The organism is Agromyces aurantiacus, assembly GCF_016907355.1.
GTDB lineage: Bacteria > Actinomycetota > Actinomycetes > Actinomycetales > Microbacteriaceae > Agromyces > Agromyces aurantiacus.
On sequence record NZ_JAFBBW010000001.1, the window covers coordinates 168,069 to 1,076,275 of the forward strand.

Here is a 908,207-nt window from a genome sequence, read left to right on the forward strand (position 1 = left end):
CGCCCGACGAGCTGCGCGACCTGTTCCACCAGGTGATGGACCTCATGCGCCGGCTCGCACACGCCGGACTCGCGCACGGCGACCTCTCCCCGTACAACCTGCTCGTGCATCGCGGGCGCGTCGTCGCGATCGACCTGCCGCAGGTCGTCGACGTGGTGGCGAACCCGAACGGGTTCGACCTGCTGCATCGCGACTGCGTCAACGTGTGCGACTGGTTCACCCGGCAGCGGCTCGAGTGCGACGCCGAGGAGCTCTTCGGCGAGCTCGTGGGCGACGTCTACCGGTGAGCCGTCGTCGCGCACCCGCCCATCCGCCCGCCGCGCGCCGCCCGCGGCGGGCGGGTGCGGCGTGCCGCGAAGGCGGTAGTGTTCCCGCAGATCACCGACGATCGACCCGACCGAGCGCGCTCGAGCCGGGCCGGGCGGATGGCGCGGCCCAGCGGCATCCGTCACCTGCGGTTCACCCGACGGAATGAGACTGGCGCCATGACCGATCCCGCCCCGCTGCCGCTGCAGCCCGCCGTTCCGCCGCGCCCCGGCCATCAGGACGTCGAGCCCCTCACCGGGCTCGAACTGCAGGCCGAGCGGCGCGTGCCGCGGAAGCAGGTGTGGGCGTGGGCGATCTGGGACTGGGCGACGCAGCCGTTCAACTCGGTGATCCTCACGTTCGTGTTCACCGCGCTCTACCTCACGAGCGACTGGTTCCTCGACCCGGCCGTGGCCGAGCTCGGCGAGGGCGATCCGGCCTATGAGCGGGCCATCGCCGACCTCGCGAGCGGCCTGGGCTGGGCGATCACCGTCGCGGGCATCCTGATCGCGGTGCTCGCCCCGGTGCTGGGGCAGCGGGCGGATGTCGCGGGGCGCCGCAAGCTCTGGCTCGGCGGCGCCACGGCGGCGCTCGTCGCGTGCATGTTCGCGCTCTTCTTCGTGCAGGGATCGCCGCCGTACTTCCTGCTCGGCATCTCGCTCATCGCGGCGGGAACGGTGTTCAGCGAGATCGCGGGCGTGAACTACAACGCGATGCTCGTGCAGGTCTCGACGCCGCGCACCGTCGGCAAGGTGTCGGGGCTGGGTTGGGGCCTCGGCTACCTCGGCGGCATCGTCGCGCTCGTGCTCGTGGTCGTGGCGACGACGTTCGACTGGTGGGGGATGCCCACCGACGACGGGCTCGTCTACCGGGTGATCGCGGTCGGCTGCGCGGTGTGGACGCTCGTCTTCGCGTGGCCCGTGCTCGTCTACGTGCCCGAGGCGCCCCCGGCCCCCGGGCGCGAGCGCGTCGGGTTCTTCCGCAGCTATGCGGTGCTCGTGCGCGACATCGCCCGGCTGTGGCGCGAGGCCCGCCCGACGTTCTGGTTCCTGCTCGCGAGCGCCGTCTTCCGCGACGGACTCGCGGGCGTGTTCGCGTTCGGCGCGGTGATCGCGGCGGTGGTGTTCCGGTTCACCTCGAACGAGGTCATGCTCTTCGGCATCGCGGCGAACCTGCTCGCGGGGGTCTCGACGATCGTCGCGGGCCGCTTCGACGACCGCTTCGGTCCGCGCGCGGTGATCCTCACGGCGCTCGGCGGCCTGGTCGGCGCGGGCCTCATCGTGTTCTTCCTGCACGACGCGGGCAAGGTCCCGTTCTGGATCTTCGGCCTCGTGCTCACCCTGTTCGTGGGGCCGGCGCAGGCGGCATCGCGGTCGTTCCTCGCGAGGGTCACGCCGGCCGGTCGCGAGAGCGAGATCTTCGGCCTCTACGCGACGACGGGCCGCGCGGCGAGCTTCCTGTCGCCGATGCTGTGGTCGGGCTTCATCGTCGTGTTCGGCGCGACGTACTGGGGCATCCTCGGCATCGTGCTCGTGCTCATCGCGGGGCTCGTGCTCATGCTCTTCGTGCGGGTGCCGAAGCGGGTCGCGGAGGCCGCGGCGGCGCCGATCGGAGGCCGGTGAACCATCCGGGCGAACCCCCTTCCAGCTCCACGCGAGCGCTCGTGCTCGGCGGCGGCGGATCGACGGGCAACGCGTGGCTCATCGGCGTCATCGCCGGACTCGCCGAGGGCGGGCTCGACGTGACCGACGCCGACCTGGTCGTCGGCACGTCGGCCGGCTCGACGACCGCGGTCCAGGTCGCCGGCTCGGCCCCGGGCGAGCTGCTCGCCGCCGTCCTCCACGAGGCCGCATCGGCGCCGCGCCGCGAGCCGCCCACCGGCGATCGTCGACCCCTCGCATCCGTCGCCGCGCACCTGGAGCGGACGAACGCGATCATCGCGGCCGCCGCCGACGCGTCCGACATGCGCCGCCGGATGGGCGCGGCGGCGCTCGAGCGCGCGGCCGCGTCGGGCGAGGAGGGCCGGGAACGCTGGCGGGCCACCGTCGCCGCCCGGCTGCCGAACCCGGACTGGCCCGAGCGACCCCTGCTCATCACCGCGGTCGACGCCCGGACCGGCGACCCGGTCGTGTTCGACCGCGCGAGCGGCGTCGACCTGGTCGATGCCGTCGCAGCCAGCTGCGCCGGTGGGCCCGCGTATCGGGTCGGGGACGACCACTACATCGACGGCGGCTACCGGCGCAACGAGAACGCCGACCTGGCGAGCGGATTCGGCCGCGTGCTGGTGCTCTCGCCGCTCGGCGGCCGCACGCGGCATCCGCTCGACTGGGGCATGCAGCTCGCGGCGCAGGTCGACGAGCTGCGCGCTGGCGGCAGTCGGGTCGAGACGATCCTCCCGGGCCGGGATGCCGAGCCGCTGCTCGGCGCGAACGCGATGGACGTCTCGCTCCGTCCGGCCGCCGCCCGGGCCGGCTCGCAGCAGGGCCGGGACGCTGCCGAGCGGCTCGCCGGGTTCTGGGGCTGACGGCCGCCGCGCCGACTCCACGACGACGCGCCACCCCGGCGCGGGGCGGCGCGTCGCCGAATCCACGTCGGAGGGCTACGGCGTGATGCGGACCGTGACCTCGGCCGTCGTGGTGTTCCCGGCGACATCCGTCGCCTCGAAGGTCACGGTGTAGACGGCGCCCTGCCGGGCGCGCACCTCGATCCGGGTGTCGGACACCACGCGGTACTCGGCCTTGTGGCCCTCGACCTCGACGCCGGTGAGCTCGACGGTGACCTCGCGGCCGGAGTTGTCGGAGGCGTCGATGTCGAAGTCGACCGTGTGCCACTTCGCGTCGGGCGGGAAGATGCTCGCCGGCACGGCCGTGACCTGCAGCTCGGGTGCGGTGTGGTCGAGTTCGAGGCCCACGAGCACCGGGTCGTGGTCGCTCGACCGGTAGGCGTCGGGCGCGTAGAACGCGTCCTGCGCGGGCTTCTTGAACGTCATGTCGTAGTCGATGAGGCTCGGTTCGTCGGCGTTGATCGCCCACGTCGTGGCCTCGAGGGCGTCGGCGGCGAGCGCCGGGCCTGCCAGCGCGTAGTCGAGGTAGCCCAGCTGGCCGTCGAACACGTACGAGTAGTGCTCCTCGCCCTGGTCGCGCAGCAGCAGGTCGGTGTAGCCCGCACCCGTGAGCACCTGGATCGGGTCCTCGTGGTCGTACGAGTTCAGGTCGCCGATGATCAGCTCACGGCCCGGCTCGGCCGCGGTGGGTCCGGTGGCGAGCCAGTCGACCATGGCCTCGGCCGCGTGCGTGCGGACGACGTTGCAGTTGCCCTGGCCGTTCGGGTCCTCGGGCTCGCCGGGACACGCCGACCCCTTCGACTTCAGGTGGTTCACCACGACCGCGACGTCGCCGTCGGTCTGGAGGTCGGTGAAGGCCTGCGCCAGCGCCGGGCGGTTGAGGTCGTCGATCCAGCGCGGATCGACCGACTCGTCGAGCACGGCGTGCTCGCCGAGCGGGGCGACCGCGGCGGGCTTGTAGATGAGCGCGGTCGTGATCACGTCGGTGCCGAGCACGCCAGTCGGGATGTACGCGTAGGTGCCCGCGCCCATCTCGTCGTTGAGCGCGTCGACGAGCGAGGCCACGGCCACGTCGCCGTTGTTCTCGATCTCGATGAGGCCGACGATGTCGGCGTCGAGCTGGGAGATGGCGCTCACGATCTTCGCCTGCTGGCGCTCGAACTCGACCGGATCGCTCGCGCCGCGCGAGCCGAGGGTCGTGAAGTAGTTCAGCACGTTGAAGCTCGCGACAGTGGTCGAGCCGTCGACCTCTGGCGCCGCGGTCCGCGGGTTCGCGACCGCGAAGTCGGCACCCTGCGTCGGCTGCACGGCCCACGTGTCGAACCGGTAGTCGAGCACGCCGGTCACGTCGGTGACGAGGTCGCCGCCGCGGAAGGTGTTCTCGAGCGTGAAGACCTGGCCGTTCGGATGGATCGCCGGGTCGGGGTTCTCCACGCTGCGACCGTCGTCGACGCCGATGCGGTTGAGCGCATTCTGCTCCGCGAGGGCGATCGCCTCGGGCGAGCCCGCGTCGAAGAGCGCGGTCGGCTGCATCTGGCGGTCGGGCCCGAGCGTGATCGTGCCGTAGCGGCCGTATTCGAAGTACTCGAGGATGGCGAGCTGCTGCGGCAGCACGACCCGCATGCCCTCGAGCCGCTCGCGGGCCTCCGCCCCGGCGGGGAGGCTGAACTCGGCCGGGGCGGGCAGCTCGGCGCCCGAGGCGCAGATCGAGTTCGCGGTCGCGGTGAGCTCGGTCATCCCGAAGTACTCGCTGACGGTGCCCGCGAGGTGCACGACGTCGCCCGCGGCCACGTCGAGTCCGGTCGGCGCGTAGACGAAGATGCCGTCGGATGTCGCGGGGTCGCCGTCGCCGGCATCCTGCACGTAGTAGCCGTCGAACCCGCCGACCTGGAAGTCGCCGATCACGACGCCCTCGATCTCGACCGAGGCGCCGACCTTCGGCGAGGTCGCGCCCGCGCCCTGGACCGAGCCGATGGTCACGGGCGCGGCGGCGCAGTCGGCCGGCGGCAGCGGCACGACGACCACCGTGAGCGAGTTGCGGACGCCGGGGGTGTTCGCGGCCTCGCCGGCGACGAGGGTGCCCGTGTTGCCCGGGATGCCCGCCTTGTCGAAGTCGTTGCGCACCCAGTCGGCGGTCGAGTCGGTGTCGGCACCGTCGGGGATGCGCGACGCACCTCCGAGCGCGAAGGCGGCCCCGTCGAAGGCGACGCCCAGCACGGTGTCGCCGTAGGCGAGGTCGCCCGAGCCGCCGTCGTTCACGGCCACTGAGTCGAGCACCTCCAGCCCGGCGACCGCGTCGATCGCGCCGTCGTCGTCGGCGTCGAGGTCGTCGCCGAGCGCACCGGCGAACCCGGTGACGAGCAGCAGCGACACGGTGCCGTTCTCGAGGGCGTTGGCCGGCAGCCACGCGAGCGCGCGGCCGTCGTCGTCGGGTGCGGCGAACGGGACGACCTCGTCGACCACGCCCATGGAGGCGCCCGCGTCGCCCTCGATCTCGAGCACGCGGTATCCGCCGACGTCGGTGCCCGGCTCGACGAGGAGTTCGACGTACTCGATGTCGGTTCCCGCGGTCGAGGCCGAGAACTCGTTGATCACGGGGGTCTGCGGGGGCGCCTCGGCGCACCCGGTGTGCGTTCCCAGTCCGTCGAAGGTGTCGGTCGCGAAGCCGACCCACTCGAGCGCGGGGTCGAACGCGTCGTTCGTCACGGCGTCGCCGACGCACACGCCGTCGGCGCGACGCAGCGTGTTGTCAGCCGTGGAGGTCAGGCCGGCGCCCCATTCGGTGCCGGGGTCGACGCCGATCTGGCCGAACGAGTCGACGACCGTCCCGGCACGACGCAGCGTCAGCGCGTCGTCGCCGTTGAACCAGCCTGCGCCGTTCGTCTGGTCGGCCTGGGCCAGGACCGGCGCGGACGCCGAGGCCTGGGCGATGACCCAGGCCTCGCCTGCGGCGACCGAACCCGTGAGGTTGATCGTCAGGCCCGCGCTCGCCGATCCGTTGAAGAACATCTGGATCGAGTACTGGGCGGCCGACAGGTCGACGGCGGCGCCGGTCGGGTTGAACAGCTCGATCGCCTTGTTGTTGGAGCTGCCTTCGACGACCTCGCTGATGATCAGGTCGGTCGGGTCGCCCTCCAGCGCCGCCGCCGGCGCGGCGATGCCGGTGAGGGCGAGGGCTGCGGCGGTCAGGCCGACACTCAGGCGCACGGGACGATTCATCGGGGCTCCTCACGCGACCCGGGCACGGGCCGTCGTGACCCCCCCGGACGGCGCCAGCCTAGGGGTCGGCGCGAATCGCTGGGAAGACGCGTCACGAGACGTTCACGCGAGCGCTGCGAATGTGCACCCGACTGGCCATTCCGTGCTCGAACGAGCACGGACCGTCAGGGACGGCGCTCCTGGATGCCGCGCGCGAACCGCGCGAGCAGCGTCGCGAACTGGGCCCGCTCGACGTCGGTGAACCCCTCGAGTGCCGCCTCGATGGCCTGGCGACGCGTCGACGTCGCGTTCCGCACCGCGGCCGAGCCCGCTTCGGTCAGTCGGATGCGGGTGCGCCGGGCGTCGTCGGGATCGGCCTCCCGCACGACCTGACCCTCGTCGGCGGCGGCCTGGACGAGCCGGCTCGCGCGGGGCTGGTCGACGCCGATCGCCTCGGCGAGCTCGGTCACCGAGAGCGGGCGATCGGCCGCGTCGAGCGTCGCGAGGAGGCGGAATCGCGCGACGGGTCCGACGCGGAATTCCCACGCGCCGCGCGACCCGCGCCGAGGCCAGGGCGGGCCGCCCGCGCGCCCCTCTGCGTCGGCCTCGCCGTTCGCGCCGTGCCCCCAGGGTCGACCGCCCGCCGGGCGGGCGCCGCGATCCGCGGGACCGGGCGCGCCGGCTCCCGGATGGTGCCCGTGGTGGTGGTCGCCGTGCGGGTGCGGGCCGCCCCGCGGACGCCCGTGGCGCAGCGCGGCGAGCGAGCGCTCGATGAGCTCGACGGGGTCGGGCTCGGGCGCGTGCGGGTCGGATCCGGTCACGACCCTATGGTACATGTCACTTGACATGCAATAACGATGCATGTCACACTGCATGTACATGTCATGAGACATGCATCGCCCCGACCGGGGCGCACGACACCGCCGGCCCCGCGCCATCCGCGCCGAGCACGCCGGCCACGAGAGGATTCCGATGAACACCCACGACCACGACCACGACCTGCCCGACCCAGTCGACGAGACGCCCGAGGCCGACGACCTCGGCGAGCACGACGCCGCGGCGGACGCGCCCGCCGACCCCACGACGCGCCCGCTCGGCTTCTGGCTGAAGACCGTCGACCGCCTGATCGACCGCGAGTTCGAGACCGCGTTCGCCGATCTCGGCGTCACGCGCCGCGACTGGCGCCTGCTGAACCTCTTGGGCGGCGAGGCGCGCGACGAGCGCCTGCTCGCCAAGCTCGACGCGCGCCCCCACCGCCTCGACGACCTCGTCGATCGCGGTTGGGTCGCCGGCGAGCCCGGCGCCTGGACGCTGACCGACGGGGGCCGCGATGCGCTCGCGGCGCTCGGCGAGCGGGTGGCCGCCATCCGCTCGCGCATCGGCGGCGCCGTGTCATCCGACGACTACGCGACGACGCTCACCACGCTCGAGGCCATGGCCCGCGAGCTCGGCTGGAGCGAGGAGGCCGCAGCGGCCTGGCGACGCGAGGCGCGCTCGCGCCGACGCGGCGGGTTCGCCTCGCGCGACCCCCGTCCGGGCCCGGGCTTCCGACGCTTCGGCCGCCCCGCGTTCGGGCCGACGGGCGCCGGGACGGACCGGCACGACGGGTGCCACCACCCCGACCACGGCCGCCACGGACGAGCCCACGGACACGGCCCGCACGAGCGGCACGGCGCGGCCGAGGTGCACGTGCACGTCCACCTCGACGAGCGCCGCGGCCGCGGTCTCCCCCACGGCGCGCCGCACGACCGCGCGCAGCGCTGACCCGCCCGACTCCGCGGCCGGTCCGGACCTAGCGTTCGGATCGGCCGCGCGCGTTGTAGACCACGGCGTCCGAGGCCCCGAACTCGCGGAACACGCGCAGCGCCTCGGCGCGACGCACACCCGAGTGCACGCTGATGCCGCGGTCCTCGAACTCGCCGATCCAGTCGTCGGGCATGGGTCCCTCGTCGAACCCGGTGAGGTCCACGCACTCGTCGCCGTGGCCAGCGATGACGAGCCGGCGCACACCCGACCACATGGTCGCGCCGTAGCACATGACGCACGGGGCCCAGTTGACGACGAGTTCGAGCTCGGCCCCCTCGGCGCCCAGGTCCCAGCGGCCGAGCCGGGTCTGCGCGAGGCTCAGCGCGGTGACCTCGGCGTGCGTCGAGCTGAGCCCGCTCGAGAGCACGACGTTCACGCCCGCCGAGACGAGCGCGCCGGATGACGCGTCGACGACGAGCGCCGCGAACGGACCGCCGTTGCCCGCGCGCCAGTTGCGATCGGCCAGCTCGATCGCGAGCCCGACCCTTGCCTCGTCGTCGGGCAGCGGCGTCGAGGCCAGCTGTGGGAGCTCGTCGACCAGCCACGGCGGCAGCGACGCGGAGAACGAGGACGGCAGCGCGGCATCCATGCCCCTCATTCTGCCCTGCGGGACGGCCTACGGCGCCTTCTGCTCGTCGTCGCCCGACAGCCGCTGCGCGAGGTAGATGGGCACGATCGACACGATCACGAGCACGACCGCGATCACCGACACGATCGGCGCCTGGCTCGGCCGGAACATGTTGTTCAGGATGAAGATGGGCAGCGTCGTCACGCCCGAGCCCGCCGTGAACGTCGTCACGATGATCTCGTCGAACGACAGCGCGAACGCCAGCAGCCCGCCCGCGAGCAGCGCCGAGCGCAGCTGCGGGAACGTCACGAGCCGGAAGGTCGTGAAGACCCCCGCGCCGAGGTCGGCCGACGCCTCCTCGAGCTTCGTGCCCGTCCGCCGCAAGCGGGCGATCACATTGTTGAACACGGTCACGATGCAGAAGGTCGCGTGCGCGATCACGACCGTCCAGATCGAGAGCGGGATGCCCATGATCGTGCGGAAGAAGTTGTTCAGCGCGATACCGGTGATGATGCCCGGCAGGGCGATCGGCAGGATCACGAGCAGGTTGATCGCGTGCCGGCCGAAGAAGTCGAACCGCTGGAGCGCGAACGAGATGAGCGTGCCGAGCAGGAGCGCGATCGCGGTCGAGACGAGCGCGACGACCACGCTCGTGCCCACCGCCTCCATCGCACCGGCGCTGCGGAAGGCGCGCTGCCACCATTCGAGTGTGAAGCCCGGCGGCGGCCACGAGAGCGACGTCGAGGTCGAGAACGAGTTCACGAGCACCACGAACAGCGGCACGTACACGAGCACGAGGATCAGGACGGCGACGACGCCGAGCGTCGTGCGCGAGAGTCGGGAGAGTCGCATGCGTCGCCCCTACAGGTTGTCCAGGGCGCCCGTGCGACGCACGAGCGCGAGGTAGCCGAAGATGATCGCGATCGGGATGAGCGCGATCGCGGCGGCGAGCGGCAGGTTGTTGGCCGCGCCGACGTTCGTGTACACGAGGTTGCCGAGCATCTGGCTCGCGCCGCCGACGATGTTCACGGTGATGTAGTCGCCGAGCGAGAGCGAGAAGCTGAAGATCGTGCCCGCGATGATCGCGGGTGCCGCGAGCGGCAGCACGACGTGCCGGATGGTGGGCCAGGACTTTCCACCCAGGTCGGCGGATGCCTCGAGCAGCGAGTCGGGCACGCGCTCGAGCCCGGCGTAGATCGGCAGGATCACGTAGGGCAGCCACAGGTACGACAGCGTGATGATCGTCGCGGTGAGGCCGTAGCCCGGGGTGTGCAACCCGAACGGCGCGAGTACCCACTCGAGGATGCCGTCCTGCGAGAGCACCGACCGCCAGGCGTACGCCTTCACGAGGTAGCTGGCCCACAGCGGCATGAGCACGGCGATCACGAGGAGCCGGCGGGCGCGCGGCGAGGCGACCTTGGCCATGTAGAACGCGATCGGGAGGGCGAGCGCGACGTCGATGATCGTGACGAGCAGCGCCACGCCGATCGTGCGCAGCGTCACCGTCTGGTACAGCGACCCGGTGAGCACCGTGATGATGTTGTCGAGCGTCCACTCGGTCGTGATCTGGCCGGTGAAGCTGTCGACCGACCAGAACGCGGTGACCAGCAGCGCGGCCAGCGCCACCACGTACACGAGGGCGAGCCAGAACAGCGGGGCCGACAGCAGCAGCGCGAGCCGGGTGCGCGGGTGCGTGCTGAGGAACACCGACGTCCGGCGGGCGGTCGTGGCCTTCGGGCGTGGGATGCCGCGGCCCGGCGGTGAGGTCGGTGCGGTCGCGTTCGTCGTCATGCGGCTTCCAGTCGGGGGTCGGTGGAGAGGTGGGGGTCGAGGAGGCCGCCGGGCGACCTCCTCGACCCGCGGGGCGGGATCAGCCCTTGATCTCGGACCAGGCCTCGGTCCACTGGGCGTAGTCGACGCACTCGACGTCGGTGCGACCGTCGACGCACTCGGCGATCGGCGTGGTCCAGTACCAGATCTGCGAGGCGTAGTCCTCGTCACCGGCGTGGTAGGCCTCGCAGTCCTCGCGGAACTCGCAGGCCGCGTCGCTCGACGGGGCCTCGCCGAAGTACGCGGTCGCCTGGGCGTTGGCCTCGGGGCTGGCGATGTAGTCCAGCCACTCGTACGCGCAGTTCACGTTGGCCGCATCGGACGCGACCATCCACGTGTCGGACCATCCGGTCGCGCCCTCCTCGGGGAGGACGACGTCGGTCGGCGCACCCGAGTCGGCGAGCACGTTCTGGATGACCTGCCAGGTCGTGCCGACGACCGAGTCACCCGACTCGAACGCCTGGATCTCCTTGAGGTAGTCCGACCAGTACTCGCCGATGGACTGGCGCTGCTCCTTCAGCAGGTCGACCGCGGCCTGGAACTGCTCCTCGTCGAGTGCGTACGGGTTCTCGATGCCGAGCTCGGGCTGGTGCGCCATGAGGTAGACCGCCGCGTCGGCGATGTAGATGGGCGAGTCGTACGCGGTGACCTTGCCCGCGTTCTCACTCGCCTTGTCGAACACGACGTCCCACGAGGTGGGCGCCTCGGTGAAGACGTCGGTGTTGTACATGAGCAGGTTCGCGCCGTAACCATGCGGCACGCCGTACGACTGCCCGTCGACCGAGTTCCACTCCTTCTCCTTGAGGAAGTCGTAGATGCCCTCGTAGTTCGGGATCAGGTCGGTGTTGACGGGCTGCACCTCGCCGCCCGCGATGAGGCGGAGCGTCGCGTCGCCCGAGGCGGCGACGACGTCGTACTCGCCCGTCTTCATGAGGTTCACGGCCTCGTCGGACGTGCCATAGGTCTTCGAGGTGACCTGGCAGCCGGTCTCCTCCTCGAACGGGGTGACCCAGTCGACGGCGGGGTCGTTGGTGCCGTCCTCGACGTAGCCGGGCCACGCGAGGATCGAGACCTGTCCCTCGCCGTCGCCGAGCTCGGTGAGGGCCTCCTCGGTCGCCGTCGGGGTTCCCGAGGTGGTGCCACAGGCGGTGAGCAACGCGACCGAGCCGATCGCGAGTCCGACGGTCACGCCGCGGCGTGCCGTGCGCGAGATGCGCATCATGGTTCTCTCCTGGTTTCTCTGTGTGGTGGGTGTGGTGCAGGTCGGGGCGGGTTCGTCACGCTGCCGGTGCGGGCGCGGCATCCGCCCCGCCGAGCGCGACGACGTCGTCGTCGTGCCAGCTGACGACGACGCGGTCGCCGCGGTCCTCGTCGCGCGCGCGATTGCGGGCGTTCTGCTCGAGCACGCTGACCCGGGGGCCGGCGTCGAGGTCGACCACCACGCGGATGCCGCTGCCGAGGTAGATCGTCTCGACGACCGTGCCCGGGGCGGTGTGCACGCCGTCGCCCGAGGCGTCGGCGGACGAGTCGACGGTCATCTTCTCGGGGCGCACGGAGTGGGTGCCGCCACGGCCGAGCAGGACCTGGGACGTCTGGTCGTCGAACAGGTTGGACGTGCCGACGAAGTCGGCGACGAAGCGGGAGACGGGCCGCTCGTAGAGCTCGGCCGGCGTGCCGAGCTGCTCGATGCGCCCGTTGTTGAAGACGGCGACGCGGTCGCTGAGGGTGAGCGCCTCCTCCTGGTCGTGGGTCACGAAGATGAACGTGATGCCGAGCTCGCGCTGGATCTGCTTGAGCTCGACCTGCATCTGCTCGCGCAGCTTGAGGTCGAGCGCGCCGAGGGGCTCGTCGAGCAGGAGCACCTTGGGCTGCACGACGGTCGCCCGTGCGAGCGCCACGCGCTGGCGCTGGCCGCCGGAGAGCTGCGCGGGCCGGCGATCGGCCATCTGCTCGAGCCGCACCGAGGCGAGCGCGCGGCGGGCGCGCTCGATGCGCTCCTTGCGGCCGATGCCGCGCACGCGCAGGCCGTAGGCGACGTTGTCGAGCACGCTCATGTGCGGGAACAGCGCGTAGTCCTGGAAGACCGTGTTCACGTCGCGGTCGAACGGGGCGCGCTTGGTGACATCGTCGCCGAACAGCTCGATCGTGCCGCTCGTGGGCTGCTCGAAGCCGGCGATGAGCCGCAGCACCGTGGTCTTGCCGGAGCCCGAGGGACCGAGCATGGAGAAGAACTCGCCCGCGGCGATCTCGAGATCGACGTGGTCGACGGCGGTGACGGCGCCGAACTCCTTCGTGAGCCCGGTGAGCCGGATCGCCGGCTGCTGGTCGGTCATTGACGATCTCCTTCGATGTCGTGGTTCTAAATCATATGGATTCATATGTCATAGTCCAGAGGTTCGTGTTACGGTCGCATCACAGATCGCCCGATGAGCGCCCCCAATCCGGGGGCCGGGGTCGGATCGGCGCTTCATCGAGGAGGTCCGGATGCCGCAGTCCAGTGCGCGCACCGACCCCGCCCGCGCCGTGATCTTCTCCCCGCTCGACGGTTCGGGCCGGGCCGAGCTCGTCGAGCAGCGCCTGACCGACGCGATCGTCTCGGGCGTACTGCGCGACGGCGAACGGCTGCCGAGCGAGGCCGAGCTCGCCCGCAGCCTCGGCGTCGCGCTCGTCACCGCGCGCGAGGCGCTCGTCGCCCTCCGCCACAAGGGGCTCGTGCGCACCCGGCGCGGCCGCGACGGCGGCAGCTTCGTCACCTACGACCGCGACGCCTCGACGCGGCTCATCGACGGGCGGCTGCGCGCCGCGAGCCGCATCGAGCTGCGCGACCTCTCCATCCTCGTCTCCGCGATCGCGGGCATGGCGGCCGAGGTCGCCGCCGACCGCGCGAGCGACGACGACGTGCAGAGCCTCGTCGAGATCGACGCGCGCGCCGACCTCGCGAACACGGGCGGCGCCCGGCGCGCGGTCGGCCGCTTCCAGCTCGAGGTCGCCGCCGTCAGCCAGTCGCCGAGGCTCGTCCACGAGGAACTGCGGCTCCAGGCCGAGACGGGCGTCCTGCTCTGGCTCTGCCTGCGCCAGCAGGAGTACCGTGACCGGAGCAGGGAGGCCCGCCTCGAGGTGATCGACGCGATCCGGCGAGCGGATGGCGCATCCGCCCGCCGCGCGACCGTCGACCACATCACGTCGGCCGTCGAATGGCTGGTCGACGAGAAGGCCCGGCTCGAGTCGGCCCCCGCGACCGACGCCGCGCCGACGCGGCCCCGAACGACCGAAGGGAGCCGGTCATGACCCTCGTGGACACCGCCGCCGGCATCGCACAGCGCGTCGCCGCGACCATCGACCCGGTCTTCGCCGTCATCGACGACTGGCGGGCGAACGCCGAGCGCCACCTCGCCGCCGACGCCGAGCCGCGCGCCGCGACGTTCGACCCCGTGGTGGCCGACCTCGTCGCCGCCGAACTCGAGCGACCCGGCACCCTGATCACCGGCGCGGGCTTCGTCGCGGCACCCGGCTTCCTCGCCGACGCGCCATGGCACCTCGCGTGGTGGCTCTCGGGCGCGTCGCCGTTCCGCGTCGAGCAGACGGGCGGCGGCCTGCGCCGGCTGGATGCGGTGAGCGACCCCGACGCCGAGTCGTTCCGCGACTACACCACGCTCGAGTGGTGGCGCGTGCCCGCGCGTACCGGCCGGCGGCACCTCACCGGGCCCTACGTCGACTACCTCTGCACCGACGACTACACCGTCACGATCACGACGCCGGTCGCCGTCGACGGCGAGATGGCCGGCCTCGTCGGCGCCGACGTGTACGTGGCCCGGCTCGAGCAGGCGCTGCTGCCGGTGCTGCGCGAGGCCGACCGCACGTGCACGATCGTCAACGCCTCGGGGCGCATCGTCGCCTCGACCGACACGCACCGCGCGACCGGCGCGCTGCTCCGGCTCGACGGGCTCGCCGACGCCCTCGCGCCGCTCCGCGAGGCCGAGGGCGTGGGCCTCGTGACGGCGGTCGCGCCGCTGCCCGGCGGGGCCGATGTCGTGCCGTGCGGCGACACCTCGCTCGCCCTGGTGGTCGAGTAGCGGGGTCCATCGTCGCGCGCCGGCCGTCGCGGCATCCGCTCGAGCCGACCGCGCCGAACCGTGCACAGGCGTCCCCCGCGCGGGGGCCATCCCGGTAAGGTGAGGGCCTGAGCAGAACGGGCGCGGGCCGACATCGGCAGGTGCCCCGAGCGAGACCGGCGGACTCATGACGGTGACCATGAGGGAGAAGCAGGCCCGCAGGAGGCGGCGGCGCCTGCTGGCGTACGCGGGCGTGACGGCGGCCTGGGCCGTCACCGTGTGGCTCAGCACCGTCCTCGCGCCGCCCGACTGGCTGCACGGCATCGCCCTGTTCGTGCACGTCGGAGCGCTCGTGATCGGCCTCGGCGCCGTGCTCATGATCGAGTGGCACGCACTGCTCTGGGCCACCGGCTGGAGCAACGTCCGGGAGTTGCGACAGGCCGACCGCACCATGATCCTGCCCGTGTGGGTCGGGCTCGGCGGACTGCTCGCGAGCGGCGCACTGCTCGAACCCGACCTCGGCCGGCCCGCGACGCTCGTCAAGCTGGGCGCCGTGCTGGTGCTGAGCCTCAACGGGGTCGCGCTCACGCGCTGGACGCACGACCTCGCACGGCTGCCCGCGAACGCGCACTTCCGGAGCCTGCCGCGAGGCGCACGGGTCGGCTTCGTGACGAGCGCCGTGGTGTCGCAGGCGGCCTGGTGGACCGCGGTGGTGATCGGGCTGGTGAATTCCACAGCATGACGCCGGCCCCTGCGCCGCACATCACGCTGAGCTAGGCTCACGAACGAGGCACCCGCTGACTGGAGGACCAGCGATGCGCGATGCACCCGAGAACGCCCCGCGACGCGACCGAAGCCGACTGCGCGAGGAGGGCCGGCGCCGGCGCCGGCGCGTGCTCTGGGTGGCCGTGGCGGGCGGCGTCGCCGCGGTGCTCGCGATCGGGGGCGCCGTGACCGCCGCGATGCTCACCACCCAGGGCGGCACGAGCGCCGGGCCGGGCGCGTCGGCCGAGCCCGAGCCGATCGTCTTCCCCAGCGACGAACCCGCCCCGACCGCCGGTGCCGAGCCGTGCACGACGGTCCGCGCGCTCTCGTCGTTCGAGAACGCCGAGATGGTCCAGCGGCTCGCCGAGGCCTACAACGCCGCGCCCCGCGATGTCGAGGGCGCCTGCGTCGAGGTCGTGCCGACCAAGGACAAGTCCGGCATCGCCGCAGCCGAGGCGGCGGTCGGATTCACTGAGCAGGCGGAGGACGAGCGCCCGGCCCTCTGGATCCCCGACGCGAACTCGTGGCTCGGCGTCGCGCGCGACGCCGGCGGCTCGGCGAACGTGCCCGAGGAGGGCGAGAGCATCGCGTCGTCCGACATCGTCCTGGCGATGCCGGAGGATCTCGCGGCCGCGATCGGCTGGGACGACGAGCCGCCGACGTGGACCGAGGTCTTCGCGACCTCGGAAGACGCGTCGGTCTGGAGCGACCTCGACCACCCGGAGTGGGGCGAGTTCAAGCTCGGCAAGACCAGCCCGCTCGTCGCGAGCTCGGGCGAGGCCGCCATGCTCGCGTCCTACGGCTCCGCGGCCGGATCGATCGCGGACCTCTCGGCCGACGACATCGCCGACGACGAGGTGACCGCCGAGGTGAAGCAGCACGAGCTCGCCACGAGCCACTACATGGCCACGCCCGAGCACTTCCTCTGGCACGCGCGGCAGTCCGAGGACAAGGGCGGATCGGCGGCCGACTTCCTCTCGGCCGTCATCGTCGACGAGAAGTCGGTGTGGGACTACAACCGCGGCATCACGAGCCGTGACGGAGTGACGCGCATCGAGAGCGACCCGCCCCAGGAGCAGCTCGTGCCGATCTACCCCACCGACGGCTTCTACGTCGCCGACAACCCCGCGGTCGTGCTCACCGGCAGCTGGGTCGACGACGAGGAGGCGGCCGCGGCGGCCGACTTCGTGCGGTTCGCGAGCACGGCGGAGGGCCAGGCGATCGTGCGCGAGACCGGCTACCGCGATCTCAACGGCGAGCTCGACCCCGGCGTCGCCGACGTCGGCGCGCTCACCGAGTCGCCCGACGGCGGGCTGGCGTTCCCCGCGCCGTCCGTGGTCGTGGCGATGCACGAGGCGTTCGACGAGGTGCGCAAGCGTGCGAACGTGCTGTTCCTCGTCGACGTCTCCGGGTCGATGGGCGACAAGATCGCGACCGGCGAGACGAAGCTCGCCGCGGCGAAGGTCGCCATCTCGAAGGCGCTCGACTACTTCGCCGAGGGCGACGACGTGGGGCTCGCCGCGTTCTCCGAGGTCGACGCGAACCCGCTCGCTCCCGGGGTGGTGAGCCCCGTGGGCGACATCACGGAGACGCGCGACGACTTCGAGGCCGCGCTCGGCAAGCTCAAGCCGATCGAGTGGACGCCGCTCTACGAGGCGGTCGACACGTTCGCGACGCAGCAGGCCGAGGACTGGGACCCCGACCGCATCAACGCGATCGTGCTCCTCAGCGACGGCAGGAACGAGACCGAGGCGCCCAGCACCTCGAGCGCGCAGATGCTCGCCACGCTGGACGAGCTGCACCACTCCACGCCCGTGCTGGTGTTCACCCTCGCCTACGGCGCCGATGCCGACGTGAAGACCCTGCAGGCGATCTCGTCGGCGACGGGCGCGCACTTCTACGACTCGACCGACCCGACCGAGGTCGACGAGGTGCTCGGCGACCTCGTGACGAGCTTCTGACGGCCGCCGTCACACGGGACCCGCCGCGCCGATCCGTTTGCGAGCATTGAGCCATGAACGCGCGCCCACCCGCCCTCGTCGGCATCTCGCACGGTACGTCGTCGGAGGACGGCCGCCGGGCGGTGCGCGGCCTGCACGCCGCGGTCGCCGAGGCGGCGGCCCGGCGCCATCCGCAGGCACCGCCCTCGGTGCGGCTCGGACACGTCGACGTCGAGCAGCCCGACGTGCCGGCCACGCTCGCGTCGCTCGATCCGGGCGAACCGGCGGTCGTCGTGCCGCTGCTGCTCTCGGCGGGCTACCACGTCTACGTCGACCTCACCGAGGCCGTCGCCGACGAGACGGAGCGCCCGGTCGCGCTCGCCGGCGCCCTCGGACCCGACGACCGCCTCGCGGCGCTGCTGCTGCGCCGCCTGCACGAGGCGGGCCTGCGCGACGACGACCGCATCGTGCTCGCCGTCGCCGGATCGAGCGACACGCGCGCGATCGACGACTGCCGCGACCAGGCGCGGCGGCTCGCTGCGGCGTCCGGTCGGGAGGTATCGCTGGGCTTCCTGTCGGCGGCCGAGCCCCGCCTGCCCGACGCCGTCGCGGCGGCGCGAGCGGACGGCGCGGCCGCGCGCGTCGTCGTCGCGAACTACCTGCTCGCACCCGGCTACTTCGACGACCTCGCGCGCGCCGCGGGCGCCGACGTGACGGCCGCGCCGCTGCTCGTGCCGGATGCGCCGGCCCCCGGCGAACTCGTCGAGATCGTGCTCGACCGCTACGAGGCATCCGCGCGCGCGCTCGCGGCCTGACGCTGCCCTTCCTGAGAGGTCAACCCCTGTGACGCTCCGGGTCGCAGCCGGTAGGCAGGAAGGATGCATCGGATCCACTACGCCGGAGACTCCGTCCTGACCGGATCGGCGATCGCACAAGCGCTCCTCGACTACGCGGAGGTGCTCGCGAAGTCGGCGACCGCGGCCACCATCGAGATCCCCGTCCGCGAGCCCGACGGATCCACGGGCAGTTCCACCCTGCTCGTCGGACCCGCCAGCCAGCTGATCGCCGACGTCGAGCCGAGTCATGAGCACGAGCTGGTCGACGACGAGCTCGTCCGGCGGCTCGAGCGCCTCACGGCCGAGCTCCGTCGCCCGCGGGCGGTGTCGTCGCACTTCGGGCACGGCACCGCGCACGAGTACTTCGACGACCTGTAGGCGAACGACCCGGACGGCCGCCGATGCGCTTCACGGTGACCGATTGCGACGGTATGTGACGCCGTGCGACACGAGGTGACCGAACGTGACGCGCCCGCCTTCCGGCATCCGCCCGACCCCCGTAGCTTCATGGACCACGCACCCCGGACGGGGGTCGCGACCATGAAGGGGGATCGGCGTGACGATCGACACGACGGATGCCGCGACGCGGCCGTCGCGCACCGTGCGCGGGGCCGCACGGGGAGAGCCGGCGGCACGCGACATCCGCCCGCCCCGCCCCTCGGCGAAGCCGAACGGGCAGTGGAAGGTCGACGGCACCGCACCGCTCAACGCGAACGAGGAGTGGAAGCAGGCCGACGGCGGCCTGAGCGTGCGCGAGCGGATCGAGACGATCTACGCCGACGGCGGCTTCGCGTCGATCGACCCGACCGACCTGCACGGCCGCTTCCGCTGGTGGGGGCTGTACACGCAGCGCAAGCCCGGGATCGACGGCGGTCGCACCGCGACGCTCGAGCCGCACGAGCTCGAGGACGAGTACTTCATGCTGCGCGTCCGCATCGACGGCGGGCAGCTCACGACCGAGCAGCTGCGCGTCATCGGCGGCATCTCGACGGAGTTCGGGCGCGACACGGCCGACCTCACCGACCGCCAGAACGTGCAGCTCCACTGGATCCGGGTCGAGGACGTGCCCGAGATCTGGCGCCGGCTCGAGGCGGTCGGGCTCGGCACGACCGAGGCGTGCGGCGACGTGCCCCGGGTCATCCTCGGCTCGCCCGTCGCGGGCATCGCGGCCGACGAGCTCATCGACCCGACGCCGCAGATCGAGGAGATCGCGTCACGGTTCATCGGCGACGAGTCGCTCGCGAACCTGCCGCGCAAGTTCAAGTCGGCCATCACCGGGCACCCCAGCCAGGACGTCGTGCACGAGATCAACGACGTCGCGTTCGTCGCGGTCGAGCACCCCTCGCTGGGCGTCGGGTACGACCTCTGGGTCGGCGGCGGGCTCTCGACGGCGCCGCGGCTCGCCGAGCGGCTCGGCGTGTTCGTCGCCCCCTCGCAGGTGGCCGAGGTGTGGCACGGCGTCGCGCAGATCTTCCGCGACTACGGCTACCGGCGGCTGCGCAACAAGGCGCGCCTGAAGTTCCTGCTCGCCGACTGGGGCGTCGCGAGGTTCCGCGAGGTGCTCGAGACCGAGTACCTCGGCGAGGCGCTGCCCGACGGACCCGCGGCACCCGCGCCGGCCACGGTCGGCGACCACGTGGGCGTGCACCGCCAGAAGGACGGCCGGTTCTACGTCGGCGCGACGCCCATCGTCGGTCGTGTGTCGGGTCCGGCCCTGACGAAGCTCGCCGACCTGATCGAGGCGCACGGCTCGACCCGCCTGCGCACCACGCCGCACCAGAAGGTCGTCATCCTCGACATCCCCGAGGACCGCGTCGAGTCACTCATCGCGGGCCTCGACGAGCTCGGCCTCCAGGCCCGGCCGAGCCTCATCCGCCGCGGCACCATCGCGTGCACGGGCATCGAGTTCTGCAAGCTCGCGATCGTCGAGACCAAGGCGTACGCGACCGCGGCCGTGCTCGAGCTCGAGGAGCGCCTCGCCGCGTTCGACCTGCCGCACCCGATCGCGCTGCACGTCAACGGCTGCCCCAACTCGTGCGCGCGCATCCAGACCGCCGACATCGGGCTCAAGGGCCAGCTCGTGACCATCGACGGCGAGCAGGTGCCGGGCTACCAGGTGCACCTCGGCGGCGGGCTCGCCTCGCAGGACCGCGACGAGGCCGGCCTCGGCCGCACGGTCCGCGGCCTCAAGGTCGCCGCCGACGGCATCGCCGACTACGTCGAGCGCGTCGTCACACGGTTCCTCGAGGAGCGCGACGCGGCCGCCGGCGAGACGTTCGCCCAGTGGGCGCACCGCGCCGACGAGGAGGCCCTGCGGTGAGCGCGCGCAACATCGGCCACCCGAGGGTTGAGGAGGGCGCTCCGCGCGACTCGGGGGTTGAGGAGGCCGCTCAGCGCCCGTCTCGCGTCCGCCGCACTCCCGACAACCTCCGCGCCCTCGCCGAGGCCGGCAACGCCGCGCTCGGCAGCCTCACCGACCACGAGGCATCCCCCGCCGAGGTCGTCGCGTGGGTCGCGGCGAACTTCGCGACGGATGCCGCGGCCGTCGCCTGCTCGATGGCCGACGCCGCGCTGCCGCACCTCGTCGCGCAGTACCTCCCGGGCGTCGACGTGCTCTTCCTCGACACCGGCTACCACTTCGCCGCGACGCACGCGACGCGCGACGAGGTCGCCCGCCAGCTCGACGTCCGCATCGTCGACGTGCTTCCGGAGCAGACCGTCGCCGAGCAGGACGCCGCATTCGGCGCCGAGCTGTTCGCGCGCGACCCGGGCCTCTGCTGCGCGCGCCGCAAGGTCGAGCCACTGCAGCGCGCGCTCGGCGGCTACGAGGTGTGGTTCACGGGCGTCCGCCGCGACGAGGCGCCGACGCGCACGCTCACGCCGCTCGTCACGTACGACGAGCGGAACGGGCTCGTCAAGGTCAACCCGGTCGCGGCATGGACCTTCGACGACCTCCTCGACTACGCGGGCGCGTTCGGGGTGCCCGTGAACCTCCTCATGTCGCAGGGGTATCCCTCGATCGGCTGCGAGCCGTGCACGAAGCCCGTCGCCGCGGGCGAGGACCCGAGGTCGGGCCGCTGGGCCGGCCTCTCGAAGACGGAATGCGGGTTGCACCTATGACCGACACGAACCTCCCCCCGCGGGTTGAGGAGGTCGCGCAGCGACCGTCTCGAAACCAGGATGCGCAGGCGGGTTTCGAGACGCCTCCTTCGTCGGCTCCGCAACCCTCACACGGTGCTCCTCGACCCTCACAGGCGCTCGACACGCTCGACGCGCTCGAGGCCGAGGCGATTCACATCATCCGCGAGGTCGTCGCCGAGTTCGAGCGCCCCGTCCTGCTCTTCTCCGGCGGCAAGGACTCCGTCGTGGTGCTGCACCTCGCGACCAAGGCGTTCTGGCCCGCGAAGGTGCCGTTCCCGGTGCTGCACGTCGACACCGGCCACAACTTCCCCGAGGTGCTGCGGTTCCGCGACGAGACCGTCGAGCGGCTCGGCATCCGCCTCGAGGTCGCCTCGGTGCAGGACTACCTCGACGATGGCCGCCTCCAGGAGCGGGCGGATGGCACGCGCAACCCGCTGCAGACCCAGCCGCTGCTCGACGCCATCGCGGCCGGCCGGCACGACGCGGTCTTCGGCGGCGCACGCCGCGACGAGGACAAGGCGCGCGCCAAGGAGCGCATCATCTCGCTGCGCGACGAGTTCGGCCAGTGGGACCCGCGCAACCAGCGGCCCGAGCTCTGGAGCCTCTACAACGGCCGGCACACGGTCGGCCAGCACGTGCGCGCGTTCCCGATCTCGAACTGGACCGAGCTCGACGTTTGGCGGTACATCGAGCGCGAGCAGATCTCGCTGCCGCCGCTGTACTTCGCGCACGAGCGCGAGGTCTATGCGCGCGACGGCATGTGGCTCGCGGTGAGCGACGTCTCCGCGCCGCGCGCGGGCGAGACCATCGAGCGCCGCACCGTGCGCTACCGCACCGTCGGCGACCTGAGCTGCACCGGCGCCGTGCTGTCGGATGCCGCGACGGTGTCGGACATCGTCCGTGAGGTCGCGGCATCCACCCTCACCGAGCGCGGCGCCACGCGCGCCGACGACCGCCTCTCGGAGGCGGCGATGGAGGACCGCAAGAAGGACGGGTACTTCTGATGAGCACGCTGTTCCGCTTCGCGACCGCCGGGTCGGTCGACGACGGCAAGTCGACGCTCGTGGGCCGCCTGCTGCACGACTCGAAGGCGATCCTCGCCGACCAGCTCGAGTCGGTCGCGCGCACGAGCGCCGAGCGCGGCTTCGGCGGCGAGCCCGGTGCGATCGACTTCGCGCTGCTCACCGACGGCCTTCGCGCCGAGCGCGAGCAGGGCATCACGATCGACGTCGCCTACCGCTACTTCTCGACCGGTCGGCGGTCGTTCATCCTGGCCGACTGCCCCGGCCACGTGCAGTACACGCGCAACATGGTCACCGGCTCGGCCACGGCCGACGCGGTCGTCGTACTCGTCGACGTGCGCAACGGCGTGCTCGAGCAGACCCGCCGGCACCTCGCGGTCGTGCAGCTGCTGCGCGTGCCGCACGTGATCGTCGCGGTCAACAAGATCGACCTGACCGGCTACGACCGGGCCGCGTTCGAGGCGGTGGCGGCGGATGTCGCCGCGCTCGCGCGCGACCTCGGCCTGCCCGACGCGCACACGATCCCGGTCTCGGCGCTCGCAGGCGACAACGTCGTCGAGCGGTCGGCGAACACGCCCTGGTACGACGGGCCGAGCCTGCTCGAGTTGCTCGAAGAGCTCGCGACGATCGACGAGCTCGAGACCGACCTCGAAGCGCTGCGCCTCCCCGTGCAACTCGTGATCCGCCCGCAGGGCGCGCTATCGCCCGAGCTGACCTCTGCGGGTCGAGGAGCGAGCGCCGGCGAGCGTCTCGAGACCCAGCCGCAGGACGACTTCCGCGACTACCGCGCGTTCGCGGGCCGCATCGAATCGGGCACCGTCCGGGTCGGCGACGCCGTCGAGGTGTTCCCCGCCGGCATCACGACCACCGTCGTCGGCATCGACCGCGGGCCGCTGGCCGTCGACGAGGCATCCGCCCCGCTCTCGGTCTCGCTGCGCCTCGCCGACCCGGTCGACGCGGCGCGCGGCGCCGTCATCGCAGCCTCCGGATCCCTCCCGCGTCCGCGACGCGAGATCGAGGCCGACGTATTCCAGCTCGACGGGCGTCCGTTGACCACGGGCAGCCGCGTGCTGGTCAAGCACGGCACCTCGACCGTGCAGGCGCTCGTCACCGACATCCGGGGCCGGCTCGACCTCGACACGCTCGAGACGACCCCGACCGCGGCGCTCGAGACCAACGACATCGGACTCGTGCGGCTGAAGCTCGCGGCGGACCTCGCCGTCGAGCCGTACGCCGCGCACCGCCGGGCCGGGGCGTTCCTGGTCATCCACCCGCACGACGGCGCGACCCTCGCCGCCGGCATCGTCACCGAAGGAGATACAGCATGACCGCACGCTCGCGCGCCATTCGCTCGACCCGTCTCGGAGACCTCGCCGGCATGATGCTCGCCGGGGCGATCCTCGTGAGCGCGACCCTCACCGGCTGCGCGGCGCAGCCCGCAGCGGGTGCCGGCACCCAGCCCGACGCCCCCGCCGCGGAGGCGACGGGCACGCCCGCCGAGGAGCTGCGACTCGGGTACTTCGCCAACGTCACCCACGCGCCCGCGCTCGTGGGCCTCGAGGAGGGGCTCATCCAGGACGCGCTCGGCGACACGACGCTCTCGACGCAGGTGTTCAACGCCGGCCCGGCCGCGATCGAAGCGCTCTCGGCCGGCGCGATCGACGCGACGTACATCGGCCCGAACCCGGCGATCAACACCTACATCGCCTCGGCCGGCCAGTCGGCGCGCATCGTCGCCGGCGCCGCCAGCGGCGGGGCGGCGCTGGTCGTCCAGCCCGGCATCGACGGCGCCGACGACCTCGACGGCGCCAACCTGGCGACGCCCCAGCTCGGCAACACGCAGGATGTCGCGCTGCGCACCTGGCTCGCCGACGAGGGCTACGAGACGTCGACCACGGGCGGCGGCGACGTGACCATCTCGCCGACTGAGAACTCGCAGACGCTCACGCTGTTCCAGGCCGGCGACCTCGACGGCGCCTGGCTGCCCGAGCCGTGGGTCTCGCGGCTCGTGGTCGACGCGGGCGCCGAGGTGCTCGTCGACGAGGCCGACCTCTGGGAGGACGGCGAGTTCCCCACGACCGTGCTGCTCGTGCGCGCCGACTTCCTCGCGGCGCACCCTGAGACGGTGCGGGCGCTCGTCGCCGGCCACGCGGCATCCGTCACCTGGCTCGATGAGAACCCGGATGCCGCGGCCGACGTGATCAACGCGCGCCTGACCGCCGACGCGGGCAAGGGTCTCTCCGACGCGGTCATCGACCGCGCGCTCGAGCACGTCGACTTCACCGTCGACCCGCACGCCGACACGTTCGAGCAGCTCCTGCAGGACGGCGTCGACGCGGGCACGTCGAAGGCCGGCGACATCGACGGGCTGTTCGACCTCTCGGCGCTGAACGCGGTGCTCGAGCAGGCCGGCGAGGAGCCCGTGAGCGCGGCGGGACTCGGGACGGAGTAACCATGTCCACCATCACCGCGGAGCGCGTGCCCGCCGAGGCGACCGGCGCGGGAGCGGGCGCGCCCGCCATCCGCATCGCCGGGCTCGGCAAGCGGTACGCCGACGACGGCCCCGTCGTGCTCGACGGCATCGACCTCGACGTCGCGCCGGGCCAGTTCACGTGCCTGCTCGGCGCGTCGGGCTGCGGCAAGTCGACGCTGCTCTCGATCGTCGCCGGCCTCGAGAAGCCGACGGCGGGCACGGTCGAGGTCGCCGACGGCGGCGCCGCGGTGATGTTCCAGGACGCGTCGCTGCTGCCGTGGCTCACCGCCCGGCGCAACGTCGAGCTCGCGCTGCGGCTCGGCGGGTCGGGGCTCTCGGCCTCGGCCCGCCGGGCGCGCGCGCTCGAGCTGCTCGAGGTCGTCAACCTCGCGGATGCCGCGGAGAAGCGCCCGCACGAGCTGTCGGGTGGCATGCGCCAGCGCGTCGCCCTCGCGCGGGCGCTCGCGCAGGACCGCCCGGTGCTCCTCATGGACGAGCCGTTCGCGGCGCTCGACGCCATCACGCGCGACCTGCTGCACGAGGAGCTCCAGCGCGTCTGGCGCGAGACCGGCCGCGCCATCGTGTTCGTCACGCACAACGTGCGCGAGGCCGTGCGACTCGGGCAGCGCGTGCTGCTCATGTCGAGCCGCCCCGGCCGCATCGTGCGCGAGTGGGAGATCGCCGACGAGGGCCCCCGCCGCATCGAGTCGCCGCAGGTCGGCACGCTCTCGATCGAGATCACCGAGCACCTGCGAAGGGAGATCCGTCGCAATGCCTGAGCTCATCACAACCTCGGACGCGGTCGCCGCCGGCGGATTGCCGGTTTCGCCGGGAACTCCGGGCGAGAACCCGGCAGAAGTGGCAACGCGACGCGGCGGTGGCTCCGCCGACTCGCTCGACGCCGACCTTCGCGGCCTCGACGCGCTGCAGACCGAGACCCGCACGTCGCGTGCGTGGTGGCGGCGCCTGGTCGACGGCGCACTGCCGCCGATCGTGCTCCTCGTGCTGCTCGTCTCGGCCTGGCAGGCGTACACCGTCATCGCCCAGCCGCGCCCCGACCTCGCGCCCGGCCCGCTCGACGTCGCCGCCGCGCTCGGCCAGGCCTGGGAGTCGGGCCGCCTGCAGCTCGCGGTGACGACGAGTCTCGAGCGCGGCATCCTCGGGTTCCTCATCGCGATCGCGATCGGCACGCCGCTCGGCCTCCTGCTCGCCGAATCGCGGCTGCTGCGCCGCGCGTTCCAGCCGCTGCTCTCCGGCCTGCAGGTGCTGCCGTCGGTCGCCTGGGTTCCGGCCGCGATCATCTGGTTCGGGCTGACGGATGCCACGGTGTACTTCGTCGTGCTCATGGGCGCCGTCCCCTCCATCGCGAACGGGCTGGTCGCGGGCATCGCGCAGGTGCCGCCGCAGCTGCGCCGCGTGGGCACCGTGCTCGGCGCGTCGCGGTGGCAGCTCGCCACGACGGTCGTCGTGCCCGCCGCGCTGCCCGGCTACCTCGCCGGGCTCCGCCAGGGCTGGGCGTTCTCGTGGCGCTCGCTCATGGCGGCCGAGATCATCGCGTTCGGCGGCACGATCGGCTTCGGGCTCGGCTCGATGCTGCAGCAGAGCCGCGACCTCGCCGATCTCGCCGGGGCGCTCGGCACCATCCTCGTCATCCTCGCGATCGGCGTGATCATCGAGCTGCTGGTGTTCGCCCCGATCGAGCGCGGCCTGCTGCGCCGGCGCGGACTGACGGGAGCGAACGCATGAGCGGCCGGGTGCTCCTCGTCGGCGCCGGGCCGGGCGACGCCGGGCTCCTCACCATCCGCGGCCTGCGCGCGCTCGAGGCGGCCGACGTGATCGTCGCCGACCGGCTCGGCGCCCGCTCGGTGCTCGACGGGCTCGCGGCCGAGGGCGTCGAGCTCGCCGCCGAGGTCGTCGACGTCGGCAAGCTGCCCGGCCACCACGCCGTGCCGCAGGACGCGATCAACGAGCTGCTCGTCACGCTCGCCCGCGACGGCAAGCGCGTCGTGCGCCTGAAGGGCGGCGACCCGTACGTGTTCGGCCGCGGCGGCGAGGAGCTCGCCTACTGCCGCGAGCGCGGCATCGACGTCGAGGTCGTGCCCGGCATCACGAGCGCCGTGTCGGTGCCCGCCATCGCCGGCATCCCGCTCACCCACCGCGGCCTCGCGACCACGTTCACGGTCGTCACCGGGCACGACCAGATCCAGGCCCTCGGCGGCGGACGCGACCACACGGTCGTGCTGCTCATGGGCATCGGCACGCTCGCGAACTCGGCGATCACCCTCGCCCGCGGCGAGCGCGGCGGCGAATGCCCAGTCGCGATCGTGGAGGATGGGTACGGCCCTCGCCAACGAGTGACGATCGGCACGCTCGACACGATCGCGCACCAAGCGGCCGTGCGCGGCGTCCGCTCGCCCGCGGTCGTGGTGGTCGGCGACGTCGTGCGGCTCAGCCCGTACGCGCCCGCCGAGCTCGCGACCTCCGCGTTCGCGGCGCCGCCCGCCATCGACTGACCTGCCCCTGCACCCCTCCGAAAGGCCATGAACCCCATGACCCTCAACCTCCGTGTCGCGATCGTCGGAGCCGGCCCCGCCGGCATCTACGCGGGCAACATCCTGCGCCGCCAGGTCGATGAAGCGGGCGGCCAGGTCGCGATCGACCTGTTCGAGTCGCTGCCCGCGCCGTACGGCCTGATCCGCTACGGCGTCGCGCCCGACCACCCCCGCATCAAGGGCATCGTCAACTCGCTGCACGAGATGCTCGACGAGGGCACCATCCGCCTCATCGGCAACGTCGAGGTCGGGCGGGATGTCACGGTCGATGAGCTGCGCGAGCGCTACGACGCCGTGATCTTCGCGACCGGCGCCCTGAAGGACGCCCCGCTCGACATCCCCGGCATCGACCTGCCCGGCTCCTACGGCGCCGCCGACCTCGTCGCCTGGTACGACGGCCACCCGGATGTCTCGCGCGAGTGGCCGCTCGAGGCGGAGTCGATCGCGGTGATCGGCAACGGCAACGTGGCCCTCGACGTCGCGCGCGTGCTCGCGAAGCACCCGGCCGACCTGCTCTCGACCGACATCCCGGCCAACGTGCACGAGGGCCTGCTCGCCTCGCCGGTCACCGACGTGCACGTGTTCGGCCGCCGCGGCCCGTCGCAGGTCAAGTTCACCCCCATCGAGCTGCGCGAGCTCGGCGAGGTGCCCGACGTCGACATCGTCGTGTACGACGACGACTTCGCCCGTGCCGAGGGCGACGAGCACGCCGCGCACCTGCTCGCGACGAACAACCAGGTCAAGGTCATGACCCGAACGCTGAACGGATGGCGCAAGCCCGCCGACTGGCAGCCGACCGCGTCGCGCCGCCTGCACCTGCACTTCTTCCACTCGCCCGTCGAGGTGCTCGGCACTTCCTCGGTCGAGGGCGTGCGGTTCGAGCGCACGCGCCCGGTCGGCGACGGCTCGGTCGTGGGCACCGGCGAGTTCGTCGACGTACCCGTGCAGGCCGTCTACCGCGCGGTCGGCTACGCGAGCTCGCCGATCGCGGGCGTGCCGTTCGACGAGTCGGCCCGCGTCATCCCCAACGAGGGCGGCCGGGTGACGGATGGCGCGGGCGCGCCGATCGCGGGCGTGTACGCGACCGGTTGGATCAAGCGCGGGCCCGTGGGCCTCATCGGCCACACCAAGGGCGACGCGCTCGAGACGATCACGAACCTGGTCGCGGATGCGAACGCCGGCGTGCTCGCGGAGCCCACGGTGGCGGCCGCCGACGGCGACGAGGTGCTCGAGCTGCTCGAGGCCCGCGGCATCCGGTACACGACCTGGAACGGCTGGCTCGCGCTCGACGCGCACGAGCGCTCGCTGGGCGAGGCGTTCGAGGGCACGGCGCGCGAGCGCGTGAAGGTCGTGCCGCGCGACGAGCAGGTCGAGATCTCGCGATCGGGCGCGCTCGTCGCGGGCTGACGCCCGCTCGTGGGCGCGCTGGGCGTGGGCCGGTGCCCGCTCGCCCGGGCGCGCTCATCGCCAGCTGACGCACGCCCGTTCGGCGCGCTCGTCGCAGGCCGACGCACGCTCGGTGGGCGCGCTCGGCGCGGCTGACGCACGCCTGCGCGGGCGCGTTCATGGCTGGCTGACGCAGGCTCGTCCGGGCGCGCACATCGCGGGCTCACGCTCGTTGGGCTTGCGGGCGCGGGCCGACGCCCGCTCGGTCGCGGAGTTCGCGCGGCTCGGAGGATGACCGGTGATATCCGGTCCTCCGGGCCGCGCGACCTTCTCCCCTCGCGCGGGGCTGCGCGCTCGATCCGAGGCGGCTGAGCACGCGTCAGTCGGAGATCGAGGCGAACGCGTCGATCGCGGCAGGGTCGGCGCCCGCCGCGCGCAGGCGCGCCGCGATCCCGGTGCGCGCGCGCCGGTACGAGGACGTGCGTCCGGTGAACAGCGAGTCGCGGTTCGCGAGCTCGAGGAGGGCGCTGAACTCGAACGAGAGCTGCTTGGCGTCGTCGAGCAGCGGCAGTTCGCCGGCATCGTGCGCGTGCTGCAGCGTCGCGGCGAGGTAGCCGCCCCATTCGCGCAGGAGCCCGGCGACGGCGTCGCGCACCTCGCCGGGCTTCGCGTCGAAGTCGGCCGCGGCCGAGGCGAAGAAGCACCCGCCGGGGAACACCCGATCCCGCGAGTACGCGATCCAGCCGTCGAGGAGCGAGAGCGCCCGCGCCAGGCCGCGCGGGTGCACGCGCGCGGGCGTGATGACCGTCTCGACGAAGCGCTCGCGCGCCGCCTCGACCGTCGCGAGCTGCAGGCGTTCCTTGCTGCCGAAGAGCGTCGCGACGTTGCTCTTGGACACCCCGGCACTCTGCGCGATCCGACCGATCGAGAGCTGGTCGAGCCCCTCGACCGAGGCGAGGTCGGCGGCGACGGCGAGCACCGCCCGCCGCGAGGCATCGCCGCGCAGGCGCCGCCCGTCGGCGTGATCGCTCGTGCTCGCCGATCCGGCGAGCGCGAAGGCGCCGGTCTCCGAACTCATGACTTCATTTTACGCACGATCGTACGTATACTTCACGCACGACCGTTCGTATTCATTGATCGGAGCTCACCGTGCCTGCCACCGATGCCGCCCTGCGCGCCCACGTCGGCGCCATCCGCGCCGCCGAGCGCATCTCGCCCCAGGCCGCCGCCCGCGTCGCGCTGCCCCTGTTCATGCGCGTCGGCCCGAGGCTCCCCGTGCGCCCCGCCGACCGCGCCGTCGACGACGCCGCGCGCCGCAGCACCCTCCGGGTGCGCGGCCGCGACATCGTCGCGTACGAGTGGGGCACCGGGCCCGACACGATCCTGCTCGTGCACGGATGGCGCGGCCGCGCCTCGCAGTTCGCCCCGATCGTGCGCGAGCTGCGCGCCGAGGGGTTCCGGCTCGTCGCCTTCGACGCACCCGCCAACGGCGCCTCGCCAGGGCGCGGCACCGACATCCGCGACTGGCTCGCCGCGATCGGGGCGCTGCAGTCGCGGGAGGGCCGCTTCCACGCGATCGTCGGCCACTCGTTCGGCGCGATGGCCGCCGCGACCGCGGTCCGCAATGGGACCGCGGCGGGCGCGCTCGTGGCGATCGCCGGCATGGCCGACGCACGGTACCTCGTCGACTCGTTCGCCGCGCGCGTCGGCGTCGGCGCCGCGACCGCCGACGCGCTCGCGGAGCGGTTCGCGCGACGCATCCTGCCGCATCTCGACGACCCGTGGCCGCGCTTCGACGGCGCCGCCCACCCGCTGCCCGAGGGGACGCCGCTGCTCGTCGTGCACGACCGCGGCGACCGCGAGGTCAGCCTGGGCGAGGCCGTGCGCCTGCACGAGGCGCACGGCGACCGTTCGCGCCTGGTGCTCACCGAGGGCGCGGGGCACTCGCGCGTACTGGGGGCGGATGTCGCGCTCGACGCCATCACGGCCTTCGTCACCGCCGGCCCCGCCGGCGTCGACGCCCTCGGCTCGACCCGTACGGCCGGCTCCCGCTCCGCCTGACCCTCCAGCCTCCTTCGGTGACGACAGTCGTTGCGGGTGCGGTGCAGCTCGCACCCGCAACGAGTGTCCACACCGAGGGGCCGGGTGGGATCAGGCGGGGCGGCGCGCGGCCGACGCGCGGAGCACGCGCTCGTAGAACGCCTCGTGGGCGCGCGTGACGGCCGTGTCGTCGAGTAGGCCGGGCGTGGCGGCCGCGGCGGCCGCGAGGCGGGCGCGGAGCGCCGCGTCGGCGTCGAGGCGCGCGAGCGCGTCGGCGAGCGCATCGACGTCGCGCGGCGGCACGAGGAGGCCGTTCACGCCGTCCTCGATCCACTCGGCGGGTCCGCCCTCGTCGGCGGCGACCACGGCGCGGCCCGCGGCGAGGTACTGGAGCACGTTCTGGCCCAGCGGCTCGGGCCGCGTCGAGGCCTGCACCGCGATATCCCAGTTCGCCAGGAGTGCGTCGACGTCGGCGACGTGGCCGAGCAGGTCGAGCTGGGTGCCGACGCCGAGCTCAGCGGCGCGACGGCGCAGCGCGTCGGCGAAGGCCTCGTGCCCGAAGGGCGCACCGCCGGCGAGCTGCAGTCGCGTGTCGCGGCCCCGGAAGACGCGCGCAAACGCCTCGAGGAGTTGCGCCTGCCCCTTCCACGGGTCGATGCGGGCGAGCATGCCCACGATGCGGAGCGGCCCGGGAGCGGCACCAGCTGTGGCCGCACCAGCCGCGGCCGCGCCATCCGCCGTCGCGCCATCCGCCGCCGACCGCACCCGCAGCCCCGACGCGCTCGGGATCGCCTCGGCCGGCACCCCGGCACGGAAGAAGGGGCGCGCCGACTCGAGGGTCGCGCGCGAGTTCGCGACCACGCCGTCGGCGCGCGGCAGCACGACGCGGGTCATGAGCGCGTACCCCGAGCGGCCGAGCGCCTCGGGCTCGACGAGGTCGCGCAGGTGCACGACGAACGCCTTCCGCGTGCCGCGCACGGCGAACGCGCCGTAGGCGGCCGATCGCGCCGTGTTCGCGTCGATGACGTCGGCGCCGTGGAACGCGCGCGACGTGCGCACGACGCCCGCTTGGGCGAGCACGCGCGCGCCCATGCGGGCGGCCGCGAGCCGGCCTCCGCTGCTCGCGCCGGCGGGCTGCCGGACGCCCGCGATGCGTCGCGGCACCCGCACCGGCACGGCGTCGTAGATGCCGGGCGCCGTGCGATCCTCTGGCGGCGCCATCAGCAGGTACGGCGCCCATCCGGGCCCCGCCTGCAGCATCCGCAGCAGGGCGAACTCGGCGCCGCCGGCCGCGCTCGTGTGATCGAGGTGCAGCACCCGGATGGCGCGGGGCGAGGTCACGCCTGTCGCCGCCCTCGCGGCCGACCCGTCGATCCGTCGCCCGCGCCGCCGGCGCCGGGACCGGAACCCGCACCGCCCTCGACGCCGTCATCGCCGAACGGGAACGCCGCGGCATCCGCCACCGCATCGTCGTACGCGAGGACCTCGCGGTCGGGCATGCCGAACAGCGCGGACGCGAGGCGCGTGAGCGCGGGGACCTCCTGGCGTGCCATCTCGCGGTAGGCCTCGTCGTCCTTGCCCTGGGGGTCGACGATGTCCTGCGGCGAGCCGGCCGCGAGTGCACGGCTCGCGCCGAATCGCGCCACGCGGTCGCGCAGGTCGTCGACCGAGGTCGGCGGCGCGAGCACGGGCAGCTCGCCCGCGATCGCGCCGGCCTCGCGGATCGTGAACGTGTGCTTGAGGGCCGCGGGCGCGAACCCCAGCACCTTCTCGCGCTGCTCGGCCTCGGCCACCAGCACGAGGTCGGCGTCGCGCACGAGCGCGTCGGTGAGCTGCACCGCGCGGTGACCGGATGCGTCGGCGCCGAGCGTCGCGGCGATGGCGCGCGAGCGGCTCCGCATGTGGCTGCCCACCGGTGCGGCGAGCCCCGCGCTGCCCACGTGCACCTGCATGGCGAGCGGCGCCGGAAGGTACCATCCGGCCCAGGTGCGCAGCAGCGCGGCGCCGAGCGCCGACCGGTTCAGGTTCCCCGTGCACACGACGAGCACGCTGAAGGAATCCGTCTTCACGCCACCACCCCTCTGGCTCACCGGCGACCCGGGCGCAGCCGGCGGATAAGGTTTCCTCACAGGAGTCTAGATGGGGGTGCGGTGCGCGTACTCAGGGTGTCGCACAGCGCCGTCGTCGACGAGTGGCGAGGTCGCGAGCGTGCGCTCACCGAGCTGGGCGTGGACGTCGGGCTGATCTGCGCGCGCTCGTGGCACGCCGGCGGCGCCGAGGTGGCGCTGCAGCCGCGCCCCGGCGAGCGCGTGACCGGCGCCCGCACGTTCGGCCGCCACCCCGCCCTGTTCGCGTACGACCCGCGCCCGATCTGGCGCGCGCTGGGCGAGCCGTGGGACGTGCTCGACCTGCACGAGGAGCCGTTCGCGCTCGCGACCGCCGAGGTGCTGCTGCTGCGCGCGCTGCGCCGACGGCCGCGCGGTCGCCCCCGCCCGCCCGTGGTGCTGTACACGGCGCAGAACCTGCGCAAGCGCTACCCCGTGCCGTTCCGCTGGTTCGAACGGCACGCGCTGCGCACCGCGGCCGGCGTCTCGGCGTGCAACGTCGAGGCGGCGCGCATCGTCGAGCAGAAGGGGTTCGCGGGCCGTGCGCGCGTCATCCCGCTGGGCGTCGACCTGCAGCGCTTCCGGCCGGCTGAGCGAGCGGATGGCGCGTGGCCGGCCGCTCAGCCCCGGGTGACGGATGCCTCGGGGCAGGCCTCCCAGCGTCAGGCGGCGGATGTCGCGGGGCCGGCCGCCCAGCCCCAGGTGACGGATGTCGCGGCCGCGACGTCGCACGACGCCGCCGCCGACGCCCCGATCATCGTGGGCTTCCTCGGCCGCCTCGTGCCCGAGAAGGGTCTGCTGGTGCTGCTCGACGCGCTCGCGCGCGAGCCGCGCCTGCGCCTGCGCGTCGGCGGGACCGGCCCGCTCGGCGCCGAGCTGCCGTCGCTCGCCGCCGCGGCGGGTGTCGGCGACCGCGTCGAGCTCAACGGCGCCGTCGACCCCGACGACATCCCCGCGTTCCTGCGCGCGCTCGACGTGCTGGCGGTGCCGTCGCTGCCGACGCCGTCGTGGACCGAGCAGTTCGGCCGCGTGGCGGTGGAGGCCATGGCGTGCGGCGTGCCGGTCGTCTCGAGCGATGCGGGCGCGCTGCCCGACGTGGTCGGCGGTGCGGGCATCGTCGTGCCCGCGGGCGACGCGGCGGCCCTCGCCGAGGTGCTCGTCGAGGCCGCGGGCCCACGCGCCGCGGAACTCCGCGCGAGCGGCGCGGCGCGCGCCGAGGAGTGCAGCTGGCAGGCCGTGGGCCGGGACTACCTCGACCTGTACCGCGCGGTGCGGCACGAGCCATCCGGCGCCGCCCCTGCGAGCACCGCGACCACCGCGACCACCGCGACCACCGCGACCACCGCGACGGAGACCCGGCCCGTCGAGGTGATCGTCGTCGCCTACGGCTCTCCCGGCCTGCTCCGCCGCGCGCTCGAGCCCGTGCGCGACCTGCCCGTCACCGTGGTCGACAACTCGTCGATGCCCGAGATCGCGGCGTTGTGCGCCGAGCTCGGCATCCGGTACCTCGACCCCGGCCGCAACGGCGGCTTCGCCGCAGGCGTGAACGTCGGCCTCGCCGACCGGCTGGTACCGGGCGCCGACGTGCTGCTGCTCAACCCCGACGCCGCCGTCACGCCCGACGACATCGACCGGCTCGAGCGGGCCCTCCGCGCCCGCGACGACCTCGCGAGCGTGGGTCCAGCGCAGGTCGACGACGAGGGCCGTACGGCCCGCGTGGACTGGTGGCTGCCCTCGCCCGGCGGCACCTGGCTCGAGGCGCTCGGCCTCGCGCGCCTGCGCCGCGACCCGACATACGTGATCGGCTCGGTGCTGCTCCTGCGCGCCGAGGCGCTCGCGCAGGTCGGCGGGTTCGACGAGCGCTTCTTCCTGTACGCCGAGGAGGCCGACTGGGCCTACCGCGCGCACAGGCTCGGATGGCGCCATGCTGCCGTGCCCGACGCGCGCGCGATGCACGTCGGCGCGGGCACCGGCGGTGATCCGCGCCGACGCGAGGCGCACTTCCACGCGTCGCAGGAGCGCTACCTGCGCAAGCACTTCGGCGCGCTGGGCTGGCAGTGGGCGCGGCTCGGGCAGTGGCTCGGCGCGTCGGTCCGTGGCATCCTGCTTCGAGGCGATCGCGGGCGCGCGGCCCGACGGCGCGCGGCGCTCTACCTGCTCGGCCCTGCGCGGGTCGAGGCGAGGTTCCGGCGAGAGGAAGCACCGACGAGCGAGAGGCAGGCGGCATGACGCGGATCGTGCAGATCGTGCCGTTCATCGGCCCCGGCACGGGCGTGGCCGGTGTCGCGTGGAACCTCGAGAAGGAACTGCAGGCCCTCGGCGCCACCGTCGAGCGCTTCACGTTCGACGACGCGCGCCGGCACCGCATGCGCCGCTGGCCGAAGAACACCGTGCTCGCCCGCATCCGCGGCGGCTGGCGCATGGTGTGGTTCAGCACGGTCGGCACCCGGCGCGCGAAGCGGTTCCTCGCCGAGCGCCCCGACGCGGTCGTGATCTGCCACAACAACGTGATGGCGGGCGACGTGTACGTGAACCACGGCGTGCTGCTCGCCTCGATGCGGGCGCGGGGCCGCTCGCGGTGGGGCATCTACCGCAACCCCATCCACGTGTTCATCTACCTTCGCGACCGCATCCGCTACCGGGGTCGCACGCATCGGGCGGTCGTCGCGCTGTCCGAGCAGGATGCCGCCGACCTCCGCACGACGTACGGCCCCGTGCGGCCCCGGGTCGTGGTGATCCCGAACGGCGTCGACCTCGACCGCTTCCGGCCGCCGACCCCCGAGGAGCGCCAGGCGGCGCGCGCCGACCTGAAGCTCGGCACCGAGGAGCGCGTCGCCGTGTTTGTGGGGCACGAGTTCTCGCGCAAGGGCCTCTCGTACGCGATCCGCGGGCTCGAGCACGCGCCGAGCGTGCTCCTGATGATCATCGGCGGCAACGACCTCATCATCGCCGAGGCGTTCGAGGAGGCGAAGCAGCACGGCGTCGGCGACCGCGTCCTCTTCCTCGGGCCGCGTTCGAACCTCGGGCGATTCCTCGCCGCCGCCGACATGTTCGTCTTCCCGAGCGCCTACGAGGCCAACGCGCTGGTGATCCTCGAGGCGCTCGCGAGCGGCCTGCCGGTCATCGCCACGCCCGTGGGCTTCGCGCCCGAGATCATCGTCGACGGCGAGAACGGGTTCCTCGTCGAGCGCGATCCTCGTGCGGTCGGCGAGCGGATGGAGCAGCTCGCGAGCCTCGAGGTCGCCGAGCTCGACGAGTGGCGCCGTCGGGCGCGCGAGTCGATGGTGCCGTTCGGCTGGCCGAGCATCGCGCAGCGCTACCTCGAGCTCGCCGAGGAGGTGCGTGCCGAGCGCGACGCCGAGGCGTCGGCCGGCGCCGCGGCCTCGGCACGCGCGTCGGCGTCCGGCACGCCGGCGTCCGGCACGCCGGTGTCCGGCCCGTCCGACCGGGCAGGCGGATGACGCGGATCGTGCAGATCGCGCCGTCGATCGAGCCCGGCAGCGGGGTCGGCGGCGTGGCGCACGCGCTCGAGCGCGAGTTCCTCGCCGCGGGCGTGGAGGTCGAGCGGTTCACGGCCGCGGAGGCCGGGCGCACGCTCGCGCGCCCGCACCGGACGGCGCTCGGCCTGCACCTGGCGCGGGCCGCGAACGTCGTGTGGTTCAGCACGGTCGGCACCCGGCGCGCGCGCCGCTTCCTCGCGGAGCGACCCGACGCGATCTCGATCACGCACAACGACGTGATGGCGGGCGACGTCTACGTCAACCACGGCCTCCTGCAGGCCGCGATGCGCGCCCGCGGCAACTGCGCGTGGCGGATGGTGCGCAACCCCGTGCACCTCTTCACCGCGGCGCGCGACCGCTTCCGCTACCGCGGCCGCACGCATCGCGCCGTCGTGGCCCTCACGAGCCAGGAGGCGCGGCTGCTGCGCGAGGTCTACGGCCGCGTGCATGCGCCGATCACCGTCATCCCGAACGGCGTCGACGCAGAGCGGTTCCGGCCGGGCGACGCCGCCGAGCGCGACGCGGTGCGACGCGAGCTGGGGCTGCCGGATGACGCGACCACGGCGCTCTTCATCGGCCACGAGTTCGAGCGCAAGGGCCTCGCCATCGCGATCGACGCGCTGCGCGTCGCGACCGACGTCGTGCTGCTGGTCGTCGGCGGGACGCCCGAGATGATCCGTCGGGCGCACGCCCACGCCGAGCGCGCCGGCGTCGCCGACCGCGTCGTGTTCGCCGGCGAGCGCCCCGACCCGGTGCCGTGCCTGCACGCGGCCGACCTGCTCGTGCTGCCGAGCGCGTACGAGGCGAACGCGCTCGTCGTGCTCGAGGCGCTCTCGTGCGGGCTGCCCGTGGTGTCGACCCCCGTCGGCTTCGCCCCCGATCTCATCGCCGACGGCGAGAACGGGTACATCGTCGACCGGTCGGCCGACTCGGTGGGCGCCAGGCTCGCCGAGCTCGCCGCGCAGCCGCTCGACGCGTGGCGCGACCGCGCGCGGCGCACGGCCGAACGGTACTCCTGGCGCGAGGTCGCGGGGCGCTACCTCGAGCTCGTGCGCTCGCTCGAGGCCGACCGCGGGCGTCTTCGCATCCTGCACGCCATCCGCTCCGACGGATTCTCGGGCGTCGAGCAGTTCGTGCTGCGCCTCGCGCTGCAGCAGGCGGCCGACGGACACCGCGTGGCCGTGATCGGCGGGGCGACCGACCGCATGCGGCCCGAGCTGGAGGCCGCCGGTATCCCCCACATCGCCGCCGCGCGCACGGACGAGGTGCTGCGGGCGGTGCGGCGACACGCGCACCAGGTCGATGTCGTGAACACGCACATGACCGCCGCCGAGATCGGCACGGTCGCCGCGCTCGCGGTCGCCCGGCGCCCGCGCCCGGCCGTCGTGGCGACCCGGCATTTCGCCAAGCGGCGGGGGCACGTCGGGCCCGTGCGCATCGACGCACTCGTGCGCCGCCGCATCCGCGCCGAGATCTCGATCAGCGACGCCGTGGCGACCGCGATCGAGCGGCCGAGCACCGTCGTGCACACGGGCATCGCCCCGCGCCCCGAGGCGGATGCGTCGCAGCGCGAGCGCACCGTGCTCATCGCGCAGCGCCTCCAGCCCGAGAAGCGCACGGATGTCGGCGTGCGCGCGTTCGCCGCCTCCGGGCTCGCCGGCGAGGGATGGACGCTCGACGTCGCGGGTGTCGGGCCGGAGCGCCCGGCCCTCGAGCGGCTGGCCGCCGACCTGGGGATCGCGCCATTCGTGCGGTTCACCGGCTACCGCCGCGACCTGCCCGAGCTCATGGCCCGCGCGGGGATGCTGCTTGCGCCGTGCCCGGTCGAAGGGCTCGGGCTCACGCTCATCGAGGCAATGGCGAGCGGGCTGCCGCCGGTCGCCGCGGACGCGGCCGGCCACGTCGAGGTGCTCGCGGGCCTCGACCCCCGGTGTCGCTTCGCGCCCGGCGACGCGGAGGCGGCCGGCCTCGTGTTGCGCGCGCTGGCCCACGACGACGCGGGGCGTGCCGCGCACGGCGCGGCCGCACGCGAGCGCCAGCAGCAGCACTTCTCGCTCCGCGCGCAGGCCGATGCGACCGAGGCGGTCTACCGGAGCGTGCGGCGATGACCGATCTCGTCGTCGTCTCGCTCGAACGCTGGGACGAGGTGTGGCGCCGCAACCAGCATCTCGTCGCCGGCCTGCTGCGCGCCGACCCCGCGCTGCGCGTGCTGTTCGTCGAGCCGCCCGCCGACCCGACGCACGACCTCCGGTCGCGGCGCGTGCCGCGCCTCGGCCGCGGCCGGCGCGAGCTGACCGACGTCGACGGGGTCGGCGCGGGCCGGCTCTGGACGCTGCAATCGACGAAATGGCTGCCGCGCCGCCTCGATCCGCGCGCCGACGAGCGACTCGCCCGCGCGGTGATGCGCGCTGCCGACCGCCTCGGCCTGCGCCATCCGCTGCTCTGGCTCAACGACCCGGGCTACGTCGGGCTCGCCGAGCGCTCGGGCTGGCGCACCCTCTACGACGTCACCGACGACTGGCTCACGGCCGACCGCCCGGAGGCGGAGCGGCGTCGGGCCGCGACGAACGAGGGCCGGCTGCTCGAGCTCGCCGGTGAAGTCGTCGTGTGCTCGCCCGAGCTCTCACGACGCAAGGCGGGATCCGCACGCTCGATCACGCTGATCCCCAACGGGGTGGATGCCGCGGCCTACCGCCGTCCGGTCGAGCGCCCCGGCGACCTGCCGGGCCGGCCCGTCGCGCTCTACCTCGGCACGGCGCACCCCGACCGCATCGACGTCGACCTGTGCGAGGCCACGGCACGCGAGCTGGGTGACGGCGGCACGCTCGTGCTGGTCGGACCGAACCTCCTCGGCGACGCCGCCTCCGATCGGCTGCGTCGCGCGGGCGTGCGACTGCTCGGCCCGCGGCCGCGGGAGGCGGTCGTCGGCTACCTCCAGCACGCCGACGTCCTCGTCGTGCCGCACGTCGTGACCGACTTCACCGACAGCCTCGACCCGATCAAGCTCTACGAGTACCAGGCCGTCGGGCGTCCGGTGGTCTCGACGCCGGTGGCGGGGTTCCGGGACGCCGTCGACAAGCGGGTCACCATCGCGGATGCCGCGGGCTTCCCCGCGGCCGTCCTCTCGGCGCTCGCGGCGTCGCAGCCCTTCCCGCACGGCGCCGACGGGCCCACCAGCGACTGGAGCATCCGCGTCGCGGCGATGCGCGACGTGCTCGCGCGGCTCGGCAGGCACGCCGACGACTAGAGCTCCTCGAGCACCCGGCGGAGTCGCGCCCACGACCACGACCAGTCGTGGGCGAGCGCGTAGGCGCGCGAGGCGGCCGCCCGGCGCGCGCGCTCGGCCGGATCGTCCGCGAGCGCGGCGATCGCGTCGGCGAGCGTCGCAGGGTCGTCGGGTGCGACGAGGATCCCGGCGTCGCCGACGACGTCGGGCAGGCCCCCGATGCGGCTCGCGATCACCGGCAGGCCCGTCGCGAGTCCCTCCGATGCGGTGAGCCCGCTCGGTTCGGCCCAGCGCGAGGGCACGACGAGGGCGTCGGCGCTGCGCAGCAGGTCGGGCAGCGACATCCGGTCGACGAAGGGCTCGAAGCGGATGTCGGCGCCGGAATCCTGCGCGGTGCGGCGGAGCTCGCGCTCGAACGCCGACAGCGGGGCGTCGCGCGCGAAGCCCCGGCTGCCGACGATCACGAACTCGAGGTCGGGTCGCTGCAGGCGCGCCGCGGCCTCGACGAGCACGTCGGGGCCCTTCTCGGCGATCATCCGGCCGACGAACATGATGCGCAACGGCTTGCCGGGCGGTCTCGGCGGCGCGTCGTCGCCAGCCGGTGAGAACTGCACGGCGTCGACGCCGTTGGGCACCACGTGCACCTGGTCGGCGAGGGCCGGTGGCAGGGCCGCCCGGGTCCGGTCGGCGAGCGAGTCGCTCACGCACACGATCGCGGCGACGCCCGCCAACGCGCGACCGGCCTCAGCCCGGGTGTAGGTGCGCAGCAGGTCGTTGTGCGCGTACAGGATCACCTGGTGCGGCGAGTCGCGCAGCAACCAGGGCAGCACGGGCGCATTGTGCGCGAGCACGATCGACGGCTCGCGTGCGCGGATGGCGTCGGCGACCGGGGTGAAGAACCGCGCGGTTCCTCGGCGCACGCCGCCGAGACGTGCACGCACCAAGTCGAGCCCGCGCTCGTTCCGGGTGAGCCACGGCGCACTGTCGTACTCGATCGGCTCGGCGCTGTCGTACCTCGGCCGCATGGTCGACCGGTCGACGACCACCGCCTGCGGCCACGGCGGCACGTCGCGGGCCGCCGCCGACGCGAGACCGTGCACCACGGTCGGAATGGCGGAGCCGGTGCGCGGCGAGAAGTGGTCGCCGGGCGTGATGGCGTGGATGACGGTCGTCACGCCCGATCACCTCTCGACCGTGGCTGGGAACGCGGAACGGGGTGCGCCGCATGAGCGGCGCACCCCGTTTCGCTGGAGCTCAGGCCTACGCCTGGTAGAACGGCGGGTCGCAGGTGGGCGCACCCGTCGGGAACGGCACGCGGCTCGAGCACGGCGGGAACGCGTCGATGGTGATGCCGGAGATGACGATCGGCGCGTGGTCGGTGTCGTCGCAGTCGTGACCCCACGGGATCGTGAGCTGCAGCGTGACCGACTGGTTCGCGCTGTTGTCGGAGTTCGCGTACACGATGACCTTGACGCAGTCACCGGGCTCGATGGGCGTGCAGTACGTGGGGTTGATGCCCACGACCGTGAAGGGCAGGCCCGACGACACGATCGAGATCGACGGCTTGAGGACGATGTCCTTGTTCGTGTTGTTGCAGACGAGCAGCGGAATCGCGAACGCCTTGTTGGGGTCGAGGCCGGGCAGGCCGGCGAAGAGCTCGGCACAACCCTGGGCGCTGTTGCCGGGGAGCTTACAGGCCTCGCCGACCGAGACGTCCGGCGGGTTGCCGGACGCGGCGTAGGCGGGCGCGGGAACGGCGAGGGCGACGGCGGGCACGGACCACGCCATGGCCTTGGCCACCGTGCGACGGGAGATGCCGGGCTTCGGCTCTTCGAGGTCGCTCATTGGGGATCCTCCTGGACTTTCGCTGTTGTGTGGCGACCCTCGCTGGTACTTTTCGGGTCATCCTCGGTTGCATGCAGGTTGAGGTACCGGTGCACACTATCGGGTTTTCACAGCCAACTCTAGGGGTCGAGGGATCCTCGCCCGACCATTCCCCACCCCACCTTCGGGTGACAAACGGTCACACGACGACACGTGCGGAAGGGCATTCCGGGCAACGATAGCGACACGTCCATTCGCTCGAATGGAACGACGCGCCGTCGGATCGATAGATTCGGACGGGGCGGAGCCAGGGGCGTCCGGGCCCATTCACGCTCCGCCCATCGGAGGGACCAGCCGCACATGCCCGAGCGCTCGCGAACCAGCCCGCGACTGACGATCGCGACGATCGCCACGGACACGCCCATGGGTGCGCAGGCCTACCAGGAGCAGGTGGCCTCGCGCGCCGCCGCTGCGTTGGCGAGCGTGGACGAGCGGCATTGGCGGGTCCGCCGCCTCGTCGTGCGGTCGATGCGGTCGAGCCTGCCAGGCAACCGCCGCCTGCCCCTGAGCCGGATCGCGACCGCGCCGGCCGGGGTGCGCCGCGAACTCGGTCGGGCGCTCTCGCTCGGCGACTCCGTGACCCACCGGATGAACCTCGAGCTGCCGCCGTCACCGCATGGCGACGTCATCACGGTGCACGACGTGGTCGCATGGCGGTTCCCCGACGAGTCCGCGCCCGTGCCGGCGGCGATCGAAGAGGCGCGGCGCGCCGCGGCCGTCATCTGCGTGTCGGAGTTCAGCGCTCGCGAGGCGATGGAGCTGCTCGGGATCCGCGAGCCGCACGTCGTGCACAACGGGGTCGACACGAGGTTCTTCGACGCGGCCCCGCTCGACACCGGCGGCCGGACGTCGCTCGGGCTGCCGGAGCGTTACGTCCTGCACGCGGGCGGCGCGACGCGTCGCAAGAACTTGGAGGGGCTCGCCGAGGCGTGGCCGCTCGTGCAGCGCGAGCGGCCCGGTCTCGAGCTCGTGCTCGCCGGCCCGCCGCATCCGCGCCGGACGGCGCTCTTCGAGGGCATGCCGGGCGTCCGGCTCGTCGGCCGCCTGCCCGACGAGGTGATGCCCGGGCTGGTCGCCGGGGCCGAGGTCGTGGTCGTCCCGTCGCTGTACGAGGGGTTCGGCCTGCCGGCCCTCGAGGCGATGGCCGCCAACGTCCCGGTCGTGGCCGCGGCGACGAGCTCGCTCCCGGAGGTCGTGGGCGCCGCGGGCATCCTGGTCGAGCCGACGGGGCCGGCCATCGCCGCCGGCCTGCTGGACGCCACCGGCGGCTCGCAGATGGACGCGATGATCGCCGCGGGCCGTGCGCGGGCGGGCGAGTTCACGTGGGAGCGCTGCGCGGAGGCGCATGCGCGGGTCTGGGCCTCGCTGGCCTGACGCCTGACGCCTGACGCCATACGCCCGACGCCCGGGTGGGCTACCCGCGTCCCGCCATCACGCCGAGCGCACCGATCGGGAAGCGCGGCAGCGGCCCGAGCACCTCCGACAGGCGCGCGATCGACCGCTCGAGGTCGTCGCACGCGCGCCGGACGGTCTCGCTCGGGGCCGGCGACGCCGACGCGACGAGGTCGCCGAGCGACATCCGCTCGTCGAAGGCGACGAACCGGCTGCGCCCCGGCGTGATCACCGACTCGTAGTCGTGGAACTTGAACGGCCCGCCGCTGAGCGGCGGTTCGAGCATCGTCCAGACGGCGGGGATCCCGTACGCGTCGGCGGTCACGAGCCCGTGCAGCGAGGTGGTGACGACGGCGTCGGCCGACGCGATCTCGCGGACGGCGCGCGCCGCGGGCTGGTGCACGTCGACGACGCGCACGCGGACACCCTGGGACTGAGCCAGCGACATGAACGCCTCGTGGCGACGGTGATGCCCGTGCGGAACGAGCACGACGTCCCACTGCGCCCGAGGACGCGCGAGTCGACGCCCGACGAGGATGCCCGGGTCGCCGAGCGCCACGTCGTCGGGCGCGCCGATGAGCTCCCGGGTCAGGTGCCCGCGGACGGCGAGCACCTTCGCGCGCGGAAGGGGGTGCGGCTCGCCGTACATGAGCCCGCTGCCCCAGATCGCGCCGTCGAAGTCCTCCGGGAGGAACTCGAGGATGCTGCCGACCCCCGACAGTCGCGCCTGCGACGCCACCCGGTGCACGGGCGCGATCCCGTACTCGGGCAGGATCCACGGGGTCAGGTCGTCGCCGAAGTTCGGGTGGCCGTCCCACCACGTCGCGGGCACGACGACCCCGCCGCGCCACATCGTGGGGCGCGTGGCCGCGGCCGCGAGGCGTCGCAGCTGGCGCAGGCGGCGGCGGCCGGTGTTCGAGTAGGTCATCTCGACCCCACTTCGCGGGGGCCGGCGGGAACGCGGTTCGACCCGCGGCCCCGGGCGAGCACGCGCTCGTAGCAAGCGAGGTACGCTGCGGCCACGCGGTGCCACGTGTACTCGGCCACTCGGCTGCGTCCGGCGCTGGCCAGTCTGGCCCGCAAGTCGCCGTCGGCGACCACCCGACGGAGGGCGTCGGCCGACGCCTCCGCGTCGAGCGGGTCGACGAGCACGCCGTCGACCCCGTCGCGGACGAACCCGGCGGCGCCGCCGCGGCTGGTCATGACGAGCGCGGCGCCGCTGCGCCACGCCTCGAGGGCGACGATGCCGAAGGCCTCGACCCGGCTCGGCACGATCACCGCAATCGATCCGGCCATCGCGTCGGCCACCGTGGCCGGGTCGAGTCGGCCGGCCATCAGCACGCGGTCGTCGAGGGCCTCCGACCGGATCAGCGCCTCGAGCGCGGGCCGCTCGGGGCCGTCGCCCGCGATCACGAGCCGGAGGTCGGGATCGAGCCCGGCCCGGGCGAACGTCTCGACGAGCAGGTCGAACCCCTTGATCCGGCCGAGCCGGCCGACGCCGAGCACGTAGCGCCCCTCGAAGGGCGTCCGCTGCCCGCTGCCCTGAAGCGTCAGGTCGACGCCGTTCGGCACGACTTCACCGCCCACGAGGCCGAAGTCCGCGCGAAGGCGCTCGAGCACGAACTCGGACGGCGCCGTCACGGCGGCCGCCGCCCGCAACGCGCGGCGCAGCGAGACGCGCAGCACCGTCGACCGCTCGAAGACCGCGGTGTCGTCGGCGACCGTCTCGCCGTGCGAGGTGACGACGAGCGGAAGCCGGAACCGTCGGTGGAGGGCGAGCGCGTACACGCCGTTCGGGCCGAAGCAGTGCACGTGCAGCAGGTCGGGCCGGAACGCGCGGACCGCCGACGTCCAGGCGCGCCACGCCGGTGGAAGGGCTACGAGGAAGCGTCCGACTCCCCCGACCGAGCCCGAGGGCAGCGGCGTGGGCAGGTACCGGACGGTCACGCCCTCGATCTCGCGCACGCCCGGTCCGGTTCCGCGATCGACGGTCCAGACCTCGACGGCATCGCCCGCCTCGGCCAGTTCGCGCGCGACCTGGCGCACGTGCTCCTCGACACCGCCGACGTGCGGCGCGTACGACGAGGCGACGAGGGCGACGCGGTGCCGAGCGCGCGCCGGCGTGCCGTCCGGACCTCCGCCGGGCATCGAACCCTCCACGCGTCAGCCGCGTCGGCCGCCGCGACGGCCCGGACCCGAGCCCGGGACGAGCTCGGTCTCCTCGGCCTGCGCGGGGGCCTCGGGTGCCGCGACGGTCTCGACCGCGGGCGTCACCTCGGCGGCCGGCGCCGTGTAGTCGTGGCGGTACTCGTACGAGTAGGTGGCGGCGTCGGCGCCCTTGAGCGGCGACTTGTTGAGCACGACGCCGAGCGCGCGCCCGCGGGCCTTCTGCAGCGTGTTCAGCGCCTTGTCGAGCAGGTCGTAGGTCGTCTTGCCGAGCGTGACCACGACGAGCGCGCCGTCGGCCTGGTGCGTGAGCACCGCGCCATCCGTCACCGGCAGCAGCGGCGGCGCGTCGATGATGACCGTCGCGTGCTTCGTGAGGTCGGCGATCAGCGTGTGCATGCGCTCGGAGCCGAGCACCTCGCTCGGGTTCGGGGGCACGCTGCCGGCCGCGAGCACGAGCAGGTTGTTCGACTTCGGCGTGCGCTGGAGGACCTCGGAGAGCGCGGCCCGACCGGCGAGCACGTCGCTGAGGCCCGCGCCACCCGGCAGGCCCATGGTCTTCGCGACCATCGAACGGCGCAGGTCGCCGTCGACGAGCACGACCGTGCTGCCCGCCGCGGCGAGCGTGAGTGCCAGGTTGCACGCGATGGTCGACTTGCCGTCGCCCGGGAGCGGGCTCGTGACGACGATGGTCTTCGGCGGGTGGTCGACATCCATGAACTGGAGGTTCGTGCGCAACGACCGCAACGCCTCGGAGACGGCGAAGGTGCCGTTCTTGCCCGTGCTGTTCGCGGCCGACGAGTCGACGATCCGGTCGCCCGCGTCGAGGCCGGCCACCCACGGGATGGTGCCCACGACCGCGACGCCGGTCTTCTGCTCGACGTCTTCGGCGGAGCGGATGCGGCGGTCGGCCGCCGTGCGGATCATCGCGAAGGCGATGCCGAAGCCGAGCCCCAGCACGCCGCCGATCAGGATCGCCGTCTGCACGTCGGGGAAGGCCGGCTGCGACGGCACCGACGCCGATTCGCGCGAGATCACGGTGACCGGGGCGTCGCCCGTGGCGCTGCTGTCGGCCTCGAGCTCGTCGACGACCGTCTTCATCGAACGCAGCCACGCCTCGGCGAGCTCCTTCGCGCCCTTCGCCGTGTTGGCCTCGGCCGTCACGGTCAGGATGGCGGTGCCGGTCGGGTTGGTGACCGTCACCCGGTTCACCAGTTGCTCGGGATTGGTGTCGAGCCCGAGATCGTCGATCACCCCGTCGGCGACATCGGTCCAACCGGCGATGACCAGATACGAGGGCACGCGCGACCGCGCGAGGCTGTCGCCGAGCGAGGCGGTGCTGACCGCCTCACCCAGACCGGTGGACTGCACGAGCCCGCTCGCGCTCGCCACGTACACCGGCGTCTGGAGGAGCGTCCAGCCGTAGCCGGCCGCCGCGCCGACGACGGTCATCAGCAGGATCGCGATCCAATGCCGACGCAGGCCGCGGAGGTAGTCGCGCAGTTCCATGGACACCTCCGTGTCGTGCCGCCGTCCGATCCGCGGCGCGGTGGACCATGAACGAGTAGGGTCCATGGTATGCCAACCACCTTCGACGTGCGCGCGCTCGAGTCCGTGATCCGCGTGGAGCTCGACGACTCAGTGCCCGAAGCCGACCGTGAGCGCATGCGCGCCGAATGGGTCGACGTCATCGAGCAGGATGCCGCGCAGCCGGACGTCACCGTCGTCGGGGCCCTGCGCGAACTCCCCCACAGCACCGAGATGTCGGTCCGCGTGGTCTCGACCGGTTCGGCGGAACGGCTCGGTTCGCTGCTCGCGAGCGAGGTGACGCTCGCGGCGATCGGCGAGCTCAGCGGTTCGGCGCTCATGCTGCACGCCGGTGCCGTCGCGCTCGACGACGGCCGGGTGATCGCCCTCGTCGGGCCGTCCGGGCGCGGGAAGACGACCGCCACGCAGGCCCTCGCCCGCGAGCTGGGGTACGTGACCGACGAGACGCTGGCGTTCTCCGCCGACGGCGCGGTCGTGCCGTTCCGCAAGCCGCTCTCGATCGGGCAGCACCCCGACGCGAAGACGCAGGTGCCGGCATCCGAGTTCGGCCTGCGCGACCTCCCGGCAGCGCCCTTGGAGCTCGCCGCCATGGTGGTGCTCGATCGCCGCGAGGGCATCGACGCTCCGTATGTCGAGCATGTGCCGCTGCTCGAGGCGCTCGAGGAGATCGTGCCGCAGACGAGCTACCTCTCTTCCCTTCCACGGCCGCTGCGCACGCTCGTCACGGCCATCCTCTCGACGGGTGGCGTGCGTCGCGTGGTCTACTCCGAGGCCGACACGCTCCCCGCACTGATCGACGACGTGCTCGCGACCACCGCCTTCGAGTCGCCCCAGCTCGTCGACATCGGCGTGTCGACCAAGGACTGCGACTGCGCGAGCAAGCTCTCGCCGTTCGAGACGGTCGAGACCCCAGAGGCCGACGCGGCGACGCTCTACCGCCGCGCGAACTACCGTGACGCGCTGACCGTCGACGACTCGCTGGTCGTGCTGAGCGGCAACCGGGTGAGCGTGCTCGAGGGCCTGGGTCCGGTGCTGTGGTTCGCCGCCGAGGACGCCACCGAGGCCGAGCTCACCGACGCGGCCCTGCGCGAGATGCCGGCGCCGCCGGAGCACATCGACCCAGCCGAGGTGGTCTCCGCGACGGTCGGCGAGCTGATTCAGGCCGAGCTGCTCACCCGAGCCTGATCGGTGCGGTCGGCCGGCCCGCGCGCAGCGGCGGGCCGATCGCCGCCTCGGCGTTCGCGCGTTCCTCGCGCGCCATCGCGCCGATGCAGATGCCGGCGACGACGAACGGGATCGACACCTGGGCCGCCACCCAGAACAGGTCGAACTGCGCCTGCACGAACCGGCTCAGGACGATCGCGAAGGCGAGCGTGCCGTACCGCGGGTCCATGTGCCAGAGCACGAGCAGGATGCCGATGCACATGACGGCGAAGCCGATGAGTCCGACCACGCCCGAGCTGGCGAGCACCTCGAGCTCGCCCTGCGGCGGCTGGTAGCCGAGGTTGCCGGGCTGGTACCAGTAGCGCAGGCCATGCCCGAAGACGGGCGATTCGCGCCAGAAGCGGTAGACCTCGCGGAACCAGTCGAGCCGCTGGAACACCGAGTTGTGCTGATTCTGCGACTGGACCTGGTCGACCACCATGGAGATGATCAGCCACGCGGCGGGGATCAGCAGCACTGCGATGAGGTAGCGGGAGCGACGTGACGTGCTGCGCCGGATGACCGCCACGATGACCGCCGCCATCAGGCCGATCAGCGCCTGCCGGGACTGCGAGACCAGCAGGCCGGCGATCAGCAGCCAGAACGCCAGCCGTGACCACCCGCGCGTCCACCCGACCCAATCGGGGTTCAGGAACGCGATGATCGCGCCGAAGGCGAAGACCGTGCCGACGAAGTTCTTGTGCATCGGGATCGGCCACGACGGCGCGGCCGGTCCGAAGTTGCCCGCGAGGTACTGCGTGGCTGCGTCGATCAGCGTGAGCACGGCGATCACGCACGCGGTGAACACGATGAGCGAGAGCGCAGTGCGAGCGAATCCGGCCGCACCGAGCGCCCACCCGACGATGAGCGCACCCGAGACGAGGAGCCATGCGTGGAACCACTCCATCGTGTTGGCCAGGTACGGGTTGACGAGCAACGTGAAGAACGTCGCGAACTGGTACACGAGGTTCAGCACGAGCAACTGCCGCAGGGATCGGCTGTAGGGCCGCTCGCCGAGCAGCACGGCCGCGCCGAACGCCGCGGCGAGCGCAGCATCCGACACCGACAGGTCGGCGCCGCCGACGCCGATGCGCTGCGAGATCAGCAGCCCCGGCACCGAGAACAGCACGATCGCCAGCGGCTTCGAACCGGTGAGGGCCGCCGCGACGACGAAGGCGGCGAGCACGACCGCGAGCATCGCGCCGCCCTGCGACCCACGCTCGAGGAGCAGGTAGGTGGCAGTGACCGCACCGAATGCCATCAGCACCCAGCGCCATGCGCCTGCCCACCAGTCGACGACCCGGTGGTGCCGGATCGCCCGGCGCTCGCTCGTCGAACTCATGCCCGGTCCTTCGCTGAAATCGCCTCAAGTATCGCAGGTCGTCCAGCCGACCCAGGAGGTCGGTCCCGATTAGTCTGGCCCGATGGCACACACGATCAGCGACGTGGTCGCGCGCGGCATGTGCGTCGGCTGCGGGGGCTGCGCCATCCGCACCGGCGGCGCGATCCCCGTCCGCCTCGATCGCTACGGGATGTTCCAGGCCGACCTCACGGCCGCCGACCCCGAGCAGCTCGAGGCCGCCGATCGGGTGTGCCCGTTCTCCGACTCGTCGCCTGATGAGGACCAGGTGTCCGAGGCGCACTACGCCGAGCTGCCGACCCATCCCCGCATCGGGAGGTACCGATCGGTCTACGCGGGCCGCGTGGTGGACGACGACCGCATCGTGGGCAGCAGCTCCGGCGGACTCACCTCGTGGTTCCTCGGCGAACTGCTCGACCGGTCCCTCGTCGACGGGGTGATCCACGTCGGCAAGGGCGAGGGATCCGAGCTGTTCCGCTACACGGTGTCGCGCACCAGCGGAGACCTCCTGGCCGACCGCAAGTCGATGTACGCCTCGACCACCCTCGACGAGGTGGTCCGCGAGGTCCGTGGCGACGGGCGCACGTATGCGGTCGTCGGCGTGCCGTGCTTCATCACGGCCGTCCGGCACCTCGAACGCGAGGACGAGGTGCTCCGCCGCCAGTTCACCTGGCATGTCGGGCTGGTCTGCGGCCACCTCAAGAGCCGGTTCTTCGCCGAGTCGCTCGCGTGGCAGGCGGGCGTGCGGCCCGACGAACTCGAGGGCATCGATTTCCGCGTCAAGAACCCGGCCCGACGTTCCTACTCGTACGACTACCTGGCACGGGGCCGCGGCGGCCGTGCGCGTCTGCGGCGCACCCTGTCGGCGATCGACGGCAGCTGGGGTTACGGCGCCTTCCAACCCGGGGCGTGCAATTTCTGCGACGACGTGTTCGCCGAGACCGCCGACGTCGTCTTCGGGGACGCCTGGCTTCCGCAGTACACCGAGGACTGGCAGGGGACGAACGTGCTCGTCACGCGCGCGGCCGAGGCCGACCGGATCCTCGGCGATGGCGTCCGGGACGGCGCCATCCGCCTCGAGCCGCTGACGACCGACCTCGCGGCGCAGTCGCAGGCGGGCAACTTCCGTCATCGGCGCGACGGACTCCGGGTCCGTCTGGCCGACGACCTCGCCGACGGGCTCAGCGTGCCGCGCAAGCGCGTCTCCCCCGGCTACGACGGGGTGTCCTCCCAGCGCATCGCCCTCATCCGGCAGCGCCGCGCCATGTCGGAACTCTCGTTCGCCGCGTTCCTCGACGCCAGGACGAGCGGACGGCTCTCGGCCTACACCGCGCCCATGCGCGCCGCGATCCGCCGCTACCGACGGATCGAGTCGGAGGGCAAGAGCCTCCCGACGCGCGCCCGGGAGGCCCTCCGATCGGTCCTGAGGCGCGGCTGATCCCATGGCGACCCGCAGGGTGGGCATCGTCACCATCAACGACGACACGAACTACGGCAATCGCCTGCAGAACTACGCCCTGCAGGAAGCGGTGCGCGCGCTCGGCTGGGAGCCCGAGACGCTGCGGAACCGGCCCCCCGCGTGGGATCGTGCGCTGCTCGCGCCGAGGCTGCTCCATGAGGCGCGCCATGATGCACCGGCCCTGGCCGCGAGGACGCTCACCCGAGTGGGGGAGCGCCTCGGGCGGACCTCCGCCGGCCCAGCCGCCTTCCTCGAACGGCGTCGGGCGGCCATCGCCGCGTTCGCGCGGGCGAATGTCGCCTCCTCGCCGAACGAGTACTCGGAACGTCCGGCGGCCGAGTGGGCCGATCGCTATGCGCACGCGATCGCGGGCTCCGACCAGGTCTGGAACCCCGTCTACCGGCGCGCGCAGGGCATCGACTTCCTCGACTTCGTGCCCGCGGAGCGCCGGATCGCGTACGCGCCCAGCTTCGGCGTCCAGCGCATCCCGGGGTTCCTCCGCTCGCGGTACCGCGACTGGCTCGCCGGCATCCCGCACCTCTCGGTACGCGAGACCGGCGGGCGGCGCATCGTCGCCGAGCTCACCGGCCGCGACGTCCCGGTCGTCCTCGATCCGACGCTGCTCGTCGAACAGGACGTCTGGGATCGGCTCATCGCGGGGCGGCCGCCGATCGTGGACCGGCCGTACGCCGTCCGGTTCTTCCTCGGCCACCCCACGCCCGAACAGGAGGCGTGGCTCGATCACGACGCGCGTTCGGCGGGTCTCGCGGTCGTCGACCTGCACGCCCTCGATCGCGAGGAGTATGCCGACGTCGATCCGGCCGGCTTCGTGTGGGCGATCGCTGGTGCCGAGCGGGTCTCCACCGACTCCTTCCACGCGGCGATCTTCGCGCTGCGCTTCCGGAGGCCGATCATCGCCCGCACGCGCTTCGCGCGCGACCCGCGATGGGACGAGCTGCTGTCGCAGAACGAGCTGACCGCCGCACCGTCCGGCGTGCCGGGCCTGCGTTCGATCAGCGACGTGGACTGGGACGCCGTGAGCGCACGACATGCGCGCCTCCGGCGCGAGTCGACGGAGTTCCTCGCACGGGGTCTCGCTTCACGACTCGAGCCCTGACGCTCGTTCGCGATGCGGTGCCCAGGCGCGGGGCGGCCACCGGAGGAGGGCGTGCGCCATCCCGTCGGTCACCCTCGCGAGACCAGCCAGCACCTGACCGCGCGCGATCATGGCGCGGCCCTCCCCCAGCTTGCGGCGCGCCACGCGGGCCTGGTGCGCGCGCCAGATCCGGCGGATACGGCGGTCGGCGTCGGGCGATCCCGACCGCCGATGGTAGACCGCGGACCAGACCTGCCTGGCTCCGCGGACGTTCCGCGCCCGGTCGCCGGAGGCGTTCGAGGCGTGCCGACGGTATCCGACCATCACCCGGTCGACGGGCACCAGCGGTCCAACCTCGGCGAGACGCACCACGAACTCCCAGTCCTCGGCGAGGAACCGCGAGTCGAACCCGCCGGCGCGGTCGAACGCCGAGCGACGGATCAGCAGGCAGCTCGGCGGGTACACGAGGTTCGCGAGGAACAGGTGCTCGGCGCCGACGTCGGCGTCGAGATCGCGCGGCACAAGCCGACCTTCGACGAGGTCTTCGCGGGAGCGCATGTGACGCGGGAAGTCGCCGGGGTGGAGCGGCGCCCCCTCGGCGTCGACGTAGTCGGCGAGCACGAACGCACCCGCCGCGTCGGGCCGGTTCTCGAGCACCTCGATCAGCGTCGCGAGCGTGTCGGGGTGCCAGACGTCGTCGGCGTCGAGGAACAGCAGGTACCGGGATGACGCGGCGGCGCGCGTCGCACCGAGGTTCCGTGCCTCGCAGACGCCGAGGTGCGGGCTGGTGACCAGCGCGACGCGCGGATCGGCGGCGAGCTCTCGCACGATCGCGGGGCCGTCGTCGGTCGACCCGTCGTCGACGACGACGACCTCCAGGCGCGCGAAGCCCTGCGCGAGCACCGACTCCAGCGTCTGCCGGATGAATCGGCCGCCGTCGTACAGCGGGATCACGATCGTGACCAGCGGCTGGGCGTCGCGCGCATCGGGGCGCAGGTCGGTGGGCTGCGACGTCATGGGCAGCAGCATCCCACACCGCTCTCGCCGGGCACGATTCGCGCCCCGGTAGCATGACCGCGTGCAGGATCGAGATGCGGATGCCGCGGCGACGACGTTCGCATTGGTGATCCCGACGCACCGGCGCCCCGAATTCGTCCGCCAGGCGGTCGACAGTGCGTTGCGGCAATCCCGGCCCTTCGACCAGGTGATCGTGATCCCCGACGGCCTGGACGACCCCGCCGTGGCCGCGCTCGCGGACGTGCCGGTCGAGGTGCACCCCATCGAGAAGGCCGGCGTGGCCGCGGCCCGCAACGCCGGCGTGGCGAACGCGCGCACCGACTGGGTGTGCTTCCTCGATGACGACGACCTGCTCCACCCCGACTACCTCGCCCGGGTCGAGCGTGAAGCATCCGGCTCGCCCGAGATCGGCGCGATGAACGCGGCCTACTGGAGCTTCGCGTCGGAGGCGGGCCCCGACGACGAGTTCGCCGCGGACACGCTCGACGAGTGCCTGGTGGCCATCCGCACGGCGGTACCGCGCCGCGACCTGTCGTACCTCGAGATCGAGGGCCGGAGCTTCGATCTCCTGCTGGAGCGCATGCGCGGATCGATGAGCACCTCCGCGGTGCGGCGCGACCTCCTCGAACGCGCCGGCGGTTTCCCGCACGGCATGGTCACGGCGCAGGACTGGGTGATGTACGTCAACGTCGCGCGGCTGACCGAGTGGCGCCTGATCCGCGACCGGCTCGCGTTCTTCCGCGACCTGCCGAACTCGATCACCCGCACGGGATCGCCGGTGAAGGGCTTGACGGCGTTGCGCGCCATCCGCTCGTTCTGGCAGCCGAGTCCACTGCCCACCCCGCCGCACCGCCCGCTCGACGCATATCGCACGAACTACCGCTTCGTGCTGGGCTGGGCGCTGCGCGCGTGCTGGCGCGCCCGCGACCTCCGCTCGTACCGCGAGGCGCTCGTGATCGCGCGCGACATCCTTCCGCGCCGCAGCGACCGGATCCGGGCCGCCGCCCCGAGGTGGGTGCAGGGCGGCATTCGGCGTGCGACGCGCCTCTTCGGCCGTCGCTGATGGCGACCCGGTTCAGGGCTCGAGGCCGGCGAGCGCAGGCAGCGCGACGACGCGGTAGCGATCCCACGCGTTCCGCGTGAAGGGCGCGGCCGCGGCGGTGCGCAGCGGATGGCGCGACCGCCACCGCCATCGTTCGAGGTCGCGGTCCCAGTCGCGCGTGTGCGCGTAGCCCGACACCTGGCGCTTCTCGAGCATCTGCGCCTCGGTCCGCACCCAGCTCAGGTGCAGGACGGCCTCGTCGAGCGGCACCACGGCGTGGACCGGCGTGTTCCGCGGGTGTGCGGGGTCGGTGTTGCGCCGGGCCACGTCGAGGCGGCGATGCGGCACGCCGCCGGCCTGCCGCGCCACGGTGAGCCGCGTTCCCGCGCGCACCGCGACCGGACCGGGATACGACGCCTGCGAACCCCAGAACCGGCCGCACTGCTCGAGGAATCGCCCGTCGGTCGTGGCGGTGTAAATGTTGCGAAGCGGGAAGTCGAGCGCCTGCGCCCCGGCCGTGTCGGCGGCAGCCACCTCGCGGCGCAGCGCCGCGGGCGAGGGCAGCACCTCGTCGGTGTCGAACTGGAGCACCCAGTCGGCGCCCTCGGACGCCGCATCGAGGGCCGCCTGCCGCTGCGCGGTCTCGGTCGCCATGAGCGAGCGCTCGCCCATGACGTGGTCGCCCGGCAGCAGCACCACCTTGCCCTCGGGGTCGGCCGCTTGGATGCGACGCAGCGACTCCTCGACCGAGAGCGGGTGGCCCGACCACGAGCGATGCGTCCGGTCGAACGACACGACGATCCGGTCGACCATGTCGTAGTAGGACCCGATGCTCGTCGCGATCCACGCCGGATCGCCGGCCAGCACGTAGGCGTTGAACCGAGTGGGCTCGGGCGCCGTCATGAGGCGACGCCCTCGGCCGGCGCGCCGAGGAGCCCGCGGAGCTCGCGGCCCAGTGCGTCATCGCGGCGGGGCGGCAGCGGATGCCACCTGGCCGACCGCAGCACGGCCGCATACCCCCACGCTACGCCCACTAGCGTCACCCCGAAACGGCGGACCCTCGCCGCGAAGCCGCCCGCGCGGCCGATCGCCCGGAACTGCCCCCCGACCCACCTGCGGAGGAGGGGCGAGCGGATCCCGCCGTCGCGGGCGAGCAGCACCATATGGTTGCGCCGCCCGTAGAGCTTGTACCGCGTGTCGAAGCGGGCGCCGCGCACATGCGGCGCGGGGAGGTGGTCGACCGCCGCGTCCGGCGCGAAGATCGCCCGCCCTCCGATGGCCCGGATCCGGAGGAAGATGTCGGTGTCCTCGCGGAGGGCCGTCCCGGGGTAGTCGTCGCGAAAGCCGCCGAGTTCGGCGAGCACGGAGCGGCGGAACGACATGTTCGCCCCGATGCCGTGGTCGACCTCGACCGGCCCGGCGGGGAGCGACGCGAACCCGTCGGTCAGCGACCCGTCGCCGAGCAGGCGACCGATCGGCTTCGCGTACTGCTCCTCGCCGGCAGCGCCGTTGCAGGTGCGTCCGGAGACCGCGGCCACGATCGGGTCGTCGAACGCCGCGAGCAGCGCCGACTCCCACCCCGGACGGAGCACCACGTCGTCGTCGAGGAAGCTCACGATCTCACCGTGCACGTGCCGGAGGGCCTCGTTGCGCGAGCGGGTCATCCACCCGGCGAGCTGCGGCGCGTGCACGTAGACGACCGGTCGTCCGGCCTCGTCGGCGATGCCGCGTCGATCGGCGGTGGAGGCGTCGACCACGACGATCTCGGATCCCGCGTCGAGACCGTCGGCCAGCGAACGCAGGCAGCGTCGCAGGAACTCCGGCCGCTCGTACGTCACGATGCAGACGCTCAGCTTCGGTGCGTCGCCCATGGTCTCCCGTTCCTCGGCCGGTACCGGGTGATTCTATCCACGAGCCGTGCAGCACCTCGTATGCTGCCGTCATGGATCGGGCGGAGTCGACGGCGCGATCCGAGACCCGTTCGCCACGTGCCGCCTACGTCGTCCTGACCCACCGCGATTGGCCGCAGGTCGAGCGGCTCGTCCGGGCGATCATCGCATCGAGCCCCAGCGCGTACGTACTGGTCGCGCACGACAGCCGGACGACCGAGTTCCCCGCCGGCATCGGCGATCCCCGGGTCGACGTCGTCGAGCACGGGCTCGCGACCGACTGGGGGTCGTGGGAACTCGTCGAGGCGACCCTCCGCGCATTCGAGCTGGTGCGGGAGCGCGTCGACCCGGCGCTCGTGGTGCTCGTCTCCGGCCAGGACTATCCGATCCGCCGGCTCGACGAATGGGAGGCCGAGGTGCTCGCCGCGGACGGCTGGGTGGGCACGGCCGAACCGCTGCGCTACACGGCGCACTGGGGCACGCGGCGCGGCGAAGGCCTCGACGAGCTCACCCGCTACACGTACCGGTGGTTCCAGACTCCGCTCGCGCGTCGGCGCATCCGCATCGGGGGACCGACGGGCGCCCTGCTGCGGCGCGTTCGGGGCGCCGTATCGCTCCGCCTCGAGCCCATGCTCAGCGTGCGCGTGGTCACCCGGGGGCGCGGCGTCTTCTGGGGCATCCGGCGCCGCACGCCCTTCTCCCCGGAGCGGCCCTGCTACTTCGGCAGCCAGTGGGTCGCGTTGCGCCGACCCGAGCTGGATCGCCTGCTGGATGAGGATCTCGCCCCGTCGTCCCGGCTCCGCCGGTTCTATCGCCGCACGGTGATCCCCGACGAGTCCGCGCTGGTCACACCGCTCTCATGGCGCGGGGCGCCGGCCGCGCTTCCTCCAGTGACGCGCGTGACCTGGGATACGGTGCGCGACCAGCCGACCGTGTGCACGCTGGACGACCTGGATGCGCTCGTGTCCTCGGGGTCGGCCTTCTGCCGCAAGGTCGAACCGGTGCGGAGCGCCGCGCTGATGGACGAGCTGGATCGCCGCACGCGCACGCGGTGACGCCAGTGTCAGACCTGGGAGTACGCTCCTGACGGCGCCCCATGCGGCGCGACGAGGAGGCGCGCAATGCAGGTCGGGCGACCTGAGATCCGATCCACGGATGGCACGACGACGTGGAACGTCGGAGTGCGCGGACTCGCGAACGCGCCGGACCGTCTGTGGTTCGAGGTGCCCGAGGAGCACGCCGGGATGCTCACCGATGCCGTCGACCCGGCGGTCGTCGGACTCCTCGTCCCGGCGATGCGCGCGGGCGGGCCCATGGAGGTCGAGGGCGCGGTCACCGACGAGCTGGTGCACGGGATCACCCACGGCTACCAGCACATCCTCGAGGCCGTGATCCCCGGCACGCGGCAGATCCCGGTCGAGGCCGCGGAGTCGGTCGCCGCGACCCCGCGGGCGAGCGGGATCGGCACCGGGTTCTCGGGTGGGATCGACAGCTTCGCCGTGATCGCCGAGCACCTGGTGCAACCCGTGCCCGACGCCCTGCGGCTGACGCACCTCTCGTTCTTCAATGTGGGCGCCATGACGGGCGGCGATCGCGGGCGTCGGCGATTCCGCCGCATGCACGCGCAGCTCGCACCCGCAGCCGAGCGGCTCGGCCTGCCGTTCATCCCCGTCGACTCGAACCTCGACGACTTCTTCCCGATCGGGGCGTTCGTGCAGACGCACGGGCCGCGAAACCTGGGCACGGCGTTCCTGTTGCAAGGCGCCCTCGGCGGCTTCATCTTCGCGAGCACGGCGCCGTACGCGCAGGTGGGCGTGCGCCGATCGCACAGCAGCGCACGCTCCGACGCCATCTCCATGCCGCTTCTCGAGACCGGACGGTTCCGCCCGGTCTTCCACGGCAGCCAGTACACGCGCGCCGAGAAGACCGAGATCGTCGCCGGGGTCCCAGAGTCCACCGAGAGCCTCCACGTGTGCACCAGCATGACCGCCGACGGACGCAACTGCTCGCGGTGCAGCAAGTGCCTGCGCACCCAGTTGACGCTCGAGCTCGCCGGGCATCTCGACGCGTACGGTCGGGTGTTCGACCTCGATGCCTACCGCAGCGCGCGCGACGCGTTCATCGACGAGGTCGCTGCATCGCGCGATCTTCACCTCGTGGAACTCAGGAACTTCGCGCGCCAGGTCGGGTTCGCCCTCCCGCCGTCGGCGGCCGGCTTCGTGCGCCACGGACTGCGGCGCACGGCGCGCAAGACCGGCGCGGTGCTCCGGGGACGGCACCGCCCGGCGGACACCGACGTCGCGCCCGCCTGAGATGTGGTGAGCTTGTCACCGTGCTGGCGTTCATCACCTCCCTGCGACATCCGCGCAACAGCTCGGACTACGCGCAGGTGGAGGCGCTGCTCGCCGACACGCTCCGGTCGGTGATGCGCCAGCGGCATCCCGACTTCACCGTCTGGGTCGTGGGGAATCGGAGGCCGGGGGAACTGCCGGACGGCGTCCACTGGGTCGGCGTCGACTTCGCCCCACCGAGCGAGAAGCGCAGCCCGATCACGGGGCAGGACGCCGTCCTGCTCGACAAGGGGTCGAAGCTGGCCGTCGGCCTCCTGGCGGCGCGTACGACAGCGCCCGACCATGTCATGTTCTTCGACGCCGACGACATGGTGTCGAACCGGTTGGCGGCGCTCTCGGCGGAGAATCCCACGAACAACGGCTGGCGCATCGTCGACGGGTGGCGATGGTCGAGCGCTCGACGCGCCATCCGGAGGCAGGCCGAGTTCCACCGTCACTGCGGCACCGCGTTCATCGTGCGGCCCGAACTGTACGGCCTGCCCGACTCGCTCGACCCCGACGCTCCGCAGGACGAGCTCCGAGCGGCGCTCGGCGATCGCCTCTTCCGTCACTTCGGCTCGCACCGGTACCTGAGCGCCGACCTCGCCGAAGCGGGGCACCCACTCGAGGCGGTCGAGTTTCCCGCCGCGCTGTATCGCGTGGGCACGGGCGAGAACCATTCGGGCGTCTCGCTCGGCGGATTCGGCCGACCCATCGGACCGCGCATCGCCGATGAGTTCGGCATCCCGGCGACGCCGTGGACCCCGGCCGGCCTCGCCCGGTCGGTGCTGCCGAGCCGCCGGGCGCTCGAGCGCGTGGCCGCCTTCAGGAGGAGACTGCGGAGAGCCGGGGGCAGCGGCCCGCGGGGCGGGAGCTGATCAGTCGAGCTCGCCGAGTTCGACCAGGCGCGCGAAGTCCGCGCTCGCGGCGCGAACCTCCTCGAAGGTGCCCTCCGTCTCGACCTGGCCGTCCTTGAGGAAGACGAGCGTGTCGGCATGCCGAACCGTGGAGAGCCGGTGGGCGACGATCACGATCGTGAGCGTGCCCTGCAGCGAACCGAGTGTCTTGGCGATCTCGTGCTCGGTCACGTTGTCGAGCGCGGAGGTCGCCTCGTCGAGCACGAGCACTCGCGGCCGGCGGTAGAGCGCGCGGGCGAGTCCGATGCGCTGGCGCTGTCCACCCGAGAGACGCACGCCGCGTTCGCCCACGACCGTGTCGAGCCCCTCGGGCAGATCGGCGACGAGCGCGTCGAGCTGCGACATCCGGATCACCTCGCGCACCCGGTCGACGTCGATCTCGTCACGCGGCACACCGAAGGCGATGTTCGTCGTGAGCGTCGCGTTGAGCAGGAAGACGTCTTGCGGCACCACCCCGAGGCCGGCGTACCATCCGGCGAGGTCGTCGGCGATCGAGCGGCCACCGACGATGACCTCGCCTTCCGTGGGCTTGAGCAGGCCGAGCACGATGTCGAGCAGCGTGCTCTTGCCGGCACCGCTCGAACCGACGAACGCCGTGGTGCGGTTCTCGCGGATGTCGAGGGAGATCCCGCGCAGCACGAACTCCTCGGAGTCGGGATAGTGGAAGCTGAGGTCGCGGAGCACGATGTCGCCCGTGAACGGTTCGGAGCTCCTCGGACGCTCGTCGTGCACACCCCCGGCGTCGAGTTCTTCGACGGCGTTGGAGACGATCTCGAGCCCGGCCTTGCCGGTGCGGATCGTCGCGAGGTTGGCGGCGACCCGGTTGAGCCCGGGCAGCGCACGCAGCGAGGCCGCCGCGAAGACGCCCAGCACGGTGAGCGCCTCGGCCGGAGTGCCCGTCGTGAAGAGGATGACCGAGATGCCGAGGATCGCGATGACGAACCCGAGCTCGAGCAGGTAGCGCGGTGCGTCGGAGAGGATGCCCATGACCCGCGATGCGCGAGCCCGGCGCATCCGCGCCTCGCGGAAGCCGTCGATGAACGCGCTCGAGCTCGACGTGAGCCGGGCCTCGCGGAACCCGTCGAGTCCGGGAAGCAGGAACTGCCAGGCCTCGAGGCCGGCGGCCGCGAGCTCCTCGCCGATGCGGTACTGCCGGCGACGCAGGACCATCTGCACGCCGAAGACCAGGATGCCGAACAGCGCCACGGCGAACAGGGTCACTGCGAAGGAGGTGTACGCGAGCACCACGACGATGGCCGCGAGCACCACGATGTCGGAGACGAGGCTCACGACCCCGAGCAGCACGCTCGACGACTGGCCGGTGGCATCGTTGATGTTGCGATAGACCTCGCTGATGCGGCGCGAGCGGTGATCGGAGTACGGCGCGAGCGCGTAGCGACGGGCGAGCTCGGCCGAGGAGAGCGCCGAGATCTTCGTCGTGCGGCCGAGCAGCCACCAGCGGAACAGGATCGCGCCGACGCTCTTGACGATGAAGACGATCGTGATCAGCCCCGCCACGACCGGGATGAGGGTCGACAGGTCGGTGGTGCCGAGCACGCCCGAGATCCACTGCACGAACCAGTTGTCGGTGTCGCCGGTGAAGAGCTGCGTGAGCGGCACCATGGCCGCAACGCCGATCGTGTCGAGCGCGGCGAGCACCAAGGACGCGCCGATGGTGCCGAGGACCCACCGCTTCGGATCGGCGCCGGCCATGTCGAGCATCATCCGCAGCTGCGCGGTCAGGCTCCGCTCGCGAACGCTTCCTGCCATGGGTCTCCTCCGCGCCTCGCCCTCGATGTCGGGCGGGCGGGCCTCAGGGCATCATAACTGCGCGGATGGCGCGTGCCACGCCGTGCGTCGTGCGGCCGACGCGCCCGCCCGGCTCTCGCACGCGCTCACGCGCTCGGCGCACTCACTCGCTCACTCGCTCGAGCAGGCCGCGCTCGACCATGTCATCCAGGAACCCCTCGACCTCGGCCCGGATCGTCGCCGGCTCCACACCGGTCCATCCGGCGACACGGTCCACCAATGACTCGGCGGGGCCGTCGCACGCCTCGACCCAGATGAGCCCCGCGACACCGTCGAGCACCACGATCGGCCCGTGCGGCAGGGTCGCCGCGTAGAGAACGTCGTCGTGCTCGACGACGCCCACGGCGTCGGCGGGGCGGTAGCCGGGCATCAACGCACCACCCTTCGCGGCCCGTACCGGCGGTACACCGCCTGGGCAGCCTGGCCGACGCCGACGAACGGGCGACGGATGAACTCGACGGCGATGTCGAGACGCGTGGGCGTGCGGCCCAGGCGGTGCGCCAGGTGGTCGACGTTGACGAACGTCGCGCGCAGCGCCATCCGCATCGCCGCCCCCGCGCTGGGTGCGGCGCGGATGCGGGCCCGCCACTCGGCGGCGCGCGAGCCGCCCTGGGAGACCACCTTCCACAGCCGGTACTCGCGGTCGTCGCGGTACCGGTCGAGCCCGCCGGTGGCGGCCGCGAACGCGACCTCGGCGTGCAGCCGCGCGACGAGCTGCGTCACGTCGGCCCGGAACGCCTCGTCGGCCTCCGTCCACACCGTGACGACGTCGCCGCGCGCACCTTTCGCCGAGCGCGCCGTGTTGAGCAGGAGCAGCACCGCCTGGGCGGTCACGCTCGGCACGCGGCATCCGACCCCGGCGATCTCGACCGGCCGCCGATCGGCCCAGAACACCTCGAACGCCTGCGCCGGGTCGAGGCGGATGCCGGGGAAGTAGCGGTGGATGTCGATGAACCCCCACGCGTCGTGCAGGTACGTCTGCGCGTGACCGAACGGCGAACCGCCCTCGAACGTGCTGTAGAGGGCCCACCCGTTGGCGCGGAGCGCGCGGTCGAGCGCGTCGACCTGCGAGGGGCGCACGAGCACGTCGACGTCGCTGCCGGCGTACCCGCCCGGGCGGAGCGACGGGTCGACCGCGACCCCCTTGATGTGCAGCAGGTCGACCCCGATCGAGTCGGCGAGGTGCTGCACCGCCGCGTGCCCGAATCGCAGGCGCACCGGAAGCGGCACGCTGACCTGCGACTCGTTCACGCCCGTTGCACCGCCTCCCGGATCACTGTAGCGAGGCGCGCGACGTGGGCGTCGCGGCGAAACCCGCGTGCCCAATCGCGGGTCGACTCGGGGTCGATGCCGCGGGCGGCCGTGATCGCCGCGGCCAGGTCGGCCGCGGTGGCGGATGCCGCGTGCGCGCCGCTCACGCCGGGCCGCACCGTCTCGAGGTAGCCGCCCGCCGCGACCGTCGCCGCCGGCGTGCCCTCGAGCGCGGCCTCGAGCACGGTAAGCCCGAAGTCCTCGCGCCCCGCGCCGATGACGACCTCGGCGTGCCGGTACACCCAGCAGAGCTCGGCGTCGCTCACCCGGCCGAGGCCGTGCACGCCGCGCGCGGGGTCGTCGAGCGACTCCGAACCCGAGCCGACGACCGCGATCCCGAGTCCGGCCGCGCGGGCCGCCTCGACGGCGAGCGGCACGTTCTTGTAGCCGCGGTCGCGCGCCACGACGACGGCGAACGGCGCGTTGAGGTCGCGGGCCGGTGCCGCGGCATCCGTCGCCACCGGCTCGACCGGCGGATGGATCACGGTCGACTCGAGCCCGTACGCCGCGCGGATCCGCTCGCGCGTGACCTCGGAGTTCGCCACGATCGCGCTCGCACGCGCCATCGCCTCGGCGTCGCCCGCGCGCAGCAGCGGCGTGCTGACGGCGAGGCCGGCCCGGCGCAGCGCGCTGAGCCGCAGCCGGTAGTCCTCGGCGGCGTACAGCCAGCGAGCCGGGCTGTGCACGTAGACGACGTGCGGCATCTCGAAGCGGAACCGGTGCGCCCACCCGCTGCTCGAGACGAGCGCCACGTCGCCGCCGGCGACCGTCGTCCGCGCGGCGATCGCCGGCAGCGCCGGCAGCATCCGCTCGACCTGCCCCGACAGCGCCGACGGGATGGTGGCGCGCACCTCGAGCCCGCGGAACGCCTCGTAGGTCGACTCGGGCCGGTACGCCAGGGTCACGACGCGGTCGGCACCGAAGCCCGCCACCCACTCGGTGACGACGCGCTCGGCCCCGCCGACCTGCACCAGGTAGTCGTGCGCGAGCACGATCCGTGGCTCGTCGCCGGGGTTCCGGATGTCGCGCGCCGCCGTCATGCGGCCCGCCGCGCCTCGACCGCGGCCGCGCGCCAGAGCGCGGCCGTGACGAGCGCCATCCACACGATGAACACCGCGACGCCGAAGACCGAGCCGCGGCCCTCCGGGGCGGAACCCAGCACGCCGAACACGAACCCCAGCGCGAAGAACGCGGCCGCGACGAGGCTCACGATGCCGAGCCAGCGCCATCCGATCCTGCGGCGCAGAAAAGCCGGTGCGAGGGTCGCGGCGAGCGCGGAGCCCGCGAGCACATTCGGCACCCTCGTCTGGAGGGCGTCGAGCACGGCGAGGGCCGTCTCGGCGGGGTCGGTCGCCGCGGCGAACAGCGCCGTCTCAGCCGTGAGCGAGACCAGGCCCATGGCGATGAACACGGCGCTCGCGAGGCCGAACGCCGCGGCCGTCACGGCGTCGCCGTCATCGTGGAGCACGACCGCGAGCGGCGCGGCGAACACGATCACGGCGAGCAGCGCGACGCCGAGCGCGAGCTCGCTCGCGAGCAACGGCACGCGCTGGTCGCCGATCCAGGCGGCGAGGTCGGCCGGGGCGCTGGTCTCGGGGCCGAGCCCCTGCAGCAGACGATGCACGCCGTAGAGCACGACGAACGCCGTCGCCCCGATCGCCGCCCAGCGCAGGCGCGAGGCGCGCACGGCCGCGTTCACGCCCACGTCGAGCTCCTCACCCAGTCGATGCGTCGGCACCGCGACATCCGCTGCCCTTCGCCTTCGCTCAGCCGCCCGCGGAACCGGCGTCGGTCACGCCGACATCCGCCCGGCTGAAGTTCTGGTACGACCGCGACGCCGTCGGTCCGCGCTGCCCCTGGTACCGCGACGAGTACGCGGGCGACCCGTACGGACGCTCGCTCGGCGACGACAGCCGGAAGAAGCACAGCTGCCCGATCTTCATGCCCGGCCACAGCTTGATCGGCAGCGTCGCGACATTGCTGAGCTCGAGCGTGACGTGGCCCGTGAAGCCCGGATCGATGAACCCCGCCGTGGAGTGCGTCAGCAGGCCGAGCCGACCCAACGAGCTCTTGCCCTCGAGCCGCGCTGCGATGTCGTCGGGCAGCGTGACCGCCTCGTACGTCGACGCGAGCACGAACTCGCCCGGGTGCAGGATGAACGGCTCGTCGGGCCGCACGTCGATCAGGTGCGTCAGCTCGGGCTGGTGCTCGGCCGGATCGATGAACGGGTACTTGTGGTTGTCGAACAGCCGGAAGTACCGGTCGAGGCGCACGTCGATCGACGAGGGCTGGATCATCGCCGGGTCATAGGGCTCGAGCCTGACGCGCTCGCGATCGAGTTCGGCCCTGATGTCGCGATCCGAGAGAAGCACGGAGGCAAGCCTACCGAGGGGGCCGCGCCGGCTTGCTACGATGGTCATCGCGCATCCTCGGATGGCGCACGCCGATGTAGTTCAATGGTAGAACTTCTGCTTCCCAAGCAGACAGCGCGGGTTCGATTCCCGTCATCGGCTCCACGATAAATGCCCCGATCAGAACCATTTTCTGCACGACGTGACGCGCCTCTTCAAAACTTCCGCAAATTGCCCGCTCAGACGGACTTTCCGCCGTCGTCCCAACCGCCGGTCCTGAGCACGGGTGATGGCGAGAGCCCGCCTCAGCGATCGACCCGCGCCTCCAGCAGGCGCCGCTCGGCCTCGTTCGCCGTGAGTTCCAGGGCGCGCAGGTCCTCGGCCATCGCCTCGTCCCGACGGCCGAGGAGCCGGAGCATCCGCGCGCGCACGGCGTGCCAGAGGTGGTATCCCGTGAGGGCGCGTCCGAGCGCATCCACCTCGTCCAGTGCCGCTTGCGGCCCGTCGACCTCGGCGAGCGCCACCGCGCGGTTCAGCCGGACGACCGGCGAGCGGTCGTATGCCAGCAGCATGTCGTAGAGCGTGAGCACCTGGAGCCAGTCGGTGTCGCCGCCGTCGCGCGTATCGGAGTGGCAGGCGGCGATCGCCGCGTGCAACTGCCATCGCCCCGGGCGTCGGAGCTTCGCCGCCTTCTCGAGCACGGCCTGTGCCTCGGCGATCAGTCGGCGATCCCACCGCGCCCGGTCCTGATCGGCGAGCAGGACGAGCTCTCCGTCGACGGCGCGTGCGCCCTCGCGGGCTCGATGGAACAGCAGCAGTGCGAGCAGTCCCTGCGCCTCCGCCTCGCGCGGCAGTTCGTGTGCGACGACGCGCGCGAGCCACACGGCGTCGTCGGCGAGGTCGCGGTCCGCGGCCGCGTCTCCGCCGGCGACCAGGTGCGCCTCGTTGTACATCACGGAGACGACGGTCAGGACGATATCCAGGCGTGCGGCCCGCTCGGATCCCTCGGGGATCCGCAGGGGGATGCCGGTCGCGCCGATCTTCCGCTTGGCCCGCACGATCCGCTGCGCGACCGTCGATTCCGGGGTCAGGGTGGCTCGCGCGATCTGGGCGGTCGTGAGGCCGCAGATCGCGCGGAGCGTCAGGGCGAGCTGCGCGTCCGGGGAGATTGCTGGGTGACAGCAGCCGAACAGCAGCGGCAGTCGTTCGTCGGGCTCGCCGGTGCCGGTGCCGGTGAGCGGTGCGGCCTCGGCCGGATCGGCGAGCAGGGCCAGCTTCTCGCGGTACCGCTTCTCGCGCCGCAAGCGGTCGAGGGCATTGTGACGGGCCGCCTGCGTCAGCCATCCGCCGGGATTGGGCGGCACCCCGCGCGTACGCCACTCGCGCACGGCCTCCTCGATCGCCTCGGCGACCGACTCCTCGGCAAGGTCGAGGCTCCCGAGCCATCGGGTGAGCGCCGCCACGATCCGCGCGGACTCCTCGCGGATCACGCTCGCGAGGAGGTGGTCGGATGCCGCGGCGTCGCCCCGACCCGACTGCGCCGCCGCGCCATCCGTTCCGTTCACGGCTCGAGGCGGCGTCAGTAGACGACGATCGGGCGGATCTCGACCGCAACGCCGGGCAGCTCGAGCAGCGGCCAGGTCTTGACGATGGCGATCGCCGCGTCGAGGTCGGGCACGTCGATCACCTGGAATCCGCCGATGACCTCCCTCGCCTCCGAGAACGGCCCGTCGGCCACGACCGGCTCGTCGCCGCCGGAGCTGACCGTCGTCGCGGTGGCGACCGGCTGCAACTGGGCGCCGGACTCGGTCATCACCTCGCGGTGCGTGCCGAACCAGTCGTAGGTGCGGCGATAGGCCTGCTCGACCAGCTCAGGCGACGCCGCTGCCTCGAGTTCGGGCGTGGTGGTGAACATGATGACGTACTTCACGGTCGTGTCCTTCCGTCATGGGAACCGTTTCATCCCCACAGCGAACGGGCAAGCCCGAATTCGACACGAACCGCTTCGGAGATCTTGGTTCTCGGCCCGGTGACCCGTTGCCGTCATCGAAGCGACCGCGTCCGCCTGCATGGCGGACGCGGTCGGCTCGTCGCCGGGAGCGATCAGAACGGGTTCGTCGACGGGTCCACGATCGGGCGGACCTCGACGCCGCCGCCGGTGGCCGGGCACAGCTTGCCGATCTCGACGGCATGGTCGAGGTCGCGCGCCTCGACGACGTAGTAGCCGAGGAGGGCCTCCGTGCTCCGGACGAACGGGCCGTCCGTCACCGTGCCGCCCTTGATCGTGGTCGCGGTCGTCACGGGCGCGAGCGCCCCGCCGCCCGTGAGGGACCCACCCAGCTCGGAGACCTGCGTGGTGAACGTGGTGTGCGCGTCGACCACCGCGGCCCACCCCTCGGGCGGCATGGTCTCGTAGAACGCCGGGTCTTCGTAGATGAGAATCGCAAACTGGGACATGGAAGTGCCTCCTGCACTGTGTCGCGGGCCGGCCGGTCCGGCTCCGTCACAGTGACAGCGAACATGCGGCCGCCGAATCGACACCCAGGCCCCGAAACTCCCGTCACGGGTTCCGCACGTCACGGGGCCTGCTTCCACTCGCTCTCGGGGAATACCCCGATGGAGGCTCGGCATCGTCTCCGTAGACTGACCGCCGTCACTCGATCGAGATCGGGGGTGTGTCATCGTGGATGTCTCGAGGACCGGATCCGGCCCAACCAGAGCCGAGGCGCCCGCGCGCGCGTCCGGGATCGCCTCGATCCTCGTCGGCGCGGTCTGCGGCGTGGTCTGGGCCGCCGCCTTCCGGGCGTACATGTCCGAGATCGCGGGTGGAGGGTCGCGATTCGACTGGTACGGCACATTCGTCGCGATCCTGCTCGCCGGGGCGATCACGGGCGCAGTGCTCGGGCTGGCCGAGTACGTCCGCCGCACCGGCGGCCGTCGGCATTGGCGCTGGCTGGCCCTCGCCCCCCTCCCGTTCATGGTGCTGCCGCTGACGATGCCCGACGCGATCGTGGCCCTCATCACCATGGGCCTCGGTGGTGGCGCCGTCGCCGTCCCGCTGACCGGGATGGCCGGCGGATTCGCGGTGTCCGGCCGTGGTCCGATCTGGGCCCGGCTGGTGTGCGGTGTGCTCGCCCTCGCCGTCGTCGCCGGCATCGCGGCCTCCGTTCCCGCTGTCGGTGGCATCCGGCTGGGGCTCGACCAGCCGCGGGGCGCCTGGGTGGCGATACTGGGGGCCGGATGTGTCGTGGTGCTGTGCCTCGCGTGCTCGATCCCGTTCCGTCGAGTCGAGTCGGCACTCGGCACCTCGACCGCACGCGAGGCGGTCGAGGCCCTCGCGCCCATGCGCGACGAGACCCGGCACTGAGGAGCTTCTGCGTCCCGAGCAGACAGCGCGGGTTCCCGCGCTCCCAGCGATGTCCACCTTCAGCTCAGCACCGCCGTCGCCTCGACCTCGACGAGGAGGCCGGGCTCGAACAGCGACACCACCTCGACCAGCGTCGCGGGCGGCGCCGTGAACCCGATCTCGTCGGCCACCCGCGCCACCCCCTCCGCGAAGGCGGGATACTGCGCGACATCCCAGTCGACGACGTACACCGTGAGACGCACGACATCGCCGAACGAGGCGCCCACGCTCCGCAGCGCGTGGCCCACATTGCGGTAGGCCTGAGCCACCTGGCCCGCGAGATCGGCGGCGCCGAGCGTTCCCTCGGCGTCCCAGCCGACCTGCCCCGCGACGTGCACGTGACGCGTTCCAGTGGCGACGGCGACGTGGTGATACGCGTCCGTGGCGATGAGTTCCTTCGGGTTCGAGAGCGTGACCGTCATGAGATCCCCTTCCTGTCTGCGCGACCACGCACCTCGGGCATGGTTCGCGTATCCCCTTGATACTCGGTATCTTTGGGATACTTCAACGCAACCAGGTGAACAGGGGGATACCGCGGATGTCTCGACGAGAACTCGCTCAGCTGTCCGGCGCCCGCCGCGAGCTGCTCGACCAGCTGCTGGACAAGTGGTCGATCTCGGTCCTCGCCGTGCTGTGCGACGGGCCACAGCGCTTCAGCCGGCTGAAGTCCGAGATCCAGGGCATCACGCAGAAGTCGCTGTCGCAGGCGCTTCGGAGACTCGAGCGCAACGGCATGATCCACCGCCGGGTGATCGACACCTCGCCGGTCGCCGTGGAGTACCGCATCACCGAGCTCGGTCGCACCCTCGAAGCGCCGATCGCGATGCTGCAGGCGTGGTCCGTCGACGCCCTGCCGGCCGTGGAAGACGCACGCGATCGCTACGACGCGCACCATGACGACTCGACCGGACCGAGCGAGGCACCAGCCGCGTCGACCCTCAGGACCCGTTCGTAGCGCCCGGTCGCCTGGTCACCCGGTCACCCCGTCCCGGACATCCGGCGATTCACCCGAGTCGAGCGAGGAGTCCGTCGACGAGCGTTCGTGCGCGCTCGGATTCCGCGGCGCCACGCCACCGGACCTGGACGAGGTCGCCTCGCACGACGAGGGTGTCCATCGAGGAACCGTCGTCGAAGTGCACGCGGAGCGCCCCGTTCCTCTCCGCCGAGGCGGATCCTCCGATCATCGCGTCGTCGGCCGGCTGCATCCATCCGCCGTCGGGAACGACGAGCACCTGGATGCGATCGTCGTCCCCGAAGTCGAGGTCGCACACGGTGGATCCCGTCAGGTCGACGGCGGTGTTCGTCATCGACCGCCCCGGCACCCGATCCGGTGCGACATCGGCGCCGGATGGGCCCGCCGCGTCATCCGTGCGCCCGAGCAGCGCCCAACACCGTTCCGTGCGGTGTCGCACCTGGGGCCGAGTCGGATCGACAGGTGTCGCGCTCCCCGCGAGCTGCGGCAGCACCGCGGCCCCCAGCTCGCGGAGCGCGGCGATCGCCTGCTCCGGTGCCGACTCGATGCCGAACGCACTGATCTCGAAGAACACCTCGCCCGACAGGACCGAGAGCGTGCAGGCCACCGGGACGCCCGGTTCGCACACGACGCCCGAGGCATCGCCGAGCGTGTCATCCCACTGGTTGTGGCCGCTGCCGCTGACGTACGCCGGCCAGTAGGCAGGCCCGTGGGGCGTCGCCCGGAGGACGACCGCTGGAGCGTCACGGTGCACGGCGAATCCGTCGACGACGCTCGCCGAGGCCCAGGTGCACTCGATGCCGTTGTCCTGCACGATCACCGGATCGGGCAGGTGCGTCGGCGGTGCGGCGACCCGAGCTCCGAGGAGTCCACCGGCCGCTTCCGGATCGATCAGCGTGTCACAGCCCAGGCCCGGAAAGCCGGGCTCCGGCGGGTGCACTCCCGCGGTCGGGCTCTCGCTCGGCGGGGTCTCGCTCGGCGGGCTCTCGGCGGGTGCGGCGGTGGTGCGGCGGTCGTCCGGAACCGGCTCCGGCGTCCCGGCACAGCCGGCGAGCAGCAGGACGAGCAGTCCCGAGATTCCGGCGGCCGCGGCCCGGATCGTCGCTGCGTCGTTCGCGAGGCGCACGGGTGGTCCCTTCGGTTCGGGTCGGATCACGGAGACGCCGCGGCAGCGGCCTCCTCGCTCAGGCCGCGCTCGCACCCCGCGGCGGCAGGAGGGCGCCGTCGGCGAGCGCATGCGCGACTCGAGCGGGGTCGTACTCCGGGGTCGGGCCGCCGATGCAGAGGTTGCCGATGCCCCGCAGGAGCGAGTACGCCGTGAGCGACGTCCCCTGGGGGGCGGCGGCATCCAGGAGCTGGGCGCAGACGGGGACGAGGCGGTCGACGAAGTAGCGGTGCAGCACGGCGAAGCCCTCGGCGTCGCCGTTGAGGACGTCGGCCAGCCCGTGTTTGGTGACGAGGAAGTCGACGAAGACGTCCACCCAGGCGTGGAGCGCATCTGGGGGGCTGGAGCTCTCGCGCAGAAGGACCGATCCGGCTTCGGCCGCGGCGTCCACCTGGTGCCGGTACACCGCGACGACCAGGTCGGCGCGCGTGGGGAAGTGGCGGTACAGGGTCCCCATGCCCACGCCGGCGCGTTCGGCCACGACCCGAACCGGCGCGTGGACGCCGAGCTCCACGAACACCGCCGCGGCCGCATCGAGGAGCTGTTCCTGGTTTCGTACGGCGTCCCGGCGCTTCTCGCGGGCGGGGTCGGCGGCGATCACGGATGAATCCTCCAGTTGCTATCCGGAGCAATGCTCCGTATAGTTCCGGAGCGTCGCTCCGTTTCATTATGCCGGAGCCTGCCCCATTCGAGAAAGTGGTCCCCCATGTCCGCATCCGCCAGCATCGCCGGCTCCGTGCCCGTCGCTTCCCTCGGCGACGTCCTCGGCCCCGCCCGGCCCGTCGTCTCGGTCGCCCCAGTCGTCCTGGCTGCTCCGGATCGCGTCATCCCGCTCGAGGTGCGCGTGTCCGCGCCCGTTTCGGGGAGCAACCTCCCGGTCCTCCTGTTCTCGCACGGCAACGGGTGGTCCTTGGACGGGTACGCCCCGTTGACGGCGTACTGGGCGTCGCAGGGTTTCGTCGTCGTCCAGCCGACCCACCTGGACTCCCGCCGTCACGGCATCGGGTTCGACGACGAGCGGTTCGCGACGATCTGGCTCCGCCGGTACGACGACCTGCTCCGCATCCTCGACCAGCTCGACACGGTCGAGGGCGCCGTGCCGGGTCTCGCCGGCCGGGTGGACCGGACCACGGTCCTCGCCGCGGGCCACTCGTGGGGCGCCCAGACGGTGCAGATGCTCCTCGGCGCCCGCATCGTGGAGGCGGACGGTTCGCTGGGCGCGGACTACCGTGACGGGCGGGTGTCGGCGGGCGTGCTGTTGGCCGCGACCGGGGTCGGAGGGGACGAGCTGCACCCCTTCGCGAAGGAGAACTTCCCGTTCATGAACCCCTCGTTCGGTCAGCTGAGCGCCCCGACCCTGGTCGTCGCGGGCGATCGCGACCAGTCGAAGATGTCCAGCCGCGGCCCGGACTGGTTCACCGACGCCTACCACCGGAGCCCCGGCGCCACCGAGCTGCTGACCCTGTTCGGCGCCGAGCACTCCTTGGGCGGCATCCCCAACCACGAAGCCGCCGAGACCACCGACGAGAACCCCGAGCGCGTCGCCGTCCTCGCCCGTCTCACCGCCGCGTACCTGCGTTCGGCCGCCACGGGCGACGCCAGCGCGTGGGACCGCGCGCGCGACGCGTTCGCAGGCGATGGCGGGGTGCTCGGGCGCATCGACAGCAAAAGACGCGGGTCGTCCCCCTCGCCGGCCGTCCGCCTACGAGGTGGACGGCGGGTCGGGACGCAGCTCGTCCCCCTGAAGGCCGAAGCCCGACCCACCGGCTGAGTCGAGGCGGATCTCCCCCGGAGTCCGCCCCACCCCAACGAGTCTGAGCGCCCGCTCGGATCTCGACGAATCACCGCCCGAGGATTGACTCGGGGGCGGGAAGGTGGGAGAACGCGCGCGGAGCCGCGGCGGTCGGCGACGTGCAGACGCCGTGACGTCTCCCAGTCGCCTCCCATGTGGCTGGCGTAGCGTCGGATCATCTGCAGCGGGCGTTCGCCCGCGATCTCCGGCTGGGAAGTCGACGACCAGCTTGGACGTGCGCCCCCTCCACTCCTCCGCGCATCGGTTCGACACATCGTTCCCGGCGTGCGCATCCTCGCCCCCGGCGGCACCAGTGCGTGCTCCATGCCGCTCGTCGGCTCCGGCATCCACCGGCCGACCACAGCCGCACGCGGGCTCGCCCGCATGGGCACACAGAACTTCCGTCGACGGACGTCGTCGGCGGAGCAACGCGCGACCTGAGGTCGTGCACGTCGCAGTCGCTTCGGGCGGCGCGGCTCTACAGAAGGAAATGAATATGGCAATCGGAACCGTCAAGTGGTTCAACGCCGACAAGGGCTTCGGCTTCATCGCTCCCGACGACGGGAGCGCGGACGTGTTCGCGCACTTCAGCGCGATCGCATCGGGCGGCTTCCGGTCGCTCGATGAGAACCAGAAGGTCGAGTTCGACACGGCCCGCGGCGCCAAGGGACTGCAGGCCGAGAACATCCGCATCCTCGCGTAGCTCACCGGCGAGCGGCGCGCTCACGAGGCCAAGGGCCCGTGGCAGGCGAGGGGCAGGTCCGCACGGGCCTGCCCCTCGCGGCGTGTGCGCTCGGCGGCGTCGCGCTCACGGGCGGATGATCTCGAACCACAACGGGAAGTCGTCGAGCAGGCCGAAGATCCGCGCCACCGCGTCGGCGTCGCCGTCGATCGAGACGTCGGATGCGGCAACGAGCTCATCGAGCGCCCGGCCCCCGAACAGCGCCTCGGCGAGCGCGGCCTTCGTCGACCTGGCTGTGGCATCCGGTTCGGGATGCCGCGCCCCGGCGGTGTACACGAGCACACCGTTGCGGATCTCCAGCAGGTAGTCGAGCGGCCCGTCCGCGGCGTCCTCGACGGTCCAGGCCACCGTGGCAGCGAGGTCCCCGGCCCGCTCGGCGTTCAGCTTGATGCCCGCGAAGTCGAGGATCATCTCGGTGGTCATCGCGGCGAACACGTCGGGCGTGGCCAGCTGGATGCTGCCCAGATCGCGGACGCCGTGCCGGAGCTCGACCGCGGCCATGAGGTACTCGTTGCGCCACGTGGCGTTCTCCGCCTGGTAGCCGAGCTGCTCGAGCGCGTCGGCCTGCAGCTCGGCAGCGGCCGTGTTGCCGGGGTCGGCGAACACCACGTGCGTGAGCACCTCGGCGACCCACCGGTAGTCGCCGGCGTCGAAGGCGGCCTGCGCCTTCTCGATGACCGCTTCCGCGCCGCCCATGTACTCGACGTACCGCCGGCCGGACTCGGTGGGCGGCAGGGCGTGCAGGTGCGCGGGGTGCGAGTCGTACCATCCGAGGTACCGCTGGTAGACCGCCTTCGCGTTGTGGTTCAGCGAGCCGTAGTAGCCGTGGCTGTACCACTGCCGGTCGAGGCCCGCCGGCAGGCGCAGCTGCTCGGCGATCTCGGTCATCGTGCCGCCGAGGTTCGCGAGGCGGAGCGTCTCGTCGTGGATGAACTTGTACAGGTCGCGCTGGTCGCGGATGTACTCGCGCACGTCCTCAGTGCCCCAGCGCGGCCAGCCGTGCTGCGCCACGATCACGTCGGTCTGGTCGCCGAACAACCGGATGGTCTCGTTCAGCGTCTTCCACCACGTCGCGGCGTCGCGCACCTGGGCCCCGCGCAGCGTGTAGAGGTTGTGCATCAGGTGGTTCACGTCCTCCGCCGCGCAGAGCAGGCGCCGCTGCGGGAAGTGGACCAGGAACTCGGCGGGCGCTTCGGTGCCCGGCGCCATCTGGAACACCATCTCGACGCCGTCGATCGTGCGAGTCTCACCCGTCCGCGTGATGAGGTCGGTCGGCGGCACGAGGGTCGAGCCGCCGCCGTTCGCCAGCGCGTTCGCGAGACCCGCGTCGATATGGCCCTGCGGTCCGGGCTGCAGCATCGGCCCGTACATGTAGAGGGCGCGTCGGGTCATGGCGGTGCCGGCGTACACGTTCTCGGCCGCCGCTTCGAAGAGCATGCCCTCCGGCGCGATGACCGGGATATCGCCGGCTCCCTCCACGACCGCCCGCGATCCGCCGTAGTGGTCGGGGTGGCTGTGGGTGTAGATGACCGCGCACACGGCCCGGTCGCCTCGGTGGCGCCGGTAGAGCTCGAGCGCGGCGGCCGCCGTCTCCACGAAGGAGAGCGGATCGATCACGATCACGCCCGTTTCGCCCTCGATGAACGTGATGTTCGCAAGGTCGAGACCGCGAACCTGGTACACGCCGTCCATGACCTCGAAGAGGCCGTGGTGATCGTTCACCTGGGCGTGGCGCCAGAGGCTCGGGTGCACCGTGTCAGGCGCCTCCTCCGACTCCCCGACAAACGCGTGCGACGAGATGTCGACCACCGGCCTGCCATCGGCTGCGCGGATCACCGGGTCGTCGAGCGTGCCGATGAAGCCCCTCGCCGCATCTTCGTAGTCACGGCGATCGGAGAGCGGCAGTCCCTCCCGCGCCGCCCGGTTCGCCGCCCTCGTGTGCTCGGTCGCCGGCTTCGGTCCCGACGCTTCCCCCACTGCCATTCCCGTCCCCTGTTCCGGCCGTGCGGGATGCCGGCCCCCCAGCGCTCACGATAGCGAGGCGGTCGCCGCACCGCACGTGCCGGGACGGCGCCGGCCGATCGAGCTCGGGGGACGTACGGCATTCCCTTCCGTTCGACGCGTCGATAGATTCGATCGCGGGAGGGGGCCATGCAGAAGCCGCTGGCAGGGCTGAGTCGCCGGAACCTGGTCCGCGAGCTCACCGCCGGCGTCACGCTGCTCGCCATCGCCATCCCCCTGAACATCGGCTACGCGCAGATCGCGGGCCTTCCGCCGACGGCCGGCCTCTACGCGCTCATCCTTCCGACGGTGGTGTACGCGCTCGTCGTCTCGAGCCGGCAGGTGGTGGCGTCACCGGATGCCGCCGCCGCCGCGCTCGTGGCCTCGTCGATCGGCGGGCTCGCGGTCGCCGGCAGTGCGGACTACGCGTCGCTGGCGATGGCGCAGGCGATCCTGTGCGGCGTCATGTTCCTCGCGCTCGCCGCGTTCCGGCTCGGCTTCCTCGCGAACTTCCTCTCCAAGCCGATCCTCGTGGGCTTCGTCGGGGGCCTCGCCCTCGACATCCTGGTGAGCCAGGTGGCGAAGATGCTCGGGATCTCGATCGACTCCGGCGGCGAGTTCGTCGACAAGGTCGTCGGCCTGGTGACCGGGCTGGGCAGCGCCAGCCTGATCTCGCTCGCGATCTCCGCCGTCTCGGTGGCGATCCTCCTCGTCGGCCGCCGCGTCCTCTCCGCAGTACCGTGGGCACTCGTGGTCCTCGTGCTCGCCACGGTGATCGTCGCGATCGCCGACCTGGGCGACGCCGGCGTCGCCGTGCTGGGCGAGGTTCCCGCCGGCCCGCCGGTCCTCACGTGGCCCGTCATCGACTGGTCGATGTGGCTCGTGCTCGTCCCGTCGGCCATGGCGCTCACGCTCGTGGCGACCGGTGAGGGCCTGCTCGTCTCGCGCGCGTACGGCGAGAAGCGCGGCTATCCGACGAACCCGAACCGGGACCTGCTCGCCTTCGGCCTCGGGAACCTCGCGGCCGGCGCGAGCGCGAGCTTCGCGGTCGGCTCGTCGACGTCGCGTACCGCCGCGATGGATCAGGCGGGCTCGCGCACGCAACTGCCCTCGCTCGTCCTCGCCGCCGGGACGCTCCTGCTGCTCCTGTTCGGCACGGCCCTGCTGGCCGACATCCCGTCGCCCGCGATCGGCGCGATCGTCGCCGTCGCGATCCTCCCGTTGCTCGGCATCCGGGAGTTCATCGCATTGTGGCGGGTCGATCGCTTCGAGTTCCTCGTCGGCGCGACCTGCTTCCTGGTGACGCTCTTCGTCGGCGCGATCCCGGGCATCCTCGTGTCGTTCGTGCTCGCCCTCGTCAATCTCGCGAAGCGCGCCGCGAACCCGGCGATCGACGTGCTCGAATCGACGGGCGAACCGACCGAGTCGCTGCTCGAGGAGGCGCCGTCGGGCGCCGTCACCGCGCCCGGCGTGGTCGTGATCCGCCTGGCCGCCCCGCTCTTCTTCGCGAACAGCTCGGTGTTCGCCGACGCGGTCAAGCGCGCGGTGCGCAACGCGGATGCCGCGGGCCACGGCCCCGTGCGACACGTCGTGGTCGACATGGAAGCGGTCACCGACATCGACGTCACGGGCGCCGAGTCCTTCGAGGCCGTCCTCGCGTGGCTCACGCGGGAGCGCATCGACCTCGGCTTCAGTCGGGTGCGGCCGGGTGCCCGTGCGCGGCTCGTCGGGCTCGGACTGCTCGGTGACCGAGCGGTCTATGAGACGAATCGGGCGGCGATCGCCGCACTGGCCGGGCCTTCCGCCGACTGATCGCGAGATTCGTTCAGGTGCCGCGGTGGTTCCTGACCCGTCGAGAGTGACGAAGGGCCCTGTGGCAGTCGGCGGCGACGGGTGGAATATCTGGGAGCACGATTCTGCATCGCTCTTGGGGGTTCGAGTGGTCGAGCACGTGGTGTCCGAATACATGGTCGACCGGCCGCACTTGACCCGACGGCTCGGGGAAGCCCTCTCGTGTCCGCTCACACTCCTCGTCGCCCAGGCGGGCGCCGGGAAGACCGTCCTCCTCACCCAGTGGGTCGCGCAACATCCGTCGCTGTCGATGGCGTGGATCGATGTGGAATCCGCCGATAACGACCCGGTGCGGTTTGCCCGGCGCCTCCTTGCCGCGCTCGCGGAGGGGAAGCCGGAGGTGAGCCGTCTGGGGGCGCTCTCCGCGCTGGGAGGTACCGGACTCGGCGACCCTCTGCTGAAGGCACTGCATGAGGGGCTGCAGTCGGACTCCGATTTGGTGCTCGTGTTCGACGACTTCCACCATCTGTCGAATCGGACGTTGCTCATGGATGTGGGACGGCTCGTCGCGATGCTGCCTCCGAACGTGCATGTCATCATGTCGACGCGAGTCGATCCGCCCATCCCGTGGAGCCGGCTCCGCCTCACGAACCGGTTGATCGAGATCCGGCAGGCCGATCTCGCGATGACCCATGATGAGTCGGCAGAGATGCTGGGTCGGGTCGTCGGGCGTGATCTGTCGCCCGCCGCCACGGATCTGCTGATCGCCCGCACAGAGGGATGGGCGGCAGGCCTGCAGCTCGCCGGGATCGCAGTGAAGCTCCATACGGCTTCGGACGCGTTCATCGCCGAGTTCAGCGGAAACGATCGGCTGATCGCGGAGTACCTCACCGAAGAGGTGCTGGGGGCGATCAGTGCCGAACGTCGACGACTGCTCCTCCAGTTGGCGCCGTTGGACACGATGACCGCCGAGCTCGTCAACCACGTGCTGGAGCGCTCCGACGCCCGCCTCGTGTTCCGGCGTCTCGAGGACGAATCGATGTTCTTCGTCGGCCTGGACACCTCACGGACCGCCTTCCGATTCCACCAGCTGTTCCGCGATCTCCTGCGCTACCACCTCAGGTCGGAGGACCCGGACGAGGAGCGGCGACTGCTCGCCCGGGCCGCGGACTTCCACCTGAAGCGCAGCGAATGGGGGCCGGCGATCGAGTACCTGCTTCGCGCCGAGGACTGGGACCGCGCACTCGATGCAGTCCTGGCGTGCGGCAGCGACGTGTTCGAGCGCGGGGAGGCGGGCACCGTCATCCGATGGATCACCACCGTCCCGGAGGCGGCCAGGGAGGAACGACTCGATACCTGGCTTCAGCTCGCGATGCTCGTCGGCATGCAGGGTGAAGTCGCCCGAACGGCCGCCATGTTGCGGCGGGTCGCGAACGACTCGCGGGCGACGGTCGGTCAGCGCATCATTGCCGAGGCGTGGACGTCGGCCACCGCGCAATGGAGCGCTCGGCCCGAGGAGTGCATCCGCGCCGCCGAACGGGCGATCGCACTGCTCGATGAGCATCCCGACGCCGAGCCGCCCGATCTCATGCACCTGACCTCCCGGATGCTGCTGCGCACCCTGGCCCTCGGGTCGGGTGGACGGGCCAGGTTCCTCGACGGCGACCTGGCCGGGGCCGAGGAGTGGCTCACCGCGGCCCTGACGACGGACGGGATCTCCTATCCACCGTTCCGCGTCGGGGTGTTGGGCTCCCTCGCGTTGCTCGACGGGTGGTGCGGTCGGACCCTCGAGGCAGAACTCCTCGCCGCAGAGGCGGTGGAGACCGCTGGGATGAGCGGCCTCCTCTCCCACCCGGTCATCGCGGACGCCCTCCTGGCCCAAGCGCTGGTCGCGCGCGAACGCGCGCATGAGGACGACGCGGCGACGCTCCTCGAGGACGCGCGCGTCCGGGCAGAGGCCAACCACCGCACGCAGCTGCTGTGGATCGCGACGTTCGAGCGCGCGGCGAGGTGCGCCGCCGAGGGCCGCTTCGACGATGCCCTCGAACTCGTGGACGTCGCTCGCCACGACGCCCCGTCGGCTCCCGCGCCGGTGATCCTCGATCGACTCATCGGGCTGCGCATGAGCGTGCTCCGGCGGATGGGGCGGCCCGCCGAGGCGCTCCACCTCGTCGGTGCCGACCAGCGGTGCACTCCCACCGTTCGATTCGAGATGCATGCCGCGTCGCTCGCGCTGGGCGACACCGCCGCAGCGGCGACACTGCTCCGACAGGGCAGCGACCGCGTATCCGCGGGCCGACCACGGGACGAGGTCGGGGACCTGCTCCTGCAGGCGTGGGCGGCCGAGCTCACCGGTTCCCATGAGACGGCGCTCGGGCTCATGGGCGCGGCGCTCGATGTGGCGGAGCCCGAAGGCCTCGTGGCGATGTTCGTCGAGCCGGATGTCGCCGTCGTCCGCCTCGTCGAGGAGCTCGCCGGAGCGCGCGGCGGCCTGAGCGACGCCATCCTCACGCGGTGGGGACGCATCGCAGGCCCGCACGCCAACGCGGCACTGGCAGAACCGCTGACCGAGCGGGAACTGGAGATCCTCACCCACCTGCCCGACCATTCGACGAGCGCGGAGCTGGCGACGCTGTGCTTCGTGTCGGTCAACACGGTGAAGACGCACACCGCCCACATCTACCGGAAGCTCGGCGTGTCCGGCCGCAGCGCCGCGGTGGCGAAGGCCCGCGAACTCGGGTTGATCGCCGTCAGTCGCCCTGATCGTTGACGTGGACCACCGACTCGATCTCGACGTTGAGCCCGCGAAGCAGATCGAGCATCCCGACGAGACGGGCCTGGTCCGGAATCCAGCCCCGGAGGAGCGTGCCGTGAGCGCTGCTCGAGACGACCTCGAATCCGGTGAGCTCATCGGTGATCATCGAGCCGAGCTCACCCCGGACCACGATGTCGAACATCTCGCGGCCCATCGCTCCTCCAAGGTCCACGGCTCGGACGGTCGCGCGCACTGCGCTCGATCCGAGCGGAGCTGATCGCCCTAGATGCGTCGCCGACGGCCGGGGGTGACGGCTGCGCCGACCACCGCCGCCCTCGCGACCGGGGCGGGACCGGGTCGGACGGCGGCACCGACCACGGCCGCCTTCGCGACCGGGGCGCGAACGACGCCGACCCGTCCTACGCGTGCTGGCCTGAGCGGCATGTCATTCTCCAGTCTTCTCGAAGGCGGTTTCCGAAGCGGCCTCCAGGTCGGCCTCGAGGGAGGCGGCGATCGCCTGGATCGGGATCCGGCCGCTCGCGATCAACTGTGCGCCGGCACGGCGTGCCGCAGCGGCGAAGGGCGCAGCCCACACGTTCTCGTAGACCAGCACCCCCGCGACGCTCCCCGGATCCATCGCGTTCGCCAGGTTCTCGACGTCTTCGGCGGCGAGCAACTCCGCGAGCTCCGCCTCGAGTTCGACCAGCTCCCCGAGGTCGCCGGCATCCGACAACTCCATGGCATCGACGGTGCCCTCGTCGTCCTTGGTCAGGATGATGGCATCGACGACCCGGATCGTGCCGGCTTCCACGAGCTTGACCAGCTCTTCGGCGATCTCCCCGGTGAAGTTCTGCTGACCGGCGGGGAATTCGATGATGAGGAAGTCGACCGGACCGAGCGTGTCCAGGGAACGCTCGGCTTCGTCCTGCTCATGCTCGGTCATGACGGTTCCGTCCTCTCCTGTCTTCGACTGTCCTCCGTCGCACGGCCCCAGCGTCCTCGCAACGGCCGGTCGACACATCACCCGAAGAGGATGATTCGGGCTCGGCGGGCCTTCGCTAGCGTGTGCCCAGGCCGACGCACGACCGGGCGGTCGCGACCGACTCCATCACTCCGAGGGGGAAACGATGAGCGAGAAGACGATGGACGTGCTGGTGGCGGGGTACCCCGACGGCGAGGCGGCGCAGCGCGAGTTCGACGGCCTCGTCGAACTCGTGAAGCAGAAGACCGTCAGGATCGAGGGCGCCATCCTCGTGACGCGGGATGGTGACGGCGAGATCACGGTCGCCGACACCGGCGACCACCTCGGCCGCAAGGGCGCCGGCTGGGGTGCCGGCGTCGGGCTCGTCGTCGGGCTCTTCGCACCGGCCCTGCTGCCGTCGATCGCGGTCGGCGCGGGCGGCGGCGCCCTCGCAGGGGAGTTCACCGAGCACCGGCTGAAGACGGGCATCGTGGGACACATCGGCGAGAACCTCAAGCCGGGCACCGCGGGCATCATCGCGGTGTTCGACGAGGAGTACCGACTCAGGATCGAACAGGCGCTGCCCGGGTCGCCGGCGAAGTCGATCGCCCAGTCCGACGAGCACAGCCTCAAGAACCTCCGCGAAGCGCTGGCCGAGGCGGCGGGCAAGTTCTCGCCCGACCGCACCGTACTGCCGATCCCGGATCCCGCGTTCGGCGGCACCATCGGCCGGACCCTCGACCAGTCGGTGGCCGACTGGACCATCGTCGCGACGCCGAAGCCGCCCGAGGGAGCGCCGAATGTCTTGATCGTGCTCATCGACGACGCCGGATTCGGCAACCCGAGCACCTTCGGCGGACTCATCGACACCCCGAACATGACCCGGGTGCAGCAGATGGGACTGACCTACAACCGCTTCCACGTCACCGCCGTGTGCTCGCCGACGCGTGCTGCTCTGCTGACCGGCAGGAACCAGCACCGGGTCGGCTTCGGGTCGATCGCGGAGTACCCCGGACCGTTCCCGGGCTACACGGCCGCGGTGCCCAAGAGCTGCGCGCCCATCGCCCGCGTCCTGAAGGACAACGGATACGTCACCGGCGGATTCGGCAAGTGGCACCTCACGCCCGACAACGTGCAGGGCGCCGCCGGCCCGTTCGATCGGTGGCCGATCGGCTGGGGCTTCGACCACTGGTGGGGGTTCCTGAGCGGCGCCGCCGGCCAGTACGACCCGATCATCACGCAGGACAACTCGACGCTCGGGGTTCCGGTCGGCGAGGACGGGAAGCAGTACTACTTCCCGGACGACATCACCGACAAGGCGGTCGAGTGGCTCCACGCCGTGCGCGCCCAGGACGCCTCGAAGCCGTGGTTCATGTACTACTCGACCGGATGCTCCCATGCACCGCACCACGTCGCCTCGGAGTGGGCCGACAAGTACAAGGGCCGCTTCGACGCCGGCTGGGACGAGTACCGCAAGACGGTGTTCGAGCGGCAGAAGGCGCTCGGCATCGTGCCGCCGGACACCGAGCTCACCGAGCGGCCGGACCTGTTCCCCGCGTGGGATTCGCTCTCGGATGCCGAGAAGAAGCTCTACGTGCGCCAGATGGAGGTCTTCGCGGGCTACTCCGAGAACGCCGACTGGAACGTCGGCCGGCTCCTCGACTCGATCGAGGAGATGGGCGACCTCGACAACACGCTCATCTTCTACATCTGGGGCGACAACGGCGCGAGCATGGAGGGCACCATCACCGGCTCGTTCAACGAGCTCACCTTCCTCAACGGCATCCCGCTGACGCCGGAGCAGCAGCTCGAGCTCATCGAGGAGCACGGCGGCATCGAGGAGCTCGGCGGCATCGACACCGCACCGCATTACGCGGCCGCGTGGGCGTGGGCCGGCAACACGCCGTTTCAGTGGGGCAAGCAGACCGGAAGCCACCTGGGCGGCACGCGCGATCCGATGGTCGTCGCCTGGCCCGACCGGATCCCCGGCGGCGGCGAACTGCGTTCGCAGTTCACGCACTGCATCGACATCGGGCCGACGATCCTCGAGGCCGTCGGCGTCCCCGAGGCGAAGTCGGTCGACGGCATCGAGCAGGAGCCCATGGACGGCACGAGCTTCCTGCACACGTTCGAGGCCGCGGATGCCGAGGAGCGCCACACCGTCCAGTACTTCGAGTCGTTCGGCAACCGGGCGATCTACAAGGACGGCTGGTGGGCCTGCGCCCGGCTCGACCGGATCCCATGGGACTTCTCGCCCGCGACGATCGCGAAGCTCGCGCCGGGCGTGTACGACCCCGAGCAGGACCGGTGGGAGCTCTACCACCTGGCCGACGACTTCAGCCAGGCGCGCGACCTCGCCGCAGAACAGCCGGAGAAGCTCGCCGAGCTGAAGGAGCTGTTCTGGCAGGAGGCCGAACGCCACCGGGTCCTGCCGCTGCTGGGCGGCATGTCCGTCTTCTTCGGCATCCTCCCGCCGCTGCCGACGGCGACGCGCTTCACGTTCCACGGCGACGTCCAGAACATCCAGCGCGGCATGATCCCGCGCATCTACGGCCGTTCGTACGCCATCGAGGGCGACCTCGTCGTGCCCGAGGGCGGAGCGGAAGGCGTGATCGTCGCGAACGCCGACGAGATCGGCGGCTTCGCCCTGTGGGTGGACGGCGACGGACGCCTGCACCACACCTACTCGATGCTCGGCGTCGAGCAGTACCGGCAGGTGTCCACCGAGCCGCTCCCGTCGGGGCGGGTGTCCGTGCGGATGCAGTTCGACGCCGACGAGCTCAAGCCGGGTGCCGGCGGGACGGCGTCGCTGTGGGCGAACGGCGCGAAGATCGGCGAGGGTCGCATCGACCGCACCGTGCCGATCGCGTTCAGCTCCTACTCCGGGATGGACATCGGGCGCGACAACGGCCTCGTCGTCGACGCCGCGTACAAGGAGCGGGCGCCGTACGCCTTCACCGGCACCGTGAATACCGTCGTGTTCGACCTGAAGCCCGCGCCGCATTCGGTCGAGCAGGAGCTCCACCACTCGTCCGGCCGCATGCAGATCGGTACGGGGGCCGCCGGCTGAGACCGGCGGGTACGGCGCCGGGGCTGACGATCACCGTCACCGATGACTCTGGCGCCGTGCTCGGGGGGCGGCGACGGCTGGGCCCACCTCGGTGTGCCCGCTGCCGTACCGCCGACCGATCGGGCCGGCGGTGACGCCATGGATGATCACGCTCACCAGCACGGTGAAGGCGACCGCCGCGATGGCCGGGCCGGCCGCCGACGACGGACCGAGCTCCTCGATCGCCAGCAACGCGAACACGACCGACGCCAGACCCCGCGGACCGAACCAACCGATGAACAGGACCGTCGCCCGGTCCTGTCCTGTGCCGAGCATGCCGATCGCGACGGGCAGGAGCCGGATCACGGTCAGGCTCAACGCGGCGTAGACGAGTGTCCACACGGAGAAGTACTCGATCACGACGGGCAGGAGCGCCGCACCGAAGAGGAACCACACCGCGAGCGAGAGCACCTCGCCCAGCAGCTCCGGGAACTCGCTGACCTCGGCCGGGTCGACCACCTCCCGTGGAAGTGCCGCTCCGAAGACCATCCCCGCGATGAACGCCGCGATGAACCCGTTGCCACCCACCGTCCCGGCGACCGCGAAGCTGCCGACCGCAGCGGCCAATGTCGCGAGGCGTCGAGCTCCTGGGAGCACCCAGCTCCGCCGTGACGCGAAGGCGATCAGCTTGGCGGCGACGAACCCGATGACGAGTCCGACCAGGACGCCGATGGCCAACTCGAGCACAGGCTGGATCGCGGTGGCGCTCGCCTCTTCGCCTTCGAGCTCGCCCGCGGCGACGGCGAGGGTGAAGACGACGATCGGGGTGACGATGCCGTCGTTGAGTCCGCTCTCGACGTTCAGGGCGCGCCGCACTCGCGTCGGTATCCGCTCGTCGTTGATCACCTGGGCGCTGAGCGCCGCATCGGTGGGTGCCAGGGCCGCGCCGACGAAGCCCGCGAGTGCCCAGCTGAAGTCCCGGAAGAGCCATGCCGCCACGAGCGAGCCGAGGACGATCGTGAGCGGGAGGCCGATTCCCAGCAGCCGTGCGGGCACCCCGATGTCGTGTCGGAGCGTCGAGAGGTTCACTCTCGCGGCATCAGAGAACAGCAGCAACGCGAGCGTCAACTCGGCGAGGAGGTGGATCGACGGGGCTTCGACGTCGACGGTCAGCGGACCCCAATCCTGATTCGCGAGCACGAAGCCGAACACGGTGAACACCATCGGGCCGGTGACGTTCCATCGCGCGAGCCGATCCGACACCACGGCCCATCCCAGGATGACGAGCATCAGCACCGCGAACGTGGCTTCCGGCATCCTTCAGTCCTCCTTCTTGGCGCCGCCGACCCTGCGTGCCGCCCGTGCGGCTCTCGCTGCGGCATCCGACTCGGCCATGATCTCCTTCGTCTCGGTCACATCGCCCAGCATCGGCTGGATCCACGTCATCGACGGGTTCGTGTCCACCAGCAGCAGGCGGACGAGCAACGTCAGCGGGATGGCCAGGATCGCCCCGATCGGGCCGACCACGACGGCCCAGAACAGCACCGAGAAGAAGGTGATCGCCTGGCTGAGGCTGACGGCCTTCCCGATCATGCGCGGCTGGATGACCGATTGGATGACGCCGTTGACCAGGGCGTAGACCACGATGACGGCGATCGCGGTCGGCCAGCCGCCCTCGAGCGCTCCGAAGACGACGGGCGGGATGAGCGCGATGAAGTAGCCGATGTTCGGGATGAACGAGCACACGAAGGCGAGCAGGCCCCAGATGAACGCGCCGGGAACGCCGAGGACGAGCAGCACGACCGAGTCGATGATGCCCTGCGCGAGTCCGAGCATGGTCGTGACCACCATGTAGCGGCGCACGTTGTCGCCGTAGCCGACGAACGCGGGCACGAGGAGCGGCCGCACCGGCACGAGTTGCCGGCGCAGGTATGGAAGATATGCCGCGTCCATCGCCATGAGCAGCAGCATCGTGAAGATGATGACGAGCAGCGAGATCCAGCCCGTGAGGCCACCGACGATCCCGCCGAGGAAGTCGAGCAACGCCGATGGGTCGAAGTCCGTGGCCATCGCGTGGATCTCTTCGGAACCGATGCCGATGCTCGTCAGCCACGCCGCGAAGTCCTGACCGGCCGCCTCGATGTCGTCGCTGTAGTCGCTCAGAAGGACGCCGAACTGGCTGATCGCCACGAGCAGGGCGTAGCCGAACCCGACCAGCAGCAGGATCACCACGGTGATGACCGCCCCGGTGGCCAGGCCGCGTGGCACTCCGCGCTTCTCGAGCGCGAGGCGAAGCGGGTGCGCGCAGATCGTGAGCACGAACGCGAAGAAGACGGGAGCGAAGACCCCGGCGATCGCGGCCAGCCCGAAGAAGGCGAGGACGCCGCCGCCGATGCCCATGAGGATGTACGCGTTGCGATGGGGATTCGGCAGCGTCGCCGGTGCCCGTTCGGAGTCCGGCTCGGCCGCCGCGGTCCCAGTCGTCGCTCGCTTCCGTGTCCGCCACATGACGACTCCGATCCGCGTCCCGTCCCGACCACGCGCTCGCCCTCACCGTACTGAGTGGACGCCTCGGCGGTCATCATCCTTTTCGGATGACGAGGGACCGGGCCCGGCGGGCTGCGGCCTACGCCGAGGCGACGGGCTTCCGGTAGCTCCGAGCGAGCAGAAACACGCTGATCGCGAACGCCCACGCGGGGAAGATCAGCGAGGCCCAGAGGCTCCGGCTCACCACGACGAGGAGCACCGCGGCGACCGCGTAGGTGAAGAGCGAGACCCACCTCGGCAGCGCCCCGGTTCGCAACCACAGGGTGCCCAGCGACAGCATGAAGATGCCGGCCATGCGGAGCGCATAGACGTTGCTGATCTGCAGGATGACCGCCTGGCTGATGGCTACGACCGACGGGTCCGGCTCGAGGCCGGTGTCGACCGTCGACAGGAGGCCGCCGGCGATCGCCGTGGCGACGAAGACCATGGCGACGAAGAGGATGCCGCTGCCGAGGAACACCGACGAGAAGAGCTTGTCCTCGCGCTCGCCGAACGTGTCCCGGAGCACGCCGAGGTACCAGAGGAACGCGACTCCGGCGAACGGCATGAGCCCGACCGCGAAGGCGAGCCGCGCGCCGGCGTCGCCCGACCAGTCCGGAACGGTCTCCGGCGACTCGGGGACCGCGGACCGCAACAGCACGAGCGTCGTCGCGAAGAGGAGCGCGAAGAGCACACCCGCGAGCGACGCCGCTCGAGGCGAGGCGACGCGGCGAGGAGCGCGCTGCGATGGGACATCGGTCACAGCCGCATCCTAATTCCGGAGCGATCTCATCGCCCCGGAACTCGTGGGACGCGAGCAGGTCGTCGATCGCAGATCCATGGCTGAGTCGCGCCGATCGAGGGGGTGAGCGTCGGTCTCACCAGGTGGCGACGTACTCCGACACGGTCAGCAGCGCGCTGCGCACGGCATGGCGTTCGGGTAGGAGGAGCACCACGCGAGGGCGTGGTCGGGCGCCGGATGACCGAGAAGGCGGGTCAGCCGGCGAAGAGCGCGTGCGGGATCAGTCCGTCGGGGACGCCCGCTCGAAACCGCTGCGGAGTCGGTCGAGGGCCAGGTCGAGAAACTCGTCGACCGTGCGCGCGCCGGCCACCTCGACGCCCTCGCCGTCGCCATCGATGGCCACGGCCGCACTGCCGTCGGTCAACGTCATGAACATCCCGAACGCGGCGCCGAGCAGAATCTCGACGCGCGCGGCCAGCGGCTTCATCGAGCGGGGCCAGCAGGTCGCGCGCCGCCGACTGCAGCCGACGGTAGGCCTCGAAGATCCACGGCTCGAGCGCGGGATGGTCCTTGGCGAGGGCGGTGAGGTCGCGCAGACGCCGCAGGCTCTCGGGCGTCATCAGCTCTCGGATCAGGCGCTCCACGACGTCGACGAGCGGCAGCTCGGCGCCGACTGAGGAGACGAGCGCGACCGCGGACTGCGCTCCGGTGCACGCGACCGAGGCGATCGCCTCTTTCACGATCCCGACGAGGTGCTGGCGGCGTCAGCCGAGTGTGGTGAGCACGGGCTGACGCACGTCGAGGGTGCGGGTCCAGGCGCTGCGGGCGGCGATCGCGCCGAGCAATCCGATGCCCGCGAGGATCAGGGCGGTGGCCGGAAGGCCGAGCACCGCGCCGAGGATGCCGGCCGTCGGATAGGTCAGGATGAAGCACGCGTGCGAGAGGGAGAACTGCGCGGCGAACACCGCAGGCCGGCTCGTCCCATCCGAGGCGCGACGCAGCAGCCGGGCCGACGGGGTCAGGATCAGCGAGGTCGCCCCGCCGAGCAGCAGCCACAGCATCAGCAACAACGCCCACGTCCCCGGCCCGGCGGGAAGGGCGAGCACCAGCGACACCGCGGCGAGGCCGATCGGGAGCGCGGTCGCACCCGCGAGCATGAACGGGCGGTCGGGCCACCGGTCCAGCAGCCTCGGCAGGGCCAGGGCGACGGCCATGGACCCCGCGCCGTACCCGGCGAGCAGCACCGCGACATCCGACTGTGATCGATCCAGGCCGCCCTGCACGAGCACGACCGTGTTCACGATGACCATCGCGGTGGAGGTGGCGACGACGAGGTTCATCGCGAGCAGGCTGCGCAGCTCAGGGGTGCGCAGGAAGTCGCGGGCGCCGCGCGTGAGTCGTTCGAAGAACGGTGCCGGCTCGACGGCGGCCATCCGCGGGAACCCGGTCGCGAGCACCAGCATCGCGGAGCCGGCGAAGCCGATGAAGGTGCCCACGAACAGGTGGTGGGAACCGATCACGGTCAGCAGGGTCGCGGCGAGCACCGGGCTCACCAGCGACTCGAGGTCGTACGCGAGCCGCGACAGCGACAACGCGCGGGTGTACTGCCGCTCATCGGGCAGGACTTCGGGGATCACGGCCTGGAACGCCGGGGTGAACGTCGCCGACGCGGCCTGCAGCACGAAGATCAGCACGTAGATCTGCCACACCTCCGTCACGAACGGCAGGCTGATCGCCACCCCCGCCCGCACGGCATCCGACGAGACCAGCAGCAGCTTGCGCGGCACGTGACTCGTGACGGCGGAGATCAGCGACGCGACGCCGACGTAGGCGAGCATCTTGATCGTGAGCGCCGTGCCGAGCACCACGCCCGCATCGCCGCCGGCGATATCGAACGCCAGCAGTCCCAGCGCAACGGTCAGGAGGCCCGTGCCGAGCAATGCGACGACCTGGGCGGTGAACAGCTTCGCGTACGAGCGATCGCGGAGGACCTCACGCACCGGCAGCACTCCGCACCGCGGCCGACGCCGCGTGCTCGGCACGGTGGTGGGCGGGGTCGGGCTCCAGAGCGTGCTGCGCCTGGAAGACCGCATCCGCCACCAACTGGCGCGCGTGCTCGTTCGCCAGGCGGTAGAACACCCGGGTGCCCTCGTGCCGGGTCGCGACGATCCGGGCCAGGCGGAGCTTCGCGAGGTGCTGCGACACCGCGGCCGGCGACTTCCCGACCATCTCGGCGAGGTGGTTCACGGACAGCTCGTGCTCCCGCAGCGCGAGGATGATCCGCACCCGCGTGGCATCCGCCAGCATCGAGAACACCTCGACTGCCAGCTCGACGTAGGGGCTCTCGGGCGTCAGCCCGGACCCCGTATCTGCATTCATACGCAGATTATTGCATACCAGGCGGTCTCGCTCGGCTTGCTCGTGAACGCTCATCGCCTCCCCGCCCCCTGACACGGCCCGGACTCGACGCCTTAAGCTGACCGGATGCCGCTCGCCCTCCGTCCCTACGAGCCATCCGACGCCGAGGCCACGCTCGCCCTATTCCGGCGCGCGGTGCACACCACCGCTTCCGCCGATTACACGCCGGTGCAGCTGAACGCCTGGGCGCCTGCGGATGCCGACCCTGCGGCATGGGCCAGCCGCCGAGCCGCCCGCCGCACGGTCGTCGCCGAACTCGAGGGGCGCGTGGTGGGATTCACCGACGTCGACGCCGACGGCTACATCGACATGATGTACGTCGACCCGAGCGCAGGTGGGCGAGGCGTCGGCAGCGCGCTGCTCGCATGGGCCCTGGAGGAGGCCGCCAAGGAGGGCGCGGTTGCGGCGAGCACCCACGCGAGCATCACGGCGCGCCCGTTCTTCGAGGCGCACGGGTTCACGGTCGACGAGGTGCGGCACCCGGTGCGGGGCGGCGTCACGTTCGTGAACTACGCGATGAGCCGGTCGATCGCGTCGCCCCGCTCGCACCCGATGACGTGATCGTTCACCACCCCGATCGACTGCATGAACGCGTAGACGCTCGTGGGTCCGACGAACCGGAAGCCGAGGCTCTTGAGCTCCGCGGCGAGCCGGCTCGAGTGTTCGTCCATGCTGCGAACCTCGCGCTCCGGGCGTCGTGGCGGCCCCGCGAATCGCAGCGCCAGCTGCTCGAGGTCGAGGGACGCCGCGACGAGTGTGGAGCACGGTGAGCCAGCCGAGGCCGGCCTGGAGGATGCCCAAGCTCAACGCCTCGAACACGGCGTTCCGCCCCCTGCCCGGCGTGCCCCATTCGACATCGTGGTACGAGGTGAGCATCGGATCGGGTCGCTCGGGCAACGACCACGCGCATCGGACGGCACCGTCGGGCCCCGGCCTGACGGCGAGCTCCGACCAGTCGGACATTCTGCGCCCCCTCAGCCGACGAGGCTCACGGTTCGAGGGTGGAGAGCGGCCGGCTGTCGTCGACGAGGTACGTCGAGAGCATCCGGCCCACTTCAGGCCCGAGGTCCGTCGCGTTGTGCGCGACGCCGGGCGGGATGAGGAACCCGTCGCCCGTGTTCAGCGTGAGCGTCGGCGCATCCCGGATCTCCATCCGCACCGTCCCGCCGATGATGTAGCCGATCTCCTCGCCCGGGTGATGGTGCCACCCGGAGGAGACCCCGACGGGGATCTCGGTGAGCACCTGCACGATCTCGCGGCCGGCGATCGATGAGGCGGCCCGCTGGATCTCGGTGCGCCGGAGGTTGGCGGTGAGTTCGTCGCGCTCGGCGTCATTCATGGTGGTGTCCTTTCCGTGGACGGTTCTCGTGCGCTCGATCCGACGCGTCGGCGCCGGCCATGAGGTCGAGGAGTTCGGCGGCGACCTCGTCCGGCCGGTCCTCGACGAGGAAGTGACCGGCGTCGAGTCCCCGCCCCCGGATGTCGCGTGCCCACGGGCGCCAGACCTCGGGCACGTCGCCGTAGAACGAGGGGAGCGCACCGGTCGCGCTCCAGAGCAGGAGCAGAGGACATTCGATCCTCCGGCCGCGGTCCCGATCGGCCCGATCGTCCGAGCGGTCCACGCCCGCCCCAGCGCGGTAGTCCTCGCAGATCGCGTGCACCACCTCGGCGTCGTCGAAGAGGCCGCGGTAGATCGCCATCAGCTCAGCCGGATAGCGACCGGGTGCACGGCCCAGCCCCAGCGCGCGCACGTGCCCGTCGAAGAAGGCGTCGGGGTCGGCCCCGATCAGGCGCTCGGGCAGCGGTTCCGGCTGGGCGAGGAACGACCAGTGCCAGTAGCGAAGAGCCAGGTCCGCGTCGGCTCGGCCCCACACCTCGGACGTGGGCACGACATCGAACACGGCGGCGGCCGTGATGCGCTCGGGGTGATCGAGCGCCATCCGATAGGCGACCCGGCCCCCTCGATCGTGCCCGGCCACGGCGAACACGGGGAAGCCCAGCCCCAGCATGGCCTCGACGAGGTCGTCGCCGACGACCCGCTTCGAATGGGCGCGATGGTCCGGCGTCGAAATCGGACGGAACGAGCCGCCGTAGCCTGGGAGGTCCGCGACCACGACCGTGCACCGATCGGTGAGCGCATCCGCCACCCCGTGCCACGCATGGTGCGTCTGCGGGTAGCCGTGAAGCAGGAGCAGCGCGGGACCGTCGCCGCCGACGAGCGTGAAGATCGGGCCGCGCGTCGTCTCGACGACGCGTTCGACGAATCGATCGAACATGTGCCCGACCGCGACCGGGGTCAGCGGTCCGAGGTCGCCGCGGCGGCCTCCCGGATCAGGTCGGCGACCTGCTCGGCCTCCGGGATCCCGACCGTGTGCGAGCCGCCTTCGAGTTCGACCGTCTTGCGCGACCCGGCGCGGTCCGCCATGAACCGGTGGGCCTGCGCCGGGATGTTCCGATCGTCGGAGCCGAACAGGAACCAGGATGGCAGCGACTTCCACGCCGGCGGCCCGGCCGGCTCGGCGAACGCCGATTGGAGGATCGGGCGTTGCGTCACGGCCATCGCCGCGGCGACGTCGGCGGGCGAGTCCGCGGCGAACTGGGCGTGGTAGCGCCCCTGCATGATGTACAGGTCGGTGCCGCCGTCGGCGAGCGGCACCGAGGTGAGGGTGTCGCCGAGCGTGGAACCCGGGAACTTCCCCGCCAGGTCGCCCGGCGTCTCGCCCTCCTCGGGTGCGAACGCGCCGATGTACACGAGCGCCTTCACCGCCGGATTGCCCACTGCTCCGGCACTGATGACCGTGCCGCCGTACGAGTGGCCGACGAGGACGATGTCGCCGCTCACCTCCGCGAGCGCGGCTCGCAGGTACGCCGAGTCGGAACCGCCGCCGCGAAGCGGATTGGCGATCGCGATGACGGGGTACCCGTCCCGGAGCAACGACGCGATCACGCCGTTCCAGCTCGAGGACTCCGCGAACGCGCCGTGGACGAGCACGACGGTCGGCGTGCCGGGCGAGGGTTCGGTGATGCTCATGATCGCTCCCGTGAGTGATGGCCTGCGAGGAACGCACGTCGCGTGCTGCGACCGCGCGCGCTCCAACGCTCGTCGACCGACGACGTCGCGGCGAGCATGCCAGTGTGGAACCCGGCATACATGCTGCCCGGAGGGTGCACCCCGGCCAGCAGGGACCATCGCCCGGCTTCTCTCGGATCACAGCGGGAAGCGCGCCGTGAGGGTCGTGCCCTGACCGGCGGGGCTGCGCACGGTGAACGTGCCGCCGAGGACGTGCACCCGGTCCACGATGCCGATCAGGCCCGAGCCGCGCCCCGGGTCGGCGCCCCCGGCGCCGTCGTCCACGACCTCGACGAGCAGGACGCGGTCGTCGAGACGGACCGTGATCGCGACCTCTCGGGCGTCGGCGTGCTTCGCCGCATTCGCCAGGCCCTCCGAGACGACGTAGTAGGCCGCGACCTCGATCGCGGCGGGAAGCCTGGGGATCCGAGCCATCCGCACGTCGACGACCAGGCCGGAGCGGCGGGCGAGCGAGCGGATGGCCGGGTCCAGCCCCTCCTCGGTGAGGATCGCCGGATGCAGTCCCTGCGCGAGCTCCCTCAGGTCGTCGAGCGCGCTCGTGAGCTGGTCGACCACGACCGACAGCCCGCTCAGGGCGACGCGATCGGCACCCGTCAGGCGCGACTGGATCTGGCGGATGCGAACGGTGACGGCGACGAGGCGCTGCTGCACGCCGTCGTGGAGATCGCGTTCGAACCGGCGGCGGGTCTGGTCGGCGGTCCGGACGATCCGGGCCCGTGATTCGATGAGTTCGAGTCGCGACCTCATGTTGCCGATCGCGGTGGAGAGCAACTCCGCGAACTGCGCGACCTGTTCCTGCATCTCGCGAGGCGGGGCGTCTTCGGCGGCGCCGATCGCCGCGATCGCGCCCCAGCGTCGACCATCGACCGTCACCTGGCACACGAGCGCCGTCTCATCCACCGCACCCTCGGAGCCGCCGGCATCGGCACCGGCCGATGCCAGCGTCGTCGCCGACCCGTCCTCCTCGTAGCGGAGCACCACGGCGCCGTCCGCATCGAGCAGCCGCCGCACCTCCCGAGCGGCCGTCGGGAAGACGGCATCCCACTGTTCCCGAGCCACGACCGCGGCCAGTCGGTTCAGCGCCGCCTGCTCCTCGACCAGGCGTTGGAGCGCGGCCCGCGCCTCGAGGTTCGACAAGGCGATCGCGACGAGATCGGCGAACTCCGACATCCGCCGCTCCGTGCCGCTCGGGAGCGGCGGGCCGTCGACCGACCCGACGATCAGCGCGCCCCAGATCCGTCCGTCGACCCTGATCGGCGCACCCACCGCCGACGCCATTCCCACCGAACGCTGGATGGCCGCGATCTCGCCCGTCGCGGCGCCGTAGTCGTCGACGCGGGCGGGCCCGCCGGTCGAGCGGATGAGACCCGTCACGCTCGTGCCCTCGGAGCGCAGCCTCGTGCCGCTCGGGATCCCGGCCTGCAGCCTGCCCCAGCTGCCGAGGAACGTCGCCATCCCATCGGCGTCGTAGCGCACCATCTTGGCGCCCTGCACGTGGATGAGCCGGCCCAGTTCCTCGGCCACGACGGCGAAGACGTCCTCCGGCCTCGCGCCGCGCGCGACGAGTTCCGCCACCCGCAGCAGCGCGCCCTGATACGCCGCGAGCTCCTCGACCTTGGCCTGCGCCCGCGTGTTCACCACCGCGGAGGTGACGAGCTCGTCGAACACCTCGAGCCGGGTCTCCGTCCCGGCGGGCAACGGCGCGGCCGACCCCGAGTGCGCGAACACGGCGCCCCAGACCCGATCCTCGATGAGGATCGGCACGCCGACCGAGGATGTGACGGCGGTGCGATCCGCGGGCGGTCGCACCGACCGGACCGGTCGGCCGGTCCGTCGCATCCGCGCCACGAGCCGATCCTCCGCGAGTGAGCGGCCACCGGCATCCGCCGCCCCCTCGTCGGCCCGGCTCCACGCCGCGAGGACGACCGCGGGGCCCTCGCCGTCGAACTCCAGGATCTCCAGGTGCTCCGCACCCACCGCCGCGGCCACATGGCGCGCCACGGTCTCGAGGACCACCCGGGGCGACGCCCCTTGCGCGACGAGCCCGGCAGCGACGCGCAGCGCCGCCAACTCCGCGCCGACGGGGTCGGCCGGGGCCGGCGGAAGGTCGGGCTCCGGCTCGTCACTTGCCACACGTGAAGTTCACGCCCAGAATGCTCAGATGTCGAGCACGAATCCGCGCTCGTGACCGCAGGGTCGCGAGTCATCATCGTCGACGACGACGTGCTGCTCCGGGAGGGGCTCGCCGGGTTGCTCACGCAGGCGGGCTTCGAGGTCGTGGCCAGTGCCGCGGATGCCTCGGGCCTGCCCGAACTCATCGAGACGTCCGTGCCCGACGTGCTCGTCATCGACATCCGCATGCCTCCGACGCACACGACCGAGGGACTCGTGGCGGCGAAGACGATCCGATCGGCTCACCCCTCGATCGGCATCATGGTCCTCTCCTCGTACGTCGAGGTCGACCACGCCATCGACCTGCTCGGCAGCGGGCCGGGCATCGGCTACCTCCTGAAGCACCGGGTCTCGGCGGTCGAGGAGTTCACGTCGTCACTGCGCCGCGTCGCGGATGGCGGATCGGTCATCGATCCCTCCCTGGTGCGCGAACTCGTGCTCGCCCGCCGCCCGCACAACCCGATCGAGCGACTGACGCCTCGTGAGCGAGAGGTGCTCTCGCTCATGGCGGAGGGGAAGTCGAACGCGGGCATCGGCGAGACCCTGCACCTGTCGGAGGGCACGGTCGAGAAGCACGTGCACCGGATCCTCGAGAAGCTCGACCTCCCTGACGACGACCGCACCACGCACCGCCGCGTGCTGGCGGTGATCATGTTCCTCGACGCGCCCGGCTGAGCGGAACCCTCACTCCAGCGAGATGTCGACGACGAGCCGCGCCGGGTTCTCGAGTCTCGTGACGGTGAACGGCCGCTCGCGGTCGAGGCCGACGGCCCACGACGTCATCCCTTCGAAGTTCTCGATCTGCTGCAGCTCGAGGATGGTCTCGACAGTCGTCGGCGTCAGCTCCCGCGGCCCGTCGTAGCCGTCGCCCTCGGGGTTCGGCATCCAGACCTCGGCCGTGACCACGAGCGTGGCGTCGCCGGCGACCTCCACCGGCTCACCCCTGGGCTCATCGAGGATGGGGTCGGACCGGTACTCGACGCGGTATCCGGGCGCATCGCCGGTGCCCGCGAACTCGATCACCACCCGCTCGAAGCAGGGCGGATGGCTCCCCGTGCGGATCTCGAGGCCGACGAGCGTCGACAGGCCCGCGGGAAAGTCGTCTTCGACGGCATCCACACCACCCGGGTCGGTGCATTCCTCCGTTCCGGGCTCGGTCGGTGCGGCGGTCGGACTCGACGTCGCCGCGGGCGTGGACTCGGATGGCGCCGCCGAGGTGGGCGTCGGCCCCGGCTCCTCGGGCGCGCATCCTGACAGCGACATGCCGGAGGCGGCGATGAGCACGGCGGCCGCGGCGATCTTGACGGAGCGGACGGTGCCGGGTCGGATGTCCGAAGTCGATGCGGTTCGCATGATCATCCCCCTCGAGCGGGTGCCTGACGCCCGCACAGGGGTGAGGTTAGCCCTGCTCGACGCGCCTCGGCCGGGGCCAATGGCCCGCGCACCCGGCGCCGATCAGCCGGCCGATCGCGTCGCCCGGCGAGGGTCGGCGGGATACTGGTCGTGAGCACAGGGAGGTCCTCCATGCAGACTCGTCCATTCCCGCCCGCGCCGGACGCCCGCTCCCCCGCTGGCGCCGAGATCCGGTACCTCATGGAGGGCGCGACCGGCAACATGATCCACTCCACGGTTCCGCCGGGCCAAGTGAACCGGGCGACCGTCCACGCCACGGTGAGCGAGTTCTGGCACGTGCTCTCGGGCGCGGGCGAGATCTGGCGGCGCGACGGCGCAGGCGAGGAGACGACCATCCTCGAGCCGGGGGTCACCATCGACATCCCGGTCGGAACGGCGTTCCAGTACCGCTGCACCGGCGCCGACCCGCTCCGATTCCTCTGCGTCTCGATGCCGCCGTGGCCGGGCGACGCGGAAGCGACCCTCATCGACGGGCCGTGGACGCCGACCGCTCCCGAGGGCCGCGTCGCGTCCTGATGGGGTGACCTCGGATGCGCGAGCGGGTCCTCGACCTCGCGTTCCTCGTGGGCGTGCTGCTGAAGGGCGTCGACGGGCTCGTCGAGGTGGTCGGCGGCGTCGTGCTGCTGGCCGTGCCGTCCGACCGGTTGCTGGGCGCGGCGCGAGCCGTGACGGCGCACGAGCTCGCGGAGGACCCGCACGACGTGCTCGCGAACCTGCTCGTCCACGGCGTGCAGCACCTCGACCTCGGGACCTCGCGGTTCCTGGCGGCATACCTGCTGCTGCACGGGCTCGTGAAGCTCGCGATCGTGGCCGCGCTGCTGCTCGGCACGCGCCGCGTCTACCCGTGGGCGATCGCGGCGCTGCTCGGGTTCCTCGTGTTCCAGGTGACCCAACTCATCGCCGCCCCCACCGTGACGGTGCTGGTGCTGACCGTCTTCGACGTGCTCATCGTCGTCCTGACGTGGCGCGAATGGCGGCAGGGCCGCACGCTGCGCGAGACGTGGCGCAGCACCGTGGACTGGGTCGTCCGGCGACCGGCCGACACCCGCGACTGACCGCGCCGAGCGGGTCCTTACGGTCTGGTGACGTCATCGCGCCGACACCCGTCCGCCCCTCGGGCTCGGGCTACCGTGGGCAGCAGTCACGGATGGGCGACGGAGGGTCGACGATGGATCATCGAACACTGGGCGCCGTCGTGTTCGGCGCAGCGCTCATGCTCTCGGCGTGTTCCGGGTCCTCGCCGGACGTTCCGACGGCGTCCGCAGGTGCGACCAGCGAGGCCACGAGCGCACCCTCCCCCGACTCGGATGGCGCGGCATCCGACTCGGACCAGGCCGGCGCCTACCTGGACTACGCCGACGGCGCGATCGAGGCCACCCCAGGTCCGAAGGCGCTCTTCTTCCACGCCGGCTGGTGCCCGCAGTGCCGCGAACTCGACGAGGAGCTCCGCACCGACGGGCCGCCCGACGGTCTGACCGTCTTCAAGGTCGACTACGACGCGCGCACCGACCTGCGGCAGAAGTACGGCGTGACCCTCCAGACGACGGTCGTCTTCGTCGACGACCGCGGCGAGCTGCTCTCGAGCACGGTCCTATACGACGACCCGTCGGTGGCCTCGCTCCGCGCCGCGATCCCGTGACGGCCTCGCTGCTGCTCAGCTTCGGAGCCGGCATCCTGACGTTCGCGGCCCCCTGCGTGCTGCCGCTGCTCCCGGTGATCATCGGCGGCTCCATCGTTCGCGGGGGCGACGGGGGTCGAGCCCGATGGCGCCCGCTGGTGATCGCGGCGTCGCTCGCGGTGAGCGTCGTGCTGTTCACGCTGGCCCTCAAGGCCACCACCGCACTGCTCGCCGTGCCGCCGCAGGCGTGGCAGCTCGTCTCGGGCGGCATCGTCGTCCTGCTCGGCGTCGACCTGCTGTTCCCCGCGCTGTGGGATCGCCTCTCGACACGGCTCGGCCTGCAGGCGCGCAGCGGGACGCTGCTCGACCGATCGGTGCGACGGGGCGGCGTCGGGGGCGACATCCTGACCGGCGCCGCGCTCGGCCCCGTCTTCTCGAGCTGCAGCCCGACCTACGCCCTGATCGTCGCCGCCGTCCTTCCGGTCTCCTTCGCCGAGGGCCTCGGCTACGTGACCGCCTACGCGCTCGGGCTCGCCGGAATGCTGCTGCTGATCGCGCTGCTCGGGCGCGGACTCGTGCGGCGCCTGGGCTGGCTGGCCGACCCGAGCGGATGGTTCCGCCGCACGATCGGCGCGATCTTCGTGCTCGTGGGGCTGGCGGTGATCACGGGGTTCGACAAGTCGGTGCAGACCTGGATCCTCGATGCGGGTCTCTACGACCCCGTCGCGCGCCTCGAGGAACTCCTCGGAGCCTGAGCACCGGCACCCGGCACGCGCAGGTCGAAGCGGCATCCGCCGTCGACGTTCTCGACCGAGCAGGCTCCGCCGTGCAGCTCCGCCACCCGCTGCACGATCGACAGCCCCGTGCCGGTGCCCCCGCCCTGGCCCGGCGTGCGCGCCGAGGTGCCGCGCCATCCGGGCTCGAACACATGACCCAGGTCGGCCTCGGGGATCCCACCGCAGCCGTCCGAGACGGACACGACCACCGCCTCGGCGCCGTCGCGGGCGACGTCCGCGCGCACCGCACGCCCACGGGGCGTGTGGCGGATCCCGTTGAGGACGAGGTTCTCGACCGCGCGCGAGAGCTCGCGCGGGTCGGCCACCGCCGCCGCGTCTCCCACCACCGCCCCGTCGACCCGCACGCCGGCCGCCTGGGCGATCGGCGCCGCCGTCGCGAGCACGTCCGACACGATGTCGCCCACGTCGACGGGCTCGAGCTGCAGGCGCACCCCCGGCGCGTGCAGGCGCGAGTAGGCGAGCAGGTCGTCGACCATCCCACTCATCCTGGCGTTCTCGGCGAGGATGCCGCGAATGGCGTCCGCGGGCGCCGCGACGCCGTCCTCGGCGGCCTCGGCGAGCGCGCGCACCGACGCGAGCGGCGCCCGGAGGTCGTGGGAGATCCAGGCGACGACCTCGCGGCGCCGCGACTCGGCGGCCGCGTCGCGTTCGCGGGCGGCGACCGCCGCGGCCCGATCCGCACCGAGGCGCTGCGTGCGCACCGCGAGCACGAGGCCCACGACGAGCGCCGAGGGCACGGCCGCGACCAGCAGCCAGAGCACGGCCGACACCGCGCTCTTCGGCAGCACCATCGCCTGGATGCTCGCCGCCACCCCGCTGCCCAGCGCCGCGATCACGACGAGCGGCCCGAGGGCGGCGGCCAGCGCCGGACGGCGGCGTGCGACGGCCAGCACGATGAGCGCGCCGCCCAGGCCCACGGCGCCGGCCACGACGGCCGCGACGGCGATCGCCGGCAGCACCTCGAGGCTCATGTGCCGCCGTCCCACCGGTAGCCGACGCCGAACACCGTCACGAGCCGGCGGGGCCGTGCCGGGTCGGGCTCGATCTTCTCGCGAAGCCGGCGCACGTGCACGGTCACGGTCGAGAGGTCGCCGACCTCCCAGCCCCACACCTCGCGCAGCAGCGTCTCGCGGTCGTGGACGGCGCCCGGGTGCGAGAGGAACCAGCGCAGCAGCTCGAACTCGCGCACGGTCAGCTGCAGCTCGACGCCGTCCTGCCAGGCCCGATGCGCGACCGGGTCGAGCGAGAGCGCGCCGTCCTCGAGGAGCGCGGGCGGCCCACCGCCGGTGCGGCGCAGCACCGCCTGGACCCGCAGCACGAGCTCGCGCGGGCTGAACGGCTTGACGATGTAGTCGTCGGCGCCCGACTCGAGGCCGACGAGCCGGTCGTCCTCCTCGCCCCGGGCGGTCAGCATGAGGATCGGCATCGAGGGTCGCGCGGTGCGCAACCGGCGAAGGACCTCGATGCCGTCGAGCCCGGGCAGCATCAGATCGAGCACGACCGCGTCGGGGGCGGATGCCTCGGCTGCGGCCACGGCGGCGAATCCGTCCGCGGCGCGCTCCGTCTCCATCCCGGCGCGCTCGAGGTAGGCGACCACCACCTCCGCGACGGTGGCGTCGTCGTCGACCACGAGCACGCGTGCCACGAGCCCAGCGTACGGCCGCCTCGGCGGTGATCGGCGGGGTTCCGCGGGCCGGCGCCATCCGTCACCACACCGTAAGGAGGCGGTAAGGGCGCCGTCATGGAGTTCGCGCGTGCCCCGCGCTGGACTGGCGTGGCGGCCCGGAATCGAGCCGCCCGGCGCTCGCCGGCCACCGACGGCCTCGGCCGTGGAAGGGAACCTCCCATGCTCACCCGCATCTCGCGCACCGCACTCACCGCCGCCGCCGCCGCGGCGCTCGTCCTCGCGCCCGCGGCGGCGCACGCCGCCGGCTCGGGCGGCGTCACCGGCCCGGCGTTCTACGTCGACGGCGACCTCTACCGCACGGTCGCCACGCCGAACGACCTCTCGAGCACGGGCGCGCCGTCGCACGCGTTCGACGTCATCTACGCCTTCGGCGGGGAGCAGCCCAACGTCGCGACGGCGGCGCCGGGCGACACCGACTACAACGGCGGCCGCTGGATGGTGCACGCCCTCGCCTTCCCGATGGGCTACGCCGCGGCGGTCGCCGCGGGCGACACGGACGGCGACGGCGTGATCGACTCGGACGCGGAGCTCATGTCGGCGATCGCGGCCGGCGCGGCGGTCGACACGGGGGTCGTCAGGTCCTTCACCTGCCCGGTGATCCCGTTGCACGGGTGAGGTCCTCGAGCGCGCGGCCGAGCGCCCGGGTCACGGCGTCGATGGCGGGGTGGCCGCGGCTGCCCCGCCGGACCGAGATGGAGATCTCACGGTGGTCGCCGGACGGCTCGAGCCGCGCGTCGAGGGTCGGCCTGATCCCGAGCCGAGGGATGAAGCCGACGGCGAGCCCGGCTCCGATGAGCGTGGCGTGCAGCACGAGGTCCGCCGTCTCGAAGCGCACGCCCGGCTCGAAGCCGGCGCTCCGGCATCGATCGAGTGCCCACGAACGCGCTGCGGTCCCGACCGGTTCCATGACCCACGGCGCGTCCGCGAGCTCGCGGAACGACGCGGCGGCGTACGGCGCCGGCACTGCGAGGACGAGTTCGTCGGGCACGGTCGCGACGCGCTCGATGCCGGCCGCCGGCGAATGGGGGTCGTGCGGGTAGCGCTCGGTGATCGCGACGTCGAAGTCGCGGGCGAGGAGCCCGGGGATCGCGTGCTCGGCGGGGACGTGCGAGTACTGCACCTCGAGCATCGGATGCTCCTGCGCGAGACCGGGGGCCACGACCGGGATGAGCGCGTGCGCCGCGGTCTGGAAGGTCGCGACGCGGACCCGCCCGAGTGACGGCGTCGCGGCTCGCGGCGATCGCCGCCTCGGCGCGCTCGAGCTCGCGGAGGATCGTCTCGGTGTGCGCGACGAGGGCGTTCGCCGCCGCCGTGAGGCGGACGCCGCGGCCGACCGGCTCGAGCAGCGGCACGCCGACTTCGCGGGTGAGGATCGACAGTTGGTGCGACACGGTCGAGGGGTCGTAGCCGAGCGCCGCGGCGACCGCCGCCAGGGTGCCGCGATGATGCAGCTCGCGGAGCAGCCTGAGCCGCGCCAGATCGTACACGGCGTGCTCCTCTCGTGAGATCGACGCATGAGTACTGCTGAGAATGATGCTATGGATGCCGCAACCGGCCGTCCATACGGTCGAAGGCGATGGAACTGCTCACCGCACTCGCGCCCTTCGCCCTCATGCTGGGCGTGCTCACGATCACGCCAGGAGCGGACACGGCGTTGCTCATCCGGTCGGCGACCGTCTCGCCGCGCCGCGCGTGGGGCGTCGTCGTGGGGGTCCAGTTCGGCGTCCTCGCGTGGGGACTGCTCGCATCGATCGGCGTCGCCGCCCTGTTCGACGCCGTGCCGACGATCGGATTCGCGGTGCGGGCCGCCGGTGCCGCCTACCTGCTGTGGATCGGCTCGCGACTGCTCGTCTCGGCGGCGCGGCGCCCCGCGGCCCGGATCGAGGACGGGCCGCTCGCGGCATCCGGATCGTTCCTGACCGGACTGCGGCAGGGCGGACTCACCAACCTGCTCAACCCGAAGGTCGGTGCGTTCTACGTCGCGGTCGTCTCGCAGGTCGGGTCCCTCGGCGGTGGCGCGCACTTCGCGACGGGCATGGCACTGGCCGGCATCCACGTGGCCTTCGGCGCGTCCTGGCTGGGCGCGCTGGCCCTGCTCGCGCAGTCGATGGGCTCCTGGCTGCGCCGCCCCGCGGTGGCCAGCCCGATCGACGGGCTCGCCGGCGTGGTCATCACCGGATTCGGGATCGCGCTCGGGATCGCCGCGGTCGTCTCGCTGACCGGGTGACACGGGACGGCGGTGGCACACTGGAGGACGGAGCGACCGCCGATCCCCCGACACCCCGGCGCCGTCGCGTTGGAGTGCCAGCCATGATCACCGATGCCGCCCGCGAATTCCTCGCCGAGCGCCACCTCGCGACGCTCTCGACCCTCGGCCGGGACGGGCGCATCCACTCGGTCCCGGTCGGCATCACCTACCTCGACGGCGTCGTCCGGGTGATCGGCAGTCGCGGCTCGCAGAAGTTCGTGAACGCCGAGCGGAGCGGTCGCGCGAGCGTGAACACCGTCGACGGCGCGAGGTGGATCAGCTTCGAGGGCCCGGTGCGCGTGCTCGCCGACGCCGACGCCGTCGCCCTCGCCGTCGAGCTGTACGCCAGGCGCTACCGGCAGCCGCGGCCCAACCCCCAGCGGGTCGTGCTCGAGCTGACGGTCGAGCGCGTGCTCGGATCGGCCGGGATGCGCCCCGAGTCCGGCTGACTCGCTCGCGAGACATCCGCCCGACCCCTTGAATCACGTCGTCGGCAGGCGCACAGTGGAAGGGAGCGAGGGAGGCCCGAATGCGCGCCACGATGCTTCACCCGGATGTCATGCCGATCCTCTCCCCGGGCCGGCACCGCTCGCCCCGGCGCGGGGCCTGCTTCATGGAGTTCGCCTCCTACCTCGCCGGCGAGCGATGGAGCGACCATCCGGCGTGCACCCACGCCACGCTCGCCCACCTCGCGCGCATGGTGAACGACCGCACGAGCGACGCCGGCCGCGCGCGGCTCGCGCCGCTGATCCCGGCGGTCATCGGCCTGACCAGCGAGGACCCGATGCTCGACGTGCTGCTCGCCGCACGGGCTGCGAGCGCGGCCGTGCCGATCGCCGCCGAGGAGCGCCAGCGCTCGCAGGCCGTCGGGCTGCGGATCGCGCTCTCGGTGCTCGCGCACCGCGACGACGACCTCGCGACCGAGACGCGCGAACGCGGCGCGGGCGCCCTGCGCGCCGCTCCCGCCGCCGACGCGTGGGCCGCGCGGTTCATCGCGAAGGTCGGCACGGGCAGCCCCGTCCTCTCCGGCATGTCGGCGCGTCAGTGCCGCGACATCGTGACCGGTGCGGTCGACGGCATCGCCCGAGCCTGCATCGACGACGCCGACGACCGCCTCGTGGCCCTGCTGTCCGCCGCCGTGTCCGACACGGCGCGCTTCGTGGGCGCCTCGCGACAGCCCGCGGCCGGTCCGGCCGCTGTCGCGATGGCCGCTGCGCCCGCCCGGTCTCGCTGAGGCGGCGATCGGTGCCGACACGCGGACATGCGAGGGCCTCCGCCGATCGGCGGAGGCCCTCGCATTCGTGTCAGTGCACCCGACCCGGGCGACGACGTCGGTCGTCGGCTACGCGATCGCCTGCCCCGGCGTGGAGGGCTGCCACTGGGGCTCGCCCGCCGGCCCGTCCTCGGCGGGCGCCGGCGCGGCTTCGGCGGTCGCCTCGGGCGAGGCCTGCGGCAGGCTGCCGAGACGGTCGACCTGCTCGGTGAGCGCCTCGAGCACCGAGCGCAGCTGGATCTGCGCGACCTGCGCGTAGGTGCGGACGTACTCGATCTCGGGAACCGCCGGCCCCTGCTGCGTAGCCGGAAGGGTCGCGGTCGCCTGGCTCGCGCTGCTCTCGGCCCGCTCGAGGATCTCGCGGTACTGGTTGCGGGCGGTGAGCACGAGGTCGCGCGCGTACTGCTCGGCGTCGGCGATCGCCTTGTCGGCGATGAGCTGGGCCTGGGTGAGCAGGCCGACCGCGCCGGAGGTGATCTCGTCCTCGGAGCCGGAGCCGGGGCCGGCGCCGCCGCGCAGGTTCGCGTTCTCGGCGCGCAGCGTCGCGAGCTCCTGACGCGCGTCACTCGCTGCGGTGCGCACCTCGGCGATCGCCTGCGCGAGGCTCGCCATGAAGTTGTCGACCTCGAGGCGGTCGTACGCGCCGCCCCGGATCTTCATGGTGAACTCGACCGAACGGGTGTCGGGCAGGCGGCTGACGGCGAGGGCCAGGGCGTTCTCGGGCGTGGTGCCCGGCGGCGCGGCGATGGTCTCGGGGTCGATCTCGTTCTGCGTCATGCGTAGGCCCCCTGTTCGCTCTGCGGCAGCTCGGTCGGCTGCGGGTCGTGGGTGTGGTGATGCAGGGCATGACTGTCTTCGTCGAGGGTCGCGAACTGCTCGAAGCGGACGTCGTCGTGCGCAACCCCCGCGGCGCGGAGGCGGCGGACGGTGTGGCGGACCATCTCGGCGGAGCCGCACACGAGCGCGAGGCGCCCGTGCCACGGGCCGGCGTCGGCCGCGGCGTCGCCGACGTAGCCCTTGGCGCCCGGGTAGGTCGGGTCGTCCGAGATCACGGGGGTGTACGTGAACCAGGGTCGTCCCGAGAGGTCCTGCAGCAGGCGGTGCTCGTACAGGCTCGACGGCACTCGCGCGCCGTGGAACAGGTCGACCCGGGGCGCGCGGCCGGTGGACCGCCACACCTGGTCGAGTCGCTCGAGGTGCGCCCGCAGCGGGGCCAGGCCGGTGCCGCCGGCGACCATGACGAGGTCGCGTTCGCGCTCGCGCTCGTCGAGGGTCAGCTCCTGGCCGACGGCTGCGCCGATCCGCACCCGCTCGCCGGGCCGCAGGTCGCGCACGATCGTGCTGCTGACCTGGCCGCCCGGCACCAGCTGGACGTGGAACTCGAGGGAACCATCGGGGCGCGGTGCGTTCGCCGGGCTGAGGTAGCGCCACAGGCGCGGCCGGGCGGGCACCTCGACCGCCACCGACTGGCCCGGCTCGAACGGCAGGTGCGGCTCGGGCCGGACCTGCACGACCACGATGTCGAGGCCGCGACGGTCGACGTCGACGACCTGACCGCTCCACGACGCGGGACTGGTCTGCTCGGACTCCGCGGCGGCCTGCACCATGACGCCGGCGATCACGCCGTACGCGGCCGCCCAGTCCCCCGCGAGCTCCTCGGTCCAGAGGTCTCCGAGGAAGTGCTCGAGGGTTGCGAGCAGCGACGCGCCGACCGCGTCGTAGTGCTCGGCGATGACCTCGAACCGCCGGTGGTCGCGGCCGAGCTGCTGGATGAACGCGGTCACCTCATCGAGCTGGTCGACGTTCGAGACGATGCGCCCGAGCGCGCCGACCAGGCGATCGCGCTGGGTCGCCATCGAGACCGGGAACATGCTGCGCAGCCCGGGGTGCGAGAGGAAGAGGTGCGAGTAGAAGTACAGCGGCACCTCGTCGCCGAGGGTCTCGGCGAGCGCCCACGTCTTCTTCAGTGCGGCGGTGTCCACCGCGTCACCCGGCCGCGGAGCGCGCCTCGACCACGATGTCGGGCTCGGTGCCGGCGATCGTGCCGACGACCCGGTCGATGATGGGGCGCTCGACGCCGGCTTCGCTGAGTGCGGTCACGAGGTGGCCGGCGACGGCGCCGAAGTCCTCGCGCGAGATGTTCATGCCCTCGTGGGCGGCGCGCAGGTCGCGCCCGGAGTACTCGACCGGTCCGCCCATGACCTGCGACACGAGCGCGACCTGGTGGCGCTTGAGTCGGACCATCTCGATCCCCTCGAAGTAGCCGCTCAGCTGCTCGTCGCCGAGCACGAGCTGGTAGAACCGGTCCACCACCTGGGCGATCGCCGGGCCACCGCCGACCGCCGCGTAGTCGCTCTGGGCCTGGGGGTCGTTCTGCTCGTCCGGGGTGGAGGTCATCGGTTCATCCGATCTCTGGTAGGGCGGGGGACCTACCTTTCTTAGCAGAGACGCCCAGCGGGGCGGAATCGGATCAGGACAACTCCCATGGAGCTTCGAGGTCGCGAAGGGCTTGGAGCGCGCCGGCCCGGTAGCTCTCCCAGTTGCGATCGCCGCCACCCGGTGGCCTGCGTCGCTCCCACTCCTCGGCGAGCGCCGCGGCCGCGGCGAGGATGGCGTCGGCGGTCGCGTCACGGTCGGTGCGACGCAGCAAGTCACCGAGTGCCGCCGCCCGGCCCTCCTGGAACTTCGCGGTCGGGTGCGACCGCCCGTCCTTCGCGATCGTGCAGGACGTCGCGTCGCCCAGCGCGTCGGCCCAGGCCTGCGCCGACGAGGTGCGCCGCCGGCGCACCTCGTCGCGATCGAGCGCCGGCCGCGGCATCCGGCTCAGCGCCCGAAGAGGCGCGCGAGGAAGCCGGTCGACGGCTCGTCCTCGTGCCCGGCGCAGCGCTGCGCGCGCGGGACGCCGCGCATGACCTGGTCGACGTGCTGGCCGCAGCCGGCCCAGGTGGTCTTTCCGCACTTCCGGCAGGTGACGGCTCGGCACATGTGGGTTCTCCTCGTTCGGGTTGGTCGGGGTGGTTCAGGCGTTGCCGGACGGCGTCACTCGTGGTCGCCGTCGCACCACTGCTCGGCGGGGACGTGGTCCTTGACGCCGGCGACGTGCTGGCCGCAACCAGACCAGGTCGTCTTGCCGCAGGTGCACGGAACGGGGCTGCACATAGGTGTTCTCCTTCGTGGATGGGGTGTGGTGGGATCAGGCGGCGAGCGCCTCGGCCTCGACGGCCGTGCGCGAGGCCATGCCGGCCTTCCAGGTGAGGTACCCGCCGTCGAGGTTGACGGCGTCGCGGCCGAGCTGCGCGAGCAGGCGCACCGCGGTGTGCCCGCGCTGGCCGACCTTGCAGTGCACGATCAGGCGCCCGGCGGGCAGCTCGTCGGCGCGGGTGCGCAGCTCGTCGAGCGGGATCCGGAGCGAGCCGGGGATCGCGCCATCCGCCACCTCGGCCGCCGTGCGGACGTCGACGACGGTCGCGCCCGCATCGACCGCGGCGTCGAGCTCGTGCCACTGGATCGACGGCGTGAGGCCCTCGAGTGCGTTGAGCGCGACGTAGCCGAGCATGTTCACCGGGTCCTTCGCCGACGAGTACTGCGGCGCGTAGGCCAGCTCGAGGTCGGCGAGCTCGGAGGCGGTGATGCCGCCGGCCATCGCGGTCGCGATCACGTCGATGCGCTTGTCCACGCCCTCGCCGCCGACGCCCTGGGCGCCGAGGATCGCGTCGGTGCCGGCGTCGACGAGCAGCTTCAGCGCCATCGTCTCGGCCCCTGGGTAGTACCCGGTGTGCGAGGCGGGGTGGGTGTGGATGACGCGGATGTCGCGGCCCTGCGAGCGCAGCAGCTTCTCGTTCCATCCGGTCGCGGCGATGGTCAGGCCCATGAGGCCGACGACGGCGGTGCCGAGCGCGTCGCGCACGCGGATGTCGCGCCCGGTGATCGCGTCGGCCGCGAGCCGGCCGTGGCGGTTCGCGAGGCCCGCGAGGGCGACGAGCCGGGGCTCGCCGGTGATCGCGTCGACCTTCTCGACGGCGTCGCCGATGGCCCAGATGTGCGGGTCGCTCGTGCGCAGCGCGTCATCCACCCGGATGCCGCCGCGCGGGCCGAGCTCGAGGCCGGCGGCCGTGGCCAGGCTCGTGTCGGGCCGCACGCCGATGGAGCCGAGCACGAACTCGGCGGCGACGGTCGTGCCGTCGCTGAGCGTGGCGGTGTCGGGGCCGAGCGCGGTGACCTGGGTGCCCAGGCGCACGTCGACGCCGGCCTCGCGGAGACGCTCCGCGACGGGCGCGGCCATCTCCGGGTCGAGCGGCGGCAGCACCTGCTCGCCGAGCTCGACGAGGGTCACGTCGAGGCCCCGGTGGGCCAGGTTCTCGACCATCTCGAGGCCGATGAAGCCGGCGCCGATGACGAGCGCGCTGCGGGGAGAGACCTCGAGGGCGGCCATCGCGGCGTCGACGTCGTCGATGTCGCGCAGCGTCAGCATCCGCTCGCCGCCCTCGATGGGCGGGCGCACGGGCGTGGCCCCCGGCGAGAGCACGAGCGCGTCGTACTCGAGCGTGCGCTCCTCGCCGGTGGCGAGGTCGCGGGCGAGGACGGTCTTCGCATCGCGGTCGATCGCGACGGCCTCGGTGCGCACGCGCACGTCGAGCCCGAAGCGGCTGCCGAGCGAGGCGGGCGACTGCAGGAGCAGGCTCGAGCGCTCCTCGATGACGCCGCCGAGGTAGTAGGGGAGGCCGCAGTTCGCGAACGAGACGTGGCCGCCGCGCTCGAGCACGGTGATCTGCGCGTGCTCGTCGAGCCGTCGCAGTCGCGTCGCGGCGGACATGCCGCCGGCGACGCCGCCGATGATGAGGTACCGCTGGGAAGTCATGAGACCATGGTACGGATACCCCGGGGGTATTGTCAAAATACCGTCCGGGTATCTCTCAGGTGGCCTCGACGACCGCCATCATGCCCTGGTCCTCGTGGTCGAGGATGTGGCAGTGGAAGACCGTGCGGCCCGCGATGCCCTCGAACGCGATGCGCACGACGGTCGTGCTCCTGGCACGCACGTGGACGACATCGCGATGGTCCACCACGTCGGCCGCCTCCCCGTCGACCTCCACGAGTTGCATCGGCCACACGTGCAGGTGGAACGGATGGTCCATGGGGCTCGTGTTCACGATCGTCCACTCCTCGATCGCACCGTGTCGCACAGCGAGGTCGACCCGACCCTCGTCGAACTCACGACCGTCGATCGTGAACGCCGGTCCGCCGCCCATGCCGCCGCCCATGCCCATGGCGAGCGTCACGATGCGCCGGACGTCGACCGGGCCGCCCCGGAGGTCGCGAGGTTCGGGCGGCGCGGACGTCGTGGCCGGCGGCGTCGGCTGCGCCGTCGCCTCCGGCTCCCCGCGCACCACGACCGAGACGAGGTCGGCACCGGTCGTCGCGCTCGGCGGCGAGCCCGCCATGCCCATCGCGCCGCGGTCGAACGGCATGGTCCGCAGCACCGACTCGCCCTCGACCGCCGTCACGATCAGCTCGGCGCGATTGCCCGGCGCCAGCACGACCTCCTCGACCTCGCGCGGCTCGGCGTATCGCCCCGCATCGATGCCGAGCAGCGACATCCGCTGGCCGTCGAGCTGGAGGCGGAGGTGACGCGAACTGCAGGCGTTCACCAGGCGCCAGTGCTCGCGGTCGCCGGGCGCCGCCTCGATGCTCGCCCCGAGCTGGCCGTTCACGAGCACCAGCTCGCCCTCTCGGCCGAGCATGCGCTCCGCCTGCGTCGCGACGTGGAGGTTCCCCGCGGCGTCGAACCCCGTGTCCGAGACGATCAGCAGGCGCTCGCGGGTGGCGGCGACCGGCTCGGGCTCCTCGACCACGATCGCCCCGAAGAGCCCGCCGAACAGCTGCTCGGCCGTGGTGCCGTGGTGGTGCGGGTGGTACCAGAACACGCCGGGCGGATGGTCCGGGCCGAGCCGGTAGTCGTAGTCGAACGCCTCGCCGGGGTCGAGCATCACGAACACGTTGTCGCTGTTCCCCTCGGGCGAGACGACGAGGCCGTGCGTGTGCAGGTTCGTCGGCGCGTCGAGTCCGTTGCGCAGCCGGAGCGTGATGCGGTCACCTGCCCGCACCCGGAGGGTCGGCCCGGGGATGCGGTCGCGGTACGAGAGCGCGCGCACGATGCGCCCCGCCACCTCGGTCTCGACGAGCGCCGCGGTGAGCTCGACGTCGAGCCGGCCGTCGACGCTCCGGAGCACCTCGGGCTCGCGCAGCGTGCCGCCGCCCGATGCGCTCGACCCCGGCGACGACGGGCTCCCCGGGGTCGCGACCGGCGACGGCGGCGCCCCCTCGCGGAGTCCGGCCCACAGCCAGACGCCGCCCGCGGCCGCGGCGACGCCGGCACCGCCGAGGATCAGTACCTCGCGCCGGGTCCAGCGCGATCCGCCATCCGCCATGCCCGCACGCTACCCGTCGCACCCGGCCGGGCTGAGGACCTCCGACCCCCGCCGCGGCGAGCGCGCGGACCTCAGCGGCGGCGGCCCTTCCGTCGCGTCGTCCACGCCAGGTACGCGCCGAGCGAGCCGAGCACGCCGAGGCCCGTGCCCAGCATCGTGCCCTCCCACGAGCGCCACCGACGCTCGCTCGACACGAGCCCGCCGATGCCGCTGATGAGGGCCGCGGTGATCATCCCGGCCACGAGCCGGTTGCCGATCCGCTCCGCGCGGCCCATGAGCGGTTCGAGCTCGGCCGCGCGCAGGTGCACCTGCACACCGCCGCTCTCGGCGTGGTCGAGCAGGCGGCGCAGCGCGCCCGGCATGTCGAGCGCGAGCTCGCCGAGATCGGCGGTCGCGCGCGCGATCCGACGGGCGAGCGCCGCGGCGCTCAGCCGCTCGCGCGCGAGGCGCTGCGCGTACGGCTCGAGCGACTCCCCCAGCCGGAATTCGGGGTCGAGCTTCAGTGCCAGGCTCTCGATGAGCAGCAGGGCCTTGAACAGCAGGGCCATCTCGCGCGGCAGCCGCAGTCGATGGATGCGGAGGATCGCGAACAGCTCGGCGATCATGCGGGCGAACGGGGTCTCGCGCAGCGAGTGGAGCCGGTAGCGCGAGAGGAACACGGCCAGGTCGTCGCGCAGCGCCTCCCGGTCCACGCCGCCGGAGCCCGGCGACATGGCGACGAGCGACGCCCCGAGCAGGTCGGCGTCGCTGCGCACGAGCGAGACGAACAGCCCGCTCAGGTACCCGCGCAGCTCCTCGCCGATCACGCCCACCATGCCGAAGTCGATGAGCGCGATCGTGCCGTCGGCGTGGATGAAGAGGTTCCCGGGGTGCAGGTCGGCGTGGAAGAAGCGGTCCTCGAAGGTCATCTTGAGCACGATGTCCGCGCCCTTGCGCGCGATGCGCTTGCGGTCGACGCCCGCGGCGTCGAGCGCCGCCGAGTCCCCCACGTTCATGCCCGACATCCGCTCGAGGGTGAGCACACGCGAGGTCGTGTACTCCCAGAACACCCGCGGGATGACGAGGTCGGGATCGTCGTCGAAGTCCGCCGCGAACCGTTCGGCGTTGCGCCCCTCCTGGAGGTAGTCGAGCTCGGCGCGCAGGGTCTGCGCGAACTCCTCCGCGATCCCGGGCGCGTCGTAGTCGCGAGCGATGCTCCACGTGCGGCTGGCGCGCACGGCGAGGTTGCGCAGGATCTCCAGGTCCTCCTGCACCTGCGCCACGGCGCCCGGTCGGCGCACCTTGACGACCACGGGCGTGCCGTCGTGCAGGGTCGCCGTGTGCGCCTGGCCGATCGAGGCGGATGCCAGCGGCGCGTCCTCGAACGTCGCGAAGAGCTCCTCGGGCTCGGCTCCGAGCTCACGGCGGATGACGGCGCGGATCTGCTCGGTCGGCACCGGCGGCGCGGCATCCTGCAGCTTCGCGAGCTCGTCGGCGAAGGCCGGGGGCACGAGGTCGGGCCGCGTGGAGAGCAGCTGCCCGAACTTGATGAATGTCGGGCCGAGTTCCTCCAGTGCACGGCGCACGTGCTCGGGCGACGCCTCGGCCTCGCCCGCCGGCTCCGAACCGTTCCGCCGGAACGGGTTGATCCGGCCTCCCGCGACGAGACCGGCGAGGAAGCCGAAGCTGTGGCGCCTGAGCACGGTCGCGATCTCGCGGTACCGCGCGGTGTGCCGCGTCTCCGCCGCGCCGACGCTCATGCCGCCGCACCTGCCGTCATGGCTCACCCCCCGTGGTCCGAGGCTACGCCACGCGGCTCCGGAGACGGAAAGGGACCCCCGCCGTGATCGGCGAGGGCCCCGAGTGGGTCCGGCGGTCAGTCGCCGGCCACGTCCTTCCCGGCCTTCTCGTCGGCGACGCCGCCGGCGTCATCGGCCTGGTCGCCCGCGCCCTCGGGAGCCCCGGCGCCATCGCCGGCCTCACCGGCGGTGCCGACGCCCGCGCCGGCCTTCTCGCCGGCGATCTCGAGGCCCGCATCGGCGTGCTCGTCGGCGTGCTCCTCGGCCACCTCGATGCCGTTGCCGGCGTTCTCCTCGGCGTTCTCGAGACCCGACTGACGCTGCTCATCGCCCTTCTCGCGGGCGTCCTCCGCCGTCTGCTGGCCGAACTCGCTGTTCTCGACGCCCGTCTCGCTGACGTGCTCGCCACCGGGGTGCGAGCCGGTGACCTGCTCGAAGACCTGCTGGGCGCCCTGGGGAAGCATGCCCACGGCGCCGGCCGCGCCGGCTCCGCTCACGCCGACGGCCGCCGCGGCCGCCGCACCGATGGCGATCTTCGACGCGAGGCCGAGGCCCGCGAACCACTCGAATGCCACTCTTCTTCTCCTTGCCGACGGCGCCAGGGGGGTGGACACCGTCATGTCCGGGTTCTCTCGGGGAACGAGAACGACCGTCGACACGCGGTCGAGGTCGAGGCGGGACGCCACCGCGGCACTCGGCCGCGGTGGCGTCCCGAATGAGGAGCCACGGAACTCGGCGACGGCCGCCGCAAGGGGGGAGAGCTCGTCGCGGGCGTGGGGGGTACGCCCGCGAAGCACGGCCGCGGCCTCGTCGTCCGTGATCCGGTGGTTCCTCATCTCACTCCCTGCCATCGCCGCCGCCCCGCAGAGGGGTACGGCCTCGCGAGAATCTCCTGCGCAAGGTCTCGAGCGCCCGGCGCTGCAGCGCCTTCACGGCACCCGGGCGCTTGCCGAGCACCTCGGCGACCTGCTCGATCGTGAGGTCGGCGAGGATCCTCAGCACCATGACGTCGCGCTGGTCGGGCGACAGGCCCTCGAGCAGCGCGCGCGTCGAGTCCTCGCCGAGTCGATCGAGGGCCTCCTGCTCAGCGCTCGGCGAGCGGCGGCCGTCGAGTTCCTGCTGCCACTCCTCGTGCTCGCCGCGCCGCGAACGGCGCCGCAGCTCATCGGTCAGGCGGCGGTACGCGATCGTGAACACGAACGCGCGGAACTCGGGCTCGCCCCCGGAGAACGCGCCCAGTCGGTCGAAGACCGCGAGGAACACCTCGCTGGTGAGGTCGTCGGGCTCGCGCGACCCGCGCGCCCGGAGGAACGCCGCGACCGCCGGCGCGTACTCGTTCCAGAGGTTCGTCGACGCCCACCGGGCGCCCGCCTGCGCGGCGAGCAGCACGGTCTCGAACTGGTCGGGGACGATCGCCGGATGCGCGCGCGCGACCGGCTCCGCCGGGATCGAGGCTCGCGCGATGGCGCCGTCGGGATCGGTCACCCGCCCGAGTGTAGGACACCCCGAACGGGGGGCGACAGGGCGCGTCCACAGGACGGGACGGACGGCCCCCGCCGACGGCGGCGGCCGCGCCATCCGTCGTCAGAACTTCGAGCCGAGCGCCTTCGCCTTGATCGCCTCGAACTCGCCGTCGGTGATCACGCCCTGGTCGCGCAGCGCCTGCGCCTTCGCGATCTCGTCGGCCGGATTCGCGAACGAGATCTTCCGGTACTCGTCTTGGCTGTACTCCTGGTACTCGACCTGCTTGCGCGCCGACCGCTCCGCCATGCCCTTGCCGCGGGCGATGAGGTAGACGAGGCCCGTGATCCAAGGCAGGAACAGCAGCAGGACGAGCCACAGCGCCTTGAGCCATCCGTTGAGCTCATGGTCGCGGAAGATGTCGATGATGATGTAGATCAGCACGAGGATGTACGCCACGTAGGCGAACATCCAGAAGAAGAACCAGATCCAGCTCCACAGGTCCACAGCCGCCCCTCTCGCCACCGTCCTCAGGCCTGGCCACAAGATACTCCCTGGCACCGAACCGCAACGGTCTTTGGTCCCGAAGGGCGCGCTCGGCGCGTCGCTAGCCTGACCCCATCGGCCGAGGGTCGGTCGCTGGGGGGTCGATCGCCATGATGCTCGTGTTGTCGACTGGGTGCGGTGCCGCGACGCGCGCCGCCATGGGCTGCGAGGTGGTCCGGCCATGAGTGCAGCGGATGCCGCGGCCGGCACGCCGCGCGGAGCCGCGGCCTCGAGGGCCGCCGCCGTGCCGAAGAGCATGTGGATCTCGTGGATCGCCCTGGCGCTCATGACCACGAGTTCGGTCGCGAGCCTCCGGCCGGCACCGACCATGGCCGTCTACGGCCTCGCCTGCATCTTCCTGTACCTCGTGCCGGCCATCGTGTTCCTCCTGCCGACCTCGCTGGTCTCCGCCGAGCTCGCCTCGGGCTGGAAGGGCGGCGTCTACAACTGGGTCGCCACGGGCATCTCCAAGCCCATGGGGTTCCTCGCCGTCTGGTGCCAGTTCGCGATGACGATCTTCTACTACCCGAGCCTGCTGGGGTTCGTGGCGAGCACGCTCGCGTACGTCATCAACCCGAACCTCGCCTCGAGCGGCGTCTGGACGGCCCTGGTCATCATGGTCTGCTACTGGTCGGGCGTGTTCCTGACCTCGCGCGGCACCAAGGGGATCGCGGGCCTGGCCAGCGGCGGACTGATCATCGGCACGCTGATCCCGGGCGCCGTGCTCGTGATCCTCGGCGCGGTGTTCCTCGGACAGGGCAATGAGTCGGCGGCCCCGATGACGGCGGCGAACCTGCTCCCGCAATGGGCGGGATTGGCGAGCCTCGTGCTCATCGTCAACAACTTCCTGTCGTACAGCGGCATGGAGATGAACGCGGTGCACGTCGGATCGCTCCGCAACCCGGGCAAGGAGTTCCCGAAGGCGATCTTCCTCGCGATGGGCCTCGTGCTGCTGATCTTCATCCTGCCTGCGCTGGCGATCAGCTGGATCGTCCCGGCGGAGGAGCTCTCGCTCACGGCCGGCGTGATGCAGGCCTTCGACGCGGTGTTCGCGGCGTTCAACTGGCAGTGGCTGACGCCGATCTTCGGCATCATGCTCGTCACGGCGTCGCTCGGCGGCATGCTCACCTGGCTCGCCGGGCCGTCGAAGGGCCTGCTGCTGATCTCGCGCCAGGAGGGGTACCTGCCGCCGTTCCTGCAGAAGCTCAACAAGAACGGCGTGCAGCAGAACCTGCTCGTGGTGCAGGGACTGATCACGACCGTCATCGCCCTCGGCTACGCGCTCATCCCGAGCGTCTCGAGCGCGTACTGGATCTTCTCGGTGATCACGACCCAGGTGTACCTGATCATGTACCTGCTGATGTTCGTCGCCGCGGTCCGACTGCGCCGGACGCATCCCGACCACCCGCGCGGATTCCGGGCACCCCTGCTCGTGACCCTCTGCGTGGTCGGGTTCCTCGCGTCGCTCGCGGCACTGCTGGTCGGGTTCATCCCGCCGTCGCAGTTCGCCAGCGGCGACCTGTGGGTCTACCTGCTGATCGTCGGCGGCGGCGCCCTCGGCCTCGGCCTGCTCGTGCCGTTCCTCTTCTACCGGTTCCGGAAGCCGTCGTGGAAGCAGCCGGATGCCGCCGTCGAGACCGAGACGGAGGAGGTGTCGGGGTCATGAGCACCGAACTGGAGCAGCAGCCGAAGCGCGAACGCAGCGTGATCTACATCGTCACGGTCGTGGTCCTCGTGGTGCTGGCCGTCATCGCCGTGGTGATGTTCCTGTCGGCCCGGCAGGAGGTGAAGGCCCAGGACAAGGCCGAGCAGTTCCTCGCCTCGCTCGAGGAGCAGGGGATCGACACGTCGCTCACCGCGGAGCAGGTCGCCCGCGTACTCGGCGACGACGGCGGCGGCGTGTGCGCGAACCCGAACGACGCGCTCAGCCGTGCCATCCTGTTCGACCGCCTCTCGAACGGGGCCGCGGGGCCCGGCCAGCGGCCGATCCTCGCCGAGGACCGGCTGCTCGAGGGCGAACTGCTCATCATCCAGACCTACTGTCCCGACGAACTCGAGGACTTCCAGAAGTTCGTCGACGAGCTGAACACGGTGAAGGAGAACGGCTCGTGAGGGGCGAGGTCCGCGAGCTCGTCCGCGGCATGATGCCCGACGCGAAGGCCGAGCTCGCGGAGCTCGTCGCAATGCGGTCGGTCGCCGACCCACGGCAGTTTCCCGCCGAGGAGTGCGAGCGGGCGGCCGAGTGGGTCCGGGATCGGTTCGCGAAGCTCGGGTTCTCGGACGCCCGGCTCGAGGAGACGCCCGACGGCAGCAAGGCCGTCATCGGGTCTCGTCCGACGTCGCGTCCCGATGCCCCGACCGTCCTGCTGTACGCCCACTACGACGTGCAGCCGCCGCTCGACGAATCCGCGTGGCGGACTCCCCCGTTCGAGCTGACGGAGGTCGACGGCCGCTGGCACGGGCGCGGCGCCGCCGACTGCAAGGGCAACATCCTCATGCACCTGCTCGCGCTCCGCGCCCTCGGGGACGACATCCCGGTCGACCTCAAGCTCGTCGTGGAGGGATCGGAGGAGCAGGGCACCGGCGGCCTCGAGCGGTACGTCGAGGCGAACCCCGAGACGCTGCGCGCCGACGCCATCCTGGTCTGCGACACCGGCAACGCCGCGGTCGGCAAGCCGGCCGCCACCGTGACGCTGCGCGGCATGGCGAACGTCGTCGTGCGGGTCGAGGCGCTGGCCTCCGAGGTGCACTCGGGCATGTTCGGCGGCCCGGCACCCGACGCGCTCGCCGCGCTCATCGCGATCCTCGCCTCGCTGCGGGACGCCGAGGGCAGCACGACGATCACCGGCCTCGATCGCTCGCGCACGTGGCGGGGCGCGCCCTACGACGCGGACCAGTTCCGCATCGACGCGGGCGTGCTCACGGGGGTTTCGCTGCTCGGCGACGGCAGCGTCGCCGACGAGCTCTGGGCGCGTCCGGCGCTGACCGTGCTCGGCATCGACGCGCCGCCGGTGCTCGGCTCGACGGCCGCCATCGTGCCGCGGGCCGCCGCGCGGCTCAACCTCCGCGTGCCGCCCGGCATGGACGCGCAGGAGGCGCACGACGCGCTCGTGGCCCACCTCCGGGCGGCCGCGCCGTGGAACGTGCACGTCGAGGTCGAGACCGAGGCCGTGGGCTCCGCGTTCGAGGCATCGACGGACGGCCCGGCCTACCGTGCGATGGCCGACGCGATGCAGCAGGCGTTCGGCGTCGGGATGACCACGCTCGGCCAGGGCGGGTCCATCCCGCTGTGCAACGTGCTCGCCGACACCTACCCCGAGGCCGAGATCATCCTCATGGGCGTCGAGGAGCCGCTCGCGCTCATCCACGCGCCCAACGAGAGCGTCGACCCCACCGAGATCGAACGACTCGCGGTGGCCGAGGCGCTGTTCCTCCACGCCTACGCCGAGGCGCGGCGGCCGGGCTGACGCCGGTCGCGGGTCGCGAGCGCGTCGAGCAGCCGGCTACCCGAGCCTGCTCAATCCGGCGAACAGCTCGTAGACCATGAAGCCCGGCCAGACGAAGCCCTGGAAGAACGCGCCCACGTACTCCCAGAAGCCGTCGGCGCGGCCCCAGAACCACACCCATGATCCGATGATGCCCAGGAAGTAGACGAACCCCCCACCGGCCCAGCCGGCGTTCGATCCCCTGTCGCTCATGTCGCACCTCCGACGCCGAGGCTACGCGGCGGGGCGGCGTGCGCCGAGGGCCGAAGGACCCGGCGACGGCCTGCGGCGACGGCCAGAGTGGAGGAAGCGGCCGTCCCATCCGACAGGCCGCGCCCGCTTCGAACGAGGAGAACCCATGCCCCGCACCTATGTCGTCACCGGAGCCGCGAGCGGCATCGGCAGGGCCGCATCCGACCTGCTCGCCGAGCGCGGCCATCGCGTGATCGGCGTCGACCTGCACGATGCCGACGTGATCGCCGACCTCACGACGGCGGACGGCCGCGCCGACCTCGTCGCGAAGGTCTCGCAGGCGAGCGGCGGCACGATCGACGCCGTGATCGCGAACGCGGGCCTCGCAACCCCGACCGCGAAGACGGTCGCCGTGAACTTCTTCGGCGCGCTCGCGACGCTCGAGGGGCTGCGCCCGCTGCTCGCCGCCTCCCCGGCGCCGCGTGCCGTGGCGACGGCATCCATGGCGTCGCTGTTCCCACCGGATGACGCACTGCTCGACGCCCTGCTCGCGGGCGACGAGCCCCGCGCGATGGCGCGCGCCGCCGAGCTCGAGACGGGCACGCCGGAGGAGGCGAACTCGATCTACGCCACCACCAAGCGCGCGCTCGCACGGTGGATCCGACGGAACGCCGCCGCGCCCGAGTGGGCCGGGGCCGGCATCCCGCTCAACGCCATCGCCCCGGGCGTCGTCGCCACGCCCATGACGCAGGACCTCATCGGCACCCAGGAGGCGCGCGACGCGCTGCTCGGCATGGTGCCCATGCCGCTCAACGGCATCTTCGAGCCGCGCGACTGCGCCTACCTGCTCGCGTGGCTCACGAGCGAGGAGAACGCCCACCTGTGCGGACAGGTCGTCTTCATCGACGGCGGGTCCGACGTGGTGATCCGGGGCGACTCCACGTTCTGACCGCCGGGGGCGCGGTGCGTTCGCGGTCGCATCAGCGGCCGCCCGCGCCACCCTCCTCCTCGTCCTCCCACTTCGTGCCCTCGAGGTCGCCGCGAAGGGTGCCCGTGACGTCGTCGACGGCCGCGCCGACGGTCGGGGCGAAGCGGTCGGGCGTGAACCGATCCGTGAGGCCGTAGTCGCGCAGCACGTCGATCACCGGATCCTTCATCTCCGCGACGATGAGCCGGATGCCGCGCTTGGCGAGCCAGTCGTCGACGTCGACGAGCTCGTCGGCCGCGGTCGTGTCGATGTCGGTGATCGGCTCGGCCGCCAGGATCACGGTGTGCACGTCGGGCCCGGCCGCCTCGACGCGCTCGCGCACGAACTCCTCGAAGATGCCGCCGTTGGCGAAGAACAGCGGCGCGTCGAACCGCAGCACCACGACGCCGGGGATCCGCTCGCCCTCGGGATTGCGCGAGAGGTCGTGATACCCCCGCAGCCCGGTCACGCGCCCCAGCTCGGCGCGGTACGGCGCCCACGAATGGATCACGAACGCGAGCAGCGACAGGCCGATCGTGACCGCGATGCCCCCGAGCACGCCGAACGCGAACACGCCGACGAAGGCGGCCACCGAGAGCAGCGCATCCACCCGATCCATGCGCACGAGCCGAAGGAACCCCCGCACGTCGATCAGCCGCGACGCGGCCATGATCACGACCGCGGCGAGCGTCGCCGAGGGCAGCACCTCGGTCAGCCACGGGGTGAGCAGCATGAACAGGATGATGAGCGCTGCTCCGACGAGGCCCGTGAGCTGCGACTTCGACCCCGCCTGCTCCGCCACGGGCGTGCGCGACGCCGACGCCGAGATCGGGAACCCGCCGAACAGGCCGCTCGCGATGTTCGACGTGCCGATCGCCGCCATCTCGCGGCTGCCGCTCACGGTCTCGCCGCGGCGCGCCGCGAGCGTGCGCGAGAGCACCGCGGAATCGGTGAACGCGACCAGCGCGATGCCGGCAGCGGGCAGCGCGAGCGCTGCGACATCCGACCACTGCAGGCCGCCGAGCGCCGGGGCGGGCAGCCCCTGCGGGAGCGCACCCACCACGGGCAGCTCATCGGAGAGGCCCAGCACGGCCGTGAGCAGCATCGCCAGCACCACCGCGGCGAGCACCCCCGGAACCCTCGACCTGACGATCGTGAGCACGACGATGATCGCGAGCGAACCGAGCCCGAACGCGAGGGCGAGCGGCTGCACGCCGCCGTCGACGATGCCCTCCCAGATCGCGCCGACCTCGGTGAACGGCGTGGCGGCGTCGGTCGAGAAGCCCAGCAGCGTGGGCACCTGCGAGATGGTCACGATCAGGGCCACCGCGTTGAGGTAGCCGATCCGGATCGGCTTCGACAGCAGGTCGGTCACGAAGCCCAGCCGCAGGATGCCGCCGAGCAGGAGGATCGCCCCGACCATGATCGCCAGCAACCCGGCCAGCGCCACCGCACGCCCTTCGTCGCCCCCGGCCAGCGGCAGGATCGACGCCGCGATGATCGGCGCGAGCGCCGAATCGGGCCCCAGCACGAGGATGCGGCTCGGCCCGAACACCGCGTACGCGATGAGCGGCACGATGGTCGCGTAGAGGCCCGTCTCGGGCGGCAGGCCCGCCACCTGCGCATAGCCCATGCCCGCGGGGATCAGCAGCGCGGTCACGACGACGCCCGCACGCAGGTCGGGCACGAGCCAGTCGCGGCGGTAGCGCCGCGCGGTGTCGACACCCGGCAGCAGTCGCGCCATCCGCTCGCCCGTCGCGCTCATCTCGGCCCCCAGGCTCCCATCATGGCGGATGCCGCGGGCCCGCGTCAGGCGGTCGGAGCGCGCTCCGCCTCGACCTTCCGCCAGATCGGCGGATGCGGCAACCGATGCTCGCGATAGAGGCGATACGCGAACGGCGCCCACACGATGAGGGCCGCGCCCGCGCCGATCAGCAGGCCCGCGACCGTGTCGGAGAGCCAGTGCGCGCCGAGGTACATGCGGCTCAGCATCATCAGGACCGTGTACACGGCGCCCGCGACCCACACCCACGTGCGCATGAAGATCAGGCCGAGCGCGGTCGCGATGACCGCGGCGTTCGAGCTGTGGCCCGACGGGAACGAACCGAAGTCGGGGTGCACGAGGATGTCCTCGGGCCGGACGCGCCCGACGAGCAGCTTCACCAGGCGGGTCAGTCCGCTGCTCGCGAGCACCGCGACGAGGAAGAACAGGGCCGCCCACGGGCGGCGCCAGACGAGGAGCGCCCCGATCACGAGGGCCGGCACCACGAGGCCCGACAGGAGGCCGCTGCCGATCCGGTCGAGCACCAGTGCCGGCGCGGTGAGCCAGGGCGCGCGGTTCGCGGCGAGCATGGTCATCAGCGCGGACTCGAAGTCGAAGGGCTCCCGCGCGCGGTCGTAGACGATCACCACGCCCACGAGTGCGACCGCGACGAGCGCGAAGACGCCCGCGGCCACCCAGGGGCGTCGGCTGATGCGCACCGGGGCGGGAGCGTGGTGCGCGCGGCCGGTCGCGGGCGGGTCGACGCCAGGGTCGGGGCCGGGGTCGGGGCCGGGGGGCGTGTCCGTTGGCGGGTGCGCGGTCGACGCGGCGCCGGGGTCGGCTCCGGGGCCGGGGGCCTGGTCGGTGCCTCGCTCCGGATCGAGGTCCTGGTCCGGGTCAGGGCCGCGGTCGGCGTCGGCTCCGGCGTCGGGGCCGGCCGACGGCCCGGCGCCCGGGCCGATGCCGGCGTCACCGCTCATCGCGGCCCCACGCCTCGGGCCGGCGATCGGACTCGGCGACCTGCTCCGGCGAGCCGACCCGGACCGTGCGCCAGGTGTCGACGATGATCACGAGGCCGAGCACCACGAGCGAGAGCGTGATCGAGCCGACCGCGTCGGTCGGCCAGTGGTAGCCGAGGTAGACGCGGCAGGCGGCGGTCATCAGCACCACGAAGGACGCGGCGACGAACGCCAGGACCGTGATCACCGGGCGGCGGTGCCGCGAGAAGACGAGGTAGGTGCCGATGAAGAGGAAGTCGGCGACGCCCATCACATGCCCCGACGGGAACGAGGACGTGGGGTCGTAGCCGATCATCATCTCCTCGGCCGGGGGCCGGTCGCGCGCGATGATCGGCGCGAGCACCTGCACGATGATGACGCCGAGGATCATGCCGCCCGCGAGCAGGATGGGCCGCCAGGCGTGCTTGGCGAGCACGCCCCAGGTCACCGTTGTGACGAGGATGATGATGGGCATCGCGATCGGGCCGAACACGATCGAGAGCACGATCATGATCGTGGTGAGCCATTCGTCGCGCCCGGATTCGAGCCAGGCCTCGACCGGCTTGTCGATGTAGGACAGGTCGTCGGCCTCGCGGATGGAGTCGAGTACGACGAAGAACCCGACCAGGCCCGCGACCATGAGCACGGCGCCCGTGATGTACAGGTTGCGCTTCGCTGCGGCGGAGAGGAAGCGCTCCTCCACCATGAACCGCTCGTGGAAGCGCTTGAGCCGACCGGGCTTCTCGTCCTTCTCGTCGGCCGTCGTGTCCGCGTCGGTGGAGTCGGTCACCGCTGCTCCTCCCGTGTGGTGCTGGCCCGCTCGGGCGGAGCGGGTTCCCACAGTATGGCGCGCGGAGGCGCCATCCGTCTGCCCATTGACGCGCGCCCTCCCCCGCCTCCTCTTCCTCCTCCCGGACGCCGAATCCCGCCTTTCTGCGGGCGCACCCGCACGAACCCGGGACTCGCGAACCCCGCACCGCGCACCCCACCCCCGAATCCCGCCTTTCCGCGGGCGCACCCGCCGGAACCCGGGACTCGCGAACCCCGCACCGCGCACCCCACCCCCGAATCCCGCCTTTCCGCGGGCGCACCCGCACGAACCCGGGACTCGCGAACCCCGCACCGCGCACCCCACCCCCGAATCCCGCCTTTCCGCGGGCGCACCCGCACGAACCCGGGACTCGCGAACCCCCCAACCGCGCACCCCACCCCCGAATCCCGCCTTTCCGCGGGCGCACCCGCACGAACCCGGCACTCGCGCGAATGCGCACGCGCACCGGCCACCGGCTCCCGCATTTCTGCGGGTGCACACTCGAAACGGCGGGACTCGGGGAGTGTCAGGACGGGTCGTTGGCCGACCTCAGGGGCGCCATCCGCCGGACTCGAGCGCCTGCGACACCACGCGGATCACGTCGTCGTCCGCCATGCCCTTGCGGATCCGCACCACGATCCATCCGGCGACGGCAAGCGCGTTCAGGCGATCGACGTCGCGATGGAACACCTCGGGGTCGAGACGGTGCTGCTCACCGTCGTACTCGACGACGACGCGGTACGCGGCGTACACGAGGTCGCCGTGCGTGATGACGCCGCCGGCGAGCGTGATCGGCGCGTTGAGCTCGGGCTCGGGCAAGGCGGCGCGGACGAGCAGCTCGCGCAGCCTCGTCTCCTGCGGCGAGGCCGAGCGCTCGCGGAGGCGGACACCCGCCTCCCGGACGTTCCTCGCCCCCCTGCGGGAGCCGAACCGCGCGATCGCGGCGGCGACCTCCTCGGGTGAGCACAGCGGCTCGGGCCAGCCGATCAGCCGCTCCCCCGCCTCCACGAGCTCATCGACCGTGAGCACGCTCCCCAGCTGGCACCACGTCTCGGCCGGACCCAGGACGCTGAGGCCGCGGTGCCGACGCACGTGCGGCCGCCGCCGGATGCGGTGGCCGACGACTCCGACGACCTCGGGCTCGCGGCCGGACGAGCTGACGTGGACGCGCCCGTCCCGCTCCAGCCGCGCGGGCAGCGGGAGGCCCCAGAGCTGCGCGGCCGTGGCGTGACTGAACCAGTGCTCGGCCGGCATCCGGGCCGCATAGGCGTTGCATCGATCGAGGACTGTCTCGGGCGCGGAGGTCGCGCGCACGCCGCGGAAGGGGCGCACGAGGTCGGCTGCCCGCAGTCGCGACAGGCTGACTCCCCGAGCGGAGGCCTCGGAGACGTGGAACGGAGCCAGACGGAAGTCCAAGGGGAGCGGACCGCGACGTGCCATGCGCCGAGCATGCTCCCGATCCCCTGCGCCTCGCGTTCGATCGCCGCGGCTGTGGATCGCCGAGCTCGTCGCCCGGATGTGCAGGACGAGTCGCCTGCCCGAATCCCGGGCTTCTGCGGGTGGACCCGCAACAACGCGGGACTCGGGAAACCACGCGGCGCGCGACCCGGACCACGCAGACCTCCACCCAATCCCGGGTCCCGGGTTTCTGCGGGTGGAGCCGCAACAAGGCGGGACTCGGGAACCACGCGGCGCGCAACCCGGACCACGCGAGCCTCCACCAACCCCGGGTCCCGGGTTCCTGCGGGTTGACCCGCATCAAGGCGGGACTCGGAAGATCGTGAGGCGCGACCCGGCCGGCCCGCGCCGCCGAGCGGGTCAGTACCGTTCGGCGACCGTCAGGCGACCGGATGCCGCGGCCTCGGCGAATGCGGCGTAGTCGCGCTCGTTCTGGTCGGCGTAGTCCACCGCGAACGCCGCGATCGCCTCGTCGAACCGGGTCGACCCGCCGAGGTACGCCGCGATCGCCACGCGATCCCCGGCACGCGCGTGCGCCCGGGCGAGCGTCTGCCCGCAGGCGATCGCATACAGCTCGGCCCCGCGCGGCATGATCACCTCGATGTCGGCGGAGCCCTTCCAGTCGTTCAGCTGCCGGAGGTAGAAGTCGCGCTCGACCCCGTCGGGCGCGAGCACGCGCTGCCAACCGAGGAAGAGATCGCTCGCCGCCTGCATGAGGCGCTGCCCGCGCACGACGCGCTCGCCGTGGTGGTCGTAGCGGCTCGGCGCGACGAAGCGCTCGAGCACCGACGCCTCGGCCTGCTTGGCCTGCAGGATGAGCGGGTCGGCGTCGTCGCGTCCGCGGAGCAGCACGATCCAGGCCCGGGTCCCGACGCTGCCGACGCCGACGACCTTGCGGGCCATGTGCACGTACTGGAACTCCTCGATCGGATGCCGCTCGAGCGGCAACGTGGTCCGGTACCCCTCGAGCATCCCCTGCATCCAGGCCTCGATGTCGGCGCGGGTGCCCTCGCCCACCTGGAGCTCCTCGACCGGCATGATGAGCGGCGGGTCGGCGGCGATGCGCATCTCGCCGTCGACGACGGTCACGAGCTTGGTGAACGCCCGCACGCTGTCGCGCTTGCGCGCCTTCGCGAGCGAGGCCTGCGTGCGTCGCACCTGCTCGTCGCCGACGCGGTTCGCCGCGCGTTCGTCGCGGATCCACCGCTCGATCTGGTCGGCGTCGAGCCGGTCGTACCAGGCCTCGAGCACGCCCGACCGCGCCGCCCGCCGCATCTGCTCGCGGTAGCCGGACACGGCGGCGCGCACGGCGCGCGCCCGCTCCTTCACGGTGAACCCGCGGTGCCGCCCCGCGATCTCGAAGCTCGCGGCGAGGCGCTTGACGTCCCATTCCCACGGCCCGGGCAGGGTCTCGTCGAAGTCGTTGATATCGAAGATGAGGCGCCGCTCGGGCGAGGCGAAGACGCCGAAGTTCGACAGGTGCGCGTCACCGCAGATCTGCGCGGTGATCCCCGAGACCGGGGTGCCCGCGAGGTCGGATGCCATGATGAGCGCCGCGCCGCGGTAGAAGTTGAACGGCGACACGAGCATGCGCGCGTACCGGATGGGCACGAGCTCGGGCACGCGCGTGAGCGCCTGCTGCTCGAGCAGTGCGACGGGGTCGGGGCGATCGGATGGCGCGCTCCACCCGGCGTGCGACGAACGCGGCACCCGTCGACGCGCGGCACGCCCGGCCTCGCGTCGTGCCGCGAAGTCGTGCCGCGGCGCCGGGTCGAACTCCGCGTACTGGATGTCAGCCATGCTGCGCCTCCTCCGGTTCTGACGCGTCGGTCCGCGGGCGGCGGCGACCGGGCGGCCGGTCGTCGGGGATGCCGCGCGAGAACAGCAGTGCGGCGAGCGCGATCGCGATCAGCCCGACGAACGCGGTGCGCAGCGCCTCGATCTGGGCGGCGCTGTACGCGCTCGCGAGCGTGTCGGCGTCGGCGGACGACAGTCCCGCCTCCTCGCCGATCTCGTCGACGCTCGACGCGGGCACGAGCTCGACTCCGCCCTGCGTCGCCTCGGTCACCGTCTGCTTGACGTCGTCGGGCAGGTCGCTCGAGGCGACCGTGCCGGCGAACGAGGTCGTGAGCGCGCCGATCAGGACGGAGCCGATCAGGGCGGTGCCGAGCGACGAGCCGAGGTTCTGGAACACGCCCTGCACGCCGCCGACCTCGCTGGACTTCTCGGGTCCGACGCTCGACATGTTGACGTTGCCGAGCTGCGAGGCGAGCAGGCCGAGCGCGGCGCCGGCGGTGAACATGCCGATGCCGAAGGCGGGGATGCGCAGTTCGACGTCGACCGACGCGAGGAGCACCACCGCCGAGACGGCGAGCACGACCTGGCCGGTCTGCACGATCCGCCGGGCCGACCAGATCGTGTTCAGCCGGGTGCCGACGAACGAGAAGAGGATGAGCGAGATCGACAGCGGGAAGATCCGCAGGCCCGTCTGGAGCGCGTCGAAGCCGAGCGTCATCTGCAGGTACACGGGCACCATGAAGAAGAGCCCGGCGGTCACGGCGTACTGGGCGCCGAGCGCGCCGAGGCCGCTGCGCAGCCGCTCGATGCGGAACAGCCGGACATCGAGGAACGGCGGCCGGTCGGTCTCGATGAGGCGCCGCTGCCGCCGCACGAACCAGGCCAGGAGGATGCATCCGCCGAGGATGAGCCAGGTCGTGAGCGAGATGCCGAGCGGGGCGATCGGCACCCCGCCGATCTCGGGCACCTGCAACGGCTGGATCCAGCCCCAGACCTTGCTCTGCAGCATCCCGAACACGATGGCGACGAACCCGGCGGAGGACAGCAGCACGCTGAGGAGGTCGATGGGGGTCCGGCGCGGCGGATGGCGGTCGACGATGCGGCGCGCGAACAGCACGACGACCGCCATCACGACGACCTCGCCGATGAACACGTACCGCCACGAGGCGTAGGTGGTCACGAGCCCGCCGATGAGGGGGCCAGCGGCGACCGCGGCGCCCGAGGCCGCGCCGATGAGGGCGAACGCCGTCACGCGCTGCTTCCCCTCGTAGTTGTCGGCGATGAGTGCGGCGATGGCGGGGATCACGAGCACCGCGCCCATGCCCTCGATGACCGACCAGCCCAGGAAGAGCACGACGATGTTCGGGCTGAGCGCGGTGATGAGCGATCCGACCGCATAGACGATCGAGCCGATGACGAAGGCGCGCAGCCGACCCCACACGTCGCCGAGCTTCGCGCCGACCAGCATCAGCGCGGCCATCGTGAGCGTGTAGAACGTGATCGCGGCCTGCATGGCCGCGACCGTCGTGTCGAGGTCGTCCACGACCGTGGAGATCGACACGTTCATGACCGAGCTGTCGAGCACCATCACGAACTGCGCCGCCGACAACGCGGCGGCGACGGTCCAAGGTGCTCTCGCAGCCTCCGTCGAGGGTTCGGCGGTCTCAGGCTGCGGCCCGGAACGGCTCATGATGGTATCCCTCCTTGTCGAGGATCGCGATGGTCGCCTCGGGGACCTCGACGAACACCCCCGGCAGGTCGTTGAGCGGTTCGGAGACGACCACGTGCGCGTGCTCGCCGAACGTCGCGAGCCGTTCCGCGTCGGGGTACATCTCCCGGATGGTGGGGATGTCGACCGAGTGGAAGAGCGTGCGCGAGCGCCCCTGCGACGAGTAGCGCAGCGCCCAGATCGTGGCGCCGTCCGCGACGGCGATGGTGCCCTGCATGGGGAAGAGGATCCCGTGCTCGCGTCCGACGCGCTCGATGTGCTCGACCATCGCGCTGAGCGCCTTCACCGGGTCGTCGACGAGCCCGAAGGTGATGGCGAGATGGAACATGACCTCGGAGTCGGTCGTCCCCATGAGGTGAGGATAGAGGGACGGATCGATCGCGAACGTGAGGTCGCGCTTGACCTTGGCGTACTCGCCGAGGAACCCGTTGTGCATGAAGAGCCAGTTCTCCCACCGGAACGGATGGCAGTTGGTGCGCTGGATCGGCGGTCCACCGGCCGCGCGCACGTGGCTGAAGAACAGCGGGCTGTGGATCGAACGCGAGAGCTCGCGCACGTTCTCGTCGTTCCAGGCGGGCTCGATGCTGTGGAACACCGAGGGGATGCTGCCCGCGACGGCCCCGGTCGGATACCAGCCGATCCCGAAGCCGTCGCCGTTCACGGTCTCGGCGCCGAGCGGCGAGTCGAGCGACTGGGCCACGAGGGAATGCTTCGCGTCGAGGAGGACCGCCGAGGCCTGCAACGGTTCACCGGAATACGCCAACCACCGGCACATGCGCGCCCTCCCCCTGCCGCAGCGGCCGCGGCGTCAGGCCCAGTCTTCCGGCCGCGGCGATCGCGGTGTGGGCCGAAAGTCTCACCCCGCGGCGGCGTCGCCCTCCCCCGTGGATCCGTCGCCCTCCGCGGGCAGCGGGCACGGCGCGGCATCCGTCATGCGCTGGGTGGCCTGTTCCAGCGACCAGGGCAGCTCGACGAGCGGCTGGTCGCGCCCGTCGACGGCGGCGGCCTTCGAGCCGATGGAGGCGAGCGCGAAGGCCGCCTCGCGCACGAGCGTCGCCCCGCCGGTCGAGTTGTCGAGGGCGAGCACGACGGTGAGCCCGGTGTCCGGATCGGTGAACACGGCCGTGAGTGCGCCGACGGACTCGCCCGCGATGCCGCGCAGCGGACCGTACTCCTGTCCGCCGATGCCCTGTCCCTGCCACGACGGGGCCGTGCCGCCGAAGGGCTCGACCGTCCACGCACGGCGCGCGGTGCCCTCGCTGAACAGCGTGCCGCTCGCGAACGCCTGGCTGAACTCGCGCGCGTCGTCGAGGCTCGACCAGGCTCCGCCCGCGGGCCCGGAGATGGAGCTCGATCGGTCGGAGACGTCACGCACGGCCTCGCAGTCGGGCGTGCCGTCGCCCTTCAGCTGGGAGGCGTACCCGCCGAGCGCGTCGGGCTGGTCGGTGTCGGCGGGGTCGGGCATCACGGTGGCGTCCATGTCGAGCGGATCGAGGACGTACTGCTCGGCGAGTTCGGTCCAGCTGCGGCCGGTGACCTGCTCGAGCGCGGTGGCGAGCAGCAGCATCCCGGTGCGGGACTCCGCCCAGTTCGCGCCCGGTTCGCCCACGCGATCCCGCGCCATGCCGCTGGCGATGAGCTCACCGGCGGGCCAGTTCCGCTCGGGATTGGAGATGAAGAACGACCGCAGCGACGAGTAGTAGTCGGCGAGGCCGGAGTCGTGGCGGCACAGCTGCTCGACCGTGAGGTCGCCGATGCCGGGCAGGCCCCGCACCATCGACTGGACCTCGTCGTCGAGCTCGATCACGTCGGCGTCGACCAGGCGCAGCGCGATCGCGCACGTGATCTCGCCGGTCACGCCGGCGAGCTGGAACCGGGTGTCGGCGGTGATGTCGTCGCCGCTCTTCCCGAACCGGGTGCCGCCCTCGCCCGCGGTCCACGCGCCCGCCCACGGCACCCATACGCCGGCCACGCCGCCGCTCGAGCCGCTGAGCCGCACCGCCTCGGCGAGCGTGGCTTCGAGCTGATCGACGACGTCGGGATCCAGCCGGCCCTCGACCTGGTCGAAGTCGGCTGACGGCTGCGCGGGCGCCATGCACCCCGAGAGCCCTACGACCGCGCACGCGGTGACCACCGCCGCGACGATGCGCCGCCGAACGCGTGCCACCCCTCCAGCCACCGTGCCCCCCGCCGTGTGTCCGATTGCGATTGTAACCCGCGGCGTCGGCGTCGTCGCGTCGGCAGGGTACCGAATCCGCGGATCTGCGGCCGGGCGGGCGGCCGCGTGTCCCCCGACCGACGGGCTCGCGCCATCCGCCCAATCCGCCGGGGGCGGGGTACCGAACTCCTGCTGCACGGCATCCGCCGGGCGTGGACAAGGAGGCATCGCCATGAAGGACTCACCCAACCGCATCGCCGCGACCGTGTTCGGCGCGGTCTACCTGCTCGTCGGACTGCTCGGCTTCGCCGTGACCGGCGGCGTCGGCTTCATCGCGACCGAGGGCGGCCTGCTGCTCGGCATCTTCGCGGTGAACCCACTGCACAACATCGCCCACCTCGCGATCGGGGCGGCGCTGCTGATCGCGGGCCTGTCGACCGTCGCGGCGGCGAAGACCGTGAACACCGTGGTCGGCGCCGCGTACCTGCTGCTCGGCGTGGTCGGCTTCTTCCTCGCCGGCACGCCCGCGAACATCCTGGCGCTGAACGCGCCCGACCACTTCCTCCACCTCGCGAGCGCGATCGTGCTGCTGGGCGTCGGCCTCGGCGCGGAGCGCTCGGCACGCGTGGCCACGGCCTAGGGAGCCGGCCATGGACGCACCGACCGCGATCACGCGCAGCTGGCCGATGCTGGGCGCGCTCGGCGCCGGCCTGCTGCTCGCGGCCCTCGCGGCCGGTGCAGGGGGTGCACCGCAGGCCGCCCTGGCCGGGCTCGGCGTCGCCGCGCTCGGCTGGGGCGTCCTGTCCCTCCGCGCGGGACGCATGCTGGCCCCGCGCGCGGTGCTCGGCGTCGCCGTCGCCACGCTCGTCGGAGGCGGCGGCGCGGTGGGCGCGGGGGCGCTGGCGGATGTCGCGGGCCTGCCGCTCGCGGCCGCCGCCGTGTTCGTCGGGGCGATCGCGCTGTCGGCCGCCCTTGCGGTCCGCTCCCGTCGCGCCGCACCCGCGCACCCGGAGGCGCACGCCGCCGCGCGCCCCTCCCCCGCCGACGCACGCCGCACGCTCCTCGGGCTCGCCGTGGGCGCCGTGCTCGTCTCGACGCTGGCCACACCCGCCCTCGCCGCCACCGAGGCGGGCGAGCTCGCCGTGCCGCACGGCGAGCACGGCACGGCGCCGCACGACGGCGCCGCCGACCACGACCCGGGTCACGCGCACTGACCCGCACGACCGCGGCCGGGGGCGCGTGGCGATGACGCCCCCGGTCGCATCCCGGCCCGGTCGAGCGGCCCCCGCCCGGCCGGGCCCTCCCGCGTCGGGGTGCGTCGGTCGCGTCAGGCCGGCAGTTCGGCGGCCGTGCCGAGGTCTCGGACCGCGCCCGACATGAACCGCTCGACGTCGCGGTCGACGATGATGTCGCGCGGCACGAGCGGGCGCGCGAGGTAGAGGCCCTCGAGCGAGGTGAGCCGCGAGAGCGCCACGTACGTCTGGCCGGGACTGAAGACGCGCGAGCCGAGGTCGACGATCGCGGTGTCGTAGCTCGCGCCCTGCGACTTGTGGATGGTGACGGCCCACGCGAGCCGCAGCGGGAACTGCGTGAACTCGGCGACGATCTCGCGCTCGAGCTTCTTCTGCACCGGGTCCCACGTGTAGCGGTACTTCTCCCACGTGACCGGCTCGACCTCGTGCTCCTCGCCGTCGACCTCGACGCGCACCTCGCGCTGGAGCGAGGTGACCCTGCCGATCGTGCCGTTGACCCAGCGCGGCGCCTCGCCCCATCCGGCCGTGTCGTTGCGCAGGAACATCACCTGCGCGCCGACCTTGAGCTCGAGCCGTTCGTCGGCCGGGTAGCCGCGGCCGCCGAACTCGCCGTTGACGTCGGCCTCGTTCGCGAGCGAATGGCCGGGCAGCCGGTGCAGCGCGGTGCGGTTGATGCGGTTCACCGTCTCGTTGGTCGTCGCGAGCGTGATCGCGCCCTGCTCGGGCAGCGGGCGGCGCGCGCCCGTGTCGTTGAGCGCGCCCGCGATCTCGGCGGTGACCATGCCGTGCCGCACGGCGTTGAGCATGTGCTTGAACGCGTCGTCGTGCTGGCGGTGCACCTCGCCGAGCTCGAAGATGCGCAGGTCGGCCTCGTTCCACACCTTGGCGTCAAAGAACCACATCGAGCGGTAGGTGTCGGCGAAGTAGCGGCGCTCGTCGCCCGAGCCGGGAACCGGCGCCAACTGGTACGGGTCGCCGAACAGCACGACCTGCACGCCCCCGAACGGGTCGTGGGGGCGCTGCCGGGCCTGCCGCAGCGAGCGGTCCATCGCATCCATCAGGTCGGCGTTGACCATCGAGACCTCGTCGACGACGAGCGTGTCCATCGCGTTGAGGAGCTTTCGAACGGCGTCGTTCTGGTCGATCTCGGCGTCGGCGATCACGCCGATCGGGAGCCGGAACAGCGAATGGATGGTCTGGCCGCCGACGTTCAGCGCCGCGACGCCGGTGGGGGCGCAGATCACGATCTGCTTGCCGGTGTTCCAGTTCAGGTGGTTCAGGAGCGTCGACTTGCCGGTGCCCGCCCGGCCCGTCACAAAGACGTGCTCGCGCGTGTGCTCGATCGCCTGGAACACCGCCTGCTGCTCGGCGGTCAGGGTCACGGTCTGCACGGGGCGCCTTCGGAGTCGGGTGGGCTCGCGTCGGGTTCGACGCGACCGGGTCCGGCGGATGCCGCGACCCGGCGTCTTCACTGTAGAACGGTTCGGCGGCGCCCCGGCCGCCGGTCGCGGCATCCGTCGTCCCGTCATGTTGCGCTGTGGACAACCGAGCGGAACCGGGCCTCCTGTTTAGACTTGGCGGGTGGGGAGCTCGGGCCGGCGGGGTGGGCGCCTGTCGCCGCTCGCGATCGCGGGGTGGACGGGCCTGGCGGTCCTGCTCGCCGCGGCGTTCCTCGCCGCGCTCGGCGGCTTGAACCAAACCCTGTATGGCTCGTCGGCGTTCATCGAGCGCTACCTCGGCAACATCGCGCGCGACGACATCGTGAGCGCCGCGGCGACCCCGGGCGTCCGGCTCGACGACGACGAGCTCGCCGCCCTGGGCCTCACCGAGGACGTCTCGACCGCGCTGCTGCGTTCCGGCGTCGTCGAGTCCGGCCCGGAGGACGTGCGCATCGTCTCCGACGTGGCCCACGACGACGGCAGCCACACCGTCACCGCGAGCTATCGGCTCGAGTCCTCGATCGTCGAGACGGCGTTCGACGTGCGGCCCATCGAGCCGCTCTACGGCCTGCTGCACCGGTGGGAGTTCGCCACCAGCCCCCTCGCGGTCATCCAGGCGACCGCCGCGCACAACCCGCTCTTCACCGTCGGCTCGCTCACGCTCGACTCGCGCGCGACGAAGACCGGCGACGCGCTGACCGCGTTCTCGCAGCAGGCCTCGTACCTCGCGATCGCTCCCGCGGTGTACGAGTTCGGCTACCAGTCGACGCTGCTCGAGGCCGTGCCCGCCACGGTGGTCGCCGAGCCCGGCGCGACCGTGCCCGTCACCATCGACGCGTTGCCGACCGAGGCCTTCGTCGAACGCGTGCAGACCAAGGTCGACGAGTACCTCACCGAGCAGTGCGCCACGCAGGCGGTCCTCCAGCCCGCGGGCTGCCCGTTCGGCGTCGCGATCGACGACCGCATCGTGGGCGACCCGAAGTGGACCATCGTGAGCTCGCCCGAGGTGACGCTCGTGCCGGGCGACAGCTCGTTCGAGATGCCCGCGACGCCCGGCGTCGCCCGCATCACCGTCGACGTGCAGTCCCTCTTCGACGGCTCCTTCTCGACCCTCGAGCAGGATGAGGGCTTCACGCTCGCGCTCGAGGCGACGGTGCGGCCCGACGGCTCCATCTCGATCCAGCTGCGGTGAGCCCTACGCGGCGAGGGCGTCGACGCCCGCTGCGGCCGTCGCGACGATGTCGTCGAGCGGCGCGTCGATGCCGCAGCGCACCGCCCGCTCATCCGGGGCGGGCGACTCGTACGACGCCAGCTGCGAGGCGAGCAGCGTCGCCGGCATGAAGTGGCCGGCCCGCGCCCCCATGCGCTCGGCGAGCAGCACGGGATCGCCCTCGAGCGCGACGAAGACGACGTCGGGCGCCGCGGCGCGCAGCCGATCCCGGTACGCGCGACGAAGCGCCGAGCACGCGACCACGACGCCGGGTGCGGGTGCCTCGGCGAGCGCCGCGCCGACGAGGTCGAGCCACGGCATCCGGTCCGCGTCGACCAGCGGGATCCCCGACCGCATCTTCTCGACGTTCGCCGCCGGGTGCAGGTCGTCGGCGTCCACGAACGCCGTGCCGAACCGTCGCGCGAGGGCCTCCCCGACAGTGCTCTTGCCGGCGCCCGACACGCCCATCACCACGACGCGTCGCACGCCGGGTCGCGCGCTCGGTCGCGCCATCCGCGGGGCCTTCACTGCACGCCGTCGCGCTGCGCGAGGGCCGCGAGGCGGGCGTTGTACTCCTCGAGCTCGGCGTCGCCGGTGCGGTCGGCGTGCCGGTCGCGGCGCCGGGTCTCCTTGTCGTCGCTGCGCGCCCACTGGATCGCGACCGCGATCGCCAGGGCGAGCGTCGGGATCTCGCCGATCGACCAGGCGATGCCGCCGCCGGTCTGCTGGTCGACGAGCGCGTCGGTCCCCCAGCCCATCGCGCCGTACCAGTCCGCGAGGAGCAGGCCCGAGCTCATCATGATCGAGAGCCCGAAGAACGCGTGGAACGCCATCGTGCCGAGCAGCAGCAGCAACCGGAACGGGTAGGGCAGGCGGTACGGCACCGGGTCGATGCCGACGAGCGACTGCACGAACAGGTAGCCCGTGATGAGGAAGTGCGCGATCATCCACTCGTGGCCGATGTGGTCCTCCATCGTCCACCGGAACAGCGGCGAATAGTAGAAGATCCAGAGCGACCCGGCGAACAGCACGGCGGCCACGATGGGATTGGCGATGATGCTCGCGAACCGCGAGTGCACCGCGAGGAGGATCCACTCGCGTCCGCCCCGGCTGCCGTCCTTGCGGGGGCGGATGGCGCGCGCCGCGAGCGTCACGGGCGCGCCCGGCACGAGCAGCACCGGCACCGCCATCGTCAGCATCATGTGCGCGAGCATGTGCGCCGAGAAGAGGTACTCCTCGTACGCGTTGACGCCGCCGTTGGTGACCCACGCGAGGAGCAGGAGCCCCGACACCCAGGAGATGGTGCGCCACACGGGCCAGCGATCGCCGCGCCGGCGCAACCGCAGGACGCCCGCCACGTAGAAGAACAGGCCGAAGCCGCAGAGTAGCAGCCACAGCAGGTCGGGCCGCCATTCGGTGAGGTAGCGCCAGGCCTCCGGCCACGGCGGGAGCGGCTCGCCCGTGAGGATCTCGGCGGGCGTGCGCGCGAGCTGTCCGCCGAGGTCCTCCGAGACCGGGGTCGCGGTGCGCGCGAGTGCGGCCGCCACGCCCGACGCGAGGCCCATGAAGGCGAGCTCGACCACGACGAGGAGCCAGAACGTGCGCGTCGCGGAGGCGTCGGGGCGCGACATCCGGCCGATCATCGCGCGACGCTGGGTCGCACCGAACAGGCCCAGCGCGACGAGCGCGGCGACCTTCACGACCACGAGGATGCCGTACTGCGTCGTCAGCTGCGCCCACGTGCCGATCCGCAGCGCGGCGCTGGCGTAGCCCGAGATCGCGACGACGATGAAGCACACGAGCGCGACCGTCGAGTACCGGGCCAGCACGACCGCGAGCCGGTCGCCCTCGAACGTCGGCTTCAGCAGCACGAGGGTGACGAGGCCGCCGAGCCACGCGGCGACGAACACGAGGTGCAGGCCGAGCGCGGTGATGGCCTCGTTGTGCCCGGCGGCGCCGGCCGCATGGCCCTGCTGCGCCATGGGCACGAGCGCGACGACGGCGAGCGCGGTGACGAACACGAGCGCCGTGTGGTTGCGCACGGCGAAGCACAGCACGGTGACCGCGGCGGCGACGAGCGTGGTCGTGAGCCACGCCTGGCCGAGCTCGATCGACGTGACGAACTGCCCCAGTTGCTGGCCGAAGCGGTCGCTCAGGCTGAACGGGGCGCTCGTGACCAGCACGAAGGTGAGCACGCCGGTCGCGGCGCTCGCGACGGTGAGCACCGCGGCGGAGGCCGCGGCCACGTCGAGCGCGAGGTCGAACTCGCGCCGCTTGGGACTGAGCGCCCACACCGCGAGCACGAGCGCGCCGATCATGCCGGCCGCGCCGAGGTTCACGAACAGCTTGGCGGCGGGGACGCCCCAGCGCGCGACCGGACCCGGGTCCTGGATCGGGTACGGCGCCGCTCCCCCGCCGTACGCGAGCGCCGCGACCATCGCGCCGAGCGCGACGGCGACGAGCACGGCGGGGCCGAGGACGCGGACGGAACGGGGCACCGGACCAGCCTAGGCGAGCCGGCTGGGAGCGCCCGCGCCCGGGGACGGCGCCGCGCGGGGACGCCGAAGGGGCGCACCGGATGGACCGGGCGCCCCTTCGGGAGTCTCGGATGCGTCGGACGACGCGCGCGAGTTACTTCGCGGCGGCCTTCAGCTTCGAGCCCGCGGTGACCTTGACCGAGTTGCCGGCGGCGATCTGGATGGTCTCGCCGGTCTGCGGGTTGCGGCCGGTGCGGGCGGCGCGGTGGGTGCGCTCGACGGCGAGCCAGCCCGGGATCGAGACCTTCGTGCCCGAACCGACCGAGTCGGCCAGCGTGTCGAAGAACCCGTTGAGCACGGAGTCGACGGTGCTCTGGCTCTGGTTCGTCGCCGCAGCGATCTTGGCAACGAGCTCGGACTTGTTGAGCGACTTGTCAGCCATGGAATGTCCTCCTCGGACCTTCGCTGTGTCTACAGCTGTCGTGTGGATACACGGGAACGGATCGTGCCGATCGCCCCCGTGGCCGTTCAGGCCGCCTCGAATGTAGCAGAGTCCCGCGGAAACACGCGGATTTCCGGGCCTTCGCGGCAGGTTCGGCAGGGGGTTGACGGATGACGCGACTCGCGTCGACCTCATCGCGGGGGTCGTTCCGCGACATCCGACACACCGGAACCGTGATCGGATGTCGCGAAGCGACCCCCGCAGCGCGCCCCGCGGGGTGCGGAGCCCGCAGACGACGAGAGGGGCGCCCCGGATGATCCGGGACGCCCCTCTCGGGAAGCGGTACTGCCTACCAGCTCGACTTGGTGATGCCGGGCAGCTCGCCGCGGTGCGCCATGTCACGGAAGCGGACACGCGAGATGCCGAACTTCGTGAGCACGCCGCGGGGGCGGCCGTCGATGGCGTCGCGCGAGCGCAGGCGCACGGGCGAGGCGTTGCGGGGCAGCTTCTGGAGGCCGACGCGGGCGGCCTCGCGGGTCTCGTCGGTGCCGTTCGGGTCGACGAGGGCCTTCTTCAGCTCGGCGCGCTTGGCGGCGTAGCGGTCGACGACCTCCTGGCGCTGCTGGTTGCGCGCGATCTTGCTCTTCTTCGCCATGTCTTAGCGCTCCTCTCGGAAGTCGACGTGCTTGCGCACCACGGGGTCGTACTTCTTGAGCACGAGACGGTCGGGGTTGTTGCGACGGTTCTTGCGGGTCACGTAGGTGTACCCGGTGCCGGCCGTCGAACGGAGCTTGATGATCGGACGGATGTCCTGCTGCTTCGCCATTAGAGCTTCACCCCACGAGCCTGGATGTCCTTGATGACGGCCTCGATGCCACGGGCGTCGATCACCTTGATGCCCTTGGCGGACACGTTCAGGGTGACGTTACGACGCAGCGACGGCACGTAGTAGGTCTTCTTCTGCACGTTCGGGTCGAAGCGGCGCTTCGTCCGGCGGTGCGAGTGCGAGATGTTGTGTCCGAAGCCGGGGGTGGCTCCGGTCACCTGGCACACTGCTGCCATTGGTCTTTCCTCCAATACCGAGGGGCCGGACGGCCCCTCCCAAGGTCACTTGTCTGCAGACGAGCCCCTCCGCTGCGCGGTAGATACAGGGGGATTCATCCACGGTCTGGACGGTGGAAGCGTCCAGCCAAACGTCGATCCTACCAGACGGGCCGTGACCGGCCGAAACGCACGCCGCGGGCCCCGGATGGGACGGGATAGCATGGGCGGATGTTCGGGGAGTGGCGGCAGCTGATCGAGTTCCTGCAGGTGCTCGCGACTCCCGTGCTCGGCCACGGGACCGATGCGCTCCTCGTCACCCTCGGCATCGCGCTCGTGCTGCTGTTCGCCGTCGCGATCGCCGCGGTGCTCGCCTCCTCCATGGCCGGGCGGCCGATCCCGTTGCCGGCGCGCGGCGGTGGCAGACGCAGGGCACGGCAGGCGCGAACCCTCCCCCCGGGCGCGAGGCGCCCGCGTTTCAGCGCGCGGCCGCGCGCGCCCGGCGCCGCGCTCGCCTGAGCCCGCCCGCGGCCGTCACTCCCCCGCGCCCGAGGGCCGGCTCTCCGCGTCCATGCCTGCATCGATGCCATCGGAGAACCACCATGCGCGACCACCTCCCTGCCCGCCTGCCCGACGACGAGCCGTCCTCGCCCTCGCGGGAGCACCGGCCACCGGGCGCCCGGCGAAGGCTCGGCGCCTCCATCCACGCCTTCGTCACCGCCGTCAACCTCCGTCTCTTCACCGCGAGCGCCGGGATCTACGTGGCCGCCGGCTCGTTCGTCGGGTTCGAGGCGCTCGCCTTCCTGCTCGGCTTCGCGCCGCTCTGGCCGATCGCGATCCCGATCCTGATCGGAGGCATCGCGGTCGTCGGTCTCGTCCTCAACCGCGTCGAGGCCCGGCGCGACGACGAGAGGTGAGGCGGCGCGCGCCGCGGCTTCGCGACGGCCACGAGTTCCTGATCACCTTCCCATGATCCGTGGGTATCGGCTCATCCGGGCGGGATCGTTCGCCGTGACAGCAGCGCCGCGACGAGGAAGCAGACCGCGCCGAGCATCGTGCCGAGGTTCGCCCAGTACTCGCTGAGCAGGTCGCCGGTCTCGGGCAGCACGTACGCTCCCACCGCCGAGGCGCCGAAGGCGATCGACCCGGCCAGGTTCAGCCAGGTGCCGTGCCAGGTCCGGGCGTCGGGGTCCCACAGCCGGCCGCGGTCCTTCGTGGCGACCACCGCGAGCGTGCTCGCGACGAGGAACGCGATCGAGCCCCACGCATCGGGGCGCCATCCGATGCCGACCGCGTCGGGCCGGGCGATCGCCGCGGCGAGCGCGGCGAAGGTGCTGACGTTGAACAGCAGGGTGCCCGCGAACTGGATGGCGGCCGCCCACCAGTCCGCCCGGTCGGCACGGTTCATGGCGCCGTGCGGCGGTCGACGCCCGCTGAGCACCAGCTGGATCAGCGCCGCGGTCGTGAAGAAAATCGATCCGACGAAGAACGTCGCGTTCGCACCGACCGTGCCCGCCCACGCCGCGTACGGCGGCAGCGCCCCCGCGAGGAAGCACAGCGAGCCGATCGCGAACCCCCACGACTCCCGGCGCAATCGCCGGACCGTCGCCCCAGCGGACGCCCCCATCGTCAGTGGTGGAACGCGGGTGCCAGGCCCGCATGCGGCATCGGCGCGTCGAGCGAGTCGAGGAACTCGGTCTCCTCGCGGATGTCGCGCAGCAAGTCCTCCGCGAGGTCGCGGCTCAGCCCGTCGCGGCACACGATGCGCATGACGGTCTGGCCCTCGAGGTCGCCCGACAGCGGATACGCGGGCACGAGCCATCCCTTGATGCGCAGCCGCTCCGAGAGGTGGTAGAGCGTCCACTTGTCGGTGTGGCCGGGCGTCAGCCGCCAGGCGAACACCGGGATGTCGCTGCCGTCGGTCAGGAGCTCGAACGCGTCGATCGTGCCGACCCCGTGCGACAGGTAGCGCGCGACATCCTGCGATGCCTGCTGGATCGACGCGTAGCCGGACCGGCCGAGCCGGAGGAAGCGGTAGTACTGCAGCAGCACCTGCGCCCCGGGGCGGGAGAAGTTCAGGGCGAACGTGGGCATGGAGCCGCCGAGGTAGCTGACCCGGAAGATCAGCTCCTCGGGCAGCGCCGCCGTGTTGCGCCACACGATCCAGCCGACGCCCGGGTAGACCAGTCCGTACTTGTGGCCGGACGTATTGATCGACTGCACGCGCGGCACGCGGAAGTCCCACTCGAGCTCGGGCTGCAGGAACGGCGCGACCATCGCGCCCGATGCCCCGTCGACGTGGATCGGGACGTCGAGCCCCGTCTTCTCCTGGATCTCGTCGAGCTTGGCCTGCACCTTCATCACGGGTTCGTAGGCCCCCGTGTACGTCACGCCCATGAGCACGACCACGCCGATGGTGTTCTCGTCCACGACGTCCTCGAGCCCCGTTCCGTCCATCAGGGGGTGCTCCTCGGTCGTGGGCACGAGTCGCATCTCGACGTCGAAGTAGTTGCAGAACTTCTCCCAGCAGACCTGCACGGCCGAGCTCATGATCAGGTTCGGCTTCTCCGCCGGCTTGCCCGCTGCGCGGCGAGCCTGCTGCCACCGCCGCTTGAGCGCCAGCCCGCCGAGCATGCACGCCTCCGACGATCCGATCGTCGACGTGCCGATCACATCGGTGAGGTCGGGCGCGTGCCAGAGGTCGGCGAGGATCCGCCAGCAGTACTCCTCGATCGCGGCCGTGGCCGGGTACTCGTCCTTGTCGATCATGTTCTTGTCGAACGCGTCGGCGTACAGGCGGTCGGCGGACTCGTCCATCCACGTGCCGACGAACGTCGCGAGGTTCAACCTCGCGTTGCCGTCGAGCATGGTCTCGTCGCGCACGATGCGGTACGCGGTCTCGGGCAGCATCGAGCGGTCCGGCATCCGGGTGTAGCGCGCGGTGGTCGCCTCGCCGGCCCGCGAGAAGGTCGGAATGAGCGCATCGTCCTGGTACATGGGTCCCCCTTCGTCCGCTCGAAGGCGCGGACCCGACGCACGGTAGTCCCCGGCCCGCCGCGCCATGGGGACTCAGGTCCCGTGGCACCGCCCAGGTGCGGGCACGCGGCACGCACGCCCGCCGCGTGCCGCACGCCGCACGCCGGGGCGGCGCGACCGGGCGTCGCCCCGCGCCATCCGCTCGCTAGGGCTGCTCGGCGAGCCGGCGCGTGCAGTCGGCGCAGAGGCCGAACACGTCGACCACGTGCGCCGCGGCCGTGAAGCCGTGCTCGCCCGCGACCCGGCGCGCCCACGCCTCGACCTCGTCGGCCGCGATCTCGACCGTGAGGCCGCAGTTGCGGCAGATGAGGTGGTGATGATGCCCGGAGCTGCACGCGCGGTAGAGGGCCTCGCCCTCGGGCGACTGCAGCGAGTCGGCCTCGCCGCTCGAGGCGAGATCGCCGAGCGCGCGGTACACGGTGGCCAGGCCGATGGGCGAGCCGCTCGCGTGCAGCGCCGAGTGCAGCGCCTGGGCGCTGATGAACCCCTCGGTGCCGTCGAGCGCCTCGCGAACGGCCTCGCGCTGCCAGGTGTTCCGTTTCATGCGATGCGTGCGTCCTCCGCGGTCTCCACGGGGATGGGAGCCCGTCTCGAGGGTAGTCGCCGCAGCTGTGAACCTCCGAGCGCGACGAGGAAGAAGGCGGTCGCGGCGAGCGCGATCGCCGGCCCGGCCGCCACGGCCGCGTACCGGGAGACGAGTACGCCGATGACGCCGGACGCGGCACCGATCAGCGGCGCGACCACCAGCACGCCGCGGAACGTCGGCACCACGGCCCGCGCCGCCGCGGCCGGTGCGGCGAGCAGCGCGATCGCGAGGATCGCGCCGACCGCGGGCAGGGAGCTCACGACGGAGGCCGCCGTGAGGCCGAGCACGAGCACCTCGACCGGCCACTCCCGGAACCCGGCCGCGCGGTACCCGGCGCGATCGAACGTGGAGAACACGATGCGCGTGCCGAACACCGCGACGAGCGCGATGGAGGCGACGAGCACGGCGGTCGCGAGGAGGATGTCGCCGTCGCTGACGGTGAGGATCGAGCCGACGAGCAGCGACTCGGGCTGCACCGGCAGCCCGGGTATCACCGCCTGCAGCAGGGCGCCGAGCGCGAATCCGCCCGTGAGCACGATGCCCGCCGCGACCTGAGCCCCCTGGTGGCGCACGCGCGCGATGCCCGACATGACCGCGACGATGACGACGGATGCCACGGCTGCACCGGCCGGCACGCTCATGCCGAGCGCAGCCGCCGCCACCGCCCCGGGGTAGGTCGCGTGGGTCAGGGCCTGGGCGAAGAAGACGCGCCGGCGCAGCACCACGAGGGCGCCCACGAACCCGGCGCCCGCGCCGATCACGATGGCGGCGACGAGGGCGCGCTCGAAATAGCCCATCAGCGCTCTCCCTCGACCGCCGCGACGACTGACTCGACGCGGTCGCCGATCGACCGCGGCGCGCGGCGGCGGGGCGCGCCCGCCATCCGATCGCGGATGACGCGAACCGCGAGCAGCACCGTGTACACCAGGACGAAGACCCCCACGACGGTGCTGCCCGCCGGCAGGTCGACGCCCGCGCCGACCGAGGCGGCGAAGCCCAGCGAGAGCCCGAGCCACGCGCTCAGCGCCCCGACGCCCGCGGCGATGGGGAACAGCCACCACAGCCGCTCGGTGACCAGGCGCGAGGACGCGCCCGGCACGATGAGGAGCGCGAGCACGAGCAGCGTGCCCACCGTGCTCGCCCCGGCGACGACCACGAGTGCCACCGCGCAGTTGAGCACCAGGTCGAGCATGAGCGGCCGGTCGCCGGAGGCGCGACTCGCGACGGGGTCGAAGGCGCGCAGCACCTGCTGCTTGAGCGTCACGGCCACCGCGGCGGCCGCGGCGAGCGACACGACGACGAGCGGGAGGACCTCCTCGGGCGAGATCGTGAGGACGCGGCCGAACAGCAGCGCCTCGAGCGCACCGGCGTAGTCGTCGCTGCGCGAGACCACGATGACGCCCACGCTGAACGTGGCGGTCAGCACCACCGCGACCGCGGCGTCGGAGGTCACCCTCGCGCGCACCAGCAGGGTGAGCGCCACGGCGCCCGCGAGCGCCGCGATCGCCGCGCCCGGGAGCAGCCCCGCGGTGCCGCCCACGACGAGGCCGATCGCGAGCCCGGGGAACACGGCGTGCGTGAGCCCGTCGCTGATGAACTCCAGCCCCCGGAGGTTGACGAGCACGCCGACGATCCCGGCGACGACCGACAGCACCAGCAGCACGAGGAGGGCCCGTCCCATGAACGGCAGCGCGTAGGCGCCGACGAGGGCATCCCATGCCGTCATCGGACGCATTCCCTCTGCGGCATCAGTGGCCCTCGTGGCCGGGCACGACGAGCGTGTGCTCGTCGATCTCGACCTCGACGCCCTCGAAGCACTCCTGCACGTTGCGCAGCGTGAGGACCTCGTCGACGGGGCCGCAGCCCACCTGCTCGCCGTTGACGAGCAGCACCGCGTCGCACACCTCGCGCGCGAGGTCGAGGTCGTGGGTCGACACGATCACGGCGACGCCGCGTGACTTGAGGGTCCGCAGGGTGGCGATGAGGGCGTCGCGGTTCGCCTGGTCGAGGCCGTTGAACGGCTCGTCGAGCAGGAGCAGCCGCGGCTCGGAGGCGAGTGCGCGCGCCAGCAGCCCGCGCTGCCGCTGGCCGCCCGACAGCTCGCCGAACCGACGGTTCGCGCGATCGGCGAGCCCCACGGTCGCGAGCGCCTCGCGCACCGCGTCGCGGTCGTGACGACCGGGCCAGCGGAGGAGTCCGAGCCGGCGGTACCGGCCCTGCATGACCACCTGCGCGAGGCTGATCGGGAACTCGGGGTCGAGTTCGGCCGACTGCGGGAGGAACCCGATCATGCCGTTCGCGGCATCCGCTCGCCCTGAGATGAGCATCTCCCCCTCGACGAGTGGCACCAGGCCGAGGATGCCGCGCAGCAGCGTCGACTTGCCCGCGCCGTTCGGCCCGATGACTGCGAGCGCCTCCCCCGGAGCGACGGTCACGTTCAATCCCGAGACGCCCGCGCCTCCGGCGTAGCGGAACGCGGCGTCGCGAAGGCGCAGGACGGGGCTCGCGTCGCTCATGCCGTCATCCTCGCAGGGCCTCGGGCAGCGCGGAAGGCTCGACGCCCCAGGACTCGAGGATCAGGCGCGCGTTGTGGACCTGGCTGCCGAGGTACGTCTCGCCGTCCGTGCCGGGCTGTCCGAGCGAGTCGCCGTAGAGGGCGTCGTCGCCGGAGTACACCGCGACCCCCGCCTCCTCGGCGATGGTCTCGGCGGCCTTGGGCGAGATCGACGCCTCGGAGAACACGGCCTTCACGCCGGTGGCCTGGATGCGCGCCACGAGCGCGTCGATCTCGGCGGCGCTCGGCTCGGCGTTGTCGTCGAAGCTCGGGATGACGCTGCCGACGAAGGTCACGTCGTAGGCGTCGAGGAAGTACGTGAACGCGTCGTGGTTCGTCACGAGCAGGCGCTGCCCGACGGGCACGGTGTCGACGTTCTCGGTGATCCAGGCGTCGAGCGCCTGCAACTTCGCGGAGTAGTCGGCCTCGCTCGCGCGCAGGGCGTCGTCGTCGATGCCGTCGACCTCGGCGAGGCCGTCGGCGATGTTGGCCACCATGTGCTCGGCCAACGCCGGATCGGTCCAGATGTGCGGGTTGCCGGCACCGTGATCGTGGTCTTCCGAGTGCTCGTCCCCCTCGGCGTGGTCGGGCTCCCCTGCGGTGTGCTCCTCCTCCGTCGCGGCCAGCTCGATGCCGGTGCTCGCGTCGATCAGCACGCCGTCGAAGCCCGACGCGGCGATCGCATCGTCGAGCCAGCTCTCGAGGCCGCCGCCGTTGACGACCAGGGCATCGGCTGAGCCCAGCGCGAGCAGCTGCGCTGCCGAGGGGTCGAACGAGTGCGCGCTCTGGCCCGGCTGGAGCAGCCCCGTGACCTCGGCCTGCTCCCCCGCCAGCTGCGTGGCGAAGTCGGTCACCTGGGTCGTGGTGGCCACGATGGCGGGCTCGTCGTCGCCGCCGGTACCGGGGCTCGCGCACCCCGCGAGCGCGACGATGGACCCCGCGGCGAGGACGGGGACGAGCAGGCGGGCGCGACGAGCCGGATCGGTGGGCATGCGAACACGCTACGCTTATTGATAATGGTTGTCAACATCGTTTGGTTCGTTGCGCGCGGGTGAACGGATGTCGCGCGGTGACGGAACTCTGTGGACAGCGGTCGCGTGCGACGGTGGTCCATGCGAGCATGTCAGCCGTGGAAATCACCACGGCTCCGATCGCCCTGCACCCGTTCACCGTCGCCGACGCCGAGCGACTCCTCGCCGGCGACGTCGATCCCCTCGACGGATGGGAGGGCGGCTACTCGTTCACCGACGAGCCCGAACTGCTGGCCGAGTACCTCCGGTCCGTGCGCCGGGACGGCGATCCCGCGCCCTACGGCCCGTACCTCGTGCGGCGGGTCGGCGGCGCGGGGGAGGGCGCGGCGATCGGAGGCGTGAACCTCTTCGGTCCGCCCGACGAGCGGGGCGCCGTCGAGTTCGGCTTCGGCCTGGTCCCCGCCGCGCGAGGCCAGGGCCTCTCGCGGCACGTGGTCGCCGAGACGATCGAGCTCCTGCGTTCCGCCGGCGCCGCGATCGCGCGGGCCGACTGCGAGATCGCGAACCTCCCGGCCCGCCGCGTGCTCGAGCAGGCGGGCCTGGTCGAGGTCGGCCGCACGAGCGACCTCGTCACGCTCGAGATCCGGCTCTGACCGCGGCGGCTACTCGAGCAGCAGCGCCGGCTCCTCGATGATCGAGGCGACGTCGGCGAGGAACCGGCTCGCCACGTCGCCGTCGACGACGCGGTGGTCGAACGAGCCGCCGATCGTCGTCACGTAGCGCGGCCGCACCTCGCCGTCGACCACCCACGGCTTCTGCTTGATCGTGCCCAGCGCGACGATCGCGACCTCGCCGGTGTTGAGGATCGGCGTTCCGGTGTCCATCCCGAACACGCCGATGTTGGTGATCGTGATGGTGCCGCCCTGCATCTCGGCGGGCTGCGTCTTGCCCTCGCGAGCGGTCAACGTGAGCTGCTCGAGCGCGGTGGCGAGCTCGACCATCGACATGGCCTGCGCCTCCTTCACGTTCGGCACGATCAGCCCGCGCGGGGTCGCGGCGGCGACGCCGAGGTTCACGTAGTGCTTGACGATGATCTCCTCGTCGGTCCACTGCGCGTTCACGGTGGGATTGCGACGCGCCGCCCAGATCATCGCCTTCGCCATGATCAACAGGGGCGAGACCCTGATGCCCGCGAAGTCGGGCGAGGCCTTGAGCCGCTTCACGAACTCCATCGTGCGGGTCGCGTCGACGTCGACGAACACCGATACATGCGGCGCGGAGTATGCGCTCTGCACCATCGTCTGCGCGATGGCCTTCCGCACGCCCTTGACGGCGATCCGCGTCTCGCGATCGGCTGGGAGCTCGGGCGTCTGGATATTGCGGAACACGCTCGCCTGGCTCGCCTCGCGGATCACGTCGTCGCGCGTGACCTCGCCGATCGGGCCGGTCGGCGTGACGCGCGACAGGTCGACGCCGAGGTCCTTCGCGAGCTTGCGGATCGGCGGCTTCGCGATCACCGGGATGCCGTCCTCCGCCGCTCGGGCCGGCTCGGGCTGCGCGGCGCCGGCTGCGGGCGCGGCGACCGGCCCGCCCGGCGTCGTCGATACGGAGTCGGCTGGCGACGGCGGCACGAGGTGCTCGTGCGCGCCCCCGGGCGACGGATGGCGTCGGCGGCGGCTGCGGGCCGGACCCGAACTGCCGTGGCCGACGAGGACGGCGCCGCCCTCCGACTCGGCCGGGGCCGGGCTCGCGGGCGCCGCGGCGGCCACCGGGGGAGCCGTGATCGGCTGATCGCCGGAAGACATGCCAGAAGCGGCATCCGTTCGGATCACGAGGATGGGCGTGCCCACGTCGACGGTCCGACCCTCCTCCACGAGCAGCTCGGCGACCGTGCCCTCGAACGCGCTCGGCAGTTCGACGAGCGACTTCGCCGTCTCGATCTCCACGAACACCTGGTCGAGCGAGATGCGGTCGCCGGGCGCGACGCGCCACTGCACGATCTCGGCCTCGGTGAGGCCCTCGCCCACGTCGGGCAGCGGGAACCGGATCTCGCTCATCGTGCTCCTCAGGTCGTTCGTCGGGGTCAGAAGGCCAGTGCGCGGTCGACCGCCTCGAGCACGCGATCCGCGCTCGGGAGGTACTCGGTCTCGAGCGCGGCAGGCGGGAACGGGGTGTCGAAGGCCGAGACCCGCAGGACCGGCGCCTCGAGCGAGTAGAACGCGCGCTCGGCGACGGTCGCGGCGATCTCGGAACCGACGCTCACGGAGCCGTACGCCTCCTGGGCCACGACGAGTCGGCCCGTGCGCTGGACCGAGTCGACGATGGGGCCGTAGTCGATGGGGGAGAGCGACCGGAGGTCGACCACCTCGAGGCTGCGGCCCTCCTCGGCGGCGATGTCGGCCGCCTGCAGGAGCGTGGCGACCATCGCGCCGTGACCGACGAGCGTGAGGTCGTCGCCACGGCGCACGATCCGGCTGGAGTGGAGGGGGAGCCCGGAGTGGTCGTGGTCGACCGGCCCCTTCGGCCAGTACCGGCTCTTCGGCTCGAAGAAGAGCACGGGGTCGTTCGAGGCGATGGCCTCCTGGATCATCCAGTACGCGTCGTGCGGGCTCGACGGGCTGACGACGCGCAGTCCCGGCGTGTGCGCGAAGTAGGCCTCGGGGCTCTCCTGGTGGTGCTCGATCGAGCCGATGTGGCCCCCGTACGGCACCCGGATGACGACGGGCATCGGCACGCTCCCGTCGTGGCGCAGGGTGAGCCGGGCCAGCTGCGTGGTGATCTGGTCGAAGGCGGGGAAGATGAACCCGTCGAACTGGATCTCGACGACCGGGCGGTAGCCGCGCATCGCGAGCCCGATCGCCGTGCCCACGATGCCGGACTCGGCGAGGGGCGTGTCGAGCACCCGCCGGTCGCCGAACTCGGCGAGCAGTCCCTCGGTCACGCGGAACACGCCGCCGAGCGCACCGATGTCCTCGCCCATGAGCAGGACCTTGGGATCGTTGCGCATCGCCTCGCGCAGGCCCGCCGTGATGGCCTTCGCCATCGAGAGCGTGTGCACGCCGCGGAGCTCGCCCGACGCCGTCTCGGCGGGCGAGCCCGGAAGGGTCTCTGCCGTCTCGACCGTCATGCCTGGTCTCCTTCGAACGAGTTCTCGTACTCCTCGAGCCACGCCGCCTGGGCCTCGACGAGCGGGTGGGGCTCGCTGTACACGTGCGCAAAGATGTCCGAGCGTGGGGGAGCGGTGATCTCGAGGGTTCGACTGCGCACGTCGGCCGCGACATCCGCCGCCTCCTCGTCGACCTCGTCGAAGAACGCGGATGCCGCGCCCCGGCGCTCGAGCCAGGTGCGGTAGCGCGTGATCGGGTCGCGAGCGGTCCAGAACGCGACCTCGTCGTCGGTGCGGTACTTGGTGGGATCGTCGGCCGTCGTGTGCGCGCCCATCCGGTAGGTGACCGCCTCGATGAAGCTCGGCCCCTCGCCGGCGCGCGCCTCTTCGAGCGCCTGCCGGGTCACCGCATAGCTGACCAGCACGTCGTTGCCGTCGATGCGGAGGCCGGGCATGCCGAAGCCGCCGCCGCGCAGCGAGAGCGGGCTGCGCGACTGGCGCGAGACCGGCACGGAGATCGCCCACTGGTTGTTCTGCACGAAGAAGACCTGCGGGGTCTGGTAGCTCGACGCGAACACGAGGGCCTCGTTGGCGTCGCCCTGGGAGGTCGAGCCGTCGCCGTAGTACACGAGCACCGCGGCATCCGCCTCGGGATCGCCCGTCGCCGTGGCGCCGTCGAACTGCAGGCCCATCGCGTACCCGGTGGCATGCAGGGTCTGCGACGCGAGCACGAGCGTGTAGAGGTGGAAATTGCCGTTCTCGGCCGGGTCCCAGCCCCCGAGGGTCGCCCCCTTCAGGAGTCGCATGATGCCGACCGGGTCGAGCCCGCGGATCATGCCGACGACGTGCTCGCGGTACGACGGGAAGATGTGGTCCTGGGGGCGCGCGGCGCGCGCCGAACCGACCTGCGCGGCCTCCTGGCCGTGGCTCGGCACCCAGAGCGCGAGCTGACCCTGCCGCTGCATGTTGGCGCCCATGACGTCGAGACGACGCGAGATCACCATGTCGCGGTAGAACTGCTCGAGGGTCGCATCGGGCAGCGCTTCGACGATGGGCAGGTAGGCCTCGGCCTCGGGGGTCGGGCGCAGGTCGCCCTCGGGCGTCAGGAGCTGGACCGTCGGAGCGGTGAAGTCGCGTGAGGGGGCTGCCACCGTTCCACGGTACCCGCTAGGTGGAGGGCCCTTCTTGTGAAGGTTCGACAAGCTCACCGAGAACCCTTAGGAGTACGTCCACAGACTCGGTCTCGCCGACCGAGACCCGGATGCCGTCGCCGGGGAACGCCCGGGCGACGATCCCGGCCTCGAACAGGCGCTCGGCCACCTCGACGGTGCGCTCGCCCGTGGGCAGCCAGACGAAGTTGCCCTGCGCCTCGGGGATCGGCCAGCCCTGGGCCACGAGCGCGTCGCGGAGGCCCTCACGGCGCTCGACCAGGGCGGCGACGCGCCGGAGCAGCTCAGCCTCGGCCTCGGGCTCGATCGCAGCGAGCGCGCCCGCCGTGGCCACCGCCGTGACGCCGAGGGGGATCGCGGTCGCCCGTGCCGCGTCGAGGATCCCGACCGGGCCGATCGCGTACCCGACGCGGACACCCGCGAGGCCGTACGCCTTGGAGAAGGTGCGCAGCACGACGAGGTTCGGGTAGCGGCCGAGGAGCTCGCGGCCGTCGACCGCCTCAGGGCCGCGCACGAACTCGGCGTACGCCTCGTCGAGCAGCACGAGCCGGTCGTCGGGCACGCGGCCCATGAAGCGCTCGAACTCGTCGCGTGTGACGGCGACGCCGGTCGGGTTGTTGGGGGAGCAGACGATCACGACGCGCGTGCGGTCGGTGATCGCGTCGGCCATGGCATCGAGGTCGTGCCCGTGGTCGGCGCGGTTCGGGACCGCGACGCTGCGGGCGCCCGCGACCGTCACGAGACCGGGGTACGCCTCGAACGAACGCCACGAATAGACCACCTCGTCGCCCGGGGCGGCGGCGGCGAGCACGAACTGCGCCAGCAACGACACCGATCCCGCGCCGACCAGCACCTCGTCGGGTGTCACGCCGAAGCGCTCGGCGAGCTTCTCGCGCAGCGCGAGCGCCGTGGCATCCGGGTAGCGGTTGACCTCGGCCGCGGCCGCGGCGATCGCCCGCTCGACCGCGGGAACCGGGGGCCACGGGTTCTCGTTGCTCGAGAGCTTGAAGCCATTCGCGGGAGCGGGGCGGCCCTGCCGGTACGGGGGGAGTGCGGCGATCTCGGGGCGCAGGCGGACGCGTGCGCTCGTGGGCTCCGGTGCGGTCACGGATTCCACCGTACCCCTTCGGTCGGCGGGCCTCCGCTGCCATAGTTGGGGCATGCGCTTCCTGCTGAAGGTCATCGTCTCGGCATTCGCCCTCTGGCTCACGACGCTCATCGTCTCGGGCGTGCGCGTGGTGCCGTACGAGGACACCGATCTGGCGACCGTGCTCACGTACCTCCTCATCGCGCTGATCTTCGGCGTCGTCAACGCGACCGTCGGCACGTTCATCCGGATCGTGGGCTTCCCGCTCTACGTGCTCACGCTCGGCCTGATCTCGTTCATCGTGAACGGCCTGCTGCTGCTCATCGTCGACTGGATCAGCGGGCTCCTCGGCTTCGGGCTCGAGGTCGACGGGTTCTGGTGGGGCGTGCTCGGCGCGCTCGTGCTCGGCATCTTCAGCTGGCTGATCGGCCTGGTGGTGCGCCCGCGCGACTGAGGCGCGCGGCGATCCCCGCATAGGGAGTGGCAGCGGAGGGAACATGGGGAGCCGCTCCCGATGTCGTGACGCGGCGGCGAACGGAGCATGGAGTCACTCCGGTCGATACCGGTTCCACTCCGACGAAAGACTCCATCATGAAGACCTTCCTCATCGAGCGCGACGTCCCCGGCGCGTCCGAGCTCACCCACGAACAGCTCGTCAAGATCGCACGCACGTCGAACGACGCCGCCGACTCGCTGGGCCTGCCCTACCTCTGGATCACGACCTTCGTGGCCGGCGACAAGCTCTACTGCCTGCACGGTGCGGACAGCGCCGAGACCGTGCGCGAGCACGCCCGCCGCGGGGGGTTCCCCGCCAACGTGGTGACCGAGGTCGTCGCGGACTTCGGTCCCCACACGGCCCGCGAGTCGCGATGAGCGCCGCGACCGTCTTCGCGAGCGGCGCCGCGCGCGTCGAGCACGCCGATCTCGGGATCGGCCGCCTCAGCGCCGGGATCGTCGACGTGGTGGTGCGCCTGCGAGCCCGGGTGTCCCGGCGCCGGCGAGCGCGCCCCCCGCTCGCGCCCGACCAGCAGCACCTGCTCGTGCAGAACCGGCGCATCGCCGACCGACTGCTCGACGACCGCGTCGGCCGCGCGCTGCGCGTCGGGGGCCCGCCGGCGCGATCGTGACCGCGCCCGAAGCACGCCTCACCAGGCCCGAACAGCCCCATGACGCCTACCATGACGGCATGGGGCTGTTCGAGCGGACACCCGAGGTCTCGGCGCTCCGGCGCGAGGTCCGCGAGATCGCGGTCGCCGGACGCGTGCTCGCCGTGACCGGGGACGCCGGGTCCGGCAAGACCAGCCTGCTCGCCGAAGCGCTCGCGCCCGTGGTGACCGGACCCGCGGCGTCGCATCCCCGCGTCGTCCGCGGCCTGTGCGACCCGCTCGCCACTCCGCGACCGCTCGGTCCGGTCGGCGAACTGCTCGACCAGCTCGGCGACGGCCACACGGCCCCGGGCCCGGGCGCCGCGGAGCCGGGCGGCCTCGGCGGGATCGAACGGCGCCTCGTCGACCTCGTCGCCACCCGCCCGACCGTGCTCGTCGTCGACGACGCGCAGTGGATCGACGCCGCGTCGGTCGAGGTGCTGCGCCACCTCGTGCGGCGGATCGATGCGCTGCCCGCGCTCCTCGTGTTGAGCTACCGCGACACCGCCGTCGGGCTCGGACACACGCTCATGCCGCTGCTCGGCGACATCGCCCGCTCCGAGCGGACGACGCGCCTCGCCCTTCCGCCGCTGTCGCTCGACGCCGTGCGCGAGATGCTGCACGGGCGGCCCGACGCCGAACGGGTGCACCGGCTCACCGGCGGCAACCCGTTCTTCGCCAGTGAGATCGCTCGCCACCCCGAGGAGGAGCTCCCGACCACCGTGCGCGACGCCGTGCTGGCGAGCGCGACGCACCTCGACCACGCCGACCTCGAGATCCTCCAGCTCATCGCGGTCGCACCGGACGGCCTCGACGACCGGCTGCTCCCCCCGCTCGGCATCGACGTGCCGGTGCTGCGGCGTCTCGAGCGCACCGGACTGCTGATCCGCACGCACCGGGGCGTGGGGTTCCGGCATGAACTCGCCCGCCAGTCGGTCGCCGAGTCGGTCCAGCCGGGCGTCGAGCCGCTGCTGCACCTCCGCCTGCTCGACGCCTTCGAGCGACTGGACTCGCGCGATGCGGCGGTGCTCACGCATCACGCCGTGGCCGCGTCCGACGGCCCACGCATCCTCCGTTACGCGCGACTCGCGGCCGAGCGGGCGATCGAGGCGAGTTCGCACACTGAGGCCGTGGCCTTCCTCCAGCTCGCGCTCGACCACCTCGGCGACGACCCAGGCGAGCGGGCCGAGCGGGCCCGCCTGCTCGAGTCGCTCAGCACGGAGCAGTACATGGTCAGCCGCCTGCCCGAGTCGCTCGCCTCGATCTCGGCGGCACTGCGGCTCCGCGAGCAGCTCGACGACCGCGACGGCATCGCGGCGGCCCACGACCGGCGGGCGATCGTCGAGTACTACTCGGCGCGCCGGCGAGCCGCGGAGGCCCAGGCCGATCTCGCCGCCTCGGCCGGTGGGGATGGCGAGGCGGCCGCCTCGGCGAACGCGACCCGCGCCTACCTCGCCTACCGCCGGCACGACCTCGAGACGGCGCGTGGCATCCTCGAGCACGAGGCGGAGCGAACGGGCGGGGGCACGACCGCCCGGCTGCGTCGATCGATCACCGAGGCCGCCGCCGACCTCGTCGACGGCGACCTGGCCAGCCGTGGACTCCTCCTCCTGCACGCCGCCACCGCGATCGAGCGCTCGCTCGACGAGATCGGCACGACGGCGTACTCCAACCTGTCGGCGCTCGACATCGAGCAGCGACGGCTGCGGGAGGCCGAGTCGGTCCTCTCGCAGTCGATCCCCCTCACCATCGAGCGCGACATCCCGATCTGCTCGCAATGGCAGACGGGCATGCGGGCGCGACTCCACCTCCTCCGGGGCCGCTGGACCGCATCGGCCGAAGACGCGTCGGCGGTGATCGCCGATCACGGCGCACCGCTGGCCCTGGTATGGCCGCACCTCGTCTCGACTCTCCTCGGCATTCGCCGCGGCGGAGAGGCCGCCGCGATCGGGGACCACCTCGACTCGGCCTTCGCGCTCGCGCTCGAGCTCGGCGAGTCGCTCCAGACGCTGGCGGTGCTCGCCGGATGCGCCGAACGCAGCTGGAGCACCGGCGCGCCCGATCCGCGACTCGACCGCATCGACGAGCACCTCGCCGCCGCCGACGCGCGCCCCGGCACGGAGTGGGCCATCGGCGAACTGCTCGTCTGGCTCGACCGGATCGGCATGCCCGGGCATTCGGCCGTGCACGTCGCCGAACCGCACCGGCTCGAACTCGAAGGTCGGCACGACGAGGCCGGCGACCGATGGGACGACCTCGGGGCCCCGTTCGATGCCGCGATGGCCCGACTGCACAGCCGGGATGCGGCGGTCGCGATCGGCGCACTCGAGCGCCTCGAGGCGCTCGGCGCCGACGGCACCGCGGCGCGGGCCCGCGAATTGCTGGCGGCTCGCGGCATCCGCGCACTGCCGCCCCGGCCGCGGACGAGCACGCGCTCGAACCCGGCCGGCCTCACGAACCGCCAGCTCGACGTCGCGCGGCTCGTGGCGCACGGATTCACCAACGCGGAGCTGGCGGAGCGGCTGTTCATCTCGCCCAAGACGGCCGACCACCACGTCTCGGCGATCCTCGCGAAGCTGGGCCTGTCGAGCCGGCGCGACATCGTGCGCTCCGCCCGCGAGCTCGGGCTGGGCTGAGCGCGCGGCGACGGCCGACGCGGACCGGACGCCCGTCATGGCGACGCATCCGCCTCCGACCGTCGTGCGTGCCAGTACGAGACCGCGGATGGCGCGGAGCCGCCGGTGAATCCGGCGACGAGCTCGTCGAACTCGCGCAGGCGCGGGTCGTCGGATCGGTCGATCAGGTGCGCGGTCTCCTGGTACCGCTCGAGGGCGTGGGCCGGCACCGAGTCGCCCTCGACCGGCGTCAGCGGGCCCACGCTGCGCTCGACCTCGACCCGCCCAGACGCGCCGACCCCCGACCCTCCCGTCGCCGGAACGAGGTCTTCGCTGTGCACGACCGAGAGCACGGGGGTGTCGCCCGTGTCGACCTGGGCCGCCGGACCGCCGAGGTTGACCGCCGCGACCACCTCGAGCTCCGGGTCGGCCGCCAGGTTCGCCGCGACCATCCCGCCGGCGGAGTGGCCGACGACCACGACCGGATCGCCCGGCTGCACACCCGCCTCCTGCATCGCGGCCCGCACGGCGCGCTGGGATGCGGCGGCCTCCTCGGGGAGCCCGACGAGCTGTGCGAGCGCGGACGCGTCGGCGACGCCGTGCACGTTCGCGGTCATGTCGTACGGCTCGCCGGCGGGCGTGGTGCCGAAGTCGACCGTGCCGCCCGAGTAGACGATCCACCGCGCACCCCCGGCGGCGTCGTAGCGCTCGATGCGGATCTGCGGCGCCCCGGCGTCGGACGGCGGCACGCGCTCCGCGAGGTCGCCGACACCGCGGACCGGCGCGTCGTCGCGCTCCGCGAGGTCGCCGACACCGCGGACCGGCGCGTCGTCGCGCTCCGCGGATCGCCGCGACGCGGCTCGATCGACCGCAACCTCGTGCACGACGACCGGCGTCTCCCGGAGGGCCCGAGACCCCGTGGCCAGCCCGACGACGCCCGCGGCCGCGAGCAGCACGTTGGCGTTCTCGGGCGCCTCGAGCGCCGAGCCCGCGGCGAACAGCGCCTGGGAGCGGAAGAGCCCCGCGAGGAACTCGTCGGCAAGGTCGGCGGCGGACCGGACGAGCGCCACGAAGGACGGGTCGGAGAGGATCGGGAGTCCGCGCTCGCGCACGACCCGTTCGATCGCCTCGGCATGCGCGTCGGGGTCGATGAGTGCGCCGATCAGGCTGACCCGCACGGCGGGGCCCAGCGCGATCGCCGCCGCCGACGCCCCCGCGAGCAGGAGGGCGGGCGCGGCCATGCCGAGCACGCCGGCGGCGATGCGCTCGCCCGCGCGGGAGACCCACGACGCGACCGTCTCGGCCGTGCCGTAGGTGGTTCCGCCCAGGAGCAGGTTCCGCGCGAGTCCGGAGGCCGCCGCGCCCGCTGCCGCGAAACCCGCGTGTGCGGTGTCGAGGTCGGCGGCGGCGTCCCGGGCTGCCTCGCCCAGACCGACGTCGTCGATCCGGCGTCGCGCCGCGGCCGCGCGGGCGGCCCAGCCGTCGATGACGTGCGCAGCGGCCGAGAGGCGGACGGCCTCGGCGAGCAGCGCCTCGGTCTCGACGGACATCGCGCCGCCGCCCCGGACATCGAGCGCGCTCACCAGACCCTCCCGGTCGGCGACATCGCACCGTCGGGTGTCGCGAGCGCCGCGGCGATCGCCGCGGCCTGCGCCGTCCGGGCGCGCTCGCGCGCGATCGCGATCGCGGCCTCGGCGTCGAGGAGGAACCGTTCCGCGCCGGCGACCGCGACGCGGACCTCGGTCGTGCGGTCGGCGTAGTGATCCGCGGCGCCGGAGTGCCATCCGTCGATGCGCTCGAGGACGAGCCCGGGCTGCACGCGCTCCACCTCGGCACGGAAGGCGCGCAGCCCGAACAGCAGGTGGTCGAGGGCGTCGAGGAGCCGGTCGGCGGCGACGCCTGCGGTCGGATGGAAGGGGTCGGACGCGATCACCCGATGAGCGTGCCGCGCCGGGCGGGACCCGGCGGGGCGGGAATCTCGACGTGTGCGCCATCCGCTCCGACGGTCGGCTGGGGAGGACGGGTGCGCCGAGGCTCAGTCGAGCAGGACCTGCTCGAGGGCGTGCGCGCCGACCCGTCCGATCGGTCCACCGACCCCGACCGTGTCGACGATCGCCGAGCCCATCGCGAGCGCCCACCCGCGCGCACGCGCCCAGTCCGCGCCGTCCGTTGCTCGTAACCCGGCCATCCGGTTGCGGAACGCGGACCGGCCCGGCGCGTCGAAGACGAGCCATCCCGCCGCCAGGTCGGTCGCGGGATCACCCGCGGTCAGGTCGCCGAAGTCGAGGACCGCCGCCAGCTGCCACTCGGCGCCTGCGCCGCGGGCGCCCCCCTCGCCGCGCCGCAGCAGGAGGTTTCCCGGGTGGAGATCGCCGTGCACCCACCGGGGCGCGCCGGCCCAGGGGGGCGCGGCCATCGCGTCGGCCCACACCGCGGCGAGCGCCGAGACATCCGTCGACACGACCTGCTCGAGCCGGCCCGACGCGAGCCGCTCGGCCACCACGGAGTCGCGGGCCGCCAGCGGGACGCCGCGGAACCGATTCGCCGGCGCACCGGGCGGCGCGGGCACGCCGATGGCCGCGACGACGTCGGCGAGCGCCTCGGCGACGGACCGGCGTTCCGCCGGATCGACGGATGCCGCGACCTCGCCCTCGAGCCACGGCACGATGCTCCACGCGTACGGGTACCCGAGCGCCGGCGCTCCGGCGGCCACGGGCACGGGCGCCCGCACGCCGTCGGGCAGCGACCCGGCGACCACCGCCATCCAGTGCTGCTCGGACCGCACGAGCCGGTCGGCGAGCGAGCGCCGCGGCATCCGCACCGCCCACCGCTCGCCCAGGCGGAAGATCGCGTTGTCCCAGCCGTTCGCGACGGGTTCGACCGGGCCCGTGAACGACGGATGCTGCGCCGCGACGAGGCGCGCGACGAGCCCCGCGTCGACCTCGACGTCGGCCTCCGGTGCGTCCGCCATGCGACCCTCCCCTGGACGCGGGGCGATCGCGGTCTGTTCCGACCGCCCGGCCTCGTCCACAATAGGTCCCATGACGCGTGCGGAACCCGCGGGGGAGGGCGCGCAGCGATTCCATATCTCGTTCGTGTGCACCGGCAACATCTGCCGGTCGCCGATGGCCGAGGTCGTGCTGCGCTCCCTCGCCGAGCGCGCCGGCATCGAGGAGCGCCTCGCGATCGAGTCGGCCGCGACCGGGGACTGGCACGTGGGGGAGCGCGCCGACCAGCGCACCCTCGACGCCCTCGCCCGCGCCGGATACGACGGGTCGAAGCACCGCGCCCGGCAGTTCGACCCCGACGACTTCCCGCAGCTCGACCTCGTCGTCGCGTTCGACCGGGGCCAGTCCCGCGTGCTGCGCAACTGGGCCCGCAACGCGCATGACGAGCACAAGGTACGCCTGCTGCTTGAGTTCGACCCCGAGCTCTCGCCCCTGCAGGACGTGCCCGACCCCTACTACAGCGACGAGGCGACCTTCGATCGGGTTCTTGCGATGATAGAGCGGTCGACGTCGGCCCTCTTCCGGCAACTCGCTCCCGCTCTCAGACAAGGACTCCGATGACTTCGCTGCCTCCCCAGCCGCTCAGCCCCCTCGACGGCCGGTACCGCGCCGCGGTGGGCGAGCTCGGCGAACACCTCTCCGAGGCGGGCCTCAACCGGGCGCGCGTGCACGTCGAGATCGAATGGCTGATCGCGCAGACTGACCGCGGATTCTTCGGCACGAGCGCGCTGTCGGATGGCGAGAAGCAGGCGCTCCGCGCGGTCGTGACCGGGTTCGGCCAGGCCGACATCGACGAGCTCGCGCGGGTCGAGGCGACCACGCGGCACGACGTCAAGGCCGTCGAGTACTACGTGCGCGGCCAGCTCGACCGGCTCGGCCTCTCGCACCTCGCCGAGCTCACCCACTTCGCCTGCACGAGCGAGGACATCAACAACCTCTCGTACGCGCTGACCGTGCGCGATGCGGTCGCCCAGGTCTGGCTGCCGAAGTACCGCGCCGTGATCGCCAGGCTCGCCGGGCTCGCCCGCGAGCACCGCGACGCCGCCATGCTCTCCCGCACGCACGGCCAGCCGGCGACGCCCACGACCATGGGCAAGGAGCTCGCGGTGTTCGTGCACCGACTGCAGCGCATCGCCGCCCAGGTCGAGGCGACCGAGTACCTCGGCAAGTTCTCTGGCGCGACCGGCACCTTCTCGGCGCACGTCGTCGCGGAACCGGATGTCTCGTGGCCCGACGTGTCGCGCGAGTTCGTCGAGTCGCTCGGGCTCACGTGGAACCCGCTCACGACGCAGATCGAGTCGCACGACTGGCAGGCCGAGCTCTACGGCCGCATCTCGCACGCGAACCGCGTGCTGCACAACCTCGCGACCGACATCTGGACCTACATCTCGCTCGGGTACTTCCGCCAGATCCCGGCGGCGGGGGCCACCGGCTCCTCGACCATGCCGCACAAGGTCAACCCGATCCGCTTCGAGAACGCCGAGGCCAACCTCGAGCTGTCGTCGGCGGTGCTCGACTCGCTCGCGGCGACGCTCGTCACCTCGCGGCTCCAGCGCGACCTCACCGACTCGAGCTCGCAGCGCAACATCGGCGTCGGCTTCGGGCACTCGGTGCTCGCGCTCGACAACATCCTGCGCGGCCTCGGCGAGATCGACCTCGATCGCGACCTGCTGCTCGCCGACCTCGACGGCAACTGGGAGGTGCTCGGCGAGGCGATCCAGACCGTGATCCGGGCCGAGGTCGCTGCGGGCCGGTCGAGCATCGCCGACCCGTACGCGCTGCTCAAGGAGCTCACGCGCGGCAAGCGCGTCGGCGCGGCCGAGCTCGCGGAGTTCGTGCAGGGACTCGAGATCTCGGATGCCGCGAAGCAGCGCCTGCTCGCGCTCACGCCGGCGACCTACGTCGGCCTCGCCGACGAGCTCGTCGACCGCCTGGCCGAGTAGGCGCGTCCCGCGCCTGACGCCCGCCCGTCACGTCGCGCCGCAGGCCCCCACTCCCGAATCCCGCCTTTCGGCGGGTGCACCCGCACCAACCCGGGACTCGGGGAAGCGCAGCGCGCGGCACGACCCCAGGCGACGAACCGCACGCTCCCGAATCCCGCCTTTCGGCGGGCGCACCCGCACCAGCCCGGGACTCGGGGAAGCGCAGCGCGCGGCCGGCTGGCTGCCGGAGGCAACGCGGGCACGCAAACGCCCGAGGCGCCAGCCGGCGGGCGGGCGGGGCTCGCAGCGCCGGTCAGTGCGCGGAGGGCCCCGAGGGGTCGCGTCGCATGGGGTCGCCACCCGTGCCGTCGCCGTGCTCGCCGGGGTTGGGCTTGACCGTCATCGCGAGCAGCGCGAGCACCATCAGCACGATGATGAACACCCCGCCGAGGGCGATGAGCGTGATCAGCCAGTCGCGGGTCACCATCAGCACGATCGCGGCGGTGAACACGGCCGCGATGGCCGCTCCGCCGACGTACTCCGCGGGGCGCAGCACGTCGCGGCGGCTGGGACGGAAGTCGTCGCCGGGGGACTGGGTCACGATCGCTCCGATCCGGATGCCGCGCCGCCGGTGCCCACCGGTCCGGACGCGGCCCACTTCAACGAGAACCCGCCGATGAGCAGCAGCACGCCGAGCACCACGAAGTACGCGCCGAGGAGGCCGACCGCGGTGACCGGATCGAGCGGGAACAGGACGAACACGAGGGCGAGGATCGCCGTGAGCGCGCCGGCGGTGATCCAGTCGCGCGCCGCCGTGAGGCGACCACGCGATCGCAGGCCGACGATGAGCTCGAGGATGCCGGTCACGGCCGCCCAGACGGCGACGGTGAACGTGAACGCGGCGACACCGCCCGGTGAGGTGTCGCGCAATCCGAGCGCGACGAGGCCGGCAGCCGCCGTCAGCACGCCGTTGACGACGAACACCCAGCGCGCCGCGCGGTCGGCCACGAGCCGGGCCGCCAGCGCACCGACCACCACGCCGGACGCGAGCGCCCAGGCGCCGAAGACCGTGAGGCCGAGCGCGGGCGAATGGTCCTGCGAGAACGTGATGATCGCGGACGGCACGAGCGCGAGGGTGCCGCGCACGACCGGCACGAGCCACGCGGCGGCGCGTTCCGGGGCGGCATCGCGGGCATCGGCCACGGCGACCTCTTTCACTGGGGAACGCTCCAATCCTACGCGTCGGCATCCCTGAGAATCGCCGGGAGCCGCGCGGCCGCGACGCCCGCGGGCGCCTACGTGCCGAGCCCCGCCTGACGCGCCCGCACCGCCGCCTGGGCTCGATCGGCCACCTGGAGCTTCGCGAACACGTTGGTGAGGTGGTTCTTCACGGTCTTGGGGCTGAGGAAGAGCCGTCGCGCGATCTCGGCGTTGGTGCAGCCGTCGGCGAGCAGGTCGAGCACGTCCCGTTCGCGGGCCGTGAGCTCGGGGAAGGCGGGTTCGGCTCCCGCCGTCGTGCCGGGCGTCGGCCCGCCGAGCAGGAAGCGCCGGATCCGCCCGGCGACGCCCGGTCCGTAGACGGCCTCGCCGCGCGCGACCGACCGGACGGCGTCGAGGAACTCGGCGCCGCCCTGCCCCTTGAGCACGTAGCCGCGGGCGCCCGCGCGGAGCGCGGCGAACACCGACGCGTCGTCGTCGCTCATCGTGAGCACGAGCACCCCGAGGTCGGGGCGCGCGTCGACGAGCCGTCGGGTCGCCTCGATGCCCGAGATCCCGGGCATCGCGAGGTCCATGACGACGACGTCGGGCTCGGCCTCGAGCGCGAGCGCGAGCGCGGTCTCGCCGTCGCCGGCCTCGCCGACCACGATGGCCCCGCCGACCTCCTCGAGCAGCGCCCTGAGGCCGTGGCGGAGCATCGGGTGGTCGTCGGCGAGCACGACCCTGATCGGCGCATCGTCCACTGCGTCTCCCGTCCGGAATTCCGTCCCTGCACTCACAGTGGTAGCTCCGCGGTCACGATCGTGCCGCCGTCCGGCCCGTCCTCGCGACGGAGCACGCCGCCCAGCTCGGCCGCCCGGTCGCGCATGCTGCCCGACCCGACCCCCTCGACCGCGTCGGCCGGAACACCGCGGCCGTCGTCGGCGACCACGACGCGCAGCACCGCGTCATCCGCCTCGACCCGCACCCGCACCCTGGCGGCCCCGGAGTGACGCAGCGCGTTCGCCAGCGACTCCTGCACGATGCGGTACGCCGCGACCTCGGTGGCCGCGGAAAGCCGGGGCAGCGGATGGCGTGGCGTCACCACCTCGACCGGTGTCGTGGCCGAGGGGCCGCCGGACGCGAGCGCGAGGTCCTCCACCGCGCCGAGCAGGCCGAGTTCGTCGAGCGCGGCCGGACGCAGGTCGTGCACGATCCGGCGCACCTCCCCGACCAGTTCCTCCGTGAGCGCGCGAGCGCGGCCGATCGCCGCGCCCGCGCGCTCGGACGGTGCGGCCGCCGCGAGGTCGAGTTGCACGCCGATCGCTGCGAGCCCGGGCCCGAGACCGTCGTGCAGCTCTCGCCGGAGCCGGCGGCGCTCGTCCTCGCGGGCGATCGCGAGTCGTTCCCGGGAGGCCTGCGCCTCCCGCCCCAGCCGCGCGGCGGCGAGCGCGAGCGCGAGCGGGCGCGCGATCTCGTCGAGCACCGTCAGGTCGGAGGTCGACAGCGCCTCGCCCGGCGAACGCCTCGCCACCGCGAGCGTGCCCTCCAGCCGTCCGCCGGCGCGCAGCGGGACGCTCGCTCCCGTGGCCTCCGCCGTCTCGCCGAACGACGAGACGGTCCGGCCCTCGGCGTCGGACACGGCCACCGCGGGCAGTCGCAGGGTGATCGCGACGGTCTCGGCGCTGTCCTGCAGGGGACTGCCCGAGGCGCCCGCCGCCTGGAGCCGACGGCCGAGCTGCGACAGTGCCGCGTGCGGGTCGCCGCGATCGCCGAACAGCAGCCGCGCCACTGCGCGCTGCACCAGGTCGCGCACGGGTGCGAACGCGACCGCGACGACGGCCGTGCCGATGAGCGGCACCACCACGCCGCCCGACGAGCCGAGGAGCGTGTGCGCCGCGGCGACCACCGCGAGGTAGGCCGCGAGCAGGATGCCGGTGACCAGCGCGTACACGACCGTGCGGCGCACCCCGAGCTCGATGTCGAACAGCCGGTAGCGGAACACCGACACGGCAGTGGCCACGGGCAGCAGCGGCAGGGTGACCGCGAAGAGCCAGACGCCGACGGGCGGCTCGGGCGGCAGCCAGACGTCGGCGATCACGGCGACGGCGATGACCACCGCGGCCGCGAGGATCGGCAGCAGCCTGCGGCGCACCTCCGCACCGCCGCCGCGCACCCGCAGCGCGAGCGCCGCGACGCCCGACACGGCGACGGCGATGACGACGACCGCGAACGCCGGGGCGACGACCGTCTCGGTCGGCGCGATCCCGACCGGGTTCGGCCGCACATCGCCCCACACCCACAGCTCGTCGCGGAACATCAGGAGCACCGTGAGCGCGGCGATCGCCGAGGCCAGCCCCACGAGGACGGGCCGCCAGCGCGGCGACGGCAGTCGACCGTCGGGCAGGAGCAGCGGCAGGAGCAGGAGCGGCCCGAGCCCCGCGAAGAACACCCAGTTCACGACCCACGCGGCGAGCCCCGCGACCGGCGCGCCGGCGAACGCGACGGCGATCCCGCCGGCGAGCGCCTGCGCCGAGAGCCCCGCGCCTGCCGCCGCGAACAGCCAGCCGACGGGGTTGCGGGGGCGTCGCGCGATGATCAGCCCGCCGACGACCGGGTACGTGGCGCCGACCGCGGCATCCACGACGAGGTATCCGGTGTCGACGGCACCCGACGTGAGCGTGAGCACGACGCCCGCCAGCACGGCGGCGACGCACGCGAGTGGAATCGCCCAGGCGGCGAGGCGGCTCGGTGTGAGCCCGGGGGAGCGCGGCACGGATCGATCCTGCCTCGTGCCGCGCGCGCGGGGAAGGGACCCGGGTCCCGATCGCATCCGGGACCCGGGTCGCGACGGCGCGACGGCGGATCGTGCCCACGACGGGACTCGCGGGTCAGGCGGTCGGGACCGCGCGTGCGGTGTCGTTGGCGACATGACCGATCACCGCACGGATGCCGCCACGGCATCCATTCACCCCACCGCCCCGCAGCCGGACGAGCACCTGCTGCCGCTCTCGCGGCACCCGCTCCGCGCCGACCGCACCACGCGCCGCCAGTTCACGGCGTACGGCCTGACCCTGGCCGCCCTCCTCCCGGGCGGCGCCGCGATCGCCGTCGCCGAGGGCGTCGACCTCCGCACGCTCGAGACCGCCTCGCCGCTCGGCCAGCTGGCCCTCTTCGGCGCCGCCTTCGCCCCCACCGTCGCCATGCTGGTCGCCTGGGCGGTCGGCCAGCGCGGCCCCGACTGGGGCTTCCGCCGCACCCCGTGGCGCTCCGTCGGCATCGCGTGGCTGTTCTCGGTGGTCGCGGTGTTCAGTTCATACGCCGCGGGCTGGCTCACCGGGGTCGCCGGCTTCGACCCCGCCCGGCTCGAGGCGGGCACCGGCATGCCGCCGCTCGTCGCCCTGGCCGTCGGCCTGCTCCCGGGCGTCCTCCCGTTCGTGCTGCTCGCGATCGGCGAGCAGCTGGGGTGGAGCTCGTTCCTCACCGTCCGCCTCGCGGCGCTGCGGGGGCCGGATGTCACGGCGCTCGTCGTAGGCCTCGGCTGGGCCGCGTGTCACGTGCCCATGATGCTGTTCGTGCCCGGCGCCGTCGCCGACGGCGTGCCGATGGCCTGGGCGGTCTCGATGTTCGCCATCCAGACGCTGGCGTTCGCGTTCCCCATGGTGTGGCTGCGGCTGCGCACTCGCAGCATCTGGCCGGTGCTGGTGCTGCACGCGACCCTCAACGCGGCCATCTACTTCGTGGCCGAGTTCGTCACCGTGCCCACCGCCGCGAGCGAGTGGTTCATCGGCGAGGGCGGCGTGTTCACCGCGGCCGGCGCCGTGCTGGCCGTGCTCGTCACGATCCCGCTCTGGCGAGGGCCGCGGGCCGAGCGCGCCGCGGTGCTCGCCGGCCGGTTCGGCACGTCGGCGTCGCCCGAGCGGCCGCGTCGGGCGTCGAAGCGCCGCCGGGGCGCCGAGGCCGCGGCCGACGTCGCCTGACCGGAGCCGTACCGGAGAGCGGCGACGGATGCCGCGGCGCGAGCCGCGGCATCCGTCACCGTCTCATGGGGTCATAGCGCCTTGAGGATGTCCTCGACGCGTTCCTTGGCGTCGCCGAAGAGCATCTGCGCGTTGTCGCGGTAGAACAGCGGGTTCGGCACGCCGGCGTAGCCCGAGGCCATCGAGCGCTTGAACACGATGACGTTCTCCGCCTCCCAGACGCGCAGCACCGGCATGCCCGCGATGGGGCTGCCCGGGTCCTCGGCCGCGGCGGGGTTCACGGTGTCGTTGGCGCCGATGACGAGCACGACCGAGGTGCCGGCGAGGTCGTCGTTGATCTCGTCCATCTCCTCGACGATGTCGTACGGCACCTTGGCCTCGGCGAGCAGCACGTTCATGTGCCCGGGTAGGCGGCCCGCGACCGGGTGGATGCCGAAGCGCACGTCGATCCCGCGTTCGCGCAACTTCTGGGTGAGGTCGGCGACGGGGTACTGCGCCTGCGCGACGGCCATGCCGTAGCCCGGGGTGATGACCACGCTCGAGGCGTTCCTCAGCAGGTCGGCGGCGTCCTCGGCCTGGATCTCGCGGTGCTCGCCGAGGTCCTCGTCGCCCTTCTTGGGCGCCTCGATACCGAACCCGCCGGCGATGACCGAGATGAAGGACCGGTTCATGGCCTTGCACATGATGTACGACAGGTACGCACCCGAGGAGCCCACGAGCGCGCCGGTGACGATGAGCAGGTCGTTGTTCAGCAGGAAGCCGGCGGCCGCGGCGGCCCATCCGGAATAGCTGTTCAGCATCGAGACGACCACGGGCATGTCCCCGCCGCCGATGGAGGCGACCAGGTGCCAGCCGAGCGCGAGCGCGAGCGCGGTCACGACCACGAGCAGCCAGAGTTCGGGCGTGATGACGTACCAGACGGTGAGCGCGACGAACACGACGAGCGCGCCGAGGTTGAGCGCGTTCTTGCCGGGCAGCACGAGCGGGGCCGACTTCATGCGCGCCGAGAGCTTGAGGAACGCGACGATCGAGCCGGTGAAGGTGACGGCACCGATGAACACGCCGATGAACACCTCGGCGTGGTGGATGTCGGCCAGCGCACCCTCGAGGTCGGGCTCGGCGAGCGCGCCGTTCCATCCGACGAGCACGGCCGCGAGGCCGACGAAGCTGTGCAGCAGCGCGATGAGCTCGGGCATTCCGGTCATCTGCACGATCCGGGCCCGCCACAGGCCGATGGCGCCGCCGATGAGCACGGTCACGACCAGCACGATCAGGCCGACCGTCGCGGACGGCTCGCCCCACGACTCGGTGAAGGTCAGCCAGACTGTGGCGACCAGCGCGATCGCCATGCCGGCGATGCCGTAGCCGACACCGGACCGGGCGGTCTCGTGCTTGGACAGGCCGGCCAGGCTCAGGATGAACAGCAGGGCCGCGACGAGGTAGGCGGCGCCCGCGATGGATTCGGGGGTCAGCAGGGATTCAGGCACTCTGGGGGCTCCTTGGTGGGAACGAACGAACGTCGTGTCGGGGTCAGCTCGTCGTCCGGTCGCCCTTGGCGAACATGCCGAGCATGCGCCGGGTGACCGCGAACCCGCCGAAGATGTTGATGCTGGCCAGCAGGATGGCGATCGCCGAGAGCACCTGCACGGCCGGCACGTCGCTCGTGACCTGCACGATCGCACCGACGATGATGATGCCCGAGATCGCGTTCGTCACGCTCATGAGCGGCGTGTGCAGCGCGTGCGCGACCTTGCCGATGACGTAGAACCCGATCACGACCGACAGCGCGAGCACCGTGAAGTGCTGCGGCAGCGGCTCGGGCGCGATCGCGTTCACGAGGAACAGCGCGGCGATGCCCGCGACGATGAGCGCGAGGCGGCCGCCCCGGGAGAGGGTGCGCCTGGGCTTCTTCACGGCGGATGCCGCGGCCGCGCCATCCGCCGCCTGCGGCGTCACCGGGGCCGCCGAGACCTGCACGGGCGGCGGCGGCCACGTGACCGCTCCCCCGCGCACGACCGTGACCGAGCGCTGCACGATGTCGTCGAAGTCGATGACGAGCTGCCCGTCCTTGCCGGGCGTGAGCAGCTTGACCAGGTTGACGAGGTTCGTGCCGTACAGCTGCGACGCCTGGGCGGGCAACCGCGACGCGAGGTCGGTGTAGCCGAGGATGATGACGCCGTTGGGCGTCACGATGCGCTCGCCCGCGACCGAGCCCTCGACGTTGCCGCCCTGGCCGGCGGCCATGTCGACGATCACGCTGCCGGGCTTCATCGACGCGACATCCGCCGCCGTGATCAGGCGCGGCGCCGCACGGCCGGGGATCAGCGCGGTCGTGATGATGATGTCGACGTCGGCCGCCTGCTCGGAGTAGATCTCGGCCGCGCGGCGGTCGTACGCCTCGCTCGTCGCCTTCGCGTACCCGTCGGTGGACTGCTCGACCTCGACCTCGACCTTCAGGTACTCGCCGCCGATCGACTTGACCTGGTCGGCCACCTCGGGCCGCGGGTCGGTCGCCCGCACGATCGCGCCGAGGCTCGACGCCGCGCCGATGGCCGCGAGGCCCGCGACACCAGCGCCGGCCACGAGCACCTTCGCCGGCGGCACCTTGCCCGCCGCCGTGACCTGGCCGGTGAAGAACCGGCCGAACTCGTGCGCCGCCTCGACGACCGCGCGGTAGCCCGAGATGTTCGCCATCGAGCTCAGCACGTCCATCGACTGCGCCCGCGAGATGCGCGGCACCGCGTCGAGCGCGAGCGCGGTGACGCCGCGAGCGGCGAGCGCCTCGAGCAGGTCGGGCCGCAACGCCGGGCTGAGAAGGCTCACCAGCGTCGTGCCCGGCTGGAGCAGCGCGATCTCCTCCGGCGACGGTGCGTTGACCTTCAGCACGATGGCGCTCGAGTACGCCTCGCCCCGGTCGACGACGCTCGCGCCCGCGGCGGCGTACGCCTCATCCGGGAACGACGACTTCGCGCCCGCACCCGCCTCGACGGCGACCTCGTACCCCAGGCCGATCAACTGCTTCACGGTCGCCGGCGTGGCGGCGACCCTGGTCTCCGAGCCGGGCTCGGTGACGACGCCGATGCGCGTCATGGCTCTCCTTCTCGTCGCGGCGACCGTGGTCGTCGATGCGACGGCATCTCCTCGATGGTTCGGTGCGGGATGCCGCTCGGACGAAGCCGGGCGCGGCGGCACTGCTGCTGGCATGAGGATACGTGCCGGGACGCGGGATTCTCCATGGTTACGCCCGCTCGAGCGCGAAACTCCCGCGGTTCTTTCCCACAGCGAAACTGTCGGCGGTCGGTCCCCGCGGCTGCACCACGCCGGGACGGAACTCCCGCGCGACCGTTGATCGAACTCGTCGTCCTAAAATCGAATGCGACGGGGACACACTAATCGACACCATCGAGGAGGGCGCACATGCCGGCTGAGCGTCCGCAGGCCGGCTCGCAGACCCTGAGTCGCGGCATCCGAGTGCTCGAGATCGTGGCCGCCGCAGATCGCAACCTGTCGATCGACGAGATCGCGAGCGCGCTCGGCGTGCACCGATCGGTGGCCTACCGGCTGCTGCGCACGCTCGAGGATCACGGCCTGGTGACTCGCGACCCCGCCGGGCGCATCGCACTCGGCGCCGGGCTCGCCGCTCTCGCCGCGGGAGTCCAGCGCGACCTCCAGCAGCTGGCGCTGCCCGAGCTCGCGGAGGTCGCCGAGGAGCTCGGCATGACGTGCCTGCTCGCCGTGCTGCTCGACGGCGACGAGGCCGTCACGCTCGTGAGCGCGTCGCCCCGTCGTGCGGCCGCCGTGTCGTACCGGCCGGGTCATCGGCACCCGATCACTCGGGGCGGGCCGGGCAAGGCCATCCTGATGGGCCTGCCCGAGGCGCGCTGGCCCGCCGACGTGAGCGAGGCACTGCGGTCCGAGATCGCCGAGAGCCGTGAGCGCGGATACACCGTGAGCCACGACGAGGTCGTGCCCTCGCTGCGCTCGGTCGCCGTGCCGTTGACCCTGCCGGGCCAACCGCCCGCCGCCATCGCGGTGATCCACGTGTCGTTCCCGCGCCCCGAGCGCGAACTCGCGGACCGGCTGCTCGACGCGGTCGCGAACCTGCGCCGGGCCTCGGGCGCCTGAGCGGCGCCACCGGGGCCCGGCGTCAGCGTCAGCGCGCCAGCATCGACCCCGCGAAGAACTCGGCGAGCTCACCGGTCGCCGACAGCGGCAGGACGTGGGCCACGTACCCGTCGGGACGCACGACCACGACCGCACCCTCGCGCGAGATGCCGCGCTCCTCGAAGATGTCGGTGCGGCACCAGTAGCTCGGCCCGGCGGCGAAGACCTTCTCCCAGTTCATCACGGCGAAGGGTCCGTTCTTCGGACGGAACACCTCGGGGGCGCGAGTGACGTCGAGCTCGTCGTGCGGCTGCTGGTAGACCACCTTCACGTCGAACACGGCGTCGGCGTCGGCGCCCTCGGGCGTGAACCGCGCGAGCGGCGACTCGGGTGACGACGACATCCACTCGGCCCACGACGTCAGCGCCGAATCCTCTCCGGCACCCGGCGCGTCGGCGAACGCGTAGATGCGCCAGCGTCCGTCGGCCCGAGCGAGGTGGCCGAGGTGTGCGACGTTGCCGTCGCACACCAACGACACCTCGGACGACTTGAAGCGCTTCCCGACCGGGAAGCCCGTGGCCAGCTCCTGGTAGGTGGCATCGCCCGTGATCATCGAGGGCTCGTACTGCGTCATGAACCCCGACGGGAACTCGGCGGTGCCGAGGTAGAACGTCGCGAGCTCCTGCGGGTCGGAGATCTCCTCCGGCTTGCGGGCCATGAGCGACGACCACTCGCGGTCGAAGTCGATGAGCTGCTGGGCGACGGGCTGTCGTTCAGCCGAGTAGGTGGCGAGCAGGGACTCGGGTGCGAGACCGGTCACGACCGAGCCGAGCTTCCATCCGAGGTTGAACCCGTCCTGCATCGAGACGTTCATGCCCTGACCGGCCTTGGCGCTGTGCGTGTGGCACGCATCGCCGGTCAGGAACACCCGCGGCGAGGCATCCGAACCCTCTGCGCGGTCGTCGAAGTGGTCGGTCACCCGGTGGCCGACCTCGTAGACGCTGGACCAGGCGACCTGGCGCACGTCGATCACGTAGGGGTGCAGGATCTCGTTGGCCTTGGCGATGATCGCCTCGATCGGCGTCTTGCGCACCTCGTGGTTGTCGTCCTCCGCGACCTCGCCGAGGTCGATGTACATGCGGCTGAGGTACCCGCCTTCGCGGGGGATGTGCAGGATGTTGCCGGCCTCGGAGTTGATCGCGCACTTCGTGCGCCAGTCCGGGAAGTCCGTGTTCACGATGACGTCCATCACGCCCCACGCGTGCGCCGAGATGCCGCCGAGGTGCTTGCGCCCGATCGCCTCGCGGACCCGGCTGCGTGCGCCATCGCTGCCGACGACGTACTTGGCATGCACCGTGCGCTCCTCGCCGGCCCGCTCCCCGGCGACGTACCTCACGCGCACCTCGACGGGGTGCTCGCCCGTCTCGTGCACGGTGAGGCCGACGAACTCGATCCCGTAGTCGGGCGTGATGCGACCCGGCCCGATCGCCGCCGCCTCGGCGAAGTAGTCGAGGACGCGCGCCTGGTTCACGATGAGGTGCGGGAACTCGCTGATCTTGAACCCGTAGTCCTCGGTGCGCGAGGTCCGGATGATCTTCCGCGGGTCGGCGGGGTCGGGGCCCCAGAAGTTCATGTAGCCGATGTTGTACGCCTCGGCGATGATGCGCTCCGCGAAGCCGAACGCCTGGAACGTCTCGACGCTGCGCGGCTGGATGCCGTCCGCTTGGCCGAGCACGAGCCGGCCGTCCCGACGCTCGATGACGCGGGCGACCACGTCGGGGTACTGCGAGAGCTGCGCCGCGAGGAGCATTCCGGCAGGTCCCGAGCCGACGACGAGCACGTCGACCTCGTCGGGCAGATCCGAGGGGCGGTCGACGCCGACCCCTGCGGCGGGCTGGACCCGCGGGTCTCCGGACACGTAGCCGTAGTGGTGGAACTGCACGGCTTCTCCTCACTGCTCTGTGGGTGCTGGGTCACTGCTCCGGGACATCCGGCTCTTGACGGGCATCGGATGCGACGGCGATGCTTGTTCGATAATAGAAATGGACATTCTGATATCGCGCAATCATGGTAAACCCGAGTGCCTCTCCAGACAAGTGGGCTCGGTCGGGCCCATGCGGCCACCTCGCCCGCGCGGGTGAGGCCGTCGCCGTGGCGCATCGGACAGACTGGAGACGTGGACGACGCACCGGAGCGACCGACGACGTCGCCCTCGCCGCCGGTCCTCGCGGGCGGCCGCGGGCCGCTCGTCGCCGCCGTCATCATCTGCGTCGTGACCCTGCCGATGACCGTCGCCGTGCTGCTGCAGGTCGTCGAGCCCGCCCTGGACGCCGCCGTGACGGCGGGGATCCTCGCGCTGGTGCTCGTCCTGCATCTCGCCGGACTCGCCTGCCAGCACCTGCCGCGCACGGCCTTCGTCGTCGGATCGGCCGCGATGCTCGCGCTGGCACTCATCACGATGCCCGGCACGGCGAGCGCCGCACTCCTGCCGTCCGCGATCACGTACGTCCTCCTGGAATGGCAGATGGGCTCGACCCAGCCCCGCGCCGTCGCGGCGGCGGCGCTCGGCGTGGGCATCGCCGGCGCGGGCATCATCACGACCGTCGACACCCTCGCCAATGGCGAACGCGATCCGTTCCTCATCGCGTTCGAGGCCGTCGCGCTCGTCGCTGTCGTCGCGGCCGGGTGGGTGCTCGGCCGGCAGTCCCGCCAGCGGCGTGCCGCGGCGGCGCTGCTCGCCGACCGCCGCATCCGCGACGCGGTCGCCGCCGAACGCGCGCGCATCGGCCGCGACCTGCACGACGTCGTCTCCCACTCGCTCACCGTCATGATCGCCCAGGCCGAAGCCGCGCGCGTGCTCACACGGGACGCGCCGGCGGCCCAGGCGCTCGAACGCGTCGCCGACACCGGTCGATCGGCGATGCAGGGACTGCGCCGGATGCTCGGCGTGCTCGACGCCGGCACCGACGACCCCGTGCTCGAACCCGCGCCCGACCTGCGCGGCCTCGCCCGGCTCGTCGAGCGCGCCGGCTCGCCCGAGTACCGGACGAGCTTCGTCGAGCGCGGGACCCCACGGTCGCTGCGTGCGGACGTCGAGCTCGCGCTCTTCCGCGCGGCCCAGGAGGCGCTCACCAACGCCGTCCGCCACGTGGCCCCGCCGGTGCGGATCGACGTTGAACTCGCGTGGAACCCCGGCGCGGTGGTGCTGAGCGTCACGGATGACGGGGGCGGAGGCCTCGTCGATGCAACCGTGACGACCGGCACCGGCCTCATCGGGATGGCGGAGCGCGTACGACAGGCCGGCGGCGCACTGGACGTGCGGCGCGGACGCGGCTGGAGCGTGCAGGTGACGATGCCGATCGAGGAGGACCGATGACCGGACCGGTCACGGTGCTCGTCGCCGACGACCAGGAGCTCCTGCGCGACGCGCTCGCGACCATCCTCGACGCCGACCCGCGCATCGAGCTCTCGGGCACGGCGGCCGACGGCGCCGAGGCGGTCGCCCACGTGCGGGCGCACCACGTCGACGTGGTCCTCATGGACGTGCGGATGCCGGGGATGGACGGCATCGCGGCCACCGCGGAGGTGCTGCGGCTGCGCCCGGCCACGCGCGTGCTCGTGCTCACGACGTTCGACCTCGACGAGTACGTGTTCGCCGCCATCCGCGAGGGCGCGAGCGGCTTCCTCACGAAGGACGCCCGGCCCGCCGAGCTCGTCGACGCGATCCGCCGGGTCGCCGCGGGCGACGCGGTCCTCGCGCCGCGCGCCACCGCGACGCTGCTCCGCCACGTGCGGCGGCAGGCCGCGCCGTCCGCCGGCGACCCGCTCGCACCGCTCAGCCCGCGCGAACGCGAGGTCGCGATGCTCCTCGCGCGCGGCGCCTCCAACGACGAGATCGGCCGCGCGCTCTTCCTCACCGGCAACACCGTCAAGACCCACGTGAGGGCGATCCTCGCCAAGCTCGGCCTCGCGGATCGCATCCAAGTCGTCATCTGGGCGTACGAGCAGGGCGTCGTCCAGCCCGGCGACGATCACTCCGCCGGGTGAGGCGGGGCCGCCCGCCGGGGTGACGCGGTCCGTCGCACCGGCGACGAGCGTGGAGGCATGCAGAACACCACCTCGGATGCCACCGCGCAGCGCACGGTCGGGTCCTCCGCCTCGCGCCGGCTCGCGCTGGCCGGAACCGTCATCGCGATCGCCGTGCTCGCCGCCGCGCTGGTCTGGCTCGTCGCTCCGGATTCCGGACCGTACGCCGCGGGCCGCTCGCCGCTCGAGCGGATCCTCGGCGGCCCGAGCCCGGCCGCGTCCTTCGCGGCCGCGGGACTGCTGGCCATCGCGTCGGCCGCAACCGCGGCCATCGGCGTCGGCGTGCTCGCCCGACGGATGGCGGACGGCCGGCCCGTGGCCGTCGTCGCACTGCTCGCCGCGAGCACGGTCGCGCTCGGCCTCGTCGGTTTCGAGGGCATCGTCATCGCGGGCTACTCGCTCGCGTTCCTGCTGCCGACCGGAATCCTGGTGCTCATCGCCCTGATGGCCGTCCGGCGCCCCCTCGTCGCCGCGGTGCTCGGCGTCGCGGCCGGCCTCGTCGTGGTGCTCTCAGCGGTCGGCGCCTTCCCGATCACCGGATTCTGGATCAGGTTCGTGGTCGAGATCGCGCGCGACCCCGTGCGCTTCGGCACGTCGGTCGTGCTCATCGCCTTCGTCGGCGTCTGGATGCTGTGGGCCGCGCTCGGACTGATGCGCCGGCCGGGCGTCGCCGCCGCGTTCGCCGAACGGCACCGCGTCGCCATCACCGTGGCCGCGGCCGCGTGCGCCGCTCCGTACGTGCTCGCTCGCGCCTCGTGGCTCACACCGTGGCCGCTGTTCGGCGGGAGCGCCGACCTGTTCACGGCGCATCCCGACATCCGGGTCGTGGGCCTCATGCTCGGCGCCGCGATGCTCGTCGGCGCCGTGCTCACGCTCGGACTCGTGCTGCCCTGGGGCACGAGCGTGCCGCGATGGGTGCCGCGGGTCGGCGGTGCACCGCTGCCCGCCCCGCTCGCGGTCGTGCCGGCCTCGGTGGTCGCCGTCCTGTTCACCGCGGGCGGCGTCGAGTCGCTGATCCTGGTGGGGGCCGGGTCCCTCTCACCCGAACTGGTGCTGGTCCTGCCGTTCTGGCTCTGGGGTCCGCTGCTGGCACTCGCGACGCTGGGGTATGCACGGCACCGGGCTCAGGCGACGGCGCCCTGACGACGGCGCCGGTCGACGACCATCGCCGCTGCGGCCACGACCGCGAACACAGGCCCGACGAGGGCCGGGTCCCAGTAGGACCCCGACTCCGGGTACGACTGCCACGCCACGTTGTAGCTCGCGTGGAAGAGCGAGACGCCCATCACGCCGCCCCCGGTCCGAGCGAAGATCACCACCAGGAGCATCCGCAGGGCCAGGGTCGTCACCACCCACCAGGCGATCCAGCGCCAGTCGCGGCCGGCCTGGACCAGCGCGAGCACGTGCATCGCCGCCCAGGCCAGGCCGATCACGACCGCCGCGACGAGCGGACCCCATCGATCCCGCAACGGCTCGAGGGCGTAGCTAGACCAGCCGAGTTCCTCGGTGACGGCCGAGACGAGGAACACCGCGAACAGGACCGCGATCCTCCCGACGTCCACGCCCGGCAGCGGAACCGGCACGCCGAGCGCGCGCTGGAGCAGCCAGACCACGGCGAGGAGCACCGGCGGACCGAGGAGCAGGATCGGCCATTGGACACCGCGCGGCCACGCTGTGAACGCGCGGCGGAGAAATGCGGCGACGCCGGCTCGTCCGGTCCGGATCGCGACGAGGACGACCGCCGCGACGGCCGGGCACACGGCCTGCATGGCCGCGACCGGGAGTCCGGGAAGCAGCATGGCACCGGTGAGCCATCCAGCCACCGCGAACGGCAGCGACAGCAGCAGGACGAGGAGGAAGAAGGCGAGCGGTCGGCGGTCAGCCGACGACTCGGCCGACGGACGGGGCGGGGCTCCTCCAGCGGCACGCATCAGTCCGCACCCCCGATCGCCGCCGCCGGCTAGACCTGCACCATGTCGGCGAACCGCGAGAAGTGGCCGTGGAACGCCACCGTGACGGTGCGGGTCGGGCCGTTGCGGTGCTTGGCGACGATCAGGTCGGCCTCGCCCGCGCGAGGGCTGTCGCGCTCGTACGCCGATTCGCGGTGCAGCAGGATCACCATGTCGGCATCCTGCTCGATCGAGCCCGATTCGCGCAGGTCGGAAAGGGCGGGCATCTTGTCGGCGCGCTGCTCGGGGCCTCGGTTCAGCTGCGAGAGCGCGAGCACCGGGACCTGGAGCTCCTTCGCGAGCAGCTTCAACGCGCGCGAGAACTCCGAGACCTCCTGCTGGCGGCTCTCGACGCGCTTGCCGCTCGTCATGAGCTGCAGGTAGTCGATGACGACCATCTTCAGGCCCACGCGCTGCTTGAGCCGGCGGCACTTGGCGCGGATCTCGACGAGCGTCATGTTAGGGGAGTCGTCGATGTAGAGGGGCGCGTCGTTGATGCGGCCGCGGGTCGAGGCGATGGTGGTCCAGTCGCGCGTGTCGACCGTGCCCTTGCGCATGTTCTGCAGGGGTACGGATGCCTCGGCCGAGAGCAGGCGCATCGCGATCTCGCTGCGCCCCATCTCGAGGGAGAAGAAGATCGTGGGCAGGTCGTGGGTGATCGCCGCGGACCGGGCGAAGTCGAGCGCGAGGGTCGACTTTCCCATGGCGGGGCGCGCGGCGACGATGATCATCTGCCCGGGGTGGAACCCGTTGGTCAGGTCGTCGAGGTCGGCGAACCCGGTCGGCACGCCCGTCATCTTGCCGTCGGTGTGCTTGGCCGCCTCGATCTCGTCGATCGCGGTGCCGATCGCGTCGGTGAGCGGAACGTAGTCCTCGCTCTCGACCGAGCCCGTGACCGAGTAGATCTCGGCCTGCGCGTTGTTGACGAGCTCGACGACCTCACCCTCGCCCGCGTAGCCCATCTGCACGATGCGGGTGCCGGCCTCGACGAGCCGGCGGAGCAGCGCGCGCTCGGCGACGATCGACGCGTAGTAGCCGGCGTTCGCGGCCGTGGGCACGAGGCTCGTGAGCGTGTGGAGGTACTCGACGCCGCCCGCGCGCTGGAGCTCGCCGCTCTTGGTGAGCTCGTCGGTGACGGCGATGACGTCGGTCGGCTCGCCGTGCGAGTAGAGCGAGAGGATGGCGTTGAACACGACCTCGTGCTTCGGCACGTAGAAGTCGATGCCGCGCAACGTCTCGATGACGTCGGCGACCGCGTCCTTCGAGAGCATCATGCCGCCGAGCGCGCTCTGCTCGGCGAGCAGGTCGTGCGGGGGAGTGCGCTCGCCTCGGCGGGCGTCGGGGTCGTCGAGGGGTTCCGCGAGCCCGATGTGCGCGATCGACACCTTGCTGACCTCCGATTGCTGTCGCGGGCGCCGCTCGTGCCGCCCATCCCCCTGGATCCAGTGCTACCCGGACCCCCCGACATGCCCCTCGAGACGAGTGCTCCGAGACCCGCTCGCGGCATCGCTTCGGGGACGCTGACTCACCCTAGGCAAGGGGTCCCGAGAGGCACAAGCCAGCCTGTGGATAACTCTGTGGAGAGTCTGCGCGAAACGCCGCCCAACATGTGCACACGGCCTGTGGAGAACTGTGGAAATGTTGTGAATGACAGGGCGTGAATTCTGCCCTGATCTGGGCTTTGTAGATTCCACACCTGTGGGGGAGAACATTCTTCCGTTTCCGCGCCGGGGCGTTGTCCACCTGTGCACAAAACTGAGGACAGCGCCCCAAAGTGTGGACTTGCGCGGTGGTGTCGCGTGGGTGTAATGCAACCCCTGCAACGGGCCCCGCACGCAGCGACGCGGCGACGAGCCGGAGCCCATCGCCGCGTCGCGTTCAGTGCGTGTGCGACTACTTCGCCGCGACCACCTGGAGGGTGATCGTCGCGGTCACGTCCTCGTGGAGCTTGACCGTCGCCTCGTGGTCGCCGACCGACTTGATCGGGGTCGGGATCTCGATCTTGCGCTTGTCGACCTGGCCGAGGCCGGCGTCGGCGACCGCAGCCGCGACATCCGCCGTCTTGACCGAGCCGAAGAGGCGGCCGCCGAGGCCGGCCTTGACGGCCAGCTTGACCTTGGCCGACTCGAGCTTGGCCTTGAGGGCCTGCGCGTCCTCGATCGAGTGCAGCTCGCGCGCAGCGCGGGCGGCCTTGATCTGGTCGACCTGCTTCTGGCCGCCACGGGTCCACGGCGTCGCGAAGCCCTGGGGGACGAGGTAGTTGCGGGCGTAGCCGTTCTTGACCTCGACCACGTCGCCGGCGGTGCCGAGACCCGACACCTCGTGCGTGAGGATAACCTTTGCCATTTCCGTGCTCCTTAGCGGCCGGAGCCCGAGTAGGGCAGGAGCGCCATCTCGCGCGCGTTCTTCACGGCGCGGGCGATGAGGCGCTGCTCCTGCACGGAGACACCGGTGATGCGGCGGGCGCGGATCTTGCCGCGCTCCGAGATGAACTTCCGAAGGGTCGCGACATCCTTGTAGTCGATGACGCCGACCTTGACGGACTTCGCGGGGGCGGCGTTCTTCGCGCCCTTGCCGCGAGGCTTGCGGCGGTCGCCGCTGCTCTTTCCAGCCATGGATCTTTCCTGTCGATATGTGTGGGTCGAGGCGGCGCGACGCGCCGTCTCGAGGCCCGATGCGTGTTAGAAGGGCGTCTCGTCGCCGTAGGAGGTGCCCGGAGTGTTCCAGACGTCGCCGCCGCCGGAGGACTGGGCGGGAGCGCTGGGCGCCCACGCGTCATCCGACTGGCCGCCGCCGCCCCCGAAGGAGCCGCCGCCGACGCCGCGGTTGGACTGGGCGCGCGTCACGGACGCGGTGGCGTAGCGCAGGCTCGGGCCGATCTCGTCGACCTCGAGCTCGATGGTGGTGCGCTTCTCGCCCTCCTTCGTCTCGTAGGAGCGCTGCTTGAGACGCCCGGAAGCGATGACCCGGGTTCCCTTGGTGAGCGATCCCGCGACGTGCTCGGCGAACTCGCGCCAGCAGCTCGCGCGCAGGAACAGGGCCTCGCCGTCCTTCCACTCGTTCGCCTGTCGGTCGAACGTGCGGGGGGTCGATGCGATCGTGAAGTTCGCGACCGCAAGCCCGTTCTGCGTGTAGCGCAGCTCGGGGTCGGCGGTGAGGTTGCCCACCACGGTGATGATGGTCTCGCCGGCCATGGGGACTAGGCGTCCTTCTTGGCGGCGGCGGCCTTGCTCGCTGCGGCGGTCGCCTTCTTGGCGGCGCGCTTGGCGTCGGCGGCCTGGATCTTCTCGGCGCGGGCCACGGCCTCCTCGGAACGGAGGACCTTCGTGCGCATGACGGCCTCGCTGAGGTTCAGCTGGCGGTCGAGCTCGTTGGTCGTGGCCGACTCGGCGGTGAAGTTGACGACGGCGTAGATGCCCTCGGCCTTCTTGTTGATCTCGTAGGCCAGGCGACGCTTGCCCCAGATGTCGACGTTGTCGATCGAGCCGCCATCGTTGCGGATGACGTTGAGGAACTTGTCGAGGCTGGGAGCAACGGTGCGCTCGTCGATCGACGGATCGAGGATGACCATCAGCTCGTACTGGTGCATGACAGACCCACCTCCTTCGGACTCAGCGGCCACCGGGCATTTCCCGGCGGCAGGAGGGTGTACATGCGTCGACCCGAGGAGGCCGCGAATGCGGCGCACGGGCAACCTTCACATCGTAACGGATGGCGCGCCCGCGCGCACATCCGCCCGGCGCGGCTCCCGCCCGCCCCGCCCGCTCGGTTCCGCCGAGCGCGTGTACATCCGTCGAGCGCGCACGCGGGTGCAATTGCGCTGGCCGGAAATACACGCGCTCGGGGCGGGCGGGAGGCTCGCGAGCCCGGCAGCTCGTCAACGCCGCACGGGCTGGAGCCCCGCCGCGATCAACTCGGCCCGCAGCAGGCTGGGTGTGCGTGCGGCATCCCACGACCAGCGGCTGACCTCGAGGCCGTGGTCCCGTCGAAGGCGCCGCTCGCGCTGCTTCTCGAGCCACACGACCTCCTCGGGCGTCCGTCCGTCGAGGTAGTCCTCGCGGTGGTACTTCACGAACCCGTCGAACTCGCCGGCGATCAGAAGATCGCGCCAGATGAAGTCGACCACGTCCACTCCGCCGTCAAGCCGAGCGAAGGCCACCTGCACCTCCGGCTGCGGGAATCCGAGGAGGTGGATCTGCGCCCGGCTGAGCGACTCGCCGGATGACGCGGACCGAGGATCCGCGAACTCGACGGCGCGCCGCGCCGAACGGATGCCCCGCGCCCCACCCGAGGCATCGATGCGCTCGGTGAGGGCCTCGCGATCCAGCGCCGCGATCGGTTCGGGCGTCCACTGGACGAACCCCTCGCCGTCGAACCGAGTCGCGAGCGGCTCGTACCGCCCGGCGAGCGCCGCATCCAGCCCGGTGACCGCTGAGGCGAAGCCGCGGGTGCGTGCGAGGTCGTACATGGTCCGCTCGGGGCTCGTCACGAAGAAGCCGCCGTACGCGATGACGTCACCGTCGCGAAGGCGCTCGCGATGCCAGACCACGCCGCGCTCGTTGCGTGGCGCCGACCCCGTCGACGAGACGAGGTGCACCGCGTCAGGACGAGCGCCGATGATCGGGATCCCCAGCACCAGTGCCGCGGACTCGTGGGTGAGCACGGCGCTCTGGCGTCGGGTCCGGATGCCGGCCGCGACACGGAGGAGCGCGCGCTGGTCGTGGCTGGCGGCATCCCACTCCACGGCATCCACGTGGTGGCCGGCCCGCACCCGCACCAGTCGGCCCGCCTGCACCGCCCGCTGCAGCCAGCGATCGCCCGACGGCGAGAGGCGCTCCGTCGAAGTCAGGATGAGCCGTGGCATCCCGGATGTCTCCATCCGCCGATGTTCGCTCCGGGCCGATCGACGGGCGCGCACGCCGATCGTTTCGGGGCTCGTCGCCTCTGCGCGGGCGGTGTGGAGGACGGATCCCGCCCGCTCACCCTGTTCCACGAGGGAGTGCAGAAACGACGAGCGCAATTGCATCGGCACGCGCACTCGTCGGATGTACACGCGCTCGGCGAGCCGGCCGGCGCGCCGGGAGGGGCAACGGGGAGGGGGAACGGGGCGGGGAACGGGGGGCGGGTCAGGAGGCGGGGGCGCGGGCGGCCCACCAGGCGAGCAGGCGCTCGCGCGCGGCATCCGGGCCGATGAGTCCCTCGTCGAGGCGCACGTCGAGGAGGAACTTGTACGCCTCGCCGACGACCGGCCCCGGCCGGATGCCGAGCGCGGCCATGATCTGCTGCCCGTCGAGCTCGGGGCGCACCGCCGCGATCTCCTCCTCCTCGGCGAGCTTCGCGATCCGCTCCTCGAGGTCGTCGTACGCGAAGCCGAGCCGGTCGGCCTTGCGGCGGTTGCGGGTCGTGACATCCGCCCGCGTGAGGATGTGGAGCCGCTCGAGCTGGTCGCCCGCGTCGCGCACGTAGCGGCGCACGGCCGAATCGGTCCACGCGGCATCCGTGTACCCGAAGAACCGCAGGTGCAGCTCGATGAGGCGCGACACGGCATTGATGGTGTCGTTGTCGAACCGCAGCGCGCGCAGCCGCTTCTTCGCGAGCTTCGCGCCGACCATGTCGTGGTGGTGGAACGACACCGCGCCACCCGGTTCGAGCCGGCGCGTCGCGGGCTTGCCGATGTCGTGCAGCAGCGCCGCGAGCCGCACCACGAGGTCGGGCGACTCGAGGTTGCCGCGCGAGACCTCGTAGTCGATCGCCTGGTCGAGGACCGTGAGCGAATGCTCGTAGACGTCCTTGTGGTGGTGGTGCTCGTCGATCTCGAGCTTGAGTGCGGGGATCTCGGGCAGCACGCGCGCGGCGATGCCGCTGTCGACGAGCAGCCGGATGCCGTGGCGCGGCGCCGCGGTCGTGAGCAGCTTCGAGAGCTCGTCACGCACGCGTTCGGCCGAGATGCGGTCGATCTCAGGCGCGAGCGCGGACATCGCCGCGAGGGTGGCGGCCTCGACCTCGAACCCGAGCTGCGAGGAGAAGCGGGCGGCGCGCATCATCCGCAGGGGGTCGTCGCCGAACGAGACCTCGGGCTTCGACGGCGTGCGCAGGACCCGCGCGATGAGGTCCTCGACGCCGCCCGACGGGTCGACGAGCTCGAGGCGCGGCAACCGCAGTGCGAGCGCGTTCACGGTGAAGTCGCGGCGCTCGAGGTCGTCGACGAGCGAGGTGCCGAACGCGACCTCGGGCTTGCGCGACGAGCCGTCGTACACGTCGGCGCGGTACGTCGTGATCTCGACCGTGTGGCCGTGGATGAGCGCGCCGATCGTGCCGAACGCGCGGCCGATGTCCCAGTGCGTCTCCGCGATCGGCTTCACGACCGCGAGGATCTCGTCGGGCGTGGCATCCGTCGTGAAGTCGAGGTCGTTGGTCTCGCGCCCGAGGAACGCGTCGCGGACCGGTCCGCCCACGAGCGAGATCTCGTACCCGGCGGCATCGAACGCCGCGGCGAGCGTCGCGACGGTCGGCGAGTCGGCCAGCTCCTTCAGTCGGGCCAGGGCCTCGGCGACGCTCTGCATTGCTCCATGTTAGGCAGGGGCGCGCCGCCGACCGGGTTTCCGAGGCTCGGATGGCACGTGCGCGCCCTGCTGGCTCGCCGATCGCACACCGTAGAATCGCCTCCATGCCGGACGAGTCGACCTCCCATCGACGCGTCCGCCGACTCCTCGGGCTCGCCGCCGGCGCGGCGTCCGCCGCACTCGGCCTCTCCTGGTTCATCGCCCCGATCGCGGGCTCGCCTGGCGTGTTGGCCGCCGCGGCCGCCGAGTCGGTGGAGGGAGTCCGGCTCACCATCGCCCCCGCCGACGGCACGGCGATCGCCGCCGGCCAGCCGGTGCGGATCCAGGTCGAGATCGTCAACGGCACGGATGACGCGATCCGCGCCGGCACGCTGACGCTCGCGGTCGCGACCGACGGGCTCGACGATCGCGCCGAGGTCGACGCCTGGCTCGCCCCGGCCGACGGTGGCTCGAATCTCGGCACCGACGAGGTCGCCGAGCGCGCGACCGCATCGCTCGCGGCCGGTGCCGCGACGACGCTCGAGTTCACGATCCCCGCCGAGGCGACGAGCGCCGAGGACCCGGTGGTCGGCCTCGCGGCCGGCCTCGACGTCGACGGCGACGCGGTCTCGACCGCCACGACGATCGTCGCGAACACGCGCGTGCCCGTCGAGACCCCGGCGGGCCTGGTGCTCGCCTTTCCGCTGACGGTGCCCCCGCTCGCGACCGGGCTGATCCCCGCCGACCGCCTCGAATCGTGGACGGCACCGAACGGCCTGCTCACGCGCCAGCTCGACGCGGTCTCCGGTGCCCCCGTCGCGGTCGGCATCGATCCTCGGGTGATCGCGTCGATCCGCGTGCTCGGCGACGCCGCGCCCGAGAGCGCCGTCGAGTGGCTCGCGCGGCTCGCGGCGATGCCGAACGAGGTCTTCCCGCTCGCGTACGCCGACGCCGATCTCGCCGCGCAGGCCCAGGTCGGGCTCGACGCGCCGCTCGAACCGCTCGGCTTCGAGGACGTGATCGACCCCGCCGACTTCCCGGCCGACGCGGGCGAGGAGCCGGTCGCGACCGACGGCGGCGCGACGCCGGCACCGGGCGGCACCCCCGACACCGCGGCGGTGCTCGACTGGGACTACACGCGCACCGACATCGCGTGGCCCGCCGACGAGACCGTCGCGACCGGCGACCTCGACTGGTTCGCGGAGGGCGGCCTGACCACCGCGATCCTCTCACCCGGCAACGTCGAGGGCGGCGGCGACGACACGAACGCCGGAGCCCGGATCGAGGGCCGCACCGCCGTGGTCGCCGACGCGCGCGTCACCGACGCCCTGCGGGATGCGGCGGCCGCGTCATCCGACACCGCCTGGCGCGGCGCGACGGCCCGCTTGACGGCCGAGCTCGCGCTCGCCGGCCACGACGACGCGGTCACGCTGCTGGGCACGTTCGCCCGGTCGGCGGGCCTGGAGGCCGATCGCGTCGAGGAGACGGTCGCGGCGCTCGCGCCGGGGCAGTGGGCGCGCCCGGCGACGCTCGCCGACGCCGTCGGGGCGCCCCCGACGTCGCGGACGCTCGCGTCGACCCCCGAGGACCGGCAGCGGATCGAGAACATCGACCGGATGCTGCAGGCCGAGCGCTCGGTCCAGGAGTTCTCCGACGTGCTCGCGGATCCTGCGCCGCTGACCTTCCCGACCCGGCGCGACCTGCTGGCGCTGCTCGACGTCGGCTGGTTCGACCAGCCCGAGGAGTGGACTTCGTCGGTGGGCACGTGGCTCGTGGACCGTCGAGCCGTGACGGATTCGGTCTCGATCGTGCCGACCAGCAGCGTGCTCGTCGTGGCGAGCGAGACGGGCATCCCGATCACCATCGAGAACGACCTGCCGTACCCGGTCGACGTCGTCGTCGAGGTGGCCCCGTCGAACGGCCGCCTGATCGTCGAGGAGACCGTCGAAGCCACGGTCGAGGCCGAGAGCCGAAGCACCGTGCAGGTGCCCGTCGCCGCGGGCGTCGGCAGCGGCGAGGTGAACCTCGAGGTCTCGCTCACCTCGCCCGACGGCACGCCCGTCGGCACGAGCGTGCGGATCCCCGCGAACGTGCAGGCCGACTGGGAGGGCCTCGGCGCGACCGTGCTCGCCGCGATCGCGGTCGCGGTGTTCGCGATCGGCCTGATCCGGGCCTTTCGCCGCCGCCGGCGCGACCGCACGGCCGAGACGACCGACACGGACGCGGCGGACACGTCGTCCCGGGCGGACGGTCCGGACGCGACGTCCCGCCCGGCCGAGCCGGAGTCGACCGGGCGCGACGCCCTCGACGAACAGGGCTCCCCGGTCGCGGCCACGAGCCCCGACGACGTCGTGACGAGCGACGGGCCCACCGGTGACGCCGTTCCCGCCCCCGAACCCCGAGGACCGATCGAATGACTGACCGCATCGCCCGCGCGAGCCTGTTCCTCGCGTCGGGCACGATCGTCTCGCGCATCCTCGGTTTCCTGAAGGCGATCGTGCTGGCGGCGACGATCGGCGTCGTCGGCTCGGCGAGCGCCGACGCGTTCGCCGTGGCGAACGGCCTGCCGAACACCGTCTACGTGATCGTGGCGGGCGGCGTGCTCAGCGCCGTGCTCGTCCCCCAGATCGTGCGGGCGGCGACGCATGAGGACGGCGGCGCCGCCTACATCAACAAGCTCGTCACGCTCGCGCTCGTGGTGATCGGCGCGGCGACGCTCGTCGCGACCGCGCTCGCGCCCCTGCTGGCCTGGATCTACGGCGGCAACTTCCCGCCCGACACGCTCGCCCTCGCGACGGCGTTCGCGTTCTGGTGCCTGCCGCAGATCTTCTTCTACGGCCTCTACACGCTGCTCGGCGAGGTGCTCAATGCGCGCCGCAGCTTCGGCCCGTTCACGTGGGTGCCCGTGCTGAACAACGTCGTCGCGCTCCTCGGCCTCGTCGCGTTCGGCGTGCTGTTCGGCTTCGACCCCACCGGCAGCCGCACGGCCGACGAGTGGACCCCCGGCATGATCGCCCTGCTCGCGGGCTCCGCGACGCTCGGCATCGTGGCCCAGGCCGTGGTGCTGTTCTGGTTCTGGGGCCGCATCGGCCTGCGTTACCGCCCCGACTTCCGCTGGCGGGGGGTCGGGCTCCGCTCGGCAGGGCGCATGGCCGGCTGGACGTTCGGGATGCTGCTGCTCACCACGCTCGCGGGCATCGTGCAGACGCGCGTGGTGAGCGAGGCGTCCGGCTACGGCGCCTCGGTGGCCGCGACGGATGCCGCGTGGCTCATCTTCATGCTGCCGCACTCGGTGATCACCGTCTCGATCGCGACCGCGTACTTCACGCGCATGAGCGAGCACGCGCGCGACGGCCTGCTCGACCGCGTCCGGCAGGATCTCTCGGGCGCGGTCCGCGGTGTGGGCCTGATCCTCACGCTCGCCTCCGCCGTGCTGGTGGTGGTCGCGTACCCGTTCGCGGCGGTGTTCCAGCCGGGGAACTTCACGAGCGTCTCGGCGCTCGGCAACGTCATCGCCGCCTTCGCGCTCGGCCTTGTCGCCTTCAGCGTGCTCTTCGTGGTGCAGCGCACGTTCTACGCGCTCGGCGACACGCGCACGCCGTTCCTGTTCACGCTCGTGCAGGTCATCGTGTTCTCCATCGCCGCGCTCGCGTGCCTGCTGTTCCTGCCGCGCGAGTGGATCGCGGTGGGCGTGGCGCTCTCGACGACCGTCGCCGTCGTCATCCAGCTGGGGCTGGCCGTCGCCCTACTGCGGCCGAAGCTCGGCACCCTCGACGGCCGTCGCGTGGTCGTGAGCCTCGCGCGCGACCTCGGCGCCGTCATCGTGCCCGTCGCCGCCGGCTTCGCGACGCTCTGGGCGTTCGGCGGGTTCCGTGAAGGCGGGTTCGCGATCGCCGACCGCTGGAGCGCGATCGTCGTCATGGCGATCGTCGGCTCGGTCATGGCGCTGCTGTACGGGGGCATCCTCTGGCTGCTGCGCTCCCCGGAGCTGCGCGGGTTCGTCGCCCCGGCGCTGGAGCGCCTGCGCCGCCGCTGACCCGTCCGGATGACGCGCCGCAGCGCCATCCGCTCATCGCCGACCCGGCATCCTGTGACCCGCCTGCACGCCCCGGCCGCCCGGAATAGCCGCCGCCTAGACTGTGTTCACCATGGCGTGGCATCCGGTAGTCGGGATGCCGCGGGCATCGCAGGAACGACAGGAGCGGCTTTGCGCGACATCATCATCATCGGATCGGGGCCGGCGGGCTTCACCGCCGCCATCTACGCGGCCCGCGCCGAGCTGAAGCCGATGCTCATCGCGAGCTCCGTCGAGATCGGCGGCGAGCTGATGAACACGACCGAGGTCGAGAACTTCCCCGGCTTCCCCGAGGGCATCATGGGCCCCGACCTGATGGGCAAGATGCAGGCCCAGGCCGAGCGGTTCGGCACCGAGGTCGTCTACGACGACGTCGTCGAGCTCGACCTCGAGGGACCGGTCAAGCGCGTGAAGCTCGGCAACGGCGACCTGCACGAGGCGAAGGCGCTGATCTTCGCGACGGGCTCCGCCTACCGCAAGCTCGGGCTGCCCGAGGAGGAGCGCCTCTCGGGGCACGGCCTGTCGTGGTGCGCGACGTGCGACGGCTTCTTCTTCCGGGAGAAGACCATCGCCGTCGTCGGCGGCGGCGACTCCGCGATGGAGGAGGCGACCTTCCTCACTCGCTTCGCCGACAAGGTCTACGTGATCCACCGCCGCGACTCGCTCAAGGCGTCGAAGATCATGCAGCAGCGCGCGTTCGACAACCCGAAGATCGAGTTCGTCTGGAACTCCGCGGTCGAGGCGATCCACGGCGACACCGCCGTGACCGGTGTCACGCTCCGCGATACCGTGACGGGTGACGTGCGCGGCCTCGACCTCGACGGCCTGTTCGTCGCGATCGGCAACGACCCTCGCACGCACCTCGTGCACGGCAAGCTCGACCTCACCCCCGAGGGCACCATCGCGGTGCAGGGCCGCTCGTCGCGGACCTCGGTGGTGGGCGTGTTCGCCGCGGGCGACGTGATCGACCCGACGTACCGCCAGGCCGTGACCGCGGCCGGCTCGGGCACGGTCGCCGCGCTCGACGCCGAGCACTACCTCGCCGCCCTCGACGACACGTCCTCGCCCGAGGAGGCCGAATCAGAGGCCGAGGCCCTCGACGAGGCCGTCGCGGTCGACCGGCTGGCCGAGGTCAACTGACCCGACGCCGTTCGGCCCGCCGCGCGGCATCCGTGAGCCGGGTCGAGCCCGATGAACTTCACCGATAGGAGAAACCCATGACTGCACGCGCAGTGACCGAGGCCACCTGGGAGCAGGAGGTCCTGAACAACGAGAAGGCCGTGCTGGTCGACTTCTGGGCCGAGTGGTGCGGCCCGTGTCGCGCGGTGAGCCCGATCCTCGACCAGATCGCGACCGAGCACTCCGACAAGCTCGACATCGTCAAGCTCAACGTCGACGAGAACCCCGGCCTGGCGATGAAGTACCAGATCACCGCCATCCCCGCGTTCAAGGTGTTCGAGAAGGGCGAGGTCGTGAAGACGGTCATCGGCGCCAAGCCGAAGCCCGCCCTCGAGGCCGACCTCGCCGCCTACATCGCGTAGTCGGCCGCCTCGCAACGCATCGAGACCCGCCCGGCAGAAGCCGGGCGGGTCTCTCGCATATCCGGGCCGCGGAGTGGGATCGCGGGCCCCGCGCCGCCGCTTCCCCGATGCGATTCGCGAGCGCGTGCAGATCCGACCGGTGCGAGCAGATCCGCGCTCGCGCTCGGCGGATGTACACGCACTCGGCGTCGGGCACCCCGCGTCATCCGCTCTCGCACGATGACTACCATGAGAACCCTGAGCAGAACGGACCGCAGCAGTGACCTCTGACGTGCCCCAGCGCACCGGCAACAACCTCGACCCCTGGTACGCGAACTACGCCGAGCGAGCCGCCGGCTTCGCCGCATCCGAGGTCCGAGCCCTGTTCGCCGTCGCGTCGCGGCCCGAGGTCGTCTCGCTCGCGGGCGGCATGCCCTTCGTGTCGGCGCTGCCGCAGGAGCTCATCACCTCGGCGTTCGAGCGGGTCATGCGCGAACAGGGCCCGGTGGCCCTCCAGTACGGCTCCGGCCAGGGCATCCCGTCGCTGCGCGAGCACATCCTCGACGTCATGTCGCTCGAGGGCATCCGCGCGTCCGTCGACAACGTCGTGACCTCGACCGGCTCGCAGCAGGCGCTCGACTTCGTCGCGAAGCTCTTCCTCGACCCGGGCGACGTCGTGCTCGCCGAGGCGCCGTCGTACGTGGGCGCCATGGGCGTGTTCCGCTCGTACCAGGCGTCGGTCGTGCACGTCGCGATGGACGACGACGGGCTGATCCCCGAGGCGCTCCGCCAGACCATCGCGCACCTCCGCGGGCAGGGCCGGCGCATCAAGTTCCTCTACACCATCCCGAACTTCCACAATCCGGCCGGTGTGACGCTCTCCGCGTCCCGGCGGCCCGAGATCCTCGAGATCTGCCGGTCGAACGAGATCCTGGTGCTCGAGGACAACCCCTACGGCCTGCTGCACTTCGACGAGCCTGCGCCCGACGCGCTGCGTTCGATGGACCCCGAGGGCGTGATCTACCTGGGGTCGTTCTCGAAGACGCTCGCTCCCGGGTTCCGAGTGGGCTGGGCGCTCGCGCCCCATGCCATCCGCGAGAAGCTCATCCTCGCCGCGGAGTCCGCGATCCTCTCGCCGTCCTCCTTCAGCCAGCTCGTGGTCTCCGAGTACCTCTCGCAGGCCGACTGGCGGGGGCAGATCGACGCGTTCCGCGGGGTCTACCGCGAACGCAAGGACGCGATGATCGAAGCGCTGGGGGAGTACCTGCCGCAGCTGTCGTGGACCAACCCGAACGGCGGGTTCTACGTGTGGGTCACGCTGCCCGACGTGCTGGACTCCAAGCAGATGCTGCCGCGCGCGGTGCGCGAGCTCGTCGCCTATACGCCCGGCACGGCGTTCTTCGCCGACGGACGCGGTCGACACGCCATGCGACTGTCGTTCTGCTATCCGACGCCCGACGCGATCCGCCTCGGCATCCGCCGGCTCGCCACCGTGGTCAATGGCGAGCTCGACCTGCTCGACACCTTCGCCGGAACGGGATCCCTGCAGTCGCCCGAGCGACCCGGGATCGAAGCGGCACCCCCCACCGATCTCAAGTAGTCATGGAGAAACCCCTGATCATGAGCGAATCCACTGGCCTGTTCGTCGTCGTGCTCGCGGGCGGGATCTCGCATGAGCGGGATGTCTCGCTGCGCTCCGGACGACGCGTGGCCGACGCGCTGGCCCAGGCGGGGCACCGCGTGGAGCTGCTCGATCCCGACGCCGGCCTGCTGCCGTACCTCGCCGAACGACGCCCCGACGTCGTGTTCCCCGCGTTGCACGGGTCGAGCGGGGAGGACGGCTCGCTGCTCGAGCTGCTCGCGGCCCTCCGGGTGCCGACCGTGGGCTCGACCGGAGCGGCCGCGCGACGTGCCTGGTCGAAGCCGATCGCCACGTCGCTCGTGGCGGAAGCCGGCGTCGCGGTGCCCGAGTCGATCGTGCTCTCGCACGAGGCGTTCCGCGAGCTCGGCGCCGCGAGCGTGCTGCGCGTCGTGCGCGACGCACTCGACGGCGACCTCGTGGTGAAGCCCGCATCGGGCGGGTCCGCGCAGGGCGTGACCATCGTGGAGGACCCGACGGAGCTGCCTCGCGCGATGGTCGACGCGTTCACCTACGATGACGTCGCGGTCGTCGAGCGGCGCGTGGTCGGCACGGAACTCGCGATCGCTGTCGTCGAGGATGATGGCGCGCCGCGAGCGCTCACGGCGGTCGAGATCGTGCCGTCGACCGGGGTGTACTCGTTCCAGGAACGCTACAACGCGGGGGAGACCACGTTCTTCGCACCCTGCCGGCTCGACGCGGACTCGGTCGCCCGCGCGACGGAGGCCGCGCTGCTCGCACACCGGACTCTCGGACTGCGCGACCTCTCCCGCGTCGACCTCATCGTCGACGACGCCGGAACGCCGTGGTTCCTCGAGGCCAATGTCCTTCCCGGGCTGACCGAGACCTCGCTCGTCCCGCTCGCGATCGAGGCGTCCGAGACGGATGCCGCGAGCGTGTACGACGCGCTCGTCCGCGCTGCGATCTCCCGCACCCGCTGACGAGCGCGCGGGATCTCAGCGGGTCACATGCCCTCGAGGTCCTCGCCGAGTTCGTTGAGGATGCGTCGCAGGTCCTGGACCGTGGCGAAGTCGATGCTGATCTGGCCCTTCCGCGACCCGAGGCTGATCCGGACCCGCGTGTCGAGCCGATCACCGAGCCGGGTCGACAGGTCGTCGAGGAACTCCTGACGCTTGCCGGCTGCGGGCTTCGCACGTCCCGGCTTCGGCGTCTCGGCGACGATCGCCTCCGCTGCGCGGACGGACAGGTCCTCGTTCACGATCTTGTCGGCCAGCCGCTGCATCGCCTCCGGGTCGCCTGCGGCGAGGATGGCGCGTGCGTGGCCGGCGCTGAGCACGCCCGCGGCGACCCGCAACTGGACCGTCTCGGGGAGCTTGAGCAGGCGGAGGGTGTTCGAGATCTGCGGCCGCGATCGGCCGATGCGGGACGCGAGCTCCTCCTGCGTGATGCCGAAGTCGGCGAGGAGCTGCTGGTACGCCGACGCCTCCTCGAGCGGATTCAGCTGCGAGCGGTGGAGGTTCTCGAGGAGGGCGTCCCGGAGCATAGCGTCGTCGGCCGTGTCCTTGATGACCGCGGGGATCGTGTCGAGCCCGGCGGCCTTGGTGGCCCGGAGCCGACGCTCACCCATGACCAGCTCGAACTTGCCGGGCTCCTCGGGGTGCCGCCGCACGACGATGGGCTGCAGGACGCCGAATTCCCGGATGCTGTGCACGAGCTCGGCGAGGTCGTCAGGATCGAACACGCTGCGGGGCTGTTGGGCGTTCGGAACGATGTCGTCGGGATTCAGCCGCGCGAGGTGGGCGCCGGGCACGGTGACCAGGTTCGCATCCGCGGCATTCTCGACCGCCGCCATCGCCGTCTTCGGTGCGTCGGATTCGTTGAAGAAGACATCGACCGGCCGCGTCGCGCGCGGGGCCTCTTCGGTCGTGGGGATCAGGGCACCGATGCCGCGGCCGAGCCCCGTGCGCTTCGTCGCCATCAGTCGGACTCCTTCTGTTCGGATGCGGCTCGCCACGCGATCTCCGCGGCCGCCTCGCGGTACGAGAGCGAGCCGCTCGACGTGAAGTCGTACGTGATCACGCTCTGACCGTAGCTGGGGGCCTCCGAGACGCGCACCGACCGGGGAATGATCGTCTCGAGCGTCTGGGTCGGGAAGTGATCCCGAACCTCCTGGGCGACCTGCTGGGCGAGGTTCGTCCGCGAGTCGTACATGGTGAGGAGGATCGTGCTGAGCCGAAGGTCGGGGTTGAGGTGACGCTCGATGAGTTCGATGTTGCTGAGGAGCTGCGAGAGGCCCTCCAGCGCGTAGTACTCGCACTGGATCGGGATCAGGACCTCGCGCGCCGCGACGAACGCGTTGATGGTGAGCAGTCCGAGCGACGGCGGGCAGTCGATGAACACGTAGTCGTAGGGCGACTCCATCTGCGCGAGATGCGCATCGAGCGCCCGGCGGAGTCGCTGCTCACGGGCGACGAGCGAGACCAGTTCGATTTCTGCGCCCGCGAGGTGGATGGTCGCCGGTACGCAATCCAGGTTCTCGTGCTCGGTCGAACGGTGGACGACCTCGGCGATCGGCAGGTCGCCGACGAGGACTTCGTAGACGCTCTGCTGGTCGGAACGGTGCTCGACGCCCAGGGCGGTCGACGCGTTGCCCTGCGGGTCGAGGTCGATCACGAGGACGCGAGCGCCGGTGCGGGCGAGCGCCGCAGCGAGGTTCACGGCGGAGGTCGTCTTCCCCACGCCGCCCTTCTGGTTCGAGATCGTGAAGATGCGCGTCGACGCGGGGAGCGGAAGCACTGCTTCGTCGAGAGCGAGTCGCCGACGTGTCTCGTCGGCAAGCTGATCGGCCAGTGGAGTTCCTCCGTATGACTCGGGCGTTTCACGTGAAACATCGGCGGGGGCGTGCGGGGGAGTCGGCGGTTCGACGGGAGAGTCGACGACCGGTGCCGGTTGGGGTGGGAGTTCGGAACGTACCACGTTCGTCGGTTCCTCCGCGGCGAGCTCACGGCCGCCCGGGCTCTCCGCCGCTTCGACCGGCTCGTCGAAGACGGTGTACTCTTCGTCGCCGTCGAAGTCAGGGGTTCTGGACACCGGCGTGCGCTCGCGTGCCCGGAACGAGGCCTCGACGGACTCGGCCGATTCCTCCTGACGAGGCTGGTGCAGGCTCGACACGGTCTCTGCGGTGGCGTCGCCCACGATCTCTCGGATGATGTCCTCGAGGAGCTTGTCCGGATCACTGTGCGGGAACGAGGTACCCGATCCAGAAGGCAGGCCGTGATCGGGGTCATCGGAGAGCGCCGCTGCGGTGGCCGCGTCCCAGTCGAATGCGGGGACTTGCGGCGGCTCGGCTTCCGCGGAGGGCGTCACCGCATCGGTGCCGGCCCCCGCGGGCAGTCGCGCGGCAGGCTCAGCGGCGGGAAACCGGCTGGGGGCGCGCTCGGCATCGACGGTCCGCCCGGCGTGAGCCTGCACAGTGGGCGGTGCGAATCGCGCATCATCCGAATCGCTTGCCCGGCTGGACCCGCTCGCTCCAGGCGTCGGTCGTGGGGGCTCGGCGGCGACCACGGATTCCGTCCCTGACGACGGGGGCCGCAGGATCGAGTCGAAGTCGCTCGCGGGCGCGAAGGGGGATGCGCCGGCGGGTCGTGCGGTGTTCGACCGGGTCTCGGCGGCCTGTTGCGCTTCGAACGCTTCGAGCCTGGTGGGCTCGGGTTCGCGGGCGGGCTCGGGTTCGGGTCGAGGCTTCCTCCGATGGAACCAGCCACGCCCCCCGCCATTCGCCATACCGCACTCCCGACCCCTCGACTTCACCGCTCGATGGGCGGCGATCTTCGACATCCCAGCCTAACCGTCGGGCATCACGTCGGCCGGGGGGCGGACCGAAGTTTCGCCATCCCGCGATCGTGGAGGAGGAGTCGGTCGGGAGGAGTCGGCGGAGTTTCACGTGAAACATCGACGTCGGGGTGGCCCAACGATCTCGAGCGTTTCACGTGAAACATCGCGCCGCGAACGAAGTCGCGCGGGCGGCCGAACTGTGCCAGGGACCTCAGACGACGGGCTCATGGCACTGCGCTCGTCATCGACGCGGCATACGGTGCGACCACGTCGTCGGGCGTGCGCCGGCTCGTGACCTCGGCGTGCGGCGAACTGAGCCCGAACGACCGTACGGGACCGACGACGAGCGACGCCACGGAGCGCGGGCGCGAGTCGGCTCGCCGCCGAGATCGACGCGGCCTGAAGGCACAGCATCACGCGACGCGGTGGCCGGACGTCGCGCATGGTGGCGCTCGGGATGGAGCGAGATCCACCCGTACCGGCGTTCGTGCCGCCGCCCCAGCCGCATCCACCGCGAGTGATCGGTCGGTTCAGCCCCGAGGGCCAGCCGTCCTCCACCACCACCCGACCGGGTAGGCTCCGGGCATGGCGTCCCGGAGCATCTACGTCGAGACGTTCATCCGATCGAACCTCGACACAGTGTGGGCGGTCACCCGTGACCCGACCGAGCACGTCCGCTGGGACCTCCGGTTCTCGGAGATCCGTCCGACCGGCCCGACGGCGGATGGCGCAGAGCGGTTCGAGTACGTTCGGCGTACCCCTCTCCACACGGTCCGGGGCACCGGTGTGAGCATCGGGGAGATCGACCGGCCTGATGGCGCACGCACGTCCGCGCTGCGTTTCTCGACTCCCGACCGCTGGTCTCCCATTGCATCCGGTCGCGGATACTGGCGCTACGAACCCGGGCCCGAGGGCGTCCGCTTCATCACGGGGTACGACTATCGCGCCGGATGGGGCGCGTTCGATCTCATGGTCAGGCCGCTGCTGGGGTGGGCGACCGCGTGGAGCTTCGACCGCCTTCGCATCTGGCTCGAGGGCGGCCCGGAGCCTGAGCGATGGCCGTTGGTGAGCGCGACGTGGTTCTGGCGCCAGGATCGACCGCGAGCGTCGCGGTGTCGGCGAGCACCGGATGGCGGTCGGCGACGCGACGACCATCTCCGTTCCGCGCCGACGACCCTCTCACGGCTCGCCGACCCGGAGCGGTCGTCATGACCTCGATCTTCGAGCGAGCGCTCGGCTCCGATCAGTTCGAACGGCTGCACCCCATGCTCCAGCGCCGCTTCGGGGTGGGCCTGGACCGCGGCGAGGCCTGCATCGGACGGGGAGTGATGTCGGAGATCCGGCGCGGGCCGTGGTGGACGGTGCCGTTCCTCCACCTCGGTCGGCTGCGCAACGTCCTGATCCCGTACATCGGTACCGACGTGCCGTTCACCATCGAGAACTACCCGTACCTCGACCCGCTCGGTCGTGAGACGATCACCTTCGTGCGCGGCTACACCATCGGCGCGCAGCGGCGACGGTTCGATGCGACGATGATCCTCGTCGACGGTCGCATCGTCGATTATCTGGGCACGCACCAGCACCTCGCCGTCGATCTCGAGCTGGGAGTCGATGACGATGGCTCACTCCGGCTGAGATCCGGCGCTCAATGGTTCTACGAACGGATGATCGGCTTCAGATTCCCTCCGCTCTTCACCGGGCGCGCCACGTTGCATGAGCGCTACGACGAGGAGACCGCGCGGTTCCACATCGCGCTGGATGTGCGCATGAACGATTCGGCTTCGTGTTCGGCTACCGCGGGAGTTTCACGTGCGAATGGATTCCGGCGAGGGACGCGCCAGTGCGGCTCAAACCGGTTCGGCACGAAGCACGCACCTGAGCAGCCGGCGGGGATCGGCGGCCAGCGGGCCCTCGGGGATGCCGATGCCGTCGCGGACCGCATCACGTCGAACGTCGGAAGACCGCCGATCTTCGCCCGCGCACTGAGCGCTGGAGCGTCGACGCGACGCTCGGCGGGCGTCGTTCCGCACTGCCACCCGAACCGCCGATCCTGGTGATGCGCGCCGGTCGCCTGGACGCACTCAGGGAGCCGATCGGCCACGACGATACCGCCGCGGTGCGGACTCCGGGGTCGAGCCCGAGCGACGGGGCGAGGGCGGAGCGACGGGTGCGGAGCGCCGCGCGGGCGGCGCCGGGGGGACGGTGTGAGTCTGACCCGCCGAGGGGAGCCGGATCCGCGGAAGGCAAGCGCAGTGTTTCACGTGAAACCTCGCGGAACTCAGTGCGCTTCCGACGGCCTCTGGGGGTGACGTCAGAGTGACGCGGCGAGGGCGCAGCGACAGGGCCGGAGCGACAGGGGGACGGTGAGTCTGATCCGCGGAGGGCAGCCAGACCCGCGGAGGGCACGCGGAGTGTTTCACGTGAACATCGCGGCCGCGCGCAGTGGAGTGTCTGTGTGGGAACGTCAGAGCGGCGAGCGAGGACGCAGCGCCGAGGGCGCAGCGCCGGAGGGACGGTGACTCTGATCCGCGGAGGGCAGCCGGACCCGCGGAGGGCACGCGGAGTGTTTCACGTGAAACATCGCGTCGCTCCGTGCGCAGTCGAGTGTGTGTGTGTGTGAACGTCAGAGCGGCGCGGCGAGGACGCAGCGCCGGTGGCGCAGCGCCGGAGGGACGGTGTGAGTCTGATCCGCGTAGGGCAGCCGGGGTGTTTCACGTGAAACATCGCGGAGCTTCGTGCACTTTCGACAGTCCGTGGGAGTGACGTCAGAGCGGCGCTCGCAGGCATGTGGTCTCAGACACATCGGTCTGGCCGGCCACATGACGGCCTCCATCGCGGACCAGCACACGAGCGCGTTCGAACGTGGGCCAGCGACGCGGCGGGTCTCGGGCCGCGGGAACGCACGACGGACTATTCGAGGTCGGACCACGGCGTTTCACGCGAAAGCACGGGCCACGCGCGCAGATGGCCGTGTCGACAGTCGACCAAGGCCAGCTCGGTCTCAGTCACGCCGGGACGGGGCACCTGAGAGAAGACGAACGAAGGAGGCACGCGTCGCACGCCCCCAACGGGGTGGCGTAGAGGTCGCGGAGCAGCCGTCGGACGTCTCCCGTCGTGGACACGTGAGGCGACCCGTGCGGAGGGACATGCCGGTTCACGTGAGACATCGCGGACCGTGCGCTCACGGCCATACCGGGCGCACCTTGAACGCCGACCGTCTCGTTTCGAGTGATCGTTCCGAGAAATCCGAGGAACCGAGTATCCGTGCGAAGCTGAATGGGGCAAGCGGCCGCGGGGCCCTGGGCCCGTCGCGACGGCCGCACCGATCCGGAGGCAGGCCCGAACCGTTCCACGTCAAACGGCGCGCAGATCAAACAGTCCGTTCGGAACGGCCGGCTGTCCACGACGTCGTGAGTCGTCTCCACCGCGATCGGGTCGGGAATTCCATGTCGCAGCGAGCGCGCGATCGATTCGGGGAGCGCCGCCGACCGACATCCCGTGCCGACCGCGTAGGATCGTCCGCCGACGACGCGATCTGACCCGACATGTGACACCGCACCCGGTCCGACGCATCGGTCGTACTCCCGACGGCCTTCGAAGGTCGGCATCCGTGACGCTCGCGCCTGCGTCACGGCACCACCCGTCCGATCGCGGCCGATGGAGCTTCCCGCAGCAGGGTCAGGGCGCGCCAGACGAACCGTCATTCGGGCAGGGGCCGGGGTCTTGGGCAGACCTCACCGCCGAGTGGAATCACACGTTCGACCACACCGGCGGCCGCCGTCGGTCGCCGACGGACGCAGTTGGGCGCTCGTCATCGCCGTCGTCCGGCGGCGTCGCCGAGAGGGGAGCGGCGTGCGCGGCTACGCGGGGATGCGTGCTCGGAAGACCCGCGTCACATCATCGACGACGCCCTCGCCGAGGATGACGACCTCGACGTCCTCGAGCCGGTACTTCCTGATCACCTTCTCCGCGGCGCCGATCTCGCCCTCGACTCCGCCGCCCTTCATCAGGATCAGCTCGCCACCGGCGCGCAGAAGGGGAGCGGTGATCGGGATCAGGGTGCGCAACGCGCTCACGGCGCGTGCGGTGACCTGGTCGAGTCGGCCCGTGAGCTTCGCCTCCTCCGCGCGGGCGCGGACGACCTCGACGTTGTCGAGTCCGAGTTCTTCGACCTGCCTGTTGAGCCACGCGACGCGGCGTTCCATCGGCTCGATCAGCGTCAGGTGCACATCGGGACGCGCGATCGCCAGCAGGATCCCGGGAAGCCCGGCGCCCGAGCCGACGTCGCCGACCTGTCCCGGACGGAGCAGCGGCGCGACGAGGCCCGAGTTGACGATGTGCCGAGTCCAGAGACGCGGGAGTTCGAGCGGACCGATGAGGCCGAGCTCCTCGCCGTGGCGCGCCAGGCTCTCCGTGAATCGGCGCGCCTTCGGGAGATGTTCACCGAACACCACGAACGCGGCCGGCGGTTCCGGCTCGAGCGCCGCACGCCAGCTGGGGGAGTGGTCAGTCATGTTTCACGTGAAACGTCGAGCGCGGGCACTCACCCGACGCGGGTGATCACGGTGTGCCGCTCGGCGCCTTCGCCGCGGGACTCCGAGTGCAACCCGCGCTCGGCGACGAGGTCGTGGACGAGCTTGCGCTCGTACGACGACATGGGCGGGAGCGCGGCCTCGGCCGCGCCCTCGTCGATCCGCTCCGCGGCGCGAGCGACGAGACGGCCGAGCTCGTCCCGGCGGGCATCGCGAGAGCCCCCGACATCGAGGATGAGCCGGGAGAACACACCGGTCTTGGTCTGCACCGCGAGTCGGGTCAGCTCCTGGAGCGCCGAGACCGTCTCGGGGCGGGAGAGCAGCGTGAGGTTCGCGCCGTCGCCCGCATGGACGGAGACGTAGGCGCGGCCGTTGCGCGCATCGATGTCGATGTCGCCGTCGAGATCGCAGATGTCGAGGAGCTCCTCGATGTAGTCGGCGGCGATGTCGCCCTCCTCCTCGAGCTGGGCGAGGGTGCGGGTCGCGGCGTCGTGCTGGACGTCGGTCATCGGGTCACTTCCTGTTCTGCTTCTTCGCGCGATTCTTGCTCACGGGCTGCTGGCGCTGCGTCGTCGTCGGCTTCTTCGCGACGTCATCGCCCTCGTCGGACGGCGACTCGACCACGAGCTTGCCGCGCTTCGCAAGGCGCGCCTCGCGGGCCTTCGCGGCCTCGCTCCCGGGCGTGGGCATGTTGCGGATGACCACGAACTGCTGGCCCATGGTCCAGAAGTTGGAGACGAGCCAGTAGAACATCACGCCGAGCGGGAACGCGACACCGGACACCGCGAACACGAGGGGGAGCAGGTAGAGGAGGATCCGCTGCTGACGGAACATGGGGCTCGCCTTGGTCTCGGGCGACATGTTCTTCGAGACGATCTGCAGCTGGGTGATGAACTGCGACGCCGTCATGAGCACGATCATCGTGAGGGCGATGATCATGACGTTGATGCTGAACGGCTGGCCGGCGACCATGAGGTTCCACTCGCCGATGAAGGTCGACTTCAGCGGCGCACCGAGGAACTCGGAGTTCGCGAACGAATTGGCCAGCTCCTGCGTCATCGGGCCGACGCCCGGCTTGTCGTGCTGAGCGTCGTTGAGCACCGAGAAGAGGCCGAAGAAGATCGGCATCTGCAGCAGCAGCGGGAGGCAGGACGAGAGGGGGTTCGTGCCCGTGCGCTTGTAGAGATCCATCGTCTCGCGCGACATGGCCTCGCGCGAGAACTGGTCCTTCTTGCCCTTGTACTTGTCCTGGATCTTCTTCAGCTGCGGCGCGACCTCGAGCATGCGGCGCTGGCTCTTGATCTGGCGGACGAACACGGGGATCAGCGCCGCGCGGACGACCAGCACGAGGCCGACGATCGAGAGCACCCAGGTCAGGCCTGCGTCGGGGTCCAGGCCGAGGAAGTCCCAGAACGAGTGGAACGCGACGAGGATCAGCTCGATGACCCACTTGATGGGCCACAGGATGATGCTGAAGATGTCCATTGGGGCGGATCAGTCCTTCCGGGACGTGATGGGGGAGTTCTGGGTGCCCGCGATGTCGAGGGCTCCGGATGACGCGGCGGCGTCGACCGCGGCGGACGCGTGCGAGTGATCCGCGTGGGAGTGACCGGCGTGCGCATCGGCTGCGGCAGGCTCGTGCCGGCGAGACGTCGGGTCGACGGACTCGACGTGGCGGCCGCCTCGACGACTCGTGCCGGCCCAGCCGGCCGGGATCACGAAGCCGAAGCGGGTCACGTGGAAGCGGAAGCGCTTGGGCATCCGCACGTCGTCGACCCCGCCCGCCGACCACGGGTTGCAGCGCAGGATGCGCCATCCGGTGAGGGCCGAACCGACGACCAGCCCACGGTGCTGCACCGACCCCAGCCCGTAGGCCGAGCATGACGGGTAGTACCGGCAGACGTCGCCGTACAGGGGGGAGACGATCGCGCGGTAGGCGCGGATCAGCAGCACGCCGACGTTGCGAGGGAGGAGCCACACGAACCAGGCGACGTCTCGCATGTCAGCCGTCTTCCGTGGCGGCTCGGGCAGGACCCGCATCGGCGCGCACGGCGCGTCGACCGCGCGCGGAGATCGCGGACGCGACATCCGCCCGCAGATCGGGGTAGCTCGCCGCCGCTGCCGTGGGCAGCGCACGCACGACCACGTCGACGGAGGCGAGGCCGTCGTCGACCAGTTCCCGCGAGGCGGCCTTGAGCCGGCGGCGCACGAGATTGCGCCGCACCGCCGTGCCGACCTTCTTGGACACGATGAAGCCGAAGCGCGCGTCGGTGCCCGACTCCCGTGAGCGGAGGTAGCTCACGGTGTGGGCACCGGCGACCTTGGCACCACGGCGCACGATGAACCGGTAGTCATCGGCGCTCGTGATGCGGTTGGCTTTGGCGAGCACCGAGGAACTTACGCGGAGAGCTCGGTGCGGCCCTTGGAGCGACGGGCCGCGATGATGGCGCGACCGGCACGCGTGCGCATGCGGGCGCGGAAGCCGTGCTTCTTGGCGCGGCGACGGTTGTTCGGCTGGAAGGTACGCTTGCTCATTCTTCTTCTCCGGCTTGGGATCTCCGCGTGCGAGCGCGTCACAGGTGCGCCGACGGGAAAACTCGGTGCCCGAAAGGGCTGCGGTCAACTGATTAAAACTACGGCCTGCGGATGCCGCGGTCAAACCGGGACGCACTCCGGACGGACATTCTGCACCGATCCACAGTTTCGTGCCCGGAACGACACGCCGGGCCGCGTTCGATCCGTGCATCGGCATTTGTCGGCGGCTGCCCGATTCGCTAGCGTGTGAGACCAGTTATCCCCAGCCTGTGCGCCGGAATTCCGCGCTTCTCGCGTCCTCGCTCACAGGCGGTGGAGAACGTTGTGAACACACCTCGGGCCGCTCGCCTGTCGTTCGGGGGAGCGACGAGCGGCGCATGACGGTGCCTTGAAGATTGCGGGGAGCGATGACCGAACAGCCCATTTCCGACACGTGGGCCACCGTCCTCGAGCGGCTGTCGGACGATGAGGCGATCACGCCGATGCTCCAGGGCTTCCTCAACCTGGTCGAGCCGAAGGGCATCGCCGCGGGCACCTTCTACCTCGAGGTGCCGAACGACTTCACGGCGAGCATGCTGAACCAGCGCATGCGCGTGTCGCTGCTGTCGGCGATGACGGCGATCGAGGCGCCGTCGCCGGTCACCTCCTTCTACGTCGTGGTCAATCCCGAACTCGAGGGGTCCCGCCAGCCCGAGCCGCCCGCCGCCTCGGGCCTGGGCGCCGGCGTGGGCGGGGCGATGCTCGGGGGCGCCGGCGGGCTCGGCGGGCTCGCGCCATCCGTCGACGGCGTCGGGAGCTCGGCCGGCACCGCGGGCGCACCGGGCATCGACGTACCGGCCTCGCCCGCGCCGATCTTCGACACGACCAACCCCGACCGGCCGCGCGATGCGCGCCTGAACCCGAAGTACTCCTTCGACAGCTTCGTGATCGGCCAGTCCAACCGCTTCGCGCACGCGGCGGCGGTCGCCGTCGCCGAGGCGCCGGCGAAGGCGTACAACCCGCTCTTCATCTACGGCGACTCGGGCCTCGGCAAGACGCACCTCCTGCACGCCATCGGCCACTACGCGATGAGCCTCTACCCGGGCATCCGCGTGCGCTACGTCTCCTCCGAGGAGTTCACGAACGACTTCATCAACTCGATCGCGAACAACCGCGGCTCGCTGTTCCAGCAGCGCTACCGCAACATCGACATCCTGCTGATCGACGACATCCAGTTCCTGCAGGGCAAGGCCGAGACGCAGGAGGCCTTCTTCCACACGTTCAACACGCTGCACGACCACAACAAGCAGGTCGTGATCACGAGCGACGTGCCGCCGAAGCACCTCACGGGCTTCGAGGACCGCATGCGCAGCCGCTTCGAGTGGGGCCTCATCACCGACGTCCAGGCGCCCGACCTCGAGACGCGCATCGCGATCCTGCGGAAGAAGGCGCAGAACGAGCACCTGCAGGTGCCCGACGACATCCTCGAGTACATGGCCTCGAAGGTCTCGAGCAACATCCGCGAGCTCGAGGGCACGCTGATCCGCGTGACGGCGTTCGCGAGCCTGAACCGCACGCCGGTCGACATGCCGCTCGTGCAGACGGTGCTGAAGGACCTGATCACGGATGACTCGGACAACGTCGTCGCGCCGGTCGACATCATCACCGCGACGGCCGACTACTTCAAGCTCACGGTCGACGACCTCTACGGCTCGAGCCGCTCGCAGGCCGTCGCGACCGCGCGCCAGATCGCGATGTACCTCTGCCGCGAGCTCACGAGCCTGAGCCTCCCGAAGATCGGCCAGCTGTTCGGCAACCGCGACCACACCACGGTGATGTACGCGAACAAGAAGATCTCGGAGCTCATGAAGGAGCGCCGCTCGATCTACAACCAGGTCACCGAGCTCACGGCGCGGATCAAGCAGACCTCGCGCTACCGCTGAGATCCGAGAGCGGATGGCGCGGCCGGCGCCGCCGGCGCCGCCGAACGTGCCAGCTCGATCGTTCCGCTCCATCCTCGCCGGCCGACCGCCCGGCCCACTGGAATGCGGACGTCCGGCTCGTTCGGCGACCACCTGAGCGGACGCTGTGGCAATTCCACACAGGTGTGGACAATCTGTGGATTGTTAACGAGCAACCGCGCCACGATTGTTGAGACGGCTCGACGCCTTGTGGAGAACTCCGAAGGCCGCTCGGGGCCGGAGCGTGCTGCGGCGCCGTGTTTCCACACACCGTGCACAGCCGTGAGGGCCGCCTTCGCCAGTGATCACGGGGATCACCGCACACCATCCACAGTTTCCACACCGGTTAACACCGTTAAGAGATAGAGGGGTTAATCCGGGGCACTCGACAACCTCGGACGCGGACCGCGCCCGAACGGCGTGCAGCGTCGATGCGGAGGACCGGAGACGGGTCGCCGCATCGACCGTCCCGACCCGCGAAATCCCGGCACCGGCGCTGACCGTCCGGATAGCATGGGAGCCGATCCAGCCCTCCACGACGGGAGAACCGTGAAGTTCCAGGTCAATCGCGACGTCTTCAGTGAGGCCGTGTCCTTCGCCGTCAAGCTGCTGCCGCAGCGCACGACCCTGCCGATCCTGTCCGGGGTGCTGATCCAGGCGAGCGACGACGGCCTCGTGCTCTCCTCCTTCGACTACGAGGTGTCCTCGCGCACCGAGATCCAGGCCGACGTCGAGGAGCCCGGCACCGTGCTCGTGTCAGGCCGTCTCCTCGCCGAGATCGCCGGCCGTCTGCCGAATGCGCCCGTGCGCGTGTCGACCGAGGAGTCCCGCATCTCGGTGACCTGCGGATCCGCGAGCTTCACCCTGCTCTCCATGCCGGTCGAGGAGTACCCCTCCATCCCCGAGATCGGCGAGCAGACCGGCGTCGTCCCAGCCGAGGAGTTCGCCTCGGCCGTCGCCCAGGTCGCGGTCGCGGCATCCCGCGACGACGTCACGCCCGTCATCACCGGCGTGCAGCTCGAGGTCCGTGAGAACAACCTCAGCCTCGTCGCGACCGACCGCTACCGCGTCGCGATCCGCGAGATCGACTGGGACGGCGGCGCCGTGGCCGGCGAGGGCGACGCCTCCCTCACCGCCCTGGTGCCGGCTCGCACCCTGCAGGAGGTCGGCAAGACCTTCGGCCACTCGGGCACGATCTCGATCGCGCTGACCAGCCGCGACGACCGCGAGCTGATCGCGTTCTCGGCCGACCGGAAGACGGTCACCAGTCTGCTCATCAAGGGCAACTTCCCGCCGGTGCGCCGGCTGTTCCCCGAGACCGTCGACAACTACGCGGTCATGAACACCGCCGAGCTCATCGAGGCCACGCGTCGTGTCGCGCTGGTGCTCGAGCGCGAGGCCGCGCTGCGGTACACGTTCACGCCCGACGGGCTCACGCTCGAGGCGATCGGCAGCGAGCAGGCGCAGGCCTCCGAGTCGATCGACGCGATCCTGACGGGCGACGAGACGGTGGTCTCGCTGAAGCCCCAGTTCCTGCTCGACGGCCTCCAGGCGGTACCGAGCGAGTTCGTGCGCATCTCGTTCACGAAGACCGAGAACCCGAACAAGCCGGGCCCGGTGCTGATCACGAGCCAGACCTCGCGCGAGCAGGCCGGCGCCGACAGCTACCGCTACCTGCTGCAGCCGAACCTGCTCCTGCGCTGAGCCGGAGTCGCGCCGCGCTGTCGGTGCGGGCGGGTAGCGTTGAGGTTCGCGAGAAGGGAGCCGCACCGTGCACGTCGCCAGGCTCTCGCTCACCGACTTCCGCAACTACCGCTCGGCCGAGTTGTCGTTCGAGCCGGGCGCCACGGTCATCGTGGGCCGCAACGGCCAGGGCAAGACCAACCTCGTCGAGGCAGTGGGCTACCTCGCGACGCTCGGCTCGCATCGCGTGTCGAACGACCAGGCACTGATCCGCGCCGGTGCCGACGCGGCGGTGGTCCGCGCGGTCCTCGCGTCCGGCGGCCGCGAGGTGCTGCTCGAACTCCAGCTGAACCGGCAGGGCGCCAACCGCGCGCGGGTCAACCGGGCGGCCGCCAAGCCCCGCGACCTCCCGCGCTACGCGCACAGCGTGCTGTTCGCGCCGGAGGACCTCGCCATCGTGCGCGGCGAGCCGTCGGTGCGTCGGCGCCTGCTCGACGAGCTCCTCGTGCAGCGGATCCCGCGGCTCGCGGGCGTCATGGCCGACTACGACCGCGTGCTGAAGCAGCGCAACTCGCTGCTCAAGAGCGCACGCGCCCGTGGCCTGGCCGCGGCGCAACTGCCGACCCTCGACATCTGGGATGAGCGGCTCGTCCAGTTCGGCGCCGAGATCATCGACCGCCGGCTCGAGCTCGTCGCCGAGCTCCGCTCGCCGCTCGCCGCGGCGTACCGGTCGATCGTCGACGCCGACCACGCGCCCGAACTGCGCCCCGTGCTCTCGATCGACGGCGCCGATCCCGACGACGAGGGGGCGGATGGCACGACCGCGCCGCTCGCGGCCGGCGTCTCCGACGCGGCAGCCGGAGCCACGTCGCCCGACCGCCTCCCGACCTCCGATCGGTTCGCCGCCGCACTCGCGACCCTGCGACGCAAGGAGCTCGAGCGCGGCGTCACGCTCGCCGGCCCACACCGCGACGACCTGCTCCTGCTGCTCAACGGCCTGCCGGCCAAGGGCTACGCGAGCCACGGCGAGTCGTGGTCGTTCGCGCTCGCGCTCCGGCTCGCGTCGGCCGAACTGCTCCGCCGCGACTCGACCACGGGCGACCCCGTGCTCGTGCTCGACGACGTGTTCGCCGAGCTCGACCGACTCCGCCGGGAGCGCCTGGCTGCCGCGATCGGCGGCTACGAGCAGGTGCTCATCACCGCGGCGGTGCTCGAGGATGTGCCCGAGCCCCTCGCGCATCGCGTTGTCCGGATCGAGGCGGGCGTCGTGGTCGACGGCGGAGCGGCGGCAGGCGAGCCCGGTGCCGCGTCGGAGCCCGCGCGCGAACCCCAGCCGGAGGCATCTGGTGTCTGAGGCCTCACGCACCTACCAGCACTTCCGCGAGATCTTCGGCGGCGAGCCGCGCATCCGCCCCGGCCGGGTGCGCGTGCGCACGCGCGAGTCGGGGAGCGAGCCGTTCACGCCGGGCCGCGACCCCCGCCCGCTCGGCGCCGCGATCGACCAGCTGACCGCGCAACTCGGCTGGACCGGCCCGCTCTCGCAGCACGAACTGCTCGCGACGTGGCCCGAGATCGCCGGCGACGAGATCGCCCGGCACTCCGAGCCCATCGCGATCGAGGGCGGCATGCTGCAGGTCCGCTGCGAATCGACGGCCTGGGCCACCCAGCTGCGGATGATGCGCGGCGAGCTCCTCGCGGCGATCCTCGAGCGGCACCCCGGGGCGGGTGTGGAGAACATCCGCTTCCAAGGTCCGGATGCCCCCACCTGGAAAAGGGGCCCCAGATCGGTTCCAGGGCGCGGCCCGCGCGACACCTACGGCTGAGAAGGCAAAATCGGTCACTTCCCCTCTCTCGAGGCCCCAGATCGGCGCGGAGCCTCCGGGCCGGTGCCGGGACTTGATAGGATCAAGGGTCGCCAGAACGACGGTTTGGAGCCCGATTCACCCATGACAGCGGAACCGACGAAGGCCCAGGGCGCGCCGGAATACGGCGCCGACGCGATCCAGGTTCTCGAGGGCCTCGAAGCGGTTCGCAAGCGGCCGGGCATGTACATCGGCTCGACCGGGCCCCGGGGTCTCCACCACCTCGTGTACGAGATCGTCGACAACTCCGTCGACGAGGCGCTCGCGGGCTACGCGACCGACATCGACGTGACGATCCTCGAAGACGGCGGCATCCGCGTCGTCGACAACGGCCGAGGCATCCCCGTCGACGTCCACAAGACCGAGGGTCGGTCGACGGTCGAGGTCGTGCTGACCGTGCTGCACGCCGGCGGCAAGTTCGGCGGCGGCGGGTACGCCGTCTCGGGCGGCCTGCACGGCGTCGGCTCGTCCGTGGTGAACGCGCTCTCCACGAGGCTCGATGTCGAGGTGCGGCGTCAGGGCCACGTCTGGCGCCAGTCCTACACCGTGGGCGTGCCCGACGCGCCCCTCTCGCAGGACGAGGCGAGCGACGCGACCGGCACCACGATCACGTTCTGGCCGAACGCCGACATCTTCGAGACGGTCGAGTTCGACTACGAGACACTCCGCGCCCGGTTCCAGCAGTACGCCTTCCTCAACAAGGGGCTGCGCATCACGCTGACCGACCTGCGTGTCGGCCACGTCGAGATCGACCCCGAGGACACGCCCACGACCGGCGCCATCGCGATCCCCACGCAGCGCACCGACACGTTCCTCTACGAGCGCGGGCTCGTCGACTACGTCGAGTACCTCAACCGTGCCAAGAGGGCCGACGTCGTCAACGACGAGATCATCTCGTTCGAGACGGAGGACACCGAGCGCAAGATCGCGCTCGAGGTCGCCATGCAGTGGACCACGGCGTACACCGAGTCCGTGCACACCTACGCCAACACGATCAACACGCACGAGGGCGGCACGCACGAGGAGGGCTTCCGTGCGGCGCTCACGACGCTCGTGAACCGCTACGCGCGCGAGAAGGGCATCCTCAAGGAAAAGGACGACAACCTCTCCGGCGACGACGTCCGCGAGGGTCTCACCGCAGTGATCTCGGTCAAGCTGTCGGAGCCGCAGTTCGAGGGCCAGACCAAGACCAAGCTCGGCAACACCGAGGCGAAGTCGTTCGTGCAGCGCGTGGTGGGCGACCAACTCGGCGACTGGTTCGACCGCAACCCGACCCAGGCGCGCGACATCATCCGCAAGGCCATCCAAGCGGCGACCGCGCGCATCGCGGCGCGCAAGGCGCGCGAGGCGACGCGGCGCAAGGGCTTCCTCGAGACCAGCGGCATGCCGGGCAAGCTGAGCGACTGCACGAGCAAGGACCCGACCGTCTCCGAGATCTTCCTCGTCGAGGGCGACTCGGCCGGCGGCTCGGCCAAGACCGGTCGCAACCCCGAGACCCAGGCGATCCTGCCGCTGCGAGGCAAGATCCTCAACGTCGAGAAGGCACGGCTCGACCGCGCGCTCGGCAACGCCGAGATCCAGGCGATGATCACGGCCTTCGGCACCGGCATCGGCGAGGACTTCAACCCCGAGAAGGCCCGGTACCACAAGATCGTGCTGATGGCCGATGCCGACGTCGACGGCCAGCACATCACCACCCTGCTGCTGACGCTCCTGTTCCGCTACATGCGGCCGCTCATCGAGATGGGCTACGTCTACCTCGCCCAGCCGCCGCTGTACCGCATCAAGTGGTCCAACGCCGACCACGACTACGTCTACTCCGACCGCGAACGCGACGCGGTGATCACCGACGGCCAGGCGGCGGGTCGGCGACTCCCCAAGGAGAACGGCGTGCAGCGGTACAAGGGTCTCGGTGAGATGAACCACCAGGAGCTGTGGGACACCACCATGAACCCCGAGACCCGCACGCTGCTGCAGGTCACCATGGAGGACGCCGCAGCAGCCGACGAGATCTTCTCCACCCTGATGGGCGACGACGTCGAGAGCCGGCGCGCGTTCATCCAGAAGAACGCGAAGGACGTGCGCTTCCTTGACATCTGACGTGATCAACCCGGGCGCCGGCGGCGACGGCGAGGGCTACGGCATCCACGGCCGCATCGACCAGGTCGACCTGCATCTCGAGATGCAGCGCTCGTACCTCGACTACGCGATGAGCGTGATCATCGGGCGCGCGCTGCCCGATGTCCGCGACGGCCTGAAGCCCGTGCACCGCCGTGTCATCTACACGATGTACGACGGCGGGTATCGCCCCGACCGCGCGTTCTCGAAGTGCACGCGCGTCATCGGCGACGTCATGGGCCAGTTCCACCCGCACGGCGACAGCGCGGTGTACGACTCGCTCGTGCGCCTCGTGCAGCCCTGGTCGCTGCGCTACCCGCTCGCGCTCGGCCAGGGCAACTTCGGTTCGCCGGGCAACGACGGGGCCGCCGCTCACCGGTACACCGAGACCAAGATGTCGCCGCTCGCCATGGAGATGGTGCGCGACATCGAGGAAGACACCGTCGACTTCCAGGACAACTACGACGGCCGCACCCAGGAGCCCACGGTCCTGCCGAGCCGGTTCCCGAACCTCCTCGTCAACGGCTCGGTCGGCATCGCGGTCGGCATGGCCACCAACATCCCGCCGCACAACCTGCGCGAGGTCGCGGATGGCGCACTCTGGGCGCTCGAGCACCCCGAGGCATCCCGCGAGGAGCTCCAGGAGGCGCTGATCCAGCGCATCAAGGGGCCCGACTTCCCGACCGCCGCGCAGATCCTCGGCGTGAAGGGCATCCACGACGCCTACCGCACGGGCCGCGGCTCCATCACGATGCGTGCGGTCGTGAACGTCGAGGAGATCCAGGGCCGTACGTGCCTCGTCGTCACCGAGCTGCCCTACCAGGTCAACCCCGACAACCTGGCGATCAAGATCGCGGACCTCGTCAAGGAGGGCAAGCTCGCGGGCATCGCCGACATCCGCGACGAGACCTCGGGCCGCACCGGCCAGCGCCTCGTGATCGTGCTCAAGCGCGACGCGGTGGCCAAGGTCGTGCTGAACAACCTGTACAAGCACACGCAGCTGCAGGACAACTTCGGCGCCAACATGCTCGCGATCGTCGACGGGGTGCCCCGCACGCTCTCGATCGACGGCTTCATCGCCCACTGGATCGACCACCAGATCGAGGTCATCGTCCGGCGAACCGAGTTCCGCCTCCGCAAGGCGGAGGAGCGGATGCACATCCTGCGCGGCTACCTCAAGGCGCTCGACGCGCTCGACGAGGTCATCGCGCTCATCCGCCGCTCGGCCACCGCCGAGGACGCGCGCGACGGACTCATCGAGCTGCTCGACATCGACGAGCTGCAGGCCCGCGCCATCCTCGAACTCCAGCTGCGCCGCCTCGCGGCCCTCGAGCGGCAGAAGATCATGGACGAGGCGGCCGAGCTCGAGCGCCAGATCGCGGACTACCGCGAGATCCTCGCCTCGCCCCTGCGCCAGCGCACCATCATCTCCGACGAGCTCCGCGAGATCGTCGACAAGTTCGGGGACGAGCGCCGCACACACATCGCCCCCGGATTCGACGGCGACATGTCGGTCGAGGACCTCATCCCCGAGGAGGAGATGGTCGTCACCGTCACGCGCGGCGGCTACGTCAAGCGCACGCGCAGCGACAGCTACCGCTCGCAGCACCGCGGCGGGAAGGGCGTGCGCGGCGCGCAGCTGCGCGCCGACGATGTCGTCGACCACTTCTTCGTGACCACCACGCACCACTGGCTGCTGTTCTTCACGAACCTCGGCCGGGTGTACCGCGCCAAGGCGTACGAGATCCAGGAGGCCGGTCGCGACGCCAAGGGCCAGCACGTGGCGAACCTGCTCGAGCTGCAGCCCGACGAGGAGATCGCCGAGATCCTCGACATCCGCGACTACGAGGTCGCGAAGTACCTCGTGCTCGCCACGCGCGACGGCCTCGTGAAGAAGACCGAGCTCACCGCGTACGACACGAGCCGCACGCGCGGGGTCATCGCGATCAACCTCCGCGAGGGCGACGAGCTCGTCTCGGCGATGCTCGCCGACGAGGACGACGAGATCCTGCTCGTGTCCAAGAAGGGCATGTCGCTTCGCTTCGAGGCGACCGACGAGGCGCTGCGCCCCATGGGCCGGTCGACCTCGGGCGTCAAGGGCATGAGCTTCCGCTCCGGCGACGAACTGCTCGCCGCATCGGTCGTGCCCGCATCCGACGAGGCGGCGCTCGAGCACGAGGCGAACGGCGGCAGCCCGAGCGACACGTACGTGTTCGTCGTGACCGAGGGCGGCTACGCCAAGCGCACCCGGATCGAGGACTACCGCAAGCAGCAGCGCGGCGGCCTCGGCATCAAGGTGGCCAAGCTGAACGACGAGCGCGGCACCCTCGCGGGTGCGCTCATCGCGGGCGGCGCCGACGAGGTCCTCGTGGTTCTTGCCAGCGGCAAGGTGGTACGCTCTGACGTCGCCGAGGTCCCGGCCAAGGGCAGGGACACGATGGGCGTCGTCTTCGCGAAGTTCGACGCGGACGACCGCATCATCGCGATCGCGAAGAATTCCGAGCGGAATCTCACGGAGGAAGCCGCCGAACCCGACGCGGCCGAGCCCGCAGGAGAGGAGTGACCGTCATGAGCAGTGTCGCCGAGAAGCTCGCCGGCAAGTCCAACCGGAAGCCCCCCGCCAAGCAGGTGCGCCTGCGCCTGGTGTACATCGACTTCTGGTCGGCCGTGAAGCTGTCGTTCCTCGTCGCGGTGTGCCTGGCCGTCGTGAACATCGTGGCCTCGTTCCTCGTGTTCACGATCGTGCAGTCGACGGGCCTGTTCGAGAACCTCAACAGCCTGGTGCAGGATGTCGCGGGCGCCGGAACCGACCTGCGCTCGATCCTCTCGATCGGCAACGTGATGGGCTTCGCGATCGTCGTGTCGCTGCTGAACCTCGTCGTCACGACCGCGCTCGGCGCGGTCGTCGCGGTGCTGTACAACCTGAGCGTCAAGATCACGGGCGGCATCCTGGTGGGCTTCACCAACAGCTGACCCGCGCCGATTCGGCTCGATTTCACGATCCCCGCGGGGTCGGGTAGTCTGTCCTTCGGCCGAATTCCGGGGATATAGCTCAGGCGGTTAGAGCGCTTCGCTGATAACGAAGAGGTCCGAGGTTCAAGTCCTCGTATCCCCACTCCGATAACTCCACACCACGGGTGCCCCCGGCATCCGGCACGGGGCCTTAGCTCAGTTGGTAGAGCGCCTGCTTTGCAAGCAGGATGTCAGGAGTTCGAATCTCCTAGGCTCCACAGTTCACTTCGACGTTCCAGCTCGGCTCCCGGCTGATCCGACCTCCGCGGCGCCACCCGGACCGCTTCCCGAAAAATCTGCATCCAGGTGCATCCGATCCCACCCTGCTGTCGGAAGTACAGGTATCGGGTGATTCCGCACCCGTCGACAGAAGGGAAGTCCAATGAAGCGCATTCTCGCCACCGGGTTCATCGTCGGTCTCGCGACGGTCGGCCTCGCCGCCGTTCCGGCTCAGGCAGCCCCCAACGAAGCCGCGTGCTTCGGCGGCGTCCACAAGCTCATCAACACCGAGGGCTACGCGGGTTTCACCAACGTCGGGCAGGTCGTCCAGGCGCTCGGCGGCCAGGGCAAGAACGACACCGCCCGCGGCATCTGCGGCGACTGAGGCCCTTCGAGACTTCTCAGCACCGTCGTCGGCGGCTCGGGACCTGGTCTCCGAGCCGCCGACTCGCGTTCCCGCCTCGCGGCATGAGGTTGATACGGTCGTCCTCATGCCCTCCGTGCCGCTGTCGCCCGAACTCGACGCCGCGATCCGCCTCGGCTACGAGCAGCGGGACCGCGCCGACATGGCGCCCACCATCGCGTACTTCGCGGACCTGCTCGCCGCGCACCCCGACCATCCGGTGCTCACCTACGAACTGGCGGGCGCCTACGACACCGCCGGCGAGGAGTCGCAGGCGCGCCCGCTGTACGAACGCGCGCTCGAGCTCGGTCTCGAGGGCGACGTGCTGCGCCGCTGCCTCTGCCAGTACGCCAGTACGCTCCGCTGGCTCGGTGAGCTCGACGCGTCGCGCGCCGTGCTCGATCGAGCCCGCGCGGAGTTCCCCGGCTCCGATGCGGTCAGGGTGTTCTCCGGGCTGACGTACCTCGACGCCGGCGAGTCCGACGCCGCGTTCGCCGAACTGCTCACCGTGGTGACCGACCACGCCGAGGCGACCGACCTCGGCCGGTGGGCCGAGGGCCTCAAGGGCCTCGCCGGATGGCTGGCCGATGGCCGACCCGAGGGCTGAGCCGCTCGCCCGGCTCGCTGCTCGGCTGCGCGCGGCGGGCAGCGTGTTCGCCGAGGAGGAGGCCGCGATCCTCGCGGGCGCGGCTGCGGACGACGAGGAGCTCGAGTCGCTCGTCCTCCGCCGCATCGCAGGGGAGCCGATCGAGCCGCTGGTGGGATGGGTGCGGTTCGGGGCGCTCCGGCTCTCCATCGGGCCCGGCGTCTTCGTGCCGCGTCAGCGCAGCGTGCGGCTGGCCCGCCTCGCGGTGCGTCGGGTGCGAGCGCACGACGCTGCCGTCGCCGGGCGCCCTCCCGTCATGCTCGAGGCCTACTGCGGTGTGGCACCGCTCGCGGCGACGGTCGCGGCATCCGTCGCCGCCGTCATGGTGCACGCGGCCGACGCCGACCCCGCGGCCCTGGCATACGCTCGCCGGAACCTGCCCGCCACGGCAGGTGTGCACCTCTCGGACGGTCTCGATGGGCTTCCGGCCGAGCTCGCCGGACGCATCCACGTGATCGCGGCGGTGCCCCCGTACGTGCCCGAGTCCGAGCTCGCGCTCATGCCGCGCGAGGCGCGGGAGTTCGAGCCGTCGGCTGCGCTCGTCGGCGGCGGCCGCGACGGCCTCGACCAGGTCCGCCGCCTGGTCGCCGACGCTCCCGTGTGGATGACGGACGGTGGCAGCGTGCTCGTGGAACTGCACGCCGCGCAGCTCGCGCCGGCCGCCGCCGAGGCGCGCTCCGCAGGCTGGCGATGCCGGATCCACCGCCCGTCCGACGCCCGGACCGGGGTGCTCGAGCTCATCGCCGGGTAATACAGTGGCGGAATGGACATCCGCATCGCCGCGTACGGGGTCATCATCCGCGACGGCGCGATCCTGCTGTCCCACTGGAACGAGCACGGTCGGTCCGCGTGGACCCTGCCGGGCGGCGGCATCGAGCTGCCCGAGCATCCCGCCGAGGCCGCGCTCCGCGAGATCCGCGAGGAGACCGGCTACGACGCCGAGCTCGAGCAGTTGCTCGGCATCGACACGATGGTCGTGCCGGCGGCGAAGCGGCACCACGGCACGGCGCCGCTGTACGCGATGCGCGTGGTCTACCGTGCGCGAGTGGTCGGCGGCGAACTGCGCAACGAGGTCGGCGGCTCCAGCGACGAGGCGCGCTGGTTCCCACTCGACGACGTGGGTTCGCTCACGCGCGTGAGCCTGCTCGACATCGCATTGCGCCTGAACGAGCAGCAGCCGGCCGACGGCGTGCCTCCGCGCGGGTGATCCCGCAGGTGCCCTGAACGCGGGAACGGCCCCGTCCGATTCGTGGACGGGGCCGTTCCGATCGGCTCCTGCGCGGTTCGCATGGCGATCAGAGCGCCCTGGTGAGCAGCGTGAGCGTGGTGCGGTTCTCGTCGCGCAGGCGCTCGGCGCGGCGCTGGAGCTGGGCGCGGGCACCCAGGTCCTGACGCGAGCGTCGTGCGGCTTCGGCGCGGCTCCATGCGAGCAGGGCGAGGCCGGCGCGGCGCGCGAGGCGCTCCTGCAGGCGGCCAGCCCCGGCACGCATGGCGTCGGCCCGTTGCGAGCTCGTACCGGTTGCGGTGAGTGTGGTATTCACGGTGGTTCCTTCGTGGGATGGGTGGTGCGGACGGATGGCGCGAGCGGATGCGCGCGCCGGGAGGTGACGTGCGTGCTCCCAGCGGCGAGGCGCTGCGGCATCCGTCGCCACGAAGGCGACGAGCGGTGCATCGACGATGGGAGACCGGCGGCCCGGCGTCGTGATCGACGCGTCGGGGGACGGATGCCGGTGGACGGGCCCGGCTCGCGGGGCGAGCGGGGCGTCGTCAGGCGGAGACGGGACCTGTGGTCAGCGCGGTGCGCGCGACGTCAGCAGGCGCCGAGCGGCGCGACGAGGGAGACGCCCGTCGTGCGGATCGGAGTGTGGGTATACGCGATCATCGTCATCGGGACTCGCCCCCTCTCTCATCGTCAGCTGTCGCCCGTGATGGACGACCGAGAACCGAACATATCGGCATTCGCGGCTCGCGCGCAAGCATCGATTCGGATTCATCGAGAAGATCAGTGCGCGCCCTGAGCCCGGCGGGGGTCGACGACGACGGCCCCCGGTCCGAATGCTCGGAACCGGGGGCCGTCGAGGACTGAGGGGGTCAGATCACCGGGGACGGCGCTGCGCCCGCGGATCCGGACGCGCCGGACGAGGGCGTCGACGGCTCCTCGTCGGCCACCCAGAGCTCATCCTCGGCGCGGAACATCTGCCACACGGCATACGCCACTCCGGCGGCGGCGATCACGCCGGCGCCGATCGCGAGGTAGGTGCCCACGCCGGGGCCCTTCTTCTCCACGACGACCTTGCTCGCCCCCACGCGCTCGAGCGCCCGACGCACCCGGGCGTCGTTGGCGATGTCGCCGATCGAGAGCAGCGAGCCGAGCGCCCCGCCGATCCCGCGCTCGACCGACTCGCCGGCACCCCTGGCCATGTCGCGCGCGCGGTCGACGCCGGGACGAACGTAGCTCTCGTACCCGGTCCGCACGCGCGGGACGACCTCTTCGCGCGTGAGCAGGTTGAGCTGACGGCTCGCCTCACGCGCCACCCTGCTCGCGTGGTCGAGTACGTCCTGCTGGTCCCCCCACAGTTCCTCTGCACTGCTGCGCAGTCGCTTGAGTTCCTTGCGGCGCTTGCGTGACAGGCTCATCTCGACCTCCATCGTTGTGCAGCGAACCCCTCCATCCTGCCACCGAACCCGCTGGAAGTGGGGTGGGAGTGCCGGGGGTTGCATACCCGGCGACGAATCCCCTCATGAGAGAATCGTCGCTATGCCGAATCCCACCGCAGTCGCGACGATCACCACCAATCACGGCGACATCAAGGTCGACCTGTACGGCCACCACGCGCCGAAGACGGTCAAGAATTTCATCGGCCTCGCGACCGGCGAGATCGAGTGGACGCACCCCGGAACGGGCCAGACCACCACCGAGCCGCTCTACAACGGGGTCGTCTTCCACCGCATCATCCCCGGCTTCATGATCCAGGGCGGCGACCCGCTCGGCCAGGGCATCGGCGGACCGGGCTACCGCTTCGACGACGAGATCAACCCCGAGCTCGACTTCACCGAGCCCTACGTGCTCGCGATGGCGAACGCCGGCACCCAGGGCGGCCGCGGCACGAACGGCTCGCAGTTCTTCATCACCGTCGGCCCGACCACCTGGCTGCAGGGCAAGCACACGATCTTCGGCAAGGTGACGGATGCCGCGAGCCAGGCGGTCGTCGACAAGCTCGCCTCCGTGCCCACCGACGGCCGCGACCGGCCGCTCGACGACGTCGTGATCGAGAAGATCACCGTCGAGCAGCTCTGAGCCGCCCGCGGTGAGCGATCCGGCGCCAGAGCGCTCGAACTTCTGCTACCGGCACCCCGACCGGCAGAGCTTCGTGCTGTGCCAGCGCTGTGGTCGCACGATCTGCGGTGAATGCCAGACCCCGGCGCCCGTCGGCGTGATCTGCCCCGAGTGCATGCGCGAGCAGCGCGCGTCGGCGCCGCGCACCAAGCCCGCGGTGCTGACGCGCGTGCGGTCGGCCGGCCGACGCGGTGCGCCGGTGGTGACCTATTCCCTCATCGGCATCACGGTGGCGGTGTATCTGCTGCAGCTGGTGCCGGGGCTCGCACTGACGGATCGCTTCTGGTACGCCGGCGTCTACTCTCTGCCTGGCAATTTCGAGCCGTGGCGGATGCTGACGTCGGTGTTCCTCCATTCGACGACGCTGATCTTCCACGTGCTGCTGAACATGTACACGTTGTGGATCTTCGGCCAGCTGCTCGAGCGCTTCCTCGGTCCGACGCGCTTCCTCGCGCTGTACCTCATCTCCGGGCTCGCCGGATCCGTCGGCGTGCTCTGGCTGGGAGATCCGCGTATCGCCGTCTTGGGCGCGTCCGGGGCGATCTTCGGGCTGATGGGCGCGTTCCTCGTGATCCAGCGCCGCCTCGGAGGAGATGCGACCCAGCTGCTCGTCCTGCTGGGCATCAACCTCGTCATCGGGTTCATTCCGGGTTTCAACATCGCATGGCAGGCCCATCTCGGCGGCCTGATCGGCGGCGCGCTGGTGGGGCTCATCTTCGTCGAGACGCGCAAGCGCGACCAGCGCGGGCTTCAGGTCGGGCTCCTCGTCGGGCTGACCGTCGTCCTGCTCGTCCTGAGCCTGCGGTACTTCTTCTTCCCGATCGCCTGAAACCCCCTCAACCGGGTTCCGGCCGGGGTTATCCACAACGCTGTCCACAGTTGGGGAGAGTTACACGGGTGTGATTCCGCACGATGTCCGGAATTCCGCGCATCAGGCCCGTCCATAGGGTGGGGACGGTGTGGAGAAACCTGTGGATGATGTGGATAACCCTGTGCAGAGATGCGAGAAGCGGGGCGGATGCCGCAGCATCCGCCCCGCTTCGTCGCTCGCCGGTCAGCGCCAGCGTGTGGTCATCAGGAACCCCACGAAGGCGATGCCGAAGCCGATCAGGATGTTCCACGAACCGAGCGCCGCCACCGGCAGGGCGCCCTGGCTCACGTAGAACACGATGATCCAGAGCAGCCCGAGCAGCATGAAGCCGAACATGACGGGCTTGAACCAGACGGGGTTCGGGGCGTCCTCGCCGCTCGGCTGCTCCGCGCGCGCGGGCTTCGAAGAGTTGGTGCGTGCCATGCGGGAGATTGTAGTCCACCGCGCGGGGCGACTCCGACCGCAGCCTCGGGGGGAGCGACGGGGCCCCCCGGCTCGGCGAACTAGAATCTCCGGTATGCCCGGACGGGAGCCCGCTGAGCCGGCCGAACGCGACGCGGTCGCGTCTCGGGGCGTCCAGGCGCCCGCGCGGCGGCGGGTCGGGCCGGTGGCCGTGCTCGGCGAGGTGCTGCTCTCGGCCGGCGCCCTCATCCTGCTGTTCCTCGGCTGGAAGCTGTGGTGGAACGACGCGCTCGTGGCATCCCAGCAGTCCGATGCGGCATCCGACCTCTCCACGGAATGGATCGAGCAGGATCGCACGCCGGGCACCCACGACGGCGAGCCGACGCCGCCCGCGGAATCGCCCGACCCGGGCCCGCCCGTGGTCGACGGCACCGACTACGGGAACGGCGACGCGTTCGCGGTCATGTACGTGCCGCGCTTCGGCGAGGACTCGCAGCGCACCATCGCCGAGGGCATCGGACTCGACGTGCTGAGCAGCTTCGATCTCGGCGTCGGGCACTATCCCGGCACCCAGATGCCCGGCGAGGTCGGCAACTTCGCCATCGCGGCGCACCGCAGCGCGTACGGGGGCGGCATGCACGAGATCGAGCAGCTCCAGCTCGGCGATGCGATCTACATCCAGACCCGCGACGGCTGGTACACGTACCGGTTCCGCGACCTCGAGTACGTCACGCCCGAGAGCGTCGAGGTGCTCGCGCCGGTGCCGCACCATCCCGACCTCGAGCCGACCGACCGGATCGTGACGCTCACCAGCTGCAACCCGCTGTACTCGACCGCCGAGCGGATCATCGCCTACGGCGTGCTCGAGTCGTGGCAGCCTGCCGCCGCCGGTCCGCCGGCCGACATCGCCGCGCAAGTCGCGGCCTGGGGGGAATAGATGTACGGTGCCTTGTGGCGCATCCTCCCCGGGCCGGTGTGGCTGCGCATCATCCTCCTGCTGGCGATCCTCGCCGGCGTGATCTTCGTCCTGTTCACCTGGGTCTTCCCCTGGGTCGACGGCATCCTCAACCCAATCGACGTCACGGTGGAGCAATGACCCGGATCCTCGTCATCGACAACTACGACAGCTTCGTCTACACGCTGAACGGCTACCTGCAGGAGCTCGGCGCCGAGACCGACGTCGTCCGCAACGACGACATCCCCGTCGAGGAGGTCGCCGAGCGCATCGCCGAGTACGACGGCGTGCTCATCTCGCCCGGTCCGGGCAAGCCGGCCGACGCCGGCGTGTCCATCCCCGTCGTCGAGGCGGCGCTCCGTTCCGGCCAGCCGCTGCTCGGCGTGTGCCTGGGCCACCAGGCGGTCGCCGAGGCCTTCGGCGCGACCGTCACCAACGCCGAGGAGCTCATGCACGGCAAGACCTCGCGCATCGAGCACGACGACAGCGCCTTCTACGAGGGCGTGCCGCAGCCGTTCACCGCCACGCGCTACCACTCGCTCGCGGTCGTCGACGGGACGGTGCCGGACGAGCTCGTGGTCACCAGCCGCACGCAGGGCGGCGTAATCATGGGCCTTCGGCACGAATCCGCGCCGATCTACGGCGTGCAGTTCCACCCGGAGTCGGTGCTCACAGAGGGCGGCTACCGCATGCTCGGCAACTGGCTCGCCGTCGCCGGGCTGCCCGAGGCGCGCGTGCGCGCGCAGTCCCTGAACCCGCTGGTGCGCGCGAGCTGATCCGCTCGCGGTCGTCCCGGACGCCCCCGACAGGGAGACGCTGTGGAACCGCGCGTCAGCCCGCGCAGTACGTGAGCTGGACCTCGGACTTCTGCGGCACGTCGCCAGGCGGCAGCGACTGCCGGATCACGGGCGACCCCGGCTGCGACTTGCAGCTGCCGTCGGGCACCGGGACCGCAGTGAGCTGCAGCTGGGACGTGCCGAGGTAGTCGGAGGCCGCCTGCAGGGACTGGCCGGTCAGGTCGGGCAGCGTCACGAGCCCGCTCGAGATCCGGAAGTTCACCGTTCCGCCGGCCTCGATCGAGGCTCCGCCCTCGGGATCGGTGGCCAGCACCACGCCCTCGGCCACGGTGGGCGAGTTCTCCCGGGTCTCGGTGCCGGCCGTCAGGCCCGCGGCCTGCACGTCGGCTTTCGCGTCGTCGATCGACTTGTTCACCACGTTCGGCACGGTGACCGCTTCACGCCCGCTCGAGACGTAGACCTTCACCGGCGTGCCGGTGTCGACGATCTCGCCGGCGGCCGGCTCGGTGCGGATCACCTCGCCCGCCGCGACCGTGTCGCTGGACTCGTCGAGCCTGGTCGCGGGCAGCGTCAGGGCCTGCAACTGGTCGGCCGCCTCCTCCCACGTGGCCCCGGCCAGCGTCGGGACCTCCCGCGCGTTGGAGGGCAGGTCGTCGGACGGCTGGAGGTTGAACGCCCAGTACATCACCGCGACGACGATCACGACCACGGCGATGATGCCCGACCAGATCCAGATCGCCGGTGGGCGGCGCTGCGTCCGGGACATGGTGTCGTCCTCGGTCAACTGGCGCAGGGCCAGCTCGGACGTGGAGAGCGCCCCCGTGGGCGTGCCGAAGAAGAGCGAGGTCTCATCGGTCTTGCGCGGCTGGGGCACTCGACCGGATGCCGCGGCCTCGACGTCGGCACGGAACTCCGCCGCGGTCTGGTACCGCACGGTCCGGTCCTTCGCGAGCGCGTGGAGCACCACCGCGTCGAGGGCCGGTGAGACCTTGGGGTTGATGACGCTCGGCTTGACGGGACGCTCGCTCACGTGCTGGTACGCGACCGCGACCGGCGAGTCGCCGCGGAACGGCGGGCGCCCCGTGAGCATCTCGAAGAGCACGACGCCCGTGCTGTAGAGGTCGGTCCGCGCGTCGACCGTCTCGCCCTTGGCCTGCTCGGGGGAGAAGTACGAGGCGGTGCCCAGGATCGCGGTGGTCTGGGCGACCGTGGTCGCCGAGTCGGAGACGGCTCGCGCGATGCCGAAGTCCATGACCTTCACCTGGCCGCCGGTGGTGATCATGATGTTGCCCGGCTTGATGTCGCGGTGCACGACGCCGGCGCGATGCGAGTACTCGAGCGCGGTCAGCACGCCGTCGATGACGCGGGACGCCGCGATCGGATCGAGCGGACCGTCGTGGATGATGTCCTTCAGGAGCCGGCCCTCGACGAACTCCATCACGATGAACGGGAGCTGCACCTCGTGGCCGGATGCGTCCTGCACCGTCTCCTCGCCCGCGTCGAAGACGCGCACGATCGTCGGGTGCGCCATCCGCGCCGCCGACTGCGCCTCCTGGCGGAATCGCATGCGGAACGCCGGGTCGGTGGCGAGCTGCGGCTTCAGCAGCTTGATGGCGACCTGCCGGCCGAGGCGCAGGTCGGTGCCGACGTGGACGTCGGACATGCCTCCGCGGCCGATGAGGGCGCCCACGCGGTATCGTCCCGCGAGCATGCGTCCGTCATCCTCCACGGTGCCTCCGTCTCCCTCTCGGCGTCAGCCGCCGCCTGATCTAGTTCCCGTTGCCGACCGTCACCGGCGCGGCCGGCGAGAACGGCGAGTCGAGCTGGCCGCAGAAGTACCGGTAGGTGACCTCGAACGACTGCTGCCCGGCCTGCACGTTCACGCTGGTGGTGCCCGCGCCGACGGGACTGGGTGCGACGGCATCCGCCGTGACCGCCACCTCGTAGCCGCTGAGCTGCTGGCCCGAGGGGCACGTGGCCGCGGGCCAGCTCACCTGGACGATGCCGCCCGGCGCCACCTGCGCGGGGTTGACGGTCGGTGCGTTCGCGGGGGCGCTCGGGGTCTCGGGTGCCCCCAGGTACGTGACCGTCACGGTCGATCCGACCGGAAGCGGGCCGCTCGGATTGACATCGGAGACGGTGTTCGCCTGGTCGGGGTCGGTCGCCGGCGCGCCCTGCTGGGTGCTGACGACCAGGCCGGCCGCCTCGAGCTCAGCACGGACCTCGTCGACGTTGCGGCCGATGTAGTCGTCGCGGTTGACCTGGACCGTCTGCGGCGGCGCCTCGGTAGTGGGCTCGGGCGGGGGCGGTGTCGACGACGATGGGGGCGCCGACGTCGACGTCGAACGGGCGGGCGTGGAGTTCGAGGGCGTCGGCTCGTCGCCGCCGTTCAGTGCGAGCGCGATGAGCGTGCCGATGAGCACGAGCGCGAGCAGTGCGATGAGGACGATGAGCGGCCAGGTCCACGGGCTGCGCTTGCGCTCGGGCTGGGGCTCCTCCTCCTCGGTCTCGGTCGTCGTGACCGCTGCGCCTGCGGGCAGCACGGTGGTGGCCGCGGTCGCGGCCCCCTGCTGCGGCAGGAGCGCCGTGGCCGCCGTCGCGCCGGCCGCGGCCCCGAGCACCGCGGGCACCGCCGCGGCGGCGCCGCGGACGTCGCCGCGGCGCAGCGCGTTGGCCGCGCGCGCGAGGTGCGCGGCCGTCTGCGGACGGTCGGCGGGGTTCTTGGCGATGCACGCGTAGACGAGGTTGCGCACCGGCTCGGACACCGTCACGGGCAGGTCGGGCGGCGTCTCGTTGATCTGGGCCATCGCGATCGCGACCTGCGACTCGCCGGTGAACGGCCGGCGGCCCGCGAGGCACTCGTAGGCGACGATGCCGAGCGAGTAGATGTCGGTCGTCGGCGAGGCGGGGTGGCCGGAGGCCTGCTCGGGCGAGAGGTACTGGACCGTGCCCATGACCTGGCCGGTCGCCGTCAGCGGCACCTGGTCGGCGATCCGGGCGATGCCGAAGTCGGTGATCTTCACCCGGCCGTCGGGCGTGATGAGCAGGTTGCCCGGCTTGATGTCGCGGTGCACGAGTCCTGCCGCGTGCGCGGCCTGGAGCGCCGCGGCGGTCTGCGCGACGATGTCGAGCACCTTGTCGGTCGAGAGCACGTGCTCGCGCTCGAGGATCGTCGACAGCGCCTCGCCGGGGACGAGCTCCATGACGAGGTAGGCGCTGCCCTCCTCCTCGCCGTAGTCGAACACGTTGGCGATGCCCTCGTGGTTCACGAGGGCGGCGTGACGGGCCTCGGCGCGGAACCGCTCGAGGAATCCCGGGTCGCCGAGGTACTCGTCCTTCAGGATCTTGATCGCCACCTGGCGGCCGATGACGAGGTCGGTGGCTTGCCAGACCTCGCCCATTCCGCCGATGGCGATCCGGGAGGACAGCTCGTAGCGTCCTCCGAAGGTGAGCCCAGCGCTCGGTCTCATTTGTTCAGCACCGCCTCTAGTACCTGTTTCGCCACGGGCGCGGCAATCAGATTGCCGTACCCCTCCTGACCAAGCCCCCCGCCGTCTTCCACGAGCACCGTGATCGCATACTGAGGGTCGTCGGCGGGGGCAAAACCGGTGAACCACAAGGTGTAAGGGTCGTCCTCGCCGTTCTCCGCTGTACCCGTCTTACCGGCCACGCTGACGCCGTCTATTCTTGCATTACTCGCGGCGCCGTTCTCGACGCCGTTGACCATCATCTCGGTCATCGTGCGCGCCGTCTGCTCGCTGATCGCCCGGCCGAATTCCGAGGGCTCGAACTCCTCGATCGTGCGGAAGTCAGGGGCCGTGATCGAGTCGACCAGGTCGGGGTTCTGCACGATGCCGCCGTTGGCGATCGCGGCCGAGACCATGGCCATCTGCAGCGGCGTCGCGCGCACGTCGCCCTGGCCGAAGCCGGTCAGCGCCGTCTGCGGCTCGTCGGGGTTGGCCGGGTAGGTGCTCGTCTCGGTCGGGTTCGGCGTCGAGAAGTTCGAGTTGAAGCCGAATTTCTCGGCCTGCGCGCGGATGGCGTCGTCGCCGAGCTCCATCGCGAGCTCGGCCATCGGGATGTTGCACGAGAGCCGCAGCGCGGTCGCGAGCGTCACCTCCGCGCCGCTGCCGCAGGTGCCGCCGTCGGAGTTGCGCACGACGGCGTCGGTGCCCGGCAGGGTGATCTGGGACGGGTTCGGGAACGTCGAGTCGGGCGTGTACTGGCCCGACTCGAGCGCCGCGGCGACCATGACGAGCTTGAACGTCGAACCCGGCGGGTTCATGTCGCCGCCCGTCGCCCGGTTGAACAGCGGATCGCCGGGATCGGCGAGCAGTCCCTCGTAGGTCTCCTGCACCTGGGTGCCGTCGTGCACGGCGAGCGAGTTCGGGTCGTACGTGGGCTTGGTGACCATCGCGATGATGCGACCGGTCGCGGGCTCGGTGACGATCACCGCGCCGGTGTAGTCGCCGAGGGCATCCCACGCGGCCTGCTGCGCCACCGGGTCGATGGAGACCTCGACCGACGCGCCCATCGGGTCCTGACCGGAGATCAGTCGGTTCAGCGAGTCGAAGAACTGCGACTCCGAGCGACCGCTGAGCTCGGCGTTCAGGGACTGCTCGAGCCCGGTCGCCTCGCCGTTGACCGGGATGAAGCCGGTCACGGGCGCGTACAGGGGCCCGTTCGCGTACACCCGCTGGAACTTGTAGTCGTCGTCGGAGGGCTCCGAGAACGCGATCGGCTCGCCCCCCACGAGGATCGGTCCGCGTTCGACGGAGTAGCTCTGGTACAGCGTGCGCGCGTTGCGGGGGTCGGCCGCGAGGTTCTCGGCCTGCACGTACTGGATGACCGTCGAGGCGACGAACAGGGTCAGGAACATGAGGAGGGCGACGATCGTCACCCGCTTGAGTTCGCGGTTCATCCGTCGATCACCAGCCTCGGGTGGTTGCGGACCGTGTCGGAGAGGCGCAGCAGCAGGGCCACGATCATCCAGTTCGCCACGAGCGACGACCCGCCGGCGGCTAGGAATGGCGTCGTCAGGCCGGTGAGCGGGATGACGCGGGTCACGCCGCCGACCACGATGAACACCTGCAGCGCGACGACGAACGCGAGGCCGACGCCGAGCAGCTTGCCGAAGTCGTCCTGCCCCGCGAAGCCGATCCGGAAGCCGCGGGCGACGAAGAGCACGTAGAGGGCGAGGATCGCGAACACGCCCGCGAGCCCCAGCTCCTCGCCGAGGCTCGCGATGATGTAGTCGCTCTGCGGGACCGGGGTGAGGTCGGGCCGGCCCTGCCCGAGGCCGGTGCCGATGAGGCCGCCGTTGGCGAGGCCGAAGAGGCCCTGGACGAGCTGGAACGATCCGCCCTGGGCGTCGTAGACCTCGGGGTTGAACGCGTCGAGCCAATTGCGGAACCGGCCGTTGACGTAGTCGAGGGTCTGGCTGGCGATGATCGCGCCGGCGAAGAAGAGGCTGAGCCCGAGCACGACCCACGACAGCCGGCTCGTCGCGACGTAGAGCATGACGAGGAACAGGCCGAAGTAGAGCAGCGCCGTGCCGAGGTCGCGCTGGAAGACGATGACCGACATGGAGAGCGCCCACACCACGAGCAGCGGTCCGAGGTCGCGCCCGCGCGGGAACCGCATGCCGAGGAACGTGCGCCCGACCATCGAGAGCGAGTCCCGGTTGCGCACGAGGTACCCGGCGAAGAAGACCGCCAGGGCGATCTTCGCGATCTCGCCGGGCTGGAACGTCGCGAAGTCGCCGACGCCGATCCAGACGCGCGCGCCGCTCACCTCGCGACCGAGCCCGGGCACGAGGGGGAGGAGCAGCAGCACGATGGCGATGAGCCCCGAGAGGTAGGTGTACCGGAAGAGCACGCGGTGGTTCCGGATGAGCAGGATCGTCGCAAGCCCGGCGACGATCGCGATGACGCTCCACACCATCTGGCGCACGGCGGCGCTCTCCCACCCGGCATCGCCGTACGCGATGTCGATGCGGTAGATCATCGCGATGCCGAGGCCGTTGAGCACCGTCGCGATGGGCAGCAGGAACGGGTCGGCATCGCGCGCGACGAACCGCATGGCGATGTGCAGGCCGAACACGAGCGTGGAGAGCCCCGCGCCGAGCAGCACGAGCTGGGTGTCGATGCGTCCCATCGCGCCGAGCTGCACGAGGACGATCGCCCCGACGTTGATCCCGCAGGCCGCGATGAGCAGGCCCAGCTCGAGGTTCCGCAGCTTCTGCGGCATGCGGATGCGGCGGACGCTCGCCGTCGCCGGCGCGGAATCCGCGGTGCGGGCGGCTCCCCGGTCACTCAACGGACTCCTCCAATCGCGACACGATCCGCCGGGCCTCGTCGAGCGAGCCCGCGCTGATCGTCTGCTCGACGCGCTGCTGGTCGTACGAGCGCAGGTCGGCCATGTCGATGCTGGTCTCCGAGTGCAGGTGATGCAGCGAGATCGGTCCGAGATCCTGCTGGATGCCCTGGTAGACCGCGACCCGACCGTTGTACTCGCCGACGTAGAACCGGGTCTGCGTCCACTGGTAGCCGATCGCGAACGCCGCGACGATCGCCGCGACCAGCAGGACGATCCAGAGTCCCCACATGACGCGGCGTCGCCTCCGGCGACGCTCGTCCTCCTCGATCAGCTCGTCGAAGAACTCCTCCGAGTCGGGCTCGAAGTGGGTCTCCTGCACCGGGTGCGGGCGGAACGGGGTCAGGCGGATTCCGGGGCGGCGCGCCGGCTCGGGCGCGGTGCCGAAGGCGAGCGGCGCGGCGGCCGAGCCGACGACCAGCGGAGGCGTCTCGGGGGCGGGCGGTTCGCCGATGTCGACGACCACGACGGTGACGTTGTCGGGCGCGCCGCCGTCGAGCGAGGCCTTCACGAGCCGGTCGGCGACCGGCTTGGCGCCCGCGTCGGAAGCCAGGATCTCGTGCAGCTCCTCGAACGCCACGACGCCCGAGAGCCCGTCGGAGCACAGCATCCAGCGGTCGCCGGGATGCGCGTCGATCACGAGCGTGTCGATCTCGGGGTTGGCCTCGACGTCGCCGAGCACGCGCATCAGCACCGAGCGCCGCGGATGGACCATGGCCTCCTCGGCGGTGATGCGGCCGGCGTCGACGAGGCGCTGGACGAACGTGTGGTCGGTGGAGACCTGGCTGAGTTCGCCGGAGCGGAACAGGTAGACCCGCGAGTCGCCGATGTGGGCGATCACGACGCGATCCTGCTGGATGAGCATCGCGCTGACGGTCGTGCCCATGCCGGTCAGCTCGGAGTGCTCGGCGACCGTCTCCTCGAGCGTGCGGTTCGCGGCGAGGAGCGCCCGCTCGAGCGCGGTCGCCGCAGCCTGCGAGTTCTCGTAGTCGGCGTCGGCCTCGGCGATGCGCTTGGTCGCGATCGCACTCGCCACGTCGCCGCCGGCGTGGCCGCCCATGCCGTCGGCGACGAGGAAGAGCCGTCGTCCGGCGTATCCCGAGTCCTGGTTGTTCGAACGGACCCGGCCGACGTGCGAGACCGCGGCGCTCGCCTTGACGCTGGCCATCGGCTACCGCCGCAGCTCGAACGTCGTCGCTCCGACCTTGACGGTGGCTCCGAGCGGGATGGGCGTGGGCACGGTGACTCGGGAGCCGTTGAGGAACGTGCCGTTCGTGGAGTCGAGGTCCTGGATCATCCAGCGGCCGTTCCACAGCATCAGACGGGCATGGTGGGTCGAGGTGTAGTCGTCGCGGATGATGATGGCCGAATCGCTGGACCGGCCGATCGTGATCTCGTCGCGGCCGAGTGGGAACTCCGCGCCCGCCTTCGCGCCGGAGGTGATCACGAGTCGGGTGGCGTTCTCGGTCGTGGCATCCGAGCCGCCGCCCGCGCCTGACGCGGCGGCGGGTGCGGGCCGGGAGACGGCCGCGGTCGGCGCGTCGGGGCCCGCGGCCCGCGGGGCTCCCGCAGCGGCCGGCTCGGGCTGCAGCTTGCGCACCCGCTGCCCGAAGAGGTCGCTGCGCAGGGCGTAGACGATGGCGAAGACGAAGACCCAGAGGAGGAGGAGGAAGCCGAGCTGGAGGACGAGGAGGGTCAGTTCACTCATCGGGCGGGCCCCCAGAAGCCGCCCGCGTCGGGACGCGGGGCACCGGGGTCGACGCGGCGGCCGGCCGCGGTCTCGGAGGGTTCGGCTTGGGCGAGCACGCGGAACACGATACGCGAGCGGCCGATCGTGATCACGGAATCCGGTTCGAGGACGACGTCCTTCGCCGGCGCCCCGTTGACCTGGGTGCCGTTCGTGGAGCCCAGGTCGCGCACCCGGGCCCGCGAGCCGTCCCACTGCACCTCGGCATGCCGGCGCGACGCGCCGGAGTCGTCGAGGGTGACGTCGGCCTCACTGCCGCGCCCGATGATCGTGCGGCCCTTGAGGATCGGGTAGCGACGACCGTCGACATCCAGGACCGGGGTCCACGCGACCCGGCCCTTCACGTTCTGCGAGTCCACCTGCACCATGCCCTCGGAGAGGCCGGGATCGGGCTGGAGCGCGATCGTGATGCCGCCGGCGAACTGGAACCGCTGGCTCGCCGCGTGCTTCTGCACGAGGTCGACGAGCTCGTCGACGAGCGCCGGACCGAGCGAGGTCATCCGCTGGTGGTCGGCGGGCGACATCCGCACCGTGAACCGGTTGGGGACCAGCACGCGATCCCGGGAGACGACCGCGGCCTTGGTGTCGATCTCGCGCTTGAGCGCCGCGGTGATCTCGACGGGCTGCAGCCCCGAGCGGAAGGTCTTCGCGAACGCGCCGTTCACGGCGCGTTCGAGACCCTTCTCGAAGTTGTCCAGTAGGCCCACAGGTCTCCGTCCCGGTGCGTGATTCGACTGACATGGTAGCCGCAGCGGGTGCGAACGCGCCCGGACCTGCCGGGGGCGGCGCGCCTCGACGCGTCGGCGTCAGTCGAAGACGGCCGCCGCCTCCTCCTCGTCGACGTCGAGCGAGAGCGTGGGGATCGACGCCGTGAGCAGGGTGCCGTCGGCGCGGCGCGCGCCTCGGACGTTCTGCATCGTGGGAGCGCCGACACGCCGTGCGCCGTGCCCGTCGAGCGGCACGCTCACCGGGGCGCCGGCGGTGATCAGCACGGGCTCCCCGCGCACCTCGAGCGGCACGACCGCCTCGGCGTCGCCCACCTCCACCTCGAAGCGGATCGCGTCGGGGGTGAGGTCGACGCGGACGCGGCTGCCGCGGATGGTGAGCCGGAACGTCAGCCGGTTCCATCCGTCGGGCAGGCGCGGATCGAACGTGAAGCGGCCGTTGTGGTCGCGGAACCCGCCGAAGCCCGAGACCAGCCCGGCCCAGACCCCGCCGGTCGAGGCGACGTGCACGCCGTCGGCCGCGTTGTGGTGCAGGTCGGCGAGGTCGACGAACAGGGCCGAGCGGAAGTACCGCAGCGCGAGCTCGTGGTAGCCGACCTCCGACGCGATGATCGACTGCACGACCGCGGACAGCGTCGAGTCGCCCGTGGTCAGCGGGTCGTAGTACTCGAAGTCGGCGAGCTTCTCCTCGGTGGAGAACCGGTCGCCCTGCAGGTAGAGGGCGAGCACGACGTCGGCCTGCTTGAGCACCTGGAAGCGGTAGATGACCAGCGGGTGGTAGTGCAGCAGCAGCGGCAGGTGGCTCTCGGGCGTGTGCTCGAGGTCCCACAGTTCCTTCTCGAGGAATGCGGCATCCTGCGGGTGCACGCCGAGCTTGTCGTCGAACGGGATGTGCATGTGCGCGGCCGCGCGACGCCAGCTGGCGACCTCGGCGGGCGTGACGCCGAGCCGCTCGATGAGCCGCTTGTGCGATTCGGGGTCGTGCACCTGCAGGTTGTCGACGGCGGCCGCGGCGGCGGCGAGGTTGGCCCGCGCCATGACGTTCGTGTAGAGGTTGTCGTTCACCACGGTGGTGTACTCGTCGGGCCCGGTGACGCCGTGGATGTGGAACACGTCGTCGGTGTTCGTGCGCCAGAAGCCGAGGTCCTCCCACATGCGGGCGGTCTCGACGAGGATGTCGATCGCCCCGCGGGCGAGGAAGTCGGCGTCGCCGGTGGCGGCCACGTACTGGCACAGCGCGAAGGCGATGTCGGCGTCGATGTGGTACTGCGCGGTGCCGGCCGCGTAGTACGCACTCGACTCGAGCCCGTTGATCGTGCGCCACGGGAAGAGCGCGCCGCGCTGGTTCAGCTCGAGCGCGCGCGCCCGGGCGGCGTCGAGCATGCGCTGCCGGAACCGGAGCACGTTGCGTGCGACGATCGGCGCCGTGTAGCTGAGGTACGGCATCACGTAGATCTCGGAGTCCCAGAAGTAGTGGCCGCCGTACCCCGAGCCCGACACGCCCTTCGCGGCGACGCCACCGCCGTCGGTGCGGGCGGTGGCCTGCGCGAGCTGGAAGAGGTTCCACCGCGTGGCCTGCTGCAACTCGGGCTGCCCGTCGATCTCGACGTCGGACCGGGCCCAGAAGTCGTCGAGCCACGCGCGCTGCTGCGCGAACAACTCGCCGACGCCGACCTCCTCGCCGCGGTCGAGGGTGCGGTCGCAGCGGTCGACGAGCTCGCGCGCAGGGACCTTGCGGGCCGTGTGGTAGCTGATGAGCTTGGTGATCCGGATCGGCACGCCCTTCTGCGCGCGCACCCGGTAGATGTGCTTGGCGAGGTCGTCGCCGATCGACCCGGTCTCGGTGAACTCGTTGGCGGTCTCGATCGAGTGCAGCGCCCCGACGGAGATCGCCATCTTCGAGTTCGTGGTCTGGTAGCCGAGCATGTACCGGCCGCCGTCGCGACGCTGCACGCGCGGCTGGAGCACGCGCTCGGTGAACATCTCGGCCTTGCGCGGGTCGAAGCTGCCGGGCGCCTCGGTGACGCCGCTACGGTACTCGTCACGGCCGTCCTGCCGATTGAGGATCTGGCTCGAGATGGTCACCGCGGCGTCGGCGTCGAGCAGTTCGACCTCGTAGTCGATGACTCCGAGGTGGCGGTCGGTGAAACTGACCATGCGGCGGCTCGTGATGAGCACGCGCTTGCCCGACGGCGTGCGCCATTCGATGCGCCGGCTCAGCGCGCCGAGCCGGAAGTCGAGTCGGCGCTCGTACGACATGATCTCGGCCTCGGTGATCACGAGGGGCTCGTCGTCGACGTAGAGACGGATGATCTTCGCATCGGGCGCGTTGACGATGGTCTGCCCGACGCGGGCGAAGCCGAACGCCTCCTCCGCGTGGCGGATGGGCCAGGTCTCGTGGAAGCCGTTCACGAACGTGCCGTGCATGTGGCCGTCGCGGCCCTCCTCGACGTTGCCGCGGAGGCCGAGGTAGCCGTTGCCGACTGCGAACAGCGTCTCGGTGCGGCCCATGTCGTCGACGCCGAACCCGGTCTCGACGAGCGCCCACTCGTCGACGGGGAAGACGGTGCGGTTCAGGGGATCGGTGTCGGCGAACCTCATGCTCGGCCCTCTCCCTCGTCTCGAGACCGATCGGATGTCGCTCCGGCGCGTGCGAGCGCCGGGATCAGCTCGTCGAGCTCGTCGACGATCACGTCGGCACCGAGCTCGGCGAGCACGTCGCGACCCACGCCGCGGTCGACGCCGATCACCAGGCCGAAGGGCCCGGTCGCACCGGCCCGCACGCCCGATTCCGCGTCTTCGACGACCGCGCACTGCTCGGCGGGCACGCCGAGCAGTTCGGCGGCGCGGACGAACGTGTCGGGCGCGGGCTTGCCGGGCAGGCCCTCCTTCGCGGCGACCGCGCCGTCGACGACGACCTCGAACCGGTCGGCCAGACCCGCCGCCTCGAGCACCGCCGGGGCGTTCTTCGAGCTCGACACGACCGCGACCGCACCGCCGGCGCGCTCGATCGCATCGAGGAACGCCACGCTCGCGGGATACGGGGCCACGCCCTCCTCGGCGAGCGTCGCGTTGAACGCCTCGTTCTTGCGGTTGCCCAAGCCGTGCACGGTCTCCTCGGTCGCGGCATCCGTCACGTCGCCTTCGGGCAGCCGGATGTCGCGGCTCGCGAGGAGGGAACGCACGCCGTCGTAGCGGGGCTTGCCGTCGATGTGGGCGAAGTAGTCGGCGTCGCGGTAGGGGCTCGCCCCGTGCGCTTCGAGGAACGGGGTGAACAGGCGCGCCCACGCGTGCATGTGCACGACCGCCGTCGGCGTCAGCACGCCGTCGAGGTCGAACAGCCAACCGCGGATGCCGCCGAGGTCGACCTCGGCCGGTGAGGCGGGCGCGGTCCGGTTCGCGCGCTCGCTGGCGTCGCGGGGGTGGGTCACGGGCGATCCTTTCGATGGGGGAGGACGGTGGGCGCCGGTGCCGGTAGTCAAGGCTATGCCTGCGGTCCGGCGCGGGTCGAGGGGCGTCCTCGACTCGGAGCGGATGCGGAGCCTCGAGCCGGCTGTGGAGGGGGAGTCGCACGGCCGGGTGACGGATGCCACGCGCAGGTATGTTAGTCTCGGTTGGCTGGTCCGCACCTGGTGCGGAGCGGTATGCGCAAGTGGCGGAATAGGCAGACGCGCACGGTTCAGGTCCGTGTGCCCGTGAGGGCGTGGGGGTTCAACTCCCCCCTTGCGCACCATAGGAGGCTTACTGCAATCACCCTGGGAATGCAGGGCGGTAAGCAGGTCTCCTACGGTTACATCGAACAGGTCACCCTTCGGGGTGGCCTGTTCGGCGTTTAGAGGGCTTCTGCGGGCCAGTTCGGTCTCTGCCGCACGCGTAGCCGTTTCGAGGGCTTGTCCGGCCTGGAGGGCCGTCCAGCCGCGTTCAGCGGCCAGCAACTCGACGAGCGGCGAGGTGAGTTCGTCGCCGATGACTTCATCATTGACGACGTAGATGCGATGAAAGAGCGCCTGATTCAGTTGGCGCCGCGTGTCGTCGGATGCCCGTCGATACAACTCGTGCGGATCGCCCAGCAGTTCGAGGTGGGCATTGATGTACGCGAGCGCCCCGTCCAGATCCTGCTCCACGCCTCCAAGTTGCGCGGTCAGCTTGTCGCGGTGCCGGGTGATCTCGTGGAGCTTCGCCTTGATCCGTGCGGTTGGAACCTCGCCGTCCGCGGCGAGGTCAATCAGGTTCTCCTCTTTGACCGCGAGCTGACGCAGCTGAGTTTCGAGCTGCTGCCGCAAGAGTTGTTGCGCGCGGGCTTTGTCCGCGACGGCCGATTCAAGGCGCTCCCGCACGGCGGTGATGAATTCGTCGCTGAGCTGAATGGTCCTGTAGTGCGCTTCGATAGCGCGTTCAACCCGCTCCATATTGGAGTACGGGGCGTCACAGACGTGGTCCTGGACGCCGCGGCAAAAGAAGTAGGCGTATTCGCCACCGTTGCGCCCGGTCGCTCGCATGATGATCATGCGCTTGATGACGTGGTCTTCGAGCCGGCATCGTCCGCACCAGATCGTGCCCTTGAGGTAGTGGTCGTTCTTGATGCGCCGTTCGCCGGACTTGTTTCGCGCATCGAGCAGCGTCTGGACCTGCTCGAATAGTTCTGAATCGATGAGCGGCTCGTGGCGTCCGTCGTACGTCTCACCCTTGTACTCGACCTCGCCGAGGTAGTACCGGTCGCGGAGCATCCGCTGAACCTTCGAGACCCCTATCGGTGCGGCGGGGCGCGCTGCGGTCGGCCGGGAGCTAAGCCCCCGGTCGGCGAGTTCGGTAGTGATGTCATCGAGGGTGTACTTGCCGGAGGCATAGAGCTCGAACGCCAGCTTGACGAACGGCGCGCGCTGGGGGTCCACCGCGACGGAGCGGATCTCACGGCCGTCGATCCGTTCCAGAGTGTTGAGATAGCCGATCGGTGCTCGGCCGAGCGTGCCGCCGTTCTTCGCCTTCTGACCCATCTTGTACGAGATGTCGGCGCCGTCGGCTGCAGATCGGTACTGATTGAAGGTCGCCAGGATGCCGTGCATCAGCTGCCCCTCAGGGGTGTTGTCGATCTGTTCTGTCGCCGAGACGAGGGTGACCCCTCTCTTCTGAAGGTCGGCCATGACGATCGCATCGTCGAGGCGGTTGCGAGTGAACCTGCTGAGCTTGTGGACGATGACATAGTCGACGTCGCGTTCGCGGCGAATGCGTTCCAGCATCTGCTGGAACGCAACGCGCTTTGTCATCTCGGTGCCGGACCGGCCGGGTTCGACGTACTCGCCGACGATGGTCAGGCCGAGTTGGTCGGCCTTGCGGGTGCACGCGACCCGCTGCGCAGGAATGGAAATGCCCTCTGGGTCGTAGTCGGTGTTCACCTGTCCTTTGGATGAGACACGGAGGTAGATGACGGCTCGCGTCCCAGGCGGCGCTTCGATGTTGCTGATCAGTGGTGTCATCTCGGGCGATGCGTCGTCGTCGACGTCGCGTTCCTCGATCGTCGGGTTGAGTCGTGGTGGTGCGGCGGCGAAAACCCCCGGTGATCGGCTACTTCTAATGTTCATGCTGGGCCCTCCCTCGGCTAAGTCCTCCGGATTAACGCTCTTTGTGCCCGGGAAGTCCAGTCCTTCCGGGCCTTCCACGGCCACTTCAACGGTTCCGACCGGGGTCGACCGAGTGTTGTGGTTTTCACGTCGCTCATCATGTGTTGAAGACATGGATTTGCCAGCCTTCGGAGACGATGTCGTATGCCTCGCGGACGTGATCCTCGATGACCTGATAGTCGATCGCGATGGCCGCCTGCGGGAGCCCGCGAATGTCGGTCAGATGCCGCAGTTCATCCTCGAGGCCGTCGAGTTCGGCGAGCTCACGGAGGGCATCCTCGATGTAGTTGAAGCTGCCGACGTGACTCTCCCGGTATGACTCGACGAGGTTCGGGTCGGCGGCGTTGACGTCTGGCAGAGTCAGAAATGCTCGGAAGGCGAACTCTTGGTATTCATCGAGGGCTTGGACACGTGCACCGAGGCCGATGATCTCCCGCGCGCTGAGATTGGCGGGCACGTGCGCACGTTGATCACCGCCGTTCACGGGCAGGTCCGTTCGTACCAGGAGTCGGTCGAGAACGGGGTCGAGCTGCTCGGCCATGAAGCGCCGTTCGCTGCCGATGCCCTCGCGCCAGACGAGGAAGGTGCCGAACCAGTCGATCCACCGCTTCACCTCAGTTGGCGTGTCGGGATCGTTGTAGAGGTCGAGGTACTCCTCGCGCAGCGCGAGGTAACCCCCGACCCCCGTATTCGCGAACCGGGCGAGAGCGCTATCTTCGCCCTCGGCGCGCGCGAGCGCTTCGGCGATGTGCCGGGCAGTGTCGAGGTCGATTTCGCGGTGAGCTTCGGCCGCAGCGCTGAGGCCGGCCTCGACACGCTCTTCGAGCGGCGGTTCCTGGTTCTCTGACTGCTCGGGAAGAGCGAGGGGACGCTCTGGCTCGTGCGCTGGTCGGGGATCATGCTCGCTCATGATCGGCTCCCGGTGGCGAGGATGTGACGGCCGAGGGCGTCGACCCAGCCCTCCTGTTCGAGTGGCACGCGGAGGTCATTGAGCTCGCGTAGCGTGCTCTCAGCGTCGAGCTCGCCTTCGGACGCAAACCGTTCGAGTGCGGTGCCGGGGCCTTCATGGAGGCTGGCTGCGATCAGCCGGGCAAGCGTTTCCGAGCGTGCCTCGGGGTCTAGGGCGAGCCCGAGTTCGATGAGCTGTCGCGCTGTGCCTGATTGGTCCGGCGTCGCGTGGGTGATGGTTGATGAGTTCATGAGTAACCTCCTTTCGGATTAGGTGGTGGCGCTCGTCGGGTAGGGGGCGAGCTGTCCAAGCGTCTGCTCGGGAGTGATGATCCAGAACAGGTCGGGGTCTAGCATCTGGTCTTCGGTGATGGCCTGGCGGAGCAGATCGGCGCGCTTCAGCGTCGGAACGATCCAGACGACCGCGGGGAAGAGCCCACGCTGTATCTGCTCGGCACCGGTGCGGGCGTACTGCTGGTAGCGACGGCACTTTCGGATCAGGACAGAGACGCTTTCGGTTCCAAGGTCGACCTCGATGAACGAATGCGTTTCCGTGTCGTGGTCGGCGGTCACTGCCAGCAGATCCGGCTTCAACGTGACGACCTCTCCGCCTGCTGCGGTGAAGGGTCGCCAGCAGGCGGGTTCTGCCACGAGCTCGAGCAGTTCGAAGTGACCGGCGCCAGAATGCTCCCGAAGCACGACCGAGACCTCGGCGACGGCGAGGGTATGGGCGGTGAACGCAAGTCCTGGCTCGAGGTATTGCTTGCGCGTGGTTTCGCCGCGCAGATGGCGAAGGTGGCGGAGTCCTGCTGGACCGAGTTGCCAGATGGTGAGAGCTGACCCGTGCTCTATGCCGCCGATGCGCCGCTCCAGCCGGGCGACAGCATTCAGCTCTTCGAGCCGGCCCAGGATGCGGGTGGTGCCGCGGGTGGCCGAGCGAGGCGTAGTGTGCGTGCCGAACGGCTGGGCTGGCAGGTGAAGTCGTTGGAGTTGCCGGGTCGTGAGGAGCCGATATTGCTCAAGGTCCTCAAGGATGCGTAGGTCGCGGGCGGTGAGGTGCCGCCCGAGGTCCCTGACACTCGCAGCGCTCACGGCAGACCTCCTTCCCGGTCGAAGTCCGCTGCAAAGCGGCGGGAGTCCCTTGCTGAAAGTGACGAAAGCCGCCTCAAAACGGGCGGACGGGGCGGTGGGTGTTCCGGATGAAGGGAACAGCGACGGGAACATCGACGCGAACACTCCGACGTCACGAGAAGGCTCGTCATGGTCGCCTCGCCTTTTGATGTGCTCCACGCCCTTGAGTCGCGGCTGGCTCCGCGGCCTCCACGCTCGCGCCGACATGCGCTTCCGCCAGAAGCGGGAGCGCCCCGTACAGGTCACGACTCGTTGCGCGGATGGCCTCCGCTGCTCCCACCGTGGGAGGGGGTGGAAGGGTGACAGCCGAGCACCATCCTGCGGGCGTGCCACCTGCTAGTAGATGCGCGTAAATGTGGTACTTCGGGAGCGTCTGGAAATCGTTTGCCGTGAGTCCAGGGGCCTGTCTCGCCATGTCGCGGGCGTCGTCGGGCAGGAGCGTGAAGCAGATCTTAGAGCGCGCGTTTACGTCGAACCCGGCCCGCATGCCGGGAGGCAGCTGCTCGCGATATTGGTGCGCGACATGGAGGCCGACTCCGTAGGAGCGGAAGACACTCATCGCGTCGCCGACCGAGGTCGGCAGGTGCAGGTAGTTCTGCACTTCGTCGACGTACACGAACCCTGGCCGCTTCATCGGGTCCTTCTCCGCGGCGCGTTCAGTTGCCGCCAGAAACAGCTCGGCGACTACTAGGCTGCCGAGCAGCTTCGATGCGCCTGCGCCGAGCAGTGCGTCGTTAAGCGGCACCAGGACGGTTTTCCTGTCGCGGAAGATGTCACGGATGCGGAAGCGCGGCCGTGACTGGCCGAGGACCCGCACGAGCGGCTTGCGCATGACGATCTTGCGAAGCTTGTTCAGCGGCGCGGCAATGACGGCAGCCCGCTGCCCGGGCCGCATTGCCTCGAAGTCGGCCCAGAAGGCAGCCAGCGTAGGGTCGCTTTGGACAGCGGCAATAACGGGGCGGCGGAAGGCTACGTCGGTCAGCAGTCTCGGCAGGTCGATGAGCGTGTACGGCTCCGCCCTGGTTTGTCCGGCCCGGGCGAGTGAGAGCAGTGCGCCTTGGATGAGGTACTCGGTGCGTGGCCCCCAGCCCTCCTGGAAAACCGCCGCGAGCGCAGCCAAGATGCCGTCGACGACGATGTCTGGGTCGCGGTCGCCGACGTCGAGCGGGTTGAAGCCGACGGGTGCTGCCTCATCAGTCGCGTCGAGGATCATGATCTGCCCGGCGGCCGAGGCGGGGGCTATGTCGAGGATGCGGTCGATGAGCTGCGCCTTGGGCTCGATCACGCAGCAAGCTCGCTTGGCATGGATGTCGGACAGGATGAGGTGCTCCAGCAAGGTCGACTTGCCGGAGCCGGTCGGTCCGATCGCGACGAGATGCTGGAGGCGGCTTTGCGGGTCAATCCCAATCGGGCGCGCGGGGCCCGGTGCGGTACCGGTGGCGAACACCGACTTAGTGCGACTGACGATCTCGGGAACTGGGAGAAGCCTCGGGTGGAGTGGCGGTACGCCCGGGTAGTCGCGATCGCCGAGCGGCCATGCCAATAGCGGGAGAATCTCGCTGCTGGTCAGCTGCAGGCCGCTGTCCTTAGGAACGGCGTGTTGCCACCGAGTAGGGGTGTCACGAACGAGAGAGAGGTGGACGCCTGGTGCTTCGATCGGCTGGAGCGCCCCGAAGAGTTCCCAGATAAGGGCGTGGCGACGCTTCACCGAGTCGGCGGTGACGCCGAGCCGCACTGTGGCGTCAAGTCGTGGCTCGGCCCAGTGGGTTCGCATTCGGCGCTGGGTTTCGGGGCTTGCCGGCCGGACGCCATCGAGGAGCCGGCCGGCGAGGGGCTGGAAGGGATCGGCGCCAGGACTGTTCAGCTGACGGCGACGATGCGCCCGCCCAAACACGATCTGCATAGCCAAACGCTCATCGCCGCGGGGCGCGGCCAGCGCTTGAAGGAGCGCGGCCACCAACAGCTCAGGGTCAATTTCCGCCAATGGTAGGCCTCCCGGGCGCGCCACTACCCGGCTGACAGAGGCCACGTCCGGGCCAACGGCGGCCTGGAACTGGGCGGCCGGTACGTAGCCCCGAAGGAGCCGCTTCAGGCGCTGGACGGCCGTCGAGGCGCAGGCGAGAACGGCCGAAGTGCCGTCCGCTCCGGCATAGACCTCAAGAGCGAACGGACGCGGAATGTCCGCGCCCATTAGGCGGCCGATAAGCGCGCTCAGATTCTCCGCGTCGAGCGGGCGTGGCAGGTGCAGTTGGGTGCGGACGATGACTTCAGGCATGGTCATCCTCCCGGGCGGGCGTGGCGTGTTGGTGAGCTTCGTCATCCGCGCGGGCGGCGGCTTCGAGCCGTGCTTGCTCCAGGCCGGCGGTAGTGATGATGCGGGCGATCTGTTCGGGGCGGACGTCGCGGTTGACGTCCGAGAACACCCAGACGCGGCGGTCTTGAGCCTTGCGATAGCGGCGGCGGTCACGACGGTTGCTCACGATGCACCTCCCTTCTGAAGGGTTCGCTTCGCTCCTCGGACGAGACGGATGAAGGGGGCCTCCCACCTGATTGGCGCTTGTTATGAACTCGCCCGTGCGAGTTGTCAAGTGGAATCGAACCTTGTTGTGCATTCCACAACGACACGACAGAGGTGAACGCGCTCATGCCTAGAACCGCCGACTCCACCAGTAGCGGTACGCCCAGACGGCAATACACCAGATGACCGCGATCGCGGCGATCAGCAGCAGCCAGCCCCAGATCTGCGTCAACAGTTCCAGCGCGAACCAGAGGGCGAGAACTCCGCCGAGTAGCAGTAGGCAGGCCCGGAAGAAGCGCTGCGGTGTGGGAGTGGGCGTCTCGTCGGCCATTACGCATCACCGAGCCCTCCGCTGAGTCCGGTCTCCACTCGCGTGAAATCGGACGGCACTGGATAGCCCGGGATGCTGATGTCGGACTCGACCTCGTTGCCCCAGACCGACCAGTCCGCGTGGCTGTTCGGGCGGGCCCGGGCGAACAGCTCGAGATAGGGACCATCGAGGACCCGCTCGATGAGCGGGATCATTTCCTCCGGCTTTCTTGAATGCTCCTGCCGTGGAAAGAGGAGCGTCGAACGCTGGCCCCGGAACTTGAACGGCGCCCGGCCACGAATGCCGTGCAACAGAATCTCGTGACTGCCTCGGAAGTAGTTCCCAAGGCCCATGTAGTACTTGTCCCAGACGGCGTTCGTCTTGTACGTGAAGCCCCAGGCCGTCATGACTTCGAGCGCCGCCGGCAGGGCCGCGTTGGTGGTCCAGAGCAGCAGCGTGGCGTTCTCGGCAGCGAGGTCCCCGACCGGTATCGCCTTGATGCGGTCCAAGGTCATGAGGTCGTAGTGCTGGACGGCACCGCGTTCACCGGTCTGGGCGATGTCCCAGGGCGGGTCGGCGTAGATGACGGCGAACTTGTGCGCTGTATTGGGTTCGATGGTGGTCATATCGAGGTACTCCTTTCTCACATCACGCCGCGTGGGGGTGGCGAAGATTGGTTATGCGCCGAGCGGTCGAAGCTGTCAATCGTCCGTTCGGCGTCGTTGCGGAAACCACAACGGCAGAGAGGGAGGGGTGAGCCTGCGTGTGGCCGCAGGCCCACCCCGATTCGGAGTGCCTTACTCCGGGCGGTTCGGCAGTCGGCCGGTTGCCAGGTAGGACTCGCGAATGAGCGCCTTTCGGGCCTCGTGGGCGTCGGCCCCGAGTTGCCCGGCGAGCTGGAGAATTGTCTGGCGCAGCTCGTCCTGCTTGCGGTCCAGCTCAGCTTCCGCTGCAGCCAGCCGACGACGCTTCCGCTCACGCTCCTGCCATGCGATGTCGTCGCCGACCTCGACAAGCCATCCGATGAGCTGACCGAGCAGCAGGAACGGGAGGGCGATGAGAGCGAGGATGCCGATGAGCATCAGCCCCACCTCCGGATCGCTGCTGCGGCGCCGAGCGTGTAGCTATCGACGATCTCGCGGTAGCGGGCCTCCCCGAGCGGGGCGACCGTGATCAGGTGCTGTTCGAGCGCGGTCAGGGCGCCCACGTGCTCGAGCGCGGTGTGGGTGAGGAGGGCACGGCCGTCTTCGGTGAGCTTGGCGACGACAGCGCGAGCCTGCACCCGTTCGACCTCGCGGCGGGTCTGGCGCTGGATTCCCAGCGAGAGTGACGCAAGGTTCTGAGAGGACTGGCCGAGTGCGCTCCCCGTGGGAAGCAGTTCGGTGTTGTTCACGAGATTCCTTCCGGGATTCGGTGACTACGGCGGTTCTGCCGCAATCCAAGGCTGGAAGGGTCCGGCGCGTGCCGAACCGGGGCTGCGGTCCTGCTACGACAAGCTGTCGGCGCTGCTGCGCCCTACCGCGTTCTACGGCTACGCGGCTTGACTGAACCCTCTGCCCGGCTCATAATTCGGCGCGAAAGGAGGGGAAATGACAGACGACGCAACTCAGGAAGAGCTTCGCCGACTCCTGGGGCGATCAACTCGGCACGGGATGTATACGTCGTTAGCGACCCGGGCCGGCCTGCCGCTTCCTTCAGTGCGCTCGGGCTTTCGGCTCTCTGTCGATTCGGTCGAGCAAGTCGTGCAGGACACCACACCCACCGATGTGTCCCGCTGGATCAATGCTCTGTATGTAAAGCGCGTGGAGGATCTCCCGCTCGACGCCGCGGACCTCTTCAAACTCCGAGTCCTGCTGCTATTCGGTTTGGGGCAGGCTCGTTACTTGAAAGCGGAGGAACGCCGGCTCGCCCTTGCACGGACGTACCGGATCAGCGCGCTGTCCGGAGAGAACCCGTCGCTTGGGGCACACCAGTTTCGCAACCGCGCTTCGGATGTCTTTCGAGCCGAGCGCGACCAACTCATCGGTGAAACAGCCCGGCTAGTGTCAAGCTCCATCGTGCAGGTGACGCCAAACGAAGCGCGGAAGACGAGCCCATCCGCGGCCATCATGGCCTCGAACGACTACAGGATCGTCGACTACGACGACCAGCACATCTATCCAGCAAGCGGCGCTCACGAGCGTTCCGTAATCCGCCGCCGCACGATCAAGGCGCTCCGCGACGGTGTAAATCAGTTCCGCGCCCAGTACACCCTCACCTCAGTCCGGGGCGTCATCCCCCGGCCACGGATCGTTGGTATCGGGCAGCTCACCATCGAGCATGCCCGCCCACATGAAGAGAACGGCCAGTCGGGCGAGCGTTACGACCTCGTGATCAACTTCCCGCCGCTCAAGAAGGACCAGACTCGCGTACTGCAGTGGGTTGTGGAGCGTGAACAGCAGCCCACCCGCGCCGGAGGGAGCGGCATCCAGGTCGCTGGGGTCACTCCGGCGGTCGCCATAGATCATGCGACTATCTCGATGCGCTTCGAATCTTCTGTCCTGCCCGCACGGTGTTGGCGGTTCGACAGCGTCGAGCCCGGCGATGCTTCGCTGGAAGAACTCGGCTCGGGTGAGCTGAGGATGCAGAGCGGTTACGTCAGCGCCGAGTGGGACCAACCGCTCACCGGTCGCGCTTCAGGAATCGCGTGGCGCTGGTAGATCACGTGTGACCTGACTTATCCTGAGTATCACCGGCACAAAGGGGGCATCATGCTGAGCGTCCGAGGAAACCAGCACCAGCGCCGCATGCTCCGCGGTGGCGGAGGCGATGGCCCCGACAACGATGGTCCTGATACGGACATGAGTACCGGTCACGAAGGTAACGGACCTGACTTCGGGCCCAGTGGCAGCCGGTAGGCCCACCTGATCGGCTATCAGGAGCGCACGGACTGGATGGGAAGCCAGATCCTGACGCTTGCTGACGTCTGGCCAGACGATCCCCGAGCCATGATCGTAGGCCTAAATCCCGCTCCCGAAAGCGTTGCTGCCGGGCACTATTACCAGGGTCGGGCGGGCCGCGGTCAACTACTAAAGCTGGCCGATACTGGACTCTTCCCACGCCCGAGCGGGCCGCATTTCGAGGGAGTGGCACTGGCATCAGGTGTCGGTTTCACCGACATCGTCAAGCGTCCAAGCGTAGGCGAAGGCGACGTCACGAAGGAGGAAATCCGATACGGAAGCGCGCAACTGGCTGACAAGCTAGGAAGTGCTGGGATGGGACTCGTGATCTGCGTATTCCGGCACCCAGTAAGGGCGCTGCTTGGCACAGATACAGGGCCGGGATTGCAGCCGACGATTACGTCTTGGGGTGGGCGTGTATTCCGTATGCCGGGCCCCTATGACAAGCGAGAGAACGTGCAGCGGGTTCTACAACAGCTGTCTTCGATCGTGTCGGCCCTTTAGGTGACCAGTTCGGGCGTGTCGTGGTTTCAACAACGAACCCGACCGGAAGATTGACACTCAGATTGATCGGTCCATAGTCGACCTCGCTCCTCGTCGGCTTGCGGCCTCAGCGATGAACCATTCGGGTTCGTCGGCCGCTTCTGATGAGGAGGCTCACGATGAGTGAGAACATTCCCGCCGCCGGCCAGGCGGCACCCAGTCCTGTGCGAACGCTCGCCGTGCGCATCAGCGACGACCTGCGGGCACAGTTGGACGTGATCGCTCAACTGAACAACCGCAGCGTCACCGAGGAAATCCGTATCGCTCTCGAATCTTGGGTGCAGACCTCCAAGTCCGACCCAAAGGTGCTCGCGAGGGCCGAGACGGTGCGGGCCGAGATCGAGCGCGAAGCGAAGACCAAGCAGAGCGCAATCGAAGCGATCTTCGGGGGTACCGCTTCTGCGTCGAAGCCTACGCGAAGCAAGCCGGCATCCGGCTGACCCATGGCCGTCCCAGGTGGGAGCGCGATGCGCTCGCACACGGGACGGCCTTTCAATTGCATTCACGATCCCTCCCGCTCTGCGTTGCGAATTCCCCATACACTCAACTCCACTGACGCCGAGCAAGAGGAGATCGCGGTGGCCAACTCGCAAGCGGTGGGCCTGGCAAACCAGGCAGAGAAGCACGCCCGCGCGGCCAAGAGCATTGCTGGTGGTGATCAAGTGTCAAAGGAGCTCGCGCAAGCGATTGAGTACCTCGCCCAAGCCGTCGCCTCCATTGCTTCGAAGCAGAGCAACCCGTAAGGACTTCAAGAAAATCCCCGGTCATGGTATAAATAGGGCAGATATCGCCGCCGGTTCGAGGGTAACTCCCGACGGGGGATCACCTGCAGTTTCGCCAAGCTTGTGTCGGCGTCCGCCGATACGCTGAGGGCACGCACGTGGGTAACCATGACAACCACCTCGGTGTGGAGGAGAAGACGTAACGACATGATGAGCAGACCGACAACCCGAGCCGCAGCAACACCGAAGTCGCCGAAGGTGGTGGCGTGGTAGTGGCTCTCAAGAAGTCGGATCTGTACAGCTCGCTCTGGGCTGGCGCTGACGAGCTTCGCGGCGGCATGGACGCCTCGCAGTACAAGGACTATGTGCTGACCCTGCTGTTCGTAAAGTACGTCTCGGACAAGGCGAAGGCCGACCCGGACAGCCTCGTCGAAGTGCCTAAGGGTGGTTCATTCGACGACCTCGTAGCGCTCAAAGGCAAGCCGGACATCGGCGAGAAAATTAACGTCGCCATCCGCCTCCTCGCTGACGCCAACGACCTGCAGGGCGTCATCAACAACGCCGACTTCGATGACCCAACGAAGCTCGGCGAAGGCAAGGCCATGCAGGACCGCCTCACCAAGCTGATCGGCATCTTCCAAGATCTCGACTTCTCGGGCTCGCGTGCCGAAGGTGACGACCTGCTTGGCGACGCATACGAGTACCTGATGCGACACTTCGCGACCGAGTCAGGCAAGAGTAAGGGACAGTTCTACACGCCGGCCGAAGTCTCGCGTGTCATGTCGCAACTGATCGGCATCACATCGAGCACCCCGAAGTCGGCGACAGTGTACGACCCGACCTGTGGTTCGGGTTCACTCCTACTGAAGGTCGCTGACGCGGCGCCCAACGGCCTGTCGATCTACGGGCAGGAGAAGGACAACGCCACCTGGGCGCTGGCGCGAATGAACATGATCTTGCACGGCAACGAAACCGCCGACATCCGCATGGGCGACACACTTGTCGACCCGAAGTTCCGCTCCGGCGACACTCTTGACACGTTCGACTTCTTGGTCGCCAATCCGCCGTTCTCCGTCAAGTCGTGGACCAGCGGCCTCGAGAAGGAGTATGGCCGCTTCGATGGCTACGTCCGGCCTCCCGAGAAGAACGGCGACTTCGCTTTCCTGCTGCACATGATCAAGTCGCTTAAGTCGACTGGGAAGGGTGCCGTCATCCTGCCTCACGGCGTGCTGTTCCGCGGCAACACCGAGGCGACCATCCGCCGGGAGCTCATCAAGCGCAGCTACATCAAAGGCATCATCGGCCTGCCAGCCAACCTGTTCTACGGCACCGGCATCCCGGCGTGCATCATCGTGCTCGACAAGGAGAACGCCCAGGCCCGCACCGGAATCTTCATGATCGATGCCTCAAAGGGCTTCGAGAAGGACGGCCCGAAGAACCGCCTTCGCCCGCGAGACATGCACAAGATCGTCGACGTCTTCACCAAGCAGCTGGAGGTCGAGCGCTACTCCCGGATGGTGCCAGTCTCGGAGATTGCCGATCCGAAGAACGACTATAACCTCAATATTCCGCGCTACATCGACTCGTCCGAGCCTGAGGACATCCAGGACTTGCACGCCCACCTCCAAGGCGGTATCCCGAATCGTGACCTCGACGCACTGCAACCATATTGGGATGCCTTTCCATCCCTGCGGGCGAGCCTGTTCAGGCCGCTGCGGGATGGCTACTCCGAGCTGGACGTCGATAAGTACGAAGTCCAGGCCGCGATAGTCGGCTCATCGGAATATCAAGCCTTCAGCGCCAGCACCGCCGACGCCGTGGCTGGATGGTGGGTGGCGCATCGTGAGGTACTCGAGTCGATCGCCAGCACGACCCGACCGAGCGAGCTGATCGCCGACCTTGGGGAAACCCTGCTCGACTCGTTCCGTGCCCGACCGTTGGTCGACGAGTACGGCGTCTACGAACAGCTCATGAGCTACTGGAACGACGTCATGCACGACGACGTCGCCCTCATCATGAGCGAGGGCTGGGACGCCGCAGCCAAACCACGTAAGACGATTGAGAACAAGGAGCGAAAGCTCTCTGAGGTTCCGGATCTAGTGGTCGGTGCCGGACGTAGCGCCACCAAATACAAGATGGATCTTGTCCCGCCGGCCTTGATTGTGGCCCGCTATTTCTCAGATGAGCGCGCCAAGCTCGACGAGCTCAACGATGCTGCTGAAGCCGCGACACAATCAGTGGACGAGTACGTCGAAGAGAACGCGGGTGAGGACGGTCTCCTCGCCGATGCGATGGACGACGACAAGATCTCGAAGGCTCTCGCGGTTGCGCGGTTGCGTAAGGCGAAGATCGAAGATTCAGCAGGCGATGAGGTAACAGCCCTGACGACGCTTGTCAGTCTGTACGACGCAGAAGCTGCCGCCAAGAGGGCCGCCAAGGAGGCCTCCGCTGCACTCGATGACGCGACGCTCAAGCAGTACGGAAAGCTCACAACCGCCGAGGTCCAGAGTCTCATCATCAACGAGAAATGGGGAGCGACGGTCGCCCGAGGCGCTACGTCCGAGCCCTCAGCGCGAACTCATGAGCTTGTGTCACGCATTCGTGAGTTGGGCGAGCGTTATGACGAGACCCTAGGCGCTCTCGAGGCCGAGGTTGAGGCGCTCAGCGCGAAAGTTGCCGAGCACCTGGCGACGATGGGGGTCAAGTCATGACTGGCTTCTTCACCTCAAGCCTCGGTGAATTGGGTGAAGCGATAATCGGGCTGACGTACTCTCCGGCACAGGTCAGTTCGAACGGAACCCTCGTGCTGCGGTCATCGAATATACAAAACGGTCGGCTCTCGCTGGCGGACACCGTGTACGTTGATGCGCCGATACCCGAAAAACTGCGCGTTCGAGAATCAGACATCTTGATATGCGTACGTAACGGGAGCCGCCCGTTGATCGGAAAGAGTCTCTACCTCGACGAACGAGTTGTCGGCGAGACCTTCGGCGCGTTCATGACGGTGTATCGCTCACCGATGAATTCCTATCTACGTTTCTTCTTTCAGTCTGAGGCATTCAAACGTCAGGTCGATGAGCACCTGGGTGCGACCATCAATCAGATTACTAACAGAAGCCTTCGCGGTTTCCTCGTCAGCTATCCAAGCGCGCCTGAGCGGAATGAGATCTCGGCTCGACTTACCGATGCCGACCACCTGATTGCCTCGCTAGAGCGAGTCATCGCCAAGAAGCGCGCAATCAAGCAGGGCATGATGCAACAACTCCTGACCGGTCGCACGCGATTGCCCGGATTCTCAAGCGACTGGCCGGTAGTGCCACTTCTTGACCTTGTTTCTATTCGCAACGGACAGGTGGATCCACGGCTGCCTGAGTACCAAAGCCTGACGTTGATTGCCCCCGACCACGTCGAAGTCGGAACGGGCAGGCTGACGGCGCGCGTTTCTGCCGCCGACCAGCGTGCGATAAGCGGCAAGTACTTGGTAGAGGCGGGTGACATTGTGTACGGAAAAATCAACCCACACCTAAAGAAGGTTGTGCTCGCCGAAGAATCCGCCCTCTGTAGTGCTGACATGTATCCGTTGTCCCCGAGGCGGGGCATCGATGGTGCATACGTCTTCTATCATCTGCTCGGTGATGCATTCACGAACTTTGCGGTCAGCCTCTCCCGCCGGAGTGGTATTCCCAAGATCAATCGCAAGGAGCTGCGTGGTTATCGCATGCCTGCGCCGTCTCGGGAGGAACAGAGAGCAATCGGAACAGCCTTGCGGGATGTCGACTTAGAAATCGCCGTCATCGAGCGTCGGCTTGAGTCCACTCGTGCCATCAAGCGAGGCATGATGCAGGAACTACTCACCGGTCGAACACGCCTGAGTGTTTCGAAGGTCGCAGCATGAGTGTTGTCGGTCAACTCGAGCGCAAGACGCAGGATCGCGTCGTCAAGTTGTTTCAGGAGCTCGGCTACGAATATCTCGGAAGCTGGGAAGACCGAGCTGGGAACTCGAACCTCGAGGACGTGCTGCTCCGCCAAAACCTGGTAGCTCGTGGGTACGACGATGTCATTATTAACAGAGCACTGCACGAATTTCAGAAGGCGTCAGCGCTTGGTGGTGGTCGCAGCCTTTACGACGCCAACCGCGAGGTCTACGAACTGCTGCGCTACGGCGTGAAGGTCAAGCGCGGCGTCGCAGACCAGTTCGAGACGGTCTGGTTCATCGATTGGACGACGCCGGCGGCGAACCACTTCGTGATCGCCGAAGAGGTTTCGATCGCTGGTGAGCACAACAAGCGGCCGGACGTCGTGCTCTATGTCAATGGCATCGCACTCGGCATCATCGAACTCAAGCGCTCAAAGGTGAGCGTCTCCGAAGGCATCCGTCAGAACATCGGTAACCAGAAGCAGCACTTCATCCGTCCGTTCTTCTCGACGGTCCAACTTCTCTTCGCGGGCAACGACGTCGAGGGTCTCCGCTACGGCGTGATCGACACTTCGGAGAAGTACTGGCTCGAGTGGAAGGAGCCGTCCGATGTCCAGGAGCCCCTCGACCGAGCACTGATTCAGATGTGCTCGAAGGATCGTCTCCTCGAACTGATCCATGACTTCATGGTGTTCGACTCTGGCTACAAGAAGACTGCGCGGCACAACCAATACTTCGGCATCAAGGCAGCGCAGGCTCGCGTCGCGACGCGTGAGGGCGGCATCATCTGGCACACGCAAGGCTCTGGCAAGAGCCTCACGATGGTGTGGCTAGCGAAATGGATTCGTGAGCATCAGGAACAGGCGAGGGTACTGATCATCACCGACCGGACGGAACTTGACGAGCAGATCGAGAAGGTCTTCGGCGGGGTGAACGAGGAGATCTCTCGCACTACCAGCGGCGACGACATGATCGGGCAAATCAACAAGCACGACCCATGGTTGATCTGTTCTCTGGTGCACAAATTCCGAGGCGGCGATGACGACAAGGAGCTCGACGAGGCCGGCGACGACTTCATCAAGGAGTTGCATGCGAAGATCCCCGCAGGGTTCAGTCCGAAGGGCAACCTGTTCGTGTTCGTCGATGAAGCCCACCGGACCCAGTCCGGCAAGATGCACAAGGCGATGAAGGACCTGCTGCCAGGGGCGATGTTCATTGGGTTTACCGGAACGCCGCTCCTTAAAGCGGACAAGGCCACCAGCATCGAGACCTTCGGCAGTTTCATCCACACCTACAAGTTTGACGAGGCCGTCAGTGACGGCGTGGTGCTCGACCTGCGCTACGAAGCCCGCAACATCGATCAAGACCTCACCAGCGCCGAGAAGATCGACAAGTGGTTCGAGGCCAAGACCAAGGGCTTGACGGACCTGACCAAGGCGGAACTCAAGAAGCGCTGGGGCACCATGCAGAAGGTCGTCTCGGCCGAGCCTCGTGCCAAGCAGATCGTTCAGGACATCCTTCTCGACATGGAGACCGAGCCGCGACTCGTCAGCAAGCGCGGCAATGCCATGCTGGTCGGCGAGAGTATCTATCAGGCCTGCAAGTTTTACGAGATGTTCGTCAACGCCGGCTTCAAGGACAAGGTCGCGATCGTCACGAGTTACGTGCCGAACGCCAGCGATATCTCTAAGGAGGACGCCGGCGAGGGTGCAACCGAGAAGCTCCGCCAGTACGACATCTACCGGCAGATGCTGTCCGACTTCTTCAACGAGCCAGCTGATCTAGCAGTCCAGCGCATCGACGAATTCGAGAAAGAAGTCAAGCGCCGCTTCGTCGAGGAGCCAGGCCAGATGCGCCTCCTCATCGTCGTCGACAAGCTCCTGACCGGCTTCGACGCGCCGAGCGCCACCTACCTCTACATTGACAAGAAGATGCGCGACCACGGCTTATTCCAGGCCATTTGCCGCGTCAACCGCCTCGATGGTGAGGATAAGACGTACGGCTACATCATCGACTACCGTGACCTCTTCAACTCGCTCGAGGACGCCATCACTGACTACACGTCGGGCGCACTTGATGGCTACGAGAAGCAGGACATCGACGGCCTTCTCAAGGACCGCACCGAGCAAGAACGTAAGGATCTCGATGAGGCGCTCGAAAAGATCCGCGCCCTCACTGAACCGGTGTCGCCGCCCAAGGAAACTCTGCAGTACCAGCAGTACTTCTGTGCCCGTGACGCGGGCAATGCCGACCAGCTCAAGGTCAACGAGCCGAAGCGAGTGGAACTGTACAAGGCCGTAGCCTCGCTTGTCCGCGCCTACGGGACGCTGGCGAACGAAATGGACCGCGCCGGGTACTCACCGGCCGAGGCCGCCGCGATCAAGCAGGAAGTGGCGCACTTCGTGGCAGTTCGCGACGAAGTGAAGCTTGGTGCCGGCGAGAACGTCGACATGAAGCAGTTCGAGGCTGGCATGCGCGCCCTCCTCGACACTTACATCCAGGCCGACCCGTCCGAGACCGTGGCGACCTTCGAGAAGGGCTTGGTTGAACTGATCGTCGAGCGCGGCCCGGATGCGCTCGACACGCTGCCCGAGGGCATCAAGAGGAACAAGGAAGCGGCCGCCGAGACGATCATCAACAACGTCCGCAAGACGATCATCGACGAACATGCGATGAACCCGAAGTACTACGACACCATGTCATCCCTGCTCGACGCGCTCATCGAGCAGCGTAAGCAGGAAGCGCTTGACTACGCCGACTACCTCAACAGACTGCTCGAACTCGCGACCAAGGTCGGCAAGAGAGAATCAGACACCGTCTACCCAGACTGGGTCACGAACGGCGCCCAGCGTGCGCTTATCGATTTCGGCTGGGCCGACGACGCCATCGTCATCCAGCTCGACTACACGATCCAAGCTTCGAAGCATCACGACTGGGTCGGCAACAAGATGAAAGAGAAGGTTGTCGCTAGGGCACTCAAGCGTGTACTACCGCCGGACTTCGACCGCTTCGACGAACTTTTCGACCTCGTGAGGGCCCGCGATGAGTACCGCTAACGCCTATCTCACGGTTGCCGGCCTCGGCATCGATGTCATTTACAAGGACATCAAGAACCTCCACATCTCGGTCTACCCACCGATCGGGCGGGTGCGAGTGGCTGCACCATTCCGCCTCGATGAAGATGCCATCCGCCTCGCGATTGTGCAGCGCCTGCCGTGGATCAAGCGGCAGCGGCAGCAACTACAAGACGCTGAACGGCAGACCGAACGCCGCATGGTGTCTGGGGAGACACACTACGTGTGGGGTGAGAGGTACCGGTTGGACGTCTCCCGTACCGGGCGGTCGGCTGTCGAGATCAAGGGCAAGACGATCTGGGTGGTTGCGCCTGAGGGGTCGGACGCCGAAGCCCGCTGGCACATTCTGGATCGTTGGTATCGCAGGCAGCTCAAGGCTGCGCTTCCGCCACTCCTCGAGAAGTGGCAACCAATCGTCGGCGTTGAGGTGACCAAGACCGTCGTACGACGAATGAAGACGAAATGGGCGACGTGTGTTGAGGGCTCCAACGCGATCTGGATCAATCCAGAGCTTGCCAAGAAGAACCCACGGGCACTCGAGTACATCGTGGTTCACGAGCTCACGCACTTCCACGAGCGCACGCACAACGAGCGGTTTGTTGACCTGATGGATAGGCTTATGCCTGATTGGCGGTCACGGCGTGATGACTTGAATGAGGCGCCACTGGCGGCGGAGGAGTGGGCCTAGACTCGCATGACGGCTCCAATCTATCTACCGCCATCAACTGCACTAATCGCTGCGGCCCAGAACGAGACAGAGGGTCTTCGTTTGTTGCTCGCCCAGCGAAGGTTGCATAGTCGCGCCAAGTCCTGGGCGATGCTCCGAATGTTGGGTTTGGGCATCATTGCAATACTCGCCCCGATCGTCGCGGCGATCTCGCCACCGCTGTCGGTATACGTCGGTGCTGTCGCCGCCGCGTGGTTCGTTCTTAGCCGTACCCTCTTCCTTACGCTGGAGAGAAGGTACTCCGAGCGCGGCGCAGTAGTGCAGGAGATGTTCGATCGTCGCATCTACGGAATGCCCGAACTCGGCGTTCGACGTAATCAGGTAACGCCTGAGGAGGTTGCCCGGGTCGTGGGGCCGGTAGCGAAGGCCGACCGCCGGATCGACAAGGAGCGGCTTCGGGATTGGTATCCTCTCGATCCGCGCTTGGACGGAGCGGACGCGATCGCGATCGCGCAACGGGCTAACGCTGCTTATTCGGAGCGCTTACTGTTCTGGAACGCGTCAATCTGGCTGGGAGTCATTGTGCTCTGGAGCGTGGTTGCCATCTCACTGAGCTGGGCGCTCGGCTTCACGCTTGAGGTATTCCTCCTTAGTGTCGCACTTCCTGTCATGCCGCCCTTGCTTGACACTTACGACGAGTGGTTGCAGGTGCGGAACGCTGGCAAGGAGCGTCGAGCACTGGCTCAAGCGATTCACGAGGCACTCGCCGAACCATCGCAGCCGCACGTACCGGCATCTGCTCTGTTGGTGTGGCAGGATCAGCTGTTCACGCTCCGACGCGACTCCCCGCAAGTACCGAATCTTGTTTACAAAGCCATGCGCGACAGCAACGAGCGCGCGATGTCGGCAGCTGCTGATGAACTGACCGAATTGGTACTTGGGAAGGTAGCGGGGGCGCCTAAATGACTCTTACGACGGCACAAGCCTTTTCAAGTTTCCTGAGTGACATAACACCCACCGAGTATCAGACCGGGACAACCGTACCGGCCAGAAAGAAGACGGTTGACGACCGCCTCGCGCTGAAGTTCCCGTCAACCTCGGACATGCCATACTGGCGTGGCATCCTGATGGGGTCCGCCGCCAAAGGCACGATGATTCGGCCGATCGACGATGTCGACGTCCTCGCCGTATTCTCCAACGAGAAGAATGCTTGGATGAAGTATGCGCGGGATTCCAAGACCTTTCTCTACCGGGTTCGAGACGCGTACGACGGAATTTCAATCCAGCAAGTTGGAGCTCGTGGTCAGGCCGTGCGGGTCTTCTTCCAGAGTGGTGGACACGTCGACGTCGCCCCCGTGTTTCACGAAGGCAGCGACGTGTACTGGCTCCCATCGGGCGATGGTTCATGGATTCGAACTGCGCCGACCGTTGCCAAGGTCTGGTACTCGGCGAAAAATCAGGCCCTCGGCTACCATTTGTCGCCGATCGTGCGATTGCTGAAGGCGTGGAACCGGGCGCACTCGAAGCGACTTCGATCCTTCCATCTGGAGACTCTTGCTGCGAACGCGTTCACCAGCCTCGGGTCGAACTACCGCGACGCGCTGCACAAGTTCTTCCTCTGGGCGCCGCTCCACCTAGATGCCACCGATCCAGCAGGGCAGGGCGGATCCATCAGCGGCTACTTGACCTGGAGCGCGCGAACCGAAGTCATTCAGTCCCTAAACCGTGCCGCAGATCAGGCTGGACGCGCTCTGGATGCTGAGACGCGTGGTGACAACATTGAGGCCAAACGGCTATGGAAGATCATCCTCGGCGATTCGTTTCCGACATCTTGATATGCGTCCCCGCCCCGTGACAGGGGTTCAACTCCTGCAGGTCTCTTCTCGGGACGGTCGCTCAAGCCCAGCGCCGCAACCGAGAACCTTGACGTGTCGGAGGCCCCTGTCATAATCAGGCGCAGATGGATACGACCGACCCGAGCCCCAGGAGTAGAGAGGTTGACCTGACGCGTGCGCCGCTTGGCGTCAAGGCAGCCTCTGCTCTCGTCGCGGCCATTGCAGCGAGCGATGATCGGGTCGAACGTTACTACCTTGAGGTCAAGAGCGATCTTAACCTCTCGCAGAAGAACGACGTCGCCAAGATCGCGAAATTCATTCTCGGGTCGGCCAACCGACTTCCGAGCGTGGCAAGTGCGGCATTCGAGGGCTACGGCGTAATGGTCATCGGGGTCGCGCCTGGCGAGGTTCGGGGTGTCCCGCCGGTCGAAGTGCTGGAGCTCGACAAGGTGATCGGCCAGTACCTCGGCGTCACTGGCCCACGCTGGGATGTCGTCCGGGTGCCCATCACCGGGTCCACCAATGAGGTCTTGGTGGTAGTCGTTGATCCGCCCGAGGACGGTCAGGATCCCTTCCTGTGCCGCAAGGAGGGCGAGAATCTCTACAACGGTCGCGTCTACGTTCGCGCCGACGGCGAGACACGGGAGGCGAAGGCGGAGGAACTCGACCTCCTCCTAAAGCGCGGAAAGTACCAAGCAGCCCCCGATGTCAGCTTCGAAGTAGACGTCGCCGGGATGGCGTACCCGGTGAGCCTTGACGATGCCCGGACCGCAGATGCGTACATCGCGCAGACCAAGCAGCGGTTGCTTGCGGCGTTGCCACAGCAGGAGCCGGAGCCGGAGGAGGGGCGGTCCGACGTCTTTGATGCTGCGCGGGCATCCATCGTCGGCCCAAACATGGCCGCGATGATGCAGGAGATCATGAAGGGATCTGGCCTGGGCGGTGGGGTGTTTGGATTTGATCCCGAGTCTCGCACCGAGGAGCAGTACCGCGCCTCGATCGCTCGATGGGAGGAGCGCGTCCGTGAGGAATGGCGCGAGGCGCCCGACAAACTCGCCGGCTATGCCCTCGACGGCGTCTCGATCCGTGTCTCGAACGCTACGAAGGTCTTCTTCCACGACGTCGAAGTGAAGATCCACCTCGAGGGGGCGGTCCGAGGGATCGTTTGGCGCGACGGCTCGAACTCATACAGGGAGCTTGACCTTGATCTTCCGTCACCACCGCGGAGTTGGGGACCAACCCCCCGCGTGCCGTTCAATCCCGGGTTGATCAACCCGCCGCACTACATTCCAACGCCCAACTTCCCGTCGACCTATCGATCGCCGCTCGACTGGAACAACGGCGGGTCCGTCGACCTCACGCTCGACGTCGGCGATCTTCGTCCGCGTCAGACGTTCAGCTCGGATGACGACGAGCTCATCCTGGTCCTCCCGCTCACGGCCGATGCCGAAGTGCACGGCACGTGGGAGATCACAGCCCGAGACCACAATGAGATCTACACAGGAGAGCTGACGGTACTTGTCGGACCGCCGCTTGAGCTGACTGACGCCGTGCGCGAGTTCCTCAAGCTCGACCGACCCGCTTGAGCATGTTCCGCACCGTGGAGGCCGAGAACCCCACCCGCTCGGCGATTCGGTCGTACGACAAGCCGTCTGTTCTGAGCGAGCGGGCGAGTGCGATCTCAGCCTCATTCATCGAGTTCGGCCGCTTGGTGATTCCAGCTCGCTTCAGCCGGTGATGCACTGTCCACTCGTTGATCCGATACTTCCGGGCGATTTCGGTCGCTCGCATGCCGGCTTGGTAGTCCGCCACGATGCCGGCGTTGGTCTCCGGGCTCAGCCGCTTAGGGCCTTGTCGTACAGGGGTGGCCGTTTCCGGCCGTAGAACCCGCCCAGCGTTCGCCTGAGCCCGCAACTTCTCGAGGTGGGCCGTCGCCCTTTCTCGATTGCAGTGGGATTGCAGCAGGCGCACCAGCGAGCGATCGCCGGAAGGCCCGTTCGAGTCGGGATCGACTCGGCGGGCCTTCGGCGTATCGTCCGGCCGACCGGGCCCCGCGGGACGCCGCGGCCGACGCGGAACGCGCACCGACCGGATGGGCAGCCCCGGCATCCCCTCGGTCACTAGGCTGCGGGGCATGCGCCGGTTCCTGCGTTCGTTCGTCCTCCCGGGACTCGGAGCGATCGCCGTGCTCGCCGTGGCCGGGCGGGCAGCCCGGTTGCTCGGCGGCGACGATCCGCGGGAGGATCGCGCGGTGCGGGCGCTCCAGTCCGCGGCGGGCCACGCGCACGGCGACGATCCGCGGGTCGAGGCGCGCGCGACCCATCCGAGCCTCGATCGGGTCACGCGAGCCCTCTCCTGGTACTCCGGGGTGCCCCAGATGATCGCGAACGGCGCGGCCTGGTGCGCCGTGACGTGGTGGCTCACCCGCGACCGCCGTCGCGCCCTCGCCCCCGGTGCGGCGCTGGCGCTCGAGACCGCCTGCTTCGTCGCATCCGCGGCGCTCGTCGGACGCCCGCGACCCCCGGGCGTCTGGCGACCGGAGGCGCCGCACGCGACGTCGTCGTTCCCGTCGGGGCACACGGCGGCGTCCGTCGCGATCCACACCACGCTCGCCGACCTCCTCGACCGGCACGGAGTCCGCGGCGCCGGGGTGCTCGGCCCCGTGCTGCGGTACGCGATCCCGAGCGGGGTCGCGTTCTCCCGCGTCTACCGTGGTCAGCACCACATCTCGGACACCGTCGCGGGCGCCGTGCTGGGGCGGTGGAGCGCCGCGGTCGTGCGGCGGGAGCTGGTCTCCTCGGGCCGGTCGGCCGATCGGGCCGCGACGCGGCGCTGACCGCCCGGCGACGCGACGACGGGATTCAGGCGGCGACGGACGCCGACCCCGCTGAGGCCTGGACGGCCGCCTCGCGCACCGCCGCTCCGGCGTCGATCCCTACCGCCGTCACCACCTCGCCCCGCACGGCGCCGACGCTCATGGCGACGCCGGCCAGCGGCTGGGTCCAGCGGATGCCGGGGTGGGCGACGCCCCATCCCGAGAGCGTCGCGCCGTGGATGCGGCTCGAGAACGTGGCGTCGAAGCGGTACCCCCCTGGGTCGGGCGCGTCGAGCAGGTCGTGGAGCATGGCACGCGCCGCATGACGCCCCTGCGCCTCCGCGTCGGCCCAGTGGTCCACGCGAACCTCCGACGCGCCCGCTCGCACCGCCGCCGCACCCCCGGCCGCGTACACGCCCGGGACAGCGGTCCGCATCCGGCCGTCGACCGCGATGGCGCCGTCGGCGGCGCCGAGGAAGCGCGGCCGCATCGGCACGGTGCCGTGCGCGACGATCGCGACGTGGGCGTGGACGCGCTCGCCGCGGTCGAGCTCGATCCGGATCGCCGCCGGTCCGACGGCGATGTCGGCGACGCGACGGCCGAACCTCGTGTGGACGGCGCGTCGATGCAGGTCGGCGAGGGACGACGCCACCTCGGGGCCCAGTCTGCTGCACATCGGCAGGACCGAGTTCGAGACCAGCGTCACGTGCACGCCCGCCTCGGCGAGCACCGAGGCGGTCTCGGAGCCGACGAGCCCCGCACCGAGGACGATGGCGCGCGGGTCGTCCGCGGGAAGGAGTGCGCGCACCCGTTCGGCGTCCGCGGTCGAGTGCATGGTCGTGAGTCGGTCGGCGGCCGCGAGCGGGCCGCTCGCGGCGAGTCCCCGCGGTCGACTTCCGGACGCGATGAGCACGAGCCGTGCTCCCAGGCCGACGCCCGAACGCAATCGCACCACCGGTCCCGGATCCACCGCGATCGCCTCGTCGTCGACCAGGTCGACGCCGGGGGGAACGGTCCGCGCGGCCTGCGTCGCGGTCAGCAGGCCCGGCAGCACGCCCTTGGTCACGAGCGTCCGGTTGATGGGAGTGGCGGGCTCGACGATCGTGATGCGGCCGGGCCATCCGCTCCGGATGAGCTCGCCGGCCGCGGCGAGGCCGGCGGCCCCGGCTCCGATGATGACCGCGTGATCCGACGTCATGGCGACCTCCGTGTTGGCAAGGTACCCCGAGTGGGTATATCGTCAAGACGAACCATATACCCCCTATGGGTATTTCTGCACCATGTCCGTCCGGGACGAACCACCGAGAGGAACCCACCATGAGCGCTCACTGCTGCAGCACCGACGCCGGCCGCGGCACCGGCCACGTCGCCAAGCCCGCCCACGCGGCCGACCTGCTGCGCGCCGACGCCGACCTCGCCGAATGCCCCGTCATGCCCGGTAGCATGGTCGCCAAGGCCGACGCCGAGGCCGCCGGCCTGTTCCGCGACGTCGACGGCACCCGGTACTGGTTCTGCTGCGCGGCGTGCGGCCCGCTCTTCGACGCCGACCCCGCGAAGTACGCCGTCTCCGCCTGATCGCTCGTCGGGGACCCGCCGTCACCGCGGGTCCCCGACGCGTACTGCCGCTCACAGCGCGAGCGGCAGCACCTCGGCGTCGGGCAGCGACGCGAGGAACGCGCCGGTCACGAGGAGCTTCGAACCGCGGATGCCGCTGCCGACGATCAGGCGTTCGTGCGACGCGACCGACGCGTCGACGAGGATCGGCCAGTCGACGGGCAGCCCGACGGGCGTGATGCCGCCGTACTCCATGCCGGTCAGGGACACGGCGTCGTCCATCGCCGCGAACGAGAGCTTGCGCGCGTCGAGGTGGCGGCGCACGACCCCGTTCACGTCGGCGCGGTCCGAGCCACGCACCATCACCGTGGCGTACCACGTGCGCTCGCCGCGACGCGCCTGCACGACGACGCAGTTCGCGCCGTCCGCCATCGCGATGCCGTAGTGCTCGCAGAACGCGGCCGTGTCGGCCAGGCCGGGGTCGATCGCAGCGACCAGCACGTCGGCGACCGCGCCATCCGCCGCCCCGAGCGCCGCGGCCGTCGGCGCGGCGAGCAGCGCGGGCGAGTCGAGCGCGGGCGTGAAGTCGAGCGTTCCGAAGCGCATGCTGCGAGGGTACGACGGATGCCGCGCCGCGCCGATCCTGCGCGCGCAGGGTGCGTGCCGCCGAGACGTCGCGGATGGCGGGTGCCACCGTCCATGCGCGACCTTTCGACCACGTGGCGGGCGCTGCTGCGCCGGGGCCGGTGCGGCACAGGACGCGTGCGGCCGAGTGGTCGCGGATGGCGGGTGCCACCGTCCATGCGCGACGTCTCGAGCGCGCGGGCCGGGCGCGCGCCGGCGTCGACTCAGTCCCGCGGCTCCAACCGCAGCGTCACGCGCGCGACGTCGGGGCCGACGACCGTGGCGACCACGCTCGCCGGGTGCTGTCGGTACTTGTCGCGGTAGGCGGCATCCAGCGCGTCGTGCGTCGCGGTCTCGGAGGCCGGAACGTCGACGAACGCGACGTCGCGCTCGACTCCGCCGGCACGGATGCGACCCATGCCGGAGCGCTTCGCGTGGACGTACCATCCGTTCTCGGGACCGTAGGCCGACCTCACGTAGAGATCGTCGCCCGCGCGGACGACCCAGATGATCACGTCCCTCCGCAACGTGCCGTCGCGCCGGTACGACGCGACCCGCAGCTCCTCGGCGCCGCCGATGCGGGCCAGCTCGTCAGGGGTCCAGGTGCTCATGCGCGCTCCTTCCGATGGGTCGATCCTGCGACGACGACGACGGATTCGCGAGTCCCGGATTGCTGCGGGTCGACCCGCGGGAAGTCGGGATTCGGGAACGAGACGGGCCGGGCAGGGGGAGCGGATGGCGCGCCGTGCCGGTGCTCAGGCGCGGATCAGCGGCACGCCCGCCGCGTCGAGCGCGTCGAGCGCGGGCGAGTCGGCCGCGTCGGTGATGACGCCCGACACCGCGCCGAGCGGCAGCACCTCGAACGCCGACGCCGCGCCGATCTTCTCGGCGCTCGCGAGCACGTAGGTGTCGCCGGCTCGCGCGGCGAGGGCGCGCTTCATCGCGGCATCCTCGCGGTCGCCGGTCGTGAGGCCCGCCTCGGCGTGGACGCCCGTGACGCCGAGGAGGAAGAGGTCGGCACGAAGGTGCGACGCCGTCTCGACGGCGGTCGCGCCGTAGGCGACCATCGAGTGCCGGAACAGGCGGCCGCCGATGATCTCGACGTCGATGCCCTCGTGCTCGGCGAGGGCGACCGCGACCGTGGGGCTGTGCGTGACGACGGTCGCGCGCAGGTCGCGCGGCAGGGCCTGCACGACGGCGAGGGCGGTCGTGCCGCCGTCGATGGCGACGACCGCCCCGGGCGCGACGAGCGCCGCCGCCGCCGCGCCGACGCGGCGCTTGCCCGCCGGTGAGACGTCGGCCCGGGTCGTGTAGTCGGCCACCGCGGGGGAGACGGGGAGGGCCCCGCCGTACACGCGCTGCACGAGTCCGGCGGCCGCGAGTTCGCGCAGGTCGCGCCGGATCATGTCCTCGGTCACGCCGAGTTCGGCCGCGATCTCGCGGGCGACGATCCGCCCATCGCGGTGGAGTCGGTCGAGCAGCAGGTCACGGCGTTGCGCGGTAAGCACACGTTTCTCCTTGTTGTTACGCGTTTATCCATACTATGGTGTCGGACCATGGAACCGAAACTCATCCTCATCGCCGGCCCGTACCGATCCGGAACCGGCGACGACCCCGACCTCCTCGACCGCAACCTCCGCCGCCTCGAGGAGGCGGCGTGGCCGATCTTCCGCAAGGGCCACGTGCCGATGATCGGCGAGTGGGTCGCACTTCCCGTGCTCTCGAGCGCGGGAGCCGAGGGCCTCGACGACCCGCTCGCCGAGCAGGTCATGTACCCCACCGCGCACCGGCTGCTCCAGCACTGCGACGGCGTGCTGCGCCTGCCGGGCGAGTCGCGCGGCGCCGACCAGGACGTCGCGATCGCGCGGGAGCGCGGGATCCCCGTGTGGTTCACGGTCGACGAGCTCCCGGATGCCGCCGCCGTGGCGTGAGCGCTCCGCGCCTCAGCCGAGCGTGGGCGATTCGGCCAGCGGCTCGATGAGCGTCGGGTCGCCCGGGTCGATGCGCCGCTGGTTGTTCACGCGCGGATCGACCTCGTACTCGGTGATGGTCGGCGCGACGCGGTCGGACTGGGCGAGCAGGAAATCGACCATCGCCTGCGCATCGGCGGGCGAGAGCTTGGCCGGATCGAGGTAGTGGTCGATCGCGTCGAGCGGGAGGTACACGGGCATCCGGTCGTGGATCTCGCCCGAGGCATCCCGCGCCTCGCGCGTGATGATCGAGGTCGAGACCTCCCAGCTGCCGTCGTCGAGCTTGCGCGCGGTCGAGATGCCGGCGGCCGCGAGCAGGTCGTCGGGCCCGTGCAGGTAGTGCGCGCGCTTCTTGCCGGGCTCGCCCGTCCACTCGTAATAGCCCCGCATGGGCACGATGCAGCGGCCCGACGCGAACGCGCCCTTCCACAGCCCGTTGGTGGCGACCGTCTCGATGCGGCTGTTGAACTGCGGGCGCTTCGACTCCTTCATGAAGGCCGGATGGAAGTCCCATCGGGCAGGCTCGAGCCGCCGCACGAACTCGCCCGTGTCGGACTTCGCGCGCTCGCGCACGATCGGGACCGTGTCGGTCGGCGCGAGGCTGTATCGCGGCTGCCAGTCGGCGAAGTCGTTCTCGGCATCGAAGACCGCGGTGAGGTCGTCGGCCTGCTGGGAGACCACGAAGCGTCCGCACATGGGAGGCCCTCCGATCGGGATGGCACGAGCCTACGCCGGGCCTCCGACACGCCGGTGGGCCGAAATGAGGGCTGCGCGAACGCCCCTCTTCTGGGTACGTTGAATCGGAGATCGGTTTCCGATCCATCGGGCGACACGACGAGGTGCCGCTCGACGTCGGAGTGCATCCGATCGCATCGCAAGCGAGAAGAGAGGGCACCAATGATGAGAACCTCCCACCCACCCGTGCGATGGCGCAGGCGCGCGATCGCAGCCGCGGGAGCACTGCTGCTCGGCACGTCGCTCATGACGGCCACCGCCGCATCGGCCGAGGACGACCCGCGCGTCGACCTCCCGGGCGGCTACCTCGACGCGCCGGTCGCGACGAGCAACGTCGACCTGCTCGCGAGCCTGCCCAAGCAGGGCGCGTTCGACGGCGCGGTCAACGACTTCGCCAAGGTCAACTCCGACCTCGCCTTCACGGGCGACCACGCGATCGTCGGCAGCTACAACGGCTTCCAGGTCTACGACGTCTCCGACCCGGCCGCGCCGACGCTGGCGTCGTCGTTCGTCTGTCCGGGCGGCCAGGGCGACGTGTCGGTCTACGGCGACCTGCTGTTCATGTCGGTCGAGGAGACCCGCGGCCGCATCGACTGCGGTTCGGCACCCATCACCGACCCCGTGACGCAGCGGTTCCGCGGCGTGCGCATCTTCGACATCAGCGACCTCTCGAACCCGGTGCAGCTGCCGGGCGTGCAGACGTGCCGCGGGTCGCACACGCACACGCTCGTGACCGACCCCGACGACCCCGAGAACGTCTACATCTACAACTCGGGCACGTCGAGCATCCGCTCGGAGCTCGAGTTGGCGGGATGCAGCACTGGGGACGCGACCACCGAGAACCCGACGCGTTGGCGCATCGACGTGATCAAGGTGCCGCTCGCGGCGCCCGAGACGGCGGCGATCGTGAGCCAGCCGCGGATCTTCCAGGACTACGAGACCGGCGCGGTCAACGGCCTGCAGAACGGCCCGACGCAGCCGCTGCACCCGTCTGGCGTGCCGTACAGCCCGAGCCCGAACACCAACACGTGCCACGACATCACCGCGTTCCCCGAGATCGGGCTCGCGGCGGGCGCGTGCCAGGGCAACGGCATCCTGCTCGACATCACCGACCCGGTCAACCCGGTGCGGCTGGACGCGGTCGCCGACGTCAACTTCGCGTACTGGCACTCGGCCACGTTCAACAACGACGGCACCAAGGTCGTGTTCACCGACGAGTGGGGCGGCGGAACCGGTGCGCGCTGCCGCGAGACCGACAAGCCGGAGTGGGGCGCGAACGCGCTGTTCGACATCGTCGACGGCAAGCTCCAGTTCGCCAGCTACTACAAGCTGCCCGTCCCGCAGAGCACCGACCAGAACTGCGTCGCGCACAACGGCTCGATCATCCCGGTGCCGGGCCGCGACATCATGGTGCAGGCCTGGTACCAGGGCGGCATGTCGATCTTCGACTTCACCGACACGGCCAACCCGGTCGAGATCGCGTACCTCGACCGCGGGCCGGCGATCCCGGGTGCCTTCAACCTGGCCGGGTTCTGGTCGACGTACTGGTACGACGGCAACGTCTACGGCAGCGAGATCGCGCGCGGCTTCGACGCCATGGCGCTCACCGAGAGCGGCATGATGTCGGCCAACGAGATCGCGGCCGCCGGCGAGATCGAGCAGAGCGAGTTCAACGCGCAGCTGCAGACGATGCTGGAGCACGCGCCGAGCTACAACGTCGTGCGCTCCTACGTCGACCAGGCAGAGCGTGCGGGCACGCTCTCGGGCGAACAGCTCGCGAAGGTCGAGAAGCTGATCGGCAAGGCCGAGTCGACGAAGTCCGGCAAGTCGGCCTCGGGTCTGCTCACCGCGGCCGCGAGCGAGTCCGGCCTCCCGGCCGACTCCGACCTGGTGCAGGGACTGGCCGCCCTCGCCGCCAGCCTCCGCTGATCCATCGGCGGGGAGGTCGTCCGCGGCCTCCCCGCCCCGACCACGAGGCCCCGGCGCTCCTCGCAGCGCCGGGGCCTCTCGGCGTCCCCGCCGCGCGTCCCGCCGCGTCCGCGCCGCCGCGTCCCGCCGCCCGCGCCGACTAGGACGAGCGCTCGGCGAGCATGCCCTGCATGCGCGTGATCTCGATGCCCTGGTCGCCCTCGACGTGCCGGGCGAACTGGCCGATGCTCGCCTCCACGCCGCCGCCCGCCGCCCAGAGGTCGGCGACCATCTCGAGCGCGCCCTGGTGGTGCTGGATCATGTACTCGAGGAAGAGCCGCTCGAACTCCTCCCCGGATGCCGTCTCGAGGCGGTCGAGCTGTTCCTGGGTGAGCATGCCCGGCATGTCGTGGGCACCGTGGCCGGCGTGCTCGTCGCGCAGCGGCGTGCCGCGCTCCTGGAGCCAGGCGGCCATGAGATCCATCTCGTCCTCCTGGCTGATCCGCATCCGCTCGGCGAGCAGTCGCACGTCGCGATCGGTCGTCCGCTCCTCGACCCATCCGGTCATGGTGAGCGCCTGCTCGTGGTGCAGGATCATCATCTGCATGAACTCGACGTCGGCCTCGGTGTGCTCGGGCTCCTCGAGGCCCGACGCCTCGTCGGGCGACAGGGTGCGGTTCGGCTCTCCCGGGGCGCCGAGCTGGACGACCGGGCTGGTCGACTCGGGCTCGGCCGGCCCGGTCGACGTGCACGCGGCGAGGCCGAGGGCGAGCAGCGCCGCCGTTCCGATCGTGCAGGACCGCCGCAGCGCCGTCATCCCAGTACCCCGTCCCGTTCGTCGTCCACGAGCGAACCGGGTTGCGCGGATCATCCGCGATCCGGTCCTCGTTCCATTCAACTCGAAACGCCGGTGATGCGCGAACGACCGGATGACCGCGCCGCGGGCCGCGGCATCCGCCGTTCGGCACGCCACACCGGCAAGATGGCCGCATGGCCTTCGGACTGCGCGCCGACGTGCTGCGACCCACCGGCACCGAGCGCGCCCAGCGCGTGACGTACGTCGAGCTCTTCTTCGACCTCGTCTTCGTGTTCGGCCTGACGCAACTCGGCTCCTACCTGTACGAGAACCAGACGCCGCTCGGCGCGCTCGAGGGCGTGATCATGGTGTGCGCGCTCTGGTGGGCGTGGGTGTCGACGACCTGGGTCACCAACTGGCTCGACCCGGTGAAGCTGCCGGTGCGGCTGGCGGTGATCGCGCTCGCCTTCACCGCATTCGTGATGAGCGCCTCGATCGCCGAGGCCTTCGGCGATCGGGCGTGGGCGTTCGCGCTCGCCTACGTCGTGCTGAAGCTCGGGCGCGCGGTGTTCATGGTCTGGGCCACGTCGCGCCACGACGGGAGGGTCGCACGCGAGTTCGGCAACGTGCTCGTGTGGGCGCTCGGCGGGTCGGCCCTGTGGATCGTCGGGGCGCTGCTTCCCCTCCCAGCCCAGCTGCCGTGCTGGGCGGCCGCGCTCGGACTCGAGCTGACCGGCAGTATCGCCGGCTATCCCGTGCCGGGCCGCGGCCGCATGGACATCGGCCGGTGGGATGTCTCGGGCGCCCACATCGCCGAGCGTGCGGCGCTGTTCGTGCTCATCGCGCTCGGCGAGGGGCTGCTCGTGACGGGCTTCGAATTCGCGGGCGAGGAGTCCTCGCCCGACCGCGTCATCGCGGTGGTCGGCGCGTTCGTCGCGGCGGCGGCGTGCTGGTGGATCTACTTCGACCACGGCGAGCGGATCGGCTCCGAGGCGATCCAGGCGGCCGAGGCGCCCGGTCGGCTGGCGCGCATCGCCTACTCGTGGGTGCACCTCGTGATCATCGGCGGCATCGTGCTGCTCGGCGTCGGCGACAAGGAGGTGCTCGGCCATCCGCACGAGCAGAGCCTGCCCGCTGTCGTCGCCGTGCTCGGTGGGCCGATGCTGTTCCTGGTCGGCACCGTGCTGTTCCGGCGCGTGCTCGAACGCCGGTGGATGCGCGCCCAGCTCGCGGGCATCGCCGCGCTGGTGGTCGTCGCGGCCTGCACGCCGCTGCTCGACCCGCTGTCGACCGGCTCGATCGCGGCACTCGTGCTGGTCGCGACCGCCGCGGGCGAGACGGCCGAGCGGATGGCGCGCCGCGCGCCGGAGGGCGGCTAGCGCCCGCCGAACTCCTCCTGGTCCTCGTCGGGATCGGCGACCTCCTCCATGACGTACTCGACGTCCTCCTCGCCGACGCCTTCGGCCTCGAGCTCGTCCTCGTACTCCACCTCGGCCAGTCGGCCCTTGTCGAACGGGCCCTCGAGCGGGTCGACGAAGCTGGTCATGGCATCCCCTCTCACCACTGCGGCGGACGCCCGGTCGGCGACGCCGCGTCTGCACAGGCTAACCCCGACGGCGCGGGCGCGGAACGGCCGGAGGTCCCTCAGGCGCGCGGGAGTGCGAGGATCCGCTCGAAGGCGGCGTCCGCCGCGGGATCGACCCGTTGCAGCTCGGGGTGGGCGTCGTGGAAGTCGATGATCTGCCGTGCGCCCTCGTCGAACGTGATCGTGGTGCGGAAGCCGGGCTCCAGGGCCTTCACCTTCGCGTTGTCGAAGACCATGGAGTGGGCCTTGTCGCCGAGCAGCCCCGGGCCCCACTCGGGGTGCACGGCCGCGATGGTCTCGGAGGCCACGTGCACGAGCTCGGGCTGCGCCACGCCGGCGGCCTCGGCGAGCCATCCGTAGATCTGGTTCCAGGTCGGCGCGTGGTCACCCGTGATGTGGAACGCGTCGCCGACGGCCATCGGGTTGCCGAGGAGGCCGACGAACGCGACGGCGAAGTCGGCGTGGTGCGTGATGGTCCAGAGGCTCGTGCCGTCGCCGTGGACGACGACCGGCTTGCCGGCGCGCATCCGGGCGATGTCGGTCCAGTGCCCCAGGGTCGGCAGCAGCGTGCGGTCGTACGTGTGCGAGGGACGCACGATGGTCGCCGGGAACCCGCGCTCGCGCACCGCGGCGACCAGCAGGTCCTCGCAGGCGATCTTGTCGCGCGAGTACTGCCAGAACGGGTTCACGAGCGGAGTGGACTCGGTCACGGGCAGGCGGCTGGGCGGGGTCTGGTAGGCGGACGCCGAGCTGATGAAGACGTACTGTCCGACCCGGCCCTCGAAGAGCTCGAGGTCGGTGCGCACATGCTCGGGCGTGAACGCGAGGAACTCGCACACGACGTCGAACTCGAGTGCGTCGGCGGTGCCGCGCCCGAGCGCCTCGCGCACCGAGTCGGGGTTCCGGATGTCGCCGACGACCTGCCGCACGTCGGCCGGCAGGGGCCGCAGGCTCGACGAGCCGCCACGGTTCAGCACCGTCACGTCGTGGCCGACCTCGACGGCGCGCGCGACGCACGCCGAGCTGATGACGCCGCTGCCGCCGAGGAAGAGGATCCGCTTCGCGCTCATCGCCCCATGCTGCCATCCCGGCCCTCGATGGCGAACGGGCGTCGTGGCCGGTCGCCGTTCTCCGGCTCGCCGCCGGCCGGTTCCGCGGGCACGACGACGACCACCGTCAGCCCCTCGTCGGGGCGGTTGCGCAGCTCGACGCGTCCGCCCGCGACGGACGCGATGCCGGAGACGATCGGCAGCCCGAGCCCCGACCCGCCCTCGGGGGCGCCGGGCCCGCGCGTGAAGCGTTCGAACGCGACGGGCACCAGCGCCGGATTCATCCCGCCTGCATCGTCGCGCACCGAGAGCTCGGCGTCGTCGCCGGCGATCGTCCAGGCGACGTCGACGTGCACCTCGCGCCCCCCGGCCGCGGTGACCGCGTTCGCGATGAGGTTCTCGCAGATCCGATCGAGCTGCGCGCGCGACAGCGGCACCCGGCGGTCGCGGTCGGCGCGAGGATCGATCTCGTGGTCGATGCTCGTCGCGCCCGCGGCGTACGCGCGGCGGCTCCGCTCGACCACCTCGACCACGGTGTCGGCGAGCTCGCCCCACCGGGCCGAGCCGGGCTCGGCCTGCGCGTCGAGCCGCGAGAGCTCGAGGAGCGAGGTCGCGAGCGAGGAGAGCCTCGCGAGCGTGCGCCGCGCGGCCTCGAGGTCGGCGATCAGGCGTTCGCGGGGCGGGTCGCCCGCGAGGGCGAGGTCGAGCTGGGCCTGCAGGATGGCGAGCGGCGTGCGCAGCTCGTGCGAGGCGTTCGAGACCATCTGCCGCTCGCGCTCGAGCGACCCGCGCAGTCGCTCGATGAGGGTGTTCAGGTCGCGGGCGAGCGCGGCGATCTCGTCGTCGGCGCCGCCGACCGGCAGGAGCTGGTCGCCGGGCCGGTCCGCGAGCCGCGCCGCGCCGCGCCGCAGTCGCTCGACCGGCGCGAGCGCCGCGGTGGCGATCACCCACGATCCCGCGCCGAACCCGGCGACGATCAGGACCACGGCCGCGGCGAGCAGCAGCCCGATCTGCTCGAGCACCGCGGCCTGCACGGCCGCGTGCCGGGCGGCGACGACGTGCCACGTGCCGGCCGCGCCCTCGACCGCCGTCGTGCGGACGAGGTAGTCGTCGCCGCCGGCGCCGACGGTGTGCAGGTCGTGCCCCTCGGCGACGAGCTCGTCGAGGCGGGCGCTGAGCGCCGGCGGGAGCGTGTCGACGAGGACCTCGCCGTTCGGGTCCACGACCGCGGCGAGCTGCCCCGGCCCGGGAGGGTCGATGCCGTCGGCGCCGCCCTCGCCGATCTCGGTCGCGTACGGCGCCTCGATGGCGTGCAGCACCGACGCCTCGCCGCGCAGCACGATCCGACGGACCTGGTCGTAGATCAGCACGCCGGCGATCGTGGTGAGCACGAGCGCGACGAGGACGCTCCCGGCGGTGATCCGGGTGCGGATCTTCAGGCGGCGGAACGAACGGAACACGGGTGGGTCACCCCGAGCCCGCGAATCGGTAGCCGACGCCGCGGACGGTGTCGATTCCGGCCGCGGACCCGACCCGCTGGAGCTTGCGTCGCACGTAGCTGACGTACTGGTCGAGCACGTTCGGGTCGATGAAGTCGGCCGACCCCCAGACCGACTCGAGCAGCTCCGACCGCGTCACGACCTCCCCGGCGCGCGCCGCGAGCAGGTGCAGCAGGTCGAACTCGGTGGGGGTCAGCCCGAGCTCGCCCGCGTGCGACGCGATCCGGTGGCGTGCGAGCTCGAGCTCGAGGTCACCGACGGCGAGGCGGGTCGACCCGTTGGTCTCGCGACGGCGGAGCGCCCTGATCCGGGCGGCGAGCTCGGCGAACGCGAACGGCTTGGTCAGGTAGTCGTCGGCGCCCGAGTCGAGGCCGCGCACGCGGTCGTCGACGGCATCGCGCGCGGTGAGCAGCACGATGCCGAGATCGGGTGCGAGCTCGCGCAGGCGCCGGCAGAGCTCGAATCCGCTCATGCCCGGCAGGCCCACGTCGACCACGGCGATGTCGTGGGGCGCCGTCATCGACTCGAGGGCGGCGAGGCCGTCGCCGACCGAGACGACGTCGTGGCCCTCGTCCGAGAGGCCGCGCACGAGCAGTGCGGCCATCTCGGGTTCGTCGTCGACGACGAGGATGCGTGCCACCGGCCCTCCTTCTCGGGTCCGTGGCCCGATCCTACGACCGCCGCCGCAGCCCCGACGCGGAGCCGTCGCTCGCGAACCTGAGAAGACTCTCACCTCCGGGCCCGCGCGCTCACAGTCGGCCGTGATCGCGCACCGACAGCATCGGGCGCATGACCTCAGTCCGCGAACGGGGGCGGGGCCTCGCGGGTGCCGGGCTCCCACCGGTCTCCGGCGCCTCGCGGCGACTGGGCGGCACGCTGCCGCCGGTCGGACTTGCCACGCGCGCGACCGTGGTCGGCGTGGCCGCCGCCGTGATCGGGTACGCGGGCGCCGGCATCCCGTCGTACTGGGGCGACGAGGCGGCGAGCGTCCTGTCGGCGCAGCGCTCCTGGCCGAGCCTGGGCCTCGTGCTCGGGCGGATCGATGCCGTGCACGGACTGTACTACTCGCTGCTCCACGTCTGGATCCGCGTGTTCGGCGCGGGCGAGTGGTCGACGCGTGCGCCGAGCGCCATTGCGGTCGGCCTGCTGGCGGCCGGCACGGTCGTGCTCGCGGCGCGGTGGATCGACCTCCGCCTCGCAGTCCCTGCGGGCCTCGCCGCCGCGGTGCTGCCGCGCACGACGGCGATGGCGATCGAGGCCCGGTCGTATGCGCTGGCCGCGGCGGTCGCGGTGTGGCTGACGGTCCTCGTCGTCGAGCTCGCGCGCCGTCGAGCGGCGCCGGCGTGGTGGGCGGCCTACGGCGTCGGGATGGCGCTCGCATCGACGCTGTTCCTCTACCTGGTGCTGCTCCTGCCCGTGCACGCGGCCGCGGTGGCGGCGGAGCGCGTTCCGCGGGGGACCTGGCGCCGGTTCGCGGTGGGCGCGGCGACCGCGCTCCTCCTCTCGCTGCCGATCCTGGTCGCCGCCTACGCCGAGCGCCGCCAGCTCGACTTCCTCTCCCGGCGGGACTACGCGACGCCGAAGGGCGTCGTCGTCGCGCAGTGGTTCGCGTCGCCCTGGGTCGCGATCGTGGCGTGGGCCCTCATCGGCGCTGGCGCGATCGCGGTGGGCGCCGCCGCCCGCCGCGTGGGCGTCGGGGCGGATGACGCGTCGACGACGAACGCGCTCCTGCCGCTGCTCGCGTGGCTGGTGGTGCCCACCGCGGCGCTCCTCGTGCTCGACCGCACCGTCGCACCCACCTACAGCCCGCGGTACCTGTCGTTCTGCGTGCCGGCGGTCGCCATGCTCGCCGCGGCGGGGCTCGACGCGATCGTGGCGCGCGCGGCCGGAGCGGTCGGGGCGGCGCGCGGCGCCGGCGGAGTGCGCGCACGCGCGACGGCGCGGTCCCGCGTGGCCGTGACGGTGATCGCCGCGATCGCCGTGGCCGCGCTGCTTGCTCCCGTGTACGTCCACCAGCGGACCGAGTACGCGAAGGACGGGGGCAGCGACCTGCGCGAGGTGGCCGCGTACGTCTCGGCGCATGCGCGCGGCGGCGACGCCGTCGTCTTCGACCGTACGACCAAGCCGTCGCGACGTCCGCGGCTGGCGATGCACCTGTATCCCGCCGCGTTCGTGGGCCTGCAGGATGTCGCGCTGCGCACGCCGTACGCCGAGCGCCGCTCGCTGTGGGACCGTACCTGGCCCGTGGCCGACCTCGCCGCCGGGGTCGACGCCCCCACGGTGTGGGCGCTCGAGCTGCCATCGTCCCCGTCGGCCGGGGCGGTGCCCGACGACGTGGCGGCGCTCGAGGCGTACGGGTACCGGGTCGTCGACCGGCAGCTGATCCATCGCACCGTCGTGTACCGGCTCGAGCGGGGCTGACGGATGTCCGAGCGCGTGGCGGTCGCGACGCCGGTCCTCACCGGACAGGTGGTGAGGTTCGCCGCGGTCGGCGGCATCGGCCTCACGGTCGACGTGGCCGTGTTCAACCTGCTGCTCGCGGCGCCGCATGCCGTGCACGGGTGGCCGATGATCGCGAAGGGCGTGGCGTTGTTCGCGGCGATCGCGCTCAACTGGGTGGGCAGCCGGTTCTGGACCTTCCGGTCGGACGCGCGGCGCACCGATGTGGGCCGGGAGGCCGCGGAGTTCCTGGTCGCGAGCCTCGCGGGGAGCCTGGTCGCGCTGGCGTGCCTCGGGTTCTCGCACTACGCGCTCGGGCTGACGTCGGTGTTCGCCGACAACGTGTCGGCCAACGTCGTGGGGCTGCTGCTCGGCTCGGCCGTGCGCTTCGCCGCGTACCGCTGGTGGGTGTTCGACGCGCGGCGTGCCGCGCCCCCGCCGCGGTGACGCGCGGGCGGCCGGCGGCGCTCATCGCGCGGCGTGACGACGCCCGGTCGTGCTCCCCGCCTCGCGGGGAGCGACCACCAGCACGTGGACGGCGACGGCCGCGCCGGCGACGACGGCGGTGCCCGCGGCCGTGGCCTGGGTCGGCAGCCACGGCGCGGCCAGCGCGAGCCCGAGGCATCCCGCGGCCGAGACGAGCAGGTGCCAGACCCGCCGTTCGCTGCCGGCGACGCGTCGCAGCCAGGCGATGGCCGCGAGCGAGATCGCTCCGGATGCCGCGACCACGGCGACCCCGGCGGCGCCCGCAACGCCGTGCCCGGCGTCGATCTCGAGCTGCGCACGGAACCCCGCGCCGATCGCGGCGATCGCCGCGAACAGCACGTAGTGCCCGTAGCCCCACACGAACGCCGCGGTGCGGCTGCGCTCGAGGGGGTCGCCGCCGAGCGCGTCGAAGTAGAGCCACCACAGCGCGAAGGCGAGTGCGAGTGCCGAACCGGTCGTGACGATGACGGGCAGGTCGAGGAAGAGCTCGTCGGCCGCGTCGGCCAGGCCGTAGGCGATCGCGAGGACGGTCTCGCCGAGGACGATGATCGTGAACAGGCCGTACCGTTCGGCGATGTGGCGCGGGTGGAACACGGGCCCCGGAGACCGCCGCACCGCGAGCACGGGCGTGACGAGCTCGACCGCGAGGGCGAGCGCGAACACGGGCCACTGCCAGGGCGCGCCCGCGAACGCCCCGACGAGCCACAGCACCTGCGCGACGACCGTCCCGATGGCGTAGGTCAATGCGAACGCCCGGTGCGCGGCATCCGCTGCGGCGCTGCGCAGCCACGACACGACGAGGGGGAGGCGCATCGCGGTGTACGCGAGTGCGAACGGCACGACGTCGCCGTGCGCGGCCGCGGGCACGGCCGCCGCGACGGCGAGCACGCCGGCCATCTGGGCCATGGTCAGGATGCGGGTCACCGGGTCGTCGTGCGAGAAGGCCGTGGCGTACCAGGTGTAGCTCATCCAGGCCCACCAGATGGGGATGAAGAGGAGCGCCGACACGAGCGCCGCCTCCCACGCGTGGCCGTCGGCGATGCCGTGATGGAACTCGGCGGCGAGGAACGCGACGGCGACGACGAAGCACAGGTCGAAGAACAGCTCGAGGGGCGTCGCCGCGCGTTCCTCCACGTCGTGGTCGCGCATGACCGCGCGCCGGAGGAGGACGGGCCGGCCGATCTCAGTCACCGAGCACCGCCCACGTGAGGGTGGCCGGCCGGTCCCCGCCGCGCACCATCCGCAGCCACAGCAGCGTGAGGTGCTCGAGGTGCAGCGCCTGGGCGGCCGGCCCGCTGTCGACCGGTCGCCAGCCCATGCGGTCGATGAGCCCCGCCACCGAGTGCTTCGCCGCGTCGTCGTCGCCGGCGATGAGCATGGCGGGGCGCAGGTCGCCCGCCCGGGCGGGCGGTTCCGCGAAGTTCTCGGCGCCGTAGATCGAGAACGCCTTGACCACTTGCGCGCCGGGTGCGAGCGAGGCGATCACGTCGGTCGCGGACCGCTCGGATCCGAGCGCGTGCGTGAAGCCCGGCCCGACGGGGTTCGTGGCGTCGACCAGCGTGCGGCCCACAAGCGCGTCGCGGAGCGGTGCGAGCACCTCGCCGACGGCCCGGAACGGGACGGCGAGCACGACGAGGTCGGCGCCCCCGACGGCGGTGAGCGCCGGCTCGACGGCCAGGCCGGGAACCCGCTCGCGGAGGGGTCCCGACGTGTCCCGCCGCTGGGGGTCGAGGCCGATCACGACCTGTTCGCCCAGCCGGCTCAGATGCGTGGCGAGCGCGCCGCCGACGCGGCCGTGCCCGAGGATCGCGATGCGCATGCCGCACCTTCCGTTACAGAAGTGGATCGAAATTGGTCACATCGTACGGTGCGACGCGCCCTATTTCAATACACGCATGTCACGTAAGCTGGCCGCATGACCACCGTCACGACCGCTGCGCCCGGGCGCCCGCGCGACGCCGCGATCGACGCCGAGGTGCTCGACGCCGCGCTCGCCGAACTCGCCGCCAAGGGGTTCGCCGGCTTCTCGATCGCGTCGGTCGCGGCCGCCGCCGGCACGACGCGCCCCGCCGTCTACCGGCGCTGGCGCGACAAGACGGCGCTCGTCGTCGACGCCGTGGCGCGACTCGCCGAGGTCGACCCGCCGAGCGTCACGGGCGACGCCTTCGACGACCTCGTGGCGGAGCTCGCCCACTTCCGGCACTGCATCGGCGAGGCGGCCGCGTTGCCGCTCGCGGGGCTCATGCTCGGCGACGACGTCGAGCCGGCCGTCCGGGCGCAATACCTCGAGCGCATCGTCGCACCCCGTCGCGCGCGCCTGCGCGCGATCCTGCGCGCGGCCGTCGACTCGGGGGCGCTCGACGCCGACGCCGACCTCGCCGTCGCGGGCACGTTCCTCACCGGCTCCTGGTACTCGATGGCCCTCGCGGGAATCGCTCCACCGGACGACTGGCCCGAGCGCGTCGCGCGCCTCGTCTGGCGAGCGTGCGGGGGGAGGCCGCCGGGCGCGGCCGAGTAGCCCGCTCGACACGCCCGGGCGCTGTTCCGGCCGCCGTCACGCCACGACCTCCTGCCCCACCCGTGTCAACCGGGCGCCCCGTTCGCATCTGAGCGGTAGCGTCGCGATCATGAGGCTGGACCGCGATCGGCCTGCCCGGCGCTCGGGCGAGCGCAGGCGTCATCCGTGGTGCGCGCCCGTCGCGGGCGCCATCGCGACGGCGCTGCTCCTCACCGGCTGCGCAAGCACGTCCGACCAAGTCACCGATGCGGTCGACCAGTCCGTCGCCGCGCTGGCGACCGCGCGGCTCGCGCTCGACCTCGACGCCGGCGAGCGGATCTTCCGCACCACCTCGACGACCGCCGTCGAGGACGCGCGTCGCGAGGCGGTCGATGCCGCCCGCACCGTCGGGCAGCTCGACGCCGCCGACGAGACCGAAGCCGGGCGTCGCGCCGAGGCGCTCGACGCGCTCGACGACGCGGTGCGGTCGCTCGACGCGGCCGCCGACGCGCTCGGCGGCGTGGGCGACCTCGGTGACGCGGCGCAGCGCGTCGCGGACGCCGAGGAGGCGCTGCGGGCGCTCACGCGAGAGGGTCGGCCGTGACGCGCATCTTCGCCGTGGCCCTCGGCATCCTCACCGCGATCGGCGGGTTCGTCGACATCGGGGACCTCGTGACGAACGCCGTCGTCGGCTCGCGCTTCGGGCTGGGCCTCGTGTGGGTCGTGCTCGTCGGGGTCGTGGGCATCTGCGTGTACGCGCAGATGTCGGGCCGGGTCGCCGCGGTGAGCGGTCGCGCCACCTTCGAGGTGATCCGCGAGCGGCTCGGGCCGCGCGCCGGGCTCGCGAACCTCGCGGCATCGTTCCTCATCACGCTGCTCACCGTGACCGCGGAGGTCGGCGGCGTCGCGCTCGCGCTCCAGCTCGCGACCTCGGTCGGACCCGGGTGGTGGATCCCGGTCGCGGCCTTCGGGGTGTGGATCGTGGTCTGGCGCGCGAAGTTCGATCTGCTGGAGAACGTCACCGGCCTGCTCGGCCTGACGCTCATCGTCTTCGCCGTCGCGCTGTTCATGCTCGCGCCCGACTGGGGGGAGCTCGCCTCGCAGGCCCTCACGCCGACGATCCCCGACAGCGAGCCGGTCGCGACGTACTGGTACTACGCCGTCGCGCTGTTCGGCGCGGCGATGACCCCGTACGAGGTGTTCTTCTTCTCCTCCGGCGCGATCGAGGAACGCTGGACCCGCAAGGACCTCGCCACCTCGCGAGCGAACGTGCTCGTCGGCTTCCCGCTCGGCGGCCTGCTCTCGGTCGCGATCGCCGGGTGCGCGGCCGTGGTGCTGCTGCCGCAGTCGATCTCGGTGACCTCGCTCAGCCAGGTGGTGCTGCCCGTCGCCCAGGCGGGCGGCATGCTCGCGCTGAGCTTCGCGATCGTCGGGATCCTCGCGGCCACCTTCGGCGCCGCCCTCGAGACCACCCTCTCGACGGGGTACACGCTCGCGCAGTACCTCGGCTGGTCGTGGGGCAAGTTCCGACGTCCCGCGCAGGCCGCGCGCTTCCATGTCGCGATGATCGTCGTGCTGCTGATCGCCGTCGGGGTGCTCGCCACCGGCGTCGACCCGATCGCGGTCACGGAGATCTCCGTGGTCTTCTCCGCGGTCGCGCTCCCGCTGACGTACCTGCCGATCCTGCTCGTCGCGAACGACCCCGAGTACATGGGGAAGGACGTGAACGGCCGGGGCATGAACGCGATCGCGATGGTCTACCTCGTGATCATCGTCGTGGCGGCGCTCGCCGCCATCCCGCTGATGATCGTGACGGGGGCGGGCGCATGAGCGAACGGATGCCGCGACCGGCCGGACGCGTGATCGACGCGCAGCTGCACCTGCTCGACCGCCAGGTCCTCGACCGCGACGGCGTGCCCGTGTCGGTCGTCGCCGACGTCGAACTCTCGGGCATCGAGGCCGGGCGGCCGATCGAGCCGGATGCCGCGCCGCCGACCATCGCCGACCTGCTCGTGGGCATGGAGCTGCCAACCCGGATCTTCGGCGGCCGCCCGCCGTCGTCCCGCCGCATGCGGATCCCATGGAAGCTCGTGTCCGATGTGGGGACGGTGCTGAGGCTCGGGGTCGCCGGCGATCGCGTGGATGCCACGTGGGTCGAGCGCTGGGTGAGCCGGCACGTCATCGGACGCATCCCTGGAGGCCGCCATGATCCTCAGTGAGCTCCTCGGCAGCGAGGTCGTCGACGCGGCGGGCGATCGCGTCGGGTCGGTCGTCGACGCGCGGTTCGCCATCGACGGCGCGCCCGGCCAGCTGCTGGCCGCACCGCGGCTCGTGGGCCTGCTCGTGAGCCCGCGCAGCCGCACGTCGATGTGGGGCTACGAGCGCACCGGGGTGAGCGCGCCGTGGCCCATCGCGCACTACCTGCGCCGCGTGCACCGGGGCCTGTTCCTCGCGGCCTGGGCCGACATCGCGCGAGTCGACGAGGGGCGGGTCGTGCTGCGCACGGGGTTCGAACGTCACGACCCGCGGTTGCGCACCGCCGCCCAGGGGTCGTAGTCCACCAGCAGCGCTTCCTGCTCTGGCCGCTCGCCCTCGGGCACGTGCTGGAGGTTGACGCGCACGCGGTACCAGAGGGAGCTCGACCCCCGCATCCCGTCGACCATGACGTCGGCAGGGGAGAGGTGCTCCACGGCCGTCGGATGCGCCGACTTCCAGCGCTCGAGCGCATCGAGCGCCTCGGGCTTGGTCTCCGTGCGGGCGACCTCGATGAGCGGCATCGTCGACTGCCGGCGGCCCGAGCCGTCGCCCGAGCCGCGGGGCGCCTTCTCCGCGGGGCCGAGCTCCTCGGCGAGTCGCAGCAGCGCGTCGAGGCGGCCGGCCGACCCGTCGATCCCGGCATGCGGGTCGCCCCGGTCGGCGAACCGCTCGAGCACGGTCGGGACCGTGAACTCCTCCGGCCGCCGCACGGGCACCTCGCTCCAGTCGAGCGGGGTCGAGACGCGGGCGTCGGGCAGCGGACGCACCGAGTACGCCGACGCGACCGTGCGGTCCTTCGCATTCTGGTTGAAGTCGACGAACACGCTCTCGCCGCGCTCCTCCTTCCACCAGCGCGCGGTCGCGAGCCCCGGCGCCCGGCGCTCGACCTCGCGCGCGAGCGTCTCCGCCGCCAGGCGCACCTCGGGGTAGGTCCACTGCGGCTCGATGCGCACGAGCAGGTGCATGCCGCGCGATCCCGACGTCTTCGGCCAGCCGGTGAGCCCGACGTCGGCGAGCACGTCGCGCGCGATCATCGCGACGTCGACGATCTGCGCCCAGTCCACGCCGGGCATGGGATCGAGGTCGACCCGGAGCTCGTCGGGGTGGTCGAGGTCCTCGGCGCGCACCGGGTGCGGGTTGAGGTCGAGGCATCCGAGGTTCACGACCCACGCCAGCCCCGCGGCATCCCGGATCACGGCCTCCTCGGCCGACGTGCCGCGCGCGTAGTGCAGCGTGGCCGTGTCGATGAACTCCGGATGGTTCTCGGGCACGCGCTTCTGGAAGAACGGCTCCTGGCCGATGCCCTTGACGAAGCGTTTGAGCACCATCGGGCGGCCGCCCGCACCGCGGAGCGCACCGTCGGCCACCGCGAGGTAGTAGCGGACGAGGTCGAGCTTGGTGAGCCCGGGTTCGGCGAAGACGACGCGACCCGGATGGCTCACGCGGACCTCGTGGCCCTCGATCTCGAGGAGTTCGGCATCGTCCTTCGCGGCGGCCATGACACCACGCTAGGAGGTTGCGACGGCCGGCGCGACCGGGGCCACCGCGGACGGGAGTGCGTCGACCTCGTCGATCCCGTCGTCCCGGTCGAGCTCGTCGTCCTCGTCGTCTTCCGTCTCCGCCGCCGGCGGTCCGAGCTGCATCAGGATCGCGGCCGCCAGGCACCCCGCCCCGACGAGCGCGAGCAGCGACCCGACCGGCGACGCGTCGCCGCCGCTGAGGCCGAACGCGTCGGCGATCTCGAGCGCGAGGCCGAATCCGGCCCACCAGAGGAAGAAGCTCGTGGCGTGGATCAGCAGCAGCCCGCCCGTGACCGCCTGATGCGGTGTCACGGTGCCGCGGCGCCCGCCGACGACCGCCAAGGCCCCGGCCGCGACGGTGACCAGCAGCGCGGCGAGGGCCCAGAGGACCGGACCGCCGTCGATGCCCCCGCGGGCGTCGAGCGCCGTGTAGATCTCGGCGAGCTCGAGTCCTGGCACGCGCGCGAGCGGGTTCCACACCAGCAGGTGCAGGATGCCGAGGGCGATCACGGCGAGGTTCGCCACCCCGAGGACGACCGCCACCGCCGCGACCGTGCTCGGACGGCGGGCGTCGCGCCGGTGCTCGGTGAGCCCCAGCACCACGATGGCGTAGCCGCCGACGGCGGCGGCGAGGGCCAGGAGGATGAGGAAGGGCGAACGCGCGGCGCCCGACCATTCGGCGAGGATCGGCGCGGCGACCGCCGCCGCGATCGCCGCGGCGCGACGCGCCGGGCGGGGCGTGCCCGCCGTCAGGAGCAGGAACACGCCGAGGGGCAGCGCGACCCACACCGCCGCGAGCCCGAGCACGTCGGTGGCCACGGTGAGCAACGACCGCCACCACGACGACGCGACCCCGTCGATCGTGAGCCCGACCGAGACGCTCGTCGCGGCGAGGATCACCGCGACGGCGAGGAAGGCCGAACCGGCGCGGGCGTGCCGCCCCGCGAAGGGCGCGTGATGCGGCGATCGGGTCATGACGACCTCATTCCCTGGCCGGCAGCGAGTGCCGATGCACTCACCATGGCACGGAACCGGGTGCGGCGGAACGGGTTGCGCGCGGCCGGGATGCTCCGGCGCTATCGCCCGGCCCCCGTCCCGGCATCGGCCTCCGCGGTCGCGCCGCCGACGTCGGCCGCTTCAGGGGGCTGCGCCGCGCCGGGCCGGTGCACCCGCGCGTGCGACCACGGATGGAGCACGTCGAGCTGGACCAGGACCGCCGCGAGCTCCACGACCCCGAGCACGAAGTAGGTCGCCTGCAACGGGCTGAACGGGATGTAGATCATCTGCACGAAGATCCAGACGAGCACCCCGAACCCCGCGATCGCCGACGCGAGCATCGCCCATCGCATGCGTCGCGCGACCATCACGAACGCGACGGCGTGCGAGCCCCCCACGACGAGCGCGAGCGCGAGCCCGGGGAGCACGAACGACGAGAACGGCGACCCGGCCAGGTAGTCCTCCGGGATCGCCAGCGGCGTTCCGCTCCAGTCCAGCACGGAACCGGCGACCAGCGCGGCCCCGCCCAGCACGGCCGTGACGGCCGTGAAGGCCTGCACGAACAGCAGGGTCCCCCGTGCGATGCGCTGCGGCGTCATCCGCCCCACCCCCTTGCGACTGCGTCGGGTCGCGCCCAGCGTCGCGCTCGGCGAGGGCGCGCCGTCGGGCCGAAGGTCACTCGGGCGCCGGAGCGACCGATGGCGGCGGCGCGCCGGTGCGCCGGAGGACCAAAGGCCTCGCGACCCGTAAGCCCCGGCGCGAGCATGGTCACGGCGTCCGCGGCGGGGGTTGCCGCGGACCTCGAGGAACCGGAGGAGGCCCGATCATGGCCCGCAACGTCATCCGCTTCGACCCGTTCGCGGAACTGGGCGCGCTGCAGCGGCAACTGTTCCCGGAGGGGATGTTCTCGCAGTCGCGGCGCACGGCGCCGATCACCGACATCTACACGGAGGGCGACGACAAGCTCACGGTCGAGGCCCACCTGCCGGGCTTCGGCGAGGGCGACATCGATGTCGACGTCGACCAGGGTGCGCTCGTCATCCAGGCCGAGCGGCACGAGAAGGACGAGGACAAGGACAAGAAGAAGTACGTCGTGCGCGAAAGCAGCATGAGCTACTACCGCCGCATCGAGCTGCCCGAGATGGCCGATGAGGAGAGCGTGAGCGCCGACTTCCACAACGGCGTGCTCAAGGTGACGGTGCCGTACAAGGCGCTCCCATCGCCGCGCAAGGTGTCGATCACGACCAGCGGCGGCGCCGCCGACCAGACCGCGACGTCCTGAGCGCGAGGGGCACCGAGATGGCTGGAAAGTACACGGACGACGAGATCCAGCGGTGGGTCGAGGAGGAGCTCGAGTGGACGCCCGGGCTCGACTCCGCGGGCATCGGCGTCTCGGTGGTCGACGGCGCCGTGCGGCTCTCCGGCGAGGTGGGCGATCTCTCCGATCGCGCCGACGCCATCCGCGCCGCCGAACGCGTGCAGGGCGTCACGACCGTGATCGACGACCTCGAGGTGACCGTGCGGGGCTCCCGCGAGCCCGACGAGACCGAGCTGGCGCATGCCGTGCAGCGCGAGGTCGCGTGGGTCGGCTCGGAGCCCAACTCGGTGCGCGCCGAGGTGCACGGCCGCGACGTCGTGCTGACCGGCGAGGTCGAGTTCAACTTCCAGCGCGACAGCGTCCGGCACGCGGTGGCCCGGATCCCCGGGGTGCACTCCGTGGAGAGCCGCATCGCCCTGCGCCGGCGCCCGTCGGCGGACGACACGGCCGAGCGCATCCGCCGGGCGCTCGTGCGGCACGCGATCATCGACGCGAACCACGTCGACGTGCAGGCCGACGGCACGACGGTGCGGCTCACGGGGTTCGTCTCGTCGTACCTCGAGCGCGCGCAGGCCGAGGAGGCCGCGTGGGCGTCACCGCACGTCGAGCACGTCGAGAATCACCTCGCGGTCGTGCCCTGAGGCGGCTCGCGCAGCCAGAACTCGTCGTCGGGCGGCAGCACGATGCCGCCCGACTGCTCCACCTCGTTCGCCATCGCGTCGATCGCATCCGCATCCGGCGCGATGGCGACGGGGTCGTCGACGTGCACGCGGAGCGGGATCGTCGGGTGCAGCCACACGGTCGACCGCCCGAATCCCGCTTCCGACCACGACAGCGTCAGGCCCACGCCGGCGTCGAGGCGACGCTCGATCACGACCCTCAGGCTCGTCAGCGTGACGTCGTCGATCCTGATGGGGTACTGCGCGGCGCTGTAGTACAGCGTTCCCATCATCCCCTCCTCAAGCTCGCATCGTGACACGCATCCGGTCCATCGGCAGCGCGGGGATGTGCCGGAGGCTGATGCGCAGGTCCTGCTCGGGCACCTCGAACGGCCGCGACGCGGCGAGGCGCGCGAATCGCGCCGTGAGCGCGATCGTGGCTGCCTCGCCCGGGCAGCGGTGCCCGGTCGCGGCGTCGCCGCCGCCCTGCGGCACGAGGGTGTTGGGGTCGCCGTCCCAACGCTCGAACCGCTCCGGGAGGAACCGGCGCGGCTCCGCCCAGTTCCGCGGGTCGTGGTTCGTGGCGTACAGGTCGAGGATGACGCGCTCCCCGGGTTCGAAGTTGCGGCCGTGCCAGTCGAAGTCACGCCGCGCCGTGCCGGCGATGACGGGGAAGAACGGGTAGAACCGGCGCACCTCGTTCGCGAACCGGGTCGCGGCCGCGGCATCTTCGGCGAGCACCGGCTCCCATGCGGGATGGGTGTGCAGCGCGTGCACGGCGAAGACGAGGAACCGGCTGACGGCGACGATCGGGCGCAGCACGTTGAGGACCTCGACCGCCGCAACCTCCTCGGGCAGGGGCGCGCCGTGGTGATCCGAGCCGTCGGCGATCATGCGGATGGCGGTGTGCTCGCCGGCCTCGACCGTGCCGGCGCGCACGTCGGCGACCAGCGCCGCCGCCCAGGCCTCGGCTCGCCGCCGTCGACTCCGGGCGATCCAGTTCGGGGCCCCGATTGTCGCGGCCGCGTCGACCATCGCGGCCAGGCGCCCGGCGAGCTCGCGGTCGTCGACCGTGCCGGCCGGGACGCCCGCCCACGCGAGCGCGGCGCGCGTGAGCACGAGGTTGCCGAGGTCGTACAGGGGCACGGTGTGGCCCGCATGCTCGGCGCGCACGCGCGCCCACTGGAGGTCGAACTCGTCGACGAGGCGCAGCACGTGGGGCTCGTCGAGCATCCGCATGAACATCGACTTGCGGTGGTGATGCGCCAGACCTTCGAGGGCCTGCACGCTGCCCTCGTCTTGCAGCAGGTGCTGCACGGAGGTCGGCATCGCGCGTTCGCGGGAGAACCGGTCGCCCTCGTAGAAGACGGATGCCGCCTCCCGGCCGTGCACGACGACCGCCTTCCTGCCGCCGAGCCGCGCCTCGAAGGCGTCGGCGCCGAGCGTGCGGAAGCGGCGGGTGCCGTAGAGGTAGCCGCTCCGCACGAACGCCAGCGTGTCGTCGAACGCCGGCGACCGCGGAATGGAACCTCGGGTGCCGCTCACCCTTCCACCGTAGGCAGCCGAGCGTGCGGCCTGCATGGGGTTGACCTCGTCGCGGCCGTCGGCAATGGGCTCAGGCGCTCGCCGCGTCGGGCTCCTCGTCGACGATCGGTTCGGGCACGATCACGGCCGGGGTCCGCGCGGGCCGCTCGGTGCGGAAGCCGACCGTGCGGTGGGAGCCGTCGCAGAACGGCCGGATCGCCGACGCGCCGCAGCGGCAGAGCGCGATCGTCCGGCGGCGACGTTCGATCGGGTCGCCGTGCTCGTCGACGAGCTCGATGGGCCCGCGCGCGATGAGGGGTCCGTCGGGACACGCCGTGATGGAGGTGGGACCCGCGGATGGCGCGTCGCCGGCCGCGCGGCTCATGGCAGCGGCATCCGCAGCGCCGATTCGCCGCGCTCGAACGCGGCGCGGACGCCGCCCCAGAGCCGCCCGTCGACGGTCAGGCACGCCGAGGCGCCGAAGAGCAGGTCGTCGACGAGTCCGGGCTCCGTCTCGGCGAGTCCGCCGGCGAGGTCGCGCGCGGCGAGCTGCTCGTGCACCGCGTCGGCTTCGACGTGCTCGTCGAAGTACTCGACCACGTCGTCGGCGAAGCCGAGGCGGCGCAGACCGCGCGCGTAGGCGCGGCACGGCTGCGTCGAGGTCATCTCGTACGCGGCGAGATGGCCGACGGCGGCGCCGCGCCAGCGGCGGTGCAGCCCGAAGAACGAGATGAGGTTGATCGACGTGTACACGCGCGCCGGCACGTGGTCGGCGTACGCGCCGTAGCGATCGTCGAGGCCCGCGGCGCGCAGCGCGGCCGCGAAGAGCTCCGCGTGCTGGCGCTCGGGCCGGCCGCCGCCGTACTCGTCGGCCTGGATCTCGACGAGCGCGACCTTGGCGCGACCGTGCAGCCGCGGGATGGCCCACGAGTACGGGTCGGCCTCCTTGAGCGTGGAGATCGAGCGGCACGCGAGCATCTCGCGCACCTGCGGCTCGGTCGCGTCGGTCTCCACCCACGCCGAGAGCCCCGGTGCGTCGTCGCGCGAGACGAGCTCGACGAGCGCCTCGGGCACGCCGCGCGTCGCGATCGGTTGCGGCACCGTACGCCGGAGCGCGAGCTCGAACGCGCGCTCGAGGTCGAGCCGCACCTTGAGTAGGCGAGGCTCCCACTCCCATGCGTCGGGGACGCCTTCGACGCCGCCGTACTGGAGTTCGTAGAGCAGGAAGAGCGCGAGCTGGATGTCGTCGTCATCGAGCACCTCGCGGGTGCGGGTGAGCGCTCCGGTCGCGCTCGCCTCGACGAGGTCGAGCCCGGCCAGGCGGGTGTGCTGCATGAGCCGGATGAGCGCCGCGCTGAGCGGGCCGCGCGGCGACGGCGTCGCCATGGGTCGCATGGGGTCGAGGTGCTCGACTGGCGTCCGAGCGTCGGTCAACGTCACGGGTGTGCCTCCTCGCGTTCCGTCCTCACCGCCACGGTACGTTCGGGCGGAACGGGCGGGCAGGGGGTTGACCGGGCGCGCGGGGCGTCGTCCGCGTCAGTCGACCGCGATCGGGGGCGCGGCGGCGTGGAGCGCCTGGTCGAGGTCGCGCACGAGGTCGTCCGCGTGCTCGAGCCCGACCGAGAGGCGCAGCAGCCCGTCGGGGATCGTCTCAGCCTCGGCCGGCCAGCGACGGCGTCGCTCGAGTTGCGACTCGACCCCGCCGAGGCTCGTCGAGTGCACCCACACCCGGGTCGACTCGGCGACCCGCTCCGCGGCATCCGCCCCGCCCGTGACGACGATCGAGATGATCGCGCCGAAGCCCGGGTAGCGCACCTCGTCGAGCGCGGGGTGGCCGGTCAGGCGTTCGACGAGCGCCTGCGCCGTCGCCTGGGCGCGCTCGAGCCGCACGGGGAGCGTGCGCAGTCCGCGGAGGGCGAGGAAGCTCTCCATCGGGCCCGGGATGGCGCCGTGCAGGCGCCTCCGGCCCTCGATGCGGTCGCGCAGAACAGTGTCGCGCGCGATCACGGCGCCCATGATGACGTCGCTGTGGCCCGAGATCGACTTGGTCGCCGAGTGCACGACGAGGTCGGCGCCCGACTCGAGCGGGCGCTGCAGGAGCGGAGTCGCGAACGTGTTGTCGACCGCGAACAGCGCACCCGCCGCGCGCGCGGCGCGACCGATCGCGTCGAGGTCGGCGACCTCGAGGGCCGGGTTGGTGGGCGACTCGATCCAGACGAGGTCGGCGCCGACCGCGGCATCCGTCACGGCTTTCGTGTCGGTCACGTCGACGTATCGGACGGTCGCGTCGCGCGTGGCGGCGAGGTCGTCGAGCAGCCCGATGGTGCCGGTGTACGAGTGCCGCGGCGCGACGACGGTGCCGCCGGTGGGCACGAGATCGAGCACGGCCGAGATCGCGGCCATGCCCGACGCGAACGAGACGCATGCTCCGCCTTCGAGGGCGCCGAGGGCCGCTTCGAACGCCGCCCATGACGGGTTGCCGTAGCGGCCGTAGGCCGCCGGCCCACCCGCGTGGTAGGTCGACGAGAGGTGCACGGGCGTGCTCATCGGCGCGTCGGGCTCGCGGGCGGGCCGGCCCACGTGCACGGCGAGCGTGTCGGGGTGCAGGCCGTCGTGCGCCTCGTCGTGCGCGGTGTCCTGCGCTGCGGATGTCTCGTGCTCGGCGGTCATGCTCGTGCTCCTCGATTCGCGGGCCGTCCTTCGATCCTCGCGCATCCCGGCGTGCGCGGGTCGACGCGGATGGTGATCCGCGACGGGCGCCTCGGGCGCCTCGGACGCCTCGGGCGCCTCGCGCGCAGTCCTGAACCACGCGCCGACGCGGTCGGCATTGCGCACATCAGGATCGTCGAGGGCCGGAGGACTCCACGTCGGGATGACGCGTAGCGGACAAGACAGCCCTGGCCATCGATCAGGCTGGAACGTACTCCTGTCGGACTCCGCCGTCGGTAGCGAGTTCGACGTACCCGAAGTCGCGGTCGGAGTTCAGGATCACGGCATCATTGACGACGGCATAGGCGGCGATGAGGCAGTCGAATGCTGCTGCGGCGCGGATGAGTCCCTTGTCCCAGAGTGCCTGCTGGATGTCGAGGGCGTCCTGCTCGTCGGGGTGCTCCCACGCCGGGAGCAGCTGTTCCATGTCCTCTCGGAGCTCGGCGTACTCGCGGGGATCCCTCGCCGAGTGGCAGTACTCGAGCACCTGGGGAGGGCAGGTGATGATGAGGTGGTTCGGCGACAGTGCTCTGAGCCTGTCGGCGATCGCCGCGCTCGTCCCGGCCCGCTGCCAGATGCTGTTGTCGACGAGATACGTCGTCACGTGGGCGTCACCGTCGGCGCGATGGTCGGCGCGTCGATCTGGTCGGGTTCGAACCTGCGCCCGATGATGCGCTCGACGGCAGCCGGTTGACGGCGAACGGCGATCAGCGTGCGCAACGCGAGGTCAACGGTCTCGCGATTGGAGGAAGTGCCGGCCAACTCCTTGGCCTGCCTCAGCTCGTCGGGATCGATGTCGATGGATGTGACGGCCATGGCGCCTCCCTCGGTTCTATATATACCATTATATAAGCCGGATGTCGGCGTCGGTACAGCTGTTCACATAGCCGCACTCGAACCGACCCTCAGGGTGCGCCGCTCGGCCAAGGGTCGGCCGGCGGCGCACCGACGATCCCTCAACGCGACGTGTCGGCCGCCGATCATGTCGGGTGCCGGACGTGTTCAGAGGTCGAGGAAGTCGCCGAGCCACATCCGCACGGCTGCGAGGCAGTCGCTGGATACCTGACCCGAGACCTTCGTGAGCCGGTCACGCGAGAGGGTTCGCGGTTGCTCGGTCATGATCCATGACGGCCGATCGAGACCGATATGCCCGTCGACCCGGACGTGGTTGGGCCATCCGCGATCAGTGGTTGTGATCGGCAGCACGATCGCGAGGGTCGTGACCGCGTCCAGGTATCCGGCCGAGGCGATGACCAGCACGGGACGGTGTCCACCCTGCTCCCGATCACGAACCGGCTCGAGCGATGCCCAAGCGATCATGCCGGGGGCGAGTTCCGCCTCGGTCACGACTGGGCGTCAGCCAGCTCGGTGCGCTCCCAATCCGCCGACTCCTGAGCGTGCGAGTCGGCCTGCTCGGCCGCCGATGCGGAGACCGCCGCCTTCAAGGTGCTCAGCCGCCACCTGCGGTCCTCAGCGTCCGCGAGGTGCGCGAGGTGCGCGCCCAGGGTGAGTCCGTCGCGCGCCGCCTGCTCCTTGAGGCGGTCGCGGAGTTCATCGCTCACCTTGATCGTCGTAGTCATACTTCGAGTATACCGTCGGGCTGACACGAGCCGGTTCCCCTATCGTGGGCGCGGTGAGAAGGCGGCTCGCCGTCGTTTTCGGCGAGCATCCCCGAGGGGTCTCGAGCACGCGCGCCGGGCACCAGAAGTTCTGGCAGACGTTTTCGGCGCGTGATTTCGCGGCGTGTCGTCCGAGCCGATCACATTCGCGGTCGTCGACGAGCGGGCACTGTGTGCGTTGACGGCGCGTCGGCCGCGGCTGCGTCGGCTCGCCACCCAGATTCAGCACCTTTCACGAGAGCAGGCAACGGCCGGCACCGCCCGATAGGCGGTCCCCAATCAGATCCACTTCCGAAGGTGTGGACGGTTACTGCGGGTAGGCGACAGTCGACACCCGCAACGACTGCCGTAACGTACTTCGGCCGCCCGAAAGCCGGTCGATCATCGGGCGGCCATCCTCGGCGAGATGTGCCGCACAGCCTCGATCGACTCAGTGCCCGGATGACCCGCCCGATGAACCTGCCCGCTAAGGGACCCCACCTGCGACAGCGTGACTGTCTCGTAACCCATGGGATTCGAGGCGTCTCGACCGAGGCTCGGACCCCGTCAGTGCACGGCCGAGCTGCAGGTGAGTTTCGGCGACAGGCGAGTCTCGCAACGATGTGTCGCAACCCGGTGATCGCATCGGCCCAGTCGAGGTCGGATACGAGACACCTGGCGTGACGCCGGGTCGACCAGGGCCGTCCGGAAACGACTGCGCCGAGCACCCGCGCGCGAACCGGCAGCGCGCGTGACGGCGGCAGGGCGCACACTGGAGGGGTGACCCCCGACGATGCGCTCGACTGGCGCGCCCCGCACGAGACGCACGTCGTGTCGACGCTCGGCGTGCTGCGGCGCGGCCCGGGCGACCCGACGTTCGCGCTCGCGGCGGATGGCGCGGTGTGGCGCACGACGCTGACCGACGAGGGCGCGGCGACCATGCGCGTCCTCCAGCGCGGGCCCGATCTCGTGCGGGTCGAGGCCTGGGGCCCGGGTGCCGGCGCGGCCGTCGCGCTCGCGCCGTCGATGCTGGGCGAACGCGACGACACCACCGGCTTCCGCACCGGCCTCGACGTGCTCGACGACGCGCATCGCCGCAACGCCGGATGGCGCGTGGCCCGCACGGCCCGCGTCATGGAGTCGCTCGTGCCCGCCATCCTCGAGCAGAAGGTCATCACGCTGCAGGCGCACGCGTCGTGGCGGCGGCTCGTGCAGAAGTTCGGCTCCGCAGCACCCGGCCCGGTGCCGCGACCCATGCGGGTGGTACCGTCGGCGGGCGGATGGCGCGCCATCCCGGTGTGGGAATGGCATCGCGCCGGCGTCGACCCGAAGCGCGCCGCCACGATCCAGCGCGTCGCCGCCTCCGCCGAACGCATCGAGGAGGCGGCCGAGTTCTCGCACGCCGACGCCGCCGCACGGCTGACGTACTTCCCGGGCATCGGCGCGTGGACCGCCGCCGAGGTGGCGCAGCGCGCGCTCGGCGATCCCGACGCGGTCTCGCTCGGCGACTACCACCTCGCGAACTACGTCGGTCACGCCCTGCACGGCCGTGACATGACCGACGACGAGATGCTCGACGCGCTCGCGCCCTGGGCCGGGCAGCGCTACCGCGTCATCCGCCTGCTCATGGCCGCGGGGCTCCGCGGCCGACCGCGCCGCGGCGCCCGCATGGCGTTCGTCGACCACACCGGGTACTGACCACGAAGGAGGAGCCGATGGCGGGCGAGCCGGGAACCAACACCGTGAGGGACGCCGTGGCGGATGACGCGGGCACCGTCGGTCGCCTGCTGTACGACTTCAACGTCGAGTTCGAGAGCCCGACGCCCGACGCCGAGACGTTCGCACGACGTTTCAGGCCCCTGCTCGACCGGCCAGACGTGATCGTCGCCCTCGCCGAAGGCGAGACCGGCGAGCCGACCGGGTTCGCGTACCTCACGCTTCGCCCGACCCCGTACTACGACGGACGGCTCGCCCAGCTCGAGGAGCTCTACGTCGTGCCCGGCCTGCGCGACCGGGGCATCGGCACGGCGCTGCTCACGCACGCGATCGACGGGGTCCGCGCGCGCGGCGCCCACGAGGTGCACATCAACGTCGACGAGATCGACGCCGACACCCGCCGGTTCTACGAGCGCCACGGCTTCCGCAACATCGAGCCCGGAACGGACTACCGCATGCTCTGCTACATCCGCGAGCTCTGAACGACGGCCCGCGCGACCCGCGCGGGCCGCCCGAGTGACCTTCGGCCCACCGCCCGATGCGCCCCTCCGCGAGGCTGGCATCACGGCCCCCGTCCGGGTGGCCGGACGAAGGGGTGATCGTGGTGTTCACGCAGATCGTGGTCGGGTGGGACGGATCTCCGAACGCCGAGGCGGCCCTGCGCTGGGCGCTCGCGCGCGGGGGCGACGCGACGATCGCGCTGATCCAGGTCGTCCCCGGCAGCAACGAGTCCAGCGAGTACCTGCGCGCGACCGGCGACCTCTCCGCGGCGCGCGTCGACCTCATGGACCGCGCGCAGCAGGCGCGCGCCGAGCACCCCGGGCGGACCATCACCACGCACACCCTCCACGGCCGGCCCGACAAGGAGCTCGGCGCCCACCTCGACCACGACACGCTGGTCGTCGTCGGCACCACCGCGCACGGGCGCGAGACGGCCTGGACGCTCGGCGCGCGACTCGCGGGCCGTCGCGGACAGGGCAGCGTCGCGGTCATCCCGCCCGACTGGGATGCCACGAGGCGGTCCACGGTCGTCGTCGGTGTCGACGGGTCGGCCGAGTCGATGGCCGCCATCCGGGTCGGTTCCGAGGAGGCGCAGCGATCGGGGCAGTCGCTCGAGCTGGTGCACGCCTGGGTCGTGCCGACGAGCTGGAACTCGGCGTACGTCGAGTACCTCGGCGACGTCGAGCTGATGGAGGAGATGCGCCGCGACGTCCTCGATGAGGCCATCGAGTACGCGCGATCCATCGGCGCCGAACCGACCGGACGCCTCGAGCGCGGCGGACCGGCGCCCGTGCTCGCCGAACTCAGCGAGCGTGCGAGCCTCGTGGTCGTCGGCAGCCACGCCACGGGCGGCATGGCGCGATTCCTGCTCGGATCGGTCAGCCACGACCTGCTGCTCACGGCCGCGGGTCCCGTCATCGTCGTCAGCGACGTCGAGTGACGCCATGAGCCAGGCGAGCCTCCGGTTCCTCGGCGCCGCCGACACGGTCACCGGATCGCGGTACCTCGTCGAGACCGGCGGGGGAGCGCGCGTGCTCGTGGACTGCGGGCTGTTCCAGGGCTACAAGGTGCTCCGCGAGCGCAACCGGCGCCCGTTCCCGGTCGCCCCCGAGACGATCGACGCCGTCGTCCTCTCGCACGCGCACCTCGACCACTCGGGATACCTTCCCGCCCTCGTGCGCGACGGCTTCGCGGGGCGCATCTGGGCGTCGCCCGGCACGATCGAGCTCTGCCGGATCATGCTCGAGGACAGCGCGTACTTGATGGAGGAGGAGGCCCGCCACGCGGCATCCCGCCACTGGTCGACCCACGCCCGACCCGAGCCGGTCTACACGTCCGATGACGTGCGGGCGACGCTCCCGCACTTCCGCGAGCTCGGCTTCGACGAGCATCGCGAGGTCGCGACGGGCGTCGACGTGCGGCTCACCCACGCCGGGCACATCCTCGGCGCGGCCCAGGTGCGGCTGCAGACGGACGGCGCGCAGCTGCATTTCACGGGCGACCTCGGCCGCGCGTCCGATCCGCTCATGCGCCCGCCCGAGCCGCTCGAACCGTGCGACCTGCTCGTGACGGAGTCGACGTACGGCGACCGGCTGCACTCGGACGAGGACCCGGCCGACCGGCTCGGCGAGGTCATCCGCCGGGTCACCCACAAGGGCGGCGTGGTGCTCATCCCCGCGTTCGCGGTCGGCCGCACCGAGACCGTGCTGCTGCACCTGTCGCGGCTGCGCGACCGCGACCTGCTGCCCGATGTGCCGATCTACCTGAACAGCCCGATGGCGGTGGACGTCGCCGAGATCTACGAGCGGTACCCCGAGGAGCACCGGCTCGACGCCGCCGAGCTCGAGCGGATGTACCGGCTCGCCACGCGCATCACCACCGTCGACGACTCGAAGCTGCTCAACCTGCGCGGTGGGCCGATGGTGATCATCTCGGCGAGCGGCATGCTCACGGGCGGGCGGATCCTGCACCACCTGACGGAGTACGGACCCGATCCCCGCAACGCCGTCGTGCTGACGGGTTTCCAGGCCGGCGGCACGCGCGGCGCCGCGCTCGCCTCGGGCGAGCGGATCCTGCGGATCTTCGGCGAGGACGTGCCGATCCGCGCCGAGGTCGTCGAGATCGGCAGCATGTCGGCGCACCCCGACGCCGACGAGCTCATGCGATGGCTCGGCGCCGCGCCATCCGCCCCCGCCGCGACCTACGTCACGCACGGCGAACCGCACGCCGCCGACGCCCTGCGCGCGCGCATCAAGCGCGAACTCGGCTGGGAGGTGCGCGTGCCCGACCAGTCCGAGCGCGTCCCGATCGGCGGGCGCGAGGACCCGCTCCTCGGCGCCGCCCCCGCCAGCGACCGAACCGGAACGAGGAGGACCCCATGAACGGACAGGACGACGACCGCCCGCCGACACGCGAACTCAGCGAGGAGGAGTGCTGGCGCCTCATCGAGGCCGCGCCCTACGGCCGGATCGCGGCCGCGGCCGGCGGCGAGGTCGACATCTTCCCGGTGAACCACAAGGTCGACGTCGGCCCCGACGGGCATGCGATCGTGTTCCGGACCGCGCCCGGCACGAAGCTGCTCGAGCTCACCATCCACGCCAACGTCGCGTTCGAGGTCGACGGGCACGACGAGGGCGCCGCCTACAGCGTCGTCGCGAAGGGCCGGGCCCGGCAGCTCGAACGCGACAGCGAGATCGAGCGGGTCGCCGGCCTCGGCGTCACGCCGTGGGCGCCCGAGCCCAAGGACCGGTGGGTGCGCGTCGACGTGACCGAGGTGGGCGGCCGCTCGTTCCAGCGGAGGCAGCCGGAGTAGCCCGGCCGCGCAGCGCCCCGCTGCGCTCGCGTCGACCGCGCCTACTCGACGGCCGTGACGAGGGCGTCGAGCGTCGCGTGCAGGTGCCGGGTGCCGAGCACGGATGCCGCCTGCCGGGCGCCGAGTTCGAGCGCTTCCTCGATCCCGGCCCCGTTAAGCGTGGCGTGGAGCACGCCCGACATGAACGCGTCGCCCGCGCCGTTCGTGTCGACGACCTCGACCGGGACGGCGTCGACGCGGTGCTCCGACGCGCCGCCGCCGTCGAGGGCGCTGAGCGCCACGGCGCCCTCGGCGCCGAGCGTGCACACGACGAGCCGGGCGCCCTCGTCGATGCAGTGGCGCATGAACGGCAGCGGGTCGCCGCCGATGCGGTCGGCGTTCATGAAGATCGCCTCGGCGGCGTCGATGAACGGCCGGTGGAACTCGGCCGTGCCGTCGTAGTCGTGGATGTCGGTCCACACCGGGCGCCCGCTCGCCCGCGCGTCGGGGATCATCCGCCGGGACCGTTCCGAGAGGTCGAGCACGATCGCGGCCGCGCCCTCCATCTCGGCCTCGAGGCGCGCGTCGTCGCTCGACGGCGCGTCGTCGGGGGTCGACAGGTAGAGCGAGACGCGCTCTCCGTGCGGGGTCATGAGGTTGAGGTGCCGCTCGGTGCGTGCGCCGTCGACGACGTGGAGCGCGAGGCCGGGAACCCGCTCGAGGATGCCGCGCAGGCGTTCGCCGTCGGCATCCGGGCCCATCAGCGTGAACAGCTCGACCTCGCGCCCGAGCGCGGCGAGCCCGAGCGCCTTGCCGGCGGACGTGCCCCCGACGGTCTCGTAGTCGCCGAGCGCGAACTGCATGTGGGGCACGGGGTCGGGCAGGTGCTCGAGCAGCACGATCCGGTTCCATGACGCCGGCCCCGAGATGACCACCTTGCCGCTCACACCGTCTCCTCATCCGCCGCGTGCGTCACGGCAGGTTCCATCCTGCACCGGATGGCGCGGCCGCGCGCCCTACCCGTGGGAGGGCTCGGCGGGCGGGCGCTCGCCGCTCCCGCGTTCGACGAGCCAGGTCGGCAGCTCGACCTGCCGCGTGAACCCGGTCGGCTCCTCGATGCGCTCGAGCGCGAGCCGCGCCGCGTCGCGGCCGAGCTCGACGGGGTCGTACGAGATCACGCTGATGCCCATGACGTCGGCCGTGTCGAAGTCGTCGAAGCCGATGAGGGCCATCGCGTCGGCGTCGCCGTGCGCCGTGAGCGCCCGGAGCGCCCCGATCGTCATGCGGTTGTTGCCCGTGATGAGCGCCGTGGGCGCGTCGTCGCCCGAGATCAACTCGAGCACGGTCTGCTCGGGCGCGACGGTGCGGTCGTCGACGAGGCGCTCCCAGCGCGCGGTGTCGTGGACGCCGGCCTCGGCCATCGCCGCGCGGTACCCGGCGACGCGCTCGCCCTGGGTGTACACGGCCGCCGGGTTGCAGGCGTAGCCGATGCGGCGGTGGCCGAGCTCGAGCAGGCGGCGGGTCGCCTCGTACGCGCCGCGACGGTTCTCGAGCACGAGCGCGTCGGCGACGAGGTTGCGCGCGGGACGGTCGATCGCGATGACGGGCGTGCCGAGGTGGCGCTCGCCCTCGAGGTAGGACTGGTCGTCGGCGACGGGGATCAGCAGCAGGGCGCCGACCCGCTGCGCGAGCAGCGCGTCGACCACGCGTTCCTCGCCGTCGGGGGTGTCGTCGGTGGTCGCGACGAGCAGGGCGTAGCCGTTGGCGGCGAGTTCCTGCTCGATCCCCGCGGCGACCTTGTAGTAGAACGGGTTGCCGAACTCGCCCATGACGAACCCGATCGTGTTCGTCGCGCCGCCACGGCGGAGGCTGCGCGCGAGCGAGTTGGGCCGGAACCGCAGGCGCTTCGCGGCGGCGAGCACGCGCTCGACGGTCTCGGGCGCGACGACCTCGCGGTTGGAGAAGACGCGCGAGACGGTCTTGGCGCTGACGCCGGCGAGTCGTGCGACGTCGTCGAGCGTCGCCCGCTGCTGCACGGTCATCCGGGCCCCTTCGTCTCGAATGGGGTCAGCTTAGCAATCGGCGCGACCAATGTCCATCGAACGACATTCTTGGGACATTCATGAGGCGTTCCGCTCTGATATTGGCGAGAGAAATGCTGGTCAAACCATGGTTATACAGTCTGTGAACCGATTGGACAGCCGAGGACAGCGTTGACATCAGCCCCTTGCAGAGCCCGCGACCGACCCCTACTCTGGGCACCGCACGCCCCCCGCCCGGCACGGCGGGAGAGGCCCCAGTTCAAGGGTGAACCTGACAAGGAGCAAGCACATGGCAAAGAAGGCATCGGCGGGGATCGCACTCCTCGCCCTGGCGGGGCTCGCGCTCAGCGGATGCTCGGCCCGCGGCGCCGACGCGGCGGACAACACGATCGACGGCGAGGTGAAGGGCGACCTCAAGGTCATCACGTGGCGCACCGACCTCGTCGAGGACGGCACGTTCGACGACTACGTGGCCGAGTTCGAGAAGCTCTACCCCGACGTGAAGGTCTCGGTCGAGGGCATCACCGACTACGAGGGCGAGATGAAGACCCGCCTGAGCTCGACCAACTACGGCGACGTCATCGGCATCCCCACGATGCAGCCCAGCCAGTTCGAGCAGTTCCTCGAACCGCTCGGCGAGAAGTCGGACTTCGAGGACACCTACCGGTTCCTGAACACCCACTCCTACGAGGGCACCCAGTACGGCCTCGCCGTCGGCGGCAACGCGAACGGCGTGCTCTACAACACGCGGGTCTTCGAGGAGGCCGGCGTGACCGAGCTGCCGACGACCGAGGCGGAGTTCCTCGACGCGCTGCAGGCCATCAAGGACGAGACCGACGCCATCCCGCTCTACACGAACTACAAGGAAGGCTGGCCGCTCACGCAGGCCTTCAGCAACCTCGGCTCGGTCACGAACGACCCCGACGCCGGCATCCACATGGCCAAGGACCCGGCGCCGTGGACCAAGGGCACCGACGTCTACGCCATCGACTCGCTGCTCTACGACGCGGTCGCCGCAGGCCTGACCGAGGAGGACCCGCTCACGACCAACTGGGAGCAGTCGAAGGTCGACATCGCGACCGGCAAGATCGGCGCGATGACGCTCGGATCGTGGGCCATCTCGCAGATGCAGGCCGCCGCCGAGGAGAACGGCGCATCGGCCGATGACATCGGCTACATGGCGTTCCCGGCGGAGGCCGACGGCACCCAGTACGCGGTCATCGGCGGCGACTACAACCTCGGCATCAGCAAGCACTCGAAGTCGAAGGCCGCGGCATGGGCGTGGATCCAGTGGTTCCTCCAGGACTCGGGTTTCACGCAGGACCAGGGCATGATCTCGACGGTCGCCGCCGAGGAGCTTCCCGCGAACCTCGCCGGGTTCGACGAGGCCGGCGTCGAGCTCATGGAGACCAACCCCGCGCCCGCCGGCGAGGAGAGCCTGCTCAGCGACGTCTCGAACGACTCGCAGATCGACCTCTGGGGCCCGATCTACCGCCAGAAGCTCGTCGACATCGCGCGCGGCGCCGCCGACGGCGACAAGGAGAGCTACTTCGCCGAGCTCAACGAGCGCTGGGGCGCCTCGGTCGAGAAGCTCGCGCAGTAGGCGACGTCCGACCAGGACGACGAAAGGCACCATCATGGCGATCACGGCATCGGGACCCGCGGCAGCGGACACCGTCGCCGTCGTCACGGCAACGGAGGGGCGCCCCGCGCGGCGCCCCTCCGGGGCCGGTCTCCGACGGCGGTTCCCCGGGCGGCTCACGCCGTACCTGTTCCTCGCGGCGGCCGTCGGGCTGCTCCTGCTGCTCACGTACTGGCCCGCGGCGAACCTGTTCTACTACAGCTTCACCGACTGGGACGGGCTCGACCAGACCAAGAACCTCGTCGGGTTCGACAACTACGTGCAGGTCTTCACCGACCCGCGGATCTTCTCGGTCTTCGGCGTCAGCCTCTACTACTTCGCGGCGTCGTTCGTGCAGATGGGCCTCGCGCTGTACTTCGCGACGATCCTCAGCTTCAGCACGCGGTTCCAGAACCTCTTCCGCGGCATCCTGTTCTTCCCGTACCTGATCAACGGGGTCGCGATCGGGTTCGTGTTCCTCTACCTCTTCCAGCCCGGCGGCACGCTCGACACGGTGCTCTCGTGGTTCGGCGTGACCGACCCCCCGCAGTGGCTCGGCGACCCCGACATCGCGAACTGGTCGCTCGCGGGCACGAGCGTGTGGCGCTACATGGGCATGAACTTCGTGCTGTTCCTCGGTGCGATCCAGTCGCTCCCGGGTGAGCTGTACGAGGCCGCCGAGCTCGACGGCGCGAGCCGCTGGCAACAGTTCTGGGCGATCGTGGTCCCCGGCATCCGCCGCGTCATCGGCCTGTCATTCATCCTCGCGATCGCCGGGTCGCTCAGCGTCTTCGAGATCCCGTTCATCATGACGGGCGGCGCCAACGGCACGTCCACGTTCGTGATCCAGACGATCCAGACCGCGTTCAACTTCCGCCAGGTCGGCCTCGCCTCGGCGATGGCGGTCGTGCTGCTCATCATCGTGCTGCTCGTCACCTGGCTGCAGCGCCGGCTGTTCCCCGACGAGAAGGTGGACCTGACGTGACGACCACTGCATCCGGCCCCCGGCTGGGGGCGATCCGCGCCCGCACGATCTCGGCGAGGACGGCCAAGTACCTGAGCCTCGTGATCGCCGCGGTGTGCACGCTGCTGCCGCTGGTCACGGTGCTCTTCGCGAGCCTGAAGACCAAGCAGGAGTACGGGGCGACCGGGCCGCTCACGCCGCCCGAGAACTGGCTCAACCTCGAGAACTTCGCGATCGCGTTCGACAGCGGCGAGATGCTCCAGGGGTTCGTGAACACGGCGATCGTGCTCGCGGTCTCGCTCGCGGGCACCATCTTCATCGGCACCATGGCCGCCTACGCGCTCGACCGGTTCGAGTTCCGCGGCAAGAAGCTCGTCATGGCGCTGTTCCTGATCGCGACGCTCATCCCGAGCGTGACGAGCCAGGTGGCGACGTTCCAGGTGATCAACGGGCTCGGCCTCTACGACACGAAGGCCGCGCTGATCCTGCTCTTCATGGGCACCGACATCATCGCGATCTACCTGTTCATCCAGTTCATGCAGTCGATCCCGGTCTCGCTCGACGAGGCCGCGATGATCGACGGCGCGAACCGCTGGACGATCTACTGGCGCGTCGTGCTGCCGCTCCTCAAGCCCGCGATCGCGACCGTCGTGATCATCAAGGGCATCGCCATCTACAACGAGTTCTACTCCCCCTTCCTCTACCTGCCGTCGGAGGACCTGATCTCCACGTCGCTGTTCCGCTTCAAGGGCCCGTTCGGCTCGCAGTGGGAGATCATCTCGGCCGGCACCCTCATCGTCATCATCCCCACCCTCATCGCCTTCCTGCTGCTGCAGCGCTGGATCTACAAGGGCCTCACCTCCGGAGCCGTGAAGTAATGACATCCGAACCCGTCCGCACCGAGCTCCACGCGGGCTGGACCCTGCGCGCCGCAGGCGGCCCTGCGCCCGAACCGATCGCCGCGGCGGTCGTGCCGGCCGCGGTGCCCGGCTGCGTGCACACCGACCTGCTGGCCGCCGGCCTGATCCCCGATCCGTTCCTCGACGACCACGAGGCGCTGCTCGCGTGGATCGGCCGCGTCGACTGGACGTACGCGACGACCTTCGACTGGCGGCCCGACGGGCACGAGCGCCACGACCTGGTGTTCGACGGGCTCGACACCGTCGCGCGCGTCACGCTGAACGGCCGCGTGGTGCTCGAGTCGGCGAACCAGCATCGCTCGTTCCGCGTCGACGTGCGCGACGTGCTCGTCGACGGTGCGAACACGCTCGAGGTCGCGTTCCGCGCGCCGGTGCCGTACGCCAACGAGCAGAGCCTCGCGCTCGGCGCGCGGCCGCGGCCCTACCCGCTGCCGTACGAGGCGATCCGCAAGTCGGCGTGCAACTTCGGCTGGGACTGGGGCATCGCGACCTTCACGAGCGGCATCTGGCGACCGGCGCGGCTCGAGTCGTGGTCGGTCGCCCGCATCGCCGAGGTGCGCCTGACGGCGACGCCGCAGGCCGGCGGCGGCCGACTCGACGCCGAGGTCGTGATCGAGCGGGCGGATGCCTCGGGGCCGGCCCTCGTGCTGTCGGTCGAGATCGACGGCCGGCGCGCCGAGGCCGAGGTGCCCGAGGGCGCCGACCGCGCCCGGGTCGGCGTCGACGTGCCGGGCGCGGAGCTGTGGTGGCCGGTCGGGCACGGCGCGCAGCCGCGGTACGACGCGCGGTTCGCCGTGCGCGCCGACGCGGGCGAGGCGGATGCCGCAACCCGCCGCGTCGGCTTCCGCACCGTGCGGTGGGACACGGAGCCCGATGCCGAGGGCACCCCGTTCACGCTGGTCGTGAACGATCGCCCGATCTTCGTGAAGGGCGTGAACTGGATCCCCGACGACGCGCTGCCCGTGCGCGTGGATCGCGCGCGGTACGAGCGGCGCCTGCGCCAGGCGGTCGCCGCGAACCTCAACCTCGTCCGCGTCTGGGGCGGCGGCATCTACGAGTCCGAAGACTTCTACGACCTCTGCGACGAGCTCGGCCTGCTCACCTGGCAGGACTTCCTGTTCGCGTGCGCCGCGTACCCCGAGGAGGAGCCGCTGCGCGGCGAGATCGAGGCCGAGGCGCGCGAGCAGGTCGTGCGGCTGTCGTCGCATCCGTCGCTGGTGCTGCTGACCGGCAACAACGAGAACCTGTGGGGCTACGAGGACTGGGGCTGGAAGGTCGCCCTCGACGGCCGGACCTGGGGCGCGTACTACTACCACGACCTCCTCCCGCGACTCGTCGCGGAGCTCGCGCCCGCCGTGCCGTACGCCCCCGGCAGCCCGTTCAGCCCGGGCGGCGAGCACCCCAACGACGAACGCCACGGCTCGATGCACCTCTGGGAGCAGTGGAACCGCCGCGACTGGACGACCTACGGCGAGCACCGGCCGCGGTTCGTCGCGGAGTTCGGGTGGCAGGGACCGCCCGCGTGGTCGACGCTCGTGCGTGCCGTCTCCGACAATCCGCTCACGCCCGAGTCGCCCGGCATGATCGTGCACCAGAAGGCCATGGAGGGCAACGCCAAGCTCACCAACGGACTGCTTCCGCACTTCCGCGTGCCCGGCGACATGGAGACGTGGCACTGGGCCATGCAGCTGAACCAGGCGAACGCCGTGCGGTTCGCGCTCGAGCACTTCCGCTCGTGGGCGCCGCACACGATGGGCGCCGTGGTGTGGCAGCTCAACGACTGCTGGCCGGTGACGTCGTGGGCCGCGATCGACGGCGACGAGCGCCTGAAGCCGCTGTGGCACGCGATCCGCGCGGCGTTCGCTCCCCGCGTCGTGACCGTGCAGCCGCGCGGCGACGGGCTCGCGGCGGTGCTCTGCAACGACACCGACGAGCCCTGGACCGGCGACCTCGCGCTGCGCCGCGTGCGCTTCGACGGCGCCGTGCTCGCCGAGCACGCCGTGCCGTTCGAGATCGCCGCGCGCGGCCGGCTCACCGTGCCGATCGACGCCGAGCTTGCTCGCGCGGGCGACGTCGCGGCCGAGCTCCTCTCCGCGACGGCGGGCGACGAGCGGGGCCTCTGGTTCTTCGCCGAGCCGCGCGATTCCGCACTCGAACCGGCCGAACTCGAACTCGAGACCACGGCGGTCCCGGATGGCACCGAGGTGCGCGTCACCGCGCGCACCCTCGTGCGCGACCTCGCGCTCCTCGTCGACACGGTCGACCCCGCGGCCTCGACCGAGGACGGGCTCGTGACCCTGCTCCCCGGCGAGTCCGCGACGTTCCACGTGCGGCACGCCGCGCCGATCGACGCGGCCGCGCTCGCCGGCGCGCGCGTGGTCCGCACCGCGAACGAGCTGGTCGCGCGATGAGCGCCGAGGTGACCGCGCCCGCGGCGACGCGCGACGCGGCATCCGTCTCGGACGCACTCGGCCCGTACGTCGCGGGCATGACCTGGGGATGGACCGGCGTGCGCGGCACGTGGTCGACCCCTGCGGCCGTCGACTCGATGCGGCGCATGGCCGAGCACGCGGTGAACTGGACGGCGATCGCCTACGCCGCGGTGCAGGCCACGGCGCAGTCGACCGAGGTGCCGTTCCGCGAGGCGCCGACCGTCACCGACGACGAGGTCGTGTGGGCGATCCGCGAGGCCCGGTCGCACGGGCTGCGGGTCTGCCTCAAGCCCGTCGTGAACGTGGCCGACGGCACCTGGCGCGCGTACATCGGCTTCTTCGACCAGGACGTGCCCGGCGAGCCGAGCTGGGGCGAGTGGTTCGCGTCGTACCGCGAGTTCATCCTGCACGCGGCCCGCCTCGCCGAGGCCGAGGGGTGCGAGATGCTCTGCATCGGCTGCGAGATGGTGCGCGCCGACGCGCGCGAGGCCGACTGGCGCGCGCTCGTCGCCGACGTGCGCGAGGTCTACTCGGGCCTCGTCACCTACAACTGCGACAAGTACCAGGAGGACCGCCTCGGCTGGTGGGACGCGGTCGACGTGATCAGCTCGAGCGGCTACTACCCGATCGACCGGTGGGAGGCCGAGCTCGACCGCATCGAGGCCGTCGTCGCGGCATCCGGGAAGCCGTTCGTCTTCATGGAGGCCGGCTGCCCCTCGCGCACCGGCTCGGCCGACCGGCCGAACGACTGGGCCCGGCCCGGCGACCCGTCGGGCGCCGAGCAGCTGCGCTACTACGAGGCGATGTTCGCCGCGTGCGACGCCCGGTCCTGGATGCGCGGGTTCGTGCTCTGGGACTGGCCTCCCGTGCTCTACGACGAGGCCGATGCCGCGTCGAACGACGACTACTGCGTCTACGGCAAGCCCGCCGGGGCGTACGTGGCATCCGGGTTCCGAGCACGGGTGGGCGCGTGAGCGCGACGGCCGGGCGACTCGCGATCGACGCGGGCCAGACCGGGATCAAGGTGCGCCACGTCGCCGGCGGTGCGATCGGGGAGTGGGCCGAGCCCGGCATCCGCACCGACCTGCCGCTGCTGCCGCAGCTGACCGGCGTGCTCGAGCGCGCGCTCGACGCCGGCCGCCGGTTCGACACCGTGGGACTCGGCGTCTCGGGGCTCGTCTCGGGCGACGCCGAGGCTGCGCACCTGCTCGCGGTCGCCTCGCGGCACGGCGTGCGCGCGGTGCACCTCGCGCACGACTCCATCACGGCGTTCCTCGGCGCGCTCGGCGACGAGCGCGGCGCGGTCGTCGCGTCGGGCACCGGCGTGGTCACGCTCGCCGTGGGCCGCACCGAGGTCGCCCGCGTGGACGGCTGGGGCTACCTGGTCGGCGACGCCGGCAGCGGCTTCTGGATCGGCCGCGCCGCGCTCGACGCCGTGATGCGCGCGCACGACGGGCGCGGCGCGCCGACCACGCTGACCGACGTCGTCCGCGCGGAGTTCGCCGACCTGGAACGCGCCTACATCGAGCTGCAGGGCGACCCCGAGCGGGTCGGCCGGATCGCCGCGTACGCGCGCGCGGTCTCGGCCGCGGCCGACGCGGGCGACGCGGTCGCCCGCGAGATCCTCGCGCGCGGCGGGCGCGAGCTCGCGAGCTCGATCGTCGCGGGTCTCCGGCGCGTGGGCGAGGCGGATGGCGCGCTCCCGCGGGTGCGCGGCATCGGCGGCGCGTTCGGGGCGGCCGGACTCGCTCGCGCGTTCGCCGACGCCGTGCTCGAGGCACTGCCCGCGGCCGAGGTGCGCATCGGGGAGGCCCACCCGCTCGACGGCGCCGCCGCGCTGCCCGACGTGGCACCCGGCAGCGCGCTCGCGGCGCACGTCTCGACCGCGCGCGTGGGCTCGGCCCGCGTGCCGGCCGCGCTCACGACCTAGCACCAGCCCACACCCGACGAAGGGGATTCGATGAATCGCACCACGACACGCCTCCGCCGCGCGCTCGTCACGACCGTCGCCGCGTTCGCGACGCTCGCGGCGACCGCGCTCGCCTCCGCCCCGGTCGCCGCGTCGCCCCTGCGCGCCGCGCCGGTCGAGCCCACGTCGTCGAGCGTCGACCTCGTCGACGCCGACGCCACCCCCGAGACGCGGAGCCTCTTCGCGTACCTCCGCGACGTCCGCGGGCAGGGGATCCTGTTCGGCCACCAGCACGCGACCGACTACGGCGAGTCGTTCGCGGAGCGCGACGGGGTCGCGGCCGACGTGCTCGCGGCGACGGGCGACTACCCGGCCGTATTCGGGTTCGACACCCTCACGATCGAGGGCCGCGAGCGACCCGGGCTGCCCGAGAACACGCGCGAGGAGAACGCGCTGCTGCTCGCCGACGGCATCCGGGAGGCGACCTCGCACGGCGCCATCAGCACGCTGAGCATGCACATGGAGAACGTCGTCACGGGCGACAGCTTCTACGACACCACCGGCGACACATTGCGCGCCGTGTTGCCGGGCGGATCGCACCATGACGACCTCGTCGCCTACCTCGACCTCGTCGCGCTGACTGCCCACAGCGCCGTCGACGACGACGGGAACGCGATCCCGATCGTGTTCCGGCCGTGGCACGAGAACGCGGGCTCGTGGTTCTGGTGGGGCGCCTCGTTCGGCAGCCCGGGCGAGTACGCCGAGCTGTTCCGCTTCACGGTCGAGTACCTCCGCGACGTGAAGGACGTGCACAACCTCCTCTACGCGTTCTCGCCCGGCGGCGGCTTCGGCGGCAGCGCCGAGCAGTACCTGCGCACGTATCCAGGCGACGACTTCATCGACGTGCTCGGCTTCGACGTGTACGACGCGTCGGCCTCGCCGACCTTCCTCGCCGGGCTCGTCGACGACCTCGGCATGGTCGCGGGCCTCGCCGACGAGCGCGGCAAGATCAGCGCCCTCACCGAGTTCGGCATCACGGGCGGTGTGCAGCCCGACGGCTCGAACAGCAACCTCGAGTGGTACACCGACGTCCTCGACGCGATCACGAGCGACCCGGCGGCGTCGCGGATGGCCTACATGCTGACGTGGGCGAACTTCGGCGGCACCACGTCGCCCTACACGCCCGTCGACGGTGAGATGCTGCCCGACTTCCTCGCGTTCCACGACGACCCGATGACCGTCTTCGCCCCCGAGGTCGAGGGCGCATTCGACCGCGTGACCGAGCCCGTCGCCGCGCGCCCGGTCGTGCACCTCGCGAGCCCGGCCGACGGGTCGCGCGTCGCGGCGAGCCCCGTGACGCTGCGCGCGACCGTCGACGTGCCGGGCGCCGAGCGCGCCACCCTGATCGTCGACGACGCGGGCACCGCGGTCGAGCTGACCGCGCCCGCCGACGGCGGACTCTGGTGGACCGGCACGTGGGAGCTCGCGCCCGAGGAGCTCGACAACTCGACGCGATCGCTGACGCTCGAGGTCGTCGGGGGAGGCTCGGTCGCGTACTCCGTCCCGGTCTCGGTCGTCGTGGGCCCGCGGCCCGAATTGCCCGCCGGGGTGGTCGACGACTTCGAGGGCTACGGCGACGACACGGCGCTGCGCAGCGAGTACGTGCAGTTCAACGCCAACACGATCGGGCTCGCGCGCTCGGCCGACGGGGCGGCGGTGGGCGACGGCGACCAGGCGCTGCGGTTCGACTACTCGTTCGCGACCCAGTCGTACACGGGCGTCGGCCGGCAGGTCGCCGGCGACTGGTCGCCGTTCTGGGACTTCGAGGCCTGGGTGGATCCGGATGCGTCGGGCAACCGGCTCGTCCTCCAGGTCATCGCCGACGGCGTCGCGTTCGAGGCGTACCCGTCGCTCGCGGGCGACGAGCCGTACCTCGCCACGATCCCGTTCGCCGACTGGCGTCCCGCGCCGTGGGACACCGCGCACGCCGACCGGCGCCTCGACGAGGCCACGCGCGCGAAGATCTCGCAGTTCAACGTGTACGTCAACGCGGCCGACGGCGGCGCGACCTCGGGCTCGCTCGTGCTCGACGGCCTCCGCGCGGTGCCGGGCACGCCCCCGCCGCCGGTGTACGCGGACGTGCCGCGCAGCGACCCCGACTACGCCGCCATCGCGTGGCTGCACGACGAGGTCGTCGACCTCGGCGACGCGAAGGGCCGCTTCCACCCGAACCGCGCCATGGGTGCCGACGAGGCCGAGGCGGCGCTGCGCGCGTACCTGCCGGGCGCGGAGACCGACCTGCCCGACGAGCTCACGCGCGCGGCGCTCGCCGAGCGGCTCTGGCGCCTCGCGGGCGCGCCCGAGCCCGCCGCGCCGGCGGCCTTCGCCGACGTCCCCGCGAGCTCGAGCGCCGCCGACGCCGTGGCGTGGGTCGTCGAGCAGGGCGTGATCGCCCCCGCGTCGGGGACGCGCTTCGGCGTCGACGCACCGGTCAAGCGCGACCAGTTCGCGCGATACCTCTTCGCGTTCGACGCCGTGCCGCGGCCTGTCGACCCCGTGGTGCTGTTCGACTTCGCGTCGGGTGCCGACGGGTGGGCCGTCGCGAGCTGGGAGTCCGACCCCGGCACCGCCGTCGGCCGCGACGGGCGGCTCGTGGTCGACGCCGGCCCGGGCGGCGACTGGGTGAGCTCGTCGGGCTCGCTCGACCTCACGGGTCGCACGGCGCTGCTGCTCGACGTCCCCGCGACCACGGGCTTCGACGCGAAGGCGGCGCTGCAGCTCGGCTCGTCGTGGACGTGGTGCGAGACCGGGCAGACCGGATGGGTCCAGGACCCGCGCACGGGTGCCGAGGCCGTCGCGATCGACCTCACGACGCTCAGCGCCGAGTGCGCGGCCATGCTGGGCGACGTGCGCGGCATCAACGTGTTCCTCAACGAGGGTCACCACGAGCTCGACGCGATCGGCGCCCGATGAGACCGATGGTGACGACGCGCGCGCGGCGCACCCCCGGGATGCGGCACACTACGAGGACCCGCCGCCCCACGAGAGGAGACGCGCGTGCCGCGATTCGACCTGCCCGCCGATGAGCTCCGGACCTACCGGCCCGAGGTCGCCGAGCCCGACGACTTCGACGAGTTCTGGGCGTCCACGCTGGCCGAGTCGCGTGCGCTCGCCGAGCCGCCGCGGCTGACGCGCGTCGACTCGCCGCTCGCGCTCGTCGACGTGTTCGACGTCGAGTTCTCGGGCTACGCGGGCGACCCGGTCAAGGGCTGGTTCCTCGTGCCGGCCGGCGCGACCGGTCCGCTGCCCGCGGTCGTCGAGTTCAACGGGTACGGCGGCGGCCGCGGCCTGCCGCACGAGCGGCTCGGATGGGCCGCCGCCGGGTACGCGTACTTCTTCATGGACACGCGCGGCCAGGGCAGCGCGTGGGGCACGGGCGGCGGCACGCCCGACCCGCACGGGACGGGGCCCTCGTTCCCCGGCTTCATGACCCGCGGCATCCACGACCCCGCCGAGTACTACTACCGGCGCGTGTTCACCGACGCCGTGCTCGCGATCGACGCGGTGCGCTCGCTCGACGTGGTCGACGCGTCGCGCGTCGCGGTCGCCGGCGGATCGCAGGGCGGCGGCATCGCGCTCGCGGCGGCCGGCCTGGTCGACGGGCTCGTCGGCGCGATGCCCGACGTGCCGTTCCTCTGCCAGTTCGAGCGGGCCGTGGGCCTGACCGACCGCGACCCCTACAACGAGATCGTGCGGTTCCTCTCGGTGCACCGCGATGCGGCGCCCACCGCGTTCCGCACGCTGTCGTACTTCGACGGCGTGAACTTCGCCAAGCGCGCCACGGCGCCGGCGTTCGTCTCGGTCGCGCTCATGGACCCGATCTGCCCGCCGTCGACCGTCTTTGCGATGGCGAACCACCACGCGGTCGGGGCCGAGGTCGTCGAGTACGCGTTCAACGAGCACGAGGGCGGGCAGGGCGTGCACTGGCAGCGCCAGGCCGAGTGGCTCGCGGCGCGGCTCGCCGCGGGCTCGGGCGAGGCCACGGCCGCCTGAGGCCCGGGCTCAGCGGTCGGAGAACTGCTCGAGCTCGTCCTCACCGACGGCGATGCCGGCCTCGCTGAGCCGCTGGCGCAGCAGCTCGGCCTCGTCGTGCGCGTGTCCCAGCCGCACGTCCTCGCGGACCTGCTCGAGGATCCCGCGGATCTGCTCGGTGCGGGTCGCCTCCGTGGCGCCGTGCTCGATCGGCGCGTCCTGGAAACCGGGGTCGTCGGCCATGGTCACTCCCTCCAACGGCGCCGGGTGGGGCGCCACGCCCGATGCTTCCCGACCACGCCGCATCCGTCGAGGCGTTGACAGGGCGGATGGCGCGTGCCCGGCCGGGCCGCGCCATCCGCTCGCCGCCCGGTGTCAGGTGACGATCTGGTCGAGCATCTCGAGCGGCACGAACAGCGGCTCGCCCGACTCGATCGCCTCGGTCCCGATGCGGCTTCCTCCGAGCGGGTCGAAGGGCACGTAGTGCGCGAGGTCCATGCCGGTCGCCTCGGCGAGGTCGGCGATCGCGATCTGGAACGTCCGGTACGCGCCGAGCACGAACCCCTCGACGCCCTCGACGCGCGAGCGCTTCTCGAGCAGGTCGCGGATCAGCTCGCCCTGGCTGAGCAGGTACGCCGTCGCGTGCAGGCGCTGGCCGCCGCCGTCCGAGGCCGCGGGCATGATCACGAGCTTCCAGAACTCCTGCGGCACGGGCAGGCCGGCCGCGAGCAGCGGATCGTCGTTGCGGAAGATCGGGCCGGTGAACACGCACGCCTTGAACCCCTCGGTGCGCGCGCTCTCGAGGATGTAGTTCTCCAGGCCCTGCCAGAGCTGCTTGCCCTGGTTCATGCGCGAGTGCTGGAGTGCCGAGTTCGTGTAGTGGAAGGTGTCGTCGTTGGCGAGGCGAGCGCGCTCGGTGACATCCGTCGGGCCGGTCGCGTCGGGATCCCAGTTCGGGTCCTCGCGGCGCACCATGTGGCCGCGGTCGATCTCGGGGTCGGCGTAGTCGTCCTTCCCCAGCTGCGCCTCGAGCGGGATGCGCTGGTCGCGGAACCACCGGTCGCCCTCGCGCTTGATGCGCACCGGGTGCTCGCCGTCGATGTTCACCGCGGTGATCAGCGGCTGGCGACGGGGCAGGTGGTACTTCACCCCGAAGTGCGTGTAGCGCAGCTCGAACGGGCGACCCGGATCCTCGTCGCTCGGGTGGGCGAGGCCCGGCTCGAGCGCCGCGGGCGCGCCCGGCCACGGTGCGGCGAGGTCGTCGCCGAGGAAGGCCGGATCGTAGCCGGCCCGGCCGCCGAAGAAGTCGGGTGCGTGCACGCCGTCGGAGGCCGCCTCCGTCGCATCCGCCGCGCGCTGCGCCTGCGAGACCGCGGCGCCGGCCGCGAGCACCGGGCGTTCGCCGGCGACGAGTCGCCGCAAGGTGTCGACGCCGACCGCGCTGTTGGCGATGCCGTACTGGCCCGCGTAGTGCAGGCCCACCACGCGCCCGTCGTCGAGGGAGATGAGCGGCGAACCCGAGTTGCCGCCGAGGCTCGTGCAGTCGTGCGTGAGCGCGCGGCCGCCGCCGAGCGCCTGCATGACGAACCCCGGCGCGAATCGCTTCACCTCGTACAGGTCGCGGAAGTACTTGGCCTGGTCGCCGGGGTCGTTGCGCGAGTCGTACGCGGGGTAGCCGATGAGCGCGACGAGCTGGTCGGCCTGCGCCTCCGCCTCGGCGAGGGGAAGCGCCGACGGCAGGTCGTCGCCCTCGAGGCGCAGCAGCGCGACATCCGGTGCCGCGTCGTCGGCGAGGTAGGTGATCGCCACGACCCGGATGGGCTTCGCGTCGCCCGGGTTCGACCCGACCTCCTCCTTGAAGTCGAGCTCTGCGCCGTACGGCAGGCCCGTGAACGGCGCCCGGAGGAACACGCCGCTGCCGTCGAGGCCCCGCTGCGCCACGACCTTCGCGACGTGCCGGTTCGTCGCGACGATCCGGGCCGAATCGCCGTCCTCGTGGATCACCCAGCCCGTGCCGCCCCACGCCATCTGGTGGTTCACGAACTCGACCCGGCCGACCGAGCGCACGCTCCGCTCGACGCCCTTGATCAGCACGTCGGTGCCGGCCGGGAAGTCGGGCAGCGGCTCGAGCTCGACGGCGTCGTTGCGCACGAGGAGCGGCGGGCGGCCGACGCGTCGCACGATCGCCTCGAGGGCGTCGACGTGCAGCACGCTCTCGAGCTCGCCGCCCCGGTCGATCGCGTCGAGGGCCCTCGGCGGGACCATCTCGGCGGGCAGGCGACCGGCCTTCACGGCCTGTTCGATCGCCTCCCTGAGCTCGGGTGCGTCGGCGAGTCGGCGCCGGACGGCCCCGGTTCGGGCCTCCTCGTCACGTGGTTCGTCGCTCATGGTGTCGTCCCTTCTGCGGGGCCGGCGGGTGCCGGTCGGGTGGGCGGTCGGGTTGGCGGTCGGGTGGGCGGGGAGGGGTCGGGTCGAGGGGTCCGTCGGCGCGTCCCGGCGGCGTCGCCCGCGATGAGCGCGGCGACCGGCGGCACGAACGCGCTCGGCAGCCCGCGGCGCACGAGCACGACGCCCGCGGCGGCCGGGCCGTTCGCGGCCGCCGCCCGCGCCGCGGCCGCGAATCGCGCGGGCGAGCGCTCGCGCAGCAGGCGCAGCACCTCGTCGGCGCTCGCGTGCTCGGGCGCCCAGGCCTCGAGCTGCGCGCGCGCGGCCGCGACCGGGTCGGCGTCGTCGCGGATCGCCGCCAGGCGGTCGGCGAGCGTGGCGTCGAGCGCGCGATCCCAGCCGGGCGGCCTCGGCGCGGTGCCGTACGCCCACGTGCCCGCGACGGTGCGCCGCCACCGTTCGGCGGCGACGGCGACCAGGCGCAGGTCGCGATCGCGTCGCAGGTGGGCCGCGGCTCCGATGAGCTCGGCGAGCAGCCCGAGTTCGGTCAGGCTGCGCAGCGCGGGGGCGGTGCCGGTCGTGATCCGGTCGTGCCACGGCGGTGACCCGGATGGCGCGAGGAGGCCGAGCGCGTCGAGCCGGGGACGGACGGCCGCGGCGTACCCGCTCAGCTCGCCGTGCGCGGGCAGTCGGCACATGGTGTCGACGAGGTCGGCGAACGGCGTGAGCACGGCGGCCGAGCGGGCCATCGCCGCCGCCGGATCCATCGTCGCGACCTCGAGCGGGCCGGTGCGGGCGACGATCCGGTCCCATCCGGCGGGCACGACGGGGCGTGCCTCGCGGGGCTCGCCGAGCGGCCGGCTCGCCGCGCCCGTGCCGTCCGGCTCGGCGGTCGCGGGGGTCCACCACCGGATGGCGGTGCCGACCGGGTCGGCCCCCGCCTGCCGCGCGGCGACCACGACGCCGGCGCGGTGCAGCGCGAACCGCAGCCCGGCGCCGACGAGGCTCGCGAGCATCGTCTCCGACGCGAGCGCCGCGACGGCCGCCCGGAACGCCTCGTCGCGTCGCAGCTCGTCGACGACTGCCTCGAACTCGGTCTCGGCGCCCATCTCGAGCCGGCAGATCGTGTCGAGCCGATGGTGCGCGAGCTGCTCGGCGATCGGCGACGCCGGCCGCCAACCGCGCGAGCGCCGGAGCAGGTCTCGCGCCTCGGACCAGCGGCCCGCGCGCCACAGGAACGTCAGCGCGACCCGAGCCGCGGTGGTGCCGGGATCGACGGTCGCGCCGGCGATGGCGCGCTCGTACAGGTGCTGCCCCTCGATCCAGTCCGACCGGTCGTTCGCGGCACGCAGGTCGCGCACCGCCGAGGCATCCGGGGGTCCGCCAGTGCTCCGAGCCGCCCCGGCGGCCTCCGACGCGGCGTGGCGCAGCCGTGCGCGGCTGCCGCGACTCGAGCGCACCAGGTCCTGCGCGGCGGGCGGCAGCTCCGCGATCGCCTCCGCGTCGATCCGGGCGAGGGCCGACGCCGGCAGGTCGGGCGGCTCGGGTCGCCGCCGCATGAGCTGGAGGCGATGGTACGCCGCCTCCGCGTCGGCCCAGGGCTCGCCGCGCTCCTCGAACCAGGTCGCCGCTGCCCGGTCGATGCGAGCCGATACGACCGGCGCGGTCTCGTAGAGGTGGGGCAGCACCGCGGCGCGCACATCGGGGCGGGGGCGGATGACGCCGGGCGCCACGGGGTCGGGCTCCATCAGCCACTCCAGGCTCGCGAGGCCGTCCCGCAGCTCCGCGGCCCGCTCCGCCGTGACCCCTCGCAGCCCTGAGCGCGGCGCGACCACATCGCGGATGACGTTCGCGTCGACGCGGCGCACGATGATCGCGGCGTTCGCGATGCGCCGCAGGTCGGGGTCGTCGACGTGCGCGAGCAGCACGCGCACGAGGTAGGTCGCCGTCATCGCGCCGCGCCCGTGCGCCCGACGCAGCGCGTCGGTGCCGAGCGAGGTCGCGACGCGAGCCGCGAGCCGCAGCGTCAGCGGGTCGCCGGCCGAGATCCGTCGGACCGCGTCCCGTGCCGAGGGATCGACGCCGAGCCGCTCGAGCTCGCGGTCGGCGGCGGCGTCGTCGACGCCGGGCAGCTCGATGCGCTCGCCGATGCGCGCGTGCAGGCCGTGGAGCGGGTCGCCGCGCCCGGCCCCGATGACCGCGATCGGCGCGTGCGTGACCTCCGCGAGCTCGTCGAGCCACTCGAAGAGCCGCCCGGGATGGGTCTCGCCGCGCGCGCGCAGCACCTCGAGTGCGTCGAGCACCATCAGGATGCGCCGCTGGGGGTAGCCGAGCGCGTGCTGGAGCACGAGGCCGAGTTCCTCGGGCACGCGTTCCGGGCTGTCGCCCTTGAGCGGCGAGGTTCCCGGCGTCGCGCCCGAGGCTCGCTGCCGCGCCTGCTGGATCGCGGCCTCGGCGCCCGGCAGCTGCGTCGCGACCTGCCGGGCGAGCTCCATCGTCAGGCCGACGGTGTCCTGGACGTCGAGGCCCCCCCGGTCGAAGTCGAAGCGCACCACGATCCAGTCGTCGTCGCGCACGAGCAGCTGCGCGGCGACCTCCTCGATCAGGGCGGACTTGCCGGCGCCGCGCATCCCCTCGATGAACAGGGTCCGCGCCGGGCCCTCGACGAACGCGGTGTCGAGCCAGGCCAGGACCCGTTCGAGCTCCGGCTCGTGGTCGGGCCGCGCGGTGCCGGGGGCCCGCGCGTGTCGGGTCGATCCGAGCTCGAGCCTCGTCAGCGCCGACTTGACCCGGGGCAGGTCGGCGCCCCGCGGCGCATGCCCGTCGACTCGGCCGAGCGCGATCGCGAGTCGCTCGAGCAGTCCCCGGTCGCCGGCATCGATCGCGGCGTCGATCGCCTCGGCCGTGAACGGCGGGCGTCCCTCGATCGCGTCGAGCAGGTCGTTCGTGGCGTCGTCGGTCGCGGTGGCGCGACGCCGCGCCACCGCGTCGCCCAGCGTGCCGGCCTCGGCGAGCCGGTCGAGCACGCGCCGGCGGGTGACGCCGCGCATGAGCCATCCGGTGGGCCCGCTTCCCGGCATGACCTTGTCGCAGTCGCGCGACAGTCCCGCCGCGAGGGTCGTCACCGCCGCGGCGTCGGGCGCGGCGGTTCCCCCAGCCGTGCCGGTTCCGTCGGCCCGGAGCGCCTGGACCGGGTCGAACGGTCCCGACAGCGCCGCGAACTCGCGCGCGCGGTCGAGCGGGTCCATGGGCGTCGGCGGTTCGCGGCGGTCGGTCATGGTCCATCGCCCCCGTGGGGGTCGTCCTCGCGTTCGCCGACGCGGCGCGCCTGGCGCTCGAGGTACTGGAGGTACGGCTGCAGCCCGGCGACGACGTGGGGGAGATCGGCGTCGGCGTACTCGCCGTTGAAGCTCCGGAACTCGCCGAGCAGCATGTCGACGACCATCTCGATGCCGCGGGGGTCCGACCCGCCCGTCAGGTCCTCCGACGCGCGCGTCAGGCAGTCGAGCAGGTCGCCGCGCGTGAAGCCGCCGAGGTACTCGACCACGAGGCCCGGCGGCCCGACCGGGTCGGCGGCCGCCGGACTGGAGAACTCGAGGCCCGCGAGCGGCACGGTCTCGAGGCCCGCGATCACGAGCCGGATGCGGGGCAGCGTCAGCGCCTCGGCGACGAAGGCCTCGAGCTGGATCCGCGCCGCCTCGGAGAGCGGCACCGACGGGTTGTCGACGAAGAACCACACCGTGCGACCCGCCTCGGCGGCGGCCTCGTCGACGGCGGCGGCGAGGAGGTGGGCCTGCTCCCGCGCCGTCCCCGCGGGGGTGTCGGGCGCGGGTGCGCCATCCGCGAGCCCCGGCGCTCGGAGCCGGAGTCCCGCGGCCTCGACGCGCCGCCGGAGGTCGCCCAGCAGGTCGCTCGTCGGCTCGTCGAGCGGCACGGCGACGACCGTCTGCGAGCCGCCGCGTCGCAGGAGGAGCTCGACGAGGATGCGGTACGAGAAGCCCAGCCCCGACTCGTCGCCGTCTGCTGGGCGACGCCGCTTGACCCGGATGCCGCGGACGCGCGTCGTCTCCTCGGCCGCCGCCGCCACCGCGGCCGCGAACAGGTCGCGGCCGATCACGAGCTGGGTCCGCTCGCCGTCGAGGTGCCAGATCTCGGTCGGCGCGATGTCCTCGGCGACGTACGGCGCGACGTCGTCGTAGAACAGCCGCAGCGGCACGAGGCGTCCGCGCTTGACCTCGCGCCCCCGCCGCGAGACCCGGATGCCGCCCTGGTGCAGCCCGAGCAGACGGAAGCCGCGGTCGAAGCATGCGCCGCCCGACGAGCCGTGCTCGGTCTGGATATCGTGGTACAGCCGCGACGTGACGTTGCGGATCTTCCAGGTCGTGCCGTCGGCGAGCTTCCCGTCCTCGCCGGATGGGAAGTCGAGGAGGTAGACACGCGACCGCGACGAGACGGCGGGCGCGGCATCCGGCATCGGGGCGAAGCCGAGATGACGTGCCGCCGGCGTCTCGAGCGCGAGCAGCGCGACGTCATGGCGGTTCGCGACCTCGTCGTCGCTGCGCGGCGCCTCGTCCTTCCACTCGGCGTCGCCGCACGGCGAGGCGTAGGTCGGCGGCATGTGCACGTCGTGCGCGCTGCCGTCGGAGAGCACGACCTTCACGTGCGGGGCGGTCGCGGGCGCGGCGCCCGGGCCGTCGGGGCTCACGACGTGCCACGCGGTCAGCACGAGGCCCGGGCCCACCAGGCATCCGCTGCCCGCGAAGGCGTCCTCGACCTCGACGCGGCACCGGAACGTGCGAGCGCGGCCGAGGAACCGCTCGAACGCGTCGACGTCGGTGCGTCCCGCCGCCGTGGCCTCGTCCTCGTCCTCCGCCTCGGCTGGGGCGCGTGCTCCCGGTGCGCGCGCGGCCTCCGGGGCGCCGCCCGCCGCGCCGCGCGCCGTGACCGGCCGGACCTCGCGCGCGCGCAGCGCCGCCTCGAACGCCGCCAGCAGGTCGCGCCGGCGCAGCTCGTCGACGGCGAGCCGGCCCGGATCGGTGCCGAGCACGCCCGCCGCCGCGGTGAACGCGTCGAGATCGACCGGCGGCCCGCTGCCGTCCTGCTGGATCGCGCGGAGTGCGTCGTCGACGGCCGCGGGGGAGTCGTGGATCACCTCGATCAGCTCGTCGTCGGTCCACATCGTCGGTCCCCCCGGTCCGCCGCCCGTGGCGGGCCCGGCGTCCCCCGGCCCGTCACCTCATTCGATACTCCCGCGGCGCGGCGCGCGCAAGGGACCGGAGGCAGGTTCAGGGATGCCGCGCACTGATCTCAGTGGCAGCCCCGACCGCCGCGGCGCGTACGCCGGCCCGGACGCTCAGTCGGTGACGGTCACGAGCACGCGGTGCCATCCCGTCGCGCCGTCGGGGGCGACCGGTGCGCGCTCGCCGACCTGGACGCGCCCGTCGCGGTCGACGGCGCGCACGGTGACGTAGTGCGTGCCCGGCGCGGCATCCCATTCGAGCACCCACTGCACCCACGTGTCGGCGTTGATCGGCGTCGAGACCTCCGCCCGCTGCCACGGGCCGTCGTCGATGCGCACCTCGACGCGCTCGACACCCGTGTGCTGCGCCCACGCCATGCCCGCGATGGCGGTGCGGCCCGGGGGGACGGCCCGGCCCGGCCGAGGGGTGTCGATGCGGGACGAGAGCTTGATGGGCGCCTCGGCGCTGTAGCCGCGCGGCGTCCAATACGCCTCGTCGGCCGCGAACGTGGTGACCTTCAGCTCCGCCAGCCACTTGGTCGCCGAGACGTAGCCGTAGAGGCCCGGCACGACCATCCGCACCGGGAAGCCGTGGTCCAGCGGCAGCGGCTCGCCGTTCATGCCGACCGCGAGGATGGCGTCGCGGCCGGGATCGGTGAGCGCCTCGAGCGGCGTCGAGGCCGTGAAGCCGTCCACGCTCCGCGAGAGCACCATGTCGGCGTCGGCGTCGGGCTCGGCCATCGCGAGGATGTCGCGCACGGGCACGCCGAGCCACACCGCGGTGCCGAGCAGGTCGCCCCCGACCTCGTTCGACACGCATGTGAGCGTCACCGCGTACTCGTCGAGGCCCATCGCGACGAGCTCGTCGAACGTGAGCTCGACGCGCCGCCCGACCAGCCCGTCGACCACGAGGCGCCACGACGCCGGATCGACCGACGGCACCGTGAGGGCCGTGTCGATGCGGTAGAAGTCGGCGTTCGGGGTGATCAGTGGGGTGAGGCCGGGCACGTCGAGCTCGGCGCCGGGCGGCACGGCGATCGTGCGCCGGGGAGCGGGAAGCTTCAGTGCGCTCCGGATGGCGTCGATGGACGCGCTCGCGGCATTCGAGATCCGCGCGCCGACGCCGACGACCAGGGCGGATGCCGCGGCCACCGCCGCGACCACGAAGAACCCGCGGCGGTCGACGGAGCCGGCGCGCGCGGCTTCCGGGGCTGCGTCGCCGGTCGTGCCGGTCGCCGCGCTCGTGCCGGTCGTGCCGCTCGTGCCGCTCGTACCGCTCGAGCCGCGCCGCGTCCGGCCGACGGAGGCGCGCAGCCGGTCGGCGAGCAGCCGGAGCACCACGACGCCGACCACCGCGCCGACGACGGACGGCACCCACGCGAGCGGCTCGGCGCCGGCGCGCGTGACCGTCGCGGCGAGCGAGAGCGCGCCCGCGACGCCGAGCAGCACCGCGCCCCACGGCGGGCGGCGCAGCTCGAGCACGCCCGCGATCGCGCTCGCGACGAGCACCGCCAGCCCGAGGCTGCCGAGCAGCACGGCCTTGTCGGCGAAGCCGAAGGCCGCGATCGCGAACTCCTTGACCGGCTGTGGCACGACGTCGATCACGAAGGCGCCGACCGCGAGGATCGGGCTCGCGTCGCGCGCGGTGAAGACCGCGGCGAGCTCGGCCGCGGCGAGGAACGCGCCCGCGGCGATCAGGCCCGAGACGGCGGCCCACGCGGTCGTCGCGCGGTCGTCGCGGCCGCTGCGCGGCGCCTCGCCCGGCCCGCCCGGCTCCGCCGCCGAGGCGCCGGAGCGCGTCGTGGGTGTCGTCGACTCCGCCATGCCGGCTGCTCCTCCGAATCCGCGGGGACGCCCCGCCGAACGTGGTTCGTCGCGGCGGTCGCTTCGGATCGCTCCGTTCGTATCCTCGCACCGCACGGCCCGCTGCGCGCCCCCTCCCATCCGACGCGCCGGAGTGCCATGGTGGAGGCATGGCCGATCCCGAGACGGCACCCACCCTCCAGACCGACGTGCTCATCGTCGGGGCGGGTCCGAGCGGGCTCATGGCGGCGAACGTGCTCGCGAAGCTCAGCGTCGACGCGATCATCGCCGACGGCAAGGACGGCCCGACCCGCGAATCGCGCGCCCTCGTCGTGCAGGCCCGTTCGATGGAGATCTACGACCAGCTCGGCCTCGTCGACCGCGTGCTCGCCGAGCGCGGCGTGGCGCTCGGCGCGGTCCTCTGCTTCCGCCACCGGGTGCTCGGCGAGGTGCCGTTCGTGCGGTTCGGCGAGTCGACGACGCCGTTCCCCGACATCACCGTGCTCGAGCAGAGCCGCAACGAGCGGATCCTCGTCGACGGGCTCGCCGCGCGCGGGCGCGACGTGCGCTGGCGGCACCGGCTCGTCGGGCTCGAGCCGCACGCGGCATCCGTCGTCGCGCGGTTCGAGGGGCCCGACGGGCCCGTGCGCGTCGAGGCACGGTACGTGGTCGGCGCCGACGGCGCGCGGTCCGCGGTGCGGGAGCTCCGCGGCATCCCGTTCGATGGCGTCACGAACCAGCACACGTTCTTCGTCGCGGATGCGATCGGCGCGACCGGGCTCGTCGAGGGCCGGGTCAACATCCGGATGGCGCCCGACGACCTGCTGCTGTCGTTCCCCATGGGCGAGCCCGGCCACGCTCGCATCATCGGGGTCGTGCGCGACGCCGACCTCACCGAGGGCGGCGAGCTGCCCGAGGCGCTCGTCCGATCCCGGATCGCGCGCGGCTTCACGGTGGGCTACCGCTCGTCGACGTGGTTCGCGACGTACCGCCTGCACCACCGGGTCGCGGCGCGGTTCCGCGACGGGCGGTGCTTCCTCGTCGGCGACGCCGCCCACATCCACTCGCCCGTCGGCGGCCAGGGCATGAATACCGGCCTGCAGGATGCCCACGACCTGGCGTGCGCGCTCGCCGACGTGCTCGTCGGCGGCATGCCCCAGCGCCGCCTGGACCGGTACGAGGCCGAACGGCGCCCGGTCGCGCGGCGCCTTGTCGCGACGACCGATCGGCTGTTCGGCGTGGTCACCTCGGAATCGGGCCTGTCCCACTTCATCCGCGGCCGCGCCATCCCGGCGATGGGACCGCTCGCCATCCGGCTGCTGCCGCTGCTGATCGGCGGCCCGCGGCTGTTCGGCTTCCTCTCGCAGACCCGCATCCGGTACCGGATGTCGCCGACGCCGCCCTCGCGATCGCAGGCGCGCGACGACGTCGTGGGCAAGCGGCTGCCGTACGCGAGCGGCGACCCGTCGAACTTCGATGCGCTGCGCTCGATGCGCTGGCAGGTGCACGGCTACGGCGCGCCGGCATCGCTCGTCGCCTCCGTCGCGGGCCGGCTCGGCGTCGAGCACCACGTCTTCCCGCCCGACGCGCACGGCCGGCTCCGCGCCGACCGGATCTACCTCGTGCGGCCCGACGGGTTCGTCGCCGCCGAGGCGAGCGTCGCCGCGGGCCGGATGGCGCGGCCCGGCGCCGTGCCCGCCCGCTTCCGCGAGCAGCTCGACGGCTGACCGCGCGTCGTCGGAGCGGCGTCAGCCGCCCGCGACGGGCGGATCCACGGGCTCGGCCGTCGCCGCGACCGGCACGACCGCCACGCGCGCCGACCAGCTCGTCGCGTCGCGCGACATGGCCCACGGCTCGGTGCGCTTGAGGCCGTGGCATCCGAGCACCACCTTCGCGACGCCGTCGGCGAGGTCGCGCGACGACGGCGGATTCATGCGGTCGAGCTCGTCGAGGCTGAACGCGTCGATCGCGATCGGCTCGATCCCCCCGAGCGCGTAGAGCGCCAGGTCCCAGGACTCGACGTCGTCCGTGACGACCACCCGGCGCAGCTCGACACGCCCCGCGTGCTGCACCTCGTCATCGGTCAGGCATCCGAATGGCTTCGTCATGCGCGCACCCCTGATCACAGCCGACCACAGCGCGGGACTCGACGCAACCGTCGCCGAGGGCGAGTCGCGCACCGCGTATCGTCGAGTGGTGACCCACGACCTCGGCGCGATGACGGATGGCGCGCTGCGACGCCGCCGCTTCGCGGGCGCCGCGACCCAGCTCGGCACGGAGGTGTCGATCAACTTCGGATCATCGCTCGCGGGACTCGTCATCCCGATCGTCGGATCGTTCGTCGTCGTGGCCGTGCGCCAGCTGGTCATGGCGGCCGCCGTGCTGCCGTTCTACCGGCCGAGGCGCGCCGAGCTCACCTGGCGGCGACTGCGCGCCGCGGTCGCGCTCGGCGTCGTGCTCGCGGTGATGAACGTCTCGTTCTACGAGTCGGTCGACCGCCTCGGACTCGGGATCGCGGCGACGATCGAGTTCCTGGGACCGCTCGCGATCGCGCTGTTCACGTCGCGCCGGCTGCTCGACGTCGCGTGCGCGGTCGCGGCCGGGGTGGGCGTGCTGCTGCTCATCGGGCCGTGGGCCGGCGACGGCGGCGCCGCGGCCGAGGGCGCGGGCGTGGATCCGTGGGGTGTCGTGTTCGCGCTGACGGCCGCAGCCGCGTGGGCGGGATACATCCTGCTGACCCGACGCGTCGCCATGAGCCTGCCCGGCCTGGAGGGGCTCACGGTCGCGAGCCTCGTGAGCCTCGCGCTGCTCGTGCCGGCTGCGATCCTGACGTTCGACGCGTCGGCGTTCGACGCGCGCGTGCTGCTCCTGCTGCTCGGCGTCGGCGTGCTTTCGTCGGCGCTGCCGTACAGCCTCGACACCTACATCCTGCGGCGCATCACGCCGCGGCTCTACGCGATCATCACGAGCTTCGGGCCGGTGATCGCCGCGGTCTTCGGCGCGCTCGTGCTCGGCGAGTCGTTCACCCTCGTCGAGGTCGTCGCGATCGCGGTGGTCTGCGGTGCGGCGGGCCTCGCGCTCGCGACGCAGCGCGATCGCCCGGTCACCGACCTCGAGGCGACCGCGAGCTCGATCCCGTAGGCGCGCGCGGGGCGACCCGGTGCGCGGGCGCCGCGCGAGTCGTACCGTGGGAGCAGGCGCGGCGTCGGGCCGCGCGATGCGACGTCGAGGAGGACGCCATGGCCGCCATCGGATGGATCGGGCTCGGGCACATGGGCTCGCCCATGGCCGCGCACCTCGTCGGCGCCGGGCACGACGTCGCGGGATTCGACGTCGATCCGCGCATGGCCGAGCACGCGGCATCCGCTGGGGTGCGCCTCATGACCGATGCCGCGGCCGCCGCGCGCGACGCCGACGTGGTCTTCACCTCGCTCCCGCGATCCGAGCACTCGCGCCGGGTACTCATCGGCGACGACGGGCACCCGGGCGTGTTCGACGTCGTGCGGCGGGGTGCGCTCGTGCTCGACACGTCGACGGTCGACGTCGAGACGTCGCGCGCCTGCCACGACGCGGCCGAGGCCCGCGGCATCCGCTTCGTCGACTCGCCGGTCTCGGGCGGCATCGCGGGCGCGCACGCCGGCACCCTCACGTTCATGCTCGGCGGCGACGAGCAGGCGACCTCGGAGGCGGCCGCGCTCGTGCAGCCCATGGCCGGGCACGTCTTCGTCGTGGGCGGGCCGACCGCGGGCGTCGCGGCGAAGCTCGCGAACAACCTCATGCTCTTCATCTCGCTGCAGGCTTCGTCGGAGGGTGCCCGGCTCGCCGAGGCGCTCGGGCTCGACCCGCAGGTGTTCCACGACCTCGCGACCGTGTCGTCGGGCGACTCGTGGCCGCTGCGCACGTGGTACCCGGTGCCCGGCGTCGTCGAGACGAGCCCGGCGAACCGCAACTTCGACGCGACGTTCACGACCCGGCTCGCCGAGAAGGACCTCTCGTACGCGCTCGCGGCGGGCGACGCCGCGGGCCTCGACCTCGCGGCCGGGCGGCTCGCGATGGAGCGGTTCGCGCGGCTCATCGACGAGGGCTACGGCGACAAGGACTGCAGCCTCGTCGTGAAGTACGTCGGTCGCGACGGGTGTACGCCCGGGTTCGACCCGTCCGCGGGCTGAGGCCGGGACGCCGCGCGGCCCGGTCGCCGGGCAGCGGCCTCGACCGCCATCCGTTCACCCGCACTCGGTACCCTCGAAGGGGCGACTCGAGGAGGTGGGCATGGGCTGGCTGCGGCTGCCGTGGGAGCGGCGTCGAACGCGCGTGAAGATGACCCCGTTCGACCGCTCGAAGCTGCCCGAGCCCAAGACCCCGAGCTTCGACGAGATGCTCGAGGAGGGCCTGCTCATGGCCGAGTCGGCCGGGCGGATGGCGCTGAAGAACCGCCTCATCGTCGGTGCCCTCCGCGGCGACGAGCCGTACTCCGACGAGCGGTCCGCGGCGATGGCCCGCGAGGTGCTCTACGAGCTCGTGCAGGAGGCCGACGAGGGCGCCGAGCACATCGCCGCCGAGCGCGAGTCGGCCGCGAGGCGCGAGGGGCGCTCGCAGCACCAGCACGACTACCACCGCGGCGACCTGCTGAACCTGCGACGGCGCGAGAAGGTGCACGCCGCGGTCGCGAAGGCGCTGTGGACCCGCCGCGGCGACGACGAGTACATCGAACGGCTCGTCGAGCGAGCGCGCGACGACGCCTGGCACGAGCTCGGCGCCGCGATCGAGCAGGAGCTCGACCGACGCTGGCCGCGGTTCGACGAGGAGCCCGACTACGCCGACCATCGCGCCGAGCGCATGGAGGTCGTCGCCGACGACCTGTCGCGCGAGCTCGCGCGGCTTGCGGCGCAGCGCGCGGTCGAGTCGATTCCCGAGTACTGACGCGGCGGCTGCGACACTGGGCGCATGACGCGCCATTGGACTCCGCTCGCCATCGTCTACCTGGTGCTCGCCGTGGTCGGCCTCGTCGGCACGTGGACGTACAACGCGCTCGCGATCGCCGCGCAGCGCGACTTCCTCGGCGACCTGGTCTCGAGCGGCCCCGCGGTGTCGTCGATCACGACCGACCTGCTCGTGGTGGCCGTCGCCGGCAGCATTCTCATCGCGGTCGAGTCGCGCCGGATCGGCATGCGGTTCGCGTGGCTCTACATCGCCGGCGCGCTGCTCACGGCGTTCGCCTTCACGTTCCCGCTCTGGCTGGCGATGCGCGAGCGCCGGCTCGCGGCACTGGCTAGCGTTGAGGCATGAACGCCGACACGCCCGACGCCGCCGCATCCGCCGCAGCACCCACGCCCGAGGGCGCGGTGCGCGCCAACCCGTGGGACTCGGGCCGGTGGAGCCGTGACCCCGTCTCGGTGCGCGCCGACGAGGACGGCTTCGTCGTCGAGGCCGCCGAGGGCAGCGACTTCTGGCGCACCACGCACTACGGGTTCGTGCACGACGACGGGCACGCGCTGCTCGCACCGTGGCCGACGGATTCCGCGGTCGAGGTCTCGTTCGACTCGTCGACGCTGACCGGGCTCTACGACCAGGCCGGGCTCATGCTGCACGTCGGCGACGAGCACTGGGTCAAGGCCGGCATCGAGGTGAACGACGGCGTGCCGCACGTCGGCGCGGTCGTGACGAACCGGCTGTCGGACTGGTCCCTCGCGCCGGTGCCCGAGTGGGCCGGGCAGGTCGTCACGATCCGGGCCAGCCGGTCGGGCGTCGACGGCGACGCCGTGACGCTGCGGGCGCGCGCGGGCGACGGCGAGTGGCGCACCATCCGGGTCGCGCCGTTCGATGCGGATGCCGCGACCGCCGGACCGCTCGTGTGCGCGCCCATGCGCGGCGGGCTCGAGGTGCGCTTCACGCGCTGGGCGTTCCTCCCCGCCGACGTCGACCTGCACGAGGACCCGCCCGCCGCCTGAGCCGTCGCGGGGTGCCTGCGGCCTGAGCCGTCCGGGGTCGTCGCGGGACCGACGTCCCATGGCCTCCGCCGGCCTGCTGCCTACGCTGGGCCGGGTCGGGAGGGGTGCATGGCGGTCATCGACGCGATCGGGCTGACCTCGGCGGAGGCGGCGGACCGGCTCGCGCGATCCGGCGCGAACGTCCTGCCCGCGGCGAAGCGGCCGTCCGCCGTCCGCCGCCTGCTCGCGGAGCTCGTGCACTTCTTCGCGCTGCTCCTGTGGGGCGCGGCGGTGCTCGCGTTCCTCGCCGACCTGCCGCAGCTCAGCGTCGCGATCGTGGGCGTCATCGTGCTGAACGCGATCTTCGCGGCCGCCCAGCAGGCGAGGGCCGACCGCGCCGCCGACCGGCTGCGCGAGATGCTGCCCGCGAGGGTGACCGTGCGGCGCGACGGCCGGCGGCAGGTCGTCGAGGCCGCCGACGTGGTGGTCGACGACGTCCTCCTGCTCGAGAGCGGCGACCGGGTCCCGGCCGATGCGACCGTCCTGGGCCAGACGGGCCTGCTCGTGGACACCTCGATGCTCACGGGCGAGTCGGTGGCCGGCGGGGTCGACGTCGAGGGCCCCCTCTTCGCCGGCACCTTCGTCGTCGAGGGCGAGGCCCGCGCCCGGGTCACGGCCACCGGCCGCGACACGCGCCTCGCGGGCATCGCCAAGCTCTCGACGACGCCGGGAAAGCCCGACACCCCGCTCACCCGGGGCCTCCGCCAGGTCGTGCGTCTCACGGCGATGATCGCGATCGGCATGGGTCTGCTGTTCCTCGTCATCTCGCTCATCGTGGGCAATCCGATCCAGGCGGCGTTCGTGTTCGCGATCGGGGTCACGGTCGCGCTGGTTCCCGAGGGCCTGCTGCCCACCGTCACGCTGTCGCTCGCCTGGGGATCGGAGCGGATGGCGAAGCGCAACATCCTCGTCCGCAACCTCGAGGCGGTCGAGACGCTCGGTTCCACGACGTTCATCTGCACCGACAAGACGGGAACGCTCACCCGCAACCAGATGACCGTCGTGCACGCGTGGACGCCGTCGGGATCGCTCGACGTGGACGGCGCGGGGTACGGGCCGGAGGCCGTGCTCGCGTGGTCGGACCCCGCCGCCGAGGGCGCCGTCCGCGACCTCGCGCTCGCGGCCGAGCGATGCTCCACGGGCTACGCCGCGCTCGTCGACGGGGCCTGGCGCTCGCACGGCGATCCGATGGAGGCCGCCCTCGACACGCTCGCGCGCCGGCTCGGCGCCGACACCGACGAGGATCGCGCCCGGCACGCGACCGAGCACCGATTCCCGTTCGATCCGCGCCTGCGGCGCATGGCCGTGGTCCGCGTCGACGAGGTCATCGTCAAGGGCGCGCCCGACACCGTGCTGCCGTTGTGCGGCGACGGCGCGGAGGCGCACGCCGCCGTCGACGCGATGACCGAGCGCGGCCTCCGGCTCCTGGCGATCGCTGCGGCGCCGCGCGGCGACCGCACGCCGGCGACGCTCGAGGAGTGCGGCGACGGCCTCCGGCTGCTCGGCCTCGTCGCCCTCGAGGATCCGCCGCGCGACGACGTCGTCGAGGCGCTGCGCGCCTGCCGCGAAGCAGGGGTGCGCGTCGCGATGATCACGGGCGACCATCCCGCCACCGCCCGGGCGATCGCCGACCAGGTCGGGCTGCGGTTCGCGGACTCCCCGGTGCTCGTCGGCGCCGACCTGCCGTCCGACGAGCAGCACCTCGGGGCGATCCTCGACCACGACGGCACGGTCGTCGCGCGCGTCTCGCCCGAGGACAAGGTGCGGATCGCCACGGCCCTGCGCGCCCGCGGCCACGTGGTCGCGATGACGGGCGACGGCGTGAACGACGCTCCCGCCCTGCACGAGGCCGACATCGGCGTCGCGATGGGGAAGTCGGGCACGGATGTCGCGCGCGAGGCCGCCGACCTGGTCCTGCTCGACGACGCGTTCTCGAGCATCGTCGCGGGCATCGAGCAGGGTCGCGCCGCGTACGTGAACATCCGCCGGTTCCTCACCTACCACCTCACCGACAACGTGGCCGAGCTGGCGCCCTTCGTCGTGTGGGCGCTGTCGGGCGGGCAGTTCCCGCTCGCACTCGGGGTCCTGCAGATCATCGCGCTGGACCTCGGCACCGACACGCTCTCCGCGGTCGCGCTCGGCGCCGAGCCGCCGGCGAAGCACCTGCTGAAGGGTCCGCCCGTGAGCGGGCGGCTGATGAGCGCCACGGTGCTGCGCCGCGCGTTCGGCGTGCTCGGCCCGCTCGAGGCGGCGCTCAGCATGACCGCGTTCATCCTGTCGATGATGGCGGCGGGATGGCAGCCGGGCGGGCCCTTCCCGTCGGGCGACGCGCTGCTCGCCGCGTCGGGAGCCGCCTACATCACGGTCGTGTTCGCCCAGGCGGCGAACGCGTTCGCGTGCCGGTCGTCGACGAAGTGGCCGGGGGCGCTCGGATGGTTCGGCAACCGGCTGCTCGTCGGCGCCGTGCTCGTCGGTACCGCGTTCTCGCTCGTGCTGCTGTGGGTGCCGCCGATCGCCGACCTGCTCGGGCAGGCGAACCCGCCCCTCGTCGGCTGGGCGGTGGCCCTCGCGTCGATCCCGATCCTCTTCGCCGTCGACGCGCTCGACAAGCGCGCGCGGGCCCGCCGGGTGCGGGCGCACGCCGGCGGGCCCCAGCGGGTCACGGTGCGATGTGGTGGCTCGCGCGGAACACGTCGCCCGGGTCGACCTCGCGCTTGACCGCGCGGAGCCGCTCGAGGGTGGCCGGCGGGTAGATCGCGGCGATCGCGTCGGCGTCGAACTCGGGCGTGAAGTTCGAGTAGCGCCCGGTCGTGAAGGCGATCGCCTCGTCGACGGCGACGCGGGCGGCCGCGATCTGCTCCTCGGTCGACTCGGCCGGCAGGATACCGTTGACCGCGAGCAGCGCCTGCCCGTCGCGTTGGGCGATGGCCGTGGCATCCGCCGCCACGCGGGAGAAAGCGCCGCCGAGCGCCCGCAGCAGGAGCATGGTGGGCACCTCGCGGTCGACTGCGCGCGCGAACGCCTCGAGCGCCTCGTCGGAGAGGTCGGGCACGAAGCCGTTGCCGCCGACCATCAGGAACGGCGGCTTGCCCGGCGGCGCGGCCTCGAGCAGGTCGACGTAGGCGACCGGGCCGAGCGACTCGTCGGCGAGCGACGGGAGCTCGAGCATGGGCGCGAGGATCCGCCGCAGTTCCGCCTCGGTGCCGAGCAGCGCCACGGCGAGTTGCGGGCCGGCCGGGATCTCGGGCATGAGCGGCGGCATCACGAGCAACGTGCCGTTGAGCTCGTCGGGCGCCTCGCGCAGCACGTCGCGCCAGGCGCGGAGGACGGCGGGGACGTCGGACTGGTCCCATCGCAGGTGCCCGCCGACGAGCCCGTCGACCGGCGCGGCCTGGAAGGTGAACCGGGTCGCGACGCCGAAGTTGCCGCCGCCGCCGCGCAGCGCCCAGAAGAGGTCGGGGTGCGACTCGGCGTTGACGGTGAGCACGTCGCCGGCGGCCGTGACGAGCTCGACCTCGCGCAGGAGGTCGACCGTGAGGCCGTGCGTGCGGGCGAGCCAGCCGATGCCGCCGCCGAGGGCGAGGCCGCCCACGCCGACGTCGACCGTGTCACCCGACGTGATGCCGAGGCCGTGCGGCGCGAGTGCGGCCGCGACCTCGCCCCATTTCGCGCCCGCGCCGACGTGCACGAGCCCGTCGGTGCCCGCGAGCTCGACCGCGGCGAGGTCGGAGAGGTCGAGGAGGAGCCCGGCCGTGGCCGGGTCGGAGCCGTGCCCGCCGGAGCGGACCGTGATCGGCACGCCGGCCGCGACCGCGGCGCGCACCGCCTCGGCCACCTCGGCGGCGGAGGACGGGCGCACGACCGCGTCGGGCGTGCCCTGGCCGGCGAACACGTGGCTGCCGGTCTCGTATGCGGGGGAGCCGGGCGCGTGCACGCGCTGCGGCATCCGTTCACTCAGTTCGGTGATGAACGACATGCGCGCCAGTCTGCTCCCGCCCGCCGACATCGGGCGAGCCCCGATCAGGGCACGATTCGACGACATCCGGCCATCGCGGGCCTGCTCACTCGCCGCTGGGGTGCGCTCCCGCCGCGTCGATGATCCAGGCGTTCGCGAACGCGCGCTCGCGCCAGGCCGCGTACCGCCCCGACACCCCGCCGTGCCCGGCCGCCATCTCGATCTTCAGCAGCGGGTCGGCGCCGACCTCGCGCAGGCGGGCGACCCACTTGGCGGGCTCGACGTAGAGTACGCGCGTGTCGTTCAGCGAGGTGATCGCGAGGATCTTCGGGTACTGCACGGCGTGCACGTTCTCGTAGGGCGCGTACGACTTCATGTAGGCGTACACCTCGGGGTCGTCGAGCGGGTTGCCCCACTCGTCCCACTCGATGACGGTGAGCGGCAGCGACGGGTCGAGGATCGAGGTGAGCGGGTCGACGAACGGCACCTCCGCGACGATGCCGGCGAACAGGTGCGGCGCGAGGTTCGCGACCGCGCCCATGAGCAGGCCGCCGGCCGAGCCGCCCTGCGCGACGAGGTGGTCGGGGGTCGTGATGTCGTGGTCGACGAGGTGCTCGGCCGCGGCGATGAAGTCGGTGAAGGTGTGCTTCTTGTGCAGCTTCTTGCCGTGCTCGTACCAGAGCCGGCCCATCTCGCCCCCGCCGCGCACGTGCGCGACGGCGAACACCATGCCGCGGTCGAGCAGCGAGAGGCGCGGGATGCCGAAGCCCGGGTCGATCGCGTGCTCGTACGAGCCGTAGCCGTAGAGCAGCGTGGGCGCGGGCTCGCCGAGGGTGACCAGGTCGTGCCGGTAGACGAGCGAGATCGGCACCTTCGTGCCATCCGGCGCCGTCGCCCACTCGCGCTTCTGCGCGTACCGCTCGGGGTGGTAGTCGCCGAGCACCGGCTGCTGCTTGCGCACGGTGCGGGTGCCGGATGCCACGTCGACGTCGATCACCATCGACGGCGTGACGAAGCTCCCGTAGCCGATCCGCAGCGACGGCTGCTCCCACGCGGGGTTCGCGCCGACCCCCACCGAGGCGAGCTCCTCGTCGAAGGCGAGCTCGTGCAGGGTGTCGTCGGGTGTCGCGTCGGCGGGCAGCCCATGCGCCGGAACCTTCGCGATCGCGACGCGCGGGAGGCCGTCGCGGCGGTACTCGAGCGCGACGAAGTCGCGGAACGCGTGCGCCCCCTCGATGCGCACGCGCGGATCGTGGGGGAGCAGCATCCGCCTCGGCCCCTGCGGGTCGTCGGCGGCGACGCTGACGAGCTCGAAGTTCACCGCGTCGCCCTCGTTGTGCACGATGAGCAGGCGGTGGCGACCGCCGGCGACGACGTGCTCGACGTCGTACTCGACGCCGTCGCGCCGGGGCCAGACCACGCGGAACTCGCCGGTCGGGTCGTCGGCGTCGAGCAGCCAGGACTCGCTCGTGATGTGCGAGCCCGCCTCGAGCACGAGGTAGCGGCGGCTGCGGGTGAGGCCGACGCCGAGCCAGAAGCGCTCGTCGGGCTCGTGGAAGACCTTGACGTCGTCGGAGGCCGGCGTGCCGACCTCGTGCCGCCAGACCGTGTCGGGCCGCCACGCGTCGTCGACGGTCGAGTAGAAGACGTACCGGCCGGATGGATCGAACATCGCGCCCGACGACGTGCCGGGGATCTCGTCGTCGAACGCCCGCCCCGATCCGTCGAGTGAGCGCAGGCGGATCGTGTAGCGCTCGTCGCCGGCCACGTCGACGCCGTACAGCAGGGTCGTGCCATCGACCGTGACGTCGAAGCTGCCGAGCGAGTAGAAGTCGTGGCCCTTCGCCTCGACGTTGTCGTCGAGCAGGACCTGCTCGCCCGGCAGGGGCGAGCCGTCCTCGGGGATGGCGGGCGGCTCCCAGTCGTCGGCGCCGCGCGCGGGCACGCGGCAGTGGATGCCGTACTGCAGCCCCTCGACCGTGCGCGAGTAGTACCACCAGTCGCCCTCGCGCGTCGGCACGCTGAGGTCGGTCTCCTTGGTGCGGCGCTTGATCTCCTCGAACACCTGCTCCTGCAGGAGCGAGAGGTGCTTGGTCTTCGCGCGCGTGTACGCGTTCTCCTCCTCGAGATGCGCGATCACCGCGGGGTCGTCCTTGTCGCGCAACCACTCGTAGTGGTCGATCACCACGTCGCCGTGGTGGGTGCGTTCGGTCGGTCGCTTCTCGGTCACCGGGGGAGTCAGCACGGGCTCCACGCTACGCCGTGCGGGCCGGGCGCGGCATCCGCGGGCCATCCGCCGAGCTCGTTCATCCCACGCCGACCTTCTGCCAGTCGAGGTTCACCTGCTGCCCGATGTAGACCGTCTCGCCGAAGTCATGGATCTGCGGGTTCATGCGCAGCAGCTGCTGCTGCGGCAGGTTGAAGCGCTGCGCGACGTCGAAGAAGCTGTCGCCGGCCACGATCACGTACCGCTCGGGCTCGCCGGACCCGTCGAGCTCGGGCGTGCCGGTCGCGCCTGTGCGCGGCCCGTCGTCGACGGCGGGACCCCACTCGTACACGGGCGCCGGGTCGTTCGGCACCGGGTCGGGCGCGGGCGCCGCCCCCGGGTCGGCCGCGGGCGGCGGCTCGGGCGTCACGGTCACCGTCGCGGTGGCGGTCACGGTCGCCGTCACGGTGACGGGCGCCGCCTCGACCACCTCGGGCGGCGCGCATCCGGCCAGCAACGTGAGCACGCCGCAGAACGTGAGGAGTCCGGCTGCGAGCAGGGTCGCAGGTGTTCCGGGTCGCCGATGACGCATCCCGCCCCCATGCCGCGGTGTTCGGGACCGCGACGCGCTCAGGCTACCGGCGCGGCGCGGCGAGGTACAGAGGCGGCCTCCGAGCGCACCGGGATGGAGTCCGCGCGGCTCAGGTCAACGCAGCCTCATATGAGGCCCGCTTGGAGATGACCGGCTCGGAGACCGTCGTGGGCCGGCATGCGAGCCGGCGATGCCGGCCGGCCGGGAGCTCAGGCCGGCGAGCCCAGTTCGTCCTCGATCGCCGCGCGCACGCGCGCGAGCGCGTCGGCCAGGCGAGCGTCGGGCGCCGAGGCGTAGCCGAGCACGAGTCCGGCCGGACCCTCCCCCGGAACGACCGAGTAGTCGGCGAGCGGCGACACGAGCACCCCGGCGTCGCCGAGTCGGGCGACGACCCGGGCGGCCGCCGCGTGCGAGGGCAGGCCGACGACGGCGTGGAGTCCGCCATCGAGCCCGCTGAGCGGCGCGCCGTCGATCCCGTCGAGCACGTCGATCACGAGCCGTCGACGGTGCGCGTAGTCGCGGCGCGCGGCCGCGATATGCCGTCGCACGGCCCCGGTCGCGAGCAGCTCGGCGGCCGCCTCCTGCGCGATGCCGGGCACCGGGCACGTCTCGTCCTCGCGGACCTCGGCGACGGCCGCCCTCAGGCCCGCGTTGTCGGGCAGCACGAGGTAGCCGAGTCGCAACCACGGCGTGAGCACCTTCGAGAAGCTGCCCACCAGCACCGCGCGACCGCTCCGATCGAGCGACGCGAGGGCGGGCAGCGGCGCGCCGACGTGCCGGAACTCGCTGTCGTAGTCGTCCTCGACCACGAGCGCGCCCGCGGCCTCGGCCCAGTCGAGCAGCGCGAGGCGGGTCGCGACGGGAAGCCGCCCGCCGAGGGGGTACTGGTGGCTCGGCGTCACCATGACCGCGTGCGGGGCGGGGCGGATGCCTCGGAGGGCCGCGAGATCGAAGCCGTCGTCGTCCACGGGGACCGGCACGGCGTGCAGCGCGCCCCGCCGCTCGAGTACGCGCCGCGCCGACGGGTACCCCGGGTGCTCGACCGCGACCCGCGGCGTGCCGTCGACGAGGACCCGCAGTGCGGAGGCGAGCAGCGCGACCGCGTCGCTGGTGCCCGCAGTGACGACCACGTCGTCGGGCGAGCAGGCCACCCCCCGCGCGTGCCGCAGGTGGTCGGCGATCTCGGCACGCAGCCTCGGTGCGCCGAAGTCGGGCTCGGTGTCGCCCGGGACCGCGAGGCGGGCCGCATGACGCCACGCCGCGCGCCATGCGCGCTCGTCGAGCCGCGTGGTCGACGGGCGCCCGGGCTGCAGGTCGAGCGGTTCGCGGCGGCGTTCCCGGTCTCGGGACGCGGGCCGCGCCGGATCCTCGACCCGCGGAGGGGACGCGGGTCGCGCCGGCTCCTCGACCCCCGGAGGGGACGCGGACCGCGCCCGCTCCTCGACCCGCGCGAGCGGTGCGACGCGCGTCGGCGCGCCCTGGCGCATGTCGAGGTACCCCTCGCCGGCGAGCTGCTCGTAGGCGGCGACCACCGAGCTGCGCGCGACGCCGAGCTCGGTCGCGAGCGCACGCGTCGAGGGCACGGGATCGCCCGACCTGAGACGCCCGTCGAGGATGCCGCGTCGCAGCCCCTCGACGAGCTGCGCGCCGAGCGGGCGCGCGCCGTCGCGGTCGATGACGAGCAGGGGACCGTCCACGTCGACCTCCCGGGTCGGTCGCGACATCCGACGCACTGGACTGCTGGGATGCGCGAGAACTGGTCTTCTCACCCTACCAGCGGGCGAGACAGGCTGTCAGCATGACCTCGACCATGCCCGCCGCCCCCGCCCGTCGCATCCGCCGCCTGCCCGACCGGCAGACCACCGACCGCTTCGCGCTGCACGAGCTGCTCGACTCCGAGCTCGTCGGCCACCTCGCGGTGGCGGTCGACGGCGTCCCGGTCGTCGTGCCGATGGGGTACGCGCGCGTGGACGGCCACGTGGTGGTGCACGGCTCGACGGGCGGCGGATTCGCCCTGCGCGCGGCATCCGCTCGGCTGCCGGTCGCCTTCTCGGTGACCGCCCTCGACGGACTGGTCTACGCGCGGTCGCTCTTCGACAGCTCGATGAACTACCGCAGCGCCACCATCCAGGGCGTCCTCGAGCCGGTGCCGGCCGACGAGACGGATGACGCGCTGCTCGCGCTCTCGGAACGGCTCATGCCCGGCCGCACCGCCGAGGTCCGCGGCATGCGCCGCAAGGAGGTCGCCGCCACGCGCGTGCTGCGCCTCGCACTCGACGACGTGGTCATGAAGCAGCGCTCCGGCGGACCGTCCGAGGAGCCCGACGACGGCGAGGACCACACGAACTGGGCCGGCGTCGTCCCGCTCGAACGCCGCTGGGGCACGCCCGTGCCCTCAGGGCTGACCCCTGAGGGCACGCCCGTCCCGGATTCGGTGATCGCGCTGACGACGCGATCGCCGCGCTCCGACATCCTCGGATGATGAAAGGAGGTGCGTGATGTTCGCCACCATGCTCGTGATCGGCCTGATCGCCGGATGGGCGATCGCCGCGACGCTCGTCGAGCTGCGTCAGGACGGCTTCCGCCGGACCCCGACGCGCGTCGCCTGAGGTCCTCGAGCGACCGAACCTCGCGCACCCGCGCCCCCGAACCCGCCCTGCACGTCCGCGTGCCGCGGAACATCCGCGCCGCGGCGGAACGTCCGCGCGCCGCGGACCGGCGGACACGATGATCTCCCGATCCGCCGCGGGTGCGCCGGCGAGCCCGCTCGCCACATCGACCAGACCGCACGACGACCAGACAAGGAAAGGAGGTGCGCGATGTTCGCCACCATGCTCGTGCTCGGCCTCATCTCGGTGTGGGCCACCGCCGCCGCGGTGATCCAGTTCCGTCGCGACGGCTACCGCCGCACGCCGACCCTCGCCCGCTGAGGCCGGACCGACCCGGACCTCCGCATCCCGCCCCGGCCGCCTCAGGTCCCCTCGCCGCCTCGGGCGACGAGGAATACGCACATCGCCCGATGAGCGCGCGGTGCCTTAGGGAGCATCGTCGGATCATCGCCCCGGACCAGGAGGACACCATGCAGCACTCAGCCGGCTTCATCGCCCTGCGGATGCTCGACGCCGACGTGCAGCGCGCCGAGCACGAGCTGGCGGTCCGCCGTGCCGCCGCCGAGCGCGCCCGGCTCGAGGAGGAGCGCCTCGCGGCCGCCGGCTCGAGCACCACGCGTGTGGCGCGCCGCCGTCGCGGACTCGGCCACGCGCCCCAGTTCGCGCGGTGAGCGCCGAACGCGTCGACGACCGGCGCCGGACGGAATCGTCCGGCGCCGGTGTCGTCCGTCCGTGGGACGATGTTCCGGTGACCAGCTCCTCGACGAGCCCCACCATGATCGGCCGCGACACCGAATCCGCCTGGCTCGACGGCCTGCTCGACGGCGTGCGCGCCGGCGCGCCCGCGACCGCGGTGATCGGCGGCGAGGCGGGCATCGGCAAGAGCCGGCTGGTCCGCGAGTTCGCCGCCGGTCTCGGCCCCGACGTCCGATTCGTGCTCGGCCAGTGCGTCGACCTCGGCGAGGTCGCGGCGCCGTACGCACCCGTCAAGGGGGCGCTGCGCGCGCTCGTCGCGCAGGTCGGCGCCGAGCGGGCGCTCGAGGCCGTCGGCCCCGGGCGGGCGGCGCTCGTCGCGCTGCTGCCCGAGCTCGCGGCATCCGAGGGCGGCGTCGCGGGCGAGATCGTGATCACCCCGGGCGGCGCCGGCAGCGGCCAGCTGCACGAGGCGATCGCCGTGCTGCTCGAGACCCTCTCCCGCGAGGAGCCGATCGTGCTCGTCATGGAGGACCTGCACTGGGTCGATGCGGCCACGCTCGCCCTCCTGCGCTTCCTGCTGCGATCGCTGGGGTCGAGCCGGGTGCTGCTGCTCCTCACGTACCGCACCGACGATGTCACCCGCGGGCACCCGCTGCGGGGCTTCCTCAGCGAGGCCGAGCGCGACCGCTGGGTCGAGCGCCGCGAGCTGTCGCGTCTCTCGCACGACCAGGTGCGCGATCTCGTCCGCTCGCTCATCGTCGACGAGTCGCCGAACGACCAGGTGCTCGACACCGTCTTCGTCCGCAGCGACGGGGTGCCGTTCTTCGTCGAGGAGCTCGTGGGCATCGACGGATGCCGCGACGAGGGCTTCGTGCCCGACACGCTGCGCGACCTGCTGCTCGCGCGGTACGAGCGCCTGCCCGAGCCCGCGCAAGAACTGCTGCGGCTGCTCTCCACGGGCGGGGTGCGCGTCTCGCACGCGCTGCTCTCCGCCGTGTACCGGGGCGACGAGGCGGCGCTCGACGCCGCCGCGCGCGAGAGCGTGCGCTTCGGCGTGATCGAGGTCGACGGCGACGACTACGCGTTCCGGCACGCGCTCGTGCGCGAGGCGATCCTCGCCGACCTGCTCCCCGGCGAGCGGGCCCGGTTCCATGCGCGGTACGCCGAGGCGTACGAGGCGCAGGCCGCGGCCGGCCGGCGTCGTCTCGCCGCCGAGATCTCCTACCACTGGCTCGGCGCGCACGATCCGATCCGCGCGTTCCCCGCGACCATCCAGGCCATGCGCGAGGCGCGCGCGGCGGTCGCGTACGCGTCGGCTGCGCAGCTCGGCGAACGTGCGCTCGAGCTGTGGGAGAGCGTGCCCGACGCCGAGCGCATCTCCGGGATGAGCAAGATCGAGCTCATGTCGCGCACGGCCTCCCATCTCCGGCACGCCGGCGAGGGCGAACGCAGTCTCGCGATGGTCAAGGCCGCGCTCGCCGAATGCCCGCGCGACGACGAGCAGTACCCTCGGCTGCTGCGTGACAAGGCCCTGTACCTCGCCGGTGTCGGCCGGGGCGGGTCGATCCCGATCCTCGAGGAGGCGCTCGAGGCGATCGCCGCCGACGACGACGCCGACGACCTCCGCGTCACCGTGCTCACCGCCCTCGCCGGCCGGCTCATGATCGAGGCGCGCCTCGACGAGGCCGTCCGCATCGCCGACGAGGCGTTCGAGCTCGCCCAGCGCATCGACTTCCCGCGGTACGCGTCGGTCGCCATGAACATCTCGGCGGTCAGCCGCGCGGCGCGCGGCGAGGTCGAGCGCGCGCTCGTCGACATCGAGCGCTCGCGCGAGCTGGCCCAGGGCGAGGGGTCCGCGCTGCTGCGCTACTGGGTCAACGCCTCCGACCTCCGCAACCTCGTCGGCGACTACCACGAGGCCGTGCGCCTCGCCGAGGAGGGCCTCGAGCGCGCCCGGAAGCAGGGCGTCGAACGCAGCTCGGGAGTCATCCTCGCGTCGAACGCGGTCGACCCCCTCCTCGCGCTCGGCCAGTGGGAGCGGGCCGATGCGCTCATCGAGCGCGGGCTCGCCCTCGACCCCCCGGCGCCCTTCCGCGTCTACCTGCAGCGCGCGAAGCTGTGGGCCCTCGTCTGGCGCGGCGACGCCGAGCGCGCGGCCGAGCTGCTCCGGGGGTATCGCTCGACCATGACGCCGATCATGGCCGTCGAGATGCAGACCCGGCTCGGCGTGAGTCGGGTCGCGGTCGAGATCGCCCTCGCGACGGGCGACGTCGCTCAGGCCTGGCGCGACGGGCGCGCGGTCCTCCATGAAGAGCGGCTCCCGCTCGCCGGGTACGCCGAGCCGCTGCTGTGGGCGCTCTCGCGGGTCATCGCCGCGGTGCGGGCCGATCCGGCACGGGTGTCCGAGGCCGAAGCAGCCGAGATCATCGCGGCCGAGCCCGAACTGCGCGATGTGCTCGATCGGCTCGCGTTCTGGCCCACGCACCTGCTCTGGGCGGCGTTCGTCGAGGCCGAGTTGCAGGGCACGGATGCCGCGTGGCGCGCGGCCGTCGACGCGGCCTCCGCCGACACGGCGCCCGGGTTCCTGCTCCCGTACGCGCAGCTGCGACTGGGCGAGGCGCTCCTCGCCGACGGCGATCGCGCGGGCGCGCGCGACGCGCTGCAGTCCGCCTTCGCCGGGGCGGTCGCCGGCGGGGTGACCGCGGTGCAGACCCGCGCCGCGCGCGTGGCGATGCAGGCCGGCATCGGGCTCGAGGGCGCCACGTCGGGCGACGTCTCGCGCGGCACCGCGGGCGTCGCGGGCGCCGACGACCCCGCCGACGCGGTCTCCGAGCTCACGGCGCGCGAGCGCCAGGTGCTCGAGCTCATCGCGGAGGGCCTCAGCAACCGCCAGATCGGCGAGCGGCTCTACATCAGCGGCAAGACCGCGAGCGTGCACGTCTCCGCGATCCTCCGCAAGCTCGGCGCGTCGAGCCGCACTGAGGCGGTGTTCCTGGCCCGCGTCGCCCGCTGAACGCGCCGTCGGGCCGGCGGCCGCCTCCGGACGCGCAACGCGGCGTGCCCCTGCGCGAAGGCCTCGATGGCCGCCCAGGCCCAGGCCACTTCGTCGAGCGATGAGCATCGATCGCACCTGACTTCTGGGTCCTGTTGAGTCATCGGTGTGCACGCACGCAACCCCGCCAACGTGGAGCGGCTTCTCGAAGCGATCGAGCGGGCTCCGAGGTCCTCGGCATCGTCACGCTGACCGATGTCGTTCGGCGGGTCCTCGCGGTGGAAGGCGACCTGCCCGAGAACCGCTGACCGGTTCCGTCCGGGCGTCGAGTCCGATCACCGTACGTCGACGACGTCGCAGCCGAGGAACGCGACGGTGCCGCCCGAGCCGTCCGCGAACCGGCCGAACACGCAGGCCTCGGCGTCGGTCGGCAGCAGCGAATCGCGCCTCGGCGCGAAGTGGAGCATCGCGTCAAGATCGCCGTCGCCCTTCTTCGGCTCCACGACATCCGTCGGGTGGAGCCGACCGTGCGACTCGCCCACGCCGATTCCCGACAGGAGCGCGGTCTCGGAGCCGAACTGCACCGTCGATACGACGATCTTCGTCGCATCGAACGCGTACGGCAGTCCGTACTCTCCCGCACCCGTCGTGAGCACGCCGACCGGCAGGTCGCCACCGTTGAGCCTCACGGGGTTCCGGGTCGACCCCGGCTGCACGTCGATCTTCACCGGGATGGCGCAGTCGACCGAGAAGGTCTCCTCGAGCGCGTCGTTCGCGGCCTCGGCGTCGACGACGGTCGCGAGTTCCGGCGCGATCTCGGTGCGGAACGTCACGTCGTGCGTTCCGGGCTCGGTGCACTCGATCTCGTAGTCCGCATCCAGGTCGCGCGGCGACCCCACGGCGAGCCCGGCGACATCCGTCACCGTCGGGTCCGAGGGCACCACGCTGAGTCCCGGATCCGCGGTCACCGACCGGGTCGCCTCGGCGTCCACCGGCCCATCCGGACCGAGGTTCTCGACCGTGCTCGAGACCGACACGGCTGCGGTGTCGCCGACGACCGTGAAAAGCGGCCCGGATGCCGAGACCGCGGTCACTGCGAGGTCGGCTTCGAGGCAGTCCGGGTCGTCGGGATTCGCGACGCAGAAGTCGCGGATGGGCCCGGTCAGGTCGACGTCGAGGACCTCCTCGTCGAGTGCCACGTCCACGACTCGCATGCCGGCGAGCTCCGGGCTGAACGGCACGATGAAACTGCCCGATCCGCTTTCCTGAACCTCGAGCCGCTCGGTGTCGCCGAAGGTGAACACCCACAGCGGACTCCACGCGTTCAGGGTGTCGATGACGCCGCCGTCGCCGTCCTCGAGGACGAGATGCATGATCGGGGGATCGCCGACGTGGGAATGCGCGCGCTCGATCGAGACGGCGGCATCCGCCACCGTCGCCTCCGTGCGCGACGCGAAGTCGGCGCGGACCACGACCGACTTCGCCGGATCGGACGCCCCGTCGACGAAGGTCGGCAGCGGCGCGGTGGCGGGATCGTCAGCCGGGTCGGACTGCGCGGCGTACGGGATAGCCACCGCCGCCAGCACCAGGGATCCCGCAGCGAGGCCGGTCAGGGTGATCGTGATGGGTCGCATCGTCATCGCCTCCTCAGCACGCGGCCGCTCGGCACTGGCCGAAGATGTAGTCGAACCTGCGGAGATCGGCGCCCTGAGCTGCCGCGTTGTCGACCATGATGTCGTTCGACACGGGATCGGAGATGGTCCAGTCGGTGTCGAAGAACCAGAAGCCGTCCTCCTCGAACTCCTGGCAGGATGCCGCGGTCCGCCCGTCGGTGAAGGCCCCGATGTCGTCGGCGCAGTCCTCCGGCTCCTCGTACACGTTCGGCGCGACGTCCTGCTGGAAGTATCCGCCGTCGCAGGTGGAGCTCATCGAGCCCGGGCGCTGGTCGCAGTACTCGTCGGCGAGGCCGAAGGGCTGGTGCCCGGTCTCGTGGGTCACGACCTGGAACGCGTCGCCGCGATAGGTCGTGTCGAGGGTGCTCGAGAAGATCCGAGCGCCGCGCAAGGCGCAATCGCGTTGCGACTTGCGATGCAGGATCGCCCCGGAATCCACCCAGCCGAAGCTCTCGTCCCATCGCGCGGGCAGGGTGTGGTCGCAGTCGCCGTCGTTCGCGTCGTCGGCCTTCGCCTGGTTCAGCACGATCCAGAAGTTGAAGCCGTCCTGGTTCTCGAGGAACGGATCGAAGCCGTAGTACGAGGTCGCGATCACCGAGGCGACGTCCGCGATGAAGGCGGCGTTCTCGGGTGCCGAGCCGGAGAACGGGTAGGTGTCGCTGTCGGCGATGAACATGATGTCGAGTCGGCTCGAACTCGGACCCGTGTAGACGACCGGGAAGTCCACGGTGCCCGGATCGCCCTCGGTGGCGAGCCGCCACCCGCTGAAGATCTCCGTGCCGGTCTTCGTGAGACCGCACCCGTAGCCGAAGCGGTTGTCGTCCGAGGCGTCGCCCGTCGCCACGAAGGTGGTCGTCGCGGTCGTCACGCTCGAGGTGTCGACGACGCGTGTGCGGGTTGCGACATCCGTCGTGTCCTGCTGCACCCAGATCTCGAGGTCGTCGGCGAACATCGGCGCGAGCGCTCCATCGAGCGCTTCCGCCGTGATCGTGACGGTGTCGCCGGCCTGGGGCCAGGCCGGGGTGTGCGTGCAGCGGATGCGCAGGCCCGGCGCGCTCGGGGGCGGTTGCACCTCGACCTTCATCGTCAGCGCAACGCGGTCGGAATCGGTGCCCGAGAACACCCCGCTCGCACCGCATGCGATGGTCTGGCCGTCGAGCTGCGCCTCGCACGGGGCGATGGTCGCGAACCCGGCAACGGCCGCGCCGGCGGATTGCGAGGCGTCGAACAGGTCGTCGTCGAAGCAGAATCCGCCGTCCTCCTCCCAGACCTCGACGCTGATCGGGATCTGCCCGGCGGGTGAGAGCGTCGCGGCATCGACGGTCCGCGAGAACTCCCAGTCCGGGGTGATCTCCGCATTCCCCTCCAGGTCGTCCTGCGACGGCGTGTCCTCGTTGTTGTAGGCCTGACCGGCGATGTTCAGCTTCACGTACCAGTCCGGATCCCCGCAGCCGTCGTCGCCGCCCAGGAGCTTGATCCGCTGGATGGTCACCGCGACCTGGACGTCCGGTGCTGCGAACGCCGGTGCCGCCCAGGTGACGGCGAAGATCGGTGCGGCCAGGACCACGACGGCGACCGGCGCGATGAGTGCGCGAATACCTCGCATGGTGCTCCCCCAAGCACGATGCCGATGCCCGACCATCGGCGCGACCTCTTGCGCTCACAGGCCTACTCCGACCGGACCGGGGTCGTGACCCTCGAATGGGGTGATTCGGTGAAGGCGACTCGACGATCCGGACCCGCGCACGTGACCACGGAGCTGGCCGGGGGTTCCGCCGTGGCATCCCGAGCGCATTTCCAGTCTCCGCGAATACCGTGGACGGCGTGACGACGCTCGAGGAGATCCCGTTCCAGACCATGACCGGTGAGACCCGCACGCTCGGCGACTGGGCCGGGCAGGTGCGACTGGTCGTGAACGTCGCCTCGCGCTGCGGCCTCAGCCCGCAGTACGCGAAGCTCGAGGAGCTCCAGCGCACGTACGGCGACCGTGGCTTCACCGTGCTCGGCTTCCCGAGCAACCAGTTCCTCCAGGAGCTCTCGACGAACGAGGCGATCAGCGAGTACTGCTCGACCACGTGGGGCATCACGTTCCCGATCCTCGACAGGGTGCGCGTCAACGGCCGGAAGGCGGCGCCTCTGTACACCGAACTGAAGCGGGCCCGCGACGGCGCCGGACTGGCCGGACCGGTCGTGTGGAACTTCGAGAAGTTCCTCGTGCTCCCGGACGGCGACGTGCTGCGCTTCCGCCCGAACGTCGAACCCGACGACCCGGCGATCGTGTCGGCGATCGAGGCGGCGCTGCGCGGGCACGGCGACGGCCGGGCGCGGGCCGAGGGCGACCGACCCGTGGCCGAGCGCCCCGAGGACGACCGAGCCGGCGACGCCGTCGCCTGAGCCCTCGCGGGCCGATGGTCCCGCCGCAGGGCGGCTGACGGCGGGATGCTGGCGGTGATCGCTCGGAGAGGAGCCGCCCGTGCGAACTCGTCGCATCATCGCCATCGTCCTGGCCTTCGTCTCGCTGCCCGCGGTCGTGCTCGGCCTGATCGACCCGCTCGAGGGCGGCATCGCCTTGCTCGTCGGCATCGCGCTCATCGGGGCGGTGTGGGCGCTCTCGCGGGTCGCACCGCCGAAGCTGCTCTGGATCTCGCTCGTCGCCACCGTGGCCCTCGGGGCGATCACGCTCGGACTCGCCATGGTGTCCGGGCCGGAGACGGAGGCGGGAACCGTCGGCAATCCCGTGCTGGACCAGCCGCTCGTGTCGCTGCTGTGGCTGTGGCGCGCGGGCATCGTGGTCGTCCTGGCCGGCGGGATCGTGTACCTCGTGCGGCTCTTCCGTTCCCTCCGCGAGCCCGCGGACGCGGCCACGGAGCGCGTCCCATGAGCGCGGCGCCGTCGGGGAGCCCGACCCCGTCGGCGCCGCCCGGCCGCAGCGGTTCGTCGCTCGGAGTCGCCGGGGTCTAGTCCCGGCGCTCGCCCTCGCTCGCGATCGGCGCCTCGGGCGCGGCGGCAGGCGCGGCATCCTCCTCGCGCCGGCCCGAGCCGAGGCCGAGCGTCGCGAGCAGGCCGAGGCCCAGGAAGCCCGCGGCCGCATAGGCGGAGTACGCGGTCGCGGTGCTGAGCGACTCGCGCGCGGCGTCGGCGGCCTCGGGGCTCTGCTGCTCGATGGCCGGGATGGCGGCGCCGGCGGAGTCGACCACGGCCGAGACGACCTGGTCGGCGCCGGGCGCATCGCCGAGCTGCGTGCGCAGGTCGGCCTCGAGCGTGGAGAACAGCAGGGTGCCGAGGATCGCGATGCCGAGCGCCGAGCCGAGCTGGCGGGAGGTGCTCTGCGTTCCGGATGCCTCGCCCGAGCGTGCCACGGGCACCTCGCGCAGCACGACGTTGGTCAGCTGGGCGGTCGCGAGCCCGACGCCGAAGCCGTAGACGAACAGCCCGATGACGATCGCCCACCATGGCGTGTCGACCGAGATGACGAGGCCGGTGATGACGAGGCCGACGATCTCGGCGACGAGGCCCGCGCGCACGATGGTCACGGGCGCGAACCGCGCGATGGTCGCGCTCGCGAAGCCGCTCGCGACGAAGGAGCCGCCCGCGAGCGCGACGAGCACCCAGCCCGTCTGCAGCGCGGTGTAGCCGAGCGCGTTCTGCAGCCACAGCGGCAGGGCGAGGATGATGCCGAACTCGCCGAGCGACACGATCGCGGCGGCGATGTTGCCGTTGCGGAAGGAGCGGATGCCGAACAGGTCGGGCGAGAGCAGCACGGGCCTGCCGGCCCGGGTGCGCGTGATCGCGCGGACGACGAAGAGGGCCACGAACGCGATGCCGATCGCGAAGGCGAAGGGGATGGGGGAGATCTCGTACGGCCAGGTCCAGTCGCCGATCGACGGCGCCTCCTCGGTGAACCACCATCCGTAGGTGCGGCCCTCGATGAGCGCGAACACGATCGAGCCCGAGGCGATCACCGAGATGAGCGCGCCGGCCCAGTCGATGGGCTGCGGCCGCTCGGCGCGCGACTCGGCGACGAAGACGAGGACGCCGATCACGATGAGGATGCCGAGCGGCACGTTGATGCCGAACGCCCAGCGCCACGAGAACTCGGTGGTCAGCCATCCGCCGAGCAGCGGGCCCACGGCGGCCATGCCGCCGATGGTGGAGCCCCAGATCGCGAAGGCGATGCCGCGCTCGCGTCCGCGGAAGGTCGCATTGATGAGCGACAGCGTCGTGGGCAGGATGGCTGCGCCGCCGAGGCCCTGCACGAGTCGCGCGGCGATGAGCGCGGTGCCCGAGTCGGCGAACGCGGCGACGACGCTCGATGCGGCGAACACCACGACGCCCGTCAGGAGGACCGCACGGCGCCCGTACCGGTCGGCGAGCGCGCCGAAGAGCAGGAGGAACGCTGCGAAGACGAGCGTGTAGCTCTCCTGGACCCACTGCACCTGGGTCGACGTGATGCCGAGGTCGTCGACGATGGCGGGGATCGCGACGTTCACGATCGTGCTGTCGACGATGATCAGCGCGACGGCCACGCTGATGACGACCAGGCCGGCCCACCGTTCGCGTTTCATACGTTTCGCCTTTCGAAATAAACTGACGGCAGCAGTGAACCACATCGGGAGGCGAGTTGCCAAGATGGAGGGTATGCCCGAAGCGAACGCCCAGCGAGCGGTCGGCTACGACGAGCTGACCGCCCTGCACCAGCGCCTCGCGACCCAGAACCGCCGGATCGCCGACGCCTTCGCGCGCTCAGAGCAGCTCTCCGAGCGCGAGCTCGAGGCGCTCGTGGCGGTCATGCAGGCCGAGCAGCGCGGCGAACCCCTGACCGCCGGAGCGCTCGGCCGCGCGGTCCGGTTGCGGCCCGCCGCCACGACCGCGCTCATCGACAAGCTCGAGCAGGCCGGGCACCTCGAGCGCCGGCGCGCCGAGGCCGACCGGCGTTCGGTCACGCTGCACTACAGCCCGCAGGCCCGCGCGGTCGCCGTGCAGTTCTTCTCGCCGCTCGGCGACCTCTCGCGGTCGGTCTTCCACGAGTTCGACAACGCCGAGCGCCAGGTCATCCTGCGCTACCTCAGGCGCATGACCGACGCGATGGAGGCGCACGCCCGCAGCCTCGAGCCGTGACCGACGGATCCGACGCGACCTCGACCGGCGGCTGCGCTCACGAGACGGGCGTGAACCCCCGCGCCACCTCGGCGAGCAGGCGGGCGCCGTAGCCCGTCGCCCCCTTCGAGCGCCACGCGTCGTCGCCGTCGGACTGCATGGTGCCCGCGATGTCGAGGTGGGCCCACGGGGTGTCGCCGACGAACTCCGCGAGGAAGAGCGCCGCGGTCGTCGCGCCGGCGTCCGCACCGCCCAGGTTGGAGATGTCGGCGACGTCGGAGTCGAGCTGCCTGCGGTACTTCCGCTCGAGCGGGAACTGCCACGCGGGCTCGTCGACCGCGAGCGAGGCGTCGCGCACCCGGTCGACGAGGGGCTGGCTCGTGCCGAGCAGCACCGACGTGCGCGAGCCGAGGGCCCGAAGGGCGGCGCCGGTGAGCGTGGCGATGTCGATGATCGCATCGACGCCCTCCTCGGTCGCGAGCACGAGGCCGTCCATCATGACGAGGCGGCCCTCGGCGTCGGTGTTCTTGACCTCCACGGTCTTCCCGCCGCGCGCGGTGAGCACGTCGCCGAGCTTGTACGCCGAGCCCGACGGCATGTTGTCGGTGCACATGAGCCAGCCCGACACCCGCGCCGTCGTGCCGAGGTCGCGGAGCGCCGTGAACGCGCCGAGCACCGCCGCCGCGCCGCCCATGTCCATTTTCATGAGCAGGTGCATGGGGTCGCTCGGCTTCAGGCTGATGCCGCCCGAGTCGTACATGATGCCCTTGCCGACGACGCCCAGGTGCCCGGTCGGCTCGCCGTCGGGCGTGTAGCGCAGCACGATCATGCGCGGTTCCTCGGCGCTGCCGGCGTTGACGCCGAGCAGGCCGCCGCAGCCGAGCTCGATGAGCTGCTGCCGGTCGAACGACTCGACGTGGAAGCCGAACCGCCCGCCGAGCATCTCGGCGACCTCGGCCATGTCGGTGGCGGTGAGGTGGCTCGGGGGCGTGTTCGCCAGGTCGCGGGCGATCGCCGTGGCGCGCGCCGTCACGAGGCCGGTCGCGATGCCGGCGGATGCCGCGGCGAGGTCGGCGCCGTCGATGCGGAACTCGACCCGGGCGAGCCGGGCCTCGCGCGGCTCGGACTTCAGGGCGTCGTACCGGTAGCGCCCGAGCAGCACGCCCTCGGTGAGGACCCGTCCGACCGCGTCGGCATCGACCGATCCGAGCCCCGGCACCCGGAGGCCGACGCGCGCGGCCTTCGGCACCGCGCGGACGAACGCGGCGGCGGCGTCGCGGAGTGCGGCATCCGTGACCTCGTCGGCCGGACCGCCGCCCACGACGATGATGAGCGCATTCCCCGCCTGGGGGATCAGCAGGGTCTGCCCCGCCTTCGACTCGAAGCCCGCGCGCGCGAGCGCGTCGCGGTCGAGCCCGATCCCCTCGGGCAGCGCGCCCTCGTCGTGCACGATCACGCCGATCGCATCGAGCCCGGCGCCGCCGGAACCGCCGCCGAACTCGTCGACGGCGACGACCTCGACCGCGTCGAGGGCGGCCAGCGAGGGCGCCGGCGAGAACTCGTCGGGGATGAGCGTGTTCGGGCTGCGGGTCACGGCTGTGCCTCCAGGCGGTCGGGATCGACGACCTCGTCGATCGGGTCGTCGTCGTCGGGTTCGAGCTTCGCGGGCAGCTCGCCCTGGCGGTAGTTCGGCATGCGGAGCGCGGGCACGATCGCGAGCAGCGACAGCAGCGCCAGGCCGAGCAGCGAGATCTGCAGCGCCCGCAGCCGGGCCTCCTCGTTGATCTCGATCGCCGCGGCGACCTCCGCGTCGCTGGCCGAGGTACCCGCGAGCACCTCCTCCAACTGCGCGTTGGTGAGGAAGTCCGCGTCGTCGAAGTTGACCTCGCTGATGAGCTGGTCGCCGATCTCGGGGTGCTCGACTGCGGCCGTCGCGAGCGATGAGGCGAGGATGCCGACCGCGAACGCCGTGGCGACGGCGATGCCGACCGAACCCGACAGGTTGTGGACGAGCCCGCGCCACGCGCCGACGTCGCCCGCGAGCTGCTTGGGCGCCGCCGAGAGCAGCGTGTTGAACACGAGCGCGACGATGGAGCCCTGTCCGAGACCGAGCAGGATCAGGCCGATCACGACGAACGCCTGCCCCCAGTCGCCGCGCACCGTGAAGGCGAGCAGCGTCAGCGCGGCGGCGACCACCACGAACCCCGCGGCGCCGAGCACACGCGGCGTGAAGCGCCCGTAGAGCATCGCGATGAAGGTCGACGACAGGAAGATCGACAGCGTATAGGGGATGATCGAGAACGACGTCTCGATGCCCGAGAGTCCCTGCACGACCTGCATGTACAGCGGGATCAGGAAGTTCGCGGCCGTGCCGACGAACAGCATCGTCGCCATGCACGCGGTGACCGCCCGCTCGGCGCCGGTCGCGAGCACGCGCAGGTCGAAGATCCGGGGCTCGCCCGCCGCCCCGCGCCGCCGCAGCCAGAGGAAGAACACCTGGCCGACGACGAGGCCGAGCACGATGAGGATCGGCGCGGGCGAGATGCCGAGCACCTCGAACGGCGCCTGCGCGGTCGCGTTCCAGATACCCCAGCTGTTCAGGCCCGAGAACCCGAAGCTCAGCAGGATGATCGACGCCGCAGCGAGCAGGGCGCCCGTCCAGTCGATCGTGAGGCCCGGCTGGGCCGGCACGCGCTGCAGCCGGAAGCTGAGCAGCAGGTTCACGACGCCGAGCGCGACCATGAGCCAGAACGACCAGCGCCATCCGATCGTCGTCGCGAACTGGCCGGCGATGAGGAGTGCGAGCACGCCGGCGGCGGGGATCGCCGCGGCGAGCAGCCCGATCGCGCGCGCCTGCTGCGCGCCGTGGTAGTTCGTCGCGATGAAGACGGTGAGCGCGGGCGCGATGAGCGCGATCACCGCACCCGACGAGGCCTGCGCGATGAACAGCACCGCGGGCGTGGGCGCGAGCGCGACGCCCGCCATCGCGGCCGCGTGGATCGCCACGGCGACCTGGAAGACCAGCCGCGTGCCGAACCGCGCCCCGATCTTCGCCCCGAGCAGGATGAACGCCGCCATCGAGAACGTCCCGGCCGTGATCGCGATGCCGACCGACGACGCGGCGGTGTCGAGGTCGGTCGTGATGCCCGCCATCGACACGGTCAGCGCGTTCACCGCGAACGACGCCTGGATCTGGGTGAGCACGACGACGATGAGCGGGAGCCACGAGGCCGGGGCCGCGGCATCCGGCTGCTGCGTCGTACCGGCCGACTGCGGGCTGGAACTCATGTGCACCCCCGGGAACCGGCCCGGCGCGGGGAGCCGGGCATCGATCCGACAGTATCCCGCCGGGCGGCCCGGCGATAGAGCACCGAACGGGGGGCGTGGCGTACGGATGCCGCGGGGCTACCCTGTGGCAATGGACCCCGTGGCGACCACGCTCGTCATCCTCGCGCTCGCAGTGGTCGCCTTCCTGTCGAATCGGGTTCCGCTCGGGGTCGTGGCGATCGGGGTGTCGGTCGCGTTGTGGGCGACCGGCGTGCTCGATCTCGGGCAGGCGCTCGCCGGCTTCGGCGACCCCACGGTCCTGTTCATCGCGACGCTCTTCGTGGTCGGCGAGGCGCTCGATGCGACCGGCGTGACCGCGTGGGCCGGGCAGCAGCTCATCGGGCGCGCGGGCACCCGGCGCACGCCGCTGTTGGTGGTCGTGTGCGTGCTCGTGGCCGCCGTCACCGCGCTGATCAGCGTGAACGGCGCGGTCGCGGCGCTCCTGCCCGTCGTGGTCGTCGTCGCCGCGCGCGCCGGGATCCCGCCGTCGCAGATGCTCATGCCGCTGGCCTTCTCGGCGCATGCCGGATCCCTCCTCGCCCTCACCGGCACGCCCGTCAACATCATCGTGAGCGAGGCCGCAGCCGATGCCGGCGCGCGCCCCTTCGGGTTCTTCGAGTTCGGCCTCGTGGGCGTGCCGCTGCTGATCGGCACCATCCTCGTCATCGCGGTGTTCGGGCGCCGGCTGCTCCCGGAACGCGCTCCGACGATGCTCCCGCAGGACCTCGCGACCCGCGCCCGCACGCTGCGCGAGCAGTACGCGGTGCCCGAGGGCACCGAGCTCATCGGCGTGCGACGCGGGGTGGCCGAGGTGGTCGTCGCGCCGCGCTCGGAGCTCATCGGGCAGCACCTCTTCCCCGGGATGGCGACGCCGAGCGGCGACCTGGTCGTGCTCGCGGTGCATCGCGGCGGGGAGGAGCTCCGCGGCGCCGACGCGACCCTCCGCGCGGGCGACACCCTGCTGCTCTCCGGCCCGTGGGAGTTGCTCGAGCGCAACACCGAGGGCGACGACGTGCTCGTGGTCGATCGCCCGTCCGACGTCCGCCGGTCGGTGCCCCTCGGTGTCGGAGCGAAGCGTGCCATCGCAGTGCTCGCCGTGATGGTCGTGTTGCTCGCCACGGGCATCGTGCCGCCCGCGATCGCGGGGCTGCTCGCGGCATCCGCCCTGGTGCTCATGCGCGTGGTCACGCCCACGCGCGCGTACCGCAGCGTGTCCTGGACCACGGTGGTGCTCGTGGCCGGGATGATCCCGCTCTCGACCGCGTTCGTGCAGACGGGCGCGGCCGAGCTCATCGCCTCGGGCCTGCTCGACGTGGTCGGCGATGCGTCGCCGCACGTGGCGCTGCTCGCGATCTGCGTGCTCACCATGGTGCTCGGCCAGCTGATCTCGAACACCGCGACCGTGCTCATCGTCGCGCCGATCGCGGTCGTGGTCGCGGGCGACCTCGGCGTCTCGGTGCTGCCGTTCATGATGGCGCTGTCGGTCTCGGGCGCTGCGTCGTTCCTGACGCCGGTCGCGACCCCGGCGAACACCATGGTGCTCGAGCCGGGGGGCTACCGGTTCGGGGACTACTGGAAGCTCGGGTTGCCGCTGCTCGTGCTGTTCCTCGTGGTGGCCGTGCTCTACGTGCCTCTCGTCTGGCCGTTCTGATCCGCGGCTAGACTCGCGCCTGGTGGAGATCTTCGAGGGCTGGCCGCTCCCGGCCGCGATCGCGGTGCTGTTCGTGATCGTGCTGCTGCGCGCCGGCGGAACCTATGCGCTCGGCCGCGGTTCGCGCGCCGGCGTCAAGCGCCTGCTCGAGCGCCGGGGCCGGATGGCGCCGCAGCTCGCCCGTGCGGAGGCCGTCATCGAGCGCTTCGGCTCGCCGGTCGTCGCACTGTCCTTCCTCACCGTCGGCTTCCAGACCGCGGTGAACCTCGCCGCCGGCGTGCTGCGGATGCCGCTCGCGAAGTACATCCCCGCGCTCCTCGTGGGCGGGGCGATGTGGGCCACGCTGTACGGCGTGCTCGGGCTGGCCACGGTCAACGCCATCCTGCAGGCGGCCGAGCGCAACCCGGTCGCGGCGGTCCTCAGCGTGCTGGGCGTCGCCGTGCTCCTGGGGCTGATCGAGTTCGCCACGCGCCGGGCCCGGGCCTTCGCCGCCGCGCAGACGGATGCGACGGAGCCGCGCCTGCCCGACGAGGCCGACGCCGGTCAGACCGAGTAGCCGCCGTCCGAGACGTCGTCGCGCTCGGCCAGCGCGTTGACGAAGCGGATGAACACCGAGATCCACCCGAAGATCGTCGCGAACGCGAGCAGCTCGAACGCCGTCAGGTTGTAGTACCCGACCGGCTCGAACAGCAGCGCGCCGCCGAGCAGGAGCACCGCGCCGCCCGCGCAGAACCAGAAGAAGCGGGCCGGCATGCCCTTCAGCGTCCATGGCGAGGTGACCAGCAGCGCGAGGAAGGACAGCGACATCCCGATCGCGCACGAGTTGTGCAGCGCGATGCTCACGTTCAGCGGGAACAGCCCGACGCCCGCGAGCATGACGCCCATCACGATGAACACGACTGAGATGAATCGCGGCGCCCACGCGTGCGCGAGCACGCCCTGGCGCACGAGGGTCGTCAGGTCGCGATGGACGTAGATCGCGAAGGTCGTCACGAAGCCGCCCGCGACGATGAGCGCGAGGTTGAAGAGGCTGCTCGAGAAGTCGTCGGCCGTGCCGAGCTGGCTGAAGTGGTACTCCCACCACTGCGGGTCCTGGGCGGTCGCCATGCTCGCGAGGGTGGCCGACGCCATGAAGAACACCAGGAGCGTCGCCAGCCGGTTCGTCGTGATCGACGACACGGACAGGTAGATCCAGTACCCGGACAGCCCAGCGGATGCCGCGGTCGCGCCGGTCGCGGTGAGGCCGTCGACCACGAGCCCCTCGAAGCTGCGTTGCAGCATCGCGAACGTCACGACTGCGAGGATCGCGGCGATGATGGCGTGCACGGCCGAGACCGTCACCACGTCGACGATCGCCTTCCACGCCCGGAGGCCGCGCCGCCACTCCTGCCCGGGCAGGTTGCGCGACCGCCAGTAGCCCGCGGCGGCCAGGCCGAGCCCGCTCACGCCGATGCTGATCGCGGCGAACGCGCCGACGGACCATCCGCCCCACAACGGCCAGACCTGGCCGAACGTGATCAGCGCGGTGATGATGCCGGCGATGGCGGCCACGATGCCGCCGCCGGCGAGGGCCTCGGTCTCGACGGCGAGCCGTCGGCGGGTGGATGCGGGGGCGGCCGACGCGGCCGATGGGGCGGTCATGGCGTCATGGTAGGAACCCGGCGGGGCGAGGGTCGGGACGCGGGTCCGGCGTGGCGTCGCCCGGGGCGGAGGGACCGAGCGCGAGGTCGAGGGCCGCCGGACGCGGCATCCGCCGACCGCGTGCGCGCGCCGCCTGGAACTCCCCGGCCCGGTCGGAGGCGAGCAGCTCCGCCACGAACCGCTGGTAGGTGATGTACGACTGCTGCTCGGACAGCCCCGTGCGGGCCCGCGCCGTCTCCGCGGCTCCCAGCAGCAGGCCGGCGCGTCCGATGTCGCCGACCGCCGCGGCCGTCCCGGCGAGGCCCTCGAGCGCGTAGGCGACCCCGTCCTCGCTGCCGAGCAGGATGGCGAGCTCGAGGTTGCGGGCGAACAGGTCCGGCCGCGGTTCCCCGAGCGCCAGCCGCGCCCACCCCGCCTGGGTCAGCGTCACGCCCTCCCCGTAGAGGTCCTCGGCGCGGATCGTCTCGTCGAGCGCGGCGTCGAACAGCTCCAGCGCGCCGGCGTAGTCGCCGCGGAGGAACCGCACGCGCCCGAGCGCGCTCTGGAACAGGGCGCTGAAGGTCGGGTCCTCCCAGGTCGCGGGCAGCTCGAGCGTCGCACGCTGCATCGCCTCCGCGCGATCGAGGTCGGGCGGCGAGCTCGACATGTACGCCAGCGACAGGATGGTGCGCGCGAAGGCCTCGCTGAAGTCGTCGCCGCACGCGTGGAACAGCTCGACGCTGCGGTGCATCTCGGCCGTGTCGATCTCGGTGTCGGCCTGCCACAGCGAGACGAAGGTCGACAGCGCGATCGCGATGGCACGCGTGCGATCCGACAGGGGGACGACAGTGGCCAGGACGTCCTCCATCCACGACTTCGCCTCGGGCAGGAGGTTGCGGATCCACCAGTAGAGCAGGAGCCGCCAGACGGCGTCGGCGACGGGGTCGACGTCGCCGATCGAGATGAGGTGTCGGTACCCGGCCCGCAGGTTGTCCCGCTCCGCCTCCAGCCGGATGACGGTCGCGAGCTGCGTCGGACCGCGCAGGAGCGGTTCCATCCGGGCCGCGAGCCGCACGTAGTGCTCGGCGTGCGCGCGGCGTACGGCCGCGGCATCCGGTTCCAGCTCGAAGCGTGCCGCCGCGACCTCGCGCACCGAGCCGAGCATGGAGTACAGGGGCACGCCCGCATCGCCGTGCTGGCGCAGCAGGCTGCTGTCGACGAGCACGAGCAGGGTCGCGAGGAGGTCGTCGGCCCACGGGCTGCCGGCCGTCACCGCCTCGGCCGCGTCGAGGCTGAAGTCGCCCGCGAACACGCCGAGCCGCACGAGGAGCGCCGCCGGCTCGGGCGCGAGGAGGTCGATGCTCCACTGGATCGTCGCGCGCATGGTGCGCTGGCGCTCGGGCACGTCGCGCGCCGCGTTCACGAGCATCGGGAGCATGCGATCGAGCTTGTCGAGCATCGTCGCGGGCGTCAGGGCGCGGATGCAGGCCGCGACCAGCTCGATCGCGAGCGGCACGCCCTCGAGCGCCCGGCAGATCCCCGCGACCGCCTCGGCGTTCTCGGACGTCACCTCGAAGCGCGGGTCGGCCTCACGCGCGCGGTCTCGGAACAGGCGCACGGACGCCGCCTCGAGGACCGACTCCGCCGTCGCCGGGCCCGCGTCGGCGGGAAGTCCGAGCGGCTCGACGTCGAACACCTGCTCGCCGCGGATGCGCAGCCGCGCCCGGCTGGTCACGAGGAAGCTCGCGTCGGGGAGGTCGGTCAGCAGCGAGGTGAGCATGGGCGCGGCGTCGAGGACCTGCTCGAAGTTGTCGAGCACGATGAGGTCGCGCCGACCCGCCCGGGCGACGCCGATGCGTTCCGAGAGCGGGCCGTCGCGGCCGTCGCGCACCCCGAGCTCGCGCGCGATGGCGGGCAGCACATCGTCGGGATCGGTGAGGTGCTCGAGCAGCACGAAGGTCACCCGGTCGAAGCGGTCCTGCGCCAGGCGGGCGACCTCGATGGCGAGCCGGCTCTTCCCGATGCCGCCGGGTCCGGCGAGCGTGACGAGCCGACGCGCGTCCTCGCCGAGCCATCTCAGCAGGGTCGAGACCTCCTCGTCGCGGCCGACCGCCTCGGCGTAGGGCGCGGGCAGGCGTGCGGGCTCGGCCTCGTCGGCGGGGGAGCGGCCCGCGGCGCCGGCCGGTGCCGTCCGGGAGGCGTCGAAGCGCTCGGCCAGCAGCGTCGCGAGGTCGGCCTCGACGAGCTCGGCCAGTTCCTCGGCAGTCGAGAACGACTTGTACGAGGCGGTGTCGTCGTCGCGGATGCGGGCGAGGAGCGCCGAGAGCCGCTCGTCGGGCTCGGCGGGCTGCTTCAGGTAGATGAGCTTGGGCATCTCGGCCGCGGCCAGGCGGTACTCGTCCTCGAGGCCGGAGACCTCTTCGCCGGGGGCGACCCAGCCGTACTGCTGCCAGTAGATCCCGACGAACACGTCGCTCTGCTCGAGGTAGGCGCGGTAGAGCTCGCGAGGCGGATGCGGCCGCGCGCCGAGCTCGAACATCACCGGCGCCAGTCGCAGGTCCTCGACGGCCCCGCGCACGGCTCGCCGTTCGCCCTCCAGCTCGCGGAGCGTGGAACTGACGAAGACGCGCAGGCGCTGGTCGGGCGTTCGGATGGCGCGGCCCGACGAGGCGCCGGTCACCTCGGCGCCTCCGTCCCCCGGGCGCATCCGCGGCGCTGCCGCATGGGGCCATTGTGGCGTCCGCGCGTCATCCGCGTCCACCGATAACGGCGGCTACTGCCCGGTGGACGCGGCCGTGAGCGCGAGCGTGCCGTACTCCACGGTGAGGCGGACGGTCGAACCCCGAACGGCCAGCTCGGCGGTGCCGTTCGCATCGAGCACGCCGGTGTACAGCACCTCGCCGCCGTTGAGCACGGTGTACGAGGCGCCCGGCGCACCGGTCAGCGTCATCGTGCGCCAGCCCGCGGAGGTCGGCTTGCCGAAGCCCACCTCGATCGGCGGGGCGTTCGTCGGGGGCTGGGGCGCGCTCACCGGCTCGGGCTCGGGGGGCCGCGGCGCGGCCGGCGGGGTGCTCGGGTCGGTCACGTCGCCCGGTGCCGGTTCGGTGGGGCTCGGCTCGGCTGGACTGCCGGGCGCGGGGGCCGGCTCGGCCACCGGTCCGCTCGCATCGGTGCCCGGTTCGCCGGACTCCGAGCCGGCGGGCGGGGTGCTGTCGCCGTCGTTCGGCCCCGGATCGTCGCCCGGGTCGGTCCCGGCGTCGGGTTCGCCGGGGATCTCGGAGGCCACCACCACAGGCGGTTGCATGCCGGGCGCCTGCTCCGCGACATCCGTAGACCCCGAGGCCTCGAGGGACCCCGTCGTCGCGCTGGGGCCCGCGGCGCTGAGCGCGATGACGGTGACGATCGCAGCGGCGGCCGCAGCACCCGCGAGCGCCGCGCCGACCGCGAGAACCCGGCGACGCGGAAGCCGGACGACGCCGACCGCCGTCGCCGCGCTCGCGGATCCACGCCGACCGGCCGGGCCGGGTGCGGGCATCGTGACCGGCGTCGTCGCGGCGGCGGTCGACGCGGCGAACAGGAACCCCGCGCCCGCCGCGTGATCGTCGAGGGCGGGGACCGGCTCGAGCGCGACCGCCGACGAGCCCGGGCGCACGGCGTCGAGGAAGGCCGTCCCGGCGGCCGCCCCGAGGACGAGGACGGGCAGGGTCGCCATGAGGCGTCGTGCGAGCACGGCGGGTTCCGCCGAGGCGGCGCGGCACGTCGCGCAGGCGTCGAGGTGCGCCCGCACCTTGGGGCGCAGGTGCTCCGTCGCCCGGTCGCCGAGCGAGCGACGGGCGAGGACCCGGGCGCACTCGGAATCCTCCGGAACCGTGGCCGCGACCGCATCGGCCCACGCGGCGTCGAGGCCGGTGCGCGCCTCGACGAGCAGGCCCTCCGCGCTCGGCAGCGTGAGCGCGAGCTCGGCGGCGATCTCGGCTTCGCCGTGGCCCTCGACCTCCGCGAGCCAGAGCGCCTCCTGGGCGGCGACGGGCAGGCTCGCATACGCCGTCGCGACGGCCCGCGCGTCGCGCATGCCCGCGGGCAGCGCCTCGTCGTACCACTCCTCGGGTGCGAGCAGGGCCGGGTCGCCGTCGACGGGTCCGGCCGCGCGGCCGTCGGCCGTGGCGGCCGCCTCGCGGACCGCGGACAGCACGTAGGGGCGTGCGGCTCCGGACGGGCCGCCGCCTGCGCGGATCGCGCGCGCCGTCAGGGCGGCGGCGGCCGCGACGACCTGCTCGACGTCGGCACGGCCGGGCGTCGCGGAGGCCGCGGTCGTCGCGGCGCCCTCGTGACGGCGCCAGAGGCGCGAGAACGCGAACGCGTCGCCGGCGCGGGCGGCCCGCACGAGCTCCCGGTCGGTGGGGGAGTCGATCACCGGCAGGAGGAGCGGCGTCGTGGCGGGATGGCTGCCGGGGGCGTCCTGCACGTCCACTCCTCTCGGTCCGCCTGCTGGCGGGAGCGCGCAGCGGCGCTCGTCCGTCGGGGCGGTGCACCGGCCAGTGGCGCACCGTCGGGGTTCTGGGGGATCGCGTCGGGCCGGGGGTGCGTCGACCGGCGCCTCCAGGGGTGGGGGCGTCACGCCGGTCGTGCGGCGCACCCGCCGATGTCGCCATCAGCGGTCGGGCCGAGTCTACGACCAACGACCGGTTGCGCCGCAAGACCCCCGAACGCGCGATTTCAGCTGCCGACCCGTGGTGGCACGATGCCGGTGCGCAGCAGCGCACCCTCGTGCCGCACGGTTGCGGCGGCGATCGTCATCGCCTCGCCGAGTGCCTCGGACCACTCGGGCGCCGAGGTGGGCACGCCGTGGACGGCGATGTGGTGCACGATCGCCGAGAGCGTGGCGTCGCCCGCGCCCATGGTGTCGACCACGGGGCCGGGCAGCTCCACGATGTCCGCCCGCACGTCGATCCCGGCGTGGTGCAGCGCCGCGCCGCGGCGTCCGGCGGTCGCGAGCACGGCCGGCCCGGAGGCGGCATCGCCCGAGCGCAGTCGGCGCACGAACTCCTCCAAGGGGGCGCCGAGCAGGAGCTCGGCATCCTCGTCGCCGACCTTGACGAGCAGTGATCGTGCGGCGACGCGCTCGAAGCTGACGAGGAACCGGTCGCGGTCGTGCAGCATGCCCGACCGCGGGTTCCCGTCGACGACGAGCCGGCGCTCGGGGTCGCGGATCGCGTCGAGAAGCAGGTCGACCTGCTCGTCGTCGTCGAAGGGGTAGCAGCTGACGACCACGAGGTCGGCCTCATCGAGCGCCGCTCGGGTCGCGTCGTCGAAGCGCAGCCGTCGACGCTGCGCCGCCTCGTTGAACTCGTACCGGGGCTCGCCGTCGGTGCGGATCGACACGGCGCGCGACGTGCCGTGCTCGGAGGGACTCGCCACGAGCCGGACCCGGTAGTCGTCGAGGAACGCGCGGATGCGCTCCGCGGGCTCGTCGTCGCCGAGCATGGCCACGAGGGTGGCGTCCTCACCGAGCAGGGCGAGCCCGACCGCGACGTTGAGCGCGGCGCCGCCGACGAACTCGCGCGAGCCCGTGGGGTCGCGCAGCTCGTCGATGAGGGCGTCGCCGACGACGGTGATGCGGGCGGGGGAGTCGCTGGGCTGCGGCATCCGCTCGACCTTCCTCTCGGTGGGGCGGCGGGCGTCCGGCCGCACGGCGGTGCACCCAGCGTGTCACGAGCGCCCGCGTCCGTCCACGCGTCGACTCCGGCCGGAACGCTGTACGGTGTGTCGAGTCGCCCCGACGGAAGGCCCCATGAAACCCGGACCCAGACGCAGCCTCAGCCACCGTGAGATCCTCGACGCCGCCTTCGAGCTGCTCGAGGCGAAGGGCTTCGACGCCGTCTCCGTGCGGGGGGTCGCGGGCGCGCTCGGCCTCACCCCGACCGCCATGTACACGTACTACCCCAACAAGCAGGCGCTGCTCGCCGGCATGGTCGAGCAGGTCCTCGGCCGGCTGCCCATCGGGTCGACGGCGGATGGCACGGCGCGCGCGTCCGCGGACGGCGCCGCCGACGCGCGCTCCCGCGTGCTGGCCGTCGCCCACGGCCTGCGCGATCTGCTGGTCCACCGTCCCGGCGCCGTGGGACTCCTGCTCGCGACGCCGCTCGACGGCGCCAATGCGCGCCGGATCGACGAGGAGCTGCTCGCGGCATTCACGGGCGCCGGCCTCGACCTCGCGTCCGCAGGGCGCGCCGCGCACGCCGTGCGCATCCACGTGCTCGGGGCGGTCGCGTTCGACGCGGCCGAGGCCGGCCGGACCGCCGAGGCGCAGGCCGAGGCCGAGACGCCGGGCGCGGCATCCGACACCCTCTGGGACGACCTCGAGTCGTTCCCGCTCGCCGACCGGTGCCGCACGCTCGCCGACGACCCGGCCGAGCGGTTCTCATGGGGGGTCGAGCGGCTGCTCGACGGACTGCTGGCGGCGATGCCCGCCCGCTGACGTCTGCTCGCTGGCGGGCGCCCGCTGACGCCCGCCCGCTGGCGGACGCCCCGCACGCGACGAGGCGCCGACCCCCGAGGGGGCCGGCGCCTCGCCGGTGTCAGGCCGGTCGGATCAGCCCGCCGGCGGCGGGGTCACCGAGATCAGCGCACCCGTGTTGCCGCTGAGCGCGCTCTTCACCGTGATGACGGTGCCGAGTCCGACGCCGTCGTCAGCCGGGTTGCCGGAGCCGAACGGACCGAGGCCGATGTCCAGGCCGTAGAAGTCCGTCGCCGGGTTGCCCGCCAGGTCGTACAGCGGCACCGAGTACGGCGCGTTGCCGGCCGACGGGACGACCACCGACGCGTCGCGGTCGCGGTAGTACAGCGAGCCCGTCGCCGGGTTCACCGCGAAGCCGGGCACCCAGCCCTGGTCGTCGGTGAAGGTCTTCACCGCGGGAAGGGCGGGCAGGTCGGTGCAGTACTCGGTCTCCGGGTCCTCCAGGATGAAGCACTCGGTGAACGGGTACGTCGGCGTCAGGCCGAACGCGGCGTTCGACGACTGGGCACGCGAGGGCATCACGTTGAGCGTCGTCGGGTCGGCGTCGGCCGCCGCGCCCGTGCGCTGCAGCGGGTTGAAGTGGCTGTCCACGATGAGCAGACCGCCCTTCGCGCCGTAGCTCGGCAGCGCCGCCTCGTTCGAGATGATCTGGTTCGAGCTGCCGTACGTCGTGTCGCGGTACCAGATGAGGGCACCGGGCGCGTTGTAGGCGACCTTCTCGACCTTCCAGGCGCCGTCGCTGTAGACGGAGTTGTAGCCGTACTTCAGGCCCTCGTCGAAGCCGTCGAAGTTGCGCCACTCGACGAGGTAGTACTGCGCCTTCACCGAGGTGCCGGTGTCGATCCGCCAACCGGGGCCGGTCGAGTCGACGAACGACGTCACCTCGGGCGTCCAGCCGTTCGCGCCGCTCTCGACGTCGTCGCTCCAGACGGTGGTGCCGCCGCTCGTGAGCGAGAAGTCGTCGCTGAACCAACCGCGGTCCTGGTAGGCCGCGTCGGTGGCGAGGCGCAGGCGCACCTGCACGGTCTGGCCGGCGTAGGCCGAGAGGTCGACGTACTGGTGCACCCAGCCGTGCGAGTCGCCCGTCAGGCCGTACTTCTTGTTGCCGTAGTCGGCCATCCGCTTGTTGGGGTCGCCGTAGCCGTCATCGGTCGAGTCGAGCGCGCCGTCCTCGCCGTAGACCTTCAGCTCGCTCCAGTCGGTGCCGTTCGTCGAGACCTCGACGAAGCCGTAGTCCCAGTCGGCCTCGATGACGTAGTCGTTCCACATCCAGAACTTCGCGTCGCCCGGTACGTTCTCGAACGTGCGCGTGAGGCGCAGGTCGGCCCAGTCCTGGTCGGCGCCGGAGTACCACATCTCCTCGCCGCTGTGCGGCTCGGAGAGGGTGATCACCTTGTCGGGCAGGTTGACCTTGATACCGTCCTTGGTGCCCTTCTTGGGGCGCGAGGTCTGGCCGACCTTGATCGTCTTGGCGTCGTCACCGGGGTTCACGACCTCGGGGTCGGCCCAGCCGAGGACCCACTTGTCCCAGAGGCCCATGTGGGTGGGCATCGACTGGAAGATCGGGCCCGAGTGCGAGCCCGACGACATGAGGTCCCAGAAGTCGACGTCGGAGCTGCCGGCGCCCGAGACGTCGTACAGGTCGGGCAGGCCGAGGTCGTGGCCGTACTCGTGCGCGAACACGCCGACGCCCGAGTCCTCGGGCTGCACGATGTAGTTCGACAGCTTGAGGCCGGTGCCGGGGATGTCGGCGCCGCCGGGGACGGCCGAGGAGTGCGCCCAGATGGCGTAGGTGCCCTCGGCCCCGCCGCCGCCGGACTTGTCCTCACCGGCGTGCACGAGGACGACGTGGTCGATCACGCCGTCGGGCTCGAGGAAGTTCCCGTCGCCGTCGCGGTCGCCCTGGTCCTCGATGTCGTAGTCGGCCCACGGGAAGTCGGGCTGCGCCGCGGCGAGGGCCGCGACCGCGTCGATCGGCAGCGCGTTCGCGCCGAGCGGGTTGTCGGGGTGGCCCTGCATGCCCTGGTAGGCGCCGGCCTCCCACTCGCCCTCCTCGTTCTGGAAGCACGTGGTCGCGCCGTACCAGCCCTCGGAGTGCGGGAGCGTGACCCACGGGGTCGCCTCACCGGTGACGGTGTAGGCGCCGTGCGACATCTCCTCGTACATCGACTTCATCGTGTAGCCCGAGATGTCGATGCCGGGCTTGCCGTCGGGGCCCGTGAGGTCGGGCCGGACGCGTTCGGTGATGCCCTCGTCGGTGAACAGCATCTTGTCGAAGTGCTCGGGGGAGAAGTCCTCGACCCACATCGAGTTGTTGTCCTCGAGCGCGTAGTCGGCGGGGTTCGGGATGTTGTTGTGCAGCGGGCCGTTGACGACCTCGCCGGGCTTGCAGGTCGACGCGCCCCAGTACTCGGGCACCTGCACGTCGGTGAAGTCGTCGTTCGCCTGGTCGTTGAACTCGATCAGGATCGTGAGGAGCTTCGCCTCCTGCGTGCCCTTGGCCTGCTTGAGCGCCTTGGGGCTCTTCCCGGTCTTGATCGACTTCGCCTCGAGCTTGGCGAGGCCGCGCGCGGCCACCGGGTTGCCCTGGGCGTACTTGTGGTCGATCGCCGCCGACTGCTCGACGACCGAGGTCGCCGCCGCGGTCGCCTTGCGCGACCCGTCGATGTCGAGCTCGGTCTCGGTGCCGAACGCCGACTCGACCCGCGGGGCCGCGTAGTTCATGTAGTACTCCGAGGCGTCGATCGACACCTCGTCTCCCTGCGGTGCCGCCGTCGCCATCCCCGTCGCGCCCGTGGCCGCGAATCCGGATGCGACGAGGGCGAGCGCGGGAATGACCGCCACGGCGCGCCTGCGCGCGCGTGCAGTGGTTCCTGCCATGGTTCTCCCTCCGAGTGCCCGCGACGGTGACCGCGGACACGAACGTCGTCCGCCGGTGGGCGGACGTGATCGGCATCCTGCCCCCGGACGGGGGGCGGAGGGAACCCTCCGGAGGGGAAGCGAGCGGGAATCGTTGCTATCGAGACATCCTCGACAAACAGGGATCCGGCGTGGAGGTGCTGTGAACGGCCCGTCGGATGTCGCAGCAGCTGCGACTCAGCGCAGGAGCAGGGTGCGCAGCTGGTCGGTCGAGTGCGCCACGCCGATCGCGTCGCCGGCCTCCTCGGGCGAGCCGTAGCCCCACTCCACGAGGATCGTCGGCACGCCGTGCTCGGCCGCGCCGAAGACGTCGTAGCCGCGGTCGCCGACCATCACGGCGCCCGACGTGTCGACGCCCTGGGCCTCGAGGCGGCGCAGGGCCTCGGCGACCACGTCGGCCTTCGTGCTGCGCGCCTCGTCGTCGCTGGCTCCCGCGATCGTCGTGAAGTAGTGGTCGAGGTCGTGGTGCGCGAGCACCTCCCGTGCCATCGACTCGGGCTTGCTCGTCGCGAGCGCGATCGGCAGGCCCGCGGCGTGCAGTCGCTGGAGCAGGCCCTCGACGCCGGGGAAGACGGGCGAGCGCAGCAGGTGCTCGTCGTAGTGGTCGCGGTAGACGTTCAGCGCCTCCCACGCGTCGACGTCGGTGAACCCCGCGGTCATCCGCAGGCTGTCGAGCAAGGGTGGACCGACGTACGAGCGGAGCGTCTCGTCGTCGGGCACCGGCACGCCCATCTCGGTGAACATGTGCGCGAGCGAGGCCATGATCTCGCTCGCCGAGTCCACGATCGTGCCGTCCAGGTCGAAGAGCACGGCGGTCCACGTGCGCGGGGGCGCGATCGTGGCAACGGGCAGGTCGGAGGTCACCGGGCCATCCTAGGCCCCGAAGATCTGAGCATCACTCAGGTTGACGGGGCTCGGGGCGCTCAGAACAGCCGCGCGTGCCCGCTCTCGACGCCCTTCATGGCGTCGTAGTCGAGCACGACGCACCGGATGCCGCGATCCTCGGCGAGCGTGCGGGCCTGCGGCTTGATCTCCTGCGCGGCGAACACGCCCGTGACCGGCGCGAGCAGCGGGTCGCGGTTCATCAACTCGAGGTACCGGGTGAGCTGCTCGACGCCGTCGATGTCGCCGCGGCGCTTGAGCTCGACCGCGACCGAGCGGCCCGAGGCATCCGTCGCCAGGATGTCGACCGGGCCGATCGCCGTCATGTACTCGCGGCGCACGAGCCGGTACCCCTCGCCGAGGAGGTCGATCTGCTCGGCCAGCAGCTTCTGCAGGTGCGACTCGACGCCGTCCTTCACGAGCCCGGGGTCGACGCCGAGCTCGTGCGCCGAGTCGTGCAGCACCTCGTGGATCGACACGACGAGCTGGTCGGCGGTCTTCGCGTGCGTGACCTTCCACACCTCGGTGACGCCCGCCGCGCGCTGGTCGTCGTCGGGTTCGGCGGCCTGGAGCGTGCAGGGCGGGCTCATCCAGTTCAGCGGCTTGTAGCTGCCGCCGTCGGAGTGCACGAGCAGGCTGCCGTCGCCCTTGACCATGAGCAGGCGCGTCGCGAGCGGCAGGTGCGCCGAGAGCCGGCCGGCGTAGTCGACGGAGCAGCGGGCGATGACGAGACGCACCCTGCGAGTCTACGTCGGACCTCGGACGGGTTCGGGCGGGCCCGCAGGCCGCGGCTGCGGCGACCGCAGCGCCCGGCCTCAGCCCTGTTCCGAGCCGTCGTGCGGCCTGGCCTCGTGGTGGCGCAACCCGCGCGTGCGGTTGCGCTCCTTCATCTCGGACTCGTAGACGTGGCGGCGTCCGTCCACGAGTTCGTCGCGCGCGTCGCGCTCCGACGCCTTCACGGCGGCGTAGTAGGTGTCGTCGTACTCCTCGACGAGCTGGAACGTCCACCGCCCCTCGAGCACGTTGCGGCCGATGATCTCGCGGTCGATGCGGTCGGCGATCTCGTCGTGACCGGCCTTGCGGAACATCTCGACGGCCTCGCTGATCGTCAGGTCGGCCTTTCCCGTCAGCCGGTGGAACCGGTACAGCGAGCCCCGCGCGTCCTCGATCACCTCGAGCGCCTCGGAGTACTTGCCGAGCGCCTCGATCGTCGCGTCCGACACGCCCTCCGGCCGCGTGTGCTCGGGGCGGGGCTCGTCGTCGGGCACGGTGGCGTCGTCGCGCTGGCTCATGCCTGCATCATGCCGACGGATGGCGCGCGCCGCATCCCCTTGTCCCGACGCGCCCGCGCGCCGCAGGCGCACGCGCGGCGCGTCGCGGGCGCGCCCGGCGTGCCGCGGGCGACACGCCGGGGCGCACCTGCGTTGCGCCGGACCGCGCGGGCCGGGCGAGCCCGCGCGAACCCCGCGCGAACCCCGCGCGGCGCCGGTCGCGCGAGTCAGGCGCGGCGGGCCGGGCTGGTGCGCTCGCGCGCGGCCGGCGCCGCGAGCCCGGCGACCACCATCAGGGCGAGCAGGAGCAGCAGACCGTTGAGGATGCCGAAGTGCTCGCCGAGGAAGCCGATGAGCGGCGGGCCGACCAGGAACGCGCAGTAGCCGATCATCGCCACCGCGGAGACGCGCGCCGCGGCATCCGCTCGATCGGGCACGTCGGCTGCAGCCGACATGCCCACCGGAAACGCCAGCGAGCAGCCGATGCCCCACAGGGCGGTGCCGACCACGAGCATCCAGGGCTCGCTCGCGAAGATGAACAGCGAGAGGCCGACGACGCCGATGCCGGCCATGACCTGGAGCACGATCACGCGACCGAAGCGGTCGATGACGGGGCCGCCGAGTACGCGGGCGCCCGTGATCGCGACCGTGAACACCGTGAAGATCGCGGCACCCGTCGTCGCGTCGAGGCCGTGGCCGTCGACGACCGCGAGCGCGAGCCAGTCGTTGGCGCTGCCCTCCGCGAACGACATGCCGAGCATGACGACGCCGATGAGCAGGAGCCGCACGTCGGCCCAGACCGCGAGGCTGCGCTTGAGGCGCACCGTCCAGGCCTCGCGCGGGGCGTCGGCGTGCGCGTCGTCGCCGAGCTCCTCGCGGACGGGCACGAACCGCACCGCGATCACGACGCCGACGGCGATGAACACCGCGATGATGCCGAGGTGCACCGACACCGAGAGGGCGATGGCGGATGCCGCGGCCGCGAGCGCCGCGCCGGCGACCGTGCCGAAGCTGAAGAAGGCGTGCATGAGCGGCATGACGGTCTTGCCGAGCTCGCGCTCGGCCTCGGCGCCCTCGACGTTCATCATCACGTCGACCGCGCCGTTGCCGAAGCCGAACAGCGCGAGGCCGATGGCGACGAGCGCCACGCTCGGCAGTACCGACCCGCCCAGCCCGACGAGCACGAGCCCGGCCGCCGCCGTGACGAGCACGCCGATCATTCCGAGGCGCGCGCCGAACCGCGCCATGAGCCAGGGCGCGCCGATCAGACCGAAGATGGATGCGATCGACCCGGCGAGGATGACGAGGCCGACGCCCTGCGTGCTCAGCCCGACGGCATCGCGCACCGCGGGGATGCGCGCCACCCAGCTCGCGAGCCCGAAGCCCGAGAGGAAGAAGATCGCGAAGATCGCGTTGCGCCACGCGACGAGTTCACGGCGGGGGCGAGCGGATGCCGCGGCGGCGCGCGCGTCGGCGCGCGCCTCGGCGGCGCCGGGGGTCGGCGCGGCGTGCGGCTCGGGCTCGGTCATCGTCTCAACGGGGTCTCGGTGCTGCGACATTACTGCCTCGTCGTCGTGGTGGTGTCGGAAGGATGGGGCTCGAATCGATTCGACTCGAATCGATTCGAGAGTAGCGCCGCCGCCCGCCGTGGTGCAAGCCGGCGTCACGGCGTTCTCGCAGGAAACGGGGGGTGGCGAGCCCGTCGATCGGCGTGTGATGATGTGGCCAATCGAGGACGACGCAACTTGCACTGCGCCGTCCTCGTCCATGTCCGGGCGACCTCCGGTCCCGCGCCATCCGCCGCGCCAGCCATGGCTACGATGGGCGGGTCACCTCGACGCGCGCCGTGACCCTCGGTGCGTGGAACCCGGCGCCGGCCCACCCCGCGGGCGCCCGTACGCAGAAGGCACCGCCGATGAAGGCCCTGTACAAGTCCGCGCCCGGCGCGGGACTCGAGTTCGTCGATCGCCCCGAGCCCGAGACGGGCCCCGCCGACGTCAAGATCCGCGTGCTCCGCACGGGCATCTGCGGCACCGACCTGCACATCGAGCAATGGGACGACTGGGCCGCGTCCGAGATCCGCACGCCGTTGATCCCCGGCCACGAGTTCTACGGCGAGGTCGTCGAGGTCGGCGAGCTCGTGCACGACGTCGCGGTCGGCGACCGGGTGTCGGGCGAGGGGCACATCGTGTGCGGAATGTGCCGCAACTGCCGCGCGGGCCGCCGGCAGATGTGCATCCGCACCAAGGGCGTGGGCCTGCACCGCGATGGCGCGTTCGCCGAGTACGTCGTGATCCCCGGCGAGAACGTCTGGGTGCACCACTCGCCCGTCGACCCCGAGGTCGGCGCGATCTTCGACCCGTTCGGCAACGCCGTGCACACCGCGCTCGCGTTCTCGGTCGTCGGGGAGGACGTGCTCGTCACGGGCTGCGGCCCGATCGGCCTCATGTCGATCGCGGTCGCGCGCCACGTCGGCGCCCGGTTCATCGTCGCGAGCGACGTGAGCCCGGCCCGCCTCGAGCTCGCGATGCGCATGGGCGCGGATGCCACGGTCGACGTGTCGCGCGAGCGCATCCGCGACGTGCAGCCGCGCCTCGGCATGCGCGAGGGCTTCGACGTCGGCTTCGAGATGTCGGGATCGGCCAAGGCGCTGCCCGAGATGATCGAGAACATGAACCACGGCGGGCGCATCGCGCTGCTCGGCCTGCCGAGCGAGCCGTACGCGATCGACTGGGGCAAGGTCGTCACGCACATGCTCACGCTGAAGGGCATCTACGGGCGCGAGATGTTCGAGACGTGGAACTCGATGAGCGCGATGCTGCAGACGAGCGCCGAGCTGCGCTCGCGCGTGGCATCCATCATCAGCGACCGGTACCCGGCGCACGAGTGGCGGGCCGCGTTCGACGCGGCCGCGTCGGGCGGCGTCGGCAAGGTCATCCTCGACTGGACGGAGGTCTGAGCATGTACGGATCGGTGAAGGAGCAGTTGCGGGCCGAGCTCGACGAGATCGAGGCCGCCGGGCTCACCAAGCGCGAGCGCGGCATCCACGGCCCGCAGTCCTCCGAGATCGAGGTCGCGGGGCGCGAGGTGCTCAACTTCTGCGCGAACAACTACCTCGGCCTCGCGAACGACCCGCGCATCGTCGCCGCCGCGCACCGCGGCCTCGACGAGTGGGGCTACGGCCTGGCGAGCGTGCGGTTCATCTGCGGCACGCAGGAGCTGCACCTCGAACTCGAGCGGCGGGTGTCCGAATTCCTCGGCTACGACGACACCATCCTCTTCTCGTCGTGCTTCGACGCGAACGGCGGCGTCTTCGAGGTGCTCTTCGGCGCGGATGACGCGATCATCTCCGATGAGCTGAACCACGCGTCGATCATCGACGGCATCCGGCTCTCGAAGGCGCAGCGGTTCCGCTACCGGAACCGCGACCTGGCCGACCTCGAGGCGCAGCTGCAGGCGGCCTCCGGCGCTCGGCGCCGCGTGATCGTGACCGACGGCGTGTTCTCGATGGACGGCTACGTCGCGCCCCTGCGCGAGATCTGCGACCTCGCCGACGCGTACGACGCGCTCGTCTTCGTCGACGACTCCCACGCCGTCGGGTTCGTCGGCGAGCACGGCCGCGGAACGCCCGAGCTCTGCGGCGTCGAGGGCCGGGTCGACATCACGACCGGCACGTTCGGCAAGGCGCTCGGCGGCGCATCCGGCGGCTATGTCGCCGCACGGCAGGAGATCGTCGACCTGCTGCGCCAGCGCGCCCGGCCGTACCTGTTCTCGAACACGCTCGCGCCGATGATCGTGGCCGGCACGCTCGAGGCGCTGCGGCTCGTGACCGAATCGGGCGATCTGCGGCAGCGGCTCGTGGCGAACGCCGCGCTGTTCCGGCAGCTCATGACCGAGGCGGGCTTCGAGCTGCTCCCCGGCTCGCACCCGATCGTGCCGGTCATGTTCGGCGACGCCGCGCTCACGGCGCGGATCGCCGACGCGCTGCAGGAGCGCGGCGTGTACGTGACGGCGTTCTCGTACCCCGTCGTGCCGAAGGGCAAGGCGCGCATCCGCGTGCAGCTGTCGGCGGCGCACACCGAGGACGAGATCCGTCGCTGCGTCGCCGCGTTCGCCGAGGCGCGTGACGCGGTGGTCGCGGCGGCGTAACGTCGCCCGCGACACCGAGGAGGCGCGAGATGCCCGAGACCCACGTCGCCACATCGCGGATCGAGATCGATGCTCCACCCGAGCGCGTCTGGTCGGTGATCACCGACCCGACGGCCGCGCGCGAGTTCATGTTCGGCACCGAGCTGGAGACCGACTGGGCGGTCGGCGGAGCGATCCGTTGGCGCGGCGAGTACGAGGGGACGTCGTACGAGGACCACGGCGTCGTGCTCGAGTTCGCGCCGCCGCGCCGGCTCGTGAACACGCACTTCAGTCCGCTGAGCGGCCAGGAGGACGTGCCGGAGAACCACCACACGATGACCTGGACGCTCGAGGGCGACGGCCCGACCGTCCTGACGCTCGCGCAGGACAACAATCCGACGCCCGAGGCGGCCGCCCACTCGCAGCGCAACTGGGACGCCCTGCTGGCGACCGTCAAGTCGATCGCCGAGCGCTCGTGACGACACGCTCAGCCCGCTCGAATCGATTCGACCGTACAATCGGATCGTGACCATCGAATCGACCGCGCCCGAGACCGGTGCGATCTCGCGCGTGACGCTGGCCGACGTCGCCGCACGCGCAGGCGTCTCGGCGTCGACCGCGTCGCTCGCCTTCAGCGGCTCCGGCCCCGTGTCGGACGCCACGAAGGAGCGCGTGCTCGCCGCGGCCGCGGAGCTCGGCTACGCCGGGCCCGACCCCCGCGCGCGGTCCCTGCGACGGGGACGCTCGGGCATCGTGGGCGTCGTGCTCGAGGAGCGCGTGCGCGCGGCCTTCCTCGACCCGGTCAAGATCCAGACCCTCGACGGGCTCACCGAGGGCATCGCGCCGCTCGGCGCGGGCCTGCTGCTGTTCACCGACTCCGGCGACCCCGCCGCACCGGTCAGCCTCGACACCGCGCCGGTCGATGCCGTCGTGCTCATCGGGTGCAGCCCCAAGTTCTTCCGCCAGGTCGAGGCCCTGCAGCGCCGGGGCATCCCCATGGTCGCCATCGAGGGGGCGCCCGGCGGCGGCATCCCCGAGATCACGATCGACAACCGCGAGGCGACGCGCCTCGGCGCCGAGCACCTGCGCAGCCTGGGCCACACCGACGTGGTGACCGTCACGCTGCCGTTCGAGCCCGGCCGCACGCGCGGGCCGCTCACGCCCGAGATCGAGGCGGCCGCCACGGTCGACACGGCCGTCGAGCGGTTGCGCGGCGCGCGCGACGTCTACCCGGGCCTGCGCGCGCAGGTCGCCGCCGCGAGCTCGATCGAGGAGGGGCTCGAGGCGGGCCGGGCCGTGCTGGCGGATGCCGCGACGCGCCCGACCGCGATCATCGCGCAATCCGACCTGCTCGCCGCCGGCGTCATCCGCGCGGCCGAGGAGCTGGGCCTGAGCGTGCCGGGCGACGTCAGCGTGATCGGCTTCGACGGCATCCGCGTCGACGGCCTGCAGCACGACCTGACCACGCTCGTGCAGCCGTCGGTCGCGAAGGGCCGCGCCGCGGGCGAGGCGGTCGTGCGGATGCTGTCGGGCGAACCGGCCGCCGGCACCGATTTCACGAGCACCCTCCACGTGGGCGACACCACGGCCCGGCCGCGCGCCTGACCCCGCGCGCTGCCGCCCCGGACGCCGCGCGCTGCGCCCCCGGACGCCGCGCGCTGCGCCCCCGGACGCCGCGCGCTGCGCCCCCGGACGCCGCGCCCGCCCTCGCCCGCGCGCTCTCGCCCGCGCGCTCCGCGCACGACGTCCAGTTCTGCGGATATACGATCCGCCACCCCGGCGGATGGACGGCATCAGCGGCGCGCCCGATCGTATATCCGCAGAACTGGACGGGCGCGCGGCATCCCACGCGGCTCGCCGCCGACCCACTGCCTAGGCTGCGGACATGGGCATCGACCTCGCCGAGCTGTACCGCGACCTGCACGCCAACCCCGAGCTGAGCTACCAGGAGCACCGCACGGCGGGCATCGCCGCCGACCACCTGCGCGGGCTCGGGTACGAGGTGACCACCGGGCTCGGCGGCACGGGGGTGCTCGGCGTGCTCCGCAACGGCGACGGGCCGACCGTGCTGCTGCGCGCCGACATGGACGCGCTTCCCGTCGAGGAGGCGACCGGCCTCGAGTACGCGAGCACGCGGCGCGGGATCGACCCCGCGGGCGCCGACGTGCCCGTGATGCACGCGTGCGGGCACGATGTCCACGTCACGTGCCTCGTCGGCTCGGCCGAGCGACTCGCCGCCGAGCGCGAGCGGTGGCGTGGCACCCTGGCGGTCGTGTTCCAGCCCGCCGAGGAGCTCGGCTCGGGCGCGCACGCGCTCGCGCGCGACGGCCTGTTCGAGCGCATCCCGCGGCCCGACGTCGTGCTCGGCCAGCACGTCGCGCCGTTCCCGGCCGGGTACGCCGCGATCCACCCCGGTGTCGCGTTCGCGGGCGACGACTCGCTCACGATCGTGCTGCACGGTGCGGGCGGGCATGGGTCGCGCCCCGAGACCACCGTCGATCCGGTCGTGCTCGCGGCATCCGTCATCACGCGACTGCAGGCCGTGGTCTCGCGCGAGATCGCCGCGACCGAGTCGGCCGTCGTATCCGTGGGGCAGGTGCACGCCGGCAAGAAGAACAACATCATCCCGTCCGAGGCCCGGCTCGGGCTCAGCGTGCGCACCTTCGACGCGCACGTGCGCGAGCGCGTGCTCGCCGCCATCGAGCGGATCGTGCACGCCGAGGCCGCGGCATCCGTTGCCCCGACGCCGCCCGAGATCATCACGGACGGTGAGTTCCCGCCGACCGTCAACGACGCCGCCGCGACGGAGCGCACGGCCGCGGCCCTGCGGCGTGCGCTCGGCGACGAGCGCGTGATCGACCCCGGCGTGGTCTCGGGGAGCGAGGATGTCGGCGTGCTCGCCGACGCGGGCGGTGCGCCGCTCGCGTACTGGGTGCTCGGCGGCGCCGATCCCGCCCTGTTCGAGGACTTCCTGCGCACCGGACGACTGCCCGATGTGCCGTCGAACCACTCGCCGCACTACGCGCCCGTGATCGAGCCGACGCTCGCCACGGGGGTCGACGCGCTCGTCGCAGCGGCGCGCGAGTGGTTGGCCGAGCCCGAGGCCGCCCCGGCCCCCTGAGCGCTGGCCCGAGCGTCGGCCGGCGCGTCCGCCGGCGCCCCCGCGCGATCAGGAGGGCTCGATCCGACCCGACCCGGAGATGGTGCTGCGGATCTCCGGCCGGCCGGAGTAGCGCACGGTCCCGCTGCCCGAGAGCGTGACGTCGAGCGAGTCGGACACGTCGACGGACACGCCGCCCGATCCCGAGAGCACGATCTGGGCCGACTGCGCGCTCAACCCACCGGCGTCGATGTCGCCGGAGCCGCTGACGTTCACCGCGAGCCGGTCGGTGCGCCCCTCGACCATGATGGAGCCGGATCCGCTGATCGAGGCGTCCACCGACTCGGCATCGACCCGGTCGGTCTCGATCTCACCGGAGCCGCGGATGTCGAGGGAGACCTCGCTCGCGTCCCCGAACTCGGCGGAGACGTCGCCGGACCCCTCGATGACCACCGACTGGAGCGAGGTCACCGTCACGTCGATGTCGAGGTCCTGCTCGCCCACGATCAGGGGGCCGCGCCCGACCTCGATGACGAGCCGGTCCCCGTCCACCTCGGTGGAGAGGCGCTGCAGCACGTTCTCGCCGCCGGTGACCGTGAGCGCGGGCGCATCGCCCAGTCGCACGGTGAGGTCGCCCGCCGTGCGGAACACGATCTCGCTCGCGTCGTCGATGTCGCGATCCTCCGTGGTGCGGTCTCCGGCGTTCACGAACGGCACGCATGCGGTGAGCGCGAGCACGGTCGAGCCGACGGCGGCGACCATGCCGGCGGTGCGGATGACGGTGGCGCGTCGGGTGGACATGGCGGTTCCTTCCTCCGGCGGACGTCCCGACGCTAGCCGAGCCGCTCGCGCACCGTCGGGCCGTTGGTCACTCCGCCTACGCAGGCGCGCCGGTCACCATCCACGCCGCGCCGCGCGCCCGGAGCGACAGCGTCACGGCGCGCGCCGCGAGGTAGCCGACCGCGAACGCCGCGGTCAGCGCCGCGAGCGCCAGCGCGCCGGGCACGTCGGCCCCCGCGCCATCCGCCCACCACACGACGCCGAACGCGAGCGGCACGAACACCGCGAGGTTCACGAGCCCCGTCCAGGCGAGGTAGCGCGCGTCGCCCGCGCCGATGAGCACGCCGTCGAGCACGAACACGAGCCCGCCCAGCGGCGCGGACAGTCCGAGCACGACGAGCGAGGGCGGGAGCAGCGCCGCCACGTCGGCCGACGAGGTGAACAATGCGGGCAGCACCCACGCCATCGCGATGACGAGGGCGCCGATGACCGCGCCCGAGCCGATGCCCCACTCGACGCACCGCCGCAGGACGGCGCGCACCTGCGCGACGTCGCCGGCGCCGAGCCCCTTGCCGATGAGGGCCTGCGCGGCGATCGCGAGCGCGTCGAGCGCGAAGCCCAGGGTGAAGTAGATCGTGATGGCGACCTGATACGCCGCGAGCTCGTCGCGGCCGAGCGACGTCGCCGCCCACGTCGCGAGCAGCAGCGCCGCGCGCAGGCTCAGCGTCCGCAGGAACAGCCACCCGCCCGACCGCGCGCCGCGCAGCACGCCCGCGTGGTGCGGCCACGGGCTCGCGCCGACCCGCGCGACGTGCCGCGCGACGACGCCGAGGTAGACGAGCACCATGCCCCACTGCGCGACGACCGTGCCCAAGGCCGACCCCGCGATGCCCCAACCGAGCCCGTAGATGAAGAGCGCGTTCAGCGCGATGTTCGCGGCGAAGCCGGTGCCCGCGACGTAGAGCGGGGTGCGCGTGTCCTGGAGGCCGCGCAGCAGGCCCGTCGCGGCGAACACCACGAGCATCGCGGGGAGCCCCGCCATCGAGATCGAGAGGTAGACGGATGCCTCGGCGGTCACGTCGGCGGACGCGCCGAAGGCGCCCACGAGCCACGGCGCGGCGAGCCATCCGAGCACCGCCAGCAGCACGCCGAGCCCGAGCGCGAGCCAGAGCCCGTCGACGCCCGACGCGACCGCGCCGCGCTCGTCGCCCGCGCCGAGCCGCCGCGCGACCGCGGGCGTGGTCGCATAGGCGAGGAAGATCATCAGGCCGATGATCGTCTGCAGCACGGCGCTCGCGAGGCCGAGCCCGGCGAGCGGTGCGGCGCCCAGGTGGCCCACCATGGCGGTGTCGGCGAGGAGGAACAGCGGCTCGGCGACGAGCGCGCCGAGCGCGGGCACGGCGAGGCGCAGGATGTCGCGGTCGACGGCCCGACGCGCGACGACGGGAGCGGTGCTCACCTCGACTCGACGATCTCCTTGCCGAGCGGCGCGAGCGAGACCGGGATCAGCTTGAAGTTCGCGATGCCGAGCGGGATGCCGATGATCGTCAGGCACATGAGGACGCCCGTGATGAGGTGCTCGAGCGCGAGCCACCAGCCGGCGAGCAGCACCCACACGACGTTGCCGAGGAACGAGAACACGCCCGAGCGCGGCTTGGACACGACCTCGCGCCCGAACGGCCACAGCGAGTAGTTCGCGATGCGGAACGAGGCGATGCCCCACGGGATCGTGACGATGAGCACGCACATGATCAGGCCCGCGAGCATGTACCCGATCCAGAGCCAGATGCCCGCGAGGATGAGCCAGACGACGTTCAGGATCGTGTTCATGATGGCTCGATCCTCCCATCCCCGCCGACCCCGCGCGAGCCCCTCGGCGAGCCCGAGCGGCCGGGCGTAGGATGCGGCAGTGACCTCACGCGAACCGGTGGGTGCGAGCCCCCTCGTCCGCCTGAGACGGGGAATCCGGCTGCACCCCGCCCAGGTCGTCGTGGTCGGGTTCGCCTCGGCCGTGCTGGCCGGGACGCTGCTGCTCCTCCTCCCGCCGATGACCGTCGAGGCCGAGGGCACGTCGTTCGTCGACGCCCTCTTCACGGCGACGAGCGCGGTCTGCGTGACCGGGCTCACCGTGCTCGACACGCAGTTGCACTGGAGCCCGCTGGGCCACGTCGTCATCATGCTGCTGATCCAGGTCGGGGGCCTGGGCATCATGCTGTTCGCCTCGCTCATCGGGCTGGTGCTCGCCCGCAAGATGTCCGTCCGCACGCGCCTGAACACGGCGACCGAGGCGAGCGTCGTCGGCTTCGCCGACGTGCGCGGGCTCGTCCGGGGCATCGTCCTGATCTCGTTCGCGATCGAGGGCGCCACGTGGGCGTTCCTGTTCCCGCGGTTCCTGTTCGGCTACGAGTACAGTCCGGCGGATGCCGCGTGGTATGCGCTGTTCCATTCCGTCTCGTCGTTCAACAACGCCGGGTTCGCGCTGTACACGAACAACCTGATGGACTTCGTCGGCGACCCGTTCATCTGCCTGCCCATCTGCGCGGCGATCATCCTCGGGGGCCTGGGCTTCCCGGTGATCATGCAGCTGCGCAAGGAGTTCCGCCGCCCGCTCCACTGGTCGATGAACACGAAGCTCGTGATCTGGGGCACGATCCTGCTGATCGTCGCCGGATGGGCCTACCTCACGGTGGTCGAGTGGAACAATCCCCGCACGTTCGGCCCGCTCGACCCCGGCGCGAAGCTGCTCGCGGGGTTCTTCGCCTCGGTCCAGACGCGCACCGCGGGGTTCAACAGCGTCGACATCGGCATGATGCACGACGAGAGCTGGGTCGCGATGGACGTGCTGATGTTCATCGGCGGCGGCCCGGCCGGCACCGCCGGCGGCATCAAGGTGACCACGTTCGCGGTGCTGTTCTTCATCCTGCTCACCGAGCTCCGCGGCGAGGCCGCCGTGAACATCTTCGGCAAGCGGCTCTCTCGCGCGGTGCACCGCCAGGCGATCACGGTCGCGCTCATCGCGGTCGGCGCGGTGGTGGCCGCGACCGTCCTGCTCATGCACCTCACGGGCCTGGGCCTGGACCGGGTGCTGTTCGAGGCCGTCTCGGCGTTCGGCACGGTGGGCCTCTCGACCGGCATCACGCCCGACCTCCCGCCCGCGGCCGACGTCGTGCTGGCCCTGCTGATGTTCCTCGGCCGCATCGGCCCGCTCACCCTGGGAACGGCGATCGCGCTGCGCAACCGCCGCATCCTCTACGAACTCCCGAAGGAGAGGCCCGTCATTGGCTAGGTTCACGCTGTTCGGCGGCGCGAGCGACACGTCGCGCCGCATCGCCGAGGCCGACTCGGTGGTGGTCATCGGCCTCGGCCGGTTCGGCCAGTCGCTCGCGCTCGAGCTCGTCGCGGGCGGCACCGAGGTGCTCGGCATCGATGCCGACGAGGAGATCGTCCAGTCGCTCAACGGCGAGCTCACCCAGGTCGTGCGCGCCGACTCGACGAAGTCGGAGGCGCTGCGCCAGCTCGCGGTCGACGAGTTCGACCGGGCCGTCGTGGCGATCGGCTCCGACATCACCGCGTCGATCCTCACGTGCTCGGTGCTGCTCGGCATGAAGATCCCGATGATCTGGGCGAAGGCCGTCACCGAGCAGCACGCGGTGATCCTCGAGCAGCTCGGCGTGCACCATGTCATCCGGCCCGAGGCCGAGATGGGGCGCCGGGTCGCGCACCTGGTCCGCGGCGCCGCGCTCGACTACATCGAGATCGAACGGGGCTACGCGATCGTGAAGTCCGCGCCGCCCGAGCGCCTGTTCGGCGTGCCGCTCGGCCAGACGGGCCTGCGCAAGGAGTTCGGCGTCACCGTCGCGGCGTTCAAGAAGCCGGGCGGCGAGTGGCACAACGCCGACGCCGACACCGTGCTCGGCAAGGGCGACACCATCCTGATCGTCGGGCCCACGCGCAAGGCCGAGGGGTTCGCGCAGCTGCGCTGACCGAAGGGATGCCCCGCGCTGCGAGAGCGCCGTGAGGCGCGCCGTCGCGGCATCCGTTCGCCGGGTTCCCGGCACCCCGCCGCGTAGTCTGTCGACATGAGCGACGCGACGAAGCCCTCCGGCATCATCCTCGACGAACTCGACCCCGAGGTACGCCCGCAGGACGACCTGTTCCGGCACGTCAACGGCAAGTGGATCGCGCGCACCGAGATCCCATCCGACAAGGCGCGCTACGGCAGCTTCATCGTGCTCTTCGAGGAGGCCGAGCAGGCCGTCCGCGAGATCATCGAGGAGGCGCAGCAGGCCGAGCCGGGCACCGAGGCCCGGAAGGTGGGCGACCTGTTCGCGTCGTTCATGAACGAGGAGCGCGCCGAGCTGCTGGGCGCGACGCCCATCGCGGCGCAGCTCGTCGAGGCCTCGCTCCCCGGCACGATCGAGCAGCTGCTCGACACCGTCGGCCGGCTCGAGCGCCAGGGCGTGTCGGGCTTCGCGCAGCTCTTCGTCGACAACGACCCCGGCGACCCCGAGCGCTACCTCGTGTTCGTCGAGCAGGGCGGCATCGGGCTGCCCGACGAGAGCTACTTCCGCGAGGAACGCTTCGCCCCGATCCGCGAGAAGTACCTCGCCCACCTCGAGCGCATGTTCGGGCTCGCGAAGCTCGACGATGCCGCGGCCCGCGCCCGCCGGGTGTTCGACCTCGAGACCGAGATCGCGGCGACGCACTGGACCAACGTCGACTCGCGCGACAGCCAGAAGACCTACAACCTCATGCCGTGGGCGGATGTCGCGGCCGCCGCCTCCGTCGACCTCGACGTGTGGCGCGACGCGATGGGCGTGCCCGCGCGCGCCTTCGACGAGCTCGTCGTGCGGCAGCCGAGCTTCGTCGAGGGCGTCGGACGCCTGCTGACCGGCGACCGCCTCACGGCGTGGCGCGACTGGCTGGCCTGGCAGGTCATCCGCTCGAGCGCCGCCTACCTGTCGAGCGACTTCGTCGAGGCGAACTTCGACTTCTACGGGCGCACGCTCACGGGCACGCCCGAGCTGCGCGAGCGGTGGAAGCGCGGCGTCTCGTTCGTCGAGGGCGCGATGGGCGAGGCGGTCGGCCGCATCTACGTCGAGCGCCACTTCCCGCCGGCCGCGAAGGAGGCGATGGACGAGCTCGTCGCGAACCTCGTCGAGGCCTACCGCGAGTCGATCGCCGAGCTGGACTGGATGGGCGAGGAGACCCGCGCGAAGGCGCTCGAGAAGCTCGCGAAGTTCACGCCGAAGATCGGCTACCCCGTGAAGTGGCGCGACTACTCGACGCTCGCGGTCGACGCATCCGACCTGGTGGCCAACGTGCGCGCCGCGGCCGAGTTCGAGTTCCAGCGCCAGCTCGGCAAGATCGGCAAGCCGATCGATCGCGACGAGTGGTTCATGACGCCGCAGACGATCAACGCGTACTACAACCCGGGCTTCAACGAGATCGTGTTCCCGGCCGCGATCCTGCAGTTCCCGTTCTTCGACGCCGACCGGGACGCCGCGGCGAACTACGGCGCGATCGGCGCCGTGATCGGGCACGAGATCGGCCACGGCTTCGACGACCAGGGATCGCGCTTCGACGGCGACGGGCGCCTCACCGACTGGTGGACGGAGGGCGACCGCGCGGCGTTCGAGGAGCGCACGAAGGCGCTCATCGACCAGTACGACGCGCTCGTGCCGCTCCAGCTGGAGGCGTCGCCCGACGGCGAGCACCACGTGAACGGCGCGCTCACGATCGGCGAGAACATCGGCGACCTCGGCGGGCTCGCCATCGCGTGGAAGGCGTACCGGCTCTCGCTCGACGGCGCGGAGGACGACGTGGTCGACGGGCTCACCGGCGCCCAGCGCTTCTTCCTCTCGTGGGCCCAGGCCTGGCAGATGAAGGGGCGCGACGAGGAGGTCATCCGCCTGCTCGCGATCGATCCGCACTCGCCGAACGAATTCCGGTGCAACCAGATCGTCCGCAACATCGACGAGTTCTACACTGGCTTCGAGGTCACTCCCGACGACGCGCTCTGGCTCGACCCGGCCGAGCGCGTGCGCATCTGGTAGCCGCCTCGCACCTGCCCTGTCCGTCCCCGTCGCACGCACCGTGTCAGCCGCGGTGGGGGAGCGTGCGACCCGAACGAAAGTCCGCTGACTCCGCCGTGGTGACCTCGTCGCAGGATTCCGAGCGCCGTGCTCGGCACGCCAGCATCCGCCGGGGCCGCCATCGTACCGACGAGCCGAACGAGGACTTCTCGCGCGGGTTCGACGCGCTCGGCGAACTCGCCCTCGCGGGCGTGCAGGTCTCGGCGCGCGCGACCGACCTCGCGACGGGCCGCGTGCTGTTCTCGGTCGATGACCACGTGGTCATGCCGACCGCGTCGATCGGCAAGGTGCTGCTGCTCGTCGAGGTCGCCTCGCGCCTCGGGCATGCGAGCCCCGAGGCGTTCACGGTGCTCGACCGCGCGCCGCGCGACGCGGTCGGCGACTCGGGCATCTGGCAGCACCTGCAGACCCCGTCGCTGCCCATGGCCGACCTCGCGGCGATGGTCGGCGCGTCGAGCGACAACCTCGCCACGAACGTGCTGATCCGCCATATCGGGCTCGAGGCCGTGCGTGCGCGCACCGAGACGCTGGGGCTGACCCGCACCGCGCTGCTCGACCTGGTCCGCGACCACCGCGGCCCCGATGACGCGCCGCAGCTCTCGATCGGGTCGGCCAAGGAGCTCACCTGGCTGTTCGCATCGCTCGCGCGGGGCGAGGTCGTCAGCCCCGAGGTGTCGCAGCGGGTCGTGGGGTGGCTCTCACTGAACACCGACCTCTCGATGGTGGCCTCCGCGTTCGGGCTCGACCCGCTCGCGCATCGCATGCCCGACCACAACCTGCTGCTGATGAACAAGACGGGCACCGACGGCGGGGTCCGCAGCGAGGTCGGGGTGCTGCGGGGCCCGCGCGCGAGCGTGGCGTACGCGGTGTCGATGTACTTCGCCGACACCATGCTCGCGTCGCGGCTCGCGGTGCTCGACGGCATGCGGCAGGTCGGCGCCGACCTGCTCGAGTACGTGCACTGAGCGGGCCGGGCGCGGAACCCGAACGGGGGCTTGCCGGGCGGCGCGCCACGGCGGGAACCTGAGGGAAACTCGCGTGTACCCGACCGTCTCTGCGGCCGCGCGAGTCCGGCAGGTGAGTGGAATGCCCGAGCCCCAGACCCCGCAGCGCCAGCTGCTCAGCCGACGCGCCTTCATCACGGCGGCGGGCGCCGCGGGTGCGGGGTTCATCCTCTGGGCCGCCCTCCCGGGCGGTCGCGCGATCGCACTCGCCCATGTGCCGCGAGCCTCGCTCTCGGCGGCCGCCATCCCGAAGTTCCAGACCCCGCTCCTCATCCCGCCGGTGATGCCGCGCGCCGGAACGATCACCGTGCCCGGCGGCAAGCCCGTCGACTCGTACGAGATCTCGATGCGGCAGTTCACCCAGCAGGTGCTGCCGGCCGGGTACCCCGCGACCACCGTGTGGGGGTACGGCGCCGTGACCTCGGCGGGCAAGAAGGGCCTGCTCCTCCACAACGCCCCCTCCCTCACGATCGAGGCGAAGTGGGACCGGCCGGTCAGGGTGAAGTGGATCAACGACCTCGTCGATGCGAACGGGAACGCCCTGCCGCACCTGCTGCCGGTCGACCCCACGCTGCACTGGGCGAATCCGCCTGGCGGCACCGAGGGGCGAGACGAGCGACCCCACTTCGAGACGACGCCCGGGCGCTACACGGGCCCGGTCCCGATCGTCACGCACGTGCACGGGTCGGTCGGCGTCGGCGACGAGAGCGACGGCTACGCCGAGGCCTGGTACCTGCCTGCCGCGAAGGACCTCCCCGCCGGGTACGCGACCGAGGGCACCTGGTACGAGTTCTTCGCGGCCAAGGCCGCGGCCGCCCACGGCGTCGAGTGGGGGCCGGGCTTCGCGACGTTCCAGTACCCGAACTCCCAGCGCGCCTCGACCCTCTGGTACCACGACCACACGCTCGGCATGACCCGGCTCAACGTGTACGCGGGGCCCGCCGGGTTCTTCCTCGTGCGCGGCGGCCCCGACGGTGACGACGCGGTCCGCGACGCCAGGACGGGCGCCCGCGCCGTCCTGCCCGGGCCCGCGCCAAAGGAGGGCGACCGCATCCCGCCGAACAAGACCTACTACGAGATCCCGATCGCCGTGCAGGACCGCTCGTTCAATCCGGACGGCTCGCTCTTCTACCCCGACTCGCGCGAGTTCTTCGACGGCATCGTCGCCGACTACCTGCCCGACGGCGAGTTCTCGCCGATCTGGAACCCCGAGTTCTTCGGCGAGACGATCATCGCCAACGGGAACACCTGGCCGTTCCAGGTCGTCGAGCAGCGTCGCTACCGGTTCCGGTTCCTCAATGGCTGCCAGTCGCGGTTCCTGATCCTCGACTTCAGCGGCATCCCCGGCGTCCGAGCCTGGCAGATCGGCAACGAGGGCGGCTTCCTCGCCGCTCCGGTCGACCTCGCGGCGTACGGCGACCGCCTGCTCCTGGCGCCGGCCGAGCGCGCCGACCTCGTGGTCGACTTCGCCGCCGTCCCGCTCGGCGACCACGTGCTCGGGAACGTCGGCCCCGACGCGCCGTTCGGCGGCGGTGAGCCCGGCGTCGCGTTCACCATGGCGGACCCGGCGACGACGGGTCAGATCCTGGCGTTCCGCGTCGTGCCCGCCGTCGGGCCCGATCCGACCACGCCACCCGAGCACCTGGCCCTCCCGCAGATCATGCCGCTGCCCGCCGAGTCCGTCGTGCGACCGCTCGCGCTCGTCGAGCGATCGGCGGAGGGCGAGGACGACGAGGGCGAGGAACTCGAGGGTCCGACCTCCGCGGTGCTCGGGACGCTCGAGGACGGCGTGTGGACCGAGCGCGAATGGGCCGACGAGGTCACCGAGAACCCCGCCCAGGGCGCCACCGAGGTGTGGGAGTTCGTGAACACGACCGCCGACGCGCACCCCATGCACGTGCACGAGGTCGCGTTCGAGGTCGTCGGTCGTGAGGGACTCGTGCTCGACGGGGACGAGGTCGCCGTGCCCGTGCAGCCCGATGGCGTCGTCACGCCGCCCGAGCCGTGGGAGACCGGGCGCAAGGACACCGTCATCGCCTATCCGGGACAGGTGACCCGCGTGCGTGCGAGGTTCGACCGCGCCGGCCAGTACGTGTGGCACTGCCACATCGTCGAGCACGAGGACAACGAGATGATGCGGCCGTACCGCATCGGCCCGGTCCAGCCGGGCCAGCCGGGAGGGTCCGACCAGATGTGACGGGCGGATGCCGCGACTCTCACGCCACGCGGCATCCGCCCGCCGCAGCACGCCCTACTCGGGCGCGGCCTGCTCGATCGCGCTCGCATCGACCGCGGCGAGCGTGAGCCGCTCGATGCCCTCGAGCACCGCGCGGTGCGTCTCGGGCGCGCCGAGCACCCGGAAGTGGCCGGCCACCGGAACCCGGATGTTCGTCGCGCCGTCGAGCAGGCTCCCGTCGGGGATGTGCGGGTCGAACCGGCCGAACACCGACACGATCCTGGCGTTCACGGATGACGCCCGCCCGAGCATCACGATGGTCTCGTCGCTCGGCAGCAGCGCGCGCACGCTCGGATCGATGAGCAGGCGCGCCATCCGGGACCCGGCGAACGGCGTGCAGATCGCGACCAGCCCGACCAGGCCGCGGCCGGATGACGGCGTCGCGCCGTCGGCCTCGGCCACGAGCAGGTGCTTGGCGATGAGGCCTCCCTTGCTGTGCGCGACGAGCACGCGGCCGGCCGGCGGCACGGGCACGCGAGCGAGGGCGCGGCCGAGCCGCCGCGCGGTGTCGGCGATGCCGCGCCGGTTCGTGCCGAGCCCGTGCACGACGCGCACGCGGTAGCCCTCGCGGTTCACCGCGTCGCCGAGCGGCCGCAGGAACGACCAGTGCTCGTAGATGCCGGGCAGCATCACGACCTCGGGTCGCGACGGATCGCCCGTGCGCCACCGCGCGGGCGGGTTCCACCCCTCGCCGATGATGGCGAGCTGGCGCCATCCGGCATAGACGTAGTCGCCCGCCCACCACCACGCCTTCTCGATGCGCGACGACCGGACGGGTGGCGAGACGCGCTCGACCACGCGGCCCACCTCGTCGCCCCGCACGTGCGCCGCGATGAGCTCGGCGACGCGATCCCCCGCCGTGACCATCGTCTCGTGCCCGCGGTCCGCGACCTCGACGTAGCGGCCGTGCGGCAGGATCAGCGCGACCTCCTCGGCCCACGGGCGGGGCGCGAGCCGGTCGTGCTCGCCGCGGACGACGAGCGTCGGGGCCGCGACATCCGGCAGCACGAGCTCGATGCGGTGCGCGAGCATCTGGTGCAGCTTCTTGAAGTACCAGCGCGGGCCCGCCTGCAGGTACATGCGGATGGCCAGCACGACCACCTTGGGCCGGGTCAGCGACGGATCCTCGAGCAGCCGGATGGCCTGGACGACGGCCGAGCGCTCGCGCGGGTTCACGGTCGGCGCGATGAGCACGAGCGAGGCGACGAGATCGGGACGCTGCGCCGCGGTCTCGGCGACGATCTGCGTGCCCATGGAGTGCCCGACGAGCACGACCGGGTCGTCGAGGCCCTCGGCGGCGATGAGCTCGGCGAGGTACTCGCCGGATTCCGACATGGTCTGCGGATGGCGCGGCTCGGGCGCCTCGCCGAACCCGGGGAGGTCGAGCGCGAGGACGCGGCCGACGCGCGCGAGCGAGTCGGCGAGGTCGGAGAAGTAGCGGTCTCCCATCCCGATGCCGTGCACGAGCACGAAGGTGGGGCCCTCGTCGCGCCCCGACTCGGTGATCACGGTCACCGCGTCGCCGCGGCGGAACTCGCGTGTGCGGCTCATGCGGCTCCCTTCGGGTCGCGATCCCCTGGGAGCGAGTCTGCCGGATGGCGCCGTGCGTGCGCTCGGCACGCGCTGGGGGTTGCGCGTACGCTGGCTCGCACTCCGATCGCGAAGGGGCGGCCGATGACCGATGCGAACCGCGGCGTGGCGCGCGCCGTGCAGTCCGAGATCTACCGCGCGGGCCTCTCCGGCACCCGCCCGGCCGTCCCGGTCGATCCGGCAGCCCTCGAGGCGGCGGCGCGGAAGGCGCTGCCGGCCGAGGCCTTCGCCTACCTCGCGGGCGGCGCCGGATCCGAGGCGACCATGGCCGCGAACCGGGCCGCGTTCGCGCGCTGGGGCATCTGGCCGCGCGTGCTGCGCGACGTCGCCGAGCGCGACCTCTCCATCGAGCTCCTCGGCCGGCGGCGGCCGACGCCCTTCGTGCTGTCGCCGATCGGCGTGATCGAGCTCGCGCACCGCGACGCCGACGTGGCGGTCGGCCGCGCCGCCGCGGCGCTCGGCGTGCCCTACGTGCTCTCGAACCAGGCCTCGCGGCCCATGGAGGAGGTCGCCGAGGCGATGGGCGACGGCGTCCGCTGGTTCCAGCTGTACTGGAGCGCGTCCGACGAGCTGAACGCGTCGCTCGTGCGCCGTGCCGAGGCATCCGGGTGCGAGGCCATCGTGGTGACGCTCGACACCCACCTGCTCGGATGGCGCGTGCGCGACCTCGACCTCGGGTTCCTGCCGTTCACGCGCGGGCAGGGCATCGCGCAGTACACCGCCGATCCCGCGTTCGCCGACCTCGTGCGGCGGCGCCTCACCCGAGGCGGGGGCGGCGGCGCCCGGCCGAGGGTCACTCCCGCGCTGCTCAGGTCGGCGCTCGCGATCGCGCGCTCGGGCGCGCGGACCCCGCTCGTCGAGGGCGGCGTGCGGGCGGCACTGCGCTCGCCGGTGCCGCGGGCCGCGATCGAGACGTTCCTCGACGTGTTCGCGAACCCCGCGCTCGAGTGGGCCGACCTGGCACGCCTGCGCGAGTGGACGAGCCTGCCGATCCTGCTCAAGGGCGTTCTGCACCCGGCTGACGCGTCCCGCGCGCTCGACCACGGCGTCGACGGCGTCGTGGTCTCCAACCACGGCGGGCGGCAGGTCGACGGCGCGGTCGCCTCGCTCGACGCGCTGCCGGGGGTCGTGGAACGCCTCGGCGGGCGGGTGCCGATCATCCTCGACAGCGGCGTGCGGGGCGGCGCCGACGCCGTCAAAGCGCTCGCGCTCGGCGCGACGGCCGTCGGGATCGGGCGGCCCTACGCCTACGGGCTCGCGGTCGCGGGCGAGGCGGGCGTGCGCGAGGTCGTGCGCAACCACCTCGCCGAGCTCGACCTCACGCTCGCGCTCGCGGGCCACCGTTCGATCGCGGAGCTCGGGCCGGAGACGCTGCGCGCCTCCTGAGCCGGGGTCGCCGGGCGGGCCGGCTCGCGATCCCGCGCGCCGCCTGGGCCCCGTGTCGCCGGGGCGGTCCCGCGACCCTGCGCGCCTCCTGAGCCAGGGTCGCCGGAGCAGTCCCGCCCGCGCGAGCGACCGAGAGTATGCCAAACGCACCGCCGCGCTCGCCGAACGGTGCGTTTGGCATACTCGCGGCGGGCGGCGGGCGGCGGGCGGCGGGCGGCGGGCGGCGGGCGGCGGGGGCGAGGCGGCGGGCGGTCAGTCGATGAGGCCGGATGCCGCGAGCCGGCGCAGCACCTCGACGCCCGCCGGGGGGCAGCGGTGCGCGTCGGCGGTGCCGACCCAGTGCACCGCGCCGACCTCGCCCGAGGGCGCCGGCGCGGCATCCGTCTCGGCCAGGAACACGTGCATCCGCACGTGCTGCCCCTCGGCCTGGCCGTGCGCGAGCTCGCGCACCGTGAACGCCTCGGCGAGGCGGGCCGGGTCGAGCCGGATGCCGACCTCCTCGAGCGCCTCGCGAGCCGCCGCCTGGGCCGGCGTCTCGCCCGGGTCGATCTTGCCGCCGGGCATGTAGTGCACCTCGCGGCCCCGCGCCGTGACCATCAGCACGCGGCGGTCGCGGACGAGCGCGATGGCGGCGACGTGCAGATCGGGCGGGCGCGGCATCCGACCAGCCTACGGAGTCGCCCTGGCCCTACGGATGCTGCTCGCTCGTGAAGACGTCGTTCAGCGTGACCGTCGTGAGCCCGCGCTCCTCGAGGATCGCCTCGAGCCGATCGAACACGCGCGTGACGGGCTCGTGGTTGAGGTGCCCGATCACGATGCGCCCCGCACCGAACCACTCGGTCGCGAGGTCGACGATCTGCTGGTCGGCCAGCTCGCCCGAATCGCCGAGCGAGCCGTACCAGAGCGTCGGCACCGTATAGCCGATGGCCGCCGCGGCGGCGTCGACCCGCGCGTCGTGCACGCCGTAGGGCGGGCGGAAGTAGGGGCGCGCGTCGACGCCGTAGACCTCGGCGAGGTAGTCGTGGTTGCGCTGCAGCTCGGCCTGGATCGACGCGTCGTCGAGCGTCGAGAGATCCGGATGCGACCACGTGTGGTTCGCGAGCTGGATCTGGCCGCTCGCCACCAGCGGCCGGATCGCGTCGGCCTGCTCGTCCCACGAGGCGTACGTGCCGTTGACGAAGTAGGTGAGGCGGATGCCCGTGCGCGCCGCGAACGCGGTGTAGGCGCCCACGACCGCCGAGCTCGTGCCGTCGTCGACCGTCCATGCCATGACGTTGCCGGCCTCGGGCGGGAGGGCCGTGAGCTCGCCGGCCGGCACGGCGACGCGGTCGATCGCCGGGGCCGGCGGCGCGGCGGGCTGCGGGGCGCCCTGACTGCCGCCTGCGGCATCCGCGGCGCTTCGGTCGGCGGCGTACTTGCCGAACACCACGACGGCGCCCAGGCCGGCCGCAGCCAGCAGTGCGCGCCGCGTGACGTCGCCCATGCCCCTCCCCTCCGGCGGCGGCCGCGAGCCGACGCCCTCCGCGGCTGTTGTACACCCGACGCGGCCCCGCGCATGGTCGCGACGCCCGTGCGGCGCGAAGCCCGCGGCATCCGGGCCCGCGCGCATTTCGTAGGATGGACGGGACTCCGGGCGATTCGCCCCGACCCCCTCCGCTTTGGACCATTGGAGCCACCGTGGCCGCACCCAGCCGTCTCGACGCCGTCATCACCCTCGCCCAGCACCGGGGCTTCGTCTTCCAGGCGGGTGAGATCTACGGCGGATCCCGGTCGGCATGGGACTACGGCCCCCTCGGCGTCGAGCTCAAGGAGAACATCAAGCGCCAGTGGTGGCGCTCGATGGTGCAGGGCCGCGACGACGTCGTCGGCCTCGACTCGAGCGTGATCCTGCCGACGCCCGTGTGGGAGGCGTCGGGCCACGTCGCCGTGTTCACCGACCCGCTCATCGAGTGCCTGCACTGCCACAAGCGCTTCCGCGAGGACCACCTCATCGAGGCCTACGAGGAGAAGAAGGGCCGCGAGCCCGAGAACGGCCTGCTCGACATCGTCTGCCCCAACTGCGGCACGCGCGGGCAGTGGACCGAGCCGCGCGCCTTCTCGGGCCTGCTGAAGACCTTCCTCGGCGTCGTCGACGACGAGTCGGGCCTGCACTACCTGCGCCCCGAGACGGCGCAGGGCATCTTCGTGAACTTCGCGAACGTGCTGCAGGCCGCGCGCATGAAGCCGCCGTTCGGCATCGGCCAGATCGGCAAGTCGTTCCGCAACGAGATCACGCCCGGCAACTTCATCTTCCGCACGCGCGAGTTCGAGCAGATGGAGATGGAGTTCTTCGTCGAGCCCGGCACCGATGAGGAGTGGCACCAGTACTGGATCGACACGCGGTTCCAGTGGTACGTCGACCTCGGCATCGACCCCGAGAACCTGCGCCTGTTCGAGCACCCGAAGGACAAGCTCAGCCACTACTCCAAGCGCACGGTCGACGTCGAGTACCGCTTCGGCTTCACCGGCGGCGAGTGGGGCGAACTCGAGGGCGTCGCCAACCGCACCGACTTCGACCTGTCGACGCACGCGAAGCACTCCGGCAAGGACCTCTCGTTCTTCGACCAGTCGAAGAACGAACGGTGGACGCCGTACGTGATCGAGCCCGCGGCCGGCCTCACGCGCTCGCTCATGGCCTTCCTCGTCGACGCGTACCACGTCGAGGAGGTGCCGAACGCGAAGGGCGGCACCGACACTCGCACGGTGCTGAAGCTCGACCCGCGCCTCGCGCCCGTCAAGGCCGCGGTGCTGCCGCTCTCGCGCAACGAGCGGCTGTCGCCGCTCGCTCGCGAGGTCGCCGCGAACCTCCGCAAGCTCTGGAACGTCGAGTTCGACGACGCCGGCGCGATCGGCCGCCGCTACCGCCGCCAGGACGAGATCGGCACGCCGTTCTGCGTCACCGTCGACTTCGACTCGCTCGACGACCAGGCCGTGACCGTGCGCGACCGCGACACCATGCAGCAGGAGCGCGTGCCGCTCGCCGAGCTGCAGTCGTACTTGGGCGCGCGCCTCGTCGGCGCCTGACGCCTCGCGGCGGCTCGCCGCTCGCGCTGCACCCGATCGCCCGCTCGCGAGTCCCGGTTTAGTGCGGGTGCACCCGCACGAACCCGGGATTCGGGTGAGGGGTCGGGTTCGTCACGGGTGATCCTGCTCGCGTCGCGCCCGTCGCCCGAGAGCCTGCTCGCGAGTCCCGGGTTGTTGCGGGTGGATCCGCACGAACCCGGGATTCGGGCGAGGGCCGCGGAACTCGAGGCGGCGCGGGTCGGGTGAGGCGCGGGCCGGCCGCGAGCGTCACCCGTCAGCCGACGCGAAGCCGCCGCCACTCGCGTCGGAGCATCCCGTAGATCGCGGTGTCCTCCCACCCCTCCTCACCGTGCTCCTCCTCGAGCAGGGTCGCTTCGCGTCGCATGCCGAGGCGTTCGCAGAGCCGGGCGGATGCCGCGTTCCGCGCGTCGAGGTGCGCGTACACGCGATGCGCGGCGAAGCGCCCGAACGCGAGGTCGAGGAGCGCCGCGGCGCCCTCGGCGGCGAGGCCGCGCCCCTGGAACCCGGGGTGCACGACCCAGCCCACCTCGAGCTGCGCGTTCTGCAGGCTGCCGACGCGGACCATGAGGTCGCCGACGACCCGGTCGGGCCGGGCGCGGCCGCTCGCGACCTCCTGCAGCGACGGCTCGCCCGCGAGCACCATGGCGAGGAACACCGCGTCGCCATCCGCCTGCAGCCGGCGCATCCCGGCACGCAGCTCGGTGTGCCCTCGTGCCTCCGTGCGGTTGCGCTCCGGCCACGGGATGAAGCGGAGCACCTCGGGTAGGCGCTGGTACTCCCACACGTCGTCGGCGTCGGATGCCGCGAGCGGACGCAGCACCATCCGCTCGGTGCGGATCGGGCGGTGCTCGAGCACGGCCATGTCGAACGGGAGGCGCAGCGCGGGAGGGCCGCCGTCGGCGGCCTCGTCGGGGAGGGCGTGCATGCTCACGCAGCGTAGCGGGTGCGGAGGCAGTGCCGGGCGGCCCGCGGTGAGGCGGGCGTCAGATCGCGGTGCGGTCGGCGCGACCCTCGGCGTCGGTGCGGTCGTCGCCCCTCGTCGTGCCCGCGCGGTCGCCACGGTCGTCGGTGCCGTGGCCCCGGTCGCCGGGGCGCGCCTCGCCGCCCGCCGTCGCCGTCGCGCCCGCCATCGCGCCCGCCGCCTCGGCGTCGGCGCGGATGCCGAAGATCGCCTCGAGGCCGTCGAGCCAGGCCTGCTGCTCACCGGCGCGCGCGTACTCGCGCGAGCGCACCATGGGCGTGTGCAGCAGCACGCCGGCCATGTGCCGGAGCGCCTTCTCGGTGCGGCCGTCGTCGTCGCCTCGGGCCCTGGCGCGCGCGATCTCGGCGTCGAGCACGTCGAACACGTGCGTCCGGAGGGCGACGACGGCCGGCGCGAGGTCGAGCTCCTCGCCGACGCGGCCGAAGTTGCGGGCGGCGCGCTCGACCAGTTCGCGCGCGGCGTCGGTCGCACCGAACTCCTCGAGCGGCGCGTGGATCTTGATGGTCTCCAGGTCGAGCAGCTCGACGCCCGCGAGGTCGGCGACGTCGGGGTCGACGTTGCGCGGCAGGCCGAGGTCGATGACGAGCTGTCGCGGTGCATCGGCCGCGGCATCCGTCCCGTCGGCGGGGCGATCGCGGCCCGGGCGGAGGGCGACGGGCGCCGGCCGGTCGGCGGCGGCGAGCTCGGCGCGGCCGAGTTCGAGCAGCCCGCGGTCGACGACGTGGTGCTCGACCACGGTGCAGGTCACGATGAGGTCGGCGCCGGCGGCCGCCATGGCGTACTCGTTCGACGCCACGGCCTCGATGTCGTGGTTCGCAGCGAAGCGAGCGCCGCGCCCCGTCGGGGAGTAGACGGCGACGTCGGTGACGCCGCGGTCGCGTAGCGCCGCGAGCGACGCGCCGGCGTAGCGGCCGGTGCCGACGAGCAGCACGCGCACGGCCGACCAGTCGGTCACGCGGCTCTCGGCGAGCTCGAGCGCGAGGCGCACGAGCGAGCGGCCCTCGCTGCCGATGCCGGTGCGGTTCTTGACCTTGCGCGAGGTCTGCGAGGCCCGCTGGAAGAGCCGCTCGAGTTCGGGCGTGGTCGTTCCCTCGGCGCGGGCGCGCTCGAGCGAGCGGCGCACCTGGCCGGCGATCTCGCCCTCGCCGACGACGACGGACTCGAGGCCGGAGGCCACGGCGAAGAGGTGGCCGGCGACGGCGTTGCCGTGCACGAAGTCGAAGGTCGCCCGGAGTTCGTCGGACTCGAGCGAGGCGACGTCGCCGACCGCGCGGATGGCGTCGCGCACGGCCTCGACGGGCGAGTCGCCCTCGGCGGTGTCGAGGTCGAGGTACGCCTCGAAGCGGTTGCAGGTGGCCACGACCACGGCGCCCTGGACGGCCTCGTGGCCGTCGAGGATGCGGGGGGCGGCGTGCTCAGCCGACGCCGAGAGACGTTCGAGCATGTCGAAGCCGGCGTTCTTGTGGCTCGCGGTCAGGCAGATGAGCACCAGACGATTCTACCCGTGGTCGAAAGCGACTCCGACCGGGCCCGACCCCGCCGGGGGAGGGTCAGGCGGCGGCGCCCGACCGGATGACGGGGATCGCGCCGGTGAGCGGCGGGAGCTCGAGCCCCTCGGCCGCGAGCGCCGCGCGGTGCCGCGCCTTCCAGGCACGCACGGTCGCGAAGAACGGCGCCTCGGTGAGGGCGTATCGACCCATCCGCGGGTCGCTCAGCATGACGGGCAGCTCGATGCTCGCCCCGCCGCGCCGTATGCGCACGACCGCGACGGGGACGCTCGCGTCGCCGACCACGGTGCTGTCGGAGCGGATGTTGCGCACCTCGCGCCACGGGAAGGACGCGACGCGCTTGGGTCGGCTGCCGCCGCCCCAGAACGAGATCCCCGCGTCGTCGGCCACGATCGAGAAGCGCGCGGGTAGCGCGACGCCCCGGCCGCCGGGGCGGCTCAGCTCGTCGAGCCGGGCGATGAGGTCGCGGTTGCGGATGCCGCAGCTCACGGCCCCCGCGTGCACCGAGCCGAGGGCGCGGCGACGGGCCGACGCGCGTGCGGCGGCCGCGCCGCGGCGCAGGCTCGCGAGGAGCAGCGCGACGGCCGTGGCGGCCGCGACGGCCGCGGCCACGGGCCCGGCGGACACGTCGGGGAGCGCGCGCACGAGCTGCTCGACGGAGGACTGGGCGAGCACGAGGCCCGCGACGAGCAGGGCGGCCGCGACGGCGACCAGCGTGATGAGGGTGATTCGGTACCGGGAGGCGATGCTGGGCACGATGGGCTTCTCCGTGGGTGGCGGAGGCGCGCCGGGCTGGGCTCGCGACGGCGCGTCGCCGTGCGTCGGGAGCGCACGACGCGTCCGACCATAGCGGCGTGGGAGCGCTCCCGCCAGACCCCAGTTCTCCGGTTGGCCAACGGGCTCGCGGCACGCGGGCCGTCGGGCGAGCCGCCGCCCCGCGCGCGTCCGGCCCCGCCGCCCCAGCCCCCGCCCAGCCCCGATGCGGGAGGATGAGACGCGTGATCCTCTCCCCGCAGCATCCGCTCGCCGCCGGCCTCACCCACGACTCGCGCCTGGTCCGCGCCTACCGCGGACTGCGCAGCGACACCGTGCCCGTGTGGTTCATGCGCCAGGCCGGCCGGTCGCTCCCGGAGTACCGGGAGCTGCGCGTCGGCACGCGAATGCTCGACGCGTGCCTCGACCCGGCGATGGCGGCCGAGATCACGCTGCAGCCCGTGCGTCGCCACGGCGTCGACGCGGGCATCTTCTTCAGCGACATCGTCGTGCCGCTGAAGCTCGTCGGCGTCGACGTCGAGATCCAGCCGGGCCGCGGGCCGGTCTTCGGGCGCTCCTACGCGGATGCCGCGGCCGTGGCCGAGCTCACCGCGATCGACCCGACCCGACTCGACGAGACGGCCGGCCCGATCACCGAGGCGGTGCAGCGCACGGTCGCCGGGCTCGCGGAGCTCACCTCGCCGGGCGCGCCGACCTCGACGCCGCTGATCGGCTTCGCGGGCGCGCCGTTCACGCTCGCGGCCTACCTCGCCGAGGGCGGACCCTCGAAGGACCACCTCGCGGCGCGCACGCTCATGCACGCGGACCCCGGCGCATGGCGCGCCCTCATGGACTGGACCGCCGAGCTCACCGGGCGGTTCCTGCGCACGCAGGTGCTCGCGGGCGCCTCGGCCGCACAGCTGTTCGACTCGTGGGCGGGCGCGCTCTCGCTCGCCGACTACGAGGCGCACGTCGCACCGGCGTCGGCCGCGGCCCTCGCGCACGTGCACGATCTGACCTATGAGGCGGCGGATGCCTCCGGCGCGGCCGGATCCCACTCGGTGCCCGTGGTGCACTTCGGCGTCGGCACGGGCGAACTGCTGGGCGCCATGAAGGGCGTGGGGGTCGACGTCGTCGGCGTCGACTATCGCGTGCCCCTCGACGTGGCCGCCGAGCGCATCGGCGCGGGCGTCCCGCTCCAGGGCAACCTCGATCCCGCGCTGCTCGCCGCCCCGTGGCCGGTGCTCGAGGTCGCCGTGCGCGACGTGATCGAGCGCGGCCGCACGGCCCCGGCGCACGTGTTCAACCTCGGCCACGGCGTGCCTCCCGAGACCGACCCCGAGGTGCTCACCCGGGTCGTGGCGCTCGTGCACGAGGCCGGGCGATGACCGACCCGCAGGACGGGCCGGGCGCCGGGCCCGACGCCGAGCACCGCAGCGCCGACGTCGTCGTGGTCGGTGGCGGGGTGGCCGGCCTCGTCGCCGCGCTCGAGTGCGCGCGGCTGGGTCTCGGCGTCGTCGTGCTCGAGCAGGCCGGTCGGCCGGGCGGATGCGTCGGCCGGATCGACCTCGACGGCCTCGCGCTCGACAGCGGGGCCGAGTCCTTCGCGACCCGGAACGGCTCGGTCGCCGAGCTGCTCGGCCGCCTGGGCCTGGAGGACCGCATCGTGCCGCCGAACCGCGCGGGCGCGTGGCTGGCCTGGGGCGAGCGGGGCGAGCTCCGCGCCGCACCGATGCCGCGCACGGGCGTGCTCGGCATCCCCGCCAACCCGCTGGGCGAGGACGTGCGGGCGATCATCGGATGGCGCGGAGCCTGGCGCGCCTGGCTCGACCGCATCATCCCGATCCTGAAGATCGGGCGCGCCGAGCGCCTCGGTCCCCTCGTGCGCCAGCGGATGGGTGCGGCGGTGCTCGACCGGCTCGTGACGCCCATCTCGGCCGGCGTCTACTCGACCGACCCCGACGACCTCGACGTCGACGTGGTCGCGCCCGGCCTGAACGAGGCGATGACGCGCGCCGGATCCCTCTCGGGGGGCGTCGGGCAGCTCGTCGAGGCCCGCCGGGCGGGCAGTGCGGTGCTCGGCCTGCGCGGCGGCATGCACACGCTCGTCGACGCGCTCGTCGCGGAGCTCGCCCGGTTCGGCGCCGAGGTCCGCACGGGCGTCGGGGTCACGAGGCTCGAATCCCGCCCGGCCCGGGCGTCCGACGCCGACGCGGTCGCGTCATCCTGGCGCGCCGCCGGCCGGGCGGACGATCGCGAGGTCGTGGTCGACGCGCGGTTCGCGATCCTCGCCACGCCGGCGCACGTCTCGCGAGCCCTCCTCGCGGGGGTCGCGCCCGAGGCGGCGCTCGCCGAGGACTGGCCGGACGCGGCCTCCGTCGAGCTCGTGACGCTCGTGCTCGACGCGCCCGAGCTCGCGGCGGCCCCGCGCGGGACCGGCGTGCTCGTCGCCGCCGACGCGCCCGGGGTGACCGCCAAGGCGCTCACCCACTCGTCGGCGAAGTGGTCGTGGCTGGCCGAGTCGGCCGGCCCGCGGCAGGTCGTGCGGCTCTCGTACGGCCGCGCGGGCGCGACGAACCCGCTGTCGGGGCTCGACGACGCCGCGGTGACCGAACTCGCGGTCCGGGATGCCGCAACGCTGCTCGGCGTGTCGCTCGACGTCGCGCAGGTGCGGGCATGCGGCCGGAGCGCCTGGCGTGACGCCCTCTCGCAGGCGGCCGTCGGCCAGCCCGAACGCGTGCGCGCCCTCGAGGCGGCCCTCGAGGGCCGCACGGGCCTGGCGCTCACCGGCTCGTGGGTCGCCGGAACGGGGCTCGCCTCCGTGGTGCCGCACGCGATCGAGGCGGCCGCACGCATCCGGCACCTGGCGGTGCGTATCGCGGACGATGCATAGCCCGAACGGAATACGATCGCGCCGAAGCGCCCGCAACCCCCTTGCGCGGGCCTTGCGGGGGTCTACGCTGGAGGGACTGCTGTCATCCGAACCGCAGCGGGGGATGGGGTGCACATGAAGGGCAAGGTCCTCTTCGTCGTCGGGCTCGGCGTCGGCTACGTGCTCGGCACGCGCGCCGGGCGCGAACGCTACGAGCAGATGCGCAAGGTCGCCCAGGACGTCTGGAACCAGCCGAAGGTCCAGGAGGGCGTCCAGACCGTCAAGGACTTCGCGATGAGCCGCGCCGGCGACGTCGGCGAGACCGTGCTCGACGGGGCCAAGAAGCTCGTCGCCCAGGTCACGCAGTCGCAGACGTCGTCGACCACGCGGTCGTCCGCGGCGCGTCCGGCGTCGTCCACGTCGAAGGCCGGCTCGACCGCAGGCGGCTCGAGCGCGGCGTCGAAGCCTGCGGCGTCCAAGCCTGCGGCGTCCAAGCCGAAGACCGCGTCGAAGTCGGGCGCCGGTTCGTCGTCGAGCGCGGGCTCGTCGTCGTCGTCCTGATCGATCGATCCTCGGAGGTGGACTCCCGATGGCTGCACCACTGAACGACGAGCGGGGGCTCTTCACGCTCGTCGGCGAACTCCCCGACCAGATCTCCACGCTCGTGCGCGCGGAGATCGACCAGGTCAAGGCCGAGCTCAGCTACAAGGCCAAGCACTTCGGCATCGGCGCGGGCCTCGTCGCCGCTGCGGCGTTCGTCGGCATCTTCCTGCTCGGCACGCTCATCGCGACCGGCATCCTCGCCCTCTCGCTGGTCATGCCCGGCTGGGCGGCGGCGCTCATCGTGTCGGGCGTGCTGCTCCTGATCATCGCGATCCTCGTCGGCATCGCGCTCGCGAACTTCCGCCGCGGCAGCGAGCCCCTCGAGTCGATCGAGAGCGTGCGCCAGGACATCGACGCGATCACCGGAAGGGGTGCGTATGGCGGCCGGAACTGAGGTCGTGAAGCTCGACAAGCAGCAGCAGCGCAACCTCTCCAGACTGCAGGCGCACGACAACGCGCGCGCCGCCCGCGACCAGCTCGCGGGCACCCTGAACGCCCTCGAGGAGAAGCTCAACGTGCCCAAGCGCGTGGCCCGCGCGACGGGCCGCGCGAAGCGTCGCATCCAGCGCTTCGCCGACGAGCAGCCGGGGGCGGCGATGGCCGCGGCCGTCGGCGTCGTGGCGGCGGTCGGGGTGGGCGTGTGGCTCGTCGTCCGGGCCAACCTCGATCGGTGACGAACCGGTGACGGATGCCGCATCCCGTGCCGCAACGGCGCGCGAGGGTGCGGCGACGACGGCGGTCGAGCGCGTGACGGCGCTGCTGCGCGACGAGATCCTGAGCGGGGCGCTCGGCCCCGACGCGCCCCTGCGCGAGGAGCTCGCCGCCACGCGGTACGGCGTCTCGCGGCACACCGTCCGATCGGCGTTCCAGCGACTGGTCGCCGAGCGGCTCGCGATCGCGGAGCCGTACCGCGGCGTGCGCGTGACGAGCTTCGACGATCGGCAGGTGCTCGCGCTCCAGCAGTTGCGCGCGGCGCTCGAGGTCGAGGCCGTCCGGATCGCCTTCGCCCGGTACGGCGGCACGCTGCCCGACGAGGCCCTGGCGCCGGCCCGCGCGGCGGTCGACGCGATGGCCTCGCTCGGCCCGAGCGCCGACCGGCCGGGCGAGGCACCGGGCGAGGCGTGGCTGGAGGTCGAGCGCCTGCACGCCGACTTCCACGCGGCGCTCGTCGCGGCATCCGGCAGCCCGCGCATCGTCGAGGCGCACGCGGCGCTGGGCAGCGAGCTGCTGCTGTTCATCCTGCACGCGCGACCGCACTACAGCGTCGCGAGCCTCGTCGAGGAGCACCGCCGCCTGCTCGAGGAGCTCCCCGAGCGCGGCCCCGCCGCGTTGCGCGAGCACCTCGAGCACTCGACCGCGCTGCTGCTCGGGTGAGGCAGCGCACGGCCGAAACGGCGACATCCGCCCGTTTTTTGTCCTTTCAGGTTGCCGGGGGAGGATAGGGCCATGTCTTCCCCCGCTGCCGATGGGGCAGCCGACGTGTTCCAGTCCGAATCCGTTGCCGAGCAGTCGTACGAGGGCTACACGCTCTTCGCCGTGCTGCGCAAGGACCCGGCGCGGCCCGACGACCTCGACGGCCGCGACGTGCCCCGTTTCGTCGACGAGCTCGACGGCGTCATCACCCTCGTCCAGGACGAGGGCGTGACGGTCCGCGGCATCTACGACGTCTCGGGCCTGCGCGCCGACGCCGACGTGATGCTCTGGCTGCACGGTCCCACCGCCGAGGGGCTGCAGTGGGCGCTGCGCGAACTGCGGCGCGCCCGCCTGTTCCGGGCGCTCCTGCCCACATGGAACGCCATGGGCGTGCACCGCGACGCCGAGTTCAACAAGGCGCACGTCCCGGGCTTCCTGCGGGGCGTCGAGCCCAAGTCGTGGCTCACGATCTACCCGTTCGTGCGCAGCTACGAGTGGTACCTGCTGCCGCCCGAGGAGCGCGGCCGCATGCTGGCCGAGCACGGCCGCAAGGGCGCCGCATTCCGGGGCGTCGTCGCGAACACCGTGTCGGCGTTCTCGCTCGGCGACTACGAGTGGCTGCTGCCGATGGAGTCCGACGAGCTCACCGATCTCGTCGACATGATGCGCGACCTTCGCGCGACCGACGCGCGCCGCCACGTGCGCGACGAGCTGCCCTTCTACACGGGCCGCCGCATCTCGACCGCCGAGCTCGTGGAGGTGCTCCAGTAATGGCGGCGGCGAACCTCGGCGGCGTGGGCGCCGACTCGCCCGAGCGGGCCGCGGCGGCCGCCGCGCATCGCGGGGTCAAGGCCCCGACCGCGACATCCGCTCCCTTCGCACCGGGCGCGGTCGTCGCCGGCGCGACCGAGCCCGCCCAGTCCGGGCCCGAGCACGTCGAGCAGCCGGTCGCGTACGACGCGATCCTGCTCGCGGGCTTCGGCGGCCCTGAGGGGCAGGACGACGTGATCCCGTTCCTGCGCAACGTCACGCGCGGTCGCGGCATCCCCGACGAGCGCCTCGAGGAGGTCGCGCACCACTACCGCCACTTCGGCGGCGTGAGCCCGATCAACGAGCACAACCGCCAGCTCAAGGCCGCGCTCGAGGCCGAGCTGGCGCGCCGCGGCGTCGACCTGCCGGTCATCTGGGGCAACCGTAACTGGGACCCGTACATGAACGACGCCCTCCGCGAGGCGGGCGAGCGCGGCTTCACCAAGCTCATCGCGATCGCGACGAGCGCGTACAGCTCGTACTCGAGCTGCCGGCAGTACCGCGAGGACTACGCCGATGCGCTCGAGGACACCGGCCTGGCCGGTGTCGTGCAGATCGACAAGGTGCGCCAGTTCTTCGACCACCCCGGTTTCGTGACGCCGTTCATCGAGGGCGTGCGCGACGCGCTCGCCGAGCTCGAGGCGGAGCACCCCGGACTCGACCGCGCCACGCAGGTCGAGGTGCTGTTCGCCACGCACTCGATCCCCACTGCGGATGCCGCGAAGTCCGGCCCCGCCGAGCGCGGGTTCGGCGAGGGCGGCGCGTACGCGGCGCAGCACACCGCGGTCGCCGAGGTCGTCATGCGCGAGGCCGGCGCCTCCGAGGTGCCCTGGCAGCTCGTCTACCAGTCCCGTTCGGGGCCCCCCACCCAGCCGTGGCTCGAGCCCGACGTGAACGACGCGATCGCCGAGCTGCCCGCCGCCGGCCGGAAGGCGGTCGTGATCGTGCCGCTCGGGTTCGTGAGCGACCACATGGAGGTCATGTGGGACCTCGACGAGGAGGCGATGGAGACCGCGGAAGAGCATGGGCTCGCCGCCATCCGCGTGCCGACGCCCGGCGTGCACCCGGCGTACGTCTCGGGCCTGGTCGACCTCGTGCTCGAGCGCGTGAACGGCACGCCCACGGCCGAGCGCCCGCACCTGACCGACCTCGGGCCCTGGTACGACGTCTGCCGGCCCGGGTGCTGCGAGAATGCGCGGCTGGGCTTCAAGCCGGCCCTGGCGGGGATCGCGCCGTGAGCCCCGCCGCGACGGCACGCGACGTGATCCGCGTCGGCACGCGCGGCAGCGCGCTCGCGCTCGCGCAGACCCGCCAGATCGCCGAGCGCCTGGGCGCGGCGGCCGATGCCGAGATCGAGATCGTCACGGTCACCACGCAGGGCGACACGTCGCGCGCCTCGCTGCAGGCCATCGGCGGCACCGGCGTGTTCGCCGCAGCCCTCCGCGAGGCCCTCCTCGCGGGCGAGTGCGACGTGGTCGTGCACTCGCTCAAGGACCTGCCGACCGCCGAACACCCCGGCCTCCGGCTCGGGGCCGTGCCCAAGCGCGCCGACGCGCGCGACGCGCTGTGCGCACGCGACGGCCTCACGCTGGCCGAGCTGCCCGAAGGCGCGCGGATCGGCACGGGGTCGCCGCGCCGCATCGCGCAACTCGGGCTCGCGCGACCCGACGTGACCGCGATCGACGTGCGCGGCAACATCGACACGAGGCTCGGCTTCGTGGAGCAGGGCGAACTCGACGCGGTGCTGCTCGCCTCGGCGGGCCTCGGCCGGCTGGGCCGATCGGATGCCGCGACCGAGCGCTTCCCGCTCGCCGACTGGCCGACCGCACCGGGCCAGGGCGCGCTCGCCCTCGAGGTGCGCGACGAGCGCGCCTCCCGTCCGCTCGAGCGCGGGCTCGCGGCCGTCGACCACGTCACGACGCGCGCCACGGTGCTCGCCGAGCGCCTCGTGCTCGCCGGACTCGAGGCGGGATGCGCGGCGCCGGTCGGCGCGACCGCCTTCGTCGAGGACGAACTTCTGTTCCTCACGGCGACGGTGTACAGTGCCGACGGGACGCGGTCGTTGACCAGTTCGCACGCCGCCACCCCCGACAGCCGCTCGGCCGCCGACCTGGCGGACGCGGCCCGCGACGTCGCAGAGCGCGTCGTCGCGGAACTCCTCGGCAACGGCGCCGCCGACCTCGCACCTGCCCAGGAGTCGCCGTGACCGAATTCGAACCGATGACCGGCGCGATCCACCTGCCCGGAGCCGGTGGAGGCAAGCCGCTCGCCGGATGGCGCGTGCTCGTGCCGCGCGGCGGACCCTGGGGCGACGCGGTGGCGGCGTCCCTCCGCTCCCGCGGGGCCTCGCCGATCATCGCGCCGATGATCAACTTCGCGCCGACCGACGACCAGCCCGCGCTCGAGGCGGCGCTCGCGAAGCTCGCCGCCGGCGGATTCGACTGGGTCACGGTCACGAGCGCGACCACGGTCGACGTGCTCTCCTCGTACGGCGCGATCATCCCGGATTCGACGAAGGTCGCCGCGGTGGGCGAGACCACCGCGGCCGCCCTCGTCGCGGCCGGCTACCGCGCCGACATCGTCCCGTCCGAGGAGAACTCGGCCCGCGGCCTGCTCGAGGAATGGGAGGCGGCGACGAACGGCGAGAAGCCGCTGCGCGTGCTCGCCCTCCGCTCGGCGATCGCGAAGCAGGTGCTCTCGGTCGGCCTCGAGCGCATCGGGCACCACGTCGAGGCGGTCGTCGCCTACCGCACGGTCGGCGTGCCGGTTGCGCAGAAGGTCATCGACGACGTGCGCGCCGGCAAGGTCGACGCCATTCTCGTCACGTCGGGCAGCGTCGCCGAGCAGGTGCAGGCGCAGCTGGGCCCCGTCCCCGAGCGCACCCTCGTCGCCGCGATCGGCCCCCAGACCCAGAAGGATGCCGCGAAGTTCGGCCTGCGCATCGACGTGATCGCCGCCGAGCGCTCGGCCGAGTCGCTCATCGACGCGGTCGTGCAGGCCGCGACGCAGACCGTCTGAGGCGCGCCGCGCCCCGGCGCTCCCGTGCAGGCCGCGCCCACCTGCTGCCCAGCCGGGCGCGCGTAGGCTTGGCGGGTGACTTCCGCACCCGCCCCCCGCGTGCGGCCGCGCCGCCTGCGTGAGACGCCGGCCCTGCGCCGCCTCGTGTCCGAGACCCACCTCGACCCCGCCGAGCTCGTGCTGCCGATCTTCGTGCGCGAGGGCGTGTCCGAGCCGATGCCGATCGCCTCGATGCCGGGCGTCGTGCAGCACTCGCTCGACTCCGTCAAGCAGGCGGTGACGGATGCCGCGGCCGCGGGCGTCGGCGGCGTGATGCTCTTCGGCGTGCCCGAGACCCGCGACGCAACCGGTTCGTGCGGTGTCGACCCCGACGGCATCCTGAACATCGCGACCCGCGTCGTGGCCGACGAGGTCGGCGACGCGCTCGTCGTGCAGACCGACCTGTGCCTCGACGAGTTCACCGACCACGGGCACTGCGGCGTGCTCGACGCCCTCGGCCGCGTCGACAACGACGCGACGCTCGAGCGGTACCGCGAGATGGCGCTCGTGCAGGCGGCATCCGGATCGCAGCTGCTGGGCCTGTCGGGCATGATGGACGGCCAGGTCGCGGCGGTGCGCGACGCGCTCGACGGCGCTGGCTTCACGCACACCGCGATCCTCGCCTACTCGGCGAAGTACGCGTCGGCGTTCTACGGCCCGTTCCGCGACGCGGTCGAGTCGACGCTCGAGGGCGACCGCCGCACCTACCAGCTCGACCCCGGCAACCGCCGCGAGGGCCTGCGCGAGGCGATGATCGACATCGACGAGGGCGCCGACGTCGTCATGGTCAAGCCCGCGGGCTCGTACCTCGACGTGCTGGCGGATGTCGCCGCCGCGAGCGAGGTCCCTGTCTGGGCGTACCAGGTCTCGGGCGAGTACTCGATGATCGAGGCCGCCGCCATGCACGGCTGGATCGATCGCCGTCGCGCCGTGATCGAGTCCGTGCGCGGCATCCGCCGTGCCGGCGCCGACGCCGTGCTGACCTACTGGGCGACCGAGCTCGCCGGATGGATCCGGGAGGGGATCGACTGATGACCACCGCCACGACCACCAACGCCGACCTGTTCGCCCGCGCGCAGGCCGCGATCCCGGGCGGGGTGAACTCGCCCGTGCGCGCGTTCCGCTCGGTGGGCGGCACGCCGCGCTTCCTCGTGTCGGCGCGCGGCCCGTACGTGACCGACGCCGAGGGCCGCGAGTACGTCGACCTCGTCGCCGGATGGGGGCCCGCGATCCTCGGCCATGCGCACCCCGAGGTGATCGCGGCCGTGCAGGATGCCGCGGCGCGCGGCCTGTCGTTCGGCGCGTCGACGCCCGTCGAGACCGAGCTCGCCGAGCTCATCGAGCAGCGCGTCGCGCCGGTCGAGAAGCTGCGACTCGTGTCGACCGGCACCGAGGCGACCATGAGCGCCATCCGCCTCGCCCGCGGCTTCACCGGGCGCGACCTGCTCGTGAAGTTCGCCGGCCACTACCACGGCCACTCCGACGGCCTGCTCGCCGAGGCCGGGTCGGGCCTCGCGACCTTCGCGCTGCCGGGCTCGGCCGGCGTGCCCGCCGCGGTCGCCGCGCTCACGCTCGTCGTGCCGTACAACGACCTCGATGCGCTACGCGCGGTGTTCGCCGAGCACGGCGACCGCATCGCCGCCGTGATCACCGAGGCGGCCGCGGCGAACATGGGCGTCGTCCCGCCGCTGCCCGGCTTCAACCGCGCGCTCGTCGAGCTCGCGCACGCGCACGGCGCGCTCGTCATCAGCGACGAGGTGCTCACGGGCTTCCGCGTCTCGAAGGCCGGATGGTGGGGCCTCGAGTCCGCCGCCGGCGCCGACGCGCGCGCCACGTCGGCGCCCTCTGCGCCGGGTGAATGGGCGCACAGCACGCCGAACGGGCGCAGCGACGCGGGTGGCGAGCACGTCGACACGGCGTACACGCCCGACCTGGTCACCTTCGGCAAGGTCGTCGGCGGCGGCATGCCCGTCGCCGCGCTCGGCGGACGCGCCGAGATCATGGAGCGGCTGGCGCCCCTCGGCCCCGTCTACCAGGCGGGAACGCTCTCGGGGAACCCGGTCGCGGTGACCGCGGGCGTGACGACGCTGCGCCTCGCCGACGACGCCGTGTACGCCAGGCTCGACGAGGTCTCGGAGACGATCTCGCAGGCGGTCTCGTCCGCGCTCTCGGCCGAGGGCGTGCCGCACGCCGTGCAGTACGCCGGCAACCTGTTCAGCTTCCTCTTCGGCGAGTCGGTCTCGAGCGGTGCGCGCGACTACGCGGGCGTGCTCGCGCAGGAGTCGTGGCGCTACGCGCCGTTCTTCCACGCGATGCTCGACGCGGGCGTCTCCCTGCCGCCGAGCGTGTTCGAGGCGTGGTTCGTGACGGCCGCCCACGACGACGAGGCGGTCTCGCGGATCCTCGGCGCGCTGCCGGCCGCAGCGCGCGCCGCGGCATCCGCCCGCCCGCCCGCCGCCTGACGCGTCGCCGGCCGCGCGCACGCGCCATCCGCACCGCGCCACCCCGCGGCACCCTGCGGCGCGACACACCCGCGCCACCCCCCCCCCGCGCCGCCCCTGCACGACGCAGGCGCAGAGTCGGCGCGTCGCGCAACCGGGCGGCGCGTCGCGCCCCGACACGCACTCCGCTCCTGCGTTGCGCGCCCGAGGGGCGGCCCGACGAGCCGCGCATCGGAGGTTCCGGCAACGGAACCGATCCCGCCTTTGTGGAGCGTCGACGACGCGGGCCGCGAGCACGTCGGGCAGGATGGGACCTATGGCCACCCTCCGCGTGCACAACGATCGGCTCGAGGTCCACCTCACGCCGGTCGAGAAGTCGCTCGCGTTCCGCAGCGCCGACGTGATCGTGCAGCGCGACGACATCCGCTCGGCCATCATCACCGACGACCCGTGGATCTGGCTGCGAGGCATCCGCCGCCGGGGCACTGAGGTGCCGCTGGTCGCCGCGGTCGGCGTCTGGAAGACCCACGGCGGCAGCGACTTCGTGCTCGTCAAGGGCAAGCGACAGGCGGTCGTGCTCGAGCTCTCGGGCGGCGAGTTCGCGCGGCTCGTGCTGAGCACCAACCGGGCGGCCGAGCTCGTCGAGAAGCTCCGCGTCGAGGTGCCCACCGGCCATCACGTCGCCGACGACGTGTTCGCCGAGGAGGAGACGAGCGGCGACTGACCGGCCGGCTCAGAACGGCAGGAACAGCACGAACCCGATGAGCGGCAGCGTGCCCTGGATGAGCGCGGGTCGCAGGTACCCCGGCCCCGTGGTCGTCAGCACGATCGCTGCCGCCGTCATCGACGCGGTGCAGAACAGGATGAGCGCCCGCGCCGCGTACACCAGCGTGCCGTCGACGAACAGGACGAGTCCCGCGATGGCGCCGATCGCGAGGAACAGGTTGTAGAAGCCCTGGTTGTAGGCCATCGGGCGCAGGATCTCGGCCTGCTCGCGGTTGCGGACGTTGAAGATGCGCCACGTGCTCGGCTGCATCCAGCGGATGCTCTCGAGCACGAAGATGTAGATGTGCAGCAGCGCGGCCAGCGCCACGACCACCACGGCGACGATCCCGAGGACGCTCATGGCTGGATGCTACGCGCATCCGCCGCCTCGATGACGTCACGTCACGTCGCGCCGCCACGTGGTCGCGCCGCCGATGATCGTGGTCAGAACCCCGATGCCGAGCAGCACCAGGCCGCCCTGCCACCACTCGAGCGTCTCGGTGCTTCCGAGCGAGGCGACGTTGTAGAGCGAGGCGCCCACGAGTGCGTCGCTCGCGGCGCCGGGCAGGAATCGGCCGATGGTCGCGGTCGTCTCGTTCAGCGACGCCGCGAGCCGCAGCACGGGCTCGACGAACTGGGTGAACGCGATCACGATGACGATCGCGGCGACCTGGTTGGGCACGAGTGCGCCGAGCCCGACGCCGATCGTGCCCCACAGCGCCATGGCCAGCACGCCGCGCCCGACGAGCGCCCACGTGTCGGTCGAGTCGAGGCCGGTGTCGAGGTCGAACGCGGCGAGGGCCGCCGCCCCGGTCGCCACCGACGTCGCGAAGCCGATCACGCCGAAGACCGCGCCGACGACGAGTTGCGAGGAGAACTTGCCCGCGAGCACGGTCGACCGGTGCGGTTCGGCGAGGAAGGTGGTCGTGAGCGTCCGGTGCCGGAACTCCGAGGTGACGGCGAGCGCGCCGAGCAGCACCGGGAACACGTACCCGATCGACGAGGCGAAGCTGTAGAGGAGCGGTGCGAGGTCGACCCCGGGCGGCAGCGCCGTGTTGCCGCCCGCTGCGGCCGCGGCATCCGGATTCTCGATCGACCAGCCGAGGAACGCGCCGAACCCGCCCGACATGATCGCGACGTACACGACGAGCACGATGGCGAGCAGCCACCACATACGCGTCGTGAGGACCTTCAGGAACTCCGCACCGAGCGAACGCAGGAATGCCATCACTCACCGCCCCCGTTCACGAGCGCGAGGAACGACTCCTCGAGCCCCGATTTCAGCCGATGCAGTGCGCTCACCTCGACGCCCCCGACGAACGCCGCATGGCCGACGACCGCGGGATCGGACTCGGAGACGATGAGACCGTTGCGGCCCTCGGTGTACTCGAGGCCGGCCTGGTCGAGCGCCGAGGCGAGCCGGAGCCGGTCGGGCGAGTCGATGACCGTGCGCGGCGAGGCGTCGAGCTCGAGGTCGGACAGCGAACCCGAGCGCACGAGGCGCCCGCGCGAGATGATCACGACGTCGTCGACCGACTGCTGCACCTCGCTCAGCAGGTGCGAGCTCACGAGCACGGTGCGGCCTTCCTGCGCGAGGCCGCGCAGGAAGCCGCGGATCCACTTGATGCCCTCGGGGTCGAGGCCGTTCACGGGCTCGTCGAGGACGAGCACGCGGGGATCGCCGAGCAGCGTGGTCGCGAGCGCGAGTCGCTGCCGCATGCCGAGCGAGAACCCGCCGACGCGCCGTTGCGCGAACTCGCGCATCCCGACCAGCTCGAGCACCTCGTCGACGCGGTGCGCGCGGATGCCGGCGGCTGCGGCCATCACGCGGAGGTGCGCCCGGGCGGTGCGTCCGGGGTGGAACGCCGCATCGAGCGCCGCACCCACGGTCTCGAGCGGTCGCCGCAGGTCGCGGTAGCGAGCGTCGCCGATGGTCGCGGTGCCCGCTGTGGGACGCTCGAGGCCGAGCAGCAGTCGCAGCGTCGTGGTCTTGCCCGCCCCGTTCGGGCCGAGGAACCCGGTGACCCGCCCCGGCTCCACAGTGAAGGTCAGGTCGTCGACCGCCGTGACGGAGCCGAACCGCTTGGTCAGTCCGGCGATTTCGATGGGGATGCCCTCGGTCATGTGTCTCCTCGGCGAGGTGCTGCGGCGCGGTCGGACGAAGGGGGCGCGATGGCGCGCCCCGTCAGTTCAGCGGGCGGATGGCGGCGGGCAGCACGCCGCCGGAGTAGAGCATGCCGGCGAGGTCCTGCAGGGCCTCGAGGGTGACGCGCTGCGGGTACGGCCCGTACGAGAGCCGAGCCACCCCGAGCGCCTGCAAGCGGTCGGGCGGCGGCACGAGTGGCAGCCCGATCAGCGAGAGCCGCTGCCGGCCGAGGCCGTCGACGAGTTCCGCGACGACCTCCTCCCCGAAGTCGCCGGGGACGAAGACCGTCGTCGCGCCCGCGTCGAGGTAGGCGCGGCCGCGCTCGATCGCGTCGGCGACCCACACCTCGCGCGGACGGTCGCGCCCACGCAGCCAGGCGTCGGTGCGCGCGTTGAGGGCGAATGGCACCCCCTCGGCCTCGGCGGCGGCCACGGCGGCCTCGACCGCGGCGACCGAGGCGGCCAGCGGCTTCAGCTCGTCCTCGAGGTTGGCCCCGACGATTCCTTCGCCGATCGCCCGGCGGATCGTCTCGCCCGGGTCGCCGTAGCCGGCCTCGAGGTCGGCGCTCACGGGCACGTCCACGGCGCGCGCGATGCGGCCCGCCATGTCGAGCATGAGCTCGAAGGGGATCCGCTCGCCGTCGGGGTACCCGAAGGTCGCGGCGATGGACTGGCTGGCGGTCGCGAGGGCGCGCGTCTCGGGAAGCGCGGCCACGACCCTGGCGCTCACGACGTCCCACACGTTCACGACCTGGAGGAGCTCGTCGTCGGCGTGGAGGCGGCGCAGTTCGGCAGCCGTGTCGGCTCGGGTCATGGCCACCACACTAGGACCGTCGGAGGCGATCGGACAGCGTATTCTCGGCGTGCTCGCGACGGCGACCCGCGAAATGGGGGAGTTCCTCCGTTCTCGGATGCGTCACGCGAGTGCCGACGCGAGCCCTGCGAGCAGCCGCTCGACGTCGGCCTCGTCGGTGTACGGTGCGAGCCCGACGCGGAGGCCGCCCTCGTCGCCGAGCCCCAGGTGGCGCGACGCCTCGAGGGCGTAGAAGTTGCCGGATGGCGCGAGCACGCGCTCCGCGGCCAGGTGCCGGGTCACGTCCGAGGCCGCCCGCCCGTCGAACGTCATCAGCACGGTCGGCGTGCGCCGGGCGGCGCGCGAGCGCACCGTCGCACCGGGAAGCTCGGCGAGTCCGTCGGCGAGGCGCGCGCCGAGCGCCGACTCGTGGGCGTGGAGGGCCGCGTAGGACGCGGCGAGGCGGTCGCGGCGCGAGGCCGCGGCATCCGCGTCGGGGTCGAGGTCGGCGAGCACCTCGACCGCGGCGGTCACCCCGGCGAGCAGTTCGTAGGGGAGCGTGCCGTACTCGAACCGCTCGGGCACGGCGTTCGTCGACGGCAGGAGCTTGTCGGGCGCGATGGTCTCGAGCAACTCGGGGCGGGCCACGAGCACGCCGCAGTGCGGACCGAGGAACTTGTACGGCGAGCAAGTGAAGAAGTCGGCGCCGAGCGCGCGGACGTCGGGCAGCTCATGGGCCGTGACGTGCACGCCGTCGACGAACAGCACCGCGCCCGCCGCGTGCACAGCCTCGGCGATCGCGGGAACGTCGGGCCGGGTGCCGATGAGGTTGGATGCGGCCGTCACGGCCACGAGCCGCGTGCGATCGGTGACGAGTCCGGTGACCGCCTCGACGGGCAGCTCGCCCGTCTGCGGGTCGAAGTCGGCCCAGCGCACGGTCGCGCCCGCGCGCTCGGCCGCCTGCACCCAGGGGCGCACGTTCGAGTCGTGGTCGAGGCGCGTGACGACGACCTCGTCGCCCGGTCGCCAGTCGCGCGAGAGGTTCCGGGAGAAGTCGTACACGAGCTGCGTCGCGCTGCGGCCGTGCACGATGCCGCGCGGGTCGCCGTTCACGAGGTCGGCCATGGCGTTCCGGAAACCGTGCACGGCCTCCTCGGCGCGCTGCTCGGAGAGCCCGACGGTGCCGCGGTTCGACAGGGGGCCGGTGAGCGTGGCGGAGATCGCCTCGCCCACCTGGCGGGGCGTCTGCGTGCCGCCGGGGGCGTCGAACTGCGCCCATCCCGCCTCGAGCGAGGGGAACCAGGAGCGGATGCGGGCGACGTCGTAGGCCATGGCCAGAGCCTAGGCGACCGCGGCGCGGGCGCACGTTCGCGCCCGTGCGGGCTCACAGCCGCCGCGCTGCATGGCGGGGGTACCATCCGGAGTATGGCCGCCCACCGCGTGGCGCATCGGCGCCTCGCGCTCCTCATCGCCGGGATCGCGGGGGTCGCGGCCATGAGCGGCTGCCTCTACGGCCCGCCGTACGACCAGCTCCTCACGGGCGACGAGCAGCTCCTCGAGATCGCGCGCGAGGACTACACCGACGCGGGCGACCAGGTCGCGATGGCGGTCGTCGACGGCGACGAGGTGCGGACCGCCTTCGTCTCGGCCGACGCGTCCACGCGCTTCGAGCTCGGCAGCGCGACGCGCGGGCTCACGGGACTCCTGCTGGCGGACTCGATCGAGCGCGGCGAGGTCTCGCTCGACGACACGGTCGGCGAGTACCTCGACCTCGGCGATGCGCCCGCGGCGGCCCTGACCCTGCGCCAGCTGGCGACGCATCACTCGGAGCTGCCGCAGGACCCGCTCGGCCCCGGGGCGTGGGAGAACCCGACGCCCGACCCGGAGGCATCGGCGCCACCTGATCGCGGCGGCCTCGACGCGCTGCTCGGCCGCGTGGCACGGATCGACCTGGTGCCCGAGCTCGAGTACAACGTGAGCGACTTCGACGCGGCGCTCATCGGCCAGGCGCTCGCGGCGGCGACCGGCACGCGGTACGCGGACCTGCTCGAGGAGCGAGTCCTCGGACCCATCGGCATGGAGGACGCCGTGGTCGTCGAATCGGCCGACCTGCTGCCCTCGGGCCTCGCGCAGGGCCACGACCGGTGGGGTCGCAAGGTCGCCTCGCGGGGGAGCGGCGCGTACTCGCCCGCGACGGGCCTCGTCGTGACGATCGACGACATGATCGCGCTCGCGCGCGCCGTCGTTGACGGCCCGTTCGCCGACAGCGAGGCGCTCGACCCTGCCGCCGAGACCCGCTGGCCGCGGATCGACATCGGCTACTTCTGGGAGCGCTACGCGCTGGACCGCGGGCACGCCGTCTACATCGTGGGCTCGTCGGCCGGCTTCTCGGCGGCGCTGCTCGCCGAGCCGGACGCCCGCCGGGCCTCGGTGCTGCTCTCCAACGCCGAGGTCGACTGGCCGTGGTCGCGCGTGCTGCCGCTGCTCGCGACGATCGAGGAGTGATCGCGATCGCCCGGCCCGCCCGGGTTAGCATGCCAGCATGCAGGGGGCACGGCCCGCGGGGCGGGCGGCCGAGGATGCGCCGGCGGTCGGCGGTGCGCGGGCGGTCGGGGAGGGCGGCCCGTCATCCGAGCGGCCGCCGCGCCTGTCGTTGATGACGGTGCTCGACGGCTTCTTCTTCGTGTACGCGGGCGTGGCGGCGGTGTGGCTCGCCTGGCTGCTGCTCTCGCAGTCGTTCGAGTTCGGATGGCTGGGCGTGCTCTTCTTCGTCGTGTTCTGGCTCGTGCTGGCCTATCTGGTGCTGCCCCGGCTGCATCGCATCCTCACCACGATCTACGTTCCCGATTACTTCATCGGGCGCACGCGCACGAGCGACGGGCTGCTCGGCGATCCGGTGAACCTCGCGTTCGACGGGTCCGAGGCCGCGCTGCACGCGGCGATGACCGCGGCCGGGTGGACGCGCGCCGACGAGGTCACGCTCGCCTCCGGCTGGCGGATCGTCACGTCGACGCTCTCGCGCCGGAGCTACGACGAGGCGCCGGTGAGCCCGCTGTTCCTCTTCGGCCGGCAGCAGGACTTCGCCTACCAGCAGGAGGTCTCCGGCAACCCGGCCAAACGCCATCACGTGCGGTTCTGGCGAACGCCCGACGGCTGGCTCCTGCCGGGCGGCCGCCGTGTGGACTGGCTCGCCGCCGGCACGTTCGACCGCGCCGTGGGGTTCTCGCTCTTCACGCTCCAGGTCACGCACAAGATCGACGCCGACATCGACGTCGAGCGCGACCACATCCTCGCGACGCTCACCGCGGCCGTGCCGTCGGCGCGCATCGAGGTGCTGCACGACTTCTCCACCGGGTACCACTCGCGCAACGGCGGGGGCGACACCATCCGGACCGACGGCGACCTCCCGGTCGTCGATGTCGCCGCCGTGCCCGTGCGCACGACCGAGGGGCCGTCGTGAGCGGGACGCGGCGACCGACGCCCCCGGCGACGGATCCGGTCGAGAAGCGCACGGCGTTCGAGCCGCCGTCACGGCTCGCGGAGCGCGAGGCGGCGCCCGCCCGCGTGCGGCGCCCGGCCGCGACGACCTTCGGCGCCGCGCTGGTGCTGCTCCGGGTGCTCGTCGGGATCGTGTGGCTCATCGGCGTGGCCGTGCAGTGGGACGAGATCGTCGCGAACGAGCTCGACTTCGTCGTCGCCGGTCAACCGACGCCCGCCGCGCTCGACGCCGGCCGCACCGTCGTGCTCGTCGCCGGATCCACCCTGCTGCTGCTCGACCTGCTGCTCACCGTGCTGATCTGGTACGGCAGCAACGGCGCTCGCGTCACCGTCATGCTCATCGCCGCGGCGAACATCACGATCGCCGCGATCGACTCCGTCACGGGCGACGCCGAGGTGACCATCCGGACGACGTTCATCACCGTGGCGCTCGACATCCTCATCCTGCTGGCCCTGTCGAGCCGCGAGGCCCGGTCGTTCGCCCGCCGCACGCGCGGCTTCGCGCGACCGCGCCGCGACGAGGGCGCCTGACGGGGGCGCCTCAGGCGACGGATGCCGCGTGGCGCGCGCACTGCGCGGGGCCGCACGCCTCGCAGCGCACGAGCTGGCTGCGGCACGCGGCATCCGTGCAGTTCACGGTGCGGTTGGTCGCGCCGCCGCAGCCCTCGCACACGCCGACGACCGCGGCGTGGTCGCTGAAGTCCACCGACCCGCGGCCGTCGAAGACGTAGAGCGAGCCCTCCCACAGGCCGTCGTCGCCGAAGCGCTCGCCGTAGCGGACGATGCCGCCCTCGAGCTGGTACACCTCGCCGAAGCCCCGGCTCGCCATCAGGCTCGAGAGCACCTCGCAGCGGATGCCGCCCGTGCAGTACGTGACGACGGGCCGCCCCTTGAGGTGGTCGTACGCGCCCGAGTCGAGCAGGCCGACGAAGTCGCGCGTGGTCTCGACGGGCGGCACGATCGCGCCGCGGAAGCGCCCGATCGCCGCCTCGAGCGCGTTGCGCCCGTCGAGGAAGACGACCTCGTCGCCGCGGTCCGCGACGAGCTCGTGGAGCGCGTCGGGGTCGAGGCGGGTGCCGCCGCCGACGACGCCGCCGGCGTCGACGCGCAGCTCGCGAGGCGCGCCGAACGAGACGATCTCGTCGCGCACCTTGACGCTGAGCTTCGGGAAGTCGAGGCTCCGGCCGTCGTCGTCGAGCCCGGTGCCCTCGCTCCACTTGAAGTCGATGGCCCTGAATGCCGCGTAATCGCGGGTCTTCCGGACGTAGCGCTTGAGGGAGCGCATCTCGCCGCCGAGGGTGCCGTTCAGCCCGTCCTTCGAGATCAGGATGCGGCCGCGCAGGCCCAGCGACTCGGCGAGGTCGCGCTGCCACAGCCGCACCGCGTCGGGGTCGGCGAGCGGGGTGAACACGTAGAACAGCAGGATCTTGGCGAGCGGCACCCGGCGATCATAGGGCGGGCGTCTGGGCGGATGCCTCGACCGGCTCCCGGGGCTCCGCCGACGCGCCGCCGTCGCTTCGCCGACGCGCCGGCGCGGCTTCGCCGACTCGCGGACCGCGTCCTCGACCAGCCGGAGGCGCGGACGTAGGCTGACCGCGAGAGGCCGACGACCCGATGAGGAGGTTCGACCATGCTCGACGTGGATCCCTACGCTGCGTTGCAGAAGCTGCGGCCGGTCGGCTCGTTCACCGTGACGAGCGAGGACTTCGAGGACGGCGGGCCCCTCGCGCGCCCGCAGTGGAGCGCCGGCGCGGGTGGCGTCGACCGCTCGCCGGAGCTGTCGTGGTCGGGCTTCCCCGAGCGCACGCGCGGCTTCGCCGTGACCTGCCTCGACGTCGACGCGCCGTCCGGTTCGGGATGGTGGCATTGGGCGGTCGCGAACCTGCCCGCCGCCACGACCGCCCTGCCCGCGGGCGCGGGCGCTCCCGGTGCCCCGGGCCTGCCGCACGGAGCGGTGGTGCTGCGCAACGAGGACGGCGACCGCGGCTTCTGCGGCGCGGCGCCGCCCCGCGGCACGGGCGTGCACCGCTACGTCTTCGTGGTGCACGCGCTCGACGCGCCGAGCCTCGACCTGGATCCGGATCTCTCGCCGGCCGGCCTCGGCAATCGCTGCTTCTTCCACGCGCTCGCGCGCGGCATCATCACCGGGACCGCGAACCGCGACTGACCGGGTCGGCTGCCCGGGTCAGCCGTGGCGGCGTCGGCCGAAGAGGAAGTACGCGATCGGCCCGACGTAGTTGACGAGGATGACGGCCGCCCACACGGGCTTCGGGCCGTTCACCTCGTCGGCCGTTCGCCTGGCCAGGTCGGTCCACGCCGTCGCGGCCAGCGCGAGCTGCACGACCGCGCCGACCACGGTGCCGACCTTGCGGCCCGTGCTGAGATCGCTCCACCGCTGCGTCGTCGCCATGCCGTCCTCCTAGTGCTTGTTGCCCGAGAGGGCGAGCACGCCGCCCAGCCCGATCATCATGACGCCGCCCGTGGCGGCGAGGTTCGCCGCGCGCCGCGGCGAGCGCCCGAACCAGTCCCGCGCCCATCCGGCCGCGAGCGCCCACACCGAGTCGCACGCGAGCGCGAGGATGACGAACGCGGTGCCGAGCGTCGCCATCTGGAGCGGGATGCCGCCCGCGTGGAAGTCGACGAACTGGGGGAGCACCGCCACGAAGAACGCGATCGTCTTGGGGTTGGTGACGCCGACGACGAACCCCTCGCCGAGGAGTCGCCAAGGTGAGCGCGGCGCGACCTCGCCCGTGACGGCGGCCGCGGCATCCGCTCGGTGCCGGATCGCCTGCACGCCGAGGTAGACGAGGTAGAGCGCGCCCGCGATCTTGATGCCCGTGAACAGCAGCACCGACTGCGCGACGACCGTGCCCACGCCGAGCGCGACCGCGGCGACCAGCGGGAGCATGCCGAGCGCGTTGCCGAGCACGCTGAGCAGCCCGCCCACGCGGCCGAGTGCGAGCGATCGGCCGATGACGAACAGCACGCTCGGCCCCGGGATGACGATGAGCACCACCGAGGCCAGCAGGAACGCCCAGAGGTTCGATGCGGGGACCACGTCACGATCCTACGCTCGTGCCCTTGTCATTCGATAAGTCGCTATATAACATGTTATGCATGACGGAACAGGACACCGCGACGACCGACGTGGTCGCGACGCTCGGGCACTTGGCGCTCGGCACGCGCCTCAAGCGCCTCGGCGAACGACTGCAGGCCGAGACGACCCGCTTCATCCAGGCGCAGGGCGTCGACCTGCCCTCGAGCTGGTTCCCGCTGCTCGCCGCGCTCGACCGGCGCGAGTCGACCGTGGGCGAACTCGCCGCGGCCCTCGGGGTCAGCCAACCCGGCGTCACGCGCAGCGCGACCAACCTCGCCCGGCTCAGGCTCGTCGAGATCGCCACCGGCGACACCGACCGCCGGCGCCGCACCATCCGGCTCACGCCCGAGGGGGCCGCGCTCGTCGAGCGGGCGCGCGCCGAGCTCTGGCCGCGCATCGACGCGGCCGTCGCCGACGCGTGCGCCGGCCTCGATGGCCCGTTCCTCGACCAGGTCGGCGCGCTCGAGCGCCGCCTCGACGAGGCCCCGATCGACCGCCGCGCCGCCGGGAGCCGGCCGTGACGCGCCATCCGCTCGATCGCCCCGCGTGGGCCGCGCTGGCCGGCGGCCAGCGGAGGTTCGCGGTCGGCGGCGACCTCGCGCTCCGATTCGACCCGCTGGTCGGGCCCTTCGCCGCGGCCGACCGCGACGATGCCGACAGCGCCCAGGCGCTCAGCGCGCTCGCGCGCGAGCACGGCTGGATCGCGCTGCTGCAGGTCGGCCCCGCGCCCGCGCCCCCGGGCACCGTCGAGCGCCTGCGCGGCCCCGGCGTGCAGATGGTGCTCGACCGGCTGGTGCCCGTCGCCGCGCCCGAGGGCGTCGAGATCGTCGAACTGGGCGAGGCCGACGCATCCGCCATGCTCGAGCTCGCCACGCTGACCGAACCGGGCCCGTTCGCGGCGCGGACGTTCGAACTCGGGGGGTTCGTCGGCGTCCGCGACGCCGACGGCACCCTCATCGCCATGGCCGGCGAACGCATGCGGCCGCCCGGGTTCGCCGAGCTCAGCGGGGTCTGCACGCGCCCGGAGCATCGAGGGCGCGGCCTCGCCGCGTCGCTGTCGACCGCGGTCGCGCAGCGCATCCTCGACCGCGGCGAGCAGCCGTTCCTGCACGTGTACGCGCGCAACGCCGGCGCGATCGCCGTCTACCGGCGGCTGGGCTTCGTGCACCGCGCCGACGTGGAGTACGTCGCGCTCGATGCCGCCTGACCCGGCGCGGCGCCGCGGCAGGGCCGGCCCCGCCTACTCCTCCTCGGGCTGCGGGTCGATCCGGGTCGCGAGGCGCACGCGCGTGCCGAACGGGTCGGAGACCATCGCGACGCGCTCGCCCCACGGCGAGTCGTCGGGCGGCTCGATCACGAGGTACCCGGCCGCCTCGAGCGCCGCGGTCGCCTGGTCGACGTCGTCGAGGTAGAACCAGAGCAGCATCCCGGCGCCCTCGCCGGCCGTCGCGTTCTCGGCCAGGCCCAGCCCGAGCTGCGACGCTCCTGCCTGCAGCGTGACGAAGACCGGATCGCCCTCGACGGGGTAGCGGTAGACCACGGCGGTGCCGAGCGCGTCGTGGTAGAACCGCATCGCGGCATCCATGTCGGGCACTTCGACGATGGGGAACCCGGACTCGATCATGCAACCCCTCCCGCCGCCGACGCTACGCCGCGCGAACCGATGACGCTACCGTTGCAGCGTGAGCGACCACATCTCCACGAGCGTGGCCGACGGCGTCGGCCGCATCACGCTCGAGCGCCCCCAGGCGCTGAACGCGCTGAGCTACGAGATGATCCGCGCGCTCACCGCCGTCTTCGACGCGTGGCGGCACGACCCCGAGGTCTCGATGGTCGTGATGGACGGCGCGGGCGAGCGCGGCTTCTGCGCGGGCGGCGACGTGCGCGAACTGTACGGGTACACCACGGCGGGGCACATCGCCGAGGCGCTGCGGTTCTTCCGCGACGAGTACCGGCTGAACTCGGCGATCGCGCACTACCCGAAGCCGGTCGTGGCGATCATGGACGGCATCACGATGGGCGGCGGCATCGGCCTCGCGGGCCACGCATCCATCCGCATCGTGACCGAGCGCTCGCGCGTCGCGATGCCCGAGACGCGCATCGGCTTCACGCCCGACGTCGGCGGCACCTGGCTGCTCGGCCGTGCACCCGGCGAGCTCGGCACGCACCTGGCGCTGAACTCGCGCACCATGGACGCCGCCGACGCCATGCACGCGGGCTTCGCCGACGCGTTCGTGCCGTCCGAGCGGATCCCGCACCTGCTGCAGGCGCTCGAGGAGCGCGCCGACCCCGGCACGCCGTGGGAGATCGTGATGCTCTTCGACGAGACGCCGGGGCCGTCGACGCTCGCCGCCGCGCGACCCTGGGTCGACGCGTGCTACTCGGCGCCGACCGTCGGGGCGATCATCGAGCGGTTGCGCGCCGTCGGCGAGGGCCGGGCGGATGTCGCGGGGCAGTCGGATGCCGCGGCGCACGCCTACGCGGCGGCCGCCGCCGACGAGCTCGAGACCCTCTCGCCGACCGCCCTGACGATCACGCTCGAGGCCGTCCGCCGCGCGCGCACGCTGAAGACCCTCGAGGACGCGCTCGAGCAGGAGTTCCGCGCCGTGTCCTGGTTCATCGGCGAGCACGACCTGCACGAGGGCATCCGCGCGCAGGTCATCGACAAGGACCGCAACCCCACGTGGGACCCGCCGACCCTCGACGACATCCCGCCGACGCTCGCCGCGCGCGTGCTCACCGAGCAGTTGCACGACCCCGTCTGGCCGGAGCGGGCCGGGGACGTCAGCGCGCGGTCCTGACCGCCGCCTCGAGCGCGACCCACGAGAGCATCGCGCACTTGATGCGCATGACGTACTTCGCGACGCCGTGGAACGCGATCGCGTCGCCGAGCACGTCCTCGTCGGGTTCGCCCTCGCCCTTCGAGCGCAGCATGGCGCGGAACGCCTCGGCCGTCTCGAGCGCCTCGTCGATCGAGTGCCCCTGCACGAGGTCGGTGAGCACCGACGCCGAGGCCATCGAGATGCTGCATCCGTCGCCCTGCCAGGCGACCTCGTCGATGCGCTCGTGCGCGGGGTCGAGCCTGACGCGCACCGTGATCTCGTCGCCGCACGTCGGGTTGTACTCGTGGTGCTCGCCGTCGGCGCCCTCGAGCGGGCCGTCGCCGTGGCGCTCCTTCGAGTGGTCGAGGATGATCTGCTGGTAGAGGCCTTCGAGTCCGGCCATCAGGATGCCTCCCTCGCGAGCCCGAAGAACCCGCGCACCTCGCCGAGCGCCGCCACGAACCGGTCGGCCTCGTCGGTGGTCGTGTAGACGTGCGCGCTCGCCCTCGTCGTCGCCGTGATGCCGAGCGCGCGGTGCAGCGGCTGGGCGCAGTGGTGCCCGACCCGCACGACGATGCCGGCCTCGTCGAGGAACTGCCCGACGTCGTGCGCGTGCACGCCGTCGACCGCGACGCTCACGAGCCCCGCGCGGCGCTCGCCCGGCTGCGGGCCCACGATCCGGACGCCCGGGATCGCGGCGACGCCGTCGATGACGCGCTCGGCGAAGGCCTCCTCGTGCGCGGCGACCGACGCCATGCCGAGCCGCTCGAGGTAGCGCACGGCGGCGCCGAGCCCGATCGCCTGCGACACCGCCTGGGTGCCGGCCTCGAAGCGGTGCGGCGCCGGCAGGAAGTGCGCGTCCTCGAGGGTGACCTTCGTGATGGTCGACCCGCCCGTGCGGGCGGGGGGCAGTGCGTCGAGCAGTTCGGCGCGGCCGTAGAGCACGCCGATGCCGTTCGGTCCCAGCATCTTGTGCGCCGAGAACGCCGCGAAGTCGACGCCGTACGCGCCGAAGTCGACCGGGCGGTGGGGCACCGACTGGCACGCGTCGAGCACCACGATCGCGCTGCTCGCGCGTTCGCGCACGAGCGCCGTGATCTCGGCGACCGGCGCGATCAGCCCGGTCACGTTCGACGCCTCGGCGAACGTCACGACGCGCGTGCGCTCGGAGAGCACGGCGGCGAGGTCGTCGATCGTCCAGCACCCGTGCTCGTCGACGCGCACGGGCACGATCCGTGCCCCCGTGCGCTGCGCCACGCGCTGCCACGGCAGCAGGTTGGCATGGTGCTCGGCCTCGGTCAGCACGATCTCGTCGCCCGGCTGCAGCGCGAACCGCGCGGCATCCGCCCCGCCGATGCCGGCGCTCGCGTCGGCGATGCCGAGCGCGACCATGTTCAGCGCATCGGTCGCGTTCTGCGCCCACACGACCTCGCGCTCTCCGGCGCCGACGAAGCGCGCGACGTCGGCGCGCGCCTCCTCGAACAGGCTCGTCGACTCGCCCGTCGCGGCGCTCGCGCCGCGGTGCACCGCGGCGAGGTGGTGCACGAGGTAGTCGCGTTCGGCGTCGAGCACGGCAGCGGGACGCTGCGAGGTCGCGGCGGAATCGAGGTAGGCGGTCGGGCGGGCGGCATCGGTCGACGCGAAGGCGGGGAAGTCGAGGCGGATGTCGCGGACCGGGCGGCCGCCGACGGTGTCGGCGTCGGTGTGGTTCATCACCTCCATCGTCTCACGCGGGATACCCGACGAGGCTGGGAGCGCGGTCGCGGCGGCCCCGCGACATCCGGAACCCCATTCGGTAGCGTGGCCACGTGAAGACCCACCACCTGCGCACCCACCGGAGCGATGAGAACCTGTCGCGCGAGGGCCAGCTGGCCTGGCAGCTCGCGGCCGTCGCCACTGACCCCGTCGAGGTCGACGACGACGTCGTCGACATGGTCGTCAACCGGGTGATCGACAACGCCGCGGTCGCCGCCGCGGCGCTCGCCCGCAAGCCCGTCGTCGCGGCCCGCAGCCAGGCCCTCTCGCACCCCGTGTCCATCGGCGGCGACGGCGCCACCGTCTTCGGGGCGGATGCCGCGCGGCGGACCTCGCCCGAGTGGGCGGCGTGGGCGAACGGGGTCGCCGTGCGCGAGCTCGACTTCCACGACACGTTCCTCGCGGCCGACTACTCGCACCCCGGCGACAACATCCCGCCGATCGTCGCGGTGGCGCAGCACCTCGCCGCGGCGCGCGGGCTCACCGGGCGCGAGCTCGTTCGCGGCATCGCGACCGGGTACGAGATCCAGGTGGACCTCGTGAAGGCCATCTCGCTGCATGCCCACAAGATCGACCACGTCGCGCACCTCGGGCCCTCGGCGGCGGCCGGCATCGGCACCCTCCTGGGCCTCGACCAGGAGACGATCTTTCAGGCCATCGGCCAGGCCCTGCACACGACCACCGCCACGCGACAGTCGCGCAAGGGCGAGATCTCGACGTGGAAGGCCTACGCGCCCGCGTTCGCCGGGAAGATGGCGGTCGAGGCCGTCGACCGCGCGATGCGCGGCGAGACCAGCCCCGTGCCCATCTACGAGGGCGAGGACGGCGTGATCGCCTGGCTGCTCGGCGGCCCCGAGGCGACCTACGAGGTCCCGCTGCCCGACGCTGGCGAGGCCAAGCGCGCCATCCTCGACTCGTACACGAAGGAGCACTCGGCCGAGTACCAGGCGCAGGCGCTCATCGACCTCGCGCGCCGCCTCCACGACGACTACCCGCTGATCCTCGACGACCCAGACCGCGTCGAGTCGATCACGATCCACACCTCGCACCACACGCACAACGTCATCGGCTCGGGCGCGAACGACCCGCAGAAATACGACCCGGATGCCTCGCGCGAGACGCTCGACCACTCGATCCCGTACATCTTCACCGTCGCCCTGCAGGACGGCACGTGGCACCACGTCGACTCGTACGCGCCCGAGCGCGCGCACCGGCCCGACACCGTCGCGCTCTGGCGCAAGGTCGCGACCGTCGAGGACCCGGAGTGGACGCGCCGGTACCACTCGCTCGACATGGGCGAGAAGGCGTTCGGCGGTCGCGTCGTCATCCGGCTCGCCGACGGCAGCGAGATCGTCGAGGAGATCGCCGTCGCGGACGCGCACCCGCTCGGCGCGCGCCCCTTCGGCCGCGAGCAGTACGTGCAGAAGTTCCGCACGCTCGCCGAGTGGGTGCTCGAGCCCGCCGAGATCGAGCGGTTCCTGGATGTCGCGCAGCGCCTGCCCGAGCTCAGCCCCGACGAGCTGCACCAGCTGACGTTCACGGCCGCGCCCGGCGCCCTGAACGGCGTGGAGCCCCCCACCGGCCTGTTCTGACCCCGTGACGACAGTCGTTGCGGGTCCTGCAGGCGTCCGACCCGCAACGACTGTCGTCACGGATGATCCATCGGGAACCAACGGGACCGGATCGGACGAGCCGACCATCCCTTGCGCCGCAGCGTGGCCTCGAGCCGACGAATCAGCCGCTCGGGGCGTTCGAGGTCGGCCTGAGTGACTTCCGTCACGTGATAGCCGAGCGATTCGAGCTCCGATTCGCGGGTCCGATCCCGCCGCCACTGCACGAGGTCGGTGCGATGGTGGTCGCCCTGATACTCCAGCACCTCATCGAACCCCTCGATCAGGAGATCCACCCGGGCCACGAACCGGCCGTCGGGCGCGCGGATCGTCACGTTCGCACGAGGGCTCGGCAGCCCCGCGAGCACCACGATGGCGCGAAGTTCCGATTCCTTGGGCGACTCCGAGGCAGGATCCAGCAGCGCGAGGGCCGCCGCCAGGCGAGCGTGCAGCCGGCGGTCCGGATGGCGCCGTGCCGCTGCCTCGAGGGCCTCGAGCCCGATTCTGCGGATCGCGACATCCCCGGCCGCGACCAGTTCGGGAACGGAGATGGTGCGGGCCAGCTCGCACCAGGTGCGCGCGATCGATGTGATGCGGATGCCGCTGAACTCGGTCAGCTCGGACTCGGCGATCCGCAGGCTCCGGGCCGTGACGCCCCGACGACGCACGGCCCGCGCCGGTGCCGGGATCGCGAGCTCGAGCCGATTCCGCAACGCGAGCGGAACGGGGAGCCCGTGCAGAACCGCCGCGGTGACGCCGGTCGCGAACACGCGCGCATCGAGCACCTCCAGCACCGCTCGGCACCGCTCCAGGTGCGTGTGCTCGTGATGCAGCCGTACTCCCCGGTTGGGCTGGAGCAGGTCGTGGGCGCGGAGCCGCGATGCGCTGACACCTGCCTGCCGTGCGCGGTCGACCGTGAACCCGCCGGTGCGCAGCCCGGGCGGGAGTTCAGCGCGTCGTGTCATCGGACGATGCTCGCGCTCGCGTGTCGCCCCGACGCCTCAGGTCGCCCGTCCCACGGACGCTCTCGGCCGACGCGTCCTTGTGGAGGACGGCCCACCCGCGTCATGCATCCCGTCTGGACAGTCGTTGCGGGTGCGGTCGGCACCGGACCCGCAACGAGTGTCGTCACCGGGCACAGACGCCGTCCACAGCCGCGCGCGGACGGCGGCGGCTCGCTCTAGGCTGGGGGTGCGTTCGCGCGGGGGCGGGCGCCGAATCCCACGAGGAGCACGATGAGCGACCAGACGCCGCAGGGCACCACGGTTCCGGATGCGGCCTTCCAACCGCAGATCTTCAAGGGCCTGGCGGGCGTGCCCGTCGACTACACCGCGATCTCGAAGGTGAACCCCGAGACGAACTCGCTGCTCTATCGCGGCTACCCGGTGCAGGAGCTCGCGGCATCCGTGACCTTCGAGGAGGTCGCCTACCTGCTCTGGCACGGCGAGCTCCCGGATGACGCGCAGCTGGCCGAGTTCGAGGAGCTCGAGCGCCGCCATCGCGGCCTCGACCACGAGGTCAAGCGCATCGTCGACGAGCTGCCGCTGACCGCGCACCCCATGGACGTGGTGCGCACTGCCGTGAGCGTGATCGGCGCGAGCGACCCCGCGACGCCCGACGACTCGCGCGAGTCGAACCTCGAGAAGTCGATCCGGCTGTTCGCCAAGCTGCCCTCGATCGTCTCGTACGACCAGCGCCGCCGGCACGAGCTCGAGTTCGTCGAGCCGCGGCTCGACCTCGGCTACTCCGCGAACTTCCTGTGGCAGACGTTCGGCGAGGCGCCCGAACTCGAGGTCGTCAACGCGTTCGACACGTCGATGATCCTGTACGCCGAGCACTCCTTCAACGCGTCGACGTTCACGGCGCGGGTCATCGCGAGCACCCTCTCCGACCTGTACTCGGCCGTCACGGGCGCGATCGGCGCGCTCAAGGGTCCCCTGCACGGCGGCGCCAACGAGGCCGTGATGCACGCCTTCGACGAGATCGGCACCGGGGAGGGTTCGGCCGCCCGCGCCACCGCCTGGCTGGATGCCGCGCTCGCCGAGAAGCGCAAGATCATGGGCTTCGGGCACCGGGTGTACAAGAACGGCGACTCGCGCGTGCCGACGATGCGCGACGCGCTCGAGCGCATGGTCGAGCACTACCATCGCCCCGACCTGCTTGAGCTCTACGTCGCGCTCGAGGAGGGCATGGCGGAGCGCAAGGGGATCAAGCCCAACCTCGACTACCCGGCCGGCCCGGTGTACCACCTCATGGGCTTCGACACCGAGACGTTCACGCCGCTGTTCGTCGCGAGCCGCGTGACCGGGTGGACGGCGCACGTGATGGAGCAGCTGGCGTCGAACGCCCTGATCCGTCCGCTCTCGGTCTACAACGGCCCCGACGAGCGGCACGTGCCGCCGAAGGGCAACGCGTCGGGCGAGCCGGCGGCCTGAGCCGGCACGGGTTCGCGCCTGCGCACAACGGCGCGGCGCACCATCCGGCCCTGCGCTGTGCCCGTCCACCAATGTGGAGACTTCCACGACGATCCGGGCATAGTGTCGTGGACCATGCACATGCTGTTCCGCACCCTGTTCCACGTGCTGTTCCTGTCGCGGCGCCGGCCGTCGCTCGAGCACTACGAGGTCGCGCGCACCCGATTCATCACGCTGCCGACCGACCTCGACGTCAACCGCCACATGAACAACGGCGTGTACTTCTCGATCATGGATGTCGCGCGGTTCGACATGCTCGTGCGCAATGGCGTCTTCGGCATCATGCGGGCGAAGGAGTGGTACCCCGTCGTGGTGAGCGAGACGATCACGTTCCGCAAGTCGCTCGAGCTCTGGCAGCGGTTCACGATCGAGTCGCGGCTCGTCGGATACGACGACAAGGCCGTCTACCTCGAGCAGCGGTTCGTGCGTCCCGGCGCCGACGGGCAGCCCGAGATCTACGCGCAGGGCTTCATCCGCGCGCGGTTCCTCCGCAAGGCCGGCGGTACGGTGCCCGTGCCCGAGCTCATCGAGGCGTTCGGCGCACCGCCCGTCGAGGACCGTGTGCCGGAGTGGATCGAGCGGTGGGGTGCGGATGTCGCGCTGCCCGCGACGCGCGCGGCCGCGCCATCCGTCTGGGCCTGACGGTCGCCGGGTCGATGTCTCGATCGCGGATGCTTGGGCGGAGCGCGCGCTCGCGGAATACTGGACGGTGCGAGGGCACCTGCAGGCGAGGGGGTCGACATGCCGTTCCGCAGTCTCGAAACGATCGGTGCCTGGCTCGAGGAGTTCGCGGGGCTGGGCTACCGGTTCAACGGCGAGTTCAAGGTGATCCAGCAGGACGGGGCCGGGGGAGCGGACACGGGTCTGGTGCTCGTGCGACTGACCGACGCGAGCACCGTGATCACGATCCAACCCGAGGTGCGGGACGCCATCCGCTGGGTGGCCACCATGGAGCCTCGGGAGTCGGCCATGGTGCTGGACGCGCCCGCACTGCTCAACGTGGCGGGCGAGCTCGCCGTGGCGTCGGCGCTGTGCGCGTTCCTCGAGGCGAAGTCGCTCGCCTACGTGGCCGTCGACTCGGCGTGAGCGGCGCCGGCCGGGCTACGCGCGCCGCCCGGCCGCGGCCTCGGTGAAGCCGTCGAGCAGCGTCGCGAACCGACGGATCGCCTCCTGGTCGCCCGCGCCCTCCGCGAGCGTGAACGCGTCGTCGAACCGGGTGAGCGCCGACCAGGGCGCTTCGGTGAGCTCGATAGTGACCGTGATGCGGTTCACGCGTCGGTCGGCCGGATCGACGTCGCGGCGCACGGCTCCGCGCTCGACGAGCCGGTCGATGAGCGTCGTGACGCCGGCGGAGGTGATGCCGAGGAAGTTCGAGAGGGTTCCGGGCCGGGTTCCCGGGTTCGCGGCGATGAAGAGGAGCGCCCGCGCATCGAGCTCGTTGATCCGCAGCACGCGACGCGCCTCGAGCAGGGCGGCGGCGCGTGCGTCGATGTACCGCTGCAGTGCCGCGGCGAGGGACGAGCGATCGGAGCTTCCCGAATCCATGGGCTCCTCGCCTCCTTCGAACCGGGTCGGAGCCACCCTAGCAGGTCTCTCGTTCGGCTGATTTCTCGCCAGTTTATCTAAATTGGCGAGAGAAATGCTAGACTGATCGTTCACCTCGTCCCCCCGAGTCCCCCAACCGGACGTCTCGCCGGGCCGACCGATGGAAGGAACGGCCATGGGTACCCTGCACTATGGCGGCACCGAACAGATCGACCTGCCCGACCAGCTCCTCGCGCACGTCAAGGTCGTCATGATCTCCAAGCTCCGCCGCAACGAGAGCTTCACCCTCTCGTGGAATCGCCCGAACGACGCCGGCGCGGGCCGCACGACCATCTGGCTCGAGGCATCCGTGCCCCTGCGCTTCGTCTTCGAGACCGCCGACGCGGAACCGCTCGACCCCCAGCTCCTCCAGCAGCTCGCGCGTGAGGCGAACACCGCGCGCGGGCTGGTCATCGACCTCGAACCGTCCGAGGTCCCCGCGCTCGAGGCGGTCTGACGCCCGGCGTCGCCCGAGGACCCGACCCTAGGTGCGCGCCTTCCACGGCACGACGACCTCCTTGAGGATGAGCAGGATGCCCGCCGCGACCGGGATGGCGACGAGTGCACCGGGCAGCCCGGCCAGCGTGCCGCCCGCGAGCGCCGCGATGAGCACGATCGAGCCGGGCACCTGCACGGCCTTGCTCATGACCCGCGGCGTGAGGATGTACGCCTCGACCTGCATGTAGACGAGCATCGCGATCAGCACGACGAGCGCGGCCGTCGGCGAGACGAACAGCGTGAGCGCCGTCATCACGGCCGTCGTGAGCACCGTGCCGATGAGCGGGATCAGCGTGATGAAGAACGCGGCCACCGAGATCACGAGCGCGAACGGCTGGCCCACGAGTGTCAGCAGGATGAGGCTGTACACCGCGTTGAAGAACGCGAGCACGACCATGCCGCTGAGGTAGCGACCGACGTTCTGCATGATGCGCTCGGCGTAGTCGACGAACCGGGCGCGGTGGGATGCCGCGATGAGCGTGTACACCGCGGCCTTCGAGGCGTCGAGCGTCGCGGTGAAGTAGATCGTCAGCACGAACACGAAGAAGCCCGTCGAGATGCCGCCGAGGATCGCGATGCCGATGTTCAGTGCGCCGCCGCCGAGCGTCGCCCACGTGTTCGGGTCGGTGACGATGCCGATGAACCACGAGTAGATCGTGCCGAGGACGCCGCCGGATCCGGAGGACGCCTCCTGGAACCACGCCTGGTCCTGCAGGTTGGCGTAGAGCTGGGGCAGGGACCTGATGAACGCGGCCGACTGCTCGATGACGAGCGGCAGCACGAGCCAGAGCATGCCCGCGATCACGAGCACGAACAGGATGATGACCGTGAGGATGGCGTAGCCGCGCTTCATCCCGCGGCGCTGGAACCAGCGCACCAGCGGGTCGAGCCCGAGCGTGATGAAGATCGCCGCGAACACCGAGAACGCGACGCCCGACAGGCTGAGCAGTGCCGCGGCGATGCCCAGCGCGACGAGCACGCCGGCGGTGGCGACGAACGCCCACACGAACGGCCGGCGGGCCATCAGGTCGCCGCGCACCGCGCCCGACGCTCGATCCTGGTGCTGTTCGCGGGCGCGCCGCTCGATGGCCTTCACGGCGCCATCCTAGGGAACGCCCGTGGCGCCGAGCCCGCCACCCGTCCGGTGGGTCGGGCTCGTCAGCGGCCGACTTCCGTGGCCGGCGCGGCGGGCGCGGGCACGTGCAGCCGCCGGTAGGTCTCGACGAGGCCGGGGTCGTAGTCGGCCCGCTCGGGCAGCGCGCGGCCTGCGCGCACGGCCGCGAGCCGGTCGAGGTAGTAGTCGCAGCGCGGCCCGATCACGGCCGCCTCGGCACCCGACGACAGCCGGTGACCGAGCGTGAGGGTCGTCATGCCGCCCGCCTCGCGCAGGTGGCAGAACACGCGCACGGCCGAGTCGTCCTCGCCGATGTCGGCGCGCACGCGATGGGGCGGATCCCACACCAGGACCGACGCGTTCTGCCACTCGGCGTCGTCGCGCGACATCCGGAACCGCACGCCGCCAGTGGAGGGGATGCCGGTGTAGGTGCCGAGCCACGATTGCATCGCGGCCGGGTTCGTCAGCGAGTACCAGACGTCCTCGATCGGCGCATGGAACAGCCGGTCGAACTGGAGGTAGAGCCCGTCGTCCTTGCGAACGTAGTGGCCGGTCGCCCGAGTGATGGTCATCGTCGCCCCCCTGCGTGTCGTCCTGACCTCAGGCTAACCTCGGTCCGATCGCACGGCTAGAGTGACGCGCATGGGGAGTTCGGGTTCGAAGCCGAGGGTCGCACGCCAGTCCGGCGGCCGCACGTCGACCGAGGAGGAGTCGCTGCGACTGCCCTCCGGTCACCAGACGATGTGGGGGTGGTTCTCGGGCATCATCGTGCTCGCGCTGATCGCGGTGCCGCTCAGCGCGGCGTTCGCGTTCGCGACCAATCCGCGCACGCAGCAGCTGTTCGCCGGGCGCCTGTCCGAGGCCACGACGGGCGGCTACCAGGCGTTCTGGTGGGTCGTGACGCTGCTGCTGCTCGCGCTGCCGGTGCTCGTCGGCTACGGCGTCGCGAAGCTGTCGAGCCGCGCGCTCGCGATCGTCGGCGGCGTGGTGGCGCTGTTCGTGATCGCCATCCTCATCCTGGGGCAGATGTTCGTCTTCTAGGCGAGGGCGAGCGGATGGCGCGGCGCGCGTCCGCGCCATCCGCCGCGTTCACGGCAGCTCGCCCTCGAGCACGGCCATCGCGGCGTTGTGGCCGCCGATGCCGCTGACCGCTCCGCCGCGGACCGCGCCGGAGCCGCAGAGCAGCACACGCGGGTACGCGGTGGCGACGCCCCACCGCTCGGCGGGCGTCGCGAGCGAGTCCTCGGGCTCGGCCCAGGGCCAGGAGAGCGGCCCGTGGAAGATGTTGCCGCCCGGCATGCCGAGCGCCTCCTCGAGGTCGCGGGTCGTCTTGACCTCGACGCACGGGTTCCCGGCGCCGTCGGTCGCGATCACGTCGGCGATCGGCTCGGCGAGCACGGAGTCGAGCGAGGCGAGCACCGCGTCGCGCAGCAGGTCGCGCAGCTCGTCGTTGCCGTAGCGGTCGACGAGCCGGTCGGGCACGTGCAGGCCGAACACCGTGAGGGTCTGCGCGTCGGAGTCGGCCAGCTCGGGGCCGAGGATCGACCGGTCGCTCAGCGTGTGGCAGTAGATCTCGCACGGGAGCGGGTCGGGCAGCTCGCCGCTCGCGGCCTGCCGGAACGCGGCCGCGAGCTGCGTGCCGAGCTCGTTGATGTGGAAGGTGCCCGCGAACGCCTGCTCGGGCGCGACCGACTCGTCGAGCAGCCGCGGGAGGCGGTCGAGCAGCAGGTTCACCTTGACCTGGGCGCCCTCGGGGATGCCGAGGCGCGCGAGGCGCCGGCGGGCGTACTCGTCGACGGGGACCTCGTCGGAGGCGGCCGGGAAGGGCGGTTCGTCGCGCGGCGCCACCGACGCGTCGGGGCCGGCCGCCGCGGCGGCGTGGGGGTCGGCGTCCGCGCTCGTGGCGATGCCCGCGGCCTCGAGCCCCGACGCGGACGGCGCGAGCAGGCGCTCGAGCACGACCGGCGCGACGTTCGCGAGCACGACGTGCGCCCGCGCCATCCGCTCGTCGCCGGCCTCGCGCCAGCGGACCTCGCCGGTCTCGGGGTCGATCGCGACGACCTCGGCCTCGGTCCGCAGGCTCGCGCCGGCCTCGCGGGCCGCGCGCGCGAGCTCGCCCGTGACGGCGCCCATGCCGCCGACGGGCACGTCCCAGTCGCCCGTGCCGCCGCCGATCACGTGGTACAGGAAGCAGCGGTTCGCGTCGAGCGCCTCGTCGTCGAGGTCGGTGAAGGTGCCGATCAGGCCGTCGGTCGCGACGACCCCGCGCACGAGGTCGTCGGTGAAGCGCGCGTCGATGGCCTCGCCGAGGGGGCGCTCGATGAGCTCGGCCCAGATGCCGTCGTCGCCGACCAGGGCCCGGGCCTCGTCGCGCGTCGGCAGCGGCTCGGTCAGCGTCGGGAAGAGCGCCTCGGCGAGGCGCGCGGTGTCGGCGTAGAAGGCCGTCCACGCGGTGGCGTCGTCGGCCGCGCCGACCCGGGCGAACGCGTCGCGCGCGGACGCGGCATCCGCTTCGACGTCGACCAGCAGCCCGCGGCTCGGATCGCGCGGATCGGGCGTGTACGACGAGAAGCGCCGGCGCACGAGCCGCACGTCGAGGCCGAGGTCGTCGATGATGCGCTGCGGCAGCAGGCTCACGAGGTACGAGTACCGGCTGAGGCGTGCGTCGACGCCCTCGAAGGCCTGGGCCGACACAGCCGCGCCGCCGACGTGGTCGTCGCGCTCGAGCAGCAGCACGCGCCTGCCGGCGCGGGCGAGGTAGGCGGCCGCGGTGAGGCCGTTGTGACCGCCGCCGACGATGACGACGTCGTGGTCGGGTGCGGTGGCCGGTTCGGCTGCGGCGGGTTCGACGGCGGGGCGCGCTTCGGTGGGCATCCATCGAGCGTAGACGAGCGGATGGCGCGGCTCGCGCGACGGGGTCGGCTGCGCAACACAGGTGCGCGCGCGGCGCGCCGCGCGGGAGGCCGGCGTGTCGCGGAGGACACGCCGGCCAGCACCTGCGTTGCGCGGGTGTCGCGAGCGTTCAGCGCGCGCGGCGCATCGCACGCACGCCGAACCCCAGCCCGATCGCGCACGTGATCGCCGCGGCGATCACGCCGCCGACGATCGACGGGGCGCCGAAGTCGCCCGCGAGCAGCGCGCGCTCGGCGTCGACGAGGTAGCTGAGGGGGTTCACTGCAGCGGCGAACCGCATCCACGCGGGCCCATCATCGAGCGGGAGCAACATGCCCGAGAGGATCATGAGCGGGAACAGCAGCGTCTGGTGCACCATCCAGAACATCCAGTCCCGGTTGCGGCACGCGAGCGCGAGCGTGTAGCTCAGGGCGCCGAGGCCCACGCCGAACACGGCGAGCACGATCAGGCCCGCGACGAGGCCCGGCACGTCGAGCCGGAACCCGAACGGCACGGCGACGAGCACGACGATGGTGCCCTGGATCACGAGCGGCACGACGTCCTTCAGCGTGCGGCCGACGAGCAGCGCGCCGCGCGAGAGCGGGGCCACGAGCGTGCGCTCGTGCGATCCGGTCTGCATCTCGAACAGCAGGTTCGCGCCGGTCGACGCCGTGCCGAACAGCGCGACCATCACGAGGATGCCGGGGACGAACCACTGCAGCGTGCCCGACGCGTCGCCGCCGGCCGCGCCGACCAGCAGCGGACCGAACAGGCCGAGGAAGACGAGCGGCTGCACGAGCGAGAAGACCACGCTGAACGGGTCGCGCACGAGCGGGCGGGTCTCGCGGACGAACACCGCGGCGGTGTCGTGCACGAAGCCCGTCGGGCGGGCGGATGGCGCGTCGTGCGGGGCGAGCGCGCCCGGGGTGGTGTCGGCGGCGGGGCGGGTGAGGGTGTTCATCAGGGTCTGCTCCTTCGTCTTCGGATCGGTGTCAGGCGGCGGCGGGTCCGGCGGCGTCGGGCGCGGCGCCGGCGGGCGCGGCGCCCTCCTCGCGCAGCGACCGGCCGGTGAGGGCGAGGAACACGTCGTCGAGGGTCGGCGCCCGGTGCGTCGCGGCGATCACCTCGAGCCCCGCCTCTGCGAGCTCGCGGATCCAGCACGGGAGCGCCCGGTCGCCGTGGGGCGCCGTGACGGTCACGACCGCCCCGTTCGCCTCGCCGCCGACGCGCGACGCCGCGGCCGCGGCATCCGCCGCCGACCGGAACGCGAGCGCGACCCGGTCCCCGCCGAGCTGCTGCTTGAGCGCGGGCGCGGTGTCGTCGGCGATGACGCGTCCGTGGTCCATGACCATGACGCGCTCGGCGAGCTCGTCGGCCTCGTCGAGGTAGTGCGTGGTGAGGAAGATCGTCGTGCCGGTGGTGCGCCGCAGCTCGACGATGTGCTCCCACAGGTTCGCGCGGCTGTGCGGATCGAGTCCCGTGGACGGCTCGTCGAGGAACAGCAGCTCCGGACGGTGGAGGAGCCCGAGCGCGATGTCGAGGCGCCGCTTCTGGCCGCCCGAGAGCGACTGCACCTGTCGGCCGGCGACCTGCCCGAGCTCGAGCGACTCGATCAGCTCGGCGGCTCGAGCGCGGGTCTCGCGACGCCCCATGCCGTAGAACGCGCCCTGGGCATGCAGCTCGTCGCGCACGCGCTGGGTGTGCCCACCGGAGTCGCCCTGGCCGACATAGCCGATGCGGCGGCGCACGCCGGCCGGGTCGAGGCGGATGTCGCAGCCGGCGACGCGCGCCTCGCCGGACGTGGGCGGCAGCAGGGTCGTCAGCATGCGCAGCGTCGTCGACTTGCCCGCGCCGTTCGGTCCGAGGAACGCCACGAGCTCGCCGGCCTCGACGGACAGGTCGACGTCTCGGACCGCCTCGACGGGGTGCCCTTTCGCGCGGAACGTCTTGGTGAGGCCCCGTGCGGTGATCATCTGGTTCGTCATGACCCGAGCCTCTCGCCGCTTGCGGACAGTTCCTGTCCGCAATTGGAGGAGAATCGGCACATGGCCGCGACCACCACCCGCACGCTCGAACTGCTCTCGCTGCTCCAGAGCCATCGGCATTGGACGGCGCGCGAGCTCGTCGACCGGCTCGCGGTGTCGGAACGGACGCTCCGGCGCGACGTCGAGCGGCTGCGCGAACTCGGCTACTCGATCGAGTCGACCCGCGGCGTCGCCGGCGGATACCGCCTCGAGGCCGGAACCGGCCTGCCGCCCCTGCTGCTCACCGACGACGAGGGCGTCGCGATCGCGGTCGGCCTGCGATCGCAGGCGGCCGCCGGGCTCCGCGGCGCCGAGCACACGACGCTCAGCGCCCTCGCCAAGATCGAGCAGGTGCTGCCGCCCGCGCTGCGGCGGCGCATCGAGGCCCTGCAGGCGGTCGCGACGCCTGCGGTGCCGGGCGGATGGTTCGGAGCGGGCGGATCCGCCGCCTCGGGCGCGGGCGGCGCCACCGCGCCATCCGTCGACAGTGAACTGCTCGGCCAGCTCGCGCTGTGCTGCCGCGACGGCGAGCGCGTGCGCATGCGGTACACGGATGCCTCGGGCGCGCCATCCGCCCGATCGATCGAGCCGCACCGGCTCGTGCCGCTCGGCCGGCGCTGGTACCTGCTCGCGTGGGATCGCGACCGCGACGACTGGCGCACGTTCCGGCTCGACCGGATCGCCGACGTGTTCCCCACGCGCGTGCGCTTCGCGCCGCGGCCGCTCTCCGACGAGGACGCCCTCGAGCGCGTGCAGCGCGCGGTGCGCTGGCGCGACCGGGGGATGACGGCGCGCATCGTCGTCGACCTGCCCCTCGAGGAGTTCCAGGCGCGGCTCGGCTGGTGGGCGCGCGATGCCGTGGCGACGGCCGACGGCGCCGCGACGGCGTGGCCCATCGAGGGCGAGTCGGTGCAGGCGGTCGCCGCGGCGCTGCTGTGGGTGCCCGAGGGGGTCGGATGCCGCGTCGAGGGCTCGCCCGAGCTGCTGGCGTTCCTGCGGGCGCAGGCCGCCCGCTTCGCCGCGGCGGCGCCGGCCGGGGGCGCGGCGCCCTGACGCGAGTCCCGGGTTTGTGCGGGTGCACCCGCCGCAACTCGGTATTCGTGACCTGGGGCGGGGGTGGTGGGTGCGCGCCTTCGGGCCGAGTCCCGGGTTCGTGCGGGTGCACCCGCGTCAACCCGGTATTCGGGACCTGGGGCGGGGGTGGTGGGTGCGCGAGCCCTGATGCGAGTCCCGGGTTCGTGCGGGTGCACCCGCCGCAACTCGGTATTCGGGACCCGGGGCGGGGGTGGTGGGTGCGCGGCGCCCTGACGCGAGTCCCGGGTTTGTGCGGGTGCACCCGCGTCAACCCGGGATTCGAGACCTGGGGCGGCGGTGGTGGGTGCGCGCCTTCGGGCCGAGTCCCGGCTTCGTGCGGGTGCACCCGCCGCAACCCGGGATTCGGGACCTGGGGCGGGTGGCGAGTGGCGCGTGTCGGCGGGGCACGGTCGAATGGGCGCATGGACATCGCCTTCATCGCCGGGTTCGGCCCGATCGGCACCGTCGACGCCGCGTCGCACGACTTCTGGGCGGGGGCGCTCGGCATCCCGTTCCACGAGAACGCGCCGCGCTACTTCCACACCGAGAAGGTCGAGGGCGCGAAGGCGTTCGCGATCTGGCCGCTCGACCAGGCCGCCGAGGCCACGTTCGGCACGACCGAGTGGCCCGCCGATCGGCAGGTGCCGCAGGCCTGGATCGAGTTCGACGTCGCCTCGCCGGAGGCCGTCGCCCCGGCGGTCGAGGAGCTGCGCGCCAAGGGCCTCGAGATCCTCGTCGAGGCGCACGAGGAACCGTGGGGCCAGACGACGTCGCGGCTCATGAGTCCCGAGGGCCTGCTCGTCGGCGTCAGCTACACGCCGTGGATGCACGAGCCGGCCTGACCGGCGCGGGGCCCATCGGCACGGGGCCGATCGGCGCCCGGGCGCGGGCCGCGAACGCCCGCCGTCAGCCCTCGCGCTGGAGCTGCCCGATCTCGGCGCCGTCGGCCCCGAGCACCGTCATGGTGTCGTCCGACACCTCGGCCACGCTGAGCCCGCTCAACCAGGTGTCGACGCCCTGGCACGCCATCTTCGTCGACGCGACGTTCTCGAACTCGATCTGGTCGGCCTCGTCGACCGACCACGTGCCCCGCAGCCGGTTGCATCCGTCGCTGCCGGTGAGCCCGCCGCCCTCCTCGAGCGTGAGGTACGGCGTGTTGGCCCCCGACGAATCGCCCCAGGTGCCGGTCGGATCGATGTCGCCGCCGCTCGCCTCGCCCTCCTCGCCCGCGCACCCCGCGAGCACGAGCGCGGCCGCGATGCCGGCGATGACGGCGGCCCCCCGAAGTCCGTCCATGCCCGAAGCGTAGCCCCGCGCACGTGGTCGTGCCAGCGCTCCGCGCGAACGGCGACAGGGTCAGGCCGGCGGATGGCGCGGCGACGCGTCCGCGTCGGGCGGGCCGCTGCGCGCGGCCGCCCGGGCCAGCGCGTCGCGCGCGGCGACCACGGCGGGACGGCGCGCGGCGGCCCGCCGTGTCGACGAGAACACCTCGCGGTCGGGTCCGCCGGGCAGCAGGACGAGCTGCACGCTCGGCGTCTCGCCCGCCCAGACGAGGTCGGGCAGGAGGCCCACGGCGTTGCCCGAGCGGATGAGCCGGATGTGCGCCATGAGGTCGGCGGTCTCGAACCGCACGTCGGGCTCGAACCCCGCCTGGCGGCACAGCTGCTCGGCCCACTCGCGCGAGGCGGTCCCCTCGGGTTCGAGCACCCAGGGGCGGTCGGATGCCGCGGTGAGCGCGTGCTCGGCGGGCGTGGTCTCGAGACGGCGCTGCGCGCCTCCTCGACCACCGGGTTGGGCGACTCCTCCGCCATCCGTGGCGGGCGGCAGCGCGAGCCGGATCGCGTCGCGCGCGAGCGGCACGCGGTCGAGCTCGGGATGCAGCGGCCGCGAGAATCCGGGGTACTGCTCGGCGATCACGAGGTCGAAGTCGCGCGCGGCCACGTCGAACAGCGCGAGTTCGGGCTCGCGCTCGGTGACCTCGACGCGCAGGTCGGGGTGCTCGGCGGCGAGCAGCGTGAGCGCCTGCGGCACGACGGCGTGCGCTGCGGACTGGAACACCGCGATGCGCACCGTGCCGCCGACGGTGGTGAGCGACCGCGCGACATCCGCCTCGGCCTCTTCGAGCCGTTCGAGCACGGCCTGCGCGTGGCCCACGAGCACCTGCGCCTGCGGCGTGAGCTGCACGCGGCGCCCGACCTGCACGAGCAGCGGCACGCCGACCTCCTTCTCGAGCTGGCTGAGCTGCTGCGAGACCGATGACGGGCTGTACGAGAGGGCCTCGGCGACCGCCGAGAGCGTGCCCCGCTGGCTCAGCTCGACCAGCAGGCGCAGGCGGCGTACGTCGAGCATCGGCGGGTCTCCGGCATCCGTTCAGACCATTCGGGAATCATGAACAGTATGCATCGGATTCATTCGCTGTACTGAACGGATGCCACGGCGCACACTGGGAGGGCCGGGCGTGCACCACCCACGCGCGCCCACAGAGACGAAGGACACCGCAGTCGTGACCACATCGAAGCTGCTCCCCGAGACCGCCCCGAGCACCGACCACGTGGTCGCGCTCGTCGAGCGGTGGCTCGCCGAGAGCGCGAACCACCCCGTCGATCCCGCGGCGCAGCGGCTCGCCGGCGTGCTGAAGGATCCGAACGGCCTCGCGTTCACCGTGGGCTTCGTCGACGGCGTCATGCGCCCCGAAGACCTCGGCGTCGCCGGTCGCAACCTCGCCGAGGTCGCGAAGCTCACGCCGAAGTTCCTGCCCGCGCCCCTCAAGGCGGCGATCCGCCTGGGCGGTGCGATGGCGCCCACCTTCCCGTGGCTCGTGATCCCCATCGCGCGCCGCGTCCTGCGGGCCATGGTCGGGCACCTCGTGCTCGACGCGACGCCCGCCAAGCTCGGTCCCGCGATCGCGAAGCTGCGCGAGTCGGGCAACCGGCTGAACCTCAACCTGCTCGGCGAGGCCGTGCTCGGCGAGCACGAGGCCGACCGCCGCCTGAAGGGCACCTACGACTTCCTCGCGCGCGACGACGTCGACTACGTGTCGATCAAGGTGTCGAGCGTGGTCAGCCAGCTCTCGATGTGGTCGTTCGATGAGGCCGTCGAGAAGGTCGTCGCCAAGCTCACGCCGCTGTACGAGCTCGCGGCGAAGGGCGCCGCAGCGGGCAGGGCCAAGTTCATCAACCTCGACATGGAGGAGTACCGCGACCTCGACCTCACGATCGCGGTGTTCAAGAGGGTGCTCGAGCAGCCGCAGCTGGCGCAGCTCGAGGCGGGCATCGTGCTGCAGACCTACCTGCCCGATGCGCTCGGCGCCATGCAGGACCTCACCGAGTGGGCGCAGCGCCGTCGCGCGGCGGGCGGAGCGCCCATCAAGGTGCGCGTCGTCAAGGGCGCCAACCTCGCCATGGAGCACGTCGACGCCGCCATCCACGACTGGCCGCTCGCGACCTACGACCGCAAGCAGGACTCCGATACCAACTACAAGCGCGTGCTGCACTGGTCGATGACGCCCGAGCGCATCGACGCGGTGAAGCTCGGCGTCGCGGGGCACAACCTCTTCGACGTCGCGCACGCCTGGCTCACCGCGAAGGAGCGGGGCGTCGAGCACGGCGTCGAGTTCGAGATGCTCCTCGGCATGGCGACCGGCCAGGCCGCGGCGGTGCGCGGCGACGTGGGCCGGCTGCTGCTCTACACGCCGGTCGTCAACCCGTCGGAGTTCGACGTCGCGATCGCGTACCTCATCCGCCGCCTCGAGGAGAACGCGAGCCAGGACAACTTCATGTCGGCCGTGTTCGAGCTCTCCGAGAACCGGGCGCTGTTCGAGCGTGAGCGCGACCGGTACCTGCGCTCGCTCGCCGCGCTCGAGGCCGAGGGCCCGGATGCCGCGGCGCCGCGCCCGAACCGCACGCAGAACCGCCGCACGGAGTGGACGGAGGGCGACCCCGCCGAGCTGCGCGCACGTGCCTCGGTGCCGTTCGCGCCCGCCCCCGGCGAGGAGCACGAGGGCTCGCTGACCAGCGTCGTGCTCGGCATCACACGGGGCTCGGGCGTCGACGGCGACCTCGAGGACGTCGCCCTTCCGGTCGGCCCCGGGGTGACCCCCGGCTTCCGCAACGAGCCCGACACGGACCCCGCGCTCGCCGCGAACCGCGAGTGGGGCCGTCGCATCCTCGAGCGCGTGCCCGGCTCGACGCTCGGCATCGACACCCTGCAGGCCAACCGCATCGACACCGCCGACGAGCTCGAGCGCCTCATGGCGGCGGTCGTCGCGCGCGGCACGGAGTGGGGCGCGCTCTCGGGCGACGAGCGCGCCGCGGTGCTGCACCGCGCGGGCGTCGCGCTCGCCGCGAACCGTGATCGCCTCATCGAGGTCATGGCCGCCGAGACCGGCAAGACCATCGCCGAGGCCGACCCCGAGATCAGCGAGGCGATCGACTTCGCGCACTACTACGCCGAGCGGGCTCGCGAGCTCGACCGGGTGCAGGGCGCGCACTTCGTGCCCTCGAAGCTCACCGTCGTCACCCCGCCGTGGAACTTCCCGGTCGCGATCCCCGCGGGCGGCGTGCTCGCGGCGCTCGCCGCGGGCTCGGGCGTGATCATCAAGCCCGCGAAGCTCTCGCAGCGCTCGGGCGCGATCATGGTCGAGGCGCTGTGGGAGGCCGGGATCCCGAAGGACCTGCTCGCGCTCGTCGACCTCGGGTCGCGCGAGCTCGGCACCAAGCTCGTCTCCGACGAGAAGGTCGACCGCGTCATCCTCACCGGGGCCTACGAGACGGCCGAGCTGTTCCGCTCGTTCCGCAGGGACCTGCCCCTGCTCGCCGAGACGAGCGGCAAGAACGCCATCATCGTCACGCCGTCGGCCGACCTCGACCTCGCGGCATCCGATGTCGTCAAGAGCGCGTTCGGCCACGCCGGCCAGAAGTGCTCGGCCGCCTCGCTCGTGATCCTCGTCGGGTCGGTCGCGAAGTCCGAGCGCTTCCGCCGCCAGCTCGTGGATGCCGCGACGAGCCTGCGCGTCGGCTGGCCCGAGCACCCGTCGAGCCAGATGGGCCCGATCGTCGAGCCCGCGAACGGCAAGCTGCTGCACGCCCTCACGACGCTCGGCGCCGACGAGGAGTGGCTCGTCGAGCCCCGGCAGCTCGACTCGACCGGCCGGCTCTGGTCGCCCGGCATCCGCGAGAACGTGAAGCCCGGCTCGTACTTCCACCTCACGGAGTTCTTCGGCCCGGTCCTCGGCGTCATGCACGCCAAGGACCTCGACGAGGCGATTCGCTTCCAGAACGCGGTGGACTTCGGCCTCACCGCGGGCCTGCACTCGCTCGACTCCGACGAGGTCGCCACCTGGCTCGAGACCGTCGAGGCCGGCAACCTCTACGTCAACCGCGGCATCACCGGCGCGATCGTGCAGCGCCAGCCCTTCGGCGGCTGGAAGCGCTCGGCGGTCGGTGCGGGCGCGAAGGCGGGCGGACCGAACTACCTGCTCGGCCTCGGCGATTGGCAGCCCGACCACGCCGAGCCCAGCCGCTCGCTGCACCTGCGCGGGCTCGAGCAGCGCGTGACCGAGCTCATCGAGGCGTCGCAGCCGGCGCTCGACTACGAGTCGTTCGAGGTGCTGCGCCGCTCGGCGCTCTCCGACGAGGTCGCGTGGGCCGAGGAGTACGGCACGGTGAAGGACGTCTCGGGCCTCGGCGTCGAGCGCAACCTGTTCCGCTACCTGCCCACCGCGGTCACGATCCGCGTGAGCGAGGACGCGACGCTCGCCGACGGCCTCCGCGTGCTCGCCGCGGGCCTGCTCGCGAAGTCGCGCCTGACGGTCTCGACCGCGCACGAGCTGCCCAAGGGCGTGCGCGCGATCCTGGCGGCGCGCGAGATCCGCGTGGTGCGCGAGGGCGACGCCGGATGGCTCGAGCGTGCACGCACGGGCGCGATCACCGGCCGCGTGCGCCTCGTCGGCGGCTCGGCCTCGGCGCTCGCCGAGGCGACCGGCGGGACGCCCGACCTCGCGGTGTGGTCGCACCCCGTCACGCCGTCGGGGCGCGTCGAGCTGCTGCCGTTCCTGCACGAGCAGGCGGTGTCGATCACGAATCACCGCTTCGGCAACCCGACGGCGATCTCGGACGGTGTGATCTAGGACTCCTGCCGGCGCGCGCCGGTCCATCCTCGGGGGCCGTCGTCTGCATACCGTTTCCGGCTGGCTCATATGAGGCTCGCCTCAATTGAGGCCCGGCTCGAATGAGCCATCCGGGAACGGTCGCTGGTCGCCGGTCGCCGGTCGCCGGTCGCCGGTCGGCTGTCGCGCCGAACGCCGGTCGGGCCCGTCGGCAGTCGCGCCGGTCGCCGGTCGCCGGTCGCCGGTCGGCTGTCGCGCCGAACGCCGGTCGGGCCCGTCGGCAGTCGCGCCGGTCGCCGGCCGCCGGTGGGCTGTCGGGCCGGTCGCCGGTCGCCGGGCGCCGGGCGCCGGGCGGCTGTCGCGCCGGGCGGCTGTCGCGCCGGGCGGCTGTCGCGTCGGTCGCCCGTCGGCGGTCGCCGGGCCGAGACGGGCGGCGCGCCGGTCCGCGCCGTAGGCTCGGGGCATGTCCGCGCACGCGCCGATCGTCACGCTGACCATGAACCCGGCGCTCGACGTGTCGAGCACGGTCGACCGGGTGGTGCCCGAGCACAAGCTGCGCTGCGGCCCGAGCCGGTTCGACCCGGGCGGCGGCGGCGTCAACGTGAGCCGCGCCATCCGGAACCTGGGCGGGAACTCGGTCGCGATCTACCCGCTCGGCGGGCCGACCGGGCAGGCGTACCGCGGGTTCCTCGAGCAGGCGGGCATCATCGGCCGCGTGATCACGATCGCCGGGACCACGCGCGAGAGCTTCACGGTCGACGAGACCTCGACGGGCGAGCAGTACCGGTTCGTGCTGCAGGGGCCGACGCTGCGCGAGCCCGAGTGGCGCGCGTGCCTCTCGGTGGTGGCCGACCACCTGCCCGTCGGCGGGTTCCTCGTCGCGAGCGGCAGTCTGCCGCCCGGCGTGCCCGTGGACTTCTACGCGATGCTCGCGCGGATCGCGCACGAGCACGACATCCGGGTGGTGGTGGATGCCTCGGGGCCGGCGCTCGCGGCGGCGCTCGACCAGGGCGTGTTCCTCATCAAGCCGAGTCGCGACGAGCTCGCGGGGCTCGTCGGCGCCGACGCCGACCTCGGGGTCGAGGAGCAGGTGGACGCCGCACGCGCGATCGTCGCGGCCGGGCGCGCCGAGGTCGTCGCGCTCACGCTCGGCGGCGCGGGCGCCGTGCTCGTGACGGACGAGGGCGTGCTGCGGCTGCCGACGCCCCGGATCGAACTCGCGAGCGCGGTGGGCGCCGGCGACGCGTTCCTCGCGGGACTCGTGCTGCGGCTCGCTCAGGGGCGCCCGGTCGCCGAGGCGTTCCGCACGGCCGTCGCGGCGGGCTCGGCGACGGCGATGCTTCCGGCGACCGAGCTGTGCCGGGCCGAGGACGTGGCGCGGCTGGAGTCGGAGCTCGCGCCCGCCTGAACCGCCGGCGACCGGACGAGCGATTAGGCTCGCCCGGTGCGGATCGCGTGGCTCGGACTGGCCCTCCTCCTCGCGGGTGCGGCGGCGGTCGCCGCCGGGGTGCTCGGCATCGACGAGGTCGCGGCCCTCGCCGCGAGGGTCGCACCCATCCTCGCGTTCGTGGTCGCGGCGACCGTCGTCGCCGAGCTCGCCGCCGAGGCGGGCCTCTTCAGCGTCATCGCCCACGCGCTCGCCGCGCTCGCGCGAGGCCGCGCGATCGCGCTGTGGCTGTTCGTGCTCGCGCTCGCCACCACCTCCACGATCTTCCTCTCGCTCGACACGACCGCGGTGCTCCTCACGCCGATCGTGGTCTCGCTCGCCGCGCACGCGCGCATCTCGCCGCTGCCGTTCGCGTTGACCACGGTATGGATCGCGAACACGGGCTCGCTGCTCCTGCCGGTGTCGAACCTCACGAACCTGCTCGCGGCGGAGCGTCTGGACCTGCATCCCGTCGAGTTCCTCGCGCTCTCGTGGGCGCCTGCCGCGACGGCGGTCGCCGCGACCGCCCTGATCATCCTCGTCATCCGCCGACGCGAGCTGCTGGCCCGCTTCGAGCCCGAGCGCCGCGAGCCGCCCGAGGACCGGGTGCTCTTCCTCGTCGCCGCGATCACGGTCGGCCTGCTCGTGCCGGCGTTCCTCACGGGCATCGAGGTGTGGATCCCAGCCACGGTCGCCGCCGTCGTGCTCGCGATCGCGTTCGCGGTGCGCCGGCCCGCGACGCTGCGGCGCACCCCGCTGCCGTGGCGGCTCGTGGTGTTCGCCTCGGGCCTCTTCCTCGCCGTCGAGGCGGCGCACGCCGCGGGATGGACGGAGGTACTGGGCGTGATCGCGGGCACCGGCCACGCGCCGCTCGACCTGCTCCGGCTCGCGGCGGTCGGTGCGACCTCGGCCAACGTCGCCGACAACCTCCCCGCGTACCTCGCGCTCGAGCCGTTCGCCGACGACCCGGTGCGCACGATGGCCCTGCTCATCGGCGTGAACGCGGGCGCGCTCGTCACGCCGTGGGCGTCGCTCGCGACGCTGCTGTGGCACCAGCGGCTCGTGGCCATGGGCGTCGAGATCTCGTGGCGCCGGTACGCCCTGCTGGGCCTGATCGCAGCGCCGGTCGTCGTGACCGCGTCGACCGCGGCGCTCGCGCTCGCGAGCGCTGCCGGGTGAGGGTCCGCGACGCGCGTCAGGCGCGGCCGCGGTTGCGGCGGCGGATGGCACGCGGCGCGCGCCCGCCGACGAAGGACCGCCCTGCATCCACGAGGAAGCCGTTGCGCAGCGCCTCGCGGCCCACGAGCATCCGGAAGCCCATCTCGTCGCGGTTCGTGAGCGTCACCTCGGCGCTCACCGTGCGGCCGAGCAGCACGAGGTCCATGAGCACCACGAACCGCTCCTGCGTGTGCCCGGTCGAGCTGCGGATGACGCGCCGGTCGTGCACCGGCAGTTCCACGGTCGCGGCGTCGAGGTCGGTGTCCTGCCAGGGGTGGATGCCGAAGCGCACCCAGTCCGCGCCGTCGCGCGAGAACTCCTCGAGGTCGAACGCGTGCAGCGCCGACGAGCGCGCGCCGGTGTCGAGCTTGGCCTTGATCCAGTCGATCTCGGCCTGGGGCAGGCGCACCCATTCGCGCCATCCGGCGATGGTGCTTGAATGGGTGGGCTCTGTCATCCGAACCATCTTCGCAGGGACTTCCCCATGAAACTCGCGATCCTCTCGCGCGCCCCCCAGGCCTACTCGACCCAGCGTCTCCGCACTGCAGCGCAGCAGCGCGGCCACGACGTCAAGGTCCTGAACACCCTCCGCTTCGGCATCGACCTCTCCGGCCCCGAGCCCGACCTGCAGTACCGCGGCCGCCAGCTGTCGGACTACGACGCGATCCTGCCGCGCATCGGCAATTCGATCACGTACTTCGGCACCGCAGTGGTGCGGCAGTTCGAGCAGATGGACGTGTACACGCCGAACACCGCGAACGGCATCACGAACGCGCGCGACAAGCTGCGTGCGACGCAGATCCTCTCGCGGCACGGCATCGGCATGCCCGCCACGACGTTCGTGCGCAACCGCGCCGACCTGCGCCCGGCGATCGAGCGCGTCGGCGGCGCGCCGGTCGTGATCAAGCTGCTCGAGGGCACGCAGGGCATCGGCGTCATCCTCGCGCCCGAGGTGAAGGTCGCCGAGGCGATCATCGAGACGCTGCACTCGACGAAGCAGAACGTGCTCATCCAGAGCTTCATCACGGAGAGCCGCGGGCGCGACATCCGGGCACTCGTCGTCGGCGACCGCGTCGTCGCGGCCATGCGGCGCGTCGCGAGCGGCGACGAGTTCCGCTCGAACGTGCACCGCGGCGGCACCGTCGAGCCGGTCGAGCTCTCGGCCGACTACGAGCAGACCGCCGTGCGGTCGGCGCAAATCATGGGCCTCAAGGTCGCGGGCGTCGACATGCTCGAGGGCAACGAGGGACCGCTCGTGATGGAGGTCAACTCGTCGCCCGGCCTGCAGGGCATCGAGACGGCGACGAACCTGGATGTCGCGGGCGCGATCATCGACTACATCGCCAACCAGGTCGCGTTCCCCGAGATCGACGTGCGCCAGCGGCTGACGGTCTCGACCGGGTACGGCGTCGCCGAGCTCGTCGTGCACGGTGCCGCCGACCTCGTCGGCAAGACCCTCGGCGAGTCGGGGCTGTGGGATCGCGACATCACGGTGCTGACGCTGCACCGCGGCACGACCGTCATCCCGAACCCGCGCAAGGGCGTCGTGCTCGAGGCGGAGGACCGCATGCTGTGCTTCGGCAAGCTCGAGGAGATGCGCTCGATGATCCCCGAGCGCCGGCGCCGGCGGCAGAAGGTGCGCCGCCTGCCGAAGGAGCCGATCCCGGCGCCGGTCGAGGCCGCTGCGAGCTAGTCGCGCGCGCGGAGCGCGCGCTCGACGGCGTCCACCGCGGAATCCGTCGTCGCGCCCAGCCGTGCGACCGCGTCGGCGTAGGCGGATGCCGCGGCCTGCAGCGCCTGCTCGACGGGGTCGCCGGTCGCGCGCACGAACGTGCCGTTCCGCCCGCGGCCCTCGACGACGCCGTCGGCCTCGAGCTCCTTGTAGGCGCGCGCGACGGTGTTCGTCGCGAGTCCGAGCTCATCGGCGAGCGCGCGCACGGTGGGCAGCTTCGCGCCCGCGGCGAGCGTGCCCGCGCGCACGGCGTCGACCACCTGCATGCGCAGCTGCTCGTAGGGCGGGGTGCCCGAGTCGCTCTCGACCGTGAACCGCATCCGCTCGCCCGGGCTCAGTCGCGGTTGCGGTTGACCAGCCGCGAGAGCACGATCGCGCTGCGCGTGTGGTCGACGTTGGGGGCGATGCGCACGCGTTCGAGCGCATCCTCGAGCGAGGCGATGTCGCGCGCCCGCATGTGCACGATCGCGTCGGCGCTGCCCGTGACGGTGCCCGCGTAGACCACCTCGGGCACCCCTTGCAGGATGCGCTGCAGTTCGTCGGGGGCGACCGTGCCGCGGCAGAAGAGCTCGACGTACGCCTCGGTGCTCATGCCGTCGACGGCAGGGTCGACCTGGATCGTGAACGCCTTGATCACGCCGTCGGCGACGAGCTTGTCGACGCGGCGCTTCACGGCGGACGCGGACAGCCCCACCGACGAGCCGATGTCGCCGTACCCGGCGCGGGAGTTCTGCCGCAGCAGGTCCAGGATGGCGCGGTCCAGGTTGTCCATGGGGCGAGTGTACGACCGTTCGTTGCGCGCCGGTACGGCTTGACGCCGCTTTCCTGCGTGCTGTTGCACGTTCGTGATCGCGGGCGCTCGGCGCTCTAGTGGCGGCCGAGCGACGCGTGCCGCTCGCGCAGCCCGTGCATGACGGCGTCGAGTCCGAGGCGGAACGCGCGCTCGGCGCCGGATGCGTCGGCGTGCTCGGGGTCGAGCGCCGAGCGCAGCGACTCGAGTTCCGCCGGCACCGACGCCTGCGCGAGCAGGTCGCCGGGCGCGACGATGTCGAGCGCCGAGCCGAGCACGTGCGCCTCGACGGTGCGCATGACCGCGACCGCGTCGCGCGTGGGCCAGCCGCCGTCGAGGAGGGAGCCGACGACGGTCTCGTACATCTCGAGCGTCGACCGGTCGCGGATCGGCGTGGTCGCGAGCAGCGGGATCACGTTGGGGTGCGCCGCGAACGCGGTGAGGTAGGAGCGCGCCCACGCCTCGAGCGCGACGTCCCACGGGTGCACGCCGAACGCCGAGACGTCGATGCCCTCGACGATCCGCGCGCGCACGGCCTCGATGAGCTCGCCTCGGCTGGCGACGTGGTTGTAGAGCGACGAGACCTGCCGGTCGACGCGCGCGGCGAGCGAGCGCATCGTCAGGGCGCCGCCGCCCTCCTCGTCGACGAGGTCGAGTGCGGCGCTGATGAGCTGCTCGCGTTTCAGGCGTGTCACGAATGTCCTCCGGGGTCTTCCGTCGCCGTGAACGGGAGTGTAACGTGACCGCACGCAAACACGAACATTGTTCGTAAACGGATGCCGCGACGCGGCGCGCTGCGAACACGACACGACGACGGGACGAGGTTCGGTGACGACGACGTACTTCCACGGTGGCACGGTGTGGACGGGAGCCGGCGCCGACGAGGGCGCCCTGCTCGTACGCGACGGCCGGGTCGAGGCGGTCGGCGCGGCGGCCGAGGCCGCGGCATCCGGAGCCGACGCCGTCGTCGACCTCGACGGCGGGTTCCTCATGCCCTCGTTCGGCGACGGACACGCCCACCCGATGTTCGGCGGCCTCGAGGCCGAGGGGCCGAACGTGCGCGCGTGCGGCTCGGTCGCCGAGATCGTCGCCGAGGTGCGGCGCTACGCCCAGGAGCACCCCGAGCTCGAGTGGATCACGGGCGCCTCGTACGACGGCAGCCTCGCCGCGGCCGGCCTCTTCGATGCGCGCTGGCTCGACGAGGCCGTCGCCGATCGCCCCGTGATGCTCCGTGCCTGGGACTACCACACCGTGTGGGTCAACTCGAAGGCCCTCGAGCTGGCCGGCATCGACGCGGCGACGCCCGAGCCCGAGCTCGGCGAGATCCCGCGCCGCGAGGACGGCACGCCGCTCGGCACGCTCCGCGAATGGGGCGCGGTCGACCTCGTCACCGCGGTCATGCCGCCGCGCGAGATCGAGACGGGCGTGCGCGCACTCGAGCGCGCCGGACGGTACTTCCTCGAGCGCGGCGTCACCTGGGTGCAGGACGCGTGGGTCGAGCCGGCCGACCTCGAGGTGTATCTCGCGGCCGCAGCATCCGATGCCCTGCCCGTGCGGTTCAACCTCGCGTTCTACGCCGACCCGCGCCGGTTCGCCGACGAGCTGCCCGGCATGCTCGCCGCTCGCGGGCGGGTCGAGGCATCCGGCTCGCCGCTGCTCACCGCGCACACCGTGAAGTTCTTCGCCGACGGCGTCGTCGAGAACGAGACCGGCGCCCTGCTCGAGCCCTACTGCTCTGGCCTGCACTCGCACGGCATGTCGGTGTGGGGCGCCGAGCGCCTCGCGGAGGCCGTGCGATCTGCGGATGCCGCGGGCTTCCAAGTGCACGTCCACGCCATCGGCGACGCGGCCGTGCGCCAGGCGCTCGACGCGATCGAGCGCGCGATCGAGGCCAACGGCCCGCGAGACCGACGACCCGTCATCGCCCACGCCCAGCTCGTCGACGACGCCGACCTCGCCCGTTTCGCCCAGCTCGGCGTGATCGCCAACATGCAGCCGCTCTGGGCCCAGCTCGACGCGCTGATGACCGTGCTCACCGTGCCGCGGCTCGGGCAGGAGCGGGCCGACCGGCAGTACCGCATGCGCTCGCTGGCCTCCACGGGCGCCGTCCTCGCCTTCGGCTCGGACTGGCCGGTCTCCTCGGGCGACCCGCGCGACGGGCTCGCGATCGCGGCGTCCCGCCGCACCGTCGACGGCGAGCCCGCGGGCGGCTGGACCCCGCACGAGATCGTGCCAATGGAGGCCGCACTGTCCGCCTACACCGCGGCGGTCGCGCACCAGGCCCTCGCCGACTCGGTCGACGCGCCGTGGGGCCGGATCGTCCCGGGCGCGAGCGCCGACCTGGCCTGGCTCGCGCGCGACCCGCGCGAGGTCGATCCGCACGAACTGCCCCGCGTGGCAGTGCGCGAGACCTACCTCGCGGGCGTCCCGTGCCTCGCCGGCCCCGCGGCATCCGATGCTCGTCCTGTCACCCCCGAGACCCCCGCAGCACCCGACACCCCCGCCCGAGACGAGCGCAGCGTTGCGCTCCGCCCCTGAGAGGAACCCACCCCCGATGTCCCAGTCCACCGTCGCCGGCACGACCGGCCACGCCCCATCCGGACCCGACGGCGCCCACCTGCGCCGCGTGCTCGGCGTGCCCTCGCTCGTGCTGTTCGGGCTCGTCTACATGGTGCCGCTCACGGTCTTCACGACCTATGGCATCGTCACGCAGCTCACGGGCGGCCGCGTCCCGCTCGCCTACGTCATCACGCTCGTCGCCATGTTCTTCACCGCCCGGTCGTACGCGCGGATGGCGGTGGCCTACCCCTTCGCGGGCTCCGCCTACGTGTACGCGCAGCGCAGCTTCGGCCCTGGCGTCGGGTTCCTCGCCGGGTGGTCGCTCATGCTCGACTACCTGTTCCTGCCGATGATCAACTACCTCGTGATCGGCATCTACCTGAACGCCGCCTTCCCGGCCGTGCCGCAGTGGGTGTTCATCGTCGCGTCGATCGCGATCGTCACCGTGCTGAACGTCGTCGGCATCGTCTCGGTCGCGCGCGCCAACTTCGTGATCATCGCCGTGCAGACGCTGTTCATCGTCGCCTTCGTGGCACTCAGCCTCGTCGCGGTCGGCGGCACCGGGCAGGTCGACCTGCTCGCGCCGTTCACCGGCGACGGCACCGTCGAGGGCCCGGGCGTGCTGTTCGCCGGCGCGGCCGTGCTGTGCCTGTCCTTCCTCGGATTCGACGCGGTCTCGACCCTTTCGGAGGAGGCGAAGGACCCCACCCGCTCGGTGCCGCGGGCGATCATGTTCACGACCGTCGCGGCCGGCGTGATCTTCATCCTGCTGTCGTACCTCTCGCAGGTGGTGTTCCCGTCGAACGACTTCGCCTCGGTCGACTCGGCGGCGCTCGACGTCATGGGCGCGGCCGGCGGCGAATTCCTCGCCGTGTTCTTCACCGCGGCGTACATCGCGGGCGCGATGGGATCCGCCCTCACCTCGCAGGCGTCGGTCGCGCGCATCCTCTACGCGATGGGGCGGGACCGGGTGCTGCCGCACGCGGTGTTCGGGCGGCTGTCCGCCCGGTTCCGCACGCCGGTCATCTCGATCCTCGTGGTGTCGGCGATCTCGATGCTCGCGGTCGTGATCGACCTCGGCCTGCTCGTCGAGATGATCAGCTTCGGCGCGCTCATCGCGTTCTCGGTCGTGAACCTCACGGTCATCAAGCACTACTTCCTCGACCGGCACGAGCGCTCGGGCGGGGCCGTGGTGAACAACCTCGTGCTGCCGCTCATCGGCTTCGCGCTCACGCTGTGGCTGTGGACGAGCCTCTCGCCGCGCACGTTCGTCGTCGGGCTCATCTGGCTCGGACTCGGCGTCGTGCTGCTCGCGGTCGTGACGCGCGGGTTCCGCCGCCCCGTGCCGATGCTCGACCTCCGCGAGGAGGTCGGGCACGACGAGTCGCCCGCCGAGGCGACTCCCGTGGACGAGCGCGCGCAGGGGTAGCCGCGTTCGGCACGCCCGCCCGTCGTCCGCGTCCGCGGCGGCGGGCGGGCCTTCGCGTGGGCGGGGCACGCGGGTGGGTTCCGTGGGTGCGTCGAGGACGTGGAGGGTTCGCGAGTCCCGGGTTGTTGCGGGTGCACCCGCGCGGAGGCGGGACTCGGGATGGTGCGGGAATCCTCGCGGGGTCGGGCCATCCGTGGGTTTCGTGTGTGGGTTCGCGAGTCCCGGGTTGTTGCGGGGTGCACCCGCCGAAAGTCGGGACTCGATGGTGCGGGAACCCTCGCGGGGTCGGGCCATCCGTGGTTCTCGTGTGTGGGTTCGTGAGTCCCGGGTTGTTGCGGGTGCACCCGCCGGGGGCGAGGGCGGGAGCCACGGCGGTGACGCAGGGGCCCGCGCGCCGCGGCATCCGTTCGCGGTGGGCGGACGCAACCCCCCGGAAACCGCTCGCCGCGCGGCGTAGGGTCGAGGCATGACCCTCGACGCATCCAACGCTCCCGCGCGCCTCGGCGTGCAGCTCCAGCCGCAGCACGCGACCTACTCGCAGATCCGCGACGCGGTGCTCCGCATGGAGGACCTCGGCGTCGACGTCGTCTTCAACTGGGACCACTTCTTCCCGCTCACGGGAGAGCGCGACGGCCTGCACTTCGAGGCGTGGACCATGCTCGGCGCGTGGGCCGAGCAGACCGAGCGCGTCGAGTTCGGCACGCTCGTGAACTGCAACTCGTACCGCAACGCCGACCTCCAGGCCGACATGGCGCGCACACTCGACCACATCAGCGCGAAGGGCGGCGACACCGGCCGGTTCATCTTCGGCACCGGGTCGGGATGGTTCGAGCGCGACTACGACGAGTACGGATACGAGTTCGGCACCGTCGGCTCGCGGCTCGACGACCTCGCCGAGGCGCTGCCGCGCGTCAAGGCGCGCTGGGCCAAACTGAACCCGGCGCCGACGCGCGACATCCCGATCATGATCGGCGGCAAGGGCGAGCAGAAGACCCTTCGTCTCGTCGCCGAGCACGCCGACATCTGGCACTCGTTCGTGGCGCCGGGCGACCTCCGGCACAAGCTCGACGTGCTCGCCCGCTGGGGCGAGAAGGTCGGCCGGGATGTCACGGAGATCACGGTCTCGAACGAGCTCGACCGCCGCGGCCTCGACGACGAGCACGCCGACGCGCTGTACGACGCGGGCGTGCGCCTGTTCACGATCGGCATCTCGGGGCCCCACTACGAGGACACGGCCGTCCGGCACTGGCTCGAGTGGCGCGACCGCAAGAACGGCGGGCGCCGGGCCGACGCGGCCTGAGCCGGCGTCAGCTCGCGGGACGGGTGGTGATCGCCACCTCGCCCGAGGGTGCCCACGTCACCTGGTGCAGCACGTCGCCGAACGCGCTCTCGGTGGACAGCCCGGTGCCCGGGAACATGCCGTCGACGGTGCACGACGACGCGCCGCCGACGTCGCGGAGCTCGACCTGGAGGCAGAGCTGGGTGCCGTCGGCGCTGCGCGCGGCGTGCACCGATGCCCCGTCGGGCAGCGTCGCCAGCCGGCGGTAGCTCGCCGAGTCGAGGTCGTGATCGACGAAGGCGGGAAGGTCCTCGGGTGCCTGTGCGCGCTCGAACACGTCGGTCGCCTGGATCTCGCTGATCGGCACGGCGGCCGGATCGTCCCGATCCGCGAGCTCGAACGTCACGTCGTCGTCGGCCGCCGACCCGGTGGACTGACCCGAGAGGTTCGTCGTCGCCTGCATCCCCGAGAGCCAGCCCGCGCCGAATCCCACCACGAGCGCGATGGCGCCGGCGAGCACGCCGATCCGCACGACCTGCGATGCGGGCGGATGAGTCGGCCCGTCGGGGGAGCGCGCCGGCTCGCGCAGCTCGTCGAACACGTCGGTGCCGGTCACCGACGCCGGGGCCGCTGCCGCGGCCGGGGTGGCCGCGGCGCCGCTCGGGCCGCCCTCCACCGAGGGCCCGTCGGCCGACGCGGGCGCATGACCGCGCCGCAGCGCCGCCAGCTCGTCGGCGGCAGCAGCGCGTTCGGCGTCGCTCGCGCCGGCGCCGTAGGCGGCGCGTTGGAGTTCGGCGATGCGCTCGGCGTTCGGCATCCGGGTCTCCTCGCTCGGCCGGCGTAGGGCTGCCGGGGCTGCGCCCAGCCTGCCCGAGCCGACGCGACCGGGCAAGCATCGGCTCGCGCAGGATTCGAGCGCCCCAGTCCGCCGGTCCGACGGCGGAAACATGCAGGCGAGCCATCCGCAAGTCCTGTTCTGTTGCGTCAGGCGCGGCAACTCGCACGAATCCCGCGTATCACGCCGAGAAGGCGCGCGTGGTTCCGTCCACACTGGGAGTGGCGTCTCGACGGCGGCGCGATCCGAACGCCGTCGTCGAGGCTCGAGAGAGCGACCTGGTCCGCCGACACCCGCACCGGCCCGGCCCGGCGGCTCGCCGCCGAGCTCGGCCCATCGCAACCGTACGAGGAGTGAGATGTCGACCGTGACCGAGACGCAGACCGAGAGCCGCACCGAGGCCGAGACCCGGACCGGCGCGACCCGCCGCACGCCGTCGCCGAAGACCGTGCTGATGTGCCGCCCCGAGCATTTCACGGTGGTGTACCAGATCAACCCGTGGATGGACCCCGCGAAGCCCACCGACACGGCGCTCGCGGTCGCGCAGTGGCAGACCCTCCACGACACGTACGTCGGGCTGGGCTTCGAGGTGCACCTCATCGATCCCGTCGAGGGACTCCCCGACATGGTCTACGCGGCCAACGGGGGCACCGTGATCGACGGCATCGCGTACGGCGCCCGGTTCACGCACGAGCAGCGCGCGGCCGAGGGACCGGCCTACATGGACTGGTTCCGCGGCGCCGGCTTCGACGTGCGCGAGCCCGAGGAGGTCAACGAGGGCGAGGGCGACTTCCTGCTCGTCGGCGACGTGATCCTCGCCGGCACCGGCTTCCGCAGCGACGCGTCGAGCCACGCCGAACTCGCCCGCATCACCGGCCGCGACGTGCTCACGCTGAACCTCGTGAACCCGAGCTTCTACCACCTCGACACCGCCATCGCCGTGCTCGACTCCCGCCCCGGCCAGGAGCACATCGCGTACCTGCCGAGCGCGTTCGACGAGCCCTCGCTCGAGGTCCTGCACGAGCGCTACCCCGACGCGATCCTCGTCTCCGAGGAGGATGCCGCCGTGCTCGGCCTCAACTCGTACAGCGACGGGCTCAACGTCGTCATCGCGGCGCGCGCCGCCGGGTTCGAGCGGCAGCTGCGCGACGCGGGCTACCAGCCGATCGGCGTCGACCTCTCCGAGCTGCTGCTCGGCGGCGGCGGCGTGAAGTGCTGCACGCTCGAACTGCGGCGCTGACCGGCAGTCGGCCGCTACGATTCCGGGAACGAGGACACCCAGCCGACCCGGGAGAGCCGACGATGGCACGCACGAAGCGCAAGGATCAGAAGCCCGCGACGTCCGCCGAGAAGGCCGACAAGGCCGCCGCCAAGGCCGACAAGGCCGCCGCCAAGGCCGACAAGGCCGAGAAGCAGGCCCGGAAGCAGGCCGACCGCGCACAGCGGGCGGCGGTGGCAGCGCTCGACGCGGCGAAGGCGGCGATCGCGAAGGCGGCCGAGCTCGCCAGGCGCGCCGATGAGGCGGCCCGCGCGAGGGCGAAGGAACTCGAGAAGTCGCTCGAGCGGCTCCGCTCGCGCGGTGAGAAGGCGACGGATGCCTCGGCCGTGCCGTCGCCCGTGACGGCCGCGTCGTCCGCCGAGCCGAGCCCGGCCGAGGCGACCGAGGCCGCACGGGCTGCCGCGGAGGCGGTCGGCGCCGTCGAGACGGCCGAGCCCGCGGCGGAGGCGGTGCCGGCGAAGAATGCGCCCGCCAAGGAGCCCACGGCGAAGAAGCCCACGGCGAAGAAGCCCACGGCGAAGAAGGCCGAGTCGAAGAAGGCCGAGGCGAAGAAGCCCGAGGCGAAGAAGGCCACGGCGAAGAAGGCCGAGACGAAGCCGGCACCAACGAAGCCGAAGTCGGCCCAGGTCGCCGCGGCGACCTCCACCGCCGCGACGCCTCCCGCCGCGGCATCCGCCGGCCCTGACGACCTCTCGACCCGCTCGGTCGCCGAGCTCCGCGCGCTGGCCAAGGAGCGCGGCGTGAGCGGCTACTCGCGCATGCCGAAGGCCCAGCTCATCGAGGCGCTCCGCGCCTGAGCCGCGGCGGCGGGCCGCCCCGCCGCCGTGACCGAGGCCGCGCCCCGCCTACGACGCGAGGAAGGTCAGCAGCGCCGCGTTGACCTCTTCGGCGTGCGTCCAGAGGAGGCCGTGGGGCGCCCCCTCGATCTCGATGTACTCGGCGTCGGGCAGGTGCGTGCGGAAGGCCCGCGCGGTCACGTCGATCGGCAGGATCCGGTCGGCCGTGCCGTGCAGGATGAGCGTGGGCACGTCGATGCGTCCGAGGTCGCCGCGGAAGTCGGTGAGCCACGTGTCGACGCAGGCCGAGGCGGCGTACCACGATGCCTGCGCCGCGGTCGCCCAGCTGCCGCGCACAGCGGCCTCTGAGATCCGCGAGCCGAGGTTCTCGTCGAGGTTGTAGAAGTTCTGGAAGAACGTGTCGAACCAGGCGAACCGATCGGCCTCGGCCTGGCTGCGCAGTCCGTCGAAGTCGGGCGCGGCGCCGCCGGGGTTGTCGTCGGTCTGCCGCAGGTACGGCTGGAGCGAGCCGAGGAAGGCCGCCTTCGCAATGCGGCCGCTGCCATACGTGCCGAGGTACCGCGCCACCTCGCCGGTGCCCATCGAGAACCCGACGAGCGACACGTCGGCCAGCTGGAGCGCGTCGAGAAGGGCGTTCAGGTCGGCCGCGAACGTGTCGTAGTCGTAGCCGACGGTGGGCTTGCCGGATCGCCCGAAGCCGCGCCGGTCGTAGACGATGACGCGGTGCCCGGCGGCCAGCAGCGCGCGCTGCTGCTTCTCCCACGACTGGCCGTCGAGCGGATAGCCGTGGATCAGCACCACGGGCCGTCCCTCGCCGTGGTCCTCGTAGTAGAGCTCGATGGGCGCCGAGTTCTCGGTCCCGATCTCGATGGTCGGCATGCGTCCCCCTGGGTGTCGTGTCGTGCGATGCGCCGCCAGTCCAGCAGCATGCGAACGTCCGGGCAAGGGCTTGTACGATGCCAAGCAGTGTCGAGTACAGGTGAGGAGCGGCGGATGCCCGGGCCGCTGGTGGTGATCCCCACCTACAACGAGCGCGAGAACCTGCCCGCCATCGTCGCGCGCGTGCGCGCGGCGGTGCCCGAGGCGTCCGTGCTGGTGGTCGACGACCACTCGCCCGACGGCACGGGCGAGCTCGCCGACGGGCTCGCGCACGTCGACCCGAGCGTGCACGTGCTGCACCGGCGCGGCAAGGAGGGCCTCGGGGCGGCCTACCTCTCGGCGTTCGAGTGGGCGCTCGAGCGGGGACATGATCCGGTGGTGCAGCTCGATGCCGACGGCTCGCACCTGCCGGAGGAGCTGCCGCGGCTCCTCGCGGCGCTCGAGACGCCGGATGCCGCGGGGCGCCGCCCCGACCTCGTGATCGGATCGCGGTGGGTGCCGGGCGGTTCCGTCGTGAACTGGCCCCGTCACCGCATGTGGCTCTCGCGGGTGGGCAGCGCGTACTCGCGGATCATGCTCGACCTGCCGGTGCGCGACGCGACGGGGGGCTATCGGGTGTTCCGGGCCGAGGGCCTGCGCCGGCTGCACCGCGAGGATGTGCACACGCGCGGCTACGGCTTCCAGGTCGACATGCTGTGGCACGCCGTGATGCACGGGCTGAGTGTGGTGGAGGTGCCGATCACGTTCGTCGAGCGCGAGCTCGGGCGGTCGAAGATGAGCTGGGGCATCGTGATCGAGGCGATCTGGCAGGTGACGGCGTGGGGGTTCACGCGCCGGTTCGGCCGTCGCCGGGATCAGGCGGCCGCGGCGACCAGCGAGGCGCGCAGGCGTTCGCGAGCCTGAGCGGTCGCGGCGGCGAAGCCGGCCGTGGCGGCCGGGACGATGCGCGGGACGGCGTCGAGCGCCCCGCCGCCCAGCGCGGGCCGGTTGTCGCGGAACGCCGCTTCGATGTCGCCCGCGAGGGGCGCCCACCATCCGCCGACCGAGACCACGTCGGGGTCGATCGTCGGCACGACGACCTGCAGCGCGCGCCCGATCCAGAGGGCCGCGTCGAGCCAGGCCCATCGGGCCCGGTCCTCGGCTGCGGCGATGCGGGTCGCGAGCTCCTCGAGCGCGGCACGGCGCCCGTACTGGACCTCGAACTCCCGCAGTTCGGCGCGCTCGAGGATGGGACCGGGCGAGGCGACCGTGGTCAGGCAGCCGCGCTGCCCGCACGCGCACCGGACGCCGTCGGGCACGACCGGCAGGTGGCCGAACGTGCCCGCGAGCCCGTGCGCTCCGCGGTACGCCATCCCGCCGATCGCGATCCCGGCGGCGACCTGCGTGTCACCGGTGAGGTGGAGCAGCACGGCCGCGGATCGGCGCGCGGCCTCGGCGACGGCGTCGGCGGTGGGCGTGGAGATCAGGGTGGGCGGCGCCGCGAGCTCGGGCTCGATATCGGCGAGCCGCGCCGACCGCGCCCGGAGCGCCGAGACGACGTCGATGGGCTCGAGGCCGAGGGCGTCGTCGAGCACCGCGAGCTCGGGCGATCCCGCGACGGCGCCCTGGATCGCGACGGCCAGCGTCGCGATGCCGCGCTCGTCGCGCGCGGCCTGGGCGATGGTGCGCTCGACGACCTGCGCGAGCGCGTCGAGCGCCGCGGCGGGACCGGGTCGTTCGTCGTCCTCGACGAGGGCGGGTTCCTCGTAGCGGGCGACCTCGGTGCCGTCGAGCTCGGTCAGCGTGGCGACCGCGTCGTCGCCGACGATCCCGGCGGTGAGGAGCAGCCGGTCGGCCACGGCCAGCGAGAGCCGGCCGCCTCGCGCGCGCTCCGCGGCGTCATCCTCGACGAGGACACCTCGCTCGAGCATCCGATGCAGCAGGGCGGACGCCGCGCTGCGCCCGAGTCCGGATGCCGTGGCCAGCTCGGTCCGGCCGGCCTCGCCGTGCGCGAACAGGTGGCCGATCACCAGGCCCGCCGCGTGCGCAGCCGCCGGATTGGTCGCCGGTGCGGTCGGATCGTCATGGTCGGCTTCGGAGCGCGCCCCGGACTGCGTCATGGCGCAAGCATGCTGGCGCGGCGCATCGTGCGGTAAGCACCCCGTTCGGGGGACACCCGGACGGGAGGTCGTCGGTCGGAGTCAGCGGGAGTGCGGCCGTCGAGCTCGGTCCGCAACCCGTAGCCGGCTCCCAGCCGCGAGCCCTACCGTGTCCTCACGCACGGAAGGGGGCCGAGGTGCAGACGTTCCTCCCGTTCGCCGAGTTCGACCGCAGCGCGGCCGCGCTCGACACGGTGCGGCTCGGCAAGCAGCGCGTCGAGACCCTGCAGGTCATGCGCGCCCTGACGATCCCCGACTACGGATGGCGCCACCATCCGGTCGTGCGCATGTGGCGCGGGTTCCGCCCGGCCCTCATGGCCTACCAGGACGCGGTCTGCGACGAATGGGAGCGGCGGGGCCACGTCGACACATGCCGTGCCAAGACGCTCGTCGACCTCGACGTCGACCACCACGACGGCGCGGCGTACCGCGATCGGGACTTCACGCTGCCGCCGTGGGTCGGCGACGACGCGTTCCACCGCTCGCACCGTTCGAACCTGCTGCGGAAGGATCCGGAGTTCTACTCCGACTTCGCGGCCGAGGTGCCGGCCGACCTGCCGTACGTGTGGCCGCCAGGGCACGAGACGATCGTCTGACGAGCCCGGGCCCGCGCCTGGGCTCGCGTCAGCGGCGCTCTTCGGCGACCGCGTTGCCGCCGTCGACCGGGATGAGCTGGCCGGTCACGTAGGACGCTCCCGGGCTCGCAAGCCAGGCGATCGCCGAGGCGACCTCGTCGGGTCGTCCGCTGCGGCCGACCGGCACGAGCAGGCCCTCCTCGGCCTCGCTCGGCAGCTGGCTCGCGGTCGCGATCCAGCCGGGGGCGACCGCGTTGGCCGTGATGCCGAAGATCGCCTCGTCGACCGCGAGCGCGCGCACGTAGCCGAGCATCCCCGCCTTCGCGGTCGCATACCCGACGTCGCCGCGCGAGGCCATGAGCGGCCCGGACACGCTCGAGACGCAGACCACCCGGCCCCAGCCCGTCTCGCGCATGCCGGGCAGCATGGCGCGGGTCAGCAGGAACGCGGTCGTGAGGTTCATCGCGAGGTGCGCGTTCCAGTCGTCGAGGGTCATCGTGCCGTCGCCGTGCAGCATCTCGGGGTCGCCCGAGGCGATCATGCCCGCGTTGTTCACGACGATGGTCGGCCGGATGCCGGCGACCGCGAGCTCGGCGGCCAGGTCGTCGACCTGCTCCTCGACGTCGAGGCGCGCGATCACGGCGGTCGCCGTGATGCCCTCGCGTCGGAGCTCCTCGGCGCGCTCATGGACGCGCTCGGTGGTGGCCGTGAGCACGATGCCGGCGCCGAGTTCGCCGAGCGCCCGGGCGGCGGCGAACCCGATGCCGGCGGAGCTGCCCGCGCCGCTGACGATCGCGACGCGGCCGTCGAGGTTCCACGATGATGGCAGGCTCATGGCGGCATCGTAGGCACCCTCGCTCGTCCGCGGAAGTCACCGCGACGTCGACGCCGCTGGCGATCCCTCGACACGGCGGCGCGGCGAGAGCACGGCGGCGCGGCGACGGGAGAGGTGCTAGGGCCCGCTGGTGCCGAGCCGCTGCAGCAGCAGGGCCTGCGCGACGACCAGCCGTTCGATCTCCTGCGGGTCGACGCTCTCGTCGGAGGAGTGGATGCGCGAGAGCGCGACATCCTCAGGGCCCCAGAGCACGAACTCCGCATTCGGGACGGCATGCTGGAGGGTGCGGAGCAGCGGGATGGAGCCTCCGCACCCGGCTTCGCCGACCGGCTTGCCGAAGGCCGTCTCCATGGCCCAGCGCGCCGCGGCGTAGCCCGGACCGCTCGTGTCGCACAGGAAGGGCGGCGCCTCCTTCGTCCGCTCCACCTCGACCCGGGCACCCCAGGGCGCGTGGGTCTCGAGGTGGCGCACCAGCGCGTCGAGCTCGGTCGCCGGGTCCGAGCCGGGCACGATCCGCATCGAGATCTTCGCGCGGGCCGACGGGATCAGCACGTTGGACGACCCGGCGATGCTCGTCATGTCGATGCCGATCGCGTTGATCGAGGGGTGCGCCCAGAGCCGGTCCCCGACGGGCCCCGTGCCGGTCAGCTGCACTCCGTCGAGGATGTCGGCGCTGGCGCGCAGGTCGTCCGCGTGGAAGTCCTCCCCCTCCCATGTCCCGGCCGAGACCCCCTCGACCGCGACGTTCCCGTCGTCGTCGTGCAGCGTCGCCAGCAGGCGCGCGAGCGCCATCATGGCATCCGGTGCCGGGCCGCCGAAGACGCCGGAGTGCAGCGGGTGCTCGAGGGTCCGCACGGTCACCACGCACGCGACATCCCCCCGCAGCGCCGTCGTGAAGGCGGGCTCTCCGACCCGGAGGTTGCCCATGTCGCAGATGACGAACAGGTCGCAGTCGAACAGCTCCGGGTGCGCCTCGACGAAGGCCTCGAGGTTGCTCTCGGTCTCCTCCATGCCCTCGAGGATGAGCTTGACGGTGCAGGGCGGCGTCCCGTCGAAGATCCGCAGCGTGCCCAGGTGGGCGACGAGCCCGGCCTTGTCGTCCGACGCGCCGCGACCGTAGATGCGGCTGTCGTCCTTGGTCGTCGCGGTCCACGGATCGCTCGTCCAGCCCTGCTCGGCCGGGGCGGGCTGCACGTCGTAGTGGGCGTACAGCATCACCGTGGGCGAGCCCTCCGGTCCCCTGATCTCCCCGTAGATGGGCGGATATCCCGTCGGCACGTCCATGAGGCGGGCGTCGGTGAAGCCCGCCTCACGGAACAGCCGCAGCGTCACGTCCGCCATCCGCCGAACCGGTTCCTCGGGATAGCCGGGGAAGGCGACCGAGGGGATGGCGACGAGCCGCTCCAGGTCGGCGACCAGTCCTGGCATGAGCTCGGCGGCCTTGGCGGCGAGGTCGCCGGACTGCGACTTCGCGTCGGTGTCGTGATTCATCTCAGCTCCGATTCAGGGTTGGGCTGGCAGTGGACGGTGCTCCGCACCGGAGCGCCTCCGATCAGCGGAAGAGGAGGGCCCCGATCAGCGCCCCGACGACGATGGTGACGACGGAGAGCACGAGCATCGGGACGAAGAAGCTGTGGTCGAACAGCTTCGTGCCGAGCTTCGTGCTGCCGGACAGGTCGAAGTTCGCGGCGGCGATCTGGGTGCCGTTCGCCGGCAGGGTGTAGACACCGCCCAGGGCGCCGGCCCACATGCCGGTCACGACGCCCGGTGCCAGGCCGGCCGCGAGGCCGATCGGGACGATCGTCCGCGTCGCGGTGGACTGGCTGGTCGTGAGCGCCGCCACCAGGAACACGGCGACCGCGAAGAGGAACACGTAATTGTTGACCCAGCTGCCGATCGTGTCGACGATGACCTCCTCGTGCGCCGCGATGAACGTCGCGGTGAGCCACGCGATCCCGAAGAGCGCAATGGCCGAGATCATGCCGGCCTTGAAGACGGACATGTCCGGAACGATCTTCACGTCGGGTCGGCCGATGAAGAGGATCAGCACGCCGACGACGAACATCACCATGACGATCGTCGTGGTCATGTCGATCGGCACGGGGTCGCCGCCCTCGACCGGGAACGATGGGCGCAGGCCGGGGAAGAGCCCGAGCAGGACGATGGCCACGACTCCGGCGAAGAAGGTCAGCGCGGAGTTGCGACCCCGCTTCGTGTAGGTCAGCACCGGCGGAGCGGTGGCCGTCCCGCCCGCATTCGTCGCGGATCCTGCGGTCGTGTCCGACCCGTCGTTCGCCTCGACCGCGCCGGCCTCGCCGGTCGAGGCGGCGTCGACCGTCGTGGTCGTCTGTTCGGCGACGCGCCAATCCGCGAGCTCTCCCGCGGCGATCTTCGCCTGGACCACTGGGTCGTCCTCCAGGTTCTTCCCCAGCCGGTTGACGACCAGGGCGGTGACCACGATGCCGATGACGCACGCGGGGATGGTGATCGCGAGGATCTGGGTGAGGCCGAGGTTGTACGGCTCGGTGTCGGTGAGGGTCACCATGGCGGCCATGGCCGCCGACACCGGCGAGGCTGCCAGGGCGCTGCCCGACTGCACGACGGTGAGCGACAGTGGCCTCGAGGGTCGGATGCCGTTCTTGTAGGAGACGTCGTAGATGACCGGGAGCAACGGGTAGATGATGTTGCTCGTCCCCGCACCGACCGAGAACGCGAATGCGGTCAGCGGGGCGATGAGGGTGATCTGCTTCGGATGCCGCTGGATGACCCTGGCCGCGACCGCGACCATCCAGTCGATGCCGCCTGCGGCCTGCATCAACGCGGCCGCCGTGACGACCGCGAGGATGATCGCCATGGCCGCCGCAGGCGGTGAACCCGGAGCCTCCTGGAAGACGAAGACGAGCACGAACGTGCCCAACCCGCCCCAGAGACCGACCCCCACGCCACCGGCCCTCGTGCCCATGATGATTGCGCCGACCACCACGAGGGCCTCGAGCACGAACACCAGTACGTCCATTTCCTTCTCCTGCCTCGGTTCTCAGCTCACTGCGGGCATTGCGTCTCGGCGAGGCCCTGCACGATCGACCAGGCGTCGCGGACACGCTGCACCGAGTCCTCGATCAGGGGTGCGGCGGTCTCCCTCGCGTCGGCTCCGGCGTCGACCGCGGCCTGCCGCACGGCGTCGACCTCGTCCCGCAACCGCGTCAGGGCGTCGTCGAGTCGCCCCTCGGCCACGGCCTGGAACTGGTCGAGTTCCTGGCTCACCTCGTCCGCCGCGGCGCGGAGGTCGTCCACCTTCGTCGTCGCGGGGTCCTTCTCGCGGAGGTCGTCGACCGCGGCGACGAGGTCGTCGTACTGCGCGCAGAGGTCCTGGGTGGCAAGGTTCGCGCATCCGCTCAGCAGCTGCGTTGAGAGCAGCGCCAGCCCGGCGACCGCCGCGGCGCGACCTGCGAACGCGTGCCTCATGCTCGACCTCGACATCGCCCGCTCCTTCGACCCGATGGGACTCATGTTCGGCGCGGCCGAATCCCACGCAGAAGGGCCTTACGTCCCGGAGCGGTCGAGCCTTCGTCCCATCCGTGGTGGGATGTGGAAGCACGGTCCCGCGCTCTATTGCGACGATCGGGTTGAGACGCATGATTCTTGCGTACAACCGCCGGAAAGCGGCGTCGACTTGCGCAACGCTTCCATCGTGCGCACACTTGTGCAGGCTCCGAATCGACCCGAGGGAACAGAGGAACACCGTGACCACCGCCGACGCGTCCGCCGCGCGCCCCGCCCGCATGCACGAGGTCTCCGACGAGACCACTGAGCTCGTCGATCTCGTGCTCGACTACTCGCGCCGCCGCATCCTCGCGACCGACACGCCGCTCGACAAGCCCATCCCCGAGTTCGAGCTCGACCGCCTCGCCGGGCGCAGCATCGACGAGCACGGCATCGGCGCCGAGCGGGCGCTCGCCAAGTTCGAGCACGTGCTCGCGCCGTCGTGCATCACGACCGACCACCCGCAGTACCTCTCGTTCATCCCGACCGCGCCGACCAAGGCCGCGATCGCGTTCGACCTCGTCGTCTCGGCCAGCGCCCTGTACGGCGGCTCGTGGCTCGAGGGGGCGGGCGCCGTCTACGCCGAGAACGAGGTGCTGGCCTGGCTCGCGAAGGAGTTCGGCCTCCCGGCCACCGCCGGCGGCGTCTTCGTGCAGGGCGGCACCCTCGGCAACCTCTCGGCGCTCGTCGCCGCGCGCGAGCACGCGCGGCTCGAGGTGACCCTCGCCGGCGGCGAGATGCCGACCCGATGGAAGGTCGTCTGCAGCGGCGAGGCGCACTCGTCGATCGCGTCGGCGGCGCGCGTCATGGACGTCGACGTGGTCGCGGTCGCGGCGGGCGACGACGGGATGCTCCGTGGCGACGCCGTGCGCGCCGCGCTCGAGGAGCACGGGGCATCCGTCTTCGCCGTCGTCGCCACCGCGGGCTCGACGAACTTCGGCATCGTCGACGACCTCGCCTCGATCGCGGCCCTGAAGGACGAGTTCGAGTTCTGGCTGCACGTCGACGGCGCCTACGGCCTCGCCGGCATGCTCTCGCCCCTCGCGCGCGACCGCTTCGCGGGCGTCGAGCGCGCGGACTCGGTGATCGTCGACCCGCACAAGTGGCTGTTCGCGCCGTTCGACGCCTGCGCGCTGATCTACCGCGACCCCGAGGCGGGGCGCCGCGCGCACACCCAGCACGCCGAGTACCTCGACACGCTCACCGAGACCAGCGAGTGGAGCCCGTCGGACTATGCCGCGCACCTCACCCGCCGGGCCCGCGGGCTTCCGCTGTGGTTCTCGCTCGCCACGCACGGCGCGGCCACCTACCGTGAGGCCGTCACCGCCTCGATCCGGCTCGCGCACGACATCGCGCGCGAGATCGAGCGCCGCGACGGGTTCCGCCTCGTGCGTGCGCCCCAGCTGTCGGTCGTCGTGTTCGAGCGCGACGGCTGGACGAAGGCCGACTACGACGCCTGGTCGGCCCGGCTGCTCGACGAGCAGCACGCGTTCGTCACGCCGAGCTCGCACGCCGGCCGCCCGAACACGCGCTTCGCGATCGTGAACCCGGCGACGACGTTCGAGCAGCTGGTCGCGATCCTCGACACCATGGCCTGAGCCGCGCCGCGTGCCGCGTCGGGTCCGTCAGGCCGATTCGCGGAACACGTCCCACGACGCCATGCACGCCCGCGCGATCCGGTCCACGTGGTCGGGGTCGGGCTCGACCCATCCCGTGCCGGGTCGGGCGAGCACGGCCGCGTTCCGTTCGCCGAGCAGGAACTCACGCAGGAACTCGGCCTGCACGGCCGAGAGCGTGACGCCGGCGGCATCCGCGTCGCCCGCGAGCTCGCGGAACCGGGCACCCGAGGCGATGATCTCCTGGCTGCCGAGGTACGGCTGGTTCAGCTGCACGTCGTCGGCCGACCCGGCGGCGAACCCGAGGCGATGGGCGGCGGCGAGCTCGCGGACGAGGTCGGGGCGCATCGTCACGGGATCGGGCGGGTCGACGTCGCGCGGCTCGCCGTCGTGGTCGCCGCGGTTCGACAGCGCCACGATCGCGGGCAGGCGGTCCTTCGGGTCGCGCTCGACGCGCACCGCTCCGTCGCGCGTGGTCGTGTGGTTCATGGTGTCGTGGAACGAGAGCGTCGTGAACCGGCGCGGCCGGCCGTCGGCGCGGGAGGCCGCGAACTTGGCGGCGACGAAGCGCTCGCGCAGCTCGTCGCGCGTGCGCTCGTACACGCCGAGGCCGCGTTCGGCGACCTCCTCGAACATCGCGACCATCCGATCCAGCTCCTCGCCCTCGTCCGGGATCACGAGGAGCGGGAAGAACGAGAACGTCACCGGCCGGATGGCGTCGACCCCCGTGAGGTCGACCCGCTGGTACGGTCCGGCGGCTCGCACGCGCGCGACCGCCTCGCGGAGCTTCGCGCCCAGGTCGTCGGGCCGCGCTCGATTCGGATCGCGGACGATGCGCGGATGCGGGTTCTCGACGTAGACGACGCGCGGATCGAGCTCGGCCCAGCGCCGCACGATCGCGCTGGTCGACACGTCGGAGAAGTCGTACTGGAGCCGGTGCGTGAACTGGGGCGCCAGGAACGCGGCGAGCTCCTCGGGAATCGCCGCGCCCGAGTGCGGGCAGCTGACGAGGAGGTCGGCGTCGGCGATCGCCTCGTCGAGGGTCCGCCCGTCGCGATCGGCGTAGAAGATCAGCTCGTCCGGGGTGAAGACCCTGCCGGACGGGATGAGCACCGGCACGGAATCGTCCATGCGCCCGAGGCTAACGACGGCCCCGACCGCCTCGCGGGACCTTCGTCACGGTGCCGTCGACCGGCACGCGGGCTTGCGTGCCCGGGCGGCGCGGTCAAGGGGCTTGGGGGCGGATGCCTCGCGGCGTAGCCTCGCGAACGAGTGGCCCGTCCGGGCCGCCGTCCGAGATGCGAGGGGGAACCGCATGGTCGCCGTGCACGACCGCGTCAGCTGGGCGACGTCGCAGGGACGCACCCGAGGCCGCGTCGTCGAGCGCCGTACCGCCGACTTCACGTTCGACGGCCAGCGATTCACCGCATCAGACGACGACCCCGCCTTCATCGTCGAGAGCGAGAAGACCGGCGCGCGAGCCGCGCACACGGGGTCGGCGCTCCGAGTGCTGAAGAAGTAGGAGGAACCGCGTATGCCGAAGACCGAGACCGACCGAGACGCCCGACGTGCCGCGAAGCGCGCCGTGAAGGACGCCGAGCGCGCGGGCAAGGAGACCCGCAAGCTCGCCTCCTCGCTGCCCGAACCCGCCCGAACGAAGGTGAAGGCCGCCGCGAAGGCCGAGGCCGAGCGCATCGACCGGGCGAAGAAGGATGCGGGCAGCAGCCCCGTGACCGCGAAGCGCGCCGCGCGGCGGTCATCCGCCCGGCTCGAGCGGGTCGCCGTGCGCTACGGCACCGCCGCCGGCACCGCCTCCTCGACCGGGTCCCCGAAGAAGGGCAGCCGCTCGAAGACGATCAAGCAGCAGCGTGCGCAGGTGAAGCAGCCGTCGAAGATGGCCGTGGTCAGCGGGCTCCGGACGGTGTTCGCATCGATCACGACGCCGACCGACCAGGAGCGGGCGAAGAAGACCGCGAAGCAGCGCGTGCGGCGCATGAAGGCGAAGCAGGTGTGACATGGCCACGAGGCTGAACGAGACCGCGCTGCGGCACGCCCGCTCGCTCGTCCGCGACGGCAAGGTCGTGCGCGACGAACGCGACGACTGGAGCGAGCACGCACCGAGCGCCGACGACGAGAACCGGTTCATCGAGCGGGAGGGCTGGACCGAGTTCCGGCACTGGCACCTCGGCATCGACGACGACGAGGACGAGGACACGAAGGGCGCCTACTCCTTCCCCTACGGCGACTTCGGCAAGGTCCACCGCTGCGCGGTCGTCTCGCTCGAGAGCCGGGCCGGGCAGTACGACCACGACGACATCCGCGACGCCGCGAAGAAGCTGCTGGAGCTCATCGACCAGGGCTGAGCGCCCGCACCGGCGATCGGGTGGCGCCCCTCACTCGGACCTAGGTCCCATGATGAGAGGAATCCTCGACGTACCGTGAATCCGCATCGACACGGCTTCCCGGTGGAAGCCGGTGTCGGGAGGAGGAACGACGATGAGGAAGACCATGGGGCTGCTCGCGGCGGCGGGCGCGCTCGTGCTCGGCAGCCTGTCGGCCGCGGGGCCTGCGGTCGCGCAGGTCGAGGGCGATTGGAACAGCGTCACGAAGGTGATGGTGAACAAGCTCGGCGGGGTGAACGTCTCCGGCGAGGTCAGCTGCGCCGGCGCGTACGACCGGCTCGTGTCGGGCGAGCTCCTCTACGACACGGGCGAAGGGTGGGCGCCGGTGCCGTTCACGGACGGCGATCTCGTGATCCTCAACGCGAACAGCGACAACTACACCGTGAGCCAGCCGGCGGGCCGCAAGGCGATGATCCAGGTGACCCACGGGTCGTCTCGCATGAGCCCCTGCTACGCCACGACGACCACGACGCCGGACGGGCACACGATCCCGCCATGGGCGGCATGTGCGCCCGAGGGCACCCCGTGCCGCTGGGAGACCGACGCGTACGCCTACGACCACGAGGCGAACGGGCCGCTCTTCGACTACTCGTCGGGCGGGAAGTTCAAGACCGGGCTCGTGAACGTGAGCGCCCAGAGCATCGGGCTCTTCGTCCAGATCCTCCATGAGGACCAGACCTGGGACATGTACTTCATCGAGGAGGGCAGCTACGCCATGACCTCGACCGCCCTCAAGGCGGTCTCCTCCCGGTAGTCGCAGTCGGCCGCGGGCCGGCGGTCAGTCGAGCGGCAGCACGCACGCCGGCGCGGTGAGTTCGAGCACGCGGCGAGCGGCGCCGGTGACGAGGTCGACCTCGACGAGCGCGCCCCCGCGTTCGGCGGCGACCACGAGGGTCCGGTCGTCGAGGTGCGCGTGGTGGCGCGGCCATGCGGCGCCGATCGCGTGCTCGCCGGCGAGGTGCGGCGCGGCGGGGTCGACCGCCTCGAACACGCTCACGGTGTCGCGCCCGCGGACGAGCGCCGTGAGCAGGCGACCCGACGGGCTCGCGTCGAGGTGCGACGGCTGCACGATGTCGTCGCGGCCGCCCGACGGTGGCGCGACGACCGCGGCCTCGGTGCCCGCGGCACGCGCGGTCGCCGCGTCGAGCTCGAACGTGTGCAGGCGGCCGTCGAGCTCGCCGATCACGTGCAGCACGCCCGCCTGCACGAGCAGGTGGCGCGGGCCGGTTCCGGGGGCCAGGTCGATGGTGCGCGCGATGCGCAGCGTGGGCCCCGCGGCATCCGTCGCCCGCTCGACCACGAGCTCGTGGATCGCGTCGCCGCCGAGGTCGCTCACGAGATGCGTGCCCCACGGGGTCGGCACGACCTGGTGGGCGTGCGGCGCGTCCTGGCGGTCGGCGACCGGACCGGTGCGCGGGGGCAGCGGCAGCGTCACCGGGCGGCCGAGCCCACCCGACGAGTCGAACGGCACGGCCGTGACCGATCCGCCCGAGTAGTTCGCGACGAGCAGCACTCCAGATGCCGCGTCGACGACGACGTGGCACGGATCGGCCTCGCCGTGCTGCACGACGGCGACGGGCACGAGCGTCGCGCCCGCGCCATCCGGACCGCCGTCGACGCGGAAGCTCGCGACCGACCCCGACGATTCCTCGAGCACCGCGAACAGCAGGTCGCCCGAGCGCGCGACGAACGAGGGGTTCGACGCGACGGCCGACGCGACGACGCGCCACTCGCCCGACGCCGACCGCTCCGCGAGGTGCAGGCTCGGCGCAGGGCCGTCGGGCGTGTACGACCCGAGGGCGAACCGACGCGCCTGCGCGGTCACAGCTGGACCGGCAGGCGCGACGCGGCGGCCTCGGCCGCGTCGGCGACGGGGCGTGCGACGGGCTGCAGGCGCGTGAGCTGGGTGACGTGCTTCGGCGAGAGCTCGTCGAGCGTGGCGACCTCGAGCAGCTTCATGGTGCGCTCGATCTCGCCGCGCAGGATCGCGATCGTGCGGTCGACGCCGCGCCGGCCGCCCGCCATGAGGCCGTAGAGGTAGGCCCGGCCGATGAGCGTGAACCGCGCTCCGAGGGCGATCGACGCGACGATGTCGGCGCCGTTCATGATGCCCGTGTCGACGTGGACCTCCATGTCGCCGCCGACCTCGCGGACGACGTCGGGCAGCAGGTGGAAGGGGATCGGCGCGCGGTCGAGCTGGCGGCCGCCGTGGTTCGAGAGCACGACGCCGTCGACGCCCGTGTCGGCGAGGAGCCTGGCATCCTCGACGGTCTGCACGCCCTTCACGACGATCTTCCCGGGCCAGATCTCGCGGATGACATCGAGGTCGGCGAACGAGATCGTGGGGTCCATGGCCGAGTCGAGCAGTTCGCCGACCGTGCCGCCCGTCGACGAGAGCGACGCGAACTCGAGCTTCGGCGTGGTCAGGAAGTCGATCCACCACGCCGGGCGGGGGATCGCGTTCACGATGGTCCCCAGCGTGAGCTGCGGCGGGATCGAGAAGCCGTTGCGCTTGTCGCGCAGCCGGGCGCCCGCGACGGGCGTGTCGACCGTGAAGAACAGCGTGTCGAAGCCCGCGGCCGCGGCGCGGCGCGCGAGCTCGTACGAGATCTCGCGGTCCTTCATGACGTAGAGCTGGAACCAGTTGCGCCCGGTGGGGTTCGCGGCCTTCACGCCCTCGATCGAGGTCGTGCCGAGCGTCGAGAGCGTGAACGGGATGCCCGCGGCGCCGGCCGCGCCGGCGCCGGCCTCCTCGCCTTCGGTCTGCATGAGGCGCGTGAAGCCCGTCGGCGCGATGCCGAACGGCAGCGCGCTCGGGCCGCCGAGCACCTCGCGACTCGTGTCGACGACCGGCACGTTGCGCAGGATCGACGGGTGGAACTCCACGTCCTGGAACGCCTGCCGCGCTCGGGCCAGCGACAGCTCGCCCTCGGCGGCGCCCTCGGTGTAGTCGAACGGCGCCTTGGGCGTGCGGCGCTTGGCGATCTCGCGCAGGTCGGCGATCGTGAGCGCCTTCTCGAGGCGCCGGTCGGTGGGGTTCAGGGTCGGCGTCTTGAACCGCATGAGCTCGGCGAGCTCGCGCGGGTTCGGGAACTGGCGCTGGACCATGGTGGCTCTCTTCCTGCGATGGGGTCAGTGCGGCGCCGCGGCGCCGCGGTCGGCGTCGGGCGAGATCTCGGCGTAGTAGCCGGCGATGTGGTCGTTGATGCGGGCGCGCGCGGCCGCGGGATCGGCGGCGCGGACGGCCTCGAGGATGCCGCGGTGCTCGCGGCGCAGCCGGGCCGCGGTCGCGCGCCAGTCGGCGATGCGCGCGCTGCCGGCGAGGGCGTATCCCTCGATGCCGCTGCGCAGGCCCGCCATCGTCGCGGTGATCACCTGGTTGCCCGACGCCTCGGCGAGGGCGAGGTGGAACGCGGCGTCGAGCGCGAGGAACTCGGCGCGGTCGAGCGAGGGGTCGTCCATGGCGTCGAGCAGTCGTTCGACCGCGGCGAGGTCGGCACGGGCGGATGCCGCGGCGAGGTCGCCCGCGACGTGCGCCTCGAGCACGAGCCGCGTCTCGACGATGTCGCGGACCGGGAAGCCGTTCGCGGCGACCTGCAGGCGCATGAGTGCGCTCATGCCTCCCGCGGGAGTGGCGATGATGATGGCGCCGGCCGTCGGGCCCGAACCGGTGTGGGTGCGGATGAGGCCGAGCACCTCGAGCACGCGGAGCGCCTCGCGCACGCTCGACCGGCCGACGCCGAGGTCGGCGGCCAGCGCTCGCTCGCCGGGGAGCCGGTCGCCGGGGGCGAGGTCGCCGTCGAGCAGCCGGCGCTCGACGTGCTCGAGCACGGCCTCCCAGGCGCGGGGCTCGATCGAGCGGGCGGATGCCTCGTCGCCCATGTCGCTCCCTCCGTCGCGCGCTGTGGTCTGACCACACTAGCAGATGTGGTCAGACCACAGGATGCGGGGCTTTCGTCACTTCCCCGCGCCAACCGGCTCGGGCAGGCTGATGGGATGAGCGGCTACGCGTACCCTGATCGACCCGAGGAACGGCTGAGCAACTCCGAGCGGGAGGAGGCGGTCGCGCGACTCTCCGAGGCTCAGATCGAAGGACGGCTCACGCCCGCCGAATACGACCAGCGCGCCGCGTCGGCGCGCGCGGCGGCCACGCGGGGCGACCTCGCCCCGCTCTTCGCCGACCTTCCCGATGCGGCCCCGGCCGCGGCATCCGCACCGACCCTCCTCGGCGGGCCCGGCATGGTGCCGCCGCCGTCGGCCGGCACGCTGCCCGCTCCGGCGCGCACGTCGCGAGCGCTCGGCGGTCGCGTCGGCGACACGATCATGGCCCTCACGCCGTTCATCGCGCTCGGACTGTTCTTCTGGTTCGGCTTCGCGGGCGGCTTCGCCTGGTCGTGGCTGTGGTTCCTGATCATCCCGATCGCGGCGATCATCATCTACGGGCCGGGCGGCAAGCCCGACTCGGAGCGCTGAGCGGCTCGCTCGCGGCTCGGCCGTCGGTCCCGGCGGCGCGGGTCAGGCCTTCTTCGGACGGATGCGCACGCGGTTGTTGCCGGGCGTCTCATCGAGCTCGACCACGCCGCCGCGCGACTTGAGGAAGTCGGTGAACGTCGGGAAGCCGAGCCGGCGCTCCTGGAACGACGGGTCCATGCGCAGCATCTGGTTCTTGACCGCGCTCGAGTCCTGCCACTCCTGGTCGTTCTTCGCGCGCAGCAGCTCGAGCGCCTTGAGGAGCAGGCGGCCGGGATTGCGCGTCGTGCCGGCCGCGGCGTCGCTGACGGCGCCCGACTCGTCGGGGGCGACGAACTGCACGGCTCGTGGTGAGCTCGGGGGAGCCGAGGCCTCCTTCGACGCCGGGGCCCCGCTCTCGGCCTCGGCTGCGGCGACCTCCGTCACGGTCTTCGACGATGCGCGTCGGCGACGCGCGGGGGCCGCCTGCGGCGCAGCCGCCTCGGGCGTACCGTTCGATGCCTTCGAGTCGGAGCCGCGCTGCGCGACCTCGTCCTCGTCGTCGCGCACCGCGGCATCCGTCGCCAGCAGGGCGTCGTAGTCGGCGTACTCGTCGCATGCGGCCGTCAGTGCCCGGCTCGTGCCGCCGGCCACGCCGATGCCGACCACGTACCGTCCGAGCTTCTTGGTCTTCTGGGCGAGTGCCACGTAGTCGGAGTCGCCCGCCACGATCACGATGTGCGAGAGGTTCTCGATGAGGAACAGGTCCTCGATGGCGTCGACCGAGAGGCGGATGTCGGCGCCGTTCTTCGTCGCCGACAGCGGGAAGAGCTGCACGAGGTCGACCGCGCGGTCGATGAGCTGGTTGCGGTAGCTCGCGTTCACCGGCGTGGACCAGTCGGCGTACGCGCGCGCGATCGCGATCGTGCCGAACGTCGCGGCGAAGTCGAGCACCGCATCGATGTCGACCGTCGCCTGCTGCAGCCGCTTCCACGCCTGCGTGTTCGGCTGCACGACCTTGGTGCGGCTCGTGTCCTTGCGGTACGCGCCCTCGCCGTGGAGCTGGTCGTAGCGCGAGATCACGATGTTGTCGAAGTCGAAGTAGAGCGCGACCCGGGGTTCTGCCGTTGCGGCCATGTCGACCTTCCGTCGGGGTTCCCCTCGATCGTAGGCCGCGCGCGGCACCGGGCGACAGGCGCCGCACCGGCATGGTCCCGGGCGGTCCGGCATGGCAGCATGGACGCACGCCGCACCGCTGCGGCGGGGGAGGAGCCGCAGTTGGGCGACGGCACCCTGGCGGGCGAGCGGTTCCGCGAACAGCTCCGCGCGTGCCTGCATGTCGAGCGGTGGGTCGACGAGGTGGTGGATGGCGCGCCCTACGGCTCGCTCGACGAGCTCCTCGCGGCGGCGTCCGCGGCGGCGACCCCGCTCTCCCGCGCCGAGATCGACGAGGCGCTGGGCGCACACCCGCGCATCGGCGAGCGACCCGCCGGAGACGGCCCGGCCGCGCAGTTCTCGCGCGCGGAGCAGTCGTCGGCCGACGCCGACGACGCCGCGCTCGCCGCCGCCGTCGCGGCCGGCAACCGGGCGTACGAGTCCCGGTTCGGCCGCGTCTTCCTGATCCGCGCCGCCGGCCGCTCGCGCGCCGAGATCCTCGCCGAGCTCTCGCGGCGCCTCGAGCTCGACGAGGAGCGCGAGCTCGTGGCGGTCGGCGAGCAGCTCCGCGAGATCGCCCGGCTGCGCCTCGAGCAGACGTTCGCCGACGCGCATGCGCCGATCGGGGCCGCGGCATGAGCGCGCGCAGCCACGTCACGACGCACGTGCTCGACGCCGCGCTCGGTCGGCCGGCGGTGGGCGTGCCGGTCCGGCTCGACCGCCTCGCCGACGAGGACTGGGCCGAGATCGCCGCCGCCACCACCGACGACGACGGCCGCGCGTCGCAGCTCGGCCCCGAGGCGCTCGCGGCGGGCGTGTACCGCGTGGTCTTCGACACGCGCGCCTACTTCGGGGATCGGCCGACGTTCTACCCCGAGGTCGTGATCGTCTTCGAGCTCGCCGACGCGTCCGAGCACTACCACGTGCCGCTGCTGCTCAGTCCGTACGCCTACTCGACGTACCGGGGCAGCTGAGGCCGGCGGACAGGCGGCGCGACGGCGATCGGAAGGAGCAGCGGATGGCGATCATCCTCGGGGACCACCAGTACGGGAAGGCCGAGAACCGCATCGTGCGGATCGTCCGCGACGCGCCGCGCCATGAGATCCGCGACGTCAACGTCTCGACGGCGCTGCGCGGCGACTTCGCCGCCGCGCATCTCGTCGGCGACCAGGCGAACGTGCTGCCCACCGACACCCAGAAGCAGACGGCGTATGCGTTCGCGAAGCGGCTCGGCCGGGACTCGATCGAGGAGTACGGGCTCGCGCTGGCCCGCCACTTCGTCGACGAGGTGTCGCCCGTCACGGGCGCGCGGATCGAGATCGAGGACTTCGCGTGGACCCGCGCGGTCGTCGACGGGGTCGAGCACGACCACACCTGGGTTCGGAACGGGCAGGAGGTCCGCACCGCGTCGGTCACGGTCGAGGGCCGCGGCGACGCGCAGCGCGCGTGGGTCACGGGCGGGCTCAAGGACCTCGTCATCCTGAAGTCGACCGGCTCCGAGTTCCGCGGCTTCTACGAGGACGAGTTCACGATCCTCGAGCCGACCACCGATCGCGTGATGGCGACCTCGCTCACGGCGAGGTGGCGATTCGGCACGACGCAGGTCGCCTGGGACGAGCTCTACGCCGGCGTGCGCTCCATCCTCGTCGACCGCTTCGCGCTCGTGCACTCGCTCGCGCTCCAGCAGACGCTCTACGAGATGGGCCGGGCCGTGCTCGAGGCGCACGAGGCGATCGTGGAGATCCGGCTGTCGGCCCCGAACAAGCACCACTTCCTCTACGACCTCGGGCGCTTCGGCCTGACCAACCACGGCGAGGTGTACCACGCCGACGACCGCCCCTACGGACTCATCCAGGCCAGCGTGACGCGGGATGACGCGCCGGACCCCGGGCCGGCCTGGCACCAGTACACCGGCCTGGTCTGACCGCGCCGCCGACGCCGACAGGTTCGACGGATCAGCGGTCAGGCGGCCGCGGCCACCGCGTTGTGCAGTTCGTCGCCGTCGATGCCGAGGCGGCCGACGCCGCCGCCGACGTTCGTGAGCAGCACGAAGCAGACGCCGAGCGACGGGGTGATCCAGAACTCGGTACCGGCCCAGCCGCCGTGGCCGTATGTGTCGCGGGCGAGCAGGCCCGGCGCGGAGTGGCGCAGGTTCCACGTGAAGCCCCAGTCCTGCCCGCGCGACTCGGGATACGGTTCGAGTTTCGGCAGCCCCGCCGTGATCGGGCGGCGCATCGCCTCGCTCGTCACGCGGGCGACGAGCGATCCGTCGTCGCGCAGCAGCGCGCTGCCGACCGCGAGCAGGTCCGCGGCGCGCGCGAACAGCCCGGCGCCCGGATGGCGCAGCGACGCGAACCGCGGCCAGTCCAGGCCCTGCTCGGCGGCCTCGACCGGCGCGTGCGGCGAGGCGTCGGCGTCGAAGGTGAGGCCCGCGGCATCCGCTCGTTCGCCGACCTGCGCGACCGCCCGCTCCCAGGGCGCGCCCGAGGCGTCCTCGATGAGCGCGGCGATGCCCTCGAACGCGATCGTCGAGTAGCGCGAGGCGGTGCCCGCCGCGAAGTCGCGGCCGGGCGCGAGCAGCGATGGCCGCAGGCCCCGGGGCGTGTCGAGGGGCGGCTCGACGATGCCCGAGGTGTGGCTCGCGAGGTGGCGCAGCCGCACGACGTCGTCGCGGCCGGCGCCGAACGACGGGATGGCGCGGGTCAGCGGCGTGTCGGGCGTGAGCCGGCCCTGCTCGACCAGGTGCAGGGCGGCGAGCCCGACGATCGGCTTCGTGATCGAGAACAGCGGATAGTGGTCGTCGACGGAGGCCGCGCCGAACGCGTCGAGCGCGGCGACCCCGTCGGCCGTCGCGACGCCGAGCACGGCGGTCGGCAGGGGGCCCTGCTCGACGTGGCGGCGGACCCAGTCGAACGCGTGGTCGAACTGCGGCATCGGGGAGTTCCTCTCTGGTCGCTGGGGTGGTGCGTTCCCGTCGCGAGGGGGTCGTTTCGCGACATCCGTTCGACTGCGGCGCGGCGCGGATGTCGCGAGGTGACCCCTGCGCAGCGGGTCAGGTGCGCAGCACGACGTTGCGCGGCGCGTCGCCGCGCGACATCCGCACGATCTGCTCGCGCAGCAGCCGCGCCATGCGCGGCATCATCGCGGTCGTGGCGCCGCCGACGTGCGGTAAGACGAGCACGTTCGGCAGCGCGAACAGCGGATGGCCCTCGGGCAGCGGCTCGGGGTCGGTGACGTCGAGCGCGAAGCGCAGCCGGCCCGAGCGCGCCTCGGCGAGGATCGCGTCGGTGTCGGCGACCGGGCCGCGGGCGACGTTCACGACCAGCGCGCCGTCGGGCAGCGCCGCGAGGAATCCCGCGTCGACCAGGCGCGTGGTCGACTGGTCGAGGGGCACGACCACGATCACGATCTCGGCCCGGGGCAGCAGCTCCGCGAGCTCGTCGATGCCGTGCACGTGCCCGTGTTCGTCGTCGCGGGCCCGGCGGGCGACGCGGGTCAGCTCGACCTCGAACGGGGCGAGCCGCGCCTCGATCGCGCGGCCGACGCCGCCGTAGCCGAGGAGCAGCACGCGCCGGTCGGCGAGGCTCGCGTGGCGCGCGGGCGCCCAGCGCCCCTCCGCCGCCGCACGCACGAAGTCGGGCAGGCCGCGCTGCGCCGCGATCGCGAGGCCGACCGCGAGCTCGGCGGTCGAGGTCTCGTGCACCGACGCCGCGTTCGCGAACACGTGCCCCGGCGGCAGTGCATCCGGGATGTCGTCGTAGCCGATCGACTGCGACTGCACGAGCCCGACCTCGAGGCCCGCGAGCGCGCCGAGCCGGTCGGCGGCGCCCATGTACGGCGGCACGACGATGTCGATGCGGCGGCCGGCGGTCGCGGCCGGCGGCGGGCCCGCGAGATCCCACTCGACGAGTTCGACGTCCTCGGGCACACCGCCGGGCGTCTGCTCCAGCGCGCGACGCAGGGTCGCGCCGGGCACGGTCACGAGGAGGGGTCGGGTTCCGGTCATGCCTCGATCCTTCCAGAGCGGATGTCGCGCGGCCGGGCCGCGCTGGTACGGTGACGCGCATGGACGAGGCCGCCGCAGCCGAGCACGCCGGGAGCCGCGCCGGGCGCCGCGGCGTGCGTCGTCACCGCCACGACCGCCCCGTCGACGAGCGCGCCGAGGCCCTGAAGGAACGCGTCTACGCGACCTTCACGGGCCTCGCGATCGTGCTCGTGCAGCACTCCAACGTCGAGCACGTGAGCGCGCCGCGCGCCGCCGTCACCCTGCTCGTCGGCATCGTCGCGATCACCGCGGCCGGCTTCGTGGCCGACGTGATCGCGCACCTGGCCGTGCACGCCGCGTTCCCCGACCGCGACGAGCTCGGCCGGATGCTCCGCATCGCGGGCTCGGCCATCGCCTCGGCGGGCGTGCCGCTGATCCTGCTCGCGCTCGCCGCGTTCGGGGTGTTCGGCCTCGAGGGCGCGCTGCGCGCCGCGTCGATCGTTTACCTCGTGACGCTGGGCCTCATCGGGTACGTGGCCGTGCGCCGCACGCGAGTGGCGTGGTGGAAGCAGCTCATCGCGCTCGGCGCGCTCGTCGCGCTCGGCCTCGCGGTGGTGCTGCTGCAGCAGCTCGCACACGGGCACTGACGCGTCCCCGGTCCCGCTCAGCGGCCCGACGGCTCGTAGCGCACGGGCGGGAACGCCCGTGCGACGAGTGCGCGCAGCGACTCGAGGTCGCCCGCGACGAGGCCCTGCGCGCGCGCCTGCACGAGCACGTTGCCGATCGCGGTCGCCTCGACCGGTCCGGCGAGCACCGGCAGGCCCGAGCGGTCGGCCGTGCGCCGGCACAGCAGCTCGTTGAGCGCGCCGCCGCCGACGACGTGGATGGTCTCGACATCCACGCCCGAGCGCACCGACGCGGTGCGCACGGTCTGCGCGAACGCCTCGGCGAGGCTCTCGACGATCGAGCGCGCGAACTCGGCCCGCGTCTGCGGCACCGGCGCGTCGTGCTCGCGGCACCACTCGGCGATGCGGCCCGGCAGGTCGCCGGGCGCGAGGAAGCGCGGGTCGTTCGCGTCGAACACGGCGACGGGGTCGGTGACGGATGCCGCGGCCGCGAGCAGCGCGGGCAGGTCGATCGCCTCGCCGTCCCGCTCCCACCAGCGCACCGACTCCGACAGGAGCCAGAGCCCCATGACGTTGTGCAGGAACCGCACCCGGCCGTCGACCCCGCCCTCGTTCGTGAAGTTCGCCTCGCGCGCGGCATCCGTCGTCACCGGATGCTCGAGCTCGACGCCCACGAGGCCCCACGTGCCGCACGAGATGTACGCGGCCGACTCGGCCCGCATCGGCACCGCGACGACGGCCGACGCGGTGTCGTGCGAGCCGACCGCGACGACCTGCACGCCCGTCGGGGCGCCGAGCTCGGCCGCGACATCCGCCCGCAGGCCGCCGAGCGCGTCGCCGGGGTCGAGGAGGGGCGCGAAGACGGATGGCGGGAGGCCGAGCGTCTCGATCAGGTCGTCGTCCCACTCGCCCGTGTCCACCGCGACGAGCCCCGTCGTCGACGCGTTCGTGCGCTCGGCGACCTTCGCGCCCGTGAGCAGGAACCCGATGAGGTCGGGGACCAGCAGCAGCGAGTCGGCGAGATCGAGCCATCCGCCGGCCTGCTCGGCCGCGAGCTGGTACACGGTGTTGAAGGGCAGGAACTGCAGGCCGTTGCGTCGGTAGAGCTCCTCGAACGGCACCCTCGCGTGCACGGCCTCGACCGCGGCCTCGTTGCGGGCGTCGCGGTAGTGGAACGGCTCGCCGAGGAGGCGGTCGCCGCGCAGCAGCCCGTAGTCGACGGCCCACGAGTCGACGCCGACCGACGCGACGCCGGGCTCGCGACGGAACGCGTCGGCGAGCCCGCGCGTGAGATCGCGGTAGAGCCCGGTGAAGTCCCAGTGCAGGCCCGACGCGAGCCGCACGGGCCCGTTCGGGAACCGCGCGACGTGCTCGAGCGCGAGCGTGCCCGCCGCCTGGTCGACGTGCCCGAGGATCACCCGTCCGCTCGTCGCGCCGAGGTCGACCGCGGCCACCGCGCCGGCGCCGTTGCTCGCGCCCATCAGGCCACCCGTTCCCGCGAGTTGCCACTTCTGCCGGGTTCTCCGGCGTCGAACCCGGCGGAACCGGCAACGCGGGCGCGAGCGGACGCGCGCGGCCAGGCCACCCAGCCCCGTGAGTTGCCACTTCTGCCGGGTTCTCCCGCGTCGAACCCGGCGGAACCGGCAACGCGACGGCGCGCCAGCCCGCTCATCGCAGGAACGCGGCGGCGACGCCGGAGTCGACCGGGATGTGCAGGCCCGTGGTGCGGCTGAGCTCGGGGCCCGTGAGCACGTACACCGCGTCGGCGACGTTCTCGGGCACGACCTCGCGCTTGAGGATGGTGCGGTTCGCGTAGAACTGGCCCAGGTCCTCCTCCTTGACTCCGTAGGTCGCGGCGCGGTTCGCGCCCCAGCCGGCGGCGAAGATGCCCGAGCCGCGCACCACGCCGTCGGGGTTGATGCCGTTCACGCGCACGCCGTGCTCGCCCAGCTCGACGGCGAGCAGACGCACTTGATGGGCCTGGTCGGCCTTGGTCGCCGAGTAGGCGATGTTGTTCGGGCCGGCGAACACCGAGTTCTTCGACGAGATGTAGATCACGTCGCCGCCCATCTTCTGCTCGATGAGCGCCTTGGCGGCGGCCTTGGCGACGAGGAACGAGCCCTTCGCCATGACGTCGTGCTGGAGGTCCCAGTCCTGCTCGGTGGTCTCGAGCAGCGGCTTCGACAGCGAGAGCCCGGCGTTGTTCACGACGAGGTCGATGCCGCCGAACGCGAGCACGGTCGCGTCGATCGCGGCCTGCACCCCGTTGGCGTCGGCGACGTTCGCGGCGACGCCGATCGCGACATCCGTGCCACCCAGCTCGGCCGCGGCGGCTTGGGCCTTCTCGAGGTCGAGGTCGGCGACGACCACGCACGCGCCCTCGGCCGCCAGGCGGGTCGCGATGGCCTTGCCGATCCCGGATGCCGCGCCGGTCACGAACGCGATGCGGCCCTGGTGGGTCTTCGGCTTCGGCATCCGCTGGAGCTTCGCCTCCTCGAGCGCCCAGTACTCGATGCGGAACTTCTCGGCGTCGGAGATCGGGGTGTAGGTCGAGAGCGCCTCGGCGCCGCGCATCACGTTGATCGCGTTGACGTAGAACTCGCCGGCCACGCGCGCGGTCTGCTTGTTCGCGCCGTAGCTGAACATGCCCACGCCTGGGACGAGCACGATCAGCGGGTCGGCGCCGCGGATCGCAGGGGAGTCGGCGGTCGCGTGCGCGTCGTAGTACGCCTGGTAGTCGGCGCGGTACGCCTCGTGCAGCTCCTGCAGGCGCGCGAGCTGCTCCTCGAGCGTCGCCGTCGCCGGCAGGTCGAGGATCATCGGCTTGACCTTGGTGCGCAGGAAGTGGTCGGGGCAGCTGGTGCCGAGCGCCGCGAGCTCGGGCGCCCGCACGGACGCGAGGAAGTCGAGCACGACGTCGGAGTCGGTGTAGTGGCCGACCATCGGCTTGTCGGTCGAGGCGAGGCCCCGGATGGTGGGGGCGAGCGCCGCGGCGCGCGCGTGCCGCTCGGCCTCGGGCAGCGCCTCGAAGCCGGCGCGGACGCCGCCGAACGGGTCGGCCTTGCCGTGCTCGGCGATGTACGCGGCGGCGGTGTCGATGATCCAGAGCGAGTTCCGCTCCGACTCCTCCGACGTGTCGCCCCACGCGGTGATGCCGTGACCGCCGAGGATGCAGCCGATCGCGGCAGGGTTGGCGGCCTTGATCTCGGCGATGTCGAGCCCGAGCTGGAAGCCGGGGCGCCGCCACGGCACCCAGACGACCTTCTCGCCGAAGATCCTCGCGGTGAGCTGCTCGCCGTCGGCCGCGGTCGCGATCGCGATCCCGCTGTCGGGGTGCAGGTGGTCGACGTGCGCGGCGTCGACGAGGCCGTGCATGGCGGTGTCGATCGAGGGCGCGGCACCGCCCTTGCCGTGCAGGCAGTAGTCGAACGCGGCGACCATCTCGTCCTCGCGGTCGACGCCGGGGTAGACGTCCACGAGCGCGCGCATCCGGTCGAGGCGGAGCACCGCGAGCCCGGCCTCCTTCAACGTACCGAGGTCGCCGCCGGAGCCCTTGACCCACAGCAGCTCGACGGGCTCGCCCGTGACCGGGTCGACGTCGGTGCCCTTCGCGGACGTGTTCCCGCCCGCGTAGTTCGTGTTCTTCGGCTCGGCGCCGAGGCGGTTCGACCGCGCGATGAGGTCGGCAGGAGCCTGGTTGGTCATGGGGTGAGTCCTTCGGTGGTGCGGAGGGTGGTCTGGGTTCTCGAGTGGGCGATCTTGGCGCTGTCGGCGATCGCCGGACCGCCAAGATCGCCCACTCGTGAAGGGGGTGTACGCGCAGCGCTCGTCTCGAGGTCGGCGGCCCAGCGCACGACCCGGTCGACGGTGACGGATGCCGCGGGCTCGCTCGGGCGGTTCAGGTGCCCGTGCTCGGTGCCGGGTTCGGTCACGACCTCGACGGGCACGGATGCCGCGGCGAGCGTCGCCGCGAACGCCTCACCCGAGACCCGCAGCTCGTCGGCCTCGCCGTTGACCATGAGCACGGGCGGGAAGCCGCTGAGGTCGGCGGGCGCCGCGAGGCCCGGCACAGCGGGCAGCGGCGCACCGTCGACCGGGCCGCCGAGGTAGTTCTCGTACATGGCGCGCACGACGTCGGGTCCGAAGCGATCGGCGACCGGGTTCGCGTCGAGCAGCGCCCGCAGCGCGGCATCCGGCGCCGGTTGCACCGCGAGCAGCGTGGGGTAGGCGATGAACACGCCGGCCGGAAGCGGTCCGGACGGCGCGGGACCGGCAGCAGGCGGGGGAGTGAGGGCCGCCGACGGGGCGCGCGTCTCCGGCGCGGCCTCGGGTGTCGCGCCGGGCGCAGGCGCCCCGCCGGCGGAGTCGGAGTGGGTGGGATGGCCGAGCAGTCGGAGCACGGTGCCGGTCACGAGGTTGGCGCCGGCGCTCGCGCCGCCGGCGAGCAGGCGCGACGGGTCGACGCCGAGCTCGTCGGCGTTCGCGAGGGCCCAGCGCCAGGCCGCGAGCACGTCGTCGGACCCGGCCGGGTAGCGCCCTGCGGCGTCGACGGCGAGCCGGTAGTCGATCGAGACGACGGTGAGGCCTCGCGCGGCGAAGGCACGGGCGACCCAGTCGGCCTCGGGCATGTCGAGGTCGCCCGCGGCGAACCCGCCGCCGTGCGCCCAGACGAGCCCGGCCGTGGGCCGTGCGGCCGCGGCATCCGCCGGGTACACCCGGACCAGGCCGTCGGCCGCGCCGTACGGCGCCTGCTGCGTCATCCGCTCGCCTTTCTCGATCGTCTCGGTGGAATCGTGTGACACGCGAGTGGGCGATCCTGGCGAGGTCCCGGGGGCTGAGGCCGCCAGGATCGCCCACTCGAGAGGGGGTTACGCGCCCCAGCCGGCCTGCACGCCGCCGACGCGTTCCTCGGCGATCCGCTGCAGGTACCCGGATGCCGCGAACGCCGCCATCGGGTCGGCGGGCAGGCCGCGCGACTCGCGCCACTGCGCGAGGGCGGGGCGGACGTCGGTGTAGAACGCGTCCATGAAGATGCGGTTCGCCTCGAGCACGTCGCCCGAGACCTGCGCGGCGCGCAGCGCGTCGGTGTCGACGAGCAGCGCCCGCGCGGTCATCTCCTGCACGTTCAGCACCGAGCGGATCTGGCCCGGGATCTTGTCCTCGACGTTGTGGCACTGGTCGAGCATGAACGCGACATCCGGATGGTTCAGGCCGCCGCCGCGCGCGACCTCGAACACGATGCGGAACAGCTGGAACGGGTCGGCCGCACCCACGATGAGGTCGTCGTCGGCGTAGAAGCGCGAGTTGAAGTCGAACGAGCCGAGCTTGCCGAGGCGCAGCAGCTGCATGACGATGAACTCGATGTTCGTGCCGGGCGCGTGGTGGCCCGTGTCGAGGCAGACCATCGCCCTGTCCCCGAGCGCCGCGACCTGCGCGTAGCTCGTGCCCCAGTCGGGCACGTCGGTGTGGTAGAACGCCGGCTCGAAGAACTTGTACTCGAGCACGAGGCGCTGCTCGTCGCCGAGGCGCGCGTAGATCTCGGCGAGCGACTCGTGCAGGCGGTCCTGGCGGCCGCGCAGGTCGGCCTGGCCCGGGTAGTTCGAGCCCTCGGCGAGCCAGATCTTCAGGTCGCGGCTGCCGGTCGCGTGCATGATGTCGATGCACTCGAAGTGGTGGTCGATGGCCTTGCGGCGTACCGCCGGATCCTCGTGGGTGAGGGCGCCGAACTTGTAGTCGTCGTCCTGGAAGGTGTTCGAGTTGATCGTGCCGAGCGAGACGCCCAGGTCCTCGGCGTGCGTGCGCAGGTCGTCGTAGGAGTCGACCTTGTCCCACGGGATGTGCAGCGCGACGGTCGGCGCGAGCGCGGTGTACTGGTGCACCTGCGCGGCATCCGCGATCTTCTCGTACGGGTCGCGCGGGGTGCCCGGCGTTGCGAACACCTTGAAGCGGGTGCCCGAGTTGCCGAACGCCCAGCTGGGGAGCTCGATCGACTGCAGCTCGAGCTGGTCGAGGACGGTCTGTGGAATGGTGCTCACTGGTCGCTGCTTTCTGTGCGGGTGGTGCCGGATGTCGCGTGGTCGGCGCCGAGCGCCGCGAGCTGGTCTTCGAGGTGGAACACCTCGGGAAGGCGCGGGGCGCCCTGGTCGGGTCGGTCGCCGTCGAGCGAGACGAAGAACCCCGCCATCTCGGCCTCCCAGGGTGCGGTGCGCGGGTCGTTCGCGAGTGCGACCTGCGCGGCCTCGTCGTCGTCGACCTCGTAGTAGCCGATGAGCAGGCCGTCCTGGCGGAGGAAGAGCGAGTAGTTGCGCCGGCCGGATGCCTCGATGGCGCGGAGCATGTCGGGCCACACAGCGGCGTGCCGCTCGCGGTAGTCGTCGAGGCGCCCGGGGTCGACCTGCAGCTGGAAGCAGACCCGCTGCGTCGTGCCTGTGCTCATCGTCGAGCTCTCCGTTCGTCGTGAATCGTTTCAAAGCATACGACACGGAACGGCGGTTCGCAACGGGAAGGCGATTTCCCGGCGAACGTTCGCCGGCGACTCGTAGACTCCGACGGGAGGGAGTCGAGATGGCGATCAGCGTGCGCGACGTCGCGGCCGCGGCATCCGTGTCGGTCGGCACCGTGTCGAACGTGCTGAACCGCCCCGACAAGGTCTCGCCCGAGACCGTCGCCCGGGTGCTCGCCGCCATCGACGAGCTCGGCTTCGTGCGCAACGACGCCGCGCGGCAGCTGCGCGCCGGTCGGAGTCGCTCGATCGGCCTCGTCGTGCTCGACGTGCGCAACCCGTTCTTCACGGATGTCGCGCGCGGCGCCGAGGACCGCGCGGCCGAGGACGGCCTGACGATCCTGCTCGGCAACAGCGACGACAACCCCGACCGCGAGCGCGCCTACCTCGACCTGTTCGAGGAGCAGCGCGTGCACGGCGTGCTCGTCTCGCCGCTGGCCGACGACCTGCCTCGCCTCGAACGGCTTCGAGCCCGCGGCGTGCCGGTCGTGCTCGTCGACCGCGAGGCCGCCGACCGCAGCTTCTCGTCGGTCGCGGTCGACGACGTCGTGGGCGGCGGGCAGGCCGTGCGGCACCTGATCGAGTCGGGTCGCCGGCGCATCGCGTTCGTGGGCGGGCCCACGAGCATCCGGCAGGTCGCCGATCGACTGGAGGGCGCCCGCCGCGCCGCGGCCGAGACGCCCGGCGTGACGCTCGAGGTCATCGAGACCGAGTCCACCACGGTGCTCGAGGGCCGCGCGGCCGGCGAGCGCATCCGCAGCCGCGCGCCGGAGGAGCGCCCTGACGCGGTGTTCGCCGCGAACGACCTGCTCGCCATGGGGGTGCTGCAGGCGCTCGTGATGCTCGGCGACGCGCGAGTGCCCGACGACATCGCGCTCATCGGCTACGACGACATCGACTTCGCGCAGGCGGCGGTCGTGCCGCTCTCCTCCATCCGGCAGCCGGCGTGGCTGATCGGGTACACCGCGGTCGACCTGCTGCTGCGCGAGGCGCGCCAGGGCGACGAGTTCGTACCCGAGCAGGTGCAGTTCCAGCCCGAGCTCGTCGTGCGCGAGTCGACGCCGCGCAGCGCCGCGGGAGCCGCGGGCCGCTAGGCCGATCCGGCTCCGGGAGCGTCCTGCCCCGGCGGCTGCGATCCCTCCGCGTTCCGCGCCCGGCGCACGATCGCGCGGCCGACGAGCCCGGCGACCGCGACCACGACGGCCACCACGAGTGGCGGCACGACGAGGCTCGGCATGGTCAGTGCCATCCCGAAGACGTCCACCGCGTACTCGATCATGAGCTGCGGGTCCTTGGCGAGCACCCGGCTCCCCGCGGCGTTCGAGACCCCCGTGACGAGCGCCGGAGCGACCCACAGGAGCACGAGCCCGAAAAGCGCCGCGAGCACCCGGCCGACGGTCCGCAGCCCCGCCCACGCGATCGCCGCGCCGACGATGACGGGCGGGATCCATCGCACCAGGCTCAGCGCCCACGACAGGTCGGTCGTCGGGACGAGGCCGCGCGGGGCGATCAGGCCGGTGAACCACGACACCGAGGCGACCGCGGCGATGCTCAGCCCCACGACCGCACCGGCTTTGGGCGCCGATGCCACGAGCAGCATGACGAGCACGCCGACGAGCACCGACAGCGTCGCGATCGCGACGAGCGCCGCCAGGTACAGCGTCGACTCGGAGCGCTCCTCGAGGCCCGCCTCCACCAGGACCGCGGACTGGACGACGGCGACGACCTGCACGGCCAGCAGGCCTGCGAGCGCCGCGGCGACCCCGGACCTCGGGCGCCGTGCGCGGGTCGCGCGCACGACGATGCCGGCGATCGTCGCGCCCGTCACCATGATGGCGACGATCAGGGTCAGCATGTACTGGCTGAAGGGCAGCAGCGCGATCGGCATGTCTTGCGGCAGCGTCTGCGTCGCCCAGAGGTTCTGCAGCGGCAGCCGCATGCCCGTGACGATCCAGGGCAGCAGGCCGATCAGCGCCGAGCCCACGCCGATGAGCAGGTAGGCCCACCAGGGGATGGGTCGTGGCGGCGTCAAGGGCCCGGCCGCCGTCGCGTCGTGGCGGTCGGGACGGGCATCGGATGCGGCGTCGGCGGGTCGGGTCTCAGCGGATTCCACGGCGTCTCGTCTCGTCGGTCACGGTAGGGCGTAGCGGTACGGTAGCCGCGCCGGACCCGGTGCGGCGGGATTCCGGCGCGAGCCGCGAGCCGCGAGCCGCGCTCGCGTCCTGGCCCGCGCGGACCGGCCTCCCGAGCGGGATGCTCGGGAGGCCGGTCCGTTCGGCGATTCAGCGTGTCAGCGCCGGAAGTGCGAGCCCAGGCGGTCGCCCGCGTTCGAGCCCGCGACCGGCGAGGCCTTGCCCGTGCCGTTCACCGAGCTCGTCGACATGGCGTAGGTGAGGATCGCGTGCGCGGCCGCGTCGGCCATCTCCTCGAGCGCCGTCGTGTTGATGTTGGTGATGACGCCCTCGTACTCGAGCGCGCCGCCGTACGCGGCGTTGAGCGCCTCGTACAGGCCGGCGTCGGCGCCGTCGCCGATCGGGTCCATGCTGTCGCACGGCTGGTGGTAGCACGGGTCGTACGACACCGGCTCACCGTCGAACGTCGCGAGCCCGCCGTAGAGGTCGACCTGGTCGGCCGTCTTGGCGTCCTCGGCACCCGTGAACAGGCCGCCGGCCGGGATCCCGGCGCTGATGAACGCGTCGTAGTCCGACCGTCCGTCGAACGCGGTGGGCTCCGAGGCCAGGCCCTGCGAGGCGAAGTACTCCTCGAAGGTGCGCTCGATGTGCGCGCTGCCGTTGGGGCCCGTGATGCCGAACGCGCCGCCGTCGCCGTCGTAGATGAAGCGCGCGTAGTTCGGCGAGCCGATCATGTCGAAGTTGAGGTACAGCTGGATGTCCTTCACCTCCGACTTCGAGAGCGAATCGACGTAGAACTGCGAGCCGACGAGGCCGGCCTCCTCGGCGCCCCACCACGCGAAGCGCACGGTGTTCCGCGGCTCGATGCCCAGGTCGGCCATCTGCAGCGCGGTCTCGAGCAGCGTCGCCGAGCCGGTGCCGTTGTCCTCGATGCCCGGGCCGTCGGGCACCGAGTCGAGGTGCGAACCGGCCATCACGACGCGGTCGTCGCGACCGGTCGGCGTCTCGGCGATGAGGTTCGACGTCGGGACATCGAGCTCGATGAGCGTGTCGGTCTTGAGGTGGACGACCACCTCGCCCGACTCGAGGAGCGTGGCGAGGTCGTTGCCGATCTCGAACGACGTCCCGACGACCGGGAGGTCGTCGCTGAACTGGTCGCCGAGCGTCGCGTTGAGCGTCTCGGTGCGGCCCTCCTGGCCCTCGTTGAAGATGATCACGCCGACCGCGCCGGCGTCGTACGCGTTCGCGGCCTTCACCGCGAAGTCGCACGTGCCGCGCTGCACGAGTGCGATGTTCCCGGCGGTGAAGCCGTCGAAGTCGGATGCCTCGCACCCGCTGTTCGACGTGCTCGCGGTCGCGCCCGGAGGCAGGACCAGGTCGACGGCCTCGAGCGGTGCCGTCACGTCGCCGCTGCCCGAGTACTCGGCCGTGAAGAAGTCCACGCCCGGAACATAGGTCGTCGGGTTCGGCGAGAGCTGCTCGAACTCGGGCGCCGACAGCTCGCGGAACGAGTTGAACGTGAAGTCCTGCCTCGTCACCTCGTAGCCCGCGCCGAGGAGCGCGCTCTCGATGTAGTCGATGGATGCGTCGTAGCCCGACGTGCCGCTCGCGCGCGTCCCGTCGTTGGCGTCGGCGATCCCCTGGAGGTCATCGAGATGACCCATGATCGCGTCGGCGGTCACGGCGTCGCGCAAGGCCGTCGTGTCGGTGGGCACGGCGGCGTTGGCGGTGGTCGTGGCCATGGTGATCGCGGCGGTGACCGCCACGACGCCCACGGCCGTCCTGCTGGTTCTCTTCACGGTTTCTCCCTGCGACTCTGCAGTGGTTCCGGGCCTGGTGGACCCGGCCGGATGATGCCGGCGGGCGCTGGTGCCGCACCGCCGGTCCGTCCACCCTCGTTCGGGGGGAAGTCGGAAGTCAAGGGGTCGACCCGAGAAATCGGAGGGATGGGTCCGTTCGTCGAATGCTGTCCGCGGGTTCGCTTCAGGACCCCCGGCGCTCCTGATCGAGTTGCCACTTGCGCCGGGTGTCCGTGCTCGATTCCCGGCGGAAGTGGCGACTCGAGCGCCTGGCGCGGGTGAGGCGATCAGGTGCCGGATGTCGCGGGCGCCGGCGGGCACGGCGTGGCGCGGGGTGGGCCGCCCGGGCGGTCCTTCGCGCCGGCGTGCGGCGCGGTGCGCCGGACGACGTCGACCGGCGCGGTGCGCTCGATGCCGCGGACCGGCGCGGTGCGCTCGACCACGTCGACCGGGCGCGTGACCGGCACGGCGATCGCCGCGGTCGGCGCCTCGGCGTAGGCGAGCGTGAGCCGCGGCATCCGCCCGTCGACCGGATGGCGCACCACCCGAAGGCCGCGACCGACGATGAGCCAGCCGAGGCCGACGAGCGCGGCGACGGCCGCCGCGGCGGCGGCGACGCCGAGCGCCCAGCGCGGGCCCCACGCGTTCGCGACCGCGCCCACGATCGGCGCGCCGATGGGCGTGCCGCCCGCGAGGATCGCCATGTAGATCGCCATGACGCGCCCGCGCAGCAGCGGGTCGGTCGTGGTCTGCACGTACCCGTTGGCCGTGGTGAGCATGGTGACGATCGTGAAGCCGATGAACACGGTCGACGCCGCGAAGAGCCAGTACGTCGGCATGAGCGCCGCGACCGTCGCGGCGACGCCGAAGAAGGCCACGGCGGCGATGATCACGCGGATGCGGGCCCGCTCGCGCTTGGCCGCGAGCAGCGCGCCCGTGAGCGAGCCGATCGCGAGGATCGACGACAGCAGGCCGTACTCGCCCGCGCCGCGGCCGAACTCGACGGCCATGGTCGAGGAGAAGATCGGGAAGTTCATGCCGAAGGCGCCGATGAGGAACACCATGACGAAGACGACGACGAGGTCGGGCCGGCCGGCCGCATAGCGGAAGCCCGCGGCGAACGCGCCGCGCTCACGGGGGGCCCGCGGCACGCGGCGCAGCTTCGATCCGCGCAGCTTCGCGAGGGCGACGAGCACCGCGACGAACGTGACGGCGTTGATGACGAAGACCCAGCCGGTGCCGACCAGCACGATGAGCAGGCCTGCGAGCGCCGGGCCGATCATGCGTGCGGCGTTGAAGGAGGCCGAGTTCAGCGCGACCGCGTTCGACATGTTCGACGACGACACGAGGTCGGCGACGAAGGTCTGACGGGCCGGCACGTCGATCGCGTTGGCGATGCCGAACAGGGTCGCGAAGAGGTAGAGGTGCCAGAGCTCGGCGTGGCCGAGGATCAGCAGGGCGCCGAGCGCGAGGCCGAGCAGCATCATGGCCGACTGCGTGATCATGAGGACCTTGCGGCGCTCGAAGCGGTCGGCGATGAGCCCGGTGACGGGCACGAGCAGCAGCTGCGGCGCGAACTGGAGCGCCATGGTGATGCCCACGGCGAAGGCGTCGTTGTCGGTCAGCTCGGTGAGCACGACCCAGCTCTGGGCCGTGGCCTGCATCCAGGCGCCGATGTTGGAGATGAGCGCGCCGACGAACCAGATGCGGTAGTCGACCGACGCGAGGGAGCGGAACATGGCCTTCACTGGTCGGTGAGCCTCCTGAGGATGTCGGTTGCGGCGGCGATGGTGTTCCGCTCGTCGGGGGTGAGGGTCGCGAGTCGCTTGGCGAGCCAGGCGTCGCGTCGGCGTCGGGTCTCGCGGACGATCTCGTGGCCCGCGGGGGTCGCGTGCAGCAGGATCTTGCGGCCGTCGTCGGGGGAGCCCTCGCGCACGAGCAGTCCCGACTCGACGAGGCAGTTCACGGTGCGGTTCATCGAGGGCGGGGTGACCCGCTCGAGCTCGGCGAGCCGGCCGGGGGTCAGCGGGCCCTCGCTCGCCGTCCACGCGAGCGCGGCGTACTGGGTCGCGCTGAGCTCGGTGTCGGCACGTTCCTGCCGCATGCGGCGAGCGAGCCGCATGACCGAGAGTCGCAGTTCGGTGCTCTGCTCGGCGAGCGTGGCCCGCCGCGCGCGAGCGGGTGCCGGAGCGAGGGTGTCGGTCATGTAGTTAGCATAACAAATTAGTGTGGCTAATGATTCCGGATGGCTCGGCCGCCCGCGCCGTGCCGGTGCGGAGTCGTGTCGCGCGGCGTGGATCGCCGCGCTCCGCGAGGCACGCCGAGCGCACGCCTGCAGAGCGACGGCGGCCCGACCGCGGCCGCCGCCGCCCGACATCCGCCCGCCGCGCGAGCGAAACACCTCCGAAACGCCCGGCTGGAACGCTCTCGGCATGGGCAGCCTCTTCGACGGATACGCGGCGACCCGATCGCGTCGGCGCACCAGCGCGCGCCCGTGGGACGAGATGTTCCCCACCGGAGCGAGAGCCGTGCGCGAGCCGTACCGCGAGCTCTACCCGGCCCTCGCGCGCATGACGCAGGACGAGCTGCGGGGCCGGACCGACGCGCTCGCGAGCTCGTACCTCGCGCAGGGCGTCACCTTCGACTTCGCGGGGGAGGAGCGGCCGTTCCCGCTCGACGCCGTCCCGCGCGTCATCTCGTCGTCCGAGTGGAACGTCGTCGAGGCGGGCGTCGCGCAGCGCGTCCGCGCGCTCGAACGGTTCCTCGGCGACGTGTACGGACCGCAGGCCGCGGTGCGCGACGGCGTCATCCCGGCCGCGCTGATCAGCTCGTCCACGCACTTCCACCGCCAGGCGGCCGGCATCGTGAGCGCGAACGGCGTGCGCATCCACGTCGCGGGCATCGACGTCATCCGCGACGAGGTCGGCGCCTGGCGCGTGCTCGAGGACAACGTGCGCGTGCCGAGCGGCGTGAGCTACGTGATCTCCAACCGCCGGGTCATGGCCCAGACGCTGCCCGAGCTGTTCACCTCGATGCGCGTGCGCCCCGTCGGCGACTACCCGAACCGGCTGCTGCAGGCGCTGCGCGCGAGCGCGCCCGAGGGCGTGGACGACCCGACCGTCGTGGTGCTCACGCCCGGCGTCCACAACTCGGCGTACTACGAGCACACGCTGCTCGCCCGACTCATGGGCGTCGAGCTCGTCGAGGGCCGCGACCTGTTCTGCTCGGGCGGCCGCGTGTGGATGCGCACGACGGCCGGGCCGACCCGCGTCGACGTCGTCTACCGCCGAGTCGACGACGAGTTCCTCGATCCGCAGCAGTTCCGGCCCGACTCGGTGCTCGGCGCGCCGGGCCTCATGCTCGCGGCCCGCCTCGGGCACGTCACGATCGCGAACGCGGTCGGCAACGGCGTCGCCGACGACAAGCTCGTCTACACGTACGTGCCCGACCTCATCCGCTACTACCTCGGGGAGGAGCCGATCCTGCCGAACGTCGACACGTGGCGGCTCGAGGAGCCCGAGGCGCTCGCCGAGGTGCTCGACCGCCTCGACGAGCTCGTCGTGAAGCCCGTCGACGGGTCGGGCGGCAAGGGCCTGGTGGTGGGGCCGGATGCCTCGCGGTCGACGCTCGCGGAACTGCGCGGGCGCCTGCGCAAGGACCCGCGCGGCTGGATCGCCCAGCCCGTCGTGCAGCTCTCGACCATCCCGACGCTGGTCGAGGACGGCATGCGCCCGCGGCACGCCGACCTGCGCCCGTTCGCGGTCAACGACGGGACCGACGTGTGGGTGCTGCCGGGCGGGCTCACCCGGGTCGCCCTGCCCGAGGGCCAGCTCGTCGTGAACTCCAGCCAGGGCGGCGGGTCGAAGGACACCTGGGTGCTGGATGACGCGAACGTGACGGGTCCCATCGTGGGGCTCGTGCCCGCGCGCCGGCCGGGCGGGGTCGGGGGAGTGGTCGCCGACCAGGCGACGTCGGCCGCGACGGCGACGCCGGCCGTGACGCCGACCGCGTCCACGCCCGTCGTCGAGGCCGAGCAGGTGGCTCCGCACCGCGGCCACCGCCCGGAGTCGTCGCCGCAGGACGAGGACGCGCCCGTGCGCCAACAGCAGCAACAGCAGCAGCAACGACGGATGCGCGGGTCGAGGAGGGCGCGCAGCGCCCGTCTCGAGACCCTGTCCCACGACGGGTCTCGAGACGCCGACTCCGTCGGCTCCTCGACCACCACCGACGAGGAGGTGCGCTGATGCTGAGCCGCATCGCCGAGTCGCTCTTCTGGATCGGCCGCTACATCGAGCGCAGCGACGGCACCGCGCGCATCCTCGACGTGCACCTGCAGCTCCTCCTCGAGGACCCGTGGATCGACGAGGACACCGCCTGCCGGGCGCTGCTCTCGGTGATGGGCAGCGAGCCGCGCGGCGACGGCCCGCTCGGCCGCCACGACGTGATCGCGCTGCTCGCGGTCGACCCGTCCCATCCGGCCTCGATCGCGCACTCGATCACCGCCGCGCGCGAGAACGCCCGCCGGGCGCGCGAGATCGTGTCGACCGAGCTGTGGGAGGCCCTCAATCACACGAACGCGCGCATGCCGCGGTACGTGGCATCCGACAAGACCCACGAGTTCTTCCGCTGGGTGCGCGATCGTGCGGCGCTCGCGCTCGGCGTCGTCGACTCGGCGACGAGCCGCGACGAGGCGTGGCACTTCTTCAACCTCGGCCGCGCGATCGAACGCGCCGACATGACCGCGCGCCTGCTGGCCACGCGGTCGCTCACCGAGGCGAGCGGCCCGAGCTGGACCACCATCCTCCGCAGCTGCGGCGGGTACGAGGCGTACCTGCGCAGCTACCGCGGCGTCCCGTCGACGCAGTCGGCGGCCGAGTTCCTGCTGCTCGACCGGCTGTTCCCGCGCTCGATCATCTCGAGCGTCATCCGCGCCGAGGAGTCGCTGCGCGAGATCGACCCCCGCGCGGGCCGGGTCGGCGTGACCGACCAGGCGCAGCGGCTGCTCGGCCAGATCCGCTCCGAGCTCGAGTACCGGCCGATCGCCGAGATCCTCCACGATGTCGCGGGCCATATGGAGCACGTGCAGGAGGTCGTCTCGGCGGCGAGCGACGCGATCCGCCACCGCTACTTCCCGGCGAGCGTCGTGCCCGTCTGGATCGGGGAGGTCTCGTGAGCCGCCTGCGCATCGTGCATCGCACCGGGTTCGACTACGCCGAGCCCGCGACGGCGTCGTACAACGAGGCGCGCATGCTGCCGCACTCGGGTGGCGAGCAGTTCGTGCTGCACGCCGCGCTCGACATCCGTCCGGGTGCGACGCAGCACGCCTACCTCGACTACTGGGGCACGCGCGTGTCGACGTTCGAGGTGCTGACCCCGCACCGCGAGCTCTCGGTCACCGCGACGAGCGTCGTCGAGGTGCGCCCGCTGCCCGGCCGCCGACCGGAGCCGACCTGGGCCGAGCTCGCCGCCATCCGCACCTCGAGCGTGCCGTTCGTCGAGTTCACCACCCAGACGGATGCCACGCAGCCGCCGCCCGAGGTCGCCGCGCTCGCCGCGGAGATCGCCGCCGAGGGGATGCCCGTCGGCGAGACCGCGCTCGAGATCTCGCGCGCGATCGGCGACGCGGTCGAGTACGTCACGGGCGTCACGGGCGTGAACTCGACGGCCCGCGAGGCGTGGGCCGAGCGCAAGGGCGTGTGCCAGGACATGGCGCACCTCGCGATCGGGGCGCTGCGCTCGGTCGGCATCCCCGCACGGTACGCGTCGGGCTACCTCCATCCCGATCGCGAGGCCCCGGTCGGCGTGACCGTCACGGGCGAGTCGCACGCGTGGGTCGAGTGGTTCGCCGGCTCGTGGCGCGGCTACGACCCGACCAACCTCGCCGAGGTCGGCGAGCTGCACGTGCTCGTGGGCCGCGGCCGCGATTACGGCGACGTGCCGCCGCTGCGCGGGGTGTACGCGGGCCCCGGCGCATCCGAGCTCTTCGTCTCGGTCGAGGTGACCCGCGAGGCCTGAGCGGATGTCGCGTGGCGCGCACTGCTCGGCCCCCGAGCGCGTGCACATCCGACGAGCGCAATTGCTTGCCCGAACACGATGGTCGGATGTACACGCGCTCGCGGGGATGAGGCGAGGAGAAGTCCGTGCGCGGTGGAGGGCGCGTGCGGTCCGGCGTCGTCCCGCTGGGTGACAGGATGAGCGCATGCCGACGTTCACCGACCCGCACGGGGTGCGCATCCACTACGAGCACTGGCGCGTGCCGGAGCCGACCGCGGTCGTGCAGCTCGTGCACGGCGTCGGCGAGCACATCGGACGGTACGGCGAGCTCGTCGCCGCGCTCAACGAGGCGGGCTACTCGGTCTGGGCCGACGACCACCGCGGCCACGGCCAGACCGGGTTCGAGCAGCACGGCGGGAACCTCGACCGGATGGGACGGCTCGGGCCGGGCGGCCTGCGCGCCGCCATCGACGACGTGCACCGGTTCACCCGCGTCATCCGCGCGACCGAGGGCGAGAGCGTGCCGCTCGTGCTGCTCGGCCACTCGTGGGGATCGCTCATGGCGCAGATCATCGTGAACCGGTTCGCCGAGGACTACGACGCGGTCGTGCTCACCGGCACCGCGTACCGGTTGCCTCCCCACATGGACTCCGGCGACCTCAATCGCCGCCACAAGCACCTCGGCACGACGGGGCTCGAGTGGCTCTCGCGCGACCCCGCCGTGGCCGAGGCGTTCGCGAAGGATCCGTACACGACCGCGGTGCCGCTGCAGCAGTTGTTCGGGCTGATCGAGTCGGCGCGGCTCCTCGGCCGCCCCGCGAGGAACCTGCCCGCCGAGCTGCCGCTGCTCATCATGGTCGGCTCCGACGACACGCTGGGCGGCGAGCAGAGCGCGGTCAAGCTCGCGAACGCGTACGCGCGTCGCTCGGGCCTCGCCGACGTGACCCTCGTGGTCTACCCGGGAGCCCGGCACGAGGTCTTCAACGAGACCAACCGCGAGGAGGTCCGGTCCGACCTCGTGCGCTGGCTCGACGAGCGGTTCGCGGTCGACTGAGCCGGATGCCCGCGCCGGTCAGTACGCCCGCGGCGGCACGTTGAACCCGAGCAGCCGGGCCTGCCGGCGCCCCTCGAGCTCCTCGAAGCGCACCTCGGTCAGCGCGCAGTTCTCGACGGCGGGGAGCAGGTCGCGGTAGCGGTCGGGATCGATGCCGAGCAGTTCGCAGAGCACGAGCCGCATGAGGGTCGCGTGCGTGACCACGAGCACTCGGCCGTGCGGGAACTCGTCGACGAGCTCGAGCAGCGCCGGCAGCGCGCGAGCGGCGCCCTCCACGCCCGACTCGCCCGCGGGCATCGGCTGGCGGGCCGGATGGCGCTGGAAGGCCAGCCACTCGGCCGGCATCCGCTCGTCGAGCTCGGCGGGAGTGAGCCCCTCGCCCGACCCGAAGTCGATCTCCACGAGGCGGGGCTCGATGCGCACGTCGAGCCCCGTGGCATCCGCCGCCGGCTTCGCCGTGAGCCGAGCCCGCTGCAGCGGCGATGCCACGATCGCCGACAGGCGTGCGCGCGGCGCCCACGCGCCGAGCTCGTCGGCCTGCACGAGTCCGTGGTCGGTGAGCGCGACGTCGGACGAGCCGGCGTAGCGGTGCTCGGCGTGCCAGACGGTCTCGCCGTGGCGTGCCAGGAACAGCGTGGTCATCGCGCACCCCCGTGGTCTCGTCGTGCCCGCGAGCCGGTCGTCCGGCGGGGCGGGGCACCACTGGGCCGAGCCTACGCCGCGCCGCATCCGTAGGCTGGGGTCCATGCACGGTGAGTACAAGGTCCCCGGCGGCAAGCTCGTGGTCGTCGACTTCGACGTCGAAGGCGGCGCCATCCGCAACGTGCGCGTCGCGGGCGACTTCTTCCTCGAACCCGACGAGGCGCTCGACGACATCAACGCGGCGATCGAGGGCCTGCCCGCGGCATCCGACGCCAAGCAGATCGCCGCGGCGATCACCAAGGGGCTCCGCGCCGACGCCGTCATGCTCGGCTTCTCGGCCGAGGCGGTGGCCGTCGCCGTGCGCCGGGCGCTGACCGATGCCACGACCTGGGCCGACTACGAGTGGGAGATCGTGCACGACCCCGCCGTGCCGCCCCGCCTCCACCTCGCGCTCGACGAGGTGCTCGCGACGCGCGTCGGCGAGGGTCGCCGCAAGCCCACGCTGCGCTTCTGGGAGTGGGAGGAGTCGGCCGTCGTCATCGGCTCGTTCCAGTCGGTCAAGAACGAGGTCGACCCGGATGGCGCGGCCCGCTACGGCTTCGACGTCGTGCGGCGCATCTCGGGCGGCGGCGCGATGATGATGGAGAAGGGCAACGTCGTCACGTACTCGCTCTACGTGCCGGCCGAGCTCGTGCAGGGCATGAGCTTCGCCGACTCGTACGCGTTCCTCGACGACTGGGTGCTGCAGGGGCTGCGCTCGCTCGGGATCGACGCGACGTACCAGCCGCTCAACGACATCGCGAGCCCGGCCGGCAAGATCGGCGGCGCCGCGCAGAAGCGCCTCGGCTCGGGCGGAGTGCTGCATCACGTGACGATGGCGTACGACCTCGATAACGCGAAGATGCTCGAGGTGCTGCGCATCGGCCGCGAGAAGATCAGCGACAAGGGCATCGCGTCGGCGGCCAAGCGCGTCGACCCGCTGCGCTCGCAGACGGGCCTCCCTCGCGCCGAGGTCATCGAGCGGCTCAAGGAGACGTTCGCCGACCTGTACGGTGCGACGCCGGGCGAGGTGACGCCCGACGAGCTCGCCGAGGCCGAGGCGCTCGTCGCCTCGAAGTTCGCGACGCCCGACTGGCTGAACCGCGTGCCCTGACCCGCGCCTCGCGGGCCCGGCCCCCTCGCCCTGTCTCGTCCAGAACGGCGGATATACGATCCGGCGCGCCGCTGGAAGGGCCGAGATGACGGGGTGGCGGATCGTATATCCGCTGAAATGAACCGGCGAGGGGCGCGGGGCGGTCGCTGGGGAAGCCCTGAACGTGAGCCGACGTCGGTCCGTCTAGAATCGCCGGGTGGACTGGTGGATGATCCTCCTCATCGGAGGCGCGGTGATCGCGCTCGGCGCGCTCGCGGTGCGCCTCGGGTGGATCGACCTGTCCGACAAGACCAAGCGCGGCAAGCCGTCGGGCGCCGCGGTCATGATGATCGGCGACGAGGTCTTCGCGCCGCGCAAGTACGAGGCGCAGGTCGAGGTCGACCGCCAGGCCCGCCTGCCGGTGCCGGCGCCCGTCCCCGGCGACGGCGACAAGGGCATCGCCTTCGCGGCGGCCGACGCGGCCGACGACGACCCCGACCGGTTCCGCGGCCGCATCCGGCTCGACGTCGACCGCTGAGCCGCGCGACGGCAGCCCGCGGGCGCCGCGCCGCCGGATGACCCGCCGCCGCGCGATGCGCCGCCGCGCGATGCGCCGCTACGCGTCGATGAGCGTCGCGCCCCAGGCGCGCGCCCGCTCGAGCTCGCCGTCGGCGATCGGCCCGGAGTACCCGTGCACCCCGAACGTCGCGGGCCGGTCGACGGGGCGGAACCCCTTCGCGACGAGCCGCTTGAGCGCCTTCTTCGCCGCCGACCCGGGCAGCCGCGGCGCGACCGTCCGAGTGTCGAACGTGGCGACGGCGACCGCCGAGGCCGGCGGCGCGAGCTGCTCGAGCCACTCGCGGATCCCGCGGGCCGGGATGCGCGTCGCGCCCTGCTGACGGGCCGACTCCCGGGTCGAGCCGGTCGTCATCGAGAACGCGTGCGTCGGGCCGCCGACGACGAGCAGGTCCACCTCGGGGTCGATCGCCGCGGGCGCGTCGGCCGCCTCGACGAGGTCGACCTCGTCGACGCCGGCGCCGGCGCGGAGCCCCTCGGCCACCGCCGCCGCGAGCTCGCCCGTGTTGCCCCAGATCGTCTCGTACACCACCAGTGCGCGCATGGTCCCGTCCCGTCCGCGTCGCGTGCCTCCACCCGTGCGACAGGGTACGGCGACGGAGACGGCGAGCGCGGGACCTTCGGCCGGTCGCGCCGCACGGGCCGACGCGGCATCCGCTGGCAGACTTGACCGGTGGCCGCCGACGAACCCGACCGCGTCATCCACGCCGACAACCTCGACGTGCTGCCGACGCTTCCCGACGGTCGCTTCACGCTCGTCTACCTCGACCCGCCCTTCAACACGGGGCGCAGCCAGGCGCGCCAGGCCACCCGGCACGTGCGGCAGGGCGGGGCGGATGACGCGGGCCCCGTGCCATTCGAGGGCACCGCCGGGGACGCGGGCACGCGCGGCCGGTCGGGCGCCGGCACGATCACGGGCTTCGGCGGCCGGCAGTACGAGCGCATCCGCGGCGACCTGCTCCGCTACGACGACCGGTTCGACGACTACTGGGGCTTCCTCGAGCCGCGGCTCGCGGAGGCGTGGCGGCTCCTCGCCGACGACGGCACGCTCTACCTGCACCTGGACTACCGCGAGGCGCACTACGCGAAGGTGCTGCTCGACGCGCTGTTCGGCCGCGAGTGCTTCCTCAACGAGCTCATCTGGGCGTACGACTACGGCGGCAAGACGAAGCGGCGCTGGCCGACCAAGCACGACACGATCCTCGTGTACGTCAAGGACCCCGAGGCGTACTTCTTCGACTCCGAGGCCGTCGACCGCGAGCCGTACATGGCGCCGGGCCTCGTCACGCCCGAGAAGGTCGAGCGCGGCAAGCTGCCGACCGACGTGTGGTGGCACACGATCGTGTCGCCGACCGGCCGCGAGAAGACGGGCTACCCGACGCAGAAACCCGAGGGCGTGCTGCGGCGGATCGTGCAGGCGTCCAGCCGACCGGGCGATTGGGTGCTCGACGCGTTCGCGGGGTCAGGCACGACCGGCGCGGTGGCCCGCGGGCTCGGGCGCCGCTTCGTGCTCGTCGACGAGCACGCCGACGCGATCGAGGTCATGCGCCGCCGGTTCGCGGATGCCGCGGGCGTGCGCTTCGAGGCCTGACGCGAGCCGTTCGCCCTTGGGGTCCGGCGCGTTCCCGGCCGACGCGCGCTGCCGCGGCACGCCGCACAGGATCGGCGCGAGCGGCGTGACGAGCAGCACCATCGCCGCCGACCACGTCACCACGAGCGCGACCGCGAACGCGAGCCACGGCGCGGCCTCGAGACGCCGCATGACGAGCAGGACGGCGGCGTGCGTGAGTACGACGGCGAAGCCGCAGAGCGCCAGCCGCGACACGAGCGCGCCGGTCCGCTCGGCGGCGCGATCGCCGAGCCGCGAGAGCGCGCGGTCGACGGCGCCGCGCGCGACGAGGATGAGCCCGCACGACACGAGGATCGCCGAGACGACGCTCACGACGGGCGTGCCGAAGTCGCCCTGCTTCAGGTCGAGCGGCGCCGACGCGCCCGACGCGATGAGCACCGCCGCGAGGGCGAGCATCGCCGCGCCGGTGCGCACGGGGCGCGCGAGGTGATCGCGGACGGCGCGGAGCGTACGCCCGGCGACGACGAACACGACGCAGGCCAGGCCTACCGCCGCATCGAGGGGCACATCCGCGAGGGCTCGTCCGGCGATCCCGCCCGCGGCGAGCAGCAGGAGGGCCACGCCCCATTGCCCTGCGAGCGGCATCCGATCGAGCACGGCCGCCCCCGCGACGGCGACGAAGAACGCGGTCACGAACCAGAATGCGGTGAATCCGCGCGGCAGCGCGGTGCCGCCCGCGAGCAGCCGGAGCGGCTGGTCGACGGCGCCCAGCGCGAGCCCGAGGATGAGCAGCCAGGCCGCGTACGGCACCAGGAGGGAGCGCGCGCGTCGCCCGAGGACGGAGCCGAGCCGCGCGGGCCGGCCGGAGCTGAGGTAGCCGCTCAGGACGAAGAAGACCGGCACGTGCCACGTGTACGTCGCGAGCCGCACGGCAGGCTCGAACCACACGTGACCCGCCACCACGGCCACGATCGCGAGGATCCGGACCACGTCGACCGACGCGTCCCGGCGCGCGACCTGCTGCACCATACGGCCTCAGGCTAGGACCGCGACCTCCGAGGCGCGTGGGCGCCGCCTGAGTGCCCGGTGGACGGGCGTGTCGCCGGCCGGCTGCGGTCCTCCCGCGCCCGGCGGCCTAGGCGGAGGAACGGCGCACGAGGTAGGTCGGCATGATGTTGCGGTGCGGCACCTGCTCTCCGGAGAGCAGCCGCAGCAGCAGGTCGGCCATCATGTAGCCCATCTGCTCCGAGGGCTGGTGCACGGTCGTGAGCGGGATCGCCGAGGAGGTCGCCGCGGGGCTGTCGTCGTACCCGACCACGGCGATGTCGCGCGGCACGGACCGGCCGCGCTCGCGCAGCACCGCGAGCGTGCCGGTCGCCATCAGGTCGCTCGCGACGAAGACGCCGTCGAGGTCGGGCACGCGATCGAGCAGGCGGCGCGTCGCGTCGACCGCTCCGGAGACCGAGAAGTCGGCGGTCTCGACGGCGTCGTCGCGGAGCCCCGCGGTCGCCATCGCGCGGCGGAAGCCGGCGAGGCGGTCGACCGCGGCGGGCATGTCGAGCGGGCCCGTGATCGTGCCGATGCGGCGACGGCCGATCGCGAGGAGGCGCTCGGTCGCGGTCATGCCGCCCTCGAGGTTGTCGACGTCGACGAAGATGTCGTCGTCGCCGATGTTCGGCGGGCGGCCGCCGAACACCATGGGCATCTCGTGCGCGGCCTCGTGCAGCGAGTGGTCGCCCTCGTGGTGCGACACGACGAGCGCGCCGTCGACGACCCCCGAGCGCAGGTAGCGCAGCGTCTTGCGCGTGGGATCGCTCGTGGACAGCAGCAGGTTGAGCAGGTATTCGCTCGTGTCGAGCCGGCGCGTGATGCCCTGCACGATCGCGGCGAAGTACGGGTCGCCGAAGAACCTCGTCGTGTCCTCGGGCACCACGAGCGCGATCGCCCCCGACGTGCGGCTCGCGAGCGAGCGCGCCGCGCGATTGGGCACGTAGTTGAGCTTCGCGATCGCCGCGTTGACCGCGCGCACGACCTCGGCGGAGACCTTCGGCGACCCGTTCACGACGCGGCTGACGGTCGCGCGGGACACGTTCGCCTCGCGCGCCACCATCTCGAGGGTCGGCGCCGACGGCCGCGCCCCGGACCCGATCGCCCCCTGCATGCTCGTCAGTCTATTTGCGAGCGGCATGGGGCGGGCGGAGCCGGGGGCGTCGGGTCATCGGGCGAGGTCAGCTGGCGGATGCCGCGGGCAGGGCGCGGTCGCGGATGACGCGCTGGTACGCCAGCCCGCTGTCCTTGATCGTGCGCTCCTGCGTGTCGTAGTCGACCCGGACGATGCCGAACCGCTTGTCGTACCCCCACGCCCACTCGAAGTTGTCGAGGATCGACCAGTAGAAGTACCCGTGCACGGGCGTGCCCTCGTCGATCGCGTCGAGGATCGCGCCCAGGTGGCCGAGCAGGAACTCGGTGCGCTCGGCGTCGTGGATGGCGCCGTCCGCCGACACCTCGTCGTCGTACGCCGCGCCGTTCTCGGTCACGAACAGGCGCACGCCCGCCGGACCCGTGTACTCCCGGTGCACGCGGCCGAGCAGCTCGCGCAGCCCGTCGGGCTCGACCTCCCAGCCCATGACGGTCTGCGGGAGGCCCTGCGAGTGGAAGTGCACGCCGTCGGCGGCCGGGAACGGCGACCGGGTGGGCCGCTCGGTCGGCGCTTCGCCGCCGTGCGGCTGCGCGGGCGGGAGGTCGCTGACGAACTCGCCGTGGTAGTAGTTCACGCCGAGGGCGTCGATCGGGGTCGAGATGATCTCGAGGTCGCCCGGCTTGATCGCATCGCGCAGGCCGAGGTGCCCGACATCCGCCAGCAGGTCGCCCGCGTAGTGCCCGCGGAAGATCGGGTCGAGGAAGACCCGGTTGAACTGGCCGTCGATGCGGCGCGCCGCGTCGAGGTCGCCGGGTCGGGTCGGGTCGACGGGCTTGGCGTTGGTGAGGTTCAGCGTGATGCCGAGCTCGAGCGACGCGTCGCGATCGCGGAGCGCCTGCACGGCCAGGCCGTGGCCGAGCATGAGGTGGTGCGCTGCCGCCAGGCCCGCCGCGACGTCCTGGCGCCCCGGGGCGTGCGCGCCCGCCGTGTAGGAGAGGAACGACGAGCACCACGGCTCATTGAGCGTGGTCCAGACCTTCACGCGGTCGCCGAGCGCGTCGTGCATGGTGAGCGCGTAGTCGCGGAACCGGAACGCGGTGTCGCGGTCGGCCCAGCCGCCCCGCTCCTCGAGGGCCTGCGGCAGGTCCCAGTGGTAGAGCGTCAGCCACGGCACGATCCCGGCCCCGAGCAGCTCGTCGACCAGGCGCGAGTAGAAGTCGACGCCCTTCGGGTTCACCTCGCCGCCGTCGGGCCGCACGCGCGCCCACGAGGTCGAGAACCGGTAGGAGTTCAGTCCGAGCTCGCGCATGAGGGCGACGTCGTCGCGGTAGCGGTGGTAGTGGTCGCACGCGACATCCCCGTTGTCGGCGTTGATGACCGCGCCGGGCACGCGGCTGAACGCGTCCCAGATCGAGTCGGTGCGGCCGTCCTCGTTCGCGGCGCCCTCGATCTGGTAGGCGGCTGCGGCGGCGCCGAGCAGGAAGCCGTCGGGGAACCGCCGGACGGCGGCGGCAGTGGGTTCGGGTGCGGGGTGCGTGATGGTCATCCCTTGACGGCTCCTTGCATGATTCCTGAGACGAGCTGCTTGCCCGCGAAGGCGAACAGCAGGAGGAGGGGGATCGTCGACAGCAGCACGCCCGCGAGGACGATCGAGTAGTCGACGAAGTAGTTGGACTGCAGCAGCGAGAGCGCCACCGGCAGGGTCGGGTCGTTGCGGTCGAGCACGATGAACGGCCAGAAGAAGTTGTTCCAGGCCGACACGAACGTGAACAGTCCGAGCATCGCCGCCGCGGGGCGCGCCGCGGGCAGGCCGACCGTGAGGAACGTGCGGAACGAGCTCGCGCCGTCGACCCGTGCGGCCTCGATCAGCTCGTCGGGCACCGACTGCTGGAGGTACTGCGTCATCCAGAACACCCCGAAGGCACTCGTGAGCGCCGGCACGATGATCGCGCCGATGTTGCCCGTCCAGCCCAGGTCCGAGAAGAGGATGTACAGCGGCACGACGCCGAGCTGCGTCGGCACGGCCATCGTCGCGACGACGAACACGAGCAGCCACTTCGACCCGCGGAACCGCAGCTTCGCGAATGCCCAGCCCGCGAGCGTCGAGAAGAAGACGACGGATGCCGCGATGAGCGCCGAGCTGAAGATCGAGTTCCAGAGCGCCCGCCAGAAGTTCACGGCGGGGTCGTTGATGACCGCGGCCGCATTGGAGAGGAAGTTCCCGCCGGGGATCCACGAGAGGTTCTGGTCGCGGATCGTCGCGGCGTCGCCCGAGCCGATCAGGAACGACCAGTAGAAGGGGAAGAGCGCCGAGGCGAGCACGACCCCGAGCGAGGCGTAGACGAACCATCCGGGCCGCGAGCCGCGGATCACCCGCGGCCGGCGCCCACGGCGATCGGGCCGGGTCGTGATGGCCGACGTGAGGGTCGCGTGCTCGCCGAGGGCGACGGCAGTGGTGGGAGTGGGGGCGCTCATCGGGTTGCCTCCGTCGTCGTGGTGGCGGGCTCCGTCGCTGTGCGCGCGGTCGCGAGCTCGGCGCGCGCGGCGCGAGCGGCGGCCCGGCGCTGCCGGGGCGTGAGGTCGGTGCGGCTGCCCTCGTCGCGCACCAGGCGGCGCGTGACGAGCAGGTTGAGGACGCCGATCGCGAGGATGATGAGGAACAGGATCCACGCGAGCGCGGCGGCACGGCCGAAGTTCCACTGCCCCCAGCCGATGTCGTACAGGTAGAGCGTGATCGTCAGCCACTGGGAGTTCGCGCCGCCGACGCCGAACTGGTCGTACATGCGGGGCTCGTCGAAGATCTGCAGGCCGCCGATGGTCGAGGTGATGATCACGAAGATGAGGGTGGGCCGGAGGCTCGGGACCGTGATCGAGAAGAACTGCCGGAACCGGCCCGCGCCGTCGATCGCCGCGGCCTCGTAGTAGTCGCGCGGGATCGCCTGCATCGCGGCGAGGAGGATGAGCGTGTTGTAGCCCGTCCACCGGAAGTTGACCATGGTCGCGATGGCGAGGTGGCTCGCGAACGCGTTGCTGTGCCAGGGCACGGCCGGCAGGCCCAGGCCCGTGAGGAAGGTGTTCACGAGGCCGTACTGGTCGCCGAACATGTTGCTGAAGATCAGCGCGACCGCGACGGGCGCCATGACGTACGGCAGCAGGACGCCCATGCGCCAGAACGTCTTCGCGCGGATGTTCTGGTCGAGCATGGCGGCGATGAAGATCGCGAGCAGCAGCTGCGGCACGCTCGAGAGCAGGAAGATGCTGAAGGTGTTGCGCAGCGCGATCCAGAACTTCGGCTGCGAGAGCACGTAGGCGTACTGGTCGAAGCCGATGAACGTGCCCGTGTTGCGCACGAGGTCCCAGTCCATGAACGAGATCACCGCAGTGTAGGCGATCGGGAACAGGCCGGTGACGAGGAAGAGGATGAAGAAGGGGGAGATGTAGAGGTACGGCGAGAGCTTCAGGTCCCACCGGCTGAGCCGGTGCCCGAAGCCGACGCGCCGGGGCTCGCGCGACCGGCGGGCGGGCGCCTCCGGCAGCGTGTCGGGCGCGGGGGAGGGCGCCGTTGCGGTCGAGGTCACGGTGAGTCCTAACGTTCCGAGCTGGTGGGGGCCGGGCGGACCGGGTGGGACCCGGTCCGCCCGGCGAGGCGGTCAGCCCAGGGGGCTCAGCCGATCGCGTTCACCTCGGAGACCCACTGGTCCCACGAGGCCTGCTTGTCCTGCGTCCCGTCCTCGACGCGGGTCAGCGCCTGCTGCATCGCGTCGTTGATCTGGAAGTAGTACTCGCCCTTGAACGGTGCGACGGTGACGGCGTTGGCGCGGTCCGTGAGGATCTGGCCGACGGGCGCGTTGTTGAAGTACTCGTTCGTGAAGTCGGTCAGCGCGGCGTCCTCGTAGGCGTCGGTCTGGCTCGGGAAGGTGCCCGCGTTCACGAACGCCTTGATCTGCTGCTCGGGCGCGGTCAGCCAGTCGGCGAGCTTCTGCGCCTCCTCGACGTTCTCACCGTTCGCGGGGACGGTCAGGTACGAGCCGCCCCAGTTGCCGCCGCCGTTCGGGAAGACGTTGGCGATGTCCCAGCCGGTGACGTCGGGCGCGTTGCCCGAGATCACCCCGAGCATCCAGCCCGGGCAGAGCATGGTGGCGTAGGCGCCGTTCGACAGGCCCGCGAACCAGTCGTCGCTCCACTGGCCGAGGTGCGCCGACTGCGTGGCGCTGGCGTCGAGGACCTGGTTGTAGAGGTCCTCGACCTCGCCGTTCTCGGTCGCGATGATCTCACCGGACTCCGGGTCCTCGTAGGCGGCCTCGACCTGGTTGATCATGCCCTGGTAGGTGCCGCCGGCCGAGTCGAAGAAGGCCTTGCCGGTCTTGGCCGTGTAGTCGGCGCCGACCTCGAAGTACTTGGCCCAGTCGCCCTCGAGGAGCTTCGCGACCTCCTCGCGGTCGGTCGGGAGGCCGGCCGCGGCGAACAGGTCCGAGCGGTAGCAGACGCCCTCGGGGCCGATGTCGGTGCCGTAGCCGATGAGCCGGCCGTCGGCGTCGGTGGCGGCGTCGACCTTCCAGTCGAGCCAGCGGTCCTTCACGTCGGCGGGCACCTCGGCGAGCAGGTCGGAGTACTGCATGACCTCGGGCAGCCAGTCGACCTCGATCGCCTCGATGTCGGCGAGGCCGGTCTTGCCGAGCTTCTGGAAGTAGTTGGCGCGAGCGTCGTTGGAGGTCGCGGCCTTGTTGTGGACGATCGTGACGTTCGGGTTCTCGTCCATGTACTCCTGGAGGAGCTCGTCGGTGTAGCCGAAGTCGTTGAACGTGGCGATGGTCAGCTCGACCGGGCCGCCGTCGGAGCCGGCGTCCTCGCCCGCGGCGCAGCCGGTGGCGATGAGGGCGAATGAGGCGGCGCCGGCGACCGCCGCGAACGCCTTGGTGCGTCGTGAAAGATTCACGGTCACTCCCTTGTGTGCGTGGATGGGATTACAGGGGCGCTCGAGAGGGCGCGTCGTCTCCTGTGAGAGCGCTCTCACGATGCGGTTCCCGATGCTAGGCACTCGCCTGTGGTTCTGTCAAGAGAGCGCTCTCACATTCCGCGTCACCGCGGCGCGTCGCCCCCATCCCGCGCAGGTTCCATGGGGCGGACGCGGATGAAACGGAGGGCGTGCTCCCGGCGTCCTCGGAGGCGCGGCCCGTACCGTCATCGGGTGCCACGACCTCTCCTCCTCGCCGGGATCGCCGCCGCCATCGCGGTCGGCGCGACCGGGTGCGCGGGCATCCCGCCGCTGCCGCCGCAGGCGTCGATCGGCACCGTGACCCCGGACGCGCGAGGCGAGCGGTCGGACCCCTCCGAGACGCCCGAGGATGCTCCCAGCAGCGACGTCCCCGCACGCGACGCGAGCGACGGGGTCCAGGTCGACGTGGCGACCGACCCCCGTGTCGTCGCACAGGTCGAGTATGTGCTCGAATACTGGTCGGACTACAACGACGAGGAGTGGGGCGTGCTCGAGAAGAACGACTGCGTGAACTTCGCGAGCCAATCGCTCGTGGTGCGCGGCTGGACGCAGTCGGCCGCCTGGCATCACGGCGGCGACCCCTACACCTCGTCGGCATCATGGCGCAGCTCGACCGCGCTGCGCGACTGGCTCGAGACCCGGCCCGACCTCGCGACCGAGCTCGACGACGGCGAGCGCGACCAGGTCCAGCTCGGCGACCTCGTCCAGTTCGACTGGGACGACTCGGGCGACCGCGACCACACCGGCGTCGTGACGCGCATCGAGCGCTCCGACGAGGGCGTGAAGATCTACTTCGCCGGGCACACGCTCGACAGCGACTACCGCGACGTCGACGTCGCGATCACCGAGGAGCATCCCGGAGGGTCGGTGTACTACTGGCGCCTGGCCGCGTGATGGCCCCGGGTCAGCCCGTCTCCGCACGCGTCCGCCGGAACCGGCTCATCGCCGGCGCGATCGTGGCCGCGGTCGTCATCGCCGGTGCCGCGACGACGGCCGTGCTGTTCGCCACGGCCGGCGACGACCCGAGCCCCGCGGCATCCGCATCGCCGACGCCCTCCGCCACGCCGACCCCGCACCGCCCGTCGCCCGTCGCCACGCCCACGCCGACGCCGGTCGCGACCTTCGACACGACCGCCCACTCGATCGACGACCCGATGAGCATCTGGGTCGTCGTCGACAAACTGCGTCCTCTGCAGCCCATGGACTTCGAGCCGCCCGACCTCGTGTCGGTGCCCGTGCCGCACACGTGGGACCCGCTGCTGCGCGCCGAGGCCTCGGACGCCGTCGTCGCCATGTTCGCCGCCGCGAGGAGCGAGGCGGGCCTCTCGCTCGCGTCGAACAGCGCCTACCGCTCGTACGCGGCGCAGCAGAACATCTACGACGGCGACGACGAGCTCACGGCGCGGCCGGGATACAGCGAGCACCAGACGGGGCTCGTCATCGACATCGGACCGGAGTCGGGCACGTGCTCGCTCGACGTGTGCTTCGCGGACACCCCCGAGGGGCAGTGGCTCCGCGACAACGCGCACCGGTTCGGCTTCATCCTGCGCTACCCGGCCGACAAGCAGGCGGTCACCGGGTACCAGTTCGAGCCGTGGCACTTCCGGTACGTCGGCGTCGACCTCGCGGAGGAGATGCACCGGACCGGCGTGACCACGCTCGAGGAGTTCTTCGGGCTGCCGGCGGCCCCGACCTACGGGTAGCTGCGGGTGTCGCCGGTGCGGCGTAGGCTGCCGCGGTGAGCGATGAGACGACCCGGGCCGAGCGGATGGCGCCGCCGCGCGCGCCTCGCCGGGGCGGCCGGCTGCAGCTCGGCCTGCTGATCCTCAACCAGCTGCTGGCCGGGGTGGGTGTCGCGACCGGCATGGCGCTCGCCGCGATCCTGGTCACCGACCTCACGGGCGTCGAGGCGATGGGCGGGCTGTCGCAGTCGTCGAGCGTGCTCGGTGCGGCGATCGCGGCCGTGCCGCTCGCGCGTCTCGCGGTGCGGTCCGGGCGCCACGTCGCGCTCGCGACCGGCTACGCGTGCTCGGCGGCCGGGGCCGTGCTCGTGGTGACGGCCGCCGCGAGCGGATGGATCCCGCTGGTCTTCCTCGGCCTGGCCGCGTTCGGCGCCGGCGCGGCCGCGGGCCTGCAGGCGCGGTTCGCCGCGACCGAGGTCGCGGCGCCCGGATTCGAGGCCCGGTCGATGTCGCTCGTGCTCTGGGCGACGACCATCGGCTCTGTCGCGGGGCCCCTGCTCTCCTCGACCGGCGACGAACTGGGGCGGGCGATCGGCCTGCCCGCACTCGTCGGCCCCTTCGTGCTCTCGGGCGCCGTGTTCGCCGTGGCGACGCTGATCGCCGCCACGGCGCTCCGCCTGCCTCGCGCCGGCCACCTCGAGGCCGACTCGGGCGGCGCCGCCTCGGATGCGCGGATCGGCTCATGGGCGGCGTTCACGGCGGCGTTCGCCGATCGTCGCTCGCGCCTCGCGATCCTCGCGATCGTGTGCTCGCACACGGTCATGGTCGGCGTGATGGTCATGACGCCCGTGCACATGACGGGCCATGGGCTGCCGGTCGCACTGGTGGGCGTGGTGATCAGCATCCACATCCTCGGGATGTACGGCGCGAGCCCCCTCATGGGATGGCTCGCCGACCGGATCGGCGCCACGCGCGTGATCGCGATCGGGGGCGGCATCCTGCTGACGGCGACCGTCCTCGGCATCGTCGCGGGCGACTCGATGGCGATCATCCCGCTCGCGCTCGGGCTGCTCGGCCTCGGCTGGTCGGCGGGCCTCATCGGCGGGTCGACGCTGCTGACGACGACCGTGCCGGCCTCGATGCGCGTGCCGCTGCAGGGCGCGACGGATGCCGCGATGAACATCGCGGCCGCCACGTCGGCCGCGTTCTCGGGGCTCGTGCTCGGACTCGCGGGCTTCGCCGGCGTCAACGTCATCGCCATCCTCGTGCTCGTGCCGCTCGTCGTGGCCGGCGTGATGGTCGCGCGCGCCGGAGTCCGCCCGACCGCCTGATCCCGGCCCGGCTGGGTGGACGGGCGTTCACCGTCCTCCCAGCACCCGCGAGGGATCCTCACAAGCAGGCGTGGTGGGCTGTCGTGTCCCCCGAAATGCCGACATCCGGCCGACCCCCACACCCCTGACGTGCCCAGACACCCCAAGAACTCCCTCCTGCCCTCCTTCCGCCGTTCGACCTTCCGCGCACCCGACCCCGACGCCGTGCGCGCCTTCGACCGCTCCCTGCCCGACGTGCCCGGCGAGTCCGTGGGCGTCCGCGACGGCCGATCGTCGGCGGTCGCCGCCGTCCTCGCGGACCTCGACCTGCCCGACGCGCCCGAGCGTCCCCTCCGGAGGCGGTCGACCGCGCTGCCCATCCCGCGCCACGAGGACCCGCTCGCGCCCGCAGCCGAGCCCGAGGGCGACCTCGCCGGGCCCGCGGACACCGCCCGACCTGCCGAGCTGCCCCCGGCGCCGGCTGTCGTGCGCGACGCCTCGTCGCCCACTCCGCACCCCCGCCACCGTGCCGACCGCATCGGCAACCGGCGCCCGTCGAGCGGCGTCCGCCGGGCCATCCTCGTCGGCTGCGCCGCCGCAATGCTCGGCGGGACGCTCGTGACCGGCGTCACCGTCGCCGGCGCCGACCGCGACGCCGCGGCGGCCGCGTCCGGCGCGCGCGACGACGCGATCCGGGCTGCGGCCTCCGGCGACCCCGAGGGCGACGTGCTCGCCTCTGAGATCGACGCCGTGCGTCCCGTCGTCACCGGCGGCCCGTCCACCGGGGAGGCGCCGTTCACGGGCGGCACCGAGGTCACCGTCGAGGGCCGCAACCTCGACCAGGTCGCGGCCGTGACGGTCGCCGGCGAGCCCGCCCGGGTCGTCGAGGCGACCGCGGAGGCGATCACGTTCGCCGTCCCCGCGGTCGACGACGCGGTGCGCGGCGACGCCGAGGTCGAGCTCACCGACGAGGCGGGCAACCCCGTCGTCGTCGACGCCGCCTCGGTGCCGTCCGCACCGGCGACCGCCGCAGCCGAGCTCATGGGGCCCACGGCCGTGGCGCAGGCGGGCGTCGCCGATGCGATCGGGACGACGGGCGCGCCCCTGACCATCGCCTACACGAGCGACCCCGGCATCGACGCGCAGGTGGCGTACGTGCTCGCGCACTGGTCGTCGTACAACTCCGCGGCCTATCCGGTGCTCGGCGGCGTGGACTGCGCCAACTTCGCGAGCCAGTCGCTCGTCGCGCGCGGCTGGAGCATGGACGGCGCCTGGTACTACGACGCCGGCACGGGGCGGATGTCGCCCGCGTGGTCCAGCTCGACCGCGCTGCGCGACTACCTGCGTACGCAGCCGGCGCGCGCTACCGAGCTGACCGACGCCCACCGCGACCAGGTCAAGGTCGGCGACCTCGCCCAGTTCGACTGGGACGGCTCGGGCGACCGCGACCACACCGCGATCGTCACGCGCGTCGAGCACACCGACCAGGGCACGCGCGTCTGGGTCGGCGGGCACACCAAGGACATCGACTACTGGGACGTCGACGAGGCCCTCGCCTCGGGCGGCGGAACCGTCACGCACTTCTCCCTGCGCTGACCCGCACGCGGGCCGCTCCCAGCGAACTGCCACCGAGCCCGGAGGAACGCCCAACCTTTCCCAGTAGCATCCTGAGCGCATGAGCCGCCGTCGGTGACCCGTCCGGCGGCCCCACGCGACGACCGGGGGAGCCGACATGGGGGTTCAGACCACGCTCGACGCCGTACGGCAGGCACCGACCGTCATCGATGCGATGCGGTTGGCCGACGACCTCGCGTTCGAGGCCGGACGCGACACCGGCGTGCGCACCATCCGGGTGCTCGCCGGCGCCGTGCACGGCGACGACCAGCTCACCGCGATCGCGGCCGTGCATGCGCTGAGCGGCCTGGTCGATCGCGAGGCCGGGCGCCTGCTCGCCGCGCTGCTCTCCGACGACCGCGCGTTCGTGCGCGAGCACGCCGCCTGGGCGCTGGGCGCCGGCCTGCCGAGGTTCGACGCGATGGGGCGGCTGCTCGGGATGGTCGCCGAGGGCGGCTTCTCGGGCATGCTCGCCCAGCGCACGCTCCAGCACTGGAGCGAGGCCGTGCCCGAGGCGCTGCTCGTGGGCGTCGAGGGCGCGCTGCTCGGCATCGTCGACCCGGAGGCCCGCGGCCGGCTCGCCGAGACGCTCGGGCTCATCCACGACCCGGTCGCCGACCGGGCGCTCGCGCGCCTCGCCGCCGACCGGGACGAACCCGACGCCGTGCGCCTCGCGGCCGTCGCCGCGCTCGGCGACCGCTCGCCCGACGACGGGTCGAGCGAGCTCCTGCACGCGCTCGCCTCGTCCGAGGGAGCGCTCGCGGACGCCGCGCGCCTCGCGCTCGTCGACCGCGCCTCGCCCCGTCGAGAGGTCGTCCTGGGCACCGGCGGATGCACGATCGCGCAGCTGTTCCTCCACGCCGACATCGATCCTGAGCTGAGCTCCGCGGGCGCGGGCGACAACGGGGGCATCGCGACCCTCCTCGTGCGCCTCGGCGACGCGCTCGCCGGCGACCGCGATGGCGGCGTCGGCCGCGTCGTCACGCTCTCACGCGGATCCGTGGCCGAGGCCACGGCCGACCTGCTCGCGCTCGAGGCCGAGGGCGGCGACGGCGGCCACGCGTATGCGCGCGTCCCGATGCCGGCCGAGCCGGTGCCGGCCGCCTCGGCGTGGCCGCTGCGCGTCTCGACGCGCCGCGGCATCCGTCGCGTGCTGCGCGCCGCGGGCGGGGTCGACCTCGTGCACCTCCGGATGGCCGACGTGGGCACCCTCGCCGCGTCGGAGGTCGCGCGCGAGCTCGGGATCCCGGTGGTGTTCACGGTCGCCCCGGACCCGCACGCGGTCATCGAGTCGATGGACCGCGCGGGCCGGCTCACGCGCGAGCGGTTCGGCGACGCCGACCACGCCGAGCACTACTGGTTCCGCACGCGCCTCGTGCAGCGGCTCGCGGCGGATGCCGCGCACACCGTGCTGTTCCCGCGTCCGCATCTCCGCGAGGACCTGCGTCGACTGGTCGGGATCGACCTCGACGCGCACGCCGAGCGGCACACCATCGTGCCCGAGGGCGTCGACCTCGTCACGGTCGATGCGGCGCTGGCCGAGGCGTCGGCGCACGCCGACGGCGGCGAGCCCGGGCCGGCGCTCGCCGAGCTTCGCCGGCTGCTCGAGGGCCTCGCGCCGGAGCGCCGCGGCCTGCCGCTCATCCTGACCGCTGGCCGGCTGCACCGCGTGAAGGGCATGGCGGCACTCGTCGAGGCGTGGGCGGGCGGCCCGCTCGCCGAGCGCGCGAACCTGCTCGTCATCGGCGGCGACCTCGCGCGGCCCACGGCCGACGAACGCGAGCAGCTCGACCGCATCGACACCGCGGTCCCACCCGGCGATCGCGCCGCGGCCGGGCTGCTGCTGCCCGGGCACCGCCCGAACGACGTGACCGCGCGCTGGTTCGCGGCCGCGCGGCTGGGTGTGCCGGGGCTCGCCGCGCCCGGCGGCGTGTACGCCTGCGCCAGCCTCAAGGAGGAGTTCGGGCTCGCCCTCCTGGAGGCCATGGCGACCGGACTGTTCGTCGTCGCGCCCGACGGCGGCGGTCCGGCGACCTACGTCGAGCACGGCGTGACCGGCCTGCTCACGGCGACGTGGGAGCCCGACCGGCTCGCCGACGCGCTCGATGCCGCGCTCGCGACCGCGGGAGCCGAGCGCGATGACGCGAGGGCCGAGCGCTCGCGGGCGATGGTGCGCGAGAACTTCACGATCCAGCGGATGGCGCGCTCGCTCGCCGGGGTGTACCGCGGCGTCGCACGCGACGAGGCCGTCCTGTTCGGCCTCACCGCGGAGGCGACGCGATGACGCTGCTCGTGATCAGCCCCGACTACGCGTCGCACCTGCTGCCGCTCGCGACGCTCGCGACCGCGTGGCGCGACCGCGGCGAGCGCGTCGTGGTGGCGTCCGGTCCGGCGACCGCGGGCATCGTCGACGCGTTCGGGCTCGAGCGGCGCGAGCTGCGGCTCGGGCGCGGGTCGAACCCGGGTGTGATCCGCGCCGAGGACCAGCCCGTCGACGAGGGCGCGTCGCTGCGCGGGTTCTTCGCGGCCACGCGCGAGGGCGCCGTGCCCACGCTGCGCTACCAGGCCGCCGAGCGGCTGACCGACCTCATGTGGGAGCCCGTGCAGTCGGCGCGGGCGACCCAGCGGATCGTCGAGGAGGTGCGCCCCGACGAGGTGCTCGTCGACCACCTCGCGTTCAACGCGAGGCTCGGGCTCGCCACGGCGGGCGTGCCCTACGGCGACGTGGTGCTGGGCCATCCGAGCGCGCTGCCCGTCGGTGACGAGGTGTACGGCCTGCCGCCCGAGTGGCCCAGCGCCGTCCGGCCCGACCCCGACGAACTCGCCGACCTGCGCGCCCTGTGCGAACGCGTCTCGAACCGGTTCGCGGACGAGTGGAACCGGGCCGCGCGCGAGCTCGACCCGGCGTTCCCGACGACCGCCGACGCGTTCGCCGAGCACGGGCCGCTCGTGCTGTACAACTCGCCGTCCGAGCTCGCCGACCCGGCGCGCGGCCCGCTCCTGCCGCCCCACCGGTTCCTCGGCTCGGCCCTCCGCGAGGAGCCCGAGGACCGGGAGATCGCGGACTGGAGCGAGACCGCCGGGCGGTTCGTCTACGTGAGCTTCGGCAGCTTCCTCTCGGTCCGCGCCGACGTGCTCCGCCGTGTCGCGGACGCGCTGCGCTCGCTCGGCCTGCGGGCCGCGATCGCGACCGGCTCCGCCGATCCGGGCGAGCTCGGCGAGCTGCCGGGGGACTGGCTCGTGCGCCCGTACCTGCCGCAGGTGCGGTTGTTGCGCGCAGCCTCGGCCGCCGTCACGCACGGCGGCAACAACTCGGTGACCGAAGCGCTCGGATGCGGCGTCCCGCTGGTCGTGCTCCCGTTCTCGACCGACCAGTTCGCGGGCGCCGCGGCCATCGAGCGCAGCGGCATGGGGGTCGCGCTCGACCCGAACGCCGCCGCGGCGGGCGACCTCGCCGACGCGCTCGCGCGCGTGCTCGACCTCGACCGCGAGGCGCGCGACCGGCTCGACGCGCTCGCGGCGCGCCAGGCGGCTCGTCCCGGTCCGGAGGTCGCGTTCGAGGCGCTCGCCGAGCAGCCCGAGGCGGCCGAGCGCGCGAGCTGACGGCGCGGTCGCCCGTCGCCGCGCGCCGCCCGCGGGCCGCGAGCCCTACGCCGACGCGAGCGCCGCGTCGACGATCCGCTTGGCCTCGGCCTGCACCTCCGCGAGGTGCTCCGGGCCCTTGAACGACTCGGCGTAGATCTTGTAGACGTCCTCGGTGCCGCTCGGTCGCGCCGCGAACCACGCGTGCTCGGTCGCGACCTTCACGCCGCCCACCGCCGCGCCGTTGCCGGGCGCCGACGACAGCTTCGCGACGATCGGCTCGCCCGCGAGCTCGGTCGCCGCGATCGCGTCGCCGTCGAGCTTGCCGAGTGCGGCCTTCTGGGCGGCGGAGGCCGCGGCATCCGTGCGCTCGTAGGCGGGGTCGCCGAAGCGCGCGACGAGCTCGGCGTACAGCTGCGACGGGCTCTTCCCGGTGACCGCGCGGATCTCGGACGCGAGCAGGCAGAGCAGGATGCCGTCCTTGTCGGTGGTCCACACCGTGCCGTCCTTGCGGAGGAACGACGCGCCCGCGCTCTCCTCGCCGCCGAACGCGACCGAGCCGTCGATGAGGCCGGGCACGAACCACTTGAACCCGACCGGGACCTCGACGAGCTTCCGGCCGAGCGACTCGGCGACGCGGTCGATCATCGAGCTCGACACGAGGGTCTTGCCGATCGCGGCATCCGCCGGCCAGTCGGGCCGGTGCGTGTACAGGTACTCGATCGCGACCGCGAGGTAGTGGTTCGAGTTCATCAGGCCGCCGTCGGGCGTCACGATGCCGTGCCGGTCGGCGTCGGCGTCGTTGCCCGTGAGGATGTCGAAGCGGTCGCGGTTCGCGAGTACCGAGGCCATCGCGTTGGGGCTCGACGGGTCCATCCGGATCTTGCCGTCCCAGTCGAGGGTCATGAACGCCCAGCGCGTGTCGACCTTCTCATTCACGACCTCGAGGTCGATGCCGTACCGGTCGCGGATGGCGCCCCAGTAGCCGACCGACGCGCCGCCGAGCGGGTCGGCGCCGATCCGGATGCCGCTGCGCTTGATCGCGTCGAAGTCGATGATCTGCGCGAGGTCCTCGACGTACGAGCCGCGGAAGTCGTACGTCTCGACCGCCGACGGCTCGGCCTGGTTCACGCCGCGCAGTCCGTCGGCGATGAGCTCGTTGGCGCGGTTCGCGATCCAGCTCGTCGCGTCGGAGTCGGCCGGGCCGCCGTGCGGCGGGTTGTACTTGAACCCGCCGTCCTGCGGCGGGTTGTGGCTGGGCGTCACGACGATGCCGTCGGCCTGCCCCTCGGCACGCTTCGCGGGGTCGTTGTTCCACTTCAGGATGGCGTGGCTGAGCGCCGGCGTCGGCACGTAGTCGTCGTACTCGTCGGCGAGCACGCGCACGCCGTTCGCGACGAGCACGTCGAGCGCCGTGGTCTGCGCCGGGCCGCTCAGCGCGTGCGTGTCGGCGCCGATGAACAGCGGGCCCGTGATGCCCTGGCTCGTGCGGTACTCGACGATCGCCTGCGTGATGGCCAGGATGTGGTCCTCGTTGAACGCCGTGTTCAGCGACGAGCCCCGGTGGCCCGACGTGCCGAACACCACGCGCTGCTCGGGGATCGAGACATCCGGATGCAGGTCGTAGTACGCCCGGAGCAGGGCCTCCACGTCGATCAGGTCGGATTCGGTCGCCGGGGTGCCCGCTCGCTCGTGCATCCCCCCAGTCTGCCCCTCCGCCGAGCCGGACGACACCCCCGTGACGATCAGGCGAGCGACTGCACCGCGGTCGCGATCGCGTGGATCGCGAGGCCCGCGAGTGCGCCCACGACCGTGCCGTTGATGCGGATGTACTGGAGGTCGCGCCCGACCTGCAGCTCGATCTTCTCGGTGGTCTCGCTGGGGTCCCACCGCTCGACGGTCTCGGTGATCACGCCCGCGATCTCATGGCGGTACTTGCCGACGACGTAGGCCGCGGCATCCGTCACCCACAGGTCGACCTTGGCGGCGAGTTCGGGGTCGGTCGCGAGGCGCGCACCCACCTCGACGAGGCCCGACCGCAGGCCCGCGCGCAGCTCGCTGGCCGGATCCTCGAGCGACGCGGCGAGCGAGACCTTCACGGAGTCCCAGACCTCGCCCGCGAACTCGCGCAGCCGCGGGCTGTCGGCGAGGTCGGCCTTGAGCTTCTCGACCCGGGCGATCATCCCGGGGTCGTGCTGCAGGTCGTCGGCGAGCTCGGCGAGCCACTGGTCGATGGCCTCGCGCAGCGGATGGTGCGGATCCTCGCGCACCGCGCGGGCGAACGCGAGCACCTCGCGGTACGCGCGGTCGTCGACGAGTCCGCCGACGAAGCCCGGCACCCACCTCGGCAGCCGGCTCGAGACCATGCTGCCGAACGACTCGGGGTGGTCGGCCAGCCACGACTCGGCGCGCTCGAGCACGGCGTCGACCGCGGCGCGCTGCTGGTCGGCCGCGACGAGGCGCGCACCGACGCGCCCGATCGCGGGACCCCACTCGGGTTGGAGCAGGTGCCGCCGTGCGAGCTGTTCGATCACCGTCGCGACGTCCTCGTCGGCCAGCAGGGTGAGGATGCCGCGCCCCGCCACCGAGACCTCGTGCGTGACGCGCTCGGCGTTGGCGGGCTCGCGCAGCCACTCGCCGAGGCGCCGGGCGACGCCCATCGAGCGCAGCTTGTCGCCGACCACCGCGTCGGAGAGGAACTCGTCCTCGACGAACGCGCCGAGCGCGGCGCCGATCTCGTCCTTCCGACGGGGGATGATCGCCGTGTGGGGGATCGGGAGCCCCATCGGATGGCGGAACAGCGCCGTCACCGCGAACCAGTCCGCGAGCGCGCCGACCATCGCGCCCTCGGCCGCGGCGCGCACGAAGCCCATCCACGCGATCTCGTCCTGCAGCGGGAACGCGACCGCGAACACGGCGGCCGCCACGAGCAGCAGGCTCGTCGCGAGCCGCTTCATGCGGCGAAGGGCCACGCGGCGCTCCTCGTCGGTCGGCACCGTGCGGCGCCGGGTCGCGGCATCCGTCGTCTCGGTCATGCGGGCACCCCCTGCATGCGATTCTGCCTCGCCGGACCGTGCGCGCTTCCGGGAAACACGGTGAGCTCGCGCCGTAGGCTGGCGGCATGACGGATGCCGCCGCGCCACGACCCGACGAGACCTACTCGTACCTCGGGCCCGCCGGCACGTTCACCGAGGCCGCGCTGAAGCAGGTGCCCGAGGCGGCCGGCAAGCACTGGCGCAGCGTGAACAACGTGGGGGAGGCGCTCGCCGACGTCGTCGAGGGCCGCTCGACCGCGGCGATGATCGCCATCGAGAACTCGGTCGACGGCGGCGTCTCGGCCACGCAGGACGCGCTCGCCACGGTGCCCGGGCTGCGGATCGTCGGCGAGTACCTCGTGCCCGTCAACTTCGTGCTCGTCGCGCGGCCGGGCACGCGTCTCGACGAGGTGCGCGTCGTGAACGCGCACCCGGTGGCCTACGCGCAATCGCGCGCGTGGCTCGAGCGCCAGCTGCCCGACCACGCGCACCTGCCCGCCACGAGCAACGTGCAGGCTGCGGCGTCGCTGTTCGAGAACGGCCTGGCCGATGCCGCGGTGGCCCCGCCCGGCATCGTCGACCACCTCGACGTCGACGTGCTCGCCGAGGGGATCGGCGACAACCCGAAGGCGATGACCCGCTTCGTGCTCGTCAGCCGGTCGCGGCGCATCCCCGGCCGCACCGGCGCCGACAAGACGAGCCTCATCGTCGAGCTGCCCGACGACGAGCCCGGGTCGCTGCTCGCGATGCTCGAGCAGTTCTCGACCCGCGGCGTGAACATGTCGCTGCTGCAGTCGCGCCCGATCGGCGACGAGATGGGCCGGTACCGGTTCGTGGTCGACCTCGAGGGGCACGTCGAGGACGAACGCGTCGCCGACGCCCTGCTCGGCCTGCGGCGGTTCAGCCCCAAGGTCATCTTCCTCGGCTCCTACCCGCGCGCCGATCGCCGCGAGGCCCAGTACCACTCGAAGTACGAGGACGACATCTTCATCGAGGCGCGCGACTGGCTGCGCGGCATCCTGAGCGGTGAGCCCGGGGAGGACTGAGCATGGCGGGGACGGCGACGGGGCCGGAGTTCGATCCACGCTACGACGCGCGGTACCAGCGGGGCTGGACGGGGGAGCCGGCGGATGACGCGGGAGCGCCCGAGCGAGACCCGCTCCCGCCACACCGCGACCCCGATCGAAGCGGCCCGCGTGTCGCGCGGGACGATCCCGAGCACGCGCCGGCAGCCTCGCCGTCGCCGTCCGACCCCGTGGCGGTCGTGTCGCCGGCCCACGGTGTCGAACCGCCCGCGGCCGGCATGGCATCCGCACCCACGCGGGAGGCCGCTGGTGCGTCGGGATCCGACCCCGCACCCGCCGCGGACGAGGGGGGCGATGCCGATCGCATCATGCGCGTGGCCTTCGGCATCGCGTGGGCCGCGGCCGGGCTCGCGCTCGCGGTGGGCGCCTGGTCGGTCTGGACGATCGTCTCCCAGGACCCGTTCGGGCCGCCCTCGGGCGTGCGCAGCGAGGAGGCCGCCCGCATGTTCGCCTATCTGGCGGGCCCGGCCGCGCTCATGGCGGGCGTCGCGGGCGCCGTGATCCTCCTCGTCGCCGACGGCCTGCGGCGGGCCCGGCTGCTGCGGCGTCGAGCGCCGTCCGGATCGGCGGACGGCCCGGTCGGAGGCGACGCATGACTGCGGCGCGCGCCGTGCTCTCGCCGAGCGTGCTCGTCCTGGGGATCTTCCTGGTCGCGGGGGTCGTGACGCTGTCGATCATGGTGTCGTGGCAGGTCGACGCGCAGTTCGGGATGCAGGGGACCAGCCTCGACGACCAGCGCACGATGTACCTCATGGCCGTCGTGCCCAACCTGGTGTCGGGCGCCGCGACGCTCGGCATCGTCGGAGCCCTCATCGGGCTGCCGCTCGTGATCGGCGCCAGGCTCGCCGCGATGCGCGGAGGGGCCGGCGTCGACTAGCCCTGCTCCTCGACGACCTCCTTCGGGTCGCCCGTGGCGGGCTCATCGGCGGGCTTGGGCTTCGGCGGCTTCGCCACTCGCACGGTGAGCGCCTTCGGATCGATCACGAAGCGCGCCGCGGTGATCGTGCCGCGCTCCTCGCCGTCGATCTCGAACTCCTGCGGCTCGCCGCCGTCGATCACGACGTCGATCGAGCGGCCGCTCGAGTAGACCACCTCGCGTCGCTTGTTGCCGCCGGTCAGGTCGATGAGCTGCCGGCCGAGCGCGCTCTTGCGCAGCACCCGGTTCTCCCACGCGACCTTGCGCCACACCATGAGCCAGCCCCAGAAGTTCCGCGGCTGCAACCGCACGACGTCGAGGCGCCCGTCGTCGATGGCCGCGTCGGGGATGAGCTCGATGTTGCCCGGCAGGTAGCCGAGGTTCGCCACGAGCACGCTCGCGACGCGCGAGCGGTGCGTGCGGCCGTCGTCCATGCGATGCGCCACGCGGAAGGGCGCCGAGTTCGGGATGGCGCGGATGCCCGCGTCGACGTAGGCGAGCCATCCGACCCGCTTCTTCAGGTCGGGGTCGGTGTTCGCAATCATCGCCGCATCGAAGCCGATGCCGCTCATCACGAGCGACACCTCGGTCTCGGTCGTGCCGTCGGGGCGTCGGACGCGCGCGCGGAGCACGTCGACCTTGCGGTCGACGCCCGTGAAGGCGAGCGACACCGCCGCCGGGATGTCGCTCACGGGGATGTCGAGGTTCCGCGCGAACAGGTTGCCCGTGCCGAGTGGGACGAGCCCGACGGGGATCTCGGCATCCTCGAGGCCCTCGGCCACCGCGCGGACCGTGCCGTCGCCGCCCGCCGCGATGATGAGGTCGACCTTCGCCTGGACGGCCTCGCGTGCCTGCCCGGTGCCCGGGTCCTCCTCGGTCGTCTCGATCCACAGCGTAGGCCCGAAGCCGTGCGCCGACTCGAGCCGGCCGACGGCCGTGCGGACCTCGTCGACGCCCTGCTTCACCGGATTGAAGATGACCGCTGCGCGCTTCTCGCCGCGCCCGGCATCCGTCCGCTCCTCGTTGCCCCCGTCGCTCATGGGTCGAATCTAGGGCATCGGCCCTCCGAGGACGCCGGGTTGCGCACGGGCGCGGTTCCGTGCCGGGCCCGCCGCAGAGGACACGCCCTAGACTTGCTCGGGTGATCGACCCCGTGCTGCTCCGCGAGAACCCCGACCTGGTCAAGCGCTCGCAGGAGGCGCGCGGCGAGTCTCCCGCCGTCGTCGACGAGGCGGTGGCCGCGGATGCCGCACGGCGCGCGGCGATCGCCGCGTTCGAGTCCCTGCGGGCCGAGCAGAACGCGTTCGGCAAGCAGGTCGCCACGGCGCCCAAGGAGGAGAAGGCCGCGCTCGTCGCGCAGGCGCAGGAGCTCGCCGCGAAGGTCAAGCAGGCCAACGCGGAGGCCGCGGCCGCCGAGGAGGCGTTCCGCGCCGCGGTCCAGCGCATCGGCAACGTCGTGATCGAGGGCGTGCCGGCCGGCGGCGAGGACGACTTCGACATCCTCCGCGAGGTCGGCGAGATCCCGGCGTTCGGCTTCGAACCGCGCGACCACCTCGAGATCGGCGAACTGCTCGACGCCATCGACATGGCGCGCGGCGCGAAGGTCTCGGGCGCCCGGTTCCACTTCCTCAAGGGCGTCGGCGCGCGCCTGCAGCTCGCCCTCATGAACATGGGCCTCGACAAGGCCGTCGCCAATGGATTCACGCCGCTGATCACGCCCACGCTCGTGCGGCCCGAGGTCATGCAGGGCACCGGATTCCTCGGCGCGCACGCCGAGGAGGTCTACCACCTGCCCGCCGACGACCTCTACCTCACCGGCACGAGTGAGGTCGCGCTCGCCGGGTACCACGCCGACGAGATCCTCGACCTGTCGGCGGGTCCGATCCGCTACGCGGGCTGGTCGACCTGCTACCGGCGCGAGGCCGGCAGCCACGGCAAGGACACGCGCGGCATCATCCGCGTGCACCAGTTCGACAAGCTCGAGATGTTCAGCTACGTCGATCCCGCCGACGCCGAGGTCGAGCACGAACGGCTGCTCGGCTGGCAGGAGGAGATGCTGCAAGCGCTCGGCCTCGCGTACCGCGTGATCGACGTGGCCGCGGGCGACCTCGGCTCGAGCGCCGCGCGCAAGTACGACGTCGAGGCCTGGGTGCCGACCCAGCAGGCGTACCGCGAGCTCACGTCGACCTCGAACTGCACGACGTTCCAGGCGCGCCGCCTCGACATCCGCCACCGCATCGAGAGCGGGAAGACCGCGCCCGTCGCGACGCTCAACGGCACCCTGGCCACCACCCGCTGGATCGTCGCGATCCTCGAGACCCACCAGCAGGCCGACGGCTCCGTGGTGGTCCCGGACGCACTGCGGGGCTACCTGGGCGGCCTCGAGGTGTTCCGCCCCGTCGCGCGATGACCGATCGCTGGTTCGTCGCCCTCGACGTCGACGGCACGATCATGCACGAGGACGAGTCGATCGATCCTCGCGTGGTCGACGCCGTGTCCTCCGCCGTCGCTCGCGGGCACCTCGTGACGCTCGCGACCGGGCGGTCCTGGTCGACCACGCGGCCCGTCCTCGAGCACCTCGAGCTCGAGCCCGAGTACGTCGTGTGCGCGAACGGTGCGATGACCATGCGCCGCGACCCCGCGTCGGCCGAGGGATGGGCGCAGGCCCACGTCGAGACCTTCGACGCGACGCCCGTGCTCCGGCAGATCCGCGAGGCGCTGCCGAGCGGGCGATTCCTGGTCGAGCTCGCCGACGGCTACCGCCTCTTCACCGAGGGCATGACCGACTGGAACCTCGAGCGCGCCCGCAAGGTCGAGTTCGACGAGATGCTGGGCCAGCGCGCCATCCGCGTCGTCGCGACCTCGGTCGACCACGAGCTCGACGAGTTCTTCGCGATCGTCGACGAGATGGGGCTGAACCACGTCAGCTATGCGATCGGCTGGACCGCCTGGCTCGACATCGCGCCCGACGGCGTGAACAAGGCGACCGCCCTGGAACGCGTTCGCGGATGGCTCGACGTGCCGCTGCACCGCGTGCTGGCCGTCGGCGACGGCCGCAACGACATCGAGATGTTCCACTGGGCGCGCGCCGCCGGCCGCGCCGTCGCCATGGGGCAGGCGCCCGACGAGGTGATCGCGGCGGCGCGCGAGCGCGCCGGCACGATCGACGAGGCCGGGCTCGCGGCGGTGCTCGACTCGCTGCCCTGACCCGCAGGTCGGGATGTCCCGCCTGATCGGGGGGTTCCGCGAGTAGGATCGCGCTCGGGGGAGGGGCGTGAGCGAGTCCGATTCGGAACCGAGGGGCGAGGCGCCGCCGGAGGGCGGGGGCGCTCCCCACGACCGCGCCGTCGAGGAGGCCGTCGAGCTGGGCGCGTCCACCGAGGGTCCGCTCGCCGAGCCGCTGCTGCTGGTGCCCCCCGCGCCCTCGACGGGCCCGGTCGCCGCGCCCGTGCTCACGGAGGCGACGCGTCCGCCGGCGCGCCACGGCCGCCTGGCGCGGCACGGGACGGGGCGCGTGGTCGCCAAGGCGCTCGGAACCGCCGCCGCGGTCGTGGCGGTCAGCGCCACCGCCGTCGCGTCGTTCGCCGTGGTCGACGTGGTGCGCGAGATCAAGCCCGCGGTCGAGCTCGAGAGCGAGAAGATCCTCGACTCGGTCCCCGACATCGGGGCGATGGAGGGCGGACTGAACTTCCTGCTGGTCGGAAGCGACAAACGGCCGCAGAGCGGCGCGTTCGGTGATCCGGAGGAGGAGGCCGGCGTGCTGAACGACGTCACGATGCTCCTGCACATTGCCGAGGACCACTCGCACGTCGAGGTCGTCAGCTTCCCGCGCGACATGCTCGTCGACGTGCCGGCGTGTCCCGACCCGGACGATCCCTCCGGCGACGGGTTCTCGGAACGGTACGGGGTCAAGCTCAACACGATCCTCCACGACGGTGGACTGAACTGCGTCGCGGCGACGATCGAGCAGATGCTCGGCGTGAAGATCCCGGTCGGCGGGATCGTCGAGTTCGACGGCGTCGCGGCCCTGTCGGAGGCCGTCGGCGGGGTCGAGGTCTGCCTCGTCGACCCGATCGACGACCCGTGGTCGGGGCTGCAGCTCGACGCAGGCCGGCACACGATCCACGGCTACCAGGCGCTCGCCTTCCTCCGGACGCGCCACGGTGTCGGCGACGGCAGCGACCTCGGCCGCATCTCGAACCAGCAGACCTTCCTCGCCTCGCTCGCGCGGACCCTCCAGTCCCAGGGCACGCTCGGCGATCCCGTGAAGCTGTACTCGATCGCGAAGGCCGTCCTGGCCAACATGACCCTGTCCAAGGGACTCCAGGACCCCGCTCGCCTCGTCTCGATCGCCCGTGCCATGCAGGCGATCGACCTCGACCGCATCGCGTTCATCCAGTACCCCACGTACTACACCGACGACTTCAGTGCGGTGCTGCCCGCCGAATCGGGTGCGGCCGTGGCCTCGGCGCTCCAGCGCGACGTCCCGGTGGGGATCGACCCCGCGGCGACCTCGCAGGCGTCCTACGGCACGGCGGATCCGGATGCGACCGAGGCGCCGGTCCAGACGGATGCCGCGACGGCGCCGTCCGGCGCAGCCACGCCGGCGCCGTCCGCGAGCGCCGGCCCCGGCACGGTCGAGGCGCTGCCCGGGGATATCACGGGGCAGACGGCGGACGAGGTCCGCTGCTCGACCGCCAACGACGGCTGAACCCGGGGCCCGGGTCCAAGCCCCGCGGCCGGTGCCCGGCGGCCCGGCGACCCAGGCGTCGCGGCATCCGGCACAGCGCCTTTTCAGGCTCGACGTGGAAGTCTGTCTGGAATGCGCTTCGGCTAGAATCGGGGCCTGCCCAGCCCGATGACGCGCCGCGACCACCGCGGAGCGCCGTCGTGCGGGTGAGGAGGGCTGTCCGAGCGGCCGATGGAGCTGGTCTTGAAAACCAGTGGGCAGCAATGCCTCGTGGGTTCGAATCCCACGCCCTCCGCGCCACCGCGACCGACCGACGAGAGGAGCCGCCCGAGTGAGCCGATCGACGCCGCCGACCACGCAGTCCGCCGACACGCCGCCCACGGCCCGTCACGGGCGACTCCGCAGCAACGGCGTCTGGTCGACCGTCGGGAAGATCGTCGCCGGAGCGGTCGCCGTCGTGTTCGCGTCGGGCACGGCCGTCGCGGCGTACGCGGTGTTCGACCTGGCTGCGACGGCGAAGCCCAGCGTGACGCTCGGCAACGAGGACGTGCTCGCGGGCGTGCCCGACGTGGGGGCGATCGAGGGCGGCGTCAACCTGCTCGTGGTCGGCAGCGACAGCCGCCAGGGGCAGGGCATGGCCTTCGGCGATCCGAACGAGGAGACGTCGGTCCTCAACGATGTCACGATGCTCATGCACGTGGCGGAGGACCACTCGCATGCCTCGGTCGTCAGCTTCCCGCGCGACATGGTCGTCGACGTGCCCGCGTGCGACGATCCGGCCAATCCCGGTTCGCAGCTCGACGAGCTCTACGGCGTGAAGATCAACTCCGTGCTCTCGTGGGGCGGCATGCCGTGCGTCGTGAAGACCGTCGAGCAGCTCACGGGCGTCACCATCCCGTTCGCCGGCACCGTGCAGTTCCTCGGTGTGGCCGGCCTCTCCGAGGCGATCGGCGGCGTCGACGTCTGCGTCGCCGAACCCATCGAGGACGAGTACACCGGCACCTTCCTGGATGCCGGCACCCACACCCTCTCGGGCATGGCGGCCCTCCAGTTCCTCCGCACCCGGCACGGCGTGGGCGACGGCTCCGACCTCGGGCGCATCTCGAACCAGCAGGTGTTCCTCTCGTCCCTCGCCCGGAAGATGCAGAGCGAGGGCACCTACTCCGACCCGGTCAAGCTCTACGGCATCGCCAAGGCCGCGCTCGCGAACATGCAGCTGTCCGACAGTCTCACGGACCCGATGCGCCTGGTCTCGATCGCGAAGGCGCTGAAGGACACCGACCTCTCCAAGATCGCGTTCATCCAGTACCCGACCGCCTACGAGGCGGACTACAGCGCCGTGGTGCCCACCGAGTCGGCCGAGGTCATCAACCTCGCCCTGCAGCAGGACCTCCCGGTCGCGTTCGACGCCGCCGCGAACCAGGATGCGTCGTTCGCGTCGGCCGGCGACCCGACCGCCGCGCCCGCGGAGCCGGTCGAGGAGACGCCGACGGAGGAGGCGCCGGCGACGGAGGCACCCGCGACGGAGGCGCCCGCGCCCACGGAGCAGGCGCTCCCGAGCGACGTCACGGGCCAGACCGCAGCCGAGACCCGCTGCTCGGCGGGCCGCTCGCTCGACGACCAGTAGGTCGTCCGGCCGGGTCCCTGCCGAATCGTGTTTCCGGCGGTTGCCGGTTATGATGGCAGTCGCGTTCGCCTTCGGGCGTTCACGAGGAGACGTCGCATAGTCCGGTCGAGTGCACCACCCTGCTAAGGTGGAGTCCCCGTAAGGGGACCGCGGGTTCAAATCCCGCCGTCTCCGCTCGATGAAGGCCGCGAGTGATCGCGGCCTTCGGCGTCTCGGCGGAACCTTCGGCGCCGTGGCCCTCGTGCGAGGGGTTTTCGGCAGGATCTGCACGTCAAGGGGCGTTTCCCTGTCGGTGCCGCTGAGTAGGCTCTACCTGTTTCACGAGAACAGAGGAGTTGCGAATGCGACGTTTCGCCATGCCCGCCGCACTGGTCTTCGCCGGTGCGCTCGCGCTGTCGGGTTGTGCGGCCGGAGACGGCGGGGACACCGCCGCGCCGGCAGCCGACAGCTGCACCACGGTCGCCACCGAGGTGCGCGACGTCTCCAACGGCGTCCAGAACACCCTCGCCGCCCCGGCCTCGGTCGACGAGCTCCAGACCTACCTCGAGGATGCCAAGTCGCGCGTCGACGCCGCCGCTGAGGATGCGGGCGACGACGACGACCTGACGTCCGCGGTGGAGGACTTCAAGGCCACGCTGGAGGGCGTCTCCGAGTACGCGTCGGGTCTCACCGAGGGTCCGTCCGAGGACGACCCCGAGGCGACGGTCGTCGAGCAGGACCCCGAGGCGATGGCCGAGCAGCAGACCGCCGTGCAGGAGGCCTCCTCCGAGGTCAGCTCGGTCTGCGCCGGCGACGAGAAGTAACGAAGATCCCGGGCGGCGACGCCCGAGCGGCCGGAGCGCGACATGTTCGTGCTCCGGCCGTCGTCGTTCCGCCGCCGGTTCGCTGTCAACCGGCGGCACGCACGTGGCGCGCCCCCTACGATGGCCTGCAGGCTGACCGTTGGGGGACGACGAATGCACACTTGGCCCGGCTCGACCTATCCGCTCGGCGCGACGTTCGACGGGAACGGCACCAACTTCGCGCTCTTCAGCGAGGTCGCCGAGCGCGTGGAACTCTGTCTGTTCGACGACGAGCGCGTCGAGACGCGCGTCGAACTGATCGAGGTCGACGCCTTCATCTGGCACGCGTATCTTCCGCAGGTGCAGCCGGGGCAGCGCTACGGGTACCGGGTGCACGGGCCGTACGACCCCGAGCAGGGCCTGCGCTGCAACCCGAACAAGCTGCTGCTCGACCCCTACGCGAAGGCGGTCGACGGCGCGCTCGAGTGGAACCAGTCGCTCTTCGGCTACCCGTTCGGCGAGCCCGACGGACGCAACGACGACGACTCGGCGGGCAGCATGATGCTCGGCGTCGTCACGAACCCGTTCTTCGACTGGTCCGGCGACCGCCACCCGCGCCGGCCGTACGCCTCGTCCTTCATCTACGAGGCGCACGTGAAGGGGCTCACCGAGACCCTCCCGGGCGTGCCCGACGAGATCCGCGGCACGTACGCCGCGGTCGGCCATCCGGCGGTGATCGACCACCTCGTCAAGCTCGGCGTGACCGCGATCGAGCTCATGCCCGTGCACCAGTTCGTCAACGACGGCACCCTGCAGGAGAAGGGGCTGTCGAACTACTGGGGGTACAACACCATCGCGTTCCTCGCGCCGCACAACGCCTACGCCTCGACCGGGCAGCGCGGCGAGCAGGTGCAGGAGTTCAAGGCGATGGTCAAGTCGCTGCACGCGGCGGGCATCGAGGTGATCCTGGACGTCGTCTACAACCACACCGCCGAGGGCAACCACCTCGGCCCGACGCTCTCGATGCGCGGCATCGACAATGCGGCGTACTACCGCCTCGTCGACGACGACCCGCAGTACTACATGGACTACACGGGGACGGGCAACTCGCTGAACGTCGGCCATCCGCACGCGCTGCAGCTCATCATGGACTCGCTGCGCTACTGGGTCATCGACATGCACGTCGACGGGTTCCGCTTCGACCTCGCGTCGACGCTCGCGCGCGAGTTCTACGAGGTGAACCGGCTGGCGGCGTTCTTCGAGCTCGTCCAGCAGGATCCCGTGGTCTCGCAGGTCAAGCTCATCGCGGAGCCGTGGGACGTGGGCCCCGGCGGCTACCAGGTGGGCAACTTCCCGCCGCAGTGGACCGAGTGGAACGGCAAGTACCGCGACACCGTGCGCGACTTCTGGCGCGGCGAGCCGGCGACCCTCGGCGAGTTCGCGTCGCGGTTCACGGGCTCGGCCGACCTGTACGAGCACTCCGGGCGGCGCCCCGTGGCCTCCATCAACTTCGTCACCGCGCACGACGGGTTCACGCTGCGCGATCTCGTCTCGTACAACGAGAAGCACAACGAGGCCAACGGCGAGGACAACAACGACGGCGAATCGCACAACCGCTCGTACAACCTCGGCGTCGAGGGTCCGACGGACGATCCCGACATCCTGACGCTCCGCGCCCGGCAGCAGCGCAACTTCATCACGACGCTGCTGCTCTCGCAGGGCGTGCCGATGCTCTCGCACGGCGACGAGCTCGGGCGCACGCAGCAGGGCAACAACAACGTCTACGCGCAGGACTCCGAACTCAGCTGGATCGACTGGGAGCGCGCCGACCATCCGCTCGTCGAGTTCACCGCGGCGGTCGCGAAGCTGCGGGCCGAGCATCCGACGTTCCGGCGCAGCCGGTTCTTCGACGGACGCCCGGTGCGTCGCGGCGAGGGCGACCCCGTGCCCGACATCGTCTGGCTGCGGCCCGACGGGTCGATCATGGAGCCGGAGGACTGGGATGCCGGCTTCGGCAAGGCCATCGGGGTGTTCCTCAACGGCGAGGGCATCCGCGAGCGCGACCGGCGGGGCGAGCGGATCGTGGACCGTCACTTCGTGGTGCTGTTCAACGCGCACGACGACACGGTCGAGTTCACGCTGCCCATGCACGAGTACTCGCCCGAGTGGGAGGTGGTCATCGACACCGCCGGGAAGCGCGCCGACAGCGACCCGATCCAGCCGGGCGGCACCATCCCGCTCGAGCAGCGCTCGCTCGTGGTGCTCTGCCAGCACGACCCGACGCCCGAGGAGGTCGACCACTCGGTCGCGGCGTCGCTGTCGGCGATGGTCGCCGCGAGCCGTGAGGAAGCACCGCCGCCGAAGTCCGAGGCGGGCGCGTGACCCGCGCGCCGCGACGCGAGCCGCGGTCGACCTACCGGCTGCAGATCCGTCCCGCGTTCGACCTGCACGATGCCGCGGCGGCCGTCGACTACCTCGACGCGCTCGGCGTCGACTGGGTGTACCTGTCGCCGATCCTGCCCGCGCGGGCCGGGTCCGACCACGGCTACGACGTCGTCGGCCATGACGAGGTCGACGAGGCGCGCGGCGGCGCGGCGGGCCTCGACGCGGTGGCGGATGCCGCGCACCGTCGCGGCCGCGGCATCCTGGTCGACATCGTGCCGAACCACGTCGGGGTGGCGGATGCCGCGCAGAACCCGTGGTGGTGGAGCCTGCTGCGGTTCGGCCGCGATTCCCCGCACGCCGGCGCGTTCGACGTCGACTGGGCGTTCACGGGCGGCCGGGTGCGGATCCCGGTGCTCGGCGGCACGGTGGAGGAGGCGGCCGCCGCGGGCGACCTGCGCGTCGAGCACGGCGAGCTGCGCTACTTCGAGCACCGGTTCCCGCTCGCACCCGGCTCGGCCGACGACGGCGCCGACGCCGCGACGGTTCACGCCCGCCAGCACTACGAGCTCGTGCACTGGACCCGGGCGGACGCCGAGCTGAACTACCGGCGCTTCTTCGCGGTCAATGAGCTGGCCGGCGTCCGGGTGGAGGACCCGGCCGTCTTCGAGGCGACGCACTCCGAGATCGTGCGCTGGGTGCGCGACGGCCTCGCCGACGGACTGCGCGTCGACCATCCCGACGGTCTCGCCGCGCCCGGCGCCTACCTGGACCGGCTCACCGAGGCCACGGGCGGCGTGTACCTCCTCGTCGAGAAGATCCTCGAGGGCGACGAGACGCTGCCCGCGCACTGGCGCACCGACGGCACGACCGGCTACGACGCGCTCGCCGACGTCGACCGGGTGCTCGTCGACCCCGACGGCGAGGCCGCGCTCGACGCGCTCGACGCGCGCCTGCGCGCCGAGACCGGCATCGACGGCCCGGCCGACTGGGACGAGCTGATCCACGGCACCAAGCGCGGGATCGCCGACGGGATCCTGCGCAGCGAGGTGCTCCGGCTCGAACGGCTCGTGCCAGAGCCGCGGCCCGAGAGCACTGCCGACGCGCTCGCCGAGCTGCTCGCGTGCTTCCCCGTCTACCGGTCGTACCTGCCGGCGGGTCGTGAGCACCTCGAGGCGGCGGCCCGGATGGCGCGAGTCCACCGCCCCGACCTCGCGGCGGCGGTCGACGCGCTCGTGCCCGTGCTCGCCGACCCCTCGCAGCCGGTCGCCGTGCGGTTCCAGCAGACGAGCGGCATGGTCATGGCCAAGGGCGTGGAGGACACCGCGTTCTACCGGTGGACGCGCCTGGGATCGCTCACCGAGGTCGGCGGCGACCCGTCGGAGTTCGCGATCACGGTCGAGCGGTTCCACGACCGGCAGGAGCGTCGCCTCGCCGAGTGGCCGCACTCGATGACGACGCTCTCGACGCACGACACCAAGCGCGGCGAGGACGTGCGCGCGCGCCTCGACGCGCTCGCGGAGGCACCCGGGCGGTGGTCGCTCGAGCTCGAGGCGCTGCGCGCGAGCGCAGGGTCGACGGGCGACGGGCCGTTCGACGCGCTGCTGTGGCAGGCGATCGTCGGCGCCTGGCCGCTCAGCCGCGAGCGCGTGCACGCCTACGCCGAGAAGGCCGCGCGCGAGGCATCCGTCTCGACCCGCTGGACGGCGCCCGACGACGGCTTCGAGCGGCGCATGCACGACGTGGTCGACCGGGCCTTCGACGTGCCCGAGGTGCGCGATCGGCTCGAGACGTTCGTGGGCTGGCTCGCGCCGGCGGGCTGGTCGAACTCGCTCGCCGCGAAGCTGCTGCAGCTGACGATGCCGGGCGTGCCCGACGTGTACCAGGGCAGCGAGCTGTGGGAGACGAGCCTCGTCGATCCCGACAACCGTCGCCCGGTCGACTTCGACCTGCGGCGGCGCATGCTGGGCGAGCTCGACGCGGGGGTCGCGCACGGCGTCCTGCCGCCCGTCGACGCGCGCGCGGCGGCGAAGCTGCTCGTGACCTCGCGCGCGCTGCGGTTGCGGCGCGACCGGCCCGAGTGGTTCACGCGGTACCGCCCGCTCGAGGTCGTGGGCGAGGCCGCGTCGCACGCGATCGCGTTCGATCGCGGCGGCGCCGTGACGGTCGCGACGCGCCTGCCGATCGGGCTCGCCGCGCGTGCGGGCGCCGAGCCCGCGGCATCCGCCCCGCCCGCCGCGTGGGGCGGCACCGCGGTGCTGCACCGGCGGGAACCGGTCGTCGACGTGCTGACCGGCCGGCGGCACGACGGCGGGGCCGTGGCGCTCGCGGACCTGCTCGCGGCCTACCCGGTCGCGCTGCTCGTGCCGGCCGACGTGGAGCAGACCCGATGACCGTCGAGGTGTGGGCGCCCCGCCCCGCTCGCGTCGTGCTGCGCCGGCCGCGGCACGCGGATGCCGCGATGGACCGCGGCGCCGACGGCTGGTGGCGCGCCGACATCGAGCTCGAGCCGGGCGACGAATACGGGTTCGTGCTCGACGACGACGAGCGCGCACTCCCCGACCCGCGGTCGCGGCGCCAGCCGCGCGGCGTGCACGAGGCGAGCGCGGCGTTCGACGTCGGCGCGCATCAGTGGGCCGACGGCGCCTGGACCGGCCGCCAGCTCGCGGGCGGCGTGCTCTACGAACTGCACGTGGGCACCTTCACGCCCGGCGGCACGCTCGACTCGGCGATCGACCGGCTCGACCACCTGGTCGATCTCGGCATCGACCTCGTCGAGCTGCTGCCCGTCAACGCCTTCAACGGCACGCACAACTGGGGCTACGACGGCGTCCTCTGGTACGCCGTGCACGAGGCGTACGGCGGGCCCGCCGCGTACCAGCGCTTCGTCGACGCGTGCCACGCGCGCGGCCTCGCCGTGATCCAGGACGTCGTCCACAACCACCTCGGGCCGAGCGGCAACTACCTTCCGCGGTTCGGGCCCTACCTCCGCGCGGCCGAGCGGAACACGTGGGGCGAGTCGGTGAACCTCGACGAGCCCGAGGTGCGACGGTACCTCGTCGAGAACGCGATGATGTGGCTGCGCGACTTCCACGTCGACGGACTGCGGCTCGACGCGGTGCACGCATTGCGCGACACGTCGGAGCGCCACATCCTGCGCGAGCTGGCCGAGCACGCCGACGCGCTCTCGGCGCACCTCGGCCGGCCCCTCTCGCTCATCGCCGAGTCCGACCTCAACGATCCGACCCTCGTCATGCCGCGCGAGGTCGGCGGGTACGGACTGACCGCCCAGTGGAGCGACGACCACCACCACGCGATGCACGTGGCGCTGACGGGCGAGACCACCGGGTACTACGCCGACTTCGCGCCGCTCGACGCGCTCGCGAAGACCACGTCGGGCGGGTTCTTCCATGACGGCACGTTCTCCTCGTTCCGGGGGCGCGAGCACGGCCGCCCGATCGACCCGGCCGTGCCGACCTGGCGGCTCGTGACGTTCACGCAGGACCACGACCAGGTCGGCAACCGTGCCGCTGGCGACCGCATCTCGCAGACCCTCTCCGAGTCTCGCCTCGCGGTCGCGGCGGTGCTGAACCTCACGAGCCCCTTCACGCCGATGCTGTTCATGGGCGAGGAGTGGGGCGCGTCGACGCCGTGGCAGTTCTTCACGTCGCATCCGGAGCCCGAGCTCGGCCGCGCCACGGCGGAGGGCCGCATCGCCGAGTTCGCGCGCATGGGGTGGGACCGCTCGATCGTGCCCGACCCGCAGGACCCGGAGACCTTCCGTCGTTCGAAGCTCGACTGGGACGAGCCGGCGCAGGCGGACGGCCCGCACGCACGTCTGCTCGACCTGCACCGGCGGCTCCTCGCCGTGCGCCGTGCCCGACCCGAGCTCACCGACCCGGCTTTCGCGCACACGACCGCGTGGGCGGATGACGCGGCGAAGCGGTTCCGGATGGAGCGCGGCGACCCCGAGGCGTCCGAGCGCGTCGTGGTGCTCGCGAACCTCGGCCTCGTGCCCTGGGAGGCGCGATTCGACGGCCCGGCTCGGGTCCTGCTGACGACCGGACCTGCGACGACCGAGATCGTGCCGGCCGACGGCATGCTCGTGGTGCCGGGGGAGTCCGCGGCGATCGTGGCCGTCCGGCGGATCGCGCCATCCGCCGCGGCTCGTATGGTGGACGCGTGAGCATCCCGAACGACCGCGCCGACCTCGTCCGCCAGGCCGAGGAGCGCTTCGACCAGCTCGAGGACGCGATCGACCACTGGCTCGCGAGGGCGCACGAGGCCGGGCGGGCCGTGTCATCCGCGACACCGCATGAACCGGTGTCGGATGGCGCCGAGCCCGCCCCGCGCGACCGCGACGTGGTCGACGTGCTCAACCACCTCCACGCCTGGCACATGCTGCTGCTCGGCTGGCTCGAGGCCGACGCCGCCGGGCGCGCACCCGCGTACCCCGCCGACGGGTACACCTGGCGCGACCTCGACCGGCTCAACCGCGACCTCCGCGACCGGTACCGCGGCGACGGCGAGCTCGCCGCCGCCCGTGAGCGCCTGCGAGCGAGCCACGATGCGGCGCTCGCCCGCATCGACGCGCTCGACGACCGGGCGATCTTCGACGAGGGCAAGGCGTGGCTCGGCGGCGCGACGCTCGCCGAGCCCGTGCACGAGTGCCTCGGCGGGCACTACGCCTGGGCGATCGGCGCCCTGGAGAAGCTGCCCGCCGGCGCCTGACCCGCTCTCCTCCGCCGGGAACGCCGATCGCGCGTCCATTCCTGCGGATATACGATCCGCCACCCCGGCGACCGGGCCGGAACCGCGGCGCGCCCGATCGTATATCCGCAGGAATGAACCGGGTCAGCTGCGGCCGGGGAGGTTCAACTCGTCGGGATCGACGTCGACGTCGCCCGCGTCGTCGGGGCCGCCGGTGCCGGGCACGGCGCGGACCGCATCCGCATCGACGTCCTCGGCGACGCGATCCGGGATGGGGTCGGCCTGCTTCGCCGCGGTCTCCGTCTCGCTGCCGGGGCTCGTGCGCGTGTCGCCGGTGTCGGTGTTCGCGCCCGGGATGTCGTCGTTCGGGCGCGGAAGGTCATGCGGGCGATCGGGCGCGGGCGGTCCCTGTTCGCCCTCGCCGGCGGCGAACCGGGAGAGGATGTCGTCGTTGTCGCTCATGCGGACACGCTACGAGCGCGGGCCGCCGGGCGCACCGGGGTTGACGCGCCGGTCAGCCGGCCTTCTTCTTCGTCGTTCGGCGCGCGGCCGGCTTGGCCGCGCCATCCGAGGAGGCCGAGGCCTTGGAGCCCGACTTCGACGCCGGCTTCGACGTCGCCGGCTTCGACGCGGCGGGCTTCGCGGCCGCCTTCGAGCCCGAGCGGGCCGCGGGCTTCTCCCCTCCGCCGCGCTTGGCCGCGATCGACTGCCGCAGCGCCTCCATCAGGTCGATGACCTCGCCGCCCTCCTCCTTCTCGGGCTGCTCGCCGAACGTGGCCGCCGTGTCGATGGCGTCGCCCTGCTCGAGCTTCGCCTGGATGAGGGTGCGCAGCTCCTGCTGGTACTCGTCGACGAACTCGTCGGGATCGAAGTCGCTCGACAGGCTCTCGATGAGCTGCTTCGAGAGTTCGAGCTCCTTGTCGCTGATCCGCACGCGCTCCTCGAGCGAGGGGAACTTCGCCTCGCGGACCTCGTCGTTCCAGAGGAGGGTCTGCACCATCAGCACGTCCTCGTAGACGCGCAGCGCGGCCAGCCGGGTCTTCTGTCGCAGCGACATCCGCACGATCGCGGTGCGCTCGGTGGACTCGAGCGCCTCGCGCAGCAGCACGTACGCCTTGTTCGACGCCGAGTCGGGCTCGAGGTAGTAGCTCTTGTCGAAGCGGATGGGGTCGACCTGCTCGGTCGGCACGAACTCGACGACCTCGATCTCGCGGCTGCGCTCGACCGGCAGCGACTTCAGGTCCTCGTCGGTGATGATCACGGTGCGCTCGCCGTCGTCGTACGCCTTGTCGATGTGCTGGTACGGCACGACCTCGCCGTCGATCTCGCACACGCGCTGGTAGCGGATGCGCCCGCCGTCCGCGTCGTGGACCTGGTGCAGGGACACGTCGTGGTCCTCGGTGGCGCTGTACAGCTTGACGGGCACATTGACCAGGCCGAATGTGACCGCCCCTTTCCAGACGGCTCGCATCTCCCCAGTACACACCCGCGACCGGCGGGAGCGATAGCCCTTGCGGCTCGGGCTACCAGCCCGACGGGCCGTCGGAGCCGGCCGGGTACTCCTCGAGCGGCACTCGCCCCGCCCGCCAGGCCGCGAGCACGGGCTCGACGATCCGCCAGCACTCCTCGACGACGTCGCCGCGCATCGAGAGCGTCGGGTCGTCGCCGAGGATGCCCTTGAGCACCTCGCCGTAGGGCAGCAGCGCGCCGGGGACCTGCTTCGCGACGAGCGTGGTCTGCTCGAGCACGAAGGGGTCGCCGCCGCCGTTCATGGTGAGGCCGATGAGCACCTCGCCCGAGCTGAGGTCGAGTTCGATCCAGTCGGAGCGCGGCCGGCCCTCGAGTCCGGCGATGGGCGCGGCGGCGCGGAACACCGCACGGGCGACCTTCCGAGCGCGGCCGAGCCCCTTGCCCGAGCGGAGCACGAACGGCACGCCGCGCCAGCGCTCGTCGTCGACCTCGACCACCACCTGGGCGAGCGTCTCGGTCTCGCGGCCCGGGTCGACGCCGGGCTCGTCGGCGTAGGCCGGCAGCGCGCGGCCGTCGATCTCGCCGGCCGTGTACCTCGCGCGCCGGCCGACCTCGCCGCGGTCGTCATGCCGCACGGCGGTGTCGCGGAGCACGTCCGCGATGGCGTCGCGCAGCACGACCTCGTCGACCCGGTCGATCGGTTCCATCGCGACGAGCGCGAGCACGGCCAGCAGGTGGCTCTGGATCATGTCGACGAGCGCGCCCGCGCGGTCGTAGTAGCCCGCGCGACCCTCGAGCCCGAGCGTCTCGTCGTAGATCAGCTCGACCCGCTCGATGGCGTGCCGGTTCCAGACGGGCTCGATCAGCAGGTTCGCGAAGCGCGTGCCGAGGATGTTCAGCACGGTGGCGCGGCCGAGGAAGTGGTCGATGCGGTAGATCTGCCGCTCCGGCACGATGCGGGCCAGGAGCTCGTTGAGTCGGTGCGCGCTCTCGCGGTCGGTGCCGAACGGCTTCTCGAGCGCCAGCCGCAGGCCCTCCGGGATCGGGATGCCCGCGAGCGCGAGGCACACCCGGGCGGTGACGGCCGGCGGGAGCGCGAAGTACACGACCGGCACGCCGCGGCACTCGGCGAGGAGGTCGCCGAGCGCCTCGGGATCGGTCGCATCGGCGCGGAGGTAGCGCGTGGTCGCGAGGACCCGTTCGCGACGGTCCGCCGGCACCGGGTCCAGCGCGGTCGACACGCGGTCGAGCCATCCGCCGGCATCGAGGTCGCGCAGCCCGGAGCCGATGACCTCGAGGTCCACGTCGTGCGCGGCGAGCAGCGTGCCCAGCCCGGGCAGCAGGAGCCGTTCCGTGAGGTCGCCGTCCGCCCCGAGGATCAGCAGTGTCGTCGACGCCGTCATGAGGATCTCCCTCCAGCTGCGCGGGTCGCGCACGGGCGCGCCCGCTCCCCAACGTAGGCCCGCCGGTCGCCGGGCGCCGCGAGTCACCGGTGGGGTTGACAGCGCCCTGCGGCGGCGCTCATCGTCGGACGATGGACGGTCCGACGCCGATCAGGGACTACGCGCTCATCGCCGACGGCGCCTCGGGCGCGCTCGTCTCGCGCGAGGGGAGCATCGACTGGCTCTGCCTGCCGCGCTACGACTCGCCCTCGATGTTCGCGGCGCTGCTCGGCGGTCCAGAGGCCGGGCACTGGACGCTGCGTCCGACATCGCGGACGGCGACGCCGACCCGCGAGTACGTCCCGGGCACGTTCGTGCTGCGCACGGTCTGGCGGGACGGCGACGCGGAGGCGGAGGTGATCGACTTCATGCCGTTCCGCGACGGGCGCAGCAACCTCGTCAGGGTGGTCCGCGGTCTCTCGGGGGCCATGGAGTTCCGCGACATCATCCGGCTGCGGTTCGACTACGGCGCGCTGCGGCCCTGGGTGCGGCGGATCGACGAGCCCGGCGGGCCGGCCCTGCTCGCCGTCGCCGGGCCCGACGCGGTCGTCATCCGCGGTGTGCGGCACCACGCCGAGGACGGCGCGCACGTCGCCGAGTTCGCCGTGGGTCCCGGCGAGGTCGCCCACGTCGGGCTCACCCGATACGCCTCCCATCACGAGCCGCCGTCGCCCATCGACCTGCCGGGCATCCTGGAGTGGACCATCGACTGGTGGCAGGACTGGGCGTCGCGGAGCGAGCCTCCGTCGCCGTACGACCGCGAGGTGCAGCGCTCGCTGCTCGTGCTGCGCGGCCTGACGCACGACGAGACGGGTGGCGTCGTCGCGGCGGCGACCACCAGCCTGCCCGAGGAGCTCGGCGGTTCGCGCAACTGGGACTACCGCTACGTCTGGCTGCGCGACGCCGCCCTGACCATCGAGGTGCTCGTCGACCACGGCTATCGCGAGGAGGCGGAGAAGTGGCGGCGCTGGCTGCTGCGCGCGATCGCCGGCGACCCGTCGGGCATCCAGATCATGTACGACGTCGAGGGAGCGCGCCGGCTCCCCGAGATCGAACTCGGCCACCTTCCGGGGTACGCGGGCTCCGCGCCGGTGCGCACGGGCAACGCCGCCTACACCCAGGTGCAGTGGGACGTGTACGGCGAGGTCATGGTCGCGCTGCATGCGGCGCGGCGGGCCGGGCTCCGCGAGACCGAGTTCTCGTGGCCGCTGCAGATCGCGCTGCTGGACTTCCTCGGCAGCGCCTGGGAGCGCCCCGACCGCGGCATCTGGGAGATCCGCGGCCCGGACCGGCACTTCACGCACTCGAAGGCCATGGTGTGGGCCGCGTTCGACCGGGGCATCCGCGGCGTTGAGGAGTTCGGGCTCGCGGGGCCGGTCGAGGAATGGCGGCGGCACCGCGACCTGGTGCGTGACGACATCCTGCACCACGGCTTCGACGCCGCGCGGAACACCTTCACGCAGTACTACGGCGGGGCGGGGACGGATGCCGCTTTGCTGGTGCTCCCGCAGATCGGCTTCATCGAGGCGGACGATCCGCGCATGCTGGGCACGGTGGCCGCGATCGAGCGCGAACTCCTGCGCGACGGCCTGCTCCTTCGGTACCGCACCGAGACGGACGTCGACGGGTTGCCCGGGAATGAGAACCCGTTCCTCGCCTGCTCCTTCTGGCTCGTCGAGCAGTATGCGGCGTCGGGGCGGCTCGAGGACGCGAGGGCGCTCATGCGGCGCCTGAACGGGTTCGTCAACGACGTCGGGCTCCTCAGCGAGGAGGTCGACCCGGCCAGCGGCGCGCACATGGGCAACACGCCGCAGGCGCTCTCGCACCTCTCGCTCGTGCGCGCGGCCGACGCCATCGCGAAGGTGGCGCACGGGCAGGCCGAGGAGCTTCCCGACGTGCGCGGCGAATGAGCAGCGCCTGACCACCGCGCCGTCCACCCCTGCGGCGATCCGCGCGGGATCGGGCAGGATGGTGGCGTGGCCGAGGGCGCGCGCCAGCTCGTGGAGGTCGACGGCCGCCGGATGCGGCTGACGAACCTCGACAAGGTCATGTACCCCGAGACCGGCATGACCAAGGGCGAGGTCATCGCCTACTACGCCGAGATCGCCCCGGTCATGGTGCCCCTCGTCACCGGCCGCCCGGTGACGCGCAAGCGCTGGGTCGAGGGCGTCGGCACCGCGGATGCGCCGGGGCAGGTGTTCTTCGAGAAGAACCTCGCCGAGCACGCGCCCGACTGGGTGCGCAGCGGCGTCATCCAGCACAGCGACGGGCCGAAGACCTACCCGATCGCCGACGATCGGGCGACCCTGGTCTGGCTCGCGCAGCAGGCGTCGCTCGAGGTGCACGTGCCGCAGTGGCGCTTCCGGCCCGACGGCGCACCCGGCACCCCCGACCGCATGGTGCTCGACCTCGACCCCGGTCCGGGCATGGGGCTCGCGGAGTGCGCGGAGGTCGCTCGGCTGGTGCGCGCGATCCTCGACGGGATGGGCCTCGAGGCGTTCCCGGTCACGAGCGGCAGCAAGGGCATCCACCTCTACGCCGCGCTCGACGGTGCGCAGACCTCCCAGCAGGTGTCGGATGTCGCGCGCGAGCTGGCCCGAGCGCTCGAGGCCGATCATCCCGACCTCATCGTGTCGAGCATGCGGAAGTCGTTGCGCGCGAGTCGCGTGCTCATCGACTGGAGCCAGAACAACGCGAACAAGACCACCATCGCGCCGTACTCGCTGCGCGGGCGACCGACCCCGACCGTCGCGGCGCCGCGCACCTGGGAGGAGCTCGACGACCCGGACCTCCGCCACCTCGAGGCCCACGAGGTGCTCGCACGCGTCGCCGGCGGGCTCGATCCGATCGCGCCGCTCGGGGCCGCGGCGGCGGGATCGGGTCCGCTCGCGACCTACCTCTCGATGCGCGAGTCCGGCGCCACGCCCGAGCCGATGCCGTCGTCGCCGTGGGGTGCCGCGGGCGAGGGCGCACCCCGCTTCGTGATCCAGGAGCACCATGCCCGGCGCCTGCACTACGACCTGCGCCTCGAGCGCGACGGCGTGCTAAAGAGCTGGGCGGTGCCGAAGGGCGTGCCCGAGAGCGCCGATCGGAACAACCTCGCGGTGCAGACCGAGGACCATCCCATGGAGTACCTCGTCTTCGAGGGCACCATCCCGGCCGGGCAGTATGGCGCCGGCAGCATGACAGTGTGGGACACGGGCACGTACCAGTCGGAGAAGTGGCGCGACGACGAGGTGATCTTCACGCTCACCGGACGTCCCGGCGGCCCGCTCGGCCGGGTGCGCCTCGCGCTGATCCGCACGCAGGGCGAGGGCGAGAAGAGCCAGTGGCTGCTGCACCGGATGAAGGAGCAGCAGGAGGCGCGGTCCCACGAGGCGCCGCCCGCACCGGCCGCGCCGCCGGCCCCGACGCCGGCTCCGCCGACGGCGGCCGAGGTGGCGCCTGAGGAGCCGCCGTGGGCCGCGCGCGCCACGGCCGCGTCGGTCGCGGAGCCCATCGACCTCTCGCCGATGCTCGCGGTGCCCGGCGCGGCCGGACTGGTCGACGGCGACGACTGGGCGCTGGAGTGGAAGTGGGACGGCATCCGCCTCCTCGCCCGCGTCGACGACGGCGCCGTGCGACTGGTCAGCAGGAAGGGCATCGACCAGACCGCGACCTACCCCGACCTGGCCGGGGTCGCCCGCGTGCTGCGGGGCGATGCACTCGTCGACGGCGAGGTGGTCGCGCTCGACGAACGGGGCCGTCCCGACTTCGGCCTCCTCCAGCAGCGGATGAACCTCACCCGGCCCCGCGAGATCGCGGCCGCCGCGAAGGCGGTGCCGGTCGTCCTGCACCTCTTCGACGTGCTCGAGATCGCCGGCGTGTCGACGATGGACGAGCCCTACACCCGGCGGCGCGAGCGCCTCGAGCGGCTGTTCCGTCGACGGGACGGCGTGCCGGTCGACGTGCCGCCGCTCGCCGAGGGCGACGTCGACGCCGCGCTCGAGGAGGCCCGGCGCCTCGGGCTCGAAGGGCTCGTCGCCAAGCGCCGCCGATCCCGCTACAGGCCCGGCGTGCGTTCCGACGACTGGGTGAAGCTGAAGCTGTCCCGTACCCAGGAGGTCGTCATCGGCGGCTACCGCAAGGGCGTCGGGGGCAGGGAGGGCCGCATCCGCTCCCTGCTCGTCGGCATTCCCGAGGAGGGCGGCCTGCGCTACGTCGGCCGGGTGGGGTCGGGCCTGCGCGAGCGCGACGCCGAACGGCTCATCGCCCGCCTCGACGAGCTCGCGCAACCGGAGCCGCCGTTCCTGGACGTGCCGGCCACGGATGTCCGCGATGCGGTCTGGGCGAGGCCCGAACTGGTCGGCGAGATGGAGTTCGGCGAGTGGACGCGCACGGGCGTCGCGCGCCATCCGCGGTGGCGTGGGCTGCGGCCCGACAAGCGCCCGGAGGATGTCGTCCTGGAGAGCTGAGATCGTTCGCGTATCCGATATCGGCTGAACTTCTCGATTCGCGAGAGAGAACGCGAGGATTCGTCTTTCCGGGGTGTTCGACGCCCCCCATCAGGGGGTAGGGTGCCGCGCGTGGGCACTCTCTACTACGGCGACTCGGGTACCCCGGTCGAGATCGACGACCGGGCGCTCGCGCACCTGAAGATCGCGATCACCACGAAGCTCCGCCGCGGCGAGAGCTTCATGTTCTCGTGGCGCCACGGCGCCGGCGAGCCCCGCGGGCGCAGCTCGCTGTGGCTGCACCCCGCCATCCCCCTGCGATTCGTCTTCCAGGAGGAGGTGGCGCCCGAGCTCAGCCGGGAGTGGATCGAGGAGCTCATGCGCTCGGCGAACTCCGGCGGCGGCATCGTCATCGACCTGCACGAGCTCGAGGCGCAGCGCCCCGGGCCCAAGCCGGTCGAGGCGGCCTAGCCGGAGCCGCCCTCCCGTCGACCGCCGTCAGCGCCGGCGGAACTCGCCGGCCGCAGGGCAGTCGAAGGGGTCGCGCGCCGCGAGCCCCACGCGGTTGAGGTAGCCGATCACGATCCGGTACGACTCGACCAGCGTGGTCTCGGTGTACGGGATCCCGAGCGACCGGCAGTGCTCCCGCACGATCTCGCGGGCACGGCCGAGGTGCGGGCGCGGCATGCTCGGGAACAGGTGGTGCTCGACCTGGTGGTTGAGCCCGCCCATCAGCGGGCTCGTCCAGCGGCCGGTGATGTTGCGGCTCGTGAGCACCTGCTTGCTGAGGAAGTCGAGCTTCGCGTCGGCCGGCACGATCGGCATGCCCTTGTGGTTGGGGGCGAACGACGCGCCCATGTACACGCCGAAGACGGCCAGCTGCACGCCGAGGAACGCGAACGCCATGCCGAGGGGGAGCACCCAGAACACGATCGCGACGTAGACGCCGATGCGCAGCGCGATGGTGCTGAGCTCGAGCGCGCGGCCGGGGACGGCCCGGCGCTCGAACAACGAGCGGATGGAGGTGACGTGCAGGTTGACGCCCTCGAGGAGGAGGAGCGGGAAGAACAGCCATCCCTGCCGCCGGGTGATCCACGCGAGGACGCCCCGCTGGCGCGCGGCGGACTCCTCGGTGAACGAGATCGTGTCGAACTCGATGTCGGGGTCCTTGCCGATCCGGTTCGGATTCGCGTGGTGGCGCGTGTGCTTGGTCATCCACCACTGGTAGCTGATCCCCACGATCGCGGTCGCGACGAGCCGTCCGACGCGGTCGTTCGCCTTGCCCGAGGCCAGGACGGCCCGATGCGACGCCTCGTGCGCGAAGAACGCGAACTGGGTGAAGATGATCCCGAACGCGGCCGCGATGAGCAGCTGGAACCAGGAGTCGCCGAGGAGCACGAATCCCGTGATCGCACCGCCGAGCGCGAGCGAGAGCCCGCCGATCAGGAGGCCGTAGAACCAGGGCGTGCGTCGCAGCAGCCCGCTCTCCTTGATGACCTGGGAGAGCGCCGTGTAGCTCTGCGTGATGCCCGGCCGATCGCCGCGCGGAGTGGTGGTGCGTACCGCGCCGAGTCGCGCAGGTACGGCGGAAGATATGGTCGTGATGGTCCGGCCCGTCGTCGTCGTCGACTTCCCAGCCGGTGGTTCACGGGCGACCGCCCGTTGCAGATGTCGCTAGCCTACGGGCGGTGCCTGCGTGTCGGATGTGCGTTCTCCGCGATCGGCGTCGCCGACCCGGGGATCACCCGCCGGCGTCGTCCACGTCGTCGACCAGCAGCTGCAGCAGGGCGGTCTCGCGGCCGCCGCGCAGGGCCACGAGGCGACCGTGCTCGTAGGCCTCGATGACGCGGGGGTCGACGTAGCTCGCCTTCGCGATGGCCGGCGTGTTGCCCAGTACCTCGCTCGCGTGCACGATCGCCTCGCGCACGGAGGCGTCGCGGGCGCGCTTGGTGGTCGCGGTGCCCAGCTCGGCGAGCCGGTCCGCCGCGGCCACCGTGCCGCGGAGCGTGCGGAAGTCCTTCGCGGTGAAGTCGCCGCCCGTGCGTGCGCGGATGTCCTCGTTGACGTCGACCGGACCGAGCGGCCGCAGGCGCCGGCCGAACTCGTGCGCGTACAGCCGCGAGGCGGGTGAGCGTCCTTCCATGCCGCGCACGAATCCCGCCAGCGCCGGGTCGGCCAGCACGAGGTCCTGCGCGATGCCGCCCTTGGCGCGGAACCGGAGTCGCACGGCGTCGGCACCCTCGAGCCGGGCGTTGCGCACGAGCAGCGTCGTGAGCCCGCGGCTGCGCGCCGTGGCCAGGGATTCCTCCGATCCGATCCGGATCGCCCCGAGGTCGAGGGTGCGGAACGCCGCCGCGAGCACGCGTTCGCGCGCGAGCCCCTCGAGATCGAGGTCGCGCCGCACGCTGCGCCGGGCGCCGGGCAGCGCTTCGGCGAGCGCCGTCATCCGGAGGAACTTCTCGAGGTCCTGCTTCTCCCGCCAGACCGGGTGGTAGAGGTACTGGCGGCGTCCGGCGGCGTCGACGCCCACGGCCAGGATGTGGGCATTGGGCGCCTCGGCGATCCACACGTCCTCCCAGGCGGGCGGGATCGCGAGGTCCTCGATCCGGCGGCGGTCCACGCGATCGACGGGCGAGCCGTCGGCGTGACGGTACGTGAAGCCGCGGCCGCGACGATGTCGCGTGATGCCGGGCGACGCGTAGGGCTCGACGCGTCGCAGCCGCGGCATCCGACGCCCCTCAGTGGTTGCGCAGGGCGCTGATCAGCTCGCCCTTGCGCTTGCCGCTGTAGCCGTGCAGGCCCAGTTCCTTCGCCCGCTTCTTCAGCTGGGGGACGGTCCAGTCGTCGTAGTCGCCCGACGTGCCGCCCCTGCGGCCGACCGCGCTGCGACCGCGAGCCGCGGCCGCGTTCGAGATCCTGGCGGCCTTCTCCTTCGAATCGCCCTGATCGCGGAGCTTCTCGTAGAGCTCCGGGTCATTCAGGGAGGACTGTCCGCGTCGATTCGCCGGCATGGCCTGCTCCTTCCGCTTCTCCATCATCGCCGCATCAGAGCGGCTTGCCACCCGTCACCGGGAGGATCGCGCCCGACGTGTACGAGGCGTCGTCGGAGGCGAGGTACACGTAGGCGCCCGCGAGCTCGGCGGGCTGTCCGGCCCGCCCGAGCGGGGTGTCCTGCCCGAACTTGGGCAGCTTGTCGGGCCAGCCGGTCGAGGGGATCAGCGGCGTCCAGATCGGGCCGGGCGCGACCGAATTGACCCGGATGCCGCGGGGCCCGAGCTCCTCGGCGAGCGCCTTGGTGAACGCCACGAGGGCGGCCTTGGTCATGGCGTAGTCGACCAGTCGCGACGACGGGTCGAAGCCCTGGATCGACGACGTCGTGATGATCGACGATCCCGCCGCCATCCGGGGCACCGCCGCCCGCGCGAGGAACACCGTCGCATAGAGGTTGGTGCGCATGACGGCGTCGAAGTCCTCGGTCGGGATCTCGTCGATGCCGCCACGGTCGCGCTGGTGCGCGGCGTTGAGGACGAGCAGGTCGATGCCGCCGAACGCGTCGCACGTGCGATCGACCAGGCCGGCGCAGAACGCCTCGTCGAGCAGGTCGCCCGGCAGCAGCTCGGCGCGGCGGCCCGCGTCCTCGATCCAGCGCGCGGTCTCCTCGGCGTCGGACTGCTCGGCGGGCAGGTAGGCGATCGCGACGTCGGCGCCCTCGCGCGCGAACGCGATCGCGACCGCACGTCCGATGCCGGAGTCGCCGCCGGTGATGAGGGCCCGGCGGCCGGCGAGCCGACCGTGCCCTCGGTAGCTGTGCTCGCCGTGGTCGGGTTGCGGACTCATCGCCGGGGTGAGGCCGGGCGGCTCCTGCTCCTGCCGTGGGAACGGCTCGGCGGGGTGCTTGGTGGTCGGGTCGGTCAGGTGGTCGGTCACGTGGTCCCCCTCGCGTGGGTCGTCCGGATGGTCGTGTCCGGCTTCCACGCTAGGTGCGGGAGTCGATGCGGTCGACGGGATTGACAGCGAGGGTTGAGCGGTCCGACATGGGGCGCGACTCGCCTGCCGTAGCATCCCCCTCGAACGGGGGTCAACCCCTCGCCGCTCGTCATCCGACACCCCTACCGTCGTCTGCACGAGGCCGACAGGCTGCCTCGGAGGGTGCGTCGACCCGGCGTGCCCGCACACCGTCCACCCGACGGGTACCCGAAGGAGAGATCATGAACATCCTCATCGCCATCATCGCCGTCGCCGCCATCGTGCTCCTCATCACCGGTGGCGCCGTCCAGTCGCTGCAGTTCCTGCTGTGGGTGGGCCTCGTGCTCGCGGTCCTGGCCGTCATCGTGTTCCTGGTGCGCTACCTCGGCGGGAAGAAGGCCGTCTGACGGCATCTGCTCCCACTCCACGGCGGGCGGCACCCTCTGGGTGCCGCCCGCCGTGGCGTGGTCCGACGTCCGGCGCGCCCATGACCCCCGAGCAGGGGTATCGTCGGGTGCATGGGCACGATGTTCTATGGCGACGCCGCCACGCCGATCGGCATCGAGGATCGCGCCTTGGCGCACCTCAAGGTCGCGATCATCACCAAGCTCCGGCGCGGCGAGTCGTTCACGGTCTCGTGGAAGCACGCGGACGACCAGCCGAGCGGGCGGAGCACGCTCTGGCTCCACCCGAACATCCCGCTGCGCTTCGTGTTCGACGAGCCCGAGCCGACCGAGCTCAGCCGGGCCTGGGTCGAGGAGCTCATGCGCTCGGCGAACTCGACGGGCGGCATCCTCCTGGTCCCCGAACAGCTCGACACCGGGCCGATCGCGACCGTCGAACCGCTCGCGACCGGACCCGGTGCCGAGGAGCCCGCGCCGTAGCGCGGAGTCGGGCCTAGGCCCGCAGGTCGGGGTCGGATCCGACGACGCCCTCGCTCATGGGCGGGTTCACCGTGCCGGCGGTGCCGGTGGTCGCGGTGCCGGGCAGCCCGGTGCCGCCGGGAGCCGTCTCCTGCGCGCCGTGGACCTCGCCGCGCCACGCGCCGGTCTCGGCCCGGCGCTCCTCGATGAACTCCTTGAACCGGTGCAGGTCGCGCTTGACCTGCGCGTCGTCGAGCTGCAGTGCGGCGCCGGCCTTCTCGACGAAGCCCTCGGGCTCCCACTCGATCGTGAGGTCGACGCGGGTGCGGTCGGCCGACACCGGACGGAAGTCGACGCGGCCGCGGTGGTGCACCTCGGCGGTGGTGCTGCGCCACGCGACGTGGTCGTCGGGCACCTGGTCGGAGACATCCGCGTCGAACTCGCGCGTGACGCCCGCGATCGAGACGATCCAGTGGGTCGACGTGTCGTCGAGCTGACGGACCGACTCGACGCCGTTCATGAAGTGGGGGAACGACTCGAACTGGGTCCACTGGTCGTAGGCCGTGCGGACCGGCACGTCCACCTCGGTATCCGCGGTGACGGTCGTGCTCATGTTGATCCTCCGTTTCCGGACGCGCCGGATGCGCGCCCGCGGCCACGGTAGGCACGCCCGCGCCGGGGAATCGAGGGGGTTGCAGGCCCCAGAGGCGGCTGGTACGACGGAGGCACGGAGAGACCGAGCGTCATCGGAGGTGCGCCATGGGAGAACTGACGACGGATGCCGAGCGGTGGTGGCCGCGACTGTCGATCCGCGCGAAGCACGCGATCCTCGCCGACCCGGCGGCGCCGCTCGACGACGCCGTACGCGAGGAGATCGGCACCCTCACCGACGCGCCCGCGCCCGAACGGCTCGGTGCGGCCGACCGCGACTACATCCGCACGCAGACCGAGTTCGTCGACTGACGCTCACCGAGGCCCCGGCCTCGGGATCACTCCACTTCGAAGGGCTCGTCCTCGGTGGGCTCGGGCACGTACTGCAGGCCCGACGTGCTGTTGGCCGAGAGCAGCATCTGCTCGATCCAGAGCCGGTTGAGCTTGGGCGGCCGGTTGCCGCTGAAGACGAACTGGAGCGGGATCGACTCGTGCAGCCACAGCGTGGTCCGGCCACTCCCGTGCTCGATGCCGTGCTCCCAGGTCATGGCGAAGCTCTCGGAGCGGCGCAGCTTGTTGATGATGGCCACGCGCAGGTGCGCGAGCGTACGGTCCTCGATCTCGATCTCGCGGTTCGAGGAGTTGTAGATGAGCTTGCCCATGCGGGAATGCTAGTGCCCCGGCTGCCTCGGCGAAGACTCGCGTGTGCACGAGCGCACACATTCCGCGGCCACCCCCGAACGGGGGAGGAGCGCTTCGCCGGAGAAGCGCTTCTGTCAATCCCCTTCTGGCCCGGTGCCCGCCACCGTACGGTTGCCGGGTCCGGGGGACGGGACAGACGAACGGGGATGCCAACATGCGAATCGGTCATCGTGCGCTCGGCGCCGCCGCGCTCACGGCCGCGGCCGGGCTCATGCTCGGCGGATGCGCCGTCGGAACGGGCGGACAGTCGAACGACACCAACGCGAAGTACGACCCCGATGCGAAGCTCTCGGGCACGCTCACGATCATGGGATTCGGCGGCGAGGACGAGGTTGCGACCGCGCGAATGGACCTGGCCGAGACCGAACTCGGCGACGTCGACGTCAAGCTCATCAAGGGCGACCTCGACATCCAGCAGTTCCTCTCGTCGGTCGCGTCGGGCGAGCCGCCGTCGCTGCTGTACGCCGATCGCGACCAGATCGGCTCGCTCGCCGCGCGCGGCGCCATCATCCCGCTCGAGGACTGCATCGACGGCGAGGGCATCGAGACGGGCGACTTCGTGGAGTCGGCGCTCGACCAGGTCACCCTCGACGGCACGGTCTACGGCATTCCCGAGTTCAACAGCGTGCAGCTCACGATGGCGGACCAGCAGTTGCTGGACGGCGCCGGCGTGACGATCGACGACGTGAACGGCTCCGACCGCACGGCGATGACCGATGCGGCCGCGAAGCTCGTGCAGCGCGACGGCGACAACGTGAAGGTCATCGGCGTCGACAGCAAGCTGCCCGAGTTCCTCGCGCTGTGGGTCGCGGCGGCCGGCGGGTCGCTCATCAGCGACGACGGCCGAACGGCGCAGCTCGACTCCGAGGAGGCCGTGTCGTCACTCGAGTGGGCGGCGGGCATCTACGAGGAGCAGGGCGGTTTCCCGGCCATCAAGGCCACGCGCGACGCGGCCGACTTCTTCGGCGCCGGCAACCAGTTCGCCACGAACACGCTCGGCGCGATGCCGATGGAGCAGTGGTACCTCAACGTGCTGAACGAGGTGTCGCCCGACGCGCCCATGGCCTTCGACACGGTCCGCACGACCGACGGCGACCCGATCGCGTACGCGACCGGCAGCGCGTGGGCGATCCCGTCGGGCAGCGACAACCCCGAGGCCGCGTGCCGCTGGGCCCGCGCCATGACCTCGGTCGACGCCTGGCGAGCCGCCGCCGACGCCCGCCTGTCGGCGCGCAACGACGCCGGGCTGCCCTTCACGGGCATCCTCACCGGCAACACGGTCGCCGACGAGGAGATCAAGGGCATGACCACGGCCGACGAGGAGCCGTGGGCCTCCGGCGTGGCCGCGATGTACGAGGCGAACGACCACACCTTCTCGCTGCCCGCCAACCCGGCCGACGCCGAGTTCGAGGACGCCATGTTCGAGGCGGTCAACAGCGTGCTCACGAGCGGCGCCGACCCGGCCGAGGCGCTCGCCAAGGCGCAGGAGACCGCGCAGAAGGCGCTCGATGACGGCTGGGCCGAGCTGGAGGGCTGAGCGGTGTCCACCGCGACCCGTCCGGCGACCGGCTCCGAGCCGGAACCCGCCGCACAGGCCGGCCCGCCCTCCGGGGCGGCGCCGGCCGCGGTCGGCCGCGAGCGCGGCCGCCGACGGGCGCACCGGCGGAACCTCTTCTCCGCGCTGCTGTTCCTGAGCCCGTGGATCGTCGGGTTCCTCGTGTTCACCGCGTGGCCGATGATCTACAGCGCCTACCTCTCGCTCACCGACTACGACGTGATCAACAATCCCGAATTCATCGGGATCCAGAACTACGTCGATCTCGCGTCCGACGAGAAGCTGCTCCTCGCGCTCGGCAACACCGCGATCTTCACGCTCCTGCAGGTGCCCCTCTACGTCGTCGTGTCGCTCGCCCTGGCCCTGCTGCTCGACCGGGCGGGCCGGGCGTCCGGCTTCTACCGCACGGTGTTCTTCCTCCCGAAGATGACCCCGCCCGTCGCCGTCGGCGTGTTGTTCCTGCTGCTCTTCAACGGCCAGAACGGCCTCGTGAACGGCGTGCTCGGATTCTTCGGCATCGACGGGCCGTCGTGGACGACCGACCCGGCGTGGGTGAAGCCGGGTCTCGTCTTCATGTCGCTGTGGACGGTCGGCGCCTCGGTGATCATCCTGCTCGCGGCGCTGCGCAACGTGCCGAAGGAGCTCTACGAGTCGGCGCAGCTGGACGGCGCGGGCTTCTGGCGGCAGTCGTTCAGCGTGACGCTGCCGATGATCAGCCCGGCGCTCTTCTTCATCATCGTGGTGAACACGATCGCCGGCCTGCAGACCTTCGACGAGGCCTACACGGCGTTCTTCGGCGCGGGCAACACCACGTACAGCAACGATGCCGCGCTGTTCTACGTCATCTACCTGTTCCAGCAGGCGTTCGAGTACCTGCACATGGGCTACGCGTCGGCCATGGCGTGGCTGCTGTTCGTGGTGATCATGATCATCACGGCCATCCAGCTGGTCGTGTCGCGCCGGCTCGTCTACTACGAGGGGGACCGATGAGCACCGACATCCGGGTCGCGGCCGCCGAGTCGCAGGCCGCCCGCCCCGCTCCGATCACGGGTCCGGAACCCGCGCGTCCGGCTCCCGCCGGGCCGCGCGGCCGGGCGCGCGCTCGCCGGCGCACCGGCACGGTGATCGCGTGGATCGCGCTGAGCCTCATCGGCATCGTGTTCCTCTACCCGTTCGTGTGGCTCGTGAGCGCGTCGTTCAAGCCCCGCAGCGACGTGTTCGACAACCGGCTGATCCCGCAGACCTTCACGTGGGACAACTACGTGCAGGTCTGGAACGAGGCGCCGCTCGGGCTGTGGCTGCTGAACACCGCCATCGTCACGGTGCTCGCCGCGGTCACCGTGACCATCTCGAGCGCGATGGTCGCGTGGGGATTCGCGTACTTCCGCTTCCGCGGCCGCGGGTTCCTCTTCGGGCTCGTGCTCGCGACCATGATGCTGCCCGGCGCGGTCACCATGATCCCGACGTTCCTCATCTGGAACGCCCTCGGGCAGGTGGGCACGCTCACCCCCCTGTGGGCCGGCAACCTCTTCGGCAGCGCGTTCTACATCTTCCTGCTGCGCCAGTTCTTCCTCGGCCTGCCGCGCGACCTGTTCGAGGCCGCGCGCATCGACGGCGCGAGCCAGTGGGGCGTGTTCTGGCGCATCGCGCTCCCGCTGACGGGTCCGGCGCTGGCCGTCGTGATGGTCTTCGAGGTGCAGGCGGTGTGGACCGACCTGATGAGGGCCCTCATCTACCTGCGCGACTCCGACACGTTCACGATCCCGCGCGGGCTGAAGTCGCTCGTCGACGCGTTCGGCTTCGGGGGCGAATGGCACTGGGAGATCATCGTGACGGCGAGCGTCATCACGACGGTGCCGCTCATCATCGTGTTCTTCCTCGCCCAACGGCACATCATCGACGGCGTCGCGTCGACGGGGTTGAAGGGCTAGCGACGAGCGGATGCCGCGGGGCCGGCGATCTCACGTCGAGTCGCCGCCCCGCGACCTCCGGGCCCGGCTCGCGCTACCCCTCGACCGAGGTCGCCTCGTGGGGTGTGCCGACGGGCTTGGACTCGCTCGAGCCGCGCTGGCGCAGGATGATCGACAGCGCGACCATGCTGCCCACGGCGAGGAACTCCGACTGCCAGTTCTGCAGGGTCCGGTTCCAGAAATCCGGGTTGGCGAGGTACTGCGCGAGATCGATCGGCGCCTGGCCGTGCATCGACTGCTCCTGGTTGTAGACGACCTGCCCCGCAAGCGCCTGCGCGAGCCAGGACAGCAGGAAGATCGTGCCCATCGTCAGCAGGAGCGAGTTGCTGTACACCCACGTCCGCCACCCGCCGGCCCGGGCCCACGCCGGGGAATCCGCGCGCGCGTAGCGGCCGACGAGCTGCTCGCGGTCGGAGCCCACGCCCTCCTCGCCCGGCTGCTTGGACTCGGGCGAACCCTTCTGGACCAGCCAGATCGTCGCGAGGATGAAGAGGAAGAACTGGAGGTACTCCGACTGCCAGTTCTCCGCGACGTCCACGACGAAGTCGGAGGACGTCACGAACTGCACCCAGGTGAGGGCCGGCTCACCATGCGTCGCGTTCTCCTGGTTGGTGACGAGGAGGCCCGCGACCGACTGCAGCGCGAGGGCGATGAGGAAGATGACGCCGAAGAAGATGCTGAGCAGGTGCTGACGGACGCGCATGGCTATCTCCCGCTGATCACGACAGCGAACATGTAGGCCAGGCCGGCGAAGATGCCGACCAACCACGTGGTGAACACGACTCTCATGTCTGGAACGTACTCCCGCCGCGCGTCGAGGGGCGAAGGGCTTGACGACCGCCCCCGCGACGCTCGATTGGCGCCGTGGCGACGCGTGGGTTAGAGTAACGGGGTTGCCTGATCAGCGAGGTTCGCGCAGGCGACATCCCATGCGCCCGTAGCTCAATGGATAGAGCATCTGACTACGGATCAGAAGGTTGGGGGTTCGAGTCCCTCCGGGCGCGCGGAAGAAGGCGGTTCGCAGCAGCGAGCCGCCTTCGTCGTTTCCGGTCGCGTCCGTCCCGCCGATCCGGCAACCGACTCAGAACCGTGGCGGCTCGTCCGCCGGGCGAACGCGCAGCCACGCGACGTGGCAGGGCTCGAGCACGAGGCCGCGTTCCAGCGACACGCGTCGGTCGGTGATGAGCTCGTGCGCGTCGGGGGCGAAGCCCGAGAGGGTGAGCGCGTCGATGGTCGCGGGCGCGTCGCCGACGTTCGCGAGGCAGAGCACCGTGGTGGCCTCGTCGGTCGCGACATCCGACCCCGGCCGCTGGTACGCGAGCACCGTGGGGTGCTTCGCGTCGAAGTCGAGCAGCCGGCCGCCCGCGAGCTCGGGGGCCTCGCGCCGCACGCGGATGAGCCGCGTGAGTCCGCGGTACACCGCGCCGGCCGGCGTCGAGGGGTCGTGCCGTCGCGCGTACGCCTCGGCGGGGAAGCGCGGGCGGTTCACCCACCGGCTGTCGTCGGCCGTGGCCGGGTCGTCGACGTACGAGTAGTCGTTGAGCTGCGCGACCTCGTCGCCGAGGTAGACGAGCGGGATGCCCCCGGTCGACAGCGCGATCGCGTGCGCGAGCAGCACCCGGTCGACGCCGTGCGGATCGCCCGCCTCGATGCCCGCGAGCGACGCCGTCGTGCCCGCGACCCGCGCATCGCCCGTGCGGGGGTTCTCCTGGAAGGGCACGCCGCGCGCGAAGCTGCCCGGGAACCGGTTCACGTAGAACGCGTTGAGGAATCGCCGGTGGTCGAACCCGTCGATGCCGAACTCGGCCGCGTCCTCGTCGGCGAAGGTCCAGCCGATGTCGTCGTGCCCGCGGACGTAGTTCACCCACGTGCATCCCTCGGGCAGCGCGTGCCGGCGCTCGAGCGCCTGCCGGAGCATCCGCGGGTCGCGCGTCGCGAGCGCCTCCCACGTGAGCGCCATCTGCAGGGGGTTGTACGAGAGCTGGCACTCGCCGAGGGAGATGTACTCCGCCACTTCGTCGGGGTGCACGATCGCCTCCGACTTGAAGAGCAGGGACGGCGCGGCGATGCGCAGCACGGCGTTGAACGCCTGCAGCAGCAGGTGCGCCTCGGGCAGCGACTCGCACGGCGTGCCGAGGCGCTTCCAGATGAAGGCGACCGCGTCCATGCGCAGCACGTCGACGCCGAGGTTGGCAAGGAAGAGCATCTCGCCGGCCATCGCGCGGAACACCGCCGGGTTGGCGTAGTTCAGGTCCCACTGGAACGTGTGGAAGGTCGCCCAGATCCAGCGGCCGTCGGGCAGTTGCACGAACGAGCCGGGATGGTCGTCGGGGAAGATCTCGCGGACCGTCCGCTCGTACGCGTCGGGCATCGTGCGGTCGGGGAAGAGCAGGTAGAAGTCCTCGTAGCCGGGGTCGCCGGCCACGGCGCGCCGGGCCCACTCGTGGTCGGATGCGGTGTGGTTGAAGATGAAGTCGAGCACGAGCGAGATACCGTGCCCGCGCAGCTCGGCGGCGAGGTCGCGCAGCTCGTCGATCGTGCCGAGGTGGGGCGCCACGGCCCGGTAGCTCGAGACCGCGTAGCCGCCGTCGGAGTTGCCCTCGGGCACCGCGAAGAGCGGCATCAGGTGCAGGTAGGTGAGCCCGAGCTCGACGAACTCCGGGATGCGCGCGCGCAGGCCCGCGAGGTCGCCCGCGTACCGGTCGACGTAGCAGACCCCGCCGAGCATGCGGTTCGACAGGTACCAGGTCGAGTCCGCCTCGCGGCGCGCGTCGGCGGCCTTCAGGTCGTCCGGGCGGGCAGCCCACGATCGGGCGGCGTCGGCGATGACGCCCTCGAGCTGGTCCAGTGCGTCCGAACGGTCGCCGTAGAGGCGCCGGAACAGCCCGTGCAGGGTGGGGAAGTGGGCCCGGAGGCGGCGGGCGAAGTGCTCATCCGCTCCCTCGGACGCTGCGGGGGATGCCGAGCTGATCCGGGCGAGGTCGACGTCGGCGTCGGTTCCCAGTCGTGCCATGCGCCCAGCCTGCCCGAAGTCGGGTCCGATCGGGGCATCCTGCCTGTGAATCGCCCATGCATCGCCGCCCGGCCGCGTCGCCGGCACGTGACTGCCGCTCGGCATGCGGATAGGCTCGAGACGGTCTGATTCCCGCGATCGAGAGTTCGGCTATGAGGGGTGTGCGAGCCGCAGCGATCGGCCCGGCGCCGATCGTCCGTCATGCTGCCCTCCTTGCGGCGATGATCGCGATCGCGAGCGCGGTCGCCGTGGCCGTGGCGAGCGAATTGGTCCACCTGGTCCACCTCTCCCACGGGGCCGGTCACTCGCACGGGGCCGACGGCCTGCATCTCGTGTTCGATCCGCTCTGCGTGCTCGTCGCGGTGCTCGTCGCCGCGCTGCTGCTGGCGGCGCTCGCGGTGGCATCGGCTCCTGCGGGCCGCCGGCCCGGCGCGCGCTGCCGCATCGTCTGGGCGAGTCCCGGGCTCGGTGCGATCGCGAACGCCGCGGTCTGGTCGACGATCGCCGCGCTCGCCGTGGGGGCCGCCGCCGAGGCCTTCGAGCCCCTGCCCGGCGGGCACCTGACGGCGTGCGCCCTGTTCGCGGGCACGCTCGGCGCCGTCACCGGAACCGTCCATCGCCGCGCGCACCACCAGTCGGCATACCGCTCGTTCAACATGGTCGCGATGCTGCTCGCCGCGGGCTGCCTGGCGAGCATGAGCCTGACCTCGACCGGCGAATGGTGGGCCCGCAACTTCAGCACGCTCGGCACCTCGGGTGATTTCGCCGCCGCCTGCTTCAACCTCGCGCTCATCCTCTCCGGCGGAGCCATGGCGGCCATGGCCGGCCGGCTCGCGAGCGGTCTCGCCCGGTCGGAGTACGCGGCCCGGCGCGGGGCCGTGCCGATGGTTCGCGTGCTCATTGCCGTGATCGGGCTCTCGCTCGCCGGTGTGGGGATCGTGCCGATCAACGCCGACGAGGTGCTGCACAACGTCTTCGCGAGCGCGGCCGGGGCGTCGTTCTTCCTGCTGGCCTCGCTGACGCCGTGGGTGGTGCGGCGGATGCCGCGGCGGCTCGTCGCGACATCCTGGGCGGCGCTGCTCGCCGAAGTCGGGGCCTGGATCGTCTACGACCGGCTCGGTCTCGCGTCGCTGACGGTCTTCGAGGTGGTCGCGTTCGCACTCGTCTTCGTCTGGCTCATCGCGCTCGTGGTGACGACGCATCCGACGATGACGCACGAGGCCGCCGGGCGGCGCCCGCCGTCGCGTCCGGCGACCGTGCCGGTCTCCGCGTTCGCGCTGGGCGGACCCCGTTCCGGAATGGTGCCCGCGCTCGCGCGTTCATCCTGAACAGGAGAAGTTGAGTCGCATCGGCTCAACTCGTATCATCGAAGCGAAGCCTGAGTCGATCAGACTCAACTTCGAAGCGATGGAAGGAGAGATCATGGCCACCAACGACCCATTCCGCGACCTCGACCGCCTCGCGTCCGCGCTCTTCGACACCACGCGCCGAGGGCCGCGCCGGATGCCGATGGACCTGTACCGCGACGGCGACCACTACGTGCTGACCGCCGACCTCCCGGGCATCGACCCGGGCTCGGTCGACATCGACGTCGACGGGCAGCTGCTCACCATCCGCGCGGAGCGCACGCTCCCCTCGGGCGAGGGCGTCACGTGGATCACGCGCGAGCGCGAGGCCGCATCGTTCCTGCGCCAGCTGAGCCTCGGCCAGGGCATCGACACCGAGCGCATCTCGGCGAGCTACGACAACGGCGTGCTGAGCATCACCATCCCGGTGAGCGAGAAGGCGAAGCCCCGCAAGATCTCGGTCGAGACGGCCGACAGCGCTCGCACCGTCCAGGTGCCCGAGGCATCGCACTCCGTGACCTCCGGCGGCCAGCAGCCGGGCGGCTCGGGCGTGGGCGAGGGCGGCGTGCAGCCGGTCGAGTCGTGACCGACGACGGGGTGCGGATCGACCGCGTCGATGAGGAGCACCGCTACGAGCTCTTCGTGGGCGACGACCTCGCGGGGTATGTCGAGTTCCGTGAGCGTCCGGGACGGATCGTGTTCATCCACACGATCGTCGATCCCGCCTTCGAAGGGCGCGGGTTCGGCAGCCGCCTCGCACGGCACGTGCTCGACGATGCGGTCGCGCGAGGCGATCGCATCGTGCCGCGGTGCCCGTTCATCGCCGCGTACCTGAAGACGCACCCCGGCTACGAGGAGTCGGTGGACTGGCCCGAGCACCGGCCCGAGCACGCCTGAGGCCGGCATCCGGACCACTCGGTCCGGATGCTGGCCCCCGCTCTGGGGCGCTGCGCCCGATCCATGCAGAGCGATACGATTCCTCAATACCCCGAGTCGGGTGCCCGACCCGACACTTGCCGCACGTCCGGTGGTCGCGACCGATTTGTCCCAGCACGGTCGCTCGGGAGGTTGGCTCGCCGAGCTCAGTTCGGGTCGCTCGGCGGGGAGGGCCTCCTGTGAGGCCGCGGTGGGGCGGGAGGTAGGGTTCCCGCCCCACCGTCATATCCGGGCGGATGGCGCGCCGCCGGACGGCACGCGGATCAGCCGCCCACGTGGACCATCGGCCGCTTGGCCGGGTCGTCCTCCGCCTCGCGGATGATCTCGCGCACGACCGGGGCGGTGTCGCCGCGCCCGAGCAGGATGTAGCGGAACATGTGCACGATGGGGTTGCCCTCGGCCCACTCGAAATGCGCGTGCGGGATGACGCCGGTCGCGTCGCGCATCGCGAGGAGGATGGCGGCGATGGCGTTGGGTGCCGCCGGGCTACCCGCCCGCAGGATGCGATGCCCGTCGACCTCGACGCCCCGCACGTGGAGGACCTCGCGGAAGTCGGACGGATCGATGACGGCCACCTCGAGGAAGAGCACGTCGGCCTTGCCGGGCACCGGGTTGAGCAGGCGCTGCGCGCGCTCCTTCTCCTCGTACTCGGCGGCGTCGCCGACGCCGGGCCGGTTCGCCACGATGTTCAGCCGTCCGTCGTAGACCAACGAGTCCGTGATGAACCGGCGGGCGGTCTCGTCGAACTCGATGCGATCGGCACGGATCTCGGTCGTGCGCGTCACGCGCGAGACGAGTGAGACCACGACGATCCCCAGGATGAACATGAGCGAGATCGCGATCCCGTCCGGCTTCTCCGTGACGTTGTCGAAGAGGGCGTACGCGAGGATCCCGGTGAGCACGCCGAAGCCGATCGCCCCGGCCGTGTGGCGGCGCCGGATCGCCGAGATGAGCACGGCCACCGCGGCCGAGGCCATCATCGCGAGGATCCCCGTCGCGTACGCGCCGGCCTGGGCGTCGACATCCGCCCGGAAGGCGATCGTGATGAGGATGCTGATCGTCGTGTACACGATCACGACCGGACGCACGGCGCGGCTCCAGTCGGGCGCCATGCCGTAGCCGGGTAGGTAGCGCGGGACGATGTTGATGAGGCCCGCCATCGCCGAGGCCCCCGCGAACCACAGGATGAGGATGCTGCTGAGGTCGTACGCCGTGCCGACGGCGTCGCCGAAGAACGCATGCGCGAGGTAGGAGAGCGCACGGCCGTTCGCCTCGCCGCCCGGCTCGAAGGCGTCAGCGGGGATGAGCAGCGTCGTCACGAGGCTGCTCGTGATGAGGAACGCGCTCATGATCAGCGCCGCGGTCGTCAGCAGTCGCTTCGTGTTGCGGATGCGCGACGCGAGCCGGCGCTCGGGCGTCCCGCCCGAGGCGGCCACGAGCGGCATCATGCTCACGCCGGTCTCGAAGCCCGACAGCCCCAGCACGAGCAGGGGGAACGCGATCACCGCCGGCACCAGGACGCCGGTGAGCACGTCGCCGCCGCGGGTGAGCGCGTCCCACCAGTCGGTGATGGTGAGCGGGTGCTCGACGATCGCGACGAGCCCGGCGCCGATGACGAGCGCGTTGAGCGCCAGGAACACCGCGACGAGCGGGATGGCGACGTTGACCGCCTCGGTGAAGCCCATGAGGAACACGCCGCCGAGCACGAGCAGGAGCAGGATCGTGATCGGCACCGCCAGGCCATCGAGCGCTTCGGGCGCGAAGGGGTTCTCGATGAGGTGCACGGTCGCATCGGCCGAGGAGAGGGTGATCGTGATGATCCACGACGTCGCGACGAAGCCGAGCAGCACGAGCACGAAGATCTTGCCGCGCCAGAAGGGCAGCAGCCGTTCGAGCATGGCCACCGAGCCCTGCCCGTGCGGGCTCTCGACGGCGACCTGCCGGTACATCGGCAGCATGCCGAGGAGCGTGAGGACCACGATCAGCAGCGTGGCGAGCGGGGCGACCGAGCCGGCGGTGACGATCGCGATCGAGGGCAGGTACGAGAGCGTGGAGAAGTAGTCCACGCCGGTCAGGCACATGACCTTCCACCACGCGTGCTGCTCGGCGTGGGCCTCCGGGGTCTCGGGGCCCGCCGGCTGCACGGTCCGCTCGAGCAGCCATCCGGCGAGCGGGCTTCCGGGCCCCGGCGGCGTCGGGCCGGGAACGCTCTCGGGGAACTCGAATCGAGACCAATCGCGCATGGCGCCTCCCGGACGGGGTCGACGACCCCTATGCCGATCCTCCCACCAGGTCGTTCGCTCGGCCTCCCGGCGTGCGCATCAGCCGGCCGGATGCTCCTGCGCCGTGCGGAGCCGGTCGCACAGGTCGATGAGCTGGTGCAGTTCGTCGTCGTCGAGCGCGGTGCCGACGCGATCGGTGATCGCGTGCATGTGGTGGATCGCCGCGCGACGGAACTCCTCGAAGCCCTTGGGCGTGAGCTGCACGATCGTGCCGCGACCGTCGAGCGGGTCGTCGGTCTTCTGCACCAGGCCGCGCGCGACGAGCCGGTCGACGAGCCGGCTCACGCTCGGCTGCGAGATGAGGACGTGGCGGTTGAGGTCCTTCAGGCGAAGGCGGCGGCCGGGCGCGCGCGAGATGTTGAACAGCACGTCGTACTCGTTGAGCGACATGAGCTCGGTGGGGAACTGCGCCGAGAGGCTGCGCATGATCGAGACCTGGGCGCGGAACAACGCCTCCCAAGCGGCCACGGCGGTCGCGCGATCAGCCACGCGTGCTCCCTTCATCGGATGCGGCGGCGACCACGCGCCGCGGACGTGTCCAACAATAGGCAACACGGCCGACGTCCGGGGAGCCCTCGATGCCGGGCGCCGCGCTCGCAGGCTCCTCGGGCCCGTGCCCGGGAACGGTTGAGGGCCGGTCGTAGAGGCTGACGACCGGCCCTCGCCCTTGCACCAAGAGTGTCCTGCAATCACATTCCGCACCGGCCGCCACAGCAAACAACCGGTGCACGACGAATATATAACGGATCGGTAACAGGCGCTAGATCCGTGTGCCCCGAATGCGGGGGAATTTCCTGAGCGCCGCCCGCCCGCGCCATCCGCTCGGCCCTCACGCGGGAGCCGCGACGTCCTCGACGACCTCGGATTCCGCGGGAAGGCCCACGACGACCTGCCCGTCGTCGCCGTGCCGACGGAAGCGGAAGGCGATCGGCAGCCCGCGCGCCCGCGACCAGTCAATCGAGTCCGCCGCCTGCACGTGCACGTGCGGCTGCGTGCTGTTGCCCGAATTGCCGCACTCGCCGAGCTGCTCGCCTGCCGAGACCACGTCGCCGACCGCGACGCGGACCGAACCGCGGCGCAGGTGCACCAGTGCGACGTACGGTCCCTCCGGCCCCAGGGCGAGTACCACGTGGTTCCCCGCAATGGCGGCCGGACCCCGGCGCACGCGGCCGGCCTGCCCGAGCATGTAGCCGACGAGCGCGAGCTGGGAGCGCCGCGCCTCGTGATCCTCCTCGCCGTCGTGCACGGCGACGACCGTGCCGGCGACGGGTGCGAGGATCGGCTGCCCGAAGCCGACGAACGCCTCGGGCCGTTCGACGGCGAGCAGGCTCCGCCAGCCGGCCGGCGCGGACCGGCCGCGCTCGTCGACCGCGATGAAGTCGATCGCGTAGGTCGTGCCGAGTGCGTGCGTACCGTGGCTCGGCACCCGGCGGGCCGGGCTGTTGCGCGCGAGCCAGCGACCCCGGAACGGCAGCTCGAGCACGATCGGCGTCGTCGTCATGCGGGCCTCCTCGGGAGCGTCATCCCATGCTGGCCGAGACGGGCGGATGTCGCGACCCCCGTCGCCCCCGAGCGAGCCGGCGACGAGCCCCGCCGCGCCGGCGCGAACCGACGTGATTGGGCGGGACCTCCGGCCCGGCCTGCCGGCGGCGAGCGGCGCGATGCTTGGGTCCGGGAGGTGCCCATGTCGACATCGCAGGGAACGCAACGGGACCGGGGGCGGATCGCGGTCATCTGGGCCTGGGTCTGCATCGCCCTCGTGCCCGTGGCCTACGTGGTCGCGACCCTCGTCGGCGGCGCGATGCTCGCGCTGGCGGGCGTCGACGAGGGCAGCACCGTGCGGCCGCCCACGGCCATCGTGCTGCCGATCGGGCTCGTCTCGATCGCTGTGCTCATCGCGCCCCCGGTCGCCGCGATCGTGCTCGGCATCCGCGCGGCGCGGCGCGGACACGGCAGCGGGGTGGTCGCGGCCGTGCTCGGCGCCGTCGTCGTCACGCTGGCGATCGTGCTGAACTTCCTGCCGTTCGCGATCGGCGCGTGAGGCGCGCCGCCGCGACGGATCGGATCAGAAGACGTCGGGGCTCGGCGTCGACGCCTGGCGGATCGAGACGTCGGCGTGGCGGTCGAAGCGGTAGCCGACGCCCCGCACCGTGCGGACGATGTCCTGGTAGTGCGCGAGCTTGGCGCGCAGGCGGCGCACGTGCACGTCGATCGTGCGCTCGTTCGGCACCTCGTCGTCACCGGCCCACAGCCCGTCGATGAGCTCGTGGCGGTCGATGGTGCGACCCTCGCGGAGCACGAGGTACTGGAGCAGCTCGAACTCCTTGTAGGTCAGGCCCGCGGCCTCGCCGTCGAGCAGCACGCGCTTGCGCGAGATGTCGATGATGACGCCGTCGGGGTGCCGGTCGGCGTCCTCGCGGAGTCCGCCCTGCGACTCGCGCTGCTTGGCGAGGGCGGTCGGGTCCTGGAGCGCGAGGCGCACGACGTCGACGTCGCGACCGCCGGCGCCTTCGGGGGCCAGCGCCACGGCGGCGTAGGTCTCGGCCGACGGGGCCAGCTCGGCGGTCAGGTTGCGGATGGCCTCCACGAGGCGGTGCAGCGTGGTGCCGTCGGCGGCGGCCTTGGCCTCGTCGAGGCCGACGTAGAGCACGAAGCCGCGGGCCTCGGTTCCCTCGGGCACGGCGCGGACACGCGGCTGCGCCGGTGCCGGCGCCGGCGCCGGGGAGGCGGGCGCCGCCCCGGCCGGAGCCGCGATGGGCGCCGCGGCGCGCGGGGCGTGGGGCGCGTACGCGGCCGGGTGCGCCGGACGGACGCTGGGGTGGGTCGGACGAGCGGGAGCGAGAGCGAGAGACATGGCGGTTCCTTGTGCTGGAGTGCGTCGACGACCCCGATCGGGGTCGAGAGCGAAGGCCGATGACGGCCGGGGAACCCGGGACGGACGTCGGGTTCGATGGAGCCGCGACGATCGGGATCGGATCAGTCGCGTGACTCGGCGGAGGGTTCGCTGGTCAGCGGCACATTCGACAACACATGGACGCACGCGCCGACATCATGATGTCGGCGATCCCGTTCACCTCGCGGGTGGTCAGGATGCGTGCGGTGTCAGTCATGAGCGAAAGTCAAACCCAGGTTCGAGGATGTGTCAAACCGTGACGATCGCGTGACGGCGCATGACGTCGCACGCGGTGCGCGAGCAACGGGCCGCGTCGGGGAGGTCCCGTCGAAACCGGGCATGGTGAAGAAGATCCTTCGACGCAGGATCAATTCCTCGAATTCTGCAATTCCAAACGCCGCACGGCGTGTCTCACGGCGAAGATCCTTCGACGTGAGCGAGCGGTCATGCGCTGGAAACGCGCGATGGCCCGCGGGCCAGCGCCTTAGACCGTGCCGTACAACCGGTCGCCGGCATCGCCGAGGCCGGGCACGATGTAGCCGTTCTCGTTGAGGCGCTCGTCGACCGCGCCGAGCACGATCGAGACCTCGCGGCCGTGCAGCGCCTCCTCGACGGCCTTCAGCCCCTCGGGGGCCGCGAGGATGCAGATCGCCGTGACATCCGTCGCGCCGCGCGCGAGCAGGAACTCGATCGCCGCGGTCAGCGATCCGCCGGTCGCGAGCATCGGGTCGAGCACGAAGCACTGCCGGCCGCTGAGGTCGTCGGGCAGGCGCTCGGCGTAGGTCGTCGGCTCGAGGGTCTCCTCATTGCGGGCCATGCCGAGGAAGCCCACCTCGGCGCTCGGCAGGAGGGTGACCATGCCGTCGAGCATGCCGAGCCCGGCGCGCAGGATCGGCACGATCAGCGGCTTGGGGTCGGCGATGCGAACGCCCGTGGTGGGTGCCACGGGCGTCACGATGTCGACGGGCTCGACCCTCACGTCGCGCGTGCCCTCGTAGGCGAGCAGCGTCATCAGCTCCTGCACGAGCGAGCGGAACACGGGCGACGGGGTGTTCACGTCGCGCAGCACCGTCAGCTTGTGGGTGATGAGCGGGTGGTCGGCAACGTGGACTCGCATAGGCTCGAGTCTAGTTGCGGGGGTCGCGCCCGCGAGAAGGAGCGAGCGGATGCCGGTGCAGCTGCCCGAGCACACGGCCTGGATGCGGCTCGCGCTCGCCGAGGCATCCGCCGCCCTCGCCACCGGCGATGTGCCCGTCGGCGCGGTCGTCGTACGCGACGGGCAGGTCATCGCGACCGGACGCAACGAGCGCGAACTGCACGAGGACCCGACCGCGCACGCCGAGCTCATCGCGATCCGCGACGCCGCGCGCGCGACCGGCGACCGGCACCTGACCGACTGCACGCTCGTCGTCACGCTCGAGCCGTGCGTGATGTGCGCGGGCGCGATCGTCGCGGCGCGCATCCCCACCGTCGTCTTCGGCGCGTGGGACGAGAAGGCCGGCGCGGCCGGATCGCTCTACGACGTGCTCCGCGACCGGCGGCTGAACCACCGCGTCGAGGTCTACGCGGGCGTCGAGGCCGACGCCGCCTCGAGGCTGCTGCTCGACTTCTTCGCCGATCCGGCCCGCCGTCCGGTCGCGGACTGAGTCGTCGCGCGTCCCATATCGGCCGGGCCTCACATGAGGCGGCGTTGACCTGACGCTGGTCCCGTTCCCGGCTTGGCGGCGTTTCCGGCGAGCCCGTGCCAGCTGCTTCGCCGCGGCGCAGCGTTTCCGGCGGCTCGTGTCGACCTGGCCTCATATGAGGCTGCGTTGACGTGACGCTGGTCCCGCTCCCGGCGTGGCGGCGTTTCCGGCGAGCCCGTGCCAGTCGGGCCTCATTTGAGGCGGCGTTGATTTGACGCTGGTCCCGCTCCCCGGTTTGGCGGCGTTTCCGGTGGGCTGGTGTCGACCTGGCCTCATTTGAGGCTGCGTTGAAATGACGGAACTGGAAACGTCGGCCGCTCGCGCGGCGTGCGTCGGCCGCTCGCGTGACGTGCGTCGGCCGCCGCGTCGCGATCAGCCGGCGAGGCGAGTCGGCAGACGCCGCGCCGCGAGCCCGTCGAGGAACTCGCCGATGATCGCGCGCGACGCCGCCTCGGCGTCGGGCCCGCACGACGTCTGCAGCTCGCGCATGCGCTCGACCGTGAGGTCGTACTCGGGCAGCTCGTCGCCCCAGGCCGCAAGCCAGTCCTCGTGGATCGCGGGGGTCACCTCGGGATGGAACTGCACCGCGAGCATCCAGTCGCCGCGGCGGAACGCCTGGTTGGCGTACTCGGGCGACGAGGCGAGCCGCTCGACGCCCTCGGGCAGGTCGAACGTGTCGCCGTGCCACTGCACGAAGCGGATGCCGCGGGCGTGGCGCACCGGCGACGCCCCGCCGGCGTCGGTCACGTCGACGCCGAGCCAGCCGACCTCCTTCCGCGGACCCTTGTAGACGCGCGCGCCGAGCGCGGCGGCGAGCAGCTGCGCGCCGAGGCACACGCCGAACACCGGCGCCTCCGCCGCGATCCGCTTGCGGAGCAGCTCGATCTCGTGGCCGACGTACGGGTAGACGTCGGCCTCGTACGCAGCCTCGTCGCCGCCGAGCACCACGAGGACGTCGGGCGCGAGCGCGTCGATCGCCGTGACGTCGGCGCGCGGGGCGTCGACCGTCACGACCTCGTAGCCGTGCTCCTCGAGCACCGGACCGAGGTTGCCGAGGCCGATGGCCGAGTCGTGGCGGAGGACGAGCGCGGTTGGGCGGCGGCCAGCCGCGACATCCGTCATTCGAGCCCCTTGATCACGATCGCGTCGGTCGGCGGTGCCTGCTCGTTCGGATCGACGTAGACGTCGGGTTCGAGGTAGATCACGCGCGCGGCGGGCACAGCGGTGCGGATGCGCTGCTCGATCACGTTGATCGCCGTCGACACCTCGGCCAGGCTCTCGCCGCCGTGGAAGCCGAGCTTCGCCGCGACCATGAGCTCGTCGGGCCCGAGATAGAGGGTCTTCATGTGGATGATGCGCTCGGCCTCGGGACCCGCGAGGATCGCCGTCTCGATCCGGCCCAGGTCGCCCTCGGTGGCGCCTTCGCCGACGAGCAGGCTCTTCGTCTCCATGCCGAGGATGATCGCGACGACGATCAGCAGCGTGCCGATCATCAGGGTGCCGATCGCATCGAAGATCGTGTTGCCCGTGATGGCCGTGAGCCCCACGCCGAACAGGGCGAACACGAGGCCGAGGAGCGCGGCGACATCCTCGAGCAGGACCACCGGGAGTTCGGGCGCCTTCGCCCGGCGCACGAACTGGACCCAGGTCTGCGTGCCGCGGATCTGGTTCGACTCCTTCACGGCGGTGCGCAGCGAGAACGACTCGAGCGCGATCGCGATGACGAGCACGACGATCGGCACCCACACGTTCTCGAGCTCATGGGGGTGCTGGATCTTGTCGACGCCCTCGTAGATCGAGAACAGGCCGCCGACCGAGAACAGGATGATCGAGACGACGAAGGCGTACACGTAGCGCTCGCGGCCGTAGCCGAACGGATGCGAACGGTCGGCGTCCTTCTTCGCGCGGCGGCCGCCCACGAACAGCAGCAGCTGGTTGCCCGCGTCGGCGACCGAGTGCACCGCCTCGGCGAGCATCGACGCCGACCCGGAGACGAGCCACGCGATGAACTTCGTCAGGGCGATGCCTGTGTTCGCGAGGAATGCCGCCAGGATCGCCTTCGTGCCGCCGGATGCGCTCATGCGCCAATCCTAGGATGGTCGCCATGACCTCCCGCCAGCCGGCTGACCGGCCGATCGAGCTGCCCGCCATCGCCTTCCTCGGCGCCGGATCCATGGCCCGCGCGATCCTGGCCGGGCTGCTCCAGCCGCACGTGACGGTGGCCGGCGGCATCCGGGCCACCAACCGCAGCGCCGTGCGCGCGGCCGAGTTCGACGACGAACCGCGCGTCACGGCGTACGCGACCGAGGCGGATGCCGCGGCCAACCGTCGCGCGGTCGCCGGCGCGAAGCTCGTCGTCGTCGCGGTCAAGCCCGCGATGGTGCCCGACCTGCTCGACGAGATCGCCGACGCGCTCGAGCCGGGCGCGGTCGTGGTGAGCGTCGCCGCGGGCGTCACGGTCGCGACGTTCGAGGCGCACCTGCCCTCGCACGTGTCGGTGATCCGCACGATGCCGAACACGCCCGCGGTCGTGGGGCGCGCGGTGACCGGGGTCTCGGCGGGCACGCGCTCGAGCGAGGAGGACCTCGCACTCGTGGCGTCGCTGTTCGAGACGGTCGGCGAGGTGCTCGTCGTGCCCGAGTCGCAGCTCGACGCGCTCTCGACGATCTCGGGCTCCGGCCCCGCGTACGTGTTCCTGCTCATCGAGGAGTTCACGAAGACCGCGATCGCGAAGGGCTTCACGCCCGAACAGGCCGCGACCATGGTGCAGGGCACGTTCCGGGGCGCGAGCGAGCTGCTCGCGGCATCCGCCGACGACCCGGCCGAGCTGCGACGCCGGGTCACGAGCCCGAAGGGCACGACCGAGCGCGCGATCGCCGTGCTGCAGGAGGCCGACCTCGCGGCGCTGTTCGACCGCGCGACCGACGCGGCGCTCGCCCGCGCGCGGGAGCTCGCCGCCGGCGCCTAACCGGTGCGCTCGAGCAGCACCATGACCTCGAAGTGCGTGGTCTGCGGGAACATGTCGAACACGCGCGCCTTCACGGGTCGCAGCGACGGCATCGCCGCGAGGTCCTTCGCGAGCGAGGCGACGTTGCACGACGAGTAGAGCACGTGCGCGGCATCCGACCGCTCGAGCCAGCCCGCGAGCTCGGCGCCGATGCCGCGCCGGGGCGGGTTCACGACCACGAGGTCGGGGGCGGATGTCGCGGCGAGCGCGAACGAGGTCGCGTCGCCGGCGGCGAAGCGCACGCGTGAGAGCGCGGCATCCGTTCGGCTCAGCTCGGCGCTCGCGACCGCCTCGACGCTCGTCTCGATGCCCGTCACGTCGGTGCGGCCGTCGGGGTCGGCGAGGTGCAGCGCGAAGCCGCCGACGCCCGAGTAGAGGTCCCAAGCCTCCTCGGGCGCGAGCTCGCGGATCCACGCGCGCGCCTCGGCGTACAGCGCCTCCGCGATCGCGGTGTTCGTCTGGAAGAAGCTCTGCGGGCGCAGGTGCATCGTCACGTCGTTGAGCCGCATGGGCAGCGTGTCGGCGTCGGTGAGCACGACCTCCTCGGCGCCCTCGAGCACGGCCTTGTGCTCGGGCAGCAGGTTCCCCGTGACGACGCGTGCCTGCGGCAGCTCGGCGAGGAGTGTCGGCAGGTGCTTCCGCATGCGCGCCAGCGGCTCGGTCGAGCGCAGCACGAACCGGACCATGAGCTCGCCGTCGGGCGACTCGGTCACGATGAGGTGCTTCAGCTCGCCGCGCCGGGCGCCCACGTCGTACGGCGCGATCCGCGCGAGCGTGATGAACCGGGCCAGCACGGGGAACGCGGCGCGGTGCCCCGGTGAGCAGATGCCGCACGCCTGCAGGTCGACCCCGTACCCGTCGGCGTCGAGGATGCCGATCGTCGGCGCGTCGACGGTGCCGCCGACGACCATCTTCGCCTTGTTGCGGTAGTCGCGCTCCCCGCTCGCGACGGGCGGCAGCCAGGCGGGAACGTCGTACGGCGCGAGCAGCTCCTCGGCGTGCGCCTGCTTGTCGGCGAGCTGCTGCGGGTACGGCCGGCCCATGAGCGAGCACGACCGGCATCGCCCCGCGTCGAAGTACGGGCACTGCACCCGTCAAGGCTACGGCTCGAAGCGGTAGCCGAGTCCCGGCTCGTTGAGGAAGTGGCGTGGCTCGGATGGCACGGGCTCGAGCTTGCGCCGCAGCTGGGCGACGTACAGGCGTAGGTAGCCGGCGTCGTTGGCGTGGTACGGGCCCCATACGTCCGAGAGCAGCATCTGGCGGGTGAGCAGCTTGCCGGGATTCCGGAGGAAGAGCTCGAGCAGGCGCCACTCCGTCGGGGTCAGGCGCACCGCGGTGCTGCCGTCGGCTCGACGGACGGTCTTCGCGGCGAGGTCGACGGCGAGATCGCCGATGCGGGTCGCAGCGGCGTCGTCGCCCGGTTCATCGGATGTCGCGCGGGCGCGGGCGCGGATCCGGGCGAGCAGCTCGTCCATCGCGAAGGGCTTCGTCACGTAGTCGTCGGCGCCGGCGTCGAGCGCCTCGACCTTCTCGGCCGAGTCGGTGCGGCCCGACAGCACCACGATCGGGACCTTCGACCACGCGCGCACGGCCCGGATGACGTCCATGCCGTCGACGTTCGGCATGCCGAGGTCGAGGAGGATCAGGTCGGGGTGCGCGTTCGCCGCGAGGTCGATCGCCTCGGCGCCGTCGCGTGCGGCGAGCACCTCGTACCCGCGTGAGCCGAGGGTGATGCGCAACGCCCGCTGCAGCTGCGCGTCGTCGTCGGCGACGAGGATCCTCACGACGCCTCCTCGGCGATCGGGAGCGTGACGACCATGGTCAGGCCGCCGCCGGGCGTGTCCTCGGCCTCGAGGGTGCCGTCCATGCCCTCGGCGAACCCCTTCGACAGCGCGAGTCCGAGCCCGAGGCCCGTCTCGTTGTCGGTGTCGCCGAGCCGCTGGAACGGCGTGAACACCTGATCGCGACGCTCCGCAGGGATGCCCGGACCGCGATCGGCGATGCGGAGTTCGGTCCGCCCGCGGAACGAGCTCGCCGACAGCCGTACGCGCTCGCCGTCGGGGGAATGCCGCACGGCGTTCGCGAGCAGGTTCACGACGACGCGCTGCAGCAGGCCCGCATCCGCGAGCACGGGGAGGGTGTCGTCGGCGAGGTCGAGCTCGATGTCGCCCGGACCGAGCCCGAGCTCGTCGAGCGCGGGGAACACGACGTCGGCGACGTCGGTCGGTGCGAGGGTCACGGCGAGCGCGCCGGCCTGCAGCCGGCTCACGTCGAGCAGGTTCGTGACGAGGGCCGCGAGCGACTCGAGGCTCTCGGCGGCGGTGTCGAGCAGTTCCACGCGCTGCGCGGGAGGGATGGCGAGGTCGGGTGATCGCAGCGCGCTGATCGCCGCCGAGGCCGACGTCAGCGGGCGGCGAAGGTCGTGCCCGACCGCCGCGAGCAGGGCCGAGCGCACCTTGTCGGCTTCGGCGAGCTCGTCGGCGGCCTCGGCGGCGGTCGTGAGGGCGCCGTGCTCGAGCGCGGCGTCGAGCTGGGTCGCGATCACCTGGAGCAGGCGGCGCTCGGATGCGGCGAGGTCGGGTCCGTGCAGTTCGAGGACGCCGTGCGCACCGATGGGGAGCGTCGTGACCCGATCGGGAGCGGCGGGCTCGCCGTCGGTCACGAGCGGCTGGTCGTCGACGAGGAGGCGCACGCCGGTGAGGTTGAACGCCTCCCTGGTCCGCGTGACCATGGCCTGCAGCGCGTCCTCGCCGCGCAGGACGCTCCCGGCGATCGTGGCGAGCAGCTGCGACTCCGCGGCGGCCCGGCGGGCCTCGCGCGTGCGGCGCGCCGCCTGGTCGACGACGTAGCTCACGAGGAGGGCGTTGAGCACGTAGAAGACGAGCGCGAGGAACTGCCGGGGCTCGGCGATCGTGAGCGTGTACAGCGGTTCGATGAACAGGAAGTTCAGCGTCAGGCCGGAGAGCACGGCGGCGAACAGCCCGGGCCAGATGCCGCCGACGAGTGCGACGATGATGACGAGGAGCTGGTAGGCGAGCACGTCGCTCGTGATCGACGCGTCGGTGTGCAGGCTCGACAGCAGCCAGCTCAGCAGCGGGCCCGCGATCAGCGCGAGCGCGAAGCCGGCGATGAGCCGCTGCCGGCTCAGGGCGCCGCCGAGGCGCGGCAGCGAGAAGTCCGATCCCGCGGCGGCGTGCGTCACGATGTGCACATCGATGTCACCCGACTCGCGGATGACCGTCGCGCCGATGCCGGGGCCCGTGAACGCCGCGGCCAGCCGGGAACGGCGACTGACGCCGAGCACCAGCTGCGTGGCATCCGCGCCCTTCGCGAAGTCGACCAGCGCCCGCGGAACGTCCTCGCCGACGACCTGGTGGAACGTGCCGCCGAGCTGCTCGACCAGGGCCCGCTGGCGGTCGAGGGCCTCCGGATGCCGCGCCCGCAGCCCGTCCGGGTTGGTCACGTGCACCGCGAGGAGCACGCCCCCCGACGAGCGGGCCGCGATCCGCGCCCCGCGACGCAGCAGCGTCTCGCCCTCGGGTCCGCCCGTCAGGGCGACGACGACGCGTTCGCGCGCCTCCCACTTGCGGTCGATGCCGTGTTCGGCGCGGTAGGCCTTGAGCGCCTGGTCGACCTCGTCGGCGAGCCAGAGCAGTGCGATCTCGCGAAGCGCCGTGAGGTTGCCGAGGCGGAAGTAGTTGGACAGCGCCGCGTCGATCCGCTCGGCGGGGTAGACGAGCCCGGTGGCGAGGCGATCGCGGAGCGCCTGCGGGGCGAGGTCGACGACCTCGATCTGGTCGGCGTCGCGCAGCACGGCGTCGGGGATGGTCTCGCGCTGCTGGGCTCCGGTGATCTCGTACACGACGTCGCCGAGCGACTCGATGTGCTGGGTGTTGACCGTCGAGATGACGTCGATGCCGGCGCCGAGGAGCTCGTCGACGTCCTGCCAGCGCTTCTCGTGGCGGCCGCCGGGCGCGTTGGTGTGGGCGAGCTCGTCGACCAGCGCGATCTCGGGCGTGCGGGCGAGCACGGCGTCGAGGTCCATCTCCTCGAGGCGGAGCCCGCGGTGGGTCTCGGTGCGACGCGGCACGACCTCCAGCCCGTCGACCATCGCGGCCGTCGCGGCGCGGCCGTGCGTCTCGACGAAGCCGACGACGACGTCGCGGCCCTCGTCGCGGAGGCGTCGACCCTCCTCGAGCATGGCGTAGGTCTTTCCGACGCCCGGAGCGGCGCCGAGGAGCACTCGAAGCCGCCCCCGTCTCATAGCGTCAGTCTCCCATCTCGGCCAGCGCGAGGTTCAGTGCGAGGACGTTGACCGTGGGCGCGCCGAGGTACCCGAGGTCGGGCGCCTGGATGTGGTCCTCGACGAGTGCCCGGACGTCCGCCTCGTCGAGTCCGCGGGCGTCGGCGACCCGGCCGACCTGGAGCAGAGCGTACTCGGGGCTGATGTGCGGGTCGAGGCCGGAGGCCGACGCCGTGACGGCGTCGGCGGGCACGTCGTTCTCGTCGACGCCCTCGAGCTCGGCGGCCGCGGCCTTGCGCTCCTCGATCGCGGCGATGAGGTCCTCGTTCTCGGGCCCGAAGTTGCTCCCGCTCGATGCCCCGCCGTCGTAGCCGTCGCCCGCCGCCGACGGTCGCGACTGGAACCACTCGGGCAGCGGCGCCCCCGAGGCATCCGTGAACGACTGCCCCATGAGGGCGGAGCCGACGACGTCGCCGTCGGCGTTCCGCACGAGCGAGCCGTTGGCCTGCGCGGGCAGCCCGATCTGCGCGATGACGGTGATCGTGAGCGGATAGGCCAGGCCGAGCACGGCCGTGAAGACGAGCAGGGCGCGGAGCGCGACCCAGTGGGTGCGGACCGTCTGGCGTGTGGAGGTCATGTGGTGCGTTCTCCGTTCGGGTGACGTGCGCTGCGCCGGTTCGGCGTCCGTTGCGCCGGTGAGCGTGGCGCGCTGCGCGGGGAAGTGGCGCGGAGGGCAGACATCAGAACCCCGGGATCAGGCCGACGGCGAGGTCGATCAGCTTGATGCCGACGAACGGGGCGATGATGCCGCCGAGGCCGTAGACCAGCAGGTTGCGGTTCAGGATGGCCGTCGCGCCGAGCGGACGGTAGGCGACGCCGCGCAGGGCGAGCGGGATCAGGATGACGATGATGATCGCGTTGAAGATGATCGCGGAGAGCACCGCCGAGGCCGGCGAGCTCAGTTGCATGACGTTGAGGGCCGCGAGGCCGGGGAAGACCCCCGCGAACATCGCCGGGATGATCGCGAAGTACTTCGCGACGTCGTTCGCGATCGAGAAGGTCGTGAGCGCCCCCCGCGTGATGAGCAGCTGCTTGCCGATCCGGACGATGTCGATGAGCTTGGTCGGGTCGGAGTCGAGGTCGACCATGTTGCCGGCCTCCTTCGCAGCCGACGTGCCCGTGTTCATCGCCACGCCGACGTCGGCCTGCGCGAGCGCGGGCGCGTCGTTCGTGCCGTCGCCGGTCATCGCCACGAGGCTTCCGCCCTCCTGCTCGCGGCGGATCAACGCGAGCTTGTCCTCGGGCGTGGCCTCGGCGAGGTAGTCGTCGACGCCGGCCTCGGCGGCGATCGCCTTCGCGGTCAGCGGGTTGTCGCCCGTGATCATCACCGTGCGGATGCCCATGGCGCGAAGTTCGGCGAACCGGTCGACGAGGCCCTCCTTCACGATGTCCTTGAGGTGGACGACGCCGAGCACTCGGGGCGCGCCGCCGGCGTCCGCGATCGCGACGACGAGCGGCGTGCCGCCGTCGGTCGAGATGGCGTCGACGCGCTTGCGGAGCTCGTCCTCCACGCTCGACGGGATGCGGGCGCGCTCGGCGACCCACGCGGTCACGGTCGAGCCGGCGCCCTTGCGGACGACGGTGCCGTCCGCGAGGTCGAGGCCCGACATCCGGGTCTGCGCGGTGAAGGGCACGACCTCGCCGGCCGGCGCGGCATCGAAGCGGATGCCGCGGCTCGCCGCGAGGTCGACGATCGAGCTGCCCTCCGGCGTGGGGTCGGCGAGCGACGCGAGGGCCGCCGCACGGACCAGTTCCGCCTCGTCGACGCCGTCGAGCGCGACGAACTCGCTCGCCCGCCGGTTGCCGTAGGTGATGGTGCCGGTCTTGTCGAGCAGCAGGGTCGTGACGTCGCCCGCGGCCTCGACCGCGCGGCCCGACATGGCGAGCACGTTCTGCTGCACCAAGCGATCCATGCCGGCGATGCCGATGGCCGAGAGCAGGCCGCCGATCGTCGTGGGGATGAGGCAGACGAGCAGCGCGATGAGCACCGGGACGCTGGCGGGCGACGCCGCGTACGACGCGATGGGGTTCAGCGTCAGGACGACGACGACGAAGACGATCGACAGGCTCGCGAGCAGGATGTTCAGCGCGATCTCGTTCGGCGTGCGCTGCCGGGCCGCCCCCTCGACGAGCGCGATCATGCGGTCGACGAAGGTCTCGCCGGGCTTCGAGGTGATGCGCACCACGATGCGGTCGGAGAGCACGCGGGTTCCGCCGGTCACCGCGCTGCGGTCGCCGCCCGACTCGCGCACGACCGGCGCGGACTCGCCGGTGATCGCCGACTCGTCGACCGACGCGATGCCCTGCACGATGTCGCCGTCGCCGGGGATGAGGTCGCCCGCCGACACCACGACGACGTCGCCGAGCCGCAGGTCGGCGCTCGCGACATCCGCCAGCAGGGCTCGCTCGGCGGCCGGGTCGCCCGTCGCGTCGTAGTCCCGCACGACGTGCGCGACGGTCGTCGTGCGCGTCTTCCGGAGCGTCTCGGCCTGCGCCTTGCCGCGGCCCTCGGCGACCGACTCCGCGAGGTTGGCGAAGATGACGGTGGCCCAGAGCCAGCCCGCGATCGCCCACGTGAAGCTCTCGGGCACCTCGGTGCCGCCGGATGCCTCGGGGCCGCCGAGGAACGGCTCGGCGATCGCGATCGCGGTGGTCAGTGCCGCGCCGATCTCGACGATGAACATGACGGGGTTGCGCCACATCTCGCGGGGATCGAGCTTGCGCAGGGCGCCGGGCAGGGCGGCGAGGAGCTGCCGCGGCCCGAACGGGGCCTTCGGCTTCGGATGCCGGTGCGGCGCGTGCTCCTCGATCGGTGCGCCCGACGGGCTGGGAACGGTGATGGTGGACATGGATCAACTCAGCCCTTCCGCCAGTGGACCCAGCGTGAGAACGGGGAAATAGGTGAGGGCGGTCACGAGGACCGTCACGCCGGCGAGGAGGCCGACGAACTGCGGTCGGTGCGTCGGCAGGGTGCCCGAGGTCGCTGGAACCTTGTCCTGCGCGGCGAGGCTGCCGGCGAGGGCCAGCACCAGCACGATCGGCACGAAGCGCCCGAGCAGCATCGCGACGCCGAGCGCGGTGTTCAACCACGGGGTGTTCGCGGTGAGGCCGGCGAATGCCGATCCGTTGTTGTTCGCAGCGCTCGTGAACCCGTAGAGCACCTCCGACATGCCGTGGACGCCCGGGTTCCAGATCGAGACGTCCTCGACGTCCTGGCGGACGCCGGGGATCGCGAAGCTCAGGGCCGTGCCGGCGAGCACGAGGGTCGGCGTGACGAGGATGTAGAGGCTCGCGAGCTTGATCTCCCGCGGACCGATCTTCTTGCCGAGGTACTCGGGCGTGCGGCCCACGAGGAGGCCGGCGATGAACACCGCGATGACCGCGAGCACGAGCATGCCGTAGAGGCCCGATCCGACGCCGCCGGGGGCGACCTCGCCGAGCATCATGTTCAGCATCGGGATCATCCCGCCGAGCGCGGTATAGGAGTCGTGCATGGAGTTCACGGCGCCGGTGGACGTGAGCGTCGTGCTGGCCGCGAACAGCGTCGACCCCAGGATTCCGAACCGCTGCTCCTTGCCCTCCATCGCCGCACCGGCGAGCTCCGGTGCGGTGCCGTGACCGGCCCACTCCAGGGCGCTCAACGCGACGAGCGAGACGACGAAGAGCGACGCCATGGCTGCGAGGATCGCGTACCCCTGTCGGTTCGAGCCGACCATCCGCCCGAACGTGCGCGGCAGCGAGAACGGGATGGCGAGCAGCAGCACGATCTCGAACAGGCTCGTCCACGCGCTGGGGTTCTCGAACGGATGCGCGGAGTTGGCGTTGAAGAACCCGCCGCCGTTGGTGCCGAGCTCCTTGATCGCCTCCTGCGAGGCGACCGGTCCGCCGGGGATCACCTGCGTGCTCCCGGCGAGCGTCGTGATCTCGGTGAAGCCGTTGACGTTCTGGATCACGCCACCGACCAGGAGCACGATCGCGGCGATGAACGCACCCGGGAGCAGGAGCCGGAACGCGCCGCGCACGAGGTCGACCCAGAAGTTGCCGATGGTGCCCGCACGACGGCGGGCGAACCCGCGGACGAGCGCGATCGCCACCGCGATCCCGACCGCGGCGGAGACGAAGTTCTGCACCGCGAGCCCGGCGAACTGGACCGTGTAGCCCATCGTGAGCTCGGGAGAGTACGACTGCCAGTTCGTGTTCGTGACGAACGACGCCGCGGTGTTGAACGACAGCCCCTCGGGCACGGCGGGAAGCCCCAGGGCGTACGGCAGCACCGCCTGGATGCGCTGCAGCGCGTACAGCAGCAGCACGCCGACGAGGCTGAACGCGAGCACGCCGCGCAGGTACGCGGGCCAGGACTGCTCCGACGACGAGTCGACGCCCACGAGCCGGTACACGACGCGCTCCGAGCGCCAGTCGCGGTCGGACGTGTAGATCCGCGCCATCCAGTCGCCGAGCGGTCGGGAGAGCAGGGCGAGGATCAGGACGAGGGTGGCCGCCTGCAGGACGGCCAGGAAGACCTCCACCTAGAACCTCTCGGGCCGGATCAGGGCGTACACGAGGTACGCGACGGCGGCGAGGCCCAGGGCGGCGGCGAGCAGCTCGAAGACGATCACAGCTTCTCGACCCCCTTCGCGATGAGGCCGACGATGAGGAACGTCAGGCCGATGACGGCGACGTACACGAGGTCGAGCACGATGACTCCAGTGGATGCGGTTCCGCGGCCCCGTTCGCGGCCGGCGGGCAGCGGTGCGCTGCGATTCGATGCAACACCCGGCGGATGTCGCGGGCGCGGGTCCTCACGGATCCCTAACGCCGAGGGACTTGGTCCTCACGCGATGCAGACGCCGGCGCACGATCAGCCGCCGGCGGCGAGCTCCCGCCGGCGCATGAGCACGATGGACACCGCGATCGCGGCCACGCCGATGCCGATCATCCAGATCCCGCCGGTCCAGTCGACCTCGTCGCCGATCGGCACGGGCGAGTGCGCGAAGGGCGACAGGTCGTGCATCCAGTCGGGCAGGCCGAGCAGCTCGCCGAAGACCCCGAGGAACGCGGCGAGCGTGAGCACCGCCCACGCGGCCCCGATCATCACGCGCGGCACGAGCACGAACAGCAGCATGCCGATGCCCAGGAAGACGAGCACCGCGGGCAGCTGCGCGATCGCCGCCTCCGCGGCATCCTGCGCCATGCCCGCCGGGTCGTCGGCCGGCTGCGCGCCCGCGAACGCGGCGAGCATCGACACGGCGATCACGATCACGACGCCGATGAGCGCGACCGCGCCGTACTCGCCGAGCCAGCGCTGCCGCGGCACCGGGGTCGCGAGCACCGCCTCGGCGGTGCCGTGCGCCTCCTCCTGGCGGGCGCGGATCACGAGCTGCAGCGCGCACGCCGACGCGAGGATGCCGATCACGCTGAAGAACGTCGTGGTCAGCGCCTGCTCGAGCGTCGCATCCGCCCCGGCCATCTGCCGCAGGCGCACCGCGACGTCGGGCACGTCGGAGCCGAGCCGGTCGACGAGCTGGGTGAGCGAGGTCGCGAGCGCGCCCATCACCGCGGCACCCGCGGCCCACGACACGACGGCGCCGATGCTGAGCTTCCAGGCGAGTCCGAGCGAGCCCGACAGCACCGGCCCGGCGTGGTCGCGCCCGCGCAGTCCGGGCAGCACGCTCGCGCCGCTGTCGCGCGCCGACTGGAACACGAACACGAGCGCCACGAGCACGGCCGCGAACCCGATCGAGAGGAGCAGCGGCGCGAGGTCGTTCTCGGCGAACGCGTTCGTGCGCTGTCCCCATCCGATCGGCGAGAGCCAGCTGATCCACATCGGCGTGCGATGCAGCCCGTCGGCGGACGGCTCGCCGGCCGCGTCGCCGATGCCGCGGACGAAGTACGCCGCGACCACCGCCGCGACGCCCGCGCCGTTCGCGGCCCGCGACGTGCGGAACAGCTGCGCGAAGACGAGCCCGATCGCGAGGAACGCGACCCCGCACGCGGCGACCGCCGCGCCCGCGACGAACGCCCCGGTCGCGTCGAGGCCGCTCGCCCAGAAGGCGATCGCCACCCCGAGGCCGAGCACGACGTTCGCGATCACGCCGTGCAGGACGGTCGCCGCGGTCGGCAGCAGGCGCGACGCGGGCGTCGACGCGACGAGCTCGGCGCGCCCCGTCTCCTCGTCGCCGCGCGTGTGCCGCACGGCGAGGAACGTGCTCATGAGCCCGGCGAGCAGCGCGAGGAACGCGAACATGAGGAAGAACGCGAACGGGCCCTGTTCGGCCCCGTTGGGGGTGCCGCGGAACACGAGGATCGCCGGCGCGACGCTCGTCAGCCGCAGGATGCCCTCGCGTTCGGCGAGCTCGCCGAACGTGTCCCTCACCGCGGTCGTCGCCATGACCGCGAGCGCCGCCGTGCCCACGATCCACAGCGCCAGCTGCACCCGGTCGCGGCGCAGCCGCTGCCGCAGCAGCACGCCGAGCAGGTTCACGCGCGCGCCTCCGCCGTCAGGAGCGCCGGGTCGTCGCCGTAGTGCCGGAGGAAGAGCTCCTCGAGCGAGGGCGGCATCACCGTGAGGCCCTGCACGCCGAGCCGGCCGAGCTCGGGCAGCATGCCGGCCATCCGGTCGCTGTCGACCGTGAAGCGCACGCGGCCGTTGTCGGCCACCAGGTCGTGCACGCCGTCGATCGCCGCGATCGCGCCCTCCTGGCCCGGCACGTGCACGAACGCGACGGTCGAGCGCGTGAGGTGCCGCAGCTCGGCGAGTGTGCCCGACTCCACCAGCCGGCCCGCGCGGATGATGCTCACGCGGTCGCAGAGCTCCTCGACCTCCGACAGGATGTGGCTCGAGAGCAGCACCGTCGCGCCCTCCTTCGCGATCCGGTCGATCTCGCGGTTGAAGACGACCTCCATGAGCGGGTCGAGCCCGCTCGTCGGTTCGTCGAGCAGGTACAGTTCGGCCGGGGTCGCGAACGCGGCGATGAGCGCGACCTTCTGCCGGTTGCCCTTCGAGTACGCCCGGCCCCTCACGCGCGGGTCGAACTGGAACGCCTCGATCAGGCGCGCCTTGCGCTCGGCGTACGCGGCGCGGTCGGCCGTGCCGCCGCGCAGCCGCGAGATGAGGTCGATCGCCTCGCCGCCGGTGAGGTTCGGCCAGAGGGTCACGTCGCCGGGAACGTACGCCAGCCGTCGGTGGAGGTCGGCGGCGTCGGCCCACGGGTCGCGGCCGAACAGCTCGACCGTGCCGCCGTCGGCGCGTGCCAGCCCGAGCAGGATGCGCAGCGTCGTGGACTTGCCCGCGCCGTTGGGCCCGAGGAAGCCGTGGATCTCGCCGGGGCGCACCTCGAGGTCGAGGCCGTCGAGCGCGACGGTCCGCCCGAAGCGCTTCTCGAGGCCGCGGGTGCTGATCACGCTGGTCATGCGCCGGATGCTACGCCCGCGCCGATCACGCCGGTGGGACCAACGGCACTGGCGCGTGTCATCCGCGGCGCTCGCCGCGGGTACGCTCGCGTCATGGGTTCGCTCGACGTGATCGCGCTGGTGGCCGAAGTCGTCGCGTGGATCACGCTCGCCGGCGGCGGGCTGTGCCTGCTCGCGTTCGCGTTCGCGCGCATGGCCGACGGCACGTGGGAGCCCACCGACGCGGTCGTCGTCGACGGCGCGGGCGGCACGCGCGTGCGCTGGTTCGCCGAGGGCGAGTTCCACGAGCGCGTGCTCGAGCCCGACGAGCACCACCACCTGCGCGATGACGAGGCGCAGCCCGCGTACTATCGGCGGCGCACGCCCGACCGGCTCCGGTTCGAGGCCGACTCGCCCGTGCCGCGCCTGCTCGGCCTGCTCTCGGTGATCCTCATCGGGATCGGCGTGGCCGCGACCGTCGTGTCCACGGTGGCGGGCGCCGCGGCCTGAGTCGCGCGACGCCCGTCGCGCGGGGCCTGCCGGCCGCGCGGCATCCGCTACTCGAGCGCGGCGAACTTCTCGATGTCGCTCTCGGTGCCCGACACGATGATGAGGTCGTGGGTCGACACGACCGTCTTCTCCGTCGCGTAGGTGAACGGCTTGCCGGGGCTCTTCACGCCGACGACCGTGACGTTGTGCCGCGTGCGCACGCCCGACTCGGCGAGGTTCTTGCCGCGGATCGGCTTCGGCGGGTACATCTTCACGAGCGCGAAGTCGTCGTCGAACTCGATGAAGTCGATCATGCGGCCCGACACGAGGTGCGCGGTGCGCTCGCCGGCCTCGCGCTCGGGGTAGATCACGTGGTTCGCGCCGATGCGCTCGAGGATCTTGCCGTGGCTCGACGAGATCGCCTTCGCCCAGATCTGCGGGATCTTCAGGTCGACGAGGTTCGCGGTGATGAGCACCGACGCCTCGACCGACGAGCCGACCGCGCACACCGCGATCGAGAACTCCTGCGCGCCGATCTGCTTGAGCGCGTCGAGCGAGCGCGCGTCGGCGACCACGGCGTGCGTGACGCGCTCGGCCCACTTCTGCACGAGCGCCTCGTCGTCGTCGACGGCGAGCACCTCGCGTCCGAGGCGGTCGAGCTGGCCGGCCGTGGCCGCCCCGAACCGGCCGAGCCCGATGACGAGCACTGGGGCGTCGTGCTTGATGCGGTCAACCAACGATGGGCCTCTCTTCCGGTCTCCTGAACAGCTGGCGCTTCTGCGCGGCCGCGAGGGCCGCCGCGAGCGTGACGGTGCCGACGCGACCCATGAACATGGTCACGGCCATGACGTACTTGCCCTCGGGCGGCAACGCCTCCGTGAGGCCGGTCGACAGGCCGCACGTCGCGAACGCCGAGATGACGTCGAACAGCACGAAGTCGAGCGGCGCCTTCGTCATCTGCGTGATGACGACGGTCGACACCGCGACGATCGTCGCGCCCCACAGCACGACGCTGACGGCCAGGCGCAGGATGTCGCGGGGGATGCGCCGCCCGAACGCCTCCATCGCGGGCGCCCCGCGCGCCTCCGCGTACGCGGCGAGGAACAGCACCGCGAGCGTGGTGACCTTGATGCCGCCCGCGGTCGACGCCGAGCCGCCGCCGACGAACATGAGCATGTCGGTCACGAGCAGGCTCGAGCCGTACAGGTCGTGCATGTCGATCGTCGCGAAGCCGCCCGAGCGGGTCATCGTCGACATGAAGAAGGCTTCGTACAACGTCTTGCCGAAGCCGAACGCGCCGTAGGTCTTCGGGTTGTCGTACTCGAGCACGAGGAACGTGAGGGCGCCGGCCACCCACAGGATCGCCGTGGTGGTGAGCGTGAGCTTCACGTGCACGCTCCAGCGCCGCGGCATCCGCCAGGTGCGCAACAGCGCGTAGATCACCGGGAAGCCGAGGCTGCCGAGGAACACGTCGAGCATGAGCAGCGACTGGAACCAGTAGTCGTCGAAGAACTCGACCGGGCCGAGCGGGTTCGGCGCGAAGCCCGTGTTCGTGAACGCGCTGACCGAGTAGTAGGCCGAGTACCAGACGCTCGTGCCGACGTCGTAGCCCGCGGCGAGCACGCTCGGGATCATCCCGAGCATGATGACCGCCTCGATCGACAGCGTGCTGATCGCGACGGTCGCGAGCAGCCCGCCGACCTCGCCGAGCCGCACCGCCTGCCGCTCGGAGACCGGGCCGGCGTGCACGCGCGACGGGTTCGTGTCGCTCGCCGCGATGAGCTTCGCGCGCAGGCCCAGCCGGCGCGAGATCACGAGGCCGAGGATCGAGGCGAGCGTCAGCACGCCCATGCCGCCGACGTTCATGCCGATGAAGATCACCGCGTTGCCGAACGGCGACCAGTGCGTGGCCATGTCGACCGTCGTGAGCCCCGTGACGCAGATCGCGGACGTCGCGGTGAAGAACGCGTCGTACAGCGGGGTGCCGCCCGTGCCGGCGCCCGCTCGCGCGATCGGCAGCGACAGCAGCAGCGTGGTGATGAGGATGAGGCTCGCGAACACGATGATCGCGAAGCGCGACGGCGAGCTGCGCACGAGCGCGTCGATCGCATCGCGGACACCGCCGAGCCATGAGCGCCGGGCCATTCCCCGGCGGCCCACGGGTTGCGCGGCCATCCGCCCTCCCTCGCTCGACGCGTGAGTCATCGTACTCCCCGCTCATCGCCCCGACTGACTACCCTTGAGCCATGGCGGACATCTTCGACGTGGTGGCGGATCCGACCCGGCGAGACATCCTCGGCGTCCTCCTCGACCGCGAGACGACCGTTCCCGAGTCGGGCGGTGAGATCAGCGTCGGCGAGATCGTCACGGCACTCGGCGTCAGCCAGCCCACGGTGTCCAAGCACCTCAAGGTGCTCCGCGAGTCGGGCCTCGTCGCCGTGCGCGAGGAGGGCCAGCACCGCTACTACCGCCTCGACCGCGCGCCGCTCGAGCGGCTCGAGGACTGGCTGATCCCCTTCGTCTCGACGGATGCGGCGACCGACGCCATCACGCTCGCGGGCGCCGATGCGGGTGCCGCCGAGGGGCTCAACGAGGAGCAGCGCGCGTTCGCGTCGGCGCTCGGCAAGGCGTTCGCCGACACGGCGCACCAGGTCACCGCGGTCGTCGCGCAGCGCAAGCGCCGGTAGTCGGCGCACGCGCGGTCGTCAGCGCACGCGCTTGGCCATCTCGAGCTCGAGTCCGCCCGGCTCGAGCTCGTAGGGCCGGCTCGCGCCGGTGTAGGTGAAGCCGAGCTTCTCGTAGAACCGTCGGGCGCGCGGGTTGTCCTCGTGCACCTCGAGGCGCAGCGTGTCGCTGCGCTCGGCCGCCCAGCACTCGATCTCGGCGAGCAGCGCTCGCGTGATGCCGGCCTCCTCGCCGCGGTGCCCGGGCGCCACGTAGACGCCGACGAGCATGGGCCCGGTCGCGAGATCGGGCACGTAGCAGGCCATGGTGCCGACCCACTCGTCGTCGCGGATGGCGACGACCACGGTCTGCTGCGACGACTCGCCTCGGCGGGCGCGCGTGCGCCACTCGGCCTCGTCGTACGTGAGGGCGCGCTCCAGCGTGTCGCCGAACGCGATCGGGGTGTCGCGCAGCATCTCGAGGCGCAGGTCACGGACGGCGGCCCAGTCGTCTTCGCGGGTGGTCCTGATCACGAGTTCGGGTCGTGGCATCCCTCGACGGTATCGGATGCCGCGGGCGCCGCGCTGACGAATGGGCTAGACTACCGCGGGGCTGTTCGCCCCACGGCTGCGGCACGCGCGGCCGACCCGGATCTTTGTGAGGTTTTCGTGGGTTCCGTCATCAAGAAGCGTCGCAAGCGCATGGCGAAGAAGAAGCACCGCAAGCTGCTTCGCAAGACGCGCCACCAGCGTCGCAACAAGAAGTAGTCGCATCCCGACCACTGGCAGGGCGTCAGGCCGCAAGGCCTGGCGCTTTTCGCTGCCCGGGCGCGCGTATCCTGACGGCATGAGCGTCCGCGACATCCGCCTGACCCTCATCGGCAAGCCCGGATGCCACCTGTGCGACGACGCGCGGGAAGTCGTGCAGTGCGTGCGCGAGGAGCTCGCGGGCACGCCCGGAGCCCCGGCGACCACGCTCGACGAGCTGTCCATCCTCGACGACGAGGCGCTGCGTGCACGCTACGCCGAGGAGATCCCGGTGCTGCTGGTCGACGGCGAGGTGCACGCCTACTGGCGTATCGACCCCGTGCGGCTGAAGACCGCCCTGCTGGCGAAGGCGTAGCCCGCCGCGCCCCATCCCTCAAGGGGGTGCATCTCGGATGCCGCGGGCGTTGACTTGGGGGCATGACGACGACTCGCGACGCGTCCCATCCCGACCAGTCCGCCGCTGAACCCGCCGACGTGATCATCGTCGGAGCCGGCATCACCGGACTCGCGACCGCGGTGATGCTGCTCGACGCCGGGCGGCGGGTCATCGTGCTCGAACAGGATGTTCCGGGCGCCCTCGCGAGCGGGCGCAACACCGGCAAGGCGAGCCTGCTGCAGGGGAACCGGATCTCGACGATCCGGCAACACCACCCGGCCCGCCTCGTGCGCGCGTACGTCGATGCGAACCGCGCCGGCCAGCAGTGGCTGCGCCGCGCGTGCGAGCGCGCGGGAGTGGCCGTGCGCGAGGCGACCGCCTACAGCTACGCGCAGTCGGCCGAGGGGCTGGACGCCGTCGATGCCGAGGTGCGCGCGGGCCGTGAGGTGGGTCTGCCCGTCCGGCGGGTGGACGACGTCGACGACGCCGTGCCGTTCCCGCTCGCCGGTGCGGCCGCGCTCGACGGCCAGCTCGCGCTCGATCCCGCGGAGCTCATGCGCGGGCTCGCCGACCTCGTCGTCGCCGGCGGCGGCCGGATCGAGACCGGAGTGCGCGTCCTCGGCGTGCGTGCCGCGGACCCGGTCCGCGTGCGGACGAGCCGGGGCGAGTTCGTCGGCCGCGACGTCGTGATCGCGACCGGCGCTCCGATCCTCGATCGCGGCCTCTACTGGGCGAAGACGGGCGGGCACCGTTCGATGCTGGTGTCGTTCGCTCCGCCGGCCGACATGCCCGACGGGCTCTACCTCTCCGTCGACTCGCCGAGCCGCAGCATCCGCTCGGCCGATTGGGGCGGGCGTAGCCGCCTGATCGTGGGCGGCGGCGACCACGCCACCGGACGGGAGCCGCACACCGGGCGGCTGCTCGACGAGCTGGTGGCGTGGACCCGCGCCTGGTGGCCCCACGCCGACGACCCCGAGCACTGGGCGGCGCAGGACTACCGGTCGTTCAACGAGGTGCCGTTCGTCGGCCGCATGCCGCGCGGCCGCGGCCGCGTGTGGTTCGCGACGGGGTACGCGAAGTGGGGCCTGACCAACGGCGCGTCCGCCGCCATCCGGATCACGCACGAGATCCTCGGCGCCCGCCGCCCCGACTGGGCGCGCGTCATCGGCACGCGCCTCACCATGCCCGCCGATCTCGCGCGCGGCGTCGGGGCCGGCGCCGCGACGGGCGTCGCGGCGGCACGCGGCTGGATCGGCGCCTGGCGCTCGCCCGAGGCCGAGTTCGCGCCGGCGCCGGCGGAGGGGCAGGGCGTGGTCCGCCGCCGCGGGGCCCGGCCAGTGGGGGTGTCGCGGGTCGCCGGCGAGACCTGCGAGGTGTCGGCGGTATGCACGCACCTCGGCGGGGTGCTGCAGTGGAACGAGGCCGAGGCGACCTGGGACTGCCCGCTGCACGCGTCGCGCTTCGACCACCGCGGGCACCGCATCGAGGGTCCCGCGGTGCGCGACCTCGAGCGCATCGACGTCTCGCCGCTCGACGAGGTGCTGCGCGCCGGCGCTGCGGCCCGCGAGGAGGCGGCAGCGGCTCAGCCCTCTGAGTGAGGCGGGCGGATGCCGCGGCCCTTCGGCTCGGGGGTGTCGATCCAGGTCGCGTGCGCGCGGCGGTCGGCCTCCTCGCGCCTGGCGAACCATGCCGCGATCGGCACGTCGGTCGAGGAGTGCGCGAAGATCGACAGCGTGATCGCGACGACGATGACGTGGAACAGGAACTCCGCCCCCGGCGCACCGCTCTGCAGCACGAGCAGGCCGTAGAGCACCGAGGCGAACCCCTTGGGCCCGAACCAGGCGGCGGTCGCGCGCTCCTCCCAGGGCAGGCGGCTGCCGATGAGCGAGAGCTCGACCGCGACGGGCCGCGCGACGAGCATGAGGAGCAGGCCGAACACGTAGCCCGTCCACGGCACATCGGCGAGCAGCGACGGCGTGATGAGGGCCCCGAACATCAGGACCGCGAGGAGCTTCGCGAGCTCCGACACCTGGCCGCCGAGCTGGTGGAACGCGTCGCGCATCTCGGGCGCGGCTGTCGCGATCGTCATGCCCGCGGCGTACGCGGCGAGGTAGAGGTTCGCCTGCGTCATCGTGCAGACGCCGAGCACGATGAGCGCGATCGCGATCGGCGTCAGCGACGCGTAGAGCGGGGTTCGCGTGAACGCCGGCCGGCGCACCAGCCACGACACCGCGAGCGGCACGACCACGCCGACCGCGATACCCAGCAGCAGCTCGCCCGCGAGCACCCACGGCTCCGCGTCCGGGCCGCCGACCGTGGCGATCAGGATGAGCACGACGGGCAGTGCGAGCCCGTCGTTGAGCCCCGACTCCACGCCGAGCAGGTGCCGGACCCGGTACGGGATCTCGCCGCGGCCGACGATCGCGGAGGCGAACACCGGGTCGGTCGGCGCGAGCACCGCCGCGACCAGCGCCGCCTCGAGCCAGCTGAGGCCGAGCATCCACACCCCGAGGACGGTCGTGATGACGAACGTGATCGGCATGCCGAGCAGCAGCGCCCGGCCCGGCAGGCGCCACGCCGCGCGCAGCTCGCGGAGGCCGAACTCCTGCCCGTCGGTGAACAGCACGACGAAGAGCGCGAGCGAGGAGACCGTGACCACGGTCGGGTCGGTCGCGTCGAGCACGATCACGTCGAGCATCCCGCTGCCGAGCAGGAACCCGGCGACGAGGAACAGCACGGTCGTCGAGAGCACCGTGCGGTGCGCGAGCCCCGAGATCAGGATCGCGGCGAGCAGCACGAGCGCGAACGACAGCAGCAGCGCATCCACACGCCACAGTCTGCTCCCTCGCCCGCGCCGCCCGCTCGCGCCGCGGTGAGACGACGCGAATCGCAGCCCGCCCGCCGGGGATCGGCGATCCGCGTCAGCTCGGCGGCGTCGAGACGGAAGCCGGGCCTACGGCGGAGCCGGAGGCCGGACTACGGCAGCAGGCGCGTGGGGCCGCGGAAGAGGTAGGTGGTCTCGCGGATCGAGTGCTCGTGCAGCATGAGCATGAGCACGCGCGCGAGGCCCATGCCGAAGCCGCCGTGCGGCGGCACGCCGTAGCGGAAGAAGTCGAGGTAGAACTCGAGCTCCTCGGGCTCGAGCCCCTTCTCCTTCGCCTGCTCGATCAGCACGTCGATGCGGTGCTCGCGCTGTGCGCCCGTCGAGATCTCGACTCCGTTGAAGATGAGGTCGTACGAGTTCGTGAGCGTCGGGTCGTCCTCGTGGCGCATGTGGTAGAACGGCCGGATGCTCGAGGCGTAGTCGGTGAGGAACACGAACTCGTGCCCGAGCTCCTCCTTGACGTACTGCGAGATCTGGCGCTCGCCCTCGGGGTCCATGTCGGCGTCGGCGCGCGGCACGACGTAGCCGCGCGACGCGACGATCTCCTTCGCCTCGGCGAGCGGGATGCGCGGGAACGGCGTCGTCGGCACCGTGATCTCGACGCCGAACAGCTCGAGGATCTCGGCCCCGTGCTTCTCCTTCACGGCGGTGAAGCCGGCGACGAGGACCTCCTCGTGCATCTTCATGACGTCCTCGTGCGACTCGACCCAGCTCATCTCGGCGTCGATCGAGGTGAACTCGGTCGCGTGGCGCGACGTGAACGACGGGTCGGCGCGGAAGGCCGGGCCGACCTCGAACACGCGGCCGAGACCGGCCGGCTGCGCCATCTGCTTGAAGAACTGCGGGCTCTGCGCGAGGTACGCCTTGCCCTCGAAGTAGCCGAGCTCGAACAGCTCGGCGCGCGACTCGGAGGCCGACGCCATGAGCTTGGGCGTCTGGATCTCGACCCAGTCGCGCTCGACCCAGTAGCTGCGGAGGGCGTGCAGGAAGGTGGTCTGCACGCGGAAGATGAGGTTCTGCTTCGGGTGGCGCAGGTCGAGGAAGCGCCAGTCCATGCGCTTGTCGAGGCTCGAGTCGGCGGCGATCGGCGTCTCGAGCGCCTCGGTGACCACCTCGAGCGTCGCGATCTTGACCTCGAGGCCGCCGAGCTTCACGCGCTCGTCATGCTTGAGGTCACCCGAGACCTCGATGAACGTGCCGTGTCCGAGCGCCGAGATCTGCTCCGTGAGCGCGAGCGCCTCGGCTGCCCCGACGCTGACGCCCTCGGGGTCGAGCTCGCGCACGGCCGGGTTCACGAGCTGCACGGCGCCGGACTCGTCGCGCAGGATGATGAACTGCACCTTCTTCTGATCGCGGACGGTCTCGACCCATCCGGCGACGGTGACGGGGCCGTCGGGCAGTGCGGCGAGGTCCTTGACGAGCGTGCGCGTGTTCACGACGGATCATCCTACCGGGCGGCGTTTCCCGGCCCGACCGGCCCGGGATGCGCCATCCGCTCGCCATCGCGGGCTCGAGTGGTCGATGTTGGCGGGTTCCCACGTCACGGGGCGACCAGGATCGCCCACTCGAGAAGAACCGTGTGAGCGGATGGCGCGCGTGCGCGGACGCTCGGCGCTTTCATAGGGAACCGCTTCGTAGACTGGAGGGCGTGCCGGCCGAGCAGATCCATCTCGTGCGCCACGGCGAGGTCTTCAACCCGCAGGGCGTGCTCTACGGTCGTCTCCCCGGGTTCGGCCTGAGCGACCTCGGCCGCGCCATGGCCGCGAGCGCCGCGCGCGACCTCGTCGGCCGCAAGCGGCACGTCGCCGCGCTCGTGTCCTCGCCGCTCCAGCGCACGCAGCAGTCGGCCGAGCCGATCGCCGAGGCCTTCGAGCTCGAGGTGCGACTCGACGACCGCATCATCGAGCCGACCAACCGCTTCGAGGGCAAGCGGATGTCGGGACGCGACTCCGCGCTCCGGGACGTGCGCAACTGGACCTTCCTCGTGAACCCGTGGGAGCCGAGCTGGGGCGAGCCGTTCCGCGACATCGCCGACCGCATGCTCCACGCGATGCACGACGCCGCCGACTCCGTCGACGAGGGCGACGTCGTCATGGTCAGCCATCAGCTGCCGATCTGGATGGCGCACCGCCGCGTCACCGGCCGGTCGCTCGCGCACGACCCGCGTCGCCGGCGGTGCGCGCTGTCGAGCATCACGAGCTTCGAGCGGCGCAACGGCCGCTTCGTCGAGGTCGGCTACCGCGACCCGGCGGCGTCGCTCGCCGCGAACGCGACCGACGTGGGGGCGGTGTGATGGGCATGCGCAGGTCCGCCGGCGTGTTCGCGCTCGCTGCGGCAGCCGTGCTGGTGCTGGCCGGCTGCTCGAGCGACCCGCTCGCCGAGCAGTATCGCGAGGGCAGCGGCAAGGGCTACATCGCCGGCGACGGCACGATCGCCGAGTTCCCCGCCGACCAGCGGGGCGAGCCGGTCGCGTTCGAGGGCGAGACGATCGAGGGCGACGCGTTCGACTCGGCCGACCTGGCCGGCCAGGTCGCGGTCGTGAACTTCTGGTACGCGGGCTGCGCGCCGTGCCGCGCGGAGGCGCCGCTGCTGCAGCAGGTGCACGAGGAGTTCGACGGCGAGGGCGCGAGCTTCGTCGGCGTGAACGTGCGCGACCAGGCCGCGACCGCGGCATCCTTCGAGGAGAGCTTCGGCATCACCTACCCGTCGATCGTCGACGCGAACGACGGCGCCGTGCAGTACGCCTTCGCGGGTGACGTGCCGCCCGCCGCGGTGCCCACGACGCTCGTGCTCGACGGCGAGGGCCGCGTCGCCGCGCGCATCCTCGGCCAGCTGAAGGACGCGTCGATCCTCGAGACCATCGTGCGCGACCTCATCGCCGAGCAGTCGTAGCGGGCACGGCGCACATGGACCCCACCCAGATCGTCTTCAGCGGGCAGCTGCTCGCCGCGGTGCCGATCGCGATCGCCGCCGGACTCGTGTCGTTCCTCTCGCCGTGCGTGCTGCCCCTCGTGCCCGGCTACCTCGGGTACCTCGGCGGGTTCGCCGACGCGAGCGCCGAGGCCGCCGAGCAGCGCCGCGCCCGCCGCCGGCTCCTGCTCGGGGTGCTGCTGTTCATCGCGGGCTTCACGCTCGTGTTCCTGGTCTTCACGACGACGTTCGGTGCGCTCGGCGCGTGGCTCGCGCGGTACTCCGACGTGATCGTGCGCGTCGCGGGCGTGCTGCTCATCGCCCTCGGCCTCGTCTTCGTCGGCCAGTTCACGTTCCTCCAGCGCACGTTCAAGCCGTCGTGGCGACCCGCGACGGGGCTCGCGGGCGCACCGCTGCTCGGCGTCGTGTTCGGGCTCGGGTGGACGCCGTGCATCGGCCCGACGCTCGCCGTGGTGCTCACGCTGAGCGCCGACGCGGGCTCGGCGGGCCGGGGCGCGCTGCTCGGCCTGGCGTACTGCATCGGGCTCGGCATCCCGTTCCTGCTCGTCGCGTTCGGGTTCGGGTGGGCGGCGAACGCGCTCGCGTTCGTGCGCCGCCACATCCGCGCGGTGAACCTCATCGGCGGCGGGCTGCTGATCGCGATCGGGCTGCTCATGGTGTCGGGTCTCTGGACCATCTGGATGTACGAGTTGCAGGCGGTGATCAGTGGTTTCATCCCCGCGATCTGAGGCGCGGCCCGAAGGCGGGCGAGCGGATGGCGCGTCCGCACGCGACGGCGGCGTCGACCCGCTGCGGCCGTCCGACTACGACGACGGGACGGCCGTCGCCGACCCGGCCGCCACCGACGACGCGGCCGTCGCGGGCGAGGGCGGTGCGGCGACCTCGGTGACCCGGCCGAAGCTGGGCCCCGTCGAGTGGCTGCGGTTCGGATGGCGCCAGCTCACGAGCATGCGCACGGCGCTGCTGCTCCTGCTGCTGCTCGCCATCGCGGCCGTGCCGGGGTCGCTCGTGCCGCAGCGCTCGAGCGACCCGAACGGCGTCACGCAGTACTTCGCCGACAACCCCGACCTCGCGCCGGTGCTCGACTCGTTCCAGATGTTCGACGTGTACACGTCGGTGTGGTTCTCCGCGATCTACCTGCTGCTGTTCGTCTCGCTCATCGGCTGCATCATCCCGCGCACCAAGCACCACTTCGAGGCGCTGCGCGCCCGCCCGCCGAAGACCCCGGCGCGGCTCTCGCGACTGCCCGCGTACACCGAGCGCGCGCTGGTCCCGACCGACGCGGACGGCGACGCCGAGACGGCGGAGTCCGCGATCGAGCGCGCCGCGGCGGCGCTGAAGAAGGCGGGCTACCGGGTCGAGCGCTACGAGCTGCGCGCCGGGCCATCCGTCTCGGGTGAACGCGGCTACCTGCGCGAGACCGGCAACCTGATCTTCCACACGGCCCTCGTCGGCGTCCTCGTCGCGGTCGCGATCGGCGGCGGCTTCGGGTTCTCGGGCCAGCGCGTGATCGTCGAGGGGCAGTCCTTCGTCAACACGCTCGCGGCGTACGACTCGTTCAACCCCGGCCGCTTCTTCGACGACGGCAGTCTCGAGCCCTACCGGCTCACGCTCGACGAGCTCGACGCGGTCTACGAGACCGCGAACCGCGACGCGCTCGGCCAGCCCATCGACTTCACGGCCCGGGTCACGATCGACGGCGCCGACGGCGAGGCCGCCCGCCAGGTCAAGGTGAACGAGCCGCTGTACGAGTACGGCACCGACCTGTACCTGCTCGGTAACGGCTACGCGCCGACGATCACGGTGCGCGACCCCGACGGGAACGTCGTGTTCACCGATTCGGTCCCGTTCCTCCCGCAGGACGCGAACCTCACCTCGATCGGCGTCGTCAAGGTGCCCGACGGCCTCGGGGAGCAGCTCGGCATGGTCGGCTTCTTCTACCCGACGCAGACCACGCTCTCGTCGGGCGCCTTCGCCTCGAGCTACCCCGACCTCGTCTACCCCGTGCTCACGCTCAACGTCTACGCGGGCGACCTCGGGATAAATGAGGGCACGCCGCGCTCGGTGTACCAGCTCGACACGAGCGGAATGGAGCAGCTCACCGGCGGCCAGACCGGCGTCGAGTCCATCGAGCTCATGCCCGGAGAGTCGGCGGACCTGCCGAACGGCCTCGGCACGGTCGCGTTCGAGACCGCGACCCCGGATGCCGCGGCCGACGACTTCTCGCAGAGCGTGCCCCGCTTCGCGTCGTTCGACGTGCACCACGACCCCTCGCAGGGGTGGGTGCTCGTGTTCGCGGCGCTCATCATCGGCGGCCTGCTGCTCTCGCTGTTCATCCCGCGCCGGCGCATGTGGGTGAAGGCCGTGCGGCGACCGGACGGCACGACGGTGCTCGAGTACGCCGGCCTCGCGCGCGGTGACGACCCCGGCCTCGAGCGCGCGGTGGAGGAGTTCGCCGACGCCCATGCGGGCGGGCGGCCCGACAGCCCGCAGAACTGACGGTTCTTCGACGTAAGGTAGAACAGTGACGCTCGACGAGATCTCCATCATCGCGGTCTACTCGGCCATGGCCGTGTACGCGATCGCGTTCATCGCGTACTCGATCGACCTCGCGAAGCGGTCGGCGGTGTCGGCCGCGGCGGCGGACGTCGCGAGCACGACCGGGTCCGCGGCCGCCTCGACCGAGCGGGTCGCGGTGCTGCAGGGCGCGGCCGCCTCCGCGGCGTCGGCGACCGGTGGGCCGGGCGCGGCGGCACCGCGCGATGGCACGGGAGTCGCCGGGCGCGGCCGTGCGTCGAAGGGCGACGCCGCGACATCCGCGAACGCGGTCGCCTACGGCCGGTCGCCCGTACTGCGGGTCGCGGTCGCGATGACCGTGATCGCCTGGGTGCTGCACCTCGGCGCCGACGTGCTGCGCGGCCTCGCCGCGGGCCGGGTGCCGTGGGCGAACATGTACGAGTTCGCGCTGACCGGCACGCTCGTGATCACGACCGTCTACCTCCTCGTGCTGCTCGTCGTGAAGACCGACCTGCGGTTCCTCGGCACATTCGTGACCGGGCTCGTGCTCGTGCTGCTCGGCGTCGCGACCGTCAACTTCTACGTGAGCGTCGTGCCGCTGCCGCCGGCCCTGCAGTCGGTGTGGCTCGTGATCCACGTGTTCGTCGCGACGTCGGCGGTCGGGTTCTTCGCCCTCGGCTTCGCGCTCTCGGTCGTGCAGCTCATGCAGGCCCGCCGCGAGGCGCTCGCCGCCACGGCCGACGCCGTGAAGAAGTCGTTCCTCGCGACGCTGCCCGACTCGATCTCGCTCGAGAACCTCGCCTATCGGGTCAACATCGTGGGCTTCATCCTCTGGACCTTCACGCTCATGGCCGGCGCCATCTGGGCCGAGAAGGCCTGGGGCCGCTACTGGGGCTGGGACACCAAGGAGGTGTGGACCTTCATCATCTGGGTGGTCTACGCCGGCTACATCCACGCGCGGGCGACGCGCGGATGGCGCGGCACGCGCTCGGCGTGGCTCGCGATCATCGGGTTCTCGGCGGTGCTGTTCAACTTCACCGTGGTGAACCTCTTCTTCAAGGGACTGCACGCCTACTCCGGGCTCTGATCCGCACCACGCCGAGGACGGCAGCATGCGCGCGATCGTGATCGAGGCCCATGGCGGGCCCGAGGTGCTGCGCCTGCGCAACCGACCCGATCCGGTTCCCGCGCCCGGCGAGGTGCTCGTGCGCAACCGCGCCATCGGCGTGAACTTCGTCGACCTCCAGCATCGGGAGGGTGCGCCGTACCCGGTCGGACTGCCGCTCGTGCCGGGGACCGAGGCCGCCGGTGAGGTCGTCGCGGTCGGCGCGGGCGTCGACCCGTCGCTGGTCGGGGGGTCGGTCGTGCACTTCGGGCACCTCGCGGGGGCGTACGCCGAGCTCACGGCGGTGCCCGAGCGCTTCGTCGCCCGCCTGCCCGACGAGATGGATGCCGCGACCGCGGCGGCCGTCGCGATGGCGGGCACCACGGCGCACGTGCTCACGCGCGTGGCCGAGCGGGTGGGGCCCGAGCACACGGTGCTCGTGCATGCCGCGGCGGGGTCGACCGGCGGAGCGATCGTCGCGCTCGCGGCGGCCGCCGGGGCGCGGGTGATCGGTGTCGTCTCCTCACCCGGGCGCGCGGAGGCCGCGCGGCAGGTGGGCGCCCGGGACGTCCTCGTGCTCGACGAGTCGCTCCCCGAGCGCGTGCGTGCGCTCACCGGCGGCCGCGGCGCCGACCTCGTGTACGACGCCAACGGGGGGCCGACGTTCGACGCGAGCCTCGCCGCCGTCGCCCGAGGCGGGGTCCTCGTGCTCTACGGCCAGTCGGGCGGGCCCGTCGCGCCGTTCGACCCGGCGCGCCTCTCCGGCATCACCGGCGGCGGGGTCGCGGGCTCGCTCGCGCTCCACTGGGTCGCCGCGAGCCACTACCTCGACACCGCGGCCGAGCGCCGGGCCGCGTTCGACGCCGTGTCGGCGGATGTCGCCGCCGGCCGCCTGCGGCCGCGCGTGTCGCACCGGTTCGCGCTCGAGGACGCCGCCGGCGCGCACCGCGTGCTCGCGCGCCGCGAGGCCGACGCGAAGGTCCTCCTCGTCCCCTGAGCGCCCGGCGCCGCCCACGGCTCCGGGCGCGCGCGGTCTCGAGTCCCGGGTTGTTGCGGGCGGATCCGCGTAAACCCGGGACTCGGCGCATGCGAGCGAGGGAGCGGCTGGGGCATGTGTGCTCGAGTCCCGGGTTGGTGCGGGTGGACTCGCGCGAACTCGGGATTCGATGCATCCAAGGGGTGGGTGCTCGGGTGTACGTTCCCGAGTCCCGGGTTGGTGCGGGTGGACTCGGGCGAACTCGGGATTCGATGCATCCAAGGGGTGAGGTGGTCGGGGTGTGCGGTCTCGAGTCCCGGGTTGGTGTGGGTGGACCCGCGCGAACTCGGGATTCGGTGCCCCGGGGGTCGGGTGGTCCGGGGTTGAGGTGGTCGGGGTGTGTGCGGTGCCGGGTCCCGGGTTGGTGCGGGTGGACTCGCGTGAACTCGGGATTCGGTGCATCCGGGGGCAGAAGCGGCCCCGGGCGCCCGCGGCTCCGGGCCTGCACGGTTGCGATCTCCGCGACGCGCGGGCACGATCACTGCATGGGGCGGGCCCTCCTCGAACGCGATCGCGAGCTCGACGCGCTGCGATCCGCGGCGCGCGATGCGGCCCGCGGGCGCGGTCGAGTGGTGCTGCTGCTCGGCGAGGCCGGGATCGGCAAGTCGACGCTCGTGCACGCGCTCCGCGCCGACCCGCCGGCAGGTGTGCGCGTCCTCCTCGGTTCGTGCGACGCGATGTCGACCCCGCGCCCGCTCGGGCCGCTCCGCGACCTCGCGGCGGAGGTCGGGCCCCGACTCGGTCAGGCACTGCGATCGGGCGATCGCGAGGAGGTCTTCGAGGCCCTCCGCGACGAGCTGTCAGGCGCACCCGCGACGGTGCTCGTCGTCGAGGATGCGCAGTGGGCGGATGAGGCGACGCTCGACGCGCTGCGTTTCCTCGCCCGGCGGATCGAGCACCTTCCCGCCGCGCTCGTGATCACCTACCGCGACGAGCTCGAACGCGATCACCCGCTGAGTCGCCTGCTCGGCGACCTCGGGCACGGCGACCAGGTCGACCGCATCGCGCCGCGGCGCCTCTCGCCCGCGGCGATCGGCGAACTCACCGCGGGCAGCGGGCTCGACGTCGACCGCGTGGCGGCGCTCACCGAGGGGAACCCGTACTTCGTGAGCGAGCTCGTCGCGTCGGCCGACGAGGCGGGCGTGCCGCCGACGGTCGTGGACGCGGTGACCGGTCGGCTCCGGCGGCTCGATCCCGCGAGCCAGGAGCACGTCGAACAGCTGGCCGTCGTGCCGTCGGCGGTCGACCTCGACCTGCTCGGTCGGCTCGTGCCCGGCGGGACCGGCGCGCTCCGGGCTGCGGAGGAGGGCGGCCTGCTCGTGGTCCAGCCCGACGGCGTGCGGTTCCGCCACGAGCTGACGCGGCGCGCCGTGGTCGACGGGCTCCCGGCGTCGCGCCGGATCGAACTCGAGCGTCGGGTGCTCGCTGCGCTCCTCGAGACCGGCGGCGTCGACTCCGCGAGACTCGTGCATCACGCGCTCGCGGCGGGCGAGGTCGACGTCGTCGTCGAATGGGCGCCTCGGGCGGCACGGGATGCCGCGGCATCGGGCGCGCACCGCCAAGCGGCGGCGCACTTCCGCGTGGTCCGCGACCACGCCGGCCGCTACTCGCCCGCGGAGCGCGCCGACCTGCTCGAGGAGTACGCCATCGAGGCCTACACCGTCGGCTTCGCGGGGGAGGCGCTGGCTCCACAATCCGAGGCGATCGCGTTGCGCCGCGACCTCGGCGACGCGCATCGACTCGGCGCGAGCCTGCGCTGGATGTCGCGGTTCCAGTGGTTCGCCGGGAATCGGGCCGAGGCCGAGGCCGCGGCCGCCGAGGCATCCGCGGTGCTCGTCGACGCGGGTGACCCGAGCCTCTACGCGATGGCGCTGAGCAATGAGGCGCAGCTCGCCCTCCTCGCACACGACACGCCGCGCGCCCTCGAGCTCTCGGGCCGAGCGATCGACATCGCCCGCGAGACCGGCGCGGCCGGCGTGCTCTCGCACGCCTTGAACAACCACGGCACGGCGCTCATGTTCCTCGCCGACGACGACGGCATGGGCGAGCTCGTCGAGGCGATCGAGGTCGCTCTGGCGGTGGACGACATCGAGAACGCCGCCCGCGCGTCGGTCAACCTCGTATGGGGACTGCTCGACCAGTACCGGCTCGACCTCGCGGAGCATCACCTCGCGCGCGCCCTCGAGATCTCGGAACGGGCCGAGTTCATCGGCTTCGTCACCTACCAGCAGATGGAGCAGGCGCGGCTCGACCTCGCCCGGGCCCGCTGGGACGACGCGCTGCACACGCTCGACCGCGAGATCGCCGCGCCGCACGCCCGATGCGTGGCGCTCACCGTCGCCGGCACCGTGGCGGTGCGGCGCGGTGACGGCGGCGGGGACGACCTGCTCGACGAGGCCCGGCGGCTCGCGGACGAGCTGGGCGAGCTCCAGCGGCGAGGACCGGTGGACGCGGCTCGCGCCGAGGCGGCGCTGCTCCGGGGCGACCTCGCGGCCGCCCGGGCCGTGGCACGGCCCATGTTCGACGAGGCCGATCGACTCGACGCGCGATCGCTTCGCGCCGAGCTCGCCTCCCTCCTGCGTCGCGCCGGGGACGAGGTCCCGGTCGCCGCCGACGACGAGCACCCCTTCGCCGTGCAGGCCCGTGGCGAATGGCGCCGCGCCGCCGACCTCTGGCATGAGGCCGGCGCGCCCTACCAGGAGGCGGCCGCGCTCGCCGAGAGCCCCGATGAGTCGGACCTCATGGCGGCGCTGGCGATCCTCGACCGCATCGAGGCGGCACCGCTCGCGCGCGCGGTTCGGGCGACGCTGCGCGAGCGGGGCGTGCGCGCCATCCCGCGTGGGCCGTCGACGCTCACTCGTGCCAACCCGGCCGGCCTCACGGCGAGGCAGGTCGAGGTGCTGCGGCTCGTCGCCGAGGGGCGCACGAACGCCGAGATCGCCGATCGGCTCGTCCTGTCGGTGCGCACGGTCGACACGCACGTGGCCGCCGTCCTCGCGAAGCTCGGGGTGTCCACGCGCGGCGAGGCGGCACGGATGGCGCCGGACATCCTCGAGCAGGCCGGCTGACGCCTCGCCCGTTCCGTGCCGTCCCGGCCGATCGCCGTCCCCTCCTACCGACGAGCCGCGGCCATGAGCCGCCGATCTCGGTAGCCGCCCCGGGTGATCTCGGTAGCCGTCCCCGACGAGCGCCGATGCCCCTCTTCCGTAGAACAGAGATGAGCCCGATCGGGCCTTCGAAGATCGAGACGGAGAGGAGGGACGAGATGCTCGCCACCATGATCCTGCTGGGACTGCTCGCGGCCGCGGCGGTCGCCGGCGCATCCGTGCAGTTCCGCCGCGACGGCTATCGCCGCACGCCGACCCTGCCTCGCTGACCTCCGTGTCCGACGCCGGTCCGCCGACGGGACTCATCACCGCACACACGATCCACCATCCGCATCCACGGAAAGACCTCACCATGAACTCCGCAGCTCTCGCCCCCGCACCGTCCACTCGCGGCATCCGGCGCTGGACCCTTCCCGGGCGCATGCTCCGACGCATCTCCGCCGGGGTCGCGCGTGGCCGGTCGCACTTCCTCGAGGACCTGGACCCTCGGGAGGTCCACCGCCTCCAGCAGGAGGCCGACTCGCTCCGCACCGAGAACTTCCGCACCGTGGCGGTCGGTCGGCTCATCTGAGCCGCTCGATCGAGTCAGCGGTCCGGAGGCGGACGGAGATGCAGGGCGGCATCGGCGCGACTCGCGCGCCGATGCCGCCCCTTCCCGGCTCACGGCGCCGGAAGCCCCGGCAGCCGTGAGGTCTCTCAGCTACACGGGTTGCCGGCGGAGACGGTGCCGTTCTGCACCTTCATCACGCCCGCCCCGATCGCGTAGTCCTTGCCGCCGTTGTTGTCCCACGAGCCCGAGCCGTTGTTGAACGCGGCGGTGACGCCGGTCGCACCGCCGAGGTCGATCGTCCTGACCTTCCAGCCCGCGCAGGCGTTCGCCATCGCGACGCCCGGCACGGCCGTCCACGAGCCCGAGCCCACCTGGTAGTGGATGTTCGCGGTGCTCCATCCGGTGGCGTAGTAGACGGTCGTCGTGGTCGGTTGCGCGGCGCACGGGTTCGTCGACGAGACCACCCCGTTGTTCACCGCGGCGACGGGGCCGGCCAGGGCGTAGTCGGCCCCGCCGTTGTTGTCCCAGGAGCCCGAGCCGTTGTTGAACGCCGCGGTGATGCCCGTCGCCGAGCCGAGGTCGATGATCTTCGACACCCAGCCCGTGCAGGCCGCGCCCATCTGCGCACCCGGCACCGTGGTCCACGTGCCGGAGCCCACGCGGTAGTGCACGTAGTGGTTCGTCCAGCCCTTGGTCGACGCGTAGTACACCGTCATGGTCGAGCCCGACGGCGGCGGGGTCGTGCCCGATCCGCCCGCCTTCGCCCCCGCGTGAAGGGCCAGCGCCGTGTCGGCGCCGACGGAGGCGGTGAAGCGACCGCTCGAGTCGACCGTGATGACGCCGCCGGCGCTGCATCCGCTCGCCGTCGGCAGCCCGGCGATGACGTTGCAGTACTGCCCGGCGGGGAGCGAGGTCTGCCAGGTGCGGTCGATCGCCGCGGTGCCGCGGTTGATGGCGACGAAGCCCTTGTCGGCCCGACCGAAGGCGATCGCCGACGAGCCGTTGTCCCACTTGTCCGTGATCGCCGTGCCGTACGTGGCCGTGCGGAAGCCCACCATGTTCTCGATGGCGGTCCGGGCGTGCGTGCAGGTCCATCCGTTCTGCCCGCAGACGGCGTCGACGACCTCGCCGTTTCCGGCGAGCGCCGGACCGGCGTCCGTGTTCGAGAACGCGTAGCCGGAGTGGACGGAGGGCGAGCCGTAGTTCCACGCCAATGTGAACACCTGCGCGAGGTCGTAGGCCGCGCCGTCCTTGTAGTTCAGCGTCTCGCCGTTGCGCTCGGTGTCGTGGTTGTCGACGAAGACCGCGGCGTTGGCGTTCGGCAGGAAGCCCGACCAGGTCGGGCCGATGCCGCTGCCGCTGATCAGCCAGTTCAGCGTCCGGCCGCCGAACGCCTCCTTGAGCTTGCGGGCGAACGCGAACTCGTGGATGTCGCCAAGACTCGTGTACTCCTCGGGCTGGATCGGCTCGTTCGCGCGGATGACCTCCTGCACGACGTACATGCGCGCGCGGTCGTTGACCCGGGAGAGGATGCCCTGCATGTCGGTGGCCGCGATGTGCTTGACCGCGTCGATCCGGAACCCGTCGACGCCGAGCGAGACCAGGTCGTTGAGGTAGGCGGCGATGCGGCCCTGGACGTACGACGATCCGGTGTTCAGGTCGGCGAGATTGACGAGGTTGCACTCCTGCACCTCCCACCGGTCCTGGTAGTTCGCGATGTCTCGGCGGCACGAGTGGAAGTCCTGCGACTGGTAGGTCCCGGGGTAGTCGTAGTGCTGGTACGCCGAGCCCGCCCAGCCGACGCCGCCGTCGCTGTCGCCGCTCATGTGGTTGATCACGGCGTCGGCGATGACCTTCACGCCCGCGGCGTGGCAGGTGTCGACCATGGCCTTGAACTCGGCGCGCGTGCCGAGCCTGGACTCGACCCGGTAGCTCACGGGCTGGTAGTGGATCCACCACTGGGGGCCCTGCACGTGCTCCTGCGGCGGCGAGGTCTGCACGTAGCCGTAGCCGGCGGGGCCGAGGTTCTCGGTGCACTCGCGCGCGATGGCGTTCCACGTGTACTCGAAGAGCACGGCGGTGACGTCCTTGGGGCCAGGCGCGGCGGCCTCGGCGGGATCGGCCGGCACGGTCGGACCCGCGACGAGAATGGTGGCGGCGAGCGACGCGACGGCGATTCCGACGAGTGCTCGTAAACGCTTGCGGAGCGGGGTGCCGCGGTCGGTCCCGGCGGCATTCAGGCCTGTCATGGAGCGGATTCCTTTGCAGATCTGCGGTTCCAGGCCGGGAACCCCGGAAGCCCGCGCCACTGCCGCGTCGCTGCGGCAGCCGCGTCACGACGACGACTGCCCCCCAAGATAGGGACGGGTCGGGAACCGCGCAAGAGTTCGGCGCCGCAATGTTGCAAGCGCTTGCATTAACGCGGCCTCGCGCGATAGCGTCGCACCCAATGTCGGTGGCACGTCGTCGTGCCGGGAATCGGGAGTCAAGGATGACGCAACGCGCGCGCGTTCGAAGGTGGTTGGCAGCGGGACTGACGGGCGCGGTCGCGGCATCCGTCATCGCCCTGGTCCCCACGATGGGAGCGGCATCCGCCGAGGGCGACACGTTCGCCCTGGTCGGCTCGCTGCAGTCCGAGCTGGGCTGTTCGGAGGACTGGCAGCCCGCGTGCGAGGCCACGCACCTGCTCCCGACCGACACCGCCGGCGTCTACGCCGCGGAGTTCACGGTGCCCGCGGGCTCCTGGGAGTACAAGGTCGCCGCGAACGACTCGTGGGATGCCTCGTGGGGCCTGAACGGCGGCGGCGACAACATCCCGCTCACCGTCGCGGGCGACACCCGCGTGCGCGTCGTGTTCGACGACGCCCAGAAGCGCGTCGGGCTCGAGCTGCTCGACACGCGCGGCGCCTATGACGACGCGGCTGACGGCGGCCTCGTGGCCGCGCCTGCCCGCCAGCCGGGCAGCGACGAGAACTTCTACTTCGTCATGACCGACCGCTTCGCGAACGGCGACCCCGCCAACGACCAGGGCGGCCTCGAGGGCGACCGCATGGTCACCGGGTTCGACCCGACCGACAAGGGCTTCTACCAGGGCGGCGACATCCAGGGCCTGCGCGACCGGCTCGACTACATCGACGGGCTCGGCACCACCGCGATCTGGCTGACGCCGAGCTTCAAGAACCGCCCGGTTCAGGGCGAGGCCGCGAACGCGAGCGCCGGCTACCACGGCTACTGGATCACCGACTTCACGCAGATCGACCCGCACCTCGGCACCAACGCCGAGCTGGAGGCCCTCATCGCCGAGGCGCACGCCAAGGGCATCAAGATCTACTTCGACATCATCACTAACCACACGGCCGACGTCATCGACTACGAGGAGCAGCAGTACTCGTACATCGACCAGGCGACGAGCCCCTACACGGATGCCTCGGGCACCGCGTTCGACCCGGCCGACTACGCCGACGGCGACCCGGCGTTCCCGGCGCTCGACCCGGCGACGAGCTTCCCCTACACGCCCGTCGTCGCCCCCGAGGACGCCGACCTCAAGGTCCCGGCGTGGCTGAACGACCCCACGCTGTACCACAACCGCGGCGACTCGACCTGGTCGGGCGAGTCGGTCACCTACGGCGACTTCGTCGGCCTCGACGACCTCATGACCGAGCACCCGACCGTGGTGAACGGGTTCATCGACGTCTACAAGACGTGGGTCGACCTCGGCATCGACGGCTTCCGCATCGACACCGCCAAGCACGTGAACTTCGAGTTCTGGGAGCAGTGGTCGACCGCCGTGCTCGACTACGCCCACGCGCAGGGCAAGCCCGACTTCTTCATGTTCGGCGAGGTCTACGACGCCGACCCGGTCAAGCTCTCGCCGTACGTGCGCAAGACCGACATGAACTCGGTGCTCGACTTCACCTTCCAGTCGCAGGCCGTCTCGTACGCGTCGGGCAACAGCGCGAAGAACCTGCAGTCGCTCTTCGCCGGCGACGACTACTACACGACCCCCGACTCGTCGGCGACGGCCCTGCCGACCTTCCTCGGCAACCACGACATGGGCCGCGTCGGCTACTTCCTCGCCTCGACGGGCGACGCCCTGCAGCGTGACGAGCTCGCGCACGAGCTCATGTACCTCACGCGCGGCCAGCCGGTCGTCTACTACGGCGACGAGCAGGGCTTCGCGGGCACCGGCGGCGACAAGGACGCCCGCCAGACGCTCTTCGCGACGCAGGTCGGCGAGTACGCGAACCAGCCGCTCGTCACCGGCGAGAACGCGGGCAGCGTCGACCGCTACGGCACGGACGCGCCCCTCTACCAGCACATCGCGGCGCTCGCGGCACTGCGCGACGCACACCCCGCGCTCGACCAGGGTGCGCAGATCGAGCGGTACGTGACGGATGGCGCGGGCGTCTACACGTTCAGCCGCGTCGACCGCGACGAGAAGGTCGAGTACCTCGTGGCCGTGAACAACGCGGCCGAGGCGAAGACGGTCGACGTGCCCACGCTGACCGCGGATGGCGTGTTCTCGCCCCTGTACGGCACCGACGGCCCCGGGGTCGCCGCGAACGCCGAGGGCGTGCTCTCGGTGAGCGTGCCGGCGCTCGGCGCGGTCGTGCTGCAGGCCGACCGGCAGGTGACCGCTCCCGAGGCGGCCGCGGCGATCACGGTCGACGTCCCCGCTGCGGGCGCCGGCGTGAAGGGGGTCACCCCGGTCTCGGCGGACGTCGCCGACTCGACGTGGCAGGAGACGAGCTTCGCGTGGCGCGTCGCCGGCTCCGACGAGTGGCACGCGCTCGGCACCGCCGAGGACACGACGCCGCGCGTCTTCCACGACACGGCGGGCCTCGCGAACGGCACGCTCGTCGAGTACCGCGCGATCTCGACGGATGCCGCGGGCCACCGCGCGGCCGCGTCGAGCTACGCGTCGGTCGGCAATGCCGTGAACCTCGTCGTCGAGGAGGAGCCCGAGCCCGAGATCGCCCTCGTGACGGTGCCCGGCAACCACAACTCCGAGATGGGCTGCGCGGGCGACTGGGCCCCGGGCTGCGAGGCCGCGAAGCTCACCAAGCGCGCCGACGGCATCTACGCCGGCACCTTCCAGATCCCGGCCGGCACCTACGAGTACAAGGTCGCGCTCAACGGGTCGTGGGCGCTGAACTACGGCGCGAACGGCGTGCAGGACGGCCCGAACGCCACCTACACGACGGATGGCACGACGCCCGTCACGTTCTACTGGGACCCGCGCACCAAGGTGTTCTCCTCGACCGCCGAGGGCCCCATCGTCACGCTGCCGGGCAACCTGCAGTCCGAGCTCGGCTGCCCCGGCGACTGGGCGCCCGACTGCATGGTCACGTTCGCGCAGGACGGCGACAAGGACGGCGTGTACGAGTTCGCGACCGACCAGCTGCCCACCGGCAACTACGAGGTGAAGGTCGCGCACGGCCTCTCGTGGGACGAGAACTACGGCGTCGGCGGCGCACCCGGCGGGGCGAACTACTCGTTCAGCGCGACCGAGGGCAAGCTCGTGACCTTCCGGTACACGCTCGCGACGCACGTGCTCGACATCGAGGTGGCCGACCCGCCGCTGGCCGGCACGGGCGCGCAGCGCGCGTACTGGCTCGACGCCGACACGCTCGCGTGGCCGCAGTCGCTGCTCGGCGGCGCGCAGGCGGGCGACCTGACCTTCACGCTCGAACACTCGGCCGACGCCGGGCTCGCGGTCGCCGACGGCGCCGTGACGGGCGGCGGCGACCCGATCGCGCTCGAGTTCGACCCCGCCGGCATCGGCGACGCGCTCGCTGCGACCTACCCGCACCTCGCGGGCTACGTCGCCCTGCGCCCGGTCGGCCTCGACCGCGCGGCGATCGCCTCGCTCGTCACCGAGGAGCTCCAGGTCGCCCAGCGCGACGGCGACACGCTCACGGCGTTCACCGGCGTGCAGCTGCCCGGCGTGCTCGACGACCTCTACGCCGACGGCGTGGCCTCCACCACGCTCGGCACCTCGTGGAGCGGCGACCGGGCCACCCTCGCGGTGTGGGCGCCGACCGCGCGCTCGGTGTCGCTCCAGCTCTGGGACGCGGGCACCACGGGCGACCCGCAGGTGCTGCCCGCGACGTTCGACGCGGCATCCGGTGCCTGGTCGGTGACGGATGACGCGGTCGACGCGGGCAGCGAGTACCGCTGGCTCGTCGAGGTCTTCGCCCCCTCCACGGGCGCGATCGAGACGAACTCGGTGACCGACCCGTACTCGCAGGCGCTCACGGTGAACTCGGCGCGCACGGTCGTCGTCGACCTCGACGACCCGTCGATCGCCCCCGAGCAGTGGGCCGAGACGCCCGCGCCGGTCGTGGAGCGCGCGGTCGACCGCGCCATCTACGAGCTGCACGTGCGCGACTTCTCGATCACCGACGAGACGGTCCCCGAGGAGGAACGCGGCACGTACCGTGCGTTCACGCGCGACAGCGCGGGCGCCGCGCAGCTGCGCGAGCTCGCCGAGGCGGGCATCAACACGGTGCACCTCCTGCCGACGTTCGACATCGCGACGATCGAGGAGCGGCGCTCCGAGCAGGCCACGCCCGACTGCGACCTCGCGTCGTTCGGACCGGCCTCGCCCGAGCAGCAGGCGTGCATCAACGCCATCCGCGACCTCGACGGCTTCAACTGGGGCTACGACCCGTTCCACTTCCAGGCGCCCGAGGGCTCCTACGCGGTGGATCCGGATGGCGCGTCGCGCGTCGAGGAGTTCCGCGAGATGGTCGGCGCGCTGCACGCCACGGGCCTGCAGGTCGTGCTCGACGAGGTGTACAACCACACCGCCGAGTCGGGTCAGGGCGGGAAGTCGGTGCTCGACCGGGTCGTGCCCGGCTACTACCAGCGGCTCAACGCGCTCGGCGCCGTCGAGACCTCGACGTGCTGCCAGAACGTGGCCACCGAGAACGCCGTCGCCGAGAAGCTCATGGTCGACTCGGTCGTGCTCTGGGCCAAGGAGTACAAGGTCGACGGGTTCCGCTTCGACCTGATGGGCCACCACTCGAAGGAGAACATGCTCGCGGTGCGGGCCGCGCTCGACGAGCTCACGCTCGAGGAGGACGGCGTCGACGGCTCGAAGGTCTACCTCTACGGCGAGGGATGGAACTTCGGCGAGGTCGCGAACAACGCCCGGTTCGAGCAGGCCACGCAGGGCCAGCTCGGCGGAACGGGGATCGGCACGTTCAACGACCGGCTTCGCGACGGCGTGCACGGCGGCAGCCCGGTGGTCGGCGACTCGATCTTCGACCAGGGCTTCGGCACGGGCCTCGCGGGCGACCCGAACGGCACGCCCGTCCGGGAGGGCACGCGCAACCTCGGCCAGCAGACCGACCTGGTGAAGGTGGGCCTCGCGGGCAACCTGCGCGACTTCCAGTTCACCGGATACGACGGCGTCGTGAAGACCGGCGCCGAGGTCGACTACAACGGCGCACCCGCCGGCTACGCCGACCAGCCCGACGAGGTCATCAACTACGTCGACGCGCACGACAACGAGACGCTGTACGACCTCGGTGTCCTGAAGCTGCCGACCGACACGTCGATGGCCGACCGCATCCGCATGAACACGCTGTCGCTCGCGACCGTGACGTTCTCGCAGACGCCCTCGTTCTGGCACGCCGGCACCGAGCTGCTGCGTTCGAAGTCGCTCGACCGCAACAGCTACAACTCGGGCGACTGGTTCAACCGGATCGACTGGACCGGCCAGGAGTCGACCTTCGGGTCGGGTCTGCCGATGGCGGCCGACAACGCCGACAAGTGGTCGTTCATGGAGCCGCTGCTGGCGGATCCGGCGCTCAAGCCCGGTGCGGCCGACATCGCCGCGGCCGAGGCATCCGCGCTCGACCTGCTGCGCGTGCGCTCGTCGGTCGACCTGATGCAGCTGGGCTCGGCCGAGCTCATCGAGCAGAAGGTGTCGTTCCCGAACAGCGGCCCGGATGCCACGGACGGCCTCATCGTGATGCTCATCGACGACCTCGTCGGCGACGACGTCGATGAGGAGCTCGAGGGCGCCATGGTGGTGTTCAACGCCTCGCCCGAGGCGATCACCGAGCAGGTCGACGGGCTCGCCGGGCGCGACTTCGCGCTGAACGCGGTGCAGGCCGGCGGCGCCGACGAGGTCGTGAAGGGCACGTCGTGGGATGCCGCGTCCGGCACGCTCACGATCCCGGCGCGCACCGCGGCGGTCCTGGTCGACGAGCAGGAGCCCGACGGCGTGGCGACGGTCACGCTCGCCGCGCCCAGCAAGGCGATCGCGAAGGCCGGCAGCACGGTCAAGGTCAGCGGGCAGGTCACCGCGCTCGACGGCTCGCGTCCGGTGGGCACCGTGTCGGTCCTGGTCGACGGCCAGGTCGTGGCGACCGAGCCGGTCGAGTCGAAGGACAAGGGCGGGTTCAGCGTCAAGCTGCCGAAGCTCGGCGCCGGGGTGCACTGGATCCAGGTCTCGTTCGGCGGGGGCGACGGGTTCGCCGACTCCGAGTCGGTGCCGGCGATGCTGGTGCTCTGGTGATCCGCGCCGAGCGCGGAGCCGCCTGAACGGTCCGGGCGGAGCGGGTGTGCGCCGCTCCGCCCGGACCGCTCCCTGCGGGTGGGCTCAGAAACCCAGGCCGCAGGCCTCGTAGCTGCCGACGATCTCCGCGCCGTAGTTCGCGAAGATCTCGTCGATGCCGCTGCCGTCGGACGCCTTCTCCTCGTGCGGGTTCTTCGACGCGATCGTCCCGTCCTGCCCGACGGCGCCCTTCACCATGATGGTGAAGCTCGTGGGCGCTCCCGTCGCCTCGTAGGCCTCGAGCACGCACTCGGCGTCGTCTGGCGACAGCTCCTCGGTGAGCGCCGCCGCGACGTCGAGCGTCCACCACGCCTGCGAGTGCGACGCGCCGGCGTTGCCCTGCTCGGAGCGGTCGGCGTTGTAGCACTCGTGGGCGTAGGCGGCGGCGCCAGAGGCGAGCACGCCGGCGGCGGCGAGCGCGACGCCCGCGCCGATGCTGGTCAGGGTCCTTCTGGGCATGTGCGGTTCCTCCGTGTCGTTCGATCGGGCGCCGGATCTCCGGCGCACGATCTCCACCGTCGCGCGTCGCCCCGAAGCGGTCATCGGTGCAGTCCCTGATCATCCACGGTTTCCGGCGTGCGATCGCCCCCGTCCGGGGGCTGGCGCGTCTCGTGCGGGGCTGGTCTCGCCCGGGGCTCTTCGCGGGGTGATCTCGTCCCGATGGCTCATCTCAGTGCGGCCTCATGTGAGGCTGCGTTGATATCGGTTGCCTCGATGCTGCGTGGTGCGTGGCCGTTCGGGTCGCTCATGTCGGCGGCGCCTCATTTGAGGCTGCGTTCAGATGAGCCATCCGGATGGCGTCTCGGTCCGTCAGTCGGGGGCGAGGGGCCTCGCCTGGCGTCGCGCGTGGCTCGAGGGTCGGTATCGCCCCGTGGGCGGGCCGCCCGGTACGTGGTCAGCCCGCGTCGGCGCGCGCGGCGAGCACCGCGTGGCAGCGCTCGAGTCGCGCGAGCCACCAGGCGGTGCGCTCCTCGTCGGCGGCGCAGCGAGCGAGCAGGGCGGGATCGGGGTCGACGCGACGCACGTCGATCCCCCCATCGCGTGGGAGCAGCGGGTCGCGCGTGACATCCGCCGCCAGCAGCGACGCCGTGCCGAGGCCGCAGTCGTAGTCGAGGCCGGGCACGGATGCCGCGAGGAACGCGCCCATCGCGAGGCCGACGCTCGTGTCGAGGGCGCTCGAGACCACGACCGGCAGGCCTGCGCGGTCCACGATGTCGAGGGCGCGGCGGATGCCGCCGAGCGGCGCCGCCTTGATCACGAGCAGGTCGGCGGCGCCCGCTGCGGCGACCGCGAGGGGGTCGTCGGCTCGGCGCACGCTCTCGTCCGCCGCGATCGGGATGCCCATGTACGTCGTGCGACGTCGGATCTCGGCGAGCTCCTCCACGGTCGCGCACGGCTGCTCGACGTACTCGAGGTCGAACGGCGCGAGCGCGTGGATCGCGTGCTCGGCCTCGTCGAGGTTCCACCCGGCGTTCGCGTCGACGCGGATGCGACCCTCGGGACCCATCGCCTCGCGGACGGCGCGGACCCGCGCGACATCCTGTGCGAGGGTCTGGTCGGATGCCGCGACCTTGACCTTCGCGGTCCGGCAGCCGGGGAAGCGCTCGAGCACCGACGGCACCGCGTCGGGGTCGACCGACGGCACGGTCGCGTTCACGAGCACGCGGTCGCGCGCCCTCGGCGGCGTCGGGCGCCATCCGAAGTCGACCGCGGCGGCGAGCCAGGTCGCGGCCTCGTCGTCGGGGTACTCGGCGAACGGCGCGAACTCGGTCCACCCCTCCGGGCCTTCGAGGAGCAGGGCCTCGCGCACGTCGATCCCACGGAAGCGGGTGACGAGGGGGAGTGCGACGACCCGGGCGGTCGCGAGCAGGTCGTGCAGGGGCGGGAGGCTCGGCGCGACGTCGCTCATCCTCCGAGTCTGCCACCGGCCTCGCTCGAAACCCGGCTACTTCTCTCCGATCCAGCTCTCCCGCGCCGGCACGAGCTCCTCGAGCCGGTCCCAGAGCGCCTCGGGGATCGGCGTCGCGTGCGACTCCAACGTCTGCGCGATGCGCGCCGGCGTCGACATGCCGATGATCGTCGAGTGGATGCGCGGATCGCGCGTCGAGAACTGCAGCGCGGCCGCCGCGAGCGGCACGTCGAACTCGGCGCACGCCGCCGCCATCCGCTCGGCGGCGGCGTGCATGTCGGGCCGCTCGCCGTACGCGTACCTGGTGGTCGCGGCGGGGCCCTTCGCGAGCAGACCGCCGCCGTACGGCGCCGCGTTCAGCACGCCGAGCCCGATCTCGGTCGCACGGTGGATCAGCTCGTCGGCCGACCGGTCGAGCAGCGTGAAGCGGTTGTGGGTAAGGACGACGTCGAACACGCCCGTCTCCATGAGCGGTCGCGCGACCGAGAGCGTGCCGCCGGCGAGGCCGATCCAGTCGACGGCGCCCTCGGACTTCAGCGCACGCAGCGCCGCGACCGGGCCGTCGGGAGCGAGTGCGGCGTCCACGCCGATGCGCTCCGCGTCGTGCAGGTGCAGCAGCGGCACGCGGTCGACGCCGAGCCGCTCGAGGCTCTCGGCGTACGACTCGCGCACCCGCCGCCCGGAGAAGTCGTCGCTGCCGTGCAGGGGGTCCACCTTCGTCGCGAGCAGCACGTCGGCGGGCAGCCCGCCCGCGGCCCGCAGCGCCGCCCCGATGCGCTGCTCGCTCTCGCCGTGCCCGCCGTAGTTGTTCGACGTGTCGATGAAGCGGATCGGACTGTCGAGGACGGCGAGCACCGTCTCGACCGCGCGCTGCTCGTCGACGGGTCCGTAGAGCTCGGGGATGCCGAGCGGGCTGGTGCCGAAGCACAGCTCCGTCACGGTGAGGCCGGTCCGGCCCAGCGTTCGCGTCCTCATCCCGGTCATGCTCCTGCTCCTCGTCCGCCGCCTCGGCACCCTCGGCCTCCACGCTAGCCAGTGCGCGAGATGACGGACACCGCGGTCGGACACGCGCGCGAAGCGCGGTTCGCGTTTTCCCGGTGGGCGGCCGGTCGGGGAGTGCCGGGAATAGGCTGGACGGCATGGCAGGCGAGGTGTCGGAACTGTTCGATCCGGGCGAGTGGACGGATGCCGCGGCATCCGTCACCGGCGGAGGCGGTTTCACCGACATCACCTACCACCACTCGACCGACGGGCGCATCGCGCGCATCGCCTTCGACCGGCCCGAGGTGCGCAACGCCTTCCGTCCGCACTCGGTCGACGAGCTCTACCGCGCCCTCGAGGATGCCCGCACGAACCCCCGCATCGGGGTGGTGCTGCTCACCGGCAACGGGCCGAGCCCCAAGGACGGCGGCTGGGCGTTCTGCTCGGGCGGCGACCAGCGCATCCGGGGGCGCGACGGGTACAAGTACTCCGACGCCGAGACGGGCCTGGTCGAGGGTGAGCGACACGGCCACGCGGCCGTCGGGCGCCTGCACATCCTCGAGGTGCAGCGGCTGATCCGGTTCATGCCGAAGGTCGTGATCGCGGTGGTGCCGGGCTGGGCGGCCGGCGGCGGCCACTCGCTGCACGTGGTCTGCGACCTCACGATCGCGAGCCGCGAGCACGGCCGGTTCAAGCAGACGGATGCCGACGTCGGCAGCTTCGACGCCGGCTACGGCAGCGCGTACATGGCGCGCCAGGTCGGCCAGAAGTTCGCGCGCGAGGTGTTCTTCCTCGCGGAGGAGTACTCGGCCGAGCGGGCGTACGAGATGGGCGCGGTGAACCGCGTCGTGCCGCACGCCGACCTCGAGCGCGAGGCGATCGCGATGGCGCGCACGATCCTCACGAAGTCGCCGACCGCGATCCGCATGCTGAAGTTCGCGTTCAACGCGGTCGACGACGGGCTCGTGGGCCAGCAGGTCTTCGCGGGCGAGGCGACCCGGCTCGCGTACGGCACCGACGAGGCGGTCGAGGGACGTGATGCGTTCCTCGAGAAGCGCGAGCCCGACTGGGGTGCGTTCCCGTGGCACTACTGACTGAGCCGGTTACCGCGCCCGAGGGCCGGTGAGATGAAACCGCTCCTGCAGGTGTCGACGGCGGATGTCGCGGCGCTCCGCGAGCGGCTCGCCGACGCGCTCGCCGACGGCCCGGCGATCTGGCCCGTCCCGCCCTCGGGCGGTCACGAGGCCTCGGTCGAGATCGGGCACGTCGACGACGGTGTCGCGGTCGTCGTCGAGACCTCCGGTTCGACGGCCTCGCCCAAGCGCGTGCTGCTCTCCGCGGCGGCCCTCCGCGCGAGCGCTGAGGCGACGGCGACCGCGCTGGGCGGCCACGGCCGGTGGGTGCTCGCCGTGCCGGCTCACTACATCGCAGGCGTTCAGGTGCTGGTCCGGTCGATCGTGGCCGGGCCTCCCGTGGTCGCGATGTCCGACGGCTCGTTCACGCCCGACGCATTCGCGGCGGCGACCATGCAGGTGATGCGCACGCGCGACGCCCTGCCGCGCTACACGTCGCTCGTGCCCGTGCAGCTCGCCCGCATCGTGGAGGCCGCCGAAGCGGAGCCGTCGGGGCACCTCGCCCGAACGCTGGCCTTCTACGCGGCGATCCTGGTCGGCGGCCAGCGCGTCGATCCCGCCCTCGTCGAGCGGGCGACCGCGTTCGGCGCGCGGGTCGTGCGCACGTACGGGTCGAGCGAGACTGCGGGCGGCTGCGTGTACGACGGGCGCCCGCTGCCGGGCGTGCGCGTGCGCGAGGCCGACGGCCTCATCGAGCTCGGCGGCCCGATGCTCGCCGACGGCTACCTCGACGACCCGGAGCGCACGGCCGCCGCGTTCCCGACCGACGCGGACGGCACGCGCTGGTACCGCACGGGCGACCTCGGCTCGGTCGACGAGCACGGCGTGCTCCGCATCACTGGTCGGGCCGACGACGTCATCATCTCGGGCGGGGTCAAGGTCGTGCTCGCCGAGGTCGAGCGTGCGGTCCACGGCGTTCCCGGGTTCGGCGAGGCGGTCGTGGTCGGGGTGCCCGATCGCGAGTGGGGCGAGCGCGCGGCCGTGGTCGCGACGCGCACGGCCGCGGCCGCGGCATCCGACGCGCTCGCGGCCCTGGTCGCCGCGACGGATCGCGCCGGGCTCGGGCCGGCCGCGCGGCCCTCGCGCCTCGAACTGGTCGACGCGCTGCCGCGGCTGTCATCGGGCAAGCCCGACCGCCGCGCCCTCGAGGCGAGGCTCCGCGGCGACGGGGCCGAGTAGCCTCACGCGATCGGCGCCCCCGCGTCGGCCCGGGTGTCGGCCTCGGCGTCGGCCTCCGCCAGACGGCGCGCCTCCTCGAGGTGCGCCCGCACCCGGCCTCGGCTCGGCAGGAGCAGGCTCGCGACCGCGGCGAGGGCGAAGCCGCCGACCGATACCCCGACCGACGCGCCGAGCGCCGTGAGCACGTGCTCGCGCGCCCAGTCGTCTCCGACGACCGCGAAGAAGACGGTGGTCGACACCGCGACGCCGGCCGCCGCACCCAGCTGCTGGAAGGTGCTGTAGGCACCCGACGCCGCGCCGGCGTCGGCGACCGGGACCGTCGCGAGCGACACGTCGACCAAGGGGATGACCAGCAGCGCGAGGCCGACGCCCGCGAGCAGCATGGGCCAGACGGCGGCCCATCCGGTGAAGTCCGCCCCCGTCTGCGCGACGACGGCGAACACCCAGAGGACGCCCGCGCCGAGCAGCACGGCGCCGGCGGTGACGAGCAGCTTGCCCACGCGGGCGACGAGCGGGATGACGAGGCCGGTGCCGACCATCGCGCCGAGGCTGAAGGCCAGGAGGTTCAGGCCCGCGGTCAGCGCGTCGAAGCCGAGGCCGACCTGCAGGTAGATGATGAACGGCAGCGTGAAGGCGTTGAGCGAACCCTGGAACGCGGCCTGCGTCACGATGCCCGCCGAGAACCCGCGGTCGGCGAAGAGCGGCATGGGCAGGAGCGCGGAGCCGTCGCGGCGCATCCGCGCGCGCTCGTGCCGCACGAAGACGGCGAGCAGCGCGACGCCCGCGCCCACCGGCCACCAGAGCCACGCCGGCCAGCCGAGGGACCGGCCCTCCACGAGCGGCACCATGAACGCGAGCACGACCGCGCTGAGGAGCGCGACGCCGGCCAGGTCGAGGCGCATGGGCCGGGGCGAGCGGGTCTCGGGGACGAACCGCGAGGCGAGCGCGACGATCACGACGCCGATCGGAACGTTGAGGAGGAACACCGTGCGCCAGCCGAGCCCCCAGAGGTCGGCGTCGATGAGCCATCCGCCGAGCACGGGCCCGAGCACCGCGGCGAGGCCGCTGACGCCGCCGATGAGCCCGTACATCGGCGCGCGCTCGCGGGGCGAGAACAGCGCCTGCACGGACGCGAGCAGCTGCGGCACCATGAGCGCGGCGAAGAGCCCCTGCGCGATGCGCGTGAGCACGAGCACGTCGCCCGACCAGGCCAGCGCGGCGGATGCCGACGCGAGCGTGAACCCGGTGATGCCGATGAGGAACACGCGGCGCCGCCCGTACAGGTCGCCGAGGCGGCCGCCGGTGATGAGCCCCATCGCGAACGCGAGCATGTAGCCGCTGACGATCCATTCGAGCTGTGCCTCGGATGCGTCGAGGTCGGCGCCGATCGACGGCAGCGCGACCTGCACGATGGTCACGTCGAGCAGGTCCATGAACGCGGCGAACAGGAGGATGCCGATGGCGAGGCCTCGGCGTGGTGCGGTGGTCATCCTCGTCGTCCTTCCGTAACGTGGGTGGTGATCGTTTCAGCATGGGATAGTCCCGATCTGAAACATTCCCATAGTGGGAACGATAGGAGGTCGACGCTCCGATGTCAACCAGGGCCGAGGTGACCGAGCGCATCATGGGGCTGCTGCAGCTCGTGATCGCGTCGTCCGTCATGACGAACGAGCGCATCGCGCGCTCGATCGGGCTGAACGTCGTCGATCTCCAGGCGCTCGGCTTCATCGCCCGCCACGGCGCCCCGATGACGGCCGGGGAGATCAGCCGGGTGACGGAGCTGCCGACGAGCACCACGACGCGCGTGCTTGACCGCCTCGAGAAGCAGGGCCTCATCGTTCGCTCGGCCGATCCGGCCGATCGTCGTCGGGTCGTCGTGCAGCTCCGGCCCGGCGCGCTCCCCGGCACGGGCCGCGGCGGGGAGGGCGACCCCTACGCCGGAATCGTCGATGGCATGGCGCGCGTGCACGAACGCTTCACGGTCGACGAGCTCGAGGTGGTCGCGCGCTATCTCGATGCCATCAAGGACGTGCGCTGAGCGGGCCGTCCGACCCAGCGGACCGCGGGGACGCATGGCGGATCCATAGGGACTGCCGAGCGGGCGCCGAGGTGCGATCGGGCCCGTCCGCAATACGATGTGACCCGTGGCCCGCCCGAGACCCCAGCGCATGACCCCGCCCGCCAAGCCCGCCGCGAAGTCGCGCTCGCGCACGAACGGCCGTTCGGGCAATCCCGCCAGGGCCGCCGCCGCGCCCGTCGCGCACCGCGGCCCGATCACCTGGCGCGACTGGGTGGGCGGCGCGCGCCTGCGCACACTGCCGCTCGCGATCGCCCCCGTCGCGCTCGGCACGGGCGCCGGCGTCGTCGCGGCCTCGTACCTCGACGAGCCGTTCCATCCGTGGCGCTTCGCGCTGGCCCTGACCGTCGCGCTCGCGCTGCAGATCGGCGTGAACTACGCGAACGACTACTCCGACGGCATCCGCGGCACCGACGCCCACCGGGTCGGGCCCGCGCGCCTGACCGGGTCGGGCCTCGTGCCGCCCAGGCGCGTGCTCGCGGTCGCGCTGACCTTCTTCGGCATCGCGGCGGTCGCTGGCCTCGCGCTCGTCGTCATCACGCAGCAGTGGTGGTTGCTCGCCGTCGGCGCGGCCGCGATCGTCGCCGCCTGGTTCTACACGGGTGGGAAGCGGCCATACGGTTACGCCGGCCTCGGCGAGCTGTTCGTCTTCGTCTTCTTCGGCATCGTCGCGACCGCCGGTTCCGCCTACGTGCAGGCGCTCACCGTGAACCTCGAGGCGTGGACCGGCGGCGCGGGCGTCGGGCTCATCGCCTGCGCGGTGCTCATGGCGAACAACCTGCGCGACCTCGACCAGGACCGCGCCGCGGGCAAGCGCACGCTCTCGGTGCGCGTCGGACCGCTCTGGTCGCGCATCCTCTTCGCGGTCTTCATGCTGGCGCCGTTCGCGGTCGTGGTGTTCTGGGCGTTCCTGTACCCGCCCGCCTGGCTGGTCCTCTTCGCCCTGCTCGCCGCGATCCCGGCATGCATCATCGTCGGGTGGTCGCGCACGCCGCGCGAGCTCATCACGGCGCTCCAGCTCGCGAGCCTCACGGCGCTCGCCTTCGGCGTGGGGCTGGGGCTCGCCTTCGCCCTCTGACGGGTCGGGCCTCCGGCGTCGCGTCGGCATGGTGCGTCGCCTTCCAGATGCGTCGTGTCGACACGGCCTCATATGAGGCAACGCTCACATGAGCCTGCTCGAACGACGCTCCCGCTGGCCAAGAGATGAGGGCGGGCGATCGGATGCCGCGCCGCGCCGTCTATTCGGCCGGCCGGTGCTCCGACGCGTCGACCGCGGCATCCTCGACCTCGTCGTCCTCGCGGACGACGGGCGTCTCGCGGTGGCGGGCCGCGTACAGGTCGCTCGCGAACTGCTCGCGCTGACGGCGCAGGAACAGCAGCGACGCGCTGAACCCGAAGAGGGCGGCGACGAGGACCGAGATCCACGGGGTGACGCCCGCGACCAGCAGCACGACGAGCGGCGCGACGAACAGCAGCACGCGCAGCAGCGTGTAGCGGAGCCAGACGGGGACGGACTTCACGCGATCAGTGTAGGCGCCGGAGTCTGGGTGGTCGCTCCCAGCCGACTGTGACGCAGCGCGCGTAGGATCGGTGCATGGTCCGCCTCTGGGTGATCCTCGGCGTCGCCGCCGTGGTCTTCACGATCTACGCGGCGGTCGATTGCGCACTCTTCGACCGCTCCCGCATCCGCGGTCTGCCGCGCGGCTGGTGGATCGTCGTCATCCTCGTGGTGCCGATCATCGGCGGGCTGCTCTGGTTCCTCGTGGGCCGCGGTCGTGCCGTCCGCGTCGGCCGCGTCTTCCCGCACTCCGCCGCGCCCGACGACGATCCCGAGTTCCTGCGGCGCCTGCGCGTCGACGCCGAGCACCAGGAGCGGATCCGACGCCTCGAGCAGGAGCTCGCCGAGCTCGACGACGACACGCCCCCGTCGCGGGCCCGCCCCGACGACGCGCTCGGCAGCGACCGCCGTCGCAACGAGGGCGGCACCGACACTCCGGGAGAGCCGGGCCCGTCGGGCCGGCCGAATGCGTGAGGCCCCCGCGGTCGCGAGCCCCGCGACCGCGTCGTCGTTCGCGCTGCTCTCCGAGCTCGTCCGCGCCGGCGTGACCGACGTCGTCGTCGCGCCCGGTTCCCGCTCCCAGGCGCTCGCGCTCGCCGCGGCCGAGCTCGAGCGGGTCGGCGCCGTCCGGTTGCACGTGCGCATCGACGAGCGGGGTGCGGGGTTCCTCGCGCTGGGCCTCGCGGTCGAGTCCGGCCGTCCGGCCGTGGTCGTGACCACGTCGGGCACCGCGGTCGCGAACCTGCACCCGGCCGTGCTCGAGGCGCACCACGCGGGCGTCCCGATGATCCTCGCGACGGCCGACCGGCCGGCCGACCTGCGCGGCATCCGGTCCAACCAGACGACGATGCAGCCCGGCATCTTCGCGGGCGCCGTGCGCCTCGAGCGCGACGTGCCGCCGCCCGAGGGGCGGGTGGGCGAGGCGGATGCCGCGGCGCGCCTGGCACGCGAGGCCGTGCGCGCGGCGCTCGGCATCGACGACGAGGGCCGCCTCATCCCGCACCCCGGACCCGGACCCGTGCACCTCAACCTGCAGCTCCGCGAGCCGCTGTCGTCGGCTGCCGAGCTCGACCCCGCCGATGTGCCCCGAGCGGATGCCCGGGCCCCCGCGGCGCGCGAGGCCGCCGCCGCAGCGACCGACGTCCCCGTCGCGCACCTGGCACACGGATCGCGCACGATCGTCATCGCGGGCGCCGGAGCCGGGCCCGCGGCCGAGGAACTCGCCCGCACCGCGGGCTGGCCCCTGCTCGCCGAGGTGACGAGCGGCGCGCGCTTCGGCCCGAACCTCGTGGTCGCGTACCGCGAGCTCCTGCGTGAGCCCGGGTTCGGCGATCACGTCGAGCGCGCGATCGTGTTCGGGCATCCCACGCTCTCGCGCGAGGTGCCCGCACTCGTGCAGCGCGAGGGCGTCGAGGTCATCGCGGTCGCGCCATCCGGCATCGAATGGTTCAACCCCGGGCATGCCGTCGACCGGTTCGAGCGCGCGGTCGCGGCCGAGCCGCACGAGCCCGACGCCGAGGAACGCGCCTGGACCGGGCGGTGGGTGCGCGCGAGCCGCATGCTGCTCGACGAGGCTGCCGGCGAGGGCCCGACGGATGGCGCGCCGCTGCGCAGCGGCGTCGACGAGACCGGGCACGTGTCCGACTTCGCGGCGCAGCGCGAGTACCTGCGCGACCAGCTGGCGCGCATCCGCACGCCGGTCGACCGGCGCATGCTCGTCGAAGCCGTCTGGGCTGCGACGTGGCCGCACGACCGGCTCGTGTTCGGCGCCTCGCGCCTCATCCGCGATGCCGACCGGGCGGTGTCCGGCCGCCGCATCCCGGCGCACGCCAACCGCGGGCTCGCCGGCATCGACGGTACCGTCGCGACCGCGATCGGCATCGCGATCGCGAGCCAGTCGCCGGCGCCCGGTGCATCGGCCGCCGCACCCGCGGCCGATACGGCGAGCGATTCGGGCGCCGCGGCCGCCGCCTCGTCCGCGGACGGCGTGGCATCAGCGCCCTCGGCGCGTGGCACGACCCGCGCGCTCATCGGCGACCTCACGCTGCTGCACGATGTCGGCTCGCTCCTCATCGGCGAGGGCGAGGCGCGCCCGCGCGTGCTCGTGATCGTCGGCAACGACGGCGGCGGCACGATCTTCGACGCGCTCGAGGTCGCGGCGTCCGCGCCATCCGACGCCTTCGACCGCGTGCAGTTCACGCCCCAGCACGTGGACCTCGCAGCCCTCGCCGCCGCCTACGGATGGGAGTACCGCCGCGCCGCGACGCGCGGCGAGCTCGACGAGGCGCTCGGCACCGCCGTCACCGGCCCCACCCTGCTCGAGGTCCCCCTCTCGCGCTGAGCCACCCGGGGCGGCGCCGCACCCGCCCGCGCAATGCAGGTGCGCGCCCGGCGCGTCGCGCGACGCGCCGAGCCCGCGGCAGCGACACGCGCTCCGCACCTGCATTGCGCACGTGGACGTGATGGTGAGCGCCACCCCTTGCCGCGGCATCCGTCGGGCGCCCAAGATGAAGTCCAGCGGCGGCCGACGCCGCGACGAGGGGAGTGACGTGGGTCTCGAAACGTACTGGGCGACCGATCCGTCCGAAGTGCTGCGGGTCAGGCAGGGATTCCGGCTCGAGGAGGTCGAACCGCGCGGGACGCCGGGGTTCGCCGGCGGCAAGAAAGAGGCCGAGACGTCGCTCGCCGAGGGCGCCGCGATCTTCGCGGAGCAGCAGGAGATGCTCTTCGCGGGCAACCAGATGGGCGACGACCCGCGTCGCATCCTGCTCGTGCTGCAGGCGATGGACACGGCCGGCAAGGGCGGCATCGTCAAGCACGTGATGAGCGCGGTCAACCCGCAGGGCGTGCAGTACGCGGCGTTCAAGCAGCCCACCGAGGAGGAGCTCGAGCACGACTTCCTCTGGCGCATCCGCAAGGAGCTGCCGGGTGGGGGCATGGTCGGGGTGTTCGACCGCTCGCACTACGAGGACGTGCTCATCGCGAAGGTGCGCGAGCTCGCGCCGCCCGAGGAGATCGAGCGGCGCTACGACGCGATCAACGAGTTCGAGGCCGAGCTCGCGGCATCCGGCACGACCATCATCAAGGTCATGCTGCACATCTCGATGGACGAGCAGAAGCAACGGCTGCTCAAGCGACTCAAGCGGCGCGACAAGCACTGGAAGTTCAGCCCCGGCGACATCGACGAGCGCATGCTCGCGCCCCGGTACCGCGAGGCGTACCAGGTCGTCTTCGACCGCACCACGACCCCGCACGCGCCCTGGTACGTGGTGCCCGCCGACCGCAAGTGGTACGCGCGGCTCGCGGTGCAGCACCTGCTCATCGAGGCGCTCGAGGCGATGCGGCTCGACTGGCCGGTCGCCGACTTCGACGTCGAGGAGCAGAAGCAGCGGCTGATGGTGAGCTGAGCGCCCGCCGGCGACGTTCGGCGGGGCCTACGGGATCGGCGGCGAGGGGGGCGGCGCCCCGAACGCCTCGACGATCGGCCGGAACTTCATGTCGGTCTCGGCGAGCTCGCTCGCGGGAGCCGAATCGTGCACGATGCCGCAACCGGCATATGCCCGCACCGTGCCATCCGGAGTCACCTGCGCGCAGCGCAGCGCGATCGCCCACTCGCCGTCGCCGTCGGCGTCGATCCAGCCGACCGGCCCGGCGTAACGGCCGCGGTCGAAGCCCTCGAGCTCGGCGATCGCGCACAGCGCGACTTCCCGCGGCGTGCCCGCGACGGCGGCCGTGGGGTGCACGGCGGCGACCAGGTCGAGCGAGCTCGAGCCGTCGCCGAGCGTGCCCTTGAGGTCGGTCGCGAGGTGCCAGAGGTTGGGCAGCTGGAGCGTGAACGGCTCGGGGCTCGCGTCGAGGCGCGCGGTGTGCGGCGCGAGCGTGGCGACGGCGCTCTCGACGGCGAGCGCGTGCTCGGCGAGGTCCTTGTGCGAGCTCGCGAGGCGCGTGGCCTGCAGGCGATCGGATGCCGCGTCGCGACCGCGCGAGGCCGTGCCGGCCAGCACGCGCGCCGAGACCGTGCCGTGGTCGACGCGCACGAGCGTCTCGGGGCTCGCGCCGATGAGGCCGTCGACCGCGAACACCCACGTGTCGGGGTAGTCGTCGGCGAGCTTGGCGAGGGCCGCGCGCAGGCCCGCATCCTCGCTGAGGGTGCCGACGATCTCGCGGGCGAGCACGACCTTCTCGAACAGGCCGGCGTCGATGCGACCGACGGCCTCCTCGACGGCGCTCATGTACGACTCGGGTGGCAGCGCACCGGGCTCGAACCGTACGCGCGGCACGTCGCGCTTGGGCGCCGGCTCGGGCAGCTCGACCGGCGCGGCGGGGCGGGCGGATGACGCGTCGACGAGTTCGATCCGCGTGACCCAGGCACGACCGTCGCGACGGCCGAGCACGATCTCGGGCACCACGAGCACGCTCGTCGCGGCGGACTCGTCGGCGAACGTGATCGCGCCGAACGCGACGAGGCCGCTGCCCGGCAGCCCCACGCGGTCGTCGACGTCGGCCGCGGCGGCGAGGCGACGCCATCCGTCGGCCGCCCGCTCGATGCGGTCGGGTCCGGCGGTCTCGATGCGCAGCACCTCGCCCAGGCCGATCATGCCCTCGCCGCGGCGCATCCAGAGCAGCGGATGCCGCGGGTCCAGGCGCGGCACGAGCGGCGCCGTCTCATCGACCGGAACGGTCCGGACGCGCAGCTTCGTGTCGGCGGCCGGCGGCGCCGCGGCTTCCGTTCGCGTCACCCCATCAGCCTACGCCGGGGCGCACGGGCGCCGCCGCGCACGGCTCACGCCGGGACGACGTCGACCCCGCGCCAGAACGCGACGCGGTCGCGGATCTCCTCGGCCGCGGCCGACGGCTGGGGGTAGTACCAGGCGGCGTTCGGGTTGCGCTGCCCGTCGACCTCGACGTGGAAGTAGCTCGCGGTGCCCTTCCAGTGGCACACGCTGCGGTTGTCGCTGTCGGCGAAGAACTCGGGCCGGATCGCGTCGCGCGGGAAGTAGTGGTTGCCCTCGACGACGACCGTGTCGTCGGACTCTGCGATGACCGTGCCGTTCCAGATGGCCTTCATGCCGTTTCCTCCGTTCGCGCGGCGGCAGGGTGCGCCGCATCCGTCACCAGCAGCCAACGCGCTCTCCGAGCGGATCCATCCCATTGCATGGAATCTCACAGGGTTCCGGCAGGTGGCATCCGGGTTCACCGGCGGCGATCAGGCGCCGAAACCTAGACTGGCAGCATGACGCGCGCTGACCTCGGCAAGGACCCCCGTGACGTCTCGGCGATGTTCGACCGGGTCGCCGCGCGCTACGACCGCACCAACACGGTGCTCTCGGTCGGCAATGCCGCGCTGTGGCGCGCCGCCACCACGCGAGCGGTCGGCGCGAAGCCGGGCGAGCGCGTGCTCGACGTCGCCGCCGGGACGGGAACCTCCAGCGCGAGCCTCGCGAAGTCGGGTGCCAGCATCGTCGCGGCCGACTTCTCGCCGGGCATGATCGAGGTCGGGCGACGCCGGCAGGCGACCGTGCCGAACCTCGTGTTCGTCGAGGCCGACGCCATGGCGCTGCCCTTCGGCGACGCGGAGTTCGACGCCGTCACGATCTCGTTCGGCCTGCGGAACGTGAAGGACCCCAAGCAGGCGCTGCGCGAGTTCCTGCGCGTCACCAAGCCCGGCGGACGTCTCGTGGTGTGCGAGTTCTCGCACCCGCCGACCCGGGTGGTGCGTGCCGGCTACGACTTCTACCAGCGCGTCGTGATGCCGCCGCTGGTCAGGCTCTCGAGCTCGAACGACGACGCGTACGAGTACCTCAACGAGTCGATCAATGCTTGGCCCGACCAGCGCACGCTCGCCGCCTGGATCCGCGAGGCCGGGTGGACGGAGGTCGCGTGGCGCAACCTCACGGCCGGCATCGTCGCGCTGCACCGGGCGCGCAAGCCGCTCGACGCCGAGTAGCGTCGGCGGGCGCGCATTCGACAAGCTCGCAGCATCCGCTCGGCTCGCTCTCGGTAGGCTTGGCGCTGTGAATCCGAGCCATCCGGTCGTCCGCCGTGGGTCGACGCTCGCCGCCAACCTCGGCCTCAGCGAGCGCGTGTTCGCGTCCTCGGCCGACCGGGCGATGGCCCGGGCGATCGACGACGGGCTCGAGCGCGTTGAGTCGGGCCTGGTCGACGAGGTCCACTTCGCCGACAAGATCGCGGATGTCGCGGGCCGCTACCTGCTCGAGGCCGGCGGCAAGCGGGTGCGACCCATGCTGACCCTGCTCACCTCGCAGCTCGGCGACGGCATCACCGACGACGTGATCACCGCCGCGATGGCCATCGAGATCACGCACCTCGGCTCGCTCTACCACGACGACGTCATGGACGAGTCGGAGCGGCGCCGCGGCGTGCCGAGCGCGCAGACCGTGTGGGGCAACTCGGTCGCGATCCTCACCGGCGACCTGCTGTTCGCGCGCGCGAGCCAGCTCATGGCCAAGCTGGGGGAGCGCGCCATCCGCATGCAGGCCGACACCTTCGAGCGGCTCGTGCTCGGCCAGCTCAACGAGACCGTCGGGCCCGACGCCGACGAGGACCCGATCGACCACTACATCCAGGTACTCGCCGACAAGACCGGCTCGCTCATCGCGGCGGCAGCGCAGTCGGGCATCGTGTTCTCCAACGCCGACCCCGCGCTCGAGGCGCCCATCGTCGCGTTCGGCGAGCGGATCGGCGTCGCGTTCCAGCTCATCGACGACGTCATCGACCTGTCGCCGCAGCCCGAGGAGACCGGCAAGGTCCCGGGCACCGACCTGCGTGCGGGCGTCGTCACGCTGCCGCTGCTGCGTCTCGAGGAACTCGCGAAGACGGATGCCGCGTCGGCCGACCTGCTCGAGCGGATCCGCCGCGACGTGCTCCCGACTCCGGCCGCCGACGCCGGCGATCCGCTCGACACCAACACGCTCGCCTCGCGCATCGTGCCCTCGCGCGCGACCATCGACGCGATCGTGGCCGAGCTCCGCGAGCACGAGGCGACGCGGTCCACGCTCGCCGAGGCGCACCGCTGGGCGCGCGACGCCGTGGCCGCGCTCGCGCCCGTGCCCGAGGGCAGCGTGAAGAAGGCGCTGACGCGGTTCGCCGACACGATCGTCGAACGGTCGAGCTGAGGCGATGACGACAGGAGGACACCACCGGTGACGAGGAACAAGTTGCGCCTGGCCATCATTGGGGCCGGCCCCGCCGGCATCTACGCCGCCGACATCCTGCTGAAGTCCGAGCGCCACTTCGACGTCTCGATCGACCTGTTCGACCACCTGCCTGCGCCATACGGCCTCGTCCGCTACGGCGTCGCGCCCGACCATCCGCGCATCAAGGGCATCATCACCGCGCTGCGCGAGGTGCTCGATCGCGGTGACATCCGCATCTTCGGCAACGTGCGGTTCGGCGAGGACCTCACGCTCGACGACCTGAAGCGCCACTACAACGCCGTCATCTTCGCGACCGGCGCCGTGCGCGACGCCTCGCTGAACATCCCCGGCATCGACCTCGAGGGTTCGTACGGCGCCGCCGACTTCGTCAGCTGGTACGACGGCCACCCCGACTACCCGCGCGAGTGGCCGCTCGAGGCGCAGTCGGTCGCAGTCATCGGCAACGGCAACGTCGCGCTCGACGTCTCGCGGATCCTCGCGAAGCACCCCGAGGACCTGCTGCCCACCGAGATCCCCGCGAACGTGTACGAGGGGCTGCAACGCTCGCCCGTCACCGACGTGCACGTGTTCGGCCGCCGCGGCCCGACCTCGGTGAAGTTCACGCCGCTCGAACTGCGCGAGCTCGGCGAGCTGCGCGACGTCGACATGATCGTCCACGACGAGGACTTCGACTACGACGACGCGGCACGCGCCGCCGTCGCCGGCAACAAGCAGGTGCTCGTCATCGACAAGGTGCTGCAGCAGTGGCGGCAGCGTGAGGTGGGGTCGGCGTCGCGCCGGCTGCACCTGCACTTCTTCGCCAAGCCCGTCGAGGTCGTCGGCGACGAGCACGGCCAGGTCGCCGCGTTCCGCTGGGAGCGCACCGCGCCCGACGGCGAGGGCGGGGTCGTGGGCACCGGCGAGATCCGCGAGATCCCGGTGCAGGCGCTCTACCGCGCCGTCGGCTACTACGGCTCGCCGCTGCCCGGCATCCCGTTCGACAAGCGGCTCGGCGTCATCCCGAACCACGAGGGCCAGGTGCTGATCCGCGACAAGGAGTCGGGCAAGTCGCGCCAGATGTACGGCGTCTACTGCACCGGCTGGATCAAGCGCGGCCCCGTCGGCCTCATCGGCCACACCAAGTCCGACGCGATGGAGACGATCAAGCACGTCATCAACGACCTCGGCAACTGGTGGCGGCCCGAGTCGCCCTCCGAGGAGTCGGTCGTGGAGCTGCTCGAGTCCCGCGGCATCCGCTGGACCGACCTCGACGGATGGCACCGCCTCGACGAGCACGAGCAGGCGCTCGGCGCCGCCGAGGAGCGCGCGCGCATCAAGGTCGTGCCCCGCGACGAGATGGTCTCGATCTCGCGCGGCGAGGTGTAGTTCCGAACGTCGGGTTGACGCCCCTCGGTGCGATGTCCTGGCGTCGGAGTCAGGACTCGCGTCCGACCGGCGGCTCGCCGACGAACTCGTGCGCTTCGCGCGCGAGTTCCGACCAGAGCTCGCGATCGGCGACACGCACCCACGTGCGGCTGTCGCCGCCTCGCGTCGAGTGGAACGGTTCGACGATGCCGCGCTGCTGCAGGTCCGACGACCGCCCCGCCGGCAGGTCGACCACGAGCTGGCCACCGTCGAGGAACGCGAACAGCCTGCCCTTGACGAGCAGCCCGTCAGGCGTGGCATCCACGTCGAAATCGGCATCCTCGAGCAGTTCGTTCGCCACGGCGTCGTAGGTCGACTGCACGTCATCCATGTCATCCCCCTGTCACTGCCTTCGCGGGGAGCCTACGCCGGGTCCGCGTCGCGCGCAGCGCTCCGCTGGTACCGAGCCCGACGGGCCTGTCGTCGCGTGCCCGGCCGATATGCTCCCCACCATGCCCCTCGCCCCCGTCCTCCTCACCCTGGGCGCAGCGATCGTCGGCGCCGTGCTCGGCTGGTGGCCCCTCGCCGACTGGGCCGACCGCAACATCCGCACTCCAGCTGACGAGCGGATGTCACTGCGCCGCCTGCGCGCGTGGTCGGCCGCCGCGACCGCGGCGGGCTTCGGCGCCGTGACGTGGCGATTCGGCCTCGACCCCGTGCTGCCGGCGCTGCTCGCGGTCGTCGCGACGGGGGTGGTCCTCTCGATCGTCGACCTCACCGAGCACCGGCTTCCGAACGCGGTGATCCTCCCGACGCTCGCCGCGGTCGCGGTGCTGCTCGTGCTCGCCTCAGCGCTCACGGGGGAGTGGATGCGCCTGCTCTGGGCGCTCGCCGGGGGTGCGGCGATGTTCGCGTTCTACTTCGTGCTCGCGCTGATCGCGCCGGCGGGCATGGGCATGGGCGACGTGAAGTTCGCGGCGCCGCTGGGACTGGTGCTCGGATGGTTCGGCTGGAGCGTGTGGCTCGTCGGGCTGATGGCCGGGTTCGTGGTCGGCGGGCTCGTCGGGCTCGTCGCCCTCGCGCTGCGACGCGTGACGCTGAAGGGGTCGATCCCGTTCGGTCCGTCGATGCTGGCGGGTGCCGTCGCAGTCATTCTCGTGCTCGGAGCCTGACCCCCAGAACGGGGGCCGGTTCCAGGCTCCCGGCGCGGGAAACGCCGTGTCCCCCTGTTGGAGGACTGCTGTCCCCCGGAAGTGCGAACCATAGCAGCGCATTCATCACGTTCTGATCACGTCTGTCCCCCAGCGTGACCCCAATGCGAGGGGACCCCGAAGTGGGGCGTGGCCGTGGATTCTGTTCCGCCGATAACGTTCACTGGCCGCTTGCGCCCGTGGGCGGCACCCCTACTTTCGTTCCATACCCGAAGGGTGTCTCCCATGCTCAAGCTCTACACGAAGGCTCAGGCCCGTCTCGCTCAGCTCCGCGAGGAGGAGGCCGGGAACGCGGCCGAGTACGGCCTCATCATCGCGATCGTCGCTCTTGGCATCGTCGTCGGCCTCGGCGCTCTCGCGCTGGCCCTGAACGGCATGTTCGGCGACGTCGCCACCGAGCTCGGCCAGTAGCAAGTTAAGCGGAGCGGACCCCGGTGACGCCGGGGTCCGCATCGCCGTTCTCGGCGTGAGGGAGTGGAGATGGGTCTCAGGCGTGGCGACCGAGGCGCTTCCGCAGTGGAGTTCGCTCTGATCATCCCAGCCCTCCTGCTGCTGGTGCTCGGGGTCATGGAGTTCAGCAGACTGTACAACGTTCAAATCTCGCTTTCGAACGCCGCCAGGTCGGCTGCCCGTGTGATGGCGATCGCCAATGATGCAGGTACGGCTGTCGACGCAGGTATCGATTCAGCTCCCTCGCTCAATCCCGCTTTGTCGGGCGGCAATTTCGGCTTTAGCCCCGGAACCTGCGCCTCGGGTGCGGTGATGTCCGTGACGGTCACCTACACAACCACTCTGCTCACCGGGGCGTTCGGCCCCTCCCTCACCCTCCAGGGAAAGGCGGCCACGCCATGCGGCGGCTGATTCGACGACTGCGATCCGATCGCGGGGCTACGGCGGTCACGTTTGGTTTGCTGCTGATTCCGTTGCTCGGATTCGGAGGTATAGCAGTCGATGTCGGAGCCCTTTACGCTGAGAAGGCTGAGCTCCAGAACGGCGCTGACGCTGCCGCGTTGAAGGTCGCGATCGCATGCGCCAAGGATGAGGCGGCGACCTCCTGTCTTTCCGCGAACCCAACGGACATTGCCGGCGCCAACGACTCGAGTGACGGTACCGAGGATGTCGAGTCCGTCGCAGTGGACACGGCAGCGAACACGGTAACCGTCACCACGAATACGGAAGACATCGGCGTTCGCCACCCTCTTGCATCGATGATTCCCGGCATTGGCGATTCGACAGTTGTAAAGGCGGTCGGCGCCGCCGAGTGGGGTCAGCCGGTGCGCGGAACAACGCTTGCGCTGGCGATCGGGTACTGCGAGTTCGCCGATCACCCTCCTCAGGAGGGCGTCGCAAACCCGACCAAGATCCTCGTCCAGTACAACACCGGTACTCGGAGGAACTGTCCCGGAGCATTCGCTCCGGGAGGATTCGGCTGGCTTCCCTCGATCGACTGCTCGATCGAGATCGATGTGACGAACCCATGGGTGATGAGTAAGCCGGGTAACAGCACGTCAGGCACTGGATGCAGCGACGCCTACCTCGCCGAGCTCAGAGCGCACGGCGACACCGTGTTCATCCCCATTTATGACGACTTCCGGGGCAGTGGTTCGAACGTGGAGTTCCACATCCAGCAATTCGCGGCATTCAAGATCACCGGCTTCAAGCTCAGCGGTGGTAATGCCTACACCGACCCGGGTGCTCCGAGTTGCACCGGTAGCTGCCGGGGGATTCAGGGCTACTTCATGAAGTTCGTGTCGATCGACGACGCGTTCGAATTGGGCGACGGCGTCGTGAACGGCGCAGCCATCGTTCGCCAGATCCTTCCCTGAAGCTGAAACGACCAACCTCCGGCGGTACGCCGAACTCCCTACAGAAAGGCGTCTCTAGGTGATCAGGATCATCGGTGCGATCGTTGCGATCCTTCTCGCCGTGGGCGGCGGGTTCGCTCTCTTCCTCTACGTTCAGAGCGCCGATAAGCGTGCCGCTGAAGGAGCGGAGTTCCAGCAGGTCTTCGTCGTGAAAGAGGCGGTTCCCAAGGGAACGGCAGGCGAGGCAGTTCAAGACTTCATCGAAGTGGACGAGCTTCCCGCGATTGCCATCCAGCCCGACATCGTCACCGACCTCGCCGATCTCAAAGGACTAGTCACGAACGCCGAACTCCTGCCGGGTGAGCAACTCCTTCAGGCCCGTTTCTCATCGCCGGAGGACCTGGCGGCCGACGGTGAGGTTGTGATCCCGGATGGGTATCAGGAGATCACTCTCGCACTCCCAGTGGAACGAGTGGTCGGTGGTGAAGTACGGCCGGGCGACTCCGTGGGCATCGTGCTTTCCACGAACACTAGAAGCATTGCCGCCAACGACCAGACGGCGCAGAGCCAGTTCATCTACAACGGCGTGCTCGTGACCCGGGTCACGGCAGGTCGAACGCTCACGAGCGGCGATTCCGCCGACGAGAACCGCGAGGTGAGTGCATTCCTCGTCACGCTCGCGGTCACCGCTTCGCAGGCGGAGAAGCTTGCCTACGGCGCCGAGCAGCAGGAGGACAACAACGGCGGAATCTGGCTGACGCTGCAGCCCGAGGGTGTCGACACCAACGGATCCACGAATCGCAGCGGAGAGAACATCTTCCAGTGACCCGGTACCTGCTGGTCAGTCGGAGCGCGGAGTACGAGTCGCGTCTCCGACGGCTGCTGCGCGGGCGGCTGCAGACCGTCCCCGGTGAGTACGTCACCTTCGGACCGGATTCGGTGGTCGGCCAGGTCGAGCGGGCGCCGAGGATCGCGTTGCTGGGTCCTCTGCTGAGCTACGAGGAGACGAAGGCGCTGACGGCGCTCTTGGGGGAGAAGTACGCCGGGATCGGACTGATCGTGGTGCGCGAGCAGCGATCGGACCTGGAGGACTGGGTCGATGGCATGGAGATCCACGCCGTCCTGAGCCCGGAAGCTTCCGACTCGACGACGGAAAGCCTTCTTGCGCGACTCGACGACTGGCTGACCACGTCGGGCAGGCTTCCTCCGGTTTCCGACGACGATCTGGCGGCCGAGGCCCGGGGCGACGATGTCGCCAGAGTGTTCGAGCTCCTCACTCCGGGGTTCGCTCCAGACCCGAGCGGTGCCCCCGACGTTGAGCGCGTCGAGGCCGAGAGCGCGGAAACGGCCGTCGAGGAGACACCAGCCGCTGAGTCGTCCGATGCGGTCGAGTCTGCCGAGCAGGAATGGGTGCTGCCGCCGATCGCCGAGGGCGTGAGGTCGGAGATCATCGTCGTCGCCGCCCCCAAGGGCGGACAAGGGAAGACGACCACCGCGGTGAACCTCTCGGCGGGATTGGCAGAGATCCACCCGAATTCGGTGGTCCTCGTCGACGCTGACGTCCAGTTCGGAGATATTGCGAACGCCCTCGATCTCCGGCCGCAATACTCGCTGGCGGACGTCGTCGGGGTAGGAAACGACGAGGTCGCCATGAAGGCGCTCCTCACCCGTCACGACGATGACTTCTTCGTTGTCGCCGCGCCGCCCTCCCCCGAGTTGGCGGATCAGATCCCGCCCGACGCGCTCGCACAGCTTCTCCGTCGCCTCGCGACCATGTTCAGGTATGTCGTCGTCGACACCACGCCGGGCTTGGGCGAGCACACTCTCGTCTCGCTCGAGCAGGCCACCGACGGTGTCTTCCTGACGAACATGACCGTTCCCAGCTTGCGCGCACTGCGCAAGGAGTTCGAACTGCTGGTCGCGTTGGGCATGGTGCCGGGCAATCGACACGTCGTGCTCAACTTCGTCGAGAAGAGCACTGGCATTCTTCCGAAGGACGCCGAGCGCATCCTCGGGGCGCCGGTCGACGTCGAAGTGCCGCGCTCACTCGGGGTCATCCACGCCTCGAACGCCGGTGTGCCGCTCATTCACCACGACGTTCGCGACCCGGCGGCGAGAGCAATCCGCGCGGTGGTCCAGCGCATCGAACCCGAGGCAGTACCCACCCGCAAGCGAATCCACAGGAAAGCGAGGGCGGCCCAATGAGCCTGAGCGATCGACTCGAACGTGCGCGAGGCGCACACCGAAGCGCCGGCGTCGAGTACCCCGAGCAGGTGCCGCCGCTCGACGCGACCGACCCGTTGCTCCCTGCCCCATCCGATGGCGAGTCGGCGGCGCCCGAGAGCGACGCCCGCCTGTCGGAGGATGGCGCTGTTGAGACGCCGGCCGCCGCCGAGTCGGAGGAGCACACCAGCACCTGGTCTGCGCTTGCGGGCGAAATGCCCGAGCCGCATGCCGCCGATCCGCTCACCGATCTCAAGGAGCGCGCGGCGGAGGAGCTCTTCCGCCGCATCGGAACCCGCCTGAACGATCCGACGCTCACCGAGGACCGACTCCACGCGTTGGCGCGGGAAGAACTGAGCTTCATCGTGGAAGCGGAGCAGGTCGCCCTCACCACCGCTGAGCGCAACAGGCTCATCACCGAGATCGGAGCCGACGTGCTCGGGTTCGGCCCGCTCGAGCCGTTGCTCGACGATCCGGCCATCTCGGAGATCATGGTCAACCGGTTCGACCAGATCTTCGTCGAGCGCAACGGTCGGCTGTACGAGTCGCGGAGCAAGTTCACCGGCGAGCCGCAGCTCCGTCGCGTGATCGAGCGCATCGTCTCGCGTGTTGGTCGTCGCATCGACGAGTCCTCGCCGCTCGTCGACGCCCGACTCGCCGACGGCTCGCGCGTGAATGCGATCATCCCGCCGCTGGCGGTGGACGGCTCATCGCTGACCATTCGAAAGTTCTCTCGCACTCCGTACAAGGTCGAGGATCTCATCGGGTTCGATACGCTCACGCGTGAGATGGCGACGCTCCTCGATGCAGCCGTGCGCGCCAAGCTCAACATTCTCGTGTCGGGCGGTACCGGCACCGGTAAGACCACGTTGCTCAACGTGTTGTCGGCCTTCATCCCGAACGACGAGCGAATCATCACCATCGAGGATGCCGTCGAGCTCCAGCTTCAGCAGGAGCACGTCGTTCGATTGGAGTCGCGCCCAGCGAACATCGAAGGCCGAGGCGAGATCACGATCCGCGATCTGGTTCGGAATTCGCTGCGCATGCGTCCCGATCGCATCGTCATCGGCGAGGTGCGTGGTGGTGAGAGCCTCGACATGCTCCAGGCGATGAACACCGGTCATGAGGGCTCGATCTCGACGATTCACGCCAATTCTCCTCGTGACGCCCTTGCGCGCCTCGAGACGCTGGTGCTCATGGCCGGGATGGATCTGCCGCTTCGAGCGATCCGCGAGCAGATCGCATCGGCGATCGACGTCGTGGTCCAGATCTCCCGCCTCCGCGACGGCACGCGCAGGGTGGTCAGCGTCACCGAGGTGCAGGGCATGGAGGGCGAGATCATCACGCTGCAGGACGCCTACTCGTTCGACTTCGCTGCAGGTGTCGACTCCGATGGCCGGTTCCGTGGGCATGCCATCCCGACCGGTGTGCGTCCGCGATTCGTGGATCGCTTCGAGGAACTGGGGATCGCCGTTCCGGCCACCATCTTCCGGTACCAGCCACGCGGCTACGGCATCGGGGAGATCGGATGATTCAGCTTCTCGCAATCGGTGTCGCGTTCGTCCTGCTGGCGCTCCTCGCGCTCGTCCTCCTCGTCCTCTTCCCTCCGCCGAAGCGAGTGGCGATCGAGCGACGCCTTGCGCCGGGCGAGGAGTACGTGTCTGCGCTGTCGCGCGCGACCGACAAGACGGTGGCGGTCATCGACACGGCGATGGCCCAGCGGAACCGTGGGATGTTCAACGAGGAGCGACTCGAACTGGCCGGTGTGAAGACCTCGCCGTCGGGCATGGTGCTCGTGACCTTCTCCCTCGCAGCAGTCCTCGCGGTGCTGGGGGTGCTCATCGGCTTCGGATCGTGGTGGGCGGTGCTGTGGGCCGTCGTGTTCGCGGCGCTGGCTCCGCTGTTCGTGAGCTTGTACCTCACAATTCGCACAAGCCGACGTCGGGCTGCGTTCGCCGACCAGTTGGATGACACGCTCCAGCTCGTATCGGGGAACCTCCGAGCGGGTCATGGGCTGACCCAGGCACTGGATTCCGTGGCGCGGTACGCCGACCCGCCCACCACCGAGGAGTTCTCGCGCATCGTCAACGAGACGAGGATCGGCCGCGACTTGGGCGATGCGCTTGCGAGCACCGCCTTCCGGATGCGTTCCGACGACTTCAATTGGGCCGCCCAAGCGATCGATATCAATCGCGAGACCGGTGGCAACCTGTCGGAGACCCTCCAGCGCACCGCGGCCACGATCCGTGAGCGCAACCAGATCCGGCGACAGGTCAAGGCGCTGAGCGCTGAGGGGCGCCTCTCCGCAATCATCCTGATCGCACTGCCGATCGGCGTGTTCCTCGGCGTCCTGCTCCTGCAGCCGGCGTACCTCGCGCCGTTCTTCGAGAACATCTTCGGCTGGATCGCGATGGCGACGGCCGTCGTGCTCATGGCGATAGGTACGGTCTGGATGCTGTTCGCAGTCAGGGTGAAGTTCTAGATGACCGGAACGTGGATCGCATATATCTCCATCGGCGCTGTCGCCATCTCCATCGGCGCCCTGGTCTTCATCGTGTTCACGACGATCCCGGCGAAAGCCGACGTCGTGGCGGCGGTCGCTCCCGCGAACGAGCTCGAACGCAAGCGCGTCGAACGGGCGAGCTTCTCCGAGACCCTCGCCGCGGTCATGCCCACCGGCTACACCGGTTGGGTGCAACGCAAGATCATCTATGCGGGTCGGGCGGGCACCTGGACCGTGGGCGGATTCCTCCTGATCCGGCTCATCGTCACCATCGTCGCTGTCCTGATCATCCTGGGAGCCGTATTCACCTCATCCTCGCTGGTGATTCGTATCGCCGGAATCGCCTTCGGACTGCTCATCCTCCTCGCGCCGGAGATCATGCTCAGCAGTCGTGCTGATGACAGGCAGAAGGCCATCCTGCTGGCGTTGCCCGACACCTTGGACCAGATGACGATCGCGGTCGAGGCCGGCCTGGGCTTCGAGGCCGCAATGGCGAAGGCTGCGCAAGGCGGCCGAGGCCCCTTGTCCGAAGAGCTCATCCGCACATTGCAGGACATGAGCATCGGACGATCGAGAAGCGACGCGTATTCTGCGTTGCTTGTCAGGACGGACTGCACCGACTTGAAGCGGTTCGTCCGGGCAGTCCAGCAGGCAGACCGCTACGGAATCGCGATCGCCGATGTGCTTCGCGTCCAAGCGGCGGAGATGCGCATCAAACGCCGGCAGCGCGCCGAGGAGTCGGCTATGAAGGTGCCGATCAAGGTGGTGTTCCCGCTGGTGTTCGCGATCCTGCCCGTGCTCTTCATCGTGCTGCTCTATCCTGCGGTGGTCGGCATCATCAAGACATTCGGCTGAGCGCCAGAACCTCGGCGTGATGCCAGCCGCCGACGGATGCGCAGGAGGCGACGTGGACTGGCGACCCGACGTGCTCGGCGAGGGCTTCGAGCAGCTGACGCTGCCGCTCGAGCCCGACGATGAGGGCGAGGTCGTCGCGACGCTCGTGCGGTACAGGCCACCCGCCGAGGAGGCGCGGCCGCGGCGCCGGTGGCGCTGGCCGTGGGAACCTGAGTCCGCGCCGACACCGCCGCCCGCGGCGTCCGGATGCGACGTGCTGTACGTGCACGGATGGAGCGACTACTTCTTCAACCCCGAGCTCGCCCGGTTCTGGGCCGACGCGGGGGCGAGGTTCTACGCGCTCGAGCTGCGCAAGTACGGGCGCAGCCTGCGCGAGTGGCAGACGCCCGGGTACGTCACCGACCTGCGGGCCTACGACGAAGACATCGAGGCGGCGCTGGCGGCGATCGTGCGGGAGCACGAGGCGCCCGAGGCCGAGGCCGAGGACGTGGCCCGGCCCACCCGGCCGCTGATCCTCCTCGGCCACTCGACCGGCGGGCTCGTGTTCAGCCTGTGGGCGGCGCGCAACCCAGGCCGGGCCGCCGCGCTCATCCTCAACAGCCCGTGGCTGGAGTTCCAGCTCCGGGGGATCGGGCGTCAGGCGATCTCGCCCGTGATCGAGTTCGGCGCACGGGTCAACCCGATGCGCTCGCTGCCCAACGTCGACCTCGGGTTCTACGCGCGCTCGGTCGCGAAGGAACTCGACGGCGAGTGGGAGTACGACCACGCCTGGCGACCCGACCGCGGCTTCCCGGTGCATCCGGCGTGGCTGACCGCCATCCTCGCGGGGCACGCCACCGTCGCGGCGGGCATCGACGTGGGGGTGCCCGTGCTCACGCTGCTCTCGGCCCGTTCGGCGCTGCTGCCGCGGTGGGATGACGCGATGCTGACCTCCGACATCGTGCTCGTCGTCGACGACATCGCGCGCCAGTCGCTCAAGCTCGGACCCGAGGTCGCGATCTCGCGCCTCGACGGAGCGCTGCACGACGTCTTCCTCTCGCGCGAGCCGGCGCGGGCGGCCGCCTACGCCGCGATCAGCCGCTGGCTCGGGGGCTACGCGCCGCGGCACGACTGACCGGCGCGCGCGGGAGCGCACGGGTGGCGCGGGAACCGCGGTCGACGTGCGCTCACGCGCCATCCGGAAGCTCAGGCACGCGCGGGCCTGGGCGGCCACCCGTCCTCCCCAAGCGGGTGTGGCCGCGGGGCGGAGGGTACCGGCGACGGGGGAGGCTCCGCCGCGGCCGTCCGACGGCAGCATGGCCGGATGCTCGACGAACTGCCCGCCGACGACCACGGGCTCATCCGCTTCGACGACGTCCGTTCGCTGGGCCTGCGCCCCGCACTGCGCGCCGCCGAGATCGACGGCCGCGTGCGGCGCGTGCGTCGCGCCGTCTACGCGCGGGTCGCGCCGGCCGAGTCCGCCCACCCGTTCTGGCAGCGCGACCGCGACCGGTACGCGACGGCCGTGCGCGCCGCGTCGCTCACCATCGCCGCGCCGGTGTTCACGAGCTTCTCGGCGGCGGTGGTGTTCGGGCTCCCGGTGTTCGGCCGTTGGCCCGACGATGTCTACGTCATGTCGCGGACGTCCACGGGCAGTCGGCGCCCGGGGATCGTGGCCATCGCGGGCAGCTACCGACCCGACGTCGAGGAGGTGGACGGGCTCGTTCACCCTGATCCAGATCGCGCGACATGCGACCATCGGCGCGGCGGTGGTCGCGACGGATGCCGCGCTGTTCCGCTCGCGCACCCGGCCGGCTCCGCCGCGCACCACGATCGAACGTCTGTGCAAGGAACACCGACGGCTGCTCCCGTATCCCGGCAGCAGCCGCGTGGAGGCGGTGCTCGAGCTCGTCGCCGACGGGGCGCAGACCCCGCTCGAGTCGGTGAGCCGATTGGTCATGCTCGAGGCGGGATTCTCCGCTCCGCAGTTGCAGGTGCCACTGCGCCTGCCCGAGTTGGGCACGACGGCCCACCTCGACTTCGGATGGCGCGAACTCGGGATCGCCGCCGAGGCCGACGGCCGCGGCAAGTATCGTTCCGGAGGCGGCGATGGGGTCGAGGCGGTCATCGCGGAGAAGGATCGCGAGAACGCCATCCGCCGGCAGGTCGTCGCGTTCGACCGCTGGGATTGGGCGGACGCCATTGCGAAGACGCCACTCGTGCGGCGGCTCGATCGCCTGGGCGTGCCGCGCGTCGGCGTGCCGCGCAGGCTGGTGGGAGACGCACGTGAACCCGCCGCGCGGCCCTCGTCGGCGTCGCGTCGCAGGCGATGAGCACCGGATGGCGCTGGAGTCACCGCCTGCACGCGCTCTCGCGCCACACGGTCGCTCCAGCGCGCGACGGCCCTAGCGGAAGTTGACGAACTGCAGGTCGACGTCGAGGTCGGCGGCCTTCAGCAGCCGGATGGTCTCCTGCAGGTCGTCGCGGCTCTTCGACGACACGCGCAGCTCATCGCCCTGGATCTGCGACTTCACCGTCTTGGGCGCCTCGTCGCGGATGAGCTTGCCGATCTTCTTGGCGTGCTCCTGGTCGATGCCGTTCTTGAGGCCCACCTCGAGGCGGAACTCCTTGCCCGACGCGTAGGGCTCGCCCGCGTCGAGCGACTTCAGCGAGATGCCGCGCTTGATGAACTTCGACTGCACGACGTCGAGCACGGCCTTGACCCGCTCCTCGGACGACGCCTTCAGCAGGATCTTCTCGCCCGACCACTCGACCGACGCGCCGACGCCCTTGAAGTCGTAGCGCTGCTCGATCTCCTTGCGGGCCTGGTTGACCGCGTTGTCGGCCTCCATCTTGTCGACCTTGCTGACGATGTCGAACGTCGAATCTGCCATGCGCGCCAGTCTAGCGAGCGGGCGATCGGATGGCTCGGGGCCGCTCGCGTGCCTCGACCCGCGCCCTCATCCGAGGTGCGCGAGCAGCGTCGCGCCCACGTCGTCGACCGACGCCTGGCGGTTCGACAGCACGATCGCGGCGGTGCCGTCGGTCGTGTCGATGAGCAGCACGCTCGCGAACCCGAGGGTCATGCCGTTGTGCGAGACGATCCGATGCTCGCCGTCGTCGCGGACGTTCCAGAAGTAGCCGATGCGCGACCCGTCGCCCACCTCGATGAGGTCGGATTGCGCCGCGCTGCCCGTGAGCGGTCCGTCGAGCACGGCCTGCGCGAAGACCGCGAGGTCGTCGATCGTCGCGTCGATGCCGCCGGCCGGCGCGTACGCGGCGAGCGACGAGGGCGCGACCGCGTCGCCGTCCTCCGCGAAGCCGCCCGCGTGCGAGGCCGGCACCTCTTCGCCGGTGAGCGGCAGGCTCGCGCCGTCGAGGCCGAGCGGCTCGAGCAGCCGCTCGGTGACGAGCGACCGGTAGTCGGTTCCGGCGGCGGCCGCGAGCGCCTGCCCCACGAGCGCGGCTCCCATGTTGCTGTACGAGAAGCCCCGGCCCGGCGCGACCTCGACGCCGCGGGCTTCGGCGAGCATCTCGTCGACCGTCTCGTCGATGCCGTCCTCGCCCGACTCGATGGCTGCGCTCACGCGTTCGACCCACTCCGGGTCGGTCGGGAACGTCGGGATGCCGCCGCGGTGCGCGGCCAGGTCGCGCAGGGTCACGGATGCCACGGGCGCGTCGCCGAGGTCGAGGTACCGCCCGACGGGGTCGTCGGCCCGGACCTCGCCGCGTTCGATCGCCAGGGCGAGCAGCTCGCCCGTGAACGGCTTCGTGATCGAGCCGATCTCGAAGGTCGTCGAGTGGTCGGCGTCGATGAACGCGGTCCGCACCCCATCGTCGTCGATCACGGCCACGGCCACGCGATCGGTCGGGGCCAGGAAGGACGGGCGGATGAGTCGGAGGAGCTCGGCGTCGCCCGAGGTGCCGCCGTCGGTGGTGGCGGGTGGCGTGCTGTCGGCGCCGGTCGCCGGCGCCCCGGCGACGCAGCCGGAGAGGGCGAGGCAGGCGCTGAGGGCGAGAGGTCCGAGGAGGCGGAGGCGGGTCTGCGAGCGGCGCACCGGCCCATCGTATGGTCGACACCGTGGTCGGGGCACGACCCCCGTGCGCGGGCGAAATCGCGCACTCGTCGGCTGCTCGGCGGGGTCCGGCGTCGGTGCCCTCGGGCATCATGGACCTACCGCCGCGCCCGGCGCGGCCCCGGAACGATCGCGAGCAACCGACGGCGAGGAGGCCCGCATGCCGCACGACGGCGACGCCGACGTGATCGTCGTGGGCGCGGGACTCGCCGGCCTCCGCTGCGCCGTCCGCCTCGCCGAGGCCGGACACCACGTCGTCGTGCTCGAGGCCGAGCCCGTGGTCGGCGGCCGTCAGCGCACCGATGAGGTCGACGGCTTCCTGCTGGACCGCGGGTTCCAGGTCCTGAATCCCGCCTACCCGGCCGTCCGCCGATGGGTGGATGTCGACGCCCTCGGCCTGCGGCGGTTCCCGGTCGGTGTTCGCGTGCGGCGCGACGGCGGCGTGGTCGAGCTCGTCGATCCGCGCCGGCATCCCGGTCGCATCCCGTCGATGCTCGCGAGCGGGCTGGTGCGCCCGAGCGACGTGGTGGCGCTCGCGCGCTGGGCGGTGCCGGTGCTGGCGCGGCCGCGAGCCGTCATCGCGGGCCCCGACCGCACGCTGCGCGAGGGATGGGACCGGGTCGGGCTCCGCGGACCACTGCGCACCGAGGTGCTCGAGCCGTTCCTCGCCGGCGTGCTCGCCGATGGCGATGGCGCGACCTCCGACAGCTTCGCGCGGCTGCTCGTGCGCATGTTCGCGCTCGGATCGCCGGGCGTGCCGGAGCGCGGCATCGCCGCCCTTCCGGTCCAGCTCGCCGAGGCGGCACGGGCGGCCGGCGCCGAGATCCGGCTCGGCCGCCGCGTCCGTCGACTGCGCGGCCGAGCCGACCGCACCGGCGTCGAGGTGGACGTCGCGCAGAGCGACGCGCTCGGCGCGCGTGCCGTCGTGGTCGCCGTCGGCCCGGAGGCGGTCGCCGACCTCGTCGACGTGCCCGCGCCGGAGACGAAGGGATTGCAGACCTGGTGGTTCGCCGCGGATGACGCGCCCGCGACATCCGCTCTGCTGAGCGTCGACGGCCGGCATCGCGGGCCTGTGGTCAACACGGTGGTCATGTCGCGCACCGCGCCGTCGTACGCGCCGCCGGGCCGTCACCTCGTCGAGGCCACGTGCCTGCTTCCTCGGGCGATGGATGGCGCGACCGCGCCGACCGAGGCCGACGTGCGCCGGCAGCTCGCCGAGATCTGGGGAGCGGATGCCGCGGCCTGGGCGCTGCTGCGCCGCGACGACCTCCCGCACGCGTTGCCGGCGCAGCCGCCCCCGCTGCGCACGACCAGCCCGGCCCGCATCGGGCCGGGCCGGTACGTCGCCGGCGACCACCGTGACACCGCGTCGATCCAGGGCGCGCTCGTGTCGGGGGATCGGGTCGCGCGCGCGGTGCTGCGCGATCTGCGCGGGGCAAGTTGACCCAGCCCGCCGGGGCCGGACGGGCCGGTACGCGACCAGCGACCCCGGCACCCGCGACCCGGGCACCCGCGACCCGGGCACCCGCGACCCGGGCGCGCCCGGGACCTCACCGGGTCAGCGCGTCCACACCGTAGTGGCCGGCGGCACCACGATCCCGGGCGCCGCCGCATCGAGCGGTGCGCTCGCGAGCAGCACCTCCATGCCGCCGAGGCCGTCGGGCAGCGCGAAGGATGACGAGCCGAAGTTCGTCACCACGGTCCATCCGCCCGGGCGCTGGAACGCGAGCACCGTGGGCTCGTCGAGCGTCACCCACGCGAGCTTCTCCTCGCCATGCAGCTCGTGCCGCAGCGCGAGCGCGCGGCGGTACATCGAGAGCGTCGAGTCGGGGTCGGCCGCCTCGACGTCGACCGCGTACCGCGCGAACCACGACGGCTGCGGCAGGTGGGAGGCCGCGGTGGGCCCGAACCCGAACGACGGCGCGTCGGCGACCCACGGCAGCGGCACGCGGCATCCGTCACGCCCGACCTCGACGCCCGCGTTGCGGAAGAACGTGGGGTCCTGGCGCGACGCATCCGGGATCTCGCCGACCTCGGGCAGGCCGAGCTCCTCGCCCTGGTAGAGGTAGGCGCTGCCGGGCAGGCCCAGCAGGAACAGGGTCGCGGCGCGCGCGCGACGCAGGCCGAGCGCCTCGTCGACCTCGGCGGGGGAGCCGCCGCGCAGCAGCCACTGCTTGCCCACGTCGCCCTCGTTGCTGTCGTCCTCGGGCAGGCCGTAGCGGGTCGCGTGCCGCACGACGTCGTGGTTGGAGAACACCCACGTGTTCGACGAGCCCGTCTCGCCGGCGAACGTCATGTTGCGGTCGACGATCTCGTGGAACTCGGCCGCGTCGAAGTTCGCGCGCAGCAGGTCGAAGTTGAACGCCTGGCCCAGGCTCGTCGGCGCCGCGTACCGGTGCCGGCGCGTCGGGGCGACCCAGGCCTCGGCGACCGCGATGCGCGGCGGGTCGTACTCGTCGAACACGGCGCGCCACTCGGCGTAGATCTCGTCGAGCTCCTCGCGGTCCCACAGCGGGTGCGAGCCGTCCTCGGCGAGCTTCGTCGCCTCGAGCTCGGCGTGCGACCGCAAGGGGTAGGTGAGGTCCTTCGCGAGCGCGTGCGCCACGTCGACGCGGAATCCGTCGACGCCGCGGTCGGACCAGAAGCGCAGCGTGCGCAGGAAGTCGTCCCGCACCTCGCGATTCGCCCAGTTGAGGTCGGGCTGCTCGGGCGCGAAGAGGTGCAGGTAGAACTGCCCCTCGCCCACGGGCTCCCACGCCGAGCCGCCGAAGATCGACTGCCAGTCGCTCGGCGGCTGCGTGCCGTCCGAACCCTCGCCGTCGCGGAAGATGTAGCGGTCGCGGGCCGCGGAGCCCTTCGGCGACGCCAGCGCCTCGCGGAACCACTCGTGCCGGTTGGAGGAGTGGTTCGGCACGATGTCGGCGATGAGCCGGATGCCGGCGGCGTGCAGCGCCGCGATCATCTCGTCGAAGTCGGCGAGCGTGCCGAGCTTCGGGTCGACGTCGCGGTAGTCGTCGACGTCGTACCCGCCGTCGGCCAGCGCCGACGGGTAGAACGGCGAGAGCCACACCGCGTCGACCCCGAGCTCGACGAGGTACGGCACGCGCGAGGTGATCCCCTTGAGGTCGCCGATGCCGTCGCCGTTCGCATCCGCGAAGCTGCGCGGATAGATCTGGTAGACGGCGGCCTGGCGCCACCAGTCGGGGTCGGCGGCGAGCACGGTGCCGGTGTCGAGCGTCGACGGCTGGGCGTCGGTCATGCGATCGGGTTCCTCTCGAGTGGGGTGGTGGGGTCGAGCGGATGCCGCGGGGCGCCGGAGCGCCCCGCGACATCCGTGCAGGTTACTTGATGGAGCCTCGCGTCACGCCGGAGATGACCCAGCGCTGACTGAAGATGTAGACGATGAGCAGCGGCGCCATCGCCATGAGGTACGACGCGAACGCGACGGTGTAGTCGGTGTTGAACTGTCCCTGGAACACGTACTGGGCGAGTGGCAGCGTTCGCGCGGCGGGATCGGTCAGCACGACGAGCGGCATGATGAAGTCGTTCCACGCCCACACGCACGTGAGGATCCCGACGGTCGCGTTCATCGGGGTCAGCAGCGGGAAGATCACCTGCCAGAACACGCGCCAGGTGCTCGCGCCGTCGACCCGTGCGGCCTCCTCGAGCTCGATCGGGATCGAGCGGATGTAGGCGGTGTAGATGAAGATGTTCAGCGACAGACCGTAGATCGTGTAGAGCACGATCATGCCCGCCTGGTTGTCGAGCCCGAGGATCGCCGTCTGTTTCACGAGCGGCAGCATGATGATCGGGAACGGGATGAACAGGGCCGCGAGCAGGTAGAAGAACACGCCCTTGAAGAACGGCCGGTGGATGTTGCGGGCCAAGGCGTACGCGACGACCGAGCTGGTCAGCAGCGTGAACACGACCGAGCCGACCGTGATGATCGCGGTGTTCATGAGCGCCTGCGGGAAGTTCGTCCGCTGCCATGCCTCGGCGAAGTTCGACCAGTTCACCGGGTTCGGCCACTCGAAGCCCGTGCCCGACACCAACTGATCGGGAGTCTTGAGCGCGACCACGACCGCGAGGTAGAGCGGGACGAGGATCGTCAGCGAGCAGACCGCGATGAGGGCGGTCGCCCACCAGTTGGTGCGGCGGGTGTCGTCGTCGTCCGAGGTGCGGCGTCTCCGAGCCGGGATGGCGGGCAGGGCCTCCTCGGCCTGCACCGGGGTGCTCGTTGCGGTCGTCATCAGAAATCGGCCTCTCTGCGCTGAAGGACCCGGAACTGGAAGAGCGAGACGACCGTGATGACGATGAAGAAGACCACCGCGTTGGCCGTCTGGTAGGCGAACTCGCCGCCCGAGAACCCGCCGCGGAAGATCAGCAGCGTGACCGATTCCGTCGACGTGCCGGGGCCGCCGTTCGTGAGAGCGACGATCGGGTCGAACACCTGGAGGAACCCCTTGAGGCTCAGCACGATGTTGATGGTGAAGAACGCGCTGATGAGCGGGAACGTGATCGACCAGAACTGCCGCCCGGCGCGGGCGCCGTCGAGCGAGGCCGCCTCATAGAGCTCGGCGGGGATCGTCTGCAGCCCCGAGAGGTAGATGATGATCGAGAACGCGCAGGCCTGCCACACCGCGAGCCCGACGATCGCCGTCCACGCCCAATCGGGGTTGGTGAGGATGTTGTCGCGGAAGATCGGGATGCCCGACAGGATCTTCGGCAGCGAGTTCGAGAAGAAGAACTGGAACACGTAGCCGATCACCAGGATCGCGAGCACGTACGGCACGAAGTAGACGCCGCGCCAGAAGTTGCGCGCCCTGATCTTCGCGTTGAGCCCGAGCGCGATCGCGAGCGAGAGCACGTTCGTGAGGATCGTCGCCACGATCGCGAACAGGAACGAGAAGCCGTAGGCGGCGAGCACTCGGTCGTCGCGGAACAGGTTGACGTAGTTGGCGAAACCGACGAAGTTCCACGCGCCGTAGCCCGCGTAGTTGGTGAAGCTGAAGAAGACGCCGATGAGCACCGGGAGCGTGTGGAACGCCGCGAAGGCGATCACCGCGGGCCACACCATCCAGTAGTAGGCGGATGGCGCGCGCCGGGCCTCGACGCGCACGCGCGCGGCGCGCCGGCGCTTGGTGCCGCCCGTCGAGGACGTGCGCACCGCTTGGGTCAACGTGGTCATGGTCACTCTCCCGTCACTGGGATGGTGCGAGCGGCGACCTTGCTCCACTCGCGGTCGAGGGTGGCGAGCGCGGCGTCCGCGTCGCCGGTGAACAGGAACTCCTGGTCGATCGCTGCGAGCGGGATGCTCGGCGGGATCTGGTGGTCGATGAAGCCGGTGATCCGGCCCTCGTCGAACCACGGCGCGACCGACTGGATCGCGGGGTCGTCGCTGAGCTCCGCGCCCTCGACCGAGGGGACCATGTTCTGCGACGCGGCGAACTCCTCGATGACGTCCTTCTGGAAGAGGTACTCGATGAAGCGCAGCGCCTCCTCCTGGTGCGGCCCGTGCTTGCCCATGGTCACCACGACGTCGACGCCCGAGACGAGCAGCCGGTCGTCGGGGTCGTCGGTCGCGGGGTAGGGGAAGATCCCGGCGCGGATGTCGGGGTTCACCGCCTTGATCGGGCTGACCGCCCAGATGCCCTGCATGAGCATGGCGACCTCGCCGTTCGCGAAGGCGGCGTTGCCGTCGTCGTAGGTCTTGCCGCGGTAGCCGTCCTGCGTGTACGAGAAGAGTTCGTACTGCTGGTCCATCGCCTCGGCGAAGTCCTTCGAGAACGAGACCGCCGAGTCGGGGCCCGTGTCGGCGCCCTGCTCGCGCATCCGGTCGAAGAAGTCGCCCTGCGCGGGGTACGCGCCGAGCGCGTTGAACGACGGCAGGCCGGTCCACGAGTCGGCGAGGGTGCCGTAGAACGGCGTGATGCCCGCCGCCTCGAGTTTCTCGCAGACCTCGATCAGCTCGTCCCACGTCTCCGGCACCTCGAGGCCCTGCTCCTCGAAGATGTCCTCGTTGTAGATGATGCCGTTGGCGTTGTTGACGTACCCGAGCCCGTTCACCTCGTCGGGGTAGGTGCCGAGGTCGGCGAGGATCTCCTGCACCGCGGGATTGATCGTGTCGAGCACGGGCTCGTCGGAGAAGTCGTAGAACACGCCCGCCTGCGCGAGCCGGCCGAAGTTGCCGTTCGCGTTCAGGGTGATGACGTCGGGCGTGCGGTCCTTCACGAGCAGCGTGCGGATCAGCGTGTCGGCGTCGGCGACCTGGTTCTGCACCACGTCGATGTCGGGGTTCTCGGCCTCGAAGTCGGCGATGATCCGGTCGAAGTCCTCGAGCGCCTCGCCCTTGAACTGGAAGAAGTCGAGCTTCACGCGGCCGTCGCCGCCCGAGCCGGCGCAGCCCGAGAGGACGAGGCCCGCGACGGCGACGGCGACGGATGCCGCGGCGAGCGCCGTGCGTCGTCGCGCGCGCCGCCTCCGGGGCGGCTGCGAGCGGGTGGGATGGAACGTCATGATGCGCCTCCTTGCGCGGTCGAGGGGACGACGGAATGTCCGGTCGTCGAGGATCCGGCGGACCCGGCGGATCCGGCGTCTCGACACCGGGGGTGCGGGTCTCGGGACGCGCTGCGCGCTCCTCGACCGTCGGGGCTCGGTTACTCGGTCGGCGGTGCGGTGAGCTCGAGCAGCACGAGCTGGGCTGGGAAGAGCACGGGGGCCTGCAGGCCCACCGTGCCGAGCTGGCGACCGGTCAGCGTGATCGGCTGCTCGACCCAGGGCAGCGACGACTGGCCGGGGCCGTCGGCGACGCTGCCCGCGACGATCCGCACGGTGTACCGGCGGTCGGGGGCGAGTCCCGGCAGGGTGAACCGGCCGGGCGGGTAGGTCACGCTGGTCGAGACCTGCGTGAACGTGAAGAGGGCGGATGCCGCGTCGCGCGCGACCACGCCGCGGACGTCGGTCGTGGCATCCGGTGTGTCGCCGTGCACGAGGGCGCCGGAGTGGATGAGCGCGCGGTGGGCCTTGTGCCGTGCGACCCAACTCGCGACGGCGTCGAGCCCGGCGTCGTCGAGGTCGGTGAGGTTCCACTCGATGCCGAAGTGGCCGAACAGCGCGATGCCGGCGCTGAGGTCGAGCGAGACCGAGCGGCCGGTCGAGTGCACCTCGGGGCTGGTCAGGTGCGCGCCCATGATCTCGGTGGGCACGAGCAGGCCGGTGTAGCGCTGGATCTGCAGCCGCTCGATCGGGTCGAGCGTGTCGGAGGTCCAGATGCGGTCGGTGTGCTCGAGGATCCCGAGGTCGACGCGAGCGCCGCCCGAGGCGCACGACTCGATCTCGAGGCCGGGGTGGCGGCGCTTGAGCGCGGCGAGCAGGCGGTACAGCGCGGCGACGTTCTCGTGCACGCGCGGCCGTCCGGTGTCGGCGGCGCCCGCCTCGAGCAGGTCGCGGTTGTGGTCCCACTTCAGGTAGGCGATGTCGTACTCGGCGAGCAGCGCGTCGAGCCGGTCGAGCAGGTACTGCCGGGCGTCGGGGTGGGCGAGGTCGAGCACGTGCTGCTGCCGCGCCTCGACGGGCAGTTCGTCGCGGCCGCGCAGGATCCAGTCGGGGTGCTCGCGGGCCAGGTCGCTGTCGAGGTTGACCATCTCGGGCTCGACCCAGAGGCCGAACTCCATGCCCAGGCCGCGGACGCGCTCGATGATCGGACCGAGGCCCTCGGGCCACACGTCGGCGTCGACGAACCAGTCGCCCAGGCCCGAGGTGTCGTCGCGGCGGCCGCGGAACCATCCGTCGTCGAGCACGAAGCGCTCGACGCCGACCCGCGCCGCGCGTTCGGCGAGGGCGGTGAGCGTGTCGAGGTCGTGGTCGAAGTACACGGCCTCCCACGTGTTGAGCGTGACCGGCCGGGGGCGCTGCGGATGCTGCGGCCGGGCGCGCAGCTCGTCGTGGAATCGCTTCGACAGCTCGTTCAGTCCGTCGCCCCACGAGCCGATCGCCCAGGGCGTCGTGTACGACTCGCCCTCCGCCAGCCGGATCTCGCCCGGCGCGAGCAGTTCGCCCGCACTGAGGAAGGCGTCGGCGGTCGGGGTGCGCTCGGCGAGCAGGCGGTGGTTGCCGCTCCAGGCGGTGTGCACGGCGTAGACGAGGCCGCGTTCGAAGCCGAAGCCGGCTCGGCCGGCGGCGAGGAGCAGGCTCGCGTCGGCGCCGGGCCGGCCGCGTCGGCTGTCGCGCACGTGCGAGCCGATGGTGAACGCGTGCCGCTGCGGGCTGCGCTCGCGGAGGTGTCGCCCGGTCGTGTCGAGCAACTCGTCGACGTCTCGGGGCAGCGGGAACGTGGGCGCGAGCGCGACGAGCTCGTACGGCTCGGCGGAACGGTTCTCGAGCGTGATGCGCTGGCGGAGCAGGCCCGCGTCGGTCACGTGCAGTTCGATCGTCGCCGCGAGGCGGGCCGCGGCATCCGTCGCGGTGATCACGGCCGAGGGGCCGTCGACCTCGATGGACTCGGTGACGAGCTTGGTGGAGAAGTCGCGGCCCGCGCGGTGTCCCGCGAGCCCCGGCGTGCCGAGCCATCCGCCCGACTCCTGCGGGATGACGGTGAGGCGTGCCGGCTGGTCGAGGCCGCCGGAGACGCGCTGCGGCCGGGCGCCGAGGCCGAGCGCCGCGAGGTCGTCGGGCCCGAGATCACCGAGGTCGGGCCCCCACGCGACGATGACGGGGAGGGCGGCGTGGCGGGCGTCGAGGACGACGCTGGTGCCTCCGTTGCGGAGGTAGGCGAGCTCGGTGCGGCGTTGCATGCATTCTTTCTACGATGAAAATTATTGCGGTGTCAACCCCAGTGATCAGACGGGATCGCGCGCGACCTGGACTGAAGTGGCCTCGGAATTCGTGCCACAATGAAACGAATCGCCGCGAGGGGAGGGCCGATGACGACCGCCGACGCCGAGATGAGCGACAGTGCGCGCGACCTCGCACGGCTCGTCCTCATCCACGGGCCGGTCTCGCGTGCCGAACTCGGGCGACGACTCGGCCTCTCGCCCGCGAGCCTCACCCGCCTCAGCAAGCCGTTCCTCGAACGCGGCCTGTTCGTCGAGACGGCCGAGGCCGCGCCTGCGGGAGCGGGCCGGCCGGCCAAGCCCCTCGATGTCCGGGTCGACGCCGGGCGGTTCGTCGGCGTGAAGCTCACGGGCGACACGGCCCACGCCGCGCTCACCGACCTCCGCGCGAGCCAGCTCGCCGACGCCGAGCGCACGCTCCGCGACCATGAGGTCGCCTCGGTCGTCGACGCGGTCGTGGCGCTCGTGCACGAGCTCGGCGCAGCTGCCGACCTCGCCGACGGCGAGTTGGCCGGCGTGGGTGTCAGCATCGGCGGCAACGTCGCCGACCAGCGCGTCGTGACGCGCGCGCCGTTCCTCGGATGGCGCGACGTCGCTCTCGCCGACCTGCTCGAGGCGCGGCTCGGCGTGCCCGTCGACCTCGAGAACGACGTGACCGCGCTCACCGTCGCCGAGCAGTGGTTCGGCCCCGCACGAGGCACCGACGCCTTCGCAGTCGTCACCGTCGGCGCCGGCGTCGGCTACGGACTCGTCATGCACGACCGGGTGGTCACCACGCGCGACACCGGTCTCGGCCTCGGCGGGCACCTGCCGCTCGACCCCAGCGGTCCGCTCTGCGCCGACGGGCATCGCGGTTGCGCGAGCGCGATGCTGTCGATCCCCAGCATCTGCGCGCAGCTCGGCATCGCGCTGGGCCGCGAGGTGCGCTACGACGAGGTGCTCGAGCTGGCCGCGTCGGGCCATCCGCTCGCCCGATCGGTGACGGATGCCGCGGGGCGCGCGCTCGGCCGGATGATGGCGTACATCGCCAACCTCGCCATGGTCGACACGATCGTGCTCTCTGGCGAGGGCGTGGCGCTGTGGGAGGTCGCCGGTGAGACCGCGCTCGCGTCGCTCGCCCTGGACCGCGACCCAGAGGCGACCCCCGTCGTCGTGCACGTCGACGACGCCGGCTTCGACTCGTGGGCCCGCGGCGCGGCGGCGGTCGCGATCCAGGGCGCGCTCGCGCGCCTGCGCCTGCCCGCCTGACCAGGGGCACCTCCCGCGCGAGCGCCGCGCGCTCGCACCTGCCCACGGCCGCCCGAGTCCCGCCTTTGTGCGGGTGCACCCGCAGCAACCCGGGACTCGGGAGGGTGTCGGCGCGTGTCGCGGGGGCCGGTGTTGCCGAGTCCCGCCTTGGTGCGGGTGCACCCGCAGCAACCCGGGATTCGGCATGGGCGGCGAGGTGTCACCGCGGCCGGTGTTGCCGAGTCCCGCCTTTGTGCGGGTGCACCCGCACAAACTCGGGATTCGGATGGGGCTGGATGGGGCGGGCCGGGGCTGGATGGGGCGGGCCGGGGCGGGATGGCGCGGCGCGCGCCGGCGCGGGCGGCGCGGATGGCCGCGGCGCGCGCCGGAGCGGGCGGCGCGGCGCCGCGCTACTCGGGCGGGCGAGCCGTGCTGGAACGCACGCGGAGCTCGAACGGCAACGGCGTCGACGCGGGCGGCGCGGCATCCGGGCCCGGCTCGAGCTGCTCCATGAGGATCTCGACCGCCTTCTCGCCCTGGCCCCGCGGGAACTGCGCCACCGTCGAGAGCCCGAAGAACTCGGAGAGGTCGTAGTCGTCGACGCCGATGATCGAGACGTCGCGCGGCACGACCATGCCGAGGTCGCGTGCGGCGAGGATGCATCCGATCGCCATCTCGTCGGATGCCGCGAAGATCGCCGTCGGCCGGTCGTGCGGTGCGCCGAGCAGCTGCTTCGCGGCGTGGTACCCGCCCGCGATGGTGAAGTCGGCGGGCGCGAAGAGGCGCGCGTCGGGCTCGATGCCCGCATCGCGCAGCGCCGCCTCGTAGCCGAGCCGGCGGTTCGTGGGCAGGTGGAAGTCGAGGTCGAACGCGAGGTCGCCGCCGATGTGCCCGATGCGGCGGTGCCCGAGCCCGATGAGGTGCTCGGTCGCGAGGCGCGCGACCGCGACGTCGTCGATCGTGAGCGTGCGCACGCCCGGGATCGGGCCGCCGACGCCGACCAGCGGCTTGCCGAGGTCGTGCAGCCGCTCGACCTCGTGCGGCGTCAGCTCGAGGGAGACGGCGATCACCGCGTCGACGCGCTGGCGCAGGAGGAAGTGCTCGAACACGCTCGCCCGCTCGCGCCCGTCGCCCGAGAGGTTGTAGAGCGTCAGGTCGTACCCGTGCCGCAGCAGCGCCCGCTGGGCGCCCTCGAGCACCGAGGAGAAGAACCAGCGGTTGAGGAACGGGATGACCACGCCGATGTTCCGGGTGCGGCCCGATGCGAGGCTCGACGCGTTCGACGAGACGACGTACCCGAGGTGCGCGGCGGCCTCCTCGACCTTGGCCTTGGAGCCGGGGGAGACGTGGCCGCGGCCGCTGAGCGCGCGCGACACCGTCGCGGTGGACACCCCCGCGAGCTTGGCCACCTCTTCGATGCCGACCATGTTCCCTCGCTCGTCGCGCCCGTCGTGGGGCCGCCCGGGATGCGGCAGCGCGACGTTCGATCCTATCGCCGCACGGAGTGGCGGTTTGCTGCGGCCCGCGTTCTGGGGTAGGAAAGGCACAGTCAAGGGCCGGTCTTCGGGGGCGTGGCTTGCCCGCGGAACGAGCGACGAGAGGAACGAACACGTGAAGTGGGTCAAGCGGATCCTCCTGGCGCTCGTGGCGCTGTTCGCCCTCTTCTACCTGGTCACCCGACCGGAGGACGCCGCCAACGCGGTGCAGGGCGCCGTCGCCGCCGTCTGGGGCGGCGTCGAGGCCGTCGGCCGGTTCTTCACGTCGCTGGCCAGCGCATGATCGACGCCGGGACCCCCCGGCGACCGAGGCGGGGCCTCTTCACCCCACGACGGGGCAGCATGTTCGACCCCCGCGTCGAGCGGCACCTCATCGTCGACGAGGGCGAGGTGATCGTCGACGAGGTGGCCAAGCACTGGGCCGCGATCGTCAAGCCGGTGCTCGAGCTCATCGCGGCGATCCTCGTGCTGGTGCTCGCGTTCTACGTGCCCCCGCAGGCGTGGTGGCTGCCCGCGCTCGGCGCCGCGGCCCTCGCCGGGCACGGGCTCTGGCGCATCCTGCAGGCGCAGATGGATCGGTTCGTCATCACGAACATGCGCGTGTTCCGCGTGCACGGCATCCTCACGCAGAACATCGCGACGATGCCCCTCGCGCGAATCCTCGACATCTCGGTGCACCGGCCGATCCTCGGCCGCATCTTCGGCTTCGGCCACTTCATCTTCGAGTCGGCGGCGCAGACGCAGGGCCTGAAGGAGATCCGGTACGTCGGCGCCCCGAACGAGCGCGACCTCACGATCCAGCGTGTCATCGCGCGCGCGGGCCTCCGCGGCCCGGTGCGTCCGCTGAACTCCGGGCCGAACAACACCCAGCCGCTCCTCCCGCCGCCGCCCCCGGTGCCCGCGCCCGCCCCGGCGGTCGTGATCGGCGACCCGTTCGACGACGACGGCACGGGCGAGACCGTGCCGGAACGGCTCGGACCCAACGACACGCAGCCGATCGAGCGGCTCTGACCGGCGACCGACCGGCCCCGCGGCATCCGCCCGGCCCTCGATTTCTCGCGACGCCCCCGCATGGGTATCCTTGTGTGGCCCCCGGTCGCGTGAGGAACGTGGTCGGGTGTACGGCGAGTTACCCAAGCGGCCAAAGGGATCTGACTGTAAATCAGCTGGCATAGCCTTCGGGGGTTCGAATCCCTCACTCGCCACGCGCCGAAGCCCCGGTTCCCACCGGGGCTTCCGTCGTTTCCGGGGCCGGTACGCGGCGCCTTGCCGGATGTCGCGGGAGCCGGATGTCCCGGGAGCCGGATGGCGCGGGAGCCGGATGTCGCGGGCGCCGTCATGCGACTGCGCGGCGGCACCCAGCGCGGCTAGCGTGGGAGCATGACCGACCACGCGGCATCCGCCCTGCTCGACATCGCCCGCCGCATCGCGACGACGGTCGGGGAGACCGCGCTCGAGGAGCGCCGCCGGGGCATCGCCGTCGAGGCGACGAAGTCGTCGCCGGTCGACGTGGTCACCGCCGTCGACCGCGAGACCGAGGCGCGCATCCGCGCGATGCTCCTCGACGCGCGCCCCGACGACGGCATCTTCGGCGAGGAGGACGAGACGCACGTCGGCACGTCCGGCCTGAACTGGGTGGTCGATCCCGTCGACGGCACGGTGAACCTGCTGTACGACATCCCGGCCTGGGCGGTGAGCATCGCGGTGGTCGACGGGCCGCCCGACCCGCTGCACTGGCACGCGCTCGCGGGCGTCGTCGTGAACCCCGTGACGGGCGAGGTGTTCGAGGCCGCGCGCGGCGGCGGCGCACGGCTCGGCGCGCGCGAGCTGCGCGTGAACGACGACGTGGAGCTGCCGAAGGCGCTGATCGGCACCGGGTTCGGGTACGCGGCCGAGCGGCGCCGGACGCAGGCCGAGGTGCTGCTCCAGGTGCTGCCGCGCGTGCGCGACATCCGCCGCATCGGCTCGGCCGCACTCGACCTCAGTGCCATCGCGGCCGGCCGGCTCGACGGCTTCTACGAGCGCGGGCTCAACCCGTGGGACCACGCCGCCGGAGCGCTCATCGTGCGCGAGGCGGGCGGTCGGGTCGGCGGCGCGGGCGGTGCGCCCGAGAGCGCCGACCTCCTCGTCGCGGGCGGGCCGTCGGTGTACGACGAGCTGCTGGCACTGGTCGTCGAGGCGGGGGCCGCCGCCGGCTGACGGATGTCGCGGAGCGCCGTTTCGACGTGGCGAAGACGCCATCGACCGGTTACGCTTTATCGATCCGTGACCTCGGCCACGAGCCGAGCGATCAACCCGAGCCCCGCCCAACCCGAGCGAAAGTCCCCCACGTGCCCGAGTCCCCCCTCGTGCCCGACCATTCAGCGCCAGGCACTCACGACCGCGTGCGGTCGGAACGTCCGTTGACGCGTCGCGAAATGCGGGACCGCACCGCCACTTCACCGGCCGAGCCGGTCGACCCCAGGGTCGGCCAGGGTTCGGCCGCCGCTGTTTCCGGGGGAGCGCCGTTCGGCTCGTACCCGTCCGCACCGGGCTCCTCGCAGGGCGGGCGAACGGATGGCACGGGGCCGCTGCGTCCGCGTGATCGCCGCGAGGCGGCGCCGACGCACACGACCCACCCCGCCGTCGCTCCGGGCCGAGCCTCGGCTCCGTCGCCCGCCGCACCACCGGCCCCGGAGGCGCAGCCCGCCGCACGCCGCCTCCGCCGCGACCCGCAACCGGCGCCTGCGGCGCCGCCCGCCGGCGCGCCGGCCGCGCCGGCCTGGTCGGGAGGGGCCTCCGGGCCCGCCTGGTCGGCGGGTGCCCCCGCGCCCGCCGAGGCGCCGCGATCCGGCCGCCGGGCCGCCGGCCCCGCGCCGTCGCCGGGGGCCGCAGCCGCTGCGGCAGCTCCCGCCGCAACCGGATTCGCACCCCAGCACGAATGGACACCGCAGCGCCGCCCCGATCCCGCGACCCACGACGCGCGCGAGTCCGCGCCGTCGTCGTCGCAGGCGCGGCCGCCTGCAGGGGAGCGCCCGGCGTATCCCGGCCGGCAGCCCGGGCTCGACGAGTACGGTCGTCCGGTCCATCCGGGCCGTCCCGCTCAGCCGACGCGTACGGGTGAGGTCGGTCGTCCGGTCCAGCCGGGCGGTGCCGAGGCCTACGGCGTTCCCGGTCGGTCGGCCCGACCCGAGCAGTACGAGCGTCCGGGCCAGCCGGGTTCCGACCGGTACGCGCAGCCCGCCCGGCCGGGCGCCGTGCCGAACGACCGTCCGTCGCAGTCGGCGACCGCGGCCCGACCTGAGCAGCACGGTCGCCAGGGCCGAACAGCTCCGGCAGCTCCGGCCGAGCAGTACGGTCACCCGGCCCAGCGCGCCCGCACCGACGACCTCGGCCGCCCGACCCAGTCGGCCGCCTCAGGTCGGCAGGTCCTCGACTCCCATCCCGACCGCGCCGGCGGGATCGGTCCGGGGCAGATGCGCGCTGCCCAGCGGCCCGGCGAGTATCCGCACCCCCACGAGCGCGCGCACCCCGACCAGCGTGCTCGTGCCGACTGGTCGCCGCACCCCGACCAGCGCGCCCGTGCCGAGCAGACGCCGCACTTCGACCAGCGCGCACGTGCCGACCGGTCGCCGCAGTCCGACCAGGACCAGTCGCCGCACCCCGACCAGCGGACCCGCGCCGACCAGTCGCCGCACTCCGGCCAGCGCCGACACCCCGATCAGCCCGCAGCCCCAATTCCCGGCGCCGCGAGGCCACAGGCCGACCGGTTCCCGACGCGCGATCAGCTCCGACCCGCCGCGGGGGCGTCGGCCGCCGCCGTCCCGCCCGGCGCCGTCCCGGCCGCCGGGCCGTCGCCGCGCCTCGATGAGCGGCGCCCGGCTCCGGCCGGCCCCGCCGCCGACCGTCGCGCGGCCGAGATCGTCCGCTCCGACGACGCCTCCGACGGCCGGGCGCGACTGCGCCTCGAGGCCGACCCCTCGGCCGGGATGGGGCGCGATCTCCGCGCCGACTCGGCCGACGACTTCGCCGCGATGTTCGCCGCTGCGACCGGCGGCGAGGGCGCGGCTCGCGCCGGCCTGGAGTTCCGCGACGTCGCCGTCGACGCCTCCGCGGCCTCGCGAACCTCGCCCGTCCGGCGTGGGCCGGGCGCCGATCGCTCCGCGCGACGAGCGGATGCCGCGGCGGCGACGTCGGGCCCGCGCCGATCCTCCGTCGAGCGCCCGGCCGGCGGCGCGGCATCCGTCTCGAAGCCCGCACCGCGGCGGTCGGTGCGCCGCGCGGTGACGACCCGCATCGTCAGCACGGTCGCGATGGGCTTCGCCGCGATGCTTGCGATCGCGACCTCCGTTCCCTCCCTCTCGCTGCTCTCGCCCGAGGACGTCCAGGCGCTCGCCCTCAGCAACGCCGCGGGCACCACCGTCGACGGTCAGCGCGTCGACATCGCGGGCGGCACGCTCGCCGCCTCGGTCGACCGGCAGGACTACGAGCACCAGACGCTCGAGGAGTACGCGCGGGCAGCCGGCATCCGCCCCGAGGCGACCTTCACGAACAACCCGCTCGGCACCATCCAGTGGCCGTTCGCGGTCGGCGTGCACATCGGCGACCACTTCGGGTACCGCAACTGCGCCGGCTGCTCGATGGACCACCACGGTCAGGACTTCAATCCCGGCCTCGGCGCCGAGATCCAGGCGATCGCCGACGGCACCGTCTCGGTTTCGACCGACGACGGAGGATCGCTCGGTGTCGTCATGATGATCGACCACGTCATCGACGGCGAGGTCGTCACGAGCGTCTACGCGCACATGGAGTACGGCTCGCGCCGCTTCGAGGTGGGCGACACGGTCAAGGTGGCCGACGTGGTCGGCACCACGGGCAACACGGGTATGTCGACCGGCCCGCACCTGCACTTCGAGATCCGCATCGGCGGTGTCGACGGGTACTGGGTCGATCCGCTCGAGTGGCTCTACGCCAACACCAACTGACCCCCGCCACCGCGGGCCGCTGGGCAGCGTTCGCAGGATGAGACGGGCGACGACGCTCCTTTCGGGGTGCTGAGGCGTCTCATCCTTCATTCGGCCCTCGATACGGCCGCACCCGGATGGCGCCGCGCGACCTCGTTCTCCACAGGCGCCGGAGCACGATCACCGGGCGCGGCACACTGCTCGCATGGGAGTCCGACCGGCAGAGGTGGCGACGCACGTGCGCACGCACGGCGGCGCGCTGTCGTATCCGCACCTCGACGCACTGGGCGTCGCGCGTGGCGACGTCGGCGCCGCGATCGACGCGGGAGCCATCGTGCGGGTGCGCCAACGATGGTTCGCGGTGCCGGATGCGCCGGCCGAAGTGGTCCGGGCCGTCCGGGTGGGTGGCAGCCTCACGGCGACGTCGGTCGCACGACTCGAAGGGCTCTGGCTCCGGCCCGACACGGCCCTGCATGTTCGGGTTCCGCGAACCGCTGGACGGCTGTGGGCGCCCGACGCGCCCGCGGCAGGCGGCGGTCGGGTCGCGCTCGACCGCCGCAGCCACGACGTGTGCGTGCACTACCGGACCGTGAGCGGGATCGTCGGCGCTCGAGACCCGCTGCCGATCGCCCTCGCCGAGCTCGCGATGTGCGCACCGCGGCTCGACGCGCAGATCGCCATCGACTCGGCGCTCTCGCTTCGCGTGCTCGAGCCGGCGGGCCTGGCCGAGCTGCGATCGCTCCTCGGGCCGACGCGGCGCTCGCTCGTCGACGACGCGGATTCCGGCTGCCAATCGGGGACCGAGACGATCGTTCGGCTGCTCCTGCGCGGGCGCCGGGTCGCTCATCGCACGCAGGTCTGGATCGCGGGCGTCGGACGGGTCGACGTCGTGGTCGGCGACCGGCTGGTGATCGAGATCGACGGCAAGGGGTTCCACACCGGCGTCGAGTTCGAGCGCGACCGCCGTCGCGACTTCGAGCTCGTCATGCGCGGGTACCTGGTGCTGCGCCTGAGCTACGACATGGTGATGCGCGAGTGGGAGACGGTTCGCGAGGGCGTCCTCGCGCTCATCGCGCGCCGCGAGCATCGCTGGGGCGGGCGGTCCGCGCGCCACGAGCCGCTCGACGGTCGCTCGATCGCCCGGCACCATCTCACGGAGTGAGCGATGCCCGTCGGACGCGAACGCAGGATGACACGCGTCAGGGGTCCCGTGGAGCGGGTGTGGCGAGCGTCATCCTGCGTTCGGCGGGTGGGTGGCGGCATCCGGTGGGTGGGTTCGCAGGATGACACGCGTCAGGGTCCCGTGGAGTGCGTCTGGCTCGCGTCATCCTGCGAACTCGCGCGCGTCGGGGTGAGGGAGGAGGCTCGGCGCCCCGCCGCGCGCTACGCGCGCAGCCAGGCCGTCGTGTCGGCGGGCAGCACGCCGTCGGCGAGCTCGGCGCTCGCGAGCAGCACCTCGCCCTCGGGGAGCGGCACGTCGGAGGAGCCCGTGTTCGCGACGACGAGCACGTCGCCGTTGCGGAACGCGAGCACGCCGTCGGCGCCCGAGGGCTCGACCCACTCGACCGCGCCGGTGGCGAGTGCGTGCGAACGACGGCCGCGCAGCGCGGCGCGGTACAGCTCGAGCGTGGAGCCCGCGACCCCGCGCTGGCGGTCGCGCGCGAACTCCGCCCACGACGCGGGCTGCGGCAGCCATGCGGCATCCGTCGGCCCGAAGCCGTACGAGGGGCAGTCGGCCTCCCACGGGAGGGGCACGCGGCATCCGTCGCGCCCGTACCGCTCGCCGTTGGTGCGGAACCAGGTCGGGTCCTGGCGGGCGTCGTCGGGCAGGTCGATCGCCTCGGGCAGGCCGAGCTCCTCGCCCTGGTAGACGTAGGCCGAACCGGGCAGCGCGAGCATGAGCGCGGTCGCGGCGCGCGCGCGACGCAGGCCGACCACGGGGTCGGGCAGGCCGGGCGTCTTCGGGCCGATGCCGTGGCCCTGCAGGTTCTCGGTGGTCAGCGCGAGGCGCGAGGCGTGCCGCACCACGTCGTGGTTGGAGAGCACCCAGGTCGAGGGGGCGCCGACGGCGCCGAACGCCTCGATCGACGCGTCGATGACGCGGCGGAGGGCCGCGGCATCCCACGGCGTCTCGAGGTAGGCGAAGTTGAACGCCTGGTGCATCTCGTCGGGGCGCACCCACTTGGCGACGCGGGGGAGCGGGTCGACCCAGGCCTCGGCGGCGAGGATGCGCTCGCCGGGGTACTCGTCGAGCAGCGCGCGCCAGTCGCGGTAGATCTCGTGCACGCCGTCCTGGCCCCAGAAGGGGGCGCCGTCGCCCTGGTCGTGGATCTCGGGCTCGAGCGGCACGCCCTCCTCGATGAGCGCGTGGCTCGCACCGCCCATGCTGCCGCCCTCGGCGGGCGGGGTCCAGTCGGGCAGGCCGTCGGCCTTGATCATGCCGTGGGCCACGTCGACGCGGAAGCCGTCGACGCCGCGGTCGAGCCAGAAGCGCAGGACGCGGCGAAACTCCTCGCGGACCTCCTCGTTGGTCCAGTCGAAGTCGGGCTGCGAGCTGTCGAAGATATGCAGGTACCACTGCCCGGGGGTGCCGTCGGGGTCGGTGGTGCGGGTCCACATCGACCCGCCGAACACGGACTCCCAGTTGTTGGGCGGCTCGTCGCCGCCGGGGCCGCGGCCCTCGCGGAAGATGTACCGCGCGCGCTCGGCGCTGCCGGGCGCGGCCGCGAGCGCCTGCTGGAACCAGGCGTGCTGGTCGCTCGAGTGGTTCGGCACGAGGTCGACGATGACCTTGAGTCCGAGCCGGTGGGCTTCGGCGAGCATGTCGTCGAAGTCGGCGAGCGTGCCGAACCGGGGGTCGACGTCGCAGTAGTCGGCGACGTCGTAGCCGGCGTCCTTCTGGGGCGACGTGTAGAACGGCGAGAGCCAGATCGCGTCGACTCCGAGGTCGGCGAGGTCGGTCAGGCGCGACCGGATGCCGGCGAGATCGCCCATGCCGTCGCCGTTCGCATCGGCGAAGGAGCGGGGGTAGATCTGGTAGATCGCGGCGGTGCGCCACCATTCGGTAGTCATGCGGAAACCCTAGGCCAATCTGGAAGCGTTTGCAGATCCGAGCAACCCCCGTGATCCTGAGGATCCGGTATCGATCGGATAACGCCGAGTTGTCAACTCGACGTGAAGAGGGTATACCTGAAACCGCTTGCAATCGACTTGCGGGCACATCCACACGGAAGAACGGCCTTTCGAGCACGGTGCGCGGTTCCCATCAACGGAACAGGGCAGCGTCCCACACCAGGCGAAGGCGCCGGTCTCACGCACACTGAGAAGGGCACACACCAATGCGGGTGAACACCAAGAGCCTCCTCGCGGCCGGCGCTGTCGCCGTGGTCGCGACGCTCGGCCTCGCGAGCTGCGCGGGCGGCAACAGCGAGGGCGACAACGGCGCCGCCGGCGAGGGCGGCACGCTCACGGTCTGGGTCGACGCCGAGCGCGTCGACGCGCTGAAGGGCGCAGCCGAGGCCTACACCGAGGAGACCGGCGTCGAGGTCAAGCTGGTCGGCAAGGACAACGCCACCATCAAGGACGACTTCATCCAGCAGGTCCCGACGGGCAAGGGCCCCGACATCACGATGGGCGCGCACGACTGGCTGGGCGAGCTCTCGACCAACGGCGTCGTCGCGCCGCTCGAGCTCGGCGACTCCGCCGGCGACTACCTCGACGTGGCGATCAACGCCTCGACCTACGAGGGCACCGTCTACATGCTCCCCTACGCGGTCGAGAACATCGCCGTGCTGCGCAACGCCGACCTCGTCCCCGAGGCCGCGACGAGCTTCGACGACATGATCGCCAAGGGCAAGGCCGCCGGCCTCGACCAGCCGTTCGTGGTCGAGCAGGGCGCCGAGGGCAACCCCTACCACCTGTACCCGTTCCAGACGGCGTACGGAGCCCCGGTGTTCGGCACCAACGACGAGGGCTACGACCCCACCGACCTGCAGCTCGGCAACGAGGGCGGCGTCGAGTTCGCGAAGTGGCTCGGCAGCCAGGGCAAGACCGGCACCGGCGTCTTCAACACCGACATCGACGGTGACATCGCGAAGCAGTCCTTCCTCGACGGCAAGGCCGCGTTCTGGCTGACCGGCCCGTGGAACGTGGGCGCTGCGGTCGACGGCGGCGTCAACGTCGCGATCGACCCGGTCCCGAGCCCGACCGGTGACGTCGCCTCGCCGTTCGCCGGCGTGAAGGGCTTCTTCATCTCGTCCGAGTCGAAGAACAAGGTCGCCGCGAACGACTTCCTCGTGAACTACATCGGCACCGAGGACGTGCAGCTCGACCTGTTCAAGGCCGGCAACATCCTGCCCGCGCTCTCGGCCGCGGCCGAGTCCGCCTCGAGCGACCCGATCATCGAGGGCTTCGCGGCCGTCGGTGCCGACGCCGTCCCGATGCCGGCCATCCCGGCCATGGGTTCGGTGTGGCAGTACTGGGGCATCGCGGAGGCCGCCATCATCAACGGCGAGGACCCGACCGCGACCTGGAACAAGCTCGCCACCGACGTCCAGGCGGCGATCGACGCCGGCTGACGCTGACACGCTCCGGGCCGGATGCCTCACCGCATCCGGCCCGGAGCCGTCGCGTTCCCAGTACCGCGCCACGAGAAGAGCGAGCAGATGAGCATCACGACTGACGAGGACGTCACGGCCGAGTCCGTGCCGCCGCCCACGAAGCGGCAGCGACGGGCGGCATCGATCGCGGATGCCGCATCCGGCGGTCTCCGCACCATCCTGATCAAGATGGTGCTCATCGGCATCGTCGACGCGATCGCGCTCTACGCGATCTTCATCCTCGCGCTGCAGCAGGACTGGATCGTCCTCGGCGTCGTGGCGGTCGTCACGGCGATCGTCAACTGGATCTACTTCTCACGGCGGAAGCTCCCGGCCAAGTACCTCACGCCGGGCGTCATCTTCCTCGTGCTCTTCCAGGTGTTCGTGGTCGTGTACACCGGCTACATCGCCTTCACCAACTACGGGACCGGTCACAACGGCTCGAAGGAGCAGGCGGTCAGCTCGCTGATGGCCGCGTCCCTCGAGCGGGTGCCCGACTCGCCCACCTACGGCGTCACCGTCGTCGACCAGCTCGGGACCCTCGGCCTGCTCGTCACCGATCCCGACGGCGAGGTCAGCGTCGGCACGAACGAGCAGCCGCTGCAGGAGGTGCAGGGCGCCGAGCTCGAGAACGGCAAGGCCGTCGCGGTCGACGGCTGGACCTCCCTCAGCTTCCAGGACGTCATCGCGCGCACCGACGAGATCACGGAGCTCGCGGTGCCGTTCTCCGACGATCCGAACGACGGCGCCATCCGCACGCCCGACGGCTCGAACGGCTACCTCTACACCTCGACGCTCGAGTACGACGAGGCCGCGGGCACCATGACCGACCTGACCAGCGGCACGGTCTACACCGACCAGGGCACGGGCGCCTTCGTCGCCGAGGACGGCGAGGAGCTGCGGCCCGGATGGCAGATCACGGTCGGGTTCGACAACTTCGTGCGCGCGGTGACCGACAGCCGGCTGGCCGGCCCGCTGATCTACGTGACGCTCTGGACGTTCGCGTTCGCGCTCATCTCGGTCGCGTCGACGTTCTTCCTGGGCCTGTTCCTCGCGCTCGTCTTCAACGACATGCGCATGCGAGGCCGCCGCTTCTACCGCATCGCGATGATCCTGCCCTACGCGATCCCGTCGTTCCTGTCGGCCCTCGTCTGGGCGGGCATGATGAACGAGAGCTTCGGCTTCATCAACCAGGTGCTCCTCGGCGGCGCGAGCGTGCCATGGCTCACCGACCCGACGGTCGCGAAGATCTCCGTGCTCATCGTGAACCTCTGGCTCGGCTTCCCGTACATGTTCCTCGTCTGCACGGGCGCGCTCCAGTCGATCCCCGAGGACGTGAACGAGGCCGCGACCGTCGACGGCGCCTCGCCGTGGCAGACGTTCCGGCTGATCAAGCTCCCGCTGCTGCTGGTGAGCGTGGCGCCGCTGCTCATCGCGTCGTTCGCGTTCAACTTCAACAACTTCAACGTGATCTACATGTTGACCAACGGCGGGCCGCGCGACACCGATGCGCCGATCCCGGTCGGCTTCACCGACATCCTGATCTCGATGGTCTACAAGGTGGCCTTCACAGGCCAGAACCGCGACTACGGGCTCGCGGCCGCGTACTCGGTCATCATCTTCATCGTGGTCGCGACGATCTCGATCATCGCGTTCCGCCGCACCAAGTCGCTCGAGGAGATCAACTGATGACCGAGCAGCAGCCCGTTCCCGGCACGCAGGCCGGACTCCTCCAGGCCGAGCTGCGCGAGCAGCGCGCCGCGGCCCGCACCGGCGGCGACCCCGAGCTCCAGCGCGAGGCCCCCGAGAAGCGGCCTTTCTCGTTCGGGCGCTGGTTCAAGGCGACCGGATGGCGCCACCTCGTCGGCATCGTCGTCGTGGCGTTCGCGCTGTTCCCGATCGTGTTCGTGATCTCGTCGTCGCTGAACCCGAAGGGCACGCTGACCGGGTCGAACGCGCTCTTCTCCCAGATCGGCTTCGACGCGTACGCGCGGATCCTCACGAACCCGGACGTGCCGTTCACCACGTGGTTCGCGAACACCCTCATCATCGCCGGCATCACGGCGATCCTCACGGTGTTCCTCGGGTCGCTCGCGGCGTACGCGTTCTCGCGCATGCGCTTCACCGGACGCCGTTTCGGCCTCGTGTCGATCGTCGTGATCCAGATGTTCCCGCAGATGCTGGCCGTCGTCGCGATCTTCCTCGTGATGACGGCGATCAGCGACTGGTTCCCCGCGATCGGCCTGAACACGCACATCGGACTGATCATGGTCTACCTCGGCGGCGCGCTCGGCGTGAACACGTACCTCATGTACGGGTACTTCAACACGATCCCCGCGTCGATCGACGAGGCCGCGAAGATCGACGGCGCCGGCCATGCGCGAATCTTCTTCACGATCATCCTGCGCCTGGTCGCGCCGATCCTCGCGGTCGTCGCGCTGCTGTCGTTCATCTTCACGGTGAACGAGTACGTGGTCGCGTCGGTGATCCTCATCGACACCGAGAAGCAGACGCTCGCGGTCGGCCTCGTGAAGCTCGTGTCGAACCCGCGCTATGCCGACTGGGCGGCCTTCTCGGCCGGTGCCGTGATCGCGGCGCTGCCCGTGGTGCTGCTGTTCCTCTACCTGCAGAAGTACATCGTCGGCGGGCTCTCCGCCGGCGCGGTGAAGTAACCCAGAACGACGAAGAACGGATGCCGCGCGCGGAGGCCCCGCGCGCGGCATCCGCCATGAGAGGCCCGCCATGCTCTCGCCGCACCACGACGGCTCGCCCCTGCACGTCTCCGACCCGTCGCCGGCCCTCGGCGACACCGTGCGGGTGCGCCTGCGCGTGCCCGCCGCGTTCGGCCCGCTCGCGTGGGTCGGCACCCGGTCGAACCCGAACCGCGAGCCGCACTTCAGCCGCGCGACCCTGCTCGGCGAGGCCGACGGCTGGGTGTGGTGGGAGGCGCCCGTCGAGGTCGAGAACCCTGTGCACCACTACCGGTGGCTGCTCGTCGGCGCCGACGGCCGGCAGCACTGGCTGAGCCAGCTCGGCCTGTCGAGCATCGAGCCGCGCGACGACGACGACTTCCGGCTCGTCGCGCACGACCCGGCGCCGGAGTGGGCGGCGTCGAGCGTCATGTACCAGGTGTTCCCCGACCGGTTCGCACGGTCGGCCGCGGCCGACGACCGTGAGCTGCCCGACTGGGCGATCCCGGCGGCGTGGGGCGACCCGGTCGATCCGCTGCCGCCCGGCCGCTCGCACCAGGTCTACGGCGGCGACCTCGACGGGGTGCGCGAGAGGCTCGACCACCTCGTCGGCCTCGGCGTCGACCTGCTCTACCTCACGCCGGTCTTCGCGGGCCGGTCGAACCACCGCTACGACGCGTCGAACTTCGACGCGGTCGACGACCTGCTCGGCGGCGACGACGCGCTCGTGCGGCTCGTCGAGGCGGCGCACGCCCGCGGCATCCGGGTCATCGGCGACCTGACCTCGAACCACTCGGGTCATGCGCACGACTGGTTCCGCGCGGCATCCGCCGATCCGGCCGCGCCCGAGCGCGAGTTCTACTTCTTCCACGAGCCCGGCGCCGAGCGCGGCCACGGTTACGAGTCGTGGCTCGGCGTGCCGACGCTGCCGAAGTTCAACTGGCGCTCGCTCGAGCTGCGCCGCCGCTTCATCGAGGGGCCCGACTCGATCGTCGCGCGGTACCTCCGCGCGCCGTTCCACCTCGACGGCTGGCGGATCGACGTCGCGAACATGACCGGGCGGCTCGGCGGGGAAGACCTCAACGCCGAGGTGCGCCAGACCATCCGCCGCACGATGCTCGACGTGAACCCCGACACCATCCTGCTCGCCGAGTCGACGAACGACGCCGGCGGCGACTTCCAGGGCGACGCGTGGCACGGCGCGATGACGTACACGCCGTTCACGCGCCCGGTGTGGAGCTGGCTGCAGGAGGAGGGCGCGCCCGCGGGTGGCGGCATCGGGTTCGCGCTCGGCCGCGTGCCGGCCTACACGGGCCGCGAGTTCCACGCCGCGCACACGCGCTTCACGGCGGGCTTCCCGTGGCGCACGCGCCTCGCGACGATGAACGCGCTCGACACGCACGACACCCCGCGCTTCGCGATGCACGCGCGCCCCGGCACCGTGTCCGTCGCCTTCGGCCTCGCGGCGACGCTGCCGGGCATCCCCGTCATCTGGTCGGGCGACGAGTTCGGGCTCACCGGCGTCGACGGCGAGGCGTCGCGCACGCCGATGCCGTGGGGGAGCGAGGCGGATGCCGCGGTCGCGCCCGTGCTCGAGACCTACCGCTCGCTCGTGGCGCTGCGCCGCGCGCACCCCGTGCTCGCCACGGGCGGCATCCGCTGGCTCGCAGTGTCGGATGACGCGGTCGCGTTCGTGCGCGAATCCGCCTCGGAGTGCGTGCTCGTGCTCGCCGCGCGTGCGGCGGCGACGGTCGCGTTCGATGCGGCGGCACTGCCCGATGCGGATGTCGCGGCGCGCGTGTTCGGCGACGCCGGGCTCGCGGCATCCGACGGCGCTGTCACGCTCGCGACGGATGGCGCGGCCTTCGCCGCGTGGCGCCTGCCCGGCGTCGACACCCCGGCGTGGTGAGACCCGGCGGGTATCTCCCCGTCGGCCTCCCGCGCCCGATAGCATGACGCTCGACCCCGCCCCCGCACCCCCGACCCGATGGAGTCCCGTGGACACCCCTGCCGTTGTGCCCCCGCCCGTTCCCGCCGACGCGCCCGCGCCGCCCGCTGCTGCTGATGCGCCGGTCGCGCCGGCCGTGACCAGCGACGTTCCGGTCACGCCGTCCGCGCCCACGCCCGATGCGGCGGCGCCCGTTCCGCCTGCTCCGCCGGCTCCGCCCGCCCCGCCGGCCCCGCCCGCTTCGGGTCCGTGGTCGACGTCGCCCGCCGCCGAGGCGGCACTTGAGACTCCGTACGGTGCTCCGGTCGCCTCGGCGGCTTCTCCGGCCGCCTACGCCCCGACCGCCGCGTACGCCCCGACCGCCCCCTACACCGCCGCCCCCACCGGCTACTGGGCGCCGCCTGCGGCACGACCCCAGAACGCGCTCGCGTGGGTCGCGTTCGGCCTCGGCCTCGGCGGCTTGTTCTTCGGCCTGCTGACGTCGATCCCCGCGATCGTGTGCGGGCACATCGCGCGCCGGCAGATCCGCCAGCGCGGCGAGCAGGGCGACGGTGCCGCGCTCACCGGCCTCATCTCGGGGTACGTGCTGACCGTGCTCTGGGTGCTCGGAATCGCGGCGTACATCGCCTTCCTGGTGACGATCATCGCCGTCGCGGGAACGTCGGCGGGAGTGGCCACGGGCTTCTGACGCCCGATTTCATGCACGCGCCCGGCGGTGATATCCTCGTGTGGTTGCCGCGAGAGCGGTGCACGCCCCGATAGCTCAGTGGTAGAGCACTTCCATGGTAAGGAAGGGGTCGTCAGTTCAATCCTGACTCGGGGCTCTGGTTCCTCCGGCTATGCCGGGGAAGCCTCGCGGCGGGGTAGCTCAGGTGGTTAGAGCACACGGCTCATAATCGTGGTGTCGCGGGTTCGAGTCCCGCCCTCGCTACCGCAGATCATCATCGATCGATTCGGCATTTCGACGTCGTCTCGACGGCAGCAACGTTGTGCCTCGTCGCTCGCGTCCGACGATCACGAATCGAGCGTCCGCGGCAGGCCCATCCAGCCCGCGACCGAGGTCTCGAAATGCGTGATGTCGTCGACCTTCCCATCCGACACCCCGATCACGAGCACGCCGACGAGGTGGAGGCCGCCCGTGACCGGGTCGCGCACGTACTCCCCCCAGGCCGGCTGACGGTTCGCGGCCGTCGGCACCATCCGCTCGATCGTGCGCTGGTGTGCGGCGACGGTGTCGAAGAAGGATGCCGCGGCGTCCGTTCCATGGAACTCGAACGGGAGCGGCGGCATCCGCACCCAGACGTTGTCGGTCATCAATGCGACGAGGCCGTCGACATCGCCGGAGGTGAAGGCGGCCACGAAGCGTTCGAGCAGCTCCGGGTCGGGATCGCCCGGCCGGCCGCGTACCTCGCCCGCGGCGAGGGCAGCGCGGGCACGCTTGAGCGAGCCGTTCAGGGCGTCGACCGTGACCCCGAGCAACTCGGCGGCCTCGGCTGCCGGGTAACCGAGCACGTCGCGCATGAGGAGCGCCGCTCGCTGCGACGGAGGCAGCAGTTGCAGGGCGCGCGTGAACGCCAGCGAGACCGCCTCGCGCGACTCATAGCGGGCCTCGGGACCGGGAGCATCGTCGGGGATGCCCTCGAGCATCGAATCGGGATACGGCTGCAGCCACACCACCTCGCCGTAAGCAGTCGGCGGTGACGCCGGGTCCTCGGAATCGTGCAGGACCCTCCGTCCGGAGCGCAGCAGGTTGAGGCACCGGTTGGTGGCGATGCGGTAGAGCCACGTGCGCACGGACGAACGGCCCTCGAACCCCGGCAGGCCGAGCCACGCGTTGAGCAGCGTGTCCTGCACGGCGTCCTCGGCATCCTGCACCGAGCCGAGCATGCGATAGCAGTGCACCAGCAGCTCGCGCCGGTGCGGTTCGGCGAGCTGGTCGAACGCCCCGCGGTCGCCCGCGAGCGCTGCCTGCAGCAATCGGTCCGTCATCCTGCCACCTGCCTACCATGTGCGAACTCCAAGGCGTTGACGCGCCCCCCTTCGTGAGGCGTCGCAAGCCCTTCTCTCGTGTGGACACCGGGCAGGCGTCGAACTGGTCGTCTGACGCGCGACCAGTTGCGGCCGGTCCGCGCGTCGGTATCGATGACGGCCGGGGTTGCGAACCGCGCAACCGCCGCCGGCGAAGGAGGACCATCATGACCACCGACCACTCGCTCGACGCCCGCACCATCCTGATCACCGGCGCGCGCCGCGGACTGGGCCGCGCGCTCCTCGAGGAGGCCCTCGACCGGGGCGCTGCCCGCGTGTACGCCGGCGTGCGCACGCCCTTCGAGCACGCCGATCCGCGCGTGACGCCGCTCCTGCTCGACGTCGCCGACCCGCTCTCGATCGAGCACGCGGCCGCACAGGTCCCCGTCCTGGACCTCCTGATCAACAATGCCGCCATGGGCGGCTACGACGACCTCACCGATGGCCGGGTGCTGAGCGAGCACCTCACGGCGAATGTGCTGGGCCCCCTCACCCTGACGAACGCCCTCGCTCGCGCGCTCGCCGCCCGTGGCGGAGCGGTCGTGAACGTCGGATCGCTCGCGGCGCTCGCCAACCTCCCGGTGATGCCGTCGTACTCGATCTCGAAGGCCGCGCTCTTCTCGCTGTCGCAGGCGCAGCGGGCGCTGTTCGCGAGGCGCGGGGTGCGGGTGCACGCCGTGCTCTCCGGACCGATCGACACCGACATGACGCGCGACCTGGCCATTCCGAAGACCGCACCGGCTCAGGTCGCGGCATCCATCTTCGACGGGGTCCTGCGCGATGCGGAGGAGATCTTCCCCGACGGGTTCTCCGCCCGGTTCGAGGACGGCTGGAACGAGGGCGCGCTCAAGGCGTTCGAGCGCGCCAACGCTGCGCTGCTCCCGCAGGCTGACGACCCACTGACGCTCGACCTGGCTCGGGCGGCCGACGCGTGAGGTCGCACGTCGTCGATCGTCACGCGGACGGGTCCCACACGGCGAGCTGATCGAAGATGCGCCGGTCGCCGTCGAACGTCAGTGAGTCCAGTGGGATGCGGCCGTAGAAGAACAGCACGAGGTCGCCGGCCGTGCCGCGGGCGGAAGCGTCGGTCGTGTCGGGGTCGCCGGCAGCGGGCGTGAGGCGGGCGACCTGTGCACCGTCGTGGGACAGTTTCAGGCGCCAGGAGCGGCCCTCGGTGGCGTGGTACTCGACGATCGCGGGATCGTGCGGCCACGCGACCGTCGTCGCGCAGAGGGTGAACTGGCAGTCGTCGAAGCCGTCGAGGGCGATCTCCTCCGGAATCGGCTGTGGGGCGCCACCGGCGAGCTGGACGTCGTAGGTGTGCACCGCGATCTCGTGGAGCTGGCGCCGCGCCCAGGCCCCGGAGGTCTGCGGCGACGGGGAGTCCGCCCACCACGTCCAGCACCCACGATCCGCACCTGCCTCGCGCAGCACGCCCGCCAGGTGCTCGATGGACTCATCCCACCAGGCCAGGAGCGCCTCGCGCTCCCGGGGCGCGCCCGTGCCGCCTCGCCACACCGACTCATCCGGCGGAGCGTCCGCGGGCCCCGCGGCGACGACGGCGGCCGCCTTGCGGCGCCCCATGCCGACGTGCTGCACGTGGTCGAACAGCGTCCGCTCGGGATGGGTCGGCATCCGGAGGTCGAGGCTGGGTGCCGCGGCGACCGCAGCCCGGAAGGCGGCCGACCGTTCGTCGATCAGGCGCAGCTGCTCAGGGAACGAGAGGATCTCATGCATCGCGGCTTCCTCCCAGAGGGGCCGAAGGTGATCGCATCAGGCTGTGACTCGCGCAGGCCGGTATCGCAGGGCGACCGCCCCCGACCGGAACTCGTGGCGATCCGTGAGCTGGAGCCGGATGCGCTCGCGGAGCCCGGCGAACAGCGTCGGCCCGTGCCCGGCGAGGACCGGCTGCACCACGAACACGTACTCGTCGATGAGGCCCAGATCGGCCAGCGCCAGGGGGAGCGTCACGCCACCCGCCAGCAGGGCCCCGCCCGGTTCCTGCTTGAGCCGACGGACCTCGCGCTCCAGATCGCCCTGCACGAGTTCGGCATTCCAGTCGACCGCGCCCAGCGAGCTCGACACGACGTACTTCCTCGTCTGGTCGATACGCTCGGCGAAGGGGATCTCCCACTCGCGCATCCAGTCGGGCCACGTCCCCGAGGCCGGCCGCCGCCACGCCGACTCCATCATCTCGTAGGTCGTGCGGCCGTAGAGCAGGGCATCGGCACGTTCCAGCTCGGTCGTCCAGAAGCGCATCGACTCCTCGTCGGGCGCGACGCCCGCCTCGTGATGGACGCAGCCGTCGAGCGTGACGTTGATCGAGTATCGAAGCGGTCTCATCTGTCGCTCTCCCTTGATGCGCAGCGCGTTCTCACCGGACCATGCTCAGACTACGTCGGCCGTCCCCGCGAGCCGCGCCGCAACGGCGGCGCGCAGGGTGCCGCCCGCGAGCCCGAGCGCCCAGTCCGTCATGTCGGCGACGACGTGCTGCTGCGCCGGGTGCACGGCAGCCGGCGCGCTGTTGACGTACGAGCCGGAACCGTCGACGGCGATGAGGATGCGGATGCAGGCGGTCTCGGCATCCTCGATGGGGAACCGGCCGGTTCGCATCCCGTCCCCGATGATCTCGATGAGGCGCGCCCGGTCGAGGGCGTCCTGCTCCTGCAGCGCGGCGTCGAGCGCCGGGCTGAAGCGGGCCAGATGGCGCGCGTTCAACCACAGCCGGGCGAGCGGCGTCGACGCACCGCTCTCGACATGGGCGATGAAGTGCGCCACCCGCTCGAGGGGCTCGCCGGACGTCGGGAAGAACTGCTCGCGCTCGCGGACCGCCGCCCGGACGAACGCCTCGATCACGAGGTCCTCTGCCGCGGGGAAGTAGTGGGTGATGAGGCCGGGGCGCACGCCGAGCCGGTCGGCGACCGCCCTCAGGGTGATGCGTTCGAGGCCGCTCTCGAGTGCGATCGCCGCCGCCTGCGACACGATCTCCTCCCGCCGCTCCTCGGGGCGCTTCCGGGTTCGCGCTGCTGCAGGACTTGACGTCACGGCTCCAAGCCTATTGAATGACTGACCAATAGTCCATTGGGCATGTGACCAATAGCAATGACGCTCCCGGAAAGGCACGCCAGTGACCCAGACCCCGCCCCAGATCGAGCCGCCGCTCGACGACTTCATCGACGCGCCGTCCCGACCCGAGACTCGTGGCATCGAACTCATCGGCGACTCCGAGCGCCACGGCAGAGCCCGCGACCTGTTCTTCGTGTGGGCCGCCCCCAACGTCAGCATCCTCAACCTGACCATCGGCGCCACCCTCATCCTGCTCGGACTCGAGGTCTGGCAGGCGATCGCGGTGATCGTCGCGTCGTCCCTGCTGTGGGTCTTCCCGGGCCTCATCGCGGGCAGCGGGCCGGCGTCAGGCACCTCGGGGTCCGTGGTGACACGAGCGATGTACGGCATCCTCGGCAACAAGCTGTTCGTGGCGTTCGTCGGCTGGTTCATCGGGGCCGTGTTCCTGTCGCTGACCTGGCTCGCGTCATCGTTCATGGGAGCCGACCTGCTGCGACGGCTGGGAATCGACGACCCCGTCTGGGTGCCCATCGGCGTGACGGTCGTGGTCGCGACGATCACGATCCTCGTCGCCATCTTCGGTCACGGGCTCATCGTGCGGGCGTACTCCTACATGGCCGCGGCCCTGTTCGTGATCTTCCTCGCGGTCGCCGGCTTCATCCTGCCGGCCGTCGACTGGCAGTACGCCGCGCCGGAGCCGCTCACCGGGGCAGCGCTCTGGTCGTCGCTCACCATCGGCTTCACGATCCTCGCATCGACCCCGCTCTCGTTCATCAACAGCCCCGACATCGCGCGCTACCTCCCGCGGTCGACCAAGCCGTCGCACATCGCCCTCGCGACCGGACTCGGCGGCGCCATCCCGTTCATCGTGTTCACGACCGTCGGCGTGCTGCTCGCGACCGGGCTGAACGGCGCGGCGTTCGAGGCGGGGCTGGATGTCGCCCTGCTCGACCTGCTGCCCGCCTGGCTCGGTCCCGTCCTCGTCATCGGCGTCGTGATCAACACGATCGCGCTGAACGCGATGACCACCTACACCTCGAGCATGGCCCTCCAGGCCATCGGGTTCCGGCTCCGTCGCATCCCGGCCGCGATCATCGTCGGCGTGGTCGGCACCGCGCTGACCATCCATCTCGTGCTGTCGTCGAGCCTCCTCGAGGCCGCGAACCTCATGCTCCAGTTCCTCGTCATCGTGTCGGGGCCCGCGATGGCCGTCTTCGTCGTCGACGTGCTCCTGCGCCGGTACGCCTACGACGGGGTGGAACTGTTCGACGACCACCCCGGCGGACGCTACTGGTACACGGGCGGATGGAGCATTCCGGGCCTCGTCGCCCTGCTCGCGGGCGGCCTCACGACGGCGCTCTGCCTCGCGACCAGCGTGTGGGCCGGGCCGATCGCCGAGGCGACCGGCTACATCGACCTCTCCGTGCCGGTCGGCATGCTCGTCGCGGGCGTGCTCTACGCAGTCCTCCTGCGCACGCCGCTCGGCAAGGAGGGCCGCCCGTGATCACCCTGTACGCCAACGCACGCGTCTTCACCGCCGATCCCGACCCGCACCGCGCCTGGGCGGAGTCGTTCGCGGTTCGCGACGACACCATCGTCTTCGTGGGCGACCGCGACCAGGCACCGGATGCCGACGCGACGGTCGACCTGCAGGGCCGGCTGGTGCTGCCCGGCATCACCGACGCGCACACGCACCTGCTCATGATGGGGGCCGCGCTCGGGCAGGTTCCACTGACGGATGCCCGTTCCCTCGACGAGATCCAGGCCCGGCTCCGCCGCGCGCGCGAGGAGAACCCCGACGCGGTCGTGCTCCGCGGACGCGGCTGGCTCTTCGACTCGGTGCCCGGCGGCGCGCCGACGGCCGCGATGATCGACGCCGCCGTGCCCGACATCCCGGTCTACCTCGACGCGAACGACTACCACTCCTGCTGGGTCAACTCCGCCGCGCTCGCCGAGCTCGGGATCACGCGCGACACGGCCGACCCGATCGGCGGTTCGATCGCACGCGACGAGCACGGCGAGGCGACCGGGTTGCTCTACGAGACGGCGGCGGTGCAGTACGCGTGGGCGCAGCGCGACGCGGCGACGACCGACGATGCCCGCGATGCGGACGTCGAGCGCGCGATCGACGCCTACCTCGCCAGCGGCGTCACCGGCGTCGTCGACATGGCCTTCGACGAGCACGGCCTCGCTGCGTTCGAGCGCGCTCGGGTTCGTCGCGGCGGGGAACTGCCCATTCGCGTCGCGGCGCACTGGCTCATCACCAACACCGGCGACGACGCCGCGAACCTCGCCCAGGTCGCCCGTGCGGCCGAGCTCGCCGGCGCGGAGTCGACGCCCTGGCTGCGCGTGGTGGGCATCAAGCTCATCCTCGACGGCACGATCGACGCGTGCACCGCCGCCCTGCGCCATCCGTACGCCGACGGCACGAACGCCGACCCGATCTGGCCGCGCGAACGGCTCGAACCCGTGGTCGCCGCCGCCGACGCGGCCGGGTTGCAGGTCGCGCAGCACGCGATCGGCGACTTCGCGGTCGACCTCGCGCTCGCCGCCATCGAGCACGCGATCGACGTGAACGGCGAGCGCGAACGGCGGCACCGCATCGAGCACCTCGAGTACGCCGCGCCCGGTACGGCCGAGCGGATGGCGCGACTCGGCGTGACCGCGTCGATGCAACCGGTGCACGCCGACCCGGCGATCTTCGCGAACTGGGCCGAGATGCTGGGCGACCACCGTGTCGAGCGCGCGTTCCCGTGGCCCGAGTACGAGGAGGCGGGGGCGCTTCTCGCCTTCTCCACCGACGCGCCGACCGCGCCGCACGCCGCCCTGGCGAACCTGTACGTCGCATCGACGCGCGCGTCGGCGCTCGATCCGTCGGTGCCGGCGACGCATCCGCAGTACGCCCTGCCCCTGGACCGCGCGCTCGGCCACGCGACGCGCGATGCCGCGGCATCCGTCGGCGACGGCGACTGGCGCGGCCGGATCGCGCCGGGCTTCGCGGCCGACGTGGTGGTGCTGGATGCCGATCCGTTCGAGGGCGGTCCGCGCTCGCTCCTGGAGACGCGGGTCGTGGAGACGATCGTCGCCGGCCGATCCCGTCACCGTCGCTGAGCGCGCGGGAGGACGACCGAGGGGGTCGCGCCGATCGGCGCGATCCCCTCGGTGTCGGTGCAGGTCAGACGCGCGCCGGCCGCCGTGTCACGTCGCCGAGCGCGTCGGCGTCGAGCGCGAACAGGTCGCGCGATCCGCCTGTGGCGGCGCCGACGAGACCGGATGCCGCGGGCAGCAGCTGCTCGGCGTAGAAGCGGGCCAGCGGCAACTGCGACTCGGCGATGGCATCGCCGTCGAGGTCGCGTGCGGCGAGCGCCGACTTCGCGAGCAGCCAGCCGCCGACGACGAGCCCCCAGATGCGCAGGTACGGGCTGGAGCCCGCGAGCACCGAGTTCGGGTCGGCGGCGCCGGTGCGCAGCATCCACCCGGTCGTCTGCTCGAGCACGTCGAGCCCCGACGCGAGCTGGGTGCGGATCGACGCGAACTCGTCGCCCGCGGCCGCCAGCTCCCCGTCGAGCTCGCGCATGGTGCCGATGAACTCGAGGAACGACGCGCCGCCGCGCACGCCGAGCTTGCGGCCCACGAGGTCGGCCGCCTGGATGCCATTGGTGCCCTCGTAGATCGCGGCGATGCGCACGTCGCGGTAGTGCTGGGCGGCGCCGGTCTCCTCGATGAAGCCCATGCCGCCGTGGATCTGCAGCGCGAGCGACGTGAGCTCGTTGCCGAGGTCGGTGCCGAACGCCTTGCAGATCGGGGTGAGCAGGCCCACGATCTCGTCGGCGCGAGCGCGGGTCGCGGCATCGGGGTGGTGGGTGGAGATGTCGACGTAGACGGCGTTCAGCAGCATCATGCGGCGCAGCGCGGCGATGTACGCCTTCTGCGTCACCAGCATGCGGCGAACGTCGGGGAAGTCGATGATGGGCGAGTCCTGGGTGGCGCCGATCGCGCGACCCTGGATGCGCTCCGTCGCGTACTCGAGCGACTGCTGGTACGCACGCTCGGCCACCGCGAGGCCCTGCGTGCCCACCGAGAGCCGCGCGCTGTTCATCATCACGAACATGATGCGCATGCCCATGTTCTCCTCGCCGATGAGGTAGCCCGTGGCGTCCTCGTACGAGAGCACGCAGGTGGGCGAGCCGTGGATGCCCATCTTGTGCTCGACGCCGAGCGTGTGCACGCCGTTGCGCTCGCCGAGCGTGCCGTCGTCGTTCATGAGGTACTTGGGCACGATGAAGCACGAGATGCCCTTGGTGCCGGCGGGCGCGTCGGGCGTGCGGGCGAGGACGAGGTGCACGATCTGCCGGCTCAGGTCGTGGTCGCCGAACGTGATGTAGATCTTCTGGCCGGTGATGCCGTAGGTGCCGTCGGGCCGCTTGACGGCCCTCGTCGTCAGCGCGCCCACGTCGGAGCCGGCGTGCGGCTCGGTGAGGTTCATCGTGCCGGCCCACTCGCCGGTCACCATCTTCGGGAGCCAGGCCTGCTTCTGCTCGTCGCTCCCGTAGTGCAGGAGCGCCTCGATCGCGCCCTGCGTGAGCAGGGGAGCGAGGGAGAAGGCCATGTTGGCCTCCATCATGAGCTCCTGGATGGCGAGGCCGACGGTGCGCGGGAATCCGCCGCCGCCGAACTCCTCGGGCAGGGGGACCGACCCCCAGCCCGCGTCGACGTACGCGGAGTAGGCCTCGACGAAGCCCGTGGGCGTGGTCACGGTGCCGTCGGCGTTCAGGCGGGCGCCCTCGAGGTCGCCGGCCCGGTTGGTGGGAGCGACCGCTTCGGCCATGAAGCTGCCCACCTCCTCCAGGATCTCGGTGACCGTGTCGAAGTCGGCGTGTTCGAAGCCCGGGAGCTCGGCGACCTGGTCGTAGCCCACGACATGCTTCAGTGCATATGCGAGGTCGGCGACGGGCGGACGGAAATCAGTCATGTTGGGAGGGTAGACCCGGGTCTCGGGGCCTGCTCCGACATTCGTCGCCATCGACGACGCGGGTCGGCCGGAGCGGCGCCGCGGTTGTGGCATCCGGCAATCAGGCGCGCGCCAGTGCGCGACGAGGGCGTCCGACCCGATGCGCGAATGCCCCCTGTTCGGGCCTCACGGACGGCGGGCATCGAGATCTACAATCCGCACGTGCGAGCCCTGCGCGACTTCGTGGGATACCGCACATGGGGGTATCGGACATGACTCCGGAGGAGCATGCGCGGGCGTTCGCGCGACGTTTTCCGAGATTCGTCAACAACGACGGGACGCAGGAGACCTGGGATCAGAAGTGCGGGTCCCTGGTCTTCCGGTACATCGATCGTGAATTCCAGTGGGCGCAGCAGCCGGTCTCGGATATCAGCAGCGCCCGACGGGCCGCCAACGGCTCCGGCACGCTGAACCTCGACGCGGCTGCGGCCCCGCCGCTGGCGTTCCATTTCTGGGACATCGCGGGCATCGACAACGGCCACGTCGGTGTCGGGATGACGCAGGGCGGCGGGAAGCTCTTCATGGCCAACGCGTCGGTGTCGGAGGACCTCGGGGACGCCATCGGGTTCGCCTCGGTCGACCACTACACGCAGGCGAAGGCTCCCCGGGCGACCTACCTCGGCTGGGCGACGAACTACGCCGGGGGCCGTCCCAATGCGAGCGTGGCCGCAGCCAGCAACGTCAAGGAGAAGGAGTACCCGATGTTCTCCATCATTCCGTTGGTCAACCAGGGGATCTGGGCGCAGTCCACCGTCACCGGGCGCCGGACGCACATCGGCACCCCGTATCACCTCAGGCTGCTCCAGCGCATGCGGGACAACGATGGCAGCGACGCGATGCTGCCCGCCGAGCTCGACATCGTGCGCGGGTACCTCGAAGCGATCGGCCCCGATACGCTCGACGCGATCTCGGCCAACGAGCTCATCGAGGAGTTCCGGCCCGAATTCGACAAGCTCGGGGCAGTCGACCAGACCACCCCGCTCGACCTCGATGAGGAGTTCGCGTCGCGCGTCAGGTCGCGCAAGCGGTGATGCGCTTCGCCTGACCTCGCGGCGAGCTCGCGTATCGGAGCGGCATCCGCGTCGCCGACGCGTGGACGTAGGTGGCCGAGGGCGCTGAGTCCGCGCGGAAGCCGGGCGGGAATGCCTGACGCGCGAGCGCGTTGGCTCTGAAGGGGCGCCCGCTTCGAAGGGCGGTCCGGCGAGGAGGACGCGTGACCGAGCAGACCGCGGTGGGATTGCGCTCGGAACGCGGGCCGGTGCTGATGGCCCTGATGCTGTGCACCGGGCTCGTGGCGATCGAGGCCACCATCCTCGCGACGGCCGTGCCGTCGATCGTGGCCGACATCGGCGGGTTCGCGCAGTTCCCGTGGCTGTTCTCAATCTACCTGCTCGCGCAGGCCGTCTCGGTGCCGGTCTACTCGAAGCTCGCCGACACGGTCGGCCGGAAGCCCATCATCCTCGTCGGCATCGGCGCGTTCTTGGTCGGCTCGATCCTCGCGGGCTTCGCGTGGGACATGACCTCGCTCATCGTCTTCCGCGCGATCCAGGGCCTCGGCGCGGGCGCCGTGCTCCCGGTCTCGATCACCATCACGGGCGACATCTACACCGTGCGGGAGCGGGCGCGCGTGCAGGGGTACATCGCGAGCGTGTGGGCCGCGTCATCCGTCATCGGGCCCTCGCTCGGCGGACTCTTCGCCGAGTTCCTCTCGTGGCGCTGGATCTTCTTCGTCAACATCCCGCTGAGCATCCTCGCGGCGTGGATGCTGATCCGGAGCTATCACGAGAACGTGGAGCGGAAGTCGCACCGCATCGACCTCGCGGGCGCCGCGGTGCTCACCGTCGGGGCCACGCTCCTCATCCTCGCGGTGCTCGAGGGCGGGCAGGCGTGGGCGTGGAACTCGTGGCAGAGCCTCGGCGCGTTCGCGCTCGCGGGCCTGCTCCTCGTCGCGTTCATCCTCATCGAGCGTCGGGCCGCCGAGCCCGTGCTGCCGCTCTGGGTGTTCTCGCGCCGGCTCATCGTCACGACCTCGCTCATCTCGCTCGGCGTCGGAGCGGTGCTCATCGGGCTGACCTCGTACGTGCCGACCTTCCTCGAGGTGTCGGCCGGAGCGAGCCCGATCGTCTCGGGCCTCGCGGTCGCGGCCCTCACCCTCGGCTGGCCGATCTCGGCCTCGCAGTCCGGGCGCCTCTACCTGCGCATCGGCTTCCGCAACACGGCCTTCGTCGGGCTCGCCTTCGCCGTGGCCGGTGCAGTCGGGCTCGTCGCCGCGTCGATGGTGCCGAACCCGATCACGACGGCGATCGCGTGCTTCGTGATCGGCCTCGGGCTCGGCCTCGTCGCCTCGCCGACGCTCATCGCGGCGCAGTCCTCGGTGCCGTGGGAGGAGCGGGGCGTCGTGACGGGCGCGAACATGTTCCTGCGGTCGATGGGCAGCGCCGTCGGCGTCGCCGTCTTCGGCGCCGTCGCCAACGGCGTGATCGCACGCTCGGGCCTCGGCGCTCACTCGGCCGACGCGATCCAGGCCGCCTCGACGGCCGTGTTCGTCGGCGTGGTGATCGCCGCGATCGCGACGATCGGCGGCGCCGTGGCGATGCCGCGCGGGCGGGTCGACGACATCGAGCACCGGCCGGCCGAGGAGACGGAGCCGGCGGCCGCGAGCTGAATGCGCGAACGCCCCCGGCCGGGCGGCTGGAGGCGTTCGCGTTCGACGCGGCAGGGATCAGCCGAGACGTTCGATCCGCATCTCGAGCCCCGCGAACGACACCTGGCCGGCCGGCGTCGTCCACGCCCGGGTCGACGACTGGCGCACGAGGGTCGTGCGGAACTGCGGGTCGGTCTCGAGGCTCGTGCCGGCCGCAGTCCGTGCGCTCGACGCCACGGCGTCGCGAGCGAGGTCGCGCAGCGAGTACTCGCCGCCCTCGCCGGCGAGCGAGTCCCAGACGTCAGCGCGCTCGGCGACCGGCGCACCGGTCGGTCGCAGGGCGGCCGACCCGTCGGCGGCGGTCCCGAGGCCACGGCGCAGGTTCACGCCGTCGCCCGCGGTCAGGTAGGTCCAGCGCACACCGGTCACGCCGCCGTCCGCCTCCCGTGCGCTGCTGAGGTCGAGCAGCGATGCGCCGTGCTCGCCGATCACGCGCCCGACGCCCGTCGTGCGGTCGAGCACCACGGCGGTGGTCTCGTCGACGCCGAGCACGAGGTCGTGCCCGGTCTCGAGGCCGAGCTTGACGGCGCGACCCTGCCGGCCCCACGTCGTGAAGTGGCTGTCGATCTGCACGCCCTCGACGAAGCCGAAGCCGCCGTAGGGCACGTAGCCGAGCTCGGCCGGGTCCTCGAGGTAGCCCGGCGTCGCGCCGTCGCGCCACGCCTCGTACGACTCGCCGCCCGTGATCATGTCGGCGCCCTGCTGGATGGTGAGGCCGGCGCTCACGCCCGAGACCACGCCGCGGTCGGCGGCCGCGCGCAGCGCGGTGAGCACCGGCGTGTCGGTGCACGAGGTGAACGCCTCCTCGGCGGCCGGCTCGCAGTCGAGCAGGGTGCGCACGTAGCGCATCTGGTCCCCGCCGCCGAAGAAGACGCCGGTCGCGTCGGCGAGTTCTGCGACGACCTCGGGGTCGTCGGCGCGGTCGGGGCGGTAGGCGTCGCCCTCGTAGTCGACGCGGTCGTCGATGGGCACGGCGTAGGTCTCGGCGCCGTACTGCGCGAAGAGGTCGGAGTAGTAGAGGCCGTTGGCGGCCGCGTTGTTCAGGCTCGGGTCGGTGGCCTGCGCCTCGGTGCGCGCGGAGCGGGCAGCCGCCGTCACGATCGCGATGCGCGCCTTCTCGGGCCCCGCGCCATCCGGGTCGGCGAGGTCGACGATCGTCTGCAGGATCTCGGCGTTCTCGGCGAGGTTGCCGCCGATGAGCACCGCGTGGGGCGTGGGCTCGGTGGACGCGGGAGCCGCGACCGCCGGCGTGGCGGTGAGGATGAGTGTGGCTGCGGTGCAGGCCGTCAGGGCTGCGGGGAGAGTTCGCACGATCGCCTCCTTGGAATGTGCGTTACAGAAAAGACTCTGGCGAGCCAGATGCTAATGCACGATACGTCAGCGCGGAAGAGGCCGGATTGCGCGCCGTGCGAAGATGACAGAGACCTGCGACGCGCCCTCCGTTCATTACAAACAGATAAAACTCTGGTCATTTCGGAACGGATGTTACATACTCGGTCCTGCACCGATCCCATCGCAGCGATCAGAAGGAACCCCATGAAGATCCCCACTCCCGCCACCCGCACGGCGATCGTCGCCGCGTCCCTCTCCGGCGCGCTCCTCCTCGCGGGGTGCACCGGCACGAGCACCGGGGGCGACGACAGCGCCGCCGCCTCCGACGGCCTCGAGATCGCCGGCGTCACCATCACGGTCGACGAGGCCGCCGCCGAGCTCCTCCCCGAGGAGATCGCCGAGGCCGGCTCCGTCGAGGTCGCGACGAACGCCCCGTACGCGCCGTTCGAGATGTTCGTCGAGGAGGGCTCCGACGAGCTCACCGGCGTCGACGTCGACCTCGGCCGCGCCATCGGCGCCAAGCTCGGCGTCGACTTCGAGTTCAGCCAGCAGGAGTTCGACGGCCTCATCCCGGGCCTCCAAGCCGCCAAGTATGACGTCGTCATGGCCGCGCTCACCTCCTCCGAGGAGCGCATGGACGTGCTCACGTTCATCGACTACTCGGCGTCGGGCACCGGCATCCTCGTCGAGGCCGGCAACCCCGAGGGCATCGAGAACTACCTCGACCTGTGTGGCAAGGAGGTCGCGGTGCAGGCCGCGACGAACCAGGTCGACCTCGCCACCGGCGTGTGGCAGGGCGAGTGCGAGGCCGAGGGCCTCGACCCGATCAAGCTCTCCGAGTTCCCGTCCGACGCCGACGCCCAGCTCGCGATCACGAGCGGCAAGGCCGTCGCGTCCCTCCTCACCAAGCCGAGCGCCGGCTACGTCGCGAAGACCGCGAACGACGGCGGCACCTTCGAAGTCGTCGAGGACCCCGAGGCCCCCAACGGTTACGAGGCCACGCTCAACGGCATCGGCGTGCTGAAGGAGAACGAGGAGTTCGCGAAGGCGATCCAGGCCGCGCTGCAGTCGCTCATCGACGACGGCACCTACGAGGCCATCCTCGACGAGTACGGCGTCACCGGCATCGGCATCGACGAGGCCACGATCAACGGCGCCGCCGAGGCCAAGTAGGCCTCGCGCGCCCGACCGAACGGAAACGCACCACCCATGACCGCAACGCAGCCGTCAGCCACGGCGGCGCCCGCAGGGCCCTCGGGTCCTTCGGGCGCCGCCCGCCCGGGCCCCATCGAGGCCGTGCCCGTCCGCCACCCGGGGCGCTGGATCGCCGCCGTCCTCGTGCTGGCCATCGGGATCGGGTCGCTGTACTCGATCCTGCAGAACCCGAACCTCAGGCTCGATGTCGTCGGCGAGTACCTGTTCAAGCCGCTCACCCTCAACGGCGTGATCGTGACCATCTGGCTGACCGTGGCGGCCATGATCATGGGCGTCTTCGGCGGCATCGTCGTCGCGGTGATGCGCCTCTCGCCGAACCCCGTGCTCTCGGTCGCGGCGATGCTCTTCATCTGGGTGTTCCGCGGTACGCCGCTGCTGCTGCAGCTCATCTTCTGGGGTTTCATCGGCGCGTTCATCCCCAAGATCGTCGTCGGCATCCCGTTCACGTCGGTGGAGTTCTGGTCGTTCGAGACGAGCCAGCTCATCCCCGCCACCGTCGCCGCGCTGCTCGCGCTGGGTCTCAACGAGATGGCCTACGCGGCCGAGATCGTGCGCGCCGGCATCCAGTCGGTCGACCCCGGCCAGACCGAGGCCGCGCACTCGCTCGGCATGTCGCCCGCGAAGACCCTCCGCCGGATCGTGCTGCCCCAGGCGATGCGCGTGATCATCCCGCCGATGGGCAACGAGACCATCACCATGCTGAAGAGCACGTCGCTGGTCGCAGTGGTCGCCGGCGACGACCTCATGTCGAACATCAAAGAGGCGTACACGCAGAACTACCTGATCATCCCGCTGCTCCTGGTCGCGGCGATCTGGTACCTCGCGCTCACCTCGATCCTCTCGATCCCGCAGATGTGGCTCGAGCGCCGGTACGGCCGCGGGTTCAACGCGGCCCGGCCCACGATCAGCTCGCGCGTGTCGACGTTCACGCAGAGCATCTCGCTGCCCGCCCGCGGGAAGCGCGACGCGAAGAAGGAGTCGGCCTCATGACCGCCACCGTCCCCCAGGCCGCCCCGTTCGGCGCGACCGCCGAGCGCCCCATGGTCGAGGCCGTCGAGGTGCACAAGCGGTTCGGCAACCTCGAGGTGCTCAAGGGCATCACGATGTCGGTCGAGCGCGGCCAGGTCGTGTGCCTCCTCGGTCCGTCGGGCTCGGGCAAGTCGACGTTCCTGCGCTGCATCAACCACCTCGAGCAGATCGACGCCGGCATGATCCGCGTCGCCGGCGAGACCGTCGGCTACCGCGAGCGCAACGGCCGGCTGTACGAGCTCCGCGAGAAGGAGGTCGCTGCGCAACGCCGCAAGGTCGGCATGGTGTTCCAGCGCTTCAACCTCTTCCCGCACCAGACCGCGCTCGAGAACGTGATCGAGGCGCCCACGCAGGTCGCCGGCCGGTCGCGATCGGCGGCCAAGGAGCAGGCGATGCGGCTGCTCGACCAGGTGGGCCTCGCCGACAAGGCGGGCTCGTACCCGGCGCAGCTCTCGGGCGGCCAGCAGCAGCGCGTCGCCATCGCGCGCGCGCTCGCGATGGAGCCCGAGGTCATGCTCTTCGACGAGCCCACGTCGGCCCTCGACCCCGAGCTCGTCGGCGACGTGCTCGACGTCATGCGCGGACTCGCCGAGTCCGGCATGACGATGATCGTGGTCACGCACGAGATCGGCTTCGCGCGCGAGGTCGGCGACGTGGCCGTGTTCATGGACGGCGGGGTCGTGGTCGAGTCGGGCGCGCCCGCGCAGGTGCTGGGCGACCCGCGCGAGGAGCGGACCCGCGCGTTCCTCTCGAAGGTGCTCTGAGGTGGCGGACGCCGTCACCACGCCGCCGGTGCCGAGCCGAACCGGTCGAGCGGATGTCGCCGCGCGCGCGGCACCGAGCGCCGACGAGCTCCGCCGCACCGCGCACGCGCTCGATCACCGCTTCCGCGACGACCTCGCGCACCTCGTCGGCATCGACTCGGGTTCGCACGACGCCGAGGGCGTCGAGCGCGTCGCTGCCTGGGCGGCGGCCGCGCTCGTCGGCGACGGCTTCGACGTGGAGACCCTGCCGACGCCGCTGCGCGACGGTCGGCGGTACGGTCCGGTCGTGATCGGTCGCCGCCGGGGCAGCGGGGCGTCGCGGGTGGTGCTGTTCGCGCACATGGACACCGTGTTCCCCGTCGGGACCGCGGCCGAGCGCCCGTTCCGCGTCGAGGGCGACCGCGCCTACGGGCCGGGTGTGTGCGACGACGGCGCCGGCATCGCGGCCGGGCTGTCGGCCGCGCGCGTGCTCGACGCCGTCGGATACGACGGGTACGGCGAGCTCGTGCTCGTCCTCACGCCCGACGAGGAGGTCGGCTCACCGGCGAGCCGCGAACTGCTGGCCGATGCGGCGCGCGGCGCCGATGCCGCGCTGTGCCTGGAGTGCGCACGCGAGAACGGCGACCTCGTCGGCGCCCGCAAGGGCGTGGCCGACGTGCTCGTGAGCATCCACGGGCGAGCGGCGCACTCGGGCGTCGAGCCCGAGCGCGGCATCAACGCCGCGGTCGAGGCGGCCCGGTTCCTGCTCGACGTGCAGTCCCTGTCGGGCTCGCGGCCGGGCCTCACCGTGAACGTCGGCCGGGTGGCATCCGGCTCGCGGCCGAACATCGTGCCCGAGTCGGCGGAGCTGCACCTCGAGGTGCGCGCCGACGGCCTCGCCGAGCTGGTCGGGGCGCTCGACGCGATCGACGAGCGGGCGCGCCATCCGTTCGTCGACGGCGCCCGGATCGGCGTGACGCGCCTCGACGTCTGCCCGCCCCTCGAGCGCGATGCCACCGACCGGCTCGCGGCGATCGCGCGGCGCACCGGCGCCCGCCTCGGGCTCGGGTTCGAGGTCGCGGCCACCGGCGGTGCGTCCGACGCGAACTTCGTCGCGGCCCTCGGCGTGCCCACGCTCGACGGGCTCGGGCCCGTCGGCGGCGGCGACCACGGCGTCGACGAGTGGCTCGACCTCGCCGGCGCGCCCGATCGGGTCGCGCTCCTCGCCGGGCTCGTCGTCGCCATCGCGGAGGGCGAGTCGGTACGGTGAGTGCGGAGGAGGCGGTGATGAGCGCGGCTGAGGCATCCATTCCGATGGCGGAGGCGATCCGGCGTGGCATGGCCGAGTGCAGCCCGGCCGAGCGGAAGGTCGCGCGGGTGCTGCTCTCGTCGTACCCCTCGGCCGGCTTCGAGACCGTCGCGAAGCTCGCGGCGCGCGCCGGCGTGAGCGGGCCCACGGTGCTGCGGTTCGCCAACCGGCTCGGCTACCGCGGCTTCCCCGACTTCCAGCAGGCCCTGCGCGACGACCTCGACGAGCGCTCCGCGTCGCCCATCGAGCTGTACGACCGCCGCCACGGCGAGCCCGATGCGGGCGAGGCATCCGGGCTCGCGCGGGCCGCGTCGATCACCCGCGAGACCCTCGAGCGCACCTTCGGCGCGCTCGCGCCCGACGAGTTCGAGCGGGCGGTCGAGCTGCTGTGCGCGCCGCGCAGCCGGGTGCTCGTCGGCGGCGGCCGGTTCTCGGGGCTGCTGGCGCGCTTCCTCGCCCAGCACCTCCAGCTGATCCGACCCGGAGTCGCCTCGCTGCCCGAGCACGACGCCGGCCGCGTCGAGGCCATCGCCGACCTTCGCCGCGGCGACGTGCTCGTGCTCTTCGACTACCGCCGGTACGAGGAGCCGACGCGCCGGCTCGCCGCGGCGGCGAAGGCGCGACGCGCGTCGGTCCTGCTGTTCACGGATGCCTGGCTCTCGCCGATCTCGAGCGAGGCCGACGTGGTGCTCCCGAGCGAGACCGGTTCGCCGTCGGCGTTCGACGCGATGACCCCGGTGCTCGCGCTCGTCGAAGCCGTGATCGCCGAGTGCTCGGAGCGGCTCGGCGACGCGGCATCCGCCCGCATGCGCGAGGTCGAGCGCGCGGGGCGCGAACTCGACCTGTACTGACGGCGTCAGGCCGCGACGCGCTCCGGCGCGTCGGCGGCACGCGCCGGCACGACCTCGCGCACGGTCACGACGATCAGTGCGACGAGGAGCGCGAGCACCGCGACATCCGCCGCGATGTAGGCGTAGTGCGCCCAGTCGGTGCCGGGCGCCTCCGAACCCGCGATCACGAGGTCGCTGCGCCGGTTGAGCACCGGGCGGATGATCGCGACCTCGACGAGGTAGACGAGCCAGACGCCGCCGAGCAGCACGAGCGACGGGCGCCCGGCCCGCGGGCGCAGGCTCACGAGCGTGAGCGCCGCGAGCACGACGCCGGTCAGGACGTTCAGGGCCGTGAACACCAGCCGGCCGATGCCGAGCCCGAGCGGGATGGTGATGCCCGGCGCCTGGAACTTCAGCGGCGCCTCGAGGAACGAGATCGCCGTGATGGCGCCGATGAGGAACGCCGGAAGCAGCAGCCGGAGCGCGAGTGCGGTGCGAGCCATGATTTCTACACTACGTCGAAGTCGGGCCGGCCGGGCTCCCGCGTAGGCTCGCGAGGGTGACGGATGGTACGACCCTCGCCCCGCTCGGACTCGGCCTCGCCGCGCTCGGCCGGCCCGCGTACATCACCGAGGGGCGGGACGCCGCGCTCGGCGCCGACCGGAGCGTTCCGGCGATGCGGTGGCGTGCTCACACGATGCTCGACGCGGCGTGGGACCGCGGCATCCGCTTCATCGACGCCGCTCGTTCGTACGGGCGCGCCGAGGAGTTCCTCGGGTCGTGGCTCGCCGCCGACCCCGCCCGCCGTGACGCCCTCACGATCGAGTCGAAGTGGGGCTACGACTACGTGGGCGAGTGGCGCATGGACGCCGACGTGCACGAGCGCAAGGAGCACTCGCTCGCGATGTTCCGCCGGCAGTGGCCCGAGACGCTCGCCGCGCTCGGCGGCGCGCCCGATTTATACCTCGTGCACTCGCTCACGCCCGACAGCTCGGCGCTGGCCGACGCCGCGCTGCTCGATGCGCTGCGCGAGCTCGCGGCATCCGGGGTGCGCGTGGGCATCTCGACGAGCGGGCCTGCGCAGGGCGACGCGCTCGATGCGGCGCGCTCGCTCGCCGACTCGCCGTTCACGGTCGTGCAGGCGACGTGGAACCTGCTCGAACCGTCGGCCGGGCCGGCGCTCGCGCGCGCCCACGTTGCCGGCTGGTTCGTCGTCGTCAAGGAGGCCGTCGCGAACGGGCGGCTCACGTCCGCGGGCGACCCGGTGGAGCGGGTCGCGGAGGCCGCGAGGCTCGCCGCGGCCGACGGTCAGTCGCTCGACGCGTTCGCGATCGGCGCCGCCCGCGCGCAGCCGTGGGTCGACGCCGTGCTCTCCGGCGCGGTCACGCCGAGCCAGCTCGAGTCCAACCTGGCCTCACGCGGCCCGGCGACGGATGCCTCGGCGCTCGCCGCCCTCGCCGAGGAGCCGGCCGCGTACTGGACGGCCCGCGGCATCCGCTCCTGGACCTGACCGACGGACCGAGGGGTCAGTGGGCCGGAGGCCAGGGGGCCGGGGGGCGGGGGCCGGTGGGCCCGACCGGTGCACGGGCCGGCGCCCCGGGCCGGAACCCGGGGCGCCGCCACGTCCGTCCAGCAGGCGACGACCCGGGGACAGGTCACCGAGCCGCCGTCTCGGGCTGGTCAGCTGCGCTGGGGGAGGATATCGAACGCGACGCGTCCGTCCTCGTCCAGGTGGGCGTCCAGCGTCTTGTCGTCGAGCGCCTGCGCGGCATCCTCGGCGAGGTAGACGCGCGCCCCCGCCTGCTCGACGATCGCGTCGCGCTCCTTCGGCGCCGGGGCGATCTCGACCGCGAACTCGGTCCGCGAATCGCTCTCGGTGTCGATGCGGAGGCCGGACCCGGCAGGCGCGCCGCTGCGGTCGACGATCTCCTTCACGACGGTGCTCGCCGTATCGGTGAGGGTCAGCATGTCTTCCTCCTTCTCTCGGGTGCGGTCACGAGCCATCCACTGTTCCGAAGCCCGGATGGCACGTCCAACCCCTTGCGATCGGGCGACGGATGGCGCACACTTGGCGCCCCTCGGGGGCCGTGCTCCGCGCCATCCGCACCTTCACAGGCAGGCGGACTACCCTGAAGCGTGACTTCCGTCGATGCTCCCGTCGAGGCCGAGGCTCCCGCCGAGCCCCCTCGCACGACGTTCGCCGACCTCGGGCTCGAGGGCCCGGTCCTCAAGGCCCTCGACGATGTGGGCTACGAGACGCCCTCCGCCATCCAGGCGGCGACCATCCCGACCCTGCTCGCGGGCCGCGACGTGGTCGGCCTCGCGCAGACCGGCACCGGCAAGACGGCCGCGTTCGCGCTCCCGATCCTCGCGCGCCTCGACGTCTCGCAGAAGACCCCGCAGGCGCTCGTCCTGGCGCCCACCCGCGAGCTCGCGCTGCAGGTCTGCGAGGCGTTCGAGCGGTACGCCGCGCACCTGAAGAACGTGCACATCCTCCCCGTCTACGGCGGGCAGGGCTACGGCGTGCAGCTGTCGGCGCTGCGCCGCGGCGTGCACATCATCGTGGGCACGCCCGGCCGCATCATGGACCACCTCGACAAGGGCACGCTCGACCTCTCGGAGCTCAAGTACCTCGTGCTCGACGAGGCCGACGAGATGCTCAAGATGGGCTTCGCCGAGGACGTCGAGACGATCCTCGCCGACACCCCCGACACCAAGCAGGTCGCGCTGTTCTCGGCGACCATGCCCGCCTCGATCCGTCGGATGTCGCAGCAGTACCTGCACGACCCGGAGGAGATCACGGTCAAGGCGAAGACCCAGACCTCCGCGAACATCACCCAGCGCTACCTCGTCGTCTCGTACGCGCAGAAGGTCGACGCGCTCACGCGCATCCTCGAGGTCGAGAACTTCGAGGGCATGATCATCTTCGTCCGCACGAAGAACGTCACCGAGGAACTCGCCGAGAAGCTCCGCGCGCGCGGCTACGAGGCCGCCGCGATCAACGGCGACATCGCGCAGGCGCAGCGCGAGCGCACGGTCGAGCAGCTCAAGAGCGGCAAGCTCGACATCCTGGTGGCGACGGATGTCGCGGCGCGCGGCCTCGACGTCGACCGCATCAGCCATGTCGTCAACTTCGACATCCCGACCGACAGCGAGCCGTACGTGCACCGCATCGGCCGCACGGGTCGCGCCGGACGCACGGGCGACGCGATCAGCTTCGTGACCCCGCGCGAGCGCGGCCTGCTCGCGCGCATCGAGAAGGCCACGAAGCAGCCCATGACGCAGATGCAGCTGCCGAGCGTCGACGAGGTCAACGTGACCCGCCTCGCGCGCTTCGACGACCGCATCACCGCGGCGCTTGGTCAGTCCGAGCGCATCGACGGCTTCCGCGACATCATCGCCCATTACGTGCGCCACCACGACGTGCCCGAGACGGATGTCGCGGCCGCGCTCGCGGTGGTCGCGCAGGGCGAGTCGCCGCTGCTGCTCGAGCCCGAGCCCGAGCGGCCCGTGCGCGATCGGTTCGACCGGGACCGGGATCGCGACGGCGGCGGCCGGGCCGACCGCGGTGACCGCGGTGAGCGCGGCGAGCGCCCAGAGCGTCGCCGGCGCCCGAACGCGGGGCCCATGGCGCAGTACCGCATCTCGGTCGGCAAGCGCCAGCGCGTGCAGCCGCGCCAGATCGTCGGCGCCCTCGCGAACGAGGGCGGCCTGCAGCGCGACGACTTCGGCGCCATCCAGATCAAGTCGGACTTCTCGCTCGTCGAGCTGCCCGCCGACCTGCCGCAGGACGTGTTCGACCGGCTCGCCGGAACGCGCATCTCGGGCCAGCTCATCGAGCTGCAGCCCGACTCGGGGCGGCCGCGCCGCCGGTCGTGGGACGACGACCGCCGCCCGGCCCGCCGCCCGCGCGAGTACGGCGACGAGCGTTCACCGCGTCGCCGCGACGACGACGAGCGCGCCGACCGCGCGCCGCGCGACGACGACACGCCGTACCGGAAACCGCGCCACCCCAAGCGCTGATCCGCCGCGGCGCCGCCGCCGTCTGTGGCTCGTGGCGCGGCTGGCGCCGCGCTGTCGGCCGCGCCATCCGGCTCGGCGAGAGTATGTCGATCGACGTGCATGCGCCGCGCTCGCCGACGTTCGGCATACTCTCGCCGGGTTCGGTGGGGTGGTGCCGGGCGCGTGGGGTGCGCTGAGGTGGACGGGTGCGCCGAAGCGGGCAGGACGCGAGGGACGGCTCGGGCGTCAGGCGCGGCGCGCGAGCTCCTCGCTGCGCCAGCGCTCGAAGCGGTCCCACGGGTTCTCGACGCCGGCGGCGAGCTCGGCGATGTGCCGGATGACCGGCTCGTCGAGCCGGAACCATTCCGAACCCTCCCAGCGCGATGCCGCGAACTCGGCGTGCCGGCGCTGCTCGAGCGTGCGGCCGCCGCGCTCGAATGCGAGCACCTCGTCGTGCGGGATCACCGCCAGCCGCTGCCGCGGGTTCGAGGACGTGCCGATCTTGACGCGTTCGCGATAGCGGACGTAGTACACGACGTCGACGCGTGGCGGGGCGACGTCGACGTCGGGCACGTCGCCGAGCCGCCACTCGCACACCGCGCACACCCAGCCCGACGGATGTCGCACGCCGACGCGCGAGCCGCACACGAGGCACGCGCCCGGGAGCACGTCGGTCACGCCCTCCTCGCGCGCGACCCAGTCGTACGCCGCGAGCAGGTGCGTCGTGCACAGCGAGAGCGGCGCACGCAGGTCGGCGGGCGCGCCGCACGGGCCGCGCTCGTCGATCGCGGTACAGGCCGCGCCATCCGCTCTCACGTCCGCAGCCTACGCCGCACCCCCGACGCCGGCGCGCCCTCCGTGCCGCGAGCGCGTGTACTTCCGTCGAGCGCAATCGCGTTCGCACCCGCGCTGGCCGGAAATACACGCGCTCGGCGGCGCTCGGCGGTGAGGAGGGTGGCGCGAGCTACTCGACCGGCGGGAGGTGGGTCTGGAGGAAGGCGCGGACGTCGGCGAGCTCGTCGGCGCTGATGCCGTGCGCGAGGCCGGGGTAGACGCGCTCGACGAGCGTCGAGTGGGCGGGAAGCCACTCGCTCGTGCGGGCGATCGCGTGCGGGGCGATCACGCGGTCCTCGGCGCCGCGGCCCCAGAACACGGGCGGCCGGGATGTCGCGAGCTCGGCGTCGGCCGGCTGCGGTTCGCCGAGCACGAAGCCGCCGAGCACGACGGGCGCGAGCACGCGCTCGGGGCGGGTCCGCAGCAGCTGCGTGGCCATGAGGCCGCCCTGCGAGAAGCCGATCGGGATGACGCGGGTCGCGGCATCCAGGTGCTCGTCGATCCAGGCCCAGATCGACGCGGTCGCGGCCTCGACCGGGGCCGCGTCGGGGCTGCCCGGCGTCGTGATCTGGAACCAGGCCGCGCCGGGGCCGGCCGGGAGCGGGGCCCGCAGCGACGCCCACGGCAGCGGCAGGCCGAGCATCGGCATGAGCCCGGCGAGGTCGCGTTCGTTCGAGCCGAAGCCGTGCAGCAGCAGGGCGACCGCGGCGGGCGGCGTCGCATCCGTCGCCCGGAAGTCGGTCGAGCGCAGGTCGACGAGGGTCATCGCGCGAGCAGCTCCTCGGTCGTGAGGTCGGGAAGGGCGACCGTGACCTGCGTGCCCCACGGGTCGGCGACCGTCACCGCGCGGCCGGTGTCGGCGTACTGCAGGTCGCGTGCCCGCAGCCGCGTCGTGAGCGCGTCGAGGTCGTCGCGCCCGGGGACCGTCACCGAGACGTCGCCGAGCCCGAGGCTCGCGGCGCGCGGACCCGAGCCGCGGCTGTTCCACGTGTTCATCGCGACGTGGTGGTGGTACCCGCCGGCCGACGCGAACACGGCGCCGGGGTACCCGGCCTGCGTGGTCTCGAAGCCGAGCGCGTCGACGTAGAACGCGCTCGCCGCGGCGAGGTCGCCGACCTGCAGGTGCACGTGGCCGACCCTGCCCACGAGCGCGGGGCCGGCGTCGACCGCCGCCTGGGTCAGGTGCTGCCGGAGGTACTCGTTCGGGTCGAGGTGGATGGTGGCCATGCGGATCTGCTCGCCGTCGTGGATCCAGGTGCTTCGGTCGCGGTCGGTGTAGAGCTCGACGCCGTTGCCCTCGGGGTCGGTGAAGTAGAAGGCCTCGCTCACGAGGTGGTCGCTCGATCCGACGAAACGGCTGCGCGGGTCCTGGGCGGCGCGCAGGACGGTCGCCGCGAGGCTCGCCTTGTCGTCGAAGAGGAACGCCGTGTGGAAGAGGCCAGACTGGCGCGGGTCGACGCCGGGCAGGCCCGGCGTGTGGATCAGGCGGACGAGCGGGGTGGTCCCCCGGCCGAGCACGCGATGCACCTCGGGGCCGCGGCTCTGCTCCTCGAGCGGCTCCATCGCGAAGGCGTTCGAGTAGTACGCCGACATGCCCTCGAGGTCGCCGACGCGCAACGTGACCGCACCCATCGAGGTCGCGGGGTTGAGGATGCGCTCGTCCATTCCGGTTCTCCCGTCATTACTTGTAGATACAACTATACCGGATGGAACGGGTCTCGGGCCGGGATCATTCCCGATGGGCGCGGAGGATCTCGAGACGGCTTCCTCGACCAGTGCGGCGGACCTTCGGTCTCGCCGACCGGAGTCGGGGTCAGACGGCCTCGCCGTTGCGGCGCTCCAGCTGGTAGATCGCCGCCTGAGTGCGCCGCTCGAACCCGAGCTTGGAGAGCAGCCCCGACACGTAGTTCTTGACGGTCTTCTCGGCCAGGCCGAGCTTCTCGCCGATCTGCCGGTTGGTGAGCCCGTCGGCGATGAGCGCGAGCACCTGCCGCTCGCGCAGGTTGAGCGCGGTGAACCGGGGGTCGTCGTGGTCCTCGCGCTTCGCCTGCTCGGCGACCTTCGCCGTCAGCGAGCGGTCGATCAGGGAGCGGCCCTTCGCGACCGCGCGCACGTCCTCGACGATGGTCGTGCCGCGCACGTTCTTCAGCACGTAGCCCGACGCGCCGGCGAGCACGGCTGACATCGCGGCGGCGTCGTCGTCGTACGCGGTGAGGATGAGGCAGGCGAGCTCCGGATGGCGCGACCGCAGTTCGCGGCACAGGTCGATGCCGTCGCCGTCCGGAAGTCGCATGTCGAGGAGGGCGACGTCGGGGTCGGTCGCCTGGATGCGCGCGAGCGCCTGCGCGACGGTGCCGGCCTCGCCGACCACCTCGATGTCGGGTTCGCGCTCGAGAAGCTCGGCGACGCCGCGGCGCACGATCTCGTGGTCGTCGACGAGGAAGACGCGGGTCATGGGGGAGTTCACTCCTTCGGGGCGGGTACTGAGGGGACGGACCAGCGCGCGTGGGTGCCGCGCGGCCCGGTGTCGACATCGAAGCTGCCCCCGAGCCGTTCGGCCCGGACCCGCAGGTTCTCCAGCCCGCTGCGTCGTGCGGTCACGCCGATGCCGTGGCCGTCGTCGATGACGACCGCGGTCACCGTGCCGTCGAGGGCGAGCACGCTCAACTGGACGGAGGCCGCCCCGGAGTGCTTCACCACGTTCGACAGGAGCTCGCGGACCGACGCGGTGAGCTCGTCGGCGAGTCGTCCGTCGGCGACGAGGTCGACGGGTCCGCTGAACGCGACCGACACGGGCTGCGGCAGTCGGCTCGACGCCGAAGCGGCCAGGTCGAGCACCCGGTGCCGCAGTGTGGGCGTGCCGTCGGCGCGCGGGGTCAGCGCGAACACGATGGTCCGCACCTGCGCGATCGCGTCGTCGATCGCGGCGACGGCCGACTCGATCCGGCTGATTCCGGGGCCCTCGGATGTCGCGGCGACCGCCTGCAGGTCGAGTCCGGCGCCGTAGAGCTGCTGCACCACGTGGTCGTGCAGGTCGCGCGCGATCCGCGCCCGATCCTCCAGCAGCACCGACCGCTGCTGGGCCTCGCGGGCTCCGGCGAGTTCGTGCGCGAGCGATGCGCGCTCGGCGAAGTCCTCGGCGATGCGCATCTCGGCGGGCGTGAAGTGCGGCATCCCCGGTCGGCGCCCGGCCGCGATGACCGCGCGCGGCACGCCGGCCCGTCGGATCGCCGTGAACAGCACGGGACCGAAGTGCCCGGAGTCCTCGAGTGCGAGCGCATCGGCGAGGCCGTCGGTACGGCCGCCCGGCGTGGCGCGGGTGTCGCCGCCCTCGAGCACGACCGCCGCGAGGGTGCGGTCGAACGGCACGGCCGCACCGGCGATGCGGTCGGCGTCGAGGCCGCGCGCTTCGCGCACGCGCAGCGTGTGCGGGTCCTCCTCGTCGGGAACGAGCACCGCGATGCGGTCGGCCGCGCCGCGCACCGCGAGCTCGTCGGCCATCAACGCCGCCGTGCCCTCCGTGTCGGACGTCGTGAGCAGGGTCGAGACGACCTGGGCGGATGCCGCGGCCCACGCCTCGCGCATGCGCGCCTCGGTGAACCGGCGCGCATTGTCGATCGCCACGCCGGCGGCCGCCGCGAGCGCGGAGGTCAGCTCGATGTCCTCGTCGGAGAACTCCCCGTGCCGTCGATTGGTGAGGTAGAGGTTGCCGAACACCTCGTCGCGCACGCGCACGGGCACGCCGAGGAAGCTGCTCATCGGGGGGTGCCCCTCGGGGAACCCGACCGATCGGCTGTCGTCGGCGATCCGTTCGAGCCTGATCGGGTCGGGGTGATCGATCAGGGCGCCCAGCAGCCCGTGCCCCTCGGGCAGGTGGCCGATCCGGTGCACGGCGTCGTCGGGCATGCCGACGTGGATGAACTCCTCGAGCCCGCCCTGGGGTGCGAGCACGCCGAGCGCGCCGTACTGGGCGTCGACGAGTTCGACGGCGGCCTCGACGATCCGGCGCAGCACCTCGGAGAGCTCGATCTGCTCGACGACGGCCTGGGTCGCACCGAGGAGGGCGCGGAGTCGGCCCTGCGTGCGCATGACCTCGTCGGCGCGCTCGACGAGATCCCGCAGGGCTCGGTCGAGTTCGACGCGCGGCCCCTCGGGGAACGACAGCGGCGACGAATGAGTGATGTCTCCCCCTCATCACAGGCTTGGCTGCACTGTACCACCCGGCGTGTCGTGGGGGTGCGAGGGACCAAAGGCCCCGCACTCGGACGGCTCGCACCGGATGCTTGCTCCATGACGATCTTGGTGGGAGCCGATGGCAGCGTGGCGAGCCGGGCCGCGCTCACCTGGGCGGTCGATCGGGCGCGCAGCACGCGCGACGACGTCACCCTCGTCATGGTGGTCGACGACGGATGGGGGTCCGTCGGCGGCTCGGCGCTCGCTGAACTGCGCAGCACCGCCGAGGAGCGAGCGGAACGCGAACTCGCGTTCGCGCGCGACCTCGGTGCGGGCACTGAGTTCCGCAGCGTGATCTCCGTGGGGAGTCCGATGCTCGCGCTCGCCGAGGCGGCGCGCGACGCCGACCTGGTCGCGGTAGGGACGCACAAGGTCGGCTACTTCCACGGGCATGCCCTGGGGTCCCGGAGCCTGCAGCTGGCGGCAGTGTCCACCGTCCCCAGCGCGGTGGTCCCGGTCACCTCATGGCGGGGGCGAAGCGGGGTCGCCGTCGGGGTGGCCGACGGAGCGGACAGCGACGACGCGGTCCGCTTCGCCGCGGACGAGGCGAGCCGGCTGGGGGAGCCGCTCGTCCTGGTCCGGGCCGCCGACGGCGACCCCGCGCGCTCGAACATCGGCGAGCGGGCGGCGGCGATCGCGTCGGCCGTGCACCCCGGCCTGTCGATCGAGGTGCGCGCCACGTCGGATCCGGCCTCCGGCGCGCTCATCGGCATCTCGCGACGCGCGGTGCTGACCGTCACCGGGCGCCGGGTGCTCGATGAGGGCTTCCTGCCGCTGGGCCGGACCAACACCGACCTGCTCATGAACCTCGCCGGACCGGTCATCGTGGTGCCCAACGCCACGGCCGAGGGCGAGGCAGCGGGGTGGACCGCGGCGTGACGCACGAGCTCGCCGCCGTCGACCGGTGGTGGCGCGCGGCCGACTACCTCAGCGCGGGGCAGATCTACCTGCGTGACAACGCGCTGCTGCGCCATCCGCTCGAACCCGGCCACATCAAGCCGAGGCTGCTCGGGCACTGGGGCACCGCGCCGGCGCTGAACCTCGTGTGGGCGCACCTCAACCGCGCGATCTGCGAGCGCGGACTGCAGGCGCTGTTCGTCGCCGGGCCCGGGCACGGCGGGCCGGCGATGCTCGCGAACGCGTGGCTCGAGGGCACCTACAGCGAGCGGTATCCGGCGGTGACCCTCGACGAGGCCGGCATGACCGCGCTGTTCCGGCAGTTCTCGACGCCGGGCGGCGTGCCCTCGCACGCGGCGCCGCAGACGCCGGGATCGATCCACGAGGGCGGCGAGCTCGGCTACTCGCTCGCGCATGCCTACGGCGCGGCGCTCGACGCGCCCGAACGGGTGGTCGCGTGCGTGGTGGGCGACGGCGAGGCGGAGACGGGCACGCTGGCCGCGAGCTGGCACTTGAACGCGTTCCTCAACCCCACCACCGACGGCTCGGTGCTGCCGATCCTCAACCTCAACGGCTGGAAGATCGCGAATCCGACGATCCTCGCGCGCCTGCCGGAATCGCAGCTGATCGAGCTGTTCCGCGGGTACGGGTACACGCCGACGATCGTCGAGGGCGAGGTGGGCGTCGACCCGATGACGGTGCACGAGGCGTTCGCGAGCGCGCTCGACGACGCGCTCGACCGCATCGACGGCATCCGGGCCGAGCACGCGGGCGACCCCGACGGGCCGCAGCCCGCGTGGCCGATGATCGTGCTGCGCACCCCGAAGGGGTGGACGGGACCGCGCGAGGTCGACGGGGTTCCGATCGAGGGCACCTGGCGCGCGCACCAGGTGCCGCTCGAGCGCGTCCGCGAGGACCCCGCCCGCCTGCGGCTGCTCGAGGAGTGGATGCGCTCGTACCGGCCGGAGGAACTCTTCACCGCCACCGGCGCCCCGGTGCCCGAGCTCGATGCACACCGACCTCGCGGGGCGGCGCGGATGAGCGCGACGCCGGCCGCGAACGGCGGCGAGCTGCGGCGCGACCCGGTGCTTCCGGATGCCGCGGCCCACCGCGTCGCGCCGGGCGCCACCGTCGAGTCCACCCGCGTGCTCGGCCGGTGGCTCGCCGACGTGATGCGCGCCAACCCGCGCGACTTCCGGCTGTTCGGCCCCGACGAGACCGCCTCGAACCGGCTCGACGCGGTGTGGGAGGTCACCTCGACGCAGTGGATGCCCGCGCGGCTGCCCGTCGACATCCGCCTCGGCCGCACCGGCCGCGTGATCGAGGTGCTGAGCGAGAACCTGCTCCAGGGGCTGCTCGAGGGCTACCTCCTGACGGGGCGGCACGGCCTGCTCGCCTCGTACGAGGCCTTCATCCACATCGTCGACGCCATGTTCAACCAGCACGCGAAGTGGCTCGAGGTCGCCGACGAGGTGCCGTGGCGTCGCTCGGTCTCGTCGCTGAACTACCTGCTGAGCTCGCACGTGTGGCGGCAGGACCACAACGGCTTCTCGCACCAGGACCCGGGGTTCCTGAACCTCGTCGTGAACAAGGGGCCCGGGGTCGTGCGCGTCTACCTCCCGCCCGACGCGAACACCCTCCTCGCGGTCGCCGAGCACTGCCTGGCCTCGCGCGACCACGTCAACGTGATCGTCGCGGGCAAGCAGCCCGAGCCGTCCTATCTCTCCTTCGAGGCCGCCCGGGCGCACGCCGAGCGCGGGCTCGGCGTGTGGGAGTGGGCGGGCACCGAAGTCGAGGGCCGCGAGCCGGACGCGGTGGTCGCGGCCGCCGGCGACGTGCCCACGCTCGAGGCGCTCGCCGCGGTCGACCTGCTCCGCGAGGCCGTGCCCGAGCTGCGCGTGCGCGTCGTCAACGTGGTCGACCTCATGCGGCTCCGCTCGCCCGACGAGCACCCGCACGGGCTCCCGGCCGACGAGTTCTCGGCGGTGTTCACCGATGCCGCGCCCGTCGTCTTCGCGTTCCACGGGTACCCGTCGCTGATCCACCAGCTCGCGTACCGGCAGCCGAACCACGGCGGCTTCCACGTGCACGGGTTCCGCGAGCGCGGCACCACGACGACGCCGTTCGACATGCTCCGCATGAACGGGCTCGACCGGTACTCGCTGGCGCTCGCCGTGCTGCGGCACGTGCCCGGCGCCGAACTGCGCCATCCGCACGCCGTCGCGCACCTCACCGCGGGGCGCGAGCGCATGCGCGCGCACGCGCTCGAGTTCGGCGAGGACAGCCCCGAGGTCACCGCGACCGGATGGCTCGAGCGGCTCATCGGCGCCGCGCGCGACTGAGGTCGCCGCGCGCCGTCGCCGCGCTCTCGACGACCCGACGCGCTCGGCGCGGTGCGGTCGCCGACCACGCCGCACCGCGCAGCCTGACCAGGAGCCAGGTGGCTCCGGCGGCCCCGACCGCCCACGCCGCGAGGATCGCGAGCGACCACCAGGCGACCACGGGGCCGTCGGGCCGCCACGCCTCGAGCAGGCCCACCCGCACGTGGGCGAGGGGGAAGAGGTTCCCGATCGCGCGCATCCAATCGGGCCCGCCGACGACGAAGACGTCGGAGAAGAACGCCATGACGAACAGGATCATGAGTGCGACGGCGCCCGCCGCACGCGCGTCGGGCACCGCCGTCGCGAGGAGCAGCCCGCAGGCGGCCAGTGCCGTCACGCCGAGCGCGATCACGCCCGCGCCGAGCGCCACGCCCGCCGCGGTCGTGCGCAGGTCGAACGCGAGCGCGCCGACCACGAGCAGCGTCGCAGCGATCGCCCAGCCGACGACGAGCGCGGCCAGCGTGCGGCCCGCGCCGATCTCGGCGGTCGAGAGCGGCGTCCCGCGCAGCCGCGTGAGCAGGCCTCGCTCCGAGGCACGCGCCACCCAGTCGGCGGTGTTCATGAACGCGACGACGCCCACGCCCCAGGCGCACATCGCGGCCGCCGTCGACGTGACGATCGGGACGCCGTCGCGCTCGCCGCCGCCCTGCAGCGTGACGAGCAGCCAGAGCAGCGCGACCGGGATCGCCACCGCGAAGAAGAGGTCGCCCGGACGCCGAACGGTCGAGCGGAGTGCGGCCGCGAACTGGCCGGCGGTACGCGAGGCGGAGGTCGGAGGTCGGCGCTCGCGGGGCGCCGGCGCACCGAGGGGAGCGCGAGCGGTCGCGGGATGGACGAGAACCGACGCGGCATCCGCGCTGTCCGCGCCGCGGCGTCGCGAGCGCAGACGGGGCTCCCAGCGGAAGGCCAGCGCGGCGACGATGGCCCCCGCGGCGCCCCACGCGGTGATGATCGCGAGGTTGCGGACGTTCCACACGGGAGCGTCGTCGAACGGGTCGAACAGTTCCTGCAGCGAGTCGACCAGGGGCTTGAGCGGGAGCATCCACGCCAGGTCGTCCAGCCACTGCGGCAGCGCGCCGCCGATGACGAACACGCCCGAGATGAAGGAGAGCACGACGGCCGCGCCGACCGTGAGGGCCTCGGTCGCGCGGGCCGACGGCGCGAGCGACGCGATCGCGATGCCGAGTGCGCTGAACGAGGCGAGCCCCGCGAGGACGGTCACGATGAGGGGCAGGACGGCGTCGGCCGGCACGGTCACGCGATACGCGACGACGGCCACGGCGAGCACCACCGCGACCGCGGCGGCGCCGAGCACGGTGACCGCGACCAGCTGCCCCGCGACGTACGCCCACCCCGGCAACGGCGTGCCGCGCAGGCGCTTGAGCACGAGCCGTTCGCGGTCCTCGGCGACGCCGATCGCGATCGAGGGCAGCGTCGCGAACAGGCAGCCCATCGCGAGCGCGGTCGGCGTGGCGTACTGCATGACCCGCAGGCCGGTCGACGGGTCGATCACCTCATTGCCGGCGAGGATGCCGATGAGCACGAGCCACACGAGGGGCAGGCCGAACGTGAACACGAACGCGGTGCGCGCGCGCCACAGCGACCTGAACACGTGCGCGCTGCGATGCACGAGGAGATCGAGCGAACCCGCACGGCCTGCGTCGTCGAGGGGGATGCCCGTCCCGCGGGCGGATGCCTCAGGGGGCAGCGTCACGTCGGTACCGCCTCATCGGCCCCGGCATGCACGGCGCGCTCCCCGACGAGCGTGAGGTAGGCGTCCTCGAGCGTCGGCCGGCGCACCTCGATCGCGTCGAGCGGGACCCGGTGCTCGATCGACCAGCCCGTCATCGCGTGCAGCGCGCGCGTCGTGTCTTCCGTGGTCACGCGCCATCCCGCGCCGTCGCGCTCGACCCTCGCGCCGTCCCCCAGCGCGTCGGGCAGCGTCGTGACGTCGGCGCCCTCGGCCGAGCGGAACTCGATGACCGTCGAGCGCCCGCGCGCCGCGAGCTCCGCGGGCGGGCCGAGCGCCACCAGGCGGCCCGCCACGACGACCGCCACCCGGTCGGCGAGGTGCTGCGCCTCGTCGAGGTAGTGCGTGGTGAGCAGGATCGTCGTGCCCGTCGCACGCAGGTCCCGCACGATCGACCAGGCCTGGCGTCGCGCCTCGGGGTCGAAGCCGACCGTGGGCTCGTCGAGGAAGAGCACCTCGGGATCGCCCACGAGCCCGAGCGCGAGGTCGAGCCGGCGTCGCTGACCGCCCGAGAGCGTGCGCACGCGTGCCGAGCGCTTCGCGGTGAGCCCGACCAGCTCGATCACGGCTGCGGCGTCGAGCCGCCGCGGGTAGAGGTCGCGGTGGAGGCGAACCAGTTCCGCGACCGTCGCGTCCTCGTCGAACCCCGCCTCCTGCAGCACGATCCCGATGCGCTCGCGCAGTGCCCGTTCGCGGCGCGCCGGGTCGTGGCCGAGCACGCGCACCGTGCCGGAATCGGCCGTGCGGTGGCCCTCGATGATCTCGACGACCGTCGTCTTTCCCGCCCCGTTGGGGCCGAGCAGTGCGACGACCTCGCCCCGGTCGATCTCGAACGAGATGCCGTCGACGGCGCGGACCTGACCGTATGCCTTCCGCAGGTCGTGCACCTCGATCGGCCGCATGCCCCACCTCCCGGGTCGTCTCGACGGTAGGCGGTGGACGCCCGGCAGCGCCGGGCCGAAAGGCCCCTTGACCGCCTGCGGCGCGCGGTGTCAAGCCCCCTCGGCGATGTCCCCCGTTCGGGAGGCGCCGCGGGCGACGGGAAGGTAGGCTACTCCGGCGGACTGACGACTGACGAGACGGTGAAACGGCATGGAGAACCCCCGAGCGGAGGAGGCGGGCAGGCGGCGAGGCCGCCGCGCGGCGCCCCCGCCCGAGCCGGCCGGACCCCTCGACGTGGTCGCATCCGCGACGGCGGCCGCGCTCACCGCGGGTCGCGCGGGCCTCGTCACGGCGCGCGCACGGGCGGCCGAGGCGTTCGCCGCGTTCCGCGCGGGCCCTGTCCTGCCGTGGGTCTCGGAGCATCGGATGCTCGTGCTCGTGGGCGGTGCGCTTCTGGTTTCCTCGCTCGCGTTCACGGGCACGGTCGCGCTCATCTCGCAGGGGCCGCCTGCCGTCGCCGGAGGCGGCGCGCCCGCCGACAGCGCGACCAGGCCCCAGCCCGGATCCGGCTTCACGATGCCGAGCCCGGTCCCGACGGGTCCCACGCCGACGCCGACGCCCACGCCGACGCCGACGCCCACCGAGGTCGCGCCGGAACCCCCGATCGTCGATCCCGAACCCACGACCGACCCGGTCGAGCCGACCACCACGCCCACCGACGACACCAACGGCCGGCCCGACCCGCCCGGCGCGACCAACCGCCCCGACAAGCCGAAGGGCTGAGCCCGGCCCCCGGCCACGCACTGCCGTGGCGAGTGGCTGCGTGGCGAGTGCCGGCTCGGCGGGTGCCTGTGCGACAGCGTGCCGCCGGACGCCGAGGTGGCGGCAGGCCGGCGGCGAAGGCTCCCGGGGGACGGGAACGGTCTTCAGCTCGCCGACCGGCCTGCCTGGAGGTGACGACCACCTCGCAACCGAGTCTCGACGAGCGATCGATCGAGTGGGAGGGCCTTGACAGCGGCCCCCGAACGTGGGCCACGCGCGGCATTCAGCTTCGTCACATCCCGCGTTCACTGCGCGTTCGGCTCCGCATGCTGCGCTAGGTTCGACCACACCCGGACGATCCGTAGCAGTCGAACGAGCGGAGCATTCGTGAACATCCGGAGGGCCGAGTACCCGCGGCCGTCGCACTTCCTCCTGCACATCAGCGACACGCACCTGCTCGGCGGCGGCCGCCGGCTCTACGACCGCGTCGCATCCGAGGACCACCTGCGCGAGCTGTTCGAGCAGTTCGAGGCGTCCGGCGGACGGCCCGAGGCGATCGTCTTCACGGGCGACCTCGCCGACCGTGGCGAGCCGGAGGCGTACGACCTGCTGCGTCGCATCGTCGAGCCCGCCGCGGAGCGCCTCGGCGCCGACGTGATCTGGGTCATGGGGAACCACGACGACCGCGACGCGTTCCGGCGGGGGCTGTTCGGCGACCTGGTCGGCGGCCAGAGGCCCGTCGACCGCGTCTACGACGTCAACGGCCTGCGGATCATCACGATCGACACGTCGGTGCCCGGACACCACCACGGCGAGCTGACCGGCGACCAGCTCGACTGGCTGGCTGAGGAGCTCTCGATCCCAGCGCCCGACGGCACGATCCTCGCGATGCACCACCCGCCCGTGCCGAGCGTGCTCGACCTCGCGGTGTCCGTCGAGCTGCGCGACCAGTCCGCGCTCGCCGAGGTCGTCGCGGGAAGCGACATCCGCTCGATCATCGGCGGCCACCTCCACTACTCGTCGACCGCGACGTTCGCGGGCGTGCCCGTCTCGGTGGCCTCGGCCAGCTGCTACACCCAGGACCTCATGGTGCCGGTGGGCGGCACGCGCGGTCGCGACGGGGCACGGGCCTTCAACCTCGTGCACGTGTACCCCGAGACCGTGCTGCACTCGGTCGTGCCGCTCGGCGCGCACGCCGCGCTCGACTGGATCGACGCGGACGAGTCGGCGCGCCGCCTCGCGGCGGACGGCATCGTGATCCCGGATGCCGCGGCCCCCATGTTCGTGCGCGCGGTGGAACCGCCGTTCACCGAGCCCATCCGCGTGCTCGCCTGAGGCCGCTCGACCAGCAGCAGTGTCGGGGTCGGTGCCGGCGGCTACGCCGTGAGGTCGGCGGCCGCGCGCCGCAGCTCGTCGAGCGAGGGCACGTCGCCGGTCCGCGAGACGAGCGCGTCGGCATCCGTCGCGCCCTTCTCCCAGGGTGCGGGGAACGGGAAGTACCGCTCGAGGAAGTCGATGACCGCCGTGGTGCGCTCCTCGACCGAGATCTCGGGGAAGCTGCCGTCGTTGAGGCAGAACATGTCCATGTCGCGCCGCTTCAGCAGCCGCTTCATCGCCGGCAGCGCGCGCTTGAGCGTCGTCTCGACGTACTTGACCTTCGCATCGGTCTGCACCACCGCGCGTCCGGTGAGCAGCGCGTAGTAGTGGTACAGCGAGTTGGTGACCGAGATGTCGGTCGCCGACCGGAACCGGCTCGCGGCCGTGCGGCGGAACTCCTCCGGGAACGCGGCCTCGAGCTCGGCCATGACGCTCTTACGAAGCGGTGCGGCGCAGTGCTCGAGGTGACGCGTGGTGACCTTGCCGAACCGCTCGCGCAGCAGCCGTCGATTCACGCGCGCCGCGTTCTCGAAGCCCGATCGCCCGGAGTGCGTCTCACCGAGGCCGATGCGCGTGGTCGCCTCGACGAACTTCGTCACTCCGCCGGGGGAGAAGAACAGGTCGGGCGAGAGCGGACGGCCGAAGAACATGTCGTCGTTGGAGTAGAGGAAGTGCTCGGCGAGCCCGTCGATGCGGTGGAGCTGCGCCTCGATGGCGTGCGAGTTGTAGGTGGGCAGCACCGAGACGTCGGCGAACATCTCCTCGCTGCGAACGATCGTGACCTTGGGATGCTTCGCCAGCCACGTCGGCGCCGGAGAGTCGGTGCAGATGAAGATGCGGCGCACCCACGGGGCGAAGAGGTGCACCGAGCGCAGCGCGTACTTCAGCTCGTCGATCTGCCGGTAGCGCGCCTCGGACTCGTCGCCCTCGCCGACCACGTAGGTCTGCATGCGCCGCGCCCGCTCGCGGAGGAACTCGGTGTCGGAGCCGTCGACCCACGAGAAGACCATGTCGATCTCGAAGTCGATGTCGCTCGCGAGCGGCGCCCACATGTGCTCGAGGGTTCGCCAGTCGCGACCGTGCAGGTGCACGGTCTCCTCGACCGCCTCGGCGCGCGGCAGGGTCCTTCGCATGAGCGCGTTCTCGCACGGTGCCTCGATGACGTCGTCGCCGAAGCGCCAGAACTCCAGCTGCACCGCCGACTCCGGGCCGTACCGCAGGCGCCCGACGGGTTCGATGCGCGGGCGGTAGAGCCGCACGGCGCGCGGCTTGCGGTGCGTCGAGAGCATGCCGTCGGCGACGAGCACGTGCGGCGCTGCGGCCGCCTTCGCGGGCTCGAGGGTCGCGGAGTAGAACGGTTCGGTCGCGAACGCCCGCGCGAGCGTGCGCACGACGCGCTTGCGGTCGGTGCGGTCGACGGCGATGACGGGGCGACCGCCGTCGCGGCGGACCAGCAGGTAGTCGACGCCGGCGTCGTCGAGGGCGGATGCGACGGCGAGCAGGTCCTCGACCATCGACTCCTGCGGGGTCGCGTGCCCGTTGGCGAGCGCGTACTGGCCCTTGGGCACGACGAGGTCGTCGCGGTCGAAGCGCGCGTGCGGCGTGTGCGGTGAGACGAGGACCAGCTCCGGGACGTCGCTCAGCTGCAACCCGCGGTCGGGGTCGGGGACACGGCGGCGGAACGCGTCGCCGGTCGCAGGCGTGCGGTCGTCGGGCAGGAGGTCGGGCTCGTTCGTCGTCACGTGGTGGGGTGCTCCGGGGTCGTCGGGAAGGGGCGCGATGGCGCCGGATGCACCAATCGTACGGCCGGGGCGGATGCCGCGGAGGGGCTTGCATGTTTCTTCGCGTTTCCCGACGTGACGCACGGTGACGGGCGCCCCTTGAGGCGCGGCGGCGCGCGTCCGTAGCCTCGTCCGCACCCCGTCCGAGGAGGCGCCATGACCAGCACCGCGACCGCGACCGCCGTGCGCGCCGGCGCGATGCCGCTGGCCGAGCTCGACGACGCCGGCCTCGAGGTGCCCGTGCTCGGCGGGCGCCGCGTGCGTCACGTCAACCTCGACGTCGCGGCATCCGCCCCCGCGTTCTCGGCGGTGAGTGCGCACGTCGCCCGGGTGCTGCCCTACTACGCGAGCGTGCATCGCGGCACCGGCTACGCGTCGCAGGCCGCGACCGCGCTCGTCGACGACGCGCGGGTCGCCGTCGCCCGTCACGTGGGTGCGCGACTCGACGACGCGGTCGTGTTCACGCGCAACACCACCGATGCGCTCAACCTCCTCGCGGGTGCGGTGCCCGGCGAGACGGTCGTGCTCGACATCGAGCACCACGCGAACCTCCTGCCGTGGCTGCGCCGCGGGCGCCGCGTGGTCGTCGCGGAGTCGACGATCGCCGCCACGCTCGATGCGCTCGCCGCGGAGCTGCGCCGTCGCCCCGCGGCGCTCGTGTCGGTCACCGGCGCCTCCAACGTGACCGGCGAGGTGCTGCCCGTCGCTACGATCGCGAAGCTCGCGCACGAGCACGGCGCCCGCCTGGCGGTGGATGCCGCGCAGCTGCTGCCGCACCGCCGCATCGACCTCGCGGCATCCGGCGTCGACTACCTCGCCTTCTCCGGGCACAAGGCCTACGCGCCGTACGGCGCCGGCGCGCTCGTCGGGCGGGCGGACTGGCTGGACGCCGCGCCCGCGCACCTCGCCGGCGGCGGTGCGGTCGAGTCGGTGCGCATCGACGGCGCCGAGTGGAAGTCGGGCCCCGAACGCCACGAGGCCGGCACCCCGAACGTGCTCGGCATCGCTGCGCTCGCGCGGGCCCTGGCCGAGCTCGAGCGGCTCGGCGAGCCGGCCCGTCGCGAGCACGAGGAGGCGCTGACGGCGCGATTGCACGCCGGGCTCGCCCGGGTGACGGGCGTGCGCGTCATCCGGGGCTTCGACGACGCCGACGACCGCCTCGCCATCGCGACGATCGAGCTCGAGCGGGGTTCGGTCGGCCTCGTGGCCGCGGCGCTCGCGGCGGAGCACGGCATCTCGGTGCGCGCGGGCCGCTTCTGCGCGCACCCGTTCTTCGATCGCGTCGCGACCCGCGCCAACGGGCTGCGCGCGAGCCTCGGCGCCGGATCGACGGCGGACGACGTGGACCGGTTCGTGGAGGCGCTCGGCCGGCTCCTCGCGCACGGTCCCGGGCACGAGTACGACCGCACGTCCGCGGGCTGGTGCCCGCGCATCGACGACCGTCCGCGGCCCTCGTTCGCCTGACGCGGCCGCTCGCCGCCGCGATCGGTGGTCGGGTGGTGCTTCCCGGGGACGCGCCTACACTGGTTCGGGTCGAAGGGGGGTCGGATGCGTCCCATCAGTGAAGACGAGCTCCGGTCGTCGTTCGTGAACGCGACCGATCGCGAGCTCGAGGAGCTCGAACTGCCGCTCGAGTACCTGCTGGTCGACTGGGAGCACGTCGACGCGCTCGCCTGGCGCGACCGCAGGGCGAGCCGCCGCGGCTACCTCGTCACGCTCATCGACGACGAGCCCGTCGGGGTCGTGCTGCGCGCGGCCGATCCGCCGTCGTCGCGGTTCCGCGCCGGCATGTGCAACCTCTGCCACACGCAGCAGCCCGCGAACCAAGTCACGATGTTCTCCGCGCGCCGGGCCGGCGAGGCGGGCCGCAACGGCGACACGGTCGGCACCTACCTGTGCAGCGACCTGTCGTGCCAGGAGAACGTTCGCCTGCACGCGCCGCTCGCCCCGGCCGAGGTCCGCAGCGGCTCGCAGGCGTGGTCGCGCATCGACGGACTGGCGCGTCGTACGCGCGCGTTCGTCGCGGGCGTGCTCGCCGACTGAGGGTTGCCGCCGGCGGTCGGGCGCCGGCCGCCGGACCACCTCGCCGGCCCGTCCGGTCGACGCTGGCAGGTCGCGCGACTGCACGGCTGCGCTGCCCTTGCCGTTCGCGCGACGGCGCCGCTTTCGCCCGCCCGCCCCGCGCCGCGATGGTATCTCTCTCGCTCAAATCAACGTGGCCTCATATGAGGCCGCGTGGACATGAGCGCGCATGTGCTGTGGTGGAGCGACCCGCCTCCGTGAGTCAGGCCTCATTTGAGGCCGCGTGGACATGAGCGCGCATGTGCTGTGGTGGAGCGACCCGCCTCCGTGAGCCAGGCCTCATATGAGGCCGCATCGACACATGCCGGGCACTGCGGACGTGCGATGGCGGGCTCGTGTGAAGGCGGCCTCATGTGAGGCGCCGTTGACAGGTGGCGTGGGTTGTCGGCGTCAGGCGGCGGGCCATGTGAGCGAGGCCTCATATGAGGCCGCGCTGACATGAGCCATCCGGACGACATCTCCGGGCGCAGCGACGCGGGGGCGGCAGCGGCCGAGCGGCGCGCCGGTGGCACCACACCGTGAGTGGCGGCGCCGGACGCGCGCGGCCCGCCCGCCTACGCGTCGAGGGCGACCGGTTCGAGCGCGGGGCGCTTCGCGCTGCGGCCGTCGCCCGACGATCGGCCGGTGAGGCGTCGGCCGATCCACGGGAGCACGTACTCGCGGTAGTACACCGCGGTGTTGCGGCTCCGGGGGCCCGGCGGGGCGGCGGCGACCTCCGCGACGCCCCACTCCTCGGGCACGGGCAGCCCGAGCGCGGTGAGCACGTTCGAGGCGACGCGCGCGTGCCCGAGCGAGTTGAGGTGCAGCTTGTCGGGCGACCAGTACCGGATGTCGCGCAGCCCGCGGTCGGCGAAGTTGTCGACGAACGTCACGCCGGGCAGCGACGCGAGGTCGTACAGCGCACGCGTGAGCCGGACGCCCCTCGCGTCGAACACGCGCCCGAGCGGGAGGTGGTCGGTCGGGTTCGCGCCGCTCAGCATGAGCACGTGGATGCCCTCGTCGCGGATGCGCTGGACCGCCTGGCGGAAGCGTGCCGCGACGAGCTCCTCGGGCATGCGCGGGCGCAGCATGTCGTTGCCGCCGCCGTTGAAGCTGATCACCTCGGGGCCGAGCGCGATCGCCGCCTCGAGCTGCTCGTCGATGATCGGGCCGAGCTTGCGGCCGCGGATCGCGAGGTTGGCGTAGCGCACGGGTTCCGGCGCCGCGGCGCGCGCCATCCCGAGCGCCACGAAGTCGGCCCAGCCGCGCACGCTGCCGTCGGGCAGCTCGTCTCCGACGCCCTCGGTGAAGCTGTCGCCGATCGCCACGTACGAGGAGAACATGCGCTCCACGCTATCGTGCGCCATCCGAACGACGGATCCCGGGAGGCGGCCCCAGGCCGGCGGCCCGGCGAACGCGCTAGTGCGCCGAGTGCTTGTGCACGTGCTCGAGCTCGCAGTCGCTGCCGGGGTAGAGCAGGGCCTCGTGCCCGTCGTCGAAGCGGACCATGTACGGCGGGCCGCCGTCGGCGCCGCGGACCTCGAGGACCTCCCCGTGGCGTTCCCCGCTGCCCACCGCCTTGCCGTGGATCACCAGTCGATCGCCGACCGTCGCCTGCATCGCGAACCTCCTCGTCGCCGCATCCTGGCTCCCACGGTACGCCGGGCGCGTGACGACGGGAAGGTCCTCCGTCACTCCGTGGCGAGCAGGGCCGCCCAGAGGTCGGCGCGCGCGTGGAACCCCGACAGGTCGCGGCCGAGCAGCTTCTCGGCGAGCGCGATCCGGCTGCGGACCGTGTGCCGGTGCACGCCGAGCTCCTGCGCGGTCGCGTCGAACTGGCCGCCGTGCTCGAGCCACGTGCGCGTGGTCTCCAGCAGGCCCGTGCCGTTCTCGCGGTCGTAGTCGATGAGCGGCTCGAGCGTGGCGCGCGCCACCGCGCGCGCGTCGGTGCGGGCCAGGAACGCGAGCACGCCCTGGCGGCTGATGTCGTCGAACCACGTCACGCCCGCGCCGGTCTCCCGCGCGCGCTCGAGCGCGCGCGTCGCCTGCTCGTGCAGCCGGGCGAGCTCGGTGACGGATGCCGCGTCGGACACGCCGACCGGCACGTCGAACTCGGCCGCGAGCTCGTCGGCCACGCGCGTGTCGGCGTCCTCGGCGACCACGACGACCGTCTCGCCGTCGCGCCCGAAGAAGAGGCGGCCGTCCTTCTCGTCCACCCGGAGCTCGAGGAATTCCGCCATCCGGTCGACGTGCTCGGTGGGCAGGTCGGCGACCGCGACGCGGACCGGGTCGTGCGGCAGCGGCCCCCACATCTCGGCGGAGACGCCCGCGGCGAGCTCGACGTCGCCGGCGAGCATCGAGCGCAGCAGGCCCGAGCGCAGGTGGCCGCGCGCCCGGTCGAGGTCGCGATTCTGCTCGAGCGCGAGCCCCGCGAGCGCGATGACCGCGTTCACGACCTCGCGTCCCGCGGCGTCGAGTTCAGGGGATTCGCCGATCACGAGCACGCCGCGCAGGGCGCCGCCCGCGCCGAGCGTCTGCAGCGTCATCCGCTGCGGCCGGCCGACCGAATCGCCCGCTTCGAGCGTGCGGCTCGCACGCTGCCCGCGGCGCAGCATCGAGCGCGCCTCGCCGACGACCTCGCCGAGCGCCGGCTGGCCGAGCCCGCCGACCGGCGCCTCCCGGTCGAGGGCGCCCGCGGCATCCACCAGGCCGACCCACGTGCCCAGCCGGTGGCTGAGCTCGGTGAGCGTCGCGCCGAGCCCGTCGGGTCGCAGCGCGGCGAGCGAGATCGCGCGCTGCGCCTGCAGGGCCCACGCCTGCCGCGCGTTCGCATCCGCGGCGTTGAGGTCGGCGATCGTGCGGGCGATGCGGATGAACGGCACGCGGTAGGGCACCTCGATGAGGGGCAGCCCGTGACGCGCGCACGCGTCGACGAGGAGCTCGGGAGTGGACCGGATGACCTCGGTGCCGAAGCCGAGCGCGGCGATGCCCGCTTCGCGCAGGCGCGCGACGTACGCGTCGAACCCGGCAGGGTCGTCGTGCTCGGTGTCGGCGCCGAACTGCGTGCCGGTGGTCAGCAGCACCTGGCCGGGCTCGAGGAACGGCGCCGGATCGGCGAGGTCGGAGCTGTGCACCCAGGGCACGGGCGCGTCGAGCGCGCCCTCGGGCAGCACGGCCTCGTCGGTGCGCAGGGTGAGCGCGAGGTCGTCCCGATCGAGCAGGGTTCGCACGGTGGGCTTCACGGGACACTCCTGGATGTACGCGACGTCGAGTAGAGGTGCCATGAGTGTACATCGGGGAGGGCGCGACATCCCCTCGGCCCTGCCTACCATCGCCTGACACCGCCACCGTCGTCACCGCATCGGAGCAACCCATGACCCTCGTCGAACCCACGGCCACCGCCGTCGGCGGCCCCGCCCTCCCGCAGGAGCGCCGCCTCGTCACCAGCATCCCCGGCCCCCGCTCGCAGGAGCTCATGGCCCGCAAGGCGCAGGCCGTCGCCAAGGGCGTCGGCACCACCATCCCCGTCTCGGTCGTCGCGGCGGGCGGCGGCGTCATCGTCGACGCCGACGGCAACTCGATCATCGACCTCGGCTCGGGCATCGCCGTGACCGGCGTCGGCAACTCGAACCCGCGCGTCGTCGAGGCGGTCACCGCGCAGCTGAACGCCTTCACGCACACGTGCTTCACCGTCGCCCCGTACGACTCGTACGTCGCCGTCGCCGAGAAGCTCAACGAGCTCACCCCCGGCGACCACGAGAAGCGCTCCGCGCTGTTCAACTCCGGTGCCGAGGCCGTCGAGAACGCCGTCAAGATCGCGCGCCACTACACGAAGAAGATGGCGGTCGTCGCGTTCGACCACGCCTACCACGGCCGCACGAACCTCACGATGGGCCTCACCGCCAAGAACATCCCGTACAAGAACGGCTTCGGCCCGTTCGCGCCCGAGGTGTACCGCGCGCCCCTCAGCTACCCCTTCCGCGACGGCGGCCTCTCGGGCGCCGAGGCCGCGGCCCGCGCGATCACCCAGATCGAGAAGCAGATCGGCGCCGAGAACCTCGCCGCGATCATCATCGAGCCCATCCAGGGCGAGGGCGGCTTCATCGTGCCCGCGCCCGGCTTCCTCGCCGCGCTCGTGGCGTGGGCGAACGAGAACGACGTCGTCTTCATCGCCGACGAGGTGCAGACCGGCTTCGGCCGCACCGGCCACTGGTTCGCGAGCGAGCACGAGGGCATCGTGCCCGACCTCATCGTGACCGCGAAGGGCATCGCGGGCGGCCTGCCGCTCTCGGGCGTCACCGGGCGCGCCGAGATCATGGACTCCGCCATGGCCGGCGGCCTCGGCGGCACCTACGCGGGCAGCCCGATCGCCTGCGCCGCGGCGCTCGCCGCGATCGAGTCCTACCAGCAGGACGGCCTCATCGAGCGGGCCCGCCAGATCGGCTCCGTCCTGATCGGCCGCCTCAACGCGCTCCGAACGGCCGACGCGCGCATCGGCGACGTCCGCGGCCGCGGCGCCATGGTCGCGATCGAGCTGGTCGACCCCGCCACCGGCGCGCCCGACGCGGCCCTCACCGGCAAGCTCGCCGCCTACGCGGCCGAGCACGGCGTGCTCGTGCTCACGTGCGGCACCTACGGCAACGTGATCCGGTTCCTGCCGCCGCTGACCATCAGCGACGAGCTGCTCGTCGAGGGCCTCGAGGTCCTCGCGGAAGGGCTGCGGAACGCATGAACCCCGTGACGGCGCCGACGACGTCGCCCGTGGATGCCGCGGCATCCGCTCCTCGACCGGCCCACGCCGAGCCGACCCCGCTGGCCGACGCGCGCGCCCAGCTCGCCGAGGCCGTGGCGCTGCTCGGCTACGGCGACGGCCTCCACCAGATGCTCGCGACCCCGCGCCGCGAGCTCAGCGTGGCCGTGCCGCTGCGCATGGACTCGGGCGAGAGCCGCCTGTACCTCGGCTACCGCGTGCAGCACAACTTCTCGCGCGGCCCCGCCAAGGGCGGCCTGCGCTACGCGCCGAACGTGAACCTCGACGAGGTGCGCGCGCTCGCGATGTGGATGACGTGGAAGTGCGCCCTGCTCGACGTGCCGTACGGCGGCGCGAAGGGCGGCCTCGCGATCGACCCGCGCGAGCACTCGCAGGCCGAGCTCGAGCGCGTGACCCGTCGGTACACGAGCGAGATCCTGCCGATCATCGGGCCGGAGCGCGACATCCCCGCGCCCGACATCGGCACCGACGAGCGCACAATGGCGTGGATCATGGACACCTACTCGGTGAACTCGGGCTACACGGTGCCCGGCATCGTCACCGGCAAGCCCATCTCGCTCGGCGGATCGCTCGGCCGCGCGTCGGCGACCAGCCGCGGCGTCACGCACATCGCCCTCGCGGCGCTGCGTCACGCGGGCCTCGAGCCGGCGCGGTCGTCGGCGGCCGTGCAGGGCTTCGGCAAGGTCGGTGCGGATGCCGCGCGGTTCCTCGCCGAGGCGGGCGTGAAGGTGACGGCCGTCAGCGACCAGTACGGCGCGGTGCGCAACGACGGCGGCCTCGACATCGAGGCGCTCTCCGACCACGTGAAGGCCACCGGATCGGTCGTCGGCTTCGCCGGCGCCGACGAGCTCGACCGCGATGCCGTGCTCACGCAGGACGTCGACCTGCTCGTGCCGGCCGCCGTCGAAGGCGTGCTCAACGAGGGCAATGCCGGGGCCGTGAAGGCCCGCGTGATCGTCGAGGGCGCCAACGGCCCCACGACGCCCGCGGCCGACGCGATCCTCCGGGAGCGCGGCGCCCTCGTCGTGCCCGACATCCTCGCGAACGCCGGCGGCGTCATCGTCTCGTACTTCGAGTGGGTGCAGGCCAACCAGGCCTACTGGTGGCGTGCCGACGAGGTCGAGAGCAGACTGGAGGAGCGGATGCTGAACGCCTGGCGTCACGTGCTCGGCTATGCCGAGGCCCGCGACCTCTCGCTCCGCACCGCCGCCACGGCGCTCGCCGTCGAACGCGTCGCCGAGGCGCACCGCCTCCGCGGCCTCTACCCCTGATCGCGCGAGACCCGCGCCCGATACGGAACGGACATCCCAGCATGACCACTGCAACGCAGGAATCCGCCCTCCTCGACCGCGTCGCCGACGGCCTCTACATCGGCGGCGAATGGGTCGCCGCCGAGGGCGGGAAGACCTTCGAGGTGCGCGACCCCTCGACGGGCGAGGTGCTCAAGGAGATCGCCGACGCCTCGGCGGCCGACGGCATGCGCGCGCTCGACGCGGCCGTCGCCGCGCAGGACGCGTGGGCGAAGACCGCTCCGCGCGAGCGCGGCGAGATCCTCCGCCGCGCGTTCGACCTGCTCGTGGAGCGCCGTGAGGACTTCGCCCTGCTCATGACGCTCGAGATGGGCAAGCCGCTCGCCGAGGCGCGCGGCGAGGTGAACTACGGCGGCGAGTTCCTCCGCTGGTTCAGCGAGGAGGCCGTGCGCATCACGGGCCGCTACGGCTGGAACCCCGAGGGCACCGGCCGCATCGTGGTCGCGCAGCGCCCGGTGGGCCCGTCGTACTTCATCACCCCGTGGAACTTCCCCCTCGCGATGGCCACCCGCAAGATCGCGCCGGCGCTCGCCGCGGGCTGCACGGTGGTCGTCAAGCCCGCCGCGCTCACGCCGCTCACGACCGTCGCGTTCGTGCAGCTGCTCGAGGAGGTCGGGCTGCCCAAGGGCGTCGTGAACGTGGTCACCACCACGAGCTCGTCGAAGGTCTCGGGCCCGATCATCGCCGACCCGCGCCTGCGCAAGCTCTCGTTCACGGGCTCGACCGAGGTCGGCCGCAAGCTCATCGAGCAGTCGGCCCAGGGCATCCTGCGCACGTCGATGGAGCTCGGCGGCAATGCGCCGTTCGTCGTCTTCGAGGACGCCGACCTCGACAAGGCCGTGGAGGGCGCGCTCGTCGCGAAGTTCCGCAACATCGGCCAGGCGTGCACGGCCGCGAACCGCTTCATCGTGCACGAGTCGGTCGCGGCCGAGTTCGCTCGCCGCGTCACCGAGCGCGTCTCGGCCATGCGCGTCGGCCGCGGCACCGAGGACGGCGTCAACATCGGCCCGCTCATCGACGACGACGCGGTCGCCTCGACCGACGAGCTCGTGCAGGACGCGGTGTCCAAGGGCGCGAAGGTGCTCGCGGGCGGCTCGGCGATCGACGGCACCGGCTCGTTCTACGCGCCGACCGTGCTCGGCGACGTCTCGGCCGACGCGCGCCTGCTCCGCGAGGAGATCTTCGGACCGGTGCTCGGCATCACGACGTTCGCCGACGAGGACGAGGCCGTGCGCCTCGCGAACTCGACCGAGTACGGCCTCATCTCCTACGTGTTCACGCAGGACCTCGCCCGCGGTCACCGCATGATCGACCGCCTCGACACCGGCATGATGGGCCTGAACACGGGCCTCGTCTCCAACGCGGCGGCGCCCTTCGGCGGCGTCAAGCAGTCGGGCATCGGCCGCGAGGGCGGCTTCGAGGGCATCCACGAATTCCTCGACACGAAGTACACCCTGATCCCGGCGTAAGGGCCGGATCGTGCTGGTGGTCGAGTAGCGGCGACGCCGCGTACCGAGATCTCGGTACGGCCCTCCGGGCCTGCTCGACCACCGGCGTGCACAGAAAGCAGAACACCACCATGGAACGCATCGAGACCGACGTCGTCATCGTCGGCGCAGGCGCCGCGGGCCTCACGGCCGCGACCGAGCTCGTGAAGGCGGGTCGCGACGTCGTCGTGCTCGAGGCCCGCGACCGCGTCGGCGGCCGCCTGCACACCGACGTCATCGACGGCGCGATGCTCGAGGTCGGCGGCCAGTGGGTCTCGCCCGACCAGGACGCGCTCATCGAGACGCTCGACGAGCTCGGCCTCGAGACCTACGAGCGGTACCGCGAGGGCCGGAACGTCTACATCAGCGAGACGGGCGAGCGACGGCTCTTCGAGGGCGAGATCTTCCCCGTGCCGGCGAAGACCGAGGGCGAGATCGTCGGCCTCATCGAGAAGCTCGACGAACTCGTCGCCGAGATCGACCCCGAGCAGCCGTGGGCGCACCCGCGGGCCAAGGAGCTCGACGAGATCTCGTTCGCCGAGTGGCTCGGCACGCAGACCGACGACGAGGAGGCGAAGCTCAACATCGGCATGTTCATCGCCGGGGCGATGCTCACCAAGCCGACCCACGCGTTCTCGGCGCTGCAGGCCCTGCTCATGGCGGCGTCGGCGGGCTCGTTCTCGAACCTCGTCGATGCCGACTTCATCCTCGACAAGCGCGTCGTCGGCGGCCTCCAGCAGGTGCCGATCCGCCTCGCCGAGCGCCTCGGCGACGCCGTGAGGCTCGGCCAGCCGGTGCGCACCGTGCGCTGGAACCCCGAGGACCCCGAGTCGGGCGTGACCGTCGTGACCGACACGCTCGAGGTGCACGCCCAGCGCGTCATCCTCGCGCTCGCCCCCGTGCTGATCAACCGCATCTCCTACGAGCCGCCGCTGCCCCGCCTGCAGCACCAGATGCACCAGCACATCTCGATGGGCTTCGTCATCAAGGTGCACGCCGTCTACGAGACGCCGTTCTGGCGCGAGCAGGGCCTCTCGGGCACCGCGTTCAGCCCCTACGAGCTCTCGCACGAGGCCTACGACAACACCAACCACGGCGACACCCGCGGCACGCTCGTCGGCTTCGTCTCCGACGAGGCCGCCGACGAGGTCTTCCGCCTGAGCGCCGAGGAGCGCAAGGCGCGCATCCTCGAGTCGCTCTCGCACTACTACGGCGACGAGGCGAAGAACCCGATCGTCTACTACGAGAGCGACTGGGGCTCGGAGGAGTGGACGCGCGGCGCCTACGCCGCGAGCTTCGACATGGGCGGCCTCGCGCGCTACGGCGCCGACCTGCGCACGCCCGTCGGGCCGATCAGCTTCGCGTGCTCCGACATGGCCGGGAAGGGCTACCAGCACGTCGACGGCGCCATCCGCATGGGTCGACTCGTCGCGTCGCAGGTCCTCGAGGCGCGGGCGTGAGCTCGGCCGGTGCCGATCGCCGCGTGCTCGTCGGCTACACCGCCTCCGAGGGCGGCGCCGATGCGCTCGCCCTCGGCGGCCGCATCGCCGCGGCGACCGACGCGCTCGTCGAGGTCGTCATGGTGCTGCCGATCGAGGCCCGCGGCGGCGTCGTGCCGCGCGACCCGGGCTACGAGCGGCACGTCAAGGAGCGCTCGCAGGAGTGGCTCGCCGAGGCCTCCGCGACGCTCGGCGCCGGCGTGCCGACGTCGCTGCACATCAGGTACGCCGAGTCGTTCGCCCAGGGGCTCCTCGCCGCGGCGCACGAGTTCGACGCCTCCCTCATCGTCGTCGGCGCCGCGCGCGGCGGCCTGTTCGGGCGCACCCGCATCGGCTCGGTCGCGAACGAACTGCTGCACTCGGCCGACCTCCCGGTCGTGATCGCTCCCGTCGGAAGCCGAGAGGTCCCGATCGCGCAGGGCGTCACCCGGATCACCGCGGCCGTCGGCAGCGCCCCGGGCCCGGTGCTCGAGGCATCCGTCCGACTCGCCGGCGCCACGCGCGCGCCGCTTCGGCTGCTGTCGCTCGTCCCGGTCGACCTGCCCGCGGGCGTCGACACCTCGCTCGTCGAGCTGACGAGCGTCGTCGGCGCCCAGCAGGTGCTCGAGGACGCCAGGGCGGCGCTGCCCGCCGGCATCGAGGCCACGGCGGTCGTCGCCACGGGCGACACCATCGAGGAGTCGGTGCGCGCCCTCGAGTGGCACGACGGCGAGGTCGCCCTCGTCGGCTCGAGCCGGCTCGCCGCGCCCAGCCGACTCTTCCTCGGTTCGACGGCATCGAAGATGCTCCGCGAACTCCCGGTACCGCTCATCGTGGTGCCGAGCGAACCACGAAAGACCACGCCATGACGCACTCGCCTGAGCCGCACCCGCATCCTCCGCACACGGCGCCGCACGCGCCGATCGAACCGCAGGAGTTCCTCGACGCGCCGCTGACCGCCGCGAGCGCCACCGTCGGCGGCCTCTCGAAGAAGGGCCTCTCCGCGGGTTCGGTCGGGCTGATCGGTGCGATCGTCATCGGCATCTCGTGCATCGCCCCGGCCTACACCCTGACCGGCTCGCTCGGTCCGACGGTCGCCGAGGTGGGCCTGCAGCTGCCGGCGATCTTCCTGCTCGGATTCATCCCGATGCTGCTCGTCGCGTTCGGGTACCGCGAGCTCAACAGCGCGATGCCCGATTCGGGCACCTCGTTCACCTGGGCGACGCGGGCCTTCGGCCCGTGGACGGGCTGGATGGCCGGATGGGGCCTGATCGCCGCGACGGTGGTGGTGCTCTCGAACCTCGCGGGCATCGCGGTGGAGTTCTTCTACCTCGCGCTCGCGCAGGCGTTCAACAACCCGGATCTCGCCGAGCTCGTCGGCAACCCGTTCGTGAACGTCGCCACCTGTCTCGTGTTCATCGCCGGGGCGACGCTCATCTCGTACCGCGACATGCAGACGACGCAGAAGGTGCAGTACTGGCTCGTCGGGTTCCAGCTGCTCGTCATGATCGGGTTCGGCATCGCCGCGTTCTGGCACGTCGCGAACGGCACCGCGTTCGACGCGACCCAGGTCGAGCTGAGCTGGTTCAACCCGCTCGAGGTGGGTTCGTTCACGGCCGTCGCCGCGGGGCTCTCGGTGTCGCTGTTCGTCTTCTGGGGCTGGGACGTGACGCTCACGATGAACGAGGAGACGAAGGGCTCGCACACGACGCCCGGTCGCGCCGCCACGCTGACCGTCACGATCGTCGTCGCGATCTACCTGTTCGTGGCGATGGCCGCGCTCGCCTTCGCCGGGATCGGCTCCGAGGGCGTCGGCCTCGGCAACCCCGACATCCAGGAGAACGCGTTCTTCCATCTCGCGGGACCCATCCTCGGTCCGCTCGCGATCCTCATGTCGCTCGCGGTGCTCTCGAGCTCGGCGGCCTCCCTGCAGTCGACGTTCGTGTCGCCCGCGCGCACGCTGCTCGCGATGGGTCACTACGGCGCCCTGCCCGAGCGGTTCGCCCGGGTGAGCCCGCGCTTCTTCACTCCCGGCCACGCGACCGTGGTCTCGGCGGTCGTCGCCGCCGCGTTCTACGCGATCATGCGATTCGTGAGCGAGGACGTGCTCTGGGACACGATCACGACGCTCGGCATCATGATCTGCTTCTACTACGGGCTGACCGCGTTCGCGGCGGTGTGGTACTTCCGCCGGACGTGGTTCGCGAGTGCGCGGAACGTGTTCTTCCGCCTCGTCGCCCCGCTCGTCGGCGGCCTCATCCTGAGCGTGCTGTTCGTGACCACGCTCGTCGACAGCATGGACCCGAGCTACGGATCGGGTTCGAACATCGGCGGCGTCGGCCTCGTGTTCATCCTCGGGGTGGCGATCCTCGGCATCGGCGTCGTCATCATGGTCTGGCAGCGCGTCGCGCGGCCGGCGTTCTTCCGCGGCGAGCGGCTCTCGCGCGACGCGGCCGACTGAGCCCGCGACCGGCCCCGCTGCTCACCGCGCGGGCCGGCGCGACCGCGAACCGCCCCGCCGGCGACACCCGGCGGGGCGGTTCCGCGTCGCGGCCGGGTCCGGTCGCGCCGGCTGCGGCGGGTCAGTCGGCACCGGGCGCGGCGGGCGCTCCGGTGTAGGCCGCGAACGTCGTGTCGGCGGCGCGACGCGCGGCCGCGGCATCCGCCCCGCTCGCGATGTGCGCGTCGGCCCACCGGTCGGCGCTCAGCCGGAGGAAGTGCACGCCCTCGTCGGTCTGCAGCCATTCGGCCGAGTTGTCGGGCCGCACCTCGCGCGTCGTGAGGTGCTGCGCGAGGCCGAGCAGGGCGCTGTCCCACCCGACGCCGGTGGCGCCCGGGCCGAACTGCTCCCACATCTCGGCGCCGACGTCGTCGGCGAGGGCCACGTGCTCGAGCTCGACGCGCGTGTGCTCGGCATCGACCGGGCTCAGTCGCACCGTCAGCCACGTGATGCCGCCGCCGAACTCCCAGGTGACGCCGAACGAGTTCGGGGCGTCGCAAGATTCGACCGTGCCGCTCGCGTTGCCTTCGATCGCATACCGGCCGCCGAGTCGCAGGTCGCCGCTGACCGGGAGGAACCATCGCGGGATGCGCTCGAGCGTGGTCATCGCGTCCCACACGTCCTCGATGGGCGCGCGGTAGGTCTGGGCGATCGTCTGCACATGCGCGGGTGCGCCCTCGCGCTCGCCGGTCGTCAGGGCGCGGTCGACCGCGTCGATCTGGGCCTGCGTGTCCATGTCAGTCCTCCTTCTCGGGTGAAGCGGATGTCGCGAGCCGACGTGCGCGCGCCGACCGCGCGAGTTCGGTGCCGAGCGCATCCAGGCGCGGCCGCCAGAACCGCTCGAACGGCCCGAACCACTCGGCGGCCTCGCGGATCGGCCCGGGGTCGAGCGCGTAGAGCCGTCGCGTGCCCTCGGCGCGCACCGAGGCGAAGCCGGACTCTCGCAGCACGCGCAGGTGCTGCGACACCGCCGGCTGGCTGATGCCGAACTCGCGCTGCACGACGCGCCCGATCTCGCCGGCCGGCAGTTCGCCGTCGGCGAGCAGTTCCACGATCCGGCGCCGGACCGGATCGCCGAGGATGTCGAGCGCGTGCACGACTCCATCATTCAGTGGCGACTTATATAAGTCAAGCTTGAATCTCGCGGAGAGCTTGGTCGAGAGGTCGCGAATGGCGCACGGGACGCGCATCCCCGACCGCTCGATGCGCGAGCGCGGGCGTCGGCGGGGTGCCGCGAGCAGGGGGTGGGCAGTAGCGTGAAGCGTGGAGCGCCCGACGGCGGGCGCGAAGGGGGAGCCGCATGGCCGCGTACGACGACATCATCGCCAACATCCCGATCTCCGACCTGGCCGCGAGGCTCGGCGTCGACGAGCCCACAGCCCGCCGGGCGGTCGACGAGGCCCTGCCGGCGCTGCTCGGCGGCATGGGCGCCAACGCGCAGGATGCCGCGGGCGCCGCATCGCTCGAGCGCGCCGTGCAGCACCACTCGCCGCAGCTGTTCGAGGGCGGCGTGAACCTCGACGAGGTCGACGAGGACGACGGCGGCAAGATCGTGCACAACGTCTTCGGCGCGAACACCGACCAGGTCGTGCAGAAGCTGGGCTCGACCGGCGGCACCGAGCCGGGGCTCATCCAGAAGCTGCTGCCGATCCTCGCGCCGATCGTGCTGAGCTTCCTCGCGAGCCAGTTCGCCAAGCGCAGCCAGGGCGGTGGATCCGCCCAGGCGGAGGCGCCCGCGGGCGGCGGCGGCATCGGCGACCTCCTCGGCGGGCTGCTCGGCGGCCTCGGGGGCGGCGGCGCTGCGGGCGGCGGTGCCGGTGCGGGCGGCGGCATGCTCGGCGGCCTCGGCGACCTGCTCGGCGGCCTGCTCGGCGGCGGCAAGCGCTGAGCCGACGCCCGCATCCGCGGCGAGTGGATGCCGAATGCACCGCCGGCGCGCTCGAACGGTGCGAACGGCATCCACTCGCGCGGCCCGCGGCTGCGCCGACCCGCCGCGCGGCCGCTGCGTAGACTGGCACGGTGCCAGTGAACCCCGAGCTGCAGGGCCGCGTGTTCGCGCCCACCCAGCCGTACCTCGTGGGTCGCGAGAAGGTGCGCGAGTTCGCGCGCGCCGTGTTCGCGACGAACCCGATCAACCTCGACGTCGAGGCCGCGCGCGCCGCGGGCCACGCCGACGTCGTCGCGCCGCCGACCTTCGCGGTGGTCGTGCAGGAGCACACGCTCGCGCAGCTGCTCGCCGAGCCCGACGCCGGCATCGACTTCACGCGCGTCGTGCACGGCGACCAGCGCTTCACCTCGTCGCGCCCCATCGTCGCGGGCGACGAGCTGACCGCGACCCTCACGGTCTCGAGCGTCAAGACGCTCGGCGCGCACTCGATGGTCACCGCCGAGTCGGTGATCACGGATGCCGCGGGCGAGCACGTCGTGACCGCGATCTCCACCCTCGTCGTGCGAGGAGACGAGTGATGGCCCCCAGCGCCGCCCCCGACTTCGACGCGCTCGCCGTCGGCGACGTGGTCGCCGAGCGCGAGTTCCACCTGACGCGCGACGCGCTCGTGCGCTACGCCGGCGCCTCGGGCGACTTCAACCCGATCCACTACCGCGACGACGTCGCGGCCTCGGTCGGCCTGCCGGGCGTGCTCGCACACGGCATGCTCACCATGGGCCTCGCGGTGCAGCCCGTGGTCGACTGGGCGGGCCACCCGGCTCGCGTCGTCGACTACCAGACGCGCTTCACGCGCCCGGTCGTCGTCGACCCCGAGGCCGGAGCCGACGTCACGGTCGTCGCGAAGGTCGGTCAGCTCGACGCCGAGGCGCGCGCGGCGCGCATCGACCTGACCGTGAGCTTCGAGGGCGCGACCGTGCTCGGCAAGGCGCAGGTGCGGGTGGTGCTCGCCTAGATGAGCGGGTCCGGAACCCCGGCATCGGCCGATCCGCGAGAGGAACACGACCTCCGCTTCGCCGACCTCACCACCCTGCGCGTCGGCGGCCCGATCGGCCGGCTCGTCACGGCGACCACGCGCGACGAGCTCGTCGACCTCGTCGTCGAGGCCGACGAGTCGGGCGAGCCGTGGATGGTCGTCGGCGGCGGGTCGAACCTGCTCGTCGGCGACGCGGGATTCCCCGGCACCGTCATCCGCATCGCGACCCACGGCATCGAGGTGCGCCCGGGCGACGAGGAGGGCACCGTCCTCGTGCGCGTGCAGGCCGGCGAGAACTGGGACGACCTCGTCGCGTACACCGTCGAGCACGGCTACGCGGGCCTCGAGGCGCTCTCGGGCATCCCCGGCTCGGTCGGCGCGTCACCCGTCCAGAACATCGGCGCCTACGGGCAGGAGCTGCAGAGCGCGCTCGTCGGCATCGAGTTCCTCGGCGAGGGCGAGCCCGAGCCCGGCTGGATGTCGGCCGACGAACTCGAGCTCGGCTACCGCACGTCGGTCCTGAAGCAGGGCCTGACGGGCGTCGTCGTCGCGGTCGAGTTCGTGCTGCACGACACGACCGCCGAGCGCGAGGTGCTCGGCGAGGCGCTCGGCACGCCCGTCGCCTACGCGCAGCTCGCCACGGCGCTCGGCGTGCAGCTCGGCGACCGCGTGCCGCTCGCGCGCGTGCGCGAGGCCGTGCTCGCCCTGCGCGCCGGCAAGGGCATGGTGCTCGATCCCGACGACCCCGATTCGGTGAGTGCGGGCTCGTTCTTCACGAACCCGATCGTCCCCGAGCGCGTCGCGCGCACGCTGCCCGCCGACGCGCCCCGCTGGTACGTCGAGCCCGAGGAACCCGACGAGGTCACCCCGCTCGCCGAACTCGCGGCCGAGTCGCCGCTCGACGCGTTCCTCGCCCACCAGGCCGAACTCGAGCGGGTCGGCGAGCAGGCGGCGGATGCCTCGGCGCCGCCGCCGCTCGTGAAGCTCTCGGCCGCGTGGCTCATCGAGCACAGCGGCATCCGCCGCGGGTTCGCGCTGCCCGGGTCGCGGGCCTCGATCTCGACCAAGCACACGCTCGCGCTCACCAACCGCGGCGGTGCGATGGCCGAGGAGGTGGCGCAGCTCGCCCGCTTCGTGCAGGGCAGGGTGCAGGCCGAGTTCGGCATCCTGCTGCACCCCGAACCGGTGCTCGTCGGCGTCGAGATCTAAGCGGCGCGTTCCGACGCGGCCGCGCGGACCGCGGGCCGGTACACGTCGAGCGCGCCCGGCACGACCCGGATCGTGGTGCGGTAGCCGGGCGCCGAGAGGTGCGCGGAGGCCGCGGCGGGCTCGTCGAGCGCGACCTCGCCGTCGTGCGCGAAGCCCGGCGGCTGCCCGTGCCGGGGCCGCACGTCGACCGTGAGCTCGGTGGCGGTGAAGGCCTCGACCCGCTCGGGGATGAGCCGCAGCGCACGCAGCACGGCGGCGGTGCGGTGCCCGAACGCGAGCGAGGCGACCGCGCCCGTGCGCGAGCCGGCGTGCAGCGCGCGCACGTCGAGCAGGCCGTCGTCGAGCGTGCGCCGCTGCAGCGGCGCGGGCAGGTCGCGGTCGTTGCGGCCGACGCCGACGAAGAGCGTCCACACCTGCGCCCGCCGTCCGTCGACCACGACCGTGACGGGGTCGGAGCGGCGCAGCACCCGTTCCGCGGCGATGATCGCCGAGAGCCACTTGTTGCCGAGCCGGTGCTGCAGGCGTTCGCGCTCGGCCACGAAGTCGGGGTAGACCCCGACCGACGCGACGTTCGTGACCGTGATCGGCTCGTGCTCGCCGAACGTCAGCTCGGCGACATCCACCCGCACGCCCTCGCCGCGCTGCACCGCGTCGACCGCGGCGTCGACGGACGGCACGCCCGCGGTGCGCGCGAAGTGGTTGAACGTGCCCGCCGGCACGACCATCAGGGGCACGCCCGCGCGCCGCGCGTCGTCGGCGACGCACGCCACCGAGCCGTCGCCGCCGCAGACTCCGACGATGCGCGGCGGCGTGGGCCGCGCGAGCGCCGCGCGCACGGCCTCGCCGGGGTCCTCGCCGGGCTCGAGCACGCGCAGCTCAGCCTTCGGCAGTCGCTCGGCGAGCACATCCAGGGGGTCGGCGCGCACGACGCTCGTGCCCGCCGACCGGTTGACGACGACGAACACGCCGTCGCCGTCGGGCGAGGCGGGCAGTTCGCGGTCGGCACCCGGCGGCACCGGCGGCGGGGGCGGACCGGGACGCGGGCGGATGATCGCCGCGCCGGCGGCCGCGACGCCGACGCCCAGCGCGAGCCCGCCGACCACGTCGGAGAGCCAGTGCGCGCCCGTGTGCAGTCGCGAGTACGCGACGCCCAGCGCGACCGGTGCGAGTGCGGCGCCGACCCGCGGCGACTCCAGCGCGACGCCCGTCGTGAACGCGGCCGCGCTCGCCGAGTGCCCCGAGGGGAACGTGCGGCTCGACGGCTGCACGGGGAGCCGTCGCCCGATGGGCACGTCCTCGAGCGTGGGGCGGTCGCCCCCGAAGACGCGCTTGGCGATGAGGTTCGTCAGCGCGCTCGCGGCGACGAGCGACAGGATGCCGCGGGCCGCCGCGCGCGGACGGCCGACGGCCGCGAGCACGCCCGCCGCGGTGAACCACAGCACGCCCTTGTCGGCGAAGCCGGTGAGCCGCGACCAGAACCGGTCGACGTGCGGATGGGTGTGGCGGGCGTTGATGCGGCGCGCGGCCGCGCCATCCGCTCGCTTCACCCACGCGGGCAGCAGGCGCGCACGCCGTGCCGCGACCCGCACGCCCGTGACCATGCCCATCCGCCCAGCGTACGGCCCGCCGGCCCGGGCACGGGGCAGGCGGCGTGCGCCCGTCGGCTACTCGGAGCCCGGGCCGGCCAGGAGCCCGAACTCCATGGCCCGGGTCACCGCGCGCGTGCGGTCGTTCACCTCGAGCTTCTCGAAGACGTGGATGAGGTGCGTCTTCACGGTCGCCTCGCCGATGTGCAGCATCCGGGCGATCTCGGGGTTCGAGCGGCCGTGGGCCACGTGGCGCAGCACCTCGAGCTCGCGCGGCGACAGCGAGGGCGGCGTCGGCGCGGTCGCGTCGGCGCGCACGCGGCGCACGAGCTTCGCGGCGATCGACGGCGCGAGCACGGTCTCGCCCGCGACGACCGAGCGGATGCCCGCGAGGATCTCCTCCTGCGGCGCGGCCTTCAGCAGGTACCCGCTCGCGCCCGCCTCGATCGCGGCGAGGATGTGGTCGTCGGTCTCGTAGGTGGTGAGCACGAGCACGCGCGTGGGTCGGACTCCCGGGCCCGCTGCGGCGAGGATGCGCTCGGTCGCGGCCGCGCCGTCGAGCACGGGCATGCGCAGGTCCATGAGCACGAGGTCGGGTCGCAGCTCGGCCGCGAGGGCGACGGCGTCGGCGCCGTCGACCGCCTCGCCCACCACCTGGATGCCCGGTTCGGCGTCGAGCAGCCCCACGATGCCCGCGCGCACGATCGGGTGGTCGTCGGCGACCAGCACGCGGATGGGGATCATGCCTCCACTCCCGTCGTCGTGCCCGCCGCTTCGGCCGCGTCGTCCGCGCCCCCGGCGAGGGGGACGAGCACCCGCAGCACGGCGCCGCCCGCATCGCCCGGCCCGAACGCCACGCGCCCGCCGACGAGCGCGACCCGGTCCCGCATGCCGGCGAGGCCGAAGCCGCGGTCGCCGGCCACGCCCGGACCCGGACCGTCGCCGTCGTCGCGCACCTCGAGCACGACCTCGCCGTCGAGCCGCGCCACCTCGACCTCGGCCGTCGTGGCGCGCGCGTGCTTGCGCACGTTCGCGAGCGCCTCCTGCGCGCAGCGCAGCAGCACCACCTCGAGCTCGCGATCGAGTCCCGAGACGTCCGCTGTCACCGTGACGCGCACGCCCGTCTCGCGCTCGAACCCCGCCGAGAGGCGGCGCAGCGCCTCGGCGAGCCCCGTGTCGGGGTCGACGGGCGCGAGCGACGCCACGAGCCCGCGCGCCTCCGTGAGCGCATCGCGCGCCATCTGCTCCATGAGCTCGACGTCGTCGCCAGCGGATGCCGCGGCCTCGCCCTCGACCGGCGCGAGCCGCCGCGACGTGCGCTGGGCCACCATCACGAGCCCGGTCAGGCTCTGCGCGATCGTGTCGTGGATCTCGCGGGCGAGCCGTGCGCGCTCGTCGACGACGCCCGCGTCGCGGTGCATCGCGGCGAGCTGCCCCTGGGCGGCCTGCAGGTCGGCCAGCAATCGCGCGCGCTCCTCGCCGTACTCGGCGATCCGGGTGATCCAGAGGCCCAGCGCGATGCTGAACACGACGGAGAGGGTGGCCACGGCCGCGCCCGTGGCGAACCCCTCGAGGCCGAACCGCGCGGTGTAGCCGACGACGATGGCGATCGCGACGAGCACGTTGGCGACGATCGCGCTGCGCACCGACGGGGCGGTCGACCACACGAACGGGTACAGGAACGCCTGCATGATCGAGAACGTCGGATCGAAGGTCGTGCCGACCGCGAGCAGGACCGCGTAGGCGATGGAGATCGCCAGGTGCGGGCCGGCGGCGACCTCGGGCACGCACCGGCGGCCCCAGGCCAGGTGCACCAGCAGGAAGGTGCCGGCGACGATCCACGTGCCGACATCGCGCGGCCCGTAGGGCGGCTCGATGAGCGAGAGGGCGACGATCACGGCGGTGACCGTGATCGCCGCGGCATCCCACCACCGCACGTTCTGCATGCCGTCAGACTCCCACAGTCCTCAGGCGTCGCGCCGGATCCAGCGGAACGTGAGCCGGCTGGCCACGAGGCCGACGACGAGCCAGGCCGCGAGCGCGACGGCCACCCAGCCGAGGTCCCACGACTCGTGCTGCTCGAGCACGGCGAAGTCGTCGGGCAGGAATGCGGCGCGCATGCCCTGCGCCATCCACTTGAGGGGGAAGAGGCTCGCGAGGTTCTGCATCCACTCCGGCAGCGCGCTGAACTGGAGGTACACGCCCGAGATGAACTGGAGCACGAGCATGATCGGCACGACCACGGCGCTCGCCGACTTGCCCGAGCGCGGCAGCGCCGAGAGCGCGATGCCGAGCAGGGCCGACGTGGTGATGCCGAGCACGAACACCCACGCGAACGTCAGCCACGCCTCGGGCTCGGTCGGCAGCGCGATGCCGAAGACCGTGCCCGCCGCGAGCAGCAGCAGCGCGGCCTGCAGCGCGCCCGTCACGAACACCTGCCCGAGCTTGCCGATGAAGTAGGACACCGGCGAGAGCGGCGTTCCGCCGAGGCGCTTGAGCGTGCCGTCGGATCGCTCGGTCGCGATGTCGACCGCGAGGTTCTGCACGCCCGAGAGCAGCAGGCCCGCCGCGAGCATGCCGGGCAGGTAGTACGCGCCGACCGAGATCGCCTCGGCGTCGGGCCCCGGCTGGATCTCGCCGGCCGAGCTGAAGGCGGCCGTGAAGATGCCGAGCATGATGAGCGGGAACAGGAACGTGAAGAACACGGTGTCGGCCGAGCGGAAGTAGCCGCGCACCTCGTGGCCGATGCGCGCGGCGCCGACGGCCGGTCGGCCGGGCCGCTTGGCCGTGCCCCGCGGGCCCCCGCCGTCGACGGCCCGGATGTCGCGGCGCGAGCCGGCCGCGGTCGTCTCGATGGTGCTCATGCGAGCGCCCCCTCCTCGTCACGGGCGTCGGCCGCCGCCGCGCCCACCAGGTCCAGGTAGATGTCCTCGAGGCTCGGACGGATGACCTCGAGCCCCTCGGGCTCGCCGTCGAGCGATCGCGCGATCGAGGCCACGAGCTCGGCCGGCCGCTCGGCGCGCAGCTCGCGCGGCGTGCCGTCGGGGTCCCGCCAGCGCACGAGCGGCACGCGCGCCCCGGCGCCGCCGAGCTCGTCGATCGGCGCGACGTCGACGAGGCGCCCGCCGAGGATGACTCCGGCACGGTCGCCGAGCTGCGCCGCCTCGTCGAGGTAGTGCGTCGTGAGCAGGATCGTCGTGCCCTCGTCCTTGAGCGAGCGGATGAGCCGCCAGAACTCGCGGCGCGCCTCGGGGTCGAAGCCCGTGGTCGGCTCGTCGAGGAACAGCAGCTCGGGCCTGCCGATGATCCCCAGGGCGACATCCACACGGCGACGCTGCCCGCCGGAGAGCTTCGAGATGCGCGTGCGCGCCGTCGCCTCGAGGCCGACGGCGGCGATCACCTCGTCGACGTCACGCGGGTCGGGGTAGAGGCGCGCGAAATGGGCGAGCTGCTCGCGCACGGTGTACTGCCCGGGCTCGGTCGCCGACTGCAGCACGATGCCGAGCCGTGCCTTCCAGTCGAGCCCGCCACGCGCCGGATCCTCGCCGAGCACGCGGACCTCGCCCGCCGTGCGCAGGCGATAGCCCTCGAGGATCTCGATCGTGGTCGACTTGCCCGCCCCGTTCGGGCCGAGCAGCGCGAACGTCTCGCCGCGCGGGATGTCGAGGTCGATCCCGTCGACCGCGGTGGTGCCGCCGTAGTCCTTGCGGAGGCCGCGGACGCGGATCGCGGGGCCCTCTTCGGAGGTGGTGTGGTCCATGCCTCCGAGCCTGCCGTGGCTGCGCGCCGGACGGCAGCCGTGGGCCGGTCGATCTTGCCCTCCACCGACCGGTGGATGCCCGGGCAGCCCCGCCGCACGCTCCCTGCTCCGCTTGTCCCGCGTCAGCGGCCGGACCCTGCACGCTTCGGTCCAGATCCGCGGATATACGATCCGCCGCGCCGACGAAGTCGTGCCGGCACCGGGGTGGCGGATCGTATATCCGCAGGAATGGACGCCGGCGGCCGGCGCGGGCGGGCGGGGCGGGGCGGGGGCGGCGCGGCGGCGGGCGGCGGCGCCGCGATCAGTCGGCGGGGTGGGTGGGCCCGAGCTCGGCGAGGCGGCGCTCGAGGAAGCGGCGCTCGGGCGCGGTGGGCGCCAGGGCGATCGCGTCGCGGTAGCGCGCGGCCGCGGCATCCGCCTCGCCCAGGCGGCGGAGCAGGTCGGCCTGCGCGGCGGGCAGCAGGTGGTAGCCCTCGAGGCGTCCGGATGCCTCGAGCAGCGCGAGATCGTCGAGCCCGTGCCGCGCACCGAACGCGAGGCCGCGCGCGATCGCGCGGTTGAGGGCGACGAACGGCGAGTCGGCGAGCATCGCGAGCGCGTCGTAGCGGGCGGCGATCGCGGCCCAGTCGGTCTCGTCGGCCGAGCGCGCGACGGCGTGCGCCGCCTGGATCTCGGCCTGCAGGCGGTACGGCCCGGGCGGTGCATCCCCGGCGCCTGCGGTGCCCCCGTCGAGCAGCGCGAGCCCCTCGGCGATCTCCGCGGCGTCCCAGCGCGAGCGGTCCTGCTCGGGCAGCGGCACGAGGTCGCCGGCGGCGTCGACGCGGGCCGCCGAGCGCGCGTGCTGCAGCAGCATCATCGCGAGGAGCGCGCGCGCCTCGTCGGCATCGGGGAGCAGCGCCACCACGAGCCGGGTGAGCCGGATCGCCTCGGCCGCGAGGTCGAGCCGCTGCAGCGCGTCGCCGTGCGAGGCGAGGTACCCCTCGTTCGCGATGAGGTAGAGCACGGCGAGCACGCCGTCGAGCCGCTCGGGCAGCAGGTCGGGCGTGGGCACCCGGTACGGGATGGCCGCGTTCCGGATCTTGCGCTTCGCGCGCGAGATGCGCTGCCCCATGGTGGGCTCGGGCACGAGGAACGCGCGCGCGATCTCGCCGGTCTCCAGGCCTCCGACGGTGCGCAGCGTGAGCGCGACGCGCGATTCCATCGGCAGCGCGGGGTGCGCGCACGTGAAGACGAGGCGCAGCCGGTCGTCCCACTCGGGCGACGGCTCGGCCACGACGTCCGCCGGGTCGGGCGGCCCGTCGCCGTGCCCCTCGAGCTCCTGCATCGCCATCCACTCCAGGACCTTGCCGCGTTCGACGCCGCGCCGGCGAAGCCGGTCGAGCGCGAGGTTCCGCGCGGCGGTCGTGAGCCACGCGCCGGGGGTGCGCGGCACGCCGTCGCGGGGCCACGCCTGCGCGGCCCGTTCGAAGGCGCCCGCGGCGGCCTCCTCCGCGACATCCCAGTCGCCGGTGACGCGGATGAGCGTCGCGACGACGCGCGCCCACTCGGAGCGGTACGCGTCGCGCAGGGCGGCCGAGACGCCGGGCGCGAGCGGGGCGGGCCCGCCGGCGCCCGGCGCCTCGTCCGAACCGGGTGCGTCGGTCAGAGCGCGGCCCCGGCGAGCGCCTCGGCGGCGGGCGGCTCGAGGCGACGGAACCGGTCGGCCCCCTCGCGCGCCTCCCGCACGAGGGGGTCCTCGTGCACGTCGAACGGCCAGAGCGGGCGCAGCTCGATCGCCCCGCCCCGGGCCATCGGATGCTTCGCCGCGACCTCGATCGCCTCGGCCAGGTCGCGCACCTCGATGAGGTCGAAGCCGGCCACCCACTCCTTGGCCTCGGCGAACCCGCCGTCGGTCACGAGCACCTCGCCGTGGCGGCGCTGGACGAACGTGGCGTCGGCCGGCGGGCGGAGCACCTCGCCGAACTGCCGCACGCCGCGGCCGTCCATCTCGCGCACCCACGCCTCGGGGTCGTCGTCCTCGGGCGTGCTGCCATCGACGGCGCCGCGCTCGCCGCCCGGTTCGGCGACGACGAGCATGAGGTAGCGGCTCCCGGCCGCGGAACGGTCGGCGAAGCCCGCGGGAACGACGCGCGAGCCCGGCTCGGCGTCGGGCCAGCGGACGAACGGGCGGATCTCGACCCGCCCGAATGAGGCGACCGGATGCTTCGACGCGACCTCGATCGCCTCGTCGAGGTCGCTCGCCTCGATCACGTCGAAGCCGCCGATCGACTCCTTCGACTCGGTGAACGGGCCGTCGACCACGAGCACCTCGCCGCCGCGCACGCGGACGGTCGTGGCATCCTGCTCGGGCCGCAGCCGCTCGCCGTACTCGGACACCCCGCGGGCCTCGACCTCGTCGACCCATTCGCCGACGTTGTCCTGCTCGGGCACGTACGGCAGGGCATCGGCGCCCTCGGCGTAGAACAGTGCGTACTCCATGGCGGAATCCTCTCTCTCGGTCACGCTACGCAGGTACGACGAACGAGGGAACCCGGTTTCGACACCGATCCCGGAATGCCTCAGGCGCCGACGAGGAGGTGCGGGTGCTGCGCCTCGACCACGTTCGGGTGGGCCCGCAGGCGGCTCTTCAGCCAGTTCTCGCCGAAGACCGCGTGCAGCGGGTTCGCGGGGTCCTCGGTGACGCCGCGGGCCTCGGCCGCGAGCGCCGGCGGCAGCTCGATGGTCGGGATGGTCGCGTCGAGCGACGGCCCGTGGAAGTAGGGGATCGAGATGCGCTCGGTGCCCGGCGCGGGCGAGACCACGCGGTGCAGCGTGGCCTTGAGGTAGCCGCCCGTCGCGATCTCGAGCAGCTCGCCGATGTTCACGACGAACGCGCCGGCGGGCGGGGTCACGTCGATCCACTCGCCGTCCTTCTCGACCTGCAGGCCCGCCTTGCCCTCCTCGACCGAGAGCAGCGTGAGCACCCCGAGGTCCTTGTGGGCTCCGACGCCCTGCGCGGGCTGCTCGGCCTCGACGCCGGGGTACCGGGCGATCTTCATGTACGGCGAGGGCGTGGCGAACGCCGCGTCGAAGGCGTCGGATGACGCGCCGAGCGCCTCGGCCCAGGCGCGCAGCAGCCGCGTGGCGACCTCGTCGAGGCGGGCGATCCACTCCTCGGCGACCTCGCGCAGCTCGGGCAGCGCGGCGGGCCAGAGGTTCGGGCCCTGCAGGATCCAGTAGTCGGGCGTGTCGGCGGTCATCGCCACCGCCGGGCGCTCGGCGCCGAGGTCGATCTGCTCGCGGATGTCGACGCGGCCGAGGGTGCGCTCGCCGCCCATGCGCGTGTAGCCGCGGAAGTGCGGGCTCGTCACGTTCTCGATCGCGAGCTTGTGCGATTCGGGCAGCGCGAAGAACGCGCGCGCGACGTCGTAGGCACGGTCGATGAGCTCGGCGGGCACGCCGTGGCCGATGAGCGAGAAGAAGCCCACCTCGTGGGTCGCGCGACGCAGGTCGTCGCGGAAGCGCGCCTGCTGCTCGGGCGTGCCGTTGAGGAGGGAGAGGTCGAGGACGGGGATGCCGGACATGTGCTGGTCCTTTCGAGGTGCCGGGATGGTGCGCCGACGGTGAGGCGGCCCCGGCATCCTTCGACGTCGGCTGCGTGACATCCGGTTCGAGACGTGTGCCTCGAGAGCGGATGCCGCGGAGCTGACGCGGACGCGTCGGATGCGGCGTGAGCACGGGGGCTGCGGTCGGCGGCGCGGAGGAATCGCGCCCTGGGGTCGTCGGGGAGACGACCGCCTAGCGGCGACAGCAGCGACAGGTGGTGGTGCTCACGATGCCCGACACGCTAGCACGGCTCAGGCGGGCAGCACGAGCGAGACCGCGATCGCGAGCATCACGACCGCGATGACGCCGTCGAGGATGCGCCACGAGCGCGGGCTCGCGAGCACCCGGCCGAGCAGCCTCGCGCCGTACGCGAGCGAGAAGAACCACACCGCGCTCGCGAGGATCGCGCCGGCCGCGAAGACCCAGCGCTGGTCGCCGTGCGTCGCGCCGACCGATCCGAGCAGCACGACGGTGTCGAGGTAGACGTGCGGATTCAGCCAGGTCAGGGCGAGGCAGGTGAGCACGACCGGGATCACGGCCGGTCGGGTGAGGACCCCGGTGGCGGGGGAGGAGGCGCCCCCACCCCTCCCCGCCCCGCCCGGTGCACCGCCGGTCTGCTGATCCTCGGAGGACACGGCGAGCCCCGACTCCGATCCGCGCAGCGCGCGGCGTGCGGCGAGGAACGCGTAGCCGACGAGGAACGCGGCACCCGCCCATCGCGCGACGCCGACCAGCCAGGGCGCCGCGTTGAGCGCCGCGCCCATGCCGCCGACGCCGGCGAGGATGAGGGCCGCGTCGGATGCCGTGCAGATCGCCGCGACGATGAGCACGTGCTCGCGGCGGATGCCCTGTCGCAGCACGAACACGTTCTGCGCGCCGATGGCGACGATGAGCGAGAAGCCCAGGCCCAGGCCGGCGAGGAGCGCGGAGAAGTCCATGCCTCGAGGCTAGGTTCCGGGCTCAATGAAAACCAGCTCAGGATTCTTCATCAGCATTAGCATCACTTCATGCAGATTCCGCTCGACCTGGCCCGAACCCTTGCGACGGTGCTCGACGCCGGCACGTTCGAGGCGGCGGCGGCCGACCTGGGCATCACGCCCTCGGCGGTCTCGCAACGCGTCAAGCAACTCGAGCTGCGGCTCGGGCGCGTCCTCGTCGTGCGCTCCAAGCCCGTGCGCGTCACCGACGCCGGCGCGGCCGTCGTGCGGCTCGCGCGCCAGCTCGCCCTGCTCGAGCACGACGCGCTCGCCGCGTTCGGCGGCGGCGACGCGACATCCGCCCGCCCCACGACCGTGCCCCTCGCCGTCAACGCCGACTCGCTCGCCACCTGGTTCCTGCCCGCGCTCGCGCGCATCGCCGAGCGGCACTCCGTCGTGTTCGACCTGCACCGCGACGACCAGGACTTCACCGCGGGCCTGCTCGAGTCGGGCGCCGTGATGGGCGCCGTCACCTCGCAGGCGACGCCCGTCGCGGGCTGCCTCGTGCGCCCGCTCGGGGTCATGCGCTACACCGCCGTGGCCACGCCGGGCTGGGTCGCCCGGTGGTGCCCCGATGGGGTGGACGCCGCGGCGCTCGCGGGCGCACTCGCCGCCGCGCCGCGGGTCGACTTCGACCGGCGCGACGACCTGCAGGCCGAGTACCTGCGGCGCATCGGGGCGGATGCCGCGGAGCCGCCGCGGCACTACGTGCCCGCGTCGAACGACTTCGCCACCGCGATCAAGCTCGGGCTCGGATGGGGGCTGCTGCCCGGCTTCCAGTCCGCCGCCGAACTCGAGCGCGGCCAGCTCGTGGCGCTCGGCGGCCCGCCCGTCGACGTGCCGCTGCACTGGCAGCAGTGGAACCTCGGGTCGCCGCTCCTCGACGCGATCGCCGACGGCATCACGACCGCGGCGCGCGCGGCGCTGACCTCGGCGAAGTAGCTACAGGTTCTGGCCGATGTCCCAGAGCCGGTCGGGCCGGCCGTCGATCGCCTCCGAGACCGCGAGCGCCTGGTCGTCGGAGAGCGAGGCGACGTAGTCGATCACCCCTCGGCCGACGCCGAGCGAGCCGACCGCGGATGCCTCGGGCACCGGCACCCCGTCGGGCGCCGACTCGCGCAGCCGCGCGTAGGCGTCGGTCGCGATCTCCACGAGCTCCTTCAGCCGCTGCGGCACGCGGTCGCGATCGTCCTCGTCGCGGATCCACGCGGTCAGGCCCTTCACCGCCCGCGTGAGCACGCGGCTGAGACCGCGCTGGTACATCACGATGTCGGAGCGGTCGAGGATGAAGTGCCGGTGCACGAACTTGAGGATCTCGACCTCGTGCCACGCCGGCCCGTCGAGCGTCACGAGTCCGGCGCGGACCACGCCCTCGGGCGCGGGCACGACCGACGACTGCAGGTGGGTGATCCACCGGTTCGTGAATGACGACAGGGCCCGCTCCGAGGCGATGGAGCCGTCGAAGGGGCTCGCGAGCAGGCCGTCGACGAGGTCGTCGGCGACGACGCCCACGGCGGCGCGGAACGTCTCGTCGTCGGCGATCCACGGGTCGCTCGCATTGAGCTTGCGCCGGAGCGCCTCGAGCGCGCTGCCCGGCGGCGCCGTGCGCCCGACCAGCTCGTCGGCGGCGAGACCTGCGAGCCGCACGCACGACTCCATCCAGCCGCGGAACTCGCGTGCCACCGCGCCCTGGCTGAGCAGGCCGGCCCGGTGGAAGTCGTCGACGTCGTGGATCGAGTACGCGATGTCGTCGGCGACGTCCATGATCGAGCACTCGAGCGACTGGCGCAGCGGCGGGAGGCCTCGGCGGGCCTCGTCGAGGTCGGCCGCGTCGATGCCGTACGCCGAGTACTTCGGCACGTCGACGCCGTCGGCCGTGCGCCGGAGGCCGCGCGGCAACGGGCCATCGCCGAGCGCGTCGACGTCGAGGAAGCGCGTCCACGGGTACTTCGCGACCGCCGTGCGCACCGCGGCGGTGAGGTTGAGGCCGCGCGGGGCCATCTCGCTCACGTCGAGCGCGGTGATGATCCGGTAGCTCTGCGCGTTGCCCTCGAACCCGTCGGGCAGGCCGAGCGTCTCGCGCGCGAGCCGGTCGAGCACGCGCTCGCCGAGGTGGCCGAAGGGCGGGTGCCCGAGGTCGTGCGCGCTCGCCGCCGCCTGCACGACCACCGCGTCGCAGCCGTGCGCGAGCGCGAACGCACGGTACGGCGAGGCGGCGTCGGTGAGCGACACGGCGATGGCACGAGCGACGGCCGTGACCTTGATCGAGTGCGTGAGGCGGTTGTGGATGAGCGGCCCGGCGCCGGGCTGGGCGATCACCTGGGTCACCGCCGAGAGCCGCGAGAAGTACGGCGAGAACCGGATCCGCTCGAGGTCGAGGCGGAACTGCGAATGCTCGCCGATGACGTCGGCGCTGCTGCGCGGTTCGGGTACCAGGCGCGACGCGCGGTCGATCATCGGCGGCGCCCGCTCAGGCGAAGAGGCGCTGCAGGCGCTGCACGCCCTCGAGCAGCGGCGCGTCGCCGAGCGCGTAGCTGAAGCGCAGGAACCCGCTCGGCCCGAACGCCTCGCCGGGCACCGCCGCGACCTCTGCTCGCTCGAGGATCAGGTCGGCGAGCTCGAGCGAGGTCGTGGGCGTCACGCCGCCCCACTCGCGACCGAGCAGCCCCGAGACATCCGGGTACACGTAGAACGCCCCCTGCGGGACGGGCACGGTCAGGCCCTCGATCTTCGACAGCTCGGCGACGATCGTGCGCCGGCGCCGGTCGAACGCGCGTCGCATCTCCTCGACCGCATCCTGCGGGCCGGTGAGCGCCGCGATCGCGGCACGCTGCGAGATGTTCGAGACGTTGGAGGTGAGGTGCGACTGCAGGTTCGCGGCGCCCTTCATGACGTCGGCGGGGCCGACCATCCAGCCGAGGCGCCATCCGGTCATCGCATAGGTCTTCGCCACGCCGTTCACGAGGATCGCCTGGTCGGCGAGGCCGGGGACCGCCTCGACGATCGACAGCGCCCGCGGCGGGGTCGCGGACTCGTCCTCGGCGTACGTGAGGTTCTGGTAGATCTCGTCGGAGATCACCCAGATGCCGTGCTCGAGCGCCCACTCGCCGATCGCCTTCACCTGCTCGGGCGGGTACACGGCGCCCGTCGGGTTCGACGGCGACACGAACAGCAGCGCGCGCGTGCGCTCGGTGCGAGCCGCCTCGAGCTGCTCGACCGTGACCAGGTAGCCCTGGTGGCTGCCCGCGAACACGTCGACCTGACGACCGCCGGCGAGCTTGATCGCCTCGGGGTAGGTGGTCCAGTACGGCGTGGGCACCAGCACCTCGTCGCCGTCGTCGAGCAGCACCTGGAACGCCTGGTAGACGGCCTGCTTGCCGCCGTTGGTGACGACGACCTGGCCCGCGCCGACCTCCAGGCCGGAGTCGCGCAGCGTCTTCGCCGCGACGGCCTCGCGCAGCTCGGGCAGGCCCGCGGCGGGCGTGTACCGGTGGTTCTTCGGGTCGCGCACGGCCTCGAGCGCCGCCTCGACGATGTGCGCGGGCGTCGGGAAGTCGGGCTCGCCCGCCGCGTACGAGATCACCGGCCGACCCTCGGCCTGGAGGGCCTTCGCCTTCGCATCGACCTTCAGGGTCGCGGACTCGGCGATGGCGGAGATTCGGGCGGAGAGACGGCGCTGATCGGTCACGACTCCCAGCCTAGGATGCGCGGCCGCCGCCTGTCAGCGGGCCCGCGCGATCGCGACGCGTGCGCGGCGACCGGGCCGCCCCGCGCCGGGCTCCTACACTGGCGCCATGTCGACCACGACGGCTCCGTACGACGGCCCCGAGGGGCTCTGGAACGCCGATCCGATCGAGCTGGCCACGGCGTTGTTCCGGCAGGCGTTCGCGCCGCTGGCGGCGTCGCCGCTGCCGGAGCAGCGGATCGACCGGTTGCCCGACGACCTCGCGGCGCTCGGCGGGTTCGCACTCGGGATGGTCCGCGTCCGCGGCCAGCAGCCCGGCGCCATGCTCCTCCAGCTCGCCCTCGAGTGCGTCCTCGTCTGGGAACGCGCGGGCATCGCCGCACGCGAGTCCACGGGAACGAACCTGAACGTCGTGCACGTCGTCGTGATGCTGCGCATGGGCGTCGCGGTGCTCGCCTCGCCCGACCCCGAGGCCACCGTCCGGCAGCTCCTCGGGCGCTGATCGGGCCGGCCGCCGCCGCCGCCGGGGCGCAGAAGGGCGCCGCGGCGGTTCCCCAGGCCGCGGCGCCGGCGCCCGCCCCCACGGGCGCGCCTCTGCGGGTCAGGCCTCCCTGACCGCGAGCTCCTTGCCGTGCACCGTCAGTGCGTAGATCACGAAGATGTCGAGCGCGATCACGATGAGCGACCACCACGGCTGCGAGGGCAGCAGGAAGATGTGGCCCACCGCGTTGAGCGAGGCGAGGATGACGGCGACCACGCGCGCCCACGTCGCGCCGGTGAACAGCGCCAACCCCACGAGGATCAGCAGGACGCCGATGAGCAGGTGCCACCAGCCCCAGCCCGCCACGTCGAACAGGAACAGCGTGCCGCTCGTGACCACGAAGTACGCGCTCCCGGGTTGCAGGATCGCGATGAGGCCGTAGATCGCATCGATGGCGCCGGCGATGATGAGGATGGTGCCGGCGAACCAGCCCCAGCCGACCCAGCCGGTGACACGGACGTCGCTCATGTCGTGTTGCTCCCTTCCGGAGCGGGCCCGTCGCCGGTCGGCGACGCCCGTGCCGCTCTCGCGTCACGGTACCGCCGGGCGCGAGGGGTCGGATGGGACATTCGTCCCGTGCGAGAAGTGGGACGATCGTCCCACTCGTGCTAGCCTGCGCCCCGTGATGACGCGCCCCCGGCAGGCCCTGCGTGTCGGGGTCGCTGTCCTGGTCCTGCTCGCCCTGGGGGCGGGCCTGGCCGCCGTGCTCACGGATGCGCTCGGCATCCGTTCAGAGGCGGCGGAGATCCCGGCCGAATCTGCGGCAGTCGCGGAGGCGGCGCCCACCGTCCTGCCACCTCGGTTCAGCGGGATCGCCGCACCCGACCGGCCCCGCATCGCAGCGGCCCTGGCCGAACTCGACGACGCGGTCGCCGATGCCGCCGGCACCTCGGGCACGGCCACCCTCACCGTCGAGGCCGGGGCCGCCCCCGAGGACGAGTCGTATCGGCTCGAGGGCACGCCGGACGCGCTCCGCATCGTCGCCCCCGGCGAGACCGGCGCCGCCCTGGCCGTGCACGACCTCGCGGCCGCGGTGCGGGACGGCCGATCGATCGCCGACCGCCTCGGCGAGACGGTCGCGCCCAGGCTGGGATTCCGGATGGCGGACCTCGGCGCCGTCGGCGTGGCCGTCGACGAGCAGGCGTGGGCCGCCGGCGACGACTACTCGCACAACTCGCGGGCGTTCGAGGACGTCATCCTGCCCGAGGCGCCCTACATCGACGAGGACGCCCTCGCCGTCGCGCGCGACGAGTTCGACGCGTACGTGGCGCACCTCCTCGCCGAGGGCTACAACGCCGTGACCGTGCCGGGCCTGCTCGAGTACCTGACCTTCTCGGATGTCGGCGACGGCAGCGAGGTGTACCAGCTCGACGATGAGCACGTCGCCCGGGCCCTCGCGATGCGAGACGCCTTCGGGCCGATGTGGAAGTCGGCGCACGACGCGGGACTCGAGGTGTTCCTCCGCACCGACATGCTGGTGCTCACGACGCCGCTCGAGCAGTACCTCCACGACCGCTTCGGGGGCCTCGCGACCGAGGATCCGGCGTTCTGGGAGGTGTACTCGGCGGGGTTCGACGAGCTCTACCGCGAGATGCCGTACCTCGACGGCGTGCTCATCCGCATCGGCGAGGCGGGCCAGGTCTACGACCTGCCCGAGTGGGACTACCGAAGCGAGCTCGCCGTCACGACCGTCGATGCCGTCCGCGCCATGCTGACGACCCTCCTGGCCCAGGCCGAGCGGTCGGAGCGCGAGCTCATCTTCCGCACGTGGAGCGTCGGCGTCGGCGCCGTGGGCGACATGCACACCAACCGCGACTCGTACCACGCTGTGCTCGACGGCATCGACTCGGACCGGCTGATCGTGTCGACCAAGTACACGCTGGGCGATTTCTACAGTCACCTGCCGATCAACGACACCCTCGAGATCGGCGACCAGCGCCGCATCATCGAGTTCCAGAGCCGCCGCGAGTTCGAGAACTTCGGCGCCTTCCCCAACGACCTCGGCCCGCTCTACGCGGGAGCGCTCGACCGGCTGCTCGCCGCGAACCCGCGCATCGAGGGCATCTGGACCTGGACGCAGGACGGCGGGCCCTGGCGCGCGGGGCCGCTCTCGCTCGAACTGAAGGCGGGGCTCTGGCAGCTCGCCGAGCTGAACACCGAGCTCGCCGTGCGCCTCGCGCGCGACCCCGGCACCGACCCCGCGAGCGTGACCGCCGACTGGGCGCGGCGCTGGTTCTCGGACGACCCGGGGACGGTTCGTGCGATCGCCGAGGCGATGGCCTCGTCGCGCGAGGCGATCACCGACGGCCTCTACATCGCGCCCTTCGCCGACCGCCGCGTGTACGCGATCGGGCTCGAACCGCCGCCCATGATGTGGATCTTCGAGTGGGACATCCTCACCGGCGACAGCGCCTCGCTCGACGTCATCTACGAGATCTCGCGCGACCGGCTCGACGAGGCGATCGCCGGCGGACAGCAGGCCGTCGAGGCGGTCGAGCGCATGCGCGCGTCCATCGCGGCGACCGACCCGGCGACGTGGAAGGACGCGGCGCGGCACCGCGCGTTCCTGGACACCCTCGATTACGAGGCGTCGACGCTGCACATGCTCGCCGACTACCGCGCCATGGTGCTGCACGGCGCCGAGTGGCACGACACGCGCTCCGCCGACGCTCGGGCGGCCTGGGATGCCGCGCGCGCGGCCTTCGTCGAGAGCGCCGCGTCGCACGAGGCGGCCTACGCCGGCGACCCCTACCTGCCCGCCTACAACCTGACGGCCGCGCGCCTCGGGCTGGATCGCGCCGAGCGCGACCCGGCGATGGCGTTCGCGTCGGGGGTCCTGCTCGCCGCTGTGCTGGCCTGGATCGCGTTCGGCGTCGCGGCCCGGTCGCCACGTGTCGCGCGGTGGCCCGCCGCCCGCGCGGCGCGGGCCACGTGGATCGCCTCGACGCAACCGTGGCGCGCCGCCGAGGCGACTGCGGAACTGGGTCGCGCCGATCGGGCCCTGCTCCTCGCCGTGCCCGCCGCGGGGCTCGTGCTCAGCCGCGCCATCCTGACCTGGTTCGCGGCGCCGGCGCACCTCGTCGCGACGCTCGGCGCCTGGGCGGTCTTCGCGCTCGTGCTGGCCATCGTGACCAGGCTGGTGCGTGCGCCGTGGCCGGCCGTCGCCGCCGCGGTCGGCGGGGCGGCGCTGCTGCGCGTCGCGCTCCTCAGCGCCGTGCTCGTGCCGACGGGGCCCGGCGGGTACTGGTTCGGCTTCTGGACGGACCCCGCGGCGCGCTCGCTCTACACCGCGATCGCGTTCGCCCTCTTCGCCTGGGTGCTCGTCGCCGGCGCGTGGGCGCTGGCCGCCCCGCTCGGGGGCCGACGGGCCGCCGGGGTCCTCCTGCTCGCCGCGGGCATCGCCCTCGCCGCCGTCGCGGCCCTGGTGGGGGTCATCGGGCTGGAGCGCGCGCTCACGGCCTGGAACGACCAGATGGCGCTCCTGCCGTGGGGCCTGTCGCGCATCCTCGGCATCACGGTCTACCTCGGGATCCCGGCGGAGACGCCCTGGTGGATCGCCGCCGCGGGCCTCGGCATGGCGCTCGCGGGCGCCGTGCTCGTCGCGATCGCCCGGCGAAGCCCCGCCCGCGGGGCCGGTTTGGCGGACCATCCGGCGTCGCATACACTTGGTGAGGTTGTTGAAGTCAGCCAAGATCGATCGCGCCCTCGAACGGTTTGAATCGCTCGGGAGCGCGTCGTTCCGGCAGGCTTCGACCCTGTGATCCGGCTCCGTCGGGTCGCATAGGGCGGTGGCTCAATTGGTAGAGCAGCGGTCTCCAAAACCGCAGGTTGCAGGTTCGAGTCCTGTCCGCCCTGCGAGCCGGCCGGCGATGGCCGGCCCATGAAAGGTGTACGAGGTGGCCCGGAAAGTACTCGACGAGCCCAGCGAGGACGTCGTCGCCAATGCCAAGCGCGAGCGCGCGGCACGGCGCAACCCCTTCGCCAGGATCGCCCTGTTCATCCGGCAGGTCATCGGCGAGCTGAAGAAGGTCGTCACGCCCACCCGCAAGGAGCTCTTCAGCTTCACGACGGTGGTGCTGGTCTTCGTGGTGATCATGATGGCGATCGTCTGGGCGCTCGACCAGGTCTTCGGACTTGCGGTCCTGTACGTCTTCGGAACGCCGGGGGTCTGATCGGGCCGTCGGCCCGTACCCGCCGCGCGGATTCCGCCGGTTCGGCAAGCAAAGGATTGGAACACAGTGACGAGGAACGAGCGCGAGGACGTCGACTGGGCCACCGCCGCTGAGCAGTCGTCCGAGGTCGAGGAGGCCCAGGAGGGCGCCACCCAGGAGCGCGACGAGGACTCGGTCGAGCCGGCCGAGCACCGCGCCGTCCACATCGTCGACGACGAGGGCACCGAGATCGACCTCGACGCCGTGCTCGACTCGCTCGCCGAGGCATCCGACCCCGAGGCCGACGCCGTCGTCGACGACGCGCTCGACATCGACTCCGTCGAGGAGGCCGAGGCCGCCTTCGAGGCGGTCGTCGAGGAGGACGAGGAGCACGACCCGTACGAGGCGTTCCGCAACGAGCTGCGCTTCCTCCCGGGCAAGTGGTACGTCGTCCACTCCTACGCGGGGTTCGAGCGCCGTGTGAAGGCGAACATCGAGCAGCGCCGCGAGACCATGGCGATGGCCGACTTCATCCACCAGGTCGAGGTGCCGATGGAGGACGTCGTCGAGATCAAGAACGGCCAGCGCAAGATGGTCACGCGCGTCCGCGTGCCCGGCTACGTGCTGGTCCGCATGGACCTCAACGAGGAGAGCTGGTCGGTCATCCGCCACACCCCGGGGGTCACCGGCTTCGTCGGCAACGCGCACAACCCCACGCCGCTGCGCTTCGAAGAGGCATTCAACATGCTCAAGCCGCTGGTCGACCTCACCGAGGTCGCCCCGGCGAAGGGCGCGAAGGGCGCCGCCGCCGGCGGTGCCGCCCGCCAGGTGCCCGCCGAGGTCGACTTCGAGATCGGCGAGACCATCACCATCAAGGACGGCTCGTTCGCGGGCCTGCCCGGCACGATCAACGAGATCAAGCCCGAGAGCGGCAAGCTCACCGTGCTGGTCTCGCTGTTCGAGCGCGAGACCCCGGTCGAGCTCAGCTTCGACCAGGTCACCAAGCTCTAGACCGAACACAGCATCCGCGCAGCGACCCTCCGGTATCATCGCAGGGTTGTGCTGCGTTCCGCACACACAGACCACCGCAACCCGGATCCGCCGGGACCTGCGGGAGAGTGCCCCGGCCCAGGCCGGGCGTTCGAACAGGAAGAGAGAAATCATGGCACCGAAGAAGAAGGTCACTGGTCTGATCAAGCTTCAGATCAAGGCCGGCGCCGCCAACCCCGCCCCGCCGATCGGCCCGGCGCTGGGTCAGCACGGCGTCAACATCATGGAGTTCTGCAAGGCGTACAACGCCGCGACCGAGGCCCAGCGCGGCAACGTCATCCCGGTCGAGATCACCGTCTACGAGGACCGCTCGTTCACGTTCGTCCTCAAGACGCCGCCCGCCGCCGAGCTGATCAAGAAGGCCGCCGGCGTCGCCAAGGGCTCGGGCGTCCCGCACACCACCAAGGTGGGCAAGATCACGCAGGCCCAGGTCCGCGAGATCGCCGAGTCGAAGATGGTCGACCTCAACGCCAACGACATCGACGCCGCGTCGAAGATCATCGCGGGCACCGCTCGCTCGATGGGCATCACGGTCGAATAAGGCCCTCGGTCGTCGAGTCGCGCCGCTCCGCCGGCGCGTCTCGAGACCTGAGACGGATGCCACGCGGCATCCGTCACCACAGAACTCCCATTCGTGGCAGCGCCCGCCAGGCGCGATGACCACACTCTCGCAAGGAGAACCAACATGGCACAGAAGTCCAAGGCCTACCGGGCCGCGGCCGAGAAGATCGAGGCCGGCAAGTACTACACCCCGAGCGACGCCGTCGCGCTCGCGAAGGAGACCGGCTCGGCGAAGTTCGACTCCACGGTCGAGGTCGCGCTGAAGCTCGGCGTCGACCCCCGCAAGGCCGACCAGATGGTGCGCGGCACCGTCATCCTCCCGCACGGCACCGGCAAGACCGCTCGCGTCATCGTGTTCGCGACCGGCCCGGCCGCCGAGGCCGCGATCGCGGCCGGCGCCGACGAGGTCGGCGGCGCCGAGCTCATCGAGAAGGTCGCGGGCGGCTACACCGCGTTCGACGCGGCCGTCGCCACGCCCGAGCTCATGGGCCAGGTCGGCCGTCTCGGCAAGGTCCTCGGCCCGCGCGGCCTCATGCCGAACCCCAAGACCGGCACCGTGACCCCGAACCCGGCGAAGGCCGTCGAGGAGATCAAGGGCGGCAAGATCGAGTTCCGCGTCGACAAGCACGCCAACGTGCACTTCGTCGTCGGCAAGGCCTCGTTCTCGCAGGACCAGCTCGACGAGAACCTCAAGGCCGCGCTCGAGGAGGTCGTGCGTCTCAAGCCGTCGAGCGCCAAGGGCCGCTACATCCAGAAGGGCGCCGTGTCGACCACGTTCGGCCCGGGCATCCCGCTGGACGTCAACGCCATCTGAGTCGCCTGACTCGTCACGAGGGGCCCGCCGGTTCGCCGGCGGGCCCCTCGTCGTTCCCACCGGTTCAGTGCCCGCCCCGTGGTCGTGGGCCCGCCCGCGGGCGTACCCTGCTGCCAGGGTCGCGGCACCGTCGCGGCATGCGGGCAGGACGGGAGGATGTCGCCGGAGCTCGGAGAGATCGCGCCGACCCTCGTCGTCGTCGAGGGCCGGCGAGCCGGCGAGCGCGTCCCGCTGGAAGCCGGCGAGACCACGGTCGGTCGAGACGCAATGTCGGAACTCGCGTTCGACGACGAGGGGGTCAGTCGCCACCACGCGCTGCTCATACGTGCGGCCGACACGGTGACCATCCGCGACCTCGGCTCCACCAACGGCACGTGGGTCAACGGCCGTCCGGCGCACGACGAGATCGAGCTGCACCCAGGCGACACGGTGCAGGTGGGTCTCGCGGCGTTCACGCTCGAGGGGGCCCGTGCCTCGGCCGTCGTCTCGCCCGTGCCGGTGTCGACGCGCTCGCCGGGAGCCGCGCCCACGCCCTCGACGCCCGTCCCGGCGGCGCCGGCACCGCGCCGGCTGGGGCGCGTCCGGGTCGGCAGGGTCGTGCTGGTGGGCGGCCTCGCGAACCTCATCATCGTCGGCGCGGGCGTCGCCATCCAGTTCGCGACCGATTGGACCGGCATCGGGACGTGGCTCGCCGCACCGCTCACCGGCATGGTGGCCGCGCTGGTGGCGCTGATGAAGGACGCCATGACCCGGCCGCCGGAACCGGGGCCGGCACCGCCGGGCGGGGTTCCAGTGCCGGCGCCGGGCGTCGCGGCGGGACCTCCGCCGGGCGCGACGGCCCCCACCGGCGTCGTGCCGCCGCCACGGCGTCGCGGCGGCGTGAGCGTCGCCGTCGGGCTCCTCGTCGCGGTCCTGGTGATCGGCGGCGGCGGCGTGCTCGTGACCTATGCCGTCGCCACCGTCAGCGGCTTCATCACGGGCAACCAGGTGGGCGTCGACCGGCTGCAGAACGCGCCCGTGGTCGTCGACTCGAGCGGCGTCGTGACCACCGTCGAGCGGGTGGAGCACACCGCGGACTTCACGCGGGTCGAGCTCACGGTGCGCAACGGCCTGGCGAACACGATCACGCTGCCGCTCTACGGCAACGCGACGCTCAGTGCCGAGGACGGCACGACCCTCGTGGCCGACGGCTTCCGCAGCTCGTGGAGCGACACGATCCCGCCGGGGCAGCTGCGTCGCGGCACGATCGTGTTCACGGGTCACCTGCCCGACGCGGGCACCGTCGCGACGCTGTCGTTCGCGACGGTGTTCGAGCAGGGCTTCACCGGGCCGCAGTCGATCGCGGTGGGCGGGCTCGAGATCGCACCGTTCGACGGCTGATCGACGCGGCGCGAGGAGCGGCGCTCAGCGCTCGGGCACCGTGCCGTCGCCCGGATCGGCCGGGTCGACGGGCGAATCGGCGTCGCGGTCGACCTCGAGAACCTCGTCCTCGTCGGTGATGACCCCCGTCTCGTCGGACTCGAGCACCACGTGCCGCGTGCCGAGCGTGGCCGCGAGCTCGCGCCCGGCGTCGATCGCCTCCTGTTTCGTCCGGTAGCTCTGCGAGCGCTCGGGCTCGCCGATCACGCGGTTCACCCACTGCCCGCGCTTCGACACGGTCTCCACGTCGCCATCCGCCATCACTCGCTCCGTCCTCGTCGTTCCCGGTCAGACCTCGTCGAGGTCCTCGTCGTCCTCGTCCTCGTCCAGGTCCTCGTCGACCTCGTCGAGGCCCTCGCGCTCGAGCGCCTCGAGGTCGAGCTCCTCGTCGGTCGGCACGTGCTCGCCGGCGACCGCGTCGTTGACGACGCGCTCGCGCCACTGCTCCTCGTCCTCGTCGGCCGGGTCGTCGCCCCAGGGGTCGCCCATGTCGCGTCTCCTCTCGTGCGTCGGTGTCGCGGATGCCGGGGTGCCCTCACCCGGTGATCCGGAAGCCCTGCTCGCCGGTCGGGTGCAGGTCGGCGGTGCTGATGGAGGTGACGTCGGCGCCGGGCGGGCCCTCGTCGAACCACGACAGCATCGCGTCGACCGAGGGCGCGTCGCCCTCGATCTCGGCCTCGACCGCGCCGTCGGAGCGGTTGCGGATCCATCCGGCGACCCCGAGCCGCTGGGCCTCGACGCGCGCGCTGTACCGGAACCCGACCGCCTGAACGCGGCCGTGCACGATGACGCGCTGCCGGATCACGAGACCCCCACGTCACGAGGGTAGACCGCGCGGGCGGCCGGCGCACGGATGCCGCGGCGCGCCGCCCGAGCGTACGATGACGCGCATGGGGGAGATGACCGACTACATCGCGGGCATCGAGGAGCCCGACCGCTCGGCGATGGCGGAGGTGCAGCGCGCGGCGCTCGCGCTCGTGCCCGACGCGGTCGAAGGCGTGAGCTACGGCATGCCGGCGCTCCGGTACCGCGAGCGTCCGCTGCTGGCGGTCATGCAGGCCAAGGGACACATCGGGCTGTACCCCTTCAGCCCGGCGGTGGTGTCGGCGGTGTCCGAGGCGCTCGACGGGTACTCGTGGTCGAAGGGGACCATCCGCTTCACGGCCGAGCGGCCGCTGCCCGACGGCCTGGTGGACCGGATCGTGGCCCTTCGCCGCGACGAGATCGACGCGGCATCCGATCGGTGATCGCGTGACCCCGGCCGGAGGCGGCGACATGACCGAGCCACGGGCGCTCGACTCGGGCCGTGCCGCGGCCCGGCAGCGCCGCTGGACCGACGCGTACGAGGCGTTGTCCCGCGCCGATGCGACGGAGGACCTGGAGCCGACCGACCTCGAACTCCTCGCCACGGTCGCGTTCCTCCAGGGTGAGGGAGAGGCGGCCGTGAACGCGCTGACGCGGGCGCACGCGGCGTGGCTCGAAGTGCGTGATGCCGAGGGGGCGGCTCGCACCGCGGCCTGGCTCGCACTGTTCCAGATCGAGCTCGGAGAGCTCACCGCGAACTTCGAGTGGATGCCGCGAGGGGCGCGGCTCGCACGGGGGATCACGGGCGCGAGCCCCGTCATCGGGCTGGTCCAGGTGGCACCGGCCGTGGCGCAACTGGCCAGCGGGGACGCACTCGGCGCCGAGCAGCGGTTCCGCGAGCTCGGCGCCATGGCGGAGCGTCTCCAGGACCACGACCTCGCGGCGCTCGCATGGTTCGGGCGCGGCAAGTCCCTCCTGCCCCTCGGCCACGACACCGAGGGTTTCGCGTGCTTCGACGCGGCGGTGGCCGAGGTGTCGAGCGGCGCGGTGTCGCCGATCCCGAGCGGCATCATCCTGTGCACGGTGATCTGGGATGCGTACTTCGGGTTCGACCTGGCGCGAGCGGTGGAGTGGACCGCCGTACTCGACGAGTGGTGCCTCGCGCAGCCCGACCTGGTGGCCTACACGGGCCAGCGCCACGCGCTGCGGGCCGCTCTCCTCACGCTCCGCGGCGCCTGGCCCGAGGCCGGCGCCGAGTCCGAACTGGCCCTCGCGCGCCTGCGCGCCGGTGACTACCGGTCGGGGTTCAGCGCACCCTACGTCCACGCCGAGCTGCAGCGGCTCCGCGGGGCGAACCACTCCGCTGCGCGCTCATACCAGAGGGCCGCCGAGACCTCATGGAACCCGCAGCCGGGGCGCGCACGGCTGCTGCTGGCGGAGGGCCGGCTCGAGCAGGCTGCGGCGCAGATCCGCGCGGCCGCGGCCGCCGCGGACCCCTTCACGCTCCGCCATCTGCTGCCCGCCGTGGTCGAGGTCGAAGTCGCCGGAGGCGACCTCACCGCCGCGCAGCGGGCGCTGGAGGAACTGCGAACCCTCGGTGGTCCGGAGCCGACGGCGATGTGCGCCGCCTCGATCGCGTTCGCCGAGTCCCAAGTGCGGCTGGCCGAAGGCTCAGGGGAGCGCGCCCTCCGTTCGGCACGTCAAGCCGAGGAGGTATGGCGCGAGCTCGACGCGCCGTACGAGGCGGCGCGGAGCCGGACGCTCGCCGGGCGCGCCCTGGTTGCGCTCGGCGACGCGCCGGCCGCGCACGCCGAGTTCGATCGGGCGCGGCGTGTGTTCCTCGGGCTCGGAGCCGACCCGGCGCTCGCCGAACTCGATCGGGTCGTCGGCGCTCGCCGCGCGGGCTCGCTCACGGCGCGGGAGCTCGAGGTGCTGCAGCTCGTGTCGACCGGTCTGACCAACCGCGCGGTCGGCGAGCGGCTCTCCCTCAGCGAGAAGACCGTTGCACGCCACCTCGCCAACATCTTCGGCAAGCTCGGCCTCTCGACGCGGGCCGCAGCGACGGCGTACGCCTACGAGAACGGGCTCGTCTGAGCCGTGCAGCGCGGGTCGTCTGCACAGGATGACCCATTCCGCTGCCCGCACGAAGATGGGGCGTCCGCCCGACGCGGTAGACGGATACGGCGCCTACCGTTTCGGTCATGGACATCCCATTGATCGCCGGCACGGCCTCGACCGTGGTCTTCGCGGTCAGCAACCTGCCGATGCTGCGCAAGGCGCTGCGCACGCGGGATGTCTCGTCGTACAGCCTGTCGAGCGTGGCCATGATCAACGCCGCGAATCTCGCGTACTCCTGGTATGTGTTCAGCCTGCCGGTCGGGCCGGTCTGGGCGCTGCACGCGTTCTACCTCGTCTCCTGCGCCATCCTGCTCGTGCTGTGCGTCGAGCAACGGCGCCGCGGCAGCGGGAGGACCCCCGAACACGACGACGGCGCACGCGCCGGGACGCCTGAGGTCCCGGGCTGCGCCGTCGCGTGCGGGCCGCCTACTTGATCGTGGCGGTCGCCCCCGTGCGCGACGGGTGCGAGCGAAGGGCCTCGGCCACCTCGATCGCGTCGCCGGCCGGTGCGTCGGAGAGGCGGTCCGGTCGGGCGGCGAACAGGTAGATCAGCCCGGTCCCGAGCACGACGCCGAGGCCGATGAGGACGATCCAGTCGGTGACGGGGTCGCCCGACGTGCCGGGCGTCGCGAGCAGGATCATCGCGAACACGCCGTAGGCGAGCGCGACGACGTTGACGATGACGCCCCAGCGGCCGAGCGAGAACGGCCCCGCGGGCTTCCATCCCTTGACGCGCTGGCGCAGCGAGGCGAGCACGACCATCTGGAAGGCGACGTAGATGCCGAGCACCGCGAAGGCCGTCACCGGGTAGAGCAGGTCGGCGTTCAGCCAGACCAGGATCGCGATGAGCGCGGGCACGGTGCACGCGACGATGAGCGCGTTCGCGGGCACCTTGCTGCCCTCGGTGACCTTCGACAGCCAGCGGTGGCCCGGGATCATGCCGTCGCGCGCGAAGGAGAACAGCAGGCGGCTCGCGGCGGCCTGCAGGCTCAGCACGCACGAGAGGAAGGCGGTGATCGCGACGACGAGGAAGAGCTTCGCGCCGACCGGCCCGAGCGTGGCCTCGAGGATCGCGGGGATCGGGTCGGCGTCCTCGCCGGCGACGATCGCCGCGAGGTCGGGGGCCGCGAGCACGTAGCCGCCGAACGAGAAGAGCGCCGAGACGCCGCCGACGAGGATGGTCAGCATCATCGCGCGCGGGATGCGGCGAGCCGGGTTCTCGACCTCCTCGGCGACGTCGCCGCAGGCCTCGAAGCCGTAGAAGAGGAAGAGGCCGGCGAGCGCCGCGCCCATGAACGCGGTCAGGTAGCTGCCGTCGCCCTCGACCCCCATGGTGTCGAAGAACACGCTGAACTCCTGCTTGCGCTGGAAGATCAGGAGGTACAGCCCGAGCCCGATGACGCCGATGAGCTCGGCGGCGAGGCCGATGCGCGCGACGCGCGCGAGCCACTTCGTGCCCGACAGGTTGATCAGGAGCGCGATCAGGAGCAGGCCGAGCGTGATCCAGAGCGTGGTGTCGGCCGTGTGCTCGACGCCGAAGAGGCTGGCAGCGAAGCCCGAGCCGTACTCGGCGACCGCGGTGATCGTGACGATCATGGCCCAGATGTAGACCCATGCCGCCATCCACGCGTACCGGCGACCCCAGAGGCGTCGCGCCCACGGATAGATGCCGCCGTGGATCGGGTACTGCGAGACGACCTCGCCGAACACGAGCGACACGAGCAGCTGTCCCGCGCCGACGATGACGATCCACCAGATCGACGGCGGGCCGCCCACGGTGAGCGCGAGCGCGAACAGCGAGTAGACGCCGACGAGCGGGGAGAGGTAGGTGAAGCCGAGGGCGAAGTTCGCCCACAGGCTCATGGAGCGGTTGAACGAGTCCTCGTAGCCGAGGACCTTGAGGTGCTCGCCGTCGCCGAGGTCGGCGGGCTTCACGGGTTCGGACATGCTGGCCTTTCGATGATCTTCATTGATCGCGTCCGCCCACCCCAGACGCCGGTTGCGCCAGCTTGCCATACCTCCGGCGCTAAAGCTATAGCACCAAATGATTTTGTGACCCGCTCTCCTCCCGAGCTCGATGGGCGACGGCCCGCCCCGGCCGCGAAGCCGGGACGGGCCGTCGTCGAGGTGCGGGGACTCAGCGCTTCGAGATGGTCCAGGTGCCGTCGGCGAGCGCCTTCTCGGGGTGCTGGATGTTCAGGAACAGCGTCTTCGGGTCCTTGCCGAAGTAGATGCCCGAGATCTCGGCGTCGGTGTCGCGCAGCGACGCGAAGTGCTCGACCGTGTCGGCCGCGCCGTCGCCGTCGGCGTCCAGGCCGGCGGCGAAGACGTCCGAGAGGTAGTTGTCCTCGACGATCCAGAGCCGGCCGTCGGGGCCCTGCGCGAGGTTGTCCGGGCTGTTGAGCCCCGTCACCTTCGCACCCGCGTCCTCGACCGGCACGTTGAGCCCGGCCTCGACGAACGACGAGAGCTGCTGCGACGCGAGGTCGATCGCGACCACCCGGTCCTCCGAGGTGTTGGCCACGTAGAGGGTGCGGCCGATGACTTCGACGTCCTCCGGGCGGCCGAACTCGGTCGCGGCGACGGCGTTGGCCGCGGCATCCGCGTCGACGACGACCTGGTCCGTGTCGAGGGCGACCCACTCGAAGGCGCCCACCTTCTCGTCATAGGTCGACGAGCTCCACTTCTGCTGGGCGTCGCTGAGGCCCGTGAGCTTGAGTGCGTAGAGCTGCCCGTCGGACAGGTCGCCGCGGCGCGTGGGCTCGAACTTGTAGATCGAGCCGCCGTTCAGCTCGTCGATCACGAACACCGTGCCGTCGGCGAGCGCCTCGATGCCCTCGTGGCGGAGGATGCCCGCCTCGGAGCGCTGCTCGACGCGCGTGACCACCGTCGGGTCGCTCGGGTCGAGGAACGCCTCGAAGAGCCGGCCGCCCGCGGTCTCCTCGGCGAAGAGCAGCGTGCCCCACGGGGTCCAGCGCAGGCCGTCCAGGCGGCGCCAGTCCTCGCGCTGCACCAGGACCTTCGCCTCGCCGGTCTTCAGGTCGACCACCGAGAGCGCGCCGTTGGCGCCGACCTCGTGCGTGCGGTAGAGGAAGCGGCCGGCCTGCGGGCCGGTCTCGTTCACGGTGTTCATGTCGGTGAGGTCGTCGGCGCCCGCGTAGACGTCGAGCTGCGTCTCGTCGACGACGCGCTGCTGCGTGAAGCCCTGGGGGATCACGAACGGTTCGGTCCAGTCGGCGGCGGCGACGTCGTACGCGGTGCCGGCGATGGGCTCGAACCCGATGGGGCCGTCGGCGGCGGTGGCCGCGCCGGCCGGGACGAGGGCGAAGGCGGTCGCGCACACGGCGGCGCCTGCGATGGTGCGAATACGCATCTCGGTCGATCTCCGATCGTCGGTGTGGGAGTGCGGCGCCACGCTGCGGTGGGGCCGACGACGACGATCCCGCGCCACGGTGATCGCCCGGTGAGGGATGCGTGAACGGGGCGTGCCGATCGGGGGAACGACGACGCGCCCCGGAGCCGTGGGGGTCCGGGGCGCGTCGAGCGGATGCGACGGCGTCAGCCGATGCGGATCATCTTCTTGTTGACGAACTCGTCGGCGCCGAAGCGGCCCAGCTCGCGGCCCGAGCCGGAGCGCTTGATGCCGCCGAAGGGCAGTTCCGCGCCATCCGCGAGCACGAGGTTCACGAAGACCATGCCCGCCTCGATCGCGTTCGCGACGCGGTCGGCCTGCTCGGGGTCGGTCGTGTACACGTACGAGCCGAGGCCGAAGGGGATGTCGTTGGCGATCGCGACCGCCTCGGCCTCGTCCTTGGCGCGGTAGACCTGCGCGACCGGGCCGAAGAACTCCTCCTTCGAGGCGGGGTTGTCGCTCGACACATCCGTCAGCACCGTGGTCTGGAAGAACGCGCCGTCGCGCGTGCCGCCGTGCACGAGCTTCGCGCCGTGCTCGACCGCGCGCGTGACCTGCTCCTCGAGGCCCTCGGCCGCGCGGAGCGACGACAGCGGCCCGAGCGCCGAGTCGGACGAGGTCGGGTCGCTGGCCTCGACCTCGGCGATCTTGGCGGTGAACTTCTCGAGGAACGGCTCGTAGAGCTCGTCGATCACGATGAAGCGCTTGGCCGCGTTGCACGACTGGCCGCTGTTGTCGAGGCGCGCGTCGACCGCGTTCTGCACGGCCGAGTCGAGGTCGTCGGTCGAGAGCAGGATGAAGGGGTCGGAGCCGCCGAGCTCGAGCACGACCTTCTTGAGGTGACGGCCCGCGATCTCGGCGACCGCGGCGCCCGCGCGCTCGGAGCCCGTGAGCGAGACGCCCTGCACGCGCGGGTCGGCGATGACGGTCTCGATCTGCTGGTGCGAGGCGTAGATGTTCACGTACGCGCCCTCGGGGAAGCCCGCGTCGGCGAAGATCTGCGCGATCGCGGCGGCCGATTCGGGGCACTGCTCGGCGTGCTTGAGCAGGATCGTGTTGCCGATGATGAGGTTCGGGCCGGCGAAGCGCGCGACCTGGTAGTACGGGAAGTTCCAGGGCATGACACCGAGCAGCACGCCGAGCGAGCTGCGGCGGATGACGGCGCTGCCCTCGCCCGCGAGCAGGTGCACCGGCTCGTCCTTCAGGAACTCGGCCGAGTGGTCGGCGTAGTAGGTGTAGATGTCGCCCGCGAAGTCGGCCTCGGCGAGGGCCTGCTCGATGGGCTTGCCCATCTCGCGCACGATGATCTCGGCGAGCTCCTGGCGGCGCTCGACGTGCAGTTCGCCGACGCGGCGTATGAGCGCGGCGCGCTCCTCGACGGTGGTCGACTTGGCCCAGGTGCGGTGCGCCTCGGCGGCCGAGGCGATGGCCGCCTCGAGCTCGGCGTCGGTGATCGTCGGGTAGGTCTTCAGGACCTCACCGGTCGCAGGGTTGGTCACGGCATAGCTCATGGGGTTCTCCTTCTCGGTGCATCGCGCCATCGGTCCCCGAGCCGGTCGAAGGGTCGTCTGCCGCGGTGCATACGCTCGTCAGTCAAAGATATATCAACGAATGATTTATTTCGAGGCGGATGCCGCGGGCCGCACGAGCACCCGGAACGGCGTGCCGGGACACGGCTCGGCGTGCTCCCACGCGAGCGCGAGCTGTCCGACCTGCAGCGTCGGCTCGGTCGACACGACGACCCGGCCGTCGTCGTTGACGAGCGCGAGCGGCTCGGGCACGTCGAGGAACGCGGCGAGCAACTCGTGCTCGAGGCGGCGCACCGCGACATCCGCCCCCACGACCCCGACCATGCGGGCGTCGCCGGCCGGGCCGCCGGCCGCATGCACGGGCATCGTGAGCGTGAGGATGTAGTCGCACGTGCACAGGTGGTCGACGTAGGGGCCGGTCACGTGCGCGTGCCGCGTCGTGGCCGGGATGCGGTACCACTCGAGCGCGCGGAAGTCGCGCAGGTACTCGGTGTAGCCGCGCGTCGTGAGGTCGAGCCGCGTGGGCTCGGTCGTCGAACCGAGCACGGGGTTGGCCTCGAGCGGGCCGAGCCACCACGCGAAGTGCACGTCGCGGCCGCGCACGATCTCGCCGTCGGCGATGAAGCCCGCGCCCACGAGCAGCGGGTCGGCCTCGACCAGGCGCGGGATCACGAGGTCGGCGACCGCCGTGTCGAGGTCGGCGGGGCGCACCTCGGGCGAGGCGGCGATGAGTTGCTCGATGGGGGCCCGCCATGCGGCGAGCTGGTCGAACACCGACGTGAAGACGCCGGCCACGCTCGCCGCGACCTCACGCGCTGACCGGCTCATCGAGCGCACCTCCCCGTTCGATGCGGGCCTTCGCGGCGAGCAGGCGCTCGGAGAGTCCCCGCACGAGGGCTCCGGCGGCATCGCGCGCCTTCGCCGGCCGGTGGGCGGCGACCGCGCGGACGATCGCGCGATCGCGCGCGACGACCTCGACGCGTGCGCCCTCGTCGTCGAGCCCGAGCAGCAGCAGCGGCCCGAACTCGGCCTGCAGGCGGATCTGCTCGCGGACGAGCCGAGCCGACTGGCTGAGCACCGCGACCTCGAGGAAGAACCCGCCCTGGTTCGTGCGGGCGGATGCCGCGGTGCCGAAGTCGGCCGCCGCGAGCCACGCGGCCAGCCGCTCGCCGTCGCCCTCGGCCGCGCGCTCGGCGGCGCGCTCGGCGGCGCCCGCGAGGATCGCGCCGAAGTACACGGCCATGTCGCTGAGCTCGACCTGGGCGAGCGCGCGCAGCCGGGTCGTGAGCAGCGAGCGATGCCCGCCCTCGTCGTGCGCGACGAAGCTGCCGCCGTCGCGGCCGCGGCGGGTCTCGACGAGTCCGGCCTCGCGGAGGATGCCGAGTCCCTCGCGCACGGTGATGAGCGCGACGCCGAAGCGTCGGGCGAGCTCGGGCTCGCTCGGGAGCCGCTCGCCGGGGTGCAGCACGCCGAGCACGATGCCGTCGGTGAGGCGCTGGGCGACCTGCTCGGCGCGGCCGGCGTCGGCGAGCTGGGCGAACACGGCTTCGCGCGCGCCCGGACCCACCCTCGTCTCCATGCGACTCAGGCTAGTCGAGCGGAACCGGCCGGAGTGGCGCCGCGCGGAAAAATCATTCAATATAGGAGGAATTCACCCGCGACCGACGACGGTCGCCCCACGCGAAGGCGGACGCGATGCCCGAGGGACCCACCGGACCGCTCGCCGGCGTGCGCGTGGCCGACTTCTCGCGCGTCCTCGCCGGGCCCTACGCGACCATGCTGCTCGCCGACTTCGGCGCCGACGTGATCAAGGTCGAGTCGCCCGCCGGCGACGACACGCGCCAGTGGCTGCCGCCCGTCGACGCGGCCGGACGCTCGACGTACTTCGGCGGCGTGAACCGCAACAAGCGGTCGGTCGTGCTCGACCTGACGGATGACGCGGGGCTCGCCGAGGCGCGCCGGCTCGCGGCATCCGCCGACGTCGTCATCGAGAACTTCCGCCCCGGCGTCATGGCCCGGTTCGGGCTGGACTACGACCGCGTGCGTGCCCGGAATCCCGGCGTCGTCTACTGCTCGATCACGGGCTTCGGCACCGGCGAGGGGGCCGCGCTCGCCGGGTACGACCTGCTCGTGCAGGCGGTCGGCGGGCTCATGAGCATCACGGGCGACCCCGACGGCGACCCGACCAAGGTCGGCGTCGCGCTCGTCGACGTCCTCACCGGGCAGAACGCGCTCGCCGGCATCCTGCTCGCGCTGCGCGAACGGGATCGCACGGGCGAGGGGCAGCTCGTCGAGGTGACCCTCCTGCAGAGCCTGCTCTCGGCGCTCACCAACCAGGCCTCGTCGACGCTCGCGACGGGCGTGCCGCCCCGCCGGCTCGGCAACCAGCACCCGAGCATCGCGCCGTACGCGGTGTTCCGCGCGGCCGACCGCGACCTCGTGATCGCGGTCGGCAACGACAGGCAGTTCCGCGCGCTCGCGCGGGTGCTCGGCGCCCCCGCGCTCGCCGATGACGCGCGATACGCGACGAACACCGATCGGGTCGCGCACCGCGACGAGCTGCGCGCTGAGCTCGAGCAGGCGCTCGCCGCGGCATCCGCCCGGCAGTGGGTCGACGAGCTCACAGACGCGGGCGTGCCGGCCGGGCTCGTCAACGACGTGGCCGAGGCGATCGACTTCGCCGAGGGGCTCGGCCTCGCGCCCGTCGCCGAGGTCGCGACGGCGGATGCCGCGGCATCCCACCGCTCGGTCGCGAACCCCATCGGGCTCGCGGCGACCCCGCCCCAGTACCGCACCGCGCCGCCCGCACTCGGCGAGCACGACGGCGCCGACTGGCTTCCCGCCCCGCTGGTCGAGTGACGCGAAGCGCGCATCGAGACCCAGAACTCCGCGAAAGGACCCACCATGACCGCCACCGACACCGCGACCGTCGACGTCACCGCGCCCCGCATCGACGCCGTCTTCGACCTCGACGCGCTCCTCACCGACGAGGAGCTCGAGTGGCGCGACCGCGCGCGCCGCTTCGCGCAGCAGCGCATCGCGCCGATCATCGAGCAGGACTTCGAGGACAAGCGCTTCCGCCGCGAGCTCGTGCGCGAGGCGGGCGAGCTCGGCTTCCTCGGCATGCACCTGACGGGGTACGGATGCGCCGGGGCCGGCGCCGTCGCATACGGGCTCGTGTGCCTCGAGCTCGAGGCGGCCGACTCGGGCTGGCGCACCTTCGTGTCGGTGCAGGGTTCGCTCGCGATGAGCGCCATCCACAAGTACGGCTCGGAGGAGCAGAAGCAGCGCTGGCTGCCGGGCATGGCGAAGGGCGAGCTCATCGGATGCTTCGCGCTCACCGAGCCCCAGGGCGGCAGCGACCCCGCCGCGATGACCACGGTCGCGCGCCGCGAGGGCGACGAGTGGGTCATCGACGGTGCGAAGCGCTGGATCGGGCTGGCGTCGCTCGCCGATGTCGCGGTCGTGTGGGCGAAGGTGTCGGATGACGCGGGGGAGGACGCCGGCGTCGTGCGCGGGTTCCTCGTGCCGACCTCGACGACGGGATTCACCGCGACGCCCATCGACGGCAAGCTCTCGATGCGCGCCTCGGTGCAGTGCGACGTGACCTTCGAGGGCGTGCGCCTGCCCGCCGACGCGATCCTGCCGGGCGCGCGCGGGCTCTCCGGTCCGTTCGGGTGCCTCAACGAGGCCCGCTACGGCATCGTGTGGGGCGCGATGGGCGCCGCGCGCTCATGCCTCGAGTCGGCGCTCGATCGTTCGATCACGCGCGAGGTGTTCGGCAAGCCGATCGGCGCGAACCAGCTCATCCAGGCCAAGCTCGCCGACATGCTCGTCGAGGTCGAGAAGGGCGTGCTGCTCGCACTGCACCTCGGTCGACTGAAGGAGCGCGGTGCGCTCACGCCCGCTCAGATCTCGGTCGGCAAGCTCAACTCGGTGCGCGAGGCGCTGAAGATCGCGCACGAGGCGCGCGCCATCCTCGCCGGCGACGGCATCACGAACGAGTTCCCCGTGATGCGGCACGCCGCGAACCTCGAGTCGGTGCGCACCTACGAGGGCACCGACGAGGTGCACCAGCTCATCATCGGCCGCGCCCTGACGGGCCTGAACGCCTTCTGACCGCGCCTCGCCGGCTCCCGGCGCGGCCATCGCCGCGAGGGTATGCCGAACATCGCCGTTCCGGGGGCGACGGCGTGGTTCGGCATACTCTCGCGGACGCGGGGCCGGCGCGGAAGAAAGTGGAGGCGGCCCACGCCGATAGGGTCGTGCGATGGACCTCGAGGACGTCTGGCCCCTCTTCCGCCTGCGACTGCGCACGCCCCGGCTCGAACTGCGCCTCGCGCGCGACGAGGACCTCGGGCAGCTCGCCGACGCGGCGCTCGCCGGCATCCACGACCCGGCCGTGATGCCGTTCGCGACGCCCTGGACCGACGCCGAGCCCGCCGAGCAGGCCCGCGGCATCGCGCAGCACGTCTGGCGGCAGCGCGCCGAGTGCACGCCCGACGACTGGACGCTGCTGTTCGCCATCCGGCACGAGGGCCGGGCGATCGGCCTGCAGGACGTGCGCGGCCACCGCTTCCCGACGCGGCGGACGATCTCGACCGGCTCCTGGCTCGCCGGGCCCATGCACGGCCGGGGCCTCGGCACCGAGATGCGCGCCGCGGTGCTCGCGTTCGCCTTCGACCACCTCGGCGCCGAGGTCGCCGAGACGAGCGCGGCCGACTGGAACGGCTCGTCGCAGGGCGTGACGCGCAAGCTCGGGTACCGCGAGAACGGATTCGGCCGCATCGAGACGCGCCCAGGTCGGATGTCGGTCGATGTGCGATTCCGGCTCGAGCCGTCGTGGTTCGTGCGACCCGGGTGGACGCTCGAGGTCGAGGGCGTCGGCGACGCGCGGCGCGAGCTCGGACTCGAGGACTGAGCCCGGTCGCTCGGACGCGCCGGCGCCCGGACGCGCTGAAGGCCGGCGCCCTGGGCGGCGCCGGCCTCCGACCGTGTGCTGATCCCGGGTCAGTTCAGGCCCGGGATGATGATCCACTTGTTCACGAGCACGAGCCAGATCACGGTCAGCACGAGCGCGATGATTGTGAGCGTGCGTCCGGTGCGTCCGCCGGCGAACATGGCCACCGCGAGCACGATGGCCAGCGCGACGCCGAGCACGAGCGAGCCGAACGGGATGCCGGGCAGGAACAGCGAGAGCAGGAAGAGGCCCGCGACGACGATCTCGATGATGCCGACCACGGTCGAGCCGCCGCGCGCCCGCAGGCGCCAGATGCCGTCGACGAGGCCGAGCACGCCGGCGGCGAGGGCGATGAGGAGGAGCCAGGACAGAGTGATCATGGGGTTCCTTCGGTTGGTGTGGGGTCACCGCGACGAGGGATCCGGTCCCTCGACGGCGCCAGCATAGCCATCCGGTGGCAGCGGCCGCCGCCGCTTGCGGGCAGGGGCGCGAGTGCGGTATGCCGCGCGCGGCATACCGCACTGGACGGGGCGGCGATCAGTGCCGGCCCATGGCGATGCGCAGCCGGTCCTCCGCCGTGATCAGGTGGTCCTGGGCGAGCGCGTCGTCGCCGAGGTCGATCTGCACCCACGCGATCCGGCCGGTGAAGGCGTTCCCGCCCGCGGGGTAGTCGTCGCTCACCGGCGAGGCGAGGTCCTCGCCGATGTCGGTCGTCTCGTCGCCCGAGAAGATCATCGGCACCGTCTGCTCGAGCCGGCCCTCGCCGACCGACGTGCCGTCGACCTCGAGCCGGAGCGCTCCGCCGCGACCGAGCCCGCCGCCGTCGTACGCGAACTCGACGCGCAGTTCGTGCACGCCCTCGGGCACCGGTTCGGCGCAGAACACCTTCACGCGCGTGAGGCCGAACAGGTTGTAGCAGAACGCGGGCCGGCCGCCGAGCAGGTAGAGGCTCCATCCGCCGAATGCGCCGCCCTGCGCGATGACCACGCCCTCGGCGCCGCCGGACGGCACGTCGACCGCGGCCGTGATCGCGAACGAGCGGTTCTTGACGTTGAGCACGCAGTTCTCGGGCAGGCGCCCCATGCCGGCGAACAGCCGCTGCGTGGTCCCGGCGATGAGCGTCGGCCGGCCCGCGAGGTCGGGGTTGAACCGCTCGATGCGCCGGTCGTCGAGCGGCAGCACGCCGTACTTGACCGCCTCGATCAGGAAGAGCCGCTGCAGCTCCCTCAGCTTCTCCGGATGCTCGGCCGCGAGGTCGCGCGACTGCGTCCAGTCGTCGGGGCCGTAGAGCTCCCACACGTCGTCGTCGATCGCGGGCAGCGGCTCGACGATCCACGGCGTGCTGTGGCGGGTCACGGCGGTCCACCCGCGGTGGTAGACGCCGCGGTTCACGAAGCACTCGAAGTACTGCAGGTCGTGCGACTCGGGCGCGTCGGCGTGGGCGAACGTCGGTGCGAGGCTCGTGCCGTGCAGCGGCATCTGCTCGATGCCGTTCACCGACCGGGGCACCGGCAGCCCGGCGAGCTCGAGCACCGTCGGCGCGATGTCGACGACGTGCGTGAACTGGTCGCGGCGACCCGCCGCGTCGATGCCGCGCGGCCAATGGGCGATCATCGCGTTGCGCGTGCCGCCCCAGTGCGAGGCGACCTGCTTGGTCCACTGATACGGCGTGACGGTCGCGTGTGCCCAGCCCACCGCGTAGTGGTTGTACGCCGTGGGTCCGCCGAACTCGTCGATCTTCGAGGCCATGAACTCCGGCGTCTCGAGGTGCGCGGCGCCGTTGAAGACGAACGACTCGTTGAAGCTGCCGTTGATCGTGCCCTCGGCCGACGCGCCGTTGTCGCCGATGAGGTAGAAGACGAGCGTGTCCTCGAGGATGCCCAGTTCCTCGAGCGTGTCGACCAGGCGGCCGACGTGGTGGTCGGTGTGCTCGAGGAACCCGGCGAAGATCTCCATCTGCCGCGCGAGCACGGGCTTCAGCTCTGCGGGCATGTCGTCCCACGCGGGGATCTCGGCCGGGCGCGCCGTGAGCTCGGCATCGGCGGGGATCACGCCGAGTTCCTTCTGGCGCGCGAACGTGCGCTCGCGCAGCGCGTCCCAGCCGTCGTCGAACGCGCCGGCGTAGCGCTCGGCCCAACCCGGCGGCACGTGGTGCGGGGCGTGCGTCGCGCCCGGCGCGAAGTAGAGGAAGAACGGGCGGTCCGACGCGAGCGAATGCTGCGCGCGCAGCCAGTCGACCGCGTGGTCGGCCAGGTCCTCGGTGAGGTGGTAGCCCTCCTCGGGCGTGCGCGGCGGCTCGACCGGCGTCGTGCCGAGGTAGAGCGACGGGTAGTACTGGTTCGTCTCGCCGCCGATGAAGCCGTAGAAGTGCTCCATCCCGCCGCCGCCCGTCGGCCACGCGTCGAAGGGGCCGACGGCGCTCGCCTCCCAGACGGGCACCTCGTGGCACTTGCCGAACTGCGCCGTCGAGTAGCCGTTCAGGCGCAGGACCTCCGCCAACGGCGCGGCCGAGCGCGGCCGGACCGACGAGTACCCCGCGGCCGCCGTCGCCAGCTCGGTGACCGCGCCCATGCCGACCGCGTGGTGGTTGCGCCCCGTGAGCAGGGCGGCGCGCGTCGGCGCGCACAGCGCGGTCGTGTGGAATCGCGTGTAGCGCAGCCCGCGCTCGGCGAGTCGGTCGGCGGTCGGCGTCGACACCGGCCCGCCGAACGTCGCGGCGGCACCGAAGCCGATGTCGTCGAGCAGCACGAGCAGCACGTTCGGCGCCCCGGCCGGCGGTCGCAGCGGGCGGATCGGGTCGTCCGCCGCGGCGGGATCCGTCGCCTCGTACGCCGTGTACCGTGCGCTCGCGCGGTCGGGGAGCGGCAGCGTCGCCCTCCGCGCGCGATCGTCGGCGTCGTGGTGCTCGGACATGGCGCTCCCTTCCCCTCCGCGTGCGGGGCGTGCGAGCGGGGGTCTCCGTCATCGAACGCCATCGCACCGGCGCCGTCCGGGACTTCGGTCCCGCCGCCCGCACCGTCGATTCCGTCCGATCGGGAATGGAAACGGGGCGTCATCCGGTTTCACCTCGTGGCCGCCGGCGTGATGGACTGTCGCGCCGCGGCTCCGCCGCCGCGGCGCTCGGCCCACGACGCCGAGCCGCCCACGAACGTCACGAACGGAGCATCCGCATGCCTCTCGCCCGCACCCGCACCCTCCTCGGCCTCGCCGCCGCATCCGCCGCCGTCCTGGCGCTCGCCGCGTGCTCGAGCGGCGACGGCGGCTCCGGAGCCGGCGACGCGGAGGGCGCCGGCGACGCGTACGGGCTCGTGAAGGCCGGCACCCTCACCGTCGCGACCGAGGGCACCTACCGGCCGTTCAGCTACCACGACGAGGGCTCCGGCGACCTCGTCGGCTACGACGTCGAGGTGGCCGAGGCGGTCGCCGACAAGCTCGGCCTCGACATCGCGTTCCAGGAGACGCAGTGGGATGCGATCTTCGCGGGCCTCGACGCGGGCCGCTTCGACGTCATCGCGAACCAGGTCTCGATCACGCCCGAGCGCGAGGAGCAGTACCTCTTCAGCGAGCCCTACACCGTGTCGCGCGGCGTCATCGTCGTGAACGAGGGCGACTCGTCGATCTCGTCGTTCGACGACCTCGAGGGCAAGACCACGGCGCAGTCGCTCACGAGCAACTGGTACGAGCTCGCCACCGAGTCGGGCGCGCAGGTCGAGTCGGTCGAGGGCTGGGCCCAGGCCGTCGCGCTGCTGCAGCAGGGCCGCGTCGACGCGACCATCAACGACCAGCTCACCTTCCTCGACTACGTGAAGGCCACGCCGGATGCCGCGATCGAGGTCGCCGCCGAGACCGACGACACCTCGTTGAGCGCACTGGCCTTCACGAAGAAGAAGCCGGCGCTCGTCGACGCCGTCGACGAGGCGCTCGCCGAGCTGAAGGACGAGGGCGTGCTCGCCGAGATCGGCGAGAAGTACTTCGGCCAGGACGTCTCCGAGTAGGCCGGCTCGCCCGAGCGCTCCCGTTCGTGCCGGGCGTCGCCCGCCGGACGGGAACGCCCGGCACGGATGGCACGATGGGGCCCAGGGGTCGCGCACGCGGCATCCGTGAGGCCCGGAAGGACGTGAGCCGGTGAACGAGAGCCTGCAGCTGTTCCTCGAGTCGTTGGGACCCATCGTCCTCGGGGGCCTCACGGGCACCATCCCGCTCGCCGTCGCGTCGTTCGCGATCGGACTCGTGCTCGCGCTCGGGGTCGCGCTCATGCGGCTGTCGAGCAATCCGGTGCTCGCGAACATCGCCCGGTTCTACGTCTCGGTGATCCGCGGCACGCCGCTGCTCGTGCAGCTCTTCGTGATCTTCTACGGCCTGCCGGCGATCGGGCTGGTGATCGACCCGTGGCCGAGCGCGATCGCGGCGTTCTCGCTGAACGTCGGCGGGTACGCCGCCGAGATCATCCGCGCCGCGATCCTGTCGGTCCCGAAGGGCCAGTGGGAGGCGGCCTACACGATCGGGATGTCGCGTGCGACCGCGCTGCGCCGCGTCATCCTGCCGCAGGCCGCCCGGGTGTCGGTGCCGCCGCTGTCGAACACGTTCATCTCGCTCGTGAAGGACACGTCGCTCGCGTCGCTGATCCTGGTGACCGAACTGTTCCGCGTCGCGCAGCAGATCGCGGCGTTCAGCCAGGAGTTCATGCTGCTCTACCTCGAGGCGGCGTTGATCTACTGGCTGTTCTGCCTCGTGCTGTCGGGCGCGCAGGCGAGACTCGAGAAGAGGCTGGACCGCTATGTCGCCCACTGACCCGCCCCGCCCGCCGGTGCACGGCGACCCGCTCGCCCCGCAGGGCACCGGCTCGGCGGATGCCGCGGTGCTGCTCTCGGCACGCGGCATCCGCAAGTCGTTCGGCTCGAACGAGGTGCTGCGCGGCGTCGACTTCTCGGTGCGGCGCGGCGAGGTGGTCACCCTGATCGGCCCGAGCGGGTCGGGCAAGACGACCGTGCTGCGCTCGCTCAACGGGCTCGAGACGCCGGACGGCGGTGCGCTCGAGTTCGACGGCGGGCCCGCCATCGACTTCTCGCGTCCCGTCGCGAAGGCCGACCGCATCGCGATGCGCGACCGCTCGGCGATGGTGTTCCAGCAACACAACCTGTTCCCGCACATGACCGTGCTCGAGAACGTGGTCGAGGGTCCGATCCGCGTGCAGCGCGTGCCGAGGCCCGAGGCGATCGCGGCCGCCGAGGCGCTGCTCGAGCGCGTCGGCCTCGCCGAGAAGCGCGACGCGTACCCGTTCGAGCTCTCGGGCGGCCAGCAGCAGCGCGTCGGCATCGTGCGCGCGCTCGCGCTGAAGCCCGACCTGCTCCTCTTCGACGAGCCCACGAGCGCGCTCGACCCCGAGCTGGTCGGCGAGGTGCTGCACGTGATCAAGGAGCTCGCCGACGAGGGCTGGACCATGGTGGTCGTCACGCACGAGCTCGCGTTCGCCCGCCAGGCCGCCCATGAGGTGCTCTTCATGGACGGCGGGGTCATCGTCGAGCGCGGTGCGCCGGCGCAGATCTTCACCGAGCCGCGCGAGGAGCGCACACGGCGTTTCCTCGACCGGATCCTCCGGCCGCTCGACTGAGCGGCGTCGCCGCCGGGACCTCGGTCCCGGCGCGGCGTCCCCACGTGGGCGGACCATGGGGGCATGGCGACGAACGTGCTCATCCTCGGCGCGGGCTTCGGCGGGCTCGAGCTCGCGACGCTCCTCTCGGAACGCCTTCAGGGCGAGGTCGAGGTGACGCTCGTCGACCAGTCGGAGACGTTCTTCTTCGGCTACTCCAAGCTCGACGTGCTCATGGGCCGGGCGACGCCCGACGAGATCCGCCTGCCGTACGCGCGGTTCTCCAAGCCGGGTGTCGAGTTCCGGCGGGAGCGGGTGCTCGAGATCGATCCGGCGACGCGCCGGGTGGTGACGGATGCCGCGGGCTACGACCCCGACGTGCTCGTGATCGCGCTCGGCGCGGGCTACGACCCGGCGGCGACGCCGGGGTTCGCCGAGGGCGGCTTCGAGTACTACACGGTGGAGGGCGCCGCCCGGCTGCGCGACGAGCTCGCGGCCTTCGACGGCGGACGCATCATGCTCGCGGTGCTCTCGATCCCGTTCAAGTGCCCGCCCGCGCCGTACGAGGGCGCGCTGCTGCTGCACGAGCTGCTCGTCGCCCGCGGCATCCGGGAGGCGAGCTCTATCCGTGTCGTGAGCCCGCAGCCCTCGCCGATCCCGGTGTCGAGGTCGGTGTCCCAGGCGCTCGAGCAGGCCATGGCCGACCGCGGGATCCGGTACACGAGTCGGCATCGCGTGCACGGGATCGACCCCGGCGCCCGCGTCGCGCATCTCGCCGACCACGACGAGCCGTACGACCTGTTCATCGGCATCCCCGTCCACCGCGTACCCGACGTGCTCGTCGGGGCCGGCCTCACCACGGACGGGTGGGTGGCGGTCGACCCCGCCACCTCCGAGACCCGCTTCCCCGGCGTGTACGCCATCGGCGACTGCGTCGAGGCGGGCGTCCCCAAGGCCGGCACGCTCGCCGAGGCCGCCGCGCGCGTGGTGGCCTCGGCGATCGTGCGCCGGGTGCGGGGCGAGGGCGAGCTCGAACGCGGCGGCGCCGGAACCTGCTTCGTCGAGTTCGGCGCCGATGAGGTCGGCCGGGTCGAGGTCGACTTCGGCGCGCCCGGCGGTCCGAGGGCGGATCTCGTCGGTCCGTCCGCCGCGTTCGCGGGCGACAAGGCGGAGTTCGGCGCCGCCCGACGCGCGCGCTGGTTCGGCATGGACGCCTGACTCGGCGTCGGCGCAGCCCGGGCGGCTAGCGTGGTGGCATGCCCGCGACCGTCACCGGCTCCGCCGCACGGGTGACGAGCTCGGATGCCGCGGGGCCGTCGCGCCGCGACGGCGCGACGACCGCGCGCCGAGCGCTCGGGGTCTTCCGCCTCGCGATCGCGGTCGTCGAGGTCGTCGCGCTCATCGGCAACTACCAGTACGTGCTCGAATTCCCGCTGTTCGCGTCGGTCAACTTCTTCAGCTACTTCACCGTCCTCTCGGCCATGCTCGCGGTCGCGACGCTGCTGGTGGCCGCGTGGTACGCACTGCTGCGACCCGTCGACCCGCCCCTGCTCGGCGCGTTCCGCACCATGGTGACCGCGTACCTGCTCGTGTCGGGCATCGTGTTCGGGCTCATCGCCCTCCAGGCGTCGACGCGCGACTACCGGCTCGAGGTGCCGTGGTCGGATACGGTGCTGCACTTCGTCGTCCCGCTGCTCGCCCTCGTGGCCTGGACGGTCGACGCCGTCATCGCCGTGAACCCGCCCGTGCCGTGGGCGACGGTCGGCCTCGTGCTCGTGCTCCCGTCGCTCTGGCTCGTGTACACGCTGCTGCGCGGGGCCGACCTCGGCTGGTACCCGTACTTCTTCCTCGACGCCTCGCAGGTCGGCGGCTACGCGGGCGTCGCCGCGTACTGCGTGCTCGTGCTGCTCATCTTCGTCGCGATCACGGCGGGACTCGTCGCGGTGCACCGGGGGCTCGCGGCGCGGGCCGCTCGCATGCGGGCGGTCCCGCACTCCGGCTAGCGCGCCGGCGCGCCCCGCGCCGCGTCAGGCGACCGTCGCGAAGGGCTCCAGTGCCTCGAGCACGACCTCGAGGGCCGCGTCGTCGTCGAGCTCGGCGATGCGGCGGGCGTGCTCGGCGGCGAGCATCCCGACGAGCACCGGGCGCCGCGGGTCGGCCCCGAGGTCGAGCCACGCCGCCACGGTCGGCGTGGCGCCCACGAGGGTGAGCACGTTCGGCGCCTCCGAGACCGGCGGCGGCGTGCCCGGGGCATCCGTCGCCGACCGCCAGAAGGCCTCGTCGAATCGCAGCCACACGAGGTCGAGCGCGCCCATCGCGATCGTCGAGATCGCCCGCTGGTGCAGCAGCGGCAGCGGCGGGTCGAACGTGACCGTGTCGGTGCGCAGCACCCCGATCGACGCGGTGACGATGAGCCGGTGCGTGCGCAGCGACTCGCCCGAGTCGAGGCGGAGGCTGACCCCGTCCGCGTCCACGGCGATATCGGTGACCGCGCTCGACCCGGCGATGTCGAGGCCGTTCCCGAGGTCCTCGATGAGGGCCGTCCACCCGCTCGTGACCTGGTCCGTCGGGTGCCACACGAGCGCGGGGTCGAACCGCTGCGCCGAGACCCGCGTCGCCGACGCGCCCGTCGTCGGCTCGACGCCCGTCGTGAGCGCGTTCACGAACCAGTCGCGCTCGCTGAGCGCGTCGGGCCCGGGCTCGTCGGAGACCGGCACGGCGCCCGAGCGCACGAGCGCGGTGGAGAGGGGCGTGTCGGTCGAGTGCGACGCCGCCCACGCCTGGGCCTCGGCGATGACGGCCCATCCGGCGTCGGAGGACGCGACGGCGACGCCCTCAGGGGTCCGCGACCCGAGCCGCGGCGTGAACGGCCGCGTCGCGACCCCGCTGTCGGCGAGCACGGATCGCATGACGCCCCCATCGGACACGAACGGACTGCCGAGCTCGACCGGCGCGCCGAAGTCTCGATCCTCCACCGAGCGAAGGCGTCCGCCGAGGTGCTCGCCCGCCTCGATCACGACCACCTCGAAGCCCTCGTCGGCGAGCGTGCGCGCGGCGGCGAGGCCGGCGATGCCCGCGCCGATCACGGCGATCCGATCGCCCTCGTCGGCGAGGTCGGCGATCGCTCGCGCTGCGCGCAGGCCTTCGGCGTACGCGCCGTGCACGGTTCCGGGCGCATCCGGCGAGGTGGCCTCGCCGGCGATGACGAGACGACCCTCGACGGGCTCGCCGAGCGCCCGCCTGAGGTCGGGCGTCGCGCCGACCGAGTCGAAGCTGAACGCGCCCCGCATGAAGGGGTCGGCGCTCCACCGCGAGCGCTGGAAGGCGACGGGGCGCGGCACGCCGCCGGGGGAGGCCGTGGGGGTCGGGGTCGCCGCGCCCGTCGGCGTGGGGCTGGGGGTCGGCGACGGCGGGGCGCCGCCGTCGGTGCACCCCGCGAGCGAGGCCGCCGCGACGCTGCCGAGCGCCGCGGCGAGGAACGCGCGTCGCGGCATCCCCCCGGCGGGCCCCCGTGCGTCCATGTGCCTCAGGCTAGCCGCTCGCGCTCGACGGGGCCGGAGCCGGCCGCGGGACTGCAGGGTTGTTCCATTCAGCGGAGATACGATCCGGCTCGCCGCCGAATGCCCGAGGCCACCGGCGCGCCGGATCGTATCTCCGCGGAAACGGACGCCGCCCGCCCGATGCGAGGGTCGGGCGGGCGGCAGTCGGTGCAGAGCGGATGCGGCGGCGTCAGGCGAGCTCGGCGTCGGCGATCTCGAGCGCCGCGTCGATGATGTCGAGGCCGCGCACGAGCTCGTCCTCCGTGATGACGAGCGGCGGGGCGACGTGCATCCGGTTGAAGTGCACGAACGGCCAGAGGCCGGCCTGCTTGCACGCGGCCGCGACCTTCGCCATCGGCGCGGCATCCGCCCCCGACGCGTTGAACGGCACGAGCGGCTCGCGCGTCTCGCGGTCGCGCACGAGCTCGATCGCCCAGAACAGGCCGAGTCCGCGCACCTCGCCGACCGACGGATGCCGCTCCGCGATCTCGCGCAGGCGCGGCTCGACGACGCGCGACCCGAGGTCGCGGACGCGCTCGAGGATGCCGTCGCGCTCGAACACCTCGAACGTCGCCACGCCCGCGGCGCAAGCGAGCGGGTGCCCCGAGTACGTGAGCCCGCCCGCGAACGGCACGGTGTCGAAGTGCGACGCGATGCGCTGCGAGATCACGACGCCGCCGAGCGGCACGTAGCCCGAGTTCACGCCCTTCGCGAAGGTGATGAGATCGGGCGTCACGCCGAAGTGGTTCACGGCGAACCACTCGCCGACGCGGCCGAAGCCGACCATGACCTCGTCGGCGATGTAGACGATGCCGAACTTGTCGGCGATGCGGCGCACGCCCTCGAGGTAGCCGGGCGGCGGCACGAGCACGCCGTTGGTGCCGACGACCGTCTCGATGATGATGGCGGCCACGGTGTTCGCGCCCTCGAGCGTGATGACCTGCTCCAGGTGCGCGAGGGCGCGCTCGGTCTCCTCCGCCTCGCTCGACGCGTGGAACGACGAGCGGTACGGGTACGGCCCGAGGAAGTGCACGACGCTGCCGTCGCTCGGCTCGTTCGCCCAGCGGCGCGGGTCGCCCGTGAGCGAGATCGCGGTCGCGGTGCCGCCGTGGTAGCTGCGGTACATCGAGAGCACCTTGCGCCGGCCCGTGACGGCGCGCGCCATCCGCACCGCGTGCTCGTTGGCGTCGGCGCCGCCGTTGGTGAAGAACACCGTGTCGAGGTCGCCGGGGGCCACCTCGGCGATGCGGCGCGCGAGCTCGCCGCGCACGTCGTTCGCGAGCGCCGGCTGGATGGTCGCGAGGCGACCCGCCTGCTGCTGGATGGCGGCGACGAGGTCGGGGTGCTGGTGGCCGAGGTTGAGGTTCACGAGCTGGCTCGAGAAGTCGAGGTACGCGTTGCCCTGGTAGTCCCAGAAGGTCGAGCCCTCGCCCGCGGCGACGGGCAGCGGGTCGATGAGGGCCTGCGCGCTCCAGGAGTGGAACACGTGGGCGCGGTCGTCGGCGCGCACCTGCGCCTCGGCAGCGGCGTCGGGCAGCGGATGGCGCGTGCCGTGCCGGTCGACGTACGACGCCGCGATCGCGGCATCCGTCGTCGCTTCGGGGATGAGCGTGTCGGTCATGCGAAGTCCTTTCGACCGGTGAGGTGACGAACGGTCGTTCCATCCGGAACCGTCGACGGTTCGCGTCACCTCGGCGGAGGAGTCAGTGGGTCAGTGGTTCTGGGGGAAGCCGAGGTTGATGCCGCCGTGCGCAGCCGGGTCGAGCCAGCGGCTCGTGACGGCCTTCTCGCGCGTGAAGAAGTCGAAGCCGTGCACGCCGTAGGCCTTGCTGTCGCCGAACAGCGACTTCTTCCAGCCGCCGAACGAGTGGTAGGCGACCGGCACAGGGATCGGCACGTTCACGCCGATCATGCCGACCTGCACCTCGTTCTGGAAGCGCCGCGCGGCCCCGCCGTCGTTGGTGAAGATCGCGGTGCCGTTGCCGAACTCGCCCGAGTTGATGAGCTCGAGGCCCTCGTCGTACGAGGCGACGCGCACGACCGAGAGCACCGGCCCGAAGATCTCCTCGGTGTAGGCGCGGCTCGTGGTGGGCACGTGGTCGAGCAGGGTCGGGCCGAAGAAGAAGCCGTCCTCGTGGCCGTCGACCGTGAAGCCGCGGCCGTCGACCACGACGGTCGCGCCGTCGGCCTCGGCGATGTCGACGTACGAGGCGACCTTGTCGCGGTGCACGTCGGTGATGAGCGGGCCCATGTCGGGCTCACGGTGCGTGCCGTCACCGGCGTCGACGCCCGCGCCGTTGCCGATCTTCAGCTTGGCGATGCGCTCGGAGATCTTCGCGACGAGCTCGTCGGCGACGGGCTCGACGGCGAGCACGACCGAGATCGCCATGCAGCGCTCGCCGGCCGCGCCGTAGCCGGCGTTGACGGCCGAGTCGGCGACGAGGTCGAGGTCGGCGTCGGGCAGGACGAGCATGTGGTTCTTCGCGCCGCCGAGGGCCTGGACGCGCTTGCCGTGCTTGGACGCGGTCTCGTAGATGTACTGGGCGATCGGGGTCGAGCCGACGAACGAGATCGACTGCACGACCGGCGAGGTGAGGAGGCCGTCGACGGCGAGCTTGTCGCCCTGGAGCACGGTGAACACGCCGTCGGGCAGGCCTGCCTCCGTCCAGAGCTGGGCGAGCCAGAGCGCGGCCGACGGGTCCTTCTCGGACGGCTTCAGCACGACCGCGTTGCCCGCGGCGATCGCGATGGGGAAGAACCACATCGGCACCATCGCCGGGAAGTTGAACGGGCTGATGACGCCGACGACGCCGAGCGGCTGCTTGATCGAGTACACGTCGATGCCCGACGAGGCGTTCTCGGAGAACGCGCCCTTGACCAGGTGCGGGAATCCGGTCGCGAGCTCGACGACCTCCTGGCCGCGGAGGATCTCGCCCATCGCGTCGGAGAGCACCTTGCCGTGCTCGGCGGTGATGATCGCGGCGAGCTCGCCCTTGCGGGCGTTCAGCAGCTCGCGGAACGCGAAGAGCACGCCCTGGCGCTTCGCGATCGAGTAGCCGCTCCAGACCTCGAATCCGCGCTGGGCGGAGGCGATCGCCTGGTCGATCTCGGCCTGGTCGGCCAGGGCGACCTCGGCCTGGACCGCGCCGGTCGCGGGGTTGTAGACGGGCGCGGTGCGTCCGGAGGCCGACGCGCTCAGTGCGCCGTCGATCCAGTGCCCGATCTGCGGCACATCGACGGTCTCGGCGGGCGAGGTGGCGGGCTCGGTGAGGCTCATATCAGTCCTTCGGTGGGGATGCGGTGCCGCCGGACGCCGGGATCGGACAGATCGACCGGTGTCGTCTAGGCTGGCGTTTCCCCAGTCTGACAGAGGTGGAGAGGCCGAACCGATGCCATACCGTCGCGAAGACGAGTCGAACCGGACGGATCGTCCGGCTGAACTGACGGCGACGTCGGCCGCGGATGCCGGCCTTCCGACCGTGCGCGAGATCCTCGCGCTCGACGCGGTCGCGGGGGGCGTGCCCGAGGTGCTCGTGGGCGGCGCGGCGCTCGATGCCCGCGTGCGATGGCTGCACGTCTCGGACAGTGCGGGCGTCGCCCGGCTCCTGAACGGCGGCGAGCTGCTGCTCTCGACCGGCTCGGGCTGGCCTGCCGAGCCCGACGAGCTGCGGGCGTTCATCGGCGCGCTCGTCGAGGCCGGCATCGCGGGGCTCGTGCTCGAGCTCGGCTCGCACTACCGCTACGTGCCCGCCGTCGTCGTGCGGGCCGCGACCGATCACGGGCTCGCGCTCGCCGCGCTGCATCGCGAGGTGAAGTTCGTCGCGCTCACCGAGGCCGTGCACCGGCGCATCATCTCCGAGCAGACCGTCGCGCTGCACGCGCGCGACGAGGTGCGCGAGCGGTTCACGGCACTCGCCCTGCGCGGCGCGCCCGCCGATCACATCGTGCAGCAGCTCGCACAGACGCTGGGCGCGCCGGTCGTGCTCGAGAACCTCGCGCACGAGGTGGTCGCCGCCGACCTGCCGCCCGACGCCGAGGAGGAGGTGCTCGGCGGATGGCAGCTGCGCTCGCGCGACGCCCACCGTCGGGCCGCGCTGGGAGCGGCCGGCGCCGACCGGTGGCTCATCGTGCCGGTCGAGGCGCGCGGCATCCGCTGGGGTCACCTGATCGCGCTGCCGGGGCCGGCGCATCCGGCCGGCCGCACGAGCGTGCTCGAGCAGGGGGCGATCGCGCTCGCGCTGGGGCGCCTGGCCGACGGCGAGGATGACACGTGGGCCCGCATCGGCCGGCAGCGCCTCGTCGAGCACCTGCTCACGGGCCGCTTCGGCAGTGCGGGCGGTGCGGCGGCGCGGCTCGCCGCGGCAGGGCTCGAGCTCACGGGGACCGACCTGTACGGGTTGGTCGCGACCGGGCGCACCCGCGAGGGCGCGGCCGACGACGCGGCGCGTCGCCTCGGCGGGCGGGCGCTCGAGGGGCGCCCGTCGTCGGGGGAGGCTCCGGCATCCGCGCGCATCGCGCTCCTGTCGCTGCCGGCCGGCACCCGGTTCGACGACGCGGCGGCGGAGGGCTTCGCGGCGTCGATCGCGGCCGGGGCGGGCGCCGGGGCGGGCGTCGGCGCGACCGCGGACGGCGCGGGCGTCGCGCTCGCGATCGGCTCGATGGCGCACGACCTCGACGGACTGCTCGTCTCGGTGCAGGAGGCCCTCGACCTCGCGCGCACTCCGCCGGCGCGCCCGTCGCGAGGGGTGCTGGTGCGCCGCTCGCAGGATCGCCCGCTGGTGCGCCTGGTCACCTCGTTGCGCGACGACCACCGGCTGCAGGAGCTGGGCGAGCGGATGCTCGCACCGCTCATCGAGTACGACCTCGCGCGCGGCGGCGACCTGCTCGACGTGCTCGGCGCGATGCTCGCGCATCCGGGCAACCGCACGGCGGCCGCGCAGGCGAGCCACCTGTCGCGGTCGGTGTTCTACCAGCGGCTCGCGCTCATCGGCGACCTGCTCGGAGCCGACCTCGACGACGGCGAGACGCTCACGGCGTTGCACCTCGCGCTGCTCGTGCGCCGCAGCGGCGGGCGCTGAGTCGCCCGCCGCCGATCTCCTCTAACTTGCTATTGACAAGTGCACTTGCAAAGAGCAAGCTGGGCGCATCACGGATCATCCGCTCATCACCACCGGAGGACATCATGACCACCAGCATCTTCGTGAACCTGCCGACGACCGACCTCGACCGGTCCAAGGCGTTCTACGAGGCGCTCGGCTTCCGCATCAACCCGGCCTTCACCGACGAGAACGCCGCGTGCGTCGTCCTCGACGAGAACATCTACTTCATGGTGCTCACGCGCGAGTACCTCGGCACCTTCACCGACAAGCAGATCGTCGACCCGAAGACCCAGGCCCAGACGAGCATCGCGTTCACCCGCGACTCCCGCGACGAGGTCGACGAGGTGCTCGCCAAGGGGCTCGCCGCCGGCGGGACCGAGCCGCGCGATGCGCAGGACTACGGCTTCATGTACTCGCGCGACCTGGAGGACCCCGACGGCAACATCCTCGGGTTCCTGTTCATGGAGCCCGCGGCGGCCGAGATGGGCCCCGAGGCCTACATGGCGCAGCAGGGCGCCGGCCAGCCCGGCACGGCCTGATCGGCCGGGCACCCGCATGGCGACGCGCGCCGCGCGCGGCTTCGGCCAGTACGACGGCGTGGCCCGCGCGATCGAGCGGGTCGGGGAGCGGTGGGCATTGCTCATCGTCCGCGACCTGCTCGTCGGCGCGCGGCGGTACGGCGACCTCAAGGCCGCGCTGCCGCGCATCCCGACGAACATCCTCGCCGACCGGCTGCGCGAGCTGCAGGAGTGGGGCGTCGTGCGACGCGTGCCGACCGTGCGCGGCGGCTACGAGCTGACCGCGTTCGGCCGCGAGCTCGCGCCTGTCGTGCTCGCGCTCGAGCGGTGGGGGTGGTCGGCGCTCGGCGATCCCGCCGAAGGCGAGCTGGTGACGCGCGAGGGCGTGATCACCGCGCTGCGCGCCGCATTCCGGGCGGATGCCGCGACCGGCACGCCCCCGACCGAGTACGTGCTGCACGTGGCCGCGGCATCCGTCGCCGCCGTCGTCGTGGGTGGCACGCTCGAGGTCGTGGCGATCGGAGAGGGCGCGGTGGCGCAGCCCCGCCGGGCGGCACCCGAGCCCGCGTTCGAGGCGTCGCTCGAGCTCGCCCTCTCGCCCGGCGAGTTCCGGGACCTCCTCGCCGGGCGGCTCGGGGCGCGCGACGTCTCGATCCTCTCGGGCGAGTCGGCGACGCTCGAGCACTTCCTGCGCACGTTCCGCATCACCCCGGTCGGCGCGCCGGACACGGGCACGGCCGCCGGCCCGGCCGCCGACGTCGCCGCGAACGGCGACTCGGCGAGCTCCGTCGCCTGACAACCCGTGGCACCGCGCCCGCCGACACGGTAGAACGGCTTCATGGCCGCATCGCCGCTCCTCCTCGGCCCGATGCTGCGGCACGTCGACGAGACGTCCGCGAGCATCTGGGTCGAGACGCGCGAGGCCGCGACCGTGGTCGTGCGCGCGGGCGGTCGGTCGTGGAGCGCCAGGACGTTCGCCGCGCACGGCCACCACTACGCGCTCGTCGAGGTGGACGGGCTCGAGCCCGCGAGTGAGCTGCCCTACGCGCTCGAGATCGACGGCGTGCCCGCCTGGCCCGAACCCGACCCGCGCGACGGCGCCGAGTACCCGGCGCCGGTGATCGCCACGCGCACGCCCGGCCGCCGGTTGCGGCTCGCATACGGGTCGTGCCGGACGAGCGTGCCGCACGACTCGCACGGCAACCGCACGCACGGCGTCGACGCGATGCGCGCCTTCGCGCTCGCGATGGCGGCCGGCGCGGAGGAGCGCCCCGACCTGCTCCTCTTCCTCGGCGACCAGGTGTATGCCGACCTCACGTCGAAGCAGATGCAGGACTTCATCCGCAGCCGCCGCGACATCCGCGAGCCGCCGGGCAAGGAACTGAAGGACTTCGAGGAGTACGCGCACCTCTACCAGCTCGCGTGGTCGGACGGCGCCAACCGCTGGCTGCTCTCGACCGTGCCGACCGCGATGATCTTCGACGACCACGACGTGCGCGACGACTGGAACGCCTCGCGCGACTGGAAGCGGAAGATGGAGGCGACGTCGTGGTGGCACGGCCGCATCATCGCGGGCCTCGGCTCGTACTGGGTGTACCAGCACCTCGGCAACCTCTCGCCGCGCGAGCGCGCCGACGACGAGCTGTGGCAGCGCGTGGTCGCGCACGACCGCGAGGGCGGCGAGGGCGAGCTCGACCTCACCGAGGCGCTCGACGCGTTCGCCGAGCGGAGCGACCGCGAGCCGACGAGCGTGCGGTGGAGCTACGCGCGCGACTTCGACGACGTGCGGCTGATCGTGGTCGACTCGCGCGCGGCCCGCCAGCTCGAGCCCGACGACCGCGCCCTGCTCGATCGCGTGGAGCTCGACTGGTTCGACGCGCAGCTGCAGGGCGGGTTCCGCCAGGTGCTCATCGCGACGTCGCTGCCGTTCCTGCTGCCGATGGGGCTGCACCACGTCGAGGCGTGGGACGAGGCGATCTCGCAGGGCGCCTGGGGGCGCACCGCCGCGCGGATCGGCGAGCGGCTGCGCCAGGCCGTCGACCTCGAGCACTGGGCGGCGTGGCAGCACACGTTCCAGGCGGTCGCGCGCATGATTGCCGAGCTCGCCGACGGCGCGCGCGGCCCCGCGCCGCAGAACGTGCTGTTCCTCTCGGGCGACGTGCACTACTCCTACCTCGCCGAGGTCGAGCGCGACCGGGGTGGACGGATCCTCCAGGCCGTGTGCTCGCCCGTGCGCAACCCGCTGCCGCGGTTCCTGCGGTGGTTCGCGGTCGTGATGTCGTACGGCGTGGCCACGCCGGTCGGGGCCGCGGCGGCCCGTTCGGTCAAGGTGCCCGACGCGCCGTTCGAGTGGCACACGGTGAAGGGCCCGTGGTTCGACAACAACCTCGCGCTGCTGCACGACGCGCCCGACGGCCTGCGACTGACCTGGCACACCGGTGTCGTCGAGCACGGCGACGAACTGCACCCGAAGCTCGAGCGGGTGGCCGCGATCACGGTCCCCGCCGATCGCGACGTCGAGCTGTCGGCCTGAGGGGCAACGGATGCCGCGGCGCGCGGCTACGGCGCCACGTACACCTTGCGCAGCGTCTCGTGCACGATCCACACGGTCCGCATTCCCGCGTCGAGGCGCACGAGCGACCCGGGCACGAGCTCGATCGCCGGCAGGGCGGGGTCGACGAACTCGACCGTCGCCCGCCCGGCGAGCACGACGAACACCTCGTCGGCCTCGGTGTCGCGCATGGCGCCGGGGGACATCTCCCACACCCCGACCGCGCGCCCGCCGGCGAGGTCGAGCTCGGCGTGCCCCGTGCTGGGCGCGCCCGACACGACCTGGTCGGACGGCACAGGCTCGGGCGCGAGCGCGAGCGTCGCGGCATCCGTCACCGCGCCGGCCGCGAGCCGCGCGGGCAGGCCGTCGCCGCCGGTCACGAGTCGAACCCGAGGCCGAGGGCGTCGAGGGTCTTCAGCAGCATGTTGCGTCGTCCTCCGTTGTGGTCGGCGCGGTCGAGCGACCAGCGCGTGGCGTTGATGCCGAGGGATGCCGCGGGCTCGGGCGGGAAGGGCAGCGGGCGCGTGCGCACCATCTTCAGGCGCGTCCGCTCGGTCTCGCGGCCCGCGAGCAGGTCGAGCATCGTCTCGGCCATGAACCGCGTCGAGGCGACGCCGAGCCCGGTGAAGCCCGAGGCGTAGGCCACGCGGCCCTCGCGCGCGAGCCCCGTGAATGCAGTGAACTGCGTCGAGGTGTCGATCGCGCCCGCCCACCGGTGGGTGAAGGTCAGCCCCTCGAGCTGCGGGTACGTCGTGAAGAAGTGGCTCGCGAGCGTGCGGAAGCTCTCGGGGCGGCGTTCGTACTCCTCCCGGACGCGCCCGCCGTAGTGGTAGATCGCGTCATAGCCGCCGTAGAGGATCCGCCCGTCGCGCGTCATGCGCGAGTAGTGGAACTGGTTGGCCAGGTCGCCGATGCCCTGGCGGTTCGCCCAGCCGATCGAGGCCTGCTGCTCGGCGGTCAGCGGCTCCGTCATCAGCACGTAGTCGTAGACCGGTACGGTCATGAGCCGGTTGCGGGTCAGCAGCGATGGGAAGACGTTCGTGGCCAGGACCGCCCGCTCGGCGTCGACGCGGCCGTGCTCGGTGATCAGCTGCACGGTGCCGGTCGACCCGTGCGTCTCGAGCCGCTTCACGGGGGAGTGCTCGAGGATCTCGACCCCCGCCTCCTCGGCGACGCGCGCGAGCTCGGCGGCGAGCTTCGCCGGGTGCAGGATGGCGCTCGTGCGCGTGTTCCAGATCGCGCCCAGGTAGGCGGGCGAGTCGACCTGCTCTCGCAGCTGGTGCTCGTCGAGCAGCCGGACCGTGCCGTCGCCGCGCGAGGCGGCATCGGCGGCGGCCTCGTGCAGCCACTCGACCTGGTGCGGCTCGACCGCCACGTCGAGCGAGCCGTTGCGCTCGAAGTCGAAGCGCATGCCGTACTCGGCCTCGCTCGCCTCGATCGCGTCGAGGTTGGCGAGGCCCAGGCGGTCGAGCTCGTCGATCTCGTCGGGCCAGCGCGCGAGGCCGTTCTCGCGGCCGTGGGTGAGGCTCGCCTCGCAGAATCCGCCGTTGCGGCCCGAGGCTGCCCAGCCGACCTGGCGGGCCTCCAGGAGCACGACGCGGAGGTCGGGGTCGGCGCGCTTGGCGAGCACGGCCGTCCAGAGTCCGGTGTACCCGCCGCCGACGATCGCGAGGTCGGCGACGCGCGCGCCCTCGAGGCGGGCGCGGGGGCGCCTGGCGTCGTCGGCCAGGTCCTCGATCCAGAACACGGACTGCCGGGTGGGGGCGAGGCTGTGGTCGATGACGGATGCCGCGGGGCGGCGGCGCTCGTAGACGGTCGTTCCCATCGCGGGATCACTCCAAGTCGGTCGGTGCCACCATCATGCCACGTATTGCACGCGTGGACAATAAGCCGCCCCGCGCAACGCAGGTGCGGAGCGCGGGTCGCGCCCACGGCGGCCGGATGTCGCGGGCGACGCGCGCTCCGCACCTGCACTGCGCCGGGGAGGTGGGCCGGGTGTCGGAGGGCTTCGGCAGGATCGTCGACATGCCGCCCGCCCCGCCCGTGCCCCCGCCCGTGCCCGACCTGCTCGAGTTCGACGCCGACTTCTCCGGCCCCGAGCTCGACCTGCGCCAGTGGCTGCCGTACTACCTGCCGCAGTGGTCGAGCCGCGAGCGCACCCGCGCGCGCTACGACGTGGGCGACGGGGTGCTGCGCCTGCGCGTCGACGCCGACCAGCCCCCGTGGTCGGTCGAGTACGACGGCCAGACCCGGGTGTCGAACCTGCAGACCGCCGTGCGCTCCGGTCCGGTCGGGTCGGATGCCGGCCAGCACCCGTTCCGCGAGGGGCTCGTGGTGCGCGAGGCCCAGGGCGACCGGCGCCTCTACACGCCGCACTTCGGGCGCATCGAGGTCGTCGCGGCGATCGACGGCATCGACGAGCACGCGATGGCCGCGCTCTGGATGATCGGCCTCGAGGAGGAGCCGGAGCAATCGGCCGAGATCTGCGTGTTCGAGGTGTTCGGGCGCGACATCCGCCCCGACGGCAGCGCGCTCGTCGGCATGGGCGTGCACCCGTTCCGCGACGCGTCGATCACCGACGAGTTCGAGCGCGTGCCGTTCGCGGGCGACGTGCGAGAGCCCCACCGCTACGCCGTCGACTGGCGACCCGACGAGGTCGTGTTCTCGATCGACGGCATCGTCGCGAAGCGCGTCGCCCAGTCGCCGCAGTACCCCATGCAGCTCATGCTCGACGTCTTCGCGTTCCCGCCCGAGCCGCCCGCCGTCGCCGCCTACCCCGAGTCGTTCGCGGTGCACGCGGTACGCGGCTACCGGCTCGGCTGACGCCGGGGCTGCCGGTCATCCTCGCGGCGCGTGCGCGTCGAGACGGTGCCGGTCATCCTCGCGGCGCGGGCGCGTCGAGACGGTGCCGGTCATCCCCGAGGCGCGTGCGCCTCGAGACGGTGCCGGTCATCCCCGAGGCGCGTGCGCCTCGAGGAACTGGTACACCTCGGTCTGGTCCACGCCGGGGAACGTGCCGGTCGGCAGCGCCGCGAGCAGCGAGGTCGGCGTGCGCGCCGCGGGCCACGACGCATCCGCCCAGCGCTCGGCGAGCTCGGAGGGCGCGCGCCGGCAGCACGACTCGTCGGGGCACCGCGACACCGCGCGATGCGGTGTCTCACGGCCGCGGAACCACTTGACGTGCTCGAACGGCACGCCCACCGAGACCGAGTACTCGCCCTCCTTGGCCTTCTCGATGCGCGAGGTGCACCAGAACGTGCCCGACGTCGTGTCGGTGTACTGGTACCAGGGGCTGAAGCGGTCCTCGACGTCGAACACGGTGCGCGCCGTCCAGTTGCGGCACACCGTGGTGCCCTCGACCGCGCCGAGCGCGTCGGACGGGAAGCGCACCGAGTCGTTCTCGTACGCCTTGATGATGGTGCCCGACTCGTGCACCTTCATGAAGTGCACGGGGATGTCGAGGCGCGCGGTCGCGAGGTTCGTGAACCGGTGCGCGGCCGTCTCGTACGAGACCGCGAAGTGGTCGCGGAGCTCCTCCATCGAGATGCGTCGCAGGTTCTTGGCCTCGGAGAGGTAGCGCACCGCAGCCTGCTCGGGCAGCAGGATCGCGGCCGTGAGGTAGTTCGTCTCGATGCGCTGGCGCAGGAAGTCGCCGTAGTTGGCCGGCTCCTCGTGGCCGAGCAGGTGGCTCGCGAGCGCCTGGAGGATCGGCGAGCGCGAGTCGCGCGACGGCGACTGCTGCGTCGGCAGGTAGATGCGGCCGTGGCGCTTGTCGGTGACCGAGCGCGTCGAGTGCGGCAGGTCGCCGACGTAGTGCAGCGAGTAGCCGAGGTGGCTGGCCATGTCGGCGACGAGCTGGTGCGAGACCGGGCCGCCGCTGTGGCCGACGGCCTCGAGCAGCTCGGCCGCCTTCGCCTCGAGCTCGGGGTAGAAGTTGTCGCGGGCGCGCATCTCGGCCCGCAGCTGGGCGTTGGCCCGGCGCGCCTCCTCGGGCGTCGCCGCTCGCTCGCGGTGCAGCCGGTCGATCTCGTGGTGCAGCGCGAGGATCGTCTGCAGCGTCTGGTCGCTCATGGTCTTCGCCACGCGGAACGGCTCGAGCCCGAGCGCCGCGAACACCGGCCCGCGTTGCGCGCGCTCGACGGCGATCTCGAGCGCCGCGCGCTCCGAGGGCGGGTCGGGTCTGAGCAGCTCGTCGGCGGTCGTGCCGAGCGCGAGGGCGATCGTGCGGAGCATCGACAGCCGAGGCTCGCGCTTGCCGTTCTCGATCGCCGAGACCTGGCTCGGCGCGCGGTCGATCGCGGCCGCGAGTTCGCCGAGCGTGAGCCCGGCGGCGAGGCGACGGTCGCGGATGCGGCGGCCGAGGGTGAGCGCGTCGACCTCGTCGGGCGCGGGTTCAGGCGCCTGCGCGAAGGCGGCGGCGAGGGCCGTGGAACGGGCGCGATCGGCGGTGACCATGCCTCATGCTCACATGAGCGGGCCGACGTCGCAAACCGAAGAATCGAGTAAGTTCTGCGAACGAGGTGACGCTGGCCGGATTTCGCTCCGTTCTCGCGCTCGCACGCGCGAAGAATCGCAAGAATACCGCGACACCGGCTCAGCGGGTGACGGCGAGCACTGCCTCGTCGGCGGCTGCCGAGTGACGTTCGCGCGACTCGAGCACCTCGGGCACGTGGGCCTCCGCCCACGTGCGCATCGCATGGATGGGCTCGAGCAGTGAGCGGCCCAGCGGGGTCAGCGAGTACTCCACGCGAGGCGGCGAGTCCTGGTAGGCCCGGCGCTCGACGAGGCCGTCGGCCTCGAGCGCCCGGAGGGTCTCGGTCAGCACCTTGGGTGTGACGACGCCGACCTTCGCGCGCAGCTGAGTGAACCGCAGGGTGCCGCCGGCCAGTGCGAGGATCACGAACATCGACCAGCGCTCGCCGATGCGGCCGAAGACGATCCGGCTCGGGCAGTCGGGGTCGAGCACGTCGAGGTCGCCGACCTCGCACGGCCCGTCGAGCGGGGCTGCGCCAGGGGAGCGGTGGCGCTCGATCTGCGCGGGGCTGGTGCTCGCCATGGGGTCCTCCTCGATTCCGCCGCCGGGCGCTCGTGCCGCAGTCCGGCGCGGGCCCGGTCGTCGCCGCCCGGTTCCCTCGAGGGAAGTTCCGTTGAAGTTACCGGTATCCAATCCATACCGTATTCTCCATGAGAACGCTACTGACCGGGGGAACCGGATTCATCGGATCGGCCGTGCTCGACGTGCTCGTCGGTGCGGGACACGAGGTGCGGGCCGTCGTGCGCAGCGCCGACGCCGCGGAGGACGTCGCCCGGCGCGGCGCCACGCCGGCGCGGGTCGACCTGAGCGACGCCGCGGCCGTCGCCGCCGCACTCGCCGACGTCGACGCCCTGGTGCACACCGCCGCACCGGCCGACGGCGCCGACGCGCTCAACGCCGCGGTGGTCGACGCGGCCATCGGCGCCTTCGCCGACGGGCGCCGGGTCGTGCTCACGAGCGGCGTCTGGGTGTACGGCGAGGGCGAGGATCTCACCGAGGACCACCCGCTGGACCCGCCGGAGCTCGTCGCGTGGCGCGTGCCCATCGAGGAGCGACTGCTCGCGTCATCCGTCGACGCCCGCGTCATCGTGCCCGGCGTCGTCTACGGGCGCGGCCGCGGCATCGTGCCGATGATCGCCGACGGCCCGCGGACGCCCGACGGCGCCATCCGGCTGGTGGGCGACGGGAGCCAGCATTGGACGCTCGTGCACGTCGACGACCTCGCCCGGCTCTACCTCGCGGTGCTCGAGCACGACGGTCCGCTCGGCCGCGTGATCGCCTCGGACGGCTCGCCGACCACCGTGCGGGCGATCGTCGAGTCGGTCGCGGGCCCCGCCGGCGTGGTCCCCGAGACCGCGGCGGCCTCGCACGACCGGTTCGGCGCCGCCTTCGCCGACGCGCTGCTCCTCGACCAGGCGGCGAGCGGCGCCGCGGCCCGGGCGCTCGGCTGGACCCCCGAACACCGCAGCGTGCTCGACGAGCTCGCCCGGTCCGCCGAGCGAACGGCCGCCTGACCCGCACCGCGCCGGGGCCGTGAGGCGACGAGCCGTCGACCTCACGGCCCCGTTCGCGCGTGCGGAGGTCGGGCCCGGTCGAGCGCAAGGGCGTTCACGGCACCGCGCGGATGTGCCAGAGTGACCAGCACCGCGCCTCGTGCGCGCGAACGGAGGACCCGAACGTGACGACCCGACGACGCACCATCCGGCCCGCCGCGGCCCTCGCCGTGCCCCTGCTCGCCCTCGCCCTCGCGGGGTGCGCCGGCCTGCCCGTGGCGCCGCCCGCCTCGAGCGGCGGCCCCGGGAGCACCGACTCCACCACCTCCGCCCCCGATGCCGGGGGCGCCGAAGGGCAGACGGTCGCGCAGGCCTGCGACACGCTCGCCGCCGGCATGCAGGAACTCGGCCAGGTCGACGCGAGCAACATCCAGGACGACCTCGTCAACGACCCGGAGGCGGCGCTCGCGACGATCGATGCGGCCGAATCCGCGATCCTCGACGCGACCGACGCGATCACGAACGACGAGATCCGGCCGTACGCCGAGAAGGCCGCCGACGCGACCCGCACCTACTTCGGGATCGTCCGCGACGCGGCCGAGGATCCGTCCGGCGCCGACTACGACGGCATCCAGGCCGACCTCTCCGAGTTCACGGCCGCGATCGTCGAGCTGCAGACCGCCTGCGCGGCGGGGTGAGCCGTCGCCCGGCTCAGCCCGCGACCAGCGCGGGCCTGAGCTCGTCGGTGAAGAAGCCGAAGAACCCGTCGGGGTCGGGGCCGAGGTTCATGATCGCGATGCGGTCGTAGCCGGCCTGCTCGTAGGCGCGCACCGACTCCACGTGCGCGGCGAGGTCGGGCCCGCACGAGAGCTGGTCGCGGACGTCGTCGAGCCGGACGAACACCGAGGCCTCCTCGAAGTTCGCCGGGTTCGGCAGCTCGCTCATGACCTTCCAGCCGAGCAGCGACCAGCGGGCGGTCTCGTGCGCGGCGCGCGCCGCCGCATCGGCGTCGGGAGCCCACGCGATGGCCGCCTCGCCGTAGCGCGGCCCGTCGCCGCTGCGCGCCCAGTACGCCTCGACGAGCGCACGATCCGGGTCGGTGCCGAACATGGCGTCGCCGAGCTCGGCGGCCAGCCCCGCGGCATCCGGCCCGCCCGCGGCCACCGCGATGAGGGGCGGCTCATCGGGCAGGTCGAAGATCCGGGCATCCTCCAGGGTCAGGTACTCGCCGTCGTACGAGTGGTACCCGCCCGACCAGAGCAGCCGGATGATCTCGATCGCCTCGCGCAGCATGCGCTGCCGGTCGGAGACGTGCGGGTAGCCCGCGCCGACGACGTGCTCGTTGAGCCGTTCGCCCGAGCCGAGGCCGAGCGTGAACCGCCCCTCGCTGAGGATCGCGAGCGTGGCCGCGGCCTGCGCGATGATCGCCGGGTGGTACCGAACGGTCGGGCACGTCACGCCCGTGGCCAGTCCGATGCGCTCGGTCGACGCCGCGATCGCCCCCAGCACCGACCAGGCGAACGGCGAGTGGCCCTGCGAGTCGAGCCAGGGGTGGAAGTGATCGCTGATCTCGACGAAGTCGAAGCCGGCCTCCTCGGCCAGTCGCGCCTGGCGCACGAGCTCCACCGGGCCGAACGCCTCGGCGGCGAGCTTGTAGCCGTACTGGACGGGCATGCACGTCTCCCTCCTGCCGCGGGCGGTCCGGGCGCGCGGCTCTCGTGCACGGCGAACCTACCGAGTCGCCCCGACGCCCGGCACCCGGTTGCATCTCGCCGGAGAGGTGTGTAGCGGCAGGCGGACGACGGGCCTCGCGCGGCCGCAGCGCACGCGCGTTATACGCCCCCGACCGAGCCGGTGCAAGACCCTTGGGACCCGAGAACCGCCCACCTAGCGTGGCCATGCACAATCCGCCGTCGAGACCGTGCGCGTGGCCCGGTCTCGGAGAGGAAAGGGGCGAACATGGTGAACACCGCAGGGACCGGAACTCCCGATCTCAAGCAGGAAGCGGGTGCGGCCGGCCACCGGGTCGCCGACACCGCGAAGCAGGAGGCGCGCTCCGTCGCGTCCGAGGCCAAGTACCAGGCGCGCCGCCTGGTCGACAGCGTCGGCAGCGAGGTTCGCTCGCAGGCCTCGACGCAGCAGCACCGCGCCGCCGGTGGCATCCGCGACGTCGGGTCGCAGTTCTCGGAGATGGCCGCGACGTCCGGCCGGTCCGGGATGGCGCGCGACCTCGTCGAGACCGTGGGAGCGCGCGCCGACTCCGTCGCGACCTGGCTCGACCAGCGCGAGCCGCAGGACCTCCTCGAGGAGGTCAAGCGCTACGCCCGCCGTCGTCCGGGGGTCTTCCTCGCGATCGCCGCGGGTGCGGGCATCGTGATCGGCCGCCTGACGCGGTCGCTGGCGACCCCGAGCGACTCGTCGTCGACGAGCGGACGGCGCCTGACCGGCACGGCCGACACCACCGCGTACCCGGCCCAGCTGCCCGACACGTCGGCCGCGTACGCGACCACCGGCGGCGTCTACCCGGGCACCACCGGCACGTATGCGGGCACCGACGGGGCCTACACCGGCACAGGCGATGCCTACGGCACCGGAGCCGCCGGGAGCACCGGCGCGCACGTCGCCGAGCCCGACACGACCTGGGCGGCCGAGCCGACCGGCGTCACGGGCACCGAGCCCCCGTACACCGAGCCGTTTCCCGGCGAGGGCACCGGCCGGGGTGACGTGACGGGAGCCCCGTGATGAGCGGCGCGCACATCGGAGGGGTCGACCCGCGGTCGTCGGGCGCGCATGTCGCCGGAGCGACATCCGCCCCGGCCGTGGACCTGCCCACGCCGTCCGAGCAGAAGGCCGCGACGACCTCGCTGGGCGACCTGGTCGCCGAGGTGACGCGCGACATGTCGACGCTCATGCGGCAGGAGGTGGAGCTGGCCAAGGCCGAAGCCACCCAGTCCGCGAAGCGCGCGGGCAAGGGCGCGGGCTTCTACGGCGGGGCGGGCGTGTCCGGATGGTTCACGCTGCTGTTCCTGTCGGTCGCGCTGTGGTGGGGGCTCGGCGCCCTGATCGACAACCTGGGCTGGTCGGCCGTGATCGTCGCGATCATCTGGGGCATCATCGCCGCCGTCCTGTACTCCATCGGCAAGCGCGAGTTCGATCGGGTCCAGGGCATGCCCCGGACGATCGACACCCTCAAGGAGATCCCGGACACGTTGAAGAGGAATGAGGAGAACCGATGACTACCGATCCCAATGCCATTCGTTCCGACATCGAGCGGACGCGAGTGGAGCTCGGCCAGGACGTCGACGCCCTCGCCGACAAGGTGAACCCCGGCAAGGCGGTGCACCGCCAGACCGAGAAGGTCAAGGGCGTGTTCCGTCGCGCGAAGGACCGCGTGATGGGCAGCGCCTCCGACCTGGCCGATTCGACCGGCGACGCCATGCACTCCGCCGGTGAGGCAGCCGTCGGCGAGGCGCCGCAGCGCGTGGCGTCGGCGACGCGGGGGAACCCCATCGCCGCCGGCCTGATCGTCTTCGGCGCGGCGTGGCTCGTCTCGTCGCTGATCCCGGCCTCGCGCCCCGAGCGCGACCTCGCCGAGAAGGCGAAGGACGCGGCGGCGCCGCTCGTCGACGAGGTGAAGAACGTGGCGCAGGATGCCGCGGCGCACCTCAAGCCCGAGGCGCAGGACGCCGTCGGCTCAGTCAAGGACCGTGCGGGCGAGGCGGTCGAGAACGTCAAGACCGAGGGTCAGGTGGCGGCGGCCGACGTCAAGGACGCCGCGCAGCAGAGCCACTCGCCGCAGTACGGCTACTGAGCCGCATCGAAACCGACCCGGTGCGCCGCCGACCCGAACGGCGGGCACCGGGTCGCTCCCTGTCCGGGCGCGGCCGCGAACGGCAGCTCAGGCGTCGTGCGCCGCGTGCACGCGCTCGCCCTCCACGAAGGTCTGCAGCACGCGCGTCGCGCCGATCTCCTCGGCCGGGCGGGCGAACGGGTCGCGGTCGAGCACGGCGAGGTCGGCGTACTTGCCCGGCGTGATCGTGCCGGTGACCTCGTCGAGGTGGTTGACCCACGCGGAGCCCGCCGTGTAGGCGGTGAGCGACGTGCCCAGGTCGATCGCCTGCTCGGGCAGGAAGGCGTCGTACTCGCCCTCCTCGTACCCGGGTGCGGCCGTCCGGTTGACGGCGACGTGGATCGCCGCCATCGGGTCGGGCGTCGAGACCGACCAGTCGCTGCCCGCGGCGAGCACCGCGCCGGAGCGCAGCAGGTCGCCGAACGGGTACTGCCATGCGCTGCGCGGCTCGCCGAGGAACGGCAGCGTGAGCTCGACCATCTGCGGCTCGAGCGCCGCCCAGAGCGACTGCATGTTGGCGGCGACCCCGAGCTCGCGGAACCGCGGCACGTCCTCGGGGTGCACGACCTGGATGTGCGCGACGTGGTGGCGGTTGCCGCCCCGCCCGTTCGCGGCGATGGCGTGCTCGACCGCGTCGAGGCATTCGCGCACGGCGCGGTCGCCGATCGCGTGGAAGTGCAGCTGGAAGCCGAGCCGGTCGAGCTCGACCGCGGCGGGGTTCAGCACCGCCGGATCGACGAACGAGATCCCGGAGTTGTCGGTGAAGTGCCCATGGCCGTCGCAGTACGGCTCGAGCATCGACGCCGTGAAGTTCTCGGCCACGCCGTCCTGCATGATCTTGATGCTCGTCGCCGCGAACCGGCCGCCGCGGTAGCGCTCGCGCCGTTCGACGAGCGACGGGATCTGCTCGAGCCCCGCGGTGCGGTCCCACCAGAGCGCGCCGACCACCCGCGCGGTGAGCCGGCCGGATGCCGCGGCCGCGAGGTACGCGGGGCCGGGATCGCCCGCGTCGCCGTAGCTGCCGACGATCGCGTCCTGCCACGCGGTGATGCCGAACGAGTGCAGGTACCGCTGGCCGAGCAGCAGCGCCTCGGTCAGCGTCTCGAGGCTCGTCTCGGGCAGGTGCCGGTTGACGAGCGTCATCGCGCCCTCGTGCAGCGTGCCGGTCGGCGTGCCGTCGGCGTCGCGCTCGATGCGTCCGTCGGCGGGGTCGGGGGTGTCGCGGTCGATGCCCGCGAGTCGGAGCGCGGCCGAGTTGACCCACGCGCCGTGGCCGTCGCGGTTGGGCAGGAAGGCCGGCCGGTCGGGCACGACCCGGTCGAGGGCCGCGGCCGTCGGCGTACCGCCGGGGAAGGCCGACATGGACCATCCGCCGCCGAGCACCCACTGCTGGTCGGGGTGCCCGGCCGAGTAGGCCGCGATGCGCTCCAGGTACTCGGCCTCGGTCGACAGCTCCGAGAGGTCGCAGCGCATGAGGTCGAGGCCGCCCCAGACCGGGTGCACGTGCGCGTCCTGGAAGCCGGGCACGAGCAGGCGCCCGGCGAGGTCGACCACCTCGGTCGACGGCCCGATGAGGTCGCGCACGTCGTGGTCGGCGCCCACCGCGACGATGCGCCCGCCGCGCACGGCGACGGCCTCGGCGCGCGAGCGCACCGTGTCGGCGGTGAACACGGGTCCACCCGTGAAGACGAGGTCGGCGTGGGTCATGGAGATCCTCCTAGTTGCCGGTCATGGTGCGGGCGATCTGCGTGGCGGAGTCGCCCGCCCGACGCAGCACGACCGCCACGAGCGCGAGGGCGACGAGCGTGAGCAGGAGCATGATCGTCGAGACCGCGGCGATCTCGGGGCGCAGGCCCGATCGGAGCGCGCTCAGCACGTAGACCGGCCACGGCGTGGTGCCCGAGACCTGGACGAAGGCGGCGATGACCGTGTTGTCGAGGCTCAGCGTGAACGAGAGCAGGAAGCCCGCGAGCACCGCCGGCATCGCGAGCGGCAGCGTCACGCGGCGGAACGTCGTGAGCGGCTTCGCATAGAGATCGGCCGACGCCTCCTCGAGCTGCCCCTCGAGCCCGACCAGCCGCGCCCGCACGATGTACGACACCACCGCGATCGAGAACAGCGAGTGCCCGATCACGAGCCGCACGATGCCGTCGCTGAAGATCGCGAGGCCGAGGTCCTGGCCGAGGAACACGAGCCAGGGCAGCAGCGCGACCGCGTCGACGATCTCGGGCGTGACCGAGACGAGCAGCAGCAGGCCGATGAACCACAGGGCCCAGCGACCCGGATGCCGCGCCATCGCGATGCCCGCGAGGGTGCCGAGCAGCGTCGCGAGCACCGCGGCGATCAGCCCGGTCTGGATCGAGACGAGCACCGCGTCGCGGATCGCGGGCTTGGCGACGAGTGCCGTGAACGCGTCGAAGCCGAAGCCGTCCCACGCGACGAGCAGGCGCCCCGTGTTGAACGAGGACATGATGATCACCGCGATGGGCAGGAACAGGAAGGCGAAGACCGCGACGCCCCACACGGTGAGCGCGACATCCGACCAGGACCGCTGCTTCACGCGGCCACCTCCTCGGGGGAACGGGCGGACGCCTCGGCCGGCGCCGGTGCGGGCGACGGTGCGGGCGCGTCGCCGAGCACGAGCCGGTTGCGCATCCGGAACGGCAGCGACACCAGCCACACGATCGCGCCGCCGACGGCGACGCTCAGCATGATCACGAGGATCAGCAGCACGGCCATCGCCGAGCCGAGCGCCCAGTTCTGCGCGGTCTGGAACTGGCTCGCGACGAGCTGGCCGACCATATTGCCGCGCGCGCCGCCGAGCACGGTCGCCGTGATGTAGTCGCCCATGAGCGGAATGAAGACGAGCAGGACCCCCGCGATCACGCCGGGCCGGGCGAGCGGCAGCGTGACGCGCAGGAACGTGCGCACGCGCCCCGCGCCGAGGTCCTTCGACGCCTCGCGCAGCGGCCCGCCGACCCGGTCGAACGCGACGTAGAGCGGCAGGATCATGAGCGGCAGGTAGTTGTACACCACGCCGATGAGCACCGCAGGCCGCGTGTAGAGCAGCTCGAGCGGGCCGTCCGTCAGGCCGACGCCCTGCAGCAGCGACGAGAGCCAGCCCTCGGGGGCGAGGATCACCTGCCAGCCGATCGTGCGGACCAGGAAGTTGGTCCAGAACGGCACCATCACGAGGGCGAGCAGCACGCCCCGCCGCGAGGCCGGCACCTTCACCGCCATCCAGTACGCCACCGGCAGGCCGATGACCAGGCACAGCAGGGTTCCCGTGATGCCGACCCACAGCGTGTTCGTGAAGGTCTGGAAGAACGTCGGCGACAGCGCCTCGGCGTACCGGTCGAACGAGAGCACGTCGGTCGCGTGCGTGCCGAAGATGCCCGGCTTGTAGCCGAAGCTGAAGTACACGACCATCGCCACGGGGGCGACGAAGAAGACCACCAGCCACGCCCAGGCGGGGATCGCGAGGGCGGAGCGCGGCATGCGGATCCCCGACACTACGCCCCCGCCGCGGCCTTCGCCTTGTTCCAGATGTCGACGCGGACCTGCTGGGCCTCGTTGACCTCGCCCTCGCGCATCGTCTCGAGCTGCTCGGGCGTGAAGAACACGAGGTCGAGCATCGGCAGGCCCGCGTCGGCCGCGGCCTGCTCGATGTCCTTGCCGCCCGTGTGGTACCCGATGTAGTCGAGCTCGGCGAGCGAGTTCTCGGGGCTGAGCACGTAGTCGATGAAGGCGTGCGCGGCCTCGGGGTGCGGGGCACCCGCGGCGATCGCCCAGTTGTCCATCCAGATCTCGGTCTCGGGGCCGGGGAAGACCCACTTCCACCGTTCGGGCTCGCCGCCCTCGAGCATGCCGATGCGCGCGTCGCCGTTCCACGCCTGCATGAGCACGTGCGTGGCCTCCGGGATCGCCGCCCCGCCGGGGTAGGAGTCGAACGCCGAGATGTGCGGGGCGAGCGTGTTCACGACGTAGTCCTCGGCGGCGGCGAGCTCGGCCTCGTCGGTCGTGTTCCAGTCGATGCCGTTGGCCCAGAAGTAGATGCCCGTGAGGTCGCCCGGGTCGTCGAGCACGCTGGTCTTCCCGCTCGCCTCGTTCTGCGCGGCGTCGAGGAAGTCGGCCCAGGTCGAGAGCTCGCGCGTGATCACGGTCGTGTCGTACACGAAGCCCGTGGTGCCCCACGCCTTGCAGATCGAGTAGTCGTTCGCGGGGTCCCAGGCGCGGCCGAGGTAGGCGTCGTCGACGTGCTGCAGGTTGGGGATCAGGTCCTTGTTGAGCTTCGAGAGCAGTCCGTTCTCGATCATCTGGGGGATGAACACGCCGGTCGGCACGACGATGTCGTAGCCCGAGCTGCCCTTCGCGGCGACGAGCTTGGAGATGAGCTCCTCGTTCGAGCCGAACGAGTCCATCTGGATGGTCGGGCCGAGGTCGGCGGTGAAGGCCTCGAGCACGTCGGGCGCGTCGTAGTCGCCCCACGTGTAGATCGACAGGCTGTCCTCGAGCTCGCCGCCGGTCGCCTTCGGGGCGTTCGAGGCGGCGCCGCCGGGCGAGCACGCGGCGAGCAGGCTCGTGGCGCCGGCTGCGGCGGCGGCCGCGAGGAAGCGGCGGCGGCTGAGCTCGGCGGAGATCGCCCGGGCGGCGGCGCTCGAGGCGAGGATGCGGACAGGGGTGCGCGGCTGGCTCATGCGGGTCTCCTCTGGCTGGTGGGGGATGGCGGGTGCGGGGTCACTCGGTGGGCGGGGCGACGTAGCCGCCCGCGTCGGCGGCGCCGTCGGCGGGGAAGACGAGCACGCTCTCGGGGCTCCAGGTGCAGCGCACGGCGTCGCCGACCGCGAGCGACGGCGCCTCGGGGGTGGGTCGGCGCGCGATAAGGCTCTGGTCGTCGCCGAGGCGCACGAGGTACTGCATCGTCTCGCCGAGGTGGGCGACGCCGAGCAGCGTGCCGCGCGCGAGGTTGGCGCCGTCGGCTGGCGCGGCGGATGCGCCGGCCTCGGCGTCGATGCGCACGGACTCGGGCCGCACGGCCGCCTGCGCGGGAGCGCCGTCGGCGAGCGCCGTCGGCGCCGCCCCGTCCGGTCCGGCCGGCCGGACGCCGCGCACGAGCGCGTGCGCCGACGCCACCCCCGACCCGCCCTCGGTCGCCGTGCCGCGGAAGAAGTTCTGCTGGCCGACGAACGCGGCGACGTACGCCGACGCGGGCCGGGCATAGACGGTGTCGGCGTCGGCGAGCTGCTCGATCCGCCCGTCGCGCATGATCGCGATGCGGTCGCTCATCGAGAGCGCCTCGCCCTGGTCGTGCGTGACGAACACGAACGTGATGCCGAGCCGCGACTGCAGCAACTTCAGCTCGAGCTGCATCTCCTCGCGCAGCTGCCGGTCGAGCGCACCGAGCGGCTCGTCGAGCAGCAGCACGGCCGGGCGGTTGACGAGGGCCCGCGCGAGCGCGACGCGCTGCTGCTGGCCGCCCGAGAGCTGCGTGGGCTTGCGGTCGGCGAAGCGTCGCATCTGCACGAGGTCGAGCGCCTGCGAGACCCGTTCGCGCACCTCGGCCTTCGGCGTGCGACGCTGCTGGAGGCCGTAGGCGACGTTCTCGGCGACCGACATGTGCGGGAACAGCGCGTAGGCCTGGAAGACGGTGTTCACGTCGCGGCGGTACGGGGGAGCGCCGAGCACGGAGCGACCCGAGATGCGGATGTCGCCGGCATCCGGCTGCTCGAAGCCCGCGATCATGCGGAGGGTGGTGGTCTTGCCGCAGCCCGACGGGCCGAGCAGCGAGATGAACTCGCCGGGTTCGATCGACAGGCTCACGCCGTCGACGGCGGTCGCCTCGCCGTACCGCTTGACCACGCGGTCGAGCTCGACCGAGCCCGGCGCCGCGTCGCGCTCGCCTGTCGCTGAGGACCTCGCCTCGGTCGCCGTCGTCACTCCTGGCACCTCCCGGTTCGCCTGCCCGCCACGTCGCGTCCGGCCATTCAATCGGCCTATTGGCCGCGTGTGCAACGGCGGACGGGAGAACCGGACGAACCATCGCGCGGGGCTCGTTCCCCTGACAGACCGTCCGGCCGATGGTCACGCGCCGGTAACCCGCGTGCCTCCCTCGGGGGTGTAGGGCCGCCGGATGCGGCCCGCGCCGGCGCTTCTCCGGGCGCGACGATGCCTGATGCGCGTCAGGCGAAGCCGAACAGCGGCGGGAACACGATCACGACGATCGCGGACCAGCCGACGTACACCGGCAGATATGCCGTCTGCCACCGCTCGAGGCGATCGAAGGCGTTCCGCCGGCGCAGGAACCCGAGGTGGAGCCACGCCGCCCACGCGAGGTTCGCCAGCAGGATGAGGTTGAGCCCGAGCGAGGCGGCCTTGTTCGCGCTCGGGCCGAATTCGCCGATGCGCGCGATCATCGCGACGAGCACGACGAGATCGACGACGAGCGCGCTCGCGAGCATCACGAACTGGAGACGGTCGAACCATCCCGGCGGCAGGAGCGGGTCGCGCGCCGAGTAGGCGTACACCAGGAGCCCGAGCACGACGACGAGCACGAGGTCGAACGCGATGAGCAGGTCGCGGCTCGCGTCGACGAGGTTCCACTGCAGGAGCGCGGCGACGATGAGCGCGAGCATCATGAGCGCGAAGATCGGCGTGAACACCTTGGTGAGCACCGGTGCGATGTTCTCGATCGCGCGCTGCTTGGCTTCGACCAGCCACGCCGCGACGAGCACGGCGCCCGCTGCGCCGCACGGGAGCACCCAGTCGGCGACGAACGTCATGACGTCGACCCCGATCGAGCCGAACACGGCCACGGTGAGCATCGAGAGCGCGCCGCCGCCGAGGGCGATGAGCAGGTAGTAGACGGCCCACTCGCCGCTGAAGCGCACGAAGTCCATGCGCGCCGCGTCGCTCCGCCAGGCGCCGGCGGCGTAGGCGATGCCGCTGACGAGCCACAGGGCGACGACGGCGTGGACGGCTGCGAGCAGTTCCGTCATCGACGGCTCGCTCGCGAACAGCTGGGTGCCGGCGCCGGCTGCGAACGGATAGGCGTTCAGGGCCACCCCCGCGAGGGCGAACGCGCCGGCGACGATGGCGAGTGCCCCGGCCGGCGGTCGGTGCTTCCACGCGAACCATGCGACGAGGAACGGCAGCACGAGCAGCGCGGCGTTCCGGATGAAGAACGTCGGTTCGGCGGTGAGCAGGTCGGCGACCTTCACGGCGAGTCCCGCGCCCACGCCGAGCCCGAGCGCGACGGCGAGACCGTGGGCTCGGCGCGCGAAGGGGAGGGGCGCGCGTGCGGCACCCGGGGGTGCGGATGCCGCGCCCGACGCACTGCCGTCCCCGTCGCCGAGCACGAGCTGCGTCCAGAGCCGTTCCGAGTGCACGCGCGCGTACTCGCGCGAGAGCTCGTCGACCGCGCCGAGGCGCTTCACCGCGACGAGGAAGGCTTCGTCGTCGTGGAGTCCGACCGCGCGCAACTCGTCGACCCGGTCGAGGAGGTGGCTCTCGAGCTCGTCGAGGTCGTGCGCGTCGAGTGCCTCGCGTCGCTCCAGCCATCGCCGCCATGACCTCACCAGCACGTCGAGGTCAGGTCGATCGTCGATGCCCATGCCGCTCACGCTCCAGCCGGCGCGACGCCGGAAGGTCCGGGGCCTGGCGCCGACCAGAGCTTGTCGAGCACGTCGCCGACGACGGTCCACTGGCGATGCTGCTCGGCCAGCATCGCGGCACCCTGCGCGCTCAGCCGATAGTGCTTGCGTGGGCGGCCGCTGGCCGACGTGCGCCATTCCGATTCGACGTGGCCGGCCCGCTCGAGCCGATGCAGGAGCGGGTAGAGCATGCCGTCGCTCCATTCGAGCTCACCCCCTGAGAGCTCGGTCACCTTCTGCAGGATCGCGTAGCCGTAGGACTCCTGCTCGGCGAGGATGCCGAGCACCACCGGCGTGGCCGCCGCGGCCACCAGGTCCTTTCCGATGCGCATGTCCGCTCCCGATATACCTCGTAGTGGCAGGTACCTAGAGCTACAAGGTATCACCGATCGCCGGATGGTCCGAGGCCGGTGCGGCGCGCGGCGATGCTGGCGCCGGCGGTTCCGCTTCCGTCGGCGTCTCGGGCTCGCGCGTCGCCTCGGCGGAGAGCAGCATCGCCAGCCCGATTCGGTGGAGCGCGAGCCCGAGAAGGATCCCGCCGAGGAGCACGAGCGGCCAGCCGGAGGACTCGAGGATCGCGAACACGACGCCCGCCACGACGATGCCGAACCCGAGCACCGGTCCGCCCACGAAGAGGGCGAGCCCGGCCAGGCCGAGCCGCTTCGCGCGGTCACGCCGCTCGCGGGCCCGAGCGCGGACGCGCTCGCGTCGTGCTCCGGCGTCGCCCTCGCCGTCGTGGGTCACGCCCCCATTCTCCCCGGCGCCGGCCGAATCCGGCCACGGCGACGCGGGGAGTTCCGCGGTGCAGAAGAACGGCGGAAGTTCACCCCCCGGATCGGCGCTCGGACCGGTCGCGCGGCCCGCAGCATGGATGCCACGGACCACGGCGGACCCCGATCGACGGGGACGCACGAGACATCCAACCGCACCGAAGGAGCACGACGATGAGCACCGAGAACCGCCCCGGCGACCAGACCCAGACCGCCGCCGAGCTGCAGCTCGAGTGGGACGCCGACCCCCGCTGGGAGGGCGTGAAGCGCGACTACACCGCCGAGGACGTCATCGCCCTCCGCGGCCCGGTGCGCGAGGAGCGCACGCTCGCCCGCCGCGGTGCCGAGAAGCTGTGGGAGGACATCCAGAAGAACACCGGCACCGCGTTCGAGCGCATGGAGGACCCGGAGTGGTCGGCCGCGCTCGGCGCCCTCACCGGCAACCAGGCCGTGCAGCAGGTGCGCGCGGGCCTCAAGGCCATCTACCTCTCGGGCTGGCAGGTCGCCGCCGACGCCAACCTCAGCGGCCAGACCTACCCCGACCAGTCGCTCTACCCCGCCAACTCGGTCCCGGCCGTCGTGCGCCGCATCAACAACGCGCTGCTCCGGGCCGGGCAGGTCGAGCAGGGCACCGACGACCGCGACTGGATGGCGCCCATCGTCGCCGACGCCGAGGCCGGCTTCGGCGGCCCGCTCAACGCCTACGAGCTCATGCACCAGATGATCGAGGCCGGCGCGGCGGGCGTGCACTGGGAGGACCAGCTCGCGAGCGAGAAGAAGTGCGGCCACATGGGAGGCAAGGTGCTCGTGCCCACCGGCCAGCACATCCGCACGATCAACGCAGCCCGCATGGCGGCGGATGTCGCCGGCGTGCCGTCGATCATCATCGCCCGCACCGACGCGCTCGCCGCGACCCTGCTCACGAGCGACCACGACGAGCGCGACCGCCCGTTCGTGACCGGCGAGCGCACCGCCGAGGGCTTCTACAACGTGCAGAACGGCATCGAGCCGGTCATCGCCCGCGGCCTCGCCTACGCCGAGTACGCCGACCTGCTGTGGGTCGAGTCGGCCGAGCCCGACCTCGAGCTCGCCCGCCGATTCGCCGAGGCCGTGCACGCCAAGTTCCCGGGCAAGCGCCTCTCGTACAACTGCTCGCCGAGCTTCAACTGGAAGCGCCACCTCGACGACGACCAGATCGCGAAGTTCCAGCGCGAGCTCGCCTCGATGGGCTACGCGTTCCAGTTCATCACGCTCGCGGGCTTCCACTCCCTGAACCACGGCATGTTCACGCTCGCCAAGGACTACAACGAGCGCCACATGTCGGCGTACGTCGAGCTCCAGGAGGCCGAGTTCGCCTCCGAGGCCGACGGCTACACCGCCACGCGCCACCAGCGCGAGGTCGGCACCGGCTACTTCGACCAGATCGCCACGGCGCTGAACCCGAACAGCGCGACCCTCGCCCTCGTCGGATCGACCGAGGAAGAGCAGTTCCAGCACTGACCCGCTCTGCGGGTTGAGGAGGCCGCTCGCGGCCGTCTCGAAACCCGGCACCGCGACCGGGTTTCGAGAGCCTCAACCCTCACGAGACGAAGGAGACGAGACCATGACCATCACCATCGACCGACCGACCACCTCCGAGCCGAAGCCGGCGCGCACCGCGCCCGCCTTCCAGGCGGTCCAGCCGCAGCTCGAGGTCACCGCGCCGTACGGCGAGCGCTACGAGGAGATCCTCACGCCCGAGGCGCTCGAGTTCCTCGCCGCGCTGCACGACCGGTTCGCGCACACGCGGCACGAGCTGCTCGCCATCCGGCTGCAGACCCGCGTCGACGCCGCGAACGGCCGCGACCCGAAGTTCCTGCCCGAGACCGAGTGGATCCGGAACGACCCGTCGTGGCGCGTCGCGGGCGCCGGCCCGGGCCTCGAGGACCGCCGCGTCGAGATCACCGGCCCGACCGACCGGAAGATGGCCATCAACGCGCTCAACTCCGGTGCGAAGGTGTGGCTCGCCGACCACGAGGACGCCACGAGCCCGACCTGGTCGAACGTCGTCGAGGGGCAGCTGAGCCTGTTCGACTTCCTGCGCGGGAACCTCGAGTACACGAGCCCCGAGGGCAAGGAGTACCGGGTCACCGCGACGGAGACCCCGACGATCGTGTTCCGTCCGCGCGGCTGGCACTTGGTCGAGAAGCACCTGAAGTTCCACGACCGCGCCGGGCGCGCCATGCACGCCTCGGGCTCGCTCGTCGACTTCGGCCTGTACTTCTTCCACAACGCGAAGGCCCTCATCGCGGCCGGCCGCGGACCGTACTTCTACCTGCCGAAGCTCGAGTCGCACCGCGAGGCGAAGCTGTGGAACGACATCTTCACGTTCGCCGAGGAGTACGTCGGCATCGCGCACGGCACCATCCGTGCGACGGTGCTCATCGAGACGATCCAGGCCGCGTTCCAGATGGACGAGATCCTGTACGAGCTGCGCGACCACTGCGCGGGCCTGAACGCCGGCCGCTGGGACTACATCTTCTCGATCGTGAAGACGTTCCGCTCGCGCGGTCGCCGCTGGGTCATGCCCGACCGCAAGTCGATCACCATGACGGTGCCGTTCATGCGGGCGTACACCGAGCTGCTCGTGCAGACCTGCCACAAGCGCGGCGCGCACGCGATCGGCGGCATGAGCGCGTTCATCCCGAACCGCCGCGACCCCGAGGTGACCGAGCGCGCGCTCGCCGCGGTGTCGGCCGACAAGCGCCGCGAAGCGGGCGACGGCTTCGACGGCACGTGGGTCGCGCACCCCGACCTCATCGCGACGGCCCGCGCCGAGTTCGACGCGGTGCTGGGCGACCGGCCGAACCAGGTCGATCGCCTGCGCGACGACGTGCACGTGACCGCGGCGCAGCTGCTCGACATCCCGTCGATCGGCGGCGAGGTCACGGAGGCCGGTGTCTACGACAACATCTCGATCGCCATCCGGTACATCGAGTCGTGGCTGCGCGGCACCGGCGCGGCGGCGATCGACAACCTCATGGAGGACGCCGCGACCGCGGAGATCTCGCGCTCGCAGGTGTGGCAGTGGCTGCACGACAACACCGTCACCGCCGAGGGCACGCGCATCGACCAGACCTCGATCGTGCGCATCATGGCGGCCGCGGTGGCCGACCTGCCGCGCTTCGAGGGCGACCGCTTCGACGACGCCATCTCGGTGTTCCGGTCGGTCGCGCTCGAGCCGGAGTTCCCCACCTTCCTCACGGTCGGGGCGTACGCCCGGTTCCTGTAGGCATCGCCGGGAAGCGATGAAGCGAGCGGATGCCGCGGGCCACGCCCCGCGGCATCCGCTTCGTCGTTCGCGCCCTTGACGCGCCCGGATCGCTGACTAGAGTCAGAGGATGGCATCGGATGTCGGGACCGACCCCCTCGCGATCGTGCGGGGCTTCAACCGCACCGTGACCGAGCGCGTCGGCGCGCTGCAGGAGACCTACCTGGCTCGGGGCCGTTCGCTCGGCGCCTCGCGCCTGCTGTGGGAGATCGGCGAGCACGGCGCCGACGTGCGCGAGCTGCGCGCCCGGCTCGGCCTCGACTCCGGCTACCTCAGCAGGTTGCTCCGCGCCCTCGAGGCCGAGGGGCTCGTCGCCGTCGGCGGGGCGGCGTCCGACGCGCGCGTGCGGCGCGCGACGCTCACGCACGCGGGCCGCGAGGAGCGGCGCCGGCTCGATGCGGCGAGCGATGAGCTCGCGGCATCCATGCTCGACCCGCTGCCGCCGGCTCGCCGCGACCGTCTCGTCGAGGCGATGGCGACCGTCACCCGGCTCCTCGAAGCCGGCCAGGTCGAGATCGAGCGGGCGGATGCCGCGTCGCCCGACGCCCGCGCGTGCCTCGCGGCCTACTACGCCGAGCTCGCCCGCCGCTTCCCCGGCGGGTTCGACGTCGGGCAGAGCCTGCACCCGGGCACCGACGAGTTCGCCCAGCCGCACGGCGCGTTCCTGCTCGCGCGCCTGCACGGGCGCGCGATCGGCTGCGGCGGCGTGCTGTTCGAGTCCGACGGCACCGGGTACCTCAAGCGCATGTGGGTCGCCGACGACGTGCGCGGTCTCGGGGTGGGCGGGTGCCTGCTCGCCGCGCTCGAATCGCTCGCCCGCGAGCACGGCTGCGTCGCCGCGACGCTCGAGACGAACGCGAGCCTCACCGAGGCCATCGCGATGTACCGGGCCGCCGGCTACGGCGAGGTGCCGCCGTTCAACGACGAGTTCTATGCCGACCTCTGGTTCCGCAAGGAGCTCGCCCCGGTCGCCTGAGTTCAGCGCATGGGCACGCCCACGTCGCTGCCGCCCTCGGGCGTGAGCCGCGTGCCCATCTTCACGAGCGTCGGCGCGGGCACGAACCCGCCCGCGAACAGCGCCTCGCCCTGCCGGAACCACGGCGACATCGCGAGCAGCCCCGCGGGTGCGACGCCGAAGTACGACCCGAGCTGCGCGAGGTCGCCGGGCGAGCTCATCTTCATGACGGCCAGGTTGTCGCACTGCGAGATGATCCCCGGATGGATCTTCGAGGGCCGTTGCGTCGACAGCAGCAGCCACAGGCCGTACTTGCGGCCCTCGGCGGCGATCTGGATGATCCGCTCGCGCACCGCGACCGCGAGCGGCGTGACCAGGTCGGGCGAGCAGAGGTTGTGCGCCTCGTCGATCACGAGCAGCACCGGCCGGCGCTCGGCGCGCCGCGCCCACAGGTCGTCGAGCACGGAGATCGCGACCGAGAGGTGCTGGTCGGGCGTCGAGAAGCCGCCGAGGTCGAGCACCGTGGCATCCGGCCGTCCGGCGATGATGTCGGTCACCGGCGTGCGCTCGCCGGCCCAGAGCTCCCAGTCGAGCATGCCCAGGTTGTCGATGCGGGTCGCGAGCGCCTGCCGCCCCGGATCCTCCGACGCCCGCAGCTCGCCGAGCAGCGAGTCCTTGTCGAGCGCCGTCGCGACCTCGTCGGAATGCAGCAGCGTGTTGAACTCGCGTGCGTCGGCGACGGGGTCGAGCCGCAGGATCGCGGCCTTCGCCTCGATCGGCAGCGACCGGAAGTGCACGAGCAGCGGGTCGGGCCCGTTCGGGCGCAGCACGCGGATGTCGCGCGAGGCCAGCGCCGCCGCATCCTCGCCGGTCACGCCCTCGCGCAGCTCGCCGAGCCGCACGAAGTCGGAGTTCGGGTCGAACACCACGATCGGCAGCGCGGTGTGCGCGAGCACCTGCTCGAGCACGACGCCGAGCGCGTAGGTCTTGCCCGAGCCCGACTGTCCGCACCAGAACGTGTGCCGGTTGAACCGCGACCCGATGAGCTTCGCCGGCCCCGGCGAGGCGAGCATCGTGCCGATGTCGAGCGTCGCGCGCGACGCGCGGTGGAGGGCGTCGACGGATGCCGCGTCGGCCGGCCGCACGTGCGCGTCGCGGAACGGCGCATCCGAGCGCTGGTCCAACCCGCCGTCGCCGTCGAGCACCCCGAGCACGCGCCCGACCTCGGCGCCATCCGGCGAGACCGCCTCGATGAGCCCGAGCCACGCGCCCTCCGGCGTCTCGAGACGCACGAGCGTGCCCGTCGGCGCGCCCTCGCCCGCGCTCGTCGTGAACGACCTGCCGTCGACCGATGCCGCCAGCACTCCTGACATCCGGACCCCCTCCGCCGGCCGGGCGTCCCCGCCCGTGCCCTGACGTCACCCTCTCACGGCGCGTCGCCGCGCGTCGAGCGGCTCCGCGCAGCGGGATAGGGTGCCGGAGTGACCGTGCACATCCGCCCCGCCGCCGACTCGGATGCCGCGGCGCTCGCCGCGCTCGCCGCGGTGACGTTCCCGCTCGCGTGCCCCCCGTCGACCACCGCCGAGTCGATCTCGGACTTCATCGCCCGGCACCTCACGCGCGACCGGTTCGCCGAGTACCTCGTCGACCCCGACCGCACGCTGCTCGTCGCGGTCGCCGACGACGCGCACGCGCCGCACTGGCGCGGCGAGCTCGACGGCACCGCGGGCCTCGTCGGCTGGTCGATGCTCGTGCGCACCGAGGGCGGCGAGCCTGCCGACGCCGATGCCGCGGCCGCCGTCTCAGCACGGCCCGCGATCGAGCTCAGCAAGATGTACGCGCACCCGGCGGCGCACGGGCAGGGCGTCGCGGGCGAGCTCATGCGCGCGACCCTCGCCGAGGCGAGCCGCGAGGGCATGCCGATCGTGTGGCTCGGCGTGAACGAGGAGAACGCGCGCGCCATCCGGTTCTACGAGAAGCACGGGTTCGCGCGCGTCGGCACGAAGCGCTTCCGCCTCGGCGATCGCTGGGAGCACGACCTCGTGCTCGCGCGGCCGCTGCCCTGACGGCGGCGGCTACCGCGACGCCTTGACCCGTTCGTAGGCCGCGAGCGCCGCGTCGCGCGTCGCCTTCAGGTCGACGATCGGCTCGGGATAGTCGTCGGTGCCGTACTCGGGCACCCACCGGCGCACGTACTCGCCGTCGGGGTCGAACTTCTCGCGCTGCAGCTCGGGGTTGAACACGCGGAAATACGGCGCCGCGTCGGCGCCCGACCCGGCGACCCACTGCCAGCCGAACGGGTTCGACGCGTGGTCGGCGTCGACGAGCGTGTCCCAGAACCACTGCTCGCCCCGGCGCCAGTCGATGAGCAGGTTCTTGGTCAGGAACGACGCCGCGATCATGCGCACGCGGTTGTGCAGCACGCCGCTGTGCCAGAGCTCGCGCATGCCCGCGTCGACCACGGGAACGCCCGTACGGCCGCGCTCCCACGCGGTGAGCGCGGACGGGTGCAGGTGCGGCCAGGGGAACGCGTCGAACTCGGCCCGCCAGTTCTTCGTCGCGAGGTCGGGGAAGTGGAACAGGACGTGCCACGCGAACTCGCGCCATCCGACCTCGGAGAGGAACTTGCGCGCGCCCTCGGTGCCGGCCGCGTGCTCGCGGGTGGCGTGCCACACCTGGTGCGGGCTCAACTCGCCCCAGCGCAGGCGCGGCGAGAGCCGGCTCGTGACCTGCCGGTCCATGCGGTCGCGGCCCGTCGCGTAGTCGACCAGGTCGTCGCGCAGGAACTCGCGCAGGCGCCGGTGCGCCGCCGCTTCGCCCGGCTCCCAGGTCTCGCGGAGCCCGCCCGCCCAATCGGGCGCCGTGGGCAGCAGGCCCCAGTCGTCGAGGTCGTCGCTCGCCGGACCGCCGCGCCCCGACGGCCCGCCGACCCCGTCGAGCTCGGAGGGCGCGGGCAGCGGGCGCCGCGGCTCGTCGGCCGCGAGGCACGCCTTCCAGAACGGCGTGAACACCGAGAACGGGGTGCCCGAGCCCGTGCGGATCGTCCACGGCTCGAACAGCAGCGACCCGGCGAAGCTCTCGACCTCGAGGCCCGCATCGCGCAGCCCGGCCTTCAGCGCGGTGTCGATCTCGCGCTCGGCGCCGCCGTACCGCCGGTTCCAGTAGACGGCGCCGGCGCCGACCTCGTCGACGAGCGAGCGGATGACGCGGCCCGCCTCGCCGCGACGGAGAACGAGCCGCACGCCCCGCTCGCGCAGGTCGTCGGCGAGCGAGGCGAGCGAGTGGTGCAGCCACCACCGGGCCGCGCCGCCGAGCGGGCGGATGCCGGTCGACTCCTCATCGAGCACGTACACCGCGACGATGGGCTCGCCGCGCTCGACCGCCGCGTGCAGCGCGGGATGGTCGCCCACCCGCAGGTCGTCGCGGAACCAGACGACGGACGGCGCGCTCATGCCGTCACGCTAGCCGACCGATCCGACGCCGAGGCTGGGCATCGGCTGCGGATCGGCGGCCCGGCGCGCGGACGCGCGCGCGAGCGCCCAGGTGCCGAGCCCCGACGCGAGGAAGATCGCGCCGAGCGCGACCCAGCCGGCGAGCCCGTGCTCGAGCGCGGTGGCGGCGACCACGAGCGGGGCGCACAGCGCGCCGATCGAGTAGCCCATCCCGAACACCCCCTGGTACGTCCCCGCGCGGACGGGGTCGGCGAGCTCGAAGCTGAGCCCCCATCCGCCGGCCTGCGAGAGCACCTCGGCGAACGCGTGCGCGAGCGCGGCGAGGAGCACGACCACGACGGCGGCCCAGGCCGTCAGGCCGGCGGCCAGCGCATACACGACGCACGCTCCGGCCATCAGCCACGCGGCGATCGCCGAGACGCGCCCGGCGACCCGCAGGTCGTGCGTGCCGCGCGAGAGGGGGACCTGGAACAGCACCACGACCACGGTGTTCAGGATGAGCACCGCCGCGACGACGGTCTCCGGCGCCTCGGTGGAGTGCGCGACCCATAACGGCACGCCGATGTTCGTGACGGCGAACTGCATGCCGAACACGGCGCTGAGCAGCGTCAGCAGCAGGTAGCGGGGGTCGCGCCAGGGCGAGTGGGCGCGCAGCGCGATCCGTTCCGCCCGCGCGGAGGCGCGCACGTCGGTCGAGCCGGTCGCGGTCGTGACCGGCTCGGCCGCGCGCGGCGCCGGCGCGTCGACCGTGCGGGGGAGTCGGACGAGCTGGGTCACGGCGACGAGCGACGCCAGCCCGGCGGCGACGATCGTCGCGCGGTACGCCTCGGGGGTGCCGAGCGCGAGCGCGAGGGCGCCGATCCCCGATCCCGCCGCGATCGAGATGTTGGTGACGGTGCGCAGCACGGCCCGCGCGCCCACGCGGCGTTCGCCGGTGAAGGCGCGTGCGATGATCGCGCTCCGGGATGCGTTCGACGCCTGCTCGAGGGCGCCGACGCTCACGGCGATGACGATCGCGGTGGCCAGGTCGCCGACCAGGACGTACGCGATGAGTCCGATGCCCTCGGCGATCGTGAGGGAGACCAGCAGCCGCCTGGCGCTGAGCCGGTCGGCGAGCCACCCGCCCGCGAACGCCGACAGCACGCCGGCCGCGCTGGCGAGGGTGAGCACCAGCGCGACCTGCTGGGCGTCGAGCCCGACCACGAAGGTGAAGTACAGCACCGTGACGGTGAGGAAGATCCCGCGGCCGACCCGGGCGATGAGGGTCGCGATGACGAGCACGCGGAGCACGGGGTCGGCGAGCGGGGCGAGGATCCGGGACACGAGCGGAGTGCGGTGGGGGGCGACGGTCACCCCTCCGTTCTGCCAGCACGGCGCCTGCGGTGGAATCGATGTAGCGTTCTGCTACATGTTGCGCTACGTGCTGGAAGAGCAGGATGTCGCGGCCGTGCGCTTCGGCATCTCGCCGCTGAGCGAGCTCGGCCTCTCGCTGCGCGCCATCCGCCACCCCGCGTCCTTCCCGCTCCAGCTGCCCTGGGTGAGCCGCACCGAGTCGGCGCGCACCCATCTCGACCACGAGGTGCTCGACGCGCTGATCGACGAGCGGATGTGGACGCCCGACTTCCTGAACCCCCGCCCGGACTCGCCGCTCACGCGCCTCGACGACGAACTCGCCCGGCTCCGCGAGCTGCCCGCCGAGGTGTTCCGCCGCGACCTCGTCGCGGTGCACGGCCGCGTTCCCGACGTGCTCGCGGGGCCGCCGCGCGCGGCCGTGCGCCGGGTCGTCGCCGCGCTCGAGGAGCTCTGGGCGGCGAGCTTCGCCGCCTACTGGCCCCGGATGCGCGCCGTGCTCGAGGCCGACGTCGTGCACCGCGGGCGGCAGATCGCGCAGCACGGCCTCGGGGCGATGCTCAACGGCCTCTCGGCGACCATCGACTACGACGGCGACATCCTGTCGGTGCGGCTGCGGGACCCGGCCGATCGCACGCAGCGCATCGACGGCACGGGGCTCACGCTCATGCCGACCATGTTCACGCGGCGCGCGTCCGCGCCCGTCGGCGACGGCCCGCCCATGGTCATGTACCCCGCGCGCGGGCAGGGCGCCCTGTGGGAGGCCGAACGCGTCGCGAACCCCGCCGCGGTCGCCGGCATCCTCGGGCCGACGCGCGCCTCGCTGCTCGCCGCGCTCGGCGACCCCGCCTCCTCGACCGAGCTCGGCGTGCGATTGGGTGTGACGCCGAGCGCCGTGAACCAGCATCTGCGCGCGCTGCGCGACGCCGGCCTGCTCGTCAGCACCCGATACGGGCGGAGCGTGCTCTACCTGCGCAGCGAGCTCGGCACGTCGCTCCTCGCCGGCGGTCGTGCGCCGACGCCGTGAGCCGTCGCGAGGAGATCGCCCGGGCGGAGGCGCCTGCAGCGCGAATCGTCCCGATCAGGCGGGGTCGGGCGCGACGCGCAGCACGAGCTTGCCGCGCACGTGCCCCTCGCCGAGCCGGCGGTGCGCGGCCTCGCCCTCCTCGAACGGGAACTCCGCGTCGACGTGCACGCGCAGCGAGCCGTCGTCGATGAGCCGCGAGATCACCGCCAGGGTGCGCGCATCGGGCGACACCGAATAGCCCGTCGCGCGAACCCCCGCTGCCTCGGACTCCTCCGCCATCGTCGGCCACGACCGCGTCGGCACGTTCACGATGAGCCCGCCGCGGCGCAGCACGCGCAGTGAGCGGGTGGCCGTGTCGTCGACCACGTTGCCGACCAGGTCGATCACGACGTCCTGTTCGCCCGCGACCTCCTCGAAGCGCTCGGACGCGTAGTCGATCACGCGGTGCGCGCCGAGCGAGGCGAGGAACTCGGCGTTCCGCGCCGACCCGGTCGCCGTCACGTGCGCGCCGAAGTAGCTCGCGAGCTGCACCGCGAAGTGCCCGACCCCGCCGGATCCGGCGTGGATCAGCATCCGCTGCCCGTCGTGGGCCCGAGCCACGTCGACCACCGCGCCCCACGCGGTGAGCGCCGCGCACGGCACGCCCGCGGCGTCGACGAATCCGGTCGCGACCGGCATGGGCGCGACGCTCATCGACGACACGCTCACGAACTCCGCGTAGCTGCCCGGCTGGCGCGGCGGACGCGCCATCCCGTACACCCGGTCGCCCGGCTGCAGCGGATGCGCGGCGTACGGCACCTCCTCGACGACGCCCGCGAAGTCGTTGCCGAGCACCGCCGGGAACGACGGGATCGCGGCCGCGACGCCCTTCCCGAGCTTGGTCTTCAGGTCGATCGGGTTCACGCCCGCGGCCACCACCCGGACGAGCACCTCGTCGGAGACCCGCATCGGCCGCGCGACCTCGGCCACCCGCAGCCCGGCGCCCTCGCCCGCCGCGTCGATCACCAGTGCCCGCATCGTCTCCGCCATCCGATCGCCTCCCGTGGGTCCATTCTGGGGCAGGTTAGGCTGCGAGCACCGGGGGAGTCGAGGGGGAGTCGATGCGAGTGCTGTTCGGGGTGCTTCGGGTCGGTGCGGCCGCGGCGATCGTCGTGGCGATCGCGGGCCAGTTCGCGGTGGCGTGGTCGATGGTCCCCGACCGGGCCGCCTTCGTCGTGAACTTCTTCAGCTTCTTCACGATCCTCTCGAACGCGCTCGCGGCGCTCGTCATGCTCGCGGGCGCCTGGATCGCGTTCACCCGGCCCGACGACCCGGAATGGTTCAACCTCGTGCGCGCGTGCGCGGTCACGTACATGTCGACCACGTTCGTCGTCTACAACCTGCTGCTGCGCGGGATCTCGCTCGACCAGGCCACGACGTTGCCGTGGTCGAACGAGATCCTGCACGTGTGGGCGCCGCTCTACCTGGTCGCCGACTGGGTCCTCGCGCCGGGCCGGCACCGCATCCCGTGGGAGCGGCTCTGGACGATCGCGATCTTCCCGCTGGTCTGGGTGGCCTACACCCTCGTGCGCGGCGTGCTCATCGGCTGGTACCCCTACCCGTTCCTGAACCCCGCGCAGGAGGCGAGCTACGGCGGCGTCGCGGTCTACGTCATCGCGATCGCCGCGTTCATCCTCCTGGTCGGCGCCGGGATCCTCGCGCTCAGCCGCACGCCGTGGCCGCACGACGCGTCCGCGACGGCCGCGGTCATCGAACCCGTCGACGACACGCTCACCGCCGGCTGAGCCAATCGCCCACGAGCGAGCGCATCGCGGCATCCTGTGCGGCCTGCCCGTCGTCGCGGGCCGGGACGCGCTCGAGCGGCGACCCGAGGGCTCCCGCCCAGCGCTCCGCGAGCGCGAACGGATGCACGGGGTCGCGCGGCGCGCCGACCACGAGCGTGCGGATGCCGCGGCTCGCGAGGTCGCCGAGCTCTGCCTCGCGCGCGAAGGCGCGGTTGCGCGGGATCTCGACGAGCCGGACCGCGCGCCGCGCGGCATCCGGGGCCCTGAACTGGGCGAGGAGGCCGCGCCCGCCCGCGGGCGACTCGTGCGCCACACGCAGGTAGGGCTCGGTGTGCCGGAAGCGCTCCGCGCCGTCGACGGCGCCGAGCTCGCGCAGCAGCTCGCCGATCACGGGGAACGGGCGCAGGTTGGGCGGCAGCGAGCGGTCGCCGAACGCGGGCCGCACGAACACCGCGCGCTCGACGGGCAGGAGCCTCAGCAGGCAGATCCGCAGCGCGAGCGCCGCGCCCATCGAGATGCCGATGAGCGTCAGCGGCCGCGCGGCCGGGGCGTTCGACGCGGATGCCGCGGTGCCGGCGCCCCCGCCGGCGAGCATCACGCCGGCCTCCGCCGCGACCTCGCGAGCGATCCGGTCGATCGCGAAGTCCGCCGGGTCGCCGACGAGCGTGGAGGCGCCGTGGGCGCGCACGTCGGGTGCCACGATCCCGGCGGCGGGCACCCCGAGCCGCTCGAGCACGGGCCCGAACAGGCCGAGCGGCTGGCCGCGGTCGGCGCCGAGCCCGTGCAGGAGCACGAAGCTCACGCGAGCGGCCCCGGGCGGTAGAAGGCGCGGTCGGGCGACTCGCGGAAGCCCGCCGGCTCGGGCGCGCCGGGCTGCGGGCGGATCGCCTCGAGCAGGAGGTCGGCGAGGCGCACGAGCCGGGCGACCTGGTTCTCGTCCCGCTCGACCCACCGGCACTGGGGTTCGCCGACGGGCACGAAGCCGTCGTGCTGCTCCCACACCACGAGCGTGCGCTCGGCGCCGAGCACGTACTGCTGCCACCACACCTGCCGCAGGTAGCCGCGCGGGATGCCGCGCCACGGCTTCGAGGTGGTCTTGATCTCGCACAGCTCGACCGCGCCGCCGGCGACCCGCAACCCGTCGGGCGTCGCGAGGTGCCGCCGGTCGCGCTCGGCGTGGAAGAGCAGGCTCGATGGCGCGATGCCGTGCTCGCGGCGCACCCAGTCCGCGATGACCGGTTCGCGGGTGCGGCCGTGGTCGGTGTACCGGCTGCCGCCGAAGCCGCGGCCGCGCGTGCCGTACAGCTTCTCGTTCGCCGCGGCGCGCACGGACGCCTCGGACGCGAGCTTGGCGGCATCCGTCGCCGTGACGCCCCGTGCCCGGGCCCGCAACCACGCCACGCGGTCGCCCGCGTCGGCGACGACGCGACGCTCGTGCGGGTGGACGGGCTCGCGCAGCGCCGACGCGACGCGGGGCGCGACCGACTCGAGGTCGAACAGCGCGAACGGGGTGTCGGTCACCCGACCACGGTACCGCCGACCTCCGCCTCCCGCGGGGCACGGCGGACGCGCGGCGCGCTACTTCAGAACCACTTGCTGAAGGACTGGTAGTGCGAGAAGCCCGCCGGCTGGTCGGCCTCGCCAGGTGGCCAGTACCCGTTCGCAAGCCACCCGTACGCGTACTGGAAGCGGCCCATCGGGCCGCGGAACGGGCTCGGAGCCGCGGGGTGGCACATCATCCCGCAGTACCCGGAGACGGTCGCGCCGAACGCACGCGCGGCCTGCGCGTGTCCCACGGTCTGGTACTGGCTCCCCGGCAGGCCGAGGTCGACGGTGCCGAGCAGCGTGTAGACGGCGTCGTGGTCGGGATGGATGTCGCGGTATCCGGTGGGCCCGTCGTTGTAGAACCCCGCAGCGACGATGTCGCCCTCGACCTGCGTCGGGAATCGCACGGCGAGCTCACGTGCGGTCAGGATCGCCCAGAGCACCTCGTCGCTCGTCAGCGCACCCATGTCGAACGCGACGACCGCGTGAACCGGGCCGACGGCCAGCTGGTACGACGCTGCTTCGATGACCTGGCCCGTCGCGTCGCGACGCAGCGGCACGGGAATCGCGCGCCCCCCGAATGCCTGCGGATGGGCGGTCAACGTCTCCGGCGCGGACGTGCCGGTGAACCCCGCGCTCTCCATGAACACGTTCCAGCTGTCCATCCGGTGCTTCTTGCACCGATCGGAGTACTGCTCCCCGGTCGGCTGCGGCTGCGGCAGGAACTGCTGCGACATCCAGGGGTTGTCCACCGGCTCGCCATTGCAGTACGACGTCGACTCGCCGGTCGTGAGCACGACGACGACGTCGTATCGCCGCGGGTCCCGATCGCCGAGCACCGACCATGCCGCGAACTCGTCGTCGGGGTGTGTGACGAGCGTGTAGCGGATCACCCGCCCTGAGGCGGGCAGCCACCATGAGACGCGCCGCGACGCGTCGACGGTCACGCGCGGGGGCGTCGCGTGCGCGTCGGCGAGCAGCAGCGGACTCGCGAGCAGGCCGGCGACCGCACCGGCCGCGATTCCGTCGGCGAACGAGAACGCGTTCGCCACGAGGATGCTCGCGGTGGTCGGCTCGAAGAACCGATCCGAGACGGCTGCCGCGGTCGCGAAGCGATCGGCGCCCGCGACCCGAACGGTCTGTCCGCCCGTGATGGAGCGGATCGACGAGAGGACCGAGTCGGCCACCACTCCGGTGCCGCCGACCGCGTACACGGTCGCCGGCCGGAGCCGGCGAAGCTGGGCTGCGGTCGCGGACGGCACGCCGGACGTGCTGACGAGCAGGATCGGGGCCGAGCCGTCGGCGGCCGCCGGACCGGTGGACAGGGCGTCGGGGAAGTTCAGTCCGGATGCGACGAACACCGAATCGGCGGAGGCGACGAAGGTCTGTGCAAGGGCGGCGGCGGTTCCGTATCGGTCCGCTCCGGCAAGGCGGACCACCTCGGCGCCCGGCAGCGCCTGCCGCACGGCGGCGACGACGCCCTCGGTGACGGCCCCGGTCCCGCCCGTGACCCACACGTTGGCCGGGTGAAGACGGATGAGTTCGGCGGAGACATTAGACGGGAGCGTCGACGTGCGGGTGAGCAGCACCGGCCCGGCCCGCGCCCCGGCGATGGCGGAGGCGGTGATGCCGTCGGGGAAGTTCTCGCCGGTGGCGAGCCAGACGTCGGTCGCACCGTCCGGGAAGTGCGTGGTCGACAGGTCCACTGCGGTCGCGTAGCGGTCGGCGCCGGCATCGCGACTCGCCGCGCGATCGGATACCGATGCCAGCGCGGCCAGGGCGGAGCCGCTCACCACGTCGCCCCCACCGGCGGCGACGATCGACCCCACCACGCGGTTGTCCGCCGGTGCGGCCTGCATTCCCGGGGCGAGCGATCGGTCCGACGATGACGGTGCCCGCTGATCCTCGAGGACGGTGCTGCGGCGTTCCGGCGGGCCTGGGTGCGACGGGGTATCGTCGGGCCGCCCCGGCGGCTCCACGCGTGAATCGCCGGGCGCGTCCGGCTGCGGCGTCGACGCCACGGCGATGGGCGCGGATTGGACGGTGATGAGCGCCGCCAGCACGGCGGCGGTGGTGATCGGCCAGCGCATGGTCTCGCCTCGATCGATCGGGCTGCGGCGAGGCTCGGAGGGCCCTGCACGTTCGCCACCGCGGGCGCCGGGTCTCGCTCGACTTTCGGGTGCGTCGAGCGGTCGCAACCTCGGCGTTGAGGATACTCCCGTCGGGCTGTCGCGGAGACCCCCCGCATGGGCGACAGGCGATCGCGGCGCGCGGCGGCCTACTTCACCGCGCGCATGAGGCCCGCGGACGACGCGGCGATCATCGCCTCGATGTTCGCGGGGGAGAGCGAGTGGTGGATCGCGAGCATGGTCGCGCCGAGCACCGCGGCGTCGGCCCCGGTCTGGGACAGCGTGATGTGCAGCGCCTCGGTCGCGAGCGGCATGGAGCGCCGGTAGACGACCTCGCGCACCCCCGCGATGAGGTGCTCGCCCGCCTCGGCCATCGCGCCGCCCAGCACGATGACCGACGGGTTCATCAGGCTCACGCACGTGGTGAGCACCTCGCCCACGTCGCGGCCCGCCTGGCGCACCGCCTGGATCGCGTTGACGTTGCCGTTCTTGACCAGGTCGACGACGTCGCGGGAGTTCTCGGCGGGCATCCCCGCGGCGGTCAGCGCGCGCGCGATCGCGCTGCCCGAGGCGAGGGCCTCGAGGCATCCGAAGTTGCCGCAGTTGCACGCGATCTCGGCGCCGCGCGAGACGTAGACGTGGCCGATGTCGCCCGCGGTGCCCTGCGCGCCGCGCTGGAGGAACCCGCCCGAGATCACGCCGGCGCCGATGCCCGTCGCGATCTTGACGAAGAGGAGGTGGTCGACGTCGGGCCAGGCGTGCTCGCGCTCGCCGAGGGCCATGATGTTCACGTCGTTGTCGACCAGCACGGGGACGTCGAGCTCCTGGCGGACCCAGCCCGCGATGTCGAAGCGGTCCCACCCCGGCATGATCGGCGGGTTGATCGGACGGCCCGTGCTGAACTCGACCGGACCGGGCACGCCGATGCCGATCGCGAGGAGGTCGCGCGTGGACCGCCCGGCGCGCTCGATGAGCTCGCGTGCGGCCGCGATCGCGGTGTCGAGCACGACACGGGGGCCCTCGGAGACCGCGATCACCGAGTTGGTCTCCTCGAGGATGCGGCCGGTGATGTCGCTGAGCGCGACACGGACGTGCGACGCGCCGATGTCGACGCCGATGACGTAGCGCCCGCTCGCGGTGATGGCGAAGAGCGACGAGGGCCGCCCGCCGGTCGACGCGGCCTCGCCGACCGGGCCCACGAGGCCGAGGTCGGTGAGCGCGTCGATCCGCATCGCGACCGTGGTCCGCGCGAGCCCGGTGATCGCCGCGAGCTCGCTGCGTGTTCGCGGATGGCCGTCGCGCAGGATCTGGAACAGGTCGCTCATCGCCGTCGAACCCAGCGCGTTCACGTGGTGGCGGGGCCCTCCCGCACTTACGTCAGCCATCCGTTGATTCTCCCATAGCCCATGTCATAACTCGCATGGCTTCGCATGCATCGCCCGGCCGGCAGCGCCCCAGAAGGAGGGGTCACCGACCGCGGGGAGTCGAGCCGGAGAAGCGCTGCTGCAGGAGCACGGCGATCACGATGATCACGCCCTTCGCGACGGCCTGCACCGATGTCGAGAGGTTGTTCTGCGTGAATACGTTCGTGAGCGTGGCGAAGATGAGGACGCCGAACACGGTGCCCGTGATCGTGCCGCGACCGCCCGCGAGGAGCGTGCCGCCGACGACCACCGCGGCGATCGCGTCGAGCTCGTAGAGCGTGCCGTGCGTCGAGGTGCCCGCCGTCGTGCGGCCGAGGATCATCACGGCGGCGATGCCGGCCGTGAGGCCCGCGAGCGCGTACAGGTAGATGGTGTGGCGGCGCACCGAGAGACCGGCCAGGCGGGCCGCCTCGGGGTTGCCGCCGATCGCGATCGTGCGGCGGCCGAACGTCGTGCGGTTCAGCAGGATCCAGCCGGCGGCGGCGACGATCACGAAGATCCAGATGAGCATGTCGATGCCGAGCAGGTCGAGGTTGAGGAACTCGATGAACTCGGGCACGCGGACGACCTGCGTGGTGCGGTTGGCGAGGATCTCGGCGAGTCCGCGCGCCGCGACGAGCATCGCGAGCGTCGCCATGAACGCCACGACCTTGCCGTACGCGATCACGAACCCGTTGATGAAGCCGGCGGCCAGCCCCACCGCGAGCGCGGCGAACACCATCACGACCCAGGTCGAGCTCTCGGCGGCGGCCTGCACGGCCGAGAGCGTCGCGACCACCGAGGCCAGCCCCATGACCGAGCCGACCGACAGGTCGATACCGCCGCCGATGATCACGAACGTCATGCCGATCGAGATCACGCCGATGATCGAAGCGAAGCGGATGATCACGAGGATGTTGTCGATGTTCGTGAACCGGTCGCCGGCGGTGATCGCGCCGACGACGAACAGCGCGGCGAGCGCCAGGACGAGCCCGAGGTTGCGGCCCACGGAACCGCTGAGGATCGAGCGGGCCGAGACGCGGCGTTCGCGGGAGGGGGACGGATCCGCCGGGGTCTCGGCGGGGGAGATGGTCTGCTGCTCGCTCACGCGGCGGTTCCTTCCATGATGAGGTCGAGCACGCGGTGCTCGTCGATCTGGTCTGCCTTGACGGTCGTCAGCACGCGCCCCTCCGCGACCACGAGGACGGTGTCGGCCAGGCCGAGCACCTCCTCGATCTCGCTCGAGACGATGACGACCGCGTCGCCGTCGGCCGCGAGCCTGCGGATCAGCGCGTAGATCTCGGCGCGGGCGCCCACATCCACGCCACGGGTGGGCTCGTCGAGCAGGAGCACGGAGGTCCGGTTGACGAGCCAGCGGGCCAGCAGGATCTTCTGCTGGTTGCCGCCCGAGAGCGTGCGCGCTGGGCGATCGGGGTCGGCCGGGCGCAGCTGCAGCGCGGAGATCTGCTCCTGGGCCACGCGGCGCTCGGCGCGCTCGTTGACGAACCCGCCCCGCGCGTACCGGGCGAACGAGGCGAGGGTGACGTTCTGGTAGATCGGCTCGTCGAGCAGCAGGCCCTGGCTCTTGCGCTCCTCGGGCGAGAGGCCGATGCCGGCCCGAACCGCCTGGCGCACGGAGCCTCGCGAGAGCTCGCGACCGTCGACCCGCACGGAGCCCGACGTCGCCCGCCGCGCGCCGTACACGGTCTCCAGGATCTCGGAGCGGCCCGAGCCGACGAGGCCCGCGAGCCCGACGATCTCGCCGGCGCGGACGCTGAAGCTGACGTCGTGGAACACGCCGTCGAGGCTGAGCCCCTCGACCTCGAGCTTGACGGGCGCCGATGGGTCGACCGGCGTGGCGGGCGGGAAGACGTTGGCGACGGCGCGCCCGGTCATCAGCCGGATCAGCTCGGGCGTCGGGGTGTCGGCGACCGGCAGGCCGTTGGCGGTGCTGCGCCCGTCCTTCAGCACGGTGATGCGGTCGCCGATCTCGCGGATCTCCTCGAGGCGATGCGTGATGTAGACGACGGCGATGCCCGCGGCCGTGAGCTCGCGGACGACGCGGAAGAGGTTCTTGACCTCCTCGCTGTCGAGCACGGCCGACGGCTCGTCCATGATGATGAGCTTGGTGTCGTGGCTGAGCGCGCGTGCCATGCTCACGATCTGCTGGTTCGCGGCGCTCAGCGAGCCCACCTCGCGGTTCGGTGCGAGGTTGCCGTGACCGAGTCGCCGCAGCAGCTCACGGGCGCGGGCGTTCGCCTCGCCGGTGCGCAGGAAGCCCCCCACCGCGAGCTCGTGGCCGAGGAAGATGTTCTCGGCGATCGTGAGGCCCTCGACCACGTCGAGTTCCTGGTACATCGTCGCGATTCCGAGCCCGATCGCATCCTGCGGCGAGGAGAGCGTGACCTCCTCGCCGTTCCAGAGGATGGTCCCCGCGTCGGGCGAGTGCGCCCCGGCGAGGGTCTTGATCAGCGTGGACTTCCCGGCGCCGTTCTGGCCGAGGATGCAGTGCACCTCGCCGGCGGCGATCTCGAGGTCGACGCCGGAGAGCGCCTGCACGCCCGCGAAGCTCTTGGAGATCCCGCTCATTCGGAGTAATGCCGGAGATTGGTCGTCTTTGATCACTTGGGAATCATAACGGCAGAAGTACTCGGCGCAACACCCCGGACCTTCCGCCTCTTCGGCGAGTCCCTGCACCGTCCCAGCCGCGCCCCTGCGGGCCATCCGGGCTTTTGACGGATCACAAACATAAGTTGCGCACCGACGGGGATCTTCTGCTACGTTGGCGGAACGTCAGCGTGGACACGGTCGGGTGTGGTTGCACTCGGGTGGATCAGGTCCGCCTGACGGCGCTGCGTCACATCCAACGAGAGGACAACAACAATGAGCGTCAAGCGCACCACCTCGCGGGGCCGCGCCATCGTCATCGCCGGAGCCTCGCTCGCGGTCGCCGGCCTGCTCGCGGGCTGCACCGCCGGCGGCGCCGAGTCGAGCGTCGCCGAGAACCAGAACTCCGCCGAGGAGAACGCCGCCTCGGGCGACACCGTCGTCATCGGCTTCTCCGGCCCGGCCGCCGACCACGGCTGGCTGGGTGCGATCAACTCCGCGGCGCAGGCCGCGGCGGAGACCTACGACGACGTCGAGCTGCGCGTCGCCGAGGGCACCAACGACGCCAACCTCCAGATCAGCCAGGTCGAGACCTTCATCAACGAGGGCGTCGACGCCATCGTGCTGCTGCCCACCGACGGTGCGGCGCTGACCGAGGCCGCGACCAAGGCCATGGAGGCCGGCATCCCGGTGATCAACGTCGACCGCGAGTTCTCGAGCCCGTTCGCGGCCCGCACCACGATCCTCGGCGACAACTACGGCATGGGCGTGTCGGCCGGCACGTACATCTGCGAGCGCCTCGAGGGCCAGGAGGATGCGGTGGTCGCCGAGATCGCCGGCATCGACTCCCTCCCGCTCACGCAGGACCGCTCGCGCGGCTTCGCCGACGCCCTGTCGGACTGCGGCCTCGAGGTCAGCAACCGCGTCGCGGCCGACTTCACCATCCAGGGCGGTGAGGCGGTGACCTCGCAGCTGCTCTCGGCGGCGCCCGAGATCGACGCCATCTGGAACCACGACGACGACCAGGGCGTCGGCGTGCTCGCGGCCATCGAAGCCGCGGGTCGCGACGAGTTCTTCATGGTCGGCGGCGCGGGCAGCGCCAATGCGATGCGCGCGATCCAGTCGGGCGACTCGGTGCTCGAGGCGACCGTCATCTACCCGTCCACCCAGGCGGCCGACGGCATCGCGCTGGCCCGACTCATCGCGCAGGGCAAGACCATGAGCGACCTCTACACGCCGAGCGTGCCGAACCGCATCGTGCTCGACGCGCCGGTCGTCACGAAGGACAACGTCGACGAGTTCATCGAGTTCGCGTTCGAGTCCTGATCCGAACACCAGAGGCCGGGCGTCCCGCGTGGCGCCCGGCCTCCCCTACACACAGGAAGGCGGCTTCGATCCGCATGGCTGAACGACTCCGCGTCGCGATGGTGGGCAACGGCTTCATGGGGGCGGCCCATTCGCAGGGATGGCGCGTGGCGCCGAGGTTCTTCGACCTCGCGCTGCAGCCGACCATGGACGTGCTGGTCGGGCGAGATCCGGCGCGCGCCGCCCAGGCCGCCGAGAAGTGGGGATGGCGCGAGTCCTCGAGCGACTGGCGCGAGGTCGTCGAGCGCGACGACATCGACGTCGTCGACATCGTGACGCCCGGCGACAGCCACGCCGAGATCGCCATCGCGGCGCTCGAGGCCGGAAAGCACGTGCTGTGCGAGAAGCCCCTGGCCAATTCGACGCACGAGGCCGAGGCCATGACCCGGGCGGCCGAGGTCGCCGCCGGCCGCGGCATCCGCTCGATGCTGGGGTTCACCTACCGTCGCGTGCCGGCCACCGCGTTCGCGCGCCGCCTCATCGCGGACGGCCGCATCGGCGAGATCCGCCACGTCCGCGCGTCGTACCTGCAGGACTGGCTCGTCGACCCCGCGGCGCCCATGACCTGGCGGCTCGAGAAGGAGCGTGCCGGTTCCGGCGCGCTCGGCGACATCGGCGCCCACGCGGTGGACCTCGCGGAGTACATGACCGGCCTTCGCCTCAGCGAGGTGTCGGGTGTGCTCGAGACGTTCGTCCGCCGCCGCCCGCGTCCCGCCGGCCCGACCGCCGGGGCGATCGCGGGCGCCGCCTCCGGAGGCGCGGATGCCGAGTACGGCGACGTGACCGTCGACGACGTCGCGCTGTTCCGCGGCCGGTTCGCGTCGGGCGCCCTCGGCACGTTCGAGGCGTCGCGCATGGCGACGGGACGCAAGAACTCGCTGCGCGTCGAGGTGTCGGGCTCGCACGGCGCCATCGCGTTCGACCTCGAGGACCTCAACGCCCTCGAGCTCTACGACGCGCGGGACGCCTCGGAGGAGCAGGGCTTCAAGCGGATCATCGTGACCGAGCCCGAGCACCCGTGGGTCGCCGCCTGGTGGCCCGCCGGGCACATGCTCGGCTACGAGCACGGCTTCGCCAACCAGGCGAAGGACTTCGTGGACGCGATCGCCGCCGGGACGGCGCCGCGTCCGTCGTTCACCGACGGGCTGCACGTGCAGCGCGTGCTCGACGCGGTCGAGCACAGCTCGGGCACGGATGGCGCGTGGGTGGGCGTCGCCGGCGCGACCGCCTGAGTCGCGCCGCGCCGTTCGGCCCCGGCGAGGATGCCGTGGGCGGGGAGGAGTGAGCCCATGCCGTTGCGTGAGCAGGTGCGCGTCGGACTCGAGCCCGCGGACCGCCAGCCGGTCGGCGCGACCGGCTCCGCCTCGACCGGGCTCGCCGAGCGGGTGCGGCGAGCCGTGGCCGGGACATCGCACGCGGTCGCCGAGGCGTGGACGGCGCTCGCCTCGTCGGCGGCGGCGCGGGATCCCGAGGCGCGCGAGCTGATCGGGCTCCTCGCCGCGCAGGAGGGCGGCAAGCAGCTCCGGGCGAGGCTGGCGATCGCCGCCTACCTCGGGATGGGCGGCGACGACCCCGGGGTGTGCGACGCGCTCGGATCGGCCGTGCAGCTGCTGCACGTGGGCCTGTGCGTCCACGACGACCTCATCGACGGCGACGACCGCCGGCACGGCCGGCCGAATGTGGCGGGCAGCGTCCGGGCGGCGTGGGTCGCCGCGGGGGCGCCCGGCGAGGTCGCCGACCGGCAGGCGGATGCCGCCGCGCTGCTGGCGGGCGACCTGGCCATCGGGGCGAGCCTGCGCGCCGTCGTGACCGCGCCCGTTCCGACCGGGATCCGGACCGCCCTCGCCCTGGAGGTGCTGTCGGCGCTCGACGCGGCGATCGCGGGCGAGCTGATGGACGTGCGCAGCGAGCAGGTCGCCCCCTCCGCGGCGCGGCCCGTGCGGATCGCCGAGCTGAAGACCGCCGGCTACAGCGTGATCCTGCCGCTGCGGCTCGGTGCCGTCGCCTCCGGCCGGGCGGGCTCCGAGGTGCTCGACGCGCTCGCGGAGTACGGACGCAACCTCGGGATCGCCTACCAGCTGCGGGACGACGAGCTCGCGGTCTTCGGCGATCCGGACCGCACGGGCAAGTCGACGAGCTCCGACGTGCGCGGCGGCAAGCGCACGCGCCTGCTCCAGCTCGCGCTGCGGCTCGCCTCTCCGGCGGATCGCGCGGTGCTCGAGCGCGAGGTCGGCCGAGCGGATGTCTCCGAGGAGGGGGTCGATCGCGTCCGTCGGATCATGCGGGAGTCCGGCGCGCTCGAGCGGCATCGCGCACTGATCGTGCGTCATGCGGCCGAGGCGGTCGCCGCCCTCGATCCGCCCGCCGTGCCGGCCGACCTCGCCGCGTACCTCGGGGTGGTCGCGCGCGGCGTGCCGGCGCGCGAGTCCTGACTTAATCCAACCAGTGCGCAAGTTTACGCATGATCTGCGCGACTTCTGATTGACCGGAAATGCAACCTCCGCTAGCGTCGGATCGGCAGGCCCGCACGGGCCCGCACCGGCGCAACGGGGCACACGGAACGGAGTGGTTCAACGATGAACGAGGGTCGTACGGGAATCTGGTTCATCGGCGCGCGCGGCAGCGTCGCGACGACCGCCACGATCGGCATCGCCGGGCTGGCCGAGGGCGTGGTGCGCCCGGTCGGGCTCGTCACCGCCGCGGCGGCGTTCGACGACGTGCCCCTCGTCGGGTTCGACGACCTCGTGGTCGGCGGTCACGACGTCGACCCCACGCCGCTGCTCGAACGCGCGCGCCGGCTGGCGGCCGGCGGCATGATCCCCGCCGCGACGGTCGAGGCCGTGGCGCGGCGGCTCGAGGCGGTCGACGCCGAGATCCGGCTCGTCCCGCGCTCCCCGCGCGGATCGCAGCGTCGCGAGATCGAGCTGCGCGCCGACGACATCCGCTCGTTTCGCGACCGGCACGGCCTGCGCCGGGTCGTCGTGATCGACGTCGCGTCGACCGAGCCGCTCCCCGCGGACCGACCCGAGTTCCACGACCGCGAGTTGCTCGAGCACGCCCTGGCGCAGGAGGGGGTCGAGCTCCTGCCCTCGAGCACGCTCTCGGCGCTCGCCGCCGTCGGGGCCGGCTCGCCGTACGTCTGCTTCACGCCGTCGATCTCCCTGGGCATCCCCGCCCTGCACGGCGTCGCGGCCGAGGCGCGCGTGCCCATCGCGGGACAGGACGGCAAGACCGGCGAGACGCTGCTGCGCACCGTCCTCGCCCCGATGTTCTCCTCGCGCGGCATGCGCGTGCTCTCGTGGGCCGGCGCGAACCTGCTCGGCGGCGGCGACGGCGCCACGCTCGCCGACCCCGCCGCGGTCGAGTCCAAGCTCGCCTCCAAGAACCGCGGCCTGCACGACCTGCTCGGCCACGACGTGGTCACGCCGCTGCACATCGACAACGTGCCCGACCTCGGCGACGTGAAGACCGCGTGGGACCACGTCCACGCCGAGGGATTCCTCGACACGCGCATCACGCTGCAGACGACCTGGACCGCCTACGACTCGACGCTCGCGGCGCCGCTCGTGATCGACCTCGCACGCCTGCTCTCGCTCGCCGACGAGGCCGGACTGTCGGGCCCGATCCCCGAGCTCGGCTACTTCTTCAAGGACCCGTGGGGCAGCGACGAGCACGCCTTCGCGCGCCAGGCCGACGAGCTGGTCTCGTGGGCGCTCCAGACCGCGGTCCGGAGGGCCTCGGCGCAGGTGGCCTGACCGTGGGCGCCTCGACCTTCCTCCAGCTCGTGCGGGCGCCGGCCGGGCTCACCGTGCTCGGCGACGCGACGGCCGGCATGGCCGCCGCGGGCCGGACCGGCCTGCTGCCGCGGCTCGGCCTGCCCGTGGCATCCGTGCTCCTGTACTGGGGCGGGATGGCGCTCAACGACGCCGCCGACGCCGAGCTCGATCGCGTCGAGCGGCCCGAGCGTCCCATCCCCTCCGGACGGATCTCGCGGCGCGCCGCGTTCGGCGTCGCCGGTGCGCTGACCGCCGCGGGCATCGCGGTCGCGGGCCTGACCGGCGGGCGGACCTCGCTCGCGGTCGCCGTCCCGCTCGCGGCCTCCGTCTGGAGCTACGACCTCGCCGCCAAGCGCGGCTGGGCGGGCCCGATCGTGATGGGGGCCTGCCGCGGTCTCGACGTGCTGCTCGGCGCCGGGCGCGAGCGCGCGACCGACGCGGTGCGCCCCGCGCTCGTCATGGCGGGGCACACCGCGAGCGTCACGGCGCTGGCGCGAGGCGAGGTGCACGGCACGAGCCCGGCGGTCGCGGGGGCCGCGGCAGCCGTGACGGTCGTCGCGGCCGCCGCGGCGGTGCGACCCGAGCGGTCGGCCGCGGGGCTCGTCTCGGCGGTCGCGGCCGTGCGGTTCGCGGCGCCCACCCTCCGCGCGCAGGCGGGGGCGGTCTCCTCGCCCGACGCTGCGGTCGTGCGCACCGCGACCCGACGCGGCATCGTCGCGATGATCCCGCTGCAGGCCGCCCTGACCGCGCGAGTCGGCCGCCCCGTCGACGCGCTCGTGCTGCTCGCGATCGACGCGGTCGCCGTGCTGCTCGCGCGCCGCGGCGCCGTGAAGGGGCGTGATGTCACGTGAGCGCGGCCCCGACGATCGCCCGGCCACGACTCGGCTACGGCACGAACGGGTTCGCCGACCATCCGCTCGACGATGCCCTCGACGTCCTCCAGCGGCACGGGTACGAGGCCGTGGCGCTCACGCTCGGCCACCCGCACTTCGAGCCGTTCGCCGACGGATGGCTCGACCGCGCCATCCACCTCCGCGCCGACCTCGAGCGACGCGGTCTCCTCGTCGTCGTCGAGACCGGCGCCAGGTACGTCCTCGACCCGGTGCGCAGGCACCGCCCCAACCTGCTCGACGACGACGCCGAGGCCGCGCGGCGCGTGGCGTTCCTGGTGCGCGCGATCGAGATCGCCGAGGTGCTCGACGCGGAGTGCGTGTCGTTCTGGTCTGGGGTGCGGCCCGATGGCGTCGACGCGGAGGTCGCGTGGCGCCGTCTCCTCGCGAACCTCGGTCCCGTCGTGGCCGCCGCCCGCCGGCACGCCGTGCGGCTCGGGCTCGAGCCCGAGCCGGGCATGCTCGTCGAGACCGTGGCCGACGCGCTGCGCGTGCGCGCCGAGCTGGGCGACCCGCCCGAGCTCGGCCTCACCGTCGACCTCGGTCACTGCGTCGTCGTCGAGCCCGACGGCGTCGAGGGCGCACTACGCGCGGCGGGCGACCTGCTCGTGAACGTGCAGGTCGACGACATGCTGCCGCACGCGCACGAGCACCTCGAACTCGGCACCGGCCGCCTCGACCTCGAGCTTGCGTTCCGCACGCTGGCCGAGCTCGGCTACGACGGGGTCGCTGCGATCGAGCTGCCGCGCCACTCGCACGCGGCGCCGCGGATCGCCGAGGAGAGCATCGCACGACTGCACGACGTCTTCGAGAGGATCGGGTGAGCGCATGACGCAGCGCAGGGGCACCGGGCGCATCGGCGCCTGGCACATCGAGGAGCGCTACCGCGACGGCGACACCGAGGAGCGCCGCCGCGTGCTCGAGGAGCTGAACGCGCTGGGCGAGTCCGATCCCGTCGACGAGCCGCTGCGCGCCGTCGGGCTCGCCATCGTCCGCGACGCCCTGCGGGCCAACGACCCGAGGCTCGTGGCCACCGCCATGGGGGCGTTCGCCGGCCGGCACCTCGGCGACCACGACTGGCGGCACGGCGTCGTGAAGCTCGTCTTCATGGCCGTGCCGCTCTCCGTCGTCGCCCGGCTCGACGACCGAGCCGACGACGAGCTCGCCCGCATGGCCGAGGACCTGGCCGAGGAGCGCGAGGCCGCGGGCCGCGCCATCCCGGACGACCTGCGGGCGCTGCTGCCCGAGAACCGCGCCCGACGAGAGGAAGCCCGCTGATGCGCATCTTCGACCCGCACATCCACATGACCTCGCGCACGACCGACGACTACGAGGCCATGTACGCCGCCGGCGTGCGCGCGCTCGTCGAGCCGTCGTTCTGGCTCGGCCAGCCGCGCACGAACGTCGGCTCGTACGTCGACTACTTCGACGCGCTGACCGGGTGGGAGCGCTTCCGGGCCTCGCAGTTCGGGATCCGCCACCATTGCGCGCTCGCGCTGAATCCGAAGGAGGCCAACGACCCGCGCTGCCGCGAGGTCCTGGCCGAGCTGCCGCGGTTCCTGCGACGCGAGTCGGTCGTCGCGATCGGCGAGACCGGCTACGACTCGATGACGCCCGAGGAGGACGAGGTGCTCGAGGCGCACCTCGCGCTCGCGATCGAGCACCGACTGCCCGTGATCGTGCACACGCCGCACCGCGACAAGAAGCACGGCACGCGCCGCACGCTCGAGGTGATCGCCCACTCCGGGATCGCGCCGGAGTTGGTCGTGCTCGACCACCTCAACGAGGTCACGATCGAGATGGTCCGCGAGAGCGGCAGCTGGATGGGCTTCTCGATCTACCCCGACACCAAGATGGACCCGCACCGCATGGTCGCGCTGCTGCAGCGCTACGGGACCGAGCGCGTGCTGGTGAACTCGGCCGCCGACTGGGGCCGGTCCGACCCGCTGCTCACCGCGAAGACCGGCGCGGCCATGCTCGACGCGGGCCTCACGGCCGACGACGTCGATGCCGTGCTCTGGCGCAACCCGGTCGACTTCTTCGCGCAGAGCGGCCGGCTCGACCTGACGCCGCTGCCGGGGTTCCACCTCGCGGGCGAGCACGACACGTTCTCGGGCAACTCGATCCTGCGAGGCGTGGCGGATGTCGCGGCGCCGGCCGTGCCCGAGGGGGCGGCGCGCTGATGCACCTCTCGTACTGCACCAACGTGCACCCCGCCGAGGACCTCGACGGCGTCATCCGCCAGCTCGACGCATACGCGGGCCCGGCCCGGGTCGCCGCGGGTCTCGACGTGCTCGGCGTCGGCCTGTGGCTGCCGGCGCCGCTGGCCGCACGCCTGGCCGCCGAGCCCGACGCGCTCGGGCGGCTGCGGGCGGCGCTCGAGCGCAACGGCCTCGAGGTGCGCACCCTCAACGCGTTCCCGCACGAGGCCTTCCATGCCGAGGTCGTCAAGCTCGACGTCTACCGGCCCGACTGGACCGACCCCGCCCGCCTCGAGTTCACGGTCGACGCGGCACGCGTGCTCGCCGCGCTGCTGCCGCCCGGCGCCGAGGGCAGCATCTCGACGCTGCCGCTGGGCTGGCGCGTCGGGTGGGACGACGCGAAGGACCGTGCCGCGACCGACGCGCTGGCGGCGCTCGGCGCCGAACTGCGCGCGATCCGGGCGGAGACGGGGCGCGTCATCCGCCTCGCCGTCGAGCCCGAGCCGGGCTGCGTGCTCGACGACGTCGACGACGTGGTCGCCTGGCTCGCGTCGCACCGCGACCGGCTCGACCTCGATCACCTCGGGGTGTGCCTCGATACGTGCCACCTCGCGGTGTCGTTCGCCGATCCGGCGGCGGCGGTCGCGGGCATCGCGGACGCCGGCATCCGGGTCGTGAAGGTGCAGGCGTCGGCCGCGCTGCACGTCGAGCGCCCGGGCGATGCCGATGCCCGCCGTGCCGTCGAGGCCTACGCCGAGGACCGGTACCTGCACCAGGTCCGCGAGCACGCGTCGGCCGGCGTCATCCGGGTCGACGACCTGCCCGAGGCGCTCGACGACCTGCCGGCGGCCGCGCCGTGGCGGGTGCACTTCCACGTGCCGCTGCACCTCGAACCCGAGGCGCCGCTCTCGTCGACGACCGACGTGCTGCGCGCTGCGCTCGCCGCCGTGCGGGAGGTGCAGCCGGTCGACCAGCTCCACGTCGACGTCGAGACCTACACCTGGTCCGTGCTGCCCGGCGGTCCGGTCGACCTCGTCGACGGCATCGCCGCCGAGCTGCGCTGGGCGCAGGCCGAGCTGCTCGAGCGCCAGGAGCAGCCGGCATGACCGCGAAGGTGCTCCTCCTCGACGTCGTCGGCCTGACCGCCGACGCCCTGCGGCACATGCCGCGGCTGAACCGGATGGCGCGCGCCGGCGCCCGGGCCGAGCTCGGCACCGTGCTGCCCGCCGTCACGTGCTCGGTGCAGTCGTCGGTGCTCACGGGCGCCATGCCCTCGAGCCATGGCATCGTGGGCAACGGATGGTACTTCCGCGGCCTCGGCGACGTGCTGCTGTGGCGCCAGCACAACCGGCTGGTTCGCGGCGAGAAGCTGTGGGAGACCGCCCGCCGACGGCGCGGCGGCGACTACTCGAGCGCGAACCTCGGCTGGTGGTACGCGATGGGCGCGACGACCGACCTCACGGTCACGCCGCGACCGATCTACCACGCCGACGGCCGCAAGTCGCCCGACTTCTACGCGCGGCCGCCGCGCCTGCACGACGAGCTGTGCGAGGAGCTCGGCGAGTTCCCGCTGTTCCAGTACTGGGGGCCGACCGCGTCGATCCGCTCGACGCAGTGGATCGTCGATGCGACCCGGCGCGTGCTCGCCGGACCCGGCACGCCCGACCTCACGATGGCCTACCTGCCGCACCTCGACTACGACCACCAACGCTTCGGGCCGGACTCACCCGAGGGCGCGCGCGCCGCCGCCGAGCTCGACGCCGCGATGGCGCCGCTCCTCGACCAGGCCGAGGCGCAGGACGTGACCGTGGTCGCCCTCGCCGAGTACGGCATCGCGCGCGCCGACCGACCGGTCGACGTCAACCGGGCGCTGCGCCGTGAGGGCCTGCTCGAGGTGTACGTGCAGGACGGACGCGAGCAGCTCGACCCGTGGACCTCGCGCGCGTTCGCGGTGGCCGACCACCAGGTCGCGCACGTGTACGTCGCCGATCCGGCCGACGTACCGCGCGTCGCCGCGATCCTCCGCGACCTCGAGGGCGTCGACGAGGTCCTCGACCGCGAGGACCAGGCGCGGTACGGGCTCGACCACGCGCGTTCGGGCGAGCTGGTCGCGGTCGCCGCGCCGGGCGCCTGGTTCACCTACTACTTCTGGCTCGACGACGACCGCGCGCCCGAGTACGCTCGCGGCGTCGATATCCACCGCAAGCCCGGCTACGACCCCGCCGAGCTCTTCTTCGACCCGGCAGACCGGCTCGCGAAGGCGAAGGCGGCGGGCAACCTGGTGCGCAAGAAGCTCGGGCTGCGGTACGCCATGAGCACGGTGCCGCTCGACCCGTCGTGCGTGCGCGGCACGCACGGTCGACTGCCCGACTCCGCCGCCGACACCCCGCTCCTCCTCGCCTCCGACCCGCGCTTCCTCGACGGCGCCGGCGACCGCGTGCACGCGACCGAGGTCCGCGACCTCGTGCTGCGGTGGCAGGGCCTCGCCGAGACCGCCGCGCCATCCGACCCCCACGAAAGGATCCGAGCATGACCGACACGCCCGCCACGACGCATCCCGTCACCCTCTTCACCGGCCAGTGGGCCGACCTGCCCTTCGAGGAGGTCGCCCGCCTGGCCTCGGAGTGGGGCTACGACGGCCTCGAGATCGGCGTCGGCGGCGACCACCTCGACACCAAGCTCGCCGATGAGGAGCCCGGCTACCTGAAGGAGAAGCTGGAGCTGCTGAAGCGCTACGACCTGAAGGTCTACGCGATCTCGAACCACCTCACCGGCCAGGCCGTGTGCGACGACCCGATCGACTTCCGCCACCAGGCGATCGTGCGCCCGTACACGTGGGGCGACGGCGACGCCGAGGGCGTGCGGCAGCGTGCGGCCGAGGACCTCAAGCGCACCGCGCGCGTCGCGCGCAAGCTCGGCGTCGACACGGTCGTCGGGTTCACGGGGTCGAAGATCTGGCAGTACGTCGCGATGTTCCCGCCCGTGCCCGCGTCGGTCATCGACGCCGGGTACGAGGACTTCGCGAACCGGTGGAACCCCATCCTCGACGTGTTCGACGACGAGGGCGTGCGCTTCGCGCACGAGGTGCACCCCTCGGAGATCGCGTACGACCACTGGACCAGCGTCCGCACCCTCGAGGCGATCGACCGCCGCCCGGCGTTCGGGTTCAACTGGGACCCGTCGCACATGATGTGGCAGGGCGTCGACCCGGTCGGCTTCATCTGGGACTTCCAGGACCGGATCTACCACGTGGACTGCAAGGACACCCGGATCCGCACGGCGAACAGCCGCTCGGGCATCCTCGGCTCCCACCTGCCGTGGGGCGACCCGCGTCGCGGCTGGGACTTCGTCTCGACCGGGCACGGCGACGTGCCGTGGGAGGACGCGTTCCGCGCGCTCGACGCGATCGGCTACACGGGCCCGATCTCGGTCGAGTGGGAGGACGCGGGCATGGACCGCCTGCACGGCGGCCCGCAGGCGCTCGAGTTCGTGCGCTCGCTCATCTGGCCGCGCCCGACCGCGTCGTTCGACGCCGCGTTCTCGAACCAGTAGGGCGACGGATGGCGCATGCCGCCGGTCGCCGTACGATCGGCGGTATGCGTCCCGACCCCGCCCCTCGCGTGCGCCCGCGCCCGACTTCGGTGCCGCCGCGACGGGGTGGTCCCGCTCGCCCGGCGCGCCCGGATCGCGACCTCTCGCCGCCGCTTCCCGCCGCGCTCAGCTGGACGGTGCTGGCGCTGTTCGTGGTCGCGCTGGCGAGCGGGCTGCTCGTCCTCGACCTGACCTGGTGGCTGCCCGCGTGGGTCCTCGCGGCGAGCCTCGTCGCCTTCGTCGCGTACGGCCTCGACAAGTCGGCCGCGCGGCGCGGTGGGGCGCGCATCTCGGAGCAGACGCTGCTGCTCCTGGGCCTCATCGGCGGGTGGCCGGGCGCGGTCGCCGCGCAGCAGTTGTTCCGGCACAAGACCCGCAAGCGCTCGTTCCGTCGCGCGTTCTGGGCGTCGGTGGTGGTGAACCTCGTCGTGCTCGCCGCGGCGGTCGTGCTGCTCCCGGCGTCCGGCATCGCCGGCGCACTCCCGCCGGATCCCGGCCTCCCCCCGGTCCTCTCGCGCTGATCGGCCGCGGCGCGTGGCGCGGCGCTCGCCGGGGCCGTCGGTCACCGTCCGTCACCGTCCGGCGATGCCGTCCAAGTGGCTCATCTGAGCCGCGCCTCATATGAGGCCATGCTGACGACGAGGGGGGTCCATCTCGGCGCCGAGGTCACCCGCCAGCTCAACCCGGCCTCATGTGAGGCCCGCCTCAATGCGCCAGGCCTCATTTGAGCCAGGCCTCATTTGAGGCGAGCTTCACGCGCGTCGGTTCGATTCGCCGAGGCCGACCCCTGACGTCGCGCGGCCTCATTTGAGGCGAGGCTCAGATGAGTGGGGCCTCATTTGACGAGGTCGGTTCGATTCGCCATGGTCGGCGACCCTGATGTCGACGCGGCCTCATATGAGGCGGGCTTGATGAGGGTGGGTGGATTCGCCATGGTCGGCGACCCTGATGTCGATGCGGCCTCATATGAGGCCAGGCTCAAACGAGCGGGCTGGAAACACTCTCCTGAACGGGTGCAGCCCGGCCCGTCCGACGGAAGGCCGCGCTACGCGACCGGAGCCAGTGGCGCGAGGGGCGCGCGCAGGTCGAGGATCGACCCGCGCACCTCGGCGGCGTCCGGGTACTGCTCCTGGTGGGCGAGCCCGACGCCGGTGACGCCGAGTCCCGTCGCCGCGGCATCCGTCACGAAGAGGTAGGGCCGGTAGCCGATCCGATCGCGGATGCCGTTCTTCAGCAGCCGGTGCGCGACCGTGACCGCGGGGCCGAGCAGGTCGCTGCCGCCGCCGACGCTCTGCCGCACGCAGACCCCGCGGTGCAGGATCACTTTGAGGTCGAGGTAGGCCACATTGGGGCACGCGGTGCACACGTGCTCGGGCCCGGGCGTCGCGCGAGTGCGGGCCGCGAGGAAGCCCGCGTACATCGTCGCGATGCGATCGAGCACGCCAGCGCCCTCGCCGTCGAGCGAGGCAGCCGCCGCGCACGCGAACACCGCGTCGCCCTCGAGCTTGACGAGCGCGAACTCGGGCGACAGGCCCGTCGTCACACTGTCGAGCAGCTCGGCGAGCAGCGAATAGGCGATCGGGATCCCCTCGCTGAAGTCGACGCCGTGCGCCTCCTCGACGCTCGCGAGGAACGACGTGAAGCCCGAGATGTCGGCGAGCAGCAGGTACCGATCGCCCGCGGGCGCGTCGGCCGCCGTCGATGCCGCGAGCTCCATGGTCCCTCCGGGGGTGTGCCGTCGGGGCGAGTCTACGTCGCCCGCGCACGGCCCTGAAGGGTGAGCGGATGTCGCGGGCCGAAGGGAGATCGGCCGCGACATCCGCCCGCGGCTACGCCCGCTCGGTCACCGATCCGTGCGTGAGGTGCAGCCGCCGCTCCGCGCGCGTCGCGACCGCGGAGTCGTGGGTGACGATCACCAGGGTGAGCCCGCGATCGCGCCAGAGTCCCTCGAGGAGGTCCATGATCTCGTCACGGGTCTGCTCGTCGAGGTTGCCGGTCGGCTCGTCCGCGAGGAGCACCTCGGGCTCCTTCACGAGCGCTCGCGCGATCGCGACGCGCTGCTGCTGCCCGCCCGAGAGCTCGCTCGGAACGTGGTGCGCGCGGTCGCCGAGGCCGACCGACTCGAGCGCGGCGGTCGCGCGCCGGCGGCGTTCCTCGGCGGCCACGCCCAGGGGCTCGAGCGCCGTCTCGACGTTCTCCTGCGCGGTGAGCGTCGGGATGAGGTTGAAGCCCTGGAACACGAAGCCGATCTGGGCCGCGCGGATGCCGCCGAGCTTCGAGTCGGGCATGGCGGACAGCTCTGCCTCGCCGAGCGAGACGCGACCCGAGGTGGGCCGGTCGAGCGCGCCGAGCATCTGCAGCAGCGTCGACTTGCCGCCGCCCGTCGGGCCCTGGATGGCGACGAGCTGCCCCGTCGGGATGGTGAGGCTCACGTCGTCGAGCGCGGTGATCGTGCGCTCCTTCTGGTGGTAGGTCTTCGAGACGTTCTCGAGGGTGTACATGGGGTCGTTCCTTCCGTCGTGCAAGTCGGGGTGGGGGCGAGCGGATGGCGCGGCATCCGTCACGCGACGCTGCGCAACGCCTCAGCGGGGCGCAACCGGCTGGCGCGCCATCCGCCGATCGCGCCGGCGAGGAGGCCGCCGAGCACCGCGAGCCCGACCGCGAGGGCGACCACCGAGACGGTCACCGGCGCGCTGAGCACGACCTCGGTCGACTGCGCGGTGTCGAAAGGCGCGCCGCCGCCGGCGAACCCGCCACCCATCGGGCCGGCCGCCGCCGCGGCATCCGGCGTCGACGTGGTCGCGAGGGTCGGCGCGATCGCGTTGACGATCGCGATGCCCGCGAAGCCGAGCACGAGGCCGGCGGCGCCGCCGATGAGACCCTGCACGAGCGACTCGCCCGCGACCTGGCCGGTGATGCGGCGATTCGACCAGCCGATCGCCTTGAGCGTGCCGAACTCGCGCGTGCGACGGGTGACGCCCTGGATGGTGAACAGGATCGCGATGAGGAACGCGGCGGCGAGCACCGCGACCGAGAGCCACAGTCCGAGGCTCGTGATGAGCTGGCTGGCGCTCCCGAGCGAGCCCGAGACCGAGGCCGCGAGGTCCTCCTGGGTGCTCACCTGCTGGTCGGGCAGCGCCGCCTCGAGATCGTTCTTCACTGCGGAGATGACCTCGGCCGACTCGGCCTGCACGGAGATGTCGGAGACCTGCCCCTCGAGGCCCGAGAGGGCCTGGGCGACGTCGAGCGGGATGTAGGCGTTCGACGCGGTCGTCGCGTCGGCCGACGTCGAGGCGACGATGCCGACCACCTCGAACCCCGTCCCGCCGAGGTCGACGGTGTCGCCCACGGCGAGGCCCTCGCTCGTCGCGTACGTCTCGTCGAGCACGACGACGTCCTGTCCGGCGTCGCCGGCGTCGAGGCCGCGGCCCTCGACGAGTTCCACCGCGCTGAGCGGGCCGACCGCGTCCGCGGCCGGGTCGACGCCGGTGACGGTCGTGCTCGACACGTCGAACGCGCCGCCGCCGAAGCTGCGCCCGCCGGTGTCGCCCTCACCGGGCGCGGGCATCGTGGTGTCGCCGGTCGCGCCATCCGTCGCGCCGCCCTCGTCGGTCGGCGGGGCCGGGAGCTCACCGTCGAAGGTGACGTTGTTCAGGCTGAGGGTCGCGGATGCCGCGGCCACACCGTCGACGCCCCGCACCGTCTCGAGGGCCGAGGCGTCGAAGGTCGACGAGCCGGGCCCGGCCGTCAGGCGCGAGTTGCTGAGCTCGGTGGTCGTGCCGTCCTCGGCGGTGGCGCCGTCGTCCTGCCCGAATTCGAACCGGACGCCGGGGCCGCCCTCGCCCTCGCCCGGCGCGGCGGGCGCCTGGGAGACGGTGAGGTCGGTTCCGACGCCGTACACGGATTCGAGCACGGCGGCCTGGGCGTCTCGCACGCCGGTCGAGACGGCGTTCACGATCATGACGAGTGCGATGGCGAGCGCCATGCCGACGGCGACGATCGCGGTCTGCCTGCGGCGTCCGGCCAGCTCGCGGCGGAGGTAGGTGAAGAACATGCGGGGTCCTCGGGGTCTGCGGGCGCCCACCGGGTGATGGGCTCGACCAGGACGCTAGGAAGCCGCGCTGTGGCTGCGCGGTGCCGGAGCTATGCCTCCGGTATGAGCGGCCGGGGATCGTCGTCATTGCCGGGACACAGCGGGCATCCGACCAGTCCATAGGAAACTCACAGGGCCGAGCGCATACTCGGAACCATGACCAGTCTTCCCGGAGCCGGCACCGGCACCGCGCAGCGCCCGCAGATCGCCAAGGCCGACGGCAGTGCCGTCCGGGTGCTCGTCGTCGACGACGAGAACTCGCTGACCGACCTGCTCAAGATGGCCCTGCGCTACGAGGGCTGGGAGGTGCGGACGGCCTCCGACGGGTTCGGCGCGGTGCGCGTGGCACGCGAGTTCCGCCCGGATGCGATCGTGCTCGACATCATGCTGCCCGACATCGACGGGCTCGAGGTGCTCCAGCGCGTGCGCGCCGACGGCGCCGAGACGCCCGTGCTCTTCCTCACCGCGAAGGACTCCCTGGACGACCGCATCGCCGGGCTCACGGCCGGCGGCGACGACTACGTCACCAAGCCGTTCAGCCTCGAGGAGGTCGTCGCGCGGCTGCGCGGCCTCATCCGCCGCTCGACCCTGACGCTCGCGCAGGCGAAGGACCCGGTGCTGCGCGTCGGCGACCTCTCGCTCGACGAGGACTCGTACGAGGTCGAGCGCGACGGCACGCCCATCGAGCTGACCGCCACCGAGTTCGAGCTGCTGCGCTTCCTCATGCGCAACCCGCGCCGCGTGCTCTCGAAGGCGCAGATCCTCGACCGCGTGTGGAACTACGACTTCGGCGGCAAGGAGTCGGTCGTCGAGCTCTACATCTCCTACCTGCGCAAGAAGATCGATGCGGGCCGGGAGCCCATGATCCACACGGTCCGCGGAGCGGGCTACATGCTCAAGGCCGCCGGATGACGCGACCCGGCGATCCCGGCCACGCCGCCGCCTCGCGACAGGCCCAGGCCGACGCGACCGCCGGCCGGGTCCCCGATTCCGCGGCACGGCCGGCGGCTTCGCCGCCGGCTGCCGCTCCGCCGCGCCGTCGCGCGCCCATGACGCTGCGCCGCCGGCTGCTCATCGTGATCGCGTCGCTCGTCGTGCTCGTCAGCGCGGTCGTGGGGCTCGTGAGCGTCGCCGTCCTGCACAACCAACTCGTCGCGCGCCTCGACGCGCAGCTCGAGCAGACCATCGACCGCGCCGGTCGCGCGCTCGACGACCCGGGCGGCCCGCTGCCGATCCCACCCGAGGGCGCCGACGTGCTCCTGCGCCTGCCGGGCCAGCCGCTCGGCGCGATCGCGGCACTCGTCACCGATCGCGCCGTCCTCTACTCGGGCACGCTCGACCGCGAGGGCGACATCGACGAGCTGTCCGAGGCGGCCGGCGCGACCATCGCGTCGATCCCCACCGACCGCAAGCCAGTCACGGTCGAGCTCGACGAGCTCGGTGAGTACCGGGCCATCGCCGCTCCCACGAACGGCGGGTACTCCTTCGTCGTGGCCTTCCCGCTCGCCGAGGTGAACGCCACCACCACGCAGCTCGCGATCACGATCGCCGTCGTCGCGCTCGCCGGGCTCGCCGGCGCGCTGGCGCTCGGCGCGGTCACGGTGCGCCGAGCGCTGCAGCCCCTCGACCGGGTGACCGAGACCGCGACCCTCGTCTCCGAGCTGCCCCTCGCGCGCGGCGACGTCGAGCTGCCCGACCGGGTGCCCGTCGACGACGAGCGCACCGAGGTGGGCCGGCTCGCGACGGCCTTCAATCGCATGCTCGGGCACGTCTCCACCTCCCTCTCGGCGCGCGAGCAGTCGGAGCGCAAGGTGCGCCGGTTCGTCGCCGACGCGAGCCACGAGCTGCGCACGCCGCTTGCGTCGATCCGCGGTTACTCGGAGCTCACGCGCCTGCACGGCGGCGAGCTGCCGGCCGACGTCGTGCACGCGCTCGGCCGCATCGAGTCGGAGTCGCTGCGCATGACCGAGCTCGTGGAGGACCTCCTCCTGCTCGCCCGGCTCGACGAGGGCCGGGAGCTCCGCCGCGACCGGGTCGACCTCCGGCAGCTCGTCGTCGACGCGGTGGGCGACGCCCAGGTCGCGGGCCCCGAGCACGACTGGCGCGTGGCCGTGCCGGACGGCGACGTGATGATCACGGGCGACCGGTCGCGGCTGCACCAGGTCGTCGCGAACCTGCTCGCGAACGCGCGCGTGCACACGCCCGAGGGCACGAAGGTCGTCGTGCGGCTGCAGCAGCTGGCGGCGACGGATGGCACGGGGCCGCGCGCCCGCGTGACGGTCGCCGACGACGGGCCCGGCATCGACCCCGCGGTGCGGGCGACGATGTTCGAACGGTTCGCGCGCGGCGACGCGTCGCGCTCCCGCCGCGCGGGCAGCACGGGCCTCGGGCTCGCGATCGTGAACGCAGTGGTCGAGGCGCACCATGGCACCGTCGGCGTCGAGAGCGAGCCGGGCCGCACCGAGTTCACGGTCGACCTGCCCGCCTGAGCCGCGCCCGCCGCGCCATCCGTGCCCGCGAGAGTATGCCGAACGCACCGATCCACTCGCGGAACGGTGCGTTCGGCATACTCTCGGCGACGCACCGGGGCGCTCGGGGCGCGCCCCGGTGCGCAGGCGGCGGCGCGGGCGCTCAGTGCGCGGGCGCGCCGTCCTCCGGTGCGGTGTCGCCGGCGAGCACGACCTCGTCGGTCAGGCGCCCGAGCAGCCGCGCGAGCCGCTCGACGTCCTCGGCCGACCAGTCGCGCAGCTTGGCGTAGAGCTGCCGCTGCATGCGCGAGCCCTTCTGCCCGACGCTCTCGATCGCCTGCTCGGTCGGCTGCACGACCCGCGCGCGCCCGTCGTTCGGGTCGCTGATGACGCTCGCCAGCCCGAGCTGCTCGAGGTGCTTGACCTGCCGGCTCACGACGCTCTTGTCGATCTCGAGCGCGTCGGCGATCGCGCCAGCATGCATCGGTCCGCGGCGCACGAGGGCGGAGAGGATCTTGTAGCCCACCGGCTGCAGGTCGGGGTGGACGGCGGCCGCGGCCTCCTTCCAGACGGCCCGCACCCGGACGAAGAGCAGCCGGAGCTGCTCCTCGACCGAGGCGATCTCGTCGTCGGTGGCCGTGCGCAGGGCGGGCGCGACGCTGGCGGTCATGCGGCGATCCTAGTTCCCGGCGGGTCCGGCGCCGCCGCCGCGCCCCGCGGGCTCGGGCACCTCGATCGAGCCGGTCGCGGCGTCGTGCACGAGGCCGACGGGGCGCAGGGCGACGGATGCCGCGGCCGTGTCGATCACGGCATCCTCGGCGTCCTCGAGCTCGCGCACGTGCTCGGCGTGCCGCTCCGCGCGGGCCGCCGCCGCGGCATCCGGCGTCTCGGCCTTCGCGCGCTGGATGGCGTTCTGCGTGCCCAGGCCGATGTTGGGCAGGAAGGCGACCGCGACGAGCGTCACCATCGCGAGCGGCACGGCGGCGAGGAACACGCTGCCGACGCCGGTGCCGTACGCCGACTCGACGATCACGCGCAGGAAGTCGGGGAGCTGGCTGATCTGGGGGATGGTGCCGCCGCCGAGCGTCTGAGCGGCCTCGAGCTGCTGCTCGGGCGGGAGCCCGCCGATGCCCTCCTTGATGGAGTCGGCCACGACGGTGCCGAGGATCGAGCCCATGACGGCGACGCCGACCGTGCCGCCGAGGCTGCGGAAGAACGTGACCGCGCTCGTGGCGACGCCCAGGTTCTTCACCTCGGCGGTGTTCTGCACGACGAGCACGAGGTTCTGCATGAGCATGCCGACGCCGGCGCCGAGCACGAACATCGAGATGCCCACGTACCAGAACGGCGTGTCGTAGTGCAGGCGCGACAGGAGCAGGCTGCCGGCGATCATCAGGACGCTGCCCGTGACCATGAAGCCCTTCCACTTGCCGCGGCGGCTGACGAGCGCGCCGATCACGGTCGAGGAGACCAGCACGCCGGCCATCATCGGGATGGTGAGCAGGCCGGACTCGGTCGGGGTCGCGCCGCGCGCGAGCTGCATGTACTGGCTGAGGAACACCGCAGTGCCGAACATCGCGACGCCGACCGAGATCGACGCGATCACCGCGAGGGTGAACGTGCGGTTCGTGAAGAGGCCGAGCGGGATCACCGGCTCCGTCACGCGGAGCTCGACGACGATCGCGATCGCGAGCAGCAGGACCGCGCCACCCACCATGAGCAGGCTCGGGACGGAGATCCAGTCGAAGTCCTTGCCGGCGAAGGTGACCCAGAGCAGCAGGAGCGAGACCCCGGCCGAGATGAGCACGATGCCCACGTAGTCGATCGAGACCTTGGTCTTCGGACGGGTGGGCAGGTGCAGCGTGCGCTGCAGGAGCACGAGCGCGACGACCGCGATGGGCAGGCCCACGAAGAAGTTCCAGCGCCAACCGAGCGTGTCGGTGATCACGCCGCCGAGCAGCGGGCCGCCGACCGTCGCGACGGCCATGACCGCGCCGAAGAGGCCGGCGTACTTGCCGCGCTCACGCGGGCTGATGATGTCGGCCATGACGATCTGGCTGAGCGCGGCGAGGCCGCCCGCGCCGATGCCCTGGAACACGCGCATCGTGATGAGGGTGCCGGTGTCCTGCGAGAAGCCGGCGACGGCCGACGCGACCACGAAGATGACGAGCGCGAGCTGGAGGAGCAGCTTGCGGTTGAAGAGGTCGGCGAGCTTGCCCCAGATCGGAGTCGAGACGGTGGTCGCGAGCAGGGTCGCCGTCACGACCCACGTGAAGGCGGACTGGTCGCCCTGGAGGTCGGAGATGATGAGCGGCAGCGAGGTGCCGACGACGGTCGAGGCGAGCATCGACACGAACATGCCGAGCAGCAGGCCCGAGAGCGCGGTGAGGACCTCGCGATGGGTCATGCCGTTGTCGGAGAGCGCGGCGGGCGCCGCTTGCTTGGGTGCGCGGGTGCGCGAGGCGTTGGCCATGGAACTCCTGAAGATCGTTGACGAGTGTCAACTATACGTAACTGCTGGACTATGGTCAACTATTCCCTTGGCGCTGAGAGCGGATGGCGCGCCCGCGCGCCGCCCGTCACGGCCGCGATTTGGCGGCGCTCGCGCCATCCGTTACCCTTGACGGAGCCGAAGACCGCTGGTTGTCGTGCGCCGAAAGGTTCGCGACCGAAGTCTTGCGAATGCAAGTGCCCGCGCAGGTGTGACGAAGACTTCCCGATCGATTCGGGCCGAGCTCCGCGCAACTGCGCCGGAGCTCTTTTCTTTTCGCTCGACGCTCACGAGTTTCCAGCGCTCCCAGGCCGTGCACCGCCTCCGCGATGCACGTTGAATTCACAAGGAGTGGCCATGGCGAACAAGGAAGCCTCGGTTGCCGAACTCACGAACCTGTTCGAGAGCTCGACCGCCGTTCTGCTGACCGAATACCGCGGCCTCACTGTTGCGAAGCTCAAGGAGCTGCGCAAGTCCATCAGTGGGGACGCGAGCTACGCCGTGGTGAAGAACACGCTGACGAAGATCGCGGCCAACAACGCCGGGATCTCCTCGTTCGACGACGAGCTCAAGGGCCCGTCGGCGATCGCGTTCGTGCACGGCGACCCGGTCGCCGTCGCGAAGTCGCTGCGTGACTTCGCCAAGGCGAACCCCCTCCTCGTGGTCAAGGGCGGCTATTTCGATGGCAAGCCCCTGACCGCCGAAGAGGTAGGCAAGCTCGCCGACCTCGAGTCCCGCGAAGTGCTGCTGGCGAAGCTCGCCGGCGCCTTCAAGGCCTCGCTGTTCGGAGCCGCATATCTGTTCAACGCACCGCTGTCGAAGGCCGTTCGCACGGTCGACGCGCTGCGTGAGAAGCAGGAGTCCGCTGCGTAGGCGCGAGCCTCTCAAGCGGTGAGTAACCAACACATCTAAGGAGAAAATCATGGCGAAGCTGTCCACTGAGGAGCTGCTCGAGCAGTTCAAGGGCCTGACCCTCATCGAGCTCTCGGAGTTCGTCAAGGCGTTCGAGGAGACCTTCGAGGTCACCGCCGCCGCGCCCGTCGCGGTTGCCGCCCCGGCCGCCGGTGGCGCCGGTGCCGCTGCCGAAGAGGTCGAGGAGAAGGACTCCTTCGACGTCGTCCTCGAGGCTGCCGGCGACAAGAAGATCCAGGTCATCAAGGTCGTCCGCGAGCTCACCTCGCTCGGCCTCGGCGAGGCCAAGGCCGTCGTCGACGGTGCTCCCAAGGCCGTGCTCGAGGGCGCGAACAAGGAGACCGCCGACAAGGCGAAGGCCGCCCTCGAGGAGGCCGGCGCGACCGTCACCCTCAAGTAATGTCGCGCGCTCACCCGAGCGCCGCAGCTTGAGGTGACCCGCGTCACCTGAACACACGGATGCCCCGTGCCGATTCGCTCGGCACGGGGCATCCGTCGTCTGCGGGCTCGGTCGTGCTCGGCGGGAGAGATGCATAGACAAGCTATATACTTCTGCGAGTGACATCCGAACCGCTCGAAGACCTCATCGGCGACCTCATCTCGCTGAGCCACCGCCTCACTCGCCTCGCCGCGACGAGCACGGGCAGCGCCGAGTCGCCCGCCGTCTGGCGCACGCTCAGCGTGCTGCGCGACCACGGGCCGCTGCGCCTCGGCGAGCTCGCCCGCGCCAGTCGCGTCAGCCAGCCCACGATGACCAAGCTCATCCACGCGCTCGACGACCGCGGCTGGGTGCGCCGCATCGCGGACCGCGACGACGCCCGCGCCTGGCTCATCTCCGCCGACCCGCGCGGGCTCGAGGCCCTGGCCGGATGGCGCCGCGAGCTCGCGCACGCGCTCGCCCCGCGATTCGCCGACCTCGCAGCCGACGACGTCGCGGCGCTCGCCCGTGCCGCCGACGTGATCCGCGAGCGCCTCGAGCGCGCCGACGCCGAAGCCGACGCGCACGCCGGAGCCGTCGCGTGACCCGGGCGGCCGGCCACGCGGCATCCGGTTCGATCCTGCGCCAGCCCACCGCGGTGTGGGCCGTCGCGTTCGCGTGCGTCATCGCGTTCATGGGCATCGGCCTCGTCGACCCGATCCTGCCCGCGATCGCCGAGAGCCTCCAGGCCACGCCGACGCAGACCGAGCTGCTGTTCACGAGCTACCTGCTCGTCACGGGCCTCGCGATGCTCGGCACGAGCTGGGTCTCCAGCCGAATCGGCCCCAAGCGCACGCTCGTCATCGGCCTCGGGCTCATCGTGCTGTTCGCGACGGCGGCCGGGCTCTCGCAGAGCGTCGAGCAGGTCATCGGCTTCCGTGCCGGATGGGGCCTCGGCAACGCGCTCTTCATCTCGACCGCGCTCGCGACCATCGTGGGCGCCGCGTCGGGCGGGTCGGGCGCGGCGATCATCCTCTACGAGGCCGCGCTCGGGCTCGGCATCGCCATCGGACCGCTGCTCGGCGGCCTGCTCGGCCACGTGAGCTGGCGCGGCCCCTTCTTCGGCACCGCGGTGCTCATGGCGATCGGGTTCGTCGCGATCCTCGTCTTCCTGAAGGACGAGCCGGATGCTGCGTCGCGCCCGCGCACGCCGCTGCGGCTCTCCGCGCCGATCCGCGCCCTCCGCGAGCCGGCGCTCGCCGTGCTCGCCGCCGCCGCGCTGTTCTACAACATCGGCTTCTTCGTGCTGCTGGCGTACTCGCCGTTCCCGCTGGGCTTCGACGCGATCGGGCTCGGGCTGACCTTCTTCGGGTGGGGCGTCGCCCTCGCGATCACCTCGGTGTTCGTGGCACCGATCCTCACGGCACGGATGCCGCGCACGCGCGTGCTCCAGGTCGCCCTGCCGCTGCTCGCGGTCGACCTCGCCGTCGCGGGACTCGTCCTCGACGATCCCGCCGCGCTCGTCGTGTGCATCGTGGCCGGCGGCCTCGTGCTCGGCGTGCTCAACACGGTGCTCACCGAGTGCGTGATGGAGGCCACCGACCTGCAGCGCTCGGTCGCCTCGAGCGCCTACTCGGCCGTGCGCTTCCTGGGCGGGGCGCTCGCGCCGCCCGCCGCGGCCGAGCTCGCGCGGCTGATCTCGCCGGCGTCGCCGTACTACGCGGCGGCCGGAGCCATCCTCGTGGCGCTCGTGATCGTGGTGGCGGGGCGACGCGCGCTCCGGCGCGTCGATGCGCACGCGCCGGAGCCGGCGGTCGTGGAGGCGGAAACGGTGACGGTCGGCGACGCGGCCTGAGGCATCCGCTCGCCGGGCCGGGCCACTGCCTGCGGCGCCATCCGCCCGCGATGCCGTCGTCGCGCGGTTCAGCGCGGCGCGCTCGTGGTCGCGCGAACGACCAGTCGCGTCGGCAGCGGCGCGCCCGAGTCGGGCAAGGGCTCCTCGCCGCCGAGCAGCAGCGCCATCACGGCCTCCACCGCCGCGCGCCCCTGCTCGCCGGGGTACTGCTCGACAGTGGTGAGCTCGAACATCTCGGCGTAGGCGTGCCCGTCGACGCCGATCACGGAGAGCTCCTCGGGCACGCCGATGCCGAGGCGCTCGGCCGCGCGGATGGCGCCGATCGCCATCTCATCGGAGGCCGCGAACACCGCCGTCGGCCTCGCGCCGGGGTGGCCGAGCAGCTGCAGCGCCCCGGTGTACCCGCCGGGCAGGTCCATCTCGGCCTCGAGCACGACGTTGCGGTGCTCGGCCGGAATCCCCGCCGCCGCCATCGCGTCACGGAATCCCTCCAGCCGGTGCCCCTGCACGCTCTCGGGTCGCTCGGCCGCGCCGAGGCCGGCGAGGTGGGCGATCCGCGTATGGCCCAGGTGCAGCAGATGCTCCGTCGCGAGCTGCCCCACGGCGCGGTCGTCGATCGAGAGCCGCGCGTCGACCCGGCCGCTGCCGCCGAGCGCGACGAGCGGCTTCTCGCGCCGGGCGAGCGAGATCGTCTCACCCTCGTCGAGGTCGACACCGATCGCGATGACGGCGTCGACGCGCTTGCGGGCGAGGAAGAAGTCGAACACGCGCGAGCGCTCGGGCCCGCCCTCCGGCAGGTTGTAGAGGGTGAGGTCGTATCCCGCGCCGAGCAGTGCCCGCTCGACGCCCTCGAGCACCTCTCCGAAGAACCAGCGGTTCACGAACGGAATGATCACCCCGACGTTCTTGGTGCGGCCCGTGACCAGGCTGGCGGCGTCGGGCGAGGCGATGTAGCCGATCTCGTTGGCCGCCGCCTCGACGCGCCGACGGGTCTCCTCGGCGACGTAGCCGCCGCCCGACAGGGCGCGCGAGGCAGTGGCCTTCGACACCCCCGCGAGGCGGGCGACGTCGCCGATGGCCGCCATGGTGCCTCCCCTCGTCGGGCCGCTCGGTGCAGAGTGTAGTGCTCCGGGAGTCGAATGTGGAACCGTTTCCCCATTCATGCATTCGCACGGTTCCCGCGATCGAGAGCGCTCTCGCCCCGCCGTTCCGGGGGCGCGCGGCGGTGGCCGAACCGTGACCCGGGGAACCTTGTGAGGAAGCGCCTCGTGTCCTAGCGTGGTCGCTGGAACCGGTTCCCGGTTCCGCCCTGCACCGCACTCAACGAGGAGAAGACATGAGACTCTCACGGCATCGCCGATGGGTTGCCCCCGTCGTGGCGGCGGCCGCGGTCGGACTGACGCTCACGGCGTGCACCGGCGACATCGCAGACCAGGAAGCGGGCGACGTCGACTGCGGACCGTACGAGGAGTACGGCACGTTCGACGGCGCCAGCGTCACGATCGGCGGCACCATCCAGGACCTCGAGGCCGACCGTCTCGTCGAATCGTGGTCCGACTTCGAGACCTGCACCGGCATCGAGATCGACTACCAGGGCTCGAGCGAGTTCGAGGCCCAGATCGCGGTGCTGGCCGAGGGCGGCAACGCGCCCGACATCGGCATCGTCCCGCAGCCCGGCCTCCTCGGCCGGCTCGCGGCGGGCGGTTGGCTCATCCCCGCCTCCCAGGGCGTCGAGGACAACGTCGACAAGTGGTGGAGCGAGGACTGGAAGAACTACGGCACCTACGACGGCACGTTCTACGCAGCCCCGCTCATGGCGAGCATCAAGGGCTACGTCTGGTACTCGCCGTCCGAGTTCGAGGAGAAGGGGTACGAGATCCCCAAGACCCTCGACGAGCTGACCGCGCTGTCGCAGCAGATCGCCGACGAGGGCGACCACAAGCCCTGGTGCGTCGGACTCGAGTCGGGTGAGGCCACCGGATGGCCCGGCACCGACTGGATCGAGGACTGGATGCTCCGCCTGCATGGCCCCGACGTGTACGACCAGTGGGTCACGCACGAGATCCCGTTCAACGACCCGAAGGTCGCTGAGGCGTTCGACGCGGTCGGCGAGTACCTGAAGAACGACGACATGGTCAACGGCGGCATCGGCGACGTGTCGACGCAGATCACCGAGGCGTTCCAGACGGGCGGCCTGCCCATCCTCGACGGCGAGTGCTCGCTGCACCACCAGGCCTCGTTCTACGAGACCTTCTGGAACCCCGAGGGCGGCGACGAGAACACCGTGGCCTCCGACGGCACCGTGTTCGCGTTCCTGACCCCGCCGGTGAACGCCGACGACCCGCTGTCGGTCACCGGTGGCGGCGAGTTCCCGGTCGCGTTCCGCGACGCGGAAGAGGTCGAGGCCGTGCGCACGTACCTCTCGAGCGACACCTGGGCCAACAACCGGGTGAGCCTGGGCGGCGTGATCAGCGCGAACACGGGCGTCGACCCGCAGAACGCGTCGAGCGAGCTGCTCGTGCAGTCCATCGAGATCCTCCAGGACCCCGAGACGACGTTCCGCTTCGACGGTTCCGACCTGATGCCCGGTGCCGTGGGCGCCGACTCCTTCTGGAAGGGCATCGTCTCCTGGATCAGCGGCGAGGACACGCAGAAGGTCCTCGACACCATCGAGGCCAGCTGGCCCTCGAACTGATCATCAGAGTGCCGCTTCCGGATTCGTCCCGGCCGGCGGCATGATCGAGGGGTGGGGCTCCTGAGCCCCACCCCTCGGCGAACCCCGTTTCAACGACGAACCCGGGAGGCACGATGACGACCGCCGATCTCCTCGGCAAGATCCTGCAGGTGGTGATGGGCCTCGCGATCTTCGCGGCGGTCGTGGGCCTCCTCATCTTCTTCATCGACAGGGCGCCCAAGAAGGGGCGCGACTACTGGCAGCTGGCGGGCTTCCTGCTCCCCGCGCTGCTCTTCATCTCCATCGGCCTGATCTATCCGGCCATCCGCACGAGCATCCTCGCCTTCCAGGACAGTTCCGGGGCGTGGAGCTTCGACAACTTCGTCTGGATGTTCACGCAGCCGACCGCCATCCGCACGCTCATCAACACGGTGATCTGGGTGCTGCTGGTGCCGACGTTCGCGACCGCGGTCGGGCTCGCCTACGCGGTCTTCATCGATCGCTCGCGCGGTGAGCGCATCTACAAGGCCGTGCTGTTCATGCCGATCGCCATCTCGTTCGTGGGCGCCGGCGTCATCTGGAAGTTCGTCTACGAGTACCGCTCCGGCGACCGCGAGCAGATCGGCCTGCTCAACGCGATCGTCGTCGCGTTCGGCGGCGAGCCGGTGCAGTGGCTCCAGACCGACCCGATCAACACGGTCCTGCTGATCGTCGTCATGATCTGGGTGCAGACGGGCTTCGCGATGGTCGTGCTCAGCGCCGCCATCAAGGGCATCCCGACCGAGCAGATCGAGGCGGCCCAGCTCGACGGCACGAACGCGTGGCAGCGGTTCATGAACGTCACCGTGCCGGGCATCCGCGGCGCCCTCGTCGTGGTGCTCACCACCATCTCGATCGCCACGCTGAAGGTGTTCGACATCGTCCGGACGATGACCGCCGGAAACTTCAACACCAGCATCGTGGCGAACGAGATGTACACGCAGGCGTTCCGAGCGAGCGAGGTCGGACGGGGTTCGGCGCTCGCGCTCGTGCTCTTCATCCTCGTGCTGCCGATCGTCCTCTACAACGTGAACATCCTCAGGAAGCAGAGGGAGATCCGATGAGCAGCGTCGCACCCGCCGACCTCCCGGTCGGCAAGGACCTCGGGTCGCTCGAAGCCGCCGAGGCGAGCGAGCGGGCGGAGCAGGAGCAGCCGAAGACCGCGCGCGTGAAGAAGCGCCTGACCTCGCGCACGGCCACGATCGCGTCGCTGATCATCGCGGTGCTCTGGACCATCCCCACGTTCGGCCTGTTCATCTCGTCGTTCCGGCCCGCGGAGCTCATCCGCACCACCGGGTGGTGGACGATCTTCTCGAACTGGGGCCTCACGCTCGACAACTACCGCGACGTGCTGTTCTCGACGTCGGCGTCGTCGCCCCAGCTCGGCGCCTACATCGTCAACTCGGTGGCGATCGCGCTCGTCGCGACCATCATCCCGCTCGTCTTCGCGTCGATGGCCGCGTACGCGTTCGCGTGGATCCGGTTCAAGGGCGTCAACGCGCTGTTCATCCTCGTGTTCGCGCTCCAGATCATCCCGCTGCAGATGGCGCTCGTGCCGCTGCTGCAGATCTTCTCGACCGTGCTGCGGCCGATGCAGGCGTGGCTGCACGACATCATCCCGATCATCCCCGAGCAGAACTACCTGCCCGTGTGGTTGGCGCACTCGATCTTCGCGCTCCCGCTCGCGATCTTCCTGCTGCACAACTTCATCTCGGAGATCCCGTCCGACGTGATCGAGGCCGCGCGCGTCGACGGCGCGACGCACAGCCAGATCTTCTTCCGGATCGTGCTGCCGCTCGCCGTGCCGGCGATCGCGTCCTTCGCGATCTTCCAGTTCATCTGGGTGTGGAACGACCTGCTCGTCGCGCTGATCTTCTCGGGCGGCACGCAGGATGTCGCGCCGCTCACCCAACGATTGGCCGAGCTCACGGGCACGCGAGGCCAGGACTGGCAGCTCCTGACGGCGGCCGCGTTCATCTCGATCGTCATCCCGCTGATCGTGTTCTTCAGCCTGCAGCGCTACTTCGTGCGCGGGCTGTTGGCGGGGTCGACCAAGGGCTGACGCCGGCTGCCGAACGCAGGTGCGGAGGCGTGTCGCCACGGCGACACGCCTCCTGCTGCGTCGACACGCCGAGCGGCGACCTGCGTTGCGCCGGCGATCACGCCGCCTCGGCGAGCGCGGTGCAGGGGAGTGGCGGGCGTCCCGGAAGGGACGCCCGCCACTCGGCGCTCAGGTCACTCCTCGGCGCGCGCCAGCGCCGTGCGGATCCGGCGGGCGACGAGCGCTGCGCCACCGAGGCCCAGCAGGATCATCGCCGCGGTCAGCAGGCCGCCCGTCCCCGCGGCGCCCGTCTCGGCCAGGCCGGTCGGTGCGGACGGGACGTGCGGTGCCGGCGGTGCCGGCGGCTTCGGCGGTGCCGGCGGGCACGGCTCGACCGTGAACGCGGCGGACGCCGTGATCGAGTCGTCGCCGGTCCACGTGATCATGAACTCGTAGTCGCCCGGCGGCAGGTTGCCGAACGGCACGTCCAGCGACTCCGACGGAGCGGTGAGCGTGTCGGACACCGGCGCGCCCGGACCGGTGAGGGTCCAGTCGTAGTCCTCGTCGACGATCATGCCCGAGATGCTGACGAGACCTTCACCGTTCTGGCCCGTGATGCATCCCTTCCCCGTCGCCGTCACGTCGAGCACGGGGCAGTCTTCGACGGTGAACATCTGCTCGTCGACGACCTCCCATTCGCCTCCGCTGAACGACTGCTCGAGCGTGACCGTGTAGTCGCCACCCGGGATCGGATCCCAGGTGAAGGACGTGTCGCCCTCGGTGTCGCTGATCATCTGCACGTCGACCACGCCGTCCTGGTTCTCGACCGTCAGACGGTAGTCGAGGTTCTCCATCAGGCCGTACAGGTACACGGTGAGGAACGGCGGCGTGTAGTACACGCAGGTCTCGTACTCGAGCTCGACCTCGGGGGTCGGGATCTCGATCATGCAGTCGTTCTCGTAGACCAGCTGACCCTCGGAGTCCCAATTCAGGCCGGGGAAGAACTGCACCTGGCCGTCTTCCTCGTAGTAGAACGACGGAACGATGTCGCCCCACTCGGTGTGCTTCGGGATCTCCGGGTAGAAGATCGGGCCCATGTGTTCCTCGCCGTGGCCGACGGCCGACGGCTGGCCGCCGACCACCGAGTTCGCGGCGGGCGTGATCACCACGTACGGGTTCGAGTACGACCCGGTGCGGTGGCAGAGCGTGACCTTGTCGACCGGCTCCTCGCCGGGCGGCACGAGCTGCGTCTGCACGTCCTTCGCGGCGGCGGCCTTCGGGGCATCCGTCGCGACCTCGGCGGCCTCGGCGGGCACCTCGGCTTCCTCGGCGGGCGGCGCGGCCTCCTCTGCCGGCGGGTCTGCAGGCGGCGCGGCCTCCGCCGGTGCGTCGGCGGGTTGCTCCGCCGGCACCTCGGCGGCCGGCTCCTCGACCGGTGTCGACGGTTCGGCGGCGGGCTCCTCGGCGACCGGCTGCTCGGCGGGCGTCGTGGGGTCGGTGGCCTGGTCCTGTGCCGGCTGGGTGCTCTGGACGGCCGCGGGATCCGCGACCTCCTCGGCGGCGGCCGGACCGGCGATCGCCGTCACGCCGGCCAGCGCGAGCGCGGCGACGGCCGTGGCGGCGAGCGTGGTGCGCCAGCTCCGCCGCACGGTCGTCGCGTCGTCTTCGGGATGCGGCCCATGCGGCCGTCCCGCACGGCGCAGCGCGCCGCGGATCCTCGTGTTCACCTGGTTCCCCCCATCGGGCGATGACGGCGAGCGGATGTCGGGATCCGCCCGCGCACGGCATCGGGTGGCCGTACAGGTCGATGCAAGCACTCGCCGCCGGGTGAGCGGGAAGGTCAGCCCATGGTGAGCGTAGGGTGAACCTCGGGCGAAACATCGGACGATCACCCCCGTCGGAGGGGCGTCCCGCTTCATCAGTCGATCAGGCCCAGGTGGCGAGCCCGCTGAACCGCCCCGTCGCGCGTGGTGACGCCGAGCTTGCGATAGATGCTGCGCACCTGGGTCTTGACGGTGTTCGGCGAGACCGAGAGGTCGAAGGCAATGCGCTGGTGGGTGTCGCCCTCGATCAGGCGGGACAGCACCACCCGCTCACGGGCGCTGAGCGTCTCGGGCCTCGGGGCGTCGGCGGTGGGGTAGCGGGCTTCGACCGCCGAGATGAGCCGGTCCGCGGGGTCGGGGCGGTGACGTGCACGCCGGCGCTCGAGGAGCATCGCGAGCTCGTGTCGCCGCAGCACGCCGAAGGGCCGGATCGAACCGCCGGTGGCGGCGAGGGTGACCGCGTGGTCGAAGAGGTCCTCCGCGGTGCTCGCGTCGCCGAGGTCGGCGTGCGCGGCCGCGGTCACGAGGAGCGCGAGCGTCGTCGTGCGCGGCGCGTGCGCGTCGCCCATGGCCAGGCATCGGGCGGTGAGGTCGATCGCATGCGTGGACTCGCCGGCGTCGATCGCGACGCGTGCGGACCAGGCGGCAGGGCATTGGGAGTGCGCCGGATCGGGCGCGAGACGGGCGATCTCGGCGCGAGCAGCGACGGCCTCGCGACGCTGGACGAGCGTGGCGATGCGCTGGTCGTCGTGCAGCATCGCGGCCAGGTTCGGCGCCTCCCATTCGCTGACGACGAGTTGGAGCTCCTGGAGCAGGTCGTCCACCTCGTCGCCGTCCTCCCGCATCGCGGCGAGCTCGGCGAGGGCGAGCGGGGCGTACTCCGTTCCGGCGGTGTCGGCGGCCAGTGCGCGCAGCCGACGCTCGAGTCCGTCGAGCTCGTCGCGCTCGATCGCGAGCGCCGCCTCGGCGAGCCGCGCGAGCGCCGTGCCGAGCCCGTGCGAGGGGTCGGCCTCCGAGGCCGCCCGCAGCGCGGCATCCACGTGCATGTCGGCGCTGCGCAGGCTGCCGAGGCGGAGGTCGATCAACGCGATCCCGCCGCCGGCCTCGCTGAGCACCGCGGGCGGCGTGCGGGCCTCGGCGACGTAGAGCGCCCGGAGGAGCGCGCGCCGTGCGTCCGCGAGCCGTCCGGCCAGGAGGAGGCTGAGGCCGGCCTCGAGCGAGATGCACGCCTCGAGTTCCGCGCGTCCGGGGAGGGGCACCGTGCTCGCGGACAGCAGTGCCTCGGCGCGCGCGAGCTGGTCGAGCGACGCCGTGAACCGCCCGAGCCCGCGGAGGGCGGACGCCCGGAGCACCGGCGCGAGCACTCGCAGTGCGTCGTCCCGGTGGTCGCCGTTCTCGAGGAGGAGCTCCTCGGCCGCGTCGACGTATGGTTGCGAGGCGTACGGGTTCGCGGCGCCGGGGGAGCGGTATCCCGCGGCCAGGGCGAGCAGTGCGGCCGGGTCGCGCGACCAGTCGCCCGGCACGCCGCGCACGCGTTCTCGCAGCTCGGCCGGGCTCAGGCGCACGATCTCGCGCCAGGTCACCGCCCCCGCGGCATCCGTCGCCTCGACCATCGCCACCCCCGTTTCGTGGTCGACGTGCGTGGCCGCAGTCTACGCCCGGGTGATCGCCGGGTGAGCGGGGGTTGACGGATGTCGCGCCGCGCCGTCGCGACGACGGTGGACGCGTCGTCGGCTCACTCGGGCCGGCGCACTCCCCGGCGGGAGAGGACGACCGAGCCGCCCATCGCCATGAGCAGCAGCGCGACGGTTGCCGCACCGGTCACGTCGCCCGGCCCGCTCTCGGCCAGCGCGGCCGGCTTCGAGGGCGCGCTGGGCGGGGCGGGGCACGGGGTGAGCGCGGCGTCGGCGCTGCCGGCGAGCACCACGGTATCGAGCGGCACGAAGTTCCCGCCGCCGATGTACGGCGGCTCCTCGTACGGCTCGTCGACGGTCCAGGTGCCGGTCACGCTCACAGTCGCGGTCGTGCCGGCCGCGATGGACGGGAACGTCAGCGTCGTGACGCCCGACGGCTGCGCGGTGGCCTGCTGCGTGCTGCCGTCCGGACCGGTGACCGTGTACGCGACGCCATGCACGAGGTGGGCCAGCGAGACGTCGACCGTGCCGGTGCCGCCGGCGACGGAGCACTGCGTGACCGCGAGTTCGACCGTCGGCTGGCAGGGTTCGATCGCGAACGCGATCCAGTCGTACACGGGCGAGTCGTCGACCGTCTCCGCGTACGCGAGGTAGTTGCCCGGCGGCGTGCCGCTCGACAGCGGGATCTGCGCGGTGGCGGCGTCGGCGAGGAGGCTGCCGCTGAAGCCGGCGACCCACCAGCGGTACTCGGTGCCCACGACGAGGCCCGAGAGCTCGAGCGTCATCACCGCGTCGTCGCCGGTGCTGCAGGTCGCGCCGGTGATCGCGACGCCGAGGTCGGGGATGCAGGCCTCGACCGTGAAGTCCGCCTCGGCGAACGAGTGCGGGTCTGGCACCCCGCCGTTGCCCTCCTCTTCGACGACAGCGTGGTAGGGGCCGGGCGCGAGGCCGTTCAGCGCGACCTCCACGTCGATGAACGCGGAGCCGGCGACCGTGCCGCCTGCCGAGTACTCCTCGCCGGTCACCGACCAGACGTAGTTCGCGTCGGCCGAGGGAGTGATGCGCAGCGCACCGGTGCCGTCGTCGCCGGTGCTGCACCCGACGATCGCCATGACCTCGAGGGGCGCATTCTTGGCCGCGGCCGGCGCGGCGACTCCCGCGACGGCGCCGATCACCGCCAGCGCCCCGGTGAGCGCCGCCGCGAGCCCGGCACGCCAACGCGCCACGGTGGAGGTCGGTCGGGTCGTGGGACGAGGCATGGAGCACTCCGTTCGGGCGCGGGGAATCCGAGCGTCTTTCAACCTATGGCCATGGCGCCTTCCGCCAATGCCCCCCGTTCGGGGCGCCGATGCGCGGTGGTCGCGCCGGCGGGGGTGACCGACGTCAGTTCGGTCGGCGCGCTCCGCGCCGGGACACGAGGATCGCGGCGCCGATCCCGACGAGCAGCAGCGCTGCCCCTCCGAGGCCGGCCACGTCGGCTCCGCTCGCGGCGAGCGTCGCCGGCGTCGCGGGTGCCACCGGGCAGGGCGCGAGTGCGGCGTCACTGCTCGCCGTGAGTGCGACCGTTCCGAGCGGCACGAAATCGCCGCCGCCGATGAAGGGCGGCTCCTCGTAGGGCGGCGCGGTCCACGAGCCCGTGACGGTCACGGTGTAGGTCGCTCCCGGGGCCAGCGAGAGATCGAGGCTCGCCTGACCGGACGCATCGGCCGTCACGGTGTGCGTCTCCAGCACCGTCGCCGAGCCGGCGCGCACGACGTCGACGGTGTAGACCACGTCGGCCAGGAGGTCGCCGATGGCGACGTGGAGCGTCCCGTCACCGCCCGCGACCGTGCACTCGGTCACCGTCACGTCGAGGGCCGGCTGGCAGGGTTCGACGGCGAACGCGCGCCAGTCGTACATGGGCGTGGACGACTCCTCGCCCTCGGGAGGCAGCCACTGCGCGTAGGCGTAGTAGTTGCCCGGCGGCAGCCGGTCGAACTCGCGCGTCACGGTCTCCGAGTCGGCGACGAGCGGACCCGCGGACGAGGTGCCGCCGCCCAGCACCTCGTAACCGTAGACCTCGCCCGGGATGAGTCCGGAGAAGGTGACGGACACGATGCCGTCGCGACCGAGGCTGCAGCTGACGGGCGTCACGGCGACATCGAGGTCGGGGCACGCCCCGACCGTGACCTCCCGCGAGTCGATGTTCGCCCCACCGGTCTCCCGTTCGACCGTGTAGATCACGGTGTATGCGCCCGGAGCAAGCGGGACGTCGGCCTCGAACTCGGTGTCGTCGACGTACGTCGCCTCGTGCACGAACGCGCCCGTGCCGTCGATGATCGTCACGAAGTCCTGGTAGAAGACGAACGGATCGCGCACGACGTAGTGGATCGATCCGAGGCCGCCGTAGGTGGCGCAGTCGGTGACGGTGACCTCGATCGAGGACTCGGTGGGCGGCAGCTCCTCGGCCGACGCGGGCGCCGCGAGCGCGATCCCGACGGCGGCCAGCGCGGCGGCGACGAGGCCGGCGAGCGTGATGCGCCACCGGTGCGCGGTGCCGGTCGAGCGGCTCGGGCCGGCGGTGCGGATGGTGCGGGGCATGGGCGACTCCCTCGCGCGGGGACGTGAGCTGCGATCACCGTATCCCCGGCACGCTCTCGGCGAACACCCCTCGTTCGGGGAGTCCGGGCCGGCGGCGGTGCCGGAGGGCGCACGTAGGGTGAATGCATGAGCATGCACGGGGGCGGGATGGGGCCGCCCGGCGCGCGGCCCGCCGTGGCTCGCGGCGGGGGCATGCGCGGCCGGATCTCCAGCGCCGACGAGGCCGCGCAGCGCGCAGAGAACGCCGAGGCGCCGAAGATCCCGCACCTGCTGCGCCGCATCGCCGAGCTGTTCCGGCCGCATCGGGCGGCGCTCACGGTGGTCGTGGTGCTCGTGCTGGTCGGGGCGGCGCTGAGCGTCATCCCGCCCCTGCTCACCCAGCGCGCGTTCGACGACGCGCTGTTCCCGACCGACGGCTCGGGCGACATCGGCGAGCCGAACCTGACCGCCCTCAGCTGGATCGTCGGCGCGATGATCGCCGTGTTCGTCGTCTCGGCGCTCCTCGGCGTGTGGCAGACGTTCCTCACGGCGACCATCGGCAACCGGGTCATGGGCGCGATGCGCGTCCGGCTGTTCAGCCACTTGCAGTCGATGGAGCTCAGCTTCTTCACGCGCACCAAGACCGGCGTCATCCAGTCGCGCCTCCAGAACGACGTGGGCGGCGTGGCGTCCGTGCTCACCAACACCGTGTCGAGCGTGCTCGGCAACACGGTCACCGTCATCTCGGCGTTCGTGGCGATGCTGCTGCTCAACTGGCAGCTGACCCTGATCGCGCTCGTCCTGATGCCGTTCATGGTGATCGCGCAGCGGCGCGTGGGCCAGGTGCGGGCGCGCATCGCGGCGAAGACGCAGGAGTCGCTCTCGGAGATGACCGCGATCACGCAGGAGACGCTGTCGGTCAGCGGCATCCTGCTCTCGAAGAGCTTCACGCGGCAGAAGAGCGAGATCGAGCGCTACGCCGACGAGAACCGCAACCAGATCTCGCTCCAGGTGCGCCAGCAGATGTCGGGGCAGTGGTTCTTCGCGATGGTCTCGATCTTCATGTCGTCGATCCCGGCGATCGTGTACCTCGTGTCGGGCTGGCTCATCACCGGCGGCGTGTCGGGCATCACGGCGGGCACGATCGTGGCGTTCACCACGGTGCAGGCGCGCCTGCTGTTCCCGCTCATGGGCCTCATGCGCGTCGCCCTCGACCTGCAGACCTCGAGCGCGCTGTTCGCGCGCATCTTCGAGTACCTCGACCTGAAGCCGGCGATCACCGACGGCCCCGACGCGCGCGAGGTGCCGGCGGGTGCGGATGCCGCGGGCGAGCCGTCGCTCGGCCGGGTCGAGTTCGACCACGTCTCGTTCCGGTACCCCGACGCCGACGCCGACCAGCGGCCGACGCTCGACGACGTGTCGTTCACGATCGAGCCGGGCCAGTTCGCCGCCTTCGTCGGACCGAGCGGCGCGGGCAAGACCACGGTCTCCTACCTCGTGCCGCGCCTGTACGAGGCCTCGAGCGGCACGGTGCGCTTCGCCGGCGTCGACGTGCGCGACCTCTCGCAGGAGTCGCTCATGTCGCACATCGGCATCGTGAGCCAGGAGACCTACCTCTTCCACGCGTCGATCGCCGAGAACCTCAGGTACGCCAAGCCGGATGCCACGGACGCCGAGCTCGAGGCCGCCGCGCGCGCCGCGAACATCCACGAGACCATCGCGTCGTTCCCCGAGGGCTACGACACCGTCGTGGGCGAGCGGGGCTACCGCCTGTCCGGCGGCGAGAAGCAGCGCATCGCGATCGCGCGCGTGCTGCTGAAGGATCCGGCGGTGCTCGTGCTCGACGAGGCGACGAGCGCGCTCGACACGATCAGCGAGCGCGTCGTGCAGGCGGCGCTCGACGACGCGTCGCGCGGTCGAACGACGATCGCGATCGCGCACCGGCTGTCGACGGTCGTCGCGGCCGACGTCATCTTCGTGATCGTCGCCGGCCGGATCGCCGAGCGCGGCACGCACGCCGAGCTCATCGAGGCCGGCGGGGTCTACGCGTCGCTCTACCGGCAGCAGGCGGAGCGCCCGGAGGTGGCGACGCGGTAGCGCCGGCGGTCACGCCCCTGTGCGCTCGGCGCCCGCGGGTGCGCGCCACTGGTCGCCGGCGGTCGCGGCCAGCGTCTCGAGCAGTTCGCCGACGCGGTGGTCGGATTCGACCGGGTGCCGCATCGGCAGTTCGACGACGGTGCGGTAGCGGTTGCGGCGGCCGTCCTTCTCGCGCTGCACGTAGCCGGCCTCGACGAGGTCGGCGATGATGCCCTGCGCCGTGCGTTCGGTGATGCCGACGGCCTCGGCGACCTCGCGGACGCGGATCTCGGGATCGCGGGCGAGGCAGATGAGCACATGACCGTGATTGGTGAGGAACGTCCACGTGCTCATGGCTTCATCGTACCGGAACCCGATAACCAGAATCAGATTACACGAATCATTTGACAGGCGAAGTGTAAAACCGGTAATTTGCATCGCATGTCTGAACTCGTGCTCGCCGCCATCGCGGTCCAGGCCGTCGTCGCGGCGGCCGCGACGATCGCGCTCCGCCGGCCGCCCCGGGCGATCGGCCTCGCCGTCGGCGGATCGGTCGTCGCGTTCGCCCTCGCGACCGCCGCGGTGGTCGACGCCGCGATCCGCGGCGGCGATCGGGTCGGCCCCGTGCTGCTCGCCTTCGTCCTCGGCGTCGCACTGCTGGTGCAGGCGTTCGGGCGCGGCAACCTGCGCGGCGATCCGGCCGCGGGGCGCTTCGCGGCGCTCGCGGCCTGGCTCGCCGCCGCGTCGGGGGCGGCGGCGTCGGCGCTCGACCTGCTCGCGATCGCCGCCGCCTGGACCGCGGGTACCGTGACCGTGATACTCCTCCTCGGCCACGCCGGCCGCTGGGAGCAGGCGCGGGTCGCACGTCGCCGGGCGGCGGCCGCGCTCCTCGTCGGCGACGCCGGCCTGTGGCTCGCGGTGGCGGCCGTCCAGCTCGATCGAGGCGACCTCGGCCTCTCGGCGCTCGGCGGCGTGACGCCCGCGACGGCCGCGATCGCCGGCACGGGCGTCGCGCTCGCCGCACTCTCGCGCGCCGCCTCCATCCCCTTCCACGGCTGGCTGCCCGCGTCGCTCGCGGCGCCGACCCCGGTCTCGGCGCTGCTGCACGCGGGCTTCGTGAATGCGGGCGCCGTGCTCCTCCTGCGCACCTCCGACCTGCCGAGCCCCGTCGCCGGCGTGATCGTCGGGGCGTGCGGCGCGCTCACCGTGGTCGTCGCCGGCGCCGCGATGCTCACGCGGCCCGACGTGAAGGGCCGACTCGTGCACTCGACCGCCGCCCAGATGGGGTTCATGCTCGTGGCCTGCGCCATCGGCGCGTGGGCCTTGGCACTCTTCCACGTCATGGCGCACGGCCTGTTCAAGGCCGCATCCTTCCTCGGCTCCGGCACCGTCGCATCCGCGCACGCCACGGGTCGATCGCCTGCGCCGGCGACCTCGACGGGTGCGTGGCGCCGTCTCGGCCGGCCGGCCGCGATCGTGCTCACGGCCCTCGCGCCCGTGGTCGCCGCCGTGCAGACGGGTGGACTCTCGACCGCCTCGGCGGCGATGCTGCTCTTCACCGCGCTCGCCGTCGGGGTGGCGGCGGCCGCCGCGCTCGGCGCATCGTCCGCCGGCGGAGGTCGTGCCTCCCTCCTGGCGGTCGCCGCCGCCGGGGTGGGCGTCGCGTACGTGCTCGTCGCGCACGCGTTCGACGTCTGGCTCCGACTCGACGCCGGACCCGGGGCGGTGACGTGGCTGCTCGTGCCCGCGCTCGCGCTGGCCCTGGGCCTCGTGGCCCTCCTCGCCCGAGGGCGCGGCGCCCTCGCCGACACCGCCTACGCCTTCGCGCTCGGCTGGGCGCGGCCACCCATCCCGGCCCGGCGGTCCGATCCGGGCCTGTCCGCCACCGTCCCCTCCGAATACGGGAGCCGCGCATGAACGACCACCGCCGTCCGACCGAGACCCGCGGACCCGGTGCACCGGGCGACACCCGCGAGGGACGCGCCGCCGTCATCCGCGGCATGATCGCGGCCGCCGACCGCGTCGTCGCGCCGCATCGCCCGCTCACCGCGTTCATCGCCCGGAACCCGCTCGCGGGCTACGAACGGTGGACGTTCGACGAGGCCGCGGAACGGGCGGCCCGGGAGCACGGGACGCGCCTGACCCTCGACGAGGCCGGGTTCCGATGCCGCCACGCCGCCGGCGAGATCACCGCGGACGACCTGCGCGCGGCCCTCGAACGGCACGTCTCGGAGGCGCGCGACCGGTCGCGTCGGTCGCCGAGCCCCGGACGGCACGGGCTCGCCGTCGCCGACATCCTGCTCGCCGACCTCCTCGACGCCCCCGTCGCCGGTGGGCCGGAGCGCACGATGCACACGCCGTCCGCGCTCGCGGCGCCGCGCACGGCGGCCCGCGTCGACGACCTGGTCCTGCGCTGGACCACGGCGTACCTCGGGGCCGAGCACGTCGCGTGGTCGCCGTGGCGCGACGAGGCCTTCTGGCCGGGGTGGCGCAGGCTCGCCTCGCGCGACCCGATGGTGCCGCGCCACGTTCGCCGCGGCATCCGATCGCTCGGTGCCGACCCCGAGGATGCCGTCGCCGACGCGCTCGCGCACTGGCGGCTGCTCGGCGACGACGCCGATCGCTTCCTCCGCGCCGAGATCGCCGCGCTACCCGGGCTCGCGGGGCACGTCGCCGACGCCGCCGAGGCGGGGCGCGGCATCGACCTCGTCGACCTCATCGCGGTGAGGGTCACGTACGAGCGGCTCCTCGTGCGACCGGGCGTGGTCGTCGATCCGGGTGCGGCGGTCGCCGCGCCGTCGTCGCCCCGGCCCGAGCAGTCCCGGGTCGACGCGGTGCTCCGCCGGCTCGGCCTCCCCGAGGAGGATGCGACGGCGCGCGCGACCGTCGGCCGGGTGCTCGGCCTCGTGCGACCCGAGGAACGCGTGCTCATCTGGCAGGAGGCGCTCGACCGCAGTGCCGCGCGGCGGCTCGCACCCCCGCGGACGCGCGCCCGGCAGGAGTCCGACGCCGGTGCGCCCGCGTCGGCGTCGGAGCGTGCGCTCGCGCAGGCGGTCTTCTGCATCGACCCTCGATCCGAGGGGCTGCGCCGCGCCCTCGAGCACGAGGCGGATGGTCGAGGACGCGGCGTCGAGACCCTCGGGTTCGCCGGGTTCTTCGCGGTGCCGATGCGCTGGCACGACCTCGACGGCAGCGACCCGACCGCCGCATGCCCGGTGCTGCTCGCGCCGCGCCGCGACGTCGGCGAGCGCGCGGCCGACACCGCGGGCGCCGCGCGCTACACGGCTCGGCTGCGCGCGGGCGCCGCGGCTGCCGGCGTCGTCTCGCGCGCCAAGAACTCGACGCTCGCCCCGTACGCGCTCGCCGAGACCGCAGGGTGGGCCATGGGCGTCGGGGCCGCGCTGCGCACCGGCGCTCCGCTCGGGTGGGCGCGCGTCGCCGATGCCTGGCGCGCTCGGTCGGCGCGGCCGGCCACGCGCGTCGATGCCGACGCGGTCTTCGCCGTGGACGAGCGCGTCGCCTACGCCGAGGCGGCCCTTCGGATGATGGGCCTCGTCGACGGGTTCGCGCGCGTCGTGCTCCTCGCGGGCCACGGCGCCGACACGGTCAACAACCCGTTCGCCTCGGCGCTGCACTGCGGAGCGTGCGGCGGGCATCGCGGCGGGCCGAACGCGCGCGCGGCCGCCGCGCTGCTGAACGACCCCGGGACGCGCGCCGGCCTCGCGGGTCGCGGCATCCGCATCCCCGAGGACACCGTGTTCGTGGCGGTCGAGCACGAGACCGTGAGCGACCGGGTCGAGGTGTGCGAGCCGTGGTCGGTGCCCGGGTCGCACCTCGCTGACCTCGCCGAGCTCGAGGCGCTGCTCGCCGGGGCGCGTGCCCGCTCGGTCCGCGAGCGCCTCGCGGCACTGCCGGGCGCTCCGGCCGGCGGTGCCGACGTCCTGCAGGCCGACGCCGACCGGCGTGCCGCCGACTGGTCCGAGTCGTACCCGGAGTGGGGGCTCGCGGGAAACGCGGCCCTCGTGGTCGCGCCGCGGCGCGAGACCAGGGGGCTCGACCTCGGTCGCCGGGCCTTCCTGCACAGCTACGACCCCGAGGCCGATCCGGATGGCGCGGCCCTCGAGACCATCCTCACGGCGCCGATGATCGTGGCCCAGTGGATCAACGCCCAGTACCTCGCCTCGACGGTCGAGCCCGATCGCTGGGGCGCCGGACCGAAGCCCCTCGTCAACGTGGTCGGCGACGTCGCGGTGCAGGCCGGGTACGGCGGCGACCTGCGCACGGGCCTGCCGTGGCAGTCCGTGGGCGTCGGACGCAGCGCCGTGCACGACCCCGTGCGACTGCAGGTGTTCGTGCAGGCCCCGATCGGCCGGATCTGCGCGATCGTCGACCGGTCGAGCCTCGTGCGCGGCCTGCTGGACGGCGAGTGGATCGCGTTGCGGGCTCGCGAGCACGCGTCGGATCCCTGGCTCCGTTACGGCCCGCTCGGCTGGTCGCGCGACGGCATCGGCGAGCCGGGCGCATCCGCTCGCTCGGCCGACCGCGACCCTGCCGACGCCCGAGCCGCATCCCCGAACCGCACCGCTCAGCCCATGGAGGAACGTCGATGAACATCGAAGGCCTGACGCCGATGACGAAGATCGAGCTCGTCATCCCCACCACCGAAGTCGACGCCGTCGCCGCGCTCATGCGGTCGGTCGGCGCGACCGGGTACACCTCGCTCGGCGGCGTGTCCGGGGTCGGCCATCACGGCGCCCACGGCGGGCGCATGCTGTTCAACGATCGCGACGCGCTCACGCTGCTCATCACGGTCGTGCCCGCCGAGCGCGCCGCGACCATCGTCGCGGGGCTCCGGCCGGTGCTTGACGCGGGATCGGGCGTGATGTTCGTCACGGAGACGGCTGTCAGCCGGCCCGAGTACTTCCGCTGACGCGAGGCGCGACCCGGAACTCGTGGCCCGCGACCTGCGACGCGCTCACGAGCGCTCGGCGAGCATGTCCTCCATGAGCGCGATCTCGGACTGCTGGCTCGAGACGATCGACTCGGCGAGCGACACGACGACCGGGTAGTCGGACCGGTCGAGCGCGGCCTCGGCCATCTCGACCGCACCGGCGTGGTGCGCGATCATGAGCTCGAGGAACCGGCGCTCGGCCTCGACGCCGTCGAGCGAGCGCAGCTCCTCGACCTGCGCGGGCGTCGCGAGCCCGGGCATCGGCTCGCCGGGCGCGTGACCCGACGCGTCGGCCTCGCCGACGCCCGCCCCGTGGCCGTCGTGCCCGCCGCCGCCCTCGGCCGGCCCGGTCATCCAGGCCATGGACGGCTCCGAACCGAACTGCGGCAGCCCCCACTCGGCGAGCCAGCCGTACATCTGACCGGCCTGCTGCGCCTGGGTCGTGGCGATGTCGTAGGCGAGCAGGCGCACGTCGGGGTCGTCGGTCGCGTCGCGCACGATCATCGCGAGCTCGACGCCCTGATGGTGGTGCACCTGCATGTCGCGCGCGAACCCGGCCTCGACGCTCGCGTCGGTCGGGGTCGGGTCGCCGAGCGTCGACAGCCGCCCGATCGAGAACGCGATCGCGCCCACGGCCAGCAGCGCCACGCCGGCCGCGAGCACGATCGCCCAGCGGGCGGGGCGCGTCACGCCACCTTGCCCGGGCCGTCGATCGCGCCCGTGCACGCGGCGCCGGGCTCGGGCACGTCCTGGCTCAGCCAGTACTCCTCGAGGAACGCGGCGATGCGCTCGTCGCCGGCGTCGTCGACCTGCAGCTGGGAGTTCCATCCGCTCAGCACGATGGGCGCGGGCAGGCCCTCGAAGGGGGAGAGGATCACGTAGGTCGACGGCAGCTTCGACCTGAGCGTCGACACCTCGTCGTCGGTGAGCGCCTCGGGGTCGTAGGTGACCCAGACCGCGCCGTGCTCGAGCGAGTGCACGGCGTTCTCGTTCGGCACCGGCTCCTCGTACACGCCGCAGTTCAGCCACGCCGGGTTGTGCCGGCCGCCCGCGGGCGGGGTCTGCGGGTAGTCGACGGCGCCCTCCACGTGCTCGGAGACGTTCTCGAAGGTCTCGACGCCCTCGACCGACGCGCCCGTTCCGCCGGCGCTGTAGGTCGCAGGTCGCGGCGTGAGCACGATCGAGGTCACGACGAGCGCGACGATGGCGACGCCGACCCCGACCGAGCTCCAGATCGCGATGCGGCGGTTGCGACGCATCCGCGCCTCGCGCTTCTTGAACTCCTCGAGCTTGCGTTCGCGCTCGATCGCGCGCTGCTGCTTGACGGTCGGCTTCTGTCCGGGCGGGGGCGTGGTCACGTGCGGGGCCTTCCTGGCGACGGGGGACTCGGTCCATCCAAACGCATCGGACTGGGAGAACGCCACGACGCGCAGGCAGCGCCCGCCACGCGGCATCCGTCACCCGCTAGGCTTGCCGCGTGAGCTTCTCGCCTCGGTGTTGTCGTCGCTAGGCAGGCGACCCCTTCCCCCTGCGTCGCGCGCCGTTCCGGGCGCCGCTCCGACGCACTCCACCAGAGGATGAAGACACCGGCATGAAGTACGCACACGACATCACCGAACTGGTCGGCAACACGCCGCTCGTCAAGCTCAATCGCGTGACCGAGGGGCTGACCCCGGCCACCGTGCTCGTCAAGCTCGAGTACCTGAACCCGGGCGGCTCGTCGAAGGACCGCATCGCGGCGCGCATCATCGATGCGGCGGAGCGCGAGGGCAAGCTCAAGCCCGGCGGCACGATCGTGGAGCCGACCTCGGGCAACACGGGCGTCGGACTCGCGCTCGTCGCGCAGCAGCGCGGGTACCACTGCATCTTCGTCTGCCCCGACAAGGTCAGCGAGGACAAGCGCAACGTGCTGAAGGCGTACGGCGCAGAGGTGGTCGTGACGCCGACCGCGGTCGCGCCCGACAGCCCCGAGTCGTACTACGGCGTCTCCGACCGGCTCGCGCGCGAGATCCCCGGCGCGTTCAAGCCCGACCAGTACTCCAACCCCAACGGGCCGCGCTCGCACTACGAGACGACCGGCCCCGAGATCTGGCGCGACACCGACGGGAAGATCACGCACTTCGTCGCGGGCGTCGGCACGGGCGGCACCATCACGGGCACGGGACGGTACCTGCGCGAGGTGTCGGGCGATCGCGTGCGCATCATCGGCGCCGACCCCGAGGGCTCGGTCTACTCGGGCGGCACGGGCCGGCCCTACTTCGTCGAGGGCGTGGGCGAGGACTTCTGGCCGACCGCCTACGACCCCGCGGTGCCGCACGAGATCATCGCGGTCTCCGACGCCGAGTCGTTCGCGATGACCCGGCGGCTCGCCCGCGAGGAGGGCATCCTCGTCGGCGGCTCGAGCGGCATGGCCGTCGTCGCCGCGCTGAAGGCCGCCTCGCGGCCGGATGTCACGTCCGACGACGTGTTCGTCGTGCTCCTGCCCGACTCCGGGCGCGGCTACCTCGGCAAGATCTTCAACGACAAGTGGCTGCGCGCGTACGGCTTCGGCAACGCGCCGACCGGGCACACGGTGCGCAACCTCCTCGACGCGAAGGCCGACCGCACGGCGCCGCTCGTGTACGTGCACCCGAACGACACCGTGCGCGAGGCGATCGACCGCATGACCGAGACCGGCGTCTCGCAGCTCGTCGTGCTCTCGGCCGATCCGCCCGTCGTGCTCGGCGAGGTCGTGGGCGCGCTGCACGAGGAGCAGCTGCTCGAGCAGGTGTTCTCCGGCCGGGCCAAGCTCACCGACGAGGTCTCGACCGTGGTGGGCGAGCCGCTGCCGCTCATCGGCGCGAACGAGCCCGTCGCCGCGGCGCGCACGGCGTTCGGCGAGGCCTCCGCGATGCTCGTCACCGACGGCGGCAAGGCGCTCGGCGTGATCACGCGCGCCGACCTGCTCACCTACCTCTCCTCCTGAAAGGCACCTCGATGCAGCACGACGCGCGCTTCGACACCCGCGCCATCCACGCCGGGCAGGACCCCGACCCGACGACCGGCGACGTCATCCCGCCGATCCACGTCACCTCGACCTACGCGCAGGACGCCATCGGCACCCTGCGCGGCGGCTACGAGTACTCGCGCGGCGGCAACCCCACGCGCACCGCGCTCGAGACCCAGCTCGCGGCGCTCGAGGGCGGCATCCGGGGCCTGTCGTTCGCGTCGGGCCTCGCGGCCGAGGATGCGCTGCTGCGCACCGTGCTGCAGCCCGGCGACCACGTCGTCATCGGCAACGACGTGTACGGCGGCACGCACCGGCTCATCCGTCGCGTCTTCGGCGCCTGGGGCGTGCGGCACACGACGGTCGACACGAGCGACCTCGACGCCGTGCGCGAGGCGATCGAGCTCGGCACGACCAAGGTGCTGTGGGTCGAGACGCCCTCCAACCCGTTGATGAAGATCTCGGATGTCGCGGCGCTGGCCGAGCTCGGCGACGAGGCCGGCGTGCTGGTCGTGGTCGACAACACCTTCGCGTCGCCCGCGCTGCAGCAGCCGATCGCGCTCGGCGCGAGCGTGGTCGTGCACTCGACCACGAAGTACCTGGGCGGGCACTCCGACGTGGTGGGCGGCGCGCTCGTCTTCGCGCCCGGGCGTGAGGAACTCGCCGAACAGGTCGGCTTCACGCAGTTCGCGGCCGGCGCGGTCTCGTCGCCGTTCGACGCGTTCCTCACCAGCCGCGGCATCAAGACCCTCGGCGTGCGGATGGAGCGCCACAGCCGCAACGCGCTCGCGATCGCGCAGCGACTGACCGAGCACCCCGGCGTCGCGCGCGTGCTCTACCCGGGGCTCGAGTCGCACCCGGGGCACGAGCTCGCGGCCCGGCAGATGTCGGGCTTCGGCGGCATGGTCTCGATCGACCTCGCCGGCGGCGGCGAGGCCGCGCGGCGGTTCGCCGAGTCGACCGAGCTGTTCACCCTCGCGGAGTCGCTCGGCGGCGTCGAGTCGCTCGTGAACTACCCCTCCGAGATGACGCACGCGTCGGTCAAGGGCACCGAGGCCGAGGTGCCCGAGTCGATCGTCCGCCTCTCGGTCGGCATCGAGGATGTCGCGGACCTGCTCGCCGACATCGACCAGGCGCTCGGGCGGCTCTGACCCATCCACCGACCCGGGCGGTCTCACTTTCGCGTGGTGGTCGGGGTGTCGGAACGGTAGGAGTGGCCGAGCTGGTCGCTGAGCCCGAAGTAGTGGCGGAAGTTGTAGATCAGCGGACTCCATGTCGCCGGGTCGATGTGGTTCGTTCCGGGTACGACGATGTCGGTCGCTGCGTGAACCATGCTCACGGCGACTTCGACGATCACGAACCCGCCCGCCTGGCCGGGAGTGATGCTGATCGCGGAGCCTTCCAGCTGGAGCGGGCATTCCGCCACCCGGGGCGGAGCGACCGTCGCCGATGGCATGGACGTCACGCCGGCCGCCGCGAACTTGTCCGCCTCGAACCGCATTCCGTGAGGCTTGGACGCCGGCACCGGAGAACGACCGGTCAGCGGTGCGAGCCGCTCGACCTGCTCCCACATTCCCGGTGACGGCACGTTCACGACGAGCTCGGGCCGCTCGCGGAGATTCGCGACGGTCTGTCCGTCCGATCCGAGCCCGAGCACGAGCGTGTGGCCGAGCGCCCATGCCGAGGAGATCGGCGCGAGGTTGGGCGCCCCGTCCGGATTGGTGGTCGTGATCAGGACGACCGGTGTGCCGAAGTAGAGGATGCTCGGCTCGATCGCCGTGAAGAGGTGGGTTTCGGGAGCTGCGCCGGTCTGGAGGGAAGGAATCACCGGACGACGATACGCGCTGATCGGTTCGGTCCGCGCCGAAGCATGAGGACCGGGGCGAGCCGCCTCGACGCGCACAGCGGTGGGAGAATGGGAGCAGGCGCACGGCGCCGTCGCCGGCGCCCCGGGAGGTGGTTCCGATGTCGACGGGACTCATCGTGACCCTGATCATCGTCGGGGTGCTCGCGATCGTGCTGCTGATCATGTCGATCAAGGTCGTGAAGCAGTACGAGCGCGGGGTGGTGCTGCGCTTCGGCCGGCTGCACGGTGTGCGGGAGCCCGGCATCCGCCTCATCATCCCCTTCGTCGACGTGATGACGAAGGTGTCGCTGCGCATCGTCACGCTGCCGATCCAGTCGCAGGGCATCATCACGAAGGACAACGTGAGCGTGGGCGTCTCGGCGGTCGCGTACTACCGGGTGACCGACGCGGTGAAGTCGGTGATCGCGATCGAGAACGTGCAGTCGGCGATCGACCAGATCGCGCAGACCACGTTGCGCAAGGTGATCGGCCAGCACCACCTCGACGAGACGCTGTCCGAGACCGCGGCCCTGAACGCCAACATCCGCGAGATCCTCGACGTGATCACCGCCGACTGGGGCGTCGAGGTGACGCTCGTCGAGCTGAAGGACATCCTGCTGCCCGACTCGATGAAGCGGGCGATGGCCAAGCAGGCCGAGGCCGAGCGGGAGAAGCGCGCGAAGATCATCGCGGCCGAGGGCGAGGCGCTCGCCGCGACGCGGCTCGGCGAGGCGTCCGACACGATGATGTCGCATCCGCTCGCCCTGCAGTTGCGCACCCTGCAGACGCTCGTCGAGGTCGGCGTCGACAAGAACACGCTCGTGGTGGTGCCCGCGCCGCTCATGAGCTCGATCGGCGACCTGGCGACGTTCCTCGATCGGGAGGCGGCGGTGTCGCAGGTTCGGGCGCCGTGATCCCCGCCGGCCGTACTGGCAGGATGTTGCGCAAGACAGTCAGGTCTGCCAGCGCGCGCGGCACGCGACATCCGGCACCATGATCTGGTGAGTTCGCGAACCCTGGATGCCGCGCCATCCGCCGACGCCACGACCCGGCGGCACGGCGGCCTCGGGCTCGTGCAGGGCACGGCCCTGTACATCGCGAGCGTGCTCGGCACGGGGATCCTGGTGCTGCCAGGGCTCGCCGCTCAGAAGGCCGGGCCCGCGTCGATCCTCGCGGTCGGGGCCGTGCTCGTGCTCTCGATCCCGCTCGCGGGCACGTTCGCGGCGCTGGCCTCGCGGTTCCCCGACCCCGGCGGCGTCGCGAGCTACGTGCGCCGCGCGCTCGGGCCGACCGCGGCGCGCATGACGGGGTACTGGTTCTTCTTCGGCGTGTGCGTGGGCGCGCCCGTCGTCGCGATCCTCGGCGGCGAGTACGTCGTCGCCGTGCTCGGGGTCGACCGGTCGGCGGTCCCGGTGATCGGCTTCGCGGTGTTCCTCCCGCCGTTCGTCGCCAACTGGTTCGGCGTGCGCGTCGCCGGCTGGGTGCAGTTCGCGCTCACGGGCCTGCTGCTCGCGGTCGTCGTCGGCGTGGTCGCCGTGACCTTCCCCGCGGCCGACCCGTCGAACTTCACGCCCTTCCTGCCGAACGGATGGGCCGGGGTCGGCGTCGCGATCAGCCTCTTCGTGTGGGCGTTCGCGGGCTGGGAGGTCGGCACGCACATCGCGGGGGAGTTCCGCGACCCGAAGCGCACCATCCCGCTGGCCACCGGCATCGCGATCGTGGTCGTCGGCGCGGGGTACCTCGCACTGCAGTTCGCGACGGTCGCCGTGCTCGGCGATCGCGCCGGCGAGAGCCAGGTGCCGCTGCTCGATCTCGTCGAGACGACCGCGCCCGGCATCGGCTCGGTGCTCGTGGCGATCGTCGCCGCGATCGTCACGGTCGGCGTCGTGAACGCCTACCTGCCCGCGTTCGGCAAGCTGGGTGCTGCGCTCGGACGCGACGGCGACCTGCCGCGATTCCTCGCGAAGGGCGCCGCCGACGGCGAGGTGCCGCGTCGCGCGCTCGCGCTCACCGGCGCGCTGATCACCCTGTACTTCGGCCTGATGCTCATGAACGAGCTCGACCTCACGGGCTTCATCCTGATCCACACGAGCAACATGGTGGCGATCTACGCCGCCGGCATGCTCGCGGCGACGCTGCTGCTGCGGCGCTGGTCGTTCGGGTGGTGGCTCGCGGTCGTCGCGACCGTGCTCACGGCGGGGCTGCTCGTGCTCGCGTGGCAGAACCTCGTGGTGCCCATCGTGCTTGCCGTGGCATCCGTGGCGGTCACGATCGTCAAGCGGGCGCGCGCGAGCCGACGCGAACGCCGTTCCGCAGCAGGATCCCCCGCCGCCGAGATCACTGAGGAGCCGAGTTGACCGAGTACCGCGCCGTCTTCGACGCAAACATCCGCTTCGTGAACGGCGGGGGCCTTCGGGCCGAGGGGTTCCGACTGGACGTGCCGTCGCGCGATCTCGGCGAGGGTGAACTCGCCCGGCTCCTCGTGCGGCACCTGGGGCTCGCGCTCGTCGGCAGCGTCGAGTTCTCGAACCTCGACGTCGTCGCCGAGCCGCACAAGGGCTCGCGCGGTGTCGCGGAGTCCGGCATCGCGCTCGCAGAGCGCGCGGGGGCCGCGGATGCCGCGCCCGCCCGTGCCGCCGCGGCTCGCGGTGAACTGGTCGACCTCAGCCATCCCATCCGGGACGGGCTCGTGACCTACCCCGGCATCCCCGCGCCGACCATCGTGCCGCACCTCACCCGCGAGGCGTCGCGCGAGCACTACGCCCCGGGCACCGAGTTCGAGATCGACCTCATCACGATGGCGGGCAACACCGGGACCTACCTCGACAGCCCGTTCCACCGCTACGAGCACGGCGGCGACCTGGCGAGCCTCGAGCTCGCGACGCTCGTCGGCCTGCCCGCCGAGGTCTTCCACCTCGCGGATGCGTCGGAGCGCGGCATCCCCGCCGAGGTGTTCTTCGAGCGTGAGCTCGCCGACGCGGCCGTGCTGCTGCACACCGGCTGGAGCCGGCACTTCGGCACGCCGGCCTACGCCCACGGCTCACCCTTCCTCAGCGAGGCGGGCGCGCGGCACCTCGCCGACGCGGGCGTGGCGCTCGTGGGCATCGACGCGCTGAACATCGACGACACCGAGGGGACCGGGACCCGCCCGGCGCACTCGATCCTGCTCGCGGCCGGCATCCACGTGGTGGAGCACCTCACCGGCCTCGACCGGGTGCCGGCGCGCGGGGCGCGGTTCACCGCGGTGCCGCCCAAGGTCGAGCGGTTCGGCACGTTCCCGGTGCGCGCGTTCGCCGAGCTGCCCGTCGACGTGTGAGCCCCGTACGATTCCCCCGGCCGGAGCGGCGCTCAGCCCTCCCACACCCGGGGGCCCGTGCCGGTCGCGCCGAGCGCGTCGTCGGGGTTGCGCAGGCGGCAGTTCCGCAGGCTCAGGCAGCCGCAGCCGATGCAGCCGTCGAGGTCGTCGCGCAGGTGCTCGAGGTCGGCGATGCGGGCGTCGAGGGCCGCGCGCCAGCGTCGGGAGAGCCGCGACCAGTCGGCCTTGGTGGGCGTGCGGCCCGCGGGCAGCGAGGCGAGCGCGTCGCGGATCTCGGCGAGCGGGATGCCGACGCGCTGGGCGACGCGGATGAACGTGACGCGGCGCAGCGCGTCGCGGCGGTAGCGCCGGTGGTTGCGTTCGTCGCGTTCCGACCCGAGCAGCCCCTCGCGCTCGTAGAAGTGCAGGGTCGAGATCGCGACGCCGCTGCGGGCCGACAACTCGCCCACGCTGATCATCGCGTGGCCCGCGGGTTCGAGCTGCGGCATCCGGCCCCCTCTGCCTCGGATTTGACCTCAACCTTAGTTGAGGCCGTACGGTCGAGCGCATGACCGTCGACGAAGCGAGCGCCACCGGCGCGATCCCGGCGCCGCCACGAGCGCGCGTGCTCGACCCCGCCCACCGCTGGATCAGCATCGGCATGTGCGCCCTCGTGTTCCTCGCGGCGTTCGAGTCGATGGCTGTGACGGCCGTCATGCCGGCCGTCGCCGCCGAGCTCGACGGGCAGGCGCTCTACGCGCTCGCCTTCGCCGGGCCCCTCGCGGTCAGCGTGATCGGCATGATCGTCGCGGGCAACGCCGCCGACCGCGGCTGCCCGCGCCTCGCCCTCTTCGCCTCGGTCGCGCTGTTCGTCGCCGGGCTGCTCATCGCGGGCACCGCGACCGGCATGTGGCAGCTCGTCATCGGACGGCTCGTGCACGGCCTCGGCGGCGGCGGGCTCACGGTCGCGCTGTACGTGATCGTCGCGCGGGTCATCCCGGCGGCGCTGCAGCCGAGCCTGTTCGCCGGGTTCGCGGCCGCGTGGGTCGTGCCCTCGCTCGTCGGCCCGTTCATCTCGGGTGTCGTGGCCGACGGCGTGGGGTGGCAGTGGGTGTTCCTCGGCGTCGTCGGGCTCGTCGTGCCGGCGCTCGCGATGGTCGTGCCGAGCCTGCGCCGCATGCGCGTGGAGGTCCCGGCGCAGCGCCCGCCGTGGCGCGTCTCGCGCATCGCGTGGGCGACGCTCGCCGGCGTCGCGGTGCTCGTGCTCAACCTCTCGACCGAGGCATCCGGGTGGGCGGGCTGGATGGTGCCGCTCGCCGCCGTCGTGGTGATCGCGGTCGCCGTGCGCCCGATGGTGCCGCGCGGCACGCTTCGCGCCGTGCCGGGGCTGCCCGCGACGGTGCTCACGCGCGCCACGCTCTCAGGCGCGTTCTTCGGCGCGCAGGTCTACCTGCCGCTGCTCCTCACGGGCGAGCCGTACCGGTTGAGCACCGCCATGGCCGGACTCGTGCTCACGCTGAGCGGGGTCGCCTGGGCGATCGCGTCGCAGGTGCAGGGCCGGAACCCCGAGCGCCTGAGCCACGAGGCGTGCCTGCGCATCGGGCTCGCGCTGCTCGGCGTCGCGATCGCCGGGTCGCTCGTCGCGACGATCCTCGGGCTGCCGCCCGTCGCGTTCATGCTTACGTGGTCGCTCGCCGGCGCGGGCATGGGGATCATGTACCCGCGCACGACCGTCATCGGGCTCCAGTCCTCGAGCGCCGAGAACCAGGGCTTCATCAGCTCGGCGATGACCGTCGCCGACGCCCTCGGCGCGGCCGTGACCATCGCGCTCTCGGCCCTCGTCTTCGCGTTGCTCCTCCCGCTCGGCGCGGTGACCGCCGTCGCGGGCGGCATCGCGGTCGCCCTCGGCGTGTGGGCGGCCGGGCTGTTCACGGGTCTCCGGGCCCGCGTCGAGGCGCCCGAGGCAGCCGCGCTCGAGATCGGCTGAGGTCGGCTGAGGTCGGCTGAGGTCGGGCCGGGGTCGGCGACGCGCAGCGGCCCGACCCTGCGCGCGTCGGCCCCGCGCCATCCGCTCACCTGACGAACCCCTCCGGATCGCGCGTCGCGGCTGGCATGCGCGGGCGATTCCGGGTGAGGATGGTCGCATGACCGCCCATGCGTACGCGCTCGCCGACGGCAACACGATCCCCGCGATCGGGCTGGGCACGTACGGGTTGAACGACCAGAGCGGCGTGGAGGCCATCGTCTCGGCCATCCACGACGGCTACCGGCTGCTCGACACCGCCTACAACTACGGCAATGAAGAGGTGGTGGCCGAGGCCATCCGCCGTTCCGAGGTCGACCGCAGCGACCTGTTCGTCACGACCAAGCTGCCCGGCCGGCACCACGGCACGGAGGAGACCCTCGCGAGCTTCGAGCAGTCGCGCCGGCGCCTCGACCTGGACTGGGTCGACCTCTACCTCATCCACTGGCCGAACCCGCGACGGGACCGCTACGTCGACAGCTGGCGCTCGATGATCAAGCTGAAGGAGCGCGGCGTCGTCCGCTCCATCGGCGTGTCGAACTTCACGCCCGCGATGCTCGATCGGCTCGTGGCCGAGACCGGCCTCATGCCCGTCGTGAACCAGGTCGAGCTGCACCCGTACTTCCCGCAGGCCGAGCTGCGGGCGTACCACCTCGAGCACTCGATCCGCACCGAGAGCTGGAGCCCCCTGGCCAAGCGCAGCGAGCTGCTGGCCGAGCCGGTGATCGTCGAGATCGCGGCCCGCCACGGCGCGACGCCCGCGCAGGTCGTGCTCGCGTGGCACCTCGCGCTCGGTTCGGTGCCCATCCCCAAGTCGGCCGACGCCGAGCGGCGCCGCCAGAACCTCGACGTGTTCGACCTCGAGCTCGACGCGGCCGAGGTCGACGCGATCACCGGGCTCGAGCGCGGGCGGCTCTGGGGCGCCGACCCCGACGTGCACGAGGAGCTCTAGCAGCCGACCGGTCCGGGTCGGGTTCCGTCCGTTCGGCGGCGGTGAAGACCCCGGCGGATGTCGCGCGCGCGACGTAGGCTCGATCGGGTGACCGACCGCACCGCCTCCGCGCCATCCGAGCCCGATGCCGCGGTCGGCGGCCCGCTCGCGAGGCCGTGGCGGTGGCTCTCGATCGGCATGTTCTCGCTGATCTTCCTGGCCGCGTTCGAGGCGCTCGCGGTGACGACCGTGATGCCGATCGTCGCGGCCGACCTCGACGGCCGGTCGCTCTACGCCGTCGCCTTCTCGGTGCCGCTCGCGGCCGGCGTGGTCGGCATGGTCATCGCGGGCAACTGGAGCGACCGCTCGGGGCCGTTGCCGCCGCTGCTCGCCGCCGCCGCGCTCTTCGTGAGCGGGCTCGTGATCGCCGGCCTCGCGCCGAACATGCCGATCCTGGTGCTCGGCCGCTTCGTGCACGGCCTGGGCGGCGCGGCCGTGACCGTGCCGCTCTACGTCATCGTGGCCCGGGTGTACCCGGCCGCCGTGCGCGCGCGGGTGTTCGCGGGCTTCGCCGCGGCGTGGGTGATCCCGTCGATCATCGGCCCCGCCGTCGCGGGATTCATCGCCGAGCGCCTCGACTGGCGGTGGGTGTTCCTCGGGGTCATCGCACTCGTGGTGCCCGCTGGCGCGATGATGCTCGTGCCGCTGCTGCGCGTGCTCGACCGCGTGCAGGGCGACCCCGCGGTCGCCTGGAGCGGCACGCGGATCGCGTGGGCGGTCGTGGCCGCGGCCGCGGCCCTCGCGCTCGGGCTCGCGAAGGAGCTGCCCGAGCCGTGGCGCTGGCTCACGGCCGCGGCGGCGATCGGCGTGGCGATCCTCGCCGTGCGCCCGCTCGTGCCGCCGGGCACGGTGCGGGCTGCGCGCGGGATGCCGGCGACCGTGCTCATGCGCGCCATCGTGGCAGGGGCGTTCTTCGGCAGCGAGATCTACCTGCCCTACCTGCTGATGGAGCGGTACGAGTTCTCGGCGAGCCTCGCGGGCGCGGTGCTGACCGGGGCCGGGATATCGTGGGCTGCCGCGTCGTGGCTGCAGGGCCGCCTGGGGGAGCGCGTGTCGCACGCCGATGCCGTGCGCATCGGGGCGGCGCTGCTCGCGGTCTCGCTGCTGGCGGTCCTCGCGGTGGCGGCGTTCTCGCTCCCCCCGCTGGTCGCGTTCGCGGCGTGGACGCTCTCGGGTGCGGCGATGGGGTTCATGTACCCGAGGTTCTCGGTGTCGGTGCTCGAGCAGTCGCGTCAGGAGTCGCAGGGGTTCAACAGCGCGGCCCTGAACATCGGCGAGGCGCTCGGCTCGGCGATCGCGCTCGCGATCACGGCCCTGGTCGCGAGCGTGCTCGGGCCGGAGGCGTTCGCCGCCGAGTTCCTCGTGACGGCCGCCATCGCGATCGTCGGCGTGCTGCTCGCGTCGCGCGTCCGTCCGCGCATGTGACGGTCACATTGTGACGGTCACATTCCGCCGTGAAGTGTGCATAATGGTCGCGATGGCATGTGTGACCGTGAACATGCCGAGATGATCGAGGTCTCGATGCCCGAGCAGACGCAGGAGCCGGCGCGGACGCGCGCGCCGAGCATCCGGGACGTCGCGCGCCTGGCCGGTGTCTCGCACCAGACCGTGTCGCGCGTGCTGAACCACCATCCCAGCATCCGCCCCGAGACCAAGCAGCGCGTGCTCGACGTCATGGCCGAGCTGCAGTACAAGCCCAACCGCGCGGCGCGCGCGCTCGTGACCAGCCGGTCGCGCACGATCGGCATCCTGTCGGCCTCGGGCACGCACTACGGGCCGGCCTCGAGCATCGCCGCGATCGAGTCGGCGGCGCGCGAGGCGGGGTACTGGGTCAGCACGGCGAACATCGAGTCGAGCGACGCGGGCTCGATCGCCGACGGGCTGGCGCACCTCGCCGCCCAAGGCATCGAGGGGCTCGTGGTCATCGCGCCCCAGGTGCGCGTGTTCGACACGCTCGCGCAGCTCTCGATCGACGTGCCGTACGTCTCGCTCCAGTCGACGGGCCGCGATCCCCAGCACGCGCTCTCGGTCGACCAGATCGCCGGGGCCCGCCTCGCCACGCGGCACCTGATCCAGCGCGGCCACCGGATGATCTACCACCTCGCGGGCCCGCAGGACTGGATCGAGGCCGAGGCCCGGATGCGCGGCTTCCTCGACGAGATGGGCGCACAGGACGTGCCCACGACCGCGCCGATCCTCGGCGACTGGACCGCCGACTTCGGCTACTACGCGGGGCGCGAGCTGCTCACGGTCCGCGACTTCACGGCGATCTTCTGCTCGAACGACCAGATGGCGCTCGGGGTCATGCACGCCGTGCGCGACGCGGGGCTCGACATCCCGCGCGACGTCTCGATCGTCGGCTTCGACGACATCCCCGAGGCCGCGCACTTCTGGCCGCCGCTGACCACCGTGCGGCAGGACTTCGCCGAGCTCGGCCGTCGGTGCGTCGCGCTGCTGCTGGGCGACCTCGACCCGTCGGCGCCTGAGTACCGCGGCACGATCGAGCCCGAGCTGATCGTGCGCGGGTCGGTCGGCGCGCCGGCGTTCTGAGGCCGGCCCTGCGCGGGCCGGCGGGGACTCGGCAGGCCCGTTACCGTTCCGTGACCTTCGCTCGGTTGACACCCTCGCGCACCATGTGGCTAACATGTGACTCGCCATGTGAACGGTCACATCAGCCGTCACCTGGAACACGACATCACCGCCGTTCCGACGGCCGCACCATTCGACGAGGGAGTCCGCGTGACCAGCTTCGGCCCGCAGATCGAGGTCGCGATCGCGCGTGTGCGTGCCGATGTCGCCCGTCTGCACGGCGAGTTGACGCGGTACGGCCTCGTCGTCTGGACGGGCGGCAACGTGTCGGGCCGGGTGCCGGGTGCGGACCTGTTCGTGATCAAGCCCTCGGGCGTGAGCTATGACGAGCTGGCGCCCGAGAACATGATCCTGTGCGACCTGGACGGCGCCGTGATCCCGGGCACGCCGGGCAGCGAGCGGGCTCCGTCGTCGGACACCGCGGCGCACGCGTACGTGTACCGGAACATGCCCGAGGTGGGCGGGGTCGTGCACACGCACTCGACGTACGCGACGGCGTGGGCCGCGCGCGGCGAGGAGATCCCGTGCGTGATCACGGCGATGGCCGACGAGTTCGGCGGCCCGATCCCGATCGGCCCGTTCGCGATCATCGGCGATGACTCGATCGGCCGCGGCATCGTGGAGACCCTCACGGGGCATCGGTCGCGGGCGGTGCTGATGCAGAACCACGGTCCGTTCACGATCGGCGCGAACGCCAAGGACGCGGTCAAGGCCGCGGTCATGGTCGAGGACGTGGCCCGCACGGTGCACCTGGCCCGCGAGGCCGGCCCGTTGATCCCGATCGCGCAGGAGGCGATCGACCGGTTGTACGACCGGTACCAGAACGTCTACGGACAGTCCATCGACTCCCGCAGACCCGCCCCCAACTGAACAGAGCTTGCGGCATCCGAGGTCCCGAACGGATGCCGCAGGGAAGTCGGTCGTCATGGACGAGGCCGGCCTCTCCCAACGTCACCAAGACGACGACGTCCATGACCACACAGTGAAAGGACACACCGTGAACAGCACGAAGAAGGTGCTCCTCGCCACGCTGGCGGCCGGTTCGATGCTCGCGCTCGCCGCGTGCTCGGGCAACAGCGGCGGCGGCGGAGGAGAGGGCGACGGCGGCCTGATCGGCGTCGCGATGCCCACCAAGAGCTCCGAGCGCTGGATCCAGGACGGCGACGCCGTCAAGAAGCAGCTCGAGGACGAGGGCTTCAAGGTCGACCTCCAGTACGCCGAGGACGACATCCCCACCCAGGTCTCGCAGATCGAGAACATGATCACGAAGGGCGCCGAGGCGCTGATCATCGCCTCGATCGACGGCACGACGCTGTCGGAGGTGCTGCAGAGCGCGGCCGACGCCGACATCCCCGTCATCGCCTACGACCGCCTCATCCGCGACTCCGAGAACGTCGACTACTACGCGTCGTTCGACAACTACAAGGTCGGCGTCCAGCAGGCCACCTCGATCCTCGCGGGCCTCGGCCTGACCGACCTCGAGGGCAACGCGGCATCCGACGCGCCCAAGGGTCCGTTCAACATCGAGCTGTTCGCCGGTTCGCCCGACGACAACAACGCCACGTTCTTCTGGAACGGCGCGATGGACACGCTCCAGCCGCTCATCGACGACGGCACGCTCGTCGTGAAGTCGGGCCAGACCGACTTCGAGCAGGCCGCCATCCTCCGTTGGGACGGCGAGGTCGCGCAGAGCCGCATGGAGGACATCCTCACCTCGACGTACTCCGACGGCTCGAAGGTCAACGCGGTGCTCTCGCCCTACGACGGCCTCTCGCGCGGCATCATCTCGGCCCTCACCGACGCCGGCTACACGGTCGGCGACGAGTGGCCGATCATCTCCGGCCAGGACGCCGAGCTCGACTCGGTGAAGGCGATCAACTCCGGTGAGCAGTACTCGACCATCTTCAAGGACACCCGCGAGCTCGCGGCCGTGGCCGTGGACATGGCCACCGCGCTGCTGAACGGCGAGGAGCCCGAGGTCAACAACACCGAGGACTACGACAACGGCGTGAAGGTCGTGCCCTCGTACCTCCTCGAGTCGCAGATCGTCGTCAAGGACAACATCACCGAGGTCCTCGTCGACAGCGGCTACTGGACCGAAGAGGAAATCAACGGCTGATTCGCCGCTGAGCCGAATCGGATGATGCGATCCCGCGTGTCGGGACCTGAGGCGGGAGTACCCTCGCCTCAGGTCCCGGCCGCGGCATCCGTCGCACCGGACGGCGCACCGGCAATGGAGCAGGAGCAAGGATGACCACCAAGATTCTCGAGATGCGCGGCATCACCAAGACGTTCCCCGGCGTGAAGGCCCTCTCGAACGTCAACCTCGCGGTCGAGCGCGGCGAGGTGCACGCCATCTGCGGCGAGAACGGCGCCGGCAAATCGACGCTCATGAAGGTGCTCTCGGGCGTCTACCCGCACGGCACCTACGACGGCGACATCGTCTTCGAGAACGAGGTCGTCGAGTTCAAGGACCTCACCGATTCCGAGGCCAAGGGCATCGTGATCATCCACCAGGAGCTCGCGCTCAGCCCGTACCTGTCGATCGCCGAGAACATCTTCCTCAATAACGAGCAGAAGGGCGCCGGCGGCCTCATCGACTGGAACAAGACCAACTTCGAGGCCGGCAAGCTCCTCGCCCGCGTGGGGCTGAAGGAGAACCCGACCACGAAGATCATGGACATCGGCGTCGGCAAGCAGCAGCTCGTCGAGATCGCCAAGGCCCTGTCCAAGCAGGTCAAGCTCCTGATCCTCGACGAGCCCACCGCGGCGCTCAACGACGAGGACTCCGACCACCTGCTCGACCTGATCCTGCACCTCAAGGGGCAGGGGATCACGTCGATCATCATCAGCCACAAGCTCAACGAGATCAAGAAGGTCGCCGACACGGTCACGGTCATCCGCGACGGCAAGACGATCGAGACGATCGCCAAGCAGGAGGTGACCGAGGACCGCATCATCAAGGACATGGTGGGCCGCGACCTCGAGCACCGCTACCCCGACCACACGCCCAACATCGGCGAGGAGCTGCTCCGCGTCGAGGACTGGACGGCGCACCACCCGCAGGACACCTCGCGCGTCGTCGTCGACCACGTGAACCTGCACGTGCGCGCCGGCGAGATCGTGGGCATCGCGGGGCTCATGGGGGCCGGGCGCACCGAGTTCGCGATGAGCCTCTTCGGCCACTCGTACGGCTCGAAGATCTCGGGCAAGGTCTTCCTGCGCGGCAAGGAGATCAAGACCCGCACGGTCGCCGAGGCGATCGACCACGGCATCGCGTACGCGACCGAGGACCGCAAGACGTTCGGCCTGAACCTCATCGAGGACATCAAGCGGAACATCTCGATGGCGTCGCTGAAGAAGCTCGAGAAGTTCGGCCTCGTGCACGACAACGAGGAGTACGCGGTCGCCAACGAGTACCGCAAGTCGATGAACATCAAGGCGCCGAACGTCCTGGTGAAGACCGGCAAGCTCTCGGGCGGCAACCAGCAGAAGGTCGTGCTGTCGAAGTGGATCTACTCCGACCCCGAGGTGCTGATCCTCGACGAGCCGACCCGCGGCATCGACGTCGGCGCGAAGTACGAGATCTACACGATCATCAACAAGCTCGCCGCGCAGGGGAAGGGGATCATCGTGATCTCCTCCGAGCTGCCCGAGCTGCTCGGCATCTGCGACCGCGTGTACGCCCTCTCGGAGGGTCGCATCACCGGCGAGCTCCCGATCGAGCAGGCCACGCCCGAGTCGATGCTCAAGCTCATGACCATGGAAAAGCCCCGCTAGCCCGCGGCTGACGGATCACTTCAGGAGACATCATGTCGAATCCGAATCCCCCCACCCTCGAGGAATCGCACGCGGCGGGCAGCAACGTCAATCCCGTCGACAACAAGTTCACCGAGCGCCTGACCCACGTGCTCAGCGACCTCGGCCGCAACGGCATCTTCATCGCCCTCGTGCTCGTGGTCGTGCTGTTCGCGATCCTCACCGACGGCATCCTGCTTCGCCCGCAGAACATCTCCAACCTGGTCGTGCAGAACGGGTATATCCTCGTGCTCGCGATCGGCATGGTGATGGTCATCATCGCGGGACACATCGACCTGTCGGTCGGCTCGGTCGCGGCCTTCGTCGGCGCATGTTCCGGCGTCTTCGCCGTGCAATGGGGCCTGCCGTGGTGGCTCGCGGTGCTGCTCTCGCTCGGCATCGGCGCGCTGGTGGGCGTCTGGCAGGGCTGGTGGATCGCCTACGTCGGCATCCCGGCGTTCATCGTGACGCTGGCGGGCATGCTCATCTTCCGCGGGCTCGCGCTCGTGGTGCTGGGCAACGCGAACATCGGCTCGTTCCCCACCGAGTACCGCGCGCTCGGCAACGGCTTCACCACGGCCCTGACGGGCGACTCCGACCTCGACGTGCTGACCCTCGGCGTCGGTGCCCTGGCGATCGTCATCCTCATCGTGCAGCAGCTGCGCACGCGACGCGGTCGCCAGAAGTACGGCCAGGACGTCGAGCCCATGGCGTGGTTCATCGTCAAGCTCGTGCTGATCTCGGCGGCGATCGGGTTCTTCACCTACGCGCTCGCGACGTACAAGGGCATCCCGGTCACGCTGATCATCCTGGGCGTGCTGGTGCTCGTGTACAGCGTCATCATGAACCGCACGGTGTTCGGTCGTCACATCTACGCGATCGGCGGCAACCGCCACGCGGCCGAGCTGTCGGGCATCAAAACCCGCCGGGTCGACTTCTGGCTGTTCGTGAACATGGGCTTCCTGGCGGCGCTCGCCGGGCTCATCTTCACGGCCCGCCTGAACCTCGCCGGCCCGAAGGCCGGTGACGGCTTCGAGCTCGAGGCGATCTCGGCGGCGTTCATCGGCGGCGCGGCCGTGCAGGGCGGCGTCGGCACGATCGGCGGCGCGATCATCGGTGGCCTGATCATCGGCGTGCTGAACAACGGCATGTCGATCATGGGCATCGGCATCGAGTGGCAGCAGGCCGTGAAGGGCCTGGTGCTGCTGCTCGCGGTCGCGTTCGACGTGTACAACAAGCGGCGGTCGGGCGGCCAGTAGGCGCGCGACTCGAGTCGAACGAGGGGCGGATGCTGCGGCATCCGCCCCTCGTCGCGTTCACGCCCTGGGCTGGCGTGTCGGCTTCGTTAGCGCTAACATTTCCTGTTGTTAGCGCTAACGAACCAGGGGAGGACGCTCGCCGATGAGCGACACCGGGAACACGACGGATGCCGCGCGCGCGGCGATCCGCGAGGGGCGCACGTCGCTCGGCATCGAGTTCGGCTCGACGCGCATCAAGGCGTGCCTGGTCGGCGTCGACCCGACGCAGGTGCTCGCCACGGGCAGCCACGAATGGGAGAACCGGTTCGTCGACCGGGTCTGGACCTACTCCGAGGAGGACATCTGGTCGGGCCTGCAGGCGGCCTACGCCGACCTCGTCGCCGACGTGCGCCGCCGCCACGACGTCGTGCCCGAGACGTTCGGCGCGATCGGCGTCTCGGCGATGATGCACGGCTACCTCGCGTTCGGCGAGGTCGGCGAGCTGCTCGTGCCGTTCCGCACGTGGCGGAACACCTCGACCGGCCCCGCGGCCGCCGAGCTGAGCGAGGCGTTCGGACTCAACATCCCGCTGCGCTGGTCGATCGCCCACCTGTACCAGGCGGTGCTCGACGAGGAGGCGCACGTCCCCGACATCCGCTCGTTCACGACCCTCGCCGGGTACGTGCACTGGAAGCTCACGGGACGTCGCGTGCTCGGCGTCGGCGATGCCTCGGGCATGTTCCCGATCGACTCGGCCGCGCACGACTACGACGCCCGCCTGACCGGGGTGTTCGACGGGCTCGTCGCCGAGCGGGCTCCCCATCTGCGCGTCGCCGACCTGCTGCCCGACGTGCTGCGGGCCGGCGAGCGCGCCGGCGGGCTGACGACGGATGGCGCGGCGCTCCTCGATCCGTCGGGCGCGCTGCGCGCCGGCATCCCGTTCTGCCCGCCCGAGGGAGACGCCGGCACGGGCATGGTCGCGACGAACGCGGTCGCCCCGCGCACCGGGAACGTCAGCGCCGGCACGAGCATCTTCGCGATGGTCGTGCTCGAGCGTCCGCTCTCGCACGCGCACCACGAACTCGACTTGGTCACCACGCCCGCGGGCGACCCCGTCGCGATGGTGCACTGCAACAACGGCGCGAGCGAGCTCGCGGCCTGGGCGGGGGTGTTCGGGCGCTTCGCCACGGCCGTCGGCGCCACCGTCGACGCCGACGGCGTGTTCGAGGCGCTGTTCCGCGAGGCGCTCGCGGGCGAGCACGACGCCGGCGGCCTGCTGGCCTACAACCACCTGGCCGGCGAGCCGATCGCCGGGCTCCCCGAGGGGCGGCCCATGGTCGTCCGCACGCCCGACAGCCGGCTCACGCTCGCGAACCTCATGCGAGCGCAGCTGTACGGCGTGTTCGGCACGCTCGCGCTCGGCATGCGCGTGCTCGACGCGGAGGGCGTCGAGCTCGACCGGATGTTCGCCCACGGCGGCATCTTCCGCACGGCCGGGGTCGCGCAGAGGCTGCTCGCCGGCGCGCTCGACGCACCCGTCGCGGTCGGCGAGACCGCCTCCGAGGGCGGGGCGTGGGGCATGGCGGTACTCGCGGCCTACCTCTCGGCTCCGGCCGGTACCGACCTCGGCACCTTCCTCGACCGGCACGTCTTCGAGCACGCCGCCGTCGAGACCGTGCAGCCCGATCCCGACGACGTCGCCGGCTTCTCGGCGTACCTCGACCGCTACCGCGCCGGACTCGCCGCCGAGGCGGCCGCCGTCGACGCCCTCTGACGCGAGTGGGCGAACTTGGCGGCGTTGCGACATCCGACACAGCCAGGATCGCCCACTCGAGGAGACCGACCCCGCGGACCGCACCCCGCACGGTACGCGCAGACCACACCGCAGAAGTAAGGATCCGCACATGACCCGCACCCCGCTCACCACGTCGCTCGACGGCTCCGAGGTCTGGTTCCTCACCGGGAGCCAGCACCTGTACGGACCCGAGACGCTCCGACAGGTCGCCGAGCAGTCGCGCACGATCGCCGAGGCGCTCGACGCCGCATCGGACGTGCCCGTCAAGATCGTCTGGCAGCCGGTGCTCACCGACTCGGCCGCGATCAAGCGCATCATGCTCGAGGCGAACGCCGCACCGAACGTCATCGGCCTCATCGCGTGGATGCACACGTTCAGCCCCGCCAAGATGTGGATCGCCGGGCTCGACGCGCTGCAGAAGCCGCTCGCGCACCTGCACACGCAGGCCAACGTCGAACTGCCGTGGGGCGACATCGACTTCGACTTCATGAACCTCAACCAGGCCGCGCACGGCGACCGCGAGTTCGGGTACATCCAGACCCGACTCGGCGTGCCGCGCAAGACGATCGTCGGGCACGCCTCCGACCCGCGCGTGCAGCGCGAGCTCGGCACCTGGCAGCGTGCGGCCGCCGGCCTCGCGGCATCCCGCGACCTCAAGCTCGCGCGCTTCGGCGACAACATGCGCTACGTCGCGGTCACCGAGGGCGACAAGACCGAGGCCGAGTTGCGGTTCGGCGTGCAGGTCAACACGTGGGGCGTGAATGAGCTCGCCGACGCGGTGCACGCGGCATCCGACGCCGAGATCGACCTGCTCGTGCAGGAGTACGAGGACCTCTACGACGTCGTGCCGTCCCTGCGCCGGGGCGGGGAGCGGCACGACTCGCTGCGCTACGGCGCCGCCATCGAGCTCGGGCTGCGCTCGTTCCTCGAGGAGGGCGGCTTCGGCGCGTTCACCACGTCGTTCGAGGACCTCGGAGCGCTGCGGCAGCTGCCGGGCCTCGCCGTGCAGCGACTGCAGGCCGAGGGCTACGGCTTCGGCGCCGAGGGCGACTGGAAGACGGCGATCCTCGTGCGCATCGCGAATGTCATGGGCGCCGGGCTGCCCGGCGGTGCAACCCTCATGGAGGACTACACCTACGACCTCACGCCCGGCGACGAGCTGATCCTCGGCGCGCACATGCTCGAGGTCGCGCCGTCGATCACGACCGCGAAGCCGTCGCTCGAGATCCACCCCCTCGGCATCGGCGGCAAGGAGGACCCGGTGCGGCTGGTCTTCACCGCCGACCCCGGTCCGGCCGTGGTCGTGGCCATGTCCGACCTTCGCGACCGCTTCCGCCTGACCGCCAACGTCGTCGAGAACGTCGCGCCGCGTGAGCCGCTGCCGAAGCTGCCCGTCGGCCGCGCGATCTGGAAGCCCGCGCCCGACTTCCAGACCTCGGCCGCCGCGTGGCTCACGGCGGGCGCCGCGCACCACACCGTGATGTCGACCGCCGTCGGCGTCGAGGTGTTCCGCGACTTCGCCGAGATGGCGCGCGTGGAGCTCCTGGTCATCGACGAGGAGACGACGCAGCGCGGCTTCGAGCGCGAAGTACGGTGGAACCAGGCCTACTACCGACTGGCGCAGGGCCTCTGAGGGAGGAACGCGTGAGCGGTGCGGATGCGGCGAGCCGGGCGGTGGAGGCCCGGCCACGCGCGGCGTCCGGACCAGGGCGCGATCCGGCCCCCGCGCCGGTCGCACCCGATGCCGGCGCCGGCGTGCCGACCATGTTCGACGTGGCCAAGCACGCCGGCGTCTCGCACCAGACCGTTTCGCGGGTGCTCAACGACCTGCCCGGCGTCGCCGCGGCGACGCGCGAGCGCGTGCGGCAGGCCATGGCCGAGCTCAATTACGCGCCGTCGCCGACCGCGCGCGCGATGGCGCGCCGCCGGTCGGGCTCGATCGGCCTGATCCAGGCCGGCCGACCCGACTACGGACCCTCGAGCGCGGCGCTCGGCTTCAACGAGGCCGCGCGCGAGGCCGGCTACGCCGTGAGCCAGGCGAGCATGCGCGCGCTCGACGCCGACGCGCTCACCCAGGCCGTACACCGGCTCGTGCTGCAGCGCGTCGAAGCCATCGTGCTCATCTCGGGCGAGCGCGAGGGCGTCGATGTGTTGCGCGGCATCGACGCGGGCGTGCCGCTCGTCGCCGTCGCCTCCGAGGGCGGGCCCGGGTTGCACCGCGTCTCGTTCGACCAGGCCGCGGGGGCGCACCTCGCGACCGAGCACCTCATCGGGCTGGGCCACCGGCGCATCGCGCACGTCGCAGGCCCGGCCGACTCGATGGATGCCGCGGAGCGCCGCCGCGGGTTCGCTGGCGCGCTCGCGGCGCACGGCCTCGAGCAGCGCGAGCCGCTCGCGGGGGACTGGCTCGCGGCATCCGGCCACGCCGCCGGCCGACGACTGCTCGACGACGGATGGGCCACCGCCGTGTTCGTCGGCAACGACCAGATGTCGCTCGGCCTGCTCTCGGCGTGCCATGCCGCCGGGGTTCGCGTGCCCGACGACCTGAGCGTCGTCGGCTTCGACGACATCCCCGAGGCGGCGTTCTTCACGCCCGCGCTCACGACCATGCGGCAGGACTTCGACACGCTCGGGCGCGACATCATGGCGACGGTGGTCGACGTGCTGCGCGACGAGGCGTCGGCGCCCGATCGGACGGCGCGCGTGCCCGAGCTCGTGGTGCGCGCGAGCACGGGCACGCCGCGCGGCTGACGCCCGCGCGCCCGCGCGCGGCTCGCGCGCGCGGCTCGCGCGCGCGGCATCCGGTCGCCCGCGCCGTCCGCCCGCCGCGCTGTCACCTGCGCAACGCAGGTGCCCAGTCGGCGTGTCGGGCTCACGCGCGCCCGACACGCCGCGCGACACGCCTCCCGACCTGCAGAGCGCCCGCGCGCGGCCTCCTGCGCCATCGAGATCGAAGGATGAGCGGCGCGATGACCCCGCTCGAGCGGGTCTGGCGCGTCTCATCCTGCATTCGGCTCGCAAACACCGATCGAGCCTCGGGCGTCTCGCCGGGGCGGATGCCAGGACACGCCGAACGCGCGCGTGTCCGCGACATCCGCCCCTCGTCTCACTGCGCCGACCAGGCGGGCAGCTGCTGCAGCGTCCAGCGGTTGCCGTCGGGATCGCGCAGCGTGATGAAGCGGCCCCACGCCTGCTCGTCGATGCCCTCGCACTCGACGCCCTTGGCGCGCAGGTCGGCGAGCACGGCGTCGGCGTCGGGGATCACGACCTGGATCACGTCGAGCGAACCCGGCTCGAGCGTCGCGCCGAGCCCCTCGCCGATCGCGATCGAGCAGGCCGATCCGGGCGGGGTCAACTGCACGAAGCGCAAGTTCTCGTTCACGCGCTGGTCGTGGTCGGCGTTGAAGCCGAGCTTCTCGACGTAGAACTCCTTGGCGCGGTCGACGTCGCTGACGGGCACGTGGATGAGCTCGATCTTCCAGTCCATGGTGGGTCTCCCTGTTCGGTGGTATTCCCCCAGTGTCGCGCGGCTTGCGGTCAATTTCTGTCCGGAATGCGCACCATTCGCGCTCTGATCCACGGCGAGTCGTCGGATGTCGCGCGCGACGCGCCGAGCGGCACCGGCGTGTCGCGCGGAATCTCCTTCAGCCCGCCGCGCCGCGCGCCCAACGGCGCCGGCGCGTCGCGCGAATTCTCCTTCACCGCGCCGGGTGGCACCCCCGGTGCGAGGATGGAGCACATGACCACGCTCAACATCACCGGGGATGCCGCGGCCGACGAGCTGCTCAGCACCGATTCGTTCGCGCTGCTCACGGGCATGCTCCTCGACCAGCAGGTCGCGATGGAGACGGCGTTCGCCGGCCCGCTGAAGATCGAGCAGCGCGTCGGCTCGATCGATCCGCAGCAGATCGCCGGGTACGACCCCGATCGGCTCGTCGAGGTGTTCAAGCAGACCCCCGCCGTGCACCGCTACCCGGGGTCGATGGCCGGGCGCGTGCAGGCGCTCGCCCACGCGGTCGTCGACGACTGGGGCGGCGACGCGTCGGCGATCTGGACGCAGGGCGACCCCGACGGCGCCACCGTGCTGAAGCGGTTGAAGGCCCTGCCCGGCTTCGGTGACCAGAAGGCGAAGATCTTCCTCGCACTGCTCGGCAAGCAGCTGGGCCTGCAGGCGGCCGGATGGCGCGAGGCCGTCGGGCACTACGGCGAGGACGGCTGCTTCGCGTCGGTCGCCGACATCACCGACGCCGAGTCGCTCGCCAAGGTGCGCGCGACGAAGCAGGCCGCGAAGGCCGCGGCAAAATCGGCGAAGGGCTGACCTGTTCACGTCACGGGGGCCGGGGCCCGTCACGACGGCCGGGGCGTCAGGTGGACCGGGCGCCGCAGGTTCAGCGCGAGATGCGCGTCGAGCTTCCGGCTCTTCGTGGCGAGCGTCTTCCCCCGCACCGCCAGCGTGCCGGTGACCGTGACGTCGCCGCCCTCCACCGCGACGAGGTCGCCGTCCGCCACGTCCGCTGCGCACCCGGTGATCTGGAACACCAGGCTCAGCTGGAACTCGACGCTCCCGACCCGGACGTCGTCGATGTAGACGTCGACGACGGGCTTGTACGTCGAGGTGACTCGGTGCGAGGCGAGCTCGACGACCTCGCGCGAGGTCGAGCCGAGGGTCCGTCGTCCGGCGTCGAGGAGCGCCTTGTACTTCAGCCACCCGGCGACGACGCCGTCGACGAGGTCGAAGTCGAGCAGGCGCGCGGCGGCAGCGCCCACTTGCCGGTACGCGGCGCCCCGGGCGGTCGTCGAGAGGCGTTCGACGCCGGTGGTGCCGGTCGCGTCGCGATCGGTCGCGACCAGCGCCGCCGTGATCGCGTCGGCGGTGAGGTGGGCACGCCCCTCGTCGCCGAGGAAGTCGAGCACGGTGAGGTGCTCCTCGGTCGCTGGTGCCGTCGTGGTCATCGTCGGACCTCCTCGAATTCGTGCCGGTGCTCGCCGGGATGCGGTTCGATGCGCACGACGTGGCGGATGGCGTCGTGCTCGCCGGGCGTCTCGACGATCTCGCTGCCCACCCGGACGGGCGTCACGGGCCGCGCACGCACGTGCTCGGCCACCCACCTGCGTTGCGCCGCGCGGTGGCGGCCCCGAAGCAGCATGGTCGCCAGTGCGGCGATCGCCAGGAGGAGGGCGACCGCGGTCGCGATCAGGAACGCGATCGAGACGGATGGCGCGGCGGTCGTGATCACGGTGACATCGGAGCCCCGCGGCACGGTGGTGCCGGGCGCGGGGTCCTGGCCCTCGATGAGGTCCCCCTCGGACGAGCCGGAGAGGACGAGCCGCAGCCCGAGGGGATCCAGGGCCGCGATCGCATCCTGCTTCGACATGCCGACGAGGTTCGGCACGACGACGGTCGGCGGCGGAACCTGCTGCATGGTCAGGTCCACCGGTGTCCCGACGGGCACTTGGCTGCGAGAGGCGGGGGACTGGTCGCCGACCTGATCGCCCGTTCCCGAGACCTCGCCGACCGTCAGCTGCGCGCTCGCGAGGGCATCCCGTGCCTCGGCCAGCGTGAGCCCGGTGAGGTCGGGGACCTCGGCGAACGCGACACCGAGGACGACGTCGACCGGCGATCCCGTGATCGCCTCATCGCCGGGAGGCGGATCCTGGGAGCGCACGCGGTCACCATCGCCCGACGCCTCTCCCAGCACGAGCCGGGCCTCTTCGAGGATGGGAACCGCCTGCTCGACGGTGAGGCCGACGAGATCGGGGACCACTGTCATGTCGGAGGTCGACGGCGTCACCTCGAAGTCCCTCTCGGCGGCGATGGCGGCGTCGCCCGTGCAGCGAGCGAACACCGCGTGCGTCCCCGGACCCGTCTCCGCCGGCACCACGAAGGAGGTCGTCGCAGTCCCTGCTGAGATCACGGCCGTCCCGAACTCGATCGACGTCCCGTCGCCGTCCCACGAGAAGGCCACCTCGGAGAGGCCGACGTCGTCGCTCCCGACGAAGGGGCAGTCGTCGAAGCCCGCCGCGACGGCCGTGACCACGGTGCCGCGCGGCCCCTGCGCGGGGTCGAGGGTGAGGTCGGGCGTCGCGGGCTGCGCCACGGCTGCCGCGGTGAACGTGCTGCCGAGCGTCGCGAGCGCGAGCAGCACCGTGGTCGCGATCGCACGACGGCGCGACGAAACGGAATCGGCCATGTCGGGGGGCCCCCTCCCCACCGCGTAGGTTCACCACCCACGGTCCTCTCGAAGGCGGGCGGTGTCAACGACGCGGCTCCGGCGTGCTGCGCACGACGGGTCGGCGCCGATCCAGATGAGCGCTCACATCCGTGGGCGCCGGTGTTCGGCGCCCGTTCGGACCGGGAACGGGCCCGAGTTTCGATCGGGATGGAACTCGCACTTGTGAGCGCTCACTTGTGAGCGCTAACATCTCGACTGCGGCCCGAACGGACTGGCCGCCCGGCGCACCGAGACTCCGCAGCAGCCCAGCCGCCGGCCAGTGAACAAGGAGGTTCCAGCTGATGAAGAAGCAGCTCATCGGCATCGCCGCCGCCGGCGCGATGCTCCTCGCCCTCTCCGGATGCGCCAGCGGTGGCAACGCCGCGGCCGAGGGCCCCAAGCCGCTCGACGAGCTCGTCGTCGGCTTCGCCCAGGTCGGCGCCGAGTCGGGATGGCGCACCGCCAACACCAAGGACATCCAGGCCGCCTTCGAGGACGCGGGGATCGAGCTCAAGTTCTCCGACGCGCAGCAGAAGCAGGAGAACCAGATCAAGGCGATCCGCTCGTACATCCAGCAGCAGGTCGACGTGATCGCGTTCTCCCCGGTCGTCGAGACCGGATGGGACGCGGTCCTGAACGAGGCGAAGGCCGCCGGCATCCCCGTGGTGCTGACCGACCGCGCCGTCGACTCGAAGGACGACTCGCTCTACGTCAGCTTCCTCGGCTCCGACTTCGTCGAGGAGGGGAAGAAGGCCGGCCAGTGGGTGCTCGACGAGTACGCCGATGCGACCGAGCCGGTGCAGATCATCCAGCTCGAGGGCACGACGGGCGCCGCCCCGGCGATCGACCGCGCCGAGGGCTTCGCCGACGTCATCGCCGAGAACCCGAACCTCGAGGTGGTCGCGAGCCAGACCGGCGACTTCACCCGCGCGGGCGGCAAGCAGGTCACCGAGGCGCTGCTCAAGTCGAATCCCGACGTCGACCTCATCTACGCGCACAACGACGACATGGGTCTCGGCGCGATCGAGGCGATCGAGGCCGCCGGCCTCGTTCCCGGCAAGGACATCAAGATCGTCACGGTCGACGCGGTCCACGACGGCATGCAGGCCCTCGCCGACGGCAAGATCAACTTCATCGTCGAGTGCTCGCCGCTGCTCGGCAAGCAGCTGATCGACATCGTGAAGCAGATCAACGACGGTGAGACGCCCGAGAAGCGCATCATCACCGAGGAGACCACCTTCACGCAGGAGCAGGCCATCGAGGCGCTGCCCGACCGGCAGTACTGATCCGCGGTCGCGGGTCGAGGATGTCGCGCCGCGACGCCTCGGCCCGCGATTCCGGGTGTCGAGACGCCGCTTCGCGGCTCACCAACCCTCACAGACACGAACTTGGAGAGCATCGTGACCCAGTCCACCGCGACCCCGGTCGTCGAGATGCGCGGCATCTCGATCGGCTTCCCGGGCGTGAAGGCGCTCGACGGCGTCGACTTCCGCATGTTCCCCGGCGAGGTGCACTCGCTCATGGGCGAGAACGGCGCCGGCAAGTCGACCCTGATCAAGGCCCTGACCGGCGTGTACGGCATCGACGCCGGCACGATCACGCTCGCGGGCGAGCAGGTCTCGTTCAGCGGGCCGGCGCAGGCCCAGGCCGCGGGCATCTCCACGGTCTACCAGGAGGTCAACCTCCTGCCGAACCTGTCCGTCGCCGAGAACATCATGCTCGGCCGCGAGCCGCGGCGCTTCGGCGGCATCGACTGGCGCGCGATGCGCCGCCGGTCGGCCGAGCTGCTCGCGGGCCTCAACCTCGACATCGACCCCGGCTCGCTGCTCGGCGACCACTCGCTCGCGGTGCAGCAGCTCATCGCGATCGCGCGCGCGATCGACGTCAACGCCAAGGTCCTGATCCTGGACGAGCCGACCTCGTCGCTCGACGCCGACGAGGTCGCCGAGCTGTTCCGCGTCATCCGCTCGCTCAAGGACCAGCGCGTCGCCATCCTGTTCGTCTCGCACTTCCTCGACCAGGTCTACGAGATCTGCGACCGCCTCACGGTGCTGCGCAACGGCACGCTCGTGGGGGAGTACCTCGTCGACGAGCTGCTGCGCATCGACCTCGTGCAGAAGATGATCGGCAAGGAGCTCACCGCGCTCGACGAGCTCGAGCAGCGCGTCCACACGGTGGCCGTCGGCGAGTCGGATGCCGCGACCTTCGTCTCGGCGTCGCAGCTCGGGCGGCGCGGCGCGATCAACCCGGCCGACCTGCCGATCGCGGCCGGCGAGGTCGTCGGCCTCGCGGGCCTGCTCGGCTCGGGCCGGACCGAGTTCGCGCGCCTGCTCGGCGGCATCGACCGCGCCGACATGGGCGAGCTGACCGTGAGCGGCGAGTCCGTGAAGCTTCGCACGCCGCGGCAGGCGATCTCGAAGCGCATCGCGTTCTCGAGCGAGAATCGCCGCGACGAGGGCATCGTCGGCGACCTGACCGTCCGCGACAACATCGTGCTCGCCCTGCAGGCCGACCGCGGCTGGGCCCGCCCCATCCCGAAGAAGAAGCAGGACGAGCTCGCCCAGAGCTACATCCAGGCCCTCAACATCCGACCCGGCAACCCCGACGCGCTCGTGCGCAACCTCTCGGGCGGCAACCAGCAGAAGGTGCTGCTCGCCCGGTGGCTCGCGATCGCACCCCGCCTGCTGATCCTCGACGAGCCCACGCGCGGCATCGACATCGGGGCGAAGGCCGAGATCCAGAAGCTCGTCTTCAACCTCGCCGAGAACGGCATGAGCGTGCTGTTCATCTCGGCCGAGCTCGAGGAGGTGCTGAGGCTCAGCCACCGCGTCGTCGTGCTGCGCGACCGGCACGTCGTCGCCGACCTCGAGAACGACGGGCTCACGGTCGACTCGCTGCTCGCGCTGATCGCCGACGGGCGCGTCGCGTCCGACGACGAGGCGCTGGAGGAGCTCCAGGCGGATGGCGCGGCTGCACCCGTCGCCGTCGCGGCCGGCGCGCCAGCGCCATCGGTCACCGGCGCGCCCGCGCCGTCCGGCACCGCCACCACCCACCCCGACCACACCGAAGGAGGCCCGCGATGACCGCCCTCGCCAAGATCGCCTCGAGCCGGCTGTTCTGGCCGGTCGTGATGCTGCTCGTGCTCTTCGCGATCAACCTGGTCGCGTTCCCCGGCTTCTTCACGATCACCGTGCGCGACGGGCAGCTGTTCGGGAGCCTGATCGACATCCTGCGCAATGGCGCGCCGACGCTGATCATCGCGGTCGGGATGACGCTCGTCATCGCCACGCGCGGCATCGACCTGTCGGTCGGGGCCGTGGCGGCCATCGCGGGCGCGGTCGCGTGCTCGATCATCCTCGGGTCGCCCGAACCCGGGAACCTCGCGACGGTCGCCGTCGCGGTGGCGGTCGCGCTCGTCATCTCGCTCGTGCTCGGCGTGTGGAACGGGTTCCTCGTCGCGGTGCTCGGCATCCAGCCGATCATCGCGACGCTGATCCTCATGACCGCCGGCCGCGGCGTCGCGATGCTCATCACCGAGGGGCAGATCCTGACGGTGAACAGCCCGCCGTTCAAGTTCCTCGGCTCGGGCTTCTGGCTCGGCGTGCCGGTCGCCGTGATCATCGCGGCCGTCGTGTTCGGGCTCGCCGCGCTCATCACACGGCGCACCGCGCTCGGCATGTTCATCGAGTCGGTCGGCATCAACCCCGAGGCGAGCCGCCAGGCGGGCGTGCGGGCGCGCGGGCTGCTGTTCGCGGTCTACACGTTCTGCGCACTGTGCGCGGCGATCGCGGGCCTCATCCTCACGGCGAACACCGCGGCGGCGGATGCGAACAACACGGGCCTGTTCATCGAGCTCGACGCGATCCTGGCCGTCGTGATCGGCGGCACGTCGCTCGCCGGCGGTCGCTACTCGCTGCTCGGCACGCTCGTCGGAGCCCTCGTCATCCAGACCCTCGTGACCACGGTGTACACGGTCGGCATCCCGCCGATCGCGACCATGGTGTTCAAGGCCGCGGTCGTGACCGTCGTGTGCCTGCTCCAATCGCCCACCACGGCCGAGGCGTTCAGCGGATTCCGCAGGCGCCTCGCCGTCCGAGCCGGGAAGGGGCTCGCCGCATCATGACCGAGCTGCTCGACGCCCCCGGGCGCACCTCACCAGGCGCCGACCGAGCGCCCGCTCGCCGCGCGCCGCGCACGCCGCGCGGTCCGGCCGGCTCCGGCCCCGCGCCATCCGGCAACCCCCTCGCCCGCGCGGCCCGCGCCGCCGGCGCGCTGCTCACGAGCCCCAAGTACGGGCCCGTGACGGTCACCGCCATCCTGTTCGTCGCCGTCTTCGTCGTCGGCGGCATCCGGTACCGCGGGTTCTTCTCGGGGCAGGTGTTCCTCAACCTGTTCGTCGACAACGCCTACCTCATCGTGCTCGCGGTCGGCATGACGTTCGTGATCCTCACGGGCGGCATCGACCTGTCGGTCGGCGCGGTCGTCGCGCTGTCGGGCATGATCGCCGCGAGCCTGCTGCAGACGGGATGGTCGCCGGCCGCGGTGATCCCGCTGATCCTGGTGCTCACGAGTGTGCTGGGGCTGCTCGTCGGCCTCATGATCCACGTGTTCAAGGTGCAGCCGTTCATCGCGACGCTCGCGGCGATGTTCCTCGCGCGCGGCCTCTGCTACGTGATCAGCCAGTCGTCGATCTCGATCACCGACCCGACGTTCGTGCAGCTCGCGGTCTCGCGCATCCCGCTCGGCGGCGGCATGTCGATCACGCCGAGCGTGATCATCGCGCTCGTCGTCGTCGCGATCGCCGTCTGGGTGCTGCACGCCACGCGCTTCGGCCGCACCGTCTACGCGATCGGCGGCGGCGAGACCTCTGGCCTGCTCATGGGCCTGCCGGTCGCCCGCACCAAGGTGCTCGTGTACGTCATCTCGGGCTTCTGCTCGGGCCTCGCGGGCGTGCTGTTCACCTTCTACACGCTGTCGGGCTACCCGCTCACGGCGATCGGCACCGAACTCGACGCGATCGCCGCGGTCGTGATCGGCGGCACGCTGCTGACCGGCGGATACGGGTTCGTGCTCGGCTCGGTGCTCGGCGTGCTCGTGCTCGGCGTGATCCAGACGATCATCACGTTCGAAGGCACCCTGTCGTCGTGGTGGACGAAGATCTTCATCGGCGCGCTGCTGCTGGTCTTCATCATCCTGCAGAAGGTGCTGACGGCGCGGCGGCGATGAGCGAGCGGATGGCGCGTGGCCCGGTCCCGTGTCGGAGCGGGCCATTCGCCTCCCCGCCCGGGGCGGGTCGGGCGGGATAATCGAGATGACGAGCGCGCCGCGGGCGCGGGGCAGGGAGCCAGGCAGCCGGTGAGCGATCACGACGACAGGGCCCGGGCCGCGACGATCTTCGACGTGGCCCGGCTCGCCGGTGTGTCGCACCAGACCGTGTCGCGCGTGCTCAACGACCTGCCCAACGTGCGGCCCGCGACCCGCGCGCGTGTCGAGCAGGCGATCAAGCAGCTGCGCTACGTGCCGTCGCCCGCGGCTCGCGCGCTCGTGACGCGACGCACGCGCACGCTCGGGCTCATCGTCACGGGGGCGCCCGACTACGGGCCCTCGTCGACGGCGCTGCACTTCAACGAGGCCGCGCGCGACGCCCGGTACGCCGTGATCACGGCGAGCATGCTCGAGACGGATGCCGCGAGCATGCGCTCGACGGCCGAGCTCCTCGTGCGCCAGAACGTCGAGGCGATCGTGCTCATCGCCGCGCAGCGGGCCGCGCTCGACGCGCTCGACGGCATCGAGCTCGGCGTGCCGGTCGTGGCCGTGGCCTCCGAGGAGCGCGGCGCGCTGCATCGCGTCTGGCTCGACCAGTACGCGGGGGCGCGGCTGGCGGTCGAGCACCTCATCGGGCTCGGGCATCGCGAGATCCGGCACGTCTCAGGGCCCACCAACGCGATGGATGCCGCGGAGCGCGTGCGCGGCTGGGCCGCCGCACTCGGCGAGCACGGCCTCGCGGCGCGCGAGCCGCTCGTCGGCGACTGGTCGCCGGGCAGCGGCTACGTGCACGGGCGCGCGCTCGCCGCCGACCGCGACATGACCGCGATCTTCGTCTCGAACGACCAGATGGCGCTCGGCGTGATGCACGCGCTCGCCGAGGCGGGTTTGTCGGTGCCGGGCGACGTGAGCATCGTGGGCTTCGATGACATCCCCGAGGCGGCGTTCTTCGCGCCGCCGCTCACGACCGTGCGCCAGGACTTCGACGCGCTCGGTCGGGATGCGATGGCGGGCGTACTCGCGGTGCTCGGCGATGACGACCGGATGCCCGTGCCGCGCGTGCCGGATCTCGTGGTGCGCACGAGCACCGCCGCGCCGTCGCGCGACCGCGCGGCCGTCACCGGCTGAGCCGGTCACGGCAACCGGCTGGTCGGGTCGCGCCTGACCGGCTGAGGTGGTCACGGGCACCTCACCCTCTCCGCACCTCCGGAGATCGCCCCGCCACCGGTCGGTCGGGCCACATATGCTCCGGTCCCGTGGTGATCTCCGGGGTTGTGGCGGTGCGGCGTGCGCGATGGGTCGCCGAGCGGGGCGGGTCGGGCGCGCCTCGCTCGGGACGGCGAGCCCCGCGCGACGGGCGGCTGAGCCATCCGCTCACCGCGGGCGTCGCCGCGCCGGCGGGCGGCGCCCCGCGCGGTCAGGCCCCGCGCGTCGCCGCGTCGGCGGGCGATGCCCCGCGTGCGGTCAGCCCTCGCGCGCCGCCGCGACACGCGCCCGCACGCGCGCCGAGGCATCCGCGATCGCCTGCTTCTCCTCGGGCTCGAGCACGTCGAGGAACAGCGCGCGGATCGCGAGCGCGTGATCACGCACCGCGCGGAGCAGTGCGCGGCGCCCGTCGCGCGTGAGCACGACGAGCGAGCCGCGCCCGTCGGTGTCGCAGTCGACCCGCTCGACGAGTCCGCGGCTCGCCATGCGCGTGAGCTGGTGCGAGACGCGGCTCTTCTCCCACCCGATGTGCTCGCCGATCGTGCCCGGCCGCAGCCGGCGTTCGGGTGCCTTGAACAGCGCGAGCAGCACGGCGTAATCGGCCTGCGAGATGCCGGCGTCGCGCTGGAGGCGACGGTCGAGCTCGCGGCCGAGCTCGGCGTGCATCGCCACGAAGCCGTCGAAGAGCGCCCACTCGGCGTCGTCGACTTCGGAGACCTCGGTCGCGGACATGCGCCCAGCCTATCGGGAATGTAGTTGATACGTCATCTTGTTCATTTATGATGACGTGTCAACCAAAGACTTCGAAAGGGGACCGCACATGTCCGCAGTCAAGATCGGCATCATCATCGGCAGCACCCGCCCCGGTCGCGTGGGCGACCAGGTGGCGCGATGGGTGCTCGAGCAGGCCCAGCAGCGCACCGACGCCGAGTTCGAGCTCGTCGACCTCGTCGACTTCGCGCTGCCGCACCTCGACGAGCCGCTTCCGCCCGCGATGGGCCAGTACGCGCAGCCGCACACCAAGGAGTGGGCCGAGAAGGTCGACTCGTTCGACGGCTACATCTTCGTCACCCCCGAGTACAACCACTCCACCTCGGGCGCGCTGAAGAACGCGCTCGACTTCGTCTACGGCGAGTGGAACAACAAGGCCGCGGGGCTCGTCAGCTACGGCTCGGTCGGCGGCACCCGCGCGGCCGAGCACCTTCGGCTCATCCTCGGCGAGCTGCAGGTCGCCGACGTGCGCCAGCAGGTCTCGTTCTCGCTCATGACCGACTTCGAGAACTACCGCACCTTCACGCCCGCCGGCTACCACGCGGGCATGCTCGCCGCGCAGCTCGACCAGCTCGTGCCGTGGGCTGCCGCGCTGCGCACGGTGCGCGAGGCGGGTGAGCTCTCCCAGGCGGCGTAACCGGCGTCGCCCTCGTCAGCGCTCGACGCGCTCGTCGAGGAACTCCGCGATGGTCGCGGCCATGACCTCGGGCTGCCACTGATGCTGCGCCGCCGGGATGGCGCGCTGCTCGGCAGCCGGCATGGCCGCGACCATCGCATCGGCCGACCGGGTCATCACGTCGAGCGTCTCCTCGCCGACGAGCACGAGCGTGGGCGCCTGGATGCGGCCGAGCAGCTCGGCGTGCGGGGCGGACTGCGCCCAGGCGAGCGATTCGGCGTCGGCCTCGAGGCTCGGGCCGATGCGCACCATGAGCGGCCACGACGGACTCGTCTTGGCCTGCTCGAGCCATTCGGCCGGCATGTCCTTCATGTAGTACTCGACGACCGCATCGGGGTCGTCGCCGGCGATGCGGTCGCGCAGGCCCGCGAGGAACTCCGCGCCATCCGTGCCCTGCTCGACGCCGAGCGGCACCTCGAACATCACGAGCGCGTTCACGGGCAGCCCGGCCGCCGCCGCGGCCAGCGCGATCGAGCCGCCGGATGAGTTGCCGAAGAGCGCGACCCCGGTCGGGGCGTCGCCCATACGTTCGAGCTCGGTCACGATCGCCCAGAGGTCGGCGATGTTGTCGGCGAGCGTCATGGTGGCCTCGTGGCCGCTCTCGCCGCGGCCGCGCCGGTCGTAGTTGATCACCGAGTACCCGCGCGCGGCGAGCAGCTTCGCGAGCTGCTTGGTCGCGGGGTCGAACGCGCGGAACTGGAATGCCCCGCCGATCAGGATGACGGGCGGTCCCTCGCCCTCCCGGTCGTAGGCGATCGACGTGCCGTCGCGCGAGATGACGGTGTGGGACGGGGCCATGCGGTCCTCCTTCGCAGGTTCGGTCTGCGGGGGTTCGGTCCGCGGGCCACGCTACCCGCGTGGGCGCGGATCCGACAGGGCCGGGCGGGCTGGATCGCACCCCCCGCGACGCGCCGTGCCGCCGCGCGGGAATGTCGGTGGGTGGTGCGAGCATGTCATCGGACAACACCACATGTTGGGGTCGACTGGGCGAGGGGGCCCAGATGTCGGGATGGCGCGACACGCCGCGACACGCCCGACATCCGTTCACAGGGTGAATCCGCTCGGATGAGCGGGCCTGTGGAGAACGTCGACCCGAACCGCGGAAATCCGCCGGTCAGGGGGTCTTCGGGCTGGGGATGAACGGTGGAGAACGCGGTGGAAAACTACACGAATGTAACTACAGCATCTTGTGGCTGTTCAGTTCGCCAGACACAAGATGTAGTATTGAAGGACACCAGCAACACCGGGGGAATCGGCTCCTCCAGGAGCCAGAGAAGAGGGGTCTCAGAGATGACGGTCACGGTCTACACCAAGCCTTCCTGCGTGCAGTGCAACGCGACGTACCGCGCCCTCGACAGCAAGGGCATCGAGTACGAGGTGCTCGACCTCTCGCAGGACGAGCAGGCGCTCGCCGCGGTCAAGGAGCTCGGGTACCTGCAGGCCCCGGTCGTCATCACCGACGAGGACCACTGGTCGGGCTTCCGCCCCGACAAGATCGACGAGCTGGCCTCTCGGCTCGCGTAACGCTCCCGGGAGCAGCGACCGGGGGGTCGTGATGCACAACCTGGAGCAGCAATGACGAACCTGATCTACTTCTCGAGCGTGTCGGGCAACACCGCGCGCTTCATCGAGAAGCTCGGGCGGCCGGCGGCGCGCATCCCGCTCCACGCGAAGGATGCCGCCCTCGTCGCCGACGAGCCCTTCGTGCTCGTGGTGCCGACCTACGGCGGAGGCGACGGCAAGGGCGCCGTGCCGAAGCAGGTCATCAGGTTCCTGAACGACCCGCGCAATCGCGCGCTCATCCGCGGCGTCATCGCCGCCGGCAACACCAACTTCGGTGCGGCCTACGGCCTCGCCGGCGACATCGTCGCCGCGAAGTGCCACGTGCCGCACCTGTATCGCTTCGAAGTATTCGGAACACCCGACGACGTTCGCGCCGTCGACGAGGGATTGGACGCATTTTGGTCAACGCAGCAGCATCCGGCAACGACAGTGGCGTAGCGCTCATCGACGCGCCGCGCTCGAGCAGCAGCGGGATGGACTACCACTCGCTGAATGCGATGCTCAACCTGTACGGCGCCGACGGCAAGATCCAGTTCGAGAAGGACAAGGAGGCCGCGCGCGAGTACTTCCTGCAGCACGTCAACCAGAACACGGTCTTCTTCCACTCCCTCAAGGAGCGCCTCGACTACCTCGTCGAGAAGCAGTACTACGAGAAGGCGGTGCTCGACCAGTACTCGTTCGAGTTCATCCAGAAGCTCAACGACCTGGCGTACTCGAAGAAGTTCCGCTTCGAGACGTTCCTCGGCGCGTTCAAGTACTACACGAGCTACACGCTGAAGACGTTCGACGGCAAGCGGTACCTCGAGCGCTTCGAAGACCGGGTGGTGATGACCGCGCTCGGCCTCGCGCAGGGCGACGAGCAGCTCGCGATCGACCTCGTCGAGGAGATCATCGCCGGCCGCTTCCAGCCGGCGACGCCGACGTTCCTCAACACGGGCAAGGCGCAGCGTGGCGAGCTCGTCTCGTGCTTCCTGCTCCGCATCGAGGACAACATGGAGTCGATCTCGCGGGGCATCAACTCGTCGCTGCAGCTGTCGAAGCGCGGCGGCGGCGTGGCGCTGCTGCTCAGCAACATCCGCGAGGCCGGCGCGCCGATCAAGCAGATCGAGAACCAGTCGAGCGGCATCATCCCGGTCATGAAGCTGCTCGAGGACTCGTTCAGCTACGCCAACCAGCTCGGCGCACGCCAGGGCGCCGGTGCGGTGTACCTCTCGGCGCACCACCCCGACATCATGCGGTTCCTCGACACCAAGCGCGAGAACGCCGACGAGAAGATCCGCATCAAGACGCTCTCGCTCGGGGTCGTCGTGCCCGATATCACGTTCGAGCTCGCGAAGAACAACGAGGACATGTACCTGTTCTCGCCGTACGACGTCGAGCGCGTCTACGGCAAGCCGTTCGGCGACGTGCCGATCACCGAGAACTACCGCGCCATGGTCGACGACCCGCGCATCAAGAAGACGAAGATCAACGCGCGCGAGTTCTTCCAGACGATCGCCGAGATCCAGTTCGAGTCGGGCTACCCGTACATCGTGTTCGAGGACACGGTGAACAAGGCCAACCCGATCAAGGGCCGGATCAACATGTCGAACCTGTGCTCCGAGATCCTGCAGGTCAACACGCCGACGACCTACAACGAGGACCTCAGCTACAACCAGATCGGCAAGGACATCTCCTGCAACCTGGGCTCGCTGAACATCGCGCTGGCGATGGATTCGCCCGACCTCGGCAAGACGGTGGAGACCGCCATCCGGGGCCTGACCGCGGTGTCGAACATGTCGCACATCTCGTCGGTGCGTTCGGTCGAAGACGGCAACGACAAGTCGCACGCCATCGGCCTCGGCCAGATGAACCTGCACGGCTACCTCGCCCGCGAGCGCATCCACTACGGAAGCGAAGAGGGCGTCGACTTCACGAACATCTACTTCTACACGGTGCTCTTCCACGCCCTGCGGGCGTCGAACCAGATCGCGATCGAGCGCGGCGAGACGTTCGACGGCTTCAAGGACTCCAAGTACGCGTCGGGCGAGTTCTTCGACAAGTACACCGATGCCGCGTGGGTGCCGCAGACCCCCCGCGTGATCGAGCTCTTCGCCGACGCCGGCGTGCACATCCCGACGCAGCACGACTGGCAGGAGCTGAAGGCCTCCGTCATGGAGCACGGCATCTACAACCAGAACCTGCAGGCGGTGCCGCCGACCGGCTCGATCTCGTACATCAACAACTCGACGTCGTCGATCCACCCGATCGCGGCGAAGATCGAGATCCGCAAGGAAGGCAAGCTCGGCCGCGTCTACTACCCGGCGCCGTTCATGACGAACGACAACCTCGAGTACTACGAGGACGCGTACGAGATCGGCTACGAGAAGGTCATCGACACGTACGCCGCGGCCACGCAGCACGTCGATCAGGGCCTCTCGCTCACGCTGTTCTTCAAGGACACCGCGACGACCCGCGACATCAACAAGGCCCAGATCTACGCGTGGAAGAAGGGCATCAAGACGATCTACTACATCCGGCTGCGGCAGCAGGCCCTCGAGGGCACCGAGCTGGACATGTGCGTCAGCTGCACGCTGTAGTGAGCATTTCTCACAATCGGATGTCTCAAGAAGAGGACTGAACGGATGACTCTCACCGACCCGGTCAACGCGGCGACCAACGACCCGGCGCACCACACCAAGGTGAAGCTGGTCGACCACGTCAACGCGATCAACTGGAACCGCATCCAGGACGACAAGGACCTCGAGGTCTGGAACCGCCTGGTCGGCAACTTCTGGCTGCCCGAGAAGGTGCCGCTGTCGAACGACGTGCAGTCGTGGAACACGCTGACGCCCGACGAGCAGCAGACCACGATGCGGGTGTTCACGGGCCTGACGCTCCTCGACACCATCCAGGGCACCGTCGGGGCAGTCTCGCTCATCCCCGACGCGCTGACCCCGCACGAGGAGGCGGTGTACACGAACATCGCGTTCATGGAGTCGGTGCACGCGAAGAGCTACTCGTCGATCTTCTCGACGCTGTGCTCGACGAAGGACATCGACGACGCCTTCCGCTGGTCGGTCGAGAACGAGCACCTGCAGAAGAAGGCCTCGATCGTCATGGAGTACTACCGTGGCGACGAGCCCCTGAAGCGCAAGGTCGCCTCGACGCTGCTCGAGAGCTTCCTCTTCTACTCGGGCTTCTACCTGCCGATGCACTGGTCTTCACGGGCGAAGCTCACGAACACGGCCGACCTGATCCGCCTCATCATCCGTGACGAGGCGGTGCACGGCTACTACATCGGCTACAAGTTCCAGCGCGGGCTCGAGCTCGTCGACCAGGCCACGCGCGACGAAATCAAGGACTACACGTTCTCGCTGCTCTACGAGCTCTACGACAACGAGGCCCTCTACACGCAGAGCCTCTACGACAGCCTCGGCCTCACCGAGGACGTCAAGAAGTTCCTGCACTACAACGCCAACAAGGCCCTCATGAACCTCGGCTACGAGCCGATGTTCCCGAAGACCGTCACCGACGTGAACCCCGCGATCCTCGCGGCCCTCTCCCCGAACGCCGACGAGAACCACGACTTCTTCTCGGGGTCGGGCTCGTCGTACGTCATCGGCAAGGCGGTCGTGACGGAGGACGAGGACTGGGACTTTTGAGGATTCATCCGTAAGCATGCGAAAGAAGTTTGAGCCCATCGACGTTTCCGACGTCTTCGTAGCCGGAAACTACCCTGCGCATACATACAATCCGCGCAGCGGCACACATCTGGAATCCGAGATTACGTCGTATTTGCGCCAGCGTGGCAAGTGTTTGGTGATATCAGGCCCAAGTAAGTCTGGGAAGACGGTTCTTGTTGAACACATGCTGCCTCGGTCGTTTGCAGTCTGGATCAGTGGGAATCGGCTAAGGACGATCGAGGACGTATGGTCAGCAATTGTCGATCAGCTTGATGCATATACCGAGGTGAGTAGGTCTGAGTCTGAGGGTTCGGGTGTTGCCCTCGAAGGCAGCGTGACCGTTGGCATTCCTGAGTTTCTACAGGCGAAAGTCGGGGCTCGCCCGACATTCGACAAGAATGAGGCAATTGCTGGGCGTCACGTCAGGTCGGCGGCGAGCACCGTTCTTGAGTATCTTGCGCATACACCAGTGCCAATTGTCATCGATGACTTTCATTACATCGAGGATGAGGGTCTGCGCAAGCAAGTGACGCTCGTAGTCAAGGAACTGATCCTCGCGACGCATGTAATTCTCATTGCAGTTCCGCACGTGGCGTTCGATCCGGTGCGAGATAGTCCCGACATGAACGGCCGGGTATGGGGTGTACGGGTGGAGCCGTGGGAGGTTCAAGAACTCGCCGAGATCGCAGTGGACGGCTTCCGAGTGTTGAATCTCATCGACGCGGATGGCCTGGGCAACAAACTGGCCGAGGCGAGTCTAGGCGCCCCGTTCATCATGCAGCAGCTCTGCCAAGATCTCGTATGGGCAAACAACATCTACGAATCGAATCTCTCCACGCTCCCGCTGTCGCCGCCAAGTTCTTGGCCGGTATTCTTCCGGACGGTCGCGGACCGTCATGTTCCCGGAATATTCGAGAAGCTCAAGCAAGGGCCTCCTACTCGAGGACAGGAGCGCGTCAACCGGCCGTTGAAGGATGGTCGCAGGACTGACAGCTATGGAGCGATTCTGCTCGGCGTGAAGTCGTTGAGCCCTAGGCTGGAGTACCACTACACGGTTCTGTCGAAGGAGCTTGAGAAGTTCTTCAGCGAAGTGCCCAAGAATCAGCAGCTGACAAGCGCGTTGGGTCACATGGCTGAGATCGCACGCAAAGGCCGTGGCACGAGTGACGCCGCCTTCGCCTACAAGGATGACCGAGTGAACGTTGCGGATCCATTTCTTGCGTTTTACCTTCAGTACGGAAGTTGGACGCTACCTGGGCCTGATGCTTAGTAGTTGCGGGCCGCGGGGTCGATTCATCGCACGCCGTACGTGACAATGGGCCGACATGTCAAAGAATGGCCCCGCTTGGCTCACACCAGTAGGTAATCGCCACGCCGGCGGCTGAATGAGACCCGGATCCTGCCTGAAGGAGCAACTTGAGGGCGGCGGCAAAGTTCGCACGCCTCCGCGCGATGCGTGACCTGGAAGGAGTGTAGCCACCTGACCGTGGGCGGTGAATGCAGTATCTTTCGCCTTGCTCAGGGGGTTGCATGGTTCGGCCCTACTGCACGGTGCTCAAGCCCACGTCGAGTACCGCGAAGAGAGATCCCTATCGATGACCATCCGACGGGACATTCATGGCATCGATGCGCGCTCGTGCTGTCGACGACGCCTGTTGCGCTCACCCGCGTCCTCGGCCGCCAAGGCGACAACGGCGCCGAACTCGAAGGGTAGATCGTACTTCGGCAGACCGGCATCCAAGGTCATGCTCGCGACATCAAGCCGGTGGTAATGATGCGCCGCGGCGTTGGCAAGTGGCTGCGCAGGATCAAGGGCGCCTGAGCTCGCGTCTTCTTGGGTCAACGGACGACTCGCCTCAATGCGGACCGCCATCCTCGAGGTGACGACTCCCGCCTCAGCGCCGACCTCCCCGTCGGTCTCCCCTGGAAGGTAGGCGGCAAAGCGGTAGGCCGTCTCGATGATGATCGTCGGTGCGTCGACAGTGTAAGAGCTGCTTGAGAGTTCGTAATCGATCCGGGCTAGGAGCACATTCGACGCGTCCACCTCGAGGTTGCGCCTCCATGATCGCTCGATCGGAGTCACGTCAACGACTTCGAACGTAAGGTCGTCAAGCATCTAGAGCCTTCTCTTGTGCGCTGAGGCGTGCGGTCCATTCGCCCGACCAGCCGTGCAGCTCGATTGCCACCTGGCCCGTGCCGAGGCGTACTCGCCCCCGACTCTCGTCAATTTCGTAGCCAGCGCGCACGAAGGTGTAAGCGGCGTCCGCACCGTCGTGGCCCGCGGCGTACGACACATAGACGTCGTGGTACTCGCGCTTGGCTCTGTTGGCGACTTGGATTTGGGGTGCATCCGGGTCAGTGGGGACTAGTCGAGTGATGAGTCGATATCCGAGTGCTCGGAAGTACCTGGCGAAGGTACTTGCGCGCAGGTCATCCTCGCCGTTCAAGATCTGTGAAACGCGGCCCTCGGTGACTCGGAGTCGCGCGGCGATGTCACGACGGGACAGGTCAGGCCGCGCATCGAGCGCGCAATGCAAGAGAGCATGCATTTGGATGGGAAGCTCTGCCGCTGCTAGCTCCACAGCAAGCTGCGGATCATCCTCGATAGCGTCCAGCAGCGGCCTCTGGCTAGTTCCGCGGGACGGTCGATGGGTCCTAGCCCTCCGGGCTGGCAGGTCGGTCATGTTCAACGTCCTCCTCACGGATTGTCTTGGCCAACTGGATCTCTTCGGGCGGCGCCTTCGGCCCGGTCTTGGGAAACATGTGCGTAAGCCGGATGGTGTAGTCGAAGTCTGGGATCTCCCAGTACCTTGCGCCCTTCGGGGCATCGTCGATATGAGAGATCGGCGCCTTGGGCTCGTAGTTGCCCTCGTCATCGGTGTCGAACATCGGTATCCGCTTGGAGCCGATCTTCCACTCCCACACGCCATCAACCAAGTAGTTCATCGCCCGGCGGTAGAGAGGCTCACCGTGCTGGACGAAGTGCTTGAGATGGGCCAAGAGTTTGAAGTAGTCATCGGGCTGTCGTTCGTCCGGCCACGGATCTCCTTCCACATGGTCTTCATCGAGTCGCCACTCACCCTTTCTCAATCGGGCCAGGGCCTCCGATACCGGAGACGTGCTACCGTCCGCCCTGACGGCGCACTCGACGATGTAGTAGTCGTCGTCGGTGCCTACGAGCAACTCTCGCACAACTTTAGCCATTCCTAAAGTAGGTTCCTGCGTCGTCGGGTCATAGGACCCATGCAATCAGCGACGGGCCGCGGGTTCTGTGACCCATTTTGGGGGTCTGCGGCGCTACGTGGTCGAGCTGCGGACGCGGCTGTTGAGTCGATCTCTGGACGTCGCGAGGCGCTCGGCGCTACGACATACGTCGCAGCGGTCTCGCCGATCAGGGGCCTTGCGGCCGGGTTGTGTGTCGCAAATATCAATCGATGAACTCGCGCCCGAGGTGCTCAAGCCAGTCGAGGGCGCCGTCGACTTGAGCCCGCACGGCTGCTCCTCGACTCCTGGAAGAGTCGAGCCGCACCTGAACCAACGCAGATGAATCACGCCTGATGAAGTCGAGCGCCTCACGCGCCGGGGCCTCTTCTGGCGCCGAGCTCAAGCGATTCAGACCCTGTACGTCCGTCGTCGGATTGCCTCTGTGGAGAGCGGCTCCCGCGGACTACCGTGAGGGTGTGTCCGCTCCTGCGACCGACGCGATTGACGCACGGGCCGCTCACGCCGACGGCGTCGAGCGCCTGCTGGAGAGCTACCGGGCCCTGCCGGCCGCGGCGACGGTGCGGCTGGCGAAGCCGACGTCGAACCTATTCCGGTCGCGCGACCGGGTCGAGGCGCGGGGCCTGGACACGTCGGGGCTGACGCAGGTCATCGCGGTCGACGCGGAGTCACGGACGGCCGACGTGGCCGGCATGTGCACGTACGAGGATCTCGTCGCGGCGACACTTCCCCACGGGTTGGCGCCTCTGGTCGTGCCGCAACTGAAGACCATCACGCTCGGCGGCGCGGTGACCGGGCTCGGGATCGAGTCGACGTCGTTCCGCAACGGGCTGCCGCACGAGTCGGTGCTCGAGCTCGACATCCTCACCGGCGCCGGCGAGGTCGTGACCGCGTCGCCGACGGTGCACGCCGACCTGTTCCACGCGTTCCCGAACTCGTACGGCACGCTCGGCTACGCCGTGCGGCTGCGCATCGAGCTGGAGCCGGTGCAGCCGTTCGTCGCGCTCACGCACCTGCGGTTCCACGACCTCGGCGACCTCATCGACACGATGGACCGCATCGTCGAGACCGGCGCCCTCGACGACGGCACGCGCGTCGACTACCTCGACGGGGTCGTCTTCAGCGCCGACGAGAGCTACCTCTGCGTGGGCGTGCAGACCGCGGCATCCGGCCCGACCAGCGACTACACCGGCCAGCGCATCTTCTACCGCTCCATCCAGCATGCGGATGGCGCGACGCACGACCGGCTCACGATCCACGACTACCTGTGGCGGTGGGACACCGACTGGTTCTGGTGCTCGCAGGCATTCGGCGCGCAGCATCCGCTCGTCCGCCGGCTTTGGCCGCGGCGCTACCGGCGCAGCAGCGCGTACTGGAAGCTCATGAAGCTCGAACGGCGGTACGACATCGGAAACCGCATCGAACGGTTGCGCGGCCGGCCGCCGCGCGAGCGCGTGATCCAGGACGTCGAGATCCCGATCGAGCGGACCGCGGAGTTCCTCGGCTGGTTCCTCGTCGAGGTGCCGATCGAGCCGATCTGGCTGTGCCCGCTGCGACCGCGCGACGACACCGACTGGCCGCTGTACCCGCTCGAGCCGCACCGCACGTATGTCAACGTCGGCTTCTGGTCGACCGTGCCGGTCGGCGCGACCGAGGGCGCGACGAACCGCCTCATCGAGCGCAAGGTCGGCGAGCTCGACGGGCACAAGTCGCTGTACTCCGACGCCTACTACCCGCGCGACGAGTTCGACGCGCTCTACGGCGGCGATGCCTACCGCGCCGCGAAGCGGCGGTACGACCCCGACTCACGGCTCCTCGACCTCTACGCGAAGGCGGTGCAACGACGATGACGACGTCCAAGGAGCGCGGGCCCGGGTCGGCGACGACGGCGGATGCCGCGACGGCGGATGCCACGCCGAAGCCGGATGCCTCGGGCAAGCTCACCCTCGCCGAGATCCTGGAGCTCGTCGCCGGCGGGCAGCTCCCGCTGCGGTTCACCGCGTACGACGGCAGCTCGGCGGGCCCGCCCGACGCCCCGCTCGGCATCGAGCTGAAGACCCCGCGCGGCACGACCTACCTCGCCACCGGTCGCGGCGATCTCGGCCTCGCGCGCGCCTACATCGCCGGCGACCTCGAGATCCACGGCGTGCACCCGGGCGACCCCTACGAACTGCTCCGCGCGCTCGCCGACGAACTGGTGTTCCGGATGCCGCCGCCACGGGCGATCGCGCAGATCCTCCGTTCGATCGGCGTCGAGCACCTGCGGCCGATCGCGCCGCCGCCGGGGGAGGCGCCGCCCCGGTGGCGCCGGGTCGCCACGGGCCGCCGGCACAGCAAGGCGCGGGACGCCGAAGCCATCCACCACCACTACGACGTCTCGAACGCCTTCTACGAGTGGGTGCTCGGACCGTCGATGACCTACACGTGCGCGTGCTACCCGCGCCCCGACGCATCCCTCGACGAAGCCCAGGAGAACAAGTACCGGCTCGTCTTCGAGAAGCTTCGGCTGGCGCCCGGCGACCGGCTGCTCGACGTGGGCTGCGGGTGGGGCGGCATGGTGCGCTACGCGGCGCGGCGCGGCATCCGGGTCGTCGGCGTCACGCTGTCGGAGGAGCAGGCCACGTGGGCGCAGGGCGCCATCGCCGAGGAGGGCCTGGGCGAGCTCGCCGAGGTGCGCCACGGCGACTACCGCGACATCCGCGACACCGGATTCGACGCCGTGTCGTCGATCGGGCTGCTCGAGCACATCGGGGTGCGCAACTACGCGAAGTACTTCCGCTTCCTGCAGTCGCGGCTGCGCACCGGCGGGCTGCTGCTCAACCACTGCATCACCCGGCCCGACAACACGTCCGAGCCCTCGACGCACGGGTTCATCGACCGCTACGTCTTCCCCGACGGCGAGCTCACCGGGTCCGGGCGCATCATCACCGAAGCGCAGGATGCCGGCCTCGAGGTGCTGCACGAGGAGAACCTGCGCCCGCACTACGCGCTCACCCTTCGCGACTGGTGCGCCAACCTCGTCGAGCACTGGGACGAGGCGGTCGACGAGGTCGGCCTGCCGACCGCGAAGGTGTGGGGGCTCTACATGGCCGGCTCGCGGCTCCAGTTCGAGCGCGGCGGCATCCAGTTGCACCAGGTGCTGGCGGTGAAGCCGGACGACCGCGGGGGAATGGGCGACCTGCCGCTGCGGCCGTGGTGGACGGCGTAGGCGTAGGGCGTCCGGAACCGGACTGACGCCGATTCGCGTCATGAGTCGTCGCTGAATCCGTGGAGACGTCGGGGTGAAGTCTCTACTCAGGGGTAGCGGCGCGTCCTTCGATCGGAGATGGTGGTCACCTGCAGAAATCGAGTACCCGTTGGCAATCGAAGACGGCGCCACGGGCGCGACGTGCGGAGGCGCGGGAAGGATCGGGACCCGCAACCGTTGCGTCGAACATGCCTCGCCGACCTGGCGCAGCATCCAACGCAAGATGGCCGGGCAGAGCCCCGGCTGAAGAGGGAACTGGAGGTCGGTCATGCCCTTTGTGACCACGGACGACGGTGCGGAGATCTACTTCAAGGACTGGGGCGACCGCGACGCCCAGCCCATCATGTTCCACCACGGGTGGCCCCTGTCCTCGGACGACTGGGACGCCCAGATGCTCTACTTCCTCGGAAAGGGGTACCGCGTCATCGCCAGCGACCGTCGCGGTCACGGCCGTTCGTCGCAGATCAGCACCGGCCACGACATGGACCATTACGCGAGCGATGCGTCCGCCGTCGTGGAGCACCTGGACCTGCGCAACGCGATCCACGTCGGCCACTCGACCGGCGGCGGCCAGGTCGCCCGGTACGTCGCGAAACACGGCGAACCCCAAGGGCGCGTCGCCAAGGCCGTGCTCGTCGCGGCGGTTCCCCCGCTCATGGTCCAGACCGACGCGAACCCCGGAGGGCTGCCCATCACGGTCTTCGACGGGTTCCGCAGCGCGCTGGCCGCCAACCGAGCCGACTTCTTCCAGGCCGTCGCGTCGGGCCCGTTCTACGGCTTCAACCGCGAGGGTGCGACCGTATCGGAGCCCGTCGTCGCCAACTGGTGGCGTCAGGGCATGATGGGCAGCGCCCTCGCGCACTACGAGGGCATCAAGGCATTCTCGGAGACCGACCAGACCGAGGACCTCGAGGCGATCTCGGTGCCCGTCCTCGTCCTCCAGGGCGACGATGACCAGATCGTCCCGTACAAGGAGGCCGCTCTCAAGCAGCACGAGCTCCTCAGCAACTCGACCCTCAAGATCTACGAGGGCTTCCCGCACGGGATGCTCACCACCCACGCGGACGTCCTCAACGCCGACATCCTCGCCTTCATCCAGCAGTAGTCCAGCTGCTGCGCGAGGAGGAGACGGCGTGCGCACGGGACTGCCCGTGCGCGCGCCGTTTCCGGTCAGTGACCGGATCAGGCGGCGGGTTCCACCTCTACCTGCACCTCGTTGTGGCGCAGGAACCAGGGGGTGAAGGGCGGGTTGAAGCGCGCGAAACGCGGTTCGCCGCGGACCGTGAGCCCTGCGGAGCTCACCTTGGCGAGCAGTTCGTCGCGGTGCCGCTCCCACGACTCCCGCGTCCAGCGACCGCTGAACCGGAGTACGGCCACCAACTGCTCCGGCACCGTCCGCAACCTCACTTCGGGCCGAGTGGGGATCGGCGCCTCGGCCTCGGTGATCCCCGCCGGCAGCACGAAGGCCACGACATGCCCCTCACCGGTCCGCTCCTGCAGCACGGGCGCCGTCATCGCGATCTTCTCCGGCGACTGCACCACCGGCGCCGTCATCTCGATCGAACGGCGGGCGGCGTTCTGACCGCCGATGTAGCCGGCGAGCAGGCGGAAGGCCCGATTGCCGGCATCCTCGAACGGCACGCCCCGCACCACGGTCTCGGCCACGACGTGCGACGGATAGCGGCGCACCTCCCACCCGTCATGCTGCTGGACGACGTCGAACGGCTGCTGCTCGGTCACCTTCCGAGGCTACGCCCGCTTTCGCGGTCATGGCGTGCTCGCGGTGAAGCCCGACGACCGCAGCGGCGAGGGTGACCTGCCGCTGCGGCCGTGGTGGACCCGTGGGGCGTCAGCGACGCCGGAGGTACGCCTCGATGCGGTCGAACGCGCCGACCCAGGCCTGCGACGCGAAGAAGTCGCGGATCTCGGGCGTCGGGAAGCCCGACTGCACGACGCTCGTGAGCGTGCCGCCCTCGACGGGCTCGAAGGTGACGACGACGTGCGTGGTCATGGTCTCGCCGCTCGGGTCGCTGCCCGTCGACTCGGTCACGAGCCGGTGCGGACGGTCGATCTCGAGGAAGACCTGCTCCTCGCGGAAGAGCGTGTCGCGGTCGGGCCCCCACACGGCGACCTGCCGGCCGCCGACGCGCAGGTCGACCTCGATCTCGACGACGCCCGGCTCCTCGTCGAGGATCGAGAACCAGATCTTCTGCTTCTCGGCGTCGGTGTAGGCGTCGAAGACCTCCTCGGGCGTCGCGGGGAGCGTGCGCGAGGCGCGCAGCTCGAGGGTCTCGGTGGTGGTGTCGGCCGTGTGCTCGGTCATGGTGTTCCGTCCTGTCCGGTGTCGTTCCGCGTGCCGTCGCGGAGGGTGAAGTAGGCCTCGAGACCGTCGAGACGGCGCTCCCAGAGGCGCTGGTAGTACGAGATCCACGCCATGGCGTCGTCCAATCGCTCGGCGCCCAGCCGGCACTGCCGGGTGCGTCCGACCTTCTCGGTGGTGGCGAGCCCCGCGTCGACGAGCACGTCGACGTGCTTGCGGATGCCGGTGAGGGTCATCCCCGCGGACTCGGCCAGTTCGCTGATCGTGGCGGGCCCGTCGCCGAGCCGCACCAGGATGTCGCGTCGGGTGGTGTCGGCGAGGGCGGCGAACGCCCGGTCGAGCACCTCATGTTGAACCATGCGGTTCAGTGTAGATCACTGAACCGAGAAGTTCAATATCTGGTTTCGCGAGCGGCGGGGCGAAGGGGTGCCATCGGCGCGCGCACGCGCCTAGCGTGGACGCATGACGATCTCCGAGGCCGACCTCGTCCACCTGCGCCGGGCGGTCGAGCTCGCGCGCGACGCGCTCGACGCGGGCGACGGCCCGTTCGGGTCGGTGCTCGTCGACGCATCCGGCACCGTGCGGTTCGAGGACCGCAACCGCGAGGTGACGGCGGGGGATGCCACGCGGCATCCGGAGTTCGAGATCGCGCGCTGGGCGGCGGCGAACCTGACCGACGACGAGCGGGCCGCGGCGACCGTGTACACGTCGGGGGAGCACTGCCCGATGTGCTCGGCGGCGCACGCGTGGGTCGGGCTCGGGCGCATCGTGTACGTCGCGTCGGCGGAGCAGATCAGCGGATGGCGCGCGGCGGCCGGCGCCGCGGCATCCGCCGTCGCGGTCGTGCCGATCAACGCGGTCGCGCCGGGGCTGCCGGTCGAGGGGCCGGTCGACGAGCTCGTGCCGGAGGTGCGAGCGCTCATCGAACGCGCGGTCGGCTCCAGCTGACGAATCGACCGGGATCGAGACTCGTCGCGTGAGGGACGTTCGGCCCGTGAGCACGGCGGCGCTCGCGCGTAGGGTCGCGGGATGGCTTCGGTGCTCGACCCGACGGGGGCCTCGTGGAACCCGCTCTACCGGACCGCGGGAGTCGCCGGCCTGCTGTTCGTGCTGTGCGGCATCACGGCGCTGACGATCTACGCCGTGGCGCCGCCGCCCATCTCGGGCGGGGAGGCGACGCTTCGGTTCATCGCCGAGCACACGGTCTCGTACATCGTCCTGCAGGTCCTGTGGCTCGTGCCGGCGCTGTTCGGGCTGGTGGTGTTCGTCGGTCTGTTCGTCGCTCTCTTCACGTCCAGCCCGGTGATGTCGGTGCTCGGGCTCACGGTGGGCGGCGCATCCTTCATCGCGCTGCTCGCCGTCCCGGTCACGAGCCAAGGGACCCTCTCGCTGGTCTTCCTCAGCGACCGCTTCACCGCGGCGAGCCCCGCCGAGCAGGCGACGTTCAGTGCGGCCGCCGAGGCGTTGGTGGCCGAGAACAACACGCCGAGCATCGCCGGTGTGGTGACACCGCTCGGTATCCTGCTGATCTCGCTGGCCATGGTGCGGGGTGGACTGCCGCACTGGGTGGGATGGCTCGGGGTCGTCACCGGCGCGCTCGGCCTGGCCGGGGAGGCGCTGCGATTCGCGATGCCGGCGATCTACGCGGTCTACGGGCCCCTGCTGTGGGCGTGGTTCGCGATCGTCGGCGTGGTGCTGCTGCGCCTGCCGGCACGGCGGATTGCCCCACCCCAGCGCCGGTGCGGATGACGCGGCGAAGCGACATCCGTCTCGCTGAAGAGGCGACCCAGGGGGCGCCGCAGTCAGACGCGCGTGATGGCGGGCACCAGGTAGGTCTGGTCGAGGATGGCGGCGGCGGGCTCGTACATGCGCAGCACCGGGCGGAACTCGCCGGCGGGCGCGGGCAGCCAGTTGGCGCGGGCCTTCGCGTCGGCGGGCTCCGTGTGGGAGATGGTGATGACGAGCGAGCCGTCGTCCTCGTAGCGGATGCCGGGGGTGCGGTCGCCGATCGAGTAGCGGTCGATCGGGTTGGCGACGAGGTAGTAGTCGGGCACGTCGTACATCGTGAGCGACCAGAACGCGCCCACCGGGGGCGGCGGGCTCAGGGTGAGCGTGTACGTGTGCTCGCCGGTGAGCGCGTCGCCGCGGTCGTCGACGTACGTCGCGATGTAGGCGGCCTCGAACGCCTGGTTGCCCCACAGCCCAGCGAGGGCGGCGCCCGCGCGCTGCACGATGCGCCGCTCGGGGTCGGCGATCTTGAACGCCGGGTCGTCGAGCGAGCCCACCTCGAAGAAGTCGAGGTTGTAGTCGAACGTGTGGTACGCGAGGCTCCAGCCGTTCACGACCTCGTTGCCGCCGCCCGACGCGACGATGGTCTCGAGCAGGTCCTTGCCCTTGGCGTAGCCCGCCTCCAGCGCGGCATCCAGCTCGGGGTCTCGGCCGTAGGGAGTGGCGCCGGTCGTCGTGAGGCCGAGCGGGGCGAACGCGGCGAACGTGTCGGCATCGCGCGGGGCCGGCGGGAACGCCTGGCTCCACAGCCGCAGCCGGTCGAAGAATCGCAGCGCCTCGCTGAGCCCCGTCGCCTCGCTCGAGGGGAGGCCCTCGGCGGCGGCCGAGCCGATGGGGGTCAGGGTCGTCGCATCCTGCAGCGCATGCACCGCGGGCAGGTCGTCGTCGCCGGCGACCGCCCAGCGACCGACGATCGACGCGACGCGCGTGGGGACGCGCACGACGGTCTCACCGGGGGCCGCCTGGCCGGCCCAGCCGGGCGGGACCAGCAGGTACGTCGCGGCATCCGTGCCGGTCGCCCGATGCCCGATGTACGCGAAGTTGTCGGTCCACGCCGACACGAACTGCAGCACGGAGTACCGGCCCGCGGTGTCGGGCACCTCGAGCCGCACCGGGCCGACGCCGAGATCGAGCTGCGCCATCGAGTACACGGTGTCGTTGTTGATCGTGACGAACGTGTCCTCGGGGCCCGCGAGCGCGCGGGCGTGGCTGAAGCGGTTCCACGGCGCCGCCGCGTTCTTGCCGACCCCGGTCGTCACGTAGCGCTCCACCTGGTCGAGGTTGAACACGAGGGGGAAGCCGAACAGGTAGGCCTTGGTCGCGAGGTCTTCGAGCGGGGTCGACATGGAGCCATCCTCGCGCGGCGGGGTCGGTACTCGCCATCGGACGTGCCGCGCGCAAGCGACGACGCAGGACGATCTCCGAGGCCGACTGCCCGAGGTGCGGGCGCTGATCGAGCGCGCCGTCCGGTCGGGATAGCGACACGCCCGGGTGGACGCCGTGCCTCAGGTCACCCGGTAGGCCGCGTACCGCACCGCGTCGGCGTCGCGGACGCAGGAGGCGATGAACACCGCGTGCTCGAGATGCGCCAGCGCCGCGGCATCCGTCTCGATGGTGATCACGGTGCGGAAGTAGTAGCGGTCGGGTGGGATGTCGTCGCCGCGCAGCAGACCGGCCAGCACCTCCGGCGGCCCGGTGCGGAGGCCGCGCACCTGGAGGTAGAGCAGGTCGCCGCCGGGGGTGCGCGCGCTGTAGCGACCGTCGACCTCGATCGCGCCGTCGTCGCGGACGAGCTGCCAGTCGGCCCCACCGGGGAGGAGCTCGGCGTCGAGGCCGTTGGAGACCTGCCCGCCGAGGATGGGGATGATGCGCCGGTGGCCGGCGCGCGTCCGGCCGTGGTCGGCGAGCGGGCCGAGGCGCACGACCACGTCGAAGGCGTGCTCCAGGGCCGGGACGGTGGGTGCGTGGGTCATCGGGACTCCAGTCATCGGGACTCGAGGGCGACGGTGAGCGACGACCGGGCGTTCAGCGAGTCAGGGTGGAACCCCGCCGCGGCCTTGTACTCGGCGGCGATCTGCTCGAGCTCCGATTGCGGGATGACGTCGTGGATGTCGTCGAACCCGTGCGGTGCCCGTTCGCGGGCGAGCTGCATCACGCGTTCCGGTCCGGTCCGACGAGTCAGCGCGAGCAGTGCCTCGGTGGCGGGGCGACGGATCCGGTCGTACTCCTCGAGCGCCGCCTCCGGCGACGGCGCGGTCGCGAGCTGGTACGCGAGGGTCCGTGCGTCGAGGATCGCCTGCGAGCCGCCGTTCGAGCCGTTCGGGTACATCGCATGGGCCGCGTCGCCGAGCAGGGTGGTGCGTCCGAAGGTCCAGCGCGGCAGCGCGTCGCGGTCGACCATCGGGTACTCCAGGATCTCGTCGGAGGCGGCGATCGTCGCGGGGATGTCGAGCCAGTCGAAGCGCCACTCGCGGAACAGGTCGACGATCGGCGCCGGGTCGACCGACCGGTTCCAGTCGACGTCGGGGCTGCCCACCCCGCGGCGCTCGGCGATGAAGTTCACGCGCTGGCGGCCGCCGGGCCCCGGATTCTCGAGCGGATACGCGACGAACTTCTGCTCGCCATCGCCGGCCATGACCATGGTGCGACCGTCGAGGTACGGGTCGATCACGGCGGTGCCGCGCCACAGCGTCAGGCCGCTCCACACCGGGTCGCCGTCATCCGGGTACCGCAGCGCGCGCAGCGCCGAGTGGATGCCGTCGGCGCCGATGACGACGTCGGCCTCGACGTCGGTCGTGCCCTCCGCCGTCGCGAAGGTCGCCGTCGCGGTCGTACCCTCGGCATCGTCGATGCCGACGAGACGGTGACCGAGGTGGACCACGTCGCCCAGGCGTTCCTCGACCGCCTCGAGCAGCGCCAGCTGCAGGCGGCCCCGGTGCACCGAGAGCTGCGGCCACCGGTAGCCCGCCGCGAGACCGCGCGGTTCGCTCCAGATCCGCTGCCCGTGCCGCGTGAAGTAGGTGAGCGTGGACGGCGCGACGCCGAGCGCGCCGACGCGCTCGGCCAGCCCGAGTTCCGTGAGCTCGCGCACGGCGTGCGGCAGCAGGTTGATGCCGACGCCCAGCCCGCGGATGCGGTCGGCGCGTTCGAAGATGCGGATGTCGCGGAAGCCGGCCGCCTCGAGGCTCAGGGCGGCCGCGAGGCCGCCGATGCCGGCGCCGGCGATGACGATGCGCACGAGTACGACTCCTTCGTGGTCGGGCCGAGCGCCCGGTCTGAGTGGTGGGAACGGTCGGCGTCTACCGGCGCGCCGGCTCGGGCTGCGCCGGCACCGCGGCATCCGTGACGACCCGGCCGTCGACGAGCGTCAGGAGCACCCGCGCGCGCCCGAGCTCGTCGGCCTCGACGGTGAGCGGGTCGGCGTCGAGGACGGTGAGGTCGGCGACGGCGCCGACCTCGAGCACACCGCCGCGCTGCCCGATGGTCGTGTACGGGTGGGTGGTGAAGCCGCGCAGCGCATCCACCGCGTCGAGGGCCTGCTCCGGATGGACCGGCCTTGCCGCCGGGTCGTCGTGCGGGCGTCGCAGCCGGGCGTCGGCGAGGATGCCGACTGCGTCGCTCGGCGCGATCGGCCAGTCGGAGCCCAGGGCCAGCGGCACGCCCGCACGGACCAGGTCGCCGGTGCGGAAGCCGCGCGCCGCCCGCTCCTCGCCGAGCCGCTTCGACCAGTGGTCGGTGCCGTCGGCGCGCGTGAACAAGGTGCAGTGCGTCGGCTGCATGCTGGCCGTGATGCCGGATGACGCGAAGAGCTCGAGCGCGGCATCCGTCATCGTCTCGATGTGCTCGACCCGGTGGGTCGCGTTCCGGTGCGGCAGGCCGGCGATCGCGCGCACCACGAACTCGATGCCCGCATCGCCGATAGCGTGGGTGGTCGTCGGGATGCCGCGGCGGTCGAGCTCGGTGAGCGCCTCGCGGTACTGCTCCGGGTCGAGCCAGAGCGACTTGGTCGACTCGCCGAGGCAGTCGGGCTCGTGCAGCCAGGCCGTGCCGTTGTCGATCGTGCCGTCGATCATCATCTTCACGCCCTCGACGACCCAGCGACGCCCGCGCGTTCCCTGCAGGCGTGCGAGCCGGTCGACCTCCTCGACGGCGGTGCCGGGTTCGAACCACGGCGACATCCGCAGTCGGATGGGCAGGTCGCGGGTCTGCTCGATCGCCCGGAGGAGCTCGATCGTGTCGGGCGCCAGGTCCTGCACCTGCCCGGCGGTGAAGCCGGCGCGGGCCATCCGCAGGAGCACGTCATGGAGCCGGTCGACGCGCTGGTCGAACGAGAGCTCCGGGACGAACGGCTGGACGATCGCCATCGCCTGCAGTTCGAGGAGGTACCCGGTCGGCCGGCCGTCGGCATCGGTGACGACGCGGGAGCCGTCCGTGAACCGCTCGTCGCCGCGGCATCCGGCGATCTCGAGGGCCCGGCTCGAGGCCAGCGCGGCGTGCGCGTCGAACAGCCGGATGAACGCCGGGCGGCCCGGGGCGACCTCGTCGAGCACGCGGTTGGTGACCTCGCCGCCCTCGAACGCGTTCGGGTCGAGCCCCCAGCCGAGCAGCCAGTCGCCGTCGCCCAGGTGCTCGAGCTCGGCGCGCAGGCGGTGCTCGACGTCGGCGAGGGTGCGGCATCCATTCAGGTCGGCGCCGCGCGTGAGGCCGAGGCCGAACACGGGGTGGATGTGGCTGTCGACGAAGCCCGGGAGGATCGCCGCGCCCGGCAGTTCGATCACCGTGGTGGCGTCGTCGATGAGCGGCTCGAGGTCGGCGCGCCCGCCGATGGCGAGGATCCTGCCGTCGGCGACCGCGACGCCCGTGGCATCCGTCGGGGCGAGGTCCTGGTCGGCCATGGTGATGACGCGGCCGCCGAAGACCACGGTCTCGGCGCTCGTGCGAGTGCTCATCGTGCCTCGACCTCCGCTCCGCCGATGCGGGCGTACAGCTCGGGACGGCTCGAGCGGAGCACGAGCGCGTACACGCCGCCCGCAATCAGCACCAGCGGCACGACGGCCAGGATGACGGCGTTGATCGCCGGGCCCGCCGCGGTGAGGAAGTCGATCGTCGACACGAGGATCGCCAGGAGCACGGTCATCGCCACGATCGAGAAGATCGCCGCCGGGAGCACGTACCACTTCCGCTCGAGGTGCCGGTTCCGGAGGATGAAGACCAGGACGGCGACCGACGCGAGCAGCTGCAGCGTGATGATGCCGTAGACGCCGGGCGAGTTGACCCAGATGACGAGCTGCGTCAGTGGGTCGAGCCCGGCGACGCCGAAGGCGAGGACGACGGCGACGGCGACCACGCTCTGCAGCAGCCCCGCGACCCACGGCGCACCGAATCGGTTGGTGCGGTTGAAGAAGGCGGGCAGGATGCCGTCGCGCGACAGCGCGAAGCTGTACCGGTTGATCGCGTTGTGGAAGGCGAGCTGCCCGGCGAAGATGCTCGAGACGATCAGGATGAACATGACCGCGACGCCCCAGTCGCCCACGTACTGCCCCATGGCGATGAAGAAGAACGCGGCCGGGTCCTCGGCGATCACCCCCTGCGCCTGCGCGTCGCCGAAGGCCTGGATGACGAGCCACAGCGTGCCGGTGTAGAAGAGCGCCAGGAACGCCACGGCGATGTACGTCGCGCGCGGGATGGAACGGACCGGGTCGCGCGTCTCGTTGCGGTAGAGCACGGTGGACTCGAAGCCCATGAACGCGGCGAAGCCGAACCCGAGGATCGCGAACATGCTCGGCGTGAAGATGTTCTCCGGAGCGAACGTCGCGAACCCGAGGTCGCCGCCGCGCTGGCTCAGGATGGCGGCGGCGAGGACCAACAGGAGGGCGGTCTCGAGCACGAGGAGGACGCCGAGCACGCGCGCGCCGACATCCACGCCCGCGGCGGCGAGACCGAACACGAGCGCCGCACCGACCACGGCGAGCACCCACCAGGGCAGCTGGATCCCGAAGACCTGGGCGAGCATGCCCTCGGCCATCACCCCGAAGAGGCCCCAGAGCCCGATCTGCAGGAGGTTGTACGACACCCACGCGAGGAACCCGGCTGCCAGACCGACGACCTTGCCGAGCCCGACGGCGATGTACGTGTAGAAGCCGCCCATGGGCTTGAGGTTGCGGGCGGTGAAGAGGAAGCCGATCGAGAAGACGGCGAGGACCACGCCGGCGATCGCGTAGACGAGCGGCGCCGAGACGCCGCCGATCAGCACCGCGAGGGGGCCGATGCCGGCGAGCACGCTGAGGGGTGCCGCCGCCGAGACCACGAGGAAGACGACGCCCCACGTTCCGAGCGCCGCGCTCTTCAGCGTGCCGGTCTTGGGTGTCTCGTCGAGGAGGGTCGAATCGAGGGTCACGAGCAACTCCTTCGTTGAATGCTGACCCGTGCCCGAGCGATGCGGCGACGGGGGTGACGTGAGCAGAGTCTGTCTCATTTCCGTCGGATGCGCAATCGATTGTGCAAATATGTCCCGAGTCGCTCGGTCGATCGTTAGGATCGTCCGGGGAGGGGAGGCATCCGATGGTCGCCACACGCCCGCCGACGCTGCAGGATGTCGCCGACCGCTCCGGTGTCTCGAGGGGAACCGCCTCGCGGGCGCTCTCGGGCGTCGGTCGCGTCTCGGCGGAGACGCGCGCTCGGGTCGCCGCGGCGGCCGCGGAGCTGAACTTCACCACGAACAGCGGGGCGAGGAACCTCCGTCGCGCGCGCGCCGGCTCGATCGGCCTCTGGCTGCCGCAGGGCCTTCGCTTCATGGACTACTACATGAACTTCACCTTCGGCGTGGTCGAGGCGACCAACGACCGCGAGCTCACGGTCTCGCTCATCCCCGGCGACTTCCCGCCAGACAAGGCGCCCGGCCTGCACGTCGACGGCTTCGTGATGGCCGACGTCGACGGTCACGACGAGCTCGCCCGGGCCATCCTCGCTCTCGGGAAGCCGGTCGTCACCTCGGAACTCGTGCCGCCGGGGATGCCGGAACCGACCGCCTCGGTGACGGCCGACCATGCCGCCGCGACCCGACTGCTCCTCGATCGGCTGCGCGAGGGCGGCGCCGCCTCGATCGTGGTCCTCATCCCCGACATCGACCAGATGTGGGTGCAGGCCGTGCGCGAGGCCGCCGCCGCCTGGTCGGCGGAGCGCGCGGTGGGCCTCTCGATCCTTCCGCTCGCCGGCATCCCCGCCGCATCCGAGCTGCGCCAGGTCGTCGATGGGCTCATCGCGGCCCGGCGCGACGTGGATGCCATCGTCTGCGTGCCCGACGGACTGGGCGTCGGCATCCTCTCGGCTGTGCAGGAACTCGGTCGCACGGTGCCGGACGACCTCCAGATCGTCTCCTACGTCGACGGCGCCACGATGCCGATCGTGCAGCCGCCCATCAGCGCACTCGACCTGCGGCCCCGCGAAGCCGGACTCCGCGCCGGACAGTTGCTGGTGTCGCTGCTCGACGGGACGGCGCCGGGGGTGGAGTCGGTGGCCGGTTCGGAGCCGGGAGGGACCATCGTCGAGACGTTCGACCTCGTGTACCACGAGCGAGGCTCGACCCGGCGGCGCGAGGACGCGGCCGGGCGGTGACCCGCGGGCACCCCTGCATCGTGTCGGGCTGCCGTTTGATCAAACGATTGACCAAGGTGCTCAGGCCGTGTTATCGTCCTGCTCAAACGCTTAACCAAAGGACATCACCGCCGATGACTGAGCCCGTCTTCTTCCGCCCGACCGACGCATGGGTCGGCGACGTCATCCCGTGGCAGGAAGACGGCGTCTTCCACCTCTTCTACCTGCACGAGGTTCGCCGCACCCCGAAGCCGGGCACTCCGTGGAACCTCATCACCACGACCGATCTCGTGCGATTCGACGACCGGGGCGTCGCGCTCGCGGCCGGCGACGACGACGCATCCGACTTCAACGCCTACACCGGCAGCATCGTCCGCGATGCCGACGGCGTGCACCACCTCTTCTACACGGGGCAGAACCCGCGCCGCCTCGGCGACGACGGCCTGCCGCTCCAGCTGGTCATGCACGCGACCAGCGTCGACGGCATGGCGACGTGGCAGCGCCATCCGGAGCACACCTTCGGTGCGTCGATCCGGTACGAGACGGCCGACTGGCGAGATCCCTTCGTCTTCCGCGACGAGGAGGCCGGCCTCTGGCGCATGCTCATCGCCGCGCGCCACGTCGGCGGCCCCGAGCGACGCCGCGGCGTGATCGCGCAGTGCGTCTCGCACGACCTCGCCTCGTGGCAGCCCGTCGAGCCGTTCTGGGACCCGCGACGCTACATCACCCACGAGTGTCCCGAGGTGTTCCAGTGGGGCGACTGGTGGTACCTCGTCTACTCCGAGTTCTCGGAGTCGTTCACCACGAGGTACCGGATGGCACGCAGCCTCCACGGGCCGTGGCGGGTCCCCGAGCACGATTCCCTCGATGGCCGTGCGTACTACGCCGCGAAGTCGGCCGAACGCGACGGGCGCCGGTTCTTCTTCGGCTGGATCGCGAGCCGCGACGGAGCCCGCGACGACGGCCCGTGGCTGTGGGCCGGCACGCTCTCGGTGCTCGAGGCGCGGCAGAACCCCGACGGCACGCTCGCGTTCGGGTTCCCGGCCGAGCTCACCGCGAGCTTCACCGAGATGCAGTCGATCGGATTCGACGAAGCCGACGAAGACGAGCTGCCGCCCGCCGCCATCGGCGGCACGCCGATCGAACTGCGCGCGCACGACGGCTACCGCGCCGTGGTGTCGCGCGAGGAGCTGCCGAGCGCGTTCCACGCCGCCGTCACCTTCGATATCGCCGCCGGCACCACCGAGTGCGGAGTGCTGTTGCGATCGAGCGCAGACGGCGACGAGGGCTACGTGATCCGCCTCGAGCCCAAGCGCCACCGGATGGTGTTCGACCGCTGGCCGCGGCCGCGCACCGGAGACGGCCAGTGGGAGGTCTCGGGCGACGTCCCGTACGTCATCGAACTCGAGCGGCCGTGCCACCTTCCGCCCGGCGAGCACACGCTCGAGGTCGTGGTCGACGGCGACCTCTGCGTGGCCGTGCTCGACGGCCGGGTCACCCTCAGCACCCGGCTGTACGACCGCCCTGCAGGTCGGCTGGGACTGTTCGTCGGCGAGGGCGCCGCGGTGGTGACGGGATGCCGCATCGGCACTCGCCCCGACGCGGAGTCCGCGCCCGACGAGACCGGAGCCGCGGCGCTCGTCGCGGCATCGGCGACAACCTGAACGACGCACCCCCGACACCGCACCACCGACAACTGAACACGATTCCCCGCATTCCGGCTTCAATCAATGGAGATGAACGACATGAAGCACAACCGCATCAGGGCTGCGGCGGTCGCCGCCGCGGCATCCGTCGCCCTCGTGCTGAGCGGCTGCGCGGGCGGCGCCGCCACCGCGACCGGCGATATCGATCCCGACGGCGAGATCCAACCGCGCGAGATCTCGTGGCTGCTCTCCCGCCCGGCCGATGGCGGCGTGATCACCGCCATGCAGCAGATCGCCGACGAGTACGCCGAGAAGCATCCCGGCTTCTCGCTGAACCTGATCACCACGCCCGACCGGCCCTCGTACATCCAGAAGTACGAGACCCTCGCCGCAGCGAACAAGCTGCCCGAGCTCTTCGACACCGACGCGACGCCGTTCGCGAAGAAGCTCGCCGACCAGGGCCGCATGATCGACGCCGAGGCGCTGCTGAAGGACCTCGACCTGTATGACGATTACCGCCCGGCGGCGCTGAACTACCAGCGGTTCGACGACGGCTCGCTCTACATGGTGCCGTTCGAGTTCCAGCTCGAGTTCTTCTGGTACAACAGAGCCCTCTTCGACCAGGCCGGCGTCGAGGTGCCGACATCGCTCGACGATTTCCCCGCGATGTGCGAGGCACTGCGAGCCGCCGGCGTCACGCCGATCGCGCTCGACGGCCAGGACCAGTGGCCGCTGGAGCGGTACATGGCCTACCACCCGTTCCGCACTGCAGGGCCCGAGTACGTGCAGCAGCTGAAGAAGGGCGATGCGAAGTTCGCCGACCCCGACGGCGAGGCCGCAGTCGAATGGCTGCATTCCCTGGGCGAGGCCGGATGCTTCGCCGAGGGGTTCTCCTCGACCGGGTACGCCGACGCCCAGGCCCTGTTCACGTCGGGCAAGGCGGCCGTGTACAACATCGGCACGTGGGAGCTCGCGAACCTCGCCACCGAGAACCTCGATGCGGGCGTCCGCGACGACGTCGACTACTTCACGCTTCCGCTGACCCCTGATGCCGTCACCGCCGCGAACGAGTACGTGACCCCGTCCGGCATCGGCATGGCGATCAACGCGAAGACGTTCGATCCGCTCGTGCGCGACTTCCTCGCGTTCGCGCTCGAGCGCTACCCCGAGGTGTACGCGGCGACCGGCGCGCTGTCGCCCACGTCGAACGTCGAGACCACGATCCCCGACAACGCTACGCCCCTCTACGAGCGGGCCGTGCGGCAGGCCGACGATGTCGGCGAGAAGATCGCGATGCCGTGGGACACGCAGCTCGATCCCACGTCGAACACCCGCCTGCAGCAGGAGTTGACCCTGCTGGTGCAGGGCGAGACCGCCCCCGACGAGTTCATCGAGACGATGGACGCCACGATCGCCGAGAACGGCCCCGCTGCCTTCGAGTGATCCGCATGGTGGGGGCTGCCGCGTGCGGCCCCCACCATGACCCCCCAACCCGCTCCGCCGCCCGCCCCATCCGAGAGGTCATCATGAGCACCTCGATGCTCCCCAGCCGGTCGAAGACCTCGGTCCTCGTCTTCCTGATCCCGCCCCTGCTGCTCTACGGCGTGGCCGTGCTGCTGCCGATCCTGCAGTCGTTGTTCCTCAGCTTCTTCAGCTGGGACGGCATCACCTCGCTCCGCTTCGTCGGGTTCGACAACTACGCCCGCATGTTCGTCGGCGACGACGTGTTCTGGACGGCGTTCTTCAACTCCCTCGGCTACCTCGCGATCTGCCTCGTGCTGCAGCTCGGCGGCGCACTCGTCGTCGCCAGCCTGCTCATCTCGCTCCGCCGCGGCCGCGAGGTCGTCAAGACGCTCTACCTGCTTCCCGCGGTCATCTCGACCGTTGCGATCGCGTTCCTGTTCCAGCGGATCTACTCGCTCGAGCCCGTCGGGCTGCTCAACCAGCTGCTCGCCTGGGTCGGCCTCGAAGGGCTGCAGCAGGCGTGGCTGTCGAACGTCGACACCGTCCTCGCCGCGGTCTCCATCCCCGAGGGATGGCGGTTCACCGGGCTGTACATGCTCATCATCTACGCCGCCCTGCTCGCGGTGCCGCAGGAGCTCGAGGAGGCCGCGCGTCTCGACGGGGCGAACTGGTGGCAGGTGTTCACCAGGATCCGGTTCCCCTACATCCGGCCGGTCTGGATCACGACCACGATCATGGCGACCACGTATGCGCTGCGCGGCTTCGACATCCCGTACCTGCTCACCAATGGCGGCCCAGGACAGGCGTCGGAGCTGCTGACCACCTACATGTACAAGACCGCATTCACGCACACCGACTACGGGTACGCGAGCACCATCTCGGTGTTCATCGTCGTCGAGTGCCTCATCGCGGTCGGGCTCATCATCCTCCTGCTCCGACGGAAGGCCGACGCATGACCGCCACGGCTCTCGCCCCGACTCCCGAGCGGGCGCCTGCGCCGGCTCCGACCGGGCACATGTCACCTCGTCGCAGGCAGCGGCTCAACGTGCATCGCACGCTCGCGAGCGTCGTGATCTGGCTGATCGTGATCGTGCAGGTCTACCCCCTCGCCTGGCTCTTCATCACCAGCATCCGCACCGAACAGGACTTCGCGAGCGGCAACCCCTTCGCGCTGCCGAGCGAGATCACCTTCGACAACTACGCTCGCGCGTTCGCGACCGGAAACCTCGGGCTCAACATCGTGAACAGCCTGATCGTGACCCTCGGAGCCAACCTGCTCATCGTGCTGCTCGGGATGATGGCGGCCTACGCACTGCAGGTGCTCGGGTTCCGACTCAGCCGCTTCGTGCGCGGGCTGTTCCTCATCGGCATCATCGTGCCCGTCCAGATCGCCCTCGTGCCGCTGTTCATCGACTACTCGTCGGTCGACCTGCTCGACACCTACCAGTCGATGATCATCCCGCTGGCGGCGTTCTCGCTGCCGATGTCGATCTACCTGTTCTCGTCGTTCTACGAGTACATCCCGCGCGAGACCTACGAGGCGGCCTCGATCGACGGGGCTGGACCGTATCGGATCTTCGGGCAGATCACGTTCCCGCTCTCGGTGAACACCATCGTCACCGTCGTGCTCGTGAACAGCATCTTCATCTGGAACGACTTCATCTTCGCCAACACGTTCGTGCTCTCCGACGACCTCAAGACCATCCCGCTGGGTTTGCAGAACTACATCGGCGCGATGGGCAACGTCGACTGGACCGCCACGTTCGCCGCCGTGTGCATCACGATCACGCCGTTGCTGCTCGTCTTCCTCGTGTTGAACAAGGCGATGATCTACGGTCTGGAGAGCGGGGCCACGAAGGGATGACGGATGCGAACCCGAAGGCGAGGCGGCCGGTGAGCGCCGAGAACGGCCGTTCGTCGCATCCGGTGACCATGCGGGATGTCGCGAAGGCCGCCGGCGTCTCGGTGGCGACCGTCTCGCACGTGGTCAACGACAATCGCAACGCGCGCATCGGCGAGGCCGCTCGTGAGCGGGTGCGGAAGGCGATCGACGAGCTCGGCTACCGCCCGAATGCGCTCGCGAAGAACCTGGTGAGCGGCAGCTCGAAGTTCATCGGCCTGGTCGCGGACGCGATCGCGACGACCCCGTTCGCGGGCCAGATCATCCATGGCGCCCAAGACGAGGCGTGGAAGCACGGCTACGTGCTGCTCGTCGCGAACACCGAGGGGAACCGCGCCGCCGAGGACGAGGCGATCGGGATGATGCTCGAACACAAGGTCCGCGGCATCCTCTACTCGACCTGGTACCACCGGGCCGCCGAGATTCCTCGGGCACTGCTCGAGACCGACGTGGTGCTGGTGGACTGCTTCTCCGAAGCGGGCGAGGCGCCCGCCGTCGTGCCCGATGAGGTGGAGGGAGGGCGTTCGGCGACTCGGCTGCTGCTCGACGCCGGCCATCGGCGTATCGCCATCGTCAACACGACCACGCCGTCTCCCGCGCATGACGGTCGGCTCCAGGGGTACCGTGAGGCGCTGGACGCTGCGGGCATTCCCTTCGACGAAGCGCTCGTCTTCGACGCGCGCCCGGAGCAGGAGGGCGGCTACGACGTGACCGACGCCGTCGTGGCCGCGGGCGCGACCGCCGTCTTCTGCCACAACGACCGCGTGGCCATGGGGCTCTACGACGGCCTGCGCGAGCGGGGCCTCTCGATCCCCTCGGATGTCGCGGTCGTCGGCTTCGACAACCAGGAGGTCATCGCGGCCCACCTGCGCCCTCCGCTCACGACCGTCGCGCTTCCGCACTACGAGCTCGGCGTGCTCGGGGTTCGCCTGCTGCTCGGCCTGGACCCGGTGCCGGACGGCGGCAGGCTCGCCGTCGCGTGCCCGCCCGTGATCCGGTCGTCGGTCTGAGCGCTGCATGCCCGAATCGCAGATGAGGGCTCCGGCAACGCGATCGCGTGCCACCGAATCCGCCGCCCCACACGACGTGAGCCCGAGAATGAGACCGAACTTCCACTTCACCGCCCGGAGCGGGTGGATCAACGATCCCCACGGGATCACCTATCGCGACGGGCAGTACCACGCGTTCTTCCAGTTCGTGCCCGATCGCACGACGTGGGCGCCGAACTGCCACTGGGGCCACGCCATCGGCTCCGACCTCCTGTCGCTGTCCGAGACCTCGGTGGCGATCGCGCCCGGCGACGGCGACGACGGCATCTGGACCGGCTGCCTCGTCGTCGACGGCGAGGACCCGGTGGCCTTCTACACGGCGACGAGCGTTCCGGAATTCGGGATCGGTCGGATCCGCTCGGCGCATCCGGTCGACCCCGACTGGCGGGAGTGGCGCAAGGGCGACGTCGTCGTGGAGGCGCCGAGCGAGCTCGACCTGATCGCGTTCCGCGACCCGTTCGTCCGCCGCGAGGAATCCGGTTGGCGGATGTTCGTCGGGGCCGCCCATCGGGACGGGACTGCGTTCGCCCTGTCCTGGACGTCGCCGGACCTCCGCGCCTGGACCTACGAGGGCGTGGTCCTGTCGCGCTCGACCGCCGAACGCGACCCGGTCTGGATGGGTGCGCTGTGGGAGTGCCCCCAGTTCGTCGACGTCGACGGAATCGACGTCATGGTCTCGTCGGTGTGGGATGCCGACGTCCTCCATTACGCCGGCTACGCGACCGGTGCGCTCCGGAACGGGGAGTTCGTCGTGGTCGACTGGGGTCGGCTGACCCACGGGGACGGCTACTACGCCCCATCGCTCTTCTTCGACGCGCAGGGCCGGCCGTGCCTGTCGTTCTGGATCCGCGGCATCGCCGACGAGTCCGCGGGATGGGCCGGCTCGCACAGCGTGCCCTACCGGCTGTCGGCTTCGAACGGCGCCCTCGTGGCGTCGCCTCACCCGGATGTGGCCGCTCACCGGGGCGACCCCGCCGTCGACGGCCGCGTTGAAGGCCTCGCCGCCGACGTCGAATGGGATGCCGCCGTCGGCGACCTGAGCGTCTCGTGCGGCTCGGATCGCCTGCTCCGGATCGTCCGCGCTGCCGGATCCGTGATCGTGACGATCGGCGACGACGAGTGGGCCGTGCCCGCTTCGGATCGGCTCCGGATCCTCATCGACGGTCCCGTGCTCGAGCTCTCGTCTCCGGCGGGCCTGTTCGCTGGGACGCTCCGACCGACCGGTGAGGCGCTGGAGGTCAGCGCCTCCACGGGAACGCTCGGCGTGTTCCCGTTGCTGCCGCACCGTCGCGGCTGACGCACGCGGTCGTTCGGCGCCGTCGGACTCGTGCCACGGCCCGCCATGATCTACCGTCGGGAGGGAAGCCGGACGGAGCAGGAGGTCGGACGCTGAGCGGATCCGGAGACGACCGCGACCTTGCGCGACCCAGACCGGGCATCGCGGCCGTCGCGCGAGCCGCGGGCGTGTCGCCGACGACGGTGTCGCACGCGTTCTCCGGCACCCGGACCGTGGCGCCCGAGACCCGTGAGCGCGTGCTCCAGGCGGCGGCCGTGCTGGGGTACGCGCCCAACCGCGTGGCACGTGGACTGCGACTCCGGCGCACCGGCGTGATCGGCCTCGCGAGCGACCGCATCGCGACGACGCCCTTCGCCGGCCGCATCATCGAGGGCGCGCAGGAGGTCGCCCGTGAGCACGGGCTCCTGCTCGTCGTCGCCGACTCCGGTGGCGACGACCAGCACGAGTCGAGGCTGCTCCGGTCCTTCGTCGACCAGCGCGTCGACGGCATCCTGCTCGCCCGCATGTTCCACCAGGTGGTCGCTGAACCGCGCGATCTCGCCGGGGTCCCATCGGTCCTCGTCGACGCCGTCCCCGAGCCCGGCTGGCGGGTGCCGGCCATCGCACCCGACGAGGTGGGGGTGGCCGTCACGGCAGTGGAACGACTGCTCGCCGCGGGCCATCGACGCATCGCCGCGGCGACGACGGTCGACGACTCGCCCGCGACGCGCGGTCGCGCCGCCGGCTTCGGACTCGCGCTCGAGCGGGCGGGACTGGATCCGAAGGCGGCACTCGTCGCCGAGTCGACCTCGGACGCCGCGGGAGGCAGGGCGGCGGGTCGTCGGCTCCTCGACCGGCCGCCGGGCGATCGGCCGACGGCGGTCTTCTGCTTCAACGACCAGATGGCGATGGGCGTCTACCAGGTGGCCGCCGCGCTCGGCCTGGACATCCCCGGAGACCTCTCGGTGATCGGCGTCGACGACCTCGACCTCGTCGCTGCGGCCCTCGACCCGGGCCTGACCACGGTGGCGCTGCCGCACCGCGAGATGGGCCGGTGGGGCATGGCGACACTGCTCGGGCTCATCGAGGATCGCACGGCCCCCGCCGCCGATCCGGTGCTGCTCGAATGCGAGCTCATCGAGCGAGGCTCGGTCGGATCGCCCTGACCTCACGGTCGGAGGGCGTCATCCTGCCCGCTCGACGGGTGCGACCGCGAGGGGCGCGAGTTCGAACCGGTCGATACGCGTCGCGCCGGAGACGGACTCGACCGTGAGCGCGTTCGCGTGGGGCATCCCGAACGCGAGGCTCGACAGCGCGGACTCTCCGCCGTTCACGAACACCTCGACCGACGAGGCGTCGACGATGAGGTCGAGCGCGACGGTTCCGTCGGCCGAGGGCGTCGCCGGTGCGGTGCGCACCTCGCGGTAGGCGTCGGGCATGGCGGATGCCGCCGCGTCGGCGTCGCGGGCGACGAACGCGGTGCCCGAGGCGAAGTCCACCCCGACGGTCGCGAATCGGCCCCCGCCCTCGAGTACCCGGAACCGCACCTCGTCCGCCGGGTCGGCCGGGTCCGGGGCGAGGGTGACGCGCAACCGGTAGGCGTCGGACGTCGGCTGGGGCAGCAGGAGGTCTCCCTCCGGGGTGGCGATCGCCGAGTCGAGGACCTGAGGGTCGCCCTCCAGGGCATCGAGCGAGTCGACTGGCGTCGACCGCAGCGACATCCGCTCGCCCTCATCGACGAGGCGCAGCTCGCGCACCACCGAGTCGGCGCCGCCGCTCCAACCGTCGGTCGGGAGGTCGCTCGCGTACGACCAGTTGTTGAGCCAGCCGATCGCCAGGCGTGAGGCGAGGCGGTCGCGTTCGCCGAGGCGAGGGTCGTCCCACGTGACGGCGGCGTAGAAGTCGGAGCCCCGGTCGAGCCACTGCGGTTCGTCGGAGTCCGGCGTGAACGACCGCCCGTCCCAGTCGCCGATCCAGTAGGCGGTGCCGGTCGTCATCCCGTACAGTTCCCCGTTCACGCCTGCGGCCAGCACCCAGCGCGTGGTCGACGGGTCGCCGTCGACCGACATCTCGAAGAGGTCGGGGCACTCGAGGATCCCGAGGTCGTCGCGCTCGAAGCCCGAGCGGTACGTCCATGACCTCAGGTCCGGCGAGGTGTAGAAGCCGAGCTTGTGCCCCTCAGCGAGCACCATCCGCCACTCGCCTCGCTCGTCGTCCCAGTCGACCTTCGGATCGCGCCAGTGCTCCGCGCCGGGGTTCTCCATGACCGGGTTGCCCTCGTACGACTCGAATCGGTACCCGCCGTCGGTCGACACGAAGAGGGATTGGCGCTGGACGCCGTCGAGCTGCTGGGTGACCAGGGCGATCACGGCGCCGGCGCCGAAGCCGGCGGAGTCGTCGGTGTCGACGACGGCGCTGCCGGTCAGGATGTCGCCGAGGCCGTTCTCGTACTTCTCGATCGCGATGCCCTCCTCGCGCCAGTGCACGAGGTCGGTCGAGGTCGCGTGGTACCACTCGGTGCCGTTCGCGTCGGGATAGTCGGGGTTGTAGAGGTAGTAGTAGTGCCAACGCCCGTCCAGCCAGAACGGACGCTGCGGATCGTTCATCCATCGTTCGGCGGGGGTCAGGTGCACCGCGGGCCGGTACGCCGACCAGTCGGACGGCCTCGTATAGGCGACGTCGGCATCCGGACCCGGTTCGGTCGCTGTCGGTGCCGGCTCGGATGGCGCGCCGCCGTTCGCCTGCACGATCAGGGCTGCCGAGACCAGGCCCGCGATGACGAGCCCCGCGGCGAGCCACGGAATGATCGCCTTCCGACGCGAACGCTGCGTGCCGCTGCGATCGTCTCGCCCGCGCCGAGGCTCGGGTGGTGTTGTCCGGTTCATGATCCTCCGTGGAATCGGCGACCACCGGCTCCGGGTCCCGCATGCGGGGCCGTCCGTCGGGACCGGTGGCGCCGTCGCATGTCGTGTGTTCGGGGAGGGAGCGCAAGCGCCACTCGAGGAATCGCCGGCAACGCTAGCCGGATACAAATCGATTTGCAAACCGTGCGATCTCGAGCGCCGCCGTGGAAGCGCGCTCATCCGCGAATGCTGGCGGATCGGGGAATTCCGTGCATGGACAGCCGTCGTACTCGATCAGGAGCAACGCTTGACATCGTTGTCAGTCTGCGCATAGGTTCCTGTGTCGGGGGAGCACAGACGCCACGTTCTCGAGGATTCGCTCAATCCTGACCGCCGCGGATCGGCACGATCCCGGACCGAAAGCGAAGAACGTGAAGACCACGCGCAACGATTCGCCGCGCCTGCCCGGACGCCCGGGCACGGCGGCCGACGGCGCTGCACGCACCAGCACCGTCCGGATGGCGGCGACCGATCTCGCCTCGGCGCGAGCCCGAGCCCGAGCCGTCGAGCCGGACCACGACTCCCGACCGGACGGCTGACGCCGGACCGGATCGGATCCGATCGACGGCACCGAACCGTCGACGGGATGCGGTGGGCGACCCCGTCCACCGTCACCGCCGACCGCGACCCGGGGGACCCGGGCCGATGCCCGCGGAGGGCCGCGGTCGACCGTTCACCCTACGAAAGGCACGAATCATGGCAACAACCACGCGGCGCATCACGCGCCCGATCATCGGGGGGCTCACCGCGGCCGGCGTGATCGCCGGCGCACTGCTGGCGGGTGCCCCCGCCGCGGTCGCCGAGACCGCCCTGCAACCCGGCGCCGAGCCGACCATCCACACCCAGGAGGCGTTCGACCCCGAGGGTGACTTCACCTCGCGCTGGACCAGGGCCGACGCGATGCAACTGAAGCGCATCTCAGACCCGGACGCGGGCTCCCGGGAGAACTCGATGCCCGAGTCGGTGACCATGCCGACCATCCCGCAGGACTTCCCGGACATGTCGAACGGCGAGGTCTGGGTCTGGGACACCTGGCCCCTGACCGACGAGGCCGGCAACCAGTACAGCGTCGACGGACAGGAGATCATCTTCTCGCTCGTCGCGGACCGGAGCCTCGGCTTCGACGAGCGCCATCAGTACGCGAAGATCGGCTACTTCTCCCGCCCCGCGGGCATCCCGGCCGACGAGCGGCCCGAGAACGGCGGCTGGACCTACGGCGGGCTCGTGTTCGACGAGGGAGTGACGGGGACGATCTTCCCCGACCAGTCGTACTCCCACCAGACCCAGTGGTCGGGATCGGCGCGCGTGTTCAAGGGCGGCGAGATCAAGCTGTTCTTCACGGATGTCGCGTTCTACCGGAACCCCGACGGCACCAACATCAAGCCGTACGACCCGCGCATCGCGCTCAGCGTGGGCAAGGTCCACGTCAACAAGGCCAAGGGCGTGTTCTTCACCGGGTTCGACACGGTGACCGACCTCCTGCAGGCGGACGGCACGTACTACCAGACCGGTGAGCAGAACGAGTTCTTCAACTTCCGCGACCCGTTCACGTTCGAGGACCCGGCGCACCCCGGTGAGACCTACATGGTCTTCGAGGGCAACTCGGCGATGGACCGCGACGGCGCCCGCTGCACGGCCGAGGACCTCGGCTACCGCGAGGGCGACCCCTACGCGGAGACGGTCGACGAGGTGAACGCCTCCGGCGCGACCTACCAGATCGGCAACATCGGCCTGGCGAAGGCGAAGAACAAGGAACTCACGGAGTGGGAGTTCCTGCCGCCGATCCTCTCGGCGAACTGCGTCACCGACCAGACCGAGCGGCCGCAGTTCGTGATCCAGGACGGCAAGTACTACCTGTTCACGATCAGCCACCGGGGCACGTTCGCCGCGGGCCTCGACGGCCCCGAGGGGGTCTACGGGTTCGTCGGCGACGGCATCCGGAGCGACTTCCAGCCCCTGAACTGGGGCTCGGGCCTCGCGCTGGGCAACCCGACGAACCTGAACTTCGCCGGCGGACAGCCCTTCGCTCCCGACTACAACCAGCACCCGGGTCACTTCCAGGCGTACTCGCACTACGTGATGCCCGGCGGCCTGGTGCAGTCGTTCATCGACACCATCGGCACCCACGACGACTTCGTGCGCGGCGGGACCCTCGGGCCCACCGTGAAGATCGACCTGGACGGCGTCTCGTCGGCGGTGGACTACTCCTACGGTGATGGCGGCTTGGGCGGCTGGGCCGACATCCCCGCCAACCTCGACGTCAACAAGGGCGGCGTCCTCCAGTAGGGCGCCTTCGACATGAGGATGCCCCGGGGCCGGCCAGCCCCGGGGCATCCGTCTTCATCGGCGCACGCGGGCGACGCTCAGCATCGCCGCCCGTCGCGTCGCTCAGCCGGCGACGCGGACGAGGAGCTCACCCCCGTCCGTCGTCCCGGCCGAGTTCTCGAGCTCGATCGTATAGCGGTGCTCGCCCGCCGAGGCGCCGGAGATCGCGAACGAGAAGGTGCGCTCGTCGGCGGCGGATCGGTGGACGCGGTCGATCACCCGGCCGTCCTCGAGGAGTCGAACGACCGTCGTCGGCTCGCCGCGTCCGACCTTCACCTTGACCTCGAAGTCGCCGTCGGCGTCCGGGCCCTTGCGCGGGCCGGTGAGCGCCGTGATCTCGGCGGGCGGCGGGGGCGACGCCGCGCCGTCGCGTCCGGCCTCGCGGTACATCGCGCCGTGCATCGGCGTCACCTCGAGCGATTCGAGCCACGCCTCACCGCCCTCCGACCAGAGGCGGATCGCGTCGGCTCCCGCGTTCGGGAACACCTGGTCGGTGATCGTGGTTCGGCCGCCGTCGGCGAACACCTCGACCGAGGACCGGTCGACGTACACGGTCAGCGCGAGTCGACCGTCGTCCAGGACGACCGGAGCATCCTCGATGGAGGCGAAGGCGGGGTGGAAGTCGGTGTTGCCGGAGTCCCGACGGTCGACGAAGAGTCGCTCCGTCCCGGCGTCCCACCCGATCCGCGTGCCGGAGGTGTCATCGCCGAGCACGCTGAGGCCGAACGAGTCGGCGTCGCGCGGGTCGATGACCGCCTCGATGCGCAGCACATCGCCCTCGATCGGCAGGGTCTCCTCACCGGTCGAGATCGGCCGTTCGGAATCCGAGTAGGCGACATCCGGCCGCTCGAGCTGCGCGAACTCGGGCACGACCCGCTGGGTGAGGCGGGGGCCACGCTCGGTCGACACGAGCTCGACGTCGCGGGGGAGCGCCATCGCGCTGCGCCACGATCCGGTCGGGATGTCGTTCGCGTAGTCCCAGTTGTTCATCCAGCCGAGCATCACCCGCCGGCCGTCGGGCGCGCCCGAGAACGAGACGGTCGCGTAGTAGTCCCGGCCCCAGTCGAGCCAGTCGTACCCCTCGATGCGCGGTGCCGCCGCCTCGTCCGAGAACATCACCTGGTCGACGAGGATGTGCCCCCATCCGAACCGGTTGTTGTCGATGAGCCTGACGGATGCCTCCTGCCCGACGTACTCCGAGACGTCCCAGCTCACCCAGTCGAGGTTCTCGCTGTTGCGCCCGGTGGCCGTGCGGACGATCTCGCCGTCGACCACGAGGTTCACCGACGTCTCGTCGGAGCGGGCCAGGGCGGGCTCGCCGCCCAGCACCAGGTGGTCGACGGTGAGGTGGCCCCAGCCGCCGGTCGCGCCGTCGTGCACCTGGAAGCGAGCCTCGCTCCCCGCGAACTCCGAGACGTCCCACGAGCGCCAGTTCAGCTGCCCGGCCTCGGGGCCGGTGGCCGTGCGCACGACCTCGCCGTCGACGAGCAGCCGGACCTCGAGCGACCCGTCGGTCCGCTTGCCGCCGCCGAGGAGGAACGAGAGGTGGTCCTCGCCGGCCTCGATCGCGAACGTCGGCGACGTGAGGTCGCCGACGTTGGCGTCGCCCTTCGGGCCGCCCTCCCAGGTGTTCAGGCGCTTCTGCCCGAGGTAGTAGTCGCCGCCCGCGGTGGACGGGTTGCGCCAGGCCTCGGTGGCGAAGTCGCCGGTGATCTCCCACCCCGTGTCGGCGAGGTTCGTGCCGTCGGCGAACTCGAAGCCGTCGAAGAGGAGGCGGCCCGACGGGGGCTCATTGCCGAGCTGCGTGTCGTCGGCGTGCGGGTGGCCACCGCCGCCGACGAGCAGGTTCACGTGGTCCTGATCGATGGTGAAGCCGGGCGACTCGAGGGTGCCCACCGGCCAGTCACCGTCGTTGAACCCGTTGACGAGCCCGGCGCCGACGAAGCCCGTGACGGGGTTCTGTCCTGGAAGCGTGCCCGACGCGGGCTGAAGGCCCCACGGTCCGTCCTTCCAGTTGCCCGGTTCGTTGCCCACGACCCAGTCGCCCCACGATCCGTCGTCGAACGAGGCGAACACGTCGCCGGGCGGCAGCGCATCGTCCGTCACCGTGCTCTCCGACGTGAAGGTCGTCCCGTCGAAGTCACCGACGAAGTATTGCCCGCCGGAACCGCCCGCGACCGATCCCGGGTTGAGGTTCACGACCAGCACCCACCTGAGGTTCGTCGGGTCGCCGTCGACCGCCATCTGGAACAGGTCGGGGCACTCCCAGATCCCGCCGGTCGCGTTCGCGGGACCGAAGTCGCTGAGGTGCGTCCAGGTCTTGAGATCGTCGCTCCGGTAGAGCACGACCTTGTACTGCGTCGCCTCGACGGCGACCATCACCCAGTACGACTCGCCGCTTGCGGGATCGGTGTACCGGATCACCTTCGGGTCTCGGAAATTGGCCGACCCACGGTCGAGCACGGGGTTGGCGGCATACTTCGTCCAGGTCTGCCCGTCATCGGTGCTGTACGCCAGGGACTGGGCCTGGATGCCGGCGTGCGTGGGGTGCGCGGGCGTGTAGGCGCTGGTGTAGATCGCGACCATAGCCGGGTCGTCGGCCGTGCCGAAGCCGCTCGTGTTCCCCTCGTCGACCACCACGGAGCCGGAGAAGATGTCCTCGATGGCGACGCCGCCATCATCGAAGGTCTGCGGGATCGCGAGCGGCTGCTCCTCCCAGTGCACGAGGTCCGGGCTCGTCGCGTGGCCCCAGCTCATATTGCCCCACCTGGTGCCCTCGGGGTTGTGCTGGAAGAACAGGTGCCAGGTGCCGTCGTGGTACACGAGGCCGTTCGGGTCGTTCATCCAGTTCTGCTCGGGGGAGAAGTGCAGGTACGGGCGGTACTGCTCGTCGGCTGGATCGACCGACGCCGCCGTCGCGGGCGGGAGGCCCCCGAGTGCCGTCGCGCTCGCGATCGCGGCGGCGATCGCGAGCGGCTTCCATCTTGATACCGTCGTCATCGACTGGTTCGCCCTTCATTGCGCGTGTCACGTCCGATACGTGACATCGTTGTCAGGAATCGGAGGCGACGCTACGCATTGTCCGGCGGACAAATCAAGGGGGTCGGGGACCGCGAGCCGACCAGGCTCGAACCGAGCCGAGTCGGGGGCCGATTCGGGCAGGGTCGGCCCGATCCGGCGGTGGCGACCAGGCGCGACGGACGACGGCCACCGCGCACGGGTCCGCGGCGGCCGCTCCGGCTCGTCAGCTCGGAACGATCTCCGCCGTGCCCGGCGACCGGAGCAGTGCACCGTCATGCCGGACGGTCGCCGCCGCGATACCCATGGCCTCGTCGAGCACTGACGCCCACTCGACTGCCGTTCCGGGCACGCCGTCCCGGGCCAGGCGTCGGACGACCGCCGACAGCGTCGCGTCTCCGGCGCCCATCGTGTCGATGACCGGGCCGGGAAGGTCGACGATGTCGGCGTGCAGGCTCGCCTCGCCATCGATGATCGTGGCGCCGTCGCGCCCCGCCGTCGAGAGCACGATCGGGTGGGGGTCGCCACGGAACCGGCCGACGAAGTCGTCGAGCGCCTCCCCCGCGAGGAGGTCGGCGTCCTCATCACCCGCCTTGACCAGCAGCGAACGGGCCGCCGCTCGCTCGAAGTTCGCGAGGAAACGAGCGCGATCGCGCAGCATGCCCGCGCGCGGGTTGCCGTCGACGATGAGTCGCCGCTCCGAGTCGCCGACGGCGTCGAGCAGGGCGTCGACCTGCCCGTCATCGTCGAACGGATAGCAGCTGACCACGACGAGGTCGGCCTCGTCGATGGCGGAGCGCACGTCGCCGCCGAACTCGATGCGCCGGTGGCGTGCCGCCTCGTTGAACTCGTATCGGGGCTCGCCGCCCTCGGACCGATCGGAGACGGCTCGCGATGTGCCCAGGGCGGACGGGCTCTCGATGAGCCGGACGCCGAACTCGTGGAGGAACGTGCGGATCCGGTCCGCGGGTTCGTCGTCTCCGAGCATGGCGATCAGCGTGGCGTGCTGCCCCAGCAGCGCCAGACCGACCGCGACGTTCAGTGCGGCACCGCCGACGAACTCCCGAGAGCCGCTCGGGTCGCGCAGTTCGTCGATGAGCGCGTCGCCGATGACGGCGATTCGAGCAGTGCGGGGGGTGGAGCTGGTCATGTCATCCTTCCGGTCGGGGCGTGATCTCGCCGGACCCGCGCTCGATCAGTCGGGTCGGTACGACCGTGCGCGTCGCCGGCGAGGTGTCGCCGTCGAGCCGAGCGAAGATCCGTTCGGCTGCGATGCGGCCGATGTCCTGCGGTGCCTGGGCGATGACGGTGATGCCCGGATCCAGCAGGTCACCGAGCGGCACGTCGTCGAATCCGACCAGTGCGGTGTCGCGGTGGCGACCGAGCTCGCGGAGCGCGCGGATGACGCCGATGGTCACCAGGTTCTGGCTCGAGAACACCGCCGTGGGGAGTTCGTCGCCGCGGAACAGGTCGAGGGTCGCGTGCCGGGCGGACTCGGCATCGTGCAGCCCTTCGATGACGGGGATGCCGCGGGTCGGAACGCCGGCCGCGCCGAGTTCGTCGAAGAAGCCACGACGGCGCTCCTGCGCCGTGCGGATGTTCGGACGATCGCCGAGGTACGCGATCCGGCGATGGCCCCGTTCGAGCAGGTGCCGGGTCGCCGCGCTCGCGCCCGCGGCGTTGTCGCTGACCACGCTGTCGGAGGTGATTCCGGCCGGCTCGCGGTCGACGAAGACGACGGGGGTGCCACGGCGCAACTCGGGCGCGAGGTACGCCTGGCTCTCCGACACCGTTGTCAGGATGAGTCCGTCCACTCGGCGCCGGAGGAACGTCGACACCGCCTGCTGCTCCCGGTCGGGGTCGTCGTCGAGGCTCGAGGCGAAGACGGCCACGCCGCGCTCGAGCGCGGCGTCCTCGATCGCACGATGCATCGAGCCGGCGAACGGGTTGTCGACGCTGCTCACGAGCAGGCCCAGCGTCCGCGACCGACCATCGGCCCGGCGCAGGTTCCCGGCCTGCAGGTCGGGTTCGTAGTCGAGAGTGCGCGCCGCGGCGAGCACCTTCGCGGTGGTCGCCGCAGAGACGTTCGGTTCGCCGTTGATGACGCGCGAAACCGTCTTGATGCCCACGCCGGCGAGGGCTGCGACATGGCGCATCGTGGGTCGCGCGCGGGCGGGTTCAGCGGCCGGACCACTGTTTGACAACGGTGTCACGTTTCGGTCTCCAATGCGGGGGTCGGACTTGACTATACACATCGCGATCCGCTAGACCTACCGTGACATCGTTGTCAAACGGGCATCGATGCCCCCACACCAGGAGGAGATTCACCGATGAATCACGCACGCTCCGGCGCGCTCGGCCGCCGACTGCTCGTCGCCGGTTCCATCACCGCGACCGCCGCGCTCGCATTCACCGGCTGCGCCTCGTCGGGCGGTTCCGCCCAGGGCGCGAGCGGCGACGAGACCATCAGCGTCTCGCTCATCACCAAGACCGATACGAACCCGTTCTTCGTCGCCATGCAGCAGGGCGCCGAGGACATCGCCGACGAGTTGGGCGTCGAGCTGACGCTCGCGGCGGGCTCCGAGGACGGCGATGAGGACTCGCAGATCCAGGCCATCGAGAACGCGATCTCGCGCGGCGACGCCGGCATCCTGATCACGCCGAACGGCCCCGCGGTCGAGGACGCCCTCGTCAAGGCCCGCGACGCCGGCCTCTACGTCATCGCGCTGGACACGCCCCCGTCCGACCCCGAGTCGGTCGACATCACGTTCGCCACCGACAATTACCTGGCCGGCCAGGAGATCGGGAAGTGGGCCGCGGCGAAGCTCGACGGCGAGAAGGCGACGATCGCCATGATCGACCTCTTCGACGACAAGGTCGTCTCCGTCGACGTCGCCCGCGACCAGGGCTTCCTCGACGGTATGGGCATCGACCTCGCGGACGAGA

Annotated in this window: 835 protein-coding genes, 11 tRNA genes and 5 pseudogenes (2 of these 851 cut by a window edge); 440 read left to right on the top strand and 411 right to left on the bottom strand. The window is 72.0% G+C overall.

Annotated elements, in window-relative coordinates:
• The 3 genes from JOD46_RS00775 to JOD46_RS00785 form a co-directional block, all read left to right on the top strand.
• Positions 1-287, top strand: the end of a protein-coding gene (locus JOD46_RS00775; RefSeq protein ID WP_204396091.1) for a serine protein kinase RIO. Its footprint begins 601 nt before the window's first position; the window shows 287 of its 888 coding nt (coding positions 602-888); the start codon falls outside the window, past its left edge; it ends in the stop codon at positions 285-287.
• A gap of 198 nt (positions 288-485) precedes the next feature.
• On the top strand, positions 486-1,928 hold the full coding sequence (locus JOD46_RS00780) for an MFS transporter (protein ID WP_204390896.1): 1,443 nt from the start codon (positions 486-488) through the stop codon (positions 1,926-1,928).
• Entirely contained in the window at positions 1,925-2,830 is a 906-nt protein-coding gene (locus tag JOD46_RS00785; RefSeq protein ID WP_204390898.1) for a patatin-like phospholipase family protein, read from the top strand. Before JOD46_RS00780 ends, JOD46_RS00785 begins: the two co-directional genes overlap by 4 nt.
• A 75-nt stretch (positions 2,831-2,905) precedes the next feature.
• Here JOD46_RS00785 and JOD46_RS00790 read toward each other — a convergent pair whose 3' ends face one another.
• Together JOD46_RS00790 and JOD46_RS00800 are read right to left on the bottom strand one after the other, a co-directional pair.
• Entirely contained in the window at positions 2,906-6,088 is a 3,183-nt protein-coding gene (locus JOD46_RS00790; RefSeq protein ID WP_239562501.1) for an ExeM/NucH family extracellular endonuclease, read from the bottom strand.
• A 164-nt stretch (positions 6,089-6,252) separates the two neighbouring features.
• The gene (locus JOD46_RS00800) at positions 6,253-6,888 is read right to left on the bottom strand and encodes a MarR family winged helix-turn-helix transcriptional regulator (protein ID WP_307834857.1); all 636 of its coding nucleotides are present in this window, start codon (positions 6,886-6,888) and stop codon (positions 6,253-6,255) included.
• 151 nt (positions 6,889-7,039) lie between these two features.
• Between JOD46_RS00800 and JOD46_RS00805 the strand changes: the two genes are divergently transcribed.
• Positions 7,040-7,831 (top strand): MarR family winged helix-turn-helix transcriptional regulator, encoded by a 792-nt coding sequence (locus JOD46_RS00805; protein WP_204390900.1) that lies wholly within the window; start codon positions 7,040-7,042, stop codon positions 7,829-7,831.
• Between the two features lie 28 nt (positions 7,832-7,859).
• Here JOD46_RS00805 and JOD46_RS00810 read toward each other — a convergent pair whose 3' ends face one another.
• The 5 genes from JOD46_RS00810 to JOD46_RS00830 form a co-directional block, all read right to left on the bottom strand.
• The gene (locus JOD46_RS00810) at positions 7,860-8,462 is read right to left on the bottom strand and encodes a nucleoside deaminase (RefSeq protein ID WP_204390901.1); all 603 of its coding nucleotides are present in this window, start codon (positions 8,460-8,462) and stop codon (positions 7,860-7,862) included.
• A gap of 27 nt (positions 8,463-8,489) precedes the next feature.
• On the bottom strand, positions 8,490-9,293 hold the full coding sequence (locus tag JOD46_RS00815; protein ID WP_204390902.1) for an ABC transporter permease: 804 nt from the start codon (positions 9,291-9,293) through the stop codon (positions 8,490-8,492).
• A gap of 9 nt (positions 9,294-9,302) precedes the next feature.
• Complete coding sequence (locus tag JOD46_RS00820; RefSeq protein ID WP_204390903.1) at positions 9,303-10,232, bottom strand: ABC transporter permease; 930 nt, start codon at positions 10,230-10,232, stop codon at positions 9,303-9,305.
• Between the two features lie 79 nt (positions 10,233-10,311).
• Positions 10,312-11,493 (bottom strand): ABC transporter substrate-binding protein, encoded by a 1,182-nt coding sequence (locus tag JOD46_RS00825; RefSeq protein ID WP_204390904.1) that lies wholly within the window; start codon positions 11,491-11,493, stop codon positions 10,312-10,314.
• 55 nt (positions 11,494-11,548) lie between these two features.
• Positions 11,549-12,604 carry an ABC transporter ATP-binding protein gene (locus tag JOD46_RS00830; RefSeq protein ID WP_204390905.1) on the bottom strand — a complete coding sequence of 352 codons (1,056 nt, stop codon included), beginning with the start codon at positions 12,602-12,604 and terminating at the stop codon, positions 11,549-11,551.
• Positions 12,605-12,755: 151 nt separating this feature from the next.
• On the opposite strand from JOD46_RS00830, the gene JOD46_RS00835 reads away from it, so the two are divergent.
• From JOD46_RS00835 to JOD46_RS00905, 15 genes are all read left to right on the top strand, one after another.
• Complete coding sequence (locus JOD46_RS00835) at positions 12,756-13,559, top strand: FadR/GntR family transcriptional regulator (protein WP_204390906.1); 804 nt, start codon at positions 12,756-12,758, stop codon at positions 13,557-13,559.
• Complete coding sequence (locus JOD46_RS00840) at positions 13,556-14,344, top strand: PDC sensor domain-containing protein (protein WP_204390907.1); 789 nt, start codon at positions 13,556-13,558, stop codon at positions 14,342-14,344. Before JOD46_RS00835 ends, JOD46_RS00840 begins: the two co-directional genes overlap by 4 nt.
• Before the next feature lie 178 nt (positions 14,345-14,522).
• Positions 14,523-15,065, top strand: a complete 543-nt coding sequence (locus tag JOD46_RS00845; RefSeq protein ID WP_204390909.1) for a hypothetical protein — start codon at positions 14,523-14,525, stop codon at positions 15,063-15,065.
• A gap of 73 nt (positions 15,066-15,138) precedes the next feature.
• Entirely contained in the window at positions 15,139-17,049 is a 1,911-nt protein-coding gene (locus tag JOD46_RS00850) for a vWA domain-containing protein (RefSeq protein ID WP_204390911.1), read from the top strand.
• 53 nt (positions 17,050-17,102) lie between these two features.
• On the top strand, positions 17,103-17,843 hold the full coding sequence (locus JOD46_RS00855; protein WP_204390913.1) for a sirohydrochlorin chelatase: 741 nt from the start codon (positions 17,103-17,105) through the stop codon (positions 17,841-17,843).
• A 63-nt stretch (positions 17,844-17,906) separates the two neighbouring features.
• Positions 17,907-18,242 (top strand): hypothetical protein, encoded by a 336-nt coding sequence (locus JOD46_RS00860; RefSeq protein WP_204390915.1) that lies wholly within the window; start codon positions 17,907-17,909, stop codon positions 18,240-18,242.
• Positions 18,243-18,465: 223 nt separating this feature from the next.
• Positions 18,466-20,184 (top strand): nitrite/sulfite reductase, encoded by a 1,719-nt coding sequence (locus JOD46_RS00865; protein WP_307835097.1) that lies wholly within the window; start codon positions 18,466-18,468, stop codon positions 20,182-20,184.
• On the top strand, positions 20,181-20,984 hold the full coding sequence (locus JOD46_RS00870) for a phosphoadenylyl-sulfate reductase (RefSeq protein WP_307834858.1): 804 nt from the start codon (positions 20,181-20,183) through the stop codon (positions 20,982-20,984). The genes JOD46_RS00865 and JOD46_RS00870 overlap by 4 nt, the downstream gene beginning before the upstream one ends.
• The gene (cysD, locus tag JOD46_RS00875; protein WP_204390919.1) at positions 20,981-22,009 is read left to right on the top strand and encodes a sulfate adenylyltransferase subunit CysD; all 1,029 of its coding nucleotides are present in this window, start codon (positions 20,981-20,983) and stop codon (positions 22,007-22,009) included. The genes JOD46_RS00870 and cysD overlap by 4 nt, the downstream gene beginning before the upstream one ends.
• Positions 22,009-23,355, top strand: a complete 1,347-nt coding sequence (locus tag JOD46_RS00880) for a sulfate adenylyltransferase subunit 1 (RefSeq protein WP_204390920.1) — start codon at positions 22,009-22,011, stop codon at positions 23,353-23,355. The genes cysD and JOD46_RS00880 overlap by 1 nt, the downstream gene beginning before the upstream one ends.
• Positions 23,352-24,479, top strand: coding sequence for an ABC transporter substrate-binding protein (locus JOD46_RS00885; RefSeq protein WP_204390921.1), 1,128 nt, complete (start codon positions 23,352-23,354; stop codon positions 24,477-24,479). The genes JOD46_RS00880 and JOD46_RS00885 overlap by 4 nt, the downstream gene beginning before the upstream one ends.
• A 2-nt stretch (positions 24,480-24,481) precedes the next feature.
• The gene (locus JOD46_RS00890; RefSeq protein ID WP_204390922.1) at positions 24,482-25,279 is read left to right on the top strand and encodes an ABC transporter ATP-binding protein; all 798 of its coding nucleotides are present in this window, start codon (positions 24,482-24,484) and stop codon (positions 25,277-25,279) included.
• Positions 25,280-25,358: 79 nt separating this feature from the next.
• A complete protein-coding gene (locus tag JOD46_RS00895; RefSeq protein WP_307834859.1) occupies positions 25,359-26,246 on the top strand; it encodes an ABC transporter permease in 888 nt (295 codons plus the stop codon).
• The gene (gene cobA, locus JOD46_RS00900; protein WP_204390926.1) at positions 26,243-27,013 is read left to right on the top strand and encodes a uroporphyrinogen-III C-methyltransferase; all 771 of its coding nucleotides are present in this window, start codon (positions 26,243-26,245) and stop codon (positions 27,011-27,013) included. Before JOD46_RS00895 ends, cobA begins: the two co-directional genes overlap by 4 nt.
• Before the next feature lie 36 nt (positions 27,014-27,049).
• Positions 27,050-28,459, top strand: a complete 1,410-nt coding sequence (locus JOD46_RS00905; protein WP_204390928.1) for an FAD-dependent oxidoreductase — start codon at positions 27,050-27,052, stop codon at positions 28,457-28,459.
• Between the two features lie 358 nt (positions 28,460-28,817).
• On the opposite strand, the gene JOD46_RS00910 is transcribed toward JOD46_RS00905, so the two are convergent.
• On the bottom strand, positions 28,818-29,516 hold the full coding sequence (locus JOD46_RS00910; RefSeq protein ID WP_204390930.1) for a TetR/AcrR family transcriptional regulator: 699 nt from the start codon (positions 29,514-29,516) through the stop codon (positions 28,818-28,820).
• Positions 29,517-29,587: 71 nt separating this feature from the next.
• On the opposite strand from JOD46_RS00910, the gene JOD46_RS00915 reads away from it, so the two are divergent.
• A complete protein-coding gene (locus tag JOD46_RS00915) occupies positions 29,588-30,499 on the top strand; it encodes an alpha/beta fold hydrolase (RefSeq protein ID WP_204390932.1) in 912 nt (303 codons plus the stop codon).
• Between the two features lie 90 nt (positions 30,500-30,589).
• On the opposite strand, the gene JOD46_RS18855 is transcribed toward JOD46_RS00915, so the two are convergent.
• Complete coding sequence (locus tag JOD46_RS18855) at positions 30,590-31,819, bottom strand: glycosyltransferase family 1 protein (RefSeq protein WP_204390933.1); 1,230 nt, start codon at positions 31,817-31,819, stop codon at positions 30,590-30,592.
• Positions 31,816-32,547, bottom strand: coding sequence for an arsenate reductase/protein-tyrosine-phosphatase family protein (locus JOD46_RS00925; protein ID WP_204390935.1), 732 nt, complete (start codon positions 32,545-32,547; stop codon positions 31,816-31,818). The genes JOD46_RS18855 and JOD46_RS00925 overlap by 4 nt, the downstream gene beginning before the upstream one ends.
• 81 nt (positions 32,548-32,628) lie before the next feature.
• Between JOD46_RS00925 and JOD46_RS00930 the strand changes: the two genes are divergently transcribed.
• Genes JOD46_RS00930 through JOD46_RS00945 form a run of 4 tightly spaced genes read left to right on the top strand, consistent with a single transcriptional unit; the run spans position 32,629 to position 39,330 of the window.
• On the top strand, positions 32,629-34,812 hold the full coding sequence (locus tag JOD46_RS00930) for a glycosyltransferase (protein WP_307834860.1): 2,184 nt from the start codon (positions 32,629-32,631) through the stop codon (positions 34,810-34,812).
• Positions 34,809-36,044: a glycosyltransferase family 4 protein gene (locus JOD46_RS00935; protein ID WP_204390937.1), complete on the top strand. Its 1,236-nt coding sequence runs from the start codon at positions 34,809-34,811 to the stop codon at positions 36,042-36,044. Before JOD46_RS00930 ends, JOD46_RS00935 begins: the two co-directional genes overlap by 4 nt.
• Positions 36,041-38,191, top strand: a complete 2,151-nt coding sequence (locus JOD46_RS00940) for a glycosyltransferase family 4 protein (RefSeq protein WP_204390939.1) — start codon at positions 36,041-36,043, stop codon at positions 38,189-38,191. Before JOD46_RS00935 ends, JOD46_RS00940 begins: the two co-directional genes overlap by 4 nt.
• The gene (locus JOD46_RS00945) at positions 38,188-39,330 is read left to right on the top strand and encodes a glycosyltransferase (protein ID WP_204390941.1); all 1,143 of its coding nucleotides are present in this window, start codon (positions 38,188-38,190) and stop codon (positions 39,328-39,330) included. The genes JOD46_RS00940 and JOD46_RS00945 overlap by 4 nt, the downstream gene beginning before the upstream one ends.
• On the opposite strand, the gene JOD46_RS00950 is transcribed toward JOD46_RS00945, so the two are convergent.
• Together JOD46_RS00950 and JOD46_RS00955 are read right to left on the bottom strand one after the other, a co-directional pair.
• A complete protein-coding gene (locus tag JOD46_RS00950) occupies positions 39,327-40,484 on the bottom strand; it encodes a glycosyltransferase family 4 protein (protein WP_204390943.1) in 1,158 nt (385 codons plus the stop codon). The two genes, JOD46_RS00945 and JOD46_RS00950, sit on opposite strands and share 4 nt — an antisense overlap.
• A gap of 85 nt (positions 40,485-40,569) precedes the next feature.
• The gene (locus tag JOD46_RS00955) at positions 40,570-41,154 is read right to left on the bottom strand and encodes a hypothetical protein (RefSeq protein ID WP_204390945.1); all 585 of its coding nucleotides are present in this window, start codon (positions 41,152-41,154) and stop codon (positions 40,570-40,572) included.
• Positions 41,155-41,493: 339 nt separating this feature from the next.
• Here JOD46_RS00955 and JOD46_RS00960 point away from each other — a divergent pair, with 339 nt between their 5' ends.
• Positions 41,494-42,567: a glycosyltransferase gene (locus JOD46_RS00960; RefSeq protein ID WP_204390947.1), complete on the top strand. Its 1,074-nt coding sequence runs from the start codon at positions 41,494-41,496 to the stop codon at positions 42,565-42,567.
• Positions 42,568-42,607: 40 nt separating this feature from the next.
• On the opposite strand, the gene JOD46_RS00965 is transcribed toward JOD46_RS00960, so the two are convergent.
• The 3 genes from JOD46_RS00965 to JOD46_RS00975 are packed head-to-tail and all read right to left on the bottom strand — an operon-like array spanning position 42,608 to position 46,260.
• Entirely contained in the window at positions 42,608-43,513 is a 906-nt protein-coding gene (locus JOD46_RS00965; protein ID WP_204390948.1) for a polysaccharide pyruvyl transferase family protein, read from the bottom strand.
• A complete protein-coding gene (locus JOD46_RS00970; RefSeq protein WP_204390950.1) occupies positions 43,510-44,733 on the bottom strand; it encodes a glycosyltransferase family 4 protein in 1,224 nt (407 codons plus the stop codon). Before JOD46_RS00970 ends, JOD46_RS00965 begins: the two co-directional genes overlap by 4 nt.
• A gap of 15 nt (positions 44,734-44,748) precedes the next feature.
• Entirely contained in the window at positions 44,749-46,260 is a 1,512-nt protein-coding gene (locus tag JOD46_RS00975; RefSeq protein ID WP_204390955.1) for a tyrosine-protein kinase domain-containing protein, read from the bottom strand.
• Between the two features lie 69 nt (positions 46,261-46,329).
• Between JOD46_RS00975 and JOD46_RS00980 the strand changes: the two genes are divergently transcribed.
• The gene (locus tag JOD46_RS00980) at positions 46,330-47,484 is read left to right on the top strand and encodes an ATP-binding protein (RefSeq protein WP_204390956.1); all 1,155 of its coding nucleotides are present in this window, start codon (positions 46,330-46,332) and stop codon (positions 47,482-47,484) included.
• Here JOD46_RS00980 and JOD46_RS00985 read toward each other — a convergent pair.
• The gene (locus tag JOD46_RS00985) at positions 47,471-48,844 is read right to left on the bottom strand and encodes an O-antigen ligase family protein (protein ID WP_204390957.1); all 1,374 of its coding nucleotides are present in this window, start codon (positions 48,842-48,844) and stop codon (positions 47,471-47,473) included. The two genes, JOD46_RS00980 and JOD46_RS00985, sit on opposite strands and share 14 nt — an antisense overlap.
• An 82-nt stretch (positions 48,845-48,926) precedes the next feature.
• Between JOD46_RS00985 and JOD46_RS00990 the strand changes: the two genes are divergently transcribed.
• Together JOD46_RS00990 and JOD46_RS00995 are read left to right on the top strand one after the other, a co-directional pair.
• The gene (locus JOD46_RS00990) at positions 48,927-50,300 is read left to right on the top strand and encodes a Coenzyme F420 hydrogenase/dehydrogenase, beta subunit C-terminal domain (protein WP_204390962.1); all 1,374 of its coding nucleotides are present in this window, start codon (positions 48,927-48,929) and stop codon (positions 50,298-50,300) included.
• 4 nt (positions 50,301-50,304) lie between these two features.
• Positions 50,305-51,438: a polysaccharide pyruvyl transferase family protein gene (locus JOD46_RS00995; RefSeq protein WP_204390963.1), complete on the top strand. Its 1,134-nt coding sequence runs from the start codon at positions 50,305-50,307 to the stop codon at positions 51,436-51,438.
• Here JOD46_RS00995 and JOD46_RS01000 read toward each other — a convergent pair.
• Positions 51,421-52,434: a glycosyltransferase family 2 protein gene (locus tag JOD46_RS01000; protein WP_204390964.1), complete on the bottom strand. Its 1,014-nt coding sequence runs from the start codon at positions 52,432-52,434 to the stop codon at positions 51,421-51,423. The two genes, JOD46_RS00995 and JOD46_RS01000, sit on opposite strands and share 18 nt — an antisense overlap.
• A gap of 61 nt (positions 52,435-52,495) precedes the next feature.
• Here JOD46_RS01000 and JOD46_RS01005 point away from each other — a divergent pair, with 61 nt between their 5' ends.
• Entirely contained in the window at positions 52,496-53,497 is a 1,002-nt protein-coding gene (locus JOD46_RS01005; protein ID WP_204390965.1) for a glycosyltransferase family A protein, read from the top strand.
• Between the two features lie 12 nt (positions 53,498-53,509).
• Here JOD46_RS01005 and JOD46_RS01010 read toward each other — a convergent pair whose 3' ends face one another.
• Entirely contained in the window at positions 53,510-54,379 is an 870-nt protein-coding gene (locus JOD46_RS01010) for a hypothetical protein (RefSeq protein ID WP_204390966.1), read from the bottom strand.
• Positions 54,376-55,347 (bottom strand): glycosyltransferase family 2 protein, encoded by a 972-nt coding sequence (locus tag JOD46_RS01015; protein ID WP_204390967.1) that lies wholly within the window; start codon positions 55,345-55,347, stop codon positions 54,376-54,378. Before JOD46_RS01015 ends, JOD46_RS01010 begins: the two co-directional genes overlap by 4 nt.
• A 71-nt stretch (positions 55,348-55,418) precedes the next feature.
• On the opposite strand from JOD46_RS01015, the gene JOD46_RS01020 reads away from it, so the two are divergent.
• From JOD46_RS01020 to JOD46_RS01030, 3 genes are all read left to right on the top strand, one after another.
• On the top strand, positions 55,419-56,420 hold the full coding sequence (locus JOD46_RS01020; protein WP_204390969.1) for a beta-1,6-N-acetylglucosaminyltransferase: 1,002 nt from the start codon (positions 55,419-55,421) through the stop codon (positions 56,418-56,420).
• 66 nt (positions 56,421-56,486) lie between these two features.
• Positions 56,487-57,677, top strand: a complete 1,191-nt coding sequence (locus JOD46_RS01025; protein WP_204390971.1) for a hypothetical protein — start codon at positions 56,487-56,489, stop codon at positions 57,675-57,677.
• Positions 57,678-57,697: 20 nt separating this feature from the next.
• Positions 57,698-58,573, top strand: coding sequence for a glycosyltransferase family A protein (locus JOD46_RS01030; RefSeq protein ID WP_204390973.1), 876 nt, complete (start codon positions 57,698-57,700; stop codon positions 58,571-58,573).
• On the opposite strand, the gene JOD46_RS01035 is transcribed toward JOD46_RS01030, so the two are convergent.
• The 6 genes from JOD46_RS01035 to dcd all read right to left on the bottom strand — a co-directional run bounded on the left by JOD46_RS01035 (position 58,574) and on the right by dcd (position 64,104).
• The gene (locus tag JOD46_RS01035; RefSeq protein WP_204390976.1) at positions 58,574-60,382 is read right to left on the bottom strand and encodes an ABC transporter ATP-binding protein; all 1,809 of its coding nucleotides are present in this window, start codon (positions 60,380-60,382) and stop codon (positions 58,574-58,576) included.
• A 142-nt stretch (positions 60,383-60,524) separates the two neighbouring features.
• Positions 60,525-60,791 carry a PqqD family protein gene (locus JOD46_RS01040; RefSeq protein ID WP_204390978.1) on the bottom strand — a complete coding sequence of 89 codons (267 nt, stop codon included), beginning with the start codon at positions 60,789-60,791 and terminating at the stop codon, positions 60,525-60,527.
• Positions 60,791-61,672 carry a nucleotidyltransferase family protein gene (locus tag JOD46_RS01045; RefSeq protein ID WP_204390980.1) on the bottom strand — a complete coding sequence of 294 codons (882 nt, stop codon included), beginning with the start codon at positions 61,670-61,672 and terminating at the stop codon, positions 60,791-60,793. Before JOD46_RS01045 ends, JOD46_RS01040 begins: the two co-directional genes overlap by 1 nt.
• Positions 61,669-62,772: a glycosyltransferase gene (locus tag JOD46_RS01050; protein ID WP_204390982.1), complete on the bottom strand. Its 1,104-nt coding sequence runs from the start codon at positions 62,770-62,772 to the stop codon at positions 61,669-61,671. Before JOD46_RS01050 ends, JOD46_RS01045 begins: the two co-directional genes overlap by 4 nt.
• A complete protein-coding gene (locus JOD46_RS01055; RefSeq protein ID WP_204390983.1) occupies positions 62,769-63,470 on the bottom strand; it encodes a hypothetical protein in 702 nt (233 codons plus the stop codon). Before JOD46_RS01055 ends, JOD46_RS01050 begins: the two co-directional genes overlap by 4 nt.
• Positions 63,471-63,498: 28 nt before the next feature.
• Positions 63,499-64,104, bottom strand: coding sequence for a dCTP deaminase (dcd, locus tag JOD46_RS01060; protein WP_204390984.1), 606 nt, complete (start codon positions 64,102-64,104; stop codon positions 63,499-63,501).
• 70 nt (positions 64,105-64,174) lie between these two features.
• On the opposite strand from dcd, the gene JOD46_RS01065 reads away from it, so the two are divergent.
• Positions 64,175-64,248: transfer RNA gene (locus JOD46_RS01065), tRNA-Gly, on the top strand.
• A 140-nt stretch (positions 64,249-64,388) separates the two neighbouring features.
• On the opposite strand, the gene JOD46_RS01070 is transcribed toward JOD46_RS01065, so the two are convergent.
• The 3 genes from JOD46_RS01070 to JOD46_RS01080 all read right to left on the bottom strand — a co-directional run bounded on the left by JOD46_RS01070 (position 64,389) and on the right by JOD46_RS01080 (position 66,540).
• Complete coding sequence (locus JOD46_RS01070) at positions 64,389-65,648, bottom strand: RNA polymerase sigma factor (RefSeq protein WP_204390985.1); 1,260 nt, start codon at positions 65,646-65,648, stop codon at positions 64,389-64,391.
• A gap of 14 nt (positions 65,649-65,662) precedes the next feature.
• Positions 65,663-66,013: a YciI family protein gene (locus tag JOD46_RS01075; RefSeq protein WP_204390986.1), complete on the bottom strand. Its 351-nt coding sequence runs from the start codon at positions 66,011-66,013 to the stop codon at positions 65,663-65,665.
• A gap of 173 nt (positions 66,014-66,186) precedes the next feature.
• Complete coding sequence (locus tag JOD46_RS01080) at positions 66,187-66,540, bottom strand: YciI family protein (RefSeq protein WP_204390987.1); 354 nt, start codon at positions 66,538-66,540, stop codon at positions 66,187-66,189.
• Between the two features lie 226 nt (positions 66,541-66,766).
• Between JOD46_RS01080 and JOD46_RS01085 the strand changes: the two genes are divergently transcribed.
• On the top strand, positions 66,767-67,450 hold the full coding sequence (locus tag JOD46_RS01085; protein WP_204390988.1) for a hypothetical protein: 684 nt from the start codon (positions 66,767-66,769) through the stop codon (positions 67,448-67,450).
• A gap of 59 nt (positions 67,451-67,509) precedes the next feature.
• Here JOD46_RS01085 and JOD46_RS01090 read toward each other — a convergent pair whose 3' ends face one another.
• Entirely contained in the window at positions 67,510-67,911 is a 402-nt protein-coding gene (locus JOD46_RS01090) for a RidA family protein (RefSeq protein ID WP_204390989.1), read from the bottom strand.
• A 116-nt stretch (positions 67,912-68,027) separates the two neighbouring features.
• On the opposite strand from JOD46_RS01090, the gene JOD46_RS01095 reads away from it, so the two are divergent.
• Positions 68,028-68,444, top strand: coding sequence for a winged helix-turn-helix transcriptional regulator (locus JOD46_RS01095; RefSeq protein WP_204390991.1), 417 nt, complete (start codon positions 68,028-68,030; stop codon positions 68,442-68,444).
• A gap of 49 nt (positions 68,445-68,493) precedes the next feature.
• Here the strand turns inward: JOD46_RS01095 and JOD46_RS01100 are convergent, their stop codons facing one another.
• On the bottom strand, positions 68,494-69,588 hold the full coding sequence (locus JOD46_RS01100) for a hypothetical protein (RefSeq protein ID WP_204390993.1): 1,095 nt from the start codon (positions 69,586-69,588) through the stop codon (positions 68,494-68,496).
• Positions 69,589-69,646: 58 nt separating this feature from the next.
• Positions 69,647-70,228, bottom strand: coding sequence for a TetR/AcrR family transcriptional regulator (locus JOD46_RS01105; RefSeq protein WP_204390995.1), 582 nt, complete (start codon positions 70,226-70,228; stop codon positions 69,647-69,649).
• A gap of 105 nt (positions 70,229-70,333) precedes the next feature.
• On the opposite strand from JOD46_RS01105, the gene JOD46_RS01110 reads away from it, so the two are divergent.
• Together JOD46_RS01110 and JOD46_RS01115 are read left to right on the top strand one after the other, a co-directional pair.
• A complete protein-coding gene (locus JOD46_RS01110) occupies positions 70,334-71,398 on the top strand; it encodes an alpha/beta hydrolase family protein (protein WP_204390996.1) in 1,065 nt (354 codons plus the stop codon).
• Between the two features lie 517 nt (positions 71,399-71,915).
• Positions 71,916-72,122 (top strand): cold-shock protein, encoded by a 207-nt coding sequence (locus tag JOD46_RS01115; RefSeq protein ID WP_204390997.1) that lies wholly within the window; start codon positions 71,916-71,918, stop codon positions 72,120-72,122.
• 105 nt (positions 72,123-72,227) lie between these two features.
• On the opposite strand, the gene JOD46_RS01120 is transcribed toward JOD46_RS01115, so the two are convergent.
• Entirely contained in the window at positions 72,228-74,144 is a 1,917-nt protein-coding gene (locus tag JOD46_RS01120; RefSeq protein ID WP_204390998.1) for an alkyl/aryl-sulfatase, read from the bottom strand.
• Between the two features lie 168 nt (positions 74,145-74,312).
• Between JOD46_RS01120 and JOD46_RS01125 the strand changes: the two genes are divergently transcribed.
• Entirely contained in the window at positions 74,313-75,974 is a 1,662-nt protein-coding gene (locus JOD46_RS01125) for a SulP family inorganic anion transporter (RefSeq protein WP_204390999.1), read from the top strand.
• A 127-nt stretch (positions 75,975-76,101) separates the two neighbouring features.
• Positions 76,102-78,723: a winged helix-turn-helix domain-containing protein gene (locus JOD46_RS01130; protein WP_204391000.1), complete on the top strand. Its 2,622-nt coding sequence runs from the start codon at positions 76,102-76,104 to the stop codon at positions 78,721-78,723.
• Here the strand turns inward: JOD46_RS01130 and JOD46_RS01135 are convergent.
• The gene (locus tag JOD46_RS01135) at positions 78,704-78,961 is read right to left on the bottom strand and encodes a DUF8691 family protein (RefSeq protein ID WP_204391001.1); all 258 of its coding nucleotides are present in this window, start codon (positions 78,959-78,961) and stop codon (positions 78,704-78,706) included. The genes JOD46_RS01130 and JOD46_RS01135 overlap by 20 nt on opposite strands.
• A 192-nt stretch (positions 78,962-79,153) precedes the next feature.
• Positions 79,154-79,651 carry a DUF6325 family protein gene (locus tag JOD46_RS01140; protein ID WP_204391003.1) on the bottom strand — a complete coding sequence of 166 codons (498 nt, stop codon included), beginning with the start codon at positions 79,649-79,651 and terminating at the stop codon, positions 79,154-79,156.
• A 184-nt stretch (positions 79,652-79,835) separates the two neighbouring features.
• On the opposite strand from JOD46_RS01140, the gene JOD46_RS01145 reads away from it, so the two are divergent.
• Complete coding sequence (locus JOD46_RS01145) at positions 79,836-82,739, top strand: arylsulfatase (protein WP_204391005.1); 2,904 nt, start codon at positions 79,836-79,838, stop codon at positions 82,737-82,739.
• A gap of 36 nt (positions 82,740-82,775) precedes the next feature.
• Here JOD46_RS01145 and JOD46_RS01150 read toward each other — a convergent pair whose 3' ends face one another.
• The 4 genes from JOD46_RS01150 to JOD46_RS01165 form a co-directional block, all read right to left on the bottom strand.
• Positions 82,776-84,035: a cation:proton antiporter gene (locus JOD46_RS01150; protein WP_204391007.1), complete on the bottom strand. Its 1,260-nt coding sequence runs from the start codon at positions 84,033-84,035 to the stop codon at positions 82,776-82,778.
• A gap of 3 nt (positions 84,036-84,038) precedes the next feature.
• The gene (locus JOD46_RS01155) at positions 84,039-85,226 is read right to left on the bottom strand and encodes an AI-2E family transporter (RefSeq protein WP_204391010.1); all 1,188 of its coding nucleotides are present in this window, start codon (positions 85,224-85,226) and stop codon (positions 84,039-84,041) included.
• A 118-nt stretch (positions 85,227-85,344) separates the two neighbouring features.
• Complete coding sequence (locus JOD46_RS01160; RefSeq protein WP_204391012.1) at positions 85,345-86,007, bottom strand: hypothetical protein; 663 nt, start codon at positions 86,005-86,007, stop codon at positions 85,345-85,347.
• A gap of 259 nt (positions 86,008-86,266) precedes the next feature.
• Positions 86,267-86,416 (bottom strand): hypothetical protein, encoded by a 150-nt coding sequence (locus JOD46_RS01165; RefSeq protein ID WP_204391013.1) that lies wholly within the window; start codon positions 86,414-86,416, stop codon positions 86,267-86,269.
• Between JOD46_RS01165 and JOD46_RS01170 the strand changes: the two genes are divergently transcribed.
• On the top strand, positions 86,415-86,663 hold the full coding sequence (locus JOD46_RS01170; protein ID WP_204391015.1) for a hypothetical protein: 249 nt from the start codon (positions 86,415-86,417) through the stop codon (positions 86,661-86,663). The two genes, JOD46_RS01165 and JOD46_RS01170, sit on opposite strands and share 2 nt — an antisense overlap.
• A gap of 87 nt (positions 86,664-86,750) precedes the next feature.
• Here JOD46_RS01170 and JOD46_RS01175 read toward each other — a convergent pair whose 3' ends face one another.
• Positions 86,751-87,986 carry an MFS transporter gene (locus tag JOD46_RS01175; RefSeq protein WP_204391017.1) on the bottom strand — a complete coding sequence of 412 codons (1,236 nt, stop codon included), beginning with the start codon at positions 87,984-87,986 and terminating at the stop codon, positions 86,751-86,753.
• Complete coding sequence (locus JOD46_RS01180; protein WP_204391024.1) at positions 87,979-88,365, bottom strand: ArsR/SmtB family transcription factor; 387 nt, start codon at positions 88,363-88,365, stop codon at positions 87,979-87,981. The genes JOD46_RS01175 and JOD46_RS01180 overlap by 8 nt, the downstream gene beginning before the upstream one ends.
• A gap of 105 nt (positions 88,366-88,470) precedes the next feature.
• Between JOD46_RS01180 and JOD46_RS01185 the strand changes: the two genes are divergently transcribed.
• Positions 88,471-88,965, top strand: coding sequence for a GNAT family N-acetyltransferase (locus JOD46_RS01185; RefSeq protein ID WP_204391026.1), 495 nt, complete (start codon positions 88,471-88,473; stop codon positions 88,963-88,965).
• Here JOD46_RS01185 and JOD46_RS01190 read toward each other — a convergent pair.
• The 6 genes and pseudogenes from JOD46_RS01190 to JOD46_RS01215 all read right to left on the bottom strand — a co-directional run bounded on the left by JOD46_RS01190 (position 88,914) and on the right by JOD46_RS01215 (position 93,628).
• Entirely contained in the window at positions 88,914-89,075 is a 162-nt protein-coding gene (locus JOD46_RS01190) for a DNA-3-methyladenine glycosylase I (protein ID WP_204391028.1), read from the bottom strand. The genes JOD46_RS01185 and JOD46_RS01190 overlap by 52 nt on opposite strands.
• A gap of 88 nt (positions 89,076-89,163) precedes the next feature.
• Positions 89,164-89,367: pseudogene (locus JOD46_RS18985) on the bottom strand (DNA-3-methyladenine glycosylase I); the annotation flags it as partial.
• Between the two features lie 25 nt (positions 89,368-89,392).
• The gene (locus JOD46_RS01200; RefSeq protein WP_204391029.1) at positions 89,393-89,743 is read right to left on the bottom strand and encodes a cupin domain-containing protein; all 351 of its coding nucleotides are present in this window, start codon (positions 89,741-89,743) and stop codon (positions 89,393-89,395) included.
• Positions 89,736-90,680, bottom strand: a complete 945-nt coding sequence (locus tag JOD46_RS01205) for an alpha/beta fold hydrolase (protein WP_204391030.1) — start codon at positions 90,678-90,680, stop codon at positions 89,736-89,738. Before JOD46_RS01205 ends, JOD46_RS01200 begins: the two co-directional genes overlap by 8 nt.
• 20 nt (positions 90,681-90,700) lie before the next feature.
• Complete coding sequence (locus JOD46_RS01210) at positions 90,701-91,435, bottom strand: alpha/beta fold hydrolase (protein WP_204391031.1); 735 nt, start codon at positions 91,433-91,435, stop codon at positions 90,701-90,703.
• Positions 91,436-91,612: 177 nt separating this feature from the next.
• The gene (locus JOD46_RS01215; protein ID WP_204391037.1) at positions 91,613-93,628 is read right to left on the bottom strand and encodes a GAF domain-containing sensor histidine kinase; all 2,016 of its coding nucleotides are present in this window, start codon (positions 93,626-93,628) and stop codon (positions 91,613-91,615) included.
• A 51-nt stretch (positions 93,629-93,679) separates the two neighbouring features.
• On the opposite strand from JOD46_RS01215, the gene JOD46_RS01220 reads away from it, so the two are divergent.
• Positions 93,680-94,342, top strand: a complete 663-nt coding sequence (locus JOD46_RS01220) for a response regulator (RefSeq protein WP_204391038.1) — start codon at positions 93,680-93,682, stop codon at positions 94,340-94,342.
• 9 nt (positions 94,343-94,351) lie between these two features.
• Here JOD46_RS01220 and JOD46_RS01225 read toward each other — a convergent pair whose 3' ends face one another.
• A complete protein-coding gene (locus tag JOD46_RS01225; RefSeq protein WP_204391039.1) occupies positions 94,352-95,020 on the bottom strand; it encodes an AMIN-like domain-containing (lipo)protein in 669 nt (222 codons plus the stop codon).
• A gap of 171 nt (positions 95,021-95,191) precedes the next feature.
• Here JOD46_RS01225 and JOD46_RS01230 point away from each other — a divergent pair, with 171 nt between their 5' ends.
• The 4 genes from JOD46_RS01230 to JOD46_RS01245 all read left to right on the top strand — a co-directional run bounded on the left by JOD46_RS01230 (position 95,192) and on the right by JOD46_RS01245 (position 97,453).
• Positions 95,192-95,596: a cupin domain-containing protein gene (locus tag JOD46_RS01230; RefSeq protein ID WP_204391040.1), complete on the top strand. Its 405-nt coding sequence runs from the start codon at positions 95,192-95,194 to the stop codon at positions 95,594-95,596.
• A 14-nt stretch (positions 95,597-95,610) separates the two neighbouring features.
• Complete coding sequence (locus JOD46_RS01235) at positions 95,611-96,135, top strand: DUF2127 domain-containing protein (RefSeq protein WP_204391043.1); 525 nt, start codon at positions 95,611-95,613, stop codon at positions 96,133-96,135.
• 113 nt (positions 96,136-96,248) lie between these two features.
• Positions 96,249-96,719, top strand: coding sequence for a thioredoxin (locus JOD46_RS01240; protein ID WP_204391045.1), 471 nt, complete (start codon positions 96,249-96,251; stop codon positions 96,717-96,719).
• Complete coding sequence (locus tag JOD46_RS01245) at positions 96,716-97,453, top strand: cytochrome c biogenesis CcdA family protein (protein WP_204391047.1); 738 nt, start codon at positions 96,716-96,718, stop codon at positions 97,451-97,453. The genes JOD46_RS01240 and JOD46_RS01245 overlap by 4 nt, the downstream gene beginning before the upstream one ends.
• Here the strand turns inward: JOD46_RS01245 and JOD46_RS01250 are convergent.
• Together JOD46_RS01250 and JOD46_RS01255 are read right to left on the bottom strand one after the other, a co-directional pair.
• Positions 97,411-98,466, bottom strand: coding sequence for a sensor histidine kinase (locus JOD46_RS01250; RefSeq protein ID WP_204391049.1), 1,056 nt, complete (start codon positions 98,464-98,466; stop codon positions 97,411-97,413). The genes JOD46_RS01245 and JOD46_RS01250 overlap by 43 nt on opposite strands.
• Positions 98,463-99,140 carry a response regulator transcription factor gene (locus JOD46_RS01255; RefSeq protein ID WP_204391051.1) on the bottom strand — a complete coding sequence of 226 codons (678 nt, stop codon included), beginning with the start codon at positions 99,138-99,140 and terminating at the stop codon, positions 98,463-98,465. The genes JOD46_RS01250 and JOD46_RS01255 overlap by 4 nt, the downstream gene beginning before the upstream one ends.
• Before the next feature lie 201 nt (positions 99,141-99,341).
• On the opposite strand from JOD46_RS01255, the gene JOD46_RS01260 reads away from it, so the two are divergent.
• The gene (locus JOD46_RS01260; RefSeq protein WP_204391053.1) at positions 99,342-99,797 is read left to right on the top strand and encodes a hypothetical protein; all 456 of its coding nucleotides are present in this window, start codon (positions 99,342-99,344) and stop codon (positions 99,795-99,797) included.
• On the opposite strand, the gene JOD46_RS18400 is transcribed toward JOD46_RS01260, so the two are convergent.
• A complete protein-coding gene (locus tag JOD46_RS18400) occupies positions 99,766-100,341 on the bottom strand; it encodes a LysR substrate-binding domain-containing protein (protein ID WP_307834861.1) in 576 nt (191 codons plus the stop codon). The genes JOD46_RS01260 and JOD46_RS18400 overlap by 32 nt on opposite strands.
• A 202-nt stretch (positions 100,342-100,543) precedes the next feature.
• Positions 100,544-100,669: pseudogene (locus JOD46_RS18990) on the bottom strand (LysR family transcriptional regulator); the annotation flags it as partial.
• Positions 100,670-100,758: 89 nt separating this feature from the next.
• On the opposite strand from JOD46_RS18990, the gene JOD46_RS01270 reads away from it, so the two are divergent.
• From JOD46_RS01270 to JOD46_RS01280, 3 genes are all read left to right on the top strand, one after another.
• Positions 100,759-101,409 carry a LysE family translocator gene (locus JOD46_RS01270; RefSeq protein WP_204391057.1) on the top strand — a complete coding sequence of 217 codons (651 nt, stop codon included), beginning with the start codon at positions 100,759-100,761 and terminating at the stop codon, positions 101,407-101,409.
• A gap of 83 nt (positions 101,410-101,492) precedes the next feature.
• A complete protein-coding gene (locus JOD46_RS01275; RefSeq protein ID WP_204391060.1) occupies positions 101,493-101,879 on the top strand; it encodes a TIGR03618 family F420-dependent PPOX class oxidoreductase in 387 nt (128 codons plus the stop codon).
• An 80-nt stretch (positions 101,880-101,959) separates the two neighbouring features.
• A complete protein-coding gene (locus tag JOD46_RS01280; protein ID WP_204391061.1) occupies positions 101,960-102,664 on the top strand; it encodes a hypothetical protein in 705 nt (234 codons plus the stop codon).
• 108 nt (positions 102,665-102,772) lie between these two features.
• Here JOD46_RS01280 and JOD46_RS01285 read toward each other — a convergent pair whose 3' ends face one another.
• The 12 genes from JOD46_RS01285 to JOD46_RS01335 all read right to left on the bottom strand — a co-directional run bounded on the left by JOD46_RS01285 (position 102,773) and on the right by JOD46_RS01335 (position 112,877).
• Positions 102,773-103,480, bottom strand: coding sequence for a DivIVA domain-containing protein (locus JOD46_RS01285; RefSeq protein WP_204391063.1), 708 nt, complete (start codon positions 103,478-103,480; stop codon positions 102,773-102,775).
• Entirely contained in the window at positions 103,477-104,685 is a 1,209-nt protein-coding gene (locus JOD46_RS01290) for a globin domain-containing protein (RefSeq protein ID WP_204391065.1), read from the bottom strand. The genes JOD46_RS01285 and JOD46_RS01290 overlap by 4 nt, the downstream gene beginning before the upstream one ends.
• Before the next feature lie 4 nt (positions 104,686-104,689).
• Positions 104,690-105,100 carry a group I truncated hemoglobin gene (locus tag JOD46_RS01295; protein ID WP_204391068.1) on the bottom strand — a complete coding sequence of 137 codons (411 nt, stop codon included), beginning with the start codon at positions 105,098-105,100 and terminating at the stop codon, positions 104,690-104,692.
• Between the two features lie 73 nt (positions 105,101-105,173).
• Complete coding sequence (locus tag JOD46_RS01300) at positions 105,174-105,521, bottom strand: hypothetical protein (RefSeq protein WP_204391070.1); 348 nt, start codon at positions 105,519-105,521, stop codon at positions 105,174-105,176.
• A gap of 5 nt (positions 105,522-105,526) precedes the next feature.
• Positions 105,527-105,688, bottom strand: coding sequence for a DUF8730 family Cys-rich protein (locus JOD46_RS01305; RefSeq protein WP_204391071.1), 162 nt, complete (start codon positions 105,686-105,688; stop codon positions 105,527-105,529).
• A gap of 54 nt (positions 105,689-105,742) precedes the next feature.
• Positions 105,743-105,862 (bottom strand): DUF8730 family Cys-rich protein, encoded by a 120-nt coding sequence (locus tag JOD46_RS19025; protein WP_504739290.1) that lies wholly within the window; start codon positions 105,860-105,862, stop codon positions 105,743-105,745.
• Between the two features lie 34 nt (positions 105,863-105,896).
• Entirely contained in the window at positions 105,897-107,561 is a 1,665-nt protein-coding gene (locus JOD46_RS01310; protein ID WP_204391072.1) for an FAD-dependent oxidoreductase, read from the bottom strand.
• Between the two features lie 55 nt (positions 107,562-107,616).
• Positions 107,617-109,131: a multicopper oxidase family protein gene (locus tag JOD46_RS01315; RefSeq protein WP_204391073.1), complete on the bottom strand. Its 1,515-nt coding sequence runs from the start codon at positions 109,129-109,131 to the stop codon at positions 107,617-107,619.
• A gap of 71 nt (positions 109,132-109,202) precedes the next feature.
• The gene (locus JOD46_RS01320; RefSeq protein WP_204391074.1) at positions 109,203-110,870 is read right to left on the bottom strand and encodes an ABC1 kinase family protein; all 1,668 of its coding nucleotides are present in this window, start codon (positions 110,868-110,870) and stop codon (positions 109,203-109,205) included.
• 116 nt (positions 110,871-110,986) lie between these two features.
• Positions 110,987-111,484, bottom strand: a complete 498-nt coding sequence (locus JOD46_RS01325) for a hypothetical protein (protein ID WP_204391075.1) — start codon at positions 111,482-111,484, stop codon at positions 110,987-110,989.
• Positions 111,485-111,746: 262 nt separating this feature from the next.
• The gene (locus tag JOD46_RS01330) at positions 111,747-112,394 is read right to left on the bottom strand and encodes an RNA polymerase sigma factor (protein ID WP_204391076.1); all 648 of its coding nucleotides are present in this window, start codon (positions 112,392-112,394) and stop codon (positions 111,747-111,749) included.
• A 99-nt stretch (positions 112,395-112,493) separates the two neighbouring features.
• Entirely contained in the window at positions 112,494-112,877 is a 384-nt protein-coding gene (locus tag JOD46_RS01335; RefSeq protein ID WP_307834862.1) for an SHOCT domain-containing protein, read from the bottom strand.
• 220 nt (positions 112,878-113,097) lie between these two features.
• Between JOD46_RS01335 and gadC the strand changes: the two genes are divergently transcribed.
• The 3 genes from gadC to JOD46_RS01350 are packed head-to-tail and all read left to right on the top strand — an operon-like array spanning position 113,098 to position 116,383.
• Entirely contained in the window at positions 113,098-114,582 is a 1,485-nt protein-coding gene (gene gadC / locus JOD46_RS01340) for a glutamate/gamma-aminobutyrate antiporter GadC (protein ID WP_204391077.1), read from the top strand.
• Positions 114,579-115,028, top strand: coding sequence for a hypothetical protein (locus tag JOD46_RS01345; protein ID WP_204391078.1), 450 nt, complete (start codon positions 114,579-114,581; stop codon positions 115,026-115,028). The genes gadC and JOD46_RS01345 overlap by 4 nt, the downstream gene beginning before the upstream one ends.
• Positions 115,025-116,383, top strand: coding sequence for a dipeptidase (locus JOD46_RS01350; protein ID WP_307834863.1), 1,359 nt, complete (start codon positions 115,025-115,027; stop codon positions 116,381-116,383). Before JOD46_RS01345 ends, JOD46_RS01350 begins: the two co-directional genes overlap by 4 nt.
• A gap of 36 nt (positions 116,384-116,419) precedes the next feature.
• Here JOD46_RS01350 and JOD46_RS01355 read toward each other — a convergent pair whose 3' ends face one another.
• Positions 116,420-116,614 carry a hypothetical protein gene (locus tag JOD46_RS01355; RefSeq protein WP_204391080.1) on the bottom strand — a complete coding sequence of 65 codons (195 nt, stop codon included), beginning with the start codon at positions 116,612-116,614 and terminating at the stop codon, positions 116,420-116,422.
• 145 nt (positions 116,615-116,759) lie between these two features.
• Here JOD46_RS01355 and JOD46_RS01360 point away from each other — a divergent pair, with 145 nt between their 5' ends.
• Positions 116,760-117,542, top strand: a complete 783-nt coding sequence (locus tag JOD46_RS01360) for an SDR family oxidoreductase (protein ID WP_204391082.1) — start codon at positions 116,760-116,762, stop codon at positions 117,540-117,542.
• A gap of 31 nt (positions 117,543-117,573) precedes the next feature.
• Here JOD46_RS01360 and JOD46_RS01365 read toward each other — a convergent pair whose 3' ends face one another.
• The 8 genes from JOD46_RS01365 to JOD46_RS01400 form a co-directional block, all read right to left on the bottom strand.
• Positions 117,574-119,325 carry a SulP family inorganic anion transporter gene (locus tag JOD46_RS01365; RefSeq protein ID WP_204391084.1) on the bottom strand — a complete coding sequence of 584 codons (1,752 nt, stop codon included), beginning with the start codon at positions 119,323-119,325 and terminating at the stop codon, positions 117,574-117,576.
• A gap of 44 nt (positions 119,326-119,369) precedes the next feature.
• Positions 119,370-120,302, bottom strand: coding sequence for a phosphatase PAP2 family protein (locus tag JOD46_RS01370; RefSeq protein ID WP_204391086.1), 933 nt, complete (start codon positions 120,300-120,302; stop codon positions 119,370-119,372).
• Complete coding sequence (locus JOD46_RS01375; RefSeq protein WP_307834864.1) at positions 120,292-121,110, bottom strand: phosphatase PAP2 family protein; 819 nt, start codon at positions 121,108-121,110, stop codon at positions 120,292-120,294. The genes JOD46_RS01370 and JOD46_RS01375 overlap by 11 nt, the downstream gene beginning before the upstream one ends.
• Positions 121,111-121,680: 570 nt before the next feature.
• Positions 121,681-122,571: an endonuclease domain-containing protein gene (locus tag JOD46_RS01380; RefSeq protein ID WP_204391088.1), complete on the bottom strand. Its 891-nt coding sequence runs from the start codon at positions 122,569-122,571 to the stop codon at positions 121,681-121,683.
• Positions 122,572-122,949: 378 nt separating this feature from the next.
• On the bottom strand, positions 122,950-124,389 hold the full coding sequence (locus JOD46_RS01385; protein WP_204391089.1) for a DUF2252 domain-containing protein: 1,440 nt from the start codon (positions 124,387-124,389) through the stop codon (positions 122,950-122,952).
• Entirely contained in the window at positions 124,382-126,076 is a 1,695-nt protein-coding gene (locus JOD46_RS01390; RefSeq protein ID WP_204391090.1) for an MFS transporter, read from the bottom strand. Before JOD46_RS01390 ends, JOD46_RS01385 begins: the two co-directional genes overlap by 8 nt.
• Positions 126,051-126,815, bottom strand: coding sequence for a class II glutamine amidotransferase (locus tag JOD46_RS01395; protein WP_307834865.1), 765 nt, complete (start codon positions 126,813-126,815; stop codon positions 126,051-126,053). Before JOD46_RS01395 ends, JOD46_RS01390 begins: the two co-directional genes overlap by 26 nt.
• Positions 126,816-126,971: 156 nt before the next feature.
• Positions 126,972-128,210, bottom strand: coding sequence for a serine hydrolase domain-containing protein (locus tag JOD46_RS01400; RefSeq protein ID WP_204391092.1), 1,239 nt, complete (start codon positions 128,208-128,210; stop codon positions 126,972-126,974).
• A 295-nt stretch (positions 128,211-128,505) separates the two neighbouring features.
• On the opposite strand from JOD46_RS01400, the gene JOD46_RS01405 reads away from it, so the two are divergent.
• Positions 128,506-128,913, top strand: coding sequence for a DUF4383 domain-containing protein (locus JOD46_RS01405; RefSeq protein WP_204391093.1), 408 nt, complete (start codon positions 128,506-128,508; stop codon positions 128,911-128,913).
• 10 nt (positions 128,914-128,923) lie between these two features.
• Positions 128,924-129,487 (top strand): hypothetical protein, encoded by a 564-nt coding sequence (locus JOD46_RS01410; protein ID WP_204391094.1) that lies wholly within the window; start codon positions 128,924-128,926, stop codon positions 129,485-129,487.
• 113 nt (positions 129,488-129,600) lie between these two features.
• Here JOD46_RS01410 and JOD46_RS01415 read toward each other — a convergent pair whose 3' ends face one another.
• Positions 129,601-130,917, bottom strand: a complete 1,317-nt coding sequence (locus tag JOD46_RS01415; protein WP_307834866.1) for an ATP-dependent DNA helicase — start codon at positions 130,915-130,917, stop codon at positions 129,601-129,603.
• 190 nt (positions 130,918-131,107) lie between these two features.
• Between JOD46_RS01415 and JOD46_RS01420 the strand changes: the two genes are divergently transcribed.
• Positions 131,108-132,157 carry a hypothetical protein gene (locus JOD46_RS01420; RefSeq protein WP_204391096.1) on the top strand — a complete coding sequence of 350 codons (1,050 nt, stop codon included), beginning with the start codon at positions 131,108-131,110 and terminating at the stop codon, positions 132,155-132,157.
• A gap of 3 nt (positions 132,158-132,160) precedes the next feature.
• Here the strand turns inward: JOD46_RS01420 and JOD46_RS01425 are convergent, their stop codons facing one another.
• The 6 genes from JOD46_RS01425 to rpmB all read right to left on the bottom strand — a co-directional run bounded on the left by JOD46_RS01425 (position 132,161) and on the right by rpmB (position 136,156).
• The gene (locus JOD46_RS01425; RefSeq protein WP_204391097.1) at positions 132,161-132,688 is read right to left on the bottom strand and encodes a gluconokinase; all 528 of its coding nucleotides are present in this window, start codon (positions 132,686-132,688) and stop codon (positions 132,161-132,163) included.
• Positions 132,689-132,699: 11 nt separating this feature from the next.
• Positions 132,700-134,613: a bifunctional copper resistance protein CopD/cytochrome c oxidase assembly protein gene (locus tag JOD46_RS01430; RefSeq protein WP_204396115.1), complete on the bottom strand. Its 1,914-nt coding sequence runs from the start codon at positions 134,611-134,613 to the stop codon at positions 132,700-132,702.
• Positions 134,614-134,806: 193 nt separating this feature from the next.
• Positions 134,807-135,094 (bottom strand): HU family DNA-binding protein, encoded by a 288-nt coding sequence (locus JOD46_RS01435; RefSeq protein WP_204391098.1) that lies wholly within the window; start codon positions 135,092-135,094, stop codon positions 134,807-134,809.
• Between the two features lie 349 nt (positions 135,095-135,443).
• Complete coding sequence (gene rpsN, locus JOD46_RS01440) at positions 135,444-135,749, bottom strand: 30S ribosomal protein S14 (RefSeq protein ID WP_204391105.1); 306 nt, start codon at positions 135,747-135,749, stop codon at positions 135,444-135,446.
• A 3-nt stretch (positions 135,750-135,752) separates the two neighbouring features.
• The gene (rpmG, locus tag JOD46_RS01445; protein ID WP_021760158.1) at positions 135,753-135,920 is read right to left on the bottom strand and encodes a 50S ribosomal protein L33; all 168 of its coding nucleotides are present in this window, start codon (positions 135,918-135,920) and stop codon (positions 135,753-135,755) included.
• Positions 135,920-136,156 carry a 50S ribosomal protein L28 gene (gene rpmB, locus JOD46_RS01450; protein ID WP_092674031.1) on the bottom strand — a complete coding sequence of 79 codons (237 nt, stop codon included), beginning with the start codon at positions 136,154-136,156 and terminating at the stop codon, positions 135,920-135,922. The genes rpmG and rpmB overlap by 1 nt, the downstream gene beginning before the upstream one ends.
• 210 nt (positions 136,157-136,366) lie before the next feature.
• Between rpmB and JOD46_RS01455 the strand changes: the two genes are divergently transcribed.
• Together JOD46_RS01455 and JOD46_RS01460 are read left to right on the top strand one after the other, a co-directional pair.
• Positions 136,367-136,654 carry a hypothetical protein gene (locus JOD46_RS01455; protein WP_204391106.1) on the top strand — a complete coding sequence of 96 codons (288 nt, stop codon included), beginning with the start codon at positions 136,367-136,369 and terminating at the stop codon, positions 136,652-136,654.
• 83 nt (positions 136,655-136,737) lie between these two features.
• A complete protein-coding gene (locus JOD46_RS01460; RefSeq protein WP_204391107.1) occupies positions 136,738-137,052 on the top strand; it encodes a hypothetical protein in 315 nt (104 codons plus the stop codon).
• A gap of 71 nt (positions 137,053-137,123) precedes the next feature.
• Here JOD46_RS01460 and JOD46_RS01465 read toward each other — a convergent pair whose 3' ends face one another.
• The 7 genes from JOD46_RS01465 to JOD46_RS01495 all read right to left on the bottom strand — a co-directional run bounded on the left by JOD46_RS01465 (position 137,124) and on the right by JOD46_RS01495 (position 143,303).
• On the bottom strand, positions 137,124-137,729 hold the full coding sequence (locus tag JOD46_RS01465; RefSeq protein WP_239562515.1) for a YrhK family protein: 606 nt from the start codon (positions 137,727-137,729) through the stop codon (positions 137,124-137,126).
• Positions 137,730-137,764: 35 nt separating this feature from the next.
• Entirely contained in the window at positions 137,765-139,132 is a 1,368-nt protein-coding gene (gene gad / locus JOD46_RS01470; protein ID WP_204391108.1) for a glutamate decarboxylase, read from the bottom strand.
• 184 nt (positions 139,133-139,316) lie between these two features.
• Complete coding sequence (locus JOD46_RS01475; protein WP_204391109.1) at positions 139,317-139,715, bottom strand: Fur family transcriptional regulator; 399 nt, start codon at positions 139,713-139,715, stop codon at positions 139,317-139,319.
• The gene (locus JOD46_RS01480; protein WP_204391110.1) at positions 139,712-140,554 is read right to left on the bottom strand and encodes a metal ABC transporter permease; all 843 of its coding nucleotides are present in this window, start codon (positions 140,552-140,554) and stop codon (positions 139,712-139,714) included. The genes JOD46_RS01475 and JOD46_RS01480 overlap by 4 nt, the downstream gene beginning before the upstream one ends.
• Complete coding sequence (locus JOD46_RS01485) at positions 140,554-141,483, bottom strand: metal ABC transporter permease (protein WP_204391111.1); 930 nt, start codon at positions 141,481-141,483, stop codon at positions 140,554-140,556. The genes JOD46_RS01480 and JOD46_RS01485 overlap by 1 nt, the downstream gene beginning before the upstream one ends.
• Positions 141,484-141,505: 22 nt before the next feature.
• Positions 141,506-142,273: a metal ABC transporter ATP-binding protein gene (locus tag JOD46_RS01490; protein WP_204391113.1), complete on the bottom strand. Its 768-nt coding sequence runs from the start codon at positions 142,271-142,273 to the stop codon at positions 141,506-141,508.
• Positions 142,274-142,277: 4 nt separating this feature from the next.
• The gene (locus JOD46_RS01495; protein ID WP_204391115.1) at positions 142,278-143,303 is read right to left on the bottom strand and encodes a metal ABC transporter substrate-binding protein; all 1,026 of its coding nucleotides are present in this window, start codon (positions 143,301-143,303) and stop codon (positions 142,278-142,280) included.
• A gap of 137 nt (positions 143,304-143,440) precedes the next feature.
• On the opposite strand from JOD46_RS01495, the gene JOD46_RS01500 reads away from it, so the two are divergent.
• Positions 143,441-143,935, top strand: a complete 495-nt coding sequence (locus JOD46_RS01500; protein WP_204391117.1) for a GNAT family N-acetyltransferase — start codon at positions 143,441-143,443, stop codon at positions 143,933-143,935.
• A 9-nt stretch (positions 143,936-143,944) separates the two neighbouring features.
• Here the strand turns inward: JOD46_RS01500 and JOD46_RS01505 are convergent, their stop codons facing one another.
• The 4 genes from JOD46_RS01505 to JOD46_RS01520 form a co-directional block, all read right to left on the bottom strand.
• Positions 143,945-145,339 (bottom strand): dihydrolipoamide acetyltransferase family protein, encoded by a 1,395-nt coding sequence (locus JOD46_RS01505; RefSeq protein ID WP_204391118.1) that lies wholly within the window; start codon positions 145,337-145,339, stop codon positions 143,945-143,947.
• A gap of 26 nt (positions 145,340-145,365) precedes the next feature.
• On the bottom strand, positions 145,366-146,325 hold the full coding sequence (locus JOD46_RS01510; RefSeq protein ID WP_239563002.1) for an alpha-ketoacid dehydrogenase subunit beta: 960 nt from the start codon (positions 146,323-146,325) through the stop codon (positions 145,366-145,368).
• A gap of 80 nt (positions 146,326-146,405) precedes the next feature.
• On the bottom strand, positions 146,406-147,539 hold the full coding sequence (locus JOD46_RS01515) for a thiamine pyrophosphate-dependent dehydrogenase E1 component subunit alpha (protein ID WP_204391121.1): 1,134 nt from the start codon (positions 147,537-147,539) through the stop codon (positions 146,406-146,408).
• Positions 147,540-147,555: 16 nt separating this feature from the next.
• Positions 147,556-148,665, bottom strand: coding sequence for a histidinol-phosphate transaminase (locus JOD46_RS01520; RefSeq protein ID WP_307834867.1), 1,110 nt, complete (start codon positions 148,663-148,665; stop codon positions 147,556-147,558).
• 52 nt (positions 148,666-148,717) lie between these two features.
• On the opposite strand from JOD46_RS01520, the gene JOD46_RS01525 reads away from it, so the two are divergent.
• The 4 genes from JOD46_RS01525 (at position 148,718) to JOD46_RS01540 (ending at position 152,425) form a co-directional block, all read left to right on the top strand.
• A complete protein-coding gene (locus JOD46_RS01525) occupies positions 148,718-149,098 on the top strand; it encodes a phage holin family protein (RefSeq protein ID WP_204391125.1) in 381 nt (126 codons plus the stop codon).
• A gap of 137 nt (positions 149,099-149,235) precedes the next feature.
• A complete protein-coding gene (locus tag JOD46_RS01530) occupies positions 149,236-149,517 on the top strand; it encodes a DUF4242 domain-containing protein (RefSeq protein ID WP_204391127.1) in 282 nt (93 codons plus the stop codon).
• Positions 149,514-149,771 carry a hypothetical protein gene (locus tag JOD46_RS01535; protein ID WP_204391129.1) on the top strand — a complete coding sequence of 86 codons (258 nt, stop codon included), beginning with the start codon at positions 149,514-149,516 and terminating at the stop codon, positions 149,769-149,771. The genes JOD46_RS01530 and JOD46_RS01535 overlap by 4 nt, the downstream gene beginning before the upstream one ends.
• 59 nt (positions 149,772-149,830) lie before the next feature.
• Positions 149,831-152,425, top strand: coding sequence for a helix-turn-helix transcriptional regulator (locus JOD46_RS01540; RefSeq protein WP_204391131.1), 2,595 nt, complete (start codon positions 149,831-149,833; stop codon positions 152,423-152,425).
• A 35-nt stretch (positions 152,426-152,460) separates the two neighbouring features.
• On the opposite strand, the gene JOD46_RS01545 is transcribed toward JOD46_RS01540, so the two are convergent.
• The 3 genes from JOD46_RS01545 to JOD46_RS01555 form a co-directional block, all read right to left on the bottom strand.
• Positions 152,461-153,987, bottom strand: coding sequence for an alpha/beta fold hydrolase (locus JOD46_RS01545; RefSeq protein WP_204391133.1), 1,527 nt, complete (start codon positions 153,985-153,987; stop codon positions 152,461-152,463).
• Positions 153,984-154,337: a hypothetical protein gene (locus JOD46_RS01550; RefSeq protein WP_204391135.1), complete on the bottom strand. Its 354-nt coding sequence runs from the start codon at positions 154,335-154,337 to the stop codon at positions 153,984-153,986. Before JOD46_RS01550 ends, JOD46_RS01545 begins: the two co-directional genes overlap by 4 nt.
• 102 nt (positions 154,338-154,439) lie before the next feature.
• On the bottom strand, positions 154,440-155,375 hold the full coding sequence (locus JOD46_RS01555; protein ID WP_204391137.1) for an aminoglycoside phosphotransferase family protein: 936 nt from the start codon (positions 155,373-155,375) through the stop codon (positions 154,440-154,442).
• A 70-nt stretch (positions 155,376-155,445) separates the two neighbouring features.
• On the opposite strand from JOD46_RS01555, the gene JOD46_RS01560 reads away from it, so the two are divergent.
• Positions 155,446-155,973: a low molecular weight protein-tyrosine-phosphatase gene (locus tag JOD46_RS01560; protein WP_204391139.1), complete on the top strand. Its 528-nt coding sequence runs from the start codon at positions 155,446-155,448 to the stop codon at positions 155,971-155,973.
• Positions 155,970-157,355 carry an adenylosuccinate lyase gene (gene purB, locus JOD46_RS01565; protein ID WP_204391141.1) on the top strand — a complete coding sequence of 462 codons (1,386 nt, stop codon included), beginning with the start codon at positions 155,970-155,972 and terminating at the stop codon, positions 157,353-157,355. Before JOD46_RS01560 ends, purB begins: the two co-directional genes overlap by 4 nt.
• A gap of 292 nt (positions 157,356-157,647) precedes the next feature.
• On the opposite strand, the gene JOD46_RS01570 is transcribed toward purB, so the two are convergent.
• The 4 genes from JOD46_RS01570 to JOD46_RS01585 all read right to left on the bottom strand — a co-directional run bounded on the left by JOD46_RS01570 (position 157,648) and on the right by JOD46_RS01585 (position 161,307).
• Entirely contained in the window at positions 157,648-157,935 is a 288-nt protein-coding gene (locus JOD46_RS01570; protein ID WP_204391143.1) for an ABC transporter ATP-binding protein, read from the bottom strand.
• On the bottom strand, positions 157,932-158,537 hold the full coding sequence (locus tag JOD46_RS01575) for a DUF308 domain-containing protein (protein ID WP_204391145.1): 606 nt from the start codon (positions 158,535-158,537) through the stop codon (positions 157,932-157,934). The genes JOD46_RS01570 and JOD46_RS01575 overlap by 4 nt, the downstream gene beginning before the upstream one ends.
• A gap of 92 nt (positions 158,538-158,629) precedes the next feature.
• The gene (locus tag JOD46_RS01580; protein ID WP_307834868.1) at positions 158,630-159,295 is read right to left on the bottom strand and encodes a response regulator; all 666 of its coding nucleotides are present in this window, start codon (positions 159,293-159,295) and stop codon (positions 158,630-158,632) included.
• 32 nt (positions 159,296-159,327) lie between these two features.
• Positions 159,328-161,307, bottom strand: a complete 1,980-nt coding sequence (locus tag JOD46_RS01585) for a sensor histidine kinase (protein WP_204391146.1) — start codon at positions 161,305-161,307, stop codon at positions 159,328-159,330.
• Positions 161,308-161,461: 154 nt separating this feature from the next.
• On the opposite strand from JOD46_RS01585, the gene JOD46_RS01590 reads away from it, so the two are divergent.
• A complete protein-coding gene (locus JOD46_RS01590) occupies positions 161,462-162,511 on the top strand; it encodes a CPBP family intramembrane glutamic endopeptidase (RefSeq protein ID WP_204391147.1) in 1,050 nt (349 codons plus the stop codon).
• A 71-nt stretch (positions 162,512-162,582) separates the two neighbouring features.
• Here JOD46_RS01590 and pntB read toward each other — a convergent pair whose 3' ends face one another.
• Both pntB and JOD46_RS01600 read right to left on the bottom strand, forming a co-directional pair.
• Complete coding sequence (pntB, locus tag JOD46_RS01595; RefSeq protein WP_372431871.1) at positions 162,583-163,998, bottom strand: Re/Si-specific NAD(P)(+) transhydrogenase subunit beta; 1,416 nt, start codon at positions 163,996-163,998, stop codon at positions 162,583-162,585.
• Between the two features lie 43 nt (positions 163,999-164,041).
• A complete protein-coding gene (locus tag JOD46_RS01600; protein WP_204391149.1) occupies positions 164,042-165,601 on the bottom strand; it encodes a Re/Si-specific NAD(P)(+) transhydrogenase subunit alpha in 1,560 nt (519 codons plus the stop codon).
• A 327-nt stretch (positions 165,602-165,928) separates the two neighbouring features.
• On the opposite strand from JOD46_RS01600, the gene JOD46_RS01605 reads away from it, so the two are divergent.
• Positions 165,929-166,636, top strand: coding sequence for an IclR family transcriptional regulator (locus JOD46_RS01605; protein WP_204391151.1), 708 nt, complete (start codon positions 165,929-165,931; stop codon positions 166,634-166,636).
• A gap of 28 nt (positions 166,637-166,664) precedes the next feature.
• Here JOD46_RS01605 and JOD46_RS01610 read toward each other — a convergent pair whose 3' ends face one another.
• Positions 166,665-168,557, bottom strand: a complete 1,893-nt coding sequence (locus JOD46_RS01610; protein ID WP_204391152.1) for an FAD-dependent monooxygenase — start codon at positions 168,555-168,557, stop codon at positions 166,665-166,667.
• Positions 168,558-168,791: 234 nt separating this feature from the next.
• Here JOD46_RS01610 and JOD46_RS18750 point away from each other — a divergent pair, with 234 nt between their 5' ends.
• Genes JOD46_RS18750 through JOD46_RS01625 form a run of 3 tightly spaced genes read left to right on the top strand, consistent with a single transcriptional unit; the run spans position 168,792 to position 171,844 of the window.
• Entirely contained in the window at positions 168,792-169,991 is a 1,200-nt protein-coding gene (locus JOD46_RS18750) for a sensor histidine kinase (RefSeq protein WP_204391153.1), read from the top strand.
• On the top strand, positions 169,988-170,662 hold the full coding sequence (locus JOD46_RS01620) for a response regulator (protein ID WP_204391154.1): 675 nt from the start codon (positions 169,988-169,990) through the stop codon (positions 170,660-170,662). The genes JOD46_RS18750 and JOD46_RS01620 overlap by 4 nt, the downstream gene beginning before the upstream one ends.
• A gap of 57 nt (positions 170,663-170,719) precedes the next feature.
• On the top strand, positions 170,720-171,844 hold the full coding sequence (locus tag JOD46_RS01625; protein ID WP_204391155.1) for a hypothetical protein: 1,125 nt from the start codon (positions 170,720-170,722) through the stop codon (positions 171,842-171,844).
• On the opposite strand, the gene JOD46_RS01630 is transcribed toward JOD46_RS01625, so the two are convergent.
• From JOD46_RS01630 to JOD46_RS01665, 8 genes are all read right to left on the bottom strand, one after another.
• Positions 171,826-172,632: a CPBP family intramembrane glutamic endopeptidase gene (locus JOD46_RS01630; RefSeq protein WP_204391156.1), complete on the bottom strand. Its 807-nt coding sequence runs from the start codon at positions 172,630-172,632 to the stop codon at positions 171,826-171,828. The two genes, JOD46_RS01625 and JOD46_RS01630, sit on opposite strands and share 19 nt — an antisense overlap.
• 29 nt (positions 172,633-172,661) lie before the next feature.
• On the bottom strand, positions 172,662-174,035 hold the full coding sequence (gene dnaB / locus JOD46_RS01635) for a replicative DNA helicase (protein ID WP_204391158.1): 1,374 nt from the start codon (positions 174,033-174,035) through the stop codon (positions 172,662-172,664).
• Positions 174,036-174,543: 508 nt separating this feature from the next.
• Entirely contained in the window at positions 174,544-174,996 is a 453-nt protein-coding gene (rplI, locus tag JOD46_RS01640; protein WP_204391160.1) for a 50S ribosomal protein L9, read from the bottom strand.
• A gap of 11 nt (positions 174,997-175,007) precedes the next feature.
• Positions 175,008-175,265, bottom strand: coding sequence for a 30S ribosomal protein S18 (gene rpsR / locus JOD46_RS01645; RefSeq protein ID WP_092673953.1), 258 nt, complete (start codon positions 175,263-175,265; stop codon positions 175,008-175,010).
• Positions 175,266-175,331: 66 nt separating this feature from the next.
• Positions 175,332-175,844 carry a single-stranded DNA-binding protein gene (locus JOD46_RS01650; RefSeq protein ID WP_204391162.1) on the bottom strand — a complete coding sequence of 171 codons (513 nt, stop codon included), beginning with the start codon at positions 175,842-175,844 and terminating at the stop codon, positions 175,332-175,334.
• Between the two features lie 5 nt (positions 175,845-175,849).
• Positions 175,850-176,239 carry a 30S ribosomal protein S6 gene (gene rpsF / locus JOD46_RS01655; RefSeq protein WP_204391164.1) on the bottom strand — a complete coding sequence of 130 codons (390 nt, stop codon included), beginning with the start codon at positions 176,237-176,239 and terminating at the stop codon, positions 175,850-175,852.
• 288 nt (positions 176,240-176,527) lie between these two features.
• Positions 176,528-177,514 carry a hypothetical protein gene (locus JOD46_RS01660; RefSeq protein ID WP_204391165.1) on the bottom strand — a complete coding sequence of 329 codons (987 nt, stop codon included), beginning with the start codon at positions 177,512-177,514 and terminating at the stop codon, positions 176,528-176,530.
• A gap of 262 nt (positions 177,515-177,776) precedes the next feature.
• Complete coding sequence (locus JOD46_RS01665) at positions 177,777-179,213, bottom strand: CCA tRNA nucleotidyltransferase (protein WP_204391166.1); 1,437 nt, start codon at positions 179,211-179,213, stop codon at positions 177,777-177,779.
• A 104-nt stretch (positions 179,214-179,317) separates the two neighbouring features.
• On the opposite strand from JOD46_RS01665, the gene JOD46_RS01670 reads away from it, so the two are divergent.
• From JOD46_RS01670 to JOD46_RS01695, 6 genes are all read left to right on the top strand, one after another.
• Positions 179,318-181,609: a DUF6049 family protein gene (locus JOD46_RS01670; RefSeq protein WP_204391167.1), complete on the top strand. Its 2,292-nt coding sequence runs from the start codon at positions 179,318-179,320 to the stop codon at positions 181,607-181,609.
• Positions 181,606-183,228 carry a murein biosynthesis integral membrane protein MurJ gene (murJ, locus tag JOD46_RS01675; protein ID WP_204391168.1) on the top strand — a complete coding sequence of 541 codons (1,623 nt, stop codon included), beginning with the start codon at positions 181,606-181,608 and terminating at the stop codon, positions 183,226-183,228. Before JOD46_RS01670 ends, murJ begins: the two co-directional genes overlap by 4 nt.
• 171 nt (positions 183,229-183,399) lie before the next feature.
• Positions 183,400-184,407 (top strand): thioredoxin-disulfide reductase, encoded by a 1,008-nt coding sequence (gene trxB, locus JOD46_RS01680; RefSeq protein ID WP_204391169.1) that lies wholly within the window; start codon positions 183,400-183,402, stop codon positions 184,405-184,407.
• Between the two features lie 77 nt (positions 184,408-184,484).
• Positions 184,485-184,808: a thioredoxin gene (gene trxA, locus JOD46_RS01685; RefSeq protein ID WP_204391171.1), complete on the top strand. Its 324-nt coding sequence runs from the start codon at positions 184,485-184,487 to the stop codon at positions 184,806-184,808.
• A 259-nt stretch (positions 184,809-185,067) separates the two neighbouring features.
• Positions 185,068-186,387 (top strand): aminotransferase-like domain-containing protein, encoded by a 1,320-nt coding sequence (locus JOD46_RS01690; RefSeq protein WP_204391173.1) that lies wholly within the window; start codon positions 185,068-185,070, stop codon positions 186,385-186,387.
• Between the two features lie 20 nt (positions 186,388-186,407).
• Positions 186,408-187,367, top strand: a complete 960-nt coding sequence (locus JOD46_RS01695; RefSeq protein ID WP_204391175.1) for a D-alanine--D-alanine ligase family protein — start codon at positions 186,408-186,410, stop codon at positions 187,365-187,367.
• A gap of 23 nt (positions 187,368-187,390) precedes the next feature.
• Here JOD46_RS01695 and JOD46_RS01700 read toward each other — a convergent pair whose 3' ends face one another.
• The gene (locus JOD46_RS01700) at positions 187,391-188,365 is read right to left on the bottom strand and encodes a ParB/RepB/Spo0J family partition protein (protein ID WP_204391178.1); all 975 of its coding nucleotides are present in this window, start codon (positions 188,363-188,365) and stop codon (positions 187,391-187,393) included.
• Complete coding sequence (locus tag JOD46_RS18415; protein WP_239563010.1) at positions 188,365-189,237, bottom strand: ParA family protein; 873 nt, start codon at positions 189,235-189,237, stop codon at positions 188,365-188,367. The genes JOD46_RS01700 and JOD46_RS18415 overlap by 1 nt, the downstream gene beginning before the upstream one ends.
• A 2,192-nt stretch (positions 189,238-191,429) precedes the next feature.
• Between JOD46_RS18415 and JOD46_RS01710 the strand changes: the two genes are divergently transcribed.
• Positions 191,430-192,278: a DUF4166 domain-containing protein gene (locus JOD46_RS01710; protein WP_239562527.1), complete on the top strand. Its 849-nt coding sequence runs from the start codon at positions 191,430-191,432 to the stop codon at positions 192,276-192,278.
• 1,803 nt (positions 192,279-194,081) lie between these two features.
• On the opposite strand, the gene rsmG is transcribed toward JOD46_RS01710, so the two are convergent.
• From rsmG to rpmH, 6 genes are read right to left on the bottom strand one after another with little or no spacing between them, the layout of a single operon-like run.
• The gene (rsmG, locus tag JOD46_RS01715; protein ID WP_204391180.1) at positions 194,082-194,735 is read right to left on the bottom strand and encodes a 16S rRNA (guanine(527)-N(7))-methyltransferase RsmG; all 654 of its coding nucleotides are present in this window, start codon (positions 194,733-194,735) and stop codon (positions 194,082-194,084) included.
• A 29-nt stretch (positions 194,736-194,764) separates the two neighbouring features.
• Complete coding sequence (locus JOD46_RS01720; protein ID WP_204391182.1) at positions 194,765-195,262, bottom strand: Jag family protein; 498 nt, start codon at positions 195,260-195,262, stop codon at positions 194,765-194,767.
• Between the two features lie 4 nt (positions 195,263-195,266).
• Positions 195,267-196,238, bottom strand: coding sequence for a membrane protein insertase YidC (gene yidC / locus JOD46_RS01725; protein ID WP_204391184.1), 972 nt, complete (start codon positions 196,236-196,238; stop codon positions 195,267-195,269).
• A 9-nt stretch (positions 196,239-196,247) separates the two neighbouring features.
• Positions 196,248-196,754 (bottom strand): membrane protein insertion efficiency factor YidD, encoded by a 507-nt coding sequence (gene yidD / locus JOD46_RS18995; RefSeq protein ID WP_204391186.1) that lies wholly within the window; start codon positions 196,752-196,754, stop codon positions 196,248-196,250.
• Between the two features lies 1 nt (position 196,755).
• On the bottom strand, positions 196,756-197,142 hold the full coding sequence (gene rnpA / locus JOD46_RS01735) for a ribonuclease P protein component (RefSeq protein WP_204391188.1): 387 nt from the start codon (positions 197,140-197,142) through the stop codon (positions 196,756-196,758).
• A gap of 8 nt (positions 197,143-197,150) precedes the next feature.
• Entirely contained in the window at positions 197,151-197,288 is a 138-nt protein-coding gene (gene rpmH, locus JOD46_RS01740; RefSeq protein WP_204391190.1) for a 50S ribosomal protein L34, read from the bottom strand.
• Positions 197,289-197,695: 407 nt separating this feature from the next.
• On the opposite strand from rpmH, the gene dnaA reads away from it, so the two are divergent.
• From dnaA to JOD46_RS01805, 13 genes are all read left to right on the top strand, one after another.
• A complete protein-coding gene (gene dnaA / locus JOD46_RS01745; protein WP_204391192.1) occupies positions 197,696-199,210 on the top strand; it encodes a chromosomal replication initiator protein DnaA in 1,515 nt (504 codons plus the stop codon).
• Positions 199,211-199,777: 567 nt separating this feature from the next.
• A complete protein-coding gene (gene dnaN, locus JOD46_RS01750) occupies positions 199,778-200,932 on the top strand; it encodes a DNA polymerase III subunit beta (protein ID WP_204391194.1) in 1,155 nt (384 codons plus the stop codon).
• Positions 200,933-200,999: 67 nt separating this feature from the next.
• On the top strand, positions 201,000-202,265 hold the full coding sequence (gene recF, locus JOD46_RS01755; RefSeq protein WP_204391196.1) for a DNA replication/repair protein RecF: 1,266 nt from the start codon (positions 201,000-201,002) through the stop codon (positions 202,263-202,265).
• Positions 202,258-202,734 (top strand): DciA family protein, encoded by a 477-nt coding sequence (locus JOD46_RS01760; RefSeq protein ID WP_307834869.1) that lies wholly within the window; start codon positions 202,258-202,260, stop codon positions 202,732-202,734. The genes recF and JOD46_RS01760 overlap by 8 nt, the downstream gene beginning before the upstream one ends.
• Before the next feature lie 123 nt (positions 202,735-202,857).
• Positions 202,858-204,873 (top strand): DNA topoisomerase (ATP-hydrolyzing) subunit B, encoded by a 2,016-nt coding sequence (gyrB, locus tag JOD46_RS01765; RefSeq protein ID WP_204391198.1) that lies wholly within the window; start codon positions 202,858-202,860, stop codon positions 204,871-204,873.
• Entirely contained in the window at positions 204,863-207,454 is a 2,592-nt protein-coding gene (gene gyrA / locus JOD46_RS01770) for a DNA gyrase subunit A (RefSeq protein WP_204391199.1), read from the top strand. The genes gyrB and gyrA overlap by 11 nt, the downstream gene beginning before the upstream one ends.
• Positions 207,455-207,459: 5 nt before the next feature.
• The gene (locus JOD46_RS01775) at positions 207,460-207,864 is read left to right on the top strand and encodes a DUF3566 domain-containing protein (protein WP_204391201.1); all 405 of its coding nucleotides are present in this window, start codon (positions 207,460-207,462) and stop codon (positions 207,862-207,864) included.
• A 68-nt stretch (positions 207,865-207,932) separates the two neighbouring features.
• Positions 207,933-208,006: transfer RNA gene (locus tag JOD46_RS01780), tRNA-Ile, on the top strand.
• Between the two features lie 42 nt (positions 208,007-208,048).
• A tRNA-Ala gene (locus JOD46_RS01785) sits at positions 208,049-208,121 on the top strand.
• 164 nt (positions 208,122-208,285) lie between these two features.
• Complete coding sequence (locus tag JOD46_RS01790; RefSeq protein ID WP_204391203.1) at positions 208,286-208,507, top strand: hypothetical protein; 222 nt, start codon at positions 208,286-208,288, stop codon at positions 208,505-208,507.
• A 106-nt stretch (positions 208,508-208,613) separates the two neighbouring features.
• Positions 208,614-209,132: a tetratricopeptide repeat protein gene (locus tag JOD46_RS01795; RefSeq protein WP_204391205.1), complete on the top strand. Its 519-nt coding sequence runs from the start codon at positions 208,614-208,616 to the stop codon at positions 209,130-209,132.
• Positions 209,113-209,922: a class I SAM-dependent methyltransferase gene (locus tag JOD46_RS01800; RefSeq protein ID WP_204391207.1), complete on the top strand. Its 810-nt coding sequence runs from the start codon at positions 209,113-209,115 to the stop codon at positions 209,920-209,922. The genes JOD46_RS01795 and JOD46_RS01800 overlap by 20 nt, the downstream gene beginning before the upstream one ends.
• A 12-nt stretch (positions 209,923-209,934) precedes the next feature.
• A complete protein-coding gene (locus tag JOD46_RS01805) occupies positions 209,935-210,378 on the top strand; it encodes an NUDIX hydrolase (protein ID WP_204391209.1) in 444 nt (147 codons plus the stop codon).
• Between the two features lie 88 nt (positions 210,379-210,466).
• Here JOD46_RS01805 and JOD46_RS01810 read toward each other — a convergent pair whose 3' ends face one another.
• Both JOD46_RS01810 and JOD46_RS01815 read right to left on the bottom strand, forming a co-directional pair.
• The gene (locus tag JOD46_RS01810) at positions 210,467-210,712 is read right to left on the bottom strand and encodes a hypothetical protein (protein WP_204391211.1); all 246 of its coding nucleotides are present in this window, start codon (positions 210,710-210,712) and stop codon (positions 210,467-210,469) included.
• Positions 210,713-211,262: 550 nt separating this feature from the next.
• Entirely contained in the window at positions 211,263-211,808 is a 546-nt protein-coding gene (locus tag JOD46_RS01815) for a hypothetical protein (RefSeq protein WP_204391213.1), read from the bottom strand.
• 121 nt (positions 211,809-211,929) lie between these two features.
• Between JOD46_RS01815 and JOD46_RS01820 the strand changes: the two genes are divergently transcribed.
• Both JOD46_RS01820 and JOD46_RS01825 read left to right on the top strand, forming a co-directional pair.
• Positions 211,930-212,469 carry a peptidylprolyl isomerase gene (locus JOD46_RS01820; RefSeq protein ID WP_204391215.1) on the top strand — a complete coding sequence of 180 codons (540 nt, stop codon included), beginning with the start codon at positions 211,930-211,932 and terminating at the stop codon, positions 212,467-212,469.
• Between the two features lie 10 nt (positions 212,470-212,479).
• Entirely contained in the window at positions 212,480-213,337 is an 858-nt protein-coding gene (locus tag JOD46_RS01825; RefSeq protein ID WP_204391217.1) for a rhomboid family intramembrane serine protease, read from the top strand.
• 225 nt (positions 213,338-213,562) lie between these two features.
• Here JOD46_RS01825 and JOD46_RS01830 read toward each other — a convergent pair whose 3' ends face one another.
• Positions 213,563-213,802: a cell division protein CrgA gene (locus JOD46_RS01830; RefSeq protein WP_204391219.1), complete on the bottom strand. Its 240-nt coding sequence runs from the start codon at positions 213,800-213,802 to the stop codon at positions 213,563-213,565.
• 94 nt (positions 213,803-213,896) lie between these two features.
• Here JOD46_RS01830 and JOD46_RS01835 point away from each other — a divergent pair, with 94 nt between their 5' ends.
• The 3 genes from JOD46_RS01835 to JOD46_RS01845 are packed head-to-tail and all read left to right on the top strand — an operon-like array spanning position 213,897 to position 215,512.
• Positions 213,897-214,718, top strand: coding sequence for a class E sortase (locus JOD46_RS01835; protein WP_204391221.1), 822 nt, complete (start codon positions 213,897-213,899; stop codon positions 214,716-214,718).
• Positions 214,719-214,877 carry a hypothetical protein gene (locus JOD46_RS01840; protein ID WP_204391222.1) on the top strand — a complete coding sequence of 53 codons (159 nt, stop codon included), beginning with the start codon at positions 214,719-214,721 and terminating at the stop codon, positions 214,875-214,877. It begins immediately after the preceding gene.
• Positions 214,874-215,512: an anthranilate synthase component II gene (locus JOD46_RS01845; RefSeq protein ID WP_204391223.1), complete on the top strand. Its 639-nt coding sequence runs from the start codon at positions 214,874-214,876 to the stop codon at positions 215,510-215,512. The genes JOD46_RS01840 and JOD46_RS01845 overlap by 4 nt, the downstream gene beginning before the upstream one ends.
• A 55-nt stretch (positions 215,513-215,567) precedes the next feature.
• On the opposite strand, the gene pknB is transcribed toward JOD46_RS01845, so the two are convergent.
• From pknB to JOD46_RS01890, 9 genes are all read right to left on the bottom strand, one after another.
• Positions 215,568-217,244 carry a Stk1 family PASTA domain-containing Ser/Thr kinase gene (pknB, locus tag JOD46_RS01850; RefSeq protein ID WP_204391224.1) on the bottom strand — a complete coding sequence of 559 codons (1,677 nt, stop codon included), beginning with the start codon at positions 217,242-217,244 and terminating at the stop codon, positions 215,568-215,570.
• Positions 217,245-217,302: 58 nt separating this feature from the next.
• A complete protein-coding gene (locus tag JOD46_RS01855; protein WP_204391225.1) occupies positions 217,303-219,003 on the bottom strand; it encodes a serine/threonine-protein kinase in 1,701 nt (566 codons plus the stop codon).
• Entirely contained in the window at positions 219,000-220,454 is a 1,455-nt protein-coding gene (locus JOD46_RS01860; RefSeq protein ID WP_204391226.1) for a peptidoglycan D,D-transpeptidase FtsI family protein, read from the bottom strand. Before JOD46_RS01860 ends, JOD46_RS01855 begins: the two co-directional genes overlap by 4 nt.
• Complete coding sequence (locus JOD46_RS01865) at positions 220,451-221,851, bottom strand: FtsW/RodA/SpoVE family cell cycle protein (RefSeq protein ID WP_372431890.1); 1,401 nt, start codon at positions 221,849-221,851, stop codon at positions 220,451-220,453. Before JOD46_RS01865 ends, JOD46_RS01860 begins: the two co-directional genes overlap by 4 nt.
• Positions 221,844-223,076, bottom strand: coding sequence for a Stp1/IreP family PP2C-type Ser/Thr phosphatase (locus tag JOD46_RS01870; protein ID WP_204391227.1), 1,233 nt, complete (start codon positions 223,074-223,076; stop codon positions 221,844-221,846). Before JOD46_RS01870 ends, JOD46_RS01865 begins: the two co-directional genes overlap by 8 nt.
• Positions 223,077-223,079: 3 nt before the next feature.
• Positions 223,080-223,616 (bottom strand): FHA domain-containing protein FhaB/FipA, encoded by a 537-nt coding sequence (locus JOD46_RS01875; protein ID WP_204391228.1) that lies wholly within the window; start codon positions 223,614-223,616, stop codon positions 223,080-223,082.
• On the bottom strand, positions 223,613-224,362 hold the full coding sequence (locus JOD46_RS01880) for an FHA domain-containing protein (protein ID WP_204391230.1): 750 nt from the start codon (positions 224,360-224,362) through the stop codon (positions 223,613-223,615). Before JOD46_RS01880 ends, JOD46_RS01875 begins: the two co-directional genes overlap by 4 nt.
• A 99-nt stretch (positions 224,363-224,461) precedes the next feature.
• Positions 224,462-226,981, bottom strand: coding sequence for a glycoside hydrolase family 65 protein (locus JOD46_RS01885; protein WP_204391232.1), 2,520 nt, complete (start codon positions 226,979-226,981; stop codon positions 224,462-224,464).
• Entirely contained in the window at positions 226,978-227,733 is a 756-nt protein-coding gene (locus JOD46_RS01890) for an HAD family hydrolase (RefSeq protein WP_204396136.1), read from the bottom strand. Before JOD46_RS01890 ends, JOD46_RS01885 begins: the two co-directional genes overlap by 4 nt.
• A gap of 293 nt (positions 227,734-228,026) precedes the next feature.
• Between JOD46_RS01890 and JOD46_RS01895 the strand changes: the two genes are divergently transcribed.
• Positions 228,027-228,113: transfer RNA gene (locus JOD46_RS01895), tRNA-Leu, on the top strand.
• Between the two features lie 157 nt (positions 228,114-228,270).
• Positions 228,271-229,020 carry a hypothetical protein gene (locus tag JOD46_RS01900; RefSeq protein WP_204391233.1) on the top strand — a complete coding sequence of 250 codons (750 nt, stop codon included), beginning with the start codon at positions 228,271-228,273 and terminating at the stop codon, positions 229,018-229,020.
• Between the two features lie 27 nt (positions 229,021-229,047).
• Here JOD46_RS01900 and JOD46_RS19000 read toward each other — a convergent pair.
• From JOD46_RS19000 to JOD46_RS01950, 10 genes and pseudogenes are all read right to left on the bottom strand, one after another.
• Positions 229,048-230,112, bottom strand: a pseudogene (locus JOD46_RS19000) (recombinase family protein); the annotation flags it as partial.
• Positions 230,096-230,908 carry a hypothetical protein gene (locus JOD46_RS01910; RefSeq protein ID WP_204391234.1) on the bottom strand — a complete coding sequence of 271 codons (813 nt, stop codon included), beginning with the start codon at positions 230,906-230,908 and terminating at the stop codon, positions 230,096-230,098. The gene JOD46_RS01910 and the pseudogene JOD46_RS19000, both read right to left, overlap by 17 nt.
• A complete protein-coding gene (locus JOD46_RS01915) occupies positions 230,905-231,198 on the bottom strand; it encodes a hypothetical protein (RefSeq protein ID WP_204391235.1) in 294 nt (97 codons plus the stop codon). Before JOD46_RS01915 ends, JOD46_RS01910 begins: the two co-directional genes overlap by 4 nt.
• Before the next feature lie 18 nt (positions 231,199-231,216).
• Positions 231,217-232,038, bottom strand: coding sequence for a replication-relaxation family protein (locus tag JOD46_RS01920; protein ID WP_204391236.1), 822 nt, complete (start codon positions 232,036-232,038; stop codon positions 231,217-231,219).
• 166 nt (positions 232,039-232,204) lie between these two features.
• Positions 232,205-234,352 carry a type IV secretory system conjugative DNA transfer family protein gene (locus JOD46_RS01925; RefSeq protein ID WP_204391237.1) on the bottom strand — a complete coding sequence of 716 codons (2,148 nt, stop codon included), beginning with the start codon at positions 234,350-234,352 and terminating at the stop codon, positions 232,205-232,207.
• Complete coding sequence (locus JOD46_RS01930) at positions 234,345-234,557, bottom strand: hypothetical protein (protein ID WP_204391238.1); 213 nt, start codon at positions 234,555-234,557, stop codon at positions 234,345-234,347. The genes JOD46_RS01925 and JOD46_RS01930 overlap by 8 nt, the downstream gene beginning before the upstream one ends.
• A 168-nt stretch (positions 234,558-234,725) precedes the next feature.
• Positions 234,726-234,926 (bottom strand): hypothetical protein, encoded by a 201-nt coding sequence (locus JOD46_RS01935; RefSeq protein ID WP_204391240.1) that lies wholly within the window; start codon positions 234,924-234,926, stop codon positions 234,726-234,728.
• Positions 234,926-235,531 (bottom strand): MT-A70 family methyltransferase, encoded by a 606-nt coding sequence (locus JOD46_RS01940; RefSeq protein WP_204391242.1) that lies wholly within the window; start codon positions 235,529-235,531, stop codon positions 234,926-234,928. Before JOD46_RS01940 ends, JOD46_RS01935 begins: the two co-directional genes overlap by 1 nt.
• A gap of 171 nt (positions 235,532-235,702) precedes the next feature.
• Positions 235,703-235,987 (bottom strand): hypothetical protein, encoded by a 285-nt coding sequence (locus tag JOD46_RS01945; RefSeq protein WP_204391244.1) that lies wholly within the window; start codon positions 235,985-235,987, stop codon positions 235,703-235,705.
• Positions 235,987-236,298, bottom strand: a complete 312-nt coding sequence (locus tag JOD46_RS01950; protein WP_204391245.1) for a hypothetical protein — start codon at positions 236,296-236,298, stop codon at positions 235,987-235,989. The genes JOD46_RS01945 and JOD46_RS01950 overlap by 1 nt, the downstream gene beginning before the upstream one ends.
• 196 nt (positions 236,299-236,494) lie before the next feature.
• Between JOD46_RS01950 and JOD46_RS01955 the strand changes: the two genes are divergently transcribed.
• The 11 genes from JOD46_RS01955 to JOD46_RS02005 all read left to right on the top strand — a co-directional run bounded on the left by JOD46_RS01955 (position 236,495) and on the right by JOD46_RS02005 (position 250,187).
• The gene (locus JOD46_RS01955; protein ID WP_204391246.1) at positions 236,495-237,604 is read left to right on the top strand and encodes a hypothetical protein; all 1,110 of its coding nucleotides are present in this window, start codon (positions 236,495-236,497) and stop codon (positions 237,602-237,604) included.
• 234 nt (positions 237,605-237,838) lie between these two features.
• The gene (locus JOD46_RS01960; protein WP_204391247.1) at positions 237,839-238,348 is read left to right on the top strand and encodes a uracil-DNA glycosylase family protein; all 510 of its coding nucleotides are present in this window, start codon (positions 237,839-237,841) and stop codon (positions 238,346-238,348) included.
• A 158-nt stretch (positions 238,349-238,506) separates the two neighbouring features.
• On the top strand, positions 238,507-238,827 hold the full coding sequence (locus JOD46_RS01965) for a YlcI/YnfO family protein (RefSeq protein WP_204391248.1): 321 nt from the start codon (positions 238,507-238,509) through the stop codon (positions 238,825-238,827).
• Positions 238,828-238,965: 138 nt separating this feature from the next.
• Complete coding sequence (locus tag JOD46_RS01970; protein ID WP_204391249.1) at positions 238,966-239,130, top strand: hypothetical protein; 165 nt, start codon at positions 238,966-238,968, stop codon at positions 239,128-239,130.
• 251 nt (positions 239,131-239,381) lie between these two features.
• Positions 239,382-241,820: a type I restriction-modification system subunit M gene (locus JOD46_RS01975; protein ID WP_204391251.1), complete on the top strand. Its 2,439-nt coding sequence runs from the start codon at positions 239,382-239,384 to the stop codon at positions 241,818-241,820.
• Positions 241,817-243,004, top strand: a complete 1,188-nt coding sequence (locus JOD46_RS01980) for a restriction endonuclease subunit S (protein ID WP_204391252.1) — start codon at positions 241,817-241,819, stop codon at positions 243,002-243,004. The genes JOD46_RS01975 and JOD46_RS01980 overlap by 4 nt, the downstream gene beginning before the upstream one ends.
• On the top strand, positions 243,001-246,081 hold the full coding sequence (locus JOD46_RS01985; protein ID WP_204391253.1) for a type I restriction endonuclease subunit R: 3,081 nt from the start codon (positions 243,001-243,003) through the stop codon (positions 246,079-246,081). Before JOD46_RS01980 ends, JOD46_RS01985 begins: the two co-directional genes overlap by 4 nt.
• A complete protein-coding gene (locus tag JOD46_RS01990; protein ID WP_204391254.1) occupies positions 246,068-246,787 on the top strand; it encodes a M48 family metallopeptidase in 720 nt (239 codons plus the stop codon). The genes JOD46_RS01985 and JOD46_RS01990 overlap by 14 nt, the downstream gene beginning before the upstream one ends.
• Before the next feature lie 6 nt (positions 246,788-246,793).
• Entirely contained in the window at positions 246,794-247,732 is a 939-nt protein-coding gene (locus JOD46_RS01995) for an S-4TM family putative pore-forming effector (RefSeq protein WP_275588129.1), read from the top strand.
• Positions 247,729-248,601: an SMODS domain-containing nucleotidyltransferase gene (locus JOD46_RS02000; RefSeq protein WP_204391256.1), complete on the top strand. Its 873-nt coding sequence runs from the start codon at positions 247,729-247,731 to the stop codon at positions 248,599-248,601. The genes JOD46_RS01995 and JOD46_RS02000 overlap by 4 nt, the downstream gene beginning before the upstream one ends.
• 125 nt (positions 248,602-248,726) lie before the next feature.
• Positions 248,727-250,187, top strand: a complete 1,461-nt coding sequence (locus JOD46_RS02005; protein WP_204391257.1) for a hypothetical protein — start codon at positions 248,727-248,729, stop codon at positions 250,185-250,187.
• Here JOD46_RS02005 and JOD46_RS02010 read toward each other — a convergent pair.
• Positions 250,165-250,392, bottom strand: coding sequence for a sigma factor-like helix-turn-helix DNA-binding protein (locus JOD46_RS02010; RefSeq protein WP_204391274.1), 228 nt, complete (start codon positions 250,390-250,392; stop codon positions 250,165-250,167). The two genes, JOD46_RS02005 and JOD46_RS02010, sit on opposite strands and share 23 nt — an antisense overlap.
• A gap of 343 nt (positions 250,393-250,735) precedes the next feature.
• Between JOD46_RS02010 and JOD46_RS02015 the strand changes: the two genes are divergently transcribed.
• On the top strand, positions 250,736-251,437 hold the full coding sequence (locus tag JOD46_RS02015) for a phosphatase PAP2 family protein (RefSeq protein WP_204391276.1): 702 nt from the start codon (positions 250,736-250,738) through the stop codon (positions 251,435-251,437).
• Positions 251,438-251,462: 25 nt separating this feature from the next.
• Here JOD46_RS02015 and JOD46_RS02020 read toward each other — a convergent pair whose 3' ends face one another.
• Positions 251,463-252,614, bottom strand: coding sequence for an FAD-dependent oxidoreductase (locus tag JOD46_RS02020; protein WP_204391278.1), 1,152 nt, complete (start codon positions 252,612-252,614; stop codon positions 251,463-251,465).
• 119 nt (positions 252,615-252,733) lie between these two features.
• Between JOD46_RS02020 and JOD46_RS02025 the strand changes: the two genes are divergently transcribed.
• Positions 252,734-252,991, top strand: coding sequence for a hypothetical protein (locus tag JOD46_RS02025; protein ID WP_239562546.1), 258 nt, complete (start codon positions 252,734-252,736; stop codon positions 252,989-252,991).
• A gap of 51 nt (positions 252,992-253,042) precedes the next feature.
• Here the strand turns inward: JOD46_RS02025 and JOD46_RS02030 are convergent, their stop codons facing one another.
• The 3 genes from JOD46_RS02030 to JOD46_RS02040 form a co-directional block, all read right to left on the bottom strand.
• Positions 253,043-253,576: a YbaK/EbsC family protein gene (locus JOD46_RS02030; RefSeq protein ID WP_204391280.1), complete on the bottom strand. Its 534-nt coding sequence runs from the start codon at positions 253,574-253,576 to the stop codon at positions 253,043-253,045.
• 242 nt (positions 253,577-253,818) lie between these two features.
• The gene (locus JOD46_RS02035; RefSeq protein ID WP_204391282.1) at positions 253,819-254,205 is read right to left on the bottom strand and encodes a DUF2255 family protein; all 387 of its coding nucleotides are present in this window, start codon (positions 254,203-254,205) and stop codon (positions 253,819-253,821) included.
• 144 nt (positions 254,206-254,349) lie between these two features.
• Entirely contained in the window at positions 254,350-255,102 is a 753-nt protein-coding gene (locus JOD46_RS02040) for a DeoR/GlpR family DNA-binding transcription regulator (RefSeq protein WP_204391284.1), read from the bottom strand.
• 48 nt (positions 255,103-255,150) lie between these two features.
• On the opposite strand from JOD46_RS02040, the gene JOD46_RS02045 reads away from it, so the two are divergent.
• Entirely contained in the window at positions 255,151-255,525 is a 375-nt protein-coding gene (locus JOD46_RS02045; RefSeq protein ID WP_204391286.1) for a DUF4406 domain-containing protein, read from the top strand.
• Positions 255,526-255,537: 12 nt separating this feature from the next.
• Here the strand turns inward: JOD46_RS02045 and JOD46_RS02050 are convergent, their stop codons facing one another.
• Entirely contained in the window at positions 255,538-256,260 is a 723-nt protein-coding gene (locus JOD46_RS02050) for an SOS response-associated peptidase (protein WP_204391288.1), read from the bottom strand.
• 201 nt (positions 256,261-256,461) lie between these two features.
• Between JOD46_RS02050 and JOD46_RS02055 the strand changes: the two genes are divergently transcribed.
• A complete protein-coding gene (locus JOD46_RS02055; protein WP_204391290.1) occupies positions 256,462-258,228 on the top strand; it encodes an LVIVD repeat-containing protein in 1,767 nt (588 codons plus the stop codon).
• Positions 258,229-258,367: 139 nt separating this feature from the next.
• Here the strand turns inward: JOD46_RS02055 and JOD46_RS02060 are convergent, their stop codons facing one another.
• Positions 258,368-259,024, bottom strand: coding sequence for a DUF305 domain-containing protein (locus JOD46_RS02060; RefSeq protein WP_204391292.1), 657 nt, complete (start codon positions 259,022-259,024; stop codon positions 258,368-258,370).
• Between the two features lie 173 nt (positions 259,025-259,197).
• Here JOD46_RS02060 and JOD46_RS02065 point away from each other — a divergent pair, with 173 nt between their 5' ends.
• The gene (locus JOD46_RS02065) at positions 259,198-260,382 is read left to right on the top strand and encodes a low temperature requirement protein A (protein ID WP_204391294.1); all 1,185 of its coding nucleotides are present in this window, start codon (positions 259,198-259,200) and stop codon (positions 260,380-260,382) included.
• Here the strand turns inward: JOD46_RS02065 and JOD46_RS02070 are convergent.
• From JOD46_RS02070 to JOD46_RS02085, 4 genes are all read right to left on the bottom strand, one after another.
• Complete coding sequence (locus JOD46_RS02070; protein WP_204391296.1) at positions 260,379-260,549, bottom strand: hypothetical protein; 171 nt, start codon at positions 260,547-260,549, stop codon at positions 260,379-260,381. The two genes, JOD46_RS02065 and JOD46_RS02070, sit on opposite strands and share 4 nt — an antisense overlap.
• 98 nt (positions 260,550-260,647) lie before the next feature.
• Positions 260,648-261,658: an SDR family oxidoreductase gene (locus JOD46_RS02075; protein WP_204391297.1), complete on the bottom strand. Its 1,011-nt coding sequence runs from the start codon at positions 261,656-261,658 to the stop codon at positions 260,648-260,650.
• Positions 261,655-263,097, bottom strand: coding sequence for a sensor histidine kinase (locus JOD46_RS18430; RefSeq protein WP_204391299.1), 1,443 nt, complete (start codon positions 263,095-263,097; stop codon positions 261,655-261,657). Before JOD46_RS18430 ends, JOD46_RS02075 begins: the two co-directional genes overlap by 4 nt.
• Before the next feature lie 7 nt (positions 263,098-263,104).
• The gene (locus JOD46_RS02085) at positions 263,105-263,776 is read right to left on the bottom strand and encodes a response regulator transcription factor (protein WP_204391301.1); all 672 of its coding nucleotides are present in this window, start codon (positions 263,774-263,776) and stop codon (positions 263,105-263,107) included.
• Between the two features lie 149 nt (positions 263,777-263,925).
• Here JOD46_RS02085 and JOD46_RS02090 point away from each other — a divergent pair, with 149 nt between their 5' ends.
• Positions 263,926-265,557, top strand: a complete 1,632-nt coding sequence (locus tag JOD46_RS02090; RefSeq protein WP_204391303.1) for a glycosyltransferase family 39 protein — start codon at positions 263,926-263,928, stop codon at positions 265,555-265,557.
• Positions 265,558-265,560: 3 nt separating this feature from the next.
• Positions 265,561-266,022 carry a GtrA family protein gene (locus tag JOD46_RS02095; RefSeq protein ID WP_204391305.1) on the top strand — a complete coding sequence of 154 codons (462 nt, stop codon included), beginning with the start codon at positions 265,561-265,563 and terminating at the stop codon, positions 266,020-266,022.
• Positions 266,023-266,043: 21 nt separating this feature from the next.
• Here JOD46_RS02095 and JOD46_RS02100 read toward each other — a convergent pair whose 3' ends face one another.
• Positions 266,044-267,252 carry a low temperature requirement protein A gene (locus JOD46_RS02100; RefSeq protein ID WP_204391307.1) on the bottom strand — a complete coding sequence of 403 codons (1,209 nt, stop codon included), beginning with the start codon at positions 267,250-267,252 and terminating at the stop codon, positions 266,044-266,046.
• Complete coding sequence (locus tag JOD46_RS02105) at positions 267,245-267,880, bottom strand: NADPH-dependent F420 reductase (protein WP_204391309.1); 636 nt, start codon at positions 267,878-267,880, stop codon at positions 267,245-267,247. Before JOD46_RS02105 ends, JOD46_RS02100 begins: the two co-directional genes overlap by 8 nt.
• 96 nt (positions 267,881-267,976) lie before the next feature.
• Here JOD46_RS02105 and JOD46_RS02110 point away from each other — a divergent pair, with 96 nt between their 5' ends.
• From JOD46_RS02110 to JOD46_RS02130, 5 genes are all read left to right on the top strand, one after another.
• On the top strand, positions 267,977-268,579 hold the full coding sequence (locus JOD46_RS02110) for a TetR/AcrR family transcriptional regulator (RefSeq protein ID WP_204391311.1): 603 nt from the start codon (positions 267,977-267,979) through the stop codon (positions 268,577-268,579).
• A 109-nt stretch (positions 268,580-268,688) separates the two neighbouring features.
• Positions 268,689-269,162 carry a hypothetical protein gene (locus JOD46_RS02115; RefSeq protein WP_204391313.1) on the top strand — a complete coding sequence of 158 codons (474 nt, stop codon included), beginning with the start codon at positions 268,689-268,691 and terminating at the stop codon, positions 269,160-269,162.
• Positions 269,159-270,388, top strand: coding sequence for an Nramp family divalent metal transporter (locus tag JOD46_RS02120; protein ID WP_204391314.1), 1,230 nt, complete (start codon positions 269,159-269,161; stop codon positions 270,386-270,388). The genes JOD46_RS02115 and JOD46_RS02120 overlap by 4 nt, the downstream gene beginning before the upstream one ends.
• A complete protein-coding gene (locus JOD46_RS02125; RefSeq protein ID WP_204391315.1) occupies positions 270,385-270,777 on the top strand; it encodes a hypothetical protein in 393 nt (130 codons plus the stop codon). The genes JOD46_RS02120 and JOD46_RS02125 overlap by 4 nt, the downstream gene beginning before the upstream one ends.
• A complete protein-coding gene (locus JOD46_RS02130) occupies positions 270,764-271,114 on the top strand; it encodes a PRC-barrel domain-containing protein (RefSeq protein ID WP_204391316.1) in 351 nt (116 codons plus the stop codon). Before JOD46_RS02125 ends, JOD46_RS02130 begins: the two co-directional genes overlap by 14 nt.
• Here the strand turns inward: JOD46_RS02130 and JOD46_RS02135 are convergent.
• The 3 genes from JOD46_RS02135 to JOD46_RS02145 form a co-directional block, all read right to left on the bottom strand.
• Entirely contained in the window at positions 271,075-272,313 is a 1,239-nt protein-coding gene (locus JOD46_RS02135) for a DNA polymerase domain-containing protein (RefSeq protein ID WP_204391317.1), read from the bottom strand. The genes JOD46_RS02130 and JOD46_RS02135 overlap by 40 nt on opposite strands.
• A gap of 9 nt (positions 272,314-272,322) precedes the next feature.
• Positions 272,323-273,309, bottom strand: a complete 987-nt coding sequence (locus JOD46_RS02140) for a hypothetical protein (RefSeq protein ID WP_204391318.1) — start codon at positions 273,307-273,309, stop codon at positions 272,323-272,325.
• Positions 273,310-273,410: 101 nt separating this feature from the next.
• Positions 273,411-273,929 (bottom strand): hypothetical protein, encoded by a 519-nt coding sequence (locus JOD46_RS02145; RefSeq protein WP_204391319.1) that lies wholly within the window; start codon positions 273,927-273,929, stop codon positions 273,411-273,413.
• Positions 273,930-274,156: 227 nt separating this feature from the next.
• Here JOD46_RS02145 and JOD46_RS02150 point away from each other — a divergent pair, with 227 nt between their 5' ends.
• Both JOD46_RS02150 and JOD46_RS02155 read left to right on the top strand, forming a co-directional pair.
• Positions 274,157-274,612, top strand: coding sequence for an Hsp20/alpha crystallin family protein (locus JOD46_RS02150; protein WP_204391320.1), 456 nt, complete (start codon positions 274,157-274,159; stop codon positions 274,610-274,612).
• 17 nt (positions 274,613-274,629) lie between these two features.
• Positions 274,630-275,289, top strand: coding sequence for a BON domain-containing protein (locus JOD46_RS02155; protein ID WP_204391321.1), 660 nt, complete (start codon positions 274,630-274,632; stop codon positions 275,287-275,289).
• On the opposite strand, the gene JOD46_RS02160 is transcribed toward JOD46_RS02155, so the two are convergent.
• From JOD46_RS02160 to JOD46_RS02200, 9 genes are all read right to left on the bottom strand, one after another.
• A complete protein-coding gene (locus JOD46_RS02160; RefSeq protein ID WP_204391322.1) occupies positions 275,268-275,597 on the bottom strand; it encodes a DUF7882 family protein in 330 nt (109 codons plus the stop codon). The genes JOD46_RS02155 and JOD46_RS02160 overlap by 22 nt on opposite strands.
• Positions 275,598-275,607: 10 nt before the next feature.
• Positions 275,608-276,852: a cytochrome P450 gene (locus JOD46_RS02165; protein ID WP_307834870.1), complete on the bottom strand. Its 1,245-nt coding sequence runs from the start codon at positions 276,850-276,852 to the stop codon at positions 275,608-275,610.
• A 70-nt stretch (positions 276,853-276,922) separates the two neighbouring features.
• Positions 276,923-277,216 (bottom strand): CDGSH iron-sulfur domain-containing protein, encoded by a 294-nt coding sequence (locus tag JOD46_RS02170; RefSeq protein WP_204391323.1) that lies wholly within the window; start codon positions 277,214-277,216, stop codon positions 276,923-276,925.
• Positions 277,213-278,271, bottom strand: coding sequence for an iron-containing redox enzyme family protein (locus JOD46_RS02175; RefSeq protein ID WP_307834871.1), 1,059 nt, complete (start codon positions 278,269-278,271; stop codon positions 277,213-277,215). The genes JOD46_RS02170 and JOD46_RS02175 overlap by 4 nt, the downstream gene beginning before the upstream one ends.
• Positions 278,272-278,367: 96 nt before the next feature.
• Positions 278,368-279,501 (bottom strand): trans-sulfuration enzyme family protein, encoded by a 1,134-nt coding sequence (locus JOD46_RS02180; RefSeq protein WP_204391324.1) that lies wholly within the window; start codon positions 279,499-279,501, stop codon positions 278,368-278,370.
• 238 nt (positions 279,502-279,739) lie between these two features.
• On the bottom strand, positions 279,740-280,144 hold the full coding sequence (locus JOD46_RS02185) for a PIN domain-containing protein (protein ID WP_204391325.1): 405 nt from the start codon (positions 280,142-280,144) through the stop codon (positions 279,740-279,742).
• On the bottom strand, positions 280,141-280,356 hold the full coding sequence (locus tag JOD46_RS02190; RefSeq protein ID WP_204391326.1) for a type II toxin-antitoxin system VapB family antitoxin: 216 nt from the start codon (positions 280,354-280,356) through the stop codon (positions 280,141-280,143). Before JOD46_RS02190 ends, JOD46_RS02185 begins: the two co-directional genes overlap by 4 nt.
• 186 nt (positions 280,357-280,542) lie before the next feature.
• Positions 280,543-280,860 carry a type II toxin-antitoxin system PemK/MazF family toxin gene (locus JOD46_RS02195; RefSeq protein WP_204396144.1) on the bottom strand — a complete coding sequence of 106 codons (318 nt, stop codon included), beginning with the start codon at positions 280,858-280,860 and terminating at the stop codon, positions 280,543-280,545.
• Positions 280,861-280,883: 23 nt separating this feature from the next.
• Positions 280,884-281,120 carry a hypothetical protein gene (locus JOD46_RS02200; RefSeq protein ID WP_204391328.1) on the bottom strand — a complete coding sequence of 79 codons (237 nt, stop codon included), beginning with the start codon at positions 281,118-281,120 and terminating at the stop codon, positions 280,884-280,886.
• Between the two features lie 798 nt (positions 281,121-281,918).
• Here JOD46_RS02200 and JOD46_RS02205 point away from each other — a divergent pair.
• The 5 genes from JOD46_RS02205 to JOD46_RS02225 all read left to right on the top strand — a co-directional run bounded on the left by JOD46_RS02205 (position 281,919) and on the right by JOD46_RS02225 (position 286,167).
• Positions 281,919-282,836 (top strand): DNA-3-methyladenine glycosylase family protein, encoded by a 918-nt coding sequence (locus JOD46_RS02205; RefSeq protein WP_204391330.1) that lies wholly within the window; start codon positions 281,919-281,921, stop codon positions 282,834-282,836.
• Between the two features lie 17 nt (positions 282,837-282,853).
• Positions 282,854-283,336 carry a GNAT family N-acetyltransferase gene (locus tag JOD46_RS02210; protein WP_204391332.1) on the top strand — a complete coding sequence of 161 codons (483 nt, stop codon included), beginning with the start codon at positions 282,854-282,856 and terminating at the stop codon, positions 283,334-283,336.
• A gap of 119 nt (positions 283,337-283,455) precedes the next feature.
• Complete coding sequence (locus JOD46_RS02215) at positions 283,456-284,295, top strand: universal stress protein (protein WP_204391334.1); 840 nt, start codon at positions 283,456-283,458, stop codon at positions 284,293-284,295.
• A 4-nt stretch (positions 284,296-284,299) separates the two neighbouring features.
• On the top strand, positions 284,300-285,736 hold the full coding sequence (locus tag JOD46_RS02220) for an MBL fold metallo-hydrolase RNA specificity domain-containing protein (protein WP_204391335.1): 1,437 nt from the start codon (positions 284,300-284,302) through the stop codon (positions 285,734-285,736).
• Complete coding sequence (locus tag JOD46_RS02225) at positions 285,733-286,167, top strand: pyridoxamine 5'-phosphate oxidase family protein (RefSeq protein WP_204391336.1); 435 nt, start codon at positions 285,733-285,735, stop codon at positions 286,165-286,167. Before JOD46_RS02220 ends, JOD46_RS02225 begins: the two co-directional genes overlap by 4 nt.
• A gap of 41 nt (positions 286,168-286,208) precedes the next feature.
• Here JOD46_RS02225 and JOD46_RS02230 read toward each other — a convergent pair whose 3' ends face one another.
• Positions 286,209-287,093 carry a carbohydrate kinase family protein gene (locus JOD46_RS02230; RefSeq protein ID WP_307834872.1) on the bottom strand — a complete coding sequence of 295 codons (885 nt, stop codon included), beginning with the start codon at positions 287,091-287,093 and terminating at the stop codon, positions 286,209-286,211.
• 69 nt (positions 287,094-287,162) lie between these two features.
• Positions 287,163-288,188, bottom strand: coding sequence for a LacI family DNA-binding transcriptional regulator (locus JOD46_RS02235; protein ID WP_204391337.1), 1,026 nt, complete (start codon positions 288,186-288,188; stop codon positions 287,163-287,165).
• 289 nt (positions 288,189-288,477) lie between these two features.
• On the opposite strand from JOD46_RS02235, the gene JOD46_RS02240 reads away from it, so the two are divergent.
• From JOD46_RS02240 to JOD46_RS02275, 8 genes are all read left to right on the top strand, one after another.
• On the top strand, positions 288,478-289,791 hold the full coding sequence (locus JOD46_RS02240) for an ABC transporter substrate-binding protein (protein WP_204391338.1): 1,314 nt from the start codon (positions 288,478-288,480) through the stop codon (positions 289,789-289,791).
• A 34-nt stretch (positions 289,792-289,825) separates the two neighbouring features.
• On the top strand, positions 289,826-290,794 hold the full coding sequence (locus JOD46_RS02245; RefSeq protein ID WP_204391339.1) for a carbohydrate ABC transporter permease: 969 nt from the start codon (positions 289,826-289,828) through the stop codon (positions 290,792-290,794).
• Entirely contained in the window at positions 290,791-291,651 is an 861-nt protein-coding gene (locus tag JOD46_RS02250; protein WP_204391340.1) for a carbohydrate ABC transporter permease, read from the top strand. Before JOD46_RS02245 ends, JOD46_RS02250 begins: the two co-directional genes overlap by 4 nt.
• A complete protein-coding gene (locus JOD46_RS02255) occupies positions 291,651-294,104 on the top strand; it encodes a glycoside hydrolase family 2 protein (protein WP_204391341.1) in 2,454 nt (817 codons plus the stop codon). The genes JOD46_RS02250 and JOD46_RS02255 overlap by 1 nt, the downstream gene beginning before the upstream one ends.
• A complete protein-coding gene (locus JOD46_RS02260) occupies positions 294,101-295,099 on the top strand; it encodes a glycoside hydrolase family 113 (protein ID WP_417281509.1) in 999 nt (332 codons plus the stop codon). The genes JOD46_RS02255 and JOD46_RS02260 overlap by 4 nt, the downstream gene beginning before the upstream one ends.
• Positions 295,096-296,055: a BadF/BadG/BcrA/BcrD ATPase family protein gene (locus JOD46_RS02265; RefSeq protein WP_204391342.1), complete on the top strand. Its 960-nt coding sequence runs from the start codon at positions 295,096-295,098 to the stop codon at positions 296,053-296,055. The genes JOD46_RS02260 and JOD46_RS02265 overlap by 4 nt, the downstream gene beginning before the upstream one ends.
• A gap of 30 nt (positions 296,056-296,085) precedes the next feature.
• A complete protein-coding gene (locus tag JOD46_RS02270) occupies positions 296,086-299,007 on the top strand; it encodes a glycosyl hydrolase (protein ID WP_204391344.1) in 2,922 nt (973 codons plus the stop codon).
• A gap of 84 nt (positions 299,008-299,091) precedes the next feature.
• Complete coding sequence (locus JOD46_RS02275) at positions 299,092-300,087, top strand: acetylxylan esterase (protein WP_204391346.1); 996 nt, start codon at positions 299,092-299,094, stop codon at positions 300,085-300,087.
• Positions 300,088-300,096: 9 nt separating this feature from the next.
• Here JOD46_RS02275 and JOD46_RS02280 read toward each other — a convergent pair whose 3' ends face one another.
• The 5 genes from JOD46_RS02280 to JOD46_RS02300 all read right to left on the bottom strand — a co-directional run bounded on the left by JOD46_RS02280 (position 300,097) and on the right by JOD46_RS02300 (position 309,514).
• Entirely contained in the window at positions 300,097-300,309 is a 213-nt protein-coding gene (locus JOD46_RS02280) for a hypothetical protein (RefSeq protein WP_204391348.1), read from the bottom strand.
• A gap of 132 nt (positions 300,310-300,441) precedes the next feature.
• Entirely contained in the window at positions 300,442-302,454 is a 2,013-nt protein-coding gene (locus JOD46_RS02285) for a DNA/RNA non-specific endonuclease (protein WP_204391350.1), read from the bottom strand.
• Complete coding sequence (locus JOD46_RS02290; RefSeq protein WP_204391353.1) at positions 302,451-305,729, bottom strand: ATP-binding protein; 3,279 nt, start codon at positions 305,727-305,729, stop codon at positions 302,451-302,453. Before JOD46_RS02290 ends, JOD46_RS02285 begins: the two co-directional genes overlap by 4 nt.
• A complete protein-coding gene (locus JOD46_RS02295) occupies positions 305,726-307,630 on the bottom strand; it encodes a trypsin-like serine peptidase (protein ID WP_204391355.1) in 1,905 nt (634 codons plus the stop codon). The genes JOD46_RS02290 and JOD46_RS02295 overlap by 4 nt, the downstream gene beginning before the upstream one ends.
• 174 nt (positions 307,631-307,804) lie before the next feature.
• Positions 307,805-309,514 (bottom strand): molybdopterin-dependent oxidoreductase, encoded by a 1,710-nt coding sequence (locus tag JOD46_RS02300; RefSeq protein WP_204391357.1) that lies wholly within the window; start codon positions 309,512-309,514, stop codon positions 307,805-307,807.
• A gap of 149 nt (positions 309,515-309,663) precedes the next feature.
• Between JOD46_RS02300 and JOD46_RS02305 the strand changes: the two genes are divergently transcribed.
• Positions 309,664-311,220 (top strand): FAD-dependent monooxygenase, encoded by a 1,557-nt coding sequence (locus JOD46_RS02305; RefSeq protein ID WP_204391359.1) that lies wholly within the window; start codon positions 309,664-309,666, stop codon positions 311,218-311,220.
• Between the two features lie 21 nt (positions 311,221-311,241).
• Here the strand turns inward: JOD46_RS02305 and JOD46_RS02310 are convergent, their stop codons facing one another.
• A complete protein-coding gene (locus JOD46_RS02310; RefSeq protein ID WP_204391360.1) occupies positions 311,242-311,601 on the bottom strand; it encodes a hypothetical protein in 360 nt (119 codons plus the stop codon).
• Between the two features lie 88 nt (positions 311,602-311,689).
• On the opposite strand from JOD46_RS02310, the gene JOD46_RS02315 reads away from it, so the two are divergent.
• The 6 genes from JOD46_RS02315 (at position 311,690) to JOD46_RS02340 (ending at position 318,198) form a co-directional block, all read left to right on the top strand.
• Positions 311,690-312,634 (top strand): EamA family transporter, encoded by a 945-nt coding sequence (locus JOD46_RS02315; protein WP_307834873.1) that lies wholly within the window; start codon positions 311,690-311,692, stop codon positions 312,632-312,634.
• Positions 312,635-312,732: 98 nt separating this feature from the next.
• Complete coding sequence (locus JOD46_RS02320) at positions 312,733-313,662, top strand: NAD(P)-dependent oxidoreductase (protein WP_204391362.1); 930 nt, start codon at positions 312,733-312,735, stop codon at positions 313,660-313,662.
• 100 nt (positions 313,663-313,762) lie between these two features.
• Positions 313,763-314,413: a hypothetical protein gene (locus tag JOD46_RS02325; RefSeq protein ID WP_204391364.1), complete on the top strand. Its 651-nt coding sequence runs from the start codon at positions 313,763-313,765 to the stop codon at positions 314,411-314,413.
• 24 nt (positions 314,414-314,437) lie between these two features.
• The gene (locus JOD46_RS02330; protein WP_204391366.1) at positions 314,438-314,779 is read left to right on the top strand and encodes a DUF2834 domain-containing protein; all 342 of its coding nucleotides are present in this window, start codon (positions 314,438-314,440) and stop codon (positions 314,777-314,779) included.
• Positions 314,776-315,441: a DUF1349 domain-containing protein gene (locus JOD46_RS02335; RefSeq protein ID WP_204391368.1), complete on the top strand. Its 666-nt coding sequence runs from the start codon at positions 314,776-314,778 to the stop codon at positions 315,439-315,441. The genes JOD46_RS02330 and JOD46_RS02335 overlap by 4 nt, the downstream gene beginning before the upstream one ends.
• 108 nt (positions 315,442-315,549) lie before the next feature.
• Positions 315,550-318,198 carry a cation-translocating P-type ATPase gene (locus JOD46_RS02340; RefSeq protein WP_204391370.1) on the top strand — a complete coding sequence of 883 codons (2,649 nt, stop codon included), beginning with the start codon at positions 315,550-315,552 and terminating at the stop codon, positions 318,196-318,198.
• Here JOD46_RS02340 and JOD46_RS02345 read toward each other — a convergent pair.
• The 4 genes from JOD46_RS02345 to pdxR form a co-directional block, all read right to left on the bottom strand.
• Entirely contained in the window at positions 318,140-319,456 is a 1,317-nt protein-coding gene (locus JOD46_RS02345) for an FAD-binding oxidoreductase (protein ID WP_204391372.1), read from the bottom strand. The genes JOD46_RS02340 and JOD46_RS02345 overlap by 59 nt on opposite strands.
• 85 nt (positions 319,457-319,541) lie before the next feature.
• On the bottom strand, positions 319,542-321,728 hold the full coding sequence (locus JOD46_RS02350) for a S9 family peptidase (protein ID WP_204391374.1): 2,187 nt from the start codon (positions 321,726-321,728) through the stop codon (positions 319,542-319,544).
• A 13-nt stretch (positions 321,729-321,741) separates the two neighbouring features.
• A complete protein-coding gene (locus JOD46_RS02355) occupies positions 321,742-322,167 on the bottom strand; it encodes a LysM peptidoglycan-binding domain-containing protein (RefSeq protein ID WP_204391376.1) in 426 nt (141 codons plus the stop codon).
• Between the two features lie 275 nt (positions 322,168-322,442).
• The gene (pdxR, locus tag JOD46_RS02360) at positions 322,443-323,957 is read right to left on the bottom strand and encodes a MocR-like pyridoxine biosynthesis transcription factor PdxR (protein WP_204391378.1); all 1,515 of its coding nucleotides are present in this window, start codon (positions 323,955-323,957) and stop codon (positions 322,443-322,445) included.
• A gap of 74 nt (positions 323,958-324,031) precedes the next feature.
• On the opposite strand from pdxR, the gene JOD46_RS02365 reads away from it, so the two are divergent.
• From JOD46_RS02365 to JOD46_RS02375, 3 genes are all read left to right on the top strand, one after another.
• Positions 324,032-324,715, top strand: a complete 684-nt coding sequence (locus JOD46_RS02365; protein ID WP_204391379.1) for a pyridoxamine 5'-phosphate oxidase family protein — start codon at positions 324,032-324,034, stop codon at positions 324,713-324,715.
• 597 nt (positions 324,716-325,312) lie between these two features.
• Positions 325,313-325,513 (top strand): hypothetical protein, encoded by a 201-nt coding sequence (locus JOD46_RS02370; protein WP_204391380.1) that lies wholly within the window; start codon positions 325,313-325,315, stop codon positions 325,511-325,513.
• Between the two features lie 77 nt (positions 325,514-325,590).
• On the top strand, positions 325,591-328,551 hold the full coding sequence (locus JOD46_RS02375) for a helix-turn-helix transcriptional regulator (RefSeq protein WP_204391381.1): 2,961 nt from the start codon (positions 325,591-325,593) through the stop codon (positions 328,549-328,551).
• 314 nt (positions 328,552-328,865) lie between these two features.
• On the opposite strand, the gene JOD46_RS02380 is transcribed toward JOD46_RS02375, so the two are convergent.
• Positions 328,866-330,170: a hypothetical protein gene (locus JOD46_RS02380; RefSeq protein ID WP_204391382.1), complete on the bottom strand. Its 1,305-nt coding sequence runs from the start codon at positions 330,168-330,170 to the stop codon at positions 328,866-328,868.
• Between the two features lie 7 nt (positions 330,171-330,177).
• Positions 330,178-331,809 carry a metallopeptidase domain-containing protein gene (locus JOD46_RS02385; protein WP_204391383.1) on the bottom strand — a complete coding sequence of 544 codons (1,632 nt, stop codon included), beginning with the start codon at positions 331,807-331,809 and terminating at the stop codon, positions 330,178-330,180.
• A 251-nt stretch (positions 331,810-332,060) separates the two neighbouring features.
• Here JOD46_RS02385 and JOD46_RS02390 point away from each other — a divergent pair.
• Both JOD46_RS02390 and JOD46_RS02395 read left to right on the top strand, forming a co-directional pair.
• Positions 332,061-332,504: pseudogene (locus JOD46_RS02390) on the top strand (glutathione peroxidase); the annotation flags it as partial.
• A gap of 172 nt (positions 332,505-332,676) precedes the next feature.
• Positions 332,677-333,084 carry a hypothetical protein gene (locus tag JOD46_RS02395; RefSeq protein ID WP_204391384.1) on the top strand — a complete coding sequence of 136 codons (408 nt, stop codon included), beginning with the start codon at positions 332,677-332,679 and terminating at the stop codon, positions 333,082-333,084.
• Positions 333,085-333,160: 76 nt separating this feature from the next.
• On the opposite strand, the gene JOD46_RS02400 is transcribed toward JOD46_RS02395, so the two are convergent.
• Positions 333,161-334,768, bottom strand: coding sequence for an MFS transporter (locus tag JOD46_RS02400; RefSeq protein WP_204391386.1), 1,608 nt, complete (start codon positions 334,766-334,768; stop codon positions 333,161-333,163).
• A 73-nt stretch (positions 334,769-334,841) separates the two neighbouring features.
• On the opposite strand from JOD46_RS02400, the gene JOD46_RS02405 reads away from it, so the two are divergent.
• A complete protein-coding gene (locus JOD46_RS02405; RefSeq protein WP_204391388.1) occupies positions 334,842-335,321 on the top strand; it encodes a MarR family winged helix-turn-helix transcriptional regulator in 480 nt (159 codons plus the stop codon).
• 37 nt (positions 335,322-335,358) lie between these two features.
• Here JOD46_RS02405 and JOD46_RS02410 read toward each other — a convergent pair whose 3' ends face one another.
• Together JOD46_RS02410 and JOD46_RS02415 are read right to left on the bottom strand one after the other, a co-directional pair.
• Positions 335,359-336,894 (bottom strand): leucyl aminopeptidase, encoded by a 1,536-nt coding sequence (locus tag JOD46_RS02410; RefSeq protein ID WP_204391390.1) that lies wholly within the window; start codon positions 336,892-336,894, stop codon positions 335,359-335,361.
• Complete coding sequence (locus JOD46_RS02415; protein WP_204391392.1) at positions 336,891-338,588, bottom strand: MFS transporter; 1,698 nt, start codon at positions 338,586-338,588, stop codon at positions 336,891-336,893. Before JOD46_RS02415 ends, JOD46_RS02410 begins: the two co-directional genes overlap by 4 nt.
• A 130-nt stretch (positions 338,589-338,718) precedes the next feature.
• Here JOD46_RS02415 and JOD46_RS02420 point away from each other — a divergent pair, with 130 nt between their 5' ends.
• A complete protein-coding gene (locus JOD46_RS02420) occupies positions 338,719-340,278 on the top strand; it encodes an SLC13 family permease (RefSeq protein ID WP_204391394.1) in 1,560 nt (519 codons plus the stop codon).
• Positions 340,279-340,300: 22 nt separating this feature from the next.
• Positions 340,301-340,834 (top strand): DedA family protein, encoded by a 534-nt coding sequence (locus JOD46_RS02425; RefSeq protein ID WP_204391395.1) that lies wholly within the window; start codon positions 340,301-340,303, stop codon positions 340,832-340,834.
• Here the strand turns inward: JOD46_RS02425 and JOD46_RS02430 are convergent.
• The 4 genes from JOD46_RS02430 to JOD46_RS02445 form a co-directional block, all read right to left on the bottom strand.
• Entirely contained in the window at positions 340,822-341,919 is a 1,098-nt protein-coding gene (locus tag JOD46_RS02430; protein ID WP_204391396.1) for a DUF998 domain-containing protein, read from the bottom strand. The genes JOD46_RS02425 and JOD46_RS02430 overlap by 13 nt on opposite strands.
• A gap of 4 nt (positions 341,920-341,923) precedes the next feature.
• Complete coding sequence (locus JOD46_RS02435) at positions 341,924-344,578, bottom strand: ATP-binding protein (protein ID WP_204391397.1); 2,655 nt, start codon at positions 344,576-344,578, stop codon at positions 341,924-341,926.
• A gap of 93 nt (positions 344,579-344,671) precedes the next feature.
• The gene (locus JOD46_RS02440) at positions 344,672-346,363 is read right to left on the bottom strand and encodes a hypothetical protein (protein WP_204391398.1); all 1,692 of its coding nucleotides are present in this window, start codon (positions 346,361-346,363) and stop codon (positions 344,672-344,674) included.
• 251 nt (positions 346,364-346,614) lie between these two features.
• Positions 346,615-347,544 carry a carbohydrate kinase family protein gene (locus tag JOD46_RS02445; RefSeq protein ID WP_204391399.1) on the bottom strand — a complete coding sequence of 310 codons (930 nt, stop codon included), beginning with the start codon at positions 347,542-347,544 and terminating at the stop codon, positions 346,615-346,617.
• A 145-nt stretch (positions 347,545-347,689) separates the two neighbouring features.
• Here JOD46_RS02445 and JOD46_RS02450 point away from each other — a divergent pair, with 145 nt between their 5' ends.
• On the top strand, positions 347,690-348,376 hold the full coding sequence (locus JOD46_RS02450; RefSeq protein WP_204391400.1) for a TetR/AcrR family transcriptional regulator: 687 nt from the start codon (positions 347,690-347,692) through the stop codon (positions 348,374-348,376).
• Between the two features lie 114 nt (positions 348,377-348,490).
• Here the strand turns inward: JOD46_RS02450 and JOD46_RS02455 are convergent, their stop codons facing one another.
• From JOD46_RS02455 to JOD46_RS02475, 5 genes are all read right to left on the bottom strand, one after another.
• A complete protein-coding gene (locus tag JOD46_RS02455) occupies positions 348,491-351,295 on the bottom strand; it encodes an immune inhibitor A domain-containing protein (protein WP_204391401.1) in 2,805 nt (934 codons plus the stop codon).
• A 216-nt stretch (positions 351,296-351,511) separates the two neighbouring features.
• Positions 351,512-352,198, bottom strand: a complete 687-nt coding sequence (locus tag JOD46_RS02460; protein WP_307834875.1) for an HAD hydrolase-like protein — start codon at positions 352,196-352,198, stop codon at positions 351,512-351,514.
• Between the two features lie 59 nt (positions 352,199-352,257).
• Entirely contained in the window at positions 352,258-352,953 is a 696-nt protein-coding gene (nucS, locus tag JOD46_RS02465) for an endonuclease NucS (RefSeq protein ID WP_204391402.1), read from the bottom strand.
• A gap of 78 nt (positions 352,954-353,031) precedes the next feature.
• Positions 353,032-353,508 (bottom strand): hypothetical protein, encoded by a 477-nt coding sequence (locus JOD46_RS02470; protein ID WP_204391404.1) that lies wholly within the window; start codon positions 353,506-353,508, stop codon positions 353,032-353,034.
• Positions 353,509-353,714: 206 nt separating this feature from the next.
• Positions 353,715-355,046, bottom strand: a complete 1,332-nt coding sequence (locus JOD46_RS02475) for an MFS transporter (RefSeq protein ID WP_239562552.1) — start codon at positions 355,044-355,046, stop codon at positions 353,715-353,717.
• 356 nt (positions 355,047-355,402) lie between these two features.
• Here JOD46_RS02475 and tdh point away from each other — a divergent pair, with 356 nt between their 5' ends.
• The 5 genes from tdh to JOD46_RS02500 all read left to right on the top strand — a co-directional run bounded on the left by tdh (position 355,403) and on the right by JOD46_RS02500 (position 360,736).
• Positions 355,403-356,446 (top strand): L-threonine 3-dehydrogenase, encoded by a 1,044-nt coding sequence (gene tdh / locus JOD46_RS02480; protein ID WP_204391406.1) that lies wholly within the window; start codon positions 355,403-355,405, stop codon positions 356,444-356,446.
• Positions 356,447-356,448: 2 nt separating this feature from the next.
• Positions 356,449-357,636, top strand: a complete 1,188-nt coding sequence (locus JOD46_RS02485; RefSeq protein WP_204391408.1) for a glycine C-acetyltransferase — start codon at positions 356,449-356,451, stop codon at positions 357,634-357,636.
• A 29-nt stretch (positions 357,637-357,665) separates the two neighbouring features.
• A complete protein-coding gene (locus JOD46_RS02490) occupies positions 357,666-358,094 on the top strand; it encodes an SRPBCC domain-containing protein (protein WP_204391410.1) in 429 nt (142 codons plus the stop codon).
• A 46-nt stretch (positions 358,095-358,140) separates the two neighbouring features.
• Positions 358,141-359,220, top strand: coding sequence for a LacI family DNA-binding transcriptional regulator (locus tag JOD46_RS02495; RefSeq protein WP_204391412.1), 1,080 nt, complete (start codon positions 358,141-358,143; stop codon positions 359,218-359,220).
• A 280-nt stretch (positions 359,221-359,500) separates the two neighbouring features.
• Positions 359,501-360,736, top strand: coding sequence for an amidohydrolase (locus tag JOD46_RS02500; RefSeq protein WP_204391414.1), 1,236 nt, complete (start codon positions 359,501-359,503; stop codon positions 360,734-360,736).
• A gap of 48 nt (positions 360,737-360,784) precedes the next feature.
• On the opposite strand, the gene JOD46_RS02505 is transcribed toward JOD46_RS02500, so the two are convergent.
• The 3 genes from JOD46_RS02505 to JOD46_RS18435 form a co-directional block, all read right to left on the bottom strand.
• Positions 360,785-361,516, bottom strand: a complete 732-nt coding sequence (locus tag JOD46_RS02505) for a head GIN domain-containing protein (RefSeq protein ID WP_204391416.1) — start codon at positions 361,514-361,516, stop codon at positions 360,785-360,787.
• A 76-nt stretch (positions 361,517-361,592) separates the two neighbouring features.
• Positions 361,593-362,954 carry an MATE family efflux transporter gene (locus JOD46_RS02510; protein ID WP_307834876.1) on the bottom strand — a complete coding sequence of 454 codons (1,362 nt, stop codon included), beginning with the start codon at positions 362,952-362,954 and terminating at the stop codon, positions 361,593-361,595.
• Positions 362,951-363,325: a YccF domain-containing protein gene (locus tag JOD46_RS18435; protein ID WP_239562554.1), complete on the bottom strand. Its 375-nt coding sequence runs from the start codon at positions 363,323-363,325 to the stop codon at positions 362,951-362,953. The genes JOD46_RS02510 and JOD46_RS18435 overlap by 4 nt, the downstream gene beginning before the upstream one ends.
• A gap of 79 nt (positions 363,326-363,404) precedes the next feature.
• Here JOD46_RS18435 and JOD46_RS02515 point away from each other — a divergent pair, with 79 nt between their 5' ends.
• From JOD46_RS02515 to JOD46_RS02535, 5 genes are all read left to right on the top strand, one after another.
• Positions 363,405-364,781 carry a TrkH family potassium uptake protein gene (locus JOD46_RS02515; RefSeq protein WP_307834877.1) on the top strand — a complete coding sequence of 459 codons (1,377 nt, stop codon included), beginning with the start codon at positions 363,405-363,407 and terminating at the stop codon, positions 364,779-364,781.
• Positions 364,774-365,478 carry a potassium channel family protein gene (locus JOD46_RS02520; protein WP_204391420.1) on the top strand — a complete coding sequence of 235 codons (705 nt, stop codon included), beginning with the start codon at positions 364,774-364,776 and terminating at the stop codon, positions 365,476-365,478. The genes JOD46_RS02515 and JOD46_RS02520 overlap by 8 nt, the downstream gene beginning before the upstream one ends.
• Positions 365,479-365,574: 96 nt before the next feature.
• Positions 365,575-367,551, top strand: a complete 1,977-nt coding sequence (locus tag JOD46_RS02525) for a M13 family metallopeptidase (protein WP_204391422.1) — start codon at positions 365,575-365,577, stop codon at positions 367,549-367,551.
• Between the two features lie 98 nt (positions 367,552-367,649).
• Entirely contained in the window at positions 367,650-368,555 is a 906-nt protein-coding gene (locus JOD46_RS02530; protein WP_307834878.1) for a serine hydrolase, read from the top strand.
• A 121-nt stretch (positions 368,556-368,676) separates the two neighbouring features.
• On the top strand, positions 368,677-370,791 hold the full coding sequence (locus tag JOD46_RS02535; protein ID WP_204391424.1) for a multicopper oxidase family protein: 2,115 nt from the start codon (positions 368,677-368,679) through the stop codon (positions 370,789-370,791).
• A 54-nt stretch (positions 370,792-370,845) separates the two neighbouring features.
• Here the strand turns inward: JOD46_RS02535 and JOD46_RS18440 are convergent, their stop codons facing one another.
• Complete coding sequence (locus JOD46_RS18440; protein WP_239562556.1) at positions 370,846-372,381, bottom strand: alpha/beta hydrolase; 1,536 nt, start codon at positions 372,379-372,381, stop codon at positions 370,846-370,848.
• 123 nt (positions 372,382-372,504) lie between these two features.
• On the opposite strand from JOD46_RS18440, the gene JOD46_RS02550 reads away from it, so the two are divergent.
• A complete protein-coding gene (locus JOD46_RS02550) occupies positions 372,505-373,806 on the top strand; it encodes an alpha-hydroxy-acid oxidizing protein (protein WP_204391426.1) in 1,302 nt (433 codons plus the stop codon).
• 252 nt (positions 373,807-374,058) lie between these two features.
• Here the strand turns inward: JOD46_RS02550 and JOD46_RS02555 are convergent, their stop codons facing one another.
• Both JOD46_RS02555 and JOD46_RS02560 read right to left on the bottom strand, forming a co-directional pair.
• On the bottom strand, positions 374,059-374,466 hold the full coding sequence (locus JOD46_RS02555) for an NUDIX hydrolase (protein ID WP_204391428.1): 408 nt from the start codon (positions 374,464-374,466) through the stop codon (positions 374,059-374,061).
• Positions 374,467-374,494: 28 nt separating this feature from the next.
• Positions 374,495-375,289 carry a polysaccharide deacetylase family protein gene (locus JOD46_RS02560; protein WP_204391430.1) on the bottom strand — a complete coding sequence of 265 codons (795 nt, stop codon included), beginning with the start codon at positions 375,287-375,289 and terminating at the stop codon, positions 374,495-374,497.
• A 194-nt stretch (positions 375,290-375,483) separates the two neighbouring features.
• Between JOD46_RS02560 and JOD46_RS02565 the strand changes: the two genes are divergently transcribed.
• Entirely contained in the window at positions 375,484-376,869 is a 1,386-nt protein-coding gene (locus tag JOD46_RS02565) for a glycine--tRNA ligase (protein ID WP_307834879.1), read from the top strand.
• Positions 376,870-377,143: 274 nt separating this feature from the next.
• Here JOD46_RS02565 and JOD46_RS02570 read toward each other — a convergent pair whose 3' ends face one another.
• The 3 genes from JOD46_RS02570 to JOD46_RS02580 all read right to left on the bottom strand — a co-directional run bounded on the left by JOD46_RS02570 (position 377,144) and on the right by JOD46_RS02580 (position 380,136).
• On the bottom strand, positions 377,144-377,815 hold the full coding sequence (locus tag JOD46_RS02570; RefSeq protein WP_204391434.1) for a GNAT family N-acetyltransferase: 672 nt from the start codon (positions 377,813-377,815) through the stop codon (positions 377,144-377,146).
• 58 nt (positions 377,816-377,873) lie between these two features.
• A complete protein-coding gene (locus tag JOD46_RS02575; RefSeq protein WP_204391436.1) occupies positions 377,874-379,361 on the bottom strand; it encodes a glutamyl-tRNA reductase in 1,488 nt (495 codons plus the stop codon).
• A gap of 61 nt (positions 379,362-379,422) precedes the next feature.
• Positions 379,423-380,136 carry a hypothetical protein gene (locus tag JOD46_RS02580; RefSeq protein ID WP_204391438.1) on the bottom strand — a complete coding sequence of 238 codons (714 nt, stop codon included), beginning with the start codon at positions 380,134-380,136 and terminating at the stop codon, positions 379,423-379,425.
• A gap of 233 nt (positions 380,137-380,369) precedes the next feature.
• Between JOD46_RS02580 and hemE the strand changes: the two genes are divergently transcribed.
• The 13 genes from hemE to JOD46_RS02645 all read left to right on the top strand — a co-directional run bounded on the left by hemE (position 380,370) and on the right by JOD46_RS02645 (position 392,053).
• Complete coding sequence (gene hemE, locus JOD46_RS02585) at positions 380,370-381,521, top strand: uroporphyrinogen decarboxylase (protein ID WP_204391440.1); 1,152 nt, start codon at positions 380,370-380,372, stop codon at positions 381,519-381,521.
• Positions 381,518-383,026, top strand: a complete 1,509-nt coding sequence (gene hemG, locus JOD46_RS02590; RefSeq protein WP_204391442.1) for a protoporphyrinogen oxidase — start codon at positions 381,518-381,520, stop codon at positions 383,024-383,026. The genes hemE and hemG overlap by 4 nt, the downstream gene beginning before the upstream one ends.
• Positions 383,027-383,140: 114 nt before the next feature.
• A complete protein-coding gene (locus tag JOD46_RS02595) occupies positions 383,141-383,566 on the top strand; it encodes a YtxH domain-containing protein (protein WP_204391443.1) in 426 nt (141 codons plus the stop codon).
• A 28-nt stretch (positions 383,567-383,594) separates the two neighbouring features.
• Positions 383,595-384,002 carry a phage holin family protein gene (locus JOD46_RS02600; protein ID WP_204391444.1) on the top strand — a complete coding sequence of 136 codons (408 nt, stop codon included), beginning with the start codon at positions 383,595-383,597 and terminating at the stop codon, positions 384,000-384,002.
• Positions 383,986-384,282: a DUF3618 domain-containing protein gene (locus JOD46_RS02605; RefSeq protein ID WP_204391445.1), complete on the top strand. Its 297-nt coding sequence runs from the start codon at positions 383,986-383,988 to the stop codon at positions 384,280-384,282. Before JOD46_RS02600 ends, JOD46_RS02605 begins: the two co-directional genes overlap by 17 nt.
• 7 nt (positions 384,283-384,289) lie before the next feature.
• Complete coding sequence (locus JOD46_RS18860; protein WP_204391446.1) at positions 384,290-384,982, top strand: GntR family transcriptional regulator; 693 nt, start codon at positions 384,290-384,292, stop codon at positions 384,980-384,982.
• A 72-nt stretch (positions 384,983-385,054) separates the two neighbouring features.
• Positions 385,055-385,792: a hydrogen peroxide-dependent heme synthase gene (gene hemQ / locus JOD46_RS02615; RefSeq protein WP_204391447.1), complete on the top strand. Its 738-nt coding sequence runs from the start codon at positions 385,055-385,057 to the stop codon at positions 385,790-385,792.
• Complete coding sequence (locus tag JOD46_RS02620) at positions 385,792-387,069, top strand: ferrochelatase (protein WP_204391448.1); 1,278 nt, start codon at positions 385,792-385,794, stop codon at positions 387,067-387,069. Before hemQ ends, JOD46_RS02620 begins: the two co-directional genes overlap by 1 nt.
• Entirely contained in the window at positions 387,066-388,037 is a 972-nt protein-coding gene (gene hemC, locus JOD46_RS02625; protein ID WP_204391450.1) for a hydroxymethylbilane synthase, read from the top strand. Before JOD46_RS02620 ends, hemC begins: the two co-directional genes overlap by 4 nt.
• 14 nt (positions 388,038-388,051) lie before the next feature.
• Positions 388,052-388,849 (top strand): uroporphyrinogen-III synthase, encoded by a 798-nt coding sequence (locus tag JOD46_RS02630; RefSeq protein ID WP_204396160.1) that lies wholly within the window; start codon positions 388,052-388,054, stop codon positions 388,847-388,849.
• A 75-nt stretch (positions 388,850-388,924) separates the two neighbouring features.
• Positions 388,925-389,920 carry a porphobilinogen synthase gene (gene hemB / locus JOD46_RS02635; RefSeq protein WP_204391451.1) on the top strand — a complete coding sequence of 332 codons (996 nt, stop codon included), beginning with the start codon at positions 388,925-388,927 and terminating at the stop codon, positions 389,918-389,920.
• The gene (gene hemL / locus JOD46_RS02640; RefSeq protein WP_204391453.1) at positions 389,920-391,350 is read left to right on the top strand and encodes a glutamate-1-semialdehyde 2,1-aminomutase; all 1,431 of its coding nucleotides are present in this window, start codon (positions 389,920-389,922) and stop codon (positions 391,348-391,350) included. Before hemB ends, hemL begins: the two co-directional genes overlap by 1 nt.
• Before the next feature lie 295 nt (positions 391,351-391,645).
• Positions 391,646-392,053, top strand: a complete 408-nt coding sequence (locus tag JOD46_RS02645; protein ID WP_204391456.1) for a hypothetical protein — start codon at positions 391,646-391,648, stop codon at positions 392,051-392,053.
• A gap of 9 nt (positions 392,054-392,062) precedes the next feature.
• Here the strand turns inward: JOD46_RS02645 and JOD46_RS02650 are convergent, their stop codons facing one another.
• From JOD46_RS02650 to JOD46_RS02670, 5 genes are all read right to left on the bottom strand, one after another.
• A complete protein-coding gene (locus JOD46_RS02650; protein WP_204391458.1) occupies positions 392,063-392,455 on the bottom strand; it encodes a DUF1304 domain-containing protein in 393 nt (130 codons plus the stop codon).
• 36 nt (positions 392,456-392,491) lie between these two features.
• Positions 392,492-393,322, bottom strand: a complete 831-nt coding sequence (locus JOD46_RS02655) for an ABC transporter permease (protein WP_204391460.1) — start codon at positions 393,320-393,322, stop codon at positions 392,492-392,494.
• Positions 393,322-394,218 (bottom strand): ATP-binding cassette domain-containing protein, encoded by an 897-nt coding sequence (locus JOD46_RS02660; RefSeq protein ID WP_204391462.1) that lies wholly within the window; start codon positions 394,216-394,218, stop codon positions 393,322-393,324. Before JOD46_RS02660 ends, JOD46_RS02655 begins: the two co-directional genes overlap by 1 nt.
• Before the next feature lie 61 nt (positions 394,219-394,279).
• Positions 394,280-395,053, bottom strand: coding sequence for an isocitrate lyase/PEP mutase family protein (locus JOD46_RS02665; protein ID WP_204391464.1), 774 nt, complete (start codon positions 395,051-395,053; stop codon positions 394,280-394,282).
• A gap of 102 nt (positions 395,054-395,155) precedes the next feature.
• Positions 395,156-396,364 (bottom strand): cysteine desulfurase-like protein, encoded by a 1,209-nt coding sequence (locus JOD46_RS02670; RefSeq protein WP_204391466.1) that lies wholly within the window; start codon positions 396,362-396,364, stop codon positions 395,156-395,158.
• A gap of 93 nt (positions 396,365-396,457) precedes the next feature.
• Between JOD46_RS02670 and JOD46_RS02675 the strand changes: the two genes are divergently transcribed.
• The 3 genes from JOD46_RS02675 to JOD46_RS02685 are packed head-to-tail and all read left to right on the top strand — an operon-like array spanning position 396,458 to position 399,061.
• Complete coding sequence (locus JOD46_RS02675; protein WP_204391468.1) at positions 396,458-397,537, top strand: serine hydrolase domain-containing protein; 1,080 nt, start codon at positions 396,458-396,460, stop codon at positions 397,535-397,537.
• Positions 397,538-397,574: 37 nt separating this feature from the next.
• Positions 397,575-398,492: an LssY C-terminal domain-containing protein gene (locus tag JOD46_RS02680; RefSeq protein ID WP_239562563.1), complete on the top strand. Its 918-nt coding sequence runs from the start codon at positions 397,575-397,577 to the stop codon at positions 398,490-398,492.
• A complete protein-coding gene (locus tag JOD46_RS02685; RefSeq protein ID WP_204391469.1) occupies positions 398,489-399,061 on the top strand; it encodes a hypothetical protein in 573 nt (190 codons plus the stop codon). The genes JOD46_RS02680 and JOD46_RS02685 overlap by 4 nt, the downstream gene beginning before the upstream one ends.
• Before the next feature lie 10 nt (positions 399,062-399,071).
• Here JOD46_RS02685 and trhO read toward each other — a convergent pair whose 3' ends face one another.
• Positions 399,072-399,971 (bottom strand): oxygen-dependent tRNA uridine(34) hydroxylase TrhO, encoded by a 900-nt coding sequence (gene trhO / locus JOD46_RS02690; RefSeq protein ID WP_204391470.1) that lies wholly within the window; start codon positions 399,969-399,971, stop codon positions 399,072-399,074.
• A gap of 189 nt (positions 399,972-400,160) precedes the next feature.
• On the opposite strand from trhO, the gene JOD46_RS02695 reads away from it, so the two are divergent.
• Positions 400,161-400,697, top strand: coding sequence for a YbhB/YbcL family Raf kinase inhibitor-like protein (locus JOD46_RS02695; protein ID WP_204391471.1), 537 nt, complete (start codon positions 400,161-400,163; stop codon positions 400,695-400,697).
• Positions 400,698-400,715: 18 nt separating this feature from the next.
• On the opposite strand, the gene JOD46_RS02700 is transcribed toward JOD46_RS02695, so the two are convergent.
• Both JOD46_RS02700 and JOD46_RS02705 read right to left on the bottom strand, forming a co-directional pair.
• A complete protein-coding gene (locus tag JOD46_RS02700) occupies positions 400,716-400,940 on the bottom strand; it encodes a PLD nuclease N-terminal domain-containing protein (protein WP_204391472.1) in 225 nt (74 codons plus the stop codon).
• A gap of 9 nt (positions 400,941-400,949) precedes the next feature.
• A complete protein-coding gene (locus tag JOD46_RS02705; RefSeq protein ID WP_204391473.1) occupies positions 400,950-401,588 on the bottom strand; it encodes a LysE family translocator in 639 nt (212 codons plus the stop codon).
• 59 nt (positions 401,589-401,647) lie between these two features.
• Between JOD46_RS02705 and JOD46_RS02710 the strand changes: the two genes are divergently transcribed.
• Positions 401,648-402,148, top strand: a complete 501-nt coding sequence (locus tag JOD46_RS02710) for a MarR family winged helix-turn-helix transcriptional regulator (protein ID WP_204391475.1) — start codon at positions 401,648-401,650, stop codon at positions 402,146-402,148.
• Positions 402,145-402,834 carry a GNAT family N-acetyltransferase gene (locus tag JOD46_RS18865; protein ID WP_204391477.1) on the top strand — a complete coding sequence of 230 codons (690 nt, stop codon included), beginning with the start codon at positions 402,145-402,147 and terminating at the stop codon, positions 402,832-402,834. Before JOD46_RS02710 ends, JOD46_RS18865 begins: the two co-directional genes overlap by 4 nt.
• 33 nt (positions 402,835-402,867) lie before the next feature.
• Here JOD46_RS18865 and JOD46_RS02720 read toward each other — a convergent pair whose 3' ends face one another.
• On the bottom strand, positions 402,868-403,251 hold the full coding sequence (locus tag JOD46_RS02720) for a VOC family protein (RefSeq protein ID WP_204391479.1): 384 nt from the start codon (positions 403,249-403,251) through the stop codon (positions 402,868-402,870).
• Positions 403,252-403,309: 58 nt separating this feature from the next.
• Here JOD46_RS02720 and JOD46_RS02725 point away from each other — a divergent pair, with 58 nt between their 5' ends.
• On the top strand, positions 403,310-404,428 hold the full coding sequence (locus tag JOD46_RS02725; RefSeq protein WP_204391481.1) for an enoyl-CoA hydratase/isomerase family protein: 1,119 nt from the start codon (positions 403,310-403,312) through the stop codon (positions 404,426-404,428).
• Here the strand turns inward: JOD46_RS02725 and sufU are convergent.
• Together sufU and JOD46_RS02735 are read right to left on the bottom strand one after the other, a co-directional pair.
• Complete coding sequence (gene sufU / locus JOD46_RS02730) at positions 404,412-404,852, bottom strand: Fe-S cluster assembly sulfur transfer protein SufU (RefSeq protein WP_204391483.1); 441 nt, start codon at positions 404,850-404,852, stop codon at positions 404,412-404,414. The two genes, JOD46_RS02725 and sufU, sit on opposite strands and share 17 nt — an antisense overlap.
• The gene (locus tag JOD46_RS02735; RefSeq protein ID WP_204391485.1) at positions 404,852-406,162 is read right to left on the bottom strand and encodes an aminotransferase class V-fold PLP-dependent enzyme; all 1,311 of its coding nucleotides are present in this window, start codon (positions 406,160-406,162) and stop codon (positions 404,852-404,854) included. Before JOD46_RS02735 ends, sufU begins: the two co-directional genes overlap by 1 nt.
• Positions 406,163-406,257: 95 nt before the next feature.
• Between JOD46_RS02735 and JOD46_RS02740 the strand changes: the two genes are divergently transcribed.
• Positions 406,258-407,796: an MmgE/PrpD family protein gene (locus JOD46_RS02740; RefSeq protein WP_204391487.1), complete on the top strand. Its 1,539-nt coding sequence runs from the start codon at positions 406,258-406,260 to the stop codon at positions 407,794-407,796.
• A gap of 56 nt (positions 407,797-407,852) precedes the next feature.
• Here JOD46_RS02740 and JOD46_RS02745 read toward each other — a convergent pair whose 3' ends face one another.
• The gene (locus tag JOD46_RS02745; protein WP_204391489.1) at positions 407,853-408,608 is read right to left on the bottom strand and encodes a putative endonuclease domain-containing protein; all 756 of its coding nucleotides are present in this window, start codon (positions 408,606-408,608) and stop codon (positions 407,853-407,855) included.
• 441 nt (positions 408,609-409,049) lie between these two features.
• On the opposite strand from JOD46_RS02745, the gene JOD46_RS02750 reads away from it, so the two are divergent.
• The 3 genes from JOD46_RS02750 to JOD46_RS02760 all read left to right on the top strand — a co-directional run bounded on the left by JOD46_RS02750 (position 409,050) and on the right by JOD46_RS02760 (position 411,374).
• On the top strand, positions 409,050-410,249 hold the full coding sequence (locus JOD46_RS02750) for a bifunctional 2-methylcitrate synthase/citrate synthase (protein WP_204391491.1): 1,200 nt from the start codon (positions 409,050-409,052) through the stop codon (positions 410,247-410,249).
• Positions 410,250-410,363: 114 nt separating this feature from the next.
• Positions 410,364-410,930, top strand: coding sequence for an acyl-CoA thioesterase (locus JOD46_RS02755; RefSeq protein WP_204391493.1), 567 nt, complete (start codon positions 410,364-410,366; stop codon positions 410,928-410,930).
• Between the two features lie 99 nt (positions 410,931-411,029).
• Positions 411,030-411,374, top strand: coding sequence for a hypothetical protein (locus JOD46_RS02760; protein WP_204391495.1), 345 nt, complete (start codon positions 411,030-411,032; stop codon positions 411,372-411,374).
• A gap of 15 nt (positions 411,375-411,389) precedes the next feature.
• On the opposite strand, the gene JOD46_RS02765 is transcribed toward JOD46_RS02760, so the two are convergent.
• Entirely contained in the window at positions 411,390-411,833 is a 444-nt protein-coding gene (locus JOD46_RS02765; RefSeq protein ID WP_204391497.1) for a MarR family winged helix-turn-helix transcriptional regulator, read from the bottom strand.
• A 175-nt stretch (positions 411,834-412,008) separates the two neighbouring features.
• On the opposite strand from JOD46_RS02765, the gene JOD46_RS02770 reads away from it, so the two are divergent.
• Positions 412,009-412,329, top strand: a complete 321-nt coding sequence (locus JOD46_RS02770; RefSeq protein ID WP_204391498.1) for a DUF7882 family protein — start codon at positions 412,009-412,011, stop codon at positions 412,327-412,329.
• Between the two features lie 27 nt (positions 412,330-412,356).
• Here the strand turns inward: JOD46_RS02770 and JOD46_RS02775 are convergent, their stop codons facing one another.
• Entirely contained in the window at positions 412,357-413,466 is a 1,110-nt protein-coding gene (locus JOD46_RS02775; protein ID WP_307834880.1) for an AI-2E family transporter, read from the bottom strand.
• Positions 413,467-413,528: 62 nt separating this feature from the next.
• Positions 413,529-414,056: an SRPBCC domain-containing protein gene (locus JOD46_RS02780; RefSeq protein WP_204391499.1), complete on the bottom strand. Its 528-nt coding sequence runs from the start codon at positions 414,054-414,056 to the stop codon at positions 413,529-413,531.
• 70 nt (positions 414,057-414,126) lie between these two features.
• Between JOD46_RS02780 and JOD46_RS02785 the strand changes: the two genes are divergently transcribed.
• A complete protein-coding gene (locus JOD46_RS02785) occupies positions 414,127-414,525 on the top strand; it encodes a hypothetical protein (protein WP_239562565.1) in 399 nt (132 codons plus the stop codon).
• Between the two features lie 48 nt (positions 414,526-414,573).
• Here JOD46_RS02785 and JOD46_RS02790 read toward each other — a convergent pair whose 3' ends face one another.
• From JOD46_RS02790 to JOD46_RS02800, 3 genes are all read right to left on the bottom strand, one after another.
• Positions 414,574-416,358, bottom strand: a complete 1,785-nt coding sequence (locus tag JOD46_RS02790; protein WP_204391500.1) for a phytoene desaturase family protein — start codon at positions 416,356-416,358, stop codon at positions 414,574-414,576.
• 148 nt (positions 416,359-416,506) lie between these two features.
• Complete coding sequence (locus tag JOD46_RS02795) at positions 416,507-417,337, bottom strand: ABC transporter permease (protein WP_204391501.1); 831 nt, start codon at positions 417,335-417,337, stop codon at positions 416,507-416,509.
• A 31-nt stretch (positions 417,338-417,368) separates the two neighbouring features.
• Positions 417,369-418,361 carry an ATP-binding cassette domain-containing protein gene (locus JOD46_RS02800; RefSeq protein ID WP_204391502.1) on the bottom strand — a complete coding sequence of 331 codons (993 nt, stop codon included), beginning with the start codon at positions 418,359-418,361 and terminating at the stop codon, positions 417,369-417,371.
• Positions 418,362-418,421: 60 nt separating this feature from the next.
• Between JOD46_RS02800 and JOD46_RS02805 the strand changes: the two genes are divergently transcribed.
• Together JOD46_RS02805 and JOD46_RS02810 are read left to right on the top strand one after the other, a co-directional pair.
• Entirely contained in the window at positions 418,422-419,453 is a 1,032-nt protein-coding gene (locus JOD46_RS02805; RefSeq protein ID WP_204391504.1) for a helix-turn-helix transcriptional regulator, read from the top strand.
• Between the two features lie 443 nt (positions 419,454-419,896).
• Complete coding sequence (locus JOD46_RS02810; RefSeq protein WP_204391506.1) at positions 419,897-420,316, top strand: VOC family protein; 420 nt, start codon at positions 419,897-419,899, stop codon at positions 420,314-420,316.
• Between the two features lie 64 nt (positions 420,317-420,380).
• On the opposite strand, the gene JOD46_RS02815 is transcribed toward JOD46_RS02810, so the two are convergent.
• Together JOD46_RS02815 and JOD46_RS02820 are read right to left on the bottom strand one after the other, a co-directional pair.
• On the bottom strand, positions 420,381-420,770 hold the full coding sequence (locus JOD46_RS02815; RefSeq protein ID WP_204391508.1) for an META domain-containing protein: 390 nt from the start codon (positions 420,768-420,770) through the stop codon (positions 420,381-420,383).
• Positions 420,771-420,830: 60 nt separating this feature from the next.
• Positions 420,831-421,823: a LysR family transcriptional regulator gene (locus JOD46_RS02820; protein ID WP_204391510.1), complete on the bottom strand. Its 993-nt coding sequence runs from the start codon at positions 421,821-421,823 to the stop codon at positions 420,831-420,833.
• A gap of 79 nt (positions 421,824-421,902) precedes the next feature.
• On the opposite strand from JOD46_RS02820, the gene JOD46_RS02825 reads away from it, so the two are divergent.
• The 3 genes from JOD46_RS02825 (at position 421,903) to JOD46_RS02835 (ending at position 428,185) form a co-directional block, all read left to right on the top strand.
• The gene (locus JOD46_RS02825; protein ID WP_204391512.1) at positions 421,903-425,601 is read left to right on the top strand and encodes a proline dehydrogenase family protein; all 3,699 of its coding nucleotides are present in this window, start codon (positions 421,903-421,905) and stop codon (positions 425,599-425,601) included.
• Positions 425,602-426,043: 442 nt separating this feature from the next.
• A complete protein-coding gene (locus JOD46_RS02830; protein ID WP_204391513.1) occupies positions 426,044-426,988 on the top strand; it encodes a 1-phosphofructokinase family hexose kinase in 945 nt (314 codons plus the stop codon).
• 36 nt (positions 426,989-427,024) lie between these two features.
• The gene (locus JOD46_RS02835) at positions 427,025-428,185 is read left to right on the top strand and encodes an ArsB/NhaD family transporter (RefSeq protein ID WP_204391515.1); all 1,161 of its coding nucleotides are present in this window, start codon (positions 427,025-427,027) and stop codon (positions 428,183-428,185) included.
• Between the two features lie 16 nt (positions 428,186-428,201).
• Here JOD46_RS02835 and JOD46_RS02840 read toward each other — a convergent pair whose 3' ends face one another.
• On the bottom strand, positions 428,202-428,681 hold the full coding sequence (locus JOD46_RS02840; RefSeq protein ID WP_204391517.1) for an ATP-dependent zinc protease family protein: 480 nt from the start codon (positions 428,679-428,681) through the stop codon (positions 428,202-428,204).
• Positions 428,682-428,708: 27 nt separating this feature from the next.
• Here JOD46_RS02840 and JOD46_RS02845 point away from each other — a divergent pair, with 27 nt between their 5' ends.
• On the top strand, positions 428,709-429,917 hold the full coding sequence (locus tag JOD46_RS02845) for a RimK family alpha-L-glutamate ligase (protein WP_204391520.1): 1,209 nt from the start codon (positions 428,709-428,711) through the stop codon (positions 429,915-429,917).
• Here JOD46_RS02845 and JOD46_RS02850 read toward each other — a convergent pair.
• The 3 genes from JOD46_RS02850 to JOD46_RS02860 form a co-directional block, all read right to left on the bottom strand.
• Positions 429,914-430,276 (bottom strand): GntR family transcriptional regulator, encoded by a 363-nt coding sequence (locus tag JOD46_RS02850; RefSeq protein ID WP_204391521.1) that lies wholly within the window; start codon positions 430,274-430,276, stop codon positions 429,914-429,916. The two genes, JOD46_RS02845 and JOD46_RS02850, sit on opposite strands and share 4 nt — an antisense overlap.
• Positions 430,277-430,290: 14 nt before the next feature.
• Entirely contained in the window at positions 430,291-430,728 is a 438-nt protein-coding gene (locus JOD46_RS02855; protein ID WP_204391523.1) for an Lrp/AsnC family transcriptional regulator, read from the bottom strand.
• 95 nt (positions 430,729-430,823) lie between these two features.
• Positions 430,824-431,441, bottom strand: a complete 618-nt coding sequence (locus tag JOD46_RS02860) for a TetR/AcrR family transcriptional regulator C-terminal domain-containing protein (protein ID WP_307834882.1) — start codon at positions 431,439-431,441, stop codon at positions 430,824-430,826.
• 133 nt (positions 431,442-431,574) lie between these two features.
• Between JOD46_RS02860 and JOD46_RS02865 the strand changes: the two genes are divergently transcribed.
• The 3 genes from JOD46_RS02865 (at position 431,575) to JOD46_RS02875 (ending at position 436,034) form a co-directional block, all read left to right on the top strand.
• Positions 431,575-433,284, top strand: a complete 1,710-nt coding sequence (locus tag JOD46_RS02865; protein WP_204391525.1) for an amidohydrolase — start codon at positions 431,575-431,577, stop codon at positions 433,282-433,284.
• 16 nt (positions 433,285-433,300) lie between these two features.
• Positions 433,301-434,734, top strand: a complete 1,434-nt coding sequence (locus JOD46_RS02870; protein ID WP_204391527.1) for an APC family permease — start codon at positions 433,301-433,303, stop codon at positions 434,732-434,734.
• Between the two features lie 466 nt (positions 434,735-435,200).
• Positions 435,201-436,034, top strand: coding sequence for an LLM class F420-dependent oxidoreductase (locus JOD46_RS02875; RefSeq protein ID WP_204391529.1), 834 nt, complete (start codon positions 435,201-435,203; stop codon positions 436,032-436,034).
• A 7-nt stretch (positions 436,035-436,041) separates the two neighbouring features.
• Here the strand turns inward: JOD46_RS02875 and JOD46_RS02880 are convergent, their stop codons facing one another.
• Complete coding sequence (locus JOD46_RS02880; protein WP_204391531.1) at positions 436,042-436,830, bottom strand: hypothetical protein; 789 nt, start codon at positions 436,828-436,830, stop codon at positions 436,042-436,044.
• A gap of 376 nt (positions 436,831-437,206) precedes the next feature.
• Between JOD46_RS02880 and ddaH the strand changes: the two genes are divergently transcribed.
• Together ddaH and JOD46_RS02890 are read left to right on the top strand one after the other, a co-directional pair.
• On the top strand, positions 437,207-438,088 hold the full coding sequence (gene ddaH, locus JOD46_RS02885) for a dimethylargininase (protein WP_204391532.1): 882 nt from the start codon (positions 437,207-437,209) through the stop codon (positions 438,086-438,088).
• 62 nt (positions 438,089-438,150) lie between these two features.
• Positions 438,151-438,924: a Rho termination factor N-terminal domain-containing protein gene (locus JOD46_RS02890; RefSeq protein WP_204391533.1), complete on the top strand. Its 774-nt coding sequence runs from the start codon at positions 438,151-438,153 to the stop codon at positions 438,922-438,924.
• A gap of 48 nt (positions 438,925-438,972) precedes the next feature.
• Here the strand turns inward: JOD46_RS02890 and JOD46_RS02895 are convergent, their stop codons facing one another.
• Complete coding sequence (locus tag JOD46_RS02895; protein WP_204391534.1) at positions 438,973-439,803, bottom strand: alpha/beta fold hydrolase; 831 nt, start codon at positions 439,801-439,803, stop codon at positions 438,973-438,975.
• A 114-nt stretch (positions 439,804-439,917) separates the two neighbouring features.
• Between JOD46_RS02895 and JOD46_RS02900 the strand changes: the two genes are divergently transcribed.
• Complete coding sequence (locus JOD46_RS02900) at positions 439,918-440,706, top strand: polyprenol monophosphomannose synthase (protein WP_204391535.1); 789 nt, start codon at positions 439,918-439,920, stop codon at positions 440,704-440,706.
• Here the strand turns inward: JOD46_RS02900 and JOD46_RS02905 are convergent.
• Complete coding sequence (locus JOD46_RS02905; protein WP_204391536.1) at positions 440,658-441,902, bottom strand: ROK family protein; 1,245 nt, start codon at positions 441,900-441,902, stop codon at positions 440,658-440,660. The genes JOD46_RS02900 and JOD46_RS02905 overlap by 49 nt on opposite strands.
• 176 nt (positions 441,903-442,078) lie before the next feature.
• On the opposite strand from JOD46_RS02905, the gene JOD46_RS02910 reads away from it, so the two are divergent.
• Positions 442,079-442,537, top strand: a complete 459-nt coding sequence (locus tag JOD46_RS02910; protein ID WP_204391537.1) for an MSMEG_6728 family protein — start codon at positions 442,079-442,081, stop codon at positions 442,535-442,537.
• A 28-nt stretch (positions 442,538-442,565) separates the two neighbouring features.
• Here JOD46_RS02910 and JOD46_RS02915 read toward each other — a convergent pair whose 3' ends face one another.
• The 4 genes from JOD46_RS02915 to JOD46_RS02930 form a co-directional block, all read right to left on the bottom strand.
• Complete coding sequence (locus JOD46_RS02915) at positions 442,566-443,351, bottom strand: SDR family NAD(P)-dependent oxidoreductase (protein WP_204391538.1); 786 nt, start codon at positions 443,349-443,351, stop codon at positions 442,566-442,568.
• A 117-nt stretch (positions 443,352-443,468) separates the two neighbouring features.
• The gene (locus tag JOD46_RS02920; protein WP_204391540.1) at positions 443,469-444,842 is read right to left on the bottom strand and encodes a dipeptidase; all 1,374 of its coding nucleotides are present in this window, start codon (positions 444,840-444,842) and stop codon (positions 443,469-443,471) included.
• 61 nt (positions 444,843-444,903) lie between these two features.
• A complete protein-coding gene (locus tag JOD46_RS02925) occupies positions 444,904-446,367 on the bottom strand; it encodes an anaerobic C4-dicarboxylate transporter family protein (protein WP_204391541.1) in 1,464 nt (487 codons plus the stop codon).
• 26 nt (positions 446,368-446,393) lie between these two features.
• On the bottom strand, positions 446,394-446,831 hold the full coding sequence (locus JOD46_RS02930) for a hypothetical protein (RefSeq protein ID WP_204391543.1): 438 nt from the start codon (positions 446,829-446,831) through the stop codon (positions 446,394-446,396).
• Positions 446,832-447,133: 302 nt separating this feature from the next.
• Here JOD46_RS02930 and JOD46_RS02935 point away from each other — a divergent pair, with 302 nt between their 5' ends.
• Positions 447,134-448,492, top strand: a complete 1,359-nt coding sequence (locus JOD46_RS02935) for a pyridoxal phosphate-dependent decarboxylase family protein (RefSeq protein WP_204396167.1) — start codon at positions 447,134-447,136, stop codon at positions 448,490-448,492.
• A 27-nt stretch (positions 448,493-448,519) separates the two neighbouring features.
• Here JOD46_RS02935 and JOD46_RS02940 read toward each other — a convergent pair whose 3' ends face one another.
• Complete coding sequence (locus JOD46_RS02940; RefSeq protein ID WP_204391545.1) at positions 448,520-449,641, bottom strand: N-formylglutamate amidohydrolase; 1,122 nt, start codon at positions 449,639-449,641, stop codon at positions 448,520-448,522.
• 184 nt (positions 449,642-449,825) lie between these two features.
• Here JOD46_RS02940 and JOD46_RS02945 point away from each other — a divergent pair, with 184 nt between their 5' ends.
• The 4 genes from JOD46_RS02945 to JOD46_RS02960 all read left to right on the top strand — a co-directional run bounded on the left by JOD46_RS02945 (position 449,826) and on the right by JOD46_RS02960 (position 451,666).
• Positions 449,826-450,032 carry a hypervirulence associated TUDOR domain-containing protein gene (locus JOD46_RS02945; protein WP_204391547.1) on the top strand — a complete coding sequence of 69 codons (207 nt, stop codon included), beginning with the start codon at positions 449,826-449,828 and terminating at the stop codon, positions 450,030-450,032.
• 12 nt (positions 450,033-450,044) lie between these two features.
• A complete protein-coding gene (locus tag JOD46_RS02950) occupies positions 450,045-450,524 on the top strand; it encodes a hypothetical protein (protein WP_204391549.1) in 480 nt (159 codons plus the stop codon).
• A 1-nt stretch (position 450,525) separates the two neighbouring features.
• Positions 450,526-450,873: a hypothetical protein gene (locus JOD46_RS02955; RefSeq protein WP_204391550.1), complete on the top strand. Its 348-nt coding sequence runs from the start codon at positions 450,526-450,528 to the stop codon at positions 450,871-450,873.
• Between the two features lie 133 nt (positions 450,874-451,006).
• Positions 451,007-451,666 (top strand): hypothetical protein, encoded by a 660-nt coding sequence (locus JOD46_RS02960; protein WP_204391551.1) that lies wholly within the window; start codon positions 451,007-451,009, stop codon positions 451,664-451,666.
• A gap of 24 nt (positions 451,667-451,690) precedes the next feature.
• Here the strand turns inward: JOD46_RS02960 and JOD46_RS02965 are convergent, their stop codons facing one another.
• Genes JOD46_RS02965 through JOD46_RS02975 form a run of 3 tightly spaced genes read right to left on the bottom strand, consistent with a single transcriptional unit; the run spans position 451,691 to position 454,794 of the window.
• On the bottom strand, positions 451,691-452,737 hold the full coding sequence (locus JOD46_RS02965) for a lactonase family protein (RefSeq protein ID WP_204391552.1): 1,047 nt from the start codon (positions 452,735-452,737) through the stop codon (positions 451,691-451,693).
• A complete protein-coding gene (locus JOD46_RS02970) occupies positions 452,734-454,020 on the bottom strand; it encodes an alpha-hydroxy acid oxidase (protein ID WP_204391553.1) in 1,287 nt (428 codons plus the stop codon). The genes JOD46_RS02965 and JOD46_RS02970 overlap by 4 nt, the downstream gene beginning before the upstream one ends.
• Positions 454,021-454,044: 24 nt before the next feature.
• Positions 454,045-454,794 carry a FadR/GntR family transcriptional regulator gene (locus JOD46_RS02975; RefSeq protein WP_204391554.1) on the bottom strand — a complete coding sequence of 250 codons (750 nt, stop codon included), beginning with the start codon at positions 454,792-454,794 and terminating at the stop codon, positions 454,045-454,047.
• Between the two features lie 114 nt (positions 454,795-454,908).
• Between JOD46_RS02975 and JOD46_RS02980 the strand changes: the two genes are divergently transcribed.
• Positions 454,909-455,385: a DUF1707 SHOCT-like domain-containing protein gene (locus JOD46_RS02980; RefSeq protein ID WP_204391555.1), complete on the top strand. Its 477-nt coding sequence runs from the start codon at positions 454,909-454,911 to the stop codon at positions 455,383-455,385.
• Between the two features lie 42 nt (positions 455,386-455,427).
• On the opposite strand, the gene JOD46_RS02985 is transcribed toward JOD46_RS02980, so the two are convergent.
• Entirely contained in the window at positions 455,428-456,498 is a 1,071-nt protein-coding gene (locus JOD46_RS02985; RefSeq protein WP_204391556.1) for an NYN domain-containing protein, read from the bottom strand.
• A gap of 99 nt (positions 456,499-456,597) precedes the next feature.
• On the opposite strand from JOD46_RS02985, the gene uraD reads away from it, so the two are divergent.
• Genes uraD through pucL form a run of 3 tightly spaced genes read left to right on the top strand, consistent with a single transcriptional unit; the run spans position 456,598 to position 458,440 of the window.
• Positions 456,598-457,155, top strand: coding sequence for a 2-oxo-4-hydroxy-4-carboxy-5-ureidoimidazoline decarboxylase (uraD, locus tag JOD46_RS02990; RefSeq protein ID WP_204391558.1), 558 nt, complete (start codon positions 456,598-456,600; stop codon positions 457,153-457,155).
• Complete coding sequence (gene uraH / locus JOD46_RS02995) at positions 457,152-457,490, top strand: hydroxyisourate hydrolase (RefSeq protein WP_204391559.1); 339 nt, start codon at positions 457,152-457,154, stop codon at positions 457,488-457,490. The genes uraD and uraH overlap by 4 nt, the downstream gene beginning before the upstream one ends.
• A gap of 44 nt (positions 457,491-457,534) precedes the next feature.
• Positions 457,535-458,440: a factor-independent urate hydroxylase gene (gene pucL, locus JOD46_RS03000; RefSeq protein WP_204391560.1), complete on the top strand. Its 906-nt coding sequence runs from the start codon at positions 457,535-457,537 to the stop codon at positions 458,438-458,440.
• Positions 458,441-458,478: 38 nt separating this feature from the next.
• On the opposite strand, the gene JOD46_RS03005 is transcribed toward pucL, so the two are convergent.
• A complete protein-coding gene (locus JOD46_RS03005; RefSeq protein ID WP_204391561.1) occupies positions 458,479-459,450 on the bottom strand; it encodes a serine hydrolase domain-containing protein in 972 nt (323 codons plus the stop codon).
• A gap of 118 nt (positions 459,451-459,568) precedes the next feature.
• Positions 459,569-460,522, bottom strand: coding sequence for a 2-hydroxyacid dehydrogenase (locus tag JOD46_RS03010; protein ID WP_204391562.1), 954 nt, complete (start codon positions 460,520-460,522; stop codon positions 459,569-459,571).
• A 59-nt stretch (positions 460,523-460,581) separates the two neighbouring features.
• Here JOD46_RS03010 and JOD46_RS03015 point away from each other — a divergent pair, with 59 nt between their 5' ends.
• Positions 460,582-461,148: a hypothetical protein gene (locus tag JOD46_RS03015; RefSeq protein ID WP_204391563.1), complete on the top strand. Its 567-nt coding sequence runs from the start codon at positions 460,582-460,584 to the stop codon at positions 461,146-461,148.
• A gap of 17 nt (positions 461,149-461,165) precedes the next feature.
• Here the strand turns inward: JOD46_RS03015 and JOD46_RS03020 are convergent, their stop codons facing one another.
• The 5 genes from JOD46_RS03020 to JOD46_RS03040 form a co-directional block, all read right to left on the bottom strand.
• Positions 461,166-462,608: a rhamnulokinase gene (locus JOD46_RS03020; protein ID WP_204391564.1), complete on the bottom strand. Its 1,443-nt coding sequence runs from the start codon at positions 462,606-462,608 to the stop codon at positions 461,166-461,168.
• A gap of 187 nt (positions 462,609-462,795) precedes the next feature.
• Positions 462,796-464,832 (bottom strand): bifunctional aldolase/short-chain dehydrogenase, encoded by a 2,037-nt coding sequence (locus JOD46_RS03025; protein WP_204391565.1) that lies wholly within the window; start codon positions 464,830-464,832, stop codon positions 462,796-462,798.
• Entirely contained in the window at positions 464,829-465,929 is a 1,101-nt protein-coding gene (locus tag JOD46_RS03030; RefSeq protein ID WP_307834883.1) for an alpha/beta hydrolase fold domain-containing protein, read from the bottom strand. The genes JOD46_RS03025 and JOD46_RS03030 overlap by 4 nt, the downstream gene beginning before the upstream one ends.
• A gap of 66 nt (positions 465,930-465,995) precedes the next feature.
• Positions 465,996-467,153 (bottom strand): L-rhamnose isomerase, encoded by a 1,158-nt coding sequence (gene rhaI, locus JOD46_RS03035; protein WP_372432734.1) that lies wholly within the window; start codon positions 467,151-467,153, stop codon positions 465,996-465,998.
• A 5-nt stretch (positions 467,154-467,158) separates the two neighbouring features.
• Positions 467,159-467,563: an L-rhamnose mutarotase gene (locus tag JOD46_RS03040; protein WP_204391568.1), complete on the bottom strand. Its 405-nt coding sequence runs from the start codon at positions 467,561-467,563 to the stop codon at positions 467,159-467,161.
• Positions 467,564-467,691: 128 nt separating this feature from the next.
• Here JOD46_RS03040 and JOD46_RS03045 point away from each other — a divergent pair, with 128 nt between their 5' ends.
• Entirely contained in the window at positions 467,692-468,723 is a 1,032-nt protein-coding gene (locus tag JOD46_RS03045; RefSeq protein ID WP_204391570.1) for a LacI family DNA-binding transcriptional regulator, read from the top strand.
• Here the strand turns inward: JOD46_RS03045 and JOD46_RS03050 are convergent.
• The 4 genes from JOD46_RS03050 to JOD46_RS03065 all read right to left on the bottom strand — a co-directional run bounded on the left by JOD46_RS03050 (position 468,720) and on the right by JOD46_RS03065 (position 473,766).
• Complete coding sequence (locus JOD46_RS03050) at positions 468,720-469,742, bottom strand: hypothetical protein (RefSeq protein WP_204391572.1); 1,023 nt, start codon at positions 469,740-469,742, stop codon at positions 468,720-468,722. The genes JOD46_RS03045 and JOD46_RS03050 overlap by 4 nt on opposite strands.
• Before the next feature lie 177 nt (positions 469,743-469,919).
• A complete protein-coding gene (locus JOD46_RS03055; protein ID WP_307834884.1) occupies positions 469,920-471,560 on the bottom strand; it encodes a M20/M25/M40 family metallo-hydrolase in 1,641 nt (546 codons plus the stop codon).
• Between the two features lie 287 nt (positions 471,561-471,847).
• Entirely contained in the window at positions 471,848-473,299 is a 1,452-nt protein-coding gene (locus JOD46_RS03060) for an MFS transporter (protein ID WP_204391574.1), read from the bottom strand.
• A 5-nt stretch (positions 473,300-473,304) separates the two neighbouring features.
• Complete coding sequence (locus tag JOD46_RS03065; protein WP_204391576.1) at positions 473,305-473,766, bottom strand: MarR family winged helix-turn-helix transcriptional regulator; 462 nt, start codon at positions 473,764-473,766, stop codon at positions 473,305-473,307.
• A 226-nt stretch (positions 473,767-473,992) separates the two neighbouring features.
• Between JOD46_RS03065 and JOD46_RS03070 the strand changes: the two genes are divergently transcribed.
• From JOD46_RS03070 to JOD46_RS03085, 4 genes are all read left to right on the top strand, one after another.
• Entirely contained in the window at positions 473,993-475,804 is a 1,812-nt protein-coding gene (locus JOD46_RS03070; protein WP_204391578.1) for a circularly permuted type 2 ATP-grasp protein, read from the top strand.
• On the top strand, positions 475,804-476,733 hold the full coding sequence (locus JOD46_RS03075; protein ID WP_204391580.1) for an alpha-E domain-containing protein: 930 nt from the start codon (positions 475,804-475,806) through the stop codon (positions 476,731-476,733). Before JOD46_RS03070 ends, JOD46_RS03075 begins: the two co-directional genes overlap by 1 nt.
• Positions 476,730-477,575, top strand: a complete 846-nt coding sequence (locus tag JOD46_RS03080; protein ID WP_204391582.1) for a transglutaminase family protein — start codon at positions 476,730-476,732, stop codon at positions 477,573-477,575. The genes JOD46_RS03075 and JOD46_RS03080 overlap by 4 nt, the downstream gene beginning before the upstream one ends.
• A 184-nt stretch (positions 477,576-477,759) precedes the next feature.
• Positions 477,760-478,608, top strand: coding sequence for an alpha/beta fold hydrolase (locus tag JOD46_RS03085; RefSeq protein WP_204391583.1), 849 nt, complete (start codon positions 477,760-477,762; stop codon positions 478,606-478,608).
• An 18-nt stretch (positions 478,609-478,626) separates the two neighbouring features.
• Here JOD46_RS03085 and JOD46_RS03090 read toward each other — a convergent pair whose 3' ends face one another.
• A complete protein-coding gene (locus JOD46_RS03090; protein ID WP_204391585.1) occupies positions 478,627-479,250 on the bottom strand; it encodes a histidine phosphatase family protein in 624 nt (207 codons plus the stop codon).
• 103 nt (positions 479,251-479,353) lie between these two features.
• Here JOD46_RS03090 and lplAB point away from each other — a divergent pair, with 103 nt between their 5' ends.
• Both lplAB and JOD46_RS03100 read left to right on the top strand, forming a co-directional pair.
• Positions 479,354-480,403: a lipoate-protein ligase LplAB gene (lplAB, locus tag JOD46_RS03095; protein ID WP_204391588.1), complete on the top strand. Its 1,050-nt coding sequence runs from the start codon at positions 479,354-479,356 to the stop codon at positions 480,401-480,403.
• Between the two features lie 196 nt (positions 480,404-480,599).
• Positions 480,600-480,920: a hypothetical protein gene (locus JOD46_RS03100; RefSeq protein WP_204391590.1), complete on the top strand. Its 321-nt coding sequence runs from the start codon at positions 480,600-480,602 to the stop codon at positions 480,918-480,920.
• 78 nt (positions 480,921-480,998) lie between these two features.
• Here JOD46_RS03100 and JOD46_RS03105 read toward each other — a convergent pair whose 3' ends face one another.
• Entirely contained in the window at positions 480,999-481,502 is a 504-nt protein-coding gene (locus JOD46_RS03105; protein WP_204391592.1) for a flavodoxin family protein, read from the bottom strand.
• A 129-nt stretch (positions 481,503-481,631) separates the two neighbouring features.
• On the opposite strand from JOD46_RS03105, the gene JOD46_RS03110 reads away from it, so the two are divergent.
• Positions 481,632-482,549, top strand: a complete 918-nt coding sequence (locus JOD46_RS03110) for a DNA-methyltransferase (protein WP_307834885.1) — start codon at positions 481,632-481,634, stop codon at positions 482,547-482,549.
• A 105-nt stretch (positions 482,550-482,654) separates the two neighbouring features.
• Here JOD46_RS03110 and JOD46_RS18450 read toward each other — a convergent pair.
• The 6 genes and pseudogenes from JOD46_RS18450 to JOD46_RS03135 all read right to left on the bottom strand — a co-directional run.
• Positions 482,655-483,557: pseudogene (locus JOD46_RS18450) on the bottom strand (acyltransferase family protein); the annotation flags it as partial.
• 106 nt (positions 483,558-483,663) lie between these two features.
• A complete protein-coding gene (locus tag JOD46_RS03115) occupies positions 483,664-484,689 on the bottom strand; it encodes a LacI family DNA-binding transcriptional regulator (RefSeq protein ID WP_204391594.1) in 1,026 nt (341 codons plus the stop codon).
• 67 nt (positions 484,690-484,756) lie between these two features.
• Complete coding sequence (locus JOD46_RS03120) at positions 484,757-486,214, bottom strand: GH1 family beta-glucosidase (protein ID WP_204391596.1); 1,458 nt, start codon at positions 486,212-486,214, stop codon at positions 484,757-484,759.
• A complete protein-coding gene (locus JOD46_RS03125) occupies positions 486,211-487,143 on the bottom strand; it encodes a carbohydrate ABC transporter permease (protein WP_204391598.1) in 933 nt (310 codons plus the stop codon). Before JOD46_RS03125 ends, JOD46_RS03120 begins: the two co-directional genes overlap by 4 nt.
• Positions 487,140-488,204, bottom strand: coding sequence for a carbohydrate ABC transporter permease (locus JOD46_RS03130; RefSeq protein ID WP_204396174.1), 1,065 nt, complete (start codon positions 488,202-488,204; stop codon positions 487,140-487,142). Before JOD46_RS03130 ends, JOD46_RS03125 begins: the two co-directional genes overlap by 4 nt.
• A gap of 128 nt (positions 488,205-488,332) precedes the next feature.
• Positions 488,333-489,610, bottom strand: coding sequence for an ABC transporter substrate-binding protein (locus JOD46_RS03135; RefSeq protein ID WP_443588111.1), 1,278 nt, complete (start codon positions 489,608-489,610; stop codon positions 488,333-488,335).
• 246 nt (positions 489,611-489,856) lie between these two features.
• Here JOD46_RS03135 and JOD46_RS03140 point away from each other — a divergent pair, with 246 nt between their 5' ends.
• The 6 genes from JOD46_RS03140 (at position 489,857) to JOD46_RS03165 (ending at position 497,873) form a co-directional block, all read left to right on the top strand.
• Positions 489,857-490,558: an amidase domain-containing protein gene (locus JOD46_RS03140; RefSeq protein WP_204391602.1), complete on the top strand. Its 702-nt coding sequence runs from the start codon at positions 489,857-489,859 to the stop codon at positions 490,556-490,558.
• Complete coding sequence (locus JOD46_RS03145) at positions 490,558-491,367, top strand: M15 family metallopeptidase (RefSeq protein WP_204396182.1); 810 nt, start codon at positions 490,558-490,560, stop codon at positions 491,365-491,367. Before JOD46_RS03140 ends, JOD46_RS03145 begins: the two co-directional genes overlap by 1 nt.
• A 35-nt stretch (positions 491,368-491,402) precedes the next feature.
• Positions 491,403-492,677: an MFS transporter gene (locus JOD46_RS03150; protein WP_204391604.1), complete on the top strand. Its 1,275-nt coding sequence runs from the start codon at positions 491,403-491,405 to the stop codon at positions 492,675-492,677.
• Positions 492,678-492,806: 129 nt separating this feature from the next.
• Entirely contained in the window at positions 492,807-494,252 is a 1,446-nt protein-coding gene (locus tag JOD46_RS03155; protein WP_204391605.1) for an amidase domain-containing protein, read from the top strand.
• A gap of 136 nt (positions 494,253-494,388) precedes the next feature.
• Positions 494,389-496,554 (top strand): glycosyltransferase, encoded by a 2,166-nt coding sequence (locus JOD46_RS03160; protein ID WP_204391607.1) that lies wholly within the window; start codon positions 494,389-494,391, stop codon positions 496,552-496,554.
• A complete protein-coding gene (locus tag JOD46_RS03165; RefSeq protein WP_204391609.1) occupies positions 496,551-497,873 on the top strand; it encodes a nucleotide disphospho-sugar-binding domain-containing protein in 1,323 nt (440 codons plus the stop codon). Before JOD46_RS03160 ends, JOD46_RS03165 begins: the two co-directional genes overlap by 4 nt.
• Positions 497,874-497,918: 45 nt before the next feature.
• Here JOD46_RS03165 and pgm read toward each other — a convergent pair whose 3' ends face one another.
• Both pgm and JOD46_RS03175 read right to left on the bottom strand, forming a co-directional pair.
• Positions 497,919-499,550 carry a phosphoglucomutase (alpha-D-glucose-1,6-bisphosphate-dependent) gene (pgm, locus tag JOD46_RS03170; RefSeq protein WP_204391610.1) on the bottom strand — a complete coding sequence of 544 codons (1,632 nt, stop codon included), beginning with the start codon at positions 499,548-499,550 and terminating at the stop codon, positions 497,919-497,921.
• Between the two features lie 47 nt (positions 499,551-499,597).
• Entirely contained in the window at positions 499,598-500,887 is a 1,290-nt protein-coding gene (locus tag JOD46_RS03175; RefSeq protein ID WP_204391611.1) for a DUF445 domain-containing protein, read from the bottom strand.
• A gap of 86 nt (positions 500,888-500,973) precedes the next feature.
• Here JOD46_RS03175 and pheA point away from each other — a divergent pair, with 86 nt between their 5' ends.
• From pheA to JOD46_RS03190, 3 genes are all read left to right on the top strand, one after another.
• On the top strand, positions 500,974-501,933 hold the full coding sequence (gene pheA, locus JOD46_RS03180; protein WP_204391612.1) for a prephenate dehydratase: 960 nt from the start codon (positions 500,974-500,976) through the stop codon (positions 501,931-501,933).
• A gap of 353 nt (positions 501,934-502,286) precedes the next feature.
• Complete coding sequence (locus JOD46_RS03185; RefSeq protein ID WP_204391613.1) at positions 502,287-502,568, top strand: hypothetical protein; 282 nt, start codon at positions 502,287-502,289, stop codon at positions 502,566-502,568.
• Positions 502,565-502,849 carry a hypothetical protein gene (locus JOD46_RS03190; RefSeq protein WP_204391614.1) on the top strand — a complete coding sequence of 95 codons (285 nt, stop codon included), beginning with the start codon at positions 502,565-502,567 and terminating at the stop codon, positions 502,847-502,849. Before JOD46_RS03185 ends, JOD46_RS03190 begins: the two co-directional genes overlap by 4 nt.
• On the opposite strand, the gene JOD46_RS03195 is transcribed toward JOD46_RS03190, so the two are convergent.
• Positions 502,846-503,928: a diacylglycerol/lipid kinase family protein gene (locus JOD46_RS03195; protein WP_204391615.1), complete on the bottom strand. Its 1,083-nt coding sequence runs from the start codon at positions 503,926-503,928 to the stop codon at positions 502,846-502,848. The genes JOD46_RS03190 and JOD46_RS03195 overlap by 4 nt on opposite strands.
• A 101-nt stretch (positions 503,929-504,029) precedes the next feature.
• On the opposite strand from JOD46_RS03195, the gene serS reads away from it, so the two are divergent.
• The 11 genes from serS (at position 504,030) to JOD46_RS03250 (ending at position 517,100) form a co-directional block, all read left to right on the top strand.
• Positions 504,030-505,298, top strand: a complete 1,269-nt coding sequence (gene serS, locus JOD46_RS03200; protein ID WP_204391616.1) for a serine--tRNA ligase — start codon at positions 504,030-504,032, stop codon at positions 505,296-505,298.
• Complete coding sequence (locus JOD46_RS03205) at positions 505,295-506,095, top strand: HAD family hydrolase (protein WP_204391618.1); 801 nt, start codon at positions 505,295-505,297, stop codon at positions 506,093-506,095. The genes serS and JOD46_RS03205 overlap by 4 nt, the downstream gene beginning before the upstream one ends.
• A gap of 67 nt (positions 506,096-506,162) precedes the next feature.
• A complete protein-coding gene (locus JOD46_RS03210; protein ID WP_204391620.1) occupies positions 506,163-507,599 on the top strand; it encodes an LCP family protein in 1,437 nt (478 codons plus the stop codon).
• Positions 507,600-507,788: 189 nt separating this feature from the next.
• A tRNA-Ser gene (locus tag JOD46_RS03215) sits at positions 507,789-507,873 on the top strand.
• A gap of 36 nt (positions 507,874-507,909) precedes the next feature.
• Positions 507,910-509,205: an LCP family protein gene (locus JOD46_RS03220; RefSeq protein WP_204391621.1), complete on the top strand. Its 1,296-nt coding sequence runs from the start codon at positions 507,910-507,912 to the stop codon at positions 509,203-509,205.
• An 85-nt stretch (positions 509,206-509,290) separates the two neighbouring features.
• A tRNA-Ser gene (locus JOD46_RS03225) sits at positions 509,291-509,379 on the top strand.
• Between the two features lie 167 nt (positions 509,380-509,546).
• Positions 509,547-510,008, top strand: a complete 462-nt coding sequence (locus JOD46_RS03230; protein ID WP_204391622.1) for a hypothetical protein — start codon at positions 509,547-509,549, stop codon at positions 510,006-510,008.
• A gap of 153 nt (positions 510,009-510,161) precedes the next feature.
• Complete coding sequence (gene glgX / locus JOD46_RS03235) at positions 510,162-512,369, top strand: glycogen debranching protein GlgX (RefSeq protein ID WP_204391623.1); 2,208 nt, start codon at positions 510,162-510,164, stop codon at positions 512,367-512,369.
• Positions 512,366-514,762 carry a malto-oligosyltrehalose synthase gene (gene treY / locus JOD46_RS03240; protein ID WP_204391624.1) on the top strand — a complete coding sequence of 799 codons (2,397 nt, stop codon included), beginning with the start codon at positions 512,366-512,368 and terminating at the stop codon, positions 514,760-514,762. The genes glgX and treY overlap by 4 nt, the downstream gene beginning before the upstream one ends.
• On the top strand, positions 514,759-516,555 hold the full coding sequence (gene treZ / locus JOD46_RS03245; RefSeq protein WP_204391625.1) for a malto-oligosyltrehalose trehalohydrolase: 1,797 nt from the start codon (positions 514,759-514,761) through the stop codon (positions 516,553-516,555). Before treY ends, treZ begins: the two co-directional genes overlap by 4 nt.
• On the top strand, positions 516,552-517,100 hold the full coding sequence (locus JOD46_RS03250) for a ClbS/DfsB family four-helix bundle protein (protein WP_204391626.1): 549 nt from the start codon (positions 516,552-516,554) through the stop codon (positions 517,098-517,100). Before treZ ends, JOD46_RS03250 begins: the two co-directional genes overlap by 4 nt.
• A 123-nt stretch (positions 517,101-517,223) precedes the next feature.
• Here JOD46_RS03250 and JOD46_RS03255 read toward each other — a convergent pair whose 3' ends face one another.
• Genes JOD46_RS03255 through JOD46_RS03265 form a run of 3 tightly spaced genes read right to left on the bottom strand, consistent with a single transcriptional unit; the run spans position 517,224 to position 519,952 of the window.
• Positions 517,224-517,541, bottom strand: coding sequence for a hypothetical protein (locus JOD46_RS03255; protein WP_204391627.1), 318 nt, complete (start codon positions 517,539-517,541; stop codon positions 517,224-517,226).
• Between the two features lie 52 nt (positions 517,542-517,593).
• Positions 517,594-518,550, bottom strand: a complete 957-nt coding sequence (gene ku / locus JOD46_RS03260; protein WP_204391631.1) for a non-homologous end joining protein Ku — start codon at positions 518,548-518,550, stop codon at positions 517,594-517,596.
• Positions 518,551-518,602: 52 nt separating this feature from the next.
• Complete coding sequence (locus JOD46_RS03265) at positions 518,603-519,952, bottom strand: glucose-6-phosphate dehydrogenase (RefSeq protein WP_204391633.1); 1,350 nt, start codon at positions 519,950-519,952, stop codon at positions 518,603-518,605.
• Between the two features lie 131 nt (positions 519,953-520,083).
• On the opposite strand from JOD46_RS03265, the gene JOD46_RS03270 reads away from it, so the two are divergent.
• From JOD46_RS03270 to JOD46_RS03280, 3 genes are all read left to right on the top strand, one after another.
• Positions 520,084-521,901 (top strand): glycoside hydrolase family 15 protein, encoded by a 1,818-nt coding sequence (locus JOD46_RS03270; RefSeq protein ID WP_204391635.1) that lies wholly within the window; start codon positions 520,084-520,086, stop codon positions 521,899-521,901.
• Positions 521,902-521,967: 66 nt separating this feature from the next.
• Complete coding sequence (locus tag JOD46_RS03275; RefSeq protein WP_307834886.1) at positions 521,968-524,445, top strand: ATP-dependent DNA ligase; 2,478 nt, start codon at positions 521,968-521,970, stop codon at positions 524,443-524,445.
• Between the two features lie 111 nt (positions 524,446-524,556).
• The gene (locus JOD46_RS03280; protein ID WP_204391637.1) at positions 524,557-524,895 is read left to right on the top strand and encodes a DUF7882 family protein; all 339 of its coding nucleotides are present in this window, start codon (positions 524,557-524,559) and stop codon (positions 524,893-524,895) included.
• 27 nt (positions 524,896-524,922) lie between these two features.
• Here JOD46_RS03280 and JOD46_RS03285 read toward each other — a convergent pair whose 3' ends face one another.
• The 4 genes from JOD46_RS03285 to JOD46_RS03300 all read right to left on the bottom strand — a co-directional run bounded on the left by JOD46_RS03285 (position 524,923) and on the right by JOD46_RS03300 (position 528,351).
• Positions 524,923-526,020 (bottom strand): fatty acid desaturase family protein, encoded by a 1,098-nt coding sequence (locus tag JOD46_RS03285; protein ID WP_204396189.1) that lies wholly within the window; start codon positions 526,018-526,020, stop codon positions 524,923-524,925.
• 145 nt (positions 526,021-526,165) lie between these two features.
• On the bottom strand, positions 526,166-527,152 hold the full coding sequence (locus JOD46_RS03290; protein WP_204391639.1) for a DNA topoisomerase IB: 987 nt from the start codon (positions 527,150-527,152) through the stop codon (positions 526,166-526,168).
• A gap of 10 nt (positions 527,153-527,162) precedes the next feature.
• Positions 527,163-527,435 (bottom strand): DUF7218 family protein, encoded by a 273-nt coding sequence (locus JOD46_RS03295; RefSeq protein WP_204391641.1) that lies wholly within the window; start codon positions 527,433-527,435, stop codon positions 527,163-527,165.
• A gap of 34 nt (positions 527,436-527,469) precedes the next feature.
• Positions 527,470-528,351 (bottom strand): SDR family oxidoreductase, encoded by an 882-nt coding sequence (locus JOD46_RS03300; RefSeq protein WP_307834887.1) that lies wholly within the window; start codon positions 528,349-528,351, stop codon positions 527,470-527,472.
• Between the two features lie 281 nt (positions 528,352-528,632).
• On the opposite strand from JOD46_RS03300, the gene JOD46_RS03305 reads away from it, so the two are divergent.
• Both JOD46_RS03305 and JOD46_RS03310 read left to right on the top strand, forming a co-directional pair.
• A complete protein-coding gene (locus JOD46_RS03305; RefSeq protein ID WP_204391644.1) occupies positions 528,633-528,797 on the top strand; it encodes a hypothetical protein in 165 nt (54 codons plus the stop codon).
• A 111-nt stretch (positions 528,798-528,908) separates the two neighbouring features.
• Entirely contained in the window at positions 528,909-529,274 is a 366-nt protein-coding gene (locus JOD46_RS03310) for a DUF7882 family protein (protein ID WP_204391646.1), read from the top strand.
• A gap of 13 nt (positions 529,275-529,287) precedes the next feature.
• On the opposite strand, the gene JOD46_RS03315 is transcribed toward JOD46_RS03310, so the two are convergent.
• Positions 529,288-529,866 (bottom strand): SRPBCC family protein, encoded by a 579-nt coding sequence (locus JOD46_RS03315; RefSeq protein ID WP_204391648.1) that lies wholly within the window; start codon positions 529,864-529,866, stop codon positions 529,288-529,290.
• Positions 529,867-530,012: 146 nt separating this feature from the next.
• Between JOD46_RS03315 and JOD46_RS03320 the strand changes: the two genes are divergently transcribed.
• Positions 530,013-530,216 carry a hypothetical protein gene (locus JOD46_RS03320; RefSeq protein ID WP_204391650.1) on the top strand — a complete coding sequence of 68 codons (204 nt, stop codon included), beginning with the start codon at positions 530,013-530,015 and terminating at the stop codon, positions 530,214-530,216.
• 26 nt (positions 530,217-530,242) lie between these two features.
• On the opposite strand, the gene JOD46_RS03325 is transcribed toward JOD46_RS03320, so the two are convergent.
• Positions 530,243-530,566 (bottom strand): DUF7882 family protein, encoded by a 324-nt coding sequence (locus tag JOD46_RS03325; protein WP_204391652.1) that lies wholly within the window; start codon positions 530,564-530,566, stop codon positions 530,243-530,245.
• Between the two features lie 194 nt (positions 530,567-530,760).
• Between JOD46_RS03325 and JOD46_RS03330 the strand changes: the two genes are divergently transcribed.
• Genes JOD46_RS03330 through JOD46_RS03340 form a run of 3 tightly spaced genes read left to right on the top strand, consistent with a single transcriptional unit; the run spans position 530,761 to position 534,092 of the window.
• Positions 530,761-532,143, top strand: coding sequence for an ABC transporter substrate-binding protein (locus tag JOD46_RS03330; protein ID WP_204391654.1), 1,383 nt, complete (start codon positions 530,761-530,763; stop codon positions 532,141-532,143).
• A 3-nt stretch (positions 532,144-532,146) separates the two neighbouring features.
• Positions 532,147-533,151 carry a carbohydrate ABC transporter permease gene (locus tag JOD46_RS03335; protein WP_204391656.1) on the top strand — a complete coding sequence of 335 codons (1,005 nt, stop codon included), beginning with the start codon at positions 532,147-532,149 and terminating at the stop codon, positions 533,149-533,151.
• A complete protein-coding gene (locus JOD46_RS03340) occupies positions 533,148-534,092 on the top strand; it encodes a carbohydrate ABC transporter permease (protein WP_204391658.1) in 945 nt (314 codons plus the stop codon). Before JOD46_RS03335 ends, JOD46_RS03340 begins: the two co-directional genes overlap by 4 nt.
• Before the next feature lie 73 nt (positions 534,093-534,165).
• Here JOD46_RS03340 and JOD46_RS03345 read toward each other — a convergent pair whose 3' ends face one another.
• Positions 534,166-534,834, bottom strand: coding sequence for a DUF6766 family protein (locus JOD46_RS03345; RefSeq protein ID WP_204391661.1), 669 nt, complete (start codon positions 534,832-534,834; stop codon positions 534,166-534,168).
• A 228-nt stretch (positions 534,835-535,062) separates the two neighbouring features.
• Here JOD46_RS03345 and JOD46_RS03350 point away from each other — a divergent pair.
• Positions 535,063-535,135, top strand: a tRNA-Arg gene (locus JOD46_RS03350).
• Between the two features lie 77 nt (positions 535,136-535,212).
• Here the strand turns inward: JOD46_RS03350 and JOD46_RS03355 are convergent.
• Positions 535,213-537,144 carry an alpha-amylase family protein gene (locus JOD46_RS03355; protein ID WP_204391663.1) on the bottom strand — a complete coding sequence of 644 codons (1,932 nt, stop codon included), beginning with the start codon at positions 537,142-537,144 and terminating at the stop codon, positions 535,213-535,215.
• A gap of 152 nt (positions 537,145-537,296) precedes the next feature.
• Here JOD46_RS03355 and JOD46_RS03360 point away from each other — a divergent pair, with 152 nt between their 5' ends.
• The 3 genes from JOD46_RS03360 (at position 537,297) to JOD46_RS03370 (ending at position 539,387) form a co-directional block, all read left to right on the top strand.
• A complete protein-coding gene (locus tag JOD46_RS03360) occupies positions 537,297-538,472 on the top strand; it encodes a hypothetical protein (RefSeq protein ID WP_204391665.1) in 1,176 nt (391 codons plus the stop codon).
• 94 nt (positions 538,473-538,566) lie between these two features.
• Positions 538,567-539,076 carry an Hsp20/alpha crystallin family protein gene (locus tag JOD46_RS03365; RefSeq protein ID WP_204391667.1) on the top strand — a complete coding sequence of 170 codons (510 nt, stop codon included), beginning with the start codon at positions 538,567-538,569 and terminating at the stop codon, positions 539,074-539,076.
• On the top strand, positions 539,073-539,387 hold the full coding sequence (locus JOD46_RS03370; RefSeq protein WP_204391668.1) for a GNAT family N-acetyltransferase: 315 nt from the start codon (positions 539,073-539,075) through the stop codon (positions 539,385-539,387). The genes JOD46_RS03365 and JOD46_RS03370 overlap by 4 nt, the downstream gene beginning before the upstream one ends.
• Positions 539,388-539,689: 302 nt before the next feature.
• Here JOD46_RS03370 and JOD46_RS03375 read toward each other — a convergent pair whose 3' ends face one another.
• From JOD46_RS03375 to JOD46_RS03385, 3 genes are all read right to left on the bottom strand, one after another.
• Positions 539,690-541,669, bottom strand: a complete 1,980-nt coding sequence (locus JOD46_RS03375; protein WP_204391669.1) for an APC family permease — start codon at positions 541,667-541,669, stop codon at positions 539,690-539,692.
• Between the two features lie 78 nt (positions 541,670-541,747).
• Positions 541,748-542,197, bottom strand: a complete 450-nt coding sequence (locus tag JOD46_RS03380) for a MarR family winged helix-turn-helix transcriptional regulator (protein WP_307834888.1) — start codon at positions 542,195-542,197, stop codon at positions 541,748-541,750.
• Between the two features lie 340 nt (positions 542,198-542,537).
• Positions 542,538-543,209, bottom strand: coding sequence for a M23 family metallopeptidase (locus JOD46_RS03385; RefSeq protein WP_204391671.1), 672 nt, complete (start codon positions 543,207-543,209; stop codon positions 542,538-542,540).
• A 183-nt stretch (positions 543,210-543,392) separates the two neighbouring features.
• Between JOD46_RS03385 and JOD46_RS03390 the strand changes: the two genes are divergently transcribed.
• Positions 543,393-543,749 (top strand): hypothetical protein, encoded by a 357-nt coding sequence (locus tag JOD46_RS03390; protein WP_204391672.1) that lies wholly within the window; start codon positions 543,393-543,395, stop codon positions 543,747-543,749.
• Positions 543,750-543,773: 24 nt separating this feature from the next.
• On the opposite strand, the gene JOD46_RS03395 is transcribed toward JOD46_RS03390, so the two are convergent.
• Positions 543,774-544,562 carry a winged helix-turn-helix domain-containing protein gene (locus JOD46_RS03395; RefSeq protein ID WP_204391673.1) on the bottom strand — a complete coding sequence of 263 codons (789 nt, stop codon included), beginning with the start codon at positions 544,560-544,562 and terminating at the stop codon, positions 543,774-543,776.
• 523 nt (positions 544,563-545,085) lie between these two features.
• Positions 545,086-545,718, bottom strand: a complete 633-nt coding sequence (gene upp, locus JOD46_RS03400; RefSeq protein ID WP_204391675.1) for a uracil phosphoribosyltransferase — start codon at positions 545,716-545,718, stop codon at positions 545,086-545,088.
• Between the two features lie 49 nt (positions 545,719-545,767).
• Here upp and tadA point away from each other — a divergent pair, with 49 nt between their 5' ends.
• A complete protein-coding gene (gene tadA / locus JOD46_RS03405) occupies positions 545,768-546,247 on the top strand; it encodes a tRNA adenosine(34) deaminase TadA (RefSeq protein ID WP_204391677.1) in 480 nt (159 codons plus the stop codon).
• A gap of 411 nt (positions 546,248-546,658) precedes the next feature.
• Here the strand turns inward: tadA and JOD46_RS03410 are convergent, their stop codons facing one another.
• Positions 546,659-547,408 carry a glutamine amidotransferase-related protein gene (locus JOD46_RS03410; protein WP_204391679.1) on the bottom strand — a complete coding sequence of 250 codons (750 nt, stop codon included), beginning with the start codon at positions 547,406-547,408 and terminating at the stop codon, positions 546,659-546,661.
• A complete protein-coding gene (locus tag JOD46_RS03415) occupies positions 547,405-548,367 on the bottom strand; it encodes a cation diffusion facilitator family transporter (protein WP_204391680.1) in 963 nt (320 codons plus the stop codon). Before JOD46_RS03415 ends, JOD46_RS03410 begins: the two co-directional genes overlap by 4 nt.
• Positions 548,368-548,390: 23 nt before the next feature.
• Between JOD46_RS03415 and proC the strand changes: the two genes are divergently transcribed.
• A complete protein-coding gene (gene proC / locus JOD46_RS03420) occupies positions 548,391-549,254 on the top strand; it encodes a pyrroline-5-carboxylate reductase (RefSeq protein ID WP_204391681.1) in 864 nt (287 codons plus the stop codon).
• On the opposite strand, the gene rlmC is transcribed toward proC, so the two are convergent.
• The 9 genes from rlmC to JOD46_RS03465 all read right to left on the bottom strand — a co-directional run bounded on the left by rlmC (position 549,251) and on the right by JOD46_RS03465 (position 561,006).
• The gene (gene rlmC / locus JOD46_RS03425) at positions 549,251-550,384 is read right to left on the bottom strand and encodes a 23S rRNA (uracil(747)-C(5))-methyltransferase RlmC (RefSeq protein WP_204391682.1); all 1,134 of its coding nucleotides are present in this window, start codon (positions 550,382-550,384) and stop codon (positions 549,251-549,253) included. The two genes, proC and rlmC, sit on opposite strands and share 4 nt — an antisense overlap.
• A 9-nt stretch (positions 550,385-550,393) precedes the next feature.
• Positions 550,394-551,077, bottom strand: coding sequence for a response regulator (locus JOD46_RS03430; protein ID WP_204391683.1), 684 nt, complete (start codon positions 551,075-551,077; stop codon positions 550,394-550,396).
• A complete protein-coding gene (locus JOD46_RS03435; protein ID WP_204391684.1) occupies positions 551,074-553,557 on the bottom strand; it encodes a DUF4118 domain-containing protein in 2,484 nt (827 codons plus the stop codon). The genes JOD46_RS03430 and JOD46_RS03435 overlap by 4 nt, the downstream gene beginning before the upstream one ends.
• A 4-nt stretch (positions 553,558-553,561) precedes the next feature.
• The gene (gene kdpC / locus JOD46_RS03440) at positions 553,562-554,173 is read right to left on the bottom strand and encodes a potassium-transporting ATPase subunit KdpC (RefSeq protein WP_204391685.1); all 612 of its coding nucleotides are present in this window, start codon (positions 554,171-554,173) and stop codon (positions 553,562-553,564) included.
• A 103-nt stretch (positions 554,174-554,276) separates the two neighbouring features.
• Positions 554,277-556,445: a potassium-transporting ATPase subunit KdpB gene (kdpB, locus tag JOD46_RS03445; protein WP_204391686.1), complete on the bottom strand. Its 2,169-nt coding sequence runs from the start codon at positions 556,443-556,445 to the stop codon at positions 554,277-554,279.
• 3 nt (positions 556,446-556,448) lie between these two features.
• Positions 556,449-558,122 (bottom strand): potassium-transporting ATPase subunit KdpA, encoded by a 1,674-nt coding sequence (kdpA, locus tag JOD46_RS03450; protein ID WP_204391688.1) that lies wholly within the window; start codon positions 558,120-558,122, stop codon positions 556,449-556,451.
• Positions 558,123-558,212 (bottom strand): K(+)-transporting ATPase subunit F, encoded by a 90-nt coding sequence (gene kdpF, locus JOD46_RS03455; protein WP_133988535.1) that lies wholly within the window; start codon positions 558,210-558,212, stop codon positions 558,123-558,125.
• A 242-nt stretch (positions 558,213-558,454) separates the two neighbouring features.
• Positions 558,455-560,077 carry an ABC transporter permease gene (locus JOD46_RS03460; RefSeq protein ID WP_204391690.1) on the bottom strand — a complete coding sequence of 541 codons (1,623 nt, stop codon included), beginning with the start codon at positions 560,075-560,077 and terminating at the stop codon, positions 558,455-558,457.
• Positions 560,074-561,006 (bottom strand): ABC transporter ATP-binding protein, encoded by a 933-nt coding sequence (locus JOD46_RS03465; RefSeq protein WP_204391691.1) that lies wholly within the window; start codon positions 561,004-561,006, stop codon positions 560,074-560,076. Before JOD46_RS03465 ends, JOD46_RS03460 begins: the two co-directional genes overlap by 4 nt.
• 93 nt (positions 561,007-561,099) lie before the next feature.
• Between JOD46_RS03465 and JOD46_RS03470 the strand changes: the two genes are divergently transcribed.
• Positions 561,100-561,495: a hypothetical protein gene (locus JOD46_RS03470; protein ID WP_204391692.1), complete on the top strand. Its 396-nt coding sequence runs from the start codon at positions 561,100-561,102 to the stop codon at positions 561,493-561,495.
• Between the two features lie 47 nt (positions 561,496-561,542).
• On the opposite strand, the gene JOD46_RS03475 is transcribed toward JOD46_RS03470, so the two are convergent.
• Positions 561,543-562,211, bottom strand: coding sequence for a potassium channel family protein (locus tag JOD46_RS03475; RefSeq protein WP_204391693.1), 669 nt, complete (start codon positions 562,209-562,211; stop codon positions 561,543-561,545).
• Positions 562,204-563,649: a TrkH family potassium uptake protein gene (locus JOD46_RS03480; RefSeq protein ID WP_372431973.1), complete on the bottom strand. Its 1,446-nt coding sequence runs from the start codon at positions 563,647-563,649 to the stop codon at positions 562,204-562,206. Before JOD46_RS03480 ends, JOD46_RS03475 begins: the two co-directional genes overlap by 8 nt.
• Positions 563,650-563,720: 71 nt before the next feature.
• On the opposite strand from JOD46_RS03480, the gene JOD46_RS03485 reads away from it, so the two are divergent.
• On the top strand, positions 563,721-564,161 hold the full coding sequence (locus JOD46_RS03485; protein ID WP_204391694.1) for an ArsR/SmtB family transcription factor: 441 nt from the start codon (positions 563,721-563,723) through the stop codon (positions 564,159-564,161).
• A gap of 18 nt (positions 564,162-564,179) precedes the next feature.
• Here JOD46_RS03485 and JOD46_RS03490 read toward each other — a convergent pair whose 3' ends face one another.
• Entirely contained in the window at positions 564,180-564,689 is a 510-nt protein-coding gene (locus JOD46_RS03490; protein ID WP_204391695.1) for a GNAT family N-acetyltransferase, read from the bottom strand.
• Between the two features lie 117 nt (positions 564,690-564,806).
• Here JOD46_RS03490 and JOD46_RS03495 point away from each other — a divergent pair, with 117 nt between their 5' ends.
• From JOD46_RS03495 to JOD46_RS03505, 3 genes are all read left to right on the top strand, one after another.
• Positions 564,807-564,905: a 30S ribosomal protein bS22 gene (locus JOD46_RS03495; protein ID WP_003792170.1), complete on the top strand. Its 99-nt coding sequence runs from the start codon at positions 564,807-564,809 to the stop codon at positions 564,903-564,905.
• Positions 564,906-564,984: 79 nt separating this feature from the next.
• The gene (locus tag JOD46_RS03500; RefSeq protein WP_204391696.1) at positions 564,985-565,260 is read left to right on the top strand and encodes a glutaredoxin family protein; all 276 of its coding nucleotides are present in this window, start codon (positions 564,985-564,987) and stop codon (positions 565,258-565,260) included.
• 62 nt (positions 565,261-565,322) lie between these two features.
• Positions 565,323-566,879: an FAD-dependent oxidoreductase gene (locus tag JOD46_RS03505; RefSeq protein WP_204391697.1), complete on the top strand. Its 1,557-nt coding sequence runs from the start codon at positions 565,323-565,325 to the stop codon at positions 566,877-566,879.
• Here JOD46_RS03505 and JOD46_RS03510 read toward each other — a convergent pair.
• On the bottom strand, positions 566,864-568,108 hold the full coding sequence (locus JOD46_RS03510; RefSeq protein ID WP_204391699.1) for a cation:proton antiporter: 1,245 nt from the start codon (positions 568,106-568,108) through the stop codon (positions 566,864-566,866). The two genes, JOD46_RS03505 and JOD46_RS03510, sit on opposite strands and share 16 nt — an antisense overlap.
• Positions 568,109-568,257: 149 nt before the next feature.
• The gene (aspS, locus tag JOD46_RS03515; RefSeq protein ID WP_204391701.1) at positions 568,258-569,601 is read right to left on the bottom strand and encodes an aspartate--tRNA(Asn) ligase; all 1,344 of its coding nucleotides are present in this window, start codon (positions 569,599-569,601) and stop codon (positions 568,258-568,260) included.
• A gap of 212 nt (positions 569,602-569,813) precedes the next feature.
• Between aspS and JOD46_RS03520 the strand changes: the two genes are divergently transcribed.
• The 8 genes from JOD46_RS03520 to JOD46_RS03555 all read left to right on the top strand — a co-directional run bounded on the left by JOD46_RS03520 (position 569,814) and on the right by JOD46_RS03555 (position 579,432).
• Positions 569,814-570,458, top strand: a complete 645-nt coding sequence (locus tag JOD46_RS03520) for a histidine phosphatase family protein (protein WP_204391703.1) — start codon at positions 569,814-569,816, stop codon at positions 570,456-570,458.
• A gap of 5 nt (positions 570,459-570,463) precedes the next feature.
• On the top strand, positions 570,464-571,057 hold the full coding sequence (locus tag JOD46_RS03525) for a TlpA family protein disulfide reductase (RefSeq protein ID WP_239562569.1): 594 nt from the start codon (positions 570,464-570,466) through the stop codon (positions 571,055-571,057).
• A gap of 14 nt (positions 571,058-571,071) precedes the next feature.
• Positions 571,072-571,824: a cytochrome c biogenesis CcdA family protein gene (locus JOD46_RS03530; protein ID WP_204391707.1), complete on the top strand. Its 753-nt coding sequence runs from the start codon at positions 571,072-571,074 to the stop codon at positions 571,822-571,824.
• Complete coding sequence (gene resB / locus JOD46_RS03535; protein WP_372431976.1) at positions 571,802-573,595, top strand: cytochrome c biogenesis protein ResB; 1,794 nt, start codon at positions 571,802-571,804, stop codon at positions 573,593-573,595. Before JOD46_RS03530 ends, resB begins: the two co-directional genes overlap by 23 nt.
• Before the next feature lie 67 nt (positions 573,596-573,662).
• Positions 573,663-574,700: a c-type cytochrome biogenesis protein CcsB gene (ccsB, locus tag JOD46_RS03540; protein ID WP_204396194.1), complete on the top strand. Its 1,038-nt coding sequence runs from the start codon at positions 573,663-573,665 to the stop codon at positions 574,698-574,700.
• Positions 574,701-574,725: 25 nt separating this feature from the next.
• Positions 574,726-575,715 (top strand): zinc-binding dehydrogenase, encoded by a 990-nt coding sequence (locus JOD46_RS03545; protein ID WP_204391708.1) that lies wholly within the window; start codon positions 574,726-574,728, stop codon positions 575,713-575,715.
• Positions 575,716-576,239: 524 nt separating this feature from the next.
• Positions 576,240-578,822 carry an ATP-binding protein gene (locus JOD46_RS03550; protein WP_204391709.1) on the top strand — a complete coding sequence of 861 codons (2,583 nt, stop codon included), beginning with the start codon at positions 576,240-576,242 and terminating at the stop codon, positions 578,820-578,822.
• 391 nt (positions 578,823-579,213) lie between these two features.
• Positions 579,214-579,432, top strand: coding sequence for a hypothetical protein (locus tag JOD46_RS03555; RefSeq protein WP_204391710.1), 219 nt, complete (start codon positions 579,214-579,216; stop codon positions 579,430-579,432).
• A gap of 125 nt (positions 579,433-579,557) precedes the next feature.
• Here JOD46_RS03555 and JOD46_RS03560 read toward each other — a convergent pair whose 3' ends face one another.
• A complete protein-coding gene (locus JOD46_RS03560) occupies positions 579,558-581,660 on the bottom strand; it encodes a carbohydrate binding domain-containing protein (protein WP_204391711.1) in 2,103 nt (700 codons plus the stop codon).
• 242 nt (positions 581,661-581,902) lie between these two features.
• Between JOD46_RS03560 and pulA the strand changes: the two genes are divergently transcribed.
• Positions 581,903-587,941: a pullulanase-type alpha-1,6-glucosidase gene (pulA, locus tag JOD46_RS03565; protein WP_204391712.1), complete on the top strand. Its 6,039-nt coding sequence runs from the start codon at positions 581,903-581,905 to the stop codon at positions 587,939-587,941.
• Positions 587,942-588,025: 84 nt separating this feature from the next.
• Here the strand turns inward: pulA and JOD46_RS03570 are convergent, their stop codons facing one another.
• The 3 genes from JOD46_RS03570 to JOD46_RS03580 all read right to left on the bottom strand — a co-directional run bounded on the left by JOD46_RS03570 (position 588,026) and on the right by JOD46_RS03580 (position 590,864).
• A complete protein-coding gene (locus JOD46_RS03570; RefSeq protein ID WP_204391713.1) occupies positions 588,026-588,439 on the bottom strand; it encodes a hypothetical protein in 414 nt (137 codons plus the stop codon).
• Positions 588,440-588,875: 436 nt separating this feature from the next.
• Positions 588,876-589,889: an o-succinylbenzoate synthase gene (locus JOD46_RS03575; RefSeq protein WP_204391714.1), complete on the bottom strand. Its 1,014-nt coding sequence runs from the start codon at positions 589,887-589,889 to the stop codon at positions 588,876-588,878.
• A 36-nt stretch (positions 589,890-589,925) separates the two neighbouring features.
• On the bottom strand, positions 589,926-590,864 hold the full coding sequence (locus JOD46_RS03580) for an aldo/keto reductase (RefSeq protein ID WP_204391716.1): 939 nt from the start codon (positions 590,862-590,864) through the stop codon (positions 589,926-589,928).
• Positions 590,865-591,028: 164 nt separating this feature from the next.
• Between JOD46_RS03580 and JOD46_RS03585 the strand changes: the two genes are divergently transcribed.
• Both JOD46_RS03585 and JOD46_RS03590 read left to right on the top strand, forming a co-directional pair.
• Complete coding sequence (locus tag JOD46_RS03585) at positions 591,029-591,964, top strand: 1,4-dihydroxy-2-naphthoyl-CoA synthase (RefSeq protein ID WP_204391718.1); 936 nt, start codon at positions 591,029-591,031, stop codon at positions 591,962-591,964.
• Positions 591,965-591,997: 33 nt separating this feature from the next.
• Positions 591,998-593,182: an AMP-binding protein gene (locus JOD46_RS03590; protein WP_204391720.1), complete on the top strand. Its 1,185-nt coding sequence runs from the start codon at positions 591,998-592,000 to the stop codon at positions 593,180-593,182.
• Positions 593,183-593,184: 2 nt separating this feature from the next.
• Here JOD46_RS03590 and JOD46_RS03595 read toward each other — a convergent pair whose 3' ends face one another.
• The gene (locus JOD46_RS03595; protein ID WP_204391722.1) at positions 593,185-594,672 is read right to left on the bottom strand and encodes an MFS transporter; all 1,488 of its coding nucleotides are present in this window, start codon (positions 594,670-594,672) and stop codon (positions 593,185-593,187) included.
• Between the two features lie 101 nt (positions 594,673-594,773).
• Between JOD46_RS03595 and JOD46_RS03600 the strand changes: the two genes are divergently transcribed.
• Together JOD46_RS03600 and JOD46_RS03605 are read left to right on the top strand one after the other, a co-directional pair.
• The gene (locus JOD46_RS03600) at positions 594,774-595,220 is read left to right on the top strand and encodes a MarR family winged helix-turn-helix transcriptional regulator (protein ID WP_204391724.1); all 447 of its coding nucleotides are present in this window, start codon (positions 594,774-594,776) and stop codon (positions 595,218-595,220) included.
• A gap of 130 nt (positions 595,221-595,350) precedes the next feature.
• Positions 595,351-596,337, top strand: coding sequence for a 1,4-dihydroxy-2-naphthoate polyprenyltransferase (locus JOD46_RS03605; protein WP_204396195.1), 987 nt, complete (start codon positions 595,351-595,353; stop codon positions 596,335-596,337).
• A 160-nt stretch (positions 596,338-596,497) separates the two neighbouring features.
• Here JOD46_RS03605 and JOD46_RS03610 read toward each other — a convergent pair whose 3' ends face one another.
• Positions 596,498-596,779 carry a DUF4229 domain-containing protein gene (locus JOD46_RS03610; RefSeq protein ID WP_204391726.1) on the bottom strand — a complete coding sequence of 94 codons (282 nt, stop codon included), beginning with the start codon at positions 596,777-596,779 and terminating at the stop codon, positions 596,498-596,500.
• Positions 596,780-596,853: 74 nt separating this feature from the next.
• Here JOD46_RS03610 and JOD46_RS03615 point away from each other — a divergent pair, with 74 nt between their 5' ends.
• From JOD46_RS03615 to JOD46_RS03625, 3 genes are all read left to right on the top strand, one after another.
• Complete coding sequence (locus JOD46_RS03615; protein WP_204391728.1) at positions 596,854-597,291, top strand: PLDc N-terminal domain-containing protein; 438 nt, start codon at positions 596,854-596,856, stop codon at positions 597,289-597,291.
• Positions 597,284-599,158, top strand: coding sequence for a 2-succinyl-5-enolpyruvyl-6-hydroxy-3-cyclohexene-1-carboxylic-acid synthase (menD, locus tag JOD46_RS03620; protein WP_204391730.1), 1,875 nt, complete (start codon positions 597,284-597,286; stop codon positions 599,156-599,158). The genes JOD46_RS03615 and menD overlap by 8 nt, the downstream gene beginning before the upstream one ends.
• Positions 599,159-599,324: 166 nt before the next feature.
• The gene (locus tag JOD46_RS03625) at positions 599,325-600,224 is read left to right on the top strand and encodes a polyphosphate kinase 2 family protein (protein WP_204396197.1); all 900 of its coding nucleotides are present in this window, start codon (positions 599,325-599,327) and stop codon (positions 600,222-600,224) included.
• Between the two features lie 27 nt (positions 600,225-600,251).
• On the opposite strand, the gene JOD46_RS03630 is transcribed toward JOD46_RS03625, so the two are convergent.
• Entirely contained in the window at positions 600,252-601,556 is a 1,305-nt protein-coding gene (locus tag JOD46_RS03630; protein ID WP_307834892.1) for an isochorismate synthase, read from the bottom strand.
• A 44-nt stretch (positions 601,557-601,600) separates the two neighbouring features.
• Complete coding sequence (locus JOD46_RS03635; protein WP_204391732.1) at positions 601,601-601,885, bottom strand: DUF427 domain-containing protein; 285 nt, start codon at positions 601,883-601,885, stop codon at positions 601,601-601,603.
• A gap of 165 nt (positions 601,886-602,050) precedes the next feature.
• Between JOD46_RS03635 and JOD46_RS03640 the strand changes: the two genes are divergently transcribed.
• The 3 genes from JOD46_RS03640 to JOD46_RS03650 all read left to right on the top strand — a co-directional run bounded on the left by JOD46_RS03640 (position 602,051) and on the right by JOD46_RS03650 (position 605,360).
• The gene (locus tag JOD46_RS03640) at positions 602,051-602,764 is read left to right on the top strand and encodes a demethylmenaquinone methyltransferase (protein ID WP_204391734.1); all 714 of its coding nucleotides are present in this window, start codon (positions 602,051-602,053) and stop codon (positions 602,762-602,764) included.
• Between the two features lie 67 nt (positions 602,765-602,831).
• The gene (locus JOD46_RS03645; RefSeq protein ID WP_307834893.1) at positions 602,832-603,953 is read left to right on the top strand and encodes a polyprenyl synthetase family protein; all 1,122 of its coding nucleotides are present in this window, start codon (positions 602,832-602,834) and stop codon (positions 603,951-603,953) included.
• Between the two features lie 27 nt (positions 603,954-603,980).
• A complete protein-coding gene (locus tag JOD46_RS03650) occupies positions 603,981-605,360 on the top strand; it encodes an FAD-dependent oxidoreductase (RefSeq protein ID WP_204391736.1) in 1,380 nt (459 codons plus the stop codon).
• A gap of 49 nt (positions 605,361-605,409) precedes the next feature.
• On the opposite strand, the gene JOD46_RS03655 is transcribed toward JOD46_RS03650, so the two are convergent.
• Positions 605,410-605,730 carry a hypothetical protein gene (locus tag JOD46_RS03655; protein ID WP_204391738.1) on the bottom strand — a complete coding sequence of 107 codons (321 nt, stop codon included), beginning with the start codon at positions 605,728-605,730 and terminating at the stop codon, positions 605,410-605,412.
• A gap of 121 nt (positions 605,731-605,851) precedes the next feature.
• Here JOD46_RS03655 and JOD46_RS03660 point away from each other — a divergent pair, with 121 nt between their 5' ends.
• From JOD46_RS03660 to JOD46_RS03710, 11 genes are all read left to right on the top strand, one after another.
• Entirely contained in the window at positions 605,852-606,511 is a 660-nt protein-coding gene (locus JOD46_RS03660) for a prepilin peptidase (RefSeq protein ID WP_204391740.1), read from the top strand.
• A 264-nt stretch (positions 606,512-606,775) separates the two neighbouring features.
• Positions 606,776-606,961: a Flp family type IVb pilin gene (locus JOD46_RS03665; protein ID WP_204391742.1), complete on the top strand. Its 186-nt coding sequence runs from the start codon at positions 606,776-606,778 to the stop codon at positions 606,959-606,961.
• A 105-nt stretch (positions 606,962-607,066) separates the two neighbouring features.
• Entirely contained in the window at positions 607,067-607,411 is a 345-nt protein-coding gene (locus JOD46_RS03670) for a TadE/TadG family type IV pilus assembly protein (RefSeq protein WP_307834894.1), read from the top strand.
• Positions 607,399-608,376: a TadE/TadG family type IV pilus assembly protein gene (locus JOD46_RS03675; RefSeq protein ID WP_204391746.1), complete on the top strand. Its 978-nt coding sequence runs from the start codon at positions 607,399-607,401 to the stop codon at positions 608,374-608,376. Before JOD46_RS03670 ends, JOD46_RS03675 begins: the two co-directional genes overlap by 13 nt.
• Positions 608,377-608,434: 58 nt before the next feature.
• The gene (gene cpaB / locus JOD46_RS18870) at positions 608,435-609,181 is read left to right on the top strand and encodes a Flp pilus assembly protein CpaB (RefSeq protein WP_204391748.1); all 747 of its coding nucleotides are present in this window, start codon (positions 608,435-608,437) and stop codon (positions 609,179-609,181) included.
• Positions 609,178-610,560: a CpaE/TadZ family protein gene (locus tag JOD46_RS03685; RefSeq protein WP_204391749.1), complete on the top strand. Its 1,383-nt coding sequence runs from the start codon at positions 609,178-609,180 to the stop codon at positions 610,558-610,560. The genes cpaB and JOD46_RS03685 overlap by 4 nt, the downstream gene beginning before the upstream one ends.
• On the top strand, positions 610,557-612,110 hold the full coding sequence (locus tag JOD46_RS03690; protein ID WP_204391751.1) for a TadA family conjugal transfer-associated ATPase: 1,554 nt from the start codon (positions 610,557-610,559) through the stop codon (positions 612,108-612,110). The genes JOD46_RS03685 and JOD46_RS03690 overlap by 4 nt, the downstream gene beginning before the upstream one ends.
• An 86-nt stretch (positions 612,111-612,196) precedes the next feature.
• Positions 612,197-613,060, top strand: coding sequence for a type II secretion system F family protein (locus JOD46_RS03695; protein WP_204391756.1), 864 nt, complete (start codon positions 612,197-612,199; stop codon positions 613,058-613,060).
• Positions 613,061-613,936: a type II secretion system F family protein gene (locus tag JOD46_RS03700; RefSeq protein ID WP_204391757.1), complete on the top strand. Its 876-nt coding sequence runs from the start codon at positions 613,061-613,063 to the stop codon at positions 613,934-613,936. It begins immediately after the preceding gene.
• A 52-nt stretch (positions 613,937-613,988) separates the two neighbouring features.
• Positions 613,989-615,050 (top strand): alpha/beta hydrolase, encoded by a 1,062-nt coding sequence (locus tag JOD46_RS03705; RefSeq protein ID WP_307834895.1) that lies wholly within the window; start codon positions 613,989-613,991, stop codon positions 615,048-615,050.
• Between the two features lie 634 nt (positions 615,051-615,684).
• The gene (locus JOD46_RS03710; protein ID WP_204391759.1) at positions 615,685-616,248 is read left to right on the top strand and encodes a hypothetical protein; all 564 of its coding nucleotides are present in this window, start codon (positions 615,685-615,687) and stop codon (positions 616,246-616,248) included.
• A gap of 72 nt (positions 616,249-616,320) precedes the next feature.
• Here JOD46_RS03710 and JOD46_RS03715 read toward each other — a convergent pair whose 3' ends face one another.
• Complete coding sequence (locus JOD46_RS03715) at positions 616,321-616,809, bottom strand: YajQ family cyclic di-GMP-binding protein (protein ID WP_204391760.1); 489 nt, start codon at positions 616,807-616,809, stop codon at positions 616,321-616,323.
• 66 nt (positions 616,810-616,875) lie between these two features.
• On the bottom strand, positions 616,876-617,973 hold the full coding sequence (locus JOD46_RS03720) for a serine hydrolase domain-containing protein (protein WP_204391762.1): 1,098 nt from the start codon (positions 617,971-617,973) through the stop codon (positions 616,876-616,878).
• Positions 617,974-618,151: 178 nt separating this feature from the next.
• On the opposite strand from JOD46_RS03720, the gene JOD46_RS03725 reads away from it, so the two are divergent.
• Positions 618,152-619,435, top strand: a complete 1,284-nt coding sequence (locus JOD46_RS03725) for an FAD-dependent oxidoreductase (RefSeq protein WP_204391764.1) — start codon at positions 618,152-618,154, stop codon at positions 619,433-619,435.
• Positions 619,436-619,549: 114 nt separating this feature from the next.
• Here the strand turns inward: JOD46_RS03725 and JOD46_RS03730 are convergent, their stop codons facing one another.
• From JOD46_RS03730 to JOD46_RS03750, 5 genes are all read right to left on the bottom strand, one after another.
• Complete coding sequence (locus JOD46_RS03730; protein ID WP_204391765.1) at positions 619,550-621,250, bottom strand: glycoside hydrolase family 13 protein; 1,701 nt, start codon at positions 621,248-621,250, stop codon at positions 619,550-619,552.
• Positions 621,251-621,332: 82 nt separating this feature from the next.
• On the bottom strand, positions 621,333-622,241 hold the full coding sequence (locus JOD46_RS03735) for a carbohydrate ABC transporter permease (protein WP_204391767.1): 909 nt from the start codon (positions 622,239-622,241) through the stop codon (positions 621,333-621,335).
• Entirely contained in the window at positions 622,241-623,179 is a 939-nt protein-coding gene (locus JOD46_RS03740) for a carbohydrate ABC transporter permease (RefSeq protein ID WP_204391769.1), read from the bottom strand. Before JOD46_RS03740 ends, JOD46_RS03735 begins: the two co-directional genes overlap by 1 nt.
• A gap of 2 nt (positions 623,180-623,181) precedes the next feature.
• Positions 623,182-624,507, bottom strand: a complete 1,326-nt coding sequence (locus tag JOD46_RS03745) for an ABC transporter substrate-binding protein (RefSeq protein WP_204391771.1) — start codon at positions 624,505-624,507, stop codon at positions 623,182-623,184.
• A gap of 140 nt (positions 624,508-624,647) precedes the next feature.
• Entirely contained in the window at positions 624,648-626,783 is a 2,136-nt protein-coding gene (locus JOD46_RS03750; RefSeq protein WP_204391773.1) for an alpha-galactosidase, read from the bottom strand.
• Between the two features lie 129 nt (positions 626,784-626,912).
• Here JOD46_RS03750 and JOD46_RS03755 point away from each other — a divergent pair, with 129 nt between their 5' ends.
• Positions 626,913-628,070, top strand: coding sequence for an ROK family transcriptional regulator (locus JOD46_RS03755; protein ID WP_204391774.1), 1,158 nt, complete (start codon positions 626,913-626,915; stop codon positions 628,068-628,070).
• Between the two features lie 389 nt (positions 628,071-628,459).
• On the opposite strand, the gene JOD46_RS03760 is transcribed toward JOD46_RS03755, so the two are convergent.
• Positions 628,460-629,476 (bottom strand): LacI family DNA-binding transcriptional regulator, encoded by a 1,017-nt coding sequence (locus JOD46_RS03760; protein ID WP_204391776.1) that lies wholly within the window; start codon positions 629,474-629,476, stop codon positions 628,460-628,462.
• A gap of 184 nt (positions 629,477-629,660) precedes the next feature.
• Between JOD46_RS03760 and JOD46_RS03765 the strand changes: the two genes are divergently transcribed.
• From JOD46_RS03765 to JOD46_RS03790, 6 genes are all read left to right on the top strand, one after another.
• Entirely contained in the window at positions 629,661-629,828 is a 168-nt protein-coding gene (locus tag JOD46_RS03765) for a hypothetical protein (RefSeq protein WP_204391777.1), read from the top strand.
• Between the two features lie 59 nt (positions 629,829-629,887).
• The gene (locus tag JOD46_RS03770) at positions 629,888-630,556 is read left to right on the top strand and encodes a PH domain-containing protein (protein ID WP_204391778.1); all 669 of its coding nucleotides are present in this window, start codon (positions 629,888-629,890) and stop codon (positions 630,554-630,556) included.
• A 112-nt stretch (positions 630,557-630,668) separates the two neighbouring features.
• Positions 630,669-630,750 (top strand) — tRNA-Tyr (locus JOD46_RS03775).
• 175 nt (positions 630,751-630,925) lie between these two features.
• Entirely contained in the window at positions 630,926-631,744 is an 819-nt protein-coding gene (locus JOD46_RS03780) for an inositol monophosphatase family protein (RefSeq protein WP_204391779.1), read from the top strand.
• Between the two features lie 1,256 nt (positions 631,745-633,000).
• On the top strand, positions 633,001-634,509 hold the full coding sequence (locus JOD46_RS03785) for a peptidoglycan DD-metalloendopeptidase family protein (protein ID WP_204391780.1): 1,509 nt from the start codon (positions 633,001-633,003) through the stop codon (positions 634,507-634,509).
• Positions 634,510-634,693: 184 nt separating this feature from the next.
• Positions 634,694-635,650 carry an endonuclease domain-containing protein gene (locus JOD46_RS03790; RefSeq protein ID WP_204391781.1) on the top strand — a complete coding sequence of 319 codons (957 nt, stop codon included), beginning with the start codon at positions 634,694-634,696 and terminating at the stop codon, positions 635,648-635,650.
• A 221-nt stretch (positions 635,651-635,871) separates the two neighbouring features.
• On the opposite strand, the gene JOD46_RS03795 is transcribed toward JOD46_RS03790, so the two are convergent.
• Complete coding sequence (locus JOD46_RS03795; protein WP_204391782.1) at positions 635,872-637,560, bottom strand: glycoside hydrolase family 13 protein; 1,689 nt, start codon at positions 637,558-637,560, stop codon at positions 635,872-635,874.
• 266 nt (positions 637,561-637,826) lie between these two features.
• On the opposite strand from JOD46_RS03795, the gene JOD46_RS03800 reads away from it, so the two are divergent.
• The 7 genes from JOD46_RS03800 to JOD46_RS03830 all read left to right on the top strand — a co-directional run bounded on the left by JOD46_RS03800 (position 637,827) and on the right by JOD46_RS03830 (position 644,655).
• On the top strand, positions 637,827-639,065 hold the full coding sequence (locus JOD46_RS03800; RefSeq protein ID WP_204391784.1) for a sugar ABC transporter substrate-binding protein: 1,239 nt from the start codon (positions 637,827-637,829) through the stop codon (positions 639,063-639,065).
• Between the two features lie 87 nt (positions 639,066-639,152).
• Positions 639,153-640,775, top strand: coding sequence for an ABC transporter permease subunit (locus JOD46_RS03805; protein WP_204391786.1), 1,623 nt, complete (start codon positions 639,153-639,155; stop codon positions 640,773-640,775).
• The gene (locus tag JOD46_RS03810; protein ID WP_204391787.1) at positions 640,775-641,758 is read left to right on the top strand and encodes a sugar ABC transporter permease; all 984 of its coding nucleotides are present in this window, start codon (positions 640,775-640,777) and stop codon (positions 641,756-641,758) included. Before JOD46_RS03805 ends, JOD46_RS03810 begins: the two co-directional genes overlap by 1 nt.
• A 70-nt stretch (positions 641,759-641,828) precedes the next feature.
• On the top strand, positions 641,829-643,685 hold the full coding sequence (locus JOD46_RS03815; RefSeq protein WP_204391789.1) for a glycoside hydrolase family 13 protein: 1,857 nt from the start codon (positions 641,829-641,831) through the stop codon (positions 643,683-643,685).
• 175 nt (positions 643,686-643,860) lie between these two features.
• On the top strand, positions 643,861-644,412 hold the full coding sequence (locus JOD46_RS03820) for a DUF4190 domain-containing protein (protein WP_204391791.1): 552 nt from the start codon (positions 643,861-643,863) through the stop codon (positions 644,410-644,412).
• A 64-nt stretch (positions 644,413-644,476) separates the two neighbouring features.
• Positions 644,477-644,548, top strand: a tRNA-Thr gene (locus JOD46_RS03825).
• A 33-nt stretch (positions 644,549-644,581) separates the two neighbouring features.
• Positions 644,582-644,655, top strand: a tRNA-Met gene (locus tag JOD46_RS03830).
• 83 nt (positions 644,656-644,738) lie between these two features.
• On the opposite strand, the gene JOD46_RS03835 is transcribed toward JOD46_RS03830, so the two are convergent.
• Positions 644,739-645,713, bottom strand: a complete 975-nt coding sequence (locus JOD46_RS03835) for an RNA polymerase subunit sigma-70 (RefSeq protein WP_204391793.1) — start codon at positions 645,711-645,713, stop codon at positions 644,739-644,741.
• Positions 645,714-645,919: 206 nt separating this feature from the next.
• On the opposite strand from JOD46_RS03835, the gene JOD46_RS03840 reads away from it, so the two are divergent.
• A complete protein-coding gene (locus JOD46_RS03840) occupies positions 645,920-646,687 on the top strand; it encodes an SDR family NAD(P)-dependent oxidoreductase (protein WP_204391795.1) in 768 nt (255 codons plus the stop codon).
• A gap of 19 nt (positions 646,688-646,706) precedes the next feature.
• Here JOD46_RS03840 and JOD46_RS03845 read toward each other — a convergent pair whose 3' ends face one another.
• The 3 genes from JOD46_RS03845 to JOD46_RS03855 are packed head-to-tail and all read right to left on the bottom strand — an operon-like array spanning position 646,707 to position 648,797.
• Positions 646,707-647,489, bottom strand: coding sequence for a maleylpyruvate isomerase N-terminal domain-containing protein (locus JOD46_RS03845; RefSeq protein ID WP_204391797.1), 783 nt, complete (start codon positions 647,487-647,489; stop codon positions 646,707-646,709).
• Between the two features lie 36 nt (positions 647,490-647,525).
• Entirely contained in the window at positions 647,526-648,095 is a 570-nt protein-coding gene (locus JOD46_RS03850) for a dihydrofolate reductase family protein (RefSeq protein WP_204391799.1), read from the bottom strand.
• A gap of 45 nt (positions 648,096-648,140) precedes the next feature.
• Positions 648,141-648,797: a TetR/AcrR family transcriptional regulator gene (locus tag JOD46_RS03855; RefSeq protein ID WP_204391801.1), complete on the bottom strand. Its 657-nt coding sequence runs from the start codon at positions 648,795-648,797 to the stop codon at positions 648,141-648,143.
• 82 nt (positions 648,798-648,879) lie between these two features.
• Between JOD46_RS03855 and JOD46_RS03860 the strand changes: the two genes are divergently transcribed.
• Both JOD46_RS03860 and JOD46_RS03865 read left to right on the top strand, forming a co-directional pair.
• On the top strand, positions 648,880-650,322 hold the full coding sequence (locus tag JOD46_RS03860; RefSeq protein WP_307834896.1) for a purine-cytosine permease family protein: 1,443 nt from the start codon (positions 648,880-648,882) through the stop codon (positions 650,320-650,322).
• Positions 650,319-651,929 (top strand): amidohydrolase, encoded by a 1,611-nt coding sequence (locus tag JOD46_RS03865; RefSeq protein WP_204391803.1) that lies wholly within the window; start codon positions 650,319-650,321, stop codon positions 651,927-651,929. Before JOD46_RS03860 ends, JOD46_RS03865 begins: the two co-directional genes overlap by 4 nt.
• Before the next feature lie 64 nt (positions 651,930-651,993).
• Here JOD46_RS03865 and JOD46_RS03870 read toward each other — a convergent pair whose 3' ends face one another.
• On the bottom strand, positions 651,994-653,790 hold the full coding sequence (locus JOD46_RS03870; RefSeq protein ID WP_204391805.1) for an acyl-CoA dehydrogenase family protein: 1,797 nt from the start codon (positions 653,788-653,790) through the stop codon (positions 651,994-651,996).
• Between the two features lie 236 nt (positions 653,791-654,026).
• Between JOD46_RS03870 and JOD46_RS03875 the strand changes: the two genes are divergently transcribed.
• Complete coding sequence (locus JOD46_RS03875) at positions 654,027-654,860, top strand: hypothetical protein (protein ID WP_204391807.1); 834 nt, start codon at positions 654,027-654,029, stop codon at positions 654,858-654,860.
• A 233-nt stretch (positions 654,861-655,093) separates the two neighbouring features.
• Positions 655,094-656,494: an MFS transporter gene (locus tag JOD46_RS03880; RefSeq protein WP_204396204.1), complete on the top strand. Its 1,401-nt coding sequence runs from the start codon at positions 655,094-655,096 to the stop codon at positions 656,492-656,494.
• Positions 656,495-656,551: 57 nt separating this feature from the next.
• On the opposite strand, the gene JOD46_RS03885 is transcribed toward JOD46_RS03880, so the two are convergent.
• Positions 656,552-657,844, bottom strand: coding sequence for a cyanophycinase (locus tag JOD46_RS03885; RefSeq protein ID WP_204391809.1), 1,293 nt, complete (start codon positions 657,842-657,844; stop codon positions 656,552-656,554).
• A gap of 225 nt (positions 657,845-658,069) precedes the next feature.
• Between JOD46_RS03885 and JOD46_RS03890 the strand changes: the two genes are divergently transcribed.
• The 5 genes from JOD46_RS03890 to JOD46_RS03910 are packed head-to-tail and all read left to right on the top strand — an operon-like array spanning position 658,070 to position 663,012.
• On the top strand, positions 658,070-659,038 hold the full coding sequence (locus JOD46_RS03890) for an ABC transporter substrate-binding protein (RefSeq protein WP_204391811.1): 969 nt from the start codon (positions 658,070-658,072) through the stop codon (positions 659,036-659,038).
• Positions 659,039-659,074: 36 nt separating this feature from the next.
• Positions 659,075-660,070 carry an amino acid ABC transporter permease gene (locus JOD46_RS03895; protein WP_204391812.1) on the top strand — a complete coding sequence of 332 codons (996 nt, stop codon included), beginning with the start codon at positions 659,075-659,077 and terminating at the stop codon, positions 660,068-660,070.
• Positions 660,067-660,873, top strand: a complete 807-nt coding sequence (locus JOD46_RS03900) for an amino acid ABC transporter ATP-binding protein (protein WP_275588131.1) — start codon at positions 660,067-660,069, stop codon at positions 660,871-660,873. Before JOD46_RS03895 ends, JOD46_RS03900 begins: the two co-directional genes overlap by 4 nt.
• Before the next feature lies 1 nt (position 660,874).
• Positions 660,875-662,122: a M20 family metallopeptidase gene (locus JOD46_RS03905; RefSeq protein ID WP_307834897.1), complete on the top strand. Its 1,248-nt coding sequence runs from the start codon at positions 660,875-660,877 to the stop codon at positions 662,120-662,122.
• A gap of 17 nt (positions 662,123-662,139) precedes the next feature.
• The gene (locus tag JOD46_RS03910) at positions 662,140-663,012 is read left to right on the top strand and encodes a MurR/RpiR family transcriptional regulator (protein WP_204391814.1); all 873 of its coding nucleotides are present in this window, start codon (positions 662,140-662,142) and stop codon (positions 663,010-663,012) included.
• A 5-nt stretch (positions 663,013-663,017) separates the two neighbouring features.
• Here JOD46_RS03910 and JOD46_RS03915 read toward each other — a convergent pair whose 3' ends face one another.
• Positions 663,018-663,494: a hypothetical protein gene (locus tag JOD46_RS03915; RefSeq protein ID WP_204391816.1), complete on the bottom strand. Its 477-nt coding sequence runs from the start codon at positions 663,492-663,494 to the stop codon at positions 663,018-663,020.
• A gap of 56 nt (positions 663,495-663,550) precedes the next feature.
• Between JOD46_RS03915 and JOD46_RS03920 the strand changes: the two genes are divergently transcribed.
• Positions 663,551-664,501, top strand: a complete 951-nt coding sequence (locus JOD46_RS03920; RefSeq protein ID WP_307834898.1) for an aldo/keto reductase — start codon at positions 663,551-663,553, stop codon at positions 664,499-664,501.
• Between the two features lie 170 nt (positions 664,502-664,671).
• On the opposite strand, the gene JOD46_RS03925 is transcribed toward JOD46_RS03920, so the two are convergent.
• Positions 664,672-664,959: a hypothetical protein gene (locus tag JOD46_RS03925; protein WP_204391818.1), complete on the bottom strand. Its 288-nt coding sequence runs from the start codon at positions 664,957-664,959 to the stop codon at positions 664,672-664,674.
• Positions 664,960-665,127: 168 nt separating this feature from the next.
• On the opposite strand from JOD46_RS03925, the gene JOD46_RS03930 reads away from it, so the two are divergent.
• The gene (locus JOD46_RS03930; RefSeq protein ID WP_204391820.1) at positions 665,128-667,014 is read left to right on the top strand and encodes a DEAD/DEAH box helicase; all 1,887 of its coding nucleotides are present in this window, start codon (positions 665,128-665,130) and stop codon (positions 667,012-667,014) included.
• Between the two features lie 225 nt (positions 667,015-667,239).
• Here the strand turns inward: JOD46_RS03930 and JOD46_RS03935 are convergent, their stop codons facing one another.
• From JOD46_RS03935 to JOD46_RS03955, 5 genes are all read right to left on the bottom strand, one after another.
• Complete coding sequence (locus JOD46_RS03935; protein ID WP_307834899.1) at positions 667,240-667,809, bottom strand: GIY-YIG nuclease family protein; 570 nt, start codon at positions 667,807-667,809, stop codon at positions 667,240-667,242.
• A 148-nt stretch (positions 667,810-667,957) separates the two neighbouring features.
• Complete coding sequence (locus JOD46_RS03940) at positions 667,958-668,593, bottom strand: alpha/beta hydrolase (protein ID WP_204391822.1); 636 nt, start codon at positions 668,591-668,593, stop codon at positions 667,958-667,960.
• Positions 668,590-669,492, bottom strand: a complete 903-nt coding sequence (locus tag JOD46_RS03945) for a VOC family protein (RefSeq protein WP_204391823.1) — start codon at positions 669,490-669,492, stop codon at positions 668,590-668,592. The genes JOD46_RS03940 and JOD46_RS03945 overlap by 4 nt, the downstream gene beginning before the upstream one ends.
• A gap of 148 nt (positions 669,493-669,640) precedes the next feature.
• The gene (locus tag JOD46_RS03950) at positions 669,641-670,282 is read right to left on the bottom strand and encodes a response regulator (protein ID WP_204391824.1); all 642 of its coding nucleotides are present in this window, start codon (positions 670,280-670,282) and stop codon (positions 669,641-669,643) included.
• Between the two features lie 8 nt (positions 670,283-670,290).
• On the bottom strand, positions 670,291-671,916 hold the full coding sequence (locus JOD46_RS03955) for a GAF domain-containing sensor histidine kinase (protein WP_239562573.1): 1,626 nt from the start codon (positions 671,914-671,916) through the stop codon (positions 670,291-670,293).
• A gap of 201 nt (positions 671,917-672,117) precedes the next feature.
• Here JOD46_RS03955 and JOD46_RS03960 point away from each other — a divergent pair, with 201 nt between their 5' ends.
• Positions 672,118-672,939 carry a universal stress protein gene (locus tag JOD46_RS03960; RefSeq protein WP_204391825.1) on the top strand — a complete coding sequence of 274 codons (822 nt, stop codon included), beginning with the start codon at positions 672,118-672,120 and terminating at the stop codon, positions 672,937-672,939.
• On the top strand, positions 672,936-675,299 hold the full coding sequence (locus JOD46_RS03965; RefSeq protein ID WP_307834900.1) for a phosphoketolase family protein: 2,364 nt from the start codon (positions 672,936-672,938) through the stop codon (positions 675,297-675,299). The genes JOD46_RS03960 and JOD46_RS03965 overlap by 4 nt, the downstream gene beginning before the upstream one ends.
• Here the strand turns inward: JOD46_RS03965 and JOD46_RS03970 are convergent.
• Both JOD46_RS03970 and JOD46_RS03975 read right to left on the bottom strand, forming a co-directional pair.
• On the bottom strand, positions 675,277-677,052 hold the full coding sequence (locus JOD46_RS03970) for an ABC transporter permease (RefSeq protein WP_204391827.1): 1,776 nt from the start codon (positions 677,050-677,052) through the stop codon (positions 675,277-675,279). The genes JOD46_RS03965 and JOD46_RS03970 overlap by 23 nt on opposite strands.
• Positions 677,049-677,990 (bottom strand): ABC transporter ATP-binding protein, encoded by a 942-nt coding sequence (locus JOD46_RS03975; protein WP_204391828.1) that lies wholly within the window; start codon positions 677,988-677,990, stop codon positions 677,049-677,051. Before JOD46_RS03975 ends, JOD46_RS03970 begins: the two co-directional genes overlap by 4 nt.
• Before the next feature lie 190 nt (positions 677,991-678,180).
• On the opposite strand from JOD46_RS03975, the gene JOD46_RS03980 reads away from it, so the two are divergent.
• Positions 678,181-678,753: a hypothetical protein gene (locus JOD46_RS03980; RefSeq protein WP_204396869.1), complete on the top strand. Its 573-nt coding sequence runs from the start codon at positions 678,181-678,183 to the stop codon at positions 678,751-678,753.
• A gap of 366 nt (positions 678,754-679,119) precedes the next feature.
• Positions 679,120-680,067, top strand: coding sequence for a phosphodiesterase (locus tag JOD46_RS03985; protein ID WP_204391829.1), 948 nt, complete (start codon positions 679,120-679,122; stop codon positions 680,065-680,067).
• Positions 680,068-680,108: 41 nt separating this feature from the next.
• Here JOD46_RS03985 and JOD46_RS03990 read toward each other — a convergent pair whose 3' ends face one another.
• Positions 680,109-681,752, bottom strand: coding sequence for a stealth family protein (locus tag JOD46_RS03990; protein ID WP_239563184.1), 1,644 nt, complete (start codon positions 681,750-681,752; stop codon positions 680,109-680,111).
• A 294-nt stretch (positions 681,753-682,046) separates the two neighbouring features.
• Between JOD46_RS03990 and JOD46_RS03995 the strand changes: the two genes are divergently transcribed.
• Positions 682,047-683,354, top strand: coding sequence for an aminotransferase class V-fold PLP-dependent enzyme (locus JOD46_RS03995; RefSeq protein ID WP_204391831.1), 1,308 nt, complete (start codon positions 682,047-682,049; stop codon positions 683,352-683,354).
• Positions 683,355-683,438: 84 nt separating this feature from the next.
• On the top strand, positions 683,439-683,933 hold the full coding sequence (locus JOD46_RS04000; RefSeq protein ID WP_204391833.1) for an FBP domain-containing protein: 495 nt from the start codon (positions 683,439-683,441) through the stop codon (positions 683,931-683,933).
• A 593-nt stretch (positions 683,934-684,526) separates the two neighbouring features.
• On the opposite strand, the gene JOD46_RS04005 is transcribed toward JOD46_RS04000, so the two are convergent.
• The 3 genes from JOD46_RS04005 to JOD46_RS04015 form a co-directional block, all read right to left on the bottom strand.
• Positions 684,527-685,294, bottom strand: a complete 768-nt coding sequence (locus JOD46_RS04005; RefSeq protein WP_204391835.1) for an SGNH/GDSL hydrolase family protein — start codon at positions 685,292-685,294, stop codon at positions 684,527-684,529.
• 76 nt (positions 685,295-685,370) lie between these two features.
• On the bottom strand, positions 685,371-685,571 hold the full coding sequence (locus JOD46_RS04010) for a DUF1918 domain-containing protein (protein ID WP_204391837.1): 201 nt from the start codon (positions 685,569-685,571) through the stop codon (positions 685,371-685,373).
• Between the two features lie 71 nt (positions 685,572-685,642).
• Positions 685,643-687,193 carry a PucR family transcriptional regulator gene (locus JOD46_RS04015; RefSeq protein WP_307834901.1) on the bottom strand — a complete coding sequence of 517 codons (1,551 nt, stop codon included), beginning with the start codon at positions 687,191-687,193 and terminating at the stop codon, positions 685,643-685,645.
• Positions 687,194-687,324: 131 nt separating this feature from the next.
• Between JOD46_RS04015 and gabT the strand changes: the two genes are divergently transcribed.
• The 6 genes from gabT to JOD46_RS04045 all read left to right on the top strand — a co-directional run bounded on the left by gabT (position 687,325) and on the right by JOD46_RS04045 (position 695,458).
• Positions 687,325-688,683, top strand: coding sequence for a 4-aminobutyrate--2-oxoglutarate transaminase (gene gabT / locus JOD46_RS04020; RefSeq protein ID WP_204391841.1), 1,359 nt, complete (start codon positions 687,325-687,327; stop codon positions 688,681-688,683).
• Positions 688,680-689,993: a Glu/Leu/Phe/Val family dehydrogenase gene (locus JOD46_RS04025; RefSeq protein ID WP_204391843.1), complete on the top strand. Its 1,314-nt coding sequence runs from the start codon at positions 688,680-688,682 to the stop codon at positions 689,991-689,993. Before gabT ends, JOD46_RS04025 begins: the two co-directional genes overlap by 4 nt.
• A gap of 41 nt (positions 689,994-690,034) precedes the next feature.
• Complete coding sequence (locus tag JOD46_RS04030; RefSeq protein WP_204391844.1) at positions 690,035-691,501, top strand: NAD-dependent succinate-semialdehyde dehydrogenase; 1,467 nt, start codon at positions 690,035-690,037, stop codon at positions 691,499-691,501.
• Positions 691,502-691,587: 86 nt separating this feature from the next.
• On the top strand, positions 691,588-692,979 hold the full coding sequence (locus JOD46_RS04035; RefSeq protein WP_307834902.1) for a flavin monoamine oxidase family protein: 1,392 nt from the start codon (positions 691,588-691,590) through the stop codon (positions 692,977-692,979).
• Positions 692,976-693,866 (top strand): universal stress protein, encoded by an 891-nt coding sequence (locus JOD46_RS04040; protein ID WP_204391848.1) that lies wholly within the window; start codon positions 692,976-692,978, stop codon positions 693,864-693,866. Before JOD46_RS04035 ends, JOD46_RS04040 begins: the two co-directional genes overlap by 4 nt.
• Positions 693,863-695,458 carry an APC family permease gene (locus JOD46_RS04045; protein WP_204391850.1) on the top strand — a complete coding sequence of 532 codons (1,596 nt, stop codon included), beginning with the start codon at positions 693,863-693,865 and terminating at the stop codon, positions 695,456-695,458. The genes JOD46_RS04040 and JOD46_RS04045 overlap by 4 nt, the downstream gene beginning before the upstream one ends.
• Positions 695,459-695,579: 121 nt before the next feature.
• Here the strand turns inward: JOD46_RS04045 and JOD46_RS04050 are convergent, their stop codons facing one another.
• Together JOD46_RS04050 and JOD46_RS04055 are read right to left on the bottom strand one after the other, a co-directional pair.
• A complete protein-coding gene (locus tag JOD46_RS04050) occupies positions 695,580-696,233 on the bottom strand; it encodes an SRPBCC family protein (protein WP_204391852.1) in 654 nt (217 codons plus the stop codon).
• A gap of 1 nt (position 696,234) precedes the next feature.
• Positions 696,235-696,594: an ArsR/SmtB family transcription factor gene (locus JOD46_RS04055; RefSeq protein ID WP_204391853.1), complete on the bottom strand. Its 360-nt coding sequence runs from the start codon at positions 696,592-696,594 to the stop codon at positions 696,235-696,237.
• 203 nt (positions 696,595-696,797) lie between these two features.
• Here JOD46_RS04055 and JOD46_RS04060 point away from each other — a divergent pair, with 203 nt between their 5' ends.
• The 4 genes from JOD46_RS04060 (at position 696,798) to JOD46_RS04075 (ending at position 699,627) form a co-directional block, all read left to right on the top strand.
• Positions 696,798-697,385 carry a DUF937 domain-containing protein gene (locus JOD46_RS04060; protein WP_204391854.1) on the top strand — a complete coding sequence of 196 codons (588 nt, stop codon included), beginning with the start codon at positions 696,798-696,800 and terminating at the stop codon, positions 697,383-697,385.
• Between the two features lie 131 nt (positions 697,386-697,516).
• Positions 697,517-697,963 (top strand): FAS1-like dehydratase domain-containing protein, encoded by a 447-nt coding sequence (locus JOD46_RS04065; protein ID WP_204391855.1) that lies wholly within the window; start codon positions 697,517-697,519, stop codon positions 697,961-697,963.
• Positions 697,963-698,397 carry a MaoC family dehydratase gene (locus JOD46_RS04070; protein WP_204391856.1) on the top strand — a complete coding sequence of 145 codons (435 nt, stop codon included), beginning with the start codon at positions 697,963-697,965 and terminating at the stop codon, positions 698,395-698,397. Before JOD46_RS04065 ends, JOD46_RS04070 begins: the two co-directional genes overlap by 1 nt.
• On the top strand, positions 698,398-699,627 hold the full coding sequence (locus tag JOD46_RS04075; RefSeq protein ID WP_204391857.1) for a UDP-N-acetylmuramate dehydrogenase: 1,230 nt from the start codon (positions 698,398-698,400) through the stop codon (positions 699,625-699,627).
• Here the strand turns inward: JOD46_RS04075 and JOD46_RS04080 are convergent.
• The 9 genes from JOD46_RS04080 to JOD46_RS04125 all read right to left on the bottom strand — a co-directional run bounded on the left by JOD46_RS04080 (position 699,624) and on the right by JOD46_RS04125 (position 709,496).
• Positions 699,624-701,234 carry a bifunctional phosphatase PAP2/diacylglycerol kinase family protein gene (locus tag JOD46_RS04080; RefSeq protein WP_239562574.1) on the bottom strand — a complete coding sequence of 537 codons (1,611 nt, stop codon included), beginning with the start codon at positions 701,232-701,234 and terminating at the stop codon, positions 699,624-699,626. The two genes, JOD46_RS04075 and JOD46_RS04080, sit on opposite strands and share 4 nt — an antisense overlap.
• Before the next feature lie 57 nt (positions 701,235-701,291).
• Positions 701,292-701,957, bottom strand: a complete 666-nt coding sequence (locus JOD46_RS04085; RefSeq protein ID WP_204391859.1) for a response regulator — start codon at positions 701,955-701,957, stop codon at positions 701,292-701,294.
• A complete protein-coding gene (locus tag JOD46_RS04090) occupies positions 701,954-703,159 on the bottom strand; it encodes a sensor histidine kinase (RefSeq protein WP_204391860.1) in 1,206 nt (401 codons plus the stop codon). The genes JOD46_RS04085 and JOD46_RS04090 overlap by 4 nt, the downstream gene beginning before the upstream one ends.
• 21 nt (positions 703,160-703,180) lie before the next feature.
• Complete coding sequence (locus JOD46_RS04095) at positions 703,181-704,077, bottom strand: ABC transporter permease (RefSeq protein ID WP_204391861.1); 897 nt, start codon at positions 704,075-704,077, stop codon at positions 703,181-703,183.
• Complete coding sequence (locus tag JOD46_RS04100) at positions 704,074-704,973, bottom strand: ABC transporter ATP-binding protein (protein ID WP_204391862.1); 900 nt, start codon at positions 704,971-704,973, stop codon at positions 704,074-704,076. Before JOD46_RS04100 ends, JOD46_RS04095 begins: the two co-directional genes overlap by 4 nt.
• A 301-nt stretch (positions 704,974-705,274) precedes the next feature.
• Positions 705,275-706,618 (bottom strand): RNA polymerase sigma factor, encoded by a 1,344-nt coding sequence (locus JOD46_RS04105; RefSeq protein WP_204396225.1) that lies wholly within the window; start codon positions 706,616-706,618, stop codon positions 705,275-705,277.
• Entirely contained in the window at positions 706,615-707,451 is an 837-nt protein-coding gene (locus JOD46_RS18875; protein ID WP_307834903.1) for a YciI family protein, read from the bottom strand. The genes JOD46_RS04105 and JOD46_RS18875 overlap by 4 nt, the downstream gene beginning before the upstream one ends.
• 80 nt (positions 707,452-707,531) lie before the next feature.
• Entirely contained in the window at positions 707,532-708,536 is a 1,005-nt protein-coding gene (locus JOD46_RS04120; RefSeq protein ID WP_204391863.1) for an isopenicillin N synthase family dioxygenase, read from the bottom strand.
• 273 nt (positions 708,537-708,809) lie between these two features.
• Positions 708,810-709,496: a LysE/ArgO family amino acid transporter gene (locus tag JOD46_RS04125; RefSeq protein WP_204391864.1), complete on the bottom strand. Its 687-nt coding sequence runs from the start codon at positions 709,494-709,496 to the stop codon at positions 708,810-708,812.
• Positions 709,497-709,565: 69 nt separating this feature from the next.
• Here JOD46_RS04125 and JOD46_RS04130 point away from each other — a divergent pair, with 69 nt between their 5' ends.
• Positions 709,566-710,477 (top strand): LysR family transcriptional regulator ArgP, encoded by a 912-nt coding sequence (locus JOD46_RS04130; protein ID WP_204391865.1) that lies wholly within the window; start codon positions 709,566-709,568, stop codon positions 710,475-710,477.
• On the opposite strand, the gene JOD46_RS04135 is transcribed toward JOD46_RS04130, so the two are convergent.
• Positions 710,478-711,992 carry a deoxyguanosinetriphosphate triphosphohydrolase family protein gene (locus tag JOD46_RS04135; RefSeq protein ID WP_204391866.1) on the bottom strand — a complete coding sequence of 505 codons (1,515 nt, stop codon included), beginning with the start codon at positions 711,990-711,992 and terminating at the stop codon, positions 710,478-710,480. It lies immediately after the preceding gene.
• Between the two features lie 13 nt (positions 711,993-712,005).
• Positions 712,006-713,223, bottom strand: a complete 1,218-nt coding sequence (locus JOD46_RS04140; protein ID WP_204391868.1) for a pyridoxal phosphate-dependent aminotransferase — start codon at positions 713,221-713,223, stop codon at positions 712,006-712,008.
• Positions 713,224-713,329: 106 nt separating this feature from the next.
• On the opposite strand from JOD46_RS04140, the gene JOD46_RS04145 reads away from it, so the two are divergent.
• Positions 713,330-713,722, top strand: a complete 393-nt coding sequence (locus JOD46_RS04145; RefSeq protein WP_204391869.1) for a hypothetical protein — start codon at positions 713,330-713,332, stop codon at positions 713,720-713,722.
• 99 nt (positions 713,723-713,821) lie between these two features.
• On the opposite strand, the gene JOD46_RS04150 is transcribed toward JOD46_RS04145, so the two are convergent.
• Positions 713,822-714,229 carry a DUF7144 family membrane protein gene (locus JOD46_RS04150; RefSeq protein WP_204391870.1) on the bottom strand — a complete coding sequence of 136 codons (408 nt, stop codon included), beginning with the start codon at positions 714,227-714,229 and terminating at the stop codon, positions 713,822-713,824.
• A 157-nt stretch (positions 714,230-714,386) separates the two neighbouring features.
• Here JOD46_RS04150 and JOD46_RS04155 point away from each other — a divergent pair, with 157 nt between their 5' ends.
• From JOD46_RS04155 to JOD46_RS04185, 7 genes are all read left to right on the top strand, one after another.
• Positions 714,387-717,479, top strand: coding sequence for a hypothetical protein (locus JOD46_RS04155; protein WP_239563196.1), 3,093 nt, complete (start codon positions 714,387-714,389; stop codon positions 717,477-717,479).
• Between the two features lie 64 nt (positions 717,480-717,543).
• Positions 717,544-717,616 (top strand) — tRNA-Trp (locus JOD46_RS04160).
• Positions 717,617-717,657: 41 nt separating this feature from the next.
• Positions 717,658-717,933, top strand: a complete 276-nt coding sequence (gene secE / locus JOD46_RS04165) for a preprotein translocase subunit SecE (protein ID WP_204391872.1) — start codon at positions 717,658-717,660, stop codon at positions 717,931-717,933.
• Between the two features lie 66 nt (positions 717,934-717,999).
• Positions 718,000-718,923, top strand: coding sequence for a transcription termination/antitermination protein NusG (nusG, locus tag JOD46_RS04170; protein ID WP_204391873.1), 924 nt, complete (start codon positions 718,000-718,002; stop codon positions 718,921-718,923).
• 151 nt (positions 718,924-719,074) lie between these two features.
• The gene (rplK, locus tag JOD46_RS04175) at positions 719,075-719,503 is read left to right on the top strand and encodes a 50S ribosomal protein L11 (RefSeq protein ID WP_092672809.1); all 429 of its coding nucleotides are present in this window, start codon (positions 719,075-719,077) and stop codon (positions 719,501-719,503) included.
• A 144-nt stretch (positions 719,504-719,647) separates the two neighbouring features.
• Positions 719,648-720,337 carry a 50S ribosomal protein L1 gene (rplA, locus tag JOD46_RS04180; protein ID WP_204391874.1) on the top strand — a complete coding sequence of 230 codons (690 nt, stop codon included), beginning with the start codon at positions 719,648-719,650 and terminating at the stop codon, positions 720,335-720,337.
• Positions 720,338-720,493: 156 nt separating this feature from the next.
• Positions 720,494-721,717 carry an FHA domain-containing protein gene (locus JOD46_RS04185; RefSeq protein WP_204391875.1) on the top strand — a complete coding sequence of 408 codons (1,224 nt, stop codon included), beginning with the start codon at positions 720,494-720,496 and terminating at the stop codon, positions 721,715-721,717.
• A 24-nt stretch (positions 721,718-721,741) separates the two neighbouring features.
• Here JOD46_RS04185 and JOD46_RS04190 read toward each other — a convergent pair whose 3' ends face one another.
• From JOD46_RS04190 to JOD46_RS04200, 3 genes are read right to left on the bottom strand one after another with little or no spacing between them, the layout of a single operon-like run.
• A complete protein-coding gene (locus JOD46_RS04190; protein WP_204391877.1) occupies positions 721,742-722,017 on the bottom strand; it encodes a DUF2188 domain-containing protein in 276 nt (91 codons plus the stop codon).
• 27 nt (positions 722,018-722,044) lie between these two features.
• Positions 722,045-722,245, bottom strand: coding sequence for a hypothetical protein (locus tag JOD46_RS04195; protein ID WP_204391878.1), 201 nt, complete (start codon positions 722,243-722,245; stop codon positions 722,045-722,047).
• 46 nt (positions 722,246-722,291) lie between these two features.
• Positions 722,292-722,561: an acylphosphatase gene (locus tag JOD46_RS04200; protein ID WP_204391879.1), complete on the bottom strand. Its 270-nt coding sequence runs from the start codon at positions 722,559-722,561 to the stop codon at positions 722,292-722,294.
• Between the two features lie 85 nt (positions 722,562-722,646).
• Between JOD46_RS04200 and JOD46_RS04205 the strand changes: the two genes are divergently transcribed.
• The 3 genes from JOD46_RS04205 to JOD46_RS04215 all read left to right on the top strand — a co-directional run bounded on the left by JOD46_RS04205 (position 722,647) and on the right by JOD46_RS04215 (position 725,112).
• A complete protein-coding gene (locus JOD46_RS04205; RefSeq protein ID WP_204391880.1) occupies positions 722,647-723,003 on the top strand; it encodes an iron chaperone in 357 nt (118 codons plus the stop codon).
• A gap of 28 nt (positions 723,004-723,031) precedes the next feature.
• On the top strand, positions 723,032-724,654 hold the full coding sequence (locus JOD46_RS04210) for a helix-turn-helix domain-containing protein (RefSeq protein ID WP_204391881.1): 1,623 nt from the start codon (positions 723,032-723,034) through the stop codon (positions 724,652-724,654).
• 107 nt (positions 724,655-724,761) lie between these two features.
• Positions 724,762-725,112: a hypothetical protein gene (locus JOD46_RS04215; RefSeq protein ID WP_204391882.1), complete on the top strand. Its 351-nt coding sequence runs from the start codon at positions 724,762-724,764 to the stop codon at positions 725,110-725,112.
• On the opposite strand, the gene JOD46_RS04220 is transcribed toward JOD46_RS04215, so the two are convergent.
• From JOD46_RS04220 to JOD46_RS04240, 5 genes are all read right to left on the bottom strand, one after another.
• On the bottom strand, positions 725,105-726,625 hold the full coding sequence (locus JOD46_RS04220; RefSeq protein ID WP_204391884.1) for an APC family permease: 1,521 nt from the start codon (positions 726,623-726,625) through the stop codon (positions 725,105-725,107). The genes JOD46_RS04215 and JOD46_RS04220 overlap by 8 nt on opposite strands.
• A 190-nt stretch (positions 726,626-726,815) precedes the next feature.
• Positions 726,816-728,051, bottom strand: a complete 1,236-nt coding sequence (locus JOD46_RS04225) for an alkaline phosphatase PhoX (protein WP_204391886.1) — start codon at positions 728,049-728,051, stop codon at positions 726,816-726,818.
• Positions 728,052-728,236: 185 nt separating this feature from the next.
• Positions 728,237-729,601, bottom strand: a complete 1,365-nt coding sequence (locus JOD46_RS04230) for an NAD-dependent succinate-semialdehyde dehydrogenase (RefSeq protein ID WP_204391888.1) — start codon at positions 729,599-729,601, stop codon at positions 728,237-728,239.
• 105 nt (positions 729,602-729,706) lie between these two features.
• On the bottom strand, positions 729,707-730,447 hold the full coding sequence (locus tag JOD46_RS04235) for a PDC sensor domain-containing protein (RefSeq protein ID WP_204391889.1): 741 nt from the start codon (positions 730,445-730,447) through the stop codon (positions 729,707-729,709).
• The gene (locus tag JOD46_RS04240) at positions 730,428-731,198 is read right to left on the bottom strand and encodes a FadR/GntR family transcriptional regulator (RefSeq protein WP_204391890.1); all 771 of its coding nucleotides are present in this window, start codon (positions 731,196-731,198) and stop codon (positions 730,428-730,430) included. The genes JOD46_RS04235 and JOD46_RS04240 overlap by 20 nt, the downstream gene beginning before the upstream one ends.
• Positions 731,199-731,314: 116 nt before the next feature.
• On the opposite strand from JOD46_RS04240, the gene JOD46_RS04245 reads away from it, so the two are divergent.
• From JOD46_RS04245 to JOD46_RS04255, 3 genes are all read left to right on the top strand, one after another.
• The gene (locus JOD46_RS04245; protein ID WP_204391891.1) at positions 731,315-732,478 is read left to right on the top strand and encodes a CaiB/BaiF CoA transferase family protein; all 1,164 of its coding nucleotides are present in this window, start codon (positions 731,315-731,317) and stop codon (positions 732,476-732,478) included.
• Positions 732,479-732,523: 45 nt separating this feature from the next.
• Positions 732,524-733,738 (top strand): acyl-CoA dehydrogenase family protein, encoded by a 1,215-nt coding sequence (locus tag JOD46_RS04250; protein WP_204391892.1) that lies wholly within the window; start codon positions 732,524-732,526, stop codon positions 733,736-733,738.
• A 151-nt stretch (positions 733,739-733,889) separates the two neighbouring features.
• The gene (locus tag JOD46_RS04255; RefSeq protein ID WP_204391893.1) at positions 733,890-734,540 is read left to right on the top strand and encodes a GNAT family N-acetyltransferase; all 651 of its coding nucleotides are present in this window, start codon (positions 733,890-733,892) and stop codon (positions 734,538-734,540) included.
• 89 nt (positions 734,541-734,629) lie between these two features.
• Here the strand turns inward: JOD46_RS04255 and JOD46_RS04260 are convergent, their stop codons facing one another.
• Together JOD46_RS04260 and JOD46_RS04265 are read right to left on the bottom strand one after the other, a co-directional pair.
• Positions 734,630-734,959 carry a hypothetical protein gene (locus tag JOD46_RS04260; RefSeq protein WP_204391894.1) on the bottom strand — a complete coding sequence of 110 codons (330 nt, stop codon included), beginning with the start codon at positions 734,957-734,959 and terminating at the stop codon, positions 734,630-734,632.
• Positions 734,960-735,116: 157 nt separating this feature from the next.
• Entirely contained in the window at positions 735,117-737,492 is a 2,376-nt protein-coding gene (locus JOD46_RS04265) for an arylsulfatase (protein WP_204391895.1), read from the bottom strand.
• Between the two features lie 257 nt (positions 737,493-737,749).
• On the opposite strand from JOD46_RS04265, the gene JOD46_RS04270 reads away from it, so the two are divergent.
• The 5 genes from JOD46_RS04270 (at position 737,750) to JOD46_RS04290 (ending at position 742,172) form a co-directional block, all read left to right on the top strand.
• Positions 737,750-738,574, top strand: a complete 825-nt coding sequence (locus JOD46_RS04270) for an amino acid ABC transporter substrate-binding protein (RefSeq protein ID WP_204391897.1) — start codon at positions 737,750-737,752, stop codon at positions 738,572-738,574.
• Between the two features lie 130 nt (positions 738,575-738,704).
• Positions 738,705-739,370, top strand: coding sequence for an amino acid ABC transporter permease (locus tag JOD46_RS04275; protein WP_204391899.1), 666 nt, complete (start codon positions 738,705-738,707; stop codon positions 739,368-739,370).
• Positions 739,357-740,190, top strand: coding sequence for an amino acid ABC transporter ATP-binding protein (locus JOD46_RS04280; protein WP_275588132.1), 834 nt, complete (start codon positions 739,357-739,359; stop codon positions 740,188-740,190). Before JOD46_RS04275 ends, JOD46_RS04280 begins: the two co-directional genes overlap by 14 nt.
• Before the next feature lie 63 nt (positions 740,191-740,253).
• The gene (locus tag JOD46_RS04285) at positions 740,254-741,387 is read left to right on the top strand and encodes an NAD(P)/FAD-dependent oxidoreductase (protein WP_204391901.1); all 1,134 of its coding nucleotides are present in this window, start codon (positions 740,254-740,256) and stop codon (positions 741,385-741,387) included.
• Between the two features lie 38 nt (positions 741,388-741,425).
• Positions 741,426-742,172, top strand: coding sequence for a Pr6Pr family membrane protein (locus tag JOD46_RS04290; RefSeq protein WP_204391903.1), 747 nt, complete (start codon positions 741,426-741,428; stop codon positions 742,170-742,172).
• Positions 742,173-742,196: 24 nt separating this feature from the next.
• Here JOD46_RS04290 and JOD46_RS04295 read toward each other — a convergent pair whose 3' ends face one another.
• From JOD46_RS04295 to JOD46_RS04305, 3 genes are all read right to left on the bottom strand, one after another.
• A complete protein-coding gene (locus tag JOD46_RS04295; RefSeq protein WP_204391905.1) occupies positions 742,197-743,690 on the bottom strand; it encodes a flavin monoamine oxidase family protein in 1,494 nt (497 codons plus the stop codon).
• A 208-nt stretch (positions 743,691-743,898) separates the two neighbouring features.
• Positions 743,899-745,329, bottom strand: a complete 1,431-nt coding sequence (locus tag JOD46_RS04300) for an aspartate aminotransferase family protein (protein ID WP_204391907.1) — start codon at positions 745,327-745,329, stop codon at positions 743,899-743,901.
• 90 nt (positions 745,330-745,419) lie between these two features.
• Complete coding sequence (locus tag JOD46_RS04305; protein WP_239562576.1) at positions 745,420-746,985, bottom strand: CoA-acylating methylmalonate-semialdehyde dehydrogenase; 1,566 nt, start codon at positions 746,983-746,985, stop codon at positions 745,420-745,422.
• A gap of 112 nt (positions 746,986-747,097) precedes the next feature.
• On the opposite strand from JOD46_RS04305, the gene JOD46_RS04310 reads away from it, so the two are divergent.
• From JOD46_RS04310 to JOD46_RS04325, 4 genes are all read left to right on the top strand, one after another.
• Positions 747,098-748,786: a PucR family transcriptional regulator gene (locus tag JOD46_RS04310; RefSeq protein WP_239562578.1), complete on the top strand. Its 1,689-nt coding sequence runs from the start codon at positions 747,098-747,100 to the stop codon at positions 748,784-748,786.
• Between the two features lie 104 nt (positions 748,787-748,890).
• The gene (locus JOD46_RS04315) at positions 748,891-749,346 is read left to right on the top strand and encodes a VOC family protein (RefSeq protein ID WP_204391908.1); all 456 of its coding nucleotides are present in this window, start codon (positions 748,891-748,893) and stop codon (positions 749,344-749,346) included.
• 16 nt (positions 749,347-749,362) lie between these two features.
• The gene (locus tag JOD46_RS04320; protein ID WP_204391909.1) at positions 749,363-750,121 is read left to right on the top strand and encodes a winged helix-turn-helix transcriptional regulator; all 759 of its coding nucleotides are present in this window, start codon (positions 749,363-749,365) and stop codon (positions 750,119-750,121) included.
• 42 nt (positions 750,122-750,163) lie between these two features.
• Positions 750,164-751,858: an alkaline phosphatase D family protein gene (locus JOD46_RS04325; protein WP_204391910.1), complete on the top strand. Its 1,695-nt coding sequence runs from the start codon at positions 750,164-750,166 to the stop codon at positions 751,856-751,858.
• A gap of 26 nt (positions 751,859-751,884) precedes the next feature.
• Here the strand turns inward: JOD46_RS04325 and JOD46_RS04330 are convergent, their stop codons facing one another.
• Entirely contained in the window at positions 751,885-752,256 is a 372-nt protein-coding gene (locus tag JOD46_RS04330) for a cupin domain-containing protein (RefSeq protein WP_307834904.1), read from the bottom strand.
• Positions 752,253-753,701, bottom strand: a complete 1,449-nt coding sequence (locus JOD46_RS04335; RefSeq protein ID WP_204391911.1) for an NAD(P)/FAD-dependent oxidoreductase — start codon at positions 753,699-753,701, stop codon at positions 752,253-752,255. Before JOD46_RS04335 ends, JOD46_RS04330 begins: the two co-directional genes overlap by 4 nt.
• A gap of 200 nt (positions 753,702-753,901) precedes the next feature.
• Here JOD46_RS04335 and JOD46_RS04340 point away from each other — a divergent pair, with 200 nt between their 5' ends.
• Entirely contained in the window at positions 753,902-754,699 is a 798-nt protein-coding gene (locus tag JOD46_RS04340; RefSeq protein WP_204391912.1) for a glycoside hydrolase family 16 protein, read from the top strand.
• A 126-nt stretch (positions 754,700-754,825) separates the two neighbouring features.
• On the opposite strand, the gene JOD46_RS04345 is transcribed toward JOD46_RS04340, so the two are convergent.
• A complete protein-coding gene (locus JOD46_RS04345; protein WP_204391913.1) occupies positions 754,826-756,331 on the bottom strand; it encodes a helix-turn-helix transcriptional regulator in 1,506 nt (501 codons plus the stop codon).
• Positions 756,332-756,470: 139 nt separating this feature from the next.
• Entirely contained in the window at positions 756,471-756,932 is a 462-nt protein-coding gene (locus tag JOD46_RS04350) for a winged helix-turn-helix transcriptional regulator (RefSeq protein WP_204391914.1), read from the bottom strand.
• A gap of 128 nt (positions 756,933-757,060) precedes the next feature.
• Here JOD46_RS04350 and JOD46_RS04355 point away from each other — a divergent pair, with 128 nt between their 5' ends.
• Positions 757,061-757,924 (top strand): NAD-dependent epimerase/dehydratase family protein, encoded by an 864-nt coding sequence (locus JOD46_RS04355; RefSeq protein ID WP_204391916.1) that lies wholly within the window; start codon positions 757,061-757,063, stop codon positions 757,922-757,924.
• A gap of 164 nt (positions 757,925-758,088) precedes the next feature.
• Positions 758,089-758,601 (top strand): hypothetical protein, encoded by a 513-nt coding sequence (locus tag JOD46_RS04360; RefSeq protein WP_204391918.1) that lies wholly within the window; start codon positions 758,089-758,091, stop codon positions 758,599-758,601.
• A 13-nt stretch (positions 758,602-758,614) separates the two neighbouring features.
• Here the strand turns inward: JOD46_RS04360 and JOD46_RS04365 are convergent, their stop codons facing one another.
• A complete protein-coding gene (locus JOD46_RS04365; RefSeq protein ID WP_204391920.1) occupies positions 758,615-759,577 on the bottom strand; it encodes a TIGR03557 family F420-dependent LLM class oxidoreductase in 963 nt (320 codons plus the stop codon).
• A gap of 285 nt (positions 759,578-759,862) precedes the next feature.
• On the opposite strand from JOD46_RS04365, the gene JOD46_RS04370 reads away from it, so the two are divergent.
• From JOD46_RS04370 to JOD46_RS04380, 3 genes are read left to right on the top strand one after another with little or no spacing between them, the layout of a single operon-like run.
• On the top strand, positions 759,863-760,645 hold the full coding sequence (locus JOD46_RS04370) for a hypothetical protein (RefSeq protein ID WP_204391922.1): 783 nt from the start codon (positions 759,863-759,865) through the stop codon (positions 760,643-760,645).
• Positions 760,645-761,139 (top strand): phage holin family protein, encoded by a 495-nt coding sequence (locus tag JOD46_RS04375; protein ID WP_204391924.1) that lies wholly within the window; start codon positions 760,645-760,647, stop codon positions 761,137-761,139. The genes JOD46_RS04370 and JOD46_RS04375 overlap by 1 nt, the downstream gene beginning before the upstream one ends.
• The gene (locus JOD46_RS04380; protein ID WP_204391926.1) at positions 761,136-761,714 is read left to right on the top strand and encodes a DUF3618 domain-containing protein; all 579 of its coding nucleotides are present in this window, start codon (positions 761,136-761,138) and stop codon (positions 761,712-761,714) included. The genes JOD46_RS04375 and JOD46_RS04380 overlap by 4 nt, the downstream gene beginning before the upstream one ends.
• Positions 761,715-761,801: 87 nt before the next feature.
• Here JOD46_RS04380 and JOD46_RS04385 read toward each other — a convergent pair whose 3' ends face one another.
• From JOD46_RS04385 to JOD46_RS04420, 8 genes are all read right to left on the bottom strand, one after another.
• A complete protein-coding gene (locus tag JOD46_RS04385; protein WP_204391928.1) occupies positions 761,802-763,460 on the bottom strand; it encodes an amidohydrolase in 1,659 nt (552 codons plus the stop codon).
• Positions 763,461-763,470: 10 nt separating this feature from the next.
• Entirely contained in the window at positions 763,471-764,313 is an 843-nt protein-coding gene (locus JOD46_RS04390) for an ABC transporter permease (RefSeq protein WP_204391930.1), read from the bottom strand.
• Positions 764,310-765,251: an ABC transporter permease gene (locus tag JOD46_RS04395; RefSeq protein ID WP_204391932.1), complete on the bottom strand. Its 942-nt coding sequence runs from the start codon at positions 765,249-765,251 to the stop codon at positions 764,310-764,312. Before JOD46_RS04395 ends, JOD46_RS04390 begins: the two co-directional genes overlap by 4 nt.
• A 14-nt stretch (positions 765,252-765,265) precedes the next feature.
• A complete protein-coding gene (locus tag JOD46_RS04400; protein WP_204391934.1) occupies positions 765,266-766,450 on the bottom strand; it encodes a polyamine ABC transporter substrate-binding protein in 1,185 nt (394 codons plus the stop codon).
• 40 nt (positions 766,451-766,490) lie between these two features.
• Positions 766,491-767,690 (bottom strand): ABC transporter ATP-binding protein, encoded by a 1,200-nt coding sequence (locus tag JOD46_RS04405; RefSeq protein WP_204391936.1) that lies wholly within the window; start codon positions 767,688-767,690, stop codon positions 766,491-766,493.
• Positions 767,691-767,932: 242 nt separating this feature from the next.
• The gene (locus tag JOD46_RS04410; protein WP_204391937.1) at positions 767,933-769,363 is read right to left on the bottom strand and encodes a permease prefix domain 1-containing protein; all 1,431 of its coding nucleotides are present in this window, start codon (positions 769,361-769,363) and stop codon (positions 767,933-767,935) included.
• 5 nt (positions 769,364-769,368) lie between these two features.
• Positions 769,369-769,734: a PadR family transcriptional regulator gene (locus JOD46_RS04415; protein ID WP_204391938.1), complete on the bottom strand. Its 366-nt coding sequence runs from the start codon at positions 769,732-769,734 to the stop codon at positions 769,369-769,371.
• A 40-nt stretch (positions 769,735-769,774) separates the two neighbouring features.
• Positions 769,775-770,146 (bottom strand): hypothetical protein, encoded by a 372-nt coding sequence (locus tag JOD46_RS04420; protein ID WP_204391939.1) that lies wholly within the window; start codon positions 770,144-770,146, stop codon positions 769,775-769,777.
• Between the two features lie 200 nt (positions 770,147-770,346).
• Here JOD46_RS04420 and aceA point away from each other — a divergent pair, with 200 nt between their 5' ends.
• The 3 genes from aceA (at position 770,347) to JOD46_RS04435 (ending at position 774,458) form a co-directional block, all read left to right on the top strand.
• Positions 770,347-771,672 carry an isocitrate lyase gene (gene aceA / locus JOD46_RS04425; protein WP_204391940.1) on the top strand — a complete coding sequence of 442 codons (1,326 nt, stop codon included), beginning with the start codon at positions 770,347-770,349 and terminating at the stop codon, positions 771,670-771,672.
• 103 nt (positions 771,673-771,775) lie between these two features.
• Positions 771,776-773,443, top strand: a complete 1,668-nt coding sequence (gene aceB / locus JOD46_RS04430; protein WP_204391941.1) for a malate synthase A — start codon at positions 771,776-771,778, stop codon at positions 773,441-773,443.
• 109 nt (positions 773,444-773,552) lie between these two features.
• Positions 773,553-774,458 (top strand): helix-turn-helix domain-containing GNAT family N-acetyltransferase, encoded by a 906-nt coding sequence (locus JOD46_RS04435; RefSeq protein ID WP_204391943.1) that lies wholly within the window; start codon positions 773,553-773,555, stop codon positions 774,456-774,458.
• Positions 774,459-774,460: 2 nt separating this feature from the next.
• On the opposite strand, the gene JOD46_RS04440 is transcribed toward JOD46_RS04435, so the two are convergent.
• Positions 774,461-775,810: an ATP-binding protein gene (locus tag JOD46_RS04440; protein ID WP_204391944.1), complete on the bottom strand. Its 1,350-nt coding sequence runs from the start codon at positions 775,808-775,810 to the stop codon at positions 774,461-774,463.
• 108 nt (positions 775,811-775,918) lie between these two features.
• On the opposite strand from JOD46_RS04440, the gene JOD46_RS04445 reads away from it, so the two are divergent.
• On the top strand, positions 775,919-776,503 hold the full coding sequence (locus tag JOD46_RS04445) for a GNAT family N-acetyltransferase (RefSeq protein WP_204391945.1): 585 nt from the start codon (positions 775,919-775,921) through the stop codon (positions 776,501-776,503).
• 9 nt (positions 776,504-776,512) lie between these two features.
• Here the strand turns inward: JOD46_RS04445 and JOD46_RS04450 are convergent, their stop codons facing one another.
• A complete protein-coding gene (locus JOD46_RS04450; protein WP_204391946.1) occupies positions 776,513-777,889 on the bottom strand; it encodes a cryptochrome/photolyase family protein in 1,377 nt (458 codons plus the stop codon).
• Between the two features lie 9 nt (positions 777,890-777,898).
• Positions 777,899-779,242 (bottom strand): MFS transporter, encoded by a 1,344-nt coding sequence (locus JOD46_RS04455; RefSeq protein ID WP_204391947.1) that lies wholly within the window; start codon positions 779,240-779,242, stop codon positions 777,899-777,901.
• 55 nt (positions 779,243-779,297) lie between these two features.
• Between JOD46_RS04455 and JOD46_RS04460 the strand changes: the two genes are divergently transcribed.
• On the top strand, positions 779,298-780,266 hold the full coding sequence (locus tag JOD46_RS04460; protein WP_204391948.1) for an ArsR/SmtB family transcription factor: 969 nt from the start codon (positions 779,298-779,300) through the stop codon (positions 780,264-780,266).
• A gap of 54 nt (positions 780,267-780,320) precedes the next feature.
• Here JOD46_RS04460 and JOD46_RS04465 read toward each other — a convergent pair whose 3' ends face one another.
• Positions 780,321-781,295, bottom strand: a complete 975-nt coding sequence (locus tag JOD46_RS04465) for an NADP-dependent oxidoreductase (protein ID WP_204391950.1) — start codon at positions 781,293-781,295, stop codon at positions 780,321-780,323.
• A gap of 71 nt (positions 781,296-781,366) precedes the next feature.
• Between JOD46_RS04465 and JOD46_RS04470 the strand changes: the two genes are divergently transcribed.
• Positions 781,367-782,050: a Pr6Pr family membrane protein gene (locus JOD46_RS04470; protein WP_204391951.1), complete on the top strand. Its 684-nt coding sequence runs from the start codon at positions 781,367-781,369 to the stop codon at positions 782,048-782,050.
• Here the strand turns inward: JOD46_RS04470 and JOD46_RS04475 are convergent.
• From JOD46_RS04475 to JOD46_RS04500, 6 genes are all read right to left on the bottom strand, one after another.
• A complete protein-coding gene (locus JOD46_RS04475) occupies positions 782,037-782,852 on the bottom strand; it encodes an alpha/beta hydrolase family protein (protein ID WP_204391952.1) in 816 nt (271 codons plus the stop codon). The genes JOD46_RS04470 and JOD46_RS04475 overlap by 14 nt on opposite strands.
• Positions 782,849-783,571, bottom strand: coding sequence for a YqaJ viral recombinase family protein (locus JOD46_RS04480; protein WP_204391953.1), 723 nt, complete (start codon positions 783,569-783,571; stop codon positions 782,849-782,851). Before JOD46_RS04480 ends, JOD46_RS04475 begins: the two co-directional genes overlap by 4 nt.
• A gap of 62 nt (positions 783,572-783,633) precedes the next feature.
• Complete coding sequence (locus JOD46_RS04485; RefSeq protein ID WP_204391954.1) at positions 783,634-785,427, bottom strand: cell wall-binding repeat-containing protein; 1,794 nt, start codon at positions 785,425-785,427, stop codon at positions 783,634-783,636.
• Between the two features lie 446 nt (positions 785,428-785,873).
• On the bottom strand, positions 785,874-787,049 hold the full coding sequence (locus tag JOD46_RS04490) for an ROK family transcriptional regulator (RefSeq protein WP_239563206.1): 1,176 nt from the start codon (positions 787,047-787,049) through the stop codon (positions 785,874-785,876).
• 142 nt (positions 787,050-787,191) lie between these two features.
• Positions 787,192-788,235: an ABC transporter permease gene (locus tag JOD46_RS04495; protein WP_204391956.1), complete on the bottom strand. Its 1,044-nt coding sequence runs from the start codon at positions 788,233-788,235 to the stop codon at positions 787,192-787,194.
• Entirely contained in the window at positions 788,232-789,716 is a 1,485-nt protein-coding gene (locus JOD46_RS04500) for a sugar ABC transporter ATP-binding protein (protein ID WP_204391957.1), read from the bottom strand. The genes JOD46_RS04495 and JOD46_RS04500 overlap by 4 nt, the downstream gene beginning before the upstream one ends.
• 294 nt (positions 789,717-790,010) lie before the next feature.
• Here JOD46_RS04500 and JOD46_RS04505 point away from each other — a divergent pair, with 294 nt between their 5' ends.
• From JOD46_RS04505 to JOD46_RS04560, 12 genes are all read left to right on the top strand, one after another.
• Positions 790,011-791,060: a substrate-binding domain-containing protein gene (locus JOD46_RS04505; protein ID WP_204391959.1), complete on the top strand. Its 1,050-nt coding sequence runs from the start codon at positions 790,011-790,013 to the stop codon at positions 791,058-791,060.
• A 74-nt stretch (positions 791,061-791,134) separates the two neighbouring features.
• Positions 791,135-792,331, top strand: coding sequence for a Gfo/Idh/MocA family protein (locus JOD46_RS04510; protein ID WP_239562582.1), 1,197 nt, complete (start codon positions 791,135-791,137; stop codon positions 792,329-792,331).
• 57 nt (positions 792,332-792,388) lie between these two features.
• On the top strand, positions 792,389-793,531 hold the full coding sequence (locus JOD46_RS04515) for a polyprenyl synthetase family protein (RefSeq protein WP_204391961.1): 1,143 nt from the start codon (positions 792,389-792,391) through the stop codon (positions 793,529-793,531).
• A gap of 144 nt (positions 793,532-793,675) precedes the next feature.
• Entirely contained in the window at positions 793,676-794,854 is a 1,179-nt protein-coding gene (locus JOD46_RS04520; RefSeq protein ID WP_204391962.1) for an inositol-3-phosphate synthase, read from the top strand.
• A 2-nt stretch (positions 794,855-794,856) separates the two neighbouring features.
• Positions 794,857-795,726, top strand: coding sequence for an SCO3242 family prenyltransferase (locus JOD46_RS04525; RefSeq protein WP_307834905.1), 870 nt, complete (start codon positions 794,857-794,859; stop codon positions 795,724-795,726).
• Entirely contained in the window at positions 795,723-796,589 is an 867-nt protein-coding gene (locus JOD46_RS04530) for a sugar phosphate isomerase/epimerase family protein (RefSeq protein ID WP_204391963.1), read from the top strand. The genes JOD46_RS04525 and JOD46_RS04530 overlap by 4 nt, the downstream gene beginning before the upstream one ends.
• Positions 796,590-796,593: 4 nt before the next feature.
• Positions 796,594-797,043 carry an EboA domain-containing protein gene (locus tag JOD46_RS04535; RefSeq protein ID WP_204391964.1) on the top strand — a complete coding sequence of 150 codons (450 nt, stop codon included), beginning with the start codon at positions 796,594-796,596 and terminating at the stop codon, positions 797,041-797,043.
• The gene (locus JOD46_RS04540) at positions 797,043-797,948 is read left to right on the top strand and encodes a TatD family hydrolase (protein WP_204391965.1); all 906 of its coding nucleotides are present in this window, start codon (positions 797,043-797,045) and stop codon (positions 797,946-797,948) included. Before JOD46_RS04535 ends, JOD46_RS04540 begins: the two co-directional genes overlap by 1 nt.
• Positions 797,948-799,072, top strand: a complete 1,125-nt coding sequence (gene eboE / locus JOD46_RS04545) for a metabolite traffic protein EboE (RefSeq protein ID WP_204391966.1) — start codon at positions 797,948-797,950, stop codon at positions 799,070-799,072. The genes JOD46_RS04540 and eboE overlap by 1 nt, the downstream gene beginning before the upstream one ends.
• The gene (locus JOD46_RS04550) at positions 799,069-800,499 is read left to right on the top strand and encodes an alkaline phosphatase family protein (protein WP_204391967.1); all 1,431 of its coding nucleotides are present in this window, start codon (positions 799,069-799,071) and stop codon (positions 800,497-800,499) included. The genes eboE and JOD46_RS04550 overlap by 4 nt, the downstream gene beginning before the upstream one ends.
• On the top strand, positions 800,496-801,518 hold the full coding sequence (locus JOD46_RS04555) for a sugar phosphate isomerase/epimerase family protein (RefSeq protein ID WP_204391969.1): 1,023 nt from the start codon (positions 800,496-800,498) through the stop codon (positions 801,516-801,518). Before JOD46_RS04550 ends, JOD46_RS04555 begins: the two co-directional genes overlap by 4 nt.
• Before the next feature lie 44 nt (positions 801,519-801,562).
• On the top strand, positions 801,563-802,078 hold the full coding sequence (locus JOD46_RS04560) for a DUF1294 domain-containing protein (RefSeq protein WP_204391971.1): 516 nt from the start codon (positions 801,563-801,565) through the stop codon (positions 802,076-802,078).
• 524 nt (positions 802,079-802,602) lie between these two features.
• On the opposite strand, the gene JOD46_RS04565 is transcribed toward JOD46_RS04560, so the two are convergent.
• The 3 genes from JOD46_RS04565 to JOD46_RS04575 form a co-directional block, all read right to left on the bottom strand.
• Complete coding sequence (locus tag JOD46_RS04565) at positions 802,603-803,274, bottom strand: DUF2652 domain-containing protein (protein ID WP_204391973.1); 672 nt, start codon at positions 803,272-803,274, stop codon at positions 802,603-802,605.
• A gap of 112 nt (positions 803,275-803,386) precedes the next feature.
• Positions 803,387-804,058 (bottom strand): ABC transporter ATP-binding protein, encoded by a 672-nt coding sequence (locus tag JOD46_RS04570; protein ID WP_204391975.1) that lies wholly within the window; start codon positions 804,056-804,058, stop codon positions 803,387-803,389.
• Positions 804,059-804,117: 59 nt separating this feature from the next.
• Entirely contained in the window at positions 804,118-805,611 is a 1,494-nt protein-coding gene (locus JOD46_RS04575) for an ABC transporter permease (RefSeq protein WP_204391977.1), read from the bottom strand.
• A gap of 195 nt (positions 805,612-805,806) precedes the next feature.
• On the opposite strand from JOD46_RS04575, the gene JOD46_RS04580 reads away from it, so the two are divergent.
• Together JOD46_RS04580 and JOD46_RS04585 are read left to right on the top strand one after the other, a co-directional pair.
• Entirely contained in the window at positions 805,807-806,562 is a 756-nt protein-coding gene (locus JOD46_RS04580) for a response regulator transcription factor (RefSeq protein ID WP_204391979.1), read from the top strand.
• Positions 806,559-808,139: a sensor histidine kinase gene (locus JOD46_RS04585; protein WP_239562584.1), complete on the top strand. Its 1,581-nt coding sequence runs from the start codon at positions 806,559-806,561 to the stop codon at positions 808,137-808,139. Before JOD46_RS04580 ends, JOD46_RS04585 begins: the two co-directional genes overlap by 4 nt.
• A 142-nt stretch (positions 808,140-808,281) precedes the next feature.
• Here JOD46_RS04585 and JOD46_RS04590 read toward each other — a convergent pair whose 3' ends face one another.
• Together JOD46_RS04590 and JOD46_RS04595 are read right to left on the bottom strand one after the other, a co-directional pair.
• A complete protein-coding gene (locus tag JOD46_RS04590; RefSeq protein WP_204391981.1) occupies positions 808,282-808,788 on the bottom strand; it encodes a MarR family winged helix-turn-helix transcriptional regulator in 507 nt (168 codons plus the stop codon).
• A 9-nt stretch (positions 808,789-808,797) separates the two neighbouring features.
• Positions 808,798-810,525: an MDR family MFS transporter gene (locus tag JOD46_RS04595; protein ID WP_239563208.1), complete on the bottom strand. Its 1,728-nt coding sequence runs from the start codon at positions 810,523-810,525 to the stop codon at positions 808,798-808,800.
• 441 nt (positions 810,526-810,966) lie between these two features.
• Between JOD46_RS04595 and rplJ the strand changes: the two genes are divergently transcribed.
• The 4 genes from rplJ to JOD46_RS04615 all read left to right on the top strand — a co-directional run bounded on the left by rplJ (position 810,967) and on the right by JOD46_RS04615 (position 813,794).
• On the top strand, positions 810,967-811,482 hold the full coding sequence (gene rplJ, locus JOD46_RS04600; protein WP_204391983.1) for a 50S ribosomal protein L10: 516 nt from the start codon (positions 810,967-810,969) through the stop codon (positions 811,480-811,482).
• 49 nt (positions 811,483-811,531) lie between these two features.
• Positions 811,532-811,921 (top strand): 50S ribosomal protein L7/L12, encoded by a 390-nt coding sequence (rplL, locus tag JOD46_RS04605; RefSeq protein ID WP_092672623.1) that lies wholly within the window; start codon positions 811,532-811,534, stop codon positions 811,919-811,921.
• 158 nt (positions 811,922-812,079) lie between these two features.
• Positions 812,080-812,544, top strand: a complete 465-nt coding sequence (locus JOD46_RS04610; protein ID WP_204391984.1) for a MarR family transcriptional regulator — start codon at positions 812,080-812,082, stop codon at positions 812,542-812,544.
• Positions 812,541-813,794, top strand: a complete 1,254-nt coding sequence (locus tag JOD46_RS04615; RefSeq protein WP_204391985.1) for an MFS transporter — start codon at positions 812,541-812,543, stop codon at positions 813,792-813,794. Before JOD46_RS04610 ends, JOD46_RS04615 begins: the two co-directional genes overlap by 4 nt.
• 68 nt (positions 813,795-813,862) lie before the next feature.
• Here the strand turns inward: JOD46_RS04615 and JOD46_RS04620 are convergent, their stop codons facing one another.
• Complete coding sequence (locus JOD46_RS04620) at positions 813,863-814,879, bottom strand: LacI family DNA-binding transcriptional regulator (protein ID WP_204391986.1); 1,017 nt, start codon at positions 814,877-814,879, stop codon at positions 813,863-813,865.
• A gap of 251 nt (positions 814,880-815,130) precedes the next feature.
• On the opposite strand from JOD46_RS04620, the gene JOD46_RS04625 reads away from it, so the two are divergent.
• From JOD46_RS04625 to JOD46_RS04635, 3 genes are all read left to right on the top strand, one after another.
• The gene (locus JOD46_RS04625; protein WP_204391987.1) at positions 815,131-816,489 is read left to right on the top strand and encodes an ABC transporter substrate-binding protein; all 1,359 of its coding nucleotides are present in this window, start codon (positions 815,131-815,133) and stop codon (positions 816,487-816,489) included.
• A gap of 113 nt (positions 816,490-816,602) precedes the next feature.
• Positions 816,603-817,571 (top strand): carbohydrate ABC transporter permease, encoded by a 969-nt coding sequence (locus tag JOD46_RS04630; protein ID WP_204391988.1) that lies wholly within the window; start codon positions 816,603-816,605, stop codon positions 817,569-817,571.
• Positions 817,568-818,569, top strand: coding sequence for a carbohydrate ABC transporter permease (locus JOD46_RS04635; protein WP_204391990.1), 1,002 nt, complete (start codon positions 817,568-817,570; stop codon positions 818,567-818,569). Before JOD46_RS04630 ends, JOD46_RS04635 begins: the two co-directional genes overlap by 4 nt.
• A 173-nt stretch (positions 818,570-818,742) precedes the next feature.
• Here JOD46_RS04635 and JOD46_RS04640 read toward each other — a convergent pair whose 3' ends face one another.
• The 4 genes from JOD46_RS04640 to JOD46_RS04655 all read right to left on the bottom strand — a co-directional run bounded on the left by JOD46_RS04640 (position 818,743) and on the right by JOD46_RS04655 (position 824,585).
• A complete protein-coding gene (locus JOD46_RS04640) occupies positions 818,743-820,275 on the bottom strand; it encodes an SPOR domain-containing protein (RefSeq protein ID WP_204391993.1) in 1,533 nt (510 codons plus the stop codon).
• A 191-nt stretch (positions 820,276-820,466) separates the two neighbouring features.
• A complete protein-coding gene (locus tag JOD46_RS04645) occupies positions 820,467-821,984 on the bottom strand; it encodes a LuxR C-terminal-related transcriptional regulator (protein ID WP_239563214.1) in 1,518 nt (505 codons plus the stop codon).
• 122 nt (positions 821,985-822,106) lie between these two features.
• Positions 822,107-823,264: a hypothetical protein gene (locus JOD46_RS04650; RefSeq protein ID WP_204391997.1), complete on the bottom strand. Its 1,158-nt coding sequence runs from the start codon at positions 823,262-823,264 to the stop codon at positions 822,107-822,109.
• Positions 823,265-823,388: 124 nt separating this feature from the next.
• A complete protein-coding gene (locus JOD46_RS04655) occupies positions 823,389-824,585 on the bottom strand; it encodes a hypothetical protein (RefSeq protein WP_204391999.1) in 1,197 nt (398 codons plus the stop codon).
• A 126-nt stretch (positions 824,586-824,711) separates the two neighbouring features.
• Between JOD46_RS04655 and JOD46_RS04660 the strand changes: the two genes are divergently transcribed.
• Positions 824,712-826,661, top strand: a complete 1,950-nt coding sequence (locus JOD46_RS04660) for an ABC transporter ATP-binding protein (RefSeq protein WP_204392001.1) — start codon at positions 824,712-824,714, stop codon at positions 826,659-826,661.
• A gap of 9 nt (positions 826,662-826,670) precedes the next feature.
• Here the strand turns inward: JOD46_RS04660 and JOD46_RS04665 are convergent, their stop codons facing one another.
• Positions 826,671-826,994 carry a helix-turn-helix transcriptional regulator gene (locus JOD46_RS04665; RefSeq protein WP_204392003.1) on the bottom strand — a complete coding sequence of 108 codons (324 nt, stop codon included), beginning with the start codon at positions 826,992-826,994 and terminating at the stop codon, positions 826,671-826,673.
• Between the two features lie 87 nt (positions 826,995-827,081).
• Between JOD46_RS04665 and JOD46_RS04670 the strand changes: the two genes are divergently transcribed.
• From JOD46_RS04670 to JOD46_RS04680, 3 genes are read left to right on the top strand one after another with little or no spacing between them, the layout of a single operon-like run.
• Entirely contained in the window at positions 827,082-828,557 is a 1,476-nt protein-coding gene (locus tag JOD46_RS04670; RefSeq protein WP_204392004.1) for a proton-conducting transporter transmembrane domain-containing protein, read from the top strand.
• Positions 828,554-831,250 (top strand): putative inorganic carbon transporter subunit DabA, encoded by a 2,697-nt coding sequence (locus JOD46_RS04675; RefSeq protein WP_204392005.1) that lies wholly within the window; start codon positions 828,554-828,556, stop codon positions 831,248-831,250. Before JOD46_RS04670 ends, JOD46_RS04675 begins: the two co-directional genes overlap by 4 nt.
• Positions 831,247-831,570, top strand: coding sequence for a P-II family nitrogen regulator (locus JOD46_RS04680; RefSeq protein ID WP_204392006.1), 324 nt, complete (start codon positions 831,247-831,249; stop codon positions 831,568-831,570). The genes JOD46_RS04675 and JOD46_RS04680 overlap by 4 nt, the downstream gene beginning before the upstream one ends.
• 45 nt (positions 831,571-831,615) lie before the next feature.
• Here the strand turns inward: JOD46_RS04680 and JOD46_RS04685 are convergent, their stop codons facing one another.
• Both JOD46_RS04685 and JOD46_RS04690 read right to left on the bottom strand, forming a co-directional pair.
• Positions 831,616-832,281: a DUF305 domain-containing protein gene (locus JOD46_RS04685; RefSeq protein ID WP_307834906.1), complete on the bottom strand. Its 666-nt coding sequence runs from the start codon at positions 832,279-832,281 to the stop codon at positions 831,616-831,618.
• Positions 832,278-832,949, bottom strand: coding sequence for a thioredoxin-like domain-containing protein (locus tag JOD46_RS04690; protein WP_307834907.1), 672 nt, complete (start codon positions 832,947-832,949; stop codon positions 832,278-832,280). Before JOD46_RS04690 ends, JOD46_RS04685 begins: the two co-directional genes overlap by 4 nt.
• A gap of 233 nt (positions 832,950-833,182) precedes the next feature.
• Between JOD46_RS04690 and JOD46_RS04695 the strand changes: the two genes are divergently transcribed.
• Both JOD46_RS04695 and JOD46_RS04700 read left to right on the top strand, forming a co-directional pair.
• Positions 833,183-834,556 carry a cystathionine beta-synthase gene (locus tag JOD46_RS04695; RefSeq protein WP_204392007.1) on the top strand — a complete coding sequence of 458 codons (1,374 nt, stop codon included), beginning with the start codon at positions 833,183-833,185 and terminating at the stop codon, positions 834,554-834,556.
• 11 nt (positions 834,557-834,567) lie between these two features.
• Positions 834,568-835,728, top strand: coding sequence for a cystathionine gamma-synthase (locus JOD46_RS04700; protein ID WP_204392008.1), 1,161 nt, complete (start codon positions 834,568-834,570; stop codon positions 835,726-835,728).
• A 23-nt stretch (positions 835,729-835,751) separates the two neighbouring features.
• Here JOD46_RS04700 and JOD46_RS04705 read toward each other — a convergent pair whose 3' ends face one another.
• On the bottom strand, positions 835,752-836,480 hold the full coding sequence (locus JOD46_RS04705) for a flavin reductase family protein (RefSeq protein WP_307834908.1): 729 nt from the start codon (positions 836,478-836,480) through the stop codon (positions 835,752-835,754).
• Between the two features lie 62 nt (positions 836,481-836,542).
• Between JOD46_RS04705 and JOD46_RS04710 the strand changes: the two genes are divergently transcribed.
• From JOD46_RS04710 to JOD46_RS04720, 3 genes are all read left to right on the top strand, one after another.
• On the top strand, positions 836,543-837,337 hold the full coding sequence (locus JOD46_RS04710) for a slipin family protein (RefSeq protein WP_204392009.1): 795 nt from the start codon (positions 836,543-836,545) through the stop codon (positions 837,335-837,337).
• A gap of 87 nt (positions 837,338-837,424) precedes the next feature.
• Positions 837,425-838,780: an APC family permease gene (locus tag JOD46_RS04715; protein ID WP_307834909.1), complete on the top strand. Its 1,356-nt coding sequence runs from the start codon at positions 837,425-837,427 to the stop codon at positions 838,778-838,780.
• On the top strand, positions 838,777-839,739 hold the full coding sequence (locus JOD46_RS04720) for a cyclase family protein (protein WP_204392011.1): 963 nt from the start codon (positions 838,777-838,779) through the stop codon (positions 839,737-839,739). Before JOD46_RS04715 ends, JOD46_RS04720 begins: the two co-directional genes overlap by 4 nt.
• A gap of 32 nt (positions 839,740-839,771) precedes the next feature.
• Here the strand turns inward: JOD46_RS04720 and soxR are convergent, their stop codons facing one another.
• Positions 839,772-840,227: a redox-sensitive transcriptional activator SoxR gene (soxR, locus tag JOD46_RS04725; RefSeq protein ID WP_204392013.1), complete on the bottom strand. Its 456-nt coding sequence runs from the start codon at positions 840,225-840,227 to the stop codon at positions 839,772-839,774.
• A 59-nt stretch (positions 840,228-840,286) separates the two neighbouring features.
• Here soxR and JOD46_RS04730 point away from each other — a divergent pair, with 59 nt between their 5' ends.
• The 11 genes from JOD46_RS04730 (at position 840,287) to JOD46_RS04780 (ending at position 854,903) form a co-directional block, all read left to right on the top strand.
• Complete coding sequence (locus tag JOD46_RS04730) at positions 840,287-841,705, top strand: MFS transporter (RefSeq protein WP_204392015.1); 1,419 nt, start codon at positions 840,287-840,289, stop codon at positions 841,703-841,705.
• 157 nt (positions 841,706-841,862) lie between these two features.
• Positions 841,863-842,693, top strand: coding sequence for an aldo/keto reductase (locus JOD46_RS04735; RefSeq protein WP_204392017.1), 831 nt, complete (start codon positions 841,863-841,865; stop codon positions 842,691-842,693).
• 87 nt (positions 842,694-842,780) lie between these two features.
• On the top strand, positions 842,781-844,157 hold the full coding sequence (locus tag JOD46_RS04740) for an MFS transporter (RefSeq protein WP_307834910.1): 1,377 nt from the start codon (positions 842,781-842,783) through the stop codon (positions 844,155-844,157).
• A gap of 96 nt (positions 844,158-844,253) precedes the next feature.
• Complete coding sequence (locus tag JOD46_RS04745) at positions 844,254-845,282, top strand: LacI family DNA-binding transcriptional regulator (RefSeq protein ID WP_204396249.1); 1,029 nt, start codon at positions 844,254-844,256, stop codon at positions 845,280-845,282.
• A gap of 189 nt (positions 845,283-845,471) precedes the next feature.
• Positions 845,472-846,191 carry an L-ribulose-5-phosphate 4-epimerase gene (locus tag JOD46_RS04750; RefSeq protein WP_204392020.1) on the top strand — a complete coding sequence of 240 codons (720 nt, stop codon included), beginning with the start codon at positions 845,472-845,474 and terminating at the stop codon, positions 846,189-846,191.
• A 175-nt stretch (positions 846,192-846,366) separates the two neighbouring features.
• The gene (gene chvE / locus JOD46_RS04755; protein ID WP_204396251.1) at positions 846,367-847,440 is read left to right on the top strand and encodes a multiple monosaccharide ABC transporter substrate-binding protein; all 1,074 of its coding nucleotides are present in this window, start codon (positions 846,367-846,369) and stop codon (positions 847,438-847,440) included.
• A gap of 131 nt (positions 847,441-847,571) precedes the next feature.
• Complete coding sequence (mmsA, locus tag JOD46_RS04760) at positions 847,572-849,101, top strand: multiple monosaccharide ABC transporter ATP-binding protein (RefSeq protein WP_204392022.1); 1,530 nt, start codon at positions 847,572-847,574, stop codon at positions 849,099-849,101.
• Positions 849,102-849,133: 32 nt separating this feature from the next.
• Positions 849,134-850,378 carry a multiple monosaccharide ABC transporter permease gene (gene mmsB / locus JOD46_RS04765; RefSeq protein WP_204392024.1) on the top strand — a complete coding sequence of 415 codons (1,245 nt, stop codon included), beginning with the start codon at positions 849,134-849,136 and terminating at the stop codon, positions 850,376-850,378.
• A gap of 142 nt (positions 850,379-850,520) precedes the next feature.
• The gene (locus tag JOD46_RS04770) at positions 850,521-852,131 is read left to right on the top strand and encodes a xylulokinase (protein WP_204392026.1); all 1,611 of its coding nucleotides are present in this window, start codon (positions 850,521-850,523) and stop codon (positions 852,129-852,131) included.
• Positions 852,132-852,261: 130 nt separating this feature from the next.
• Entirely contained in the window at positions 852,262-853,785 is a 1,524-nt protein-coding gene (gene araA / locus JOD46_RS04775) for an L-arabinose isomerase (protein WP_204392028.1), read from the top strand.
• Between the two features lie 131 nt (positions 853,786-853,916).
• On the top strand, positions 853,917-854,903 hold the full coding sequence (locus JOD46_RS04780) for a LacI family DNA-binding transcriptional regulator (protein WP_204396252.1): 987 nt from the start codon (positions 853,917-853,919) through the stop codon (positions 854,901-854,903).
• 355 nt (positions 854,904-855,258) lie between these two features.
• On the opposite strand, the gene JOD46_RS04785 is transcribed toward JOD46_RS04780, so the two are convergent.
• Together JOD46_RS04785 and JOD46_RS04790 are read right to left on the bottom strand one after the other, a co-directional pair.
• Positions 855,259-855,639: a glyoxalase superfamily protein gene (locus JOD46_RS04785; RefSeq protein WP_204392030.1), complete on the bottom strand. Its 381-nt coding sequence runs from the start codon at positions 855,637-855,639 to the stop codon at positions 855,259-855,261.
• Positions 855,640-855,689: 50 nt separating this feature from the next.
• The gene (locus JOD46_RS04790) at positions 855,690-855,893 is read right to left on the bottom strand and encodes a hypothetical protein (RefSeq protein WP_204396871.1); all 204 of its coding nucleotides are present in this window, start codon (positions 855,891-855,893) and stop codon (positions 855,690-855,692) included.
• Between JOD46_RS04790 and JOD46_RS04795 the strand changes: the two genes are divergently transcribed.
• Positions 855,892-856,470 (top strand): HhH-GPD-type base excision DNA repair protein, encoded by a 579-nt coding sequence (locus JOD46_RS04795; protein WP_372432048.1) that lies wholly within the window; start codon positions 855,892-855,894, stop codon positions 856,468-856,470. The two genes, JOD46_RS04790 and JOD46_RS04795, sit on opposite strands and share 2 nt — an antisense overlap.
• Positions 856,471-856,499: 29 nt before the next feature.
• Here JOD46_RS04795 and JOD46_RS04800 read toward each other — a convergent pair whose 3' ends face one another.
• Positions 856,500-857,105 carry a hypothetical protein gene (locus JOD46_RS04800; protein WP_204392032.1) on the bottom strand — a complete coding sequence of 202 codons (606 nt, stop codon included), beginning with the start codon at positions 857,103-857,105 and terminating at the stop codon, positions 856,500-856,502.
• Positions 857,102-858,343: a PASTA domain-containing protein gene (locus JOD46_RS04805; RefSeq protein WP_204392034.1), complete on the bottom strand. Its 1,242-nt coding sequence runs from the start codon at positions 858,341-858,343 to the stop codon at positions 857,102-857,104. Before JOD46_RS04805 ends, JOD46_RS04800 begins: the two co-directional genes overlap by 4 nt.
• Positions 858,344-858,666: 323 nt before the next feature.
• Here JOD46_RS04805 and JOD46_RS04810 point away from each other — a divergent pair, with 323 nt between their 5' ends.
• The 5 genes from JOD46_RS04810 (at position 858,667) to JOD46_RS04830 (ending at position 864,757) form a co-directional block, all read left to right on the top strand.
• Positions 858,667-859,650, top strand: coding sequence for an ABC transporter substrate-binding protein (locus tag JOD46_RS04810; RefSeq protein ID WP_204392036.1), 984 nt, complete (start codon positions 858,667-858,669; stop codon positions 859,648-859,650).
• A 147-nt stretch (positions 859,651-859,797) separates the two neighbouring features.
• Positions 859,798-861,447 carry a sugar ABC transporter ATP-binding protein gene (locus JOD46_RS04815; protein ID WP_204396261.1) on the top strand — a complete coding sequence of 550 codons (1,650 nt, stop codon included), beginning with the start codon at positions 859,798-859,800 and terminating at the stop codon, positions 861,445-861,447.
• Positions 861,444-862,487 carry an ABC transporter permease gene (locus tag JOD46_RS04820; protein WP_204392037.1) on the top strand — a complete coding sequence of 348 codons (1,044 nt, stop codon included), beginning with the start codon at positions 861,444-861,446 and terminating at the stop codon, positions 862,485-862,487. Before JOD46_RS04815 ends, JOD46_RS04820 begins: the two co-directional genes overlap by 4 nt.
• Entirely contained in the window at positions 862,484-863,590 is a 1,107-nt protein-coding gene (yjfF, locus tag JOD46_RS04825; protein ID WP_204392038.1) for a galactofuranose ABC transporter, permease protein YjfF, read from the top strand. Before JOD46_RS04820 ends, yjfF begins: the two co-directional genes overlap by 4 nt.
• A 129-nt stretch (positions 863,591-863,719) precedes the next feature.
• Positions 863,720-864,757 (top strand): LacI family DNA-binding transcriptional regulator, encoded by a 1,038-nt coding sequence (locus tag JOD46_RS04830; RefSeq protein WP_307834911.1) that lies wholly within the window; start codon positions 863,720-863,722, stop codon positions 864,755-864,757.
• 336 nt (positions 864,758-865,093) lie between these two features.
• On the opposite strand, the gene JOD46_RS04835 is transcribed toward JOD46_RS04830, so the two are convergent.
• Positions 865,094-865,567, bottom strand: coding sequence for a MarR family winged helix-turn-helix transcriptional regulator (locus JOD46_RS04835; protein WP_204392039.1), 474 nt, complete (start codon positions 865,565-865,567; stop codon positions 865,094-865,096).
• 88 nt (positions 865,568-865,655) lie between these two features.
• Here JOD46_RS04835 and JOD46_RS04840 point away from each other — a divergent pair, with 88 nt between their 5' ends.
• Entirely contained in the window at positions 865,656-866,243 is a 588-nt protein-coding gene (locus tag JOD46_RS04840) for an NADPH-dependent FMN reductase (RefSeq protein WP_204392040.1), read from the top strand.
• Between the two features lie 15 nt (positions 866,244-866,258).
• Here the strand turns inward: JOD46_RS04840 and JOD46_RS04845 are convergent, their stop codons facing one another.
• Positions 866,259-867,080 (bottom strand): alpha/beta fold hydrolase, encoded by an 822-nt coding sequence (locus JOD46_RS04845; RefSeq protein ID WP_204392041.1) that lies wholly within the window; start codon positions 867,078-867,080, stop codon positions 866,259-866,261.
• Positions 867,081-867,572: 492 nt separating this feature from the next.
• On the opposite strand from JOD46_RS04845, the gene nrdH reads away from it, so the two are divergent.
• The 5 genes from nrdH to JOD46_RS04870 are packed head-to-tail and all read left to right on the top strand — an operon-like array spanning position 867,573 to position 872,780.
• A complete protein-coding gene (gene nrdH, locus JOD46_RS04850) occupies positions 867,573-867,806 on the top strand; it encodes a glutaredoxin-like protein NrdH (protein WP_204392042.1) in 234 nt (77 codons plus the stop codon).
• Between the two features lie 51 nt (positions 867,807-867,857).
• On the top strand, positions 867,858-868,283 hold the full coding sequence (gene nrdI, locus JOD46_RS04855; protein WP_204392044.1) for a class Ib ribonucleoside-diphosphate reductase assembly flavoprotein NrdI: 426 nt from the start codon (positions 867,858-867,860) through the stop codon (positions 868,281-868,283).
• A 35-nt stretch (positions 868,284-868,318) separates the two neighbouring features.
• The gene (gene nrdE / locus JOD46_RS04860) at positions 868,319-870,424 is read left to right on the top strand and encodes a class 1b ribonucleoside-diphosphate reductase subunit alpha (protein ID WP_239562586.1); all 2,106 of its coding nucleotides are present in this window, start codon (positions 868,319-868,321) and stop codon (positions 870,422-870,424) included.
• Positions 870,425-870,469: 45 nt separating this feature from the next.
• The gene (gene nrdF / locus JOD46_RS04865) at positions 870,470-871,489 is read left to right on the top strand and encodes a class 1b ribonucleoside-diphosphate reductase subunit beta (RefSeq protein ID WP_204392045.1); all 1,020 of its coding nucleotides are present in this window, start codon (positions 870,470-870,472) and stop codon (positions 871,487-871,489) included.
• 16 nt (positions 871,490-871,505) lie between these two features.
• Positions 871,506-872,780 (top strand): ATP-binding protein, encoded by a 1,275-nt coding sequence (locus JOD46_RS04870; protein ID WP_204392046.1) that lies wholly within the window; start codon positions 871,506-871,508, stop codon positions 872,778-872,780.
• A 345-nt stretch (positions 872,781-873,125) separates the two neighbouring features.
• Here JOD46_RS04870 and JOD46_RS04875 read toward each other — a convergent pair whose 3' ends face one another.
• From JOD46_RS04875 to JOD46_RS04885, 3 genes are read right to left on the bottom strand one after another with little or no spacing between them, the layout of a single operon-like run.
• A complete protein-coding gene (locus JOD46_RS04875; protein WP_204392047.1) occupies positions 873,126-873,626 on the bottom strand; it encodes a hypothetical protein in 501 nt (166 codons plus the stop codon).
• On the bottom strand, positions 873,619-874,194 hold the full coding sequence (locus JOD46_RS04880) for a helix-turn-helix domain-containing protein (protein WP_204392048.1): 576 nt from the start codon (positions 874,192-874,194) through the stop codon (positions 873,619-873,621). Before JOD46_RS04880 ends, JOD46_RS04875 begins: the two co-directional genes overlap by 8 nt.
• Positions 874,166-874,702: a hypothetical protein gene (locus tag JOD46_RS04885; RefSeq protein WP_204392049.1), complete on the bottom strand. Its 537-nt coding sequence runs from the start codon at positions 874,700-874,702 to the stop codon at positions 874,166-874,168. Before JOD46_RS04885 ends, JOD46_RS04880 begins: the two co-directional genes overlap by 29 nt.
• Before the next feature lie 488 nt (positions 874,703-875,190).
• Between JOD46_RS04885 and JOD46_RS04890 the strand changes: the two genes are divergently transcribed.
• The 3 genes from JOD46_RS04890 (at position 875,191) to JOD46_RS04900 (ending at position 879,084) form a co-directional block, all read left to right on the top strand.
• Positions 875,191-876,582, top strand: a complete 1,392-nt coding sequence (locus JOD46_RS04890; RefSeq protein ID WP_307834912.1) for an FAD-binding oxidoreductase — start codon at positions 875,191-875,193, stop codon at positions 876,580-876,582.
• A complete protein-coding gene (locus tag JOD46_RS04895) occupies positions 876,579-877,940 on the top strand; it encodes a class I SAM-dependent methyltransferase (protein ID WP_204392052.1) in 1,362 nt (453 codons plus the stop codon). Before JOD46_RS04890 ends, JOD46_RS04895 begins: the two co-directional genes overlap by 4 nt.
• Positions 877,941-878,247: 307 nt before the next feature.
• Complete coding sequence (locus tag JOD46_RS04900; RefSeq protein ID WP_204392054.1) at positions 878,248-879,084, top strand: alpha/beta fold hydrolase; 837 nt, start codon at positions 878,248-878,250, stop codon at positions 879,082-879,084.
• A 77-nt stretch (positions 879,085-879,161) separates the two neighbouring features.
• Here the strand turns inward: JOD46_RS04900 and JOD46_RS04905 are convergent, their stop codons facing one another.
• The 3 genes from JOD46_RS04905 to JOD46_RS04915 all read right to left on the bottom strand — a co-directional run bounded on the left by JOD46_RS04905 (position 879,162) and on the right by JOD46_RS04915 (position 880,658).
• On the bottom strand, positions 879,162-879,719 hold the full coding sequence (locus tag JOD46_RS04905; protein WP_204392056.1) for an SOUL family heme-binding protein: 558 nt from the start codon (positions 879,717-879,719) through the stop codon (positions 879,162-879,164).
• A 109-nt stretch (positions 879,720-879,828) separates the two neighbouring features.
• Complete coding sequence (locus tag JOD46_RS04910) at positions 879,829-880,302, bottom strand: SRPBCC family protein (RefSeq protein WP_204392058.1); 474 nt, start codon at positions 880,300-880,302, stop codon at positions 879,829-879,831.
• The gene (locus JOD46_RS04915; protein ID WP_204392060.1) at positions 880,299-880,658 is read right to left on the bottom strand and encodes an ArsR/SmtB family transcription factor; all 360 of its coding nucleotides are present in this window, start codon (positions 880,656-880,658) and stop codon (positions 880,299-880,301) included. The genes JOD46_RS04910 and JOD46_RS04915 overlap by 4 nt, the downstream gene beginning before the upstream one ends.
• Before the next feature lie 103 nt (positions 880,659-880,761).
• Between JOD46_RS04915 and JOD46_RS04920 the strand changes: the two genes are divergently transcribed.
• Both JOD46_RS04920 and JOD46_RS04925 read left to right on the top strand, forming a co-directional pair.
• A complete protein-coding gene (locus JOD46_RS04920) occupies positions 880,762-881,247 on the top strand; it encodes a nucleoside deaminase (RefSeq protein ID WP_204392062.1) in 486 nt (161 codons plus the stop codon).
• An 81-nt stretch (positions 881,248-881,328) separates the two neighbouring features.
• A complete protein-coding gene (locus JOD46_RS04925) occupies positions 881,329-882,048 on the top strand; it encodes a DUF4386 family protein (protein WP_204392064.1) in 720 nt (239 codons plus the stop codon).
• Positions 882,049-882,101: 53 nt separating this feature from the next.
• On the opposite strand, the gene JOD46_RS04930 is transcribed toward JOD46_RS04925, so the two are convergent.
• The 5 genes from JOD46_RS04930 to JOD46_RS04950 form a co-directional block, all read right to left on the bottom strand.
• Complete coding sequence (locus JOD46_RS04930; protein ID WP_204392066.1) at positions 882,102-883,433, bottom strand: DUF1254 domain-containing protein; 1,332 nt, start codon at positions 883,431-883,433, stop codon at positions 882,102-882,104.
• Between the two features lie 159 nt (positions 883,434-883,592).
• Positions 883,593-884,060: a DUF3237 domain-containing protein gene (locus JOD46_RS04935; RefSeq protein ID WP_204392068.1), complete on the bottom strand. Its 468-nt coding sequence runs from the start codon at positions 884,058-884,060 to the stop codon at positions 883,593-883,595.
• Positions 884,061-884,071: 11 nt separating this feature from the next.
• Entirely contained in the window at positions 884,072-885,325 is a 1,254-nt protein-coding gene (locus tag JOD46_RS04940) for a flavin-dependent oxidoreductase (protein WP_204392070.1), read from the bottom strand.
• A gap of 61 nt (positions 885,326-885,386) precedes the next feature.
• The gene (locus JOD46_RS04945) at positions 885,387-887,036 is read right to left on the bottom strand and encodes an amidohydrolase (RefSeq protein ID WP_204392072.1); all 1,650 of its coding nucleotides are present in this window, start codon (positions 887,034-887,036) and stop codon (positions 885,387-885,389) included.
• Entirely contained in the window at positions 887,033-888,484 is a 1,452-nt protein-coding gene (locus JOD46_RS04950) for an APC family permease (protein WP_307834913.1), read from the bottom strand. The genes JOD46_RS04945 and JOD46_RS04950 overlap by 4 nt, the downstream gene beginning before the upstream one ends.
• A 164-nt stretch (positions 888,485-888,648) precedes the next feature.
• On the opposite strand from JOD46_RS04950, the gene JOD46_RS04955 reads away from it, so the two are divergent.
• From JOD46_RS04955 to JOD46_RS04990, 8 genes are all read left to right on the top strand, one after another.
• On the top strand, positions 888,649-889,701 hold the full coding sequence (locus tag JOD46_RS04955) for a LacI family DNA-binding transcriptional regulator (RefSeq protein ID WP_204392076.1): 1,053 nt from the start codon (positions 888,649-888,651) through the stop codon (positions 889,699-889,701).
• 113 nt (positions 889,702-889,814) lie between these two features.
• Entirely contained in the window at positions 889,815-891,344 is a 1,530-nt protein-coding gene (locus tag JOD46_RS04960; protein WP_204392078.1) for a glycoside hydrolase family 32 protein, read from the top strand.
• Between the two features lie 81 nt (positions 891,345-891,425).
• Positions 891,426-892,769 (top strand): ABC transporter substrate-binding protein, encoded by a 1,344-nt coding sequence (locus tag JOD46_RS04965; protein WP_204396280.1) that lies wholly within the window; start codon positions 891,426-891,428, stop codon positions 892,767-892,769.
• A gap of 95 nt (positions 892,770-892,864) precedes the next feature.
• Positions 892,865-893,746 carry a carbohydrate ABC transporter permease gene (locus JOD46_RS04970; RefSeq protein ID WP_204396285.1) on the top strand — a complete coding sequence of 294 codons (882 nt, stop codon included), beginning with the start codon at positions 892,865-892,867 and terminating at the stop codon, positions 893,744-893,746.
• A 59-nt stretch (positions 893,747-893,805) separates the two neighbouring features.
• Complete coding sequence (locus tag JOD46_RS04975; protein WP_204396290.1) at positions 893,806-894,654, top strand: carbohydrate ABC transporter permease; 849 nt, start codon at positions 893,806-893,808, stop codon at positions 894,652-894,654.
• Between the two features lie 29 nt (positions 894,655-894,683).
• Positions 894,684-895,700: a LacI family DNA-binding transcriptional regulator gene (locus JOD46_RS04980; RefSeq protein ID WP_504739291.1), complete on the top strand. Its 1,017-nt coding sequence runs from the start codon at positions 894,684-894,686 to the stop codon at positions 895,698-895,700.
• 88 nt (positions 895,701-895,788) lie between these two features.
• On the top strand, positions 895,789-897,036 hold the full coding sequence (locus JOD46_RS04985) for a glycoside hydrolase family 32 protein (RefSeq protein ID WP_204392082.1): 1,248 nt from the start codon (positions 895,789-895,791) through the stop codon (positions 897,034-897,036).
• 140 nt (positions 897,037-897,176) lie between these two features.
• Positions 897,177-898,181: a LacI family DNA-binding transcriptional regulator gene (locus tag JOD46_RS04990; protein WP_307835101.1), complete on the top strand. Its 1,005-nt coding sequence runs from the start codon at positions 897,177-897,179 to the stop codon at positions 898,179-898,181.
• An 18-nt stretch (positions 898,182-898,199) separates the two neighbouring features.
• On the opposite strand, the gene JOD46_RS04995 is transcribed toward JOD46_RS04990, so the two are convergent.
• Complete coding sequence (locus JOD46_RS04995) at positions 898,200-899,900, bottom strand: glycoside hydrolase family 32 protein (protein WP_239562588.1); 1,701 nt, start codon at positions 899,898-899,900, stop codon at positions 898,200-898,202.
• 714 nt (positions 899,901-900,614) lie between these two features.
• On the opposite strand from JOD46_RS04995, the gene JOD46_RS05000 reads away from it, so the two are divergent.
• A complete protein-coding gene (locus JOD46_RS05000) occupies positions 900,615-902,204 on the top strand; it encodes a glycoside hydrolase family 68 protein (RefSeq protein WP_204392086.1) in 1,590 nt (529 codons plus the stop codon).
• 102 nt (positions 902,205-902,306) lie between these two features.
• Here JOD46_RS05000 and JOD46_RS05005 read toward each other — a convergent pair whose 3' ends face one another.
• The 3 genes from JOD46_RS05005 to JOD46_RS05015 form a co-directional block, all read right to left on the bottom strand.
• A complete protein-coding gene (locus JOD46_RS05005; RefSeq protein WP_204392088.1) occupies positions 902,307-905,243 on the bottom strand; it encodes a GH32 C-terminal domain-containing protein in 2,937 nt (978 codons plus the stop codon).
• 244 nt (positions 905,244-905,487) lie between these two features.
• Positions 905,488-906,411, bottom strand: a complete 924-nt coding sequence (locus JOD46_RS05010; protein ID WP_204392090.1) for a PfkB family carbohydrate kinase — start codon at positions 906,409-906,411, stop codon at positions 905,488-905,490.
• A 1-nt stretch (position 906,412) separates the two neighbouring features.
• Positions 906,413-907,417, bottom strand: coding sequence for a LacI family DNA-binding transcriptional regulator (locus tag JOD46_RS05015; RefSeq protein ID WP_204392092.1), 1,005 nt, complete (start codon positions 907,415-907,417; stop codon positions 906,413-906,415).
• A gap of 174 nt (positions 907,418-907,591) precedes the next feature.
• Between JOD46_RS05015 and JOD46_RS05020 the strand changes: the two genes are divergently transcribed.
• Positions 907,592-908,207: the 5' portion of a substrate-binding domain-containing protein gene (locus tag JOD46_RS05020; RefSeq protein ID WP_204392094.1), read on the top strand. The gene runs 482 nt beyond the window's last position; the window shows 616 of its 1,098 coding nt (coding positions 1-616); the start codon lies at positions 907,592-907,594; the stop codon falls past the right edge of the window.

Bases quoted from the DNA above. Each gene is read 5' to 3' on its own strand.
- JOD46_RS00780 (WP_204390896.1), top strand. From the start codon at position 486: ATGACCGATCCCGCCCCGCTGCCGCTGCAGCCCGCCGTTCCGCCGCGC.
- JOD46_RS00790 (WP_239562501.1), bottom strand. From the start codon at position 6,088: ATGAATCGTCCCGTGCGCCTGAGTGTCGGCCTGACCGCCGCAGCCCTC.
- JOD46_RS00805 (WP_204390900.1), top strand. From the start codon at position 7,040: ATGAACACCCACGACCACGACCACGACCTGCCCGACCCAGTCGACGAG.
- JOD46_RS00810 (WP_204390901.1), bottom strand. From the start codon at position 8,462: ATGGATGCCGCGCTGCCGTCCTCGTTCTCCGCGTCGCTGCCGCCGTGG.
- JOD46_RS00815 (WP_204390902.1), bottom strand. From the start codon at position 9,293: ATGCGACTCTCCCGACTCTCGCGCACGACGCTCGGCGTCGTCGCCGTC.
- JOD46_RS00820 (WP_204390903.1), bottom strand. From the start codon at position 10,232: ATGACGACGAACGCGACCGCACCGACCTCACCGCCGGGCCGCGGCATC.
- JOD46_RS00825 (WP_204390904.1), bottom strand. From the start codon at position 11,493: ATGATGCGCATCTCGCGCACGGCACGCCGCGGCGTGACCGTCGGACTC.
- JOD46_RS00830 (WP_204390905.1), bottom strand. From the start codon at position 12,604: ATGACCGACCAGCAGCCGGCGATCCGGCTCACCGGGCTCACGAAGGAG.
- JOD46_RS00835 (WP_204390906.1), top strand. From the start codon at position 12,756: ATGCCGCAGTCCAGTGCGCGCACCGACCCCGCCCGCGCCGTGATCTTC.
- JOD46_RS00840 (WP_204390907.1), top strand. From the start codon at position 13,556: ATGACCCTCGTGGACACCGCCGCCGGCATCGCACAGCGCGTCGCCGCG.
- JOD46_RS00845 (WP_204390909.1), top strand. From the start codon at position 14,523: ATGAGGGAGAAGCAGGCCCGCAGGAGGCGGCGGCGCCTGCTGGCGTAC.
- JOD46_RS00850 (WP_204390911.1), top strand. From the start codon at position 15,139: ATGCGCGATGCACCCGAGAACGCCCCGCGACGCGACCGAAGCCGACTG.
- JOD46_RS00855 (WP_204390913.1), top strand. From the start codon at position 17,103: ATGAACGCGCGCCCACCCGCCCTCGTCGGCATCTCGCACGGTACGTCG.
- JOD46_RS00860 (WP_204390915.1), top strand. From the start codon at position 17,907: ATGCATCGGATCCACTACGCCGGAGACTCCGTCCTGACCGGATCGGCG.
- cysD (WP_204390919.1), top strand. From the start codon at position 20,981: ATGACCGACACGAACCTCCCCCCGCGGGTTGAGGAGGTCGCGCAGCGA.
- JOD46_RS00880 (WP_204390920.1), top strand. From the start codon at position 22,009: ATGAGCACGCTGTTCCGCTTCGCGACCGCCGGGTCGGTCGACGACGGC.
- JOD46_RS00885 (WP_204390921.1), top strand. From the start codon at position 23,352: ATGACCGCACGCTCGCGCGCCATTCGCTCGACCCGTCTCGGAGACCTC.
- JOD46_RS00890 (WP_204390922.1), top strand. From the start codon at position 24,482: ATGTCCACCATCACCGCGGAGCGCGTGCCCGCCGAGGCGACCGGCGCG.
- cobA (WP_204390926.1), top strand. From the start codon at position 26,243: ATGAGCGGCCGGGTGCTCCTCGTCGGCGCCGGGCCGGGCGACGCCGGG.
- JOD46_RS00905 (WP_204390928.1), top strand. From the start codon at position 27,050: ATGACCCTCAACCTCCGTGTCGCGATCGTCGGAGCCGGCCCCGCCGGC.
- JOD46_RS00910 (WP_204390930.1), bottom strand. From the start codon at position 29,516: ATGAGTTCGGAGACCGGCGCCTTCGCGCTCGCCGGATCGGCGAGCACG.
- JOD46_RS00935 (WP_204390937.1), top strand. From the start codon at position 34,809: ATGACGCGGATCGTGCAGATCGTGCCGTTCATCGGCCCCGGCACGGGC.
- JOD46_RS00940 (WP_204390939.1), top strand. From the start codon at position 36,041: ATGACGCGGATCGTGCAGATCGCGCCGTCGATCGAGCCCGGCAGCGGG.
- JOD46_RS00945 (WP_204390941.1), top strand. From the start codon at position 38,188: ATGACCGATCTCGTCGTCGTCTCGCTCGAACGCTGGGACGAGGTGTGG.
- JOD46_RS00955 (WP_204390945.1), bottom strand. From the start codon at position 41,154: ATGAGCGACCTCGAAGAGCCGAAGCCCGGCATCTCCCGTCGCACGGTG.
- JOD46_RS00960 (WP_204390947.1), top strand. From the start codon at position 41,494: ATGCCCGAGCGCTCGCGAACCAGCCCGCGACTGACGATCGCGACGATC.
- JOD46_RS00965 (WP_204390948.1), bottom strand. From the start codon at position 43,513: ATGACCTACTCGAACACCGGCCGCCGCCGCCTGCGCCAGCTGCGACGC.
- JOD46_RS00970 (WP_204390950.1), bottom strand. From the start codon at position 44,733: ATGCCCGGCGGAGGTCCGGACGGCACGCCGGCGCGCGCTCGGCACCGC.
- JOD46_RS00975 (WP_204390955.1), bottom strand. From the start codon at position 46,260: ATGGAACTGCGCGACTACCTCCGCGGCCTGCGTCGGCATTGGATCGCG.
- JOD46_RS00980 (WP_204390956.1), top strand. From the start codon at position 46,330: ATGCCAACCACCTTCGACGTGCGCGCGCTCGAGTCCGTGATCCGCGTG.
- JOD46_RS00985 (WP_204390957.1), bottom strand. From the start codon at position 48,844: ATGAGTTCGACGAGCGAGCGCCGGGCGATCCGGCACCACCGGGTCGTC.
- JOD46_RS00990 (WP_204390962.1), top strand. From the start codon at position 48,927: ATGGCACACACGATCAGCGACGTGGTCGCGCGCGGCATGTGCGTCGGC.
- JOD46_RS00995 (WP_204390963.1), top strand. From the start codon at position 50,305: ATGGCGACCCGCAGGGTGGGCATCGTCACCATCAACGACGACACGAAC.
- JOD46_RS01000 (WP_204390964.1), bottom strand. From the start codon at position 52,434: ATGACGTCGCAGCCCACCGACCTGCGCCCCGATGCGCGCGACGCCCAG.
- JOD46_RS01010 (WP_204390966.1), bottom strand. From the start codon at position 54,379: ATGACGGCGCCCGAGCCCACTCGGTTCAACGCCTACGTGCTGGCCGGC.
- JOD46_RS01015 (WP_204390967.1), bottom strand. From the start codon at position 55,347: ATGGGCGACGCACCGAAGCTGAGCGTCTGCATCGTGACGTACGAGCGG.
- JOD46_RS01020 (WP_204390969.1), top strand. From the start codon at position 55,419: ATGGATCGGGCGGAGTCGACGGCGCGATCCGAGACCCGTTCGCCACGT.
- JOD46_RS01025 (WP_204390971.1), top strand. From the start codon at position 56,487: ATGCAGGTCGGGCGACCTGAGATCCGATCCACGGATGGCACGACGACG.
- JOD46_RS01035 (WP_204390976.1), bottom strand. From the start codon at position 60,382: ATGGCAGGAAGCGTTCGCGAGCGGAGCCTGACCGCGCAGCTGCGGATG.
- JOD46_RS01040 (WP_204390978.1), bottom strand. From the start codon at position 60,791: ATGCCCGGCTACCGCCCCGCCGACGCCGTGGGCGTCGTCGAGCACGAC.
- JOD46_RS01050 (WP_204390982.1), bottom strand. From the start codon at position 62,772: ATGACGGCGGCGCGCGACATCCGGAACCCCGGCGACGAGCCACGGATC.
- JOD46_RS01080 (WP_204390987.1), bottom strand. From the start codon at position 66,540: ATGTCCCAGTTTGCGATTCTCATCTACGAAGACCCGGCGTTCTACGAG.
- JOD46_RS01090 (WP_204390989.1), bottom strand. From the start codon at position 67,911: ATGACGGTCACGCTCTCGAACCCGAAGGAACTCATCGCCACGGACGCG.
- JOD46_RS01095 (WP_204390991.1), top strand. From the start codon at position 68,028: ATGTCTCGACGAGAACTCGCTCAGCTGTCCGGCGCCCGCCGCGAGCTG.
- JOD46_RS01110 (WP_204390996.1), top strand. From the start codon at position 70,334: ATGTCCGCATCCGCCAGCATCGCCGGCTCCGTGCCCGTCGCTTCCCTC.
- JOD46_RS01115 (WP_204390997.1), top strand. From the start codon at position 71,916: ATGGCAATCGGAACCGTCAAGTGGTTCAACGCCGACAAGGGCTTCGGC.
- JOD46_RS01120 (WP_204390998.1), bottom strand. From the start codon at position 74,144: ATGGCAGTGGGGGAAGCGTCGGGACCGAAGCCGGCGACCGAGCACACG.
- JOD46_RS01125 (WP_204390999.1), top strand. From the start codon at position 74,313: ATGCAGAAGCCGCTGGCAGGGCTGAGTCGCCGGAACCTGGTCCGCGAG.
- JOD46_RS01140 (WP_204391003.1), bottom strand. From the start codon at position 79,651: ATGACCGAGCATGAGCAGGACGAAGCCGAGCGTTCCCTGGACACGCTC.
- JOD46_RS01145 (WP_204391005.1), top strand. From the start codon at position 79,836: ATGAGCGAGAAGACGATGGACGTGCTGGTGGCGGGGTACCCCGACGGC.
- JOD46_RS01150 (WP_204391007.1), bottom strand. From the start codon at position 84,035: ATGCCGGAAGCCACGTTCGCGGTGCTGATGCTCGTCATCCTGGGATGG.
- JOD46_RS01155 (WP_204391010.1), bottom strand. From the start codon at position 85,226: ATGTGGCGGACACGGAAGCGAGCGACGACTGGGACCGCGGCGGCCGAG.
- JOD46_RS01170 (WP_204391015.1), top strand. From the start codon at position 86,415: ATGAACATCCCGAACGCGGCGCCGAGCAGAATCTCGACGCGCGCGGCC.
- JOD46_RS01165 (WP_204391013.1), bottom strand. From the start codon at position 86,416: ATGACGTTGACCGACGGCAGTGCGGCCGTGGCCATCGATGGCGACGGC.
- JOD46_RS01180 (WP_204391024.1), bottom strand. From the start codon at position 88,365: ATGAATGCAGATACGGGGTCCGGGCTGACGCCCGAGAGCCCCTACGTC.
- JOD46_RS01185 (WP_204391026.1), top strand. From the start codon at position 88,471: ATGCCGCTCGCCCTCCGTCCCTACGAGCCATCCGACGCCGAGGCCACG.
- JOD46_RS01190 (WP_204391028.1), bottom strand. From the start codon at position 89,075: ATGGACGAACACTCGAGCCGGCTCGCCGCGGAGCTCAAGAGCCTCGGC.
- JOD46_RS01200 (WP_204391029.1), bottom strand. From the start codon at position 89,743: ATGAATGACGCCGAGCGCGACGAACTCACCGCCAACCTCCGGCGCACC.
- JOD46_RS01205 (WP_204391030.1), bottom strand. From the start codon at position 90,680: ATGTTCGATCGATTCGTCGAACGCGTCGTCGAGACGACGCGCGGCCCG.
- JOD46_RS01210 (WP_204391031.1), bottom strand. From the start codon at position 91,435: ATGAGCATCACCGAACCCTCGCCCGGCACGCCGACCGTCGTGCTCGTC.
- JOD46_RS01225 (WP_204391039.1), bottom strand. From the start codon at position 95,020: ATGCGAACCGCATCGACTTCGGACATCCGACCCGGCACCGTCCGCTCC.
- JOD46_RS01230 (WP_204391040.1), top strand. From the start codon at position 95,192: ATGCAGACTCGTCCATTCCCGCCCGCGCCGGACGCCCGCTCCCCCGCT.
- JOD46_RS01235 (WP_204391043.1), top strand. From the start codon at position 95,611: ATGCGCGAGCGGGTCCTCGACCTCGCGTTCCTCGTGGGCGTGCTGCTG.
- JOD46_RS01240 (WP_204391045.1), top strand. From the start codon at position 96,249: ATGGATCATCGAACACTGGGCGCCGTCGTGTTCGGCGCAGCGCTCATG.
- JOD46_RS01250 (WP_204391049.1), bottom strand. From the start codon at position 98,466: ATGAGCCTCGAGGTGCTGCCGGCGATCGCCGTCGCGGCCGTCGTGGCC.
- JOD46_RS01260 (WP_204391053.1), top strand. From the start codon at position 99,342: ATGCTCACCCGCATCTCGCGCACCGCACTCACCGCCGCCGCCGCCGCG.
- JOD46_RS01270 (WP_204391057.1), top strand. From the start codon at position 100,759: ATGGAACTGCTCACCGCACTCGCGCCCTTCGCCCTCATGCTGGGCGTG.
- JOD46_RS01275 (WP_204391060.1), top strand. From the start codon at position 101,493: ATGATCACCGATGCCGCCCGCGAATTCCTCGCCGAGCGCCACCTCGCG.
- JOD46_RS01280 (WP_204391061.1), top strand. From the start codon at position 101,960: ATGCGCGCCACGATGCTTCACCCGGATGTCATGCCGATCCTCTCCCCG.
- JOD46_RS01285 (WP_204391063.1), bottom strand. From the start codon at position 103,480: ATGACGCAGAACGAGATCGACCCCGAGACCATCGCCGCGCCGCCGGGC.
- JOD46_RS01295 (WP_204391068.1), bottom strand. From the start codon at position 105,100: ATGACCTCCACCCCGGACGAGCAGAACGACCCCCAGGCCCAGAGCGAC.
- JOD46_RS01300 (WP_204391070.1), bottom strand. From the start codon at position 105,521: ATGCCGCGGCCGGCGCTCGATCGCGACGAGGTGCGCCGGCGGCGCACC.
- JOD46_RS01305 (WP_204391071.1), bottom strand. From the start codon at position 105,688: ATGTGCCGAGCCGTCACCTGCCGGAAGTGCGGAAAGACCACCTGGGCC.
- JOD46_RS19025 (WP_504739290.1), bottom strand. From the start codon at position 105,862: ATGTGCAGCCCCGTTCCGTGCACCTGCGGCAAGACGACCTGGTCTGGT.
- JOD46_RS01310 (WP_204391072.1), bottom strand. From the start codon at position 107,561: ATGACTTCCCAGCGGTACCTCATCATCGGCGGCGTCGCCGGCGGCATG.
- JOD46_RS01315 (WP_204391073.1), bottom strand. From the start codon at position 109,131: ATGGCGGATGGCGGATCGCGCTGGACCCGGCGCGAGGTACTGATCCTC.
- JOD46_RS01320 (WP_204391074.1), bottom strand. From the start codon at position 110,870: ATGAGCGTCGGCGCGGCGGAGACGCGGCACACCGCGCGGTACCGCGAG.
- gadC (WP_204391077.1), top strand. From the start codon at position 113,098: ATGAGTGCAGCGGATGCCGCGGCCGGCACGCCGCGCGGAGCCGCGGCC.
- JOD46_RS01345 (WP_204391078.1), top strand. From the start codon at position 114,579: ATGAGCACCGAACTGGAGCAGCAGCCGAAGCGCGAACGCAGCGTGATC.
- JOD46_RS01355 (WP_204391080.1), bottom strand. From the start codon at position 116,614: ATGAGCGACAGGGGATCGAACGCCGGCTGGGCCGGTGGGGGGTTCGTC.
- JOD46_RS01360 (WP_204391082.1), top strand. From the start codon at position 116,760: ATGCCCCGCACCTATGTCGTCACCGGAGCCGCGAGCGGCATCGGCAGG.
- JOD46_RS01365 (WP_204391084.1), bottom strand. From the start codon at position 119,325: ATGAGCGCGACGGGCGAGCGGATGGCGCGACTGCTGCCGGGTGTCGAC.
- JOD46_RS01370 (WP_204391086.1), bottom strand. From the start codon at position 120,302: ATGAGCGGTGACGCCGGCATCGGCCCGGGCGCCGGGCCGTCGGCCGGC.
- JOD46_RS01380 (WP_204391088.1), bottom strand. From the start codon at position 122,571: ATGGCACGTCGCGGTCCGCTCCCCTTGGACTTCCGTCTGGCTCCGTTC.
- JOD46_RS01385 (WP_204391089.1), bottom strand. From the start codon at position 124,389: ATGGCTGACATCCAGTACGCGGAGTTCGACCCGGCGCCGCGGCACGAC.
- JOD46_RS01390 (WP_204391090.1), bottom strand. From the start codon at position 126,076: ATGAGCCGTTCCGGGCCGCAGCCTGAGACCGCCGAACCCTCGACGGAG.
- JOD46_RS01400 (WP_204391092.1), bottom strand. From the start codon at position 128,210: ATGGCGCCCGCGCAGCCGTCAGCCGACTTCGACCAGGTCGAGGGCCGG.
- JOD46_RS01405 (WP_204391093.1), top strand. From the start codon at position 128,506: ATGAAGGACTCACCCAACCGCATCGCCGCGACCGTGTTCGGCGCGGTC.
- JOD46_RS01410 (WP_204391094.1), top strand. From the start codon at position 128,924: ATGGACGCACCGACCGCGATCACGCGCAGCTGGCCGATGCTGGGCGCG.
- JOD46_RS01425 (WP_204391097.1), bottom strand. From the start codon at position 132,688: ATGGCGCGACCGAGCGCGCGACCCGGCGTGCGACGCGTCGTGGTGATG.
- JOD46_RS01430 (WP_204396115.1), bottom strand. From the start codon at position 134,613: ATGGTCGCGGCGCTCGCGTACGGCGGGGGAGCGGCGCCGTACCCGATC.
- JOD46_RS01435 (WP_204391098.1), bottom strand. From the start codon at position 135,094: ATGGCTGACAAGTCGCTCAACAAGTCCGAGCTCGTTGCCAAGATCGCT.
- rpsN (WP_204391105.1), bottom strand. From the start codon at position 135,749: ATGGCGAAGAAGAGCAAGATCGCGCGCAACCAGCAGCGCCAGGAGGTC.
- rpmG (WP_021760158.1), bottom strand. From the start codon at position 135,920: ATGGCGAAGCAGCAGGACATCCGTCCGATCATCAAGCTCCGTTCGACG.
- rpmB (WP_092674031.1), bottom strand. From the start codon at position 136,156: ATGGCAGCAGTGTGCCAGGTGACCGGAGCCACCCCCGGCTTCGGACAC.
- JOD46_RS01455 (WP_204391106.1), top strand. From the start codon at position 136,367: ATGTTCGGGGAGTGGCGGCAGCTGATCGAGTTCCTGCAGGTGCTCGCG.
- JOD46_RS01460 (WP_204391107.1), top strand. From the start codon at position 136,738: ATGCGCGACCACCTCCCTGCCCGCCTGCCCGACGACGAGCCGTCCTCG.
- gad (WP_204391108.1), bottom strand. From the start codon at position 139,132: ATGTACCAGGACGATGCGCTCATTCCGACCTTCTCGCGGGCCGGCGAG.
- JOD46_RS01475 (WP_204391109.1), bottom strand. From the start codon at position 139,715: ATGAAACGGAACACCTGGCAGCGCGAGGCCGTTCGCGAGGCGCTCGAC.
- JOD46_RS01480 (WP_204391110.1), bottom strand. From the start codon at position 140,554: ATGGGCTATTTCGAGCGCGCCCTCGTCGCCGCCATCGTGATCGGCGCG.
- JOD46_RS01485 (WP_204391111.1), bottom strand. From the start codon at position 141,483: ATGACGGCATGGGATGCCCTCGTCGGCGCCTACGCGCTGCCGTTCATG.
- JOD46_RS01490 (WP_204391113.1), bottom strand. From the start codon at position 142,273: ATGAGCGACGCGAGCCCCGTCCTGCGCCTTCGCGACGCCGCGTTCCGC.
- JOD46_RS01495 (WP_204391115.1), bottom strand. From the start codon at position 143,303: ATGCCCACCGATCCGGCTCGTCGCGCCCGCCTGCTCGTCCCCGTCCTC.
- JOD46_RS01505 (WP_204391118.1), bottom strand. From the start codon at position 145,339: ATGAGCGAGATCCGGTTCCCGCTGCCCGACGTGGGCGAGGGCCTCACC.
- JOD46_RS01510 (WP_239563002.1), bottom strand. From the start codon at position 146,325: ATGGCGAAGGCCATCACGGCGGGCCTGCGCGAGGCGATGCGCAACGAT.
- JOD46_RS01525 (WP_204391125.1), top strand. From the start codon at position 148,718: ATGCGCTTCCTGCTGAAGGTCATCGTCTCGGCATTCGCCCTCTGGCTC.
- JOD46_RS01530 (WP_204391127.1), top strand. From the start codon at position 149,236: ATGAAGACCTTCCTCATCGAGCGCGACGTCCCCGGCGCGTCCGAGCTC.
- JOD46_RS01535 (WP_204391129.1), top strand. From the start codon at position 149,514: ATGAGCGCCGCGACCGTCTTCGCGAGCGGCGCCGCGCGCGTCGAGCAC.
- JOD46_RS01540 (WP_204391131.1), top strand. From the start codon at position 149,831: ATGGGGCTGTTCGAGCGGACACCCGAGGTCTCGGCGCTCCGGCGCGAG.
- JOD46_RS01555 (WP_204391137.1), bottom strand. From the start codon at position 155,375: ATGGCGGACGCACCGGAGGCCGACGTCGAGGTCGACGCGGGGCTCGTC.
- JOD46_RS01560 (WP_204391139.1), top strand. From the start codon at position 155,446: ATGACGCGTGCGGAACCCGCGGGGGAGGGCGCGCAGCGATTCCATATC.
- purB (WP_204391141.1), top strand. From the start codon at position 155,970: ATGACTTCGCTGCCTCCCCAGCCGCTCAGCCCCCTCGACGGCCGGTAC.
- JOD46_RS01590 (WP_204391147.1), top strand. From the start codon at position 161,462: ATGACCGATCACCGCACGGATGCCGCCACGGCATCCATTCACCCCACC.
- JOD46_RS01600 (WP_204391149.1), bottom strand. From the start codon at position 165,601: ATGACGCGCATCGGCGTCGTCACCGAGCCCGGCTCGGAGACCAGGGTC.
- JOD46_RS01605 (WP_204391151.1), top strand. From the start codon at position 165,929: ATGCCGGCTGAGCGTCCGCAGGCCGGCTCGCAGACCCTGAGTCGCGGC.
- JOD46_RS01620 (WP_204391154.1), top strand. From the start codon at position 169,988: ATGACCGGACCGGTCACGGTGCTCGTCGCCGACGACCAGGAGCTCCTG.
- JOD46_RS01625 (WP_204391155.1), top strand. From the start codon at position 170,720: ATGCAGAACACCACCTCGGATGCCACCGCGCAGCGCACGGTCGGGTCC.
- JOD46_RS01630 (WP_204391156.1), bottom strand. From the start codon at position 172,632: ATGCGTGCCGCTGGAGGAGCCCCGCCCCGTCCGTCGGCCGAGTCGTCG.
- rplI (WP_204391160.1), bottom strand. From the start codon at position 174,996: ATGGCAAAGGTTATCCTCACGCACGAGGTGTCGGGTCTCGGCACCGCC.
- rpsR (WP_092673953.1), bottom strand. From the start codon at position 175,265: ATGGCTGGAAAGAGCAGCGGCGACCGCCGCAAGCCTCGCGGCAAGGGC.
- JOD46_RS01650 (WP_204391162.1), bottom strand. From the start codon at position 175,844: ATGGCCGGCGAGACCATCATCACCGTGGTGGGCAACCTCACCGCCGAC.
- rpsF (WP_204391164.1), bottom strand. From the start codon at position 176,239: ATGCACCAGTACGAGCTGATGGTCATCCTCGATCCGTCGATCGACGAG.
- JOD46_RS01660 (WP_204391165.1), bottom strand. From the start codon at position 177,514: ATGCCACGGCTCATCCTGACTTCGACGGAGCGCCTCTCGCCGTCGGGC.
- JOD46_RS01665 (WP_204391166.1), bottom strand. From the start codon at position 179,213: ATGCAGAGCGTCGCCGAGGCCCTGGCCCGACTGAAGGAGCTGGCCGAC.
- JOD46_RS01670 (WP_204391167.1), top strand. From the start codon at position 179,318: ATGCCGGACGAGTCGACCTCCCATCGACGCGTCCGCCGACTCCTCGGG.
- murJ (WP_204391168.1), top strand. From the start codon at position 181,606: ATGACTGACCGCATCGCCCGCGCGAGCCTGTTCCTCGCGTCGGGCACG.
- trxA (WP_204391171.1), top strand. From the start codon at position 184,485: ATGACTGCACGCGCAGTGACCGAGGCCACCTGGGAGCAGGAGGTCCTG.
- JOD46_RS01695 (WP_204391175.1), top strand. From the start codon at position 186,408: ATGAGCGAATCCACTGGCCTGTTCGTCGTCGTGCTCGCGGGCGGGATC.
- JOD46_RS01700 (WP_204391178.1), bottom strand. From the start codon at position 188,365: ATGGCGACGAAGCGCACGGGGCTCGGCCGCGGCATCGGTGCCCTGATC.
- JOD46_RS01710 (WP_239562527.1), top strand. From the start codon at position 191,430: ATGACCTCGATCTTCGAGCGAGCGCTCGGCTCCGATCAGTTCGAACGG.
- rsmG (WP_204391180.1), bottom strand. From the start codon at position 194,735: ATGACTGACCACTCCCCCAGCTGGCGTGCGGCGCTCGAGCCGGAACCG.
- JOD46_RS01720 (WP_204391182.1), bottom strand. From the start codon at position 195,262: ATGACCGACGTCCAGCACGACGCCGCGACCCGCACCCTCGCCCAGCTC.
- yidC (WP_204391184.1), bottom strand. From the start codon at position 196,238: ATGGACATCTTCAGCATCATCCTGTGGCCCATCAAGTGGGTCATCGAG.
- yidD (WP_204391186.1), bottom strand. From the start codon at position 196,754: ATGCGAGACGTCGCCTGGTTCGTGTGGCTCCTCCCTCGCAACGTCGGC.
- rpmH (WP_204391190.1), bottom strand. From the start codon at position 197,288: ATGAGCAAGCGTACCTTCCAGCCGAACAACCGTCGCCGCGCCAAGAAG.
- dnaA (WP_204391192.1), top strand. From the start codon at position 197,696: ATGACCGAACAGCCCATTTCCGACACGTGGGCCACCGTCCTCGAGCGG.
- gyrB (WP_204391198.1), top strand. From the start codon at position 202,858: ATGACAGCGGAACCGACGAAGGCCCAGGGCGCGCCGGAATACGGCGCC.
- JOD46_RS01775 (WP_204391201.1), top strand. From the start codon at position 207,460: ATGAGCAGTGTCGCCGAGAAGCTCGCCGGCAAGTCCAACCGGAAGCCC.
- JOD46_RS01790 (WP_204391203.1), top strand. From the start codon at position 208,286: ATGAAGCGCATTCTCGCCACCGGGTTCATCGTCGGTCTCGCGACGGTC.
- JOD46_RS01795 (WP_204391205.1), top strand. From the start codon at position 208,614: ATGCCCTCCGTGCCGCTGTCGCCCGAACTCGACGCCGCGATCCGCCTC.
- JOD46_RS01800 (WP_204391207.1), top strand. From the start codon at position 209,113: ATGGCCGACCCGAGGGCTGAGCCGCTCGCCCGGCTCGCTGCTCGGCTG.
- JOD46_RS01805 (WP_204391209.1), top strand. From the start codon at position 209,935: ATGGACATCCGCATCGCCGCGTACGGGGTCATCATCCGCGACGGCGCG.
- JOD46_RS01815 (WP_204391213.1), bottom strand. From the start codon at position 211,808: ATGAGCCTGTCACGCAAGCGCCGCAAGGAACTCAAGCGACTGCGCAGC.
- JOD46_RS01820 (WP_204391215.1), top strand. From the start codon at position 211,930: ATGCCGAATCCCACCGCAGTCGCGACGATCACCACCAATCACGGCGAC.
- JOD46_RS01830 (WP_204391219.1), bottom strand. From the start codon at position 213,802: ATGGCACGCACCAACTCTTCGAAGCCCGCGCGCGCGGAGCAGCCGAGC.
- JOD46_RS01835 (WP_204391221.1), top strand. From the start codon at position 213,897: ATGCCCGGACGGGAGCCCGCTGAGCCGGCCGAACGCGACGCGGTCGCG.
- JOD46_RS01840 (WP_204391222.1), top strand. From the start codon at position 214,719: ATGTACGGTGCCTTGTGGCGCATCCTCCCCGGGCCGGTGTGGCTGCGC.
- JOD46_RS01845 (WP_204391223.1), top strand. From the start codon at position 214,874: ATGACCCGGATCCTCGTCATCGACAACTACGACAGCTTCGTCTACACG.
- pknB (WP_204391224.1), bottom strand. From the start codon at position 217,244: ATGCTCGCGGGACGATACCGCGTGGGCGCCCTCATCGGCCGCGGAGGC.
- JOD46_RS01855 (WP_204391225.1), bottom strand. From the start codon at position 219,003: ATGAGACCGAGCGCTGGGCTCACCTTCGGAGGACGCTACGAGCTGTCC.
- JOD46_RS01860 (WP_204391226.1), bottom strand. From the start codon at position 220,454: ATGAACCGCGAACTCAAGCGGGTGACGATCGTCGCCCTCCTCATGTTC.
- JOD46_RS01870 (WP_204391227.1), bottom strand. From the start codon at position 223,076: ATGGCCAGCGTCAAGGCGAGCGCCGCGGTCTCGCACGTCGGCCGGGTC.
- JOD46_RS01875 (WP_204391228.1), bottom strand. From the start codon at position 223,616: ATGAGTGAACTGACCCTCCTCGTCCTCCAGCTCGGCTTCCTCCTCCTC.
- JOD46_RS01885 (WP_204391232.1), bottom strand. From the start codon at position 226,981: ATGAGGTTCGCCGACACCGATCCCCTGAACCGCACCGTCTTCCCCGTC.
- JOD46_RS01910 (WP_204391234.1), bottom strand. From the start codon at position 230,908: ATGAGCGAGCATGATCCCCGACCAGCGCACGAGCCAGAGCGTCCCCTC.
- JOD46_RS01915 (WP_204391235.1), bottom strand. From the start codon at position 231,198: ATGAACTCATCAACCATCACCCACGCGACGCCGGACCAATCAGGCACA.
- JOD46_RS01925 (WP_204391237.1), bottom strand. From the start codon at position 234,352: ATGCCTGAAGTCATCGTCCGCACCCAACTGCACCTGCCACGCCCGCTC.
- JOD46_RS01935 (WP_204391240.1), bottom strand. From the start codon at position 234,926: ATGGCCGACGAGACGCCCACTCCCACACCGCAGCGCTTCTTCCGGGCC.
- JOD46_RS01940 (WP_204391242.1), bottom strand. From the start codon at position 235,531: ATGACCACCATCGAACCCAATACAGCGCACAAGTTCGCCGTCATCTAC.
- JOD46_RS01945 (WP_204391244.1), bottom strand. From the start codon at position 235,987: ATGCTCATCGGCATCCTCGCTCTCATCGCCCTCCCGTTCCTGCTGCTC.
- JOD46_RS01955 (WP_204391246.1), top strand. From the start codon at position 236,495: ATGACAGACGACGCAACTCAGGAAGAGCTTCGCCGACTCCTGGGGCGA.
- JOD46_RS01960 (WP_204391247.1), top strand. From the start codon at position 237,839: ATGGGAAGCCAGATCCTGACGCTTGCTGACGTCTGGCCAGACGATCCC.
- JOD46_RS01965 (WP_204391248.1), top strand. From the start codon at position 238,507: ATGAGTGAGAACATTCCCGCCGCCGGCCAGGCGGCACCCAGTCCTGTG.
- JOD46_RS01980 (WP_204391252.1), top strand. From the start codon at position 241,817: ATGACTGGCTTCTTCACCTCAAGCCTCGGTGAATTGGGTGAAGCGATA.
- JOD46_RS01985 (WP_204391253.1), top strand. From the start codon at position 243,001: ATGAGTGTTGTCGGTCAACTCGAGCGCAAGACGCAGGATCGCGTCGTC.
- JOD46_RS01990 (WP_204391254.1), top strand. From the start codon at position 246,068: ATGAGTACCGCTAACGCCTATCTCACGGTTGCCGGCCTCGGCATCGAT.
- JOD46_RS01995 (WP_275588129.1), top strand. From the start codon at position 246,794: ATGACGGCTCCAATCTATCTACCGCCATCAACTGCACTAATCGCTGCG.
- JOD46_RS02000 (WP_204391256.1), top strand. From the start codon at position 247,729: ATGACTCTTACGACGGCACAAGCCTTTTCAAGTTTCCTGAGTGACATA.
- JOD46_RS02005 (WP_204391257.1), top strand. From the start codon at position 248,727: ATGGATACGACCGACCCGAGCCCCAGGAGTAGAGAGGTTGACCTGACG.
- JOD46_RS02010 (WP_204391274.1), bottom strand. From the start codon at position 250,392: ATGCGAGCGACCGAAATCGCCCGGAAGTATCGGATCAACGAGTGGACA.
- JOD46_RS02015 (WP_204391276.1), top strand. From the start codon at position 250,736: ATGCGCCGGTTCCTGCGTTCGTTCGTCCTCCCGGGACTCGGAGCGATC.
- JOD46_RS02020 (WP_204391278.1), bottom strand. From the start codon at position 252,614: ATGACGTCGGATCACGCGGTCATCATCGGAGCCGGGGCCGCCGGCCTC.
- JOD46_RS02025 (WP_239562546.1), top strand. From the start codon at position 252,734: ATGAGCGCTCACTGCTGCAGCACCGACGCCGGCCGCGGCACCGGCCAC.
- JOD46_RS02030 (WP_204391280.1), bottom strand. From the start codon at position 253,576: ATGCGCTTCGGAACGCTCGACTTCACGCCCGCGCTCGACTCGCCCGCG.
- JOD46_RS02035 (WP_204391282.1), bottom strand. From the start codon at position 254,205: ATGAGCACCTGGACCCCTGACGAGCTGGCCCGCATCGGCGGCGCCGAG.
- JOD46_RS02045 (WP_204391286.1), top strand. From the start codon at position 255,151: ATGGAACCGAAACTCATCCTCATCGCCGGCCCGTACCGATCCGGAACC.
- JOD46_RS02050 (WP_204391288.1), bottom strand. From the start codon at position 256,260: ATGTGCGGACGCTTCGTGGTCTCCCAGCAGGCCGACGACCTCACCGCG.
- JOD46_RS02055 (WP_204391290.1), top strand. From the start codon at position 256,462: ATGATGAGAACCTCCCACCCACCCGTGCGATGGCGCAGGCGCGCGATC.
- JOD46_RS02060 (WP_204391292.1), bottom strand. From the start codon at position 259,024: ATGACGGCGCTGCGGCGGTCCTGCACGATCGGAACGGCGGCGCTGCTC.
- JOD46_RS02065 (WP_204391294.1), top strand. From the start codon at position 259,198: ATGGCCTTCGGACTGCGCGCCGACGTGCTGCGACCCACCGGCACCGAG.
- JOD46_RS02070 (WP_204391296.1), bottom strand. From the start codon at position 260,549: ATGACCAGCTTCGTCGACCCGCTCGAGGGCCCGTTCGACAAGGGCCGA.
- JOD46_RS02075 (WP_204391297.1), bottom strand. From the start codon at position 261,658: ATGAGCGCGAAGCGGATCCTCTTCCTCGGCGGCAGCGGCGTCATCAGC.
- JOD46_RS02090 (WP_204391303.1), top strand. From the start codon at position 263,926: ATGACCTCAGTCCGCGAACGGGGGCGGGGCCTCGCGGGTGCCGGGCTC.
- JOD46_RS02095 (WP_204391305.1), top strand. From the start codon at position 265,561: ATGTCCGAGCGCGTGGCGGTCGCGACGCCGGTCCTCACCGGACAGGTG.
- JOD46_RS02105 (WP_204391309.1), bottom strand. From the start codon at position 267,880: ATGCGCATCGCGATCCTCGGGCACGGCCGCGTCGGCGGCGCGCTCGCC.
- JOD46_RS02110 (WP_204391311.1), top strand. From the start codon at position 267,977: ATGACCACCGTCACGACCGCTGCGCCCGGGCGCCCGCGCGACGCCGCG.
- JOD46_RS02115 (WP_204391313.1), top strand. From the start codon at position 268,689: ATGAGGCTGGACCGCGATCGGCCTGCCCGGCGCTCGGGCGAGCGCAGG.
- JOD46_RS02125 (WP_204391315.1), top strand. From the start codon at position 270,385: ATGAGCGAACGGATGCCGCGACCGGCCGGACGCGTGATCGACGCGCAG.
- JOD46_RS02130 (WP_204391316.1), top strand. From the start codon at position 270,764: ATGATCCTCAGTGAGCTCCTCGGCAGCGAGGTCGTCGACGCGGCGGGC.
- JOD46_RS02135 (WP_204391317.1), bottom strand. From the start codon at position 272,313: ATGGCCGCCGCGAAGGACGATGCCGAACTCCTCGAGATCGAGGGCCAC.
- JOD46_RS02140 (WP_204391318.1), bottom strand. From the start codon at position 273,309: ATGACCCGATCGCCGCATCACGCGCCCTTCGCGGGGCGGCACGCCCGC.
- JOD46_RS02145 (WP_204391319.1), bottom strand. From the start codon at position 273,929: ATGACGCCGCAGCGCATCGCACGGGGGACCCTGCTGTTCGTGCAGGCC.
- JOD46_RS02150 (WP_204391320.1), top strand. From the start codon at position 274,157: ATGGCCCGCAACGTCATCCGCTTCGACCCGTTCGCGGAACTGGGCGCG.
- JOD46_RS02155 (WP_204391321.1), top strand. From the start codon at position 274,630: ATGGCTGGAAAGTACACGGACGACGAGATCCAGCGGTGGGTCGAGGAG.
- JOD46_RS02160 (WP_204391322.1), bottom strand. From the start codon at position 275,597: ATGGGAACGCTGTACTACAGCGCCGCGCAGTACCCCATCAGGATCGAC.
- JOD46_RS02170 (WP_204391323.1), bottom strand. From the start codon at position 277,216: ATGAGCCGCGCGGCCGGCGACGCGCCATCCGCGGGTCCCACCTCCATC.
- JOD46_RS02180 (WP_204391324.1), bottom strand. From the start codon at position 279,501: ATGACCGCCGAGCACGAGACATCCGCAGCGCAGGACACCGCGCACGAC.
- JOD46_RS02190 (WP_204391326.1), bottom strand. From the start codon at position 280,356: ATGGCCGTCACATCCATCGACATCGATCCCGACGAGCTGAGGCAGGCC.
- JOD46_RS02195 (WP_204396144.1), bottom strand. From the start codon at position 280,860: ATGATCGCTTGGGCATCGCTCGAGCCGGTTCGTGATCGGGAGCAGGGT.
- JOD46_RS02200 (WP_204391328.1), bottom strand. From the start codon at position 281,120: ATGACTACGACGATCAAGGTGAGCGATGAACTCCGCGACCGCCTCAAG.
- JOD46_RS02210 (WP_204391332.1), top strand. From the start codon at position 282,854: ATGGCGGGCGAGCCGGGAACCAACACCGTGAGGGACGCCGTGGCGGAT.
- JOD46_RS02220 (WP_204391335.1), top strand. From the start codon at position 284,300: ATGAGCCAGGCGAGCCTCCGGTTCCTCGGCGCCGCCGACACGGTCACC.
- JOD46_RS02225 (WP_204391336.1), top strand. From the start codon at position 285,733: ATGAACGGACAGGACGACGACCGCCCGCCGACACGCGAACTCAGCGAG.
- JOD46_RS02235 (WP_204391337.1), bottom strand. From the start codon at position 288,188: ATGACCGTGCAGCAGCGGGCGACGCTCGACGACGTCGCACGACTCGCC.
- JOD46_RS02240 (WP_204391338.1), top strand. From the start codon at position 288,478: ATGGCAAAGAAGGCATCGGCGGGGATCGCACTCCTCGCCCTGGCGGGG.
- JOD46_RS02245 (WP_204391339.1), top strand. From the start codon at position 289,826: ATGGCGATCACGGCATCGGGACCCGCGGCAGCGGACACCGTCGCCGTC.
- JOD46_RS02255 (WP_204391341.1), top strand. From the start codon at position 291,651: ATGACATCCGAACCCGTCCGCACCGAGCTCCACGCGGGCTGGACCCTG.
- JOD46_RS02260 (WP_417281509.1), top strand. From the start codon at position 294,101: ATGAGCGCCGAGGTGACCGCGCCCGCGGCGACGCGCGACGCGGCATCC.
- JOD46_RS02270 (WP_204391344.1), top strand. From the start codon at position 296,086: ATGAATCGCACCACGACACGCCTCCGCCGCGCGCTCGTCACGACCGTC.
- JOD46_RS02280 (WP_204391348.1), bottom strand. From the start codon at position 300,309: ATGGCCGACGACCCCGGTTTCCAGGACGCGCCGATCGAGCACGGCGCC.
- JOD46_RS02285 (WP_204391350.1), bottom strand. From the start codon at position 302,454: ATGAGCGACGAACCACGTGACGAGGAGGCCCGAACCGGGGCCGTCCGG.
- JOD46_RS02290 (WP_204391353.1), bottom strand. From the start codon at position 305,729: ATGACCGACCGCCGCGAACCGCCGACGCCCATGGACCCGCTCGACCGC.
- JOD46_RS02295 (WP_204391355.1), bottom strand. From the start codon at position 307,630: ATGTGGACCGACGACGAGCTGATCGAGGTGATCCACGACTCCCCCGCG.
- JOD46_RS02300 (WP_204391357.1), bottom strand. From the start codon at position 309,514: ATGGCGGAGTCGACGACACCCACGACGCGCTCCGGCGCCTCGGCGGCG.
- JOD46_RS02305 (WP_204391359.1), top strand. From the start codon at position 309,664: ATGGCCGATCCCGAGACGGCACCCACCCTCCAGACCGACGTGCTCATC.
- JOD46_RS02310 (WP_204391360.1), bottom strand. From the start codon at position 311,601: ATGACGAAGCCATTCGGATGCCTGACCGATGACGAGGTGCAGCACGCG.
- JOD46_RS02320 (WP_204391362.1), top strand. From the start codon at position 312,733: ATGGCCGCCATCGGATGGATCGGGCTCGGGCACATGGGCTCGCCCATG.
- JOD46_RS02325 (WP_204391364.1), top strand. From the start codon at position 313,763: ATGGGCTGGCTGCGGCTGCCGTGGGAGCGGCGTCGAACGCGCGTGAAG.
- JOD46_RS02330 (WP_204391366.1), top strand. From the start codon at position 314,438: ATGACGCGCCATTGGACTCCGCTCGCCATCGTCTACCTGGTGCTCGCC.
- JOD46_RS02335 (WP_204391368.1), top strand. From the start codon at position 314,776: ATGAACGCCGACACGCCCGACGCCGCCGCATCCGCCGCAGCACCCACG.
- JOD46_RS02340 (WP_204391370.1), top strand. From the start codon at position 315,550: ATGGCGGTCATCGACGCGATCGGGCTGACCTCGGCGGAGGCGGCGGAC.
- JOD46_RS02345 (WP_204391372.1), bottom strand. From the start codon at position 319,456: ATGTCGTTCATCACCGAACTGAGTGAACGGATGCCGCAGCGCGTGCAC.
- JOD46_RS02350 (WP_204391374.1), bottom strand. From the start codon at position 321,728: ATGGCCCGCGGATGCCGCGCCCGGCCCGCACGGCGTAGCGTGGAGCCC.
- pdxR (WP_204391378.1), bottom strand. From the start codon at position 323,957: ATGTCGCGACCGACCCGGGAGGTCGACGTGGACGGTCCCCTGCTCGTC.
- JOD46_RS02365 (WP_204391379.1), top strand. From the start codon at position 324,032: ATGACCTCGACCATGCCCGCCGCCCCCGCCCGTCGCATCCGCCGCCTG.
- JOD46_RS02370 (WP_204391380.1), top strand. From the start codon at position 325,313: ATGCAGCACTCAGCCGGCTTCATCGCCCTGCGGATGCTCGACGCCGAC.
- JOD46_RS02380 (WP_204391382.1), bottom strand. From the start codon at position 330,170: ATGACGATGCGACCCATCACGATCACCCTGACCGGCCTCGCTGCGGGA.
- JOD46_RS02385 (WP_204391383.1), bottom strand. From the start codon at position 331,809: ATGCGAGGTATTCGCGCACTCATCGCGCCGGTCGCCGTCGTGGTCCTG.
- JOD46_RS02400 (WP_204391386.1), bottom strand. From the start codon at position 334,768: ATGAAACGCGAACGGTGGGCCGGCCTGGTCGTCATCAGCGTGGCCGTC.
- JOD46_RS02405 (WP_204391388.1), top strand. From the start codon at position 334,842: ATGCCCGAAGCGAACGCCCAGCGAGCGGTCGGCTACGACGAGCTGACC.
- JOD46_RS02415 (WP_204391392.1), bottom strand. From the start codon at position 338,588: ATGAGTTCCAGCCCGCAGTCGGCCGGTACGACGCAGCAGCCGGATGCC.
- JOD46_RS02420 (WP_204391394.1), top strand. From the start codon at position 338,719: ATGGACCCCGTGGCGACCACGCTCGTCATCCTCGCGCTCGCAGTGGTC.
- JOD46_RS02430 (WP_204391396.1), bottom strand. From the start codon at position 341,919: ATGACCGCCCCATCGGCCGCGTCGGCCGCCCCCGCATCCACCCGCCGA.
- JOD46_RS02445 (WP_204391399.1), bottom strand. From the start codon at position 347,544: ATGCCGCAGCCCAGCGACTCCCCCGCCCGCATCACCGTCGTCGGCGAC.
- JOD46_RS02450 (WP_204391400.1), top strand. From the start codon at position 347,690: ATGAAACCCGGACCCAGACGCAGCCTCAGCCACCGTGAGATCCTCGAC.
- JOD46_RS02455 (WP_204391401.1), bottom strand. From the start codon at position 351,295: ATGGCAGGAACCACTGCACGCGCGCGCAGGCGCGCCGTGGCGGTCATT.
- JOD46_RS02470 (WP_204391404.1), bottom strand. From the start codon at position 353,508: ATGAGCCAGCGCGACGACGCCACCGTGCCCGACGACGAGCCCCGCCCC.
- JOD46_RS02475 (WP_239562552.1), bottom strand. From the start codon at position 355,046: ATGTCGCAGCACCGAGACCCCGTTGAGACGATGACCGAGCCCGAGCCG.
- tdh (WP_204391406.1), top strand. From the start codon at position 355,403: ATGAAGGCCCTGTACAAGTCCGCGCCCGGCGCGGGACTCGAGTTCGTC.
- JOD46_RS02485 (WP_204391408.1), top strand. From the start codon at position 356,449: ATGTACGGATCGGTGAAGGAGCAGTTGCGGGCCGAGCTCGACGAGATC.
- JOD46_RS02490 (WP_204391410.1), top strand. From the start codon at position 357,666: ATGCCCGAGACCCACGTCGCCACATCGCGGATCGAGATCGATGCTCCA.
- JOD46_RS02500 (WP_204391414.1), top strand. From the start codon at position 359,501: ATGGGCATCGACCTCGCCGAGCTGTACCGCGACCTGCACGCCAACCCC.
- JOD46_RS02505 (WP_204391416.1), bottom strand. From the start codon at position 361,516: ATGTCCACCCGACGCGCCACCGTCATCCGCACCGCCGGCATGGTCGCC.
- JOD46_RS18435 (WP_239562554.1), bottom strand. From the start codon at position 363,325: ATGAACACGATCCTGAACGTCGTCTGGCTCATCCTCGCGGGCATCTGG.
- JOD46_RS02525 (WP_204391422.1), top strand. From the start codon at position 365,575: ATGAGCGACGCGACGAAGCCCTCCGGCATCATCCTCGACGAACTCGAC.
- JOD46_RS02535 (WP_204391424.1), top strand. From the start codon at position 368,677: ATGCCCGAGCCCCAGACCCCGCAGCGCCAGCTGCTCAGCCGACGCGCC.
- JOD46_RS18440 (WP_239562556.1), bottom strand. From the start codon at position 372,381: ATGAGCCGCACACGCGAGTTCCGCCGCGGCGACGCGGTGACCGTGATC.
- JOD46_RS02550 (WP_204391426.1), top strand. From the start codon at position 372,505: ATGACCGATGCGAACCGCGGCGTGGCGCGCGCCGTGCAGTCCGAGATC.
- JOD46_RS02555 (WP_204391428.1), bottom strand. From the start codon at position 374,466: ATGCCGCGCCCGCCCGATCTGCACGTCGCCGCCATCGCGCTCGTCCGC.
- JOD46_RS02560 (WP_204391430.1), bottom strand. From the start codon at position 375,289: ATGGGCGACGTCACGCGGCGCGCACTGCTGGCTGCGGCCGGCCTGGGC.
- JOD46_RS02570 (WP_204391434.1), bottom strand. From the start codon at position 377,815: ATGCACGCCCTCCCCGACGAGGCCGCCGACGGCGGCCCTCCCGCGCTG.
- hemE (WP_204391440.1), top strand. From the start codon at position 380,370: ATGAGACGCGTGATCCTCTCCCCGCAGCATCCGCTCGCCGCCGGCCTC.
- hemG (WP_204391442.1), top strand. From the start codon at position 381,518: ATGACCGACCCGCAGGACGGGCCGGGCGCCGGGCCCGACGCCGAGCAC.
- JOD46_RS02595 (WP_204391443.1), top strand. From the start codon at position 383,141: ATGAAGGGCAAGGTCCTCTTCGTCGTCGGGCTCGGCGTCGGCTACGTG.
- JOD46_RS02600 (WP_204391444.1), top strand. From the start codon at position 383,595: ATGGCTGCACCACTGAACGACGAGCGGGGGCTCTTCACGCTCGTCGGC.
- JOD46_RS02605 (WP_204391445.1), top strand. From the start codon at position 383,986: ATGGCGGCCGGAACTGAGGTCGTGAAGCTCGACAAGCAGCAGCAGCGC.
- hemQ (WP_204391447.1), top strand. From the start codon at position 385,055: ATGTCTTCCCCCGCTGCCGATGGGGCAGCCGACGTGTTCCAGTCCGAA.
- JOD46_RS02620 (WP_204391448.1), top strand. From the start codon at position 385,792: ATGGCGGCGGCGAACCTCGGCGGCGTGGGCGCCGACTCGCCCGAGCGG.
- JOD46_RS02630 (WP_204396160.1), top strand. From the start codon at position 388,052: ATGACCGGCGCGATCCACCTGCCCGGAGCCGGTGGAGGCAAGCCGCTC.
- hemL (WP_204391453.1), top strand. From the start codon at position 389,920: ATGACCACCGCCACGACCACCAACGCCGACCTGTTCGCCCGCGCGCAG.
- JOD46_RS02645 (WP_204391456.1), top strand. From the start codon at position 391,646: ATGGCCACCCTCCGCGTGCACAACGATCGGCTCGAGGTCCACCTCACG.
- JOD46_RS02650 (WP_204391458.1), bottom strand. From the start codon at position 392,455: ATGAGCGTCCTCGGGATCGTCGCCGTGGTGGTCGTGGCGCTGGCCGCG.
- JOD46_RS02655 (WP_204391460.1), bottom strand. From the start codon at position 393,322: ATGGCATTCCTGCGTTCGCTCGGTGCGGAGTTCCTGAAGGTCCTCACG.
- JOD46_RS02660 (WP_204391462.1), bottom strand. From the start codon at position 394,218: ATGACCGAGGGCATCCCCATCGAAATCGCCGGACTGACCAAGCGGTTC.
- JOD46_RS02665 (WP_204391464.1), bottom strand. From the start codon at position 395,053: ATGACCCGAGCCGACACGGCTGCCGAACTGCGCCGCCTCCACGCCGAC.
- JOD46_RS02670 (WP_204391466.1), bottom strand. From the start codon at position 396,364: ATGGCCTACGACGTCGCCCGCATCCGCTCCTGGTTCCCCTCGCTCGAG.
- JOD46_RS02675 (WP_204391468.1), top strand. From the start codon at position 396,458: ATGGCCGCCCACCGCGTGGCGCATCGGCGCCTCGCGCTCCTCATCGCC.
- JOD46_RS02680 (WP_239562563.1), top strand. From the start codon at position 397,575: ATGCAGGGGGCACGGCCCGCGGGGCGGGCGGCCGAGGATGCGCCGGCG.
- JOD46_RS02695 (WP_204391471.1), top strand. From the start codon at position 400,161: ATGCTCGACGTGGATCCCTACGCTGCGTTGCAGAAGCTGCGGCCGGTC.
- JOD46_RS02700 (WP_204391472.1), bottom strand. From the start codon at position 400,940: ATGGCGACGACGCAGCGGTGGAGCGATCTCAGCACGGGCCGCAAGGTC.
- JOD46_RS02710 (WP_204391475.1), top strand. From the start codon at position 401,648: ATGACGGAACAGGACACCGCGACGACCGACGTGGTCGCGACGCTCGGG.
- JOD46_RS02720 (WP_204391479.1), bottom strand. From the start codon at position 403,251: ATGATCGAGTCCGGGTTCCCCATCGTCGAAGTGCCCGACATGGATGCC.
- sufU (WP_204391483.1), bottom strand. From the start codon at position 404,852: ATGGCCGGACTCGAAGGCCTCTACCAGCAGATCATCCTCGACCACTCG.
- JOD46_RS02735 (WP_204391485.1), bottom strand. From the start codon at position 406,162: ATGAACCACACCGACGCCGACACCGTCGGCGGCCGCCCGGTCCGCGAC.
- JOD46_RS02750 (WP_204391491.1), top strand. From the start codon at position 409,050: ATGAGCGACCAGACGCCGCAGGGCACCACGGTTCCGGATGCGGCCTTC.
- JOD46_RS02755 (WP_204391493.1), top strand. From the start codon at position 410,364: ATGCACATGCTGTTCCGCACCCTGTTCCACGTGCTGTTCCTGTCGCGG.
- JOD46_RS02760 (WP_204391495.1), top strand. From the start codon at position 411,030: ATGCCGTTCCGCAGTCTCGAAACGATCGGTGCCTGGCTCGAGGAGTTC.
- JOD46_RS02765 (WP_204391497.1), bottom strand. From the start codon at position 411,833: ATGGATTCGGGAAGCTCCGATCGCTCGTCCCTCGCCGCGGCACTGCAG.
- JOD46_RS02770 (WP_204391498.1), top strand. From the start codon at position 412,009: ATGGGTACCCTGCACTATGGCGGCACCGAACAGATCGACCTGCCCGAC.
- JOD46_RS02780 (WP_204391499.1), bottom strand. From the start codon at position 414,056: ATGACCATCACTCGGGCGACCGGCCACTACGTTCGCAAGGACGACGGG.
- JOD46_RS02785 (WP_239562565.1), top strand. From the start codon at position 414,127: ATGGGGAGTTCGGGTTCGAAGCCGAGGGTCGCACGCCAGTCCGGCGGC.
- JOD46_RS02790 (WP_204391500.1), bottom strand. From the start codon at position 416,358: ATGCCCACCGAAGCGCGCCCCGCCGTCGAACCCGCCGCAGCCGAACCG.
- JOD46_RS02795 (WP_204391501.1), bottom strand. From the start codon at position 417,337: ATGAACACCCTCACCCGCCCCGCCGCCGACACCACCCCGGGCGCGCTC.
- JOD46_RS02800 (WP_204391502.1), bottom strand. From the start codon at position 418,361: ATGACGAACCAGATGATCACCGCACGGGGCCTCACCAAGACGTTCCGC.
- JOD46_RS02805 (WP_204391504.1), top strand. From the start codon at position 418,422: ATGGCCGCGACCACCACCCGCACGCTCGAACTGCTCTCGCTGCTCCAG.
- JOD46_RS02810 (WP_204391506.1), top strand. From the start codon at position 419,897: ATGGACATCGCCTTCATCGCCGGGTTCGGCCCGATCGGCACCGTCGAC.
- JOD46_RS02815 (WP_204391508.1), bottom strand. From the start codon at position 420,770: ATGGACGGACTTCGGGGGGCCGCCGTCATCGCCGGCATCGCGGCCGCG.
- JOD46_RS02820 (WP_204391510.1), bottom strand. From the start codon at position 421,823: ATGCTCGACGTACGCCGCCTGCGCCTGCTGGTCGAGCTGAGCCAGCGG.
- JOD46_RS02825 (WP_204391512.1), top strand. From the start codon at position 421,903: ATGCCACGGCGCACACTGGGAGGGCCGGGCGTGCACCACCCACGCGCG.
- JOD46_RS02830 (WP_204391513.1), top strand. From the start codon at position 426,044: ATGTCCGCGCACGCGCCGATCGTCACGCTGACCATGAACCCGGCGCTC.
- JOD46_RS02840 (WP_204391517.1), bottom strand. From the start codon at position 428,681: ATGACAGAGCCCACCCATTCAAGCACCATCGCCGGATGGCGCGAATGG.
- JOD46_RS02845 (WP_204391520.1), top strand. From the start codon at position 428,709: ATGAAACTCGCGATCCTCTCGCGCGCCCCCCAGGCCTACTCGACCCAG.
- JOD46_RS02850 (WP_204391521.1), bottom strand. From the start codon at position 430,276: ATGCGGTTCACGGTCGAGAGCGACTCGGGCACCCCGCCCTACGAGCAG.
- JOD46_RS02855 (WP_204391523.1), bottom strand. From the start codon at position 430,728: ATGGACAACCTGGACCGCGCCATCCTGGACCTGCTGCGGCAGAACTCC.
- JOD46_RS02870 (WP_204391527.1), top strand. From the start codon at position 433,301: ATGTCCCAGTCCACCGTCGCCGGCACGACCGGCCACGCCCCATCCGGA.
- JOD46_RS02875 (WP_204391529.1), top strand. From the start codon at position 435,201: ATGACCCTCGACGCATCCAACGCTCCCGCGCGCCTCGGCGTGCAGCTC.
- JOD46_RS02880 (WP_204391531.1), bottom strand. From the start codon at position 436,830: ATGCCGAACGCCGAGCGCATCGCCGAACTCCAACGCGCCGCCTACGGC.
- ddaH (WP_204391532.1), top strand. From the start codon at position 437,207: ATGTCGACCGTGACCGAGACGCAGACCGAGAGCCGCACCGAGGCCGAG.
- JOD46_RS02890 (WP_204391533.1), top strand. From the start codon at position 438,151: ATGGCACGCACGAAGCGCAAGGATCAGAAGCCCGCGACGTCCGCCGAG.
- JOD46_RS02895 (WP_204391534.1), bottom strand. From the start codon at position 439,803: ATGCCGACCATCGAGATCGGGACCGAGAACTCGGCGCCCATCGAGCTC.
- JOD46_RS02900 (WP_204391535.1), top strand. From the start codon at position 439,918: ATGCCCGGGCCGCTGGTGGTGATCCCCACCTACAACGAGCGCGAGAAC.
- JOD46_RS02905 (WP_204391536.1), bottom strand. From the start codon at position 441,902: ATGACGCAGTCCGGGGCGCGCTCCGAAGCCGACCATGACGATCCGACC.
- JOD46_RS02915 (WP_204391538.1), bottom strand. From the start codon at position 443,351: ATGAGCCTGCCATCATCGTGGAACCTCGACGGCCGCGTCGCGATCGTC.
- JOD46_RS02920 (WP_204391540.1), bottom strand. From the start codon at position 444,842: ATGAATCACGACACCGACGCGAAGTCGCAGTCCGGCGACCTCGCCGCC.
- JOD46_RS02925 (WP_204391541.1), bottom strand. From the start codon at position 446,367: ATGGACGTACTGGTGTTCGTGCTCGAGGCCCTCGTGGTGGTCGGCGCA.
- JOD46_RS02930 (WP_204391543.1), bottom strand. From the start codon at position 446,831: ATGTCGAGGTCGAGCATGAGGCACGCGTTCGCAGGTCGCGCCGCGGCG.
- JOD46_RS02935 (WP_204396167.1), top strand. From the start codon at position 447,134: ATGCACGAGGTCTCCGACGAGACCACTGAGCTCGTCGATCTCGTGCTC.
- JOD46_RS02940 (WP_204391545.1), bottom strand. From the start codon at position 449,641: ATGGACGATTCCGTGCCGGTGCTCATCCCGTCCGGCAGGGTCTTCACC.
- JOD46_RS02945 (WP_204391547.1), top strand. From the start codon at position 449,826: ATGGTCGCCGTGCACGACCGCGTCAGCTGGGCGACGTCGCAGGGACGC.
- JOD46_RS02950 (WP_204391549.1), top strand. From the start codon at position 450,045: ATGCCGAAGACCGAGACCGACCGAGACGCCCGACGTGCCGCGAAGCGC.
- JOD46_RS02955 (WP_204391550.1), top strand. From the start codon at position 450,526: ATGGCCACGAGGCTGAACGAGACCGCGCTGCGGCACGCCCGCTCGCTC.
- JOD46_RS02960 (WP_204391551.1), top strand. From the start codon at position 451,007: ATGAGGAAGACCATGGGGCTGCTCGCGGCGGCGGGCGCGCTCGTGCTC.
- JOD46_RS02970 (WP_204391553.1), bottom strand. From the start codon at position 454,020: ATGGTCCAGCGCCAGTTCCCGAACCCGCGCGAGCTCGCCGAGCTCATG.
- JOD46_RS02975 (WP_204391554.1), bottom strand. From the start codon at position 454,794: ATGGGCGACGAGGCATCCGCCCGCTCGATCGAGCCCCGCGCCTGGGAG.
- JOD46_RS02980 (WP_204391555.1), top strand. From the start codon at position 454,909: ATGAGCGGCTACGCGTACCCTGATCGACCCGAGGAACGGCTGAGCAAC.
- JOD46_RS02985 (WP_204391556.1), bottom strand. From the start codon at position 456,498: ATGGCCGCAACGGCAGAACCCCGGGTCGCGCTCTACTTCGACTTCGAC.
- uraD (WP_204391558.1), top strand. From the start codon at position 456,598: ATGGACGCACGCCGCACCGCTGCGGCGGGGGAGGAGCCGCAGTTGGGC.
- uraH (WP_204391559.1), top strand. From the start codon at position 457,152: ATGAGCGCGCGCAGCCACGTCACGACGCACGTGCTCGACGCCGCGCTC.
- pucL (WP_204391560.1), top strand. From the start codon at position 457,535: ATGGCGATCATCCTCGGGGACCACCAGTACGGGAAGGCCGAGAACCGC.
- JOD46_RS03005 (WP_204391561.1), bottom strand. From the start codon at position 459,450: ATGCCGCAGTTCGACCACGCGTTCGACTGGGTCCGCCGCCACGTCGAG.
- JOD46_RS03010 (WP_204391562.1), bottom strand. From the start codon at position 460,522: ATGACCGGAACCCGACCCCTCCTCGTGACCGTGCCCGGCGCGACCCTG.
- JOD46_RS03015 (WP_204391563.1), top strand. From the start codon at position 460,582: ATGGACGAGGCCGCCGCAGCCGAGCACGCCGGGAGCCGCGCCGGGCGC.
- JOD46_RS03020 (WP_204391564.1), bottom strand. From the start codon at position 462,608: ATGGGCGCGAGCAACGGCGCCGGCGCGGTGGCCGCGGTCGACCTCGGC.
- JOD46_RS03025 (WP_204391565.1), bottom strand. From the start codon at position 464,832: ATGACCAACCAGGCTCCTGCCGACCTCATCGCGCGGTCGAACCGCCTC.
- JOD46_RS03040 (WP_204391568.1), bottom strand. From the start codon at position 467,563: ATGAGCACAGGCACGACGCAGCGGGTCTGCTTCCAGCTGCAGGTCGAC.
- JOD46_RS03045 (WP_204391570.1), top strand. From the start codon at position 467,692: ATGGCGATCAGCGTGCGCGACGTCGCGGCCGCGGCATCCGTGTCGGTC.
- JOD46_RS03060 (WP_204391574.1), bottom strand. From the start codon at position 473,299: ATGTTCCGCTCCCTCGCGTCGGTCGACTACCGCATCTGGTTCGTCGGC.
- JOD46_RS03065 (WP_204391576.1), bottom strand. From the start codon at position 473,766: ATGACCGACACCCTCGCTCCGGCACCCGCTCGCGCGCGGCGGGCCACG.
- JOD46_RS03070 (WP_204391578.1), top strand. From the start codon at position 473,993: ATGGGCAGCCTCTTCGACGGATACGCGGCGACCCGATCGCGTCGGCGC.
- JOD46_RS03075 (WP_204391580.1), top strand. From the start codon at position 475,804: ATGCTGAGCCGCATCGCCGAGTCGCTCTTCTGGATCGGCCGCTACATC.
- JOD46_RS03085 (WP_204391583.1), top strand. From the start codon at position 477,760: ATGCCGACGTTCACCGACCCGCACGGGGTGCGCATCCACTACGAGCAC.
- JOD46_RS03090 (WP_204391585.1), bottom strand. From the start codon at position 479,250: ATGACCACGCTGTTCCTGGCACGCCACGGCGAGACCGTCTGGCACGCC.
- lplAB (WP_204391588.1), top strand. From the start codon at position 479,354: ATGCACGGTGAGTACAAGGTCCCCGGCGGCAAGCTCGTGGTCGTCGAC.
- JOD46_RS03105 (WP_204391592.1), bottom strand. From the start codon at position 481,502: ATGCGCGCACTGGTGGTGTACGAGACGATCTGGGGCAACACGGGCGAG.
- JOD46_RS03115 (WP_204391594.1), bottom strand. From the start codon at position 484,689: ATGCAGGGGGCGATCGGGTCCGGGGCGCGGCCGTCGGCGCCGACCCTC.
- JOD46_RS03120 (WP_204391596.1), bottom strand. From the start codon at position 486,214: ATGACCATCACGCACCCCGCACCCGAACCCACTGCCGCCGCCGTCCGG.
- JOD46_RS03125 (WP_204391598.1), bottom strand. From the start codon at position 487,143: ATGAGCGCCCCCACTCCCACCACTGCCGTCGCCCTCGGCGAGCACGCG.
- JOD46_RS03145 (WP_204396182.1), top strand. From the start codon at position 490,558: ATGGCCCCGGGTCAGCCCGTCTCCGCACGCGTCCGCCGGAACCGGCTC.
- JOD46_RS03160 (WP_204391607.1), top strand. From the start codon at position 494,389: ATGGGGGTTCAGACCACGCTCGACGCCGTACGGCAGGCACCGACCGTC.
- JOD46_RS03165 (WP_204391609.1), top strand. From the start codon at position 496,551: ATGACGCTGCTCGTGATCAGCCCCGACTACGCGTCGCACCTGCTGCCG.
- pgm (WP_204391610.1), bottom strand. From the start codon at position 499,550: ATGCACGAGCGAGCGGGCACCCCGGCGACCGAATCCGACCTGATCGAC.
- JOD46_RS03175 (WP_204391611.1), bottom strand. From the start codon at position 500,887: ATGACCGAGACGACGGATGCCGCGACCCGGCGCCGCACGGTGCCGACC.
- pheA (WP_204391612.1), top strand. From the start codon at position 500,974: ATGACGGATGCCGCCGCGCCACGACCCGACGAGACCTACTCGTACCTC.
- JOD46_RS03190 (WP_204391614.1), top strand. From the start codon at position 502,565: ATGACTGCGGCGCGCGCCGTGCTCTCGCCGAGCGTGCTCGTCCTGGGG.
- JOD46_RS03195 (WP_204391615.1), bottom strand. From the start codon at position 503,928: ATGAGCGACGGGGGCAACGAGGAGCGGACGGATGCCGGGCGCGGCGAG.
- JOD46_RS03205 (WP_204391618.1), top strand. From the start codon at position 505,295: ATGACCGATCGCTGGTTCGTCGCCCTCGACGTCGACGGCACGATCATG.
- JOD46_RS03230 (WP_204391622.1), top strand. From the start codon at position 509,547: ATGCGACGTTTCGCCATGCCCGCCGCACTGGTCTTCGCCGGTGCGCTC.
- glgX (WP_204391623.1), top strand. From the start codon at position 510,162: ATGCACACTTGGCCCGGCTCGACCTATCCGCTCGGCGCGACGTTCGAC.
- treZ (WP_204391625.1), top strand. From the start codon at position 514,759: ATGACCGTCGAGGTGTGGGCGCCCCGCCCCGCTCGCGTCGTGCTGCGC.
- JOD46_RS03255 (WP_204391627.1), bottom strand. From the start codon at position 517,541: ATGAGCGACAACGACGACATCCTCTCCCGGTTCGCCGCCGGCGAGGGC.
- ku (WP_204391631.1), bottom strand. From the start codon at position 518,550: ATGCGAGCCGTCTGGAAAGGGGCGGTCACATTCGGCCTGGTCAATGTG.
- JOD46_RS03265 (WP_204391633.1), bottom strand. From the start codon at position 519,952: ATGACGGCGTCGACGACACTGCTGATCCTCGGGGCGGACGGCGACCTC.
- JOD46_RS03270 (WP_204391635.1), top strand. From the start codon at position 520,084: ATGGACGGTCCGACGCCGATCAGGGACTACGCGCTCATCGCCGACGGC.
- JOD46_RS03290 (WP_204391639.1), bottom strand. From the start codon at position 527,152: ATGCCGCGGCTGCGACGCGTCGAGCCCTACGCGTCGCCCGGCATCACG.
- JOD46_RS03295 (WP_204391641.1), bottom strand. From the start codon at position 527,435: ATGCCGGCGAATCGACGCGGACAGTCCTCCCTGAATGACCCGGAGCTC.
- JOD46_RS03305 (WP_204391644.1), top strand. From the start codon at position 528,633: ATGAACATCCTCATCGCCATCATCGCCGTCGCCGCCATCGTGCTCCTC.
- JOD46_RS03310 (WP_204391646.1), top strand. From the start codon at position 528,909: ATGGGCACGATGTTCTATGGCGACGCCGCCACGCCGATCGGCATCGAG.
- JOD46_RS03315 (WP_204391648.1), bottom strand. From the start codon at position 529,866: ATGAGCACGACCGTCACCGCGGATACCGAGGTGGACGTGCCGGTCCGC.
- JOD46_RS03320 (WP_204391650.1), top strand. From the start codon at position 530,013: ATGGGAGAACTGACGACGGATGCCGAGCGGTGGTGGCCGCGACTGTCG.
- JOD46_RS03325 (WP_204391652.1), bottom strand. From the start codon at position 530,566: ATGGGCAAGCTCATCTACAACTCCTCGAACCGCGAGATCGAGATCGAG.
- JOD46_RS03330 (WP_204391654.1), top strand. From the start codon at position 530,761: ATGCGAATCGGTCATCGTGCGCTCGGCGCCGCCGCGCTCACGGCCGCG.
- JOD46_RS03340 (WP_204391658.1), top strand. From the start codon at position 533,148: ATGAGCACCGACATCCGGGTCGCGGCCGCCGAGTCGCAGGCCGCCCGC.
- JOD46_RS03345 (WP_204391661.1), bottom strand. From the start codon at position 534,834: ATGCGCGTCCGTCAGCACCTGCTCAGCATCTTCTTCGGCGTCATCTTC.
- JOD46_RS03355 (WP_204391663.1), bottom strand. From the start codon at position 537,144: ATGGCACGACTGGGAACCGACGCCGACGTCGACCTCGCCCGGATCAGC.
- JOD46_RS03360 (WP_204391665.1), top strand. From the start codon at position 537,297: ATGAGGGGTGTGCGAGCCGCAGCGATCGGCCCGGCGCCGATCGTCCGT.
- JOD46_RS03365 (WP_204391667.1), top strand. From the start codon at position 538,567: ATGGCCACCAACGACCCATTCCGCGACCTCGACCGCCTCGCGTCCGCG.
- JOD46_RS03375 (WP_204391669.1), bottom strand. From the start codon at position 541,669: ATGCGCGATTGGTCTCGATTCGAGTTCCCCGAGAGCGTTCCCGGCCCG.
- JOD46_RS03385 (WP_204391671.1), bottom strand. From the start codon at position 543,209: ATGACGACGACGCCGATCGTGCTCGAGCTGCCGTTCCGGGGTCGCTGG.
- JOD46_RS03390 (WP_204391672.1), top strand. From the start codon at position 543,393: ATGTCGACATCGCAGGGAACGCAACGGGACCGGGGGCGGATCGCGGTC.
- JOD46_RS03395 (WP_204391673.1), bottom strand. From the start codon at position 544,562: ATGTCTCTCGCTCTCGCTCCCGCTCGTCCGACCCACCCCAGCGTCCGT.
- upp (WP_204391675.1), bottom strand. From the start codon at position 545,718: ATGCGAGTCCACGTTGCCGACCACCCGCTCATCACCCACAAGCTGACG.
- tadA (WP_204391677.1), top strand. From the start codon at position 545,768: ATGCCGGTGCAGCTGCCCGAGCACACGGCCTGGATGCGGCTCGCGCTC.
- JOD46_RS03410 (WP_204391679.1), bottom strand. From the start codon at position 547,408: ATGACGGATGTCGCGGCTGGCCGCCGCCCAACCGCGCTCGTCCTCCGC.
- JOD46_RS03415 (WP_204391680.1), bottom strand. From the start codon at position 548,367: ATGAGCGCATCCGGCGGCACGAAGGCGATCCTGGCGGCATTCCTCGCG.
- proC (WP_204391681.1), top strand. From the start codon at position 548,391: ATGACCTCCCGCCAGCCGGCTGACCGGCCGATCGAGCTGCCCGCCATC.
- JOD46_RS03435 (WP_204391684.1), bottom strand. From the start codon at position 553,557: ATGAGACGGGGGCGGCTTCGAGTGCTCCTCGGCGCCGCTCCGGGCGTC.
- kdpC (WP_204391685.1), bottom strand. From the start codon at position 554,173: ATGACCTCCACACGCCAGACGGTCCGCACCCACTGGGTCGCGCTCCGC.
- kdpB (WP_204391686.1), bottom strand. From the start codon at position 556,445: ATGTCCACCATCACCGTTCCCAGCCCGTCGGGCGCACCGATCGAGGAG.
- JOD46_RS03465 (WP_204391691.1), bottom strand. From the start codon at position 561,006: ATGACCAGCGTGATCAGCACCCGCGGCCTCGAGAAGCGCTTCGGGCGG.
- JOD46_RS03470 (WP_204391692.1), top strand. From the start codon at position 561,100: ATGGGTTCGCTCGACGTGATCGCGCTGGTGGCCGAAGTCGTCGCGTGG.
- JOD46_RS03480 (WP_372431973.1), bottom strand. From the start codon at position 563,649: ATGGCCGCGCAACCCGTGGGCCGCCGGGGAATGGCCCGGCGCTCATGG.
- JOD46_RS03485 (WP_204391694.1), top strand. From the start codon at position 563,721: ATGGCGGACATCTTCGACGTGGTGGCGGATCCGACCCGGCGAGACATC.
- JOD46_RS03490 (WP_204391695.1), bottom strand. From the start codon at position 564,689: ATGCCACGACCCGAACTCGTGATCAGGACCACCCGCGAAGACGACTGG.
- JOD46_RS03500 (WP_204391696.1), top strand. From the start codon at position 564,985: ATGAGCGTCCGCGACATCCGCCTGACCCTCATCGGCAAGCCCGGATGC.
- JOD46_RS03505 (WP_204391697.1), top strand. From the start codon at position 565,323: ATGACGACGACTCGCGACGCGTCCCATCCCGACCAGTCCGCCGCTGAA.
- JOD46_RS03525 (WP_239562569.1), top strand. From the start codon at position 570,464: ATGCGCAGGTCCGCCGGCGTGTTCGCGCTCGCTGCGGCAGCCGTGCTG.
- JOD46_RS03530 (WP_204391707.1), top strand. From the start codon at position 571,072: ATGGACCCCACCCAGATCGTCTTCAGCGGGCAGCTGCTCGCCGCGGTG.
- ccsB (WP_204396194.1), top strand. From the start codon at position 573,663: ATGGCCGTGTACGCGATCGCGTTCATCGCGTACTCGATCGACCTCGCG.
- JOD46_RS03545 (WP_204391708.1), top strand. From the start codon at position 574,726: ATGCGCGCGATCGTGATCGAGGCCCATGGCGGGCCCGAGGTGCTGCGC.
- JOD46_RS03550 (WP_204391709.1), top strand. From the start codon at position 576,240: ATGGGGCGGGCCCTCCTCGAACGCGATCGCGAGCTCGACGCGCTGCGA.
- JOD46_RS03555 (WP_204391710.1), top strand. From the start codon at position 579,214: ATGAACTCCGCAGCTCTCGCCCCCGCACCGTCCACTCGCGGCATCCGG.
- JOD46_RS03560 (WP_204391711.1), bottom strand. From the start codon at position 581,660: ATGACAGGCCTGAATGCCGCCGGGACCGACCGCGGCACCCCGCTCCGC.
- pulA (WP_204391712.1), top strand. From the start codon at position 581,903: ATGACGCAACGCGCGCGCGTTCGAAGGTGGTTGGCAGCGGGACTGACG.
- JOD46_RS03570 (WP_204391713.1), bottom strand. From the start codon at position 588,439: ATGCCCAGAAGGACCCTGACCAGCATCGGCGCGGGCGTCGCGCTCGCC.
- JOD46_RS03575 (WP_204391714.1), bottom strand. From the start codon at position 589,889: ATGAGCGACGTCGCGCCGAGCCTCCCGCCCCTGCACGACCTGCTCGCG.
- JOD46_RS03580 (WP_204391716.1), bottom strand. From the start codon at position 590,864: ATGAGGACGCGAACGCTGGGCCGGACCGGCCTCACCGTGACGGAGCTG.
- JOD46_RS03585 (WP_204391718.1), top strand. From the start codon at position 591,029: ATGGCAGGCGAGGTGTCGGAACTGTTCGATCCGGGCGAGTGGACGGAT.
- JOD46_RS03590 (WP_204391720.1), top strand. From the start codon at position 591,998: ATGAAACCGCTCCTGCAGGTGTCGACGGCGGATGTCGCGGCGCTCCGC.
- JOD46_RS03595 (WP_204391722.1), bottom strand. From the start codon at position 594,672: ATGACCACCGCACCACGCCGAGGCCTCGCCATCGGCATCCTCCTGTTC.
- JOD46_RS03600 (WP_204391724.1), top strand. From the start codon at position 594,774: ATGTCAACCAGGGCCGAGGTGACCGAGCGCATCATGGGGCTGCTGCAG.
- JOD46_RS03605 (WP_204396195.1), top strand. From the start codon at position 595,351: ATGACCCCGCCCGCCAAGCCCGCCGCGAAGTCGCGCTCGCGCACGAAC.
- JOD46_RS03615 (WP_204391728.1), top strand. From the start codon at position 596,854: ATGGTCCGCCTCTGGGTGATCCTCGGCGTCGCCGCCGTGGTCTTCACG.
- menD (WP_204391730.1), top strand. From the start codon at position 597,284: ATGCGTGAGGCCCCCGCGGTCGCGAGCCCCGCGACCGCGTCGTCGTTC.
- JOD46_RS03625 (WP_204396197.1), top strand. From the start codon at position 599,325: ATGAAGTCCAGCGGCGGCCGACGCCGCGACGAGGGGAGTGACGTGGGT.
- JOD46_RS03635 (WP_204391732.1), bottom strand. From the start codon at position 601,885: ATGAAGGCCATCTGGAACGGCACGGTCATCGCAGAGTCCGACGACACG.
- JOD46_RS03640 (WP_204391734.1), top strand. From the start codon at position 602,051: ATGACGCGCGCTGACCTCGGCAAGGACCCCCGTGACGTCTCGGCGATG.
- JOD46_RS03655 (WP_204391738.1), bottom strand. From the start codon at position 605,730: ATGGATGACGTGCAGTCGACCTACGACGCCGTGGCGAACGAACTGCTC.
- JOD46_RS03660 (WP_204391740.1), top strand. From the start codon at position 605,852: ATGCCCCTCGCCCCCGTCCTCCTCACCCTGGGCGCAGCGATCGTCGGC.
- JOD46_RS03665 (WP_204391742.1), top strand. From the start codon at position 606,776: ATGCTCAAGCTCTACACGAAGGCTCAGGCCCGTCTCGCTCAGCTCCGC.
- JOD46_RS03675 (WP_204391746.1), top strand. From the start codon at position 607,399: ATGCGGCGGCTGATTCGACGACTGCGATCCGATCGCGGGGCTACGGCG.
- JOD46_RS03690 (WP_204391751.1), top strand. From the start codon at position 610,557: ATGAGCCTGAGCGATCGACTCGAACGTGCGCGAGGCGCACACCGAAGC.
- JOD46_RS03700 (WP_204391757.1), top strand. From the start codon at position 613,061: ATGACCGGAACGTGGATCGCATATATCTCCATCGGCGCTGTCGCCATC.
- JOD46_RS03715 (WP_204391760.1), bottom strand. From the start codon at position 616,809: ATGGCAGATTCGACGTTCGACATCGTCAGCAAGGTCGACAAGATGGAG.
- JOD46_RS03725 (WP_204391764.1), top strand. From the start codon at position 618,152: ATGCCGCACGACGGCGACGCCGACGTGATCGTCGTGGGCGCGGGACTC.
- JOD46_RS03730 (WP_204391765.1), bottom strand. From the start codon at position 621,250: ATGACCGACGCCCAGCCGTCGACGCTCGACACCGGCACCGTGCTCGCC.
- JOD46_RS03735 (WP_204391767.1), bottom strand. From the start codon at position 622,241: ATGACGACCGCAACGAGCACCCCGGTGCAGGCCGAGGAGGCCCTGCCC.
- JOD46_RS03740 (WP_204391769.1), bottom strand. From the start codon at position 623,179: ATGACCACGTTGACCCAAGCGGTGCGCACGTCCTCGACGGGCGGCACC.
- JOD46_RS03745 (WP_204391771.1), bottom strand. From the start codon at position 624,507: ATGACGTTCCATCCCACCCGCTCGCAGCCGCCCCGGAGGCGGCGCGCG.
- JOD46_RS03750 (WP_204391773.1), bottom strand. From the start codon at position 626,783: ATGCAACGCCGCACCGAGCTCGCCTACCTCCGCAACGGAGGCACCAGC.
- JOD46_RS03755 (WP_204391774.1), top strand. From the start codon at position 626,913: ATGACGACCGCCGACGCCGAGATGAGCGACAGTGCGCGCGACCTCGCA.
- JOD46_RS03760 (WP_204391776.1), bottom strand. From the start codon at position 629,476: ATGGTCGGCATCGAAGAGGTGGCCAAGCTCGCGGGGGTGTCCACCGCG.
- JOD46_RS03770 (WP_204391778.1), top strand. From the start codon at position 629,888: ATGTTCGACCCCCGCGTCGAGCGGCACCTCATCGTCGACGAGGGCGAG.
- JOD46_RS03780 (WP_204391779.1), top strand. From the start codon at position 630,926: ATGACCGACCACGCGGCATCCGCCCTGCTCGACATCGCCCGCCGCATC.
- JOD46_RS03785 (WP_204391780.1), top strand. From the start codon at position 633,001: ATGCGCGCTGCCCAGCGGCCCGGCGAGTATCCGCACCCCCACGAGCGC.
- JOD46_RS03790 (WP_204391781.1), top strand. From the start codon at position 634,694: ATGGGAGTCCGACCGGCAGAGGTGGCGACGCACGTGCGCACGCACGGC.
- JOD46_RS03795 (WP_204391782.1), bottom strand. From the start codon at position 637,560: ATGACTACCGAATGGTGGCGCACCGCCGCGATCTACCAGATCTACCCC.
- JOD46_RS03800 (WP_204391784.1), top strand. From the start codon at position 637,827: ATGCGGGTGAACACCAAGAGCCTCCTCGCGGCCGGCGCTGTCGCCGTG.
- JOD46_RS03805 (WP_204391786.1), top strand. From the start codon at position 639,153: ATGAGCATCACGACTGACGAGGACGTCACGGCCGAGTCCGTGCCGCCG.
- JOD46_RS03810 (WP_204391787.1), top strand. From the start codon at position 640,775: ATGACCGAGCAGCAGCCCGTTCCCGGCACGCAGGCCGGACTCCTCCAG.
- JOD46_RS03815 (WP_204391789.1), top strand. From the start codon at position 641,829: ATGCTCTCGCCGCACCACGACGGCTCGCCCCTGCACGTCTCCGACCCG.
- JOD46_RS03835 (WP_204391793.1), bottom strand. From the start codon at position 645,713: ATGACGGACCGATTGCTGCAGGCAGCGCTCGCGGGCGACCGCGGGGCG.
- JOD46_RS03840 (WP_204391795.1), top strand. From the start codon at position 645,920: ATGACCACCGACCACTCGCTCGACGCCCGCACCATCCTGATCACCGGC.
- JOD46_RS03845 (WP_204391797.1), bottom strand. From the start codon at position 647,489: ATGCATGAGATCCTCTCGTTCCCTGAGCAGCTGCGCCTGATCGACGAA.
- JOD46_RS03850 (WP_204391799.1), bottom strand. From the start codon at position 648,095: ATGAGACCGCTTCGATACTCGATCAACGTCACGCTCGACGGCTGCGTC.
- JOD46_RS03870 (WP_204391805.1), bottom strand. From the start codon at position 653,790: ATGACTGATTTCCGTCCGCCCGTCGCCGACCTCGCATATGCACTGAAG.
- JOD46_RS03875 (WP_204391807.1), top strand. From the start codon at position 654,027: ATGGGGGTATCGGACATGACTCCGGAGGAGCATGCGCGGGCGTTCGCG.
- JOD46_RS03880 (WP_204396204.1), top strand. From the start codon at position 655,094: ATGGCCCTGATGCTGTGCACCGGGCTCGTGGCGATCGAGGCCACCATC.
- JOD46_RS03890 (WP_204391811.1), top strand. From the start codon at position 658,070: ATGAAGATCCCCACTCCCGCCACCCGCACGGCGATCGTCGCCGCGTCC.
- JOD46_RS03895 (WP_204391812.1), top strand. From the start codon at position 659,075: ATGACCGCAACGCAGCCGTCAGCCACGGCGGCGCCCGCAGGGCCCTCG.
- JOD46_RS03900 (WP_275588131.1), top strand. From the start codon at position 660,067: ATGACCGCCACCGTCCCCCAGGCCGCCCCGTTCGGCGCGACCGCCGAG.
- JOD46_RS03910 (WP_204391814.1), top strand. From the start codon at position 662,140: ATGAGCGCGGCTGAGGCATCCATTCCGATGGCGGAGGCGATCCGGCGT.
- JOD46_RS03915 (WP_204391816.1), bottom strand. From the start codon at position 663,494: ATGGCTCGCACCGCACTCGCGCTCCGGCTGCTGCTTCCGGCGTTCCTC.
- JOD46_RS03925 (WP_204391818.1), bottom strand. From the start codon at position 664,959: ATGCTGACCCTCACCGATACGGCGAGCACCGTCGTGAAGGAGATCGTC.
- JOD46_RS03940 (WP_204391822.1), bottom strand. From the start codon at position 668,593: ATGACCCTCGTCGACCTGCGCTCGACCGACTTCCGGGCGACGGATGCG.
- JOD46_RS03945 (WP_204391823.1), bottom strand. From the start codon at position 669,492: ATGGACGAGCGCATCCTCAACCCCGCGACCTCGATGGGTGCGGTCACG.
- JOD46_RS03950 (WP_204391824.1), bottom strand. From the start codon at position 670,282: ATGACCCGCGTCTTCCTCGTCGACGACCACGAGATCGTGCGCCGCGGC.
- JOD46_RS03955 (WP_239562573.1), bottom strand. From the start codon at position 671,916: ATGCGCACGCAGGGCCGACTCCGCGCCCTCCTCGGTGCGACCCAGGCC.
- JOD46_RS03960 (WP_204391825.1), top strand. From the start codon at position 672,118: ATGACGATCTTGGTGGGAGCCGATGGCAGCGTGGCGAGCCGGGCCGCG.
- JOD46_RS03975 (WP_204391828.1), bottom strand. From the start codon at position 677,990: ATGCGGCCGATCGAGGTGCACGACCTGCGGAAGGCATACGGTCAGGTC.
- JOD46_RS03980 (WP_204396869.1), top strand. From the start codon at position 678,181: ATGGAGAACCCCCGAGCGGAGGAGGCGGGCAGGCGGCGAGGCCGCCGC.
- JOD46_RS03995 (WP_204391831.1), top strand. From the start codon at position 682,047: ATGACCAGCACCGCGACCGCGACCGCCGTGCGCGCCGGCGCGATGCCG.
- JOD46_RS04000 (WP_204391833.1), top strand. From the start codon at position 683,439: ATGCGTCCCATCAGTGAAGACGAGCTCCGGTCGTCGTTCGTGAACGCG.
- JOD46_RS04005 (WP_204391835.1), bottom strand. From the start codon at position 685,294: ATGTTCTCCTCGTACGTGGCGATCGGCGACAGCTTCACCGAGGGCGTC.
- JOD46_RS04010 (WP_204391837.1), bottom strand. From the start codon at position 685,571: ATGCAGGCGACGGTCGGCGATCGACTGGTGATCCACGGCAAGGCGGTG.
- gabT (WP_204391841.1), top strand. From the start codon at position 687,325: ATGACCCTCGTCGAACCCACGGCCACCGCCGTCGGCGGCCCCGCCCTC.
- JOD46_RS04025 (WP_204391843.1), top strand. From the start codon at position 688,680: ATGAACCCCGTGACGGCGCCGACGACGTCGCCCGTGGATGCCGCGGCA.
- JOD46_RS04030 (WP_204391844.1), top strand. From the start codon at position 690,035: ATGACCACTGCAACGCAGGAATCCGCCCTCCTCGACCGCGTCGCCGAC.
- JOD46_RS04045 (WP_204391850.1), top strand. From the start codon at position 693,863: ATGACGCACTCGCCTGAGCCGCACCCGCATCCTCCGCACACGGCGCCG.
- JOD46_RS04050 (WP_204391852.1), bottom strand. From the start codon at position 696,233: ATGGACACGCAGGCCCAGATCGACGCGGTCGACCGCGCCCTGACGACC.
- JOD46_RS04060 (WP_204391854.1), top strand. From the start codon at position 696,798: ATGGCCGCGTACGACGACATCATCGCCAACATCCCGATCTCCGACCTG.
- JOD46_RS04070 (WP_204391856.1), top strand. From the start codon at position 697,963: ATGGCCCCCAGCGCCGCCCCCGACTTCGACGCGCTCGCCGTCGGCGAC.
- JOD46_RS04075 (WP_204391857.1), top strand. From the start codon at position 698,398: ATGAGCGGGTCCGGAACCCCGGCATCGGCCGATCCGCGAGAGGAACAC.
- JOD46_RS04080 (WP_239562574.1), bottom strand. From the start codon at position 701,234: ATGGGCATGGTCACGGGCGTGCGGGTCGCGGCACGGCGTGCGCGCCTG.
- JOD46_RS04085 (WP_204391859.1), bottom strand. From the start codon at position 701,957: ATGATCCCCATCCGCGTGCTGGTCGCCGACGACCACCCGATCGTGCGC.
- JOD46_RS04090 (WP_204391860.1), bottom strand. From the start codon at position 703,159: ATGCAGAACGTGCGGTGGTGGGATGCCGCGGCGATCACGGTCACCGCC.
- JOD46_RS04095 (WP_204391861.1), bottom strand. From the start codon at position 704,077: ATGAGCACCATCGAGACGACCGCGGCCGGCTCGCGCCGCGACATCCGG.
- JOD46_RS04100 (WP_204391862.1), bottom strand. From the start codon at position 704,973: ATGGACCACACCACCTCCGAAGAGGGCCCCGCGATCCGCGTCCGCGGC.
- JOD46_RS18875 (WP_307834903.1), bottom strand. From the start codon at position 707,451: ATGGAGTACGCACTGTTCTACGCCGAGGGCGCCGATGCCCTGCCGTAC.
- JOD46_RS04120 (WP_204391863.1), bottom strand. From the start codon at position 708,536: ATGTCCGGCATCCCCGTCCTCGACCTCTCCCTCCTCAACGGCACGCCC.
- JOD46_RS04125 (WP_204391864.1), bottom strand. From the start codon at position 709,496: ATGGACTTCTCCGCGCTCCTCGCCGGCCTGGGCCTGGGCTTCTCGCTC.
- JOD46_RS04130 (WP_204391865.1), top strand. From the start codon at position 709,566: ATGCAGATTCCGCTCGACCTGGCCCGAACCCTTGCGACGGTGCTCGAC.
- JOD46_RS04135 (WP_204391866.1), bottom strand. From the start codon at position 711,992: ATGATCGACCGCGCGTCGCGCCTGGTACCCGAACCGCGCAGCAGCGCC.
- JOD46_RS04145 (WP_204391869.1), top strand. From the start codon at position 713,330: ATGTCGACCACGACGGCTCCGTACGACGGCCCCGAGGGGCTCTGGAAC.
- JOD46_RS04150 (WP_204391870.1), bottom strand. From the start codon at position 714,229: ATGAGCGACGTCCGTGTCACCGGCTGGGTCGGCTGGGGCTGGTTCGCC.
- JOD46_RS04155 (WP_239563196.1), top strand. From the start codon at position 714,387: ATGACGCGCCCCCGGCAGGCCCTGCGTGTCGGGGTCGCTGTCCTGGTC.
- rplK (WP_092672809.1), top strand. From the start codon at position 719,075: ATGGCACCGAAGAAGAAGGTCACTGGTCTGATCAAGCTTCAGATCAAG.
- rplA (WP_204391874.1), top strand. From the start codon at position 719,648: ATGGCACAGAAGTCCAAGGCCTACCGGGCCGCGGCCGAGAAGATCGAG.
- JOD46_RS04185 (WP_204391875.1), top strand. From the start codon at position 720,494: ATGTCGCCGGAGCTCGGAGAGATCGCGCCGACCCTCGTCGTCGTCGAG.
- JOD46_RS04190 (WP_204391877.1), bottom strand. From the start codon at position 722,017: ATGGCGGATGGCGACGTGGAGACCGTGTCGAAGCGCGGGCAGTGGGTG.
- JOD46_RS04195 (WP_204391878.1), bottom strand. From the start codon at position 722,245: ATGGGCGACCCCTGGGGCGACGACCCGGCCGACGAGGACGAGGAGCAG.
- JOD46_RS04205 (WP_204391880.1), top strand. From the start codon at position 722,647: ATGGGGGAGATGACCGACTACATCGCGGGCATCGAGGAGCCCGACCGC.
- JOD46_RS04210 (WP_204391881.1), top strand. From the start codon at position 723,032: ATGACCGAGCCACGGGCGCTCGACTCGGGCCGTGCCGCGGCCCGGCAG.
- JOD46_RS04215 (WP_204391882.1), top strand. From the start codon at position 724,762: ATGGACATCCCATTGATCGCCGGCACGGCCTCGACCGTGGTCTTCGCG.
- JOD46_RS04220 (WP_204391884.1), bottom strand. From the start codon at position 726,625: ATGTCCGAACCCGTGAAGCCCGCCGACCTCGGCGACGGCGAGCACCTC.
- JOD46_RS04225 (WP_204391886.1), bottom strand. From the start codon at position 728,051: ATGCGTATTCGCACCATCGCAGGCGCCGCCGTGTGCGCGACCGCCTTC.
- JOD46_RS04230 (WP_204391888.1), bottom strand. From the start codon at position 729,601: ATGAGCTATGCCGTGACCAACCCTGCGACCGGTGAGGTCCTGAAGACC.
- JOD46_RS04235 (WP_204391889.1), bottom strand. From the start codon at position 730,447: ATGAGCCGGTCAGCGCGTGAGGTCGCGGCGAGCGTGGCCGGCGTCTTC.
- JOD46_RS04240 (WP_204391890.1), bottom strand. From the start codon at position 731,198: ATGGAGACGAGGGTGGGTCCGGGCGCGCGCGAAGCCGTGTTCGCCCAG.
- JOD46_RS04245 (WP_204391891.1), top strand. From the start codon at position 731,315: ATGCCCGAGGGACCCACCGGACCGCTCGCCGGCGTGCGCGTGGCCGAC.
- JOD46_RS04250 (WP_204391892.1), top strand. From the start codon at position 732,524: ATGACCGCCACCGACACCGCGACCGTCGACGTCACCGCGCCCCGCATC.
- JOD46_RS04255 (WP_204391893.1), top strand. From the start codon at position 733,890: ATGGACCTCGAGGACGTCTGGCCCCTCTTCCGCCTGCGACTGCGCACG.
- JOD46_RS04260 (WP_204391894.1), bottom strand. From the start codon at position 734,959: ATGATCACTCTGTCCTGGCTCCTCCTCATCGCCCTCGCCGCCGGCGTG.
- JOD46_RS04265 (WP_204391895.1), bottom strand. From the start codon at position 737,492: ATGTCCGAGCACCACGACGCCGACGATCGCGCGCGGAGGGCGACGCTG.
- JOD46_RS04270 (WP_204391897.1), top strand. From the start codon at position 737,750: ATGCCTCTCGCCCGCACCCGCACCCTCCTCGGCCTCGCCGCCGCATCC.
- JOD46_RS04280 (WP_275588132.1), top strand. From the start codon at position 739,357: ATGTCGCCCACTGACCCGCCCCGCCCGCCGGTGCACGGCGACCCGCTC.
- JOD46_RS04285 (WP_204391901.1), top strand. From the start codon at position 740,254: ATGGCGACGAACGTGCTCATCCTCGGCGCGGGCTTCGGCGGGCTCGAG.
- JOD46_RS04290 (WP_204391903.1), top strand. From the start codon at position 741,426: ATGCCCGCGACCGTCACCGGCTCCGCCGCACGGGTGACGAGCTCGGAT.
- JOD46_RS04295 (WP_204391905.1), bottom strand. From the start codon at position 743,690: ATGGACGCACGGGGGCCCGCCGGGGGGATGCCGCGACGCGCGTTCCTC.
- JOD46_RS04300 (WP_204391907.1), bottom strand. From the start codon at position 745,329: ATGACCGACACGCTCATCCCCGAAGCGACGACGGATGCCGCGATCGCG.
- JOD46_RS04305 (WP_239562576.1), bottom strand. From the start codon at position 746,985: ATGAGCCTCACCGAGCCCGCCACCTCGCCCGCCGAGACCGTCGATGTG.
- JOD46_RS04310 (WP_239562578.1), top strand. From the start codon at position 747,098: ATGCCATACCGTCGCGAAGACGAGTCGAACCGGACGGATCGTCCGGCT.
- JOD46_RS04315 (WP_204391908.1), top strand. From the start codon at position 748,891: ATGACCACCAGCATCTTCGTGAACCTGCCGACGACCGACCTCGACCGG.
- JOD46_RS04320 (WP_204391909.1), top strand. From the start codon at position 749,363: ATGGCGACGCGCGCCGCGCGCGGCTTCGGCCAGTACGACGGCGTGGCC.
- JOD46_RS04325 (WP_204391910.1), top strand. From the start codon at position 750,164: ATGGCCGCATCGCCGCTCCTCCTCGGCCCGATGCTGCGGCACGTCGAC.
- JOD46_RS04335 (WP_204391911.1), bottom strand. From the start codon at position 753,701: ATGGGAACGACCGTCTACGAGCGCCGCCGCCCCGCGGCATCCGTCATC.
- JOD46_RS04340 (WP_204391912.1), top strand. From the start codon at position 753,902: ATGCCGCCCGCCCCGCCCGTGCCCCCGCCCGTGCCCGACCTGCTCGAG.
- JOD46_RS04345 (WP_204391913.1), bottom strand. From the start codon at position 756,331: ATGGTCACCGCCGATCGCGCCCGTTCCACGGCCCTCGCCGCCGCCTTC.
- JOD46_RS04350 (WP_204391914.1), bottom strand. From the start codon at position 756,932: ATGGCGAGCACCAGCCCCGCGCAGATCGAGCGCCACCGCTCCCCTGGC.
- JOD46_RS04355 (WP_204391916.1), top strand. From the start codon at position 757,061: ATGAGAACGCTACTGACCGGGGGAACCGGATTCATCGGATCGGCCGTG.
- JOD46_RS04365 (WP_204391920.1), bottom strand. From the start codon at position 759,577: ATGCCCGTCCAGTACGGCTACAAGCTCGCCGCCGAGGCGTTCGGCCCG.
- JOD46_RS04370 (WP_204391922.1), top strand. From the start codon at position 759,863: ATGGTGAACACCGCAGGGACCGGAACTCCCGATCTCAAGCAGGAAGCG.
- JOD46_RS04375 (WP_204391924.1), top strand. From the start codon at position 760,645: ATGAGCGGCGCGCACATCGGAGGGGTCGACCCGCGGTCGTCGGGCGCG.
- JOD46_RS04380 (WP_204391926.1), top strand. From the start codon at position 761,136: ATGACTACCGATCCCAATGCCATTCGTTCCGACATCGAGCGGACGCGA.
- JOD46_RS04385 (WP_204391928.1), bottom strand. From the start codon at position 763,460: ATGACCCACGCCGACCTCGTCTTCACGGGTGGACCCGTGTTCACCGCC.
- JOD46_RS04395 (WP_204391932.1), bottom strand. From the start codon at position 765,251: ATGCCGCGCTCCGCCCTCGCGATCCCCGCCTGGGCGTGGCTGGTGGTC.
- JOD46_RS04400 (WP_204391934.1), bottom strand. From the start codon at position 766,450: ATGAGCCAGCCGCGCACCCCTGTCCGCATCCTCGCCTCGAGCGCCGCC.
- JOD46_RS04410 (WP_204391937.1), bottom strand. From the start codon at position 769,363: ATGGGCATCGACGATCGACCTGACCTCGACGTGCTGGTGAGGTCATGG.
- JOD46_RS04415 (WP_204391938.1), bottom strand. From the start codon at position 769,734: ATGCGCATCGGAAAGGACCTGGTGGCCGCGGCGGCCACGCCGGTGGTG.
- aceA (WP_204391940.1), top strand. From the start codon at position 770,347: ATGAGCACCGAGAACCGCCCCGGCGACCAGACCCAGACCGCCGCCGAG.
- aceB (WP_204391941.1), top strand. From the start codon at position 771,776: ATGACCATCACCATCGACCGACCGACCACCTCCGAGCCGAAGCCGGCG.
- JOD46_RS04435 (WP_204391943.1), top strand. From the start codon at position 773,553: ATGGCATCGGATGTCGGGACCGACCCCCTCGCGATCGTGCGGGGCTTC.
- JOD46_RS04440 (WP_204391944.1), bottom strand. From the start codon at position 775,810: ATGTCAGGAGTGCTGGCGGCATCGGTCGACGGCAGGTCGTTCACGACG.
- JOD46_RS04450 (WP_204391946.1), bottom strand. From the start codon at position 777,889: ATGAGCGCGCCGTCCGTCGTCTGGTTCCGCGACGACCTGCGGGTGGGC.
- JOD46_RS04460 (WP_204391948.1), top strand. From the start codon at position 779,298: ATGTTGCGCTACGTGCTGGAAGAGCAGGATGTCGCGGCCGTGCGCTTC.
- JOD46_RS04465 (WP_204391950.1), bottom strand. From the start codon at position 781,295: ATGGCGGAGACGATGCGGGCACTGGTGATCGACGCGGCGGGCGAGGGC.
- JOD46_RS04470 (WP_204391951.1), top strand. From the start codon at position 781,367: ATGCGAGTGCTGTTCGGGGTGCTTCGGGTCGGTGCGGCCGCGGCGATC.
- JOD46_RS04490 (WP_239563206.1), bottom strand. From the start codon at position 787,049: ATGAGCGACCTGTTCCAGATCCTGCGCGACGGCCATCCGCGAACACGC.
- JOD46_RS04500 (WP_204391957.1), bottom strand. From the start codon at position 789,716: ATGAGCGGGATCTCCAAGAGCTTCGCGGGCGTGCAGGCGCTCTCCGGC.
- JOD46_RS04505 (WP_204391959.1), top strand. From the start codon at position 790,011: ATGAGCGTCAAGCGCACCACCTCGCGGGGCCGCGCCATCGTCATCGCC.
- JOD46_RS04510 (WP_239562582.1), top strand. From the start codon at position 791,135: ATGGCTGAACGACTCCGCGTCGCGATGGTGGGCAACGGCTTCATGGGG.
- JOD46_RS04515 (WP_204391961.1), top strand. From the start codon at position 792,389: ATGCCGTTGCGTGAGCAGGTGCGCGTCGGACTCGAGCCCGCGGACCGC.
- JOD46_RS04520 (WP_204391962.1), top strand. From the start codon at position 793,676: ATGAACGAGGGTCGTACGGGAATCTGGTTCATCGGCGCGCGCGGCAGC.
- JOD46_RS04535 (WP_204391964.1), top strand. From the start codon at position 796,594: ATGACGCAGCGCAGGGGCACCGGGCGCATCGGCGCCTGGCACATCGAG.
- JOD46_RS04540 (WP_204391965.1), top strand. From the start codon at position 797,043: ATGCGCATCTTCGACCCGCACATCCACATGACCTCGCGCACGACCGAC.
- eboE (WP_204391966.1), top strand. From the start codon at position 797,948: ATGCACCTCTCGTACTGCACCAACGTGCACCCCGCCGAGGACCTCGAC.
- JOD46_RS04550 (WP_204391967.1), top strand. From the start codon at position 799,069: ATGACCGCGAAGGTGCTCCTCCTCGACGTCGTCGGCCTGACCGCCGAC.
- JOD46_RS04555 (WP_204391969.1), top strand. From the start codon at position 800,496: ATGACCGACACGCCCGCCACGACGCATCCCGTCACCCTCTTCACCGGC.
- JOD46_RS04560 (WP_204391971.1), top strand. From the start codon at position 801,563: ATGCGTCCCGACCCCGCCCCTCGCGTGCGCCCGCGCCCGACTTCGGTG.
- JOD46_RS04565 (WP_204391973.1), bottom strand. From the start codon at position 803,274: ATGGAGCTCGCGGCATCGACGGCGGCCGACGCGCCCGCGGGCGATCGG.
- JOD46_RS04570 (WP_204391975.1), bottom strand. From the start codon at position 804,058: ATGTACACCCTCGAGAACGTCTCGAAGACCTACCACCAGAAGGAGCGC.
- JOD46_RS04575 (WP_204391977.1), bottom strand. From the start codon at position 805,611: ATGTTCTTCACCTACCTCCGCCGCGAGCTGGCCGGACGCCGCAGGCAG.
- JOD46_RS04580 (WP_204391979.1), top strand. From the start codon at position 805,807: ATGACCAGTCTTCCCGGAGCCGGCACCGGCACCGCGCAGCGCCCGCAG.
- JOD46_RS04585 (WP_239562584.1), top strand. From the start codon at position 806,559: ATGACGCGACCCGGCGATCCCGGCCACGCCGCCGCCTCGCGACAGGCC.
- JOD46_RS04590 (WP_204391981.1), bottom strand. From the start codon at position 808,788: ATGACCGCCAGCGTCGCGCCCGCCCTGCGCACGGCCACCGACGACGAG.
- JOD46_RS04595 (WP_239563208.1), bottom strand. From the start codon at position 810,525: ATGACCCATCGCGAGGTCCTCACCGCGCTCTCGGGCCTGCTGCTCGGC.
- rplJ (WP_204391983.1), top strand. From the start codon at position 810,967: ATGGCGAACAAGGAAGCCTCGGTTGCCGAACTCACGAACCTGTTCGAG.
- rplL (WP_092672623.1), top strand. From the start codon at position 811,532: ATGGCGAAGCTGTCCACTGAGGAGCTGCTCGAGCAGTTCAAGGGCCTG.
- JOD46_RS04620 (WP_204391986.1), bottom strand. From the start codon at position 814,879: ATGGCGGCCATCGGCGACGTCGCCCGCCTCGCGGGGGTGTCGAAGGCC.
- JOD46_RS04625 (WP_204391987.1), top strand. From the start codon at position 815,131: ATGAGACTCTCACGGCATCGCCGATGGGTTGCCCCCGTCGTGGCGGCG.
- JOD46_RS04630 (WP_204391988.1), top strand. From the start codon at position 816,603: ATGACGACCGCCGATCTCCTCGGCAAGATCCTGCAGGTGGTGATGGGC.
- JOD46_RS04635 (WP_204391990.1), top strand. From the start codon at position 817,568: ATGAGCAGCGTCGCACCCGCCGACCTCCCGGTCGGCAAGGACCTCGGG.
- JOD46_RS04645 (WP_239563214.1), bottom strand. From the start codon at position 821,984: ATGGTCGAGGCGACGGATGCCGCGGGGGCGGTGACCTGGCGCGAGATC.
- JOD46_RS04650 (WP_204391997.1), bottom strand. From the start codon at position 823,264: ATGCCTCGTCCCACGACCCGACCGACCTCCACCGTGGCGCGTTGGCGT.
- JOD46_RS04655 (WP_204391999.1), bottom strand. From the start codon at position 824,585: ATGCCCCGCACCATCCGCACCGCCGGCCCGAGCCGCTCGACCGGCACC.
- JOD46_RS04660 (WP_204392001.1), top strand. From the start codon at position 824,712: ATGAGCATGCACGGGGGCGGGATGGGGCCGCCCGGCGCGCGGCCCGCC.
- JOD46_RS04665 (WP_204392003.1), bottom strand. From the start codon at position 826,994: ATGAGCACGTGGACGTTCCTCACCAATCACGGTCATGTGCTCATCTGC.
- JOD46_RS04670 (WP_204392004.1), top strand. From the start codon at position 827,082: ATGTCTGAACTCGTGCTCGCCGCCATCGCGGTCCAGGCCGTCGTCGCG.
- JOD46_RS04675 (WP_204392005.1), top strand. From the start codon at position 828,554: ATGAACGACCACCGCCGTCCGACCGAGACCCGCGGACCCGGTGCACCG.
- JOD46_RS04680 (WP_204392006.1), top strand. From the start codon at position 831,247: ATGAACATCGAAGGCCTGACGCCGATGACGAAGATCGAGCTCGTCATC.
- JOD46_RS04695 (WP_204392007.1), top strand. From the start codon at position 833,183: ATGAAGTACGCACACGACATCACCGAACTGGTCGGCAACACGCCGCTC.
- JOD46_RS04700 (WP_204392008.1), top strand. From the start codon at position 834,568: ATGCAGCACGACGCGCGCTTCGACACCCGCGCCATCCACGCCGGGCAG.
- JOD46_RS04710 (WP_204392009.1), top strand. From the start codon at position 836,543: ATGTCGACGGGACTCATCGTGACCCTGATCATCGTCGGGGTGCTCGCG.
- soxR (WP_204392013.1), bottom strand. From the start codon at position 840,227: ATGCCGCAGCTCGAACCCGCGGGCCACGCGATGATCAGCGTGGGCGAG.
- JOD46_RS04730 (WP_204392015.1), top strand. From the start codon at position 840,287: ATGACCGTCGACGAAGCGAGCGCCACCGGCGCGATCCCGGCGCCGCCA.
- JOD46_RS04735 (WP_204392017.1), top strand. From the start codon at position 841,863: ATGACCGCCCATGCGTACGCGCTCGCCGACGGCAACACGATCCCCGCG.
- JOD46_RS04745 (WP_204396249.1), top strand. From the start codon at position 844,254: ATGCCCGAGCAGACGCAGGAGCCGGCGCGGACGCGCGCGCCGAGCATC.
- chvE (WP_204396251.1), top strand. From the start codon at position 846,367: ATGCTCGCGCTCGCCGCGTGCTCGGGCAACAGCGGCGGCGGCGGAGGA.
- mmsA (WP_204392022.1), top strand. From the start codon at position 847,572: ATGACCACCAAGATTCTCGAGATGCGCGGCATCACCAAGACGTTCCCC.
- mmsB (WP_204392024.1), top strand. From the start codon at position 849,134: ATGTCGAATCCGAATCCCCCCACCCTCGAGGAATCGCACGCGGCGGGC.
- JOD46_RS04770 (WP_204392026.1), top strand. From the start codon at position 850,521: ATGAGCGACACCGGGAACACGACGGATGCCGCGCGCGCGGCGATCCGC.
- araA (WP_204392028.1), top strand. From the start codon at position 852,262: ATGACCCGCACCCCGCTCACCACGTCGCTCGACGGCTCCGAGGTCTGG.
- JOD46_RS04780 (WP_204396252.1), top strand. From the start codon at position 853,917: ATGTTCGACGTGGCCAAGCACGCCGGCGTCTCGCACCAGACCGTTTCG.
- JOD46_RS04785 (WP_204392030.1), bottom strand. From the start codon at position 855,639: ATGGACTGGAAGATCGAGCTCATCCACGTGCCCGTCAGCGACGTCGAC.
- JOD46_RS04795 (WP_372432048.1), top strand. From the start codon at position 855,892: ATGACCACGCTCAACATCACCGGGGATGCCGCGGCCGACGAGCTGCTC.
- JOD46_RS04790 (WP_204396871.1), bottom strand. From the start codon at position 855,893: ATGTGCTCCATCCTCGCACCGGGGGTGCCACCCGGCGCGGTGAAGGAG.
- JOD46_RS04800 (WP_204392032.1), bottom strand. From the start codon at position 857,105: ATGACCACGACGGCACCAGCGACCGAGGAGCACCTCACCGTGCTCGAC.
- JOD46_RS04805 (WP_204392034.1), bottom strand. From the start codon at position 858,343: ATGGCCGATTCCGTTTCGTCGCGCCGTCGTGCGATCGCGACCACGGTG.
- JOD46_RS04810 (WP_204392036.1), top strand. From the start codon at position 858,667: ATGAAGAAGCAGCTCATCGGCATCGCCGCCGCCGGCGCGATGCTCCTC.
- JOD46_RS04815 (WP_204396261.1), top strand. From the start codon at position 859,798: ATGCGCGGCATCTCGATCGGCTTCCCGGGCGTGAAGGCGCTCGACGGC.
- JOD46_RS04820 (WP_204392037.1), top strand. From the start codon at position 861,444: ATGACCGCCCTCGCCAAGATCGCCTCGAGCCGGCTGTTCTGGCCGGTC.
- yjfF (WP_204392038.1), top strand. From the start codon at position 862,484: ATGACCGAGCTGCTCGACGCCCCCGGGCGCACCTCACCAGGCGCCGAC.
- JOD46_RS04835 (WP_204392039.1), bottom strand. From the start codon at position 865,567: ATGTCCGCGACCGAGGTCTCCGAAGTCGACGACGCCGAGTGGGCGCTC.
- JOD46_RS04840 (WP_204392040.1), top strand. From the start codon at position 865,656: ATGTCCGCAGTCAAGATCGGCATCATCATCGGCAGCACCCGCCCCGGT.
- JOD46_RS04845 (WP_204392041.1), bottom strand. From the start codon at position 867,080: ATGGCCCCGTCCCACACCGTCATCTCGCGCGACGGCACGTCGATCGCC.
- nrdH (WP_204392042.1), top strand. From the start codon at position 867,573: ATGACGGTCACGGTCTACACCAAGCCTTCCTGCGTGCAGTGCAACGCG.
- nrdI (WP_204392044.1), top strand. From the start codon at position 867,858: ATGACGAACCTGATCTACTTCTCGAGCGTGTCGGGCAACACCGCGCGC.
- nrdE (WP_239562586.1), top strand. From the start codon at position 868,319: ATGGACTACCACTCGCTGAATGCGATGCTCAACCTGTACGGCGCCGAC.
- nrdF (WP_204392045.1), top strand. From the start codon at position 870,470: ATGACTCTCACCGACCCGGTCAACGCGGCGACCAACGACCCGGCGCAC.
- JOD46_RS04870 (WP_204392046.1), top strand. From the start codon at position 871,506: ATGCGAAAGAAGTTTGAGCCCATCGACGTTTCCGACGTCTTCGTAGCC.
- JOD46_RS04875 (WP_204392047.1), bottom strand. From the start codon at position 873,626: ATGCTTGACGACCTTACGTTCGAAGTCGTTGACGTGACTCCGATCGAG.
- JOD46_RS04880 (WP_204392048.1), bottom strand. From the start codon at position 874,194: ATGACCGACCTGCCAGCCCGGAGGGCTAGGACCCATCGACCGTCCCGC.
- JOD46_RS04895 (WP_204392052.1), top strand. From the start codon at position 876,579: ATGACGACGTCCAAGGAGCGCGGGCCCGGGTCGGCGACGACGGCGGAT.
- JOD46_RS04900 (WP_204392054.1), top strand. From the start codon at position 878,248: ATGCCCTTTGTGACCACGGACGACGGTGCGGAGATCTACTTCAAGGAC.
- JOD46_RS04910 (WP_204392058.1), bottom strand. From the start codon at position 880,302: ATGACCGAGCACACGGCCGACACCACCACCGAGACCCTCGAGCTGCGC.
- JOD46_RS04915 (WP_204392060.1), bottom strand. From the start codon at position 880,658: ATGGTTCAACATGAGGTGCTCGACCGGGCGTTCGCCGCCCTCGCCGAC.
- JOD46_RS04920 (WP_204392062.1), top strand. From the start codon at position 880,762: ATGACGATCTCCGAGGCCGACCTCGTCCACCTGCGCCGGGCGGTCGAG.
- JOD46_RS04925 (WP_204392064.1), top strand. From the start codon at position 881,329: ATGGCTTCGGTGCTCGACCCGACGGGGGCCTCGTGGAACCCGCTCTAC.
- JOD46_RS04930 (WP_204392066.1), bottom strand. From the start codon at position 883,433: ATGTCGACCCCGCTCGAAGACCTCGCGACCAAGGCCTACCTGTTCGGC.
- JOD46_RS04935 (WP_204392068.1), bottom strand. From the start codon at position 884,060: ATGACCCACGCACCCACCGTCCCGGCCCTGGAGCACGCCTTCGACGTG.
- JOD46_RS04945 (WP_204392072.1), bottom strand. From the start codon at position 887,036: ATGAGCACTCGCACGAGCGCCGAGACCGTGGTCTTCGGCGGCCGCGTC.
- JOD46_RS04955 (WP_204392076.1), top strand. From the start codon at position 888,649: ATGGTCGCCACACGCCCGCCGACGCTGCAGGATGTCGCCGACCGCTCC.
- JOD46_RS04960 (WP_204392078.1), top strand. From the start codon at position 889,815: ATGACTGAGCCCGTCTTCTTCCGCCCGACCGACGCATGGGTCGGCGAC.
- JOD46_RS04965 (WP_204396280.1), top strand. From the start codon at position 891,426: ATGAAGCACAACCGCATCAGGGCTGCGGCGGTCGCCGCCGCGGCATCC.
- JOD46_RS04970 (WP_204396285.1), top strand. From the start codon at position 892,865: ATGCTCCCCAGCCGGTCGAAGACCTCGGTCCTCGTCTTCCTGATCCCG.
- JOD46_RS04975 (WP_204396290.1), top strand. From the start codon at position 893,806: ATGTCACCTCGTCGCAGGCAGCGGCTCAACGTGCATCGCACGCTCGCG.
- JOD46_RS04985 (WP_204392082.1), top strand. From the start codon at position 895,789: ATGAGACCGAACTTCCACTTCACCGCCCGGAGCGGGTGGATCAACGAT.
- JOD46_RS04995 (WP_239562588.1), bottom strand. From the start codon at position 899,900: ATGAACCGGACAACACCACCCGAGCCTCGGCGCGGGCGAGACGATCGC.
- JOD46_RS05000 (WP_204392086.1), top strand. From the start codon at position 900,615: ATGGCAACAACCACGCGGCGCATCACGCGCCCGATCATCGGGGGGCTC.
- JOD46_RS05005 (WP_204392088.1), bottom strand. From the start codon at position 905,243: ATGACGACGGTATCAAGATGGAAGCCGCTCGCGATCGCCGCCGCGATC.
- JOD46_RS05010 (WP_204392090.1), bottom strand. From the start codon at position 906,411: ATGACCAGCTCCACCCCCCGCACTGCTCGAATCGCCGTCATCGGCGAC.
- JOD46_RS05015 (WP_204392092.1), bottom strand. From the start codon at position 907,417: ATGCGCCATGTCGCAGCCCTCGCCGGCGTGGGCATCAAGACGGTTTCG.